We start from the raw sequence: 782401 nt of genomic DNA on the forward strand, positions 1-782401 counted from the left end.
GGTCGGCCGTGAAGGGGGTGAAGCCGCCGCGGTGCCGGGCGACCTCCTTCCCGTCGGCCCACACGGTGGTGTCGTGGTCGACGGCTCCGAAGTGCAGCAGTACGCGGCGCCCGGCCCAGTCGGCGGGCAGGGTGAGGACGCGCCGGTACCAGACGGCCTCCAGGAAGTCGGTGTCGCCGATGCCGGACAGCTCGGACTCCGGCGGGAAGGGTACGAGGATCTCGTCGCGCAGCTCGCGGCCGGGCAGGCCGCGTTCGAGCCCGCTGTCCCCTCGGTCGGTCTCGAACTGCCAGGCGCCGTTCAGGTTGAGCCAGTCGCGTCGCACGAACTGCGGTCGCGGGTACTCCGGGCGCGGTACGGAGGGGGTGGGCACACATGCTCCAGTGGATCGAGAGTCGGCGGGGTGACCGCCGGCCTGTGGTCAGGGCGAGGGGTGAGGTCAGGAGCCGCCGAGGCCGGTGGTGGCGACGGAGTCGACGATGCGGCGCTGGAAGAAGAGGAACACCACGATCAGTGGCAGCGCCGCGAGCAGCGCGGACGCCATGGACTGGGCGTACTGGATACCGAAGGCGTCCTTGACGGTGGCCAGGCCGACGGGGAGCGTCATCAGGTCCGGGTCGTTGGTGACGATGAACGGCCACATGAAGTTGTTCCACGCCCCGATGAAGACGAAGATCGCGACGGCGGCGACGATCGGGCGCGACAGCGGCAGCACGATCGACAGGAACACCCGGAACTCCGAGGCCCCGTCCATCCGTGCCGCGTCCTCCAGGTCACGGGGGATGCCGTCGAAGAAGCGCTTGAGGATGAAGACCATCATGGGCGCGACCACCTGCGGCAGGATGACCGCCGCGTAGGTGTCCACGAGGTTGAACAGCAGCATCTGCTCGAAGAGGGGGACGACGAGCAGTTGCGGCGGCACCAGGATCGCGGCGACCGTCACGGCGAGCAGGGTCCGGCGGCCGCGGAAGGTGCCGCGTGAGAAGCCGTACGCGGCGAGCGTGGAGACGGCGACCGTGATCAGGGTGACGAGGCCGGCGATGAGGAAGCTGTTGAAGGCCCAGACGGTGACGTTCCCGCGTTCCAGGATCTGCCGGTACGCCTCGGTCGTGAAGGCGCCCTTGATCGGGGACAGGCCGGGTGAGGCCGCGTCCTGCTCGCTCTGCACCGAGGTGGCGACCGCCCAGACGAACGGCAGCAGCCAGACGGCGGCGAGGACGGCCAGCGCGGTGCCGGCCAGGACGCGCGGCAGCCGGCCGTGTCCGAGGACGAGGGAGGGTTGGGCAGCGGCCAATGGGGGACGGCGCCGCGGGCGGAGGGGCGTTGCGGTGGCGGACACGGTCAGTCCTCCTGGCGGAAGAGACGCAGTTGCACGAGCGAGACGACGATGACGAGGGCGAAGAAGAGGTAGGAGACGGCGGAGGCGTAGCCGAGCCGGTAACCGGTGAAGCCGACGTCGTAGACGTATTCCAGGACGGGGCGGGTCGAGGCGTTGGGGCCGCCCTTGGTGAGGATGTAGATCTGGTCGAACACCTTGAGCGAGGCGAGGATCTGCAGCATCGCGACGAGCGCGGTGGTCCGGCGCAGCTGCGGCAGGGTGATGGACCACAGGCGCCGCCAGGCTCCGGCGCCGTCCAGCGCCGCCGCCTCGTAGTAGGTCGAGGGCAGGGACTGGAGAGCGGCGAGGTAGAGCAGGAAGTTGAAACCGACCGTCCACCAGACGGTGAGGGCCGCGATCGACCACATCGCGACGGCTTCGTCGGAGAGCCAGCCGACGGGCGCCATGCCGAGGGTGTCCAGGAGCTGATTCGCGAAGCCGAGTTCGGGCTGGTAGAGCCAGGTCCAGATGAGTGTCACCACGGTGACGGGCAGCAGGTAGGGGGCGAAGAAGGCCAGCCGCCACGCCCACTGCCCGGCGAGGCCGCTGTGCACGAGCAGGGCCATCGCCAGAGCGATGAGCACCAGCGGGACGCTGGAGATGGCGGTGAAGACGACCGTGTTGCCGAGGCTGCTCCAGACGTCCGGATCGCCGAACGCCTCGGCGTAGTTGTCGAAGCCGACGAAGGCCGTGTCGCGCAGCGTGAGTGAGCTGTCGGTGAAGCTCATCCAGAGCCCGTGCACGATGGGCCACACCAGGAACAGGGCGAAGACGAGCAGGAACGGCAGGACGAAGACGAGGCCGGGGCCCTGGGCGGTCCGGCCGGTCTTCAGGCCGATGCGGCGCAGGCCGGCGGGGCGGCCTGCGGCCGCGCCGGTCACGGTGTCGGAGCCGGGGGGTGCGGTGGTGGTCACGTGGGTCACTCCTTCTGCTCGTCAGGCCACCGGGTTGGGCTGCCGGAGCAGCGTGTCCGCCTCGCGGACCATCTGGCGGACCGCCTTCTCGGCGGAGGTGTTGCCGAGCAGTGCCGCCTGGAGGGGCTGGCACATCCGGTTCTGGAAGTTCGAGGCGGCGCCGGCGAACCAGTTCGGCGGGTCGAGCACCGCCACCTCTCCGGCGTCCGCGTAGGAGGACTGCGGGTCGAGGGCGGCGTACTCGGGTTCCGCGAGCACGGGCTGGTAGGCGGGGATGTGACCGGCGGTGGCCCAGGTGAGGCTCTGCTTGACCATCTCCGCGACGTACCGGTGGGCCTGGCGGCGCCTCGCCGGATCGGGGTCGTCCTGATGCGGGAGGACGAAGCTGTGGCTGTCCGTGTAGACACCCGGCTGGTCGAAGACCTGTGGGAAGGGGGCGGCGCCCAGCGGGATACCGGACTTCTTCAGCGTCGGCAGCTCCCACTCGCCGAGCATGATCATGCCGCCGCGGCCGCCGATGAAGCCGGCCATCGCGCCGTTGTAGTCCAGGTTGTTGGGGTTGGTGCGGCCGTCGAAGAGCTGCTGCATGAAGGTGACCACGCGGACGGCGGCGTCGACGTCGATCTGCGGCGGCCCGCCGTCCGGCAGGGTGAAGGCGGCGCCGGTCTGGGCGTAGAAGGCGGCGAACTGCCGCCAGGTCTGGGCCGTGTCGGTGACGTGACCGAACAGGATGCCCTTCTGCCCGGTCGCCTCGGCGAGTGCCTTGCCCGCGTCGAGCAGGGCCTCCGGGGAGCCCATCGGGGCGAGTTCACCGGAGGAGTCGAGGAGACCTGCCTTGTCGGCGGCCTCCTTGTCGTAGAACACGATGAAGGGGTGGACGTCGAGCGGGACGGCGTAGACGGTCCTGTCGTGCTGCGTCCGCGCCCAGACGGCCGGCGCGAAGTCCTTCTGGGTGACGCCGAATTCGGCGAGCAGGTCCAGGTCGAAGGGGTCGAGGAGGCCGCCGGGCGCGTAGCCGGCCAGCCGGGAGAGGTGCAGGATCGCCACGTCGGAGGCCCGGCCGCCGGCGGCCGACATGGCCAGCTTGGTGTAGTACGACGGGCCCCAGTCCAGGATCGTCCGCTCCACCTCGAACCCCTTGGGTCCCTGGGAGACGGCCTTGATCATGTCGTCCATCAGCATGCCGTCGCCGCCCTGGAACAGGTCCCAGACGCTGAGCGCCGAGGCGTCGGCGGCGGCCGGTGAGGCACAGCCGGACAGCGGGGCGGCAGCGAGCAGGGCACCTGCGGCTGCCGTGCCGTCGCGCAGCAGCCGGCGACGGGTGAGACCAGTTGCCGCATCGGGTGCGGGCGCTGGTGGTGAGGCGGAGAAGCGGGTGAACATCGCGGACCTTCCGACGGCCGGACACGCATGCCGGACCGACGGTGGACCACCCGTGGAGAGGGTGCTCCACCGCCTGGGTCAGGCGGGGGCGCACCGGTCGAGCCGATGCGATGGCTAGTTTTTACATCGATGTACATTGGCTGTAAAGAGCCTGGAGGCGCGGCCGGAAAACGAGGGCCCGTCAGGCCGGGCGGACTCGCTTCCGATCCGGCTTCGGATCCGCGACCTGCCGGGACATAAACTCGGCAGCTCCGAGGGGCAGGGAGGGTTCCGGTGGCACGACCGAAGATCAAGGACGTCGCGCGGCTCGCAGGTGTGTCGGAGAAGACGGTCTCCAACGTCATCAACGACTACACCCACGTCTCCGACCGGACCAGGCGCGCCGTCCGCGAGGCCATCGAGGAACTCGGCTACAAGGTGAACCTGGCCGGCCGTCATCTGCGCCAGGGCCGCACCGGCATCATCGCCCTCGTCATCCCCGAACTGGACGTCCCGTACTTCGCCGAACTCGCCCGGCACGTCATCCGCGAGGCGGAACGGCGCTCCCTGACGGTGCTGATCCACCAGACCGGCGCGGATCGCGATCACGAGCTGGCGGCACTGACCGGGTTCGGGTCCAGTTTCGTCGACGGCGTCATCCTCAGCCCGCTCGCCCTCACCCCCGACGACCTGCGTGACCGTGCGGGTTCCCCGCCCACCGTGCTGATCGGCGAACTACTGGAGGAAGGCGCCGACCACGTCGCCATCGACAACGAGAAGGCGGCACGGGAGGCGACCGAGCACCTGCTCGGCCTCGGCCGCCGTTCCATCCTGGTCATCGGCGGACGCAGCGACGCGGGCCTGGGCACCGCCGAGGCCCGGACCCGCGGCTACCGTGCCGCGCTCGCGGAGGCCGGCGTCGCCTACGATCCGTCGGCCCTCCTGCCCGTCGAGTCCTTCCGGATGCCCGACGGCGCCGAGGCGGTGGCCCGGGCACTGAGCGAGGGCGCCCGCCCGGACGCGCTGCTGTGCCTCAACGACCAGTTGGCGCTGGGCGCGCTGCGCACCCTGCACGAGCACGGCATCCGGGTCCCCGAGGAGGTCGCCGTGGTCGGCTTCGACGACGTCGAGGCCGGACGCTTCAGTGTCCCCACGCTCAGCACCGTCGCCCCCGACAAGGCGGCGGTCGCCCAGGTCGCCGTGGAACTCCTTCAACGCCGGATGGACGAGGCCACGGGGAACTCTTCGGCGGACGCCTCCTCGACGGGGGTGCGGTCGGTTCAGGACCTCGTGGTGGCGCATCGGCTGGTGTTGCGGGAGAGCACGGAAGGGCCGCGTCGGGATCGTGTGGCGCAGAGCTGACCGTCGCCGGCGGTCCGCGGTTCACGGTCCGCGGTCCGCGGTCCGCGGTTCACGGTCCGCGGTTCACGGTCCGCGGTCCGCGGTCCGCGGTTCACGGTCCGCGGTTCACGGTCCGCCGCGAAGAGACCAACGGGGTGGTCCGCGGAAGTGTCGGGCGGCGCGTGGTCGGGGTGCTCAGCCATGCTGGGGCGAGGCGGCATCCCTTCTGGCAGCAAGGAGCACCGTATGCCCACCGACACGGTCGCACGATTCCTGACGGCCCTGGACCCGGAGCAGCGTGAGGCGGTCGGTGCCAAGCCGCGCCAGGAGCAAGAACGCCTTGCGGCGGCATGGGAACGCGAACTGGAAGCGGACGACGAACTCGACACCCTCGACGAACTGTCACCGCCGGCCGCGGAGGCCGAGGCCGCCCGCCGCGTCCTGGATCGCGAGAGCGACTGACGGCCGCTGCCCTACAGCAACGGTGACCGCGCCGCAGGGTCACATCCAGACGTCGTCCCCCGGATCGCCGCCCTGCGCGGCCGTCGCGAGCCGGTCCACGTAGTGCGTCCACCCCTCCTCGTGCGCGGCGCACGCCTCCGGGGAGGGCAGGCCGCGATGGTGCAGGCGCAGGAGCGTCCCTTCGGGGACGGGTTCGAGGGTGATCTCGACCGTGGTCGAGCCGGGCGGTACGGGCATGCTGCCCTCGGCCCAGCCCCAGGTGAAGACGAGCCGCTTCGGCGGGTCGATCTCGATGAAGCGGCCCTCGGCGACGTTCTCGCCGGTGACGTTGGTCCGGTAGGCGCCGCCCGGTTCGAAGACGAACTCGCCGGAACGGCCCATCCAGGACAGCCACTTGTCCCGGTCGGTGAAGAAGGAGAACACCGTCTCGGGCCGAGCTGCGATCAGCCGCTCGACCATCACCACGCCTGCGTTCACGAACTCGCCCCTTCTTGACGCCCGTCCCGATCCTGGCGCCCGTCCCGCTCGGCCGCTTCCGCCAGCTCGGCGAGAGTGTCGATCCTGGCGGCCCACATGGACTGGAGGTAGTCGGCGAGGGGGCCCATGTTCTCCCGGTCCGCCCGGTAGAAGCGCTTCTTGCCGTCCTGGCGCAGCGTAACCAGGCCGGAGTCCCTGAGCACCTTGAGGTGCTGGGAGACCGCTCCGAAAGTGACGTCGAACCGCTCCGCGATCTCACCCGCGGACAGCTCTGCGTCCCAGACCAGACGCAGGATCTCGCGCCGTCTCGGCTCGGCCACCGCCCGTACCGCATCCATGGAGTTCATTTTAGCGTCCGCTACAGCTTGCACATCCGAAGCGCTTCATTTTAGTCTCGACTAAAGCGAACGAGGACTGAAGTGAGGAGCACCCGCCATGGCGGACATCTCGATGCAGCTGCACATAGCGGCCGACCCGGACACCGTGTACGCGGCGATCTCCACGACCGACGGCATCCACGGCTGGTTCACCACCACCGCAGCCGCGGAGCAGGGCGTAGGTGGGGCGCACGAGCTGCGTTTCCCCGGCGTGGAGGAACCCTGGCGGCTGCACATCACCGAGGCCGAGCCGGGCAAGCGGCTGGTCCTCACCGGAGAGAACGGCCCCTGGACCGACACGGTCCAGACCTACGAGATCCTGGCCCGCCCCGACGGGGACGTGACGCTGCGCTTCACGCACAGCGGCTTCCCCGGCGTCGACGACGCCTACCGGGACTTCACCTACGGCTGGGCGACGAAGTTCACGCAGCTGAAGGCGTACGCCGAGACGGGCGAACCCGCCCCGTTCTTCACGGGCTGACGCAGAACCCGAGACATGCCCGGCCGGCGCAGGCCCCTCCTGTCGGGAAAGCGGGCCGAGAAGCGACGCCGCACCGCGCCACCCAGTACCACGCACGCACACAGCACCGAACACACCTCGCCGGGGTCGCAGGCACCGGCGCGGGAGAGGGAGAACCCCGTGAACCCCATGACCGCCCCGCACAACACGCTGCACTCCGCCCTGAGCGAGTGCGCCGAGGTCGTCACGGCGACGGCTTCCGGCATTGCTGTCGAACAGCTCGGCAACCGCACGCCTTGCGAGAAGTTCACCGTCGCCGAACTGCTCGACCACCTGGGTCAGACGCTGTCCTCTTCCACGCGGGCCGCGCGGAAGGAGCCACAGCCCGGCGAGGGGGCCGTTCCGGGCATGTCGGCGCAGACCGTGGCCCGGTGCGCCGAAACAGCCGCGGCTGCCTGGTCCGCCCCCGAAGCGTACGAAGGCACCACCCACTTCGGTCCGGGAGAGATGCCGGCCGGCTTCGCCGCCACGATCACCCTGGAAGAACTCGCCCTGCACGGCTGGGATCTGGCCCGCGCCACGGGCCGCCCGTTCGACCTCGGCGACGAGACCGCGCAGCTCGTGCTGAGCGCGGTCGAGGAGATCGCCGAGCAGGCCCGGGCCAACGGCGCCTTCGGCCCGCCCGTGCCCGTACCCGCCGACGCACCGGCCTTCCACCAGGCGCTCGGAGCCAGCGGGCGGAATCCCGCGTGGAGCGGCTGACCGCCGGGAGCCCTCGGAAAGAACATGCGCGGTGACCGGCATCCGCGTTCCCCACCCGGCGCCCGCGCCTGGGGCCGCCCAGGCGGTGCTCGGCGTTCCGCCGCAAGCATCCACAGCGCACCGGGTGGTGGCGCCGGGCGGCAGCGAGGAAGGTGAAGCAATGACGATCGACGTGACGGCCGAGCGGGCCATCCCGTTCCCGCGCGAGCGGGTGGCCGCGTACGCCATGGACTGGCGGCACGACGCCGAGTGGACCCAGGGGATCCGCACGGCCGAGCTGACCCGGGAGGCGGACGCCGGGGGTTTCGGTGCCGGGGCCGAAGTCACCCGGACGGCGCACTTCCTGGGACGCCGCATCGACTATGTGCTGCGGGTCGCCGCGTACGACCCGCCCGGGCTGCTCGACATGGTCTCGGTGGCGGGTCCGATGCCGATGCACGTCACGTACAGCTTCGAGCCCCACCCCGACGGCACCCTCGCCCGCATCCGTGTCCGAGGCGGTGAGGGTGGTTTCTACAGACTCGCCGCCCCGCTGCTCGCACGCCAGGTACGCGGCAATCTCGTCAAGGACCTTCGGGATCTGGAAGCACGCCTCGTGAAGCAGGGGAACCCGGAACAGGAGTGAGACGTGGCGTACGACGAAGGACTCGCCGAGCGGATCCGGGAACGGCTGGGCACGGACCCGGAGATCAGCGAGAAACGCATGTTCGGCGGGTTGGCGTTCTTGCACCGCGGCAACATGGCCGTCGGCGTCACCGGCGACGACCTCATGGTCAGGGTCGGCCCGGATGCGACGGACGCAGCCCTGGCACGGCCGGGAGCCCGGATCTTCGACATGACGGGTCGTCCGATGCGCGGCTGGGTCGTGGTGGACGGCAGTGCGGTCACGGAGGACGAGGCGCTGGGCGCCTGGGTCGACGAGGGACGCGCCTTCGCGGCGGGCCTGCCACCCAAGTAGGCGGACAGCCCGCAGCCTTCGGCGCAGTTCTTCCCTCCGGCCCCGGCCGGCGCCCGCCCTGCCTCCCCCCGTTCGGACCACCATGAGGGCCTTTTCCAGTGATTTACGCCGGGCTCGCGCACAGCGCACGGCCCGCGGCGGGTACGCCGACCACGCAGATCACGGCCCCACGATCCACGAGGAGAGCAGCCATGTACGCAGTGGTCCGGCGGTACGAAGGCGTGACCGATCCGGCCGAGGCCGGGCGCCGGGTGAACGAGGAGTTCGTACCGCTCCTGCGCCAGGTCCAGGGATTCGTGGCCTACTACTGGGTCGATGCCGGGGGCGGCGTGATGGTGTCGACCGGAGTGTTCCAGGACCGGTCCGGCGCCGAGGAGTCGACCGACAGGGCGAGGGACTTCGTACGGGACCGCCTGGCCGCTCTGCTCCCCGTCCCGCCGCAGGTGACGGCCGGCGAGGTGGTGGCTCACTCGTAGGCGACCTGAGAGCCGAGAGCCGGAGTCGGATCGGGTGACCGCCCTCCTCGCGCCCACCCAGCCGTGAGGCGTGGGTGACTCCCGCCCTGCCGTGAGACACAGGTGACTCCCGCCCAGCCGTGAGACACAGGTGACCGATGGGGTACCCGACCCTGCCGGCGCTGTTCCCGACCCAGGTCCGCTACGGCTCCCTGTCCGTCGGCTACAACCTCTCCGCCTCCCTCTTCGGCGGCACCACGCCCCTGGTGATCACGGCCCTGATCTCCGTCACGGGCACCGACCTGATGCCCGCGTACTACGTCATGGCCGCGGCCGTGGTCGGCGTGATCGCTGTGGCCTGTATGAAGGAGACGGCAGGTCAGCCGCTGGCGGGCTCCCCGCCGTCCGTCGCGACGCCGGAGGAGGCGGCCCGGATGGTGGAGAGCCAGGCGCCGGCGCCGAGGTTCTGAACGGGCCACGGCGACGCGACGCCGGTCCTCACTCGAAGAACTTCAGGCTCCAACCGGTGTCCGTGTTCGGGCCGGGGACGTTGGCGCGGCTGTAGGTGGTGTTGCCCCACCAGCAGAACGTGCCGGTGTACCAGTACCGGTTCTCCCATGCGTACGGCGTTCCCTTGGGGACCGCGTGGAACATCAGCGGAAACCTCGGGCCGGCCGGCGGGCTCGTGCCGATGTCGCCGTCGAGCAGGACGAAACTGTGGTGGCCGGGGCCGTTGACGTGCAGCGTCGGGTCCCAGCCGGCCATCATCGTGCCGCGGTTGGAGCCGAAGAGACAGCCGTTGGACTTGTACCAGTCCCAGACGTACGTCGGGTCTCCCCCGGCACGCAGCCGCAGGTCCGCCAGGCAGTACTGCTCGCTCCAGCTGCCGTTGGCGGAGTACACGATGTGCAGTTGGCCGTTGGGGTCCTTGATGGCCTCGGGTGCCTCGTTGATGAACGGGTTGCCCACCACCCGCTCCCAGCTCTCCCGGGGCTGCGAGATGATGTGGCGCGCGCCGGTCGGGGTGGTCGGGCTGCTCATCCGGGCGATGTAGAGGTTCTGTTCGACGTTGGTGTCGCCGGCCCAGCCGGACCACACGAACCAGCGCTGCCCGTTGAAGGTGAACAGGGTCCCGTCGATGGCCCATTTGCCGTCCGGCAGGGCCAGTTCGCTCTCGGCCGTGTATCCGCTGTCGGCGACGGCCGAACTGATGACGTACATGCGGTGGGCCGGTCCGCGACCTGCCGAGAAGTAGATGTAGTAGCGGCCGCCGTCCCGCACGATCTCGGGAGCCCAGACCTCCCCGCGGTCGCGGGTGTCGGACCAGACCTGCCGGGCGGGCGCGCTCGCGAGAGCGTCCGTCGACGGAGCCTGCCGGACGACGATGCCGCCACCGGCCGACTGCACCGAGACGTAGGTGCCACCGACGCGAAGCACGCTCGGGTCCGCGGCCCGCAGGGTCGTCTGTCCTGCCCGGGCGGGCTCGGCGGACGTCAGGGCCAGCACGGCGGCGAGGACGCCGGACAACAGCACGGCCACGACGCCCGTGTACCGGCGCGGACAATCCATGGTCACCTCGGCGCCCCGCTTTCCATCGATGGAACAGCTCTCCGGCAGCATCGTTATGGGTTGCGGGCATGTCAATGCCGCGGAGGGTCGAGTCCGTAAGTCGCCTTCGGTACAAGGCCCGTGAGGGTGGGTGACCGAGTGGTGCGCGAGGTCTGGACAGCGGTCGAGGGCCGTGCTGTCATTTCGCCTGGCGCAAGATTTCCAACGTTGAAAGAACCGCCCGACCGCGTCCGTTCCGGTCTTCCGTCACTCCGGCGGCCTGGTCCTTCCAGCCGACCGGTCCCGGTCCGCGGCACCCGTGCAAGGAAAGGTTCGATGACAAGACAACACACCCGCACACGGACCAGACTCTGGGCGCTGCTGGCCACGGCCGCTCTCGTCGTGCCCCCGAGCGGTCTGGCCGCCACCGCGTCGGCAGCGGAACCGACCGGCAGCGCCTCGGCGCTCTCCACCGAAGCAGCCGATGTCGAGGTGCACGGCCTGAAGGGCGAGTACTTCAGCATGTCGGCCCCGGGCGCCCGGGACTTCGCCGAACTCGGTGGCACGCTGCTCGACCCGCAGATCAACTTCTCCGGTCTGACCAGCACCTTCCAGGAGCTCACGGGCAAGACGGAGCACACGACCGCCCGTTGGACGGGCCGGATCGAGGCACCGGCCACCGGCGACTACACCTTTTACGCCATCGGCGACAACGGCTTCCGCCTCTACATCGACGGCGAGCCGGTCATCGACCACTGGGAGCCGGACTGGGACCGGGAGCAGACCAGCGCCGCGATCCGGCTGAACGCCGGCGAGAAGCACGACTTCCGTCTGGAGATGTTCCAGGACTTCGGCGGCTCCAACATGTTCCTGCGCTGGGCGGGCCCGGGCCTGTCCAAGCAGCTCGTGCCGATGTCGGCGTTCACGCCGCCCGAGGGCTTCGAGGTCTACCCGGTCGAGATGTCCGTGGCCGCGGACGGACGCCGTCTGCGCGCCCGCTTCGAGGGCAGGGTCGGTGACCTCGCCGCGGTGAAGGGCCACCTGAAGGTCGAGGCCGACACCACGGCCATGCCCCTGAAGTCGGTCGCCGTCGACCCCGCGGACCGCAACTCCCTGCTCGTGACGCTCGCCGAACCCATCCAGAAGAACCAGCAGGTGCGGGTCACCTACGACGGCGAGGGCGGCCTGACCTCGGGCGGCGAGACCGTGCCGAAGGTCATCCGCTACGCGGACAACGCCTCCACCCACCGGCTCACCACCAAGTGGGGCGACAAGGTCGACAAGCGGAACCCGCTGCCGGAGTACCCGCGTCCGCAGCAGGTGCGCTCCAAGTGGAGGAACCTGAACGGCCCTTGGCAGTTCAGCGGTGCCGAGGCGGGCGAACAGCCGGTGTTCGGCAAGGACCTCGACGAGAAGATCGTCGTGCCGTACCCGGTGGAGTCGCAGCTCTCCGGCCTTGAGCGGCACGAGGACCACATGTTCTACCGCAGGCTGGTGAACGTCCCCAAGGACTGGAAGGTCGGCAAGGACGGCAAGGGCAACCGGCTGAAGCTGAACTTCGGCGCCGTGGACTACCAGGCCCGCGTTTTCGTCAACGGCACGAAGGTCGCCGAACACACCGGTGGCTACGACGCGTTCAGCGCCGACATCACCGACGCGCTGAAGGATTCGGGGCCCCAGGAGGTCGTGGTCGCGGTCACCGACACCGGGGGCGCGGACCAGCCGATGGGCAAGCAGTCCACCAACCCGGGCGGCATCTTCTACACCCAGTCGTCGGGCATCTGGCAGACCGTCTGGATGGAGCCCGTCGCGAACGCGGCGGTCGATAACGTTGTCTCCACGCCCGACATCGACACGAGCAGCCTCGCGGTGACGGTGGAGTCGGACAAGGCGTCCGCCGGGGCCCGCGTCGAGGCCGTCGCCCGCGACAAGCGCGGCAACGTCGTCGGCAAGGTCAGCGGGCCGGCCAACAAGCAGCTGCGGCTGCCGGTCGCGAAGCAGCACCTGTGGAGCCCGGACGACCCCTACCTCTACGACCTCGACGTCAAGCTCACCGACGGCAGGTCGACCGACAAGGTCGGCAGCTACTTCGGTATGCGCGAGATAGGCATCGCGAAGGTCGGCGGTTTCCAGAAGCTGGTGCTCAACGGCAAGCCGGTCTTCTCCCTGGCCACCCTCGACCAGGGCTTCTGGCCCGACGGCCTGTACACGGCACCGAGCGACGAGGCCCTGGCCTTCGATCTGAAAGCGCACAAGGAGCTCGGCTTCAACGCCGTGCGCAAGCACATCAAGGTGGAGCCGGCGCGCTGGTTCTACCACGCGGACAAGCTCGGCCTGCTGGTCTGGCAGGACTTCGTCTCCGGCAACATCACGAACGAGACCGGGCGGCGCGCCTTCGTCGACCAGGGCCGGGAGATGATGCGCGAGCACCACAACGCGCCCTCCGTGATCGGCTGGATCGTCTTCAACGAGGGCTGGGGCGAGTGGGACCGCACGGAGACCGGCAAGATCGCCGAGGCCGTGAAGGAGGCCGACCCGTCGCGTGTCGTCAACGCCCACAGCGGTGTCAACTGCTGCAACTCCAAGGGCGATTCAGGCAAGGGCGACATCATCGACCACCACGACTACAACAACGAGGACCCGCCGTTCCCCGACGACAAGCGGGCGGCGATGGACGGTGAGCACGGCGGCTTCACCCTGCGCACCCCCGGGCACATGTGGCCGGGCGCGCCGACGGTGATCTACAGCGGCGTCAACGACAAGGAGGCGCTGACCCGCAAGTACGTCGAGAACACCGAGAAGTTCTACCTCGACCAGGCCGGAGCCGAGCTGTCCGGTTCGATCTACACCCAGATCTCCGACCTGGAGAACGAGCTCAACGGCCTGTACACGTACGACCGTCGGGAGATCAAGGTCGACCCGGTCCGGGTCCGTGAGATCAACCGCAAGGTCGTCGCGGCCGGTGCCGCCGCGGGCGAGCGCCAGCCGCTCAAGGGCGGTGGGCACTGGGCCCTCGACGAGGGCACCGGGACCACGGCGAAGGACGACGGCCCGAACGCCAAGCCCCTGACGCTCTCCACGGGCACCACCTGGACGCCCGGAGTCAGCGGCAGCGCGCTGAAGTTCGACGGCAACGGCCAGTACGCCGAGACGGACGGACCGGTGCTCGACACCACCGGAAGCTACTCGGTGTCCGCCTGGGTCCGGCTCGACGAGCTCCCCGGCAACTACGCCACCGCGGTCAGCCAGGACACCCGCCGCCAGACCAGCCCGTTCTACCTCCAGTACGGGCAGGGCGCGTTCGCCTTCAGCACCCCGGGCGAGAGCCGTGCACGTCTGGTGACCACGCCGGAGAAGGGCCGCTGGTACCACCTGGTCGGCGTCCGCGACAGCGCCGACAACACCATCGCGCTCTACGTCGACGGCAAGCCGGCGGCGACCGCGACCGGCGGCGCGGCCTACCCCAGCACCGGTTCCCTGTCCGTCGGCCGCGCCCAGTGGGGCGGCAATGACGTCGACTTCTGGAACGGCGCGGTCGACGAGGTCCACGCCTACGACAAGGCCCTCACCGCCGAGGAGGTGAGCGCGCTCTACACGGAGGAGAAGCCGTAGCACCAACGGCGACGACCGGGCCCCGGCGGGATGGCTCCCCCGCCGGGGCCCGTTCGCGTCTCGCCTTTGACCGCGGACCCGGCGTACGTCCGTCCGCGGTACCCGGCGTACGGGGGCGTCGGAGCGGCCCTCCTCACTCCCGGTCGCGCGATCATCTGCCGCGCCTCAAAAGCAGTGCTGCTCTGAGAGCTCAGCCCGAACCGGCGACCAGCGCCTCGCCGAGGGGGGTGCGTCGGTAGAGCACCGACCGTCCGGACCGGGCGCGGACGAGCAGCCCCGCGCCTCGCAGAATGGCGAGGTGGTCTCCCACCGCGCCGGGAGCCATGGCGAGGCTTCGGGCGAGGTGGCTGGTGCTGGCCGGGGCGTCCAGCGCCAGCAGCAGCCGGGCTCGGGACCGGCCGACCAGAGCGGTCAGCGCGTCCGGTTGGGGGACGGTCTCCTGTTCGCCCCACAGGGCGGCCGTGCCGCGTGCACGGTAGACCAAGGTCCTGGGCCAGGGGTCATCCAGGTGTGCGGCGATATGCCCGACGCAGACCGAAGGGATCAGCAGTAGCCCGTCGCCGGCGAGGCGGACTGTTCCGCCTCGGAAGAAGCCGATCTCGATACCGCCGGCGCGCCAGGCGATGCCCGGGTGCAGGCCCTCGATGGTCGTGGCCCAGCCGTGTTCGCCGATCACACCCACCCGGTGCACGACATCGCGCTCACAGATCGCGCGCAGTTGCGGCCAGTCCGCGGCGAGCAGCTCGTGCCACGCCTGGTCCATCGCCTCGGCGATCCTGGAGACAGCGTCCGGCGAGTCCAGCACTGCGCGTACGCGGGGATCACGGGCGGACGGGCCGGTCACGGTGGCGGCGAATTCGTGGCGGGCCGCTTCCAGGGGTGTGGCCCGAATCATGGCCAAGTCGTCTGCCCAGGTCTGGCTGAGGCCGCGCGGAGGCGGGGCGACGAAGTTCGGTCCGCCTTGCGGGGCCTGCAGAGCGAGGGCGGCGTCCAGTTCGGTCTCGCGGCGAAGTCGCTCGAAGGCCGGAAGGAGCCGGGTCGCCCAGGCTCGCGGCAGCGGCCGGTCCAGGCCGGAGAGCGAGCGCAGCAGCAAGCAGAGGTCCAGCGCAGGCGACAGTGCGAAGCGGCTGCGCAGCAGGTCCTCGACGGAGACTTCGAAGCGGAGCACCCTGCGATGCTACCTCCGGACGTCCGTTTCGATTCGTCCAGCGACGAATCATTGGTGAGTGGTATGAGCGCACGACGAGGGTGTGCGACATGATCCCAACCGCCGAACCCGTGCAGGGCAACCACCGTGCCACCTACCGGGAAGTGCTGGCCGAGCCGCGGTTCCGGCTGCTCTTCTCGACCCGCGCCGTCGCGATCACTGCGGGCTCGCTGCGGATCACCACGTTCTCGGTGCTGGTCTTCGCGACCACCGGCTCAGCGCTGTTGAGCGCACTGGCCTTCGGCATCGGCTTTCTCCCGCAATTGTTCGGCTCGCTGCTGCTGGGCTCACTGGCCGATCGACTGCCGCCCCGCGCGCTGATCGCCGGCGGCTACGCCCTGGAGTGCGCCGCCGCCCTGCTGCTCGCCCTGGTGCGGATGCCGATCGCGGCAAGTCTCGGCGTCATGGCGCTGGTCGCCCTCGCCACACCGGTGTTCGGCGGCGCGTCGAGTCGGCTGGTCGCGCAGTGGCTGAAGGGCGACGCCTATGTGCTGGGCCGTTCACTGAACAACCTCGCCTCCTCCGGTGCGCAATTGTTCGGTCTTGCGCTGGGAGGTGCGGTCGTCGCGGTACTCGGCCCGCACCGGGCGCTCGCGGTGAGCGCCGCCCTCTACCTCGGCTGCGCGCTCGCCATCCGCATCCGGCTGCCCCGGCTGGAGCCGGGAGAGTTCGGCGGCACACCCGGCAGGGCTCGCGGCGACGGCGGGGCGGTCCGGGCAAGCCTGCACGGTGCCGGCCTGCTGCTGCGCGGACACACGGTACGACGGCTGATGCTGGCCCAGTGGCTACCGCCCGCGTTCGTGGCGGGCGCGGAAGGTCTGATCGTCGCCTACGCGGGAGGACGCCACTTCGGGCCCGGCTGGTACGCGGTGCTGATGGGCTGTCTGCCGGTCGGCATGCTTGTCGGTGACCTCCTGGTGGGTCGACTGCTACGGCCACCCACCAGGGAGCGACTGGTGGTCCCGTTGATCGCGCTGACGGGACTGCCGCTGGTCGGCTTCGCCACCGAGCCCGGAGTGGGCGTCTCGTCCTGTCTGCTGCTGCTCTGCGGCTTCGGACTGGCCTACGGTCTCGGCCTGCAACGGCCGTTCCTGGACGCCCTGCCGCGGGACGGCCAGGGCCAGGCCTTCGGTCTGCTCGGCTCCGGCAGCATGACGCTGCAGGGCATCGGGCCGGCCTGCTTCGGCTCGGTGGCCGCAGGCACCGGCACAGGCGGCGCGATCGCCCTGGCAGGCGGCGCGGCGGTGCTGACCGCCGGCTGGATCCTCACCTGGCACCCGCCCGCCCCATCGCCTCTCTGACAGACAGCCATTCCCGGTAGCTCATCCCACGGAAGGTTCATGCCCCATGATCGATGAATTCGCGAAGGACGACCTGCACCGGAGACTACGGCGGGACCGCAATACGCTGCTCTGGAAGCTCGACGGCTTGTCCGAGTACGACGCACGCCGGCCTTTGACAGCGACCGGGACCAACCTCCTCGGCCTGGTCAAACACGTGGCCACCGTCGAGGCCAGATACTTCGGCAAGGTCTTCGACCGCCCTTCCCCGGAACCGCTGTGCCGGTGGCAGGACTCCGACGGCAGCGATCAGTGGGCGACCGAGGACGAGACCCGCGATCAGATCATCGGGTTCTACCGGCGCACATGGGAACACTCGGACGTGACGATCAACGAGCTTTCCCTCGACTCCCCCGGCCACGTGCCATGGTGGCCGGAGCCTTCTCCCAACACGAACCTGTTCGCCGTCATGCTCCACGTCCTCACCGAGACCATCCGGCATGCCGGGCACGCCGACATCCTGCGCGAGGGCCTCGACGGCCGCACCGGGGTACGCCCCGAATACGAGCAGCCGATCGACGAGGAAGCCCGTGCGGCCCACTGCGCGAAGATCGAGCAGGCCGCCAGGTCGGCCACATCAACCAAGGCCTAGCCGGATATCACAGGCACGGAAGCAGGGCGGCGGCGTCCGCCGACGCCGCCGCCCTGTCCCGAGTGCTACTCCCGGCTCACGGTGCCCAAGGAGCCTCCACGGCCCACGTGGTGTCCTCCGTGAAGAGGCCGGGGTTGTCCCAGATGTGGGTGCCGCCCGGGGTGGCGAGCCACAACTCGGCGTTGTAGTGGCGCAGGTACTGCTCCGGGAAGTTGTACGCGGAGAGGCGTACGCCGCCGTTGGCGCCCGCGACGGGGCAGAAGGTGGCGTCGGCACGGTACAGGTCGCCGCTGCCGGGCTCCTTGTAGACGCGGTACTCGCGGTGGCGCAGGTACTCGCCCGGGTAGTTGCGCGACTCGAAGCTGTAGCAGGAGCTGTTGGCGAGACCGGGGACGATCTTCCAGGTGGCGTCGTTCTTCAGCAGGGCGTCGCTCGCCCCGGTGACGATGTCCGTGAAGGCGGCTCCGTCCCGGTGGCGCAGGTAACGGTCGGTGTGGCCGGGGGTCGTCACCCGCAGGGACTTGTACTGGTTGGTGGGCAGGGTGAGGGGGGTCGTCGAGCCGCGGGAGGCGTTGATCAGCGCCTGGTTGGCGGCGCGGACCCGGGCCTCGTCGACCTTGACCACCTGACGGTCGTAGGTGAGCAGGCCGTTGACCTCGTTCTCGACGTCGGTGATCTCGGTGTAGACCGAGGCGGACAGGCCGCGGGGCATGCGTACCTCGCGGATCGCGTCGATCAGGCCCACGAAGCGGTTGTTCAGGTGGGCGAGGTCGGCCTGGTCCTCGTAGCTGAAGCCGCCGCCGGGGTACCACTCGTGGCCGGCGACCTTGAAGCCCAGTCCGCCGAACTCGCCGAGGACGGCGGCGCGGGTGGCGCTGGGCACGGTGGTGCCGGGGCCGACGTAGACGTGGTGGTCGACGACGTCGCCGTTGCCGCCGTCGACGGCTCCGCAGCAGTTCACGCCGCTCATGTTGTCGACGAGGCGGGAGGGGTCGTAGGCCTTCACCTTGTCGGCGATGCGGGCCTGGTCGTACTGGCCCCAGCCCTCGTTCTGGTTGACCCACATGACCAGGGACGGCGAGCTGCGGTGCTGGTCGATGATGCGGTCGTACTCGGCCTCCCACTGGGTGCGGGCGGCGGCGTCGGGGGTGCGTTCCATGGACGGCATGTCCTGCCAGACCAGCAGGCCGAGCCGGTCGGCCCAGTAGAACCAGCGCTGCGGTTCGACCTTGATGTGCTTGCGGACCATGTTGAAGCCGAGGTCCTTGTGCTTCTGCAGGTCGTGGCGCAGGGCGGCGTCGGTGGGCGCGGTGTAGATGCCGTCCGGCCAGTACCCCTGGTCCAGGGTGCCGGTCTGGAAGACGAACTTGCCGTTGAGGACGGGGCGGAGGGTGCCGTCGACGCGGGCGACGCCGATGGAGCGCATGCCGGTGTAGCTGCCGACCGAGTCGACCGTCGTGCCGCCGGAGAGGAGGTCGGCCTTCACTTCGTAGAGGAAGGGGTCCTCCGGGGTCCACAGGTGCGGGTTCGGGACGGGCACGGTGAACTCGGTGCCGACCGGGCCGGTGGCGGTGCCGACCGTGGTGCCACCGGTGGAGACGGTGACGCGGGCCTGGTGGCCGTTCGTGCCGGTGCCGCGGACGGTGACCTTGAGGCGGCTGTTCGCCAGGTCGGGCACCAGGTCCAGGCGGCTGACGTACGCGGAGGCCGTGGGTTCGAGCCACACGGTCTGCCAGATGCCGGATGCGGCCGTGTAGAGGATGCCGCCGCCCGGGTGCGGGGCTACGTCACGGATGCGCTGCTTGCCGATGGCCTGGGTGCCGGTCTCGGTGGGGTCCCAGACGGAGACGACGATGGTGTTGGTGCCGCCGTTGAGGAGGTCGGTGACGTCGTAGGTGAAGGCGTCGTAGCCGCCGTTGTGGGTGGCGCCGGCCTGTCGGCCGTTGACCCATACCGTCGTACGCCAGTCGCTGGCGCCGAAGTTGAGCTGGACACGGCGGCCGTTCCAGTTCGAGGGGACGGTGAAGGTGCGCTTGTACCAGAGCTTGTCGTTCTGGGTGATCTTGCGCTGGATGCCGGAGAGCGCGGACTCGGCGGCGAACGGCACCCTGATCTGCTCGCTGAAGGTGGCCGGCTGTCCGGCGTCCGCCGAGGTGACGGCGAAGTCCCAGATGCCGTTGAGATTGGCCCAGTCGGGGCGGGTCAGCTGGGGGCGGGGATATTCCGGGAGCGGGTTGTCGACGGGGACCTGGTTGGTCCACGGGGTCGTCATGGGGGACGGCTTGGGTGTCCAGGCCCGGGGTGCGGCGGCCGCGGAACCGGTGGCCGTCAGTGCCGTGCCGCCGACCAGGGTGAGCGCGGCGAGCGCGGTGGTCGCCCACCGCGCTCGTCGTCTCAGCCAGTCCAGCGGCCTTCGGCCTGCGGGTACTCGACGCATCGTGCCTCCTTGAATCGTGGGGTGGGGAGACCTGCGCGTGCGGGCGGTGGCCGGAAGGGAGTCCGGCCGCCTGGAACCGGACCCGGCGGCCGGGCCGTCGCAGGGGCTCGGCCGCCGGGTCCGGGGCTTGTCACATGAGTTGCCGTCTGCGGCCCAGCCAGGTCTGGGCGATGACCACTACGGCGAGGAAGGCGCCGCTGACGACCTGCTGGTAGGAGGAGTCGAGGGAGCCGATCTGGTTGATGACGTTCTGGATGACCTTCAGGAGCAGTACGCCGACCAGGGACCCGCTGACGTAGCCGAGGCCGCCGGTCAGGAGGGTGCCGCCGATGACCACGGCGGAGATGGCCTCCAGTTCCATGCCGCTGCCGAGGATGGTCACGCCGGAGGCGAGCCAGGCGGCGTTGAGCGCGCCGGCCAGGCCGGCGAGGAGCCCGGACAGGGTGTAGACGAGGATCTTGGTGCGGGCCACGGGGGCGCCCATCAGGGCCGCCGCGTCCTCGTTGCCGCCGACCGCGTAGACGTGCTGTCCGAAGCGCGTGCGGCGCAGCACGACGGCACCCGCGACGAACAGGGCCAGGGTGATCCACACCGGGTTGCCGAGGCCCAGGGTGGTGCCCTGGCCGAGTTCGGCGAGGAACGAACCCTTGCCGATCAGGAAGGTGTCCGCGCCCTCGTCGGTGATGGCGAGCAGCAGGCCGCGCGCGCCCAGCATCGCGGCGAGCGTGACGATGAACGGGGCGAGGCGGGAGCGGGCGACCAGCAGGCCGTTGACGACACCGATCAGTCCGCACACCGCGAGGGGCAGCAGCAGGGCGACCAGGGTGCCGTGGCGTGACCCCCAGGCCGCGAGGACGCCGCCGAGGGCGAACAGCGAGCCGACGGACAGGTCGATGCCGCCGGTGATGATCACGAAGGTCATGCCGAGGGCGACGATGGCCAGGAAGGCCGAACTGGTCGCCATGTTGCCGATGTTGTCGCCGGTGGCGAAGCTGTCGAAGGAGAACGACGCCACCACGGAGACGATCACCAGGACGGCCAGCGCGCCGTGCTGCTGTATGAGGGCGCTCAGCCGTTCGGAGCGGGCGGAGCCGACCGGTTCGGTCGCCCCCGTCGGCTCGTTGCTCGCGGTGGTCACGGGCGCGTCCGCTTTCGTGACGGTCATCGCTTCCCCCGTCCCCGTGCCGCGTAGACCGCGGCGACGATCACTATGGCCTGCGCGATCTGGGTCCAGGAGGGCGGCAGATCGTGCTTGATGAGGGTGGCGGTGAGCAGTTGGATGAGGACGGCTCCCGCGACGGTGCCGGCGATGTTGACCCGGCCGCCGGTCAGCGGGGTGCCGCCGACGACGACCGCCGTGATCGCCGAGAGCTCCATCAGGTTGCCGAGCGAGGTCGGGTCGCTGGCCTGGAGGCGGGCCGTGGCGAGCACACCGGCGACGGCCGCGAGCAGTGCGCACACGACGTACACGATGATCAGCACGCGGCGTACCGGCAGGCCGGCGAGCTGCGCGGCCGGCCGGCTGTCGCCGATGGCGAGGAGTTGGCGCCCGAAGGTGGTGCGGCGCACCACGAAGGCGACCAGCAGGGCCAGGACGGCGGCGATCAGGATCAGGTACGGGATGCCGAGGATGTCGCCGGAACCGAGCGAGGCCAGGGAGGGGTTGCGCAGGTCCTCCAGCTGGGGCAGCAGGACCAGGGCGAGGCCCCGGCCCCCGACCATGAGCGCCAGGGTGGCCACGATCGGCTGCACTCCCACGAGCGCCACCAGCGCGCCGTTGGCCAGTCCCACGCCTGCGGCGAAGAGCGCGACCACGAGCAGCGCGGGCAGCAGCCCGTAGCCGAGGTAGAGCGCGGTGACGGACGCCGCCAGTGCCATCACGGCACCGACGGACAGGTCGACGCCCTCCGTACCGATGACCAGGGCCATGCCGAGGGCGACGATGATGACGGGGGCGACCTGGACGGCCTGGGTGCGGAAGTTCTCCGCGGAGAGGAAGTGCGGGGTGATGACGGTGTTGACGACGAGCAGCGCCGCCACGCCCGCGTAGACGCCGTACGTCTGCAGCCACTGGAGCACGCGGGTCCTGTCCAGCGGGGCGGTGCGGAGGGTGGCCTCAGCCATCGGTCGCCGCCTCCTTGGCCAGGTGCTCCACCTGGGCGTCCCCGGCGATGGTGCGCATCAGCTTGTCCTCGGTGACGTCGTCCCCGGTCAGTTCGCCGACGACGGTCCCGTCCTTCAGTACGACCACGCGGTCGGACCCTTCGATCAGTTCCTCCAGGTCGGAGGAGATGAGCAGGACGCCCAGGCCGTCGGCGGCCAGTTCGTCCACGAGTTTCTGCACCTCGGCCTTGGCGCCGACGTCGATGCCGCGGGTGGGCTCGTCGAGCAGCAGCACCTTGGGGTTCATGGCGAGCCAGCGGGCGAGCAGCACCTTCTGCTGGTTGCCGCCGGACAGTTCGCCGACCTTCTGGTGCGGTGAGGAGGCCTTGATGCGCAGCCGCTTGATGAAGGTGTCGACGACGCTGTCGACGCGGGCCTCGGAGACGAGGCCGAAGCGGGAGAGGCGGGGCAGGACGGCGAGCGCGATGTTCTCCCGTACCGAAAGGCCGGGGACGATGCCCTCGCTCTTGCGGTCCTCGGGCAGCAGGCTGACGCCCGCCCGGATGGCGGCCGGTGCGGAACCGCCGCGCAGCGGGACGCCGGCGACGGTGACGCGGCCCGAACGGACCGGCAGGGCACCGGAGATGGCCTTCGCGGTCTCGGTCCGTCCGGAGCCGAGCAGTCCGCCCAGTCCGACGACCTCGCCGGGCCGGATGCTCAGGGACACCTGGTGCAGTTTGTGCGGCACCGTCAGTTCCCTTGCGTCCAGGACGGGTTGGGTGTCGGTTGCCTCGTGGTCGCCGGTGAACTTGGTGAGACCTTCCTCGCGGACCTGGCCCAGGTCCCGGCCGAGCATCGTGGACACCAGGGCGAGCCGGTCGAGGTCGGCGAGCCGGCCGTGGTGGACGCGCCGGCCGTCGCGGAGCGCGGTGACCGTACTGCACACGGCGTACAGCTCGTCGAGGCGGTGGCTGACGTAGACGACGGCGATGCCGGCGTCCCGCAGCCGCCGGATCACCGAGAACAGGGTCTCGACCTCGCGCGGTTCGAGCGAGGAGGTCGGCTCGTCCATGATGACGATGCGGGCGTCGGTGGCCACGGCACGGGCGAGGGCCACCATCTGCTGGGCGCCGACCCCGAGGGTGCGCAGCGACCGGCGGACGTCGACCTGGACGCCGTAACCGCGCAGGGTCTCCTCGGCCTCCCGGTTCATACGGGCGATGTCCAGCACACCGAAGCGGTTGCGCGGTTCACGGCCCAGGAAGAGGTTGCGGGCCACGCTGAGCAACGGGATCAGGTTGACCTCTTGGTAGATGGTCGAGATGCCCGCCTTCTGCGCCTCCAGGGGTGTGGCGAAGGAGACCTTGGCGCCCTGGAAGGTGATCTCACCGGCGTCGGGGCGGTGGACACCGGTGAGGAGCTTGATGAGGGTCGACTTGCCTGCGCCGTTCTCGCCGATGAGGGCGTGGACCTCGCCGGCGTGCAGGGTGAGGTCCACGTCGTCCAGGGCCCGGACGCCGGGGAAGGTCTTGCTCAGTCCGCGGACGGCGAGGACTTCGGCGGGGGGTGCCACCTGTGCCTCCAGGAAGAGGATGGAGAAGGAGTGAGAGACGAGCGTGGGGGCCCGGACGTCCGGGCCCCCGGCAGCTCAGTACGCCTTGCTGATCTCCGTCTTCGCGTTGTCCGCGGTGTAGGCGCTGTCCTGGATGATGACGTCCTGCGGGACGTCCTCGCCCTTGGTGAAGGTGTCCAGGGTCTGGAACGCCAGCGGGCCGAACCGGGGGTTGGACTCGATGACGCCGCTGATCCAGCCGTCCACGATGCCCTGGACGGCGTTGCGGGTGCCGTCGACGGTCACGATCTTGACGTCGCCGGCCTTCTTGCCGGCGCCCTTGAGCGCGGCCACCGCGCCGAGGCCCATCTCGTCGTTCTCCGCGTAGATGCCCTTGATGCCGGGCTTGGACTGGATGAGCTGCTCGGTGACCTGCTGGCCCTTCTCGCGGGCGAACTCACCCGTCTGCTCGAACACGACCTTGAGCTCCGGCGCCTTCTCGGCGATCCGCTCCTTGAAGCCCTTGGTGCGCTCGGTGGTGACGTTGTTGCCGGCCGACCCGAGGAGGATGGCGACCTCGCCCTTGCCGCCGGTCGCCTCGATCATCTGGTCGGCGGCCCGTCTGCCCTGCTCGACGAAGTCGGAGGCGATGAAGGAGACGTAGTCCTTGCAGGCGGTGGCGTTGATCTTGCGGTCGATGGTGACGATCGGGACCTTCTTGGCGGCCGCGGCCTGCAGCACCGGGTCCCAGCCGTCGGAGTTGAGCGGGGCGATCACCAGCAGGTCGGCGCCCTTGGCGAGGAGGTCCTGGACGTCGCTGATCTGCTTGGAGAACTGCGACTGGGCGTTGGCCGTCAGCAACTTGACGCCCCGCTTCTTCGCCTCGTCCTTGATGGACTGGGTCTCGGCGATGCGGAACGGGTTGGCCTCCTTCTCCGACTGGGAGAAACCCACGGTCGCGCTCTTCAGATCCAGCTTCTCGGCGCCGTAGGCGTCGATGGCGCAGGTCTTGCTGCCCGGCTTCGGCGTGACGACCTTCTGCTCGGCACCCGCGGCCGCCGGGGACTGGGTGTCCTTCGAGGCGTCGTCCTCCGACTTCGCGCAGGCGCCGGCGGTCAGGGCCACCGCGGCGGCCAGGGCCACGACCGCGGGGCGGGTGAGGAGACGAGGACGGTGAGTGGTGCGCTGCATGGGTGACCCCGATCCGGGCGACGCTGAAAGGGAACTGGGGAGCTGACGGACAGGCAGAAACGGCTCATCTCCCCCGGCGGGCAACGTTGTCGGGCCCGCTGCAAGGAGGTTTTTACATCGTTGGAAGGACGCTGTAAACCCCCTGTGCGCACACCTGTGTGCCTCGCGAGGAGACAGGGATGCGGGGGAAGCGCTTGCCCCGTGCCCGGACTTGGAGGGAACGTCAACTCCCTTACGCCGTCCAGACGTCGGGCGACCAGGCTCTTTGCCGGTGCGGCAGGGGGCTGCTGCCGGGGCTGAGGTTCCCGGGCGCGTGAACGCCGTTGCGGCCTGTGCGGGGGGATGCCGCGGCCAGGAGGAGCCGGCGACGCGACCCGGCAGACCTCAGACTGCTGGCGGCAGGCGACAGACGGCACCCGGTAGGCGGCACCCGGCAGACGGCACCCGGCACCCGGCAGACGGCAGACGGCAGACGGCAGGCCGCAGGCAGCAGGCGGCGTCCGGCACTCGCCAGACGGCCGGCGGCAGGCGGCAGGCGGCAGGCGGCAGGCGGCATGACGAACGCCCCGCCGTTTCGCTCGACCGACTGACGGGGTTCGCGGCGCGGTCGTCTACGGAGCGCTCAGCCCTGCGGCTCGCCCTTCGCCGCCGCGCGTCCCAGCGTGCTCTCCCGCTCGACCAGGCGATAGTCCGCCCAGACACGCCGGGGCTCGGGAGCCGCCTCCCCCAGTCGGGCGAGCACCGACTCCACGGCGAGCCGGCCGATCGCCGCCTTGTCCGGCGACACGGAGGTGAGGGTCACCGCCCCGAAGTGCCCCTCGACCACGTCGTCGAAGCCGACGACCGCGATGTCCTCGGGAACGCGCAGACCGCGTTCGTGCAGGACGCGCATCGCGCCGATGGCCATCGGGTCGTTGTAGGCGAAGATCGCGTCGGGACGCCGTCCGGCATCGAGAATGCGGGTCATGGCCGCCGCGCCGTCGGCATGCCCCCAGCCTTCGGTCGCGGCCACCAGCCCGTCGTCGGCCGGGAGTCCGGCTGCCGTGAGCTCCTCGCGCCAGCCGCGTACGCGCAGTTGCGCGGGCTCGCTGCGGCCGCGCCGGTCGCCGATGAACGCGACCTCCCGGCGCCCGAGGCCGACCAGATGCCGGACGGCGGCGCGGGCCGCGGCGACGTTGTCGATGGCGATGTGGTCGTACGGCAGGTCGTAGTCGCGCTCCCCGAGCAGCACCAGCGGAACGTTCTCCGCCCGGTCGCGCAGGTCCTCCGCCTCCAACTCGATGGGACTGAGGATGAGTCCGTCGATGACGCGGGCGCGGAAGCCCTGGCTGACCAGGAGTTCCTGTTCACGGCGGCCGCCGGTGTGGTCCAGCAGGACGATGTAGTCGTGGGCGGCGGCGGCATCGATGACCGCGGCGGCGAGTTCCGCGAAGTAGGGGTTGCCGAGTTCGGGCAGGGCGAGCGCGATCATGCCCGTGCGCCCTTTGCGCAGGTGCCGCGCGGCCAGGTTGGGCCGGTAGCCGAGCGCGTCGATGGAACGCTGGACGCGCTCCCGCATGGCGGGGGTGACGTGCTGGTAGTTGTTCACCACGTTGGAGACGGTCTTGATGGAGACCCCCGCGTGCGCGGCGACGTCCTTGAGGCTGACCCGCACGGCATTCCCTTTCAGAGCGGCCCGACTCGGGTGGTCGGTGCGGGTACGGTGTCGTCACCGTGAGCCTGGCGCCGAGTCCCAGTGCTTGACATTTACAACGTTATACAGCCGACATCGAAGCGCTGACAAGGCGTTGTGCGAGCAGACGGCGCGAGGATTTCACCTCGGTGTTCAGCGGGTCGACCCCTGATCGTAAGCGCTTGCTCCGCGCCGTCCGTGGAGACAGTGTCGTGCCGGACCACGGCGGCGGTCTACGGGTGGGGCTGCCGCACGGCAGGGCGTACGCGCCGTCGAGTGCGGGGATCGTGCGCCGCGCCCTAGCGCACCGGTCGCCTGCCGCTGCGCCGGAGCCGCATGCCGACGTAAACAAGGTCGAGGACGGCCACGAGCACCCCGATGAACAGCAGGTAGAGCAGGCCCTCGGCGAGCACGCCGACGAAACCCAGCACGACGGCCACAAGGAGCAGGAACAGGAACAGTGCCATGGCGGCCTCCCGGATCGTGGTTGCCGTCAGCGGCGTGCCAGCCGCCGCTCGCCCTCCGCGCCAGGACGGTAGGACAGGTCGTAGTGAGCGAAGATCGCTTCCTCGTCCTCAGCCGGCAGGACGCCGTCGACATCGATGGACGGCGCACCCTTGACCTGGTTCTTCGGATACGTCACCTTCAGGTACCCCGGGCCGACCAGCGCCCCGGCGAGAGGAACGAACACCAGGCGGTGCCGGGTCGGCATGCCGACCGTGACGGTCGCGAAGGACGGCGCGTCGGTTGCGGTGTCCACGTAGATCGACTCCAGCTTGCCGATCTTGCGCGCGTCCGCATCCACCACGTCGTGGCCTCGCCACTCCCGGATGTCACCGGCCTCGAACATCGCGACCCTCCGCTCGTCGTTCCTTCCGATCGCGTACCCCGTCTGAGCGTCCCGTCACGGCGACCGGCGGCAGATGCGCTCTCCTGTACGCCGAAGTGGCCCCACCCGGGTCAAGGGGCCGGGCGTCTCAGCCTTGGAGCCCTGCCGGCGTCCCGGTATGGAAGGCAGGCCGCCGGCGTCCCGGCGGAGAAGGCAGGCCGCCGGCGTCGCGGTGCAGAAGGCAGCCGTGCGCTCGGGGCCGGTCGTCGCCGAGCAGGTCGGAAGAGACCTCGTAGCCCAGGCCCCGCACGACACGATCACGACCGCGACCCGCACCCGCGCCCCGCCGCGTCACGTCCACCGACGCGGTCGTCCCGGTGCCGGCCGTGCCGCACACCCGGACCGGCAAGAAGCTGGACCGCCCCGGACTCCGGCTGAACGTGCACGGTACTCATTCCGTACGGCGCATGGACGTGCCGCGGACGCTCCGTGGATTCGCGTCGATCACTGCGATGCGCCGGGCGTTCCGATCCTCGAATAGGAAGCTGTACGGGTTGTCCGGGAGCGCGGAGTCGGGCGAGCAATTCAAGCCAGACTCGAATTGAGGAACACCACCGATCGGGCGCGAATAGCGCCCGATCGCGGTGCGTCCGAGCCCGTTCCATGCCCGCGTCCCGGACGCCTTCGCCCGTGCGATCACTCGCCCGCGCAACCTCACCCCGGTCAAATGACGGCCAGTCGCGCTGGTCAACCGGCACACCGAAGATCGTTCACGAGGTACCTCCCGCTTCCAGCCAATGCGGAGAATCCGGGATGGGGAATTGCATGAAGCTCAAACCGCCCAACCCCGGGGAAAAGCTTCATCGTCGAGAACCGGCTCGCGATCAGGCCGGACATCGCCCGGCGCCCAGGGTCCCCGAGCTGAAGCCACGTCGAGCTTTAGTGGTTTCCCTAGTCCTCAATGCCCCATCGTTGACATGACTCGGAGAGATCACACAGACTCAAATCCGGTAGCGCCACCGGGTCCTTGGGTGAATTCGGACTCCGGGCTACGCAGAACTCGGGAGCACGTATTTACGAGTGTCCAGTGGTTCAATTCGCGAACGACTTGTGCATTACTCGCGCGCCTGGAGGAATATCGCGATGAGTACCCACGTCAGCTCGCCCACCGGGGCCCATTCCCTCCTGTCGCCGACGGCAGTGCGATCCACGGTAGTGCCCGTTATTCAGCGTCAGGTCTCCCTTTTGGAACCGTCGTTGGCCCGGATCTGCGGATACCACCTGGGCTTCGTCGACGAACACGGCGACCCCAGCAGCGGCGGGGCCGGGAAACTGACTCGCGCCGGCCTCATGCTGGCGGTGGCCGACGGCGTCGGCCTGCGGCCGGAGGACGTGCGGTACCAGGCGGCAGCGGTGGAACTGCTGCACAACGCGACCCTGGTCCACGACGACATCGCCGACGCGGACGACCTGCGGCGCGGCCGCCGCGCCGCGTGGAAGGTGTTCGGCACGGGTCCGGCCATTCATGCCGGGAACGCGCTCCAGATCCTTGGGCTGCAGATGGTCGTGGACGACTCCGGCCCCGGCCACAAGGAAATCGCCGGCTCTTTCACCGAGGCCATCGGTCTGGTACACGCGGGCCAGGCCCGCGAGCTCACCATCCGGCCGGGTTCCCACGTCGGCATCGCGACGTACGAACAAATGGTGAAGGAGAAGGCGTCCGCGCTGCTGGAGTGCTCGCTGGGGACGCCGGCCATTCGGGCGGGCACATCGGAGAATGTCCTGGCCGCCCTGCGCGACGCGGGCCGGCACCTGGGTATCGCCTTGCAGATCTCCAACGACGTGGAGGACATCTGGGGCGATCCCGCGGTGACCGGCAAGCCGATCCGCGGTGACATCCAGCGGCGCAATCCGACCTTCCCCGTACTGGTCGCCATGTCCACCGGCACTCCCGCCGGTGACCGGCTCAGCCGGGCGTGGGAGGCCGACAGCACCACGGACGCGCACCTTCAGGAGATGGCCGACCTCATCGACGAGGCCGGCGGCCGCCGCACGGCCGAGCGGCTCTCCCGCCACCATCTCCAATCGGCTCTGGAAAACCTCGGCCGAGCCGAACTCTCCCCGAACGCGACCGCCGAACTGACCGCCTTGTTCGACCGCATCGTCAATCGCGCAGGATGACCCGCGCCGCCCGAAAGAGGCGGCATATGAATCGGAGTACTCCCTCATGACCACTACGCACGACAAGCCGGCCTCTGCTGTCGTCCGCACCGAATTCGAGCGCCGGGCGCAGGCCCACTACGAAACGAAGACCCAGGACCCGATCAATCTGCTGCTGGGCGAAGAGGACGGGCTGTACCACCACCACTACGCCGTGGGCCCCTACAACAAGTCCGTGCTGGAGGTTCCCGAGCCCGAGCGGGACGCGGCGATCCTCGCGGAAATGGCCCGGATGGAGAACGAGCAGGTCGAGCTGATCCTGCACGGTCTGTCCCCGCTCCCGTCCGACGCGCGGGTGATGGACGGCGGTTCGGGTCGCGGCGGCACGGCCTTCCTGGTCAACCGGCGGTTCGGGTGCGAGGTGGTCGGGGTCAACTTCTGCGCCCACCACATCGAGTTCGCCGAGCGCCTCGCCAAGGAGAAGCACGGCTGCGACGACAAGGTCTCCTTCCGGTACGCCAACATGTGCGACACCGGCCTGCCGGCGAATTCGTTCGACGCCGTGTACACCAACGAGACCACGATGTACGTCAACCCCGCGGAGGCCTTCGCGGAGTTCGCCCGGGTGCTGCGCCCGGGAGGCCGCTACGTCTGCGTCACCTGGTGCGCCAACGACGCCGTATCGACCACCAGCGAGGCCGTGAAGGCCATCGACGACCACTACGACTGCCACATCAACAACCGCAGCGAGTACTTCAAGGCGCTCGCCGACAACCACCTCGTGCCCTCCCAGGTCTGGGACCTGACCCAGGAAGCCATCCCCCACTGGGAGCTGCGGTCCCACTGGGGCCTGGCCACCGGCGTGGAGCAGCCCTTCCTCGACGCGCACCGGCGCAACGAGCTCAACTACATCGTCGTCGTCGCCGAGTACACGCCGCCGGCGTAGTACAGCCGCTGCCCTGAACCAGTGCGCCGTGGACGTACGCGGGTGCCCTCGAGAACTGGCCCGGTCTTCGAGCGGCACCCGCCCCGGCGGCCACCTGGTGGAGGTCGTCACGGGTCCTGTCGATGTGGAGGTTGTCAGTGAACGCACCAGCCCAATTGCCCTTCGAGCAGACGCATCTGCTGCACGTCGCGCCCCTGCTGCGCACGCTCCAGTCCCAGGGCACGGTCCATCGGGTCCGTACCCCCGAGGGGGACGAGGCCTGGCTGGTCACCGGTCATGCTCAGGTGCAGCAGTTGCTGGACGACGACCGGCTCAGCCGCTCCAACCCCGACCCCGGGGCGGCTCGTGACAGCGGGGCCGCGCTGCTCGACAGCCTGCTGGGCAGCTTCGCGCACGACCACGCCCGGTTGCGTGCGCTGCTGGAGCCGCACTTCTCCCCCGACCGTATGCAGGCACTGCGGTTGCACGTCGAGACCCTGACCGAGCAGCTGTTGGACGAGCTGGCCCGGAAGGTGCCGCCGGTCGATCTGCGCCTGGCCCTGGCACTGCCGCTTCCGATTCTGGTGATGTGCGAGTGGCTCGGCGTGCCCCATGAGGACAAGGACCAGTTCGGCCTCTGGACCCAGGACGCCGCCAATGTGGGAGACCGGGTCCGCTCCAAACAGGGGATGGCCGAGTTGTTCGGCTATTGCCAGAAGCTCATAGCGAGCAAGCGGCAGAACCCCGGTGATGACGTGATCTCCAGGCTGTGCGCAACCGAGGACATCAGCGACCACGAAGTCGTCGGCCTGACCGCGTTGCTGCTGTTCGGGGGCTACGAGACCACGGTGGCCCGCATCGGCACGGGTGCGCTGCTGTTGCTGGAGAACCCCGAGCAGCGGCAGGCGTTGCTGGGGGACCCCGGTCTGATCCCGGGCGCGGTGGAGGAAATCCTGCGGATGTCGATGCCGAACCCGCACAACGGCGGAATGCCCCGGTACGCGCTGACGGACTTCGAGATCGACGGAACCACCATCCGCACCGGTGACTTCGTGCTGCTGAACATCATCGCCGCCAACCACGACGAGACGGTCTTCCCCGACTCCGAGCGGGTCGATGTCACGCGCCGGACCGCCGGCAGCCTCACCTTCGGACACGGCACCCACTACTGCGTCGGTGCGCCGCTGGCCCGGATGCAGCTGCAGGTGGCACTGGCCCGACTCGTCGAACGATTCCCGACCATGCGTCTGGCCGTCGACGTGGAGAAACTGAGGCTGCGTCACGACACTCTGCTCGGCGGGCTGGTCGAGCTTCCGGTGACGTGGTGACCAGCGCCCCCACGGCGGCGGGCCGTGACAACTCCCCTCTGCTGCAGCGGATGTCGGCGCACCTGGTCAGGAACAGCCCCGAGTCGATCCGCGCCTATCTCATCCTGATGCGGCTGCACGCGCCCACCGGCGTCGTGCTCTACCTCCTTCCAGGACTGTGGAGTCTCTCCCTCGCCACCGAGGGACGGCCAGACCTCACGGCGGTGGTGTGCCTCGCCCTCGCGGCCGTGCTCGTGCGCGGCGCGAGCTGCGCGGTCAACGACGTCATCGACAGGGACATCGACGCCCAGGTCGCCCGCACGGCGTCGCGTCCTGTCGCGGCGGGGACGATCAGCGTCGGCAAGGCCCTCCTGTTCGGCGCTGCACAGGCGGTGGCGTCACTGGCGATTCTGGCGCTGATCAACACCAGGACGGCGCTGGTCGTCGGTGCCTCGTACCCGTTCCTTGTCGCGTATCCCTACATGAAGCGCATCACTCCGTGGCCCACGGCGTGGCTGGCGTTGGTGATCAGCGTCTATCCACTGGCCGGCTGGACGGCGGTGACCGGGAGCGTGGACTACCCGCCGACCGTGCTCGGCCTGTACGCCTGCGCTTTCTTCTGGACCCTTTTTCACGACACGGTCTACTCCCACCAGGACAAGGAGTACGACCGGAGTATCGGCGTCAAGTCCTCGGCCCTGATGTTCGGCGACTCCAGCAAGGCATGGCTGGGCGTCTTCATCGTCATGAGCGTCGCCGGCGCGCTGTGGGCCGGTGTCGAGGCGGACACGGGGTGGGCCTTCTACGTACTCCTCGCGTGTGCCGGGGCGCTGCTGTCCTATCAGGCCGTGCACGTGGACCTGGACGATCCGAAATCCTGCTGGGACACCTTCGTCACCAACCGCTATTTCGGCTGGATCATTCTCGCGGCCACCGTCGCCGGACAGCTCACCTGACCGCACCCGCTCCACGACCGGCGGAACGCCGCGGCCTCTTGTGACCACGTCAGGGATTTCAAGGATGGGATACGCATGACAGATTCGATGTGGCAGGGCCAAGGCGTCGACCTGGACGCCTACCTGACGCGCGTGGGATACCAGGCCGACGTGGCACCGGATCTCGCCACGCTGCGGGGCCTGCATGCCGCCCACGTCGAGACGATCGCCTTCGAGAACATCGACGCGGTGCTCGGACGGGCGGTGCCGTTGGACCTGGACAGCGTCCAGGACAAGATCGTCCGACGGGGCCGCGGCGGCCTGTGTCTCGAACAGGTCGTCCTGGTGGCGGCCGTACTGGACCGGATCGGGTTCACCTTCTCGGCGTTCGCGGCCAGGTCGCGGATCCGCACGGGCAACAGGACGGGGCCCGCCGTCCATGTCGCTCTGTGCGTCGAACTGGACGGCGAGCGCTGGCTCTTCGACGTGAGTTTCGGCGGATACGGACTGCATGAGCCGATCCGCCTCGCCGAGGGCGCGCGGCTGGCCGGCGACTGGGCCTTCGACCTGGTGCGGGAGCCGAACGGGGAGCATGTGCTGCGGTTCCTGCGGGCCGAGGGACCGTCGGAGCTCTACGGCTTCACCACGGACCCCCGCTATCCGGCGGACTTCGAGGTCCTCAACCACTACTGCCTGACCCACGCTCGCTCACCCTTCAACCACCGGGTGATCCTCCAGCGCACCGAGCCGGACGTGAGGTCCGTCCTCATCGGCAACATGCTCACCGAAATCCGGCCCGGAGAACCGGCCGCGCACCGGGAACTCGACGAGTCGGAGACGCTTTCCGCTCCGGAGAAGATCTTCGGGCTCACCTTGGAAGCCGACGACGTCCAGGCGCTCCAGACCGTGGCCGGCTCGGCGGGGACCAACCGGAACTGACTTTTCGGCGCGCCCGCCCGGCCCGTCCTTTCGACAGGAGGCGAGATCACACGATGATCAATCCGGAATTCGGAGCGTTCTCCGTGGCGGAACGGCTGCGGTCGCTCCCGGAACACGATCCGAATGACGCAGTGGAGAACGCCGTTCTCAGCAGGCTCGCCGGCAACTGGGACAGGCGCGCCACGGTCAGGCGGCGGGAAGAGACCCTCGACGACCTGTTCGAGCCGGACAGGCCGGACTTCCCCGTAGCTCTGCTGCCGTTCCGGAATCACCCCACCTATCTCGGTCTCGACGACGAGGTCAAGGCCAAGATCCTCGCGTGGGGCTGGGTGGCGTTCAACAAGAACGTCATGGACATCGAGCAGTACGTGGTCAACCCGGGCTTCAGTCTGATCGCCAAGGGAGCCTTCGACACCGGGCTCGGGGACTCCATGACGATCGCGGTGACACAGGCCATGGTCGATGAGCAGTACCACACGCTGATGCACCTGAACGCGAGCGCCGTGACGCGTCGGCAGCGCGGTTGGCGCATGCCCGAGTCCGCGCTTCCCCTCGGTCACAAATCACGCCGGCACGCGCACCGGCTCGCCTCCGCCGAGACAGCTGAACAAGAGGCTCTGGTGTCACTCGCTTTCACCACGGTCGCGGAGATCTCGATCAACGCCCACCTGGACCTCATCGCCGAGGACCACGAGATCCAGCCCGTGAACCGCATGACCGCCGTCCTGCACAACCGTGACGAGTACTGCCACGCCTCCATCGCGAACACCGTCGTCCAGGAGGCATGGAAGCGCCTGACCACCGAACAGCGCGACTACTTCCTCACCGCGCTGGCCGACGGGATGGAGGCGTTCTCCGCGCACGACTTCACGACCTGGGCGAGGGTCCTGGACGTCCTCGGCGTGGAGGGCGGCGGAGCCATGCTGCGGGACATCCGGAACGCCTCCGGCACGGGCCGGCTCCTTCAGGACTTCAGCGGGCTCCGGCAACTGTGCGAGGAGCTGGACGTCCTCGGTTCCGTCCCCTTCGACTGGTCGACGGTGACGACCGAGACCCCCTGACGACCACCGGCCACGCCGCACCCGACGGCCGGGCCAACCGCGCCCAGCAGAGATCCGACGCACCGGGAGACACCCGCACTCTCCTCCCTTCCGCCTCCGACAACCACCTGGTGTTGACCCATGCGCGTGCTGCTCATCGACAATTACGATTCCTACACCTACAACCTGTTCCAGCTCCTAGCGAAGGTGTACGGCATCACGCCCGTCGTCGTACGGAACGACGCCGCGGCCTGGGAGCACCTCGATCTCGACGACTTCGACGCCTCGGTCATCTCGCCGGGCCCGGGGCACCCGGCGGTCCCTCGCGACTTCGGCCGCTCCCGCGATGTCCTGGAGCATGCCCGGCTTCCGGTCCTGGGTGTGTGCCTCGGTCATCAGGGCATGGGACTGCTGGCGGACGCGTTGATCACCCCCGCGCCGCAGCCCCGCCACGGACACCTCTCCACGATCCGGCACAGCGGTGACGGACTCTTCGCCGGCATCCCGCAGGACTTCACCGCCGTGCGCTACCACTCACTGAGCGTCGCCGAACCCGTGCCCGCCCACCTGCGGATCACCGCACGCGCCGAGGACGGAGTGGTCATGGGCCTCGCTCACCGCGACCGGCCCTGGTGGGGGGTGCAGTTCCACCCCGAGTCGATCTGCACGGAACACGGTGCCCTCCTCCTGGCGAACTTCCGTGACCTGGCACTCTCCTCGGCCCCACGGCGGGGCGGTACCGGCATCCGTGGCCGCCGGGCCGGCACCGGCCTCAACGGCACATCCGTGTCCGCCGCGGCGTCGACCGCTCCACCGGCGCGCCTGCAGGCGCAGTACTCCGTCCTGGACAAGGCCGTTGACACCGAGGCGGCATTCCTTGCCCTTAACGGGCCCGGCGCACGCTCGTTCTGGCTCGACAGCTCGCACGTCGAACCGGGACTGGCTCGCTTCTCCTTCCTCGGCTCCGCGGATGCCCCCGGTACCGAGATGCTGACCTATCGCGTGGAACACGAGCATGTCGTCGTGGAACCCGCGGGAGGTGTTCCCCGTCTGGAACCCGGCACCATCTTCGACGCCCTCAACCGCCGCACCGGCCGTGTGGTCGACGGTGCCGAGGGGTTGCCCTTCGATTTCCTCGGCGGCTATGTCGGCTACTTCGGCTACGAGTTGAAGGCCGACCTCGGCGCGGCTCGCATCCACCAGTCGAAGACCCCGGACGCCGTATGGCTCCAGGCCGACCGCTTCGTCGCCGTGGACCATGCCGAGGACCGTACGTATGTCGTCGCCGTCTGCGCGCAGGAGGACGTGGCCGACGCCGAGAAGTGGATCAATGCTGTGGTCCCCTCATTGACCGATCTGACCGCAGCGCAAGGCGCCCCCTCTCCCCCACCCCGCGCCGAGCACCATGACGCGTCGAGGCTGCTGGCCCGCTCGCGCGGCCAGTACCTGGCCGACATCCGTGAGTGCGACCGACGGCTGCGGGAGGGCGTGAGCTACGAGATATGCCTCACCAACAAGCTCCACCTGCCCGCGCCGGCCGACGACTTCGCCTACTACCGGCGCCTGCGCCGGCTGAACCCCGCTCCCTACGCCGCTTTCCTGCGTCTCGGCGAAGTGACGGTGCTCAGCTCCTCACCCGAGCGGTTCCTCAAGGTGGACGCGGATCGCACGGTGGAGACGAAGCCGATCAAGGGAACGGCGCCCCGTCACCCGGACCCGCGCACCGATGACGAGCGGCGCCGCTCCCTGCAGATGGACCCCAAGACGCGCGCGGAGAATCTCATGATCGTGGATCTGCTCCGCAACGACCTGGGACGGATCTGCGAGATCGGCAGCGTCACCGTTCCCGCGCTGATGGTGACGGAGTCGTACGCCACCGTGCACCAGTTGGTCTCCACGGTCACCGGGACGCTCGCCGACGGCACGTCCGCCGTGGACGCGGTGCGGGCCTGCTTCCCCGGCGGCTCGATGACAGGAGCACCGAAGCTACGCACCATGGAAATCATCGACACCTTGGAGGGTGAAGCGCGCGGAGTCTATTCCGGAGCCCTCGGCTTCATCGGATACACCGGGACGACCGATCTCAGCATCACCATCCGCACCGCGGTGAGCCATGACGGCGAACTGACCATCGGTGCGGGTGGCGCCATCGTGCTCGACTCCGACCCCGAAGCGGAGTACGAGGAGATGCTGCTCAAGGCCCAGGCGACCCTGCGGGCACTGCCGAAGGCCAGGGTCCCGGGATCGTAGGGCCGCGGGTCCGGTGGGCGGCCCGCCCGCCGGTCCCGGGCTCGTCCGGCGCTGTGCCGATCACGGTGGACGCCGAGATCGGCCGGCTGGCAGCGCAACCGTCAGGCGGGCCTCTCGCGCAGGGTGCCCTCACATGTCGAGTTCGCCGTCCTGGTGGGCCTGGTCCCCCATAACAGCCACGCAGCCGCAACGTTCCTTGCGACTCCTGCTGCGCTTGCCTGCGGCGGAAGGATTCTCATGCCACAGCCTGCAACTGTCCTGCCACGACCCCCACTTCGCACCGCGCGCGCCCTGTTCGCGCAGCGGCCGCCCGCGGAGCCCGGACCGACCGGGCCCGCATACCGCGCGCGGCGCCGCCCCGACCGGGAGGCGTCATGACCGAGCTCTCCGAGGCACTCGCCGACAAACGGACCACCGCGGTCGAGGGCGCGGACCTGACGACGCTCGACGGCCCGCACGCCGTGCGTGCCCTGCCGGCCGGGCAGCTCGCGGCCCTGGCCCGGGACATGCGCGCGTTCCTCATCGAGAAGGTCTGTGCTTCGGGCGGCCATCTGGGGCCCAACCTGGGGATGGTGGAGCTGACCATCGCCCTGCACCGGGTCTTCGACTCGCCCCGCGACCCGATCCTCTTCGACACCGGCCATCAGGCCTACGTCCACAAGATCCTGACCGGACGCGCCGCGGGCTTCGACCGGCTGCGGCAGGCCGGCGGGCTGTCCGGCTATCCCTCGCGGGCCGAGTCGGCGCACGACTGGAGCGAGAACTCGCACGCCTCCGCCTCCCTGTCCTACGCCGACGGACTGGCCAAGGCCCACGAACTGCACGGGTACCGGGACCGGTCGGTGGTCGCCGTCATCGGTGACGGCGCCATGACCGGCGGCATGGCCTGGGAGGCGCTCAACAACATCGGGGCCGGCGAGCGTCCGGTGGTCGTGGTCCTCAACGACAACGGCCGCTCCTACGCCCCCACCACCGGGGCTCTCACCCATCACCTGGACGCCCTGAAGCAGCCCGGCGAACGCACGGCCGTACCGGACCGGGCCGGCGCGAACCTGTTCACCCAGATCGGCTTCACCTACCTGGGTCCCGTCGACGGCCACGACACCGCGCTTCTGGAAGCGGTCCTCGAGCAGGCGCGCGTGCTGCGGCGGCCCGTGCTCGTCCACGCGGTGACCGTCAAGGGCTCGGGCTTCGCCCCGGCCGAGGACGACGAGGCGGACTGTCTCCACGCGGTGGGCACCGTCGACGCGGTCACCGGCCGGCCCGCCCCCACCTCCGGCCCGCCCTCGGTGTCATGGACCGGCCTGTTCGGCCAAGCCCTGCTCGAACTGGCCGGTGAGCGCGAGGACCTGGTGGCCGTCACCGCCTCCATGCTCCGTCCCACCGGCCTGTATCCGATGGCGGTGAAGTACCCCGAGCGGGTCTTCGACGTCGGAATCGCCGAGCAGCACGCCGTCACCTCCGCGGCCGGGCTGGCCATGGGGGGCTTCCATCCCGTCGTCGCCCTCTACTCCACGTTCCTCACCCGGGCCGCGGACCAGGTCCTCATGGACGTGGCCCTGCACCGGCTGCCGGTCACCTTCGTCCTGGACCGGGCCGGCATCACGGGCCCCGACGGCGCCTCGCACCACGGCATGTGGGATGCCTCCCTCCTCGGCATCGTGCCCGGTCTGCGGCTGGCGGTGCCCCGCGACGGCGGCCAACTGCGGTCGCTGCTGCGGGAAGCGACCGCATACGAGGGCCCCACGGCGCTGCGCTTCCCCAAGGGAACCGCCGAGCAGGGGCCGGAGGCCGTGCGCCGTGCCGGGAGCGTGGATGTCCTGTCGGAGTCCGGTATCCGGGACGTCCTGCTGATCTCCTACGGACCGATGGCCCACAGGTGCCTGCAGGCCGCCGCCCAGCTCACGCAGCAGGGAATCGGCGTGACCGTCGCCGACCCGCGCTGGGCGGTACCGATCGCACCCGAACTGCTCGAACTGGCCGCACGGCACCGGCTGGTCGTCACCGTGGAGGACAACTCCCGCACCGGAGGTCTGGGCAGCACCGTCGCCCAGACCCTGCGGGACGACGCGGTCACCACTCCGGTGCACAATCTGGGGCTGCCGCGCGCCTTCCTCACCCACGGCCCCCGTGAACAACTGCTGGCCGACGCCGGCCTGACGGCCGCTCAGATCGCCTACGCGGTCCTGCGCGCCCGCGCCGGACAACCCCTCGTGCACGCTGCCGCCACCGACGGGAGCCCTCAATGACCGCCGTCGACCTGCCCCTTCCCGCCGTTCCCCCCGCTCCGGTGCGCCGCCGCTCCCGGCAGATCCATGTCGCCGATGTCCCAGTCGGCGGCGGCGCACCGGTCTCCGTCCAGTCCATGACCACCACCCCGACCGCGGACGTGAACGCGACGCTGCAGCAGATCGCCGAACTGACCGCCGCCGGCTGCGAGATCGTGCGGGTCGCGGTGCCCTCCCAGGACGACGCCGACGCGCTGCCCGCGATCGCCGCGAAGTCGAAGATCCCCGTGATCGCCGACATCCACTTCCAGCCCCGCTACGTCTTCGCCGCCCTGGACGCCGGCTGCGCCGCGGTGCGGGTCAACCCCGGCAACATCAGGGCCTTCGACGACAAGGTCAAGGAGATCGCCACGGCCGCCTCCTCCGTCGGGGTGCCGATCCGCATCGGCGTCAACGCCGGCAGTCTGGACCGGCGGCTGCTGGCCAAGTACGGCAAGGCCACCCCGGAGGCGCTGGCGGAGTCCGCGCTGTGGGAGTGCTCCCTGTTCGAGGAGCACGGCTTCACCGACCTGAAGATCTCCGTCAAGCACCACGACCCCATGACCATGGTCGCCGCCTACCGCCACCTCGCCGCCGCCTGCGACTACCCCCTGCACCTGGGTGTCACGGAAGCCGGCCCCCCACCCCAGGGCACCGTCAAATCCGCGACCGCCTTCGCGATCCTCCTCAACGAGGGCATCGGCGACACGATCCGGGTCTCCCTGACCGCACCCCCCGTCGAAGAGGTCAAGACGGGCCTGCAGATCCTGCAGTCGCTGGGCCTGCGCGCCCGCCGGCTGGAGATCGTGGCCTGCCCCTCCTGCGGCAGGGCCCAGGTCGACGTGTACGCGCTCACCGAACGCGTTCACGCTGCGCTGGACGGCTTCCCCTACCCGCTGCGTGTCGCGGTCATGGGCTGCGTCGTCAACGGCCCCGGCGAAGCACGCGAAGCCGACCTCGGCGTCGCCTCCGGCAACGGCAAGGGCCAGATCTTCGTCAAGGGCGAGGTCGTCAGGACCGTCCCCGAATCGAAGATCGTCGACGCCCTGGTCGAGGAAGCGATGCGGCTGGGCGAACACCTCGCCCCGCAGTCCGCGGGGGAGGAGAGCCGAGCGTGAGCACAGCGAGCCTCTCCGTTCTGTTGCGCGCGGCCGGACGGCAGGCCGCCGCCGGCACCTTCACCACCACGCCGAGGACCCCATGACCAACTCGCCCGCCGTACCCGAACCGGCCGCAGGGCGCCGTCGCGTGCTGCTCGCCTCCCCCCGCGGCTGGTGTGCGGGCGTGGACCGCGCCGTGCTCGCCGTGGAGAAGGCCCTGGAACAGTACGGGCCGCCCATCTACGTCCGCCACGAGATCGTCCACAACAAACACGTCGTGCAGACCCTGCGGGACAAGGGCGCCATCTTCGTCGAACGCACGGACGAGGTACCGGAGGGGGCCATCGTCCTGCTGTCCGCCCACGGTGTCGCCCCGACCGTCCACGCCGAGGCCGCCGAGCGCAATCTCGCGACCATCGACGCGACCTGCCCGCTGGTCACCAAGGTCCACAGGGAAGCCGTGAGGTACGCGCGGGAGGACTACGACATCCTCCTGATCGGCCACGAAGGGCACGAGGAGGTCATCGGCACCAGCGGTGAGGCCCCCGACCACATCACCGTGGTCGACGGCCCCGACGACGTCGCGAAGCTCTCGGTGCGCGACGAGTCGAAAGTCGTCTGGCTCTCCCAGACCACCCTCTCCGTCGACGAGACCATGGAAACCGTCGACGCCCTCAAGCAGCGCTTCCCGAACCTGACCTCACCGCCCAGCGACGACATCTGCTACGCCACGCAGAACCGCCAGACCGCGGTGAAGAAGCTCGCCGAGGACGCCGAACTCATCATCGTCGTCGGCTCCAGGAACTCCTCCAACTCCGTGCGGATGGTCGAGGTCGCTTTGGACTCCGGGGCGCCCGCCGCCCATCTCGTCGACTTCGCCCACGAGATCGACGAGGCCTGGCTGGAGGGCGTGACCACGGTGGGTCTGACCTCCGGCGCCTCCGCCCCCGACGTCCTGGTCGACGGCGTACTGCGATGGCTCGCCGAGCGCGGCTACGACGACGTCGAGACCGTGACGACCGCCGACGAGTCCATCACCTTCGCCCTCCCGCACGAGCTCCGCCGCAATCTGCGATGACCCGGACGACAGAAGCCGCGACCGGCATACGGGGGCCGGCCCCGCAACAGCCGGACTGGGACGACCCGTCGCAGGTACGGCGCATCCGTGAGGTACTTGCCGCACGTCCGCCGCTGGTCCGGGTGGAGGACGTGCGGGTGCTGCGGACGCTGCTGGCGGAGGTGGCGCGGGGCGAGGCCCTGGTGGTGCAGGCCGGGGACTGCGCCGAGAATCCGGACGAGTGCGACGGCGCGTACGTGGCGCGCAAGTCCGCAGTGCTCGACCTGCTCGCCGCCGCTCTCGAAGCGGCCGGCCACAAGCCGGTCGTACGGGTCGGACGCATCGCGGGCCAGTTCGCCAAGCCCCGTTCCAAGCCGTTCGAACAGATCGGGGACCTGGAACTGCCGGTCTACCGGGGCCACATGATCAACGGCCCGGAGCACGACCCTGAGAGCCGTCGGCACGATCCGCTGCGCCTGCTGACCTCGTACCTAGCGGCCTGCGACGTCATGGAACACCTGGGCTGGCGCGGCCCCGCGGCCCGGGGGCACCAGCCCCTGGTCGAGACCCGGTTGTGGACGAGCCACGAGGCGCTCGTCCTCGACTACGAGGTGCCCATGCTCCGAGAGCTGGATGACGGGTACCGCTGGCTGGCCTCCACGCACTGGCCGTGGATCGGCGAGCGGACCCGTCAAGTGGACGGCGCTCACCTCGACCTTGCGGCCCGTATCGTCAACCCGGTCGCCGTGAAGGTCGGTCCCACCATGGCCGCGGAGGAGATCACCGTCCTGTGCGAACGGCTCGACCCCCTGCGCGAACCGGGCCGGCTCACCCTCATCGCGCGGATGGGCGCCGAGACGGTCACCGAGCGGCTGCCGGCGCTCGTGGAGGCGGTCCGGGTGGCCGGTCATCCGGTGATCTGGCTCAGCGACCCCATGCACGGCAACACCGTGGTCGGCCCGGACGGACACAAGACCCGCCTGTTGGAAACCATGGCGCGGGAGATCAGGGGCTTCCTGCGGGCGGTGCCCGAAGGCGGCGGCACGGCGGGCGGACTGCACCTGGAGACCACCCCCGACGACGTCCTGGAATGCACGACGGACGTCGCCTTCCACGAGCGCAGGAGCGTTCACCGCACCAGCCTGTGCGACCCCCGCCTCAACCCGGAACAGGCGGTCTCCCTGGTCTCCACCTGGTCGGCCGGTGAAGTCCGGGGCCGGGTCGGACCATCAGGGATCCGAGCCCCGGGACCGGTTCGCGGTGCGGCTCCCCACCAGGCCGTGTGACGAAGTCACCGGCCCGCAGGACGCAGGCGGGAGCCGAGTCCCGGCCGTCGTACGTCGTCCTCGATCAGGCCGTCGAGTCGGGCATGATCTCCCGGACCTCCTGCGCGCAGCGACACGCGGCGGCGATCTTGGCAGCCCACTCCAGCGCCTCCTCACGTGAGGGCACATCGATGATCGAGAACCCGCCGAGCACCGCCTTGGTCTCTGGATACGGGCCCTGGGTCACGGTCCCGTCGGTGAGCACGACGCTCGCCTGCTGCCTCTGCAAGCCACCACCGAAGACCCATACACCGGCGCCCTGAGCCTCACGGACCACCTTGTGCGAGGCTTCGGCCACCTCGGGCAGATCCTCCTCCGGAAAGGTCATCGCGCCGTCATCGAACGAGATCAAATATCGCGTCATACGTGGCTCCCGTGGTCGTCGGCCCCTCTTCGGCCGTCCCTCACCCTACGAGGAACACCGCCTCCCGGAGCCGGTGTCTCCTCCGGCGTTCGGAACAGGTCCTGGCAGTTTTCGGAGTGCCGACAGGCGTCCCCCTGCTGCCATGCTGTTCGCCATGGCGACTCTCGACGAACGGGCGGCGACGGCCGACGACTTGCTTCCCCTGGCGCTGACGGCGTACGGCCACTTCACGTCGATGCGTGTCGACGAGGGGCGCCGGATCCGGGGCCTGTCGCTGCATATGGAGCGGCTGGTGAGGGACAGTCGGATCGTGTTCGGAACGGTGGTGGACACCGGCCGGGTCCGCGACCTGGTGGCGCGGGCCCTGGACGGCCCGGAGACGCCGTGCGTCGTCCGGGTCACCCACTTCGATCCCGGTATCGACATCGGGCACCCCGAGGACGCCACCCACCCGCAGATCATGGTGAACGTACGGCCCGCCGGTGCCCTGTCGCCGCCCCCGCTGACCGCCAGGAGCGTGCGGTACGAGCGTGACCTGCCGCAGGTGAAGCACTGCGGGCTCACCGGGGCGCTGCACGCCCGCCGCACGGCACGCCTCCAGGGCTTCGACGACGCCCTCTTCCTCGGCCCCGACGACCAGGTGTCCGAGGGCGGCACCTGGAACGTGGGCTTCATCGACGAGAACGGCACCGTCATCTGGCCGACGGGCCCCGTGCTGCCCGGCGTGACCACGGCACTGCTCCAGCAGCGAACCCCGTTCAAGGTCGTGCCCGTCACGCTCGCGGAGGCCAAGGCCATGCCGGTCGCGTTCGCGACCAACACCTCCATCGGCGTCCGGGCGATCTCGGCCATCGACGACACACCCATGGCGGTCGAACACCCGGTGCTGACCATGCTGCGCGAGACGTACCTGTCCGTCCCGGGCGAGGAACCGTAGGGATCCACGGGACGGAAATGCCCCGCCGCGTCCGGGTCGTCCGCGCGCGCCGCGTGCTGTCGCGCCCCGGCAGGCCCCGGCGGCGTTCACCCGCCACGGTGATCCTGCGGTAATCGCGGCACGACGGGGTAATGGGAGGTCCATCAGACTCCGTCGAGAAGGAGCCGAGGATGACCGACGACGCCTATTTGTTCCTGCTTGACGACCCGTCCGCGGTGCTCGGGGTGGCCCCCGCCGCCATGGGGCGTCTCGCCTGTATGGAGACACCCGCCGTGCGCGCCTGGCTCAGCGCACAGGGGAGCACGCCGGACTCGCCGCACCTGCGCCTGCTGCCCCCTGAGGAGACGGCGGCGATTCCCGAGGGCGCGGAGCGTCTGCCGGTCCCGCTGAGCGACGTGGAACTGAGCCAGGTCCGCCACCACATGGCACCCGAGCCGCTCGCCCGCATCGAGGAGGACCTGCTCGCCTACCGCGACAGCGCGGACGCCCGCGACGGCCTGATCGGGCGGGCCCTGGCCGCCGGGGTGCCCCCGCACCGCGTGGTCGAGCTGACCGGCGTGGACCCGGCGACGGTGACGGCCGCGGCGGGCCGCTGACCGCAGGGGCGGCTCGCGACCGTACGAGCCGCCCGTCCCCGCCGGTCAGTCCGTGGTGTCGACCTCCTCCACCGGCGGCATGAACGCCCGCAGCCACCGCTCCGTCTGTGCGACATGCGCCTGCGCCGCGCCGGCCGCGGCCACAGGGTCGCGGTCGGCGATCGCGGTGGCCAGGACGCGGTGGTCGTCGTCGCTCTTTCTGCGCAGGTCGGGCCCCTCGGGCAGGGTGAAGACCTGGTACTTGCGGGAGCGGGCACGGAAGACCGCCAGGAGGGACGCCAGGGTGGGGTTGCCGCCCACGCGGGCGATCTCCGCGTGGAAGCGGTGGTCGAGTTCGGAGGCCTTGGTGGGGTCGCTCGTGGCCTCCATGTCCTCGATGAGGGAGAACAGCGTGCGCACGGTCTCCGGTGTGCAGCGCGCCGCCGCCTGGGCGGCCACGTGCGCCTCCAGGACGCGCCGGATCTCGTAGACCTCCAACAGGCCCGAGAGCGGGAGGAGTTCGAGGGTCAGGGATAGGCTGCCGATCACGTCCTCGGGCCTCAGTTGTGAGACGTACGTGCCCGAGCCGTGCCGCGGCTCGATGACGCCCAGGGCGGCGAGCATCCGTACGGCCTCGCGCAGCGACCCGCGCGAGACGCCCAGTTCCTCGCAGAGCTCGCCCTCGGGCGGGATGCGCTCACCCGGACCGAGGCGTCCCGTCCCGATCATGTGCCGTAGGCCGTGGAACGCCTTCTCGACTGCGGACATCCGTCCCCTCTTCCTCCCCTGACGGGCCGGCGCATCATGCCGCCGTCCCTCGGAGCACTGTAGCGAGTCTCAGATGTGTCGGATGCGTGTCACTCGAAAGTCATCTGATGACTTTCACTGTACGACCCTTGTTTCCGCCGAGAAAGGTGGTGCAGGATGCCGAGTCATCAAACGTGTCCGGCGGAGTCTGATCTTCCGTGGATCCGCCCTGTCCAGATGTGGAGTCCTGTGAGCGAGACCGAGGTGACCACCGCACCGCGCCCTCTGCTGCTGACGGACGGCCGGCCCGCCGATCGGGCGTGGTCGCTGGATCCTGCCCTCAAGCACCTCAACCACGGCTCCTTCGGGGCGGTTCCGCTGGTGGCGCAGGAGCGGCAGGAACTGCTGCGCGTGGAGATGGAACGCTCACCCGTGGTGTGGTTCCCCGCGCTCCCCCAGCGGATCGCCGCCGCCCGTGTCGAACTCGCCGACTTCCTGCGCGTCGACGCCGGGGACCTCGCCCTGGTGCCGAACGCCAGCGCCGGCGCGAGTGTGGTCTACGCCGCCCTCACGCTGCGTCCCGGCGGCGAGATCGTCGTCACCGACCACGGCTACGGGGCCGTCACGATGGGTGCCGAGCGGCTGGCCCGGCGCTACGGCGGCCGGGTCCGTACCGCCCGGGTGCCGCTGGACGCGGACGCGGACCAGGCGTACGAGGCCGTGGTCGCCGAACTGTGCGACGCCACCGAGCTGGTCGTCGTCGACCAGATCACCTCGGCGACCGCGCGTCGCTTCCCGGTGGAGCGCATCGGGGCGGAGGCCCGCCGCCGCGGTGTCCCCGTCCTGGTCGACGGCGCACACGCGCCCGGTCTGCTCGACGCACCGCTCGCCGACGCGGCCTACGACGTCTGGACCGGAAACCTGCACAAGTGGGGCTGCGCCCCGCGCGGCACCGCGGCGCTGGTGGCCCGCGGCCCTCTGCGCGAGCTGCTCCACCCCCTCATCGACTCCTGGGCCGCGGCCGACCCGTTCCCGGACCGCTTCGACCAGCAGGGCACCGTCGACGCCACCGCCTATCTCGCCGCGCCGACGTCCCTGGCGTTCATCGAGCGCACCTGGGGCTGGCCCGCCGCCCGCCGCTACATGGACGACCTCGCCGACTACGGCGCCCGGGTCATCGGCGACGCGGTCGCCGGACCCACGGACCCGGTCGACGTCGGCATGCCCGTCCCCGGCATGCGCCTGGTACGCCTCCCGGACGGACTCGCCGCCGATCGCGTCGAGGCCGACGCCCTGCGCGACCGGGTGGCTCTCGAACTGGGCGTCGAGGCGGCCTTCACCAGCTTCGACGGCATCGGCTACATGCGCCTGTCCGCGCACGTCTACAACACCGCCGCCGACTACGAGTACTTCGCCGAGGAATGCGTCCCCGTCCTCGGCCGGTGGGCACGAGAAAACGGAAGGAAGAGGTCAGCACAATGAGAAGAAGGACGGCAGCTCTCGCGCTCGGCACCGCCGCCGCGATGGTCCTGACCGGCTGTTCCACCATGAGCCCCGAGGCGAGCGGAACAGTCACCCTCAACATGGTCGAGAGCCTGACGAACCCGACCCGCACCGACCTGCTCAAGGACCTCATAGCCGACTTCGAGCAGCAGAACCCCAAGGTCAAGGTCAACCTGGTCTCCCCACCCACCGAGCAGGCCGACCAGAAGCTCCAGCAGATGCTCCAGTCCGGCAGCGGCGTGGACGTCCTGGAGGTCCGGGACATCACCGTCGGGCCCTGGTCGAACAACGGCTGGCTCCACGACATGAAGAAGGACCTCGCCGGCTGGAAGGGCTGGGAGGCGATGACGGAGAACGCCGTCAACGCCTCGAAGGACGCCAAGGGCAAGACGTACTTCGTCCCGTACGGCTTCTACGGTCTGAGCCTCTTCTACCGCACCGACCTGATCAAGGAGGCCGGCTTCAGCAAGCCGCCGGCGACCTGGGAGGAACTGGTGGAGCAGGCCTCCGCCATCCACGACCCGGCCAAGCGCCGCTACGGCTACGCCTTCCGCGGTGGCGCCAATTCCAACAGCAACGCCACCGCCGCCATCGAGGCCTACCTCGCCGACCAGGTCGACCCGGCGAACGGCTTCAAGCTCAAGGACGGCCGTACGATCTTCGCCGCCCCCGAGGCGGAGCAGGCCATGGAGAACTACCTGAAGCTCTTCAAGCGGGCCTCCCCCAAGTCGTCGGTCGCCTGGGGCTACCCGGAGATGGTCGAGGCGTTCTCCAACGGCTCGACGGCGTTCCTGCTCCAGGACCCCGAAGTGATCGCCACGGTCTCGGAGTCGAAGTCCATCTCGAAGAACCAGTGGGGCACCGCGCCGCTCGTGGCCGGGCCCGGCGGCAAGACCGTGCAGCCGCTGGCCACGGCCGGGTGGGGTGTCGCCCAGGGCAGCGAGCACAAGGCCGAGGCCGTCAAGCTGGTCGAGTTCCTCTCCCAGGGCGAGGCGTCGACGACGTTCACCAAGAAGAACAGCCTGGTGCCCATCCTCAAGTCGGCGACCAGCGACCCGTTCTACAAGACCGGCCCCTGGTCGAGCTACGTCACGATGACCGAGCAGCCGGACAAGTACCTGGTCGTCACCCAGCCTCGCGGCGTCACCTGGTGGGCCGAGTGGCAGCAGAAGGCGGACGCCGACGTGCAGAAGCTGATCCTCGGGAAGACCACGCCCAAGAAGCTGGTCGCCGGCTGGGACGCGTACTGGACCGAGAAGTGGCAGCAGGAGCAGTAGACATGTCCGTCACGTCCACAACGGCGACGAAGACGAAGACGCCGGGCAGTGGGGAGACCTCGCACAAGCGGGGTCTCCCCCGCGGGGGCCGGCGGCGGGAGTTCACCACCCGGCGCGGTCTGCAGATCGCCGCGTTCATGGCGCCGGCCGCGGTCTTCGTGGCGGTGTTCACGTACTACCCCATGATCGCGGGCGGCCAGATGGCCTTCCGCAACTGGAAGTTGACCGATCTGACCGACACCTCCTGGGTCGGGCTGAAGAACTTCAGCGACGTCTTCGCCGACCCGGCCTGGGGCACCGTCCTCGGCAACAGCGCGATCTGGGTGTTCGGTTCGATCGTGCCCCAGCTGGTGATCGGCTTCGCGCTGGCGCTGTGGCTGCGCCGCCGGTTCCGCTTCCGCGGGCTCTACCAGGCGCTGATCTTCTTTCCCTGGGCGATCTCCGGATTCCTCATCGGCATCCTGTTCCGCTGGCTGTTCAACAGCGAGTTCGGTGTCGTCAACGACCTGCTGCAGAAGGCGGGTCTGATCGACGAGCCGATCGCCTGGCTGGCGGATCCGAAGACGGCGATGGTGGCCGTGCTCATCGCCAACATCTGGTACGGCGTCACCTTCTTCGCGATCATGATCCTGGCGGCGCTCCAGTCGATCCCCGACGAGCTGTACGAGGCGGCGGCACTGGACGGCGCGGGCAAGGCGCGCACGCTCTTCCAGATCACCATCCCGTACATCCGCACCACGCTGGCGCTGACCGTGCTGCTGCGGGTGATCTGGATCTTCAACTTCCCCGACCTGATCTTCGGCATGACCGGGGGCGGGCCGAACAACGAGACGCACATCGTGACCACCTGGATGATCAAGATCACTCAGCAGGGCGACTACGGCAGGGCGTCCGCGCTCGGCCTCCTCGTGGTGGCCGCGCTGCTGGTGTTCGCGGTGTTCTTCCTCATGGCCACGCGCGAGAAGAAAGGAGTGCGGCGATGATCGGCAAGGAGTCCGGGGCCGGCCGGGCCGTCAAGTTCACCTTCCTCGGCGTGTGGCTGCTCTTCACCGTCTTCCCCCTCTACTGGATCACCGTCACCTCGCTCAAGGCACCCGGCGACATCTTCAAGTTCCCGCTCGCCTACTGGCCCGAGCGGTTCTCGCTGGAGAACTACAGCGGGCTGTTCGGCACGGCCGACTTCGGGACCTACCTGACCAACAGCCTCATCGTCTCCACGGTGGCCGGCGCCACGGCAACGGCGATCTCGATGCTCTCGGCGTACGTGCTGGCCCGGTTCGAGTTCCGTACCAAGTCGGCTCTGCTGATGGCCGCGCTGGTCACCCAGATGATCCCGTCCTTCATCGCGCTGGGGCCGCTGTACCTGCTGATGACGGACCTGAAGCTGGTCGACAACCGCCTCGGCCTGATCCTCGTCTACATCGCGGTGTGCATCCCGTTCTGCACGGTGATGCTGCGCGGCTTCTTCGAGAACATCCCGGACGCGCTGGAGGAGGCCGCCATGATCGACGGCCTGTCACGGTTCTCGGCCCTGTTCCGGGTCCTGCTGCCGGTGATGCGCCCGGGCATCATCGCGGCGTTCATCTTCAACTTCGTCAACTGCTGGAACGAGCTCTTCCTGTCGGTGACGCTCATGAACAGCGACAGCAACAAGACCGTCCCCACAGCGCTGAACGGCTTCATCTCCAGCTTCAACATCGACTGGGGCTCGATGTCCGCGGCGGCGGTGCTCACCATCCTGCCCACCATGCTCCTGTTCGCCTTCGCCAGCCGCCACATCGTGCAGGGCCTCACTTCGGGGGCGGTGAAGGGCTGAAAGAAGCGGAGAGGACTCGAATCAATTCGAACGGGTACTCGTATGCCACCAACGAGTGAGGGGTGGTATACCGCTCATGGAGATCTCAGGCGTCATCAGCGCCATTCTCATCGGCATTGTGATCGGTGTTCTGGGCCGGCTCGTCATTCCCGGCCGCCAGCGCATCGGGGTCCTCTGGACCATCGCCATCGGCATCATCGCCGCGTTCATCGGAACCGGCATCGCCTCCGGCCTCGACGTCGCCGACACCGACGGCGTCGACTGGGTCGAGTGGCTCTTCCAGATCGCTCTCGCGGCGCTCGGCGTCGCCGCAGTCAGCAAGGTGAAGGTGCGCCGCTGACCGAACCGGCTCCCGGCGCGGCCTCATTCGCCCGGTCCCGGGTCCGGCCGCACCGGGGATTCGATGCCGGCCCGGGCCGCTTCGAGCTGTGCGGCGAACGCGATGCCGAGGAAGAGGGCGACGGCGGTGAGGTTGGCCCACAGCAGCAGGGCGATGAACGCGGTCAGAGGCCCGTACACGGCGCCGAAGGCACCGCTCTCCTCGACGTACAGGGCGAGGAGCCAGGTGGCCGACACCCACAGCAGGAGGTGCACGGCGGAGCCGAACGCCAGCCAGGTGTAACCGGGCTGGACCCGGCGGGGCGACCAGCGGAAGATCACGGCGGAGGCCACCCAGGCCAGCGCGAGCCCCACGGGGATGTCGAGCACACCCCACCACTGCGGTCCGCCGCCGTCCCGCCCGGCGGACTCCGCCACCGCGTCCCCCACGGCCTCCCCGGCGACGAGGACGACGAACCCGAGGACCAGGGGCAGTCCCGCGGCGAGGGCGAGTGCCATCGCCCGCCCGTACTTCCGGGGGAAGGGACGGTCGCGCTCGATGCCGTAGATACGGTTGGCGCCGCGCTCGATCTGGCCCATGGCCGAGGCCAGGTTCAGCAGCGCGAAGCCCAGGCCGAGCCACAGGGCGAGTGTGCTCCAGACGTCGCCGTGGGCGGTGCGCCGGGTGCCCTGGAACGCGTCCTCGACGATGTCGGCGCTCGCGCCCGGAACGATCCGGCCGAGCGTGTGCTCGATGATCCGGCCCACGCCCTCCGTGTGCACGGACGTGGCCAGCCCGACCAGCGCCACCGTGCACGGCACCAGCCCCAGCACCACCTGGAAGGCGAGGGCCCGCGCGTTGGTGAAGCCGTCGGCGTAGCGGAACCGTTTGAACGAGTCGGTCAGCAGCCGCAGTCCGCCGTAGTGGCGCAGGGCGGCGAACGCCTCGTCTCCGGAGAGCTCTTCCCCGAGCATGTCCCGGGTCTGCGGGACGTGGACGGCAGTGCCCATGGTGTCGAGGCTCCTCGCTTCGCGGCTGCTTCCTGTCCGGATGCCCCAAGAAGCGCCTCGTCCATCACGCCATCAGTACGCGTTGCGGCGCCGCAACCCGAAGGGCCGGCCGTCCGGGTCGACGAGGAGACGGTGCAGCGGCGTGCAGAGCGTCTTCGTCGTACGCGAGAGGCTCGGCGGGCGATACGCGCGCAGCCGTCCGGGGGGTCTCGGGCCGCGGCGGCCGTTGTCGTGCCAGGCGTCCAGCGCGGCGGCGCTCGCCGCGAAGGCGTCGAAGGCCCGCACGGGATCGCAGAGCGCGTCCGGCGCGTGCGGAGCCGAGGGCGCCGCGAGATCCAGATGCTCCCGCGAGAGTTCCAGGCGCAGCTCCCTGGCGAAGGCACGTGCGCCGTCCCCGAGGCCCGCGGGGTCGCGCGGCTCGCGCGGGTCGGCCGTCTCGTCGAGCACGGCACAGGTGAGTTCCGAATCATGGGTCCAGGAACGGAGGTTGACGTTGTCCGAGCCGACCGAGGCCCAGACGTCGTCGATCACGCACACCTTCGCGTGGACGTACACCGGTGTCCCGGCGTGGTTCTCGACCCCGTACACCGCGACCCGCCCGCCGGCGGCGCGCCGCAGCCGGTCCAGGGCGGTGATCCGGCCGATCAGGTTCATCGGGAGGGTGAGCCGGCCGTCCTGCTCGGGCACGGAGGGGATGACCGCGATCAGGCGCAGGCCCTCATGGGCGCTCAGTGCCTCGGCGAAGCACTCCACCACCTGCGGTGACCACAGGTACTGATCCTCCAGGTAGATCAGCGACCGGGCCCGTCGCAGTGCCTTGCGGTAGCCGCGGGCGATGCTGCGCTCGCCGTCGGGGGCGAAGTCGTATCCGCTCAGCAGCCGGTTGGGGTAGGTGCGCAGCACCTGGAGGGTCTGGGTGCCGCACGGCGAGGGGTCGGGGGTCTGGGGCGGCAGCCGGTCGGCTTCCGTGTCCTCCCGGTGAGCGAGTTCCCGCAGGCGGACGAAGGGGCTGCGGGTGAGCGGCGCGGGATCTTCCCAGCGTTCGCGGAACACGGCCTCGATGTCGCCCACGGCCGGTCCGCGGATCGCGAGCTGGACGTCGTGCCACGGCGGGTGCGGCCCGTAGGCTGCGGCGATGCGCAGCGACTGCCGGTCGCCGCTGTGCGTGGCGTCGTCGTTGCGGTTGTGGCAGAGGTCGATGCCGCCGGCGAAGGCGATGTCGCGTTCGGGGCGGGACGCGTGGCGGAGCACGACGAGTTTCTGGTGGTGCGAGCCGCCGGGGCGCACCCTCATGTCGAGCAGGCATTCGCCGCCGGCCGCCTCGATCTCCTCGCCGAGATGACGGTTCTCGGCCTCACTGAACTGGAAGCGGTCCAGGTGGGAGCGCCACAGCAGCCCCTTGACGATCACTCCGCGGCGCGCCGCCTCGGCCAGGACCCGGCCGATCTCGCTGCCGGGGCCGTCCAGGCGTTCGTCCGGGTCGCCGCGCCAGTCGGTGAACAGCAGCAGGTCCCCTTCCCGCTGCGCCCTGATCGCGCGCAGAAGTTCGCGGAAGTACGTCGCCCCGTGGATCAGGGGCCGCACGAGGTTGCCGTGCGACCATGCCGTTCGTTCCGGCCGACGGCCGTCCAGACGTGTGGCGCTGTTGCCGCGTTCGCCCGAGGTCAACAGCCATTCGGTGAGTTCCACTGCGCAGCCCCTCCAGACGGGGCACACGGGTACCCCGCCCGCGCCTTCTCATCCACGACCCGCATGCGTGCCGGGGCCCGTCGATGACGCCCGTGCCGGGCCCGCGTGGAGGCGTACGGAGCGGCGGCGCCGAACTCGGACGAGTACCCGTCCGCGCCTGAGGACATGCTTCCCCGGCCACGGTTTTCCGCGCTGTCCCAACCTTTGAGGGGGGCTTTTGTTGTCGCCTGACAACTGAGTTAATCTTCACCAGATTTCCTCATCCGGTCAAAGCCGTGAACAGCACAAATGCGACCGGTGAGGGGGCCTTTCACAGGCCCGGCGCGGTTCCGAGTCCTCGGTGTGGGGGCTCTTGGGGAGCGGAACGAGGGTGCGCATGACGAGCAAGACGATCGAGGCCGTCGAAGGAGCCTCCGGCGAGCAGGAGCTGCGGCAGCTGCTGGCCGGACTCACCGCCGTGCGGGACGGCGACTTCGGCACCCGGCTGCCGTCCGACGGCGAGGGTCTGCTCGGAGACATCGCCACCGTCTTCAACGGCATGGTGGACCAGCTCTCCGTGTTCACCTCCGAGGTGACCAGGGTGGCCCGTGAGGTCGGCACCGAGGGAACCCTGGGCGGCCAGGCCGAGGTGCCGGGCGTCTCGGGCACCTGGGCCGACCTGACCGACTCGGTCAACGCCATGGCGGGCAACCTGACCACCCAGGTGCGCGACATCGCGCAGGTGGCCACCGCCGTCGCCAAGGGCGATCTGTCGCAGAAGGTCGACGTCCCCGCGCGGGGCGAGATCCTGCAGCTCAAGGAGACCGTCAACACGATGGTCGACCAGCTCTCCGCCTTCGCCGACGAAGTCACCCGCGTCGCCCGCGAGGTCGGCAGCGAGGGACGCCTCGGCGGGCAGGCGCAGGTGCCCGGCGTGGGCGGTGTGTGGCGTGACCTGACGGATTCGGTCAACTTCATGGCCGGCAACCTCACGTCCCAGGTCCGCAACATCGCCCAGGTGACCACCGCGGTCGCCCAGGGCGACCTCTCGCAGAAGATCACCGTGGACGCCCGCGGCGAGATCCTCCAGCTCAAGAACACCATCAACACGATGGTCGACCAGCTCTCCGCCTTCGCCGACGAAGTCACCCGCGTCGCACGAGAAGTCGGCACCGAGGGACGCCTCGGAGGTCAGGCGGACGTCAAGGGCGTCAAGGGCACCTGGCGCGATCTCACGGACTCCGTGAACTTCATGGCGGGCAACCTCACCGCGCAGGTCCGTAACGTCGCCCAGGTGGCCACGGCCGTGGCGCAGGGCGACCTCTCGCAGAAGATCACCGTGGACGCGCGCGGCGAGATCCTGGAGCTGAAGACCACCATCAACACGATGGTCGACCAGCTCTCCGCCTTCGCCGACGAAGTGACCCGCGTGGCCCGCGAGGTCGGCACGGAGGGCAATCTCGGCGGCCAGGCGATCGTCCGTGGCGTCTCGGGGACCTGGAAGGACCTGACGGACAACGTCAACGTGATGGCGTCGAACCTGACCGGTCAGGTCCGCTCGATCGCCAAGGTGGCGACCGCGGTCGCCCGCGGTGACCTGTCCCAGAAGATCACGGTCGAGGCCAAGGGCGAGGTCGCGGCCCTGGCGGACGTCATCAACACCATGGTCGACACCCTGTCCGCGTTCGCTGACGAGGTGACCCGCGTCGCCCGCGAAGTCGGCACCGAGGGGCGCCTGGGAGGCCAGGCGCACGTGCCGAACGTGGCCGGGACGTGGAAGGACCTCACCGACAACGTCAACTCCATGGCCAACAACCTCACCGGCCAGGTACGCAACATCGCCCTGGTGACGACGGCGGTGGCCAACGGCGACCTGTCGAAGAAGATCGACGTCGACGCCCGCGGCGAGATCCTGGAGCTGAAGACCACCATCAACACGATGGTCGACCAGCTGTCGTCGTTCGCCGCCGAGGTCACCCGTGTCGCCCGTGAGGTCGGCAGCGAGGGCCGGCTCGGCGGGCAGGCGGAGGTCGAGGGCGTCGAGGGCACCTGGAAGCGCCTGACGGAGAACGTCAACGAGCTGGCCGGGAACCTCACGCGCCAGGTCCGGGCGATCGCCGAGGTCGCCAGCGCCGTCGCCGAGGGCGACCTGACCCGCTCGATCACCGTCGAGGCGTCGGGCGAGGTCGCCGAGCTCAAGGACAACATCAACTCCATGGTGGGCTCCCTGCGCGAGACCACCCGGGCCAACCAGGAACAGGACTGGCTCAAGACCAACCTCGCCCGGATCTCCGGCCTGATGCAGGGCCACCGGGACCTGCCCGTGGTCGCCGAGCTCGTCATGGACGAGCTCGCGCCGCTGGTCTCGGCGCAGTACGGCGCCTTCTACGCCGCCGAGGACACCGCGCGCGGACCCGAACTGCGACTGGTGGGGTCCTACGGCTATCCCGACGACACCGACCGGCCCGAGCGCATCCGGGTCGGACGCTCCCTGGTCGGGCAGGCCGCGCGCAACCGCCGTCCCGTCAGCGTGGAAGAGCTGCCGCCGGACTACGTGAGGATCTCCTCCAGCCTCGGGCAGACGGTGCCCAGCGCGCTGGTGGTCCTGCCCATCGTGGTCGAGGACCAGGTCCTCGGTGTCATCGAGCTGGCGTCCGTCACCCGCTTCACGCAGATCCACCAGGACTTCCTCGGCCAGCTGATGCCGACCATCGGCGTCAACCTCAACACCATCGTGGCGAACGTGCGCACCGACGAGCTTCTCGTGGAGTCGCAGCGGCTGACCGCCGAACTCCAGGAGCGCTCCGCGGAGTTGCAGGTGCAGCAGGACGAACTGCAGCGTTCCAACGCCGAACTGGAGGAGAAGGCCTCCCTGCTGGCCTCGCAGAACCGCGACATCGAGGCCAAGAACCTCCAGATCGAGCAGGCGCGGCAGGAACTGGAGACCCGCGCGCAGCAGCTGGCCCTGGCGTCGAAGTACAAGTCGGAGTTCCTGGCGAACATGAGCCACGAACTGCGCACCCCGCTCAACAGCCTGCTGATCCTCGCGCAGTTGCTGGCGCAGAACCCCTCGCGCAATCTCACCCCGAAGCAGGTCGAGTACGCGGGCATCATCCACTCGGCCGGCTCGGACCTGCTGCAACTGATCAACGACATCCTGGACCTGTCGAAGGTCGAGGCAGGCAAGATGGACGTCACTCCCGAGTGCGTCGAGCTGCGCGAGCTGGTGGAGTACGTCGAGGCGACGTTCCGCCCGATGACGACGCAGAAGAGTCTGGAGTTCTCGGTGGCCGCCGCGCCAGGGACACCGGTCGACCTGCTCACCGACGGTGCCCGGTTGCGGCAGGTCCTGCGCAATCTGCTGTCGAACGCGCTGAAGTTCACCGAGCAGGGAAGCGTCGAGCTGCGCATCGAACCCGCAGAGGACCGCGAGGTTCCCATGAGCGTCCACCGCAGCAGTCCGATCGTGGCCTTCCACGTCAAGGACACCGGCATCGGCATCCCCGAACAGCAGTTGGAGACGATCTTCGGAGCGTTCCAGCAGGCGGACGGCACCACCAGCCGCAAGTACGGCGGCACCGGCCTCGGCCTGTCCATCACCCGCGAGATCGCCCATCTGCTCGGCGGTGCCGTCACGGTCCGGAGCACGCCCGGCCAGGGCAGCACCTTCACGCTCTATCTCCCGGTGGCCCGCGCCGACTTCGAGGGCGTGTTCGGCGGTGGGGCGGTGGAGCAGCCGCAGCCCGTCGAGCTCCCGCCGGCCGTACCGTCGGAGACACCCTCGATCAAGGCTCCCGAGCGCCGCAGGCGCCGCCTGCTCGTCGTCGAAGGCCGGACACGCGGGCTGCTCACCCTGGTCGCCGAGCGCGCGGTCGCGGACATCGCGCCCGATGCCGACGACCCACGCGCCGCGATCGACATCATCACGGCGGTCGGGGCGCAGGAGGCGGCGAGCGCGCTGGCCGACGAACCCTGCCACTGCGTCGTCCTGGAGCTCGGGATGCCCGACGACGAGGGGACGCGGCTGCTGCAGGCCATGGAGGGCGACTCGGCGCTGGCCAGTGTGCCCGTGCTCGTGCACACCGGACACCATGTGGACCTGGCTCAGGAGCAGTTGCTGCGCTCGCGGGCGGACGGCCGGCCACTGGCCTTCCTCTCCAGCCTGGACGAGCTGCGCGAACGCATCACGCTGCACCTGTCCGCCGAGGAGCCCGGGGACGTCCTTCAGCTGGTGCGCACCGAGGAATCGCAGCGCGCGCTCCCGCAGGTCGTCGACAACACCCTCTTCGGCCGTACGGTGCTCGTGGTCGACGACGACGCGCGCAACCTCTTCGCCCTCAGCGGGGCGCTGGAGCTCCACGGCTTCCATGTGCTGCACGCCGACAACGGCCGCGAGGGCATCGAGACGCTGCTCGCCCACAAGGACGTCGCGCTGGTCCTGATGGACGTGATGATGCCGGAGATGGACGGTTACGCCGCCACCGCCGAGATCCGCTCCATGCCCCAGTACGCCGACCTGCCCATCATCGCGGTCACCGCCAAGGCCATGCCGGGGGACCAGGAGAAGAGCCTGGCGTCCGGCGCCAACGACTATGTCACCAAGCCCGTCGACACCAACGACCTCCTCAGCCGCGTCCAACGCTGGCTGACCATGTGACGGGCGGTCACGCTGCCGTGCGCATCAACCGACCGCCTGGCGTCCTCGGACGTCCCAGCCGAGGAACGGGTCACCCGTGAGCAATCCCCACCGTCCGACCGAGCCGGAGACGGCCGGTACTCCGGCGAGCGCCGAGCTGGTTCCCTCCGATCGGTCCCCCGCGGTGGCCGTGGCCGGCGACGGCGAAGTCCGGACCGGGACCGACGTGGCCGTACAGGGCGAGGACCCCCGCCGCTCCCCCGTCGGCAGACTCGCGGCGACCGTGGAACGGCTGCGCGGAGAGGTGCAGGCGGCCCAGAGCGAGGCGGACGGGCGAGCCCTGATCGAGCTGGCCAAGGGCATCCTCGTCGAGCGGCTCGGGTGCGGTCCCACCCAGGCGGCACGGCAACTCGCTGAGCTCACCGAGCAGGCGGGCATGACCCCTCTCGAATTCGCCGTCGAGGTCATCAACCAGGCCTCGGGCGACCGGCTGTCGGAGGTGGCCACCGCCTTCCTGCACAGCACGACGGGCGGCGCCGAAGCCACCGACCCGCCGCACACCGACTCCTCCGCCCTGCGGCTGCGGGCCGCCGAGAGCGGTGCGCTGGCCGCTCGTGACGCGCAGGCCGTGGCCGACTCCCTGATGGAACACGCCCTGCGGCCGCTCGGCGCGGAAGCGGTGGCCATCTGGTCGCTGGGCAGCGACGGCTCACTCACCCTGGCGGGCAGCGCCGGGTTCGCGGTCGCCGAGGCGGAACGCTGGCGGTACGTGCCACCGGGCGTGGCGACGGTGGCGCGCCGCGGGCTCGGTGAGCGGTCCGGGCACTGGATCGGCTCCCTGTCCGAGACCGGGCTGCCCTCCATCGGCCAGCACCAGCACCCCGACGGCGGCCGGGCGGCCGTACCCGCCGACGCCGGCGGCCGGATCCACGGCGTGCTGGAGATCGTCTGGCCCTCTCCTCTGCTGCCTCAGCCCCCGCAGATCGTCCGTCAGGTCGAGGCCCTGGCGGAGCTGTGCGCGCACACGCTGGAGACCACCGCTCCGCGCCGCCCCGACGAGGACTGGCGGCCCGGCGTTCCGCAGGACGTCACCGAACTGATGGATCTGGCCGACAGCCTGCACGACCCCACGCTGGTGCTCGTACCGCACCTGGACGCCGAGGGGGAACTGCTCGACTTCCGCATCCGCCACGTCAACAGCCGCTTCCTCGACCCGAGCGGCCGGCCCCGCGGCGTCGTCAACGGCTCCCTGCTGCTGGAGGCGTACCCGATGGCGGCCGGCGAGAGCGAGCTGTTCGAGCAGATCGAACGGGTCTACGCCACAGGCGAGCCGTTCCGCGCCCGTCGCATGCGGCTGACCGCGCTGGTCGACGACATCCCGCTGGCGGCGGTCGCCGACGTCGACATCAGCCGGTACGGCCGCTGCGTCCTGCTCATCTGGCGCATGGAGGACGAGACGGCCCGGCTGGCGAGCCTGTTGCAACACGCCCAGCGCCTCGGCCGCATCGGCGGGTTCGAGGAGAACCTCCTCACCGGTGAGATCACCTGGAACGTCCAGCTCTACAGCCTCTACGGCAAGTCCCCCGCGAGCGGCCCTATCCCGTTGGAGGACCTCCCGGCCCACGCCCACCCGGACGACGCGGTCGCCATCGGCAGGTTCCTGCGCACGCTGCTGCACCACCGGAGTCCGGCGTCCGTGGCCTTCCGGCTGCAGCGGCCCGACAGTGTGACCCGGCACATCCGCGTGGTGGCCGAACCGGAACTCGACTCCGATGGCCGGCTGTTCGTCGTACGGGGCGCCTACCAGGACATCTCCGCGCACCACTGGACGGAGGTCGCGCTCGCCGCGACACGGGACCAGCTCGCCCACTCCGAGCAGCAGGCCCGCGAACGCAACCGGCTCACGCTCCAGTTGCAGCACGCGATCATGCCCCCGGCGCAGGCTCCCCTGGACGCGCCCGGCCTCCAGGTGGCCGTCCGCTACCGGCCCGCGGAGACCCAGCATCTCGTCGGCGGCGACTGGTACGACGCGGTCGTGCTGCCGTCCCGGCTGGTGCTGCTGTGCGTGGGAGACGTCGCCGGACACGGCATCGACGCGGCCACCAGCATGGTCGTCCTGCGCAACGCGCTGCGCGGCCTCGCCGTGACGGGCGCGGGGCCCACCCAGTTGCTGTCCTGGCTCAACATGGTGGCCCACCATCTGACCGGCGGCGTCACCGCCACGGCGGTCTGCGGCCTGTACGACCCCGACCGCCGGACCCTGCGCTGGGCCAGGGCCGGTCATCTGCCGCCCGTGCTCGTGCGCGACGGTGAAGCGACGCCTCTGCCCCTGGTCAAGGGGCTGCTGATCGGTGCGGTGCCCGAGGCGGCGTACGAGGAGCACGAGGTCCAGCTGGCCGTCGGTGACACCTTGCTGATGTACACGGACGGCCTGATCGAACGCCGTGACCGGTCCGTGGAGGAGTCTCTGACGCAGCTGCTGGCCGCCGCGCGGACGGTGCCGCCCTCGCTCGACCAGCAGCTGGACCGTCTGCTCACGTACAGCAAGTCCGACACCGACGACGACACGTGCATCGTGGGCGTCCGTCTGGCCTAGGGGCCGTGGTCAGATCGCTCGATGAAAGCCACGTCACAGGTCTGCGATCACGAAAGCGGGGCACCTGAAGTCGTACTTCATCCCTACGGACAGGAGTTGCGACCATGGCGAAGGACCTCACCCCCAAGTACACCGTGCCCGGCATCGAGCGTGCGGAGGCCGGCCGGCTCATCGACGTCCTCCGCATGCGGCTGCACACCCTCAACGACCTCCACCTCACGCTCAAGCACGTCCACTGGAACGTCGTCGGACCCCATTTCATCGCCGTGCACCAGATGATCGACCCGCAGGTCGACCGGGTGCGGGACATGGCCGACGACGTGGCCGAGCGCATCGCCGCACTCGGTGGAGTCGCGCAGGGCACGCCGGGTTCCCTGGTCCGGGAGCGGACCTGGGACGACTACTCGATCGGCCGCGAGGACGCCATCGCCCACCTCGGTGCGCTGGACATCGTCTACACGGGGGTCATCGAGGACGTCCGCGCCGCGATCAAGGTCGTCGGGGAGATCGACCCGGCGACGGAGGACCTCCTCATCGAACAGCTGCGGGACCTCGAGCAGTTCCAGTGGTTCGTCCGGGCCCACCTCGAGAGCGCCGGCGGCACGTTGACGACGGCTCGGGTGGACACGGAACGGGACGCCGCCAAGGCCGCCAAGGCCTGAGCCGAGCCGTCCGACACCGGGCTGGTGGGCGCGTGCCGGGTCACGACGGGGCGGAGGCGGCCGCCTCGGCCGGTACGCGCCGCCGCCCGCCTTCCCGTCGCCCAGGACACCGGCGACGCGTGAACGGTCCATCGCCCGGCCTCGCTCTCGCCAGGGGCCAGGAGTAGCGCACGTCGCGTGAGCAGCACGCTCAGCGACTCCTCGACCATGCGCACCTGTCTGATCAGGTCTTCGTCGGGCTCCGGCTCATGCTCCCGGTACGGGTGCTGCTCGTGCCCACAACTCCGGTGCCCCAGAGCGCCGTCGACCGCCTCCAGCGCCCATCTCGCCTGCGCCACGACGCCGTCGCCCGGTTGCCCCGGCGATGGAGGGGGCCATCATCCGCAGCCCCATCGTCCACACATGGGCCGCCTCCCCGCCGGGTTCGGCGGCGAGGCGCGCGGCGCGGTCGAGGACCCTGCGGTCGTACGCGTCGTTGAGGAGGTCGTCGTACTCCTCGCGGACCTCGCCCCAGCAACGGGCCAGTTCATCGAGCGCTGTTCCGTCGGCGATCACCCGCTGAGCGTCAGCGGATCGAGGTGGCCCGACGGCTCCCTGCTCGGTGCACGCCCGCCGAGCGGCCCTACTTGACCCGGTACGCCCGGAGGAAGGTCCGCACTCCTTCGACGACGAGCGGCTGGACGCGCGGGTCCTCCGCGGCGTTCGCCGAGCCGTATCTGTTGAGTGAGACGCCGAAGGTCAGCGCGATGAACTGGTCAGCCGCGAGTCGGGCGTCGGGGACGTCGAGGAGTCCGGCCTCGGCGAAGGCGGCGAATCGCTCGGCGAGTGCCTCGTCAGGGGTGTCGGCCATGGAGTTCTCGCCCCCGTCCGGCAGTTGGCCGAACTGGGTTCTGACGAGCCGTTGCAGCGTGGCGTACTCCGCCGACCCCAGCATGTCGGTCGCGATGCGCATCGAGAAGGTGACGAGGACGTCCTCCAGGTCGGCGGCCTCGGTCGGATCGGTGAGGGTGTCGTCGAGGATGCGCCGGATCGTGGTGACCAGGGACTGACCGACGCCGTCGACGACTGCTTGCAGCAGCGTCTGCTTGTCGCCGAAGTAGTCGTAGACCGTCCGCTTGGAGACGCCGGCCCGCGCCGCGACCGCGTCCACGCTGGACCGGTCGAAGCCGTCGGAGAGGAACAGTTCCCGGGCCGCGGTGAGGATCGCGGCCCGCTTCTGCGTGGACCCCTCGCGCAATGTCTTCGTGGTCGGCATGGTCCCATCCTAACCGAACTTTACTGCACGGTGTAGTGTAGTCTCCGATGAGGCGAGGCCGTCGTGCCGCCGCGACGACCACGCCCTGGACTCGGCCTTCAGAGTCTCGATCAAGGCCCGTGCCGCACTCGTACACCGCCCGGCACCGGCGGAACCTCCGCCGGTGCCGCTCCCCCGGTTCCCTCACCGACCGGCAGCGTGATGCGCACTGACGAACCGTCACTCACCCGGCATTCACGAAGGAAAGGACGTTCATGACGACGACCCTGGCTCCCCCGGTCCACGTCGGGAAAGCCGCCGTCGCGGCCCTCGGCATGCTGGCAGCCGCCACCGGGGCCCTGGAGTCGGTGGTGACACCGACGCTCCCCCTGCTGCAACGCGAGTTATCGATGAGCCCGGCCCAAGGGGCATTACTCAGCATCACCATGCTCATCACCGGTGCTCTGGTCACACCCGTCGCGGGCAACCTCGGTGACCGCTACGGCGGAAAGCGGGTCATGCTCCGGCTGATGGCGGTGGTCTCGGCCGGCGGTCTGGTCTCCTCGCTGGCACCGAACCTGCCGGTGCTGCTGCTCGGTCAGGTCCTGGAAGGCGCGATGGTGGGCGCGATGCCCCTGTCGTTCATCCTGGTGCGCAAGTACCTCCCGAGCGGCGAGTCCCAGGTGGCCATCGGCGTCGTCAGCGGACTGTTCGTGGGCGGCGGCATGCTGGGCACGCTGATGGCCGGGCCCATCGCGGAAGGGCTGTCGCGGCACTGGATGTTCGCGCTACCGACGATCGCGATCGTGGTGGCGACCCTGCTCGTCCAGAGGCTGATGCCGAACGATCCGCCGGCCCGTTCGGACGCCCGGATCGACTGGCCCGGGCTCGCTCTCCTCAGTGGCATCCTGCTGACCCTCATGCTCGGCCTCTCCATGGCGCCGGAGCTCGGCGGCCGGCCACTCGCCCTCGGCGCCCTGGTCCTGCTCCTGGCCCTTCTCGTGACCGGCTGGATCTCCGTGGAGCGCCGGTCGCCGTCACCCATGGTCGATCTGCGTCTGGTGGCGAAGCCCGCGATCTGGAGTTCCTACGCGATCACCTTCGCCGTCTGCGTGGGGACCGCGGTGTCGATGTTCCTCGTTCCGCAGTTGTTCGCGGTGTCCGCCGACGGCTACGGCTTCGACGCCAGCTCCACCGACATCGGTAGGTACCTGCTGCCCGGCGCCGTCGCGGGGGCGGTCAGCGGGCCGCTCGGCGGGCTCGCGGCGCGGCGTTTCGGCTCGACCGCCGTGGTCGCTGCCGGGATCGGCGTCATGACAGCCACGTTGGTCGGGCTCGCGTTCGTGCACACCGAGGTCTGGCACCTCGTCGTAGGCAAGGCGCTGGTCGCCCTGGCCAGTGGGGTCTGCATCACGGCGATGGTCGTCAGGACCGCCACCTCCGTCGATCACGGCAACACCGGCACCGCCACCAGCCTGGTCCTCGTGACACGCGTGATCGGCTTCGCCGCCGGCGCACAGGTCAGCGGTGCCTTCCTCGCCGCCGGCACCCGACCCGGGACGGACGACCCGGTCGAATCGGCCTTCGTCACCGGTTTCGTCATCGCCGGCGCCGTCACGGCGCTGTCCCTGCTGGCCGTCCGCACCATGAGCAAGGGAGCCAAGGAATGACTTCCACCGAGCAGTGGGCGGACAACCGCCCCATGCCGACCTCCGCACGCCGCAGCAAGGTACTGATATCGGGAGCGAGCATCGCGGGACCCGCCCTCGCGTACTGGCTGAACCGCCACGGCTACGCGGTCACGGTGGTGGAGAAGGCACCCGCACCGCGCAGCGGGGGCTACCCCATCGACGTACGCGGCACCGCCCTCGAGGTCGTCCGGAGGATGGGGATCCTGCCGCAACTACGGGACGTACACATCGACTTGCGCCGCTTCACCTTCCTCGACGGGGACGGCGGCACGGTGGCCTCGGTCAACCCGCAGGCGGTCGCCGGCAGCGTCGCGGGGCAGGACATCGAGGTGCGGCGCGGGGATCTGACGGACGCTCTGCACGAGGCGGTCCGTCACGACGTGGAGTTTCTGTTCAACGACTCCATCGACACCCTCGACCAGTCGGACCACGGGGTCGACGTCACGTTCCGCGGGGGCGGCAGCCGTACGTTCGACATGGTCTTCGGTGCGGACGGACTGCACTCCCGCACCCGAGAGCTCGTGTTCGGCCCCGAGGAGCAGTTCCACCGCTATCTCGGTTACTGCTTCGCCGGATTCACCATGCCCAACGTCTTCGGTCTCTGCCACGAGATCGCGATGTGGAACACCCCGGGCAGAGCGGCGGCCCTGTACGCCGCCGGGGACGACGACACGGTCCACGCCTTCCTGAACTTCGCCCGCCCGGAACCACCGTTCATCGCACTCCGCGCACCAGAAGCCCAACTGGACCTGGTGGCCGGGACCTTCGCCGAGGCGGGATGGGAAGTCCCCGGCATGCTCGCCGCCATGCGCACCGCGGACGACCTCTTCGTCGACGTCGTCAGCCAGATCCGCATGCCCCGCTGGTCCAGCGGGCGGGTCGCCCTGCTCGGCGACGCCGCGTACGCACCCTCGTTCCTCACCGGCCAGGGCTCCAGCCTCGCCCTTGTCGGCGCGTACATGCTCGCCACGTCCCTGGCCGACCGGGACCCCGCCGCGGGCTTCGCCGCCTACGAACACAGCACCCGTGCATTCGTCACCCTGAACCAGAACCAGATCGGCGAAGGCGACGCGACACTGTTCCCCACCACGGCCCTCGCCCTGCAGCAGCGCAACGAGATGCTACGCAACCTCAGCACCCTGCCCGCCCCGGAGGGCCGCCCGGCCCACTCGGCCCTGACCCTGCCCGAATGCACGCCTGCGGGGTGATTCCGGGTACGCACGGCGGTGACGGGCGCCGGCGGGTGTGCCTCGTGGATGGCTGATTGAAGACCGGAACTGTGGTGGCGGGTCGTAGAGTGCGACGCCGTGTCCAAGGCCATCGAACGGTCCTCCCTGTGGGGCGACCAGCAATTTGTTCTGCTCGCTTCCGCTCGGACCATCTCGGTGCTGGGCAACGGTTTTGCGCGTGTGGCGCTGGCATTCGCCGTGCTGGCTCTGCCCGGTGCGACTCCGGGGCGGCTGTCGCTGGTGGTGGCCTGTCAGGCTCTGCCTCAGCTGGTGTTCATCCTGGCCGGTGGAGTGATCGCGGATCGCGTGTCACGCGCGCGACTGATGGTCGGGGCCGACCTGGTGGGTGCCGCCGCCTACACGGGGCTGGCCGGCCTCGTGCTGTCCGGTCACGCGCCGTTGGTCCTGATGTGCATGCTGGCGCTCGTGGCAGGGACCGCGACCGCCCTGTTCGCTCCCGCGATGGACGGCCTTGTGCCGCTGGTCGTTCAGGCGGACAGGCTCCAACAGGCCAACGGTCAGCTGCGGGTGTGCACGAACAGCGCCATGCTGCTGGGGCTGGCCTTGTCAGGAGTGGCCGTCGCGTGGATGGGGGCCGGTTGGGCACTCGCCCTCAACGCGGCCTCCTTCGTGGTCAGCGCGCTCTTGACCACCCGCCTGCGCGTTCCCGGACGGGCGCCCAAGAAGTCCTCGGGCTGGGACGATCTGAGGGAGGGGTGGCGGGAGTTCAGCTCGCGGCAGTGGCTGTGGGTCGTCGTCGCCCAGTACGCGGTGGTCGTCGCGGCTCTCAACGCCAACGTCGGCGTCCTGGGGCCCCTGGTCGCAGAAGAGGACCTGGGCGGGGCCCGGGCGTGGTCGCTCATCGTCGCGGCGCAGGCCCTGGGCACCATCGCCGGAGCCGGCCTGGCCGCGCGTGTCCGGGTGAACAGGCCGCTCCTGGTGGCGGTTCTGGCCACTTTCCCGGCCGCCCTGCCCATCGCTCTGCTCGCCGTCTCCGCCCCGGTCTGGCTGACGGCGCTGGTCATGTTCGGCTCGGGTGTCGCCGCGGACGTCTTCGGTGTGCTCTGGGCCACGACCATCCAGCGCGAGGTCCCCGAGGAGGCCCTTTCCCGCGTCAGTTCCTACGACTGGTTCGGCTCCCTGGCTCTCGCCCCGCTAGGGCTCCTCGTCGCCGGACCGGTCGCCGGCGGCGTCGGTACCCAAACGGCGCTGGCGGGTAGCGCTGCCGTGATCGTTCTGGCGACGTGCGCGGCCCTGCTCTCACCGCAGGTCCGCAACCTCACGGCGACGCCCCGGCCGGAAGTGTCTCCGGCTGTCGCCGCGCCCACGGCGGACGAGGGGACGTCCCCGTGACCGGCCCCGCCGGCCCTCTGCTCCGGCCGGCCGTGGTGCCGGAAGTCCCCTCCCCCGTGGCACCCGACTCCCGCCGCCCACCCCGCGGCTAGGCGGGGCCGGTTCCAAGGGCGTTGCGCAGGAACAGCGTGGACTGGTCGATCGCGCCCCGCGCGGCTTCGGACCGGCTGAGGGAGTTGAGCATCATGAAGTCGTGGACCGTACCGTCGTAGCGCACGGTGGTCACCGGCACCTCGGCGGCTCGGAGCTTGGCGGCGTACGCCTCGCCCTCGTCGCGCAGTACGTCGGCCTCGTCGACGATCAACAGGGCGGGCGGCAGGCCGGAGAGCTGCTCGACGGTCGCCTGGTTGGGCGACGCGGTGATCTCCGAGCGCTGGTTCGGGTCGGTCGTGTACGCGTCCCAGAACCACTCCATCAGCTTGCGGCTCAGGTAGTAGCCGGTGGCGAACTGGTCGTAGGAACCGGTGTCCATGGCCGCGTCCGTGACCGGGTAGTACATCGACTGCTGAAGGAAGTTGACGTCCCCGCGCTCCTTGGCCATGAGGGCCAGCGCAGCGGTCATGTTCCCGCCGACCGACTCCCCGGCCACGACCATGCGCTCCGCGTCCAGCCCTTTGGACGCGCCCTCGCGGACGATCCACTGCGCGGCGGCGTAGCCCTGCTCGATGGCCACGGGGTAGTGAGCCTCGGGCGACGGCGTGTACTCGACGAAAGCCACGGCCGCACGCGCGCCGACCGCCAACTCCCGCACCAGACGGTCGTGAGTACCGGCGTTGCCCAGCACCCAGCCACCGCCGTGCATGTACAGCACGACCGGCAGCGTTCCGGTGGCGCCGTTCGGTTTGACGATGCGTACCCGCACATCACCGACCGTGGCCGGCACGGTCACCCACTCCTCGTCGACCGGCAGCTTGTCGACCGGCGCGGCCTGCAGGTCGTCGAGGACCTTGCGCGCGTCGGGAGGATCGAGCTCGTACAGGAAGGGATGGTGCGAGGTGGCGTCGGCGAGCTCCTGTGCCTCGGGCTCAAGAACGATTGAGCCGGTCTGAGAAGCCATGGGAATACTCCCTGGAAAGTGCGAGAAGCGCTGGGTGACGAGCGCACAGGACCACGAGCGTCAGGCGCGCTCGGATATGGGGCGCGCAGCGGAGCCAGCGCCCTGATGACAGCCTCAAATGGGCTAAACCCAGAATAGTCACGCCTCATCCGTCACTGCATTTCAAGCAGCCCCGGCCCTCACCCCGGTCACTGTCCGCTCGGAGGGGTGACGCGTCCGCTCCTCATCACCAGCGACGGTACCCGGCGGTGTTGTGCTCGATGACGACGAGTTGTCTGCGGACGGGATTCCGTATCTGGTACCGGAGTCGGTCGGCTACGGGGCTCACTGCGCTCGGTCGGCGGAGGTCGTCGGCGGGGTGGGGAGCGTCCGGCCCAGGCGGGCGAGCGGGGACAGGGCGATCAGGGCCGGGGACAGGAGCATGCCGGCGGCCGTCAGCAGGAGGCTGGTGCGTGTCCCCCACGCCTCCGTGAGAAGGCCGCCGAGGAGGGAGCCGAGCGGGGTGAGTCCCATGCCGACGAAGGTGATCGTCGCGGCGGCGCGGCCCTGCATTCCGTCCGGAGTGACGGTCTGCCGGACGGCCATGATCGTGACGTTCACGAGCTGACTGAAGGTCCCGAACACGAAGTTGACCGCGAGGAGCGCGGGGAACGTCACCGCCGGCGCGCCGTGCAGTGCGGGTACCAGGAGGAACACCCCGTCTCCGAGGGCCGCCGCGGCCACGAGTACGGCGCCGTGTCCGAACCGGCTCGGCAGGCGGGCGGCCAGCAGTGCGCCGAGGAGCGCGCCCGGTCCCGTCGCCGCGAGGGCCAGCCCGACGGCCGTGCCCGACAGGTCCAGGTCCCGTGGCAGGAACAGTAGATACGCCGTCATGACGGCCGCGAAGGAGAACTGGAACGCGGCCGAGGCGAGACACACGGTCCGCAGCGAGGTGTCGCCGGCGACGAAGCGGAGGCCCTCTCGGATCTGCCGCCCCACCCGAGGCGGGCGTCCCGAGCGTTCGGGGAGGGATTCGCGGCGGCTCATCCGCCGGATCGACAGGAACGACAGCGCGAAGAACACGGCGCTGGAGGCGGCGGCGATCGGCGCCGACAGCACCGAGACCAGCGCACCGCCGAGAGCGGGCCCCACGATCTGCGCGGCGGACCGGCTGCCTTCCAGTGCGCTGTTGCCCCGCACCAGCTGATCGCGCTTCACCAGCCGTACCAAGGACGCCTGGTAGGCCACGTCGAAGAACACGGACAGGGCCCCGACGACGAAGGCGACCACGAGCAGCGCGGGGAGGCCGAGCACCCCGAGGAGGCCCGCGACCGCGGCGGCGCCGAGTGCCAGGGCGCGACCGGCGTCGGTCCACACCATGACCGTACGGGTCCGCCACCTGTCCACCCACGCTCCGACGAAGAGCGCCAGCAACAGGATCGGCGCCTGACCCACCGCTCGCAGCGCGCCCAACTGACCGGCGCCGGCGTCGAGCGTCAGGACGGCGAAGAGCGGAAGGACCACCAGGCTCGCGTGCTCGCCCAGTTGGGAGACGGACTGCCCCGACCAGAGCCGGCGGAAGTCCGCGTCCCGCCACAGGCTGGACGGAAGGGGTCGACCGGAATCGGATACGGCGGATGAGGAGGAGGACGGCACGGAGACCTCACGGAGGACCGAGGGCGAGACCCGCCGAACGGCGCGCCACAGGGGCACCGGCCGTTTCGGACAGCGGGAGAGGAAGGCTCGCTGTGCCGCGTTCCCAGGGCAGCACGCGATGACGGGCCGCTCACGGCCTCACACGTCAACGCGCGCCGGGACGACCGACCATGTCCTCGCTCCTCGTGAGTCACTCGCTGCGCAGAACACTAACTCCCGCTCGGCAGGCACGAAAGCCGATTAGTGGTGCGGTCATCCCCGCACCGAAGTCCTCAGACTCCTGCGGTGCGCCCGGTTCGTGGCCATCAGCCCGTCGAGGGCGTCCCGGGTGCGGATGAGCTCCTCGATGTGCGCGGAGAGCCGCTCACGCTCCTCAGCCATCCGCTCCAGCGCGGCGTCGGACGTGGACTCGCTGGGTGAGTCCACGCACGGGAGGAGTTCGGCGATGGTCCGGCTGGACAGGCCCGCGGCGTACATCCGCTGGAGGAACGTGACCCGTTCGACGTGGACCTCGGTGTAGTGGCGCTGTCCGCTGGCGCTGCGGGTGCTCGTGAGCAGGCCCTGCTCCTCGTAGTAGCGCAGGGACCGGACGCTCACTCCGGCTCGTACCGCAAGCTCGCCGATGCGCATGCCGCCCTCCCTGTTGTGATCCGGGGCACAACCCTTGCCTCTGACGTCAGTGTCAGGTTTTAGCGTAACCGGTGTGCCCGGTCAGGGCACGACGCAGCACGCGGGACTCATGAAGGAGACATGACGTGACGACCCTTTTCAGCGGCTACCGGCTCGGCGACCTGGCGCTGCCCAACCGGGTGGTGATGGCCCCGATGACCCGGGTGCGGGCCGCCGCCGGCGGTCTGGCGACGCCGTCGATGGCGCGCTACTACGCCCAGCGGGCGTCGGCCGGCCTGATCGTCACCGAGGGGGTGCAGCCGAACCTGATCGGCCAGTCCAACCCGGGCACTCCCGGCCTGCACACCGACGACCAGGTGACCGCGTGGCGCACGGTGACCGATGCGGTGCACACCAACGGCGGCCGGATCTTCGCCCAGATCATGCACGGCGGGCGGGTGTCGCATCCCGACACCACCGGTATGCAGCCCGTCGGCCCCTCGGCCGTGGCGGCCGTCGGCGAGGTGTTCACCCCCAGCGGGCGGCTGCCGGCGCCGACTCCGCGTGCCCTGGACACCGCCGAAGTGCCCGAGCACGTCAACTCCTACGCGGACGCCGCGCGCCGGGCCCTGGACGCCGGCTTCGACGGTGTGGAACTCCACGGCGCCAACGGCTATCTGATCTCGCAGTTCCTCTCCTCCAACGCCAATCTGCGCACGGACCGGTACGGCGGCTCGGTGGCCAACCGGATCCGGTTCGCCGTCGAGGCGGCCACCGCGACCGCCGAAGCCGTGGGCGCGGACCGGACCGGGATCCGCCTCTCCCCCGGCGGTTCGTTCTGGGGCATCGAGGAGACCGAGATCGCCGAACTCTACGCCGCCCTGCTGGACGAACTGTCCCGGCTGGGTCTGGCCTACGTCCACCTCGAGGCCACCGTCGACGAGGAGACGCTGGTCGCTCTGCGCCGGTCCTGGCCCGGTGCCCTCGTGATGAACCCGGTGCTGCCGATGGGCCCGAAGCAGACCGGCCGGGCCGACGCGGACCACTGGCTCGGCCTGGGAGCCGACCTCATCAGCTTCGGTCGCGCCTTCATCGCCAACCCCGACCTGGTCGAGCGGCTGCGCACGGGCCTGCCGATCGCGCCCGCCGACGAGGCGACGTACTTCGAGGGCGGCGACAACGGCTATCTGACGTACTCGTCGTACCAGCACGCGGCGTGACGCCGAGGAGCGGTTGAGGGTTGCCGGCGGTCGGGGTCCCCGCGTCCAGGGAGCGCCGGGTGCGGAGGCCGCAGTCTCGGCCCGGCCTCCGCGGTCTCTACCCCGGCAGCCGGTCTCCACCCCGGCAGCCGCGATCCCCGCGGCCGCGGGCGGGGGAATCGACCTGGCGCCCCTTCACTCCCCGGACACCGCCCGGAGGGTGCGGCCGATCCACAGCGGTTCGGGACCGGTCCGCCTCCGGCCGTGCCGTCGCATGCGCACGGGTCGACGGCAGGGCCCCATCGTGTTCACCAGCTGATGCCAGCCGCCACCGGCAGGTGGTCGCTTCCGGTGGCCGGCAACACCCAGGAGCTCTCCGAATCCACGCCGCGGACCAGGATCTGGTCGATCCGGGCCACGGGGAACGCCGCCGGCCAGCTGAAGCCGAAGCCGTCCCCGGCCAGTTCCTGGACCGAGTCCAGCCGTGAGGTGATGCCGGCGAACGCGCCGTCGTCCACGGTGCCGTTCAGGTCACCGAGCAGCACCACCCGCCGGTCGCGCTCGGCGGCGAGCGCCTCGGCGAGCGCGTCGGCGTTGCGGTCCCGGCTGTCCGTCCAGAAACCCTTACGGGGCATGACGCGCACGGACCCGAGGTGGGCCACATAGACCGCCAGCGGACCCTTCGCCGTGGCCACCGTGGCGCGCAGGGCCCGGTTGTCGATCATCTTGACCTCGTACGGCTTGCTCTCCCCCAGCGGTCCGGCGTCCTGCTTGATGTCGACCGGCCGGGTGTCCGACAGCGGCAGCCTGCTCCACAGTCCGACCGTGCCCATCACCACGTGGTGCGGGTACGCCTTCGCCAGCGCCTTCTCGTAGGTGCCTCGGGCCTGCGCGGTGATCTCCTGCAACGCCAGCACGTCCGCCCCGGAGGCGGCCAGGTCACGGGCGGTGGCGGCCGGGTCGGAGTTTCCGGCGCCGACGTTGTGGCTGACGAGGGTGAGGTCGCCGCCCGAGTGGGACCTGTCGCCGAGAAGACCGCCGAAGAGGTTCAGCCACACCACGACCGGCAGCAGCAGCGCGACCACCGCCGAGGCGGAACGGCGCCACAGCGCGCAAGCCAGGAGCACCGGAACGAACACCCCGAACCACGGCAGCACGCTCTCCACCAGGCTGCCGAGGCCCGCGCGGTCCGTGATCCGCGCATGCAGCAGCATGAGCAGGCCGAGCAGTACCGCGAGCGCCGCGAGAACCCGGCCGCGCTTCCAGGGCCCGGGCCGGCAGGCGACGCGGATCGCGCGGCGGACGACGGAGTCGGAGCCGGTGCCGGTGTCGGGCCGAATGTCAGAGCGTCGGGTCCGGGACCCGGTGCCCCGGCGGCGGCCGCCTTCTGCGGTCTCCGCCTCGTCCACCTGCGTCATCGTCTGTCCTCGCTCGCTGTCGGTCACTGCTGCGTCCTCGGGTCCTGGGTGGGGTCGGCGTACCTGCGGGGGCAGTTTTGGTCGATCGCCCCGGTGCGCGGTTCGGGGGAAGGCGCGAAGGCCGAGAAGGATGCGGGCGGGGACGCGGGTGCGGACGTCGGCACCTGGTGGCCGACGGCTGCGGTGATCGCTGCCACGGCGACGGCGAGGCCGACGACAAGGAGCGGCAGGCCGCTACGGCGGGGCCGCGCCAATCGTGGTGGTCGGGTCATGCTGCCAGTCAAGGCAGCGCGGTGTTGCCGTCGCGTATGCGGATTTCGATATGCCGACGATATGCGCCGCCTCCTAGCATCGATGCCATGCGCGTGTTGATCGTCGAGGACGAGCCCTATCTGGCGGAGGCCATCCGCGATGGTCTCCGTCTGGAAGCCATCGCTGCCGATATCGCGGGCGACGGCGACACCGCGCTGGAACTGCTGAGCGTGAACGCCTACGACATCGCCGTCCTCGACCGTGACATCCCGGGACCGTCCGGGGACGAGATCGCCCAGCGCATCGTCGCGTCCGGCGGTGGCATGCCGATCCTCATGCTGACCGCGGCGGACCGTCTCGACGACAAGGCCTCCGGTTTCGAGCTCGGCGCCGACGACTACCTCACGAAGCCCTTCGAACTCCGCGAGCTCGCGCTCAGGCTCCGCGCGCTCGACCGCAGACGTGCCCACAGCAGGCCGCCGGTGCGCGAGATCGCGGGGCTGCGGGTCGACCCGTTCCGCAGAGAGGTGTTCCGGGACGGCCGCTACGTCGCCCTGACCAGGAAGCAGTTCGCGGTGCTCGAAGTCCTCGTCGCCGCGGACGGCGGTGTCGTCAGCGCGGAGCATCTGCTGGAGCGGGCGTGGGACGAGAACGCCGACCCGTTCACCAATGCCGTGCGCATCACCGTCTCGGCGCTGCGCAAGCGTCTCGGCGAGCCCTGGATCATCGGCACCGTGCCCGGCGTCGGCTACCGCATCGCAACACCGCCCCTGGCCGGACCCGAGGGAACCGACCGTGGATAGGGCGCCCGGGGCCGTGGAGCGGGAACCCGGGTTGAGCGTGCGCCTCAAACTCACGCTCAGCTACACCGGATTCGTCATGCTCGCCGGGTTCCTGCTGCTCGCGGCCGGGTGGGTGTTCCTGACCCGGGTGCGGCACGTCGGACTCATCATGGTGCCCAACTACCGCTTCGCCGTCGCGCGCGCTTTCGCCCCGACCGCGGTCGTCGTACTGGGGTTTCTGCTGGTGTTCGGTCTCGTGGGAGGGTGGTTCCTCGCCGGCCGGATGCTCGCCCCCCTGACCCACATCACGCACGCCACCCGCAGGGCGGCGAACGGATCCCTCTCGCATCGGATCCGGCTGCCGGGCCGCCAGGACGAGTTCCGCGAACTCGCCGACGCCTTCGACACCATGCTCACACGGCTCGAAGCGCACGTCGCCGAACAGCGGAGGTTCGCGGCCAACGCCTCGCACGAGTTGCGCACCCCGCTCGCGATCTCGAAGTCGCTGATCGATGTGGCACGCGCCGATCCGAACCGTGACACCGACGAACTCATCGACCGCCTGCACGCGGTCAACACCCGTGCGATCGACCTCACCGAGGCCCTGCTCCTGCTCAGCCGTGCCGAGCAGAGGTCGTTCACCCCGGAACGCGTGGACCTCTCCCTCATGGCGGAGGAAGCCACCGAGACGCTGCTCCCGCTCGCGGAGAAACACGGCGTCACCCTCGAGACCAGTGGCGAGGTCGCGCCCACGGACGGCTCGCAGGCGCTGCTGCAACTGGCCATGAACCTCGTGCACAACGCGATCGTCCACAATCTGCCCGAGGGGGGCACGGTGTGGGTCACCACCGGCGTCCGCCCCCGGACCGTGCTGCTCACCGTCGAGAACACCGGCGACGTCCTCACGCCCCACCTCGTCTCGACGCTCACCGAACCCTTCCGGCGCGGCACCGAACGCATCCACACCGACCACGCGGGCGTCGGCCTCGGCCTGGCCATCGTCCAGACCATCACCCACGCCCACGACGGAACCCTCACCCTCACTCCACGCCCCACCGGCGGAATCCGCATCACCGTGGAACTGCCCGCGGCCGCTGCGCACACCGACGCGTGAAATCGAGCCCCGGTCGCTCCTCTTCGCCAAGCCGCCGATGCCGGAGCCGACCGCCATGTGTCGACGGTGGCGTCGATACCCTTCGCCGATGAGGAATGTGGACCGCGCCGTCGCGACGATCGTCGGGTCCGCGGTGGGCGACGCCCTGGGAGCCCCTTTCGAGTTCGGCCCCGAGGGCGTCTTCTCCGCCCGTTTCCCGGACGCCGGGGGCGATGGCGAGATGTGCGGAGGCGGCGGCTGGGAGCCGGGCGAGGCCACGGACGACACGCAGATGGCCGTTCTCGTCGCGGAGTCGCTGCTGGAACGGGGCGAGTTGAACCTGCCGGACATCTTCGCCCGCTTCCAGCGGTGGGCGGCGGCCGACCCCAAGGACATCGGCCTCCAGACCGAGGACGTCCTGACCAACGGCATGCCCTGGGATCTGGCGGCAGCGGTCCATTTCCAGGTCAACCAGCGAGCCGCCGGCAACGGCTCCTTGATGAGGGCATCGACCTCCGCGGTCCACTTCGCCCCGGCCGGACAGTCGGCCACCATGGATGCCGCCCGGCGCATCGCTGCCCTCACCCACGGCGATCGCGCCGCCTGGGAAGGCACCGCCATCTTCCACGAACTGATTCGCCGCGCCCTGACCGGAGTCGACCCCTGCTCCGCCCTTCCCGAGGTCCTGGATCTCGTCCATCCCGATCACCGTCAGCGCTATGCCACGGTCCTCGCCCCGGACTGGCATCCCGACCGGGCGACCGAGTTCAACGGCGCCGTCTGGCCCTGCCTGGGGTCGGCGGTCTGGGCCTTGCGCAACACCACCACCTTCGAGGAGGCGCTCCGCGCGGCGATCGATCTCGGGGGTGACACGGACACCGTCGCAGCCGTCACCGGTGGTCTCGCGGGGGCGTATTACGGCCCGGACGCGATACCGGACCGCTGGACCGAGCCGTTGCACGTCCCCCTGCCGGGGTTCGGAGGTCGGGTGCTGCGGCTCGGTGAACTCGTCGGTCTTGCGCGGCGTCTCGAGGCCGGCCCCGCGGCTGGCGGCGGCTGAAGGGTGGGAGGCGTACTGAGTAGGAGTGCTCATGTGTGCCGGAGCGTCGGCTGACACGCTGCGGGCATGACGGGTGACAGTGGGGCGGCGAGTGGCAGAGAGGTGCTGACGGTTCTTCATCTCGTGCTGGTCTGGGCGACGATGGCGGCCGCGGTACCGACGCTGGGCTTCGGGCTGTTGGTGACAGGGTGGGGCGGCGGGGTCGAAGCCGCGGTACTGGCCTTCGCGGTGGGGGTGCCGCTGACGGTGGGCCTGCTGGCCATGACGGGGATCCCCGCGCGCACGGTGGTGCCGTTGTGCGGCTCCGCGTCCGGGCGGTTCGGATGGGCCTTCCTGGTCTTCGTGCTCGGCACGCTCGGTGTCCTGGCGGGCTTCGCCGCCTACGGTCGGGACGTCGGCCTCGGGAGCGCCGGCGCGCGGATCGCGCTCACGGGAGTGCCGTACGCCGTGGCCGCGGCGCTGTTCGTGCCGAGCCGTTGGGTGCGGCTGGGGGCGGCGGCCGCGCTGGCGGGTGGCGTGGTGTACGGGGGTTTTCTCGGCCCGGCGCAGGCGCAGCAGCGTCAGCACGCGGCGGAGGTCGCCCGTTACCGGGAGCATCCGGAGCTGCTGTACCTGGGTGCCGTCCCGACCGGGATGCGGATCTCCCATGTCGTGGTGGGGCCCGCCAGTTTCAGCGTCGACTACCTGCCCGTCGAGCAGGACTCGGCGGGGTACGTGGGCCTGATCGTGCGGTCGTCACTCACGCCGACACCGAAGTGCTCCGACCTCGTGCAGAAGGACGTCACCTGCGCTGTGGACGCGCACGGCGGGAGGCGCGTCGTCCGCGAACTCCCCGGAGACGCGCGTGTCGTCACCCTCACCCGCCGCCTGCGGAACGCGGAGGCCGAGGTCAACAGCCAGTTCCTCGACGAACCCGGGCTGCGCCGTCTCCTCGACACGCTGCATCCGCTGTCGGACGCGGAACTGGAGAGGCTGATGCGGGAGAAGGTGATCGAGCAGGGCTACTGACCCGCCACGGCCGGTCTCAGTGCCGGTCCGGGACCGTGAGCAGCGTCAGATGCGAGAGGTCTCTGGGCGGTGGTGTCGACACGGACCACAGGGGAGCCGGCGTTCCGTCGGCGACCGCCGCCGGAGCGTCCGTCAGGTTCATCCGCCGGCGCAGGCGGCCGTAGAAGTCCATCGGCCCGAGCCGGACGGCCCGCAGCCTGCGCGGTGCGGCGTACACCCCGATCCAGTCTCCCGGTCCCAGCACGCCCCGCACCTGGCCGTCGATGCTGACCGCGGCCTGCCCCGACCGTTCGAGGACGCGCAGCCCCACGGGTTCGTCGGGGGCGGTGACGATGGAACGGTTGAACGTCATGTGCGGGGCGACGGGCGTGAAGACGAGTGCTTCGGCGCGCGGTGAGACGACGGGGCCGCCGGCGGCGAAGCTGTAGGCGGTCGAGCCGGTCGGGGTCGCCACGAGCAGGGCGTCGGCCGAGTAGGAGGCGAGGAGCCGGCCCGAGACGTAGACACCGACGGACACCTGGCGGTCCCTGGAGAGTTTCTCCAGCACCACGTCGTTGAGTGCGGTGACATTCAGCGGAATACCCCACTCCGCGTCGACCTCGCAGTCCGGACGCACCTGCGGCGCCGGCAGCAGGGGGCCGCGGCCGTACCGCATCATCTCCTCGACGTCCGCCGGCACCTCCAGGCGCCGCGAGGCACGCAGGGCGAGCAGCATGCGGCTGTCGATGTGCAGCCGGTCCTCCAGTACCGCGTCCAGTGCCACGCGCACGTCGGCGGCCGGCACCTCGGTCAGGAATCCCACCCGGCCGAGGTCGACGCCGAGGACCAGCGCGTCGCCCTCGGCGGCCAGCCGCGCGCCGCGCAGGAAGGTACCGTCGCCGCCCAGCGTGACCACGAGATCGGGGCGGCCCGCGGCCTCGACCTCGTCACGGGCGTTGCGCCGGCCGGCGTCGTCCCACACGTCGATGTCCGCGCAGCCGACGCCGTGGTCCGCGCACCAGGCGCGGACCACATGGCCCGCTTCCACGGCCTGGGCGCGTCCGCCGTGCACGACCAGGCCGAGCCGCTTCACCGTCATCTCTGCCTCCGGGACTTCGTCCTCCCACGGACGGGCCGGCCGGCGCGTCGCTCCACAGCCCCGGACGATCACCAGGGGCGATACGGCTACGTGGTGTGCAGGGGCTCCTTGAAGGCTTTGCGGAACACCGGCCCGGCGAAGGGAATGATCGGGGACATCATCTTCGCCTTGAGGGTCGTGGGATGCCGTTCGAGTTTCACGTCGATACGGGTGCCGTCGTCCGTCGGCGTCATGTGGAAGTTCCAACCCCCCGAGCCGAAGGGCTCCGATTCGTGGGTGGTGACGGTGACCTCGTTCGCTGCCGGGTCCCATTCGTAACGGGCGCGCTCCCACGATTTGTCATTTCCCTCGGTGACCTCGGCCCAGGTGTCTCCCCGCTCGTGGACCTGGAAGTGATCGGCGTCGATGGAGGGCCACTCCTCGACACGGGAGGGGCTGAAATTGGTCAGCACCCCCATCACCTCGGACGGGCTCATCGAGGAGTTCACATGAAAATGCAGGGATGGCATGACCTGCTCCTTGGTTCTCGCCGACGCTGAACTGCCCACTTCTCAGGATGCACCTCCACTGAGCACCGCGCACCGGCAGGTTCTCGACCTGCGGTCACGCTGCCGCACCCCTTTCTCGTGCTTTCGCGCGGGAGGACCAGGCGTGATGTCATGGGAAGCGGGTGGAATCCGCTCTTTGACGCCGTCGGCTCATGACGCGAGCGGGCCGGCCGCCTACTCGCAGCTGCTCGTTCGGTGTGTTCGGCCCGAGCGGGCGTGCGGGTGTGGCCCGGGCATGGTCCGGCCGGGATTCGTGTCCGCGTGATCCGAAGAGGACCAGTACATGAGTGACATCAACCCCCGGTTCCGTACGATCGACGGCCTTTCCGTCCGGTACGCCGAGAGCGGCAGGTCCGCCGATCACGACGCGCTGCTTCTCAGTCCCTGGCCGGAGAGTCTGTACAGCTATGACGCGACGTGGTCGCGATTGGCCGATCAGGCGCGTCTGATCGCCGTGGACCTGCCTGGGTTCGGGCATTCCGAGCTCCGGGAGGATCTTCTGTCGCCCTCCGCCATGGGCGAGTTCGTGGTGCGGATCGCCGATGAATTCGGCTTGGAGGGGCCGCATGTCGTGGGTCCGGACATCGGGACGGCCGCGGTGCTGTTCGCGGCGGCCCGGCACCCCGGACGGTTCAGGAGCCTGGTGGTCGGCACCGGAGGCACCGCGGTCCCGCTGAAGCTGGGAAGCCCTCTCGACGAGTGGGTGCATGCCGAGGACCTCGCTCCCTTCCGCGCCATGCCCCCGAAGGCGGCGGTGACGGCCGCGATCGGCACCATCAACGGCTACGAGCTCCCGGACGTCGTACGCGAGGACTACCTGGCCTCGTACGCCGGGCAGCGGTTCGTCGACCAACTGCCCTATGTGCGCGCCTATCCCACGGAGCTGCCGGTTCTCAGCGAACTGCTGCCGAGCATCGGGACACCGGTGCAGATCGTCACCGGCCGCAACGACACGGTCGTTCCCGTGGAGAACGCGGAATACCTCGACGAGCGGCTGGCCGACAGCAAGCTCGACATCATCGATGCCGGCCACTTCGTCTGGGAAGAGGACGCGGACGCCTATGCGGAGGTCATCACCCGCTGGTGGCAGGCGAATTGACGGCCGCGGCGATGTGACCGGGGACACTTCCGACTTCCGCTCCTCTGCCCCGCTCTGCCAAGCTCTCCGCCGTGCCCCAGGTCAATCCCCGGTTCAGCGTCCTGTCCGACGACTTCGCCGCCGACCCCTACCGCCATTTCGCACGGTTGAGGGAGCAGGACGCGATCCATTACGAGTCGGTGATCGACAGCTACTTCGTCTCCCGGCACCGGGACGTGAAGCGAGTGCTCACCGACCATGAGACGTTCACGACCGAGACGCTCCAGGAGCGCGCCGAACCCGTGATGCGGGGGCCGGTTCTCGCGCAGATGACCGGAGCCGAGCACACCGCCAAACGAAAGATCGTCGTCCGCGCCTTCACGGGGCGGGCCCTGCGGGACCAGATGGGCGTGGTCCACGCCAACGCCGCCGAGCTGGTCGCGCCCTTTCTCTCCCGGGGCCGTATCGACCTCGTCGACGACTTCGGCAGGCCCCTCGCCGTCAATGTCACGCTGGACATTCTCGGTCTGGACAAGAGGGACCGGCACCAGCTCGCCGCCTGGCACAGCGGAGTCGCCGAGTTCATCACCGCCATCGCCCTCACACCCGAGCGCCGCCGCCACTGCCTGGACTGCGCGGACCGACTGGAGGGCTACCTCGCGCCCATCATCGAGGAACGCCGCCGGCATCCCGGCGAGGACCTGATATCGACGCTGTGCGCCGCCGCGTTCGACGGCATCGCCATGACCGACCGCGAAGTGACCGCGCTGATCATCAACGTCATGGTCGCCGCCGTGGAGCCCGCCGACAAGACGCTCGCCCTCCTCTTCAAGCACCTGATCGACCACCCGGAGCAGTTGGCGCAGGTGCGCAAGGATCCGGCCCTGCTGCCCGCCGCGATCGCCGAGACCCTGCGCTACACCCCGCCCGTGCAGCTCGTCCCCCGCCGGGCGGAGCGGGACGTCGTGCTCGCCGGCAGCACCGTCCCCGCGGGTGCCACCGTCTTCTGCATGATCGGCGCGGCCAACCGCGACCCGGCCGCCTTCGCCGCACCGGACGCGTTCGACATCCACCGCCCGGACCTGGGCACCGCCCGCTCCTTCACCGCCGCCGCCCAGCATCTGGCCTTCGGCACGGGACTCCACCAGTGCGTCGGGGCGGCCTTCGCGCGCGCCGAGATCGAGACCGTCGCCGGATTGCTGCTCTCGCTGTTCGACGAGGTCCGCCACACGCCCGGGGCCCGCTACCGGGAGACCGGCCTGTACACGCGCGGCCCGGCCGCCCTCCGCGTCGACTTCACCCCCGCGCGAAGCGCCCCCGCTCCTCCGTGACCTCCGCCCCGCCGTATCCGGTCTCCGGGCCGGGAGTTCCCCGGGGCGCCGTACTGCTCGCCCCGGCACCGCACCCCTTCAGGAGAAGACAGCACCCATGACGACCACCGACATCACGCGCGCCCTCAACGACCTGCTCTTCTCCCCGGATCTCGACCTCGCCGAGGCCCTGGACCGGCACTTCACCCCCGACTACCGCCAGCGCACGAACGGCGAGTGGAGCGACCGGGAGTCGTTCGTCCAGCACATCACCCGTCTGCGCACCTTGGTCCGCAGCGGACACATAGAGGTCCACGAGGAACTCCGCGACGGGCCGCGCTACGCCGACCGCCACACCGTCACCCTCACCCAGCACAACGGCCGCACTTCCCGCACCGAGGTCTACCTCTTCGGCGAGTTCGCGCCGGACGGTCGCTTCCAGCGCGTCGAAGAGACCACCCTCCTGGTCACCGGCCACCCCGACGACGGGAACCTGGGCTCCGTCAAGTGACACGGGCGACGCCCGCACGACGTACCGCTCGCGAAGGCCGCCGTGACGCCGGGCGAACCTCGGGCGCCTGGGATCCCTCTCCTTGAGCGGGCGTGCACAACCTCGGCCCGACCGAACGAGATCGAGTGGCGCGAAAAGGCCGGACCACCGCCACGCACGTGAGCTGGGACATGGGGAGGGAAGCGGCCATGGCGTCCGTGGGCGAAAGACTGAGCAGGGCCCGCATACGGTCCTTCGTCGGCCGGGACGAGGAACTCGGGCGCTTCGAGCGGGCCTTGGCCGGCGATCCGCGGGCGCCGTTCGCGTTCTACGTGTGCGGACCGGGCGGCATAGGGAAGTCGACTCTGCTGCGGTGCATGGCGGACCGGGCCCGCGCGGCGGGCCGGACGCTCGTCGAACTCGACGGCCGTTTCGTCAGCCGGGACCCGGCCGATTTCGAGCGCGCGGCAGGTCCCCTTCTGGACGTGCCCGGCACGGTGCTGTTCGTGGACTCCTTCGAGCACAGCCAGTGGCTGGAGAGCTGGCTGTGGCAGCACTTTCTGCCGCGCGCGGCCGACGGCACCCTCGTCGTCCTGGGTGGACGGCTCACCCCTCAGCCGCAGTGGACCACCGATCCCGCCTGGGCGGGACTGCTGCACGTGACCGAGCTCCAGCCGTTCTCCGAGGAACAGGCGCGCAGTCTGCTGGCCGCGGCCCGGATCCGGCCGGAACTGCGGGACCGGGTGCTCCGCTTCGCCGCGGGCAACCCCCTCGCCCTGTCCCTCGCGGCGGCCGCGGGATCGGCCGGGTGCGGCAGCGAGGAGATCTGGGCCCCCTCGGCGGACGTCCTGCGCACCCTGCTCGCCGGGCTGGTCGGTGACGTCCCGTCAGCGGCCCACCGCCGCGCGCTGGAGGTGGCGGCACAGGCGCACTCGACGTCCGAGGAACTGCTCGCCTCGGTCCTGCCCGACGAGGACGCTCATCTGCTCTTCTCCTGGCTGAGGGATCTGCCCTTCATGGAGTCCACGCATCGAGGGCTCCATCCGCACGACGCGGCACGCGAGACCCTGGCCGCCGACCTGCGCTGGCGGGCGCCGCACGCGTTCGCGGCGATGCGTCAGCGGTTGGCCGAGGAGTACCTGCGCCTCCTGCGCGAGGCGCCGGAGGAACGGGGCTGGATCGTCACCGACGAACTCTTCTACCTCTTCAGGGAGAGGGAGATCCTCGCGCGCGTGCGCACCTGGTCGCGCGAGGACGAGGTGCACGACCGTCCCCTGCACCCGGACGACCTGGACACCGTGCTCGGGATGGCCGAGGAGACCGAGGGGCCTGCCTCGGCGGAACTGGTCCGCTACTGGGCCGAGCGCCAGCCGCAGGCGTTCAGTGTCTACCGTCTCGTCGGCACGGGCCGGATCGTGGCCTTCACGACCCGGCTCGCGCTGCCGGCCCCCGCCGATCCCCAGGATCTGGCCACCGATCCCGTCGTCGCCGCGGCGTGGGCGCACACGGAGGCCACCGCGCCGGTGAGCCCCGGGGAACACATCGGCATCAGCCGCTTCTCCGTCTATCCCGAGCGGTACCAAGTCCCCTCCCGGGTCATCGACCTGAGCAGTTCGCGTGCCCAGGCCGAGGCCGCGCGCGCTCGCGGCCGTGCCTACGGCTTCGCGGTCTGGCGGGACGCCGAGACGTGGGGCGAGCGCGTCAAGGGCACGCTCAGCGACACCGGTGCGCGCCCCCGGGTCGGTGCGCACAGCTACGGCCTGTTCTTCGTCGACTGGCGGCAACTCCCCGTAGAGGCGTGGCTCGGCCGCTTCATCTCCGCCAGCGAGGTACCCGCTCCGCCCGGCCCGTCGGGATTCTCCCGCACCGCGTTCGACCAGGCCGTACGTGAGGCGTTGACGCACTGGCGCGACCCCGCGGCCTTCGCTGCCTGCGCCCTCACCCGTACGCGCCTGGCGGCCGACCTCGCCGACCCCGTCCAGGAACTGCGCGACCTGCTGCGCCGGTCCGTCGACGACCTCGCCGACGAGCCGCGCGGGGTGCGCGCCCGAGACGCCCTCACGGCGGGCTACTTCTCCGGCGCGCCCACCCAGGAGGCCGCGGCGCGGCGCCTCTCCCTTCCGTACGGCACCTACCGGCGCCATGTACGTCAGGGCCTGGACCTGCTCTGCGAGGCGCTATGGCAGCAGGAGTTGCACGGCCCCCGATAGCGGCGGCCCCTCTCCCGGCGGAACGGGTGGACAGGTGCGGACAGCAGTGGACGGTCATCGCCGCTGACGACCCTGGATAGTGGACAGCGCCCCGCCTGAGGCTGTGCGCCATGAACCTCCCCCGCACACAGCCGGCGCGGACACCTCCCGCCCCTCGGCGGTCCGCCGTGCTCGCGGTGCTCGCCGCGGCCCAGTTCACCGTCATGCTCGCCACCTCGATCGTGAACGTCGCGCTGCCGCAGATCCGCGCCGGCGTCGGGCTCTCGGACGGCGGCACGACCTGGGTGGTCAACGCCTACACCCTGGCCTTCGGAGCGCTGCTCCTGGCCGGCGGACGGGCGGCCGATCTGCTCGGGCGCCGCCGGGTACTGACGGTCGGCCTGGCTCTCTTCGCGGTCGCCTCGCTGGCAGCGGGAGCCGCCGCCTCACCGCAGGTCCTCATTGCCGCCCGCGCCGTTCAGGGTCTCGGCGCCGCCGCCATCGCGCCGGCCGCGCTCGCGCTGGTCATGGGCCTGTTCCCGTCCGGTGCCGGGCGCGGCAGGGCGCTGGGGGTGTGGGGCGCGGTCTCCGGCGCGGGAGGCGCGGGCGGGGTGCTGCTGGGCGGTGTCCTCACCCAGGCCTGGGGCTGGGAATGGATCTTCCACTGCGTCGCGCTGGGGGCTCTGATGGTGCTGGCTGCCGTCCGCGTCCTGGTCCCCGGTACGGCTCCCGCGCTCGGTCGCGGATCCGGACGGTTCGACCTGCTGGGCGCGGTCACCGTCACGCTCGCGCTGACGTGCCTGGTCTGGGGACTGACCGAGGCGCGCGGCGCCGGCTGGACGGGCGGCCGGGTGCTCGGCGCCCTCGCGGCTGCCGCGACACTCCTCGCCGCGTTCGCCGTCATCGAGCTGCGTCGGCCGAACGCCCTGATGCCGCCCCGCCTGTTCGGCATGGGCCGGGTCGCCGCCGGCAACCTGCTCATGGCTCTGCTCGGGTCCGTATGGATCGCCCTGTTCTTCTTCCTGCCGCTCTACCAGCAACAGGTCCTCGGTCACGGCCCCTTGGCCACCGGTGCGGGCCAACTCCCGCTGGCCGCCGCCAACATGCTCGGCTCCGCCCTGGCGCCGCGGCTGTCCCGGCGCCTCGGCGCCACCACGACGGTGACCGCGGCCCTGCTCACCGAGGCGGCCGGCCTGCTCTGGCTGTCGAGGATCAGCGCCGACGGAAGCTACGTCACCGACATCCTCGGCCCGAGCGTCGTCGTCGGGCTCGGCCTGAGCATCGCCTTCGTGCAGCTCACGGAACTCGCCGTGGACGGCGTACCGGCGCAGGACGCGGGCCTGGCCGGAGGGCTGGTGAACACCACCCGTCAGGTGGGCGGCGCGATCGGACTCGCCGCCCTCGCGACACTCGCCGGCTCGGTCACCGCCCACGCCGGCGTCCACGAGCCGCACGGGGAGGCACTCACCGCGGGCTACCGGGCCGCGTTCACCGTGTCGGCCGCGCTCCTCGCGGCCACGGCCCTCCTCGCGCCGCCCCTCACCCGTCGCAGGCGTGCCCGGACCGCGGTCGTCCCCGCGCCACCGGCGCCACGGAAAACCCGTACCGGCTGAACCGAAGCGGCTCGGCCGCACCCCGCCACCCACCCCGTCGGCAAAGGAGTACAGCCATGACCACCATCGACGAGACCGCACCCGTCGTCGTCCGTCTCAGCATCAAGATCGACGCCCCGCTCGCAACGGTGTGGGCTCTGCACACCGACATCCCCGGCTGGCCGGCCTGGAACGCGGACATCGAAGGAGCCGCCGTCAACGGCCCTCTCAGGCCCGGCAGTTCGTTCACCTGGCGCACCCACGGACTGGACATCACGTCCACCGTGCAGGAACTGGTCCCCGGCGAACGGATCGTGTGGGGCGGGCCCGCCGCCGGCATCACCGGCGTGCACGTCTGGACGTTCGAGCAGAACAGCGACCACGTCACCGTGCACACCGAGGAGTCCTGGAGCGGTGACCCGGTCGAGGCCGCCACCGAGCAGCTCGGCCAGGCCCTCCACGCATCCCTCGCGGACTGGCTCGCCGCCCTCAAAACGCGCGCCGAACTGTTCGCCTGACGTCACATCACCTTCAGCGAAAGAGGTTTCCGTCAATGACCGCGAACAAGCCCTACCTGACCGGCCACTACACCCCCGTCGCCGACGAGATCACCGCCACCGAACTCACCGTCGAGGGCAGCCTGCCGCCCGAGCTGACCGGCCGGCTGCTCCGTAACGGTCACAACCCCAAGCCCGGCGTCACCCCCACCCACTGGTTCAAGGGCAGTGGCATGGTGCACGGCATCCGGCTGCGCGAGGGACGCGCCGAGTGGTACCGCAACCGCTGGGTGCACACCCCCGCCCTCGACGGCGCCCCCTATATGACCGAGCGGGGCCCGGACCTGACGGCCAGCACCGCCGGCACCCACGTCATCGAGCACGCCGGACGGCTGCTGGCGCTGTGCGAGGCCAACCTTCCCTTCGAACTCGGCCCCGACCTGGAGACCGTCGGCGCCTACGACTTCCACGGCAAACTGCGCACCGCCATGACCGCGCACCCCAAGGAGGACCCCGTCACGGGCGAGCTCCACTTCTTCGCCTCGTCACCCATGCCGCCGTACCTGATCCACTACGTCGCCGACGCCAAGGGCGAGATCGTCCACGAGGCCGAGATCCCCGGAGCCACCGCCTCCCTCAAGCACGACTTCGCCGTCACCCGCGGTCATGTGGTCTTCGTCGAGGGCAACGTCACGTTCGATCCGAGCGACCACTCCGGCATCCCGTACGGCTGGAACGACGAGCACCCGGCCCGGATCGGTGTCATGCCGCGGGGAGCCGACGGCGCCGGGCACATCCGCTGGTTCTCCATCGAGCCCGGCAACCTGCTGCACGTCGCCAACGCCTACGAGGACGGCCGGGGCCGCATCGTCCTGGAGGGCCCGACGGTGGACCGCGAGGGTTTCCGGCTCTCCTGGAACTGGTGGATCGGCGCGCCGGGACGCGGCACCGAGCCCGTGGCCCGCTCGTACACGCGGCGGTGGGTCGTCGACATGGCCGCGGGGACCGTCGACGAGCAGATCGTCGACGACCTGCCGGTGGAGTTCCCGACCCTCAACGAGGCGTATCTGGGCGCCGAGAACCGCTACCAGTACGCCATCTCCTTCCCCGACGAGACCGGGCTCGGCGGCTACGGTCTGGTCAAGTACGACCGCACCAGCGGCGCCCGTCGTATCCGCCAGATCGGTGACGCGCGCATGCCCAGCGAGGCGGTCTTCGTGCCCGCCGCCGCGGCGAGCCGTGAGGACGACGGCTACCTGCTCACCGTCGTCTCCGATCTCAAGCAGGACGCCTCGCAGCTGCTGGTCCTCGACGCCTCGGGGCTCGACCGGATCGCGACCGTCCACCTGCCCCACCGGGTGAGCGCCGGGCTGCACGGCTCCTGGGTCCCGGACGGCGACCGCGGCGCACACCAGGGCTGACCGACCGCGGACGCCATGGGGACGGGCACGGCCCCGCCCCCATGGCGCGCCCGCGGCTGCCGGGGACGTCCCCTACCGAGGGCGCATGAGGTCCAGGTCCCCGCCCCATGCGTCGAGGACCTCCCCGTGTCCGGCCTGCCGGGCCGCCACCTCGACCAGAGCGAAGAGGTTCCGCTGCCGGGACACGTCGCCGGTCGTCGTGATGCCGTCCACGGCACGGAGCAGCTCGGCGGTGTCCCAGCCCGGCAGCGGGTACCGGGCGAGTTCCCACTCCAGGTACTTGTTGTAGGGACGGGGACGGCGGTCGAGCGCGAAGAGCAGCTCCAGCAGGAACCGGACGCTGTCGACGGCGTCGAGGCGAGCGGCCAGCGGCTGCCCGTCCCGGTGGTTCTTGACCGACCGGTAGTGCGCGTTGGCATAGGCGTCGAGCCAGGCGCCGGCGTCCCGGAACGCTTCCCCGGCACTCAGCCGCGCCTTGTCGGCGAGGATCCGGGCGATGCCTCCGTCGAGCCGGTCGAGCACGACCTGCGCGCGGGCCAGGGCGTAACGCTCGAAGCCGGGCGCACCCGCCGCGCGGAACGCGGCGAGAGAGACGACGACGAGATCGAGTTCGGGTGTGCGGTGGCCGGCGAACCGGGTGAGGCCGGTGGTCGCGTCGTCGGCGAGGACCACGTACAGATCGTGGTCGGAGTGCAGGGTGATCATGCCTTCATGGGCTCGGGAGCCTTTGAGGACGAGGCCGGCGACGGCGGGATCGGCGGTGGCGAGTGCGACGAACGCGTCGTAGGTGAGTGTCTGCCGAGCGGGCACGGTGCGTATCTCCGGTGGCGTGGTGGCGTGGTGGCGGGCATGGCTGCCGGGGCGGTCCCTGTTCGGGGAAGCGCCCCGCACCGTCCGCGGCGGCGCGAGGCCGCCGCCCGGAAGATCAACGCACCTGTGGACCCTATCCGCCCGGACGGCCGCGAGGCCGAGGATTCGGGGAGATCCGTCGGGATGACCGCTGTCAGCCCTCCACGCCGACGGCTCCCCGGTCCTGTGTGCCGGAGCATCTGAGCGCGAGGGCGGCGATGTCGTCGTCGAGCCTGCCGCCGCTGTGCTGGAGCAGGTCGCCGTGCAGCCGGTCGAGCAGGTCGCGGGGCTGTTCCAGGTCCTGCTGCCGCATCCAGTCCGTCAGCGGGAAGAACCGGCCGTCGTGGTCCCGGGTCTCGGAGACGCCGTCGGTGTAGAGCAGCAGCCGGTCACCCGGGGCGAAGGCGACGACATCGACCCAGTAGCGGTCGCCGATGAGGGCCGCGAGGTTGAGGGGCGGGGAGGCGATGGTGGGTTCCAGGACGCGGACCTTCCCGCCGTGCGCGATCAGTGGTGGAGGGTGTCCGCAGTTGAGGATGCGGACGCGGCCGCCGCCGTGCGGGATCTCGGCGAGGAGGGCGGTGGCGAAGTGCTCGGGCTGGTCGTGGGTGGGAAACGCGGCGCTGTGCCGGGTGATGGTGGTTTCCAGGCGATGGATGATGGCCTGCAGGTCGGGCTCGTCGTACGCGGCCTCCCGGAAACAGCTGATCACCGCCGAGGCGGCACCCACCGCGGACAGTCCCTTGCCCCGTACGTCGCCTATGAGCAGCCGGACCCCGTGTGGTGTGCCGACCGCCTCGTAGAAGTCTCCGCCGATCCGAGCCTGCTCCTGGGCCGCCAGGTACAGCGACTCGATCTCGACGTCGTCGATGCGGCGCGGCAGGGGGCGCAGCAGCACTTTCTGGGCCGCGTCGGCGACGAGCCGGACGTGGAAGAGGATCTCCTCCCGCTGGATTCGGACGTGGCTTCCGTAAGCGGCCGCCAGAGTGACGGCGATGATCGCGGCGGCCGTGTACTGCGTCCCCAGATCGGTGTAGAAGAAGCTGAGAACGATCATGATCAGAAAGCAGAAGGCCCCCAGCAGGATCGTGGGGAACACCGGCCACATCGCGGCGGCGAGTGCGGGGGCGGCGGGCAGAAGGCGGCTGATGGCGATCTCCCTGGGCGTGGAGAACGCCAGTCCGGCGATGAGGACCGCCAGGATCACGGGTGACAGCCGGGCGGCGTCCCATCGGCCGCTGTAGGCGGGCCGACGGCGCCCGTGCCGAGCAGACATGATCACAAAATGCATCATATCGGCGTAAGACCACATCAAGCGCGCAGAAATCATGGCCAGGCGTGAGCGTCCGGGCGGGCGGCGACTCCCTCCGGAACCGCCGCCGGGCAGGTGCGACGGCACAGACGTCCGAGGTCAGCCGGGCGAGGATCCGGCAGGCGGGCTCTGGCCACCTCGGATCACCGATGCTAGAAAGGTCGCATGGCGAATCGATTCGCCCGCTTTCGGCACCTTTCGGTCAAACGGCTGTTCAGCAAGAGCACGCGAAGTGTGGCCGGGCAGGTGCTGGTCTTCCAGGTGGCTCTGGTGGTGCTGCTCGTGGGCTGCGCCGTCATTGCCCTGGTCCTGCAGTCGGAGCGGGATACCAGCGCCGAAGCCAGGCACCGCTCCACCGCCGTGGCTCAGACGTTCGCGCACTCACCAGGCGTACTGGAGGCCCTGGAGTCCCCGGACCCGAGCAAGATCCTCCAGCCGTTGACCGAAGCGGCACGCCGGGCTGCCGGCGTCGACTTCATCGTGGTCATGAACACCGAGGGCATCCGGTACACGCACCCCCTGCCGGACCGGATCGGTAAACGGTTCGTGGGAGAGATCGGACCGTCGCTGGCGGGCAAGGTCTATGTGGAGAGCGTCAACGGCCCGCTCGGCCGAGAGGTGCAGGCCACGGTCCCGATCAGGAACGACGACAACCAGGTGGTCGCCCTCGTCTCGGCCGGGATGAAGGTCAAGAACGTCGAGAGTCAGGTTTACCGGCAGCTGCCGATCATCCTCGGCGCCGGGGCCGCGGCGCTCGTGCTGTCCACGGGAGTGACGGCCCTGGTGGGCAGGCGCCTGCGACGGCAGACGCACAGCCTGGCCCCGGACGAGATGACCCTGATGTACGAGCACCACGACACCGTGCTCCACTCCGTCCGGGAAGGCGTGCTGATCGTGGCTCCCGACGGGCGGCTCATGCTGGCGAACGACGAGGCGAGACGCCTGCTGGAGCTGCCCCCGGACGTGGAGGGGCGGCGCGTGCCGGAGCTGTCGGGCCTCGATCCCGAGACGAAGGAACTGCTCGTGTCCGGGCGTGAGGCCACCGACGAGGTGCACCTCGCGGGAGATCGGCTGCTCGCGGTCAACCAGCGGCCCACGGATCGCGATGGTGGACCCAAGGGAACGGTGGTCACGCTGCGCGACTCCACCGAGCTCCAGGCGGTGACCGGCAGAGCGGAGGTCGCACGGGAGCGGCTCAGGCTGCTGTACGACGCCGGACTGCAGATCGGCACGACGCTGGACGTGCTGCGCACCGCGGAGGAGCTGGCGTGCGTCCCCATTCCACGCTTCGCCGACTTCGTCACGGTCGACCTGGCCGACGCCGTCCTGCACGGCGAGGAGCCGGCTCCCACCGCGAACGACATGCGGCGCGCGGCCGTGTGCGGCATCCGGGACGACCATCCGCTCTCCGGCCAGGGCCGGCTCTTCGCCTACCAGCCCGCCACGCCGCAGGCTCGCGGCTACGGCAGCGGCCGCTCGCAGCTGGTGAGTGATCTGCCGACCGCCACGACCTGGCGCCTGCAGGACCCCGAGCGCGCCGCGGCGATCATCGACTACGGCATCCACTCCCTGATCACCGCCCCCATCCAGGCCCGGGGCGTGGTGCTGGGCATGGCCACCTTCTGGCGCGCTCAGGACCACGAGCGCTTCGACGAGGAGGACCTGTCGCTGGCCGAGGAACTGGTGGCCCGTGCCGCGATCAGCATCGACAACGCGCGCCGCTACACCCGCGAGCACGCCATGGCGGTCACCCTCCAGCGCAGCCTGCTGCCACAGGCGATGCCCGAGCAGAACGCCCTCGACATCGCCTACCGCTACCTCCCCGCGCAGTCGGGCGTCGGCGGGGACTGGTTCGACGTGATCCCCCTGCCGGGGAGCCGGGTCGCTCTCGCCGTCGGCGATGTCGTCGGGCACGGCCTGCACGCCGCCGCCACGATGGGTCGGCTGCGGACCGCGGTGCACAACTTCTCCGCGCTCGATCTGCCGCCCGACGAGCTGCTGAGCCATCTGGACGACCTGGTCGGCCGCATCGACCAGAACGAGGCGACCGCGAGCGCCTCGGGCGTCGTCGGCGCCACCTGTCTGTACGGGATCTACGACCCCGTGACGCGTCGCTACGTCATGGCGCGTGCGGGGCATCTGGCGCCGGCGCTGGTCCGGCCCGACGGAACGGTCAGCTTCCCGGACGTGCCGGCCGGTCCGCCCCTCGGCGTCGGCGGCATGCCGTTCCAGACCGCGGAGCTGTGCCTGGAGGAGGGCACGCAGCTCGTCCTCTACACCGACGGCCTCATCGAGGACCGCAGGCGCGACCTGGACGTCGGCATGGAAATGCTGCGTGCCGCGCTGGCGGGCCATCCCACGCGCCCACCCGAGGAGACCTGCCGGGACGTCCTGGACCGTCTGCTCCCCGAGCGCCCCAAGGACGACGTCGCCCTGCTCGTCGCCCGTACCCGCCAACTGCCGGCCGACCGGATCGCGGACTGGGACGTACGCCAGGACCCGGCGGCGGTCTCGGGCATGCGGGACGCCGTCTCCGGCAAACTCGAGGAGTGGGGCCTGTCGGAACTCGCCTTCACCATGGAACTCATCCTGAGCGAGCTCACCACCAACGCCATCCGGTACGGCGCCGAGCCGATCCACGTACGCCTCATCCGCGACCGCACCCTCATCTGCGAGGTCTCCGACGGCAGCAGCACCTCCCCGCACCTGCGCTACGCCGCGACGACCGACGAGGGCGGCCGAGGCCTGTTCCTGGTCTCCCAGATGGCAGAGCGCTGGGGCACCCGCTACACCCCCACGGGCAAGGTCCTCTGGGCCGAACAGGCCCTCCCGGCACTCATCGAAGAGCCGGTACCCGCGGTGGCCGGCGCCGAGGGGCCCACGGCCCAGGAGTAGACCGCCCACGGAGCCCCGAGCTGACCGCGGCGGCAGCTCGCCGCGGTCAGCCATGCATCGCGCACACCCCGGGGCGGTCAGATCGAGAAGCGTTCCTTGTGCAGCAAGGGTCGTACTCGGGTGGTGAAGTCGGGTGTGCGGAAGGGGGCTTGGAGGAGGCCGGGGCGCAGTTGCTGGGCGAGGGCGGCGGTGATCATGCCCTGGTCGAGGGCGAGGACGAAGTCGCTGACGCGGCCGGTGGTGACGTCGATCGAGTCGCGGAAGCCGTAGCGGTCGTCGTAGGCGCCGAAGGTGCGGTCCAGGGCGCGGAGGTTGGCGAGGGCCTCCGTCGGGGCCTGGGGGAGGGCGAGGAAATTGGCGTGCGGGGTGACGACGCCGAGCGAGTGGTAGCCGTCCTCCTGCATGCCGATGGCGTCGACGCCGTACTCGCGGTAGCCGCCGTCGGGGATCGAGGCCGGGGAGAAGCCCCAGTAGCCGTACCCCTCCTCCTGCAGGCCGTGTTCGATCTGGCTGCGGACGTAACGCCGGTGCGTGGTGCCCCAGGCGTGCGGGGACCACTCGCTCTCCGGTACGAAGAGGGGGACCATGAGCGCCTCGAACATGGAGCCGCCCCAGGTGGGGACGAGGTCGCGGCCCCGGTAGGTGTAGTGGCCCTCCCAGACGCGTACGCCGTCGATGTCGACGTACTCGCCCTGCGGTTGCTGTTCCTGGCCCGCGCCGGGCAGCAGGGTGCGGAAGAGGTGCCAGTAGTGCTCCGAGGGGAGGGAGCCGTCCGCGATGCCCAGGTAACTGGCCATTCTGGGCTCGGTGTTGAGGGCGCCGTAGTGGTGGCCGGTCGGCTCGCCCTTGCCCGGCTTGTCCGGCCAGTAGCCGCCGCGGAGCTGCCCGGGGCCGGCGACGGGGTCCGACGGGTCGTAGGGCGTGTAGTAGTACGACCAGTCCGCGTCGGCGAGGAGTGCGGCGACGCGTGAGCGCAGGGCCGGGTCGGCGTGGGCGGCGATGCGCAGGCCGGTGACGAGCCACGCGTTGTCGACGGTGGAGAGGAAGGGGCGTACCGGGTCACCGGTCTCGGGCCAGGTCGTCAGCAGGGAGCCGTCGTGGGCGTCGTACCAGTTGAACCAGAAGCCGTGCGCTCGTTCCAGTCGCTCCACGGCACTCAGCGCGCGGTCGAGGCGCCGGTGCATCGTCGTCCCGGAGATGACGCCCAGCCCCGCGGCGGCGACGGTGGACCACAGGCCGCAGCCGATGTTGGTCGGCGAGGTCTGCGCGGAGGGCACCGGTGTACCGCTGCCGCTGACGTCGATCTTGTCGGCGGCCAGGCCCAGTTCGGTCGTCATGGCCTCCATCGAGCGGTGGGTGGCGAGGAACCACTCACGCAGCAGGCGGCGTTCGGAGTCGGTGCGGGACGCGGGGGCGGCCTCGGCCGCTCGTGCGGTGAGCGGGGTCGTGCACGTGACGGCCGCGGCGGTGGTCGCGGCGGCGGTCAGGAAGCTTCGGCGGTTCATGGCTGATCTGACTCCCTCGGGTCAGCGGACGGGTGTACGTGCCGTGATGCGGTGGTGCCGGGTCGTGCCGAGGAGTTGCGGACGGGGTGTGGCGGGGGCCGGCCGGTGTCAGGTGCCGGCCGGCCCGCGCCCGCTCGGATGGTTCAACCGGCCCCGCCCGCCGGGCCGCTTCAGCCCTCCGCGCGAGGCAGCCCGCCCTCACGGCGCAGGCCGCCGAGCCAGGCGGCGGACGGCTTCGCCGTGCGCGCGAAGGTGACGGGGTCGACGGCGATGAGGCCGAAGGTGGGCCGGTAGGACCCCCATTCGTAGTTGTCGAGGGCGCTCCAGGCGAGGTAGCCCCGAACGTTGAGGCCGTCGTCGAGGCAGGCGGCGACGGCGTCGAGGGCTCCGGTGTAGTAGTCGACGCGGCGGCTGTCGTCGGCGGTGGCGATGCCGTTCTCGGTGACGATCAGCGGGGTGTCGTCGCCGAGGACGTCGGCGGTGTGGCGCAGCGCGTGACCGACCGCCGCCGGGTAGTACTCCCACCGGGTGAGGGTGCGTTCGGCGTCCTCGGGGGCGGGGATCGGACCGTCGGCCCCGACCTTGGTGCGGGTGTAGGACTGGACACCGATCCAGTCGTCGCCCCGTGCGGCCTCGATGAAGACGTCCTCGCGGGGGTGGCGGTAGTCGGCGGTGACCTGCTCGGCTCCGGGCAGCGCCTGGTAGACCTGGTTGGCGACGGTCCAGCCGACCTTGATGTCGGGGTGGCGGCCGCGCAGCGCCTTCACCGCCGCGTGGTGCGCGGCGATGATCGCGTGGGTCGTCTCCTCGTCCGGGGTGGGCAGGCCGGCCGGCGGGAAGCCCTGGTCGCCGGCCTTCGCGGCACCGGCCATCACGGCGATCATGTTGGGCTCATTGATGGTGCACACGTACGGCACGCCATCGGCGATGATCGGCGCGCAGCGCTCGACGTACCGGACGAACAAGTCGGCGGCGCCGTCCGCGGTCCAGCCGCCGCGGTCCTCGAACCACTGCGGGACGGTGAAGTGGTGCAGGGTGACCATCGGGCGCAGTCCGCGGGCGACGGCGCCTTCGACCATGCGGCGGTAGTGGGCGATCTCGGCATGGGAGAAGGTGCCGGGGACCGGTTCGACGCGGGACCACTCGATGCCGAAGCGGTAGTCGGTGAAACCGAGTTCGGCGAGGAGGTCCATGTCCTCGTCCCAGCGGTGGTAGCTGTCGCAGGCGTCCAGGCTGGGTTCCTCGATGCCGGCCGCCGGGTCGTGCTCCTTGCGCCACCAGTCGCTGTTGACGTTGTTCCCCTCGATCTGGTGACCGGCGGTGGAGGCGCCCCACAGGAAGCCGTCGGGGAAGGGGGTGGTGCGGGGGTGCGTCATCGTGTGTCGCTGTCTTTCCGGTAGGGGGGTGGGGGGGTGTCGGGGCATGGCGGCGCCGCGCCGGGGCCGTGTGGCCGGAGCCTGCGGTGCGGGGGTGGCTCTACTTGAGGCCGGCGGTGGCGATGCCCTGCGTGAAGTGCCGTTGCAGGACGGCGAAGACCAGGAGGACCGGCAGGACCACGAGCAGGGAGCCGGCCATGAGCATGCCGTTGCCGCCGGCGACCGTGCGGTTGGGATCGTTGGCGAAGGTCGCCAGCGCCACCGGCAGGGTGTACTTGTCGGGGTCGTTGGTGGCGATCAGGGGCCAGATGAAGTTGTTCCAGGAACCGAGGAACGTGAAGATCGTCAGCGTGGCGAGGGCGGGCTTGACCAGCGGCATCACGATCCGCCAGAAGATGTACCACTCCCCCGCGCCGTCGAGGCGCGCCGCCTCCAGCAGTTCGTCGGGGACCTGGAGCATGAACTGCCGCATGAGGAACACCCCGAAGGCGCCGGCGGCGAACGGCAGCACGAGACCGGCGTAGGTGTCGATCAGTCCCATGCCGTTCATCAGCACGTACAGCGGCAGGATCATGAGGTTGCCGGGGACCATGAGCGCGGCCAGGACCAGGCCGAAGACCTTGGAGCGGCCGGTGAAGTCGAGCTTCGCCAGCGCGTACCCGAGCATCGAGCAGAACAGCAGGTTGCTGACGGTCACCAGGACGGCCACGATCAGCGAGTTGAGGAAGTACCGCGGCATGTCGAGCTGGTCGAGCAGTGCGGTGAAGTTGTCCAGCGTCCAGTGGGTGGGGATCCACACCGGCGGGCTCGCCGTGAGGTCCTGGCGGGTCTTGACGCCGACAGCGCCATCCAGAGGAACGGTGCCGCCATCACCAGCAGCCCCACCGAGGCGACGGTGTAGAGCAGCGGCTTGCGCACGCGTCCGGTGCGGCGCGGGCGGTGTGCCTTCACGGCTGTCTCGGCGGTCATCGGGTGTTGTCCTTCAGCAGGCGGAGCTGGAGCACCGTGATGGCCATGATCACGACGAACAGGACGTACGCCATGGCGCTCGCGTAGCCCATGTGGAAGAAGTTGAAGCCCTCGCGGTACATGTCGAGGGAGACCGTCAGCGTGGAGTCCGACGGGCCGCCCTGGGTCATCACGAACGGTTCCTCGAAGACGTTGAGGTAGCCGATGGAGGTGATGACAGTGGCGTAGAGAAGGGTGGGGCGCAGCAACGGGACGGTGATTCTGCGCAGTTCCTGCCAGGCGCCGGCACCGTCGAGGCGGGCGGCCTCGCGGACCTCCGTGGGGATCGCCTGGAGGCCCGCGACGCACAGCACCATCACCGTGCCGAGGTTGCGCCATACGGCCATGGCGATCAGCGACGGCATGGCCCAGGTCTCCGAGCCGAGGAAGTCCGGTGCGCTCAGGCCGGCCTCGGAGGCGAGGGAGGTGATGAGCCCGTCGGTCGGGTCGAGCACGAACCGCCAGACGATGGCCACGGCGACGATGGTCGTGACGACGGGCGCGTAGAAGCCGATGCGGAAGAACGTACGGGCCCGGTCGATGCCGTTGTTCAGCAGGATCGCCGCGAGGAGCCCCAGGACGATGGTCGCGGGGACGCCTACGACGACGAAGTATCCGGTGTTGAACAGGGCTTTGAGGAAGGTGTCGTCCTGGAAGAGCTTGGTGTAGTTCTCCAGGCCGACGAACTCCGCCTCCAGGGGGCGGGTGACGTTGCGGGCGCCGAAGTCGGTGAAGCTCATCAGCAGCGTGGCGACGATCGGGAAGAGCATGAACAGGCCGAACAGCACAAGGAACGGCGTGGAGAACAGCCAGCCCGTCAGGTTGTGCCTGCTCGGGGAGCGGCGCCCGCGGCGCGTGGAGGTGCCGGGCTCGGGGCTCTTGTCGACGGCCGCCGCGCGGGCGACCGGTCCTGTCGTGAGGGACATGAGGGGGCACGCTCTCCTACTGCACGAGGCCTTCGATCTCGGACTGGGCCTTGTCCAGGGCGGCCTTCGCGGTGGACTTGCCCTGGGTGACCGACTCGATGGCGGCGTCGACCTTGGAGGTGATCTCGGTCAGCTTGGCCTGGGAGGGGGTGCTCTCGGCGGTGTCCATCTGCTTGCGCCAGATCTGCAGGGCCGGGTCACCGGCGAGGTCGCCGGACTTCCAGGCGGCCGTGTTGGCGGGGAGGTCCTTGGTGCGCTCGAACCAGTCGGCCTGTCCCTCGGCGTCCGTCAGGGAGGAGATGAACTCCTCGGCAGCGGCCTTGTGGTCGCTGTCGGCGGAGACGGCGAGGCTGGAGCCGCCGGCCATGGAGACGGAGGACCGGTCGGCGGGGACGGGAGCTATGGCCCACTTGCCCTTGAGGTCGGGGTAGTTGTCGTCGAGCAGGCCGGTGATCCAGGGACCGCCGAAGAACATGGGCACGGTGCCGGTGTTGAAGTCCTTGGTCACGTCGTAGCCGGGCTGGACACCCTTGTCGCTGAGGTCCTTCTCGAAGAAGCTGCCGTAGTTCTCCAGCGCCTGCACGGCGGAGGGCGAGTTCACCACGGCCTTGCCGTCGTCGTCGATGATGGCGCCGCCGGCCGAGAACAGGAACGGGTAGAAGCTCTGCACGGTGTCCAGGCCGCGGGGCTGGATGGACAGACCCCACTTGGAGCCGGCCTTCTCCTGGTAGGCCGCCGCCGCGCTCTGCAGCTCGGCCATGGTGGCCGGAGCCTTCTTGATGCCGGCCTTCTCGGCGAGGTCGGTGCGGTAGAACAGCACGCGCGTGTCGACGTACCACGGCACCCCGTAGGTCTTGCCGTCGTAGGAGCCCTGCTGCCAGGCGGCGGGGAAGAAGTCCTTCTCCTTGAATTTCTTGGTGTCGACCGGCTCCAGAACGCCCATGTCGGCGAACTCGCCCAGGTAGGTGCCGCCCATCTGCACCACGTCGGGCAGCTTTCCGGCGGCGCCCGCGGCGACCAGCTTCTGGTGGGCGACGTCCCAGCCGATCGGCGTGACCTTCACGGTGACGTGGGGGTGCGTCTTCTCGTACTCCTCGGCCACGTCGCCGAGCTTCTCCCCCTCCGTGCCCATGGCCCAGACGGTCAGGGTCTGCTCGGCATCGGCTGCCACGCCCGCACCACCCGAGCCGCCACAGGCGGTGAGGGTGAGCGCAGACGCCAGGGTGAGGGCGAGCGACCCGGTTGCGGCGGCGCGGTTCATGGAGGGCTCCTCCTTGAGCTCTGGTGCAGATGTATGCGCTGTCTGTAAGCGCATACATCACTCTGTTGCAGCGCTTCGGGGCCTGACAAGAGGGGCCGTGGTCACACTCCGGTAACGAGCGCGACATCCGACGGACGGCCCGCGCTGCGCCGGCCGGTCACGGTCGTGCGCTCTCCATCGATGCGACAGCAACGTAAAACGGATCAATGCACAGGGAAAGCATCTGTGATCGACGCCGCTGCCCGGACCTCCCCCCCGGGACGTCGCACGCGACTGCCTGCAGTCGCCGCATGCCGTTCGCCGGTCGCCCTTTCGGCTTCGATCCCCCGCACAGCCATACCCTCGACGACCTGCTGCCCCTCGCCGCACCGGACGCCCCGACGGATCTCGACACGTTCTGGGGCGACCGCAAGGCAGGCGCGGACCGCATCCCTCCGCGACCCCGGCTCGGCCGGCCCGTCGAGGAGCGCAACGACTGCCGGGCGCGGGAGATCTCCTACGACGCCTACGGTGGACGCCGGGCGGCTTTGCTCGTGCTACCGAACGACCCGTGCAGGACGTGCTCGGCGGGTTCGGACTGGCCTCGCCCGGCTGTGGGAGAACCACCTGCGCGCACTGTTCCCCGACGGCTTCCGCGGCGTGGACTTCGACGGCGTGGACCTGGTCCTCCTGGACGCCGACGTCGCCGGCCTCATGCAGAGGGAGCTGAAGGGCGGACTCGACGAAAGTGGCATCGCCTGCCTCTGGAGCTGCATCGCCGACCTCAACAAGATCGTTCCTCTGATCGACGAGGAGTACTGCGCCTCCTACTTCACGAGACTTCTGACCTTGACCCAGGTCGTAGCAGCGCGCTACATACCGACCGCGACCTGACGACCGGGGCTGCGGCAGCCGGGCCACCTCTGTCACGCACGCCGGCGATGGACCGGTTCGCCGTCGGTCCGTTCGTCCTCGTCCACGACCGCATGCCGTGGGAGGGGAACGATCACGGCGGCCGCGCGTCCCTTACGAGTGAGGGGTTCCTCGCACGCACGGCTTCGGCGTGAGGCTGTCGCAGCCCTCAGACGGCGCCGAAAGTGCCCGGCCCCGTCTCCTCGCAGCCGCAGCTCGCCCGGCGGGCCAGGCTCACCGGGAGCATCAGGGACACCGGCTCCGCGCCGCTCTCCCCGCGCAGCCGGCCGATGAGCAGTTCGGCGGCCTGCTCGCCCAGCCGCACCATGGGCTGGCGCACCGTCGTCAGGGACGGGCGGACGATGCGACTGAGGGGGATGCCGTCGAAGCCGGTGACGGCCACGTCGTCCGGCACCCGTACGCCACGCCGTTCCAGCGCCTGGAGCGCGCCCACGGCCATCTGGTCGTTGGCGAAGACGAAGGCGTCGGGCCGCTCGCCGCGCGCTTCGCAGAGCAGGTCCGCGGCACGGGCTCCCTCCGCCTGCGTCATCATCGGCATGCGCAGCGCGGGCTGTGCTGCGGCGTCGACCCCGGCCTCGGCGCACGCCCGGCGAAAGCCCCGGAAGCGGGCCTCCACGTCCGGCGACGTCTCGTCGACCCCGACATAGGCGAGACGGCGCAAGCCGTGGTCGTCCAGGAGGTGGCGGGTCAGCTCGTACTGGCCGTCCTCGTTGGCCACCTCCACATGGTCGAGGTGGTCCAGGGAGGGGTCCGCGCGCGGCCCGGCGAGCATGACGACCGGCTGACGCCGGGAGATGACCTCCAGCTCCTCCGTCGGTACGGTCCGGGCGAGCACCGCGAAGCCGTCGACCCGGCCGGCCACCTTGGCGACGAGGCTCTCCGGGCCGCCTTCGAGCGACGCGGCGATCAGCAGGGCATAGCCGTGCCGGCGGGCGGCCCGTTCCATGCCCCGGATGATCTGGTCGGAGTAGAGCATCGCCGCGTCGTCGTCCTCGATGTCCGCGGTGCCGGGGTCGGCGTAGTCGGGGAAGCACAGGCCGAGGACGCCGGTGGAGCGGCTCGCGAGGCCGCGGGCGTTGCCGCTGGGCACGTAGCCCAGTTCTCGGGCCGCGGCGAGGACGCGTTCACGGGTGGCGGCCCGTACGGAGTCGGGGTTCCGGTACACCCTGGACACGGTCGCGATGGACACGCCGGAGCGCTCGGCGACGTCGTACACCGTGGGTGTGGCGTTCACGATGCGGCGCCCTTCATGATCGATCCCCCGTTCCGTGCTGGTCGTGCGATGCGCCGACACGCGAATGAAAGCGCATTCACCCTAGGCTCCGGGTGGGCTGTGAAGCAACCGTGAGGGCCTGGCGGGGGCTGGGGGCGACAGCCGTTCCGCCGTTCCGAGGGGTTCGCGACCCCGATCACCCGGACCGGACGACGCCCCGGAGGTCCCCTGTCCGTCACCGCGTCGGGACATCCCCGCGACGGGACCGTGTTGTTGCGTCAAGTCCGGTCCGGAGAAGTCGAGTTGGTGTTCGGGAGCGCCTCACGTAGGCCACACTGCCTTGCATACGTACCGCCGCGGAGGCGGAGCGCGTCCATAGGGGTGGGGGCTGGAATGACCGAGTGGAGACCGGTCGTGGCAGCGGTGGCGGGGACACTGCTGCTGGCCGGGTGTTCGAGTGGGGCGGACGGGGGTTCCGCCGACGAGGGCAGGAGCGGCAAGGGGGGTGCCGGCTCCTCCGCCCCGGCCGGGAGTGCCGACCCGTCGGACGCGCCGGACGGTGCGGAGCCCTCCGCCTCGGCGGCCGCGGCGGCCGAGGACGAGCCGTACACGATGGCCGAGGAACTGGCGCCGCGCACCCGCTCCGCGGCGGTCGCGTTCGTGCGCGGGCTCACCGGGAGGGCGGACAACTTCGGCACCGGCTTCCGCAAGGCGCAGCCGTACGAGAGCGATCCGGCCGAGTGGGCCGTCCTCGACGAGAACTGCGTGTGGCAGCGGCAGCCGCTGCCCGACACCGCATTGGCCAGCCTCACCCGGAGATTCGAGCTGCCGGGCAGCGGGGGCAAGGGGCCCGTGCAGGTGTCCATGACGGTCACCGTCCACAAGGACACCACCGCCGCGCGCCGCGACATGGCCGTGTCCCTGGAGGAGGCGTTGCGCTGCCCGAACCAGCGGCTGAACGCCACCGAGCGGGTGCGCGGACTGTACTCCCGGGCCGATCCGTTCTCCGAGGCGCGCAACGGGATCACCGACGACGACCTCGTCGAGAGCGGGGAGTTGGTCGTCGACGGCACGAAGGGCGCGCTGCCCTTCGACTGGTTCAAGTACCGGCTCGGCCCGGTGACGGTGGCCGCGACGGACCGTATCGGTGCGGGCCACACGGACGAGGAGGCGACCCGGATCGCCTCCCAGGTGGCGCAGGGAGTGGCCTACACGGCCGCCGAGATCGACAGCATCGGCGGCAACACGGCACGCGACGACGCGGAGGGCAAGGACAGTTCCGGCGGCGCCGATGACGCGGAGGCAGGCGATGAGTGAACCGCTGAGGCCCGCGGACCCGTCCCGGATCGCCGGCTTCCGGCTGCTGCGGCGGCTCGGCGCGGGCGGCATGGGCGTGGTCTACCTGGGACGCGACGACGACGGCACCCTCGCGGCCGTGAAGGTGATCCGGGGCGAGAACGCCGGCGACCCCGATTTCCGGGCGCGGTTCGCCCGCGAGGCAGAACTGGCCCGGCGGGTGACGAGCCGTTGGGTGGTACCGGTGCTCGGCGCGGACGCGGAGGCGTCCGAGCCCTGGCTCGCGACCGCGTTCGTGCCCGGTCCCTCGCTCGTCGAGGCCGTCGCCGAGCACGGGCCGCTGCCCGCCGCCACCGCACGCTCCCTCGGCCGGCTGCTGGCCGACGCGCTCGCGGACCTGCACACGGCCGACCTGGTCCACCGGGACGTCAAGCCCGGAAATGTACTGCTGGCCCTGGACGGCCCCCGCCTGATCGACTTCGGGGTGGCGCGGGCCGACGACGACACGGCGCTGACGGCTTCGGGCATGGTCGTCGGCAGTCCCGGCTTCCTCTCCCCCGAGCAGGCGCGGGGCGAGCCGGCCACCGCCGCGAGCGACATCTTCTCGCTCGGCGGGGTCCTGGCCTACGCGATGACCGGCCGTCCGCCCTTCGGCAGCGGCACGCCCGACGCCCTGCTGTACCGCACCGTCCACGACGAACCCGCGCTCGACGGCATCGAGGACGGCTCCCGCGCGCTGGTCGCCCGGTGCCTCTCCAAAGAGCCCGGGGACCGGCCGACGGCCGAGGAACTGCGCGGGCTGCTGGCCGAGGACGACGCCCCGGACGGCGCCCCGCACCTTCCGGACGCGGTCGCCCGGATGATCGCCGCCCGCTCCGCGGAGGGTCTGGCGCTGCCCGAGATCGAGCCGACCGAGGTGGACGATTCCGGCGCGGCACCCGCGGCCGCCGGGGACGAGCCGCAGGACGCGGTGGACCGACGCCCGAGCCGGCGCCGACTGCTGCTGGCCGGTGGGGCGTTGCTGCTCGCCGCGGGAGGCGCGAGCGCCGCTGTGCTCGCGACCCGCGACGACGACGAGGCCCCGGCCGGCAAGGCCCGTCCCGTGTACGTCCTGGGCGTGCACGTCACCGAATCCACCGCACTGGTCAGCCGGGTCAGCGAACGCGCCGCCCGGCTCGCCGTCGCCCAGCACCAAGCGGACCCGGACCGCGCGTACGACTTGAAGGTACGGGTCGGACGGGACAAGGGCGACGCGGCCGGCGCCCAGGACGTGGCTCGCCGGTTCACCGCCGACCGGGACGTGGTCGCCGTCCTCGGGCCGGTCACCGAACTCCCGATGCGGTCGGCCGCGAAGGTCTACGGCCAGGCCGGACTGACCCATGTGTCGAGCACCACCGGCCAGCAGGACTACTTCGTGACCTCGCCCACCGCGTCGTTCCAGACCGGCGTGGCGCACACCGCGCTCGGCGGCTGGATCGCCCTGCACGCCATGGTCACCAACCGGCTGGGGCGCATCGGCGTGGTCCTGGACCGCTCCGGCGGCACAACCATCCAGGACCAGGCCACTCTCCTGGTGCAGCAGTGGCGGGACGCGCTCGGTGCCCAGGTGGTGCCCCAGGTCGTGGCCGAGGAGACCGGTGACGGGCCGGACGCGGTACGCGCGCTGCTCGCCACCGGGGTGAGTGCCTTCGCCTACCTCGGTCCGATGGACGCGACCGTCGCGGCGGCCCGCCAACTGGCCGCGGCCGGGTTCGAGGGTCCGCGCTGGATGCAGCACCTGCTGTACGGCACGGACTTCCCGCGCCGAGCGGGCGCCGCGGGCGAGGGCTGGTACGTCGTCGACTCGGCGGCCGATCCGTCCGCCCTCACCACCGAGGCGGCGCGTGACTTCACCTCGGCGTGGCGCGAGCGTTACGGGGCGGACCCGGAGCCGTTCGCCGCGGAGGCGTACGACTCGGTACGCATGCTGCTCGGCGAGTTCGCCCGGACGGTGCCCGCGCGGGCGGGCGCCCGGCCGGTGCGGGCCGAGCTCGGTGCACGGCTGGCGAAGGTCAAGTACCAGGGCATGGACCGGACGTACGCCTTCGGCGACTATCACCAGTTCGAGAGCAGCGGGCAGGGGTGGCTGCGCAGTACCTATGTGCACGAGGTGCGCGACGGACGCTTCCGTCAGCTGGGGTCGCTCGCGCAGCTGCAGAGCGCGGGGAAGGCCCGGAGCTGACGGACGTCTCGCCCGGTCCCGGGCCGGTTCCGGTGGATCAGGCCGCGAGACCGGGGCCGGGGAGGGAGATGGAAGGGGGGTCCGTGCCATGGATCGGCTGCTGTCCGCCGACCCGTCCGTGATCGGCGGCTACCGGTTGGCCGCGCGGCTCGGGGCGGGCGGCATGGGCGTGGTGTACCTGGCGCGTTCCCCGCACGGCACCTGGTGCGCCTTGAAGTCGATCCGCTCCGAGCACGCCGACGATCCCGGCTTCCGGGCCCGCTTCCGGCGTGAGACGGAACTCGCGGCGCGGCTGAGGTCCCGCTGGACCGTGCCCGTCCTCGCCGCGGACGCCGAGGCCCGCTCGCCGTGGCTGGCCACCGCGTATGTGCCGGGCCCCTCCCTCGCCGAGGCCATCGCCCGCAACGGCCCTTGGCCGACGGTGCAGTTGCTCCGCCTCGGGGCGGCGCTGGCCGAGGCGCTGGAAGGGGTGCACGCGTGCGGGCTCGTCCACCGGGATGTGAAGCCCGCCAATATCCTGCTCGCCGCGGACGGACCGCGCCTGATCGACTTCGGCATCGCGCGCGCGGTCGGAGTGACCGCGCTCACCACCGACGGGTCGGTCATCGGCTCCCCCGGTTATCTCTCGCCCGAGCAGGCCCGGGGCCGCACGGTGGGTCCGGCGAGCGACGTGTTCTCGCTGGGCTGCGTCCTCGCCCACGCGGCCACGGGCCGGCCCGTGTTCGGCGTCGGCGGCGCGGCCGGTGTGCTGTACCGGACCGTGCACGAGGAACCCGACCTGGACTCGGTGCCCGAGGCGCTCGCCGGGATCGTACGGCGATGTCTGTCGAAGGATCCGGAGCGGAGGCCGTCGGTCGCCGAACTCCGTGACGGTTTCGGCCGGTTCGAGGAGCGGGGCTGGCTGCCGGAGGGGCTGCCCGCTCTGGTGGCGGCGCGTGCGGCGCGGGTGCTGGAGCTGCCGGTGCCCCAGGGTACGGTCACCGACGGCGTGCCGGTGGACGGGTGGGCGGACGCCGTGACGCAGGCCGCCGGAGCGCCGGCCGGAGCACCGACGTCCCGCCGCCGGGTGCTGGCCGCGGGCGGCGCGGTCCTGGGAGTGAGCGCGGCGGGTGTGGGCAGTTGGTGGCGCTGGGGCCGCTCGCCCTCGTCGGGCACGACCGGGGCCGGGGCGCTGCCGCGGCGGGTGATCGGCCTTCTCGGCGATCGCTCCGAGGCGGCGTTCACCGCCCATCAGCGGGGCGCCCAGGTGGCGGTGGGCGAGCACAACGACAGCGCGGGACGCGCCTTCGATCTGGTGCTGCGCACCGCCGACGACGGCGGCACGGCGAAGGGAGCCACCGCGGCGGCCGCCCGGCTGGCCGCCGACCCGGAGGTCTCCCTCGTGATCGGCACCGGCACCAACGCCACCGCGCCGGCGGCGGTGGAGGCCTGCGCCCGGGCCCGGGTCGCCCAACTCCTGACGCGGGCCGACACCAACGAACTGGACGGCGTCAACCTCACCAGCACGCTGCTGATGCGCCCGACGAGGACCGCCGGACCACCCGCGATCCTGCGCTATCTGAACCGGGTAGTGAAACCCACGCACACCACGGTCGTCCACGACCTCACCGACGGGGCGGAAACCCTCCAGACGGTCCGCAGCATCACGGTGCACAAGAAGCTCGACGGCGACGCCACGGTCGAGGAGATCGCCCCGGACGGCGACTTCGGCGCCGCGGCCCGGCGGATCGCCGACCGCGGGGACGACGCGGTCCTCTTCGCCGGCGTCCACCCCGACCGGGCCGCGTCCTGCGCTCGCGCGCTGCGGGAAGCGGGGTACCGCGGGCCGTGTGTGGCGGACGAGCATGTCCTCGGCGCCCGGTTCCTGGCACAGGCGGAGGGCTGGCTGATCGGCACGGGCTACACGGACGCCACCGCCGACCCGCGTGTCAGGGCGTTCACGGCGGCCCACCGGGCACGGTTCGGGGCCGCCCCCGCGCCCTGGGCCGCCGAGGCCTACGACGCCGTCCGCTTCGCCGTCCACGGACTGACCGCCCTCGGCGACGACGACCGCTCCGTCCTGCGCTCGGAACTGCTGCGCCGCCCCTGGCAGGGCATCACCCGCAAGGTCAGCTACGACGCCGACTCGGAGTTCTTCGAGGCCCAGGAGGACGCGGGCGCGTTCCTGTACCGGGTGAGGGACCACGCCATCCGCTTCGTGGCCCGCGCGGACGACATCGGCAGGACGGCGAACTGACCGGGGCGGTCGGTCCGGCGAGGCGGGAGCGGCCGGATCAGCTCCGGCTCGCGTCCGGGGTCCAGCCCGGCGGACCGAAGACGTAACCCGCGCGGTCGCGCCAGCGCGTGGCGCTTCGTACGTCGCGCCAGGCGGCCGCGTACTCGTGGAAGGCGACCCGCAGCGGGTTGTGGGTGTCGATGTTCTTGGTGAGGCCGTAGACGGCGCGCTCGCCCTCGGCTTCGAATGTGCCGAAGATCCGGTCCCAGACGATGAGGATGCCGCCGTAGTTGCGGTCCAGGTAGGCGTTGTTGGAACCGTGGTGGACGCGATGGTGCGAGGGGGTGTTGAAGACGTACTCGATCGGCCGCCACAGGCGGTCCACCCGCTCGGTGTGCAGGAAGAACTGGTAGATGAGGCTGACCGACTGCTGGAGCAGGATCATCCAGGGCGGAATGCCGAGCAGGGCCAGCGGCAGCCAGAACGGCAGGGTGGTCATGGGCGTCCAGCTCTGCCGCAGCGCGGTGGAGAGGTTGAACCGCACGCTGGAGTGATGGACCACGTGGCTCGCCCACAGGACCCGTACGCGGTGGTGCGAGCGGTGGAAGGCGTAGTAGGCGAGGTCCTCGGCGAAGAACAGCAGCACCCAGGTCCACACCGACGAGGCGGACAGCTGCCAGGGCGCCACGCTGTAGAGGCCGGCGAAGGCGACGATCGTGACGGCTTTCCAGGGCAGCGCGATGACCTGGCTGCCCGCGCCCATCGACATGCTGGTCACGGTGTCGCGGGTCTCGTAGCCGCGTTCGTCGTCGTCCGGGAGGAAGCGGTACGACAGTGCCTCGACGGCGACCAGCAGGACGAAGGCGGGTATGGCGTAGACGACGGCGGGTATCACGGTGTGCCTCCTTCGGGTTCCCGGGTGTGGTGGGTGGCCGGGACGCTGCGGGCCAGCAGCGCGCGGGCCGCGGCCTCGGCGCCCTGTTCGTCGCGTGAGGCGATGAGTGCGGCCAGCCTCATGTGTCCGGCGACGTCGAGCAGTTCGGTGGCGCGCAGCTCGGTCGGCACCTCACCGGCGGTGAAGCCCTCGCCGACGAGGCTGTTGAAGGCGAGGAGATAGGCGATGTTCCCGGAGCCCTCGACGATGAGCCGCCACCAGATGACGTCGGCCGTGGCGAGGTCGGTGAGGTCGGGTCCGCGGTTGATGTACGCGGCGGCGGCGCTGACGATCTCGGCCGCCGTCCCGTCCGGGCAGCGGGCGGCGCAGAGCCGTGCCGCGTCCGCGCCGATGGAGGCCCGCATCTCCAGGACGTCGCGGCGCAGGTCGTAGGACGTGGACAGCTGTTCCGTGTGGGCGAGTTGCAGGGCGAGGTCGAGGCCCGCGGTACGGCGCCAGTCGAGCACCCTGGTGCGTCCTCCGTGGCTGACCTCGACGAGTCTGGCCTGCTGGAGACGCTTCACGGCCTCCCGTACCGCGTGCCGGTTCACCCCGAACTCCGCGGCCAGTTCACGTTCGGCGGTCAGGGGGACGCCGGCCGCGAGCTCGCCGCTCAGGATGCGGTCCCGGAGCAGCGTGAACAACTGCTCGGAGACGGCTTCACGCCGGATGCGCTGCTCTGTCATGCACACACCCTGGCCGCGCGCACGCGGACTGGTCAACTGGTTGGACCAGATCGATCCCGACTCACCGCACGAGGGCGCCGTCCCGGTCGCCCGGCGTGCGCAGGGCCAGGAGAGCCATGTCGTCGTGGCCGTCGCTGGGACGGTGGTCGGCGAGGAAGCACACGAACTCGTCCAGCGGCAGGTGGACATGGTCCGCGGCGAGTTCGGCGAGCCGGGACAGGCCGTCGTCGATGCAGTGCTCGGGGTGTTCGACGAGTCCGTCGGTGAAGAAGAGCACGGTGGCGCCTGCGGGCACGGGGTGGGTGTCGTCGGGACGGTCCTCGTCGAGGTCGACCCCGAGCGGCAGGCCGGGCTCGACGTCGAGGTACTCCGTGTGCCGGTCCGGGGTGATCAGCAGCGGGGGCAGGTGGCCGGCCGAACTCCAGTGCAACCGCCAGCCCTCGCCCGCCGGTTCCATCCGGGCGAGACAGGCGGTGGTGACCGGCAGGTCGGTGATGGCGTTCAGGGTGCGGTCGAGCTGGGCGAGGACGCTGCTGGGCGGGGTGAAACGGTCGAACAGCAGGGCACGCAGCATGCTGCGGGTCTGCGCCATCGCGGCGGCCGCGCGGATGTCGTGGCCGACGACGTCACCGATCACGACGGCGCACGCGTGGTCGGGCAGCCAGAGCGCGTCGTACCAGTCCCCGCCGAGGTGGGCCGGAGTGAGGGCGGGGCGGTAGACGGCGGCGGCGGTCAGGGGCGACAGGTCGGGCAGCGTGGGCAGCAGCAGGCGTTGGAAGTGCTCGGCGCCGTCGCGGACCTGCTCGAACAGGCGGACGTTCTCGATCGCGATGCCGGCGGCGCCGGCCAGGGCGACGACGACGTCCTCGTCGTCGCGGTCGAAGGGCCGGCCGTCACGGCGTTCGGAGAGGTAGAGGTCGCCGTAGATGGTGCCGCGGACGCTGATGGCGACACCCAGCAGGGTGCGCATGTGCGGATGGCCGGGCGGGAACCCGACCGACGCGGGGTGGGAGCCGATCTCGTCGACCCGCAGAGGTTCGGGGTGGTGGATCAGGTGTCCCAGGACGCCGCGGCCGTGCGGGAACTCGATCCCCGCGAGGTCGGCGCGCTCGGACTCCGACAGTCCCGCCGTGAGGAACTGCGCCAGTTGCTCGCCGGACTCGTCCAGCACCCCGAGGGCGCCGTAGCGGGCGCCGACCAGCTCCATCGCGGTGGTGACGATGCGGTGCAGCACCGTGGGCAGGTCCATCTCCCGGCTGATCGTCAGCACCGCCTCCAGCAGCCCCTGGAGCCGGTCCTTCGCGACGGCCAGCTCCCGCAACTGCTCGGCGATCTGCTCCAACTGGGCGTCCAGCCGCAGCACCGGGTCGGAACCGGGCGGCCCTCCGGGTTCTCCCGCGTCACCCGACATCACTGACGCCCGATGGTCTCGGCGGCCTCGGTGGGGGTCATGCACTCGTGCCCTTCGTCGTCCCGTGCCGCGATGTGCGCACCCGCAGTCCCCTGCTACGACCGGGAGCACCCCGCACAGGTTGACCCAGTCGTACGAGCCGGCCGGCCCATTACTCCGACGGCGGCATGTTCCCCACCGCCCCGCGGGGGTAACGCGGGGCGGACACGGTCAGGCCGGCTGCCACAGTTCGACGCGGTTGCCCTCGGGGTCGGTGACCCAGCCGAAGCGGCCGACGCCGTCCATGTCCTGCGTCTCCTCGGCCACGTCCGCCCCCTTGGCGCGGAGTTGCGCGAGCATCGCGTCCAGGTCGCGCACGCGGAAGTTGAGCATGGTGCGCTGATCGCGGGATCCGAAGTAGTCGGTGTCCGACGCGAACGCCGCGAACACGGTGAGCCCTGCTTCGGGGCGCCACAGGCCGTGCTCGTCGGCGTCCAGGCCCAGACAGTCGCGGTACCACGCGCTCAGGGCCGCCGGGTCCGCGGCCCTGATGAAGTATCCGCCGATTCCAAGCACACGTTCCATGCGGTCATCCTGCCAGGGCGGCGCCGCGCCGCGCTCAGCCGCCGCGCGGCAGGTCGGCGGAGGGCTGCTGCTCGGCGGGCAGGTGCGTGTCCGTCACCGGCACGGAGCAGGCGCCGTCCCCGCCCGCGCACCCGGCCGCTGCCCGCGGGCGCAGCGGGACACCATTGCCGCGCAGCACGTCGCGGACGTCGAGGATCAGTGGGAAGACCTCGTGGTTGCGGTCCTCGCCCTGTTCCTCCCACGCCCGTTGCTCGGCCTCGACGGCCATACGGTCCTCGGCGAACACCCGCTCGGTGAAGCGCCTGATGAGGGGCCAGGCCAGCCGCAGCGCGCCGGGGATGCCGGGCTTCTCGATCATCAGGAGGCCGTAGGCGTGGCAGGTGCGCTGCTCGGCGTCCTCGGGCACGTACACGGCCCACAGTCGGAAGGCCGGGCGCTGGGCGTTCTCCGGTACCAGGTCGAGGGTCTGGTACGGGTACTCGGTGCGGATGGTCATGACGTCCGCGGAGTCGCTGCCGCCGAACCCTTCCGCGGCCAGCAGTCCCGCGCCACGGTTGCGTTTTCCGCCGGCGTGGGTGAAGAGGTAGCGGGCCTCCACCGACCGTGCGGACGTCTCGTACCCCAGCAGTTCGGGGTGGAGTTTGCCGACGACTCCGCGGTGGAGGAACTGGTGGTTCATGTCGAGCAGGTTCTCGTGCATGAACGAGTAATGGCAGCGCACCGTACGGGAGAAGGTCATCGTCCGGTACCGCGGATCGCCGAACGCGGGCAGCATCGGCAGCGGGATGTCCGGCGCCTTCCCCGGGTCGCCGGGGAAGACGAACACCAGGCCGTACGCCTCGCGGACCGGATATCCGCGCACACCGCGCGGCGGTCGGCCGTCGCCCTTGGACAGGTAGGGGATCTGCGAGATACGGCCGTCACCGCGGTAGGCCCACGCGTGGTAGCAGCAGCGGAGCACCTCGCCCTCGACGACGCCCATGCTCAGCGGCACCTGCCGGTGGGCGCACCGGTCCTCCAGCGCGTGGACGGTGCCGCTCTCCCCCCGGTAGAGCGCGATGCGTTCCCCGGCGAAGGTGGTCGCGATCACCCGGCCGCGGCGCACCTTTCCGGACAGCGCGACCGGGTACCAGAAGTCCGGGTTGGCCCCGACGCGCCTCAGGTCGACGGTGGCCGCCTCCGGATCGTGGTGGCCCGGACGGCGGCCGCTCCTGGTCCCGTCGGAGTCTGTCTCGTTCATACCTCTCCCTTACATCGGGGATACCGGCATGGATAGGCCACGCATCACCGACCGGCGGACGCGACAGAGCCCAGCACCGATCCCAGCCTTGCCGCCCCGGGCCACCCTGTCCTGCCCAGCACACCCGCAGGGGTGAGCGGTCCCAGGTGCCGGATCGGGAGAGCGGCGGGTGCGGTCCGCGACGTCCACGACAAGCGGGTCCGGCGCTCCGGCGATACGCTCGTCGTGTCTGGTGCACGGCTGAGAGGCACGTAGATGAACTGCTATGAATGCGCCCAGTCCGGGCGCACCACGGTGGCAGTGGCCGTCTGCCGAGTGTGCGGAGCCGCTGTCTGCCCGGAACATGTGCGTTCCGAGTCGGTGGTCATCCGGGGGACCGCCCAGCCCGGCGAAGTGATCCACGACCGGCCGGCCAGGCGGCTGACCTGCCCGGTGTGCCGTGAGGCGGAACAGGCGGAATGAACCGTTCGCCGGTGGCACGGCAGATCGGGTGACCTCGTCGGTCTCGGTTCCGGTCGGCCGGACCGTGCCGCACGCCCTGTCGTGACCGTTCGCCTTCGACGGATGCGCCCCGCGCCCCGCTGCGGTCATGACCGCGCGACCACCACGGCGAAGGGGCCGATGAAGCTCACCACCATGACGCAGGTGACCGTCGACGCGGTGGTGCGGGGAAACGGTCACGCGGCGGACGAGGAGCGTAGGCAGGGATTCGATCGCGGCGGATGGGCGACGGAGGCTTTCGACGACGGGAGCATGGCGCTCGTCAACGAGACCGACCGGCGTGCCGACGCGTTCCTCTTCGGCCGACGGACGTAGGCGGCCGAGCCCTGATCCGCTCGCCGCTCGCCGAGGACCTCGTCGAAGTCGCAGCGCGCATGACACGGCAGGCGCCCCGGCGGGCGCGGACGGTCCGGTGACGTCCCCTCGGTCCCACTCGGGTCACCGATGTCACGGTCGGGGTACGCCTCGCCGATCCCTCTGGTCACGCAACCGCCGTGGCCGAAAATGTGTCTCTGAGCGCGTGGCCCGGTCGCCGCGGAGTGGGTGAGGCTCCCGCGGCGCGCCGGAAGCGGCCTGGGGGGGGCGTAATGAGCACATGGGAAGTGCCTGGATACACCGAGTCGCTCGAACTCGGATCGGGGGCGAGCGGACGGGTCGTGCTGGCCGTCCACGAGGAGACCGGCGTCGCGGTCGCGGTGAAGTACCTCAGCGAGGCACTGCGCACGCGGCCGGGCTTCGTGTACGACTTCCGGGCGGAGGCACGGCTGCTGGGCGGCCTGGAGAGCCCGTACGTCACCGGGTTGTACGAGTACGTGGAGAGCCCGCACGGCGCCGCCATCGTGATGGAGCTGGTGGACGGGATCTCGCTGCGGACCCTGCTGAGCCGTGAGGGCCCGCTCGGTCCCGAGGCCGCGCTGGTGATCCTCAAGGGTTCGCTGCTCGGTCTGGCGGACGCCCACCGCGTCGGCGTCGTCCACCGCGACTACAAGCCGGAGAACGTGCTGGTCGAGCCGGACGGTTCGTCCAGGCTCGTCGACTTCGGGATCGCCGTGGACTCGGGCACCAGCGCCGGGGTGGCCGGCACCCCGTCCTACATGGCCCCGGAGCAGTGGACGGGCGCGCCCGCCTCGCCCGCCGCCGACGTGTACGCCGCGACCGCCACCTTCTTCGAGTGCCTGACGGCCCGTAAGCCCTACTCGGGCGAGAACTTCGCCGAGCTGGCGCTCCAGCACGTGGAGGCACCGGTCCCCGCCGAGGAGGCGCCCGAGGCCGTACGGGGGCTCGTACGCCGCGGTCTGGCCAAGGACCCGGCGGAGCGGCCCGCGCGGGCCGAGGAGTTCGTGACGGAACTCGAAGCCGTCGCCGGTGTCGCCTACGGGCCCGACTGGGAGGAGCGCGGCCGCGGCCGGCTCGCCGCGCTGGTGGCGCTGCTGCCCCTGCTGCTGCCCTCGGCCCGCAGCACTCCCCGGACCACCACGGACACCGCCCGTACGGTGCTGCGCCCGGAGCCCGGCTACTCCCTCACCCCGGCACGGTCGTGGCTGCCCGGCCGGCCCGGAATGCTGGTGTCGGGTGCCGCCGTCCTCCTCGCGGTGCTCCTGACCTACGGCGTGCCGTTCACGCCGGGGACCGCCGCACAGCGTGCGGAGCGGGCCCTGGCCACGACCAGCGCCCGGCCCGGCGCGGAGCCGGCCGGAACCACGGCGCCGACCGCGTCGGCGTCCTCGTCGACATCGTCGTCGCCCGGCGAGTCCGCCGAACCGTCCACGTCAGCGAGCGCGTCGGCCTCGGAGCCGGCGGCGACCGACGGCACGGGCCCCTCGGCCCCCGCGACCCCGGCCGGAGGCGAGGAGACGACGCCTCCCACCGACCCCGAGGACACGACGGCGCCGACGACGTCCTCTCCGCCGTCGCCCGCGGCCCCCTCCGTCAAGGACGTCGCGGTGTCGGGTTTCGCGCAGACCGGCTCGGCGACCGCAAGCGCGACCATCGACGTCACCACGGACGGGACGGGACCGGTCTCCATCACCGTCTCCTGGTTCACCGGCAACGTCACGGGACTGCCGGGCTCGGCCGACGGGGCGTCCCAGACCTTCACGCGCAGCGGCTCCACGCAGTACTCGATCACTGTCGATCACACCTTCCAGAACGCCGGCTGCTACTGGACGGTTCAGGCCACGACCGAACCGGGCTCCGCCGACGGCGGTGCCTCTCAGCAGCTTCTGACCAGGCGGTGTGACATCCGATGACTGTGCCACGCGACCGTACTCCCGCACCCGGCGACGAGGAGCCGACGCGGGTCCTCGCGGCCTCCGACGACCACGGTGCCACCCTGCCGCTCGGTCCGGACAGCGCCCGCGCGCCGCTCGACGCATCCGGCTCGGCCGCCCTCGAGTACAGCGCCACCGTGCTGGCCAGCCACTGGATCCAGCGGCCGGAAGCGGATGCCACGCTCGTGGAACAGAGCGCTTCCGACACCCGGCCGGCGCCGCCGCCCGACCGTGTCGAAGGCACCGTGCTGCGCTTCGGCCCGGGGGTCACCGCCGCCGTCGCCGAGCGCACTCATCGGACGATCCCCGCCGTGCCGGTGCCCTCGGCACCACCTCGCCGACGGCTGCGCAGACACGCGCTGCCCGCGCTGGTGCTGCTCTGCGTCCTCGCGTTCCTCGCCTGGCAGCGCCTCGGGCCGTCCGTCGAGGTGCGGACCGTGGCCGTCACGGCTCAGCCGACGGTTCTGGGGTGCGACGACACGGCGGACATCGTCGGCCTCGTCACGACGAACGGCCGTGCGGGCACCCTCTCCTACCGCTGGACCCGAAGCGACGGCACCACCTCCGGCGTCCTGCGTGAAACGGTGGTCCGCGGCCAGCGGCAGGCACGTCTGCACCTGCTGTGGACGTTCCAGGGCGAGGGCCGCCGCGCCGCGCGTGCCGAGCTGCGGATCATCTCCCCCGCTCACAGCGCGGTGACCGCCCATTTCACGTACGACTGCCGCTGATCCCGATCGGCTGGCCGAAACCGGTCGGGAGAACAGGCACCAAAGAGGCATGCGGCGGTGGGGAAACGGGCTGGGACATCCCCCGCCGCATAGCCCTCACCTCTGTCATTCCGGCACTGCCCACGTTGAAATACGGGCACATTCGGTCACGAACCGCTCTACGGCGAATCTGGTCACTACCGGTGATCCCCTTGTAGAAATTTGGCCACCGAAGCCGAATGGGACGGGCTCCGGGAAACAGCCGGCGCGGAAACAGCGCGCCGCGTGTGAAACGGAGGTGTCGCCGTGGACGCCGAGGAACGAAGACGCGGAATCCTGGAACGGGCACGCTGTTCCGGATCCGTCGATGTGGGAGAGCTGGCAGCCGACCTCGGGGTCTCCAAGGAGACCGTGCGGCGGGACCTGAATCTGCTGGAGGGGCACGGGCTGGTCCGCCGTACCCATGGCGGCGCCCACCCCGTGGAGAGCCGCAGCTTCGAGACGACGCTCGCCTTCCGCACCACCATGCACGTTCCCGAGAAGTCCCGGATCGCGGCAGCCGCGGCGGACCTGCTCGGGGACGCCGAGACCGTCTTCGTCGACGAGGGCTACACCCCGCAGCTCATCGCCGCCGCACTCCCCCGCGACCGCCGACTGACCGTGGTCACCTCCTCGTTGGCCACGGCCGGTGACCTGGCGTCGGCCGAGAACTTCACCGTGCTGCTGCTCGGGGGCCGGGTGCGCGGCGGGACGCTGGCCACCGTCGACCACTGGGCGACCCGCATGCTGGCCGGCCTCGTCATCGACCTGGCTTTCGTCGGCGCGAACGGCATCTCCCGCGAGTTCGGGCTCACCACCCCCGACCCCGCCGTCAGCGAGGTCAAGTCCCAGGTCCTCAGGACCGCCAGGCGCCGGGTTTTCTCCGGTGTCCACACGAAGTTCGGCGCCGTGAGCTTCTGCCGCTTCGCCGATGTCACGGAGTTCGAGGCGATCGTCACCGACGCCGGACTCAGCGCCTCCGAGGCGCACCGCTACTCACTGCTGGGCCCCGAGGTCATCCGGGTCTGAGCCGCGGTTCATCTCGTCACCCACCCGCCCCCGCACCTCCGGGGGCCTGGTTCCGCACACCCTCGCAACACATCCCTGGAGTCAGTCATGCGCACACGAAGAATGATCCATGTCGTCGCCGCGGCGACGGCCGCGAGCTCGCTGCTGGTCGCGTGCAGCGGGGCGGGCGGCTCCGCCGGCTCCGGTGGTGGCGACGGCAAGAGCATCAACGTGCTGATGGTCGGCAACCCGCAGATGGAGGACATCGCGAAGCTGACCAAGGACACCTTCACCAAGGACACCGGCATCAAGGTGAACTTCACCGTCCTGCCCGAGAACGAGCTGCGCGACAAGGTCACCCAGGACGTCGCCACCCAGGCCGGCCAGTACGACGTCGCCACCATCGGCGCCTACGAGGTGCCCATCTGGGAGAAGAACGGCTGGCTGCACGAACTCAGTTCCTACGCCGACAAGGACAGCGCCTTCGACAAGGCCGACCTGCTCAAGCCGATGGTCACCTCGCTGTCCGGCTCCGACGGCAAGCTCTACGCCCTGCCGTTCTACGGCGAGTCCTCGTTCCTGATGTACAACAAGGACGTCATGGAGGCGAAGGGCATCACCGTGCCCGAGCGCCCGACCTGGCAGCAGATAGCCGACATCGCGGCCAAGGTGGACGGCGCTGAGCCGGGCATGCGGGGCATCTGCCTGCGAGGGCTGGCCGGCTGGGGCGAACTCGGCGCGTCGCTGACGACCGTGGTGAACACCTACGGCGGCACCTGGTTCACCAAGGACTGGAAGGCGCAGGTCAACTCGCCGGAGTTCAAGAAGGCGGCGAACTTCTACGTCGACCTGGTCCGCGAGCACGGCGAGGCGGGCGCGGCGCAGGCCGGGTTCACCGAGTGCCTGAACGCCATGAGCCAGAAGAAGGTCGCGATGTGGTACGACGCGACCAGCGCGGCCGGGTCGCTGGAGGACCCGAAGTCCAGCAAGATCGCCGGCCGGGTCGGCTACGCGTACGCGCCGACGGCCGAGACCAAGAGCAGTGGCTGGCTGTGGAGTTGGGCGTGGGCGATGCCCAAGACCACGAAGAACGCCGACGCCGCGTCGAAGTTCATGCTGTGGGCCTCCAGCAAGGAGTACGAGAAGACGGTCGGCGAGAAGCTCGGCTGGTCGCGCGTTCCGGCCGGCAAGCGGGCCAGCACCTACGAGCTCCCGGAGTACCAGAAGGCCGCCGCGTCGTTCGGTGACATCACGCTGAAGTCCATCGAGCAGGCCGACCCCGCCAACCCGGGCCTCCAGCCGAGGCCGACCGTGGGGGTCCAGTACGTGGCCATCCCCGAGTTCCAGGACCTGGGCACGAAGGTCACGCAGGAGATCTCCGCCGCCATCGCCGGCAAGACCAGCGTGGACAAGGCGCTCGACGACGGCCAGAAGCTCGCCGAGGAAGTCGCCAAGAACTACCGGTGACCGTCATCGCCCGGCCGGCTCCTGGGCCGGCCGGGCCCGCCTTCTCCCGTCTCCCGGCCGTCACTGGCAGAGGAAACCGCCATGACCACACTCACCGCACCCCCCAAGACCGCTCCACCGCCCGGCCGCCCACGCCCGTCCGCCGGCGCCGGCAAGTGGAAGCGCCGCATCCCGCTGCTTCCGGCGCTGGTCTTCACCATCGTCGTCACCCAGCTGCCGTTCGTCGCCACGCTCGTCATCTCCACGCTCCAGTGGAACGTCCTCAAGCCGGGCGAGCGGCACTTCGTCGGTCTGTCCAACTTCACGTTCGTCTTCACCGACGAGCGGCTGCGCACGGCGGTGCTCAACACCGTCGTCCTCACCGCCTCGGTGGTCCTCATCAGCGTGCTGCTCGGCCTGGGCCTGGCGATGCTGCTGGACCGCCGCTTCATCGGCCGGGGGCTTGCCCGGACGCTGCTCATCGCCCCGTTCCTGGTCATGCCGGTCGCCGCGGCGCTGCTGTGGAAGCACGCCATCTACAACCCCGACTACGGCCTGCTCAACGGCACCCTCAACGCCGTGTACCGCCTGGGCGGCGCGGACAACGGCCCCACGATCGACTGGGTGTCCTCCTATCCGATGCCCGCCGTCGTGCTCTCGCTGGTCTGGCAGTGGACGCCGTTCATGATGCTCATCATCCTGGCCGGTCTCCAGGCACAGCCCGGTGACGTCCTGGAGGCGGCCCGGGTCGACGGGGCGTCGGCCATGGCGACCTTCCGCTTCATCACCCTGCCGCATCTGCGCCAGTACCTCGAACTGGGCATCCTGCTCGGCACGATCTACGTCGTGCAGACCTTCGACGCGGTCTACACGATCACCCAGGGCGGCCCCGGTTCCCGGACCACCAACCTGCCCTACGAGATCTACCTGACCATGTTCCGCAAGTACGAGTACGGCCAGGCGGCCGCCGCCGGCGTGGTCGTCGTGCTCGGCTCCATCGTGATCGCGACCTTCGCGCTGCGCACCATCGCGTCGCTGTTCCGCGAGGAGGTGTCCCGATGACCACGCAGACGGCGGTCGCCGCGCCCGGCGCGCGGCTGAGGAAGGCCCTGCGACGCCGCGAGGACCACGGCGGCACGCCCCGGCTGTCCCCGCTGTGGACGTTCGTGGCGTGGCTCGCGACCCTGGCGTTCTTCGCGCCGGTCGCGTGGATGGTGCTCACGTCCTTCCACCAGGAGGCGGACGCGGCGACCAACCCGCCGAGCCCGCTGGCGCCGGTCACCTTCGACCAGTACAAGCTGCTGTTCAGCCGCGACATCACCCCGTTCCTGCTGAACTCGACCATGGCGAGCGTCATTTCGACGCTTCTGGTGCTCGTGCTGGCGGTGCCGACGGCCTACGCGCTGTCCATCAAGCCGGTCCGGAAGTGGACCGACGTGATGTTCTTCTTCCTGTCCACCAAGTTCCTGCCGGCCATCGCGGCCCTCCTGCCGGTGTACCTGATCGTCAAGGACGCCGGGATGCTGGACAACGTGTGGACGCTGATCGTCCTCTACACCGCGATGAACCTGCCGATCGCGGTGTGGATGATGCGCTCGTTCCTCGCCGAGGTGCCCAAGGAGATCCTCGAGGCCGCCGAGGTGGACGGCGCGGGTCTGCCGACCGTGCTGCTGCGGATCGTCGCGCCGGTCGCCATGCCGGGGCTCGCCGCGACCTCGCTGATCTGCTTCATCTTCAGCTGGAACGAGTTCATGTTCGCCGTCAACCTCACGGCGACCAACGCCTCGACCGCGCCGGTCTTCCTGGTCGGCTTCATCACCAGCGAGGGCCTCTTCCTCGCCCGGCTCTGCGCCGCCGCCACGTTGGTCTCCCTGCCGGTCCTCATCGCCGGTTTCGCCGCCCAGGACAAGCTGGTCCGAGGGCTGTCCCTAGGAGCAGTCAAGTGAAAGCCGCCGTCATCGAAGCACCAGGCAAGGTCACCGTCACCACGGTGCCCGACCCCACCCCCGGGCCGCGCGAGGTCGTGGTCGACGTGGCGGCCTGCGGGCTGTGCGGGACCGATCTGCACATCCTCCAGGGCGAGTTCGCGCCGACCCTGCCGGTGGTGCCGGGGCACGAGTTCGCGGGGGAGGTCGTGGGCCTCGGCAGCGAGGTCACCGAACTCGCCCTCGGCGACCGGGTCGCCGTCGACCCCTCGCTCTACTGCCACGAGTGCCGCTACTGCCGGGCCGGCCGCAACAACCTGTGCGACCGGTGGCAGGCGATCGGTGTGACGGTGTCCGGTGGCGCCGCCGAGTACGCCGTCGCGCCCGTCGCCAACTGCGTACGGCTGCCCGACCACGTGGACGTGCAGGACGCCGCCCTGATCGAGCCGCTGTCCTGCGCGGTGCGCGGCTACGACGTGCTCAACAGCAGGCTCGGGTCCCACGTGCTGATCTACGGCAGCGGCACGATGGGCCTGATGATGCTGGAGCTCGCCAAGCGCACCGGCGCCGCCTCGGTGGACGTCGTCGACGTCAACCCGGAGCGACTGGTGACGGCGGAAAAGCTCGGCTGCTCCCAAGTGGCGCTCTCCGCAGCTGAGTTGGGACGCGCCGGCGGCTGGGACGTGGTCGTCGACGCGACCGGGAACGCCGCCGCCATCCAGGACGGCCTGGAGCGCGTCGCCAAGGCGGGCACGTTCCTGCAGTTCGGGGTCTCCGACTACGCCACGAAGGCCACCATCTCGCCGTACCGCATCTACAACCAGGAGATCACGATCACCGGCTCGATGGCGGTGCTGCACAGCTACGAGCGTGCCGCGGAACTGTTCGCCACCGGGGTGCTCGACCCGCAGGTCTTCATCAGCCACCGGCTGCCGCTGACGGAGTATCCGCGGGCGCTGGAGCAGTTCGCCGCCGGCCAGGGACGCAAGATCGTCGTACTGCCCTGACCTCCGGCCCGTCGGCCCGTCGGTACCGCTGCTTCGCGGTGCCGACGGGCCGACGGCCTTTCCCCCGGCACTCGTTGCTCCGACCAGGCAGCCCTCAACACCCACGGTGATGCTCGATACTGCTCGGAACAGCTCTCTATCGAGCACATATTGACATGCATGTGTCGCAGCCCGCAGAGTCGTGCACCGACAGTCCCCGCGTCCCCCACACCCCCCGACAGTGCACCGGCAGTGATGCAAGCGACCCCACCGAGGAGTGTTGCCGTCATGTCCGAAACACCCGCTGTCTCACGCCGACTGCTCCTGGGCGGAGCCGTCGCCACCGGCGCGCTCGCGGCGAGGATGACCGCCGCGGCGCCGGCCGTGTCCGCCGCCACCGGGCAGGTACCCCGCCGCCGTCCCGGGCAGAAGTCGATGGTCGGCGTGCCCTTCGAGGTCCACAGAACCGTCCGCGTCGCCGTCATCGGCCTCGGCAACCGCGGCTCGGGCATGGTCATGGGCTGGGCGGCCGTGCCCGGCTGCACCGTGACCGCCGTCTGCGACATCCGCGCCGACCGCGCACGCAGCGCCGCCGACCGGCTGGTCGGCAAGGGGGAGCCGCGCCCCGCCGAGTACGGCGGTTCGGCCGACTCCTACGCGCGGATGCTCCAGCGCGACGACATCGACCTGGTGTACGTGGCCACGCCGTGGGAGTTCCACTACGAGCACGGCAGAGCGGCCCTGCTCAGCGGCCGGCACGCCGTCGTGGAGCTCCCCGTCGCGACCGAGCTGCGTCAGCTGTGGGACCTGGTCGACACCTCCGAGCGCACCCGCAGGCATCTGCTCCTCGCCGAGAACTGCAACTACGGCCGCAACGAACTGGCCATGCTACGGATGGCGCACGCGGGCGTGTTCGGAGACATCACCAACGGCCATGGCGGCTACCTCCACGACCTGCGTGAACTCCTCTTCTCCGACACGTACTACACCGACTCCTGGCGGCGGCTGTGGCACACCCGCAGCATCGCCTCGTTCTACCCCATGCACGGACTGGCGCCGATCGCGGCGGCGATGGACGTCAACCGCGGCGACCGCATGGCCACCCTGCGGGCCACCGCGACCGCGCCGAAGGGGCTCGCCGACTACCGCGAGCGCAACATTCCCCGGGACCACCCGTCCTGGAAGGAGACGTACATCAATGGCGACCTGATCACCTGTCTCATCGAGACGGAGAAGGGCCGGGTCATCAGGGCCGAGCACGACGTGAGTTCGCCTCGGCCGTACAGCAGGATCAACACGCTCGCCGGCAGCCGCGGCATCGTCGAGGACTACACCGGGCCCGGCCCGACCGGCGCGCGTGTCTACCTCGAGCCGGACCACGCCGGCCACACCTGGCGCGACTTCGCCGACTACCGCAAGGAGTACGACCACTGGCTGTGGCGGAAGGTCGGGGACGACGCCGCGAACAACGGCGGCCACGGCGGCATGGACTACGTCCTGCAATGGCGCACCGTCCAACTGCTGCGCGCCGGACTGGTGCCCGACATCGACGTGTACGACTCCGCCGCCTGGTGCTCCGCGGTCCCGCTGAGCGCGGCGTCCCTGGAGAGGGACGGGCGCCCGGTCGAGATCCCGGACTTCACCCGCGGCGCCTGGGCCGCGAAACGGCCCGGGCTCGACTCGAGCCCGACCGACATGCCGCCCGTCGGCTGAGCGGCGAAAAGCGTCCCCCATGACCGCACGGACGGGTTCGGCGCCGCGTTCTGGCGCCGTCCCCGGGCCTATCTCGACCCGGGGGGGTGCGCGCCGGGATCTCCATGTTCGCCCAGACCGGAGAGGACGTCCTCGCTCCCGGGCCGGCGGCGCTCGCCGAGGACCTCGCGACCGGCCGTCGGCACGAACGGCACGCCGGCCTGCTCGCCCTGGAGTCGCTCGACGTCGGCTACCAGCTGCTGGTGGCGGACTCCTGACGCCGCTCCGGGAAAGGGCGGTCGGCGTGAGCCCGGACCCCGGGTGTGGTGAGGTGGGGATCATGACGAGGAACGACGCGATCGTGGTGCCCGAGCTGTACGTGGGCTACCCCGAGGTGGCTTTCGGCGGCTATGTCGCCGGGGTGTTGGCAGAGCGGTCCGGGGCGGGCACCGTACGGGTGGACTTCCGTGGTCCGGTGCCGGTCGAGGTTCCGGTGCGGATCGCCGAAACGGCGCAGGAGGGCGTGGAGTTGGGTGAGGCCGAGCGGCCCCTCGCGGCCGCGCGCCCCGCCGAATTGCGGCTCGACGTGCCGGCCGCCCCCGCCTGGGACGAGGCGGACGCGGCCGCACGGAGGTTCCGGGCGGCGCCGCCGTCGGGTGTGGTGGACTGCTTCGGCTGCGGCCTGCGGACCGCTGACCGGGGTCTGCGGGTGCACGGCACACCGGTGCCGGATCTCGGCCTGGTGGCCTCCGCCTGGATCCCGTCACCCTCCTTCGCCGACGCGGACGGTCTGCTCCCGCCGGAGCTGATCTGGGGCGCCTTGGACTGTCCGGGGCACTGGGCGGGCCGGTTCCTCGGGACCCTGCGTCCGGGCGCGGTCACCGCGTCCCTCACGGGCACGGTCCTGCGTCCGGTCGTCGCGGGTGAGCCGTACATCTCGTACGCCTGGCTGGTGTCGGAGTCGGGGCGCAAGCACACGATGGGCGTGGCGCTCGCGACGGCGGCGGGCGAACTGTGCGGCCTCTCCGAGGCGTTGTGGATCGACCCCAGGACGGCTGCCTGAGCAGGTCTTCGACGCGTGGGCCGGGCCGGTGCACCGACCGGCACGGCACCGGGTCGGCCGACCGCTGCCGTGCCCGCTTCACGCCGGCAGTGAGCGCCCGCGGTCGGCCGGGTCGACCAGGTCCGGGGTATGTCGCGACGCCGCCGCGGAACGCGCTCGCGTGGGGGGGGCGGGGGTCAGCCGCGCTCGCCGAGGTACGCCTCCAACTCCGCGGCACCGGTCAGCATCGCCCGGCCGCGGGCGGACAGCCGGTCGTGCCAGTCCGACAGCGCGGCCTCCAGGGGCTCCAGTCCGCCGGCCGCCCGGACCTGGGTGATCAGCGGGGCGATGTGCTCCAGCAGGTAGCCGCCCCGCCTGAGTTGGTGGGCCAGGCGGGCGTCCCGGACGTCCGCCTCGTCGTAGAGCCGGTACCCGGTGCGCGGGTCGCGGCGCGGGGTCACCAGCCCGGCGCGCTCCCATGTGCGCAGGGTCGCCGGCCTGATTCCCAACGCCCGCGCCAGCGGTCCGATGAAGGTGCCGCCGCCCCCGGAGGCGGCTGCGGTATCGGCCCCATGGGCGGGCCCGGCCTCCATGCCCGGCTCCAGGTCGCGCAGGGCGCTCTCCACTGCTCGAAGGGTCCGGCGGTCGTCGAGGAGTTGGACGTGGCTCTCGTCGATGAGGCGGAGGGCGTCGTCGACGCGTCCCTGGTTCACGGCCCTCATGATCGACGTCGCGGTCCGGTGGCCGTGGCCGGGGACGAGGGCGAGGAACGCGCGCAGCGCTCCCGCGTGAAGGGAGGTGTAGGTGCGGTAGCCGTGGGGCGTGCGATCGGCGGCCGGGAGGATGCCGGCCGCCTCGTAGTTCCTGACCGCCTGCGTGGAAAGGCCGTGCCCGCGCGCCAGGTCGACCGGTCGGAGACGTGCGCCCGTTTGAAGGTTTTGCCCCATGGGGCCGACGATAGCGCGGCAAAGTTTCAACCGAAGGTTCAACGATAGCGTTGAAGGCATGGCGACTGACTTCAAGGACACCGCCCCTGCCGTCGACGCTGCCTCCCTGATGAGGCTGCTCCCGGCCCGGCCCCGGATGCTCGCCCTCGGCGAGCCCACCCACGGCGAGGACGCACTGCTCGAGGTGCGCAACGAGCTCTTCCGGCAGCTCGTCGAGCAGGAGGGCTACCGGACGATCGCGATCGAGAGCGACTGCCTGCGGGGCCTGCTCGTGGACGACTACGTCACCTCGGGCTCAGGCACCCTCGACGCGGCCATGGAACACGGGATCAGCCACGCATGGGGCGCCTTCGCGGGCAACCGCGAACTGGTGCGCTGGATGCGCGCCCACAACGAACACCGCCCGGCCTCCGAGCGGATCCGCTTCGCCGGTTTCGACGGTCCGCTGGAGATCACGGAAGCCGCGAGCCCCCGGCAGGCGCTCACCGCCCTGCACGGCTACCTCTCCGCCCGCGTGCCGACCCACCTGTTGCCCTGCACCGCCGACGCACTCGACCGCCTGCTCGGCACCGACGACCGCTGGACCGACCCCGCCGCGATGATGGACCCCACCCGGTCCGTGGGGCGATCGGCGGAGGCCGGCGAGCTGCGCCTGATCGCCGACGACCTGGCCGCGCTGATGGACGAGCAGATGCCGCACCTGCTCGCGGAGTCCACGCGGCAGGAGGGGGAACGGGCCCGCCTGTACGCCCGCACCGCGTCCGGCCTGTTGCGCTACCACCACTGGATGGCCGACACCTCACCGGCCCGTCTGACCCGGCTGGTGAGTGTGCGCGACCGGATGATGGCCGACAACCTGCTGGCCCTGGCCGACCGTGGCCCGGTGTTCGTCCACGCCCACAACTCCCATCTGCAGCGGGAGAAGAGCTCGATGCGGATGGGCGGCGACCGGCTGGAGTGGTGGAGCGCGGGCGCACTGGTGAGCGCGCGCCTCGGGCAGGACTACGCCTTCGTCGCCACCGCCCTCGGCACGGTCCGCCACCAGGGCGTCGGCACCCCGCCGCCGGACACCCTGGAGGGGCTGCTCCACGTCCGCCCGCAGCAGACGTCCGTCATCGACCCCACCGAGCTGGCCACCGCCCTCGGCGACCCTCGGCCCGCGCCCAGGGTGTCCCCCTGGTTCGGGTACGCCTCCCTCGACCCGGCCCACCTGAGCGCCATCGACGGGATCGTGTTCGTCAAGGACGCCGGGCGGGACTAGAGAGCACGGGACGGGCCGGGCCGATGCGCGACCAGTGGCCCGTCCGTGTGAAGGGGACGGCCTTCCCCACGATCCTCGCTTCCTGGTTCGGCTGACGGGTCGACCGGTTCGTCACTCGCTTGCCGCGGCGTGTCACCGACCACGAATAACCCCAAATATTCATAAATAGGACTTGGGATGTTCGGACGAGCGGTGAAACGAAGGGCCTTTGTATGCCGTCGAGGCTTCGCGCACATCTGAGAGCCGACCTCGCCGCGGGCGTGGTCATGGCGACCGCGGCGGCGCTCGTGGGCCCCGCCCACGCCCAACCCGCCCAAGCGGCCCCGCTCTTCGAACAGCGGGTGATCTTCAGGACGTCGCAGGATCCGGGCGGCTACTCCTGCTTCCGGATCCCCGCCGTCGTGCGGACCAACCAGGGCACGCTCCTCGCCTTCGCCGAGGGCCGGCACGACACCTGCGGTGACGCCGGGGACATCGACATCGTGATGAAACGCTCGACCGACGGCGGCCGCACCTGGGGACCGCTCCAGGTCGTCACGGACGGTGCCGGCAACACCCACGGCAACCCTGCCCCGCTCGTGAACCGGGCGACCGGCCGCATCCTGCTCCCGCAGACACACAACCCGGCGACTCCGGACGGCTCCAGCTGTGCCGTGCCGTGCAACCGCAGACCCCACCTGCAGTACAGCGACGACGACGGCCGCACCTGGACCCGGCCGCGCAACCTCAGCTCGCAGATCATGCCGTCGAACTGGAACTCCTGGTACGCCACCGGCCCCGTCCACGGGATCCAGCTCACCCGCGGCAGCCACGCCGGACGACTGGTCTTCGGCGTCAACGCCGAGACCTGGAACGGCAGTCGGGTCAGCGCCAACCACGCGGCCCTCATCGTCAGCGACGACGGCGGCACCAACTGGCGTCGCGGCGCCACCGACTCCTGGCCTGTCGCCACCGACGGCACCTTCCACCAGAAGCCGTCCGAAGTCACCCTTACGGAGCGCACCGACGGTGCCATCCTGGTCAGCGGCCGCGAGCAGGACGGAACCGATCTGGGCCATCGCAGCCAGACCTTCAGCGTGGACGGCGGAAACACCTTCACCCACCCGTTCCGGCCCCTCCCGAGCCTGTACACCCCGCAGGTCCAGGGGGCGACGCTGCAACTCGGCAGCCGGCTGCTCCTGTCCTGCCCCGGCGACCCCGACCGCCGCCGGACCCTGATGATCCGCTCCTCCTACGACGGCGGCACCACCTGGGACAGCGTCGACCGCGGGACCGTGGTGACCCAGGACTGGTCGGGCTACTCCGACATGGTGCACATCGGTGGCGACGTGGTGGGGCTGATGTACGAGGGCGGCACCGTCGACGCCCGCGACGAGATCCGCTTCACCCGCTTCAACGAGGAGTGGCTCAAGCCGCGCCGCGGCGCCGACCCGACCACCGCCGACCGTGCCCCGGCCGCACCGCGGGCGACCGTGCTCGGCGGGGCCTCGCCGACGGCCGGCGTGTTCGGCAGCGCCCTGGCCTTCGACGGCGCCGACAACGCCGTACGCCTGCCGTTCCGCAATCAACTGGAGCTCGGTACCCAGGGCTTCACCGCCTCCCTGTGGTTCCGCTACACGGCCCGGACCGGCGAGCAGCCACTGCTGTGGATGGGCGGCATCGGGGGCAGCCAGCCGCAGTTCTGGCTCCGTGGCGAACCGGCGAGCAACCGGGTCCGCGGACTGATGACGGTGCGCAGCGGAGCGACGGCCGTGCGGTCGGCGTCCGTCAGCACCACGGCCGCGCACAACGACGGCCGGTGGCACCACCTGGCCCTGCGGCGCGGCGGCGGACGGCTCACCCTCTTCATCGACGGCAGGGCGATCAGCACGGCCGACGTGGCCGGATCCGTCAGCCGCAACTCGCCGTTCGGCGTGCACATCGGCCAGCGCATGGACAGCCGGGCGTTCTTCACCGGCGGCATCGACGAGGTCCGCGTGTGGAACCGGGCCCTGACCGACGCCGAACTCACCCGCGTACGCCGGACGAACGTCGGGCCGTCCTCGAACACCACCCTGTGGCTGCCGCTGGACCAGGTGACCGCGGGCGGCTGACCAGGCCAGGCGATCGCCTCAGGCCGTGTCGGTCTGCTGGATGCTGTCGCCGCGGTTGTTGATCGCGATGTAGGTGCCGATGCGCCGGAAGTCGTTCATCACGCCGAACATGCTCTTGTCCGACGGGAAGAGGGCCCGGAGCGGGGAGTCCGGCGGCAACTGGGCGAGGAGCGCCGCCTTGTAGGCGTTGAAGACCTTCGCCGTGTAGCCGGGCTCCTTCGCCGCGTTCATCCGGTGGTCGTTGGTGACCGCGATCGAGGCGAGGTCCATCAGATAGCAGTCGATCAGGTCCGTGACGTCCCTGGCCTGTGCGTTCTCGTCCCCCCTCGCCGCGTCCTCCGCCAGGATCCGGGCCATCGACACGACGATGTCGCGGTAGATCCCGTGCCGGGTGCTGCTGGGGAACGCCGCCATGATGTGGTCGGCCTGGCCCGCGCCCTCGGTGCTCATGGTGCGCGGCGTCTTCAGATCGGTCAGTCCGGGCACAGCCAACGGCACCCCCGCGAACATCTCTTCCTCATCGGGGATGTTCGTGTTCCGGGACGCGAGCGGATGCAGCCCGATCTCATGGGCCAGCATCCCCATGATGTGGCCCATCTCGTACTTCTCGAAGTAGTAGCTGGCCAGGTTGATGTCGACGCCGTCCTCGCCCCGGTCGATCACGTCGGCCGGGGTCTCCGTGGTGCGCACGCGCAGGGTGATGCGGCACGAACGGCCACCGATGTAGTCCTTGATCGTGTCGTGCCTGCGCAGCAGCTCCATGATGCGGACGGCCTTGGCGACGTACCGGTCGTCCGTGAGCTTGAGATTCGTGAACGCCATGTTCCCCGAGGAGAACGGCACGTAGGCGGGCGTCGCCGTGCTCGGGTCCTGGGGCATCCGCGCCGGGACCGCGTCGGTGGCGTCGGTGGACTCGGGCAGGGAGACCGGGTCCACCCACACCGACCGGTGCGGGACCGCAACGGCGGCGGTACGGGCCGTGTCCCAGGTCTGCGGGGAGTCCTGCTCGGGGGCGGGGGTGACGTCCCCGATGAGGGCGCCGAGCAGGGCCAGGTGCCGGCCGCGCAGCCCGGAGGCGGCGAGTGAGGAGTCCTCGGGAGCCTCGTGCAGGCCGCCCAGCAGGCTGCCCGGGATGTGGGGGCGGTGCGGCGAGTCGGCGTCACGGTACTCGTCGCGCAGGCCCAGCTGGTGGGTGAGCTCATGGACGAGCTGGACCGGGTCGGCATCCGCCCACCAGGTGTTCTGGTCCATCGCCCGGTCCCGGCCCGCCAGGTCGACGGTCAACTGCGGGTCGTCGGAGGGGTCGACGTGCTCGACGGTCACGTGCAGGCGGTCACCGTTGGGCAGGCGGTGGGCAGGGTCGTTCAGGAACTCCCGCACGCCTGCCGCGAGCCGGTCGCGTACCTGAGCGGCCTGGTCCTGCGCACCCCGTATCGCGAGGCGCACCGTGAGGTCGGTGACCGGCTCGCCCTCGTACGAGAAGCGCCGTGTGTCGAAGCCCGCCCGCACCACGAAGCGCGGGCGGGAGTCGTGCGACCGGGGTGCGGCGGGCGCCGTCCGCTGTGGAGGCGCCTGTGTGCCCTGCGGGAGCCGGGGTTGTGCCTCGTCCGTCGTGACGGGCTGCTGGATGCTGTCGCCGCGGTTGTTGGTCGCGAGGCTCGTGGCGAGCTGGGCGAAGTCCCGTACGACCCCGAACAGTCCCTTGTCGGCGGGCAGCAGGGGGCGGGCGGGGCTGTCCTCGGCCATGTGCTGGGCGAGCAGGGCCTTGTAGGCGTTGTAGACCTTGGCGGTGTTGCCGGGTTCCTTGGCCGCGTTCATGCGGTAGTCGCTGGTGATCGCGATGGAGGCGACGTCCATGAGGTAGCAGTCGATGAGGTCGGTGACGTCCTTGGCCCTGGCACCCTCCACGCCCGCCCGCGCGGCCTGGGCCAGCATGTCGGCCATCTTCAGGACGATGTCGCGGTAGATCCCGTGCCGGGTGCTGCTGGGGAACGCCGCCATGATGTGGTCGGCCTGGCCCGCGCTGTCGGTGTTCATGGTGCGCGGCGTCCTGAGGTCCGCCAGGCCCGGCACCGGCAGCGGAATGCCGCGGAACATCGCCTCCTCGTCGGGGATGTCCCGGTTCCGGGAGGCGAGGGGGTGCAGCCCGATCTCGTGGGCGAGCATCCCCATGATGTAGCCGATGTCGTACTTCTCGAAGTAGTAGCTCGCGAGGTTGATCTGCACGCCCTCGTCGCCCAGGTCCCGCACGTCGGCAGGGGTTTCCGTGGTGCGCACGTGCAGGGTGATGCGGCACGGCCGGGCGCCGATGTAGTCGCGGATCGTCGGGTGGTCCCCGAGCAGCTCGATGATGCGGACGGCCTTGTCGCGGTACTTCTCGTTCGTGTGCTTCAGGTTGGTGAACTCGAAGTTGCCCGACCTGAAGGGCGTGAGCGTCCCGGTCTGCGGCATCCGCGGCGGGGCGTCGGTCCCGGCCTCGGTCCGCGCGGACTTGGTCCCGGGCAGGGAGACGGGGTCGACCCACACGGATCGGCGCGGGACCGGGGTGGTGCCCGTACGGGCCGCGTCCCAGGTCTGGTCCTCGGGCTGGGAGCGCGGGGTCACCTGGCCGATGAGGGCGCCGAGCAGGGCCAGGTGCCGCCCGCGCAGGCCGGCCGGGGCGAGGGAGGAGTCCTCGGGCTGCTCGTCCAGGGCACCGAGGAGGCTGCCGGGGATGTGGGGGCGGTGCGGGGAGTCGGCGTCCCGGTACTCGTCGCGCAGACCGAGCTGGTGGGTCAGTTCATGCACGAGCTGGACCGGGTCGGCGTCCGTCCACCAGGTGTTCTGGTCCATCACCCGGTCCCGGCCCGCCAGGTCCACGGTCAGATGCGGGGAGTCGGCGGCCGAGACCGGTTCGACGGTGACGTGCAGGCGATCGCCGTTGGGAAGGCGGTGGCCGGGGTTGTTCAGGAACTCGTGCACGCCCGCCGTGAGTCGGTCGTACACCTGGGCCGCCTGTGCGTCGGTGCCGCGCAGGGCGACGCGGACGGTGAGATCGGTGACGGGCTCGCCGTCGTACGAGAAGCGGCGGGCGTCGAAGCCGGAACGCACCACGAAGCGGCGGCGGCTGTCCCGCGGACGCCGGGGCCCGCCGGTCGGGCGCGGCGGTGTGCCGGTGCCCGTGCCGGTCCGGGGAAGACGCGGTCGCGCTTCACCGGCATCGGTGGCGGTGGCGGTCTGGATGCTGTCGCCCTGGTTGTTGAAGGTGAAGCTGGAGCCCAGGCCGAGGAAGTTGCCCGTGACGTTGTACCAGCTCTTGTCCGCCGGCAGCAGCGGGCGGACGGGGCTGTCGTCGGGCAGTTGCGCGGCGAACATCTCCTTGTAGGCGTTGTAGACCTTCGCCGTGTACCGGGGTTCCCAGGCCGCGTCCTTGCGTCGGTCGTTGGTGACCGCGATGGTCGCGAGGTCCATGAGGTAGGTGTCGATCAGGTCCGTGACGTCCTTGGCCCTGGCGCCCTCCTCCCCCGCCTGCGCGTCCTGTGCCAGCACGCCCGCCATCCTCACGACGATGTCGCGGTAGATCCCGTGCCGGGTGCTGCTGGGGAACGCCGCCATGATGTGGTCGGCCTGGCCCGCGCCCTCGGTGCTCATGGTGCGCGGCGTCTTCAGGTCCGACAGCCCCGGCACGGCCAGCGGCACCCCCGCGAACATCTCCTCCTCGTCCGGGATGTTCGTGTTCCGGGACGCGAGCGGATGCAGCCCGATCTCATGGGCCAGCATCCCCATGATGTAGCCGATGTCGTACTTCTCGAAGTAGTAGCTCGCGAGGTTGATCTGCACGCCCTCGTCGCCCAGGTCCCGCACGTCGGCAGGGGTTTCCGTGGTGCGCAGGTGCAGGGTGATGCGGCAGGGGCGGGTGCCGATGTAGTCCTTGATCGTGTCGTGCTTGCGCAGCAGGTCGATGATGCGGACGGCCTTGTCGCGGTACTTCTCGTTCGTGTGCTTGAGGTTGGTGAACTCGAAGTTGCCCGACCTGAACGGGGTGACGGTCGCGTCCTGCGGCATACGCGCCGGGACGTCGGTTCCGGCCTCCGCCGACCCGGGCAGGGAGACCGGGTCGACCCACACGGACCGGCGCGGGACGGGCGTGGTGGCCGTGCGGGCCGCTTCCCAGCTCCGCCCGGTCCGCTGAGGCAGTGGCGTCACGTCGCCGATCAGTGCGCTCAGCAGGGCCAGGTGCCGGCCGCGCAGGCCGGTGGCCGTGAGGGAGTCGTCCTCGGGCCGCTCGTCGAGGGCACCGAGGAGGCTGCCCGGGATGTGGGGCCGGTGCGGGGAGTCGGCGTCCCGGTACTCGTCGCGCAGACCGAGCTGATGGGTGAGCTCATGGACCAGGTGGGCCGGGTCCGCGTCCGCCCACCAGGTGTTCTGGTCCATCGCCCGGTCCCGGCCCGCCAGGTCCACGGTCAGGTGGGGCGAGCCGGCGGGGTCCACGTGCTCGACGGTCACGTGCAGCCGGTCGCCGTTGGGCAGACGGTACGCGGGGTCGTTGAGCAACCGCCGCACGCCTGCGTCGAGTTCACGGCGCACATGTGCGGCCTGGTTCTCGGGGCCGCGTATCGCGAGGCGGACGGTGAGGTCGGTGACCGGCTCTCCGTCGTGCGAGAACCTGCGGGCGTCGAAGCCGGAACGCACCACGAAGCGGGGGCGGTTGTCGCGCGGGCCTCGCGGGGCGGGCGGGGTGGCGGTGGCCTCGTGCGGGTCGGACGGCAGGGTCCGGGGCAGTCGCGGGGACGCGTCCGGTGCCGGGGAGCCGGGCATGGCGTCCGTGTCCATCGCCTCGTCACCGGACTCGTACTCCGACGAGGATCCGGCGGGGTACTGCTCGTGCGCGCCCTCGCTGCGATCGCCCTGGAGCACGCCGCCCTGGTCCAGGTAGGCGCCGATGCTCTCCGCGTTGTCCCTGATGTGCTGCAGCAGCTGGGGCCTCTGCCGCATCCACTGCGGCATGCGCCAGCCGGGGAAGAACAAGCCGTGGGTGCCGGAGGCCCGGACCCGGTGGCCGAGGGGAGTCCCGATGTGTTCGTTGACCGCCTGGTAGGCGAGGTCGCAGGCGGCGCAGGCCATCTTGAACCCGCCCAGGGGCAGCGTCAGGGGCGCGTTCGGGTCGCCCGGGTTGCTCTCCCAGTGCGCGACCCAGTGCCCGAGCAGCGTCAGCTCACCGTGCTCGGAGCCGTGCGTGCCCGGTGCCTGGCTTCCGTCGCGGCCCGCCACGTTCAGGATGCGCGGGTTCGCCAACGCCCGCTTGACGAGGTCGAGTTCGGGAGAGTCCGGGTGGTAGAGCCGGTACCAGCCGGTGGCCAGCGCCCGCAGCTTCGTACGGTCCCGCAGCTCGCGCGCGATGCCGGGCCGCCGGCGCGCCAGCCACCGCTCGTCGCGCCGCCACTGCTGCCGCTGCGCCGTCAGACGCTGCCGCTCCTGCTCGGCCGCGGTCTCGTCCTGCAGCAGGGTGTCCCACTGCTGCTGAAGCCCATCGTCCCACGCACCCGACTCGTACCGTTCGTCCAGGCGCGTGTGCAGTTCCGCCTGCTCCGCGGTCCGTCGTCCGAGGTCCCGCTCCTCCTGGTCGAGCCGCGCCGCCCACTGACGGTGGGACTCCTCGTCCCGGGACCACTTCTCCAGTTCCTGCACCCGCCGGGTGCCCCCCGGCTCCTGACCGGAGACGAACCAGCGCAGTTCGTCCTCCACCAGGGTGGCCTCGTCCTGGGTGAGGGCCTTCGCACCGGTGTTGCCCGCGATGCCCAGCGAGCCGTCCGGCAGCAGGGTGACGGCGATGTGCGGGGTGACCTGGGCGTCGGCCTGCCGGTCCGGCTTGCGCAGCGCTTCCTTCACCAGGCGGGCCACCCGGTCCAGCATCCGCAGCGTCACCTCGCGGTCCCGCTGGGAGGTGCCGGGCGGGCTGGTCTGCGTGAACGGGACGCCGATGCCGAGGCCGAGCGCCTCCCGCAGGGCCTCGTACTCCTCGCTCGACAGCCGGCCGGCCTGCTCCACCTGGTCCAGGGCCTCGGGTACACCGATGCCGGTGTGCTCCGTGAACGCGCTGTCGAACGCCACATCGGGGAAGCCGCCGAGCCGGGCGTTGCGCCGTCGCACCACGTCCAGCAGGGCGTCCGCCCGCAGTTCGGGCTCCTCCAGCAGGCCGGCGAACTCGACCGCGAAGTCGTGCTCGGGGCCGGTCTCGACGGCGGCCCGCTCGCTCTCGGAACCGGAGTCGAGGTGCATCTCGACGTCCGAGTCCGCGCCCGCGTCCGTCGTCCCGCCCGCTCCGGTGAGCGTGCTGAGGTCGTACGCCTCCTCCTCGCCCGGCAGCCCGGGGAGGGAGCTGCCGGTCGGGGACGCGGGCGACGGGGGCAGCGGGACGGCGGCCGGGTCCTTGTGCGAAGGCGGCGGCGGGACGCTCTCGGAGACCGGCGGGGCCGGCTCGGGCGCAGGGGTGCGCTGGATCAGGGGGACGAAGTCGCCGCCGCGGCGTCGCAGTCGCAGGTGCGGGCCGGTGTCGCCGGACGGGCCGGGGTAGGTGTGGGCGGTGCCGTTCTCCTCGATCAGGGTGACGGTGGTACCGGTCGCGGCGGCGGCCCACTCGGCCACCGCTCGGTCGGCCCCGGGGCCCCAGGGCGCGTCGGCGAGGTGGCGGCGCAGGTGGCCGTCGCGGGCGTCCTGGCTCGGTGCCGGTGCGCCGGGGCGGACGGTGAAGGGCGGCGGGGTGAAGAGCGCGTCACGCTCGGCGCGGGCGCCGGGCAGGCCGTTCAGGCGCATCAGCTGGGCCGGTGGCGCGTCGGCACGCAGGCGCAGCCGTGCGGCCTCGTGGCGGTCCGGGCCGGGCCGGCGGGCCGCGTCGTGCAGGGCGGTGGAGAGCGCGGCGAAGAATCCGTTGCCGCGGCCGGCGGGATCGCCCTGGGTGTAGGTGGCGCCGTCGGGTGCGGTGAGGACGCCGTCGCGGGCGAGCCGGTAGCGCGGGCCGGTGCTCTCGGCGGGCGGGTGCCAGGGCGGGGTGGCGTGGCTGCGGTGCTCGGGGGCGGTGTCCGTGCGGTCGGTGTCCGAGGTCGCGCCGTCCGTGCCGGTGCCGGACGTGGTCGGCGGCGCCGGCAGCGGGGTGGCGACGGGGGGCGGGGTGCCGGGCGGCAGGGTGGCGTGGAAGTAGCCGTCGGCGGCGAACAGGACGGGATCGCGGGCCGGGTCCACGGCGGCCGGGTCGGTGCCGTGCGGGAGGAAGCGCTGTTCGCGGCCCTCGCCGGTCACGACGGTGACGGGCGTGCCGAGGAGGCGGGCGGCGAGGGCGGGCAGCAGGTCGGCGCCGCCGTGGTCGCCGGCGCGGCGCTCGGGCGGGGCGGGTTGCCCGGTGTCGTGCTGCGGCGGCTCGCCGGTGAACGGGCGGAGCATGGCCGCGGTGGCCAGTGCCACCCGCTGCTCGGGGGACGCCCAGAACGTCTGCGGGAGCCGGCCGAACGCGTCGAACTCGGCCTGCTGGGCCGGGGTCAGCCGTACGTGCGCGAAGTCGAGTTCGTCCTGGGTGAAGGTGTCCGCGGCGTCGAGGGCGAGGGTGTCCAGCAGGTCCTCGTTGCGGTTCTCGCCCAGTTCCCAGGCGAGGCGGTTGCGGGCGGCGCGGACGGCCCGTTCGGTGATCGCGGGGTCGCCCGGATCGGCCGTGAACCGGGCCGCGAGGTCCGTGCCGAGGAGGTGGGGCAGCCGGCCGCGGTCCTGGGCGACGGCGATGAGCGCGTGGAAGAACGAGGCGCCGTCGTGCGGCATCTCGTGCACCTCGCGCACGGTGGTGCCGTCCGGTGAGGTGAGGGTGCGCGGGGCGGAGTCGGTGCCCTCGGTGATCCGGTACGGCTCGGGTGCCTCGGAGCGCCAGGCCGGCTCGGTGTACTCCTGCGCCAGGTCCGGCACCGGGACCGTCGCCCGGCCCTGGTGGTGGGCGGTGAGGCGGGAGGCCGCCAGGTGCAGCCGGTGATGGTCCCCGGCGGCGGCGTCGGTGTGGCCCGCCCAGCGCCGTACCTCCTCGCGGGCGGCCTGCCAGGCGGCGACGGCCGGCGACTGGGACACGGCCCGCGGCAGGACGGTCGGCCGGTCGGGGTCGTCGTCGCCGAGCGCGGCCCGTTCCTCCGCGGTCAGGTCCAGCCACGTCTCACGGGCCCGCGCCCGGGCGTCGTAGTAGCCCTTCTCGGCCGCCGCGAGATCGCCGGCCGCCTTGGCCATGGCGTCCCAGGCCGCGCCGACCTCGTCGGGGAACGTGGTGTCGTCCAGGAGGCCGTAGTCGCGGGCGATGTCCTCGCGCAGCCAGACCAGGGCGGTGGTCTCGGCCTCGGCGGCGCGTGGGCCGCGCTTGGCCTTGCCGAGCGCGTGCAGGGGGCGGCTGTCGGTGAAGTGGTGGTCCACTTCGGCCACGGACAGCCAGCTCACCGGGATCGCGAAGAGCATGCTGCGGTCGGTGACGACCTTCAGGTGGGTGCCGAGAGTGGTGTCCGCCGTGCCCTTGAGGGCGGTGCCGTCGTTCGCTCCGCCGATCGGGACCGTGGCGCCGGGGTTGGTGACGCCCGCGTTGCTGTTGCCCGCGAGCGGCGACGTGCCGATCGCGCCCTCGACGTTGTCGGTGATGCCGGCCTCCAGCGCGTCGGAGGTCTTCGAGCGCTGCATTGCCTCCATCCGCGGCTTGCTCTCGACGGCGAGCAGCCGGGCGCCGGTGCGGTGCATCTTCGCGTAGAGGCGGGAGTCGGCGGTGTGGGACTGGCCGAAGAGGCGGGAGGACGCCTGGGCGGGCAGCGGTGAGCCGTTCGCGCCGAGCGCCTCGCGGAAGCCGGAGGTCAGACCGACCTGGGTGGTGGCCTCCTGCTGGGCCTGCGCGGGGGCGGTGCCCAGGCCGGTGAGCGGGGTGAGGCGGGCCATGCGGACGCGTGCGGCGAGGACGTCGCCGGTGTGGCGGCGGCCGAGGTCGCTGTCGCCGAGGCCGTCGGCGCGGGCGGTGGCGAGGGTCAGGGCGTCGTGGACGTTGGCGGCGCCGCGGATGTCCACGGCGAGGATGCCGGAGCCGATGCGGTCGTCGAAGGGCAGCACGTCCGGGTCGGCGGCGCCGTCGCGCCATTGGGCGATGCCCTCGGGGCGGGCCTGATCGGCTGTCAGCATCCGTACCGCGCGCTCCGGTTCGGGCACGTCCTCCTCGGTGAGCGCGCCGTCGTCGCCGTCGCCCGCCGGGGTGAGCAGGCCGGCCGGGACGATCTCGTTGAGGGTGCCGACCGAGGTGACGGCACGCGGGGACAGCAGGTCGCCGGTCGCGTCCGTCATGGTGACGGTCAGGATGTAGCTGGTGACGATCTCGGCGTGCGCCTGGGTGGTGGCGATGTTCGGCATCGAGGTGTTGCCGGTGGTCTCGGTCCGGGTGCTCGCGCGCTGCTTGGCGGCGGTGCCCTGGAGCGAGGGGTTGGCGAGCAGGACGCCGCTCTCCGCCGCGCGCTGGCCGGTGGCGAGCGTGACGTCGGCGCCGCGGTCCTGGGAGGAACTGCCGGCGTCGTCGCGGGCGGTGGTGCGGTAGTCCTCCAACTCGAAGCCGGTGCGCAGCCGTTCCACGGTGGTGGTGACCGGGGTCAGCTTGAACCGGACCTGTCCGGGGCTGCCGCCGACCGGCAGGTGGGTCGGGCTGCTCCAGGTGCGGTAGCGGACCGGCAGGGTCATTCCGTCGGTCGTCAGCTCGTGCAGATGGGCGCGCAGGAAGTCCGGCGAGAGCCGCTGCAGGACCTGCTCCCGGTCGTGCGAGGACACCCCGATCCTCGTCAGCCGTCCCATGAGCTGCTGGGCGGCGTGACTGGCGTCGAGCTGGCCGCTGGGGTGGCTGGGGAAGCGGCGGCCGCGCAGGAAGGGGGGCACCCGGTAGCCGCGGCCGAGGTTGCGTGGTGTGGTGGTGCCCAGTCCGTCGGGGGCGAGCCCGGCCTCGATGACGTCCTGCATGGGCAGGTGGAACATCACCGCGTCGCGGATCCGCTGGAGCGTGGCGGCGGCCCGGCGCGGGGCGAGCGCGCGGCCGAGGCGCTCGGAGAGCCGTCCGGCCGCGGAGCTGATTCCGGCGCCGGCGCGGGTGCCCACCGCGCCCATCGCGGCCGTCCACCGGTCCCGTACGGCGACGGTCTCGGCGGCGTCGGCGACGACCAGGTACATCCGGCCGGCGTAGGTGAGGGTGGTGTTGCGTCCCCGGGTGAGGGTCTGGGCGACGCTGCGGCCCTTGCCCCAGGCGTACTGGAGCGCGGTCGAGTAGGAGCCGACCACGGCCGGCCCGCCGGGGGCCTGCTGGAGCGGCATGTCGGCGCCCTGGACGCCGAGGGTGGTGCGCGAGACGGTGCTCGCGCTGCCGGCGACGCGGTGCTCGTTGCCGATGGTCGCTTCGAGGCTGGCCGGCTTCGGGTCGCTCTTGACCCGCAGATTGTCCAGTTCGCCGCGGACCGCGGCCTTCAGGTAGTGGGTCTGGAGCGGCCCGGCGCCGTTGAGACCGGTGATACGGGAGCCGAACGGGCCCAGGTACTGGCCGAGTTGACCGGCCACGTGGAGGTTGGCCATCGCCCGGCGCAGCGCGCTGCGCACGGGGGCGCCGGGCGCGCTGACGTGCCAGGAGGTGCCCGAGGCGAGGTCGGCGGTGTCCTGCATCAGCTGCTGGCGCCGTCCCCCGCCCTCGGTGCTGAGCACCACGTGCGGGGCGCGCAGCAGCCTGCGCACGAGTCGCCCGCCGGCCGAGTCCGTCCTCGGCAACGGGCGGGTGCCGTCGAGGAGTTGGTCGGCCTCGACGGCGGAGAGCCGTACGGGTGCGGGGGCCGGGGCCGGCCCGGTGGGCGGCGGGTCGGCGGGGGCGTGCCGGTCGGAGCCGTGCGCCGCGGGCACGGCCAGCTCCACCCGGCCCACGGTCTCGTTGCCCCGGCTGAACAGCGGGCGCTCCTCGACCTTGCTGACGAAGACACCGGCGCCGAGGAGACCGACCGAGGCGAGCCGTGCCCAGCCGCGTGGGCGGCGGTGTCCCTCGAAGGAGGCGCCCAGTTCCACCTGGTAGCTGTAGAGGTCGGCGCCGTTCTGGAACATCAGGTGGTCGTGGGTGACCGCGGCCGTGCTGCGGGTGGCCTTCTGGTCGGTCCTGGCGTACCGGGCGCCCAGGGACACGTTGCCGGTCTGGCGCGGCAGTCCGGCCTCGGGCACCTTGTCGTGGTCGCGAGGGGAGATGCCGAGTTCGACACCGCCGGAGAGGGTGGTGGACGCCTGCTGTCCCTGGCCGGAGACCTCGGTGCCGATCACCGCGTTGCGCAGCGACCGTTCACTCATCGTGGTCTCGAACCGCCGGTCGGTGAGCCGCGCGCGCAGGATCAGCGTGTGGTGGCCGCGGCGCACCTTGCCGTCCTCGGTGAGGGTGACCGGCACGCCGGTGGTGGTCAGGTCGTCCAGACTCTGGGCCAGGCTGGGCCGGTTGAGCGCCTCGCGGACCTGCCGGTCGTTGTGCAGCGCGGTCCGCATCCGCCCGTCGCCGTACCAGAACCGGGCCAGGCGTGGGTGCCGCAGCATCAGCGGCGGTACGAAGAGCGACGGGTAGGAGCGGTGCAGCGTGTCGAGGACGGTGTCCGCGAAGGCGCGCAGGGGGTCCTGGGGGGCGGGTTGCCCGTCCTGGTTCTGCGGCGGGGCCGGCTGCTGGGGCCGGCCGTCGGCCGGCAGCGGGTTCTGCGGCCGGTCGGGGCGGAAGCCCTCGGCGCGGACCTGGCCGCTGAGGTGGACCGGGTCCTCCCGGGTGAGATACCAGGGCACCGGCGGCTCGGCGTCCGGGTGGGGGCCCGTCTGTCCGGGCGTACGGCTGTCCCAGCCGGCAAGGCGGCGCGCGTCCTGGGTGGAGATCCAGTCCAGGCTGACCACTCGCACCGGGCGGGCCGCGGACGCCGGTTCGCCCGCCTTGCGCACCATGAGGGTTCGTTCCACCCGGTAGAGCGCGACGGGGTGGTTGCGGACGCGGCCGGTGGTCTTGCGGGCCGCGTCGGTGCCCAGGTAATGGCCCCGGCCGGAGCTGAGGTCCGCGCGGACGAGCGGCCCGCCCTGGAGGCGTACGTCGGTCTCCGGGCCGACGAGGGTGTAGTTGGGGCCGGCGGTGACCTGGACGCCGAAGCGGGTGTCACGGACGTGGCCGCGCTCGTTCTGGTACGTGGTCTGGGTGAGGTCGCGCAGCTCCGCCTTGACCGACTCGGCGACCAGGGTGGCCCGCTGCGGGATCGAGCGTTCGACGACGAGGTGTCCGAGCGGGTGCTGCCCGCTCCCCCGGGTCAGTTCGGGTCCGCTGACCGGCCCGGAGAACCGGCCGAACAGGGCGAGCAACCGCCCCGGACGGACGTAGGAGATGAGGGTGCGGTGCGCGGAACTGCCGGGCCGGGCGCCGGAGATGGCGAGCGCGATGTCCTCCGGCGGGTCCACCAGGTGCAGTCCGGTGGTGTCGGCCATCCGCGGCTCGACCCCGTCCGGGAAGGTGAGCGTCTCCGGGGCCCGACGGGGCCCGTTGTACGGCACGGTGAGGTCGTCCGGCAGCCGCCAGCTCAGGCCGTCCCGCATGGCGAACCGCGCGGTGTGCACCTCGCTGCGCCGCCAACTCGGGGCCGTCGCGGGCGTGGTGCCGGGGCCCGTGGTCTTCGGTGCCTCGGTGACGCGTTCCACGCGCACCCGGTAGTGGACGTCGTCCAGGTGCAGATGCGAGCCCTCGTGGGCGCGGTGCTCGGTCTGGTGGTACGCCTGGGTGCCCAGGGAGTAGTCGGTGCGGCGGGTCCAGCCCAGCGAGACGCCGATCTTCAGCAGCCAGTTGAGCGGCGGGCCCATGCTCAGCGCGGCGGCGATCCGGCGCCCGTGGCCGACGCTGCGCCCGCCGCCCGTACCGGCCTGGCCGCGGCGCATGGTGTCCAGGCGGGTGGTGCCGCCGTTCACGTCGGAGAAGCGTTCCCAGCGGTGGTACGGGACGGCCTCGATCGTCATCTCGTGGCCGACCCCGGACTTCTCCCGGCCCACGAGGCGTGCGCCGCGCGGGGCGGTGAAGGCGCCGGGCTGGTCGATCAGCAGACGCAGCAGTTCCGCCTCGTCGAACTGGTCGCGCAGCTTCTTCGGCAGCTGCCGAAGGATCTCCTCGGCGACCTGCTCGGGCGAGCGCAGGGTGAGGACGCCGGGGCCGGTGAACAGGCCCGTCGGCCGGCTCCGTCGGGTGCCGTCCGTGCCGGACTCGGGGCTGCCGTCGGCCGGATCGGGATCGGCGCCCGGGTCGATGAGCACGGTGGGCAGCCGGCTGCCGTCGTCGAAGGTGACGGTGCGCGGGGCCGGGCCCGGCGGCCCGGCGTCCGGCCCGGTCAGCAGGCGGGCCGGGCGGTGCCGTTCGAGCTGTGTCTCCAGCGGCACCGGGTCGCCCCGGTCGGGGGTCTCGGCGTCGGGGCCGTCGAGGTCGGTGATCCCGCCCATGCCGCGCAGCCACGCGGCGAAGGGGTCGGAGACGTCGGGCTCGTCGGTGGCCGGGTCCCCGGAGGTGCTGACGGGATCCGGTACGGGCGTGAGCGGGGCGGTGGCCGGGACCAGGGCGTCGTAGTGGTCGGTGCCGTTGTAGGCCAGGTGCAGGGTGCCGCCCCGGCCACCGGGGTGCAGGGGGGTGACGAGGGTGTCGGCCGGTGCGTGCGGGTCGGGCTGGACGAGGCGCAGGTCGAGGTCGAGGGTGTGCGCCAGCGCCTGCGGGAGGACGTCGGCGAAGGGGGAGGCCCACAGTCCGGCGTGTTCGGCCGCCGCGGCGATGAGTCCTTCGGTGCCGAGCCGGCGTGCGGCGTCGGGGGTGGGCGCGATGTCGGCGAGTTGGGGGTAGCCGCTGTCGCGGAGGATGCGCCGCCACCGGCGGGGGTCGCCGTTGTCGACGACCGCCTGCGCGATGCCGTTCCAGCGCTGGGTGATCCTGCCGCGCGCGTCGGGGTTCCGCACCCCGGCGAGAGCGGTCATCCGCAGGTCGTCCACCACGGCCAGAACCGGGTCCGGGGTGGCCTCGGCCGCCGTGGCGGCCAGTTCGGACCCGGTGATGCGGTCACGCAGCAGGCCGCGCAGTCCGGCCACGTTGCGCGCGGCCCAGGCCGGCGGGGTGTCCTGGCTGCGGGCGCTGTCGAGCAGTGCCCGGAACAGGCAGTTGCCGCCGCCGGGGGTGTCCAGCCGCCTGAAGTCCTGGCCGTCCGCCCGTACGGCGTCCGTGTCCGTGGCGTCCTTGCTGAACAGGGCCAGGTCCTCGGCGAGGCTCTCCGGGCGGCTCGGCGCGGGCGACAGATCGGGTCTGCGGCGCGCGAGTTCGGCGGTGTCCTCGGCACTCAGTCCCAGTTCCGACAGCGGCAGCGGGGTGTCGGAGAGCGACCAGGTGATCTGCGCGGAGGGCGCGTAGGTCAGGCCGCGCACGTCGTCCGGCGAGACCAGGGTGCCCGGCGGGAGCGCGGGCGGCGGCGGGGGCAGCAGGGCCTCGAGCGTGGTGTCGGGTCCGGCGGACGACCGCAGACCGGCTGCCGCGCGCAGGAACCGGCGGTACTGCTCCGTGCCGGGTGCGGTCGCCGGGTCGACCGTGGCGCCGGACCAGTTGGTGACCATCCGGCGCAGCAGGTCCGGTGTCATCCTGCCGTCGCCGTAGCGGGCCGCGGTGTCCGGGCTGAGCCAGCGCAGACCGTCCACGTGGGCGAGACCCGCGAGCAGGTCCCGGTTCTCCGGCCGCTGTTCGGCGTCCGGGCCGAGGGCGTCGCGCAGTGTGCGGATCTGCTGGAGGGTACGGGCCCGGGCGAAGGCGTCGGCCGGTTCCGGACCCGTGTGCAGACCGGCGACGCGGGCGAGCGCGTCCAGGTCGGCGCCGCCGGGCTCCGGGGTGAACAGCCGCCAGCGTCCCGGCCCGTCCGTGCCCTCCGTGAGCACCGCGCGCACGTCGCCGTCCCGGTCCCGGGCCGTGCCGACCTCGGTGGTGGGCGCGTACACCGGCCGTCCGGTGCGGTTCGCCACGTGCTGGGCGACGGGCAGTCCCGCGATCTCCGGCTGCCGCCCGGTCTCGCAGGAGAACAGCACCAGCGGCCGGTCCTGATCGCCGTCCCCGGCCCAGGAGTTGAGCACCTCGCCGAGCTGGACGCCGCTGACCTTCACGGTGGGGCGCGCCGCGTCGTCGGTGCCGAGGGTGACGGTGCGCGGGGTGCCGTGCCCCACGAAGTAGTCGGCGCCCTGGTCGGTGCCCGAGCCGGGGAGCGCGGTCGGCGGGCCGGTGAACACCGTACGGGGCGGGGCCGGCGGGGTCCCCTGGGCAGCGGGGGCCGGGGTGGTGCGCACTCCGCGGAAGGTGTCCTGGCCGAGCAGCGCCCGGCGGCCCGCGTCACGCGACGTACCGTCCTCGGCCGGGCTCTGCGAGATGGTGAGCGTCCGTACGGCCCGTCCCGGCCGGGGCTTGACGGCGGAGTCCGGCACCCAGCGCCGCAGTTGTGCGAGGGGGACCGTGTGGCCGTCCAGGGTGGTGACGGCAGGCTCGCGGGCGGGGGCGTTGCCGTCTTCGGTCGTGGCTTCGCCGCCCGTGTGGTCCGCGGGCCGCACGACGATGCGCCCCGGTGGCGGGAGTACGACGGGGGGTGCGGGGGTGCGGGGGTCCGGCGTCGCCGGTGGGGGCGGGGGCGGCGTGCCGGCGTCGCCGGGTCCGCGTCCGCCGCCGGGACCGGGTGCGGTGCCGTCGGTGCCGTTGCCGCGATCCGACTCCAGGTGCAGGTCGGTCGCCGGCTCGGTCCAGGGGCGGGACAGGGTGGCGAGCTTGGCCGCGGCGGGGGCGTCGGCGACGGTGGAGACGGGGGCGATTCTGCTGCCGTGTACGGGCGTTGTGGACTCGGTGATCAGCTTTTTGGGAGGCGGGGTGAGGGTGGTGGCCTTGCCCGACGGATCGCCGTCGGTCGTCGTGGTGCCCTGGGTGGCAGGGCGGGAGGCCGGGCCGAGGGCGTCGGCGAGCGGCAGCAGGATGTCCGCGCCGGGGAACGCCGTCTCGGTGGTGATCGGGGTGCCGGTGGTGGCCTGGGTGTCGTGCGGCGTCGGGGTCGGCGCGGGTCCGGTGAGCGGACGGACGCGGACTGGGGCGCCCGGGCCCTCCCGCGTCAGCTCGACGGCGGCGCGCACCGGGCGGCCCGCCCCGTCCGGCGTGACCGCCGGCCCCAGCACCACCGCCCGGTCGGTGCCGGCCCTGTCCAGCAGGTCGGCCGCGTCGGGCGATCCCTCCCCCGGCGGCGGCACCTCGGAGACGACGATCGTCAGCGGCGGCGCCTGGGGCACGTCGCCGGGGGTACCGGCGTAGGACCCGGTGGTGCTCACCTTCGGCGGAGCGGTCGTGGCGCCGGTGTCCGAAGTGAGGTCGTTCTCGGCGGAGTCCGGCGTGCCGTGGCTGACGGTGTCCGGAGTGGCGGGGAGCTCGGACGACGGGGTGATCTCGACGGTGCTCGTGGTCTCCGGCGAGAACGTCGTCTCGTCGGAAGAGGTGCTCTCCGGCGACGGCGTCGATTGCGTCGACGGCGTCGATTGCTCGGGGGACGCGCCTTCCGACGACGTCGATTCCTCGGAAGGGGTGCCTTCCGAGGACGACGTCGACTCCTCGGAAGGGGTGCCTTCCCGCGAGGGCGTGCTCTCCGGAGAAGTGGGGGGTTCCGAGGTCGGGGAGGGCTGCTGCGTGGAGTCGTCCCGCGTGCCCTGCTGACCGTCCGGAACGGTCACGCCGTCCGGTGTGCGCGTGCCCTGGGTCTGCGCTGTGGAGGGGGCCGGGCTGCCTCCCGCCACCGGCGCGCCGCCCGGCCGGGCCCCGGTGCCGGTTCCGGGCGCGGTCTGGGAGCTGTTGGACGCCGCGGGGCTACCGCCGACCTGGCCGGGCGCCGGAGCCGTGTCGGCGTCCTGCTGCGCCGTCACGTCGGAACTGTGCTGGACGGCCGTTTCGGAGGTGTTCCGGACGTCGCTGTCCGGGGACCCCGGCGTGGTGAGCGGGTCCTGCACCGTCGTCGGCGTGCCGAAGCCGTCCAGGGCGCGACGGACCTCGTCGGCGTCCACCTGAACCGCCGGACCGTCCCCGGCGGGCACCACCCGTACCTCGGGCACCTGCGAGAGATTGCCGTGCACGCTGTCGCGGACGTCGATCTCCGCGTCGCCGGGCGGCTGGGCGCCGCGCAGGTCGGCGATGTCGCGCAGGGCCTGCTCGCGGACGTCGGCGGGCCCGTTGTGGACCTGCTGCCACAGGGCGTTCTCCGCGGCCGTCACGGGCAGCGGGCCCGGGGAGTACGGCGGGGGGTCCTGCGTGGTGTAGAGCGGCGGGTCCTGGGTGGAGTACGGCGGCGGGCTGTCCGCGGTACGGGGCGGTGGGGACGTACGCGTGGAGTCGGCGCCGCCCGTGAGGTCCGTGGTCGACGGACCGCCGGTGGTGTCCGGGCCGTCACCGTCCTGAGTGCCCGAAGAGTCGGAGGAGTTCCGTGTGTCGGAGTCCCCGGTGTCTCCCGTGTCACCGGTGCCGGTGGAGACGGTGGGCGGCTGGTTGCGCAACTTGTCGATGACGTGGCGCAGTTCGGCACCGCTGTTCAGGGCGGAGTCGGTGAGCGTGGCCTCGACCTGGCTGCTGATGCCCGCGCCGACGAAGGTGGACCAGTTGGTGGACCAGTCGCCGTCGAAGACACCCTTGATGAAGATCTCGGCGAGTGCCTCACCGGCGCCGGCGGCGAGGAAGTCGGCGGTTCCCTTGAGCCCGTAGTGCCCGGCCAGCGCGCCCGGCCGGTCCGCGTTGTTGCGCAGGATCTGGTTGTTGCGCCACAGGTTGGGGTTGTTCCGGAAGGAGAGCGGGTCGTTGCGGAAGGTGCGCGGCGGGTTGTTCGTGAGGCCGGGGCCGTTCGCGTTCGGGCCGGGCCGGTCCTTCGGGGTGGGGCCGGGGCCGGGGTCCGGCTTGGGGTTGGGGCCGGGGCCGTTGTTCTTGAACTCGGGGGTCGGGGTGTTCTTCCAGTTGGGGTTGGGCTTGAAGTCGAGGTCGGGCCCGTTCTTGAGGAAGTTGTTGTCGTAGCTCCTGACGATCTTCTTCGCGATGTCGTCGAAGATGCTGGTGAGGAAGCCGGCTGCGGCGCCGAACGCGGCGGACTTCAGGATGTCGTTCCAGTCGAAGCCGTCGGGGCGGCGGCCGTCCGGGGCGAAGTTCATCATCGCGAGCCGCACCGCGAAGGTGGTGAACGCCTCGGCGAACGCCTCGGTCAGCGAGGGCGCCAGGTGCAGTCGCTGCAGCAGATGGCTGAGCGTGGTGAGGATGAGGAACCGGCTGCGCAGCTTCGCCATCATGATCTGGCTGGCCGAGGCGCCGCCGGTGAAGAACGACATCGCCAGGTAGATGGCGATCTCAATGAGCAGCCGGATGACCTCGGCGATGACCTGCCACTTGGACTCCATGATGTCCATGGAGGTCTTGCGCCGGCCCTCGGCGATCTTGTCGAGCTGTTCGGCGAAGTCGCGCAGGTAGTTCTTGCCGCCGTCGTCGATGAGCATGCCCATCGCCTTGGCGTACGACTTGGACAGGTCGTCCGGCATGACCTCGGCGATGTCGTGGATCGACTTGTCGATCAGCGACGACAGCCGATCGACCTTGCGGCCCAGTCCGGAGTAGGGCCGGCGGCTCTCGTAGGCGAGGTCCTCGTCGGCGTCGATCAGCTTCTCCCCGGTGAGGATGAAGATCATCGCGTTGACCTCGGGCGATGCCTTGATGCTCAACGGGGGCCGTCCTGGGGGCCGTGCGGGCAGGAACGAGCGGCCGCTCCCGGTGCGGTGCGGGAGCGGCCGGCGGTGCGGAGGTCAGCGACGGCCATGCCCGCCCGGGCCGTCACCGTTCAACCCGTCGGTCTCGATACGGCTGTTGACCCGCTCGACGTCCTCGATGTTGCGGTCGCGGGTCCCCTTCATCATGCGGACCTGGCTGACCGTGGCGTCGGTGATGCCCACGACCCCGTCGCGGATGGCCATCATCGTCTCCTTGGTGGTCTGCCGCTCCTTCTGCTCCTGCGGCTTGGCCTTCTCGGCGAACTCGCCCTCCGAACCGGGCCAGGTGACCGTGGGCGCCAGTTCGTCGAGGAACTCCTCGGTGATGCCGGCCGCCAGGGTGCCGATCTCCTCCAGCTGCCGGGCGAGGGCCTCGATGCGGTTCGGGTCGACGTAGTACCGCTGTCCCATGATCAGTCCTCCCCGTCCTCGCCCAGCGCGTCCCGCCAAGCGGGGGTGGCCGGGGCGTCGCGTGCCGTGTCCTCTTCGTCGTCGCGCAGCACCTCTGGTCCGAAGATGCGCTCCCAGTCGAGTTCGAAGCCCTTCAGCTCCGGCACGTTGCTGCTGGGTTCCGTGAAGGGCGCCATCGCCTTCATCACATGCCGGTTCATCTTCAGCCGCGCCGCGTTCGCCGCCTCCAGGACGCTGGCGGCCAGCTCCTGGGGAGACATGTCCCGGTACTTGTTCTCCAGGAACTCGATCCCGGACAGTTCACCCTGCGGGCCAACCGTGGCGCGGACCGCCCGGTCGGAGGAGAGCACGGCGAACGACGCCTGCCGCAGCTCGCGTTCGGTGCGCGCGACCGCCTCCTGGGCGGCGTGGAGTTCGGCCATCGCCTTCTCCAGGCGCTTCTCCAGCGGTTCCGTCACGCCCGCTCCTGCCTTCCGCGTCGGTCTCCGCGCGTGTCCGGACGTGGGGTCCGTACGCCCGGTCGTGCCTGCCGGTCCGTCAACTGCCCTGCTGATCTTGCCCGGTGAGGCCCCCGCTGTGGAAGCGGGGACCGCGTGTGATGCGTCTCGGCGCGGTGCTCAGGCCGCGGCCGTACGGTGCTCACCGTCCGATGACGGCCGGTGTGCCGCCCTCTTCGGTACCCCACACGTCGGCGTCCTCCTCCAGGTAGTCGGAGGTGGTGGCTCTGTTGCGGCCCGGCTCCGCCTCCTCCTCGGGCGCGTCCCCGCCGGTGGTCGCGACCCGGGAGGCCGGGGCGAGGAAGGTGTCGTCGTCCTCCTGGCGGTTCCACGGGCTGCGCCGGCGGCGGTTGCGGCGCTCGCTCTCCTCGGCCGCGTCGACCAGGACGGCCCGCACGCGCTCGCCGTTGCCCTTGTCGCCGCCCGCTCCCATGCCGCCGGCGCCCATGCCTCCCATCGGCATGCCGGGGCTGCCGGGCATGCCGGGTGCGCCGGGGGTTCCGGCTGTCGCGGCGGGGGCCAGGGGGCTGCCCGCGCTGTCGGCGGCACCGTCCGAGAGGGGATCGGCTCCGGTTCCGCCGGTGCTGTCCGCGGTGAGGTAGCTCTCCCCGACGCCGCCGCCCGATGCCCCGTCACCCGCCCCGCCGCCGACGCCGAGGTCGGAGAGCGACAGGTCCTGGGTGGAGGTGCCGCCGCCGGTGTCGTCGAGGCCGCCGATGCTCTCCAGATCACCGAGGCCGTCGAGGATGTCCGAAGCATTCCCGCCGCCCTGCGAGTTGAGATCGTGCAGGTCCACCCGCTCGGTGTTGCCCTGCGGGTCGGTGACGGTGGCGATGCCGGTGTCCGGGTCGATGACCTGCTTGCTGCCGTCGGGGAACTCCGTCGTCAGCATCCCGTTGTCGAGGCTGGTCTTCGAGCCGTCCGGGTTGGTCACCGTCGCACCGTGGGTGAGGTCGGTGGTCGTGGTGGTGCCGTCCGCGTTCGTGCTGGTGAGCAGACCGCTGTCCGGGTCGAAGCTGATCCTGCTGCCGTCTCGGAAGTCGGTGGCGATGTCGCCGTCGCTGAGCTGGGTGGTGCCGCCCGTCGGGGTTTCCAGGCCGGACCGGTCGGCGTTGAGGTCCCCCAGGTCGCCGAGGTCGGTCTCCGACTGCGTGGGCAGGTCGGAGTTGATGTCGCCGAGGTCGCCCAGGTCCCCGTTGATGTTCTGGCTGTTGAGGTCGCCCAGGTTGCCGAGGTTCTGGGTCGTCGTGGTGCCGTCGGGGTCGGTGGTGCTGACCTGACCTGTCGAGGGGTCCACGGTCTGGACGCTGCCGTCGGGGAAGGTGGTCGTCAGCTTGCCGTCGTCGCCGAGAGACGTGACCGAGCCGTCCGGGTTGGTCACCCTGGTGCCGTCGCCCAGGTCCTGCGTGGTGACGCTGCCGTCCGGGTGGGTGGTGGTGAGCACCCCGCTGTCCGGATCGAAGCTGGTGCTGCTGCCGTCCGGGAAGTCGGTGGTGAGCTTGCCGGCGTCGAGCTGGGTGTTGCCGCCGGTCGGGGTCTTGACGGGGCCGCCGGCGGTGTTCAGGCCGCCGAGGTTCCCCAGATCCTGGGTGACCGCGTCGTTGGCGGCGTTGTTCGTGCCGCTCGGCCCGCCGTTCACGGGACCGAGGTTGCCCAGACTCGTGATGCCCGGGGGCGGGGTGGACGTCAACGCCTCCTGGTCGCCGCCCTGCCCGTTCACATCACCCAGGTCGCCCAGGCTCTCCGTGACCGTGGTCGGGTTCAGCAGGTCGTCGATGCTGCCGAGGTTCTGCTCGGTGACGGCGTTGGGGTCGTTGATGCCGCCGAGGCTCTCCTGCATGGCCTTGGCCTGCTCCTCGGCCTCGCGCTTGGCCTCCTCCTGCTCACGCCGCTGCTCCTCGCGCAGCTCGTCCTGGTACTTCCTGTCCTCTTCGCGCTGCTGGTTCTGCTCGTTGCGCAGGTCGTCCTGGAGGCGCTTGTCCTCCTCGCGCTGCCGGTTCTGCTCCTCGCGCAGCTCGTCCTGGTACTTCTTGTCCTCCTCCCGCTGCCGGTTCTGCTCCTCGCGGAGCTCCTCCTGGTACTTGCGGTCCTCCTCGCGCTGCCGCTCCTGCTCCGCGCGCAGCTCGTCCTGGTACTTGCGGTTCTCCTCGTTCTGCCGGTTGATCTCCTCCTGCTCCTCCTTGGCCTTCTTCTCCTCGTACTCCTCGGAGGCGGTGCTGGTCGACTTCGGCTTGGGCACGTTGTCGGAGAAGTCGTCGCCCAGGTCCAGGAAGTGGTTGTTCAGGTTCGACTGCACCTCGGCGGCGGGCTTGCCGAGGTACTCGTTGACGCCCTGGCTCCAGATCTTGACGGCCTTGTCGCCGACCTTCGCCCAGTTCGCGATGTCGGTGAGGTCGCCGTACTCCGGATGCACCTGGGTGAAGCCGGCCTGCGGGCTGTGGCTGACGGTCGTGGTGTAGCGGGAGGTGTAGGACTTGATGTCCGTCTTGGCGACGTTGTTGGCGTCCACCCACTGGGCGAGGTCGTCCAGGACGTAGCGCAGGACCTGGTGGGGGTCGTAGTACGGGGACTTGGCCCAGGCGAGCCATGCCTCCAGCAGCTTGTTCGCGGCGTCCTCGAGGTACTTGCGGCCCAGCGACAGGGCGCGGGAGTACACGGTGCCGCCGGTGCCGGTCCCGTCGCCGGCTCCGGGGCTCTCGTTGAAGGTCTCGACGTAACTGTCGTAGTTCTCGCGGATCTTCTTCAGCAGGCTGCGGAAGACCTCCGCCGCCTCGCCCTTCCAGCTCGCGTCGTCCCGGCCGAAGCGGTCCTCCCAGTCCTTCAGCACCACCGCGTGGTCCTTGAAGAACTTGGCGGCGAAGTCGAAGGACTCCCCCGTGGTGTTGAAGGAGTTCAGGTCCACCACGTCGGCCCCGGGCACGCCGAGGTTGCTGAACCGGGCGTCCGTGGTGTTGCCGCCCAGCAGGGCGAGGAGTGCCGCCCGCGGCCCGTTCATGTACCGGGCGAGCGGGATCGTGCTCATCTTGTCCTTGTTGTAGTCCGTGAATTCGTTGCCCTCACGGACCTGTGCGTCATGGACGTTGTCCGAGCCCGGCCCGGCGAAGATGATCTCCTCGCCCGCCTTCACCCGGCCCTCGAAGACGATCCGGGCCTGCATGATGGAGCGCTTCTTGCCGCTGTCGAAGAACCAGATGTCGTAGTCCTCGCCCTTGTTCGTCAGGAACCCGGAGTCCTTGACGAGCACGGAGAGGCTGCGCTCGGGGATGTCCATCCGGAACAGCTTGCCGCCGTGGTCGGAGCGGAGCGTGTCGAAGACGGTGTTGCGGTCGGGCACCGGATAGCCGGTGATGTGGGTGACCAGGGTGGCCCAGGTATCACTCGACGGGTCGCCGGCGTTGTCGAACTTGTCGAGGTTGGCGACGGAGTTGGGATCGTACCGATCGGCCACCGGGCGCCCTTTCTATCGGAGTGGGTCAGGACTCGTCGTCCGGGTCGCCGGTGCCGCCGGCGGTGAGGGTGTCGACCTCGTCGAAGGTCTGCAGGAGCGTCTGGGCGTCGATCGCGTCGAGGTTCTTGTCCTTGGTCTTGTTGGCCTCTTCGATCGTCTCGGTGAGGGCCTCCTTCAACTCCTTGAAGAGGTCCATCTGGTCACCGAGGAGCTTGTCGATGGCCTCGGCCGCGGTGCGGATGTCCTCGATCAGCTTCGGTCCCGAGACCAGCGGCTCGGTCACCATCCTGCCGATGCGCAGGAGTTGCTTGTCCTGGGCGAGGTTGTCCGGTGTGGTGTGCCCGTCGATGAGGTGGCCGAGCGGACGGATGTGGGACCCGTCGCCCTCCTCCTTGTGCTTCTTCGCGGCGGTGTAGACCGGCTGTACCTCGTTGTCCCGGAAGTTCTCCATCTGCTTGAGGTCGAAATGCTTGACGTCGGCCTTCTCACCGGCCATGGGACGCACTCCTGACGCTTGGTGCCGGACGGGGTGACGGGGCCCGGCGGCCGCCCCGCGGGCGGGCGACGGCCGGGCCTGCGGCCCGCGTGCGGGGTGGACGCGGCGGGCCGGTCCGGAGATTCCCGCCCGCTCCACACGGTGTCCGTCGCGACGGCACGGCCGCGTCGGTCGAACCCTCGACGGAGGGAATCTCCGGCTGTGCCCCTAACGGGCCCGCACGGTCCCCCAGTTGTCGGCGCTCTTGCGCTCGTCCCGGGAGTGGTTGTCGTGGATGGTCTGGATCAGCTCGCCGTTGTCGCCGAGGAGCTGGGCCATGTTCTTGGTGGCCTGGTCCCACTCCGCCTGGACCTGGCGGTACGTCTCCTGGTCGGAGCCCTCCCAGGAGGTGACGAGCGGCTTCAGCTCGTCCTCCAGGTTGTTGAGGGTGGTGATGATCTGCTGGGTCTGGGCCATCAGTTCCTCGATGGCGTTGCGGACCACGGGGTACTGCACGTCGATGATGCCGTCGGCCATGACGTCTCCTCTCGGACGGCCGGGCGCCGGGCCCGGGAAGCTCAAGGGATCCGGCCTCGCCGTGACGGGGCCGGTGCTGCGGGTGGGGTCAGCGCAGCGCTTCGAAGACGCCCTGGCTGGTCTTGCTGTTGAGGACCTCGGTCAGGTCCTGGTTCTCCTGCGCCAGTCGGTTGGCGGAGGTCACGTTCTCCTGGAGCGCGTCGACCATCTTGCTGATCTGGATGACGACCTTCTGCGCCTCCGCGTTCCAGCTGCGGAAGAGCTTCAGCAGGGCCTGGCCCTCGTCGCCGCCCACGCCCGAACGCGCGGCGATCTCGGCGACGTTGTTCTGGATCTTCTCGACCTGGCTCCGGGCCGACTCCAGCGAGGAGACACCCCCCAAGCCCTTGGCATAGTCCGCTTTCCTCGCGGCGCTGTCCGCCATGTCGCGCTCCCTTCGTTCAGCCCTGTCTCGTCGCAGAGTTGCTCGCTGAGGCTAAAGAGAAGCCGGCGTTCCGCGCAACGCACACAGGGAAGATTTGAGCTTCGGTCAGTTCGCTTCAGAATTCTTGCGTGGCACGGGAGTTGTGCCGAGGTTTCGGCGATATGAACAAGCCTCACCGACGGGGCGGACACCCGGGCGCGCACCGTCCGTCAGGCAACGCGAGACGGGCAAAAAGCGGGCACGCGGGGACGCCGAACGGGCGCGGCGAAGAGCCGAATCCGGCATTGCAAGCGCTTCCCCGGGATTCCGCGGGCACAGCCCGGCCGAAATATCTGAGCTTTGTTTGAGGTTCCCTCATGTTCCGTCCCGCGATGGCTCCGTGGACTTCACACCAGCGTCCCCGACTTTGGCTCAATACTTCTGTTGGCCCCGCCCTTTTCCTATTCGTCGGCACCGAATGCGTCCCTTGCCGTGATCAGCGTCCGGTGTCCGCCTTGTCCGCAATGGCGCTCACCGTGCCCGTCTCCCGCTCCGTGTCGGCGGCGCACCGCGGAGCGGTCACCCTGGGCTCGGCGGAACCGGACGCGGCGGCGGGGTCGAGGTCCGCTCCGGTCGGGAGAGCGGCGAGCAGGGGTGCGGGCACGGAGGAGATGTCCGCGGTCTCGTACCCGAGGGCGGCCAGTGAGTTCTTGGTGGAGACGCGGTACTTGACGCCGTTCTCCGCCACCAGATAGGTCGTCCCCGCGTGGGCGGCGCCGCTGGCGTTGAGGGCCCGCACCAGGGCGCCCCGGCCGGGCCGGACCACCGTGGCGTCGGTCGGGACGCAGGCCGGCTTCAGCGGCTGCGCGGTGCCCTCCGACACCGCGACCGGCGCGAGCCGGGTCAGCGGCACCAGCACCGAGCGGATCCGGACGCCGCCGTCGTCGCCGTCGACCTGTGCGCACAGCGCGGTGCCTTGGGGCGCGGACTGCGGGACGGGGGGTGCGTCGGGCAGCTCCGCGGAGGCGGTGGTGTCCTGGTCCTCGGCCCGGTGTTCGCGCAGCGCGTCGGCGCCGAGCGTACGGACCTCGGGCGAACGCCCCTGGTAGGCGTCCTTCTGGGTGGCGGGGTCGCCCAGGACGAGGGCGGCGCCGAGGCGGGTCAGCGGTACCAGGCCGTCCTGGCGCAGCAGGTGGTAGGTGCTGTCGCCGCCGGGGACGCTGACCTTGAACAGCTGGCCGATCCGGCTGGCCTCACCGCCGAGTTCGGGACCGGCCTCACCCCGCCCCTCGACCGCGGGCGGCTTCAAGACGGGCCCGGGGGCCAGTGCGTCGAGGAAGGCCGCCGAGACCGGCATCGGCTGTTCGGAGCCGTAGCCGAGGGCGTTGCGGGCGTCCGACTCTCGGTCCAGCGGCAGCCGGCTGCCCCGCCACACCAGGTACTCGGTGTCGTCGGGCCCGATCACCAGCACTCCGCGGTCGCCGGCGATACCGCTGGAGCCCAGCGGCGCACCGGCGACCACGGTGGTCGCCCCGGGCTTCTCCACCCCGGTGCTCGCCACGGCGCCGGAGGTGTCCGGCAGCGCTCCTTGCGGTCCGGTGACGCACATGTGCCAGGCGCCGTCGTCGAGTTGGCCGGGCTCGGGCACCGTGTCGGGGACGCCGGGGATGCCGGCCGGGGCGCCCACCGGGACGTCCCGCAGCGAAGCGGTGGCGACGTCCACGGTCTCCAGGTCGGAGCCGCCGATCAGCCGCGCCGAGGCGTAGTTGCGCACCGGATGCAGCACGCCGTCGGTGTTGGTCCACAGGTAGCGGGCGCCGGTGTCGCGGTTGACCACCAGGTGGGCGTCGTCACGCCAGGCGTCGTTCCCGCCGGGGCGCAGCAGGCCGTAGACGGTGGCGCCGGCACCGACCAGGACGGTGACCAGTACGCCGAAGACCACGCCGCGTGTGGTGCGCCCGAGCGGGCTCTCCGGGGCGTCCGGGTCGGCCATCAGCAGGCCCGAACTGAGCCTGCCCATCATGAAGCTGTGGGCGTGTACCTGGTCGCGTTTGGACTGCACGGCCTCTCCTAGTCGTTCTTTCGCCGCGGTGCGGGTGTACTCAGCCGAACAGGCCGCGCAGCCAGCCGAAGAGTCCCGCCACCCACAGGCTCAGCGGCAGCAGCGCCACGGCGATGCCGGTGTGCGCGATCTCCGCGGCCCGGCCCCAGTACGGCAGCATGCGACGCCCCGGCACCGTCCAGGCGGCGATCACCAGCGCGGCAGCGGCGCCGAGCAGCACCGCGAAGACCACCAGCCGCCCGTCGCCCTCGCTGTCCACCGCCCAGCTGCGGGCGAGCAGGAGCAGCCCCCAGATGCCGGGCACCGCGAGGGTCAGCCGCTGGCCGATGTGCACCAGGCCCCGGGAGTGCAGAAGCAGCAGCAGGCTCAGTGCGAGCGCGGTCAGCACCTCGGGCAGGTTCGGGCCTTCGGCGAGGACGACCAGGGCCGCCGCGGCGATGATCCCGGTGACGGCGAACAGCGCGGTGACCCACCGTCCGGCCAGTTCGGTGCGCTCGGCGACCTCGCTGCCGGCGTAGGGCTCGATGCCCTCCTGGAGCTGGCTGGCGGAGGAGGGCAGGGCGGGCATGCGCATCCCGGCCAGCTTGAAGGCGAACGGTGCCACCGTCCCGGCCGCGAGCACGAACACCGTGGCCACCAGCGCCACCGACGCCGGCACGTCCAGGTCCGTGTATCCGATCAGGGCCCCGGACAGGGCGATGGCCACCGAGACGACCGCGGTTCCCAGCAGTGCGGGGGCGCCGACCGCGGTGGCGGCCAGTGCCAGGACCGCGCCGCCCGCACCGGCCGCCCCTGCCGCGAGCAGCCGCGCGCCCGCGACCTGGGCGGCGTCCGGGCCGGTCAGGTCACCGCCGGGCAGCACCCAGCCGGCCAGCGCCAGGCACGGCGCGACCAGCAGGCCGAGCGCGGTCGCGGTCAGACGGTCGCCGACAGCGCGGCTGGCGGTGCCCGCGCCCGCGAGCAGCAGCAGCCCCGCGACGGCGGCGCAGGCGGCCCGCACGGAGCCGGAGCCGGCCGCTCCCGGCCAGAACACCAGCACCAGGGCGGCCACGACCGTCGCCACCGTGGCGCCCACCAGCAGCCCGCGGGCCGCCTCGGGGTGCCAGGTGTGCAGCCTTCGGCCGGCGGTGTCGGCTATCCCGTCCACCAGGTCGTCGAGCCGCGCCTCGGGCAGCGCCTCGGTGTGCGGACGCAGATAGAGCACGTCCCCGTCGGCGAGCCCGGCCCGCGCGAGGGTCGTCTCCTCGTCGAGGGGGGCGTCACCCAGCCGCTGGAGCACCCAGCCGGCGTGGTCCAGTCCGGCCTCCTCGGCCTCCTCGCCGACATAACGCAGCAGCGTGGGCAGCAGATCGGCGACCGGCACGTCGGCGGGCACGGCCAGATCGACGGAGACGCTCGGCGCACGTACGGTCAGGCGGCACAGTTCGGCCACCGCGCTGTCGGTCATCAGCTGAACTCTCGTCTTCCGTGGGGGTTTTGACAGGAGGACTTCCCCGCGAGCGGGGCAGTGCGAAGAGTACGGAAGGTCCACACGGGCCAGAACAGGGGGGTCGGACAGGGGAATTACGTCCGTACGCCCGCCAACCACCTCTCCCGCGTGGACAGGTCGCGTTACGTGAATGCACACTACTGCCTACGCTCGCCGGAACGTGCTGGGGACCGGGCTCCTTGTCCGGTATGCAGTTGAATGGTGGGAGAGTTGACCGTTCCCTGCTTTCCGCTCACAACATTCATCCGGCGTTCACCGCGTACCCGGGTCCCCGGAAAATGAGCGCGGTGCGGTCTTTCCGGCTACCGGGTGTCCCGGTATTCGGCGCGGGCCGGAAAGCCAGTGAAACCGGAGGTTCTGTTCCTTGAGTGTGGTGCTGTTTCGCCGGCCGGCCCGCAGGCGCGGACCGGAGATGCCCGAAGGGCAATTGACCCTCCAGGAGCCCCCGGTCCTCGCCGAGACGGTGCCCGACACCTCGGCGATATGGACCTATCTGCCGATGGCGCTGATGTCGGTGTCGATGATGCTGATGTTCCTGCGCCCGGGCGGTGGGAACGGCGTCTTCATCTACCTGGCGATGGGTGTCATGGCGCTCTCCGCCGGCGCGATGCTGCTGGGCCAGCTGATGCGCCGCTCCAGCGAGCGCAAGCAGCGCCTGAAGGGCGAACGCCGCGACTACCTCCGCTATCTGGCGCAGACCCGCAAGCGGGTCCGGTCCACCATCGTGGAGCAGCAGCGCGCGCTCGCCTGGCGCCACCCGGAGCCCTCGTCCCTGCGTTCGCTGGCCCGCACGTCCCGGCTGTGGGAACGCCGCCCGGCCGACGAGGACTTCGGCGAGGTCCGGCTCGCGGTCGGCGAGCAGCAGCTCGCCCTCACCCTCAACCCGGTCTCCACCCGCCCGGTGGAGGACCTCGAACCGCTCTGCGCGCACGCCCTGCGCCGCTTCATCCGCGCCTACTCCACCATCCCCGAGCAGCCCCTCGGCCTGTACCTGCGTTCCTCGGCGCGGATCATGCTGCGCCCCGAGCAGGAACCGGACGGGCAGCCGGCAGCGGCGTCCGGGGAGCCCGGGGGCGCCGACCACGAAGTCGTACGGGCGCTGGTGCGCGCCGCTCTCGGCCAGCTCGCCGTGTTCCACGCGCCGGAGGAGCTGTGGATCGCCCTCTGCGTCAGCGACGAGCGACGGGCCGACTGGGAGTGGGTCAAGTGGCTGCCGCACGCGCTGCATCCGCACGAGGAGGACGGCGCCGGCCAGGTCCGCCGGATCACCGCCGACCTCACCGAGCTGGACGACCTGCTGGGCGCCGAGTTCGCCGAGCGCCCGGGGTTCGACCCGGACGCCCGCCCGGCTCGTGACGAGCCGTACACGGTCGTCGTCCTGGACGGCATCACCGTCCCCGAGGGCCACCGCTGGGAGGGCCACGGCTACCGCAACGCGGTCGTGCTGGACGTCTCGGGCGCGCTGCGCTGGCGGCCCGGCCGCAACACGCTGCGGCTGACCGTGGGACCGGACCAGGTGAACCTGGTGCGCACCGACCGCAGCCGCAAGGAGCGTTCGGTGCCGCTCGGGCGCCCGGACCGGCTCGGCCCGCTCGGCGCGGAGTCACTGGCCCGGCTGCTCGCCTCGCGCCGGATCAGCCTGGGCACCGACATCGCGCAGCCGCTGGACACCGACGTGGAGCTCACCACCCTCCTCGGCATCCCCGACCTGCACCGGCACGACACCAAGGCCCTGTTCGCACGGCACACCGGTTCCGCCCGGCTGCGGGTGCCGATCGCGGTCGGCGTGGACGGCCGCCCGGTGGAGCTGGACATCAAGGAGTCCGCGCAGGGCGGCATGGGCCCGCACGGCATGCTCATCGGTGCCACCGGCTCCGGCAAGAGCGAACTCCTGCGCACGCTCGTCCTGGGCCTGGCCCTGACCAACTCCTCCGAGACCCTGAACTTCGTCCTGGTCGACTTCAAGGGCGGCGCCACCTTCCTCGGCCTGGAGGAACTGCCGCACACCTCCGCCGTCATCACCAACCTGGCCGACGAAGTCGCCCTGGTGGAGCGCATGCAGGACGCCCTGCACGGCGAACTCATCCGCCGCCAGGAGCTGCTGCGCGCCGCCGGCAACTACACCTCGGCCCTGGAGTACGAGCGCGCCCGCGCGGGCGGGGCCGACCTCACCCCGCTGCCCAGCCTGTTCGTGGTCGTCGACGAGTTCAGTGAACTCCTCTCCGCGCACCGCGAGTTCATGGACCTGTTCGTCATGATCGGCCGCCTCGGCCGCTCCCTAGGCGTGCACCTGCTGCTGGCCTCGCAGCGCCTAGACGAGGGCCGGATGCACCAGCTGGAGAGCCACCTGTCGTACCGGGTCGGCCTGCGCACCTTCTCGGCCATGGAGAGCCGGGGTGTCCTGGGCGTGCCGGATGCCTACGAACTCCCGGCCCAGCCCGGCAGCGGCTACCTCAAGTCCGGTGTGGAGGCGCTGACGCGCTTCCGGGCCGCCTACTCCTCCGGCACGTACCGGCGCCGTACCGGCGCGGTGGTGCAGGCGCGCGTCGCCAGCCAGGTGGTGCCGTGGACCAGCGGCTGGGTGGTGCCGCGCACGCTCGACCCCACGCCCGCCCCGGAGCCGGAGACCGAGGAGACCGGCGACGAGGAGACCCTCCTCGACGTGGCCCTCGACCGGCTGCGCGACTCGGGTCCCGCCGCCCACCAGGTGTGGCTGCCGCCGCTGGACGAACCGTCCCCGCTGGACGTCCTGCTCCCCGGTATCGCTCCCGACCCGGAGCGCGGCCTGAACGCCGCCGGCTGGTCCGGGACCGGCAGGCTGCGCGTCCCGGTCGGGCTCGTCGACAAGCCCTTCGAGCAGCGCCGTGACCCGCTGATCGTGGACCTGTCCGGCGCCGGCGGCCACGTCGCCATCGCGGGCGGCTCGCAGAGCGGCAAGTCCACCCTCGCCCGCACCCTGATCGCGGCGCTCGCGCTCACCCACACGCCGGCCGAGATCCAGTTCTACTGCCTCGACTTCGGTGGCGGTGGCCTCTCCCAGTTCGCCGCTCTCCCCCACGTGGGCGGTGTCGCGGCGCGGCTCAACCCGGAGCGGGTGCACCGGGCCGTCGCCGAGGTGATGACGCTGCTCGCGCGGCGTGAGCAGTTCTTCGTCGACCACACCATCGACTCCATGCAGTCCTACCGCCGCCGGCGCGCCTCCGGGGAGTTCCCCGACGAGCCGTTCGGCGACGTGTTCATGGTGGTCGACGGCTGGTCCACGGTCCGTCAGGACTACGACGACCTGGTCCCGAAGTTCAACGAACTCGCCGCCCGCGGTCTGAACTACGGCATCCATCTGCTCATCACCACCACCCGCTGGGTGGAGTTGTCGGCGCAGGTCCGCGACCAGGCGGCGACGCGCCTGGAGTTGCGGATGGGTGATCCGATGGACTCGGAGATCGACACCCGCAAGGCCCGCTCGGTGCCGCGCAGCGGCGGCCGGGGCATCACCGCCGACAGCAAGATGCACTTCCTGGCCGGCCTGCCCCGCCTGGACGGCAGCGGCTCCCTCGAGGACCTCGGCGACGGCGTCGCCCACCTGGTCGGTGAGGTGGCCAAGCACTGGTCAGGACCGGTCGCCCCGCAGGTCCGGATGCTGCCGCACCGGCTGCCGCTGGCCGAACTCCCCGCGCCCGAGGCCACGGAGGGCGGCGGCATGCGCCTGCCGCTCGGTATCGACCAGGACGCCCTGGAGCCGGTGTGGCACGACTTCAGCCGCACCCCGCACCTGATCGTCGTGGGCGACACGGAGAGCGGCAAGACCAACCTGCTGCGCCGCGTCACGGCGGGCATCACCGCCCGTTACGCCCCCCACGAGGCGAAGATCATCGCGGTGGACTACCGGCGCACGCTGGTGGACGGGATCCCGGAGGAGTACCGCATCGGGCACGTCATCTCCCTGGACAACCTCAAGGAGACGATCGACGGCGCGGCCCGCGCGATGAAGACCCGCGTCCCCGGCGCGGACATCGCCCCCGCCCGGATGCGCAAGTGCGACTGGTGGACCGGCCCGCGGCTGTTCATCCTGGTCGACGACTACGACATGGTGTCCGGCAACTCCTTCCAGAGCCCCTTCGAGCCGCTCTTCGAGCATCTGACCCTCGGCTACGAGATGGGCCTGCACGTGATCGTCGCGCGCAGCGCCATGGGCGCGGGCCGGGGTCTGAGCGACGCCCTCATCCGTCGCATCGACGAGGCGAACAACCCCGCGATCCTGCTCTCCTGCCCGCCCACCGAAGGCCGCCTCTTCGGCAACGCGAAGCCGGTCAACCTGCCCCCGGGCCGCGCCCTGCACATCGCCCGCCGCAAGGCGCGGCTGATGCAGACGGCGCTGGTGGAGCAGGACGCCGGACAGGAGAGCTGAGACGGCGGGACGGTGCGTGGACGGCGGGGGTCATCCTGGATGGCCCCCGCCGTCGACGTGTGTCGGGGGGGCGCCCGGCGCGGGTGGACGGACGTCCGAGCGCCCCAGGGGTGCACTCGGGCGTTCAGCCGCGCGTGGCCGACGCCGGGCTTGCCGAGGGCGGGCCGGGCACAGGCGTTCATGCGGGTGACGGCACCGATCCTTCTCGGCGCCCCCCGGACGTCCGGGCCCTCCGTGGAGGCCTCGTAGCGGGCGCCCGCCTCAGTCCTCCGCCGAACCCCCCGCACGCGCCGGGCGCCAGCCCCTCGCGCGGGCCCGGGGCAGGGTGAACGCGGCCCACAGGACGGTGAGTACGGCGGCGGAGCCGAGGATGACGAAGAGGGTGGCTCGGTCGGTGGCGTCGTCGGCGTCGGAGGTGTCGCGGACGGCGACGTGCTCCGCGGCGCGGTCGGTGCCGCCCGCCGCGACGGGGTCGCCCAGGACCGTGGTCACGGCGGCGTAGGCGTCCAGTTGAGGGATGTCGGCGGGGTAGGCCGTGGCGGTCAGGCGGTGCGTGACGGCGTCGGGTGAGTCGTCCGGGTGCGCGGCGAGGACCACCGCGGCCGCGCCGGCAGCGTAGGCGGCGGCCACGGAGGCGCCGGCGCCGAGGTAGTGGCCGTCACCGCGCGGGCCCCCGGACACCACACCGGCCCCCGGAGCGGCCAGGTCGATGCCCGTGGTGGGCAGGGCCCGGTCCGGGCGGAGGCCGCCGGGGAGCATGTCGGCGACCGAGAGGACTCCGGGTTCGCCGGCCGGCCAGTACACGCGGGCCGGGATCTCGTCGGTGCCGCCCCGGGTCGGCGGGTCGGGGGTGGCCGCGGCGACCACGATGGCGCCCGCCCGGCGGGCGTCGGCGACCGCTCGGGTCAGTTCCGTGTCCCGGCGCGGCAGGGCCACCGTGACCGCGATGACGCCGGCCCCGGCTTCGGTGGCCTCGCGGATCGCCGCCGCGACCAGTGCCGGGCTCGCCTCGCCGCGCGTGTCCGTGCCGCGCAGGGCCAGGATCCGCGCGCCCGGGGCGACTCCCGCAAGACGCGCGGCGCCCTCGCCGGACCCGGCGATCAGCCCGGCCAGGAAGGTGCCGTGTCCGACGCAGTCCTCGGCGGCGGAGCCGTCGGCGGTGACGCGGCCGTCGAGTCCGTCGGCGTCGGGGGCGACGCCGGTGTCGATCAGGGCGACGGTCACACCGGTGCCGACGCCGTGGGCGTGCAGCCGGTCCAGGTCGAGGCGCTGGCGTGACCAGTCCTGCTTCTTCGCCTGCTCCCGCGAGGCGGCGGTGCACTGCGCGTCCGCGTCGAGTGCGGAGGGCATCGCCGGAAGCTCCTGGCCCTTCTTCCCCTCGGCCGCGGGCATCCCCGAGAGGGGAGCCGGATGCGCCGCGGCGGCGGTGGGCAGCAGCAGAGCGGCGGCGAGTCCGGCGCCGGACAGCAGACGGGCGGCCCCCTGGGCGTGCGGCTTCACAGTCCGGCCGCCTTCGGGGCCGCGGCCACGTCCTCGGGGATGAGGATCCGCAGGTCGTCCAGGGTGGGCGCGGCCAGCGAACTGAGCCGCCCCGCCTGGCGGGTGACCATCGATTCGAGCACCTGCCGGGCGAGCCGCGCGTTGCCGAAGGAGCGGTCCCGGGGCAGTGCCTCGAAGTACGACTTGAGCACCGGGCCGGTGCCGGGCCCGCACTCGTAGCCCATGCTCGCGGCCTGTGCGCGCACGATGGTGACCAGCTCCTCGGAGGAGTAGTCGGCGAAGGTGATCCGTCGCGGGAAGCGGGAGGACAGCCCGGGGTTGGAGGCGAGGAAGCGCACCATCTCGTCGGTGTACCCGGCGACGATGACGACGACCTCGTCGCGGTGGTCCTCCATCAGCTTCAGCAGGGTGTCCACCGCCTCCTGGCCGAAGTCGGCGCCGCCGCCCTGCGGGGTGAGGGTGTACGCCTCGTCGATGAACAGCACCCCGCCACGGGCCCGTTCGAAGACCTCGCGGGTGAGCTGGGCGGTGTGGCCGATGTAGCGGCCGACCAGGTCCGCGCGGGCCGCCTCCACCAGCTGGCCCCGTTCCAGGATGCCGAGCTGGGTGAGGATCTCGCCGTAGAGACGGGCGACGGTCGTCTTGCCGGTGCCGGGCGGGCCGGTGAAGACCAGATGGTGGCTGAGGGAGGGCACCGGCAGCCCGGCCGCGGCGCGATGGCGGGCGGTGGTGATGAGGTTGACCAGGTCCGCGACGTCGCGCTTGACCTCGGCCAGGCCGATCATGTCGCCGAGGCGGGTCAGCGGGTCGTCCTGCGCCGTGCCGGACTCTGCGGCCTTCGCTGCGGCGGTGGCGGACACGTCCTCCGGCAGCAGCAGCCGCAGGTCGTGCTCACCGACCTGCGTCTGCGAGGCGAGCCGGACGGCCTGCCGGTCCACCATCTCCTCGAACACCCCGCGCGCGGCACGGCCGTTGCCGAACCCGGCGTCCCGGGGCATCGCCTCGAAGTGCGCGGCCAGCGCGGCCGCGGTGCCCTCCCCCAGTTCGTACTGGTGCTGGGCGCACATGTTCTCCATGATGGCGACCAGTTCGGGCACGGAGTAGTTCTCGAACTCGACGGTCCGGGAGAAGCGGGAGGCCAGGCCGGGGTTGGAGCCGAGGAAGGACTCCATTTCGCGGGAGTAGCCGGCCGCGACCACGACCACGTCGTCGCGGTGGTCCTCCATCAGCTTCAGCAGGGTGTCCACCGCCTCGCGGCCGAAGTCGGCGCCGCCGTTGCCGCTGTCCGCGGTGAGCGTGTACGCCTCGTCGATGAACAGCACGCCGCCGAGGGCCCGTTGGAAGGTCTCGGTGGTCTTGATCGCGGTGCCGCCGACGACCTGCGCGACCAGGTCGGCGCGGGAGACCTCCACGAGATGCCCGCTGCGCAGGGAGCCCAGTTCGGCGAGGATCGCCCCGTAGAGGCGGGCGACGGTGGTCTTACCGGTGCCCGGGGGGCCGGCGAAGATCAGATGTCTGCTCATCGGCGGTGCGGACATGCCGAGTTGCTCGCGGCGCTGCGCGAGCTGCGTCAGGTTGACCAGGGTGCCGACCTGCTGCTTGACGTTCTCCAGGCCGATCAGCGCGTTGAGGGCGCCGAGCGGGCCGTCCACGCGGTCCGGTGCGGGTCCGTCCGCGGCGCCGGAACCGGCCGGGTCGGTGTTCTCGGCGCTGCCGCTGCCCCAGGCGTCCCGCTTGCCGTTGCCGGCGCTCTTCAGGCCGTCCACGGCGAGCCGTTCGCCGGGGGTCGTCTGCACCAGGCCGCCGCCCTCGTTCTCCCGGGCCAGGCAGTTCACGACCGAGACCGGTGCGGTGGACTCCACGCGGAAGCCGTCCTGGGCGCCGCCGGAGACCTCGCAGCCGCTGAGTGAGGCGAGCGCGCCCTCGCGGAGCAGGAAGCCGTGGCCCTGAGGCGCGTGCACCGTGGTGCGGTTGGCGGTCAGCTCGCCGCCGGCCGCGACGACGACGCCTTCCTCGGCGGATATCTCGATACGGAAGTCGCGGACGGTGACGTTGCCGCCGTCCTCCACGATCAGGCCGCTGGTGGCGGTGTCGGAGACCCCGCCACCGGCCAGGTAGAGGGTGCTGCCGGAGGCGACGCGCACGCCCGCGCCCTTGGGCCGGACGATCTCGCAGTCCTCGGCACGGCCGCGGGCGTCCTTGCCGGCCGTGATGCCGTCGCCGGAGGGCTCCACGAGCCGTGCCCGGCGCAGCAGCGGGTTGGCGCCGCCGCGCACCGAGACCGCGGGCGAGCCCCCGATCACCTCGAGGCGGTCCAGTTCCGGCGCCGAGTCCTCCTCCAGGAGCAGCCCCGTCTGCTCGCAGTCACGCACCGTCAGGCCGGTCAGGGCCGGCGACGCGGCTCCCGCGACGCGGAGCGCCGCGCCCTGCGCGCCGTCCACCCAGCAGTCCTCGAAGGTGCCGCGCGCCCGGTCGGTGACCAGCACGCCGTGGCCCCGGGTACGGGAGACGCGGCAGCGGCGCAGCACCGGATCGGTGCCCCCGGCCAGCGCGATGCCGTTCCCGGAGGCGCCGGTGACGCGGACGTCCTCCAGGGTCGTACGGCCCGCGCTGCTCAGGTGCACTCCGGTGCTGGTGTCGTGCACGACGGTGCGCACCACCGTCAGGGAGCAGTTCTGCTCCAGGGCGATGGAGGGCTTGTCGGTGGAGGAGATGTCGCAGTCCTCGACGCTTCCGGTCGCTTCGCCGTTGGCGAGCAGGCCGTTGCCGCGGGCGGCGCGCACGGTGCAGCCGCGCAGACGGGCCTCGCCCTGTTCGGCGAGGACCAGGCCGCTGGTGCCCAGATGCTCGAACGTGCAGGACTCCACAGTGGTGGGCGTGGTCGAGGTGACGACGATCCCGGCGCCCTGCGGGTTGCTCACCCGGCAGTCCCGCAGCGCGAGGGATCCGGTGCCTCCGGCCAGCACCGCGGTCCAGGCGGCACCGACGATCTCGCAGCCGTCGAGCGCGGCCTGTCCGCGCCGTACGTCCACGGCGGGCAGCTCGGCGTCGCCGCCGCGCAGCGTCAGCTCGGAGAGCATCACGGCGTCGGCGCGCAGGGCCAGCACGCTGCCCGAACGTGGCCGGATCTCGACCGTGCCCCGGCCCTCGGCGGCGGTGAGGGTGACCCGGGTGTGGATCACCAGGTTCTCCGCGTACGTCCCGGGCCGGACGCTGATGAGCGCGCCGGTACGGGCAGCCGAGAGTGCCTCACCGATCGTCCGGTAGCGGTCCCGGTCGCCGGGACCGACCGTCAGTACCTGGCGCGACACGCACCAACCTCCTTGCTAGGGCAACGTCTTCAGCGGGCGCCCCCGTGGGCGCGTGTCGGCGAGCCGACGGTGCCATCATGCCCCGCTGCCGGGGCGGTCAGGTGCCGGGAGCGACGCTCTCGGCCTGAAGGCGTCTGGCGCGCGGTCAGACGCTCCACTTCTGGTTGTCGGTGCCGGCGCAGGTCCACAGTTGCAGCCAGGCGCCGTTGCCGGTGTTGTTGTCCTTGATGTCGACGCACTTGCCGACGACGGTGTTGACCAGGTCGTGGCGCTCGTTCAGGACGAACTTCTGGGCGGCGTTGCCGCTGCACCGGGCGATCTGGATCGGGGTGCCGTCGTTGTAGTTCGCGTTGGCCACGTCCAGGCACAGGCCCTGGATGCGCATGGTGCCGTCGGAGGCGAACTGCCACTTCTGCGCCACGCCGTTGTTGCAGTCCCACACGAACAGCTTCTTGCCGTCGCCGAAGTCGGCGTTCGGTACGTCGAGGCAGCGGCCCGAGAGATGGCTGCGCAGGGAGACCGGGGCGCTGAACGTCACACCCGAACCGGGGTTCGCGGGCTGGTCGTCGCCTCCGCCGGCCTGCTCGCCGCCGCCCGACTTCGCGGGCTGGTCGTCCCGGTCCGCGTCGCCCTTGGGCTGGTCCTTCTCGCCGTCCTGCTTCGGCGTCTCCTTGCCCGAGTCCTGTGCCGCGCCGCCCCCGGGAGCCCGCTTCACCGGCTTGTCGGGCTTGGCGGAGGTCTTCTTCCCGTCGTCCGGGGCGCCGGAGTCGGGCTTGGTCACCACGAAGTCGCCGGGCGCCTCCTGCGCCCCGCCACCGAGCACGGTGCCGCCCGCAGGGGCCGCCTTGGCGTCCTTGTCGTCGCCCCCGGTCAGGACGAGGAACGGCACCGACACGAGCAGCGCCCCGGCGACCGCGGCCCCGGCGAGCACCGCCTTGCCGGGCCGCCCCACGTGAGCGGCCTGCTGCTGCGGCCGGTCGATGGCGGTCGCGGTCATGGTCCGCACGAGAGCGGGCAGCCGGCTCTTGGCGGCCGCGGCCGCACCTGGATCGGACTCGGAGTCGCTGTCGGAATGAGGCTCCGCCGCGGACTCGGACCGATTGCCGGGCCCGGCACCGCTTTCGGGAGCGGCCTCGGACTCCGACCCGTTGCCGGGCGCCGTACCGCTCTCGCGAGCGGGCTCGGACTCGGACCGGCTGCCAGGCGCCGCACCGCTCTCAGGAGCGGCCCCGGGCTCGGCCGTACGGCCCTCGGCGGCGGCCGGGGCCGTTCCTTCGGCCTCGGCAGTCGTTTCGTCGGTGCCGGATCCGGCTGCGGCGACCTCGGTTTCGGCGTCGGGCTGAGGCTGGGCGACGGTGGCGGTCGGGGCCGTCTCCTCGCCGGCGGAACCGGACTCCGCCCGCGGGGTGGTGGGGGTGGGCTGGGCCGGACGCGTCACGGGGTCCTCCCTGTGGTGTGGGGCCAGGGTTCAGAAGAGCTGTGGGTCCGGACCTCGGAGGAGGCCGCGGGCGCCCGCTCGGTCTCCGGCTCGGGCACGGCGTCGAGGAGCCTGTCCGACGGGACGAGCAGGGGTGCGGCGGCACCGGCGTTGACCATCAGCATCGCGCCGGAACCGCGCAGCGATCGTGCCAGTTCCTGGGCCGGGACCGTGTCATGCCGAAGTGCCGCGGACATGAACTCATGCGCCGCTGAGGTGAACGAGAGGATCACGGGTGCCCCGTCCAGCCCGGCGGCCGTGAGCGGTCCGCCGTCCGGCCCGCGCACCACGGTGATCTCCGCTTCCGCGAGCGCCGCGCACGCCTCGTCGACCGAGCCGTAGCCGGTGGCCGCGCGCTGCGCCGCCGCGTCCACCGGGTCGGTGGGCTCCGGCCAGCCGAGCACCCTGCCCGAAGGCCGGTAGGCGGGATTGGGGCGGTAGTTGCCGACCTCCCCGCTCTCGTCGGACTGCCACTCCCCCAGCACCGCCCATTCCGGCGGCGTACGGTCGTGGGTCCACTCCGGGTCCACCATCCCGATCCAGTGGCCGGGCGCCCGGCGGGCGGCGTCCCGTACGGCCTCGGGTATCTCGGGGGGATCGGTGGCCCCGGCGTCGTCGGCGCCGGGTGGCTCGGCGGCCGCCGGGCCGGAGCTGCCGGGCACCGTGGACGGGACGTCGTGCCCGCCCTCCTGCCGTTCTCCGGGGCGCATCTCCACCTGAACTCTTCGGTCAGTACGAACACTTGGGTGCCGACGGCGTACGCGCACGCCGGCGATGATCAGATCGGAAGCCCCAGGATGCCACACGCGTCCCGTCCGTAGCGGGGCAGGCGAAGTCCGAATCGCGCCACGGCGTGCCCGTTTGCTGCCCGGGTCGGGGACTTTCCGGGAGCAGCGCGGCCGGAGTGGACAAAGCGACGGGAGAGTTGGGGGAGGTGGTCGGTTGATCGCCGCCGGTACGGGCTAAGTTGGGCCGTACGGGAAGACCTCGTACCCGGCACGTCGTCGGATCCGCCCGCGGCCGCCACCGCGGCGGGTCGGCGCACCTCGACGACGGCGACCGGGGCGGACCGGTCCGTCCCGGCGAGCGTCCGACCAACGCCCGCCGGGCTTCCCGGAGTTCGTCCAGCCGACCACTGCACGGGCCCCGGCCATCACCGACAGCTCCGCCACCGAGGAGGAGTACCGCATGTCCCCCCAGCACCCCACCCCCGACGCGAACGCGGAGGCGGCCGCCGCCCGCGCAGGGGGTACCGGTTTACCGCCCGCCCCCTCCGCACCGGACGAGCCGGTACCGGGCCAGGGCCCCGCCGCGGAGGCCGAGTCCGGGGGCACCGGCACGAAGGCCGGTACGAACGGCGCGGAGTCGAACACCGCAGGCGGGGAGTCCGGCACGAGCAGCGCTCAGCCGGACCCTGCGGGCGGAGAGTCCGGCGCCAGCGGTCCGAAGCCCGGCGACGCGGACGGGGACGCCGGCACCAGCGGAACGAAGCCGGGCTCCGCGGACGGGGAGTCCCGCGCGGCGACGGCGGAGTCCGGCACCACCGGGCCCGGGGAAACCACCCCCACGCCGACCTCACCCGAGGCGGCAACCGACACCGCCGAGACACCCGAGGCACGCGTCGCCGTGGCGGCGGCCGTCGCGACCACGCCGCCGAACGCCAGGACCACCACCGGTGTGGGCAGCGGGCGCCCCCGCAAACCGATCCTGGCGGGTGCGGCGATAGCCGGAGCCGCGCTGATAGCCATTCCGCTGCTGCTGACCGGCAGCGCGAAGGACGACGGGCCGCCCGACTCCGCCAAGGGGCTGGCCGCGGAGGGCTCCGACACCGTCCTGAACCCGACCTCCGCCCCGGCCGCTCTCGACGACTACGTGGCGGAGAAGCCCAGCCCGTCGCCGAAGAAGGCGAAGGCGACGAAGAGCGCGCCCTCGAAGGTCACCGCTCCCCAGCCCGCCGCACCCGCGCCGGAGTCCAGCCCGAGCAGCAAGCCCACGACGAAGCCCAAGGCCAAGCCCAAGCCGAAGCCCAAGGCGACGCCGAAGCCGAACTGGAGCACCGAGACCGTCTACGCGACCAGCGTCCTGGAGGTCAACCAGGCCTGGACGACCAATCGCATCCGGATGGTCATGCAGACCGACGGCAACCTCGTCGTCTACAACGAGCAGGGCAAGCCCATCTGGGCGTCCATGACCTTCGGCACGAACCACCGGGCGATCTTCCAGCAGGACGGCAACCTGGTGATCCACAATGGCGAGGACCGCCCGATCTGGGCCTCCCAGACCTGGGGCCACGAAGGAGCCCAACTCGTCCTGCGCGCGGACGCCAAGGTGGTCATCGTGCAGAACGGCGCGGTGCTCTGGTCGACCTGACGTCCCGGATGGAGTCGAGGTGAAGGTAGTTCTGTTCGGGGCCTCCGGCATGGTCGGGCAAGGCGTTCTGCGCGCGTGCCTGGAAGAGCCGGAGGTCACCGAGGTCGTCGCCGTCGTACGGCAGCCGCTCGGCAAGAGCGCGCCGAAGCTGCGCGAAGTGCGGCACGGCGACTTCACCGATCTCACGCCGATCGCGGGAGACCTCTCCGGGGCGGACGCCTGCTTCTACTGCCTCGGCGTCTCGTCGGTGGGCCGCAGCCACGAGGAGTACGAGAAGATCACGTACGACTACACGCTGGAGGCCGCGCGGGTGGTGGCGGCCGACAATCCGCACGTGACGTTCGTGTACGTGTCGGGGGAAGGCACCGACAGCACGGAGCGGGGACGCGTCTTCTGGGCCCGTGTGAAGGGCCGGACGGAGAACGCGCTGATGGCCATGGACATGCACGCGTACGCCTTCCGGCCCGGATGGATCCAGCCCGTCCACGGGGAGACCTCCGCCACGCGGTGGTACCGGCTGGCGTACCGCCTCACGTCCTGGCTGTATCCGCTGCTGCGCCGGGTGACGCCCCGCTACGTGACCAGCACCGAGCACCTCGGGCGGGCGATGATCGCCGTTGCGCGGCTCGGCGGTTCGGGACCGCGGGTCCTGCGAACGGACCGGATCACCCGCCTCGGCACGTAGGTCTGCCGCGCACCCGCGGCGGCCGGCGTGTTCCCGTCGTGGTCCGCCCCGAGTTGCGCGTGCGCCGGTCAGTCCGTCGCGAAGGAGGCGAACATGTCGAGCAGCGGCTGAGGAGCCCGGTCGTTGAAGATCGTCTCCAGGCCCTGCGCCGACTCCCGGGCCGCCTCCTCGCTGCGCGGGAAAAGCGCCTTCTCGTAGGCCGTCAGTGCCGCCTCGGTGTCCCCGGGGTGCGCGGCGAGGGCCTGCCCGAGTTCGGCGCCGTCGATCATCGCCAGGTTGGCGCCCTCCCCCGCGAAGGGGGACATCAGGTGGGCCGCGTCGCCCAGCAGGGTGACACCGGGGGTGCGCTCCCAGTCGTGCCCGACGGGCAGTGCGTGGACGAGCCGGGGGACCGGCGAGCCGTCGCACTCGGTGATCAGCTGCCGCAGGCCGGGCGCCCAGTCGGCGAAGCACTCCAGCAGAGCGGCCCTGACCGCGTCGGGGTCGGTGAAGTCGAGGGTGGACAGCCAGTGTTCCGGGGTTCGCAGGGCGGTGTAGACGTGCAGACTGCCGTCCGTCTCCCGGTGGGTGAGGAAGCCCTTGTCGTCGCCCAGGGCGAAGCACATGCCGCCGCCGGTCAGTTCGGCACATTCGGGATGGCGCGCTTCGGCGTCGAGGAGATCGAGTTCGACGAAGGAGACACCGCTGTACTCGGGGGTGGCGTCGGAGACCAGCGGCCGGATCCGGGACCACGCGCCGTCGGCGCCGACGAGCAGGTCGGTGGTGAGGACGGTTCCGTCGGCGAGGGTCACCTCGTGCCGGCCGGCGCCGAGCGGGCGCGCGCCGACGACCTTGCTGTTCCAACGGATCGTGTTCTCCGGCAGCGAGCGGAGCAGGATCTCCCGCAGATCCCCGCGGTCGATCTCCGGGCGGCCGCCGGTGCCGTCGTCCGCCTCGTCCAGCAGGACGCGGGCGCGCTTGTCGAGGACCCGCATCGCCTGCCCGCCGGGGTGCACCTTGGCGCGGAACTGCTCATGGAGCCCGGCGACGCGCAGCGCCGTCTGACCGGTCTCCTCGTGGAGGTCGAGCATGCCGCCCTGGGGGCGCGTCTGCGCACTCTCCTCCAGGTCGAGGACGACCGCTTCGAGGCCGTTGACATGCAGTACGCGGGCCAGCGTCAGGCCGCTGAGGCCGGCGCCGACGACGAGGACGGGGTGGTGAGTGGTGGTGGTCATGGTCGGTCTACTTTCTCCTCGGTACGGGTCCGGAGTCCGGCGGCTCGTGACGGCTCGCGTCGGCGCGGGTGCCGCCTTCCGGTGTGGGGGTGGTCAGGGTCCCCTGGATGACCGAGCGGAAGATCCACGTCAGACGCTCCTGCGGGGTGCCGGACACGAGCGCGTCGCCCACCGCGGCGATCCGCGGATGTGTCTCGGGCGAGACCGTGAGCAGGGTCGTCGTGAGGGACCGGAACTCGTCCTCGGCGGCGCTGTCGCGGTCCCGGGCGGACTGCTCGGCGGCGGTTGCGGTCGCCACCTGCAACAGGACGTCCACGCCCCAGGCCGCTTGCGTGTCGGGGACCCCGCCCTCGTGCAGAAGGGCCAGGATCGCCTCGACCAGCGCCAGGTAGTGGGGGCCCGAGGGACGGGCGACCAGCGCGGAGTGCGCGAGGCTGGGATGCTCGAACAGCACCCGCGTGTAGGAGCCGAGCACGGCGATGAGCCGGTCGGTCCACGCGCCGTCGCCGTCCACCGGCGTGAGGTCGACGACGCCGAGGAGGTCCTCCAGGATCGCGGCGTGCAGCTCGGCCGTGTTGGCCACGTACACGTACAGCGACGCCGGCCCGGTGTCGAGTTCCTGAGCCAGCCGCCGCATGGTGACGCGCTGAAGCCCTTCGGCCTTCATCAGACGTACGGCGGTGGCGACGATGCCCTCGTAGGTGAGGGCGGGCTTGGCGGGCCGCTCGCGGCGGCTGCGTGGGGTGGGGGTTCCTTCGGGCACCCTCACACCGTAACGAACATGTTCGTCACGAACAAGTTCGTCACGCCGAGCGGACGTCGCGGATTACGGATTGGCCTATACCAAAGCCTTGACAGGGCATTTCTGGCGCTTCTTAAATCATGCTGTGAAATAAGTACCTGGCATGCACACACCACATCCCTCCATCCCCCACACGCCGCTCGCCGGCGCAGGAGACGACATGCCTCACCACCCAGGACGCCGGCTCGGTGCCTCACCGATCAGACGGCTCGCGGTACGGCTTCTGGCAGGACTCGCGATGATGCTGGGGCTCACGGTCGCCCCGACCACCGCCGCTCCCCCGGCCTCCGCAGCGCCCCAGGCCGACCCGTTCAAGGTCATCGCCTTCTACAACGGCACGTGGGACGCCGCCCACATCGACTTCGTCAAGGAAGCCAACGAGTGGTTTCCGCGCACCGGCGCCCAGAACGGCTTCACCTACACCGCGACGACCAACTGGGACCTGCTCGCCAACGGAGGCGTGAACGACTACCAGGTCGTCCTCTTCCTCGACGACGCACCGCAGAGCGCGGCCCAGCGGGCCGGATTCGAACGGTACGTGCGGGCCGGCGGCGGCTGGATGGGCTTCCATGTCTCGGCGTTCACGACCGACGCCGGTTCCTGGCCCTGGTACTACAACAGCTTCCTGGGCAGCGGGAACTTCCGTTCCAACACCTGGGGCCCGACCACGGCCGTGCTGCGCACGGAGGACCGCACGCACCCCTCCACCACCGGTCTTCCCGCCACGTTCACCTCGGCGGTCAGCGAGTGGTACAGCTGGTCCAACGACCTGCGCACCAACCCGAACATCAAGATCCTGGCGTCGGTCGACCCGTCGAGCTTCCCCCTGGGCACCGACCCCAACCAGTCCTGGTACAGCGGCTACTACCCGATCCTGTGGACCAACACCCAGTACAAGATGCTCTACGCGAACTTCGGCCACAACGCCATGAACTACGAGACCAACACGCGGTTGTCGTCCACGTTCGCCAGCGCCACCCAGAACCGCTTCCTCATCGACGGGCTGAAGTGGCTCGCCGGCGCGAGCGGCACTCCCACGCCCACCGATCCGATCTCGGACACCGCCTGGTACTCCCTGAGCAATGCCGCGAACGGCGCCTGCGTCGACGCCAGGGCGGCGGCCACGGCCAACGGCACCGCGATCCAGCAGTACACCTGCAACCAGACCCAGGCCCAGCAGTTCCAGTTCCGTCCCACCGACAGCGGCTACTCGCGCATCGCGATCCGGGGCAACCCCCAGCAGGTCGTCGACGTCACCGGCGTCTCGACCGCCGACAACGCGCCGTTGCAGCTGTGGTCCTACGGAGGCGGCGCCAACCAGCAGTGGCGTCCCGAGCGGGAGGCGTCGGGGAGCTACCGCTTCGTCGCCCGGCACAGCGGCAGGTGCCTGAGCACCACGGGCAGTTCGGCCAACAGTGTGCAGCTGGTCCAGCGGGCCTGCGACAACTCGGCCGCGCAGTCCTTCCGGCTCACCGAACAGCCCTGACCAAGGGCCGGGAAAGCGGCCGGCGACGCTACGCGCCCGTGGCGTCGCCGGTGCCGCGTCCGTCCCGGCGCGGGGAGGCCGCAGCGTCCAGGGACAGGGCGAGCACGGCACGGTCGTCGTTGTCGGCCTGCGCCGACCAGCGTTCCGCGTCCGTGCGTACGAACGACACGACCGTCTCCGGGTCGGGTGCGCGCTCCCCGGAGAACCGTTCCCCGAGCCGTTCGAACACCGGGTAGAAGACGCCTTCCGCGTCCCGCGCCTCGCTCACCCCGTCCGTGTGCAGGACGAGCACCTCCGACGGTTCGAGCGGATGCACCGTCGTGTCGACCCCGTCCGGTGACATTCCGCCCAGCCCCAGTGGCAGCCCCGGTGCCGTGGGCAGGCGTCGGGCGCCGCGCGGGCCGACCGCCAGGGGCGCGGGGTGGCCGCGGTCGACGATGCGCACCTCGCCGCCCTCCGGCGGGAACTCCAGCACCAGCGCGGTCACGAACAGTTCGGGGTCGCCGTCGTCACCGACCGGGCTGTTGCGGGCGATGCTCAGTTCCAGCCGTGCGGCGAGGGCGCTCAGGCTCTGCCACTCGTGGGCCGATACCCGGAAGCTGCCGAGTACGGCGGCGACGGTCTGCACCGCGCCGAGTCCCTTGCCCCGGACGTCGCCGATGATCGCCCGCACCCCGAACGGCGTCTCGCACACGTCGTACAGATCCCCGCCGACGAGTGTGCCGCCCTCGCCCGCCTCGTAGAACCCGGCGGCACGCACCGGGCCGAGTCTTCGCGGGACCGGACGCAACAGGGTTCGCTGCATGGCCTCGGCGACCGAGTTGGCGCGGATGAGGTGTTGCCGGGTCCGTTCCCGCTGCACGGCGAGCGCGACGCTCGCGACGCCGATGAGGGCGGTGGCGGCGTACAGGGCGACGTGGTGCTGTTCGTCGAAGTGGCCCGGGCGGCGGGCGGCCATCCACATCTGCAGTCCCAGGCACACGACCGCCGACATCGCGGTGCCCAGCGGGCCGCGCGTCGCGGCGGCCAGGGCCGGGACGGCGACGAGCAGGAAGCTCACCGGTTCACGGCCCCTGACGATGAATTCGGCGGCGATGTCGATGAGCACCGCGACCAGCGGCAGCCACCACACCCAGCCGCGCGGGGTGGGGCCGCGTAGTTCGTGGCGGAGGGGCCGGCCGGACACGGGGCGCCCTAGCTTCCGGGCCCGTCGGCGCCGGAACCCGCGGTGCCGGCGGCCGCTGTGCCGCGCCGCGGTCCTCGGATCGCCTCGGGCAGTCCCGCCTCGATGCGGGTGAGCTGGGCGGTGAGGCTGCGCAGCCACATGTCCAGGTCGACCAGCACGGGCAGCGGCGGCCCGGCCGGCCGCGCGGGCGGCGGTGCCGCATCACCCGTCTTCGGCCGTCTGCCGCTGCACAGGTCGGCGAGCCGGTCGGTGGTCCGGGCGAGCGCGCGGGCGCCGGCCCGGGCCCGGTCGCCGGCCTCCGGGGGCAGGGCGGTGGTCGGCAGGTCGAAGCGGGGCAGCCACTGGGCACCGAGCACGACGTGGTGGGCGGTGAGGAGCACGGCGTGCCAGTCGGCGCGTACGTGCGCGTCGCTTCCGGGTTCGCTGCGGAACTGGGCGTAGGCGGACTCGGCCAGGCGCAGCCGGTGCAGCGCGGGGAGCGAGGCCGGTGCCGGGACCGAGCCCGGCGGCACCGCGGCGAGCATGCCGACGGTGCCCTTGATCAGCGGACCGCACTCGTACAGCAGGCCCGCCATGGTTCTGCGCACCTCGGCGCGGGCGCCGGCCGGCCAGGCGAGCATGCCGCACAGCAGCCCGATGGCGCTGCCGGTGACCACGTCCACGATCCGCGCCTCGGCCAGCCGCCAGGAGGCGGGGGCGATCTGGGCGAACGCGGTGGCCACCACCAGCGTGAACAGGCCCTGCGCCCAGGCGATGCCGAGCAGCGGCCCGAGCGCGAAGGCGATCAGCATGGCGGGTGCCAGGATCGCCGCGTACGCCTCGGTGTGCTGGGCCAGGCCGGTGAGCAGGGCGCCCGCGACGACGGCGCCCACGAGGTTGCCGGCGACGGCCTGGCGGATGGCCGTCCATGCCTCCCCCACGGTGGTCCGGCTCAGCGTGAGCACCGCCAGCAGCACCCAGAAGCCGTGTGTCAGATCGAGCGAGCCGGCCACCAGGCGTGCCGCGGCCAACGCCACCGCGATCCGCAGGGCGTTGTGGAACTGCACCGAGCGCAGCGAGATGTTGCCGGTGATCCGGCGCAGCCACAGCTGGGACGCGGCGGCGTGCGTGTACCAGAACAGCTCCGCGGGTTCGATGGGCGCGGTGCGCCGTCCGTCGAGGCCGACCCGCACGGAGATCTCCAGGGCACGCACCGACTCGGCGACCGCCAGCAGCGCCGCCTGTCTGCGCAGCACGTCGGCCGGAGGTACCTCGTCGGCGGGTCCCGCCGCCTGCCGGGCGCGCATCCGCTGGAACTCGTCGATGGCCTCGTCCATCCGCTGCGGTCCCGGAGCGGCCCGGCCCGTGCGCAGTGCGGCGGCGGTGTCGTCGAGGAGGGAGACCACGCGCGGCAGCAGCAGCCGCAGCGCCGTGTCCCTGCCCTCCCGGTCCGCGTCCCCCGCCCCGCTCCGCACGAGGGCGCGCAGCTCGCCCACCTCGGTCAGATGGGCGAGTTGTTCCAGCAGCCGACGGGCTGCGGATCCCGCCTGCGCCAGGCCGCGGGCCGACCGGCCGGGGCCGGCGGGGCGTTGAGCGGGCGCGGTGTGGGACAGCCGCAGTTGCGCCCCGACCTCCCTCAGCTCCCCCGGTGAGAGGTCGTCGTCCCCGGTGATGGTGTCGCGCGCCGTCGCCAGGGCCCGCGCCAGGGCCGCCAGGTACGTCGGCTCCGGTGGGGACGGCAGCACGAGCAGCTCGCACAGCACCAGCGCCACCACGCCGAAGGTGAGCCCGGCCAACCGCAGCCCCAGCGTCCCGGGTTCGTACGGCGGGAAGCACGCCAGGATGTAGAAGAGCTGGAGTCCCGGTGCCGCCCCGGCGGGCCGCGGGCCCGCGATCGCCGCGAAGGCGAGGAGGAACCCCACGACGAGCATGCCGAGCACGGCCGTCCAGGTGTGCACCGCCAGCACGGTCCCGAGGGCCACCAGCCCCAGCCCCACCGGCAGTGCCTTCAGCATCACCTCGGCCCGCTGCCGTCCGGATCCGGGGATCGGGGACAGCAGGCCGAGCGAGATGGGCCCGAAGAGCGCGTACAGGGCGAGCACCGGTTCGTCGAGCCCGTACACGAAGAGGTAGAACCCCAGGGACGCGGCCAGGGTCACCCGCACCGACCGGTGCAGGATCCGGGTCCGTTCCGCGCCGCCCGTCACGGCAGGCGCCCGTCGGCGTCGCCCGCGGTCCGCGCGCCCGCCGAGCGCGGCGACGGCGCCGGGCCTGACGCGCCGGGCGGTGGGAAGTCCCCGTCGCCCGCGGTGCGTACGAGCCGGTGCCGCACCACCAGGACGACCGCCGAGGCCGCCAGAATCACCGCGCCTCCGAAGCGGAGGATCGCGTCGTACGCGGCCTGCGGCGACCGCTCCGGCACCATCGCCGTGATGGCGGACGCGGCAGCCGCCAGGGCGACGCCGCCCAGTGTGACCAGGAACGTCAGCAGCACACCGGAGGCCTCACCGGCCCGCTCGGGCGTCACGACCTGCTGGGTGGCGACGCTCGCGAACGTCCAGCCGAGCCCCAGGCCGAGCCCGCACCAGGCGAACACCGGGACGTACAGCCACCAGGCCGCCACCAGGCTGAGCACGATCATCCCCGTACCGGCGACCGCTCCGGCCAGCGCCATCACCGACACCGGCCGCATCCGCCCCGACAGCCTGCCGCCGAGCGGGCCGCTGAGCGCCACCAGCGCGGCGGGGGCCAGGAACACCGCGCCCGCTTCCAGCGGTGACAGACCGCGCACTTGCTGGAGGTACAGCGTCGACACGAAGACGGTCACCGCGTAGCCCATGTTGGTGACGGTTCCCGTGCCGGTCACCAGGACGTAGGGCGTGTTGCGGAAGAGCCCGAGGTCGATGAGCGGGTGCCGGGCGCGCCGCTCCCGATGGACGAACAGGGCGGCCGCCACGACGAAGAGGGCCAGCAGGGTGAGGGTGCGGGCGTGGTCCCAGCCCCAGGCGCTGCCGCGTTCCACGGCCAGGGTGAGCGCGGCGAGCGCGCACACGACCGTCGCGCAGCCGGTCAGATCGAGCTGGCGCGGTGCCGTCGGATCCCGGGAGTCGGGGACGTACACCTGGGCCACGACCAGCGCCAGCACGCTCAGCGGTGCCAGCAGCCAGAAGATCCAGCGCCAGCCGGGGCCCTCGGTGAAGCCGCCGCCCACGAACGGGCCCAGGGCCGTGCCCACGTTGGCGATGCCGAACACGGCTCCCAGCGCGCGGGCCCGGGTCGTGTCCGGGAAGGCGTTGGTGATCACGGCGACCGACACGGGGAAGACGAAGCCCGCGCCGACGCCCTGCACGATCCGCGCACCGACGAGCGCCCACAGACCGGGCGCCAGCGCGCAGCCGACGGACCCGGCGGCGAACAGAGCCGTCCCGGCGAGCAGGGCGCCCCTGCGTCCGAAGACGTCACCGACCCGGCCGCCGACGATGAAGCAGCAGCCGATGGCGAGCATGTAGGCGGAGAGGGTCCACTGGGCGGCCGAGGCGGTGACCTGGAACTCGCGCGCGATGCCGGGGACGGCCAGGTTCAGCGCGAAGAAGTCGAGCTGGATGCAGAACAGGGCGACCGCCACCGCGATGAAGGCACCCGTGCGCGCGGCCGGCGAAGACTCAGCGCCCATGAGCACGTTCCTCTCGGACCGACACCACCACGGCAGCGAACCACGGCACGACGCGGCCGGCCGGACACGCCCTCCGCCGCCCAATTGTCGGCCGCCCCCGCAACGCCCGCAGCCCGGCACTCCCCCACCCGGCGGTATCCCGCCGGAGCGACCGGGACCAGGGCCGGGGACCGTCCGGGCGGCCGAACCGCAGGTGAGAGCATGTCCGCATGCCCGAAGAACCGCCGGCACCCCGCCGGGCAGCCGCCCCGTCCGCCTCGACCGACTGGCTGCTGGAGCTGTGCGGTGACGGCATCACCGGGTTCACGCCTCCGGCGCTGCCCGACGCGGCCTGGGTCCTCAACGCCATGTACGAGCACGAAGCGGGTCCGGGCACGCTCTCCCACCACGAGTACCGGCAGGCCCGGCAGAGGGAAGGCGGCATCCGGGCGGACACCGGCATCGGCGCACCGGCCATCGCCACGGGAGGCGGCCTGGGTCGCGCCGACCATCCCGGCACCGGCTGGCGGCGCCTGCGCTGGGCCGAGCTCTCCCGGCGCACCGGAGACCCCGTCGTACCCGAAGGGCTGCTGCCGTCGTACCGCTGCTTCCCCTCGGCCAAGAAGGACGACAGCTGGCCCCTGGGCATCGTGCCGCCCACCGAGGGAAGCCTGGACCGACCGACGTGGAACCGGCTGATCGACCTCCTCACCGCGCACAGTCCCGCGGGAGCGGACACCGCCTGCCTGGCCTACTGGACCCCGCTGATGCTGAAAGCCATGGACTTCGACAACCTCCGTGTACGGACGGGCCGTCTCGGCGACGCCCGGAGCCTGTACGACGATCCGGAGACCGTCTTCAGCCCGTCCAACCTCTGGGCACAGGACCGCTCCTGGGTCGTGTGCACCGACTACGACCTGTGGGCCACCAAGGTCGCCGGCCCCCCGGCGCTCGTCGAGGCGCTGCTGTCCGACTCCGAGATCGAGGCCGTACAACTGCCCTGGGCGCCCTGAGCCGGCCCGCACCGTCGTGACGGAGCCGGTACCGGCCTTCGGGCGAATTCCGGGCCGGGTCCGCGATCCGACGGTGGCCGAGTGGTACGGGCATGAGGATGGCCACACCCCCCGATCCGCCCGCCCCGTCTGCCGGCCGCCCCAGCGGCGGGGAGTCGCGCGTGCCGGAGTGGCTGCGGACGTGTGCCGCGTACGCCTGGCGGATCATCGCCGTGGCGATCGTCGTGCGTGCCGTGTTCTCGGTGCTCGGGCAGTTCCACCGGATCGCCGTCGCCGTGTTCCTGGGCCTGGTCCTCACCACCTTGCTGCGGCCCGTGGCCGGCCTGCTCGCGCGCAAGCTGCCGCGTCCGCTGGCCGTCGCGAGCGCGGTCATCGGCGGCATCGTCGTCGTCCTCGGCGGGCTGGCGCTGGTGGGGGAGATCGTGGCGGGTCAGCGCAGAGGGCTCCAGAAGGAGTTCGTGGCGGGAGTCGACCGGATCGAGCGCCAACTGGAGGAGCCTCCCTTCCGTCTCCCGCCGGACACGTTCAACGACCTCCAGTCCAGGATCGGCAAACTCCTCTCCAGCCACCGCTCCACGCTCATCAGTGAGGCGGTGAGCGGCGCGAGCCGGCTGCTCGAAGTACTGACCGTTCTCGCCCTCGCCCTGTTCTGCGCCGTCTTCTTCACCCACTCCGGCGACCGGCAGTGGCAGTGGATCTGCGATCAGCTCCCCACGCGGGCACGGCAGCACCTCATGGTCGCGGGCCGGGCTGCGTGGCGGACCTTCACCGGCTACACGCACGGCATCCTGCTGGTCGCGGCGACCAACGCCTTCCTGGTCTGCATCGCGCTGCTCATCCTCCGCGTCCCCCTGGCCGTTCCACTGGCGCTGCTGGAATTCGCGGCCGCGTTCATCCCGTTGATCGGCTCCCCCATCGCGCTGGCCGTGGCGGCCGTCGTCGCCCTCGCCACGAAGGGTCCGGTGACCGCTCTCATCGTCGTCGCGCTGATCGTGATCATCGGTCAGATCGAGGGCCACCTCCTCCACCCCATCGTCATGAGCTGGGCCGTACGCCTTCATCCGGTCGTCGTGGCGCTCGCCGTCGTCGGCGGAGCGATCGCGGCCGGCTTCATCGGCGCGGTCGTGGCCGTCCCGTTCGTGGCCGTCCTCTGGTCCGTCCACCAGGCACTGCGCGGCCGCGCCGAGGGCAGGTCGGGCAGCGGCACCCGGCCCGCGAAGACCGGTCCGTAGGCGCCCGGCCCTCGTAGGCGTCGGCCTGCAGGCGACGGGCACTTCGACGTCGGCACGTAAGCGTCGGCACGTAAGCGTCGGCACGTAAGCGTCGGCACGTAAGCGTCGGCACGTAAGCGCCCGGCCCGCAGGCGGCCGATCCATGGGCGACGGGCCGGCCCGCAGGCGACCGGCCCGCTGTCGTCAGTCCAGCAGAACTCCCGGATTGAGGATCCCGTGCGGGTCCAGGGCGTTCTTGGTGGCGCGCAGGGCGAGGGCGAAGGGAGCCGGGCGCTGGAGGTCGTAGCCGGGGCGGTGGTCGCGGCCGACGGCGTGGTGGTGGGTGATGGTCGCGCGGTGGCGGTGCAGGACGTCGGTCGCGGCGGCCTTGATGTCGTCCCAGACGGCGACCTCGTCACCGGGCCGGCCGCCGACGGCCACGGTGAAATAGGGGGCGGCCCCGTCGGGGTAGACGTGGGTCAGGCGGCAGTTGATGGTGGCCTCGTGCCCGGTGGCCTTGCGGGCGGCGGCGCCGACCTCGGTGCGGACGGCGTCGATCAGGGCCGGGATCCGGTCCCAGGTGGCGGCCGTCTCGAAGGTCTCGACGACGGCGCCCATACGGGCCAGACCGTCACGCAGGTAGGGCATGCGCAGGAACGCCGAGCGCCACGCGCTCACGGCCTCGTCGGCCGGTATGTCGCGCTCCGCCTTCGGAGCCTCGCCGGTGCCGCCGTGTGCGCGGGCCATGTCCAGGGCGGTGGCGAGGCGGTCGTCGACCGGGGAGGTCGCGGATTCGAAGCCCAGGACCAGGACGGAGGAGCCGTCGTGGGAGGCGCCGGAGAGCAGGGCTTCGCCGGGGTCGAGCAGGCGGCAGTTGGCCGGGGCGAGGTCGGACTGGGCGAGGGCGCGCACGGCGTCCAGGGCACGGTGGAGGTCGGTGAAGGCGACGGACGCGGAGGCCTTGTACCGGGGGCGTTCCTGCAGGCGCATCCACGCCTCGGTGATGACGCCGAGCGTGCCCTCGGATCCCAGGAACAGCCGGTCGGGCGAGGGTCCGGCGCCGGATCCGGGCAGGCGCCAGGACGTGCCGGTTCCGGCGGGCGTGACGACGCGCAGGGACTGCACGAAGTCGTCGATGTGGGTGCGGACGGTGGCGTAGTGGCCGCCGGCCCGGGTGGCGAGCCAGCCGCCGAGGGTGGAGAACTCGAAGCTCTGCGGGAAGTGGCGCAGCGTCAGGCCGTGGGGGCGCAGCTGCCCTTCCAGTACGGGCCCGAGCGCACCGGCCTGGATGAGGGCGGAGCGGCCGACGGTGTCGATCTCCACAACCTGGTCCATCGAGGTCAGGTCCAGTGACAGGACGGCCCGGTGGGCGTCTCCCCGGTACTCCACGCCGCCGACGACCGACGAGCCGCCCCCGAAGGGGACGACGGCCACGGCGTGCTCGCCGGCCCAGTCCAGCAGGTCGGCCACGTCCTGGTCGCCGGTCGGGCGGGCGACGAGGTCGGGGATCCGGCCGGGACGGCCGCGCAGGGCGCGGATGACGTCCCGGTAGGCCTTGCCCATGGCGTGGGAGGCGCGCGCCTCGGGATCGGCGGTGACCAGGTGCGCGAGTGAGGGCGGGGGTGTCACGCCGGGACGGCCGACGGAGAGGTCGGCGACCCGCGGTATCGGCAGCGGGCGGGCGAGGGTTCCCGGCAGCAGGGCGCCCATCTCGACGCACTCGGCGTCGGCCGGGTGGGCGTCCGTGTAGCCCCAGCCCCACCAGGAGCGGGTGCGGGACGTGCCGGGGTCGGTCGCGGTGCCAGACATGAGTGTGCTCCCAGCGGGATCAAGGAATTTACCCAACGGTAAATTACCGTAGGGTAAGATCGAGCCCATGACAACGCACCCCTCCAAGGCCGGCACCAAGGGCGTGCCCAGAGCCGCGCGGGAACGGCAGGTTCTGGCCGCGGCCACCGAGGAGTTCGGCCGCCATGGCTACGAGGCCACGACGGTGGCCGGCATCGCCGCGCGCGTGGGTGTCACCAAGCCGCTGCTGCACCAGTACTTCGGCAGCAAGCAGGACCTCTACCTCGCCTGCCTGGAGCCGGTCGGCGATCTCCTGCTGGAGGCGGTCCGCACCGCGATGGCCGAGCCGGCCGCCGGTGCGCCGCCCACCTCCCTGCGGGTGCTGGACGCCCTGTTCACCGCCCTCGACGGGCAGCGCGAGGCCTGGTTCGTGCTCTACGACGCCACGCTGCCGCCCGACAGTGACGCCGCCCGCCGAGCGGCGCACTACCGCACCGCCATCGACGACCTCGCCGCGAGCGGTACCGCCGACCTCCTGCGAGCGGCCGGAGCAGGCGACCCGCTCGACGCCGACGCCCTCAAGTACGCCTGGCGCGGCCTGTGCACCGCGCTGGTCCGCTGGTGGATCAACCACCCCGACCAGTCGCCCGAGGCCATGACTCGACGCTGCGCACGGCTCTTCGCCGCCGCCCGGTCCTTCGTCCCGGCCGGCGACGACCACGCCTAGCCCGGCCTACGAGGCCGCGTGAGGCGCCGGTTCCAGCATGGTTTCCAGATTCTTCCGGGCGATCCGCTTACGGAACTCCCCCTCGTAGGTGGGGTCACCGGAGTCGCGACGAGTTGACCCGCCACGTGGGTGTGGGGTTCCAGCGAGTAGCCGTGCGGCATCCACCCGGCGCCGCTGGGCACGTCCTGCGGCTCGTCGAGCTCCGGGGAACGTCGGCGGCTTTTCGGCATCGCGCGTCACCTTACCGGTGGTGCGCGAACCGCCGCGGGCCGGACAGTTGCTCGGGCGACGTCGCGGGCCGGACGGTGGCTCGGGCGACGTCGCCGGTCCCCCGCAGGCACGGGCGGGGCCGAGGCCGTGTGTCCGGCCTCGGCCCCGCTCGTCATGACGTCGTCAGCTGCGGGAGGCGAGGTACTCCTCGACGCCGGGTGCGGTGTGCGCCTCCTCCACGTTCACCGCGGCGCCGACCGCCTTCGCGTCCGGCTTGTGCACGTAGGTGGAGGTGCTGGCCGGCTGCCCCTTGTCGGAGAAGTTCTGGGCGGTGCCGAGCCCGACGTCGACGTTGGACTGGGCCCGGTGCGCCTTGACCACGTCCTCGCGGGCGAGACTGCCGCTCTCACATGCCTTCTTCAGGTCGGCGCCCATGAGTTGGGCGGCGTTGTAGCCGGAGAGCACGCCGGAGTCCACGAGGGAGTCCGGGTACTTCTTCTTGTACGAGGCGACCATCTTCTGCACGCCGGGCAGGTCGGAGCTGACGGCCGGGGCCGCGCTGACGACGTTCAGCATCGCGGTGAGGGCGGGCGCGGCCGGTGTCTTCATCAGCTGCGGGGCGTAGCCGGGGGCGCTGCTGACGACGGGCACCTTCAGGCCCCGGGACGCCGCGACGCCGACGAGCGAGGCGGTCTGGGCGGGTCCGGCGCTGATCAGGATCGCCTTGACGCCTTCCTTGCGCAGGGCCGAGACCTGCGCGGACAGGTCGGTGTCGGTGGCCTTGATCTTCTGGCCGACGACCTTCAGACCCGCCTTCTTCGCGGCCCACTGCGATCCCTCCAGCGCGTTCGCGCCGTAGTCGCCCTCGAAGTAGACGTGGCCGATCGTGTCGCCCTTCGCCAGGCCCTTGGTGCGGGTGAGGAAGTCGACGGCGGCGATCATGTCGATGTCGTAGGTGGTGCCCAGGACCTGCACGGACTCCCGGTCGAGCAGGGAGGCGGCCCAGGCCTGCGGGAAGGTGAGCACCTTGTCCCGCTCGATGTCGTCGAGCAGCGCGGCCATCACCGGCGATCCGATGACCTGCGGCAGGGCGACGACGTCCGCGGAGATGTCGGCGTAGGCGGTGACGGCCTTCTGGACGTCGTAGCCGTGGTCCTTCACGACGATCTCCACCTGCCGGTCGCAGATGCCGCCGGCGGCGTTGACCTCGTCGGCCCACATCTGCTGGGCCTGCACGATGCTCTTGCCGAGGGTCGCGTACGGGCCGGTGAGGTCGGTGAGGGCGCCGAGCTTGATGGTCTTGTCGGTCACTCCGGGGCCGGTCCTGACGCCGTCGGCGCCGTCGCCCGCGCTGTCGGAGGAGTTGGCCTTGGAGCTGCATCCGGTGCCGGCGAGCAGGAGGGCGGCGAGGGCCGCGGCCAGGAGCGTCCTGGTGCGCGGTGCGGCGCGGTGCGTGTGGTCGTGCGAGGGCTTCACGGGGTGGGCTCCTTGGCTCGTACGGCTGGCGCGGGTGGTTGGGAGGGGGAGGTGGCGTTCGGGGGTGGTGGTGCGGTCCGGGGGCGGCGCAGTCGGGCGCGCAGACGCCGGACCAGGCCGTGCAGGCCGTCGGGGGCGAAGAGGAGGATCAGGACGATCGACGCGCCGTAGAGGTAGCGGGCCGCCTCGGTGGGACCGACCGTGCCGTCGGTGGTGCCCGGGGCCGCCACCAGCGGGAGTTGGTCGGCGTACCGGGTCATCAGCAGGGGCAGTGCCGTGACGAACACGGCGCCGACGGTGGCTCCGGCCACCGATCCGAGTCCGCCGATGACGATCATGGCGAGGTAGTCGACGGACAGGACGAGGCCGAAGTAGTCGGGGACCACGCGTCGGAAGGAGAGGGCGAGCAGGACGCCTGCCAGGCCCGCGTACATCGACGAGACGACGAACGCCGCCGAGCGGTAGCGGGCGACGTCGACGCCCATCACCGCGGCCGCGGTCTCGCTGTCGCGCAGCGCCACCAGGGCACGTCCGGGACGGCCTCGCAGGAGCCCCCTGGCGGTGAACCAGGTGACCGCGAACAGTGCGAGTCCCAGGTACCACAGCCGTTCCTCGGCGCCGAACGGCACTCCCAGCAGGGTCAGTTCGGAGTCGGCGGAGAAGGAGAAGCCGCCCACCTCCAGCGGCGGCACCGAGCGGCCGTTGAATCCACCGGTGACGGAGTCCGCGGTGAGCAGGACGTGGTGCCCGAGGAAGACCAGGGCGAGGGTGGCGACACCGAGGTAGATACCGCGTACTCGGCCGGCGACGGGGCTGAACAGCCCGCCTGCGGCCCCGGTCAGCAGCACCGCGAGTACCGCGGCGACGGAGGTCGGCAGCCCGGGGCCGGGCTCACCGGCCAGCCATACGTAGCCGTAGGCGCCGACGGCCAGGAAGAAGGCGTGGCCGAGGGAGAGTTGGCCGGCGGTGCCGGACAGCAGGCCCAGGCCCACCGCGCCGACGGCCGCCGCCATCGAGAACAGTCCGATGCGCAGCCAGAATGCGTCGAGGTAGAAGGGCAGCGCGCACAGGACGGCGACGGCGGCCAAGGTCCACCCCAGCCGGATCGCCCGGGCGCGGGAGAGTCGCTCAGACACGGACCGCCGCCTTTCCGCCGAACAGCCCGGTGGGCCGCACCAGCAGCACCAGCACCATCACCGCGTAGGGCGCGACGTCGCCGAACCCCTCGCCCAGGACGTGCAGATCGGACTGGTAGCCCGCGACGAGCGCCTCGGTCAGACCGATCAGCAGGCTGCCCGCGAGCGCGCCCGGTGGTGAGGCCATCCCGCCGAGGATCGCCGCAGGGAACGCCTTCAGGGCGATCTGCCCCGTCGTACGTTCCAGGCCCGGCGCGGGGAACGCGGCGAGGAACACCGCCGCCAGGGCCGCCAGCGCTCCGGCCAGGCACCAGGCGAGGGTGCGCACCCGCACCAGCCGCACACCCATCAGGGCGGCCGCTTCCACGTCCTCGGCCGAGGCGCGCAGGGACAGACCCCAGTTCGTGTACCGGAACAGGGCGAAGACACCGGCGATGACGACCGTGGACACCACGATCGCCGCGATCCGGCTGTCGGCGACGGTCACCGGGCCCAGCCCGCTGACCGCGTCGCCCCAGGGGTCGCCGAGCGAGAGCAGGTCACCGCCGATGCGCCGCGAGAGGTCGGTGAGGATCACGATGTCGACGCCGATGGTGACGATGGTCTGCACATGGGCGGCGTGCGGGTCCGCTCCCCCGCCGGCCTGGAGCAGGAAGCGGTCCATGGCGCCGGCCACGGCCGCGGTGACCAGGACGGACACGGCGAGCGCTCCGGCGAAGCCGAGGTCGTCGTGGAGTACGGCGGTGAGGTAGCCGCCGAGCAGGAGCAGCGAGCCGTGCGCGAAGTTCATGACGCCGGACGCCTTGAAGATGATGACGAAGCCGAGGGCGACGAGCGCGTAGACCGCGCCGAGGGCGAGCCCGTTGAAGACGTTGTCCAGGAAGGTGGTCATGCCGCGTCCTCCTCGTCGGCCCCGGTGCCCAGGTAGGCGCGCAGCACTTCGGGGTCACGGCGGACCTCGTCCGGGGTGCCGTGGGCGATGGCGCGGCCGAAGTCGAGGACGGTGACCTCGTCGGCGAGCCGCATCACGATGCCCATGTCGTGCTCCACCAGCACGACGGACAGGCCGAGTTCGGCGCGTACGGCGTGCACGACCTCGACCGTGCGGGCGCGTTCGGCCGCGTTCATCCCCGCGACAGGTTCGTCCAGCAGCAGGACGCGGGGTTCCAGGCACAGGGCGCGGGCGAGTTCGACGCGCTTGCGGTCGCCGTAGGACAGCAGGGCGACGGGGCTGTCGAAGTGCGGGGCGAGTCCGGTGAGTTCGGCGATCTCGCGGGCGCGGGCGAGATGCTCGCGCTGCTCGCGCCGGGCGTGCGGCAGGCGCAGGGCGCTGGCGGCGAAACCGGCCCGGGACAGGGCGTGCCGGCCGAGCATCAGGTTGTCGGCGACCGTGCCCTGGGTGGTGACGATGTTCTGGAAGGTGCGGGCGACGCCGAGTGCGGCGATGCGGTGCGGGGCGAGCCGGGTCAGTTCGGCGTCCCCGAGCCGTACGGCACCCGCGGCCGGGCGGCACAGCCCCGACAGCACGTTGAAGCAGGTGGACTTGCCCGCTCCGTTGGGTCCGATGAGCGCGTGGACGGTGCCCGGGACGACGGTGAAGGAGACGGCGTCCAGGGCCGTGAGCCCGGCGAACCGGACGGTCACGTCCGTCACGGTGAGTTCGGGCGGTGCGGTGGTGCTGACGGTCACGCGGCTCCCTGCCCCTCGGTGGTTTCGGCGGCCTCGGTGGCCTCGCCGGTTTCTGTGGCCTCGGTCGTCTCGCCCAGGTACAGCCGCCGTACGGCGTCGGTACGGGCGAGTTCGTCGGCCGGTCCGGAGAGCCGGACCTCGCCGACCTCCAGGACGTGGGCGGTGTCGGCCAGCGACAGCGCCATGCCCGCGTTCTGCTCGACCAGCAGCACGGCCGTGCCCTGGGTGTTGATCTCGCGGATGACCTCGGCGATCCGGTACACCATCTGCGGGGCGAGACCCAGGGACGGCTCGTCGAGCAGCAGCAGGCGCGGGGCCGCCATCAGGGCGCGGCCGATGGCGAGCATCTGCTGCTCGCCGCCGGAGAGCAGCCCGGCGGCCTGCCCGGTGCGTTCGGCCAGGCGCGGGAAGAGCGCGAAGACGCGGTCCCGGGCCTCGGCGACCTGGGCCAGGCGGCGCCTGCCGAGGCCGAGGCCGCCGGTGCGGAGGTTCTCGTCGACGGTGAGTCCGGCGAAGACCCGGCGCCCCTCGGGGACCTGCACGACTCCGGCACGTACGGCGGCGACCGGGTCGCGTCCGTCGAGTTCTGTGGCGCCGTAGTGGATACCGCCGGCCGTGATCGCGCCACGGTGCAGGCGCAGGGTGCCCGACACCGCCCGCAACAGGGTCGTCTTGCCGGCACCGTTGGGGCCGAGCAGGGCGACGACCGCGCCGTGCGGGACGGTCAGGGACACGGAACGAAGGGCGGACAGGGCGCGGCCGTAGGTCACGTCGAGGCCCTCGACGTACAGGGCGGCCTCTTCGTCCGGTGGTGCTTCGGGCATCACGGCTCCTCGGGTCCGTGCCGTCGGGCACGGGGCTTCGGGGGAAGGGCAGCCCACGACAGCACGGGCGCGGGCGGGCGGTACAGGTGTTCGGGCGAGGACGCTGCGTGGTCCCAATGCGGGTGGGGTGGGGTTGTGCGGGTGCCCAGGGGTGGTGCGGGGAGGTGTGGCCGGGGGCGGGAGGGCGCGACGATGCCGTCGAGGGGATCGGGCGCGGATCCGGTTCAACCCCGCGGTCGCCCGGGGTCGTCGGCCGTGTCCGTGGCCCCGGCGTCGGCGGGTGCTCGGGCGCCGGGTCAGGACCGTGCGGAGGCCCCGGGCGTCCGGCCGTGTGCCGTCGTCAGCCGCGCAGCAGCCGGCGTGCCGTCAGGGCGAGGCTGATCTGCACGACGTCCAGCGGGCGGGCCAGGGAGCGGCCGGTGAGCTGCTCGCAGCGGCGGAGCCGGTTGAGGACGGTGTTGCGGTGGCAGTAGAGCCGCTCGCCGGCGCGCTGGGCGGAGCCGTCGCAGGCGAACCAGGCGGCAAGGGTGTCCAGCAGCACGTCCCGGTCGGCCGGTTCGAGCCGCAGCAGGGGGCCGAGCACCTGCTCGGTGAGGGTCGCGCCGAGCTCCGGACAGGAGATCACGAGGGCTTCGGGCAGGTGCTCCGTGAGCCGGACGGTGCCGCCCTCGGGCGCGCAGATGCTCAGGGCGAGGTCGGCCAGGCGCCGGGCGTCGCCGACGGCGGCCAGTCCCGCCACGGCGTTGCCGACGCCGATCCGCCCCTCGGACGCGCTGTCGGCCGGGAGGCCCAGCGCCTCCACGGGGTCCTGGTCGCCCTCCCCGTCGCCCTCGTCGCCGACCCGGACGATGCCGTAGTCCACATCCACTCCCGAGTGCCAGTAGACGCTCGTGCCCGGTGGTACGGGGGCGGGGCGCAGGCCCGCGGGGCCCTGCGGGCGTGCGCCGGCGACCGCGACGACGACGTATCTCCCGTGTTCCGGCAGGCGCAGTCCCTCGGCGGTCTCGGGCAGGTCGGCGATCCGGCTCGTGCCGTCGAGGAGGGCGGCGGCGAGCAGCCGTACCCGGTTCTCGCGCCGCCAGGCCAGCTGGCGTTCGGCCTGCCGGTAGGCGTCGGCGACGAGGCTGCAGTGCTCGTCGACGAAGTTCCACACGTCGGTGGCGACGTGCACGAGAAGGCGGATGTCCTCGGGCGCCGAGCGGGAGGTCTCCTCCACCAGCCGCTGCCAGACGAGGGATCCGCCCAGCCGGAAGGCGTGCAGCAGGGCGTCCAGCGGCAGCCCCTGTTCGGCCCGGGTGACGCCGATGTGCCAGGTGCAGCGGTGGGCGGCCTCGCGGGTGCCGCGCGGGTCCAGCAGCGAGGTGACGCTGTGCCGCAGGGAGCGGTGCACCTCCTCCCAGGTGGCGGCGTGATCGTTCTCCAGCGCGGTCCGGTACGCCGGTTCCTGCTCGCGCAGGACCGCCACGAGCCGGTCGGTCAGTTCCGGGAGGTCGTCGATCAGGACGCGGGCCGCCCGGTGCAGGACGCGCAGCGCGTCGGCGTCGATCAGCGACCGGATGCGGCGGGTCCGCGGCCGCGGAACGGGCGTGGGCCCGGTGCGGTTCGTCGCGCGTGTGCGTACGGCAGGATGCATCGCGGTCCTCCCCCAACCTCGGCTTCCCGGCAGCGCTCCGACGGCGCCGGGCCGGCGGCTCTGCGACGTCCGACGAGGCACGCCGCCGGTGCGGCAGCGGCCACCCGGCTCGTCGTCCTGCCCCGAAGGATGGCATACCGTCCGGTCGGTCCCTAGGGGTGTGCAGCGGCATTCTTGGGCGCGGAGCACGGGGATTGTTCAGCCGGCCTCGGAGATACAGGGGTTGGGGGCCCGTGTCGCGGCTCCGTTCGATGCCGTGAAGCGGGGCGGTTCGGTGCGCCGGTGGGGGGCGGCCGGGGTGCACTGCGATGCACGCGGCCCGCCGCCCGCCGCTGGCCGCTGGCCGCTGGCCGGTCCGCCGCCCGCCGCCCGCCGCAGGCCGCAGGCCGCAGGGCCGCAGGGCCGCAGGGCCGCAGGGCCGCAGGGCCGCAGGGCCGCAGGAGAGCGTCCCCCTCCGCCGTGTCCGCAGGGCTCTCGGCGGCGCCCGGCGACCGGGCCGCGGCTCAGCGGTCCTCCTGGTCGACCATGCGGGCCAGTTCGACGCGGGAGCGTACGCCGAGGGCGGCGAAGACGTTGCGCAGGTGGTAGTCGACCGTACGGGTGCTGACGGCCAGGCGTTGGGCGATCTCGCGGTTGGTGGCGCCCTCGGCGACGTGCCGTGCGATGCGCAGTTGCTGGGGCGTGAGCAGGGGGGAGAGCCCGCCGGCCGCCTCCCTTCCCGACGCCGCTCCGTTGGCCCGCAGTTCGCCGCGTGTCTGCTCGGCCCAGGCGCCGGCGCCGCAGCGTTCGAAGCCGACGAGTGCGGCACCGAGCCGGGGCCGCGCCTCACGCAGGCGGCGCCGGCGGCGCAGCCACCTGCCGTACAGGAGCTCCGTGCGGGCGCGTTCGAAGTCGCCGCCGACTTCGTCGTGCAGGGCGAGCGCCCGCAGGTAGAGGTCGTCGGCGCTGTCCTCGGGGGCGAGCAGGGCGCGGCAGCGGGCGAGTTGGGCGGGTGCGTGCGGGTCGGCGCCGAAGGCCGCCCACAGGGCGAGGTCGGCGACGACCGTCCGCGCGTCCTCCGGGCGCCCGGCCAGCACCGCGGCCTCGACGAAGCAGGGCACGGCCAGCATCCAGACGGCGAAGTGGCCGCGTCTGGGGCCGGGTCCCACGAGCGGGCCGAGCCGGTCGGCGGCCTCAAGGGGTCGCCCGCGCGCGAGGTCCGCCCGGGCGGTCGCCCACTCGGCCAGGGTCGCGGCCTGCGCGAGTCCGTGGCGGCGGGCGACGGTCAGGGCGGTGCCGGCGTGTCGCTCGACCGCGCCGGTGTCACCCTCGATGGAGGCCGCCAGGGCGAGCATCGCGTGGTGACTCGCCGCCGTGTTGCGGTGCCCGGCCGCCGTCGCGGCCCGGACGCCCTCCTCGGCATGAGCGCGCGCCTGCGCATGACGGCCGGCGCGCAGTTCCCCGTAGGCCAGGTACTCCAGGGCCCGGGCCTCGAAGGCCGCGTTGTCCACGGTGCGGGCGGACGCGAGGGCGCGGGCCCCGGCGGCGCGGGCCTCGCGGACGTCCCCGAGCAGCAGGGCCGCCGCTGCCGCGCGCAGCAGACGCTCCGGCCGGTGATCGGTGCGGGCACGATCGAGCACGCGCCGCAGCGGGCCGACGGCGAGCTCCGGCCGACGGGCCAGCAGGGCGCGCATGCCGTCGCGGTAGTCACGGACGAACGCGTCACGGGCCCACTCCGGGCCCGACGGCCCGTCCCGGTCGGGGGGAACGACCGCGTGGTCCGCGATGTCGCCCCGTGCGGCTCCCCGGGCACCGGCCCCGTCGCGGCCGTCGGAATCTGCGGTTTCGCCGGTGCCCGGTCCGCCGAACCGTCCGGCACGCGCCCCGCCGTCCACGCCGTCGAGCGTGCTCAGACAAGCCGCGACGTCCCCCGCCGCCCAGGCGGCGTCAGCCGCGCCGAGGTGGGCGGCCTCGGCCAGCTCCGGCGCGTCGGCCGCCAGGAGCGAGGCGGCCAGCAGCAGGGACTCCCGGGCGTCACCCACCGGCCCGTCGGACAACTGCCGTCCACCGCGCGCGAGTTCGATGTGGCCACGGTCGGCAGCGGCCGATGCGGCCCTGTCCCGTCCGGTGCGGCTCCGTAAGCGGGGAGCCGTCCGCACAGTGCTCCGGTCTCCGGTCATTCCCGGGACGCTACTTGCGCGTAACGAGGACCGGAAGGCTCACGTCCGCGCGCCCCGACCGCCCGATCGCCGCTGCCACCTGCGTGTTGACCGTGCACGGTCGCGGGGCGCCTTGTGCCGCTGCCCAGCCGCCGCCGGTCCCGACCGTGCCCCGGCACAACGGCAGGGCGCCGGCGGCGGACGTGTCGCGTACGTCCGCCGCCGGGAGGCACAGGGCCGTCAGGAGGTGTGCGGGCAGTTGCCCCGGTACTCCTCGATGGTCAGGCTCGGGCGGGGCAGCGGGCACAGGAACTGCTCGTAGCGGGTGTCGTTGTCGATGAAGCGCTTGAGCCAGGAAATGCTGTACTTGGCGATCGTCGTGTTCGACGAGTTCGGCGTGAAGTGGGTCGCCGAGTTCAGCTCCAGGTAGCCCCGGTCCAGCGAGGAGGACAGGCTGGAGTAGAAGGGTTCGGCGTGCGAGGCGACCGGGGCGATGGTGTCGCCGTCGGCACCGAAGATGAGGGTCGGCGTGGTGACCTCGGGCCAGGTCTTGTCGAGGTTCCACGGGGTCAGCGGGATCGCCGCCTGGAGGGCGGGACGCGACTTGGCGGCTTCCAGGCTGCCGCCGCCGCCCATCGAGTGGCCCATGACGCCGAGGCGGGTCGCGTCGACGCGGGTGCGGACCGAGCTGCGTTCGGTGAGGTGGTCCAGGGCGGCCAGCAGCTGACGGCCGCGGGAGTCGGGCTGGTCCAGCGTGGTGAGCGTGTCGATGGTGAACACGACGAAGCCCTGCGAGGCCAGACGCGGCCCCAGCCAGGCGATCGACGACTCGTAGGCCGTGTAGCCGGGCGAGATGGCCACGGCACCGAAGGTGCCGTCGCTGGTGGACGTCGGGTAGTAGATGGTGCCGCCGCCGAATCCGCTGACGGACAGCGAGGAGACGGAGGTCTGCGACACGGCGTACGGGCCGCGCGCCGCCTCGATGCTGGAGGTGGTGGGGGCCGGGCCGCGCTCGTAGGGGTTGTCCGCCGCGTGGGCCCCCGGGCCGGCCACGGTTCCCAGGCCGACGACCGCGGCGAGCGCCGCGGCGGCGCCGGCCAGTCTCCCGGTCCGGCGCCGGGATGAGCCGGAGGCGTGCGTACGTGAGCTGGTGCGGGTGTGGAACTGCACGACGAGTCGTCCTCTCTGTCGTGGCGGGCGGCCCTTCGCAATGGTCACGCGGGACGTGACGCACAGGGCATGCGTGGGCACGGAGCCTCGGTCGCGTGCCCTCGATCGGCCGCCGCCGTGGGGCTGGCCGTGCCACTGTCGGGGGCGGGCCCGCCCGCGCGGACCGGCAATGTCACCGGTCTTGCCGGCCGCCCTCCGCCCCGGCCCCCAGGCCCCCTGCCCCGTGCCGGCTCCGGGACCCTCGGCTTCGTTCCCTCTGCGTTCGCGCGGCATGGCCGTACGCTGATCAAGGAGCCGATGTGGCACGGGGCGGGGCGAGCGAGGGGGTCAACTGGTGGGCGTGGCAGGAGCGTTCGAGGTAAGGCCGGTCGCGGAGTTGCTGGTCGAGAACTCCTTAACCCAGGGAGACAGGCCCGCGTTCACCGACGACCGGCGTACGGTGAGCTGGGCCGAACTGGAGCGCCGTACGGCACGGTTGGCGACCGGGCTGGCCGTGGGACGAGGTGCCAGGGTCGCCTTCTGCCTGGACAACTGCGTGGAGTTGGTCGAGGGTCTCCTCGCCACCGTGCGGGCCGCCGCGGTCGGCGTGCCCCTGAGTGCCCGCGCCACCGACTCCGAGCTCGCGGACCTGCTGGCCGACTGCGACCCGGCGGTGGTCGTCACCGACCGCCGGGACCTGCCCCGGATCGCCGCGCTCACGGCAGGCCGGCCCGTCCGACTCGTCGTGACCGGCGACGAGGACCTCGCCGCGGATCCACCGCCCGCACCGCACGTCACCCGCTTCGAGGACCTGGTCACGGGACCGTCCTGCGCGCCGCCCGACGATCTCGGCCTGGACGAACCGGCCTGGCTGCTCTACACCTCCGGCACCTCGGGCACCTCCAGGGCCGCGGTGTCCAGCCAGCGTTCCGCGCTGTGGTCCCCGGTCGCCGCTTACCTGCCCCGGCTGGGTCTGTCGGCGACGGACCGCGTCCTGTGGCCGCTGCCGCTCTCGCACACCTACGCCCATTCGCTGTGCGTCCTCGGCACCACCGTGGCCGGCGCGAGCGCACGGATCACCACCGCACCGGAACCGGCCGCGCTGCTCCGGCTGGTCGAGGAGTACGGCCCGACGGTCCTCGGCGGAGTGCCGCTCACCTACCGGCAGTTGCTCGATGCCGGGCTGGGTGCGGTTCCCTCACTGCGGTTCTGTGTCACCGCCGGTGCGCCCAGCGAGCCGGAGTTGCGGGAGCAGGTCGAGACACGGCTCGGCGCCCCGCTCCTCGACGGCTACGGCAGCACCGAGACCTGCGGCAAGATCGCCATGGAGTCGCCCGACGGCCCGAGGACACCCGGCAGCAGCGGACTGCCGCTCCCCGGCACGGACGTCCGGCTGGTCGACCCGGCGACCGGACAGGACACCACCCGCGGCGAGGGCGAGATCTGGGTGCGGGGCCCCGGCGTCATGCTCGGCTACCACCGACGCCCCGAGGAGAGCGCCGAAGCCCTGCGCGACGGCTGGTACCGCACAGGTGACCTGGGCCGGATCACCGAGCACGGCTCTGTGACCGTCACCGGCCGGCTGACCGACCGGATCGTGCGGGGCGGCGAGAACGTCGACCCGGCCGAGGTCGAGCGGGTACTGCGCGGCCTGCCCGGCGTGCGGGACGCGGCCGTGGTGGCGCGGGCGCATCCGCTGCTGGGTGAGGTCCCGGTGGCGTTCGTCGTGCCCGCCCGGCAGACGCTCGACACGGCGGGGCTGTTGCGGGCGTGCGCCGCGGTGCTCTCCGCGCACAAGGTGCCCGACGAGGTCCTGTTCACCCCGGCCGTCCCCCGCACCGCCGCGGGCAAGCCGCGCCGGGCCCTGCTGCGCGAGGCGCTCGCCGGACGTCCGCCCGAGCCGACGCTCGAACGGCTGGCCGACCGGACTCCCGGCGAGCGGCGGGCCGCGCTGACCGACCTCGTGTGCACGGAGACGGCGGCCATCCGCGGGACGGCCGCCGACCCCGGCACCGCGTTCGCCGACCTGGGCCTGACGTCCATGGACGCGATGACGCTGTGGCACCGGCTCAGCCTGCGCACCGGCCTGCGACTGCCCGCGACGCTGGTCTGGGACCACCCCAACGCGGCCGCGGTCGCCGCCCATCTGGACGCACGGCTGCACGGGACGGCCGTACCCGCGACGGCCGTGCCCGCCACGGCCGTGCACGCGGCCGCGGTGCCACAGCGCGGTCCGCAGGCCGAGCCCGTGGCGATCGTGGCGGTCGGCTGCCGCTACCCCGGTGGCGTGAGTGCGCCCGAGGACCTCTGGCGCGTGGCCGCGGACCGGGTGGACGCCACCGCCGGCTTCCCCGTCGACCGGGGCTGGGACCTCGCCTCCCTGTACCACCCCGACCCCGACCGGCCCGGCACGACGTACACCCGTCGGGGCGGGTTCCTCGACGACGTGGCGGACTTCGACCCGCTCTTCTTCGGCATGTCGCCGCGTGAGGCTCTCGCCACCGACCCGCAGCAGCGGCTGCTGCTGGAGGTCGCCTGGGAGACGCTGGAGCGCGCCGGCATCCCCGCGCCGACGCTGCGCGGCTCCGGCACGGGCGTGTTCGTCGGACTGATGCACGTCGGCTACGGCAGCGGGGTCCCGGCGCAGGAGTTGGAGTCGCACATCGCCATCGGCTCGTCGGGCAGCGTGGCGTCGGGCCGTATCTCCTACGTCCTGGGGCTGCGTGGCCCGACCATGACCCTGGACACGGCCTGCTCGTCCTCGCTGGTCGCGATGGACCTGGCCGCCAGGTCGCTGCGGGCCGGGGAGTGCACGCTGGCCCTGGCCGGCGGGGTGACGGTGCTGTCGAGTCCGCAGCCGTTCATCGCGTTCAGCCGGCAGCGCGGTCTGTCGCCGGACGGCCGCTGCCGGTCGTTCGCGGCGGGCGCGGACGGCACCGCGTGGGCCGAGGGCGTCGGTCTGATGCTGCTGGAGAAGCTGTCGGACGCCCGGCGCAACGGGCATCCGGTGCTGGCCGTGCTGCGCGGGTCCGCCGTGAACTCGGACGGCGCGTCGAACGGCCTCACCGCGCCCAACGGCGAGGCGCAGCGGGAACTCATCCGACTGGCCCTGACCGACGCGGGACTGGACGCCGCTGACGTCGACGCCGTCGAGGGGCACGGCACGGGCACCGCGCTCGGTGACCCGATCGAGGCCGGTGCCCTGTTGGCCACGTACGGGCAGGACCGCGACCCGGCCGACCCGGTGTGGCTCGGCTCGGTCAAGTCCAACCTCGGGCACACCCAGGCCGCGGCGGGCGTGGCGGGCGTGATCAAGATGATCGAGGCGATGCGGCACGACGAGCTGCCCGCCTCGCTGTACGCGGAGGAGCCCTCACCGAACGTCGACTGGAGCGCGGGCGCGGTACGTCTGCTCGACCGCGCACGGCCCTGGCCGGCTCGCCCCGACCGTCCGCGCCGCGCGGCGATCTCGTCCTTCGGCATCGGGGGTACGAACGCCCACGTGATCATCGAGGAGCCGCCGGCGGACGCGGGTTCCGCGACGGCGGGGGAACCAACGGCCGGTGCGGACCCCGCCGGTTCAAGCGCCGGACGAGGAACTGTTCCGCCCCCGTCCGCGCCCCGGCTCCCCCTCACCCCCTGGCTGGTCGGCGGCAGCGACGAGGCCGGGCTGCGCGCCCAGGCCGCGAGCCTGGTTACCGCACTGGCCGACGTGACCGACCGGTCCGCGGCCCTGGACGTCGGCTACTCCCTGGCGACCACCAGGGCACCGCTTCCCCACCGGGCCGCCGTCCTGGCCGACGACGCCGAGAGCCTCGTCGCCGGACTGCGTGATCTCGCCGACGGCACCGACACCGACGGGGTCGACGGCCCGTCCGTGATCCGCCGCACCGCGCTTCCCCGCCCCAGGACGGCCCTGCTCTGCGCGGGACAGGGCGCCCAACGCTCCGGGATGGGCCGCGAACTACGCGCCGCGTTCCCCGTCTTCGACGCCGCCTTCACCGCACTGTGCGAGGAGTTCGCGCCGTACCTCGACCGCCCCCTGCCGGAGGTGATCGACGATCCCGACGAAACGCTCCTGAACCGCACCGACTACGCGCAGCCCGCGCTCTTCACCTTCGCGGTGGCCCTGCACGCGCTGCTCGCCGACTGCGCGGTTCGGCCGGACCACCTGGTCGGACACTCGATCGGTGAGCTGGCGGCCGCCCATGTCGCGGGCGTGTTCTCCCGTGCCGACGCGGTGCGCCTGGTGGCGGCCCGTGGCCGTCTGATGGCGGCGCTGCCCACCGGCGGCGCGATGATCGCGGTGCGTGCGCCACTGGCCGAAGTGACCGCCCGGATCGACGAGTTGCCCGAGCATGTCGCGGCGTCGGTCGCCATCGCGGCGGTCAACGGACCGGCCTCGGTGGTCCTGTCCGGCGACGCGGCCGCGGTGACCACGCTCGCCGCCCGCGTCGGACGGCCGTCCCGGCGACTCCGGGTGAGTCACGCCTTCCACTCGCCGCTGCTGGATCCGATGCTGGCGCAGTACCGTGCGGTCGCCGAGTCGGTGACCTATCACCGCCCGTCCGTTCCGGTGGTGTCCACGCTGACCGGCCGTCCCGAACCGGAGGCGCTCGCCGGCGCCGACCACTGGGTGCGGCAGGCACGGGAGACGGTTCGTTTCGCCGACGCGATGGAGTGGCTGGCCGGCGAGGGCGTCACGGCGTTCGTCGAGGCCGGCCCGGCCGCCTCGCTCGCGGTGGCGGCCGAGGAGTGCGTCGCGCCGGACAAGGACGCGGTGTTCACCTCCTGCCCGGACGCCCGTACGACGGTCGAGGCACTTGCCTCGCTGCACGTCCACGGCGTCGCGGTGGACTGGCGGCCGGTGTACGCCCACAGCGGTGCCCGTCGCCGCCCGCTGCCCACCTACCCCTTCCAGCGCCGGCGCTACTGGCTCGACGCCGTCCGGCACCGGACCCCGTCCGGGCATCCCCTCATGGGGCGCCCCCAGCCCGACGCCGACGGGCCCGGGATCCGGCACACCGCCGTACTGTCCACCGCTGAGCACCCCTGGCTCGCCGACCACGCGATCGGCGGGCGGGTGGTGGTGCCCGCGACGGTCTTCGCCGAGCTGGCGTGCCGGGCCACCGGCACCGCCGGCGCCGTACGACTGGCCGAACTGGCCTTCCACGAGCCGCTCGTGCTGTCCGCGACGGGCCGGACGCAGGTGCAGGTGGTCGCCGGGGCACCGGACGCGTCGGGCGGGCGGCCGGTCACCGTGTGGGCCCGCGCGGCCGACGCCGTGGGGGCACCGTGGCACCGGCACGCCTCCGCGACGGCCGCCCCGGCCGAGGCACCGCCGACCGATCCGCCCGGCGCCTGGCCGCCCCCGGACGCCGAACGCCTCCCCGTCGACTACGCCCGCCTCACGGCCGACGGCCATCACTACGGACCCGCCTTCCGCGCGGTGACCGCCCTGTGGCGAGCAGGCCGTGACGTGTTCGCCGAACTGGCCCTGTCGCCCGGGGAAGCGGCGACCGCGAGCTCGTACACCCTGCATCCCGCCCTGTTCGACGCGGCACTGCACGCCGCCCTGCTGGCCGAGGAACCCGGCGACGGCCGGCGTGAACCCCGCGCCCCGCTCGCCTGCACCGGGGTGACGGTGTACGCCACCGGCGCCTCCGCCGCGCGTGCCGTCGTACGGCGGCTCGGCCAGGACGAGTTCCGGGTCACCCTGACCGACCTCGCCGGCCGTCCCCTCGCCGCGGTCGAGTCCCTCGTCACCCGGGCGATGCCGGCGGCGGTCACCACGCGTGCCGAGACCTACCGCGTCACCTGGCGCCCCGTCGAGGCAAGTCCCGACGCGAGCCCGGAACACGAGTTGCTCGACGTGAGCCGACTGGCCGCCGCCCTGCCCGAGGACGCCGGCCGGCCCGAGCGCGTCCACGGGCTTGTGACGGCTGTGCTGGAGGCGGTCCGCGACTGGACGGCCGATGCCCGGCCGGGCCGTCTTCTGGTGCTCACCCACAACGCCACCGGCGACGACCCGGACCTCGCCGAGGCAGCGGTCGCCGGGCTCGTGCGCAGCGCCCAGTCCGAACATCCCGGCCGGATCGTGCTGGTCGACCGACGCGGAGGCCCCGCCTCACCCGAGGACCTGGAGAGGGCGCTACGGACCGGCGAACCCCAGGTCTGCCTCCGTCACGGTGTGCCGCTGGCGCCTCGGCTCACGCCCGCGGACCCGCCCACCGCTGAGCCAGCCGTCCTGGACCCCGAGGGCACGGTGATCGTCACCGGCGGCACCGGCGCGCTCGGCGCGAGCCTCGCCCGGTATCTGGTCGGTGAACGCGGGGTCCGGCACCTGCTGCTGACGGGGCGTCGGGGCCGGATCCCGGACTGGGCGGCCGACCTGCCCGCAAAGGTGCGTGCGGTGGCGTGCGACGTGAGTGACCGGACGGCCGTCGACGCCCTGATCGCTTCCTGCCGGCCGGCGCCGACGGCGGTGTTCCACCTCGCGGGAGTGGTGGACGACGGCGTGGTGGACGGCATGACCCTCGACCGGCTGGCGAAGGTACTCGCGCCGAAGGCCGACGGCGCCTGGCATCTGCACGAGGCGACCAAGGGCCTCGATCTGGCCGCCTTCGTGCTGTACTCCTCGGCCGCCGGCGTACTCGGCCGGCCGGGCCAGTCGAACTACTCGGCGGCGAACGGCTTCCTCGACGCACTCGCGCGGCACCGGGTGGCGCACGGGCTGCCCGGTCAGGCCCTCGCGTGGGGCCCGTGGGCCACCACCGACCACGAAGGGATGGCTGCCCGCGTCGCACCGGAACGCCTGAACGAGGGTGGCGTCCTGTCGGTCACGGAGGCGGAGGGCATCCGTCTTCTCGACTCGGCCCTGCGCGTCGCGGAGCCGGTGTTGGTGCCGATCCCGCTCGATCCGGCGGCAGCGGCGGGCCCGGCCGTCCTGGCGGACCTGCTGCCGCGGCGTGCGGGCCGGACCGAGCGGCCCCTCGCGCCCGATCCGGCGGGCGGGGCGACGGAGGCCGTCGCTGCCGTGGTCCAGGCACCCGGCGCGTGGCGCGAGCGGCTCGCCGCCGTCGTGCCGCACGAACGCGAGGCGGTCCTCGCGGAGTTGATCCGTGCCGAGGTCGCCGCGGTCCTGGGCTTCCCGGACCCGGCCGCGCTCCCCGCCGAACGCCCCTTCACGGAGATCGGGTTCGACTCCCTGACCGCCGTGCAGGTCCGCAACCGGATCAGCGCGTTCACGCGCGTGCGGCTGGCTCCGACGGTGGTGTTGGAGTATCCCACTCCGCCCGAGCTGGCCGCGCACGTCCATGCCGCCCTGATCGACGCGGGCGCGCTGCCCCCGGCGCAGGACGGATCCGCACCATCACGGGAAGCCGAGGCGGACCCCGGACCCACCCCTGACGGAACGCGCACCGAACCCACCCCCTGCGAGCCCCCCGTCCCGCCGACGTCGTACCGGTTCAGCACCGTCTACCACCAAGTGCTGCGCGAGAAGGGCCCGTTGGAGGCCATGGCGCTGCGCTACCTGGCGTCCTACGCCCTGCCGACGATTCCCGACGGCGGCTACGCCCGCCACACCGTCCCGCCGGTCCGGCTCGCCCAGGGCGACGGCACCCCGCTCGCGTACATCCCGGACTACCTGACCCCACTGCACCGTGTCCCCCTCGCTCTCGCCGAGCAGTTCAAGGGCGAACGTGACCTGTTCCTGCTGGAGCACCCGGGATTCGGGACGAACGGTGCCGCCGTACCGCACGGCATGGCCGCGCTGGTGCGAGCCCATGCCGACACCGTGCGCTCCCTGCCGACGGACGAGGCACCGGTCCTCGTCGGCTACTGCGCCGGCGGAGTGGTCGCGCACGAAGTGGCCCGCCACCTGGCGCGGACGGGCCGGCCACCCGCCGGCGTGATCCTGATCGACACCCATGCGGGAGTGCTGCGCCGCGACGACCCCCGAGGGCTGGCCCTGATGTCCGCGGGCACTTCCCTGCCGCAGGACGTCGTCGACGCGTTGGACGACTCGCTGCTGATCGCCGGAGGCGGCTACGCGCGCGTGCTGGAGAACTGGCAGCCCGGGCCGTCGCCGGTCCCCACACTGCTGCTGCGTGGCCGGCCCACCGCCCACATGCTGCGGACGGACCCCGACCGGGACTGGGAACCGCGGTGGCCGCTGCCGCACGACCGTGCGGACCTGCCCGGTGACCACTACTCCGTGCTCAACAAGGACGCCGCCGGCACGGCGGCGGCGATCCGCAGCCGGCTGACCCGGTAGGGCACGTCGCGACGCTGCCCCGGTCGCCGGTCGACCCCGCGCGACCCGTGCGGCCGTCGCGTCCTCACCACCACCCCACCTCGGAACAGGAGCCCTTGATGACCTCGGACTACGACCTCGTCGTCGTGGGCGGCGGGCCGGCCGGCTCGACCGCCGCCACGGCTGTGGCCCTGCGCGGTCACCGGGTGCTGCTGCTGGAACGGGAGACGTTCCCCAGGTACCAGATCGGCGAGTCGCTGCTGCCCGCCACGGTGCACGGCCTGTGCCGCATCCTGGGCGTGGCCGACGAGGTCGCCGAGGCCGGCTTCACCCTCAAGCGGGGCGGGACGCTGCGCTGGGGCCGTACGGCGGAGCCCTGGCAGTTCTCCTTCGCGATGACGCCCCGCCTGCCCGATCCCACGGCGACGGCCTTCCAGGTGGAGCGTTCCCGGTTCGACGAGATCCTGCTGCGCCACGCCGAACGCGTCGGCGTCGAGGTGCGCGAGGGCAGCCCCGTCCGCCGCGTCCTCGCCGAGGGTGAGCGGGTGCACGGCGTCGAGTACACCGACCGGGACGGAACGACGCGCACGGCGCACGCCCGGTTCGTCATCGACGCGTCCGGCAACACCAGCCGGATCCACGGCCGGGTCGGCGGAGCGCGCGTGTACTCCGACTTCTTCCGCAATCTCGCCGTGTTCGGCTACTACGCCGGCGGCGGCCGGCTCCCCGAGCCCGACAGCGGCAACATCTTCTGCGCCGCGTTCGACGCGGGCTGGCTCTGGTACATCCCGCTGCGCGCGGACCTGACCAGCGTCGGCGCGGTGATCTCGCCCGAGCACTACGCGGCCGTCCAGCGGGACCCCCGCACCGCCTGGCAGGACATGATCAACGCGTGCCCGCAGGTCGCCCGCCTCCTCACGGACGTACCGGTCGCGACGGAGCCGCCGTACGACCAGGTCCGTGTCCGCAAGGACTACTCCTACTGGAAGAAGTCCCTCTGGACGCCGGGCATGGCCCTGGTCGGGGACGCCGCGTGCTTCGTCGACCCGGTGCTCTCCTCGGGCGTCCACCTGGCGACGTACGGCGCGCTGCTGGCCGCCCGCGCGGTGAACTCCGCCCTCGACGGCCGTGTCCCCGAGGAGCGCGGCTTCGCGGAGTTCGAGGCCCGCTACCGCCGTGAGTACGGCGTGTTCTACGACTTCCTCGTCGCCTTCTACGACATGGAGCGCAACGAGGACTCGTACTTCTGGGCGGCGAAGAAGGTCACGGAGGTCGACATCGACGAGGTCGCCGCCTTCGCCGAACTGGCTGGCGGAGTGGCCTCCGGCGACGAGGCGGTGGGCGCCACCGGCCGGCTGGGAACCTACTGGAGCGCGGCCGCGGCCGAACTCGACGCCGCGGTGGACCACCTGACGACCCCCGCCGACTCCCGCACCAACCCCCTCCTCACCACCCGGATCGTCACCGACACCTTCCGCACCGGCAACGCTCTGCAGGAACAGGCCCTCTACGGCGGCCCCCTCGACGCCCCGACCCCACCCGGTCCGGACGCTCTCACGGTCACCACGGACGGTCTGTCCTGGGTCGGATGAGACGGACGGGCATGGGGCACGGTCTCCGCGTCCGGCCGAGGCAGTGTCTTCCCTCGTCACGCAGTGGGTTCTGCCCCGCTGTCGGGCCTACGCAGTTCCTGTCGCCGCGCGGCCCGGGCACGAGCCGCCTCGTGGGCGTGCCGAAGGAGCCGGACGACCGTGTCCTGGGTCCGTTCGCCGGGATTGTTGACGCAGATCCAGCCGAGGGTGCCGTAGACCGGGTGGGGCAGGACGGTGTCGGTGGTCGTGTAGTCCCGGGGGTGGGCGACGCTGTCGGGCTCCGCTCCCAGGAGTTCCAGGAATGTGGCGCGGTCCACGTGGATGTTCACGCGCCAGCGGCCGGGAGGGTCGAGGTCGCAAGCGGTGTCGTCGGGATAGTTCTTCGTGACGATCGTCCCGTAGGGCTGGGTGTGGTGGGGGATCCTGCCGTCCGGGGCGTGGTAGAAGAAGGCGTCTCCCCACGCGACCTCGGGGAAGTCGCCTTCCGGGCCGGGGAGGAGCACGAGGGCGCCGTCGAGGCCGCGCACCGTGGCGATGATCTGTTCCATACTCATGGTTCAAGCATCACCTTCAAGTCCTTCTGTGGGGTTCACCGATGAGCGAGGCTTCGGACGGTGCCCGGCCGGGGCCGCTCAGGACCGTCGATGTCGCCCGGGCCACGGAGTACTCCGTGCAACAGGTCCGCGACCTGGAGCGGCTGGGCGTCATCCCGCCGGCCACCCGGTCGGACAACGGCTATCGCACCTACACGTCGGTCCATGTCGGGGCGCTGCGCGCCTATCGAGGGCTCGCCATGGCCGTGGGGCCGGTCACCGCTCGCCAGGTGCTCAGCCGACTGCGCACGCGGACGCTCGCCGAGGCGGCCTCGGCGATCAGCGCGCTGCATGTACAGCTCGCGAACGAGCGTGAGGAGGCGCTGCGCGCTCAGCAGGCGCTGCGGGCGATCCAGGCCGAGGCGGACACGTCCGACGTACCGGTCAGGTCGACGTCCGCGGAGAACGGCTCCCGGGCGCCCGGGGTCGAGCACGACGGCGACGCGATGACCATCACGCAGCTTGCCGGTGCGCTCGGCGTCCGCCCCTCGACCCTGCGGTTCTGGGAGGAGGAGGGACTCGTCGTGCCCGAGCGGGTGACGTCCCTGCGGGCGCGCCGGTACGGCCTGGCCGCGACGCGAACGGCCCGTATCGTCGCGGCGCTGCGCAGCACCGGGCACGGCATTCCCGCCGTACGCGAGATCGTCGGCGCGCTGAACCGGTTCGACGGCCGGGAGGAGACCCTGCGCCTCCTGGGTGAGCGTCTCGACCGGATCGCCGCACGGACCATCGCGCTGCTCCGGGCGGGCGCGGACCTGGCCGCCGTGATCAGCTCCGTGGAGGGGCGGAGCAGCTGACGCACCCGCACGCGGTGCACGGCACGGGCTTCCGTGCAACGGCTCGAAGTGACCGGAACCGTGCTGCGTCCGCCGCTGTGGAACCCGGCGCGTTGCCGCTACGGTTCGGCCATGAGGGCAGCGGTGAGCAGGCGGTACGGGCCGCCGGACGTGGTGCGGGTCACCGACGTGGACAAGCCGGCGGTCGGTGCGGACGACGTGCTCGTCCGGGTGCACGCGACCACGGTGAACCGTACGGACTGTGCCTACCGTGCGGCCAGGCCGTTCTTCATGCGGGCGCTCACCGGCCCGACCCGTCCACGTCGCGTCGTGCTCGGGACCGAGTACGCGGGTGTGGTGGACGCCGTCGGCAGCGGTGTCACGTCGTTCCGTGTCGGCGACCGGGTGTTCGGGTACAACGAGGGCGCGTTCGGTGCCCACGCCGAGTACCTCGCGGTCCCGCAGGGCGGCGCGATCGCGGCGATGCCCGACGCGCTGACGTTCGAGGAGGCGGCACCGGGTACCGAGGGCGCTCACTACGCCCTGTCGTTCCTCCGGGTCGCCCGGGTCCGCGCCGGGCAGAACGTCCTCGTCCACGGCGCGACCGGTGCCATCGGCTCGGCGGCCGTGCAGTTGCTCAAGCATCGCGGGGTCACCGTGACCGCGGTCTGCGACACCGCGCGCCTGGAGCTGGTGAAGGGCCTCGGCGCGGACCGGGTCGTCGACTACACCGCACAGGACTTCACCGAGGACGAGCAGCGGTACGACGCCGTGTTCGACGCGGTCGGCAAGAGCACCTTCGGCCGGTGCAGGCGGCTGCTGAAACCCGGCGGGCTGTATCTGTCGTCGGAGCTCGGCCCGGGCTGGCAGAACGTGCTCCTGCCGCTCGTCACCCCGCTGTTCCGCGGAAGAAGGGTGAAGTTCCCCTTTCCGCGGCAGAATCAGGACATCGTGCGGCACATCGGAGAGCTGATGGACACCGGTGGGTTCAAGCCGGTCGTCGACCGGCGCTATCCGCTGGAGCGGATCGCCGACGCCTATCGGTTCGTCGAGACCGGCCAGAAGACGGGCAACGTCGTGATCACCGTCGTACCGCCCGACTGAAACCTGCGGCCGGCTCAGTTCAGACGGCGGACCACTTGGGCCTCCGCGGCCTCGATCTCCGCCCGCCAGGACGCCATCTCGCCGCTGATCGGGCGTCATCTTTGTGTCGGGTGCCGTGAGTTGGGGCGATGACGGGCGGAGCGGACGCCCGACGCGGGCGCCACGGCATGACCGAGCCGCCCGGCGGTTCGGACCGTGGCGGGCGGCTCGCGTCGCGGGTGTTCAGAGATCGAGGTCGGCGACGGCACTGAAGGCGTCCTGGGCCGCTGGACGACATCGGCCGGTGATGCCGATGGCGGGATTCGAACCCGCGTTACCCGCTTGAGAGGCGAAGTAGCCGCAGCCTGCGCACCTGAACGCCCCCAACGCTAGCGAGGGTGGGGGAAGCGTGCATCCGGATTTTCCCGGGTGGTGGAGAGGCGTGCGTGTGCCGTGGTCCGCGACCCGGGACAGCGTCCGGCGTCAACACCTCTATGCCGCCCGGGGCTTCGGCGGCACGCACAGCCAGGCGAGGAGCGCGGCGACGAGGTACGCGAGCGCGCCGATCGCCATGCTGGTCCGCAGTCCGGTGCCGTGGTCGGCGGCGGTGGCCAGGAGGCTGCCGCCCAGAGCCACGCCGGTGGCGCTGCCGATCTGCCGGGTGGTGTTGAACAGGGCCGAGGCGGTCCCGGAGTAGGCCGGGGGCGCGGCGCCCATCACGGTGGCGGTCGAGCCGGTCAGGGCGAAGGACGTACCGAAGCCCGCGGCCATCATCGGTGCCACCAGCAGCGCGTACGCGGGGTCCGATCCCGCCGCCGCCCAGCCCGCCAGTCCCAGCCCGGCCAGCAGCATGCCGGAGACCACCAGGGGACGGTCACCGGTCCGGCGGCTCAGGCGTCCGGACAGGACGGAGGCGAACATCGTCATCGCCACCGCCGGGAACAGCGCCAAGCCGGTTTCGAGGGCGCTGTACCCGCGCTGGTGCTGGAACTCCAGACTGGCGGTGAAGACCATGCCGTAGAAGCCGAAGTTGAACAGCAGGCCGATGACGGCACCGCCGCTCATCGCCCGGGAGTGCAGCAGGTTCAGGGGGAGGACGGGGGCGCGGGCGAACTTCTCCCGTACGGCGAACGCCGCTGCCGCCGACACGGCCAGGCCGAGGCCGGCGAGTACGGCCGGGTCGGACCATCCGCGTCGTCCCGCCTCGTTGAGCGCCGCCGTGAGCAGTGCCACCGACGCGACGACCGCGCACTGGGCCGGCCAGTCGAGAGCGCGGCCGGCACGCCTGGGTGAGCGGGTCACATGGCGGAGCGTCAGTGCGAGGCACACGGCGCCGACCGGCAGGTTGATGAGGAACACCCAGCGCCAGCCGGCCGTGGAGACGAGCAGGCCGCCCAGCAGCGGGCCGGCGGAGGCCGCGATGCCCGCCATCGAACCCCACAGGCCGAAGGCCCGCGCGCGAGCGGCCGGCGCGGGGTACGCCTGCTGGAGCAGGGCCAGGGAGCCGGGCACGATCAGTGCCGCGCCGAGCCCTTCCACCAGGCGCGCGACGACCAGGAAGGGGGCGTTCGGCGCGAGCGCGCAGGCGGCCGAGGACGCCGTGAACACGGCCACGCCCCAGCAGAAGACCCGGCGGTTGCCCATCCGGTCGCCCAGCGCGCCGCCCGTCAGAAGGAAACCGGCGAAGACCAGGGTGTAGCCGTCGGTGATCCACTGGATGCCGGTGAGCGAGGCCGACAGTTCACGGCCGATCACGGGGACGGCGACGTTGATGATCGTCACGTCCAGGATCACCATGAAGTACCCGGCGCAGACCGCGAGCAGCGGCGCCCAGGAGCGTTGCCCGGCCTCGCCCTCGGCGTCCGACTCCGCGAAGGCCACGGCCCCAACTCCATTTCGTCCACGGGAGCACGACGTCGAGGTCACGGTAGGTGACATACGCCGCAAACCGCGGGATCACGGCCAGGGTTCGACGTGGAGCCGGGGCCGGCGCATCGGGAGCAACTGAGGCTTCAAAGACTTCGGTTCTTGCTCCTGCCGGGGCGCCCTACCGGCCGATCGAGCCCGCGGCGCCCGGCCGCCCGGACCCTGTTTCCGCCTCTTTTTTCCGGTGCTGCCCGCTCTACTGCAACGCCGTGCGCGCGGCGGTCACGGCCTCCTCGTACCCGAGAGCCCCGTCGCGATCCTTGTCGGCTTCCTCGAACGCCCGTCGGGCATGAGCCCGGGAGATGCCGGCGCCGGCGAGGGCCGCCAGGAATTCCTCGATGTCTATCCGACCGTCGCCGTCCGCGTCCCCGATGATCCTCATCTGGTCGGTGACGGCCTTGAGTGCCGGGTCCAGGGTGGTCATCTCGTCCTCCAGCCGGTCGTCTGGATGTGACTCCCTGCCAGGCTGGGCGATGACCGCGCCGCTCGCGTGCCCGGACGGCCGATCGGGTGAACGTCGCCTCACACGCCCCTTGTGCCGCCTGCCTCCGCCCCACCTTTCTGCCTGGAGCCCTTCGTGCCCCGGCATCCGCCTCCGGGCCCGTTGCGCGCCGTGCGTGACATGCTGGGTACACGGCCGGCCGGGCAAGCCCGAGAGGTGGCGTACGCGATGGACTGGGCTCATTTCGCACAGCAGATGGCGTCATTGGCGCGGGATCTGCTGGCGCAGAAGTCGGTCGACACGACCTTGGAGCGGATCACCGACTCGGCGACCGAGCTCGTGGAGGGATGTCACGCGGCCGGCATCCTCGTGCTGCACGGCAAGCAGGTCCAGAGTCTGGCGCCGACGCACGAGCTGGTGGTGGAGAGTGACCGGTTGCAGGAGCAGCTGGCCGAGGGTCCCTGCTTCGACGCCGCCCGCACGAAAGAGGGCGAGCGGGTCTTCCGCATCCGGGACTTCACCCGGGAGCAGCCGCGCTGGCCGTCCTTCGCGCCCGAGGCCCACCGACTCGGCATCGGCAGCATGATGGGGTTCCTGCTGTACACCGATGACGAGGACTTCGGTGCGCTGAACATCTACTCGCGTGAGGCCGGTGCCTTCACCGAAGCCAGCGAACTGGCCGGCTGGCTGCTGGCCTCCCACGCCGCGGTCGCCTTCTCCAGCGCCCGCACACACGCGCAGATGGAGCACGCCGTCGCCACCCGGCACATGATCGGGGAGGCCATGGGCATCGTCATGGGCAGCCATGACCTCAGCGAGGAACAGGCGTTCGACGTGCTACGCCGGTACTCGCAGGAGAACAACATCAAACTCCGCGAGGTCGCCCGTCTGATCTGCGAGCACGGCAGCCTGTCCTGACCGGAGGGCGGCTCCCCCGGCTCGTGGTCTGAACCAGAGGAGCCTGGCCGACCCCGGCCCCCAGGGGAACGCCGCCGGCACCGGCCTCCTACGCCAAGTCCCCACGCCCGTCGTTTTCACGCCGCCCGGGACCGCGTTATCGCTTCTCTTGTGCGAACAGGGGACGGGGCACCCGCTCGCCCGGGGCGGCAGCGGCTGCCGGCCGCCGAGGGCGCCGGTGACTCATGACCGGCGGTGCGCAGGCCTCCCCCGACATCACACTAGAGACGAGACGGTCCGTTTTGCTAGGATGGTCGCGTGGCTTTCTACTACTTCCCCTGAGTCCGGGCACGGCCCCCGCCGCCGTCTCCGCTGCCCGTGGACCCTTCACACCCCAGGGAAAGTCACATGCGCGAACGCGCTCACTCCGCCATGCCCGCTGCCGTGGCGCAGCTGTCCGTCAAGGACGTCACCAAGTCCTACGGCACCCGGACCGTCCTCGACCAGGTCACCTTCACCGTCCGCCCGGGCGAGAAGGCCGCGGTCATCGGCGAGAACGGTTCCGGCAAGTCGACCCTGCTGCGACTGCTCGCCACGACGGAGGCGCCGGACACCGGGGAACTCACCGTCCGCTTCCCCGGCGGGATCGGTCATCTCGCCCAGACCCTCGACCTCGACCCGGACTGCACCGTGCAGGACGCCGTCGACCTCGCCCTCACCGACCTGAGGGACATGGAGCGTCGGTTGCGCGCGGCGGAGGAGCGTCTCGGTGCGGCGTCCGAGGCCGATCTCGCCGCGTACGGCGAGCTGCTGACCGCGTACGAGGAACGCGGCGGCTACGAGGCCGACGTACGGGTCGAGGCGGCCCTGCACGGGCTCGGGCTCGCCCAGATCACCCGTGACCGCGCCCTCGGCTCGCTCTCCGGCGGCGAACAGTCCCGGCTCGCGCTCGCCTGTGTGCTGGCCGCGGCCCCCGAGCTGCTGCTGCTCGACGAACCCACCAACCACCTCGACGCGGCGGCCGTCCACTGGCTGGAGGAGCACCTGCGCGCCCACCGCGGCACCGTGGTCGCGGTCACCCATGACCGCGGGTTCCTGGGACGCGTCGCCACGACGATCCTGGAGGTGGACCGGGACACGCGCGCCGTGTCCCGCCACGGCGACGGCTGGGCCGGGTACCGCGCCGCGAAGGCCGCCGCACGGCGGGGCGCGGAGCAGGATCACCTCGAGTGGGTCCAGGAGGTGGCCCGCGTCGAGGAACTCCTCGGCGCCGCCGGGAAGCGGCTGGCCGGCACCGGCAAGGACCCACGGCAGGGCTTCGGCAAGCATCGCCGCTCGCACGAGGCGAAGCTCGGCGGACAGGTGCGCGCTGCGCGCGAACGGCTGGCTCACCTGCGACGCCACCCGGTGGCGGCACCGCCGCAGCCCCTGCGGTTCACGGCGGCGCTGCCGACGGAGGCCGACGAGCGTCCGGCCGACCACGATCACGACGGAACCCACAACGCCCAGGACAGTGATCGTCCGCTCGCCGAGCTCGACGACGTGAGGGTCGGCACGCGACTGCGGCTGGACGGCTCGCTGACCGTCGCCCCCGGTCAGCGGTTGCTGATCACGGGCGAGAACGGGGCCGGCAAGACGACGCTGCTGCGCGTCCTGGCCGGTGACCTCGAACCGGACGCCGGCAGCGTGCGCCGTCCCCGCCGGATCGGGTACCTGGCGCAGGAGCTCCCGGCCCGCTCCACCCGGCTGCCGTTGCTCGCCGCCTTCGCGGCCGGACGGCCGGGGCTGCCGGACGAATACGCCGAACAGCTCCTGGCGCTCGGGCTGTTCCGCGAGGAGGACCTGCACGTCCCGGTCGCGGCACTGTCCGCGGGCCAGCAGCGCAGGCTCCAGATCGCCGCCCTGGTGACCCGGCCCGCCGACCTGCTGGTCCTCGACGAGCCCACGAACCACCTCGCGCTCGACCTCGTGGAGGAGCTGGAAGCGGCACTCGCGGTCTACCCGGGAGCGGTGGTGGCGGTCTCGCACGACCGTGGGTTCCGCGAGCGGTTCCCGGACGGGCGACTCGCACTGCGCGCCGGCTGCAGGCACTGACAGCGGGCCCGCGACCCGGCCTCGCAGTGCGGCCTCACCGGCTCGCCACCAGGAAGGAGCGTCTGTCCTAAGGGACTGTTAGGACTTCGTTCGCGCTGTTGAACGGGACTGTCGGGCCGTCGACTCTGTGTGCCTCCGGGCCGCAGACAAGGGAGTTCTCGATGGCCACACAGACCACGACCGCGGGTGCGCGGGAGTCACGTCAGGGCGAGCGCAGGGTTGTCAGCAACATCGTGCGGGGCTCGATCGGCAACCTGATCGAGTGGTACGACTGGTACGCGTACACCGCGTTCAGTGTGTACTTCGCCGCCGCGTTCTTTCCGTCCGGCGACCAGACCGCCCAGTTGCTGAACACCGCCGCCGTGTTCGCCGTCGGCTTCCTGATGCGGCCGATCGGCGGCTGGGTGCTCGGGCGGTACGCCGACCGTCGTGGCCGGCGGGCGGCGCTGACGCTGTCGGTGACGCTGATGGCCGCGGGTTCGCTGATCGTGGCGCTGACACCGTCCTACGACGCGATCGGCGTCGCCGCGCCGGTGCTGCTGGTGACCGCGCGACTGCTGCAGGGGCTGTCGGTCGGCGGGGAGTACTCCACCTCGGCGACGTACATGTCGGAGGTCGCCTCGCCGGGCCGGCGCGGCTACTACTCCAGCTTCCAGTACGTCACCCTCATCGCCGGGCAGCTCACCGCGCTCGGCCTGCAGATCATCCTCCAGCAGCTCCTCAGCGGCACGCAGATGGAGTCGTGGGGCTGGCGGATCGCGTTCGTCGTCGGTGCCGCGGGAGCGATCGTCGTGCTGTGGCTGCGGCGCGGCATGGACGAGTCGGAGAGCTTCGAGCGGGTGGCGGCCGAGGGCGACGGCGAGAAGGGCGACGGCCGGGCGCGCGGCAGTCTGCGGATGCTGCTGTCGTACCCCCGGCAGTGCCTGATCGTCGTCGGCCTGACCATGGGCGGCACCCTGTTCTTCTACACGTACACGACGTACCTGCAGAAGTTCATGGTCAACACCAGCGGCATCGCCAAGCCGACGGCGGCGTGGATCAACTTCTTCGCACTGCTGGTCTTCGTCGTGCTCCAGCCGGTCATGGGCCTGCTGTCGGACCAGATCGGGCGGCGTCCGATGCTGATCGGGTTCGGCGTCCTCGGGGCGATCGTGGTGGTGCCCTCGCTGACCCTCCTGTCGCACACCAGCAATCCGGTGTACGCCTTCCTGCTCATGGTCGGTCCGCTGGCCGTCAGCTCCCTCTACACGTCGATCAGCGCGGTGGTGAAGGCCGAGCTGTTCCCGACGTCGATCCGGGCGCTGGGTGTCGGTCTGCCCTACGCGCTGACCGTGGCCGTGTTCGGCGGGACCGCCGAGTACGTCGCCCTGTGGTTCAAGAACGCCGGACACGAGAGCTGGTACTTCTACTACGTCACCGCCTGCGTCCTGGTCTCGCTGCTCGTCTACATTCGGATGCGCGAGACGTCGGACGGATCGCCGCTGGAGAGCGAGGCCAAGGACTGACCGGGAGGGTGGCGAGCGTGCGCGTACTGCTGGCCGAGGACGACGACGGGGTGGCCGGTGCCCTGACCGAGGCGCTGTACGAGCACGGTCATCTGCCCACCCGGGTGCGACGCGGCGAGGAGGTCCTCGGCCGGCACCGCCAGGCCGACCTGCTGTTGCTCGACCTCGGGCTGCCCGACCTCGACGGGCTGGAGGTGCTGCGCAAGCTGCGTGCGGTGAGCGGCCTCCCGGTCGTGGTCCTCACCGCGCGCGGCGACGAGCGGTCGGTGGTCCGCGGCCTTCGTCTGGGCGCCGACGACTACCTGGTCAAGCCGGTGCGGCTGGCCGAGCTGCTGGCCCGGATCGAGGCCGTCACCCGGCGCGCCGCCCCGCCGACCGCTGCGGCGGCACCCGCGTCGCGTACGGTCCGCGCCGGTGACGTCGAGGTCGACCTCGACGCGCGCCGGGTGACCGTGGGCGGCGCGGAGGTACGGCTGACCACGAAGGAGTTCGCGGTGCTGGCCGCGTTGGCCGGCCGGGCCGGTACGGCGGTCAGCCGCCAGCGGCTGATGGACGAGGTGTGGGGCGACGCCTATCTGGCGGTGTCCCGCTCCCTCGACGTGCATCTCACCCAGCTGCGGGCCAAGCTCGGCCGCCCGGAAGTGCTGACGACGATCCGTGGCTTCGGCTACCGGTTCGGCGGCTGAACCGGGCCCATGCGCACTCGGGTACTGACCGTCGTCCTCGCCTTCGCGGTGCTCGCGGTGGCCGGTTTCGCCGTGCCGCTGCTCGGCGTCACCGCGACACAGCGCACCGAGCAGCTCGTCGCTGCCCGTACCGGCGACCTCGACCGGTTCGCCGGGCTGGCCGAGCAGGCGGCTCGGAGCGGCGACACCGGGGCTCTCACCGCCGAGGTGACCCGGTACGCGGAGCTGTACGGCGAGGCGGTCGTGGTCGTCGACGCCCGCCGTGCCCCGGTGGTGCAGGCGGGCGGTCTGCGCGCCGCGGACCCGGTGGTCGCGCGGCTGGTCGACGCGGCGCTGCGCAACCAGCGTGTCTCGCCCGGGGACACGCTGCGCCCCTGGTCCCGGGGCGACGAGCTGCTCGCCCGCCCCGTGGGCACCGGCACCCGGGTGTCCGGGGCCGTGGTGCTGCGGGCGTCGGTGCGGGCCGCCGCCGACGACATCGCGCTGCGGTGGGCGCTGGTCCTGGCCGGTGCGGGCCTGTTCGCCGTGGCCTGCGTGCTGCTCGCCCGCGCCGCCACGCGGTGGGTCGTACGGCCCCTGCATCACCTGGACCGCGCGGTCGGCACGCTCGCGGCGGGACTGCCCGCCGAGCACGCCCGGGCCGGCGGTCCGCCCGAGCTGCGGCAGCTCGCCACCGGCTTCAACCGCATGGCGGACGCGGTGACCACGGCTCTGGAACAGCAGCGCCGGCTGGTGGCCGACACCTCGCACCAGCTGCGCAATCCGCTGGCCGCGCTGCGCCTGCGCATCGACTCCCTCCAACTGCGGCTGCCCGCCTCCGCCACCCGCACGTACACGGGCGTGACCGCGGAGCTGGAACGTATGGAGCACCTCCTGGACGACCTGCTCGCCCTCGCGAACGCCGAGCACCGCGCCGGCGAGCTGGCCGTGACGGACGCCCCGGAGGCGTGCTGCGACGCGACCGGCATCGCCGAGGCCCAGGTGCAGCTGTGGCGCCCGGTGGCCGAGCAGGCCGGCGTCCGCCTCGACCACGTCCCCGGCCCGCGCGTCCGTACCGCCTGCACGGAGGGTGAGCTGGCGCAGGTCGCCGACATCCTCCTGGACAACGCGATCAAGTACGCCGGGAGCGGCGCCCGCGTCGGGACGCGCTGCTTCGCCGAAGGCCCGCACGCGGTGTTCGAGGTACAGGACGACGGTCCGGGTCTCGGCACGGCGGAACTGCCGCAGGCGGGCACCCGCTTCTGGCGTGCCGAGCGCCACCGCGACGTCCGCGGCAGCGGCCTCGGGCTGGCGATCGCCGAGCAGTTGGTGGCCGGGCGCGGCGGCCGCGTCGAGTTCACGCCGGCCGCACCGCACGGCCTGCGGGTCCGGGTCGTGCTGCCGCGCGCCGACCGGGAGACGACGTCCACGGCGAAGGGGCGTACGTCATGACCGGCCCGGCCCGCCGTACCGCCCTGCGCGCCGCCCTCGGCGTCGGAGGCGCGGGACTGCTCGCGGCCGCCGGGACGGCCGACGCCCGGCACATGGACCGTGGCCCGCGGGGGAGGCTGCGTATCGCGACCGGCGAGTCCGGCAATCTCTACGCCGCTTTCGGCCGCCTCCTCGCCGACCAGGTACGGGCGGCCCACCCCCGGCTGTCCTGCGAGGTGATCCACAGCGAGGCCAGCGTGGACAACATAGGCATGCTGCAGACCCGCCGGGCCGACGTGGCGCTGTCCCTGGCCGACATCGCGTGGGCGGCGTACGACGGCTCGGCACCGTTCGGCCGGCCGGTCCCGCTGCGCGCGATCGGCCGGGTGTACGAGAACTATCTCCAACTCGCGGTGCGAGCCGACGCCCCGATCCGCACGGTCGCCGACCTGGCGGGACACACGGTCTCCCTGGGCGCGCCGGCGTCCGGCGGCGCGGTCCTCGGGGATCGCCTGCTGCGTGTCGCGGGACTGACCCCGGGCGCCGACGTCCAGGTCCGCCGGCTGCTGCTGCCGCAGGCGGTCCGCGCGATGCGCGACGGGGCGGTCGACGCCCTGCTGGTGTCGGGCGGTCTGCCGCTGCCCGCGCTGACCGGGCTCGGCGAGCGGCGCGGCATACGGCTGCTGCCGCTGGCCGCGCTGCTCCCCCGCCTGCGGGCCGGCACGGAAACCTCCGGGCCGGGTCTGGAAGCGGTGACGGTGCCGGCGGGGGCGTACAAGGGCACGCCCGAGGTGACCACCATCGGCGTCGCCAACCTGCTCCTGTGCCGCCCCGACCTGCCGTCCCCGATCGCCGCCGCCCTCACCGACGTGCTGGTCCGCCGCGCCACCCACCTCGTACCCGCCTCGGCCCTGGGCACCCAGTTCCTGGACGTCCGCAGCCTCATCTCGACCGGGTCCGTGCCGCTGCATCCCGGGGCGGTCGTCGCCTACCGCGAACTGCACGGCTAGCCGCGCCGCGTGCTCCGGACCCCGCCCGCTCAACGGGGTCCCTGCTGCGCCGGCCCGCCCCGTCGCTGGCCTATCTTGGCCTGCATGCAGGCATACACGATCGGCCAGGCCGCACGGCTGCTCGGCGTGAGTCCGGACACCGCACGGCGGTGGGCTGACGCGGGGCGGGTGGCGACCCATCGCGACGAGAGCGGCAGGCGGCTCGTCGACGGGAAGGACCTCGCCGCCTTCTCGGTCGAACTCGCCAAGGGCGGCGGCGAGGAGGACACCTCCTACACCTCGGTCCGCAACGCCTTCCCCGGCATCGTCACCGCGATCAAACTCGGTGACGTGGCGGCCCAGGTGGAGATCCAGGCCGGACCCCACCGGCTGGTGTCGCTGCTGACTCGGGAGGCCGTGGAGGAGCTGGGGCTGGAGGTGGGGATGGAGGCCACCGCCCGCGTGAAGTCGACGAACGTGCACATCGACCGCGTGTGAGGGTGCCGGGCGGCGGCCTCCGCGGTCACCGCGTGACGGAGCGCCGCGTCACCGGGTGACCGAGTAGGAGTGAGCGCCGGTCCCGGCCAGGGCTCCCCCGTCGACGATCAGGTACTCGTCCCGTATCGGGCGGCCCGCGAACCAGGACTCCAGGATCTCCCGGGTGCCGGCCGCGTAGCGGGCCTGCGCCGACAGGGACGAGCCCGAGATGTGCGGGGTCATGCCGTGGTGCGGCATGCTCCGCCAGGGGTGGTCGGCGGGTGCCGGCTGCGGGTACCAGACGTCGCCGCCGTAGCCGGCCAACCGGCCGCTGCGCAGGGCTCGGTCGACCGCGTCCCGGTCGACGATCCTCGCCCGGGCCGTGTTGATGAGGTACGCGCCGCGCTTCATCGTCGCCAGCAGTTCGTCCCCGAACAGTCCCTCCGTCTCCGGGTGCAGCGGTGCGTTGATCGTGACGACGTCGCAGTGCGGCACCATGTCGGCGGCCGTCGCGTGGAAGGTCAGCCCCAGCTCCTCCTCCACCTCGCGCGGCAGCCGGTGCCGGTCGGTGTAGTGCAGTTTCACGTCGAAGGGCGCGAGGCGGCGCAGGACGGCGAGGCCGATGCGCCCGGCGGCGACGGTGCCGACGTGCATGCCCTCCAGGTCGTAGGAGCGGGCCACACAGTCGGCGATGTTCCAGCCGCCGTCCAGCACGACCTGGTGGGACGGCAGGTAGTCGCGCACCAGGGACAGCGTCGTCATCACCACGTGCTCGGCGACGCTGATGCTGTTGCAGTACGTCACCTCGGCGACCGTCACCCCGTGCGCGATCGCCGCGTCGAGGTCGACGTGGTCGGAGCCGATGCCCGCGGTGACGGCCAGCTTGAGGTTCCTGGCGGCGGCGATCCGCTCCGCGGTGAGGTACGCCGGCCAGAACGGCTGCGAGATGACGATGTCCGCGTCGGGCAGCTCGCGGTCGAAGACGGACCCGTCGCCGTCCTTGTCCGAGGTGACGACGAGGGTGTGGCCGGCCTTCTCCAGGTAGTCCCGCAGGCCGAGTTCGCCGGAGACGCTGCCGAGGAGGTGGCCGGGGGTGAAGTCGACGGCCTCGGGGGTGGGGGTGGTCTGGCCGCCGGGGTAGTGGTCGACGGCGGGGAGGTCGTCGCGGGCGTACGTCGTCGGGTGTCCGTCGGTGGGGTCGTCGTACAGGACGCAGAGCACCTTGGCCATGTCGCGGCTCCTCAACTGGCGTTGCGGGAAGGTGCGGTTCACGATCCTCGCCGGTGAATGCCCTGGTCAAAGCGAACTTCGCTATGCCCCTATAGCCGTGCGCTATCAGTGGTCGTGGGTGTCGAGATACGTCCGCAGCAACGCGTCCAGCGCCTCCCGCACGCGGGCCTCCCGGGCGACCGCCAGCAGGGCTCCGGCCAGGACGGAGGGCGGGTCGTCGGGGCCGGTCACCAGCCCCACCCGGGGCCCGTGCGCGGGTCCTTCGAGCGGGACGACCCGCATGCCCTCGGGCACGCCGAACATGTGCAGCCAGGCGTGCGAGATCACACTCGACCAGCGGCCGCGGGGAAGGTGCGCGTACAGGCCGGCGACGGTGTCCGACTCGATCGCGGGGGCGGCGCAGGCACCGTCGGCGGCGAAGCACTCGTCCATGATGCGGCGGTTGCGCATACGGGGGTTGAGCAGGCACAGCGGGAGTGCGGCGGCCTGCGACCAGCTCGCCGACACCGCGCCCGCGAGCGGCCCGTCCACCGGCGTCAGCAGCATGTACCGCTCCTCGTACAGGGGCAGTCGACGCAGGTCGCCGAGCGTGTCGTCGTCGAGGTACGTCATCGCCGCGTCCAGCTCGAACTCGGTGAGCCCGTTGGTGATGTCGGCCGAGGAGAGCGACTCGATGCTGACCCCGGCCCGGGAGTGGCGTTCGCAGAAGGGGGTCGTCAGGAGGGAGGCGGCCGGCAGCGCCGTAGGCACGACTCCGAGGCGGAGCGTGCCGGTGAGGCCGTCGCGCAGGGCGGACAACTCCTGGCGCAGGGCGTCCCGTTCGGCGAGCATGCGGTGCGCCCAGGCGAGCACCACCTCGCCCTCCGGTGTCAGGCCCTCGTAACGTCTCCCGCGGCGCACGATCGGCACGCCCAGTTCGTGTTCCAACCGCCGTATCGCGGCCGACAGGGAGGGCTGGGAGACGTGACAGGCGGCGGCCGCGCGGACGAAGTGACGCTCGCGGGCGAGGGCCACCAGATATTCCAGCTGGCGCAGTTGCATACGGGTCCTCCCGGGGTTCCGGTGGACCCCTACCCACCGCCTTCACCGGTCACGACCGGCACAGCAGGGCCGCCCACAGGTCGAGGCGGCCGGCGAGGCGGGACAGGTCGCGGCCGGTGAAGTGCTCGATGCGCTGGATGCGGTAGTGGACGGTGTGGGTGGTGGCGGCGTCCCGCTGACCCGGGACCGGGTGTGGCTGGGGTTGCGGGACGCGGGCGTGGCCTGAGCGCCGAGGGTGTCATCGTCAGCCCCAGGCGCGGTAGCCGCCGTCCACATGGATCGCCTCGATTCCGCTGATGTAGCGGGCGCCGCAGCGGTCCTGGGGCAGGACGAGCTGAGGGCCCGTCCGGTCGAGCGCGGTGTCGTCGAGGGTGACCGCCAGCAGGACGGGGGCGCGCCCGAAGTCCGGGTCGATCTCCGCCCAGGACAGCAGGGCCTGGTGGCCGTCGGGCCGCGTACGGCGATCAGGAAGCGCAGCCGGTCCTTGCGGCGGGCGGGGTCGAAGACGGGACCGGCGTCCATGAGGACGTCGTGCAACAGGGGCCCGGTGAAGCGGTGGCGCCGGATGCCGCTGGTGGCGCACTCGAAGGCGACCTCGGCGCGGTGCTGAGGCCGGCCGAGCAGATCGGGCACCGTCAGGCGGGCCGGGCGTTCCAGGTCACCGGCGAGAACGAGTTCCGCCGCCGGTCCGGCGGTCGTACGGGCAGCTGCGAGGGACTGACTCACGGGCTACCACCTCCCGCATGACGGTACCCGAGCAGCCCTCCCGTACAAACGCACATGCCATGCCAGTCCGCACATGGTCCGGCTCATGCAATGTGACAAGAGACTTTCGCCTCGCATCTGCGGCAGTATCATCTGCGCATGCACACCTACCGGATCGGTGACGCGGCAGCGTTACTCGGTGTGAGCGCCGACACCGTGAGGCGTCTGGTGGACGGCGGGAAACTCACCGCCGCGCGTGACGGGCTGGGTCACCGGATCATCCCCGGCCCGGCCCTGGCCGCCTACGCCCGGCAGCGGCACCGGGCCGAACGGGAGTCCACCGGCTCCTCGGCCCGCAACCGCTTCTCCGGCATCGTCACCGATGTGACCCTCGGTGATGTGTCGGCGCAGGTGGAGATCCAGGCCGGACCGTTCCGGGTGGTCGCGATGGTCAGCCGCGAGTCGGCCGAGGACCTTCGGCTGGAGCCCGGGGTGCCGGCCGTCGCCGTGATCAAGTCGACCAACGTGGTCGTCGAGCGGCCGTAGAGATCGAAGGACCGAACACGGTCGTCGGACCGTGAACAAGGCCGTAGGACCGTGAGCAGGACCGTAAGACCGTGAGCAAGGTCGTAAGACCGTGGCTGTGTCCGTCAGGACCAGAGGGAGTGGACCCGTGATGACCCGTTCCGTGCGCCGGACCCGCCGGATGCTGAAGGTGACCGGCGCAGGCGCCGCCGCCCTGCTGGCCCTGAGCGCCTGCTCGTCCTCGGACTCGGACTCCGCCAAGACGTCGGGCTCCTCCGCGTCGGCCTCGGACGAGCTGTCCGGTCAGGTGACCGTCTTCGCGGCCGCCTCGCTGAAGGAGAGCTTCACGAAGCTGGGCGAGGAGTTCGAGAAGGAGCACCCCGGCACGAAGGTGACCTTCAGCTTCGGCGGCAGCGACGCGCTCGCCGCGAGCATCACCGGCGGTGCCCCCGCCGACGTCTTCGCCTCCGCCAGCCCGAAGACGATGAAGATCGTGACCGACGCGGGAGACGCCTCCGGCACGCCGGCCACCTTCGTCCGCAACCAGCTGCAGATCGCGACCCTGCCGGGCAACCCGGACAGGATCGCCTCCCTGAAGGACCTGACCGGGCCGGACCTGAAGGTCGTGCTGTGCGACCGGACGGTGCCGTGCGGTGCCGCCGCCGAGAAGGCCATCACGGCCGCGAAACTGAAGCTCACGCCGGTCTCCTACGAGGAGGACGTCAAGTCCGCCCTGAACAAGGTGGTGTTGAAGGAGGCCGACGCCGCTGTCGTCTACAAGACCGATGTGAAGGCGGCGGGTGACAAGGTGGAGGGCGTGGAGTTCCCCGAGTCCGCCGACGCCGTCAACGACTACCCGATCACCGTGCTGAAGGAGTCGCAGAACACCGACGCCGCCAAGGCGTTCATCGCGCTGGTGCAGTCCCCCGAGGGCCAGAAGGTCCTGTCCGAGGCCGGGTTCCTCCAGCCGTGACCGACCCGTCCATGGACAAGGCCGGCGCCGCGGACACCCTGACCGGTGGCCCGCGGCGCGGTCGCGTCCGCGAGGAACGGGGCGGCCGTGCGGGCAGGACGGGGCCCGGAGGCGGGCGAGGGCTCGGGGGTGCCCCGCTGCCCCTCCTCGTCCCCGCGCTGATCGGTCTGGTCTTCCTGGTTCTGCCGCTCGTCGCCCTGCTGATCCGCGCCCCGTGGCGCAGCATGCCCGACCTGCTGACCAGCTCGGAGGTGTGGCAGGCGCTCCAGCTCTCCCTGCTCTGCGCGACGGCGGCGACCGCGGTGAGCCTGGTGATCGGGGTGCCGCTGGCCTGGCTGCTGGCCCGGGTGGAGTTCCCCGGGCGCGGTCTCGTACGGGCCCTGGTGACCCTGCCGCTCGTCCTGCCGCCGGTCGTGGGCGGTGTGGCGCTGCTGATGGCGCTCGGCCGCAACGGCGTCGTGGGCAGGTTGCTGGACGACTGGTTCGGGGTCACGCTGCCGTTCACGACGGCGGGCGTGGTGGTGGCGGAGGCGTTCGTCGCGATGCCGTTCCTCGTCATCAGCGTGGAGGGCACGCTGCGTGCCGCCGACCCTCGCTACGAGGAGGCGGCCACCACCCTGGGCGCCTCGCGCTTCACCGCGTTCCGCCGGGTCACCCTGCCGTTGATCGCGCCCGGCGTCGCCGCCGGCGCCGTCCTCGCCTGGGCCCGCGCGCTCGGCGAGTTCGGTGCGACGATCACCTTCGCCGGCAACTTCCCGGGCCGCACCCAGACCATGCCGCTCGCGGTGTATCTCGCCCTGCAGAACGACCCCGAAGCGGCGATCGCCCTCAGCCTGGTGCTGCTCGGCGTGTCGATCGCGGTGCTGGCGGGGTTGCGTGACCGATGGATGACCGCCTCATGACCGACATCGAGAAGACCACCGTCGACGCCCCCGCCGGGACCGGTGAGGGCCTCGACGCCCGGCTGGTGGTGGAGCGTGGCGCGTTCCGACTCGACGTGGCCCTGAAGGCCGCACCCGGAGACGTGGTCGCGCTGCTCGGCCCCAACGGCGCCGGCAAGACGACCGCGCTGCGGGCCCTCGCCGGACTCGTGCCGCTGTCCGGCGGCCACCTCCGGCTGGACGGGGTCGAACTGGACCGTACGCGGCCGGAGTCCCGGCCGGTCGGGGTCGTCTTCCAGGACTACCTGCTCTTCCCCCATCTGTCCGCGCTGGACAACGTGGCCTTCGGGCCGCGCTGCCACGGCGCCACGAAGGCGCAGGCCCGCGCCCGGGCCGCCGGGTGGCTGGAGCGCATGGGGCTCACCGCGCATGCCGCGAGCAAGCCGCGCAAGCTGTCCGGCGGGCAGGCGCAGCGTGTCGCCCTGGCCCGTGCGCTGGCCACGCACCCGCGTCTGCTGCTGCTCGACGAGCCGCTCGCCGCGCTCGACGCCCGGACCCGTCTGGACGTCCGCGCCCAGCTCCGCCACCACCTGGCCGACTTCGAGGCGGTCGCCGTCCTCGTGACGCACGATCCGCTCGACGCCATGGTGCTCGCCGACCGACTGGTCGTCGTCGAGGACGGCCGGGTCGTCCAGGAGGGCACTCCGTCGGACATCGCGCGGCATCCGCGCACCGACTACATCGCGCACCTGGTCGGTCTGAACCTCTACCGGGGAGAGGCGCGGCGGCACACCGTCCGCGTCGACGGCGGGCCCGCGATCACGACCACCGAGGACCTCACCGGACCGGTCTTCGTGGCCTTCCCGCCCGGTGCGGTCACCCTCCACCGCGACCGCCCGACAGGCTCCAGCGCCCGCAACCTCTGGCGCTGCGAGGTCGTCGGCCTGGAGACCCACGGCGATCAGATCCGCGCCGACCTCACCGGTGAACTGCCCCTCGCCGCCGACCTCACGACGATCGCCGCCGCCGAGCTCGACCTGCGTCCCGGCGCCGCGGTGTGGGCGACCGTCAAGGCGGCCCAGACGCACGCGTACCCCGCGTGACCGGCGGTGGCGCCCGGGTCCGCGAGGTCCGGCGGCGCCCTCGCCTCGCGGTGGCGACGGGGTTCCCGTGGACGGCTCGCCGACCGGACTACCGTGGGCGGCACAGCACCCCCAACAGGGACAAATCCCCCACACCCAGCGAGGCGTACGACCATGAGCCTGAGCATCCGCAACCAGATCCCCGGCACCGTCACCTCCGTCACCCCGGGGGAGGCCATGGCGACGGTCAAGGTACGCCTCGACGGGGGTCAGGACGTCACCGCCGCGATCACCGCCGAGGCGGCCAGGGACCTGGGCCTCGCGGCGGGATCCTCCGTGCGAGCGCTGGTCAAGGCCACGGAGGTCGCGCTCGCCACCGGCCCCGTGGACGGCCTGTCCATCCGCAACCGGCTGCCCGGCACCGTGCGCGAGGTCGCGACGGGCGCCGCCATGGCCTCGGTACGGGTCTCGGTCGACGGCGGCGAGGTGACGGCCGCGATCACCGCGGACGCGGTCGGTGAACTGGGTCTGGGAGCGGGCTCCGCCGTCACCGTCCTGTTCAAGTCGACCGAGGTGTCCCTCGCCACCGTGTGACCCGGGTCAGCTGCCCGGCGCCTGCTGAAGCCTGGCGAGCGTCAGGAGCTCGCCGCCGATGCCCCATCCCCCGTCGGGCACCTCCTCGACGAGCACCAGGGTGGTGGCCCGGGCCCGTTCGCCGTAGATGCCGACGTACAACTCGGTGGCGGTGGTGACGATCTGCTCCATCTGCTCGGTGGTGAGCGTCCCGGCGGGGACCTTGAAGTTCGCGAACGGCATGGTGAGGCTCTCTCGGCTCGGTGTCGACGAACGGCACTTGCGAGCTCCACTCTCGGCAGGGGTCGTCCCCGCGGCCAGGGCTGCGTCCACCCTGGGGTTGTCATCCCCTGGGTGAGCGGCCGCCGCGCAGGCAGGATGGGGGCGTGAACCTCTCCGAGCTCGCCGCGTTCCTCAAGTCCCGGCGGGCCCGCGTGCGGCCCGGCGATGTCGGGCTCACGGCCGGGCCCAGGCGCCGGGTGCCCGGTCTGCGCCGGGAGGAGGTGGCGCAGCTGGCCGGCCTGTCGGCCGACTACTACACCGAGCTGGAGCGCGGCCGCGGGGCCCAGCCGTCCGACCAGACGCTGGCCGCGCTGGCCCGCGCACTGCGGCTGGACAGGGACGAGCGCGACCATCTCTTCCATCTGGCGGACCGCCGTGTTCCACCGGCGGCGCACGGCCCGGCGGCGCATGTCGAACCCGGCCTGCTGAGCCTTCTCGACCGGCTCACCACGACGCCGGCCATGGTCATCACCGCGCTGCACGAGACGCTGGCGCAGAACGCGCTCGCCGCGGCCCTGGTCGGAGCACACCCGGGGATCGGTTCTCCGGCGGCGGGTGGTCCCACGGCCGGTTTCCTCTACCGCTGGTTCACCGAGCCGTCCTCACGCACCCTGTATCCGCCCGAGGACCACCCGCACCACTCCGCCGTGTTCGTCGCCGACCTGCGGGCGGTGGCCGCCCGGCGCGGACGGGACGCCGAGATCGACGGGATCGTGGCTCGGCTGCGGCGCTCCAGTGAGGAGTTCGCCGCGCTGTGGGACACCCGTGACGTGGGGGTGCGCCGTGCCGACCACAAGCGGATCGTCCATCCCACGCTCGGCGTGATCGAGGTCGACTGCCACAGCCTGTTCAGCGAGGACGGCCACCAGCGGCTGCTGTGGTTCACCGCGGCCCCGGGCTCGGAGGGCGCGGCCCTGCTGGAACTGCTCTCGGTCGTCGGACGCCAGGACATGTCGGCGGCGGGTGAGGGACAGGCCGGCCGAGCCGGCTGAGGACCCCGGCTCCCCGTTCAACCTCCCGCGGACTTCAGCCACTTCTGGCCGCCGAGCGGGAACTCGTACGCCGGGCGTCCGTTGTTGCCGCTCGTGCGGAAGGGCCGTCCGTCGTCGTCGACGACCATCGTGCCCTCGCGGTCCCCGCTGGACCAGGACAGTTCCAGGTACCACCGCACGTCGTACGCCGACGCGTCGGCGGTGATCTCGAAGACCTCCGGGTCCGACTCGCTCACCTTGAAGGGGAAGTCCCGCTGCCCGTCCCCGGCGACGACGGCCGGCCGGGCGCCGTCGAGCGCCACGCTGAAGGGCCGGGTCGGTACATTGCCCCCGCAGCCGACACCCATCACGTAGTCGTTCCACGCCGGGGGTGTGTCCTTGCCGACCACCCGGACCTTCAGGCCGTCGACGACGACCGTCTCCTTCCCCGTGCCCTGGACGGTCAGCTTCACCAGTTGCTCCCCGGCGGACACGGCCTTGTGGGCCCCGACCCAGGCCGGCGCGTCCTGCTCCACCGGGGGCGGTCCGACCTCCGTCCCGGGCCGGTCGATCAGGTAGTGCTGGGAGCAGGGGCCCTCCCAGCTGTACGGCCGGGTGTTCACGGTGAGGGGTGGTTCGGCGGCCGTGGCGTCCCCGCCGGCCTGGCTGTTCCTGGTCGGAGTCCGGGTGGGGGAAGGGGAGTTCAACCGGCTGGGCTCCGTGCTGCGGGTCGGCGACGCCGACGCGCTCGCCCCGCTCTTCGTCGGATCGGCGGCCACCTCCCGCGAGGTGGCGGCGCCGACGGGGCTCCTCCGGCCCTCGTCGCCCCGGTCCCCGCCCGACGGCAGGCTCATGGCCAGCGCGACGGCGCCGAGGACGGCGGCCAGACCGGCGCCGGCGGCGACGGCGGAACGACGGCGGGAGTGTCGCCGGCCTTCCGGACGACCCGCGCCGTCCGGTTCCGGTGAGCCCAATGAGCCCGCCGGCGCGTCCGGCACGGCCGCCGCGCCCTCGGCGACGACAGCCCCGTCCGGTGCGTCCCCCGTCCCCCTCTTCCCCCGTACGGCGTCCGCCAGCACCCATCGCCGGTGCAGTTCCACCAGCTCGTCCGGTGCTGCCTTGCACAGCCGTGCCAGCCGCTCCACGGGCGCGTAATCGGTGGGCACGGCGTCCCCGTTGCAGTACCGGTGCAGCGTCGACGTGCTCATGTGCAGCCGTTTGCCGAGGACTCCGTAGCTGAGTCCGGAGCGGTCCTTCAACTGCCGCAGAAGTGCCGCGAAATCGGCCGCCGCAGTGCCTTCCGACACCGTTCCTCCCTCCCCCATGTCCCATTCCCCCGTTCCAGGGGTGGGACGTTTCACCAGGTCAGATGCGCTACAGCCGTTCCAGTGTCCCTGATCGCCCGCCGGTGGTGGCGGCCGGGACGGAACACGGATCAAGCTCTGGTCATCCAAGCACGCCGCTCCCGGCAACCGGTCGAGCGGATGTACGTAAACCCTTTGCACGGACAAGGAATCAGCCATGCGCACCTTCCGCCACGCCCGCCTTCTCGCCGCCACCGGCGCCGCCCTGGGCGCCCTCGCCCTGACCGCCTGTCAGGATGGCTCCGGCGCCCGCGACGAGGGTGCCGCGCAGTCGGGGTCGCCGAGCGCGACCCAGGACGTGTCGAAGCCCTCGCCCGGGAAGTCGCCGCAGCAGACGGGCGGGGGCTCGGGTTCCGGTCAGTCGTCTGCGGGGCAGGCCGACCCGGTCAAGTCGGCTCAGAACGGCTCCGGCGCCAAGGCCGGCCAGGGCACGCGGGACGACGCGGATCCGGAGCGGCTGACCATCTGCAACGGGTCCGACACCAGGACCACGGCCCAGCCGGTCGCGCGCCCCCTCAACCACATGCTGCTCACCGTGACCAACACCGGCTCGAAGCGGTGCGCGCTGATGTACTACCCGGTGCTGCGATTCGACGAGATGCAGTGGGTGCCCCAGGCGATCGAGGACACCCAGCCGCAGGCCGTGACGATGCTGGAGCCGGGCGCTTCCGGCTATGCGGGTGTCCTGCTCAGCGCGGCCGACGGCAGCGGTACCGGCGGGAACACCGGCCACAGGCTCGTCGTCGGCTTCCAGGGCCGTACGCCGAACAGCGACGGCGGGCCGGCCGCCACTCCCGGCCTCCCGGCCAAGGGCGTCCACTACGACAGCGCGCTCAGCGTCACCTACTGGCAGACGGACATGGAGGACGCCCTCGGCTGAGCCGTTCCCGGACCGGCGGACGCTCGACGGGCGGGCGCCGGTCCCTGTTCGGCGGGCGGCCGAAGCGTAGCGTCGGGGACGCCAGACCGGCCCGGAAAGGAATCACGATGGAGCCCACCGGTATCACGCCCAACCTCCACGTCGCCGACATCGTCGCCGCCCGCGACTTCTACACCGGCTACCTCGGCCTGAGCGTGGAGGACTTCGACATGGGCTGGGTCGCCCGCTACCGGTCGCCCGACGGGCGGGCCCAGATCCAGCTGGTGACCCGCGACGCGACGGCGCCCGAGCTCGCCGTCGTCTCGGTCCGCGTGGGCGGGCGTGGACCGCGCCTACGCCGACGCCCTGCGCCACGGGTACGAGATCGTGCACCCGCTCACCGAGGAGCCCTGGGGCCTGCGCAGGTTCCTGGTGCGGGCGCCCGACGGCAACGTCCTCAACATCGTGAGCCATCAGGACGACTGACGGCGCCTCACGTGCGCGGCTTGTGCTCCTGCGCGAACGCGTCCGCGGCGGCCAGGTCGAAGTCCCCGTGATCGCTGCCGAGTCCCTGGGCCACCAGGGCTGCCGCCGCGCAGCCGAGGACGGCCGAGGCGTGCGGCGTGCGGCCCAGGCCCGCGCCGCGCACGAATCCGGCCGAGAAGGCGTCGCCGCAGCCGGTGGTGTCCACGACGTCGATCGCGAAGGCGGGTACCGCCTCGGTGCCGTCCGGGGTCACCAGCAGGGCGGCGTCACCGCCCCGGGTGACCGCGACCAGGCCGGCCCCGGCGGCCAGGAGCTTGCGCGCACCGGCGAGCAGATCCTGCTCGCCGGTGAAGCCGAGGACCTGGTCCTCGTTGGGCAGCATGTGGTCGACGTACGGCAGCGCGGCCTCGATCTGCTCGAAGCCGCCGAGCACGCCGGGGGCCAACAGGTCCACCGAGGTGGCCACGCCGTGCTCCTTGGCGTGCGACAGGATGCGTGCGGCGGTCTCGACGCCGATCAGCTCGGGGCCGCCGAGGTGGAGGTGGTCGGCTTCGGCGATGGCGTCCCAGGGCACGTCGTCGGGGCCGTAGGTGATGTTGGCGCCGAGGAGGTGCAGGGAGGGGCGGTCGCCGTTCGGGCGGATGGGCAGGACGCTCGCAGAGGTGGCCGTGTCCGTGCGGCGGACGAGATGGCGGGTGTCGACGCCGGCCGCGCCGAGGAGCTGGACCAGCATGTCTCCGGTGGGGTCCGACCCGATCGCCCCGGCGCTGTGCACCGTGGCGCCGAGCTTGGCGAGGGTGAGCGCGGTTCCGCCGGCCGTGCCGGCGGCGGTCATCCTGATGTCCTCCACCAGCGTGGCGCCCTGGCCCTCGGGTATGGCCTCCACCGGCCGCACCAGCACGTCCAGCACATGTACGCCCAGCGTGACGACCTTCATCGGTTTCCCTCCTGCGCGGGTGGTACGGGGTGGGTGGTGCCGTAGTTCCGGGCGAGGGCGGCCTCGATCACCGCGAGTTGCTGGTGCTCGTCGAGGACGCGGGGCGTGCCGAGGGCGGCGGCGCGCTGATAGACCCCGCACGCCCACTCCAGCAGCAGCGCGTGCTCGACGGCCTTGTCCAGGGTCGGGGCGTGGGTGAGCGCGCCGTGGCTGGCCATCAGCGCGGCGCTGCGTCCGTCCAGTGCCGCAAGGACGGACTCGGCGAGTTCGGGGGTGCCGAAGGTGGCGTACGGCGCGACCCGCACCGAGCCGCCGAGGGCGAGCAACTGGTAGTGGATGCAGGGCAGTTCGTCGAGCACGCAGGACAGCGCGGTGGCCATGGGCGCGTGGGTGTGGACGACGGCGCCGGTACCGTAGCGGCGGTACACGCCGAGGTGGAGGTCGAGTTCGGAGGTGGGTTCGAGCGTCCCGGCCAGCACGGTTCCGTCGAGGTCGACCACGGTCACCTGGTCCGCCGTGAGTCGGGCGAGCACCGCTCCGGTGGCCGTGATCGCGACCCGGTCGTCCACCCGTGCGCTGACGTTGCCGGCCGTACCGACGAGCAGGCCCTCCGCCCCCAGCCGACGGCACGCCTCGGCCACGGCGGCGCGCTCCTGACCCAGCACCGAGCTTGAGCCTGTCATGCGCGCGACGGTAGCCTAAAGCTGAAACAAAGTCACGTTCACATTCGGAGGCCGCACATGGGCGATCCGACCCCGGATTGCGGCGGCACCAGGCAGGTGCCGCTGCGCCGCACACCCCAGCAGGCACGCAGCAGGGCCCGTCTCGCCCGGGTCCTGCAGGCCGCCGAGCGGGTCCTGGTCAACGAGGGGGCCCAGGCCCTGACGACGACCCGGATCGCGGCCGAGGCCAAGGTGTCGGTCGGGTCGCTGTACCAGTATCTGCCCGACCGGGACGCCATCGTCGACGCCCTCGCGGCGGGCTACTTCGCCCGGCTGGAGGCGACCATGGACGACCTGGTCCGGTCCGCCACGGCCGAGCGGTGGGAGGACCCCGTCGGTGTGCTGATCGACACCTACGCCGCGATCTACCGCACCGAACACGGCTTCCGGGCCCTGTGGTTCGGCAGCAGCCTCACCGAGCAGATCCGCGCCGCGGACCGCGAGCACAAGCGCCGCATGGCGGACGGCATCCGGCACATCCTGCTGGCGCTCGGCCTGGTCCGCGACGACGAGACGCTCACCCGCGCCTGCCAGGCCGCGGTCCTGACCGCCGACGCCCTCGCCCAGGAGGCGTTCCGCAGGGACCCCGAGGGTGATCCGGGTCTGCTCGAAGAGGCCCGGATCATGCTGCGCGGGTACCTGGCCGGTGTGACCGGACGTTACCGCTGACCCGGGGCTCCGCGAGGGGCGGAACGCGCTCTGTCATCCTGGCGTCGTGCCGAAACCCACGCCTGTCACCCCGGACGCCCCCGCCCGCATACGTACCCCGCTCCTCACCCAGGAGTGGCTGGACCTCAGCTTCATCCACTGGGCGGTCGACCCCGACGTGGTGACCGCGCTGCTGCCGCGGGGCACCGTCGCCGACACGCACGACGGGGTCACCTACGTCGGTCTGGTCGCCTTCCGGATGCACCGGGTGGGCTGGCTGCGGCTGCCGGGCGTGCCGTACCTCGGGACGTTCCCGGAGACCAATGTGCGCCTGTACTCGGTGGACGAGCACGGGCGGCGCGGGGTCGTGTTCCGGTCGATGGACGCCTCTCGGCTGATCCCGGTGGTGATGGGGCGCGTCGGCTTCCGGCTGCCGTACCTGTGGTCGCGGATGAGCGTCCGCCCGGCCGGCGACACCGTCACCTACACCAGTTCCCGCCGCTGGCCCGGCCCGAGGGGCGCGTCCAGCCGCATCACCGTGCGCACCGGCGAGCGCATCGAGGAGCCCACCGCGCTGGAGCACTTCCTCACCGCCCGCTGGGGCATGCACAACGCCTTCTTCGGCGGGCCGGAAGGGCTGGCGTACCTGCCCAACCACCACCCCCGGTGGCCCCTGTACCGCGCCGAGCTGCTGACCTGCGAGGAGAACCTGATCACGGCGGCCGGACTGCCCGCCCCGAGCAGTGCGCCGGTCAGCGTGCTGTACTCCCCCGGCGTCCCCGTCCGTCTCGGCCGTCCCGCACGCCCCGCGGGCATCCCCACGCCCTGACCCGCTCCCGCGTGTCGAATTCCGGAGCCCGGCGCCGACGTATCGGATGAGAGGGCCGGGCCGCGCCGCGCGGCCGGCCGGTCGGCAACCGGTGAGAACGGAGTTCGGTCATGCTGCTCAGGGACAAGGTCGCGGTGGTGTACGGGGCGGGCGGCGCCATCGGCGGGGCGGCGGCGCGCGCCTTCGCCCGTGAGGGGGCGCGGGTCTTCCTCGCCGGGCGGACCGCCGCGCCGCTCGACAAGGTCGCGGAGGACATCCGCACCGCGGGCGGGGACGTGGAGACCACCGTGGTGGACGCGCTGGACGAGGCGGCGGTGGACGCCTTCGTCGACGGCGTCGCCGCGCGGGCGGGACGGATCGACGTGTCGTTCAACGCCATCGGCTACGGGGACGTCCAGAAACCGCTGATGGAGATCTCGCAGGCGGACTTCCTCCAGCCCGTCGTGACGGCGATGCGGTCGCAGTTCCTGACGACCCGGGCGGCGGCCCGGCACATGAGCGCGCGCGGCACGGGGGTGATCCTCGCCTTCGGCGGCGGTGGGACACAGACACTGCCCGGCCTCGGCGGCTTCAAGATCGCCCTGGACGCGCTGGAAGGGCTGCGGCGGCAATGGGCGATCGAGCTCGGCCCGCACGGCATCCGGGTGGTGACCCTGAAGTCCGGTGGCGTGCCGGAGTCCCTGCCCACGGGGTTCCCCGGCGCGGAGGCCATCGCCGGCAGCCTGGTCGAGGCGACCCAGCTCGGCCGGACCGCGACCCTCGCGGATGTCGGCGACGTGGCCACCTTCGTCGCCTCGGACCGGGCCCGCACGCTCACCGCGACGGATGTGAACATCTCCTGCGGCGCCATCGTCGACTAGGACGCGGCGACCGCCCGTGCGGCACGGCCTCGACGCCGTGCGCCGACGGGGAACGCGAGAGGGCCCGGACCAGGTGAACCGGTCCGGGCCCCTGCGGAACGTAAGCGCCTCACACGCCGTGTCCTCGCGTCGTCACCTCTATCGGGCGCTGCGCCTGGCGCGGATCAGCACCAGGAGACCGCCCATGAGGAGAACGGCACCGCCCGCGGCGGGCCACAGCGTGGTGCCCGTCTCGGCGAGGTTGCCGCCGACCGCCTGCGGCTTGGTCCCCAGGCTGTCCTCGGTGTCTTCGCCCGCGGGCTGTGTCTGCGCCGCGTCGCCTCCCGCGTTCTCGTCGTCGCCGGAGCCGCCCTGCGCCTGGTCGTCGCCGGCGGCGGCCGACGGGGTGCCGTCCGACTTGGGCGCGACCGTGCTGGACAGGGTCGGCTCGTCGTCGTTCGCCGGGTCGTCGGCGCCGGGGTCGTCAGCCGGGTCGTCGTTCGAGGGAGCCTCGGTGGCGGGCTCCTCGGTCGCCGGGGCCTCGGTCTCGGGGGCCTCGGTGGCCGGGTCGTCGTTCGCCGGCGGGTCCGTCTGCTCGTTGCCTCCGTCGCCCGGCTCCGGCTTGTCGTCGTCGGCCGGCGGGGTGGTGGGCGCCTCGGTGGGTTCCTCGGTCGGCTCCTCCTGGCCCGGGTCGCCGCCCTCGTCGGCACCGACACCGCAGGTGCGGCCGGCGTTGATGCAGTCGACCATCTCGCCCATCAGGTCCTCGCTGAAGACGTTGATGAAGTCGCCGTGGTCGGTGACCGGCTTGTGCAGCTGCTCCGGGAAGGAGTCCACCGCGAACAGCGGGGTCGTCTTGCCGCCGTCCTGGAGGCTGGGCGCGTCGACGTCGTACACGATCCGCTGCACCAGCTGCGGAATGGCCTTGAAGCCGTTCGCGCAGCTGCCGTCCGCCGCGGCGAACGCCACGTGGGTGCGGTGGTTGGCGCTGTCGATGTTCGTCCCGTCCCAGCAGCTCTGGAACTTGAAGGTACGCACCACGTCGCTGCCCTGCGGGCACAGCGGGTACTTGTCCTTCAGCTGCCGGTCCTCGAACCCGGTGCAGCTCCAGGAGGCGTTGGCGTTCGCGGTGCCGTTGATGAACGCCTTCGCGTCACCGGTGATGATGCGCAGCAGACGCGGCATCTCGGTGACCTTGCTGCGCGGGCTGCCCACGAAGTTCAGCGTCACCTCCTTGGGGGTGACGATCTCACCGGCGTTGCCCTCGATGCCGCCGCCGGGCGAGTTGGCGTCCTTCTCCTGCGAACCGTTCTGCAGACGGATCACGGGCCAGTAGTACGTGGACTTGTCGTCCTGGTTCACACAACTGGTCTCGGCGTTCGCCAGGTCCTCGTCGCTCGCGAAGGCGTCGTTGGACTGGTTGCCGATGTAGTCGTGGAAGTGGTGGGCGCCGTTGGAGACGCCGGGGGCCACGATGACGTTGTCCGAGTTGAACAGCCCGTTCTCGTTGACACCGCAGCTGGTGGCGAAGGTGCCCCGGGAGGCGTCCGAGGACAGGGCCGGCTGCTGGACGTTCGGCTGTACGGCCTTGATGTCCTGGTAGTCCGCCACGGCAGGGCCGTTGCCGGCCTGGCCGCCGTTGCCGTTCTGGCCTTCGTCGCCCTGCTGTTCGCCGCCCTGGTCGGTGCCGTCCTGGCCGTCGCCGCCGTTGTCCTGGGCACCGTCACCGCCGTCGGCGCCGTTCGCCTGGTCACCGCTGTCGGCCTCGGGGGCGCGCAGGGTGCAGTCGGCGAGGGACTCCAGGCCCTCGGGCCGGTCGCCCGAGCGGTCCACGGCGATGGCGATGCGCTCGATCGTCGCGCCGCGCTTCTCCTTCAACGGCTTCATGATCGCGTTGTCGGCGAAGCCGGGGTCCTGCTGGATCGCCTGCGCCGCCTCCGTCAACCGCTGGTAGGCGTCGGCGATCTGCTGGTCCAGGAGGGCGAGCTCCTTCGCCACGTCCTCCTTGGCGTCGTCCGGCACGTCCGTCAGCTTGTCGCCGACGTCCGGGCAGTCGATCGTGCCGGCCGGGGAGGACAACGTCTCGGCGGAGTCCGTTCCGCCGTCTTCGGTCGCCGAGGCATAGACGTTGGCCCCAACAAGGCCGCCGCCGCCCAACATCAGCGCGACCGCTGCAAAGGTCGCGCGCCGTGCGCCCGTTGGGCGTCTTCGCGTGCTGCGTCCCAAGGAAGTACTCCTACGCCTCGTGGTCGGTCAGGGCATGAAAATCCCCCGGTCCTATACGGAGGCCGGCGGCGCAGTGTTCAACCGCCTCAGGAATTCTCAGAAATATCTTATGAGCCTCGTAAACCTCGTCCGGGCAACGGTGTTCGAACCGACACCGGCGCGACGGGGAGCCGTGCTCAACCCATCAGTCCGGCGGCGAGCGTCGCGCCCAGTTCCCAGCACGCCTCCAGGTCGGCCTTGCCGGGCTCGCCCGTCACCGTCACGGGCTGGGCGGCGCGCCGCCAGGCGAGGCCGGTCGTGATGGCGTCGACGGCCCGCACGGCGCCGGTCACGTCGCTGCCGCCGTGCAGGTAGTAGCCAAAGGGGCGACCGCGGGTCGCGTCAAGGCACGGGTAGTAGATCTGGTCGAGGAAGTGCTTGAGCGCGCCCGAGATGTAGCCGAGGTTCGCGGGTGTGCCCAGCAGGTACGCGTCGGCGTCGAGCACGTCGGACGCGGTGGCCGACAGGGCCGGCCGCCGCACGACGTCGACGTTCTCGATCTCCGGCGCGGTAGCGCCGGAGACGACGGCTTCGAGCATGGCCTGGCAGTTGGGCGAGGGGGTGTGATGGACGATCAGCAAGGTAGGCACACCCGCACCCTGCCGTCGCGGCGCCGATCAGCGCAACCGCGACGCTCCGGCCACCGGGCCGGCGGAGCCGACCTTGGCGACGGCCGACGACAACTGCTCCCGCACCGCTCCGGGCAGCGGACCGCCCCTCACGGCGGCGACGAGTTCGTCGGCGAGGGTGTGCAGTTTGGTGTTGGTGTTCTGCGAGGCCTCGACCAGCACCGTCCAGGCGTCCTCGGAACTCAGGCCGAAGGAGGCCATCAGGATGCCGCGGGCCAGGTCGATGGTGGGCCGGGTCTGCATGGCCCGGCGCAGCTGGGCCACCTCGATCCGCAGGTCCTGCACGAAGTCGTCGGAGAACTGCGCCGCCTCGCGCGACTCCCCGGACGGCGCGTGCCGCCCGTCGACGTCGGGTCCGGCGAAGAGCTCTCGCGTCTGCGTCAGGGCGAGCAGCCGGTCGACGGCCGCGCCACTGGCGCGGATCACGACCGTCTTGCCCTGTTTCAGCGCTCGCAGGCGAAGAGCCAGCAGGATGTTGAGGGCGGCACAGTCACAGAACGTGACGCCCTTCAGGTCCAGATCCACGCCTCGGACCGAGCGGCGCAACGCTTCGCGCAGATCGCTGCGCAGGCGCTCGCTGGTGTCGAGGTCGAGTTCTCCGCGTACCTCCACACTGACCCGGTCGCCGTCGGGACCGAGCACAGAGGACGTGAGCTCAGGCATGTCCGCCTCTCCTCAGGTGCCCCGTGTCTCCGCACCAGGGTGACCCGAACCAGCGAACACGTCAAGGGATACATGAAATCCAGTGCGTGTATTTGTATACGTGAACCTGAGGCCGTACTGTTGGCCCATGGACGGAGTTCCCGAACCGCACACCGGATGGACGTTCCTGACCAACCACGCGCGCGTACTGGCGGCGATCGCCGACAACCCCAACGTCCGTATCCGCCATATCGCGGCACACTGCCGGCTCACCGAACGAGCCGTCCAGAAGATCATCTCGGAGCTGGAACGGGACGGCTATCTGTCCCATGTCCGCGAGGGCCGGACCAACATCTACCGGATCGAGCAGGGCATGCTGCTGCGGCACCCCGCCGAGGCCGGGCTGCCCGTGGCCGCGCTGCTGTCGCTGCTCATCCATGACGAGGCCGATCGCGGCGACGCCGCCGAGCAGTTGAGGGCGACGCGGCAGCGGACGCCGCTCGACGGCGGATGAACTCCCGCCCGAGGCGCGTTCGGGCTCAGCTCAGGACGCGCAGCGCTCCCGGCAGGACTCTGAGCGTGACCGGAAGGGTCGCCTCGACCTCGCCGTCGGCGCCGTAGGGCACGTCGCGGTCGGCCGAGATGCGGATCTCCTTGCCCCGCAGGATCTCCACCTGGGGGCGGTGGACATGGGCGCCCGTCTTCAGGTCGTTCATCAGGGCGAAGAAGAGCCGGCGCGGAGCCTCGCGGATCATCACGACCTCCAGCATGCCGTCGTCCACGCGGGCCTCGGGCGCGATGAGCCGACCGGAGCCGTAGTAGCCGGAGTTGGCGGCGACGACCGTGTAGCCGATGTGCAGGTGTTCCTGGCCGTCGACGGTGACCCGGTAGCGCGCGGCGCGCCAGGTGGTGACGGCGCGCAGACCGCCCGCGTAGTAGGAGGCGGCGCCGCGCAGCAGGGTGGCGTGGTTGGCGTGACGGTTGGCGAGCGCGTCGACTCCGGCGTACACGCTGCCGAGGACCACGGTGCGGTCGTGGACGGCCGACTCGACCTCGATGGTGTCGACCTTGCGGGGCTCGTTGTGCAGCAGTACCCCGGCGAGCGCCTGGGGGTCGGTGGGCAGTTCGAGCGCGCGGGCGAAGTCGTTGCCGCGGCCGGCCGGGACGAGGCCCAGCACCATGTCGGTGCCGCTCAGCGCGCCGCCGATGCCGCCGGCCATTCCGTCGCCGCCGACGGCCAGCACCACCCGCCCCCGCTCTCCGGCGTCCCGGGCCAGTTCCCGGGCGTGGGCCAGGCTGCGGCTGTACTGCGTCTCCAGGTCGGCCCCGGCCTCCCGCAGCGGGCGGGCCACTTCCAGCAGCGCGGCCGCGGAGGCGGATCCGCCCGCCGTGGGGTTGACGATGGCGGTGAACTGTCGCATCGGGGTGCCTTTCGGGCCGACGGGAGGGAGCTGCCGGAGGCGGGCCGGGAGTGGGCCGGGGTGCGGATGGAGGTGGAGCGGGGTGTGGACAGGGGTGGAGCGGGGCGCCCGCCCAGTGGAGCAGGTACGGCGGGCGCCGGGTGCGGCGGGTGGGCCGGTCTTCAGTCGAGGGGCAGCAGGACGCCGGGGTTGAGCAGCCCGGCCGGGTCCAGCCGCCGCTTGACGGCACGCAGCGCCTCGATGCCCAGGGGGCCCGCCTCGCGGACGTACCAGTCGCGGTGGTCGGTGCCGACCCCGTGATGGTGGCTGATGGTGCCGCCCGCGCCGAGGATCGCCTCGTTGGCCGCGTGCTTGGCCTTCTCCCAGTGGGCGACCGCGTCGTCGCCCTGTGCCGAGACGACGGTGAAGTACAGCGAGGCGCCGTTCTCGTAGACGTGGGAGATGTGGCACATGACCAGCGGCGGGGTTCCGGCCTCGGTGAGCGTCGTCGTCAGGGCGTCGCGGACGGCCGTGTACAGCTCGGGGACGCGTGACCAGAAGGTCGCCGTCTCCAGGGTCTCGACGAACGCGCCGGCGTCCAGCAGGGAGTCCCGCAGGTACGGGGCCGAGTAGCGGCCGTGCGCCCAGCGCTCGCCGGGTTCCTCGCCGAGCGGGGTTCCGCCGCACTCGCGCAGCACGGCCGCGGCGTGCTCGCTGCGGTACGCGACGTCCTCCGCGGTGCCTTCGTATCCGGCGATGGCCATGCAGCCGGCGGACTGCGGTGCGGCGTCGGAGCCGCCGATGGCGTCGGGCTGGGCGAGGCCGATCAGGGTCTCGGTCTCGTCGGACAGCCGCAGCACCGTCGGGCGCGGTCCGTCCTGGGCGAGGCGGCGCAGCGCGGCGGAGCCCTCCTCGAAGGAGGCGAAGCGCCAGCCCTCGTACACCCGGGCCCGCGGCACGGGCCGGATCCGCACGGTCACGGAGGTGATGACACCGAACGCGCCCTCCGAGCCCAGCAGGAGCTGGCGCAGATCGGGGCCGGCCGCCGAGCGCGGTGCCCGGCCGGTGTCGAGGGTGCCCTCGGGGGTGGCGACGGTGAGGCCCAGGACCATCTCGTCGAAGCGGCCGTAGCCGGCGGACGCCTGGCCGCTGGAGCGGGCGGCGGCGAATCCGCCGATGCTCGCCCACTCGAAGGACTGCGGGAAGTGGCCGAGGGTGAAGCCGTGTTCGGCGAGCAGTACCTCGGCCTGCGGTCCGCGCAGTCCGGGCTGCAGCGTGGCGGTGCGGGAGACCGGGTCGACGGCGAGCAGCGCGTCCATGCGGCGCAGGTCCAGGGCGACGAAGGCGCCGCGCCGGGAGGGCGCGAGGCCGCCGACGACGGAGGTGCCGCCGCCGAACGGGACCACGGCCAGGCCGTGTTCGGCGCAGGCCCGCAGCACGGCGAGGACGTCGTCGTGGGAGCCGGGCAGGACGACGGCCGCGGGGACGTCGTCGACCTCGCCGTCGCGGATCCGCAGCAGGTCGGGCGTGGACTTGCCGCGGGTGTGCCGGACGCGGGTCTCCGCGTCGGTGCGGACGTGCTCCTCGCCGCCGACCGCCGCGGACAGGGCCTGGCGCGCGGCGGGTTCGAGTCCCGGCTGGGGTACGGCGATGTCCTCCAGGGCGATCGGCCCGGCGGTGCGTGGCTTGACGCCGAGCAGATCGCGCAGCAGGCCGATCACGGTCTCGGGCAGCGGCGCCGCCTTGGCCGGGTCGCCCCAGCCGCTCCACAGCATGTCCATGACTGTTCGTCCTCACCGGTCGATTCGAGCGATGCCGTGTCCCGGACGGCCTCGCAGGCGTTACACTGTGACACATGACGCCTATTCGTCACAACCACTCGGACAGCGACGCGGTGCTCGACGCGGTGCGCGACTGTGTCCTGGCCGTCGGAGTGCGCCGTACGACGCTGACCGACGTGGCCCGCCGCGCGGGCGTCTCCCGGATGACGCTGTACCGGCGCTGGCCCGATGTGCGCTCCCTGGTGGGGGACCTGATGACCCGCGAGTGGGTCGCGGTGGCCACGGGTGCCATGCCCGAACGGCGGCCCGGGACGGCCGTGCGCGACCTGATCGTCGAGGGACTCGTGGCCGGCGTGCGGAGCTTCCGCGCCCAGCCGCTCTTCCAGAAGATCGTGGACGTCGACCCCGAACTGCTCCTCCCCTACGTCCTCGACCGCCGGGGCGCGAGCCAGGAGGCGCTGCTGGCCCTGCTCGCGGACGCCGTGCGGGAGGGCCACGCCGACGGCTCGGTGCGCGCGGGCCACCTGGAGCGGCAGGCGCGGTCCCTGCTGCTGATCGTCCAGTCCTTCACCCTGTCCCTGCGGACCATGACCGACGAGGACGACGCCGACCTGAACAGCGATGCCTTCCTGGCGGAACTGCACAGCATCCTGGAGAGGACCCTCACGCCATGACCCCTGCCACTCCCCCGGCCCCCGGATCGTCGCTGTCCGCCGCCCGGCGCTCGCGCGAACTGACCGAGACCGTCGGCGGTCCGGTCGTGGACGTCCTGGTCGTCGGCCTGGGCGCGACCGGAGCCGGTGTCGCCCTCGACGCCGCCGCCCGGGGTCTGACGGTGGCCGCCGTCGACGCCCATGACCTCGCCTTCGGCACCTCACGCTTCAGCAGCAAGCTCATCCACGGCGGGCTGCGCTACCTCGCCTCGGCCCAGCTCGACGTGGCCCATGAGAGCGCCGTCGAGCGCGGCGTGCTGATGGAGCGCACGGCACCGCACCTGGTGCGGGCCCAGCCGTTCGTGCTGCCCCTGACGCCGCTGGTGTCCCGCGGCCAGTCCACCCTGGCCTGGGCCGGGTTCCGGGCCGGTGACGCCCTGCGGCTCGCGGCCCGGACGGCCCGCGCCACGCTGCCCGCCCCGCGTCGGCTGTCCACGGTGGAGACCCGGCACCTCGCCCCCGCCCTGCGCACCCAGGGCCTGCGCGGCGGCCTGCTGTCCTGGGACGGCCGCCTCACCGACGACGCCCGTCTCGTGACGGCGATCGCCCGGACCGCGGCCGCACGCGGCGCCCGGATCCTCACCCGCGTCCGGGCGCTGGAGCTCACCGCGTCCGGCGCCCGCATACGTGACGAACTCACCGGCGAGGAGGGCGAGATCAGGGCCCGCGCCGTGATCAACGCGTCCGGCGTCTGGGCGGACGGCCTGGTGGACGGCATCCGGATCCGCCCCTCGCGCGGCACCCACCTCGTGCTGCGCTCGGACCACCTCGGCCCCCTGCCCGCCGGGCTGCATGTGCCCGTGCCGGGCGAGACCAACCGTTTCGTCCTCGTCCTGCCGCAGGGCGACGGCCGGGTCTACGTCGGCCTCACCGACGAACCCGTCGAGGGCGACGTCCCCGACGTCCCCGAGGTGCCCGAGACGGACATCGGCTTCCTGCTGGACGTCCTCGGCTCCGTCCTGGACATCCCGGTCCGGCGTGACGACGTCGTCGGCGCGTTCGCCGGTCTGCGCCCCCTGCTCGACACCGCGCCGACGACCGGGTCCGGGGCGCCGCGGACCTCCGACATCTCCCGCCGGCACGCGGTCCTCACCTCCTCGGAGGGGGTGACCACGGTGGTCGGCGGCAAGCTCACCACCTACCGGCGGATGGCCGAGGACGCCGTCGACGCGGCGGTGGCCACGCACCGGCTCACGGCCGGCGCCTCCCCCACCGCCTCCCTGCCCCTCGTCGGCGCCGCCTCACCCACCATCCTCGGCTCGCTGCGCGCGCCGCGCCGGCTGGTCCAGCGCTACGGCACCGAGGCGCCGGCCGTCCAGGCGCTCGGCGCGCAGGACCCGCGTCTCGCCGAACCCGTGCAGGCGGGGCATCCCGTCACCGGTGCCGAACTCCTGTGGGCCGTACGCCACGAGGGCGCCCTGGACGAGGCGGACCTGCTCGACCGGCGCACCCGCGTCGGGCTGGTGCCGGCCGACCGGGACGCCGCGATGGACGTCGCGCGCGAGGTGCTGGGCGAGGTGTCGGCGAAGGCGGGTGAGGCGTAGCGGCACCCGGCACCGCGCCTCCCGCCGGCCCGGGACCCTCGCCGCTACGCCGACAGAGACCGGGGACGCAGGTCGGTCCAGTGGGACTCGATGTACTCCAGGCACGCCTCTCGGGTGTTCTCCTCGAGGACGGTCGTCCAGCCGCCGGGCACCTTGGCGAAGGACGGCCAAAGGGAGTGCTGGCCCTCGTCGTTCACCAGGACCAGAAAGCGGCCTTCGTTGTCGTCGAAGGGATTGGTGCTCATGCCGAGTGCCTCCTCGGAACGTCAACATTAGGTTAGCCTGGCCTAATTGACAGGAGCTTAGCCTTCGCCGATCCCCTCTCACAAGGAGACGTTCATGCCCCCGGTCACGGCCGACACGGAGAACGCCTTCGCCGAGTACGGGCTCTCCGGCAGGCCCGGCACCGACGCGTTCTGGGCGGCGGCCTCGGCACCCGCGTCCGTCCCCGCCCAAGGCGGCGGCTGGGCAACCCTGTTCCTGTGGCGCGGCTCCGCGGCGAGCATCGAATTCGAGAGCTGGTCGGATCCGGTACCGCTGCGCCGATGGGCCGACACGGACTGCTGGTACGCCGAGGTGCGCATGCCCGCGCGGCTGCGCGTGACCTACCGGTTCCTCGCCGGCGACGCGGCGTACGCCGACCCGCTCAACCCGGCGGGCGCGGGCGGCGACCGGTCGATCGCCGCGACCCCGGACGCCCCGGCCCAGCCGCACTGGCCCGTCGTCGGCCCCTCCGACGTCCTGCCCCTCCCCCGCACCCGGGTCCGCTGGGCCGGTGGACGGCTCGCCGGGCGGCGTACGGTACGGATCCATCCCGCGGGTGGCGGCGGACCGGTGGTCCTGCTCCTCGACGGCGACGACTGGCTCCACCTGCACCCGGCCATGAGCGCGTTCGACTCGGCCGTCGCCGCCGGTGAGATGCCACCGGTCACCCTCGTCTTCCTGCCGGCCAAGGACAGGGCGGCCGAGTTCACCTGCCGGCCCGAACTGTGGGAAGCGGTCCACGACGAACTGCTGCCGCTGGTGGCCGAGTCCGGCGTATCCGCCGACCTCGACCGGCTGGTGGTCGCGGGGCAGAGCCTCGGCGGGCTCAGCGCGCTGTACGCGGCACTGGAGTTCCCCGGGCTGGTGTCCCGGGTCGCCTGCCAGTCCGGGTCCTTCTGGTGGACGCCCGACGCCATGGACCGGGCGGACCCGCTGGGCGGTCCGGTCGGCGGCAGCATCGCCGCACGGCTTCGGGAGCGCCCGGAACTGCCCGGCCTCCGGGTCGCGTTCGACGTCGGGGAGCACGAGACACGGATGCTCCCCCACTGCGAACTGACCGAGTCCCTCACCGAACAGGCCGGTGCGACCGTACGGGTCTCGCGCTCGGCCTCCGGCCACGACCGGGCGGGCTGGCGGCACGCCCTGCTCAGGGATGTCGCCTGGGCCCTCGGCTAGTTCCTCACCGCGCCACCGCCCGGCAGTAGTCCGCGTCGGTGGCCAGCAGGTTCCGGTGCGTGTCCTCGGCCGTGACACCCCCGTCGTCGAGTACGAGGACCCGGTCGGCGACGTCCAGGAGGGCCGGGCTGCTGGTGATGACGACGGTGGTGCGGCCCCGGCGCAGCTTCGCGACGTTGCGCGCTACGAGCTGTTCGGTGACCGCGTCGACGGCGGTCGTCGGGTCGTGCAGCACCAGGATCTCGCTGTCGGCGGCCAGCGCCCGTGCGAGGGAGAGCCGTTGGCGTTGCCCGCCCGACAGGTTGGCGCCCCGGTCGCGGACGCCGTAGTCGAGCCCCTCTCGGTGGAGTGCGACGACGTCCGTCAGCATGGACGCCTCGACGGCCTCGGGGACCGTGCGGCTGGTGCCCGAGGGGTCGATGTTGGTGCGGAGGGTGCCGGCGAAGATCTCGCCGTCGTACGGGTTCACCAGCAGGTGCTCGCGGACCGCCTCGATCGACAGGTCCGCGAGTTCCTGCCCGCCGACCCGCACCGCTCCCTCGTACGCGGCGGGCGGGACATGCGCCGAGAGGACCGCCGCGAGGTCGGCGGCCGCGCGCGGCTGGTAGGCGGTGATCGCCACGAACTCCCCGGCGGACACCTTGAACTTCAGGTCGCGCAAGGTCCCGTACCGGACGCAGTCGAGCTCCAGGTTCCCGCCCGCGGCCGGGCGTTGCGTCCCCGGCGTCGTGACCGGCGGCGCGGTCAGGACGAGCGCCATCCGCTCGGCCGACGCCCGCGCGATCATCACGTACTTCGGCATCTCCGAGAACAGCCTGAGCGGTTCCATGATGAACTGCGCCAGGCCCACGGCCATGACGAGTTCCCCGATCGTGATCTGCCCGTCGAACGCCAGCCAGCCCGCCGTCAGGGTCACGGCGCCGGCCAGGACCGCGTTCAGGGCCAGCGCGGCCCCCGCGTACGCGCCGTTGACCTTGGCGACGGTGATCGCCTGGAGTTTCGCCTCCGTGCTGACCTTCCGGTAGGACCGGAACGCCGCGTGGTTGCCGCCGAAGCCGTGCAGCGGGCGCAGGCCGGTGATCAGGTCGGCGACCTTGGCGCCCGCCCGCGCCACCCGTGCCTGCTGTTCCTGGGTGCTGGAGCCGATCCGCTTGGACAGCACACTCAGGACCGACATGATCGCGGCGGTGCCCACGATCACCAGCAGGCCGAGCCGGAGGTCGGCCAGGCCCAGCGCGACCGCGGCGACGACCACCGCGACCAGTGAGCTGATCAGCAGCGGCACCACCTCGATGATGTCGGCGGTCTGGTCGGCGTCCTCGGTCGCGATCGTCAGGATCTCCCCGGACTTGATGTCGACGTCCCTGGCCACCGGCTGGAGTCCGCAGGCCGCCACCTTCACCCGCCAGCGGTGCGCCTCGGTCGTGTTGGCCTTCTGCAGGATCCGCATCCCGAACCGCCACGACAGCGAGACGGTCGTGATGATCACGGCGAGCGCGGCGATGGACAGGCCGAGCGAGCCGGGGCTCCGGTTCTGCATCGTGTGCTCGACGATCAGACCGAGCGCGATCGGGAAGGCGGTCTCGCCCGCCTGGTACAGGCCCATGAGGACGGTGCCCCAGAGCATCGCGCCGCGGTTGCGGCGCAGAGCGGTCCTCAGGATGTCGGACCCCGGGCGGGGCCGCTGCGTGTCAGGAGTTGTCATCGAGGTGGAGGGCAATCGCTTCCGGGGTTCGCAGGGTGAACAGGTCTCGGATGGTGATCACCGGACCGTACTCGCGGCGCAGCAGTCCGATCAGCCGCACGGCCAGCATGGAGTGTCCGCCCAGGGACACGAAGTCGCTCACCGCGCTCACCTCGTCATCGTCCAGGTCCAGTGCTTCGGCGAAGAACTCGCACACCACGGTCTCGGTCTCGGTCTCGGGCCCTCGTTCCCCCGCCGTGGTCAGCGCGCCGAGCGGCTTGGCCTCCGGCAGCGCCTTCGTGTCAGCCTTCCCGTTCACCGTGAGCGGGATGCCGTCGACCTGGGCGTAGTGCGTCGGCCGCAGGAAGTCCGGCAGTCCGGCACCCACCTCGGCGGCCACCGCCGCCAGGTCCGTGCCGTCGAGGACGAGGTAGGCCGCCAGCCGGTACGCGCCGTCGACCTGCGGGTCGGGCTGGGCGACCGCGGCGACGAAGCGCACCGCCGGGTGCGCCGCGAACACGGCCTCGACCTCGCCCAGTTCGACGCGGTGCCCCCGGATCTTGACCTGCTGGTCGGTGCGGCCCAGGTACATCAGGTTCCCGTCGGGCCGCCGGAGCACCAGGTCCCCGGTGCGGTACATGCGCTCGCCGGGCTCGCCGAAGGGGCAGGCGACGAAACGGTGCGCGGTCTGGGCGGGCTGTCCGAGGTAGCCGCGCGCGATGCCGATGCCCGAGACGTACAGCTCGCCCGGGACGCCGTCCGGCAGGGGCCGCAGCCACGGATCCAGCACGTACACGTCGGTGTTGTCGATGGCCACGCCCACCACGGGGTCCTGGCACTCGAAGGTGCCCACGCCCAGGGTGTTGATGGTGTACTCGGTGGGCCCGTACAGGTTGTAGCCGACCGTCCCCTCGGTCTCGGCGAGCCGCTGCCACAGCGTCGGGGTGACGGCCTCGCCGCCGAGCAGCACCAGCGGCGGGCGCCGGTCCGGGCGGTCCAACAGGCCCTCGGCGACCAGCTGCTGGGCGTAGGTCGGGGTGACGTTGATGACGTCGATGCCGTGCTCCAGGCAGTACTCGACCAGCCGGGGCGCGTCACGGCGCAACTCCTCGTCGCAGATGTGCACCTCGTGCCCGTCGGCGAGCCACAGCAGCTCCTCCCAGGACATGTCGAACGCGAACGACACCGTGTGGGCGATCCGGAACACCCGGTTCTCGTGTGCTGCCAGCACCGGTTCGAAGATCCGGCGCTGGTGGTTGATCAGCATGTTGGTGAGCCCGGCGTACTCGGTCACCACGCCCTTGGGCTTCCCGGTCGATCCGGAGGTGTAGATCGTGTACGCGGGGTGCCGCAGCCGGTCGGGGTCGTCCGGCGCGAACGTCACGAACGGCTCGGCGTCCGGCAGCGGACGGTCCAGCTCGATCAGCTCGCCCGTCAGGCGGGGGGACACGGCGCTCACCGTGAGGATCACGTCCGGGCGGGCGTCCTCGACGATCGCGGCGATCCGCTCGTCCGGGTGGTCCAGCTCCAGCGGCACGTACGCGGCGCCGACGCGCAGGACGGCGAACAGCGCCGCGATCCAGTCGAGGGAGCGCGGGATCGCGAGCGCCACCGTCGTCTCGGGGCCGATGCCGCGCGCGGCGAGCACCCCCGCCACCGCACGGCTGCGGTCCCGCAGTTCGGCGAAGGTCATGGTCGAGCCGTGGGCGACCAGTGCCACGCGTTGCGGGGCACGGTCCGCGGCCTGGTCGAACCGGTCGACGACGGTGTCCGTCCCGACGTCCGTGCGCTCGCCCGGCTCGGGCCGGTGCCCCAGCCCGGGCAGCGCGCCGACCGGTCCGGTCGCCCGGGCCAGGTCGTCGAGGACGCGCAGGTAGTCGTCGAGGAGACGCCGGGCGTTGTCGTCGTCCTCGTCGCGGTACTCCAGCTTGACCGTGAGCCGGTCTCCGGGGGTGACGACCCAGGTGAACGGATAGTGCGTGGAGTCGTCGGCCTTCACCGAGGTGATGCCGTGCCGGGCGTTCATCTCGGCGAACGCGTCCATGTCCAGGAAGTTCTGGAGGACGAACAGGTTGTCGAACAGCGTGTCGTGCCCGCTGGCCCGCTGGATCTCGCCGAGCCCCATGTGCTCGTGCTCCATCGCCTCGACCCGGGCCGTCTGCACGGCCGCCAGGTACTCCCGGACCGTGTCGTCGGGCCGCGGCCGCGTCCACAGGGGCACGGTGTTGAGCAGTACGCCGACGATGTCGGACAGCCCCTCGCCCTCCCGGCCGGAGACCGTCACACCGAACACGGCGTCGCCGCGGCCCGTGCGCCCGCCCAGCAGCAGCCCGAACCCGCCGGTCAGCACCGAGTTCAGGGTGACGCCGTGCACCTTGGCCGCTTCCCGCAGCAGGTCCGACTGCTCGGCCGACAGCGTGTGCACCAGGGCGCGCGGCAGGGCGTCCGAGACGGCCGGCGCCGGTCCGGCGAGCAGCGTCGGACCGGCCAGAGGGGCCAGTTGATCCGCCCAGAAACGTTCCGAGACGGCGGCGTCCCCGGCGTCCAGGGCCCGGGCGTGGTCCTCGAAGCTCGGCACCGCCGGGGTCGGTACCGGCAACGCCCCGTCGAGGACCGCCTGATAGGCGTCGAACAGGTCCCGGAGCACGATCTCGCGGGACCAGCCGTCCCACAGCAGCAGGTGGTAGCTCAGCAGCAGGCCGTCGCGGTCGCCGGGCAGACGCACCACGGTCATCCGGATCAACGGCGGCTCGCCCGGGTCGAATCCCGTGTCGCGGTCACGGACGCGCAGGGCCTCGACCTCCGCCTCCGTGGACAGGGTGACGGTACGGACACCGACGCGGCGGCCCGCCGCCAGCGTCTGCACCGGGTTGCCGTCCTCGTCGGTGGTGAAGCCGGCGCCGACGGCCGGATGGCGGGCGATCACGTACGCCATCGCCTCGGCCAGGGCGTCGGCGTCAAGACGCCGGTCGAAGGTGAACCAGCTCTGCGCGACGTAGTGTCCGGCCGAGCCCGCCATCTGCGCCTGGAAGAACAGGCCCCGCTGGAGCGGGGTGACCGGAGCCGTGCGCTCGGCCGTCGCGGAGGCGTCCGCCACGCCGCGCAGTGCGGCGAGCCAGTGCCCGGTGATCTCGTCGGGGACTCCTTCGGCGAGGGTGAACGCGGCGTGCAGGCTTCCGGTGGTCTCGTCGAGCCAGGCGTTGACCTCGACGGCGTAGGGACTGCCCTCGTCGCCGCCGGTGATGTGCAGCGCCTGGGACTCGCTGCCCCGGCCCAGGTAGTTGAACAGCACCTGCGGGCGGGCGGTGAGCAGCGGGGCCGTCTGCGGGTTGAGGTACCGGAGCTGTCCGTAGGCGACGTGTGCGCGCTCGTCGGGCTGTCGCTCGGCGAGCTCGCGGGCGGCCGCCACGGGGTCGGTGTGGGCGGTGAGCCGGACGGGAGCGATGGAGGTGAACCAGCCGACGGTGCGGGTGTAGTCGTGGTGGTCGAGGGCCGGGACCCGGCCGTGCCGCTCCAGTTCGATCGTGAGGTCGGTGGGCGTCGGCTGGATGCGGGTCATAGCGGTGCGCAGGGCGCCGCACAGCAACTCGGTGATTCCGACGCCGAGCGCGGCGGGCGCGGTGCGGATCACCCGGTCGCTCACGTCGGGCGCCAGGACGACCGTGGTCTCGCGCGGCCCGTCGACGGCGGGCAGCAGTGCGGGGGCCCGCAGGGTGGTGATCCAGTGCGCGAGGCCGTCGACCGCCGCCCGGGCCGCGTCGAGCGCCAGCGCTTCGGCGTACTCGGCGTAGGACGTGGTCGGCGGGGCCAGGGGCTCCCCGCGCAGGGCGGTGGCCAGGTCCTCCAGGAGGATCAGCCAGGACACCGAGTCGACGGCGAGGTGGTGCACGGTGACGACCAGGGTCCGGGCCTGCTCCAGCCACGCGAACGCGATGACCTCGCCGGACTCGGGGTCGAGGCGTCCGGCGGCCTCGTTCGCCGCCGTCGTGGCATCGGGCGTGTCCGGCCGTACGACGGTGACGTCACGGTGGGGTTCGGTGCGCAGGGCCCACACGCCGTGCTCGGTGCGCAGGCGGAGCCGGAGGGCCGGGTGGGCGGCGACGACGGCGTTCGCGGCGCGCTCGATGTCGGCGAGGCCGGTGGTCTCGGGGACCGGCAGCGTCCTGGCCTGCGCGAACCGGGTGAGGGAGCCGCCCAGTTCGCGTCGGCGCAGGATGATCGGGGTCGGTGGCAGGGGGCCGTCCGCGCTCCGGGCGGGGGCGGGTGCGAGTGCCCGCGGGGTGCTCGTCGCGATGTGCTCGGCGAGCGCGCGGGGAGTCCTGAGCAGAAACACGTCGCGGGGAGCGATCGCCAGGCCGAGTGCCCTGGCCCGGTTGATGACGGTGATGGCGACGATGCTGTCGCCCCCGGCCCGGAAGAAGTCGGTGTCGGCGTCCACCGCGCTGCCGGGCAGGGTGTCGGTGAAGATGCCGATGAGGGCGGGAAGGGCAGCCGCGGCGGCCCCTTCGTCCGTGCCGGCGTCGCGGCTGGTCGCGGTGTTCTGGGCGTCCCTTCGGGCGCGTTCGAGCAGGGCGGTGCGATCCAGCTTGCCGTTGACGGTGAGCGGCAGGGCGTCGACCGGCAGCACACGCCCCGGCACCATGTGGACGGGCAGCTTCTCGGACAGCAGGGCGGTGAGGTCGTCGGGTATCCGGCCCACGACGTGCGCGACCAGGTGGTCGCCGCTGTCCGCCACGGTGACGGCCGCGTCGACCACACCCTCGACGTCCCGTACGGCGGACTCCACCTCGCCCGGCTCGACCCGGAATCCCTTGAGTTGGACCTGGTCGTCGGCGCGCCCGGTGAACTCCAGCTCACCGTCCAGGGTGCGGCGGGCGAGATCGCCCGTGTGGTACATGCGGGAGCCGTCTCCGGCGAACGGGTCCGCCACGAACCGGCCCGCGGTCAGCCCCGGCCTGCCCAGATAGCCGAGCGACACCTGGTCGCCGGCGACGTAGATGGCTCCCACGCGGCCGGGCGGCACCGGGCGGAGCCGGTCGTCGAGCAGGTGGGTGACCAGGCCGGGGACGGGGCCGCCGATCGGGCTGACGTCGTCGCCGCGCTCGAAGTCCTCGTCGGTCAGTACCCGATGGGTGACGTGGACCGTGGTCTCGGTGATGCCGTACATGTTGACCAGCTCCGGCGACGCGGTGCCGTGCCGCTCGACCCAGCCGCGCAGCCGACCGAGGTCCAGCGCCTCGCCTCCGAAGATGATGCGGCGCAGCGCGGGGAGCGCCGCGTCGGCCTGCCGGTCGGCCTCGATGAACTGGTAGAAGGCCGACGGGGTCTGGTTGAGCACGCTCACCCCGCGCTCGCGGACCAGCCGGTGGAAGTCGACCGGCGAGCGGGTCAGCCCGTACTCCGGCACCAGCAGTTCACCGCCGTACGCCAGCGCGCCCCACAGCTCCCAGACCGCGAAGTCGAAGGAGAAGGAGTGGAACTGGACCCACACGTCGTGCGGGCCGAAGCCCATGTCGGGCTGGGTGTGGGCGAGCAGCGTCACCACGCTGGAGTGCGGGACGACGACGCCCTTGGGCCGGCCGGTCGATCCGGAGGTGTAGATGACGTAGGCGGGGTCGTGCCAACTCACGTCGTGCTCGGCGCCGTCCCCCACCGGCAGGTCGTCGCCCTGCACGAGGACCCGCGCCGGGACCTCCGCCGCGGCCAGCAGCCGCGTGAACCGGTCCCGCTGCTCGCGGTCCACGAGGACGACCTCGGGAGCGGCGTCGGCGAGGACGTACTCCAGCCGTGCGTCGGGGTACGCCAGGTCCAGGGGCACGTAGGCGCCGCCCGCGCCGACGATCGCGATCAGGGCGACGACCTGCTCGACGGAGCGCGGGACGGCGACGGCGACCCGCTTGCCCGGCCCGACGCCCGCCGCCCGCAGGGCGGCGGCCAACCGGTCCTTTTCCTCGGCGAGTTCGCCGTACGTCAGTGACCTGGTGCCGCCGTCGAGACCGCACTGCGTGACCGCGGTGGCCGCCGGGTCACGTCGCGCGGCGGCGTCGAACAGTCCGCCCAGGGTCGTCGGAGTGATCCGCGCCGGGGGCCGGCCGTTGCGCGGCGCCAGGTCGTCGACCGGGGCGTCCGGACGGGCGAGCAGGCCGGTGAGGGCCGAGGAGAACGTGCGCAGGATCGCCCGGGCACTCGTCTCCCGCACCAGCTCGGCGTCGTAGATCAGGTTGAAGCGCGGACGGCCGTCGAGTGCGCGCTCCACCACCAGCGTCAACGGGTAGTGCGGAGCGCCCTCGTTGACGATGTCGGTGATGGCGAGGGTGTCGCCGGGCCGCTGCAGTGCCTCGACGTCGGTGGCGACGTCGAACACCACCAGGGTGTCGAACAGGGAGCCGGAGCCGGCCTGGCGGCCGATCCGCGCCAGCGAGACGTGCTGGTGCGGCAGTACCGCGCTCTGGTGCTCCCGCACCGAGGCGAGCAGTTCGCCGGCCGTGGTCGTGCCGGTCCAACGGGCGCGCACGGGAATGGTGTTGATGAACAGACCCACCATGTCCTCGATGCCGGGCACGTCGGCGTCGCGGCCGGACACGGTCGAGCCGAACACCACGTCCGTACCGTGCAGGATGCCGCCGAGCGTCACCGCCCAGGCGCTGTGCACGGCGACGCTCAGCGGTACCCCGGCCGAGCGGGCGGCGGCGTCGATGTCGTCGTCCGGCTCCGAGGCGATGTCGGTGAACCGGTCGGACGGCGTGTGGCCCGCGGCGACCAGCGAGGGGCCGGGGAGGTCGGCGAGTTGTGCGTGCCAGACGCGGTCGCTCTCGTCGTCGTCCCGTCCGGCGAGCCAGCTGACGTAGTCCGGGAATCCGCCCCCGGGGTACAGGGTTCCCGGCGCGCGGTACTCGGCGAGCAGCGCCCGCAGCATCGGCGGCACCGACCAGCCGTCGGCGATGATGTGGTGCACGGTCTGCACCAGGACGGCGCGGCCGGCGCCGGCGCGCAGCAGCGTGTACCGCATGAGCGGGCCGGTGGCCAGGTCGAACCCGGCGCGGCGGTCACGCTCGGCGTACTCGCGTATCTCGGCGTCGGTGATTCCGGGGCGGTCCAGCGTGGTGAAGGGCGCCTCCACCGCGCGGTCCAGCACGGAGACGACACGGCCGTCGGCGAGGGCCACGAAGCGGGCGGCCAGGTTCGGATAGAGGGTGAGCAGTCGGGTGGCCGCCGCCGCGAGCCGGTCGGCGTCCACCTCCCCCTCCAGTGTGAGGAGTTGCTGCTCGACGTAGGCGCCCGCGGAGTCGTCGTCGAAGACCGAGTGGAAGTACAGCCCCTCCTGCAGCGGGGTCAGCGGCAGGATGTCGGCCAGTGCGGGGCCGTCCAGTTCGTCGACGTCGGTCTGGGTGAGCGGGACCAGAGGGAAGTCGCTGGGTGAGTGGCCGCCCTCGTCGAGCGCGGCGAGGCCGGTGAGGGCGGTGCGGAAGTACTCGGCGAGGTGCGTGATGTCCTCGTCGGTGAACATGCCCTCGGGCCAGGAGATGGCGGTGACCAGTTCGTACCCGCCGCCGGCGCCCGGTTCGGCGATGGCGTTGAACTCCAGGGGGCGCGGCAGCCGCATCCTCGGGTCACGCCTCTCACCCAACTGGCCGGTGGTGCGGGCCAGTTGCCAGTCGCCGGAGGCTCCCGCGTCGAAGCGGCCCAGGTAGTTGAAGAGGACCTGGGGTGCGGGCGCGTCGAACTCGGTCCGGGCGAGGTAGCGGAGGGCGCCGTAGGAGACGCCGTTGTCCGGTACGTCGGCCAGGGCTTCCTTGACCGCCTTCAGAGCGGTGGTCAGGTACGCGGGCGCCGTGAAGTCGGCCGTCGCGCCGGGGTCCACGGTCACCGGGAACAGGGTGGTGAACCAGCCCACGGTGCGCGACAGTTCGGGTTCGAAGCCGGCGGAGCCCGCCACGAACTGTCCCTCGCGGCCATGGCCTTCCAGTTCGATGTGCGCGAAGGTCTGCGCCTGGCCGAGGTCACGGCGCCGGCGGGCGAGCGCGACGGCGAGCGCGGTCAGCAGGACGTCGTTGACGCCCGCGTGGAACTTCGCGGGGACGTCGCCCAGCAGCGCGGCGGTGACGTCGGCGGGCACCGACACGGTACGTATCCGCTCCCGTGCGACGGTGTCGCTGTCGGCCGGCGGGCGTCTGCCGAGCTGCTCGTCCTCCCCCGGCAGGGCACGCCGGTAGAAGGAGCTGTCCGCGTCGAACGCCGCGCGCTCCAGCAGCTGCGTCCAGCGCCGGAACGACGTCCCCACCGGGGGCAGCTCGATCGGCGAGCCCGAGGTGACCTGCCGCCACGCCGTGAGAAGGTCCTCCATCAGGACCCGCCAGGACACGCCGTCGATCACCACGTGGTGGGCGACCAGGACCAGTTGCCGCGCCGCTCGGCGCCAGACGGCCCGCAGCATCACGCCGCCGGTCGGGTCCAGATCCGCGGTGGCGAGCGCGACGCAGTCGTCGAGCGGCCGGTCGCTCTCCTGCCAGGACGCGGTGGCCTGCTCGGCCTCGGGTATGTGGAAGCTCCAGCGGTCGCCGCGCACCAGTTCGGCGCGGAGCATGTCGTGCCGCCGGACCAGGGCGGTGAGGATCGCGTCGAGGGTGGCGGCGGTCAGGTCCGCCGGGGTGTTCAGGACGACCGACTGGACGAAGCCGTCGATCGCGTCCGTGGTCTCGCCGAGCCACTGCACGATGGGTGAGCCCACGACGGCACCGGTCGCGACATCGCGGTGGTCCACCGTGGTGACGTCGTCGCGGCTCGCGACCGCGGCGAGCTTCCCCACGGTGCTGTGGGTGAAGATCTGCCGTGCCGTGACGTAGAGGCCGGCGTCGCGCAGCGCGCTCAGCAGCGAGATCGCGAGGATGCTGTCCCCGCCGAGCTGGAAGAAGTCCTGGTCGACGCCCACCTCTTCGAGCCGCAGTACGGCCGCGACGGCGGCGCACACCGCGCGTTCGTTCTCGGTCGTGGGCCGGGTCAGCCGGCCGGTGTCCGTCGTGGGTTCGGGCAGGGCGTTGCGGTCGAGCTTGCCGTTGGCGGTGAGCGGGAACTCCGTCATGACGACGATGTGGGCGGGCACCATGTACTCGACCATGTGCTCGCCGGCCCACGCCTTGACCTCGTCGGCTCGCAGGGCCTCGCTCCCGGCGACCGGGATGACGTACCCGACGAGATACGTGCCGCCCGCCGTGTTCTTCCTGGCGACGACGCAGGTGTGCCGCACGCGGGGGTGCTCCGCGAGGCCGACCTCGACGTCCTCCATCTCCAGCCGCATGCCGCGGATCTTGACCTGGTTGTCGGCCCGGCCGAGGAAGTCCAGGGACCCGTCCGGGGCGAACCGGGCGAGGTCACCCGTGCGGTAGAGCCGGGAGCCGTCGTCGGCGAAGGGGTTGGCGACGAACCGGGAGGCGGTCAGGCCGGGTGCGCCGACGTAGCCGCGTCCGAGGAGGAAGCCGCCCACGTAGAGTTCGCCGCCGACGCCGACGGGGACCGGGCGCAACTCGTCGTCCAGGACGTACAGCTGGGTGTTGGGGTTGGCCCTGCCGATCGATGTCGACAGGCGTTCCGCCGCGCCCCGGTAGATGACGTGCGAGACGCCGATCGTCGTCTCGGCGGGGCCGTAGCCGTGGTACATCGGGATGTCGAGCCTGGTGCGGAACCGTTCGTACAGCTCCGGGGTCAGTACCTCGCCTCCGCACCACACGTGCCGCAGGCTGTCCAGCCGCCCGGAGTCGCCCGCGATCTCCAGCAGCACGTCCAGCATGGACGACACCAGGTACGTGAAGGTGACGCGCTGCTCGGCGATCACGCTCAGCAGATGGTGCGGGTCGCGTTCCCCGCCGGGCCGCAGGACGACGAGCCGGGCACCGCTCACCAGCGGCAGGAAGATCTCGTTGATGGAGATGTCGAAGGACAGCGGCGCCTTGAACAGCGAGGCGTCGTCGTGGCCGAAGCCGAGGATCTCGTGGACCTGCCACAGCAGGCGTTCGCTGATGGCCTCGTGCCGGATCATCGCGCCCTTGGGCCGTCCGGTCGACCCGGATGTGAAGATCACGTAGGCCAGGGCGTCGCCGCGGACGGTGACCTCGGGTCCCTCGGTGGGGTGGGAGCCGAACCGCCAGTCGTCCAGATCGACGGCCACGGCTTCGGGTTCGTCCGGGTCGTGCTCCCCGGAGTCGTTGAGCTGCAGCTCGACCCGGGCGTCCTCGATGACGACGGCCCGGCGCGCGGCGGGCCACTGCGGGTCGAGGGGCACGAAGGCGCAGCCCGCCCGGAGTACGCCGAGCAGCCCGATCACCATCTCGGCGGAACGGGCCAGGGAGATGCCGACGACCTGTTCGGCGGCCGGTCCGCGGGAGATCAGATGGTGGGCCAACTGACCTGACAGTTCGGCTGCCTGACGGTAGGTCAGTGAGCGGCGGTCGTCGACGATCGCGATGGCGTCCGGCCTGTTCCGCGCCTGTTCGCGGAACATCTCCACGATGGTCGGGCGGACCCGGTCGGCCCGGGTGTCGTTCCAGCCGGCCAGGGCTTCGAGCCGCGCCGCCGCCGTGGACGGGCCGATGGTGCCCAGGGGCCGGTCGGGGAAGTCGGTCAGGTCGTCCAGTGTGAGCTGCGCGTCGGCGGGTGCGACCCCGTCCGGGACGGAGAGGGTCCGGCCGTCCGCGCCGACCGCCCAGCCGCGGGGCCCGTCACCGCCGTTGTCGACCCAGCCGAGGACCTCGGTGAACAGGGTGCCGGGGGTGAGGTCGATGCCGTCGGGGCCGAGTCCGGTCGCCCAGTACGACAGCCCGATGGCGCATGCCCGGGCGATCGTGCTGTCGGAGTGGTCGCCGATCCGCCGGCGTACGGCGGCCAGTTGCTCGGGGGACAGCAGTACGTGACGAGCGCTCGGTTCGATCATCGAAGACTCCGCGTTCCTTCCACCGTACGAAAGTCGGCCCCACTCGGATCAGGGGTTGCTCAACTGCCCTCGCGCCAGGCCCGCCACAGTCGTGCGTACCGGCCGCCCAGAGCCACCAGTTCCTCGTGTGTTCCCTGCTCCACGACGCGTCCCGCGTCCAGGACGGCGATCCGGTCGGCCGCCATCGCCTGGGTCAGCCGGTGCGCCACGAACAGCGTGGTGCGGCCGGAGCAGGCGGCGAGCACGGCCCGCTCCAGTTCGGCGGCGCCCTCGCTGCCCGCCTCCGCCGTAGATTCGTCGAGCACCACGACCGGTGACCGGGCGAGCACGAGCCGGGCCAGGGCGATCTGCGCGACCTTGGTGACGTCCAGGCGTTCACCGCCTTCGCCGACCGGGGTGTTCGGCCCGTCGGGCAGGGCCTCGACCCACTCCGCGGCGCCGACCGTGCGCAGCGCGGCCATCAGCTCGGCGTCGCTCGCGGCGGGCGCGGCCAGCCGCAGGTCCTCGGCGAGCGGTCCGGAGAAGACGTGCGTCTCCTGCGTCAGGATGCTCACCAGGGCCCGCGCCCCGGCCTCGTCCAGTCCCGCGAGGTCGGTCGAGCCGATCCGCACCGATCCGGCCTGCGGGGTCCCGGTGCCCGCGATCAGCGCGGCCAGGGTCGTCTTGCCGGCGCCGGTGGCTCCCACCAGCGCGAGCGAGCCTCCGGCCGGGATGGTCAGGCTCACGTCCCGCAGGACCGGTTCCTCGCCGCCGGGATAGCGGAAGGTCAGCCCCTCCACCGTCACCGGGTACCCTCCGGCGCCGGCCGCCTCGACGGCGGTGTCGCCGACCAGCCGGTCCTCCGTGGGCTCCTCCAGCACCCCGACCAGGCGGGTCAGGCTCGCGCCCGACTTCTGGGCCTCGTCGAAGGTGAACATGATGGCGCCGAGGGGGACGAACAGCCGGTGGAACAGCAGCGGGGCCGCCGAGACCTCCCCCAGGGTGGCGGCGTCGGTCTCCAACAGGGCGTATCCGACGAGGAGGATGAGGGTCAGGCCGATGAACTCGGCGCGGTTCTCCCGGCCGACGAAGCGGCCGAAGAACCGGAACACCTCGATCCCGAGGTTGCGCACCCGCCACGACTCCTCGGTGACCTTCGCGCGGAAGGCGCCCTCCAGGCGGTAGGCCCGGACCGTGTCGATGCCGTTCAGACCGCTGATCAGCGCCTGCGCGCGGTCGGCCTGGGCGGCTCGCTGCTTCCGGTAGAGCGGGGCGGACCGGGGCAGGTACCAGCGCAGGGCCAGCGCGTAGGCGGGCAGTGCGCCGGCGCCCGCCAGTCCGAGCCGCCAGTCCAGGCCGAACATGCCGACCGTGGCGATGACGACGAGCACGCCCGCCGAGAACACCGTGGGGATGGCCGTACGGATGCCCTTGGAGATGACGGCCACGTCGTCGCCGACCCGGGAGAGCACGTCTCCCCGGCCGACCTGCTCGACGCGCGCGCTCGGCATCCCGAGCACCGCGCGGACGGCACCCTCGCGGAGCCGCGCGAGCAGGTCCGCGCCCAGGCGCCCGATCAGGTACGTCGACACCGCGGTGGCCGCCGCGCCGAGCAGTGCGGCGGCCACCATCAACGCCCCGATCGTGACCAGGATGGAGCGTGCCTCGCCCTCGACGACCCCGTCGACCACCCGGCCGAGCAGGAGCAGGGGCAGGACTTGGAGCGCCGCCCCCGCCACCGTGGTGAGCGCGGTGGCGACCGTCAGCCAGGGCACCTCGCGGCAGTGCGCCACGACCCATCGGGTGGCCTCGCGTCCGGTCGCCGTGCGCAGGGTCGCCGGGGCGACGCGCGTGTCGGTGCCGCTCACACCTAGCCGACCGACTTGACGAGTTCGTCGATCGCGTACGGCATGGAGAGCAGCGTGCCCTGCGAGATGGCCGCGCCGACCGCCGGGCCCTCGCTGTCCAGCAGGTAGGACACCTTGCCGTTCTTCACCGCGTCCAGGTTGGTGAAGAGCTTGAACTTCTTCAGGGCCTCCGTGTCCGCCTTGTCGTTGATGACGAAGATGCGGTCGACGTCGACCAGGTCGATGCGTTCGGGCGACAGCTTGGTGTAGAAGCTGCCGTCGGCGACCTTGTCGATCTCGGTCTGGTACGTGAAGCCGATGCCGGACACCAGCCGACCGCGCACGTCGGTGGAGGTGAAGGGGGCCACCGAGTTCTCGTACCAGGACAGCGCGACCGCGGTCTCCTTGCCGAACTCGGGGTGTGCCTCCTTGGCCGCGTCCATCTGCTCCTGCACGTCCGCGATCATCTTCTCGCCCTCCTCCGCCTTGCCGAGGGCCTTGGAGATCTGGAGCGCGTTGTCCTGCCAGGGCGCGCTGAACGGCTCCTTCTCCGCCTTGGTACGGCCCACCGTAGGAGCGATCTTGGAGAGCTTGTCGTAGGCGGCCTGGTCGACCTCGGAGTAGACGGCGATGATCAGGTCGGGGCGCAGGGCGGCGATCTTCTCGTAGTTGGGGCCGGAGTCACCGTTCTTCATGATGACCTCGGGCTTGGTGTCGCCCCACTTGTCCTTCACCCAGGGCCACTGGGTGTTGATGTCGGGGCTCTGGCCCGCGGGGTTCGGGTACTGGTCGGTCATGCCGACGGGCTTGATGCCGAACGCGAGCACGGTCTGGTCGTCGGTGTAGCCGACGGTGACGACCCGTTCGGGGGTCTTGGTGACCTTCGTGGATCCGAATGCGTGCTCCACGGTGACCGGGAATACGCCGGCGGCGGCGGTCGAGTCGTTGTCGCTCGCGCCGTCCGAGGAGTCGGACGAGTCGGAACCGCATCCGGCGAGGAGGCCGACGCCGAGAGTCGCGGCGGACAGGACGGCCGCCAGCCGCCGCCAGGGCTTCACACGCGTCGTTCTGGTGAGGAGCATCCGCAATCCCCTTGCTTTCGCGCTTTCCACTGCACCCCCGTCTAAGGGCAGGCAAACCTTAGCGTGAGCGGATGAGGTTAGCCTAGCCTAACTTCTCCAACCTCAGGGGGATCTAGGGGAGTTGAACGTGTGTACGGCCGATCGGCACGATCAGGGGCCGGTCCCCCACCGGGTCGTCGATCACCAGAGCGCGCAGTCCGAACGCCTCGTGCAGCAGTTCGGCGGTGATGACGTCACGCGGATGACCCTGCGCCAGGATCGACCCTTCCTTCATCACGACGAGGTTGTCGCTGTAGCGGGTGGCCAGGTTGAGGTCGTGCAGCACCATGACCACCGTGCACCCCGACTCGTGCAGGTCGTCCACCAGGTCGAGCACGTCGATCGCGTGCGCGAGGTCCAGATAGGTGGTGGGTTCGTCCAGCAGCAGCAGGTCCGTGCCCTGGGCCAACGTCATGGAGATCCAGACGCGTTGGCGCTGCCCGCCGGACAGCGAGTCGACCGGGCGGTCCCCCAGGTCGGACACGCCGGTCATGGCGAGCGCGCGCTCGACCACGGCGGCGTCGTCCGACGACCACTGCCGCAGCCAGCTCTGGTGCGGATGACGGCCCCTGGCGACCAGGTCGGCCACCGTCAGCCCCTCCGGCGCGACCGGCGCCTGCGGGAGCAGACCGAGCTTCTTCGCCACGTCCCTGGTCCTGAGCCTGCCGATGTCGTCACCGTCCAGCACGACCGTCCCCCTGGTCGGCTTGAGCAGTCGCGACAGCGTCCGCAACAGGGTCGACTTACCACAGCCGTTGGGCCCGATGATCGTGGTGACGACCCCGGACGGGATCGCCACGTCCAGATCCTCGATGACCGTCCGGGCGCCGTACCCGACGCTGATGCCGTCGGCCGCAAGGCGTGCGGCGTCGACCGTCGACTCGACCTCGGTCGTGGTGTGCTGAGCGCCCACAACGCCCCCTCCGTTCACGCTTCCTGACCTTTGCTCCGGCTATCTGAGGTTGGCACGCACCAGCAGATGGACAAGGAAGGGGCCGCCGATCGCGGCGGTGACCACGCCGACCGGGAGACCGATCGGCAGCGCCGTGCGCGCGACCAGGTCCGCGCCGATCAGCAGCAGGGCGCCCACCATGCCGGACGCCACCATCGGCGGCGTCGGGCATCTCGCCAGCCGCATGGCGACCTGCGGCGCCACCAGCGCGACGAACGGCACCGGGCCCGCGGCGCTCACCGCCACGCCGGCCAGCAGGACCGCGCACAGCAACAGCACCGCACGCACCCTCGTGTACCGCACGCCCAGGCCCGCGGCGACGTCGTCGCCGAGGTGCAGCGGCTTGAACTGGAAGGAGGCGCCGGCGACGACGACCAGAAGGGCGACCGTGCCCCAGATCGCCACCCGGACCTCGTCCCACGAGCGGTCGTCCAGTGAGCCGACCAACCAGGCCTGGGCGCGGGCGACATCCCTGATGTCGGCCGTGACCAGCAGCCAGGTCGTGATCGCCTCCATCACCGCGCTCACCGAGATGCCGATGAGGATGAGCCGGAAGCCGTCGATGCCGCGCCGCCAGGCCAGGAAGTACACCAGCAGCCCGGTGCCGAGGCCGCCGGCGAGCGCCGCCGCGGACAGGCCCACGGAGTCGACGATCGCCGCCGCGGTGCCGCCCGAGACGGTCACCAGGAACACCGCGACCGCGCTGGCGCCCCCGGTGATCCCCAGGATGTCCGGACTGGCCAGTGGGTTGCGGGCGATGGACTGGGTGATCGCCCCGGACACTCCCAGCGCGATCCCGACGACGAGCCCGGCCAGGGCACGCGGCATCCGCAGGTCCATGATGACGAACTCGTCGACCTGCTCACCCCGGCCGAGGAGCGTGGCGATCACCTGGTCCAGGCCGATGGGGAAGTCCCCGACACCGATGGACAGGCAGAACACCAGGAAGGCCGCGGCGGCCAGCAGCAGACTGACGAGGACGAGCCAGGGCCGCCAGACGAACGACAGGGTCCCCAGACGCAGACCCGGCGTCATGGCGGGCCGCACGTCTTCCCGGCTCGGCTGCGTCCCTGCCCCGTTCGGCTTCACGTCCGGCCCGATCGGCCTCAAGTCCTTCCCGCTCATGCGCTCTTGAACTTTCCGCGCCACACGAGCACCGCGAAGAAGGGGGCGCCCAGGAGAGCGACGAGGACACCCGCGTCCAGTTCGCTCGGGCGCACCACCAGGCGGCCCACGATGTCGCACAGCAGCAGGATGACAGCTCCGAGCAGACCGGCGTACGGCACCAGCCAGCGGTAGTCCGGCCCGGTCAGATAGCGGGCCACGTGGGCCACCATGAGTCCGAGGAAGGCGATGGGGCCGCAGGCGGCCGTCGCGGCGCCCGCGAGCAGGGTGATGGCGGTGATCCCCACGGTCCGGCTCAGCGCGATGTTCACGCCCAGCCCGCGCGCGACGTCGTCGCCCAGGTTGAGGAGGTTGATGGCGGGCAGGGTGGTCACGGCCAGCACCAGCCCGACCACGATGAATCCGGTCACCGGCCAGATGACGTCGAAGCCGACACCGGCCACGGAGCCCGCGTTCCAGAAGCGCAGCGCGTTCAGCGACTCCTTGTCCGACAGCGCGACCGCGGTCGTCATCGCCGCGAGGAACACCGCGATCCCCTGCCCGGCCAGCGCGAGAGTCAGCGGGTTGCCGGCCCCCCTGCCGATGCTCGCCAGCCCGAACACGACGACACCGGCGGCCGCGGCGCCCAGAAAGGCGAACCAGACGTACTGGAACGGGTCGTCGAACCCGAACAGGGCGATCACCGACACCACCGCGAACGAGGCGCCGGTGTTCACCCCGAGCAGGCCCGTGTCGGCGATCGGGTTGCGGGTGTACCCCTGGATCAGTGCCCCGCCGACGCCCAGGGCGATGCCCGCGACGATCGCGAGCACCGTCCGGGGCACCCGCACGGTCTGCACGATGAGCCTGATCTCGGTGAGCCGCTGGTCGGAGTCCGGCGCCGCGAACAGTCCGTGCCACACGTCGGCAGGGCTCAACGCACGCGCACCGACAGCCAACGACACCGCCCCCGCGATCACGAGGAGCACCACCAGCGTGCTCAGACCCACAACCCGCCGTCGACGGGCCTGTGTTGTACCCCTGGACGTGGGGCGTTCCAGTGCAGTCGTGCCCATGTCGACGTACGTTATCCCTTTGATCGCGGACTAGCGGGCGGTGCTGCCGGATCCGTCCACGACCGTCCGGGCCTCGTCGGAGGCGGACTTGCGGCCCCGGTCGAGCAGCGAGTCCAGGATCTCGCCGACCCTGATGGCGGTGTTGGACAGCAGGGACGACGTGATGCCGTGGGTGTGCTCGGTGCCGCCCTGGAGGTAGATGCCGCAGCGCAGATCGAGGTCGGTGGCGATGCGGTAGTCGCGCTCGACGCGGACCCGGCCCTCGTCGTCGCGCAGACAGTGGTCGGCGACCTCGCCGAGGAGGCCGAGGGGGTCGGCGGGGCTGTAGCCGGTGGCGAAGACGACCACGTCCGCGTCGAGGGGGGTCTCGTCGCCGGTGACGAGGGACGTCACCGTGGCGCGGACCTTGGCCGGCGTCTCCTCGACGTCGGTGAGGCGGGACACGTTCAGGAAGCGGAGCCGCTCGGTGCCGAGGACCTTCTCCTGGTACATCTGCCGGTACAGGTCGTCGATCAGGTCGATGTCCACCACGGAGTAGTTGGTGTTGCCGTGGTAGTCCATCAGCCGGCGCTTGACGTTCTCCGGCGCCGCGTAGTACTCGTCGACCGCCCCGGGGTCGAAGATGCGGTTGGCGAAGCTGCTGTCGTCGGCGGGGCTGTAGCCGTAGCGGGAGAAGACCGCGCAGATCTCGGCCCGGGGGAAGCGGCGGTGCAGGTAGGCGACGTTCTCGGCGGCGCTCTGCCCGGCGCCCACGACGATGAAGCGGGAGGGTGCCCTTTCCTCCAACTCGTCGACCCTCGCGAGTAATTCGGAGTTGTGCCAGACGCGTTCGCCTCGCTCCACGCCTTCCGGCATGAGCGGACGCAGTCCGGTGCCGATGACGAGGTTGCGGGCCCGGTGGACCACGAGGCCCTCTCCCGAACGGACCGTCACTTCCAGGTACTCCACGGCTCCGTCGCGGACGACGGGCGCGACACCGACGACCTCGTGGCCGTAGGAGACCATGTCCTCGACCTTGGCCGCCGCCCACTCGAAGTAGTCGTGGAACTCCACCCGCAGGGGGAACAGGTTCTTGTGGTTGATGAAGTCGATCAGCCGTCCCCTGCTCTTCAGGTAGCAGAGAAAACTGAACTCACTGGCCGGGTTCCGAAGCGTCACCAGGTCCTTGAGAAAGGACACCTGCATGGTCGCGTCGTCGATGAGCATGCCGCGGTGCCAGCCGAAGGAGGGCTGCTGCTCGAAGAACCGAGCGGTGATCACCTCTTGCGGTGCGGCCTGTGCGTTGTGCTCGCTGAGCGCGATCGCCATGGCGACATTGGACGGCCCGAAGCCGATGCCAATGAGGTCGTGAACCGATGCTGCGTCACCAGGAAGAACCCGTGACATGTCTCTCCCATCGTGCGGGGCAGTCGCCTGTCAGGCGTGGGGAAAGTACGAGGAGCGGGCACGCTGACGGAGCGGCGAACCGGGAACTTAGGTGAGCCTAAGCTAATCCTGTGAAGCTGTCGATAGGTCCGGCGCGGGCGACCATCGCCTCAAGTAGGAGCTCAGATAGGCCCGTTGTGCACTAAGGCAAGCCTTGCTTTACTTCTCTCGGTCAGTCCCTGCTTTGAGGAGGAAGCCCATGCGGGTCGTCATGTTCGGCTACCAGACCTGGGGGCATCGCACCCTTCAAGCCCTCCTGGACTCCGAACACGACGTGGTCCTGGTGGTCACACACCCCAAGAGCGAGCACGCCTACGAGAAGATCTGGAGCGACTCCGTCGCCGACCTCGCCGAGGAGCACGGAGTCCCGGTGGTGATCCGCAACCGGCCGGACGACGACGAGCTGTTCGCGCGCCTGAAAGAGGCCGATCCGGACATCATCGTGGCCAACAACTGGCGGACCTGGATCCCGCCGCGCATCTTCGACCTCCCGCGCCACGGCACCCTGAACGTGCACGACTCGCTGCTGCCGAAGTACGCCGGCTTCTCTCCCCTGATCTGGGCCCTGATCAACGGTGAACCCGAAGTGGGCGTCACCGCGCACATGATGAACGACGAGCTCGACGCGGGCGACATCGTCCGGCAGGAGGCGGTGCCGGTCGGGCCGACGGACACCGCCACCGACCTCTTCCACAAGACCGTCGATCTCATCGCCCCGGTCACCATCGGCGCGCTCGACCTCATCGCCTCGGGGCAGAGGGAGTTCACCAAGCAGGACCGGTCCCAGGCCAGCTTCTTCCACAAGCGGTCCGAAGAGGACATCCGCATCGACTGGACCTGGCCTGCGGAGGACCTCCAGCGCCTGGTCCGCGCCCAGTCCGAGCCGTACCCGAGCGCCTTCACCTTCCACAAGGGCAGGCGACTGGAGGTACTGGCGGCCGAGGTCTCCGAGGGCCGCTACGGCGGCACGCCCGGCCGGATCTTCTACCGCGAGGGCGACGGCGTGGTGATCGTCGCCGGCGCCGACGCCCGCACCGGACGCCATCACGGTCTGGCGATCACGCGTGTCCGGACCGAGGACGGCCGGGAGTTGGGCGCGACCGAGTACTTCCTCACCATGGGCGGCTACCTGACGAGCCGCCCCTGAGCACCTGAGGCACGGCGTGGCGTCACACCTCTCGACGGTCGGGCCGTCGGTCGCGACGCCGGAGCGGGTGCCCGCAGAACCGCCGCCGCGCGGATCCCAGTCCGCGCGGCGGCGCTCGTCCGTGTCGGGGGGCGGCCGTCAGGCGCGGGGAGCCCCGGCGCGCCGCGCGCGCCAGACGTTGTCGTCCCGGTGGCCTTCCACGCCCTCGGGCGACACGCTCACGCTGCGCACCGCCTCCGCCGTCTCCACCGTCCAGTCGGCCTCCGGCAGGGCGAGTTCGTCGAGGACGCCGTCCAGCGTCGGGAACTCCGCCTCGAAGGGCGGCTCGCTCTGCCAGGACGGCCAGCCGCCGTGCATGACGATCAGCAGGGTGCCGCCCGGCGCGACGGCCCGCGCCGCCTGCCGCAGGACACGCCGCTGGTCGAACGCGACCGGCGACTGCAGGAACTGCGCGTTCACCAGGTCGAAGGAGCCCTCGGGGAACGTCTCGCCCAGCACATGGCGCTCCCACACGGCACGATCGCCGACACCGGCCTCGACGGCGTGGCCGGCGGCCCGTTCCAGGGCCGTGTGGGAGATGTCGACGCCGGTGACCCGCCAGCCGCGCGAGGCGAGCCACACCGCGTCCGCCCCTTCGCCGCAGCCCAGGTCGAGCGCGCTGCCCGGGGTGAGGTCGGAGGCTTCGCGGACGAGCAGCTTGTTGGGGCGGCCGCTCCACAGCCGGCCGCTGTCGCGGTAGCGGGCCTCCCAGAACTCGGCGGCCTTCAGGGTCTCGGTCATGGCGCCTCCCGATGCGCAGGTGTCGTCGCGGGACCCGGACGGGCGCGGGGCCGTCCGGTCCACTCACCAGAAGCCTGCGGGACGCCGCGCGAACCGACAAAGGGCCTTGCCGGTTCGGCAAAACCGTCGGGGCGGCGCGTCCACACCCTCGACGTCAAGGTCATCACGCGGCCCGTGGCCGCCTCATTCGGCCGGCGCCTCCAGCCAGAAGCCCGCGCGGGTCCGCCAGAGGTCGAGCAGGGCGGTGTCGCCCTTCGTCTCCACCGCGGGCGCGGGCCGCTGGTAGAAGTACAGCAGCAGATCGGCCACCGGGCCGCGCGCGGTCGCGGCCGCCCCGTCGGAACCGGCGCGCCAGACGGGCCGTTCGCCGGTGAGGTCGACGGCCCACGCACCGGCGTCGGTGGCGTCGAAGTGGAGCGTACGGCCGGGTCCGAGCAGGTCGGGCAGGTCCGGCCGCGGCTCGAACGCCTCGGGGAAGGTGGCGTACTCCAGCCATTCCTCCACCGCCTCGACCGCGAGGTCGGCGTCGAGGCGGAACGGGGCACCGGTCGCCAGGGCGGCGTCGGCCCGGTGCACGACGGTCTCGTACGTCATGCGCCGCGCCCAGAACGCCACCGGCGCCGGACAGTCCGCCGAGGGGTTCCAGGCCCGCGCGTCGGGACCCGCCTCGCGAAGGGTGGCGCTGAGCCGTGCCGCGCCCTCGGCGAGCCACGGGATCAGGACCGAGGCGTCCTCGTCGGTGTACGCGCCGAGGTCGTTGACCTGGTCGTCGGGGACGGGGCCGGTGGCCCGGGTCCGCACGATCTCCTCCGCCCACCGGTGGTCGCCGCCCACGTGCCGCAGCAGCTGCCCCAGGTTCCAGCCGGGGCAGGTGAGGACCGGGGCGGACAGGTCCGCGCCGTGCACCTGGGCCGTGAGCCGTTCGGTCTGGGCGACGATCTCGTCGCAGTGGCGCTCGAAGCTCAGCGAGGTCATCGCCTCATGATGCCGCAGGGCCGTGAGCGGCCGTGTCGGTGGCCTCGGATACTGTGTGCCGCCTGCGCAAGATCGGGGAGGGAGCGACAACGATGCTGGTGGGGGCGGGATCCGCGAGACGTCGGCTGGCCCAGGTGGCTTTGCTGGCCGGGGTGCTGACGGGCTGTTCGGGGGCGGCGGAGGACGACGCGCGGACGTCGGCGAGCGCTTCGGCCTCGGCCGACGCGACGCCGGGTACGAGCGGTACGGCGGTGAGGAGCGGGGGCACGATCGGCGCGGCCGGGTCGGCGTGCCCGCTTCCCGTCACCTTCGACATCGCCAAGGACTGGGAGGCGGAGGCCATCGACACCGGAGCCGGGGGCGGCGACGGCTCGGCGGCGCCCGACAGCGAGCTGGCGCAGGAGCTCGCCGACGCGCTGCTGCACCAGGGCCCGGTCACGGCCGCCTGCGAGGTGGACGCCAAGCCGGCGGGGAACATCGGCTTCCTGCGCGTGTGGACCGGCGAGCCGGGTGAGGACGACGCACGCGCCGTCCTGGAGGAGTTCGTGGCCGCGGAGAACGGCGCGAGCAAGGCGAAGTACAGCACCTTCGAGGCGGGCGGTCTGGCCGGTGCGGAGGTGAAGTACCTCGTCACCAGCGAACTCCTGGAGGAGACGAAGGAGGAGTCGGCGCTGGCCGTCACCACAAAGCGGGGGCCGGTCGTGCTGCACCTGGGCGGCATGGACACCGACGAGCACCGGGCGATGCTGCCGGCGTACGAGCTGGCCAAGCGGACTCTGCGCGCCGGCTGAGCGAGCCGGCGGTCCGGCGCGGGCGTCCGCGCCGGACCCCGACCGCCCGGTGCCGCTCAGGATGCCGTGCAGGAGCCGATCGCCGGGGCCGTGCCGGTGCCGTTCTTCATGACGGTGAAGCCGAAGCTGGTGGACGCTCCGGCGGCCAGGGTGCCGTTGCCGTTCGGCCTCATCGTCATGACGTTGCCGCTGCTGTCCCAGCTGGGCGTGCCGTTCCACGTCGCGGACACCTTCTGCGGCGACGTCACGGTGACGTTCACGCTCCAGGAGCTGATGGCCGAACTCCCGGCGGTGATGGTGACCTTGCCGTTGAAGCGGTCACTCCACTCCTCGGCCCTGCTGTAGGTCGCCGTGCAGGCGGCGCCGGGTGTACCGCCGCCGGACGAGGAGCCGCCGAGTGCGGTCAGCACCGCGGTGTAGGCGGGCTTCTTGGCGTAGTTGCCGTCGAACAGCAGGGGCGTTCCGCTCGCGCGCCAGGAGTACTTGTCGGTGACGCCCCAGACGGTGATGCCGGTGCAGCGGGAGACGGCCAGACAGGCCCGGACCACGTTGCTGTAGCTATTGGCCTGTGCGGTGCCCGAGCCCTCGATGTCCAGCTCGGTGATCTGCACGTCGACGCCCAGGTCGGCGAAGCGCTGGAGGTTGGCCTGGTAGTCGGACGGGACCGGTGAGGCGCTGTTGAAGTGGGACTGGAAGCCCACGCAGTCGATCGGCACGCCACGGGACTTGAAGTCCCTGACCAGGTTGTAGACGGCGTTGCTCTTCGCGTTGACACCGTCGGTGTTGTAGTCGTTGTAGCAGAGCTTGGCGGCCGGGTCCGCGGCGCGGGCGGTGCGGAACGCCTCCTCGATGAAGCCGTTGCCGAGCTTGTCCTGGAAGGGTGAGCTGCGCCGCGCACCGCTGCTGCCGTCCTGGAAGGCCTCGTTGACGACGTCCCAGGAGTGGATCTTGCCCTTGTAGTGCTGCATGACCTGGGTGATGTGGTTGTTCATCGCCGATCTGAGGTCGGTCGTGCCGAGTCCCGCGACCCAGCTCGGTAACTGGGAGTGCCAGACCAGGGTGTGGCCGCGGACCTTCATGCCCCGGCTCTGGGCGTGGTTCACGACCTGGTCGGCCGAGCCGAACGTGAAGGTGCCGCGGGTGCCCTCGGTGGCGTCCCACTTCATCTCGTTCTCGGGGGTCACCGAGTTGAACTCGGTGTCGAGCGTCGAGACGTACGCGCTCTCGCCCAGGTGGTTCGCGGCGACGGCGGCGCCGAAGTAGCGGCCCTTCTCGGCCGCCGCCGCGCCGAGGGTGCTCGCGGCCTGCGCGGTGCCGGTGAGGGCAACGGCGCCGGCCGCGCCGAGCAGACCGGCCAGGCCGAGGGCCACTGCCGTACGGGCACGCGAGCGCCGGGGGCGGCGCTCGGGAGGCGGATCGATGGATGTGCGGGTCACCATCTCGTCCCCTTCTGAGAGGTCGAAAGTTTCGGAGGCATTTCCGAATTTCGCGGCAGACCCTAGGGACACGAGTTCCCGGCGTCAACAGACACCACATCCACAAACCGCGATTGGCTCAAGAAGACCTGTCCAAACTCCCCCAACCGCCCATCGAAAGTTTCGACCGGATCTACGACTGATCGTCACCGCCCTGGGCGGCGCCCGTGTAGAAGGCGATCGTCGCCGCCGTGGTCGACGCGACCGTCCGCTCGTCGGCACCCGAGGCGGCATAGGCCTCGCCCCACAGCTCGCCCGAGCGTGCCGCGTACGCCTTCCCCTCGTCCGAGACCTGCCACGCCTCGCTCTCCTCCTTGCTCATCCCGCCGCCGGCGAGGTGCATTCCGAGCCCCAGGAGCCCGAGGTCCCAGCCGACACCGACCGCGCCCGGGCCGAACTGCCCCCAGAACCCCTCCGGCACCACGGCCACGTGCTCCAGCTCCAGCACGGTCCGCTCCTCGCCCTCCGGCGTGAGCCGCACCTCGACCTCGCTGAACCCCGGGTCCGGCCCGTACAGCCAGCTCACCCGCAGCCGGCTCGGCTCCTCGCACTCGAGGATCTCGCCGCCGGCGTTGCCCTCCAGCTGATAGCGCCCGCCGACCTTGAACTCCCCGCTGACGGGCAGGAACCAGCGGCTGATCCGCTCCGGGGACGTCACCGCGTCCCACACGTCGGCGGCATCGGCGTCGTAGGTGCGCCGCAGCAGCACCGTGCGGGCCTCGCCGGCCTCGACCTGCCGCACCCCGACCTGCCGGTGCAGACGGTTCAACTCGTCGACGATCTCACTCATCCTCGTTCGCTTCCCTTCGCAGTCTGCGTTCGCGCCTGCCCCGCGCGAGTTCGGTTCCGAGGGCGTCGAGCCGCTGCTCCCAGAAGCCGCGGAATCTCTCCAGCCACGCGTCCACCTCCCGCAGCGGCGTGGCGTCGACGGCGTACAGCCGTCGTGTGCCCTCCGCCCGTACGGATGCGAAGCCGCTCTCCCGCAGCACCTTGAGGTGTTGCGAGACAGCCGGCTGAGAGATGCCGAACTCGTCCTGGATCACGGCACCGATGTCGCCCGACGCCTGCTCACCCGAGGCGAGCAGCTCCAATATCCGGCGCCGTACCGGATCACCCAGCACATCGAATGCGTGCACGGCCCTCACTATGCCAGCCTCCACTTATATAAGGCAACACTTAAATAAAGCGCGTGCGGAGGCCGCGGCCCGATCGCCGCGGCCGGGCCGCCTAGGCGTGCTCGGTGAGGAAGCGGTCCAGTGCCGTCGTGAGTTCGGCGGGCTTCTCGACGGGCAGCTCGTGCCCTGCGTCCAGGACGCGGACCACGGCGTCCGGGTACGCCTTGGCCATCCGCAGCATCTGCGCGAGCGGCAGCTGGATGTCGTGGTAGCCGTGCACCATGAGGGTCGGCACCCGTATCTCGCCGACCTTGTCCAGGACGTCGAAGGCGCGCATGGCGCCGTAGAGCGTCATGACGACCTCGCGGGGCGTGTCGGCGGAGGCGCGGACGTACTCGCGGATCTCCTCGCGCGGGTAGCCGGGGGCGAAGGCGCGCAGGATGTTGGTGGCGACGAACAGCTTGAAGGGGACGAGCGTCGAGGCGGCCATCAGCAGGGCGCGGCCGCGGTTGTACGCCATCTTCCCTATGGAGTTCACCAGCACCATGCGCTCCACCCGCTCGGGGTGGGCGAGCGCGATGGTCTGGGCGATCATGCCGCCCATCGAGTGCCCGACGATCGCGAACCGCTCGATCTTCAGATGGTCGAGGAGAGTGAGGACGTCCTGGGCCAGGTCATCCACCCTGCGCGCTCCGGCGCCGGTGCTCTCGCCGTGCCCGCGCAGGTCGAGCCGGACGACCCGCCGCTTCTCGGCGAAGTGGGTCACCTGGTGGTCCCAGCGGTGCCGGTTGGCCGTCCAGCCGTGGACGAACACCAGGGGCACACCCTCGCCGTCGCGGGGGCCCTCGTCGTCGTACGTCAGCGTCGCGCCGTCGACTTCGAGCTGCGGCATGGGTGGCCTCCTGGAACGCGTCTTGGTTACTGACCGGTACGGTATCCGGCGGACAGGCCCGCCGTCATCGGCGTTCGCCCAGGAAATCGAGGATGTGACCGAACACGTCGAGCGCCGCTCCCCTGCCGAGGAACGTGTCCAGGTGGCCGTAGCCGGGGATCTCGGTGTACGTCACGTCCAGCTCGGGCCGGCGGCGGGCGAGGACGTCGTGGCACAGCTTCTGGGAGTCGAGCCACAGGCCGTTCTCGCTGCCGGCCAGGAGCAGCACGGGGGTGTCGATGCGGTCCGCCGCGTCGAGGGCGTTCTGCGGCAGCGCCCGGTAGCGGTGATCGGTGTCGTGCCAGCGCACGACGGTGCGGGCCAGCTCGATGCGGCGCAGGTGCGGCAGGATCCACAAGGGGGCGGGGCCCAGGAGCTCGGCGAGCCTGCCGTGGGTGGTGTCGGTCAGGTGCTCGTGGACGAAGAGCGAGGCACCGGTCCCCCAGGCGGAGTTGTGCAGGATCTGGCAGGTGGGGTCCGGGCAGCTCGCCTTGCGGGAGGCCAGGGCGAACAGCGGGGTGTACTTCGACCACAGGCCGACCTTGCGGAAGTCGACGGGGATGTGGTCGATGCGGGACTTCAGCAGTTCCCCGGCCAGGGTCATGCTCAGGGAGGTGCGGCCCGCGAGCTTCGGGGTGAGGAAGACGCCCTGGGACACCACGCCCGCGAGGCCGGGGACCAGGCCCGCCGTCATGCTCAGGGAGAGGGTGAGGGAGCCGATGCAGTGGGCGACCACGAACAGGGGGCGGTCGCCGATGCGGGTGCGGATGTGGGCGACGGCCTCGGGGATGTCGTAGAGGGCGACGTCGTCGTAGGTGTAGCGGCCGCCGGTCTCGTTGTAGGGCAGCCGGCAGCTGCCTCGCCAGTCGAGCAGCCAGGGCTCGTAGCCGTCGTCGAGGAGGACGTCGACCAGGTTGCGGGTCTCGGGCAGCAGGAACATGTCTGCCGAGGCGGTGTGACCGTGCAGGAGCAGGACGGCGGGGCGGTCGCGGTCGCCGGGGTCGACCCGGGTCAGGCCGAGGCGTACGCCGTCGCCGGCGCGGAACGGGATCTCCTCGACCCTCGCCGGGTCGAGCCGGTGGCGCAGCGGGCGCAGCGCGGTGGTGGACCTGACCTTGCGCAGGGCGGGCCGGGTGGTCCTGGGGTTCGTCGTCCGGAAGATCATCGGTGCTGCTCCGTGGGGGTCTGGGTGCGGCGCAGGTCGAGGAGGTCGGCGGCGGCACGGGCGAAGGGGCCGACCAGTCCGCGGCCCATCTCCAGGCCGAACCAGGCGAGCCAGGTGAGCTTGGCGGCGCGCTTCTCCTGGCCGGTCAGGCGCGGGTCGACCTTGATGCCGTCGATCTGGTCGCGGACGTAGGAGTCCGCGGGGACGACGACCTCTCCCGCGAGGCTCGCCGGTTCGCCCTCGCGGCCGAGTTCCACGGTCAGGGCGCGGGTCTGACGCCAGACGTCGCGGCGGGCGCGCGCGTACTTGTGGCCCTCCAGCCACCAGCGGCCGCCGTCGGTGTCCGTCAACTCCAGTCGGTACCGCAGCAGTTGGTGCCGCAGCCCGTGACGCTGCGGGATGCCCTCCTCGGGGCGGATCCAGATGTCGCCGCGTGCCACGGTCAGCGGCTCGGGGTGCAGGGCCGGGCAGGTGACCTCGCCGCGCACGTCGACGCGGCGGTCCGTCACGAGCTGGTGCATGCTCGCGATGGAGAGGGTGAGGGACATCGAGCAGGGAGTGTCGGGGCTGCCGTCGACGGGGCCGACGCCGCCCCGGGTGGTCTCGGTGAACCACAGGTAGGGCTGGTCGTCCTTGTGCGGGAGGCGGGCCAGGCCGTCACCGGCGAGCCGCTCGAACGTCCTCAGCTGGGCCCGGGCGTCGAAGCGGGCGGCGGGCGGCAGTCCGAGTGCCTCGACGAGGGCGGTGGTGCGGTCGGCGGTGGCGGCGGGGCCCTTGAGGGTGGCCTCGCACAGCTTCAGGGCGGTGGGGCTCTGCAACACCCGGCTGAGGAAGGTCAGTTCGGGGATCGGCTCGGCCTCCAGGCGGGCCAGGGCGTCGACGCGCCACTCGTCCCAGTCCTGGACGCGGACGTGCATACCGCCGAACGCCATGTCCCGTACGACGTCGTCGAGCGTGTTGGGGACGCCGGTGAGGTTGTAGTCGAAGCCCCAGGCGTCCGGCTCGCAGACGACGGCGACCGCGACACGGCTGACCCAGTCGACCGGGGCGGCGTTGAGGTACCGGAAGGCGGGGACGGTGCGGAAGCGGCCGAACGCGGAGATGAGGCCGCTGCTGAGGTCCTGGGGGTTGTAGGCACCGGTCCTCGTGTGGCCGCCGATGCCGCCGGGTCGCAGCGCCGTGACGATGAGGCCGTGGTCGCGGGCGCGGCGCAGGGCGACCTCCGCGGCCCACTTGGTCTGGTCGTAGCCCGCGATGAGGCGGTCGACATGGGCGAGGAGGTCGTCCTCGCCCATGGAGGAGATGCCGACCTCGTTGAACACGGCGATGGAGGAGATGTGGTGCAGCGGCTTGGGGCGTCCGGTCGCGGCCAGTTCGGCCAGGGTGAGGGCGCCGAGGACGTTGCTGGTGCGCAGCGACTGATAGCCCCGCAGGAAGTCCACGGCGGCGGCGACGGAGACGACGCTGTCGAGTTCGTGGGTGAGGGTGTTCCAGACGTCGTCGGACAGGCCCAGGCGGGGTTGGCGGATGTCGCCGGGGAGCACGGTGACGCGGCGGCGGACCTCCGACGACCAGGGCAGCGCGTAGCTCTTGAGCGCTTCGCCGAGTCGGGTCAGGGCCGCTTCCTCGTCGGCTGCCCTGACCAGGCAGTGGACGTGCGCGTCACTGTGGCGCAGCAGGTCCAGCAGCATGTGGCTGCCGAGGAAGCCGGTGGCGCCGGTCAGCAGGATCCGGCGCGGCGGCAGCGGCTCGGGCGAGCCGACGAAGGGGAGCCGGTCGGCGAGCGCCAGGTCGGCCAGGACCTGGGTGAGGTCCTCCGGGCGGGCCGTGGCGTCCGACGGGGTGGCGGCCGGCAGCACCACCGCGGACGGCGGTGGGGGAAGAGGCGCCTGAGGTACGGCGGTTTCGGCTGCCGTACCGGACAGCCCGGCCAGTGCGACCGGGCGGGCGTCGGCGAACACCTCGTCAAGGCCGACGGCCACACCGAGTTCGTCCTCCAGCGCCGAGACCAGCTCCACGGCGCTCACGGAGGTGCCTCCGGCGTCGAAGAAGTCGGCGTCGGGCGCCAGTTGCCCGGCGGGTACGTATCGGCCGGCCACAGTGGCGATGGCGGCGGCGAGATCGTCGAGGTCACGCGGTTGCGAACCGGGGGCGGCCGGCTGGTGGGGCAGCGAAGCAGCCATGGCTTGTGGCGTCGCGGGCGGCTCGGCCGTACTCACCGATGACTCGGCAGCTGCCGTGACCCGGGCCAGCAGGTCGGACACGGTCAGACCGACGCCGCCCCGTTCGATCGCCTCCGCGGTCGCCCGCTGGTCGGCGGTCGCCAACGCGTTCTCGTTCACCTCACGCATGAGAGCCCTTCACCGTGTCGCCCTGCCCTTTCGTCGCCGCTGTCCGCCGGTCGGGGAGTCGTCATTGCCGCTGCCAGGAGCGGAAGGTCCGCAGATACTCCGGCGTGACGACCGTCTCCAGGTGGTCGTCGTCCTGATCGCCGCCGCCCAGTGCGGCCAGCACCCGGCGGGCCGGGGTGTTGCGCGGGGTGCGTTCGGCGGTCAGCCGGATCTTTACGCAGCGCAGTTCCTCGGCCCGGTCGGCGAGCCACTGCAGCAACCGTTCCTCGACGCCGCGGCCGAGCGCGCGGCAGCTCATCAGCCAGGCCATGACGTCGAGTTGGTCGCCCTCGCGCCGCACGGCGAGCAGGCCGATCTGCCCGTAGTCGCCGAAGCGGTCGCGAGCCGACGCCGTCCAGACCTCGCCGTGTTCGCGCCACCGGGCGACGTCGGTGCCGTCGGCGGAGCGGGCACGCAGGGTGAACTGGTTGGTGCGGCGCACGAGTTGCTCGGCGCGCTGCACGTCGGCGTCGGACAGGGGCCGGACGTCGACCTCCAGTTCCTGCTGGGCCAGGAACTCCTCGAAACCGGCCTGTTCGCGGACGGCGTCCCGTTGCCGTTCCTGTGCGTAGAACCCCGCCCGCAGCGCGTCCTCGGCCGTCGCCGCCGCCGGGACCAGCGGCCACAACCGGTCGAGGAAATCGGGTAGTTCGCCTGTCGCCGGGCAGGTCACCGACAGCACCTGCGGCAGCGCGGCGCGCATCCTGGCGATCTCGGCCGGGTTGTCGTCGAGGAACAGGAAGCTGTCCAGCCCGAGGTTCAGCGTGCGGGCCGCCTCGGCCAAGCGGGCCGGTTTCGGGCCCCAGGCCGCCGAGAGCACGCTGAAGTGCTCCGCCTTCAGCACGCAGTCCGGGCGCTCCAGTACGGCGCGGACGGTGTCCTCGTCGTTGTTGCTGACCAGCACCAGCAGCGCGCCGGCCGAACGCCACTGGAGCATCCGGCGCGCCAGCAGGGCACGCGATCCGGTCAAATCCACCGCCCCGGGGCCGGCCTCGCCGGCCACGCCGCCCCACAGGGTCTCGTCGCCGTCGACGGCGATCACCTTCGGCACCGGACGGCGCACGGCCTGGACGACCTCGGCGAGTCGCAGGGCGACGGCCGCCTGGAAGTGCGGGGTGAACGGGAGGTGGGCCAGGTGGTCGGTGCGCTCGTCGAAGGGCTCCTCGACCGGGTGGCGGCGAGTCCAGTGGTCGGGTCCGAGGACGGCGATGCCGGGCACGTCGGCCAGTTCGGCGGCGACCTCCCGTTCCCACCCGGTGAGCCGGTCGTCGGTGCGAACGGCGGGCAGGAACCCGACAACGAGGGGCTTGCGGGACTGCTCGGCGACCGCGCGCAGTGCGGCCGGGTAGGCCGTGCGCAGTTCGGCCAGCAGTTCGTCGTCGAGCGGGCCGAAGCGTTCCAGGTCCGTCGCCCGCAGCAGGACGACGCCCGCGGTCGTGGCCGGGTCGGCGAACACCCCGGACGGGTCGCGCAGGGCGGCCAGGACGTGGTGGTACGGCGCCTCCGCGACGGTCGTGGCCGTGCCGTCGCCCGTCGAGGCGTCCAGCGCCGTCCCGCACATCAGCGGCAGGTTGCCGAGGGCGAAGGTGGCGGCGAGGGCGAGCGAGGAGTTCCCCGTGGCCGGGCTCGCCGCGCGTACCGGGGCCGAGGGGTCCTCGGCCGTCTCCGCGAGCAGCGTCAGGAGTTCCTCGCCCAGCGCGGTGGCCGTCGCCCCGTCCAGGATGTCGAGGTTGTGGTCGAGGCGGATCCGGCCCGCGTCCGGCGTCATCGTGATCATCAGGTCGAGGTCGGAGTAGCCCGTCCCGGCCGGCAGCACCTCCAGGGCGGTGAGCCCCCGGGCCGCGCGGACGAAGTTGAAGTACACCTCCACCAGGGGTGCGTCGGGCCGGTACAGGCCGCCTCGGGCCAGCACCGGCAGGACGTCGGTGAACATCGCGCCCTTGGTCAGCACCCGCTCCAGACGTCCGTCGGTGCGGCGCAGCACGTCCTCGATCCGCTCCCGCGCGTTCGCCTCGGCGGGGAAGGGCACGGGCACGCCGTAGAAACCGAGCGCGTCGTAGGCGTCGGCGTGGATGCGGGTGTCCACGGGCACGGCGAGGACGAACCGTTCACGCTCGCGCTTCCTGGCCAGCAGGACGGTCAGGGTGCCCAGGCAGAACGCGGCGGGCGTGACGGCGAGGCGGCTCGCGGCGGCCGAGATCCGTTCCATGAGCCCGTCGGGGAGGGGGACGGTGACGCTGCCTGCGCGGTACGTACGGGTCTGCGGGCGCGGTCGGCTCAGGGTCAGGTCGAGGCGTGCGCTGTCCTGGAAGGCGGCACGCCAGTCGGTGCTCGCGTCCGCCCCTCCGTCGGTTCGCTGGGCCTCGATCAGCAGGTGGACGTCCCGGTTGGTGACGGTGCCGTCGAGCGTGGCACCGGACAGCTCGGCGTCGATCTCGCCGGCCACCAGCAGCAGCGACTGCAGGTCGCTGACGGCATGGTGGGCGCCGTAGAGGAGGATCTGCCCGCGCTCGCCGCCGTCGAGCAGTTCGAACCGCCACAGGGGCGGGGCGGCGAGGTCGAACGGCGGCTCCAGGAGTGCGCGCAGCCCGGTGGCGGCGTCGACGTCGGTGCCGTCCGCGACGACCGTCCAGCGCAGCGGCGGTTCCGGCAGGGCGCGGTCCACCCGCAGCTGCCGTCCGCCCTCGGCGGCGGGGACGACGGCGGTGCGCAGGGCCGCGTGCCGTGCGGTGAGGCGGGTCAGGATGCCGGTGAGCGTCTCGCGGGTGGTCGGCGCGGTCAGACGCACGGCGAGGCCGACGGCGTGGGCCGCCTCGGGCATGCCGGGCTGGGCGCTGCGCAGCAGTCGTACGACGTCTCGGGTGGCGGGGTGCGTCTCGGTCTCCGGGACCTCGGTGACGCGCTCCGGCTCGTCCTGCGCCCCGGCCTGACGCTCGGGCAGTGCCGTGCCGAGTGCCTGGGCGAGGCCGCGGATGTCGGCGGCCGAGAAGACGGTGGCGGCGGGCAGTTCGACGCCGAGTTCGCGGGCGAAGGCGTTGCGCAGACGCACCAGCATCAGGGAGTCGAGGCCGAGTTCCTTCAGGGCGGTAGTCGCGGACACCTGGACGGCGCCGCCGGAGACCTCGCCCACCCTGGCACGCACGTATGCCTCCAGGCGGACGGTCCGCTCGGTGTCCGTCGCCGCCTCGAACACCTTCCTGACCAGGTCGTCGGAGCCGGGTGCGCCGGTCGGGACGGTGACCAGGCCGGCCAGGATCGGGCGGGTGCGGGCGCCGTCGGGGTCGAGGGCCAGCATCTCCCAGTCGAGGGCCAGGGGCGCGAGCTGGCGGCGGGCCGTGGTCAGGACCCGCTCGAAGAGCTCGCCGCCGTCCTGTGCGGAGAACGCGACGAGTCCGGAGCGGCTGGTCCCGGCCTCGCGGGTGCCGGACTCGGACACCATGCCGACGCCCGACCAGGCTCCCCAGTCCAGGCTGAGCGCCCGGCGGCCGGTGCGGGACAGGTGGTGGGCCCAGGCGTCGAGGAAGGCGTTGGCCGCGCAGTACGGGCTCTGTCCGGGCGAGCCGAGGAGACCGGCCGCCGACGCGAACAGGACGAAGTCCGTCGCGGCCGGGGTCAGTTCGGTGAGCAGGGCGGTGCCCAGCACCTTGGGGGCGAGGACGCGCAGGACGCGTTCGTCGGTCAGGTTGGCGATGGTGGCGTCGTCCAGGACACCGGCCGCGTGGACGACCCCGGTGACGGGGCCGAGTTCCTGGCGTACGGCGTCCAGGGCCGCCGTCAGACCGGCGCGGTCGGCGACGTCCGCGCGGGCGAGACGAACGCGCACGCCCCGCTCCTCCAGCTGCCGGATCCAGCCCCGCGCTTCGGCGTCCGGCGTCCCTCGGCTCATGAGCGCCAGTCGCCGTACGCCCCGGCGGACCAGTCGCTCGGCGACGACGCGGCCGAGACCGCCCAGGCCACCGGTGATCAGGTACACGCCGTCCGGGGAGGTGGTGCCGTGTCCGCCGTCGTCGGGGCGGGTGCGGGTGAGCCGGGGCACCAGGCGCCCGGTCCCGCGCAGCGCCACGAGCCGTTCGTCGTCCGCGTGCCGGAGCTGGGTCCACAGGGCGTCGGCGCCGTCCGTGGGCGGGAGGTCGACGAGGGTGGTCCGCAGCTCCGGGTACTCCTGTGCCACCGCGAGGCCGAAGCCCCAGCCGAGTGCCTGCTGAGGGTGCGTCACCTGGGTGCTGTCGCCGGCCGGCTGGCTGCCGCGCACGACGACGAAGAGACGGGGTGCCGCGCCCCGCGTGCGGTCGGCGAGCGTGCGGACCAGGTGCAGGGTGCTCAGGCAGCAGAGCCGGGCCGCCTCCTCGGCGGTGCGGTCGTCCTCGACGGCGGGGGCGTCCAAAGCGGTCATCTGCACGACGCGCGCGGGCGGTGCGCCCGTGAACGCCTCGTCGAGCAGGCGGGCCAGCTGGCCGGGGTCGGCGGGGTCGAGGACGTAGCGCCCGGGGCCCTCGGCGGCGAAGGACTCGCCGCGCCGGGCGATCACGTACGGCACCGAGGTGCCCAGCCGCTCGACCAGTTCGGCCGCCGCGCCGGAGGCGTCGGCGAGGATGAGCCAACTCCCCTGCGCGGGCGGTTCGTCGGCGATCGGGCGCGGTTGCCAGCGGGTCTCGAACAGCGCCCCGTCCAGCGGGGAGAGCGCGGCCAGCCGGAACTCCTGCGCCGTCAGGACGAGCCGGTCGTCGCCGTCGTACAGGCGAAGGTCCAGCGTCGCCCCGTCGCCCGACACGGACCGCAGCTCGCACGCCGCCCACACGGGGGTGGTGCGCACTCCGGTGTGGCGCAGGCGCCCGACGCCGGCGGGCACGAACGCCCTGCCCCGGGGCGCGTCCCCGGGCAGCGCGGCCGTGTGGAAGGCGGCGTCGAGGACGGCCGGGTGGAGCAGATGGCCGGCGGCGGGCTTCTCGGCGAGCCGGGCGAGGCCGGCGGACCGGCTGCGGTGGCCGGACTCCAGGCCGCGGAAAGCGGGGCCGTACTCGATACCGAGGGCGGCGAGCCCGCTGTAGAGGGCCGGGAGATCAACGGGCTCGGTGCAGCGCTCCCGCAGCGCCGGCAGCGGCTCGCCCGGGTCCGCGGCGGCCTCGGCGGGGCCGCCGGTGACGCGTCCGGTGACGTGGCGTTGCCAGGTCGCCGGCCGGTCGCCGGTGACCGGTGCCGAGGCGATGGCGAAGTCCCGTGCGCCGTCGGCGGCCGGGAGCAGGACCAGTTGGAGCCGCGTCGGCCGCGTCTCGTCCAGACGCAGGGGCTGCAGGAACCGGACGTCGGCGAGGCATACGTCGCCGCCGTCCTGTACCGCGGACGCGGCCTCCAGGGCCATGCCGAGGAAGGCGGCGCCGGGCAGCCACACCTCGCCGCTCACACGGTGGTCGCTCAGCTCGGCGAAGCGGCTGTCGCGCAGGTCCACCACGCTCTGGAACAGGTGCCGGTCGGCTTCGTCGCTCGCCTCGACGTGGGTGCCGAGGAGCGGGGAGGCGCCGGTCGCCGTGGCCGGGGCGGGGGCCAGCCAGTGCCGTTCGCGGGCGAAGGCGTAGGTCGGCAGGTCGACGCGGCGGCCAGCCGGGAACAGCGCCGGCCACTTCGGCGTGTGGCCCGCCATGTACAACTCCCCCACCCTGCCGAGGAGTACGTCCCTGCCGCCGCGCTGGCGGCGCAGCGAGCCGACGCTCACCGCGTCGACCCCGGCGTCGGCGGCCACCGCCTCGATGGACGAGCCGAGCGAGGGGTGCGGGCTGAGTTCGACGAAGTAGCGGTAGCCGTCGTCCAGCATGCGGCGGACGGTGTCCGCGAAGCGCACGGGTTCGCTGAGGTTGGCGTACCAGTAGGCGGGGTCCAGGCGGTCGCCCGGCACCGGTTCGGCGAGCACCGTCGAGTACAGCGGGGTCGGAGAGGGCGTGCCGCGGACGCCGGAGAGATGGTCGAGCAGCGCGTCGCGCAGCGGGGCCATCAGCGGGGTGTGCGAGGCGAACGGCGTCGACAGCGAACGGGCCGCGATGCCCTGCTCGTCGAGGCCGCGGCGCAGATCGGCCAGGGCCTCGCCGTCGCCCGAGACCGCCGTGGAGTGCGGGCTGTTGACCGCGGCGACGAACAGCAGGCCGGCGTACGGGGCGAGGAGCTCCTCGACCCGGGCGCGCGGCAGGTCCAGGGCCAGCATGCCTCCCTTGCCCGCGACGGGTGCGACCGTCCGGGCCCGCCCGGTCACCACGGCGACGGCGTCGTCCAGGGTGAGCGCGCCGGCGCTGTACGCGGCGGCGATCTCGCCCAGGCTGTGCCCGGTCACGGCATCCGGGGTGACGCCGAGGTAGCGCCACGCGGCCGTCAGCGCCGCGTTCACGGCGAACAGGGCCGGCTGCAGGTATTCGGTGCGCTCCAGCGGGGAGAACTCCTCCGGCGCCCGCAGGGCGTTGAGCACGGACCACCCGACGTGCCGCTGCACGGCTTCGTCGATCCGTGTCAGTTCCTCACGGAACGCCTCCGATTCCCCCATCAGGTCGAGCCCCATGCCGGGCCACTGGCCACCGTGTCCGGAGTAGACGAAGGCGACCTTGCCCGTCTGCTCCTCGCGGGACGGTGGCAGCGTGATCCGGCCCGCCGCCAACTCGGCGAGCACGGACCGCAGTTCGTCCCGGCCCTCGGCCACGACCGCCACGCGTCGCTCGAAGTGAGTGCGGTGGCGGGCCAGCGTGTACGCGATGTCGGGCGCGTCGGCGGTGAGTTCACGGGCGAGTACCGCGGCCTGTCCGCGCAGGCCGGCCTCACCTCGGCCGGAGAGAACGAACAGGTGCTTTCCGTGCGGAGGTTCGGCGTCGGACGGTGCGGCCGCGGGTGCGGCCTCTTCCACGATCACGTGGGCGTTGGTGCCGCTGATCCCGAACGCGCTCACGCCCGCGCGCCGGGTGCGTTCCGCGGAGGCCGGCCAGGCGACCTGCTCCCGCAGCAGATGCAGTCCGCTGTCCGCCCAGTCGACATGGCGGCTGGGGGTGTCGGCGTGCAGGGTGCGCGGCAGGGTCTGATGGCGCAGGGACTGCACGACCTTGATGAGCCCGAGCACGCCCGAAGCCGCCTGGGTGTGCCCGACGTTGGACTTCAGCGAGCCGAGGTACAGCGGGCGTCCCTGGGCACGCGAGGCTCCGAAGACCTCGGTGAGGGCGTTCGCCTCGATCGGGTCGCCGAGGGTCGTGCCCGTGCCGTGCGCCTCGACGAAGTCGACGTCGTCGGGCCGCAGCCCGGACCGCTCCAGGGCGCGCCGGATCACCTGCTCCTGCGCGGGCCCGTTCGGCGCGGACAGGCCCTGGCTGCGGCCGTCCTGGTTGACGGCGGTGCCGCGCAGGACGGCCAGGACCGGGTCGCCGTCCCGCCGGGCGTCGCTCAGCCGCTTCAGTACGACCATCCCGGCACCCTCGGCCCAGACGGCCCCGTCGGCGGCGTCGGAGAAGGAACGGCAGCGTCCGGTCGGTGACAGCCCCCGCAGCCGGCTGAACTCGACGAAGGTCTGCGGCGTGACCATCAGCGTGACCCCGCCGGCGAGCGCCAGATCGCACTCGCCCGCGCGCAGCGCCTGTGCCGCCAGATGGACGGCGACCAGCGACGACGAGCAGGCGGTGTCCACGGTGAGCGCGGGCCCGTTCAGTCCGAGCGTGTAGGCGAGCCGCCCCGAGGCCACGCTCAGGGCGGAGCCGGTGCCGACGTATCCGTCGAGCTGGTCGAGCCGGGTGCCGGACAGATAGTCGCTGCCGAACATGCCGACGTACACACCGGTGGTGCTGCCCGCCAGGTCGGCCGGCACGGTCCCGGCGCGTTCCAGGGACTCCCAGGCCGTCTCCAGCAGCAGGCGCTGCTGCGGGTCCATGGCGGCCGCTTCTCGCGGGGTGATGCCGAAGAAGCCGGCGTCGAAGGACTCGATGTCGTCGAGGAATCCGCCCTCGCGGGCGTAGGACTTGCCGAGCGCGTCCGGATCCGGGTCGTACAGCGACTCGACGTCCCAGCGCGCCGCGGGGAAGGGTCCGACCGCGTCCCGGCCCTCGGCGACCAGGCGCCACAGGTCGTCGGGGTCGTCGACGCCGCCGGGCAGCCGGCAGGCCATGGCGACGAGGGCGACGGGTTCGTCCGAGGAGGCCGTGGCCGGGGGTCCGGCCCTGCGGCCGGTGCGCCGCGTCGTCGCCGGCACGTCGGCCAGCAGGTGTGCGGCCAGGCGGTCCGGCGTGGGGTGGTCGAAGAGCAGCGTGGCGGGGAGCTTGGTGCCGAGGCGGGCGCTGATGCGGTTGCGCAGCTCGACGGCCGTGACCGAGTCCATGCCGAGGTCGCGCAGCGGCTGGTCGGGGCGGACGGACTCCGGCGAGCGCAGGCCGAGCGCGCGCGAGGCCTCCTCCCGCACCAGGGCGAGGACGCGCGGGGCCCGTTCGGCCTCCGGCAGCCGGGCGAGCCGGTCGGCGAGGGTGTGGGTGCCGGGCCGGGCGGGGTGCGCCGGGGGGAGCAGGGTGCGCCACAGCGGCCCGGAGGGTGCGGCGGCCCGCAGCCGGGGCAGGTCCAGCGCCCAGGCGACCAGATGGGCGGCGTCGCGGCGCAGGCACAGCGCGGTCAGGTCGCGGCCCTGCTCGGGGGTGAGGGCCCGGTGGCCGAGGCGGGCCATCCGCTCCAGGTCGGCGTGCTCGGCGGCGAGCCCTTGCCCCGCCCAGGCCCCGAAGGAGACCGAGACCGCGGGCAGGCCGAGGGCGCGGCGGTGGTGGGCCAGCTGGTCCAGGAAGACGTTGGCGGCGGCGTAGTTGGCCTGGCCCGCGTTGCCGACGACGCCGGCCGCGGAGGAGACCAGCAGGAAGAGGTCGAGCGGCCGGTCCGCGGTGAGCCGGTGCAGGTGGGTGGCGCCGTCGACCTTGGGACGCAGCACGTGCGCGAGGCGGTCGGGCCGCAGCTCGGCGACCACGCCGTCGTCGAGGGTTCCCGCGCAGTGCACGACGCCGCGCAGGGGTGCCTCGGCGCCGACGCGGTCCAGTACGTCCGCCAGGGCCGCCGCGTCGGCAACATCGCACGCGGCGACCTCGACCTCCGCGCCGAGTGCCGTGAGTTCGGCGGCGGCCTCGGCGGCTCGCGGGTCGTCGACACCCTGACGGGACGTCAGCAGAAGCCGGGGGACACCGTGTTCGGCGAGCAGCCGGGCGAGGTGGCGGCCGACCGCGCCGAGGCCACCGGTGACGAGCACGGTCCCCTCGGTGGGGATACGCGACCCTGAGGGGCTCTCGGGTGGCACAGGACGGGCGCGTATCAGGCGCGGGGCGAGCAACTGACCGTCCCGGACGGCCAGTTCGGGTTCGTCACCGCGCGCCACGGCGGCGAGGAGCGGCGGTTCGCCGCCGTCGAGGTCGAGCAGGGCCAGCCCGAGGTCCGGGTGCTCGCTCCGGGCACTGCGGGCCAGCCCCCACAGCACCGACTGGGCGAGCCCGGGAACCGTGTCCCCGTCGGCGGCGGCCACCGCACCGCGGGTCACCCAGAGGGTCCGCGCAGGTGCCTCGTCCGGCGGGAGGGCGATCAGCGCCTGCAGTTCGGCGAGGGCCCGGGTCGCCGTCTCGTGTGCCGCGTCCGCTGGTTCGGCGTGCGCGGAAGGCCAGAACCGTACGACCGTGTCGGCACCCTCGTCTCCGACCCGGACGCCTGCCGCGCGCAGCCCTGCCACGGCCGCTGCCGCGTCCTCCCCCTCCCCCACGACCGCCCACATTCCTGCGGCCGGTGAGGCCGCGGGCTCGTCCGGCACGGCCGTCCACGCCACCTCGTACAGGTGGCGCCCGTTCTCCGACCCGGTGTCGAGGTCGGCCGGGTCGACGGACCGCAGGCGTACGCCCTCCAGGCGGCCGGCCGGGAAGCCGTCGGCGTCCCACAGGGCGACGTCCAGGGTGACGTCCGTGGCGTCCGGCGCGGAGCCGTCCGTCCGGCGTACGGCGACCGTCAGGTCGGTGGCGCCGCCGGGCGGCAGGACACAGCGGGCCACGGCGACCGGCAGCAGCACGCGTCGGCCGGAGGCGTCGAAGGCGGCGGCCACCTGGAGGGCGGCGTCGAGCAGCGCCGGGTGCACCGGATAGGGGTCGGCCGTGTCACGGGCGGCGACCGGCAGCGAGAGGCGCGCCAGCACGGTTCCGTCGGCGGTCGCGGTGGCCTGTCGTACGCCCTGGAACGCGGGCCCGTAGCCGAGGCCGAGGCGGCTGAGACGTTCGTAGGTGTCGTCGTGCCAGGCCGGTTCGGCCGTCTCGGGCCAGGCCGGCGGCCGGTCGTCCGCGGTGGCGGCCGGGTCGGAGGCGGTGGCGGTGGCGTGCAGGGTCCAGTCGGTGGCCTCCTGGCCGCGTGGGCGGCTGTGGACCGTGATCTCCGGCGCGGGCCCCGCGGTGACCACCTCGACGGACACCTCGACCGTGCCGGTGGCCGGCAGGGTGAGGGGGGCCAAAAGCAGCAGGCCGGTGAGGTCGGCGGCGGTGTCGGGGCGGGCCACGGCGAGCGCGGCGCGGCACAGCTCCATCAGGGTGGTGCCCGAGACCACGGTCCGCCCGAGGACGGTGTGGTCGGGCAGCCAGTCGGCGGTGGCCGGGGACCACTCGCCGCGGAAGGTCCAGCGCGTCTCGTCCGCCGACCGGAGCTGGATGCCGAGCAGGGGATGCTCGGCGCGGTCGAAGAGTCCGGGGGCGGTGGCGGGGGCCGCGGCCTCGATCCAGTGGCGCTGCTCGTCCCACGCGTACGTCGGCAGGTCGGCCCACGGGGTGGGCGGGACGAGGCGGCGCCAGTCGATCCGCCGTCCGTGGACGTGGAGTTCGGCGGCGGCGCGGTCCAGGCAGGCGGGTCCGTCCTCGTCCCGGCGCAGCGAGCCCACCGCGATCAGGTCCTCGTCGACGGTGCGCAGGGCGGTGAGCAGCGACGGGTGCGGGGCGAGTTCGACGAAGCAGCGGTAGCCGTCGGCGACCATGCGCTCGACGGTCGGCGCGAAGCGGACGGGTTCGCGCAGGTTGGTGTACCAGTAGTCGGCTTCGAGTTCCCCGGTGACCGGTGCGCCCGTGACCGTGGAGTACCAGGCGACGGACGTGGGGTAGGTGGTGACGCCGTCGAGTTCGTCGAGGATCGTGGTGCGGACGGTCTCGACCTGGGTGCTGTGGGAGGCGTAGTCGACGTCGAGGCGGCGCACGAAGACCTGCTGCCGGTCGAGATCGGCGAGCAGGACCTCCACCGCGTCCACGGCACCGGCGATCACCGTCGAACGGCCGCTGTTGACGGCCGCCACGCTGATCCTGCCGTCGTGGGCGGCGAGTTGCGCCTCGACGTCGGTGTGCGGCAGGGCGACGACGGCCATGGTGCCGGTGCCGGACAGCTCCGTCAGGGCCCGGCTGCGCAGGGCGACCACCGCGGCGGCGTCGTTGAGGCTGAGCGCCCCGGCGACGCAGGCGGCGGCGACCTCGCCCTGGCTGTGCCCGACGACGGCGTCGGGCCGTACGCCACGGGCGCGCCACACGGCGGCCAGCGACACCATCACGGCGAACAGCACCGGCTGGACGACGTCGACGCGGTCGAGGCCCGGGGCGCCCGCGTCACCGCGCAGCACGGACGTCACCGACCATGCGGTGAACGGGCGCAGGGCGGCGTCGCAGCGGTCGAGTTCGTCGGCGAACACCGGGTCGCGGTCCAGCAGATCGCGGGCCATGCCGGGCCACTGGGAGCCCTGGCCGGGGAAGACGAACGCCACCTTGCCGGTGGGGGTGCTCTGTCGGGGGCCGGCGGTGCGGTCGGGATCGGGCCGGTCCTCGGTGAGTGCGCGCAGCGCGGTGGTCAGTTCGTCACGGTCGCCCGCCTGCAGGACGGCCCGGTGCTCGAAGTGGGTGCGGTGGTGGGCGAGCGTCGCGGCCACGGCCGGCAGGGGCAGCTCGGGTCGCCGTTCGAGGGCGGTGAGCAGGCGGCCGGCCTGGGAACGGAGTGCGGACCGGGTACGGGCCGAGAGCGGGAACAGGGTCGTGCCGGGGAGGTCCGTGGCCGTGCGGGGCCGGTCCTCGGGGGCTTCCTCCAGGATCACGTGGGCGTTGGTGCCGCTGATCCCGAAGGCGCTGACGCCGGCGCGCCGCGTCCGCTCGGGCTCCCGCGCCCAGGCACGTGCCTCGGCCAGTACGCGCAGGCCGCCCTGTGCCCAGTCGATGTGCTCGGTCGGGGTTGCGGCGTGCAGGGACGCCGGTATCCGCTGGTGCTGGAGTGCCAGCACGGTCTTGATGACACCGGCGATGCCCGCGGCTGCCTGGGTGTGGCCGATGTTGGACTTGAGGGAGCCGACGCCGAGCGGGCGTTCTGCGGGTCGGCCGGGGCCGAAGACGGCGGCGAGGGCGCGGCCCTCGATGGGGTCGCCGAGCGGTGTGCCGGTGCCGTGCGCCTCGATGTGGTCGAGGTCGTGCGGCTGGAGCCCGGCCGCGTCGAGGGCGGCGCGCAGCACGCGCTCCTGCGCCGGACCGTTGGGGGCGCTCAGGCCCTGACTGCGGCCGTCCTGGTTGATGGCCGAGCCCTTGACGACCGCGAGGACCCGGTCACCGTCCCGGCGTGCGTCCGCCAGCCGCTTCAGCAGCACCATGCCGCAGCCCTCGGCCCACACGACGCCGTCGGCGTCCGTGGAGAAAGGGCTGCACCGCCCGGACGGCGACAGCCCGCGCAGCCTGCTGAACTCGACGTGCCCGCGTGGCGTCACCAGCAGCGTCGCGCCGCCGGCCAGCGCCAGGTCGCACTCGCCGCCCGCAAGGGCCCGCGCCGCCAGATGCAGGGCGACGAGGGAGGACGAGCAGGCGGTGTCGACGGTGACCGCCGGGCCCTGGAGGCCGAGGGTGTAGGCGATGCGGCCGGACGCCACGCTGGAGGCGGAGCCGGTGCCGACATGCCCGTCGAGCTGGTCCAGGGCGGCCGAGGCCAGGTAGCCGCTGTCGTACAGGCCGATGTAGACGCCCGTGGAGCTGCCGTGGAGCGTCTCCGGGAGGATGCCGGCGCGCTCGACGGCCTCCCAGCCGGTCGTCAGGAGCAGCCGCTGCTGGGGGTCCATGGCGGCGGCCTCGCGCGGCGAGATCCCGAAGAACGCGGCGTCGAACCGGTCGATGCCGGAGAGGTAGCCGCCGCGCAGGGAGTACGCCTTGCCGGTGGCCCCGGGGTCGGGGTCGTGCAGCTCCCGCGTGTCCCAACGGCCCGCCGGCACCTCGGTGATGGCGTCCTCGCCCGCGGCCAGCAGCCGCCACAGTCCCTCGGGGTCGTCCGCGCCGCCTGGGAGCCGGCAGGCCATGGAGATGACGGCGATGTCGTCGTCGAGCTGCCCGGGCGCCCCGGCGGGCGGAGCGAGTGCGGGGGCGGGCGGGTCGGCGAACACCGCCTGCGCGAGTGCCGCGATGGTGGGGTGGTTGAAGATCAGGGACGGGTCCGGGGTCCGGCCGGTCGCCGCGGACAGCTCGGCCGCCAGGGTGACCAACTGCCGTGATCCCAGACCGAACTCGGCGATCGGCCGGTCCGGGTCGACGGTCGGCACATCCGGTCCTGCCGCCTCGGCGACGGCCGACTCCAGCCAGACCCGCACGGCCTCCGGAGTGGTCAGGGAGGGCTCGGTGGGCTGCTTCGGGGACTCGTGCGCAGGCATCTAGACGGTGTCCTCGTGGATTCGGGCAGAGGGCGGGGCGGCTGTGGGACCCATGGAGCTCGTGAGCGGGTACGACCGCCGCGGTCGCCGTTCGGCGGTTGCGCCGCCGGGCGACCGGCCGGCGACCGGCGGGTGACCGCCCGGCGGCCGCCGGGCGGTTGGTTCCGACGCACGCCCGGCCGGGTGACCGGCTGACGACGGTGGCCGGTGCCAGGGTGACGACGGGCGGCAGTTCCCGGTGCCGGGGTGACGACGGGGGCGGTGGCGGTGCCGGGGTGACGGCGGGTGGCGATTGCCGGAGAAGGGCGTGGACGGCGGTTGCCGGGTCACGGCGGGCCGTGGGCTCAGCTCACGGTGGGCTCGGGGATCAGGGCGAGCGCGCCCTGCAGGTAGGCCGCTCGGGAGGCGCGGCGCTGGATCTTGCCGCTGGAGGTCTTGGGGATGGTGCCCGGCCGGACCAGGACGACATCGCGCACGGGCAGGCCATGGGCCTCGCCGATGCCGCTGCGGACGACGTCGATGATCTTCTCCGCCTCGGCGGCGGCGTCCGGGGCGATCTCGGCGATGAGCACGGCCTGTTCGCCGCCCGCGCCGCCGTCGCCGCCATCTCCGTGGCCGCCGTCGACGGAGAACGCCGCGGTGCACCCGGGGCGCAGCGCGGGGTGGGCCATCTCGGCGGTCAGTTCCAGGTCCTGCGGGTAGTGGTTGCGGCCGTCGATGACGAGGAGGTCCTTCAGGCGGCCGGTGACGAACAACTCGCCGTCGTGTAGGAATCCGAGGTCGCCGGTGCGCAGGAAGCGGCCCTCGTGACCGGCCAGCGTGGCGCGGAAGGTCTCGCGGGTGGCGAGCGCGTTGCGCCAGTAGCCCTTGGCGACGCTTGCGCCGCGCACCCAGATCTCACCGGTCCGTCCGTCGGGCAGCTCCTCGCCCCGTTCGGGGTCGGCGATGGCGACGGTGACGTCCGGCCCCGGCCGCCCGCAGCTGACCGCTGCAGCGTCGAACTGACCGGCGTGCGGGCCGGTTTCGGGCGCCTCGAGCAGCGTCGGCGGGGTGTGGACCGTGCTGCCGGTGACCATCAGGGTGGCCTCGGCGAGGCCGTAGCAGGGGTAGTGGGCCTCGCGGCGGAAGCCGGCCTGGGCGAAGGTGTCGGTGAAGCGCCGCAGGGTGGCGGCACGGACCGGTTCGGCGCCGTTGAAGGCGACCTTCCAACTGCTGAGGTCGAGTTCGTCGAGGAGTTGGGGGGTGGCGTGCTTGAGGGAGAGTTCGTACGCGAAGTTGGGGCCGCCGCTGGTGTGCGGGCGGTAGTGGCTGATCGCCTGCAGCCATCGCTCGGGCCGCTGCAGGAAGTGCAGCGGCGAGAAGAGGGTGGCGGTCACGCCGAGATACACGGTGTTGAGGACCGGGCCTATGAGGCCCATGTCGTGGTACACCGGCAGCCAGCTGACGAACATCTCGTGGCCGTGCTCCGCGATGACCTCCGGCGTGTGGCCCATGCGCTCGGTGATGACCCGCTCGTTGTCCAGCAGGTTGCCGTGGGTGATCATCACGCCGCGCGGGGCGGAGGTGGAGCCGGAGGTGTACTGGAGGAACGCGACGGAATCGGCGGTGAGTTCGGGCTCACGCCAGGACCCGGCCGCCTCGTCGGGGATGTCCTCGGTGGCCACGCAGGTGACGTCGGCGAGCTCGGGCAGGTGCTCCGCGAGCCCGGCCAGGGCGGAGACCACCTCGCGGCCGCCGAGGATCACCTTGGCGTCGGCGTCGGCGATGAGCCGCTTCATCCGGGTCACGGCGCGGTGGTTCTGTACACGGCCCTGCGGCGGTACACCCGGCACGGCGACGACTCCGGCCGCGAGGCAGCCGAGGTAGCCGCAGATGAAGTCCAGGCCGGGCGGGTACAGCAGCATGGCGCGGGTGCCGGCCAGGCCGCGCTCCTGGAGCCAGGCGGCGACGGCCCGGGACCGCTCGACGAGACGGCCGTAGGACATCTCCTGGATCTCGCCGTCGCGGTCTCCGGTCGTGAGGTAGCGGTAGGCGGTTCGGTCGGGGTGGTGGGCGGCGTGCTGGGACAGCAGATCGACCAGGGATCGAACCATGTTGCGAGTCTCACCTGTCTGCATCGATGGGCGACGAACTGGAGTTCGAGGTCCAGGTGCGGGAAGGGTGCGGACGCCTCGGTCGGTTCGGCCCCCTTGCCGACCCTCCGTCGCGACGACCCGTTCAGGGGTCAGGGCGCCGACGCGCCCGACCCGACATCCCCCGTCCGGCTTGCTACCGGCGAGTAGCACCCTAGCAACTCGGCCGGTTCGACGGGCCGAACGCAAGTAAACCCTACGTATCGAACGCGGGTCGACGCGGCAGGGTTCGCATCCCGGGCGTTTCCCGTGGTTCACGCAGACGAAAGCCCGGACACGTCCGGCATTCCGGGTGTCCGGCCAGGGCGAGCGGGCCGGCCTCGGCTGCCGCGCGAGATTCGCTTCGGCCGCCGCTCAGAACTCGCTTCAGCCGCCACCCAGTCGCGAGCGCAGCAGCTTCTTGCCCAGTTCGGCTCCCTTACGGCTGTCCGCCTGGGCCTTGCGGAACAGATCGGCCACCTCGGTGTCCTTGTCGCGCTCGGCGTCCTCGATGTAAGTCTCCAGCCGCAGCGCGTTGTTCAGGCATGCCTCCACGTACCAGATCAGGTTGTAGTCCTTGTCCTGAGTACCGGTGACACCACCGGCCTCCGTAGCGCCTGCCATGCGGACCTCCTCCCAGCGTTCTCGTTCCTGACCCGGCCCGAGTACCCGCCGACACGCCCTGCACACAGCGCGGAAGCGGACATTCCCGCATCCCGCGACCGGCACGTCACCGCATCGTCGATCTACGCCAACTCCGGCCTTACGTACGGCAATTCAGACAGTCCGCGCAGAAGTGAGCAGAGTCCCTGCACTTTCGAAGCGAAGTACCCGTCGACCGTGCGAGATCAGTCGATGACGGTGTGTACTGTGCTGCGAGCGGCTCGCCCGACGGCCCTCGGGACCAGCCCTGCCCGACTGCCCCGAACCGACCTCTGGAACCCCTTCGATGATCGAATTACCGGACCTGGCGACCGGCGGTCTCGCCGTCGGCATGCTGTCCGCACTCGCCTTGGGCGGCGGGCTCCTGCGGGCGCAGCGACAACAGGCGCGCCAGCGCGCCGAGATCGAGACGCTGCGCCGCCAACTCAACGGCGCGGTACAGGCGTTCACGGCCGAGATCGAGCATCTGGCCACGCGACGCGTCCCGGCCGCCGCCCAGCAGCTCACGCATCTCCACGTCCCCGTGCCGGGACCGCTGCATCCGCAGACCGCGGAGACACCGCTGGGACCCGCGCTGGAGCACGTGCTGAACGGGCTGCGCGGGGAACTCGCCGCGCAGCGCACCCGGATCGACGCCGCGGCCCAGGCCGGAATGCGCGGGGCGACGCGCGAGATCCAGGCGGCCCTGTACCGGCTCCAGGACGCCCTGCGCGGACTGCAGCAGAGTTACGACGACCCGGAGTTGGCGCAGACCCTGTTCCGGCTCGACCACGAGAACGAGCAGTCGTTGCGGCGTGCACAGGTCGCCGCCGTGGTGTGCGGGGCCTGGGTCGGACTCGCCCGCGAGGAGTCGCACCTCGTCGACGCGGTCACCGGCGGCCAGGCCCGGCTCGCGGGCTACCACCGGATCCGGATCCACAACCACCTCGCCGCGGGCACCGGGCTCGTGTCCCACGCGGTGGAGCCGGTCGCGATCATCGTCGCCGAACTCCTCGACAACGCGCTGCGGCACTCCGCGCCGGACACCGACGTCCAGGTCAATCTGGAGCACGTCCATCACGGCGTCTGCGTCACCGTGGACGACGCGGGCCTGGGCATGACCCAGGACGAACGCGCCCGAGCACAGCGGCTGGTGGCCGGCTCCGAGCCGATCCTGCTGACCGAGCTGGGTGATCCGCCACGGATGGGACTCGCCGCGATCGGGCAGCTGACCCGGCAGTTCGACCTGACCGTCGATCTGTCCTCGCCGTCGCCGTACGGCGGGGTGCGCGCCGTGCTGCGGGTCGAAAGCCATCTGCTCAGCGACATCGACCCCGAGGAGCGCCCGCCCGCGGCCAGCGCGGCGCGCTCCACGCGTCCGGCCGCGCGGGACGCGACGGCGCAGCCGGTCGAGCCACGGCGGGAGACCGCCCGCGCCGCGCGACAGGCCGCGTCCGACGGTGCACCCCCGGCCACCCGAACCGGCCCGGCCACCCCCGCGCCCCCCACCGCCGCGCCCACCGCCACACCCGCCGAGCCGGCCACCGCCACACCCGCCGAGCCGGCCACCATCACGCCTGCCGGCCCGGCCACGGTCGGGCCCGCCGAGCCGCCCGGAGCCACGGCCACCCGGACGCCGTCCGCGGACACGTCCGGCACCGCCCACGGATACGGGGCCGAGCACGACGACGCCACCGACGCCGTGTCCGGGCATCACGGTCCACGGGACTCCGGCGGTCTGCCGCAACGCCGGCGCCGCCGGACACGCATGACCCCGGTGTCCGAGGACACGCCGGCGCCGAGACCCGCGGAGCGCCGTCCCGAGCGCGCGGCCGCCGCGCTGGGCGCGCTGCAGGCCGGCACCGAGGCGGCGCGGAGGGCGACCGGTGATCCCACCGGCGACGACGCCTCCACGGCCGTACCGAAAGCTGCCGTACCGAAAGCTGCCGTCCCGACAGCCGCCGTCCCGAAAGCCGCCGTACCGGAAACCGCCTCACCGGACACCGCCGTACAGCAGACCGCCGAACGGGAAACCTCTGCACGGGAAACCTCTGCACGGGAAGCCGCTGAACGCGAGACCGCGCGAGCGGAGCGTCGGCGGGGCGGAGCCGGTGTACACGACACCGATCAGACCGACCACGATCAGACGGATCACGATCAGACCGACCGCGATCACGACCATGAAGGGGGAACGGCTCGATGACCAGCCGCGAGGCGGGAGACACGGCCTGGGTGCTCGAACCGATCCTGGAGGTGCCGCATGTGGTGGCCGCCGTGCTGCTCACGCGGGACGGCCTGGTGACCGGGTACACGGACGCCCTCACCCAGCCGTCGGCCGAGCGGGTGGCGGCGATCACCAGCACCGTGCAGGGCGCGTGCCGTACGGCGGCGGCCGCGTTCGCCGACCGGGAGCGGGCCGAGGTGCGGCAGGTCGTGATCGAGTCCGACCACGGTTACGTGCTGATCGTGCCGACGGACCACGGTTCCTGTGTCGCCGCGTACGGGGACGGTGAGGTACGCCTGGACATGCTGGCGCACCGGGTGCACTCACAGGTGGCGAGACTGGGCGAGAAGGCGATGGCCGCCGCGCCCCGAGGTGCCGACGGCGGCGCGTCGGCATGACCGGCCGCCGTGGCGGCCGCCCCCTGGTTCCCGCGTATCTGTCGACCGGCGGCGTGGCCCGGCCCAGCCGCCCGCATCTGGAACGGCTGTCGGTGCTCACCAGCACCCGCACGGCCGCGCCCGCCGGTCTGCCCGCGGCGCAACTGGCCCTGCTGGACGCGCTGGACGACGGATCGCTCACGGTGGTGGAGGCGGCGGCCCTGCTGCGGCTGCCCGTGTCCGCCGTACGCGTGCTCGCGGGCGAGCTCATCGACCGTGAACTGGCCTCGTCCCGCGCGCCGATCCCGCCCGCCGAGCGCTTCGACCCCGACCTGCTGAAGAGAGTGGCCGATGGCCTTCGCGCCCTCAAGCACACCTAGCGTCACCGGTGACGCCCCCGTCGCCCCCGGGGACGTCCACCTGCCCGACACCGCCCGCGACCTGGTCAAGATCCTCGTCGCCGGCCCGTTCGGCGTGGGCAAGACGACCCTGATCGGGTCCGTCTCCGAGATCCGGCCGCTGCACACCGAGGAGCCGATCAGCGCGGCGTCCGCGCCGCTGGACGATCTGGCCGGGGTGCGGGACAAGTCCACGACCACGGTCGCCGTCGACTTCGGCCGGATCAGCCTGCCGGGCGGGGTCGTGCTGTACCTGTTCGGCACGCCCGGGCAGGAGCGGTTCCGTGCGCTGTGGGACGACATCGCCTACGGGGCGCTGGGCGCGCTCGTCCTGGTCGACAGCCGCCGCATCGACGCGTCGTTCGACGTGCTGGGGCTGGTGGAGGAAACCGGGCTGCCCTACGCGGTCGCCTTCAACGCCTTCCCCGACGCGCCCCGGCACCACACCGGGGAACAGCTGCGCGCCGCCCTGGACCTGGCGCCCGGCACACCGATGGTGACGTGCGACGCGCGTGACGCCGACTCGTCCGTCGACGCGCTGCTCGCGCTGGTCCAGCACCTGATCGACCGTCACGCTCCCGAGGACCGGTGACCCGGATGACCACCCACACCCCCGACCGGCAGACCTTCTCCCGCTCGGCGCCCGTACGGCTGTGGGAGGACGGCTTCGCGCTCGACCCGTTTCCCTACTACGACGCGTTGCGCGCCCAGGGCCCGATCGGCTGGGCGGAGTTGGCGCCGGGCGTGCCGGCGTACGTCGTCACCGACCGGCGGGCCGCCCTGGATCTGCTGCACGACACGCAGACGTTCTCGCACGACCCGCGGCCGTGGGAGGCGACGGTCGCCGACGACTCGCCCGTCCTCGGCATGATGCGCTGGCGGCCCAACACGCTGTTCGCCGACGGGGCGGCCCATGTCCGCTACCGCACCTCGCTGATCGACACCTTCGACCGGATCGAGCCGCACGATCTGCGGGCCCGGGTGCATCGGGCGGTGCGGGTGCTGGTCGGCCGGTTCGGACCGAAGGGCGAGGCCGATCTGGTGGCCGAGTTCGCCCGGCCTCTGATGGCGCTGGTGTTCAACAGCCTCTTCGGGCTGCCGGACAGCCAGAGCGACCGGCTCAACGCGGCGCTCGGCAAAATGATGGAGGGCGGCGCCGAATCGGCCGAGGGCGAGGCGGAGTTCGGCGGCTACGTCCTGGAGCTGATCGCGGCCAAGTCCGAGCAGCGGGGCGACGACCTGCCGAGCCGGCTCCTCGACCACCCCGCCGGGCTGACTCCCGAGGAGGTCACCTGGCAGGTGTTCCTCACCCTGGGCGCCGGGCACGAGCCGACGGCCAACCTGGTGTCGAACGCCCTGTCCCGGATTCTCGGCAACCCGCAGTACTACTCCACCCTGACCAGCGGGGCCCGCCCGGTGACGGACGCGGTGGTGGAGGTCCTGCACCACGAGACCCCGCTGGCCAACTACGGCATCCACTACGCGCGCGGCCCGGTGTCCTTCCACGGCACCTGGATCAGGGCTGCGGTACCGGTCGTCGTCTCCTACGGGGCGCTCGCGCACTTCGCCGAGCGGGAGGTCACCACTGACCGCCATCCCCGGGACGCCTCGCACCTGTCGTGGTCGGCGGGCCCGCACGCCTGTCCGGTGCGGCAGCACACGCTGCTCATCGCCACCGAGGCGATCGAACGGCTCACGCAGTGGCTGCCCGATCTGGAGCCGGTGCTGGCCCGGGAGCGCCTCACGTGGCGGCCCGGCCCGTTCCATCGCTCGCTGACCTCGCTGCCCGTCCGGTTCAGCCCCCGCTCCCCCGACCAGCCAGGAGTCCCCTCGTGACCGTGTCCGACCGCACCGACCGCTTCGCCCTCGACCCGTTCGGCGCCGACATCCGAGGCGAGAGCGCCCGGCTGCGCGCCCACGGCCCGATCGTGCCCGTGGAGTTGCCGGGCGGCATCCCGGCCTGGGCGCCGACGGGCTACGACACCTTGAAGGAACTCATCCTCGACCCCCGGGTCAGCAAGGACCCCCGGCAGCACTGGCGGCTGTGGCCGGAGATCACCGAACACCCGTCCTGGGGCTGGATCCTGGGCTGGGTCGGTGTGGTCAACATGCTCTCGACGTACGGCACCGACCACGCGCGGCTGCGCAAGCTGGTCGCCCCGAGCTTCACCCAGTGGCGCACGGAGGTGATGCGTCCGCGCGTGGAGGCGATCACCGCGGAGCTGCTCGACGCGCTCGACAAGGGTGACCCGGAGGTCGATCTCAAGGCCGGGTTCGCGCATCCCCTGCCGATGCGGATGATCTGCGAACTGTTCGGCGTCCCGGACGAGTTGCAGGACGCGACCGGGACCCTCATCGCGGCGATCATGGACACCTCCGACCCGAGCCCGGAGCACGCCGCGTTCGTGCAGGAGCAGATCGGCACGGTGCTGCCCGCGCTCATCGCCCACCGCAGCGAACACCCCGGGGACGATCTGACGACCGAGCTGATCCGGGTGCGGGACGAGGACGGCGACCGGCTCAGCGACGAGGAGCTGCTGTACACGCTGCTGCTGGTGATCGGCGCCGGCTTCGAGACCACGGTCAATCTCATCGGCAACGCGGTCGTCGCCCTGCTGACCCACCCCGAGCAGCTCGCCGACGTGATGTCCGGGAGGACCGGCTGGGACGCGGTGATCGACGAGACTCTGCGCGTGCACCCGTCGATCGCGTCGCTGCCGCTGCGGTTCGCCGTCAGTGACATCGAGGTGGGGGACGTGACCGTCGCGGCCGGGGACGCCATCATCACGACGTTCGCCGCCGCGGGGGTGGATCCCGCGCACTACGGCCCGGACGCGGACGCCTTCGACGCCTCACGCGGAGCCGACGACCATCTGGCCTTCGGAATCGGTGTGCACCGGTGCATCGGCGCTCCGCTGGCCCGTGTCGAGGCCCTGACGGCGCTGCCCGCCCTCTTCGACCGCTTCCCCGACCTGCGACTGGCCGTCGGCGAGGAGGAACTGCGGCAGGTGCCCTCGTTCATCGCGTTCGGCTGGCAGGAGATCCCGGTGCTGCTGCGCGGATGACGGCCTCGACGCGCGGACCCCTTCAGGGCGCGGGGACGCGACCGGTCCCCCGTTCCGGTCGTGTCCCCGCGGAGAGTCGAACTTACGTCTGCGACGGCGACCTTGGGTATCGCGTCGGTGCCCACTGAAGGGGCCCGGGCACTCACCCGTGCACAAGTGAGTCCGGAAGGCCCGTTTTCACCCCGTGGACAGCGGGCTCATCCGGGTCGTCCAGCGCGAGATGGGCCAGGACGACCTCGTACAGGTCGCTGCCGCCCGCCAGCAGCCGGCGTTCGAGGACCGGCTCCGCGCTGCGCACGTGCTCGCGGACGGTCTGCGCGTGGACACCGAGGGTCTGCGCCGCGCGTTCGGCGTTGGCGCCCTCGGCGATCCAGGTCCGCAGGGTGCGGCGCAGGTCCCTGGTGTCCTGGTCGAGGTGGGCGAGGAGGTCCCGTGCCCAGGTGCGCATGGCGGGGCCCGACAGCAGGTCGCGCAGCGAGGCGGGCGCCCGGTCCGGGCCGTCGGCGCCGACCGGTGTGTCGGCCAGGCTCACCTGGATGTTGAGGGCGAGGTGGACGACGGCTCGGGCCGTGAGGTTGCCGAAGTCCGTGCGCAGCAGGGCTTCCACACGTTCCATGCGGGCGCGGACGGTGTTACGGCTGACGCCGAGGACCTTGGCCGCGTTCACCGCGGTGAACTCCAGACCCAGCCGGGTGGTGGCGAGCAGTTCGGCGCGGGTGTGGTGGGGCAGGGTGTCGAGCGGGCGCAGCAGCCGGTCGGTCCACTCGCGCAGGGCCGCCGGATCGATGAGGCGCTCGGGGTGGGTGCGTTCGGCGTAGACGGCCGCCTTGTCCGGGCGGAAGTGGGCGACGGCCAGGGCACTGACGGCCTGCCCGTACGCGGTGGCGGTGCGGGCCAGGCTCTGCCGGGCGCTGCCGCCGATGAAGGTGCGCGGGCGGCCGCCGATCAGCGACCGCAGGTCCCGGGCCTCCGACTCGCCGGGCGTCACGACGATCACATGCTCGTCCACGGCCGGGCAGAGCACGACGAGCGCCCGCTCGCCCGTCGCGTCGATGCACTCCTCGGCGACCGTGTCGCGCTCCTCGACGGTGCCTTCGACGACGTGGACGCAGGCGGTGTCGGTGTCGAGCAGGCCGGGCCACAGTCCCGCGGCGACGCGGCGCGCGGAGACGGTGTCCTCCACCATCAGCAGTTGCAGGATCGCCAGCCGCAGATCGGACGTGGCCCGTTCGAGCCGGATACCGGCGGCGGTCGTCTCGTCCGCCTTGAGCAGGAGCTCGATGACCTGGACGGTGTGCGTGACGATGTCGGAGGTGCGCCGGTCGAAGGGCGTATCGCGCGCCACGGCGAGCACGCCCGCCGCCGAGGGGTTCGGATACGTCACCCGGACCAGCCGCAGATGGCGCCCCTGTCCCTCCCAGGCGGCGGAGGCGATCCGGCCGGCGGCGACGGCCGCCACGAGGTCCTCGTCCAGCGGCGGTCGGCTGCCGGCCAGCAGCCTGCCGGTGTCGTCCTGCAGCGAGGCGACGCCCCGCACGGCGTCGGCCAGCCAGGCGACCACCCGCCGGACGTCCCTTCCATGGGGCCGCAGATGCTCCAGCAACTCCTGCGCCCACGCCGACCCGTCGGCGCTCCCCGTCCCCGCCCGACGGTCCCCGTCCTCTCCGCCAGCCACTCGGCCTTCACCTCGTCCTGCACTTCATCCACGACGTACCGGTCGGGGACGTTACCTCACGCGTCCGCAAAGGTGAGGTGCCCGGACGCCTGGATCCGGCGTCCCCGGCGAACTCTCCCCTGGTACGACGGCGTGCCCCGGACGTGGCGGTACCGACCTGCGCGGCTGCGGGGCCGCGCAGGGCATAGGCTCGGTGAATGGCGAAGTACTTCGATGTGCACCCCGACAACCCTCAGCCGCGCACCATCGCCCAGGTCGCGGACAGTGTCCGTTCGGGTGCGCTGATCGCGTATCCGACGGATTCCTGCTATGCGCTCGGCTGCCGGCTGGGCAGCCGTGACGGCATCGACCGGATCCGCTCGATTCGCCGACTGGACGACCGGCACCACTTCACCCTCGTCTGCCAGGACTTCGCGCAGCTCGGGCAGTTCGTGCGGATCGACAACGACGTGTTCCGCGCGATCAAGGCGTCCACGCCCGGCAGCTACACGTTCATCCTGCCCGCGACGAGGGAGGTGCCGCGCATGCTCCAGCACCCGAAGAAGAAGACGGTGGGCGTGCGCATCCCCGACCACGTGGTGACGCAGGCGCTGCTCAGGGAGCTCGGGGAGCCGCTGCTGTCCAGCACGCTGCTGCTGCCCGACGAGGACGAGCCGATGACCCAGGGCTGGGAGATCAAGGACCGGCTCGACCATGTCCTGGACGCGGTCGTCGACTCCGGGGAGTGCGGCACGGAGCCGACCACGGTGATCGACTTCTCGGGTGGCGAGGCCGAGATCGTGCGTGAGGGAGCGGGCGACATCTCCCGGTTCGAGTAAAGCGGTTCCCAAGCCGGTGGGGGCGGATCGGGCCGTTGGATGGTGCATGAAACCATGTGCGCGGCCCGGCTCCACCGGGCCGGCGACCCGTTCGCCGTGGACTGCGCAGAGAGGCAACCCCCATGACCTCCGTACAGGGAACCACCGTCGACATCCCCACCGAGGACGGTGTCGCCGACGCCTATCTGGCCCACCCCGCCGACGGCGAGCCGCGTCCGGCGGTCCTGCTCTACATGGACGCGTTCGGGCTGCGGCCGCGGCTGGAGCAGATGGCGGACCGGCTCGCCGGGGCCGGGTACACGGCGCTGGTGCCGAACGTGTTCTACCGGGCCGGGCGCGCTCCGCTCTTCGATCTGCCGGAGTTCATCGATCCGGCGGCGCGGCCGGAGATCTTCCAGAGCATCATGCCGGTCATGCAGCAGCTGACGCCGGAGGCGGCGATGCGGGACGCCGGCGCCTATCTGCGCTGGCTCGCGGCCTGCCCGGTGGCGGCCGACGGCCCGGTCGCGCTGACCGGCTACTGCATGGGCGCACGGCTGTCCCTCCTCACCGCGGGCACGTACCCGGACCGGGTCGCCGCGGCGGCCGGCTTCCACGGCGGGCGGCTGGCGACCGAGGCGCCGGACAGCCCGCACCTGGTGGCCGAACACATCACCGCCGAGCTGTACTTCGGGCACGCCGACCAGGACCCCTCGCTTCCCGCCGAGCAGATCGAGCGCCTGGAGAACGCGCTCACGAAGGCCGGCGTACGGCACCGCTGCGAGGTCTATCCGGGCGCGGGGCACGGCTACACGCAGTCCGACACCTCCGCCTACGACCGCGAGGCGGACGAGCGGCACTGGGCTGCCCTGCTGGATCTGCTCAAGCGCACGTTCTGAGGCCGTCCGCCGAGAGCGGCGGCTGTCACGTTCTCGGTCCCGCCGGAGAGCGTGTCGATCGCGATGCTGACGGTGCTGGAGACCCTCGCTCCCGTGGAGCGGGCGGTGTTCGTGCTCCGGGAGGTCTTCGACATGCCGTACGGCGAGATCGCCGAGGCCGTCGGCAAGTCCTGCGCCGACGGTCCGGCAGATCGCTCGGCGGGCCCGCGAGCACGTGGCGGCGCGGCGCCCCCGGATGCGGGTGAGCCGGTCGGAGCAGCAGGCCGTGGTGGAGCGGTTCCTCGCGGCCCTGCGCGAGGGGCGGTTGCAGGACCTGATGGAGGTCATGGCGCCCGACGGGGTCCTCATCGCCGACGGCGGCGGGCTGGCGGCCGCCGCTCTGGTTCCGGTCCACGGTGCCGAGGCCGTGGCGGCGCTGCTCGCCCGCGCGGACCGGGCAGCGTTCCGGACGACGGCCGTGTGGCTCAACGAGGCGCCGGGCGCCCGCGTCGAGAGCGACGGTCAGCCGGCCGCGGTGAGCGTGGCGGTGGGGGACGGCCGGATCACCCGTATCTACGCGACGGCCAACCCGCGGAAGCTGACGCGGCTGGACCACCTGGTCGACCTCGCCCGGTGACGTCGCGTACCGCTCGGACGCGGTCGTGAGCCGGCGCCGTGAGCCGGCGCCGTGCGGCGGCGCGGTGCGGCGGCGCGGTGCGGCGCGCGCCGGCCGGGTGTGACCGGCGTGGGGTGCGCGGCCGTGTGCTGAAGTCCTCGTCCCCGGCCCCGAGTTCGCTCGTGGCTCGACCGTGGTGAGTGACAGCGGTCGCCATGAGTTCACCGAGAACGCGGCCCGTGTGCTATGCGTTGGCGTCATGGACTTCACCGAGGTGTCGCTGACCGCGCTGCGGGTGTTCCGGGCGGTGGCCGAGCAGGGGACCTTCACGGCGGCGGCCGGGTCGCTGGGGTACACCCAGTCGGCGGTGTCCCGGCAGATCGCCGCGATCGAGCGGGCCGCGGGCGCGGAGTTGCTGGAGCGGCGGCGCGACGGGGTACGGCTCACGGCGGCCGGCCGGGTCGTCATGCGCCGGGCGACGGTCGTGCTCGACGAGATCGAGGCGACCGCCCGGGAGCTGTCCGGGCTGCCCGACCAGACCGGCACCGTCCGCTTGGGCTGGTTCCCCAGCGCCGGGGCCGTGCTGGTGCCCCGGGCGCTGGCCGCCCTGCGCCACACGCACCCCGGCCTTGAGGTCGTCGGCCGCGAGGGCGGCACTCCGGCGCTGGTACGGGCGCTGCGGGCCGGCAGCATCGATCTGGCGCTGCTCGGGTCCGCACCGCCGTTCCGGGCCCCGGACACGGAGTCGCCGCCGCTGGCCCTGCGGACCCTCAGCGAACGCCCCCTGCGTCTGGCGGTGCCCGCCGCACACCCGCTCGCCCGCGGTGACTTCGTCGACGTGGCCGACCTGCGGGGCCGGCGCTGGATCGCCGGCTCCACCTCCGGCGAGGACCGGCTGATGGGCGTGTGGCCGGGTCTGGACGAGCGGCCCGAGATCGCCCACACGGCCCGCGACTGGCTGGCCAAGCTGCATCTCGTGGCCGCCGGCTGCGGGCTGACGACGGTGCCCGGTGTCCTCGCCTCCGCCGCCCCTCCCGGCGTCCGCGTCCTCCCGGTCCGCGGTGGACCCCAGGAACAGCGGCGCCTCGTCCTGGCGCGTCTCCCCCACCCGCCCACCGAGCCGGTCACCCGGGTGGCGGCCGCCCTGCACGCCGCCGCACTCGACGCGGACTCACCCGCCGGGTCCTGAACGGCGGGGTGAACACGTGCGGCGCCGGTGGGGCGGGCGCAAGCTGGAGCCGAGCCCGCACCACCCGCCGGCACGACCAGACCCGTGGGGAGATCCCGGATGACCTCGATGGCGAACCTGCCCGACGTGGTGTCACGCGAGGAGTGGCTCGCCGCCCGCAGCGAACTGCTGGCCAGGGAGAAGGAACTCACGCGCGCCCGCGACCGGCTCAACGCCGAACGGCGGCGGCTGCCGATGGTCCGCGTCGACAAGCCCTACGTCTTCGAGGGACCGGACGGGCGGGTCGGCCTGCTCGACCTGTTCGAGGGACGGCCCCAGCTGGTCATGCATCACTTCATGTGGACATACGACATCGACGCCGACGGTACCGAGCACCCCCGCGACACGGGCTGCTCCAGTTGCTCCTCGGCCGCCGACCAGATCCCGGCGAGGCTGCGTCAGCTGAACGTCCGCAACACCGCCCTGGCCGGGGTGACCCGGGCGCCGTACGCGAAGCTCGCCGCGTACCGGCAGCGGATGGGGTGGACGTTCCCCTGGTACTCCTCGGCGGGCAGCGACTTCAACTACGACTTCCACACCACCGTCGACGAACGGGTCGCGCCCGTCCGGGTGGCCCACCGCGACGAGGCCGAACTGGCCGAGGCCGGGCAGCCGTGGTCGGCGGCGATGCGCGGGGACTATCCCGGGATCAGCGCGTTCCTGCGCGTCGGGGACGACGTCTTCCACACCTACTCCACGTTCGGCCGGGGCATCGAGGAGTTCCACAACGGCTACCCGTACCTCGACCTCACCGCGCTCGGCCGCCAGGAGGCGTGGGAGGAACCGAGGGGCCGTGCCGAACCACTGGGCCTGCAGGTCGGCGGGCCCGGGATGCGGCTGCCCGACGAGTACGACGTCTGACGATGCCGGTACAGGACGGCGTCCGGGCGACGGACCTCGGCGAACGGCAGGCGTGGCGGGCCTGTCTGCTCGGCGGGGCGGTGTTCGCGGTGGGCATGGCCGGGACCACGCTGCCGACTCCCCTCTACGGCCATTACCAGGACAAGTTCGGGTTCTCCGAGCTGACGGTCACCATCGTCTATGCCGTGTACGCCTTCGCGGTCATCGGCGTCCTGCTGGTCGCGGGCAACGCCTCGGACGCCGTCGGCCGGCGTCCGGTGATCCTCTCGGCCCTGGGCTGCGCGGCCGCGAGTGCCGTCTGCTTCCTGCTGGCGACCGCCCTGGGCTGGCTGTACGTGGGACGGCTGCTGTCGGGGCTGTCCGCCGGTCTGCTCACCGGGGCCGCCACGGCGTACGTCATGGAGCTGGCCCCGCGCGACGGCGCGGCCCGCGCCACACTGGTCGCGACCGCCGCCAACATGGGCGGGCTGGGCTGCGGTCCGCTGCTCGCCGGGCTGCTGGCGCAGTACGCTCCCTGGCCGCTGTATCTGCCGTTCGCCGTGCACCTGGCCCTGGTGGCCTGCTCGGCGGTGGTCGTGCTCCGGCTCCCGGAGACGGTCCGGGAACGGCGTTCGCTCGGTACCGTTCGGCCGCGGAGGCCGAGTCTGCCGCCGCGGGTGCGGCCGGTGTTCGGGCCCGCGGCGACCGCCTCGTTCGCGGGATTCGCGCTGTTCGGCGTGTTCACCGCGGTGAGTCCCGCGTTCCTCGCGGAGTCCCTGCACGAACGCAACCACGCCGTGAGCGGGCTCGTCGTGGCGATGGCCTTCTTCGCGTCCACGTTCGGACAGGTGGCCGTCGGCCGGGTGGGGGTGAGCCGGTCGTTGCCGCTGGGCTGCGCGGTGCTGCTCGTCGGTCTGGCGCTGCTGGCGGGGGCGTTGTGGTGGGACCTGCTGGCGCTGGTGGTGGCGAGCGCGGTGGTCGGCGGGGTCGGTCAGGGGCTGGCGTTCCGGGCCGCCCTGTCGGCGGTGGCCGCGGCCTCCCCGCCGGACCAGCGCGCGGCCGTCATCTCGACGCTGTTCGTGGTGGCGTACGGCGGCATCTCGCTCCCGGTCATCGGTGTGGGCGTGCTGACCGGCCCGATGGGTCTGGAGGGTGCGGGTCTGGTGTTCATCGCCTGCATGACGGTCCTGGTCGTGTCGGCCGCCGCCTACCTGATCCGGCGGCCGGTGCCCGCGGGGCCGTGAGCGCCGGCTACGCGCCGTGCGACAGGGAGTCGAGCCATTCGGTCAGCAGCCGGTTGGTCTCCTCGGGGCGTTCCTGCTGGATCCAGTGGCCGCAGCCGTCGAGGACGTGCGAGGAACGCAGGCCGGGCAGGGTGGTGGGATACGCCGCGATCGCGTCCGCGAGCCATGTGGTCGACGGGTCCAGCGCGCCGCCGAGGAACAGGGAGGGCTGGGTGACCGGGGCGCCCTGGTGGCCGGCGAGGTCGGCCCAGTCCCGGTCCATGTTCCGGTAGCGGTTCAGCGCCCCGGTCGGACCGGTGCGTTCGAACTCGCCGGCGTAGACGTCGAGGTCCGATTCGTCGAGCCAGGCGGGCAGCGGGCCGGCGGGGAAGCGGTCGCGCAGTGTGCCGCCGGGCGTGACGAAGTGCGGGTCCGGGGCGTCCGGGCCCGGCATGGTGTCGGCGGACAGGGCGGAGTAGAAGCCGGCGAGCCAGCCGCGGACGTCGGGTTCGATCTCGGCCTCGGCGCGGCCGGGCTGCTGGAAATAGGAGACGTAGAACTCCTGCGGACCGCCCATCCCCGCGAACACCTCGCTCGGCTTCGGGCCGCCGGGCGGGGTGTAGGGCACGCTCAGCAGCCCGACCGCGCGGAACACGTCGGGCCGCAGCAGCGCGGAGGTGGCGGCGATGGTCGCGCCCCAGTCGTGCCCCACGACGACGGCGGAACGCTCGCCGAGGGCGTCCACGACGGCGACGTTGTCCTCGACCAGCTCCAGCATCCGGTACGAGTCCACCGGCTCGGGCCTGGAGGAGCGGCCGTAGCCGCGTACGTCGACGGCGACCGCGCGGTACCCGGCCGCCGCGAGCGCGGGCAGCTGGTGGCGCCAGGAGTACCAGCACTCCGGGAAGCCGTGCACGAGGAGGACCAGCGGTCCGGTTCCCTGTTCCGCGAGGTGGATCCGACCGGCGGGAGACGGGACCAGACGGTGGGTGACGTCGGTCGAGGTCGTGGGGGCGGGCTGCGGCATGTTTCCTCCCGGACGGCGCGTGCGCGGCGTGCATGGCCCTGCCATCCTGCGTCGGCCGGGCGAGGCGTCGCGTTCTTCCTTGCCGGTTCGGCAAATTCAGGGGCTGCCTCGCGTGCCCCACGCGTCGGCGCGCGCCGCCAGGGCCTCTCGCAGGCATGCGGCGAGGCGGGCCGCGATCGTGCCGTCCGGGTCCAGGCGGGGGTTGAAGATCGTGACGTCGAGCCCTGCGGCTGCGGGGTCGGCCAGTGCCGTGCCCAGCACGTCCGCCAGTTCCCGCCACGTCAGCCCGCCCGGCTGCCGGTAGTCGACGGCGGGCATGAGGGCGTCGTCCAGGACGTCGACGTCGAGGTGCACCCAGAACCCGGTGCCCGGACCCGCGGTGAGCCGGTCCACGGCCAGGCGCGCGGCGGTGCCCGCACCGGCCGCGCGCACCGCGTCCAGGTCGAGGGCGTGCAGCCCGGGCGGCAGGGGCTGCATGCCGGCCGCGGCGGACTCGTCCGTGTCACGGAAGCCGAAGGCCACCACGTCCTCGTCGTGCAGCAGGGGCCTGCGCCCTTCGAGGTCGGTGAGGAGGCGGGGTCCGCGTCCCGTGGCGAGGGCCAGTTCCATCGAGGCCGCCTCGCCGTTCGGCTCCGCCGAGGGCTGGTAGAAGTCGGTGTGCCCGTCGAGGAACAGCAGTTTGGGGCGGCCTCGGCGGCGCAGCGCCAGGAGGTTGCCGAGCAGGACGGTGCAGTCCCCGCCGAGGACGACCGGGAACCGGCCGGCGTCGAGGGCCCGGCCGACGGCGTCGGCCAGCCGGACGGAGTACTCCACGATGCCGTGCGGGTTGAGCACTCCGGTGGCGGCGTCGCGCGCCGGGTCGTAGGCCGGTGGCTCGACGCGGCCGGTCCTTACGGCGTGCAGACCGGTGAGCAGGCCCGCCTCCAGCAGGGCCGCCGGCAGGTCCTGGACGCCGGACGGGCGCAGGCCCAGCACGGACGGCGCCTCGATGATCGCGAGCTCGTTCATGACCGGCCCTTCCCTGCGATGCCCGTCTCACCGGAGACGCTGGCTACGGCCCTCACCCCATCTCTGCCACACGCGGGGGTCCGACACCACTCGTGGCCCCGGCGGGCTCCTTCGGCCCGTCCCCTCACTGTCCGAATCTCGCCCTTGTGTGACCGGAGTCGACTCATGGTGATGCAGAGTTCAACGGCTACCGGCGGTAAAGTCTTGCCTCGCGCTCTGTTGCCCCGTACACCTTGCTCCACAACTGGCCATGACTCTGGGGGGAGTTGGCTCATGCAAGGCACGGTTGACGGGTTCCGCTACGGTGCGGTGACCCCGGTGGCCGCCTATCTGATGGCCTGCCTGGGAGGGGCGTTGGGGCTGCGCTGCATCGTGCGGTCCCTGCTGGGCGGACAGGCGTGGAAGCCGGGCTGGCTGGCGCTCGGCGCCGCGGCGATCGGCTCCGGCATCTGGACGATGCACTTCATCGCCATGATCGGTTTCCAGGTCGAGGAGACCCGGATCCGCTACGACACGGCACTGACCGTCCTCAGTCTCGTCGTGGCGATCGTCGTGGTCGGCATCGGCGTGTTCATCGTCGGCTATCTCGGCGCGGGCCGAGGGGCATTGGGCAGCGCGGGCGCCGTCACGGGGCTCGGCGTGGCGGCCATGCACTATCTGGGAATGGCGGCGCTGCGCCTGGACGGTGACCTGGAGTACGACGCGTTCACCGTCGCCCTGTCGGTCCTGATCGCGGTCATCGCCGCGACCGCCGCGCTGTGGGCGGCCGTCACCATCCGCGGATTCCTCACCAGCCTCGGGGCCAGCCTCGTCATGGGCGTGGCGGTCTCCGGGATGCACTACACCGGCATGGCGGCGGTCAGCGTGCATCTGCACGGCACGACCGGCGCCTCGTGGGCCGGCGATTCGCCCACCTCGCTGCTGCTTCCCATGCTGCTGGGGCCGATGGTCTTCCTCGTCCTGGCCGGAGTGGTCGTGATGTTCGACCCGCTCCTGGTCCTCGGCGACAGCGGCCCGCACCCCGCGGACGACACGGCCCGGCCGACCGGACAGGGCCCACGGTCCGAGCGGGGGCCGGCGTCGAGGACTCCCGCGTGGACGGCGCGCCCCGGACGGAACGGTTACGCCCGCAGGCGATGACGGGGTCGGTGCGGGGATGTGACGACGCGCCACGCCCCGCACCCCTTCTCCGCGTCCTGGAGATCATTGTTACGGTGCACCGGTGTCTGACTCCTCTCGCGATACCGCCGAAGGCGCCGGCTGGGGCGCCACCGAACTCGGCACGTACAAGCGGCTGATGCCCACCGAGGTCCAGAAGATCTCCTGGCTCGACCCCAGAATGCTGTGGGCCGCCCGCAACGGTGTGCTGGCGTCCTGGTTCGGGGATCCCACGGGCCGTACCCGCAGCCGCTGGGTGGCGCAGCGGACGGCCGCCGGCGTACCGGCGGACAAGGTGATCCGGCGCGACGACCCCGACCGGTTCTCGTTCCTCGTCATCGGCGACACCGGCGAGGGCGACGACCCCCAGTACTCCGTCGTGCCGGGCTTGCTGAAAACGGGTCAGGACACCCGGTTCGCCGTTCTCGCCAGTGATGTGATCTATCCGGTCGGCAGCGCCGACGACTACGGCACCAAGTTCTTCCGGCCGTACCAGGACTACCAGGCGCCCATCTACGCGATACCGGGCAACCACGACTGGTACGAGGACCTCGGCGCGTTCATGCGTGTCTTCTGCGACGACGCACCGCCCCTCGACCCGGAACCCGCGCCGCGCGTCCTCAGCGGGGCCTGGCTGCGGCGCCTGCTGTGGCACAAGCCGCGCCGGGGAGACGGGCAACGGCTCGACGCGGCACGGCAGTTGAGGTCGGCCGCCGCGCAACGGGCGGTGCAGCCGGGGCCCTACTGGGCGATCGACGCCGGGCCGGTGCGGATCATCGGCATCGACACCGGGCTGCTCGGCACCCTCGACGCCGAACAGGGCGCGTGGCTGCGCGAGGTGTCCCGGGGACCCCGCCCGAAGATCCTCATCACGGGCTCGCCCCTGTACGTGGACGGCGCCCACCATCCCTGCGCGATCGAGGGCGGCGGCACCGTCGACGACATCGTCCGCGACCCGGCGCACCGCTATGTCGCGGCGATAGGCGGCGACATCCACAACTACCAGCGCTACCCGGTCCAGGTGGACGGACGCACGATCCAGTACGTGGTCTCGGGCGGCGGCGGCGCGTTCATGCACGCCACGCACACCATCCCGCGGGTCGACATCGCGAACGTCACCGAGAAGGAGTTCCGCTGCTATCCGCTGCGCGGCGACTCCCTGGCGTTCTACAGCAAGCTGTACGGCCGCCGGCTGCGGCTGCGCCGCTTCTTCACCCTCACCGAGGCCGAGGCGTCGGCCGTGGTCGCCGAGCGCCTCGAGATGCCGCTCACCCGTGCCCAGCGGGAGACCGCCCGCATCACCTGGCGCACCCGTCTGGTCGCCCGGCTCCTCGGCGCCGGCCGCCGGCCGGACCGCCGCGCGCGGTTCCGCCTCCCGGTGCGCAAGATCTACACGTCGTTGTTCTCACCGAGCTCGGCGACGTACAGCCCGCCGTTCTTCAAGCAGTTCCTGAGGCTGGACGTCACTCCGGAGACCGTCCGGCTGCGGTGCCACGCCGCGACCGGCAGCCGCGCCCAGGAGCTGGACCCGCCGGTCGAGGACGAGGTGACGATCCCCCTGGTCTGATCCCGCGGGCACGGGAACAGGGTCGGTCGCGGACGCGTTGCACGGGCCGAACGGCTTGATCAACGCTGTCGACCGGACGACGGAGGGCCCGTGCCATCCACCTCACGCCCCCTGCGCAAGCTGGGCTTCCTCACCATCGGGCTCTTCGACGAGGCGGATCCGCGAGGGGGTCACGAATCCACGCTGGAGATCATCGAGCTGGGCGAGCGGCTCGGCTTCGACAGCGCGTGGGTCCGCCACCGTCATCTCCAGTACGGGATCTCCTCGCCCGTCGCCGTCCTGGCGGCGGCCTCGCAGCGCACCAGCCGGATCGAGCTCGGCACGGCGGTCATCCCGCTCGGCTGGGAGAACCCGCTGCGGCTCGCGGAGGATCTGGCGACGGTCGACGTGCTGTCCGGCGGCCGCCTCAACCCGGGCGTGAGCGTGGGCCCGCCGATGCACTACGACCGGGTCAGGGAGGCCCTGTACGCCGACACGGCCGACGTCGAGGACTTCGGGTACGAGCGGGTGCGGCGGCTGCTGGACTTCGTGCGGGGCGAGCCCGCCTCCGACTTCAGCGGCACCGAGGGATTCGAGGTCTTCTCCGACCGGGTGCAGCCGCATTCCCCCGGTCTGGGCAGCCGTATGTGGTACGGCGGCGGCAGCCTGCGGTCGGCGCGGTGGGCGGGCGAGCACGGGATGAACCTCCTGACCAGCAGCGTCGTCAAGGCGGAAGGCCCCGAGGACGCGGCGGCCGGGCCACCGGACTTCGCGGAGATCCAGCTCTCCCACATCCGCGCCTTCCGGGCCCATCACCCGGACGGGGACGACGCCCGGGTCTCCCAGGGCCTGGTCGTCATCCCCACCGACTCCGCCACCCCGGCCCAGCGCGCGAAGTACGAGGAGTACGCCGCGCAGCGCACCCCGCGCACGACGGCACCGCAGGGCCCGGCGCGGCTGCTGTTCGCGCCGGACCTGGTCGGCACCTCGGCCGAGATCGCCGAACGCCTGCACGCCCACGCCGCGTTCCGCGAGGTCGACGAGGTGGCGTTCGCGCTGCCGTTCACCTTCGAGCACGAGGACTATGTGCAGATCCTCACCGACCTCGCGACCCGGCTCGGTCCGGCGCTGGGCCGGCACTCCCCGCCGGCCTGAGCGGCAGTCCGGCGTCGTGGGCGACGACCCGGTCGAGCAGGTGCAGCGGAGCGGACCGGACCCCCGCAGCCTCGGCCGCGTCCCAGTGGGCGAGGGCCCGGGGCAGGTCCACGAGGCCGTGGATCAGGGGCAGTTCGCTCGGCCGGCGGCCGGGCGCACCGAGGTGGGCGTGCAGCAGTGACTCCAGTCGGCAGGACGCCAGGGTGCCCGGGATCCCGGGCCGCAGGGCCAGGCCCGCGCTCGCCACGGCGGGCAGGTCCTCGGCCAGCCGGGTCCGTGTGGTGCCGAGGGACAACAGGCCCCCGCCGACGACCAGGACGTCCTGGTCCCGGTCCATCCGGTCCAGGGCACGCGCGGTGTCGAAGCAGTGCGGGAAGGAGTCGTCGACGACGACCGTGCCGGGGCGCAGCCGGGCGACATCCAGAAGGCGCGTCGCACCGCTGACGGCGGTGACGACGACGTCGGCGCCGTAGACGACGGCGGGGAGTGTCCGCCCCGACTCGACGACCTCGACCGGCATTCCCGGATGCTCGGACGACAGCCGCGCCGCCAGGTGCTGGAGCCGCGGGGTGCTGCCGGGCAGGTCGCACAGCAGCAGCCGGGCCGGCGGGCCGGGCGCCGTCGCCAGCAGCAGCCGCAGTGACGACAGACCGATGGAGCCGCAGCCGACGACGGCGAGGGAGACCTCGTCGAGGCGGCGGCCCGTCACCGTGAGCGCGGCGTCGACGGTCTTCACGACGGCGACGGTGGTGGACGCGTGCCCGGTGGTGACCGCCGCGCCGGTCGAGGTCTCCCGCAGCACGTCGTAGCCGTAACCCGTCAGGGACGGGATCATGCCGGCGAGCGAGACGCAGCGGGCACCCAGCCCGGCGGCGTGCTCGACGGCGCGGGCGGTGCGGGCGGCCAGGTCACCGGCCGGGGCCAGTTCGTCGGCGAAGAGCGGGAGCGCGACGAAGCCGGAGTTGCCCAACGGGGTCCCGGTCTCCTCCAGCAGCCGGGCGCGACCGTCCGGGAAGAGGAGCTCGCGGATCTGCTCACGGCCGAGGCCGGGAGCGTCGGACGGGAGTCCGGCCAGGGCGGCGAGGTGGTGCGGAGCGGGCAGGTAGCCGACGAGCGCGGCGTCCAGGCGAGAGCTCCGCCGCCTGTCCGGGCGCCGTACGGCGTCCCGCAGTTCCCGCCGCATCCCGTCGGCGAACCCGGTCACCTCGCCGGCGGTGAGGGCGTCCGCCGGGGCCCGCACGGTCACGCGCAGCCCCTCCCCGTCGGCCACCGGCCGCACGGCCAGGAAGACGTCGGTGCCCAGCGGAGGCGGGGCGAGGGCGGTGTCGGAGTCGTCGGCGTCCAGGGACAGGCCGCCGCCGTCCTCCGTGCCCAGCGAGGTGAAGTCGAGGAAGGTGAAGAAGAACTGGGCGTGGCACGGCAGTCCCGCCGACGTGCGCACCTCGCTCGGCCCTTCGGCCCGTGCCAGATCCGCCTCGGCGGCCAGCCGCCGCACGTCGTCGGCGAAGGTGTGGAGGGCGTCGTCCACGGGCGGCGCGGGGCGCAGCGCCACCGCCTCCGCGAACGGCCCGAAGACCCTGTGCGCGTCGGCCGTCGAGTCCTCGCGTCCGGTGACGGCGAGCCCGATCATCAGGTCCCGCCGGCCGGTGAGTTCCACGAGAGCCCGGTAGTAGGCGGTGAGCAGAGGGGCGTACAGGGTGCGGTGCGCTGCTCGGGCGAGTCGGCGCAGTGCGGTCGTGGTGGCGGGGTCCAGCTTGAAGCCCGCGGTGTGGAAGGCCGGTCGGTGCCGCGCCTGCGCGGGGTTCGGCCGGCGCAGGACGGGCGGGGTGTACGGCGCGCGGAGCCGTGCGCGGTACTCGTCCGCCTCCGGGCCCTGAGGGCGCTCCCGCAGGGCGGACCGGGTGACGTGGTCGCGGAAGGTGCTGCGGATCGGCGTCAGGCCGTGCGGCAGCCCGCGCAGAAGACGGTCGTAGGTGGTGAGCAGTTCGCGGGTGAGGAGGGCGGCGCTGAAGCCGTCGCCGATGAGGTGGTGGGCGTGGACGACCAGGACGTGCTCGGTCGGGGCCAGGGTGAACAGCCGCAGCCGGAGCAACGGCCAGGCCCAGGGCTCCAGTCGGCGCCTCGCCTCCTCGGCGATCCGCTGCTCCAGCAGGCCGGGATGCGAGAGCGTCTCGGTCTCCACGGGCAGGCGCAGCGAGTCCGGCAGTTCCTGCTGCACGGGCGGGCGGGCGCCCGCGGGGAAGACGGTGCGCAGCATCGGGTGCCGGGCCGTCAGTACGTCGACGGCGCGCTGGAGGACGTCGTGGCGCAGGGTCCCGCGCAGCCGGAACCTGGCGAGCCAGCCGGAGTCGGACTCGGGGGTGAGGGAGTCGGCGAGCAGGAAGCCCCGTTGGGAGGGGGTGAGGGGGTAGGGGTCCGCGAACTGCCGTGCCGGCGCGGCTTCGGGGGTGCGGGCCGCATCCGCCGTGGTGGTGTCGAGGGCCGCCGCGAGGGCGGCGAGGGTGCGATGGGTGTAGACGGTCGTCGGCCTGGGGACGGCGGGGAGTTCCTCGCGCAGGCGGGCGAAGAGTTCCAGGACCAGGATGGAGTCGCCGCCGAGTGCGAAGAAGTCGTCCTCACGGGAGACGTCCGACACCTCCAGGAGGCTGGACCAGATCCGCGCGACCACCTGCTCGGTCGGCGTGGCCGGCGGGGTCGCGGCCTGGGGCTCCGGTGCGGACGGCAGGTCGTGACCGCCGGAGCCGTCCGTGTCCGTGGTCGTCCCCGTCGTCTCCGCGTCGCCCGCAAGACGGGTGCGGTCGATCTTTCCGGTGCCGGTCAGGGGCATCGCCGCGACGGTGCGGACGCGTCCGGGCAGCATGTACGGCGGCAGCACGCGGGACAGGAAGGCGCGTACCGCTCGGGTGTCCGGATCGGCGGCGCCGGGCCGGGGTTCGACGTACGCCACCAGCCGCCCGTCGACGAGCAGGACGGCGGCGCGGGCGACGTCCGGGTGGCTGAGGAGCGCGGCCTCGACCTCGCCGAGTTCCACGCGGTGACCGCGGACCTTGACCTGGTCGTCGAGGCGGCCGAGGAACTCCAGTACGCCGTCCGGGGTCTGCCGGACCCGGTCTCCGCTGCGATACCAGCGGCGACCGTCGCGCTCCACGAAGGCGGCCGCCGTGAGCTGCGGGTCTCCGAGATAGCCCGGTGTCAGTCCGGTTCCCGCGATGAACAGTTCGCCGGCCTCACCGGGGGCGCAGGGCAGACCCTCCTCGGACACGACGGCCAGTTCGGTGCCGGCCACGGGGCGGCCGATGGGCAACTGCCGTACGTCGTCGGACGGGCGGGCGTCGATGATGTGGCAGGTGGCGTTGATGGTGGACTCGGTGGGCCCGTACAGGTTGGAGATCCGGTGCCCGGCTCCCCCGCGTCCGTCGACCAGGTCGAACCAGCGCCGTACGTGCGCGGCGGGCAGTGCCTCGCCGCCGACGTGGACCCAGCGCAGAGCCGACAGGTCCGGCGGCGTGCCGTCCCGCGCGGCGCGGGCCTCGGCGGCGGTCAGCAGCCGCTCCCAGAGCGTGGGTACCGAACTCCACACGGTGACACGGTCGTTGACGAGCCGGTCGAGGAGTGCGTCGGGGTCGCGCAGGAGGTCCCGGGAGAGGGTGTGGACGGCGGCGCCGGCCAGGAGCGGTGCCAGCACCTGGCGTACGGAGGCGTCGAAGCAGACGGACGCGGTCTGCACGAGGCGGTCGCCGGGCCCGTAGCCGAAGGTGGCCAGGGACCAGTCGAGGTAGTTGAGCATGGACCGGTGGGTGATGGGGACCGCCTTGGGGCGGCCCGTGGATCCCGAGGTGAAGATGACGTAGGCGATGGCGTCCGGGTCGGGAGGTGACGGCTCGTCGAGGGGCGGGGCGGACTGGGGGCGGCCTTCGACGGTGACGGCGGTGGTGCCGTCCAGGAGGGCGACGGTCTCACGGGTCGCCGCGTGGCAGACCACCGCGGTGACGCCGGTGCGGCTCACCTGGTCCTGGAGCCGGGTCACGGGATGGGTGGCGTCCAGGGGCACCCAGCCGGCGCCCGCCCGGAGGATGCCCACCACGCCCGTGACGGTGTCGGCGCCGGGTTCGGTGAGCAGGCCGACGAGATCGCCGGGGCGGACGCCACCGGCTCGCAGGCGGGTCGCGAGGGCGGCGGAGGCGGTGTCGAGTTCGGCGTAGGTGAGGGTGCCGTGGCCGGTGTCGACCGCGATCGCCGTCGGTGTCGCGCGGAACCGGGCGCCCAGCCGGCCGGCGATTCCTTCGCCGCCGTCGTGTTCCCGCGCGGCGGCGGGCTGCTCGGCGGCGGCCCGGAGTTCGCGTACGTACTCCCCGGCGAGGCGTTCGACGGTCTCGGGGCGGAAGAGCCGCGCGGGGTGGTTCCAGGAGAAGTGCAGGGTCTCGTCCGACTCCCAGCACAGCAGTCCCAGCCTGGTCGCGGCGGAGGCGGTGGCCGCGGCGGTCGGGGTCACGGTGACCGGCCAGTCCCGGCCGTGGCTCACGGGGAAGCGGGCGAAGCTGAAACCCGCCGCTGCGACCGTGCGGGGTGCGGGGCCGGTGGCGGGCAGCAGCGCGGCGATGTCGGGGCTGGTGAGTGTCGCGTGGGACTCCGCCTCGTGCCAGATCTGCCGCAGCCGCCGGGCCAGCACGGTCACCGGCTCGTCGGGGTCGACGGTGGCGAAGACCGGCAGGGTGTCGGCGAGCGGGCCCACCAGGCGGTCGATGCCGGGCAGCGGCGCCTCACGGCGGGCACGCGCCACGTTCACCGCGATGGCTCGCTGTCCGCCCCAACGGGCCAGGCAGCGGCCGTACACGGCGAGAAGCAGGTGGAAGAGGGAGACGTCGTGCCGGGCCGCCGTCTCGCGGAGTGCGACGGTCAGCGGCGCGTCGACGGTCGAGTGGTGGTGGGTGAGCGGTGGCGCCGGGACGGCTTCCGGGTCGCCGTCGTAGGGCAGGGCCGGGGCTGTGTGCGTCGTGGTGTGCTCGGCGATGCGGGCGCGCCAGTACCGCTGGTCCCGGGTGAAGGCGGGAGACTCGCGGTCGGTCGTGACGTGGGCCGCGTAATCGACGAAGTCGGCTCGTGGGGAGGGGAGTTCGAGGGGCCGTCCGCCGTGGGCGAGTGACGTGTAGAGCGTCCAGAGCTCCTCGCACAGGACCTTGAGGCTGAAGCCGTCCGCGGCGCTGTGGTGGATGACGAGCAGCAGGTGGGCGAGGTGCGGGTCCTGGGCGTCCTGGAGCAGAAGGGCGCGGGCCGGGTCCTCGGTGGTCAGGTCGAAGGGACGGTTGTAGAGGCGCTGTTCGAGGTCGGGCAGATCCGGGGTGTCGGCGGTCGGCTCACCCACCTCGAACCAGCGGGGAGAGCGGTCGGTGGGCTCGGCGGGGGCGGTGTACTGGCGCGGTGGTGTGCCCTGCGAGGTGACGCGCAGACGCAGCATCGGGTGGCGGGCGGCGAGGTGGGAGAGCGCCTGTCCGAGGAGGGCGGGGTCGAGGGGGCCGCGGACGGTCTGACGTATGTACCCATAGGCGGTGACGCCCTCGTAGAGCGCCTCTGTGGTGTGGAAGGCGAGTTGGAGGGGGGTGAGGGGGCGCGGGGTGGCCGCGTCCCGGGCACCGTGCCCCGGGGAGGGCGTGAGGGGTGCGGCCGCCGGCCTCTGGGTGGCCAGGTGGGCGGACAGTTCGCCGACCGTGCGGTACTCGAACAGCAGCGTCGCTGGCAGCGGCAGCCCGAGCTCCGTCTCCAGCCGGCGCGCGAGGTCGACGGCGGTGAGCGAGTCCAGGCCGAGACCGAGGAACTGCTCGTCGTCACCGATGTCCTCGGGCACGCGGCGCAGGGCGTCCACCAGGAGGCCGCGTATCAGGTCGGCTGTGCGAGGGGAGTGTTCGGCCGGGCCGGCGTCGGCCGGGAGGGGGGCGATGGACGGGAGGGAGGCCGTGGACGGGAGAGGGGCGGTGGACGGAAGGGAGGCCGTGGACGGGAGGGAGGCCGTGGGCGAGAAGGGCGTGGGGGCGGCGGCCCGGCGCACCGGGGCCGCGTCGGAACGCGGTTGTGCCGGCGCAGGGGTCTCCGCGGGCGCCACCAGCAGGTGCGCCCCGTCCATGGTCACGGCTGTCCGCAGGGCCTCGATCGCGGCCCGCGTGGTCATGGTGCTCAGGCCCCGGGCACGCAGGCGCGCGTCGGCCGATGACCCGGCGGCGAGTCCCGCGTCGGAGACGGGCCCGAACGCCACGGACCGCCAGGGCCGGCCCACCGCGCGTTCGGCGGCGGCGAAGGCGTCCAGGAAGGCGTTGGCGGCGGCGTAGTCGCCGAGCGCGCCCGCGAGTCCGGGCCGGACCGAGGAGACGGAGGAGAAGGCGACGCATACGGCCGGTTGCTGGCCGTGCCGGCGCAGCGCCTCCGCGAGCAGGACCGTGCCGCGCACCTTCGCGGCGAGCACCTGCTCGATCTCGGCGTCGGACTTGGAGCGGAGCGTGCCGGGCCGTACCGTCCCGGCGGCGTGGAAGACGCCGTCCAGGGGCGGCAGGCCCGCGAACAGCGCGTCGACGGCGGCTTCGTCGGACACGTCGGCCGCGTGGTAGCGGGCCGTCCGGGCACCTCGGGCGCGGAGTTCGGCGAGCAGGTCGTCGGGCGCGGTCCCGGAGCGTCCGGTCAGTATCAGCTCACAGGTCCCCCGGCCCGCCAGGTCACGCGCGAGCTCGGAGCCGAGTCCGCCGGCGCCTCCGGTGATCAAGTACGTGCCGTCCGTGGGCAGTTCGCCGGCCGGACCGCCCGCCGCAGCGCCGGCCGTACGGCGGAGTCGGCGCCCGGCGCGCCAGGCGACGGACGCCTCCCCGCCCGGCTCGTGGGCCGCGTACAACTCCCGTTCCAGGGCGTCGGCCCGGACGGCGATCGGGTCGCCGCAGGACAGGTCGACGCCGCGGGCGGCCAGCCCAGGGGTCTCCTCCGGCAGGGCCAGCGCGAAACCGTGCAGGAGGGACCCCGCCGGGTCCGCCCCTTCCGTGGGCGTACCGATGGCGTAGGCGTCCTCGGTGACCACCAGCAGGCGGGAGCAGTCGGCCGACAGCAGGTCGAGGACCTGACGCAGGGACGTGACGGCGGCCTTGCTCGCGGCGTCCAGGGCCGGCAGGCCACCGTCCGCGGCGGTCCCCGCGCCGCTCAGCCACACCAACGTGTCCGCCGGAGTCGTGAGTTCCCCGTGAACGGCGTCGTCCGTCAGGACGGTCACGCCCCGCTCGACCAGCCGCTCGGCCAACGCCCGCCCGAGCGCTCGGTCGCCACCCAGCAACCGCACCGCACGGGGCCCCTCGGCGGGCGTGAGCGGAGCGTCCCGCCAGTCGAGGGGACGCACCGACACCTCCGCGCCCGGCCTGCGCGGCCAGTGCCGGGTGCGCTGGAACGGGTAGGTCGGCACCGGCACTCGCGACGCCGTGGCCGCCATGGCCGTCCGGTCCAGGGCAGCGCCCCGTGCCCACAGCCGCCCGGCCGCCTCCGACAGCGCCCGCGCACCCCCCTCGTCCCCGTCACGCCCTGCCGCCGAAGCGGCTCCCGTGGACAGCACCGCCGCGTCCACGCCGGGGCGCGCACCGACGACCGTGCGGACCGCCCCGCCCAGGGTGTCGCCCGGCCCGAGTTCGAGGAAGGTGTCGTAGCCCTCGACGAGGAGCCGTTCCACGACAGCCCCGAACCGCACGGGCCGGACGGCGTGCTCCAGCCAGTAGGACGGGGTGAGGCCGGGCTGCCATTCCCCGGTGACGGTGCTCAGCATCGGGACGGCGCCCGGGCGGACCGTCAGCGCCTTCGCCGCGTCCCGCAACGGATCGAGGACCGGTGCCAGCAGCGGCGAGTGGAAGGCGTGGGAGACACGCAGCCTGCGCGAGGCCACACCGCGTCGGGTCAGCTCGGCGAGGGCCCGCTCGACGGCGTCCTCGGTGCCCGAGATCACCACCTGTCCGGGCCCGTTGACGGCGGCGACGCTCACCGAGCCGAGGAACTCGGCGACGGTGTCCTCGTCACCGCGCACGGCGGCCATGGCGCCGGGGCGGGCGAACTCACCGACCAACCGTCCGCGCTCCGCGGCGAATCCGACCGCCTCGGCGAGGCTCAGCGAGCCGGCGACACAGGCCGCCGCGATCTCGCCCACGCTGTGCCCGGCGACCGCGTCGGCGGTCACGCCCCACTGCGCCAACTGCCGCGCCAGGCCCACCCCGAACGCGACGAGCAGGGGCTGCGCGACCTCCGTCCTGGCCAACTCCCCCGGGTCCGTGCCGGGATCGAGACACCAGTCGGCGAGCGAGCGCCCGAGCACCGGGCCGCTCAGTGACGACGCCTCGTCGATGACGTCCCGGAACGCCGGCGCCGACCGGTACAGGGCGCGGCCCTGACCGGGGCGCTGAGAGCCCTGGCCGGGCAGCAGGAAAACAGTCCGTGGACGGGACGAGGCGACCGTGAAGTCGCCCGCACGGGCCGCGTCGAGGCGCTCGGCGAGGTCACCGTCGGCGACCACGGCGAGCCGGTGCGGGCCGTCGTCGCGGGCGGTGTTCACGCAGGCGCAGACATCGGCCTCCCGCAGATCCGGATGCCGGCGCACAAACGCGGCGAGGTCGGCGGTGGCCGCGCGCAGGGCGTCGGCGCTGCGGGCCGACAGCGTGAGGAGGTGAGGACCTGCGGAGCCGGGGGTGGGGGCGGCGGTTCGTGCGGGCCCCTCTTCCAGGACCGCGTGGGCGTTGGTGCCGCCGAGGGCGGGGGCGGGGGTGACGGGCCGTGCGGGCGCCTCCTCCAGGACCGCGTGCGCGTTGGTGCCGCCGAAGCCGAGGGCGGGGGCGGGGGCGCCGGGGTGCGCGGGCGCCTCCTCCAGGACCGCGTGGGCCTTGGTGCCGCCGAAGCCGAGGGCGGGGGCGACGGGGTGCGCGGGCGCCTCCTCCAGGACCGCGTGCGCGTTGGTGCCGCCGAAGCCGAAGGCGTTGACGCCCGCGACCAGGGGGCCGGGGGCCCGCCATTGCCGAGTCCCGGTGGCGAACTGGAAGCCGGGGGCGACGCGTTCCAGGTAGGACGCGGTCGGGGTGCTGTGCGGTGTGGGCGGGACCTGCCGGTGCTGGAGTGCCAGGACCGTCTTGACCAGGCCGGGCATGCCGGCGGCGTTGAGCAGATGCCCGATGTTGGCCTTGACCGAGCCGAGCAGGCGCGGTGTCCCGTCCGTGCGGGGCGGGAAGGCGTGGCCGAGCGACTGGGCCTCGACGGGGTCACCGATGGGCGTGCCGGTTCCGTGCGCCTCGACGTACGTCACCGCGTCGGGGTCGACGCCGCACTCCTCGTACGCCTGGGTGATGACCTCGCGCTGGGTGCGCGGGTTGGGGGCCAGCAGGCTGAGCGAGCGGCCGTCGTTGTTGACCGCCGTCCCCCGGACCAGCGCGAGGACCGGGTCGCCGGACCGCCGGGCGTCGTCGAGGCGGGCGAGCACGAGGACCGCGCCGCCCTCGCCGGGCACGATCCCGTCGGCGGTGGCGCCGAAGGGCCGGCTGCCGCCCGTCGGGGACAGGGCGCCCGCGCGGGCGAGCAGTCGGTGACCGGTCGGCGTGAGCGCGAGGTGGACGCCACCGACCACGGCGACGTCGCACTCACCGCTCTGGAGACTGCGCCGGGCCAGGTGCAGCGCCACCAGCGCCGAGGAACAGGCGGTGTCGACGGCCAGGGCCGGACCGTCGAGGTCGAGTGCCTGGGACAGGCGGGCGGCGATCAGGTTGGGCAGGTTGCCGGTGAGGGCGCCTGGATGGGCTGTCAGATCGCCGTCGGCGGTCCAGGCGAGGATTTCGCGGTATCCGCTGTCCCCCACGGCGGCGAAGACACCGACCTTGCGGCCCTCGCGCCGCGCGCCCGCGTACCCGGCGCGCTCCAGCGCCTCGTGGGCCAGCTCCAGGAAGATCCGCGCCTGCGGGTCGGTGGCGCGGGCCTCCTCGTCGTCCATCCCGAAGAAGGCGGCGTCGAAGCCCGCGGGTTCGGGGAGGAAGGAGCCGTGGAAGCCGGGGTCGCCGACCGGCCCGTCGGTCCAGCGGTCGTCGGGTACGGCCGTCACCGTGTCGCGGCCGGAGACCAGCAACTCCCAGAAGGCTTCCGGCGTTTCAGCACCGGGGAAGCGACAGGCCATGCCGAGTACGGCCAGTGGCCCCTTCCCGGCACCGCCCTCGCTCGACGGCTTCCCGGCGCCGCCCGTCAGCCGTTCGGACGTGGCCGGCCGGTCGAGCACATGGCCGGCGAGGGCGGCCACGGTGGCGTGGTCGCGCAGCGCGCGGGGCTCCACGGTGACGGCGAAGGCGTCCTCGATCCCGGCGAGCACCTCCATCGCCTTGAGGGAGGAACCTCCGAGGGCGAAGAAGGGGGCGTCCCGGTCGATGTCCGCCGGAGAAAGGCCGAGAGTTTGTGCCCAGATCAGCCGGATCGTTTCCTCGACCTCGCGCCGCGAGCGCGGCCGGCGACCTTCCGCCCGCGTCCCGGCCGACGACGGCGCCGGCGTCTCATCCGGCAGCGCAGGCGTCTCGGCAGACGGCACAGGCACCTCGGCCGACTTCACAGGCAACTCAGCAGACTGCACAGGCGCCTCGGCAGACTGCACAGGGGATCCGGCAACCGACACAGCGGATTCGGCAACCGGCACAGACGACGCGGCAAACCGCCGGCCCTCCATCTCCCCGACCGCCGCCTTCCCCCCGACCGCCGCCCTCCGCCCGACCGCCGCCCTCCGCCCGACCGCCGCCTTCTCCCGCCCCGCCGCCAACCGCTCCTCGACCGCCGCGTAGGCGCCCGCCTCGAACCGCTCCCGCATCAGCGCTCGCCGCAGCTTGCCGCTCGTGGTGCGGGCAAACGCGCCCGGCGGCAGGGGAAGCACGCGTACGTCGTCGTGGCCCAAGGTCTCGCGGACGCGTGCCGTCGCCGCGTCCAGCACCGGAAGTGCCGCGGCCAGGGCGGGCCGTGCCCATTGCACGAACACCACGACCCGGTCGCCGCCGGTGTCCGGATCGGGGGACCCGATCGCCGCGACCGTCCCCTGCGGAAGGCCGGGGGTGGCGGCGGCCGTCTCCTCCAGGTCGGGCGCGTGGAAGGTGCGGCCACCGGCGAAGACGACGTCCTTGTGGCGGCCGGTGACGCAGAGCCGGCCGTCGTTCAGGAATCCGAGGTCGCCGGTGCGCAGCCAGCCCTCGGAGAACGCGTCCGCCCCGGGGACCTGGTGGTAGCCGCGTGCCACCTGTGGTCCGCGTACCTCGACATGCCCGACCCGCCGCTCTCCGAGCGGGCCTCCCGCACCGTCGGTGACACGGACCTCGCAGTGAGGCACAGGACGGCCTACGTCCATGAACTCGACGGAATCCGGGCCGGGCTCCGCGAGGACGGCCCGCCCCCGGCTGAGCGCGGTGCGGTCCAGGCGCAGGGGCGCGGCGACCTCCCCCAGCGGGGGAACCGTCACGGCCAGCGTGGCCTCGGCCAGCCCGTACACGGGCAGCATGGCCGTGGCGTCCAGCCCCGCGGCACCGGCCCTGGCGGTGAACTCCCGCCACACGCGCGGCGCGATCGGCTCGGCCCCGACCAGCATCAGGCGTACGGGACTCAGGTCCAGAGCGGCCCACACCCTGTCCGGCACCCTTCGTACCGTCAGCGCCAGCGCGAAGTTCGCCGCCGACAGCAGAGTCGCGCGGTGCCGCGCCACCGTCTGCAGCCACAGGGCAGGGCGCTTGGCGAAGGTCAGCGGTTCGAGCCGTATCTGCTTCAGGCCGTACGCCATGGGGACGAGGTGGGTGCCGATGAGGCCCATGTCGTGGAAGTACGGCATCCAGGTGGCCACGACGTCGTCGGAGGTGATCGCCATGGCGGTGCGGATCTGACGGAGGTTGGCGAGGACGGCCTCGTGGGTGAGTTCCACGCCCTTGGGAGCGCCGGTGCTGCCGGAGGAGAACTGGAGGAACGCGAGGTCGTGCGGGGCCCGTGACGGCAGCTCGCGCGCCGGGCGGGCCGTGCGCAACTCGCTCAGCCGCAGGACGCGTACCGGTCCCGGGAACTCGGCGCACACCTCCTCGCTGGTGTCGTCCACCAGGACGGCGGGGCCGCCGAGGAACTCCCACACCGGTCCGGCGCGTCGCGCCTCCGGGGCCAGCGGCACGGGCACGAGGCCGGCCGCGAGCGCGCCCCAGAACAGCGCCTGGAAGGAGTCGCCCGCGCCCGCGAGGAGGGGGACGGGGGTCCCCGGTTCCAGTCCCGCCGCGCGCAGGCCGCCCGCCACGCGCAGCGCGTCGTCACGGAGTTCCGCGAAGGTCACGGTGTGTTCCGTGCCGTCCCCGCGGACATGTACGACGACCTGACCGGGCGTGTCCTCGGCGGCGTTCATCAGGACGTCGAGGAGCGTGACGGGGGTACGGGGCCCGGGAGTCGGCATGCGCTTCCTTCCTCGTCGCACGGGGCGGGGCCCACGGGCGCGCTCCCGCCGGCGTCGGGTACCCGGCGGGAGCCTTGTCGATCATTCACCTGTACGACGACGAGTTCCGTCCGTCGGTTCACCGGCGAAGGTATCGATCGTCCACGTGAGGGGGCTCCGCCGCCTCGGCCGCCCTGGATCGGGGGTGCGGTGGCCCAGGGGGCGGAGGGGGTGCGCTCAACGCCGGCACCGTTGCGCGGGCACGGCATTGCTCCTGATCGGTGTCCTGGTTCATCCGATGAGGCGAGAATCTGCGTAATGGTCACCTAGTGGCACGTATCGGGCTTCTAGGGTGCGGGGGTGATCACCCCCGCGCCTTCCGCCCAGAAGCAGTCCTCTGCCCCGACACCGCACCCGCCCCCCGGCACCCGGCCGTTCGGCGGTGCGTACCCGTCTGCCGGTGCCGAGAGCTGGTATCTGACCGGACATCTGCGGGACGAGGACGACGCGGAGCACTCCTGGGCGGTCGGCCTGCTGCGGCACCGCGACACGGACGATCCGGCGGCCGGGCCCGGCCATCGCCTGTACGTCCTGCACCGTGGCCCGGACGGCATGTCGTACGGCACCTGGATCACACCGGCCGCGCTGCGGGCGCTCCGCCGCACGATCGACTCCGACGAACTGCTCGACCCACGCGTCCGCAAGGCGTTGTCCGAGGCTCTGGCGCAGGGCCCGATGCTGCCCGACCGGCTGCTTCCGGAGCCGGTGACCGAGTCGGCCGACGGACTCGACATCCGCGTGGGAGAGGTGGCGAGCCTGCGTCGCGAGGACGACGGGAGCTTCCGGCTGGCCTTCCGGGAGGAGGCGGGCTTCGAGCTGCTCCTGACGCCGGTGAAGCCGGCCGCGGCGGAGACCGAGGGCGCCGGCGAGGACGACGCCGACGGGTTCGCGTCACTGTTCCTGCCCCGGCTGGACGTGGTCGGCACCCTGCGTACCCGCGAGGGAGCGACGAAGCGGGTGGCGGGGCAGGCCTGGTTCCAGCACGGTCGGCAGGCGGGCCACGACGCCGGCGCGCAGACACCGGTTCCTGCGGGGCACACCTGGACGTGGACGGGCCTGCACCTGGACAACGGCTGGGAGATCAGCGCGACCGCCCAGGTCCCCGAGTCCACGGACACCGCGCCCGGGGTGCTCGCCCGCGCGACCGCCGTCGCCCCGGACGGCGCCGTCAGCCATCACGAGATGTCCTGGGAGCCCCTGCGTCACTGGACCTCGCTGGCCACGCTCAACGCCTACCCGACCGCGGTACGGCTGAGCGTGCCCGCCCTCGGCCTTCTTCTGGACGTCACCGCTCCCCCGACCCCGCACGAGGTCCGTACGTTCATCGTCGGCAGGGCCTTCTGGGAGAGCCCGGCGACCGCGCGCGGCACCATGGGCGGCCTGCCCGCCACGGGAACGGCCGTGCTGCGGACCATTCCGAACAACACCATCGACGACATCGAGGGCTATATGCGCCGGGGGCACGGCATCGCCCGTGCCGAGGCCGCCGCCGTCTATCCGGACACCGCGCAGGACGTCGCCGGCGTCGACCTGCTGGCGGGCACGCACGACGGAACGCGGCTCGACGCCACCGCCCACGCCCGGCTCCACCAGGCCCTCGCCGCGCCGGTGCTGCACCTGCTGAACAAGCCCGGACGCTCCTGGCGCGCCTATGTCGCCGGCAGCGTCCTGTGCCTGCTGGACACCGACCCCGAGCCCTACCGCCCGCTCACCGCCGCCACCGAGATCCTCCACACCTCGGCCCTGGTCATCGACGACGTCCAGGACGGCTCGACCACCCGGCGCGGACTGCCCAGCGTCCACGAGGTGTTCGGCACGGCCGCCGCGATCACCGCCGGCACGCTCGGCTACTACACCTTCGACCCGCTGCTGCAGCGCGTCCCCCAGGCCGACGCGGCCACCATGCTGCGCGTCTACCAGCTGTATCTGCGGGCGATGCGGGCCGCGCACGCCGGGCAGGCCCTCGACCTCGCCGGGCATCACGCCACGTTCGACGAGGCCGTCGAGTCCGGCGACCCCACGGCCCTGCTGGAGCAGATCCGCACCACGCACCGCCTCAAGACCGGCATGCTCGTCCGCAGCACCGCCGAGGTCGCCGCCATCCTGGGCGGCGCCGACGAGGCCCAACTCGCCGCGATCTGCGACTACTTCGAGAACGTCGGGCTCGCCTACCAGATCAGCGACGACGTCGCCGACCTGTACGGCATGGCCACGCCCGCCGCGTACCGGCAGGGGGTCGTCGTCCGTACGCCCGCCCTCGACCTGATCAACGGGACGGTCACCTACCCGGTGGCCCACGCCGTCGGGCTTCTCGACGCGCACGAACGCCGACGGCTGCACCGGGCCCTGCGGGTCCGCTCGGAGGCCGATGTCGCGGACGCCGCCGAGCTGTTGATGTCGTGCGGCGCGCTCACCGTGTGTCTGGGGGAGGCGCGCGGCATGGTGGACCGTACCTGGGAGGTTCTCGATCCGCTGCTGCCGCACACGCCTCACAAGGCGATGGCGCGCGCCCTCGGCTGGTACGCCGCCCAGCGCGGCCCCGAGAACGACCACGTCCCGGGTTAGCCGGAGCACAGTTCCAGGTATCCCGCGACCGGCCCTAGGGTGAGCAATCCGCTTCCCGCGCCCGCCAGTTCGCTCGCGGCCGGAGTGAGGGCGGCATGCGCGCGGGCCATGATCCGCCGGTCGTCGAGAGAGGCCGCTGCCCGCGCGGTGAGGCACCACAGGGCCTCCTGGAGGAGGTCGCGGGGTGGTGCGGGCGTGGCGTTCAGGGCGTGGGCGGCCTCGTTGCGCCGACCGCGTTCGAGCAGGAGCAGGGGGTGCGCCCAGGGGGCGTAGGGTCCCCAGTCCGTGCGGGCGTCGAAGTCCAGCGGCAGAGAGTGCCGCAGGCGCAGGCAGAGCAGGGCGAGCGGGAGCAGGCCGTGGGCCAGGCCCGGCATGCCCGCGCCGTTCAGCAGGGCGGCCGCATCCCGGTAGGACGCCTCCGCCTCGGTCGCCGGTGCCTGCCCGGCGGCGTCCAGTCTCAGGGCGGCGTACCAGCGGGTGAACACGCCCACGAGCGGCAGTTCGTGCCGCGCTGCCAGGGCGTCGGCCGCGACGGCGTGGTGGTCGGCGGTGGTGAAGTCGCCGAGGGCGCTGCGGGCCTGGATGCGGACGAGGTGCCCGAGGGTCTCGAACGTGGACAGGCCATGGCGGGCAGAGAGCGCGATCAGTTCGGCGCCGATCGCGTCACGGCGCGGCGCCAGGCCGGTGCGGTCGAAGCACTGCATGAAGCCGGCGTTGAGGGCGAACGCCAGCAGGGCCGGGTCCTCCAGCCGGCGTGCGATCTCCTCGGCCTGGCGGGCGGCCTGTGGGCCACGGGCGAGCCGGGTGCCACGCGACTCCAGGGCGATGGTGGCGAGCAGCCGGGCCCGGTCCGCCTCGTGCGCGACGGCTGTGGCCGGGTGTCGCGGCGAGGCCGCCGACAGCGCGGACCGGCCCGGCGGGATCGGGGACCTGGCGGACGACGGGGAGGTGAGGGCGATGAGCGTGCGCTCGGCGGCTGCGACGACCTGCGCCGCCTGTTCCGGGTCGTCGAGGCGGGTCCAGATCGCCGGGACGTCGTAGGCGCCGATGACCCGGGCGGTCAGTTCGGGGTCGCCCAGCTCCTCGGCGGCGGCGACGGCGGCGACCCGGTGTTCGCGGGCGGCCGGCAGCCCGCTGCCGCCGGTCACCGCGAGGTTGCGCAACAGACCGGCCGTGGACTCCAGGCGGGCGCGGGCGTCGGGTGCCACGGCGCGGTCGTAGGCGGCGGCGACCTGCTCCCAGACCCGGCCGGCGGGGTTGTCCGATGGCCGGACGTCGCCGGTCCGCGGAATCCCGTCGGTCCGGGCGGGGCGACCGGGCCGGGCGAATTCACCCGCCCCGGCAGGGCGCCCGCCCCGCGCACGATGATCGTCCCGCAGAGGATGATCGCCCCGCACCCGCTCGCCGTCCTTCACACGCTCGCCGTCCTCCACACGATGATCGCCCCGCACGCGATCGTCGTCCCCCACACGGCGCTCGCCCCGCACACGCTCGTCGTCCCCCACACGGCGATCACCCCACACACGCTCATCGCCCCCCACACGGCGATCACCTCGCACGCGAGAGTCGCCCCGGTCGGATCGTCGGCCCGGTACGAGATGGTCCGCCTGCTGGAGGATGTCCTCCTCCAGCGCCCGCAGGCCGGGCCCCGGATCGATCCCGAGCTGATCGGCGAGCAGTGTCCGCGCGCCGCGCAGCACCTCCAGCGCGTCCGCCTGGCGGCCCGTGCGGTACAGGGCCAGGGCGAGCAGGCGCCAGGCGTTCTCCCGCCACGGGTGCTCGGCACCGTGCGCCCTCAGGTCGGCCGCGGCCCGGTCGGCCTGGCCGAGGGACATCAGCGCCTCGGCGCGCAGTTCCACGGCGTGCAGCCGCAGTTCGGTCAGGCGGCGGCTGTCGGCCCGGGCCCATGGCTGTTCCGGGAACTCCGCGTAGGCGGGACCGCGCCACCAGCCGAGCGACTCATCCAGCCGTGCGGTCGTCCGCTCGGGCGACAACTCGGCCGCGTCGGTGACCGCCCGCTCGAACCGCCAGGCGTCGACCGCGTCCGTGGGGACCCGCAGGGCGTAGCCGGGTCCCTCGGTGACCAGCAGCCGGGCAGGGGTGCGCGGCGGGCGGTCGGGTTCGAGGGCGCGGCGCAGGGCGGCGACGAAGGTGCGCAGCGCCCCCACGGCGTCGGCGGGCGGATCGGTCCAGAGGTCCTCGACCAGATGGGCGACGGGCACCACGCGGCCCCGGGCGACGATCAGCCGTGCCAGCACCGAGCGGTGCCGGGGCCCCTTCAGAGCGATCGGGTTCCCGTCCGCGTCCCAGGCGGTCACCGGTCCGAGGACGCCCAGGCCGGGGCCCCCTTCTGCGAGGCTCACGTCCGCCACCGCCCTCCGTCGCCGTCATGTCGCGCTCACGGTCGCCGCCACGACGGGCGATCCGCGGAGGTTCCACGATAGGTCGCCCCGGCTCGCGGCGATCATGTCGGCCGTGCGATGAACTGTCGCGTCTCCGCCCGCGTCTTCCCCGGTGACCACGACACTCACAGGAGTACGAACCATGGCCGACAACGGCGTTGAGCGGACCGAAGAGCGCAACCACACCTCGGAGCCCTGGTGGGCCGGACTGGGAACCCGGGGGGCCGTGACGCTGATCGTCCTGGGGGTGCTCGCGGCGGCGTGGACCGTGGCGGCTCCGGCGATGGGGCTGGGAGGGCTGCCGCTCACCCCGGACAACCTGGCGACCGGCGTCTACCAGGCCGCCAAGGTCGTCGCCGTCGGTGCGGTGATCCTGGTGGGCGCGGCGCTGACCCGTCGGCGCGCCGAGGCGCCGGCCGCGCCCGAGCGGGACTGACCGCACCGGACGGGGCAGGGCCGTGGGCCCGGAGCGACCCGGGCCCGCCGCTGCTCATTCGTTGCTCATCGGGCCCCGGGAGGATCGGAGGACAAGATCCCGTCCGCCCGGAAGGAACCGAGCCGCTGTGCCCCCTGCCATCCCCGGATTCGCCCATCACCGCGTCCCCGTCGCCGACGGAGTCCGCCTGCACACGGCCGTCGGCGGCTCCGGCCCGCCCGTCGTCCTGCTGCACGGCTTTCCACAGACCCACCTGATGTGGCGGCATGTGGCCGCCGACCTCGCCGTCGACCACACGGTGATCTGCCCGGACCTGCGCGGCTACGGTGCCAGCGACAAGCCGGCCGAGACCGACGGCAGCGGGTACGCCAAGCGGACGATGGCCGCGGACATCGTGGCGCTGGCCCATGCGCTCGGACACGAGCGCTTCGCCCTGGCCGGGCACGACCGGGGCGCGCTGGTGGCCTTCCGGGCCGCGCTCGACCACCCCGGGGCCGTGTCGCACCTGGCGTGTCTCGACGTGCTGCCGACCCTGGACATGTGGGAGGTCATGCACGGCGTCACCGCGGCCGTGGGTTTCCATCTCTATCTGATGGCCCAGCCGCCCGGCCTGCCCGAGCGCATGATCGGTGCGGCGCCGGACGACTTCTTCGGCCACTTCCTCGACGTCTGGACGAACGACCGGCGTGCCGTCCCGGACGACGTGCGCGCCGCCTACCTCAGGGCCTGCCGCGAGGCGGTGCCCTCGATCGTCGCGGACTACCGGGCCTCCGCCGGCATCGACATCGAGCACGACCGGGCCGACCGGGAGGCGGGCAGCACCCTGCGGATGCCGGTCACTGTGCTGCAGCAGGACTGGGGCGCGGCGCTCGGCTTCGACGCCGCCGGGCTGTGGCGCGTCTGGGCACCCGATGTGCGGCACGCCACCGTCACCTGCGGCCACTTCATGGCCGAGGAGGCACCGGACGACATCGCGAAGGCGCTGCGCGAACTGCTCGCCCGCTGACCAGGGCACGGCATGGGCGCCCTACCAGCGCCCCGGCTCGGTCCCGACGATCGGCTCCGACGGCTTGCCGTCCACGCCCACCGGTACGTCCCCGGTGAGCATGACGCGGTGCATGATCCGGGGGAAGTCGAGGTGGGCGTTGTCGCCGGGGGCCAGGTGGATGGTGGCCCGGTTGTCCCAGAAGGCCACGCTGCCGGGCTCCCAGCGGAAGCGGACGGTGTACTCGGGTCGCACCGCCTGCTGCAGCAGCAGCTCCAGGACCGCGCTGCTCTCGGGCCGTGAGAGGCCGGCGATCTGCTCGACGTAGTAGCCGTTGACGTAGAGCACGCGCTCGCCCGTCTCCGGATGGACGCGGACCAGGGGGTGCAGCGAGGCGACCTGACGGTCGAGCAGATGGCGAACGTAGGCGTCGTCGCCGGGCCGGGGCTGGTAGCCGACGCCGAGGCGGTGCTCGGCACGGAGGCCGTCCACGAACTCCCGTACCGGGCCGGACAGTCCGGCGTAGGCGGCGGCCAGGTTGGACCAGGTCGTGTCGCCGCCGTACGGGGGTACGGTCTCGGCGCGCAGGATCGTCGCGGCGGGCGGGTCGACGCGGGCTCCGTGGTCGCAGTGCCAGCCGCGCAGCAGGGTGTGCCGGCGCCGCCGCAGCCACTCGTCGTGCTCCATGCCGAACTTGCCGCCCAGTTCGAGCCGGTCGGCGGTCGTCTCGACCTCGGGGAAGTCCGCCGGGGACGCGCTCCCCCGCTTGCGCAGGACGACCGGCTCCCCGAACCGCCGCGCGAACGCCACATGCCCGGCGTGGTCCAGCCGTTGCCCCCGGAAGAACACGACCTTCCAGCGCAGCACCGCCGCCCGGATCGCGGCGATCACGTCGTCGGCCATCTCACCGGCCAGGTCGACGCCCTCGATCTCGGCGCCGATGTGCCCGGCGACCGGGTTCACCTCGATCCCCGCGGCCTGCTCCGCCCTGTCCGCGGTGGCCCTGTCCCTCGTCATCCGCACGCTCCGTCGGTCGTCCGGACCGGCTCCGGTGCGAGCCGGTCCAGGAAGATCGTGACAGCGTTCGGCGGGCGTGGCGACAGGGCCTCGGCGGACGGGCACCGCGGCAGCCGTCACCACCGTGTCACAGCGCGAACTCCCGTATCACCACGTCCCGGAAGACCGCCGTGCCGTCGATCGAGAACAGGGCGAGCCCGGTGTCGATCAGATACGGGAAGACCTCCGAGGAGTGCGTGTACCGGCCGTCGTCCACGAACATCTCGACGGACGTGCGGTCCACCAGGACGCGCAGCCGCACCCTGCGGGCGGCCGGGTCGAAGGGGCTGTGGCTCTCCTGCCACCGTCCGGACACGTCCGGGTTCACCGTCGGGCGGCGGTTCAGGAAGGCGTAGTCGCCGTAGATCCCGGCGTCGACGTGGCGGCCGCCGTCGGGGGAACGGCGCAGCTGGAATCCGGCGCCCCTCAGTTGGTCCCAGGTGATCTCGCAGGTGACCTCGTAGGCGGTGCCCCGGTATCCGAGCAGCCGGGTCCCGGTGACGTCCAGGTCGCCGAGGCGCACCGTGCGCGAGACGTGGTCGTCCAGCGCGGCGACCGGCTGGGAGGCCAGGTAGTACGTTCCGGAGGCGGAGCGTTTCAGGGTGATCTGCCGGACGATCGAGTCGGTGCCGTTGAAGCCGTCGCAGTCGATGGTGGGCGTGATGTCGGCGTAGTCCCAGTTGTTGAGCCAGCCCATCGCGTAGCGGACGGAGGGGTCGACGGAGCCGTCGGCGCGGTGCTTCTCGAAGGTGACGGCCGCGTACCAGTCCCAGCCGTGGTCGAGCCACTGCGGGTCGTCGGCGTCGGCGGTGAAGGCGGTGCCGTCGAAGGAGCCGGTCCAGTAGGCGTAGGTGTTCGGCAGTCCGGACCCCTTGCCGTTCGCGCTCACGCCGAGCACCCACTTCACGGTGCCGTCGTCGGCGGTGACACGGAACAGGTCCGGGCACTCCAGGACGCCGATGCCGCCCTTGACGAAGCCGGAGGCGTACCGCCAGGACTTCAGGTCGGCGGAGTGGTAGAAGCCCACCTTGTCGTTCTCGGCGAGTGTCATCACCCACCGTCCGCGCTCCTCGTCGCGGATCACCTTCGGGTCCCGGAAGTCCCGCACTCCGGGGTTCGGCAGCACGGGCTCGGTGCCGTGGCCGCTGAAGGTGCGGCCACCGTCGGTCGAGTAGTACAGGTACTGCGCCTGCGTCACCTCGTCCGGCGCCATCGTGACGAGGACGATCACCGCGCCCGCGCCGAAGCCCGCGGTGTTCTCGGTGTCGATCACCGCCGAGCCCGACCAGACGTCGCCGTTGGGGATGGTGTCCTTCGGTACGGCGACCCCCCGGTCCCGGAAGGTGACCAGGTCGGTCGTGCCGGCCAGGCGCCAGGCCGTGCCCGCGGTGGTTCCCCCGGTGAAGTAGTCCGGGTTGTACAGGTAGTAGTAGCGGTACTCGCCGTCGATCCAGATCGGGCGCTGCGGGTCGTTCTTCCACTGGTCGGGGACCGTGAAGTGGTACTCGGCCCGGTAGCTCGCGCAGGTGGCGGCTGCTTTCCGGGGCTTCGCGGCGGCCGGGGACGCGGTCGGCAGCAGCGCGGCCGAGGCCCCCACGGCCGAGCCGGCGAGCAGGGCTCTCCTGGTCATCGCGGGCATTACACATCGTTCCTCTCGTCGGACGCGACAGGGCGTCGGGAGGCGGCTCATGTGGACCAGGACTGTGCGACCTAACTCGTTAAAGGTCAAGTGGTTCACGACTATTGACAGGGCCGCGACGGGCTTCCCATCATCTGGGGCATCACTACTCGACTAACACGAGTTAGGCCCCTGCATGACCGACTCGCATCCCACCCGCCGCACTCTTCTGCGGTACGGCGCCTACGGCGCGGGAGCCGCCGCGCTCGCCGGTACCGCCGCGAGCTGGGACCGGCTCACCGGAGCCGACATCCCCGGCCGCGACGACGGCTCGCTCGTCGTCGCCACGCTCGGACCCGCCTACGGACCCGAGGCCGTCCGCACGCTCACCGAGGGCTTCAGGCAGGTCCACCCCGACATCAAGCTGCGGATCAACGCCGTCCAGGCGGTCGACTGGTCCGACTTCTTCGCGAAGATCCTCACCCAGATCGCGGCGGGCACGGCCCCCGATCTGGTGTACGTCGCCACCGAGGGCGTGCAGCTGTTCGCGCAGCGCCTCGGAGTCCCGCTGGACGACTGGGTGAAGCGGGACGCCGAGGAGCTGCGCGAGTACTTCGCCGACGTCCATCCCTCGCTGGTGGAGTCGATGATGTACGAGGGGTCCCTCTACCAGTTGCCGGTCGAGTTCAACGCGGCCGACATGTACCTCAACCACCAGGTGATGAAGCGGGCCGGCGCGGGTTTTCCCGCGGCCGACTGGACCCGTGACGACTTCACCGCCCTGCTGCGGGACATGAAGGGGGCCAGTGGCTCCCAGTTCACCCCGTACTTCTGGACCAACCGGCTGTGGGGCGGCGTGGTGCCGTGGCTGTTCGCCAACGACACCAATCTGCTCGCCGAGTCCAAGGCGCCGGGCGGCGGCTGGCTGTGGGACGACTTCTACCCCGCCGCCGCGCGGGAGGGCCGCGGGGGCGGTTACCGGTGGACGACACCGCAGGCCACCGACGCGCGCGTGGAGGAGGCGTACGACTATCTCGCCTCCCTCGTCCAGGAGGGCCTGTGCACGCGGCCCGAGGGCGGCAACGGCCAGAACCTGATCGGCGTGTTCTCCACCGGCCGGGTCGGCGTCACGCCCGCGGGCGGCTTCTGGGCGGGCGGACTGCACCTGGCCGGCATGCAGGCGGACGCCTTCGACGTGCAGTACTTCCCGCGCCGGCACACCCAGCGCATGCAGTTCGGCGCCGCCGGCTACGCCCTGCTACGCACCTCGAAGCGGCAGGAGGAGGCCTGGGAGTTCATCAAGTACGCCTCCCGAAGAGACACCCTGACGCGGCTGTTCTCCACCAACCAGACCACGCCCGCACGCCGCTCGATGCTCACGGCCGAGCGGTACCGGGAGACGGGCCCGGAGCACTGGCCGGTCTTCTACGACACCCTCGACAAGTTCCCCGACACCGGGCCGATTCCCGCGCCGCCGCAGGTCGCCGAGGTCGAGCAGGTGCTGCTCAAGCACACCGGTACCGCACTGGCGTCCCGGCGCTCGGTGGGTCCCGCGCTGCGCCGGATGCAGAGCGATCTGGAGAAGGCCATGGAGCGTGACGTATGACGAACACTCAGATACCGGCCGTACGGCCGCAGTCGCCGGCCGCGCCGCCGGCCCCCGCGCCCCGGCGCTCGGCCCGCGACCGCGGCACCCGCCTGCTGGCCACGCTGTTCCTCGCGCCCACGATCGTCGGCATCGTCGTCTTCACGGTCGTCCCGATCGTCGGCTCGGTGGTGCTGAGCCTGTTCCACTGGAACGTCATCGACGACCCGAGCTTCGCCGGCGGAGCCAACTACCGCGAGGTCTTCACCGATTCGACGGTGCTGGTGTCCTTCGGCAACACGCTGGTGTTCATGGTGTTCGCGGTCGCGCTGCAACTGCTGATCGCGCTGGTGCTGGCCCTGGCGGTGAACGGGCGGATGCCGGTGTGGCTGCGGTCGGTGTTCCGGTCGGCGTTCTTCTTCCCGCTGGTGCTGTCGGCGGCGTCGATCTCGGTGGTGATGAAGTACCTGTTCAACCAGGACTTCGGGGTCGTGAACTGGCTGCTCGGGCTGGTCGGGGTCGCCCCGGTGCCCTGGCTGACGTCGGAGAACGCGGCCATGGCCACGGTGATCCTGGTCTATGTGTGGCAGCAGTTCGGGTTCTCGTTCCTGTTGTTCGTCGGCGGTCTGAACAACATCCCCAAGGAGATCCACGAGGCCGCCGCGCTCGACGGGGCGACCGGCCTGCGCAAGCACCTCGGCATCACCCTGCCGCTGCTGTCGCCCACCCTGCTGGTCGCGTCGGTGGTCGGCATCATCAACGCGCTGCAGGTCTTCGAGCAGCCCTACGTCCTCACCAACGGCGGTCCCGGCGACGCCACCCGCACCGTGGTGATGGTCATCTACGAGAGCGCGTTCGAGCAGCTCCGCTTCGGTGCGGCCTCGGCGGTGGGCGTCCTGCTGTTCGTGCTGATCATGGCGGTCACCGCCCTCCAGTTCCGGCTCAGCCGGCGTTTCGTCCACTACCAGTGAGCCGGTGACCTCCTCATGAGCCAAGCGACCCTCTCCCTCAGCCGCACCCGGCACTCCCTCGGGCCATGGGCCCGCGTCGCCGGCCTCGCGGTGTGCGCACTGCTGACCCTCGGCCCGGTCATCTGGACCGTCTCCACGTCCCTGCGCACCCCGGCCGAGGCGTTCGACCTGCCGCCGCGTCTCATCCCGACGAGCCCGTCCACGGAGGCGTACAGCGGGGTCTTCGACCAGATCGACGTCTGGCTGCTGGCGCTCAACTCGACGCTGGTGACCGCGCTGATCGCGGTGGGCCAGATGATCACGGCCGGCCTCGCCGGGTACGCCTTCGCCCGCCTCGAATTCCGTTTCAAGAAGCCGCTGTTCGGGCTGGTGCTGGCGACCATGATGGTGCCGCTCCAGGTCACGATCGTGCCGGTGTTCCTGGTACTGAAGTCGATGGGCCTGACCGACACCCTGCTCGGTCTGATCGTCCCGGCCTTCCCGACCGCGTTCGGGACCTTCCTGATGCGCCAGTACTTCCTGGGCATGCCCAAGGACCTCGGCGAGGCGGCGATGCTGGACGGCTGCGGACCCTGGCGGATCTTCCGGTCCGTGTACGCCCCGCTGGCCGCGCCCGGTCTCGCGATCGTCGGCGTGCTGGCCTTCAACTACCACTGGAACGAGTTCTTCCGCCCGCTGATCCTGGAGACCTCCGCCCAGAACTACACGTTGCCGCTGGGCCTGGTCTCCCTCCAGGGCAACCTCGGCACCGGCTCCATCTCGGTGGTGCTCGCCGGTGTCGTGCTGTCCATGATCCCCGCCGTCGCCGTGTTCGTCGTCGGTCAGCGCCCTCTCCGTGAGGGCATCACCTCCGCAGGAGTCAACCGTTGAGCCTCGCCGCTCGGTGCACGGACCCCGGCGCCCCGCGCTTCCGGGTCCGTCCCCCCGCCAACTGGATCAACGACCCGAACGGTCCCTTCCGTTGGCGGGGCCGCCACCACCTCTTCTACCAGCACAATCCCGACGCCCCGGTGCACGCGAACGTCCACTGGGGTCATGTCTCCAGCGCCGACCTGGTCCACTGGGAACACCATCCGATCGCGCTCACCCCGACACCGGGCGGCCCCGACGAGGCGGGCTGCTGGTCGGGCTGCGTGGTCGACGACGACGGTGTGCCGACGGCCGTCTACACGGGCGTCGACCGGCATCACACCGGCCTCGGCTCGATCTGTCTGGCGCGGGCCCTGATGCCGCAGGACGAGACCCTCACCGACTGGCGCCCTCTGCCCGCGCCGGTCGTGACCGGCCCGCCGGCCGGCCTGGACGTGGTGATGTTCCGCGACCCGTTCGTCTTCCGCAGCGGCGGGCGCCGTTGGGCGCTGGTCGGCGCCGGACACGCGGACGGCACGCCGTCGGTGCTGCTGTACGACTGCGACGACCTGAACGACTGGCGGTTCGCCGGAGTGCTGCTCGACGGCAACGACCCCGTGGCCGCGCACGCGTTCGGCGGCGGGGCGGTGGGCTGGGAGTGCCCGCAGCTGCTGCGGGCGGCGGACGGCACCTGGGTGCTGGTGCTGTCGCTGTGGGACGGAAGCCCCAGCAGCACCGGCTATCTGACGGGACGTCTGGTTCCGGGCGGCGAGGACGGGTTGCGCTTCGAGGCCCGCGCCGGAGGGCGGCTCGACCACGGCCGGGACTTCTACGCGCCCGCCGTGCTCCAGGAGCCCGACCGGGCGTTGCTGTGGGGCTGGTCCTGGGAGGCGCGGGAACAGGCGGAGGTCGACCGCGCGGGCTGGGCCGGCGTCCTGACGGCGCCGCGCGTGGTGGACGTGCATCCCGACGGTGCCCTGCGCCTCCTGCCGGCGCCGGAACTGCAACTGCTGCGGGCCGCCGAGCCGTTCGTGTCGGCGGCGGGTCGGGTGGCCGTGGTGCCGGAGGCGTACGACCTGACGGTGACCGCGTCCGGCCGCACCCGTGTGCGGCTGCTGCGGTCCGCCTCGGGCGCGGAGCTGACGGTGCTGCTGGACCCGGGCGCGGGCACGGTGACGCTCGACCGGGGTGACTGGCCGCGCGGCGGGTCCGGGGAAGCGGGGCCGATCGTCGTGCGTGCGCCGGCCGACCAGGTGCGGATCCTCGTCGACGGGTCGCTGTTCGAGTTGTTCGTGGGCGACCGGGCGATGGTCACCGAGCGGGTCTACCGACGACCGGACGACGTGCCCGAGCTGCTCGTGACCGGCGCCGGGGCCGCGGTCAGCGCCTGGGAGCTGGTCCCACCGACGCACGGCTGACCACCGGACAGGCCAGACGCCGTACCGTCGCGGGCGGCGTCCGGCCCGTGTCGATGGCGTCCAGGAGCAGACGTGCCGCGGCGTCGCCCATCTCCCGGTGCGGCAGGGCGACGGTGGTCAGGGGCGGGGTGAGGAACGCGGCCATGTGTTCCTGGTCGTCGTAGCCGACCACCGACAGCTCGCCGGGGACGGCGATGCCGAGCCGGGACGCGGCGTGCAGGACGCCCGCCGCGACCCGGTCGTTGTAGCAGAAGATCCCGGTGGGGCGCCGGTCGGCGGGCACGCCGTCCAGGACGCGCGTCGCGCCCTCGTAGCCGCCGGAGATCTCGCCGCCGGTGCGCACGACCCACTCCTTGGGCACGCTGATCCCCTCGGCGCGCAGCGCGTCCCGGAAGCCGCGCAGGCGGTCGACGGAGGCGATGTCGTCCTGGCCGCCGACCATGGCGACCTGGCGGTGCCCGGCGTCCAGCAGCAGCCGGGCCGCCGTACGGCCGCCCGCGCGCTCGGCGGGGATGACGGCGGGCAGGGAGTCGTCCTCGGGCAGGCAGTTGGCGAGGACGGAGTGGGTGCGGTGCAGGCCCTCGGGGACGCGGACCCGGCGCAGCGACATGGCGGCGTAGATGATGCCGTCCACACGCCGGTCCAGGAGCTCGGCGACGGCCGCGTCCTCCTTGGCCGCGTCGCCGCCCGAGTCGATGGTGAGCACGAGGTGCTCGCTGTCCCAGGCGGTCTCCATGGCGCCGCGCAGCAGCCGTCCCGCGAACGGTGAGGAGGCGATCTCGTCGGTGACCAGGCCGATCACGGCCGTACGGCGGCGGCGCAGGCCGCGGGCGACGGGGTCGGGGCGGTAGCCGAGCTCGGCGGCGGCGCGGCGGATCCGCTCCTGGGTGGCGGGCGAGAGATTGCCCTCGGCGCGCCCGTTGAAGACGAAGGAGACGGCCGTGTGGGACACCCCGGCGAGCCGGGCGACGTCCCGTGACGTCGGACGTCCGGATCCCGTCGCCTGCTTCTCCTCGGTGCCGCCCATCCTGTCGCCCGCCCTCATCCCCCACCTGTCCGGTTGATCAATCCTCACCCTATCCGTGACGCTGGGTGTACGGCACAGTCGAGGGAAGGTCCGACAGTGATCAGCATTCCGCTGCACACGCTCAACGACGGCACGACGATCCCCGGCATCGGCCTGGGCACCTGGCCGATGGACGACGCCCAGGCGGAGGAGGCGGTGGCAGACGCCCTGGATCTGGGCTACCGCCTCGTCGACACCGCGACGAACTACCGCAACGAGACGGGCGTCGGCCGTGGAATCGCCGCGAGCGGCGTTCCGCGCGAGGAGGTGGTGGTGACGACGAAGCTCCCGGGCCGCCACCACGGTTACGAGGAGACCCTCGCCTCCTTCGAGGAGTCCCGGCGCCGCCTGGACCTCGCGTACGTCGACCTGTATCTGATCCACTGGCCGCTCCCCCGGGTCGACAGGTACGTCGACTCCTGGCGGGCCATGATCAAGCTCCGCGAGGAAGGTCTGGTCCGGTCGATCGGCGTCTCCAACTTCACGCCCGAGCACATCGAACGGCTGGAGCGGGAGACGGGGGTCCTGCCGTCCGTGAACCAGATCGAGCTGCACCCGCTGTTCCCGCAGGACGAGCTGCGCGCCTTCCACGAGGGCAAGGGCATCGTGACCGAGAGCTGGAGCCCGCTGGGGCGCGGCTCCGACCTCCTGGACGACCCGGTCGTCAAGGGCATCGCCGAGTCCCTGAAGGTGACGCCCGGCCAGGTCGTCCTGCGCTGGCACACCCAGCTGGGCGCGCTGCCCATCCCCAAGTCGGCGGACCGGGAGAGGCAGCGCGCGAACCTCGACGTCTTCGGCTTCACGCTGGACGCCACGCAGCTGGCGGCCGTCGCCGACCGGGCTCATCGCCGGCTCGGCGGGGACCCGCGGGTGCACGAGGAGTTCTGAGCCGGCCGCGGGCGCCGGGGCCGGGACCCGGCGCCCGCGGTACGCGAGCGTCGTCGCGGGGTACCCGGGGACGCTCGGGAAGGAGGCGCTCGTGGGAGAGCGGGACCGGCTGCGGCAGTATCGCGGCAAACGTGACTTCGACCGGACGCGTGAGCCGGAGGGGCGCGGTGCCGCCCCGGGCGGGGAACCCAGGTTCGTGGTGCAGATCCATGACGCCCGGACTCTGCACTTCGACTTCCGGCTCCAGGTGGACGACGTGCTGAAATCCTGGTCGGTGCCGAAGGGGCCGTCCGGTGACCCCGGGGACAAGCGGCTGGCGATGCCCACCGAGGATCACCCGCTGGAGTACGAGGACTTCGAGGGCGTGATCCCGAAGGGCGAGTACGGCGGCGGCACGGTGATCGTCTGGGACACCGGGACGTACGAGCCGCTCAGTCACGACCGGGCGGGGCGGCCCGTCGACTTCGACGAGTCGCTGGAGCACGGTCATGCCACGTTCCGGCTGAGCGGCTCGAAACTCCGTGGTGAGTACGCCCTGACCCGGTTCCGCGAGGGCGGGGACGGTGAGCGGGAGGCCTGGTTGCTGGTGAAGGCCGGCAGGAGCGGGGCGCGCGGGCACGGCACGCCCGATCCGCACCGGGCCCGTTCGGTACGCACCGGGCGGACGCTCGCCCAGGTCGCCGCGGACGACGACGAGGGATGACGTCCCTCCCCGTACGGGAACGTCGCCGCCCCCGCTGCTCGTTCGAGTGATCAGAGCGGCGGCAGCGGCTGTTCCGCCCAGATCGTCTTGCCGCTGCCGGTCTGACGGCTGCCCCAGCGCTGGGTGAGCTGCGCGACCAGCAGCAGTCCGCGTCCGCCCTCGTCGTAGGCGTGGGCCCGGCGCAGATGCGGCGAGGTCGAACTGCCGTCGGAGACCTCGCAGATGAGGGTGCGGTCGCGGATCAGCCGGAGCTGGATGGGCGGTGCGCCGTACCGGATGGCGTTGGTGACGAGTTCGCTGACGACGAGTTCGGTGACGAAGGCCGCCTCGTCCAGCCCCCACGCGGTGAGCTGGTCCGTGGCCGCCTGCCGGGTGGCCGCCACGTGCTCGGGGTCGGGCGGTACGTCCCACGTGGCGATGCGGTCGGCGCCCAGGGCCCGGGTACGGGCTAGCAGCAGGGCCACGTCGTCGCTCGGGTCCTCCGGCAGGACGGCCTTGAGCACGCCGTCGCACAGCGCGTCGAGGGTCTCGGCCGGCGCGGTCAGCGCCCGGCACAGCTCGGCGGTGGCGTGGTCGATGTCCCGGTCCCGGTCCTCGATGAGACCGTCCGTGTACAGGGCGACCAGTGCACCCTCGGGCAGTTCGATCTCCATGGCCTCGAAGGGCAGTCCCCCTACTCCGAGGGGCGGACCGGCGTTCATCTCGACGACGTGCGCGGAGCCGTCGGGCAGGACCACGGCAGGCGGCGGATGGCCGGCGGCGGCCAGGCCGAGACGGCGCGTGACGGGGTCGTACACGGAGTACAGGCAGGTGGCGCCGAGTTCGGCGACCTCGTCGGAGTCGTCGCCGGCGAGATGGGTGACGAGGTCGTCGAGGTGGGTGAGGAGTTCGTCGGGCGGCAGGTCGACGTCGGCGAGGGTGCGGACGGCCGTGCACAGGCGGCCCATGGTGGCCGACGAGGGGATGCCGTGGCCGACGACGTCGCCGACGACGAGGGCGACCCGGCTGCCCGACAGGGGAATCACGTCGAACCAGTCGCCGCCGATGCCGGCCTGCGACCCGGACGGCCGGTAGCGGTGGGCCACCTCGACGGCCGCCTGTCCGGACAGTCCGCGCGGGAGCAGATTGTGCTGGAGGGCCAGCGCGGTGGTGCGTTCGCGGGCGAAACGGCGGGCGTTGTCGATGCAGACGGCGGCTCGGCTCGCGAGTTCCTCGGCGAAGACGGTGTCGTCGGGGCCGTAGTCGTCCGACTGTCTGATGCGCACGGCCACGGCGACGCCGAGTGTGGTGCCGCGGGCCCGCAGCGGCACCGCCATCATCGAGTGGGCGCCGACGCGGTGGCGCCGGCCGGCCGGGCCGCGGGCGTTGCGTTCCGCGATCCACCGCATGAACGCGGGCTCGCCGGCCTGGCTCTGGACCACCCGGCCTTCGAGGATCGCGCGGGCCGGCGGTGAGAACGGCGGGTACACGTCCACCTCGCCGAGGTGGACGGCGGCCTCCGGGGTGCCCTCGGTGCCGGAGCCGTGGGCGACCCGGCGCAGGGCGATGTCGGTGCCGGTGAGCGCGGGGGGCTCGTCCGCGTCCAGGACCCAGTCGAAGAGGTCCACGCTGGCGAAGTCGGCGAACCGGGGCACCACGATCCCGATCAGTTCCTCGGCGGTGCGCACCACGTCCAGGGTCGTGCCGATGGCGGCGGAGGCCTCGTTCAGCAGGGCGAGGCGCTCACGGGCCCAGTACTGGTCGGAGCTGTCGAACGCCGCGAGAGCGGTGCCCACGACATCACCGGCGGTGTCCCGCACCGGCCACATCTCGATGCTCCAGGCGTGATCCCGGTTCAGGGCCGGGGCGCCGGTGAAGCTCTCGTAGCGGACCGGGGTGCCCGTCTCGGAGACCTGGCGCAGATGCCAGTGGAAGCCTCGGCTGTGCCGGGCGTCCTCCACGGTCTCGGGGAAGGGCCGGCCGATCAGCGCCTCCTCCGAGACGCCCATGACCTGGCAGGCGGCGTCGTTGAGCCGCACATAACGCTGCTCGGTGTCGAAGACCGACATCGACATCGACGCCTGCTCGAAGGCCACCGCGCCCAGGTCCGGCTCGCGTGCGCCCGGCGGCTCCCCGGTGACGATGAAGCCGTCGGGTGTGCCGTCCGCGCCCAGCACGGCGTGCGCGCGCACCGCCACGGGCACCGGTGAACCGTCGCTGTGGCGCACCAGCACGCGGCCCGCGAGCGCGGCGACCGCCGCGGGCTCCGGTTCCTCCGCGAGCAGGTCCCGCGCGGGCCGCCCCACCACCTCCTCGGCGGTGCGGCCGGTCAGCCGCCGGGCACCCTCGCTCCACCCCTTCACCACACCCTGGGCATCGAGGACCGCAGCGGCGGAGACGCGCTCCATGTCGTCCAGCATGAGTCCTGCACCGCACCGCATCAACCGCGACGTCCGGGTGCCGCGCCCGCGCCGCGCGGGCGCTCACCCCCGCCGGCCGCGTTACCGGGCGCTCACTTGCGCAGCGCGGCCAGGGCCCGGTCGGCGTGGGTGTTCATCCTCAGTTCGCTGCGGACGACCTCCAGGACCGTGCGGTCCTGACCGATCACGAAGGTGACCCGCTTGGTGGGTGCCAGCGAGAAGCCGCGCGTCACGCCGAACCGCTCGCGGATCGTGCCGTCCGCGTCGGACAGCAGCGGCATGCCGAGGGTGTGGCGCGTGGCGAACTCCTGCTGCCGTTCGACGGCGTCCCCGCTGATGCCCACGGGCCGCGCGCCGACCGCGGCGAACTCGGCGGCGAGATCACGGAAGTGGCAGGCCTCCGCGGTACAGCCGGCGGTGAGCGCGGCGGGGTAGAAGAAGAGCACCACCGGTCCCTCGGCGAGCAGCTCGGTGAGGCTGCGCCCGGTGCCGGTCTCGTCCGGCAGGGTGAAGTCCTCGACCTTGTCGCCGACCTTCAGCTGTGCGCTCATGCCCGTCCCTCCGCGTTCCTGGCCACGCCGCGTGCCCACAGCACGAGCGGGATCTGCAACGGCAGCCGCCCGAGTGCGACGGCCTTCTGCTGCGCGGGGCGGTCGCGCCAGTCGACGGCCATCTTCACGTTCGCCGGGAACACGCCGACGAAGAAGGCCGCGGCGGCGAGCGCGGCCGGCTTGCGGGTGCGCGGCAGTGCCAGTCCGGCCGCGAGCGCGAGTTCGGCGACGCCGCTGACGTGCGTCCAGGTCCGGGGCCTGCCCGGCAGGGAGCGCGGTACGAGGGCGTCGAACTGGCGGGGGACGGCGAAGTGGGCGACCCCCGCCGTGGCCAGCAGGCCGGCGAGCAGCAGGGGCGAGCGTTGGGACCGGGGCACGGATCCTCCTTGGATGGCCTGCCGCCGGATGCTACCGGAGGGTAGGTCTCCGGTCGTCATCCGCCCCGTCCGTTCATCGGCCCTGCTACACGCGGCGGTTGTGCGTTCCGGGGGTGTATCCGAAGGAACGCCGGAAGACGTCGATGAAGGCGCTGGCGGAGGACCAGCCGCAGCGGTGGGCGACCGTCGTGACGGGGGTGTCCTCGGCGAGCAGCCGCAGCGCGTGGTAGAGGCGTGACTGGGTGCGCCATTGCGGGAAGGTCATGCCGAACTCCTGGCGGAAGAGCCGGCTGAGGGTGCGCTCTCCTGCCCCGGTGGCGGCGCCCAGCGCGGCGAGGGTGCGCGGGTCGCCGGGGTCGGCGTGGACGAGCGCGCAGACGGCGGCCAGGCGCGGATCGGTGGCGGTGGGCAGGCGCAGGGGCTGCTGGGGTGAGGCGCGCAGCTGGTCACGCAGGACGGCGAGCAGGCGGTGGCGTTCGGGGCTGTCGTCGTCGGGGTCGCGGGTGTAGGCGAGGATCAGCTCGCGCAGGAGCGGGCCGACGGCGAGAACGGTGGGGGCGTCCAGGCCGAGCGGGTTGTCGTCGGCGGGCAGACCGACCAGGTGCAGATCGAGGTGGCCGTGGGCGCGGTGGGCGTGCGCGGTGCCCGCGGGGACCCAGATGGCGCGGTTGCCGGGCGCGAACCAGGTACCCGCGTCGGTCGTGACGGCGAGGACGCCGGAGCCGGCGTAGACGATCTGGTGGTCGTCGTGCCGGTGCGCGTCGATGCGTTCCCCGGCGGTGAGGACCTTGGCGCGGGTGGGCGCGGTCGGTGTGTGGCGGATGTTCGACACACTTCGGCAGATTATCGGAAGCGAGCCAGGAGCGGGCGCGGCGACGATCGCAGGGTGTCCGAGAAACGCGATCGAGCCATCACGCTGATGTCACTGGGCCACGCCTGCGTGGACGTCTACCAGGGCGCCGTCGCCGCCTTGGTCCCCTTCCTCGTCGCCGAGCGCGCCTACAGCTACGCGGCTGCCTCCGGCGTCGTACTCGCCGCCTCCCTGCTGTCCTCGGTGGTGCAGCCGCTGTTCGGAGCGCTCACCGACCGTCGTCCGATGCCCTGGCTGCTGCCGCTGAGCGCGCTGACGGGCGGTGCGGGGGTGGCGCTGAGCGGTGTCACGGACTCCTACGCGCTGACGCTCGCGGTGGTGGCCGTGTCCGGGGTCGGCGTCGCCGCCTACCACCCGGAGGCGGCACGCGCGGCCCGCGCCGCGTCGCGGGGCAGCCATACGGCGATGGGCTGGTTCTCGCTCGGCGGCAACGTCGGCTTCGCGCTGGCACCGCTGCTGGTCGCGGCGGTGGTCGCCACCGGCGGCCTGGACGCCTCTCCGCTGCTGGTCGTTCCGGCCGTCGCGGGAGCGGCCCTGTGCGCGGCGGCCGTGCGCTCGGCCGGGGGCCGCCGTGCCGCCGGATCCGGGAGCGGGGGCGCGGGCACGGACGACTGGCCGTCGTTCCTGCGGCTGTCCGGCGCCATCGTGTGCCGGTCGATCGTGTTCGTCGGCCTGAGCGCCTTCGTCTCGCTGTACGTCCGTCAGCGCACCGGCGGCGGTGACCTGGCCGGCACGGCCGCGCTGTTCGTGCTGTACACGGGCGGGGCGTTCGGGACCGTGGCCGGCGGCCGGCTGGCCGAGCGCTACGGACGGCTCACGGTCGTCCGCCAGGCGTACACACTGTCCGTCCTCGCGGTCACCGGCATCGTCCTCGTACCCGGTCCCGCGGTGTACCTGTTCGTCGCGCTCACCTCGGCGGGCCTGTACATCCCCTTCTCCCTGCACATCACCCTCGGCCAGGACTACCTGCCCCGCCGGGTCGGCACCGCGAGCGGGGTGACCCTGGGCCTGGCCGTGAGCGCGGGCGGCCTCGCGACCCCGGCCCTCGGCGCCCTGGCCGACGCCACGTCCCTGGCCACGGCCCTGACCCCCCTCATCGCCCTACCGGCACTGGGCCGCCTACTCCTGACCGGCCTCCAAGAACCGACGCCACCTCACCCCACCCACGCGGCCCGCCACGCCCAGCCGAACAAAACCACCGACGGCTCGACAACCGCCTAGGGGCGCGGGGAACCGCGCGCCCCACCACGACACGGCCCGCTGACAACCGGACAACCCCCATACCCGACCGAGCAAGACCAGCAACGGCTCGACAACCCCCAAGGGGCGCGGGGAACTGCGCGACCGACCACCACGCGGCCCGCAGACGGGACCCGACGGTCAGACCGTCCCGGCCGACGCCTCAGGCCACTGCCGCTGCTCGCCGTCCTCGTCACTCGCGTGAGCGAGAAAGTCATCCACCATGCGATGAAACAACGTGGCCAGCTCCCGCAACTCCTCAGGCGCCCAGTCCGCCAGCGCGAGCTGCATCCCGCGAGCCCCCGCGTCCCGGACCCGGGCGATGGCCTGCCGCCCGGCCTCGGTCAGCTCGATCCGCTGGGCGCGCCGGTCCTGCGGGTCCGGGACACGCGTGACGTACCCGGACTTCTGCAACTGCTGCACCGTCCGCGTGACATGCGACGCCTCCACACCCAGCCGCGCCGCCAGCTCCCCGGGCCGCAGCGGCTCCGTGTCGGCGACCTGCCGCAGCAGCGCCACGGCCGCCCGGTCCAGCGGCACCCCGGCCAGCGCCATCAGCCGTTCGTGCTGCCGGGCCCGCGTACTCAGATAGGTGATCCGGGAGAGCGCGCGCTCGATCTCGACCACTTCCGGGGAGGGACCGCCGGGGAGTTCGGGGAGCGGTGTGGTGGACATGCATTCCACTTTACCATCTCATTGCGTAACTCAATTAATTTGCCACCGCATCGATCCGCATCGCCTCCTGCCAACTCGCTCCGGTGGCGATGGCCCGGCGCCAGTGCCGCAGCACCCTGGGCGCCACCCCCACCGCGAGCGCCCCGGTCACCCGTCCCCCACTGCGGTACGCGGCGACGAACCGCCGCTCGGCGGGATCGCCCTCCACCACGGCCACCTCGTCGTGACCGCGCAGGTACCCGTGCGCCTGGATCCTCATGTCGTACTGGTCGGACCAGAAGTACGGCACCGGTGCGAACGGCCTGCGCGCCTCGGGGCGCAGCAGGTTCCGGGCGGCCGCCATGCCCTGCTCGGCGGCGTTGGTGCGGTGCTCGACGCGCATCGCCCGGCCGAACAGCGGGTTGAACCAGCGGGCGACGTCCCCGGCGGCGTACACCCCGGGCCCGGCCTCGCAGTACGCGTCGCAGACGACCCCGTCGGCGACGCCCAGTCCGCTGCCGGCGAGCCAGTCGGTGTTGGGCAGTGAGCCGACGGCGGTCAACACCTCGTCGCCCTCGACGAGTTCACCGTCGGCCAGCCGCACCCGGCGCCCGGTCACCTCCGTCACGGTGACCCCGCAGCGCAGCGTCACGCCCCGTTCCCGATGGGCGTCCGTCAGCATCTCGCCGACCCGCGTGCCGACGGCGTGGGCGAGCGGCACGGGAGCGGGCTCCAGGAGGGTGACCTCGCAGCCGAGCCGCCGGGCGACCGCGGCGGCCTCGGCCCCGAGGAACCCGGCCCCGACCACGACGAGCCGCCTGCCCGGCACCAGCCGGTCCCGCAGCCGCACCGCGTCGTCGAGGGTGCGCAGCACATGCCCGCCCTCCCCGGGCAGCCGGCGCGGACGGACCCCGGTGGCGATGATCAGGCCGTCGTACGGCACCGTCGAGCCGTCACCCAGCTCCACCTCGGCGTCCGCGAGCCGCAGTCCGGTCGCGGGGACGCCGAGCCGCAGGTCGAGTCCGAGTCCGGCGAGGTCGTCGGGGGCGCGCAGGTCCAGCCGGCCGGGTTCCCACTCGCCGGACAGGAGTTGCTTGGACAGCGGCGGGCGGTCGTACGGGGCGCGCGGTTCGTCGCCGACGAGGGTGAGGGTGCCGTCGTAGCCCTCGCGGCGGAGCGTCTCGGCCGCCGCGAGTCCGGCGGCCGAGGCACCCACGACGACGATCCGCCTCACTGGTCGACCAGCCGGATCGCGGCGGCCGGGCAGATCGCCACGGCTTCGCGGACGTCGTCCAGGTGTTCGGCGGCGGGCCGCTCGTCGAGCAGGATCGCGATGCCGTCGTCGTCCTGGTCGAACACCTCCGTCGCGGCGAACACGCACTGCCCGGACGCGACGCACTTGTCGGCTTCCAGCTCCACCTTCATGATGCGGTTTCCCTTCCTCTGACGTGGGTGTGGTTCGTGGTGCGCGGGTGAGGAACGGTCACCAGGACACGGGCAGTTCGTGTACGCCGTAGATGAACGCGTCGGTCTTGAAGCGGACGTCCTGAAGGTCGCCGGCCAGCCGCAGCGTGGGGATGCGCCGGTAGAGGGTGCCGTAGACGACCTGGAGCTCCATGCGGGCCAGCGGCTGACCCAGGCACTGGTGGACGCCGAAGCCGAAGGCGACGTGCCGGCGGGCGTCGCGGGTGATGTCGAGGCGGTCGGGGTCGGCGAAGACCTCGGGGTCGCGGTTGCCGATCTCGTTGGCCATGATGACGCCCTCGCCGGCCCTGATCACCTGGCCCGCGATCTCGATGTCCTCGGTCACCGCCCGGCGCCGGCCGAGGTGGGTGATGTGCAGGTAGCGCAGGAGTTCCTCGACCGCGCGGACGACGACCTCCGGGTCGTCCCCCTCGCGCAGGAGGGCGAGCTGGTCGGGGTGCTGGAGCAGGGCGAGGGTGCCGAGCGCGATCATGTTCGCGGTGGTCTCGTGGCCGGCGATCAGCAGGAGCAGCGCCATCTCGGTCGCCTGCTGGTGGGTGAGTTCACCGGCGGTGACGCGGCCCGCGATGCCGGACAGCAGATCGTCCCCGGGCTCGGCGATCCGCTTGCCCACGAGCCCGGCGAGGTAGCCCGCGACCTCACGGCTCGCCGCGCCGCGCTCCTCGGGTGTGGCGGTCGTGCGGACCATGGTCCTGGTGTGCTCCTGGAAGAAGTCGTGCTCCTCGTAGGGCACGCCCAGCAGCTCGCAGATGACCAGGGACGGGATCGGCAGGGCGAACACGTCCACCAGGTCGACCGGGGCGGGGCCGGCCAGCATGTCGTCGATCAGGCCGTCCACGATGCGCTGCACGGCCGGCCGCAGGGCCTCGACCTTCTTGACGGCGAACGGCGCGGTGACCATCCGGCGCAGCCGCGCGTGTTCGGGGTCGTCCATCATGATGAAGCTGAGCTTGCCCTCGCCCGCCTCGGGACTGGCCTTGGTGGGGTAGCCGGGCCGGTCGGTGTCGGCGCTGACGCGCGGGTCGCCCAGCAGGGCGCGCTGCTCGGCGTACCGGGTCACGAGCCAGGACTCGCTGCCGTCCCACAGCCGCACCTTGGCGAGCGGGCCCTGCTGCTGAAGGTCCTTCAGCGCGGGCGGCGGGTCGAAGGGACAGCGGGACTGCCTGGGCATGGGGAACTCGGGAACGGCGTCCGGTGCCTCGGACGTGCGACCGGTGAGGGTGTCGACCATGGTTCACCTCGGCTGTGGGGGGCGGCTTCGATGAGCACATGCAAACAGAGCGGTCTGACGCCTTCCGGTCAGTTTCCTGACAGGAGACTGACGTGGCGCGGATCACACGGCTGCCCTCGGCCGGCGCTCACCGAAGCCGCTTCGGGGGCCGCTCACGCCGCGGGATCTCAGACGGCCGGGTCGGCCCCGCCCAGCCAGTAGCCGAAGCCGCGACGCGTGTGGATCAGCGCCGGGGCGTCCCGGTCCACCTTGCGGCGCAGCCGGGAGACGAGCTGCTCGATGGCGTTGTCGCCGCGGTGCTCGCCCCAGACGCAGCGTCCGATCTGTTCCTTGGAGAGCACCCGGTGGGCGTTGACCAGGAGATGGCGCAGCAGCCGGTACTCCGCGGGCGTGAGGTCCAGCGCCCGCGCCCCGCGTCGCGCCCGGCACACGGTGTCGTCCAGGACGAGGTCGCCGTAGTGCAGCGGGTTGCGCCTGGCCCGGCCGGGGCGGGCGTCGCGCAGCAGGACCTGGATCCGGGCGAGGACCTCGGCCACCCGGAAGGGCTTGGTGACGTAGTCCCGTCTTCCCGGGCCGAGTTCGGGCACGAGCCGGTCCAGGGAGTCGTACCCGGTGAGCAGCAGGACCGGCGGGCGGTACGGCAGCTCGGGCCGCCGCTCCCGGTCGAAGGCGCCCTGGTCGGGTACGTCGGTGTCGAAGACGACCAGGTCGAAGCGTCGTTCGGCGACGCGCGCCACGGCCTCGGCGCCGGTGCCGGTCAGGCTGATCCGGTACCCCGCCAACTCCAGGGTGGTGGCGAGGAGTTCGGCGAGGTCGGGATCGCCGGCGGCCACCAGCAGGTGCTGGCCCGCCCCACGCGCCAGGGCCGGCCGTTCGTCGAGCCCCGGGCGCCGTGCGGTCACCGGGCACCCCGTCCGCCGCGTGTCGCTGTCACGGTCGCCCTCCTTCGCGTGGTGGCCTCAGCGGCCCGGGGTGACGGGTGCCAGCCACATGCCGAGGACGGCGTCGGTGACGCCGGTGGCGGCGTCGTCCCAGGTGGCGCGGGGCGTGGGGATGTGCTCGGCGAGGCCGCGTTCACGCTCGGCGGCGACGTGGACGATCAGATGACGGACCATTTCCCCGCGTTCGGCGCGGACCTCGGCCGGGAGGTCGGGCAGGCACCGGTTCAGGCCGTCGATGATCGTCTGGAGGGACGGGGAGGTGAGGGCCTCCTCAACCATGATCCGGTGCAGCGCCGGGTCGGCGACGACCTGGGCGCAGAACCGCGCGTACCAGGTGGGGCTGCCGAGCGCGGCGAGATGTTCCAGCGAGGGGCGGACCAGGCAGTCCACCCAGCCGCGTACGTCGTCCGGGTCCGTCAGGTCGGCGAGCAGGCGGGCGCGGATCTCCTCGATGCGTGTCGAGTGCCGGCGGACGATGGCCCGCACGAGGTCGGTCTTGGTGCCGAAGTGGTAGCCGACGGCGGTGTTGTTGCCCTGTCCGGCGGCTTCGCTGACCTGGCGGTTGGAGACCGCGTACACACCGTGTTCGGCGAAGAGCCGCTCGGCCGCCGTCAGGAGCAGTTCCCGGGTCGCGCCCGCCTGTTCCTCCCGCACTGTCCTGCCTGCCATGTTCACCACCGCACCGGGACTTCGCACCGCACGCCGGCGACCAGTCCCTCGAGCCGCCACGGTTTCGCCTCCCTACAATCTAAGTCACTTGATTGAACGGGGTGCGAGCACGGTCGCGCGGGCGACACTCGCGGCCCGGGCGACGGGCCGTCCTGCTCGGGGATGACCTGGGCGGGGCGCATACTGCGATCCGAGTAGGGGCGAATGTCGGCATACGGACGACGACGTGGCGGGCCTCTGCCGCGAGGCTGAGTACCCACCCATGATCCGGAGCCGGAAGAAACACCACCCATGACCATCCGTGTACTGCTCGCCGACGACCAGGCCCTGCTGCGGGCCACCTTCCGGATCCTGATCGACTCCTGCCCGGACATGGAGGTGGTCGCCGAGGCCACCGACGGCATCGAGGCCGTCGAGCTCGCCCGGGCGCACCACCCCGACCTGGTCCTGATGGACATCCGCATGCCCGGCACCGACGGGCTCGCCGCCACCTCCGTGATCTGCGCCGACCCGGACCTGACGGCGGTGCGGGTGCTGATCCTGACCACGTTCGAGATCGACGAGTACGTCGCGCAGGCGCTGCGGGCCGGGGCGAGCGGCTTCCTCGGCAAGGACGTCACCGCGGACGTGCTGCTCGACGGCATCCGCACGGTGGCCGCCGGCGAGTCCCTGCTCTCCGCCACCGCGACCCGCACCCTGATCACCCGGTTCCTGTCCTCCCCCGCCGAGAGCGCCCAGTCGGCCGCTCCGGAGCACCTGGCCGCCCTCACCGCCCGCGAGCGGGAGGTCATGGCCTGGGTGGCCGAGGGGCACTCCAACGAGGAGATCGCCGGGAAGCTGTACGTGAGCCCGCTGACCGTACGCACCCATGTGCATCGCGCCATGACGAAGCTGGGCGCCCGCGACCGTGCCCAACTCGTCGTCATGGCCTATCAGTCGGGCCTCGTGCGGGCCGTTCCGCCGAACGGGGGCGAGTGATCAGCCGCCCGCCGTTCAGGGGAAATCGGCGGCCGGTGCGCGTGGCGACGGGCGGGCGTGTCGAGAACTGACCCGTGAGCCTGCCGCTGATCCCTCCGATGCTCGCCACTTCCGGCAAACTCCCGCCCACCGCCCAGGACGCGCGCTGGGCCTACGAGACCAAGCAGGACGGCCAGCGCGCCGTGGTCTATCTGGCGGGCGACGGCACCCTGCTGCTGCGCGCCCGTTCGGGCGAGGACATCACGGCCGCCTACCCCGAGCTGCTGCCGCTGGGCGACGCGCTCGGCAGCACGCCCGCCGTGCTGGACGGGGAGATCCTGGCCCTCGACGAACACGGGCGCGCCGACTTCCAGTTGCTCCAGTCCCGGATGGGGCTCGCGCACTCGCCCGCGCGGGCCGCCCGGATGGCCGCGCGGACGCCCGCGCATCTGGTGCTGTTCGACGTGATGCACCTGGCGGGACACTCCCTGCTGAAGGTCCCGTACTCCCGGCGGCGCGGACGGCTGGAGGACCTCGGCCTCGACGGGCCGTTCTGGTCGACGCCCGGCGCCGTGGTGGGACATGGCGCACAGGCGCTGGCGGCCACCCGGGACCACGGCCTGGAGGGACTGGTCTGCAAGCGGCTGGACTCGCTCTACGAGCCCGGGGTGCGGTCCCGCGCCTGGGTGAAGATCCGCAACATGCACAGCGAGGACGTCGTCGTCGGCGGCTGGCTGCCCGGCAAGGGCCGGCTCACCGGTCTGCCGGGCGCGCTGCTGGTGGGGCAGTTCGCGGCGGACCGCCGGCTGCGGTACATCGGCGGTGTGGGCACCGGCTGGAGCGAGGCGGAGCGGACCGAGCTGGCCGAGCTGCTGCGGGCCGTCGCGACGCAGGGGTGCCCCTTCGATCCGGTGCCCCGGGTGGCGGGCGCGCACTGGGTCCTGCCCCGGCTGGTGGGCGAGGTGCGCTACAGCGTCCGTACCCGGTCGGGGATGCTGCGCCAGCCGTCCTGGCTGCGGCTGCGGCCGGACCTGACGCCGGAGGAGTCGGCGGCCTGGCTGCCGGAGGACAGCGCCTGACGGGGTTTCGGGCCGGGGCCGAGACCCGCCCGCCCCTGCTCACGCCGGCCGGCGAGGTCCAAGGCGCCCTGCCCGGGCGCCAATTGTTGTGCTGATCGTTACCAGTGGTACGCCCGTGCCACTTGGCACCGATGTGAAACGCCGGGATCCTGAACTCCCCATCCCCCCATAGCCGTTGGGCTGCGCCGTTCCAGGAGGAGGACGCAGTGGCGTCACAGTCGTTCCGCACCCACAGCAAGAGATGGCTCACCGGGCTCGCCGGTGCCGCCGCCCTTGTCATCGCTTTCCCCAGCGCCGCATTCGCCGCACCGCCCGGGGCCCTGCCAGGCAACGCCGAGTCGGCGGAGCGGACGTTCCAGCCGGCCTTCGACTACGACACGGACGGGTGCTACTCCACCCCGGCCATCGGGCCGGACGGCACCGTCAACGGCGGTCTCAACCCGACCGGCGCGCTCAACGGCCAGTGCCGGGACGCCTCGGACCTCGACAACACCAACAGCTACTCGCGCTACAAGTGCAACAACGGCTGGTGCGCATACCTCTACGGCCTGTACTTCGAGAAGGACCAGGCGATATCGGGCAGCAGCATCGGCGGGCACCGGCACGACTGGGAGCACGTCGTGGTGTGGGTGCAGAACAACGCCGTGCAGTACGTGTCGACGTCCAACCACGGCTCGTTCACGGTGCACGCGGCGTCCTCGGTGCGCTTCGACGGCACGCACGCCAAGATCGTCTACCACAAGGACGGCATCAGCACGCACTGCTTCCGGCTGGCGAACTCCAACGACGAGCCGCCGGAGAACCACAAGGGCACCTGGCAGTACCCGCCGCTGGTCGGCTGGAACGGCTACCCGGCGGGCGTGCGCGACAAGCTCGTCGCGTACAACTTCGGCAGCGCCAACTTCGGCCTGAAGGACGGCAGCTTCGCGTCCCATCTGTCGTCGGCGAAGCCGTCCGGGATCTCCTTCGACCCCAACGCCTGATCCTCGGGCCGCGCGGTCAAGGCGCCCCTGGTCCGACGTCCCCCTGCACGAGGGCGTCGCCCAGGGGCGTTCGCGCGTACAGGACGTAGTGGCCCTGGCGCCGTGAATCCAGCAGGCCGGCCGCCCGCAGCGCGGCGAGGTGCGCGGACACGGTCGACGGGGCCAGGGCGTGACGGCGGGCCAGGTCCGTCGTCGAGGAGGGTGCGGCGAGAGCCGTGAGGACGGCCGCGCGCTGGTGGCCGAGCAGCCGGGCGAGCGCTCGCGGCGGGCGCGGCGGCGGCGGGTCGTGCAGGCGGCCCATGCCACGGGCGGGGTAGATGACCGTCGGCTGCCAGGGCCGGGCGAAGCCGCTGACGACGTCCGGCCACACGAACACGCTCGGCATGAGCAGCACTCCCCTGCCGTCCGGGCGCTGGGCGTCGGCCGGTTCGTCGTAGCGGCGCAGGGTGAGGGTGTGGTCGGACCAGTCGACCGCCGGGTGCAGGCCGGTGAGCAGGGCGTCGAGGCCGCCGTCGGCCGCCCGGCGCGAGCGGTGCGCGATGTCCGCCTCCAGCACGGCCCGGTGGCGCGGCCAGTCCGGGGCGAGCAGCGCGTGCCAGGCCCGTTCCGTGAGGTCGGCCAGGCGCCGCACGGTGGCGGCGGGGTCGTCGAGGGCGGACCGGCCCTGCGGTGAGCCGGCGAGTCCCGGGACGCAGGCCAGGGAGCGGGCCATCTCCGCGTGGGCCAGCGCCGGGTCGGTGGCGCGCATCCTCGCCAGCTCGTCCTCGAAGGAGGGGTACGGGTCGTCCGGGGGTGCGCCCAGGAAGTCGGGGGTGTAGCCGCCCGCGGGTGGGACGAACAGCCACAGAGGAGTCAGGTCGAGGCCGGCGAGCGTACGCCGCATGCGGCGCAGCCATGCGCGGTGGTAGCCGTGCCGGGTGGGCCGGCGCAGCATCCGCAGCGCCTCGTGGGTCTGGCACAGCGGCGAGATCGCGAACCGGCAGCGCGTGAGGTCGTCGGTGCCGAGGTGCAGGGCGAGCGGCATGGCGACCCCCGTCGTGAGCGGTGATTCGTCCTGGACCGAAAGAGTAGAGCGGGCCGCTCGCGGCCCCGCACGCTGGCCCCGGCTCCCCTGTCGGAAAGGCGGTCGGATGGGCGGCACATCTCCGGCTCCGTGGCGGCGCGTCGCCGTCGTCGCGGCGCTGATGCTGGCGGCGTTCACCTTCAACACCACCGAGAACCTGCCGGTCGGGCTGCTCGCACTGATGGCGGACGACCTGCGGGTGTCGCTCGCCGCGGTGGGCGCCCTGGTCACCGGGTACGGCCTGACCGTGGCGGCCGCCTCGCTGCCGTTGGTGCGGGTCACCCGGTCGGTGCCGCGCCGGTACCTGCTCGCCGGGATCCTGGCCTTGCTCGCCGCGGCGAGCTGGGTGTCGGCGCTGGGCGGGGTGTCGTACGGGGTGCTGCTGGCGGCGCGGGTGGCGACGGCGACGGCGCAGGCGGTGTTCTGGGCGGTGACGGGGCCGGTCGCGGTCGGCATGTTCCCGCCCGAGCGCCGGGGACGCGTGATCGGGGCGCTGTCCGTCGGCGGTTCCCTGGCCACGGTGGCCGGCGTGCCGGCCGGGACCTGGCTGGGCGGGCACACCGGCTGGCGCACTCCCTTCCTCCTGCTCGGGGTGCTCGCGCTCGTCTCGCTGGTGACGATCGCCGCGCTGCTGCCGACGTCCCGCCCGCAGGACGGTCATGCCGCGTACGGGGCCGCCCCGGACCGGCGCGGTTTCCGCGTGGTGCTGACGGTGACCGCCCTGTCGGTGACCGGGGCCTTCGCCGGGTTCACGTACGTCGTCGCGTTCCTGGACGAGGTGAGCGGGTTCGGCGCGGGCGCGGTCAGCGCGGTGCTGTTCGCGTTCGGCGGGGCGGCGCTGGCGGGCGTCGCGGTGGCCGGGCCGCTCCTCGACCGCTTCCCGCGGGCCACGCTGACCGTGCCGGTGGCGGCCCAGGCGGTGGCGCTGCTCGGGCTGTGGGCGTCCGGCCCCGTCCAGGCGGCGAGCGTGGCGCTGATCATGGTGCTGGGCGCGTCGGTCGCGACCGTCTTCATGGCGACCCAGAACCACATGCTCCGGGTGGCGCCGGGCCGGACCGAGACCGCTCTCGCGGCCAACTCGGCCGCCTACAACGTGGGTATCGCCGCCGGCGCTCTGCTCGGGGGCGCGCTGCTGCCCGTGGCCGGGGTGCGGGGTACGTTCCTGATCGGTGGGCTGTGCTCGGTGGCGGCGCTGATGGTACAGACCCGGCGGGAGCGGGCGCGGGGTGGTGCGGGAATCGGGCGGTGGCGTACGGGCGCGGACTTCTGACGGTCTATCGTGGCGGCATGTCCGTCCCAGAACTGATCCGTATCGTCTCCCGCGACTCGCCGATGGCGCTCGCCCAAGTGGAGCGTGTCCGCGCCGAGTTGGCGGCCCTGCACCCCGGTGTGCGCACCGAGGTCGTGCCCGTGAAGACGACCGGTGACAAGTGGATGGGCGACCTGGCCCAGGTCGAGGGCAAGGGCGCGTTCACCAAGGAGGTGGACGCCGCACTGCTGGCGGGCGAGGCCGATCTCGCCGTGCACTGCGTGAAGGACATCCCGGCCGACCGGCCGCTGCCCGCGGGGACGACGTTCGCCGCGTTCCTGAAGCGGGACGACGTCCGCGACGCCCTGATCCACCCCGGCGGGCTCACGCTGGACGAGCTGCCGGCCGGTACCCGGATCGGCACCTCCTCGGTGCGCCGGGTCGCGCAGCTGGCTGCCACCCACCCGCACCTGGAGTGCGTGCCCTTCCGCGGCAACGCCAACCGGCGGCTGGAGAAGCTCGCGGCCGGCGAGGCGGACGCGCTGCTGCTCGCGGTGGCCGGCCTGGAGCGCATCGGCCGCACCGACGTGATCAGCGAGATCCTCTCCCCCGAGGTGATGATGCCGCCGATCGGAGCCGGCATCCTCGCGCTCCAGTGCCGCGAGGGCGACGCCGAGCTCATCGACGTCGTCAGCGGCCTCGGCGACCCGGACACCTACCGGGAGGCCACCGCGGAGCGCATGTTCCTGCATGTTCTCCAGGGCCACTGCAACAGCCCGATCTCCGGGTACGCGCGCGTCGACGGCGGCGGGGAACTGTCGCTGCGGGCCTGTGTGTTCACGCCGGACGGAAAGACGCGGCTGAACGCCCACGAGTGGGCGGGACGCCTGGACCCGGCCACGCTGGGTACGTCGGTCGCGGTGGCGCTGCTGCGTCAGGGCGCCCGCGAGATCATCGACGGCATCCCGCACTGAACCGGCGGGCCGGGAGGGCGCGGCCGTGTCAGGCGGTGCCCTCTTCGGCCTGCTCCCGCAGGAAGTTGCTGACCTGGAGCGCGAGGCCGTCCCGCAGGGTGGCGGCGTGGGCACCGGCGGCGCCCTCCTGCAGGCCGACGCCACCGCTCCACAGCCGGCGGTCCGCCCACTCCTCCTCGACCCGCAGCTGGATCTGCACGTCGACCTGGCTCAGGCTCGTCTCGGGACCGGCCGCGTAGAGCACGGCGGTGGCCCGGCGCAGCGGGTAGACGTCGAAGCCCTCGATGAACTGCGAATTGCGCCAGTCGATGAACGCGGCCTCGCCGTCGCGGCCGATCCGCACGTCGATCTGGCCGTCCTCGAGGTGGATGCCGAGGTGCCGCTCGCCGCGGTTCTCGACGGTCACCCGGACCCGGAAGTACGACAGCCCCTCGGCGGCGTCGTCCCGTCCCCGCGGCGGCTCGGCGGCCTCCAGGCGGTGGACGCGGACACGCAGACCGGCATGCTCGTCGTACTCGTGCCAGTCCCCGACCACGTTCGGCTCGTACACAATCCACCTCTCGACCCAGAGAGCTGCTTCCTATCTTTGCGCTCAGTGCACTGTCAAATGAGCAGAATGCGCTGTGGCCAGCCCATTCGCTCCCTTGATCACCGATCAAGCCGTGGGCAGGAAGAATCGGCTCCCGGGCCGTGCGCGGGTGGCCTCCCACGTGCCGCACATCACGTTCCGAGCACCTCGTTTCACGCCGGGCTCAGCGGGCCAGCCGGCCCAGCAACGAGGAGGCCGCCGTGATGCCGAGCGCCGCGGCCACGAGCAGGACGGCGAAGTCGAGCGCGAGGTGCGCGGGGGTGCCCAGGAGCAGGCCGCGCAGGGCGTCGACCTGGTAGCTGAGCGGGTTGGCCCTGCTGACCGCCTGGAGCCAGCCCGGCATCAGGGACACGGGGTAGAGGGCGTTGGAGCCGAAGAACAGCGGCATCGTGATGGCCTGCCCGATGCCCATCAGCCGGTCACGGCTGAGGACGATGCCGGCGATGGTGATCGACAGACAGGAGAAGAAGGCGGAGCCGAGGACGACGATCGCGGCGACCCCCAGCAGTTTCAGCGGGTTCCAGGTCAGCGCGACGCCGAGCAGCGCGGCGATGACGATCACGACGACGGCCTGGATGAGGGACTTCACCCCGGCGGCGAACGCCTTGCCGGTGATCAGGGCCGAGCGCGGGGTCGGGGTGACCAGCAGCTTGTTGAGGACGCCGGCGTCCCGCTCCCAGATGATCTGGATGCCGTAGAAGATGGCGATGAACATCGCGGACTGGGCGATGATGCCGGGCGCGAGGTAGTCGATGTAGGGGATGCCCTCGGTGGGGATCGCCTTGATGCGGGTGAAGGTCTGGCCGAAGATCAGCAGCCAGAGGGCGGGCTGGACCGCGCGGGTGTAGAGCTCGGTGCGGTCGTGCCGCAGCTTCTGGAGTTCCACGGCGCACATGGCCACGACGCGCGCGGGCAGCACCCGCCAGCCGGCGCGGGGAGCGGGCGGCCGCAGCAGCAGGTCGGTGCCGCCGGGGCGGGCGCCGTCAGCCGACACGGCGGGCGGTGCGGCGGGTGCTTCGGACATCGCGGAAGTCTCCTGACTGCTCGTCGAGTCCGCTGCCCGCGACATCGCGGAAGACGTCCTCCAGCGTGGGCAGCGATGCGGCGCCGGCCGCCGACTCGGCCCGCCTGCGCGCGTCGAGTCCCTCCCTGAGCTCGGCCGGGGTGCCGAGGGCGCGGATGCGGCCGTGGTGCATGAGGCCGACGCGGTCGCAGTACTGGTCGGCCTCGTCCATGTAGTGGGTGGTGACCAGGACGGTCATGCCGGTCGCGGCGCGGACGGCACCGATGTGCTCCCACACGCCGGTGCGGGCGATCGGGTCGAGGCCGATGGTCGGTTCGTCGAGGATCAGCAGACGGGGCGCGCTGACCAGGGCCTGGGCGAGTTCGAGCCGGCGGACCATGCCGCCGGAGTAGGTGCCGGCGAGCCGGTCGGCGGCGTCGGTGAGGCCGACGGCGTCGAGGGCCTGGCCGACGCGCGCGGCGCGCTCGCGGCGGGGGACGTCGAAGACACGGGCGAACAGGGCGACGTTCTCGCGTCCGGTCAGACCCGCGTCGGCGGACAGCTGCTGCGGGACGTACCCGAGCAGGCGCCGTACGGCCATACGGTCGTCCGCGGCGTCGTGCCCGAAGACCCCGACCATCCCGGCGGGCACCGGCAGGAGGGTGGTCATGCAGCGGATCGCGGTGGTCTTCCCGGCGCCGTTGGGGCCGAGGAGCCCGAAGACCTCGCCCTCGCGCACCGTCAGGTCGAGTCCGTCGACCGCGCGGGTGTCGCCGAAGGCGTAGGCGAGCCCGGTGCAGGTCACAGCCTCGGCGGTGGGTCGTGTCATGGTCGCTCCGCCTCCTCGCGCAGGTTGTCGGCAAGTCTCCGCAGCGCCGGGACGGCGGCGAGCAGCGTCGCGCGGTCCCTCTCGTCGAGGCGGGCCACCTGGCGCCGTACGAGATCCGCGCGCCGTCTGCGCCATGCGCCGAGCCGGGCCTCGGCCGCCGGGGTGGGCAGCAGCCGGGCGGCGCGCCGGTCGGCCGGGTCCGTCTCGCGGACCAGATAGCCCTGCCGGGCCAGCTGGTTGACCAGCGTGGACACCGAATTGCCGGCCAGGTACAGCTCCTTGGCCGCGTCCGAGATCCCGATGCCGGGCCGCTCGGCGACCAGCCGCAGCAGTTCCACCTCGGCGGTGCGCAGCGGCGGGGCGGGCATGTCCCGGCGCAGTCTGCGGCGGATCAGCCGCTGGACGCCGACGAGCGCGTCCGCCAGGTCCTCGGGGAAGGTCTCCTGTTCCACGTCATCGACATTAACTCTGTAACAGAGGTAATGAACCAAGGCGCGGTCAAAGGGTTGGGCGGGGGCGGACATACAGTCACGCTCTCGTCACACGTAGTCGCATTCACGAAATGTGTTTCATGTCCGGTGGGAAGGGAATAGTCATGAATGTGCTTCGGACAGGAGGCACGTCCGTGGGAGCCGCCACCAGGCCCCTGGGTGTTTCTCCTCAGGTCCGAGTGCGCGCCTCCCGTGACTGTCCAGTCAGCACCTGCTGAGGGAGGTGCGCACGGATGAGTGCCACCACCAGAACGAAGCAGCACCCGCACGACGACGCCCCCGACACCGCCGAAGCGTTCGCCCGGCTCGTAGGTCTCCCCGAAGGGCCGGAGCGCAAGGTACTCAAGGACGAACTGGTACAGGCGTGGCTGCCCATGGCCGAGCGGATCGCCGTCCGGTTCAAGGGCCGCGGTGAGTCCCTGGAGGATCTGTACCAGGTGGCCGCCCTGGGCCTGGTGAAGGCCGTCGACCACTACGACCCGGCGCGCGGCCACGCCTTCGAGGCGTACGCGGTACCCACCATCACCGGCGAGATCAAGCGGCACTTCCGCGACCACATGTGGACGCTGCACGTGCCGCGCCGGGTCCAGGATCTGCGCAACCGGGTGCGCAGCTCCGCCAAGGAGCTGTCGCAGCAGACCCCGGGACGCGCCCCCACGGTTCCCGAGATCGCGGAACACTCCCAGCTCAGCGAGGACGAGGTCCGCACCGGGATGGAAGCCCTGGACTGCTTCTCGGCGCTGTCGCTGGAGGCGGAGATGCCCGGGACGGACGGCTACGCGCTGGGAGACGCGCTCGGCGGTCCGGATCCGGCGTACGAGGTGGTCGTCGATCGCGTCTCGGTCACGCCGTGTCTGCAACGGCTCCCGGAGCGCGAGCGGACGATCCTCTACCTCCGCTTCTTCGGCGGGATGACGCAGAGCCGCATCGCCAGCCAGCTGGGGATCTCACAGATGCATGTGTCGCGGCTGCTCAGCGGCTGCTTCGCCCATCTGCGTGAGGAGCTGCTCGCCGAAGTGCGCTGAGCAGGTGAGGGAGTGAGTGACTCCGCAGGAGTACGAGGGGTGCGGTCGCCGGGAAATGCGCGGCGGCCGTGCCCCTCACTCCTGGGCCGCCCCCGGGATCTGCGTGGGGCCGTGACGCTCCAGGGCCTCTTCGAGTTCGAAGCGGATCTCGGGCGGCATCTCGCCCTCCCTGCCCCAGACGAGAATCAGTTCCGCGACCCGGCGGAGCTTGATGTTCGTGTGCTGGGAGACATCCTTCAGCACAGCCCATCCCTCGTCCGGCGCCACCCGGCCCAGGGCGACGACCATGCCGATCGCCTGGTCCACGACGGCGTGCGAGACCACCGCCTCCTTGAGCTGGTCGACTTCCTCTTCCAGTTCGAGAATCCGGTCGGTCTCTTCCGCGGGCTCGTTCGGTGCCGGTGCCACGCCTCCATCGTCGTCGCTGCACCCGTCGGGTGCCAGTGATCGGGCCGAGGGACATCGGCCGTTTCGGCACTCCGCCGGGGGTACTCGACAGGCCCGGGAGCGGTTCCGGCCGGACACTGGGAGCAGACCGGTGGCCGCCGGTGGGGCGAGACCAGGACGCGACTGCCATGAACAATACGAAGACCCCCAGCAGCACGACCGATGTCGTGTCCACACACTCCGTGTTCGGAGCGCCCTGCTGGGTGAGCCTGACCAGCCGTGATCTGGAGGCCACGCAGGCGTTCTACACCGCCGTGCTGGGGTGGCGCTGGCGGCCGGCCAAGCTGGGCGACCGGTTCCGTGTCGCGCTGGTGCAGAACGTGCCGGTGGCCGGGATCGCCGCCGTCGCCACGATGTGGCAGATGGCCGTGGCCTGGACTCCCTATTTCGCCGTGCCGAGCGCGGACGAGGCCGTCGCCCGGGTCCAGGAACGCGGCGGCACCGCCGCCGTCGGCCCGCTCTCCCTGCCGCCCGGGCGGGCGGCGCTGCTCGCGGACCGCGACGGCGCGACGTTCGGCATCTGGGAGGGGGAGCTGATCTCCAACTGGGAGACCTGGCGCCGGGCCGCGCCCACGTTCATCCGCCTGCACACCCGCGACGCGTTCGACGCCGCCATGTTCTACGGCGAGGTACTCGACTGGGCCACCGAGGGGCCGGGCTACTGCGAGGTGCACTACGAGGGCGGCGAGGTGGTGCTGCGCAGCGGGGGTGACGCCGTGGCGCGCATCGAGTCGGGGGCGCTGGGGGCGGCCCCGGATCCGACGATCCGGCCGCACTGGCAGGTTCACTTCGCGGTCGCGGATGTGGCGGAGTGCGCGCGCACGGCGGAGCTGAACGGCGGCAGTGTGCTGTCCAAGGTCAGCGACGAGGCGGTGCTGCGGGATCCGGACGGGGCGCAGTTCACGGTGACCTCCCGCCGCGAGAGGTGAGGGTCGCCCCGCCGCGAAGGGTGCGGGTCGCGGCCGTGAAGGGCCGTGAAGGGTGTGGGTCGCCGCCGCGAAGGGTGTGGGCCGTTCGCGGCGTCCGTCGTCGCCGCTAGGTGCCAGGGGCGCGGGGGCCCCGCGCCCCTGGCGGCTAGCGGCGTTGCTGCGACTTCCTTGACAGCAGGACCAGGCTGCGGCGTTCGATCAGGAGGGCCGTGCCGGCCTTGTGCTCCGCCTCGTCCGGCGGGCCCTGCGGCTCGGAGGTGTTGATCACGGTCGTCCAGCGCTCCCCGTAGTCCTCGTCCGGCAGCTGGAACTCCACCGGCTCCCAGTAGGCGTTGAACAGCAGCAGGAACGAGTCGTCCACGACCGGCTGGCCGCACCCGTCCGGTTCGGCGATGGCGTCGCCGTTGAGGAAGGCGGCGAGCGAGTGGGCGTCCGAGCGGCGCCAGTCGTCCGGTGTCATCTCTCGCCCGTCGGGAAGCAGCCACACCAGGTCGGGCAGCGGCTGGTCGGGGTGGGTCGGGGTCTCCCCCAGGAAGAAGCGGCGACGGCGCAGCACGGGGTGGGCGGCGCGCAGGCCGATGACCCGGCGGGTGAAGTCGGCGAGCGCGCGCTGGTCGTCGGTGAGCCGCCAGTCGACCCAGGAGACCTCGTTGTCCTGGCAGTAGGCGTTGTTGTTGCCGCGCTGGGTGCGGCCGAGTTCGTCGCCGTGGCAGAGCATCGGGATGCCCTGGGACAGCAGCAGCGTGGCGAGGAAGTTGCGCTGCTGGCGGGCGCGCAGCCCGAGCACGGCCGGGTCGCGGGTCTCCCCCTCGGCACCGCAGTTCCAGGACCGGTTGTGGCTCTCGCCGTCCCGGTTGTTCTCGCCGTTGGCCTCGTTGTGCTTGTCGTTGTACGAGACGAGGTCGCGCAGCGTGAACCCGTCGTGCGCGGTCACGAAGTTGACGCTGGCGCGCGGGCGGCGCCGGCTGTGCGCGTACAGGTCGGAGGAGCCGGTCAGCCGGGAGGCGAACTCACCCAGCGAGCCGGGTTCGGCACGCCAGAAGTCCCGTACGGCGTCCCGGTACTTGCCGTTCCACTCCGACCACAGCGGCGGGAAGTTGCCCACCTGGTAGCCGCCCTCCCCCACGTCCCACGGCTCCGCGATCAGCTTGACCCGGCTGATCACCGGGTCCTGCTGGATCAGGTCGAAGAACGCCGAGAGCCGGTCCACCTCGTGGAACTGCCGGGCCAGGGTCGCCGCGAGGTCGAAGCGGAAGCCGTCGACGTGCATCTCGGTGACCCAGTAGCGCAGCGAGTCCATGATGAGCTGGAGCACGTAGGGGTGGCGCATCAGCAGGCTGTTGCCGGTGCCGGTGGTGTCGTAGTAGTGCGCCCAGTCGCCGTCCACCAGGCGGTAGTACGAGGCGTTGTCGATGCCCCGGAAGGACAGCGTCGGGCCGCGCTCGTTGCCCTCGGCGGTGTGGTTGTAGACCACGTCCAGGATCACTTCGAGACCGGCCGCGTGCAGCGCCTTCACCATCGACTTGAACTCGTCGACCTGCTGGCCCCGGGTGCCGTGGGCGGCGTAGGCGTTGTGCGGTGCGAAGAAGCCGATCGTGTTGTAGCCCCAGTAGTTGGACAGACCGCGGCCCTGCAGCACGCCGTCCTGGACGTACTGGTGCACCGGCATCAGCTCGACGGCGGTCACACCGAGGGAGGTGAGATGCTCGACGATCGCCGGGTGCGCCAGCCCGGCGTAGGTGCCGCGCAGCTCCGGCGGCACGTCGGGGTGAGTGCGGGTCAGGCCCCGTACGTGCGCCTCGTAGATGACGGTGTCGGCGTACGGCCGCCGCGGCGGGCTGTCGTCGCCCCAGTCGAAGTACGGCTCGGTGACCACGCCGAGCATGGTGTGCCCGGCGCTGTCCGCCGGGGACGGGGCGCCCGGGGTGCGCTCGAAGAGGGAGGTGTGGTTGTCGACCTGGCCGTCCACCGCCCGGCTGTACGGGTCGAGGAGCAGCTTCGCCGGGTTGCACCGGTGGCCGAGGCCCGGGTCCCAGGGGCCGTGCACCCGGTATCCGTAGCGCTGGCCCGGGCCGACGCCGGGCAGATAGCCGTGCCACACGAAGCCGTCGACCTCGGTGAGCGGCACCGCGCTGTGCCGGCCCTTGTCGTCGACGAGGACGAGTTCGACGCATTCGGCGACCTCGCTGAACAGGGCGAAGTTGGTGCCCCGGCCGTCGTACGCGGCGCCCAGCGGGTAGGGGTGCCCGCTCCAGGCGGACACCCCTCGACTCCTGTCGTCGCGGCGCCTGCGCGAGGTCACCGGGCCTCCTCCAGAACGCCGTCCCGGATGCCCGCCGCGTCGGCGACGGCAGTGACGGGCATCTCGCGCGGGACACGGCGTGCCTCGCGCAGTCGGGGCCCGGGCGCGACCGGCACGAGCCGGGCGCGTTCGCCGGCGCGGGCGCGCTGCGAGAACCAGATGACCTTGCTGCCGGACTCGGTGGCGCAGCAGCCCCACCCGTCGCTCACCAGGGCGATGTGTCTGAGGCAGGCGCGCAGCTCGTGGTCCGGGCGCAGGGCGCGGTCGTTGTCGCCGACGGCCGTGATGAGGTGCTGGCCGTTCCACCACATCTCGATCGAGATGTTCTTGTCCGTCGCGTGCTCGTCGATGGCCCGCAGCAGCATTTCCGCGCCGTTGCGGACGGGCTCGACCAGCGTCTCCAGGTCCCAGTACCTGAGGTGGGCGGCCAGAATGCGGCTGACCTGACCCACCCGTTCGGGGCTGACTTCCACGTCGAGGTGGTAGTAGCAGGGCACTGCGGTCTTCACCGTTACCTCCTCACCGCGAAAGCTCCCGCTCTCCTCGCCCCTGCGGGGCGGGGCCCCGATGACGGAGCGTGAGCACTGATCGCTTCTGAGTCACTCCAGGGTGGGGGCGGTACGCCATTCGTGCAACAGGAGCAGCCTCCTGAGGTAGTTGAAGACCCAACAGGACGCTGCGTCGCCGACCATGCACCATGTGTGAAGACCTCGATGCCCGTAACGGAACCCGTGCGCATCCGCGCACGGGTTTCCGCCCGACGGTCGGGAAACGGTCGTCGAGCCCGGAAGGTGAACGGGGCCAATGCTGCTACCGGCCAAAGCCGAAGTCGCCCGGCAACTGCGGCGATACCGGGCCTGGGAACGAGCCATGCTCGCGGCCCCGGCCGACCTCACGGTGCGCGCCACCTTCGAGGACACCGGCTACACCCTCTGTGTGCTGATGGGGAAGCGCTGCGCCCGTGAGGCCGTGGACGCCGCCGAGCGGTATCTGCGGATCACCCCGGCCGACTACCTCCTGGAGCAGGACGAACGGCCCCGCTCGGCGAGCGTCTCCGCCCGCCGAGGACAGCCGAGATCACGGCGGCGGCGTTTCCATGCCGGAAGGTAGCCGGCTTCCGGCGAAGATCGAATCCCCGGCCGGGCCTTGTGCCCGGCCTCGAGCACGGTGGAGGTGAACCATGGGCAGGACCAAGAGCAAAGCCGGTGCCGGCACCGGGACCATCGGCCGTATCCCGGTGCGGGACGTACGGCCGGCCGTGGAGTGCGGCAGGCATCCGGCGAAGTCCGTCGTGGGCGAGACCTTCGAGGTCACCGCCACCGTGTTCCGCGAGGGCCACGACTCCGTGGCCGCCAATGTCGTGCTCACCGACCCGGACGGCCGACCCGGCCCCTGGACCCCGATGCACGAACTGGCCCCCGGCCTCGACCGCTGGGGCGCCAAGGTGACCCCGTCCGCGGTGGGGCGCTGGACGTTCCACGTGGAGGCCTGGAGCGACCCGGTGGCCACCTGGCGCCGCACCGCCCGGATCAAGGTGCCGGCCGGGATCGACGTCGGGCTGGTCCTGGAGGAGGGCGGCGAGCTGTACGAGCGCGCCGCCGCCGGTGTGCCCGACGAGAGCGAGCGGGCGGCCGTGCTGGCCGCCTCGGAGGCGCTGCGCGACGACTCGCTGCCGCCCGTGTCACGGCTCGCGGCGGCGTTCGCGGCGAACGTCGACGCGGTGCTGGGGCGTTATCCGTTGCGGGATCTGGTGACGTCGTCGGATCCGTTGCCGCTGCTGGTGGAGCGGGAGCGGGCGTTGTACGGGTCCTGGTACGAGTTCTTCCCGCGTTCCGAGGGCACGGCGGAGCGGCCGCACGGCACGTTCGAGTCGGCCGCCGGCCGGTTGCCGCAGATCGCGGCGATGGGGTTCGACGTGGTCTACCTGCCGCCGATCCACCCGATCGGCACGACGTTCCGCAAGGGCCCCAACAACACGCTGTCGGCGGGGGCCGGCGATGTCGGGGTGCCGTGGGCGATCGGTTCGCCCGAGGGCGGTCATGACGCGGTCCATCCGGACCTGGGCACGATCGAGGACTTCGACCGGTTCGTGGCGCGTGCCGGGGCGCTGGGTCTGGAGGTGGCGCTGGACTTCGCGCTGCAGTGTTCGCCGGATCATCCGTGGGTGGACAAGCATCCGGAGTGGTTCCACCACCGTGCGGACGGCACGATCGCGTATGCGGAGAACCCGCCGAAGAAGTACCAGGACATCTACCCCATCGCGTTCGACGCGGACATGGACGGTCTGGTCGCCGAGACGCTGCGGGTGCTGCGGCACTGGATGGACCACGGGGTGCGGATCTTCCGGGTGGACAATCCGCACACCAAGCCGGTGGTGTTCTGGCAGCGGGTGATCGCGGACGTGGGCCGTACCGACCCGGACGTGATCTTCCTGGCGGAGGCGTTCACCCGGCCGGCGATGATGCACACCCTGGCGCAGATCGGGTTCCAGCAGTCGTACACGTACTTCACCTGGCGCAACACCAAGCAGGAGCTGACGCAGTACCTGACGGAGCTGTCCGGGGAGGCGGCCGCCTACATGCGGCCGAACTTCTTCGCCAACACCCCCGACATCCTGCACGCCTACCTGCAGGACGGCGGCCGGCCCGCCTTCGAGGTCCGCGCGGTCCTCGCCGCGACCCTGTCACCGGCCTGGGGCATCTACAGCGGCTACGAACTGTGCGAGAACACCCCGCTGCGCAAGGGCAGCGAGGAGTACCTCGACTCGGAGAAGTACCAGCTGCGCCCGCGCGACTGGGCCGCCGCCGAACGCGAGGGCCGCACCATCACCCCCCTGCTCACCCGCCTCAACGCCATCCGCAGATGCCACCCCGCCCTGCACCGGCTGCGCAATCTCCGTTTCCACCGGACCGACAGCGACGCGGTCATCGCGTACAGCAAACGCACCGGTCCGGACACGGTTCTGGTGGTCGCGAACCTTGATCCGCACCACACCCAGGAGGCCACGGTCTCGTTGGACATGCCGCAACTCGGCCTGGACTGGGACGCCTCCCTGTCCGTGCACGACGAACTGACGGGTGAGACCTACCGCTGGGGCCGCAGCAACTACGTACGCCTCGAACCCGGCACCGCGCCCGCGCATGTGTTCCACGTCCAGGCTTCGCCACCGCAGACCGGAGGGTCCTGAGCGTCATGACCGTCAACGAGCCCGTTCAGGACACCTTCGAGGACACCCCTGCCAAGGATCGTGACCCCGACTGGTTCAAACGCGCCGTCTTCTACGAGGTCCTGGTCCGCTCCTTCCAGGACAGCAACGGCGACGGCGTCGGCGACCTCAAGGGCCTGACCGCCAAACTCGACTACCTGCAATGGCTCGGCGTCGACTGCCTGTGGCTGCCGCCCTTCTTCAAATCACCGCTCCGCGACGGCGGCTACGACGTCTCCGACTACACCGCCGTCCTGCCCGAATTCGGCGACCTCGCCGACTTCGTCGAATTCGTGGACTCCGCCCACCAGCGCGGCATGCGGGTCATCATCGACTTCGTCATGAACCACACCAGCGACCAGCACCCGTGGTTCCAGGAGTCCAGAAAAGACCCCGACGGCCCCTACGGGGACTACTACATGTGGGCCGACGACGACAAACAATACGGCGACGCCCGGATCATCTTCGTCGACACCGAGGCCTCCAACTGGACGTACGACCCCGTGCGTGGCCAGTACTTCTTCCACCGCTTCTTCTCCCACCAGCCGGACCTGAACTACGAGAACCCGGCCGTGCAGGAGGAGATCCTCTCCGCCCTGAAGTTCTGGCTGGACCTCGGGATCGACGGCTTCCGCCTCGACGCCGTGCCCTACCTCTACGCCGAGGAAGGCACGAACTGCGAGAACCTCCCCGCCACCCACGTGTTCCTCAAGCGGGTCCGCCGCGAGATCGACGCGATGTATCCGGACACGGTGCTGCTGGCGGAGGCCAACCAGTGGCCGGAGGACGTCGTCGACTACTTCGGCGACTACGCCCGCGGCGGCGACGAATGCCACATGGCCTTCCACTTCCCGGTCATGCCCCGCATCTTCATGGCCGTGCGGCGGGAGTCCCGCTACCCCGTCTCGGAAATCCTCGCCAAGACGCCGGCCATTCCCTCCCGCTGCCAGTGGGGCATCTTCCTGCGCAACCACGACGAGCTGACCCTCGAAATGGTCACCGACGAGGAACGCGACTACATGTGGGCGGAATACGCCAAGGACCCCCGCATGCGCGCCAACATCGGCATCCGCAGGCGCCTCGCTCCGCTGTTGGACAACGACCGTCACTCGATCGAACTCTTCACGGCGCTGCTGCTCTCCCTGCCGGGCAGCCCGATCCTCTATTACGGCGACGAGATCGGCATGGGCGACAACATCTGGCTCGGCGACCGCGACGCCGTCCGCACGCCCATGCAGTGGACCCCGGACCGCAACGCGGGCTTCTCCACCTGCGACCCCGGAAGGCTCTGCCTGCCGACCATCATGGACCCGGTCTACGGCTATCAGGTGACGAACGTCGAGGCGTCCATGGCCTCGCCGTCCTCGCTGCTGCACTGGACCCGCCGCATGATCGAGATCCGCAAGCAGAACCCGGCGTTCGGACTCGGCACCTACACCGAACTACAGTCGTCGAACCCGGCGGTCCTCGCCTTCCTGCGCGAATACGAGGACGACCTGGTGCTGTGCGTCCACAACTTCGCCCGCTTCGCGCAGCCCACCGAACTCGACCTGCGCGAGTTCAGCGGACGCCACCCGGTCGAGCTGTTCGGCGGGGTGCGCTTCCCGGCCATCGGCGAACTGCCGTATCTGCTGACCCTCGGGGGCCACGGCTTCTACTGGTTCCGGCTCACCCGAGTCGCATCCCGCATCGGCAGACGACTTTGAGCGTGAGCTTCGAGCGTGTGCCGAGGAAAGGACGCGTCACCATGCAGAAGACGGCATCTCCCCGACCCACCCGTACCGTCGACGCCAACCCCATGGCCTCGCTGGCCGGACTGCTGCGCGAGTGGCTGCCACGCCAGCGCTGGTTCGCGGGCAAGGACCGGCCCGTCACCGACCTCGTACTGCTGTCGATGACGGAACTGTTCCCGGGCTGTCTGCATCTGCTGGTGCACGCCGGTCACTCGGCGGTGCCCTCACCCGGCGGCGCGCCCCCGGCCGGCGACTGCTACCAGCTGCTGCTCGGCGTACGGCAGCATCTGTCGCCACGCCTGGGGAAGGCGCTCATCGGCCGCGCGGAGGAAGGGCCGCTCGCCGGTCTGACGGTCTTCGACGCGCTGCAGGACCCCCGCTCGGCCCAGCTGCTCCTGGACCGGCTGCGGCACCCGGGCACGGCGGGCCCGCTGCGCTTCGAGGGGGACCCCTCGGTGCCGGTGCCGGCCGGGCTCGTGCCGCGGCTGCTGGACGCCGAGCAGTCCAACTCCTCGCTGGTGTACGGCGACGCGTTCATCCTGAAGCTGTTCCGGCGCATCCAGCCCGGCGTCAATCCCGACCTGGAGCTGTCCGGCGCGCTGGCCCAGCAGGGCTGCGGCCGGGTCCCGGCTCCCGTGGCCTGGTTCCGCACGACGCACCCCTGGGAGGCGACGCTCGGCGTGCTCCAGCCGTTCCTGCGGGACGCCTCCGACGGCTGGACGCTGGCGCTCGGCGCGCTGGCCTCGGGTGACGACTTCACCGCGGAGGCCCGGCAGCTGGGGCAGGCGACGGCGGAGGTGCATCTGGCGCTGGCGTCGGCGTTCCCCTCCGGGGCGCACGCCGAGAACGCCCGCACCGGGGAGGCGATGACCGAGCGGCTGGAGCTCGCCGCGCACTTCGTCCCCGCGCTGCAGCCCTATGTCCCCGGGCTGCGCACCGCGTTCGGCGCTCTCGCCGCCTGCGATCCCGGGCCGCCCGCCCAGCGCATCCACGGCGACCTGCACCTCGGTCAGGTGCTGCGGGCCGGCCGGGAGTGGTTCGTCATCGACTTCGAGGGCGAGCCGTCCCGCCCGCTGGCCGAGCGGCGCGGTGTGCACTCCCCGGTGCGGGACATCGCCGGCATGCTGCGCTCCTTCGACTACGCCGCCCGCCAGCGCCGGCCGTGGCGCCCGGAGTGGGCGCGCCGCTGCCGTGAGGCCTTCTGCGCGGGCTATGCCGCCCGCGCCGGCTGGGACCCGCGCAAGAAGCACGGGCTGCTCCGTGCCTACGAGACCGACCGCGCCGTGTACGAGGTGCTGTACGAGGCCCGGCACCGACCCGACTGGTTGCCCGTACCTATGGCGGCGATCGAACGCCTCGCCGTGAGAGGAGCCTGACCCCCATGGCCCTGCACGAGACCTCGCGGCCCGAGTCGGCCGGACCCGGCCGGCTCGCCACCGCGCCCGCCCTCGATACGGCCGAGCGTGAGCGCCTGCTGTCGGGCGCCCACCACGATCCGCACGCCCTGCTGGGGGCGCATCCGGTCCCCGGCGGGATCGCGCTGCGGGCACTGCGCCCGTTCGCGCGTGCGGTGAGCGTCCTGGTCGACGGCGAGCGCACCGCGCTGGTCTCGGAGGGCGGTGGTCTGTTCTCCGCCGTACTGGCGCTCGACGCGATCCCCGCGTACACGCTGCTGGTGTCGTACGCCGAGGACGGGTCGGACGAGCGCGAGGTCCACGACCCGTACCGCTTCCTGCCCGCCCTCGGCGAGTTCGACCTGCACCTCGTCCGCGAGGGCCGGCACGAGGAGCTGTGGAAGGCGCTCGGCGCCGAGCCGATGACCCATCAGGGCGTGGCCGGCACCCGCTTCACCGTGTGGGCGCCGAACGCGCAGGGGGTGCGGGTCGCCGGCGACTTCACCTGCTGGGACGGGACGGCGTTCCCGATGCGGTCGCTCGGCGCGTCCGGGGTGTGGGAGCTGTTCCTGCCCGGTATCGGCGAGGGCACCCGGTACAAGTTCGAGATCACCTCCCGGCACGGTCACCGTTTCCTCAAGGCGGACCCGATGGCCCGCCGTGCGGAGGTCCCGCCGGACACGGCGTCGATCGTGCACGCCTCGCACTACGAGTGGGGCGACGAGCAGTGGATGGCGCACCGCGGCGACGTGCCGGTGCACCAGGCCCCGTTCTCCGTGTACGAGGTCCATCTGCCGTCCTGGCGGCCGGGTCTGACGTACCGCGAACTGGCCGAGCAGTTGCCCGCCTACGTCAACTACCTCGGCTTCACACACGTCGAGTTCATGCCGGTGGCGCAGCATCCGTTCGCCGGTTCCTGGGGTTATCAGGTCACCGGCTTCTACGCGCCCATGGCTCGCCTCGGCACCCCCGACGACTTCAAGTACCTGGTCGACCGTCTGCACCAGGCCGGGATCGGGGTGATCGTGGACTGGGTGCCGGCCCACTTCCCGAAGGACGACTGGGCGTTGAGCCGGTTCGACGGGGAGCCGCTGTACGAGCCCGGTGACTCACGGCGGGCCGAGCATCCGGACTGGGGGACGTACGAGTTCGACTACGGGCGCACCGAGGTGCGCAACTTCCTCGTCGCCAACGCCACGTACTGGTGCGAGGAGTTCCACATCGACGGGCTGCGGGTGGACGCCGTGGCGTCCATGCTCTACCTCGACTACTCGCGCGAGGACGGGCAGTGGGCGCCGAACCGGTTCGGCGGGCGCGAGGACCTCGCCGCGATGGCGTTCCTGCAGGAGATGAACGCGACGGTGTACCGGCGCAACCCCGGGGTCGTGACGATCGCGGAGGAGTCGACCGCCTGGGACGGGGTGACCCGGCCGACCGACAGCGGCGGGCTCGGGTTCGGGCTGAAGTGGAACATGGGCTGGATGCACGACTCGCTCCAGTACATCGCCAAGGAGCCGGTGCACCGCAAGTACCACCACAACGAGATGACGTTCTCGATGGTGTACGCCTACAGCGAGAACTACGTGCTGCCGATCTCGCACGACGAGGTCGTGCACGGCAAGCAGGCGCTGGTGTCCAAGATGCCGGGCGACTGGTGGCAGCGCCGCGCCAACCACCGCGCGTACCTGGGCTTCATGTGGGCACACCCGGGCAAGCAACTGCTCTTCATGGGGCAGGAGTTCGCACAGGGCGCCGAGTGGTCGGAAGCACATGGTCCGGAGTGGTGGCTGCTCGATCCCGGGTACGCGTCGGCCGGCGACCACGAGGGAGTGCGGGACCTGGTCGCGGACCTCAACGCGCGCTACCGGGCGACTGCGGCCCTGTGGGAGCGGGACACCGACCCGGGCGGCTTCCGGTGGGTGCTCGGGGACGCCGGCGACGACAACGTCTTCGCCTTCCTGCGGTTCGCCGCCGACGGCACGCCGCTGCTCGCGGTCAGCAACTTCTCCCCCGTGGTCCGCCACGACTACCGGCTCGCCGTCCCGGACTCGGTGACCGCCTGGCAGGAGGTCCTCAACACCGACGCGGCGCGCTTCGGTGGCAGCGATGTGATCAACTCCGGTCCGGTCGAACCGGAGGACGGGCACATCCGCCTCACGCTGCCTCCGCTGGCGACGGTGTGGCTGCTGCCCGAACGGATGTGATGCCGGAGTTCTCCGTTCCCGACACCATCCGGTCCCGGCTGGGCTAGATTCGGGCAGCGCCGATAACGGAACTCATCGGTGACGTCACACCCGGTACACATCTGGAGCAGTGCACATGCGCGACCTCGGCCTCGCTCCCCCCAGCGTCACGCCTCTGACCGGCGGGCTCGCCGACAGCCTCTTCGAGTCGGCGGCCGTCAACCCCATGTTGCCGATGCTCGCGCGCCGTCCCGGCCCCTCCGCCACGACGTGGGAGGAGGTGACCGCCGTGGAACTGCGTGACGAAGTGGCCGACCTGGCCAAGGGGCTGGTCGCGTCCGGTATCTCACCGGGGCACCGCGTCGCCATCATGGCGCGCACCCGCTACGAGTGGACGGTGCTCAGCTACGCGCTGTGGACGGTGGGCGCCGAGGTCGTCCCGATCTATCCGACGGCGTCGCGCGACCAGGTCGAGTGGATTCTGCGGGACGCCGAGTGCGTGGGCGTGGTGGTCGAGGACGAGCAGGCCGTCATGACCGTCGGCTCGGTGTGCGGATCGCTGCCGCGGCTGCGGCACGTCTGGCAGCTGGACGCGGGAGGGCTCGCGCAGCTCGTGGAGCGCGGTGAGTACGTCCCGCTCACCACGGTCGACTCGCTGCGCCGCATCGTGCTGCCGGACTCCACCTGTGCCGTCGCCTACACGTCCGGCACGACCGGGCGGCCGCTGGGCTGCGCGCTCAGTCACCGCAATCTGGCGGCGACCTGCGACACGCTGCTCGCGGGCTGGGGCCACAAGGTGGTGCCACCGGGCGGACAGGCGTCCGTCCTCGCCTTCCTGCCCTTCTCCCATGTGTACGGTCTGCTGGTCCAGACCCTGTGCATCCGCGGCGGGATGCTGATGGGGCACGAGCCCGACCTGCGCGAGGAAGCGCTGTCGACCGCCCTGCGCAGCTTCCGGCCCACCTATTTCTGCGGCGTGCCGTCGATCTTCGAGAAGATCTACAAGAACGCCCTGCGGGTCGCCCAGCAGGCGGGCCGGGGTGCCCTGTTCGAGCGGGCCGCGGACACCGCGCGGGACTTCGCGGCGGCCCTGGAACGGCAGCGGCTGGGCGGCGGCCCCGGTCCCGGTTTCGACCTGCGGCTGCAACACGCCCTGTACGAGCGGACGGTGTACCGCAAGTTCCGCACCGCCCTCGGCGGCAGGGTCATGCTCGGGACGTCCGGCGGCTCCTCCCTGAACCGTGAGCTCTCCCTCTTCTACGAGGGTGTCGGGATCTACGTGAACGACGGGTACGGGCTCACCGAGACCAGCGGCGGTGTCACGGCCCAGCCGCTGGGCCGCGAGATGTCGGGGACGGTGGGGCAGGCGCTCCCGGGCGTCGACATCCGGGTGGCCGACGACGGGGAGATCCTGGTGCGCGGGCCGTCGGTGTTCCAGGGCTATGTCAATGACGACGCCTCGACACGGGCCGCGCTGCGCGGCGGCTGGCTGGCCACCGGCGATCTGGGGCGGCTGGACTCCGACGGCTATCTGACGATCACGGGGCGCAAGAAGGACGTCGTCGTCACGAGCAGCGGCAAGAGCGTCTCGCCGGCGCTCCTGGAACAGCGGCTGAGGATGCATCCGCTGGTCCACCAGGCGGTGGTCGTGGGCGACAACCGGCCCTGCGTCGGGGCCCTGATCACCCTGGACCCCGACTTCCTGGCCTACTGGCGCGAGTCCCTCGCCGTGCGCAGCGACGCCCGGATCCGGGAGGCACGCGAGGAGAACGCGCTGCGCGAGGAGGTCGCCCGGGCCGTGGCCGCCGCCAACAGCGCGGTGTCGCGGCCGGAGTCGATCCGGGTGTTCCGGGTGCTGGCGGAGCCGTTCGACGTGGCCAGCGGTCTGCTGACGCCGTCGATGAAGCTGCGGCGGGACGCGATCGTGCGGCACTACGCGCTGCAGATCGACGCGATGTACCAGGCTCGCTCGCGCGCGCCGCGGGAACAGCTGGCGGACGAGTTCGCGCACTGGGACGACACGGACAACGTGTTCGGCTGAGCGCGGCTAGTCGCCCGTCGTCAGCCGCACGACGTTCGACCGCTCCCCGAGGACGAAGGCGCGGACGCGGTAGGTGGCGTCCCGTTCCTCGGGCAGCGGGACGAAGTCGGTGGCCTCGGTGTCGGGGTTCAGGACGGCGACGGGGTCGTAGCGCTTGCTGTCCTTCTTGCGGATCTCCAGGAGGTAGCCGTCCTCCGCCGGGGAGTCGTCGGTCCAGGTGAGGCGGATGCCGTCGGCGCGCCGGGTCAGGTGCGGCCGGGCGGTGGGGCCCCGGTAGGAGGTCAGCCGGTAGTGGAAGGTGGTGTGGGGCATCAGGTCGGGGTGGCGGTAGCGGGTCACCTGGGGCGCGAGGTACTGCAGGACCGTGTACGGGCCGTCCTCGTCGGTCGCGAACTCCAGGACGTGGCCCGCGATCCCGGGCCGCTCGTCCCGCCAGGTCAGGTCGATGTCGGTGGGGGTGGTGAGGGCGCCCCGCAGCGGCTGTCCGGTGCCGACGGAGCAGGCCGGCAGCGCCAGGATCAGCGCTGCCGACGCCGCGATACGCGCCTTTCCTCGCATCCGGCGGCCGCTACTTGCGCCAGAAGCGGACGTTGCTCCACTCCACGGTGGCCGTCCCGTTGCCGCTGTTGGTGCGGTACGCGCCGAACTTGTCGTAGAAGCTGCCGCCGGGGCTGGCGTAGGTGTGCTTCAGGGAGCCGTTGATGTAGGTGCGGTGCTCGGAGCCGACCTGGTGGACGGTGTTGACGCGGACGGTCGCGCCGACGGCGCCGGCGTTGGAGAGGGTGGTGCCGCCGTGCACCGCGTAGAGCCTGCCGCCGCGCTCGACGGCGAGCATGAAGTACGGGCCGGATCCGGACTCGTGGAAGGTCTGCTTGAGGCTGATCCGGGTGCCGCTGAGGCTGGTGATGCGGAAGTAGCCCTCGAACTGGCGCGTTCCGCCCGTGTAGGTGGCATAGCGTCGTTCAGCCCGTTGGTCACCGCTGGCGGTGGAGCAGGTGAGCCGGAACGTCAGGCCGTCGATCTGGCCGCAGCCCCGTTCCTGCTCGGTGAAGGTGGGTGACACCGACTGCCAGCCCCCGGGCTCGACTTCGGCGAACGCGTGCGGTGCGGCGAGCAGGGAAGCGGCGCACAGCGCCGTGCTGACGGTGAGGGTGCGCAAGGTCGGGCGCATCCTGCCTCCTGTCGGACGTGGGGGGTGAACCGCACTCCACTTGGTCATGTATGTGAACTGCGGTCCCTTATATGGATGGGCATTACGGAAGTTAGGTTCGGACCAATGACTCGTCAAGAGATCGCGCGGACACGTCTTTCACTTCCGAACCGGTGTGCCCCCGGGCCGGTTGGGGCAGGGTGGCTCACGACGGGTTCATCTGCCTGCCGCACCCGGCTGGCGGAACGACCGGTGGCGCGGTGGGATCGAGGCGTGCGAAGCCGCGATCCAGGGGCAGGCGAACGTCGTCGAGGCAGACCGCCTGGAGCCGCAGAAGGGATGATCACCGTGACACGACCCAGGATCCTGGTGGTTGGCGCAGGCTTCGCCGGAGTCGGATGCGTTCGCCGCCTGGAACGCAAACTCTCCCCGGACGAAGCCGAGATCACTTTGGTGACACCGTCTTCCTACCAGCTCTACCTGCCGCTGCTGCCCCAGGTCGCCTCCGGCGTCCTGACCCCGCAGTCGATCGCCGTGTCCCTGCGCCGCAGCCGCAGGTACCGCACCCGGATCATTCCGGGCGGCGCCATCGGCGTGGACCTCGCGTCCAAGGTCTGCGTCATCCGCACCATCACCGACAAGCTCCTGAACGAGCCGTACGACTACATCGTGCTGGCCCCCGGCAGCATCACCCGGACCTTCGACATCCCGGGACTGACCGACAACGCCTACGGCATGAAGACGCTCGCCGAGGCCGCGTACCTGCGCGACCACGTCATCTCGCAGCTGGACCTCGCCGACGCCAGCCAGGACCCGGACGAGCGGGCGGCGCGGCTGCAGTTCGTGGTGGTCGGCGGCGGGTACGCCGGCACCGAGACCGCCGCGTGCCTGCAGATGCTGACCCACAACGCGGTCAAGCGCTATCCGCGGCTCGATCCGAAACTCATCAAGTGGCATCTCATCGACATCGCCCCGCGGCTGATGCCCGAACTGGGCGAGAAGCTCGGCACCGACGCCCAGGAGATCCTGCGCAAGCGCGGCGTCGAGATCTCCCTTGGGGTGTCCATCGCGAAGGCCGGCCCCGAGGAGGTCACCTTCACGGACGGCCGGGTGATTCCCACCCGCACGCTGATCTGGACCGCCGGCGTCGTCGCCAGCCCGCTGATCGGCACGCTGGGCGCGGAGACCGTCCGCGGCCGGCTCGCGGTCACCGCCGAGATGAACCTGCCCGGGCACGACGGCGTGTTCGCGCTCGGCGACGCCGCCGCGGTGCCCGACGTGGCCAAGGACGAGGAGGGCGCCGTCTGCCCGCCCACCGCCCAGCACGCGATGCGCCAGGGCAAGGTCGTCGCGGACAACGTCATCGCGGCGCTGCGCGACCAGCCGCTGCGGCCGTACCGGCACAAGGACCTCGGGCTGGTCGTGGACCTCGGCGGCCGCGACGCCGTCTCCAAGCCCCTCGGCGTGGAACTCAAGGGGCTGCCGGCGATGGCCGTGGCCCGCGGGTACCACTGGTCGGCACTGCGCACCAATGTCGCCAAGACCCGCGTCATGACCAACTGGCTGCTCAACGCCGTCGCGGGGGACGACTTCGTGCGGACCGGATTCCAGTCCCGCACCCCCGCCAAGCTCAAGGACTTCGAGTTCGTCCACGCATACCTGACGCCGGAGCAGATCCGGGCTCAGGTCGGCGCAGGGAAGGGCGCGGCCGGGGCGGCCGAAGGGACGGCGGGGTGAGGTGACGGTGCCGTCCCGAACGCGGTGCACGGTGTGATCGGAAAGAGAGCGGGAGTGAGTACGGCGGCGTGAGGGCAGCGGGAGGGCCGGCCCGGACACGGCTGCGCGACCGTGCCGCGGCCTCGGACCCGGGTCTGCTGAGGCTGACGGCCGGGCTGCGCACGGCGGGCTCGATCGCGCTCGCCGTCGCCGTGCTCGCGCTGCTGGGCACCGACGTGACCCATCTGGTGGCGGGCGCGCTCGCGGCGATGGTGTCGACCTTCGCCATCCGGGAGAAGCAGCGCGGGCAGCAGGCGGTCACGCTCGCGCTGGGCCTGCCGGTGGCGCTGGCGTCGATGACGTTGGCGGCGGCCCTGCACCACAGGGTGGTGGCCGGCGACCTCGTCTTCGTCGCGCTGATCTTCTGTGCGGTGTACGGCCGCCGGTTCGGGGACCGGGGCACCGCGCTGGGGCTGATCGGCTTCCAGATCTACTTCATGTCCCTGTTCGTCGGCGCCACCATCGGTGAGCTGCCGGAGCTGTTCCGCGCGGTCGCCGTGGCGTTCGGATGCGGTGCGCTGGTGCGGTTCGTGCTGGTGCCGGAGACCCCGACCGGGGTGCTCCAGCGGCTGCGCGAGGCGTTCCGCGTCCGCCTGGCGCAGCTGCTGTCCGCCCAGCTCGGTCTGCTGGACGCCGGTCCGGGGGAGGCCGACCGGGCCCTGGAGCAGGTGCGCGAGGGCACCGCCCGGCTGCACGAGACGGCACTGCTGATCCAGGGCCGGCTGGAGGGCGGGACCTCCGACGAGCGGATGGCCGGGCTCGTCCAGCGCCGTGTCGCGGACGCCGAGATCGCCGCCGAGCGGCTGGGGCTGTCGCTGCTGCGGGCACGCGGCGCCGAGCGGGTGGACACGCTGGCCATGCATCTGCCGGGCGCGCCCGTCCCGTCGGGCGGGCGCCAGCCCGTGCGGGACGAGGCGACCGAGAAGCTGCGCCGGGACATGGAGGCGCTGCGGGTGCTCGTGCTGCGACCCGTCGAAGAGGCCGCCGGTACCTCGGTGGCGCATCTGCGCAACCGGCTGCTCGGCTACCGCGACGAGGAGAACCTGCCGGTCGCGTCACCGGCCGTGCAGGACGTGTTCCGGGCCGTCGGTGAGGCCGCCCGTGCCGTGCTCGGGCTGCGGATCGCGCTCGGCGGGGCTCGGGACGAGTCGGACGACAGCCCCGCGACCGCCCGTTCGCGCGAGGAGCTGGACGCCGAGGACGCGGTGCTCGACGCCGAGGAGGAGACTCCCGCCCAGGAGGCGACCGGGCTGCGGCGGCCCACCACGCGTGCGGCGGTCCAGGTCGCCGTGGGCTCGACGCTGGCCATCGTCGGCGGTGAGCTGCTGTCCCAGGACCGCTGGTACTGGGCGGTGCTGACCTGCTGGATCGTGTTCCTCAACACCGCGTCCACGGGCGAGATCCTGGTCAAGGGCTACCGCCGGCTGCTGGGCACCGTCCTCGGTGTCCTGGCCGGCATCGTGCTGGCCGGCGCGGTCGGGCACAACACGTGGACGGCGTTCGCGCTGGTGCTGCTGTTCGTGTTCGCGATGTTCTACTCGGCGCCGCTGTCGTACACGGCGGTGTCCTTCTTCGTCACCGCGGCGCTGGGCCTGCTCTACACCCTGCTGCACACCTACAGCCTGTCGGTGCTGGTGCTGCGCATCGAGGAGACGGCGCTCGGCGCGGCCTGCGGAGTGATCGCGGCGGCGTTCGTGCTGCCGGTGCAGACGGACCGCCGGACGAACGAGCTGCTCGCGACTGTGCTGGAGCGGCTCGGCGACGTCACCCGCAGCGCCGTCGACCAGCTCAGCGGCGAACCGCCCAAGGAACTGCTCGACGAGGCGCGCGAGCTCGACCAGGCGCTGGCCGACCTGCGGGCCGCGACCAAGCCGCTCACGCATCCGGTCACGCCGCTGCGGGCCCGCCGCGAGACCGCGCGCTATGTCGTCGCGCTGCTGGAGACGTGCGCGTTTCACGCCCGTGCGCTGGCCGCGACCGCCGAGCTGCTGCCCACTCACCCGTCGATCGCGGCCGACCCCCGGCTGCGGCGGGCCGCCGGGCGCATCGAGCACAACCTGGCGGCGATCGGCGCCCACGTCGGCGACGAGCACTCCACCGCCGAGATCGAGACCGGCCCGAGCATCGCCTCGCTGCTCGGGCCGACCACCCCCGGCGTCCCGCGCTACGGCCGGATCACCGACCGTGTCCTGCGGCATCTGCAGCGCCTCGACGAGGGCGTGACCGGTCTGGCCCGCCCCCTGGGGGTACCCGTGAAGGCATCCGAGGGATGACCGTGCGGAACGGGACCGCACATCGGGGCGATTCGTGGGTAGGCGGTTGTCATGACCGAAGTCGTGGACTCAGACGAACTGCTGCGACGGATGCAACGAGCCCGGGCCAGTGCCCGGCAGGAGGAGCGTTCCTGGCGGATGCGGAGCGAGCAGCTCAGGTCGACGGACCCCGAGGGGGCCCGCGACGCCGCCGTACGGACGCTGGCGTACGAGACGGTGATCATGGTGCTGGACGAGATCCTGACGCCCGGCAGGCACGCCGGACAGGGCTGAAACCGGGGCCCGAGTGAAACAGGTCACGTGACCCGCTCTCGGTTACGCGGAATCCACCGAGATGGTTTACGGTTCATCCATACGTGGTCACGGGGTGGATCGAACACATCCCCCATGCACCACCGCATACGGCCCTGGCTGGCTTCCCCCGTCCAGCCAGGGCTTTTTCATGCCCTCCGCGAGGGCTCTCCCGTGCCTTCCTCGTGCCGCTCCGGGAATCCCGGCCGAAACCGCTCTCCGCCGAGGTGCTCAGCGCGGCGGCACGGGCTGAAATGGACGCAGGGAAGCACCGGAACCTCAGTCCTCGGCGAGGAGCCCCGTGTCATGACCAAAGCGATCAAACTGCTCACCGCCCTTCCGCCGCCTCAGCGCCAGCGCCTGATGTCGCTCGCCCGGGAGGTCGCCTTCCCGGAGGACGCCCGGATCTTCGAGGCGGGCGGCACGGCCGACCGTTTCTGGGTCATCCGCTCGGGCGCCGTCTCCCTCGACCAGCGCGTGACCTCCCTCCAGCGCGTCACCGTCGCGAGCCTCGGCGCCGGTGACCTGCTCGGCTGGTCCTGGCTGTTCCCTCCGTACCAATGGGACTTCGGTGCGGAGGCGTTCAGCCCGGTGCGTGCCTACGAGTTCGAGGCGGACGCGGTGCTGCGGCTGTGCGAGGAGGACACCCACCTCGGGATGCTGCTGGTGCGGTATGTCGCCGAAATCCTCGCGCACCGGCTGGAGATGACCCGCGGCAAGCTGATGGAGCAGTACGGGCACCACCGGCGCAGCGTGCTCTGAGCCTCAGACGCGGTAGCGCCGCAGGGCGGGCAGCGCGGCGGCCAGGCCCAGCATCAGGACGACGACCAGCAGGCCGCCGCCGACGGTCGCCGTGCGGGGGCCGAAGGCCGAGCCGGCCGTGCCGTGCAGGACGTCGGCCAGGCGCGGCCCGCCCGCGACGACGACCGTGAACACACCCTGCATCCGGCCGCGCATCTCGTCGCTGGCGGCGGACAGCAGGATCGCCCCGCGAAAGACCATCGAGACCATGTCGGCGACGCCGGCGAGGGCCAGGAACACCACCGCGAGCCACAGACTGCCGCTGAGTCCGAAGGCGGTGATGGCCGCGCCCCAGGCGACGACCGCGCCGATCACCATCCAGCCGTGCCGGCGGGCCCGGGAGAAGGTGCCGGAGAACAGCCCGCCGACCACCGCGCCGATCGGGATCGCCGCGAACAGCAGTCCGAGGGCGAGCCCTTCGCCGTACGATCCGTAGGTCTGACCCGCGAGTTGAGGGAAGAGGGCGCGGGGCATGCCGAAGACCATCGCGATGATGTCGGCCAGGAAGGACAGCAACAGCACCCGGTGCAGGGCGATGTAGCGGAAGCCCGCCACGATCTCCCGTACGCCCGCGCGACGTTCGGCGGCCGCCTTCACGGGCGGCAGCGCGGGCAGCTTGGCGACCGCCCACACGGTCACGCACAGGGCCAGCGCATCGATGAGGTACAGCTCGGCCAGGCCGATCACGGGGATGAGCACACCGGCCAGCAGCGGCCCCATGACCTGGCCGGTCTGCATGACGGTCGAGCCGAGGGCGTTGGCTGCGGGCAGTTCGTCGGCCGGCACCAGGCGGGCGATGGAGGCGTTGCGGGCCGGGGAGTTGATCCCCCAGAACGCCTGCTGCACGGCGAGGAGCACCATCAGCGCGGCCACCGACTCCATGCCGGTGACGGCCTGGAGCCAGAACAGCAGCGAGGTGACGGCTATGCCGGTGTTGGTGACGAGGAGCAGTTTGCGGCGGTCCACGCTGTCGGCGACGGCGCCGCCCCACAGCGCGAACACCACCAGCGGCAGCAGTCCGGCGAGGCTCGCGGCGCCGACCCACGCCGAGGAGCCGGTGATGTCGTAGATCTGCTTGGGCACGGCGACGGCGGTGAGCTGGCTGCCGACGGCCGTGACGATGGTCGAGGACCACAGCCGGCGGAAGGCCGGGCGGCGCAGCGGGCGGGTGTCCATCGCCCAGCGGCGCCAGCCGCGCCGGGCGGCTCTGTCCGCCTCCGGGGTCGCCGGCTGCTCTTCGGTACTGCTCTCACTCGTGTCCACGGACGTCCCTGGTTGCTCGTTACACCTATCGCGAACCAGGGATCACTATGGCACCGGTGGTCAAGCATGTGGGATGCCGGTCTCGGTTTCCGGACAGGCGGGGGGATCACCGACGGGGTCGGGGTGTGCCCGCACGCCTGTACCCCACGCAGACCGTGGCGGGGCGGTCGGACGCCGGTGGCCGATGCGGGCGCGCGGTCCGGCGCCGCCTGCGGGCCGGGGACGTCAGGCACCCGCGATGAGGCTCACGCCGAGGGCGAGCATCGTCGCGGCGACCAGGCCGTCCAGGACCCGCCAGGCCACGGGCTTGGCGAGGTGGCGGCTCAGCAGCCGCGCGCCGAAGCCGAGCGCGGCGAACCAGACCAGGCTCGCGACGGCGGCACCGAGTCCGAACGTCCAGCGCAGCGGGCCCCGGTCGGCGGCGACCGTGCCGAGCAGGAACACGGTGTCGAGGTAGACGTGCGGGTTGAGCCAGGTCATGGCGAGGCAGGTCAGCACCGCCCGCCGCCGGGACCCCGCCACGTCGCCCTCGGTCACCAGCGCGCCGCCGGGCTTGAAGACCCGGCGGGCGGCGAGCACGCCGTAGCAGAGCAGGAACACGCCGCCGACCCAGGCGACCGCCGTCAGCACGCCCGGCCAGGCCACGACCACCGCACCGACACCGGCCACGCCCAGGGTGATGAGGAGCGCGTCGGACAGGGCGCAGATGCCGACGACGGCGAGGACGGCGTCGCGGCGGATCCCCTGGCGCAGCACGAAGGCGTTCTGGGCGCCGATGGCGACGATCAGGGAGAGGCCGGTGCCGAATCCGGCGGCCGCGGTGGTCAAGGCGTTTGTCATGCCCTTCACGCTAAGGAGATGATCTCTTGACGTACAGCTAAAGATTCTTACGTATCCTTAGCTGTCGTGAAGTCAGAGCTGACCGAGCTTCCCCTGGACCAAGTGCGGACGCTGCTCGCGGTCGTGGACGAGGGCACCTTCGACGCGGCCGCCGCGGCGCTGCATGTGACGCCGTCGGCGGTGAGCCAGCGGGTGAAGGCGCTGGAGCAGCGCACGGGGCGGGTCCTGCTGGTGCGCACGAAGCCGGTGCGGCCGACGGAGTCCGGGGAGGTCGTGGTCCGGTTCGCCCGTCAGCTGGCCCGGCTGGAGCGCGACGCGCGGGCCGAGCTGGGGCTGAGCGGCACCTCGGAGGCGACACGGGTGTCGGTCGCGGTCAACGCCGACTCGCTGGCGACCTGGTTCCTTCAGGTGCTCACGCGCGTGCCGCAGGAGCCGCGGCTCTGCTTCGAGCTGCGCCGGGAGGACGAGAGCCGGACGGCGACGCTGCTGCGGGAGGGTCTGGTGATGGCCGCGGTGACGTCGTCGCCGGACGCCGTGGCGGGGTGCTCCGTGCGTCCCCTGGGCCGAATGCGGTATCTGGCCGCGGCGAGCCCGGAGTTCGCCGAGCGGCACCTCGGTGGCTCCCTGCGGGAGGCGCTCGTGCGGGCGCCGGTGATGGCCTTCGACCGCAGTGACGACCTCCAGGACGCGTTCGTCCGCAGACTGCTGCACTCCCGTACGGGCGCGAGTGACGTACGGCATCACGTCCCCACCTCGGAGGGCTTCCTGGCGTCCGTGGTCGCCGGACTGGGCTGGGGCCTGATTCCCGAGACGCAGGCGCAGGCGCTCCTGGCGGACGGCCGCCTGGTGCAGCTCGCCCCGGACCGTCCGGTCGACGTCCCGCTGTACTGGCAGCAGTGGAAGCTGGACTCGCCGGCGCTTGCGGCGGTGACGGAGGCGGTGACGGCAGCGGCCTCCCGGACACTGCGTCCCTAGCGCCCCGAAGGGGCGCGGGGCAGTATCGATTGTGCGGCTCCGCCGCGCGGGCGCGGCCGGCCACCACGGCGCCGCCGGACTACGACCTGTCCCGGCACTCCAGGGCCTCCAGCTCGGCGGCCGCGCTGGTCAGGAGCATGCCCAGCGCCGTCGGATAGGCACTGGTCACCATCCGGCCGGCCAGGAGGGGCGCCGCCTCGGCGATCCGGGGATGCGTGGCCCGCGGCAACCGCGCGTAGGTCGAGCGCCACATCTCCTCGTCCGCGCGCAGCGCCGCACTGGGCAGGGCCAGGGACGCGGCATCCAGCGCGGCGAACGCCAGGGTCTGGTCGATGAACGCGTGGTAGATGCGCACGGTGTCCGGCAGCGGGAACCCCGCGGTGCGCAGGACGTCCAGCACCGTCTCGTCGGCGGCGAGTTCGTTCGCGCGCCCGGTGACCCGGCTGGTCGTCAGCACCGCGGCCTGCGGATGGTCGACATAGGCGGCGTGGATGCGCAGCCCGACGGCGCGCAGGTCCTCGCGCCACTCCCCCGTCGGCGTCCAGCCCTCGAGCGCCCGGCCGATCAGCGCGTCGCCGATGGCCAGGGTCAGCTCGTCCATGCCCCGGAAGTAGCGGTACAGGGTGCTCGGATCGGCGTCCAGGGCCAGACCGAGGCGGCGGGCGGTGAGACCGGCGCTGCCGTGCTCGCTCAGCATCCGCAGCGCCGTCTCGACGATCAGCCGCTCGGACAGCACGGTGCCGCTCTTCGTGGGACGCCTACGGCGCCGCTTCTCCTCCGGGACGACCGGTTTGGGCACGATGCTCTCCGTCCTGGTGCCGCTCACGCCGAACGCTCGCCTTATGCCAACGCCATTGACCTTACGTGAGCGGCGGGCGTTGTATCTGAGGCGGGGCCCCACCACGTCGTAGACCTGCAGCCGAGGGAGTCTTGTCATGCGTGTACTGCTCGTGGGTGCCGGCGGTGTGGGTACCGCCATCACCCGGATCGCGGCCCGCCGTCCGTTCTTCGAGGCGATGGTGGTCGCCGACTACGACCTCGGGCGCGCCGAGGCGGCCGTCGCGGCCCTCCACGGCGACGCCCGCTTCCGCGCCGAGCGCGTCGACGCGAGCGACGAGGCGGCGGTCACCGCGCTGCTGGAGCGGCACACGTGCGACGTGCTCCTCAACGCCACCGACCCGCGGTTCGTGATGCCGCTGTTCCAGGCCGCGCGCACCACCGGGGCCACCTATGTCGACATGGCGATGTCGCTGTCGCACCCGCATCCGGAGCGGCCGTACGAGGAGTGCGGGGTCAAGCTGGGCGACGGCCAGTTCGAGCAGGCGGCGGACTGGGAGAAGGCCGGGAAGCTGGCGCTGGTCGGCATGGGTGTGGAGCCCGGGCTGTCGGACGTGTTCGCCCGGTACGCCGCCGACGAGCTCTTCGACGAGATCGAGGAGCTCGGGGTCCGCGACGGCGCGAACCTGACCGTCGACGGCTACGACTTCGCCCCGTCCTTCAGCATCTGGACGACGATCGAGGAATGCCTCAACCCGCCGGTCGTCTACGAGGAGGGCCGCGGCTGGTTCACCACCGAGCCGTTCAGCGAGCCCGAGGTGTTCGACTTCCCCGAGGGCATCGGCCCGGTCGAGTGCGTGAACGTCGAGCACGAGGAGGTGCTCCTGATGCCGCGCTGGGTCGACGCGCGCCGGGTGACGTTCAAGTACGGCCTGGGCGAGGAGTTCATCAGCACCCTGAAGACGCTGCACCTGCTGGGTCTGGACCGCACCGAGCCGGTGACCGTGCCCAGCGCCGGCGGACCGGTGCGGGTCTCGCCCCGGGACGTCGTGGCCGCGTGTCTGCCGGACCCCGCGACGCTGGGCGAGCGGATGCACGGCAAGACCTGCGCGGGCACCTGGGTCCGGGGCGTCAAGGACGGCGCGCCGCGCGAGGTGTACCTGTACCACGTGGTGGACAACCAGTGGTCGATGAAGGAGTACGGCTCCCAGGCCGTGGTGTGGCAGACGGCCGTCAATCCCGTCGTCGCCCTCGAACTCCTCTCCGCCGGCGCCTGGTCGGGTGCCGGTGTGCTCGGCCCGGAGGCGTTCCCGGCCCGGCCCTTCCTGGATCTGCTGACCGAGTACGGCTCTCCGTGGGGCATGCGCGAACAGTGACTGGATTCGCCGGTGTCCGACCGGGTTTCACTTGCGCATCGACAGGCGACTCGAAAACGAGTAATGCATCCACCGAGGGCACGTTCGACGATCGCAGGTGACTTTGATGGACGACTGGCGAGACCACGCCGCCTGCCGCCATGAGGACCCCGACCTCTTCTACCCGATCGGCACGTCCGGTCCGACCGTGCTGCAGACCGAGCAGGCGAAGGCGGTCTGCCGGCGCTGCACGGTCCGGGACCAGTGCCTGCGCTGGGCACTCGACATGGACCAGTTCATCGGCATATGGGGCGGCACGAGCGAGGCGGAGCGGCGGGCTCTGCGGCAACGGGCCGGATGACGGGCGCCGGCGGCCCGGGAGTCCGCCGCCCTCACACGGGCGCGGCCGCTCCCGGCAACCGAAGACGGAACACGGATCCGGCGCCGGGCTCGCTCGCCGCGCCGGCCGTGCCCCCGTGCGCGGCGACCAGCTGCCGGACGATCGGCAGGCCGAGCCCGCTGCCTCCGGTACGCCGGCTGCGGGACTTCTCGGCACGCCAGAACCGGTCGAAGACGTACGGCAGGTCCTCGGCGGCGATGCCGGTTCCCGTGTCGGTGACGTCGAGGACGACGTCGTCGCCGTCGCTCCGCGCGGCGAGCGTGACGGTGCCGCCGGCCGGTGTGTGGCGCAGGGCGTTGGAGACGAGGTTTCCGAGAGCCTGACGCATCCGGACGGGGTCGGCATCCAGCCAGGGGGTGCCGTCCGCCGCGGTGCGCAGGGTGACGCCGGCCGTGTCGGCGGCCACGCGGTGGGCGGCGGCGACCTGGTCGAGGAGTTCGTCCGCGCGGACCGGCTCGCGGTGCAGACGCAGCGTGCCGGCGTCCGCGGCGGCGAGGTCCTGGAGGTCGTCGATGACCCGCTGGAGGACGAGGGCCTCCTCGTGCAGGGAGGCGAGCAGGGCCGGATCCGGGTCGACGACACCGTCGCGGGTCACCTCCAGCCAGCCGCGGATGTTGGTGAGCGGGGTGCGCAGCTCATGGGCGACGTCGCTGACCATCGCCTTGCGCTGGGCCTCCAGCCGCTCCCGGCGCTCGGCGAGTTCGTTGAAGGCGGCGGCGAGGATGCCGGTCTCGTCGCGGGTGGTGACCGGCACCCGTGCGTGCCGTTCGGGGGGCTGCTGGGCGGCCGCGGTGAGCGCCCGCAGGGGCCGGACGAGCCGGGTGGCGACGGCGGCCGTGACGGCGACGGTGACCGCCAGGACGAGTCCGGCGGCACCGACGACCTTGGCCTTGTTCGCGGGGGACATGTCGAAGCGGACGGCGGTCGTGTCGCCGCCGCCCAGGAACAGCTCGGCCACGGGGGCCACATACCGGTCGAGCTGGGCCCGGCGTGCCTCGTCGACGCAGCGGTCCGCCTCCCGCGCGGCCGCGCGGTCGTCCATTCCCTTGGTCTTTCCCGGGAGGTAGCGGGTGCCGAGCGGCTTCTCGGTCACGTCGACCGCGACGAATTCCTGCGCACGGGCGCTCAGCCCGCGCCGGTCGAGGCACTTCCGGGCGCGCTCCGACAGCTCGGACAGGGCCTTGTTCTCGGTGGGGGTCGGGGTGTTGAGCAGGCCGTCGGCGCACTCGTCGGGCACGACTCCACCCGCGACCGGCCCGTCGTGGTCGGTGACCACCGGCCGGCCGCTGGGGGTCTGCACGACGGTGGCCTCGTAGCCGTTGCGGGCGAAGCACCGCTGCCGTGCTCCGGCGAGCTTCTCCAGCTCGGCCCGCTCCCGGTCGGTCACCCGGTACGGGCCCACGACCCGGGGGTCGACGCCGCCGCGCTGCGCTCCGCGCTCCGTGTAGGTGTCGATGTGCAGAGGGTCGACGGTGGCGGCGGCGCGCGGCGGCAGGGAGGTGCCGGGCGGGGCCGAGTCGGCGATGGCCGTGCGGTCGGTGGTGGTGAGGGCGATACGGCGGCCGGTGCGCGCGGACAGCTCGCGGATCGTCCTCTCGACGCCCTTCCAGTCCGGGTGGGTGGCGGCGTACCCGCTGAGCCGGGCGAGGACGTCCATGTCCTCGGCGAGGACCTGTCCCTGTTCCTCGCGCAGGGCCCGGGTGGTGGTCTCCACCGCCAGCCAGGCCGTCGCCGCCACCGAGCACACGGCGATCAGCACCGAGGCGATCAGCAGCCGTACCAGGAGCCGCTTGCGCAGCGGTACGGGCCGCGTCATGCCCGGCCGCCGCTGAGCTTGTACCCGACGCCGAACACGGTCAGCAGCCGTACCGGGCTGCGGGGGTCGGCCTCGATCTTCTTGCGCAGGTTCATGATGTGGACGTCGACGGCCCGCTCGGTGGACGCCCGGTCGGTGCCGCGGGTGCACTCCAGCAACTGCCGCCGGGAGAAGACCCGTTCGGGTTCGGCGACCATGGCCAGCAGGATCTCGAACTCGGCCGGTGTGCACTCCACCGCCGCCCCGTCGCAGTGCACCTCGTGCCGCTCGGAGTCGACGGCGATCCCCGCGGCCCGTACGACGGGGTCCTCCCGCCGCCCGGCGGCGCGGCCGCCGCGGCGCAGCACCGTACGGACGCGGGCCATCAGCTCGCGCGGGCTGTACGGCTTGGTCATGTAGTCGTCGGCGCCGAGTTCCAGGCCGAGCAGGACATCGTCCTCCGCCGACCGGGCCGTCAGCATCAGCACCGGGATGTCGTCGTCCCGGCGCAGCACCCGGCACACCCCGTAGCCGTCGATCACCGGCAGCATCAGGTCCAGCACGACGAGGTCGGGCCTGAGCCGCCGGGCGGCGTCCAGGGCGGCCGACCCGTCGTGGACCACGGTGGCGGTGTGCCCCTCCGCCAGCAGGGAGCGGCGTATGAGTTCGGCCTGCATCTCGTCGTCCTCGGCGACCAGCACATGTGCGCACACGCGGCGGATCCTAAGCGGTCGTTGGTGGACTCGGCAGCAGTGGTGGGCGGACTCAGCGGGCCAGTGCCTCGGCGTCGCCCATGACGACGACGGGATGCCGGTCGGGGTGCAGCGCGCGCAGCAGCCGGCGCATGTGCTCACGGGAGATGCTGACGCAGCCCTGGGTGGGGCCGCCGTGGTCCACGTGGAGCCATATGCCGCCGCCGCGTCCGGCGCCGAGCGGGCGGGTCCAGTCCAGGGGCGTGGTGCCCGGCCTGCGGTTGTAGTCGATGGCGATGACGTAGTCGAAGGAGCCCGCGAGCGGCTCGCCCTCGAATCCGGTGCCGGTCGCGGTGAAGCCGACGCCGTGGTCGTACGGCAGCCGGGTACCGGGGTCGCGGAGCAGTCCCCCGGCGTCGGTGAGCGTGAAGACCCCGACGGGTGAGCGCAGGTCGCCGGCGCGGTGGTGGCCGGTCCAGCCGCGCAGGGCGTTGTGCGCGGGCCACCGGGCGCCCGCCTCCCAGCCGATGTCGCTGCGCTCGTACAGCACGACCGTCGACTCCGCCGAGTCGCGGCCCTCGCCGGTCACGACGACGGCCTGCCTGGCCTCGCCGGGCACCTCGGCCCAGGTCTTCGGGCCCAGTCCGGGCAGTTGCTGCGGCGCCACCTCCAGGGCGACGTCGGGCAGGGGCGTGGCGGTCGTGGGCCTGGGGGCGGCGGGCTCGTGGTCCGGCGTCGCCTTGGCACCGCCGCCGCAGCCGGTCAGGAGCAGGGAGGCGGCCAGCAGTGCGACACGGGGCTTGTGCGTGATCATGGGTCGACCTTGACCGACACTTGTGAGGAACTCGTCAGGTTCGACGGGTGCCCCGTTCCCCCCACCGAGACTCGCACGACGGCCCGCGCGGCCTCCCCCCGGAAAGGCCCGGTCATGAGCGTTCGTATCCGCCGCGTCTACGACACCCCCGAGCCCGAGGACGGGGTGCGCGTCCTGGTCGACCGGCTGTGGCCGCGCGGTCTGTCGAAGGACGCCGCCCACGTGGACGAATGGCCCAAGGGCCTGACCCCCTCCACCGAACTGCGGCGCTGGTATCACGCGGGCGAGGGGTCGTACGAGGAGTTCGCCGGTCGCTACGAGGCGGAGCTCGACACTCCCGAGGCCGCCGAACTCCTCGATCATGTCCGGGACCTGGCAGGCAAGGGTGACGTGACCCTGCTGACGGCGTCGAAGACACCGGAGCAGAGCCACGCCTCCGTGCTGGTCCGCCTCCTGGGGGTGTGAGGAGGCGGGGCGGGGACCGCGGTCAGGCCGTCTGCCGCGCCGCCGCCCGGCCCGCGGTGCGGCCCGAGAAGAGGCAGCCGCCGAGGAACGTGCCCTCCAGGGCGTTGTAGCCGTGCACGCCGCCGCCGCCGAACCCGGCGACCTCGCCGGCGGCGTACAGGCCCTCGATCGGTGTCCCGTCGGTGCCGAGCGCGCGGGAGTCGAGGTCGGTCTGGATGCCGCCGAGGGTCTTGCGGGTCAGGATGTGCAGCTTGACGCCGATCAGGGGACCGGCGGCGGGGTCGAGGATGCGGTGCGGGGTGGCGACCCGGCCTAGGCGGTCTCCGATGTAGCGGCGGGCGTTGCGGATGCCCTGCACCTGGGAGTCCTTGCTGTACGGGTTGGCGATCTGCAGGTCGCGGGCCTCGATCTGGCGCCGGACGGTCTCCGCGTCGAGGAGCGGCTTGTCCGTCAACTGGTTCATCTTCTCGACGAGTTGTTCGAGGTTCGGGGCGGTCACGAAGTCCGCGCCGTTGCGCAGGAAGGCGTCCACCGGGCCGGGGGCGCCCTTGCCGAGCACGCGTTCCTTCAGGAATCCGGCCCGGTCCTTGGCGGTGATGTCGGGGTTCTGCTCGGAGCCCGACAGCGCGAACTCCTTCTCGATGATCTTCTGCGAGAGGATGAACCAGGAGTGGTCGTACCCGGCGATGTCGGCGTCGGTGCGCAGGTGCTTCAGGGTGCCGAGGGTGTCGTAGCCCGGCAGGCACGGGTCGGGCAGCCGGCGGCCCAGGGCGTCGAACCACATGGACGACGGGCCGGGCAGGATGCGGATGCCGTGCCCGGGCCAGATCGGGTCCCAGTTCTGCAGGCCCTCCGTGTAGTGCCACATCCGGTCACGGTTGACCAGCCGTACGCCCGCCTGCGCGCTGATGTCGAGCATGCGCCCGTCGACGTAGGCGGGGACGCCGGTGACCATCTCGGTGGGCGGGGTGCCGAGCCGTTCGGGCCAGTAGCGGCGGACTATGTCGTGGTTGGCGCCGATGCCGCCGGTGGTGACGACGACGGCCTGTGCGGTGAGCTCGAACTCGCCGACGTGGTCGCGGTTGGAGGAGACTCCGCGGGGCGAGTCGTCCTCCGCGAGCACCGTCCCGCGCACTCCGCGCGCCGTGCCGTCCTCGATGACCAGCTCGTCGACCTGGTGCCGGTGGTAGAAGGTGAGCAGTCCGTCGCGCGCTGCCTGCTTGGCATACCGCACGAAGGGCTCCACGACGCCCGTGCCGGTGCCCCAGGCGATGTGGAACCGGGGCACGGAGTTGCCGTGGCCGTCGGCGCGCAGGTCGCCGCGCTCGGCCCAGCCGACCGTGGGCAGGAACTTGATGCCGTGCGTCTCCAGCCAGGCGCGCTTCTCGCCGGCCGCGAACTCGACGTAGGCGCGGGCCCAGCGCACCGCCCAGGAGTCCTCGTCGTCGACCCGGTCGAAGCCGGCGCTGCCCTGCCAGTCGTTCCACGCCAGGTCGAGGGAGTCCTTGATGCCGAGGCGCCGCTGCTCCGGGGAGTTCACGAGGAACAGTCCGCCGAAGGACCAGAACGCCTGCCCGCCGAGGTTGGCCGCGTTCTCCTGGTCGACCAGCGCGACCCTGCGGCCCCGGCTGGTCAGTTCGCTCGCGGCGACCAGGCCCGCGAGTCCCGCTCCGACGACGATGACGTCGGCATCCATGGCGACCGTCCCTTCCTCGACTTGGTGGTGGCGCTGTTCGGTACACGGTGGTGGCGCTGTGCGCCGGTTCGGCGGCCGGACGTCTCGGCCGTGGCTAGCCCCTCGGGTCGCCGCTGCCGTCGGTGAGCAGCGCGGTGAGGAGCTGCCCCAGCCAGACGCGGGCGTGCTCGACGTCCCGGTCCAGCAGCAGTTGGGTGGTGACGCCGTCGTACGCGGCGACCACGGCGTGGGCGGCGCCGTCGATGTCGCCGAGCACGGCGGGCAGTGCGGTGTGGCCGCGCGCTCGGGCGAGCCGGTCGGCGATCGCGCCGCGCAGCCGTGCACGGTGCTCCAGCAGGGTCCGCGCGACGGCCGGGTCACGTGCCGCGTGCACCAGGAAGTCGGTCTTCACCAGCAGCCAGTCGCGGTCCAGCAGCAGTACCTCGGTCACCCGGTCCACGGCGGCGGCCACGTCCAGGCCGGGCCCGTCGAGGGCGAGCGCGCCGGCCACCTGGTCGGCGATGAGGTCCGCGCGCTCCTGGTAGAGGGCGAAGAACAGCTCGTCCAGGCTGCCGAAGTTGGAGTAGAAGGCGCCTCTGCTGTAGCCGGCGGCCTCACAGACCTCCTCGATGGAGACCCGTCCGAACCCCTTGGCGGCGAACACGGCGAACGCGGCGTCCAGCAGATTGGCCCGGGTGCGGACCCGGCGCCTGGTGACGCGTCGGGTCGTTTCCTCCACCACCATGGCCGGACCTCCGTTCGATACGCGAATGTATCCGATACACCCGTGTATCCAAAGGGTTCTTTCCTCGATCCGAGGGGTCTGTCCCTGATCCGCTTCTGGCGAATCGGTGCCTGTCCACCCATACCTGGCATGTTCACCGGATCGAAGGAGAGATCAACCGGTCCGCATATGCCCGGCGCCGTCGGCGCCTACCGTCACGCCGGACTGGACCACCGTCAACACCCCTGGGAGCACCGTGCCGGGCTCAAGCCTTCCCGATGACCGCTACAGCCGCACCGAGGCCACCCGGCTGCTGTGCGCCGGTGTCTACCAGGACGCCACCTTCCGCCGCCGGGTGCTCGACGAACTGGTCGGCCACATGGAACGGCCCGTCGCCCCCGCGCTCGGCGTGGACGTCCTGCCGGTGCTCGCCCACGCCGTGCGCGTGGCCCGCAGGGAGACCCGTACGGCGCTGCTGATGCTCGCGGCCTGGGCCGGATTCGTGCTGTCGGACTTCCTCATGGTGTGGGACAGCCTGTCCGACCGGTGGGGACACGACGCCGAGGTGGGCTTCGGTGACGTGTTCACCGCGCTCTTCCAGGGCCAGGAGAACGTGTCCGGCGGCATCCCGATGCCCTGGTCCCAGCTCTACGCCCTGGTCACGCTCGCGCTGTGGTTCGCCTCCGCGGTCGGCGAACGGGGCACGGACGTCAAGGAGCTGGGACTGCCCGGCACGGTGGCCCGCGCCGCCGACGGTCTGGGCCGGCTCGCCGGACTGGGCAGTGTGCTGTTCCTCTGCCTCTACTGGTACCTCTACCTCGCGGGGCTCGTGGACGGCACCGCGCAGACGCCCTACCCGGCGCTCTTCCCCCTGGTGATCACCCTCATCGGCTGGCAGCACCAGACGAGCCACCGCAAGGCGCTGTGCCGGTGGCTGTCGAAGTGGACGTTCCCCACGGCCACGCAGCCCGGCCTGCCCCCGGGCCTGCCGTACGACGACCTGGTGCCCACCATCCGCCGGGAGCAGCAGGCACCCGTGACCCTGTACGACCTGGAGGCCCCGTTCGTCGGCCTGGGCACGCTCAGGAAGAGCTGGTCCTTCGCGATGGAACTGCGCAAGCTGCCCGAGGGGTCCGCGGGACAGGTTCCCGCGCAGAGCAGTGCCGCCAACGGGGCCGGAACCGGCCTCACCCGGCGCACCACGGAGCGTCTGACGGCGAGCACCGCGCTCGACATGATCGAACCTCAGCTGATCGAGCTGCGGGAGTCCGCCGCCCGCACGGGCCGCGACCGCCTGCGGGACCTGGAGATCGAGCGGTTCCTGTATCTCCCGGGAGGTGTCGGGCGTGCGGAGCAGGTGGAGGTCGGCGGCGTCGACGACGCGGCGGCCTTCGCCGCCACGCAGCGGGGCCGTGGCCAGGGCGGCAGGGCGGTGTACGACCCGGCGCAGATCGCCGCGCACCTCGCCGAGGCGGTCGACGAAGGCGGGGAGGCCCGGCGGGTGTTCCTGCGGGTCCGGGTCGGTGCCTGGCACGAACAGCTCGTCGTGACCGTGCTCGTGCGCGTGCACACCCAGGGCGGCATGCTCGTCCTGGAGGTCGAGTCCTACGTACTGAATCCGGTCCGCAAGGAGTTCCGGGGCGTGGACGCGCTCGTGGACCGCCTCCCGGAGAAGTGGCCCAGCGCGGCCCTGCGAGCGCTGCGGCACGCTCCCTCGATCGGTGTGAGCTGTGCGATCGGCGCGCTCGGCAGCGTGTACCGCGAGATCGCCTCGGGCTGGTCCGACGGTGACGAACTGCCGGACGTCCCCCGCCTCTCACTGCGGGCGCTGGCGGCTCAGAAGGAACTGTCGCGCTTCCAGGAGGTGGACGCCGAGCGGTACATCAAGACCATCCAGGAACGCATCGCGGGCGGTGTCCGGGTGGCGCTGCGCGAACACGGCTACCGGACCGAAGAGTTCGAACAGCACATCTACCACGTCAGCGGCGGGGGCGTCTTCATCAAGGACATGTCGGGCGGCGCGATCGCCACCGGCAGCCATGGTCAGGCGTCCTCGCGGACCTCCCCCGCGCCCGGCACCGGTCTGCCGCGCCAGGAAGGAAACCTCACATGAGTCAGGACCACACCTCACCGCAGCCGCCCGCCGGCGGGGCGTCCGCGGGCGGCGGCGTCAGCATCGGCTCGATGTCCGGAGGCTCGATCGCCACCGGCAGCCACGGCCGGGCCGTCTCGGTCAACACCACCGGCCAGACCCTCGACGCCCGGCACCAGGAACTCCTGGCAACCGTGCGGGAGTTGCTCGCCGAACTGCCCGAGCAGGGCGCCGGGGAGGCGGAGGACGTCGCGCTGCACGCCGAACTCGTCGGCCTGGAGGCCGAGATCACGAGCTCGGGCCGGGCGGAGTCCGGCCGTCTCACCCGCGTGCTGGTCGGCGTCCGGCGCTGGCTCGGCTCCCAGGCCGCCGCCGCGGGCGCGGTGGCCTCGGCGACCGCCGTGGTGCAGGCAATCGCCCAGCTACTCGGCTGAGAGCCGACCGGACAGCGCAGACGGCCGCCAGCCTGGAGGGACGACGGCGATGAGGGTGTACGACAGGGAACGGCAGGAGTGGGCGGGAGGCCGCCGCGAGCGCCTCTACCACCCGGACCAGTATCTGGACCTGCCGCGTCAGCGGCGCGTTCTGGAGCGGACCGGCGTGGTGCTCGCCGTGGTGGGGGTGTGTTTCGGCGTCTGGGCGTTCGCCTGGAAGGACGAGCCCGAACCACCGCCGCCCGCCACCACGAGTCAGGGCGAGAGCGCCCCGGCCGAAACCGGCTCCGACCCGGGCGGGACCTTCCCGCAGGAGTCCCCCACCGTGACGGACTCCGGGTCCGTCGCCCTGCCCGACGGCTACGAGGAGGTGCCGGACGACGAGGGGTTCCGGGTCGCGGTCCCGACGGGCTGGTCGCGCGAGAGCAGCGCGTCCCGGTTCGGCATCGACATCGTCAACTACCGCAGTTCCGACGGGTCGCGCCGACTTCAGATCTTCCAGGTGATGGAGGACTCGCCCTACGGCTCGCTCGAGGTCGCCCAGGTCGAGAGCGCCAAACTGGACGGCTACGAGCTGATCGGGCTGACCCAGATCTCGTCGTCCCCCTACGCCGCGGCCGAGCACGAGTACCGGGCCAGTGAGATCGCCGGCGAGTCGGACACCGGGTCCGTTCGGCACGTCATCGACCACCGCTTCGAGGCGAGCGACGGCAACCGGTACGCGCTCGTCGCGTACGGACCCGACAACGCCGACGAGACCGAACGCGAACTCGTCGACACGGCGGTCACCTGGTTCTGCCCGCCGGACACCACCTGCGAGCCTCCCACCGGCTGACGCCACGCGCCGCCACCGCGCTCACGCCGACCGTGTGATGGTGACTTTGACGTGCTTCATGAGCGGCTGGTCGCTCTGAGTGCTGTAGTCGCCGATCGCGCACAGGACGTTCATCTCGGGCATGTAGCCCGCCGCGCAACCGCGAGGCATGTCGTACGGAACGGCGAGGTAGCCGTCGAGCCGGCGGTGGCTGCCGTCCTTGGCCGTGCTGACGATGTCCACCGGTTCGAGTTCGAGGATCCCGCGCTCGCGCATGTCGTCCTCGTTCATGAAGACGAGGGTGCGCAGGTTGCTGATACCGCGATAGCGGTCGTTGTCGGAGTAGATGGTGGTGTTCCACTGGTCGTGGGAGCGCATGGTTCCCAGGGCCAGGGTGCCGGGCGCGGGGACCACGTCGGGCAGTGGGGCGGTGGAGAACTCGGCTCGTCCCGACGGGGTCAGGAAGACCAGTTCGCGCGCGGGCTGCTTGATGCGGAAGCCCAGCGGCAGCCGTACCCGGCGGTTGAAGTCCTCGAATCCGTCCAGGACTTGGGCCATCGTGTCGCGGATACGGTCGTAGTCCTCGACGTACCACTCCCAGCGCGTGGGGCTGTCCGGAAGCGCGGCGCGGGCCATCGCGGCGATGATGGCCGGCTCGGAGAGCAGGTGCTTGGACGCGGGGCGCTTCATGCCGAGGGACAGATGGACCATGCTCATCGAGTCCTCGACCGAGGTGCTCTGGACGCCGTGGCGCTGGTCGTCCTTCTCGGTCCGGCCGAGGCAGGGCAGGATGAGCGCGCGCCGGCCGTGCACGAGATGACTCCGGTTGAGCTTGGTGCTCACCTGGACGGTGAGGTCGCATTGACGCAGAGCCTCGTAGGTGTACGGGGTGTCGGGGGCGGCCAAGGCGAAGTTGCCGCCCATGCCGACGAACACCTTCACCTCGCCCCGGTGCATGGCCCGGATCGTGCCGACCGTGTCGAGTCCGTGCCGCCGGGGCGGGTCGATCCGGCAGTACCGTGCGAGCCGGTCCAGGAAGTCCTCGGTGGGCCGGTGGTCGATGCCGCAGGTCCGGTTGCCCTGGACGTTGCTGTGTCCGCGCACGGGCGACGGCCCAGCTCCCTCGCGTCCCAGATTGCCGCGCAGCAGCAGGAGGTTGACGATCTCCCGTACGGTGTCGACGCCGTGCTCGTGCTGGCTGACGCCCAGGCACCAGCTGACGATGCTGCGGTCCGCCTCGCGGTAGACGCGGGCCGCCTTGAGGATGTCGTCGCGGTCCAGCCCGCACTGGCGCTCGATCTCCGCCCACGGGGTGTCCTCGCACAGCGCGCGGTAGGCGTCGAAATGGATGGTGTGCCGGTCGATGAACTCCTGGTCCAGCGCCTTGGCGTCGGCCTTGGCCTGTTCCATGACGGCCTTGGCGATGCCGCGCAGCAGCGCCATGTCGCCGCCGATGCGCGGTTGCAGGTTCAGGGTGCTGGTGGGCGTGGACTTGAACAGGGCCATGTCGGTGAAGTCGTGGGGCACGATCGTGCGCGTGGCCGCCGCCTCGACCAGCGGGTTGATGTGCACGACCTGCGCGCCCCGGTGATACGCCTCGGCGAGGGCGGTGAGCATCCGCGGTGCGTTGGAGGCGGCGTTGACGCCCATGATGAACAGGGCGTCGGTGGTCTCCCAGTCCTTGAGGTCGACGGTCCCCTTGCCGGTGCCCAGTGACGCCTGGAGCGCACGGCCGCTCGCCTCGTGGCACATGTTGGAGCAGTCGGGCAGGTTGTTCGTGCCCAGTTCGCGGGCCATCAGCTGGTAGAGGAACGTGGCCTCGTTGCCGAGGCGGCCGGAGGTGTAGAACGAGGCCTGGTTCGGGTCGTCGAGTGCGCGCAGGGCGTCGCCGACCGTCCTGAACGCGTCGTGCCAGCTGATCGGTACGTAGTGGTCGGACTCCGGGTCGTAGGCCATCGGCTCCGTCAGCCGGCCCTGGTCCTCCAGGTCGTAGTCGCTCCACGCGGACAGGTCGGTGACCGAGTGGGCGGCGAAGAAGGCACGGTCGACGCGCTTGGGGGTCATCTCCCAGGTGACGTGCTTGATGCCGTTCTCGCAGATGTCGAGGTGCAGGCCCTTGGTGTCGTCGGGCCACGCGCATCCGGGGCAGTCGAAGCCGGTGTTCTCGTGGTTCATCCGCATGATCGCCCGGGGTCCGTCCACGAGCGCGCGCTCACGCATCAGCACCCGGCTCACGCTCTTCGCCGCCCCCCAGCCGGCGGCGGGGTGGTGGTAGGGACGGAAGTGCGGTTCGCCCTCGGGCTCGGGCCCGACCCGGGGTTCGGGGGCCCGTCCGTCGTCGTGGGAGGCGTTCAAGAGTCTCACCCTTCACCGTCCGGGCGCGCGATGCCCGCGAGGTGCAGCGAGCAGGCATCGGCGGCACGGTCGCCGTGGCCCGGGGGCGGTCGGACGGCCGCCCCCGCGTTCCGCCAGGTCTCTAGCTCTTGCTTCCCTCCCAGCCGTAGGGGGCCTCCGCGCCCTGCGGGGGTTCGCCGGTCAGCCCTGCTTCCCTTCGTTCGTTCACGGTGAGCTGCGCGAGTTCGTCCTCGTCGGGTCGGCGGGGCATGCCCCTGTTGTGGCCATGCTCCCAGTCGCCCTCGACGGCCTTGTTGGACTTGTGATGGTGCGTCATGCGCGGCCTCCTCGATCGAGGGTCCGGGAGTGCTGGGACGTCAGCTCTCCTCGTTGCCGTCCTTCCCCTCCGCTGCCGCCGCCGCGTGCTGTTCCGGGGCGTGCTTGCGGACGGTGCAGTGGAGGGAGTCGTCCGTCACGTCGGCGACGATGGTGTCCCCGGGCTCCGCGTCGCCCCCGAGGAGGATGTCCGCGACCCGGTTGTCCAGCTCGGCCTGGATCGTGCGGCGCAACGGGCGGGCGCCGAACTCCGGTTGGTGCCCGTGGGCGATCAGGAGCTTCTTCGCCGCCTCGGTCACCTCCAGGTGCATTCCCTGGGCCTCCACCCGCCGTGCGCTGCGGTCCAGCAGATGGTCCACGATCCGCCCCAGGTCCTCCTGGGCGAGGCCGTGGAAGATGATGATGTCGTCGATGCGGTTGAGGAACTCCGGCAGGAAGCGCGCCCGCAGTTCCTCCGTCAACTCGTCCTTCAGCTCGGACACATCGCCCTTGTGGGCGAGGATCCGGTGGGCCCCGATGTTGGACGTCATGATCACGACGCAGTGCCGGAAGTCGACGGTGCGTCCCTGCCCGTCGGTGAGGCGCCCGTCGTCGAGGATCTGGAGCAGCGTGTTGAAGACGTCGGGGTGCGCCTTCTCGACCTCGTCGAACAGGACCACGCTGTACGGCCGTCGCCGCACCTTCTCGGTGAGCTGGCCCGCCTCGTCGTAGCCGACGTAGCCGGGAGGGGCTCCGACGAGCCGGGCGACGGTGTGCTTCTCCTGGAACTCGCTCATGTCGAAGCGGATCATGCGGTCCTCCTCGCCGAAGAGCTCCTCGGCGAGGGTCTTGGCCAGCTCGGTCTTGCCGACCCCGGTGGGGCCGAGGAAGAGGAAGGAACCGACGGGACGGTTCGGGTCGCCCATGCCGGCCCGGTTGCGGCGCACGGCCCGGGAGACGGCGGTGACCGCCTCGTCCTGGCCGACGATGCGGGAGTGCAGCCGCCCCTCCAGCCCGAGGAGCTTCTCCTTCTCGGTGGCGGTCAGCTGGGAGACGGGGATGCCCGTACGGCGGGAGACGACGTCGGCGATGTCGGCGTCGGTGACCGAGACGACGCCTGCCCGGCGTTCCTCGATCCCGGCGAGTTCGCCCTCGGCCCGGGCTATCTCGCGCTTCATCCGCGCCGCTTTGTCGAAGTCCTCGGCGGCCACGGCCTGGTCCTGCTCGCGGCGCAGCTTGGCGATCCGGTCCTCGCGGCTGACGACCTCGGTGGACCGGCCGGCGCTGCGCAGCCGCACCCGGGCGCCGGCCTGGTCCATCACGTCGATGGCCTTGTCGGGCAGGAAGCGGTCGCTGATGTAGCGGTCCGACAGCTCGGCCGCGGCGGCGAGGGCGCCGTCGGCGAAACGCACCTGGTGGTGGGCCTCGTACGCGTCGCGCAGCCCTTCGAGGATCTGCACGGTCTCCTCGACGCTCGGTTCGGGAATCAGCACCGGCTGGAAGCGCCGTTCCAGTGCCGCGTCCTTCTCGACGTACTTGCGGTATTCGTCGATGGTCGTCGCGCCCACGACGTGGAGCTCCCCGCGGGCCAGGGCGGGCTTGAGCATGTTCCCCGCGTCCATCGAGCCCTCGCCGGTGGCCCCGGCGCCCACGACCGTGTGGAGCTCGTCGATGAACAGGATGATGTCGCCGCTCGCCTTCTGGACGTCCTCGATGACCTTCTTCAGCCGCTCCTCGAACTGCCCCCGGTACTGCGCGCCCGCGACCATGCCGGACAGATCGAGCGCGACCACCCTCTTGTCCTTGAGCGTGTCGGGTACCTCACCTGCGACGATGCGCTGGGCCAGGCCCTCGACGATCGCGGTCTTGCCCACCCCGGGCTCGCCGATCAGCACGGGGTTGTTCTTGGAGCGCCGGGAAAGGATCTCGACGGTCTGCTCGATCTCCTCGGCCCTGCCGACCACCGGGTCGAGCCGGCCGGCCTTGGCCTCCTCGGTGAGGTCGCGGCCGAATTCGTCCAGCGTCGTCGCCGGCTGCTGTGCGCGGTCCGCGGGCTGCCCCTCGGTACGGGCCGCCTGGTCCGTGACTCCCGCCAGCCGGCCGACGTCCTGCCCCTCGGCCTGGAGCAGCCGGGCGGCGCCGGTGTCCGCGTCCGCGACCAGCGCGCCGAGAATGTGCTCGGGGCCGATGTAGGACACCCCGGCCGCCCGGGACCGGGCGTAGGCGGCGGCGAGGGTCCGTTTGGCCGCGGGGGTCAGTCCCGGCTCCGAGGACGGTTCGTCCGACTCGTGCGGGAGGATCTTGGCGATCTCGGCCCCCAGGACGTCGGGGTTCACGTCGGCGCGGGCGAGCAGGGAGCGTGCGGGTTCGACCTGGGTGGCGGCCCACAGCAGGTGCTCGGTGTCCAGGTCGGACGTGCCGTCCTCCCTCGCGCGCCGCGCGGCGAGGTTCAGCAGTTCCTGCGAGGACTCGGTCAACAGCCGTCCGACGGGGACCCGTTGGACCGCCGGTGGCGAGGATGCCGGTGACATGCCGAAGAAACGGTTCAACATGTCGCTGAAGGGGTCGGGAGAGCCGAGACCGAACGACGACATCGACATGGCAGCTCCTGGGACATCGAGGGTCCCTTCCACCAAATCGCGGCAGTCCGAGCCCTGCAAACGGAGCACAGGACGGAGTCGACCCGTGTGCTGATGCGCTACGCACGGTGACGCGGGGACATGCGGTCACCCCGGACCGGTCGCCGTGTCCTCCCCGCCGGGGGCCGGCGGCAGGTCGTCGAGGAAGGTGACGGTCGGCACGTAGAAGAGGCAGCCGGTGACGGCGGTCGAATAGTCGAGGATCCGGTCGTGGGCGGCCGGGCCGTTGCCGAGGAACATGTTCCTGAGCATCTGCTCGGTCACGTCGGGGGTGCGGGCATAGCCGATGAAGTACGTGCCGAATTCCTGCTCCCCGACCGTGCCGAACGGCATGTTCTCGCGGACGATCTTCCGCTCGTCGCCGTTGTCGTCGGTGACGGTGTTCAGGGCGACATGGGAGTCGGCGGGCTTGATGTCGTCGGGCAGTTCGACGTTGGCCAGCTTGCTGCGGCCGATGACCCGGTCCTGTTCTTCGACGGGCAGGGCGTGCCAGGCGGTGAGGTCGTGCAGGTACTTCTGGACGATCACATAGCTGCCGCCCCGGAAGCCAGGGTCCTCGTCACCGACGAACACCGCGTCGGCCGCGGCCGCGCCCTCCGGGTTCTCGCTGCCGTCCACATAGCCGAGCAGGTCACGTTCGTCGAAGTACTTGAAGGCGTACACCTCGTCCACGACCGTGCCGGCGCCGGTCAGGCGCTCGGCGATCAGCCGCGCCAGCTCGAAGCAGAGGTCCATGTGATGGGCCCGCACATGGAACAGCAGTTCGCCCGGCGTGGACGGGGCGCTGTGGCGTTCGCCGGCCAGTTCCACGAAGGGGTGCAGGTCGCGCGGGCGAGGGCCGTCGAAGAGCCGGTCCCACGCTGCCGAGCCGGTGAGCTCGTCGGCGGGTGCCCGGAAGGCCACCGAACGGCGCAGGCCCGAGACGTCCTCCAACAGGTCCCTGACCGTGCCCTCGCCGCCCGCGTCGACGGTGACCACGAGGAACACGGCAGCTCGGGCAGGCGGCACCACCACGGGCTGCGACTCGAGCACGATCCGGCCTCCTCAGCGGGCGTGATCCCCCCTCCATGGTGGAGGGCCACCGGGGAAACCGCAGGGGTCCACCACGCCCGCGGGCCGGCGACCCGTTCGGCGCCGGACCTGACCGACCACCGAAGGGAACACATTTTCGATTTCAAGGAGTACGCTGGGAGCATGGCCACGCATCTCCAGGGCTCCCTGTTCGACCAGACCGACGAGCTGCGGCTCGGCTCCCTCACGGGAGTCCGCCGCACCCGGCTCTCGCACGGCGCCTGGATCGACGTCCTGCCGGGCTGGCTCAGCGGCGCGGACGAGCTGTTCGAACAGCTGGCGTCCGACGTGCCGTGGCGGGCCGAGCGGCGCACGATGTACGACCACGTCGTCGACGTACCGCGGCTGCTCGCCTTCTACGGGGCCGACGACGCCCTGCCGCACCCCGTCCTCGCGGAGGCCCGGGACACGCTGTCCGCGCACTACGCCGAGGAGCTGGGCGAGCCGTTCACCACGGCGGGCCTGTGCTACTACCGCGACGGCCGGGACAGCGTGGCCTGGCACGGGGACCGCATCGGGCGGGGCGCGCGGGAGGACACCATGGTCGCGATCCTGTCGGTGGGAGCGCCCCGGGATCTGCTGCTGCGCCCGGTGCGCGGCGGCGAGTCGGTACGACGTCCGCTCGGGCACGGCGACCTCATCGTGATGGGCGGCTCCTGCCAGCGGACCTGGGAACACTCGATACCGAAGACCACCCGCGCCGCGGGACCACGCGTCAGCGTGCAGTTCCGCCCGCACGGCGTGCACTGAGGCGGAGAGGCGGCCGCCTCCGGTGCACGCGGGGGCTGCCTCCGGCGGACGGTGCCGGAGGCAGCCCTTCCTCTGTGCGCGGCCCCGCCCCGGCCCCACACTGTCCGGATGAGCGCGCCCTCGCAGCTCCCGGCCACGGCTCCCCGGCGCACCGAACTCGACGCGCTGCGGGTGTGCGTCGTCCTCGGCCTGGTCTTCTTCCACTCGGCCCTCGTCTTCTCGCCGGACGACGACTTCTACGTGAAGAACACCCGGACGACCGAGGCCGTCACCGTGTTCGTCGGGCTCGGGGTCGTGTGGGCGATGCCCATGCTGTTCCTCGTCGCCGGGCTCGGCTCCCGGTACTCGATCCGGCGGCGCGGAGCGAGCCGGTTCGCCCGGGAACGCCTGCTGCGCCTGGGCGTTCCGCTGGTCCTCGCGACGCTGCTGATGTGCCCGCTGCCCCAGTGGCTGCGGCTGCGGGCGGCCGACCCCGGTTACGACGAGTCGTACGGGCGTTTCTGGCTCCGCTTCCTCACCGTCCGTCCGGACGCGGCCGACTTCCCGTTCGTCGTCGACGGGGAGTACTTCGAGACGGGCCATCTGTGGTTCGTCGTGCTCCTGTTGACCTTCAGCCTGCTGCTCGCCCCGGTCGCGGCGCCGCTGGCCGAACGGGCTCAGCGGATGGGCCGTGCGGTCGAGCGGCGCCCGGCGCTGCTCCTGCTCCCCACACTCCCGCTCGCCGCGCTCAACGCCTTCCTCGGTATGGAGGAGGGCTTCGCCGGCTGGAACCGCTGGGCCTACCTGGTGTTCTTCCTCTTCGGGTACGCCCTCGCCGACGACGGCCGGGTCCGTGCCGCCCTGCGCCGGCTCGCCGTGCCGACAGGGCCGGCGGGGCTCGTCCTGTTCGCGGGGACGGCGCCCGGATTCATGGCGCTGGACGACCCGTTCACCGGGTCCGGTCCCTTCGCGCTGGTGACCCGGGCGCTGTTCGGCGCGGCGGGCTGGTGCTGGGTGGTGGCCATCCTGGGGCTGCTGGACCGGCCCCGCGAGGCCCGGCCGCCCACACGCGCCATGGCCTACCTCGGGACGGCCGCCCTGCCCGTGTACGTGCTGCATCAGCCGGTCGTCGTCGCCCTCGCCTACGGCGTGGTGGGCTGGCCGGCGCCGATCGTGGTCGAGTACGCCGTGATCGTGGCCGGTTCGCTGGCGGTGATCGCCGTGCTGTACGAGGGCGTGGTGCGCAGGACGCGGCTGACGCGGTTGCTGTTCGGGATGCGTCCGGACCCGGCGCTCGCGCCGCCCGTCCACCGTCCGGACCCCCCGGTCACACCGGCGCGTTGATCTGCTTTGCTGTGTCCGTCGGGCACGGACCTCACCACGCGGGACGATCATGCGGGCAGATGTGCAGCAAGTGGCGGACGGCACCTATCTGGTGCACGGCAGCAACACGAACTGGGTGATCCTGACCGAGGGGGACGCGGTCACGCTGATCGACACCGGCTACCCCGGCGACCGGGCCAGGCTCCTCGCCTCGCTCGCGGAGGTCGGCAGCGCGCCCGAGGCGGTCGAGGCCGTACTGATCACGCACGCGCACACCGACCATCTGGGCAACGCCGAGTACCTGCGCGGCACGTACGGCACGCCGGTGTACCTCCACGAGGCGGAAGTGCCGCACGCCCGCCGGGAGTTCCTGCACCAGGTGAGCGTGGGGACGGTCCTGCGCAACGGCTGGCGGCCGGGTGTGCTGCCCTGGGCGATCCACGCGATCCGCTCCGGCGGCACCGCGCACGTCCCGGTGACCTCCCCCGAGGCGTTTCCGTCGGCGGGCCCGCTGGACCTGCCCGGCCGTCCCGTCCCGGTGCACACGCCCGGCCACACCGACGGCCACTGCGCGTACCACCTCCCCGACAGCGGCGTGGTGATCGCGGGCGACGCTCTGGTCAGCGGGCACCCCACCTCGCGGATCAAGGGCCCCCAGCTGCTGCCGGACATGTTCCACCACGAGCGCGACCGGGCCGTGGCCTCGCTGGCGGTGTTCGAGGGGCTCAAGGGCGACGTCCTGCTGCCCGGGCACGGGCCGCTGCACCGGGGCCCGGTGCGGGAAGCCGCTCTGCAGGCCGGGGAGCGCGCCGTCTAGGGTGAGCTGACGATCACCGCGAGGCGAGGACGAACGGCCCATGGCACTCCAGATCAGCGCGACGAATCCGGAGCACCCCGCCCTTCTGCTGGAGCTGCCGTGGCAGCTGCCGCTGGAGGAGTGGCCGGAGGAGGTCCTGGTCCCGCTGCCGCGCGGGATCTCCCGGCACATCGTGCGCTACGCCCGGGCCGGCGACGAGGTGATCGCCGTCAAGGAGCTCGCCGAGCGCCCGGCCCTGCGCGAGTACGAACTGCTGCGTGACCTGGACCGGCTGGGCATCCCGGCGGTCGACCCGCTGGCCGTGGTCACCGGCCGCCTCGACGCCGCCGGCGCCCCGCTGGAGTCCGTGCTGGTCACCCGTCATCTGCGCGGCTCGCAGCCGTACCGCTCGATGTTCGAGACGACCATGCGCCCGGCGACCATGCACCGGCTGATGGACGCGCTCGCCGTGCTGCTGGTCCGGCTCCACCTCGCCGGATTCGCGTGGGGCGACTGCTCGCTGTCCAACACCCTGTTCCGGCGCGACGCGGGCGCCTACGCCGCCTATCTGGTGGACGCCGAGACCGGCGATCTGCATCCGCAGCTCAGCGCGGGCCAGCGCGACTACGACCTGGACCTCGCCCGGGTCAACATCAGCGGCGAGCTGCTGGACCTGGAGGCGTCCGGGGCGCTGCACCCCTCCGTCGACCCGATCGAGTTCGGCACCGAGATATGCGCCCGCTACCAGGGCCTGTGGCAGGAGCTGACCCGCACCTCCGTCTATCCGGCGGGCAAGTACCACTACATAGAACGCCGGATCCGCCGCCTGAACGACCTCGGGTTCGACGTGGCCGAGATGCAGATCGACCACGCCACGAACGGCGACTCGGTCACGTTCGTGCCCAAGGTCGTCGACGCCGGCCACCACCAGCGCCAGCTGCTGCGCCTGACGGGCCTGGACACCGAGGAGAACCAGGCCCGGCGGCTGCTGAACGACCTGGAGAGCTGGATGGCCACCCAGGACGACTACGACCCGGGTGACCCCCTCGGTGCCCGCCCCGAAGTGCTCGCGCACCGGTGGGTGCGGGACGTCTTCCGGCCCACCGTGCGGGCCGTGCCCCTCGACCTGCGCGGCTCCATGGACCCGGCCGAGATCTACCACGAGCTGCTCGAACACCGCTGGTACCTGTCCGAGCGGGCGCAGCACGACATCGGCCTGGACACCGCGGTCGAGGACTACATCGCACACATCCTGCCCACGGCCCGTGAGACGCTGCGCCCGACGGTGTCCGACTGACCTCAGTCGTGCGGGACCACGGCCACCGGGCAGTCCGCGAGGTGCAGCATGCCGTGGGCCACCGAGCCGATCCGGGCGCCCACGGCCGTACGGTGCACACGGCGCCCCACGACCATCAGCTGGGCCCGCCCCGACACCGACAGCAGCACCTGCCCACCGCTGCCCATCTCCACGTGCTCGACGACGGGGACGTCCGGGAAGCGCTCCCGCCACGGCCCCAGCGCCTCGCCCAGCGCCTGCTTCTCGTACGGCTCCAGTCCCCCCGCCTCGTCGAGCATCTTCAGGGAGGCCGGGCTGTAGGCGAACAGCGGCGGCAGCGTCCAGGCCCGCACGGCACGCACGGTCGCGCCACGTGCCGCGGCCGTCTCGAAGGCGAACCCCAGCGCGGCGGCGCTGTCCTCCGGATCGCCCTGCTGGCCGACGACGACCTCGCGCCCGGCGGCCTCGCCGGACGCCTCGTCCCCGGCCCGTACCCGGACGACCGGGCGCGTGGACCCGGAGATCACCTGCTGTCCGACGGAGCCGAGCAGGAACCCGACGACCCGGCCGTGGCCGCGCGAACCGAGCACCAGCATCTCGGACTCGGCCGCGGCGGCGACGAGCGTCTCGGCGGGCGGGCCCTCGACGACGTCGGTCGTCACGTCCAGGCCCGCGTGCCGCTCGGTGACGCCGCGAGCCGCCTCGGCCAGCCCGTCGCGCACCCACTGGGCCTGGGTGTCCTCGTCCCCCGCGTCGATCGCGTCGTGCGGCTGGAACCGCCATGCGTGCACCACCCGCAGGGGGAGCCCCCGGCGGACGGCTTCGCGGGCCGCCCAGGCCAGCCCGGCGAGGCTCTCCTCCGATCCGTCCACCCCTGCGGTGATCGGGCGCGTCATTCCGGCTGCCTCCTCGTGTCACGATCACATCCGTGGGACCCAGTCTTCACTACACCGACCCGGCCCCTTCAGGCCGGTGGTCCCGCCCGCCCGGGCCGCGCCGAGGGTGACACCGGCAGGGTCCGTCATACCCGCGCGGAGCGGGGCGATCGAACATACGATGGGCAGGACCGGGCCGGTGACGACGGGGACGCCGTGCCCTGACACCGGACTCTCGGGGTGGGAGACGTATGACACAGGCCGCCGAACCGGCGCGGACCGTCATCCTGACCGTGGACGACGACCCGGGAGTGTCCCGGGCGGTCGCCCGCGATCTGCGGCGGCGCTACGGCGAGTCGCACCGGATCGTGCGCGCGGAATCGGGCGAGTCCGCGCTGGACGCGCTGCGCGAGCTGAAGCTGCGCGGCGATCTCGTCGCGGTGATCCTGGCCGATTACCGCATGCCGCAGATGAACGGCATCGAGTTCCTGGAACAGGCCCTGGACGTGTACCCGGGCGCGCGGCGGGTGCTGCTGACCGCGTACGCGGACACGAGCGCGGCGATCGACGCGATCAACGTGGTCGACCTCGACCACTACCTCCTCAAGCCGTGGGACCCGCCGGAGGAGAAGCTCTATCCGGTCCTGGACGATCTGCTGGAGGCGTGGCGGCGCAGCGACTACAAACCGGTGCCGAGCACCAAGGTGGTCGGGCACCGCTGGTCGGCGCGCTCCTCGGAGGTGCGCGAGTTCCTGGCCCGCAACCAGGTGCCCTACCGCTGGTACTCCGCCGAGGAGCCCGAGGGACAGCGGCTGCTGGCCGCCGCCGGGAGTGACGGGCAGCGGCTGCCGCTGGTGGTCACGCCCGACGGGACGCCCCTCGTGGCACCGGAGGCCCCCGAGCTGGCCGCCAAGGTCGGCCTGGCCACGACACCGACGGCCGACTTCTACGACCTGGTCGTCATCGGCGGCGGCCCCGCCGGGCTCGGCGCGGCCGTGTACGGCGCGTCGGAGGGGTTGCGGACGGTGCTGGTCGAGCGGTCGGCGACCGGCGGACAGGCCGGGCAGAGCTCCCGCATCGAGAACTACCTCGGCTTTCCCGACGGTGTGTCGGGAGCCCAGCTCACCGACCGGGCGCGGCGGCAGGCGGCCAAGTTCGGCGCCGAGATCCTCACCACGCGCGAGGTGACCGGACTGGAGGTGAGCGGCTCCGCCCGGATCGTACGGTTCTCGGACGGGTCGGCGGTCGCCGCGCACAGCGTCATCCTGGCGACCGGCGTGTCCTACCGGCAGTTGCAGGCCCCGGGCTGTGAGGACCTGACCGGCCGCGGGCTGTACTACGGCTCGGCGCTCACCGAGGCGCCGGCCTGCCAGGGCCAGGACGTGTACATCGTCGGCGGCGCCAACTCGGCAGGGCAGGCGGCGATGTATCTGTCGCGGGGTGCCAAGTCCGTGACCCTGCTGGTGCGCGGGGCGTCGCTGTCGGCGTCCATGTCGCACTACCTGGTCCAGCAGATCGAGGAGTCGGCGAACATCTCGGTGCGCCCCCGGACCGTCGTCGAGTCCGCGCAGGGCTCCGGCCACCTGGAACAGCTCACGCTGCGCGACGTGGACAGCGGGCGGACCGAGAGCGTCGACGCGCAGTGGATGTTCGTGTTCATCGGCGCGGCTCCGCTCACGGACTGGCTCGGCGCCACCGTGCTGCGGGACGAGCGGGGATTCATTCTGGCGGGGCCCGACCTCACCGCCGACGGGCGGCCGCCGGCCGGCTGGGAGCTGGACCGGCCGCCGTACCACCTGGAGACCAATGTGCCCGGCGTGTTCGTGGCGGGCGACGCCCGCTGCGACTCCGCCAAGCGTGTCGCGTCCGCCGTCGGAGAGGGAGCCATGGCCGTGATGCTCGTCCACCGTTATCTGGAGCAGTCATGAGCGGGCAGTTGTCGCCGTGCGAACCCGCGGAGATCGGGTCGCTGTTCCTGTTCGAGAAGCTGACCCCCGAGCAGCTCGGCCGGCTGTGCGGCGAGGGGCGGGTGGAGCGGTTCGAGCCCGGGCCCGTGTACACCGAGGGTGCCCCGGCGACCTGCTTCTACGTGATGATCGAGGGCACGGTCGTGCTGTACCGGCGGGTCGCCGGGGACGACGTGGAGGTGACCCGGACGTCCCAGCGCGGGGTGTACGCCGGGTCCATGCAGGCGTACCTGGGCGACCGGGTCCGGCAGGTCTACAACAACTCCATGCGCGTCACCGAGCCGACGCGGTTCTTCGTGCTGCCCGCGGACACGTTCGCGGACATCATGCAGGAGTGGTTCCCGATGGCGGTGCATCTGCTGGAGGGCCTCTTCTTCGGTTCGAAGAGCACCCAGCAGGCCATCGGGCAGCGCGAACGGCTGCTTGCGCTCGGCTCGTTGTCGGCCGGGCTCACGCACGAGCTCAACAACCCCGCCGCGGCGGCCGTGCGCGCGACCGCGACGCTGCGTGAACGGGTCGGCAAGATGCGGCACAAGCTGGCGATCATCGCCCAGGGTTCGTACTCCCCCGAGGTGATGGCGAACCTCATCGACCTCCAGGAGCGCACCGCCGAGCGGGTCGCCAAGGCGCCGACGCTCAGTCCGCTGGAGGCCGCCGACCGGGAGGACGCGGTCACCGACTGGCTCGACGACCACGACATCCCGGAGGGCTGGCGGATCGCGCCGACCTTCGTGCAGGCCGGCATCGACGTGGACTGGCTGGACCAGGTCGCGGCGGCGGTGGACCGCGAGATCCTGCCGAACGCGATCGGATGGCTCAACTACACCGTCGAGACCGAGCTGTTGATGGACGAGATCAACGACTCGACCACCCGCATCTCGCATCTCGTCGACGCGGCCAAGCAGTACTCCCAGCTCGACCGCGCACCCTTCCAGAACGCCGATGTGCACGAACTCCTCGACAGCACCCTGCTGATGCTGTCGGGCAAGATCGGGCAGCGGATCGAGGTCGTCAAGGACTACGACCGCACGCTGCCGAAGATCCCGGCGTACCCGGCGGAGCTCAACCAGGTCTGGACGAACCTGATCGACAACGCGGTCGCGGCGATCAACAGCGCGGGCGGCGAGGGAACGCTGACCGTGCGCACGGCGCCGGACCACGACCGGCTGCTGGTGGAGTTCCGCGACACGGGCGTCGGTATCCCGGCGGAGAACCGGGGGCGCATCTTCGACCCCTTCTTCACGACCAAGCCCGTGGGCGAGGGCACCGGGCTCGGCCTCGACATCTCCTGGCGGATCGTGACCAACAAGCACCACGGCACGATCCAGGTGGAGTCCGAGCCGGGTGACACGCGTTTCCGGGTGCTCCTTCCGTTCACGTCCGAGGAGGCTTCATGACCAGCGCGAACGGCATCGATCCCGGCGCGGCGCCGAGCGGCAGCGGCTGCACGGAGTGCGACGAGGCCGGCGGATGGTGGTTCCACCTGCGCCGGTGTGCGCAGTGCGGGCACGTGGGCTGCTGCGACAGCTCCCCCGCGCAGCACGCGACGGCGCACTTCCGCGACACCGGCCACCCGTTGGTGCAGAGCTTCGAGCCCGGTGAGAGCTGGTACTGGAACTACGACACCAGCGAGCTGTTCGAGTCGGGCCCCGACCTGGCTCCCCCGGCGAGCCATCCGGCGGACCAGCCGACGCCGGGGCCGGCGGGGCGGGTGCCGGCGGACTGGGCGAAGACGTTGCGCGCCTGACCGCTCAGGACTGTCGGTTCGACGGCGGGTGCGGGTCGTGGGGCTGATCGCGCCCGCGCGGCGCGGCCGCGCATCGGCAAAGCCCCGCGCCCCCGAGGTGGGCGCAGTGACAGGATGTGCGCATGTCACAGGCCTCCTTCAGTACGCCGCTCATCGGGCGGGACGTCGAACTCGCCCGGCTCTCCTCGGTACTGGAGCGTGCCCGTTCCGGGGAGGCGCAGGCCGTTCTCGTCGCCGGGGACGCCGGGGTCGGCAAGACCCGGGTGCTGGACGAGGTCGCGGGGCGGGCCGCCGCGGCCGGAATGGTCGTGCTGAGCGGGCACTGCGTCGATCTGGGCGATGTCGGGCTGCCGTATCTGCCGTTCACCGAGGTCCTCGGGGTGCTCGCCGGTGACGAGCGGTTCGCGGGCACCCTCGCAGCGCATCCCGTCGTGGGCCGGTTGCTGGGCGGTGGCACGGACGCCGTGAGCGACCGGCTGCGGCTGTTCGAGGGGATCGCCGGGCTGCTGGCCGACCTGTCGGAGATCGCGCCGGTGCTGCTGGTCCTGGAGGACTTGCACTGGGCCGACCAGTCGTCGCGGGACCTGCTGCGGTTCCTGCTGAGCCGGGGCATCCTCCAGCGGGCGGCCGGCGGGGCGCCCGGGCACCGGCTCGCCGTTCTCGCGTCGTATCGCGCCGACGACCTCCACCGCCGTCATCCCCTGCGGCCGCTGCTCGCCGAGCTGGTGCGGCTGCCTGCGGTCGAGCGGCTGGAACTGCGGCCCATGGCCGACGCCGAGGTGGCACGGCTGGTGCGTGCCGTGCAGGAACAGCCGCTTCCGGACACGACCGTGCGGCGGATCGTGGAGCGGGCCGAGGGCAACGCCTTCTATGCCGAGGAACTGGTCGCCGCCACCGACACGGGCGCCGGCGGAGTGCCCAGCGGGCTGGCCGACGTCCTGCTCATCCGGTTCGAGCAGCTCTCCGACACCGCCCAGCAGGTGCTGCGTACGGCCGCGGTGGCCGGGCGCCGGGTCGAGCACGACGTGCTGCGGGGCGCCGTGGGCATCCCGGAGGAGGAGCTGGAGTCGGCGCTGCGGGAGGCCGTGGGACGGCAGTTGCTGGCGCCGGGCGCCGGTGACACGTACGCGTTCCGGCATGCGCTGGCCCGCGAGGCGGTCTACGCCGATCTGCTGCCCGGTGAACGGGCCCGGCTGCACGGCGCGTTCGCCCGGCTGCTCGCGGGACGCGGCCGGTCGGACGAGACGGCGGCGGAGCGCGCCCACCACTACCGGGAGAGCCACGACCTGGCCGAGGCCCTGGCCGCCTCGCTGGAGGCCGCCTCCCACGCCCACCGGGTCGGCGCGCCGGCCGAGGAGCTGCGGCACCTGGAGGCCGCGCTTGATCTGTGGTCGTCGGTGGATCCATCGGAGCGGCCCTCGGGCGAGGGCAACGACCGGGTGACGCTCATGCTGCGCGCGTCGGCGGCGGCCGCTCACGCCGGTGAGTCGCACCGGGCGGTCTCCCTCACCCGCTCCGCGCTCGCGGGTGTCGGCCAGGACACCGACGCCGAACTCGCCGCCCGGGTCCGCTACACCCTCGCCGGCAATCTGCTCGGCGTGGACAGCCTGAGCGCGGCCTACGCCTACAGCAGTGAGGCGCTCGCCCTGATCCCGGCCGACCCTCCGTCCCGGACCTGGGTGTGGGCGGCGGCGACCCATGTCCTTGCGGCACGCCAGGTCGGCGAGGACGAGACGGCGCTGCGTATCGCCCGCGAGGCCCTGCGCACCGCCGAGCACCTGCGCGTGCCCGACGCCCAGGCGGACCTGCTGATCTCGCTGGCCGCGCTGGAGGCCGAGGGCCGGCGCACGGTGCGCGGGCGGGAACGGCTGCGGGAGGCCCGGGAGTTGGCGCGGGCGTCCGGGAACGCGCCGGTGGAGATGCGCGCCCTGTTCAACCTCGCCGTGGGCTGCTTCGAGTCCGGTGAGCTTCAGGAGTGCCTGCCGTGGCTGGCGGAGGGTCTCGACCGGGCCCGGCGTGCGGGGCTGCTGTCGTCGCCGTATCCGCTGGAGATGCGGTATCTGCGGCTGCTGGTGCTGTACTCGCTCGGCCGCTGGGACGAGTGCCTGAGCGTCGCCGGCTCCGACGCCGAGGTGCTGCCCGCGGCGGGCGGCTTCACGGCGGGTCCGGCGCTGTACGTCTCCCTCGCGCGCGGTGACCTGCGGGCCGTCGAGCGGGCCCGTGCCCTGCTGGAGGGGCCGTTCGACTGGATGGGCACCCTTGTCGCGGGCATCGCGCTCACCGACGCCGCCGCGCTGGAGGGTGACGCGGAGGCGGCGGTGGAGCGGATGCGGACCACCGTCGCGGCGCTCACGGACGACGTGGGCAGAGCCCCGGACGTCACGGTCCGGCTGGCCGCGCTCGCGCTGGCCGCGGTCGCGGACCGGGCCGCCGCGCTCCGCCTGAGCGGTGACGAGGCGGGCGCGGGCCGCTGGGCGGACACCGCCGCGGAACTGGTCGAGTCGGCGCGGGCGACGGCCGTGCGCGGCGAGGCCGGCACCCCGCAGGGCCCCGAGGGGATGGCGTGGCTGGCGCGCGCGGAGGCGGAGTGGACGCGGGCCGCGGGCGGGCCGGACGCGGAGGCGTGGGCGAAGGCGGTGACCGCGTTCGAGCACGGCGACGACTACGAGCGCGCCCGGTGCCGGCTGCGCCACGCGGAGGCCCTGCTGAGGGCGGACGACCGGGAGGCAGCTGCCGGCGAGGCCCGGGCGGCCCGGGAGACGGCGGCCCGGCTCGGTGCGACACCCCTGCTGGAGCGGGTGGACGCCCTCATCCGGCGCGGACGTCTGGCGGAGGCCCGGGCCGACGGCTCCGCACCGCTCACGGCCCGCGAGCAGGACGTCCTGCGGCTGCTCGCCCTGGGCCGCAGCAACCGGCAGATCGGTGAGGAGCTGTACATCACCGGCAAGACGGCGAGCGTCCACGTCTCCAACATTCTCGCCAAGCTGGGCGCGGCAAGCCGGACCGAGGCGGTGGCGATCGCCTATCGGAAGGGCCTGATCACCCGCGAGGAGACGGTGGGCTGACCCGCCGTCACGCCCGTCAGCCGGTGGGGTCGCAGTCCAGGGCGGTCAGGTCGACGGCGTCGGCCATCGCCTGCATGCCCTTGTCGTTGGGGTGTATGTGGTCACCGCCGTCGAGGGCGGGCAGCATCCTCGCCGGGTCGTAGGGACTGCGCAGGATGCGGTCGAAGTCGGTGACGGCGTCGAACTCGCCGCTGCCGCGGATGAAGGAGTTGACCTCCTGCCGCACGGCCTCACCGGCCTCGTCCCACTCGTGCCAGCCCTTGAACGGGCCGACGGTCGCGCCGACGACGCACTTGCCGGACGCGTGCGCCCGGTCGACGATCTCGCGGTAGCCCTCGATCAGGTCGTCGGCCGTGACGCCGGTGTGGGCCTTGATGTCGTTGACGCCCTGGAAGAGGAACACGGTCCGCACTCCCGGCTGGGACAGCACGTCCCGCTCCAGCCGGTTCAGCGCGCTCTGCCCGGCGCCGTCCGCGAGGACCTTGTTCCCGGAGATCCCCTCGTTGGCGACACCCTTGACCGCCGTGTCCGTCTTCCGGAGCCGACGGGCGAGGTAGTCGGGCCAGCGGCGGTTCAGGTCGGAGGTGGACTGCCAGCCGTCGGTGATGGAGTCGCCGAGGGCGACCACCGCGCCGGTGCCCTTGGGGGCGTGCACGGAGACCGCGTCGAGGTAGAACCAGGACCCGGTCGGGATGGTCCAGGGGGTGTCGCTCTCGTCGGCGGTGTGGTCGCCCTGGGTGGCGTACGACGTCTGCATGGCCATCCAGTGCCCGCTCGCCGGTCCGGCCGCGTCGGGGCTGTGCAGGCTGACGACGAGGTGGGAGGCGGGAGGCAGCTTCCCGGGCAGCGGGTCGCTCCACATGGTGGCGCCGGCCGGCACGGTGACGGTGCGCTCGCCGCCGAAGGCCAGGCGCCGGTTGGTGCCCGGCCGCAGTTCGGCGCCCTGCTTCTGCAGGCCCGCGTAGGCGCTGTCGAAGGTGATCGGCTGGTCGCCGAAGGCGTTGGAGAGCCGGACCCGCACGCCGGTGCCGCCGACGCTGGTGTGCACGACGAGCCGGTAGCTGCGGCCGGCGACGCCGTCGCCCATCCGGTCGGCGCTCGCCGCCCAGGTGACGACGCCGCTCGGTCCGCCGCTCGCCTCGGCGGGCGCGGACTGGCAGGCGACGAGTGACAGCAGGACGGCGGCCAGGGGCAGTTTGGCTCTCACCGGGTGAAGTCCTTCAGGGTGACGGACGCGCCGGGCCGCAGGGAGACCGTGCGGGAGGCGCCGCCGTGGGCGACTGTCGTGGTGCGGCCGCCGACGCTGCGGATCCGTGCCTCGGTCGGTTCGCCGTCGCGCCAGCGCAGGTCGACCTCGAAGCCGCCGCGTGCGGGGACGCCCTCGACGAAGCCCGAGGCGGCCCAGGCGTCGGGGAGGGCCGGGAGGAGTTCGATGTGTCCGGGCCGGGAGTACAGCAGCATCTCCATCATCGCCGCGGGGGTGCCGAAGTTGGCGTCGATCTGGAAGATGCCCCGGCCGCGCTCGACCTCGTAGATGTCGAAGAGGTTGAAGGCCGTGCCGTTGCTGCCGTCGACGGAGGGTCGGAGGTTGTTGACGACGAGCTGGTAGGCCTTGTCGGCGTCCTTGAGGCGGGCCCAGCACAGGCTGCGCCAGGCGTTGGCCCAGCCGAAGCTCTCCATGCCGCGCGCGGTGAGCAGGGCGGTGGCGCCGGCGACGATGCCGGCCGGGGTGGAGCCGTCGGGGCGGATCCGGTCGCCCGGGAACAGGTTGATCAGCGGGGACAGGTGGCGGTGCGTGGTCTCACCCAGGTTGTCCGGCGACATCCACTCCTCCAGCCAGCCGGTGGTGGGGCTGACCTGCGGCAGGTACAGCTTTCTGCGCAGTGCGGCGATGGTATCCGCGTAGTCGGCGTCCCGCCTCAGTTCGGCGGCCGCGGTGCAGTAGTTCCCGAACAGCATCCATACGACTTCCTGAGCATAGGTGATGCCCTTGGCGTCCTGCGGACCGTGTTCCGGGGACCAGTCGCTGTCGTCGACGAGCACCTCCTTCGTGGTGCCGGGGAGGGTGACGGTGAGCAGCCGTGCCTCCCAGAACTCGCAGGCGCCCTTGAGGAGCGGGTAGATCTTCTTCAGGTACTCGCGTGACCCGGTGTACTCGTAGTGCTCCCACAGGGTGGTGCACAGCCAGGCGTTGCCCGCCGGGTGCCACCACCAGCCGCTTCCGCCGTAGGGGTTGGTGGAGAAGGCGACGGCCCAGCCGGCGTTTTTGCCGCTGGAGTTGCGGTAGCGGTTGCGCGGGTCGTTGAAGAGCCTGCGGGTGAGGTCGTTCCAGGACGGGAGCTGGGCGACGCAGTAGTCGGTGAACGCGTCGAAGCACGGGGACAGGCCCGTGCGATCGGCCATCCAGTAGTTCATCTGGATGTTGATGTCGGTGTGGTAGTCGCCCATCCAGTCCGGGTCGTTGCCGTCCAGCCACAGGCCCTGGAGCGCCAGGGGCAGGCTGTCGCGGGACCCGCAGATCATCAGGTAGCGGCCGAACTGCAGGTAGGCCGCCTCCAGTTCGGGGTCGGGCTCGAGGTCGCGGCTGCGGGCGTGCAGCCGCTCCCAGGTGTCCAGTTCGCGCTGGTCGGCGGAGGACGTGCCGAGGGAGAGGTCGAGTCGTCCGTACAGGGCGCGGTAGTCGGCGACGTGGGTGCGGCGCAGGGCGTCGGCCGACTCCGCGACGGCGGCACGGACCTTCGTACGGGCGAGGCGCTCGGGGTCGAGTGCGGGGTCGCGGAAGCCGGCGTCGGCGTCGGGCGCGTAGTTGGTTCCGGCGGTGACCACGACGGTGAGGTCCTTGCAGCCCGCGAAGTCGATGCGGGTGCCGTCGACGGTGACCTTGCCGCCGGTGCCGCGGGCCTGGACGGCGGCACCGTAGCGCAGGCCGTTGGGGAGCTGCGCGCCGAAGGACCCGGCGGCGGTGGGGTGTTCGCCGTGGGTGCCGGTGAGGGTGATGGTGCCGGTGTACCGGCCGCCGCCGCTCTGGGTGAGGCGCAGCACGATGACGTCGTCGGGCCGGCTGGCGTACATCTCGCGCCGGTAGGTGACGCCGGAGCGGACGTAGGAGCTGGTGACCAGGCCCTGGGCGAGGTCGAGGGTGCGACGGTAGCCGCTCACGCCGCCGAGGTCGTGGTCGGGGAGGTCGACGGTGAGCTTGGCGAGCAGGGTGAACGAGCCGAAGTCGGAGCGGCCGTAGGGGAACTGGCCGTCCTGGTCGAGGGTGTCGTTGAGGCCGCCGGTCCACATGGTGGCGTCGGTGATCAGCAGGAGTTCGCGGCCGGGGTCGTTGCTCGCGAGGGCGCCGATGCGGCCGTTGCCGACGGGCAGGCCCTGTTCGATCAGGGAGCCCTCGTCGCCGGGGGCCTGCCACCAGAGCTGATGGCGGGCGGAGTCGGTGGGCAGCGGGACGTCGGCGGGGCGGGCGGGCGCGGCGGTGGCGGTGAAGGCGGGCAGCGCGCCGAGTGCCGCGGTGAGGCCGGCGGTGGTGGCCAGGGAGAGGACGGCTCTTCTGCTCGGCTCGTTCGTGCTGGTGTCCATGTACGGCTCCGGGGTCGTCCGGGCCGGGGCCCGGCGCACGGCCGGGCCCCGACGGCAGCGGGAGATCAGAGGGACTTCGGTACGTCGATCCGGTCGATGTCCGGCGCGTAGCCGGTGCCGCTGTCGAAGGTGACGGTGTTGGCGCCCGCCTTCAGCTTCACCGGCACGTACACGCTGTTGACGGTCCCCCAGTCACCGGTGGAGGCGAGCTTGTGCGAGGTGGCGCCGCCTCCGTTGGCGGAGACGAGGACCGAGCGCGCGTCACCGCTGACGTAGGCGACCTTGATCTGGTAGGTGCCGGCCTTGGCGACCACGACGTCGTTGACGTTGACCTTGCCGCCGACGTAGAGGTTGCCGACCTTCTTTCCGCCCGAGCAGGCGGAGCAGTCGGCCACGGAGGCGTTGCCGCTCAGGGTGTTGGAGCCCGCCTCGGCCTCGTACGCGGTCCAGGCGAGGTCGGTGCCGCGGGGGGTGACGGTGAACAGGCGGGAGCCGTGGGCCGGCAGGGCCTGGGTGATCTTGTCGGTGTAGGTGCCGAGCCCTTCCTTGTTCCACACGTCGCGTACGGCGGCCTTGCCCTTGAAGCCGAGGGTCTGCCAGTTCGCGGTCACCGAGGCGGGCGCGTCGGAGAGGTTGAACAGGGCCACGGTGTAGGTGCCGTCGGGGTTCTTCGCGGCCCACACCTGCTGCGGGTCGGAGGCGGTGACGGGCTCGGCGGGCGGGGCGCTGCTCTGGTTGATCGCGATGACCTCGCGGTTGGTCAGCAGCGACAGGCCGTAGGAGTCGAGCCTGGTGAGGTCGTCACCGGTGAACAGCGGGGACTTGGCGATGGCCCACAGGGTGGTGTAGCTCTGCCGTTCGGCCTTGGTGAGGCCGTCCATCTCGCCGTTGCCGACGTTGAGGGAGTCGAGGTCATTCCAGCCGCCGGGGCCGGCGTGGTCGGTCCAGGCGGGGGCGTCGTCCCAGCGGTCGTCGACCGAGTTCTCCCAGGTGACGAGGGTGTTGCAGTAGCACTCGACATCGGTGTCGATGCGCCAGCCGTTGGAGTACTTCTTCCAGTCCGCGACGTGCCCGTAGTCCAGGGACCAGGACAGTTCCAGGTGGATCGGGCGGCCGGCGGTGGCGATGGCCTTCTGCCAGGCGGCGACGTCGGCGACGTTGTTGTAGTTGTCGCCGTTCTTGAACGAGCCGGGGCCGACGCCGTCGAGCTTCAGGAAGTCGTAGCCCCAGTCGGCGAACATCTGCGCCTGGGAGTCGATGTACTTCTGCGCGCAGGGATCCGAGAAGTCGATCTTGTAGGCGCTGTCCCAGCCGTTGGTGGTGCGCAGGTCGTCGTAGACGATGTCGCCGGTGGTGCAGCCCTCGGCGTTCCAGATCGGGTTCTTGCCGTCGTTGTACGCCCCCTTCTCCAGGCCGACCGGGAGGTAGATGCCGGACTTGAGGCCCTTGGCGTGGATGCGGTCGGCGACGGCCTTCATGCCGCTGGGGAAGCGCACCGGGTCGGCCTTCTGCCGGCCGTACTCGTCGAACTGCGACTTCCAGGACCAGTCCATCCACCAGCCGGCGTCTATGTTGACGTACTCGTAGCCGTACTTCTTCAGCTTGGCGGCCATGGCGTCGGTCTGCTGGGTGACGTTGGCCTCGGACAGGTAGCTGTAGTCGCCCTTCGGGTTGAGGCCCGGGTACTTCGACGACTGCATGGTCCAGCTGGTCCAGCCCATGTAGGGCTTGGCGGCCACTTCGGTGCCGGCAGTGGCGGCCGGGGGCGTGGTGGTCTCGGCCTGCGCGGCGGGGACGGCCGCGGTGACACCGGCGGTGAGGACCAGGACCACCATGGCTCTCAGGGCGCGTGCGGGCATGACGGAGTACGAGGATGACCTCATGGGTCGGGCCTCCAGGGGTTGGTTCAGCGGTTCTGGCGCTGGTCGTCGGCTCGGATGAAGGACTGGATCGCGGTGGCCGCGGCCCCGCGCGCCCACTCCTCGAAGGGCAGCGGGCGGGTCTGTACGTCGCACTGGGCGGCGGTGCCGAACGCGGCCGCGGCGAACGCGTCGCGGATCTGTTCGGCGAACAGGTCGTAGGCGGCGAGGCCCTCGCCGGAGATGATCACCCGCTCGGGTCCGAGCAGGTTGGCCACGGTCGCGATGCCCCGGCCGATCGCCTCGCCCGCGCGGGCGTAGACCTCACGGGCTCCGGCGTTCCCCTGGTGGGCGAGCGCCGCGGCCTCGGTGGTGTCGGCGACCTCGGCACCGGTGCTCTCGCGGATCCGCCGGACGATCGCGGCGTCCCCGGCGATGGCCTCCACGCATCCGCGGTTGCCGCAGTGGCAGGGCGGTCCCGCCGGGTCGACGGTGACATGCCCGATCTCCCCGGCCACGCCGTGCGCCCCGGCGACGACCCGGCCGTGCACCACGAGGCCGCAGCCGATGCCGGCACCGACGGTCACCACGGCGAAGTCGGACAGTCCGACTCCGGCACCGAACCACTGCTCGGCGACGGTGAGGGCGCGGACGTCGTTGTCTACGGTGACCGGCAACCCGGTGGTGGCGGCGGCGAGTTCGGCGAGGGGGACGTCCCGCCACTCCAGGAAGGGCGAGTAGCGGACGACTCCGGCGCCGCGCTCCACGTCCCCGGAGACGGCGATGCCGAGGCCCAGGACCGGGACCCCCAGCTCGGCCGCCTCGGCGAGCAGTGCGCCCGTGAGCTCGGCGACCGAGGCCAGCACGCTCCCCGGCTCCCGGTCGGGCAGCGGGGCGTGGCGGGCGACGCGGATGCGGCAGCACAGGTCGGTGAGCACGCCGATGATCGCGTCGCCGGTCACCTTCAGGCCGATGAACAGGGCCCGTCCGCCGTCGACCCGGACCGGGTTGGCGGGGCGGCCGAGCGCGGGGCGGGCGGTCTCGTCCACGTCCTCCACCAGGTAGCCGGCCTCGATCAGGGGCCGTACCGCCTTGGTGACGGCGGCCGGGGACAGTCCTGCCCGCCGGGCCGCCTCCAGACGGGTGAGGGGCCCATGGCTGAGGACGGTGGTGAAGATCTGCGAGGCGGCCGGCGTGTTCGCCGGGAACGTCTCCGCGCGGTGGATCGAGGACATGACCGGAACCTAGAGCCCTTATTTTCCGCCGTCAATAAAAGAAGCAGGATTCGTGCGCCGGCTCCGGATCCCGGCGTTCGAGGACTCCTACCCGGTGATCGAGGTCTGTCCAACTGTGCGTCGTCTGTGGCGATCTGACGGGATGCGAGAAGGTTGCCCCACACGCAGGTGATCGTTCTCGTATCGAGCACATCGGTATCGGCAGCACGTCGAAGGAATCGGGAGGAACCCGCATGGTCTCAGCAGCGGTGGTCAGAGGTACGGCGGTGACGGCGGCCCTGGTGTCGCTCCTGGCGGTCCCCGCGCATGCCGCGCCCCTGGAACCCGGCACCGCCGGGTCGGGCGCCCCGGCGGCCGCGGCGCCGGCCCCGGACGTCACGGGTCTGTGGAACGTCCTGCGCACGGCGCAGCGGCAGGGCGCGCCGGGCGCGATGGCACGTCTGGAGGACCACGACACGATCCACTGGGCGGCCGTGGGTGTCGCCGACCGGAAGACCGGGCGGGCCCTGAGCAACAGCGACCGGTTCCGCATCGGCAGCATCACCAAGGTGTTCTCGGCGGTCGTCCTGCTCCAACTGGCCGAGGAGAAGAAGCTGACGCTCGACGCGCCGGTCGAGCGCTATCTGCCGGGGCTGCTCCCGGACAAGCGCATCACGGTGCGTCATGTGCTCAGCCACCGCAGCGGCCTGCACGACTACACCAACGACATGTTCGCGCGGTCGGTTCCCGGCTTCGAGGCGGTCCGCAAGAAGGTCTTCACCTACCGGCAGCTGGTGAGCCGCTCCCTGGCCAAGCCGCGGACCACCAAGCCGGGCGGGGCGTACTCGTACTCCAACACCAACTTCGTCGTCGCCGGCATGCTCATCGAGAAGCTCACCGGACATGCGGTGGGGACCGAGTACCGCAACCGGATCATCGAGCCGCTGATGCTGACCGACACCTTCTACGTGCACCCCGGCACGAAGATCCCCGGCCGGTACGCCCGCGGCTATCTCACCCCCGACACCGCGGGCGCGGCGCTCGTCGACGCCACCGAGCAGACGGCGTCCTGGGCGCAGAGCGCCGGCGCGGTCATCTCCAGCACCCGGGACCTGAACACCTTCCTGTCGGCACTGCTCGGCGGCCGGCTGACCTCCCGGACGCAACTGGCCCAGATGCAGCGCTGGGTGCCGTCGGGCAGCACGCAGGCGTACGGCCTGGGGCTGCGGCGGCGTGACCTGTCGTGCGGGGTCTCGGTGTACGGCCACACGGGAGCCGTGCAGGGCTACTACTCGTACGCGTTCGCGTCCAAGGACGGCAAGCGCAGCCTCGCCGCGCTCGCCAACGCCTCGAACAACGGCACGGTGCACAACACGATGCTGCGCACGCTGGAGTCCGCGTTCTGCGGCAAGCAGACGAAGAAGGCGCGGCCCGCCGTCACGCCCGTCGAGCGGCACGAGGACATCGCGCCGGGCAACCCGTTGAGCTTCGACGACGAGGACTGAGGCTCACCCGCCGGGTGGGAACCCCCGGGATCCGGTGCGCGTTCTGTGGACAGCCCCACCGGATCCCGAACCATCCACCAGGACGGCCCGATGAGCGAGTTGGTCCCCGGCGGCAATCTGCCCCTCCCGGGCGGCGGCGTGACCATCCGGGTGCCCGGCCCCTTCGACGTGTCCGCGCTCGTCACCGACGACGGCGGCAAGGTGCGGGGCGACGCCGACTTCGTGTTCTACAACCAGCCGTCCGCTCCGGGTGCCCGTCTGCACGGCGACACGCTCACCGTCGACCCGCCGCGTCTGCGCTCGGGGGCGACCCGGGTGACGGTGATCGTCAGCCCCGCCGAGCCCGGCACTCCCCTGGGCCGGCTCCCCGCGCCCGTGCTTCAGGTCACCGACCCGGCGGGGCGCCCGATCGCCCGGTTCGCCCCGCCGCGCCCGGGACCGGAGACGGTGCTGCTGCTCGCCGAGGTCTACCGGCGGGGCGACGGCTGGAAGCTACGGGCCATCGGGCAGGGCTACGCGGACGGACTGGCGGGGCTCGCGCGCGACTTCGGGGTGGACGTGATCGAGGACGCCACGCCGTCGCAGGACCGGCGGACGGCCGTCACGCCGATGGCCGGCGCCCCGCCCACGGCCCCGGCGCGGTCCACGATGCACACACTGTCCGCGTTGACCGTCCCGGACTTCCCCTTCCCCGACCCGGACGGCTTCCTGGGGCTGGTCAACTCCGCACGTGCGGGCGCCGGTTCACCGCCCGTCGGCACCGACCCCCGCCTCGCCTCCGCCGCCCGGGCCCACGCCTGCGCCATGGCCGCGGCGGGCCGCCTCGGTGTCGAGGGCGGTGACGGCGTCTCCGTGTACCAGCGCCTCACCGCCACCGGGTACGCGTACGTCACCGTCGGCGAGCACCTGGTCTCCGGTCCGCGCTCCCCCGCCGAGTTCGTCGCGTACTGCCTGCGCTCCGAGGGACCGCGCCGCACCCTGTACGACCGGGCCTTCACGCACGCCGCGGTGGCGCGGGCCGGCGGTGGCCGTACCGGCGACATGTACTGGACGGCGCTGTGGGCCAGGCCGCTGCTGCCGGGCGATCTGCCCCGCACCGCGGCCGAGGTCGTCGACCTCACCAACCGGGAGCGCGCGCGGGCCGGGCTCCGCCCGCTGTCCGCCGATCCCGCGCTGACCACCGCCGCGCAGTCCTACAGCGCCGACATGGCGGCCCGCGCCTTCTACTCCCACACCTCGCCCGAGGGGACCCAGCCCTGGGACCGGGCGGCCGCCGCCGGTTCCCGGATGCGCGCGATCGGCGAGAACATCGCGTGCGGCCAGCGCTCCCCCGCCGAGGTCGTGGAGGGCTGGATGAACAGTCCGGGGCACCGCGCCAACATCCTCAAGCGCGACTTCACCCACATAGGCATCGGCTTCGCGGGCGGCGGTCCGGCGGGCACGTACTGGACGCAGCTCTTCGGTGGGTGACGGGACGGTGCCGCGACACGCCGCGACCTAGGCGGAACGGGGCCGTCCGGGACACCATGCCCGCATGAAGGGTGACCTGTTTTCCAGCGAGCACATGGTCCAGCCGGCCTCGGCGCCGGGCATGACGATCGAGAACGCCAAGTGCATCAAGTACGCGGTGAACGGCGAGATGCACGCCCGCCAGGGCGCCATGGTGGCCTACCGCGGCAACCTCCAGTTCGAGCGCAAGGGCCAGGGCGTGGGCGGCATGCTCAAGCGGGCCGTGACCGGTGAGGGACTGCCGCTGATGGCGGTGCGCGGACAGGGCGAGGCATGGTTCGCGCACGAGGCGCAGAACTGCTTCGTCGTCGACGTCGACCCCGGCGACGAGTTCACGGTCAACGGCCGCAACGTGCTGTGTTTCGACGCCTCGTTGTCGTACCGGATAGCGACGGTCAAGGGCGCGGGCATCACCGGCGGCGGCCTGTTCAACAGCGTCTTCACCGGCCAGGGCAGGCTGGGGCTGATCTGCGACGGCAACCCGCTGGTGATCCCGGTCTCGCAGCAGTACCCGGTGTATGTCGACACGGACGCGGTGGTCGGCTGGACCGCCGGGCTCCAGACCTCGCTGCACCGCTCGCAGTCCCTGGGCTCGATGCTGCGCGGCGGTTCCGGGGAGGCCGTGCAGCTCATGCTGCAAGGTCAGGGCTATGTCGTCGTGCGCCCGAGCGAGGCGACACCGCAGAAGCCGCAGCAGCACTGAACCGTCCCCGCGAGGTGATCTGCGCCTCACGAGCAACCCACTCCGCCCTGCCGACGTCTTGATCGACAACAGGTGAAGCCCTGGCCCCGAGAAGGTGGCCAGGGCTGGTTCTCAACGCTCTATACACGCCATGTATACCCGTGACGTATACGCTCCATGTATACACAGAGAGTAGAGACGGCGTGTATATCGATCGAAAGGCATCGATGTACGGCAAGGCATTCGCCCCGGAGTACCAGGGCGCCCTGACCACTCTGTCCGTGAACGCGTCGCTCACCGACGTTCTGGCCGCCGGCACCGAGCAGTTGAGAGCGGCCGAGCGGTCCGGACAGCACGGCGAGGCGGCCCGCTCGGGGCTCGCGGTCGCCGAGGCGCACCGCCGGCTCGGCCAGATCGGGGACGCGGACCGCGCCTGGAAGGCGAGCTACCGCGCCGCCCGGGAGGCCGATGACGCGGGGGCGATGGCCTGGGCACTGTGGAGCGGCGGCACGCTGGCCCGCCAGCGCGGCGCGTTCCCGCTGGCGCGGCGGCTGCTGCAGCTCGCGGCGGACCTCGGTGAGCGCGGCGGCGACATCGTCGTACGGGGCTACTCGCTGGCCGGGCTCGCGGAGACCGGCCGTATCCAGGGCGACTACGCGGCCGTCCACCGGCTGCACGAGCAACTGCTGGCCGAGGCCCGGCGGCGCGGCGAGGCCCGGCACACCGTGTGGGCGCTGGAGGGCATCGCGCAGATCCACCGCAACACCGGCTCGTACGACACCGCGTTCGCCCTGTTCGAGGAGGCGGCCGAGATCGCCGCGCGCGCCGAGGACCGCCGCGGCCACGCGTGGGCGCTGCGCGGGCTCGCCGACGTCGTCTCCGTGCGCGACGGCGACGTGGAGCGGGCGCTGGCCCTGCTGTCCGAGGCGGAGACCACGTGCCGCGCGATGAAACTGTCCAGCGCGCTGGCCTACAACCACAAGATGCGCGGCAACGTCCTCTACCGGGCCGGGCGTTACCCCGAGGCGCGCGCGATGTACGAGCAGTCGCTGGCGGAGTTCCGGGCGATCAGCGAGCCGCGCGGCGAGGCGCTGTCCCGGCTGGGGCTGGCGAAGTCGCGCGCCCAGCTCGGGCGTGACCGCGCGGAGACCGCGGCCGAACTGGCCGAGCTGGCCGACGTGCTGGAGCGGATCGGACTGCGGCACGCCCGGGAGATGGTGGGACGGGCGCAGCGGGAGTTCGGCGTCGCCGAGCACGCCGAGGCGGTGGGCGCCCGGTGACGGCCTCCTCCTCGGCGCTGCGGGCGCCTTCCGGCGCCTCTCGGCGCACCGCGGCGGTCCGGTTCCCGGTGGACGCCGGCCAAGTCCTCGACCGCTGCCGGGCCCTGGTGCGGCCCGCGTTGCGAGAGGCCGTGGAGCGGACCCATCCGTGGGTCGGCGAGATGGCCGCGTACTCCTTCGGCTGGTGCGAGGTCGGCGGCGCGCCGGCCGCGGCCTCCGGCGGCAAGGGCGTCCGGCAGGCGCTCGCCGTGCTCGGCGCGGAAGCGGCCGGTGCGCCCGCCCGGACCGCGGTGCCCGGGGCGGTCGCCGTGGAACTGGTGCACGCCTTCTCCCTGCTGCACGACGACATCATGGACGGCGACGAGGCCCGGCGCCGCCGCCCCACGGTGTGGAAGGCGTACGGCACCGGACCCGCCGTCCTCGCCGGGGACGCGCTGTTCGCGCTGGCCGTCGAGACGCTCGCCGCGGCACCTGAGGGCCCCCGGGCGGTGCGGCTGCTGTCCGTGGCGTTGCAGGACCTGGTGCGCGGGCAGGCGGACGACCTGCTGTTCACCACCCGCCCCTGGACGGGACCGGAGCGGGTGCGGCCGGACGAGTACCGGACGATGGCCGAGCACAAGACGGGCGCGCTGCTGGGCTGCGCGGCCGCGGTCGGCGCCCTGCTCGGCGGCGCGCCGCCCGCGACCGTCGACGCGCTCGACCGCGCGGGCCGCCATCTGGGCATCGCCTTCCAGGTCGTGGACGATCTGCTGGGCATCTGGGGCGACCCGGCCGTCACCGGCAAACCGGTCCACGGCGATCTGCGGGAGCGCAAGAAGACGTATCCCGTACTGGCCGCGCTCGACACGCCGGCCGCCGGCCGGCTCGCCGCGCTGCTGGAGTCGGACGCCGGCCCCGGTGCGGTGGCGGCGCTGGTCGAGGAGGCGGGCGGCCGCTCGGCCGCGCTCACGGAGGCACGGCGCCATGTCGCCGCCGTCGAGGCGGCCCTGGCGGACGTACCGCTCCAGCCGGGGCCCGCGGAGGAACTGCGCTCGCTCCTGGACTTCCTCGTGCGGCGCGATCTGTGAGAGCCCGGTTCGCGTGCGCGGCGGTGCTCCTCGGCGCCGCCGCGCGGTCGCCCGCGCGTCCGGGTTGACCGGCGGCATCTCGCGCGTCAGGGTGCCAGGCGGCGTGGATCCCCGCCCCACGCCGGAAAGGTGACTGCCTTGATCGGGATCTCGGACGTCGAAGCCGCGGCCGGCCTCATCGCCGGACACGTCGTACACACCCCGACCGTACCCAGCCCCGGCCTGTCGGCCCTGCTCGGCGTCCCGGTCACGGCCAAGCTCGAACTCCTCCAGCGCACCGGGTCGTTCAAGGCCCGCGGGGCGACGGCCAGGTTGCTGTCACTGAGCGACGAACAGCGGGCCGCCGGGGTCGTTGCGGTCAGCGGCGGCAACCACGGCATCGCCCTGGCGATGACCGCCGCCGTCCTCGATGTGAAGGCCACGGTGGTCATGCCGCGCTCGGCGCCCGCGCACGCCGTGCGGATCGCCGAGGACGCCGGGGCGTCGGTGCGGCTGACGGACGACATGGCAGGGGCGTTCGCGCTCGTCGACCGGCTGCGGGACGAGGGGCTGACCCTGGTCCATCCCTTCGACGACCCGCTGGTCATCGCCGGGCAGGGCACCGTCGGACTGGAACTGGACGCCGACGCCGGTGAGCTCACGGACGTGATCGTCAGCGTCGGGGGCGGCGGACTCATCGCCGGGGTCGCGACGGCGCTGCGGGCCCGGCGCCCTGACGTGCGGATCTGGGGCGTGGAGACCGAGGGCGCCGAGGCCATGTCCCGGGCCCTCGCGGCCGGCGGGCCGGTGCCGGTGACGCTGGCCTCGATCGTGTCGACGCTCAGCGCCCCGAGCGTGTCGCGGCTGACGTACGACCATGTCCGCGCCCAGGTCGACGAGGTGCTCGTGGTTCCGGACCGGGAGGCGGTACGAGGGGTCCTCGATCTCGCCGAGCACGCCAAGGTCTGGACCGAACCGGCCGCGGGCTGTCTGCTGCCGGCCGCCCGGCGCGTCCTGGAGCGGGTCGGCGAGGGCGCCCGGCTCGGGCTGGTCGTGTGCGGAGGCAACGCGACGACCTCCGACGTGCTGCGCTGGGCGACGGATTTCGGACTTCGCTGAGGCATTCGCGCCCAATTCCCGCGCCTTTTCGTCAGCTTACTCACGCGTCAGAAAGCAAATGAAAAGAAGCGCCCTTTAGTTGAGGATTTCGTTGAACGCTTCCCATGACGTCTCGCGTACTTCCTGTGGGAAATGAGAGCCGGCGGTTCAGCGAGGGATGGCCATGGTCAAGGCGCGCGTCGACACAGCCGAGTTGGTCGCCGGAAGGTACCGCCTCGTCGATGTCGTACATCGCGAGACGAACCGCGTCGGCTACTACGGCGAGGACCTGGAGACCGGACGTGCGTGCCTCCTGACACAGATCGGTCTTCCCGACGACGCGGGCCCGGACGACGCGCGCCGGGCCACTTCGCGCATCCTGCGCACGTCGGAGCGGATAGGGCTGCTGCGCCCGGGCCGGGTGGCGACGGTTCTGGACGTCGTCGCGGAGTCCGGCAGTCTGTGGATCGTCACCGAATGGATCGACGGCACACCCCTCGGGGAACTCCTCGCCCAGCAGGGCACGTTCAACTATGTGCGGGCCGCGCGTATCGGTCTGGAACTGCTCGATGTGCTGGAGGCCGCGCATGTCGCGGGCATCACGCACGGCGAGCTGAGTCCGGGCCAGGTGTTCGTGGGCGCCGACGGCTCGGTCGTGGTCAGCGGCTTCGGTCTGGCCGGAGCGACCCTCGCGCCCCGGGTCGCCGCGCCGTCGTACGCCTCGCCGGAACAGGCCCGTGACGAGCGGATCGGGCCGGCGTCCGATCTGTGGGCGCTGGGCGCGATCCTCTACACGATGGTCGAGGGACGTCCGCCGTACCGCGAACGGGACCGGCCCGAGAGCACGTTGAAGGGGGTCGACCGGCTTCCGCTGCGCGCCCCGGTGCGCGCCGGGCCGCTCACCCAGGCCGTGCAGGGGCTGCTGCGCAAGGACTCGCGGGAGCGGCTGAGCAGACCGGTGATCCGTGAGGCGCTGGCCCGCGTCGTGAACGACGACCCCGAGACGGCCACGCAGGCCATGCGCCGTCCCCGGCTCCGCGGCCGGGCCGCCGCTCCCGCATGGGGCAGACGCGCCATGGTCATCGGCACGGCGCTGGCCGTGGTCACCGTCGCGGCCGCCGTCCTCGTGGTGACCAACGGCACGCAGGACGACGCGGACTCCGCGGCGACCGGCACGGCGACCGGCCCGTCCGCCTCCGCCGACGCGCCGACCGCCCCCTCCGCCGGCGCCACGCCCAGCGCCTCCCCCACGCAGCGGGAGACCGCGCCGGGCACGGGGACCGGGTCGGGCACGGGGGCCGGGTCGGGCACGGGGGCCGGGTCGGGATCCCCCAGCGCCTCCCCCTCGGGCACGGCACTGCCCGACGGATTCCGGACGTACACCTCGCCCGACGGCTTCTCCATCGCCCTGCCCGACGGCTGGAAGCCCGTGGCCACCAGCCGGGCCTCGGACGTGGCGTACCGCGTCTTCTTCGGCGCCGAGGACGACGAGCGCAGACTGGTGATCACCTACAGCGAGGCGCTGGGGTCGGACCCGGTCGCCGTCTGGCGGGACGACGTCCAGCCCGATCTGGAGGAACGCAGCGACTTCCAGCGGATCGGCGACATCGAGGCGATCACGTACCAGGGGTACCGGGCCGCCGACATGGAGTGGGTCTCCGAGAAGGACGGCACCGCGTCGCGCACCTTCGGGCGCGGGTTCCTCATCGACGACCACCGTGGCTACTCGCTGCGCTGGACGACGCCCGAGGAGGACTGGGACGACGCCGTGAACCGGAAGGCCCTGGACACGTTCCTGCGGACCTTCCGGATCCCCGGCGACTGATCAGGCCGGCGGGCGGGGAGCGCCCATCGCCCGCAGCGACCGCGCGTGGAGCGGGTCCGTGCGCCAACGGGCCGCGAACGTACGGTCCTTCAGGGAACACGTGACGTCCAGGTGGTGCGGGGTCTCCAGGAAGGCCACGTCCACGACGAGGGTGCCGGCGTCGGTCCAGCCGCCGCTCGCCGCGGTGGGCACCGGCCCCTCGGTGACGGCCCAGCCTGTCTCCGCGAGCCGCACCTGAAGCGGCTGCCCGTCCTCGGTGAGCGTGAGGGTCCAGCCGTCCGCGCCGGGCGCGATGCCGATCGTCGTCAGCTTGGGCAGCGGTGCGCAGACACCGCCGTCCGGCGTGAACGCGGCGGCGGACCAGGCCTCGGCATCCCCGGGCGGCGCGGGCTCACCGGCGGCGGGCGGCAGCGCCAGACCGGCCAGCCGCTCCGCCAGGGCCGCGTCGGCCGCCTCACCGTCCTCCCGGGGCGTCGGCCCGAACGCGGGCAGCAGATGCTCCCAGACCAGGTTCAGCACGGTCTGCATGTCCCAGGTGTCCGCCGTCGTCGCGATCACCGCGTCGTGCTCGGGCAGCACGATGCAGAACTGGCCGAAGGCACCGTCGCCGCGGTAGCCGTGCCGGGACATCCAGAACTTGAAGCCGTAGCCCAGTTGCCAGTCGTCGCCCGGCATCACGCCGGCGTTCGCGATCTGCGTGCGTGTCGCCTCGGCGATCCACGACTCGGGCAGCAGCCGCTCGCCCTCCCAGACGCCGCCGTTCAGATACAGCTGGCCGAGCCGGGCGACGGCGTCTGTGGTGGCGTGCAGTCCGCTGAAGCCGAGCTCCTGGCCGCTGCGGTGCCGCAGCCATGCGATCTCACCGATGCCGAGCGGGTCCAGCAGGCGCGGGCGCAGATACTCGGTCAGCGACTGGCCGCTCGCGCGCTGCACGATGGCGGAGAGCGTGAAGGTGGCGGGCTGGTTGTAGGCGAAGACGGTGCCGGGGTCGCGTTGCGGGGGCACCAGGAGGAAGCCGCGCACGAGGTCATCGACGTCACGTTCGCGCGCCTCGGCGATGGTGTCCGTCTCGTGTCCGGTGGCCATGGACGCCACGTGCCGCACCAGCATGGCGCGGCTGCGCGGGTCGGTGATGTCGGCGTCGAGCTCGGGAAAGTACGAGAGCACCGGGTCGTCGAGACGTATCAGTCCCTCGCCGACGGCGATCCCGGCGGCGGCAGCGGTGAAGCTCTTACTGATCGAGTAGAGCAGGTGCGGCCGTTCGGCGGTGTAGGGCGCCCACCAGCCGGAGGCGACCAGCCGGCCGTGGCGCAGGATCATCAGGCTGTGCGGCTCGATGGTGGGGGCGGCGTCGAGGGCGTCGAGGAAGGCGAGGACACCGGTGGCGTCGACGCCCTGGGCGGCGGGGGTGCTCGAAGGCAGCTCGCGGGCAGACATACGTGCATCCTCCCCCGGCTTTCCGGCGTCGTCCGGGAGTCCTCGCATCCCTGCCACCGATCCCGCCCCGTCCGTCCCGTTTTCGACGCTCCTGTCCGGGGACTCGGGCGGCATGGTGAAGATCGGATACACGATGATGACCGAGCAGGCCGGCCCTCGTGCCCTGGTGGACCACCTGGTCCGCGCGGAGGAGGCGGGCTTCGACTTCTCCGTGGCCTCGGACCACTACTTTCCGTGGCTGCGTTCGCAGGGTCACTCACCGTATGTCTGGAGCGTGCTGGGCGCGGCGGCCCAGGCGACGCGGCGGATCCCGCTGATGACGTACGTGACGTGTCCGACGGTCCGCTATCACCCGGCGGTCGTGGCACAGAAGGCGGCCACGATGCAGTTGCTGTCCGAGGGCCGGTTCCGCCTGGGTCTGGGCTCGGGCGAGAACCTCAACGAGCATGTCGTGGGCGGCGGTTGGCCGTCGGTCGACATTCGGCACGAGATGCTCGAAGAGGCGGTGGAGATCATCCGGGCGCTGTTCGGAGGCGGCCATGTGAACCATCACGGCACCCACTTCGACGTGGAGTCCGCCCGTCTGTGGGACCTGCCGGACGAGCCGCCGCCCATCGGCGTCGCCGTCTCCGGGGAGCAGTCCTGCGAGCTCGCGGGCCGGCTCGGCGATCTGGTGATCGCCACGGAACCGAAGGCGGACCTGCTGGAGGCGTTCGATCGGCACGGCGGCGAGGGCAAGCCGCGTGTCGGTCAGCTGCCGGTGTGCCACGACCCCGACCGAGACGCCGCGGTCAAGCGCGCCCACGCGCAGTTCCGCTGGTTCGGCAGCGGCTGGAAGGTCAACTCGGAGCTACCGCACCCGGACTCCTTCGAGGCGGCGACCCAGTTCGTCACCCCGGACGACGTCGCCGGCTCCATCCCGTGCGGCGACGACCCGGACACCTTCGTCAAGGCCGTCCGCCCGTACGCCGAGGCGGGGTTCACCGAGATCGCGCTGGTACAGATCGGAGGCGAGGCGCAGTTGCCCTATCTCGACTGGGCACAGTCGACGCTGCTGCCCGCGCTTCGGGATGCCTTCGGCTGACGCCGACACCCCGCCCGCGCCCCGACCACGCCCGGGGCGCCGCGCGGGCGCCGCGCGGGCGCCGGGCGGGCGCCGGGTGCACGGGTGCACATACACACGGGTGCTGATGCACGGGTGTGGACGCGCGGGTACGGGTGCGAGGGTGCTGGTGCGCGGGTGCTGGTGTGCGGGTGCTGGTGCGCGAGTGCGGGTGCGCGGTGCGGGTGCGCGGTGCAAGTGCCATTAAGCTGCCGGTCTGCACTTTTCGCCGTCCGAGCAGCCCGTACAGGAGAGTCACCCGTGACACTGGCGTTCGTCCCACCCGAGACGTCCTCCGCATCCCAGGCCCCGCTGTCCGACCTCGTCGCGCGGGACGCGCGGGAGTTCGGGGTCTACGCGCGGACCGGCGGATGGGCCTTCGGCCTGATGGTGGCGCGCAGCGTGCGGCCCGGCGGGCAGGGCGCCGACGAGACGCCGAAGGTGTCAGCGAAGGAGTTCGCCGAACTCGCCGGGTGCTCCGCCGAGCGCGTCATGCGCTACTACAAGGCCTGGGACCGGGCCGCCGACGACGGTCTCGTCCCGCACTTCGAGGCACTCGCGCCGGGCCAGGAGGTCGAGCTGCCGGACTCCGACGTGTGGCTCAGCTACTACGTCTCCCGCAACAGCGCCACCTCCGAGCGCGGCACCGCCATCTCCGAGGCCGCCGAGGCCGAGGGCATCCGCCCGACCAAGGCCCTGGAGGTCGCCGAGAACCCCACCGCGCTGCGCGCGGCGATCCTCGCCGACCCCTCGACCGCCCGCGCGGCTCGCCAGGCGCTCCTGGACCGGGTGCGCGAGGACCCGGAACTGCAGGCCGAGCTGGCGCGCGACGTCGTGCGCACCGACGACCTGAAGAAGGCCGTCGCGACCGAGAGCCGGTCGGCCGACCGCATCGGGTACGTCCGTCAGATCGCCGAGTCCGGTCAGATCAGGACCCCGGCCGGGCAGACCGTCGACGTGCCCGTGGACCTGCGCCAGGAGGCCGAGCGGCATCTGTCGCTCATCGACGAGCTGGAGCAGGACGAGGACACCGGCGAGTGGGCCACCGACGCCTACGACACCATGAGGTCCCTCGTCGTCGAAGCCGTGGAGGCCGACCCCGAGCTGCGGGTCCAGGAGCGGCGGACGAAGTTCTACAACAGTCTCCAGCGGGCGACGAAGGTCTTCGAGGAGCTGACCTTCGACGATGTGCAGGAGTTCGTCGAGGACGACATGGTCCAGCAGCTGGAGGAGCTTCAGCACGCCATCGCCACGTGCATCGCCGCGCTGCAGGGGGCGCGGGGCGGTTCGCCGGCACAGCAGTAGCCGGACCTCGTCACAGCGGGGCGCCGCCGCTCACTCCGTGTGGCGGCGCCTTGCCCACAGCGGCAGGGCGAACCAGCAGATCAGGTACCAGACGACCACGCCCGTGACCAGCCAGGGCACGAATCCGTCGTCGGTGGCCACCCGCAGGATCAGCAGGAGCGAGCACGCCATGGTGGCGAGCAGCAGGACCAGGCCGACGAAGGTCAGCCGGGAGGCCCACTCCACCGCCTGCGGCTTGATGCGCCGCCCGGCGACCAGCCGGTGCAGGGACACGGGACCGATCAGGGCGCCGGTGGCGACGGCTCCGAGGACGACGGTCAGGATGTAGATGGCCTGGTTCGTGTCGTCGAGGGTGTCGTACTTCGGCGTGAACACGACCGTCAGCAGGAAGGCGAACAGGATCTGGACGCCCATCTGGGCCACCCGGACCTCTTGGATGAGCTCGCCCCACATGCGGTCGGCCCGCTCATCCGCGGTCTCGTTACGTCCCGTCCGGCTATCCGTTTCGGTCATGCGTCCCGGGTAACCCGGGCAAAGAATTTCAAAACTACGCCGCTCCGGGCGCGGCGGCAGGACCGCGCCCGGGAGCGCAGCGCTCCGACCCCGCCCGGAGCGTCGGCGGCTACCAGCGCTTTTCCACCTGCTCCTTGATCCGCCGGTCGTAGAGGTCCCGGACGGCCGTGAGCGTGTCCTCCGACAGCTCCGGCAGGTCCGCAGCGGCCGCGTTGGCGCGGGCCTGCTCGGCCGAGCGGGCGCCCGGGATGACGGTGGTCACGCCGGGCTGCTGGATGATCCAGCGCAGCGCCAGCTGGGCCGGCGTGAAGCCCTCGGGGGCGAGGCCGCTGAACTCGACGGCCGCCTCCACACCGGTGTCGTAGTCGACGCCGGAGAAGGTCTCGCCCTGGTCGAAGGACTCGCCGTGCCGGTTGTAGGTGCGGTGGTCGTTCGCGGGGAAGACGGTGTCCTTCGTGTACTTGCCGGACAGCAGGCCGGACGCCAGCGGGACGCGGGCGATGATGCCGACGCCCGCCTCCCGTGCGGCGGGCAGCACCTCCAGCAGGGGCTTCATGCGGAACGCGTTGAGGATGATCTGCACGCCGGCCACACCCGGCCGGGCGATGGCGGTCAGTGCCTCGGCGCAGGTCTCCACGCTGACGCCGTAGTGGGCGATGCGCTCCTCCTCGACCAGGGTGTCCAGGGCGTCGAACACCTCGTCCGTCGAGTAGACCGGCGTCGGCGGGCAGTGCAGCTGGACCAGGTCGAGGCGGTCCACGCCGAGGTTGCGCCGCGAACGGTCGTTCCAGGCGCGGAAGTTGTCGAGGACGTAGTTCTCCGGGATCTGGTCGACGCGGCGGCCCATCTTGGTCGCCACGAAGATGTCCAGCTCGGGCCGGCCGCGCAGGAAGGCGGCGATGGTCTGCTCACTGCGCCCGTCGCCGTAGACGTCGGCCGTGTCGAAGAAGGTCACCCCCGACTCGACCGCTGCCTCCAGCACCGCAAGGGCTTGCTTCTCGTCGACGTCACCCCAGTCGGCGCCCAGCTGCCACGTACCGAGTCCGATGACGGATGCCCGCTGACCCGACCTGCCGATTACACGCTCGTCCATGGCGTCAGTGTGTCATTCGCCGGTCGCCGGCGCGGAGCGGACCCCTCCGCCGGCGTTCCCCGTGCGCCGTCCCCTGACACGGGTGAATCGCCACGGGCGGGCAAGCGGTTGCCGTCGGGACGCTGCAGCTCGGGCTGTGATCGACGTCTTTGGCGCGGCGCACCCCAGCCATACGAACCCGGCGATCCTCAGCACTTTGAGCCGCAGGGGTGGGGGCGGGCCACCGGGACTCCGGACGGGCTCGACCCCCACCGGGTGTTCGGGACCGCCTTCCTGGATCGTCGCCGGAATGGCGCGGCTACCTGCGGGCTGCCCGGCCCTGCGCGGTGCGCGCGACCTTCGGCCCCAGCCAGCGCTTGAGCCGGCGCAGCGCCTGGAGTTGCCCGGCCGCCCTGTCGAGCCGGTAGTACAGCTGGGGCGGTACGTAGGGCAGCAGGGGCGAGTGACGCTGGCCGAGCAGGGCGAACATCTGCCGTGGGGGCAGGTCGATGTAGCGGGGCAGGTTCTCGTACCACAGGGCACTGTGCCGGGCCGCGCTCTGGCGCGACAACAGGGCTGTCCTGCGCTCCTGTTCGTACCGGGCGAGGGCCTGCGGGAGGGCGGGCCGCTCGTGCAGCACGCCGGCCAGGGCGATGGCGTCCTCCAGGGCGAGTGTCGTGCCGGCGCCGATGGAGTAGTGGGTGGTGTGGGCGGCGTCGCCGATGAGGACGACGTTGCCGCGGTGCCAGGTGCGGTTGGTGACGGTGCGGAAGGTCAGCCAGGGCGTGCCGCCGTCCGGTGACGGGCGGCCGATGAGGGGGTGGCCGTCGAGGATCCCGGCGAAGAGCTTCTCCAGCAGGGCCAGTCCGTCGGCCTCGGGCGCGCGGTCGAGGCCGAGGCCGGTCCAGGTCTCGGGGGCGCACTCGACGACGCAGGTGCCGGCCGCGGGCCCGAAGCCGTATCCGTAGCACCAGATCCAGCCGTGCTCGGTCTCGGTGAAGGCGAAGGTGAAGGTGTCGAAGCTCTTGCTCGTGCCGAGCCAGATGTAGCGGTTGCGGCCGGTGTCGATCCGGGTGCCGAAGTGGTCGGCGTGCCGGGTGCGCAGGGCGCTGTGCACGCCGTCACCCGCGACGACCAGGTCAGCGGCGGGCAGGTCGCCCGGGTCGATCGTGCTCCCGAACTCCAGGTGGACGCCCAGCGAGCGGGCGCGTCCGGCGAGGATCTCCAGCAGCCGGTGGCGGCCGATGCCGTGCCCCTCGTCACCGGGCCGACGGGTCGTCAGGCCCCGTACGTGGGCCACGCCCTCGTTCCATCGGACCGAGCCGGCCTCGATCGCGCGTGCCGTCTCGGGGTCGTGGGTGCGCAGCTGGTCGAGCAGGCCGCGCCAGTACGTGACGCCCCAGCCGTAGGTGGTGCCCTCCGCGTTGCGTTCGTGGACGGTGATGTCATGGGACGGGTCCCGCAGCTTGAGCAGGATCGAGAGATACAGACCGGCGGGCCCGCCGCCGACGCAGGCGACCTTCACGTATACCCCTAGAAATTGTCCCAATACGGTCATTTCGGATCCGCAGGGTAGCAGGACCGGCGCACCTTTCCGCGGCGTTCCGGATCGCGCCAATCTCAGGGGGTGAGACACACCACTGACGCCCCGATCGTCCGCGAAGGAACACCGGGAACACGCCCACCAGGAGAAGGAATTACCCGTTCCGGGGTGGGCGAGGGCCAATCGCAGCAAGATCACCTTCGTTCAAACTTGCATGACATGTGACTACTTGTCCGGATCGGGGCCAACCACTCGCGACCGATTTCTCCCGCTCTCCCGGGGCCCGATAGGCATACGGCGTCAGCACCCGAACGCACCATCGAACCCACTCAGGAGATCCGCATGCCGGAACTCAGCCGTCGCCGCGCGCTCACCGCCGGGGCCGCCCTCACCGCCGCCGGGGTCGGTGCCCTCGTCCAGACGCTCAATGCCCCGGTCGCGTCCGCCTCGGGGCAGGCCGGGCACCCGGAGCACACCGGCCACCAGGGGCACGACCAGCACTCCCCCGCGCCCTTCGACGAGGTCTACAAGGGCCGCCGGATACAGGGCCGGCCGGCCTCGGGCGGCGCCCATCAGCATCACGGCGGCGGCTACGCCGTGTTCGTCGACGACGTCGAGCTGCACGTCATGCGCAACGCCGACGGCAGCTGGATCAGCGTCGTCAGCCACTACGACCCGGTGTCCACGCCGCGGGCCGTCGCCCGCGCCGCCGTGGACGAACTCCAGGGCGCCGCGCTGCTGCCCTTCCCCGCCAACTGAACCACCGCACCCGCACTCTGGAGCACTCCCGACCATGACCGTCCGCAAGAACCAGGCCGTCCTGACCGCCGACGAGAAGCGCCGATTCGTCGCCGCCCTCCTGGAGTTGAAGCGCAGCGGCCGCTACGACTCCTTCGTCACGACCCACAACGCCTTCATCGTCGGCGACACCGACAACGGCGAACGCACCGGCCATCGTTCACCGTCGTTCCTGCCCTGGCACCGCAGATTCCTGCTCGAGTTCGAGCGCGCGCTGCAGGAGGTGGACGCCTCGGTCGCGCTGCCGTACTGGGACTGGAGCACCGACCGCACCATACGGTCCTCGCTGTGGGCGCCGGACTTCATGGGCGGCACCGGACGCAGCCGCGACGGACAGGTGATGGACGGGCCCTTCGCCGCGTCGGCCGGGAACTGGCCGATCAAGGTGCGTGTCGACGGCCGTACGTTCCTGCGCCGCTCCCTCGGCACGTCCGTACGGGACCTGCCGACCCCGGCCGAGGTGGAGTCCGTGCTGGCCATGCCGACGTACGACATGGCGCCCTGGAACAGCGCCTCGGACGGCTTCCGCAACCACCTCGAAGGCTGGCGCGGCGTCAATCTGCACAACCGGGTCCATGTGTGGGTCGGCGGGCAGATGGCCACCGGCGCGTCGCCCAACGACCCGGTGTTCTGGCTGCACCACGCCTACATCGACAAGCTGTGGGCGGACTGGCAGCGGCGCCACCCCGGCTCCGGCTACGTGCCGACCGCGGGCACCCCGAACGTGATCGACCTGGGTGCCACGATGAAGCCGTGGAACGACGTGCGCCCCGCCGATCTGCTCGACCACACCGCGCACTACACCTTCGACGCGGCCTGAGCCCCGCGGCAACTGCCTTTCAGGCGTCCGCGGTGCGGCACTCCGGGTGGCCCCAGCCCTGGGCGTTCTTGGCGATCTGCTCGCCCGCCGCATAGCTGCGACCGCACAGGCAGCGGCCCGGGAACTTGGCCTTGATGGTCCGTGAGGAGCTGCCGTTCTTCCGGGCGGTGGCGGCCTTGCGGCGCGGCGCCTTGGCCTGCGGGGTGTCCGGGGAGGGCGGCGGCTGCGGCGAGCCGAGTTCGCTGCCCGCGGGCTCCTGCACGGTGGCGGCCTGGCTGGCGGCGCGGTCGGCGAAGTCGTTGAGCGGGTCGCCGTCGACCTGGTGGGCGGGGACGTAGCGGAAGTCGACCTCGCGGCCGTCGAGCAGTTCGTCGATGCGTACGACCAGGTCCTGGTTGGCGACGGGCTTGCCCGCGGACGTCTTCCAGCCGTTGCGCTTCCAGCCGGGCAGCCAGGTGGTGACGGCCTTCATGGCGTACTGCGAGTCCATGCGGATCTCCAGCGGTACGCCGGGGTCGACAGCCGTGAGGAGCCGCTCCAGCGCGGTCAGTTCCGCGACGTTGTTGGTGGCCCTGCCCAGCGGCCCCGCCTCCCAGCGGGCCGGGGTCTCCGTCTCGTCGGCGACGACCCACGCCCAGCCCGCCGGCCCCGGGTTTCCCTTGGAAGCCCCGTCGCACGCGGCCACAACACGTTCACGCATGCGCCCGATCATGCCATGGGCCGGCGGGCCGACCGGTCGCGGGTGCGATCGCCGATCGGTCTCGGTCGGTCGTGGTCGGCCGACGATCAGGAGACGTCGGTCGTCTGCGGCATCTCGCCCTCGGTCGTGGTGACGTCGATCACCGAGAAGTTGGCGCCCTGCGGGTCACTGAGCGCGGCGAACCGGCCGAACGGCGAGGTCATCGGGCCGAAGCGGAGCACGGCACCCTGCTTGGTGGCGCGGGCCACGGCGTCGTCGCAGTTCTCGACCGTGAAATAGACGTTGATGTAGGAGGGGACCTCGGGCGGGAACTCGTCGGTCATCTGCATGCGGCCGAGGACCATGTCCTCGCCGATCGAGTAGATCCGGAAGTCGACCGCGTCGTCCTCCATCTGTTTGGCGCCGTACCCGAAGACCGCCGGGAAGAACGTGTCCGGCTTGTCCCGCTCGCGGGTGAAGACCTCGCCCCAGCAGTACGCGCCGGGCTCCTCCATCGGCGCCTCGAAGCCCTCGTGGGTGCCGGGCTGCCACAGCCCGAAGACCGCGCCGCTGGGTTCGCGGGCCAGGCACATGCTGCCGAACTCGCCGACCGCCATCGGCTCCATCAGGATCTCGCCACCGTTCTCACGGATCTTCCCGGCGGTGGCGTTCACGTCGGCGGTGGCGAAGTAGAGACACCACTGCGACTGGCCCTCCTGACCCGGCATGGGCGGCACGACCGCGGCGGCCGCCTTCTCGTTCGCGTAGGCCTGCGTGTAGTTGCCGTACTCCGACGACTGCTCGCCGAACGTCCAGCCGAGGACGTCGCCGTAGAAGTTCTTGGCCCCCTCGATGTCGCTGAACATCGCGTCGGCCCAGATGGGGGTTCCTTCAGGTTTCGCGGCCATGGTTGCGGCCCTCTCCCGGATCGGTGAGTTGTCCGGATTCTTACGCTAGTCACCGGGCCGTCGGGTCGCGCGCCGAATGCCTCGTTCCGTTCCAGACTGGAGAAGAGGGCTTCCGGTCGAGGGACGGACTCGGTATGGCGGACGCGACGATGCGGGCATGGTCGGTGGTCGAGCCGGGACCCGTCGAGGACGGAGCGGGGCCGCTGAGGCTGGTCGAGAAACCGGTTCCGGTGCCCGGGGACGACGAGCTGCTGGTGCGGGTGCGGGCGTGCGGGGTGTGCCGTACCGATCTGCATGTCGCCGAGGGCGATCTGCCGGTGCACCGGCCGGGCGTCACGCCGGGGCACGAGGTCGTCGGCGTGGTCGCGGCCCTCGGCGCGGCGGTGCGGGCCTTCGACGTCGGCGAGCGGGTCGGCGTCGCCTGGCTGCGGCGGACCGACGGCACGTGCGGCTACTGCCTGCGCGGGTCGGAGAACCTGTGCCCGGCGTCCACGTACACCGGCTGGGACGCCGACGGCGGATACGCCGAGTACACGACCGTGCCTGCGGCGTTCGCCCACCGGCTGCCCGGCGCCCTGGACGACGTTGCGCTCGCGCCGCTGCTGTGCGCCGGGATCATCGGGTACCGCGCGCTGCGCCGCTCGGCACTGCCGCCGGGCGGGCGGCTCGGGCTGTACGGCTTCGGGGGCAGCGCTCATCTGTGCGCACAGGTGGCGCTGGCCGAGGGCGCCACCGTGCACGTCCTCACGCGCGGGGCGGACGCGCGGAGGCTGGCGCTCGACCTGGGTGCCGCCTCGGCGGGGGACGCGTACGCGGCACCGCCGGAGCCGCTGGACAGCGCGATCCTGTTCGCGCCCGCCGGCGAGCTGGTCCCGGTCGCGCTGCGGGCCCTCGACCGCGGCGGGACGCTGGCGGTCGCCGGGATCCATCTCAGCGACATCCCGGTACTGCGCTACGAGAGCGAGCTGTTCTACGAGAAGCAGGTGCGCAGCGTCACCTCCAACACCCGCGAGGACGCCCGTGAGTTCCTGGCACTCGCCGCCGAGTACTCGGTGCACGCCACCACGCACCCCTATCCGCTGTCACGGGCGGACCGGGCGCTGAGCGATCTGAAGGCCGGCCGGTTCGACGGCGCCGCCGTCCTGGTGAACGACCTGTCCTGAAGACCCCTGCGCCGACCCGGCAGGAGCGAGCCGGTGATCGCGCCCCGCACGCCCGCAGGTCAGGGCGGACGCGACCGGCGTGCGCGCACATGATCCCGCGCGCCGCGCCTCGGCGGAGGGTTTGCACCACCCGGGTGACGAAACCGCCCCCTTCACGCCGTACCGGGCGAACCACCCACGCTGTTTGTCTTGTCCTTGCGGCGCGTACGGCCCATGCGTGCCACAAGGCCGCCGTCTTCGCGCCCGGAGACTGCCGTCGTCTCCGACCACTTCGCTCACCCCTGACCACCCTCCAGGGAGGAAATACGTGTCCGTACCCGAGAGTGCTGCCGGACCCGCCGCCGACGAGGCCGCCCCCACCACCGACGGACCACTGACCAGTCTCAGCACCCAGGCGGCACGCCAGCTCGCCACCACCACCAAGTCCGAACCCCAGATGCAGGCCATCTCCTCGCGATGGCTGCTGAAGATGCTGCCGTGGGTCGACGTCAAGGGCGGCACCTACCGGGTCAACCGGCGTCTGCAACTGCGGGTCGGCCGTGGCCGGGTGCAGTTCGAGCAGAACGGGTCCTACGACATCAAGGTCATCCCCCGGACGCTCACCGAACTGCCCGCCCTGCGGGGCTACGACGACATGGACGTCCTGAAGGAGATCGCGAGCCGGTTCCGGGTGCGCGAGGTCCGGGCCGGCCAGGTCCTCGTCCAGGCCGGGCAGCCGGTCCAGGAGGCCTACGTCGTCGTGCACGGCCGCCTCACCCGCTTCACCGAGGGCAAGTACGGCGAGGAGGAGATCCTCGGCGTCGTCACCGACGGCGACCAGATCGGCGACGAGGCCATCGGCCAGGGCGACCCGCTGTGGCTGAGCTCGGTGCGGGCCGAGACCGCGGGCGTGCTGATGGTGCTGCCCTGGAGCACGGTCCAGGAGTTCTCCGACCGGGTGCCGTCCCTCGCGGAGCACCTGTCGGCGTACGCGGAGCGGCAGCAGCTGCCGATGAACCGCAAGGGCGAGGCCGATGTCCCGGTGCAGGCCGGCCATGTCGGCGAGCCCACCATCGGCGGCGGCTACGTCGACTACGAACTCGCCCCGCGCGAGTACGAGTTGTCGCTGACGCAGACCGTGCTGCGGGTGCACACCCGGGTCGCCGACCTGTTCAACAACCCGATGAACCAGACCGAGCAGCAGCTCCGGCTTACCATCGAGGAGATCCGCGAGCGCCAGGAGTGGGAGCTGGTCAACAACCGGGAGTTCGGCCTGCTGCACAGCGCGGACTACGGGCAGCGCATCAGCACCTTCACCGGGCCGCCGACACCGGACGACATGGACGAACTGCTGTCCATGCGGCGCAAGACCAAGCTGTTCATCGCGCATCCGAAGGCGATCGCGGCCTTCTTCCGGCAGTGCAACCGGCGTGGCCTGGTGCCCGGCACGGCGAATGTCGACGGCCACGAGATCCCCGCCTGGCGCGGTGTACCGATCTTCCCGTGCAACAAGATCCCGATCAGCCCGCAGCACACCAGCAGCATCATCGCGCTGCGCACCGGCGAGGGGGACCAGGGCGCCATCGGGCTCTACCAGACCGGGATCCCCGAGGAGCACCAGCCGGGACTGAACGTGCGGTTCATGGGGATCGACGCCAACTCGATCATCCGTTACCTCGTCACCGCCTACTACTCGATGGCGATCCTCGTGCCCGACGCGGTCGGGATCCTCGAGAACGCCCAGATCGGCCGGACCCCTGAGTGAGCGTGTGGAGATCCCGATGAGTACGACCGCCTCCTCACCGGCCCTGCCCGGGCCGCCCAACCTCGCCCGGAGCATCCGGGAACGGCGGGGCGGCGCGATCCCCGGGCTGCACTGCCGGCAGGTGGCCCCCGCGGACCCGGAGAAGGTCGCGGAGGTCGACCGCAGGCTGGAGGAGTGGGCCCGCGGTCTCGACCTGTTCCCGCCGGCCTGGTCGGGGGACTTCTCCGGTTTCCAGTTCGGCCGGGCCGTGGTGCTCCAGCATCCGGGGGCCGTCGACCTGGAGCGGCTGACGGCGGCCGGCAAGCTGCTGCTGGCCGAGAACATCGTCGACAGCTGCTACTGCGAGGTGGACGAGGGCAGGGGCGCGACCCGCAGCGGGCTCGGCGGCCGGCTGATCATGGCCCAGTCGGCGCTGGATCCCTTCCACGCCACTCCCGAGTTCCAGGAGCAGTGGGCGCACGGCATGCAGGCGGACGGTCCGCTGCGCTCGTACCACTGGGCGCTCAAGGACTACGCGGCGCTGGCGACACCGAGCCAGACCGACCGGCTCGTGCACGACCTCGCCCGGCTGCACCTGGGCTATCTGGCCGAGGCGGCCTGGAGCGAGACACGGTACGTCCCCGCCGTGTGGGAGTACCTGGTGATGCGGCAGTTCAACAACTTCCGGCCCTGTCTGTCGATCGTCGACGCCATCGACGGCTACGAACTGCCGGAGCAGGTGTACGCCCGCCCCGAGCTCCAGCGGATCACCGCGCTCGCCTGCAACGCCACGACGATCGTCAACGACCTGTACTCCTTCACCAAGGAGCTGGCAGGCGACCCCACCCATCTGAATCTGCCGCAGGTCGTCGCAGCCAACGAGCGCTGCGGCCTCAAGGCCGCCTATCTCAAGGCGGTCGAGATCCACAACCGGATCATGGCGGCGTTCGAGGAGGAGTCGGCCCTGCTCGCCGCCACCTCGCCGCTCGTCGAGCGGTACGCCCGGAGCCTGGACGACTGGGTGGCCGGGAACCACGAGTGGCACGCCACCAACACCCACCGCTACCACCTGCCCAACTACTGGTAGAGCGCAATCGCATGACAGAACGTCACCAGCACCAGCAAGAGGAGTCACCGTTGACCATCGCCCCCGAAGCGGACACCAAGGCAAAGTCGGTGCCGACCCAGTCCACGTACCAGAACCGCGTCGCGGACTACTGGAACGCCGAGGAGAACCCGGTCAACCTGGAACTCGGGAAGCTCGACGACCTGTACCACCATCACTACGGCATCGGGGACGCCGACCGTTCCGTGCTCGACGAGCCCGATCCGGAGCTGCGTCGTGAGCGCGTCACCGCCGAACTGCACCGGCTGGAGCACGCCCAGGCCGAACTGCTCGCCGGGCGCCTCGGCCCCCTGTCCCCCACCGACCGCGTCTTCGACGCCGGCTGCGGGCGCGGTGGCGGCAGTGTCGTGGCCAATCTGCGCTACGGCTGCCACGCCGACGGCGTCACCATCTCCGAGAAGCAGGCCGAGTTCGCGAACGCGCAGGCCCGCAAGCGGGGCATCGACGGCCGGGTGCGCTACCACCACCGGAACATGCTGGACACCGGGCTGCCCACCGGGGCGTACGCGGCCTCCTGGAACAACGAGTCCACCATGTACGTCGAACTCGACCTGCTGTTCGCCGAGCACGCCCGGCTGCTGCGTCGCGGCGGCCGCTATGTGGTGATCACCGGGTGCTACAACGACACCTACGGACAGGCCTCGCGCGAGGTGTCCCTCATCAACGCCCACTACATCTGCGACATCCACCCGCGCTCGGCGTACTTCCGCGCGATGGCCCGCAATCGCCTCGTCCCCGTCCATGTGCAGGATCTGACGGAGGCGGCCATCCCCTACTGGGAGTTGCGGCGCGAGGCGGAGCACCTGGTGACCGGGATCGAGGACACGTTCATCGACGCGTACCGCAACGGCAGCTTCCAGTACCTGATGATCGCGGCGGACCGGGTCTGACGACGATCGGACGCGTGTCGGCCATGGGCGTTTGGTGGCCGACGCGTGTCTTCCCCCTTGAGCCGGGCCGTGCTTGCCTGGGGAGCCGTTTTCGGTGTCCGGGGCGGGAGTCGCCGTATGCGCAAGCCGTGGTTCGTGGGGATGCTGCTGGCCGCCGTGCTGCTCGGCGCGTGCGGGGATCCGGAGTCCGGGGCGCAGGCCGCGCCGCCTCCGGAGGTGCCGCGGGCCTCGGTCACCACCCAGCAGCGGGCGCCGGCCTCGGCTTCGGCCTCACCGAGCGCCACCCCGGCGGACGCGCCGGCCGTGCTGTACCTGGGCGACTCGCTCGCGATGGAGGCGCAGAAGGTGGTCGGCCAGGAGGTGCGCGAGGGGCTGCGGGCGACGTACACGAGCGCGCCGTACTCGGGCACCACCCTGTGCGACTACCTGGAGGGCACGGGCGAGCGGTCCCTCGTCCCGGCCGCCGACAAGGCCGCCGCCCTGGTGCGCCGACTGCGGCCGGACTTCGTGGTGCTGCAGTTCTGGGGCAACGCCTGGGGCTACACGCCGTGCATGGACGGCATCACCCATGACGCGTCCCCCGAGCGGTACTTCGAGCGGTACGCGGCCGACATGAAGCGGCTCGCCGACCAGATCGCCGGCGCCGGGGACACACGGATCGTCTGGGTCCTCCAGGGACCGGACCCGATCACGCCCGACCGGGTCCGACGCGTCAACGCCCTGTACGAGGAGCGGGCCGCGGCCGCCGGCGAGCTGGTCGCCGACGCGGGCCGGGCGGTGAGCGCGGCCGGGGCGCGCTACTCCTGGGTCCAGTACCTGCCGTGCACGGCGTACGAGCGCGCGCACGGCGCGTACTGCACCCAGCCGGGACGTGACCGTACGGCCCTGCACCGCGACGACGACTATCTGCACTTCTGTCTCGCGCCCACGACCTCGACGCCGAAGCCGTGCCCGGTCCGCTCGCCCGGGATCCTGCGGATCGCGCTGGAGATCACCCGGGTGATCCGCGAGAACCCGTAGCGGCGGATCGGGGTCACTCGCCCGCGTAGGCCTTCTCCAGGGCGGCGATGTCGAACTTGTGCATCGCCATGAACGCCTTGGTCACCCGGGCCGCCTTCGCCGGGTCCGGGTCGGTGATCATCGCGTCGAGCCGCTCGGGCACGATCTGCCAGGACACCCCGAAGCGGTCCTTGAGCCAGCCGCACGGACCCGGCTCGCCGCCGTTCTCGGTGAGCTTGGCCCAGTAGTAGTCGATCTCCTCCTGGTTCTCGCAGAACAGCATGAAGGAGGTCGCCTCGGTGAACGTGAACTGCGGGCCGCCGTTGAGTCCGAGGAACTTGTGGCCGTTGGCGGTGAACTCGACGGTCATCACGCTTCCGGCGGGCTGCATCGCGCCCTCGGGGTAGCGCGCGACCTTGCCGACGCTGGAGTTCTTGAAGACCGAGACGTAGAAGTGGGCGGCCTCCTCGGCCTGGCCGTCGAACCAGAGACACGTGGTGAAACCGTCGGTTGCCATGAGTACCTCCTGGGGCGTGGATCCGCTGTCATGTGTGTCGACCGGTGCGCGCGGCGAAACTCATCGCCCGGGCCGTCGCCGAATTCAGGTGGCCGATACACCCACACGAACTAGCATCCGGGCATGACGTCATCGCCCCCGGACGGCCTCCGGCCCTTCCGCCTCGACATCCCGCAGAGCGAACTCGACGATCTCCACGACCGGCTCGACCGCACCCGCTGGCCCGGCGAGATCCCCGGATCCGGGTGGGCGTACGGCGTGCCGACGGACTATCTGCGCGAGCTCGTACGGTACTGGCGGCACGACTACGACTGGCGTGCGGCGGAGGCGCGGCTGAACGAGTGGCCGCAGTTCACGACGACGATCGACGGGGCGAACGTGCACTTCGCCCATGTCCGCTCGCCCGAGGCGGACGCCACCCCGCTGATCATCACGCACGGCTGGCCCGGGTCGATCGTGGAGTTCCTCGACGTCGTCGGTCCGCTCACCGACCCGGCCGCGCACGGCGGCGATCCGGCGGACGCCTTCCATGTGGTGGTGCCGAGCATCCCGGGGTTCGGGCTGTCCGGGCCGACGACGGAGCCGGGCTGGGAGGCGGGCCGGGTCGCCGACGCCTGGGCCGAGCTGATGCGCCGGCTCGGCTACCAGCGGTTCGGCGCGCAGGGCGGCGACTGGGGCGCGGCCATCTCCCGTGAGCTGGGCCGGGCGCACTCCGGGCGGGTCGTCGGCGTGCATCTCAATCTGCTGCCGGGCGCGCAGGCGGCCACGGAGCCGACGCCGGAGCAACTCGACGCGCTGAGCCCCGAGGAGCGGGAACGAGCGCTCGCCTCGTGGCGCCGGTGGGCGGCGTGGTCACGTGACGGGATCGGCTACTACCACCAGCAGGCCACCCGGCCGCAGACCCTGGCGTACGGGCTCACCGACTCGCCGGTGGGCCAACTCGCCTGGATCGTGGAGAAGTTCAGGGAGTGGACGGACTCCGAGGACCTGCCGGAGAAGGCGATCGACCGGGACCGGATGCTCACCAACGTGATGCTGTACTGGCTGACCGGGACCGCCGGTTCGTCCGCCCGTATCTACTACGAGCGGGCCCACCCGCGGGAACGGGTGGCGCAGCCCTCCGAGCCGTCCGCCGCGCCGACCGCGCTCGCCCTCTTCCCGGCCGAACCGCAGATCCCGCTCCGGCACAAGGCGGAGCGCACCGAGAACCTGGTGCGCTGGACCGAGTTCGACCGGGGCGGGCACTTCGCGGCGATGGAGGAGCCGGACCTCCTGGTGGACGACGTGCGGGCGTTCTTCCGGCAGCTGCGGAAGAGCTCTGCCGTCAGCTGATCTGCCACGGGCAGAGAAATCCGCCGCCGGCGTCGTGCGCGGCCGACAGTGGGGTCACCGGCATCCATCACCACGAGGAGACCCGATGACTCCACTGTCGACGCTTCAGCCCCGTGCCGAGGAGGGCGACGCCCCACCGACGCGGTTCGACGACCATCTCGCCGCCCAACTGCTGGGCCAGCGGATCGTGTTCCTCGGGACCGAGGTCACCGAGGCGTCCGCGAACCGGATCTGCGCCCAGCTGCTCCTGCTGTCGGCGGAGGACCCGCGCACCGACATCAGCCTGTACATCAACAGCCCGGGCGGGTCCGTGTACGCGGGTCTCGCGATCTACGACACGATGCGGCTCATCCCGAACGACGTCTCGACGCTCGCCATGGGGTTCGCGGCCAGCATGGGCCAGTTCCTGCTCTGCGGCGGCACGCCCGGCAAGCGGTACGCCCTGCCGAACGCGCGGATCATGATGCACCAGGGGTCCGCGGGCATCGGTGGCACCGCCGCCGACATCGAGATCCAGGCGGAGAACCTGGAGCACAGCAAGCGGACCATGGAGCGGCTCCTCGCCGAGAACACCGGGCAGGCCCCGGAGACCATCTCGCGGGACGGTGACCGCGACCGCTGGTTCACGGCCGAGGAGGCCAGGGAGTACGGCATGGTGGACCAGGTCGTCCAGTCCCTCGCAGACGTCCGCCCGGCCGCCTCGAAGCGACGGATGGGGCTGTGACATGGGGAACTACACGATTCCGTACGTCGTCGAGCGGACCGCGCACGGCGAGCGTTCCTCCGATGTGTTCAGCCGGCTGCTGTCGGAGCGGATCATCTTCCTCGGCACCGAGATCGACGACGGCGTCGCCAACGTAGTCATCGCCCAGCTCCTCCATCTGGAGTCGGCGGCTCCGGAGAACGAGATCGCGATCTACATCAACTCCCCCGGCGGCTCGTTCACTTCACTCATGGCGATCTACGACACCATGACGTACGTGCAGGCGCCGATCTCGACGTTCTGTGTGGGGCAGGCGGCCTCGACGGCCGCCGTTCTGCTGGCCGGGGGCGATCCGGGGCGACGGTTCGTGCTGGAGCACGCGCGGGTGCTGCTCGGTCAGCCCGCCTCGGGCGGCAGCCGGGGCAGCATCTCCGATCTCGCCCTCCAGGCCCAGGAGATGGCCCGGATCCGTTCGCAGGTCGAGGAGGTGCTGGCCCGGCACACCGATCACGACATCGCGACCCTGCGCGCGGACATGGACCGCGACAAGGTGTTCACCGCGCCGGAGGCCGTCGCGTACGGCCTGGCCGACGAGGTGGTGAGCCGGCGCCTCGTGCGGGTCTGAGGCGCCGGCGCGTCCGTCAGGCCGCGAGGCACAGTCCGTCGTACGACTGAGTCGCCCTGCCGCGGCTGCCACCCGGCACCCGGCGGGCGGTGACCCGGACGAGTTCGCCCTGTGCCAGTGAGAGCAGGTCGCCGAGTCCGAGGCCGAGGGCGTGGGCCGCGGCCGCGAGGACCTCCGAGGAGGCCTCCTTGCGGCCGCGCTCCACCTCCGAGAGGTACGGCATGGAGATCCGGGCGGCGTCGGCCACGTCCTTCAGCGTCCGCTCCTGCGCGAGGCGTTCCCGGCGCAGGACGTCGCCGACGAGGTCGCGCCAGAGGGGTTCCCGGGGCGCGGGCGCCCGGGGCGCAGCGGTCGGCGGTGCGGCTGCGGGGGCGGTGGCAGGGCGTGGGGACGCGGGGCGGGTCGGTCCCGGGCGCGTGGCCGGCGGGCGGGCGGCCTGCGGGCGCAGGGGAATGACGCGGGCTTCGTTCGGCGCTTGTTCGCTCACCTTCCCAGCCTAGGAACGCCGGGCGTCAGGGGAAGGGATCGGCGTTCCGCCCTGGGGGAAATCGGGACTGCTGTCCCTCACTCGTCGGCCAGGTGCAGCACCGCGCGCACCCGCTTGCCGACCGGCACGCGCTCGACGGCTACCTCGGCCGCGAGCGCGTGCACTATCTCCAGGCCGTGCCGGCCGACCCGCTCCGGGTCCTTGGGGTAACGGCGGGGCAGGGCGGAGCTGCTGTCGTACACGCAGACCGACACCGCGTCGTCCGTGCCCTCCAGATCCAGGATGTACGGGCCGTTGCTGTGCCGGTCGGCGTTGGTGACCAGCTCACTGACCACCAGAAGCACCTTGTCCTCGTCGGGCGCGCCGATCACGGCGCACCACTCGGTCCTGAGCCTGCCCAGGAACCGCGCGGCGAAGGACCGCGCCTCGGCGATGCATCCCGGTTCACCGCTGTAGTGCGCTACCCGCCTCAGTGGTTCCACGGGCACGTCGAAACCAGTAGGAATCACTGCCCCGTCCGCGTGCTCGATCATGCGTTTCTCTCTCGGAAGCCGGCACTGGCCGGATGCTGCTGCATCTGTCCTGTTACCCAGAGCGCGGCGGCGCAGTCACCGTGCAGGTGGCGCCGTACGTCACAGCGCCGGGGATGGGGGTGCGGCCTCGGTCGGCGCCGACTGCGACGTGGTCGTCGTGTCCTGGTCCGGGGGCGGCGGGGCGGAGGTGTCGGGCGTGTCGGGCTCGGACGTCTGGGGTTCGCTCGTGGTGGGCTCCGTGGTCGCCGTTCCGGGTTCGGACGTCCGCGGAGCGGTCGGGGAGCTCGGTGAGGCCGGCATGCTCACCGACGGGGTGGGCTTCGCCGGGCGGTGGGTCTTCCTGTCCTTGTCGCCGTCGTCGCCCCGGTGGCGGGCGATCCACTCGTCCGCGGCGGCGTCGTAGATGACGAACACGTCGACGATCGTCCGTGCGGGGGTGACCACCACCACGTTCGAGGAGCGGTAGGACGGCCAGGAGTCGCCGGTCCGCTCGAGCGTGCCCTGCTGGGGGACGGGCCGGGTCAGCGGGTTGCCGCAGGCGCAGCGCACCCGGGGCTCCCCGCGGTCGTCGACCAGGACCGCGGTGCCCGCCTGGAGGACGGCCTGATAGCTGGTGGCGGCTCCGTCGACGTATCCGTGGTTGGTGACGCGGGTGTCCAGGCGGAGCTGGACGGGGGTCAGCGAGCGCAGGTAGGCGGGCACGTCGCCGGAGTCGACGCGGGCGACCGAGGCGAAGGCCCGGTTCTTGTCCGGGGCCGCGCGGAGGTGGCCGATCTGCTTCTCCACGTCGCAGGCGGCGACGTCGCGGGTGCCGCCGTACAGACCCGGGGCGCCGCCGTCGACGCCGCGCAGCTCGTTCGACTGCGCCGACTCGGTGGGCGGGGACGGGGTGGCGGGCGGGGCGGAGCTGTCGTTGGCGGTGGACTCGGTGAAGGGGTCGGGGCCCCGCTTGTCCGCCGCCTGGAGGAAGACCTCGCCGCTCTGTCCGGTGCTGCCGCCGCCTCCGTCACCGCGGGAGAGGACGACGGCGAGCACCACGGCGGCCACGGCCACGGCGGTCAGGGCCGCGACGCGGGGCGCGGACCGCCACCAGGGCCGGTGGGGGCCGGAGCCGCCGGGCTCCGGGGCGCCCGCGCCGGACGGGGGCTGCGAGGGCGGGCCGGAGGGCGGCTGGGAGGGGCCCGACAGGGGGCCCGAGGGGGGTCCCGTGGGCCGGTCGGACGACGGAGGTTCGACGCTCACAAGGCCATTCTGTGTTCCGATCCCGCGCCGCTCGCAAGCCGACGCGTACGGACCTCCCGGCGGGCGCGGCGCGCGGGTGCTGCTTAGCGTGGGCAGCGTGAGTGCCGCTCCCTCCTCCCGTCCGGCCGCGGCCGCCCATGGCTGGGTGCAGGCCCTCGCCGTGGTGCTGGCCGTGCTGGTCGCGATGGGGGTGGTCGCGTCGCTCGGACTGTGGGCGGCCGGGGCGGCGGACCTCCCCGACGGCGCGTTCCCCCGGGTGGTCGCGGCGACCGTGGTCACCGCGGTCGGCGGCACCGTCGAGCTCTCGGGGAACGCCGGAGGGCTCGCCGAGTCCGATGCCGGGCTGACCGTGATCCCGCTGTCCGTCACGCTGACCGGCGCGCTCGTGCTCGCGGCCGGCTTCCTGTGGCCGCTCCGGCACCGGGCGGTCGCCGGTGCCCGGGAGCTCGCGGGGTGGGCCGCCCGGATCGCCGTGCTGTGGCTGCTCGCCCTGCTGGGACTGTCCTTCGCCGCCCGCCAGACCTTCACCCTGTCCCTGCGCGACCTCGGGCAGGACGTGCTCGGCGACCTCGGGGACCTGTTCGGCATCTCGCCCCAGGTGGGCTTCACCACCGACGTCCCGGCGACCGTGTTCTTCGGCCTGCTGTGGCTGGCGGGCATGCTGGTGCTGGCCCTGCTGGTCTCGCGCGGGGCACCGCTGCCCGGGCGGCTGCTGCGCTTCCAGGAGTCGGTGCGGCCGGCCGCGTACGCCATGGTGATGCTGCTGCTGGTGTACGTCGGGCTCGGCGTGGTCATCGGGCTGGTCGTCGCGGCGACGCGCGGACACGCGGCCGAGACGTTCGCGGTGATCCTGCTCGGGATGCCGAACCTGGTGTGGTTCGCCCTGACGATCGGGCTCGGCGCGACCTGGAACGGACGGGTGGACGGGCCCTTCGGGCTGCCCATGCCGCATGTGCTGGACGAGGTGCTGCGCGGCAAGGAGGTGGCGGAGGTCAACCTCGGCACGCTCGCCGAGCAGGACGGGCGGGTGTGGTGGCTGATCGTGGTGGACGCGGTGCTGTTGCTGGCCGCCGCGGTCGTCATGGCGCGGCGTTCGCCGGCCCGGGTCCGTGCCTGGCAGCACGGCGTGCACATGGCCGTCGCGCTCGCGCTGACGGTGCTGATGATCTGTCTCGTCGGCCGGATCTCCGCGCACTACGGCCTGTCGGTGCTGGGCATCGGCGATCTCGGCGGTGATCTGGCCGGTGAGCTGTTCCTGAAGCCCGAGGTGTGGGGCGCCTTCGGTCTGGCGTTGCTGTGGGGGCTGGTCACGGGGTTCCTGGGCGGGCTGCTGGCACGACCGCTGCGCCATCGGGGCGAGGTCGGGGAGGGCACCGAGGGCTGAACGGGTTGCGGTTCACCGCCGGAAGACCGGCGCGGCCCAGCGGGGTGGCGGCTTCGGCTCGTACCGTGCGGAATCCCGCGGCGGTCCCGCGGCGGCGTACTCCTTCGACGGTCCCGCGTTCTCCGGCACGTTCGACGGTCCCGCGCTCTCGGGCGCGTTCGGCGGTCCCGCGTCCGTGGGCTCCGGCCGCACTCCCGCGACCCGCAGGTCCACCTCCGTCGGCGCGTGTCCCGCCCCCACGCCACCGGCCACGGCGGCCCGCAGTTCGGCGACGAAGGCGAGGCAGGAGTCCTGCCGCTGGTCGGGGCTCTTGGCCAGGGCGTCGGCGAACACGGTGTCGACCGCCGCGGCGAGGTCCGGGCGGGCCTCGGTCAGGGGCGGCGGCTCGTCGTACTGGTGGGCCCACAGCAGGGCCATGTCGTCGTCGCGGCGGAACGGCGGATGCCCGGCCAGGCACTCGTAGACCACACAGGCGAACCCGTACACGTCGCAGCGCGCGTCGACCGGCTTGCCGGAGATCTGCTCGGGCGCCACGTAGTCGAGGGTGCCGACGAACTGGCCGACGGTGGTGAATCCGGTCAGCGACAGCGACTTCTTCGTCAGGCCGAAGTCGGTGAGGTAGACGTGCTCGGGGTGGTCGCTGTCGGTGCCGCGCGCGACCAGGATGTTGCCGGGTTTGACGTCCCGGTGGACCAGCCCGTGCTCGTGGGCCGCGTCGAGGGCTGAGGCGACCTGGGCGGCGATGCGCAGGGCCGTTCCGGGCGGCAACGGGCCCTGGCGGTCCAGAAGATGCCGCAGGTCGCTGCCGGCGACGTAGCGCATGGCGATGTACAGGACGCCGTCGGTCTCGCCCGCCTCGAAGACGGGCACGATGTGCGGGTGGTCGATCGCGGCGGCGGCCCGCGACTCATGGGTGAAGCGGCGGCGGAAGGTGTCGTTGCGCGCGAGTTCGGGGGCGAGGAGTTTCAGTGCGACGGTGCGCTCCAGGCGCAGGTCCCGGGCGCGGTAGACCACCGCCATGCCGCCGCGGCCGATCTCGCGCTCGATGCGGTAGCCGGCGACCTGCCGGCCGACCAGTTCGGAGGGCCGGCCGGAGAACAGGCTCGTGTCACGGGCCATCGGGCCTCACGACCTGGGTCGGGGCAGGGCCGGGCTCGGCCTCGGCGCGCGGCGCGTCGTCCGTCGCGTAGGTGCTCAGTCGCGTGCCGTCCGCGTACAGCCACCGCCCGTGCTCGGTGTCGTACAGCCAGACCGACTCCCCGTCCACGACGACCCCGACCCGTACTCCGCGCGTACGGCCGTGGAACGACTCGCCGTCGAGGCCGCCGGCCGCCAGGTCCTCCACCGCGGACCGGTACCCGGAGAGCGCCCGCTCGGTGCGGGCGAGCAGCGGGCGCGGGTCGGCGGTGCGGGCCGGCGGAGCGCCGTCGTCGGCGGTCGGCGGGTCCTGCGGTACGGCGACCAGGAAGCGGCCGTCGACCCAGGCCGACCAGCCGTTGGCGCACAGGATGTGTCCCCAGTCGCCGCTTCGTTCGACGAGCTGGACGGGCAGGAACGCGTCGAGGGGCACGGTGGGCCGGGCGGGATCGGGCGCCTCCCAGGCGGGCATGCCGCTGCCGGGGACGACGTGGGTGGGCCGGAAGCCGGGGGTTGCCATCACGCGCGCCTACTTCCGCATCACGACGGGTTCACGGCGGCGCAGCAGCCGGGAGACGAGGAAGCCGAAGACCACCGACAGCACGAGGAGCATGGCGATGTTGAACAGCCACACCCCGGCCGAGTGCTCGAACAGCGGGTCACCCGTCAGCTCGCCGGGCACGATCCGGGACAGTTCGACGGTGCCGGCCATCGCGCCGAGCGCCCATCGCGAGGGCACCAGCCACGAAAGCTGCTCCAGGCCGGGGACACCGTGCAGTTTGAGCAGGGCTCCGCAGAAGACGACCTGGACGATGGCGAGCAGCACCAGCAGCGGCATCGTCACCTCCTCCTTGCGCACCAGCGCGGAGACGACCAGACCTAGCATCATCGCCGTGAAGGCCAGCAGGGCCACGGCGACCGTGATCTCGACGAGGGGCGGCATCAACACGCCCTCGCCGCGGGGGGCGTTGAGATCGACGCCGAGCAGGGCGACCAGGGTCAGTACGACGGCCTGGAGCACGGTGATCGTCCCGAGGACCACCACCTTGGACATCAGGTACGCCGATCTGGACAGGCCGACCGCGCGCTCGCGCTGGTAGATGACGCGCTCCTTGACGAGTTCGCGGACCGCGTTGGCCGCGCCGGTCAGGACGCCGCCGACGCACAGGATCAGCAGCGCGTTCATCGCCGTCTCCTGCGTCAGCCTGCCGCCCGCCAGAGCGCGGGCCATCGCGCCCATCACGAAGGGCAGGGCGATCATGATGACGAGGAAGGTGCGGTCGGCGCCGAGTGCGGCGGCGTAGCGGCGGATCAGCGTGCCGAGCTGGGCGCCGCGCCCGCGCGGCCGGGGCGGGCGGCCGACGACGACCGGGTCGGTACGGGGCCGGCGCGGCTGCGCGGTGGCGTCGGCGATGTACTGCTGGCGGAAGAGCGAGGTGCGGTAGTCGCCCGACCAGTCGCGGTCCTGGTCGTGCTCGAACGCCTCGAAGGCTTCTGGCCAGTTCTCGAAACCGAAGTAGAGCAGGGCCTCCTCGGGCGGTCCGTAGTAGGCGATGCGTCCGCCGGGCGCGAGGACGAGGAGACGGTCGCAGACGTCGAGGCTGAGCACGCTGTGGGTGACGACGATGACGGTGCGGCCGTCGTCGGCGAGGTCCCGCAGCATGTGCATCACCGAGCGGTCCATGCCGGGGTCGAGCCCGGAGGTCGGCTCGTCGAGGAACAGCAGCGACGGCTTGGTCAGCAGTTCCAGGGCGACGCTGACGCGTTTGCGCTGCCCGCCGGACAGGCTGTGCACGGGCTGCCCGGCGCGCTGCTCCAGGCCCAGTTCGTGGATGACCTCGTCGACCCGGGCCCGGCGTTCGGCCTTGGCGGTGTCCTGCGGGAAGCGCAGCTCGGCGGCGTAGGACAGGGCGCTGCGGACGGTGAGTTGGGCGTGCAGGATGTCGTCCTGCGGTACCAGGCCGATGCGCTGGCGCAGCTCGGCGTAGTCCCGGTAGAGGTCGCGGCCGTCGTAGAGCACGGTGCCGTGGTCGGCGGGGCGCTGGCCGGTGAGGGCGTTGAGCAGCGTCGATTTCCCGGCGCCGCTCGGGCCGACGACGGCGAGCAGGCACTTCTCCCCCACCGGGAAGGAGACGTGGTCGAGCAGGGTCCTGGCGCCCCGGTCCACGGTGACCGCGAGGTCCTGCACCTCCAGGGAGATCTCGCCGGTGTCGACGTATTCCTGGAGCTCGTCCCCGACCAGGCAGAACGCGGAGTGGCCGATGCCGACGATGTCGCCGGGGTCGAGGGGGGCGGTGCCGGTGACCGGGCTGCCGTTGAGGTAGGTGCCGTTGTGGCTGCCGAGGTCGGCGATCTCGTAGGTGCGGTCCGGCAGGGCACGCAGTTCGGCGTGGTGGCGGGAGACGACCAGGTCGTCGATGACGAGGTCGTTGCCGGGGTCACGGCCGATGCGGACGGTGCGGGTGGGCAGCGGGCGGACGTTGGTGGGCTGCCGGAAGGTGCCGGTGCGGGCGGGCATGGACACCGCCGAGGGGCGCCCGGCGGCACGGGTCGGGGCGGGGCGGTCCAGCAGGGTCGCGCGGGGGCCGTCGGAGGGGTTGCCGAAGCGGATGACGGTGCCGGGGCCGACGTCCCACTCCTGGACGCGGTGGCCGTCGGTGTAGGTGCCGTTGGTGCTGTGCTCGTCGGCGAGGGTCCAGTGGTCGGCCTCGGGCCGCAGCACCGCGTGGTGCCAGGAGACGCGGGAGTCGTCGATCACGATGTCGCTCAGCGGGTCGCGTCCGACGTGGTAGTCGCGGCCCGGGGTCATCACGGTCGAGCCCGAGTCCGTCTCCAGGACGAGCACGGGCGCGGTCGGTGCGAACGAACGCTCCGCCATGCCAGGATTCTATCGATCCGCCCCTGTATGCGCCTGCGTGCGCCTGAGGTTCGGCGGTCGGTCTCGCTTCGGTACGGGGTCAGGCGACGGGGACGACCAGGGCCGGGACGGTCCGCTGCATGCGCAGCGCGTCCACCGACTCGGCGAGCAGTTCGTACTCGGTGGTCTCGTCGCTCACGGCGATCCGCACCAGGCGGCCGGCCGCCAACTCGTCGGCCACCAGCTCCTGCCCGCTGTCGTCCGCGCACCAGTCGCGCAGGGCGGCGGGGACGTCGGGAACGGTGTCTGCGACCGGGACGAGCGAGCTGGGCGGGAAGTGCTCGGCCTCCGGTCGCGGGTCTAATCGCTCGGCGATCCAGGACGCCCGGTCACGTAACCACCACAGGGCGAGCGCCAGGGTGGGTGCCCGGTAGGTTCCCAGGGGTACCCCGATACGCCGACCGCCGCACACGCCGTACGCGGTGACATGGCAAAGGAACTCGTCGTGCACGTGGCCTCCCCCGTGATGCCGTGTTCGCCTGTCGGCGGACCTCGCTTTCGATGCGGCTCATGAGCGGTGCGTGAGGGCTCCGTCGCCCCATGTGACGCGCCCACGTAGTTGAGTATGTTCACTACTGAAACACTGTCACCACGGATTTCCGGCCACTCTCCTGGCATATTCACAGGCCCTGTTGGCCGAAACCCGGCGGGTACACGTCAACCCTTGATCACGGGCGCGCATTACCTCGGGCGTAATCGAGCTTTCCGGCGCGGGCGGGCATCGTTGCGGTACCGGGTCGCCGAGCGCGGATCCGGGTCCTGAGCAGCGGCTACCACCTCATGGGAGGCTGATCGTCCATGCCCGCGCACACCGACCGACACCTGAGCGCCGTCACCCGCTATTTCGAGGCGTGGAACGCCGTCGAGCCCGGGGAACTCCCGAAGGCGGTCGCGGCCGCCTGGGCCGAGGAAGGCTCCTACACCGATCCCCTCGCGGACGTCCGCGGTCACGCGGCACTGGCCGCGCTGATTACGGCGACCCATGAGCGGTTCCCCGGCTTCGCCTTCCGGCTCACCGGTTCCGTGGACGGCCACCACGACACGGCGCGCTTTTCCTGGGAGCTGGTGAACGAGACCGACGGATCGGCGCCCGTGGCCGGGTCCGATGTGCTCACGCTGGACGCCGAGGGGCGGATCACCTCGGTGCTCGGCTTCCTGGACCGGGTGCCGGCCGAGGCGTGAGCGATGAGTTCCACGCGCCGCGGCGGTCTGTCCAGGTGCAGGCAGGAGAGACCGCCGCGGTACGGAGGACATCATGACCACGAGCACGCACCTGGACGCGGAATTCACCGCCGTCCTGCGCAAGAGCCCGAGCAAGGGTGGTTGGACCTATGTCGTGTGGCCGGAGTCCGTCGACTTCTTCGGCACCCGCGGCCTGGTCAAGATCGGCGGGACCATCGACGGACATCCGTTCCGCAGCGCGTTCATGGCCCTCGGGGACGGCACCCACAAGCTTCCCGTCAAGGCCGACGTGCGCAAGGCCATCGGGAAGCAGGAGGGTGACTCCGTCACCGTCCGGCTGAGCGAACGGCTCACCCCCTGATCGGCGCGGCCGCGGCGCCGCTCACCCGTTGACGGGTACGGCTGCGGCGCCGCTCACTCGCTGACCGGTAGGGCTGCGGTGCCGCTCAGCCCTTCAGCACCGCCTCGATCCGGGCCAGCTCCTCCGCGTCGAAGTCCAGGTTCCGGGTCGCGGCGACGCTGTCCTCGATCTGCTGCGCGCTGCTCGCGCCGACCAGCGCGGAGGTCACGCGGCCGCCGCGCAGCACCCACGCCAGGGCCAGCTGGGCCAGCGTCTGGCCACGCGACTTGGCGATCTCGTCGAGCGCGCGCAGCTTGCCGATCAGCTCGTCGGTGATCGCGTCGGCGTTCAGGAACGGGCTGGCGCTCGCGGCCCGTGAGTCCTTCGGGATGCCGTCGAGGTAGCGGGCGGTCAGCTGACCCTGCGCCAGCGGCGAGAAGACGATCGAGCCGACCTGGAGTTCGTCCAGGGCGTCGAGGAGGCCCTCCTCCTCCGGGCGGCGGTTCAGCATCGAGTACGCGGGCTGGTGGATGAGCAGCGGGGTGCCCAGCTCGCCCAGGATGCGGGCGGCCTCGCGGGTCTGCTCGGGCGAGTAGTTGGAGACGCCCACGTAGAGCGCCTTGCCCTGCTGCACGGCCGAGTGCAGGGCGCCCATCGTCTCCTCCAGGGGAGTCTCCGGGTCCGGGCGGTGCGAGTAGAAGATGTCGACGTAGTCCAGGCCCATCCGCTTCAGGCTCTGGTCGAGCGAGGACAGCACGTACTTGCGCGAGCCCCACTCGCCGTACGGGCCGGGCCACATCAGGTAGCCGGCCTTGGTGGAGATGATCATCTCGTCCCGGTACGGCGCGAAGTCCGTCCGCAGGGCCTCGCCGAACGCCGTCTCGGCGGCGCCGGGCGGCGGGCCGTAGTTGTTGGCCAGGTCGAAGTGCGTGACGCCGAGGTCGAAGGCACGGCGCAGGATGGCCCGCTGGGTCTCCACCGGGCGGTCCGGACCGAAGTTGTGCCACAGGCCGAGGGACAGCGCGGGGAGCTTGAGGCCGCTGCGTCCGGTGCGCCGGTAGGGCATGTCCGCGTAGCGGTCGGTGTGTGCGGTGTACAACGCGACTCCAGAGGGGTTGGCACACGGAGGACGGCTCCGAGGAGCCGGGGTTCCAGTCGCCGTCCATGCTGTCGCGACCTGCGGGCAGTGGTCCAACAGGTAAATCAGATGGGATTCAGCGGCTACGCTGCTCAATCATGGAACTGCGCCATCTCCAGCACTTCGTGGCGGTCGCCGAGGACCAGCACTTCACCCGGGCGGCCGAGCGCCTGATGGTGTCCCAGTCCGGCCTGTCGGCGTCGATCCGCGCACTGGAGCGGGAGTTGCAGACCCCCCTGTTCGTGCGCACGACCCGCCGGGTGACGCTCACCCCGGCCGGCCGTGCCCTGCTGTGCGAGGCCGAGCGGATCCTGGCGCAGGTGCGGTCCGCCCACGAGGCGGTGGCCGCGGTGCAGGGCGTGCTGCGCGGGATGCTGGCCCTCGGGTCCGAGCAGTGCATCGCCGGGGTGCATGTGGCCGGGCTGCTCGCGGCCTTCCGGCGGGAGCATCCGGACGTGGAGATCTGCCTGCGCCAGGCGGGCTCGGGGGCGCTGGCGGAGGAGGTCGCGGCCGGCCGTCTCGACCTGGCCTTCGCGGTGCGCACGGCCCAGGAGGACACCGACCAGCTGCGGGTCGTACCGCTGACCAGTGAGCCGATGACGGTCCTGTGCCATCCGAGCCACCGCCTGGCCGTGGCCGGGGCCGCGGTCACCCCGGAGGACCTGGGCGGGGAGGTCTTCGTCGACTTCCACCCGGACTGGGGACCGCGGCGCGCCACCGACACGGTGTTCGCCGCGGCGGGGGTACGGCGGACCGTGTCCCTGGAGGTCAACGACGTGCACAGTCTGCTGGACCTGGTGGACGAGGACCTCGGCGTCGCCGTCGTGCCGCGCCACTTCCGGCTCAAGCGGCCGTCCCTGACCGCCCTGCCGGTGAAGGGCACGGGCGAGACCGTCTACGAGACGGTCGCCCTGCTGCCGCCCGCGCAGGCCACCAGCCCGGCGGCCCGGGCGCTGATGGCGCTGCTGGAAACGGAGGGCGCCTGAGGGCCCTTTGCGCGATGGTGGAGCCATGCATGCGATGGACATCCTCATCGACGGGTACGACCGCATCCGGGAAGAAGTCCACGCCGCCGTCGAGGGCCTGGGCCCGGACGAGCTCAGCGCCCGCCCCTCCCCCGACGCCAACTCCGTCGCCTGGCTGATCTGGCATCTGACCCGGGTCCAGGACGATCACATCGCCGACGCCTTCGGGCTCGACCAGGTGTGGCTGACACAGGACTGGCAGAAGACCTTCGGCCTCGACCTGCCGCGCCACGACACCGGGTACGGCCACAGCCCGGCGAAGGTCGCCAAGGTGCGGGTCGACTCCGGTGACCTGCTCACCGGCTACTACGACGCCGTGCACGACCGGACGCTCGGCCGGCTGCGCGAGGTGGCCGCCAAGGATCTGGAGCGGGTCGTGGACGAACGCTGGGACCCGCCGGTCACTCTGGGCGTCCGGCTGGTCAGCGTCCTGTCCGACGATCTCCAGCACGTCGGACAGGCCGCCTATGCGCGGGGGCTGGTGCTCGGCCGGTAGCCCGGCAGCCGGGTCAGAGCGCGGCCGCGTACCCCGGCAGGACGACGTCCTCGATGAGGGCCTTGCGCTCGTCGAAGGGGAGGAACGCGCTCTTGAGGGCGTTCAGCGTGACCGTGCGCAGGTCCTGAACGGTCCAGCCGGCCTCGTCGACCAGCAGCGACATCTCCCGGGTCATCGTCGTCCCCGACACCAGACGGTTGTCGGTGTTGAGGGTGACCCGGAAGCCCAGGTCCTTCAGCGCGGTGATCGGGTGTTCGGCTATGGAGGTGGCGGCGCCGGTCTGAAGGTTCGACGTCGGGCACATCTCCAGGGCGATACGGCGGTCGCGCACCCAGCTCGCGAGACGGCCGAGCTTGCCGTCGACGATGTCGTCGGTGATGCGGACGCCGTGCCCGATGCGCTGGGCGCCGCAGATCTGCAGGGCCTGGTGGATGCTGGACAGGCCGTCGGCCTCACCGGCGTGGATGGTGAACGGCACGCTCTCCCGGCGCAGGTACTCGAAGGCCTCCCGGTGGTCGGCCGCGGGGAAGCCGGCCTCGGCACCGGCGATGTCGAAGCCGACGACACCGGCGTCCCGGAAGGCGACGGCCGCGTCGGCGGCCTCGCGCACCCGGTCGAACATCCGCATCCCGCACAGCAGGGTGCCCACCCGCACCGGGGTGCCCGCGGCGGCGGCCTTCGCCATACCGGCGGCGAGGCCCTCCTGGACGGTCTCGACGACCTCCGGGATGGTCAGCCCGCCGTTGGTGTTCAGCTCGGGCGCGTAGCGCACCTCGCCGTACACGACCCCGTCGGCGGCCAGGTCGAGCACGTACTCCTCGGCGGTGCGCAGCAGGCCCTCGCGGGTCTGCATCACGGCGAGGGTGTGCTCGAAGGTGGCGATGTAGCGGACCAGGTCGCCGGAGTTCGCGGCCTCGAAGTACCAGGCGGCGAGCTCGTCCGGGTCGGTGGTGGGCAGCGTGTGGCCGGCCTCGGCCGCCAGCTCCACGACGGTGGCGGGGCGCAGGCCGCCGTCGAGGTGGTCGTGCAGGACGGCCTTGGGGAGGCGGCGGATCACATCGATGTCTACGCGCGTAGCGTTCATGGTGCGGTCTTTCTCGAGCGGGGCGGTTCGAAGCGGCGGGAGGAGCGGGAGAGGGATCAGTCCGCGGGCTGGAGCAGGTCCCAGCGGTTGCCGTACAGGTCCTGGAAGACGGCGACCGAACCGTACGGCTCGTGACGCGGCTCCTCCAGGAAGGTCACACCGGCGGCGAGCATACGGGCGTGATCGCGGGCGAAGTCGTCGGTGTGCAGGAAGAACCCGACCCGGCCGCCGGTCTGGTCACCGACCCGGGCGCGCTGCCCGTCCCCCTTGGCGCGGGCCAGCACCAGCCCGGTGCCCTGGTCGCCGGGCTGGACGACGACCCAGCGGGAGCCGTCCGGGCGCGGGGCGTCCTCGACGAGCCGGAAGCCGAGGGCTTCGGTGTAGAAGCGGATCGCCTCGTCGTAGTCGTCGACGACGAGGGTGACCAGGGCGATGCGTCTCATCGGGGCCTTCCGGGAGGTTCGATTGACGGGAGAGGTTATACGTAAAACCTACGCGGCGCCAGTCACCACCGGGACCGTGGTCCTAGGGCTGCCGCCCGAGGCGCGACGGCCGGGCCGTGAGTAGCGTTCCGGACATGACGATCATGGATACGCCGCGCGGCCCCGAGCGTCGCAAGCGGGACGTTCTGGACCGCCTGGAGAGGGAGACGGACATCTGGGTGGCGTCGGCGGACGGCGACGGGGTGCCCTGCCTGGTGGCCCTGTGGTTCGTCTGGGACGGGGAGGCCCTCTGGCTGGCCACCCGCCCGGGCAACCCCACGGGGCGCAACCTCGCCACCGGCCGTCGGACCAGGCTGGCGTTCGGGGACACGCGCGATGTCGTCCTCATCGACGGCGAGGTGGACGTCCACCCGCGCGAGGACGTGCCGGCCGCGGCGGCCGAGGCGTTCCACGCGAAGACGGGCTGGGACCCGCGCGGCGACTCCGCCGTGTACGCCTACTACCGGGTCCGGCCCGAGACGGTGCAGGCCTGGCACGAGGTGCGTGAGCTGCCGCAACGGCATCTCATGCGAAACGGAATATGGCTTGTCTGAACAAGTTCCGTGCATACCTCTCCGCGACATCCAATGCCTGCACGAGTGTTACCTGAGGGTAATCCCTGATGGTTTGATGTGCGGCGCCACTCAACCCCCTTCGTTCACAGGGAGATCCAGTGACGCTCTTCGCACATCGCCGTGCACAGGGCTCGGCCGTGCTAGCGCTCTCGCTCGCCACCGCCGGCCTCGCGGGCTCGGCGCCCGCCGCGTCCGCCGCCGAGCAGACGCCGCCGCTCAAGGTGCTGACTTACAACGTCTTCCTGTTCAGCAAGACCCTGTACCCGAACTGGGGCCAGGACCACCGGGCCGCGGAGATCGCCAAGGCGCCGTTCGTGCAGGGCAACGACGTCGTCGTCCTCCAGGAGGCGTTCGACAACTCCTCCTCGGACGCGCTGAAGAGCTCCCTCGCCGGCCGCTACCCCTACCAGACCCCGGTGGTCGGGCGCACCAAGACCGGCTGGGACGCCACCGGCGGCGCGTACTCGGCGACCACGCCGGAGGACGGCGGGGTCACCGTCCTCAGCAAGTGGCCGATCCTGCGCAAGGAGCAGTGGGTCTACAAGGACGCGTGCGGCGCGGACTGGTGGTCCAACAAGGGCTTCGTACGTCGTGCTGAACGTCAACGGCACCAAGGTGCACGTCGTCGGCACGCACGCCCAGTCGACGGACCCGGGCTGCGATGCGGGCGAGGCGGCCGCGATGCGCAGCCGGCAGTTCAGGACGATCGACGCGTTCCTGGACGGCAAGAACATCCCCGCGAACGAGCAGGTGCTGCTGGCCGGTGACCTGAACGTCGACTCGCGCACGCCCGAGTACGCCTCGATGCTCGCCGACGGCGGGCTGGTGGGCGCCGACGCGCGCACCGGGCACCCGTACTCGTTCGACACTGCGGAGAACTCCATAGCCCGCGACCGTTACCCCGACGACCCGCGGGAGGACCTGGACTACGTCCTGTACCGCGCGGGCCATGCACGTCCCGCCGTCTGGAAGAACGAGGTCGTCAAGGAGCAGAGCGCGCCCTGGACGGTGTCGAGCTGGGGCACCGACTACACGTACACGAATCTGTCGGACCACTACCCGGTGACCGGGTACACGGGCTGAGTGATCCGGGCGGTCCGGCTCAACCGGCGTTCTGGCGCGCCGCGTCGAGCCGGGCCGCTTCGTCGTCGGTCAGGCGGAGGGCTCCCGCCGCCACGTTCTCGGCGAGGTGGCCCGGGTTGCCGGTGCCGGGGATGGCGAGGACGTGCGGGCCGCGGTGCAGGGTCCAGGCGATGCGCACCTGGGCGGGGCTCGCGCCGTGCGCCCGCGCCACCGCCCGCACCTCGTCGTCATGGGCGGCGGTCGCGCCCCGCTCCGCCGCGTCCCCGGCCACCGCGTAGAACGGCACGAACGCGATGCCCTGCTCGCCGCACAGGCGCAGCAGTTCGTCCGCGCCGGGGTCGGGACGGTCGAGCGCGTAACGGTTCTGCACGCTCACCACGGGCGCGATGGCCTGGGCTTCGGCGAGATGACGTGGTTCCACGCCGGAGATGCCGAGGTGCCGGACCAGGCCCGCCTCGCGCAGCTCGGCCAGGGCGCCGAAGTGCTCGGCGATGGAGTCCTGGTGCATGCGGCGCAGATAGACGACGTCCAGGTGGTCGCGGCCGAGCTGGCGCAGGTTCTCCTCGACGTGGCCGCGCAGCTGGTCGGGGCGGGCCGAGGTGCCCCACTCCCCGTCGTAGGCGCGGAAGGGGCCCACCTTGGTGGCGATGACCAGGTCGTCGGGGTACGGCGCCAGCGCCGTGTTGATCAGTTCGTTGGCGGAGCGGGTGGCGGAGAAGTAGAAGGCCGCCGTGTCGATGTGGTCGACGCCGAGCTCGATCACCTTGCGCAGGACGGCGATCGAGCGCTCTCGGTCGCTCGGCGTCCCGTGGTGGAAGGCGGCACTGCCGGTGAGCCGCATCGCGCCGAAGCCGACGCGGCTCACGGACAGGTCGCCGAGGGTCCAGGTGCCCGCGGCGTCCGCGGTGATCGTTTCCGAGGTCATCGGCGGAGTGTCGCACACGCCCCGGGTACGCGGGCGCGTCAGCAGTAGAGGTTGCCGCCCGGGGAGACGCCGAGGATCGAGGTGAACCGGTTGTAGGCGTCGACGCGGCTCTGGACCTGCGCCGGGTTCTTGCCGTCGCACTCCAGGGAGCCGTTGATGGAGCGGATGGTCTGGCCGAAGCCGGCCTGGTTCACCATGGCGTTGTGGGGGGTCATGGTGCCGGGGCCGGACTGCGTGTTCCAGTACCAGAGGCCGGTCTTCCAGGCGACGGCCGACTCGTTCTGGACCCGCCAGGGGTTGTTCAGCAGGTCGATGCCGAGGGCGTCACCGGCGGCCTTGTAGTTGAAGTTCCACGACAGCTGGATCGGGCCGCGGCCGTAGTAGGCGTCCTGGCCGGCGGGGCAGCCGTAGGGCTGACTCCGGTCGCAGTAGTGGGGGTAGTTGGCGGTGTTCTGCTCGACGATGTGCACGAGGCCGCCGGTCTCGTGGTTGACGTTGGCGAGGAAGGCGGCCGCCTCCTGCTTCTTCACGGTGTCGCTGCCGGTGTTCGCGAAGCCGGGGTAGGCGCTCAGGGCGGCGGTCAGGCCGCTGTACGTGTAGAACGAATTCCGGTTCGGGAACATCTGGTTGAACTGGGCCTCGCTGACGACGAAGCCTGCGGCGGACGCACTCGGGGCCGGCTGGAGCAGCAGCGCGGCGCTGCCCAGGGCCAGTGAGGAGACAAGTGCGGCGATACGGCGCCTCTTCACAGGTTCAACTCCTTCGCGGAGCACGGCCGCACCCGGACGAGGGCCGGGGAGATCGGCACCTCGTGCGCACGCACCGACGGAGTCGGTCACGGCGTGGGGGCGGCCGTGGTGGGGGGTGTGGAGACACACTCAACCGCTTTGGTATGTACCAGTCAAGGGTGTAGACCAGAAAAGGTATAGACCAAGCAACCCGCCCGGCCGCGCCGGGAGTCGAGGCCCGGGCGGAGCCGTCCCGGCGGGCCGGGCGAGCGGGTGGCGGCCTCGTCGGATCACCGCAGCGGCCGGCCCGCGTACGCGCGCACATCGGCGTCGGGGTCGTCGACCGCGGTGGCCAGCGCCGCACGTGCGTCGTCGCGCCCGGAGTGCCGCAGCAGGCCGAGCACCGCGGCCTTGCGCACATCGGCGTCGGTGTCCCGCAACAGCCCGGCGAGCGCGGGCACTGCGCCCTCCGGCGCCGCCCCGCCCAGGGCCTTCGCGGCACCCGCGCGGACCTGCCAGGCCGGGTCTCCGAGGGCTGCCGTCACGGTGGTGAGGAGCGCTTCGGGGCAGCCGAGCACGCCCAGGGTCTCCAGGGCGGCGGCGCGCACCAGGTCGTCCGGGTCGTGGAGCAGCGGGTGCAGGGCGGCCGGCGTGCCGTGCCCGGCCTCCGTGAAGTGCGGGGCCAGCGCGGCGAATCCGCGCGCGACGGCGACCCGTACCTCGCGCTCCGCGTCGCCGCAGGCCCGGGCCAGCAAGTCGGCCGCGTCCACCGAGACCAGCGCGCGTACGGCGGCCAGGCGCACCTCGGTGTCCGGGTCGGCCAGGTGCCCGGCGAAGCGGGACTCGTCCCCCAGGCGCAGGGCGCGCAGCACGTCCAGGGCCGCGGCGCGTGCCGTCGGGTCGGCCGCCGCCAGGGCGGAGATCAGCGGCGTCCGCAACTCCGGCTCGGCGGGCAGGACTTCGGCCAGCTCCCGCAGGGAGGCGGCGGCAGCTGCCCGTACCTCACCGTCCCGGTCGAGGAGGGCGTCGGCCAGCGCGGGGCCCGCTCCCGCGGGGGCTGTCTCGGTGAGTGCCGCGACGGCTCCGAGCCGAACGGCGGGGTCCGGGTCCTTGAGATAGGGCTCCAGGGCCTGCAGTTCGGGTTCCTCCTCGGTGAGCGCGACGAGTTCGAGGAGGCGTTCCCGGGAGGACTCGGAGGCGCCGTGGGTCGTGCCGGGGCCGGGGACCGTGACGCCGGAGACCGCCGGGGGCACGTCCGCTCCTCCCGCCGTCGCCGTGGGCAGGGGGTGCACCTCGCCCAGGTCCCGGGCCGGGCCCCCGGCGGGGCTGAACTCGGTCACGGGGACCAGGTAGGGGGCGACGGGGCGGGCCGTGAACTCCATCGCGCCGGTCGGGCCCTTGCGCAGGTCGAGGTGGTGCAGCCAGTCCGTGTCGTCCCGCAGCGGATGGTCCTGGCGCTCGTGGTAGAGGCCCCAGCGGGACTCGGTGCGGGCGAGGGAGGAGCGGGCCGCCATCTCCGCGCAGTCGCGGATGAACGACACCTCGGCGCAGCGCATCAGCTCGTGGGCCGTGCTCGCCCCCATGCCCGCGATCTCGTCCCGCATCCGCTCGAAGTGCTCCAGCGCCAGGGAGAGCCGGGCGCCGCTCTTGGGCGGGGCGACGTAGTCGTTGACGAAGCGGCGCAGTTTGTACTCGACCTGGGGCTGCGGCGGGCCGTCGGGGTGGCGCAGCGGCCGGTAGATCAGCTCGTGGGCCTCGGCCAGCTGCTCACGCGGCAACTCGCCCTCGTACGCCGTGTACTGCGCGGCGTCCTCGCCCGCGAGGTCGCCGAAGACGAACGCGCCGATCATGTAGTTGTGCGGTACGCAGGCCAGGTCGCCGGCCGCGTAGAGGCGCGGCACGGTCGTCCGGGCGTGGTCGTCGACCCGTACCCCGGACGCGGAGTGGCCGCCGCACAGGCCGATCTCGGAGATGTGCATCTCCACGTCGTGCGTGCGGTAGTCGTGGCCGCGTCCGGCGTGGAAGGTGCCGCGGGTGGGGCGCTCGGTGGAGTGCAGGATGGACTCCAGGGCCGAGACCGACTCCTCCGGCAGATGGCTGAGCTTGAGGTAGACCGGGCCGCGGTCGGAGGCGACCTCGGCGGCGAACTCCGCCATCATCTGCCCGGACCAGTAGTCGGAGTCGACGAACCGCTGCCCGTGCCGGTTGACCTGGTAGCCACCGAAGGGGTTCGCGACATAGGCGCAGGCCGGGCCGTTGTAGTCCTTGATCAGCGGGTTGATCTGGAAGCACTCGATGCCGGTGAGCTCGGCGCCCGCGTGGTAGGCCATCGCATAGCCGTCGCCCGCGTTGGTCGGGTTCTCGTAGGTGCCGTACAGATAGCCGCTCGCCGGCAGCCCGAGGCGGCCGCAGGCGCCGGTCGCGAGGATCACGGCGCCGGCGCGCACGGTCACGAAGGCACCGGTGCGGGTGTGGAGGGCGGCGGCGCCGACGGCCCTTCCGCCGGCGGTCAGGACGCGCACCGGCATCAGCCGGTTCTCGATCCGGATCCGCTCACGGTTCTCCCGCCTGCGCAGCTGCCGATAGAGGACCTTCTTCACGTCCTTGCCCTCGGGCATGGGCAGCACGTACGAGCCGGATCGGTGCACCTGGCGGACCGCGTACTCGCCGTGCTCGTCCTTCTCGAACTTCACGCCGTACGACTCCAGCCGCCGGACCATCTCGAAGCCCCGCACGGCCGTCTGACGGACCGTCGACTGGTCGACGACGCCGTCGTTGGCGCGGGTGATCTCGGCGACGTAGTCGTCGGGCTCGGCACGGCCGGGGATGACGGCGTTGTTGACGCCGTCCATCCCCATGGCCAGCGCGCCGGAGTGCCGCACGTGGGCCTTCTCCAGCAGCAGCACGGAGGCGCCGCGCCCGGCGGCGGTCAGCGCGGCCATGGTGCCGGCGGTGCCGCCGCCGATCACCAGGACGTCGCAGCTCAGTTCCTCGGCCGAGTCGAGGGCGGGGATCTGCGTCAGGGGGGCCGGGGTCATGGTGGGTGGCCTTTCGGGCTTGCGGGAGGGCGGGGGCGGCGGCCCTGCCGGGGCGTGGCGGACGGCGCCTGATCCGCCTGACGGATCGGGGTCCGGTGGGTCGGCCGGCGGGCCGTGTGCGGCTGTTCGCGCGGTTCCTTCCCCGCGCCCCTGAGCGGGCCTCGCGGCCGCCGACCAGGGGCGCGGGGAACCGCGCGAACGGGCCTCACGGACCCGCAGCCGCCGGCGGACCCGAGGACCCGAGCTCTCGGGCGATCGTCAGAGCGCCCTGGCGCCGAGGGAATCGAGAACCTCGCGGCGCAGGGCCGTCGTCGCGGGGTCGTCGTGCGCGGCGCGGTCGCGGGGGCGTGGCACCTGCCGGACACCGGTGAGGCCGCCGTCGGCGAGCAGGGCCACCCGGTCGCCGAGGAACAGCGCCTCGTCCACGTCATGGGTGACGAAGACGACGGTGGCGCCGGTGCCGCGCAGGGCCTCCACCAGCAACTGCTGCATGCCGGCCCGGTTCTGGGCGTCGAGTGCGCCGAAGGGTTCGTCCATCAGCACGGCGCGCGGCCGGCCGGCGAGCGCACGGGCGAGCTGGACCCGCTGGCGCTGCCCGCCGGAGAGCCGGTGCGGCAACTGCCGCTCCAGGCCGGCGAGTCCGACGCGGTCCAGCCACTCCCGTGCCCGGGCGGTGCGTTCGGCGCGGCCCAGTCCTTCGATGGCGAGGGGCAGTTCGACGTTGGCGCGGGCGGTGCGCCACGGCAGCAGGGCGTCCTCCTGGAAGATCAGCGCCCGGTCGGCGCCGGGCCCGGTGACGGGCCGCCCGTCCTGGACGACCTGTCCGGCCAGCGCCGGCAGCAGCCCGGCGAGGGTCCGCAGCAGGGTCGACTTGCCGCACCCGGACGGGCCGACGACGGTCAGGATCTCGCCCGGGGCCGCTTCGAGGTCCAGGTCGTGCAGTACGGCGGCGCCCGGCCGCCCGAGTCGAGCCCCGGTCAGGCCGAGCCGCGCCCCGGGGGCGGGCCGTCCGGCCGGCGGCGCGGTCGTCGCGATGTCCGTGTCCGTACTCATGACGCGGCCTTCCCCTCACGTCGCGGCAGCCAGTGCGTCAGCCTGCGGCCCAGCAGCTCCACCAGGGTCGACGTCAGCCAGCCCAGCAGGCCGATGCTGACGATGCCGGTGAAGACGCCCGGATAGTCGATGACCGTGTAGTCCTGCCAGGTGCGGTAGCCGATCCCGTACTCGCCGGAGATCATCTCCGCCGAGATCACACAGATCCACGAGACGCCGATCCCGACCGACAGGCCGCCGAAGATCCCCGGCAGTGCGCCGGGCAGCACCACGGAGGCGAGGACCCGCCACCGTCCGCCGCCCATGGTGAGCACCGCCTCCTCCCACACCGGGGCGAGGGCGCGCACCGCGTGCCGGGTGGCGACCAGCACCGGGAAGAACGCGGCGGTGCAGGTGATGAAGACGATGCCCTGCTCGTTGCTGGGGAACAGCAGGATCGCCACGGGGACCAGCGCGATCGCCGGGACGGGCCGCAGCACCTCCAGGACCGGCCCGATCAGGTCGGCGGCCCAGCGTGAGCGGCCGATCGCCACGCCCGCCGCGACGCCGAGCACGGCGGCGAGCAGGAAGCCGGTGACGATCCGGCGCAGGCTGTCGGCGACGTCCCGCCAGTACGCGCCGTCGCCGAGCCGCTGCCCGAACGCGCCGGCCACGTCGGAGACGGACGGGAACTGGTCGAACCTCAGCCACAGTTGGACGTCGAGCGTGGTGAGCAGCTGCCACAGCCCGAGCGCCGCGAGCAGCGACAGGGCGCGTACGACGGGCCGCAGCCGTCGGGTGCGCCGTGCCGGTGCCGGCTCGTTCGTCGTTTCCCGGGCCGGCGCGGTCAGTGTGGTCATGACGCCCGCTTCAGCGCGGTGGCGTAGGAGACGGTACGGGCGCCGGGGTGGTCCTGGATGTGGGCGCGTGCGGCGGAAGCGGTGACGAAGGGGCTCAGCTCCTCGCCGTCCTGGACCCAGACGGCACGGTCGGCGTACCAGCGGGTGCCGGTCGTGGCGTCCGGCACGTACGCGGCACGCACCCGGCCCTCGTGTGCGGCGACGAACTTCAGCAGCGCGGCGGGCGAGTCGAAGGACCGGGTGCGGTCCTCGCCCTCGAGCCACACCTCGTTGCCCGAGGGCTCCGGGGTGGCGGCGAGCTGCTCGGCGTAGTCGCCGCCGTACACGCGCTTGAGCGGGCCGTCGTCCACGAAGGAGTCGACATCCACGTCACCGACGAGCTTCGCCGAGCGCAGCACCGGTACGTCCTTCTTCAGCGCCGCGACGAGCTGGGGCTTGACGGCGGGGTCGAAGGTGGCGATGCCGCCACTGCCGTTGTAGAGGTAGACGGCCTCGGCGGGCAGCTCGGTGGCCTCGGCGACCTTCTCGGCGGACCGCACGGGGTGTTCGTTGAGGTATCGCGTGGCGTCGATCTGCGCCCTGAGGAAGGCGTCGAGCACCTTCGGCCGCTGCTCGGCGAAGTCCTGACGGACCGTCACTCCGTGGAAGGTCGGCAGGTTGAGCTCGGCTCCGTCGTAGAGGGCCTTCGCCCTGCCCTGGAAGGCGAGCAGTCCGGGCCAGGCCACGAACTGCGAGAGGGCGTCGGCGCTGCCCGCCTGGAGGGCCGAAGCACCCACCGACGGCTGCTGGTTGAGTTTGCGGATGTCCTTGTCCGGGTCCAGTCCGGCTTGCTGGAGCGCCCGTACGAGGGTCCCGTCGGCCGCCGATCCCACGCTCGTGGAAACGGCCTTGCCCTTCAGGTCCTCGAGCGAGGCGAGCTTCGACTCCGGGGCCGTGACCACGGTGTTGAGTGCGCCGCGCAGGTTGTAGCCGGTGACCGACACCAGCCGGGTGGGGCGGCCCAGCTGCTTGCCGCGGGCGGCGTTGATGAGCAGCGGGAAGTCGCCCATGGACCCGATGTCGATCTTCCCCGCGGTCATCTGGGCGGTGATCGGCGCGCCCGTGGCGTAGTCCTGCCACTCGACTTTGTAGGTGATGCCGTCGCGCTTGCCCTGGGCGGCGAGTTCACGTTCGAAGAAGCCGAGGGAGCGCAGCAGGGTGCCGGCGGTGACGGTGTTGATGGTCTTGGACTGGTAGCCGACGGTGACGGTGACGTGGGTGGCGTCGCCGGCGGACGCGTCGCCGCCGCAGCCGGTGACGAGGCTGCCGAGGAGGGCGGTCGCGAGCAGGGCGGCGGGCGTCGTGCGTTTCTTGCGGGCCGGGGATCTCATCGAGGTGCGCCTTTCACCGAAGCAGGTAGGGCATGTTGACCGTGACGGCCCCGGTGGGGCAGCGGGCGGCGCAGGGGCCGCAGTACCAGCACTCGTCGACGTGCATGTACGCCTTGCCGCTGTCGGGGTTGATCGCCAGGGAGTCCAGCGGACACATGTCGACACAGAGCGTGCAGCCGTCGATGCACTTCGACTCGTCGACGGTCACGGGCACGTCGGCCCGCTGGGGCACCAAGGGCATGGCTGTCTCCAGTGAGGTCCTGCTAGGGGGTGAGGTAAAGGGCGTGCGGGGCGGCGGACCGCGCCTCACACCGTGCGGCGCAGCAGTCCGCTCATCGCGATCCGGTCCCCGCGGAACCGGATGAACTCCAGGTCCACGGGCCTGCCGTCGCACAGGTGGGTGAGGCGTTCCAGCATCAGCACGGCGGCGCCGCGCGGCGCCTGGAGCACGGTGGCGGAGTGCGCGTCGGCGTTGACGGCCTCCAGGGTGATCTCGGCGTGCCCGAGCGGCTGCCCGGTGATCTGCTCCAGCAACCGGAAGACGTCGGTGTTCTCCAGGTCGGCGCCGAGCAGCTCGCCGCCGATGTCCAGGGGCAGATAGGTGAGGTCGAGGGAGAGCGGCAGCCCGTTCAGCCGGCGCAGCCGCTCGATGTAGAGCACGTCGGTACCGGTGGGCAGCCGCAGCCGCTCGGCCACGGGTGCGGGTGCGGCGACGGGGCCCATGGTGCGTACCTCGTTGGTGACCCGGCCGTGTTCCCGCAGGGTTTCCGCGAGTCCCATGAGCCGGTCGAGGCCGTGCGGGTACTTCTCGGCGACGACGACGGTGCCGACGCCGGGCAGCCGCTCGACGAGCTGTTCGGCGCGCAGCAGGTCCAGTGCGTGCCGGACGGTGTTGCGCGACACCTGGTAGTCGGCGGCGAGCACGTCCTCGTGGGGCAGTGCGCCGCCGGGAAATCCCCCGGTCAGGACCAGGTGCCGCAGCAGGTCCGCGAGCTGCCGCGCCCGGTCCGCACGCAGCCGTCGGCGACGGGCGGCGGCGAGCGGGGCGGTGTGCTCGCGGGTTCGTTCGGCTGGCATGCGGTGACCATACCGACGGTGCCCGCGCAGTGGTGTTGCTGAATCATTGCGCCACCTGAGTACCCCTCACCCGACCGCTGACCTGCGGCTTCTTCGGCGGTGGAGACACTTTCGCCACCGCCCGCGCAGCTTCAGGTACGGACGAGTTCCCGGCGCCGGCGTTCGAGGTACGCGCGCTCGGCCGGATTCCCGGAGAGTTCGACGGCTCGCTCGTACGCCCGTACCGCCTCGGTGGCGCGGCCCAGGCGGCGCAGCAGGTCCGCGCGGACGGCGTGGAGGACGTGATAGCCGTCGAGGTCCAGCGCGTCCAGGAGGTCGAGGGCGCGGGCCGGGCCGTCGGTCTCGGCGACGGCGACCGCCCGGTTCAGGGCCACGACCGGGCTCGGGGCGACGGCCATGAGCTGGTCGTAGAGCTGCCGGATCCGGCCCCAGTCCGTGGCGCGTCGGGTGGGGGCGTCGCTGTGCACGGCCTGGATCGCGGCCTGGATCTGGTACGTCCCCGGCCGGCCGAGCCGCAGGCACCGGCGGACCAGTGACTGTCCCTCGGCGATCAGGTCACGGTCCCACCGCGCGCGGTCCTGTTCCGGCAACGGGACGAGCGCTCCGTGCTCGTCCTGCCGGGCGGACCGGCGCGACTCGACGAGGAGCATCAGCGCGAGCAGCCCGGTGACCTCGGGCTCGTCCGGCATGAGGTCGGCGAGGAGCCGGCCGAGGCGTACGGCCTCGGCGCACAGGGCCGCCTCGCCCTCGTACCCCTGGTTGAAGATCAGGTAGACGACGGCCAGCACCGCCGGGAGCCGGTCCGGCAGGTCGGCGTCGCGCGGGACCCGGTAGGGGATGCCGGCATTGCGGATCTTCGCCTTGGCCCGCACCAGGCGCTGGGCCATCGTCGGCTCGGGCACCAGGAAGGCCCGCGCGATCTGCGCGGTGGTGAGCCCGCCGAGCAGACGCAGGGTCAGGGCGACCCGCGCCTGGACGGCGAGGGCGGGGTGGCAACAGGTGAAGACGAGCCGGAGCCGTTCGTCGTGCACGGGACCCTCCTCGCGCGGTGCGTCGGCGGCGTGCAACAGGGCCGCCTGGGCGTGGCGTTCGTCGCGGCCGGCCTCGCGGCGCAGCCGGTCGACGGCACGGTTGCGGGCGGTGGTGATGATCCAGCCGGCCGGGCTCGGCGGCACTCCGGTCTCCGGCCAGCGCCGCAGGGCCGTGGTGAACGCGTCCTGCACCGCTTCCTCGGCGAGGTCGATGTCGCCGAGGGAGCGCACGAGGACGGCGACCGCGCGGCCGTACTCCGCGCGGAAGACCGCCTCGACGTCCACGACCGTCATCAGGCGCCGGCTTCGGGGTCCCCGGCCTCGCCCATGAACGGCCGCACCTCGATCGGCAGGGTCGTCGCCAGGGCGAGCCTGCGGCCCCACTCCAGGGCCGCGTCCAGGTCCGGTGCCTTGATGAGGCTGATGCCGCCCAGCATCTCCTTGCCTTCGGCGTAGGGGCCGTCGGTGATCAGGACGTCGCCGTCGCGGGGCCGCAGCACGGTCGAGGACTCCGGGCCGTGCAGCCCGCCCGCGAACACCCAGGCGCCCGCCTCGCGCAGATCGCGGTTGAGGGCGTCCAGGTTCCTCCCGATCCCGGCGAGGACCTCGGGGGCGGGGCGCTCCCCCACCGGCTGCATCACATTGAGCAGGTAGTACTTCATGACGGCCTCCTCGGGCGTCGTCGCGTTCTCTCACCTCCTACACGAACGACACACCCCGGAATCGACACCCCGCACGACCGCGCCGGAAGAATTTCGTCCATGACCACGAAAGACCATCCTCTCGTCGCCCGCGCCCACCGTCTCGCGCGCGAGGTGCTCGCCCCGTCGGCCGAACGCGTCGACCAGGAGGGCGTGCCGGCCGCCCACATCGACGCGATCAGGCGCTCGGGGCTGCTCGGCGTGAGCGCTCCGGAGGCGTACGGCGGATGGGAGGCCCCCACCGCGGTGGCGCGGCGCACGGCGGAGATCCTGGCCGGGGCGTGCTGCTCGACCTGGTTCGTGCAGACGCAGCACCACACGCCGGTCGCGACGCTGACCGGGAGCGAGGGGGCGGTGCGGGAGCGGCTGCTGGGTCCGCTGGCCCGGGGCGAGCTGCTGTCGGGGGTGGCGTACGCGCATCTGCGCTCGTATCCGCGCACGCCGGTGCGGGCCGTACGGGAGGAGGGCGGGTGGCGGTTCGACGGGACGGTGCCCTGGTACACCGGCTGGGGGCTGAACGACGTGATGCTGCTGGCGGGTGTCACGGAGGGCGGCGAGGTGGTCTTCGCGTTCACCGAGGCACGGGAGCGGCCGGGCCTGCGTGCCTCGGAGCCGATGCGGCTCGCGGCACTCACCGCGTCCCGCACGGTGTCGCTGGAGCTGGCCGGGCTGTGGCTGCCGGACGATGCGGTGGCGCTGCGGAAGCCTTACGAGGAGTGGGCCGTCACGGACCGCGCGAAGACGGTCGAGGCGTCCCCCGCGGTGTTCGGGGTCACCGAGGCGGCGTTGGGCCTGCTGGACGAGGAGACCGCCGGGCCGCTGCGCACCCGTCTGGAGCACCTCCGCGGCAGCGCCTACGCGTTGGCCGACCGTTCCGGCGCGGGCGAGCACCTGGCGGAGCGTCTGACGCTGCGCATCGAGGCGGCAGAGCTGATGCGTACGGCCACCACCGCGGCGGTGGTGGCCGGTGGCGGCCGCTCGCTGTCCCTGGCCGGCACCGCGCAACGCCTGGCGCGGGAGGCCCTGTTCCTGCTGGTGCAGGGCCAGACGGCGCAGTCGCGCGCGGCCCATCTGGAGGCACTGAGGGCCCTGGCCCCCTAGGCCACCCGTGGACCGTGCGCCGGGCGGGCCCTCGATGCCGCCCGGCGCGCGAACGCCCGCTCAGTCCTCTTCGCGGGTCGGAACCACGACGAGGAAGGCGTCCGACTTCAGGTCCATGACGACGGTGGCCGGCTCACCATGGGCGCGGCACCGCGCCGCGTACTCCTCCGCCGGCCACGATCCGCGCGGAGCACCCGCAGGAAACCGCTCCAACACCTTCGCGCCCATACCGGCAGACACCTCCAGGATCGGACTTCGCCTCGTAGGCCGAGTAGTTGCCTCGTACACTCCGCCTGCCCGCCTTCGGCGTGAGCATGTTCACCCCTTCGTGTTTTCTCCGACGGACGTCGGCCACCACACGCGCGGTCCGATGTCCCGTACGAGCGCGGGCACCAGCAGGGACCGCACGACGAGGGTGTCGAGCAGGACGCCGAACGCCACGATGAACGCGATCTGCACGAGGAACGCCAGCGGGATGACACCGAGGGCGGCGAAGGTGGCGGCCAGCACCACGCCGGCCGAGGTGATGACCCCGCCGGTGCTGACCAGACCGCGCGCGATGCCCTGCCCGGGCCCGTGACGCAACGTCTCCTCCCGTACCCGGGACATGAGGAAGATGTTGTAGTCGACGCCGAGGGCGACGAGGAAGACGAAGCCGTACAGCGGCACCGACGGGTCGGTCCCCTCGAAGCCGAGGACATGGCGGAAGACCAGGGCCGAGACGCCCAGCGTGGTGAGGAAGTTGAGGGCCACCGTCACCACCAGCAGCACCGGCAGCAGGAGCGAGCGCAGCAGCGCGATCAGGATGACCAGGATGATCGCGAGGACCACGGGGACGATGAGGGTGCGGTCGTCCCTGGCGGTGCGCAGGGTGTCGTACTGCTGGGCCGTGTAGCCGCCGACGAGGGCGTCGGCGTCCGGCACGTCGTGCACGGCGGTGCGCAGGCGGGCGACCGTCTCCTTGGCGGCGTCGCTGTCGGGAGCCGAGGTCAGGGTGATGTCGACGCGTATCCGGCCGTCGACGACGAGGGGTTCGTCGCCGGGCCGCCCCGAGGCGCTCACCGCGGCGGCGGAGGCGACGCCCTCGGTGTCCTCGGCCGCGCGGACGACATCGGTCAGGCGGGCGGCGTCCGCCACGACCACGGCGGGGTTGCCGGAACCTGCCGGGAAGTGCCGGCTCAGGGTCTGCTGGGCCGCGACCGAGGGAGCGTCGTTGACGAAGGTCTCGTCGAGCGGGACGCCCTTGGAGTCGAGGGCGGGGGCGCAGGCCGCGCCGGCCAGCAGGACGACGAGGGTGACGGCCCAGACCTTGCGTGGCGCCCGGTCGACCAGGGCGGCGACCCGGTGCCAGACACCTTCCCGGCTCCCGTCCACGGGGCGGGGCTTGGCGGGCCAGTAGGCGGCGCGGCCGAGGAGGACCAGCGCGGCCGGCAGGAAGGTCAGCGAGGTCAGGACGGCGCAGGCGATGCCGATGGCGCCGACCGGCCCGAGGGCGCGGTTGTTGGTGAGGTCGCTGAGCAGCAGGGCGAGCAGTCCGAGCGCGACGGTGGCGGCGCTGGCGGTGATCGCGGCCCAGGACTGCCGCAGCGCGGCCGCCATGGCGCCGAACCGGTCGGCGCGCCGGGCGAGTTCCTCCCGATAGCGGGCCGTGAGCAGCAGGGCGTAGTCGGTGGCCGCGCCGATCACGAGGATGGAGAGGATGCCCTGCACCTGTCCGTCGACACGGACGACGTCGTGGTCGGCCAGGACGTACACCACCGCGCAGGCCACGCCGAGGGCGAGGACCGAGCCGACGATGATCACGAGGGGCAGCAGCAGGCTGCGGTAGACCAGCAGCAGGATGACCAGGACGACGGCCAGCGCGACCCCGAGGAGCAGCCCGTCGATACCGGCGAAGGCGTCGGACAGGTCGGCCTGGGTGGCGGCGGGACCCGCGAGCCGGACCGTGGTGCCCGGCACGCGCTCGGCGGCGGCCGCGACACGCTCCAGCGTGCCGGCGAGGTCGTCGCCGAGGTCGGGCCGCAGCGGGACCACGCCCTCCAGGGCCTGTCCGTCCTCGGAGGGGATCGCCGGTGACACCTCGCCGGCGACCCCCTGCGAGTCGGCGAGGGAGGTGAGGGCGCGGGTGGCGGCGGCCCGCCGTTCGGTGATGCCGCCGCCGTCGTCGCCCGTCCAGACGACGATCACCGGCAGGGTCTCGTTCTGCCGGAACGCACGCTGCTGCGCCATGACTTCCGTCGACTCGGCGCTGCGCGGCAGGAACGCGGCCTGGTCGTTGGTCGCGACCTCGCCGAGACGCCCTGCGTACGGGCCGAGGGCGCCTCCGGCGACGAGCCAGCCGACCAGCAGCAGAAGGGGGACGAGCACACGGGCGCGTCGGGTGGGGGAGGACATCGGGCTCCAAGGCTCGGTACGGCAGATACCTCGACAATGAACAATCTCAATGATTGAGATATATCTGCCGGTGATCGTAGACGACACCTGTTCTTCCGCGGCGGGCCGGGGGTCGGATGCACCCGCGGTCCGGCGGATTCAGTGACTACCCGGTCCGACGGTGCCCAGTTCGTCGTTCATCGCGGTGAGGAAGCGCAGCACCACGGCCAGCTCCGCCTCACTGAACCGCGAGCGTGCGGCTTCGGTCGCCTCGGCGAGCGGACGGAAGTACGACCGGGCCGCGGCCCGCGCGTCCGGGGCGTAGTGCAGATGGACGACCCTGCGGTCGGCGCTCTCCCGGACCCTCCGGATGTGCCCCGCCCGCTCCAGCCGGTCCACGCACGCCGTCACCGCCCCCGAGGTGAGTCCGAGGTGCTGCCGCAGCCGGCCGGGGGTCATCGGTTCCTCCGCGTCCATGATCGCCGCGAGGGCGTGGATGTCCGTGGGGTGCAGCCCCCGTCCGGCCGCGAAACCATGGACCAGACGGTTGATCTCGCCGTTCATGCGCCGCAGCCGCACCGCGAAGGCGTACAGATCGGTCGGCGTCCCGTCCGCGCCGGACTCCGGTCCCGCCGCACCCTGTTGCCCGTCGTTCGCTGTGCCCACGCGATCACCCTATCGACCCGCCGTCGCCTCCCCGGGACGGTGGCCTCGGCCGGGCCGCATCCGAAACGCGGGCGGGCGGGGAAGTGATCTCCGGGGGCTTCCGACACGTGAGGTCTCCGAGGGCTTCCGACACGTGAGGACCGAGGACAGATGGAGCAGGACGAGGTGCGTGAGGGACCGCGGTGCCTGGTGACCGGCGCCACGGGTTACATCGGCGGGCGCCTCGTGCCCGAACTGCTGGAGGCCGGGTACCGGGTGCGCTGTCTGGCCCGCTCCCCCGACAAGCTGCGCGATCATCCCTGGGCGAAGGAGGCCGAGGCGGTGCGCGGCGACGTCACCGACGCCGCGTCCGTGCGCCGGGCGCTGGAGGGCGTCGACGTGGCGTACTACCTCGTGCACGCCCTGGGCACCGGCAAGGACTTCGAGGAGACCGACCGCAGGGCCGCGCGGACCTTCGCCGACCAGGCCCGGGCCGCGGGCGTCCGCCGGATCGTCTACCTGGGCGGCCTGACGCCCGCGGGCGTGCCCGAGCGGGAGCTCTCACCGCATCTGCGCTCCCGCGCCGAGGTCGGCCGGATCCTGCTCGGCTCCGGGGTGCCGACGACCGTCCTGCGGGCGGCGGTCATCATCGGCTCGGGCTCCGCCTCGTTCGAGATGCTGCGCTATCTGACCGAACGCCTGCCCGTGATGGTCACCCCCGGCTGGGTGCACACCCGCATCCAGCCCGTGGCCGTCCGGGACGTGCTGCGCGCCCTCGTCGGCAGCGCCCGGATGCCCGAGGACGTCAACCGGACCTTCGACATCGGCGGGCCGGACGTGCTGACGTACCGGGAGATGATGCTCCGCTACGCGGCCGTCGCCGGGCTGCCCCGCCGCGTCATCCTCGCGGTGCCGGTCCTCACACCCGGCCTCTCCAGCCTCTGGGTCGGCCTGGTCACCCCGGTCCCCTCCTCGATCGCACGGCCGCTCACCGAGTCCCTGCGCCACGAGGTGGTGTGCGCCGAGCACGACATCGCCGGCTACGTCCCCGACCCGCCGGGGCATCCGATCGGCTTCGACGAGGCCGTGCGGCTGGCCCTGCGGCGGGTGCGGGACGCCCGGGTGACGACCCGCTGGTCGTCGGCCTCCGTGCCCGGCGCGCCGAGCGACCCGCTGCCGACCGACCCCGACTGGGCGGGCGGAAGCCTCTACAGCGACCACCGGGAACGGCAGGTCGACGCCTCGCCCGAGGCGCTGTGGCGGGTGATCGAGGGAATCGGCGGCGAGAACGGCTGGTACTCCTTCCCGCTCGCGTGGGCGGTGCGGGGCTGGCTCGACCGGCTGGTGGGCGGGGTGGGACTGCGCCGGGGCCGGCGCGACGCGTCCCGGCTGCGGGTCGGCGACTCGCTGGACTTCTGGCGGGTCGAGGCGATCGAGCCGGGCCGGCTGCTGCGGCTGCGCGCCGAGATGCGGCTGCCGGGGCTGGCCTGGCTGGAGATGTGCGTCCTGACCGACGGGGACGGCCGCACCCGGTACCGGCAGCGCGCTCTCTTCCACCCCCACGGGCTGCTCGGCCAGACGTACTGGTGGAGCGTCTCCCCCTTCCACGCCGTCGTGTTCGGCGGCATGGCCCGCAACATCGCCCGCGCCGCGGCGAGCGCACCCGCCCTCGAACCGGACGGCGCCCGCGTCCCCTGACCGCCCCGCCCGCGCCCCTCGACCGCATCGACCGCATCGACCGCATCGACCGCATCGACGGGAAGCGGATCACATCCCCGACTCCACGGAGCACACGACATGAGCATCTCGGTCGTCCTGTTCACCGCCGATCTGCGCCTGCACGACCATCCGCCGCTGCGCGCGGCCCTCGACGGCACCGACCGGACGGTCCCGCTGTTCGTGCGGGACCGGGCGGTGGACGGCGCCGGGTTCGCCGTACCCAACCGGCTGGCCTTCCTCGCCGACTGTCTGCGCGACCTCGACGCCGGCCTGCGGGAGCGGGGCGGCCGGCTGGTCGTGCGCGAGGGCGACCTCGTCGACCAGGTGTGCAAGGTGGTCGCCGAGGCGGACGCCGACGAGGTGCACATGGCCTCCGACGTCAGTGCCCACGCCCAGCGGCGCGAGGAACGGCTGCGGCGCGCCCTGGAAGGGGAGGGGGTGCGGCTGCACGTCCACGACACCGTGACCACCGCCGTCGCCCCGGGCGCCGTCACCCCGGCCGGCTCCGACCACTTCGCGGTCTTCACGCCGTACTTCCGCCGCTGGTCCGACGAGTTGCTGCGGGACGCGCTGGCCGCGCCGCGTACGGTACGGGTCCCGGAGGGCGTCGGCTCCGATCCGCTGCCCTCCCGCGACGACGTGCCGGATCTGTCGCAGGGGCTCGCCGCGGGAGGTGAGCAGGAGGGCCGCAAACGGCTCACCGCCTGGCTGCGCGGTCCGGTCTCCGCCTACGAGGAGCGCCACGACGACCTCGCCGGCGACGCCACCTCCCGGCTCTCCCCCCATCTGCACTTCGGCACCCTCTCCCCCGTCGAGCTGGTCCACCGCGCACGCCGGACCGGCGGACCGGGCGCCGAGGCGTTCGTACGTCAGCTCGCCTGGCGCGACTTCCACCGGCAGGTGCTCGCCGCGCGACCTGACGCGGGCACCGCCGACTACCGTGCCCGGCACGACCGTTGGCGCTCCGAGCGAGAGGCCCGGGACGACATCGCGGCGTGGAAGGATGGCCGCACCGGCTATCCGGTCGTCGACGCCGCGATGCGCCAACTGCGGCACGAGGGCTGGATGCACAACCGCGGACGCCTGCTGACGGCGAGTTTCCTCGCCAAGACCCTGTACGTCGACTGGCGGGTCGGCGCCCGGCACTTCCTGGACCTGCTGGTCGACGGCGATGTCTCCAACAACCAGCTGAACTGGCAGTGGGTCGCCGGAACCGGCACCGACACCCGGCCCAACCGCGTCCTCAACCCGGTCACCCAGGCCAGGCGCTACGACCCCGACGGCGGCTACGTCCGGCGCTGGGTACCGGAGTTGAAGGGCGTCGAGGGGCGCGGCGTGCACGAGCCGTGGCGCCTGCCGGACGACGAGCGCGCCGCGCTGGACTACCCGGACCCGATCATCGACCTGTCCGAGGGGCTGGCCCGCTTCAAGGAGGCTCGAGGGCGGTGAGGAAGACCGGCCGCCGCCCGAGCCGCCGCCGGGCCTGCGGGCGGGCGGGGAGGGCTGTCGACCGCGCGATCCGAACGAACGGCGAACCCGTGGGCGCGGGTCGGATCGCTCCGCCACCGCCCCGCCCCCACGGCGAACCACGGGCCCGATCGCTCCGCCACCGTCCCTTTCACGACGAACCCGCGGGCGCCCCGTGCGCGTACACCCCCGCGAGCACGTCCAGCGCCTCCATGAGCGTCGTGGGACGCAGCATTCCCGGCCCGGGGCGGCCGAGCCAGCCCGGGCCGCCCAGCATCACCACGGGTCGGCCGCGGGCGCCGCGCACGCCCCACTGAGCACCGGCGATGTGCTGCGCCAGCGGCAGACTCGCGGCCGAGCGGGTCTGGGCCCACAGCACCACGACGGCCGGGCCGATCCGAGCCACCGCGGCGGTGAGCGCCTCCACCGGGACGGCGCCGCCGAACATCCGCGTGGGCAGACCCCGTTCGCACAGCCCGGCGTTGAGCGCCTCCAGTGGCAGGCTGTGCTGTTCGCCGGGCACGCAGGCCAGCAGTACCGGTCCCAGAGCGGGCGCGGCGCCCCGTACCGCCAGGGGACGCGTGTACCGGCGGAGCGCGCTGGACACGTGCCAGGACAGCAGGTGCTCGACCTCGACGTAACGGTCCCCGGACGAGGCCCACTTGCGGCCCACGGCGTGCAGCGTCGGCACCATCACCTCCTGCCAGGCGACGACGAGGCCGTGGTCGTCCACCGCCGACGCCAACTGCTGCTCCACGGCGGGCGCGTCGAGCCGCACCGCGGCCCGGGCCAGCCCGCGGCACTCCTGACGCACGTCGCCGAGCGGCAGGGTGCCGCTCGCACGGGACCGGGTGGCGCCCTTCGGCGGGCCGGGCGGGACGACGACCTCGGGTACGGCACCGTCCGTTCCGCGGCGCGGGGCGAGGGCCGCCTCGGCGGGCGGGACCCCGGCGGACGTCAGCCGGCACAACGCCTCCAGCACGGCGACGTCCCCGGGCGTCCACCGCCGGTGTCGGCCCTCGCCGCGCACCGCCGGCCCGATGCCGTAGCGGCGGTCCCAGGAACGCAGCGTGGTGGGCGACACCCCGAGGCGACGGGCCAGCGCGCCGGTCGTGAGACCCGCCCCGGTGAGCCGGGCGGTGTCCTGCGACCGGAGCCCGTCCTCGATGTCCGCCGTGAGCGGCCTTTCGTCCATGGTTCCGACGATACGACGCACAACCGATGCATGTTGATCGCCTTCCGCCCGGGATCACACGATGGCGTCACCCATCGCGGCCGGACCGGCGCCGGCCCGGGGAACGGGTCCTCACGGACGATCCGGCCGGCCCGGGCCCTGCCTCAGGAGAGGAGCCACCGACATGACACCGCCACCGGGCACCGTGCCCTCGGCACGCTCGACCTCTTCGGCCTCCGACCCGGCAGCCCCCGCGCCGGCCGGCGAGGAAGAGCTGAAGCTCGGCCTGGTCACGGGTGACGAGGCGAGTCTGGCCGCCCTCTACCGCCGCTGGTCTCCGCTGGTGCACACGCTCGCCTGGCGCGCGCTCGGCGACCCGAAGGAGGCGGAGGACGTCACCCAGCAGGTCTTCCTCGGGGTCTGGCGGGGTCGGCAGGGCTACCGGCCCGAGCGCGGCACGATCGCCGGCTGGATCTCGGGCATCACCCGGCGCAAGATCGCCGACGCCCTGTCCGCGCGGACCCGGCGCAGTGACCTCGTCGCCTCGGCCGGCACCCGCCTCGCCCCCGACGAGACCGGAAGCGACCGGTTCGCCGAGGCCGCCCTGGACCGGATGCTCGTCCGCGACGCGCTCGCGGGGCTTCCGGACGCCCAGCAGCGCGTGCTGCGGCTGACCTTCTACGAGGACCTCACCCAGACCCAGATCGCCGAACGCACCGGCTGGCCGCTGGGGACGGTCAAGAGCCACGCGCGACGCGGCATGCACCGACTGCACCACCACCTGCGGGAGGACGTCCGGCTCTGAGCGGGGCGCCGCTGACGCGGCGCGGCCGACGCCACCAGCCACCACCCGCGGCGCATCCCCTCGCGCCGCACCCGGGGAGCAGGCCCCGCTCCCCCGCTCGCCCCCGGGGAGGATCGGCGCTCCTCGGGGGCGGGCCCTCCGTCGCCCGTCCGTCCACCACACCGCCGGCGGCCCTTCCTCTCGTGACCGGTCCGCCGGCACCCGGGACCCGGGCCGTGCCCCGGACACCGGCACGTACACGTCCCACTCCCGGAGGACCCGTCGTGAAAGAAGCCGTGTACATCGGCACCAACCCGTCGTCGGAGCCCGATCTGGCGGAACTGGTCAGTCAGGTGGCCCTGGGCGACGAGCAGGCCTTCGCCTCGCTCTACGACTCCATGGCGAGCCCCGTCCACGGGGTGGTCCGCAGTGTGCTGCGCGACCGGGCCCAGTCGGAGGAGGTGACCCAGGAGGTGCTGGTGGAGGTGTGGCGGACCGCTCCCCGGTACCGGCCCGACCGCGGCACCCCCGTGAACTGGATCCTCACGCTGGCACATCGGCGGGCCGTGGACCGGGTGCGGTCGGTGGAGGCGTCCGCCGCGCGGGAGCACAAGGCGGCGCTGCTCGACCGGTTGCCCGAGTACGACCAGGTGACCGAGCAGGTCGAGGCGCGCCTGGAGCGGGAGCAGGTGCGGCGCTGTCTGCGGACGCTCACCGACGTCCAGAAGCAGGCCGTCACGCTCGCGTACTACCGGGGGCTGACGTACCGCCAGGTCGCCGAGACGCTCGCGCTGCCCCTCGGCACCGTCAAGACCCGGCTGCGCGACGGCCTGGTCCGGCTGCGCGACTGCCTGGGGGTGACGGTGTGATCACCGCCGACCCGCACTCGCTGACCGGGGCCTACGCCCTGCACGCCCTCTCCCCTGCCGAGCGCGACGTCTTCGAACGGCATCTCGCGGACTGCGAGGCGTGTGCCCGGGAGGTCGCCGAGTTCAGCGCGACCGCGGCGCGACTCGGCCTCGCGACGGCCGGGCCGACACCGCCCGCGATGCGGGATCGGGTCCTGCGGCGCATAGCCGCCGAACGGCAGGAGAGCCCGCGAGCGGCGTTCCGCGTCCCCGCGGGCGGGCTCGGTCCGCGGGCGCGCCGGGTGTCGCGGTGGGCCCTGGCCGCCTGTCTCGCCGCGGCCGGGCTGGGCGGCGTCGCCGTATGGCAGCACGAGCGTGCCGAGGACGCGCGCGCCGAGGCCCGGCAGGCGCGGGCCGGCGCGGACGAGCTGGCAGCGGTGCTCACCGCTGCCGACGCGCGGGTCGGCACGGCCCGGCTCGGGGGCGGTGCCGACGGTGCGGTCGTGGTGTCCCGGAGCCTGGACCGGGCCGTGTTCGTGTCGTCCGGGATGGCGGAGCCGCCACGCGGCAAGGTCTACCAGCTGTGGTTCGACGACAGGGGCACCATGCGGCCCGCCGGTCTGATGGCCCCGCACCGCGCCGACCAGTCGGTACTGCTGCGGGGCGCCGTGGACGGGGCGACCGGCATGGGCATCACGGTGGAACCGGCGGGGGGCTCCGCGGAGCCCACGTCGGCTCCGGTCGCCGTGCTCGACTTCCCGGCCTGACCGTCCCGTCCTACGGGCCTCTCACTCCGGTCGCCGTGCCGGACCTCCCGGCCCGACCGTCCCGTCCTACGGGCCCCTCACTCCGGTCGCCGTGCTGGACCTCCCGTCCCGTCCTACGGGCCCGTCACACCTCGCGGCGTGGCGGCATCGGGAAGAAGCCGCTGGTGCGGGCGACGTACGCGTCGTATCCGGGACGTTCGCTCATGTGCCGTTCCAGGAGCGGCTTCCCGCTCCCGCCGACCAGGAGGTAGCTCATCACCAGCGGGGAGACGACGGACACGAGGGCCGCGCCGCCCGAGTCGCAGGCGATCAGGAACAGCCCCCACCACACACAGAAGTCCCCGAAGTAGTTGGGGTGGCGGGTGTACCGCCAGAGCCCCCGGTCCATGATCCGGCCGCGATGGGCGGGATCCGCCTTGAAACGGGCCAGTTGGGCGTCCCCGACGGCTTCGAAGAACAGCCCCACCGCCCACAGCGCGGTACCGGCCCAGGCGAAGGCGCTGAGGTCGGCCCGTACGTACTGCGCCGCCTGGACCGGGAGCGACACGAGCAGCACCAGTGCCCCCTGCAGCAGGTACACGACGCGCAGCGCGTACAGGTCGCGGTTCCCGGGCGCCTTGTCCAGCAGGGCGTCGTAGCGCGGGTCCTCGCCGTGGCCGCGCCCCCGCCGGGCGATGTGCGCGGCGAGCCGCAGCCCCCACACAGACGTCAGGACGGTGACCAGGATCCGGCGCCCGAGGTCACCCTCGCCGGCCGACGCCGCGAAGGTCACCACGGCGACCGCGCTGAAGGCGACGCCCCAGGCGATGTCGACGACGCGGTGGACACCCCGGCGCACGGCCACGGCGAAGGTGCCCAGCATGACGGCGAGGACGGCGATGGCGGCCCAGAGCAGGTTGAGGGCGAAGGCGCCCCAGTCGAGGCCGTTCACGACCGCTCCTGCCCCGGGTACCGGCACTCCGGCGACAGCGGCATGCCGCTGCTCCCGCGCGGGCCGGGCCGCACACTGAGGATCTGGTCGACTCCCATGCGCCCCTCCTCGAAGGCGAGCGCCCCGCCGGCGAGATACAGCCGCCACACGCGTGCCGTCTCCTCGCCGGTGAGGCGTACGACGTCGTCCCAGCGCTCCTCCAGGGTGCGCTGCCAGGCCGCGACCGTGCGCACGTAGTGCTCCCGCAGCGATTCCACGTGCCGCACCTCCAGACCGGCGCCCTCCAGCAGCCCGACGGTCTCGCCGAGCGGTCTCATGTGCATGTCGGGCGCGATGTACGCCTCGATGAAGGCGCCGCCGCCCGGCGCGGTCCCCGCACGCGACATCTGCTGCACCAGCACCCGCCCCTGAGGTCGGACGAGCCGGTGCAGGGCGGCCGTGAAGGCCGGGTACCCGGCGTCGCCGACGTGCTCGCCCATCTCGACGGAGGCGACCGCGTCGTAGCCGCCGCCGGTGATGTCCCGGTAGTCCTGGCACACCACCTCGACCCGGTGCTCCAGCCGGCGTTCACGCACTTGTTCCCGCACGTACGCGGCCTGCTCGGCGGCCAGGGTGACGGCGGTGACCTGCGCCTTGTGCCGTTCGGCGGCGTGCAGGGTGAGGGAGCCCCAGCCGCAGCCGATGTCGAGCAGGCGGGCGCCGGGCACGACGGCGAGCTTGCGGCAGATCAGTTCCAGTTTGGCCCGCTGGGCGTCGGCGGGGCCGAAGCCGGGGTCCTCGCTCGCCCAGTAGCCGCAGGAGTAGGCCATGGTGTCGTCGAGGAGGAGCCGGTAGAAGTCGTTGGACAGGTCGTAGTGGTGGCTGACGGCCTCCCTGTCGCGGGCCTTGCTGTGCAGGCGGCCGTGCAGGCGGGCCTGGGTCGGCGGTGCGGCCGGGCGGGGGCCCACGGCGCCGAGCCGTACGGCCGTGCCGACCGCCCTGGCCCGGCCGGCGAGGGTCAGCCGAGGGGTGTGCGCCCCGCGCTCCCGGGCCGCCGCCCACATCACGCGGAGCGCCTGCGCCAGGTCGCCCTCGACATCGAGGTCGCCGGTCACGTACGCCTGGGCGAGGCCCAGTTCACCGGGCGCCCACAGCAGTCGCCGCAGGGCGCGCCGGGACCGTACGACGGCCACGGGTCCGTCGGCCGGGCCGGTCTCGCTGCCGTCCCAGGCTCGCAGGCGTACCGGCAGCGGGCCGCCGAGCGCTTCCCCGGCCAGGGCGGCGAGGCGCTGCGCGACGCCCTGCGGGTCGACGCGCGGGACGGTCGGCTGCTCGGTTCGGGGGGTCCGCTCGTCTCGGTCGGTTCCGGCGGTGGTCATCGGGCGCGGTCCTCCTTCGTGCACAGGTACTGCTGGACGTCGAGGTAGCGGGAGCGGAAGCCGGCCTCGGAGTAGGCCAGGTAGAAGGTCCACGCGCGTCGGAAGGTCTCGTCGAAGCCGAGGGCGGCCACCTCGTCCGCGCGCTCGGTGAACCGTTCGCGCCACAGGCGCAGCGTCTCGGCGTAGTGCGCCCCGAAGCCGTCGCGGTGGGTGACGGTCAGCCGGGTGTGGTCCCGGACGGTCCGTTCGATCGCCCGCACCGAGGGCAGCAGGCCGCCGGGGAAGATGTACTTCTGGATCCAGGTGTGGGTGTTGCGGGTGGCCAGCATCCGCTCGTGCGGCATGGTGATGACCTGGATCGCGGCCCGTCCGCCGGGCGCGAGCCGCTCGTCCAGGGTGCGGAAGTAGACCGGCCAGAACTCCTCGCCGACCGCCTCCAGCATCTCGACACTCACCACGGCGTCGTAGGTGCCGCGTGCCTCCCGGTAGTCGCACAGCTCGATCGCGACCCGGTCGGCCAGGCCCGCGTCCCGGACCCGCCTGCGGGCCAGGTCGCGTTGTTCCCGGGACAGGGTCAGCGAGGTGACGTGCGCGCCGCGGGCGGCGGCCCGGATCGCCAGTTCGCCCCAGCCGGTGCCGATCTCGAGCAGACGGGTGCCGCCGCGGACCTCGGCGAGGTCGAGCAGCCGGTCGATCTTGCGGTGCTGGGCGGCGGCCAGCAGGTCCTGGTGGGCGGGGAAGCCGCGGAAGAGCGCCGCGGAGTAGGTGAGGGTGTCGTCGAGGAAGAGGGCGAACAGTTCGTTGGACAGGTCGTAGTGGTGGCTGATGTTGTCCCGGGCGTGATCCGGTGTGTTGTGGCGGCTCGGCGGCTGCCGCAGCGCCCACAGGCCGCGCAGCCGCTGCAGCGGGGCCGGGACCAGCTCGCCCGCGTGGGCGGCCAGCACGGTGAGGACACCGACCAGGTCGGGGGCGTCCCACTCCCCCGCCAGGTAGGACTCGCCGAAGCCGATCAGGCCCTGGGAGCCGATGCGGCGGTGGAAGGCCCGGGGGTCGCGCACGTCGAGCAGGGGTCCGCCCTGTCCGACGTCGACGAGCCTGCCGGCCTCCGCGAAGCGGGCCCGCAGGGGCAGTTGGCGCAGGGCGCGGCGCACGACGGCCCGGGTCACCGCGGTCCGTGGCCAGGCGGCCGCGGGCGGCGCGGGCACGTGCAGCCGGGGCGGGGCCGTGACGTCCGCGCTGCCGGGACCGGCGCGCCCGGCAGCATCCTGTCCGTCGCCGTCACGCCCGGCGTCGGCGGTTTCTCCGTCGGCGTGGGTGCGGGCGCCCCGCTCGTCCGTGGGGCGGGGCTCGGCGGCTCTCATTTCACACGCTCCGGAGTCCGGTGGCGGGGGCGGGGCTGGACGGGCAGTCCCCGCAGGTACAGGCGGACGCCGTGGATCCGGATGGCCGCCGACACCGCGGCCGTCGACCACGGGTGTCGCAGCGCCAGCCGGAGCAGCGTCCCGGGGGTGACTTCCCGGCGAAGGCCCCGAACGGTTGCGGTGAAGGGCCGGGCGCCGTCGCGCTCCAGGCGCACGGCGAGGTCGAGCCGGCGGCCCGGTGCCGGGACGCGCATGCGGTAGCGGCCGTCGACGGGGAAGAACGGCGAGACGTAGAACTCCTTGCCGGTGTGCGCGATGCCTTCCGCGTCCGGGCGCAGGAGATAGCAGTGCCGTTCGCCGTAGGTGTTGTGGACCTCGGCGACCACGCAGTGCGGCCGGCCGTCGGGGTCGTGACACCAGTAGACGGAGAGGGGGTTGAAGACGTACCCGAGGACGCGGGCGTGGGTCAGCATGACGACGCGGCCCCCGCGCAGGTCGACGCCCCGCTCGGCGAGGTACGCGTCGAGTCCGGCCCGGATGGAGGGCCGCGTGCCGTCGAAGTGGTCGCGCGGGTCGAAGCGGGCCAACGGGCGCAGGAAGGCGGGAAGTCGGGGTGGGCGGTCGGGGTCGATCAGCCACATGTACGTGCGGTGCCGCAGCCCGTACCGGGTGGGCGCCGTGCGCACATGGGTGATCGTGCAGGAGTACAGGGCCGGAGTCGCCGTCACCATCGCACCCCCAGGGCCGCGGCGGCCGTAGCTCCGGAGCGGCAGCCGTCCTCGTGGAACCCCCAGCCGTGGTAGGCGCCCGCGAACGCGGTGACCGCGGTGTTCAGTTCGGGCAGCCGCTGCTGCGCGGCGACCGACTCCGGCGTGTGGACGGGGTGTTCGTAGACCATGCGGGCCCGGATGCGGGCCGGGTCGACGCGGTCCTCGCCGCCGAGCGTGACGACGTACGTCTCGGGGGCGTCGAGGCCCTGCAGGCGGTTCATGTCGTAGCTGACGCGGACCCGGTCGGCGGCTGCCCGGCACGAGGGCATCAGGTAGTTCCACGACGCGCGGGCCGCTCGGGCGCGCGGCAGCACGGTCGTGTCGGCGTGCAGGAGGGTGGCGTTGCGCGAGTAGCGGAAGGACCCCAGCACCTCCTTCTCCGCCGGGGACGCGTCGGCGAGGAGGGCGAGGGCCTGGTCGGGGTGTACGGCGATCACGACGGCGTCGTAGGACCGCGTGGTGCCGTCCCGCGTCGTGACGTCGGCCCCGTCGGCGTGCCGTCGCACCGCCTGTACGGGGGTGCCGGTGCGTACCTCGTGGAGCCGCTCGGCGACCCGGTCGACGTAGGTCCGCGAGCCTCCGGTCACCGTGCGCCACTGCGGTGAGCCGCCGATCGAGAGCATGCCGTGGTGGTCGAGGAAGCGGAACAGGTGGGTGGCGGGGTAGCGCTCGGCCGTCACCGCGTCGCAGGACCAGACCGCCGCGACGAGCGGCGTCATGAAGTGGCTGCGGAAGTAGTTCGAGAAGCCCTCCCGGTCCAGGAACTCGCCGAGGGTGAAGCTGTCTTCGGCCGGGCGGGCGAGGAGCCGGCGGGCCGCGCGGTGGAAGGCGGGGACCTCGGTGAGCATCCGCAGATAGGCGCCGTGCAGGAGGTTGCGGGGCCTGGCGAGCAGTCCGGCGGGGCCGCGGGCGCCCGCGTACTCCAGACCGCAGCCCTCGCAGCGTACGGACATGCTCATCTCCGACTCCCGCGTGGCGACGTCGAGTTCGGCGAAGAGCCGCAGCAGATACGGGTAGGTGCGCCGGTTGTGCACGATGAAGCCGGAGTCGACCCGGTGGGCCGTGCCGTCGGGTGACGTCAGGTCATGGGTGTGGGCGTGTCCGCCGAGCCGGTCGTCGGCCTCGTACAGGGTGACGTGCCGGACGCGGGCCAGTACGTGGGCCGCCGTCAGGCCCGCGATCCCGCTGCCCACGACTGCCGTACGCCGTCGCGCACCGTATCCGCCCCCTTCCGTGTCCTGCGGCCGTGACGCTCGCGCCATCGTTGCTCCTCCCACCGGCTGCGATCGGCTCTGTCCCGCGTAATCCGAAGCTGCGGGCGGGCCGGATTGGCCGGTGGGGGAACTTCCTGCGATCAGGTGGGAGACCGATCGGCCGTGCGACCCCGGTACCACTCCCACCTCTACACATAAGGAAAAAATAAGCGCAGAATGGGCCAAGGCGGCGCTTACCGCACACCGCACCAGTAGCGGTCAGGCCTGCGAGTCAAAGGAGACGAGTCATGGCCAACGTCTCGCCCACCAGAGGTGACATATCCAGCCACCCCGATGTATCCGAAATGCGGGAACGCTACGACCGCATGCTCGGCGGTCGTGATGTGACGCTCTTGGACGGACCGGTGTTCCTGCTCGGTCTGTACTGCGCCGTGTCCCCGTGGATACTCCACTACACGACGAGCCAGCCCCCGCTCGTGACCCACAACCTGATCGTGGGGATAGCGATCGGCCTGCTGGCCCTGGGGTTCACCCGGGCGCCGGAACGCATGTACGGCCTGAGCTGGGCCTGCTGCGCGATCGGCGTGTGGATGATCATCGCGCCGTGGGTGGTCGGGGACAGCCCGGACGCCGGTGTCGTCGTGAACAACATCATCATCGGCGCGCTGGCCGTGCTTCTGGGGCTGATGTGCGCCTTCACGGCGGCGAAGAGCACTCCCAGGTCCTAGCGGAACACGGGAGAGGCAGACAGGAGGGCCGGTCCGCACCCGCGGACCGGCCTTCGCTCCTCCCGGTCCCGGCGCGAGGAGGCTCGCCCCGGCGCGGCCCGTTCAGTGGGCGGGCATCAGCCACGGCTCCTGGGGCAGCACGTGGCCGGTCTCCAGCAGCGACTTGAGGTTGGACAGCACGGCCGGCCAGCCGGAGGACACGTCCGCCCGCGCGCTCTCGTCCGCGAGGTCCTCGTGGGTCACGGTGAGCCGGACGATCTCGGCGTGCTGCCGGATGTCGAAGGTGACCCGGGAGTACTTGTCCTGCTGCCCCTCCTCGTCCGGCGCCGCCCAGGTGGTGACCAGCCGGGTCGGGCGTTCGCTCTCCACGACGGTGCCGACCACGTCGGCGACGCCCGAGCCGTCCGTGCGGACGTGTTCCCAGCGGGAACCGGGCCGCCAGTCCGAGACGTTGCTGTGGCCCCAGTAGGCGGCGGTCAGGTCGGCGTCGGTGAGGGCGTCCCAGACCTTCTCGGGTGTGCTCTCGATGTAGGTGACGTAGACGAATGTGGGCTTGTCGGTCATGGCTTCCTCGGCTCGTCGTTTCACGGCCCCGAGCACGCGCAGCCGCGGGCTCTCGAACTTGTCGATCCACCGCTCCTGGATCTCGTGGAGCGGGACCGGATTGAGGTAGTGCAGCTTCTCCCGCCCCCGCCACACCGTGCTGACCAGGTTGGCGGCCTCCAGCACGCCCAGGTGCTGGGTCACCGACTGACGTGTCATGTCGATGCGCGCGCACAGCTCTCCCAGCGTCTGCCCGTTGTCCTCGTGCAGCCGGTCCAGGAGCCGTCTGCGCGTGTCGTCGGCCAGCGCCTTGAAGACCTTGTCCATCGCGGGGTCGCTCTCTGATCGCACACTCAACGTTATGCAGGCAATCACCTGCATGTCAATCGAGACCCTCTGTCCGTTTTGCGTCAGATGCGTCGATCAGTTGTTACATGCCCGAGGGGAGCCCTTGATGGGCGGTCCGTAGCTTCGAGTGCGTCGGAACGAACCCCCCATCGAAAGGGACGACCCTGTGATGCGCCCTTCCCGCACCCTCCGCACCGCCTTCGTGGCCGCCGGGGCCACCACCGCCCTCGGCGTCTCCACCGCCGGAGCTCTCGCCGCCCCCGTGCACGCCGGCTCGAAGACCCCGTCCGTGGCCCGGCACGCCAAGGCGGAGCGCGTCCACGTGAAGACGGTCGAGCTCGCGGACAAGGTCAGCCGGGCGAAGGTCTACAAGACCGGCGAGGACCGCTACGAGGCGGAGCTCTGGGCCGAGGGAGCCAAGTACGGGACCCTCTACACCCAGGGCCTGGTCACACGGGCCCAGCACAACGGGCTGCACGTCGCGCTGAGCCCGGACGGCCGGGTCTCGTCCTGGGCCGACGGGGCCGAGCCCGCGCCCGCCGAGCGCGTCCTGATCGGCACGTCGACGCTGGCGGACCGGTCCACGACGGCCAGGATCTACCGGCTCGCCCCCGACCACTTCGAGGCCGACGTCCTCGCCGGGGGCAAGCGGCTCGACACGCTCGTCGCCGACGGCCACAACGCCTACGGCGAGAACAACGGGCTGCACGTCGCCCTCCACCCGGACGGGAAGCTGACGTCCTGGCTCGACGAGGACCAGTGAGCCACGCGCCGGGGCGACGACGCGACGCCGGCGGTCCGCCACGCACGCGTGCCCGGTGTCAGAGCAGCAACGCTCCCAGCTCGTAACGGTGTTCAGCGGTCCAGGCATAGGCGTCACGCACCTCGACCAGAGCGCCCCGCTCGCGCAGGCCCACCATGGCCGGCTCACCGCGCTCCGCCCCGGCCTCGATGCCCCGCCGGCAGCGGTCCTGCCACCACAGGATCGCGTCCACGAGCTCCTCGCCGCCGTCGCACGGCCCGTACGCCTCACGGACGAGGGCGATCCGCCGGGCCGCCTCGGCCACGTCGCTGACGCCCGGCCCGAGGTCCAGGTACTGCCAGCACAGGTGCGCGACGTCGTGCACCCGCTCGCCGGGCGCGGCGAGGTCCCAGTCGACGAAGGCGGTCGGCCACCAGGTCCCGTCCTCGACCGTGTAGACCGTGTTCCTCGGGGCGAGGTCGTTGTGGCACACGACGTCCCCCTCGCCGGCGAGCGCGGTTCCGTGGGTCATGTCGTGGACGGCGCGGACGAGTCGGGCCACCCGCACGAGCGCCACGTCCGTGCGCGCCGCGGCCCGCTCCGCGGCGGTGACGGCCGCCCGCCCCGCCAGGTACCCGAACACCTCCCGCCCGTGCTCGTCCGTTCCGATGTAGGGCGGGGCGCCCTCCCACGCCCGGGACTCGAACAGCGTGAGCAACTCCCGTACATAGCCCGACCGTTCGTGCGGCGCCCGCCGCACGGTGCTCCCGACCCGCACGACCTCGTTGACGGCTCCGCCACCGAGCACCTGCTCCACCATGCGCACCTCCACCGATCGGCGATCATCAGCCCACAAAATCATTCGCCGGGCAAGCCCGCACCCGGGCACGCTGCCGGTATGGATCACGCCGAGGTACTGCTGATCGGGGGACGGGCCGGGGTGGGCAAGACCACGGTCGGCTGGGAGGTGTCGGCCCAACTGCGGGCCGCGCGGGTCGGGCACGCGGTGATCGACGGAGACTTCATGGGGGCCGTCCATCCCGCGCCGCCGGGCGACGCGCACCGGGCCGGCATCACGGCGCGGAACCTCGCGGCGGTGTGGGCGAACTACGCCGAGCTCGGCTTCCGGCGTCTCGTCTACACGAACACCGCGAGCGTGCTGGACGCGGCCGCACCCATGTTCCGCCGGGCCATGGGAGACGGCGTTCGGCTCGTACGGGTTCTGCTCACCGCGACCGACGAGACGGCCGAACAGCGGCTGACCGGACGCGAGCTGGGCTCCGAGCTGGAGCACGAGGTGCGCGCCGGCCGGCGCAAGGCCCGGCTCCTGGACGGACACGCCCCCGCGGACGTGCTGCGCGTGGCGACCGACGGCCGCACGGTGATCGACATCGCGGCGGAGGTGGTGGCCGCGACCGGGTGGGGCATCTGCGCGGGGTGACGACCGGTCAGTTCCGGACAGTTCACCGCAGCGGGGCGGACTGCCCTTCTCTCCACGGGGAACTCGCATGACTGCGGGGACAGGAGGAAGAGGGGCGAAATGGAGATCTCGGGCATCATCAGTGCCATCGTGATCGGCATCATCATCGGTGTGCTCGGCCGGCTCGTCGTTCCCGGCCGTCAGCGGATCGGTGTCCTGTGGACGATCCTCGTCGGCATCGTGGCCGCGCTGCTCGGATCGGCACTCGCGGCCGGCCTCGACGTGGGCGACACCGACGGTGTGGACTGGATCGAGTGGCTCATCCAGATCGGCCTCGCGGCACTGGGCGTCGTCGCGCTGGACCGGTCGAAGGCACGCCGCTGACACCGCTCAGAAGAAGGCCGGCGGGCGCCGCGCGGGCGGCAGGGGCTGCATACCACCCGCCTCCGCGGCGCCCGACGCCTCTGCGCCCGAGTTCGCAGCCCACGATTTCGCGGCGCGTGTCTTCGCGGCGCACCATCTCGCGGCGCGTGTCTTCGCGGCGCACGATTTCGCGGCGCACGATTTCGCGACGCAGGCTTCTGCGGCACCCCGCATGAGGCCACCCACGTGGCGGCCCGCCTCAGACCGCCGCCCCGGCGCCCCGCATCGCGGCCAGGCCGTCGCGGACCGTGGGGTGGACCGGCGTCCAGCCGAGTTCGCGTTCGGCCTTCGCCGTGGACACCCGTAGGGTCGTCGACATCATCGTGTGGGCGTACGACATGGGCCGCATCAGCCACAGCGGTACGGTCATCGGCTTCGGCAGCCCGAACTCGTCGGCCACGCACCGGACATGGGCTCCGAATCCCGTCGGTGCCCGGTCGGCGATGTTGTACGCCTGGCCGGGGCGCCCCCGTTCGACGGCGGCGAGCACCGCCCGGGCGGCGTCGCCGAGCTCGATCCAGGGCAGCACCCGGCCGTGGTCGGCGGGGACGGGCAGCTGCCGCTTGCGCAGCTTGGGCAGGAGGGCGTCCGTGCCGCCCGGGCCGTAGAAGAGTCCGAAGCGCAGGGCGATGCCGTCCAACCCCGGCGTTGCGAGGGTGAGTTGTTCCTTCACCCGCATCGCCTCGATGTGCCGTTCCAGTTCGGGGGAACGGCCGGGCGGACCGAAGGGGTCGTCCTCGGTCACCACGTGGCCGCCGTGGTCGCCGTAGCCGTATCCGAAGACCATCGACTCCGCCACGAGACGCCGGGCGCCGGTGGCGACGGCCGCCTCGACGAGGTGGGCGGTCCCGTCGATGCGCAGGGCGTTCGTGGCGTGCATGTCGCGGTGCCGCATGGGCGGCTTGCTCAGCACGGTCGCCGCGTGGATCACCGTGTCGAAGTGACGGCCGTCGACGGCACGCAGCAGGGCGTCCCGGTCCGTCAGATCGGCCCGGATGTCGTTGCGCGTGCCTCGGCCGAGGCCGGTGACCTCGTGTCCCGCCTCGGTCAGTGCGCGGGTGATGTGCCGTCCGAGGACACCACCGGCGCCCGCCAGGAGGATCGTCCGGCCGGTGCTGTCGTCGTCACTGCGGTTCGTCGTCATGCCCTTGCGACGAACCGACCGGTGCCGGATGTGACATCCGGCCGTGAAGGGCCTCGTCGGCGCAGGGGGCGCCCGCGGTCGGTGACGGGGAGTGGTGGCTGATCCCCGCCTCAGCGGCAGGCGGCCCTACGGCGTGTACACGTACGGCGTCGTGGTCGTCAGCGGCTCGAAGCCCAGCCGCTCCAGGATGGGACGGCTGCTGCTCATGGCGTCGACCTGGAGATACCGGTAGCCACGGGCCGCCGCGGCGCGGGCGCGGTGGGCGACCAGCGCGCGGTAGATGCCCCTGCCCCGCCAGCCCTCGACGGTCCCGCCGCCCCACAGTCCGGCGAACCGCGTGCCCGGCACCAGCTCCATCCGGGCCGCGCTGACCGGTGTGTCACCGGCCAGGGCGACGACCGCGACCACGGTGTCCGCGTCGGAGGTGAGCTGGGCCAGCAACTGGTGCCGCAGCCGGGAGCCGTCGGTGCCGAAGGCGGCCTCGTGGACCCGGGCGACGAGGTCGACTCCGGCCCGGTCGGTCACCGGCAGGACGCGGATGCCCTCCGGCGGCTCGGCGTCCATGGTCAGGTCGGCGACCTCGCCGATCATCAGGGTCTCCTCCGGCTGGGAGACGAAGCCGGCCGCGCGAAGCCGCTGCCCGAGGTCCACCGGGAGGTCGTGGCCGTAGAGCTTCCACTCGAACTCGCGGCCGAGCCCGCTGAAGTGGGCGATCTGTGCGGCGATCGCCGCGTCGGCGCCCGCCGCGTCCAGGCCGGACCACACCACGCCGTTCCAGCCGTGCTCGGACGACACCTGGCGGACGACACGGCCCACCCGCTCGATCCTGGCGTCCGGGCCGTCCGGACGCGCGCCTTCGCGCATGTCCCGGTCGAACAGGGCGAGCACCCCGGCATGATCCATGGAGCCACTCCAGCACCGCGCCGCCGCCGCGGCAAGGGGTTTACGGCCCGCCCCGCCCCACGTTCCGGCCGGGCGTGGGCGACCATGGAGGCGCAGGGAGAAGCCGCGCCGCTTGGAGGGCCGAGAGCCATGGTCGTGAAGGACACCGAACTGCCGCATCTGCGCCGCTGCGTCGAGCTCGCGGCCGAGGCGCTGGAGGCCGGGGACGAGCCGTTCGGTTCGGTCCTGGTCGGGGCGGACGGAAAGGTGCTCGCGGAGGACCACAACCGGGTGGCCTCGGGCGACCGCACCCGGCACCCCGAGTTCGAACTGGCCCGCTGGTCGGCCGCCCACATGTCGCCCGAGGAGCGCGCGACCGCGACGGTGTACACCTCCGGCGAGCACTGTCCGATGTGCGCGGCCGCGCACGCGTGGGTGGGCCTGGGACGCATCGTGTACGTCGCCTCGTCCGAACAACTCGGCGCATGGCTGGCGGAGCTGGAGGTGCCCGCCCCGCCCGTCCGGACGCTGTCGGTGCACGAGGTCGCGCCGGGCGTGACCGTGGAGGGCCCGGTGCCCGAGCTGACGGAGGACATCCGCGCCCTGCACGTCCGGTTCCACCGGCACTCGGGCTGACGACAGGCGTCCCGGGCGCCGGCCCTCCGCCGAACTGGCCCCAAGGCCCGCCGGGCGACTCCCGGCACGGAGCCCTCGCCGTATGACCCGGGCGCCTGCGTCCCGGGGTACTCGCCCCGTGCGTCCTCTAGCCGAGTTCCAGCGTGGTCACACCGAAGACGTGCTCCCGGGCGAACGGTCGTACCGGACCCGTGTACATACGGGCCGTCTCGAAGGAGGGCGTGAGGCCGGCCTCCTCGGCGAGGGCGATCCCGGCCGCGTTGGTCTCCGGCACGTCGATGGCGACCTGGCCGCCGGCCGCGTCGGCGATCAGGGCGTCGAACACCGCGCGGGCGGCCTCGGGGGTGTCCGCGAAGAGCGGGCCGATCCGGGGACAGTCCTGGCCGGGGCGGATCACGCCGTAGCCGGTGACACGGTCGCCGGCGCGGCGCACGACGGCGTGGTGTCCGGGCCCGGTGAGCCAGTGCGCGAGGAAGCCGGGCCGGTCGGCGGGCATGCACGTGCCGTCGTACGCGGTGATGTCCTCGATGTCCTCGGGCCGCACCGCCCGTACGTCCGCCGGGGCCCGGCGGGAGGGTGCGGTGCCGGTGTACCGGAACGTGCGATGGGCGAGCTCGAAGCCGGAGCGGCGGTAGTTGTCCTGCTGGGCGACGACCCCGTCGAGGCCCACCGTGCGGTTCTCGGCGTGCGCCAGCGCCGTCTTCCAGGTGGTGAGGCCGAAGCCGTGGCCGCGGACGTCGGGGCGGACCAGGTACCAGCCGAGGAAGGCGTAGTCGGGGCCGTGGTTCACGACGGAGATCGCCGAGACGGGCTCGCCGTCGATCCGGCCGATGAAGAAGCCCTCGGGGTCCTGTGCGAAGAAGGCCGTACTGTCCGAGACTCCCGGGTTCCAGCCCTCGTCGACGGCCCAGCCGCGGACGACCGGCCAGTCCTCGGGGCCCGCCTGCGTGATGACGAGGTCTTCGGGGGCCGGAGAGGCCATGGATGCGCTCCGTTCCGTGGGGGGAGGTGCGCGTGGTGATCACCCGCGCACGGGCATCCTCGCGGATCGGCGGGCCGGGCGTCACGGCATGATCAAGCCGTTGAGACGCTCCCCGAGGGACCCGCCGGACACATGTTCGGGCAACTGTGCGAGGTAAACGGGCCCCGGCTCCCGCTTCCCCACGACAAAGGCCCCACCGCTCGTCTGCCCGGTGGGGCCTGCCGTACCGCGACCCGGTCCGGGTCAGCGCATCGCCCTCGGGCGGAAGCGGCGGTACAGGACGGCCCCGCCCAGGACGAGGGCCGCGGCACCCGCGACGGCGGGAGCGGTGTGGTCCGCCCCGGTGTGCGCGAGCACCGCCTCGGGCGCGTGCGGCACGTGCGCGGGCGGCACCGACCGGGGCGGATGGGCCCGGGGCGGCGTGGCCGGCTTCGGGGTGGGCCGGATGGTGCGCGGGGGGCCGGAGACGTTCTCCGACTCGTTGTCCACCGCCGCGTTGCCGACGCCGACCACGTTCACGCTGTTGCCGGTGACGTTCACGGGGACGTGGACGGGCAGCTCCACGACATTCCCGGACACCACCCCGGGTGAATCCTTTCCGCTTCCCTCGGCCGAGGCTCCGCCGCCCGACGGCGCCTTGGTCTTGTGCGCACCGTCCTCGTTGGTGCACTTGTTGCCTACGGCGGGATTGAGCAGCCCCACCACGTTCACGGTGTTCCCGCACACGTTCACCGGCACGTGCACCGGGACCTGGATGGTGTTGCCGGCGAGCAGCCCCGGCGAGTCGGCCGCGGCTCCGTCCGCCGCGGAGTCGGCGTATGCCGGCACCGTCACAGCCATCGCCCCGGACGCGGCGAAGGCGATCACACCGTTTCGGGTAACCCGTCTCATAGGTTCCCTGCCTTCCAGACTTGGTCACGGGCACTCGCCCGCATCGGATAAAACGCAGACGAACCATTGGAGTTATGGCTTATCGGCCTTTCACCCCATCGAGTGGCACGCTTGTCGAACTAGTGGCAAAAACGCCCGATAGGAACGCAAGGGACGCAGGGTACGGCCGCACGGACGCTCCCGCATCCCGGGAGGCGTGCCTTCCGGGGCCCGCTTATCGTGATCGAGGACGCCGTTTCCCGGTCCGCGACGGGCGTCCTGGAGGCATCCATGCTGGCCAAGCTGTCAACGCGGCCCATGCTGCGACGCTGCACGGTCACCGGCGCGGTCGGTCTCGCCCTGCTCGCCACGGGCCTGTCCGCGGGCACCGACGACTCCGACCCCGACCTGGCCCGCTTCTACGGGCAGAAGGTCACCTGGTCGAAGTGCCCGGGCGAAGGACTGCCCAAGGATCTTCAGTGCGGCAAGGTCACCGTCCCGCTCGACTACGCCCGCCCCCAGAAGGGCACGCTGGATCTGGCGCTCGCCCGCTATCGGGCCACCGGCGACAAGCGCGGCTCGGTCCTGCTGAACTTCGGCGGGCCGGGCGGTCCGGGAATCCCCGAGTTCATGGGCGGCGGCAAGGAGTTCATGGAGCTGACGGACAACTACGACGTCGTGACCTTCGATCCGCGGGGCGTCGGCAGGTCCTCCCCGGTCAGCTGCGGCGACGGCAAGGAGGAGATCGTGCTGCCGGAGGACGGCACCGATCTCAGCCGTGATCCGCAGGCCGTGCTGGGTCAGTTGACGAAGGCGGCCGCCACCTGCACACGGCACTCCGGGCCCGTCCTGCCGTACATAGGCACGGTCAACGCCTCGCGGGACATGGACGTGATGCGCGCGTCCCTCGGCGACGACAAGCTCAACTACCTGGGCTTCTCCTACGGAACGCGGCTGGGCGCGGTGTACGCGGCCCAGTTCCCCGACAAGGTCGGCCGGTTGGTGCTCGACGGTGTGGACACGCTGACCGAGCCGCTGACCGAGCAGGGCGTGGCGGGCGCGCAGGGTCAGCAGAAGGCACTGGACGAGTTCATCAACTGGTGCGTGAAGGACATCGCCTGTCCGTTCGGGCAGGACGCGCGCGAGGCCCGCAAGCAGGTTCCGCGCCTGGTCGAGTCGCTGGACGCGGATCCGGTGCCGTCGGCCTTCGGGGAGCCGTTCACCGGGCAGGACCTGGTCGGCGCCCTGGGGCAGGCTCTCTACAGCGAGGAGTTGTGGCCCTCTCTGGAGCGGGCGCTCGCCGCGCTGGTCGAGGACGGCGACACGCACGCCATCGAGTCCTTCGCGACCGGCGGGGCCGCCGTGCCCCCGAGGCGCGAGGAGACCGACGATCCCGACGGCGGTCTGGTGGACGAGGAGGACGTCCCGCTGGACAACATGCCCGCGGCGCTGATGGCGATCAACTGCGCGGACGACCCGGACCGGCCCACCGGACGGCAGATCGTCGACAACCTCGACCGGCTGCGCGCCGAGTACTACCGCGCGTCGCCCGTCTTCGGTCCGTACCGGCTCAGCGGGGTGCTGATGTGCTACGGGCGCCCGAAGGGCACGGACTTCATCCGAGACGACGTGAAGGACGTGGACACCCCGAAGATGCTCCTCGTGGGCACTCGCGGCGACCCGGCGACGCCGTACCGCTGGACGGTGGAGACGGCGCGGCGGCTGGGTCCGTCGGCCGTGGTCCTCGACAACAAGGGCGGCGGGCACACCGGTTACGCCTCCTCCAAGTGTGTGCACGCCAAGGTCGACTCCTTCCTGCTGTACGGCACGCTGCCGGCGGACGGCAGTTCCTGCGGGGTGGAGGAGGACCGGGACTAGAGTCCGGGCGGGGTGATCGGATTGCCCCTAATGCCCGATCGGTGAATCGGTCCTATCGTGCTGTTATGGAGCACGCACTCAGTCCCACAACCCTCACCGAGCTGCGGCGCCCGCGCCCGTATCCGGCCGTGTCCGTGCTGACGCCGACGCATCGCCGAGAGCCCTATCGGGCCCAGGACCAGGTCCGGCTGCGCAATGTCGTCGCCGAGGCCAAGAAGCAGCTGGAGGCCGATCCCTCGGTCACCCGCGAGCGGCGCACGGACGTCGAGCGCCAGCTCGACCAGGCGCTCGCGGAGGTCGATCTCACCTACGCCGAGGACGGCCTGGTCATCTTCGCCGCGCCGGGCGAACACCAGGTGTGGTCGCTCGCCCGCACGGTGCCCGAGCGCGTGGTGCTCTCGGACACCTTCCTGACCCGCAACCTGGTCTCCGCGCAGGCGGCCGAGCGTCCCTACTGGGTGCTGTCGGTCTCCGCGGACCGCGTCACCCTGTGGAACGGCAGCCTCGACCGCATCACCGAGGCCCGGTTCGGCGGCTTCCCGCTGACGCGGCACGTCGAGAACTTCGACGCCGAACGCCGGGAGCAGATCGGCGACACGCCGAGCACGTTCCGCGACGAGGACACCCGCCACTTCCTCAAGGAAGCCGACTCGGCCGTCGGCGCGATCCTGCGGCGTGATCCGCGGCCGCTGTACGTCACGGGCGAGCAGGCGGCACTGTCCCTGCTGTCCGAGATCGGCGGCAGCACGAAGATCGCGGTGCACATCCCGCACGGCGGGCTCGCGCACGGCACGCACGACGCGGTGTGGCAGGCGATCCGGCCACGGATCACCGCCGAGGCCCGCGAGAGTGCGGGCGCCGTCCTGCGCGAGCTCGAAACCGCGCAGGGCCGCAAGGCGTTCGCGGCCGGCGTCGACGAGGTCTGGCGCAGCGCCCGCGAGGGCCGGGTGCGCCTGCTGGCCGTCGAGGAGAACTACCGGGTGACGGTGCGCGGCGAGGGCGGCGACCACCTGATCCCGGCCGTGAGCGGCGAGCTCGACGCCCGGGAGGACGTCGTGGACGAGATCGTCGAGCAGTGCCTGGAGACCGGCGCCGAGGTCCGCTTCGTACCGGACGGCACCCTCAGCGAGGCCGCCGGGATCGCCGGGGTGCTGCGCTTCTGACGCGGACGCGCCGAGGAGGCCGGCAGCAGCTCACCGGCCTCCTCGCGGGGCACCTCACCGTTCGCCTCACACCTCGTCGAAGAGCGCGCTCAGACCGCGCTCCACGACCGCCTCCAGGTCCTCCTCGCCGGGCGCGACCACCGCGTAGGTCCGCAGCAGGAAGCGGTGCAGGGAACCGGTGTCGAACTGGAGCAGCGCCATGCCGTACGGCGAGTGCAGTTCGACGACCGTCCGCTCCTCGCCGCACGGCCAGATGTGCACGTCACCGTCCCCCGCGGGACCGCGCAGGCCCGCCTCCAGCAGACCGCGCGCGAAGGTCCAGGTGGCGCCCCGGCCGTCGAGGGAGACCCGGCCCGGGAAGTCGATGTACACCGCCAGCGGGTCCGTGGAGGCGTACCGCAGTGTGGCGGGCACAGGGACCTCGCGCTCCTCGCCCGTGATGAGGCGGGCGCTGGCGGGCTGCTCGAGGGCGATGTCCATGGGCGGTCTCCCCTACGGTCGGCGGTCGGACGGTTTTGCCGCTGTGCTTTTACGACTCCGCAGGGGTCCCTCGCAGTACACCCCAGGGTCCATCAATTTTGTGAGCTGCGTCACTCCCGAGGCAGGGAGCCGCCTGTCGCACGGGGAGCCTCACTCCACCCCTGGAACACACGACCGTCGAACATGCGACTGAGGGCCGTACGATCGTCCGGACAGGCCATCAAAACCCGTACGCCACCTACGACTTGGACCCTTCGCGACGTACGCCGATAGCACCACACCAGCCCTCCGAGAAGACTCTGGCATATGCCAGACGCACCACCGAATCGGGTGTTGCCAAATCCCTTACAGCCCGTCGCGGGCTGTGCCACAGTCGTAACGGTCCCTCCGTCAGCCTTGGTCGTACCGTCCCCGCATCGGAGTGCGTCATGCCACCCCATCTCTCTGCGGACCGCCCCGCCGCCCAGCCGCCAGGGCGCGGCTCGGTCGATGCGCTGATATCGCAGGCGCGGCGGCTCAAGGGTGACGTCGACGCCGTGCGGCGGGACACGCCGAGCGACGGATCGGACCCGCAGGACCGGTGGCAGCGGGCCCTGTACGACCTCGCCCTGCACCAACTCGAAGACCTCGACGAGCACTTGGGGCAACTGCGCGACGGACCGCCCGCCGCTCCCCAGGGCACGCCCGCCCCGCCCCGCGCCGACTCGCTGCTCAGCCGGGTCGGCAGCGCGGAGTGGAACCTGCTGACGGACGAGGCCAGTTGGTCGGGCGAGCTCTACCAGATCCTGGGCCGCGACCCCGAGAGCGCGCCGCTCACCCTCGACGAGCTGCCCTCCGTCGTCCTCGACGAGGACCGGCGCAGGCTCACGGCGATGGTCACCGACTGCCTGGTCGACGCCAAGCCCATCGACGGGGAGTTCCGGATCTTACGGCCGGACGGCGAGTCCCGGACCGTGCACATGATGGGCGAGCCCGTGCTCGACTCCGACGGCAGCACCTCCTCGATGTGGGCCGTGCTGCGGGACGTCAGTGAACTGCGCCGAAACCAACGCGCCGTGAGCGAGACCCGTGACTCACTGCGGCGCCACCGGGCGCACACCGAGCACCGGCTGGCGGTCGAGTTGCAGGAGGCCGTGCTGCCGCCGTGGCGTGGCTCCCTGCGGCTCCCGCACCAGGGCCCCGAGACCCTGGACCTCGCGGCCCGATGCCTGCGGTCCTCGACGAGCGCGATGATCGGCGGCAACTGGTACGACGCGCTCGAACTGACCGACGGCGAGACCCTGTTGAGCGTCGGCGACCTCACCGGCCACGGGGTGGCCGTGGCCTCCGGCATGGCGGCCCTCTTGGGCGCCGTACGCGGCATGGCGATGGCCGGCACCCAGCCGGGACAGCTGATGTCCTGGCTCAACCAACTGCTCGACGCCACCGTCCAACCCGCCCTCGGCAGCGCCGTCTGCTGCCGCTACCGCCCCGACACCCGCACCCTCACCTGGGCGCAGGCCGGACACCCCGCCCCGTTGCTGTTCCGCGACGGGACGGGGCGCAGGCTGAACGCGCCGGACGGTGTCCTGCTGGGCGCCACCTCCGGTGCCGTCTACGCGCAGGCCGAGGAGACGCTCCAGGTGGGCGACCTTCTGCTGCTGCACACCGACGGACTGGTGCCGGGGCACAGCGCGGCCGACTCCGTGAACCTCCTCCTCGACCTGGGCCCCCGCCTGGGTACGGCGGACACGGCACAGGACTGCGTACGGCTGGTCGTCGACGAGTTCGGTGAGAGTGAGCGCGAGGACGACGCCTGCGTGCTCGTGGCCAGGGTGACGTACTAGAAGGTGACGTACTGGAAGCTGACGTTCTGGTAGGTGGCGCTCCGCAGGGTGCTGTCCCGGAGCCTTGGCGTCGCGGTCGGCCGCACAGTCCCCCTATGACTGTGCGCTGTCATGCCCGTGCGCTGTCGCCGCCCGGCCTCTTCGCCTTGGGCAGCGCCGACCGGATCTCCTCCCGCAGTTCGTTGATCCTCGGGTAGCTGGAGTACTCGGCGGTGAGCCGGTACATCTGACGCAGCCGGTCCCAGGTGCGGCCGGACGAGTTCGATCCCATCGACATCAGGGCCAGCCGTGCGTAGCGGTCGGCCTGTTCGGGGTCGTCCGCGATGAAGCAGGCGGACGCCATGGACAGATGGTCGAAGATCTTCGAACGCTCCCGGCCGTCGACGCGCAGGGCCAGGGCCTTCTCCGCGAAGTGCTGGGCGTGTACGGCCGCGCCCGGCTCGTACTCGGCCAGCGTGCGGTAGGCCAGGGCCTGCATGCCGTACAGATCCTCGTCCTTGAAGGTCTGCATCCAGCTCGGCGGCGGCACGTCGCTCCGGTCGGAGACGAAGAGGTCCTCCGCCCGGCCGAGGGTGCGGCGCATGGCCTGGCCCTTGCCCATCGACGCCTGCGCCCAGGCCTCGATCGTGTGGAACATGGCCCGGGTGCGCGGCAACACCTCTTCACCGGAGCCGGACTGGGCGAGTTTCATGAGGTCGAGTGCGTCGTCGGGCCGGCCGAGGTGCACCATCTGGCGAGCCGCTCGCGAGAGCGCCTCCCCGGCGCGGGGCCGGTCGCCGCCCTCCCGGGCCGCATGGGCGGCGATGACGAAGTACTTCTGTGCCGTGGGCTCGAGGCCGACGTCGTGCGACATCCAGCCCGCGAGTACGGCGAGGTTGGCCGCGACGCCCCACAGGCGCCGCTGGAGATGTTCGGGGTGTCGGTAGGCGAGCATGCCGCCCACCTCGTTGAGCTGGCCCACGACTGCCTTGCGTTGCAGCCCGCCGCCGCGGGCCGCGTCCCAGGCCCGGAACACCTCCACCGAGCGCTCCAGTTCCTCGATCTCCTGCGACCCGATGGGGGCGGCCTCATAGCGGTCGAACCCGGCGGGGTCGGCGTGCAGGGGGTCGTCGAACTGGGGGGCGTCGGCCTTGAGGGCCGGGTCGGAGTGCAGCCAGTCGTGCATGGCGCTGCTGAGTGCGGATCCCGCGGCGAGCGCGGCACCCGCGCCCACCAAGCCGCGTCGGTTGAGCATGAGGTCCATTCCCGTGAATTCGGTGAGGACCGCGGCGGTCCGTTCGGGCGCCCACGGCACACCGTCGGGATGCTCCACATTCCCGGCGTCCTGCCGTTTCCCCGTACGCCCGTGCCGGACCAGACCGAGGTCCTCGATGGTCACGACACGGCCGAGACGCTCGGTGAACAGAGCTGCCAGCACCCGCGGCACCGGATCGCGCGGGATCTCTCCCATGTCGATCCACCGCCGCACCCGCGAGGTGTCGGTCGACAGCTGGGGGTGGCCCATGGCCGCCGCCTGCCGGTTGACCAGCCTCGCGAGTTCGCCCTTGGACCAGCCGGCCAGGCCGAACAGGTCCGCCAGGCGGGTGTTGGGTTCTCCGCTCACGTCAAGCCCCCAGGTTCTCGGCTGAGTTGACAGTAGCCCGGTGAGAGTTGCCTCGGGACTATTCGCCAGGGTTCGCCAGGGTGCGCCAGATGGTGTGCCACTGGGCAACGGGTGTCAGGTAGGAACGCGCCACCCCGACCCGGTCGCCTTTTGAACAACGGGCCGCACTCCCCAGGGTGCACCCGCGGGGCCGGGCCGGGTAGCGCAATGACGTCGCAGGCACACGAAGGGATCTGTTTCGCCCATGTACGCAGCATCGTCCTCCGTGTCCGCCCCGCCCCGGTCGCTGCGTGCCCGCCCGGCGGGTGGCGGCCCCTACCTCGCCCCGGCGCGGCCGGCGGCGGCCCCCGTGCTCGGCGCGGGCCGGCCACTGCGCGCCGCGGGGCTCGGCACACAACCGCTCAGCGGGAGACTCGACTTGTCCGGCCCCCAGGGCGCCCAGTTGCGTACGGCGATCGCGTCGGTGCACCGGATCTGCCCGGAGTTCGCGCCGGTCCAGGTGCTGCGCCGCAGCGGGCGGTCCGTACTCCTGGTCGGCACGACCGGGCGCAGCACGGCCGTCGCCAAGTGTTTACTGGACCACTCGCCGGCGTGGGCCGAGCGGATCCGGCACGAGATAGCGGCATACCGCTCGTTCGTCCGGCACCGCCCCCCGGTGCGTGTGCCGAGACTGATCGCGGCGGATCCGGACAACTGCACGCTCGTGATCGAGCGGATGCCGGGCCGGGTGGCGGCACTGCAACGGCACCCCGTGGAGGTGCCGCCGCGTGCGGACATCAGGACGGCACTCGGCGCGATCTGCCGGCTCAACGCCTGGCGGCCGCCGGCGGGCACGTTCGACGCCCCGCTGGACTACGCGGCCCGGATCTCCCGGTACCACGAGCTGGGCCTGCTCACCGACCGGGACATGGGTGATCTCCAGAAGCTGCTGCACGGCATCGCGGCCACCGCGGGCCGGCAGGGCATGGGCCAGTTCTGCCACGGCGACGCGTTGCTGTCGAACATCCTGCTCTCACCGGCCGGTCCAGTGCTGGTGGACTGGGAGCACGCGGGCTGGTATCTGCCGGGCTACGACCTGGCGACGCTGTGGGCGGTGCTCGGGGACGCACCGGTGGCCCGGCGGCAGATCAGCCAGATCGCGCAGTCGGCGGGTCCGGCTTCCCGGGACGCGTTCCTGGTGAACCTGATGCTCGTGCTGACCCGCGAGATCCGTACCTATGAGACGGCCGTGCAGCGTTCGATGCACGACACGACCCCGGCGGCATCGGGAGTGGCCCACCCGGGTGCTGCGCCGTCCGGCGAGGAACAGCGGCTGCTGCTGCGGCGGCTGCACGACGACTGCCAGCTGGCCCGGCGGGCCGTACGTGCGGCGGTCGGCACTCGCTGACGGGGACGGTGGTCCGCGGTGCGCTCTGGAGACAGGCGTACCGCGGACTTTCGTGTGTGCGGCCCATGGAGATCCGGGCGGCCCCTCGACACGCCTGTACACAGCCATTGGGGTACGCCACTGACGCCCCGCAGGCCAGGAGGCCGACGGCACGAAACTCCCGGGAATCCCGCTTGACAAGGGAATTCATGCAGCTCTTGGCATGATTGACGGATCGTCGGACAGCCGGTACCACAGACCCACGCCCGGCCCCGTACGGCCCGTCGCGCCCGACCGTCCCAGGAGGCTGCATTGCGTGCATCCGTCACCGCCCTGGCCGCTGCGACACTGCTGTTCCCCTTGATCGGCGCGGCCCCCTCCGACGACTCCCGCGGCTCGGAGCACGGCCTGCAGTCGGCCTTCACCTCCGCCGCCGCCCGGTATCACGTGCCGCAGAGCGTCCTGCTCGGCGTCTCCTATCTGCAGTCCCGCTGGGACGCGCACGCCGGGGCCCCCAGCGTGACCGGCGGATACGGCCCGATGCACCTCACCGACGCCCGCACCGCGCTCGCCGACTCTCCGTCGCACCACGGTGACGGGTCGGAGGACGCGCGCGGTGACAGCGCCCGCAAGGCCCTGCTCCCGAAGGCGAAGCTGCCGAAGAGCTCGGAGATCCCGGCCCGGCTCAGGACGCTGCCGAAGGCGGCCGAGCTGACCGGGCTGAGCAAGGAGCGGCTGCGTACGGACCCTGCCGCCAACGTGGCCGGGGGCGCCGCGCTGCTCGCGGCCGCGCAGAAGGAGCTCGGCGAACCGCTGAGCTCGGATCCGGCGGACTGGTACGCGGCGGTGGCGCGCTTCTCCGGTGCCGACGACACGGCGACGGCCGCGGCGTACGCGAACGACGTCTACGCGGTGCTGCGCACCGGTCAGGAGCGTGAGACGGACGCGGGCCAGCTGGTGGCGGTGGCCGCGCAGCCGGGCCTGTCCCCCGACACCGGGCAGCTGCGGCGGGCGGGACTGCGCACCCTCAAGGCCGAGGAGACCGAGTGCCCGCCCACGGTGTCCTGCGAGTGGGTCCCGGCGCCGTACGAGCAGTTCGGGGACGGTGACTACGGCAACCACGACGTGGGCGGTCGTCCGGCGGCCCAGGACATCGACTACATCGTCGTCCACGACACGGAGGGCGCCTGGGAGGGTGTCCTCACCATGGTGCAGGACCCCACCTATGTGTCGTGGCAATACACCCTGCGCTCCACGGACGGCCACATCGCCCAGCATGTGAAGGCAAAGGATGTGGCCTGGCACGCGGGCAACTGGTACGTCAACGCGAAGTCGATCGGGCTGGAGCACGAGGGATTCCTGGCCCGGCCGGACGCCTGGTACACGGAGGCGATGTACCGGTCCTCGGCCCGTCTGGTGGCGTACCTGGCGAAGCAGTACGACATCCCGCTGGACCGGCAGCACATCCTCGGCCACGACACCGTTCCGGGCCCGACCGCGGCGAACGTCAGGGGCATGCACACCGACCCGGGCCCGTACTGGGACTGGCGGCACTACTTCGAGCTGCTCGGCCGGCCCATCGAGCCCAGCGCCGGCCCGGACGGCGGACTGGTGACGATCCGCCCCGACTACGCGACCAACCGGCCCGAGTACACGGGCTGTGTGACCGCCGGTCAGCGCTGCGCGGACCACGGTTCGAGCGCGGTGCGGCTGTACTCCGGCCCCGGTGAGACGTATCCCCTGATCAAGGACATCGGGCTGGGCTCGGAGCCGACCAAGGGTGTCAACGACCTGGCCTCGCGGGTCTCGACCGGACAGCAGTACGCGGTCGCCGGCCAGGACGGCGACTGGACGGCGATCTGGTACCTGGGGCAGAAGGCGTGGTTCAGGAACACGAAGGAGAGCCCGGCCGCGGTGCACGCGTCGGGTGAGGTGGTGACACCGAAGGCGGGCCTGACGAGCGTCCCGGTGTACGGGCGCGCCTACCCCGAGTCCTCGGCGTATCCGGCGGACGTGCCCGCGCAGTCGGTGTCGCCACTGCCGTACACCTTGCCGGCCGGCCAGCGGTACGCGGTGGGCGGCAAGGTGCCGGGCGAGTACTTCTACGCGGTGGACTTCGACCAGTCGTCGCACCGGGTCGTGGTCGGCAAGGATCTGTACTACGAGATCCAGTACGGTCACCGGGTGGCGTTCGTGCGGGCGGCGGACGTGGACGTCGTGGCGTCGGGTTCCTAGCGGACCGGTCTCATGGAGGGGTCAGTCCTTCCGCTGCCAGGTGTACCGCTGTCCGGCCACCGCTTTGAAGGAGTGCTGTCCTGTCTCGAACAGGTCGCTGCGGACGGTGAGTTCGCGGGTTCGTGACGCGTCGAGGGTGATGCCGGTCGCCCGGCCGTCCGTCCACGCGATGTCGAGGGTGGCGCCGCCGCGGGCCCGCAGGCCGCGCACCGAGCCGGTCGGCCAGGTGACGGGCAGGGCGGGGAGCACGTCGATGATGTCGTGCTGGCTCTGGAGGAGCATCTCGACGACACCGGAAGTGGCACCGAAGTTGCCGTCGATCTGGAACGGCGGGTGGGTGTCCCAGAGGTTGGGCAGCGTCGAGGACTTCAGCTGTTCGGCGAGCATCGTGTGGGCGTGGTCGCCGTCGCGCAGCCGCGCCCAGAAGTTGATCTTCCAGGCCTTGGACCATCCGGTGCCGCCGTCCCCGCGCGCGGTCAGGGAGACCTCGGCGGCCCGCGCCCACCGGCTGCCGGGTTCGATCTGCCGTCCGGGATGCAGGGCGAACAGGTGCGAGACGTGCCGGTGGGTTTCGGCGGGGTCGTCCAAGTCCGTCTTCCACTCCTGGAGTTGACCCCAGGATCCGATCCGCAGGCCGGGGTCGAGCCGGTTCAGCGCGTCCTCGACACGGCGTCGGAAGCCGGGCGTGTCACCCAGGGTGCGGGCGGCTTCCAGGGTGCTGGTGAACAGGTCGTGGACGATCTGCTGCGACATGGCCGCGCCCGCAGTGAAGTCGCCGTGCTCGGGCGAGTAGCTGGGGGTGACGACGAGGGTTCCGTCGCGCGGGTCGGTGCGCAGGTTGTCGAGCCAGAACTCCGTCGCCTCCTTCATCACCGGGTAGGCGGTGGTGCGCAGGTAGTCGGTGGAGCCGCCGAACCTGTAGTGCTCGTACATCTGCTGGGTGAGCCAGGCCGCCGCCTCGGGGAACCAGAACGAGGTCGCCCAGTCGTGCACGCCGGTGAACCCGTACGGGTTGGTCTCGTTGTGCACGACCCAGCCGCGGGAGCCGAACATCTCCTGTGCGCTGCGGCGCCCGGGGGCGCGCAGGGCCTCGACGATGCGGTCGTAGGGCGCCGTCGTCTCGGCGAGGTTCGCGGCCTCGGCGGGCCAGTAGTTCATCTGGAGGTTGATGTTGACGTGGTAGTCGGCCGACCACGGGGGCGTGGTGCTGTTGTTCCAGACGCCCTGGAGGTTGGCGGGCAGGGAGCCGGGGCGTGAGGAGGCGATGAGCAGGTAGCGGCCGTACTGGAAGTAGAGGGCTTCCAGGGCGCGGTCCGTCGCGCTCGTGCCGCCGGTGTACGAGGACAGCAGCCGGTCCGTGGGGATGTCGGCGGGGAGCGACTGGCCGATGTCGAGGCCGACGCGGCCGAAGAGGGACCGGTGGTCACGGACGTGCCGGTCGAGCAGGCTCTCGTAGTCCCGGCCCGCGCTCCGGACGGCTCGGCTGACGGCGGCGTGCGGGTCCGGGCCACGGTAGTCGGGGTAGGTGTCGGCGTAGTCCGTGCCGGCGGCCAGGACGAACCAGGCACTGTCGGCGCCGGTCACGGTGAGGGTGGCGTCGGCCCCGGAGGTCACGGTGCCGCCCCGCGTCCGTACCCGGACCTGCGCCTCGAAGCGCAGCCCGTTGTCCGCGAGGGCTCCCCGCACGGTGAGGGTGCCGTCGGTGGCGGTGGCGGTGAAGTCGGCGCGGGGCGAGGTGTGGCGCAGGGTGAAGGTGACGGCCCCGGGGCGGTCGGCGCTGAGCCGTCCCACGATCACGCCGTCCGGGAAGGAGGCGAAGAACTCCCTTCGGTGATGCACGCCTTGGTGGGTGTAGGCGACCGAGGCGACCGCGTTGTCGAGGTCGAGGGCCCGGCGGTAGTCCGGCGGGAGTGTGCTCGGCGCGTCGGGCAGGTCGAGGTGGAGGTCGCCGAAGGTCTGGTGGGCGCCGTAGCCGAGCCGCGGCTGGCCGAGGCGGTCGGCGACGGACTCGGGGTCGAGGGTGGTCCCGGTGTCGAGGTCGTCCTGGACGGCGGTGATCGCGCCGGGCCGGGGCGCGCGCCAGTTGCCGTGGTCGTAGCCCTGGGCGGAGCCGGGGCCGCCGGTCCAGAGGGTCTTCTCGTTGAACTGGAGATGTTCGGAGGCGAGGGTGCCGAACACCATGGCACCGAGTGCTCCGTTGCCGATGGGTAACGCCTCGCGCTCCCAGTCGGAGGCCGGGGCGGCGTACCGGAGCACGGACGGCGCGTGCGACACATCGGAGGAATCGGTGGCAGCAGCCTCCCCGGCCCCTGCTCCCAGAGCGAGCCCTCCGGCTCCTCCGACCGCTGCCACTGCCTTCAGAGTCGTTCTTCGGGTGATCCCTTGCGGCTCATATGACATGACCCCTGACGCTAGAGATCCGATGACTCAGCGGCAAGGGTCATGACAAAGTCAAGCAGGCGCCGGTCCGGCCGGGGAGGGTGAGGAGACGATTCAGCCCTGCTGGAAGAGCTCCGCGGGCAGCGGCTTGAGCAGGGCGTACAGGTCGTCGGTGATGGGGCGGTCCCAGGCGGCGATGGTGACCAGGACGTTGTCGCTGCGGTCGAACTGCACGCAGGAGATCCGGCTCTCGGAGAGCTTCAGACGGCGCACGATCAGAAGGTTGTCGCCCTGCATCACCGGTACGTCTTCGCTGCCGACGACGGAGACCTCCTCGTCGTTCTCCAGCGCCAGCAGCAGCTGCGCGACCTCGAAGGGGATCTCGCCCTGCTCCACCTCGCGGGCCGGGGAGCCCTCGGGCAGATTGCCGATGATCATCGCCGGGCCGCGGCCGCCGAAGAGGTCGTAGCGCAGGAAGACGCCCTGGCAGCTGCCGTCGGGGGCGGGCAGCAGCCCGGCACCCAGGTTGCCGGGCCAGTCGCCCGGGTCCATGGCCAGTACGTCGAAGTCGGGCCCGGCGGGCGTGGCGCTGCGGCGGCGGAGGAACGACATGTCGCCATGGTACGTGGCCGAACCCGTTCCATGACGTGAGGGCAGCCGTTCGACGGGTGCTCTCCGGTCCCTCGACCAGGGGTCCCTGGTTCGCTCGGGAGTTGGCCCCCGCGCCTGTCCCTACGCCTCCATCTGCACGGGCGGCACCACCGCCACCGGGGCGGCGGCATGGAGCAGGACCGCCTGGGTCACCGAGCCCATCATGCGGGCGGGCGCCAGGAGGCGTCGCCGGTGCCGGCCCACCACCACGAGGGTCGCGTCCCTGGAGGCCGCGACGAGGGTTCCGGCCGCGTCACCCGGGGCCACGTAGGACTCGGCGCGGACGTCGGGGTGGCGTTCACGGTGGGGCGCGAGGAGACCGTCGGCCAGGACGCGGGTCTCGGCCTCGATGGCTTCCTGGTCGGCCAGTGGCGCCACGACCTGGGCGGTGGCCGCGGTCCACACGTGCAGCGGCCAGGCGTACGCGGCGACGGCCTGGAGCCGGGCTCCGCGTCGGGCGGCCTCGGCGAAGGCGAAGGACAGGGTGGCCTCGTCCGGGCTGTCGACCTGGAGTCCGACCACGACCCGGGGACCCGGTTCGATCGGCAGCGTGTCGTCGTCGACCTCGCGGCCCGGCTTCGGTACGACGACCACCGGGCACTCGGCGTCCCGCGCGGCGGCCACGCCGCTGGAGCCGAGCAGCAGGCTGGCGAAACCGCCGCGGCCCCGGCTGCCCAGGACCAGCAGCTGGGCGGTCGAACCCAGTTCGGGCAGGACCGTCCCGGCCGCTCCGGCCAGGGCCGAGTACTCCACGGCGGGCTGCTCGACGCGCCCTTCCAGATACCGGCGGACCGCGTCGAGCACCGGGTCGTTCGCGGACTCCGGCTGCCCGGGTGGCGTGATCTCCGGCCCCGCCCAGGCCGCGTACTGCTGCACGTGGACCACCCGCAGCGGCGCCTCGCGCAGCAGGGCGGTCTCGAAGGCCCAGTCCAGCGCGACCAGGCTGTCGTCCGAACCGTCGACCGCCGCGATGACCGGCAGGGTGCTCATGGGTTCCTCACCTCCGGGGTACGGCCTTCCCGACCCCGGGGCCAGCCTCGCTCAGGCGTGGGCCCCGGAAGGGCTCTCAAGGTCGCGTGTCCGGAAAAACGGCGGGAACACCCCCGGATCGGCCCGAGGGCGGCCGGCGCGCGGGGCCACCGCCCGCCGGCTCAGCTCGCGCGGTCCGCCCGCGAGGTTCGCGGGGTCCCCCATGAGGTCGTACTCGCCCTCGCGCCCGTCAGGTCAGGTCGAACTCGCCCTCGCGCGCGCCCGACACGAACGCGCCCCATTCGGCAGGGGTGAAGATCAGGGAAGGGCTTTCGGGGCGGTCGCTGTTGCGCATCGCGATGAACCCCTCGACGAAGGCGATCTGGACATCCCCCCGACCACGGCTGCTCGAGTGCCAGTCGGCGTTGCTGAGGTCCAGCTCCGGCTTGTCCCAGCCCGTGAGCGGCGGCTGCTGGATGGTGGTGCTCTCGGCCACGTCCGTGCTCCTCCCGATTCGCGTCGTCCGCGGGCCAGCCTAGCGATCGGTCCCGGGTGCCAACAGGCCACGTGAGGGGGACCTTTGCCAAGGTTTCTCCACCGACGTCCGGGACCCGGCTCACGCGTCCGGCGGCTCGGCGCCCACCAGCCACATCGCGAAGAACTGCGACCCGCCGCCGTAGGCGTGCCCGAGCGCCTTGCGAGCCCCTTCCACCTGGTGTTCCCCGGCCTGGCCCCGCACCTGCAGGGCCGCCTCCGCGAACCGGATCATGCCGGAGGCCCCGATCGGGTTGGTCGACAGGACGCCGCCCGACATGTTGACGGGCAGATCGCCGTCCAGCTCGGTCACCCCGGCCTCGGTGAGTTTCCAGCCCTCGCCCTCGGCGGCGAATCCGAGGTTCTCCAGCCACATCGGCTCGTACCAGGAGAACGGCACGTACATCTCGACGGCGTCGATGTCACGGCGCGGGTCGGCGATACCCGCCTGCCGGTACACGTCGGCCGCGCAGTCCTTGCCGGCCTGCGGCGACACGGCGTCCTTGCCGGCGAAGAGGGTGGGCTCGCTGCGCATGGCGCCGCCGAGCATCCAGGCGGGCGGGCGCGGCGCACGGGCCGCGCCGGCCCGGTCGGTGAGGACCATCGCGCAGGCCCCGTCCGAGGACGGGCAGGTCTCCGAGTAGCGGATGGGGTCCCACAGCATGGGCGAGGCCTGGACCTTCTCCAGGGTGATGTCGTGCTCGTGCAGATGGGCGTACGGGTTCTTCAGCGCGTTGCGCCGGTCCTTGTAGGCGACCAGCGAACCGATCGTGTCGGGCGCGCCGCTGCGCCGCATGTACGCGCGCACGTGCGGGGCGAAGAACCCGCCGGCGCCGGCCAGCAGGGGCTGCTGGAAGGGGATCGGCAGGGACAGTCCCCACATGGCGTTGGACTCGGACTGCTTCTCGAAGGCGAGCGTCAGCACGGTGCCGTGGACGCGGGCCGCGACCAGGTTGGCGGCGACGAGCGCGGTGGATCCGCCGACCGAGCCGGCGGTGTGCACCCGGAGCATGGGCTTGCCGACCGCGCCGAGCGCGTCGGCGAGATACAGCTCCGGCATCATGACGCCCTCGAAGAAGTCGGGCGCCTTGCCGATGACGACGGCGTCGATGTCCGCCCAGTCCAGCCCGGCGTCGTCGAGTGCGCTGCGGGCCGCCTCCCGGACGAGTCCCGCGATCGACACGTCCCGGCGTGCGGCGACGTGCTTGGTCTGTCCGATGCCGATGACGGCCACGGGCTCCTTGCTCATCGCGGATCCCCTTCGAGTACGGCGACCAGGTTCTGTTGCAGACAGGGGCCGGACGTGGCGTGCGCGAGCGCCCGGTCGGACTCGCCCCGGTGGATGCCGGCGGCGGCCTCGCCGATGCGGATGAGCCCGGCGGCCATGACGGGGTTGGCGGCGAGCGCCCCGCCGGACGGGTTGACACGCACGCCGTCGTCGAGCCTCAGCGCCTTGCGCAGGACGACCTCCTGCGCGGTGAAGGGCGCGTGCAACTCGGCGGTGTCCACGGGTCGTTCGAACGCTCCGGCCTTCTCGGCGGCCAGGCGGGTGGAGGGCGAGTCGGTGAGGTCGCGCACGCCCAGGCCGTGGGCCTCGATGCGGTGGTCCAGACCGCGGATCCAGGCGGGCCGTTCGCACAGGTCGCGGGCCCGCTCCCCCGCCGCGAGGATCACGGCGGCGGCTCCGTCGCCGATGGGCGGGCAGTCGCCGGTACGCAGCGGTCGTACGAGGTAGTCGCCGTGCGGCACCGAACCGCTCAGCTGCGCATGGGAGTTGGCGGTGGCGTCCGCCCGGCTGCGGGCGGCGACGGCGGCGAGTGCGGGCTCGTCGGTGTCACCGGCGTCGATGAGGGCCTGGGCCTGGAGGGCGGCGAGCGCGACGGAGTCGGGCCAGAGCGGGGCGACGTAGTACGGGTCGAGCTGGCGGGTGAGGACGTCGCGCAGCGGGCCCGGTGAGGACTTGCCGTAGGAGTAGACGAGCGCGGTGTCGGCGTCCCCGGTCAGGAGCTTGGTCCACGCCTCGTACAGCGCCCAGGCTCCGTCCATCTCGACGTGCGACTCGGAGATCGGCGGCCAGGCGCCCACGCCGTCGAGGGCGAGGGTGAAGGAGAACGCGCGGCCGGCGAGGTAGTCGCTGGAGCCGGAGCAGGTGAAGCCGATGTCGGCGGTCTTCAGGCCGGTCTGCGCCAGCACCTCGTGCAGGACGGGCATGAGCATCTCCACCTCGGAGAGCTCCTCGCTGGTGCGCCGGTGGTCGGTCTGCGCGAAGGCGACGACGGCGATCTCGCGGTTCACAGCAGCTCCCTGTAGGTGTCGTAGTCCGCGTCGGGCTCGCCCGTGGGCCGGTAGTGATCGGGGAAGCGGGAGTCCGCCGTCCACACGGGTTCGACCCGCAGGCCCATGCGTACCTGGTCGTAGGGGATGCCGCCGATCCGGGCGTGCAGGGCGAGACCGGCGCCGTCGAGGGCGATGTGGGCGTAGACGTACGGCACTTCGATGTCGAGGTTCTTCGCCTTGATGTTGACGATGCAGAACGTGGTGACCGTGCCGTGGGGACCTACTTCGACCTGTTCCGATGTGGCGAGGCCACATGTGGGGCACGCACCCCTCGGCGGCACGTACACCTTGCGGCAGGACGGGCAGCGTTCGCCGACGTTGCGGTGTTCGGCCAGGGCGCCGAGGTAGGCGGACTGGGCACGGCCGGGCGAGTAGGTGTAGTCGAGCCGGGCCCGAGCGACGATGCCGGTGATCGGGTCCGCGAACTCGCCGGTGTGGACGGCGGGTTCGGCCGCGCCCCGGACGTCCTCGGCGCTGTCGTCGTACGGCTCGAAGCAGGCGATGTCGGTGATGGCGCCGGTGCGTTCCGCGGCCCAGCGGACACGGACCCGCATACCGGTGTGGACCGCGTCGGGGCCGGAGGCGTCGAGGGCGTGCAGGAGCGCGGTGTCGGCGCCGTCGAGGCGGACCAGGACCCAGGCGAAGGGCGTGTCCAGGGGCTGGTCGCGGCGGGGGGCGTGGTTCCAGGCCCAGGTGGTGACGGTGCCCGTGGGGGCGACCTCGACGAGGTCGCGGAGCTCCTCGGCGGTGACGGGGTCGTACTCGACGGGTGGGACGAGCGTGCGTCCGTCGCCGGTGCGCACGCCGAGCACGACGCGTTCGCGCAGCCCGGTGAGGAAGGCGCTCTGGACGGGGCCGACGGAACGGGTGAACGGGAACTCGACGACGAGGGGGGCTTTGAGGACTTCGGGCATCGGGACTACCTCCTTGGGAGGCCGGCGGTGAAGGCGTGCCCCAAAGGGGCGCGGGGACCTGCGCGACCAGCCACGAACGGCCCGCAGCTGCTGAACCGGCCTCAGCCGGCGCGGCGCTACGCGCGCTTGTAGACGGGTGACCGCTTCTCCGCGAAGGCGCGGGCGCCTTCCTTGGCGTCGGCCGTGTCGAAGATCGGCCAGCCGCGCTTGAGTTCCGCGGCGAGGCCGTCGGTCTCGGTCATCTCGGCGGTGTCGTACACGGACGCCTTGACGGCTTCGACGGCGAGTGGGCCGCAGGCGTTGATCTGTTCGGCGATCTCCAGGGCCTTGTCCAGTGCCGTGCCGTCGGGGACGACATGCCCGATCAGACCGATGCCGGCGGCCTCGCGGGCGCTGTACGGGCGCCCCGTGAGCAACATCTCCAGGGCGTGGGTGCGCGGGATCTGCCGTTGCAGCCGGACCGTGGAACCGCCGATCGGGAACAGACCGCGCTTGACTTCGAAGAGCCCGAAGGTGGCCGACTCCCCCGCGACGCGGATGTCGGTGCCCTGGAGCATCTCGGTGCCGCCGGCGACGCAGTACCCCTCGACGGCGGCGATCACCGGCTTGCGGGGGCGGTGGTGGCGCAGCATCGCCTTCCAGTGCAGGTCCGGGTCGGCCTTGAGCCGGTCGCGGTGGCGCTCCCCTTCCATGCCCTGTCCGGCCAGGGCCTTGAGGTCCATGCCCGCGCAGAACGAGCCGCCCGCGCCCGTGAACACGACCGAGCGGATCGTGTCGTCGGCGTCGGCCTCCAGCCAGCCGTCGTACAGGCCGACGAGCATCGCCAACGAGAGTGCGTTCTTGGCCTCCGGCCGGTTGAGCGTGAGCACCAGTGTGGCGCCTTCGCGCCGCACGGTGAGGTGTTCCGTCCCACTCATCGCCCATCTCCCCTCTGAAAGAACGAGAACAGGTTGCAGGAGGTGCCGGGGCACTTCAAGGGTTTTCTGACAGGTAGTCAGATTTCTTGTGCGCGGACCCTTCACAGTTGTGCCGCCCTTTGCTCTGATGACCGGCAGCCGGTGGAGAGCGAGGGCAGGAGGAACGGTGGAGTACAACCTTGCCGACCTGTTCGAGTCGGTCGTCGACGTGGTCCCGGACCGCGAGGCGCTCGTGTACGTGGATCATCCGGGCACGGGTGCGGAGCGCCGTCTGACGTACGCCGAGCTGGACGCGGCGGCCAACCGGATCGGCCACCATCTGCTCGACAGCGGGATACGTCCGGGCGAGCATCTCGGCCTCCATCTCTACAACGGCGTCGAGTACCTCCAGACGGTGCTGGCCTGCCTGAAGGCGCGGATCGTCCCGGTCAACGTGAACTACCGCTATGTGGAAGAGGAGTTGGTGTACCTGTACCGGGACGCCGATCTGGTGGCCCTGGTCTTCGAGGCGGAGTTCACCGACCGGGTGGCGGCGGCTCTGCCACGGGTGGAAGGGCTGAGGCACCTGGTGCGGGTGGGGTCGGTGACGCCGGCTGCGGCCGAGGCACCGGTCGTGCCGGCCGTGAGCTTCGCGGACGCCGAGGCCGCCGGGTCGCCCGAGCGGGGGTTCCCGGCCAGGTCGGGCGACGACCAGTTCATCATCTACACCGGCGGCACGACCGGAATGCCCAAGGGCGTGATGTGGCGCCAGGAGGACCTGTTCTTCTCGGGGCTGGGCGGCGGCGCGCCGACCGGTGAGCCGGTGCGGAAGCCGGAGGAACTCGCCGAGCGGGTGGCGGCCGGCGGTGACGGCATCACGTTCTTCCCGACCGCTCCGCTGATGCACGGCACGTCCACGCTGACCGCCTTCATCGGCTTCAACTTCGGCCAGCGCATCGTGATCCACCGCAAGTTCGCGCCGGAGGAGGTGCTGCGGACGATCGAGAAGGAGAAGGTCACCAGCGTGTCGCTGGTCGGCGACGCGATGCTGCGGCCCCTCGTCGATGCCCTGAGCGGCCCCATGAAGGGCACGGACTGCTCGTCGATGTTCAGCGTGTCCTCGTCCGGGGCGATCATGTCGGACACCGTGCGCCGGCAGTTCCAGGAGCTGGTCCCGAACGTGATGCTCCTGAACAACTTCGGCTCCTCCGAATCCGGCTTCAACGGCACGGCCACCGAGGACTCGGGCCCCGAGCGCGGCTTCCGCATCCGCGTCAACTCCCGTACTCAGGTGGTCGATCCGGCCACCTACGAGCCCGTCGCCACGGGCGAGGTGGGCCGGGTCGCCCAGTGCGGCCATGTGCCGCTCGGCTACTACAACGACCCCCGGAAGACCGCCGAGACCTTCTTCCAGAAGGACGGCCGGCGGTGGGTGCTCCTCGGCGACATGGCCACGGTCGACGAGGACGGCGTCGTCACCGTGCTCGGACGCGGCTCGCAGTGCATCAACACCGGTGGCGAGAAGGTGTACCCGGAAGAGGTCGAGCAGGCGCTCAAGTCCCACCCCGACGTGTACGACGCGCTGGTGGCCGGAGTGCCGGACGCCAAGTGGGGGCACCATGTGGCCGCGGTGGTGCAGCTGCGCACGGGTGCGCGGCGGCCGTCCCTGGCGGACATCCAGACGCATTGCCGCTCCCACCTCGCGGGGTACAAGATCCCTCGCCAGCTGGTGATCGCGGACTCGATCCGGCGCTCGCCCAGCGGCAAGGCGGACTACCGCTGGGCCCGCGAGGTGGCGGTCTCCGCCGACGGGTGAATCCCGGGCAGCTCTGGTTGAACCCAAGGTGACGTGCGGACGTACTGATGGTGGCAGGCTCGGTCGTCGACCGTTGTTTGCCATGCCATCGCAAGACCGCACGGAAGGACCGCCGGGTGTCGCTCTTCACTCGCTCCCGTCAGCCGCTCAACACCGCTGAGGGCGGGTCGGATCCGGACGACGATCCGGGCGGGGCGGGGGTGGCCGGGGAGGCCGACACGGCTGGGACAGCCGGGACGGCTGAAACGGTCGGCACGGCTAAGACGGTCGGCACGGCTGAGACGGCCGGCACGACTGAGACGGCCGGCACGACTGAGACGGCCGGCACGACTGAGACGACTGAGACGGCTGAGACGGCTACGGATGAAGGTGCCGAATCGGACGACGATTCCGGAGATGTGGAACCGGCAAAGGCGACCGCGGAGGGCAAGGAGGTCGTTGACGCCGAGCGGGACGACGATGGCGAGCCGACGGAGAAGGCCGACGACGCCGAGGAAGCGGCCGGTCCGGCGGAGACGGCCGGAACGGCAGACCGTGCCGACTCCACTCCCCCGGGCTGGTTCGGCTGGCGGCGCCGCTACCCCCGTACGGCCCGCGGCGTCACCGTAGGCACGACCGTTCTGGCCGGCGCGCTCCTGCTGTTCGCGCTCCTCGTGCCGAACCGTCTCGAACGGCTCGGCCCCGAGGCGTTCTTCCGGCTGCCCGCCGAAGGGATCCTGCTCGCGGGCCTGCTGCTGGCGGTACCACCGCGGTCACGGCGGCTGATGTCCGTGTTCGCGGGCGCGCTGCTGGGCCTGCTGACCGTGCTGAAGTTCGTCGACATGGGCTTCTACTCGGTGCTGGCCCGTCCCTTCGACCTGGTCCTGGACTGGATCCTGCTGGACGACGCGGCGGAGTTCGTCCGGGAGTCCTTCGGCCGTACCGGGCAGGTGCTCGCGGTCGTCGGGGTGATCGTCCTGGTGGTCGCGGTGCTGGTGCTGATGACGCTCGCGATGGTGCGGGTGACGAACCTGATGGTCGGCCACCGTGCCGTCGCCACCCGCACGACGCTGATCCTGGGCACCGCGTGGATCACCTGCATGACCCTGGGCATCCAGATCGCCGGGGTCCCGCTGGCCACCAAGGGCAACGCCGACTTCGTCAACAACCGGATCGAACAGGTCCAGGCCGGCCTGAAGGACGGGCGGGTCTTCGAGAAGCAGGCCGCGGTCGACGCGTTCGCCAAGACACCGCCGGACCAGTTGCTCACGGGGCTGCGCGGCAAGGACGTGCTGTTCACGTTCATCGAGAGCTACGGCCGGGTCGCCGTCGACGATCCTGCGATGGCTCCGCAGATCGATTCGGTGCTGAAGGAAGGGACGAACTCGCTCAAGGCGGCCGGGTTCCAGTCGCGCAGCGCGTGGCTGAAGTCACCGGTGACGGGCGCGGGCAGCTGGCTGGCGCACTCGACGTTCCTGTCCGGCCTCTGGATCAAGAACCAGCAGCGGTACCGGAGCCTGACGACCAGCGACCGGGCGACGCTGGGCAGCTACTTCAGGAAGACCGGCGCGTGGCGGACGGTCGGTGTCGTGCCGGGTGTGCGGCGGGCCTGGCCGGAGGGCAAGTTCTTCGCGCTCGACCACATCTACGACTCCGAGCACCTGGGGTACAACGGCCCGTACTTCAGCTGGACCCCCGTGCCCGACCAGTTCAGCCTGGAGGCGTTCCAGCGCCTGGAGCACGGCAAGAAGAATCGCGACCCGATCATGGCGGAGATCATCCTGGCCTCCAGCCACAACCCCTGGTCCCCCATCGCCCGTATGACCGACTGGGACGAGCTCGGCGACGGCTCGGTCTTCCACCAGATCAAGAAGGAGGGCACCGACCCCAAGGAGGTCTGGAAGGACCCCGAGCGCGTCCGCACCGAGTACCGCCACGCCATCGAGTACTCCCTGCACAGCCTGACCGAATGGGTCGAGCGGTACGGCACCGACGACACCGTCCTCGTCTTCCTCGGCGACCACCAGCCGGTGCCCACCGTCACCGCCGGCAGCACCAGCAAGGACGTGCCCGTCACGATCGTCGCCCGCGACCCGAAGGTCCTGGACAGGATCGCCGACTGGAACTGGACGGACGGCCTCAAGCCCGCCGAGAACGCGCCCACCTGGGGCATGGACCGCTTCCGGGATCGCTTCATGACGGCGTACGGGCCCCGGGGGGACTGAGCGGCTGAAGGCCGGGCCGTTCGAGCTGGCCCCGAGGTTGGCTCGAACGGCCTAGCACCGCGCGCCGGTGCCCGGGTGGCGTACCTACGGTCGCATGGACGGTTGTCGATCGTCAGATGTCGAGACCGCAGGACCGAGAGGCAACGCCCGTGAAGCGACGCGCCCCCGCGATATGCACGACCGCGATCACCGTTCTCGTCGCCGTCGGCCCGGCGTCCCACCTGGCCCACGCCCAGGGTGACCTGGACTGCCGCGACTTCGTCTTCCAGGAGGACGCGCAGGCGGAGTTCAACCGCGACCGCAACGACCCCAATCGCCTCGACGAGGACCAGGGCACGGACGACGGCATCGCCTGCGAGGTCCTGCCACGCCGCAGCACCATCACGTCACCGTTTCCCACGGTCTCCCCGCCTCCCACGATCTCACCGCTCCCCACCTCCTCACCGCGCCCCACGAGCTCGCCGCGCCCCACGCAGGGCGTCCGGGGCGGGCTGGGCGGTGCCACCGGGCCCGCGGACTTCGAGCTGGCACTGGGCGCCGGCCTGGCCGTCGGCGCGCTGGCGCTGGCCGCCGGGTATGTGGTGGTCCGGCGTCGACGCCATCGCTGACCACCACTCGGGGTGACAGGCCGCTCATGGGGACGGGGCACGCACGCCGACCTGCGGCCGTGACCGGGAACCCGGGCGGACTCGCTCGGATTCCCGGTCCGCGCGGACGGGGCGCGCTCTCTCGCCCGCGCGGACGGGCGCGCTCTCTCGTCCGTCCGGGCCGGCCCGCTCAGGACCGGCCGAGCACGTCCCTGCCGTCGACCGCGTCGAACGCCGGGTCCGCAGCCGCGTCCGGCGCCAACTCGACCGGGACTTCGCCGCCCTCGGGGGCGGTCGGAACCGTCGCCGCGGACCTGCCCGCACGCCACCGCAGGACGCGCGTCGCCAGCGGCTCGGTGTAGCGGGCGGTGAGCGGGCCCACGATCACCAGGATGAGGACATAGGCGGTGGCCAGCGGGCCCAGCGACGGCTCGATACCGGCGGTGACGGCGAGTCCCGCGATGACGATGGAGAACTCGCCGCGCGCCACCAGGGTTCCGCCCGCCCGCCAGCGGCCCTTGGCCGAGACTCCGGCGCGCTTGGCGGCCCAGTAGCCGGTGGCGATCTTCGTGCACGCGGTGACTGCGGCCAGCGCGAGCGCGGGCAGCAGCACCGGCGGGATGCTCGCCGGATCCGTGTGCAGCCCGAAGAAGACGAAGAACACCGCGGCGAACAGATCCCGCAGCGGCGCCAGCAGGTTGTGCGCGCCCTCCGCCACTTCGCCGGACAGCGCGATACCGACGAGGAACGCGCCGACGGCCGCCGACACCTGGAGCTGCTGCGCGAGTCCGGCCACGACCAGGGTCAGTCCGAGCACGACCAGGAGCAGCTTCTCGGGATCGTCACTGGAGACGATACGCGAGATGTGACGGCCGTAGCGCACCGCGAGCAGGAGGACGAGCCCGGCGACGCCGAGGGCGATGGCGAGGGTGGCGCTGCCCGCCGCGAGACCGGCGCCGGCGAGCAGGGCGGTGACGATCGGCAGGTAGACGGCCATGGAGAGGTCCTCGAGGACGAGGATGCTCAGGATGACCGGTGTCTCCCGGTTGCCGAGCCGCCCGAGGTCGCCGAGGACCTTCGCGATGACCCCGGAGGACGAGATCCACGTGACGCCGGCCAGGACGACCGCGGCCACCGGGCCCCAGCCGAGCAGCAGCGCCATGACGGCGCCGGGCAGCGCGTTGAGTGCGGCGTCGACGAGTCCGGCCGGGTACTGGGTCTTGAGGTTGGAGACGAGGTCGCTGGCCGTGTACTCGAGGCCGAGCATCAGCAACAGCAGGATCACCCCGATCTCCGCGCCGATGGCGACGAACTCCTCGCTGGTGCCCAGCGGGAGCAGTCCGCCCTCGCCGAACGCGAGGCCGGCCAGCAGATAGAGGGGTATCGGCGAGAACTGGAACCGTCCGGCGAACCGGCCGAGCAGGCCCAGGCCGAGGATGATGGCACCGAATTCGATGAGGAAGACCGCGGAGGAGTGCATCGCGGCTCACTCCCGACCGAGTATCTCGGCGGCCGCATCCACGCCTTCGCGCGTGCCGATGACGATCAGGGTGTCTCCGCCGGCCAGCCGGAAGTCCGGCGTCGGCGAGGGAATGGCTTCGGCCCGGCGCAGCACGGCCACGATGGAGACGCCCGTCTCGGTGCGCATCCGGGTCTCGCCGAGCAGCCGTCCGTTCCAGTGCGAGGTCGCGGACAGTTCGACGCGTTCGGCGACGAGGCCCAGCTCCGTGGTGGACAGCAGGTTGGGGCTGTGGTGTGCGGGCATCAACGCGTCGATCAGCGTGGTCGCTTCGGCGGAGCTCAGCCGCACCGACAGCGCGCACGCGTCGGGATCGTCCTTTCTGTAGGCGCTCAGTGTCCGTGATCCGTCCCGGTGGGCGACGACGGACAAGCGGCGCTGTTCACGTGTAGTGAGGTCGTAGCGGACTCCGATGCCGGGCAATGGCGTACTGCTCAGGCGCGGAGCACCCATAGCGGTCCCCCCTCATTCAGGTATCTCTTTGAGCATTCTTTGACGAAACTTTAACGACCTTGACGTCCCCGGGCCGAACTCAGGCTGTTCTTGAGCCACTCCCGTCCAGAAAGGCGCCGACCCGACGCACGAACCAAGCCGCGTCGTCGAGCCATGGGTAGTGCCCGGCGTTCGGCTGCACGGCGACCTCGGCGTTCGGGAAGACCTCGGCGGCGCGGCGGACGAGTGCGGGGCAGGGGCCGCCGTCGAGTTCACCGGCGAGGACGAGGACGGGTGCGGTGAACCGCGAGAGGGCGGAGCGGGTGGCGACGGGGGCGTAGGCACCGTCGGAGTGGTAGATGTCCGCGGCCTGGTCGTTGGACTCCTGGTCGGCGCGCGCGTCGTGCCTGCGCGCCGCTTCGTCCCACCGTCCGTAGAAGAAGGGTGCGATCGCGGGATCGAAGTCGCCCGAGCCACCCACCCATGCCTCAAATGCCGGGAATGCACCTTCGAACCACGACTCACCCTCGCGCGCCCGGGCGGCAACCAGCCGCTCCTCCGCCGTGGCCGGCATACCCAGCGCCCACGGAATCGCGGTGACGAGCGCGAGCTTCGCCACCCGCGCCGGATACCGGGCGGCGTACAGCATCGCCAGGCTTCCGCCCGCCGAGTGCCCGAGCACATCCATGTGGGCCAGCCCCATGTGGTCGCGCAACACCTCCACGTCGTCCACCAGGCGGTCGCAGCGGTAGGTGGACGGGTCCGCCGGCGCCGCGGAGTCTCCGGTGCCGCGCAGGTCGAGCAGCACGAGCTGCCGGTGGGCGGCCAGTCCACCCAGGTCACCCAGATAGGCGGAGGCCCGCATGGGCCCACCGGGCAGGACGAGGAGAGGTTCACCCTCACCTCGCAGGTGGTAAGCGATCTCGGTTCCGTCGGAGGCAAGGAAGGTCGGCATACCGTCGATCTTGGTCGGGGGCGACCCGGCGGCGCAACGCCACCCGCCACCCCGACCGGCCGGGTTGGCGGGCACGGCTTCCGTAGAGCGTCAACTCGGCACCCCCCATGCTCAAGAAATGCCGAACGGTAGCAAATTGTCACAAAAGGGCCCATCGCCCCCTTCCATAGAAAGTGTGGCCCACCCCCTTGCCTGATCATTCCTCGCCTGAATTACTGAACCTGAGCAGGCAGACCGAATGATCGGTCGCCCGAATTGATGCGGTTGGCGAGGGAGAGCTCCTCATGGCGGACGTGACGGAACTGCTGGACTCGGGGGAACGACTCGACCCGGAGGCGCTGCGCGCGTTGCAGCTGGAGCGGTTGCAGAGGTCGCTACGGCACGCCTACGACAACGTGCCCTTCTACCGGGACTCCTTCGACAAGGCCGGCGTACGGCCCGAGGACTGCCGCTCGCTCGCCGATCTGTCCCGCTTTCCGTTCACGGTCAAGGCGGACCTGCGTGAGAACTACCCGTACGGGATGTTCGCCGTGCCGCAGGACCGCATCCGCCGCCTCCATGCCTCCAGCGGCACCACCGGACGCCCCACCGTCGTCGGCTACACCGATGGCGACCTTTCCCTGTGGGCCGACATGGTGGCGCGCTCCATCAGGGCGGCAGGCGGACGCCCCGGGGACAAGGTGCATGTGGCGTACGGCTATGGGCTGTTCACCGGTGGTCTCGGCGCACACTATGGGGCCGAACGGCTGGGCTGTACGGTCATCCCCGCGTCCGGCGGCATGACGGCCCGTCAGGTCCAGCTGATCCAGGACCTGCGGCCCGAGATCATCATGGTGACGCCCTCGTACATGCTGACGCTGCTCGACGAGTTCGAGCGGCAGGGAGTCGATCCGCGTGGTACCTCCCTGCGCGTGGGCATCTTCGGCGCCGAGCCGTGGACCGAGCAGATGCGCCGGGAGATCGAGGAGCGGTTCGCGATCGACGCCGTCGACATATACGGGCTGTCCGAGGTGATCGGCCCTGGTGTCGCGCAGGAGTGTGTGGAGACCAAGGACGGACTCCATGTGTGGGAGGACCACTTCTTCCCCGAGATCGTGGACCCGATCACCGGTGAGGTGCTGCCCGACGGCGAAGAGGGTGAGCTGGTGTTCACTTCGCTCACCAAGGAGGCCATGCCGATCATCCGGTACCGCACGCGCGACCTGACGCGGCTGCTGCCGGGGACCGCCCGGGTGTTCCGGCGGATGGAGAAGATCACCGGCCGCAGCGACGACATGGTCATCCTGCGCGGCGTCAATCTCTTCCCCACCCAGGTCGAGGAGATCGTGCTCCGCACGCCGGGCGTGGCACCCCACTTCCAGCTGCGGCTCACCCGGGAGGGGCGCCTCGACGCACTCACCGTGCGCGCGGAGGCCCGCCCCGACGCGTCACCGGAGACCCGGGACGCCGCCGCGCGCTCCATCGCGGCAGCCGTGAAGGACGGCATCGGGGTGTCGGTCTCCGTGGAGATCGTCGAACCGGAGTCGCTGGAGCGGTCGGTGGGCAAGATCCGCCGGATCGTGGATCTTCGTCCCCGTTAGGGGCCCGGGCGATGCCGGGCCCGTCGCACCATCAGCACCGTGCGGCGGGCAGTGGATTGCGTCCGCTGCCCGCTGCTCGGCTCCGCCGCCGGCACCTCGGTGGTCCGGCCCGGCCCTAGTCGCCGGCGAACCGGTCCCGCAGCTCGCGCTTGAGGATCTTGCCGCTCGCGTTGCGCGGGAGGTCGTCCACGAACACCACGCGCTTGGGCGCCTTGAAGTGGGCGAGCTTCTCGCGCGCGTGGTCGATCAGTGCGGCCTCGCTGACCTCCCCGCGCGGGACGACGACCGCCGTGACGGCCTCGATCCAGCGCTCGTCGGGCAGGCCGATCACAGCGACCTCGGCGACGCCCTCGTGCGTGTACAGCGCGTCCTCGACCTGTCGTGAAGCGACCAGGACGCCACCGGAGTTGATGACGTCCTTCACCCGGTCGACGATGGTGAAGTAGCCGTGGGCGTCCCGCACCGCGAGGTCGCCGGAGCGGAACCAGCCGTCGCGGAAGGCCTCCGCGGTCTCCTCGGGCTTGTCCCAGTAGCCCTCGCACAGCTGCGGGGAGCGGTAGACGATCTCGCCGGGCGTGCCGTCGGGGACGTCCTTGCCGTCCTCGTCGACCACGCGCGCGTCGACGAACAGCACGGACCGTCCGCAGGAGTCCATACGGCCCTTGTGCTCGTCCGGCGCGAGGACGGTGGCGAGGGGGCCGATCTCGCTCTGGCCGAAACAGTTGTAGAAGCCGAGCTTCGGGAGCCGTTCGCGCAGCCGTTCCAGGACGGGCACCGGCATGATCGACGCGCCGTAGTAGGCCTTGCGGAGGGCGCCGAGGTCGCGCTCGGCGAAGTCGGGGCGGCCCGCGAGCGCGATCCACACGGTGGGCGGGGCGAACAGGCTGTCCACGCGGCCGGCTTCGATGAGGTCGAGGAGCCGGTCGCCGTCGGGTGCGTCGAGGATGATGTTCGTGGCGCCGACCGCGAGATACGGCAGCAGGAACACATGCATCTGCGCCGAGTGGTAGAGCGGCAGGGAGTGCACGGGGCGGTCGCCCGCGCTGAGGTCGAGGGCGGTGATGGCGCTCAGATACTCGTGGACCAGCGCCCGGTGCGTCATCATCGCGCCCTTGGGGAGGGCCGTCGTACCGGACGTGTAGAGCAGCTGGACCAGGTCCTCGGCGCGCGGCTCGGGGCCGTCGTGGACCGGCGCCGTCCCGAGGCGCGCCAGGAGCGAGTCGTCGGCGTCGCGCAGGGCCACCGTACGGACGTCCTCGGGCAGGCGGCCGGCGAGGCCGGGGTCGGCGAGCACCAGCGTGCTGCCGGACTGGCCGACGATGTAGGCGAGGTCGTCGCCGGTCAGGTTCTGGTTGACCGGGACGTGGACGAGGCCCGCGCGGGCGCAGGCGAGGAACGCGATGAGGTAGGCGTCCGAGTTGTGGCCGTAGGCGCCGACCCGGTCGCCGGGAACGAGGCCCTGATCGAGCAGGAAGCCCGCCGCCCGGGAGACCGCCTCGTCGAGTTCCTCGTACGTCCATGTGCGGTCGGCGTACTCCACCGCGATCCGTGCCGGGGTGCGCCGCGCGCTGCGCCGGAGGACCCCGTCAACCGTGCTGCCCTGTCCCTGCGTCATGACTCATGATCCTCGGTCCGTGACCGGGCCGGGTCAAGCACCCTGGGGGCACATCGACAGACCAGTGGGTACGCTCAACCGCTCCTTCCCTCAATGACGTTGGGAGGCACAGATGCGCACCACCCGCGTGAGACGACTGGCCGCCGGGGCAGCCGCCCTGCTCATGGCCTCGGCCGCGTTGCCGGCCGCCGCGGCCGAACGGCACGGTCGTCAGGAACATCCCTCGCACGGCGGCATGTCCGCCGTGATCCGCTACACCGAGTACGGCATTCCGCACATCGTCGGAAGCACCTACGCGTCGCTCGGCTTCGGCACCGGCTGGGCGCAGGCCGCCGACCAGGTGTGCACGCTCGCGGACGGGTTCGTGACCGTGCGCGGCGAGCGCTCGCGCTTCTTCGGAGCGGACGCGCCGGCCGACTCGGCGCTGTCCTCGGCGACCAGCAACCTCTCCAGTGACCTGTACTTCCGCGGCGTACGCGAGGCCGGCACGGTGGAGAAGCTGCTCGCCGAACCGGCTCCGCGCGGGCCCAGCCGTCAGGTCAAGGACCTGATGCGGGGCTTCGCGGCCGGGTACAACACATGGCTGCGGCAGAAGCGGAACAACGACCCCGCGTGCCGGGGCGCCACATGGGTGCGACCGATCACCTCTCTGGACGTGGCCGCCCGGTTCTACGCCGTCGCCGTGCTCGGTGGTCAGGGCGGCGCGGTGGACGACATCACCTCCGCCCGGCCGCCCACCGGATCCGCCACCGGGAGCGGCGAGGCCCGCCCGGACGCCCGGGCCCTGATCCGGGCCGTGCGCGAGCGGACGGCGGGCAACGCGGACATGGGGTCCAACGCCGTCGCGTTCGGGGGTGGGACCACCGCGAACGGGCGGGGTCTGCTGCTGGGCAACCCGCACTACCCGTGGCACGGCGGGCGTCGCTTCTGGCAGGCGCAGCAGACGATTCCCGGCGAGCTCGACGTCGCCGGCGCGGCCCTGCTGGGCTCGCCGACCATCTCCATCGGCTACAACGCACATGTGGCGTGGAGCCACACCGTGTCGACGGGTGTGCCGTTCAGCCTGCACCAGCTGGCACTCGATCCGGCCGACCCGACCGTGTACCTCGTGGACGGCAGACGGGAGCGGATGCGGAAACGGACCGTCACCGTCGCGGTCAAGGGCGGGGCACCGGTGACGCGCACCCAGTGGTGGACCCGGTACGGCCCGATCGCCGCGTCCGAAGGGGGCGAGCTCCCGCTGCCCTGGACGACGACCACGGCGTACGCGTTCAACGACCCCAACGCGGCCAACATGCGGTTCGGCGACACCTCGCTGGGCTTCAGCAAGGCGCGCGGCACGGGCGACGTCCTGGCGTCGCTCGCCCGGCATCAGGGCCTGCCCTGGGTGAACACGATCGCCGCGGACTCCTCGGGGCACTCCCTGTACACGCAGTCGCAGGTGCTGCCCCGGATCACCGACGACCTGGCGGCGCGGTGTTCCACCGGTCTGGGCAAGGTCACCTACCCGGCGGCGGGCGTGGCCGTTCTCGACGGCTCCCGCGGCGACTGCGCGCTCGGCAGCGATCCGGACGCCGTGCAGCAGGGGACGTTCGGGCCGGCGCGCATGCCGACGCTGAAGGACGCGGCGTACGCCGAGAACTCCAACGACAGTGCGTGGCTGGCCAACGCCGATCGGCCGCTCGCCGGCTACGAGCGGATCTTCGGCACCATCGGCACCCAGCGTTCCCTGCGCACGCGCGGTGCGCTGGAGGACGTCGGGGCGATGGCGGAGCGGGGCGGTCTGACCGTCCGGGACCTGGAGCGTCAGGAGTTCAGGAACCGGGTGCCGGCGGCGGACCTGGCGGTCGCCGACACGGCGAAGGCGTGCGCGGCACTGCCGGGCGGTACCGCAACGGGCAGTGACGGCAAGGCCGTTGACGTCTCCGGTGCCTGTACCGTGCTCGCGGCCTGGGACCGCACCATGGACACCGGCAGCCGGGGCGCCCTGCTCTTCGACCGGTTCTGGCGGAAGCTGTCCGCGAATGTGCCGGCCGCCCAGCGGTGGAAGGTGCCGTTCTCGGCGGCGGATCCGGTGCGTACGCCGAACACCCTCAACACCGGTGCTCCCGGCTTCGCCACGGCCCTCGCGGACGCGGTCGCCGAACTCCGGGCGGCGGGCATCGCGCTCGACTCCCGCCTCGGCGAGCACCAGGTCGTCGTACGGAACGGTCAGCGCATCCCGGTGCCCGGCGGTACGGAGGGCCTGGGCGTGTGGAACAAGATCGAGCCGGTGTGGGACCAGGCGCGGGGCGGCTACACGGAGGTGACGACCGGCTCGAGCCACATCCAGGCGGTGGGCTGGGACGGCAGCCGCTGCCCGGTGGCCCGCACGCTGCTCACGTACGCGCAGTCCTCGAACCCCCACTCACCCCACTTCAGCGACCAGACCCGGTTGTTCTCCGGTGAGAAATGGGTGACGGCACGGTTCTGCGAGAAGGACGTGCTGGCGTCGCCCGCGCTGCGTGTGGTGTCGGTTCGGGAACACCGGTAACTGAGCTGTGGTCCCGTCCCTTCCTGCGGGCGGGACCACATTTCGGCCCTCGACGGCGAACCGGCCGCATTGTTTCTCTGCTCCCCTGTGCTCCTGTGCGCCCCCATGCAGAAAGGATTCACTAAAGCGACGGCTGGTTGAACTGGGCAGGAGATGACTCGAGCGCCAACTCGGTGGAACATTCACCGATTTCCACGTTGCATTTGATGCAAGGGGGTCTGCAATGAGTCGTGCCATGCCTGCATCCGGACACGCCTGGAGGGTTGGGGTTGCGCCAGGCATATTCCCTACCGTCTCTCACGGTATCGCATTGTTTCGGCGGCCGCTGGATTTTCTGAATTCCTTACCCGCTCAAGGAGATCTGGTCGAAGTGCGCCTGGGCCCGCTGCGCGCCTGGGTGGTGTGCCACCCGGAGCTGGTCCACCAGGTACTCATGGACGCCCGCACCTTCGACAAGGGGGGTCCGCTCTACGACAGGCTGCGGACGCTCCTGGGGGACGGCATCGGCACCTGCCCTCACCAGGCCCATCGGCGGCAACGCAGGCTTCTCCAACCGGGCTTCCGCAAGGCCCGCGTCGCTGACCAGACGGCACTGATGGGCGAGGAAGTGCAGGCGGTGTGCCGCGAGTGGCGGGCGGGGCAGGAGGTCGATGTCAGCGCGACCATGCTCACGCTGTCGGCGCGGGTGATCGGCCGCGTCCTGTTCTCCGACTCTCTGGACGCCGCGACGGCCGCCGAGGTGCACGGTTGCCTCGTCACCATCGTCCGCGGTCTGTTCCTGCGCACGGTGGTGCCGATCGAGGGTCCGTTCCGGGTTCCGACGCCCGCGAACCGGCGTTTCCGCCACGCCTCCGCCCGTCTGCGCGCGATCGTCGACACGGCCATCGCCGAGCGCCGACGAGACGCGAGCCGGAGTGACCGGGACGACCTGCTGGAGATCCTGCTGTCGGCCGCGCGGAGCGACGTCGAAGGCGCGGCGATCACCGAGCAGGAAGTCCGCAGCCAGGTGCTCACGCTGATCTTCGCCGGAGCCGAGACCACCGCCCTGTGCCTCGCCTCCGCCTTCGATCTGCTGTCCCGGCATCCCGAGGACGAACGCCGTCTGCACTCCGAGGTCGACGCCGTGCTCGCCGACGGACAACCGCCCGGCCACGAGGAGTTGATGCGGCTCGTCCACACGCAGCGCGTCGTCACCGAGACCCTTCGGCACCGCCCGCCGGGCTGGCTCTTCACCCGGGTCACGACCAGGGAGACGGATCTCGCCGGGCACCGTCTCCCGCGGGGTGCGACCGTCCTGTACAGCCCGTATCTCCTGCACCACGATCCCGCCTCGTTCCCCGACCCCGACCGCTTCCTCCCCGACCGCTGGCTTCCGGAACGGGCCGCCGAGGTACCGCCCGGAGCGATGATCCCGTTCGCCGCGGGCACCCGTAACTGCATCGGTGCGGCGTTCGCCATGGCGGAGACGACGGTGGCCGTCTCCTACATCGCCCGCCACTGGCGGCTGCACCCCCTGCCCGGACGCGTCGAACGGCTGCGTCCCGCGGCGTCCCTGGGGCCGAGGGATCTGGTGATGGTCTGCGAACCGCGAGCGCGAGGGCCGGTGGGCACGACGCCTCGGGCGTCCTCCCCGGTACCCCGGTCAACGGAGTCCCCCGACGTCCACGAACCCCGAACGGCAGGTGGCGACGGTGTCCACGATGCATGAGGAAATGACGGTCGCCGCGCGACGCGGAGTTCCCGCGCTCAATCTGCGGCAGCTGATCGACGCGAACCTCTACATGCCCTTCCCGTTCCGGAGCAATCCCCACGCTGCCGAAACGGCGGCGGGCGTCGGGAATTGGCTGAGTACCTGGGGGCTGACCGACGATCCGGCGGTCGCGACCATGATCTCCCGCACCCGGCCCGCCGAACTCGCGGCCTTCAACAGCCCGACCGCGGACCCCGGCCTCCTGCAGATCATGGCCAACCAGATCGCCTATCAGTTCATCTTCGACGACCAGGCGGAGGACACCGGCCTGCAGCGGCCCGGCCGGCTGCTGCCCATGCTGTCCGAGAGCGTCAGGATCCTGCGGGACGGCGGGCCGCCCGACACCCCGCTCGGGGCCGCCCTGGCCGATCTCCAACGGCAGGTCCAGGAGCGGTGCACGCCCGCTCAGGCCGCACGCTGGGCCTGGAACAGTCGTGAGTACGTGCACGGCCTGCTGTACGAAGCGGTGGCCCAGACCCACCCGGACGCGGTGGGGAGCGGGCTGTGCCGTTCCATACGTTCCCTGATCGCGGGTATCGAGCCGTTCCACCCGCTGTGCGAGGCCGAGCAGCCCCGCGAGCTGGCCCCGGAGGAACTCCGGCATCCCGTCGTCCGGCGGCTGGGACGCCTGTCCGTCGACGCGGCGGTGTGGATAGCCGACCTGTTCTCGGCCGTGAAGGAACAGCGGGCGGGCGGCGTGATCAACCTGGCCCTGGACTACCAGCGCGCCCACCAGTGCTCCCTGCCCGAGGCCGTCGCGCTCGCCATCCGGCGTATCAACGCCACGATCAGCGAGTTCGAAGAGCTCTACGCGGGGATCGAGCCGGAGTTGAGCCCGAGCGGCGTCGGTTATGTGGAGGGCATGGGCGGCTGGATCCCCGGATGCTACTTCTGGTCCCGTACCGTGCCTCGGTACGCGGAGACGGCAGCGGTGTCCGCCGTGCCCTGAACCGCTGCCTGACCGGTCGCCCGCAGTGGGGTGACCCGAGCGTGAGCGCGAAATTTTACCCAATGGGCTGAGACTTGAACGCCTGCTGCGTGAAAGTTCACTCTTCCCTGTCGACCTCCTGTTCCAACCTGTCCAAGGGGCATCGGTGAGGGCGTACGCTCGCCCCCGTCCGGCGTGAGCAACGACAGGGAACGGTGGACCACATGGCCCATGGGCTGCGGCAACCGACCACCGAGCACCGGCCTCTACTCGAACGCGACCGGGAACTCCGGGCGATCGACTCCGCCTTGTCGAGCCTGCGTGACGCCGTCGACGGTGTGCCCAGGGCGCCGCGCGGCGGACTGCTGGCCTTCACGGGCGCGGCCGGCATGGGCAAGACCACGCTGATCGCGGCGACGCGCGCCCGGGCCGCCGCACACGGAATCACGGTGGCCTCCGGCACGGGCGGGGAGAAGGAACAGGGCCTGGCGTTCCGCGTCGTCCGCCAGGTCATGCAGCCCGCCCTGGCCACGATGAGCGAAACGGAACGCCGGGAGTTCCTGGGCAGTTGGTACGGCATCGTGGGCGCGGCGCTCGGCCTCGAGGCGTCGGACGCCACCCAGATGCCGGACCCGATCGGGGTGCGCGACGGCCTCGACTGGGTGATGACACGCCTCACGGTGATGAACGCGCCCGTGGTGGTGCTCCTGGACGACCTGCACTGGGCCGATGCCGAATCCCTCGACTGGCTCGCCTCCTTCGCGCACCGGGTGGCGGACCTCCCGCTCCTGATGGTCGTCGCCTACCGTCCCGACGACCTCCCGCCCGACGCGACCTCCTTCCGCACGCTCGTCGAGCGCAACGAGGAGCGCCCCCACTCGCTGTCCGCGCTCGGCAAGGACGGTGTGGCGCGCATCGTCAGGAACGAAGTGGGCGAGGAAGCCGAGGACGCGTTCTGCGACGAGTGCTGGGAGGCCACCGGCGGCAGTCCGTTCGAGACCGTCGAACTGGCCATCAGGCTCCGCGAACGACGGGTCAAGGGAACCAAGGACGAACTGGCCGTGATCGGGGACCTCGCCGCGGCGGTCAAGGGCCCCGGTCTGGTCGAGCGTCTCCACCGGCTCGGATCGAGCACCGTTCGCTTCGCGTGGGCCGCAGCCGTACTGGGCGGGTCCTTCTCCGCCGAACTCGCCGCGGACATCGCGGTCGTCGGCAGCGAGGAAGCCGCCGAGGCGGCCGAGAAGCTGCGTGCCTCCCGGATCCTCGCGGACGGCGACGGGCCCGCGCGCAGCCTGCAGTTCGTCCACCCGTCGATCGCCACGACGATCTACCGCGACATCCCCCCGAGCCTGCGGGTCGGCATGCACAACGCCGCTGCCGACGCCGCCGGGGCCGCGGGGTTCGGCCCGACGGCCGCAGCCCGGCACCTGCTGGAGGTGCCCTGCGACGGCCGGCCCGAAGCGGTCTCCGTCCTGCGCGCCGCCGCCCGGGAGTATCTCCGCTCCGGGGCCCCGGAGGCCGCGCGTCGCGTGCTGACCCGAGCGCTGCGGGAACCGCCCCCGGCCGAGGACCGTGCGCCGATCCTTCACGAACTCGCCTGCTCGACCTTCCTGATCGAGCCCACAGCCACGGTCAGCCACCTCCAGGAGGCACTGGCGGAGCCCGGAACGGACCCCGAACTCCGCGCCTCCATCGTCTACCGGCTGGCCCAGGCGCTGGCCAACACCGACCGGCTGACCGAGGCCGCGGCCGTGGCCGCCGACGAGGCACGGCGGGCCTCCAACCCCCGGATCAAACTGCGCATGCAGGCCGATCACTTCGTGTGGAGCGCGTTCCGCGCCGACGAGCCCGACCCGGCCGCCCGCTCGCGCCGACTGGCCCGGCTGGCCGACAAGCTGACCGGCCGCGGCCTGGAGGAGCGCTACATCCTGGGCCTGCGGGCCTGGGACGCCCTGGTGCGCGGCGAACCACGGCGGACCGCCCTCGGGCACGCCGAGGAGGCGCTGCGCGGCGGCATGAGCTGGACCGATGAGAACCGCGGCTTCGAGGTGCCCGTCGCGGTGGCCCTGCTGTTCATGTACTGCGACCAGCCGTGGCGGGCGGAAGAACTGTTCGGCAAGGGCATGGCCGAGTGCGCGCACAAAGGCTGGAGCGGCGGCCACCTGGCGCAGGGCCAGACCCTCTCCGGCTACATCCGCTACCGGCGCGGCAGCCTCTCCGAGGCGGAGGAGCTCGTCCGGGCCGGACTGCACACCGCCGAGCGCGTCGAGGGCGCGGTGCCCGCCCAGTGGTTCGCCATCGGCATCCTCATCCAGATCCTGCTGGCCCGCGGGCGGACCGCCGACGCGCGTCGACTCGCCGACACGTATCACTACGGCGATGTGGTCCCGAACGCCGTGATCTTCCCCGATCCCCGCACGGTGTACGCCGAACTGCTCCTGGCCGAGGAGCGGTATCCGGAGGCGGCACGGCTGTTGTCCGCCGTCGGGGACTGGCTGGAGTCACGGAACTGGCGCAACCCGGCCTGGTGCCCCTGGCAGCTGGACCTGGCCTCCGCACTCGCCCGCACCGCACCCGACCGGGCGGTCCGCCTCGCCCAGGACGCCGTCAAGCGGGCGCGGGACTTCGGTGCGGCTTCCGCGATCGGCCAGGCGCTCCACGTCGAGGCCGAGGTGACCGGCGGCCCGGCCGCGCTCGACCTGCACGCCGAGGCCGTCGCACACCTGGAACGCTCACCCGCGTCGTACGAGTTCGCGCGTGCGCTCGTGGGGCACGGTGCCGCGCTGTCCCGCAACGGGCAGGTGCAGGAGGCCGCCCATCGGCTCTACCAAGGGCTGGAGGGCGCTGTTCACTGTGGTGCCGAGGCGCTCGCCGCCCGGGCCAGGCAGGAGCTCTCGGCGGCCGGGCTGCGACCGCTGCCGCTGCGCTACGCCCAGACGGACACCCTCACCGCTCAGGAACGGCAAACGGCCGAACTGACGGTCCAGGGCCATCCGGAAGCGGTGATCGCGAAGCAACTGCGCCTCACCGAGCAGGGCGTACGACAGCTGCTGTCCTGCGTCTATCGCAAGATCGGCACGGACGCGGCGGGCCTCGCCCAGGCCCTGGAGACCTTCCCGCGCCCTCGGACGTGAGGTGCGTACGCCACGCGGTCGCGGTCACACCACCCGTGTACGCCCCTCCCAGTACGGATCCCGCAACCGCCGCTTGTACAGCTTGCCGTTGGGGTCGCGGGGCATGTCGGTGATGAAGTCGACGCTCTTGGGCCGCTTGTAGCCGGCGAGTTGGCCGGCGCAGTGGTCGAGGATCGTGGCGGCCAGGTCGGGTCCCGGCTCGTGGCCCGGTGCCGGTTCGACGACGGCCTTGACCTCCTCGCCCCAGTCGTCGTGCGGGATGCCGAAGGCGGCGGCGTCGGCGACGGCAGGGTGGGACAGCAGGACCGACTCGATCTCGGCCGGGTAGATGTTGACCCCGCCGGAGATGATCATGTCGATCTTGCGGTCGCGGAGGAAGAGATAGCCGTCCTCGTCGAGGTAGCCGAGGTCGCCGACCGTGAAGAAGTCGCCGATGCGGTTCTTCCTCGTCTTGGTCTCGTCCTTGTGGTAGGCGAAGCCGCCGGTGTTCATCTTGAGGTAGACGGTGCCGAGTTCACCGGGGGCCAGCCGCTTGCCGTCGTCGTCGAAGACGGCGATCTCGCTGATCGGCCAGGCCTTGCCCACCGTGCCGGGCTTCTTCAGCCAGTCCTCGGCGGTCGCGAAGGCGCCGCCGCCCTCGCTGGCGGCGTAGTACTCCTCCACGCAGGGGCCCCACCAGTCGAGCATCGCCCGCTTCACATGGTCGGGGCAGGGTGCGGCGCCGTGGATGGCGTGCCGCATGGAGGTGACGTCGTAGCGGGCCCGTATGCCTTCGGGCAGCGCCAGGAGGCGGTGGAACTGGGTCGGGACCATATGGGTGTGGGTGCACTTGTGGGTGTCGATGACACGCAGCATCTCTTCGGGTGTCCACTTGTCCATCAGGACCAGCCGGTGCCCTATGTGGAGGGAAGCGCCCGCGAACTGCAGAACGGCGGTGTGGTACAGCGGCGAGCAGACGAGGTGCACGTTGTCGTCGAACGGCTTGATACCGAAGATGCCGAGGAAGCCGCCGAGGTACGCCTCCTCGGGCGGCTTTCCGGGCAGCGGGCGGCGGATGCCCCGGGGCCGGCCGGTGGTGCCGGAGGTGTAGTTCATGACCCAGCCGAGGGTGCGGTCCGCGGGCGCGGAGTCCGGCTGTCCGTCGAGGAGTTCGGCGTAGGGACGGAAGTCCTCGACGTCGCCGACCGCGTAGCGGTGGGTGGCCGGCAGGCCCGCCTCGTCGGCGGCCTGGCGGACCGGACCGGCGAAGCGCTCGTGGGTGATGAGCACCTTGGCACCGGAGTCGGCGACGATCCAGGCGATCTCGGGGCCGACGAAGTGGTGGTTGATCGGGACCAGGTAGAAGCCGGCCTGGGAGGCGGCCAGGTAGGCGGTGAAGAACTCGACCCCGTTGGGGAGGACGACCGCGAAGGCGTCGCCGCGCCGCAGGCCGGCCGCGCGCAGCCCGTGCACGAGTCGGTTGGTGGCGGCGTGCAGGCGCCCGGCGGTCCATCGCTCTCCGTCGGGGGCGACGAGGACCATGCGGTCGGGTTCGGCTGTGGCCTGGGCCCAGAAGCCGACGGGCGGTGTGCTGACGGTGTGTGCCGCGGGAGTGCTGGTCACTGGCCGCTCCTTCCGGCGATGCGGTTGATGCGGTCGACGGCCTGCTCGAAGCCGCGGGTGAGATCGTCGAAGACGGCACGGACGCTGCGTTCGCTGTTCATCCGGCCCACGATCTGTCCGACGGGCGTGCCGAGCAGGGGCTCGACCTCGTACTTCTGGATGCGGGAGACGGCCTCGGCGACGAGCAGTCCCTGGAGGGGCATGGGGAGGGTGCCGGGCCCGTTCGGGTCGTCCCAGGCGTCGGTCCACTCGGTGCGCAGCTGGCGTGCGGGCTTCCCCGTGAGGGCGCGGGAGCGGACGGTGTCGCCGGAACCTGCGGCGAGCAGCTTGGCGGTGAGCGCCGTGGAGTGCAGGTCCGCTTCTGTGGTGGTCAGCCATATGGAGCCGAGCCACACACCTTGCGCGCCGAGGCTGAGGGCGGCAGCCACTTGTTGTCCGCTGCCGATGCCGCCGGCGGCGAGCACGGGCAGGGGGTCGACCGCCTCCACCACCTCGGGCGTGAGCACCATGGAGGCGATCTCGCCGGTGTGGCCGCCCGCCTCGTAGCCCTGGGCGACGACGATGTCGATGCCCGCCTCCTGGTGCTTGCGGGCGTGCCGGGCACTGCCCGCGAGAGCGGCGACGAGCACGCCCCGGTCGTGGGCACGCTCGACGACGTCCACGGGCGGTGAGCCGAGGGCGTTGGCGAGCAGCTTGACCGGGTAGTCGAAGGCGACGTCGAGCTGGTTGCGGGCGACCTGCTCCATCCAGCCGGTGATGCGCCAGCCGGCGGCCTCGCCCTCGGCGAGTTCGGGCACACCGTACTTGGCGAGGGTGTCCCTGATGAACTGCCGGTGCCCTTGCGGGATCATCGCCTCGACGTCGGCCTCGGTGACGCCCTCGACCTTCTTCGCCGGCATGACGACGTCGAGGCCGTAGGGCCGGCCGGCGACATGGGCCTCGACCCAGTCGAGGTCGCGTCTGAGGTCGTCCGGGGCTGTGTAGCGGACCGCGCCGAGCACTCCGAAGCCGCCGGCCCGGCTGATGGCCGCGGCGACGGCGGGGAACGGCGTGAAGCCGAAAATGGCGTGCTCGACTCCCAGTTTCTTGCTCAGCTCCGTCTGCATGGGCGCAGGATGCCGCAGACCTCCGGACGACGGAAGGCCTTTTCTGATACACCGTCAGATCTCTTGCGGTGACCGCACCGTTGACACGGCCCTCGCCTGACACGAAAGTTTCACCACGCAAGGTGATCCAGGAAAGATACTTTCAGCCGGAGCGGCGGGAGGACCTCGATGACCGACGGCGGCAACAGACTGACCAGGCGTCAACTGGGCAGGGCGACGATGGCTCTGGGCGGCGCTCTGGCCCTCACCCCCTTCCCCGCCGGACCCGCGGCGGCCACCGCCTCGTCCATGTCCTCGGGTCACCGCACCACCTTGCGCCACGGCTCCCCCGAACGGGCCGGCCTCCTCCCCGAGCACCTGCGCCGGCTCGTCACCGACGCCGAGGCGTATCTGGGCCCCTCCCCCCAGCACCCCTGGTACGCGGGCGCCGTGCTGCTCGCCGGGCGTGGCGACACCGTGGCCCTGCACGAGCCCATCGGGATGGCGGTGCGCTACCAGGCGTACGACGAGAAGACCGACACCGGCGTCGAGTTCCCGGCCGACCGGCAACTGCCGATGACCGAGGACACCGTCTTCGATCTGGCCTCGGTCTCCAAGCTGTTCACCTCCATCCTCGCCGTGCAGCAGATCGAGCGGGGCGCCCTGGACCTGGAGGCCGCCGTCGCCTCCTACCTGCCCGACTTCGGGCGGGCCGGCAAGCAGGACATCACGATCCGTCAGCTCCTCACCCACACCTCGGGGTTCCGCGCCTGGATCCCGCTGTACAGCGCGCCGACGTACGAGGAGAAGCTCCAGCTCATCTGGAACGAGGCGCCGCTGAACCCGCCGGGCACCAGGTACCTCTACTCGGATCTGAACCTGATCTCCCTCCAGCTGGTCCTGGAGCGGATCACCGGCAGGGCGCTCGACGTCCTCCTCCGCGAGGAGATCACCGGTCCGCTCGGCATGCGCCGCACCCGCTACAACCCGCCCGTCTCGTGGAGGGCGGGGATCGCGGCCACCGAGGACGCCCGCGCCCCGTGGTCCGGCCTGGACCGTGGGCTCGTGTGGGGCGAGGTGCACGACGAGAACGCGTTCAGCCTCGGCGGGATCGCGGGCCACGCGGGCGTCTTCTCGAACGCGTGGGACCTCGCGGTCCTCGGCCGGACTCTGCTCAACGGCGGCGCCTACGGCCGCTCCCGCATCCTGCAGCCGGAGTCGGTGGAGCTGATGTTCACCGACTTCAACACCGCTTTCCCCGGCGACGAGCACGGTCTCGGCTTCGAGCTCTACCAGCACTGGTACATGGGCGCGATGGCCACCCCGCGCACGGCGGGGCACACCGGTTTCACCGGCACCTCACTGGTGCTCGACCCGACGACGGACTCCTTCCTCGTCGTGCTCGGCAACTCGGTCCATCCGGTGCGCAGTTGGCGTTCGGGGTCGGCTCCGCGGGTCGCGGCGGCGAACAACATGGCCCGCGCTGTGGCCGTCCACCCACGGCACGGCCGTACCGCATGGTTCTCGGGCATGGCCGCTGCCACGACCGCGACGCTCACACTGCCCGCGCTCGACACCGACTCCGGCGGCCGGCTGTGCTGCGCCCTGTGGTGGGACACCGAACCCCAGGCCGACGTCCTCACGCTGGAGGCGACGACGGACGGCGGAGCCACCTGGCAGCCGCTGCCCTTCAGCACGACCCGCCACGGCGAGCAGCCGCAGGATCGTCCGACCGGCACGGTCACCGGCTGGTCGGGCCGCGTCTGGCACCGCGTCACCGCAGAACTCCCCGCCCATCGGCAGCTGTCCGTCCGCTGGCGGTACACGACCGACCGGCTGTACGTCGGCCGGGGCGCGTATGTCGACGGCCTGCGCGTCGAGGCGGCGGACACGGTCCTGTTCGACGAGGCCCGGCCGGCCGACGCGGCACGGATCAGCGCGAACGGCTGGAGCGCGGCCGTGAACTGACGTTACGGCCGGGGACGTCGAGGCGCCGCGTGCCGAGGACGGACAGCAGCCGTAGCGCCTCCCCTGCCGCTGTCGGCCGGGCCCTGGAGCCGTACGGACGGCTGGACGTCGCCTTCAACAACGGTGCGACGATCCAGCCGCCCGGCCCGATGGACCAGCTGCCGGACGCCGAGTGCGACCGGGCCGCCGCGTGGCTCCTGAGTGACCGTGCCTCCTACGTCACCGGTGTGATCCTCCAGGTGGACGGCGGCACCCGCGCCTAGTCGCCGCTCTCCAGCACCGCCATGGCCGCGTTGTGCCCCGGCACGCCGCTCACCCCTCCCCCGCGTACGGCGCCCGCCCCGCACAGCAGCACGTTCGCGTGGCGGGTCTCCACGCCCCAGCGGCCGGTGCCCTCCTGGGCGTACGGCCAGGACAGGTCCCGGTGGAAGATGTTCCCGCCGGGCAGCCGCAGGTCGTGGTCCAGGTCCAGCGGGGTCTTCGCCTCGATGCACGGGCGCCCCTCCTCGTCCGTCGCCAGGCAGTCGGCGATCGGTTCGGCGAGGTGCGCGTCCAGTTGGGCCAGCGTCGACTTCAGCAGTTCCTCGCGCACGGCGTCGTTGTCGCGCGCGAAGAGCCGAGCGGGTGTGTGCAGGCCGAACAGGGTGAGGGTCTGGTAGCCCTGCCTGACGAGGTCGGCGCCGAGGATCGTCGGGTCCGTGAGCGAGTGGCAGTAGATCTCGGACGGCGGCGCGGCGGGGAGCCGCCCTGCGGCGGCCTGGGCGTGGGCGGTGGCCAGCTGGTCGTAGCCCTCGGCGATGTGGAAGGTGCCGGCGAACGCCTCGCGGGGGTCGACGGAGCTGTCGCGCAGCCGCGGCAGGCGCTTGAGCAGCATGTTCACCTTGAGCTGGGCGCCTTCGGCGGGGGTGGGGGGTGTGTCGCCGGTGAGGGCGGCCAGGGCCTGCGGGGAGGCGTTCACCAGGACGTGGCGGGCCGCGGCGACGCCCTCGCCGTCCGCCGTGCGGTAGGTGACCTCGGCGTCGCGTCCGTCCGTGTCGATCCGGACCGCCTCGTGCCCGGTGACGATGACCGCGCCCGCCTCGCGCGCCGCGCCGGCCAGGGCGTCGGTGAGGGCGCCCATGCCGCCGACGGGGACGTCCCAGTCGCCGGTGCCGCCGCCGATCACGTGGTAGAGGAAGCAGCGGTTCTGCTTCAGCGAGGTGTCGTGGGCGTCGGCGAAGGTGCCGATCAGGGCGTCCGTGAGGACGACGCCCCGCACCAGGTCGTCCGTGAAGCGTTCCTCGATCGCGACACCGACGGGCTCTTCGAAGACGATCCGCCAGGCCTCCTCGTCGGCCACCCGGCGACGCAGTTCCTCACGGCTCGGCAGGGGCTCGGTGAGCGTCGGGAACACCCGCCGGGCGACCTCGCCGGTCATGCCGTAGAACTGCCGCCAGGCGGCGTACTCGCGCTCGCCGCCGGTCAGCCGGGCGAACGCCTCCCGCGTGCGGTCCTCGCCGCCGCCCACCAGCAGTCCGGTCGGACGGCCGGCGCGTTCCACGGGGGTGTACGAGGAGACGTCGCGCTTGCTGACGCGGAAGGTCAGGCCGAGGTCCCGCACGATCTTGTCGGGCAGCAGGCTGACCAGGTACGAGTAGCGGGAGAGCCGTGCGTCGACCCCGGCGAACGGCCGTGTGGACACCGCGGCGCCGCCGGTGTGGTCCAGCCGCTCCAGCACCAGCACGGACCGTCCGGCGCGGGCCAGGTAGGCGGCGGCGACCAGGCCGTTGTGGCCTCCGCCGACGATGACGACGTCGTACGTACCGTGCGCTGTGGTTCCCTCGTGTGCAGGCATGGTTCTTCGTAACACGCGATGATCTAGGTCGGCCATAGGGGGGACGCGCGGGAGCCGGCCCGGGGCGCGTCCCGGCTCTCAGTGCTCCCCGGTCGCCCGCTGGCCGCGCAGTACGGCCACCCTCCGGTACAGCTCGACGGCCTCCGCGCCCCGCCCGAGCTGTTCGAGGCAGTGGGCCTCGTCGTTGCGGCTGGCGAGGGTGTCGGGGTGGTGGGCACCCAGGACGCGTTCACGGGCCGCGGCGACCCTGCGGTACTCGGTGAGCGCGTCCGGCCAGCGGCCCAGCCAGCCGAGGCTCACCGCGACCTCGCGGCGGCTGACCAGGGTGTCCGGGTGGTCGGGGCCCAGCACCCGCTCCCGGATCGCGCACACGTCCCGGGACTCGGCGAGGGCCTTCTCCCAGTGCCCGAGCCGGCCGAGGTTGACGCCGAGGCCGTGGCGGGCGCGCAGGGTCTCGGGGTGGGCGGCACCGTGCACGCGGGTGCGGTCGTCGACGAGGTCGCGGTAGAGCCGCAGCGCCTCCTCGCTGCGTCCGAGCCGGCCGAGGCTGATGCCGACCTCGTAGCGGGCGGCGAGGGTGTCCGGGTGGTCGGGGCCGAGAGCCCGGGCGCGGGCCTCGGCGACCTCGCGGTAGGTCTGGAGGGCCTCCGCCCAGCGCCCCAACTGGCCAAGGGCGTAGGCGACTTCGTAGCGGGTGACCAGGGTGTCGGGGTGGTGCGGGCCGAGCACGCGGGCGCGGGCGGCGGCGACCTCGTCGGCCATGCGGTACGAGTCCTCCAGCCGGCCGAGTCTGCTGAGGCTGAAGGCGAGGTTGTGGCGGCAGCGCAGGGTGTCCGGGTGATCGGCGCCCATGGTCCGCTCGCGGGCGGCCAGCACCGACGCGTAGACCTGGTGTGCGTCGAAGTGACGGCCCAACTGGCCCAGTACGTAAGCCATTTCCTGCCGGGCGGCGAGCGTCTCGGGGTGATCGGGGCCCAGCGCGAGGCTGCGGGCGCGGGCGACGTGCTTGTACTCGCGCAGGGCGTCGGCGGCCCGGCCGGTGCGGCTGAGGGTGAAGGCGACCTCGTAACGGCTGGCGAGGGTGTCGGGATGGTCGGGGCCGAGCAGGTGCTCACGCTCGGCGGCGACGGCCCGGTGCACCTCGCCCGCCTCGGTCCAGCGGCCCAGCCGGCCCAGGCTCAGCCCGGCGTTGTGCCGCCCGGCGAGCGCGACGAGGGTCTCCGCGGACGGGGCCACCCGCACCTGCGGCTCGACGGGCCTGCCGGTGGTGGGCCGCGGGATCCACTCGCCGGTGAGTCCGGCTCCGGCGTCCGGGGGCGTGGTGCGCAGTCCCGCGCCGGTGGCCTTGTGGCCGGTGGTCATGCCGCGGGTCCAGGACGGCAGCCGGGGCTCGCGGGTCACGGGCTCCGGGGGCCGGAGCGCGGGCTGCGGGGTCACCACGGTCGGCACGTACGCGGGCGTCGTACGGCCCAGGCCGATCCGCCGGCCCAACTCCCGGCCGTCGTGGGGGCGTTCCTCGGGCCGCTTGGCCAGCAGGTCGAGGATGACCTGCTCGAAGTACGCGGGCAGTTCGGCGCGGTGGCTGCGCGGCGGCCTCGGCGGGGTGTCGCGGTGGCCGACGAGGATCGCCCACGGGTCGTCGAGGTCGAACGGCGGCACCCCGGTGGCGATCTCGTACAGCACGCACCCCAGCGAGTACAGGTCGCTGCGCTGGTCCACCTCCTCGCCGCCGATCTGCTCGGGCGACATGTAGTGCGGGGTGCCCATCGCGATGCCGGTGCCGGTCAGCCGGGAGGTGAAGCCGATGTCGTGGGCCAGGCGCGCTATGCCGAAGTCGCAGATCTTCACCGTGCCGTCGGCGAGCCGCATGATGTTCGCCGGCTTCAGGTCGCGGTGCACGATGCCCTGCTGGTGGGTGTAGGCGAGGGCGGCGGCGACCTGGTCGGCGATCTCGACGACGTCCGCGACGGGCAGCGGATGGTGTCTGTTGTCCTCCAGGAGCTGGCTGAGGTTGCGGCCCTGCAGCAGCTCCATGACCAGGAACAGTATGCCGTCGGACTCACCGAAGTCGTGGACGACGGTGACACCGCGGTGCTGGAGTGCGGCGGCCACCCGGGCCTCGCGGCGAAACCGCTCCCGCAGCACCCGCGTGAAGGACTGGTCGTGCTGGGGGCCGAGCGGCTTGAGGCACTTCACGGCGACCTGCCGGCCCAGCGACTCGTCCCGCGCACGCCACACCTCGCCCATACCGCCGCGCCCGATCGGATCGAGCAGCCGGTACCGGCCCTGGATCAGCCTGCTGTCCCCCATCTCCCGCGCTCGCCCCCCGTGATGGTCAGCCCCGCCCTCCCCCGGCTCGTCCAGTATGGCGAGCTATCGTCCGAGTTTGTACGGTGCCGGGCGCGAGCCGGGACCGAGCCGTGCCATGGCCCGGACAATGTGTTTGGGCGGCAGTTGCCAGCGCAGACGTGCGGGAATACAGCGCAGCAGGGTGCCCGTGGCACGCAACTGACGGGTGACGGTGGCCGGTTCCGGGGCCGGTCTGCCGTACAGCTCGTGGGCGTACGGCGGCAGGGCGGCGTATGCCAGCTGCGCCACGCGCCGCCACAACACCTCGCGCGCCGGGACGAGCAGGGGGTGCGTCGGCGGGCGGAGCAGGAAGTCGTCCACCGCGCGTGCCTCGGGTCCGCACGCCAGCTCGGGGCGCACCTTCTCGAAGTACGCCGCCATCTCGGCCCGGTTCGCCGGTGCGGCGTCCGGATCGAGTCCCACCAGCCGGGCGCTGACCCGGTGTTCGGATATGTATCGGTCGGCCTCCGCGTCGGTGAGCCGGAAGCCGGAGCGGCGCCCGACCTGGAGGTAGGAGTCGATCTCGGCGCAGTGCACCCACAGCAGCAGTTCGGGTTCGTCGACGCCGTAGCGCTCCCCCGTGTCCGGGTCGGTGGCGCCCAGCATGCTGTGGATCTTCCGCACGCGGGCGCTGGCCTTCTCGGCGGCCTCGGTGGTGCCGTACGTCGTCGTGCCCACGAAGTCGGCGGTGCGCAGCAGCCGGCCCCAGGCGTCGTGCCGGAAGTCGGAGTTCTGCATGACGCCGCGTACCGCGCGCGGGTGCAGGGCCTGGAGATACAGCGCGCGGATTCCGGCGACCCACATCATGGGGTCGCCGTGCATCTGCCAGGTCACCGAGTTCGGGGTGAACAGCCCGGGATCGCCCATGCCCGCAGGCTAACGCCGGACCCGGGGCATCCCCAGACCGATCCACGAGATGATCTCCCGCTGGATCTCGTTGTTCCCGCCGCCGAAGGTGAAGATCACGGCCGAGCGGTAGCCCCGCTCCAGCTCGCCGTGGAGCACGGCGCCGGCCGAACCCTCCTTCAGCGCGCCCGGTGCGGCGACGATCTCCATCAGCCACGCGTAGGCGTCGCGGCGCGCCTCGGAGCCGTAGACCTTGACGGCGGAGGCGTCCTGGGGGGTGAGGGTGCCCTCCTGGACGGCGCTCACCATCTGCCAGTTGAGGAGCTTGAGCGCGTCGAGCCTGGTGTGGGTCTGGGCGAGGCGGCGGCGCACCCAGGGCAGGTCGATCACCCGGCGGCCGTCGGCGAGCTTGGTCTCCATCGCCCAGCGCTGCACGTCGTGCAGGGCGCGGATGGCCATGGTGCCGTGTGCGGCGAGGGTGACGCGCTCGTGGTTGAGCTGGTTGGTGATCAGGCGCCAGCCCTGGTTCTCGGCGCCGACGCGGCGGGAGACGGGGACGCGGATGTTCTCGTAGTAGCTGGCCGTGGTGTCGTGCGAGGCGAGGGTGTTGATGAGGGTGCAGGAGTAGCCGGGGTCGGTGGTGGGGACGAGCAGCATGGTGATGCCCTTGTGGGGCGGGGCGTCCGGGTCGGTGCGGACGGCGAGCCACACCCAGTCGGCCGTGTCGCCGTTGGTGGTCCAGATCTTCTGGCCGTTGACGACGTACTCGTCGCCGTCGCGCACCGCGCGGGTCTTCAGGGACGCCAGGTCGGTGCCCGCCTCGGGCTCGCTGTAGCCGATCGCGAAGTCGATCTCGCCGGAGAGGATCTTCGGCAGGAAGTACGACTTCTGCTCGTCCGTGCCGTACTGCATGATCGTCGGGCCGACGGTGTTGAGCGCCATCAGGGGCAGCGGTACGCCCGCCTGGGCGGCCTCGTCGAAGAAGATGAACTGCTCGATGGTGGTCAGGCCGCGGCCGCCGTACTCCTTGGGCCAGCCGACGCCGAGCCAGCCGTCGCCGCCGAGCCGGCGGATCGTGCGGCGGTAGTGGCGTTTTTGCGCTGCCGGGTCGGTGAAGCGGGTCTGTGCGAGGTCCGGCACCAGTTCGGCGAAGTAGTCGCGCAGTTCGCTGCGCAGCCGCTGCTGCTCGGGCGTGTATTCCAGATGCACGGCGCCTCCAGGCTCCCCAAGGGCGGTCCTGACGGCGCACACCGTAGAACGTGTTTCAGAAATTGGGAACGGTCAGGCGAGAGTCCCCATGAACTCGGTGCATGCCCGCGCGCACCTGCGGCACGCCTCGGCCGTCTCCTCGCCGCCGGGAAACGCGTCGAAGGCGTGCGCGCACTCGACGCACACCGACCGGCACCACTCCAGCTGGGCACGGATCGCGGCCTCGTCGAGGAGGTTCTGTTCGGACAGCACATGGCACGTCGCGTCGCACACCTCCGCGCACATGATGCCCTTGCGCCGCAGGAGTTCCTGCTCCCCGGTCCCGTCCGGGTCCACCAGGCTGGCCCGCAGGGCACAGGCCCGCGCGCAGTCGGTACAGGCCTGGGCACAGGTGAAGCGGTCCTCCAGGAACTGGACGAGCTGTTGCTGGGATGTCGTGGTCACACGGGTCGGGTAGCCGGAGCGCATGGGGCCAAACCCCGCGTTCCGCCGGGTTGCGGCAGGTCATGCCGGACGGACGCGGGCACGGGCCACGCGGTGGAGCGCACGCGCGTCTCATCCGCCTCCCGCGAACCTCCGCGCGAGGTCGCGATGGTGCTCCGCCGCCCGGCCCGCCTCCGCCCCGGTGACGACGGCACCCGGCATCGCGCCCAGCCGCTCGATCTGCTCGGCGAGGCGCAGGTGCTGGTCGTGGCCGTGCTCGCGGCAGGCCGGACAGGTGACGCTCTCCGGCCGTGCGGAGGTCATCGCGTACGGCACCCGTAGTCCGCAGCCGGTGGTGACCGTCTCGGGCAGATCACCTACCAGGCCGAACGTGCCGGCCAGCAGGTCGCGCACCCGGGCGTCGTACTGGGACACACGTCGGTCGACGTGAATGTGCGGATCGGCACCGTCCATACACCCATCCTGCCCGGCCGCGGGCCGTCGGCCCATGGCCGCCGTGATCAGCTGTCCGGGGTGCGCCACGCGCCCACGGTCAGTACGGTGCTGTTCGATGTTGTTCGGCTGTTCGAGCGTGGTGCGTGGTGCGGGAGGCGGCATGAGCGGCGACAAGGCGGAGAAGCTGCCCCGCAAGGTGTACGAGAAGGAACTGCTGCGCCTCCAGACGGAGTTGGTGAGGCTTCAGGAGTGGGTCCGCGCGACGGGCGCCCGACTGGTCGTGATCTTCGAGGGGCGGGACGCGGCGGGCAAGGGCGGCACCATCAAGCGCGTCACGGAACACCTCAACCCGCGCGTCGCCCGCATCACGGCCCTGCCCAAGCCGACCGAGCGCGAGCGCACGCAGTGGTACTTCCAGCGGTACGTCGAGCACCTGCCCGCCGCCGGGGAGATCGTGCTGCTGGACCGCAGCTGGTACAACCGGGCCGGCGTCGAGCACGTCATGGGGTTCTGCACCAGGGAGGAGTACCAGCTCTTCCTGCGGCAGTGCCCCATCTTCGAGCGGATGCTGGTGGAGGACGGGATCCTGCTGCGCAAGTACTGGTTCTCGGTGAGCGACGAGGAGCAGCAGGAGCGCTTCCGGCGCCGGCTGGAGGACCCCCTGCGCCGGTGGAAGCTGTCCCCGATGGACCTGCAGTCCATCACCCACTGGGAGGACTACTCGCGGGCCAAGGACGAGATGCTGATCCACACCGACGTCACCGAGGCGCCGTGGTACGTGGTCGAGAGCGACGACAAGCGCCGGGCACGGCTGAACATGATCGCCCATCTGCTGGGCTCCGTGCCGTACCAGGACGTGCCCCCGCCGGTCCTGGAGCTGCCCGAACGGCCGGAGTCGACCGGGTACCGCCGGCCGCCGCGCGAGCTGCAGAACTACGTCCCCGACCACACGGCGGGCCTCTGAGCCCGCCGCCTCACGTCTCCCCGGTGCGCACCACGGCGACCGGGCACTCCGCGTGATGCAGCACCGCCTGGCTGACCGAGCCCAGGAGCAGCCCCGCGAAGCCGCCCCGTCCGCGCGCCCCGACCACCACCAGCCCGGCGTCCGCGCTGGCCTCGATGAGGGAGTGCCGCACCCGTCCGCGCACCAGCCTGCGGACCACGGAGACGTCGGGATACCGGTCGCGCAGCCCGCCGAGCGCCTCGGCGAGCACCCGCTCCTCCTCGTCGCGCAGCCGGTCCTCGTCGTACGTCACGAAGGGCGGGTCGGCGGGGGCGCCGTAGGCGCGCTCGCTGCGGGAGCTCCAGGCGTGCAGCGCCTCCAGCCGCACGCCGTGCAGGGAGGCGTGGGTGAAGGCGAACTCGACGGCGCCGCGCGCGGCGGGCGAGCCGTCGACGGCCAGGAGAACGGGGCCGGCCGGGTTGGGCCTGCGGCGCACCACGAGCACCGGACAGGAGGCGTGGGCGGCCAGGTGCCCGGCGGTGGAGCCGAGCAGCAGCGCGCCGAACCGGCTCAGGCCCCGGCTGCCGACGACGGCCAGGGACGCGGTGTGCGACTCGATCTCCAGCACCGTGATCGGTTCCCCGACGACGACCTCGCGGGTGATCTCGACGCCGGGTCCGCTCTCGTGCGCACGCTGCTCCGCCTTCGTGAGCGTGCCGTCGATCAGCTCCCGCAGGCCGGCGGCGCTGCTTGGCTGCCAGGGCCGCCCTCCGGGTGGGATGTGCGCGGCGGGCCGGCCGAAGGCGTGCACCAGCCGCAGGCCGACGCCCCGCAGCCCGGCCTCGTGCGCCGCGACCTCCACGGCCGCCATGCTCGACGGCGAGCCGTCCACCCCTACGACAACCGGACCCATCATCGCGTTCCCCTTTCCGGACGGGATCCGCTTTCCGGACAGGATCCGCGAGCGCCGTACGGCCTGTTCTTGCCGGAGCCGGCGAGCGCCCCGGGCCCGCCGCGCGCCGGGATCCCGAGGGCGCCGTACGGCCGGCCCCGGGACGGCTCGCCGACCGCTGTCCTCCCAGCCTCCACCCACGGGCCGCATTCCGCACCGGCCCGCACCCATTGCGCCCGGTGCGGACCGACCGGCACCACCGTGTCCGGCCGGACCGGACCCGCCGCGCCGGCGCCACCCCCTCAGTCCGGCAGCACCAGCCGCCCCTTCTCCCCCGGCTGCAGGGACACCTCGCGGTCCGGGAGCCGTACGTCGATCGGTGACGCGTCGGAGGCGGGGACCTCGATCTCCAGCAGTCCCCGCTCCAGACGCAGCCGTACGCCCCAGTTGTTCTGGTAGCGCAGGGCGAAGCCGTAGGTGGACAGCTCGGGCAGGGGCACGGGGTCGAGCCACAGGGCGCCGCCCCGGGTCTCCAGGCCGGTCAGTCCGCGTTGCACGAGGTCCAGGGTGCCCGCCATGGCACCCAGGTGGATGCCCTCGCCGGTGGTGCCGCCCTGGACGTCGGCGATGTCGCCCTGCAGGGCCTCCTGGACGAACTGCCAGGCCTCGCTGCGCCGGCAACGGGCCAGCACCCAGCCGTGGACGAGGCCGCTGAGGGTGGAGCCGTGGCTCGTGCGGTGCATGTAGTACTCGACGGTGCGCCGCCACATGTCCTCGTCCAGCCGGTGACCCAACCGGCGGAACAGCCCGCCGAGTTCGGACGGCGCGAAGAGGTAGCCGAGCATCAGCACGTCGGCCTGCTTGGAGGCCTTGTAGCGGTTGACGGTGTCGTTCTCCGCCTCCAGGATCCGGTCCAGCCGCCGGATGTCGCCGTAGCGGCTGCGGTAGCCGTGCCAGTCGAGCTCGGACAGCTCGCCGTAGCCCTCGAACTGGCTGATGACGTCGTCGTGGAAGGGGACGTGCAGCGTGTGCGACACGTCCTCCCAGAGTTCGAGTTCGCCTGCGCTCAGACCGGTGCGTTCGGCGAGCTCGCGGCGGCGGGGCTCGGGCAGGGTGTCCAGCAGCTCCAGGGTGCGCGCCAGCACCCAGGTCGCGGTGACGTTGGTGTAGGCGTTGTCGTCCAGGCCGGGACCGCCGGCGTCCGGGTACGCCTCGTGGTACTCGTCGGGGCCGACTACGCCCTTGATGCGGTAGCGGCCCATGGCGTCGTCGTGGACGGCCTTGTCGCCCCAGAAGCGGGCGATCTGCAACAGCATCTCGGCACCTTTGGTGTGCCGGAACTCCATGTCGCCGCTCGCCTCGCAGTACTGCCACACGTTGTAGGCGATCGCCGAGCCCACATGGTGCTGGAGGTGGGAGTGGTCGGGCAGCCAGCGTCCCGAGCGCGGGTTGAGATGGAGCTTCTGGGTCTCCTCCCGCCCGTCGCTGCCGCTCTGCCAGGGGTACATCGCGCCCCGCCGTCCGGCCGAGGCGGCGGTGGTCCGGGCCTGTTCGAGGCGGCGGTGGCGGTAGCGGAGCAGTGCGCGGGACACCTCCGGGAAGTGCAGGTTGAGGTAGGGCAGCACGAACAGCTCGTCCCAGAAGACGTGGCCGCGGTAGGCCTCGCCGTGCAGCCCCCGGGCCGGCACGCCGACGTCGAGGTCGGCGGTGTGCGGGGAGAGGGTCTGCAGGACGTGGAAGAGGTGCAGGCGCAGGATGCGCCCCGACTCGCCGGGTACGTCGAGTTCGGCACGGCGCCAGAGCTGGTCCCAGGCCGCGCGATGCCACGCGGCGAGCGCGTCGAAGTCCGGCGACCGGCCCACCCGGTCGACGGCGGCGTGCAGCGGGTCGCTGATCGCCGGGTCGCGGGAGGTGTGCAGGGCGACGGTCTTGTCGACGGTGACGGTGCGGCCGGGCTCCAGCTCGATCGTGAACTGCTGGATGACGTACGGCAGTTCATGGCGGACCAGGAGCGGTCCGGCGGCGGTCTCGTCGACCGTGAGGCGGGCCGCGAGGCCGATGCGGACGTCGGAGGTGCGGGTGCGGCAGCGCAGCCAGACCGTGTCCGGGGCGGAGGTTCCGGTGTGGATGTGGGTCAGATGGCGCCCGTCGAGGTCCCGGTAGCGCGGCACGCCGGAGTTCGTGACCCCGCCGTCCAGGGCGGCCTCCACCTCCAGCCGTCCGGTGGACCCCTCGGCCGTGAACTCGGTACGGAGGGCGGCCATATGGGGGTCGGCCATATGCACCATCCGCTGCTGACGTACGGCCAACACACGGTCGCCGCCGAGGTCGTAGCGTGTGCGGCGCTCCAGCAGTCCCGCGGACAGGTCCAGAATCTGGCGGTGTTCGAGAACGGTGGCGGTGTCGGGGTCGATCCAGGGACCACCGAGGACACGAAAGCGCAGGGGAAGCCAGTTGGGGACGTTGACCATGTCCTCGTTCTCCACCTGGCGGCCGGAGACGTCCGAGATGAGCCGGTTGTAGATGCCGGCCACATAGGTCCCCGGGTAGTGGACGTCGTCGGCGGCGCACTCGGGGAGCGCGCCCCGGGTGGCGAAGTAGCCGTTGCCCAGCGTGCACAGCGACTCGCGGAGGCGTTCGTCGGCGGGTGTGTAGCCGGCGTACTCCCAGCTCCAGCCGTCCACTTCGGCTTCCGTGCCGAGGTCCACCGCCGGGGCCTCGCTGCCCGATTCCGTCACTTCGGCTCCCCTCCCGCGCAGAGCTCTCCGAGGTCGCGTACGACGAGGTCGGCCCCGTGCCGCAGCAGCCGCGCCCCGGTGTCGGTGCCGGCGGCCCGGTCCACGCCGACCACCAGGGCGAATCCGCCGCGCCGGCCGGCCTCCACGCCCGCCAGGGCGTCCTCGACCACGGCGGCCCGGTCGGCGGCCACGCCGAGCCGGCGCACCGCCTCCAGGAACAGGTCGGGCTGCGGCTTGCCCGCGAGACCCAGCCGGGCCGCCTCGCCGCCGTCGACGAGGGCGTCGAACAGATCGAGCACACCGGCCCGGCTGAGCAGTTCACCGGCGTGCCGGGAGGCGGAGGCGGCGGCGCGGGGCACTCCCACCGCGCGCAGTGCCTTCACCAGCCGTACGGTGCCGGGGTAGGCGTCGACGCCCTCGTCGCGCAGCCGCGCGGTGAAGAGGCGCTCCTTGGCCTCGGCGACGGTCCGCACCGTGTCGTCCGACGCGTCGATGCCTCGTGCGGCGAGGAAGGCGGCGGCACCGTCGAGGCGGGACCTGCCGTCCACATGCCGCAGATAGTCGTCCCGCACGTCGAAGGGGCGGCGCTGTTCGGGGTCCTCGGGCGGGTGGGCGCGCAGGTGGTCGTCGAAGGCGACCTTCCATGCGGCGGCGTGCACCTTCGCCGAGTCGGTGATCACCCCGTCGGTGTCGAAGACGACGGCGCGCACATCGCGCAGGGCGGGGGCGAGCAAGTTCTCGGAGCTGTCGGGGGTGACCCGGGCTCCGCCGGGGCCGGAGGGCCGCCGCACGGTCACGACCGGCGGGGCGGGACGGGGCGCGGCCGGCGCACGGGGCGCCGTCGCGCGGCTACGGCATCCGGGGGATGCCCGGCCGGTTCTGCACCGGGGAACGCGAGGCGCACGGCCTCCCCACCTCCACTCGACGGTTCACCCGCGCCCGGCGGGATCCGCTCATGGGTACCCGCCCTGTCCGTCTTGTCACCTTCGTGGCCCCTGAAGCAGCGAACGGGGGCCTGGCGCTGCCGCCGCGGTCATGGTGTGCTGGAGGTGACGGGAAGGACCCGGACAGGCGCGGAGAAGCGGTTCACGGCCGCGCACCGCGCAATCAGGATCCGCGAGAAGTGGATAGGGCCCTTCCCGCCCCCGTGCCGTCGTGTCAGTCACCCCGGTACAGGGCCGTCAGCAGCTCGATCGCCGCGTGCGCGGCGGGATGCGGGTCCTCGCGCCACCAGGCGAGGCGTACGGCGATGGGTTCGGCGTCCCGGACCGGCCGGTAGACGACGCCGGGGCGCGGGTACTGGTGGGCGGTCGCCTCGGCGGTCATGCCGATGCAACGGCCGGTGGTGATCACCGTGAGCCAGTCGTCGACGTCGTGCGTCTCCTCGACTGCCGGACGGGCCTCGGGCGGCCACAGGTCGGTGGTGGTGGTGCCGGTACGGCGGTCGACGACGAGGGTGCGTCCGCTGAGGTCGGCGAGCCGGACCGAGCGGCGTCCGGCCAGTGGGTCGTCGACGGCCACCGCGCAGAGCCGGCGCTCCAGTCCCACGATGGCGGAGTCGAACCGGCGGTCGTCCACGGGCCTGCGCACGACCGACAGGTCGCAGGCGCCTTCGGCGAGTCCCGCGGTGGCGGAGTTGGCGCGTACGAGCTGGAGGTCGGTTCCCGGGTGGGCCGCGGCCCAGCGGCGCTGGAAGGCAGGGGTGTGCCGGCCGAGCGCCGCCCAGGCGTAGCCCATACGCAGCCGGGCGTGCCCGGACGTCGCCTCCCTGACCAGGTCGTCCACCTCGCCGAGCACCCGGCGGGCGTGCGCCAGGACGCGCAGCCCGGTCCCGGTCGGGGTCACCTCGCGCGAGGTCCGCCGCAGGAGCCGGACGCCGAGCGCGCGTTCCAGGGCGGCCAGCGAGCGGGAGACGGCGGCCTGGGAGACGCCGAGCGCGATCGCGGCGTCGGTGAAGGTGCCCTCGTCGACGATCGCGACGAGACAGCGCAACTGCCGCAGTTCCACATCCATGACTCAAGCGTATAGATCGAGTAGCGAACGCATTTTGCGCAAGGTTCGAGCGGTCGCACGATCCGCGTATGCGCACCCGCCCCGCTCCGCCCGCGCCGACGCGCGCGACCCCGCCCGCCGCCTCCGAACCGGCCGGCGGTCGTCTGGCCGGCGTGGCCACGATGGTCGGCAGTGGTCTGTCCAACCAGACCGGCGCCGCGATCGGCTCCCTCGCCTTCCCCGTACTCGGCCCCGTCGGCGTCGTCGCCGTGCGCCAGTACGTCGCCGCCCTCGCCCTGATCGCCGTCGCCAGGCCGCGGCTGCGCTCGTTCACCTGGGCTCAGTGGTGGCCGGTGATGCTGCTGGCCCTGGTGTTCGGCACCATGAACCTGTCGCTGTACTCGGCGATCGACCGCGTCGGTCTGGGGCTGGCCGTGACTCTGGAGTTCCTCGGCCCGCTCACCATCGCGTTGGCGTCCTCGCGCCGCCGCGTGGACGTGGGCTGCGCGGTGATCGCCGCGGCCGGTGTCGTCACGCTGATGCGGCCGCGGCCCTCGACCGACTACCCGGGCCTGGCCCTGGGTCTGCTGGCGGCGGGGTGCTGGGCGTCGTACATCCTGCTCAACCGCACGGTCGGCCGCCGCGTGCCCGGAGCCCAGGGCGCGGCGGCCGCGGCCGGCATCTCGGCGGTGATGTTCCTGCCGGTCGGTGTCGCCGTCGCCGTCCGGCAGCCGCCCACGGCCGCCGCCGTGGCCTGCGCGGTCGCCGCCGGGATCCTGTCCTCGGCCGTGCCGTACCTCGCGGACCTGTTCACCCTGCGGCGCGTGCCCCCGCGGGCCTTCGGCCTTTTCATGAGCGTCAACCCGGTCCTCGCGGCCCTGGTCGGCTGGGTCGGCCTGGGGCAGGGGCTGGGCGGACCGGAGTGGGCGAGCATCGGGGCCATCGTGGCCGCCAACTCGCTGAGCATCGTGACGTCGCGGGGCTGAGAGCCGTCCGCGGCGGGGCCGTCCGCCTCGCGGAACGGATCGACGGCCCGCGACATGAAGCCGGGCCGCGCGGCGAGGCGCTTCCCGTACGCCGCGACCGGACGGCCGTGCACGTGACCTTCGTTGCCGTAAGGGCGATACTGCGGACAGCAGGGCTCCGGCGACGACAACCACCCAGACCACCGAAACCCGACGTCCCGCCGCCATGGCGGCCACCGATCCGGCATCCTCCCGCCGGAACCCTTCCCGACCGCTCGGGACAGCACGCCAGACAACCGGCTCCACCCGTTCCGGCCTCGGCAGACGCAGGTCAAAGGGGCAGGCCGTTCATATCACCAGGAGGCACCCATGAAGATGCTGATCAACGTCGCGGAGACCGTGGTCGCGGACGCGCTGCGCGGGATGGCCGCCGCTCATCCCGAGCTGGTCGTCGATGTGGACAACCGGGTGATCGTTCGGCGGGATGCCCCCGTGGAGGGAAAGGTCGCGCTGATCTCCGGCGGTGGGTCCGGGCACGAGCCGCTGCACGGTGGCTTCGTGGGTCCCGGGATGCTGTCGGCCGCGTGTCCGGGCGAGGTGTTCACGTCGCCGGTGCCCGACCAGATGGCGCGGGCCGCGGCCGCCGTGGACAGCGGGGCCGGAGTGCTGTTCATCGTCAAGAACTACACGGGCGACGTCCTCAATTTCGACATGGCCGCCGAGCTCGCCGAGGACGAGGGCATCCAGGTCGCGAAGGTGCTCGTCAATGACGACGTGGCCGTGACCGACAGCCTCTACACGGCCGGGCGGCGCGGCACCGGCGCGACGCTGTTCGTGGAGAAGATCGCCGGCGCGGCGGCGGACGAGGGACAGCCGCTGGAGCGGGTGGCGACGATCGGACGTCAGGTCAACGAGAACTCCCGCAGTTTCGGCGTGGCCCTCAGCGCGTGCACGACGCCCGCCAAGGGCAGCCCCACCTTCGATCTGCCGCCGGGTGAGCTGGAGTTGGGGATCGGCATCCACGGCGAGCCCGGCCGGGAGCGGCGCGCGATGATGACGTCGCACGAGATCGCCGACTTCGCGGTGGGCGCCGTCCTGGACGACATGACCCCGCGCAACCCCGTCCTCGTCCTCGTCAACGGCATGGGCGGGACACCGCTGTTGGAGCTGTACGGCTTCAACGCCGAGGTCCAGAGGGTACTCGCCGAGCGCGGAGTCGCCGTCGCCCGCACCCTGGTCGGCAACTACGTCACCTCGCTCGACATGGCCGGTGCCTCGGTCTCGCTGTGCCAGGTCGACGAGGAGATGCTGCGGCTGTGGGACGCGCCGGTGAAGACGCCGGGACTGCGGTGGGGAATGTGATCCGGAGCCGGACGATGCCAACGCACCTGCCACGCAAGGAGATCCAGTGCTCGACGCCGCATTCTTCCGCCGTTGGATGACGGCCACCGCCGTCTCCGTCGACCATGAGGCGGAACGGCTCACCGCTCTCGACTCGCCCATCGGGGACGCCGACCACGGCAGCAACCTCCAGCGCGGTTTCACCGCCGTCGCGGCCGCGCTGGAGAAGGAGGACCCGCAGACCCCGGGCGCGGTCCTGATCCTCGCCGGCCGGCAGCTCATCTCGACGGTCGGCGGGGCCTCCGGGCCGCTGTACGGGACGCTGCTGCGCCGGACCGGCAAGGCGCTCGGGGACGCCGGTGAGGTGAGCGAGGCCCAGTTCGCCGAGGCGCTGCGGGCGGGAGTGGACGCGGTCATGACGCTCGGCGGCGCCGCGCCGGGCGACAAGACCATGATCGACGCCCTGGTGCCGGCCGTGGACGCGCTCGGCGACGGTTTCCCCGCGGCGCGGGCCGCCGCCGGGGAGGGCGCGTCGGCGACGACGCCGTTGCAGGCCCGCAAGGGGCGGGCGAGTTATCTCGGCGAGCGCAGCATCGGGCACCAGGATCCCGGCGCCACGTCCTCGGCGCTGCTGATCGCCGCTCTCGCGGAGGCCGCCGGTGAGTGACGACAAGCAAGCGCAGTCGGTGGGGATCGTGCTGGTCTCGCACAGCGCGCAGGTGGCCGCCTCGGTGGCCGAGCTGGCGCGAGGGCTCGCGGGCGGCGGCATCACGGTGCCGGTGGCCCCGGCGGGCGGCACCGAGGGCGGCGAACTGGGCACGAGTGCCGAACTGATCGCCGCCGCGGCGGCCTCCGTGGACCGCGGCGCCGGGGTCGCGGTCCTCACCGACCTGGGCAGTGCCGTCCTCACGGTGAAGGCGCTGCTCGCCGAGGGCGACGAACTCCCGGACAACACCCGCCTGGTCGACGCCCCGTTCGTGGAGGGAGCGGTGGCCGCGGTCGTCACGGCGTCCACCGGCGCCGACCTGGCGGCGGTGGAGGCGGCGGCCGCGGAGGCGTACACGTACCGGAAGGTGTGAGGCAGACCGCGCACGAGGCGTGGGGCGGTCGCCGTACGGCGCCGCGGCAGGGCCCCTCGGCCGCGTCCCGAGTACCGGCTTCCGGGCTCGGGTCCGTTGGCCGGAGGGACCTGCACCGCCCTATGTCCTGCGCGACATCGGGTCGGTCGCTGGGCAGGGGAGTCCACGCCCCTGGCGCGGCCCCACATGTGCGCCGGCCACACCAGTCGGGCAACCGACCCCTCCCCTACACCACACCCTGAGCCGCAATCCTCAGCGCCGATCGCAGGGTTGCCGCGAGTTCGGCCTCCGCCCCGGCTCGGTCCGAAGCGGCATCGGCGATGTGCCACGCGTAGTGTTCGACGGCCGCGCGCAGGGCCGCGTTGAAGATCGCCGCCTGGATGGTCGGACGCAGGTCGTCGGCGGGCAGGCCGGCGCGTTCGGCGAGCGCGCGGGCGAAGGCCGGTTCGGCTTCGTCGTAGGTCTGGAGCCAGATCGCGCGCAGGCCGGGCTCGGTGCGGGTCAGCCGTACCAGCGCCCCGACGGTCGCGCGGTCCGGGCCGGCCAGCGCGTGCTGCTCGTCCGCGAGTTCCTGGTCGAGGAGCTCGTCCAGGGGCTGTCCGGGCCGCCAACGGCGCAGACGGTCGGCGATCATGTCGATGCCGGCCGAGAAGAGCGGGCTCACGCAGCTCTCCTTGCTGGGGAAGTAGCGCCACACAGTGCGCGCGGAGACGCCGACCGCCGCCCCGATCTGCTCGCCCGTCGTCGCCGCCACGCCCTGCGTCACGAACAGGTCCACGGCGGCCCGGGCGATCCCCAGCCGGATCTCGGCCTTGCGCTCCTCGGTCAGGGGCGGCCGTCCCGTGGGCCGCCCGGCGGGCCGGCCGGCCGAGGTGGTCGTCGATCTGGTCGTCGAGCGGCTCGTGTTGCCACGGGCTGCGGTCATGGTGTCCCTCCGGCCGGCGCGGATCGCTCTGCGGGAATTCTCCCCGACCGACAGGAAGACTTTATGTCACTGAGAGACATAAAGCCGTAGGGTGTGGTCCTGGGCGCGTTCGGCACCGCCCTTGTGACCCATGAAGGGGAGAACCTGATGAGCGGTGGACTGGACGGACGCAGCGTGATCGTCACCGGGGCGGGCTCGGGCATCGGGCGCGCGGCCGCGCTGGCCTTCGCCAAGGAGGGCGCCCGAGTGGTGGCGGCGGACCTGAACGCCGACGGCGCGCGGGAGGTCGTCAAGGAGATCGAGCAGGCCGGGGGCAGCGCGGTCGCGGTGGCCGGCGACCTGAGCGAGCAGGCGGTCGTCGACCAGGTCGTCGAGACCGCCGTCGAGCGCTTCGGCGGGGTGGACGTGCTGGTCAACAACGCCGGGATCATGGACCGCATGTCGGCGCTCGCGGACGTCACCGACGCCGAGTGGGAGCGGGTCATCCGGGTCAACCTCACCGCCCCGTTCCTGCTCACGCGCGCGGTGCTGCCGCACATGCTCCGGGCGGGCCGAGGTGCCGTCGTGAACACGGCGTCCGAGGCGGGACTGCGCGGCAGCGCGGCGGGAGCGGCCTACACGGCGTCGAAGCACGGCGTGGTGGGGCTGACGAAGTCCCTCGCGGTGATGTACCGCAAGCAGGGCATCCGCGCGAACGCGATAGCGCCCGGCGGCACTCGGACCGGCATCGTCGTGGAGGCGGCGCAGGACGCGCACGGGCCGGCCGCGCTCGGCCCGCACTTCGTCAACGTCGGCCGGCTGGCCCAGCCGGAGGAGCAGGCCGCCGCGATCGTGTTCCTCGCCTCGGACGCGGCCAGCAACATCAACGGTGCGATCCTGCCGGTCGACGACGGCTGGGCGGCGGTCTGACGCCGCCGCGGGAAGGCGCTGTCAGGAACGCGGGGGAACCCATGGACAGCGCCCGCGCGGCGACGCCGCCTCACTCACCGCCCACGAACTTCTTCGCCAGTCGCTCCCCGGCCGCCACGGCGGCCGCGGAGTCCTCGATGGGCGTCACCCGCGAGTTCTTGAAGACGATGTAGGTGACCCCGGAGGCGGTTCCGCCGCGTCGGGGGTCGGGCGGGATGCCCAAAGCCTTGGCGGTGGCGTACGAAGCCTCACCGATGATGTCGCGCGGACCGACGTCGCCGACGACCGCGTACTGCACCCGGCCGCCGTACACGACGGCCGCGACCGAACCGCCACGGATGCCGTGCGCGCGGTAGTCCCAGATGTCGCTGGGTGTGGGCACGACGATGTACGGCAGATGTTCGGCGCTCAGATAGCGGCCGTCGGACTGCTGGAAGGCAGTGGCGTCGGAGAAGTACGGATCGGTGGCGCTGTTGCAGTGGCCGGTGGACTGCCCGTCGCAGTCGATGTCCATGTCGGCCTTCCAGAACACGGCGTCGCCCGTCCCGCACACCGGGATCGTCGCGGACGCACCGCTGTCGCCGCGATAGCGCCCCTTGGAGACGGCGGCGCAGTCACGCACCTTCGCCAGCAGGTCAGCGGCGCTGACGGCGGCTTCTATGTGCGCTTCGGGCCCACCCTGAGGGTCGGGCGTATCGGTGGGCGGTGTGGTGGGGGCGAGCAGGGCGGCACCCGCCGCGGCCAGCGTCAACGACTGTAAACGCACGATTCGGGACCCTCTCGCCGGGGACACTGACACACACGTCGGACACGGCCGAACACTCCGTCCAATGTGATGCCGCCCGGATCATGCTGCCACCAGGGGGGTCCGTACGGCGCACACCCCGGCGACACGCCGCGCGGAAGGGGCTTGCCGTCAGAGGCCGGGGGCCCAGGCCCGCGATGGGCCCGGACTCCCCGGCCACCCGCGTCCGGCACCGGATCAGCGACGACAGCGGCCCGCGCCGGGAGGGCATGAACTCACCATCCCCCAGGGAGAGTTCAGCCGCGAGGAACTTCAGCATACGTAATCGTCCGGCCGGGTCACCATCGACCGGTGGGTCAGCCGCGATCGGCCAGGTCACCGGCGACGCCCTCTTGATGTGATCGCGTCAGCCGCGCCATATTGGTCCGGACCATTGCCGCGAGGCCGCCCCCGGGAGGCAGAGTCGTGCGACGCGTTCTCGTTCTCGTATCCGCCGTCTGCGCGGTGTTCACGCTGCTGTCCTCCTGCACCTGGGGTGAACCGGAGGGGGAGAGCGGTGGCCGGCTGCCCGGAGCGCCCACGGGCGTCACGGCCGCCGCCGGCAGCGCGACCAGCGTGCACGTCATGTGGAACGCCGTCACCGCGGAGCGCGCCATCAAGGTCTACGAGGTGTATCGGGGCACCACGAAGGTCAAGGAAGTGCCGGGTGCCGAGCACATGGTGGATGTCACCATGCTCAAGCCGTCCACCAGTTACGCCTTCACCGTGCGGGCCCGGGACACGGACGGGCGTCTGGGGCCGCCGAGCAAGACCGTCCGGGCCACGACGCCCAAGGCCGTGGCCGCCGACCGGTCGGCCCCGACCCGCCCGGGAAAGGCCGATGGACGTGTCGTGGGCAGTCGGGCGGTGCAGCTGTCGTGGTCACCGGCCACGGACGACCGGGACGTGGTGTCGTACGACATCTATCAGGGCGAGGCGAAGATCCACAGTGTGGGCGGCAACCAGACGGCGACCGTCGTCACCGGACTGCGGCCGGGCACCCGCTACGCCTTCACCGTCCGGGCCCGGGACGCCGCCGACAACCTCTCGCCGGCGACGACGACCGTTCGCCTCAGCACACCGGGCAGCGATGACGGGCGCGGCACCGCGCCGACCCGGTTCGAGGCCGCGACGACCCGTCGTTCGGACGGGGCGTACTACCTCGAACTGCGCTGGGTGCCGCCGCGCGCCGACGGCGTCATCACCGAGTACCAGATCCATCTCGACGGCCGCCCGGCGACCTCGCTGGTGTACGGCGGGAGCGCGCCGCGCGAGCGGGCCACGTACAGCTTCTACCTGGGCCCCGAGCGCGGTGTGAGCCATCGCGTGCGGATCCGGGGCAGGCTGCCGGACGGCACGTGGGGCGGCTTCTCGACGGAGTTGAAGGTGACGACCGGCGCCCGGGGCTGAGGCCGCCGCCGTCGCCGTGACGGGCCCGTGGCCGAGCCGGGCCGATGTCGCCCGGTTGCAGCAGCACATCACCTGTCCGGGGGATGCCCGCATGCGACGGGGCCCCGGGGCGCGTTGGCTACCCCTGAGGCAGCACGGGCGTTCCCGACCCTCGGCGGCGCAACGGACGTACCGCCGACCGTGCCGCCGGAGGGCATTCACATGCGCAACTCATCGCTCTTCCTCCGCTCGGGCCTTACCGTGGCAGCCGCCTCCGCACTTTCCTTCCTCGTGGCCGCCGGCCCGGCCGAGGCCCAATCGGGCATCTCCGTGAGCACCACGGGATCCACGGTCTCCGTCACCACCCGCGACTGCACGAACGTCAACGGCAGCTGGGGCACCGCCTCGCTGCTCAACAGCCGCCAGGCGAACTTCTCGCAGGGGCGTCAGGTCTCCCTGTCGGGAACGAGCGCGCTCCAGTCGGCGGCGTGGTCGAACGTGAGCGCCGGCACCTACACGGTGATCGTCATCTGCTCGGACGGCACGACGGCGGGCACCCAGTCCGTCATCGTCTCGCCCAGCGTCAGGCCCACGATCTCGGCCACGGCCACGGCCTCGCCGTCGCGCGGTGTGATGGGCGGCGTGGGCGGCGGCAGCCAGGACTACGGCACGCTCACGCTGGTGGGCGGCGGACTCCTGGTGGGCACGGGTGTCGCGGGCGCGGCCTGGTACCTGCGCCGCAAGTCGTCGAAGCCGTTCCGCCTCTGACCCGGCGTGCGGGCGCCCGGCCGGACCGCCGGGCGCCGCGGCTCACGCCGGCTCGTGCCCCGGCAGTTCGGCGAACTCGTCCAGGGCGTGCGTGAGCCACTGGATCCAGAAGGTCTCCAGATCGAGGCCCGCGCGCAGCACCAGGTGCCGCAAGCGGTCCTGCGAGCTGTCCCTGCCGGGCGGGAAGTCGCGCTTCTCGATCTCCTCGTACTCGGCCAACTGGCGCTGGTGCAGGGTGAGATGGCGACGCAGATCGGCTTCGAGGCCCGCGGCCCCGACGACGGCCGCGGCCCGCATCCGCAGCAGCAGCGTGTCGCGGTGCGGCCGTGGGTCCTGGGAGGCGGCGGTCCAGCGGGCCAGTTCGGCGCGGCCCGCGGGCAGGACCTCGTAGCTCTTCTTCTGCCCACGGGCCGGCTGCTGTGACGGCAGGGTCTGGATGAACCCCTCGCCCTCCAGTTTTCCCAGCTCGCGGTAGATCTGCTGGTGTGTCGCCGACCAGAAGTACCCGATCGACCTGTCGAACCGGCGGGTCAGCTCCAGCCCCGAGGACGGCTTTTCGAGCAGGGCGGTGAGGATCGCGTACGGGAGGGACATGGGGTCATCCTAGGGACGTGCGGCGGCCCGGCCGCGACCGCGCCCGTGCGCCCTACAGGCTCGCCGCCAGCTCGGTGCCCTGCTTGATGGCCCGCTTGGCGTCCAGTTCGGCGGCCACGTCGGCACCGCCGATGAGATGCGCGCTCCGCCCGGCGGCGACCAGCGCCTCGTACAGACCGCGGCGCGGCTCCTGACCGGTGCACAGCACGACGGTGTCGACCGGGAGGACGGTGCTCTCCTCGCCGGCGGTGACGTGCAGTCCGGCATCGTCGATGCGGTCGTAGCGCACGCCCGGGACCATGGTGACGCCGCGGTGCTTGAGCTCGGTGCGGTGGATCCAGCCGGTGGTCTTGCCGAGGCCCGCGCCGACCTTGGAGGTCTTGCGCTGGAGCAGGTAGACCGTGCGCGGCGGGGCCGGGCGCTCGGGGGCGGCGAGGCCGCCGGGTCCGGTGTAGTCCATGTCGACGCCCCAGTTCCGGAAGTACGTCGCCGGGTCCTCGCTGGCCTTGTCGCCGCCGTCCGTGAGGAACTCGGCGACGTCGAAGCCGATGCCGCCCGCGCCGAGGACGGCGACGCGCCGGCCGACGGGGGCGTCGTCACGCAGGACGTCGAGGTAACCCACCACGCTCGGGTGGTCGATGCCGGGGATCTCCGGGACGCGCGGGGTGACGCCGGTGGCGACGACCACCTCGTCGTAGGCGGCGAGGTCCTCGGCCGACACCCAGGTGTTCAGCCGTACGTCGACGCCCTGCCAGTCGAGCTGGTGGCGGAAGTAGCGCAGCGTCTCGTCGAACTCCTGCTTGCCGGGGACCTTGCGGGCGACGTTCAGCTGCCCGCCGATCTCGCCCGCGGCGTCGAACAGCGTGACGTCGTGGCCGCGTTCGGCGGCGCTGACGGCGCAGGCCATCCCGGCGGGTCCGGCGCCCACCACGGCCACGCGCTTGCGCAGCCGGGTCGGGGAGAGGATCAGCTCGGTCTCGTGGCAGGCGCGCGGGTTCACCAGGCAGGACGTGATCTTGCCGCTGAAGGTGTGGTCGAGACAGGCCTGGTTGCAGCCGATGCAGGTGTTGATGGCCTCGGGCCGGCCGGCCGCGGCCTTGGCGACGAAGTCGGCGTCGGCGAGCATCGGACGGGCCATCGACACCATGTCCGCGCAGCCGTCGGCCAGCAACTCCTCGGCCAGTTCGGGGGTGTTGATGCGGTTGGTCGTGACGAGCGGGACGGACACCTCGCCCATCAGCCGCTTGGTGACCCAGGTGTAGGCGCCGCGGGGGACAGAGGTGGCGATGGTCGGGATGCGCGCCTCGTGCCAGCCGATGCCGGTGTTGATGATGGTCGCGCCCGCGGCCTCCACGGCCTTGGCCAGCGTGATCACCTCGTCCAGCGTGGAGCCGCCCGGGACGAGGTCCAGCATGGACAGCCGGTAGACGATGATGAAGTCCTCGCCGACGGCCTCGCGGACCCGGCGCACGATCTCGACCGGGAACCGCATGCGGTTCTCGTACGCGCCGCCCCAGCGGTCGGTGCGCCGGTTGGTCTGGGTGGCGATGAACTCGTTGATGAGGTAGCCCTCGGAGCCCATGATCTCCACCCCGTCGTAGCCGGCCTGACGGGCGAGGCGGGCGGCGCGGGCGTAGTCGTCGATGGTCCGCTCGACGTCGGCGTCGGTGAGCTCGCGCGGCGGGAAGGGGCTGATCGGCGCCTGGAGCGGGCTCGGGGCGACGAGGTCCTGGTGGTAGGCGTACCGGCCGAAGTGCAGGATCTGCATCGCGATCCGGCCGCCCTCGCGGTGCACCGCCTCGGTGATGACCTTGTGCTGCTCGGCCTCCGCGTCGGTGGTGAGCTTGGCGCCGCCCTCGTAGGGCCGGCCCTCGTCGTTGGGGGCGATGCCGCCGGTGACGATCAGGCCCACTCCCCCGCGGGCGCGCTCCGCGTAGAAGGCGGCCATGCGCTCGAAGCCGCGCTCGGCCTCCTCCAGGCCGACGTGCATGGAGCCCATGAGGACGCGGTTGGGCAGCGTGGTGAAGCCCAGGTCCAGCGGGCTCAGCAGGTGCGGGTAACGGCTCATCGGGGCCCCTCCGTGCGCGGTGTCGTGCCTGACGTAGTTGTAGAGGACCGGGAAGCCTTTATGCAACTAGTTGCACAACCGGGGCGGGGTGACACGGGCCACTCACGCGGGCGCCGAGTGGAGGCTGCGGGTGCGTCGGGGCTGGTCGCGCAGTTCCCCGCGCCCCTTGAGGTAGGCCCGCTGCACGTCCTCAAGGGGCGCGGGGAACTGCGCGAGCAACCACCCGCGACCCCGCGGCCGCCACGCGTCCCGGCCCACCCCAACTCGCCGTCGGGCACAGTGACCCCATGACCGCACACGCCGACGTCATCGACCTCGCCCAGCGACTGATCCGCTGCCCCAGCCGTGCCGGGATCGACCCCTACGGCCCCGTCCTCGGCGTCCTGGAGGACTGGCTGGCCGCGCGTGAGCTGCCGTATCGCCGCCTGCACGGCCACGACGGCGGTGTCGTCGGCCTGCTGGTCGAGGTCGAGGGCGGCCTGCCCGGCCCCTGGTGGGCGCTGGACGCCTGTGTCGACACCGCGCCGTACGGGGACGAGAGCGCCTGGACGTTCCCACCCGACTGCGGTGACGTCGTCGACGGCTGGCTGCGCGGCAGGGGCGCCGCGGACTCCAAGCTCGCCGCGGCGATGTTCTGCGCCATCGCGGCCGAGTTGCACGACCGGGCCGCCGGCCTGCGAGGCGGGCTCGCGGTCCTGCTCGACGTGGACGAGCACACGGGCGGCTTCGGCGGTGCCCGCGCCTATCTCGCCGACTCCGAGGCGGTCCGTCCGGCCGGGGTGATGATCGGCTACCCCGGGCTCGACGAGGTGGTGGTCGGCGGCCGCGGCCTGTGGCGGGCCACGATCGCGGTGCACGCGGCCGCGGGCCACTCGGGGTCCCGCGGCACCGCGCCGGGCGCGGTCTCCCGCGCCGCCCGTCTCGTGCGGCTCCTGGAGGAGTCGGGGCTACCGGGCGCCGAGGGCGACTTCCCGCTGCCGCCGAAGCTGACGCTGACCTTCTGCCACGGCGGCCAGGGCTTCTCGGTGGTGCCCGACCTGTGCGAACTCGGGGTCGACATCCGCACGACTCCCGGCTTCGACGCCCACGACGCCGAACGGCTGGTCCGCGACGCGGTCGGCGAGCTCGACGCCAGGGTGCCCGCCCCGCGCCCGACCGTGATCACGCCGGTGGCGTCCTGGCCGCCGTACCGGCTGGCCGAGGAGGAGCAGCCCGCGGCGGCGCTCCTGGACGCCGGTGCGCGGGCAGGGCTGAACGTGCGGGCCAGGACCGCCGGCCCCTCGAACATCGGCAATCTGCTCGCGGGCGAGGGCATCCCGGCCACCGCCGGCTTCGGCGTGCGCTACGCGGGGCTGCACGGCGTGGACGAGCGGGCCTGCCTCGAGGACCTGCCCGCCGTCCACGCCGTCTACCGGCACGCCGTGCTCGGCCTGCTGGGCCCGTCCTGACCGAGCTCGCCCTTGCCGGACTCGGTCAGGAGGCGCCGGAGCGGCTCTCCAGCACCACGTGCAGCTCTCGCTCCTGGTCGCCCGAGGCGGAGGCCAGGTCATGCACCGTGAACAGGGAGTCCAGCGTCGTACGGAGCCGTTCGATGGCCCAGTAGCCGCCCTGCGCGTCGGCCTCGACGGACGACGAGAGCCGGGCGGGTGCCGGGCACTCCTGCGTGTCCGTCACCTCGAACGTGCCGAGCCACACCATCGGGCGCGTCTCGTGGAGCTGCTGCGGCACGTCCTCGGGGCCCCGGTCGGACTCGAAGCACGTGCACAGCGCGTCGAACACGATCCGGGCGTCTTCCTTGCTGCATCCGCTGATCTCGACGGAGACGGGCTCCTCGTGCAGTCGTTCACGTTCCATCGTGATCGCTCCTCTCGTGGCCGCTTCGCGGTGCCACGGGTAGCCCGCGGAACCGGACCCCAACCCAAGAAAAGCACCACCCGCGCCGGAGCACTACCGGCGGGCCCCGCCGGCCCGGACCGCCGGAGCCCGCCCGCGCGGGAGCCGCCGTCCCCCGTCCGCGCCCGCCTCAGCCGCGCGTGAACTTGTACGTCTTGCTGTCGGTCAGCACGCAGAAGCCGGGCGAGATGACGATCACGCGCAGGGTGCCGGTACGGCGGTCGTAGTCGATGCCCTCCGTCTCGAAGCTGCCCGAGCAGGAACTGCGCAGCGGAAGCTGGCGCAAGGCCGTGACATGGCCGGTGACGTCCGAGCTGCCCGGCTCGGCGGACAGGTCGATCCGCAGCAGCGGCTTGGTCATGCCGAACAGGGTCCCCGCCGGGTCGTCGGAGGAGCACAGCAGCGTCTTCGCGTCGAGGAAGTCGCAGCCCTGCACGTCGCGTACGGCGTGGTCCAGCCGGATGCTGGAGGTCCAGGGGAGGTTCGCCGAGGGCGAGGTGCTCGGGTTGACCCCCGGGGTGGGGTGGACGAGCAGGCGGGTCATGGTGCCCCACTCGCCGGAGACCATCCACTGGCCTGCGGGAGCGATGGCGACGAAGGAGTTGTTCAGCGCCTCCCCGGAGCCGAGCGTGTGGACGTATTCCGACCAGGCCCCGTTCGGCGCCTGCACCCGGAACATCTTGGCGGTGCCCGAGTCCGCCTGGTACGGCTCCACGTAGTAGCCGTCGTAGGAGGCGTCGGGGTCGCCCACGTGGTTCCAGCCGCGGGTGGAGACCGAGAAGGGGATGGTGCCGATGCCGGTGTAGCGGTTGGCGCTGTTCGCCGGGACCTCGACCGAGGTCAGCCCCTGGCTTTCGGTCAGCGGATCGGCACGGTCGGAGCCCACCTCCGTCCAGGTGTCGGCGGCCTGCGCGGGCGCCGCGGAGGACATCACGGCTGCGGAGGCGAGGGCGACGAGGCAGGTCAGAACCGCATGACAACGTTGCCGGGCACGCAGGGCCATGGGAGGGGCTCCTCGGGGGGTGGGGGCGTGTCGGCGACAGTCTGGCGGGGTGATGTAGTCATGTACAGACCAAGAAGGAGAACACCCGCTGTCTGATCGGCCACAGTCGCGTGCCCCGGTGCCGCCTTCGGGGGACGCCCGCCGCCGTGTTGAGGGATGGTGGAGGTGAGCGACCGAGGGGGCCCGGAGACGGTTGAACACGGTAGAACAAGGGGAGTCGGCACGGGGGAACGGCGTGCCGCGAGGATGGGCGAAGGCGGTGCGTGGGATGTCTGCAGCCGAATCTCCCGTCGCCGGGGGCGACGAGCCGGTGCGCGGGCCGGTGGGCCCGAGCGGGCTGCTCGATGTCCTCGGCATGGCCTCGGTCGTGCTGGACATCGAGGGGCGCATCGTGCTGTGGAGCCCCCAGGCCGAGGAGTTGTTCGGCTATTCCGCCCAGGAGGCACTGGGCGAGTACGCCGCCCGGATCATGGTCCACGAACAGCACCTGGACCTCGTCGTCAAGCTGTTCGCCGACGTCATGGAGACCGGTGAGGGCTGGGCCGGGGCGTTCCCGATCCGGCGCAAGGACGGCGGCACGCGCCTGGTGGAGTTCCGCAACATGCGCCTGCTGGACGACCAGGGGGACGTCTACGCGCTGGGCCTGTGCGCCGACCGAACGACGGTCCGCCGGCTGGAGCGGGACGTCGCCCTGTCCACGCGCACCATCGCGCAGGCCCCGATCGGCCTGGCCGTCCTCGACACCGAACTGCGCTACGTCTCGGTCAACGCGGCACTGGCCCGGCTCAACGGCATCCCGGCCGAGGACCACATCGGCCACACACCGCGCGAACTGCTGCCCGGGGTCGACGCCGACGGCGTCGAGGCGGCCCTGCGCAGGGTCCTGGGCACCGGCGAGCCGGTCGTCAACCAGCGCATCGTGGGCCGCACGCCCGCCGATCCGGACCGGGAGCACTTCTGGTCCGTCTCGCTGTACCGCCTGGAGGACACGGCGGGCACGGTGCTCGGCGTGGCCGGGATGGCCGTCGACATCACCGAACAGCACCAGGCCGCGCTCGAAGCCCAGACAGCGCGGCGCCGCCTGGATCTCATCGCCGACGCCTCCGCGCGCATCGGCACCACCCTGGAGCTGGACCGCACGGCCCGCGAGCTGGCCGAGGTCGCCGTGCCGGAGCTCGCCGACATCGCGGCCGTCGACCTCCTCGAAGCCGTGGTGGACGGCCGGCGCAGGAGCCTCGGCCCCGCCGAGGCGGCGGTGATCCGTGCCCTGGCCGTCCAGGCCGACCACCCCACGGAGGCTCTCGACGCCGCCGATCCGCCGGGCGAGGTCGCCCGCTACGGCCCGCACCGCCTCGTCACCGAGTGCGTGCGCACCGCGAGCCCGGTGCTGCTCGCCCGCGTCGAGGAGAAGGACCTGCCGCGCATCGCCCGCTCCCCCGAGGCCGCCGTGCAGCTCGGCCGCGCCGGCGTGCACTCCTATCTGGCGGTGCCGCTCATCGCACGGGGCGAGGTGCTCGGCGCCCTCGATCTCAAGCGCACCCGCAATCCGCTGCCGTTCAGCGACGACGACCTGCTGCTCGCCCGGGAACTGGCCGCGCGTGCGGCCGTGCAGATCGACAACGCCCGCTGGTACCAGAACGCCCGCGACACCGCCCTGACCCTCCAGCGCAGCCTGCTGCCCAGCCACCCCGCGGTGACGGGCGGCCTGGAGGTGGCCTCCCGCTACCAGCCGGCGGGCGCCACCGCCGAGGTCGGCGGGGACTGGTTCGACGTGATCCCGCTGGAGGGCGGCAAGACCGCGCTCGTCGTCGGCGATGTGATGGGCAGCGGCATCGACGCCGCCACGACCATGGGCCGGCTGCGCACCGCGACGAACACGCTGGCCTCCCTGGACCTCGAACCGACCCGCCTCCTGGAACACCTCGACAAGATCACCCAGGGCCTCGACCACTCCATCGCCACCTGCGTGTACGCCGTGCACGACCCGAAGCTGCGACAGGTGCGGATCGCCAACGCCGGCCATCTGCCGCCCGCGCGCGTGCGCCACGGCCATGACCCGGAACTCCTCGAACTGCCCACGGGAGCGCCGCTGGGTGTCGGCGGCGTCGCCTTCTCGACGACGACCGTGGACCTCGAACCCGGCGACCAGCTCGTCTTCTACACCGACGGTCTCGTCGAGACACGTCAGCATCTGCTCGACGAGCGCCTCGACGCCCTGCTGGAGCTCCTCGACGACCCCGACCGCCCGCTGGAGGAATGCTGCGACCTCCTCCTGCGGACCCTGCACCAGCCGGACAACTCCGACGACGTGGCCCTGCTCATCGCGCGCGTGCTGCCCACGAGCTGATCGGGCCGAACGATTCCTCAACCGGCCCGGAGGCGGCCCCGGAACGGACCCGCGCGCCCTGACGTGGACCCCGGACCGAACCCGAGCCTCGGCCCCGCCCCGGCCCCGGACGCGAACCCCGGACCGAACGATTCTTCAGACGGCCCCGGACGGGAACCTGCCACGGCCGCCGGACCGGACACCGGCCGCCTGACGCGGTCGGCTCCGGGGCCGTGCGCCGTTTCCGGTCGCGCGGCCCCGGGCCCGTATCCGTCAGTGCCGGTTCCCGCCGTCAGGCGGCCTCCTGCAGTCTGTGCAGTGAGGCGACGAGCTGGTCCACCTCCCCGTAGGTGTTGTAGAGCGCGAGCGAGGCACGTGCCGCCGACCGCAGTCCGTAGTGGGCGAGGGCCGGTTGGGCGCAGTGGTGGCCCGCGCGGACGGCGATCCCGTCACGGTCGAGCCAGTCCGCGACGGCGGCCGGGTCCTGCCCCGCGAGCGTGAAGGTGAGCACCGCGATCCGGTCCGGCGCCGAGCCGATCAGCTCCAGTCCGGGAACCGTGGCGAGGGCGTCGCGCGCGTACGCCATCAGGTCCCCCTCGTAGACCGCGACGGCCTCGCGGTCCAGGGACGTCAGCCAGTTCAGGGCGGCGAGCAGTCCGACGACTCCGCCGATGTGACCGGTGCCGGCCTCCATCCGGTGCGGCACCGGCGCGAAGGTGGTCTCCCCGAAAGCCACGGATTCGATCATGTTCCCGCCGCCCTGCCACGGCGCCATCCCCGCGAGGAGTTCCGGTCTGACGTAGAGGGCGCCGATACCGGTCGGCGCGAACAGCTTGTGGCCCGAGAACGCGTAGAAGTCCGCGTCGAGATCCTGTACGTCGACCGGGAAGTGGCCGACCGCCTGGGCGCCGTCGACCAGCACCTTGGCGTTGTAGCGGTGGGCGAGTGCCGTCATCTCCTTGACCGGCGGGACGGTGCCGAGGACGTTCGACGCGTGGCTGATCGCGACGAGTTGGGTCCGCGAGGACAGCAGATCGCGGTACGCGTCCTGGTCGATCCCGCCGTCCCGGGTGAGGGGGACCGGTACGAGCCGGGCGCCGGTCTGCCTGGCGATCATCTGCCAGGGCACGATGTCCGAGTGGTGCTCCAGGACCGGCACCAGGATGTCGTCGCCGGGCCCGAGGTGGGCCCTTCCCCAGCTCTGGGCGACGAGGTTGACGGCCTCCGTGGTGCCGCGCACGAAGACGATGCCGTCCGGGCCGGCAGCGCCGAGGAAGTCGGCGACGGCCGCCCTGCCCGCCTCGTACGCCTCGGTGGCTTCCCGCGCCATGGTGTGGGCGCCGCGGTGGATGTTGGAGTTGGCGGCGCCGTAGTACGCGGCGAGCGCCTCGATGACCTGGCGCGGCTTCTGTGTCGTGGCCGCGTTGTCGAGCCAGACGAGGGGACGGCCGTTGACGGTGCGGTGCAGGATCGGGAAGTCCTGGCGCACCGACTCGGCGCTGAAACGTCCGGGTCGACGCAACCCGGCGAACGGGTCGGCCGCCCGGGACGGCCGGGCCGTGACGTCAGGAGTAGTCATGGTACGTGGACACCTCGACGTTCTGGAGAACGGCGACGGCGTCGTCCACCAGCACCGCGGTGTTGAAGTAGGCCGTCATCAGGTACGACGTGATTCCCTTCCGGTCCATGCCCATGTTCCGCATGGACAGGCCGGGTTCGACCTCGTCCGGCACCGCCGCGGGGCGCAGCCCCACCACGCCCTGCTCCGCCTCGCCGGTCCGCATCAGCAGGATCTCGGTGGTCCCGGCGGCGTCTCCTGAGCCGTTCGGGCAGGGCACCTTGTCGGAGGGAAGCAGCGGCACACCCCGCCAGGTCAGCAGCGGGCTGCCGAAGCGGCTGTCCGTCACCGGCGGCACTCCCCGCCGGGTACATTCGCGCCCGAACGCGGCGATGGCCCGGGGGTGCGCCAGGAAGCAGGCGGGCTGCTTCCACACCCTCGCGAGCAGTTCGTCGAGGTCGTCGGGGGTGGGCGCACCGGTGCGCGCCTGCACGCGCTGGCCGGCCGGCACGTTGTTCAGGAGCCCGAACTCGGGGTGGTTGAGCATCAGGTTCTCCTGCCGCTCACGCAGGGCCTGGACGGTCAGGTTGGCCTGTGTGCGGGTCTGGTCCATCGGCCCGTTGTAGAGGTCGGCGACGCGGGAGTGCACCATCATCCGGGTCTGCGCGAGCGTCATGTGGTACTCGCGGGGCGCGTCCTCGTAGTCCACGTACGTGCTCGGCAGGTCGACCTCGCCCACGTGCCCGCCGCTCAGGTCGATCGGCGCCTCGGCACCGGGTGTGGGCATGCCGCCCGCGGTGTACGAGTCCACCGCACCGCGCAGCGCGTCGTCGCGGTCCATGAGCCCGGCGAGCGCCGAACGCTCGGCGCGCAGCGCGACGCCCGGCGTGACCGCCTTCACGGCGTACGGCAGCGGCTCGCCCCGGGTCCACGCGTCCAGGTCGAAGTACTGTCCGTCGCCGATGACCTGGATCAGCGCCTCGTCGCCGTACCGGCCGGTGGTCCGCTTCTCGGCGCGGCCCCGGACGATCACCCACAGATGCTCGGCGGGGTCCCCCTCCCGCACCAGCACCTGACCGGGCTCGAAGCTCATCTCCGTGAAGGCGTCGGCCAGTTGGCCGAGGGACGCGTCGTCGGACTCGCGGAGGTACGGAATCTCGCGTAAGTCCCCCGGCACCACGCGAGGACCTCCCTCGTCGGTGTGGGTGCTGATGCGGTCGTCGCCGAGCACGTACGTGCGGCGCCGGTTGACTCGGTAGACACCTGATTCCACATCGACCCAGGGCAGGGCGCGCAGCAGATAGCGCGGTGTGACGCCGCGCATCTGCGGTGTGGTCTTCGTCGTGGTCGCGAGCTGCCGGGCGGCATCGGGGCCGAGGCTGATGCGGTCGGTCGTCACAGGGGGCTCCTCTGGTCGATCGCTCCGGAGTGGACTTTCGTTCGAGCGACGCCGATCGTGCAGGCAGCAACTGCCCCTCACAAGGTGCGCACGGCACCGGGGGACGCGGTCCGGGCCGAAAACCCGCGCCCCCGAGCGAGGCGCGCGCGGCTCGCCCGTCCGCTCGGGCCGGGGGTGCCACCAGTGGCGGAGCCTCGGACCGTGTTCCGCGACGCGAGGAGGACCGCCGGCCCGAAGCCCGGTCAACTGCCCTACAGAGGACTCGATTTGGCCCCGTATGGCAGCTTTTGAATTCCCAAAGCAGTGCTTATACGGACCCATTTCGGGGCACGGTTAGGTGAATCGGAAAGTACGCGTGAATCACCCGGGACGGCCGGCCTCCCGCGCCCGCGGGGAAGCGAGCGTCCCTATTCACAGGAACCCTTTTCACAGGAACTCATTACCGGTTCCTTATGGTTCGCCTCCCACAATCACAGCAAGGCATGGCATGGGGATGCCGGGTGCCGTGACCGAGGGGAGCGAGCGGTGACACACGATCCGGATCACGAACACCACGTCGGCGGCGAACCGCCGGACACCGGCTTCGAGGTCCTGACGGGACCGGGCGGCCCGGAGCGGGCGCCACGCGCGGCGGCGCTGCGCGGCCTGTGGCAGCGGCGCTCGGGCCGCGCCAGGGCGGTGACCGCGGCGGCCACCGTCTCCGCCCTGGCCCTCGGCGGCACGGTCGCCTACGCCGCCACCTCCTCGGGCCCCGGGGAGGGGACGCCGCCCTCGGCCTCCGGGCCGGCGACGCCGTCACCGGGCACGCCCGGCGAACGGCACGGACCCGGCGCCCGGTTCGGCCTCGGCGGAGCCGGTGTGCACGGCGAGTCGACCGTGCGGGATCCCGAGAGCGACGAGTGGGTCGTACGGATCTGGCAGCGCGGGACCGTCGAGAAGGTCGACGGCGACCAGGTCACGGTCAGGAGCGAGGACGGCGCCGTCTGGACCTGGACCGTCGGCTCGGACACCACCGTGCGCCACGACGGGGACAAGGGCTCCGGCGCCGGCGACCTGGAGAAGGGCGACGACATCTTCCTCGTCGGCACCCGGGCCGACGACGACACCAGGACGGCCACCCGTGCCCTCGCGGGCGACTGGGAGGAGTGGAGGAAGGAGAAGGGCAATGACCGGAACACAGGGCCGGGTGACCGGCGCGGCGAGTTCCCCGGGTTCCGGCACTGGGACCGGCCCGGATCCGGCCCCTCGGACCGTCCCTCGCACAGCGACGCCACGACCTGACCCGGCCGGCCGGACCCCGCGCGGCCTTCAGCGGGCCGGGGCGCGCCCGATCACGACGTTCGCGTACAGCTCCTCGGAGACGACCAGACGCGCCGACAGCCCGGTGCCGGTGAAGGCTTCCAGGGCCGTCGGTGCCTGGCGTTCGCTCGTCTCGATCAGCAGGCAGCCGCCGGGCGCCAGCCAGTCGTGCGCCCCGGCCGCCACCCGGCGCAGCACGTCCAGGCCGTCCGGGCCGCCGTCGAGCGCGACAAGGGGTTCGTGGTCGCGGGCCTCGGCGGGCAGAAGACCGACCTCGTCGGTGGGTACGTACGGCACGTTCGCGGCGAGGATGCCGACACGGCCGCGGAGGCTGTCGGGGAGCGCCTCGAACAGGTCGCCCGTGTGCACCTGCCCCTCGTAGGGGGCCACATTGCGCCCGGCGCAGCGTACGGCCGCGGGGTCTATGTCGGCGGCGTGCAGTTCGACGGAGCCGGGTGAGCCCAGCGCGGCGGCCAGGGCCGCGCCGACCGCGCCCGAGCCGCAGCACAGGTCCACGACCACGGTCGCGTCGGGAGCTGCGGCGAGGGCCTGTTCGACCAGGAACTCGGTACGGCGGCGGGGCACGAAGACACCGGGTTCGACGGCTATGCGCAGCCCGCGGAACCGCGCCCAGCCGACGACGAGTTCGAGGGGCAGGCCCGTGACGCGCCGGTCCACCATGGCGGCCAGCTCGTGCGGGGTACGGGCCGCGGCCAGGATCAGCCGGGCCTCGTCCTCGGCGAAGACACAGCCGGCGGCTCGGAGCGCGGACACGACGGAGTCGTACGGGAGCGAGGCGGGGGATGCGGGCGAGGAGGGAGACAGAGGGGGCATGGAAGCCGAGAGCCTTTCGGAAACCGAAGGGTGCTCTCGCGGCCGCCTACTGGCGGTGGTCCGCGCCGTTCCGTGGTGAGAGCACCCGACCTGACACAGCGGTAATGGGTCTCACCTCCGGGGTCTCCGCAGGACCGGGGCCGTCCCGGTCGGACCGCCACATTACCCCAACGATCACGGCCGCGGGCCCTTCCCGGCCCTCGGTGGGACGCCCCCGCCGCAACGCGTACGGTTGTACGAGGAACGTACCGATCACGCTCGACCCGCGGGCCGTCGCCCACGACGGCCTGGAGGCACCCCGCATGAACGTCACCCGAGGCTTCACCGGACGCCCACGCGTCCGGAACGACGCGCTGCCGCCCGGCCAGTACGACGCGGGCGACGACTGGCCCGTCCTGTCCGCCGAGGTCACGCCCGACCTGACGCCGGCCGAGTGGTCGTTCCGCGTCGACGGGCTGGTCGCGGAACCGCGCGCCTGGAGCTGGGACGAGGCGCACGCGCTGCCGGCGTCGGCGTACGAGGGCGACATCCACTGTGTGACGAGCTGGTCGAAGTTCGGCGTGCGGTTCGGCGGGGTGTCACTGGACGCCTTCCTCCATGTGGTCCGGCCCCATGTGTCGGCCACACACGTCGTGGCCTACTCGCACACCGGCTACACCACCAGCCTTCCGCTGGCCGACCTGACCGGTGGACGGGCCTGGATCGCCTGGGAGTACGACGGGAAGCCGTTGACCCCGGAGCACGGTGGTCCGGCGCGGCTGCTGGTGCCGCACCTGTACTTCTGGAAGAGCGCGAAGTGGATCGCGGGACTGCGCGTCCTCGACCACGACGAGCCGGGGTTCTGGGAGCAGAACGGCTACCACGCCCGCGGCAACCCCTGGGAGGAACAGCGGTACTCCGGTGACTGAGGCACTCGACAGCTACACGCCGCCGACCCGGTTCGCCGTGCCCGGCCGGATCGCCGTCAGCGAGCAGGCCGCCGCGCTGTGGCAGACGGCCACGATCACCGAGATCCGCAGCGAGACCCCGCACGCCGCGACCTTCCGGCTCGCGGTGCCCGACTGGGCGGGCCATCTGCCCGGCCAGCACCTGATGCTGCGGCTGACCGCCGGGGACGGCTATGTGGCCCAGCGCCACTACTCGATCGCGTCGGCGCCCGACGACCGCGGACACATCGAGCTCACCCTGGACCATGTGGACGGCGGTGAGGTCTCCGGCTGGTTCCACACGGTGGCCGAGCCCGGTGACACGGTCGAGGTGCGCGGCCCGCTCAGCGGCTTCTTCGCCTGGCCCGGGGACCGGCCCGCGCTGCTGGTGGGCGCCGGGTCGGGCGTCGTCCCGCTGATGTCGATGGTGCGGCACCACCGGGCGCGGGCGATGGACGTGCCGCTGCGGCTGCTGGTGTCGGCGCGCAGCCCCGAGGAGCTCATCTACGCGCGGGAGTACGGCGCGGAGACGACGCCGGTGTTCACGCGGAGCGCGCCGGAGGGTGTGGCGGTGGGACGTATGGCCGCCGCACATGTGGCGTCGCTCCTGTCCGAGCGGCCTCCTGGTGGGTGGGAGGCATATGTGTGCGGCTCCAACGGGTTCGCGGAACATGCCTCACGGCTGCTCGTGGCGGCGGGCCAGCCCGTGGACCGCATCCGTATCGAACGCTTCGGCTGACCGGCGGCCCGTGCCGGGCCGGGTGTGCGATGTACGTCCGGATTCCGAAGGAACGATGTCCGCCGTGCGGGGTACCTGGACGGCATGCGAAGCCGGGTACACGGCTGGCGCCTGCGATCGAGTCCGTTGCGGCGCCGGTCAGATGTCGTCGAAGCGTGGACGCTGGTGACCGTGACTGTCCTGCTGCTGGTCGTCGCTCCTCTGGCAGGAGTGGTGGCGGCCTGGTGGGCCCACGGCGACGCCCGGGCCATGGCCCGGGACCGGGAGGCCGACCGGCGGCACGTCCGGGCCGAGGTCGTCGACAGAGCGTCGCGCGCCACTCCGCTCGTGCAGGGCGGGCGTCAGCCGACCGCCGAGGCGACGGTGCGCTGGACGGATCCGGAGCGGGGACGCCGTACGGCCACGGCACGGGTCCCGGCCGGGACGCGGACGGGTGAGACCGTCGACGTCTGGCTGGACGCCCGCGGCCGGACCGTGACCCCGCCCCCGGGCACCACGGCGGTCTGGCAGAACACGATCACGATCGGCGTCTGCGCGACGGGTGGTGCCGTCGCGGTGATCCTCTTCGCTCACACCGTCGTACGGCATGGCGCCATGCGCCGTCGCCTCGCCGAGTGGGACCAGGCATGGGCCCGCGCAGAGCCGGAGTGGACGGGCCGCCGCGCCTGAGCCAGCGGCCTCCACCGGGCGGCTTCCGGGACCCGGCCGGCCGGATCCGCCATGACCGTCTCCAGTGCACCCCGGCACATGCGCCCAGCCCCTTGCTCACGCACCGCCCGCCGCTCCACCCTCCTCACCTCACGCGCACGGCCCGCGCCATCGGCTCACCCCACGCCCTCCGTCCCTCCCCCGCCGTCCGCCCAGCTCACCCCACGCACCCTTCCCCCCCGCCGTCCACTCCTTGCATCCTGCGCGCCACCCGGCCATGCACCCGCAACGCGTCCGCCAGTCCCGGCAGCCGGGGTTCGCCGTGATCGACCAGGACGCGGCCGCCGACCACGGTCGTCCAGGCCCGGGCCGGCCCGCACCTCAGCCACGCCTCCACGGGATCGCTCAGCGCGCCGGCCAGGGCGACCTCGTGCAGGTCCCAGACGACCAGGTCGGCGCAGGCACCGGGCCGCAGATGGCCCAGTTCGTCGGCGCGGCCCAGACAGCGCGCGGAGCCCCGGGTGGCGATGTCGAGGGCGTCACGGGCGGTCATCGCGCCGGGGCCGCCGCGGTAGCGGCCCAGCAGCAGCGCGGCCCGGGTCTCCATCCAGAGGGAGGCATGGTCCGTCGAGGCCGAACCGTCGCAGCCGATGCCGACGGGCAGGCCCAGTTCGCGCATCTCCCCGACACGGGCGGTACCGCCGCCGATGAGCATGTTGGAGCTGGGGCAGTGCGCCACGCCGACCCCCGCTGCCGCGAGACGGCGCAGCTCCGCGTCGTTCGGGTGGATGCAGTGGGCGACCCAGCTGCGGTCGCTCATCCACCCGGTCTCCTCGAAGTACTCGACGGGACGACAGCCGTACGTCTCGAGGCAGTACGTGTCCTCGTCGGGGTCCTCCGCGAGATGCGTGTGCAGTCGTACGTCGTGCCGCTCGGCGAGTTCGGCGGTCGCGGTCATCAGCGTCTTGGTGACCGAGAAGGGCGAGCAGGGCGCGAGCGCGACGCGTACCAGCGCGCCCGGTCCGGGGTCGTGATACGCCCTGATCAGCCGCTCGCTGTCGGCCAGGACCTCGTCGTCCGTCTGCGTGACTCTCCTCGGCGGCAGTCCCCCGTCCTCGACGGAGCGGGTCATCGAACCGCGCGTGGCGTGGAAGCGGAAGCCGATGTCGCGAGCGGCACGGATCTCGGCGTCGACGAGGTGCGGCCGGGGATGGACGTAGAGGTGGTCGGCGGACGTGGTGCAGCCGCCCATGAGGAGTTCGGCCATGCCGACGTAGGCCGAAACGTACGCGGCCTCCTCGTCGAGACGGGCCCAGATCGGGTAGAGGGTGGTGAGCCAGTCGAACAGCGAGCCGTTCACGGCGGGCGCGTAGGAGCGGGTGAGGTTCTGGTAGAGGTGATGGTGCGTGTTGATCAGGCCCGGGGTGACGAGCCGTCCGGCCGCCGAGACGGTCGTGCGGGCCTCGGGTTCGCTCCCGGCGTGTCCGACACCGGTCACCCGACCATCGGTGACGGCCAGCCAGCCGCCGGGGATCTCCCGCCCTCCGTCCACGACGAGCAGTTCGGCATCCCTGACCAGCAGTTCCGCGACCTTGACCGGAGGATCGACGGCAGACGTCATGGCGCCATCGTAGGGGCACGGGCGGCCGAGATCTGGCGAGTCCTCCGATCATCGACGTACGGTGTGATCATCCGCAGTCACTCTTCGCAAAGGCGGTCCGTCATGGCCCTGTTCGACCTTCCGCTCGACGAACTGCGCGAGTACCGCAGCGAGTCCGTCGAGCCCGAGGACTTCGACTCGTTCTGGTCCAAGACGCTCCAGGAGGCGCGCGAGCACGATCTGGACGCACGCTTCGAGCCGGTCGACACGGGGCTGAGCACGGTGCGGGTGTACGACGTGACATTCGCCGGGTTCGGCGGTCACCCGGTGAAGGGCTGGCTGCGGCTGCCGGCCGGCGTGAGTGAGCCGTTGCCGCTGGTCGTGGAGTTCATCGGCTACGGCGGCGGACGCGGTCTGCCGCACGAGAACCTGCTGTGGGCCTCCACGGGCCGGGCGCACTTCTTGATGGACACGCGCGGTCAGGGCAGCGCGTGGGGCGCCGGCGGCGGGACACCTGACCCGGTGGGCGCCGCGCCCGCGTATCCCGGGTTCATGACACGGGGCATCGACGCGCCCGAGAACTACTACTACCGCCGGGTGCTGACGGACGCGGTCCGTGCCGTCGAGGCGGCCCGCTCCCACCCCCTGACCGACGCCGCCCGCACGGTCGCGCTGGGCGCGAGCCAGGGCGGCGGCATCACGATCGCGGTCGGCGGCCTGGTCCCTGACCTGGCGGCGGTCGCGCCGGACGTGCCGTTCCTGTGCGACTTCCCGCGCGCGGCCACCCTCACGGACCGTCACCCGTACCGCGAGATCGGCCTTTATCTGAAGACGCACCGGGGCCACTCTGAGGAGGCCCTGCGCACCCTGTCCTACTTCGACGGCGTCCACTTCGCGGCGCGTGGCCGGGCGCCCGCGTTCTTCTCGGCGGCCCTGGAGGACCAGACCTGCCCGCCCTCGACCGTCTTCGCGGCGTTCAACGCCTGGGCCCACGACGAGAAGGCCATCGAGGTGTACGACTTCAACGACCACGAGGGCGGCGGCCCGTTCCACGAGGCGGCCAAACTGGACTGGCTGCGTTCGCACGGCTGAGGGCGCCGTATGGAGACGCGTGAGGCCGCGGAGCGATTCGTGCGTGTCTGGCGGCGGGCCTGGGCCGAGCACGACGTGGACGCGCTGCTGGAGCTGTACGCCGAGGACTGCGTGCACCGCTCGATGCCGTTCCGTGCGCCGCATCGGGGACGCGCCGAGCTGGGCGCGTACCTGCGCTGGTCGTTCGCGGCCGAGCGGGTGACCGACGTGCGGTTCTCCGCCCCGGTCGTCGGCGGGGACGGTGTGGCCGTGGCCGAGTTCCGGGTCCTCTCCGAGGAGGACGGGGCGCCGGCCACGCTGGCCGGCTGTGTCTTCGCGCGTTTCGACGCCGCGGGACTGGCGGTCGAGACCCGCGACTACTGGCACTCGGCCGAGGGGCACCGGGAGCCGGAGGGCGCGCTGTTCTTCGGCTGACTTCGGCGGTGCGCGCACCTTCCGCCCAGTCCGACCAGTCGGTACGTTCGGGGAGCCCGGGTCACGGCGTCGTGGCCCGTGGTTCCCGCGGACGACAAGGGGTGGGCCGATGGCGGAGTACCAGGCACAGGTGCAGGGGCGGTGCGATCCGCGGTTCGCGGCGGTGCGGGAGGCGTTCGAGGCGAACTTCCGGGAGCGCGAGGAGCTGGGCGCCGCGGTCGCCGTCACCGTCGACGGCCGGACGGTGGTGGACCTGTGGGGCGGCTGGGCCGACGCGGAGCGCGGGCGCCCCTGGGAGCGCGACACGCTGGTCAACGTGTGGTCGACGACCAAGGGGCCGACCGCCCTGTGCGCCCACATCCTCGCCGACCGGGGCCTGCTCGACCTGGAGGCTCCGGTGGCCACGTACTGGCCGGAGTTCGCCGCCGCCGGCAAGGAGCAGATCCTGGTACGGCATCTGCTGTCGCATCGCGCCGGCCTGTCCGGGCTGCGGGAGCCGCACTCGTTCGAGCAGCTCTGCGACTGGGAGCTGACGACGCAGCGGCTCGCCGCGATGGAGCCGTGGTGGGCGCCGGGGACCCGGTCCGGGTATCACGCGTTCACGTACGGCTTCCTGGTCGGGGAGGTCGTGCGGCGGGTGTCGGGGCTGCTGCCGGGAGCTTTCCTGGAGCGGGAGGTGACCGGTCCGCTGGGTGTCGACTTCGCGATCGGACTGCCCGCCAAGGAATCCGGACGGGTGGCCGAGCTGGTGCAGCCACCGGTCGCCAGGTCCAGTGAACAGGCGGCGATCTTCAGCCAGTTGGCGCCCGCCGCCCTGGCCGCGCTGACCAATCCGGTCCTGGGTGCGGCCCAGGCCAACTCGCCCGAGTGGCGGGCCGCCGAGATCCCCGCCGCGAACGGGCACGGCACCGCACGTGCGGTCGCGGCCCTGTACGGGATCTTCGCGGGGCGCGGGACCTTCGACGGCCGTCACGTCCTGTCCCCCGGGTCGGCCGAGCGGGTGCGCGAGGGGCAGGGCGGCTGCCGGGATCTCGTCCTGGGCGCCGGGTTCGCGCACGAGACCGAGATCGGACTCGGCCTGTGGCTGAGCGGACCGAACGGTTCGTACGGCCCCAACCCGCGGGCTTTCGGACACGACGGCTTCGGCGGCTCGTGCGGGCTCGCGGACCCGGAGGCCGGGGTGTCGCTGGGGTACACGATGAACCGGATGGGGCCTCATATCGCGGACGACCCGCGGAAGATGGCGCTGATCGACGCCCTGTACGGCGCCCTGTGACGGCTGTTCGGCGCGGGCCGTTTCAGCCGAAGTGAGGGGCCGCCCTTCCCCGCTGGTTTAGACCACTGCTTAGATCTGGTGACGCAAGGAGCCCGCTCGGCTACGACACGTCACCAACAGGAGGCGCGGCATGGCCCGCACCACCCCGCACGACCGCCCGCTCACCGAAGCCCAGCCGCTGTACTGGCGGATCGCCACCGAGCTCCTCGGTGAGCTGCGCGAAGGGACGATCCCGCCGGGCGAACGGCTGCCGGGGGAACGGCATCTGGCGGAGCATTTCGGGGTCAGCAGGGAGACCGTCCGGCAGGCGCTGGAGGTACTGCGCCGCAGCGGTCTGGTGGCCACGGACCGGCGCGGCAGCCACGCCACGCTGCCGGGCCTGCCGGTCGAGACGGCCGCCTCGCTCACGTTCCCGGTCGGTGCCCGGACCACCGGCCCGGGTGCCGTCGACCGGACCACCGTCGCCTGGGAGGCGCCTTCACCGGAGCACGCCGAGGCCCTCGGGCTCGCCCCGCACCACCGGACCCTGGTGCACCGCTACGAGTCCGCGAGCGCCGACGGACTCGGGCAGCGTACGGCCGTGACGTCCTTCTCCGCGGTGGCGCTGGCCGAGGTGGCGGAACTGGCCCGCTACCGCGACCGCACCGACGCCTCCGGTTCGGCCCAACTGCGCCGCGCCTACGACTGGATGCGCAGGGCGGGCCTCTCGCTGCACCACCGGGACGCCATCACCCGGCTCCCGGGGGCGTCCACGATGCGCGTCACGCGGTGGGTCCACGACCAGTACGCCCGCCCCCTGGAGATCACCGACCTCGTCGTGGACGCCCAACAGGACGCCCTGGTCTACGAGTTCACCCTGCCCGCGGCCATGACCTCGTCAGTCTGACTCCGGCCGTCGTGCCAGGACCATCCGCACCCGCGGGCTGCCGTCCCTGCGCCGCCCGAACTCGGGAAGGACCTGCAGCTCCACCTCGAACCCGGCACGGGCCAGCTCACCGCGCACCTCCCCGAGCCGGAAGGCCCGGTAGTACATGACGAACGGCGGCCGCCACACGGCGTTGCGGACCCGCATCACCGCATCGAAGCCCAGCAGCATCCAGTAGGCGACCGACACGGGACGCGGTGGCGCCACGACCGGGAAGACGAAGCGGCCGCCCGGCCGCAGGACGGAGTGGACCTGAGCGAACAGCCCCGGAAGCTCGCGGGGCAGGAAGTGCCCGAAGGCCCCGAAGCTCACCACCAGGTCGAAGGCGGGGGCGAAGGGCAGGGCGCGGGCGTCCGCGCGGACCCAGCTGATCCGCGGCCGCGCGACCCGCGCCTCGCGCCGGGCCACTTCGAGCATGCCGGCGCTGAAATCGACGCCGGTGACGCTGCGCCGGCACACCTCGGCGAGTACTTCCACACCGGCGCCCGTCCCGCAGCACAGGTCGAGGCCGTCGTCGTACGGGCCGGTCCGCGCCAGCGCCGCCGCGACGGCGTCGAGTACCGAGTCCGGCGTGCGGAAGGGCGTGTGGTCGAACTTCGGGGCGAGCAGGTCGTAGCCGCGCTCGACGGACGACAGCGCCTGGACGGTGAGTTCGCGCAGGGAGGGGCCCTCGGGGCTGAACATCGGCGTCACCCCCGCGCCACGCGCTGCTTCAGGACGAGGAGGACCCGCTCGCACCAGCTCAGGATCTGCTCCTCGAAGGAGATCCCGGCCAGCAGCGTCAGATACGGCCCGACCCGGTCGGACTCACGCAGGTACTCCTCCTCGCTGCGGCCGTCGAGCATGCGCGCACGGACGCGCTCGTAGCGGCCGAGCTTGCCGCGTGCCCAGGTCATGCGCTCCTCGATCATGGCGCGGGAGGTCTCGGGGTCGTCCATCGCCTGGAGCTTGATCAGGAGCTCGTCGCGGACCGCGGTGGGCCGCCGGGGCGGCTCGGCCGCGAAGGTCCGCAGGTCTTCCCGTCCGGCCGCGGTGAGCGTGAACATCCGCTTGTTGGGCCGTCGTTCCTGCTGTACGAAACGAGCCTCGACCAGGCCGTCCTGCGCGAGGCGTTCCAGCTCCCGGTAGAGCTGCTGCGGGGTCGCGGGCCAGAAGTTGGCGAACGAGATGTCGAAGACCTTGGACAGCTCGTAGCCCGAGGCCTCGCCCTCCTGAAGGGCGGCGAGGACGGCGTACTTGAGGGACATGTGGACACCGTAACAGCAGGTGATTATTCTCATCTGCACCTACTCAACAAATTGACTATGAGGTGATCCGATGCGCGCGTTCCGCGAGGCCGTCGAGGCGGGTGACGCAGATGCCATGGAGGACCTGCTGGCCGAGGACGTCGTCTTCACCAGCCCGGTCGTGTTCAAGCCGTACGCCGGCAAGGCGATCACGGCGGCGATCCTGCGCGGTGTCGTGCGGGTCTTCGAGGACTTCCGCTACGTGCGGGAGATCAACGACCCGGGCGGCCGTGATCACGCGCTGGTCTTCACCGCGCGCGTCGGCGACCGGGAGATCACCGGCTGCGACTTCCTCCGGTTGAACGAGGAGGGGCTGATCGAGGACTTCATGGTCATGGTGCGTCCGCTGTCGGGCGCCCACGCGCTGGCGGAGGCCATGGGCGCGCAGTTCGACCGGATCGAGAAGGAGGCGCAGACCCGGTCCGCGTAGCGGCCGGCCCACGCGAGCGGGGACCGCCCGGACCGGCAACACCCGGGCGCCCCTGGCGGAATGTCTGCCACCGTGCCGGCCGGCCACGGTTGGATGTCCCCATGACCACCGACGAGCACGCGCGGATGATGTCGGCCAACCAGGCGAACTGGGACGCCCGTACACCCGTCCACGTCGCCAGCCGGTTCTACGGCCTGGACCAGAACCTCGATCCCGCCCGCTGGTTCGCCTCCTTCGAGTGGGACGACCTCGGCGAACTGTCCGGCCGTGACGTGCTGCATCTCCAGTGTCATCTGGGCACCGAGACGATCGCCTTCGCGCAGCGCGGGGCACGGGCCGTCGGTCTGGACTTCTCCGCGGCGTCGGTGGCCGCCGCGCGGGGCATCGCCCGGAAGGCGGGCCTGGACGTCACCTACGTCCAGGCGAACGTGTACGACGCCGTGGCGGCGCTGGACGGACGGCGGTTCGACGTCGTCTACACCGGCAAGGGCGCGCTGTGCTACCTGCCCGACCTGGACCGCTGGGCGGACGTGGTGGCCCGGCTCCTGCGTCCCGGTGGGCGGTTGTCCATCGTCGAGTTCCATCCACTGCTCAACTCCCTCGGCCCCAAGCCGGGTCCGGGCGAGGGACCGGAGCTGCTGCTGCGCCACGACTACCTCGGCGGCGCGGGGGCCGTGCACCGGGACGCCACGCACACGTACACGGACGGTCCCGCCGTGGCGGAGGCCACCGAGAGCTTCGAGTGGATGCACGGAATAGGAGAGGTCCTCGGTGCGTTGACGCAGGCAGGACTGACCATCCGGCGCCTCACCGAGAGCGACGAACTGCCCTGGCAGCGCTGGCCGCGGATGGAGCGCACACCCTCCGGCTGGTGGCGGCTCCCCGAGCCCCGCATCCCCCTGCTCTACGGACTTCTCGCCACGCGCTGAACCTCCGTGGTACCGTCGCGTCAGCACTTGTGTACGCCCGGTCCAGGGCGCCGGTGCTCGTTTCACCTCAGTACGCCGGCGAAGTACCGGCCTTCTCCTCACCATCTCGTGACCGGCCTCATGCCATGTCCGAGGTGCTGTTTCCCGCCGCCCGAAGGCGCTCCGTCCGCCTTCCCGAAGTCCGCGGCTCACCCCTTCCTTCCGCATGTCTCATGCCTTCCGTCCGTGAAAGGACCACCACCATGACCACCACCCTCGAAAATCCACCCGTACGACAGCAGTCCCCGGTCCGCGCCGTCACCGGCGTGCTCGACATCGACACGAACGGCAAGGGGCACCTGCGCGCCGAGGACCTGCTGCCCACCCCTGCCGACCTCCCGGTCTCCCCCGCGTTCATCCGCCGCCACGGCCTGCGCAAGGGCGACCTGGTCGACGGCGTACGCGGCGAGGGACGCACCCTCACCGACGTCGCCCGCGTCAACGGACGCACCCCCGAGAAGGACCGCCGCCGCTTCGGCGAGCTGACGCCGCTTCACCCGCGTGAGCGCATCCGCCTGGAGCACCCGGCGTCCGGTCTGACCGGCCGGGTCACCGACCTGATCGCCCCGGTGGGCAAGGGCCAGCGCGGCCTGATCGTGGCCCCGCCCAAGACCGGCAAGACGGTCCTCCTCCAGCAGATCGCGGCCGCCGTCGCCGGGAACCACCCCGAGTGCCGGCTGATGGTGGTGCTCCTCGACGAGCGCCCCGAGGAGGTCACCGACATGCGGCGCTCGGTGCGGGGCGAGGTGTACGCCTCCACCTTCGACCGGGCGCCCAAGCAGCACATCGCGCTGGCCGAACTCGTCATCGAGCGGGCCAAGCGGCTCGTCGAGGCGGGCGAGGACGTCGTCATCCTGCTGGACTCCCTGACCCGGCTGTGCCGGGCGCACAACAACGCGGCCGCCTCCGGTGGACGCACCCTGAGCGGAGGTGTCGACGCGGCCGCCCTGCACGGGCCGAAGCGGTTCTTCGGCGCCGCCCGTCTCGCCGAGGAGGGCGGCTCGCTCACCATCCTCGCCACGGCCCTGGTGGAGACCGGCTCGCGGGCCGACGACTTCTACTTCGAGGAGCTCAAGAGCACCGGCAACATGGAGCTGCGCCTGAACCGGGACCTGGCCCACCGGCGCGTCTTCCCGGCCGTCGACATCAACCCCTCCGGCACCCGCCGCGAGGAACTCCTCCTGCCTCCGGCGGAGTTGACCGTCGTACGCGGCCTGCGGCGGGCATTGCAGACCCGGGACGGGCAGACCAACCTGGAGACCCTCCTGGAGCGGCTGCGCGAGACACCCGACAACGCCACGTTCCTGCGGCGCGTCCAGCCCACCCTGCCGGGCGAGTGACACGCCGGAGCATCGCCCGTACGGGTGCCCGCCGCGCACCGACCGGCCCGGGCAGCGCGGTCCGGGGCCGCTCCGTTCCTACGTTGACAGTATGAAGATCGGATTTTCTACCCGGGCTCTCCTGTCCACCTGCGCGCTCTGCGCGGCCGGACTGCTGGCGCTCGCGCCCGCCTCCGCGGCCGCCCTCGACGGGCTCGACCCCGATCCGCCCGGTGGCGCCCGGGCCGCGGCGGTCCCACGCCCCGCGCTGCTGTACCGGTCCGGCACCCAGGTGCATCCGCTCTCCGGGGCGCCCCGGCTCCCCCGTGTCTCGGCGCTGTCGTGGCTGGTGGCGGACGCCGACTCCGGCGAGGTGCTCGCCGCGTACGACGCACACCGCAGGCTGCCGCCCGCGAGCACCCTGAAGACCCTGTTCGCCCTCACCCTGCTGCCGACCATGCCGGCCGGCGTGCCGCACACCGTGCGCCCGGAGGAGCTGGCCGGGATCGGGGCCGGGAGCAGTCTGGTGGGGATCGCCGAGGGACGTACGTACCGCATCGCCGATCTGTGGCGGGGGGTGTTCCTCAGCTCCGGCAACGACGCCGTGCGGGTGCTGGCCACGCTGAACGGCGGCTGGCGGGCGACGGCGACCCGGATGCAGGCCAAGGCGCGTTCGCTGGGCGCCCTCGACACACGGGTGGTGTCGCCCGACGGGTACGACACGCCCGGCCAGGTGTCCTCGGCGTACGACCTGGCGGTGTTCGGCCGCGCGGGGCTGCGCAACGCGGAGTTCGCGCGGTACTGCGGCACGGCCGAGGCCACGTTCCCGGGCCGGGGCGGCTGGGGCTACCCGATCCGCAACACCAACCGGCTGCTGACCGGCGCGGACGGCGTGGACCCGTACCCGGGTCTGATCGGCATCAAGAACGGCTACACCAGCGAGGCCGGCAACACGCTCGTCGCCGCCGCCCGCCGCGGTGGCCGCACCCTCGTCGTGACGGTGCTGAACCCCCGCTCGGGCGGCGGTCACGCCGTCTACGAGGAGGCGGGCGAGCTGCTCGACTGGGGGTTCGGGGCGGCCGGGCGGGTCGAGCCGGTGGGCTCGCTCGACGGATTGCGGGCCAGACCGAGGCCCGGGCCGAGCACGGTGCCCGTGGTGGCGGCGGTGACGCCCGAGGGCGAGCCGCCGGGCTGGGCGGAGGCCTGTGCGATCGCCGGGGCCGCCGGGATGGGCGCCGGTGCCGTCTCGCTCGTGACGCGCGGCAGGGTCGAGCGGTCGGAGTCCGGCTGACGGACCGGCAGCCAGAACAGCAGGCCCAGGGTGATCCAGGCGTAGATGTTGCTGCCGAGGAAGCCGTCGACGCCGGACGCGTCGTCGAACCACAGCCACACCACGCTGGTGCACAGCACCGCGTAGAGGGCGGCGGCCACCCGCCGGTGGCCGGCGCGGACGAGGACGGCGAAGGAGGGCAGCAGCCACACGAGGTGGTGGACCCAGGTGATCGGGCTGACCAGGCAGGCGGTCAGCCCGGTCAGCGCGAACGCCGCCGTCCAGTTCCCCGCCACGACCGCCCGGTGGGTGCGCACCACCCAGACCCCCAGGACGACCAGCACCACGACCGCCCAGACCTCCCGGCCCGGCACGTCGAGGCGGGCCAGGATCCCCTGCAGCGACTGGTTGGAGACGTAGTCGAGGCGGCCCACCCGGGTGGTGTCCCACATCGCGTGCGTCCAGTAGAAGCGGGACGGACCCGGTGCCACCCACACCGCCAGCGCCGTGGCGGCGGCCGCCACCGCCGTCGCCACGGCGGCGGCCCGCCAGCGGCGGGCGACCAGGAGCAGCCCGATGAAAGCGGCCGGCGTCAGCTTGATCGCAGCCGCCAGGCCGATGCCCACACCGGCCCAGCGCCCCCGGCCGGTCGACAGCAGCCGGCAGTCGAGCAGCACGAGGGCCAGCAGCAGGATGTTCACCTGCCCGAAGCTGAAAGTGTCCCGCAGCGGTTCGAACAGGGCCAGCCCGCACAGTGCCAGCGCGACGCCGTACCAGCCGTGGCGCCGCCAGGCCCGCCCGGCCAGCGCCCGCAGCACGAAGGCCAGCGCCACCAGGTTGAGCAGCAGTGCCACCGTGATGGCCGCGTGCAGGTCCAGCAGCGCCATCGGCGCCATGACGACCGCCGCGAACGGCGGGTAGGTGAAGCCGTACGTCGTGCCGGGCACCCGGTAGTCGTAGATACGGCCGTCGTGGTGCATCCAGCTGTCGACGGTGCCGTAGTAGACGCGCAGGTCGAACCAGCCACGCAGCAACGGCACGGTGGCGGTGAAGACGATGACGACGGCGGCGAGCACGAGCACGAGTGCCAGCCGGCCGCGGTCGGTGCGCGGAAGCCTCATGCCGTACGTCCCAACGCCGGGGCCTGTGCTGCCAGATGTGCCTGCCACAGCACGACCACCGCGAGCGCGCCGCCGGAGATCGCCAGCACGAGCTGGCCGGCGTCCGCGGGGCCGCCGCTGGGCAGTACCGCGAGCGCCAGCACACCGGTCAGGGCCGCGACCCGGTGCCGTACGGAAGTGCTGGGCGCGGCGGCCGCTATGAGGAACAGGCCCCACAGCGCGTACCAGGGGCGGATCGCCGGCCCGAACGCGGCGACGGCCGCGAGGCTCAGGCCGAGCGCGTACACCGGGCGCGGACGCCAGCGCCACCATATGAGCACCACGAGGACCCCGGTGAGTACGAGCCCGAAGGTGTGCCACACGGGTACGGCCAGCGGCGCCAGATCGCTGCCGGTCTGCTCCAGCAGAGAGGCGGTGGCCCGGCCGAGCAGGCTCGTCAGCGCCCAGTTCTGGGTGGAGACCGGGGTGTCGAGGGCGCCGATCCAGCCGTATCCCGTGCCCGCCACGGCCGTGGCGGCGACCGTGGTGGCGGCGGACGCGGCCCCTGTGCTGAGGACGGCCTTGACCGGGTGGTGCCCGGAGCGCATCTGCAGCAGGACGACGGCGACGAGACCCAGCGCCGCGGGCGCCTTGACGAGCGCGGCGAGGGTGACCAGGACGGCGCCCAGGATCGGCCAGCGCCCGAGGGCGGCGACCAGGCCGGCGCCGAGCAGGCCGAGCATGATGGCGTCGTTGTGGGCGCCGGCCACCAGGTGCAGCAGCACGAGCGGGTTGAGGGCACCCAGCCAGAGGGCGGCCGCCGGGTCGGCGCCGCTGTGCCTGGCGAGTCGCGGCAGGGCGGCGGCCATCAACGCCACGCCGAGCAGCGCTATCAGCCGCATCCCGAAGAGTCCGGCGGGGACTTCGCCGCTGGTCGCGCCGGACAGCAGGGAGGCGACGCCCATGAACACCGGGCCGTAGGGCGCCCCGGTGTGCCGCCACAGCGGGGCGACCTCGTCGGCGAGGGGGCCGCCGAGATGGGAGGGGCCGTACGCGTACACGTCGATGTGCGCGTCGACCATGGCGCCCTGGGCCAGGTAGCTGTACACGTCCCGGCTGAACAGCGGCGGCGCGATCAGCAGCGGGGTGGCCCAGGCGGCCAGTACCAGCAGCAGGGCGCGCGGGGTCGGCGGATCGGCGCTGCGCACGAGCCGGCCGAGCAGCAGCCATGCCGCTATCAGCAGGACGACGCCGAAGTACACGCCGACCAGGCCGAGGGCGGCGTGCGCCGAGCTGGGGGCCAGGAGTTCCCGGACCGGCAGCGCACCGGCCGTCTCACCGCCCAGGGCGAGGATGGCGGTGCCGGCCAGACCGAGTATCTGGCAGCGGCGGAGATCGATGGGGAAAGCCATGGCCAACACTCGGTCAGCGTGTCAACGCGGGGTGGCGTCGAGGCGACGCGAAGCCCTCCGGTGGGAAGCCGGAGCATGACCGGCCGGTGATCGAATGCGAGGGTCCTGTGAGGTGCTCCTCGTCTGCCGGGTGAGGTGGTGTGCCGGGTGCGGGAGGGCGGGGGCTGGTCACGCAGTTCCCCGCGCCCCCCTGGCCCGCATGACCGCGTCCGGCATCGAGCGCCTCCGTCAGAACACCGACAGACCTGTCAGTGTCGTGAATCTGTCCAGGGCCGCCACTCCCGCCACCGAATTGCCGCGTTCGTCCAGGCCGGGGCTCCAGACGCACAGGGTGCAGCGGCCCGGCACCACCGCGATGACGCCGCCGCCCACGCCGCTCTTGCCGGGCAGGCCGACGCGGTAGGCGAAGTCGCCCGCGGCGTCGTAGGTGCCGCAGGTCAGCATGACCGCGTTGATCTGCTTGGCCTGGCTGCGGGTGAGCAGGCGGGTGCCGTCGGCCCGGACGCCGTGGCGGGCCAGGAAGGACGTGGCCAGGGCGAGGTCGGCGCAGGAGGCCCGGACGGAGCACTGGCGGAAGTACTGGTCGAGCAGGGCCGGCACGGGGTTGTCGATGTTGCCGTAGGCCGCCATGAAGTGGGCGAGCGCGGCGTTCCGGTCGCCGTTGGCCGTCTCGGACGCGGCGACGTCCAGGTCGAAGTCCAAAGCGGTGTTGCCGCTCTCGGCACGGAGGAAGGCGAGGAGTTCACCGGCCGCGTCCCCGGTACGGGTCTGGAGGCGGTCGGTGACGACGAGGGCGCCCGCGTTGATGAACGGGTTGCGCGGGATGCCGTTCTCGTACTCCAGCTGGACCAGGGAGTTGAAGGGGTTGCCGGAGGGCTCGCGGCCCACGTGCTCCCAGAGTTCGTCGCCCTCCCGGGCCAGGTCGAGCGCGAGGGTGAACACCTTGGTGATGGACTGCGTGGAGAACGGCTCGCGCCAGTCCCCCACGCCGTACACCGTGCCGTCGAGTTCGGCGACGGCCATGCCGAAGCGGCGGGGGTCGCAGGCCGCGAGCGCCGGGATGTAGTCGGCGGGCCGGCCGCGGCCGGGGGTCCGCTCGATCTCCTCCGCGATGCGCTCCAGGATCGGCTGGAAGGTCAGTGACGACGTCGACGCTGCCATGATCACCATTGTGCCTCCCGGCCGGTCCCTTCGCGCCTTCGAGGTGACGATCGCCGCTGGTCAGGCCAGGGCTTGCCCGGTGCCCGCGACGACCTCGGGGCGCAGCAGGTCGGCCAGGGTCTCGGCGGGCAACAGGCCCTTCTCCAGGACGAGTTCGGCCACGCCGCGGCCGCTGACGAGAGCCTCCTTGGCGATGTCGGTCGCGGCCGTGTACCCGATGTGCGGGTTCAGGGCGGTGACCAGGCCGATGGAGTTCTCCACGGTCCGGCGCAGCACGTCGGTGTTGGCGGTGATGCCGGCCACGCAGCGCTCGGCGAGCGTCACGCACGCGTTGCGCAGGTGCGTGATGCTCTCGGACAGGGAGTGCAGGATGACCGGCTCGAAGGCGTTGAGCTGGAGCTGTCCGGCCTCGGCGGCCATGGTGATGGCGACGTCGTTGCCGATCACCTCGAAGGCGACCTGGTTGACGACCTCGGGGATCACCGGGTTGACCTTGCCGGGCATGATCGACGAACCGGCCTGCACGGGCGGCAGGTTGATCTCGCCGAGGCCCGCGCGGGGACCGGAGGACAGCAGGCGCAGGTCGTTGCAGCTCTTGGAGAGCTTGACGGCGATGCGCTTGAGGACGCCGGACATCTGGACGAACGCTCCGCAGTCCTGCGTGGCCTCGACCAGGTTGGCGGCGGTGACCAGCGGCAGTCCGGTGATCTCGGACAGGTGGCGGCGGGCCGCCTCCGCGTAGCCGGCGGGGGCGTTCAGCCCGGTGCCGATGGCCGTGGCGCCCAGGTTGATCTCGTGAATCAGCTCGACGGCCTCGGCGAGCCGGGAGCGGTCCTCGTCGAGCATGACGGCGTAGGCGGAGAACTCCTGCCCGAGCGTCATCGGCACCGCGTCCTGGAGCTGGGTGCGGCCCATCTTCAGCACGTCGCGGAACTCGACGGCCTTGCGGGCGAACGCGTCCTGGAGCACGGCCATCGCTTTGAGCAGCCCGCGCACCGCGAACACCGTCGCGACCTTGACGGCGGTCGGGTAGACGTCGTTGGTCGACTGACCGAGGTTGACGTCCTCGTTGGGGTGCAGGTACCGGTACTGGCCCTTCTCGTGGCCCAGCAGCTCCAACGCCCGGTTGGCGACGACCTCGTTGGCGTTCATGTTGGTCGAGGTGCCGGCGCCGCCCTGGATGACGTCGACGACGAACTGGTCGTGCAGCTCGCCGGCGCGGATCTCCCGGCAGGCGGCGACGATCGCGGCGGCCTTCTCCGGCTCCAGCAGCCCGAGCTCCTCGTTGGCGAGGGCGGCGGCCTCCTTGACGGCGGCCAGCGCGTCGATCAGGTGCGGGTAGGCCGAGATGGGCGTGCCGGTGATGGCGAAGTTCTCGGTGGCGCGCAGGGTGTGGACACCCCAGTAGGCGTCGGCCGGGACATCACGGTCGCCGAGCAGATCGTGCTCGCTGCGGGTGACGGCGTTCATGGGGAAACGGTTCTTCTTTCTCGGAGGGTGGGTTCAGCGCCCCGTGAGGGGCGCGGGGAACTGCGCGACAGGCCACGAACAACCCGCGGCCGCCGTTCGAGACGACCGGCGCATCCTCAGGCGCAGGCCGAGACCGCGACCGGCTCCAGCGAGCGAACGGGCCGCACACACCCGACCTCCCGCCCGCCGCCCAGGAGTGCCTCCCCCTGGAACTCCGTGAGCAGTTCGGGAGAGACTCCGGCAAAGGCGAGCGCCGCCGCGGCCACCGGCACCCGCGCCCGGTTCGCCCCGTCGGCGATCTTCACGGCGACGGCCCGCCCGTCCGCCAGCGCGGCGACCTGCACCCCCTCGAAGCCGTCCTTGGCCAACAGCCCCGGCACGGCCCGCATCAGCGCCGCCACGTCCCGCCCGGAGCCGGAGGCCATCTCGGCGTGCTCCCGCATCGCGTCGGCGACCCGGGCCTCGGGCGTGCCCGGCGCCGCCGTGGTGATCCGCGCGGCCGCGCGGGCGAGCCCGTGCAGCGAGACGGAGAACAGCGGCGCCCCGCACCCGTCGACGGTCACCCGCGCGATCCGCTGTCCCGTGAGGTCCTCCACGATCTCGGCGATCGCCTGCTGCAGCGGGTGCCCGGGGTCGAGGTAGTCCTCCAGGGACCAGCCGTTGAGCGCACAGGTGTACAGCATGGCCGCGTGCTTTCCGGAGCAGTTCTGGGCGAGCCGGGAGGGCGCGCGGCCCTGGCGCACCCAGGCGTCCCGGACGACCGGGTCGAACGGCATGTCCGGGACGTTGCGCAGATGGTCCTCGGTCAGCCCGGCGAGTTCGAGGATGCGCCGGGTTCCGGCGAGGTGACGGTCCTCGCCGGAGTGGCTCGCCGCGGCGAGCGAGAGCAGCTCACCGTCGAGCGGGAGCCCGGCCCGCACCATGGCGACGGCCTGGACCGGCTTGAGCGCCGAGCGCGGGTAGAAGGCGGCCTCGATGTCACCGAGCTGGAACCGGACGTCGCCGTCGGCGTCGAGGACGACGACGGAGCCGTAGTGGATGCCTTCGACCATTCCGCCGCGTATGAGGTGGGCGACGGGAGCGTGGAGAGGTTCGCGGACAAGGGGTGCGTCCGCTATGGAGCTGATGTACATCACTGCCTGCTGTCGTGGGTCGATGAGGAGTCGTCGACCGACACGGTGGTCACGCGTCGGCCTCGGTGGGAGTGCGCCCGGCCCGGCTGCGGATGGCGTACCAGCCCGCGACCAGCGCTGCGACGATCAGCGGCAGGCACAGCACGGTGGTGCGGCCGGCGCCTCCGTCGGCGTACATGAGGACCAGGACGGAGGCGAGGAACGCCAGCGTCACCAGTTCGGTCCAGGGGGATCCCGGCAGTCGGTAGCCGGGACGGGTCACCTCGCCCTGCTGCGTCTTCTGCCAGAAGAGCAGGTGACAGATCATGATCATGCCCCAGGTCGCGAGGATGCCGATCGCCGCGAAGTTGAGCACGATCTCGAACGCCTCGGCGGGGACGACGAAGTTGAGTCCGACGCCCAGGACACAGATACCGCTGGTCAGGAGGATGCCGCCGTACGGGACCTGGCTACGGCTCATCACCGCGGTGAACTTGGGGGCGGAGCCGGACATCGCCATGGAGCGCAGGATGCGGCCGGTGGAGTACAGGCCGGAGTTGAGCGAGGACATGGCCGCGGTGAGGACGACGAGGTTCATCACGCCGCCCGCCGCCGGGATGCCGATGTTGGACAGCACGGTCACGAAGGGGCTCTCGCCGGACGTGTACTTGTTCCAGGGCAGCAGCATCGACAGCAGCAGGACCGAGCCGACGTAGAAGAGGCCGACGCGCCACATGATCGAGTTGATCGCCTTGGGCATGATCTTCTCGGGGTTCTCGGTCTCGCCTGCGGCGACGCCGACCAGTTCGACGGAGGCGTAGGCGAAGACGACGCCCTGGATGATCAGCAGCATGGGCAGCAGGCCGTGGGGGAAGACGCCGCCGTTGCCGGTGATCAGGGCCGGGCCGGGGTCATGGCCGTCGATGGGGTGCCGGGTGGCCAGCAGGAAGATGCCGATCAGCATGAACGCCACGAGCGCGCCCACCTTGATGATGGCGAACCAGAACTCCAGTTCGCCGAACATCTTCACCGAGATGAGGTTGACGGTGAGGACGACCGCGAGCGCGACCAGGGCGATCACCCACTGCGGGATGTCGGAGAACATGCCCCAGTAGTGGGTGTACACGGCCACCGCGGTGATGTCGGCGATGCCGGTGGTGGCCCAGTTCAGGAAGTACATCCAGCCGGCGACATAGGCGCCCTTCTCACCCATGAACTCCCGGGCGTACGACACGAAGGCGCCCGAGGAGGGCCGGTACAGGACGAGTTCGCCGAGGGCGCGGACGACGAGGAAGGCGAACAGGCCGCAGACCGCGTAGGCGATGAACAGGGAGGGGCCGGCGTCGGCGAGCCGGCCGCCGGCCCCGAGGAACAGGCCGGTGCCGATGGCACCGCCGATCGCGATCATGTTGACGTGCCGGGCCTTCAGCGACTTGCTGTAGCCGTGGTCTCCGACGTCTATGTGACCGGACGAGGGGCGCGTCTCTTCTTCGAGGTGCTGTTCGCTCACGCCTCGGGTCCGCCTTCCGTGGTGCTGTCCGTGCGCGCGGGGCGCACGATGTCGGTGAGGGTGGTCTCGACGCGGTCCAGGTGGTGGGCCATGGCGTCGGTCGCGTCGAGTTCGGAACCGTCGATCAGCGCCTCGACGATCGCCCGGTGCTCCCGGTTGGACTGCTCGCGGCGACCGCCCAGCTCGTTGAGGAAGGCCGACTGACGCGCCAGTGCGTCCCGGATCTCCTCGATGACCCGGCGGAAGACCGGGTTCTGGGCGGCCTCGGCCACGGCCAGGTGGAAGAGGGTGTCCATCGCGACCCACGCGGTGGTGTCCGTCTCCCGCTCCATGCGGTCCAGCAGATGAGCCAGGTGGTCGAGGTTCTCCGGGGTGCGGCGCACCGCCGCGTACCCGGCCACCGGGATCTCGACGTGGCGGCGCACCTCCAGCAGGTCGCTCGCCGAGTAGTCGCCGAAGGTGGGGTCCTCGACGGTGCTGGCGACGACGAAGGTGCCCTTGCCGGTCTTGGAGACGGTCAGGCCCATGGTCTGCAGGGCCCGCAGGGCCTCGCGCAGGACGGGCCTGCTGATCTCCAGGGTGCGGCACAGCTCCGCCTCGGAGGGCAGCTTGTCGCCGACGGCGTAGTCGCCGCGCTCGATGGCGTCGCGCAGGTGCGCCAGCACCGCCTCCATGGCGCTCACACGGCGAGGAGGCTGACTGGCTGTCCGGCTGTCTGACAGGTTCACGAGAGAGATGTTCCGGGTGAGCGGAGGCTCGTGTCAAGGGACCTTTAAGGAGAGATTCACCAGGGGTGACGCCGGAGGTGTGCTTCCGGCGCCACGACCGGGCCGGTCAGCTGTGGACGACACCCGTGCCGAGCAGCCCGAACAGCAGCAGCCCGACCGCGATCCGGTAGATCACGAAGGCGTTGAAGGAGTGCTTGGCGACGAACTTCAGCAGCCACGCGATGGAGGCGTAGGCGACGACGAAGGAGACCAGGGTGCCCACCGCCAGGGGCAGCGCCCCCGTACCCGCGCCGAGGGCGTCCTGGAGCTCGTAGATGCCCGCGCCGGTCAGGGCCGGGATGCCGAGGAAGAAGGACAGACGGGTGGCGGCGACCCGGTCGAGGTCGAGCATCAGTGCCGTGGACATGGTGGCGCCGGAGCGCGAGAAGCCCGGGAAGAGCAGGGCGAGGATCTGGGAGCCGCCGACGAGCATGGCGTCCTTGAAGGAGGTGTCGTCCTCCCCACGCTTGTGCCGGCCCATCCGGTCGGCCGCCCACATCACACCGCTGCCCACGATCAGCGAGGCCGCGACCACCCACAGCGAGGCGAGCGGCCCCTTGATGAGGGGCTTCGCGGCCAGTCCCACGACGACGATGGGGATCGTCGCGCAGACCACCCACCAGGCGAACTGGTAGTCGTGGTGGTACCGCTCCTCCTTGTCCCGCAGTCCGCGCACCCACGCCGTGACGATCCGCACGATGTCCTTGAAGAAGTACACGAGCACGGCGGCGATCGCGCCGACCTGGATGACGGCCGAGAAGCCCACGACGGCGTCGTCGTCGACGGGAATCCCCATCAGCCCCTCGACGATCTTCAGATGGCCCGTCGAGGACACGGGCAGGAACTCGGTCACCCCCTCGACGGCTCCGAGGACGACGGCCTGACCGACGCTGATGGCGCTCATATGATCCAGTTCCGGGGTCGGCGGGACGGTTGGTGCGCACTGTCCTACCAGGTGCGGGTGTGGATCCGGCACCATCGACACCGCGCCGACGGCCTACGACCACACCGCCTCGGCCACCGACACGCCGAGGAAGGCCGCGCCGAGGCCCACGAGCACGCTCCCCACGACATTGCCGACGGCGTACAGCCCGGCGCCCGCCTCGGTCAGCCGCAGGGTCTCGTAGGAGAAGGTCGAGTAGGTGGTCAGGGCGCCGCACAGTCCGGTGCCGAGCAGGAGCTGGAGGTGGGAATGCGCGGCCCCCGAGGCCGCCGCGCCGGTGAGGAGGCCGAGGATCAGACAGCCGAAGGCGTTGACGAGAAAGGTGCCCCAGGGGAACACGGAGTCGTGCCGGGACTGCACCGCGCGGTCGGTGAGATAGCGCAGGGGTGCCCCGACGACCGCGCCCGCGACGACCAGAACCCAGTTCACGACTGCTTCTTACCTTCCCTGTCCGGTGCGCCCGGCGTGTCGTCGCGGCCGGTGTACCTGATGACCTCACAGCCGTCGAGGGTGACGAGCCCTTCGCGGACGAGTTCGTCGAGCTGCGGCAGGAAGGCGCGCACCCGCTCCTCGGTGTCCACGATCACGACGGCGACCGGAAGGTCCTCGCTCAGGGACAGCAGCCGTGAGGTGTGGATCAGGGAGGACGCGCCGAAGCCCTCGACGCCGCGGAAGACGCTGGCACCCGCCAGGCCGGCCGCGTGGGCGCGGTGCACGATCTCGGAGTAGAGCGGCTTGTGGTGCCAGGTGTCGTGCTCGCCGACGAAGACGGTCAGGCGCAGGGCCCTGCCGGTCAGCCTGGTCATGACTGCCTCCGCTTCAGGGCCCACCGCGCGGCCGCCGAGGCGAGCCCGACGGCCGAGAGCGCCGCGATCAGGGTGGCGGCGAGGTAGGCCAGCGCGGTGCGCGGGCGGCCGTCGTCCACCAGGCGCTGGATGTCGACGGCGTACGTCGAGAAGGTGGTGAAGCCGCCGAGGACGCCGGTGCCGAAGAAGGGGCGGACGAGTCGGTGGGCGGCCCACACCTCGGTGATGACGACCATGAACACGCCCATCACGGCGCAGCCGACGACATTCGTCCAGAACGTCGCCCAGGGGAAGCCGCCCGGCCGGCCCGGCAGCCACAGGGCGAGCGCATACCGGGCCGTCGCGCCGACGGCTCCGCCGACCGCGACCACCACCACGACCGGTGCCTGCGTCCGCCAGGCCGGCTGCCGCGCGGGTCCTGCGGGAGCGCGCAGGCTGTCGGTGTCCGGGGTTGTCATGGGCGTACGTCTCCTACTCGCCTGGGCGGCCCGGGCATGCGGGCCTCGCGGTTGCAAGTAGGGACCGTTGGCGGCAGCACTGCCGCGGTTCGGGTACGGCGGGCCCCACCGCCGCGCCGCGACCGGGGTCGCGGCCGGTCAACAGGGTAACTCCGGGCCCGGGGAGGGGGCGATTCGGGGACGGGCGGCCGGCGCTCGGCATGCTCGTCGGATGCGGCGCGGCTACTGTCGAAGAGCCCGCTGAGCGGCCGAGGAGAAGGAGCGTGGTCGGCGTGGCGCGCAATCGCCGTCTGATCCTGAGCTCGCCGTCGGAGGTCTGGAGCCTGTTGTCCGACGGCCGCCGCTACGGGGAGTGGGTCACCGGAACGCAGCAGGTCCTCGCCGTGGACCCCCACTGGCCGGACGTGGGCTCCCGGCTGCGTGTCCGGGTCGGTATGGGCCGGGTGACCCTCGACGACACCGTCGTGGTCCGCATCAGCGAACCGGGGCGGCGTCTGGAACTGGAGGCGAGGGCGGAGCCGTTCGGCGCGGCCCGCGTCGCCATGAGGCTGATCCCGTGGGGCGAGCACACCCTCTTCGTCATCGACTGGCACCCGCTGCGGGGGCCCGGGACCCGGATGCACGGCCTGCCCGTGGACTACGTCGTAGCGATCCGCAACGGCATGATGCTGACGAAGCTGGCGCGGATCGCGGTGCGTGAGCATGGCGAACCGCTGGGAGGACCGCGGTAGGCCGCCGTTCGGGTGCGGGTGTGCCGTGGCCGGTCGCGGCCACGCGACGCAGTCGCACATCGATATGGCGCGCGCCCCTCAAGGGCGCGCGGGCGCGCCCGCTACCACCCCTTGTCGAACATGCGGGCCACCTCCGCGATGCGTATCTCGTCCCGCCGGTAGTGCACGCGCTGCCGGATCCGCTTTCTGCGCAGCAGGCCGATGTCGACGAGGAGGCCGAGGTGGGTCTCGGCGACCTCGGGCGGTACTCCGAGCTTCGCGGCGACCGCGTCGGCGGTGACGCCGTCCTCGGCCGGGTCCCCGAGGCACCCGTCCGGGAAGTGTGCGGCCGGGTCCTTGAGCCACTCCAGGATCTCCAGGCGCCGCCGGCCGGCGGGAGTCCTCAGCATCTCGTCTCCCTCCGTCGGGCCGCGTCGTGGCACGTGCTCCCACTGTCCCGCAGCGGCCGTCGCCGTGTCCGGGACTCCGCGAGCCTTGTCCGGTACCGAACGGCCGTACGACATGGGGCGGTTCACGGCGGACGTGCGGGGGCCCGGCCGCGCGGGTGCGACCGGGCCCTTTCGTCACTCCCTCAACGGTGGCTGAACCACGTCGTCGAGGACAGAGCCCGGTCGTCGTAGCCGAACAGGGCCTGGTTCTCCCAGCCGTTGCCGGAGGTGGCGTCGGCCGGGTCCCAGCCGTTGCCGGTGACGGCGGTCCAGGTCGCCTCCCAGTAGAAGACGCCGAGACCGCGGCCGCCCGGAACCGCCTCCACGATGCTCGCCACGTCGTTCATCCACCTGGTCTGCCCCGCCACGGTGGCGGGGTAGCCGGCGACCAGTTCGGCGCCGGTGTCGATGATGTTCTCGTGCGCGTCCTCGCTGTCCAGGCGGAACGGGTAGGCCGTCTCCGCGACGAACACCGGCTTGCCGTAGCGGGCGGCCGCGTCGTCGAGGGTGGTCTGGAAGTCGTACAGCGTGCCGTGCCAGTAGCCGTAGTACGACAGGCCGATGGCGTCGAACTTCACGCCGTTCGCGACGGCGTTGTCGAACCACCAGCGGGTGCCGGACAGGTCGCCGCCCTTGGCGAGGTGCAGCGCGACCGTGGTGGACGAGCTGACCGCCTTGACCGCGTCGTAGCCGGAGTTGAGCAGGCCGGCGAGCTGCGGGAAGTTGTCGGTGGAGCCCTCGGACCACAGCATGCCGCCGTTGATCTCGTTGCCCACCTGGACCATGTCGGCGGTGGTGCCCTGCGCCTTCAGCGCGTTGAGCACGTCGTACGTGTGGTGGTACACGTCGGTCTTCAACTGGCTGTAGGAGTGCCCGGACCAGGCGGCCGGCTTGCTCTGGGCGCCCGGGTCGGCCCAGGTGTCCGAGTAGTGGAAGTCGACCAGCAGCTTCATGCCGGCGGCCTTGACGCGCTTTGCGGTGGCGAGGACGCGTGCCTTGTTGTTGTAGCCGTCGGCCGGGTCGACCCAGACCTTCAGGCGCGCGTAGTTCATGCCGGCGTTCTTCAGGATGGCGACCGGGTCGCCCGTGCTGCCGGAACCGGTCTTGTAGGTGCCGCCCTTGGCCTCGCTCTTGGCCAGGGAGGAGATGTCCGCTCCGTGGATCGACGTGCCGCCCGTGCCGGAGGCGAAGGTCAGGTCGTCGACGTTCAGCCAGTTGCCCGCGTTCGCGTCGCTGTTGACGCTGATCGTGCACTGGTTGGCGGTCACGCTGACCGGCACGACGATCCTGATCCAGCCGCTCGCGGAGACCGGCAGGTCGGTGCGCTGCTCGGCGCCGCCGCAGTTCTTCAGCGCCAGGTACGCGGAGTTCTGGCCACCGCCGGAGCGGACCCAGGCGGTGAGCCTGTAGTTCCCGTTGGTCAGCCCGGACAGGTACTGGTAGGTCTCCACCTTGTACGCCGACGAGGACCAGTGCGTCAGGCGGTAACTGCCGCCGTGGCCCCCGGACTCCGTGAAGGAGGCGGAGTTCTGTCCGGCCGCCGAGTAGGTGGACCAGCCCGCCGGGGTCGCGGTGCCGGTGCCGTCCGACTCGAATCCGCCGTTGGTGAGCGTGCTCGCCGCCGAGGCGGTCTGAGCGGGCAGGGCGGTCAGGGCGAGTCCGGCGGCCGGCGGTATCAGCAGGGCTCGGAGGATGCGTCTGGGATGGAACATCTTCGTCCGTCGTCCCTTCGACGTAGGGGTTGGGGGTTCCCCGTCGCCGCACCGGTGCGGTGCGGCGGCGAGGAGCCCCTCCGCCCGCGGCTCGCGGCACGCGCGGGCGGAGGGGAGTCGGCTCAGCCGTCGAGTCGTACGACCCGGACGGCTCCCGCGGGCACCTCCAGGCGGCCCGCGGCGCGTTCACCGGTCAGCAGCTCGGTGCCGGGCGCCTCCAGCGGCACCTTGGCGTCCGACGCGGTGTGGTTGACGGCGAACAGGTAGCTGCCCGACTCGCCCGCGCGAAGCACCACTTCGACGTCCCTGGGCACATCGGCACGCGGCGCGACCTGCGCGTCCTCGATCGCCCGGCCGAGCAGCGCGTCGAGGCCCTCGGCGCCCAGGCGGGTGGAGACGTACCAGGCGGTGCCCTCGCCGAGGCGGTGCCTGGTGACGGCGGGGTGGCCGGCGGTCAGGCCGTCGGCGTAGGTCCACACGGTCTCGGCGCCGCGCGGCACGACGAACTCGGTCCACACGTCGCCGCTGAGCTCGGAGCCGTCCGGGCCGGTGACGCGGACCGACTGGTCGCGGAGCAGGGGCGAGAACTCCTCGACGGTCAGGCCGAGGACGTCCCGCAGCGGTCCGGGGCAGGCGCCCTCGTGCACGGCGTCGTGCTCGTCGACGATGCCGGAGAAGTACGACACGACGAGGGTGCCGCCCCGCTCGACGTACTCCCTGAGGTTGTGTCCGGCCGCCTTGGTCATCAGGTAGAGCGCGGGCACGACGACAAGGGGATACCTCGACAAGTCGGCTTCCGGGTGGGCGAAGTCGAGGGTGAGGTGGCGGTCGTAGAGCGTCTCGTAGAAGGCGTCGGCGCGCTCGCGCGGGTCGTGGTCCTCGCTGGGACGCCAGTCGAGGTTCTGCGCCCACCAGGAGTGCCAGTCCCACAGCATCGCCACGTCGGCCTGTGTGCGGGTGCCGCGCACGGTGCTCAACGAGTCGACGGCGGCGCCGAGTTCGACGACCTCGCGCCATACGCGGGTGTCGGTGCCGCCGTGCGGCAGCATCGCCGAGTGGAACTTCTCGGCGCCGCGCCGGGACTGCCGCCACTGGAAGAACATCGCGCCCTCGGAGCCGCGCGCCACATGGGCGAGGGAGTTGCGGGCCATCTGGCCGGGGGCCTTGGCGGGGTTGCGCGGCTGCCAGTTGACGCCGGAGGTGGAGTGCTCCAGCAGGAGCCAGGGCGCTCCCTGGGCCACCGAGCGGGTCAGGTCGGCGGCCATGGCGAGGTTGACGTGGGTGCGGCGGCCGTCGGTGATCAGGTAGTGGTCGTTGGTGACGATGTCGACCTCGCGGCCCCACGCCCAGTAGTCGACGGAGTCGCACTGGCTGAGCGCCGTCATGAAGTTGGTGGTGACCGGGACGCCCGGCGCGAGGCGGTGCAGGATGTCCCGCTCCATGCGGAAGTTCTCGCGCATGGTGGCGTCGGCGAACCGCTTGTAGTCCAGCGCCTGGGCCGGGTTGACGGCCGTCGGCGTCGTGCGCGGCGGGTTGATCTGCTCGAAGTCGCCGTAGCGCTGGCCCCAGAAGGCGGTGCCCCAGGCCGCGTTGACCGCCTCGACCGTTCCGTACTCCGCCGCCAGCCAGCGGCGGAAGTGCGCGGCGCAGGAGTCGCAGTAGCAGGCCGAGACGGGGACGCCGTACTCGTTGTGCACGTGCCACATCGCCGTCGCCGGGTGGTCGCCGTAGCGTTCGGCGAGCGCGGTGGTGATGGCCGCGGCGGCGGTGCGGTAGTCGGCGTTGCTGTGGCAGACGGCGGCGCGCGAACCGAACTCCAGGCGTACGCCGTCCGGTGTGACGGGCAGGGCCTCGGGGTGGGCCCGGTAGAACCAGACCGGCGGGCAGACGGTGGGGGTGCCCAGGTCGACGCGGATGCCGTTCTCGTGCAGCAGGTCCAGTACGCGGTCCAGCCAGCCGAAGTCGTACTCCCCCGGTGCGGGTTCCAGCAGGGCCCAGGAGAAGATCCCGACGCTCACCATCGTGACGCCGGCCTCCCGCATCAGCCGGACGTCCTCCTGCCAGACGTCTTCCGGCCACTGCTCGGGGTTGTAGTCCCCACCGAAGGCGAGCCCGGTGAGGCCCCTGGGGTTGTTCTCCGGCATGGATCTCTCCCGATTAATCGATCATTTGGGAACGTGCACAGACGCGATCGGCGGTGCGAGCCCAACATAACCGCAAAGCAACAACCATTGACAAGTGTCCGGGATGTTTCTCTACTGTGAACGCTCACAGAAGCATGGCAGGTCTCCGCAGCAGGCGGAGGCCCCAGGTCAGGGGAGAGATCCATGCCCATCACGAAGCGCCGACGGCTCGTTCTCAGAAGTGCTGCCACCTGCGTCGCCGTCGCCCTCGGCGCCACCGCCCTCACCGCGTGCGGCTCGTCAAAGGACGACAGCGGGGCCGAGTCCGGGCCCGTCTCGCTGACGTACTGGACCTGGACGCCCGGCATGGACAAGGTCGTCGACCTGTGGAACGAGGGTCCGGGGAAGAAGGACCGGATCACGGTCACGGTCAAGAAGCAGGCGTCCGGCGACACGCTGGTCACCAAGATCCTCACCGCGCACAAGGCCGGCAAGGCCCCCGACCTGGTCCAGGCCGAGTACCAGGCGCTGCCCACGCTCGTCAGCAACGACGCCGTCGCGGACATAGCGGGCGATGTCGGCGACGCCAAGGGCAAGTTCGCCGACGGTGTCTGGCAGCAGACGACCCTGGGCACGGACGCGGTCTACGCGGTCCCGCAGGACATCGGGCCGATGATGTTCTACTACCGCGAGGACCTCTTCAAGAAGTACGGCCTGACGGTCCCGGCCACGTGGGAGCAGTTCGCCGAGACGGCCCGCGCGCTGAAGAAGAAGGCCCCGGACACGGACCTGACCACCTTCTCCGCCAACGACTCCGGCCTCTTCGCGGGCCTCGCCCAGCAGGCCGGCGCCCAGTGGTGGACGACCTCCGGTGACAAGTGGAACGTCGGCATCGACGACGCCGCCACCCGGAAGGTCGCCGAGTTCTGGGGCGGCCTCGTCAAGGAGGGCGCCATCGACAACCAGCCGATGTACACGCCGGCCTGGAACAAGGCCCTCAACACCGGCAAGCAGATCGCCTGGGTCTCCGCCGTGTGGGCGCCCGGCACCCTGACCACGGCCGCGCCCGACACCAAGGGCAAGTGGGCCATGGCCCCGCTCCCCCAGTGGTCGCAGTCGGACAAGGTCACCGGCAGCTGGGGCGGCTCCTCCACCGCCGTCACCACCGACTCCGACCACAAGGCGGCCGCCGCGAAGTTCGCCGCCTGGCTGAACACCGACGGCGACGCCCTGCAGGCACTGGCCAAGGAGAGCGGCATCTACCCGGCCGCCACGAACGCCCAGACCAGCGGCGCCTTCGCCACCCCGCCGGACTACTTCTCGAACCAGTCGGACTTCTACACCGAGGCCGCCGAGATCGCGAAGACCACCGCCCCGTCCGCCTGGGGCCCGAACGTGAACGTCGCCTACACGACCTTCAAGGACGCCTTCGGCAAGGCGGCCAAGGACAAGTCGGACTTCGGCGCCGCCCTGACGACCATGCAGGACGACACGGTCGCCGACCTGAAGAAGCAGGGCTTCGAGGTCTCCGAGTGACCAGCACGAACCGGAGGGCGTACGGGGTGAAGGGGGCCTCGTACGCCCTCCCGTCTCCCACCACCACCCTCAAACGAGCGCGCAGCGCCCCCTATCTTTTCCTCCTGCCCGCGACCGTCCTGTTCCTCCTGTTCTTCGCGCTGCCCATCGGCTACGCGGTCTGGCTCAGCTTCCGCAAGGTGCAGGTCTCCGGGCTGGGGCTCGGGGCCGGAGCCCGCAAGGAGGTCTGGGCCGGCCTGGAGAACTACACCGACGCCCTCACCGACGACGAACTGGTCGCCGGCGCCCTGCGCGTGCTCGGCTACGGCTGCATCGTGGTGCCGGTGATGCTGGGCCTCGCCCTGCTGTTCGCGCTGATGCTGGACTCCGAGAAGGTGCGGCTCGCGCCCGTCACGCGGCTCGCGATCTTCCTGCCGTACGCCATCCCCGGCGTCGTGGCGGCGCTGCTCTGGGGCTTCCTGTACCTGCCGGACGTCAGCCCGTTCTACTTCGTGCTGGAGAGACTGGGCCTGCCGCAGCCGGACCTGCTCGACGGCGGTCCGCTGTACCTCGCGCTGTCGAACATCGCGGTGTGGGGCGGCACCGGCTTCAACATGATCGTCATCTACACCTCGCTGCAGGCGATCCCGACCGAGGTGTACGAGGCGGCGCGGCTGGACGGCGCCACGCCGCTCCAGATCGCGCTGCGCATCAAGATCCCGATGGTGGCGCCGTCGCTGGTGCTGACCTTCTTCTTCTCGATCATCGCCACGCTCCAGGTGTTCAACGAGCCGACCACCCTGAAGCCGCTCACCAACTCCGTGTCCACGACCTGGAGTCCGCTGATGAAGGTGTACCAGGACGCCTTCGGCAAGGGCGACATCTACGCGGCGGCCGCGCAGGCCACGATCATCGCCCTGGCCACGCTGCTGCTGTCGTTCGGCTTCCTGCGGGCCGCGAACCGTCGCAACAAGCAGGAGGCAGCCCGATGAGCTCCCTAGCCGTCGGCCAGGCCGACACGGCCGCGGACGCCGCGCCCGGCACGGACCGGAGTCGGCCGCCGCTGCGCCGCCGGATCGCGCTGATCCCCACGGTCACGCTGCTGCTCGGCGCGCTGTACTGCCTGCTGCCCGTCGCCTGGGTGGTGATCGCGGCGACCAAGTCCGGCAGCGAGCTGTTCTCCACGTTCACCTTCCTGCCGGGCACGGGCTTCACGGACAACTTCGCGGACCTGAGCGCCTATCGCGACGGCGTGTACTGGCGGTGGATGGGCAACTCCGCCCTGTACGCCGGTCTCGGCGCCCTGCTGTCGACGGTCGTCTCGGCGGTGAGCGGCTACGCGCTCGCGATCTACCGCTTCCGGGGCCGCGAGGCGCTCTTCAATGTGCTGCTGGCCGGTGTGCTGATGCCACCGGTGATCCTCGCCGTCCCGCAGTACCTGCTGCTGGCGCAGGCCGACCTGACGGACTCGTATCTGTCGGTGCTGCTGCCGCAGATCCTCTCGCCGTACGGCGTCTACCTCGCGCGGATCTACGCGGCCGCCGCCGTGCCCTCCGACGTGGTGGAGGCGGGCCGGATGGACGGGGCGAGCGAGTGGCGGATCTTCACCCGCGTCGCGCTGCCCATGATGGTGCCCGGGATGGTGACGGTGTTCCTGTTCCAGTTCGTGGCGATCTGGAACAACTTCCTGCTGCCGTACATCATGCTCAGCGACGACGAGCGGTTCCCGATCACGCTGGGTCTGTACACGTTGCTCGAACAGGGCGCCAACACCCCCGCGCTGTACACGCTGGTGATCACCGGGGCGTTCCTCGCGGTGCTGCCGCTGGTGGCGCTCTTCCTGGTCATCCAGCGGTTCTGGAGTCTGGATCTGCTCTCCGGGGCCGTAAAGTCATGACCATGAGCAACACGGGGGGCCGACGCAGACCGCCGACGATCCACGACGTGGCGCGCGAGGCCGGAGTCTCACGGGGCACGGTCTCGCGGGTGCTCAACGGCGGGCACTACGTCAGCCCCGCCGCCCAGGAGGCGGTCAACGCGGCGATCCGCAGGACGGGTTACGTCGTCAACCGGCACGCCCGCTCGCTGATCACGGGACGCTCGGACTCGGTCGGCTTCCTGCTGACCGAGCCGCAGGAGCGGTTCTTCGAGGACCCCAACTTCAACGTCCTGCTGAGCGGCTGCACCCAGGCCCTCGCCGCGCACGACATTCCGCTGCTGCTGATGCTGGCGGGCACGAAGGACGAACGGCGGCGCATCACGCGGTACATCACCGCCGGTCATGTCGACGGGGTGCTGCTGGTCTCCAGCCACTCCGGTGACCGCGTCGCCGAGGAGCTGCGCGAGGCGGGTGTGCCTCTCGTCCAGTGCGGCAAGCCGATGGGGCTCGGCTCCAAGGTGAGCTATGTGGCGGCGGACGACCGCGACGGTGCCCGTGACATGGTGCGGCATCTGCTGTCCCTGGGCCGCCGCCGGATCGGCGTGGTCAGCGGTCCGCTGGACACCCCGGGCGGTGTCGACCGTCTCGCCGGCTACAAGGAGGTCCTGACGGAGGCGGGCGTCGAGATCGACGAGCGGCTCATCACCTCCGGCGACTACAGCCGGGCCAGCGGCGAGGCGGGCGCCGAACGGCTGCTGGCGCAGGCACCGGACGTGGACGCCCTGTTCGTGGCGTCCGACCTGATGGCACAGGGCGCTCTGGCCGCGCTGGGCCGGGCGGGCCGGCGGGTCCCCGAGGACGTGGCGGTGGGCGGCTTCGACGACTCCGCCGCGGCGACGGAGGCCACTCCCGCCCTGACGACGATCCTCCAGCCCTACGACCGGATCAGCGCCGAGATGGTGCGGCTGCTGCTGGCGCAGATCGGCGGTGAGGACCCGGCGGCGGTGATACTGCCGACCGAGCTGGTGAAGCGCCAGTCGACGTGACGGTCCGGGCGGGCCGCCGGGCGGGCCGCGGTGCTCGGACCGGCGGCGCGCGCTCGGACCGCCCACGGCGCTCGGCGAACGGTCAGGATTCGAGAAGTCATGACCCGCTCCCCCGTCCTAGCGTGAGAGCACCGGCGAGACGCGCCGGCCCCGCTTCACCCCAGGAGGACGTCATGACCGCCGGAGTCAACACGATCATCTATCCCGTCAAGGACCTCGCCCGGGCGAAGGCCCTGTTCAGCGCGCTGCTGGGCACGGAGCCGTATGCGGACGAGCCGTACTACGTCGGCTTCAAGGACGCCGGGCAGGACGTCGGCCTGGACCCCAACGGGCACTCCAAGGGCATGACCGGCCCGGTCCCCTACTGGCACGTGGCCGACATCAGGGCGTCCCACGCGGCCCTGCTGGAGGCGGGCGCCGAGTCGCTCCAGGACGTGCACGACGTCGGCGGCGGCAGGCTGATCGCCTCCGTGAAGGACGCGGACGGCAACCTCGTCGGGCTGCTCCAGGACCCGACCGGCTGAGCCGCACCGCAGCCGGCGCTGCCGTTGCGCGCGCACTAGTTGCACGGTCAACAAATGGCCGGATCGGTGTTACCGTGCGGGTATGGCAGTGAAGACGGCCGACGCGGGGCTCGAGGAACGGTGGCGGGACATCCTGTCCGTGCACGCGCGCACGATGTGCGAGATCGACCGTGTGCTGCATCCGCACGGACTGGGTGCGAGCGACTTCGAGGTCCTCGACATCCTCGCGACGGCGACGCCCGCGCAGGGCGAGCAGTGCCGGGTGCAGAACCTCGTCGGACGGGTCCACCTCAGCCAGAGCGCCCTGTCCCGGCTCATCGGCCGGCTGGAGAAGGACGGTCTGCTGGAGCGTTCCGTCTGCATGGAGGACCGGCGCGGCGTGTACGTCACCCTGACCCGAAAGGGCCGTGACCTGCACGCCGAGGTCCTGCCGTTGCAGCGGGGCGCGCTGGCGCGCACGCTGACCGGCTGACGGCGGCGACGACGTTCGGCCGCGACGCCGTCGTGGCTGGTCGCGCGGTTCCCCGCGCCCCTCGGGGCGATGCCGTGAGCGGCGTCTAGAGGGCGAACTCCACCCCGTCCGGCAGGACTTCCACCCCCGCCTCCGATATCTGGGCGCGGGCCGCCGACGCCGGGTCGAGCAGGGGGTTGGAGTCGGCGAGGTGGGTGTAGACGCGGCGGGCGTGCGGGTGGCGCGTCAGGGCGGTCAGGCTGCCCGCCGGTCCGGAGACGGGCAGGTGGCGCCCCGTGTCGCCCGTCTCGTCGGCCGCGAAGTGGGTGCCGTCCAGGACGACGCCGTCCGCGTCCGCGACCAGGTCGTCCAGGAGCGTGGACCACGCGCTCACGCGGGGCGCGTAGACCAGGACGCGCCCGGTGGCCAGGTCCTCGATGCGGTACACCGTCACCCAGCGGCGGTCCGAGGAGCGGCCCGGCACGTACGCCGGTGGCCTCCCGGGGACCGGATGTGCCGTGACGACCAGCCCGCCGGCCAGCACGAACCCGCCCTCGGTGAGGCTGTCCGCCCACTCCCACGGGGCGTGGCGGTCCAGGCCCGCCCGTGCCGGGGCGAGGGCGGCCAGTACCGGCGGGGCGGCGTAGGTCTTGAACCGCGCGGCGTCGCGCAGTACGGCCAGGCCCGCTACGTGATCGAGCTCCGCGTCGGTCAGCAGCACGCCCCGCACGGGGGTGTGCCGGGGGCCGGGCCACAGGGCGGAGGCGGCGCCGAGCTGGGCACGGATGTCGGGCGAGGCGTTGAGGAGCCACCAGTCGCGCGAGTTGCCGGTGACCGCGGCGCACTCCGGACCGCGCGCGGGCAGCTTGCCGTCGCGGGCGGCGTCGCACCGCACGCAGGCGCAGTTCCAGCGCGGGAACCCGCCCGAGGCGGCGGTGCCGAGCAGGACGACCCTCAAGACGACCCCCCACCCCTTCGCGTCGGCCCGTCCGGTGGGATCTTCCCGCTCCGTACGGCCGAACCACCCTGTGGCAGGGAGCAGTTCCGGCCGACCTTTCCCATTGTCCGCGAGGCGGCCGGTGACCGCAGCGGCCTGCCGAGCCAGGGCCGCCCGGGGGAAATCCGGCCAGGAGGCAGGGGTCACGCACGAAGGGGCCGGGCGGCGCAGCTACGGCCGTCCAGCCCCTTGGCGGGTTCCTCCCTCGCGCGGCTAGGGTCGCGCCAGCAGGGTCCGTACGCCCTCCGACGTCAGGGTCAGCGGGTGCGCGGAGCCGGCGTCGATGCTCAGGGCCAGGTCCTCGGAGGGCCACTGGGAGGCCAGCGCGCCCAGCGGCACCAGGCGGTAGCGCGAGATGTAGGGCAGCAGCTCGGCCATCGCGGGCTCGGAGGTGAAGACGGGGACGATCGGTTCCCCGCCCGGCCGCTCGATGACCGGAAGCGCCACGGCCGCGGGGTCGGTGGCGTCCTCCTCGCCCACGTCGTCGGGCACGGGGACGAGCACGTCGCTGCTCGCGAGTGTGTCCAGCGCCGCCCTGTCCTCGGTGTTGTCGGCCAGGGCGTCCAGTGCCCGCCGGGCCGGTGTGGCGTTGTGGTTGTTCGCGGGTGTGTCCATGGCAGATCCCCTGTCAGCGACGGTAGTGCGGTCCGCCCGGGGCATGATCGCGGGGTGCTGGACCCCGGCGCGGCCCTGCTCACGTACCCGATCCGGACTGGAGCATTCCTATGGATGTCCAGAGGTCAGGGCATCCGATGTCCGCAGGTCAGGGGATCATTGCGCGGGGGCCGGACAGAAGTGCCGAGACGATCGCGGTTGACCGGCGGGTGGGCGGCTCGGCGATGCCGGGGCCACGTGGGGCCCGTACGTCGCCGCGCCCCGGACAGGGCGCCGCGTCGCTCGCCGTCGCGGGCGCAACGGGATCCGGCCGTGCGGAAGAGGGTGCTCTGTCGGACGTCCCAGGTCATGCCGTCCGTGCTGGAACCCGGAGGCCGCCCCGGGGGGCCGGCCGGACATCGCCGGTGCCGAAGCCTCCCGCGATCAGTCGTAGCCTGAAGGGAAGGACAGCTCCCGTCCTCGTGGGCACGGGAGGCGCGTATGCGTTACGACGACCGCAGTGCGGCCGGGCGGCTGCTGGCCGAGGAGCTTCAGGAGCTGCGCGGCCGGGACGTGGTGGTGCTGGGCCTGCCGCGCGGCGGTGTGCCCGTGGCGGCGGAGGTGGCCCGGCGGCTGGACGCCCCGCTGGACGTCCTGGTGGTGCGGAAGCTGGGGGTGCCCGGGCAGCCGGAGTGGGGGTTCGGGGCGGTCGGCGAACACGGGGTCCGGGTCCTCAACCGCGATGTGATCAGCCAGGCCGGGCTGGTCCCGGCGCAGCTGGAGGCCGTGGAGGCGGCCGAGCGGGCCGAGCTGGAGCGGCGGGTGCGCGGCTACCGGCGGGGACGGGAGCCGTTGCCGGTGAACGGGCGTGCCGCGCTCGTGGTGGACGACGGGCTCGCCACCGGAGCCACGGCCGAGGCCGCCTGCCGGGTCGTCCGCGGTCAGGGGGCGGACCGGGTCGTGCTCGCGGTACCGGTGGGGCCGGCGCACGGTGTGGCCCGGCTGCGGCAGGTGGCGGACGAGGTCGTCTGCCCCCAGACGCACCGGATCCTCGGCTCGGTGGGTGCCTGGTACCGGCACTTCGGCCAGGTCCCGGACGCCGAGGTCACGTCCTTGCTCGCGCAGGCCGGCCGGCCCGGGTCCCCCTCCCCCGCCGCGAGCTCGCCGCCGTCGGACCGCGAGGTGCTGATCCCGGCGGCCGGCTCCCGGGTGGGCGCCCGGCTGGTCGTGCCGGACGGGGCCGCGGCGGCGGTCGCCTTCGCGCACGGCAGCGGCAGCAGCCGGCACAGTCCGCGCAACCAGTACGTCGCCTCCGCCCTCAACCGGGCGGGGCTGGCCACGCTGCTGCTGGACCTGCTCACCGACGGCGAGGCGCACGACCGGCACAACGTCTTCGACATCCTGCTGCTCGCCCGGCGACTGCACGCCGCGTCGGTGTGGCTGCGGGAGGAGACCGGCCTGCCCGTGGCCTACTTCGGAGCCAGTACCGGGGCCGCCGCGGCGCTGGAGGCGGCCGCGCTGTCCGGTTCCGACGTGCGTTCCGTCGTCTCCCGCGGTGGCCGTCCCGATCTGGCCACACCGGCGGCGCTGGCCCGGCTGCGGGCGCCGACGCTGCTCATCGTCGGCAGCAGGGACACACAGGTGCTCAGCCTCAACCGGCTGGCCGCCGACCGGATGCACTGCGAGCACCGCATGGCGGTCGTACCCGGCGCCACCCATCTCTTCGAGGAGCCCGGCACCCTCACCACCGTCGCCGAACTGGCCCGCGACTGGTTCACCGCCCACCTCGGCCGGCCCACCACGGGCACGCCACCACGCCGTTCGGCCTGAACCGAAGGCGGGCGGCCGCAACGGGTTTCGGCCAGCCCGGAAGCGCTGGTTCCGTCATCCTCCGGGGTCATGGAGATTGAGTGTTGAACTTATGCCTAAACTCTGGATCCTGCACGGAGAGGGTCCCTTACGTGAGCGAACCGAACGATCCCGTCTGCCCGGAGTGCGGCACGCCCCGGGCGTCCGACGGCACCCCCGACTGCGCCTGCGCGCGGCGCGCCTCCGACGCCCGTCGGGACGCGCGCGCGGCGGAGCGGGCGGCCGCGGAGGACTTCGATCCGGTACGGATACGCCCGTTCGTGGAACTCGACGACGCCGTCGCAGCGGACCACGCCGAAGGCGAAGTTCCCCTGGCGTCAAGGGACTTGGCGGATCCGGACGCGGTGCCCGCCCGCACTCCCGGCGCGCAGGAGACCCACGACGAGGCGGCGCTCTCCGACCCGCCCGCCGCCACCGGAACCCGGCGCGGGAAACGCGCCCTCGTCGCCACCGGAGCCGGCGCCACCTTGGCCGTCCTGCTGACGGGCGCTTTCCTGGGCGGGCTGTTCACCTACGAGAGCCCCTCGCGCGACGATGCCGTGTCCGACGACGTCCGCGCTCCCGTCCCGGACGCGACCACCGAGGACGGCACCTCCCCGGAGGGCGAGTCCTCGGCCGTACCCTCCGCGTCGCCGTCCGGCAGCGCGACCCCGTCCGCCGGCACGACCGCGAGCTCCGACTCCCCCACCCCGAGCGCCACTTCCGCCACCCCCACCACGGCCCCGTCCAGCACCGGTGCCACCGCCACCGCGGCACCCGAGCCGAGCGACGCGGAGGCCCGGCCCCCGGTCCTGCGCCGCGGCGACCAGGGACCGGAGGTCGTCGAACTCCAGCTGCGCCTGCGCCAGATCGGCCTCTACTCGGCGGACGCGGACGGCGACTTCGACCGCCAGGTCGAGAGCGCCGTCCGCACCTACCAGCTCACCCGCGTCATCCTCGACGACGAGTCGGGCGTCTACGGCATCCCGACCCGCACGTCGCTGGAGGCGCAGACGTCGGAGCCGTGACGAGTCAGCGGCGCCGGCCGGCGTCGCCCCTGCCACGGGGCAGGACCCGCCACGGCAGCGCCCGTTCGTCCGCTCCCCCGGCCCCGTCGCCGACCACGCGATACACGGACGCACCGGGCACCCGCGCCACGGTCTCCGTCAGCCGGCCGTCCGTGAAGAGCGCACCGGTGCCGTCATCGAGGGCCCAGCCGGCGGGCAATGCTCCCGTCGCCACGGCCGACCGGTAGGAATGGCGGCGCCCGGGTTCACTGTCGTAATGCGGGCACACCGACCCCGGCAGCAGACCCAGGCCGTCCGGCAGATGGGTGAGCGGGCCGAAGGAGTCCGTGTGCGAGCCCCGCGCCCAGCAGTTGGCGCCCGCGCTGATGCCGCACAGCAGCGTCCCGCGGTCGTGGGCCTCGCGCAGCAGCCGGTCCAGGCCGTGCACACGCCACACCGCGAGGAGGTTGGCGGTGTTGCCGCCACCCACATAGACGACGTCCTGGGCGAGGACGAAGGCGCGCAGGGCGACGTCGTCGAGCTTCCTGTCGAACAGGTGCAGAACGGACGGCTCGCAGTCCGGGCGGTCACGGAAGGCGCCGAGGAACTTCTCGGCGTACCCGGGGGCGTCACCGCTGGCGGTGGGCAGGAAGCAGACCTTGGGGCGGGACGTGCGCGCGTGTCCCAGGAGCCAGTCGTCCAGCAGCCCGTCCTCGTCGGTGGAGAAGCCACCTCCGAGGAGAGCCACCAGGTGTCGGGGGCTCATGTCGTGCTCACCGGGACGGCTCTTTGTCCAGGGCCGGGCTGGGTGGGCCCGTTTCCTGGGTGCGTACGGGGGCTCGGCGGAGGGGCAGGGTGCCGAGGAAGCCGAGTGCGAGGGCCGCGAGGACGCCCAGGTTGGCGTAGGCCCAGGCGCCGGTTCTGCCGCCGAGGCCCAGGGGATCCAGGAGATAGCCCTGCCACTGAAGCCAGTGCGCCGTGGAGTTGGTCACGAGGCCCCAGCAGAGGGCGGTGGCCGTGAGCGTGAGCAGGAGCGGGGTGAGCGGGACGTCGCCGTAGCGGCCGGCCGGGCGGTAGAGATCGGGTTCGTCGTAGTCGCGGCGGCGCAGGGCCAGGTCGGCGAGCATGATGCCGCACCAGGCGGCGACGGGGACGCCGGGCGGGTCCGGTGAGGTGATCACCCCGGCATCGTCGCACCGCGCACCCCGCCGGGGAAGGCGGAGCCGGCCGGGACGCGGCGGGTGCGCCGAGCAGGCCGGTCAGCAGTGCGTCCGCGGCAGGTCCGAGCAGCCGCTCGCCGTCGGGTGCGGCCTCCAGGCCGGCGACCAGGGCGAGGCAGACGTCGGCGGCCACGTCGGGCCCGAGTGTGCCGGACGTCCCGGACTCGGCGAACTCGGCGCGCAGCAGCCGCCGCAGATCGCCGTGGAACGTGCCGCAGAGGTCGCCGCACAACCGGGCCTTGTCGGGGCAGTCGTACGCCGCGTCGAGGACCTCGTCGAGCCGGTCGGCGGCCATGGTTCAGCCCAGCTTCTTCAGCAGTTCGACGGCGAGCGGGGCGGAGGAGGCGGGGTTCTGGCCGGTGACGAGGTTGCGGTCGACGACCACGTTCGGCGCCCACGGTTCACCGACCTGGACATCCACGCCTGCCTCGGTGAGCCGGTCCTGGAGGAGCCACTCGGCCTTGTCGGCGAGGCCGCCCAGGGTCTCCTCGGTGTTGGTGAACGCGGCCACCCGGTAGCCGGCGAACGCGTTGGCGCCGTCGTCGCCGGTGGCGGCGAGCAGTGCGGCCGGGCCGTGGCAGACCACGCCGAGCGGCTTGCCGGAGTTGAGGGCCAGGGTCAGCAGCCGGCCGGAGTCGGCGTCGACCGCGAGGTCCTCCATCGGGCCGTGTCCGCCGGGGTAGAACAGGGCGGCGTAGTCGTCGACGCGCACGTCCTCCAGCCGGACCGGCTCCCGCAGCTCGGTCATGGTGTCGAGCAGAGCGGCGATGCGGTCGGCGTTCTCCTGACCGCCGTTGGCCTCGGCCGCGAGGCTGCCCTTGTCCACGGGCGGTACGACACCGCCGGGCGTGGCCACGACGACGTCGTGACCGGCGGCCCTGAACGCCTCGTAGGGTGCGGCGGCCTCCTCGGCCCAGAAGCCGGTGGGGTGCTTGGTGCCGTCGGCCAGCGTCCACTGGTCGGCGCCGGTCATCACGAACAGGATCTTCGACATGAGGGGCTCTTTCGCGAGGGGGTTCCTGGAGGTCCTGACGCTGTACGCGCAGATCGTCAGGACGTCGACGGCTCGACGGTACGCACCCCCACCCATCGGATTCCAATAGGCTTCTCCATATGAGACATAGGGATTCCAATGGCGAGGAGGAAGGGGGCCGGCAGCCGGGCGGAGCGGCGTCGGTGGACCTGAACCTGCTGCGTACGTTCCTCGCCGTCTACCGCACCGGCTCCTTCACCGCCGGCGCCCGGCTGCTGGGCCTGTCCCAGCCCACGGTCACCACGCAGATCCGCACGCTGGAGCGGCAGCTGGACCGGGAGCTGTTCGAGCGGCTGGCGCGCGGCGTGGCCCCCGTCCCCTACGCCGACCAGCTCGCCGCCCGGATCGTGGAGCCGCTGGACGCACTCGCCACGGTCACGGGCCCGGGCGGCTCCCCCGACGTGCACCCCGCGGAACCCGTGCACCTCGCCGGCCCGGCCGAGCTGCTGACCCGTCGCGTCCTGCCGGCCCTGGCCCCGCTGGTCGACCGGGGCGTTCGCCTGCGCATCACACCGGGCCTGACCGAACCCCTCCTGGAGGACCTGCGGGCGGGCCGCCACGACCTGGTGCTGGCGACCTACCGGCCGCGCGGTCGCGCCCTGGCGTCAGTACCGCTCGCCGACGAGGAGTTCGTGCTGGTCACGGCTCCGGTCTGGGCGCGGCGCATCGGCGGTCCGGCGCGGCTCGCGGCGGACGGGCCGGCCGCGCTGAACGGCGTGCCGCTGGTCGCCTACGCCGAGGACGTGCCCATCGTGCGCCGCTACTGGCGGCACGTCTTCGGCAGGCGTCTGGTGCGCCATCCGGCGGTCACCATGCCGGACCTGAACGCGGTGACCGCAGCGGTGGCCGGCGGTACGGGGTTCAGCGTGCTGCCCCGTTACCTGTGCTCGGCCGAACTGGCCTCGGGCGCGCTGACCCTGCTGCACGACCCGGACGATCCGCCCATCAACACCGCCTTCCTCGTCCAGCGCCCGGGCTCTTCCGCCAACCCTCATGTCGCCCTGGTCCGGGACCATCTGCTGGAGATCGCGCGCGACTGGTGAGGCACGCGGCTCATCCGGTGTCGGCCCGCAGGGCGTGCGTGCGCAGCGCCAGCAGGGCCTCGAACCGGAAGCGCGGGTCGCCGAGCCGGTCGCCGAACAGCGCCTCCAGCTGCCGCAGGCGTTTGCGGGCGGTCTGCGGATGGATGCCCAGCGCCTGGGCGACCTCCGGAGCGGTGCGGCCCCACGACATCAGCAGGGCGTCCAGAGTCTCGGCGAGCCGGGCGGCCCGCCCGCGGGGCAGGTCGGCGAAGACACCCAGCACCCGGCGGCCGAGCAACTGCCCGATGGGGGCGCCCCGCAGGAGGTACAGCTCGGCCAGCTCGTCGTCGACGCGCAGGAAGGCACCGGCGCCGCCCGGCCCGGCCGGCAGGTGCGCACGGCGGTCGACGGCGAGGCGGGCGCACTGCAGGGACAGCCAGGTCTCGTGCGGGGGCACGGCCGGGCCGACGACGGCGACGCGCTCCCGGGCGGCGTCCCGTACCCGGTCGATCAGGCCGCTCGTCTCCGGTTCGGGCACGATCAGCACGAGGTCGCTGCCCCGGCTGAGGGAGAGCACCGCACCGTCCGCGCCGGGCACCGGCAAGCGCCCCGCCGATCGCACGATCACGGTCGCGACGGCGCGCGGGAGCACCCAGCGGGCCCGCTCCGCCAGCGGCCCCAGCGCCTCGCGCTCCTGCCCCCTGGGGGGCTCCAGCAGCCGTTCGGCCAGCGCCCCGCGGGCCCGTTTCACCTCGCCCTCCGAGCGCAGCTGCGCGGCGAGGAAACCTTTCACCGACTCGTTGGACAGCGCGTTGATGTGCACCAGCACGGCCTCGTGCAGGGTCAGGACGGTGGCGGGCGGCAGCGTCGCCTCCTGCACGAACTCGGCGTAGCGCCGGCTTCCGACCCGCGCGCCGACCCGGAAGGCGGCCTGAAGGGAGTCCGTGGTCCGGCCGTTGAGGAACTCGACGCGCCCGAGGTGCCGGAAGTGGTCGAGGTGGTGGTCCTGTTCGCTGTCGGGGTGCTCGATCAGCTCCGCGAACTGCAGCACGGCCCGGCGGATCGATGCGGTCAGATCGCGGCCGACGGCGGAGTCGAGCGGCCGGCGGTAGGCGGGGACCTCGTCGCGGATCGCCCGGGTCATGTCGGCGACGATGTTCTCGGTGCGGGAGCGGATGAGCGCGGCGAGCACCGGCGGCAGCTCGTGCCAGGGCTGGCGCGTGAACGTCTCGGCCCGTGCCGTCATCGCGGTGGCTCCGTCCCCGGCGGATGAGGAATCGCGCGGGAACGGCGCGCTCTGCATCGGTGGCCGGCGGCGCGCGCAGAAGCTGCGCCTGATGAGGCACGGCCCGGGAAAGGTGTCACGCCCATGACATCTTCCTCGTCTCCCTCGGCGGCTCTCCTGGTCGACTCCCGCGGGCGACGCGAGTGTTGATCCGACGTTACGCGCCAGTAGCTTCCGTGTCCCCCTCTTGTGACAAGGCTTCATCTCGTCCCGGCCGATCCCCTCGCGGCCGGGCCGCACGGATGCACCGGCGCTCCCCACGAACAGTCAGAGGAGCCCCGCATGCGCATCCGCGGACTGCGACACACCCGACGCCGGCGCCCGGTGACCACCGCCCTGGCCGGGCTCACGGCGGCCGCCTGCTGTGTCGGCATGGCCGGCGCCGACCCGTCCGGGGCGACGCCGGACATGAGCGACGCGGTGCCGGTCGCGGCGTCCGAGCCGGTCGGCCCGCCCCAGGACGACTTCGCGTCGGCGTTCGCGTACTCCCTCGCGCACCCGACAGCCGTGCCCTCCGGTGCCAACGACTTCGCCTGCCGCCCCGACGCCGCGCATCCACGTCCCGTCGTCCTCGTGCACGGCACCCTGGAGAACCGCTACGACAACTGGGCGGCACTGGCCCCGCGGCTGAAGGAGGCCGGGTACTGCGTCTTCGCCCTCAACCACGGCGGCAGTTCCGGACCGCTGCTCGGTACCGAGGACATGACCACCTCGTCCCGGCAGCTCGCGGACTTCGTCGACCGGGTCCTGGCCGCCACCGGCGCGGCCGAGGTCGACCTGGTCGGGCACTCGCAGGGCGGCATGATGCCGCGCCATTACATCAAGAACCTCGGGGGCGCGGCGAAGGTCGACAAGCTCGTCGCCCTGACCCCGTCCAACCACGGCACCACGTTCTCGGGCCTCGGACTGCTCGCCCTGGTGATCCCGGGCGGCAACGCGGTCCTCGGCGCGGGCTGCAAGGCGTGCAGCCAGCAGCTCGTCGGCTCCGGCTTCCTCAGGGAGCTGAACGCCGGCGCCGAGACCGACCCGGGCGTCACCTACACGGTGATCACCACGCGGTACGACGAGGTCGTCACCCCGTACACCTCGGCCTACCTGGACGCGGCCCCCAACGTCACCAACGTCACGCTCCAGGACCTGTGCCCCGGCGACTTCACCGACCACATCGGCATCACCTACGACGACCTGGCCACCGGGCTGGTGTTCAACGCCCTGGATCCGGCGCACGCACAGCGCCCCGCCTGCTGACGCCATGCCCCGTGGCCGTGCGGCCACGGGGCATGCTCAGTACTTTTTCGCGCCCGCCACGATCGCCTCCCGGATGCGGTGGTACGTCCCGCAGCGGCAGACGTTGCGGATCTCGTCGAGGTCGGCCTCGCTGATCTCGCGACCCTCCTCACGGGCCTGGCGGACCTTGGCGACGGCGGTCATGATCTGGCCGGGCTGGCAGTAGCCGCACTGGGCGACGTCGTACTCCAGCCAGGCCTCCTGCATCGGGTGCAGTGCGCTGCCGACCGTGGCGGGCAGGCCCTCGATGGTGGTGACCTCGTCGGTGGGGCGCAGGTCCTTCACCGGGACCGAACAGGGGTTGAACGCCTTGCCGTTGATATGGCTCGTGCAGGCCTGGCAGACGCCGAGCCCGCAGCCGTACTTCGGTCCGGTGACGCCGAGGACGTCGCGCAGCACCCACAGCAGCCGGACGTCGTCCTCGATGTCCACGGTCACGGGCTCGCCGTTGAGGATGAAGGTGTGTTCGGGCACGGGAGCTCCTAGAAGGCGCGGCTCAGGCCGTCGGTGGGGGACGCGGGGATCGGCGGGGTGGTGGGCAGCGGTTCGAAGCCGAGCGGTTCGTCGTGGTTGAGCGGGAACGTCGTCGGCATGGTGCCGGTCGCACGTCCGTAGGCACAGGCCACGGCCGCCATCGCGCCCGCGACGGCCAACTCCCCGGCGCCGCCGGGGGTGTCGGTGGCCGGCGGCATCACGATGATCTCCAGCTCCGGCGGGGTGTTCCACTGGCGGGTGTAGAAGTAGTTGTCCCAACTGCCCTCCAGGAAGCGCCCGTCGGCGAGGTGCAGTCCGGAGCTGAGCGTGATCGCGATGCCGTCCATGATGCCGCCCATCATCTGGGCCTGAAGGCCGCGCGGGTTCACCGCGAGACCGACGTCCACCGCGCACACGACCTTCGTCACGCGCGGGCCGGTGTAGGCGTCCGGGATCTCCCGTCCGGTGGTCTCCGGGCGGCAGTCGATCTCGGCGAGGACGGCGACGTACGCGTGATACTCGGGGTGCAGCGCGATGCCCTGCGCCGTCCCGGCCGGCATGGCGCGGCCCCACTCCCCCGCCTCGGCCACCCTGTCGAGGACGGCGCGTGCCCGCTCGTCCTTGAGGAAGGAGCGGCGGAACCGGTAGGGATCCTTGCCCATGCGCCTGGCCAGCTCGTCCACCACCAGTTCCTGGGCGCAGCGCACGTTGGGTGAGTAGATGTTGCGCATGGAGCCGGTGTTGAAGCCCTTGTCGGTCTCGCTGAGGAGCTGGGTGACGACACCGAAGTGGTAGGGGGTCTGCTGGGTGAGGGTGAAGATCGTCTCGGAGAAGGTGAGGTCGCCCACGGGCAGGCGGCTGGCCTCGGCGGTGATGATCTCGCCGACGCCGTGGCCGAAGTCCGTGGCCACGGAGGTGTGGCGCTGGTCGTAGGTGAGCACCTGCCCGAGCGCGTAGGTGGCGCGGACGCGCGAGGTGGACATGGGGTGGGTGCGGCCCTGCCGGAAGTCGTCGGTGCGGTGCCACATCAGCCTGACCGGCTTGCCCATGGCCCGCGAGATCTCGGCGGCCTCACCGGCGCCGTCGTGGAACAGCTTGCGCCCGAAGGAACCGCCGCCCTCCGTCACATGGACCTTGACGGCGCTCACCGGGAGTCCGAGCTTGAGCGCGATCTCCTCCTGGGCGACGATCGGCGCCTTCAGGCTCGCCCAGATCTCGGCCGAGTCCTCGCGCACGTCGGCGACGGCGCAGTTGGTCTCCAGGGCGCTGTTGCTGGCGAAGTGGAAGGTGAACCGGGCGTCGACGGACTTGGTCAGCAAGTCGAGTCCGGGCAGCGGGAGTTCGGCCCTGCGCAGCTCGGCGCGGATGCTGTCGTCGGAGGCGTTCTCGGCGGTTCCGGGTCCCCAGTCGACCTGGAGCGCGCGTACCGCGTCGATGCACTGGCCGAAGGTGCGGCCGCGCACGGCGACGCCGGTCGGGACACGGACGACGTCGGTGATGCCGGGCATGGCCCGCACGGCGTCCAGGTTCCGCACCGAGCGGACGGTGCCGTTGATCGTCGGGGGGCGGCACACCATCGCCGGCAGCGCGTCCGGCACCCGCACGTCCATGGCGAACTTCTTGCGGCCGGTGACCGCCTCCAGCGCGTCGACGCGTCGCCGCGCGGTGCCGATCACCTTGAAGTCGGCGGGCTCCTTCAGGGTGACGGCCACCTCGCCGGTGGCCACCGAGGCGGCCTTCGTGGCGAGTTCGCCGTAGCCGAGGCTCCTGCCGGTCACGGTGGAGGTGATGACCCCGGCCTTCGCCCTCAGCGTGCCGACCACCTCTCCGAGTTCGAGCGCGGCGGCCCTCAGCAGGCGGTCACGGGCGACGGCCGCGGCGACCCGGATCGGGGTGTAGGTGGAGATGGTGGTGTTCGAGCCGCCGGTGAGCTGGTTGAACAGCAGCTCGGGCCGGGCGTCGGCGAGGGTGACGCGGATCCGCTCCAGCGGCAGGTCCAGTTCCTCGGCGACGAGCATCGCGCTGGAGGTGGTGATGCCCTGGCCGACCTCGGCCCGCGGCAGGGCGAAGGAGGCCGTGCCGTCGCTGTCGAGCCGGATGGTGATCAGGTTCGCCGTGGGCAGCGCGGCGTGGGTGAGCATGTCGTTGAGGTCGTAGATCTCCGCCGGGCCGGGCAGTGAGGGGACCGCCGCGGCCGCCTCGGTGGGCGCGAGGGCCGCCTCCCCGAGGGGTGCGGCGACGGTCAGGGTCGAGGCGGCGACCACGTAGCCGAGGAAGCGGCGTCGGCTGAAGCCGTCGGGGTCGGTGCCGGACGCGGTGTCCGGCCGCTCGGAGCGGTCGTGGGTTCCCATCGGCGGGCCTCCCGGCGAGGTGACGTGCGGCCGTGCTCGGCGGCTCCTGACTGTGCACGGCCCGCACGCGTTGCGGAAGATCCTGGCGGCGCTTCGACACGCAACGCCCACAACTCGCCTCACCTGTGACGCTCCGGGACCGGCGATCCCTGTCCGACCTGGCCCCGCCCGTCGCGGGACGTCCCGGCCCGTGCCCCTCCACGCGGGCCCGGGCCGGGACGTCCGCCGGATGTACGACCGGAGATCAGCGTGCGGAGCGCGCGCATGCTCCTGCGGCGCACTCCGTCAGCCACCGGTCGAAGTCGGCGTCGTAGCGGGTGCCGATGTCGGTGGCGTAGACGGCGTGGCCGCCGGCGTAGTCGCCGACGCGGAAGCGGGCGAGCATGCGGTGGACGTCGTCCGGGTGCCGCTCGAACATGTAGCGCACCGCGAGGTAGCCCCACGGGTAGGTGCGGGTGGTGTCGCTGTTGCTGTACGTGTTCTGGAACAGGGTGCTCAGCCGGTAGGTGTGCCGGCCCGCCTCGGTCACCGCCTGGCCGTAGGTGAGGTCGCGGTAGCCGTAGGAGACGTACTCGGCGAATCCCTCGATCCACCACACGTCCGGCACGGACGTCTGCTCGGCGAAGTCGCCCTTCATGTTGTGGCGGGCGTCGAGGTAGTGCGTGTACTCGTGGTTGAGGTTCCAGATCCGGGCCGCGTGACCGGTGTCCTCGCTCTTCTGGTACATGACGGCGAACGGCCGGTTCGCGGGGTCGGCGGGGTCGCCGATCAGCGTCATGCCGCCGTTGTCCGTGCTGATGCCGAAGATCGCCCCGGCGTACGTCCGGTAGTCCTCACGACCGGCGAAGACGAACAGGTCGAGGGTCGACAGGTACTGCCCCGGGATGGGCCCGTCGTCCCGGACGAGGTCGTGCACGTAGGCGTCCTGGCGCAGCACGCTCGCGCACGCCGCGTCGAGGTCGGCCGCGGTGAGCGACTGGGCCCGGACGGCGCGGTCGGCGTCGCAGCCGTGGGTGAGGGGCAGGGCCGCGCGCATCAGCCGGCCGGTCAGGTCGCAGACGCCGTAGTAGGCGCAGTTGGCGCGGTCGTAGGAGTCCACCTGGGTGGCCACCGCCACCCACAGTCCGGCCGTGGGACCGGTGATGCGGGTCGTGTCCAGCAGGTGCTTGGCGCGCGGGCGCACGGTGCTTCGCAGGGCCGGGTGCTCGACGTAACGGGCCACGTTCATACCGGCGTTGGAGGTGAGGTACGCGCGGTCGGTGCCCAGCAGGCCGAGGTGACCGAGGGCGAAGGAGTGGAGGGTGCGCACGACGGACGGGTCGGTGGTGACCGCCCTGACGTACTCCGGGTTCCAGTTGCCGCGCCAGAGCGGGGTGTACACGGAGTTGACGGCCGCGAGCATGCTGTGGACGGCGTCGTAGGAGCTGTCGTAGCCCTTGAGGATCCGCTGGTAGACCCGCAGGTAGCGGGCCTGCTGGTCGGCGCTGTCGGTGAGGACGACGACCTCGCCCAGCACGTCGCCGTTCGCGTCGGTGACGTCCGCGGAGTGCGGGCGGGCGAAGAAGGCGTCCAGGCCGCGGGTGGTGTTGCGGGTGAGGACCGGGCCGTAGGGGCCGACGTCGTCCGGGTGGTTGAACTGCACGTAGTAGCCGGCCCGCAGGAACAGGACGAGTTGCCACACACCCTGGGAGTTGTCGCCGTCGTAGGTCCGTGCCGCGCGGGTGAAGGCCTCGGCGACGGTGACCATGTGAGCCTCGTGGAACACGGCGCGCGCGTCGGTTCCGGCGACCGCGAACAGGGTGTTGACGCAGTCCGTGGTCGACGCCTTCACGAACGCGACGAGGGCGGCGCCGTTCCTGCCGCCGAAGTCGCCGGGAGCGCACGGGGCCGCCCGAAGTCCCGGCTCCGGGCTCGGCCGGGCGGGAACGTGCGACGGTGTCAGGGGCGGAAGGTGGGTGCGGCTGAGCGGCCGGTCCTGTACGGCGGGGCGGGCGGTGGCGCCGAGGGCCGGTCCGGTCGGTGGCGGCTGTGCCGTGTTCCGGGATGTGACCGGGGCGGTGTCGGGGCGGGGCGCGGGTGTCGCGAGGGCCGGCGTCGACAGTAAGCCGCCGAGGGTGACGCAGACGGCGAGTGCCGTGACCATGCGTCTGGGCAGCACGAAGCGGTAGCGCATCGGGACTCCTCCACGGACGGATACGCCTCGGAGTGGGGTGCTGAGGCGCGTGTGGCACTGTCTCAACGCCACGTCGCCCCAACAATGGTGTGTGACATAGCACATGACACGGCCGGGCCATAACGCCCGTACGGCCACGCGGAGTTGGAGCTATGCCCCGGGCGCGCTCCACATGCGCGCGGCCCACGTCCTCAACTGTGGTGAGTGCGCCACGAGTTGGCGGTGTGCCTCGGCCGCGGACCGGAACAGGGCGTCGGCGAGGTCGTCGGCGACCGCCGCGCGCCGCCAGGCCAGCACGTACCGGCACCACAGCGGCGTCCCGGCGAGCGGCTTGACGACCACGTGCGGCATCGGCCGCATGGTCGGCTGCACCACGGCCACGCCGAGTCCGTCGGCGATCATGCCCTGCAGCTGCTGCTGGTCGCCGAGGAACTCGTGCACGGTCGCGGGCGTGAACCCGGCCGCCGTGCAGGCCGCATAGAAGACGCCCGGCCATCCGGCCCCGTCGTCGGGCGTCAGGAACCAGGCCTCGTCGGCGAGGTCGGCGAGCTCGACCTGGGAGCGCTGGGCGAGCGGATGCCGGGACGGCAGGGCCACGAACGTCGGCTCGGTGACGATGCCGCGATGGGCCACCGCGTCGGAGTGCTCCAGCTCCCGGCCGGGGTAGTCGGCGGCGATGGCCGCGTCCACCACGCCGTCCTCCAGCAGCTCGACGATCCGCGACGAGGCGTAGACGCTGCTCACCGCGAGGGAGACGTCCGGCAGCCGGGAACGCAGGCCCGACATCATGCCGGCCAGCATCGGCGAATTGGTCGCGGCCACTCGCAGGGAACGGCGCTCGGACGCGGCACCGGCGGACGGACGGCGCCCGATCGCGTCGGCGCGGGCGAGGACGTCACGCGCCTGGGCGACGACCTCGAAGCCGTACGGGGTCAGCCGCACGCCCGTCGAGCCGCGCTCGAAGATCGACTCCCCGAAGTACCGTTCGATGCGCCGGAGTTGGGTGCTCATCGCGGGCTGCGAGTAGCCGAGCTCGGCCGCGGCCCGGCCGACACTTCCCGCGTCCGCGATGGCACACAGCACCCGCAGATGCCGTAGCTCCAGCTCCACTCGTTCACTCCTCCTCCGCGCCCACAGGACTCCCCCCTCACAAAAGGGGCAATTTCTAGCAATAGCACACACTCTCGTTGCGCACGGACCCCCCTTTGAACACTCGCCGAAACCTGCGGTTAGCATATGAGCGCCACCTAGCTCGAAAGATAGGCCCGTGACTGTCAACGACGACTCGTTCACCAACTGGAAGAACCGCGAGGAAATCGCGGAATCGATGATCCCGATCATTGGGAAGCTGCACCGGGAGCGGGACGTGACCGTCCTCCTCCACAGCCGCTCCTTGGTGAACAAGTCGGTGGTCAGCATCCTGAAGACCCACCGGTTCGCCCGGCAGATCGCGGGTGAGGAGCTCTCGGTCACCGAGACGCTGCCCTTCCTCAAGGCCCTCACCGAGCTGGACCTCGGCCCGTCGCAGATCGACATCGGCATGCTGGCCGCCACGTACAAGGCCGACGACCGCGGCCTGACGGTGGAGGCGTTCACCGCCGAGGCCGTCGCGGGTGCCACCGGCGCCAACAAGATCGAGCGCGGCGAGGGACGCGACGTCGTCCTGTACGGCTTCGGCCGCATCGGCCGCCTCGTGGCCCGCCTGCTGATCGAGAAGTCGGGCTCGGGCAACGGTCTGCGGCTGCGGGCCATCGTCGTGCGCGGCGGCGGCGAGCAGGACATCGTCAAGCGTGCCTCGCTGCTGCGCCGTGACTCCATCCACGGCCAGTTCCAGGGCACGATCACGGTCGACGAGGCCAACAGCACGATCAACGCCAACGGCAACGCGATCAAGGTGATCTACGCCAACGACCCCAGTGAGGTCGACTACACGGCGTACGGCATCAAGAACGCCATCCTGATCGACAACACCGGCAAGTGGCGCGACCGCGAGGGGCTGTCGGGCCACCTGCGCCCCGGCATCGACAAGGTCGTGCTGACCGCGCCGGGCAAGGGCGACGTCCCGAACATCGTGCACGGCGTCAACCACGACACCCTGAAGCCGGACGAGCAGATCCTGTCCTGCGCCTCCTGCACCACGAACGCCATAGTCCCGCCGCTGAAGGCGATGGATGACGAGTTCGGTGTGGAGCGCGGTCACGTGGAGACGGTCCACTCCTTCACCAACGACCAGAACCTGCTGGACAACTACCACAAGTCCGAGCGCCGTGGCCGCAGCGCGCCGCTGAACATGGTCATCACCGAGACCGGCGCCGCCTCGGCCGTCGCCAAGGCGCTGCCCGACCTCAAGGCCCGGATCACCGGCAGCTCGATCCGCGTCCCGGTCCCGGACGTCTCGATCGCGATCCTCAACCTGCAACTGAAGCGCGAGACGAACCGCGAGGAGGTCCTGGACTACCTGCGTGACGTGTCGCTGACCTCGCCGCTGCGCCGCCAGATCGACTTCATCACGGCGCCCGACGCGGTCTCCAGCGACTTCATCGGCTCCCGCCACGCCTCGATCGTGGACGCGGGCGCGCTGAAGGTCGAGGGCGACAACGCGATCCTCTACCTCTGGTACGACAACGAGTTCGGCTACTCCTGCCAGGTCATCCGGGTCGTCCAGCACGTCTCGGGGGTCGAGTACCCGACCTACCCGGCACCGGCGGTCTGATCCGGTCCGGCTGCCCGGCGCCGCGCGAGCGCCACCGGGCAGCCGGCTCGACAGCGCCCCGAAAGGGGCGCGGGGAACTGCGCGATCAGCCACGACGGCGCCGCAGACCAAGTACGACCTCACTCGGCGTTCCCCGCGTGGCGCTCAATGGCCCCGGAACGCCTCCTCCAGCCACCACGCCCCCTGATCGGCCACCACCTTGGCGTCGATCAGCAGCGGAGCGCTCCGCGGCCCGGCGACCCAGTCCGCCACGGCCTTGAGGTCGGTCCGCGTCCGCACGGTCACCGCCTCGAAGCCGTAGCCCCGCCCCACGGCCGCGATGTCCGTCGGCGGGAAGCGCACGGTGTCCAGCGGGTGCCCGTCGGGCCCGAAGTGGTGCACCTCGGCGCCGTAGGCCTCGTCGTCGTACACCACGACCACCATGGGCAGCCCGAGCCGGCGGACGGTGTCCAGTTCGACGGCGCTCATCAGCGCGCCGCCGTCGCCGAGCGCGGCCACGGGCAGCCGGTCCGGCCGGGCGAGCGCGGCCCCGATGGTGGTCGCAAGGCCCAGCCCGATCGACTGGAAGGCCTGGGTGAAGCAGAAGCCCTGCTCGTCCGGCACCGACAGGTACATCGTCGGATAGCCCATGAAGTTGCCCGAGTCGACGCCCACCACCCGCTCGGCGGGCAGGATCTCGTCGAGCGCGATGCCCAGCGTCCTCGGGTCGATCCGCTCGCGGGTGCCGGTGTCCTCGTACGGCACGTCGTGCCAGCGCAGTCGTGCCGCGAGGGCGGCGGCGGTCTCCGGGGTCCGGTAACCCTCCCGCCGGGCGCCGCCCGCTGCGGACACCCGGCGCGCGGTGAGGCGGACGTCTCCGGTGACACCGAGGTGGACCGGCCGGTGGGCGCCGAGCGCCGACGGGTCGTCGTCGACCTGGACGACGGTGGTGCCGGCGCCGATGAGACGGCCGTGCCGCATGGTCCACATGTTCAGCGCGCAGCCCCAGCCGACGATGAGGTCGGCGCCCTGGATCAGTTCGACGGCGAGCGGCGAGGCGAAGCCGCCGGAGACGTCCAGCGACCACGGGTCGCCGTGGAAGAGGCCGCGGGCCACGGCCGAGGTCGCGAGCAGGGCGCCGTACCGCTCGGCGAGCGCCGCGAGTGCCTCCCGGCCGCCGGGTTCCCGCGCTCCGCGCCCGGCGACGAAGACCGGGCGCCGGGACCGTCCGAGCGACTCGGCGAGAGCCGTGACGTCGGCCGCGTCCGGCTCCACTGCGGGCCGCTTCGCGGGCGGGGCCGCCCGTGCCAGAGCGCCCTCGGGAACCTCCGACGCCTGTACCGGCAGGGGGAGGTTGAGCAGCACGGTACGCCGCTCCCGCACCGCCAGCGCGACCGCCGCGCACGTCTGCTCGACGGCCTCCTGCGCCGAGGTCACCCGGACCGCGACGGCACCCACCGCACGGGCCAACGCCTCCTGGTCGACATGGAAGTTGGACCGGGGTTCGGTCACCTCGGCCGCCAGCACGATCAGCGGTGTACGGCTCTTCGCCGCCTCCGCGATGCCGGTCATCGCGTTCGTCAGACCGGGGCCCTGGTGGACGCTCACCACCGTGACCTCGCCGCTGGTCCGGGCGTACGCGTCCGCCATCGTCGCCGCGCCGCCCTCGTGGCGCGCGGCGACGAACCGCGCGCCCGCGGCGATCATCGCGTTGGTGACGTGGAAGTTGCCCGAACCGACGACCCCGAAGACCTGGCCGACCCCGGCCGCGCTCAGCGCCCGGCCGACCGCTTCCGCGACCTTCATCGCTCGACCAGGGCGAGCACCCGCGCGGGCGCGCCGGAGCCGGTGACGATGGGCAGCGGGCCCGCGACGACGACGGCACCGGTCGGCGGCAGCGCGGCGAGGTTCCGCAACTGCGTCAGGCCGTACTTGTCGCTGCCCATGAGGTAGGAGTGGCAGGGAAAGGCGGGATCGAAGGAGTGCGCGGCGCCGGCGTCCGTGCCCACCGTCTCGACGCCCAGGCCGAGGACCGGTGACTCCTCGGCGACCCAGCGGGCGCACTCCGGCGACAGGCCCGGGGTGTGCGGGCCGTTCTCGTCGGCGTTGAGGAAAGCCTCCTGGGAGTGCGAGCGGCTGTCCCAGCCGGTGCGCAGCAGCAGCCAACCGCCGTCCGGCAAGGGGCCGTTGTCGGCTGCCCAGGCCTTCACGTGGTCGATCTCGACCAGGAAGTCGGGGTTCGCGGCGGCCTCGGCGGTGAAGTCCAGCACGGCCGCGGGGGCGATCAGGTCGCGCGCCGGGACCGACGCCACGTCGGCGAGGTCCTTGCCGGTCACCCAGTGGTTCGGGGCGTCGAAGTGGGTGCCGGTGTGCTCGCCGCTGCGGAAGTTGTTCCAGTACCAGGCGGGGCCGCGGTCGTCGTACCGGCTGATCTCCTCCAGCTCGAAAACGGCGGTCTGGCCGAACTGGGGCGGCAGTTGGATCACCGGGGTCGACGACGACAGGGGTGACGTCAGGTCGACGACCTCGATCGATCCACCGCGCAGTCCGGACACCAGCGCGGCAAGGACGGACGGCTCGGGCATGGCGCCTCCTCGAACGGACGGTGTTCGCACCGACAGCATCTCAGTACTGCTCCCTCCCGCCCCCGAACCGCCGCCAAACCTCTTGACGCGTCAATGACAACGATGGCTTCATGAGGTCATGGGAGCGCTCCCACATGCGACCTCACCCACCCCTCCGACACCTTCCCCTGGAGCCGCCATGAGATCCCGCACCCCGGCCGTCCCACGGCTCGCCCCCGTCGCCGTCGCCCTCCTCGGACTGCTGCTCCCGCTGCTCGCCTTCGTCTCCCCCGCCCATGCGGCGCCGCCGGGCTTCCGCATCGACGACGGGCGGTTACTGGAGTCGAACGGGAACGACTTCGTCATGCGGGGCGTCAACCACGCCCACACCTGGTATCCGGACCGCATCGGCTCCCTCGCCGACATCAAGGCGGGCGGCGCCAACACGGTGCGGGTGGTCCTCTCCAGCGGTGACCGCTGGACCCGCAACGACACCGCCGACGTGGCCGACGTCGTCGCCCAGTGCAAACGCAACCGGCTGATCTGTGTCCTGGAGGTCCACGACACCACCGGATACGGCGAGCAGAGCGGCGCAGTGACGCTCTCCCGGGCCGCCGACTACTGGATCGGCGTGCAGAGCGCGCTGACCGGCCAGGAGGACTACGTCATCGTCAACATCGGCAACGAGCCGTACGGGAACACGAATTACTCGGCGTGGACGGCCGACACCAAGGCCGCCGTCCAGAAGCTGCGGTCGGCCGGTTTCCGGCACACCATCATGGTCGACGCGCCCAACTGGGGTCAGGACTGGGCGTTCACGATGCGCGACAACGCCGCCTCGGTCTTCGCGGCCGACCCGGACGCCAACACGGTCTTCTCCATCCACATGTACGGCGTCTTCGACACCGCCGCCGAGATCAGCGACTATCTGAACCGCTTCGTCACGGCGAAACTCCCCATCGTCGTGGGCGAGTTCGGGCACAACCACTCGGACGGCGACCCCGACGAGGACACCATCCTGGCCGTCACCCGGCAGTTGGGGCTCGGCTACCTCGGCTGGTCGTGGAGCGGCAACGGCGGCGGGGTCGAGTACCTGGACATGGTCACGGACTTCGACCCGGACCAGCTCACCTCGTGGGGGCAGCGGATCCTCAACGGTGCGAACGGCATCGCCGCCACCTCCGAGGAGGCCGCCGTCTACTCCTCCTCCGGCGGGGACACCACTCCCCCGACCGCCCCCGGCACCCCGGCCGCCTCCGCCGTGACGTCCTCGTCGGTCACCCTGCACTGGGCCGCCGCCACCGACGCGGGCGGGGTCACCGGCTATGACGTCGTCCGGGTCAGCGGCACCACGGAGACCTCCGCCACCACGACGGCCGGCACCTCCGTCACGGTCACCGGACTCGCCCCCGCCACCGCCTACGCGTTCGCCGTCTACGCGCGCGACGCCGCCGGCAACCGCTCCCAGCGCTCCGGCACGGTGGCGGTCACCACGGCGTCCGGAGGGCCGGCGGCGGCGTGCGGTGTCTCCTACCGGGTCACCAACGAGTGGCCCGGCGGCTTCCAGGGCGAGATCGTCGTCCGCAACACCGGCACCTCCACGATCGACGGCTGGACGCTGCGCTGGACCTTCCCGGACGGCCAGCGCGTCAGCAACCTGTGGGGCGGCACACCGACACAGAGCGGCGCCGAGGTGAGCGTCGCCGCCGCGCCGTACACGGCGACGATCGCCCCGGCGGGCTCGGTGACGCTGGGCTTCACGGCCACGAAGGGCGCGACGAACCCCGGTCCCACGGCATTCACGCTCAACGACTCGGCCTGTTCGGTGGCCTGAGCGCCACGCGCGGCGCGTCCTCGGCGTCGGATCCACCGGACGCCGAGGACGCGCACACCGGGACCAGTTGGCCGTGACAGGAACCACACAGACTCCCGTGTAGGGCCCATCGAAGATCCGGATAAGGTGAGGCTGGCCTAACGGCCGTCCCCATGTGCACCAAAAGGGAGTCCTGTCATGCCTCACCGTCGTCGCGGCCCGGCCGCCATCGCTCTCGCCGTTGCCGCGGCCCTGTCCCTCGCGGCCTGCGGCAGCTCCGACGACGGCTCGGACAACGCGGGTTCCGCGGCCGCCGGCGACAAGAAGGACGTGGCCAAGGGCGGCAAGGACTTCGCGTCGGCCGCGCAGAAGACCGCCGAGATGGGCACCGACGCCCAGCCCGGCCAGTGGCCGCGCACCATCGAGCACGCCATGGGCGAGACGGTCATCAAGTCCCAGCCCAAGCGGGTCGTGGTCCTCGACGTCGGCGAGCTCGACAACGTCGTCTCGCTCGGCATCGAGCCGGTCGGTCTCGCGCCGACGGAGGGCTCCCCCGAGCTGCCGTCCTACCTGAAGAAGGACGCCGGGAACCCGGCGAACGTCGGCACGATCAACAACCTCAACCTCGAGGCGATCGCCGGACTCGAGCCGGACCTGATCCTCGGCAGCCAGCTGCGCGCCGCGGACAAGTACGACGAGCTGTCGAAGATCGCGCCCACCGTCTTCTCCATCCGCCCCGGCTTCACGTGGAAGGAGAACTACCTCCTCAACGCCGCGGCCCTGGACAGGACGGCCGAGGCGAAGGCGAAGCTGACCGCGTACGACGCGAAGGTCGAGGCGCTCGACACGAAGCTCGGCGCGAAGAAGCCGACCGTGTCGATGGTGCGTTACCTGCCCGACGGGGTGATCCGGCTGTACGCCAACGCCTCTTTCATCGGCACCATCCTCAAGGACGCCGGCATCCCGCGCCCGAAGAACCAGGACATCGAGGACCTGGCCGCCGAGGTCAGCGCCGAGAACATCGACCAGGCCGACGCCGACTACATCTTCACCGGCGTGTACGGCGACGCGAAGGCGACCGACAAGTCCCGGGCCCAGGGCAACCCGCTGTGGAAGAACCTCCGGGCCGTGAAGGCCGGGCACGCCTACGACGTCCCGGACGAGACCTGGTACCTGGGCCTGGGCGTCACCGCGGCCGACGAGGTCCTCGCGGACCTGGAGACGCACCTCACCAAGTAGCCGCAGCCGTTCGCCCGAGCGCGCCGGTTCGCCGTGCCACCTGAGAACCAGCAAGAGGAACCGCATGTCCCGTGCCACCCGGCGCCGTATCGCCTGGACGGTCGCGGGCATGCTCCTGCTGCTTCTCGCCGTGCTGCTGAGCCTCGCACTCGGCAGCCGGCAGATCGCGCCGGCGGAGGTGTTCGACGCCCTGCTGCGCGGCGGCACCGGCGACGACGCGCAGGTCGTGCGCGCGCTGCGGGTGCCCCGCACGGTCATCGGCGTGATGGTCGGCCTCGCTCTCGCGGTGGCCGGGGTCGTCATGCAGGGCATCACCCGCAATCCGATCGCCGAGCCCGGCGTCCTCGGGGTGAGTCAGGGCGCCGCGCTCGGCGTCGTCTGTGCCATCGCGTTCCTCGGGGTGCACACGCCCGCCGGATACGTCTGGTTCGCGTTCGCCGGCGCGGGGCTCGCGGCGGTGGCCGCGTACGCGGTGGCGGGCAGCGGGCGCGGCGGGGCCTCGCCGGTCAAGCTGGCGCTGGCCGGGGCCGCGATGAACGCGTTCCTCGCTTCCGTCGTCTCCGCCATCGTCACGACCGACGCGCGCGCCCTCGACGAGTTCCGCTTCTGGGACGTGGGCTCGATCGGCGGCCGGGACGGCGAAGTCGTCGCGCGGACCTGGCCGTTCCTGCTCGTGGGGCTGGTGCTGGTGGTCCTCGTGGCACGGGGACTGGACGCCCTGGCCCTCGGCGACGACGCGGCCCGGGGGCTGGGTCACCGGGTCGCGCTGGTACGGGCCGTCGGCGCGCTCGCCGCCACCGTGCTGACCGGCGTGGCGGTCGCCACGGCCGGTCCGATCGCGTTCGTCGGGCTGGCCGTGCCGCACATCGCGCGGGCGCTGGTGGGCGCCGACCACCGATGGGTGCTGGCCCTGTCGGCGCTGCTCGGCCCGACGGTGATCCTGGTGTCGGACGTGCTCGGCCGGGTCCTCTTCGCCCCCTCGGAGGTGCCGGTCGCGGTGATGACCGCGCTGCTCGGCGTGCCGTTCCTGGTCGCGCTGGTACGGAGGAAGGCGACGGTGGCGGCATGACCGAGTCCCTGGAGCGAACCCCGCCCGCCGTCCGGCGGCTGCGCCCGGCCGGATACACCGTCGTCCGCTTCAGTGCCGGCAGCTTCCTGCTGCACCGCCGTGCGTGTGCCGTCGCGGCCCTGCTGGCGGCCGTCCTCGCGGTGACGGTCGTCGTGTCGCTGTGTGTCGGCGAGACGTTCGTGTCCCCGGCCGAGGTCGTCCATGTGCTGCTCGGGCAGCCGAGCCCGGACGAGCTGGTCGTCGGCACGCTGCGGCTGCCCCGGCTGGTGACGGGGCTGCTGGTCGGTGCCGCGTTCGGTGTCTCGGGCGCGCTCGTGCAGACCGTCGCGCGCAACTCCCTCGCCAGTCCCGACGTCATCGGTGTCACGCACGGCGCGGGGGCGGCGACGGTGACCGCGATGACGTTCGGGCTCACCTCGTACACCGTCCTGCCGTACGTCTCGGTGGCGGGCGGGCTCGCGGCGGCGGGGCTCGTCTACGCCTTCGCCTGGCGGGGCGGTCTGCACGCCACGCGCTTCGTGCTGGTCGGCATCGGGGTGTCGATCGCGCTCGGATCACTGACCCGGCTGTTCCTCACCAAGGGCGACTATCTGGTCGCCCAGCAGGCCAAGGTCTGGCTGACGGGGTCGCTCAACGGCCGGGGCTACGACCAGGCCGCGCCGCTCGCCCTGGTGCTCGCGGTGCTGGTGCCGCTGCTGGTGTGGGCGGCGTACGCCCAGCGGATGGTGTCCATGGACGACAGCACGGCGACCGCGCTGGGCGTGCGACTCGGTCCGGTACGGCTGGGGCTGACCGCGCTCGGCGTCGTGCTGGCCTCGGTGGCGACCGGTGCCGCCGGCCCGGTCGACTTCGTGGCGCTGCTGGCCCCGCAGATCGCCCGGCGGCTGACCCGGAGCGCCCAGATCCCGCTGCTGTCGTCCGCCCTCGCCGGCGCCACGATCGTGGTCCTCGCGGACCTGCTGGCCCGCCGGCTGTTCGCTCCGGTCGAACTGCCCGTGGGCGTGCTGACGGCGGCGGTCGGGGCGCCGTATCTGATGTGGCTCATCGCTCGCACTCGGCGGGCCCGGCAGGGAACCTGAAGGGGTGGAATCGCGTTCTTGTCTGGTAACGGGGTGGCAGGTCGGCCTGCCGACAGGAACGAAGGTGACACGATGAGTGACAAGGCCCGCAAGCTGTTCGAGGCGCTCGACCTCGACCACAACGGGACCCTGACGCGCATGGAGGTGATCATCGCCCTGCGGACGAAGGGCCCGTCGCTGGCCGCCTCGGGTGATCTGCCGATCTGGGGCCTGGGAGACGAGGACGCCTCCTCCGCCCTGTTCGACGCCGCCGACCAGAACGGTGACGAGGTGCTGACCCTCGAGGAGTTCGCGGCGGTGGTGGACCGCCGTTTCGGCTGGAGCTGAGTCGGCGGCCGTGCGGCGGCATCACCGGCCCGCCGCTTCGCCGACGCGTTCGGCGACCCAGGCCAGGAAGGTCCGCACGTCCGTGGCCGGCAGTTCGGTCGCGGCGCTGCGGGGGCGTTCGTAGCTGCGCAGCGCGGCGGCGATGAGCGGCCGGAAGCGTTCCTCGGACGCGGCGACCGCCCGCGCGGCCCGGCGCTTGGCCTGCCAGTGGCCCGTGCGGCAGAACAGGACCGAGCGGCAGCCGTTGAGCACCCGGTTGTCCCCGAGGTGTCCCTCGGCAAGGCCGTGCTCGCGGACCGAGGCGCGGAGGGCGGTGAGCAGGTCCGCGCGTCCGGGTTCGGCGATCACGTCGCGCGGTGGACGGCCGTACAGCGGCAGCCCGCAGCGATGCGCCACGGAACGGTCGATGACGTACCAGAACGCCGGGGACTCGGCCGGGTCGAAGCTGACCTTGCCCGGCAGCAGCGGCCCGGTGTTGAGGTCGAGCAGATAGCCGGCCTCGCCGGACGGGCGGGCGGCGAAGCCCGCGTCGTAGACCACGAGTTCCAGCCCCGTCGCCGGGCACGGCAGCCCGGGGTGCGTGAGGACGGCGGCCAGGTCGGACAGGGTCCGCCCGGGGAGGGGCTGGTCCACCACGACCGTCACGTCGGTGTCGCTGCGTCCGTGCCGGTAGTCGCCGAGCGCGACGGAGCCGACGGCGGCGACGCTCACCAGGTGAGTTCCGCAGACGGCCCGCGCGCGGTGGACGACCTCCCGGAGGTAGGGGCCGAGTTCTGCGGGGACGGAGTGCGGTTCCGCGGGGGTTCTGGTCATACGGTCAGTGTCCGTGCCGGTGGCGGCCTCGGGTCGGCGCATGCCCGACGAATCCCGCGACCGGGGCCGAGCCCAAGTCACGCAGCACCCGCGGGGCCGCGGAGCCGCGCTCTCGTCCTCCGGGTGGCCGTGCATCGAGTGCTGCGCGCCCGCACCCAGCCCCGCGGGGCGCGCCCGCATCCGGCCCTGTGGGGCGTGGCCGGACACGCCCCGCCCCGCGCGGGTGCCTCCTCGCGCGGGGCGGGACCGTGCTCGGCTCAGGCGAGTTCGACCAGGAGGTCGCCGCCCTCGACCTGCTGGATGCGGTTGATGGCGAGCCTGGCCACCGTGCCGGCCTTGGCGGCGGTGATCGAGGCCTCCATCTTCATCGCCTCGATGGTGGCCACCGTGGCACCGGCCGCCACCTCGTCGCCCTCGGCGACCGTCAGGGTCACCACGCCGGCGAACGGCGCCGCGACATGGGCGGGGTTGCCCCGGTCCGCCTTCTCGGTCACCGGGACGTCCGAGGCCGCGGCCCGGTCCCGTACCTGGATCGGCCGCAGCTGCCCGTTCAGGGTGGACATCACGGTGCGCATGCCACGCTCGTCCGCGTCGCCGACGGCCTGCAGCTCGATCAGCAGCCGCACCCCGCGCTCCAGGTCGACGGCGTACTCCTTGCCCGGCCGCAGCCCGTAGAAGAAGGCCTTGCTGTCCAGCACGCTGGTGTCGCCGAAGTTGTCCCGGTGCGTCTCGAACTCACGCGTCGGGCCCGGGAACAGCAGCCGGTTGAGGGTGCCGCGCCGGTCCTTGGCCAGGCCCTCCCGGTCGTCGGCGCTCAGTTCCTGCACCGGCTTGGCCTCGGCCCGGCCCTGCAACGCCTTGGTGCGGAACGGCTCGGGCCAGCCGCCGGGCGGCGTGCCGAGCTCCCCGCGCAGGAAGCCGATGACCGAGTCGGGGATGTCGAACCGGTCCGGCTCCCCTTCGAAGTCCTGCGGGGACACTCCGGCGCCCACCAGGTGCAGCGCCAGGTCACCGACCACCTTCGACGAGGGCGTGACCTTCACCAGCCGGCCCAGCATCCGGTCGGCGGCGGCGTACATCGCCTCGATGTCCTCGAACCGGTCGCCCAGGCCCAGCGCCACCGCCTGGGTGCGCAGGTTGGAGAGCTGCCCGCCGGGGATCTCGTGGTGGTAGACCCGGCCGGTCGGCGAGGCCAGGCCCGCCTCGAAGGGGGCGTAGACCTTGCGGACGCTCTCCCAGTACGGCTCCAGGTCGCCCACGGCCTGCAGGTCCAGGCCCGTGGGGCGCTCGGAGTGGTCGGTCGCGGCCACGATCGCCGACAGCGACGGCTGCGAAGTGGTGCCCGCCATGGACGCCACCGCCCCGTCCACCGCGTCCGCGCCCGCCTGGATCGCGGCGAGGTAGGTGGCGAGCTGACCGCCCGCGGTGTCGTGGGTGTGCACATGCACCGGCAGGTCGAACTCCCGGCGCAGCGCCGACACCAGCTTCGCCGCGGCCGGGGCGCGCAGAAGGCCCGCCATGTCCTTGACGGCGATGACATGGGCGCCGGCGTCCACGATCTGCTCGGCCAGACGCAGGTAGTAGTCCAGGGTGTACAGGCGCTCCGCCGGGTCGGACAGGTCGGAGGTGTAGCACAGGGCCACCTCCGCGACGGCGGTGCCGGTCTCCCGTACCGCCTCGATCGCGGGCCGCATCTGGGAGACGTCGTTCAGGGCGTCGAAGATGCGGAAGATGTCGATGCCGGTGGCCGCCGCCTCCTGCACGAACGCGTCGGTCACCTCGGTGGGGTACGGCGTGTACCCGACGGTGTTGCGGCCGCGCAGCAGCATCTGCAGGCAGATGTTCGGCGCGGCCTCCCGCAGGGCCGCGAGACGCTCCCACGGGTCCTCGGCGAGGAAGCGCAGGGCGACGTCGTAGGTCGCGCCGCCCCAGCACTCCAGGGACAACAGCTGGGGCAGGGTGCGCGCGACGACGGGGGCGACGGCCAGCATGTCCTTGGTGCGCACCCGGGTGGCGAGCAGCGACTGGTGGGCGTCGCGGAACGTGGTGTCGGTGACGCCGATGGTCGGTGAGGCGCGCAGCCAGCTCGCGAAGCCCTCCGGGCCGAGTTCGGCGAGCTTCTGCCGGGACCCGGCGGGCGGCTCACCGGCGGGCAGCGCGGGCACCTTGGTCAACGGGTCGAGCAGCTCGGGCCGTTCGCCGTGCGGCTTGTTGACGGTCACGTCGGCCAGGTACGTGAGCAGCTTGGTGCCGCGGTCGGCGGAGTGACGCGCGGTGAGCAGGTGCGGGCGCTGCTCGATGAACGAGGTGGTGACGCGGCCGGCCCGGAAGTCGGCGTCGTCGAGGACCGCCTGCAGGAACGGGATGTTGGTGGCCACGCCGCGGATGCGGAACTCGGCGACGGCGCGCCGGGCGCGGCCCACCGCGGCATCGAAGTCCCGGCCCCGGCAGGTCAGTTTGACCAGCATGGAGTCGAAGTGGGCACTGATCTCCGTGCCGGCGTGGGTGGTTCCGCCGTCGAGCCGGATGCCCGAGCCGCCCGGCGAGCGGTAGGCGCTGATCCGGCCGGTGTCCGGGCGGAAGCCGTTGGCCGGGTCCTCGGTGGTGATGCGGCACTGGAGCGCGGCGCCGCGCAGTGTGACGGTCTCCTGGGCGAGGCCGAGGTCGGCCAGGGTCTCGCCGGCGGCGATGCGCAGCTGCGACTGCACCAGGTCGACGTCGGTGACCTCCTCGGTCACCGTGTGCTCGACCTGGATGCGCGGGTTCATCTCGATGAAGACGTGGTTGCCTTCGCGGTCGAGCAGGAACTCCACGGTGCCGGCGTTGCGGTAGCCGATCTGCCGGGCGAAGCGCACGGCGTCGGCGCAGATCCGGTCGCGCAGTTCCGGGTCGAGGTTCGGCGCGGGCGCCAGCTCGATCACCTTCTGGTGGCGGCGCTGGACCGAGCAGTCGCGCTCGAAGAGGTGGATGACGTCGCCCTGCGCGTCGGCGAGGATCTGCACCTCGATGTGGCGGGGCTCGACGACGGCCTTCTCCAGGAAGACGGTCGGGTCGCCGAAGGCGGACGCGGCCTCGCGGGACGCCGCCTCGATGGACTCGCGCAGCTGCGCGGGTTCCTCGACGCGGCGCATACCGCGGCCGCCGCCGCCCGCGACGGCCTTGACGAACACGGGGAAGCCGATGCCCTCGGCGGCGGCGACGAGCTCGTCCACGTCGTTGGACGGCGCCGACGAACCCAGCACGGGCACGCCGGCGTCCCGCGCGGCGGCCACCGCGCGGGCCTTGTTGCCGGTCAGCTCCAGGATGTCCGCGCTCGGTCCGACGAAGGTGATGCCCGCCTCTTCGCAGGCCCGCGCCAGATCCGGGTTCTCGGACAGGAATCCGTACCCCGGATAGACGGCGTCCGCTCCCGCCCGGCGTGCCGCGCGGACGATCTCCTCCACCGAGAGGTAGGCCCGCACCGGATGCCCCGGCTCGCCGATCTCGTACGCCTCGTCGGCCTTCAGCCGGTGCAGGGAGTTGCGGTCCTCGTGCGGGAAGACGGCGACGGTGCGCGCGCCCAGCTCGTAGCCTGCACGGAAAGCGCGAATCGCGATCTCACCGCGGTTGGCGACCAGCACCTTGCGGAACATTCTTGATCCCTTCAGCCTGCCGGAGACGGACACCCATGGTGTCGGCGGCTCACCCCATAACGCCATGTGAGCCGGGCCACTCGCCAGTCGGCGGACACCCGGTCACCATCGTCACGGGTACCCAGGTGACCGGACGGGCCTACGCTGTCTGTGAGCCTTCTGTGTGGTCGAGGGTGGTGTGAGCGAGGTGCCCTCATGGTCGGCGCGATACACCGCGGTGCCACTGCCCGTGCGCACGACGCGATCGACGAGTGGCCGGCGCGGCTGACGGCCGCGGCGGGGCACGCGAGCGTGTTCGAGGACCTGCTCCCGCTCGCCCTGTGGGTGGCCGACGGCGACGGGCGTCTGGTGCAGTGGTCGCTGGCCGCGCAGGACCTGCTCGGCCACACGCCGGAGCAGATGGTGGGGCAGGACGCCAAGCGCGTGCTGGTGCCGGAGGAGAACCACGAGCTGGCGGACCGGCTGGCCCGTTCGGTGCGCACGGGCGCGGCGGTGGTCGCACGCCTTCCGGTCCGGCATCGCGACGGGACCCTCGTCGACATGGAGATGTGGCACTGCCCGATCGCCGATGTGCGGGGGCGTACGGGTGTGCTGGCCATCGCGGCGGAGACGTCGGCGGTGGAGCGGATGCGGGACGCGCTGGCGGCGCTGGAGGGACTGTTCAGCCAGTCCCCGATCGGTCTGGCCATGCTCGGCCCCGACCTGCGGTTCCTGCGGGTGAACGAGGCGCTGGCCCGGATGGACGGCGTCCCGGTGGCCGAGCACATCGGCAGACGGGTGACCGAGATCGCCGCGGGCACCGAGAAGCTGGAGTCGGTGATGCGGCAGGTCCTGGAGCGGGGTGAGGCGGTGGTGGACTTCCGCCACACCGGCGGGTCGGCCGCCCCGGAACGGCAGCGGACCTGGTCCTGCTCCTACGCCCCGTTGCTCGGGGGTGCCGGGCAGCGGGTCGGGGTGATCGCCTCGCTGATCGACGTCACGCAGGAGCAGCGGGCCCATCTGGAGGCGGAGCGGGCGCGGCGGCACCTCGCGCTGCTGGCGGAGGCGGGCACGCAGATGGGTTCCACGCTGGATCTGACGCAGACGGCGCAGGAGGTGGTGCGCGTCCTGGTGCCGCGGCTCGCGGACTCCGCCGACGTCCAGCTGCTGGAGGAGGCGGTGGCTCCGGACGAGACCGCCGCGTCGGCGCACGGTGTGGTGCGGCGGGCCGCGGCGGCCTTCACGGATCCGGCGGCGCCGTCCGATCACCTCGCGGTCGGAAAGACCCTCCAGGTCCCGCCCGGCTCGGTGTACGAGCGGGTGATCGCCGAGGGGCGGCCGATGAACCTGTACCTGTCGGACATCGGCCCGCTGATCACCTCGCCCGGCGCCGACCGGCTGCGCGAGTACCTGCGCGCCCGGGTGGGCGCGGCCCGCCTGGTTCCCATGGTTGCCCGGGGCACCGTGCTCGGCGCGGTGGTGGTGACCCGGACCCGGGACCGCGAACCCTTCGACGACCAGGACACCCTGCTGATCGACGAGCTGGTCGCCCGGGCGGCGCTGAACATCGACAACGCGCGCATGTACAGCCGGGAGCGGGACGCGGCGCTGACCCTCCAGCGCAGCCTGATGAACCCGTCCCTGCCTGCCGTCGGCGGTCTGGAGCTGGCCGCCCGCTATCTGCCGGCCGGCGACCACGAGGTGGGCGGCGACTGGTTCGACGCGATCGCCCTGCCGGACGGACGCACCGCGCTGGTGATCGGCGACGTGATGGGGCACGGCATCCACGCGGCGGCGGTCATGGGCCAGCTGCGCACCGCCGTACGGACCCTGGCGCGCCGGGGCACGGCGCCCGACCAGGTGCTGCGCTCCCTCGACGCCACCGTGGCGGACCTCGGTGACAACGAGATGGCCACGTGTCTGTACGCCGTGCACGATCCGGCCGACGGCAGCTGTGTGATCGCCCGGGCGGGCCACCCGCCGCCCGTGGTCGCCGACGCGCGCGGGACGGTCGCCTTCCTGGACGGCCCCGCGGGCCCGCCCCTGGGCGTGGGCGGACAGGGCGGCGAGGTGCAGGAGGTGGTCCTCGCCCCGCGCAGCCTCCTGGTGATCTACACCGACGGTCTGATAGAGGCCCGCGGCACGGACCTCGACCAGGGAATGCGCCGCCTGGCGCGGGAGCTGCGGCACCCGGGGCACCCGCTGGACCGGCTCTGCGACGACCTGCTGGCCCACCTGATGCCCGAGGTGGCGGACGACGACGTGGCCGTGTTGCTGGCCCGGGCACTACCCCGATGACCTGCGGCGCAGCCGGTCGGTGGGCGACCTTCGCGGGGGCGCGCGGGCCGCGGCGACGAAGCGCGTGCCGCCCCTTCGGCCGATACTGGGGGTGAGCCGCTACGAATCCGAGCATGCGCAACCGCAGGACCGGCCGGGGCGCCACGCCGCGGGTCCCGAGAACGGCGCGAGATGGGTGGGCGATGCACGACACATCCCCGACGTCGCTCAGTGAGAGCCCGGAGGATCCTTTCTCGGTCCACCGATCCGCGTCGGCCGCGGTGGACGGCCGCGGGCGCATCGTCGCGTGGAGCGATCAGGCCACCGCGCTCCTCGGGCACGAGGCCGAGGAGGTACTGGGCCGGCCCGCGCACGAGGTCCTGGTCGCCGACGGCGACGAGGACACGGTCGCCGAGGCGGCCGAGTCGTGCCGGCGCGAGCACGGCTGGTTCGGGCTGCTGCCGGTACGCCACCGGGAGGGCCATCGGGTGTTCGTGGGGTTCCGGGCCCGGCGGGTGCGCCGGCTGGACTCCGCCGACGAGTGGCTCCTCGTCGGCGCGCTCGCCGAGGACGTCGCCCAGTGGGAGATCGACCGGGCGGTGCTGGACGGGCTGTTCCGCCGGTCGCCGGTGGGTGTCGTGGTGCTCGGCCCGGACCTGCGGGTGCTGCGGGTGAACCAGGCGATCGCGCGGTTCGGGGGGCTGCCGCCGAGGGCCTACCGCGGGCGGCGCGCCGCCGAGTTCCTGTTCGGCCCCGACGCGGACCTGGCGGAGGCCAAGCTCCGGTCGGTCCTGGAGACGGGCCGGCCCGTGATCTTCGCCGAGCAGCACGCCCGGCTGCTGCACGACCCGCATCGCGAGCTGGTGATCTCCATCTCCGCGTTCCGGATGCAGGACCCGTCCGGGCGGGTGCTGGGCGTCACCGAGATCGTCGAGGACGTCACCGAGCGGCACCGGGCCCGGCGGCGGCTCGCGCTGCTCAACGAGGCCGGCACCCGGATCGGCAGGACGCTGGACGTCGCCACGACCGCGCGTGAGCTGGCCGAAGCGGCGGTTCCCCAGCTCGCCGACGCCGTCTCGGTGGATCTGCTGGAACCCGTGCCCCGGGGGGAGGAACCGGCACCGGACGCGATGGGCCCGCTGCGCAGGATGGCGGCACGGGGTATCCGGCCCGAGGCGACGACGGTGATGTACCCGGAGGGCCACCTGTTCTTCTTCCCCGAGCGGACCGCGCCGACGCAGTGCCTGGCCGAGCGGCGTCCGGTGCTGCTGCCCGTGCTGGACAACGGGTCCGGATGGTTCGACGCCGAGCCGGAACGGGCCGCGCGGGCGCTCGCGATGGGGGTCCACTCCCTGATGGTGGTGCCGCTGGCCGCGCGTGGCGTGATCCTCGGGGTGGTCTGCCTGTGGCGTTCGCGGCAGCCGGAGCCGTTCGAGGAGGACGATCTGACCCTGGCGGAGGAGTTCGCGGCCCGGGCCGCCGTCTGCATCGACAACGCCCGCCGCTACACCCAGCAGCACAACGCCGCCGAGGCCCTCCAGCGCAGCCTGCTGCCGGGCGAGGTGCCCGCGCATCCGGCGCTGGAGACGGCCCACCGCTATCTGCCCGCGCAGGCGTCCACCGGAGTCGGCGGCGACTGGTTCGACGTCATCCCGCTGTCCGGGCTGCGGGTCGCGCTGGTGATCGGTGACGTGGTGGGACACGGCATGCACGCCTCGGCGACCATGGGCCGGCTGCGGGCGGCCGTACGCACCCTCGCGCACCTCGACCTGGCCCCGGACGAGGTCCTCGCCCGGCTCGACGACCTGGTCGACCAGTTGGCCACCGAACAGCGGCAGACCGGTGACAGCACCCCGCAGATCATCGGCGCGACCTGCCTGTACGCGATCTACGACCCGGTGTCCCGGCACTGCGCGATGGCCCGCGCCGGCCACCCGCCGCCGACGGTGCTCGGGCCGGACGGCGACATGCGTCCGTTCGACGTGCCCGCGGGACCGCCGCTCGGGCTCGGCGGACTGCCGTTCGAGACGGCCGAGCTGGAACTGGACGAGGGGAGCCTGATCGCCCTGTACAGCGACGGTCTCCTGCTGGCCGACGGCCGCGACATCGACGAGGGTCTGACGCTGCTGCGCGCCTCGGTGGCCGGTCCGGCGCGGTCGCTGGAGCACACGTGCAAGGCGGTGGAGGACGCGATGCTGCCCGACCGTCCCGCCGACGACGTCACGCTGCTGCTGGGCCGCACCCGGGTGCTGGCGGCGGACGACGTGGCCACGTGGGAACTGCCGGCCGAGGCCACGGCGGCCGGCCGGGCCCGGACGCTGGTGACGGAGAAGCTGACGGAGTGGGGACTGCAGGAGATGGCCTTCACCACCGAGCTCATCGTCAGCGAACTGGTCACGAACGCCTACCGGTACGCGGGCGGCCCGGTGCTGCTGCGGCTGATCCGCGACGGCCAGCTGATCTGCGAGGTGTCCGACTCCAGCAGCACCTCCCCGCATCTGCGCCAGGCCCGCAGCACCGACGAGGGCGGGCGCGGCCTGTTCCTGGTGGCGCAGCTCTCGGAGCGCTGGGGCACCCGTTACGGCCGTAACAGCAAGACCATCTGGACCGAGCAGCCCCTGTCGACGGAGCCGGCCGATCCGGAGGTCTGACGCGTCATGCGCCGTTCGGGCGGGCGCGGTGGTGGTGCAGACGGCCGGCGAGGCGGTGGTACGCGGCACCGAGCACCGCCGCCTGGAGCAGGGCGCCCACGACGACTCCGGCCCACGGCAGCACCCCGGGCAGCATCAGGAACAGCCAGGACGTCGGCCCGGTGACGAAGAAGACCCAGATCCCGGCGAGGCTCGCGTCCTGCTGCTCGACGAGCAGGGCGTCCACGCCCGTCCACACCGCAACGGCGACGACCAGCGCCAGATAGCCGAGCGCCGCCGGATTGAGCAGGTGGTGGCGTGTCACCTTGGCGATGGAGCGCTGAGAACCGGCCATGTCGAACTCCCTGATGAGGTCGTGAACGGTTCCCCACGATGTCCCGGTCCGTCCCCGGTGGCCTGAGTATCCGTACTCACCTCGGCCGCGCACGCGTACCCGGTCCGCCCGGCGTCACTCCGCCGGTACGGCGGCCGGCAGGCCGAGCGCTGCGGCCACATGGCGCCAGATGGAGGCGAGCGCCGAGTCGAGCGTGACCGTCGGGTCGCGCAGCATCAGCCGGATGCCGTAACCGTCGCTCAGGGACAGCACCAGGGTGCTGAGGTCGTCGACGTCGGCAGGTGTGAACTCGCCGGAGTCGATGCCGCGCCGGATCGCGTCGGACACCCAGCCGTGCAACTGGGCGTACAGGTCGACGGCGAAGAGCCGGGTGGTCTCGTCGCGCAGGGCCCGCACCCACAGCTCCTGCCACAGCCGCCAGTCCTGGTGGAGTTCGGGGTCGGTGGGCAGCAGGTTGCGCACGATGCGGGCCAGGATGACCGCCGCCGGCGCCGTCCCCGCGTCGCGGTCGACGTCGAGGGCGGTGCTGGCGAAGGAGTGCGTCATCGCCTCGGTGAACAGCTTCTCGCGGGTGTCGAAGTGGTAGTGCAGCAACGCCGTCGACACACCGGCCCGCTCGGCGACCATGCGCATGCGGATCTTCTCGAAGCCGATGTCGGCGATCACCTCGCACGCCGCGGTCAGGATGCGCTCACGCGTGTCTGCCGTGCGCACCTTGGTGGCCACCGTGCGGCTCCCCTCGTTCGGTCGTCGTTCGCCATGACCATCTTCCCTCACGGGCGCCCGGCCGGTACCGGTGCCGCACACTCCGGTGGCCCGTCGTACACATGGAAGCCCCGCCCGGACTTCCGCCCCAGCAGGCCGGCCTCCACCATCCGCGACAGCAGCGGGGGCGGCGAGTACTGGGGCTCACGGAACTCGGCGTACAGGGACTCGGCGATGGCCCGGGTGGTGTCGAGGCCGATGAGGTCGGTCAGGGCCAGCGGGCCGAGCGGGTGCGCGCAGCCCAGGACCATGCCGCGGTCGACGTCCTCGACGGTCGCGCTGCCCGACTCCACCATGCGGACGGCGGCCAGGAGATAGGGCACGAGCAGCGCGTTGACGACGAACCCGGCCCTGTCCCTGGTGCGGACGACCTCCTTGCCGAGCGTGCCCGTCACGAACTCCTCGGCGCGCTGAGCGGTGACGGGCGAGGTGAGCAGCGACGGCACGAGTTCGACGAGCCGCAGGACCGGCACGGGGTTGAAGAAGTGCACGCCGACGACGCGGTCGGGGCGCGTGGTCGTGGCGGCGAGCCGGATGACCGGGATGGACGAGGTGTTGGTGGCGAGGATGGTGCGCTCGCCGGTGACGACGGCGTCGAGGCGGGTGAACACGTCGGCCTTGAGGCGTTCGTCCTCGGCGACCGCCTCGATCACCAGATCGTGTTCGTGCAGGGCCTCGATCTCGTCGACGACGGTGACCAGGGCCGCGGCCCTGTCGCGTCGGCCGGCGTCGATCCTGCCGCTCGCGGCGGCCCGGTCGAGCGAGCGCAGGACGCGGAGACGGCCCGCCCGGGCGGCCTCCGCGTCCCGCTCCACGACCGTGACCGGCACGCCGGACCGTGCGCACACCTCGGCGATGCCCGCGCCCATCAGGCCGCAGCCCACCACCCCCACGCGCCGGATGTCGGTCATTGGTCTCCTTCTCTCGTCCGTCGCGGTCCGCGTCATGCGACCGGCAGGTCCAGGACTCCCGGGCCGCGCTTGATGAGTTCGCCCGCGATGATGAGCCGCTGGATCTCGGAGGTGCCCTCCCAGATCCGGTCCACGCGCAGCTCGCGATAGAGCCGTTCGACGGCGTACGCGCGGTCGTAGCCCCGGCCGCCGTGGATCTGGAGGCACCGGTCGACCACCCGGCCGGACGCCTCGCTCGCCGAGAGCTTGGCGATGGCGGCCTTGGCGTGCAGCGTCTTGCGGTCCTCGGCCGGGGAGTTGTCGATCTCCCAGGCGACCTGGTGGGTGTAGGCACGGTTGACGGCGATGTCCACGGCGCAGTCCGCGAGCATGCCCTGGATCAGCTGGTACGAGGAGATCGGCGCCCCGAACTGCTCGCGCTCCACGGCCCAGTCCCGGGACAGTTCCAGCGCGCGCTCGGCGGCGCCGATGGTGCGGGCTGCGATCATCAGGCGCTCCTCGGTGAACCAGGAGCGGGTGATGTCGTAGCCCTCGCCGATGGCACCGAGCACGGCGTCCTCGCCCACCTGCACATCGGTGAAGGTGAACTCGGGGTGCTCGTAGACGAAGGTGTGCATCCAGCGCGGGACGCGCGTCATCTCGATGCCGGGGGTGTCCTTGTCGACGAGGAAGAGGGTGGGGGCGCGCTCCGGTCCCGCCGCGGCGAGCACGATCATGAAGTCGGCGTGGTCGCCGACGGTGACGAACCACTTCTCGCCGTTGAGAACCCAGCCCCGGTCGTTCCGGGTGGCGGTGGTGGCCAGGTTCTGCGGGTCGGAGCCGGCACCGGGCTCGGTGACGGCGTAGCAGTCGCGCCGCTCGCCCTTGATCACCGGCACGAGGAAGCGCTCGCGCTGCTCCGGGGTGCAGAACCGCAGCGCGTTCGCGGGGCGCCACACCATGTCCCACAGGGCGCCGGTGAGCCGCCCCAACTCCTCCTGCACGGTGACCTGTTCGGCGATGGTGAGGCCGGCGCCGCCCCATTCGGCGGGCATGTTGACGGCCTGGAGTCCGGCGTCCAGCACGGCGTCACGGACCTTGGCGTGCGCGTCGGCGGGCAGGCCGTTGTTCTCCTCGCACTGGTTCTCGTAGCCGGCGATGAAGTCGGTGAGGGTGCGGGCGGCGGCCTTGAGCTCGGCCTGGCGCGGGGTGAGACGGAAGTCCATGGGAGTCCTCGCTGTCCGGTGTCGGGGTGACGGGTTCAGTGGGTGGGCAGGGCCAGGGCGCGGGTGCCGCGCTTGATGAGCTCGTTGGCGATGATCAGCCGCTGGATCTCGGAGGTGCCCTCCCAGATCCGGTCGACGCGCAGCTCGCGGTACATGCGCTCGACGGGGTAGGTGCGGTCGTAGCCGCGGCCGCCGAAGATCTGCAGACAGCGGTCGGCGACCCGCCCTGCGGCCTCGCTGGCCGCGAGCTTGGCGGTGGAGGCCTTGGCGTGCAGGGTCTTGCGGTCGGTGCCGGGCTGGTCGGCCTCCCAGGCGACCTGGTGGGTGTAGGCCCGGTTGACGGCGATGTCCACGGCGCAGTCCGCGAGCATCCCCTGGATCAGCTGGTACGAGGCGATCGGCGCCCCGAACTGCTCCCGCTCGACGGCCCAGTCCCGGGCGAGCTGAAGGGCTCGCTCGGCGGCGCCGACGGTGCGGGCGGCGATCATCAGGCGTTCGTCGGTGAACCACTCCTTGGTCAGCTCGTAGCCGTTGCCGACGCCGCCGAGCACGTCCTCGTCGGCGACGAGGACGTCGGTGAAGGTGAACTCGGGGTGCCCGTTGACGGCGGAGTGCATGAAGTGGGGAACGCGGGTCATCTCGACGCCGGGCGCGGCCTTGTCGACGAAGAACAGGGTGGGCAGCTTCTCGGGACCGGCGTCCGCCTGCACCAGCAGGAAGTCGGCGATGTCGCCGCAGGTGACGAACCACTTCTCGCCGTTGAGCAACCAGCCGCCGTCGGTGCGGGTGGCGGTGGAGGTGCCGGAGGACGGGTCGGAGCCGGCGCCCGGCTCGGTGACGGCGAACGCGTCGAACCTCTCGGCGCGGATCACCGGCAGCAGGTACTTCTCGCGCTGCCGCTCGTCGCCGTACGCGAGGACGTTGGCGGGCCGCCAGGGGATGTCCCACAGGCAGTTGGTGACCTTGCCGAACTCCTCCTCGACGATGACCTGGTCGAGCAGGCTCAGGCCCGCCCCGCCCCACTCGGCGGGCATGTTGATGGCGTAGACCCCGGCGTCCATCGCGGCGCGGGTCAGTTCGGTGACGAGCTCCTGCGGCAGGGGTCCGCCGGCCTGTTCGGACTGGTCCTCGTACCGCATCAGCAGGCGGGCGTACTCGGCGGCTCGACGCTTCAGGTCGGCCTGCTCGGGGGTGTAGCGCATGTCCATGGGGACCTCTTCCGGGGTCGGTCGGGCGGGTGCGGCTCGGTCAGGCGAGTACGACGCGGTCAGGCGAGTACGGCGCGGGAGTCGAGGGCGAGGACTCCGTCGGGGCGTACGAGAAGGGGGTTGACCTCGATCTCGGCGATCTCGGGGTGGGCGGCGGCGAACGCGGTGATGGTCTCGACGGCCCGCGCGGCCGCCTCGATGTCGACGGCCGGCCGGCCGCGGACCCCGTCGAGGAGGGCGGCGGTGCGCAGGCCGCGCAGCAGGTGCAGGGCGCGGTCGGCGGGGACGGGGGCGAGGGTGAAGGCGATGTCGTGCAGTGCCTCGGCGAGCACTCCGCCGAGGCCCACCATGGCGACGGGGCCGAAGCGCGGGTCGCGGTTGACGCCGACGATCAGCTCGATGCCGTCGGTGAGGTCGGCCATGGCCTCCACGGAGTAGGAGGGGGCGCCGAGCCGTGCGTGCATCTCCCGGAAGGCGGCGAGCAGTTCGCCGGGGCCGGCGAGGCCGAGGGCCACTCCCCCGGCGTCGGACTTGTGGAGCAGATGCAGCGCCTTGAGGACGTACGGGCCACTGAACTCCCGCGCTGCGGCCGGCAGTTCGGTCTCGTCGTGGATCTCGCGGGCCGCGGGGAAGGCGAGTCCGGCCGCTTCGAGGGCTCGGCGGGTCTCCAGGTAGCCGGTCTCCCGCAGCGGTGTCGCGGGGCGGGGCAGGGGGGTCACGCCGGTGTGCGGTGCGCGGGGTGCGGTGGCGGCGAGTGCGCGGGCGGCGTCCTCGGTGGCGCCGAAGACCGGCACACCGGCGGCGGCGAGGGTGCGGCAGCTGGGCGAGTCGGGGTACATCGACTGCACGACGAGGGGTTTGGCGATGGCACGGTGCCGGGCGGCGATGAGGCGGGCGGCGGCCCGTTCCCCCTCCGCGAGCGCCCTGCCGCCTCCGCCGAGCCCGCCCTCGGCGGCCGCGTAGCCGCCGAAGTAGCCGGTCATCAGTACGGCGTCGGTCTCCTCGGCCGCCAGCAGCGCGGCGACGGTCTCCGCGTACGAGCCGGGGTCCTGCTCGCCCATTCCGGCGAGGTCCACCGGGTTGGCGACGGCGGACTGCTCCCACAGCGCCTCGCGCAGCCGCTGCCGCGTCGGCTCCCGCAGCTCGGGCACGGTCAGCCCGGCGGCCTCGACGGCGTCGGCGGCGATGACACCGTGCCCGCCGCCGTCCGTGAGCACGGCGACCCGGCGGCCGGTGGCCCGGCGTCCGCCGTGCGACGCGGCCAGCACGACGGTGAGTTCGCGCGGGGTGGCGACCAGTTCCACTCCGGCGTCCCGGCACGCGGCGGCCACCACGTCGGCCGAGGTGGTCAGGGCCCCGGTGTGCGACTGGGCGCTGCGCGCGGAGGCGTCCCCGCGTCCGGCGGTGAGCAGTACGACGGGCTTGCCGGCGTCGGCCGCCGCCTCGGCGAAGGCGCGTCCGTCGCCGAAGTCCTCGGCGTACACCGCGATGGCGCGGGTGCCCTCGTGCCGGGCGCAGTCGGCGAGCAGGTCGACGAGGGTGACGTCGGCCTGGTTGCCGAGCGAGACGAACCGGGAGAAGCCGAGGCCGTGCGGACGGAAGCGGAGCTGGAGTTCGAGGGCGAGGTTGCCGCTCTGGCTCAGCAGCGCGACACCGCCGGGTGCGAAGGTGTCGGAGGCCAGGAACAGGTCGGTGGTGTTGTCGGCCAGGCCCAGGCAGTTGGGCCCGACCATCACGGCTCCGGCGGCGCGCACCCGTTCGGCGACGGCCTCCTGTCTGGCACGTCCGGCGAGGCCGGTCTCGGCGAAGCCGGCGGTGATCGCGACGATCGCCCGGGCGCCGCACCGCAGTGCCTCGTCGACGGCGTCCTCGAACCCGGCGGCGGGCACGGAGACCACCGCCAGGTCGACGGGTTCGCCGACCGCGCTCAGGCTGGGCGCGGCAGTGCGGCCGAGGACGGTGCCGCCGCGCCGGTTGACCAGGTGCACGGGCCGGCGGCCGCCCCCCCGGACGGCCTGGGCTGCTATGGCGTGGCCGTACTTGGCCGGGTCGTCGCTGGCTCCGACGACGGCGACGGATACGGGGTCGAAGAGCGCGGAGAGATCACGTCCCATGTCACTTCACCAGCCGCAGCGCGGAGTTGGGGCAGGCGGCGACGGCGGCCTCGGCGGCGTCCTGGTCGCCGGGGGGCACTTCGGTGACGCGCAACTGTGCGTAGCCCCATTCGTCGAGGTCGATCAGCTCGGGTGCGGGTTCCTGGCAGAGGCCGTAGCCCTGGCAGCGGGTGGAGTCCAGCAGCAGTTTCATGGTGCGGTCCTTTCGGCGCGGCTCGGCGCGGGAGGGCTGAGGGTGGGAGGCGCCCGGAGGGAAGCGGATGCGGCTCAGGGCACCGGCACGGTGAAGCGGCGCCCGTCCTCGGGTGCCGTGCCCGCGCAGCCGGGGCAGGCGGAGCGGGCGTGGTCGTCGACCACGTCGGTGAAGTGGGCGAGGAGGGTGGCGACGACGCGGGCGGCGGCGTCCAGCAGTCCGCAGGCCCCGCGGCCGGGCAGTTGCCGTGACCAGCGGTGGAGTTGGGCGACCGTGTCGTGGTGCGCCTCCCCGCCGGCGACGGCCCGGAGGGCCTTGGCCATCGCCCCGGTGCCGGAAAGGCACACCCCGCACTGCCGGGCACTCTGCGCCCCTAGGTAGGCGGCGGCCTCGACGGCCACGGCCACCGGGCAGTCCTCGGGGTGCAGGAAGTGCAGCGCACCGCAGCCGAGGGCGCCGCCGGCCGCTTTCAGGCCGTCGTGGTCGAGCGGGAGGTCGCCCCAGCCCGCGCCGTGCAGCCCGCCGAACATTCCGCCCGTCAGGACCGCCTCGGCCCGTCCGTGCCCGCACACATCGGCCAGGACCTTGAGATGGGTGCCGGCGGGCACCTCCACGAGCGCGGCACCGCCGGCACCGCCGGAGAGGGTCACGAGATGGCTCGCCGCGACGGCGTCCGCCTCGTCGGGGTGCGAGTACATCAGGGCGACGCGGGCCAGCGTCTCCACGTTGGCGACCAGGGTGGGTGCGCCGCCGACTCCGCTCTCGAACGGGCGCGGGGGTTTGGCCGTCGGCAGCGCCGGGCCGCCGTCGATGCGCCGTACGACGGCGCTCTCCTCCCCGGCGACGTAGGCGTGCTCCGTCCGTAGGACGTCGATGCGCAGCTCGGGGGAGCTCTCGGCGAGCGCTCCGCGCACGGCCCGCTCGGCGGCGGTGTCCGAGAGGTACACGTAGCCGCGCTCGGCACCGGTGACGGCCGCGGCCAGCCGCAGTCCGTCGAGGACGACGTGCGGACGGTGCCGCAGCAGCCAGCGGTCCTTCACGGACCCCGGCTCGCCCTCCTCGCCGTTGGCGACAACGACGCGCGGGCCCGGTGTGTCGCGGACGGCGCGGAGTTTGACGGCGGCGGGGAAACCGGCACCGCCCCGGCCGCGCAACCCGGTGGCCGCGATCCGGTCGAGGAGCCGGCCGGGCGCGACCGGAGGGGCGTAACCGCCCCCGGCGAGGTAGCCGTCGATGCCCTCGCCGCCGGCGTGGGGCGGCAGGAGGAGGCCGGCCCGTCCTTCGGGCAGGAGGGAGAACACGCCGGTCATATGGTGCTCCAGGACTCGCAGGGGCCGACGCGTGCGGGTTCGGGGCGCGCCCTCAGCCGGGCCAGCGCCCGTTCCAGGTCGTGCCGCTGGCGGGCGGTGCGGTCGTAGCCGGCTCCGGGCAGGCCGATCAGCATGCGGTGGTGGTCGAGGACGACCTCGCCGGCGAGCAGCGCCGCCCGCGGGTCGGTGGCCCGCGTCCCCGCCGCCCGGACGACCAGTTCCGTGACCTCGCCGAGATAGCGCAGCCAGCCGCGTTGTGTGCCGCGCAGCACCAGCCGTTCGACGCGCTGCCGCTCGGCGGCGACGAGGGCCGACGGCGGCCGGCCGGCCGCCGGGGACCGCAGGGCGGCCACCGCTGCGGGCAGCTCCTGTTCGGGCTCCGGCGTGAGGCCGAGCCAGACGAGACTGCGGCGAGCGCTCATGCGTGCCTCCGGGTTCGCCGCGCCCCGGGTGATCCGGGGACGGGGGCGGCGCGGCCATGACGTGGGACGGAGATGCTCCGCCGCCGTGACGCGCGGGGCGGGAGCTGTGGTGGGTGTCCGGATCCGGACATCCGACGTGGCGCGGACCGTGGCCCGCGGGCTCGTGGAGGGCACCTGGGCATCCGTCCTGCGGACCGGGCCATCCATCTGCCACGAGACTAACTAACTAATTAGTCAGCTCACAAGTCTTGACTTGACTCCACTCCGGTCCCACTCTGACTAACCAATCAGTCAGCCGGATCGCGGCAGGTCCGGAAGCCGTCCCTGCCGCCTGCCCCGGCCCACCCTCACCGCCCATCGCCGCCTCTGCGGCGCGGAGGAGGACCCCATGAACACCTCGACGACGCGGGCGGCGGAGACCGTCTCCCCCGCCTCGCCGCAACCGCCCCCCGAGCACCCCGGGCAGGCCCTGCCGGCCCGCTTCTACACGGATCCGGCCATCGCGGAGGCCGAGACCGACCGCATCTTCGCCAGGTCCTGGCAGCTCGTCTGCCACGAGTCCGACCTCCCCGGCCCGGGCGCACGGCTGGCCGCCACCGCCGCCGGCCGCGAAGTGCTGGTGGTCCGGACCGAGGACGGCACTCTCGCGGCCCACCTGAACACGTGCCGGCACCGCGGGACCCGTCTGGTCACCGACCCCGAGCCGTCGGGCAAGGCGATCCGCTGCCCGTACCACGGCTGGACCTACAAGCTGGACGGACGCCTGGTCGGAGCCCCCGAGGCCCGCCGCATCCCCTGCCTGGACAAGCCGAAGCTCGGGCTGCACCCGGTCAACGTGGAGTCCTTCCTGGGCTTCGTCTTCGTCAACCTCGACATGGAGGCGACTCCGCTCGCCGAGAGCTGCGCCGGGCTCGTCGAGGCCGTCGGACGCTACGCCGGGCCCGGTCTCGTGCCGGTCGGCAGGCACCGGATCCACGACCTGAAGGGCGGCGAGGAGCAGAACGCCAACTGGAAGGTGATCGTCGACAACTATCTGGAGGGCTACCACGTCCCGGTCGCCCACCCCGCGCTCATGCGACTGCTCGACTACGCCGCGTACACGGTGGACGTGCAGGAGAACTACGTCCTGTTCGAGTCACCGCTGCGCGACAAGCCCTCCTCGAACTGGACCGAGCGGCTCTACCAGCGGCTCGCGACGCCGATGCCGGGGCTGGTCGAGGCGGACCGGCGGGTATGGCGGTACGCCGTGATCTACCCGAACACTCTCATCGACTTCTACCCTGACCACGTGCTCGCGTGGACCGCCCTGCCCACCGCCCAGGACCGGGCGGCGATCCCCGGCGCCTTCTACACCAAGGCCGGCGAGGGCCTGCGTACCCGGCTCGCCCGGCGGCTCAACATCCACATCGGCTGGGAGACCAACGACGAGGACGCCGAGCTGGTGGAGCGCGTGCAGGCCGGGATGCGGACCCCCGGGTTCGAGCCCGGTCCGCTGTCCCAGCGCGAGGCCGCCGTCGGCTGGTTCGCCCGCCGGGTCCGGGAGGACCTGGAGAAGGACGCGCGGTGACACCGCCGCGCACCCCGCGGACGCGCCGCGCCGCACACCTCCCCCCGGCCTCGGCCTTATCGCGCTCCCTCTGAGCCGCGCACGCACCTCCCCAGACCGGTCATCACTGCGGAATCAGGGCCCGAAGTGAGCCGACCAGCCGGTCCCGCCCTGGAGTTGTGCCGTTCCTCGACGGAGAGGACGTTCCTCCATGTCCCCCGAGGTACCACCGCCGACCCGACGCGCCTTGCTGCGGGCGGGCGCCGGCGGCCTGCTGGCCGCAGCGGCCGGCGGCTGCGGGTTCATGCCCGCCCAGAAGCCCGACGCCGACCGGCTCGCCCCGGTCGATGCGCGCGTCGACGGCGATCTCGTCTACTTCAACTGGGCCGACTTCGTCGACCCGTCCGTGTTCAAGGGCTTCGAGAAGGAGTACGGCGTCAAGGTCATCCAGTCGAACTTCGACTCGATGGAAGGCATGGTCGCCAAGCTCAACGCGGGCAATCGCTACGACATCGTCTTCCCCACCGCCAAGTGGGCCCAGCGGCTGGTCAGGGGCGGTCGGCTGCGCCGTATCGACCACTCCCGGCTCGCCCACTCCCGGGCCATATTCGGGACGTACGACTACTTCGCGGACCCCTGGTACGACCCCGGTTCCGCGCACACCATCCCCTTCACCGCGTACAAGACCGGCATCGGCTGGCGGCGCGACCGGATCGGTGAGCTCACCGACTCCTGGCGGGACCTGTGGAACGACCGGGCCAAGGGCAAGGTGTTCCTGCTGGACGACCGCGACGAGGTGCTCGGCATGGGCGCCCTCGCGCTCGGCCTCGACGTCAGCACCGGCGACACCGGCGACCTCGACCGCATCACCTCCCTGCTGGGCACCCTGCGGCCGCGGCTGCGCGGCTTCTCCAGCGACAGCTACAACAACCTCCTCAATGGCAACGCGCTGATCCAGCAGGCGTGGAGCGGCGACATGGCCGCCATGCTCAACCAGGCCGACGACCCTGACGTGTTCGGGTTCCAGGCCCCGAAGGAGGGCACGCCGATCAACTCCGACTGCTACGCCATCCCCTGGAACGCCCCGCACCCCGGCACGGCGATGCTGTTCATCGACTACATGCTGCGGCCGGAGAACGTGAAGAAGAACATCGAGTACATCGGCTACCCGATGCCGGTCGCGGGCTCCGAAAAGACCTACGCCGATCTTGTCGAGCCCTTCCCGGAGTGCATGGTCACCCAGGACGACCTGAAGGCCGGCCTGTTCTTCCGCAACGGCGGCAGCGCGGCGGAGGACGCCCGCGACACCGCCTGGACCCATGTGAAGGCGGGCTGAGACATGGCACTGCTCCGCCCGTCCCGCCCCCGGCGGCGGGACACCTCCGGCAACCGGATGTGGCTCTGGTTCATGTTGCCGGGCACCCTGTGGATGACCGGCTTCCTGATCGCCTCGCTGGCCCTCGTGGCCGTCCTCGCGGTCGGCACCACCGACGAGCTCGGCAACCCGCGCTTCGGCTTCGACCTGGCCGGCGTGCGCGCCCTCGCCGACCCCGCCTACACCGAGGTCCTGGCACGGTCCCTCGGCTACGCCCTGCTGACCTGCGTGATCTGTCTGCTGATCGCCTACCCGGTGGCGTACACGATCGCCCTGTACGGCGGCCGGTACAAGCACGCGCTGATCGCCGCGATCGTGGTGCCGTTCTTCGCCAACTACCTGGTGCGGATGTACGGCTGGTCGGTGGTCCTCTCCGACGACGGGCCGGTGCTGCGGGCCCTGCGCGCGGTCGGTCTGGCCGACTCGGGCACGAAGATCCTCAACAGTGGTTTCGGCGTGGTCGCGGGACTGGTCTACGGCTTCGTCGTCTTCATGATCATCCCGCTGTACGCGGCGCTGGAACGTCTCGACGTCTCCCTCATCGAGGCCGGCCGCGATCTGTACGGCGGCCCGGTCCGCACCTTCTTCTTCGTCACCCTGCCCGCCACCCGGCAGGGCGCCGCGGCCGGACTCGTCCTGGTCTTCCTGCCCGCGATGGGCGACTTCGTCAGCGCACAGCTCATGGGAGGCCCGGACCAGATCATGATCGGCAACCTCATCCAGGACAAGTTCTTCCAGGGCCAGAACTGGCCGCTCGGCTCGGCACTCACCATGCTGCTGATGCTGGTCCTGCTCATCGGGATGCTCGGCTACCTCCGGCGCACCCGCAAGGACGAGGCGGAGGCACTGCGATGACTCTGGTCAACACCCCCTCCGCCACCGCCCCGGCCGCCGCGTCCGCTCCGGTGCGAAAGCGCCGGCGCTCCCGTCGCAGGCCCCGTGTCCTCATCGCGGTCACCGGAGTGTTCTTCGCGCTGCTCTACCTGCCCATCGCGGTCGTGGCGCTGTTCTCCTTCAACTCCCAGAAGTCCCTCACCGTGTTCGACGGGTTCAGCCTTCGCTGGTACCGCGCCTTCGTCCATGACGACGTGCTCATCGCCTCCCTCGGCACCAGCCTGCGCATCTCCCTGGTGGCGATGGCCGGTTCGGTGCTCCTCGGGGTCGCGCTCGCCGTCGGCCTGGTCCGCTGCCGCACCCGGCTCGGCTCACTGGCCGGACTGATCATGCTGGTGCCGCTGATCACGCCGGAGATCGTCACGGGCGTGGCGTCGATGCTGCTGTTCAAGGGCCTCGGCGTCCCCCTGTCCACCGGCACGGTGATGCTCGCCGAGATCACCTTCTCCATCTCCTACGTCACCGTCATCCTGCGCTCCCGGGTGGCCGCGCTGAACCCGGAGGTGGAGGAGGCCGCGATGGATCTCGGCGCCACGCGGTGGCAGGCGGTGCGGCTGGTGACCCTGCCGGCGCTGCTGCCCGCCGTGCTGGCGAGCGCCGTACTGATCTTCGCGCTGGTCTTCGACGACTTCGTGCTGGCCTACTTCACCACCGGCGTCGACCCGCAGCCCCTGTCGGTGCGGATCTACTCGGCGATCCGCTTCGGGGTGCAGCCCACCATCAACGCCGTCGGCACGCTCATGCTCGCGGGATCCATCGCCCTGATCGCCCTGGCCCTGTTCATTCCGCGCCTCTTCGGCCGCCGCGGCGGCCTCGACCTCCTCTCCGGAGAGTGATCCCCATGGACGCGACCCCCGCCGTCCGGCTCGACGGTGTCTCCAAGCAGTACGCCGACTCCTACGCCGTGCACCGCCTGGACCTCGACATCGAGGCCGGCCACTTCTTCTCCCTGCTGGGCCCTTCCGGGTGCGGCAAGACCACGACCCTGCGCATGATCGGCGGCTTCAGCGACCCCAGTGAGGGTGCGGTGCTGCTGGCCGGCGAGGACGTCACCGACCTGCCCCCGAACAAGCGCAACGTCAACACCGTCTTCCAGAGCTACGCCCTGTTCGACCATCTGAGCGTCGCCGACAACGTCGGCTTCGGCCTCAAGCGCAGCGGCGCCGCCAAGGCCGAGATACGGCAGCGGGTCGGCGAGATGCTGGAGCTGGTCCAGCTCGCCGGCCTCGCCGACCGCAAGCCCCGCACCCTGTCCGGGGGGCAGCGTCAGCGCGTCGCCCTCGCCCGCGCGCTGGTCAACCGGCCCGCCGTCCTGCTCCTCGACGAGCCGCTCGCCGCACTCGATCTGAAGCTGCGCCGGCAGATGCAGGTGGAGCTGAAGCAGATCCAGCGCGAGGTCGGCATCACCTTCGTGTTCGTCACGCACGACCAGGACGAGGCGCTGACGATGTCCGACCGGATCGCGGTGATGAACAAGGGGCGCATCGAGCAGTGCGGAACCCCGGAGGACATCTACGAGCACCCCGGAACCAGCTTCGTGGCCTCCTTCATGGGCACCTCCAACCTGATGACCGGCACCTACCGGGACGGAGAGGTGGCTCTGGAGAAGGGTCCCGCCCTGCCCGTCGGCGCCCGTTCGGGCATCGCGGACGGCACCGCCGTGAGTGTGTCGGTGCGCCCCGAGAAGATCTGGCTGTCGGACTTCGAACCGGGCATGTCGAAGCTGAGCGGTGTGCTCCGCGAGACCGTCTACAGCGGCCCGACCACGACCTATCTCATCGAGCTCGCCCCTGGCGTCACGCTGTCGGTGCTGGAGCAGAACACCGACCGTGCCCGCATGGAGGACCGCTGGAGCGGGGGCGAGACGGTGGAGTTCGGATGGCGGCCCGAGCACTGCCTGGTCCTGGCCTGAGCGCCCCTGACACGAGGAAGCGAAACCCATGCATCACGACGTGATCGTGCTCGGCGCAGGTCTCGCGGGGCTCGCCGCCGCCCGGGACCTGGCCGCCGCCGGCACCGACGTGCTCGTCCTGGAGGCCCGGGACCGGGTCGGCGGCCGGGTCGAGCAGACCCGCACACCCGACGGCCGTACCGTCCAGCTGGGCGGTGAGGTCGTCGGCCACGGGCACACCGCCTATCTCCGGCTGGCCGAGGAACTGGGCCTGGGGCTGGTTCCCAGCTATGTCCAGGAGCCGGGCCGCATGACCCGCGCGACCCCGGAAGGACGCTCGGCCGGTGAGCCGCCGCACTGGTTCGGCGCCGGTGACGCGGCCCTGCACACGCGCCTGAGCAAGGAGTTCTCCGCCCTGGCCGCCACGGTCGACCCGGACGACCCCTGGTCGCATCCGGACGCGGCCGCCCTGGACCGGCTGTCCGTGGCGGACTGGCTGCGCTCCCGGGAGGCCGGAGCTGCCGTGGTCCGGCTGTGGGACATCGGCCAACTCGCCCTGGCGGGCGGCTCGTACGAGCGGATCTCCCTGCTGGCCGCACTGCGCAAGAGCGCGGCGGTCCCCGGTGCGGGCACGGGCGACTACGACTACGACGACTGGGAGGGACTGCGGCTGGCGGAGGGCTCGGCGACGCTCGCCGAGGTCCTGGGCCGCGTGCTGGGCCCGCGCGTCCGGCTCGGGTCACCCGTCGCCGCGCTGGACGTCCGCGCCGGGCGGTGCGCGGTGCGCCTGGTCTCCGGCGAGGTCCTCACCGCCGGTGCCGTGGTGAGCGCGCTGCCCGTCGGCCCACTGCGGGACGTCGCCGTCAGCGGTGTGAGCGAGGAGCGGCTCGCCTCCCTGCACCGTCAACGCCATGCCACGGCCGCCAAGTTCGCCGCCGTCTACGACCGTCCTTTCTGGCGGGACGCCGGTCTGAACGGCCTGTCCGAGGCGGAGGGGGTGCTGGGCAGCACCTGGCCGCAGCACGAGGGCGTCCTGTCGGCGCTGATCCCGCCCGAGCGGTACGGCGTCCTGCTCGGCACCCCGCCGCACCTGCGCACCCCCGAGCTGCTCGCCGAGATGGCCGGGATGTTCGGGGACGAGGCGCTGCGCCCGGCCTCCTGCCATCTGCGGCTGTGGGGCACCGACAGGTGGACGCAGGGCTATGTCACCCAGTGGCCGCCGGGCGAGGTCATGGCCGTCGGTCCGCTGCACGGCACCCATGAACCGCCGTTCTACGTCTGCGGCTCCGACCAGTGGGTCGCCGGATACATGGAGGGCGCCGTCCGCACCGGCCGCGGCGCCGCCGAGGAGGCGCTGCGCCGTGGCTGACACCGACCGTCTCAACCACATCGGCGGCAAGGAGGTGCCGGCCGCGTCCGGCGCCACCCTGGCGCTGACCGAACCGGCCACCGGGCTCTGCCACGGGACGGCCCCGCTGTCCGGTCCCGAGGACGTGGACGCGGCCTGCCGGGCGGCCGAGGACGCCTTTCAGTGCTGGTCCCTGACGACTCCGGGGCAGCGGCAGGCGGCACTTCTGCGGATCGCCGACGCCCTGGAGCGGGAGGCCGCCGCGGTCGCGGACGCCGAGGTGGCCGACACGGGCAAGCCGCGGGCCCTGTTCCTGGGCGACGAACTCCCCGCGATCGTCGACGTGTTGCGCTACTTCGCCGGAGCCGCACGCAACCTGCCGGGCGCGGCGGCCGCCGAGTACACGCCGGGCCGTACCTCCGTGCTGCGGCGTGAGCCGGTCGGGATCTGTGCCCAGATCACGCCGTGGAACTACCCGCTGATGATGGCCGTGTGGAAGATCGCGCCCGCGCTCGCGGCCGGCAACACCGTCGTCCTGAAGCCGTCCGACACCACGCCGTCGTCGGCCGTGCTGCTGGCGCGGCTGGCCGCCGAGCACCTGCCGCCCGGCGTGCTCAACGTGGTGTGCGGTGACCGCGCCACCGGCCGGGCTCTCGTGGTTCACCCGCAGGTCCGGCTGGTGGCCGTCACCGGGAGCATCCGCGCGGGGCAGGAGATCGCGGCCGCGGCCGCCGCCGACCTGAAGCGGCTGCATCTCGAACTCGGCGGCAACGCGCCGGTGCTGGTCCACGCGGACGCCGATCTCGACGACGCGGTGGAGCAGTTGTCCTCGCTCGCCTTCTACAACGCGGGGCAGGACTGCACGGCCGCGACCAGGATCCTGGTGGACCGCCGGGTCCACGACACCTTCCTGGACCTCTTCGCCGACCGTGCCTCCCGGCGGCTGCCCGGCGCCCCGGACGAGGCGCACGCCGACTTCGGCCCGCTCGCGAACGCCGCCCAACTGGCCACGGTGCAGGGCCTGTTGGAGCGGCTCCCGGATCACGCCGAGGTCGTCACCGGCGGCACCGCGCCCGACCGGCCGGGCTACTACCACCGGGCCACCGTGGTGGCCGGGGTACGGCAGGAGGACGAGATCGTGCGGGGCGAGGTGTTCGGGCCGGTCGTCACGGTCCAGTCCTTCGCCGACGAGGCCGAGGCCGTCCGGATGGCCAACGACGTCCCCCAGGGGCTGGCCGCGAGCGTGTGGACCCGCGACCACGATCGGGCCATGCGCGCGACCCGCGCGCTGCGGACCGGCATCGTCTGGGTCAACACCCACGGCACGACGGTGTCGGAGATGCCGCACGGCGGAGTGCGCCACTCCGGCTACGGCAGCGATCTCTCCCTGACCGGCCTGCTCGACTACACCCAGGTCAAGCACGTCATGCTGTGACGGGTGCCCGGCGGCAGGAAGACGGGCACCCGGCCGGCCGCCCTACAGCTTGGCGCCGAAGTTCTGCGTCCACCACGGGCCGCCGGGGCCTTCGTGGATGCCGACGCCGATGTCCTTGAACGAGCAGTTGAGGATGTTGGCCCGGTGGCCGGGGCTGTTCATCCAGGAGTCCATCACCGCCGCCGGGGTCTGCTGGCCCATCGCGATGTTCTCGCCGTAGGTGGACCAGCGGTAGCCGGCCGCGGTGATGCGCTGCCCGGGGTCGGCGCCGTCCGGGTTGGTGTGGTCGAAGAAGTCGCGGGCGGCCATGTCCTCGGAGTGGCCCTGCGCGGCCTTGTTCAGCAGGGAGTCCTCCTCCAGCGGACCGCAGCCGGCGTTCGACCGCTCCTTGTTCACCAGCGCGACGACCTGCCCGATGGTGTCCGTCGGGGCCGACTGCGCCTGGGGCGTGCTGGACGCGGTCCGCGTCGGCTTCGGGGTCGGCCGGGGAGTGGCCGTGGCCTTCCTGGTCGGTTCGGGCGTTCTGGAGGGACTTGCCTTCTTCGAGGGTGAGGCGGACGGCGACGGGGACTTGGACGGCGGCGCCGAGGTCTCCAGGGGGCCCGACTCCGAGAGGTCCGGGACCGGGGCGCCGGCGTCGGCCGCCGCCGTCACCTCCTCCGCCCCGGTGCCGGGATCCGAGTCGAAGTACCAGAACCCGCCGCCCGCCACGCAGGCCGCGACGACGGCACCCCCGACGGCGCGGCGCCGGTTGCGCCGGCGGCGGCGGGCTTCCCCGCGGGAGACCGTCCGGCCGCGCGCGGCGCGGCGCCCGGCCCCGGCGTGTCCCCCCGACGCGCTCACCGCGGAGGCCGAGCCGGCCGGGGCCATGCCGCCGGACGCGCCCAGCACCCGGTCCAGCAGCGCGGGCGTCGCGGCGACCAACCCGAGGCCGGCCAGGAGCCCTTCGGCGGGCATCAATCCGCTCCACAGACCGGAACAACGCACACAACCCCGGGCATGCCGGGCTATTCGCTTGCGCCACAGCGCCGAGGGCCGTCCGTCCCAGGACACGAGCAGACCGTGCAGTTCCTCGCATCGCGGGCGCGCGTCCAGGGCCCGCACGACCACCCGGGCCGCCTCCAGCTGCGCCTTCATCCGCTGCACACGTACGGCCGTGTGCTGCGGCGACAGCTCGAGGGCCGCCGCCACCTCGGTCCGGGTCAGCTCACCGGCGCACTCCAGCCACCACAGCGACAGCAGTCCCCGGTCGTCGGGCTCCAGCCAGCGGGTGGCGCGCGCCGTCTCCTGGCGCTGGCCGGACAACTGGAGTCGCACCATGGTCAGATCCACGAAGTCGGCGCCCGGGTCCGCCAGCTCCTCGGCCTCCTCCACACCGCCCGGGGCCGCCTGCCGGTCGTGCCAGTGCGCGCGGACCTGGTTCATGGCGATCGCCACCAGCCAGGAGCGGAAGCTCTCGGGCGTACGCAGGCCGCCCAGCGCGTCGAGGGCGCGCAGCATGGTCTCCTGCACCACGTCGTCGACGTCGACGGAGCCGTTCAGAGCTCTCCCCACGACGTTGTAGACCAGCGGGAGGTACGCACTGACCAGGGCGTCCTGAGCCTCCGGGTCGCCACTGCGGGCGGCCGTCACCAGTGCCGCGAGATCCCTCGTGGGCTCTGTACTCATCAAAAAATTCCCTGTCCTCGACGCCGAACGATGCTGTCCGATACCTGGGAGATCGCTCGGTGAACCGCGGATAACAGTTCTTCGCACGGTTCTTCGGACGCCTGTTCCCCGTGAGCCTCACGAGGCTGATGCGACGGCGCAATGGAGAACGTCACATCCACGGGTACTTGGCATCGCGGAACGTAGGGATATGAGCCGAATGCCCTGTCCGCCCCCCGAACTACTCCGCCCAGTCCGAGTTCTTGATGACTTCCACGAAGTCCCCGGGTACGAAGTCCGGCACGAAATGGGCCAGTACGTCCGCCTTGACGTTGCCGAAGGTGGTTTCGGGGCGTTCCTGGATGCCCTCGGTGAACGCGGCGAGGATCCGGTTCTTGAAGTCGGGGCGGGGGTGCGCCGCGACGACGGCGGCGCGCTGGTCGTCGGACACGGCGTGGTAGCCGATGCCGAGGACGTCCAGTTCGACGCCGCGGGTGACCAGCGCGACCTCGGGGGCCATGTGGAGGGGGATCTCCGGGGTGGTGTGCAGGGCCACGGCGGTCCAGACCCGGTCGGCCGGTTCGCCGGTGACGCCGTGGGCGTGCAGGAACCGGCGGGCCTCGTCGGCACCGTCGATCTCGAACCGCTGGTCGGTGCGCCGGTAGCGCTCGGTCAGGCCGAGGTCGTGGAACATCGCGCCCACGTAGAGGAGTTCGGGGTCGAACCGCAGGCCCGCCTCCAGGCCGCGCAGCGACCCGAACAGGAAGACCCGCCGGGAGTGGTCGTACAGCAGCGGCGGGGCGACGTCCCGTACGAGCTCGGTGGCCTCCCGTGCCAGTGCGCTGTCCGGGATGCGTACGCCCGCGATCGTCTCACTCATGATGACGGCCTTCCTCTTCTCGCCCGACCGGTCCGCCCGGCCGGTGACCTCCTTCAATCTCGTCCGGTGGCCTATCCTGGCGCCATGTCCTTTCTGCCACACGACCCACGGATTGGGACATGACCCATCGCGTGGCCCTTCTGGTGTTCGACGGGGTGACCCTGCTCGACGCCAGTGGCCCCCTGGAGGTTCTGCACCAGGCGGGGCGGCTCGGCCACCCGTACGCGCCGGTGCTCGCCTCCCCGTACGGCGGCGACGTCACGACCGCCTCGGGCGTGGCGCTGGCCCGGACCGTGCCCGCGGCCGAGGTGGGGCCGGTCGACACGCTCATGGTCGCCGGGGCCGACGCCCTCGCCGAGCGCCCCCCGGACGAGGACCTGCTGGCGGCGGCCGACCTGCTCGCGGGGCGTGCCGAGCGGGTCGCGTCCGTGTGCAGCGGCGCCTTCGTCCTGGCCGAACTGGGCCTGCTCGACGGCCGCAGGGCCACCACGCACTGGCGGCACGCCAAGACGCTCGCGCGCCGGCATCCCCGGGTGCGGGTGGAGCCGGACGCGCTGCACGTCCGGGACGGCCGGTATCTCACGTCGGCGGGCATCAGTGCGGGCATCGATCTGACCCTGGCGCTGGTCGAGGACGACCACGGAGCGGAGGTGGCCCGGGAGGCCGCCCGCGAGCTGGTCGTCTTCATGCAACGCCCGGGCGGGCAGTCGCAGTTCTCCACGGCCCTGGCCACCCCGCCGGCCCGCAGCGACCTGCTGGGCTCGCTCACCGCGTCCGTGCTCGCCGATCCGGGCGCCGACCACAGCCTGTCCGCGATGGCCGCGGCCGCCGCCGTCAGCACCCGGCATCTGACCCGCCTGTTCCGGAGCGAGCTGAGCACCACGCCCGCCCGCTGGGTCGAGCGCGTCCGGCTCGACCGCGCGCAGCAACTCCTGCTCGACGGGCACAGTGTGACGTCGGCGGCACGGCACAGCGGGCTCGGCAGCGACGAGACCCTGCGCCGCGCGTTCGCCCGCCACCTGGGCACCACTCCGACCGAGTACCGCAGGCGTTTCGCCACGACGCGTCCGCGCGGGGCGTCCGCCGCTACGGCGCCGGCTTGACGGTCTTCATCGTGAAGTGCGAGGTGATGTTCTTGATCCGGGGGATCGTCATGACCCGCCCGCTGAGGAACGCCTCGTACGCGGGCAGGTCGGCGACCGCCACCCGCACGAAGTAGTCGGGGCTGCCGAACATCCGCCGCAGCTCCAGCACTTCCTCGGCCTCGGCCAGGGTCCGCTCGAAGTGCTCGACCGTCTCCGCGTCCTGCGATTCGAGGCCGAGGTCGATCAGCACCTCGAAGGAGCGGCCCACCGACGCCGGGTCGATCACGGCGCGATAGCCGCGGATGACGCCGTCGGCCTCCAGTCGCTGCACCCGGCGCAGACACGGCCCGGTGGTCAGCCCGACCCGCTGCGCCAGCTCCACGTTGGTCAGCCGCCCGTCCCGCTCCAGCTCGGCAATGATTGCTTCGTCGATCGCGTCCACGCAAATATTATTGCTCGCATAGCTCTGATCCGGGCAATCTTCGCAACCACATGTCGCGGCTGTTGCGGGACGATGGAGTGGTGGAACGAACGGAACAGACAGCGCGGGGCATACGCGACTCCTTCTCGGCGGGCCTCGGCATCTTCCCCCTCGGCATCGCCCTCGGCCTGCTGGTCGTCCAGGCCGGACTGCCCTGGTGGCTCACCCCCGCCCTCTCCCTCGCCGCGTTCGCCGGCTCGCTGGAGTTGCTGCTCGTGGGCATGGTGGCCACCGTGACCCCGCTCGCCGCAGTCGCGGCGACCGTGCTGGTGGTCAACTTCCGGCACGTGTTCTACGCGTTCTCCTTCCCCCTGCACCTGGTCAGGCATCCGGTGGCGAAGGCGTACGCCGTCTACGCGATGATCGACGAGGTGTACGCGGTCAACGCCGCCCTGCCCGAGCGCGAGCGCTCGGCGCCCCGGCTGCTGGCCATGCAGATCGCGTGCGAGGGGTACTGGGTGGGCGGCGGTCTCGTCGGGGTGGCGCTCGGCTCGGTCCTGCCCGCCCCCGTGAAGGGCCTGGAGTTCGCACTGTGCGCGCTGTTCACGGTGCTCACCCTGGACGCGTTCCGCTCCCGCGCGCAGCTGCCGTCCCTGCTGCTCGCGGGGGCGAGCGCCGCCGTCGCCCTCGTCGTCACCCCGGGCATGGCCCTGTTCACGGCGCTGCTGCTGTTCGTCGGCCTGCTGGTGGCCCGTCACCTCCTCACCGCCCGCGACATGACACAGGAGAGGGCGCATGCCTAGCACCTCGTACCTCCTGGCGGTCCTGGCGATCGTCTTCGGCATCACGCTGGCCCTGCGCGCCGTGCCCTTCGCCGTACTGGGTCGGCTGCGCGAGTCGGCCGTCGTGCGACGGCTGGCGATGTGGATGCCGGTCGGTATCCTCGCCGTCCTCGCCGTGACCGCGCTGCACGGCACGATCACGACCGATCCGCACGGGGCGGGGTACGCGCTGCTCGCCGTCGCGGTGACCGTCGGCGCCCATCTGGCCTTCGGCCGCCGCACCATCCTGAGCGTCGGCGCGGGCACGGCCGTCTATGTCGTCCTGCTCAACGCCCTGTGAACCGACCCGCCGAACACCTTTGGGAGAAGCATCCGTTGACCCCCGACAGCTACTTCGAAGCCATCGACGACCACCGTTACAAGCCGACACCGCACGCCGGCGGCGCCTGGCACCGGGACGAACAGCACTTCAGCCCGCTGGGCGGGCTCGTCGTCCACGCGCTGGACCGCCATCGCGCCGCCGCCCCGGACGACGGGCTCGTGCTCGGCCGGATCAGCTACGACATCCTCGGCCGCCTCGCGCTCGACGAGTGCGCGATCGAGGTGGAGACCGTACGCCCCGGGCGCACCATCCAGCTCCTGGAGGCGGTCGTACGGATCGCGGACCGTCCGGTGGTGCGGGCGCGTGCCTGGTACCTGGCCCGGCTCGACACGGCCGAGGTCGCGGGCGGAGCCGAGGACCGCCTCGCCCCGCCCGGGGCACTCGCCCCGTGGCCCCTGTCCGAGCTCTGGCCCGGTGGCTACATCGCCTCCCTCGACGTCCGCCCGGTGGCCCCGCCCCGCCCGGGCCGTACGACCGCCTGGATCTCCACGCCCCTGGAGCTGGTGGCCGGCGTCCCCGCGAGCCCGCTCGCGTCGTACCTCGCACTCGTCGACACCGCCAACGGCATCGCCGTACGGCAGCCGCCCGGCGCGTGGATGTTCCCCAACGTCGACCTGAGCGTCCACCTGCACCGCCCGCCGCACGGCCCCTGGACCGGACTGGACACCACGGTCACCTTCGGCCCCACCGGGCAGGGCCTGACCAGCACGGTCCTGCACGATGCCGACGGTCCGGTCGGCCGGGCACAGCAGATCCTCACGGTCCGCCCGCAGCCGGGGACTTGACGCACCCGGCCGGGTCCGGGCGGGCGCGCGACGGCTGTCCCCGACCTGTCGATGTTGTGCACTTTCTTGACGGCAGTCATAAGTGCGCCTACTTTCGCGGTGTCCTTCCCCCGGTCAAGGGAGACCGCGATGCCCTCGTCCCCCGTCGCATCACCGCCCCCGTCCACGGACCCCGAGCGGACCCGGCAGCTGCGCAGAGTCGCACTGTCCGGGCTGCTCGGCACGGCCGTGGAGTTCTACGACTTCCTCGTCTACGGCACCGTCGCCGCGCTGGTCTTCGGCGAACTGTTCTTCCCGGGCGCCGATCCCGCCGTCGGCACCATCGCCGCGTTCGGCACCTTCGCCGCCGGCTACGTCGCCCGTCCGCTCGGCGGCATCGTCTTCGGGCACTTCGGCGACCGGCTCGGCCGCAAGTCGATGCTGTTGCTCACCATGGGCCTGATGGGCGGCGCGAGCTTCCTCATCGGCCTGCTGCCGACCTACGACACGGTCGGCGTCTGGGCGCCGGTCCTGCTGATCGCCCTGAGGGTCCTCCAGGGCATCGCCATCGGCGGTGAGTGGGGCGGTGCCACGCTGATGGTCGTCGAGCACGCCGGAGAGCGGCGGCGCGGACTGTGGTCCAGCTTCACGCAGATGGGAGCACCGCTCGGCTCCCTGCTGTCCTCGCTCGTGGTCACCCTCGTGGTCGCCATGCCCAGGGACCAGTTCACGGCCTGGGGCTGGCGCGTGCCGTTCCTGCTCAGCGTGGTGCTGCTCGGCGTCGGGCTCTTCGTCCGGCTGAAGGTGGTCGAGAGCCCGCTGTTCGCCGAGGTGAAGAAGGACCGTGCCGAGGCGCGGCTGCCGATCCTCGACGTCCTGCGGCGTCCCCGGCCGCTGCTGCTGGCCTGCTGCGTCGGCATCGGCGCCTTCACCGCCCAGTCCCTGCTGACCAGTTACCTCATCGCGTACGCCACCGGTATCGGCTACGCCCGCCCTCAGGTCCTCACCGCGCTCACGGTCTCCGCCGCCGTCGCCCTGGTCGTGCTGCCCTGCGCCTCCGCGCTCTCCGACCGCGTGGGCCGCCGCCCGGTCGTCCTGACCGGCGCCGCCCTCTCGGCCGCCACCGCCTTCCCGGTCCTCGCGCTGATCGACTCCAAGTCGCCGGGCGCGCTGATCCTCGCCGTCGTCATCGGCCACGGCATCGCCCAGTCCGCGATGTACGGCCCGCTGGGCGCCCTGCTCACCGAGATGTTCGGCACGCGGGTGCGCTACACCGGCGCCTCCCTCGGCTACCAGGGCGCCACCCTGATCGGCGCCGGCTTCTCCCCCATGATCGCCGGCGGCCTGGTCGCCGGCAGCGGCAACGGCACCCCCGTGGCGCTGCTGCTGTGCGGCGGTTCCCTCATCACGGCGGTGACCGTCCGGTTCGTGCGCGAGACCAGCCGGACGTCCCTGTCCGGCGCCGCCGCCGAACTCCCCACCACCGCGCGTCCGGAGGAGATCACCGCATGACGACCGGCACCCGCACGGCTCTGGCGGCGGCCCTCCTGCTCGCCGCGACCGCCCTGCCCACCACCGCGGTGGCCGCCACCGGGGAGACGGCCCATGTGGACGGCCGGCTCCCCTCCGGCGCCACGTACATGATGGACGTGCCCGCCCGATGGAACGGCACCGTCCTGCTGTTCAGCCACGGCTACACCTCCGGCCCGGCCAACCCCGCCCAGGACGCTCCGGACGACGCGACGAAAACCCTGCTCCTGCAGCGGGGTTACGCCCTCGCCGGCTCCTCGTACGCCACCACCGGCTGGGCCGTGACGGACGCGGTGCCGGACCAGCTCGCCACGCTCACGGCCTTCACCGACCGCTTCGGCGCGGCGTCCCGCACCATCGCCTGGGGACGGTCGTACGGCGGGCTGGTCACGACGGCCATCGCCGAGCGGCACCCCGAGCGCATCGACGGCTCGGTCTCCCTGTGCGGTCTGGTCCACGGCGGGGTCGCCAACTGGAACAACACCCTCGACCCCGTCTTCGCTCTCAGGACGCTGCTCGCGCCGGACTCCGACGTGCCGCTGGTGAACATCGGCAGCCAGTCGGCCGCCGACGCCGCGGCGGACGCCCTGACGGACGTGGTCGACTCGGCGCAGACGACGGCGGAGGGTCGGGCCCGTATCGCGCTGGCCGCCGCCCTGCACAACATCCCCGTGTGGAACCAGCCGACGCAGACCCGGCCCGCCGCGACCGACTGGGACGCCCAGCAGGCCAACCAGTACGAGGCCGTCAAGGGCCTGCTGAAGATCGCCGCCTTCAACCGGCGGCAGGAGTCCGAGGCCCGGGCGGGCGGCAACATGTCCTGGAACACCGGCGTCGACTACGCGCAACTCCTCGGCGCGTCCTCCGTCCGCAAGGAGGTCGCCGAGCTGTACGCGAAGGCCGGTCTGTCCCTCGGGGCCGACCTCGCCACGCTCGACCGCGCCCCACGGGTCGACGCCGATCCGCGGGCCGTCGCCTGGATGGCCGGCACCAGCTCCTTCACGGGCGAGCTGACCAAGCCGCAGCTGTCCGTCCACACCGTCGGCGACGCCCTCGTCCCCGTCCAGACGGAGAGCGCCCTGAAGCGGGCCGTGACGGCCGCCGGCTCGGCGTCGGTGCTGCGGCAGGCGTACACCGACAACGCCGGTCACTGCACGTTCAGCCCGGCCGAGCAGCTCGCCGCCCTGCACACCCTGGAGGACCGTCTGAGCAGGGGCAGGTGGGAGGGCACCGACGCGGCCTCCCTCAACTCCCGTGCCGCGAAGGCCGATCCGGCCACGCCCGCCCGCTATGTGCCGTACCGGCCCACCCCGTACCTGCGCCCGTACGACCTCGCCCACCCTGCCGACGGCCGATGAAGCCCCACGGCCGCCCGTCGTACCGCCGGCGGGCGGCCGTACCCTTGCCAGCGTGGAGGACGACGACATCCTGGACGGTCAGGACACCTCGGAGGGCCCGCAGCCGCGCCCGCAGTCGCTCATGCTCGCCTTCTTCGGCAACCACGTCCTGGAGGAGGGCGACGTGGGCGTCTACTCCGGCAGCATCATCGACGTGCTCGGCCGGGTCGGCGTCGGCGAGCAGGCCGTGCGCTCCACCCTGACCCGGATGGTCAACCGGGGTCTGCTGCGGCGCCAGCGCGAGGGCCGCAGGATGTTCTTCGGACTGACCCCGCAGGCGACGCGCGTCCTGGAGGACGGCCGTACCCGCATCTGGCGGCAGGGCGCGGTCAACGACGACTGGGACGGCTCCTGGACGCTGCTCGGCTTCTCCCTGCCGGACTCCTGGAAGCGCCAGCGCCACGACCTGCGCTCCCGGCTCACCTGGTCCGGGTTCGGCGCGCTGTACAGCGGGCTGTGGATCGCGCCCGGGAACACCGACGTCTCCGGCGTCGTCGAGGAGCTGGGCCTCGCCGCCCACGTCAAGATCTTCCACGCGCAGGCGGACGGGGCCACCGACATCGGGCTGATGATCCGCGACACCTGGGACCTGGAGAGCATCGCCGCGCGCTACGACCTCTTCGACAAGCGCTGGACCGCCCAGCTGGACGCCGGGGCGGGCGACGACCCGATCGGCACCCGGCTGCGGCTGGTCAGCGAGTGGCTCTGGACGATCCGCACGGATCCCCGGCTGCCGGCCCGACACCTTCCCCCGGAGTGGCCGGCCCGCCCCGCGCAGGAGACGTTCCGGCGCGTCGCCGACCACACCGCCGGGCCCGCGCGGGAGCGGGCACGCGAGCTGCTGGAGACCACCCGGCTGCGGTGAGCGGTCGGCGGCGCCCCGGGTTCATCGGCCCCGGCCGGCGTCCCCCTTCCTCGGTGACGCCGGCGGGCAGGTCGTCCAGCGACCAGAACGGCAGGTGCTCGATGAGGTCGGGGCTGCCGATCGTCAGCCGGAACCGGTCCAGGCCCGCGCCGTGTTCGGGGTCGACCAGCAGCCGGACGGCCCGCTCCCGCTCGGCGGGCGTGAGCTTTCACAGGTTGGACACGCTCGTCTCGTCCAGGGAGAAGCCGACGCCCGACGTGAAGAAAGCCAGAAGAGCAGAGCGCCGCGGACCCGGCCGCGGTCGTCGCCCCCATGGGCGTACCGCCGCGGCCGGGTCCCGGCCCTCACGCACGGCTGCGTCACGCCAGGGCGAGTACCGGCCCCTCGGCGCCCAGGAGGCGCCGCAGCGACGGAATTTGACGCCACGTCAGCCCGAGGGTGCGGGCGGCGTATCTGAGGGTGACGTGCGGGGCGCCTTGCGCGGCGGCACGGATCGCGTCCGTCGCGGCCTCGGCGCTTTCGGGCAGGACTCCCCCGGCACACGGCCCCCGCACCGGCCCGCGCTCCCGGTCGAGCTCGTGGATCCGCGTGAGTCCGGCCGAGAGATCGGCGGCGGCCTCCAGGGTCGGCGGCAGCGCGGCCAGCAGGTGCGCGGCGACCGTGTTGTGGGCGAGGGCGTCGTCCAGGCCCGTGGAGTGGATCCGGGCGGAGGCGTCCGTGAGCGGGACGAGGTGACCCACCGTGCGGACGGGGCCGCGTACGCCCTCGACGGCGGCCGCGAACAGGGCGGACGCCTCGGACGGGTGCCAGGACAGCGCCGTGCGGACGGCGGCCAGGTCCTGCGCGAGCGGGGTGAGGGGGGCGCCGTCCAGCCGGCCGAGGACGTCGTCCTGGGGGATCTCCCCGTCGGTTCCCGGACCGGCGACATGCACGGTGGCGGGCACCCCGGCGAGCCGGCAGGCGGCCAGGACCAGGGCGTCCACCAGAGGGCTGCACAGGGTGTCCTCGTCGCCGTGCGCGAGGATGTCGCCGCCGACGTCGACGATCCGGACGTGGTCGTGTCCACGGTCCACGAGGCGCCGGATCTGTTCTGCCAGTCCCGTCAGCCCCTGCCAGGGGTCGAGCAGGGCGAGTCGCGCGGGGAGGTCCGCCGCGAGGCCGGGCAGGGTGGAGCCCGCCGGGGCGATCGGCCGGGTGGCGGGCTCGAAGTGCGGTACGCCCGCGCGCCGCGCGAGACCGGTGAAGTGGGCGACGCCGAGCGGGCCCGGGGTGGGGTCGACCTCGAGGCGTTCCCAGGCGTAGGTGGCGATGGTGGCCCCGGCGAGGCACGTGCCCGTGAGGAGGCGGCCCACGGTCGCCGCCGTGATCGCGGTACCGACGGGGTCCCCGCCGCCGCCCGCGGCGACGAACAACTCGCTCACGCGCTCTCCCGCGCGGTGCCGATCCCGGTGATGCGCACCGGCGTGCCCATGTTCCTGCGTGCGCGGGTGTTGGCCTCGTGCAGGCCCTCGTAGTACTCGCGGTCGAGATGCTTGACCTGGTCGGAGTAGAACATCCAGGACAGCACGTCCCGGTACTTGAAGCCCTTGGGGGTGAGCTGGACGCGGCGCGGGCCGACGCGGTGGATGAGTCCGTTGGCCCGGGCGGCGTCGAGGATCTCGTCGACCTCGGCGGCGATCGTGTCCAGGCCGAAGCGGTCGAGCTCGGACAGGTCGAGGTCGAAGCTGTCCAGCACCAGCCTCTTGCGGACGATCTCCTCGGGGGTGAGGGCGAACCCCGTGGTGGGGCGCAGCCGGTGGGCCCTGGCGTCGCGGATGTAGTCGGCGACCTCGGTCATCGACGGTTTGACGCTGCCGGTCATGTAGTCGAGGACGGACGTGTAGGAGCGGGCGCCGACGCCGAGGCCCAGCAGGGGCACGCCGTGGAAGGTGAGGACCTTCTGCACATAGCCGCCGCGGCCGGGCTTCTTGTAGCGGACGGAGCCCTCCTGGACGTAGCCGTGGGAGGTGAACACCTCGCGGGCGTAGTCGTAGCGTTCGTACAGTTCGGGCTTCCACATGTACTGGTAGGCGCCGGTCCTGGAGAACCACGCGTCGGGCCGCACGGTGAGGAAGTAGGTGGAGATCGTCGTCGGCGCGAGCTTCGCGAGTTCGTCGACCGAGTGCCGCCAGGTCTCGGGGGTCTGCCCGGCGAAGCCCATGATCAGGTCCGTCGACAGGTCGGGCAGTCCGCGCGCGTGGACGATCTCGACGGCCTCGCGGATGACGTCCTCGCCCGCCTGTCCGCGGCCCGCCTCCCGGATCTCCTGCGGGACCAGCGACTGGATGCCGATGTTGGCGCGTGTCAGGCCCAGGTCGAGCAGACGCCCGAAGCCGTCGGGGTCGGCGACGATCGAGTCGGGCGTCGCCTCCAGGGCGACTTCCTCCACGGTGGAACGCCAGTTGGGGTAGACCTCGCCCAGGGTGGCGAAGATCTGCTCGAAGTGGCGGGTGGACAGCAGCGCGGGGGTGCCGCCGCCGATGTAGACCGTCCGCAGCCGGCGCGCCTGGATGATCTCCGCGTGGTCGCGGAGCTGGGTACAGAGCGCGTCGGTGTAGGCGTCGTACAGGTCCTCGTCGGTGGAGATGACGGTGTACAGGTTGCAGAACCCGCATTTGTAGCGGCAGAACGGGACGTGCAGATACAGATTGAGTTCGGGCACCTGGTAGGCGGCCAGATCCTTCGCCCACACGTCGTGGACGTCCCAGGCGCCCTCGTCGAGCGTCCGGTAGGTGGAGCGCGGCGGATAAGAGTACTGGTACGGGGGGATGACGCCCTGTCGGATGTACTCGGCGAGCTGGTCGTGCGGGCTGTTCACGATGGATGACTCCTTCGCACCATGCCGTTCGATTGACCGTGCCCCCCGATCCGAACACGCAACATTTTGTTGAAGCTATCGGTGGTGTGCACCAACTCCCGCGCCCCTGAGGGGTGTCATCGTTGTGGCTTCGGCCAACTCGGCGCCGCTCTTGTCGCATCGGCCAACTCCACGCGGTGAAAGGCGAGTTGTTTTCGGAGAACGCCCCGATGGACGCCGTGTCGCGGCGACCGGTGCACTGGGCGCGTGGACAGCAGCGACGAGCCGGACATGACCGGCGTGATGGTGATCGAGCCCATGGGCAACGCGGGTCCTTACCTCGTGAGGGCCGCGGCGAGCCTGGGCATACGGCTGTACGCCGCCACCGACGAACGGGTGCACGCGGGCTACGACCCCTGGCTGACGGACGCCCTCGCCGGGGTGTGCCTGACCGAACTGGCCGACTCCGAGCGCGCGTTGGACGACATGGAGGCGTTCTGCCGGACGCGTCGCATCACGGGTGTCGCGGTCTGCTGGGAGCTGCTGACGCCGCTGGCGGCCCTGCTCGCGGCGCGGCTCGGCCTGCCGGGCAACGACCCCGCGCTCGCCGGGGCGGCGCGCAACAAGATCGCCATGGCTGGGGCGTTCCGCGCGGCGGGCGTACGGGCTCCCGCCGACGCGGTGGTCACCAGCGTCGAAGAGGCCCATCAGGTCGCCGCCTCCGGCCGGCTGGGGTGGCCGATCGTCGTCAAGCCGGCCGAGCAGGGCGGCTCCTGGGGCGTGAGCGTGGTGGCCGGTCCGGACGGACTCGACGCCGCGGTGGCCGCCGCCGGGCGGTTCACGCGCGCCGAGCCGCACGGCCTGCCGCTGGACGCGCGGGTGCTGCTGCAGAGCTACGTGCCGGGCGAGGAGTTCTCCGCCGACACGGTCGTACGCGAGGGCGTGCCCCACCCGCTGCCCGTGGTCCGCAAGGACACCACGGCGGGCCGGTACCGGGTGGAGACCGGGCACTCCTGCCCCGCCGGGCTGGACCCGGCCACGGTCCGCGCGATCCAGGACACCGCGGCACGCGCCGCGCTCGCCGTCGGCGTCCGTAACGGCGTCGCCCACACGGAGGTGAAACTCCCCCCGGACGGGCGGCCGGTCGTCATCGAGACGGGGGCCCGGCTGCCCGGGGACGACATCTGCGGGCTCGTCGAGGCCGCGACCGGCGTCAGTGAGGCGGCCGCCTACCTGCAGGCGGTGACCGGGCGGGTGCCGCGAACCGAGCCGACCCGTGACGCGGGCGCCGCGCTGCGTTTCGTCCTGCCCGAACGGGCGGGGGTGCTGCGGTACGTCGTCATCCCCGAGGCGCCCGGCACCGACAGCCGCATCCACATCCGGCCCGGCGAGCGGGTGCCCGAACCCGCCGACAGTTCCGGGCGCGTCGGGCACGTCCTGGCCCGCGCCGCGTCCGTGGACGAGGCCCGCGCGCTGGCCGCCCGGGTCGTCAGCGACACCCGAGTGAAAGTGAGCTGATCCGTGCCCGGTCCCGTACGCAAGCCCGTACAGAAGATCGCGTTCCTGCGGTCGGTGGAGATCCGCAGGGCCGACCCCTACATCCAGCGCTGCGTCCGCGAGCTGGATCGGCTCGGTGTCGAGAGCTGCCTGTTCCACACGCACGGCACGGCGGACGAGGGAGACTTCCCCGGCGCGCGCCGCCGTCTCGACCCGGCCGTCTCCCCCGCCGAACTCGCCCGGGTGGTCGCCGAGTGGGGCGCGGACGCCGCCGTGTCGATCTCCCTGCCGTGCGAGAACGCCCTGCGGGACGCGACGGTGAAGGCACTCCTGGAGGCCCGGGGCATCCCCACGGTGATGACGCCGCTGCCGTCGACGCTGGCGCTGTGCGACAAGTGGGAGACCAAGCAGCTCCTGGTCCGTGCCGGCCTGGACACCCCGCGCGGTGTCCGGGCCGACTCCGATCTGCTGGCCGGGCGCGGCGTCCCGGTGCCGGCGTACGCGGACGCCCTGCGCGCGTCGGCGGCCGCCATCGGCTTCCCGCTGCTGTCGAAGCCGCTGTGGGACTCCACCAGCATGGGGATCCGGGCCCTGCCGGACGCCGCGGCCCTGGACGCCTACCTCGCCGCCCCGCCGCAGGTGTCGGCGGTGATCGAGGAGTGCGTCTCCGGCGCGCTCTGTTCGGTCGACATCGTCGGCGAGCCCGGCGCCTACCGGGTGCTGCCGGTGTGCTGGACCGGTACGGCGGGTGCCGAGCCGGTGTTCACCTTCGCCGATCTGCGCTGGTGCGGTCCCCGGCCCGAGGCCGACGCCGATTTCGCGCCCGTCGCGGCCGGGCTGACGGCCCTCTGCGAGGAACTCGGGGTCCAGGGCTCCGTCAACGTCGACATGATCTACACCGGTTCACGCTATGTGGTCCTGGAGATCAACCCGAGGATCGGCGGTGCGACGACCCTGTCCTGCGCCGCCTCGGACACGAACACCTTCGACGCCCTGGCCGGCATGGCACGGGGCCGGTACGACGCGGGGCCGGTGCGCCGTACGGGCTGGGCCGTCGAGTTCCTCTCCCCGGAACTCCTGCCGCCGTCGGTGCGCACCGACCTGATGGCTCGTCTGAAGGTGGTCACCGCACACGAGTTGGTCATCGACGGCACCAGCCACGGAGAGATCGTGGTGTTCACCCTCGCCGAGGGCGACGAGCGGCAGACCGTCAAGCACCTGGAGGAACTGCACCGGACCACGGGCTGGCCCCGCCTGGAGATCCTGGACAAGACACGGGCCCTGCTGACCCCATGACGACGCCGACCGCCCCACCCCGGCCCGCCCGGCTGCGACACGTGCTGGGTCTGCCCGCCACCCGCGGTCACGGCCGGTTCGTCACCGGCAACCTCCTCGACTCCCTCGGCAACGGCATGCTCCTGCCGCTCGGCCTGCTGTACTTCACGGCCCTGCGCGATCTGCCTCTGGCGGCGGTCGGAGCGGCCGTCACCCTCGGCCAACTGGCGGCGCTGCCGGTCGTCCTGGTCGCCGGCCGGTATCTGGACCGGCACGGACCCCGGCGTCTGACGGTGGCCGCGAACGTCGTCAGCGCCGGCGGCTTCCTCTCCTTCCTCCTCGCCGACCGGCCCTGGCAGATCGCCTGTGCCTACCTCCTGGTGCAGTCCGGCGTCAACGCGTACTACACGGCCCAGCGCACGCTCATCCTGCACGCCACCCCGGCCACGGAGACCCGCGGCTGGTTCGCCTTCACCGGCAGCCTGCGCAACATCGGCATCGGCGCCGGGGCGTTGCTGGCGGCCGGCGCGCTCGCCCTGTTCGGCACGAGGGCCCTGACGTGGCTCGTCGTCGCGGCCGTACCCCTGTATCTGCTGGCCGCCCACTGCTTCGCCCGGGTGCCCACGACGGCACCGGCCGAGCAGCCGGTGAGGGAGGACGACAGGACGCGCACGCGGTCCGATGCCACGGACCTGCGCCGGTATCTGCTCCTCGTGGCGTGCAACATCCCCTTCGTGCTGGCGCAGGCCATGCTGTCGGTGCTCGTCGCGGTGTACGCCACCGGGCCGCTCGGGCTGCCGGCCTGGTCCGCGAGCATGCTGCTGGTCCTGAACACGGCGATGGTCGCCACCCTCACCAGCCCGCTGACGGCGCACGTCGCCCCCGAGGACCCCCGGCGCACCCTCGCCGTGGGCCATGCGCTGCTGGTGTGCGCCATGGTCGCGTTCGCGGCGCCCGCGCTGCCCGGTGCGGGCGTCCCGGCGTGGCCGGCGCTGGTCACGGCGATCGTCCTGTTCAGCCTGGCCGAGATCCTCTACTCACCGGCCGTGGGCGAGCTGTCCGTCACGCTCACACCCAGCGCCGCGCGCGGCAGCAGACAGAGCCTGTACCAACTTTCCTGGGCCTCGGGCAACATCGCCGCGCCCGCCCTGTTCACCGGTCTCCTGGACACCCACGCCCTGCTGCCCTGGGCGGTGCAGGGCGCGGCGTGCCTGGTGGCCCTCGCCGCGGTGCCGGCGCTCAGGTCCCGTGTGGCGCGCGGCGGAAAAAGGGAAGCATGAGGACCGAGACCGTCGGCAGTGTGCACGCCGTACCCGTGGCGGACTGGGACCGGCTCGCCCGGCACGCGTCCGTCTACCTGTCGCACCCCTGGCTGGCCGGGGAGGAGCACGACCCCACCGCGACGCCGTCGTACGTCCTGGTCCGGGACGACGACGGAACGCTGCTCGCGGCCACGCCCCTGTACGTCGTGCACGAGGAACCCAACCCGTACTACGACCCCGCGGCACTCCTGCCTGGCGGAGCACGCCGGCCGCGTGTGCTCGCCGGGGCCCGGCGCGGCTACCACAACACGCCCCTGACCGACCCGCACCTGCCCGAAGGCCGCGCCGCACAGTGCCTGATCCTGCTCCGCGAGGCCGCCCGCGACCACGCCGAGCGGCACGCGACCACGCACTGGTGGCCGTACCTGACGGAGTCCGCGACGCGCAGGCTCGCACCGCTGTACGGCACGTCTCCGCACCGGTTGGAGGACGACGCAACGATTCCGTTGCCCGGCTGCGGTTTCGCCGACTACCTGGCCTCCCTGCCGTCCAGGCGCCGCGTGGCGATACGTCATGAACGCGCCGCCTTCGAGGCGGCCGGCCTCGAGGTCCGTCGGCAGTCCCTGCTCGACTGCCACCGGGACGCCGGCCGGCTCCTCGCCGCGCTGCAGAGGTCCCATGGCCACGACGGCGACACCGACGCGATGACGGGCCTGCTGCAGCGTCAGGCCGATGCCATGGGCGACCGTGCCCGGGTGGTCGCCGCGTACGCGGGGTCGCGCATGACCGGCTTCTGCCTCTACTACCACCACGGCGGGACCACCTGGCTGCGCGCGGTCGGCCTCGACCCCGGACACCCGGCGCCCTTCGCCTACTTCGTCCTCACCTACTACGCGCCCATCGAGGACGCGTACCGCCATGGCAGTACCGCGCTGCACGCGGGGATGAAGGCCATCGAGGCGAAGCGGTTGCGGGGTGCGCGGGTGAGTGGGCTGTCCGCGCTGTACGACGTGCGGCAGGCTCCGGTACCGGGCTGAGCCGTGTGCCCGGCCGGGCGAATCCGGCCGGGCACACGGAGGGGACGCCGGGCCTCAGTCTCCCGACGCGGCCCGGAAGCGGCCCACCCAGTACGCGGTGCGGTCCAGGTACGCCGTCTGTGCCGCTTCTCCCGTCTGCCCGTAGGCGCCGTCGTAGGTCCGGTAGCCGTGGCCGGCGGGTGGTGTGGAGTCGGCGGGTTCGATGGAGCTTCCTTCGTGCCACTCGTTGAACGAGGTGACCGACACCCAGGTCGGGGAGCCGCCGATCGCCGGGTCCAGGGCGTTGGACCACTGCCGGTCGTAGGCCGCGCCGTTCGCGCGTTCCACCGTGGGTGTGGAGTTGCCCGGCACGGCCCGGTCGTCGAGGTAGCCCGGCGCGACGGACGGGGCCCAGATCAGGCCGTTGGCCCGGGCGTGGTCGCCGGCCTGTTTCCAGCCCGGTGCGGTGGCGCCCGCGATCCCGTCGTAGGTGTACATGCCGGAGAAGTGCGCGATCCTCGTGGTGTCGGTGGTCTGGGCGAGCACGATGCTGGTGTCGGTGACCTGGTCGAGCGCCGACCAGTCGGCGATGTCCAGGCTCTGGAACACGTAGAAGGCGCTCTTGCCGCCGTGCTCCGCCGAGCGGTGGAAAGCGGGGTGGCTGCCGTAGGTGCTGTTGATGTACTCGATGTCGGCGGCCGTCGAGGCGCCGGTCCGGCCCGCGTACGGCTCCAGGTGCCAGGCCACCTCGATGCCCCGCTCCCGCGCCGCGTCGAGCACGTCCCGCACGAGCCGGTCCTCGTAGCTGCCCCGGCCCCACCAGCTGTAGACGATCACACCCGCGCCGGACCGGGCGACCCACTCCATGTGCCGGGCGACGGCACTCTCGTCGCCCGAGTCGTACGGGCCGAGGGCCGGGTACAGGTCGGCGCCGATGTCGTCGGGTGGCGTGCGGCCGCCCTGCTGCCAGTGCCGCCAGCCGCCGTTGACCGCGGGGCTGCCGTACCAGGGGTAGTAGAACAGGTGCACGTCGTCGGAGAGGGCGTCGGCCGTGGGCGCGGTGGCGAGGCTGAAGGTGTCGACGTCGAACAGGGCTCCCGCGCCGCCGGTGAATCTCAGGAACAGCGGCCCGGACGCGGATCCGGTGAGGGTCGTGGTGACGGTCGTGAAGGTCTCCCAGCCGCCGGTCACCGGGACCGTCACGGTGCCCAGCAGGGTGCCGGTGGCCGAGCCCGAGCGGATCTCGATGGTGCCGCCCGCGCCCGCCGAGGACACCTTCGCCGTGAACGTCCTGGCGCCCGCGGTGGAGACGGAGGCGTAGCCCGCCCAGTCTCCGTTCTCGATGTAGCCGAGCGTCTGTCCGCCGCTGGCCGGGGCGTGCCCGGCGACCTGCACGCCGGAGCCTGAGGTGTAGGACTCGGCCTCGACCTGGCCGGTGCCCGCCGGAGCCGTACAGTCGGCCGTCGCCTGCCCGGCCGCGTAGCGCAGGCCGCCCAGCAGCAGGGAGCGGAAGGCGGGGTCGGCGTAGGACTCGGCGGTGTGGCCCAGCCCGGTGTAGAAGGAGCGGCCCTGTCCCTGGCCGTGGCACCAGGTGATGGGGTGGTCGGCGCCCATCGAGCCGCCGCTGTAAGTGCTTTCGTCCAGGGTCTGCAGGACGTGCACTCGGGGGCGCGGGTTGGCGCGGTAGTTGTACCACTCGTCGGTGCGGGTCCAGGTCGCGCCGAGGTGCGAGGTGGCCGGGTGGGTGCGGTCCTCGGTGCGGATCGTGGCCTGCTGGATCGCGGGATGGCTCTGGAACCACGCGCCGACCAGTTGCCCGTAGTAGGGCCAGTCGTACTCGGTGTCGGCGGCCGCGTGCACGCCCAGGTAGCCGCCGCCGGAGTCGACGTAGGACTGCAGGGCGTTCTGCTGGGAGGCGTTGAGGACGTCGCCCGTGGTGTTGAGGAACACCACCGCCTCGTAGCCGGACAGGCCCGCCGTCGTGAAGGCTCCAGCGTCCTCGGTGGCGGTGACGGAGAAGTCGTTCTGTGCGCCGAGCGTGCGCAGGGCGTCGATGCCGGCCGGGATCGCGTCGTGCCGGAACCCGGCCGTCTTCGAGAAGACGAGGACCTCGAAGGAGGCCGCGTGCGCCGTTCCGGCCGGGGTGAGCAGGGCGCCCAGCACGGCCAGGGCCAGAGCCGTCGTGCCGCGGCGCAGTCGCCGCGTCAGGGTGGTCATGGTCATCGCCCCTTTCGTGCCGAGGAGGCGAGGGTGAAGGTGTCGACGTCGAAGAGGCTGCCGGTGCCTCCGGTGAAGGTGAGGTACAGCGGGCCCGTTCCGGCCCCGTTGAGCGTGGTGGTGACGGTGGTGAAGGTGTCCCAGCCGCCGGTCACCGGCACCGTGACCGAGCCGAGCAGCGGACCGGTCTGCGAGCCGGAGCGGAACTGCAGGGTGCCGCCGGCTCCGGCGGAGGAGACCCGGGCGGAGGCGGAGGTCGCGCCCGCGGTGGAGACGGAGGCGTAGCCCGCCCAGTCGCCGTTGTCGATGTAGCCCAGTGTCAGGCCGCCGCTCGCCGAGCCGTGTGCCGCGGACTGGACGCCCGAGGCGGAGCTGTACGACTCCGCCTCCCACGGTGTGGTCGTGGGGGAGCCGGAGCCGAGGGTGAAGGCGTCGACGTCGAAGAGGTTGCCCTGCCCGGTCGGGCCGCGGAACACCAGGAACAGCTCGGTGGTGCCGGCGGGTGCGCCGGAGAGGTTGGCGGTGACGTCGGTGAAGGTGTCCCAGCCGCCGGTCACCGGCACGGTCGCGGAACCGAGCAGCGTGCCGGTGGCGGAACCGGCGCGGACCTGGAGCGTGCCGCCCGCTCCGCCGGAGGCCACCCGGGCGGTGAGCTTCGTGGCGCCCGCGAGGACGTACGGCTTGAACGAGATCCAGTCGCCGTCGTCGGTGAAGCCGACCGTCCTGCCGCCCTCGGCGGTGGCGTGGTTCGCGATCTCGATGCCGGACTGGGCGCCGAAGTGCTCGCCCTGCCGGTGACGGGGTTGCAGGGTGCGCACGGAGTGCGTGGTCAGGCCGCCGGCGTCGGTGTACTCGGCGTCGAAGACCCCGTAGAGGTTGGCGGCGCTGTCGTGTTCGCCGTCGGCGGGCACCGTCAGGTTGCCCTGGCAGCCGTTGGTGGAGGTGATGGCGTGGGTGTGGCTGTCATGGCCGAGGAGGTAGGTGACCTTGACCTTGGAGCAGTCGACGGTGCCGTCCTCGGGGTCGCTGACCTGCACCCTGAACGGCACGGTGTCGCCGAACGCGAACGGCTGCCCGTCGGGGGGCTGTTGCAGGGTCACCGTCGGCGCGGTGTTGCCCGCGGTGACCACCAGGCTCGCGGTGCCGGTCAGTCCCTGCGGGTCGCGGACCGTGAGGGTGGGCCGGTAGGTGCCGGCGGTGGTGTACGTGTGGCTGGGGTCGGCCTGGGTCGAGGTGGTGCCGTCGCCGAAGTTCCAGGAGTAGGCCAGTGCCCCGCCCTCGGGGTCGGAACTGCCCTGTGCGGAGAACCGCACGGTGAGCGGCAGGGCGCCGGAGGTGCGGTCGGCGGACGCCCGGGCGACGGGGTTGCGGTTGCTGCCCGCGATGTACTCGATGCGGTACAGGGCCTGGTTGTTGCTCCCCGATCCGTAGTCGAGGACGTACAGCGCGCCGTCCGGGCCGAAGTCGGTGTCCATCACCTGGGTGCCGGTCCAGGGGACGTTCTCGATGGTGCCGTAGGAGCCGTCGCTCTTGACCTCGACGGCCTTGATCCACCGGCGTCCGTACTCGGCGGCGAAGTAGCGGCCGTCGAGGGACTGCGGGAACTTCACCGTGGAGGCCGAGTTCGGGTCGTAGCGGTAGACCTCTCCGCCCATCGGCGACTCGGAGCCGCCGCCGAACTCGGGCGGTGAGCCGTCCAGGCCGTACTTGATCCAGCTCGGCTTGGCGGGCGGCAGCTTGGCCTGCCCGGTGTTGCGGAAGGAGTTGTTGGCGGGGCCGCCGGCGCAGTCGTACTTCGCTCCGGAGGGGCCGCTGGGGAAGGTGTACTCGTTGTACGTCTCGCCGGTGGTGTTGGTGCCGGTGCAGTACGGCCAGCCGTAGTTGCCGGGGGCGGTGATGCGGTCGAACTCGACCTGGCCGCCCGGTCCGCGGTTGGGGTCGGTGCCGCCGGCGTCGGGGCCGTAGTCACCGAGGTAGACCGTTCCGGTGGGGCGGTCGACGGACATCCGGAAGGGGTTGCGGAAGCCCATCGCGTAGATCTCGGGCCGGGTGCCCGCGGTGCCGGGTGCGAAGAGGTTGCCGGTGGGGATCGTGTAGCCGCCGGCGGCGGTCGGTTTGATCCGCAGCACCTTGCCGCGCAGGTCGTTGGTGTTGCCGGAGCTGCGCTGGGCGTCGAACTGCGGGTTGCGGTCGGTGCGTTCGTCGATCGGCGCGTAGCCGGAGGAGTCGAACGGGTTGGTGTCGTCGCCGGTGGTCAGATACAGGTTGCCGGCCGCGTCGAAGTCCATGTCGCCGCCGACGTGGCAGCACTGGCCGCGGTCGTTGGGCACCTCCAGGACGACCTTCTCGCTCGCCGGGTCCAGGGTGCCGTCGCCGCGCAGTGTGAACCGCGACAGGTTGAGGTGTCCCTTCCAGCGCTCGAAGTCGGCGGTGGTGCCGGTGACGGGCGCGTCGCCGGCCGGCGTGTCCAGCTTCGGCGAGTAGTAGACGTAGACGTACCGGTTGGCGGTGAAGGAGGGGTCGACGGCGATGCCCTGGAGGCCCTCCTCGTCGTGCGTGTACACGTCGAGCTTGCCGGCCTGCTTGGTGTTGCCGGCGGCGTCGGTGAGGCGGATCGTGCCGTCGCGGGCGGTGTGCAGGACGGAGCGGTCGGGCAGGACGGCCAGGGACATCGGCTCGCCCAGCTCGGCCGCGCCGGTGGCGAGTTGGACCTGCTGGTAGTCGCCGGGCGGAAGGTCCGCCGGGGCGGCGGAGGCCGGGCCGGCCGTGGGGTCCGCCGTGATGGCGGCGGCCAGGACGAGCGCGAGCGCGGTGAGCGTTCTCAGCCCCGCGCGAGGGCGCCGAAACATGGGGGGTTGTCCTTCCTGACGATGCGGGTGTCAGGCAAGGCGCGCGCCGGCCGCGCTTGCCGGGGTGTGTCCGTGCGGGGCGCGGCGGAGGAACCGCCGAACCCTGTGACGTTCGATGCGCCGTGCGGATAAATTACGCCTTGAACAAAGGGAATTGCAGGCTTCCGCAGATGTCTTGCATGCTGCGACCCCCCGACACATTTGTCAAGGGCCTGTCAAAATGGAGTCGCGCCCGGCACGGCGGATCCCCGAACAAAACAAGTGGACGCCGCCCCACCCTGGCGTGCAGGCTTGGGCGAGCCCAGTTCCCGCACTTTGTGCCCACTCACCATGGAAAAGGTGCCTATGACCCGGCCCGCGCCGAGCGCGCCTCGCCGTACCGCGTAAGCCGTCCCTGACCGTTTTCAGGGTCTCCCGAGGCCGCTCGGCCTGCTCTTGCTGTTCTCGCACACTTCTCGGCAAGGAGCACCCGGGTGTCCAGCGACCATCTCGCTCACCGGCACAACCCTCTCAACACCGTCCTCGGCAACGACAGTTTCACCTGCGTGTGGTGCGGGCTGACCGTGTCGGCCCTGGCCCCTGACGGCAGCCGCCGCAACCACTGTCCGTCATGCCTGCATTCGCGGCACGTCGTCGACCAGGTCGACGGCGGGCGGTGCGCGTGCGAAGCGCGCATGAACCCCATCGCCATCGCGGTGCTGCGCACCGGCGACTGGATGGTCGTCCACCGCTGCGTCCGCTGCGGCGAGCTCACCTCGAACCCGGTGTGCGCGGACGACAACCAGCTCATCCTGATGCGCATGGCCGTGCGCCCGCTGGCACAGCCTCCGTTCCCGCTCGAAGCGTTCGGCTCCCTCTGAACGCCCGGCACGGAAAGGAGAACCAGCCATGCCACGCCGCACCCGGGCGGGCCGCGGACAGCGGCACCGACCCCAGCGCACCAAGGACGTACTGCACGCCAACGGCGGTCACCGGGGCCATGACTTCCGGTGCGTGGGCTGCCGGCTCGACGTGTCCCTCGTCGCACCCGGCACCGCACACCGCAACCATTGCCCGAGCTGCCTGGTCAGCCTGCACGTCGACCGACGCGTCCCCGGCGACCGGGCCGCGGACTGCCACGGCCGGATGGACGCGCTGAGCCTGACCGTACGGCCGGACGGCGAGTGGATGCTGATCCACCAGTGCCGGTCCTGCGCCGGACTCAGCGCCAACCGCATCGCGGGCGACGACAACGCCCTGGCCCTGATGCGCCTGGCACTCCGGCCGCTGCGGGGCGCACGGGCCGCCGGCAGCGCGCTGCTGACGGTCCTGTGAGAGCGGGCGTGCCGCCCCTCACCCGTCGACGACGGGAGCGAGGGGCGGCACGCCGGCCGGCGCGCGGGCCGCCCCGCCGGAGACGCGGCCCCGCTTCCTGAGTGACGACCCCGCGATCCCGCGTACATTCGCGTGCAACGTATACAACGGAGGTACGTCCATGACGGTCCAGTACACGCCGCCCGCGGATCTGCGCCTGACCGCCGAGGTCTACGCGGCCGTCCAGGCCAGGGACCCCGCTCAGTCCGAGTTCCATCAGGCCGCGCGCGAGGTGCTGGAGTCCCTGGAGCCGGTGCTCGCCCGCCACCCCGGGTACGCCGGACACCACATCCTGGAGCGGCTGTGCGAGCCGGAACGGCAGCTGCTGTTCCGCGTGCCCTGGGTCGACGACGCCGGCAAGGTCAGGGTCAACCGGGGCTTTCGCGTCGAGTTCAACTCCGCGCTCGGGCCGTACAAGGGCGGGCTGCGTTTCCATCCGTCCGTGAACCTCGGCATCGTGAAGTTCCTCGGCTTCGAGCAGATCTTCAAGAACGCCCTGACCGGACTGCCCATCGGCGGCGGCAAGGGGGGCGCCGACTTCGACCCCAAGGGCCGCTCGGACGGCGAGATCATGCGGTTCTGCCAGTCCTTCATGACCGAGCTCCACCGCCATCTCGGCGAACACACGGACGTCCCGGCGGGCGACATCGGCGTCGGCACCCGCGAGATCGGCTATCTCTTCGGCCAGTACAAGCGCATCACCAACCGCTACGAGTCCGGGGTGCTCACCGGCAAGGGCCTCGGCTGGGGCGGCTCCCACGTCCGGACCGAGGCCACCGGCTACGGCACCGTCTACTTCGTCTCCGAGATGCTCGCCGAACGCGGCCAGGACCTCGACGGCCGCCGGGTCGTCATATCCGGCTCCGGGAACGTCGCCATGTACGCCGCCCAGAAGGCGCGGCAGCTGGGCGCGAAGGTCGTCGCCATGTCGGACTCGGGCGGCTATGTGGTCGACGAGGAGGGCATCGACGTCGAACTGGTCAAGCAGATCAAGGAGGTCCGGCGCGGCCGGATCAAGGAGTACGCCCAGACGATCACCCGGGCCCGGTACGTCGAGGGTGGTTCCGTCTGGGACGTGCCGTGTTCGGTCGCGCTGCCCTGCGCCACCCAGAACGAACTCGACGAGAGCGCGGCACGGGCCCTGCTCGCCGCGGGGGTGGTCGCCGTCGCCGAGGGCGCCAACATGCCGACCACACCGCAGGCCGTACGGCTGTTCCAGGACGCGGGCGTCGCCTTCGGCCCCGGCAAGGCGGCCAACGCCGGCGGTGTCGCCACCTCGGCGCTGGAGATGCGGCAGAACGCCGGCCGTGACGCGTGGAGCTTCGAGGAGACCGACCGGCGGCTCGCCGCCATCATGGCCGGCATCCACACCACGTGCCGCACGACCGCCGAGGAGTACGGGGCGCCGGGCAACTACGTCATCGGCGCCAACATCGCGGGCTTCGTCAGGGTGGCCGACACGATGCTCGACCTCGGCGTGATCTGAGCCGCCGAGCCGGCCCGGCCGTGCCGTCGGGGCCCGCGCACGCGGGCCCTGACGGCGACCGCCCTCCGGAACACCCGAAGGCATTCCCTACGCGGCCCCTCCCCGCCGCCGCCTCAGCCACAACGCGCCTCCGCCGAGCAGGACCACGGCCGCGGCGATGCCCACGGGCACGGCGACGGGCATACCGTCGTCGTCCTTCGCGTCGTCCGCCGCCGGCTTCCCGGAGGAGCCCTGGGCGGCCGGCTCGTCCGAGGCGGTGGCGGAGGACGGGGCGGCGGTCGTCGGCTCCTGCGTCGGGGTGGGGCTCACCGGCACGGCACCGGGCGCGGCGGCCTTCAGCGCCAGCCGGGGCGCGGGGTGACCGTGGCCGTGGCTGTCCCCCTCGGACTCCTCCTCCAGCTCGATCCAGCGGTCGACCTCGCCGTCGCTGTAGGTCTGGAGGGTCTTGAAGACCACCTCCTTCGCGTCCGGCAACTGCCGTACGGTCACGACGTACCCGGCGTCCTCACCGACGGCCAGCTTCGGCCCGGACACCGTGTAGCCCCGGGCGGTGGGCGCGAACTTCCAGCTCTTGGGGCCCTCTTCGTAGGTGATGTCCTGCGGGACGATCCCCTCGGGCAGGATCACCTCCAGCTTGCTGATACCGGCCGAGTCCGACTCCGACTCGGCGGCGAAGGTCAGCTCGACGTTCTGGTCGAGGGCCCGCGCGCCCGCGGCCTCCACCTCCGCGTGGGCCGCCGCCGGCCCCGCGGTGGCGACGGCCAGCGCGAGGGCGACCGAGGTGAGCACGCCGGTGCGGCGCAGACTGCGGATCGGAGTGGAGCGGGACACGTACGACTCCCTTGTGCCGACGACGTGACGACTGCGGACGAGCGCGGGCAGAGCCGGCTCTCCTCAGAGGTCGGCCGCGGACCCCGGTGAGTTCCCGGCGGCGGCGCGGAAATTCCGGTGCGGACCGCGCTCTTGGGGCGTGCGTGAGTCGTGGAGGTTGCAACTCATGCGAAACAAAGGCTTGTAGCGCGATTTTACGAGGGTTATTTTAACCGTCACTCGAAGCCGGGCCCGGGCTGCCGAGAGCTGATCCCTGCGCGTTCGCGCACTTCAACGAGGGGTAGTGTCATGCCAGTTGACAGGCTTCAGGTGTCCCGCCGCGGTTTCCTCGGTCTCGGTGTCGCGGCCGGTGTCGTGACCCTCACCGCATGCGGTTCGTCCAGCAGCGGTTCCGCCGCCGGTCCGCTCGTGATGACGGTGTGGGGCGGTGACGCCGACCGCAAGGCGTACCAGGCCCGCATCGACCTGCTGGTGAAGAAGTACCCGGAGCTCAAGGTCAAGCTCCAGCTGATCCCGAGCGACTCGTACCCGCAGAAGGTCCAGACGATGATCGCCGGCGGCAACGGGCCGGACATCATGCAGGTCGCCGAGAGCGTCAACACGTACTCGAGCAAGAACCAGCTGCTGCCCCTGGACGACCTCGCCGAGAAGGCCGGCCTGGACGCCGGGCAGCGGTTCGGCTCGGTAGGCTCCATCTACACGTACGAGGACCGGCTCTACGCGATCCCGGACCGCTCCGGCGCGATGATCGTCTACTACAACGAGGAGCTGTTCGAGAAGAAGGGCATCAAGGCGCCCGACGCCGGGTGGACCTGGGACGACGCGCTCGACGCGTTCAAGGAGCTCACCGTCCCGGGCAGGCAGTGGGGGTACGGCGGTGCCGGCTGGTGGCCGCAGTGGTGGAGCTTCGTGTACCAGAACGGCGGCGCCATCATCGACGCGAACGGCAGACCGGCGGTGGACAGCGACGAGGCCGTCGAGGCCCTCCAGTGGGCCGGCGACCTGGTCTTCAAGCACAAGGTCGTGCCCACCGCCGAGGACTACGCCGACATGGGCGCCGACATCGGCGGCGACCAGGCGTTCGCCAACCAGAAGGTCGCCGTCAACGCCACCGGGTTCTGGGCGATCGCCGGCCTGACGCAGACGCGCTTCGCCTGGGACATCGCACCGCTGTGGCGGGGCAGGAAGCAGGCGGTGTCGGCGTTCGGCAGCGGCCTGGCCGTCTCCCGCAGTTCCAAGCAGGCCGACAACGCCTTCAAGGCCATCGACTTCCTCACCTCCCCCGAGGCCCAGCAGGTGATCATCTCCTCCGGCGAGGACGTGCCCGCCAACCTGGAGGTGCAGAAGAGCGACGCGTTCCTCAAGCCCTCGTGGATGAAGACCCAGGTGGACATGGGGGTGTTCGCCGAGTCGAGCGAGTTCGTCTTCCGCGCGCCGTTCATCCCCGAGTGGAACGAGATGCAGGCGGCCATCGAGAGCGGACTCGCCGACTTCTGGCTCGGCAAGGAGCGCAGCGCCAAGAAGGTGCTCACCGCCCTCCAGAAGAACCTCGACTCCCTCATCAAGTCCGCGGGATGACGGGCGATGACGACGACGACGGCCCCGACCCCGCCGTCCGCACCGGCGGCCGCGGAGAAGGCCCTGGCCACGAAGAAGCCGAAGCTCTCCAGGAGACGGCGCCGTGAGGCGCTCTCCTTCTACCTGTTCGTCTCGCCGTGGGTGATCGGCTTCCTGGTCTTCCTGCTCGGCCCGATGATCGCCTCGATCTACTACTCGCTCACCGACTGGGACTCCTTCACCCCACCCGAATGGGTCGGCCTCCAGAACTACGTCACGCTCCTCACCGACGATCCGGCGTTCTGGAAGGCACTGTCGAACACCTTCTACTACGCCGCGATCTCGGTCCCGCTGGGTCTGGTGCTCGGCCTGTGGCTGGCGAACCTGCTCAACAAGCAGGTGCGGGCACGCAAGTTGTTCCGCACGCTGATCTATCTGCCGACCCTGATCCCCCTGGTCGCCACGGCGATGATCTTCAAGATGGTGCTCGCCCCGTCCGGCCCGGTCAACGACTTCCTCGGCCTCTTCGGCGTCTCCGGCCCGGCCTGGCTGATCGACGGCCCGTGGGTGAAACCCGCCCTGATCCTGATGTCGGCGTGGGGCGCGGGCAGCGCGACCGTGCTGTTGCTCGCCGCGATGAAGGGCATCCCGCGCGAGCTGTACGAGGCCGCCGAGGTCGACGGCGCCGGCTCGGTACGGCAGTTCTGGAGCATCACGCTCCCGCATCTCACCCCGATCATCTTCTTCAACCTGATCATGGGGCTGATCAACGCGTTCCAGGTGTTCGCGCAGGTGTACATCCTGACGCCGAAGAGCAACCGCGGGGCGTACGACTCGGCCCAGACGATGGTGCCGCTCCTGTTCGACCAGGCCTTCGGCTTCTACCACATGGGGTACGCCTCGGCGATCTCCTGGCTGCTGTTCGCCGTGATCCTGGCGTTCACCGTGATCGCCTTCCGCACCACCCGGCGCTGGGTGTTCTACGAAACCGAGGTGAAGTGATGGCCGCTGTGGTGACCTCAGTACGCCAGGACAGCCGACGGGCCACTGCGGTACGGGCGTTCCGCGCGACCCCGTTCACCTACGGCACGCTGATCGTCGTCGCGGCGATCCTGTCGACGCCGCTGGTGTTCGTCGGATCGATCGCGCTGTCCAGCGACGCCACCGTGAACGCCAACACGTTCACGATCGTCCCGCGCGAGTTCCACTGGGAGAACTTCTCGCGGGTGTTCGGCACCGAGCTGCCGATGGGCACGTTCCTGATCAACTCGGTGATCATCTCGCTGTTCTCGGTCGTCGGGCAGGTGCTCTCCAGCGGCCTCGTCGGCTACGCGTTCGCGCGGCTGCGGGCCCCGGGCAAGAGCACGATGTTCCTCGTCGTGCTGGCGACGATGATGATCCCGACGCAGATCACGATGATCCCGCAGTTCATCCTGTTCCGGGACCTGGGCTGGGTGAACACCTTCCTGCCGCTGATCGTGCCGAACTTCTTCTCCAACGCCTTCAACATCTTCCTGGTCCGCCAGTTCGTCTCCCGGCTGCCCAGCCAGCTCGACGAGGCCGCGATGGTGGACGGCCTGGGCTTCTTCGGCATCTACCGGCGGATCATGTTCCCGATGCTCAGACCGGTGCTGATCGCCATCGGCATCTTCACCCTGACCCACACCTGGGGCGACTTCATGGGCCCCCTGATCTATCTCAACGACGAGTCGAAGATGCCGCTGGCCCTGGGCGTGCAGTACATCACCAGCACCTCGCAGGCCATGCAGGCACCGCCCTGGAACCTGGTCATGGTCGGTTCGATCCTGCTCGCGGTGCCGATGATCGTCGTCTACTACCTCGGCCAGAAGTACCTCTACGAAATGGACATCAGCGGCGGAAGCGCGGGAGTGAAGTGAACCGTACGGAGACCATCGAAGCCGTCCGCCTCGACGGCCGGGGCGTGTGGATCGACGGCCGACCGCGCACCCTGCTGTGTGCCTCGCTGTTCTACTTCCGGCTGCCCCGGGAGCAGTGGCGCGAACGGCTGGAACAGGTGCGGGCGTCGGGGTACACCTGTGTCGACGTCTATCTGCCGTGGAACTTCCACGAGTTGGCGCCCGGCCGCTGGTCCTTCGAGGGCCGGCGGGACGTGGCGGCCTTCCTGGACCTCGCGCACGAGACGGGCCTGTACGTCGTCGCGCGGCCCGGCCCCTACATCTGCTCGGAGTGGGACGGCGGGGCGCTGCCCGCCTGGCTGGGCCTCGACCCGGAGTTGCGGGTCCGGCAGAACGAGCCCCGGTATCTGGAGCGGGTCACGGCGTGGTTCGACCAGGTGCTGCCGTTGCTGGCCGAGCGGCAGTACCCGCGTCACGGCCCGGTCGTCATGGTGCAGTTGGAGAACGAGCTGGACTTCTTCGACTGCGCGGACCGCGCGGGCTACGTGGGCGCCCTGCGGGAGGCCGCGCTCGGGCACGGCATCACCGTTCCGCTGGTCGCCTGCGCCGGCCAGGGCGACCTGACCGGCGCCACGGGGGACGTGGACGGTGTCGTGCCGGCCTGCAACTTCTACCCGGACGACGACTCCCCCGACATCGAGGCCGAGGTGCGCCGCTATGCCGCTCTGGTGGCGCGGCGCGGGGTGCCGCTGCTGGTCACCGAGACGAACCGGCGCCACCGCACCCTGCGGCGGCTCCTGGCGAGCGGCGCCAAGCTGATCGCACCGTATCTCCAGTCGTCCGGCTGGAACTTCGGGTACACCCCGTCCAGCGGCAACTGGGGGCGACCGGGCAACTTCATGAGCCACGGCTACGACTTCGGCGGCTATGTCACGTCGACCGGTGCGGAGCGGCCGGAGTACGCCGAGGCGCGGGTTTTCGCCCGGGTCGTGGACACCTGGGGGGACCAACTGGCCGCGGCGGCACCGGGATCGTCCGACACCCCACCCGTCTGCGACTTCCCGACCAGCTCGGTGGCCGCCGCGCTGGACCTTCCCGAGGGCGGCCGGCTGATGGCCGTCCCCCATCTCGGGGCGGACCCGGGGACGGCGGTCGTCCAGGGCGTGCCCGTCGCCGTCGCCCCGGGGTCGTGCCCGTTGATGGCGGTGGAGGTGCCGCTGCGGCGCTGGGGAATCGACGCGACCCTGACGCTCGCGTCGGCGGACCTCGTCGCCGCGCCGCACGGGGTGCTGGTGTTCTCCTCGGACGTCCCGGTCACCGTCGTACTGGACGGGACGCGGGCCGAGATCCCGGTGTCCGGGCGGGCGACCGTGGCGGGAGCGACGCTCGTCGTCCTGCCGTCCGCGCAGGCCGCACGGCTCCGGTCGGTCGACGCCGACGGCACGGTGCGCCTGTCCGACGCCCCGCACCGGGCCGCCGGAGCCGCGCCGACCGCGGTGCGTGACGTGCGGCGGCGGTGCGACGCCGCCCCGGAGAAGCCGGCCGGGCCGCACACCATGCCGCCGACGCTGGAGTCGCTCGGGGTGTACCGAGGCCGCGGCGCGTACCGCACCACCACGGATCTGACCGGCGTACGGGAGCTGCTGCTCACCGGCGCGGCGGACATCGTCGACCTGTCCGTCGCCGGCCGGACGCACCCGTCGATCGCCGGGTTCGGCGCGACGCGGCGCGTCGACGTCGGCGACGTGACGGGCAGCGCCGCGATCGAGGCCGTGGTGGAGATCTGGGGCCACGCCAACTTCGACGACGCCCGGCTGCCCGCGCTGCGCGTGGGAGCGCTGCGCGGCCTCGGCACCCTGTGGAAGGTGCGGGCGTCGACGGACGTGTCGGCGCTGTGGAGCGTGCACGGGCACTGGGCGGGGAGCCCCGCGCCCACCCGGGTGCTCGGCGGCTGGAGCAGCACACGCGTCGCGGAGCCGGTCACCTACGGCCGTACGCTCCACTCCCCCACCCCGTCGGCGCTGCATCTGCGCGGTGTCGTCGCACCGTTGCGGGTGAGCGTGGACGGCGGCGAGGCGGAGACCGTGCACACCGAGAACCCCTGGGTACTGCTGCCGCCGGGTGCCCACCAGGTCTCGGTGACCCTGCCGCACCACCCCAGCGGCCCCGGTCTGCGCGCGGAACTGCTCGCGCTGGAAGCCGTACGGGACTGGTCGTGCGCGGCACAGGACGACGAGCTGCTGACGGCGTTCGCCGCCCGGTCCGGGCCCACGGAGGCGGTGCGGCTCCCGCTGGCGCTGGAGCCCGGTGAGGAGGCGTGGCTCGACGTCGGCCTGCCGCCGTCGCCGGACGGTTGTCTCGTCCGGCTGGAGGCCGCGCAGGTGCGGGTGACCGGATGGGCCGGCGGGGAGTGCGTGGGCCGCGTCTGGGCCGGTGACCGGCCCGCGTTCTCGGGCGGGGACCCGGACGCGCTCTGGGTGCCGCCGGGCTGGCCGGGACTGACCCTGTTGATCCGGGGAATGGCGGGACCGGACGCTCCGGAGATCCGTGCGCTGTGGCTGGAGGGCGGCGCGACCGCCTGACGGGCGGCTACCGCGGGACTCCCCTCGTCGTCATGGGCTGGACGGATGAAAGCGGCCTGCTCCATATGAGGTGCCGCGAGCGGCTGTTGAGCAGCGCCTGGATGCGCTCCTCGATCATCTTCGGGTCGGCGCTCGGCCGGCTACGAGACGAGGAGTGGCCCGATGTCGCATCGGATGGATTCCCGGAGCCGGTCGAACCGGCGGCGCGCCAGATGGGCCGCGGTCTGTGCGGGCCTCGTCCTGTCGCTCACCGTCGGCGCCCAGGGCGAGGCGGCGCCGTCCGACACCCCGGCGCCTCCCGGCCCGCTGGGCCGGATCCCCGACGTCACCGCGGCCGTGGCCGGGGGCCTCCTCCATCCCGAGGCGCCCCCTGCCGGGGCGAACGACTGGAGTTGCCGTCCGTCGCGCGAACACCCGCGCCCGGTCGTGCTGCTGCACGGGTCCGCGGCGAACGCCTTCAACAACTGGAGCATGATGTCGCCCTGGCTGAAGCAGCAGGGCTACTGCGTCTTCGCCCCCAACTACGGCGGGCCGCCCGGCAGTCCGTTCCAGGCCACCGGCCCGATCCGGGAGTCGGCCCGGCAGGTCGCGCGCTATGTCGACCGTGTCCTGAAGGCCACCGGTGCCCGGCAGGTCGACATCGTCGGGCACTCCCAGGGCGGCGGTCCGACACCCCGCTGGTATCTGCGGTTCGAGGGCGGCACGCACCCCGAGCACCCGAAGCGCAACAAGGTGCGCCGCCTCGTCGCCCTGGCCCCGTCCAACCACGGCGGAAACGTCTCCGGCATCGGCACGCTCACCACCCGGCTCGGTCTCAACTCGGCCGTGTCCGCGGTCCTCGGCCAGGCATGGTCGGACCAGATGGTCGGCTCCGAGATGAACCGGAAGCTCGACAAGGGCGGGGACACCCGGCCCGGCGTCCACTACACCGTCATCGCCACCAGGTACGACGCGTTCGCCACCCCCGTCCACCACAGCTTCCTGACCGCGGGGCCCGGCGCGAAGGTGCGGAACATCCTGATCCAGCGGATCTGCAAGGAGGACTTCTCCGACCATCTGTCGCTCGCGTACGACAGCAACGCCGCCCAACTCGTGAGCAACGCCCTCGATCCCGCTCACGCCAAGCCGGTGCGCTGCGGGTTGGCGCTGCCCCTGCTCGGCGGCTGACTCGACACACACACGCTCTTCCCGCGGTCCGGTCCCGGCCGCCCACGGACCCGGCTCCTCAGTCCTGGTCGGCCAGCCGCAGCAGGGCCGTGGCCAGGACGTCGACGCCGTGGGCGCACGCCTGCGGGGTGGAGTACTCGCGGGGGTATCTCGGCGCAGAGCGTGGTGCAGCCCTCGACGATCCAGCCCGGGATCCGCTCGTAGCCCGGCAGTCCGGTGTCCTGGATCAGCACGGTGCGCGGTGCCCGGGCGGCCTCGGCCGCGCGGTGTACCGCCTCGTCGTAGGGGCCGGGGACCTCGGTGACGTGCGCCTGTTCGGCGGCGATGGCCGCGACCGCCCGTGGGTGCACGTCCCGCGGGACGAAGATGTGGGCGCGCTCCCCGAGCAGGCGTGCCGTGCGGGCCACGGCCCGGCCGTGATTGCCGCCGGTGGCGGCGATCAGGGTGAGCGGGCGCGACGTGGTCCGTGGGAGGGGCGGGGCGTGCCGGTCAGGGGCGGGCACGCCCCCGCGTGAGGTCGTCCGTCACAGGCCGGGGTAGAGCGGGTGCTTGTCGGTGAGTGCCTTGACCCGGGCCTTGAGCGCGTCGGCGTCGTAGACCGGCTTCAGGGTTTCGGCGATGACGTCGGCGACCTCGGTGAAGTCCTCCGCGGTGAAGCCGCGGGTGGCCAGGGCCGGGGTGCCGATGCGCAGGCCGGAGGTGACCATCGGCGGGCGCGGGTCGTCGGGCACGGCGTTGCGGTTGACGGTGATGCCGACCTCGTGGAGGCGGTCCTCGGCCTGCTGCCCGTCGAGCTCGGAGGCGCGCAGGTCGACCAGGATCAGGTGCACGTCGGTGCCGCCGGTGAGCACGTTCACCCCCGCCTCGCGGGCGTCCGGCGCGGTCAGCCGCTCCGCCAGGATGCGGGCGCCGTCGATGGTGCGCTGCTGGCGCTCCTTGAACTCCTCGGAGGCGGCGACCTTGAAGGAGACCGCCTTCGCGGCGATCACGTGCTCCAGCGGGCCGCCCTGGAAGCCGGGGAAGACCGAGGAGTTCAGCTTCTTGGCGAACTCCTTGCTGCGGGCCAGGATGATGCCGCCGCGCGGGCCGCCGAGGGTCTTGTGGGTGGTGGAGGTGACCACGTCGGCGTGCGGGACCGGGTTGGGGTGCAGGCCCGCCGCGACCAGGCCGGCGAAGTGCGCCATGTCGACCCACAGGTAGGCGCCGACCTCGTCGGCGATCCGCCGGAACGCGGCGAAGTCCAGCTGCCGCGGATACGCCGACCAGCCGGCGATGATCACCTTGGGGCGGTGCTCCTTGGCCAGGCGCTCGACCTCGGCCATGTCGACCAGGCCGGTGTCGCTCTCGACGTGGTAGGCGACCACGTTGAACTGCTTGCCGGAGAAGTTCAGTCGCATGCCGTGGGTGAGGTGCCCGCCGTGCGCGAGGTCCAGGCCCAGGATGGTGTCGCCGGGCTGGGCGATCGCGAACAGCGCCGCCTGGTTGGCGGAGGCACCCGAGTGCGGCTGCACGTTGGCGTACTCGGCGCCGAACAGCTCCTTGACCCGGTCGATCGCGATCTGCTCGGCGACATCGACGTGCTCACAGCCGCCGTAGTAGCGCCGGCCCGGGTAGCCCTCGGCGTACTTGTTCGTGGCGACCGAGCCCTGCGCCTCCATGACCGCGACCGGAGCGAAGTTCTCCGACGCGATCATCTCCAGCGTCGACTGCTGACGCTCCAGCTCGGCGTCCAGCGCCGCGGCGATCGCCGGGTCCAGCTCATGCAGCGGTTGGTCGAACAGGGTCATCGGCGCTCTCCTTGGGTGTGGGCGCAGTGAGCGGCGTTCAGGGGGCGGCGCGGGCTGCGTCGGGGCCGCCGGCCGGGCCCGCGCCCGGCGTTCACGAAGAGGAAGCGCAATCACGCTCTGTCTCGGATGGCACAACGGAACTCGCTATGTGCAACATGCTGTTGGCCGAGTCGAGGCGTTGTCAAGGGATGTGCCGCGCGAGTGCGCCGGGCGATGCCCCTTTGCCGGAGACGCCGGGGCGCGAAGGGAACCGCACAGGCGTCTTCCCCGGGCGTCGCGGGCCGTGCGAGCATGCGAGCAGCCGGATCCGGCCGTGACCGATGGCCTCGTCGTCACGTTCCGAGGTTCCCCGGGATCCGCGGAAGCGGCCGCGTATAGTTGCGCCATGAGAAACTACGCGGCAGAGGACGCAACAACGGCTCCTGCGGCGAACGGCGTGCAGTCCGTCGACCGTGCCGTCAGCGTCCTGGAGATCCTCGCCCGGCGGGGCGAGGCGGGTGTCAGTGAGGTGGCCGCCGAGATCGACGTCCACAAGTCGACCGCGTTCCGTCTGCTCGGGGCGCTCGAGGCACGTGGGCTGGTCGAGCAGTCGGCCGAGCGCGGCAAGTACCGGCTGGGCTTCGGCATCGTGCGTCTGGCGGGGGCGGTGACCGGCCGTCTCGACGTCACCCAGCAGGGCCGGCCGGTGTGCGAGCGGCTCAGTGAGGAGATCGGCGAGACCGTCAACATCGCCGTCCTCCAGGAACATTACGCCGTCAACCTGTATCAGGTACGCGGGCCGGGAGCGGTCGGCACCCACAACTGGGTCGGCCAGCTCACGCCGGTTCACGCCACGTCCAGCGGCAAGATCCTGCTGGCCCATCTGACGCCGGAGGGGCGCGCCGAGGTGCTCGCGGCGTCGGGGCTGCGGAAGCTCACCCCGCGCACCCTGACCGCGAGGACGAGACTGGAGAAGGACCTCGCCGAGGCGCGGGAGCGCGGGTACGCGGTGACCCTGGAGGAACTGGAGATCGGGTTGCACGCCGTGGCGGCGCCGATCCGGGCGCGCGACGGTGAGGTCGTCGCCGCCCTCAGCGCCTCGGGCCCCGCGTACCGCCTCACCGAGGAACGCCTTCACACGCTCGCGCCGGTGCTGGTCAAGGGCGCGGAGGAGATCAGCCACCGCATGGGCCACCTCGGCTGAGCCCCCTCCCGCCCCGCCCCGGCGGGGCATCACGTGACCCGGCGTCCCCGTACCTGGGGCTCCCGTCCGCTTCGCTCAGGCGTACTCCGTCGCCGCGTCGAGGAGCCATTCCGCCAGATAGCCCGCGAACGACGAACGGACCAGCACCCAGAAACCGGCCCGGGGTTCGTCGCGGGCGACCAGGACGACCTGTGTGCGGCCCAGGGTCGTCTGGGCGCAGCGTCCCGTGCCGAACGCTCGCGGATGCAGGTCCAGTGGACAGCCGTGGGCCAGCAGGTCATGGGCCCGGGGTCCGCTCACGAGCAGGGTGGTGCGCTGCGCGGAGACGTCGGTGACCGAGACGGGCTCGTCACCCGCCGCCTCCCGGATCCGGCTCTCCAGATCCCGCTCCCGGCCCGGCGGCCCGACGAGCAGCCATTCGTCCGGGCCGAGCCACAGCGCGGTCAGCTCGCCCGCGCGCACCACACTGTTCGGCTGCAGGGGAAGGGCCAGGTCCAGCGCCAGTCCGACCGCCTCGGCCGCCGCTCCCTTGGCGTCGAGACGGAGGTTGACCTGGGTGAGGAAGGGGAGTTCGGCCAGTCGGAGCGCACCCCCGCAGGTGCGGGTCGCCGCGGCCAGGCGGTCCGCGAACTGCGACAGGGGGCTGCGGAGCGGGACGGTCAGGGCGTGGTCAGCCATCGCGGCGGGCTCCCTCGGGGTCGTAGAGGACGGGACTTGCGACGGTCACGGGCACCAGGCGGTCGCCCACGGGGGCCATGAGGCGCTCGCCGATGCGGTCGCGGCCGCCCTTGATCAGGGCGAGCGCGAAGGTCCGGCCGAGCGCCGCGCTGCGGTAGCTGGAGGTGACGTGGCCGAGCATGGGGACCGGCGGGGTAGGCAGGACACCGTCGGCGATCAGGTGGGTGCCCTCCGGGAGGAAGGTGCCCGGGTCCTCGGGCAGGAGGCCGACCAGGTGCTTGCGATCGGGGCGGGAGGTGTCGGCGCGGGCGTGGGAGCGCTTGCCGACGAAGTCGGGCTTCTTCTTCGACACCACCCAGCTCATGCCGAGGTCCTGGGGCGTGACGGTGCCGTCGGTGTCCTGACCGATGATCGGATAGCCCTTCTCGGCACGCAGGACGTGCATGGTCTCCGTGCCGTAAGGGGTGATGCCGTACGGGGCGCCGGCCTCGTACACGGCCTCCCACAGGGCGAGGGCCTGCCACGGTGACACGTTGATCTCGTAGGCGAGTTCGCCGGAGAAGCTGATCCGGCAGACCCGGGCGGCGATGCCGGCGACCGTCGTCCCGCGCCAGGCCATGAACGGGAAGTCGTCGTTGGCGACGGCCAGTTCGGGCGCCAGCGCGCCGAGCACCTCGCGGGACTTCGGACCGACCAGGGCGACCGTGGCCCACTGCTCGGTGACGGAGGTGCAGTGGACCTTCAGGTCGGGCCACTCGGTCTGGTGCCACTCCTCCATCCAGTCCAGCACGGCGGCCGCGTTGCCCGTCGTCGTGGTGACGAGGAAGCGGTCCTGTGCGACGCGGATGACGGTGCCGTCGTCGAAGACCATGCCGTCGGGGCGGCACATGACGCCGTAGCGGATCATGCCGACCTTCAGGGTGCTCATCATGTTGGTGTAGAGCCGGTCGAGGAGGACGGCCGCGTCCGGGCCCTGCACGTCGATCTTGCCGAGGGTGGAGGCGTCCATGAAGCCGACGCTCTCGCGGGTCGCCCGGCACTCGCGCAGCATGGCGGTCTCCATGGACTCGCCGTCCCGGGGGTAGTACCAGGGGCGCTTCCACTGGCCGACGTTCTCGAACAGGGCGCCGTGCGCGACGTGCCACGCGTGGAGGGCGGTCGTGCGGACCGGGTCGCTGAGGGCGCCGCGGTCGCGGCCGGCGAGGGCGGCGAACGAGACCGGGACGTAGGGCGGCCGGAACGTGGTCGTGCCGAGGCCGGAGATGTCCACGCCGAGCAGTTCGGCGACGACGCCGCCGGCCAGGACACCGGAGGTCTTGCCCTGGTCGTTGGCGGTGCCGGCCGTGGTGTAGCGCTTGGTGTGCTCGACGGAGCGCAGGCCGGCGCCGGTCGCGCGGGCCAGGTCGTCGACGGTGACGTCGCGTTGGAGGTCGACGAAACGGGGGGCGTCCGTGTCACCCGGCACGACGTACACGTGCTGGGGAGGCGTGCGTCGCGGCTGCGCGACCGGCGCCGGCAGACGGGGCGCGGCGGGCGTGTACCCCTCGGCCTCGACGGCGCGGGCGCCGGCCGCCGCGCCCTGCGCCAGGACCGCGGCCAGGTCCGTCGTGCCGCTCGCCGCGCCCGCGACCTCGACCGCCTGCCGGCCGCTGTCGGGCACGAAGAAGCCGAGCGCCTCGTCGTACCGGAGCTTGCCGCCGGAGTGGCTGAACAGATGCACCACCGGGTTCCAGCCGCCGGAGACCAGCAGCAGGTCGGCGGCGAACTCCCGCTGTCCCACGGACTCTCCGAACGGGGCGACGGTCACTGCGCTGAGGCGTGCCTCACCCGCGGTGCCGGTGACGGCGTGACCGGCTAGCACCTCGATGCCGGCGGCCCTCGCGCGCTCGGCCCACTCCCCCGGTTCGGGACGGGTGTCGACGACGGCCGTGACGGAGAGGCCCGCCGCGGCGAGGTCCAGGGCCGCCGCGTAGGCGGTGTCGTTGGTCGTGAAGACGACCGCGTGCCGGCCGGGCAGGACGCCGTACCGGTTGAGATAGGTACGGGCTGAGGCGGCCAGCATCACTCCGGGGCGGTCGTTGTCGGCGAACGCGAGCGAGCGCTCGTGGGCGCCGGTGGCCAGGACGACCCGGCGGGCCCGGATACGCCAGAGGCGTTCGCGGGCGACGTGCTCGGGGGCATCGGCGCCGAGATGGTTGGTACGGCGTTCGACGGCGAGGAGGTGGTTGTCGTCGTAGTGGCCGAAGACGGTGGTGCGGGACAGAACGCGGACCTCGGGGGCGGCGGCGAGCCGGCCGGTGACCTCCTCCACCCAGTCGAGGTGTTCGCCGGTGCCCAGCAGGCTGCCGCCGGGCTCCGGTTGGTCGTCGGCGAGGATGACGCGGGCGCCGCTGCGGGCTGCGGCGGCCGCCGCCGCGAGGCCGGCCGGGCCCGCGCCCACGATCAGCAGGTCGCAGTGGGCGTGCACGGCGTCGTAGCGGGCCGGGTCCGGGTCGGTGGCGAGGCGGCCCTGGCCGGGGACGCTGCTCGCGACCAGGCCGTCGTACAGCTCAACGGTCGTCGCGGGGAGCATGGGCTCCGGGAAGGGTTCCTCGATCTGGACGACCGCGTTGGGTTCCTCGACGCCGGCGGAGAAGATGCCCCGGGGGCGGCCGAGTTTGATGCTGGTGCCTGCCTGGATCACGCCGCCGGCGAGGAGGGCGGAGGCGAGGGTGTCGCCTCGGAAGCCTTGGTGTTCGGTGCCGTCGAAGGTGAAGGTGAGGGGTTCGTCGCGGTGGATTCGGCCGCGGGTGGGGTGCCGGAAGGGGGAGTCGCCCCCGCCGCCCCTACCCGTCCCGTCCTGAAGGGGCTCCGCCCCTTCCACCCCGCCAGGGGCTGCGCCCCCGGACCCCGCTTCGGCCTGAACGGCCTCGTCCTCAAACGCCGGACGGGCTGACAGAGGTGGCCTCGGCTCGACTGTCGCCGGACGGGCTGAATGGGCAGCGCATGGTTCAGGGGTGACCGGGCGTTCCTCTCCCGTCCTGTACACCGTCAGGATCTCGTTCGTCGACGTGTCCCGTACCGCGTTGAACCAGCGGCGGCAGCCCGACGCGTGGCTCCAGCGTTCGGCGAAGGGGCCCTTGGTGTTGTCGCGGAAGAAGAGGTACCGGGCCCACTCCTCGTCGGTGAGGGTCGCGGGGTCCTGCGGGTACGGCACATGGGCCTGGCCGCCGTAGTGGAACTCGGCCTCGTCGCGGGGCCCGCACCACGGGCAGGGGATGAGCAGCATGGATCGGCTCCCTGGTTTTCCAGTGGTCCTAGTGGGCCACCGCGGCCGCGCCGTGCTCGTCGACGAGCGCGCCGGTGGTGAAACGGTCGAGCGAGAAGGGGGCGTTCAGCGCGTGCGGGCTGTCGTGGGCGATGGTGTGGGCGTAGACCCAGCCGACGCCCGGAGTGGCCTTGAAACCGCCCGTCCCCCAGCCGCAGTTGAGATAGAGGTTGTCGACGGGGGTGAGGCCGATGATCGGTGAGGCGTCGGGGCTGACGTCGACGATGCCGCCCCAGGTGCGCAGGACGTGGGCGCGGGCGAAGGCCGGGAAGAGCTCCAGGGCCGCCGACATCTGCTCCTCGATGATGTGGAAGGCGCCGCGCTGGGTGTAGGAGTTGTACGCGTCGATGCCGGCGCCCATCACCAGTTCGCCCTTGTGGGCCTGGCTCACGTACACGTGGACCGCGTTGGACATCACCACCGTGGGGTGGATCGGCTCCAGGAGCTCCGAGACCAGGGCCTGCAACGGGTGGCTCTGGAGCGGGAGTTCGATGCCGGCCATCGCGGCGAGGACGGAGGTGTGGCCCGCCGAGCACAGCGCCACCTTGCCGGCCGCGATGGGGCCCAGGTTCGTCCGCACGCCGACGACCCGGCCGCCGACCACGTCCAGGCCGGTGACCTCGCAGTTCTGGATGATGTCGATGCCCGCCGCGTCGGCCGAGCGGGCCAGGCCCCAGGCGACGTGGTCGTGCTTGGCGATGCCCGCGCGGGGCTGGTAGGTGGCGCCGAGGACCGGATAGCGCACGTCCGGGGAGATGTTGACGATCGGGCAGACTTCCTTGACGCCGTCGGCGTCCAGCCACTCCGCGTCCACGCCGTTGAGCCGGTTGGCCTCGACGCGGCGCACGCTGTCGCGGACGTCCTGGAGGCTGTGCGCCAGGTTGAGCACACCGCGCTGCGAGAAGAGGATCGGGTAGTCGAGTTCCTCCGCCAGTCCCTCCCACAGCTTGAGGGCGTGCTCGTAGATGCCGGCGCTCTCGTCCCACAGGTAGTTGGAGCGGATGATCGTGGTGTTGCGGGCCATGTTGCCGCCCGCGAGCCAGCCCTTCTCCAGCACGGCGACCTTGGTTATGCCGTGGTTTCTGGCGAGGTAGTGGGCGGTGGCCAGGCCGTGTCCGCCGCCGCCCACCACGACGACGTCGTAGGACCGCCTGGGCTCGGGGTTGCGCCACAGGAAGTCGGGGTGCTCGGGGAGGTCGGCGCCGGGGGTGCGGGGGCTCATCGGAGGGCTCCGTCCGCGGGAAGGGACAGGTTCATACGGGGTTCGCGTTCCTCTCGGCGGCCTCGACGACGTTGGTGAGCAGCATCGCCCGGGTCATGGGTCCGACGCCGCCGGGCATCGGTGCGACCCACCCGGCGACCTGGTGCGCGCCCGGATGGATGTCGCCGACCAGGCCGCTGTCGGTGCGGGTGATGCCGACGTCCAGGACGGCCGCGCCCGGGCGGAGCATGTCGGCGGTGATCAGTCCGGGCGAGCCGGCGGCGGCGACGACGATGTCCGCCTCACGTACATGCCAGGCGAGGCCCTTGGTGCCCGTGTGGCACAGGGTGACCGTGGCGTTCTCGGAGCGGCGGGTCAGCAGCAGTCCGAGGGGTCGGCCGACGGTGATGCCCCGGCCGATCACGCACACCCGCGCTCCGGCGATCGGCACCTCGTGGCGGCGCAGGAGTTCGACGATGCCGCGCGGGGTGCACGGCAGCGGCGCCTCCTCGCCCAGGACGAGGCGGCCGAGGTTGACGGGGTGCAGGCCGTCGGCGTCCTTGGCCGGGTCCATGCGTTCCAGTACGGCGCCCGCGTCCAGATGGGCGGGGAGCGGCAGTTGGACGATGTAGCCGGTGCAGTCCGGATAGGCGTTGAGTTCGTCGATCGTGTCCTCGACCTGCCGCTGCGAGGCGCCGGCGGGCAGGTCGCGGCGGATGGAGGCGATGCCGACCTGTGCGCAGTCGCGGTGCTTGCCGCCGACGTAGGCGTGGCTGCCGGGGTCGTCCCCGACGAGGACGGTGCCGAGTCCGGGCGGTCGTCCGCCGGTGGCGGTCGACTTGGCCACGCGTTCGGCGAGTTCACCACGGATGGCGGCGGCGGTGGCCTTGCCGTCAAGGAGATGTGCGGTCACCGGGTAGCACCTTCCGACGAGGCTGCGGTGGAACGCCCTCAAGGGGCGCGGGGCTGTATCGATATGCGGCTCCGCCGCGGGGCGCGATCAACCACGACGAGACCGCGGACGAACGGCGACCCGTCGCGGCAACTCGCTCGCGGCGCTCAGCCACGAAGGCGGGACATCGTCGGATCGAACAACGGCTCCTCCGCGACGACCGCCTCCACGCGCCGGTCGAAATAGCCGATCTGGACGCCCGTTCCGGGAACGGCGAGTTCCGTCGGCAGCCACGCGTAGGCGATCCCCTTGCCGATGGTGTAGCCGTACGCGGCGCTCGTGACGTACCCGACCGCCCGTTCGCCGTCGTAGACCGGTTCCTTGCCCATCACGACCGACCACGGGTCGTCGATGGTGAGGCAGGTCAGCCTGCGCCGCACGTCGGCCTTGCGGCGTTCCAGCGCCGCCTTGCCGATGAAGTCGCCCTTGTCGAGCTTGACGGCGAAGCCGACGCCGGCCTCGAAGGGGTCGTGCTCGTAGGTCATGTCGGTGCCGAAGGAGCGGTAGCCCTTCTCCAGGCGGAGGCTGTTGAAGGCGCCGCGGCCGGCGATGACGCCGCCGAGGGGCTCCGCGGCCCGCCAGAGGGTGTCCCACAGCTTCAGGCCCTGGTCGGCGGTGGTGTAGAGCTCCCAGCCGAGTTCACCGACGTAGCTCAGGCGCATCGCCGTCACCGGGACGCTGCCGATGTGGGCCCGCTTGGCGCGGAAGTACTTCAGGCCGTCGTTGGTGAAGTCCTCGTCCGTCAGGGGCTGGAGGACCTTGCGGGCCAGCGGCCCCCACAGGCCGACGCAGCAGGTGCCCGGCGTGATGTCACGGGCCTGGACCGTGCCGTCGGCGGGGAGGTGGCGGGTGAACCAGTCGAGGTCGAGGTTGCCGTTGGCGCCGACCTGGAAGAGGTCGCGGCCCAGGCGGGCGACGGTGACGTCGCTGCGGATGCCGCCGTCGTGGTCCAGCAGGAGTGTGTACGTGACCGAGCCGACGGACTTGGCGACCTTGCCGGTGCACAGCCGCTCCAGGAACTCGGCGGAGCCGGGACCGCTCACCTCCAGGCGCTTGAGGGCGGTCATGTCGTAGAGGGCGACGGTCTCACGGGTGGCCTGGGCCTCGGCGCCGACGATGGGCGACCAGAACCGGGCGGCCCAGTCGTTGGGGGTCGGGATGCTGCGGCCCTCGACCAGCCCGGCGTTGGCCTCGTACCAGTGCGGGCGCTCCCAGCCGTTCGCCTCCAGGAAGAAGGCTCCGTGCTCCTGCTGCCGGGGGTGGAAGGGGCTGGTGCGGATCGGGCGCGGGTCGCCGGTGGGCTGCAGGGGGTGGAGGATGTCGTAGACCTCGACGAAGTTCCGGCAGTCGCGGGCCAGGACGTACTCCGGGGACAGCTGGTGCGGCTCGAAGCGGTTGACGTCGCACTCGTGCAGGTCGAAGGACGAGCAGTGGCCGTCGACCAGCCACTCGGCCATCGCCCGGCCGACGCCCGCGGAGTGGGTGACCCAGACGGCCTCGGCGACCCAGAAGCCCTTGACGTCCGGGGACTCCCCGAGGAGCGGGAAGTTGTCGGTGGTGAAGGAGAACAGGCCGTTGATGCCCTCCTCGACCTTCGCCTCGCGGGTCGCTGGGAGGAGGGACTGGGTCTCGGCCCAAGCGGGCTCGAAGTCCTCCTCGGTGAACTTCAGGACGGACGGCATCGCGTCAGCCTCGTCCACGGAGAGGATCTCGTCGGCCGTGATGGGCATCGGACGGTGGCCGTAGGAGCCGATGCCGATGCCGTCGAAGCGGTCGCGGTAGTAGAGGTCGGCGTCCTGGTGGCGCAGGATCGGGCGGACGGCCTCCTCCGTCTGGCCGGCGAGGGCCGGGACGGGGCCGGTCCAGGCGAGCTGGTGGGCGAGCGGCGTCAGCGGGAGGTTCATGCCGGCCATGCGGGCGATCCTGGGGCCCCAGATTCCGGCGCAGCACACGACGATGTCGGCTTCCAGGTCGCCCTGGTCGGTGCGGACGCCCGTCACCTCGCCGTCGGCCCGGAGGACGTCGAGCACCTCGTGGCGGGCGAGGAACGTCACGCCGCGCTCGGTGGCCCGGCGGATCTGCGCCTCGACGGCGAGGACCGCCTTGGCGAGGCCGTCGGTCGGGACGAGGAGGCCGCCGAGGACCTTGTCGCGGTCGACGAGGGGGTGCTGCTCGACGCACTCGTCGGGGGTCAGGAGCCGGGACTCGATGCCCCAGGCGGTGATCCAGCCGTGGCGGCGGTGCAGTTCCGTCAGGCGCTCGGGGGTGGTGGCCACTTCGAGGCCGCCGACCTGGAGGAAGCAGGGCTTGCCGTCGACGTCGAGGGAGCAGAACTTCTCGACGGTGTAGCGGGCCAGTTCGGTCATGGTCTTGGAGGAGTTCGTCTGGAAGACCAGGCCCGGGGCGTGCGAGCTGGAGCCCCCCGTGGCGGGCAGCGGACCCTGGTCGACCACGGTCACCTCGGTCCAGCCTCGCGCGGAGATCTCGTCCGCGAGCGCCGCACCGACGACTCCCGCTCCGATGATGACCACTCGGGGTCCCGCCATCGCCGCACCTCCGGTTGAGTTGCTTTCTGCGCAACGTGACTCAGGTTGCGCAACTCAATGTGCCTGCCGTGCAGGTGGGTGTCAAGAGGTCCGCTGACGTCGTGGAACGGCCCGGAAAACGGCAATGCCCGGTGGGTGGCGCGCGTCCGCGCGCACCACCCACCGGGCATTGCGAAGGGGCTACTTGATCCAGGCCTCCACCTTGTCCCGGTTGGCCTCGACCCACTTCTTCGCCGCCGCCTCGGGAGTCATCTTGTCCACGGCGATGTACTTGGCCACGACGTTCTGGTCCTCGTTGGTCCAGCTGAAGTTCTTCACCAGGTCATAGGCGGGGCTGCCGGACTTGGCGAACCTGGCGCTGACGATCTTGTCCAGTTCGTACACGGGGTAGTCGCAGTCGACCTTCTCCGCGTCGGCGTCGCAACCGTCCTTGTACTCGGGCAGCTTGACCTTGACGAGCGGCACCTCGGACATGAACCACTGCGGCTCGTAGAAGTAGCCGATCACCCATTCCTTGTTCTTCTCCGCCTTGCGGAAAGCCTGGATGAGGGCGGTCTCACTGCCCGCGTAGACCACCTTGAAGTCCAGTTTCAGATTCTTCACCAGCGCCTCGTCGTTGGTGACGAACGACGGGTCGCCGTCGAGCAGCTGGCCCTTGCCGCCCGACTCGGAGGTCTTGAACTCGGCCGCGTACTTGTCGAGGTTGTTCCAGTCGGTGATGTCGGGGTGCTCCTTGGCCAGCCACGGCGGCACGTACCAGCCGATGAGCCCCTTGTTGCCGGTCGGGCCGGCCTCCAGGGCCGTCTTCTGGTCGGTGATGTACTTCTTCTTCAGGTCGTCGTGGCCCCAGTTCTCGATGACGGCGTCGACCTCGCCCGTCCCGAAGCCCTGCCAGGCGATCTCCTCCTTCAGGTCCTTGGAGGTGACCTTGCAGCCGAGGTCGTGTTCCGCGACGTACGCCACGACCGCCGCGTTGGCCTCGTAGCCCACCCACGGGTTGACCGCGAGGTTGAAGGTGCCGCACTTGCCGGAGTCGCCCGAGCCGCCGGACCCCGCGGAGTCGTCGCCGACCTTCGCACCGCCGCAGGCGGTGAGAGTGAGGCCGAGGACGGCCAGTCCGGCCGCGCCGGCTCGCCAGTGTCTTGCCATGGTGTGGTGCTCCTTATGCGCTGGTGCGGCGAGCCGCTGCCTGAGTGATCCGGTCGAACATGACGCCGAGAAGGACGATGGCGAGCCCCGCGGCGAGCCCCTTCCCGTACAGCTGGCCCTGCGAGAAGCCGGCCACGACGTCGTAGCCGAGGGCGCCCGCGCCCACCAGGCCGCCCACCACGACCATGGACAGGACGTAGATCAGCCCCTGGTTGGTCGCGAGCGTCAGGGCGCTGCGCGCCATCGGCAGCTGGACCTTGGTGATGATCTGCCAGGTGTTGCACCCGGCGGAGGTGGCCGCCTCCACGGTGGTGGCGGGCACGTTGCGGACACCGTCGGCGATGATCTTCATGGCGACGGGTGCCGCGTAGACGACGGCGGCGACGATCGCCGTGAAGCGGGTCGCGCCGAACAGCGCCAGGAACGGCACGAGATAGACGAACGGCGGCATGACCTGTGCCGCGTCCAGGCTCGGCCGCAGCAGCCGGTCGACGAGGGCGCTGCGGCCCATCCACACGCCGAAGCCGATGCCGAGCAGCATCACCAGCACCGTGGCGACGACCGTCGACGCGAGCGTCGTCATGCTGTCGGACCACACCCCGGTGCCGACGAGCAGACCCACGCACACGGCCGTCGTGATGCCGGCGCGCCATCCCCCGAGGACGACGGCGAGCGCGATCAGCGCCGCCCCGACGAGCCACCACGGGGAGTCGGTGAGCAGCGTCTGGAACGGGTTGAGCAGGCCGTTGGTGAGGGCGTCGCGGAAGGCGTTGGTCAGACCGGACAGGTTGTCCTGCGCCCAGGTGGTCACGCTGTCCGCGCCGCTGGAGATGGCGCTGCCCATGTCGCCCTCGCCGGGGAACTCCGCCGCCCACACATAGGTGTGCGAGAGGTAGACGAGGACCGCGGCGACGACGGCGCCCGCGCCGAGCAGCGGGCGCCGCCAGGCCAGGAAACGGTTCTTCGAACGCCGTGCCGCCTCCTCGCGGCCGCTCGCCGCGGTCGTGACGCGGTCGAGGACGATGGCCATGACGACGATCGCGAGACCGGCGTTGAAGGCGGTGCCGACGTCGAGCGACTGCAGTGCCTGGACGACGGTCTTGCCGAGGCCGGGCGCGTCGATGAGGGCGGCGATGGTCACCATGGCGAGGGCGGCCATGATGGTCTGGTTGACGCCCATGACCACGGTCCGCTTGGACATCGGCAGCAGCACCTTGGTCAGCGCCTGCCGACGGGTGGCGCCCAGCGAGTCGGCCGCCTCGACCGTGGTCGTCGGCACGGAACGGATGGCGTGCGCGGTGATCCGGATCGCGGGCGGCGCCGCGTAGATGAGCGTGGCGATGGTGGCGGAGGCCGGGCCGATGAGGAAGAACAAGGTCAGCGGGGCCAGGTAGACGAAGGTCGGCATCGTCTGCATGAAGTCCAGGAACGGCGTCATGATCCGGTTGAACCGGTCGGACAGTCCTGCCCAGATGCCCAGCGGGATCGCGAACAGCAGCGCCACGAGGACGGCGGAGACGGTCAGCGCGAGGGTGTCCATGCTCTCCTGCCACAGGCCCTGCAGCCCGAGGAAGGTGAAACCGGCCACCGCCAGCAGCGCGACCCGCCAGTTGCCCACGGCCCAGGAGACGTAGCCGGCGATGCCGACGACACCGAGCCAGCCGATCTGCGGGACGGGGCGCCCGGCGCCCGGCTGCGAGATCAGCTCCTGCACGAAGGTGACCAGGGAGTCGATGACGAGGCGGATCTCGTTGAAGAAGTACAGGAAGAGCGGGTTGGAGTTGCGGTTCGCGCCGATCGAGTCGTTGACGTCGTTGAACCACCGGTGCAGATCGGTGAGGTCGGCCGCCGCGAGGGTCAGGGTGTGCTTTCCGCGCAGGACGGCGAAGAGCACCAGCCAGACGAGGAGGATCGCGCCGACCACCATGGACCGGCTGACCCTGCGTCCGGTCCGGGCGGAGGCGGGGGGCTCCTCGGCGGGAGCTGTCGTCGCCGGTTTCTCCATCGCGACGGTCATCACGCGGCGCCTTCCGTGCCGGCGACGACCGCGAGGATCTCCTCGTCGCCCACGATGCCGAGCAGCTTGCCGTTCTCGACGACCTTGACCGGCTTGTCGGCGGCGAGCACCGCCCGGGTGGCCTCCTTCACCACGACGTCCGGGCCCAGCTCGGGGCCGTCCAGGGCGTCACCGTCCGCCGGCGGTCGCATGATCCAGCGCAGGGTCAGCACGTCGCCGCGCGGGACGTCCTTGACGAACTCGCGGACGTAGTCGTCCGCCGGGGCGCCGACGAGTTCGTCGCCGGTGCCGCACTGGACCATCTTGCCGTCACGCATGATGAGGATGCGGTCGCCCAGCTTGAGGGCCTCGGAGAGGTCGTGGGTGATGAACACCATGGTCTTGCCGACCTCGTGGTGCAGCCGGATGACCTCGTTCTGCATGTCACGGCGGATCAGTGGGTCGAGTGCCGAGAACGGTTCGTCGAAGAAGAGGACATCGGGGTCGCCGGCCAACGCCCGGGCCAGGCCGACGCGTTGCTGCATGCCGCCGGAGAGCTGGTCGGGGTAGGAGTTCTCGTAGCCCGCGAGGCCGACCAGTTCGACGACCTCCTGGGCGCGCCGGGTGCGCTCGGCCTTGCTCATGCCGCGGATCTCCAGACCGAACGCCACGTTCTCGACGACGCGGCGGTGGGGCAGCAGACCGAAGTGCTGGAAGACCATGGAGAACTTGCGGCGCCGCAGGTCGCGCAGACGTGCGGCGTCGGCCTGGCGGATGTCCTCGCCCTCGAAGACGACCTCGCCCGCGGTGGGTTCGATCAGCCGGGTGAGACAGCGCACCAGGGTGGACTTGCCGGAGCCCGACAGACCCATGACGACGAAGACCTCGCCGGGCGAGACGTCGAAGTGGACGTCCCGTACGGCGGCGGTGCATCCGGTGCGGTCCATGAGTTCGCGGCGGGTGAGACCGCACAACTCCTCGGAGTCCGGCACCTGGTCGGCCTTCGGCCCGAACACCTTCCACAGCCTGCGCACGGAGATGACCGGGGTGGAGCCCGAGTCCTGGGGCGTGCCGCGCCGCTGCGGCACCTCGGTCTGAGTGGTCACGTTCGACCTCATTTCGGCGTTCAGCCGCGGAACCAGTGCTGCGGCCGGGGTTGGATGTTCTGCCAGATGTGCTTGGGCTCTCGGTACTCGTTCAGGCCGGTCGGGCCCAGCTCCCGGCCCACGCCCGAGTGCCCGAAGCCACCCCATTCCGCCTGCGGCACGTAGGGGTGGTAGTCGTTGATCCACACCGTGCCGTGGCGCAGCCGCCGGGCGACCCGCTGGGCCCGGCCGGCGTCCTGGGTCCAGACGGCTCCGGCGAGTCCGTACTCGGTGTCGTTGGCGATGCGTACGGCGTCGTCCTCGTCGGTGAAGCGCTCCACGGTGAGCACGGGTCCGAAGGACTCCTCGTGCACCACCCGCATGTCCTGCCGGCACTCGTCGAGCACGGTGGGCAGGTAGTAGTGGCCGTCGGCCAGCGCGGGGTCGTCGGGACGCGCGCCGCCGCAGCGCAGCACGGCGCCCTCGGCGAGCCCCGCGGCGACGTACGCCTCGACCTTCTCGCGGTGCTGCGCGGAGATCAGCGGCCCGGTCTCGGCGTCGGGGTCGAAGGGGCCGCCGAGGCGGATCTGCCGGGCCCGGCGCACGACTTCGTCCACGAAGCGGTCGTGCAGGGAGTCCTCGACGATCAGCCGGGCGCCGGCCGAGCAGACCTGTCCCGAGTGCAGGAAGACGGCGGTGAGGGCGAAGTCGACGGCGGTGTCGAAGTCGGCGTCGGCGAAGACCACGTTGGGGTTCTTGCCGCCGAGTTCCAGCGCGACCTTCTTCACGGTCGCCGCGGCGGTGGCCATGATGCGACGGCCGGTGTCGAGGCCGCCGGTGAAGGAGACCATGTCGACTCTGGGGTCCTCGGACAGGGGTGCGCCGGCCTCGGGTCCCGCGCCGAGGACGAGATTGGCGACGCCGGCCGGGATCCCGGCCTCCTCCAGTGCCCTCATCAGCAGGACGGACGTGGAGGGGGTGAGCTCGCTGGGCTTGAGGACGATGGTGTTGCCGGCCAGCAGCGCCGGGGCGACCTTCCAACTGGCTTGCAGCAGAGGGTAGTTCCAGGGTGTGATCAGCCCGCACACACCGACGGGCTCGTGGACGACGCGGCTCACGGCGTCGTCCCGGCCGGTGTCGATCACCCGCCCGGCGTCGGTGCCGCCGAGGCCGCCGTAGTGGCGCAGACAGGAGACGACGTCGGCGATGTCGTACTCGCTCTCCACCAGCCGCTTGCCGGTGTCCAGGGACTCGGCGCGGGCGAAGTCCTTGGCGTCGCGTTCGAGGATGTCGGCGGTGCGCAGCAGCAGGGCGCCGCGCTCCCGTTCGGGGGTGTTCGGCCAGTGCCCCGCGTCGAAGGCGCGGCGGGCGGCGGCGATCGCGGCCTCGGTGTCGGGGCGGGTGGCTTCGGAGACGGTCGCCGCGAGCGTGCCGTCAGCGGGGCATCGGATCTCCCGGTGTCCACCGGCGACCGGTTCCCGCCATGCGCCATCCACGTACAGGTCTGCCACGCGCCGAGCCTTTCGACAGAAATTCGTTGCGCATCATGCACCCGATTGCTTGTGGTGGAACACCCTGGCGAATGTCCAGACGGTCGTCAAGGGGTTCGCCGATGACGATTTGGCCATGCGATCACTTGCCCTCACCACCCTTGACCGGGAGGGGTCACGAGCCGACCATGTTGCGTATCGCTCACCATGTTGTGCAATGCGCACCGACGGAGGCCGCACATGTCCCCTCGACCGCAACCTGGCCGTGAGTACGTCCTCACTCTCTCCTGCCCCGACAGCGCCGGACTGGTCCACGCCGTGAGCGGCTTTCTCGTCAGGAACTCCGGAAACATCCTGGAAAGCCAGCAGTTCGACGACCGACTTCAGAACCGCTTCTTCATGAGGGTCCATTTCGACGTCTCGGATCCGAACGCCGGCCTGGAGAACCTTCGTTACCGGTTCGGTCCCGTCGCGCAGGCCCACGGCATCACCTGGACCCTGACCGACGCCGCCACCCCGACCCGGACCCTGATCATGGTGTCCAGGTTCGGCCACTGCCTCAACGACCTCCTCTTCCGCCGGCGCACCGGCGCCCTCAACATCGAGATCCCGGCCATCGTCTCCAACCACCGCGACTTCGAGGGGCTCGCCGAGACGTACGGCATCCCCTTCCACCACGTCCCGGTCACCAGGGACACCAAGCCCGAGGCCGAGGCCCGGCTGCTGGAGCTGGTGCGCGAACTGGACGTCGACCTGGTGGTGCTGGCCCGCTACATGCAGATCCTCTCCGACGACCTGTGCAAGCAACTGGAGGGCCGCGCCATCAACATCCACCACTCCTTCCTCCCCAGCTTCAAGGGCGCCCGCCCCTACGAGCAGGCGTACACACGCGGGGTGAAGCTGGTCGGCGCGACGGCGCACTATGTGACCCCGGATCTGGACGAGGGCCAGATCATCGAGCAGGACGTGGTGCGTGTGGACCACTCGCTCGACCCCGGCGAGCTGGTCACGGTCGGGCGGGACGTGGAGGCACAGGTGCTCGCGCACGCGGTGAAGTGGCACAGCGAGAGCCGGGTGATGGTGGACGGCAACCGCACGGTGGTCTTCCGCTGAGCGACATCGGCAGCGGCCGCGAGGCGGGACCGGGATCTTTGGTCCCGCCTTCGTCGTATACGGCCCCCGCGTTCACCGCTGCCGCTGGAGGAAGGCGAGCAGGGCGGCCGTGAGCTGCGCGGGGGCGTCCTCCTGGACCAGGTGTCCCGCGCCGGCGATCGGTTCGAGGACCGCGCCCGGAACGGCGGCGGCGAGCTCGTGTCCCTTCGCGACCGGGATCCACGTGTCGTCCTCGCCCCAGCAGACCAGCGTGGGAATGCCGATCGCCCCGTAGCGGCCCTGGATCTCGTCGGTGTGGCGCTGGTCCGCCTGGGCGATCTGCCGGTAGAAGGCGGCCTGGCCGGTGTCGTCCAGCCAGGGTGCGACGAGCCGGTCGAGGACGTCCGGGCGCAGACCGGGGCTGCTGGCGGAGGCGACGTACTCGCGCACCAGGGCGCCGTGCAGCGCGGCCGGCAGCCGCTCGAAGACGTCGGCGTGCTCACGGACGAGCCGGAAGAACGGGGAGCCCCAGGGGGCCAGGGCGACCGGATCGACGAGGGCGAGGGCCCGGTAGCGGGCGGCGTGCAGCAGATGGGCCCGCAGGGCGACGGCGCCGCCGAAGTCGTGGGCGACCACCAGCGGCTCCGCGAGCTCCCAGTGGGCCAGCAGTTCGCCGAAGACGCGGCCCTGGGCGGCCAGGGACACGTCCTGGCCCTCGGCCTTCTCGGAGCTTCCGTAGCCGGGCATGTCCCAGACGTGGACCTCGTACGCGCGGGCGAGCGACCGGGCGACGGCCCGCCAGACGTACGAGGAGAAGGGGGTGCCGTGCAGCAGGACGACCGGGGGCCCGCCGGACGGGCCCAGCCGGTCCCAGCGGACGTCACCGGAGGTGCTGGTGAAGGTGCGGGTCAGATGCCAGTCGGTGTCGGCCGCCATGCCTCTCCTGGTTCAGTCGCCGAGGCGGTCCAGCAGGGCGCGGCGCCATCGCTCGGTCTCGGCGATCTGGTTGAAGGTGAACAGGTGCAGGCCCGCCACTCGCGCCGAGGGAGCGGTCAGTGCTCCCCCGGCGCGGGTCAGGAGCCTCTCCGGTGCATACCCACCCGGCGTCGCGAACCGCAGGAACCAGGAGGGGTGCCTGGTCAGGAAGCGTGTCGACTCCCCCACCCCGATCTTCGTGGCCATCGCCAGCAGCTTCGCCCGCTGCACCGGCCCGGCCACCCCCACGTGCAGCGGCAGGGCGATGCCCCGGTGCCGTATGCGGCCGATCCACTCGCCCAGCACCCGCGGATCGAAGCAGAGGTTGCTCACGAGGTACGTGGCGTGCTCGCGCTTGTCCCACATGGCCTGGACGGTGACGTCGTCGTGGATGAGGGGATGGCTCTCCGGGTAGCCGGTGACGCCGACGCGGGTGAAGGGCCCGCCGAGCTCGGTCAGTCTGCGCAGCACCGGCAGGGCGCCCCCGTAGGACCCGGCGGGCGGGTCGGCGTCCCCCGCGGGCACGAAGACGTCGTCGACGCCGACCTCCCGCAGCCGCCCCGCGACCTCCTTCAGGTGCAGGTCGTCCCGCAGCAGCCGCGCCGGGACGTGCGGGACCACCCGGTAACCGTGCGTGGCGAGGCGTCCGGCGAGGTCGAGGGTGGGTTCCAGGCCCTTGACCGGCGACGCCGTCACGGTGACGACGACGTCGCGCGGCACATGGGCGAGGATCTTGTCCTCGGTCGCCCTCGCGGGCAGCACTTCGTAGCGGACGCTCTTCAGCAGCGCCCGGAGTCCCGCGGCGGCCAACTAGCGCTCCGTCTGCTTCTGGGCGTCGCGGTGGCGGTAGTACGCGGCCTTCGACGGCGCGAGCGGCTCCTTGCCGAGGATCAGGTCGGCAGCCTTCTCGGCGACCATCATCACCGGGGCGTAGATGTTGCCGTTGGTGACGTACGGCATGACGGAGGCGTCCACGACACGCAGTCCGTCCAGGCCGTGCACGCGCATGCTGCCGGGGTCGACGACGGCCATCCCGTCGGTGCCCATCTTGCAGGTGCAGGACGGGTGCAGGGCGGTCTCGCCCTCCTTCGCCACCCAGGCGAGGATCTCCTCGTCGCTCTCCACCTGCTTGCCGGGCGAGACCTCGCCGCCGTTGTAGGGGGCGAGCGCGGGCTGGTCGAGGAGCCTGCGGGCCACCCGGATGGCCTCGACCCATTCGCGGCGGTCCTGCTCGGTGGAGAGGTAGTTGAACCGCAGCGCCGGGTGCTCACGCGGGTCCTTGCTCCTGATCTTCACCGAGCCGAGGGCGTCGGAGTACATGGGTCCGACGTGCACCTGGTATCCGTGGCCTCCCGCGGGCGAGGAGCCGTCGTAGCGGACCGCGACGGGCAGGAAGTGGAACATCAGGTTGGGGTAGTCCACGTCCTCGTTGCTGCGGGCGAAGCCTCCGGCCTCGAAGTGGTTGGTGGCGGCCGGGCCCTTCCTGAACAGCCACTGCAGGCCGATGAAGGGGGCGCGCCACTTCGCCATGTACGGCTGCATGGACACGGGCTGTGTGCAGGCGTACTGGACGTAGACCTCCAGATGGTCCTGCATGTTCTCGCCGACGCCCGGCAGGTCGTGGACGACGTCGATGCCGAGGGCGCGCAGTTCGGCGGCGTTGCCGACGCCGGAGAGCTGGAGCAGCTGCGGGGAGTTGATGGCGCCGCCGCACAGGATGACCTCCTTGGCGCGCACCTGCTGGGGCGCGCCCCGGCCGCGGGTGTACTCCACGCCGACGGCCCGCTTGCCCTCGAACAGGACGCGGGTGACGAGGGCGCGGGTCCTGACGGTGAGGTTCGGCCGCTTCATGGCCGGCTTGAGGTACGCCTTCGAGGCCGACAGCCGGCGTCCGCGGTGGACGTTGCGGTCGAACTTGGCGAAGCCCTCCTGCCGGTAGCCGTTGACGTCGTCCGTGGGGGCGTAGCCCGCTTCCTCGGTGGCCTTGAGGAAGGCGCCGAAGAGGGGGTTGGTCGCGGGGCCGCGTTCGAGCACGAGGGGGCCGTCGTGGCCGCGGAACTCGTCGTCGGGGTCGGCGGCCAGACAGTTCTCCATCCGCCGGAAGTACGGCAGGCAGTGCGCGTAGTCCCAGCTCTCCATGCCCGGGTCGGCCGCCCAGCGCTCGTAGTCCATGGGATTGCCGCGCTGGAAGATCATGCCGTTGATGCTGCTGGAGCCGCCCAGCACCTTGCCGCGGGCGTGGTAGACGCGCCGGCCGCCCATGTGCGGCTCGGGCTCGGACTCGTACTTCCAGTCGTAGAACCGGCTGCCGATCGGGTAGGTCAGCGCCGCGGGCATATGGATGAAGACGTCCCACGGGTAGTCCGACCGGCCCGCCTCCAGCACCAGCACGCGGTTCGCGGGGTCCGCCGAGAGCCGGTTCGCCAGTGCGCTGCCGGCCGAACCGCCACCGACGATGACGAAGTCGTATTGCAGGGAAGCCATGGTGCCTCGTCTCGCTCGCGTCTTCGATACGCGAGGCATGCTAGTCCCGGTACCGCGATGCGCACCAGGTTGCGAACAGCGCAACTTCAGCGGTCCTTGTTACGACGTGGTTACTTGCGGCCATGTTGTTTACTACGCGTATAGTTTCACTGTGAGCAACTACAGCCATGACACGGAAACGACGAGTTCGCAGGCCGGCGGCGTCCAGTCGGTGGACCGGGCGATCAGCGTGCTGGAGATCCTCGCCCAGCGTGGCGAGGCGGGCGTGAGCGAGGTCGCGGCCGAGATCGACGTGCACAAGTCCACCGCGTTTCGTCTGCTCGGCGCCCTGGAGTCGCGCGGTCTCGTGGAGCAGGCCGGCGAGCGCGGCAAGTACCGCCTCGGATTCGGCATCGTCCGACTGGCCGGCGCGGTCACCGGCCGTATCGACATCACCCAGCAGGGCCGCCCGGTCTGCGAGCGTCTGGCCGAGGAGCTCGGCGAGACGGTCAACATCGCCGTGATGCAGGAGCAGTACGCGATCAACCTGTACCAGGTGCGCGGCCCGGGAGCCATCACCGCCCACAACTGGGTCGGCCAGCTCACTCCCCTGCACGCCACGTCGAGCGGCAAGATCCTGCTGGCGTACCTGCCGACGAAGGCGCGCACGGCGCTGCTGTCGGAGACCGGCCTGAAGAAGGTCACGCCGCGCACCATCACCGCGAAGACGAAGCTGGAGAAGAACCTCGCCGAGGCGCGCGAGCGCAACTACTCCATCACCCTGGAGGAGTTGGAGATCGGCCTGCACGCGATGGCCGCGCCGGTGCGCAACCGGGACGGCGACGTCATCGCCGCCCTCAGCGCCTCCGGCCCCGCCTACCGGCTCACCGAGGAACGCATGCACGAACTCTCCCCGGTGCTGGTCAAGGGCGCCCAGGAGATCAGCCACCGGATGGGGTACCTGGGCTGACCGGCCCGGCTACGGCAGGGGAGCGCCGAGGCGCTCGTTCACCCAGTCGTGGAACGCACCGATGTGGTGCTCACTGGGCACCAGCACGCCACCCTTGGCGTACATGCGCGACCCCATACCGGGCTGGGTCCGTTCGCATGCCTCGAAGTCCTGGCGGTTGACCCGGTCGAAGAGTTCCACGGACCGGCTGACGTCCTTGCCGCTCGCGACGACGTGCGGAAGGTAGAGCCAGTCGCACTCCACGATCGTGCGGTCCACGGACACCGGGTACATCCGGTGGAAGATCACATGGTCGGGGACCAGGTTGATGAACACCTGCGGCCTGACGGTGATCGCGTAGTAGCGGCGGTCCTGCTCGTCACCGACCCCGGGAATGCGGTCCAGGCCCTCGGAGCCGTCGACGGTGAAGCCCTGGACGTCCTCGCCGAACTCCGCGCCGTGCCCCACGTAGTACTGGGCGGCGTAGCCGTCCGCGAACTCCGGCAGGACCTCGGTGAGTTCGGGGTGGATCGTGGCGCAGTGGTAGCACTCCATGAAGTTCTCGATGATGAGCTTCCAGTTCGCCCTGACGTCGTACACGATCCGTCTGCCGACGGAGAGACTGTCGATGTCGTAGTGCTCGATGGACTCGACGTCGCCGAGGCGGGCGACGATCTCGCCGATGACGTCCTCCTCGAAGGAGGGCGGGTTCTCCGCGAGGCACACCCAGACATAGCCGAGCCACTCCCGCACCGCCACGCTCACCAGCCCGTACTCGGTGCGCCCGACGTCGGGCATCTTGGTGAGGTTGGGTGCCGCGACGAGCTTGCCGTTCAGGTCGTAGGTCCAGGCGTGGTACGGGCACTGGAAGGCCCGCTTGACCTCGCCGGTCTCCTCCGTGCACAGCCTTGCTCCGCGGTGCCGGCACACGTTGAAGTACGCCCGGATGCCGTTGTCCCGCGCCCGGGTGACGAGGATGCTCTCGCGGCCCACGTCGACGGTGCGGAAGGCGCCGGGCCTCGCCAGCTCCGAGGCGCGGGCGACGCAGAACCACATGGTCTCGAATATGCGCTCCTGCTCCTGGGCGAAGATCCCCGGGTCCGTGTAGGAGGTGCCGGGAAGAGTGGCGATCAGACTGTCCGGCAGGCTGGTCGAGGTCACGGTGCACTCCTCGGTCGAACGTCGTGGAGGGGTCATTCACGCGCCGGTGGGTGCGACTCCGGACGGCGTTGTGTATGGAGCAACACTGCGTGTCATGTGAAACCGCAGCATGGGATGGAGCCGGGGCGGTGTCAAGGCGCGAGGGCGGTGATCTGCTTGCGCCAGCGCGTGAACAGCCGCGGCTGGTTCATTCCGAGCACGGCGACCGGAATGCCGGACCGCCGGTAGACGGCCAGGACGTTGCGCTCGTCCGCGGTGCCGTCCTCGACGGTGACGCTGTCGGCACCGGCCGCGTGACCGGCGAACTGGATCTTCACGCCGTACTGGTCGGACCAGAAGTACGGCGGCCGGGGCACACCCGGTTCCACGGCGCCGCCGGCCAGCAGTGCGGCGATCGCCGCGTCGGGACGCTCACGCGCTCCGGTCCAGTGCTCGACGCGGCGATGCAGGCCCGCGCGGGGGTCGTACCAGTTGGCGCAGTCGCCGACCGCGACGACGCCGGCGAGACTGGTGCGCCCGTCCGCGCCGCACTTGACGCCGTTGTCGAGGTCGACGCCTGAGCCTTCCAGCCACTCGACGTTCGGACGGGCGCCGACCCCGACCACGACGATGTCGGCGGGGAGGGTGCGGCCGTCCTCCAGGAGCACGGCGTCCACCCGCTTCTCCCCGCTCAGCCCCTTGACGCCCACGCCGCACAACAGCCCTACGCCGTGGTCCGTGTGGAGGGCGGAGACGACGGCACCCATGGTCGCGCCGAGCGGTCCGGCGAGCGGTGCCTGCGCCGCCTCCACGACGGTGACCCGCAGTCCGAGCGCGCGGGCGGTGGAGGCGACCTCGGCTCCGATGAAGCCGCCGCCGATCACCACCAGCCGTCCGCCCAGGGCCAGTTCGTCGCGCAGCGCGCGGGCGTCGTCCAGGGTGCGCAGGGTGTGCACTCCGGCCAGCCCCGCGGAACCGGGGAGGGTGCGGGCCGCGGCACCGGTCGCGATGACGACGCCGTCGGCGCGCACCTCGCGTCCGTCGGCGAGCCGGACCGTGCGGTCGGGCCCGTCGAGCGCGACCGCCCGGGTGCCGAGCAGCCACTCGGCCTCCAGGTCCTCGCCGTCCGTCTCCAGGGCGAGTTCGGGTTCGCCGAGGGTGCCGGCGAGGAACTCCTTCGACAGCGGGGGCCGGTCGTAGGGGCGGTGGAGCTCGTCCCCGATGACGACCAGCCGGCCGTCGTGGCCCTGCTTGCGCAGCGAGCGCGCCGCCGACAGGCCGGCGAGGGAGGCGCCGACCACGGCGACGGTCCTCACGCGATGCCTCCGGCGAGCCGCGCGGCGATGCAGGGCGGCAGGTTGGGCGCCTCCGTGGAGAGCCGCACGTGGATCATGCCGTCCTCGTCGACGACGACCTCGTGCGTCCGGACCGGAAGCTTCGCCGGCGGGGCGTCGACCGCACCGGTCCTCAGGTCGAACTTCGAAGCATGCAGCGGGCATTCCACCTCGCAGCCCTCCAGCCAGCCGTCGGCGAGCGAGGCGTCCTGGTGGGTGCAGGTGTCGTCGATGGCGAAGAGCTCACCATCGTCGGTGTGGAACACCGAGACCGGCGGATCGATGTCGAGCCGGTGGGCCTCGCCTCGCGGGAGATCCGCGAGACGGCACGCGGGAATCATCATGACACCTCGGGTGCGTATAGCGAAACGGATTGCGGTAAGCGCAACGCCAGTCTGGGGGCCGCTCAGAAGCGTTGTCAAGGCGTCAAAACACCTCGTTCGCATCGGCCCGCCGCCCTGTCTCCGGGCAGCGCGAAGCGCCCGGACCACCTGCGGAAACAAGCGGAACGGGCGCCCCACGGAGCCCCTTTCGAAGGACTCAGAAGCCGCGGTCGACCCACTCCTGGAGATGCGGGGCCTCGGCGGCGACGGTGGTCGTCGCGCCGTGTCCGGTGTGCACGACGGTCTCCCCGGGCAGCGTCAGCAGCCGGTCCCGGATCGACGCCACGATGGTCGGGAAGTGGCTGTACGACCGTCCGGTCGCGCCCGGCCCGCCGCTGAACAGCGTGTCCCCGCTGAAGACCGCACCCAGCCCCGGCGCGTACAGACAGACGGCACCGGGGGCGTGCCCGGGTGTGTGCAGCACGGCGAGGTCGACACCGGCCACCGTGAGGAGCTGCCCGTCGGTCAGTTCGGCGTCCGGTGCCCTGTCGGGGTGGGTCTGCTTCCACAGCGGCAGGTCGTCCGGATGGAGGAGGACGGGTGCGCCCGTGCGGGCGGCGAGTTCGGGTGCCGCGTCGATGTGGTCGTTGTGCGCGTGCGTGCACACGATGGCCCGCAGGGCACGGTCGCCGACGACCCGGGCGATCGCGTCGGCGTCGTGCGCGGCGTCGACGACGATCACCTCGCGGTCGTCGCCGACGACCCACACGTTGTTGTCGACGTCCCACGTGCCGCCGTCCAAGGAGAACGTCCCCGAGGTGACGAGGTGTTCGATGCGGGCGCCGGCCATCACAGGAGCACCACCGAGCGCAGCACGTCGCCGTGGTGCATCCGCTCGAACGCCTTCTCCACCTCGTCCAGCGCGATGGTCTCCGTGACGAACGCGTCCAGGTCCAGCCGGCCCTGGAGGTAGAGGTCGATGAGCATCGGGAAGTCCCTGCTCGGCAGGCAGTCGCCGTACCAGGAGGACTTCAGCGCGCCACCGCGCCCGAAGACGTCCAGCAGCGGCAGTTCCAGCTTCATCTCCGGCGTCGGTACGCCGACCAGGACGACGGTGCCGGCGAGGTCGCGGGCGTAGAAGGCCTGCTGGTACGTCTCCGGGCGGCCGACCGCCTCGATGACGACATCGGCGCCGAACCCGCCGGTCAGCTCGCGGATCGCCTCGACGGCGTCGGCGTCCCTGGAGTTGACGGTGTGGGTCGCGCCCAGCTTCCTGGCCGTGTCCAGTTTGCGGTCGTCGATGTCGACGGCGATGACCTTCGCGGCGCCCGCCAGGTTCGACCCGGCGATCGCGGCGGCGCCCACACCACCGCAGCCGATGACGGCGACCGAATCGCCCCGGCCGACGTTGCCGGTGTTGATCGCCGCGCCGATGCCCGCCATCACGCCGCAGCCCAGGAGTCCGGCGGCCGCCGCCGACGCGGTCCGGTCGACCTTCGTGCACTGTCCGGCGGCGACCAGCGTCTTCTCGGCGAAGGCCCCGATGCCGAGTGCCGGCGACAGCTCGGTGCCGTCGGTCAGGGTCATCTTCTGCCGGGCGTTGTGGGTGTTGAAGCAGTACCAGGGGCGTCCGCGCAGACATGCCCGGCACTGCCCGCACACCGCACGCCAGTTGAGGATCACGAAGTCCCCGGGGGCGACGTCGGTGACGCCCTCCCCCACCGACTCCACGGTGCCCGCTGCCTCATGGCCGAGCAGGAAGGGGAAGTCGTCGTTGATGCCGCCCTCGCGATAGTGCAGATCGGTGTGGCAGACCCCGCAGGCCTCGACCCTGACCAGCGCCTCACCCGGACCCGGGTCGGGAACGACGATCGTCTCCAGGCTGACGGGGGCGCCCTTGCCCCGCGCGACGACAGCACGGACCTGGTGCGTCATGGCCACTCCTCGGCTGTTCGGGACTGCGAATCAGATGTTGCTCATTACGGCACACATCTCATGTGTCGCAACACAGCATCGTGGAGGGCCGAGCGGCGGTCAAGGAGGGGGACGGGGAGTTCCCGCGGCCGGGCGAGCTCGTCTCGGGGTACACGAGAAGTCCGGCCGGCGCGCGGCCGAACGGGCGGGTGGGTACCGGCACATGCCGGGGACCGGCGAGGACGCGGAGTCCCGCGCCGCACGGTGGTCACATGGAGGGGAAGAGGTGTTCGCGCGCCCAGCGGGGATCGGGGTTGGTGTGCGGCCGCCCCGCCACGACGACCGTCGGCACGGTCTCGTTGCCGTCGTTCACGGCCCGCACCGCGGCCGCGCGGGCCGGGTCACGCCAGATGTCGACCCAGTACGCCCGACGGGCGGCACGGCCCAGGCGGGCACGCAGCCGCATGCAGTACGGGCAGCCGGGGCGCCAGTAGACGACCGGCCGGCCGTCGGCCGCGCTGCGGCGCTGCGCCTCCAGCGCACCGATCGACCTCGGGAAGACCAGCGGCGAATTGACACCGGCGAGCAGCACGAACACCAGCAGGAATGCCGCGGCCGGGCCAGGGCTGCCGCTCAGGATCAGCCCGGCCGCCACGGCCGAGCCGCCGAGGGCCAGCAGCAGGGGCAGGAGCCAGGCACGCGTCATGGTGACGCAGGCTATCGGTGCGCGAAGCGGGCGCGCTCGCCGATTTCGCGCCGGATGCGGGTGCGCACCCTCGACTTGATAGGCAAGTGACGGCTTGCCTATGCTGGAGTCGTGGCCGACGACCTCTTCAAAGCCCTGGCCGACCCCACCCGCCGGATCATCCTCGACGAGCTCACGGAGAAATCCGGACAGACACTGTTCGAGATCTGCTCGCGCCTGGCCATGAAGCACCAGCTGGCCATCTCCCGCCAGGGAGTCTCGCAGCACCTCGCCGTGCTGGAGGCCGCGGGGCTCGTCGGGACCAGACGGGAGGGCCGCTACAAGTTCCACGACCTGAACACGGCCCCGCTGCGGCAGATCACCGAGCGATGGCACGTGCCCGACCCATCCGGACCGGAGAAGAGCACCTCATGAAGATCCATCTGACCAGCGTCTTCGTCGACGACCAGGCCAAGGCCCTGCACTTCTACACGGAGATCCTCGGCTTCCTGAAGAAGCACGACGTCCCCGTGGGCGAGAAGGACCGGTGGCTCACCGTCGTCTCCCCCGAGGAGCCCGGCGGCACCGAGCTCCTCCTGGAGCCGGTCGGCCACCCGATCGCCCGGACCTACCGCGACACCCTCGTCGAGGACGGCATTCCGCTGGCCCAGTTCGCCGTCGAGGACGTCGGCGCCGAGTACGAGCGGCTGCGCGCCCTCGGCGTCCGCTTCACCCAGGAGCCCTTGGAGATGGGCCCGGTCACCACGGCCGTCTTCGACGACACCTGCGGCAACCTGATCCAGATCGCGACCCAGCCGGCGTAGCGGGCCGGGGCGGACCGCCCGCGCCGACGTGCCGAGGGAGGGGCGACGACCCGCCGCCCCTCCCTCGGCTCACGCCGGTGGAACGGTGCCCGTCAGGTGCCGGGCTTCGGGTAGAGCTGGTTCAGTACGGCGAAGTCGTCCGACGACGGATGCTGCGGGAACTCCGGTACGGACAGACAGCTGTTGGTGGAGCCGTTGTGGTCGAGCCCGAGGGCGTGGCCCATCTCGTGACAGGCGACGCTGCGCCGGGCCGCGTACGTGTTGGGCGTGACCTGGTCGTTGAGCTTGACCGTGACGGTGCCGTCGACGAAGTAGCCGCCCGAGGTGGACGCCTCGGTCAGGCCGTACCAGGCGGTGCCGTAGCTGCCGCTGTAGACGTGCACGCAGTGCCGGCCGCCGCCGGGGCATCCGGCGGTGTGCCAGCGGTAGTAGGCGTCGATGCCGGGCGCCTGGTACCAGTCGACCCTGGCGTCGGTGACCGGCCACGAGTCGCCGCTGTGGTCGAGGAAGTACACCTGCGGGTCGTTGAAGGGCCCGTAGGCCCACTTGTGTCCGCACCAGGCCGAGGCGGTGCCGACGACGGGCGAGCAACCGGCGATGCCGATGCCCTGGGCGCTGTTCTCGTCCTGCACGCCGCGGACGCCCTGCCGGCGCAGGCCGGCGCGCAGCTCGTCGGCCGTGACGCCCGGGGCGGGCTCGTAGATGGCGGTGTAGGTGGTGCCGTCGGAGCGCGGCTGGACCACGTAGACGGCGTCGTCCGCCCCGGCGCGGACGGACGTCGGCCCCGTCGGGGCAGCCGTGTCCGCCTGCACCGCCGGGGCCGAGAGCGCGACGACCAGCGCGGTCACCGCCAGTCCGATCGCGGTTCTCGTTCTTCGCAACATGTCGTTCCCCCTGTGGCCCGCGGCCGCCTCCCGCGCCTCCTGGCGGCGGGATCCAAGAGCGGCCGTGGACAGACGTGCGCAAGAGTGGCATGTCCTCGACAATCAGGGAACGACGTCTATCGGCCACATTCAGCGACTTTGACGCGACTCTTCGGCAGCACGTCGAAGGGCGCGGGCGTCGACGCGGGCGCCGCGGCGCGATGGGGTGTATCCAGAACGTATGGTTCCGAGACGCCTCAAAGATCTTCAGTGGTCACAGGAGCCACCGCAGGCGCTGCTGGCGGTGCCGATCATGATGATCGTCATCGTCACGGTGGTCGACATCCTGGCTCCGGCCAGCGTCCACCTCGGACCGTTCCTGGTAGCCGCACCCGCCGTCACGGCGTCGTTCGCCGGCCCCCGTACGACCGCGTACGTCGGCGCGCTCGCCGTGTCGGCCCAGGCCGTGGTCGCGGCGGTACGCACCACCCTCGTCGATCTCAACCACTCCTTTCAGCTGATCACCCTGATCCTGATGTCGGCATTCGCGACCTCGTTCGCCGCCCGGCGGGAGCGCCACGAGAAGGAGCTGACGCAACTGCGGTCGGTCGCGACGGCGGCACAGGAGGTCGTGCTGAAGCCGCTTCCGAAGCGGGTCGGCTCGCTGCGCATCGCCTCGGTGTACCTGGCCGCCGAGTCCGAGGCGCAGATCGGCGGTGATCTGTACGCCGCCGCCCGTACGGAGCACGGAATCCGGATCGTCATCGGCGATGTCCGGGGAAAGGGCCTCGAAGCGGTCGGGGACGCCGCCCTCCTGCTCGGCGCCTTCCGGGGCGCGGCCCACAGACAGGCCGACCTCGCGGCGCTCATGAGCTTCCTCGAGGGCACCGTCTCCTCCGACCTCGACGACCCCTCGGCGCGCGACGCCTCGGCCGAGGACCGCGGCGAGGCGTTCATCACCGCCGCGGCGCTGGACGTCCCGGATCACGAGCCGGTTCTCCACCTGATCAACTGCGGGCACCCTCCGCCGCTGCTGCTGCGCGGCGACCAGGTCCGGCCCCTCGCCGTGCGGCACCCGGCACCACCCCTGGGCCTGACCGAGTTCGTGGAGACCGAGCTCTCCGAGGAGACGTTCGCCTTCGACCACGGCGACATCGTCCTTCTCTACACGGACGGTGTGATCGAGGCCCGGAACGCCGACGGCACGTTCTATCCGCTGACGGACCGGGTGGCGGGCAAGGCCGCGGAGCACGGTCCCGACGCTCTGCTGGCCCACCTGTGCAAGGACCTGATGCGGCACGTCGGCGGACATCTGGGGGACGACGCCGCCATGGTCGCGATCGAGCGCATGCCGCGCACGTCCTGAAGTCGCGGATCCCCCCTTGCCGCATGCCCCGCGCCGGCCGCTCGGCTCCGGCGCTCCGCCAAAAGGGCACGACCGGACATCCTGCCGCCCGACCCGTCGTTGAGCCCGGCATGAAGATCATCACTGCCGCGGTACTCGCCGGCGCGGCTCTCCTCATGGCCGCCGCCCCCGCCTCCGCCGACGACGGGCCCATCGACTTCGGCATCTTCCAGGGCGTCAACGACACCAAGGGCTCCAACAGCACGGACGCCGGCACGACCTGGGGGCAGAACGGCGGCGGGACGGGCGGAACCGTCCCGAAGTCGGCCCTCACCATGCTGGTGGAAGACCTCGCGTGGCCCGGCGGGCAGTGACATGACCGGGCCCCGGAGCACGGTGCGGGCGGGTTGCCTCCCCTCACCGTGCTCCGGGACAGCGGTCGGATCGGTCAGGTCAGCGCGACGGGATCGCGGCTTCGGCCGCCGCCTTGATCCGAGCACCGAAGCCGGGGGCGTCCTTGCGGGCGGCGGACAGCGCCAGGCCGACGAGGAGCTTGCCGAGACCGTGGCCTTCCAGAACATTGAAGATACGGACCTTGGTCCTGCCGTCGCCCAGCGGCTCCAGGTCGTAGCCGCCCTCGCCGGCCGTGACGATGTTCTTCGACACCTCGGCCCAACGGATCCTCGCCGGCGACTGGAGGTCGGTGATGCGGAACTCCCTGGCCGTCTTCATCCCGGCGTCCTTGACCGTGCTGCGGAAGACCGTCCCCACGGTGGTCGGGGCGTCGGGAACCCGCTCGATCTTGAGCACACGGGGGCTGAACTGCGGATCGTTGCGTCCGTCCGCGAGGTAGTCGAACACCGCATCGACAGGTCGATCGACCTCGAACGTCGCCTCAAACCGTCCTGCCATGAGCACTCCTCGATCGCTTGAGCCCGCAGCGTGCCCGCGACTCTCCCGCAGGCCGTCCGCCGGGCTCCGGGGCCGGGGCCGGGGCCGGGGCGACCGGACCGAAGGCACCCGGGGGCACCGCTCGTGGGCGTACGAGAAGCCGCGCCGCCCGTCCTGTCGTGGCGGCACCGCGACTCTATGGGGCCACTGGGCATCGCGCGAGACGAACGGCCCGAACACGCGCCCGAGATGGCCGGGCGGGGCCCCTGCGCGCACGGCCCGCACAGCGCGCCGCTCGTACGGCTGGCGTGTGCGGGCCGCAGGTGCGGGCCGGTGCGCGCAGGGGGTTCGCTGCCCTTCCTACGGCCGGTTCCGCCTTGCCCGCGGAGAGAGGCTGACGGTGAGGGGCGCCGCGGTGAAGACGGAGGAGTAGGTGCCGACCGCCAGGCCGATGAGCAGGGCCAGGGCGAAGTCGGTGAGGGTGTCGTCGGCGAGGACGGCCAGGGCGGTGAGGATGAGGGCGGCACCCACTCCGGTGTTGACGGTCCTCGGCAGGGTCTGGAGGATCGCCTGGTTCGTCAGGCGGGCCAGTGGTGTCCTGCCGTCCCGGGCGAGGAGTTCTCGGATACGGTCGAAGAGAACCACCGAGTCGTTGACCGAGTAGCCGATGACGGTCAGCAGGGCGGCCAGGAAGACGCCGTCGATGGGCTTGCCCAGCCAGGCGAAGACGCCGACGAGGATCACCACGTCGTGGACCAGCGCACCGACGGCCGCGGTCGCGAACCGCCAACGGAACCGGACCGCCAGGTAGAGCAACTGGGCACCCAGCGCGAGAGCGAGGGCGATGACCGCGTTACGGCGCAGTTCGTCGCCCAGGCTGGGACCGATCAGCTCGTCACGGACCTTGTTCGTCTCCCCGCCGAGGCCGCTGATGGTGTCGGTGACCGTGGCCGCCTCGGTGTCGGTCAGGGTCCCGGTGCGCACCGTCAGGGCGGTGTCGCCGGAGGACTGCACGACCGCGCGCGGGAATCCGGCGCCGGTGAGTGCCTCACGGGCCCGGTCCGGGTCGACGGCGGTGGTCGTGGAGTACTCGATCAGCCGGCCTCCGGTGAAGTCGATGCCGAAGTCGAGGCCGCGGGCCAGGATGCCCGAGGCGGCCACGACGAGGAGGGCGGCGGAGGTCGCCAGCCAGCGGCGCGGACGGCGCATCAGGAACGGGTCGCGGCGCAGCAGTCCGTCGCGGACCCGTCCGGTGTCCGCGATGCCGGTGAGGCGGGGGCGCCGGTGCACGGCACGCCGTCCTGCCGCGTACTCGGCCAGGACGCGGGTGACGACGAGGGCGCTGATCATGGAGGCGAGGACGCCGATGCCGAGGGTGACGCCGAAGCCGCGGACCGGGCCGGAGGCGTGCACGAACAGCAGGGCGGCGGCGACGAGCGTGGTGATGTTGGAGTCGGCGATCGCGCTGAACGCGCCGCGGAATCCGGCCGTCAGGGCCGATCGCGGGGTGGCGCGGTTACGGGCGGCGTACTCCTCGCGGGCCCGTTCGAAGACCAGGACGTTGGCGTCCACGGCCATGCCGATCGCCAGGACGAACCCGGCGAGACCGGGCAGGGTCAGGGTGGCGCCGAGCGCGGCGAGCGCGGCATAGGAGATCAGTCCGTAGCAGAGCAGGGCCGCGGTCGCGAGCAGGCCCATGAGCCGGTAGACGGCGATGACGAACAGCGCGGTCAGGGTGGTTCCGATGACGGCGGCCCGGGCCGCGGCCTCGATGGCCGCATCGCCGAGGGTGGCGCCGACGGTGCGCTGTTCGACGGTCTCGACCGGTACGGGCAGGGCGCCGCCGGAGATGAGCAGCGCGAGTTCGCGGGCCTCGGCGTCGTCGAAGGAGCCGGTGATCTGGGTCGTGCCGCCCGGGATGCCCGTACCGCAGGTGACGGACGGGTCGACCTGCGGCGAGGAGATGATCTTGTTGTCGAGCACGATGGCGACCCGGCGCTGCGGGTCCCCTGCCGGGTGGCAGGCGGCCTGTGCGGTCACGTCCCTCCAGGCGTCGCTGCCGGTGGCGGTGAAGTCGACGGAGACGTGCCAGCCGGTGCCGCTCTGCTGGTCGAAGCGGGCCGCGGCGCCTTTGACGTCCTGTCCGGTGAGGGCGGCCGCCTTGAGCCGCAGGGGTTGTCCCGACTCGTCCGGCAGGGTTTGCGTCCTGGCCGGCTCGGTCGTGTCGGCCGGATCGGTGGGCGGTTCGGTGGGCGGTTCGGTGGCGTCGGGCGCGTCGGGTGCGTCCGGCGCGTCGGGTGCGTCCGGCGCGTCGGCCGGATCGGTCGACGGTGGGGTGGGGGTGCCGTCGGGGGTTCCGGACGGATCGGTCGGTGTTGATGTGGCGGCGCCGTCGTGGGTAGCGGACGGGTCGAGGACCGTGTGGATGGTGAGCTGTGCCGTGCGGCCCAGGACGTCGGCTGCCTTCTCCGGGTCCTGTACGCCCGGCAGTTCGACGAGGATCCGGTTGTCGCCGGAGCGGACGAGGGTGGGTTCGGCGACGCCGAGCGCGTCGATACGGCCCCGCAGCACCTCCAGGGTGCGGTCGGTGGCCTCGCGGTCGGCCTCGACGGTGTCGGTGGAGCGGGTCTCCAGCGTGATCTGGGTGCCGCCTCGTAGATCGAGACCGAGGCGGACCGGTGTGGTGAGCGCGATGGCCAGCGATACGGCGATCACGGCGAGGGCGAGCAGCGCACGCGCGCGCAGGGAGTTCTTCCGGCGTTTCAACACAAGCCTCCGGCAGGCATGTCGCGGCAGCGCCGGCGGGCAGCAGAGAGCGGCAGCGGACAGGCGTCAGCTGCGCGGGGCCCGCGGGGCCGCGACGAGGTAAGGGGTGATGGGGTGCTTCAGGTGCCGGAGAGCGCCGGAGGAGCCCGGCCGCGATCGTGGGCCGAACGGTAGAGGGAGAGGGGTGCGGGCGCGGGTGCCGCCGCGGTGCGGGCGCCGACGGCGGGGCGGCCATCGGCGACATCACCGGCATCGGTGGCGTGGCGATCCGGTGGGTCGAGGCGCTCGCCGAGGGGGTCGTGCCGGGGCCTGGCCTGCGTCGCGCAGCCGGCGGCGCACGGGTCGTCCGCTCGGGTGCCGTTGTCCGCGAGTTGCGTACTCGTGGCCACCGTGACCGCCGTGACCGCAGTGGCCGGGTCGGGCCCTTGGCCGGGAGCGGCGGGGATGGGGTGGGCGGGCACCATCGCCAGCAGGACAGCGAGGAGGAGGGTGAGGGTGGCGGCGAGCCGGTGAACGGCGGTCGGTGGCCGGTCAACGGTGGTCGGAGGCCGGTCAACGGTGGCCGGTGGCTGGTGGCCTGGGACCGCGCCCCGGCCCCGTCGGCCGGCGGTCGATGGCCTGTCAACAGTGGTCGGAGGCCGGTGGCCTGGGGCCGCGCCCCGGCCCCGTCGGCCGGCGGTCGGGGCGGTGCGGAACGCCGGGCGCATGCACCGTCCCTCTCTCGTTGTTCGGATCTGGTCGGTCGGCGCCGGGAGCGCGGACGTCAGGGCTCGATGAGACCGGAACGGATGGCGTACCGCGTGAGTTCCAGCCGGTCGCGCAGGCCGAGTTTGTGCAGCAGGTTGGCGCGATGGCGATGCACGGTCTTGACGCTGATGAAGAGCATCTCGGCGATCTCCTTGGAGGAGTGGCCCTCGGCGACGAGTTTGAGGACCTCCTCCTCGCGCGGCGTGAGAAGGCGATCGGCGTCCTCCTCGCCGTGCCGTACGCGATCCAGGTAATTGCGGATCAGGGCGGTCACCGCGCCGGGGTACAGGAACGGCTCGTTGCGCATCGCGGACCGGCAGGCCGCGACCAGGTCACGGTCGGCCACCGACTTCAGCACGTACCCGCAGGCCCCGGCCTTCAGCGCCTGGAACAGGTACTGCTCGTTGTCGTGCATGGTCAGCATCAGGATGCGCAGGTCCGGCTTGAGCGCGCTCAGTTCACGGGTGGCCTGGAGGCCGGTCATGCGGGGCATGGCGATGTCGAGGATGGCGAGGTCGATCTCCCGCTTCCGGGCCTCCTCGACGGCCTCGGCGCCGTCACCCGCCTCGGCGACGACCTGAAGGTCGGGTTCCCGGTCGAGGATGAGGCGTACCCCGCGGCGCACGAGCGCGTGGTCGTCGGCGAGGAGGATGCGGATCGGCGTCGGGGCGGCGGACGCCGAGGTGGCCGAGGTCGGGGCCGGAGCTGCGGTGGGTTCGGGCGGCATCGGATCGCGCATGGTCAGGGCTGCTTCCTGGGGACTGGTGCGGTGAGCCGGACGCGGGTTCCGGTGCCGGGTGTGGAGGCGATGTCCAGGGTCGCGCCGGCGAGCAGCGCCCGCTCGCGCATGCCACGGATGCCGGCACCCTCGCAGACGGCCTCCATGCCGCGGCCGTCGTCGGCGATCTCCAGCACCACCGCGTCGTCGGTGCCGTGCAGGCCCACCTCCACCCGCTGGGCGTCGGCGTGCCGGGCCGCGTTGGTCAGGCTTTCCTGCGCCACCCGGTACAGGACGAGTTCGCTCTCGTGGTCGATGACCGGCAGGTCGCCGTCCAGGCGGCGCACGACACGCAGCCCGGTGTGGGTGGCGAAGTCCTGTGCGAGCGAGGTCAGTGCGCTGACCAGGCCCAGGTCGTCCAGGACGCCGGGGCGCAGGCGGCGCACCAGGCGCCGCACCTCGTCGAGGCTCTCCCGGGTGATCTCCTGGGCCTGCTGGAGGTCCTCGCGCAGCGGCTCGGGGGCGTCGTCCGCGGCACGCTTGAGCACCAGCAGGATCGCGGTCATGCTCTGCCCGACCTCGTCGTGCAGTTCCTGGGCGATACGGCGGCGTTCCGCCTCCTGGGCCAGCAGCGCGCGGGCGCTGGACGTGGCGCGCTCGTGCTCCAGCCGGTCGAGCATGGCGTTGAAGGTGCGGATCAGCTCGGCAACCTCGCTGCCCGCGGCGCCGGGCACGGGCAGCCGCTGGCCGGGGCGGAGCAGGTCGACGGTGGTCATGAGGCGGGTCAGCCGGTCCAGCGGGGCCAGGCCCCAGCGCAGCAGGGCGCCGTTGGCGACCAGCATGACGGCCAGGCCGCCGACCAGGATCATCGCCTCGGTCAGCAGCACCGGCACGGAGACGGTCACCGGCGCCCACAGCAGCAGCGCCGTGGCGATGCCCAGCACCAGGGCGTTCAGCCCGAAGATCCGCCAGAACAACGACACGGGGTGATTCCTCCTTCTATGACCCGACCCTAACCAGCCCGGCTGCCGGCCATCACACCCACCCCTGGCCGGGCGTCGCGTCATCGGGCCCGATCGATCTCACCCAGCCTGCCTCGCCCTCGCGCGCGCGGTCGATGGGGTCGGGTCCCCATTTCCCAGGTCATGCGATACCCATCCGCCGTCCGGGCCGCCGGAGTGCCCGCCGCCCTCCAGAGGCCGGTCACAGCATGGTCATCGCGGTCCCGGGCGGTCATCGTGACCCCGGGTGGTCGTCGCGTGGTCATCGCGGTCCCGGGCGGTCGCCGTGACCTCGTGTGGTCATCGCGGTCCCCGGCGAATGGGGCCTGCGCCCGATGGGTTTCCGACGCCCCGCGGAGCAGAGTCGATGGTGTCAGGGCCGTCCGGTTCGGCCGGACCGCGGTCTCCACGGAAGCCCGCGGGACGGCGGACCGGGCGGCCGTGGCCGCGCCCGTCCCCTGCTGAGAAAGGACCCCGTCGTGCCGCTCGACACCTCCCAGACTCCCCAGGCGCCCAGCACTTCCCGGATCTCCCCGGCACCCAGCACTTCTCAGATCTCCCCGGCACCCAGTCCTTCTCAGACGCCCCGGACGGACCGCCGCCCCGGTCAGCCGACCGCTCATGAGGCCCGTCAGCGTCTGGAGCATGCCCGCAACAGCCGGTTGGCCCAGCTGGAGGCCCTCGGCGAGACGGGCCAGAGCGCGGACGACCACCTGCTGTCGGCCCAGGCCGAGGCGATCCGGCGGGTGCTCAAGGAGATCGACGAAGCGTTCACCCGGATCGACGAAGGCACCTACGGCTCCTGCCTGGGCTGCTCCAAGCCCGTACCCGCCGAACGCCTGGAGATCCTCCCGTACACCCGGTACTGCGTTCCCTGCCAGCGCCGGGCCGCCGCCTGATCGAGGGTCCCTGCGACCCACCCACTCTGAGCGACTCAGATCGATCCTCTGTGGCTCCGACCGGGTCCGCTGCGACTCGGACGGACCAACCCTGACCCGACTTCCTCTCCTGCCCTGCTCAAAGGGGTGAAGTGGTGAACCACCAGACCGTCGGCGACCGTGCCACAGGCGACCGTGCCGCGCACCTGTCGCCCGAGGACCTTGCCGCGCTCCGGGAAAACCTGCACGAACAGCGTCTGTTCCGTCAGGACCAACTGCGCCAGATCGCCGCTGCACCGCGCGCCGAGGACCTCCTCGGCCGGCGCTCCGCGGCGCAGGCCGAGGTGCACGTCAAACTCGCCGCGTCCGCGCGCATGGTGCTCGCCGACGTGGAGGCCGCGCTGCGCCGCATGGCCGACGGCAGCTACGGGACGTGCCATCTGTGCCGGCGGGCCATCGACCGCGAACGGCTGACGATCGTTCCGCAGGCCCGCTACTGCGGCCGGTGCCAGCAGGTGCGCGAGGCCGGACGATGACCCTCCTCCCCCGCCCACAGACCGGCCCTTCCGCCGGCCACCCGCCCCGGCCCCGGCCCTGGCCCCGGCCGCTGTGCCGGCAGTGCTGCGGTCTCGCGCTCGAGCCCCTGCGTCCCGACCTCACCTACCGGCTCACGGGCAGCCTGCACGCGCCCCTGAGGCCCGTGCCCGCACCGCACACGGCGGCGATCCGCGGCGCCGCCAGGATCCTGCAGTCCGCACAGGCCCATCCCTCGGCAGGGTTGACCACTCACCCGCCGGGCCCGGACTCCGGCTGACCCCGCCCCGTCCCCCACCTGCCACGGCCGGTGCCGCTCCACCGGCCGTGGCACCCCCGATCGTCCACAACTCCCCTCGACGGAGGGCGACTTCGACGTACGACGGCCCGGAGGACAGCCGTCACCCGCCCCCTCCTCGCCCCTCCCCGGCCCCGGAAGGAGAAGCCCCGTGTCCGGCGCGATCCCACCCGCGCAGCCGCCTCCCGACCCACCGCACCCCTGGGTGCATCCCCTGTCCCTCTGGCAATGGCGCCACAATCCGCTACGGCGGAGCACCGACCGTCTCCAGGGCTGGATCGCCCTGGCCCTCCTGCTCCTTGTGCCGTTCCTCGGCATGGTCGCCATGTTCACCATCGGTGACGCCGCCTACCGGCACTACGTCACGACGGCCGCCAACCAACGGCAGACCCGGCACCTGACGACCGGCGTGCTCACGCACGACGCCCCGCGCCACCCCGAACCCGGTTCGGCGGAGGCGAGGAAGACGCGCTACCCGGCCACGGTCCGCTTCACCGACCAGCAGGGCCGGACCCGTACCGCACGGACCGACGTGCTGCCCGGACTGAGCGTGAACAGCGAGGTCGACGTATGGGTCGACGCGGACGGCAGCCTCACCGAACCGCCCCTGGCCGCCGAACAGATCCGCAGCCGCACCATGGGCTGGGCGATCCTCGCCTTCCTCGCCGTCGCGATGGCGGGTGGCGCCGTCTACGGCACCGCCGCCCACGTCCTGCACCGCCGCAACATGACCGAGTGGGAGTCCCAGTGGGCGGAGACCGAGCCGCGTTGGACCACGTCGCCCTGAGCAACCGCCGGGCCGCGCCCGCCTACACGGGGTTCAGGTCGGCTTGCACCAGGTCGTGGTCCGAGTACCGGGACGGATGTACATGCTGCTCGAGTGCCGCGAAACCGCGGAGAAAGACGTAGTCGAACTTGAGCTGCCAGTCGGTGGTCGTCTCGCAGACGCCGGTGGCTGAGGGGCGGCACTGCGGATCCGCGTCCTCGGCCAACGTCCACATCTTCGCGAGTTCGGGGGAATCCGGTACGGCGTTGAAATCACCGAGGACGATCGCCCGGTCGTACCGCCTGACCTCGGGAGCGAGTACGCCGATCTGCTCCGCCCGGAACTCCTCCTGACGTCGGTGCGCGAGGTGCGTGTTGAAGACGCGGACCGACTGACCGCCGACCTCGGTGGTGACCGCCATGTACCCGCGGTCCTCGGATCCACCGTCGGGGTACTCCACGTTGACGTGGTCCTTCATCGGTGCCACCGAGAGAATCGCCTGGCCGTAGCCCCCGGGTTTCCACGGCAGTCCCCCGCAGCGGCCCCAACTCCGCAGAACCGTCCCGTACTCGACGTGGTAGACCAGCCCGTAAAGGCCCTCCAGATAGTCGCGGATCTTCTCGACGTCACGCACGCACGCCTCCTGCAGGCCGATGACCTGGGGGGCGTAGGTGGCGATGTCCGCCGCCCGGTCGGCGTTGCTCACCTCGCAGGGATTGCAGATGTTCCACGTCATGACCCGGTTCGGTACGACGTCCCTGACGGCCTCGGCGGGCAGCGACCTGCCGAAGAGACCACCGCTGGGCGTGCTGGGGCCGACGAGCACGATGAAAGCCACGACCACGGCCCCCGCGAGCAACCGCGAGCCCCTTCCGAACACCGACGCCTCCTCAAGTGCCTACCCATGGCATCGCACATCTCCTGAAACGAGGTTAAGAGACGAACCTGTCAGAGCCACACGCAGCTCGGAGCCCGTGCAGCAGGTGCGGCACTCAGCACATCTCGCCGATCTGCATCGCTCGCGCCCGCTCTCCGGGGTTCTCCGAGCGAATAGAGAACCACTCCCGTCCTCCAGCCCAGCAGGCCACGCCTGTTAGCGCTCCTGCGCGCGTACGCCCCCGTTCTTCGCCGACCGGATCGCCTGCCGCAAAGCTGTTCCGTGGATGGTGGTGTCAGGTGTACCGCCCTTCCGGTGCATAGGCCTACTGATCTTCGCGGACGTTCCTGGAACCGTCGGTGGTATCGATTCCGACGGAGGAGCAGCGGTGATACAGAGGAAGAAGAGCGGCTCGAAAATGCGCACAAGGCTGCTGGTGATGATCACGGCCGTGGGCTTGGTCGGCACCGGGGTGGCCAACGTCGCGGTGGCGGATCCGTCCACCCGGTCGCCACTTCAGAAGAGCATCGACTCGCTGGTGAGCCAGGAGAAGTTCCCCGCGGTGACGGCCTGGGTCGACAAGGGCGGTCGTACGGAGTCCGTCGTGGCCGGGACGGCGCGGCTGGGCCGTCAGGTGCCGGTGCCGCGTGACGGTTACGTGCGCGCCGGCAGCAATACGAAGACGTTCACCGCGGTCGCGGTCCTGCAACTGGTCGCTGAGGGGAAGGTCGTCCTGGACGAGCCGATCGAGACCTACCTCCCCGGCCTGGTGCGCGGGGAGGGCATCGACGGTCGCGACATCACCGTCCGGCAGCTCCTGCAACACACCAGTGGCCTGCCCAACTACACGGAGCACATCGGGCTGGAGAACTTCGCGAAGATCCAGCACACGTTCTTCCACCCACATGACCTGGTCAAGGCCGCTCTGGCCCACCCGGCGAAGTTCCCACCCGGCACCAAGTGGGAGTACAGCAACACCAACTACGCGTTGGCCGGACTCCTCATCGAGCAGGTCACCAAGCGCCCCGTACAGGAACAGATCACCGAACGCGTGATCAAGAAGGCGGGCCTGCGCCACACCTACTGGCCGCAGCCGGGCGACCAGAGCATCCGCGAGCCCCACGCGCACGGTTACGCCCTGAGCGACGCGCAGTCGGGCAAGGTCATCGACGCGACCGAGATGGATCCGTCCTGGGGCGGAGCCGCCGGCCAGATGATCTCGACGCCGAGCGACCTCGCCAGGTTCGCCCGCGCCCTGCTCGACGGCACACTCCTGCCCACGGAGGAGCTTGCCGAGATGCGCAGGACGGTCGACGCCCCGCTGCTCCCGGGATGGCGGTACGGACTCGGCGTGTTCAGCGTCCCGCTGAGCTGCGGAGGCGTCTACTGGGGCCACGGCGGCGACATCGACGGGTACGAGACCCGCGGCGGCGCCACGGACGACGGCCGCTCCGTCGGGCTCGCGGTGACCGCGTTGCCGGGAACCTTCGGCGATGCCGAGAAGGGGGCTCTGGCCGTGATGAAGTCCGTGGACACCGCGTTCTGCAAGTGACCGCGATCGCGGGGCCTGCTGACCGGGACCGAATGGACCGAACGGGCCCACCGGATCAACCGGACCCACCGGACGGACGCGTCGTCGGCAGTCGGGCGGCCGGGCCCCGTACCGCCGCCAGTGCACCGACCGCGTCCCGCACCCGGTCGGCCACCTCGTCCACGGAGAGCCCGGAGCAGTCGATGCGCTGCCCCGTGAGATCGGGGTGGGTCCGTGTCAGCCAGTCCAGGACGGACTCGTAGCGCTGCCGTGCCGCCGTGAGGAAGGCGGCGGTCTCGTGCAGTTCGCTGTCGCGCAGCCGTTCCCCGGTCCGTCGCAGGGCTTGCTGGACGGGCAGGTCGAGCAGGAGGACGCCGTGGGGTGGTGTGACGCCGAAGCGGTGCGTGAGCCGGTCGAGCATCTCCTCGGGCGGCCGGGTGCCCAGGCGCAGCAGTTCCTCGCCCAGTGTCCAGGGGTCCGTGTGCCCGGTGCGGGCCTCCAGCCAGGCGCGGACCGCCCGCGCCGCGTCCGGCTCCTGCTCGTGCCACCAGGCCGCGACGTCGCTTCCGGGCTCGTCGTTCCGCGCCAGGTGCCCGAACAGGGGCAGGTAGACCAGCGGGTCGACGAGGGGGTGCCGGTCGGCGAGCACGATCGCGGACCGGTGGGCCGCGTGCCGTTCGCCGGGGCCGTACAGGCACAGCTGGAGGAAGAGCACGGCGACCTTCAGCTGGATCCGGCCCACGGCGTCCGCCGCGGCCGAGGCGCCGGCCAGCGCCCTGGACAGGCCGGCGAACGGACTGTTCGGATCGTCGTGGCCGCGGACGGCGTGCACGACCGCGAAGCCGTCCCGCTCGGCGGCCCGGCGCAGCACGGTGGTCTTGCCGCTGCCGTCTATGCCCACCACGGCCACCCGCATCTCACTCACCGTCCCGGGTGCGGGCCAGGTCCCACAGACGGAACGCGGTGTGCACCACGCGCGGCAGGAACGCGAACTCGCGGTGGGTGTGGCCCGTGGCGTAGAGCGCCAGACGGCTCATCAGGAACGTGCGCAGCGCGACGCGATAGCCCCGGTGCCGCTCTGCGGCACCGAAGGTTCGGGCTGCCTCCGGCGCTGTCGTCGTCAGCGCGTCGGCGTGCACGGCGAGCAGGTCGTCGACGTCTTCCGCCGTCGCCTCTGGCCCGAGGGTGAACGCCAGCAGTTCCACGACGTCGCGCTGCGGCACGTCGACGGTGGCGAGTTCCCAGTCGTAGACCACCACGCGTCCGTCATGGCGCGCGATGTTGCGCGGGTTGAAGTCGTTGTGGACCAGGGTGCGGGGCAGGGCGTGCAGTTCCTGCGTCCAGTAGCCGGCGTCCTCGGCGATGCCGAGCAGGATGTCGAGGCGGGCCCGGTCGATCAGATCGGGGTGGTCGGCGGCGGCCTGACGGGCCAGGGCCTCCCACAGGTCCCGCGCCTTGGCGAGGAAGGCGGGCTCCGGCGGCCCGTGCAGCCAGCCCTCGGCCAGGAGTTCCTGGTCGCGGCCGAGCCAGTGGCCGTGCACGGGGGCGATGGCACGCAGCGCGTCGGCGATCCGGTCGCGGGTCCACGGGGCGCCGTCGTCGCGCAGGCGTTCCATCAGGATGACGTAGGCCTCGCGCTCGTCGTCCTCCAGCAGGCCGTAGCAGCGCGGCAGCAGCCCGGTCAGGGCGGCCTCCGGGCGCCGGTAGACCGACAGTTCGCGGCGGTGGGCGGCGGTGAACTCGGTGTCGGCTCCCCAGCGGTCCCAGGCCGTGGCCACCTCCGGTCCGCACAGCGAGAGCAGCTTGGCCACGCCGGAGACGATCTCGTCGCCGCGTGGCTTGACCTTCGCGACGAGCTCCAGGGTGGTGGGGCCGCCCCGGCCAGGGGTGAGTGTGACCGTCAGCGGATGCAGGCCGGTCAGTTTGCGGCGCTCGGCGAGCGCTCCGAGTTCGCTGGAGATCCCGTCTCCGTGGAGTTGCGCGGCCTGCCGGACCCGGGTGACGTGCAGCCGCGGGTCGTCGAGGCGCTGGGCCATCGCGGGTTGCAGCAGCGTCGCGTCCAGATCGCCGGGCTGGAGGAAGTCGACGCGGCGGGCCCGGCCGAGCCGCTGGTGTGCCTCGGCGAACTGTCCGCTGACGACCGCGGCCATGGTCGACAGGTCCAGGGCGAGGGCGAACCCCGCGACGATCTCCGCGAACCGGCGGACGCCGCCGGCGCCCGCGCAGCCGAGGGCGGTCAACACATCGCGCTGGGGCGGCAGTGCGGTGCCGCCTCCGATCGTGCCCACCACCAGGTTGGGCAGCAGGATCGTGGCGACGAGGTCGTCGCCGTCCTGCTCCATGGAGAAGATCGACACCCCGGACTCGTGCACGCAGGCCACGTCCTGGCCGGTCGCCACGAACAGTGCGGCGACGATGTTCGCCGCGTTGACGCCGTACCCGGTCATCCCCGCCTGCTGGGCGCCGAGGACCGTCGTGACATGGCTCTTGACCATGGCCTCGGGCGTCGTCTTGAGCACCGCGGCCACGACGTGCCGGGGCAGGCTGCACTCCGCGGTCACCCGCGTTCCCCGGCCCGCCAGCAGCGATACGGCGGCCGTCTTCTTGTCGCCGCTGAGGTTGCCCTCCAGGAGCGTGCCGCGCGGGCGCAGGCTCTCGTCCGCGCCGAGCTCTTCGCTGATCCATCGGCAGATCTGCCAGGTCGCCGCCGTCGTCATGTTCTGCCCGGCGGCGTCCGCGGTCTCGAAGACGAACCGGACATGCAGGTGCCGGCCGATCTGGTAGGGGTCGACGTCGATCAGCCGGGTGTGCCGGGAGACCAGACGTACCTGCTGCTCCAGCCGTTCGCGGTGCGCGTGCAGCCAGTGGGTGAACCGCTGCGCCGCGGGGATGTCGGCGAACTCGAACGCGGGGGCCCTGGTCATCCGCTGCGACAGCACGCGGGTGGTGACCCCGCCCGACTCGGTGACGGCCCGTGCGCCGCGGGAGGCCGACGCCACGAGCGCGCCCTCGGTGGTGGCGAGCGGGGCGACGATGCTCCCGCGCACGGAGTCGCCGGCGAACAGCAGGGGGCCGGCCAGGCCCATCGGCACTTCGACGGAGCCCACGAAGTTCTCCACGTTGCCGACCAGGTGCTGAGCGCTCAGACCCGTTCGCCCGAGTGACGGCAGCTCCGCGCCGCTGCGTCTGCGCAGCCACTCCAGCCGCTGTCTGCGGGCGTCCTCGGTGTACTGGCCCCTGCCGGGGATCACGTCGGTCATGCGGCCTCGCCTTCTCTCACGCGGCCCGCCCGCGACGACGGGGTCGTGCGGCCGGGCGGAAATCGTCGTCCTGCCGGCGGCCGGTCAGCCGCGTTCGCGCACCTGACCGCGCCGCCGCGGCATCACGCGGCCGCCCGCGAGGCGGACGCGACGAGCCGTTCCCACGCCTGCTCGTCGGGCAGGAAGACCCGGTCCTTGACCCGGGGCGGACGCTGCCCGGCCCGCACGGCCCGCTCCCACTCCCGCAGGAAGCCGTCCGGGTGGACGGGGATCACCTCGAGCGGGCCGATCCGGCCCGAACGCCGGCCGTTCCGGTAGCCGGGGCACTGCTCGGCCAGCCGGGTGTCCAGGGCGCCGGCCAGGTCCGGTGCGCCGGCAGGCCCGCGAAAGCCACGGCGACCTGGTGGTGACCGCCTCCCCCGTCGGTCGCCACGTGGAAGGTCGCGTTGCGGATCTCGGCGCCGGTGTCGTGGCAGGCGGTACGCAGCGCGCGGACGGCGACAGCCTCGGTCAGCCGCTCGCCGGCCACGGAGCGGACGACGTCACGTCCGGCGTACTCGATGCGTGGTGTACGTCCCGTGGTTCCGACGACGCGGACCACGTCACCGACCGCGCACCGGTACAGGCCGCCGACGTGGGTGAGGACGAGGTGGTAGTCGTGGTCCGCCTCCAGTTCGGTGGCGGCGAGCGTCTCGCTGTCGGCGGTGACGGGTCCGTCCGCCGGCACGAACTCGTAGACGCAGCCGGGCAGATAGAGCGGCGCGCCGGGCCGGAGGTCCACCGGTACGGCGGCCGGCCCCTCGCAGGAGGCGACGGGCGCGCCGAACAGCCGCACGCCCGGTCCGTACGTCTCGCGCACCCGTGGCAGATAGAGCGAGGCGAGCGCGCTGTTCCAGACGAGGATGGCGCTCAGGCGGGGCCAGAGGTGGTACGGCAGGAGCGTGCCGAATCTCCGTGCGTAGCGTTCGATGTCGTCGGCGCGCCCGGGGTCGGGCCGGGTGTGCGGCCGGCCGTCGAGTGTGCCGGCCCTGATGTCCGCGACGAGCCGGGGCCAGAGCGTGCGCAGCATGTACGGCAGCCCCGCCACCATGGCCGGGTTGACGCCGATGACGATACGGATGTCCTGCTCGGCGGCGAGGCGGAGCTTGTAGTAGCTGCGGTCCCAGGGGCCGGCCGTGGCCAGTTGCTCGGGTATGCGGCTCCACTCGGCGTCGTTGCCGGGTCCGACGGCGGAGTCCTCGCCGAACTCGCGGTAGTCGAGCTGGCTGGCGCCGATGTGCGGCTGACCGTGGCCGGTCCGGGCGATCGGCGCGGTCGGGTCCTGCCACAGGTTGAGCACCGCGCCGGGCGCGGCGAGGGCTTGGGGCAGCGTCTGCAGGAGCGGGGCGAAGGCGGCGTGGTAGAAGGGGAGGAAGGTCCACCGCAGGTAGCTGCGGGTGACGGGGATGTGTTTCTCCCGGCCGGTGCTGCCGCTGGAGGAGAAGTAGACGACGGGCTCGTCCGCCGTCAGCACTGCCTGCTCACCGCCCATGGCCCGCTCGACCCACGGCATGAGCGCCTCGTGCGTGCGGATCGGCACGGCCCGGCGCAGGTCGTCGAGGCCGCGCACGGAGGCCAGCCCGTGTTCCCGGCCGAAGGCGGTGTCCGCGTTGCGCCGCAGGATCCGGTCGAGGAGGTCGCGTTGCACGTCCTCGGGGTGGTCCAGGGCGGCGAGGAGGCGGCGGTGTTCCGCCAGAACGCGTTCGGCGCGCATGTCAGTGGTCTCCTTCGCGGCGGTCCGATGTCAGTACGCCGTACAGGCGCAGCCGGGCGGGATCGGTGTGGCTGGGGGCGATCCGCGTCTGGACCGATCCGGCGCGGGACGGGTCGAGCGCGTCAGGGAAGTCGTCGGGGTGCAGGTCCGGACGGTGGGCGAGGCGGAGCGTGTCGCCGGGGCGGACGAGTCCTCGCAGGGCCGCCTCGGCGATCAGGTGGTGGGCGTGGACGAGGTAGGCCGCGGTGCTGACCCCGCCGGTCGCGAGGACCGCGTCCACGGTGCGCCCCGAGGGCGGTCCGTGGACGGTGAGCGCGGTCGGTCCGTCCGGTACGTCGATCGGGGCGGGCGCCTCGAAGGTGCGTAACAGGCGGGACAGCGAGTGGAGTTCACCGCGTCGGGCCGGTCCGTACCAGGCGAGGCCGGCGGTGGGCGTGGCGTGCCGGTACGGGTGCCGGGCGGCGAGGGTGGCGGGGCGCCCGGCGAGGAACACGGTTCTGCTGAACGTGCGGTACCAGCCGTCGGCCGTGGCGGAGGGGAGGTCGAGGGCGAAACGGGCGGCTCCGGCGAGGAACGCCGGCACGTCGAGGTCGGCCACCACGACGGCCGCGCTCAGCCCGTGCCTGACCCGTGCGTCGCCCAGACCGTGCCGGGCGGCCGCGACACGGGCCCATGCGGCGGTGGCCAGCGGGCCGGTTCCGGTCGGTCCTGGGGCGGACGAGCGGGCTGCGGAGAGGCCCCGGGCGGGCGGCGGGGCATGGTGTGCGGTCACGTGTAGATCGCCCGCAGGTGCGGGGTCGGCGCGAGGGGCCGGCGGCCCAGGAGGGAGGCGGTGAGCCGGTAGGGGTCGACGTATCCCGGCCGGGTCCGCAGCCGGGCGAGTACCGCGTCCAGGTGACGGCCGCCGCGGTGGTCGCCGTCGGATGGTGCCCCGTCTAGCAGGCGGGCGGCTCGCCCCACGCACCGGCGCAGCAGGGGCAGGTGGAAGGGCTGGGGCGAGTGCCGCTGGAGGCAGGCGGCGAAGTACAGCCGCATGCCGAGCCGGTAGGCCGCCCGGTCCGCGGTGCCGGGGGTCGCGGACAGGTCGCCGAGGGTCGCGCCGCGCCAACCGCCGTGTCTGCTGGAGCGGGTGGAGCCGGCCAGGGGGACCCGGCCGAGGGACAGTCGGGCGGCGCGTGCGCCGAACTCGGCGAGGACGCGTGCGAGGAGCACGTAGTCGGCGGTGAGGTCGTCGTCGTGGACGAGAAGGAACATCCGGTCGGGGCGGATCATCGGGATCAGGTCGCGCAGGATCGGCAGCAGGTAGTTGGGGTGGCCGTCGGCGCCCACGAGGCGGCGCAGGGGCAGTCCCCAGCGGGCCCCGTCCAGGTGGACGGGGCCACCGAGGCTCCGGTGGTCGACGAGCAGTCCGCGGCCGGCCAGCAGGTCGAGCGCGGCGGGTGCGGAGAGGGACAGCGGGCGGTCGAGGCCCAGGCCGGGGTCGGCCACGCCGAGCAGGTCCAGGTCGGCGCGCCACAGGTCGAGCATGCGGCGGCCGGCGGGGTGGATCCAGCCGGTGTCGTCGGCGCGGGCCAGGTACGCGTCGAGGGCGTGCGGCCGGCTCCGGGGGCGGCCGGCGTGGTAGCGGACGTAGCGCTCGCCTATGCCGGTGGCTGTCTCGGTGCTCCAGTCGGTGTCCGGTTCGGTGAGGTCGAGGTGGCGCCAGAAGGCGGTGGACTGGGCGGTCACGGTGGCCGTGCGGTCGTTCCACACCAGGCGGACCGGGGTGAGCCGGGCGCTGGCCTTGACCAGGACATCGGTCCAGAGCAGTCCCTTGATGTGGGTCGGCGTGAGCGGTTTGGTCGGCGTGATCGTCACCGGCGCCACGACGAGTTCGGTGACCGCCCGCCGGTCGACGCGGGCGGTCCTTGGTGGCACTTCGGCCGGCACGAGGTACTCCTCTCTGGTCCGGGTGCGGTCCGTGTCAGGCGCTGAGGTGGGCGCGCAGGATCTCGGCGGTGAGGAAGGCCAGTTCGAGGGACTGGGCGGCGTTCAGGCGGGGGTCGCAGGCGGTCTCGTAGCGGGTGCCGAGGCGTTCGTCGACGATCTCGTCGAGCTCGCCGCCCAGGCACTCGGTGACGTCGTCGCCGGTGAGTTCGAGGTGGACGCCCCCGGGGTGGGTGCCCACCTCGGCGTGCGCGGCGAAGAAGTCGCCGATCTCGGCCGTGATGTCGGTGAGGCGGCGCGTCTTGTATCCGCCGGCCGACACGAAGGTGTTGCCGTGCATAGGGTCGCAGGCCCACACCGGCAGATGGCCGGCCTCCCGGACGGCCCGCAGCAGCGGAGGCAGCAGATCGCCGGAGCGCGTGGCTCCCATCCGGGTGATCAGCACCAGCCGCCCGGGGGTGCGGTGCGGATCGAGGCGTGCGCACAGCGCGCGCAGTTCCTCCGGTGTGGTGGACGGCCCCACCTTGATCCCGACCGGGTTGGCGACGCCGGAGAGCAACTCCACGTGGGCGCCGTCGAGCTGCCGGGTGCGGTCGCCGATCCACAGCAGGTGGGCGCTGGTGCCGAACCAGGCGCGGCGCTGCTCGTCGTACCGGGTCAGCGCCTGTTCGTAGGCCGGCAGCAGGGCTTCGTGCGACGTGTACAGCCTGGTCTGGTGCAGGACCGGCTGGGCGCCGGTGTCGATGCCGCAGGCGTTCATGAACCGCAGTGCCCAGGTGATGTCGTCGGCCGCTTTCTCGTAGCGGCGTCCCGCGGCGCTGCGCCGGACCGACTCCTGATTCCAGGCGTGCACCTGATCGAGGTCGGCGAAGCCGCCCAGGGTCAGGGCGCGCAGGACGTTCAGCGCCGCGGAGGAGTGGTGGTACGCGCGCAGCAGACGGTCGGCGTCGGGGCGGCGGGCCTCGGCGGTGAACTCGGGGCCGTTGACGATGTCGCCGCGGAAGGCGGGCAGTTCGACGCCGTCGACGGTCTCGGTGGGGCGGCTGCGCGGCTTGCCGAACTGGCCCGCGATCCGGCCGACCTTCACCACGGGCAGCCCCGAGCCGAACGTCAGGACGATGGCCGACTGGAGGATCACCCGCAGCTTGCCGCGCACACCGTCCTCGGTGCAGGAGGCGAACCGCTCGGCACAGTCGCCCGCCTGCAGCAGGAAGCCTTCGCCGGCCGCGACGCCGGCGAGTTCGCGCCGCAGGTCGAGGATCTCCCCCGGCAGCACGAGCGGGGGCTGGAGCGCGAGGGTCTCGGTCACCCGCCGCAGCGCCCGCGGGTCCGGCCAGTCGGGCTGCTGGGCGGCCGGGTGGTCGCTCCAGGAGGCGGGGGTCCAGCCGGGCGGGCCCGGGTGGGCGGGCCGGGTGCCGGCGTCCCGGTCGGTCGGGGGCGGCGGGGAGGAGGGAGCGGGGAGAAGCGTCATGTCATCAGTTCCTTGATCGTGGCGCCCGGGTCGCCGGACCGCATCAGCAGCTCTCCGACCAGCACCGCGTCCACACCGGCCCCGGCCAGTGCGCGGGCGTCCTCGGCACCGCGGACGCCGCTCTCGGCGACGAGGACGCGGCCGGCGCCGACCCGGGGGCGCAGTCGGGCGGACAGGGTCCGGTCGAGGGTGAAGTCCCGCAGGTCGCGATGGTTGACGCCGATCACGGTGGCGCCGGCCTCGAGTGCCGTGTCCACTTCCTCGGCGTCGTGCGTCTCGACCAGCGCCTCCATGTGCAACTCCCGCGTGCGGGCCAGGAGTTCGGTGAGCCGCTGGGCGGAGAGGGCGGCCACGATGAGCAGGACGGCGTCGGCACCGAGGGCGCGGGCTTCCAGGAGCTGGTACTCGTCGGTGATGAAGTCCTTGCGCAGGACGGGCAGTCCGCTCGCGGCGCGGGCGACGGACAGGTGCTCGGGGCGGCCGCCGAACCCGTCCTCGTGGGTGAGCACCGACAGCGCGTGAGCGCCGCCGTCGCGGTAGGCGCGGGCCCGCTCCGCCGGCCGGTAGTCGTCGGTCAGTGCTCCCTTGGAGGGGCTGCGCGGTTTCATCTCGGCGATGACGGCGAGGCCCGGTTCCCTGAGGGCTGCGGCGAAGTCCCGTGGCGCGGGCGCCGCCGCGGCCGCCCGCGCCACGTCGGAGTCGGGGCGGACCCCTCGGCGGTGTGCGGTCTGCCGTTCGGCCTGGGTGACCAGGGTGGTGAGGAGGTCGGTCATGCCGGGACCTCCAGCGCGACGGCGGGGCTGTGGGAGGTGCGGGCCCAGTCGGTCAGCAGGGCGGCGGCCGCGCCGGTGTCGACGGCCTCGGCGGCCCGGCGCAGGCCGTCGTCCCAGGTCTCGGCGGCACCGGCCACGCGCAGCGCGGCGGCCGCGTTGAGCAGCACGACGTCGCGCGCCGGTCCCGGTTCGCCGGCCAGCACCCGGCGGATGATCGCCGCGTTGACGGCGCGGTCGCCGCCGGCCAGTTCCGCGGGGCGGGCGGGCCGCAGACCCAGCTCGGCGGGGTCGAAGCGGTGCCGGGTGCGGTGGCCGTCGCGCAGCTCGACCAGGTGGGCCGGGCTTCCGGTGCTCAGCTCGTCCATGCCGTCCTCGCTGTGGAACACCAGCGCGCGGGTGACGCCGAGCCGGTGCAGCACCTCCGTCATCGGCTCGACCAGGACGGGGTCGGGTACGCCCAGGATGCGCAGCCGGGCGGCGGAGGGGTTGAGCAGCGGCCCGAGGAGGTTGAAGACGGTGCGGGTGCCCAGCTCGCGGCGGGGGCCGGCGGTGTGCCGGAAGGCCGGGTGGAAGACGGGTGCGAACAGGAAGGTGATGCCGGTGGTGGCCAGGCAGGCGGCGGCCTCGTCGGCGCCGAGGTCGATCCGGACGCCGAGCTCTTCCAGTACGTCCGCGCTGCCGCAGGCGGAGGAGGCGCTGCGGTTGCCGTGCTTGGCGACCCGTACGCCGCAGGCACCGGCCACGACGGCGGCCGCGGTGGAGATGTTGAAGGTGTTCAGGCCATCGCCGCCGGTGCCGCAGGTGTCCAGCACATCGCCGTCGACGGGCAGAGGTGTGCTGAACTCCAGGGCGGCGCGGGCCATTCCGGTCAGGTCGTCCACGGACTCCCCGCGCACGGTGACGGCCAGGGCGAAGCCGGCGATCTGGGCCGGCGTGGCCTCGCCGCGCATGATCACGCGCATCGCGGCGGCGGCTTCGTCCTCGGTGAGACGGCGGCGCGTGAGGTGGCGCAGTACGTCAATCATCGCTGAGCTCCAGGAAGTTCGCGATCAGCTGTTTGCCCTCGGGGCTGAGTACCGATTCGGGATGGAACTGGACGCCGTGCGTGGGGTGGTGCCGGTGGCGCAGCCCCATGAGGGTGCCGTCCGGGGTGGTGGCCACCGCGAGGAGTTCGTCCGGCAGGTCCCCCGGCGCGACGACGAGCGAGTGGTAGCGCGTGGCGGTGAAGGGGTCGGGCAGTCCGGCGAACACCCCGCTGCCGTCGTGGTGCACGGGCGAGGTCTTGCCGTGCATGGGGGTGCCGCGCACCACGCTGCCGCCGAACGCGGCCGCGATGCTCTGGTGGCCGAGGCACACGCCGAGAATGGGGAGCCGGCCGCTCAGGGAGCGGACGGCCTCGACGGAGACGCCCGCTTCGGCGGGGGTGCCGGGGCCGGGTGAGATCAGCAGCAGGTCGTGGGCCGCGAGTTCGGCGACCGTGGTGGCGTCGTTGCGGAACACCACGGGTTCGCCGCCGAGTTCGGCCACGTAGTGCACAAGGTTGTAGGTGAAGGAGTCGTAGTTGTCGATCACCGCGACCCGGGGTCGGGCGGGTGGCGCCGTGGGTGCGCCGGTGGCCGTCACAGCTGTGCCTCCGCTTCCGCCCGGCGTACGGCCGTGATCATGGCGCGGGACTTGTGCAGGGTCTCGCGGTACTCGGCGGCGGCGTCGGAGTCGGCGACGATGCCGGCGCCGGCCTGGACGTGGACCTGTCCGCCGGCGACGACGACGGTGCGCAGGGCGATCGCGAAGTCGGCCAGGCCGTCATGGCCGGCGAACCCGACCGCGCCGCCGTAGACACCGCGCTGCTGCGGTTCGAGCTCCGCGATGATCTCCATGGCCCGGATCTTCGGGGCGCCGGACAGGGTCCCGGCGGGGAAGGCGGCGCGCAGGGCGTCCAGCGAGGTGCGGCCCGGGGCGAGCCGGCCGGAGACGGTCGAGGACAGGTGCATCACGTGCGAGAAGCGCTCGATCCTCATGAGCTGCTCCACCCGGACGGTGCCCGGTTCGGTGACCCGGCCGAGGTCGTTGCGTCCGAGGTCGACGAGCATCACGTGCTCGGCGCGTTCCTTCTCGTCGGCGAGCAGTTCGTGCTCCAGCTCCAGATCCGTCCCGGGGTCGGGATGGCGCGGGCGGGTGCCGGCGAGCGGACGGGTCTGCACCTGCTCGCCGTCCGCCTTGACCAGCAGCTCCGGCGAGGCGCCGATGATGTGCCGCCCCTCCCCCAGGCTCAGGTGGTACATGTACGGCGACGGGTTGGTCGCCCGCAGATGGCGATAGAGGTCGAGGGGCGGGGCGGCGAGGGGCCGGCTGAGCCGCCGGGAGAGGACGATCTGGAAGGCGTCCCCGGCCGTGATGTGAGCGCGGGCCCGCTCGACCCGCTCGGCGAACTCACGCTCCGTCAGGTTCGCCGTCCAGCCGGACAGGTCCGCGTCCGCCGCGGGATCCGTGCGCGGCAGGGGGCGACCGGTGAAGCCGGGCAACGGGCCCGCCGCACGCAGTCGTTCGCCCAGGCGCACGATCCGGGCGACCGCGTCGTCGTAGGACTCGTGGGCGGGCCGGTGCAGCGTGATCAGCAGGACCCGGCGCGTGGCGTGGTCGAAGACGACGAGGTCGTCCACGGACAGGAACGCGGACTCCGGCAGTCCGGGCGGCGCGCCCCCGGCGACGGGCAGCGCCTCGAAGTGACGTGCCGACTCGTAGCCCAGGTAGCCGACGACGCCACCGTGGAACGGCGGCAGCCCCTCGGTGGGGGCCTCGCTGCGGGCGAGCCGGGCCTGGATCAGGGTCAGCGGGTCGCCGTCCGGCAGGGGGATCGGGGCGGGCCGGTGGCCGACGTAGGAATAGCGTGCCACGCCGCCCGAGACGGGCACGCTCTCCAGCAGGAACCCGGGTTCGTCGGGCCCGCACAGCTGGGCGAACGCGGTGACGGGGCTGATTCCGTCGGCCAGGAACTGCTGGTACAGCGGGACGACGTCGTAGGTGCGCCCCAGTTCGGCCGCCGTTGCCCGGTCCGGCTGGGTGGCCCGCGCCGCCTCGGCCGTGACCGCCGCGGATTCTTCGGTGAGTTGGGTCGTCATTTCGCCTTCCTCGGCAGGGCCGGCGCGGTATTTCTCCAGGCTGTTCGCCGCAGACTGTGGAGGTGGCCCGTCATTCCCTCTCGACGGACACGACGAAGGCGCCTTGTACCTTCGCCGTACCTGCGGCATCGGTGCCGCGTCCGTTCTTTGACTCGAATTCAAGAGCAATGCCGGCGTGCGGAAAGCGCAGGACGGCCTGACTTACGGCACGAACTCGGCCGGCACCGCGGGGGATTCACCCCCGGCATCGCGACGCGCCGGGTGTCGTGCCGGAACACGGGCGTTTTCGGCCAATCGACTTGAGCCGTCGGGAGGAATTCGTTCAGTGGCCGGCGGCCCTGCGTCCCACTCCGATGATCGCGCGCCGTGGGACGGTGAGGTGCCAGTGGCCCGTGGCGTCCTCGCGGCGCAGTTCGGTCTCCGTCACGGAACCGTCCTTCCCGGTGTACCGGAAGACGGACTTCGCCCGTTCGGCCACCCAGCGGTACGCCTCCTGCTCGGCCCGCCCGTCGAACACCTTGACCAGGCCGTACATGTGCAGCAGATAGCGGCCGATCGCCAACTCCGCTTCCTCCGGGGTGGCCCCCACGACGGTGTACGGGTCGTCGATCTCCAGGACCTCGCGGTGCTCGAATCCGGACTTCTCCAGGTACCCGTCGATCTCGTCCCGGGTGAAGTGCAGGAATTTGTGGCCGGTCGTCGAGTAGACGTCGGTCACCTCCTCGAACCAGACGTCCATGGGGGAGCCGACGGCGAAGTCGTGCAGCACGAACGCGCCGCCGGGCCGGAGCATGCGGTAGGCCTCGCTCGCCACCGTCTGCCGGTCGGAGGGGGGCACGTGGTGCGAGCCGTAGGCCAGGAGTACGGCGTCGACGGACCCGTCACGCAGCAGCGGCTGCTCGGCGCGCTGCAGCAGGGCCGGCATGCCGGCCGCCCAGGCCGCCGCGACCATGTGGGGGGACGCGTCACAGGTGAGGATGCCGAAGTCGTCGAGGCCGAGTTCGTCGCACACCTTGCGCACGAGTCCGTCGCCGCCCAGCAGGTCGACCAGCACCGGCTGCCGGCCGTCGGGGGCCGGGCCGTGGGGTGCGGCCAGCCCGAGCAGGGTCCGGATCCCGGTGGCCCGGGCCCGGGTGTTCAGCGCCTGGGCCTTGAGGTAGACCACGCCGCGGCCGCCGTCGGCGTCGTCCCCGAAGTCGTCGTGCTGCTCGAGGGTTCTGCCGAGCGTGGCCCGCCACGCGGCGATCCGCTGCGGGTCGATGCATGCGTACAACTCCGGGTGGAGCTGCCGGAGCGCCGTCAGCTGCCCCGGAAGGTCGTCCCCCGTCACGACGGACCCGCTCGTCTGTACCTGCATGAGGCTCCTCTGCGTGGGGTGAAGGGAGGCCTGCCGGGATGCCGAAGGCGGTGTACCGGCCGGCGAGCGAGCACAGGGATACCGGTGGCGTGCTGCGGGACCCGACGCTAGGAGCCGGTAGTTTCCCTTCGATATTGATCCGTTTTCGTCGCCGTCCCGTAAGGGGCCGGGACGGTGACGAACTCGCCCTCCACGCCGAGCCGTTGTGCCGGGTTCGTCCTCGTTGCTGTCGTCCGGCGCGCGACCGGCGCACCTGACGAAAGTCAGGCCAAGAGACGTCCTTCGTGCCTGGTGGCGGGGATCCCGCGCGTCCTAACGTCGATCGCGAACCCCCGGCATCGCCTCGCGCGGCGCCGGAGACGACGGATGCGGAGGAATCCACCGATGGAAAAGCGGCTGGACGAGCCCGGCGTGACTGCCGAGGCCGTCGCATCGGGGGCTGACGCCCCGCCACCGCACACCGCGGGCGACGGCCGGAGCGTTGGTCTCAGCACGGCCGAGGTCGCCGAGCGCGTCGCCGCCGGCCGGGTCAACGACGTACCGGTCCGGTCGAGCCGCAGCATCGGCGAGATCGTCCGGAGCAACCTCTTCACCCGCATCAACGCCATCATCGGCGTGCTGTTCGTGATCATCATGGTGGTCGGGCCCGTCCAGGACGCGCTGTTCGGCGGTGTCATCCTCGCCAACACGCTGATCGGCATCATCCAGGAGATCCGAGCCAAGCGGACCCTGGACCAGCTCGCGATCGTGGGCGAGAGCCGGCCTCGGGTGTGGCGCGACGGGCAGCGTGTCTCGCTGCGCGCGTCGGACATCGTCATCGACGATCTCATCGATCTCGGGCAGGGCGACAAGATCGTGGTGGACGGCACGGTCACCACGGCCGACAACCTCGAGGTCGACGAGTCCCTCCTCACCGGCGAGGCGGACCCGGTCCTCAAGCATCCCGGTGACGCGGTGATGTCCGGCAGCTTCGTGGTGGCCGGGGCCGGTGCGTTCACGGCCACCCGGGTCGGCCGGGAGGCCTACGCCGCTCAACTCGCCGAGGAGGCACGGCGGTTCACCCTGGTCAACTCCGAGCTGCGCAACGGCATCGACCGGATCCTGAAGTTCGTCACCTACGCGATCATCCCGGCGGGGATCGCGCTGATCATCACCCAGCTGATGGTCAACGACGACGACCTGCCCGAGGCGGTCCGACGCATGGTGGGCGGTCTGGTGCCGATGGTGCCGGAGGGTCTGGTCCTGCTGACGTCGCTGGCCTTCGCGGTCGGCGTGGTCCGGCTCGGCCGTAAGCAGTGTCTGGTGCAGGAACTTCCCGCGATCGAGGGTCTGGCCCGCGTGGACACCGTGTGCCTGGACAAGACGGGCACCCTGACCGAGGCGTCGATGGACGTCGACGAGGTGCTGCCGCTGGTGTCGGATCTGTCCGTTGAGGACGTGCTGGGTGCTCTCGGCGCCGCCGACGAGCGTCCCAACGCCAGCCTCCAGGCCATCATCGACGCGTTCCCCGCCCCGCACGGCTGGGAGCGGCACGCGGTCGCGCCCTTCTCCTCGGCCCGCCGGTGGAGCGGGGCGGAGTTCGCCGAGCCGTCCGGTGAGCGCTCGGCCTGGCTGCTCGGGGCACCGGACACCATGCTCGCGCCCGGGCACTCGGTGCTCGCCGCGGCCGACTCCTACGGCTCCCGGGGCATGCGGGTGCTGCTGCTCGCCCGCGCCACACGACCGCTCGACGACCTGCTCGACGCCCCGGCGACGGTGCCCGACGCGGTGGTTCCGTGCGGGCTGGTCGTCCTCAAGCAGCGCATCCGTCCCGAGGCGCCGGCGACCCTGCGGTACTTCGCCGACCAGGGTGTCTCGGCCAAGGTGATCTCGGGTGACAACGCGGTGTCCGTGGGCGCCGTCGCCGCCGGTCTCTCGCTGCCCGGCGCCGACAGCCCCGTGGACGCGCGGTTCCTGCCCGAGGACCCGAAGGCACTGGCCGACGAGGTCGAGAAGCACACCATCTTCGGGCGCGTCGGGCCCCAGCAGAAGCGGGACATGGTGGGCGCCCTGCAGTCGCGCGGCCACAACGTCGCGATGACCGGGGACGGTGTCAACGACGTGCTCGCGCTGAAGGACGCCGACATCGGTGTGGGCATGGGCTCGGGCAGCCCGGCCACCCGGGCGGTCTCCCAGATCGTGCTGCTCGACAACAACTTCGCGTCGCTGCCCTCGGTGGTGGCGGAGGGCCGGCGGGTCATCGGCAACATCGAGCGGGTGGCCAACCTGTTCCTCACCAAGACGATGTACTCGGTGCTGATGGCCCTGGTCGTGGTGCTGACGCAGGTGCCGTATCCGTTCCTGCCCCGCCACATCACGCTGATCGGCTCGCTCACCATCGGCATCCCGGCGTTCTTCCTCGCCCTGGCACCCAACAAGGAACGCGCCCGGCCCAACTTCGTCGGGCGAGTGCTCCGGTTCGCCGTGCCCGCCGGCGCGCTGGCGGCGGCGGCCACCTCGGTCTCCTACTTCTTCGCCCGGTCCGTGTACGACGACAACCTGGACGCGGAGACCTCGGCGGCGACGCTGGCGCTGTTCCTGACCGCGCTGTGGGCCCTGGCCATCATCGCCCGCCCGTACACCTGGTGGCGCATCCTGCTGGTGCTGACGATGGGCCTGTCCTTCGCGCTGGTACTGGTCGTGCCCTATCTGCAGGAGTTCTTCCAGCTGCAGTTGGTCGGCCTGGCGGCACCGTGGGCGGCGGTGGCCTGCGCCGCGGTGGCCGGGCTGGCTCTGGAGATCGTGTGGGCCCGCGACCGGCGTCGGGCCACAGCCGACTGAGACCACCGGGGCGGTAATCCCCCGGCTGCCCCGGTAGAGGAAGGGCCGCCCGGCACGGTGCCGGGCGGCCCTTCCGGTGCTCCCGGGAGGCCACCTCGCCCCGGTGTCCGGTCCCCGCCCGCGTCACCAGGCATTCTGTACGGGCTTTACGCAAACACAGACATTACAAACCACTTATCGGGCGACCGGGTGAACGGTTTGAGACACATACCTCCTACGAAAGGCAAGTCCACACCTATCGAAAGTCGAGTGTTGGAAGCTGTGTGGTTACGTATCATTCGAGAGAGGCAAGGGGGACTCATGATGACCCGTTGACACGACGTCCGGCATTTACGCGAGCCCGATATCACCCATACGCCGCGCTTGCCGGATCAACGGATTCGGAGCCCAGCCCTCCACTTCCCGATCCGCGATGGGAGAGCCCTACTTGGATCCAGCCAACTACGGAAAATGGAACTGCATCAGTGCCATAACTTTACAGACGGGGGTCTCAAGCAGCCATGGAATTCCGCTCAAGAAACACATATCGAGGGGCAGAAAGAGAGCAGCGGGATGCATCGGACGGAAATCGAGGAACCAATCCAGGAATAACTGAATTAACTACGGAAGAAAGCAACACGAACCATCTGGAGTTCCGAATACTCGGGCCGCTGGAGGTTCGCATGAAGGGCCGCACGCTCACCGTGGGCGGACCCCGGCAGCGCGCCGTCCTCTCGGCCCTGCTCCTCTCGGCGAATCAGGTCGTGTCCTTCGACGCGCTCATCGAGAAGGTCTGGAACGGGCAGCCACCGAGCACCGCCCGCACCCAGGTGGCCATCTGCATCGCCGCCCTCCGCAAGATCTTCCGCTCCGCCGGCTGGGACCGGGAGACCATCGTCACCGCCACGCCCGGCTACATGCTCGCCCTCGTCGGCCACTCGCTCGACTCCGCGCGCTTCGAGCAACTGGTCGCCGGCAGCGTCCGGCTGACCGCCGAGAAGCGCACCGCCGAAGCCGCGCACGCGCTGCGCGACGCGCTCGCGCTGTGGCGCGGACCGGCGCTGGGCGGCGTCTACGCGCCCTTCGCCGAGACGGAGGCGGCCCGCCTCGACGAGCAGCGGATGCTGGCGATCGAGCAGTTGGCGGCGCTCCGGCTCCAGCTCGGTGAGCACCAGGCCATCCTCGGAGAGCTGCAGGCCCTGGTGAGCGCCTGCCCGCTGCGCGACCGGCTGCGCTACTACCTGATGCTCGCCCAGTACCGTTCGGGGCGACGCGCCGAGGCACTGACCACCTTCCGCGACGGAATGCGCCACTCCGTCGAGGAGATAGGGCTGGAACTCGGCGCGGAACTCCAGGAGCTGCACAACGCGATTCTCCGCGACGACGTCCCCCAGCCGTCAGCGCCCGCAGCCGCTGCCGCGCACACCGAGAAGAAGACTGTCGCCCCGGCTCAACTCCCCCAATGTGACGCCTACTTCGTCGGCCGCAGCCGGGAACAGTGGTTGATGGACGACGCACTCCTCACCCAGACCACGCAGAATTCCTCGTCCATCGCGCACCTCACCGGAAGTCCCGGGATCGGGAAGACCAGCCTCGCCGTCCACTGGGCTCGTCGGTCGGCACACCATTTCCCCGACGCGCAGCTCTTCGCGAACCTGCGGCAGAACCAGCCGCTGGACGTGCTCCACCAGTTCCTGCGCCACCTGGGTGTCGAGGGTCCACTGCCCACGGATCTGGCGGAGGCCGCCAAGCGGTACCGCTCGGCCGTGGAGGGCAGGCAGGTGCTGGTGGTCCTCGACGACGCCTCGTCCTACACCCAGGTGCGGCCGCTGCTGCCGGACAACGGCAGGTGCCGGGTCCTGATCACCGGCCGCACCGCCTTCGACGAACTCCTGCAGAACCCGGGCCTGCTGCGCATACGCATCGGTCCGCTGTCCGACGACGAGTCGCACGAGATGCTGACCGGCGTCCTGCGTGACGCGCGGGCCGAGGAGTTCCCCGAGACCACGCAGCGCCTCGTGCGGCTGTGCGGCAACACACCGCTGGCGCTGCGCGCCGCCGCGGCGAGGCTGCTGACCAAACAGCACTGGCGGGTGCACGACCTCGTACGGCGTCTGGAACGGTCGGCCCACCGGTTGGCCGAGTTGAGCATCGGCGAGGACTCACTGCGCGCCCGACTGGACCGCAGCGTGCAGGAGCTGGACGCCGCGGCGGCCTACGCCTACGCGGGGCTGAGCCGGCTGGACCACCCCGACTTCTGCGTCGCGAACGCGGCCGACGCCCTGGAGATGGACCAGTTGGACGCCGAGGACCTCATCGAGACGCTGGTGGACGCGCAACTGCTGGAAGTGGTGGGCCGCGGCCGCCGGGGCGAGATGCGCTACCGCTGGCAGGAACTCGTGCGGCTGCACGCCCAGGCCACCCTGTCCGAGCGGACGTTCGGCGCGCACATCGGCGTCTGAGCACGACGCACAGCGAACCGCCCCGCCGGACTCGGTCCGGCGGGGCGGTTCGTCACTCGGGCGGCAGCGTCGTCTCGGCGGACACCGAGCCGCTGCGGCGCGGGTCAGGCCTCGGCGTTCATGGCCTCGACGAGGCTCTTGGGGCGCATGTCGGTCCAGTTCTTCTCCACGTACTCCAGGCAGGATTCGCGGTCCGACTCGCCGAAGGCGACCGTCCACCCGGCCGGCACCTCCACGAAAGACGGCCACAGAGAGTGCTGGCCCTCGTCATTGACCAACACGAGGTAGCGGCCGTCTGCGTCTTCGAACGGATTGGTCACGTCGCATTCCTTCCGGGAACGTCGGGCTGAACTGCGTGGGACGCTGGAACCTGGATCCCATCCCGGTCAACGTACGAGGCCCGCGTTTCCCTCCGATATCGGTTCGCTTTCGGCGGGCCCGCAGGCCGCGGCTTTCGCCCGTCACGGGTCGTGCCGGCGGATCCGTGGGTCGTACCGGGCGAGCTCGTCCGGCCCGGATGCCGCGACGCCGCTCAGCCGCTCGTCGAGGTAGGCGGCGAGCAGTCGGCGGGTGAGGGCGAGGGCGTCCTCGGCGTGTTTCGGGGGCGCCGGTGCAGCGGCCCGGCCGAGCCGCTCGGCCAGCAGGCCGTAGTCGGTGAAGGATGCGTGGTCCGCACCGGCCACCGAGTACCAGCGTCGCCAGCCGGACAGCCGCCGCCACGCCCGCTCCCAGCTGGGATCGGCGCCCGGCCGGCCGTGCTCGTCGGCGCCCAGCAGCAGAAAGGGCCGCCACACCCGGGTGGTTCCGCCGCTGTGGATGGTGCCGTCGAGATCGGCGCCCACCGCGAACCCCGGGTCGACGCGCACCGCCTCGAACGCGGCGGCGCCGCCCACGGAGTGCCCCACCGCCGCGACCCGGGCGGGATCGAGGCGCGGCATCCGGCGGCGGTCGGGCCCGGACAGCGCGAGCAACTGCCGGCGTACGTACGACAGATCGGCGGCCCGGGTCTCGGCGACCCGCCGCCCGTCCGGGGAGCCGTGGCACGCCCGGCAGCCGGTGACTTCGCCACCGGGACGGCTGACCGCGACGGCCTCATGGGCATGGTCGACGGCGGCGACCGCGTACCCCTTGCTGGCCAGGTCCTCGGCGAGCGCGGTCAGCGAGGTACGGGGCAACGAGAACCCCGGGGACAGGACGACCAGGGGCAGTCCGGGGCCGTGCACCGGGGCCGGCGGGGCGTCGCGTGCCGCGTGCACGCGCACCCGGCTGAGCAGGTCGGCCGGCACCCCGTCGATCCGGTGCGCCCGCAGGATCAGCTCCGACTCCCGCCGGGTGACGTAGCGTGCGGCGGGCGCCGCCGAGTGCCGGGCCGGAAACCAGAGCGATACCGTCAGTTCGCGCATCCGGCTCGGGGTCCAGGGGTCGCGGCGGGAGGTGTCGCGCAGTTCCAGGACGCGCAGCCCGACCGGGCGGGGCCCGGTCGGCTCGGGCAAAACGGGTGCGGCGGAGGCGGCCGCGCCGGGCCCGCTCGCCGCCGTGCGCGGCGCGCCCGCGGGGTCGTGTCCGCAGGCGGAGACGAGGGCGAGCAGCGCGGCCGCCCCGAGGGCGGCGAACCGACGCAAGGCGAGCCCGGTTCCGGTCACCTTCATGATCGGCGCTCATTTCGTCGGGAACACCGGACGCCGATCACGCTAGGCGCGAGGAGCGGCTGCCGGGTGCGCCGACGGCGCATTCATCACCTTCGTCGACGGGATCGGTGCCGCACTGCGTTCCGGGCCGGCGATCCGCTCCCGCTTTCGTCGTGCCGCCGGCCCGTTCCGCCCCGTCTTCCGTCGGGCTCGCGGTCAGATCGAGGTGGCACCGAGACCGACGTCGACCACGCCGGTGATGTCCTGTGGTCCACCCGGCCGCGTGACCTCGTCGAAGTCGAAGTCGTAGCGGTCCGAGATGCCGAAGTGACCGCACACGGTCGGGCCGACCCACGACTCCTGCCCGGAGGCCGTCCGCCAGGTGATGAACCAGCTCGCGCAGTAACCGTCCGGCGCGCCCCAGCCGCTGCCGGGCAGCAGGTCCTCGACCCAGCCGGTCACGCGCGCCTCGCCGTCGCCGACGCACACGGATATCTCCCCGCGGCCGAAGCTCTGGGAGTCGCTCCCGGTGGCGCAGGAAGCCGCCGTGGGCGGAGCCGCGGCGCCGGCCTGCGGTGCCGCGGCGAGATGGGCCACGGCGAGGGCTCCGGCGGCGAACGTCGTGGCGAGCAGGCGCCGGTGGGCGGGTGAGCGGGTCATGTGGGTGTCCTCTCCGACGGGTGTACGGACGCGTGTCCGGTGCGCTGGGCGTCCCACGGTTCGGGAATGCGTGCGCGCCCTGCCGCACCGAATCGCAGGGTCTCGCGCAGCCGTTCGGGGCGGACGGTGTCGCCGGCACCGGCGATCTCCCGCAACTCGCCGGCCAAGAGGCCGGCCTGGAGGGCCCAGCCGTCCAACTGGTCGGCGACGGGACCGGCGTTGGCCGTGAGGATCTCCGTCCACAGGTCCAGGTTGCCGTCCGCGGTCCGGGTGACGTCCCGCAGGTCCTGCCCGGCCAGCCGTACGGCGGACTCGTGGCCGTCGAGCAGGCGGGCCGCGGCGAGGCTGGCGATCACATGCGGGGCGTGCGAGACGAGGGCCACCGCCCGGTCGTGGGCCTCCGGGTCGAGCAGCACCGAGACGGCGCCGCACAACGCGACGAGTTCCAGAGCGCAGTTGAGGGCGGGCGTGTCGGTGGCATCGGTCGGCGTGAGCGCCCAGGGACGCCCCTCGAAGAGATCCTCGCGGGCTTCGAGGGGCCCCGAACCGCCCGCCCCGACGACGGGATGGCCGGCCACCAGTGCGGTCAGGTCGCAGCCCTGCGCACGCGCCTCCTGATACAGCCGGACCTTCACGCCGGAGACCTCGGTGTAGACGCGGGCCGTGCCCCGTCTCTGATGCTGGGCCAGCACCTGCGCGACCTGCCCGGGCGGCACCGCGACCACGGCGATGTCGGCCGGCTGCGGGGGTGCCTCGGCGACTCCCGCACCGCGCACCTCGGCCCTCCGGGCGGCCTCCTGGTCGGTGTCGATCAGATAGGTGACCACGCCGTGCCGGCGCAGCGCGAGCCCGACGGAGCAGCCGATGGGCCCGGCCCCCACGATGGCAGCGGTGCGCATGCCGTCGTCCTTTCTCGGCCTCCGGGATCAGCCCGGTGCCGGTCCGCGGGAGGGCTCAGCCGAAGATCTTCACGGCCTGGTAGTAGGTCCAGGCGGTGCCGTCGCAGTTCGTCTTCTTCTCACCGGTGTAGGCCGCGCACACCCGCTTCATGTCCTCGTAGAAGGCGTTGTCCACACGGCTCTTGTTGGCGTCGAAGGTGCCGGCCGCCTTGTAGTTGCGGTAGCCGAAGTCATGGCGTGCACAGGACAGTTCGAAGGGGAAGCCGAACGGGTTGTTGGGCGCCTGGGTGCAGTGGTCGGTGGACCAGTCGAACGCGTAGGCGGCCCAGGCGGCCTGGTTCTGGCGGGCGGCGTTCCAGGCGTTGTAGCTCGCGGCATCGGTCTGCGTGAAGGAGGAGAGCACCTGCGGCTTGTCGGCGGGGGCGGCCTGGGCCGGTGAGGCGGCCACACCGACGGCGAGCGCGCAGCCGGCGAGGGTCACGGAGAGAGTCGTACGACGACGCATGGGGGAACCTCCGAAGGAACGGACGGGTTGCCATCCCAATGTCGCCACAGCCGATATGGGGCCCGTATCGCGCGGTTATCCCCGCTGCCGAAGGCGTGCCGCGGGTCGGCGGGAAGGGGGACCGCCGACCCGCGGCGCGGTCAGGCGTCGCGCCGGCGCAGCACCACGTAGCCGCCCACGATCGCCGCGAGCGCCCACAGGAGCAGCACCACGAGCGCGGTACCGGCGCTGTACGGGTCGGTGTCCTGCGTCATCAGCACGGTGCCCGCCTCGCTGGGCATGTACTCGCTCGCCGTCTTCAGCCACTCGGCACCGACGACGCCCATGAGCTGGGGCAGCGCCAGCAGCATCATGATGAGGGTGGTGATGGTGCCGGCCGCGCTGCGCAGCACCGTGCCCACACCGATGGACATGGTCGCGAGCAGCGCGAGGTAGGCGGCCGCGCCGAAGGCGGTGCCGAACAGCTCACCGCTGGTGTACTCGCCGTACTCCCCCATGAAGGAGGCGGCGGCCAGGCTGGCCAGCACGCTGAACACGAATCCGAGCACGGCGATGACGGAGATGACGACGAGCGTCTTGGACATCAGCATCCGGCTGCGCGCGGGCACGCTCTGCAGCGTGGTGCGGATCGAGCCGCTGGAGTACTCGCTGGTCAGCGCGAGCGTGGCGAGCACCACCACGGTCAGCTGGGAGAGCAGGAAGGCCTGGGAGGCGTGGTGCGGGGCGGGCATCGTGACGTCCACGCCCTTCTTGGCGCTGGCGTCGGCGGACATGCCGACGATCACCGCGAACCCGACGGTGAGCACCAGCCCGACGAGGAGGTTCCACCATGTGGCGCGCACGCTCCACAACTTCGTCCACTCGAAGGCGATGGCGCCTCGGAATCCACCGCCGGAGACGGGTCCGACAAGCTTGGGGGCCGTTGTCGCTGTCATCTGCTTACGCTTCCTGGTGATCCGGTGCTTGGGTTGCATGCGCTTCGGGCACGTGGGCGAGCGAGGGCGAGCCGTACTCCACGCTCGCGGCGGTGAGTTCCATGTACGCCTGTTCCAGACTGGCCTTGCGCAGGCTCAGTTCGTGGACCGGGACGCGGTGCTGGAAGGCCAGGTCGCCGATCTCCTCCAGGGTGCCGCCGACGACCATCAGTTCCTCGGGCGCGCTGCCGGCACCGCGTTCCACGCTCATGCCGAGCCGGAGGAGTTCGCGGCGCAGCACGTCCGGCTGCGGGGTGCGGACACGGACGGCGTTCAGGGAGCTGCTCGCGATGACCTCCTCGATCGGGGCGTCCGCGATGACCTTGCCGCGGCCGATGACCACCAGGTGGTCGGCGGTCTCCTGCATCTCGCTCATCAGGTGGCTGGAGACGAAGACCGTGCGGCCCTCCGCGGCGAGCTCCCGCATCAGTTCACGCACCCAGCGCACCCCGTCGGGGTCGAGGCCGTTGACGGGTTCGTCGAACAGCAGCACCTTGGGATCGCCGAGCAGCGCCGCGGCGATGCCGAGCCGCTGGCCCATGCCGAGCGAGAAGGAGCCGATCCGCTTCTTGGCGACCTCGGTGAGGCCGACGGTGTCCAGCACCTCCCCCACCCGCGAGGCGGGGATGCCGTTGCTGCGCGCCATCCCCAGCAGGTGGTGGTAGGCCGAGCGGCCGGGGTGCCCCGCCCGGGCGTCGAGCAGGGCGCCCACCTCGCGCAGCGGGTGCTTGAGCTGCGCGTAGCGCTTTCCGTCGACGAGTGCGCGGCCCGCCGTCGGCTCGTCGAGACCGACGATCATGCGCATGGTCGTCGACTTGCCCGCGCCGTTCGGTCCCAGGAAACCCGTCACCATTCCCGGGTTGATCTGGAACGAGAGATCGGACACGGCCGTCTTGTCCCCATACCTCTTGGTCAGTCGGTCCACAGTGATCATTGCCTGTCGGCTCCTTCCGAAGTCACGAGTCAAAACTAGGAAGGACCGGCTCCGGGAACATCTGGCGTTCGGCAACGATGTGACTCGACTTTCGGCAGGTTCGTGGCCTGCCCCGGCTCTTGTAGCGTGCAGGAATGCAGCTGTTACAGGTCATCAGGCGACGAGTGGAGTTCGGGCTCGACAGCCTGGGTTCGGAACGGCCGTTCACCCGGCGCGGCGATCTGCTGCTCCTGGCGTTGCTGCTCGCGCCCTCGGCGCTCAGCGTCCACAGCCTGGCAGCCTCGCCGGGCAGTTGGCTGGCCGTGACACTGCTGATCACGGCCGGGGTCGCCGTGCGCCGGACGCTGCCCCTGCTGTCCCTGGTGCTGGCCGGGCTGATCGTGCTGTTCTACGTCACGCTCGGGTCGATCGTGTGGACGGCGGCGGCGACGGTCGTACTGAGCTTCGCGGCCGGCCGCCGGGTCGCCCGGCTGTGGCAGGCGCACGCGGTGTTCCTCGGTGTGGCGGCGGCCGGACTGCTGCTGGTCAATCTGTTCGCCGAACCCAAGGACTGGCTGAGTCTGCTCATCACGGAGTTCTGCACCTGCGCGCTGCCGTGGTGGGCGGGCAACTGGTGGCGGCAGCGTTCCGATCTGTCCCGGGCGGGCTGGCAGCGCGCGGAGCAGCTGGAGTGGAAGAGCCGCTTCATCGCGGAGCAGGCCCGGCTCAAGGAGCGGGCCAGGATCGCCCAGGACATCCATGACTCGCTGGGACATGAGCTGAGTGTGATGGCCCTGCTGGCGGGAGGGCTGGAGCTGGCCCGGGGTCTGTCGGACGAGCAGCGCCAGACCATGGCGCAGCTGCGTGAGCGCTGCACCATGGCGACCGAGCGGCTGCACCAGGTCATCGGACTGCTGCGGGAGGACTCGACTCCCTTGCTGCGGCCGGCGCACGAGTCGATCGGCGATCTGGTGCGGCGCTTCGACCGGTCCGGGATGCCGGTGCGGTTCCGTGAGGAGGGCGCGGACACCCGTCAGCCGCCGCTGCTCACCGAGCTCGCCGCGTACCGGGTGGTGCAGGAGGCGCTGACGAACGCGACCAAGCATGCCCCGGGCGCGGCCATCACCGTACGGGTGAGTCATCGCGTGGACCGGACGGTGGTGTCGGTGTTCAACGAGCTGCCGTCCGACGAGGACGGTCCCGCGGCGACCGGCAGCGGACTGGGGCTGATCGGCCTCGACGAACGCGTCCGGCTCGCGGGCGGCACGCTGCGGGCCGGCCGTCGCGCGAGCGGCTTCGAGGTGCGTGCCGAGCTGCCGCACGAGCAGTCCCTTCCGGCGCTGTTCGGGGACGAGGCGGACGACGCGGCCGCGCCCGAGGCCGGTGCGGATGCGGCAGGGCGGCTCGACCCGGACGTGCAGGCCGTGCGGTCGGACGCGGACTCCGGTGCCCCGCTGGAGTCTTCCGGCTCCGCCTCCCGGACCGCGCTGGCGCGGGCCACGGCACGGCTGCGCCGGGACGCCCGGCGGGCCGCGCTGCTGCCGGTGGTGCTCGGTGCGGCGCTGGTGCTGTCGCTGGTCGGCCTGTACGTCTTCACCTCGGCGATGACCTCGTTGTCCCCCGAGGACTACGCACGGATGCGTCTCGGCGAGTCGCGCGCGGAACTGGCCTCCGTGCTCCCCGAGCGGCGCATCCGCAAGCCCCCGCCGGTCGTCACCGAACCCCCCGTTCCCGCGGCGGCGGCGTGCGAGTACTACCGGGCCGGCGACAGCGTCCTGACGTTCTCGGACACGATGTTCCGGCTGTGTTTCAGGGATGATGTCCTGGTGGCCAAGGACAAGCTGTGACAACGGAGTTGCCCGGTGCTGCCGCAGTGCGGGCCCGTCGGCCGGAACCCGGCCATCAGTCGGAAACCATGGTGAAGGAACGGATGATTCGCGTACTGCTCGCCGACGACGAGACCATCATCAGGGCTGGAGTCCGCTCCATCCTGACCACCGAGGAGGACATCGAGGTCGTTGCGGAGGCCACGGACGGTCGTCAGGCGGTGGAGCTGGCCCGCCGGCACCGGCCCGACGTGGTGCTGCTCGACATCCGCATGCCGGAGATGGACGGCCTGGCCGCCGCCGGGGAACTCAGGGCCACCAATCCGGACAGCGCCGTGATCATCCTGACCACCTTCGGCGAGGACAAGTACATCGAGCGGGCGCTCGACCAGGGTGTGGCCGGCTTTCTGCTGAAGGCCTCGGACCCGCGCGATCTGATCTCCGGGGTGCGCGCCGTGGCGTCCGGCGGTGCCTGTCTGTCCCCGTTGGTGGCGCGCCGGCTGATGACGGAACTGCGCCGGGCGCCCGCGCCGCGGGCCGAGGCGTCCGGGGATCGCACCGCGCTGCTGACCAAGCGGGAGCAGGAGGTGCTGGGGATGCTCGGCGCCGGGATGTCGAACGCGCAGATCGCCGAGCGGCTGCATCTGGTCGAAGGCACGATCAAGACATACGTCAGCGCGATCCTGAACCAGCTCGGTGTCCGCAACCGGGTGCAGGCGGCGATCATCGCCTACGAGGCGGGCCTGGTGAACAAGGACGATCTGGAGTAGCCCGCGCGGGGCGGGGCAGCGTGCCGTACCGGTCCCCGGAGGTCCGGTACGGGCGCGCTGCCCCGCCCCTGGTTCAGGCCCGGCCGTCCTCCTTCGCCCGGTCCTTGACGAAGCGCGCGAGGCGTACGGCGCCGTCGACGGCCTGGTCGACGGTGACGCCGCTGCACGAGAGGCGGATCCGGTGGTCGCCCGCGCCGTCCAGGTGGAAGTAGCGCATCGGCGTCCAGATCACGCCGTACGTCTGCGCCGACCGGCGCAGCGCCGCCTCGTCCGCGGGGAACGGGACGTCGAGGGTGAGGAAGAAGCCGCCGTCGGGGTCGTTCCATCTCACCCCGGCCGACTCGGTTTCACCGGGCGGCAGTTCACGGGCCAGGGTGTCGCGCAGGGCCCGCATGGTGGCCTGGTAGTGCCGGGCCACCGGCTCGTTGGCCGCTCTGAGTCCCCCGCCGGCGCGCAGCAGCAGTCCGGCGACGGCGGCCTGGCTGAGGCTGGAGGTGTTGACCGTGACCATGCTCTTGACCTTGGCCAGTTCATCGGCGAGCAGCCCGGGCGCCCCGCTGTCGGCGCTCTCCACCGGCTGGTCGGCGACGACGAACCCGACGCGCGCGCCCGGGAAGGCGGTCTTCGCGAAGGATCCGAGGTAGATGACGCTCCGTCCGGTGTCCAGCGCCTTCAGGGTGGGCCGCCGCACCGTGCTGAAGACGCCGTACGGGTTGTCCTCCAGGAGCAGCAGTCCGAGCCGACGGGCTCTGGCCAGCAGGGCGGTGCGGTCCTCCACGGACATGCTGACGCCGGTGGGGTTGGAGCAGTCGGGTACCACGTACAGGGCCTTGGCCCGGCGGCCCTGCTCCGTCAGTTCCCGCACGACGCGGTCGAGACCGTCGAGGCTCGGTCCGTGCGCGGTGCCGGGCACGGGGACGACGTCGATGCCCAGCAGGCCGGCGGCTCCGGTGACGCCGACGTAGCAGGGGCTGTCGACCAGCAGGACGTCGTCGGGGCCGGTGAACAGGGCGCGCAGGGTGAGCAGGACGGCTTCCTGGCAGCCGACGGTCACGACCACGGAACCGGGGTCGACGGCCATGTCCTCGTCCACCCGCAGCATGTCCGCGACGAGGTCCCGGATCTGGCCCGCCGTCTCGCCGTACTGGTAGAGGGCGGTGCGCACGCGCTCCTCGGACAGGCCGCGCTCGCGCAGGTGGTCGAGGTAGGTCTCGATGAGTGCGGGGACGTCCGCGACGTCGAAGCCGGCCTCGTAGGGGCGGCCGGGGGCGAAGGAGATGGCCTGCGGATAGCGCAGGGTCACCTCGTTGAGGAAGTTCATGGTGTCGAGCAGCGGCTGGGACAGGCTGGGGTGCAGGGCGGCCCGCGGCAGTACGGGCGCGCGATCGGCGGTGTCGGCGGTGATCGTCATCGGCGGCTCCTGTCCGTATGCGGCCGGCCCGGCGGCAGGACGGTGTCCGGGCCGATGGTCCGCGTCGTCGCGTGACCGGTGAACACCATGGTCTCGGCGAGCTCCTCGGTCAGCAGGGAGAGCATCCGGTGCACCCCGTCGGTGCCGTCGACGGCCAGGGCGTACAGCGCGGGCCGGCCCACGAGGACGGCCCGGGCGCCGAGGGCCAGCGCGACCAGGACGTCCGCCCCGGTGCGGATCCCGCCGTCCAGCAGGACGGGGCAGCGGTCGCGTACGGCGGCCACCACCTCGGGCAGTGCCTCCAGGGTGGCCGGGGCGCCGTCGAGTTGGCGGCCGCCGTGGTTGGAGACGACGATCCCGGCGACGCCCGCGGCCACGGCCGCCTCGGCGTCCCGGGCGGTGAGCACTCCCTTGGCGAGCACGGGCAGTCCGCTCTCGGCGCGCAGCCGGGCGACGACGGACCAGTCCAGCGAGCGGTCGAAGGCGAGGCGGCTGTGGGCCCCCGGTGCCGCCGCTCCGGATGCGGCCGTCGCGGTCAGGTTGGCCGGGCCGATGTGGTCGGGGATCCGGAAGCCGTTGCGCAGATCGCGCAGCCTGCGGCCGGTGAAGGGGGTGTCGACGGTGAGCACCAGGGCCTGGTAGCCGCTCGCGCCGGCCCGGCGGGCCAGGTCGAGCGTGGTGTCGGTGTCGCGGAAGCAGTACAGCTGGAGCCACAGTGGAGCGGCGCCGGCCGCGGCCACCTGCTCCAGGCTCGTGCTGGAGAAGGTGCTGACGACCAGGGGCAGGCCGAGGCGGCCGGCGGCCCGCGCGGTCGCGGACTCGCCTTCGGGGTGGGCGAGTTCGTGGTAGGCGACCGGGGCGATGCCGACGGGGGCGGCCCAGCGCGAGCCCAGTACCTCGACCGAGGTGTCGGGTTCCTCGATGCCGGGCAGGGCCCGCGGGCGCAGCCGCGTCGCCTCGAAGACCGCCTCGTTGGCGGCCAGGGTCCGCTCCCGGCCGGCCCCGCCGGCGATGAAGTCCCATACGTCGAGGGGAAGTCGGTCCCGGGCGAGGTCCGCGAAGTCGGCCAGGGCGTGGGGCTCGGGCGCCGGACGGGCCGCGCTGTGCGGAGCGCCCGGGCGCCGCAGCGCGGGCGTCGTCATCGGCCGGCCACTTCCCGCTCCCGCTCGACGGCCTCGTACAGCGCCTTGATGTTCGAACTGCCGAAGCCCCGGGCGCCGTTGCGCTGGATGTACTCGTAGAAGAGCGTGCCGCGGGGGTAGGGCGAGCGGGTGAAGATCTGCAGCAGGTATCCCCACTCGTCGCGGTCCACCAGGACGTTGGTCTCGCGCAGGTCGGCGATGCGGTCGGCCATGCCGCTGACGCGGTCGGTCAGCAGGTCGTAGTAGGCGCCGGGGGTGCGCAGGAAGGCGACGCCGCGGTCGCCGAGTCCGCGCACGGTGTCCACGATGTCGTCGACGAGGAAGGCCAGGTGCTGGACACCGGCGCCGTTGTGGGACTCCAGGAAGCGGTTGATCTGGCCCGGCAGCCGGCTGTCGTCGGGCTCGATGAGGGTGAAGGTGATGCCGCCGTCGGCGTTGCGCACGACGATGGAGTCCATGGCCTGGCCGCCGACCTCGATGTACTCGGAGGAGTAGAAGGGCGTGTCGAAGGCCGCCTCGTAGAACTCGGCGGTCCTGCGCAGGGTGCCGGCCTCCAGGCAGACGGCGACATGGTCGAGGGCGGGGCGCGGTGCGCCCGTGCCGGCGGAGGCGGGCAGCAGCGCCCAGTCGCGGTCGGGCGGCAGCGGGACGCCGGTGCCGGTCGGCACCAGGGTGTGCCGGATGTCACCGAAGCCGGACACGGCCGCGTACCAGGAGTCCCCGCCGGCCAGCGCCGGGGTCGGTGCCTGGCGCACGGCGGCACCGGCCAGGACCGCCCGGTCGAAGGCGGAACGGACGTCGGTGCAGCTGAAGGCGAGGTCGGCGATGGAGTCGCCGTGCCGCTCGACGTACCGCGCCACGACGGTTCCCTCGCCCAGCGCCTGGGTGACCACCAGGGTCACCTCGCCGCTGCGCAGCACGGTGGAGCGACGGTCCGGCGTGCCCGTGGCGGGTCCCGCCACGGCCACCGGCACGAAGCCGAGGCTGTCGGTGAAAAATCCCGCGGCCTCCCGGTCGTCGGCTACGTACAGCTCGGCATAGGCGATGGCAAGGGGCGGCATGGAGACTCTCCAATACAGGAACGGGAGAAACGGGGAGCGCTGCCGGAATACAATTTCGGAGCTCGTTCTGGGAATGCCGACGGACCACTGAGACCAACAGCCGAGAGCACTCTACAAATACCCCGTATAACCTCGCTATCGGCTCGATATCAGGTCTGTGAGCTGCGGTTATTGATCCGGATAACCATGTTGACCGAATCATTGAAACCTTGCTAGCGTCCCCCTTCGCCTTTATTTGACGACGTCTCACCAACGCCTCGATCGATTTTCGCGTGGCGCGGCACTGAAAAGGCCGGGTTCTCCGGCGGATGATTGTGAGGAGACAGGTGTCCGAGCTCTCGACCATTCGGCACGGGCTGACCGCCGCCCAGCGAGAGGTGTGGCTGGGCCAGCAGCTGGACCCCCGGGGCACCAGCTACAAGACCGGATCCTGCCTGGAGATCGACGGCCCACTCGACCACGCCGTGCTGACCGAGGCGCTGCGGCACACGCTGGCCGAGACGGAGACGCTGTGCTCCCGCTTCCTCACCGACGAGCAGGGGGAGCCGTACCGGGCCCCCTGCCCGCCCGCGCCGAAGGGCTCGACCGCCACGCACGGCCCGGACGGCTCGCCGTACACGCCGGTACGGCTGCCGCACTTCGACCTGACCGGGCATCCGGACCCCGAGGCCGAGGCGATCGAGTGGATGGAGCGTGACCGGGCCACGCCGGTCGCGCTGGACCGGCCGGGGATCAGCAGCCACGCCCTGTTCACCCTGGCGCCCGGCCGGCACATGTACTACCTGGGCGTCCATCACATCGTGCTGGACGGCACCAGCATGACCCTGTTCTACGAGCGGCTCGCCGAGGTCTACCGGGCACTGACGCACGGTCAGGAGATCCCCGGCCGCTCGTTCGGCAGCATGGACCGGATCGTCGCCGACGAGGAGTCCTACCGGGGCTCGGCACGGCACGAGCGTGACCGGGCGTACTGGACCGGGCTGTTCACCGAGCGGCCCGAGCCGGTGTCGCTCGCCGGCCGGGTCGGCGAGCACGCCCTGGCCGGAATCCTGGCGAGCGTGCGGCTGGGGCCCGAGCGCACCCGGGCGCTGGAGGACGTGGCGCAGGCGGCCGGCTCGTCCTGGGCACGCGTGGTGATCGCCTCGGTGGCCGCGTTCCTGCACCGGATGACGGATGCCCGGGACATCGTGGTGTCGGTCCCGGTCACCGGCCGGTACGGCGCCAACGCCCGCACCACGCCGAGCATGGTCTCCAATCAGCTGCCGCTGCGTCTGCGCGTCGACCCCGAGGCGGACTTCGCCGCTCTGATCGAGGAGGTCTCCGCCGGGCTGCGCGGCCTCATGGCGCACAGCCGCTACCGGGGCGAGGAGCTCAACCGCGAGCTCGGTGTCTCGGGCGGCGCCGGAGTGCTCGGTCCGACGGTGAACGTGCTGCCGTACACCCGGCCCGTCGACTTCGGCGGACCGCTGGGCATGATGCGCAGCCTGGGCTCCGGTCCCACCACCGACCTGAACTTCGTGCTGACCGGCACGCCCGAGTCGGGTCTGCGGGTCGACTTCGAGGGCAATCCGCAGGTGTACGGCGCCGATGAACTGGCCGGCCTGCAGGAACGCTTCGTCCGGCTGATGGAGGACCTCGCCGCCCACCCCGGCACGCCCGTCGGCCGGTCGGCGCTGCTCACCGCCGAGGAGCGCCACCGCATCCTGGACGAGTGGAACGACACCGCGCGGGAGGTGCCGGACGACACCCTCACGGAGCTGCTGGAGCGGCAGGCCGCGCGCACCCCGCAGCGGGAGGCCCTCGCGTTCGAGGGGACCTCCCTGACCTACGCGGAACTGCACGCCCGTGCCGACCGGCTCGCCGGGCTGCTGGCCGAACGGGGAGCAGGCCCCGAGAAGTTCGTGGCCGTCGCCCTGCCGCGCTCGGTGGACCTGGTCGTCGCCCTGCTCGCGGTACTGAAGTCGGGTGCCGCCTACGTGCCCGTCGACCCCGGATATCCGGCGGATCGCATCGGTCACATCCTGCGCGACGCGGGCGCGCTGCTGGTGCTGACCTCCCGCGACACCGAGGACGCGCTGCCCGCGGACGGCACCCCGAGGCTCCTGGTGGACGGCACCGGCACCTCCGTGGCGGCGGCGCCCGCCGTGGGCCTCGACCCGAGCCACCCCGCGTACGTCATCTTCACCTCGGGATCCACCGGCCGCCCCAAGGGCGTGGTCGTCTCGCACCGGGCGATCGTGAACCGGCTGGCCTGGATGCAGGACACCTACCGGCTCGGTCCCGGCGACCGGGTGCTGCAGAAGACCCCGTCCGGGTTCGACGTGTCGGTGTGGGAGTTCTTCTGGCCGCTGTTGCAGGGCGCCACGCTGGTGGTGGCGCGGCCCGACGGCCATCTCGATCCGGCCTACCTGGCCGACACGATCCGGCGCGAGCGCATCACCACCGCGCACTTCGTGCCGTCGATGCTCGATGTGTTCCTGCGTGAGCCGTCCGCGGACGCGCTGTCCGGGATGCGCCGTGTGTTCTGCAGCGGTGAGGCCCTGTCCGCGGAACTGCGGGCACGCTTCCGGGCGCTGACCGATGTGCCGCTGCACAACCTGTACGGGCCGACGGAGGCCGCCGTCGACGTCACCTACTGGCCCTGCGCGCAGGACACCGGCGCGCGGCCGGTGCCCATCGGCCGGCCGGTGTGGAACACCCGGATGTACGTGCTGGACTCCGCGCTGCGCCCGGTGCCCGCCGGGGTGCCCGGCGAGCTGTACATCGCCGGCGTCCAGCTCGCCCGCGGCTACCTGGGCCGCCCCGGACTCAGCTCCGAACGCTTCACCGCCGACCCGCACGGCACGCCGGGCAGCCGCATGTACCGCACCGGTGACCTCGCGCGCTGGAACCGCGACGGCAGCCTCGACTACCTCGGACGCGCCGACCACCAGGTCAAACTGCGGGGTTTCCGGATCGAACTCGGCGAGATCGAGGCGGCCCTGACGGGGCAGCCCGAGATCGCGCAGGCCGCCGTGGTGCTGCGCGAGGACCGGCCCGGCGACCAGCGTCTGGTCGCCTACACCGTGCCGGCCGGCGCCTCCGCCCCCGACGCGGACACGCTGGCCGAACGGCTGCGCGCACTGCTGCCCGACTACATGGTGCCCGCCGCCTTCGTCACGCTCGCGGACCTGCCGGTGACTCCCAACGGCAAGCTGGACCGCAAGGCCCTCCCCGTGCCCCACGCCCCCGAGCGCGGCGGCGGCCGGGCCCCGCGCACCCCGCGCGAGGAACTGCTGTGCACGCTCTTCGCCGAGGTCCTCGGCGCCGAGGCGGTCGGCATCGACGACGGCTTCTTCGAACTGGGCGGTCACTCGCTGCTCGCCACCCGGCTGATCAGCCGCATCCGCACCGCCCTGGGCGTCGAGGTACCGATCCAGCGGGTCTTCGAGTGCCCGACCGTGGCGGCACTGGCCCGGGCGCTGGACGGCGAGGGCCGGGCGCGTACGGCGGTGACGGCCCTGGCCCGGCCCGATCGGCTGCCGCTGTCCTTCGCCCAGCAACGGCTGTGGTTCCTGCACCAGTTCGAGGGACCCTCGCCGCTGTACAACATCCCCGCCGCGCTGCGGCTGACCGGCCCGGTGGCCGCCGCGGCGCTGGAGGCGGCGATCGGTGACGTGGTCGCCCGGCACGAGAGCCTGCGGACGCTCTACGCCGAGGACGGACAGGGCCCCTATCAGCTGGTCCTGCCGGCGGCCGACGCGCCGGCCCGGCTGGAGATCACCGACACCGACGCCGCGCACCTGGACGAGGAGATCGCCCGGGTGGCCCGCGCCCCGTTCGACCTCACCCGCGACCTGCCGCTGCGCACCGCCCTGCTGCGGATGGCACCGGACGAACACGTCCTGATGCTGGTGCTGCACCACATCGCCGGCGACGGCTGGTCCCTCGCCCCGCTCGCCCGCGATCTGGGCACCGCGTACGGCGCACGGCTTGCGGGGGCGGCCCCCGACTGGGCGCCGCTGCCCGTGCAGTACGCCGACCACGCCCTGTGGCAGCACGCGTTCCTGGGCGCCGACGGGGATCCGCGGAGCGAGGGCGGCCGCCAGCTCGCGCACTGGCAGCGGGTCCTGGAGGGCCTGCCCGAGCGGCTGGACCTTCCCACCGACCGGCCGCGCCCCGGCCGCCGCGACAACACCGGCGACCGGCTCGACCTGAGGGTGCCCGCCGAACTGCACCGCGCGCTGGCCGACCTGGCCACGGAGAGCCGCACGAGCGTGTTCATGGTGCTCCAGGCCGCGCTCGCCGCGCTGCTCACCCGGCTCGGCGCCGGCGAGGACGTACCGATCGGCTCCACCATCGCCGGGCGCACCGACGCGGCGGTGGAGAACCTGGTCGGCTTCTTCGTCAACACGCTGGTGCTGCGCACCGACACCGGCGGCGACCCCACCTTCCGCGCGCTGCTCGGCCGGGTCCGCGACACCGACCTGGCCGCCTACGCCCACCAGGACCTGCCGTTCGAGCGGCTGGTGGAGGCCGTCAACCCCGACCGCGGCGCCGGGCACCATCCGCTGTTCCAGGTCATGCTGACCTTCGACACCACCCAGCAGGACGCCCTGGGCGAACTGGGCCGGCTGCCCGGCCTGCGCACCGAACTGGTGCCCGTGCACACCGGACTGTCCAAGTTCGACCTGGCCTTCGCGTTCGACGAACGCCGGGACACCGACGGCGCCGCCGCGGGGATCGATCTCGCCGTCGAGTTCAGCACGGCGCTCTTCGACGAGGCGACCGTGCGCACCCTGGCCGAACGGCTGCTGCGGCTGCTCGCGCAGGCCGTCGCGGACCCCGGCGCGCGGCTGGCCGAGCTGGACGTGCTGGTGCCGGGCGAGCAGCGGGCCCTGCTGGTGGACGCCAACGCGTCCTCCGCCGAGGTGCCGGCTCGGGGGGCGACGCTGCCGGAGCTCTTCGAGCGGCAGGCCGCCCTGCACCCGCACCGCCCGGCGCTCACCTTCGGGACCGCCACCGAGACGTACGGCCGGCTCAACGCGCGCGCCAACCGGCTCGCCCGGCTGCTCGTCGACCGCGGAGTGGGCCCCGACCACCTCGTCGCGCTCGCCCTGCCCCGTTCGCCGGAGCTGGTCGTCGCGCTGCTGGCGGTCGTCAAGGCCGGTGCCGCGTATGTGCCGCTCGACCCCGGCTACCCGGCGGACCGGCTGGCGCACACGCTGTCCGACGCGGCTCCCGCGATGCTGCTGACCACCGAGGAGGCGTCGGCCGGGCTCCCCGCCCACGACGTGCCGACCGTCGTCATGGGCACCGGCGAAGCGGACGGGTACGCCCCGGACGACCTCTCGCGCGAGGAACGGATCCGGCCGCTCGACGAGCAGGACACCGCATACGTCATCTACACCTCGGGCTCCACCGGCCGCCCCAAGGGCGTGGCCGTGCCGCACCGCAACGTCGTGCGGTTGTTCTCTGCCACCGACCACTGGTTCGGCTTCGACGAGCGGGACGTGTGGACCCTCTTCCACTCGTACGCGTTCGACTTCTCCGTCTGGGAGCTGTGGGGCGCGCTGCTGCACGGCGGCAGGCTGGTCGTCGTGCCGCACGGCGTGAGCCGCGACCCGGCCGCCTTCCTCTCGCTGCTGGAGCGGGAGCGGGTCACCGTGCTCAACCAGACCCCGTCCGCGTTCCACCAGCTGGCCGCCGCCGATCGTGAGCGGACGCATGAACTCGCCCTGCGCTACGTGGTGTTCGGCGGTGAGGCGCTGGACCTGTCGCGCCTCGCGGACTGGTACGAACGGCACGCCGACGACGCCCCGGCGCTGGTCAACATGTACGGCATCACCGAGACCACGGTCCATGTCTCCCACTTCCCGCTGGACCGGGCCACGGCCGCAGCCGCGTCGGCGAGCACCGTCGGCGTCAACATCCCGGACCTGCGGGTGTACGTCCTGGACGCCGCGCTGCGCCCCACGCCGCCCGGCGTCACCGGCGAGATGTACGTCGCCGGTGCCGGTCTCGCCCGCGGCTATCTGGGCCGTCCGGGACTGACCGCCGACCGCTTCCCCGCCGACCCGTACGCCGCCCTGTTCGACGAGTCGGGCGCCCGGATGTACCGCACGGGCGACCTGGCCCGGCGTCGCGCCGACGGCGGCCTCGACTACCTGGGCCGCGCCGACCACCAGGTCAAGATCCGCGGGTTCCGCATCGAACTCGGCGAGATCGAGGCCGTGCTCGCCGCCCATCCCGGCGTCCGGGACGTCGCCGTACGGCTGCGCGAGGACACCCCCGGCGACCACCGGCTCGTCGCCTACGTGGTCACCGACACGCGGGTGCCCGACCGGCAGCTGCTCGACCACGCCGCCGCACAACTGCCGGAGCACATGCTGCCGTCGGCGTTCGTCGCCCTGGACACGCTGCCGCTGACTCCCAACGGCAAGCTGGACACCCGGGCGCTGCCCGCCCCCTCCTACACGGCGGCGGCAGCCGGCCGCGCTCCCCGGGGGCCGCGCGAGGAGATCCTGTGCGCCCTGTTCGCCGAGATCCTCGCGGTGCCGCGCGTCACCATCGACGACGGCTTCTTCGACCTGGGCGGCCACTCCCTGCTCGCCACCCGGCTCGCCGCGCGCATCCGCACCGCGCTCGGCGTGGAGCTGTCGGTGCGGCAGCTGTTCGACACACCCACGGTGGCCGGTCTGTCCGCCGCCCTGGACGGCGCCGAGCACGCCCGGGAACCGCTCACGGCCGGGCCGCGCCCGGAGCGGCTGCCGCTGTCGTACGCCCAGCAGCGGCTGTGGTTCCTGCACCAGCTCGACGGCCCCTCACCGACGTACAACATCACCGGTGCGCTCCGGCTGACCGGCACGCTCGACACCGACGCGCTGCGCGCGGCCTTCGTCGACGTCGTCACCCGGCACGAGAGCCTGCGGACGGTCTTCGCGCAGGACGACGAGGGTGCCCGGCAGATCGTGCTGGACGCGGCGGACGTCCGCTTCCCGCTGCCGGTCGTCGACAGCACGGCGGAGGAGGTGACGGACCGGCTGGAGCGGGCCGCCCGGCACTGCTTCGACCTCGAACGTGAACTGCCCGTGCGCGCCGAGCTGTTCCGGACGGCCGGGACCGAGCACGTACTGCTGCTGATGATCCATCACATCGCGGGTGACGGCTGGTCCCTCGGCCCGCTCATGCGTGACCTCGCGGCCGCCTACACGGCCCGGTCGCGGGGCGCGGCACCCGCCTGGGCGCCGCTGCCGGCGCAGTACGCCGACTTCGCGCTGTGGCAGCACGCCTCCCTCGGCGACGCGCAGGACGCAACGAGTCTCGCCGGGCGGCAGCTCGCGCACTGGCGGCAGGCCCTGGCCGGGCTGCCCGAGCGGCTGGACCTGCCCGCCGACCGGCCCCGCCCGGCCGTCGCCACGCACCGCGGCGGCCGCGTGCCCCTGGACGTGCCCGCGTCCGTCCACCGCGCCGCCGTCGCCCTCGCCGGGGAGTCGAGGACCAGCCTGTTCATGGTCCTGCAGGCGGCCCTGGCAGCGCTGCTCTCCCGGATGGGCGCGGGCGACGACATCCCGCTGGGCACACCCGTGGCGGGCCGCACCGACGACGCCGTCGACCAGCTCGTCGGCTTCTTCGTCAACACCCTGGTGCTGCGCACCGACACGGGCGGCAACCCCACGTTCCGCGAGCTCCTGGACCGCGTGCGGGAGAGCGACCTCACCGCCTACGCCCACCAGGATCTGCCCTTCGAGCACCTCGTGGAGGTGCTCGCACCGGCCCGGTCGCTGTCCCACAACCCGCTCTTCCAGGTGCTGCTGAGCCTGGACACGACCCAGCAGGACGCCCTGGGCGCGCTGTCCGCGACCGGTCTCGGGGCGACCCCGCTGACGGTGGAGACCGGCGTCGCCAAGCTCGACCTGGCGGTGGAGCTCGTCGAACGGCGCGACGCCGACGGCACGCCGGCGGGGTGCGCGGGCGCCGTCGAGTACAGCGCCGACCTGTTCGACGAGGAGACCGTGCGGGCGCTGGCCGACCGGTTCATCCGTCTGCTGACGGGACTCGTCGCCGACCCGGACGGGCTCGTCGGGGACGTCGAGGTCCTCAGCGAGGCGGAGCGCCACCGGGTGCTGACCGAGTGGAACGACACCGCCCGCCCCGCCGAAGCCCTCACCTTCGCCGCCCACGTGGAGCGGCACGCCGCCGAGGCACCCGAGCGGCCGGCCGTCGAGTTCGCCGGGCAGGTGCTGTCCTACGGGGAACTCAACGCCCGCGCCAACCGGTTGGCGCGGCGTCTGCTCCGGCTGGGCGCCGGTCCGGAGAGGTTCGTCGCCACGGCTCTGCCCCGCAGCGCCGACCTGGTGGTCGCCGCCCTCGCCGCGTTCAAGGCGGGCGCCGCCTATCTGCCGGTGGACCCCGCCTACCCCGCCGAACGGGTCGCCCACGTCCTCCGCGACGCCGCACCGGTCGTGGTGGTGACCTCCACCGACGGCGCCTGCGGCCTGCCCGACACCGCGGTGCCACGGCTGCTGCTGGACGGCGCCGGCACGGCCGAGGCCCTGGACCGGACGCCCGCGCACGACGTCACCGACGCCGAGCGCCCCGCCCCGCTGCGGCCCGAGCACCCGGCGTACATGATCTACACCTCGGGCACGACGGGCCGCCCCAAGGGCGTGGTCGTCACCCACACCGGTCTTCCTGGCCTGCTGGACATCTTCGTCCGCGACTGTGCCGCCGGGCCGGGCAGCAGGATCCTGCAGCACCTCTCCCCCGGTTTCGACGCCGCCTTCTGGGAGCTGGCGATGGGCCTGCTCACCGGCGCCACCCTGGTGGTCGCCCCGCAGGAGACCACGCCGGGTCCGGAGCTGGCCGGGCTGGCGGTCCGGCACTCCGTGACCCATCTGAGCCTGACGCCCGGGGTTCTGGGCCTGATGGCCGAGGGGTCACTGCCCGCCGGGACGACGCTCGTCGTGGGCGCCGAGACCAGCCCGCCCGAACTCGTGGAGCGCTGGTCCGCGGGCCGCACCATGCTCAACTCCTACGGCCCCACCGAGACCACGGTCTGCTCGACGATGAGCCGTCCGCTGTCCGGACCCGTCACGCCGCCCATCGGCTCTCCCGTCGCGCACACGGCCGTCTACGTACTGGACGGGGCGCTGCGCCCGGTGGCCCCCGGTGTGCCCGGCGAGCTCTACACCGCCGGCCCGCACCTGGCCCGCGGCTACCACCGCCGGCCGGAGCTCACCGCCGAGCGGTTCGTCGCCGACCCGTTCGGTGCGCCGGGCTCCCGGCTGTACCGCACCGGCGACCTGGTGCGGTGGCTGCCGCACGGCGAGCTGGAGTACCTCGGCCGGGCCGACGACCAGGTCAAGATCCGTGGCCTGCGCATCGAACCGACCGAGGTCGAGGCCGTCATCACCGAACGCGCGGAGCTGTCCCGTGCCGCCGTCGTCGTCCGCGAGGACCGCCCCGGCGACCGACGGCTCGTGGCCTACGTCGTCCCGGAGCCGGGCCGGGCCCTGGATCCCGCCCGGCTGCGCGCCGAACTGCGCGAGACGCTGCCCGACCACATGATCCCGACGGCTTTCGTCGCCATGGACGCACTGCCGCTGACCATCAACGGCAAACTGGACCGCAAGGCGCTGCCCGCGCCGGACTACTCCACGCAGCGCTCGGGCCGCCGGCCGGCCACCGCGCGCGAGCGGCTGCTGTGCGACCTGTTCGCCCGGACCCTCGGCGTCGCGTCCGTGGGCGCGGACGACGGCTTCTTCGACCTGGGCGGCGACAGCATCCTGTCCATCCAGCTGATCGGCCGGGCCCGGGCAGCCGGACTCTCCCTGTCGGTCCGGGACGTCTTCGAGCACCAGACCCCGGCCCTGCTCGCCGAGTCCGCCACCGAGGCAGCCGCGGACGGCGACCGCCCGGCGGCCGGCTCCGGCACCCCCTGGGGCACGGCCCCCACGACCCCGATGATGCGCTGGTTCGCCGAACTCGGCTCCGCCGCCGCCCCGTTCAACCAGTCGATCGTCCTCACGACACCGGCCGGCCTGGACCCGGACGCGCTGCGGGCCGCTCTCGGCACCCTCCTCGACCATCACGACGCACTGCGTCTGCGGGTCACCGAGGACTGGACGGTCACCGTCCCCGAGCCCGGCTCGGTCGACGGCGGCGACTGCCTGGTCCGTGCCGACGCCTCCGGCCTGGACGAGCAGGCGCTCGCCACGGCCGTCACGGAGCACGCCCGGGCCGCCCGGGCCCGGCTCGCCCCGGCCGACGGCCGTATGCTCCAGGCCGTCTGGCTCGACCGCGGCGCCGGCCGCGAGGGACGGCTCGTCCTGGTCGCCAACCATCTGGTCGTCGACGGCGTCACCTGGCGCATCCTCGTTCCCGATCTGGTCGCGGCCTACGAAGGCCGGACACTCGCCCCGACCGGCACCCCGTGGCGGAGTTGGGCGCGCACGCTGGCGGAGCTCGCCGAACACCCCTCGACCGAGGCCGAACTGGACCACTGGCGCACGGTCCTCACCGGAGGCACCACCGCGCCGCGCCTGGACCGTACCCGCGACCTGCACGCCACGGCCGAGGAGGTCACGACCGAGCTCGACGCGGACACCACCCGTGAACTCCTCACGCGCGTACCCGGTGTCTGCCGTGCCACGGTCAACGACGTGCTGCTGACCGCTTTCGCGGTGGCCGTCGCCGAGTGGCGACGCGGTCGCGGTGCCGACCCCGACGCCCCCGTCGTGGTCGATCTGGAGAGCCACGGACGCCACGAGGACGCCCTGCCGGGCAGCGATCTGAGCCGCACCGCGGGCTGGTTCACCGCCCTGTACCCCGTACGGCTGGCCGCGCGCCGCACCGACGGCACGAACACGCCCATGATCCGCGCGCTGAAGGCCGTCAAGGAGCAACTGCGCACCGTTCCCGCCGACGGCCTCGGCTACGGCCTGCTGCGCCATCTCAACCCGCGCACCGGGCCGGTGCTGGCCGCGCTGCCCGAGCCGCAGTTCGGCTTCAACTACCTCGGCAGGCTCGGCCAGGACGACGAGAGCGCCGGCTCGTTCAGGATCGCCGGGGGTGACGTCGCCGGCATCGACGGCGACATGCCGCTGGCCCACAGCATGGACCTCAACGCCGTGGCCCTGGACACCGGTTCGGGCACCCGGCTGCGGGCGACCTGGACGTACGCGCCCTCGGCGCTGAGCGAGCAGGACGCCCGGCACCTGGCCGACGCCTGGTTCCAGGCCCTGCGCGATCTCGTCGCGGAGGCCGCCGGGCCGGGTGCGGCCGGGCTGACCCCGTCCGACCTCGCCCACCCCGGCCTCCACCAGGACGACGTCGACTTCCTGGAGCGCGCCGTCCCCGACCTCCGGGACGTCCTCCCGCTGGCTCCGCTCCAGGAGGGCTTCCTCTTTCTCAACCTCTACGACCAGGACGCCCGCGACGTCTACGTCGGCCAGATCTCGTTCGATCTCGAAGGTGCCTTCGACGCGGCCCGTATGCGTTCGGCCGTGCACGCGCTGCTCCTGCGCCACCCCAACCTGCGGGCCGGCTTCCGGCAGACCCCCTCGGGCGAGTGGGTGCAGTGTGTTCCCGGCGACGTGGAACCCGACTGGCGCGAGGCCGACCTGAGCGGGCTGCCCGCCGACAAGCGCGCAGCCGAGGCAGACCGGCTCGCCACCGAGGACCGGGAACGGCGCTTCGACCTCACGCGCCCTCCGCTGCTGCGCTTCACCGCGGTCAGGCTGACCGCCGCTCACGCCCGTCTGGTCATGACGAACCATCACATCCTGCTCGATGGCTGGTCGTTGCCGCTGCTGTGGCAGGAGCTGACCAAGCTGTACGCCACCGCCGGCGACCCCTCCTCACTGCCGCGGGTGCGTCCCTACAGCGACTACCTGGCCTGGCTGGGCACCCGTGACCGGGACGCCGCCCGGGACGCCTGGCAGCACTCCCTGGCCGGTCTCGACGAGGGCTGCCTGCTCGCGCCCGGCGCGGGCTCCGCCGACACGGCCCCGCTCAGCGTGACGTTCGGCCTGGACGCGACCGCCACCGAGTCGCTGGTGTCCTGGGCGCGGTCGCACGGCGTGACCATGAACACCGTCGTGCAGGGCGCGTGGGCCCTCGCCCTGGCCCAGGCCACCGGACGCGACGACGTCGTCTTCGGCGCCACCGTCTCCGGCCGCCCACCCGAGCTCACCGGCGTCGAGCACATGGTCGGCCTCTTCATCAACACCCTCCCCGTCCGCACCCGCCTCGACCACACCGAGACCGTCAGCACCCTCTTCCGCCGCCTCCAGAACGAACAGACCACACTCCTGGACCACCAGTGGCCCGGCCTCACCGACATCCAGACCTGGACCGGACACCCACAACTCTTCGACACCGCCATGGTGTTCCAGAACTATCCCGTCAGCGCCGAGGCGACGAGCCCCGACCTGAACGGTCTGCGTGTCGCCGGGTTCCATGCCGTCGAGCACACGGACTTCGTCGCCAACCTCGTAGCCCACACCAGGGACTCGGCGCTGAGCCTGCGGCTCGACCACCGGGCCGACGTGTGCCCGGAGGGTCTGGCGCGATCGTTGGCCGACCGGATGCTGCGGGTGCTCCAGACGCTGGTCGAGGGAGGTGACTCGCCGGTCGGCAGGCTGGACACGCTCGAACCGGACGTGCGGGAGCGGGTGTTGGTGGAGTGGAACGGACGCAGCACGGAGCTGCCCGACGTTCCGCTGCACGAGCTGGTCGCCCGGCAGGCGGCTCGGACGCCGGACGCGGTGGCCCTGGTCTGCGACGGGCAGTCGCTGACCTACGGCGAACTCAACGCCCGTGGGAACCAGTTGGCCCGGCACCTGATCGCGCAGGGTGTGGGGGCTGAGCAGTTCGTCGCGGTCGCGCTGCCCAAGTCGGTCGACGCCGTCGTTTCTCTGCTGGCGGTGGTCAAGGCAGGGGCGGCGTATCTGCCGATCGACCCCGACTACCCCACCGAGCGCGTCAGTTACATGCTCGACGACGCGGCACCGGTGATCGCGCTCACGGCGCCGATCCGGTACTCCGAGTGGGCTGACTACCCGACGACCGAGATAACCGACGGTGAGCGGCGTGTGCCGTGGTCTTCCCGGCACGCCGCGTACATGATCTACACGTCCGGTTCGACGGGCCGGCCCAAGGGCGTCGTCATCGACCATCACGCCCTGGCCACCTACCTCCACCGCGCCCGCACCGCCTACCCGGCGACGGCGGGCTCGACGGTGCTGCACTCACCGCTCGCCTTCGACCTCACCATCACCGCCCTGTGGACGCCGCTCACCAACGGCGGCACCGTCCACCTCGCATCGCTGGAAAACAGCACCAGCCGCCCCACCCTGGTCAAAGCCACCCCCAGCCACCTGCCCATCCTCAGCAGCCTGCCCGAGACCGCCTCACCCTCACAGACACTGATCCTCGGCGGCGAAGCCCTAAACGCCGACCAGCTGACCACCTGGCGCGCACAGCACCCCGACGTCCAGGTCATCAACGCCTACGGACCCACCGAATCCACCGTCAACATCACCGAATACCCGCTCGACAGCAACGCGACCGGACCGGTCCCGATCGGGCGGCCCTTCGCCAACACAGCCGTCTACGTCCTCGACTCCGCGCTGCGCCCCGTACCCCCCGGCGTCACCGGCGAGCTCTACCTCGCCGGCCACCAACTCGCCCGCGGCTACCACCACCGCCCCGCCCTCACCTCCGAACGCTTCACCGCCAACCCCTTCGGCACACCTGGCAGCCGCATCTACCGCACCGGCGACCTCGCCCGCTGGAACGACGCCGGCGACCTCGTCTTCGTCGGCCGCGCCGACCACCAGGTCAAACTCCGCGGCCATCGAATCGAGACAGGAGAGATCGAGTCCGCGATCGCCGCCCGCCCAGGCGTCGCACAAGCCGCCGTACTACTGCGTGAGGACACCCCCGGCGACCAACGCCTCGTCGCCTACGTCGTCACCGACGCCGACCAGTGGAACGAAGCCGCCGCCCGGTCAGACCTCGCCCAGCGCCTGCCCGACTACATGATCCCCTCGGCCCTCATCACCCTCGACACCCTGCCACTGACGCCCAACGGCAAACTCGACCGCAAGGCACTCCCCGCCCCCACCTACACGGCAGCGGCAGCAGGCCGAGCCCCCCGCACCCCCCGCGAAGAAATCCTCTGCACGCTCTACGCCGACGTCCTCGGCGTAGAACGCGTCACCATCGACGACAACTTCTTCGACCTCGGCGGACACTCCCTCCTCGCCACCCGACTCGTGAGCCGCATCCGCGCCGTGCTCGGCACCGAACTCAGCATCCGGCAACTCTTCGAAACGCCCACGATCGCCGTGCTGGCCACCGCGATGAACGGCGCGGAGGGCGCCCGGCCGCAACTGGCCCCGGCGACCCGGCCAGAGCGCATCCCGTTGTCGTACGCCCAGCAACGCCTGCTGTTCCTGCACCAGTTGGAAGGACCGAGCCCGACGTACAACACGGTCACGGCCATCCGGCTCAGCGGGATCCTCGACGCCACGGCGATGAGGGCAGCCGTCGGGGACGTCGTGGCCCGGCACGAGAGCCTGCGCACGGTCTTCGCCGAGGACGAGCACGGCGCGCACCAGATCGTGCTGTCGGCGGACGTCGCCGAAGCGCCGTTCACGGTCGTCGACGTCGCCGAGGAACACGTCGCTGAGCGACTGTCCGAGGTGGCCGGTCACTGCTTCGACATCGAAGCCGAACTGCCGGTCGCCACATGGTTGTTGAGGGTCTCGCAGGAGGAGCACGTCCTCGTGCTCCTGGTGCACCACATCGCCTGCGACGCCTGGTCGCGGGGCCCGCTCGCCCAGGACCTCACCGCCGCCTACACCGCACGCCTCTCGGGTGGGGCGCCGGACTGGGAGCCGCTCGCGGTGCAGTACGCGGACTACGCGCTGTGGCAGCAGGACCTCCTCGGCGACGACACCGACCCCGACAGCACCGCCGGCCGTCAACTCGCCCACTGGAAGCAGACACTCGCCGGACTCCCCGAACAGCTCGACCTGCCCACCGACCGACCCCGCCCCGCCATCGCCGACTACAGCGGCGACCGGGTCACCTTCGAGATCCCGGCCGAGTTGCACGGACGGCTCACCGCGCTGGCGCGGGCTTCTCACACCAGCGCGTTCATGGTGGTGCAGACGGCGCTCTCGGCCCTCCTCACCCGGCTCGGTGCCGGACACGACATCCCCCTCGGCACTCCCATCGCCGGACGCACCGACGACGCCACCGACCGCCTCATCGGGTTCTTCATCAACACCCTGGTCCTGCGCACCGACACCAGCGGTAACCCGACCTTCCGTGAGCTGCTCGACCGGGTCCGCACCACCGACCTCACCGCCTACACGCACCAGGACCTCCCCTTCGAACGCCTCGTCGAGGTCCTGAACCCGGCGCGCACGCTGTCCCATCACCCGCTGTTCCAGGTGCTGCTGACGTTCAACAACACCGACCACGAGGGCGCGCTGCACGAGGTCGCCGAGCTTCCCGGCCTGCGGGTGTCGCCGCAGAACGTGCGGCGTACCGCGTCGAAGTTCGATCTGTCCTTCGCCTTCGCCGAGTCGTTCGACGACGACCGTCGGCCCAAGGGCGTCGACGGCGCGCTGGACTTCAGCACCCAGTTGTTCGAGCGCACCTCGGCGGAGCGCATCGCGGAGCGGTTCGTCCGTGTGCTGGACGCCATGACCGCCTCACCCGACCTGCGCATCGGCGATGTCGAGATCATCGGACGCGAGGAACGTGAGCGGGTGTTGGTGGAGTGGAACGGACGCAGCACGGAGCTGCCCGACGTTCCGCTGCACGAGCTGGTCGCCCGGCAGGCGGCTCGGACGCCGGACGCGGTCGCCCTGGTCTGCGACGGCCAGTCGCTCACCTACGGCGAACTCGACGCGCAGGCGAATCAGTTGGCCCGGCACCTGATCGCGCAGGGTGTGGGGGCTGAGCAGTTCGTCGCGGTCGCCCTGCCCAAGTCGGTCGACGCCGTCGTTTCTCTGCTGGCGGTGGTCAAGGCAGGGGCGGCGTATCTGCCGATCGACCCCGACTACCCGGTCGAGCGCGTCAGTTACATGCTCGACGACGCGACACCCGTCCTCACCCTGCGGGAGGCGATACCCGAAAGCGAGTACGCCGGCTTCACCACCACCGACATCGCCGACAGTGAGCGGCGGGTGCCATGGTCTTCCCGGCACGCCGCGTACATGATCTACACGTCCGGCTCGACGGGCCGACCCAAGGGCGTCGTCATCGACCATCACGCCCTGGCCACCTACCTCCACCGCGCCCGCACCGCCTACCCGGCCACAGCAGGCTCGACAGTGCTGCACTCACCGCTCGCCTTCGACCTCACCATCACGGCCCTGTGGACGCCGCTCACCAACGGCGGCACCGTCCACCTCACCTCACTGGAAGACAGCACCAGCCGCCCCACCCTGGTCAAGGCCA

Annotated in this window: 610 protein-coding genes and 8 pseudogenes (1 of these 618 cut by a window edge); 293 read left to right on the forward strand and 325 right to left on the reverse strand. The window is 72.1% G+C overall.

Going from position 1 to position 782401, the window contains the following annotated elements; genetic code table 11:
* The 4 genes from ACGFW6_RS07995 to ACGFW6_RS08010 form a co-directional block, all read right to left on the reverse strand.
* Positions 1 to 373, reverse strand: partial view of a glycoside hydrolase family 2 protein gene (locus ACGFW6_RS07995; protein ID WP_393505833.1) — the 5' end (the start) only. Its footprint begins 1451 nt before the window's first position; the window shows 373 of its 1824 coding nt (coding positions 1-373); the start codon lies at positions 371 to 373; the stop codon falls past the left edge of the window.
* Between the two features lie 66 nt (positions 374 to 439).
* Complete coding sequence (locus ACGFW6_RS08000) at positions 440 to 1339, reverse strand: carbohydrate ABC transporter permease (RefSeq protein WP_393505834.1); 900 nt, start codon at positions 1337 to 1339, stop codon at positions 440 to 442.
* 2 nt (positions 1340 to 1341) lie between these two features.
* Positions 1342 to 2292, reverse strand: a complete 951-nt coding sequence (locus ACGFW6_RS08005) for a carbohydrate ABC transporter permease (RefSeq protein ID WP_393505836.1) — start codon at positions 2290 to 2292, stop codon at positions 1342 to 1344.
* Positions 2293 to 2313: 21 nt separating this feature from the next.
* A complete protein-coding gene (locus ACGFW6_RS08010; protein WP_393505838.1) occupies positions 2314 to 3675 on the reverse strand; it encodes an extracellular solute-binding protein in 1362 nt (453 codons plus the stop codon).
* A gap of 273 nt (positions 3676 to 3948) precedes the next feature.
* Between ACGFW6_RS08010 and ACGFW6_RS08015 the strand changes: the two genes are divergently transcribed.
* Positions 3949 to 5016 carry a LacI family DNA-binding transcriptional regulator gene (locus ACGFW6_RS08015; protein ID WP_393505840.1) on the forward strand — a complete coding sequence of 356 codons (1068 nt, stop codon included), beginning with the start codon at positions 3949 to 3951 and terminating at the stop codon, positions 5014 to 5016.
* Positions 5017 to 5241: 225 nt separating this feature from the next.
* Positions 5242 to 5457, forward strand: a complete 216-nt coding sequence (locus tag ACGFW6_RS08020; protein ID WP_393505842.1) for a hypothetical protein — start codon at positions 5242 to 5244, stop codon at positions 5455 to 5457.
* A 39-nt stretch (positions 5458 to 5496) separates the two neighbouring features.
* Here ACGFW6_RS08020 and ACGFW6_RS08025 read toward each other — a convergent pair whose 3' ends face one another.
* Together ACGFW6_RS08025 and ACGFW6_RS08030 are read right to left on the reverse strand one after the other, a co-directional pair.
* Positions 5497 to 5934, reverse strand: coding sequence for an SRPBCC domain-containing protein (locus ACGFW6_RS08025; protein ID WP_393505843.1), 438 nt, complete (start codon positions 5932 to 5934; stop codon positions 5497 to 5499).
* The gene (locus ACGFW6_RS08030) at positions 5931 to 6272 is read right to left on the reverse strand and encodes an ArsR/SmtB family transcription factor (protein WP_393505845.1); all 342 of its coding nucleotides are present in this window, start codon (positions 6270 to 6272) and stop codon (positions 5931 to 5933) included. The genes ACGFW6_RS08025 and ACGFW6_RS08030 overlap by 4 nt, the downstream gene beginning before the upstream one ends.
* Before the next feature lie 97 nt (positions 6273 to 6369).
* On the opposite strand from ACGFW6_RS08030, the gene ACGFW6_RS08035 reads away from it, so the two are divergent.
* From ACGFW6_RS08035 to ACGFW6_RS08060, 6 genes and pseudogenes are all read left to right on the forward strand, one after another.
* The gene (locus tag ACGFW6_RS08035; RefSeq protein WP_393505847.1) at positions 6370 to 6792 is read left to right on the forward strand and encodes an SRPBCC domain-containing protein; all 423 of its coding nucleotides are present in this window, start codon (positions 6370 to 6372) and stop codon (positions 6790 to 6792) included.
* 168 nt (positions 6793 to 6960) lie between these two features.
* A complete protein-coding gene (locus ACGFW6_RS08040) occupies positions 6961 to 7533 on the forward strand; it encodes a TIGR03086 family metal-binding protein (RefSeq protein WP_393506963.1) in 573 nt (190 codons plus the stop codon).
* A gap of 160 nt (positions 7534 to 7693) precedes the next feature.
* Positions 7694 to 8158: an SRPBCC family protein gene (locus tag ACGFW6_RS08045; RefSeq protein ID WP_393505849.1), complete on the forward strand. Its 465-nt coding sequence runs from the start codon at positions 7694 to 7696 to the stop codon at positions 8156 to 8158.
* A gap of 3 nt (positions 8159 to 8161) precedes the next feature.
* The gene (locus ACGFW6_RS08050; protein ID WP_393505851.1) at positions 8162 to 8491 is read left to right on the forward strand and encodes a TfoX/Sxy family protein; all 330 of its coding nucleotides are present in this window, start codon (positions 8162 to 8164) and stop codon (positions 8489 to 8491) included.
* Positions 8492 to 8682: 191 nt separating this feature from the next.
* Positions 8683 to 8967, forward strand: coding sequence for a hypothetical protein (locus ACGFW6_RS08055; RefSeq protein WP_393505852.1), 285 nt, complete (start codon positions 8683 to 8685; stop codon positions 8965 to 8967).
* 152 nt (positions 8968 to 9119) lie between these two features.
* Positions 9120 to 9416, forward strand: a pseudogene (locus tag ACGFW6_RS08060) (MFS transporter); the annotation flags it as partial.
* A gap of 28 nt (positions 9417 to 9444) precedes the next feature.
* Here the strand turns inward: ACGFW6_RS08060 and ACGFW6_RS08065 are convergent.
* Entirely contained in the window at positions 9445 to 10515 is a 1071-nt protein-coding gene (locus ACGFW6_RS08065) for a glycoside hydrolase family 43 protein (RefSeq protein WP_393505854.1), read from the reverse strand.
* Between the two features lie 315 nt (positions 10516 to 10830).
* Between ACGFW6_RS08065 and ACGFW6_RS08070 the strand changes: the two genes are divergently transcribed.
* Positions 10831 to 14106, forward strand: a complete 3276-nt coding sequence (locus ACGFW6_RS08070; RefSeq protein ID WP_393505856.1) for a LamG-like jellyroll fold domain-containing protein — start codon at positions 10831 to 10833, stop codon at positions 14104 to 14106.
* A 190-nt stretch (positions 14107 to 14296) separates the two neighbouring features.
* On the opposite strand, the gene ACGFW6_RS08075 is transcribed toward ACGFW6_RS08070, so the two are convergent.
* The gene (locus tag ACGFW6_RS08075) at positions 14297 to 15274 is read right to left on the reverse strand and encodes an ArsR/SmtB family transcription factor (protein ID WP_393505858.1); all 978 of its coding nucleotides are present in this window, start codon (positions 15272 to 15274) and stop codon (positions 14297 to 14299) included.
* 89 nt (positions 15275 to 15363) lie between these two features.
* Between ACGFW6_RS08075 and ACGFW6_RS08080 the strand changes: the two genes are divergently transcribed.
* The gene (locus ACGFW6_RS08080; RefSeq protein WP_393505861.1) at positions 15364 to 16614 is read left to right on the forward strand and encodes an MFS transporter; all 1251 of its coding nucleotides are present in this window, start codon (positions 15364 to 15366) and stop codon (positions 16612 to 16614) included.
* A 46-nt stretch (positions 16615 to 16660) separates the two neighbouring features.
* Positions 16661 to 17245, forward strand: coding sequence for a DinB family protein (locus ACGFW6_RS08085; RefSeq protein WP_393505863.1), 585 nt, complete (start codon positions 16661 to 16663; stop codon positions 17243 to 17245).
* Between the two features lie 76 nt (positions 17246 to 17321).
* Here ACGFW6_RS08085 and ACGFW6_RS08090 read toward each other — a convergent pair whose 3' ends face one another.
* From ACGFW6_RS08090 to ACGFW6_RS08125, 8 genes are all read right to left on the reverse strand, one after another.
* On the reverse strand, positions 17322 to 19682 hold the full coding sequence (locus tag ACGFW6_RS08090; RefSeq protein ID WP_393505865.1) for an AbfB domain-containing protein: 2361 nt from the start codon (positions 19680 to 19682) through the stop codon (positions 17322 to 17324).
* A gap of 130 nt (positions 19683 to 19812) precedes the next feature.
* Positions 19813 to 20847, reverse strand: a complete 1035-nt coding sequence (locus ACGFW6_RS08095; protein WP_393505867.1) for an ABC transporter permease — start codon at positions 20845 to 20847, stop codon at positions 19813 to 19815.
* Positions 20844 to 21806, reverse strand: a complete 963-nt coding sequence (locus ACGFW6_RS08100) for an ABC transporter permease (protein WP_393505868.1) — start codon at positions 21804 to 21806, stop codon at positions 20844 to 20846. Before ACGFW6_RS08100 ends, ACGFW6_RS08095 begins: the two co-directional genes overlap by 4 nt.
* Positions 21799 to 23358 carry a sugar ABC transporter ATP-binding protein gene (locus ACGFW6_RS08105; protein ID WP_393505870.1) on the reverse strand — a complete coding sequence of 520 codons (1560 nt, stop codon included), beginning with the start codon at positions 23356 to 23358 and terminating at the stop codon, positions 21799 to 21801. Before ACGFW6_RS08105 ends, ACGFW6_RS08100 begins: the two co-directional genes overlap by 8 nt.
* A gap of 75 nt (positions 23359 to 23433) precedes the next feature.
* A complete protein-coding gene (locus tag ACGFW6_RS08110) occupies positions 23434 to 24528 on the reverse strand; it encodes an ABC transporter substrate-binding protein (protein WP_393505872.1) in 1095 nt (364 codons plus the stop codon).
* A 622-nt stretch (positions 24529 to 25150) separates the two neighbouring features.
* Complete coding sequence (locus ACGFW6_RS08115) at positions 25151 to 26182, reverse strand: LacI family DNA-binding transcriptional regulator (protein WP_393505874.1); 1032 nt, start codon at positions 26180 to 26182, stop codon at positions 25151 to 25153.
* A gap of 317 nt (positions 26183 to 26499) precedes the next feature.
* On the reverse strand, positions 26500 to 26667 hold the full coding sequence (locus ACGFW6_RS08120) for a hypothetical protein (RefSeq protein ID WP_393505877.1): 168 nt from the start codon (positions 26665 to 26667) through the stop codon (positions 26500 to 26502).
* Between the two features lie 26 nt (positions 26668 to 26693).
* Positions 26694 to 27050, reverse strand: a complete 357-nt coding sequence (locus ACGFW6_RS08125) for a PRC-barrel domain-containing protein (protein WP_393505879.1) — start codon at positions 27048 to 27050, stop codon at positions 26694 to 26696.
* Positions 27051 to 28109: 1059 nt separating this feature from the next.
* Here ACGFW6_RS08125 and ACGFW6_RS08130 point away from each other — a divergent pair.
* The 11 genes from ACGFW6_RS08130 to ACGFW6_RS08180 all read left to right on the forward strand — a co-directional run bounded on the left by ACGFW6_RS08130 (position 28110) and on the right by ACGFW6_RS08180 (position 42295).
* The gene (locus ACGFW6_RS08130) at positions 28110 to 29210 is read left to right on the forward strand and encodes a polyprenyl synthetase family protein (RefSeq protein WP_393505881.1); all 1101 of its coding nucleotides are present in this window, start codon (positions 28110 to 28112) and stop codon (positions 29208 to 29210) included.
* Between the two features lie 46 nt (positions 29211 to 29256).
* On the forward strand, positions 29257 to 30135 hold the full coding sequence (locus ACGFW6_RS08135) for an SAM-dependent methyltransferase (protein WP_393505883.1): 879 nt from the start codon (positions 29257 to 29259) through the stop codon (positions 30133 to 30135).
* 137 nt (positions 30136 to 30272) lie between these two features.
* Positions 30273 to 31442 (forward strand): cytochrome P450, encoded by a 1170-nt coding sequence (locus ACGFW6_RS08140; RefSeq protein WP_393505885.1) that lies wholly within the window; start codon positions 30273 to 30275, stop codon positions 31440 to 31442.
* The gene (locus tag ACGFW6_RS08145; protein ID WP_393505888.1) at positions 31439 to 32377 is read left to right on the forward strand and encodes a 4-hydroxybenzoate octaprenyltransferase; all 939 of its coding nucleotides are present in this window, start codon (positions 31439 to 31441) and stop codon (positions 32375 to 32377) included. Before ACGFW6_RS08140 ends, ACGFW6_RS08145 begins: the two co-directional genes overlap by 4 nt.
* Before the next feature lie 75 nt (positions 32378 to 32452).
* Positions 32453 to 33295, forward strand: coding sequence for an arylamine N-acetyltransferase (locus ACGFW6_RS08150; protein WP_393505890.1), 843 nt, complete (start codon positions 32453 to 32455; stop codon positions 33293 to 33295).
* 53 nt (positions 33296 to 33348) lie between these two features.
* Entirely contained in the window at positions 33349 to 34356 is a 1008-nt protein-coding gene (locus tag ACGFW6_RS08155) for a diiron oxygenase (protein ID WP_393505892.1), read from the forward strand.
* Between the two features lie 120 nt (positions 34357 to 34476).
* Positions 34477 to 36585 (forward strand): aminodeoxychorismate synthase component I, encoded by a 2109-nt coding sequence (gene pabB, locus ACGFW6_RS08160; protein WP_393505894.1) that lies wholly within the window; start codon positions 34477 to 34479, stop codon positions 36583 to 36585.
* A gap of 374 nt (positions 36586 to 36959) precedes the next feature.
* Positions 36960 to 38834: a 1-deoxy-D-xylulose-5-phosphate synthase gene (locus tag ACGFW6_RS08165; RefSeq protein ID WP_393505896.1), complete on the forward strand. Its 1875-nt coding sequence runs from the start codon at positions 36960 to 36962 to the stop codon at positions 38832 to 38834.
* A complete protein-coding gene (ispG, locus tag ACGFW6_RS08170; RefSeq protein ID WP_393505898.1) occupies positions 38831 to 39970 on the forward strand; it encodes a flavodoxin-dependent (E)-4-hydroxy-3-methylbut-2-enyl-diphosphate synthase in 1140 nt (379 codons plus the stop codon). Before ACGFW6_RS08165 ends, ispG begins: the two co-directional genes overlap by 4 nt.
* An 82-nt stretch (positions 39971 to 40052) precedes the next feature.
* Entirely contained in the window at positions 40053 to 41030 is a 978-nt protein-coding gene (locus ACGFW6_RS08175) for a 4-hydroxy-3-methylbut-2-enyl diphosphate reductase (protein ID WP_393505900.1), read from the forward strand.
* Positions 41027 to 42295 (forward strand): 3-deoxy-7-phosphoheptulonate synthase, encoded by a 1269-nt coding sequence (locus tag ACGFW6_RS08180; protein WP_393505902.1) that lies wholly within the window; start codon positions 41027 to 41029, stop codon positions 42293 to 42295. Before ACGFW6_RS08175 ends, ACGFW6_RS08180 begins: the two co-directional genes overlap by 4 nt.
* 64 nt (positions 42296 to 42359) lie before the next feature.
* Here ACGFW6_RS08180 and ACGFW6_RS08185 read toward each other — a convergent pair whose 3' ends face one another.
* Positions 42360 to 42698 carry a YciI family protein gene (locus tag ACGFW6_RS08185; protein WP_393505904.1) on the reverse strand — a complete coding sequence of 113 codons (339 nt, stop codon included), beginning with the start codon at positions 42696 to 42698 and terminating at the stop codon, positions 42360 to 42362.
* A 154-nt stretch (positions 42699 to 42852) separates the two neighbouring features.
* Here ACGFW6_RS08185 and ACGFW6_RS08190 point away from each other — a divergent pair, with 154 nt between their 5' ends.
* Together ACGFW6_RS08190 and ACGFW6_RS08195 are read left to right on the forward strand one after the other, a co-directional pair.
* Positions 42853 to 43635 carry an aminotransferase class IV gene (locus ACGFW6_RS08190; protein WP_393505905.1) on the forward strand — a complete coding sequence of 261 codons (783 nt, stop codon included), beginning with the start codon at positions 42853 to 42855 and terminating at the stop codon, positions 43633 to 43635.
* A 170-nt stretch (positions 43636 to 43805) separates the two neighbouring features.
* Positions 43806 to 44231 (forward strand): DUF6003 family protein, encoded by a 426-nt coding sequence (locus ACGFW6_RS08195; RefSeq protein WP_393505907.1) that lies wholly within the window; start codon positions 43806 to 43808, stop codon positions 44229 to 44231.
* Between the two features lie 45 nt (positions 44232 to 44276).
* Here ACGFW6_RS08195 and ACGFW6_RS08200 read toward each other — a convergent pair whose 3' ends face one another.
* On the reverse strand, positions 44277 to 44978 hold the full coding sequence (locus ACGFW6_RS08200) for a FadR/GntR family transcriptional regulator (protein WP_393505909.1): 702 nt from the start codon (positions 44976 to 44978) through the stop codon (positions 44277 to 44279).
* Between the two features lie 228 nt (positions 44979 to 45206).
* On the opposite strand from ACGFW6_RS08200, the gene ACGFW6_RS08205 reads away from it, so the two are divergent.
* The 5 genes from ACGFW6_RS08205 (at position 45207) to ACGFW6_RS08225 (ending at position 49893) form a co-directional block, all read left to right on the forward strand.
* Positions 45207 to 46439: an aminotransferase class V-fold PLP-dependent enzyme gene (locus tag ACGFW6_RS08205; protein WP_393505911.1), complete on the forward strand. Its 1233-nt coding sequence runs from the start codon at positions 45207 to 45209 to the stop codon at positions 46437 to 46439.
* Positions 46436 to 47737, forward strand: coding sequence for an ABC transporter substrate-binding protein (locus ACGFW6_RS08210; protein ID WP_393505912.1), 1302 nt, complete (start codon positions 46436 to 46438; stop codon positions 47735 to 47737). The genes ACGFW6_RS08205 and ACGFW6_RS08210 overlap by 4 nt, the downstream gene beginning before the upstream one ends.
* Positions 47738 to 47739: 2 nt before the next feature.
* Complete coding sequence (locus ACGFW6_RS08215) at positions 47740 to 48720, forward strand: carbohydrate ABC transporter permease (protein WP_393505914.1); 981 nt, start codon at positions 47740 to 47742, stop codon at positions 48718 to 48720.
* Complete coding sequence (locus ACGFW6_RS08220; RefSeq protein ID WP_393505916.1) at positions 48717 to 49553, forward strand: carbohydrate ABC transporter permease; 837 nt, start codon at positions 48717 to 48719, stop codon at positions 49551 to 49553. Before ACGFW6_RS08215 ends, ACGFW6_RS08220 begins: the two co-directional genes overlap by 4 nt.
* A gap of 76 nt (positions 49554 to 49629) precedes the next feature.
* Positions 49630 to 49893 (forward strand): GlsB/YeaQ/YmgE family stress response membrane protein, encoded by a 264-nt coding sequence (locus ACGFW6_RS08225; RefSeq protein WP_393505918.1) that lies wholly within the window; start codon positions 49630 to 49632, stop codon positions 49891 to 49893.
* A gap of 23 nt (positions 49894 to 49916) precedes the next feature.
* Here ACGFW6_RS08225 and ACGFW6_RS08230 read toward each other — a convergent pair whose 3' ends face one another.
* Both ACGFW6_RS08230 and ACGFW6_RS08235 read right to left on the reverse strand, forming a co-directional pair.
* Positions 49917 to 50882 carry a YihY/virulence factor BrkB family protein gene (locus ACGFW6_RS08230; protein WP_393505919.1) on the reverse strand — a complete coding sequence of 322 codons (966 nt, stop codon included), beginning with the start codon at positions 50880 to 50882 and terminating at the stop codon, positions 49917 to 49919.
* Between the two features lie 72 nt (positions 50883 to 50954).
* Positions 50955 to 52571 (reverse strand): phospholipase D family protein, encoded by a 1617-nt coding sequence (locus tag ACGFW6_RS08235; RefSeq protein WP_393505921.1) that lies wholly within the window; start codon positions 52569 to 52571, stop codon positions 50955 to 50957.
* Positions 52572 to 52947: 376 nt separating this feature from the next.
* Here ACGFW6_RS08235 and ACGFW6_RS08240 point away from each other — a divergent pair, with 376 nt between their 5' ends.
* The 3 genes from ACGFW6_RS08240 (at position 52948) to ACGFW6_RS08250 (ending at position 60444) form a co-directional block, all read left to right on the forward strand.
* The gene (locus ACGFW6_RS08240) at positions 52948 to 57207 is read left to right on the forward strand and encodes a HAMP domain-containing protein (RefSeq protein WP_393505922.1); all 4260 of its coding nucleotides are present in this window, start codon (positions 52948 to 52950) and stop codon (positions 57205 to 57207) included.
* Between the two features lie 76 nt (positions 57208 to 57283).
* A complete protein-coding gene (locus ACGFW6_RS08245) occupies positions 57284 to 59782 on the forward strand; it encodes a SpoIIE family protein phosphatase (protein WP_393505924.1) in 2499 nt (832 codons plus the stop codon).
* Positions 59783 to 59886: 104 nt separating this feature from the next.
* Positions 59887 to 60444, forward strand: a complete 558-nt coding sequence (locus ACGFW6_RS08250; RefSeq protein ID WP_393505926.1) for a Dps family protein — start codon at positions 59887 to 59889, stop codon at positions 60442 to 60444.
* A gap of 246 nt (positions 60445 to 60690) precedes the next feature.
* Here the strand turns inward: ACGFW6_RS08250 and ACGFW6_RS08255 are convergent, their stop codons facing one another.
* Entirely contained in the window at positions 60691 to 60999 is a 309-nt protein-coding gene (locus tag ACGFW6_RS08255; RefSeq protein ID WP_393505928.1) for a hypothetical protein, read from the reverse strand.
* 67 nt (positions 61000 to 61066) lie between these two features.
* Positions 61067 to 61699 (reverse strand): TetR/AcrR family transcriptional regulator, encoded by a 633-nt coding sequence (locus tag ACGFW6_RS08260; RefSeq protein ID WP_393505931.1) that lies wholly within the window; start codon positions 61697 to 61699, stop codon positions 61067 to 61069.
* 254 nt (positions 61700 to 61953) lie between these two features.
* On the opposite strand from ACGFW6_RS08260, the gene ACGFW6_RS08265 reads away from it, so the two are divergent.
* From ACGFW6_RS08265 to ACGFW6_RS08275, 3 genes are all read left to right on the forward strand, one after another.
* Complete coding sequence (locus ACGFW6_RS08265) at positions 61954 to 63348, forward strand: MFS transporter (protein ID WP_393505932.1); 1395 nt, start codon at positions 61954 to 61956, stop codon at positions 63346 to 63348.
* A complete protein-coding gene (locus ACGFW6_RS08270) occupies positions 63345 to 64577 on the forward strand; it encodes an FAD-dependent monooxygenase (RefSeq protein ID WP_393505934.1) in 1233 nt (410 codons plus the stop codon). The genes ACGFW6_RS08265 and ACGFW6_RS08270 overlap by 4 nt, the downstream gene beginning before the upstream one ends.
* Positions 64578 to 64676: 99 nt before the next feature.
* Entirely contained in the window at positions 64677 to 65951 is a 1275-nt protein-coding gene (locus ACGFW6_RS08275) for an MFS transporter (protein ID WP_393505936.1), read from the forward strand.
* Between the two features lie 88 nt (positions 65952 to 66039).
* Here the strand turns inward: ACGFW6_RS08275 and ACGFW6_RS08280 are convergent, their stop codons facing one another.
* The 3 genes from ACGFW6_RS08280 to ACGFW6_RS08290 form a co-directional block, all read right to left on the reverse strand.
* Positions 66040 to 67008, reverse strand: coding sequence for an alpha/beta hydrolase (locus ACGFW6_RS08280; RefSeq protein WP_393505938.1), 969 nt, complete (start codon positions 67006 to 67008; stop codon positions 66040 to 66042).
* 324 nt (positions 67009 to 67332) lie between these two features.
* Positions 67333 to 68643: an MFS transporter gene (locus tag ACGFW6_RS08285; RefSeq protein WP_393505940.1), complete on the reverse strand. Its 1311-nt coding sequence runs from the start codon at positions 68641 to 68643 to the stop codon at positions 67333 to 67335.
* Between the two features lie 252 nt (positions 68644 to 68895).
* A complete protein-coding gene (locus ACGFW6_RS08290; protein ID WP_393505942.1) occupies positions 68896 to 69273 on the reverse strand; it encodes a MerR family transcriptional regulator in 378 nt (125 codons plus the stop codon).
* A gap of 125 nt (positions 69274 to 69398) precedes the next feature.
* Between ACGFW6_RS08290 and ACGFW6_RS08295 the strand changes: the two genes are divergently transcribed.
* Complete coding sequence (locus ACGFW6_RS08295; protein WP_393505943.1) at positions 69399 to 70472, forward strand: alkene reductase; 1074 nt, start codon at positions 69399 to 69401, stop codon at positions 70470 to 70472.
* A gap of 287 nt (positions 70473 to 70759) precedes the next feature.
* Here the strand turns inward: ACGFW6_RS08295 and ACGFW6_RS08300 are convergent, their stop codons facing one another.
* Together ACGFW6_RS08300 and ACGFW6_RS08305 are read right to left on the reverse strand one after the other, a co-directional pair.
* Positions 70760 to 71869 (reverse strand): endonuclease/exonuclease/phosphatase family protein, encoded by a 1110-nt coding sequence (locus ACGFW6_RS08300; protein WP_393506964.1) that lies wholly within the window; start codon positions 71867 to 71869, stop codon positions 70760 to 70762.
* A gap of 23 nt (positions 71870 to 71892) precedes the next feature.
* Entirely contained in the window at positions 71893 to 72141 is a 249-nt protein-coding gene (locus ACGFW6_RS08305; protein ID WP_393505945.1) for a hypothetical protein, read from the reverse strand.
* Positions 72142 to 72228: 87 nt separating this feature from the next.
* Between ACGFW6_RS08305 and ACGFW6_RS08310 the strand changes: the two genes are divergently transcribed.
* The 4 genes from ACGFW6_RS08310 to ACGFW6_RS08325 all read left to right on the forward strand — a co-directional run bounded on the left by ACGFW6_RS08310 (position 72229) and on the right by ACGFW6_RS08325 (position 76064).
* Positions 72229 to 72924 carry a response regulator transcription factor gene (locus ACGFW6_RS08310; protein WP_393505947.1) on the forward strand — a complete coding sequence of 232 codons (696 nt, stop codon included), beginning with the start codon at positions 72229 to 72231 and terminating at the stop codon, positions 72922 to 72924.
* 31 nt (positions 72925 to 72955) lie between these two features.
* Positions 72956 to 74017 carry a sensor histidine kinase gene (locus ACGFW6_RS08315; RefSeq protein WP_393506966.1) on the forward strand — a complete coding sequence of 354 codons (1062 nt, stop codon included), beginning with the start codon at positions 72956 to 72958 and terminating at the stop codon, positions 74015 to 74017.
* Between the two features lie 88 nt (positions 74018 to 74105).
* Complete coding sequence (locus ACGFW6_RS08320; RefSeq protein WP_393505949.1) at positions 74106 to 75056, forward strand: ADP-ribosylglycohydrolase family protein; 951 nt, start codon at positions 74106 to 74108, stop codon at positions 75054 to 75056.
* Between the two features lie 66 nt (positions 75057 to 75122).
* A complete protein-coding gene (locus ACGFW6_RS08325; protein ID WP_393505951.1) occupies positions 75123 to 76064 on the forward strand; it encodes a hypothetical protein in 942 nt (313 codons plus the stop codon).
* 16 nt (positions 76065 to 76080) lie between these two features.
* On the opposite strand, the gene ACGFW6_RS08330 is transcribed toward ACGFW6_RS08325, so the two are convergent.
* The gene (locus ACGFW6_RS08330) at positions 76081 to 77142 is read right to left on the reverse strand and encodes an NAD(+)/NADH kinase (RefSeq protein WP_393505954.1); all 1062 of its coding nucleotides are present in this window, start codon (positions 77140 to 77142) and stop codon (positions 76081 to 76083) included.
* 86 nt (positions 77143 to 77228) lie between these two features.
* Positions 77229 to 77651: a hypothetical protein gene (locus ACGFW6_RS08335; protein ID WP_393505956.1), complete on the reverse strand. Its 423-nt coding sequence runs from the start codon at positions 77649 to 77651 to the stop codon at positions 77229 to 77231.
* 322 nt (positions 77652 to 77973) lie between these two features.
* Here ACGFW6_RS08335 and ACGFW6_RS08340 point away from each other — a divergent pair, with 322 nt between their 5' ends.
* From ACGFW6_RS08340 to ACGFW6_RS08370, 7 genes are all read left to right on the forward strand, one after another.
* A complete protein-coding gene (locus ACGFW6_RS08340) occupies positions 77974 to 78789 on the forward strand; it encodes an alpha/beta fold hydrolase (RefSeq protein WP_393505958.1) in 816 nt (271 codons plus the stop codon).
* 71 nt (positions 78790 to 78860) lie between these two features.
* On the forward strand, positions 78861 to 80099 hold the full coding sequence (locus ACGFW6_RS08345) for a cytochrome P450, cyclodipeptide synthase-associated (protein WP_393505960.1): 1239 nt from the start codon (positions 78861 to 78863) through the stop codon (positions 80097 to 80099).
* A gap of 97 nt (positions 80100 to 80196) precedes the next feature.
* Positions 80197 to 80589, forward strand: coding sequence for a nuclear transport factor 2 family protein (locus ACGFW6_RS08350; protein WP_393505962.1), 393 nt, complete (start codon positions 80197 to 80199; stop codon positions 80587 to 80589).
* A gap of 188 nt (positions 80590 to 80777) precedes the next feature.
* Complete coding sequence (locus tag ACGFW6_RS08355; RefSeq protein ID WP_393505964.1) at positions 80778 to 82778, forward strand: AAA family ATPase; 2001 nt, start codon at positions 80778 to 80780, stop codon at positions 82776 to 82778.
* A 110-nt stretch (positions 82779 to 82888) separates the two neighbouring features.
* Positions 82889 to 84370, forward strand: a complete 1482-nt coding sequence (locus ACGFW6_RS08360) for an MFS transporter (protein WP_393505966.1) — start codon at positions 82889 to 82891, stop codon at positions 84368 to 84370.
* 56 nt (positions 84371 to 84426) lie between these two features.
* Complete coding sequence (locus tag ACGFW6_RS08365) at positions 84427 to 84867, forward strand: SRPBCC family protein (protein WP_393505969.1); 441 nt, start codon at positions 84427 to 84429, stop codon at positions 84865 to 84867.
* A gap of 35 nt (positions 84868 to 84902) precedes the next feature.
* On the forward strand, positions 84903 to 86267 hold the full coding sequence (locus ACGFW6_RS08370; protein ID WP_393505971.1) for a carotenoid oxygenase family protein: 1365 nt from the start codon (positions 84903 to 84905) through the stop codon (positions 86265 to 86267).
* A 72-nt stretch (positions 86268 to 86339) separates the two neighbouring features.
* On the opposite strand, the gene ACGFW6_RS08375 is transcribed toward ACGFW6_RS08370, so the two are convergent.
* Both ACGFW6_RS08375 and ACGFW6_RS08380 read right to left on the reverse strand, forming a co-directional pair.
* Positions 86340 to 87077, reverse strand: a complete 738-nt coding sequence (locus ACGFW6_RS08375) for a hypothetical protein (RefSeq protein ID WP_393505974.1) — start codon at positions 87075 to 87077, stop codon at positions 86340 to 86342.
* A gap of 193 nt (positions 87078 to 87270) precedes the next feature.
* Positions 87271 to 88392 carry a PP2C family protein-serine/threonine phosphatase gene (locus tag ACGFW6_RS08380; protein ID WP_393505976.1) on the reverse strand — a complete coding sequence of 374 codons (1122 nt, stop codon included), beginning with the start codon at positions 88390 to 88392 and terminating at the stop codon, positions 87271 to 87273.
* Between the two features lie 201 nt (positions 88393 to 88593).
* Between ACGFW6_RS08380 and ACGFW6_RS08385 the strand changes: the two genes are divergently transcribed.
* Positions 88594 to 91323: a SpoIIE family protein phosphatase gene (locus ACGFW6_RS08385; protein WP_393505979.1), complete on the forward strand. Its 2730-nt coding sequence runs from the start codon at positions 88594 to 88596 to the stop codon at positions 91321 to 91323.
* A gap of 77 nt (positions 91324 to 91400) precedes the next feature.
* Here ACGFW6_RS08385 and ACGFW6_RS08390 read toward each other — a convergent pair whose 3' ends face one another.
* The 5 genes and pseudogenes from ACGFW6_RS08390 to ACGFW6_RS08410 form a co-directional block, all read right to left on the reverse strand.
* Positions 91401 to 92828: a glucoamylase family protein gene (locus ACGFW6_RS08390; protein WP_393505981.1), complete on the reverse strand. Its 1428-nt coding sequence runs from the start codon at positions 92826 to 92828 to the stop codon at positions 91401 to 91403.
* A gap of 170 nt (positions 92829 to 92998) precedes the next feature.
* The gene (locus tag ACGFW6_RS08395; protein ID WP_393505983.1) at positions 92999 to 94204 is read right to left on the reverse strand and encodes a glycoside hydrolase family 1 protein; all 1206 of its coding nucleotides are present in this window, start codon (positions 94202 to 94204) and stop codon (positions 92999 to 93001) included.
* A 100-nt stretch (positions 94205 to 94304) separates the two neighbouring features.
* Positions 94305 to 95173: pseudogene (locus ACGFW6_RS08400) on the reverse strand (carbohydrate ABC transporter permease).
* Positions 95170 to 96138, reverse strand: coding sequence for a carbohydrate ABC transporter permease (locus ACGFW6_RS08405; RefSeq protein WP_393505986.1), 969 nt, complete (start codon positions 96136 to 96138; stop codon positions 95170 to 95172). The pseudogene ACGFW6_RS08400 and the gene ACGFW6_RS08405 overlap by 4 nt, the downstream one beginning before the upstream one ends.
* A gap of 16 nt (positions 96139 to 96154) precedes the next feature.
* Entirely contained in the window at positions 96155 to 97399 is a 1245-nt protein-coding gene (locus ACGFW6_RS08410) for a sugar ABC transporter substrate-binding protein (RefSeq protein WP_393505989.1), read from the reverse strand.
* 639 nt (positions 97400 to 98038) lie between these two features.
* Here ACGFW6_RS08410 and ACGFW6_RS08415 point away from each other — a divergent pair.
* The gene (locus ACGFW6_RS08415) at positions 98039 to 98272 is read left to right on the forward strand and encodes a hypothetical protein (protein WP_393505991.1); all 234 of its coding nucleotides are present in this window, start codon (positions 98039 to 98041) and stop codon (positions 98270 to 98272) included.
* A 187-nt stretch (positions 98273 to 98459) separates the two neighbouring features.
* Here ACGFW6_RS08415 and ACGFW6_RS08420 read toward each other — a convergent pair whose 3' ends face one another.
* The gene (locus ACGFW6_RS08420; RefSeq protein WP_393506968.1) at positions 98460 to 99527 is read right to left on the reverse strand and encodes a LacI family DNA-binding transcriptional regulator; all 1068 of its coding nucleotides are present in this window, start codon (positions 99525 to 99527) and stop codon (positions 98460 to 98462) included.
* A gap of 390 nt (positions 99528 to 99917) precedes the next feature.
* Between ACGFW6_RS08420 and ACGFW6_RS08425 the strand changes: the two genes are divergently transcribed.
* The 3 genes from ACGFW6_RS08425 (at position 99918) to ACGFW6_RS08435 (ending at position 105277) form a co-directional block, all read left to right on the forward strand.
* Positions 99918 to 100841 (forward strand): hypothetical protein, encoded by a 924-nt coding sequence (locus ACGFW6_RS08425; RefSeq protein WP_393505993.1) that lies wholly within the window; start codon positions 99918 to 99920, stop codon positions 100839 to 100841.
* Positions 100834 to 103041 (forward strand): bifunctional serine/threonine-protein kinase/ABC transporter substrate-binding protein, encoded by a 2208-nt coding sequence (locus ACGFW6_RS08430; protein ID WP_393505995.1) that lies wholly within the window; start codon positions 100834 to 100836, stop codon positions 103039 to 103041. The genes ACGFW6_RS08425 and ACGFW6_RS08430 overlap by 8 nt, the downstream gene beginning before the upstream one ends.
* Before the next feature lie 88 nt (positions 103042 to 103129).
* Complete coding sequence (locus ACGFW6_RS08435) at positions 103130 to 105277, forward strand: bifunctional serine/threonine-protein kinase/ABC transporter substrate-binding protein (RefSeq protein ID WP_393505996.1); 2148 nt, start codon at positions 103130 to 103132, stop codon at positions 105275 to 105277.
* Positions 105278 to 105314: 37 nt separating this feature from the next.
* On the opposite strand, the gene ACGFW6_RS08440 is transcribed toward ACGFW6_RS08435, so the two are convergent.
* The 5 genes from ACGFW6_RS08440 to ACGFW6_RS08460 form a co-directional block, all read right to left on the reverse strand.
* Positions 105315 to 106151, reverse strand: a complete 837-nt coding sequence (locus ACGFW6_RS08440) for a sterol desaturase family protein (RefSeq protein WP_393505998.1) — start codon at positions 106149 to 106151, stop codon at positions 105315 to 105317.
* The gene (locus tag ACGFW6_RS08445; protein ID WP_393506000.1) at positions 106148 to 106876 is read right to left on the reverse strand and encodes a FadR/GntR family transcriptional regulator; all 729 of its coding nucleotides are present in this window, start codon (positions 106874 to 106876) and stop codon (positions 106148 to 106150) included. The genes ACGFW6_RS08440 and ACGFW6_RS08445 overlap by 4 nt, the downstream gene beginning before the upstream one ends.
* A 61-nt stretch (positions 106877 to 106937) precedes the next feature.
* Positions 106938 to 108287, reverse strand: a complete 1350-nt coding sequence (locus tag ACGFW6_RS08450; RefSeq protein WP_393506002.1) for a PP2C family protein-serine/threonine phosphatase — start codon at positions 108285 to 108287, stop codon at positions 106938 to 106940.
* Positions 108288 to 108497: 210 nt separating this feature from the next.
* Entirely contained in the window at positions 108498 to 108851 is a 354-nt protein-coding gene (locus tag ACGFW6_RS08455; RefSeq protein ID WP_393506004.1) for a VOC family protein, read from the reverse strand.
* A 34-nt stretch (positions 108852 to 108885) separates the two neighbouring features.
* A complete protein-coding gene (locus tag ACGFW6_RS08460; RefSeq protein ID WP_393506006.1) occupies positions 108886 to 110091 on the reverse strand; it encodes a Rieske 2Fe-2S domain-containing protein in 1206 nt (401 codons plus the stop codon).
* A 255-nt stretch (positions 110092 to 110346) separates the two neighbouring features.
* On the opposite strand from ACGFW6_RS08460, the gene ACGFW6_RS08465 reads away from it, so the two are divergent.
* From ACGFW6_RS08465 to ACGFW6_RS08520, 12 genes are all read left to right on the forward strand, one after another.
* Complete coding sequence (locus tag ACGFW6_RS08465; protein ID WP_393506008.1) at positions 110347 to 110553, forward strand: DUF2180 family protein; 207 nt, start codon at positions 110347 to 110349, stop codon at positions 110551 to 110553.
* 159 nt (positions 110554 to 110712) lie between these two features.
* On the forward strand, positions 110713 to 110907 hold the full coding sequence (locus tag ACGFW6_RS08470; RefSeq protein WP_393506010.1) for a hypothetical protein: 195 nt from the start codon (positions 110713 to 110715) through the stop codon (positions 110905 to 110907).
* 272 nt (positions 110908 to 111179) lie between these two features.
* Positions 111180 to 112841 carry a serine/threonine-protein kinase gene (locus tag ACGFW6_RS08475; protein WP_393506012.1) on the forward strand — a complete coding sequence of 554 codons (1662 nt, stop codon included), beginning with the start codon at positions 111180 to 111182 and terminating at the stop codon, positions 112839 to 112841.
* Positions 112838 to 113590, forward strand: coding sequence for a hypothetical protein (locus ACGFW6_RS08480; RefSeq protein ID WP_393506014.1), 753 nt, complete (start codon positions 112838 to 112840; stop codon positions 113588 to 113590). Before ACGFW6_RS08475 ends, ACGFW6_RS08480 begins: the two co-directional genes overlap by 4 nt.
* 285 nt (positions 113591 to 113875) lie before the next feature.
* Positions 113876 to 114637 (forward strand): DeoR/GlpR family DNA-binding transcription regulator, encoded by a 762-nt coding sequence (locus ACGFW6_RS08485; RefSeq protein WP_393506016.1) that lies wholly within the window; start codon positions 113876 to 113878, stop codon positions 114635 to 114637.
* A gap of 87 nt (positions 114638 to 114724) precedes the next feature.
* Complete coding sequence (locus ACGFW6_RS08490; protein WP_393506018.1) at positions 114725 to 116083, forward strand: ABC transporter substrate-binding protein; 1359 nt, start codon at positions 114725 to 114727, stop codon at positions 116081 to 116083.
* 81 nt (positions 116084 to 116164) lie between these two features.
* Entirely contained in the window at positions 116165 to 117124 is a 960-nt protein-coding gene (locus ACGFW6_RS08495) for a carbohydrate ABC transporter permease (RefSeq protein WP_393506020.1), read from the forward strand.
* A complete protein-coding gene (locus ACGFW6_RS08500; protein ID WP_393506023.1) occupies positions 117121 to 118008 on the forward strand; it encodes a carbohydrate ABC transporter permease in 888 nt (295 codons plus the stop codon). The genes ACGFW6_RS08495 and ACGFW6_RS08500 overlap by 4 nt, the downstream gene beginning before the upstream one ends.
* Complete coding sequence (locus ACGFW6_RS08505) at positions 118005 to 118994, forward strand: zinc-dependent alcohol dehydrogenase family protein (RefSeq protein WP_393506024.1); 990 nt, start codon at positions 118005 to 118007, stop codon at positions 118992 to 118994. The genes ACGFW6_RS08500 and ACGFW6_RS08505 overlap by 4 nt, the downstream gene beginning before the upstream one ends.
* Before the next feature lie 267 nt (positions 118995 to 119261).
* Positions 119262 to 120686: a Gfo/Idh/MocA family protein gene (locus tag ACGFW6_RS08510; RefSeq protein ID WP_393506026.1), complete on the forward strand. Its 1425-nt coding sequence runs from the start codon at positions 119262 to 119264 to the stop codon at positions 120684 to 120686.
* 104 nt (positions 120687 to 120790) lie between these two features.
* Entirely contained in the window at positions 120791 to 120943 is a 153-nt protein-coding gene (locus tag ACGFW6_RS08515) for a hypothetical protein (RefSeq protein WP_393506028.1), read from the forward strand.
* A 62-nt stretch (positions 120944 to 121005) separates the two neighbouring features.
* Positions 121006 to 121728, forward strand: coding sequence for a hypothetical protein (locus ACGFW6_RS08520; RefSeq protein ID WP_393506030.1), 723 nt, complete (start codon positions 121006 to 121008; stop codon positions 121726 to 121728).
* 176 nt (positions 121729 to 121904) lie between these two features.
* On the opposite strand, the gene ACGFW6_RS08525 is transcribed toward ACGFW6_RS08520, so the two are convergent.
* Positions 121905 to 122654: a TioE family transcriptional regulator gene (locus ACGFW6_RS08525; RefSeq protein ID WP_393506033.1), complete on the reverse strand. Its 750-nt coding sequence runs from the start codon at positions 122652 to 122654 to the stop codon at positions 121905 to 121907.
* Positions 122655 to 122712: 58 nt separating this feature from the next.
* Here ACGFW6_RS08525 and ACGFW6_RS08530 point away from each other — a divergent pair, with 58 nt between their 5' ends.
* Complete coding sequence (locus ACGFW6_RS08530) at positions 122713 to 123915, forward strand: erythromycin esterase family protein (protein ID WP_393506035.1); 1203 nt, start codon at positions 122713 to 122715, stop codon at positions 123913 to 123915.
* A gap of 212 nt (positions 123916 to 124127) precedes the next feature.
* Positions 124128 to 126008, forward strand: a complete 1881-nt coding sequence (locus tag ACGFW6_RS08535; RefSeq protein ID WP_393506037.1) for an exo-alpha-sialidase — start codon at positions 124128 to 124130, stop codon at positions 126006 to 126008.
* 18 nt (positions 126009 to 126026) lie between these two features.
* Here ACGFW6_RS08535 and ACGFW6_RS08540 read toward each other — a convergent pair whose 3' ends face one another.
* From ACGFW6_RS08540 to eccD, 9 genes are all read right to left on the reverse strand, one after another.
* A complete protein-coding gene (locus ACGFW6_RS08540) occupies positions 126027 to 144785 on the reverse strand; it encodes a hypothetical protein (RefSeq protein ID WP_393506040.1) in 18759 nt (6252 codons plus the stop codon).
* 81 nt (positions 144786 to 144866) lie between these two features.
* Entirely contained in the window at positions 144867 to 145241 is a 375-nt protein-coding gene (locus tag ACGFW6_RS08545; protein ID WP_393506043.1) for a hypothetical protein, read from the reverse strand.
* A 2-nt stretch (positions 145242 to 145243) separates the two neighbouring features.
* Positions 145244 to 145699: a YbaB/EbfC family nucleoid-associated protein gene (locus ACGFW6_RS08550; protein ID WP_393506046.1), complete on the reverse strand. Its 456-nt coding sequence runs from the start codon at positions 145697 to 145699 to the stop codon at positions 145244 to 145246.
* Between the two features lie 181 nt (positions 145700 to 145880).
* Positions 145881 to 149186: an AAWKG family protein gene (locus tag ACGFW6_RS08555; protein WP_393506048.1), complete on the reverse strand. Its 3306-nt coding sequence runs from the start codon at positions 149184 to 149186 to the stop codon at positions 145881 to 145883.
* A 25-nt stretch (positions 149187 to 149211) separates the two neighbouring features.
* Positions 149212 to 149682, reverse strand: a complete 471-nt coding sequence (locus ACGFW6_RS08560) for a type VII secretion system-associated protein (RefSeq protein ID WP_030955146.1) — start codon at positions 149680 to 149682, stop codon at positions 149212 to 149214.
* A gap of 207 nt (positions 149683 to 149889) precedes the next feature.
* Positions 149890 to 150198: a WXG100 family type VII secretion target gene (locus ACGFW6_RS08565; protein ID WP_393506050.1), complete on the reverse strand. Its 309-nt coding sequence runs from the start codon at positions 150196 to 150198 to the stop codon at positions 149890 to 149892.
* A gap of 88 nt (positions 150199 to 150286) precedes the next feature.
* A complete protein-coding gene (locus tag ACGFW6_RS08570; RefSeq protein ID WP_389438984.1) occupies positions 150287 to 150622 on the reverse strand; it encodes a hypothetical protein in 336 nt (111 codons plus the stop codon).
* A 475-nt stretch (positions 150623 to 151097) separates the two neighbouring features.
* Complete coding sequence (eccB, locus tag ACGFW6_RS08575; protein WP_393506052.1) at positions 151098 to 152663, reverse strand: type VII secretion protein EccB; 1566 nt, start codon at positions 152661 to 152663, stop codon at positions 151098 to 151100.
* 40 nt (positions 152664 to 152703) lie between these two features.
* Positions 152704 to 154110, reverse strand: a complete 1407-nt coding sequence (gene eccD, locus ACGFW6_RS08580) for a type VII secretion integral membrane protein EccD (RefSeq protein ID WP_393506055.1) — start codon at positions 154108 to 154110, stop codon at positions 152704 to 152706.
* A gap of 454 nt (positions 154111 to 154564) precedes the next feature.
* Between eccD and eccCa the strand changes: the two genes are divergently transcribed.
* Complete coding sequence (gene eccCa, locus ACGFW6_RS08585) at positions 154565 to 158557, forward strand: type VII secretion protein EccCa (RefSeq protein WP_393506058.1); 3993 nt, start codon at positions 154565 to 154567, stop codon at positions 158555 to 158557.
* A gap of 261 nt (positions 158558 to 158818) precedes the next feature.
* Here the strand turns inward: eccCa and ACGFW6_RS08590 are convergent, their stop codons facing one another.
* The 4 genes from ACGFW6_RS08590 to ACGFW6_RS08605 all read right to left on the reverse strand — a co-directional run bounded on the left by ACGFW6_RS08590 (position 158819) and on the right by ACGFW6_RS08605 (position 165555).
* Entirely contained in the window at positions 158819 to 160057 is a 1239-nt protein-coding gene (locus ACGFW6_RS08590; protein ID WP_393506060.1) for a S8 family serine peptidase, read from the reverse strand.
* Complete coding sequence (locus ACGFW6_RS08595) at positions 160054 to 163368, reverse strand: right-handed parallel beta-helix repeat-containing protein (protein ID WP_393506063.1); 3315 nt, start codon at positions 163366 to 163368, stop codon at positions 160054 to 160056. Before ACGFW6_RS08595 ends, ACGFW6_RS08590 begins: the two co-directional genes overlap by 4 nt.
* A gap of 145 nt (positions 163369 to 163513) precedes the next feature.
* Positions 163514 to 164806: a ricin-type beta-trefoil lectin domain protein gene (locus tag ACGFW6_RS08600; protein ID WP_393506065.1), complete on the reverse strand. Its 1293-nt coding sequence runs from the start codon at positions 164804 to 164806 to the stop codon at positions 163514 to 163516.
* The gene (locus ACGFW6_RS08605) at positions 164803 to 165555 is read right to left on the reverse strand and encodes a type VII secretion system-associated protein (protein WP_393506068.1); all 753 of its coding nucleotides are present in this window, start codon (positions 165553 to 165555) and stop codon (positions 164803 to 164805) included. Before ACGFW6_RS08605 ends, ACGFW6_RS08600 begins: the two co-directional genes overlap by 4 nt.
* 478 nt (positions 165556 to 166033) lie before the next feature.
* Here ACGFW6_RS08605 and ACGFW6_RS08610 point away from each other — a divergent pair, with 478 nt between their 5' ends.
* Together ACGFW6_RS08610 and ACGFW6_RS08615 are read left to right on the forward strand one after the other, a co-directional pair.
* Complete coding sequence (locus ACGFW6_RS08610) at positions 166034 to 167215, forward strand: mannose-binding protein (RefSeq protein ID WP_393506071.1); 1182 nt, start codon at positions 166034 to 166036, stop codon at positions 167213 to 167215.
* Positions 167216 to 167234: 19 nt separating this feature from the next.
* Entirely contained in the window at positions 167235 to 167900 is a 666-nt protein-coding gene (locus tag ACGFW6_RS08615) for an NAD(P)H-binding protein (RefSeq protein WP_393506074.1), read from the forward strand.
* Between the two features lie 68 nt (positions 167901 to 167968).
* Here ACGFW6_RS08615 and ACGFW6_RS08620 read toward each other — a convergent pair whose 3' ends face one another.
* Positions 167969 to 169114 (reverse strand): FAD-dependent oxidoreductase, encoded by a 1146-nt coding sequence (locus tag ACGFW6_RS08620; RefSeq protein WP_393506077.1) that lies wholly within the window; start codon positions 169112 to 169114, stop codon positions 167969 to 167971.
* A gap of 7 nt (positions 169115 to 169121) precedes the next feature.
* The gene (locus tag ACGFW6_RS08625; protein WP_393506080.1) at positions 169122 to 169877 is read right to left on the reverse strand and encodes a TetR/AcrR family transcriptional regulator; all 756 of its coding nucleotides are present in this window, start codon (positions 169875 to 169877) and stop codon (positions 169122 to 169124) included.
* A 199-nt stretch (positions 169878 to 170076) separates the two neighbouring features.
* Here ACGFW6_RS08625 and ACGFW6_RS08630 point away from each other — a divergent pair, with 199 nt between their 5' ends.
* On the forward strand, positions 170077 to 171402 hold the full coding sequence (locus ACGFW6_RS08630) for a ThuA domain-containing protein (RefSeq protein ID WP_393506083.1): 1326 nt from the start codon (positions 170077 to 170079) through the stop codon (positions 171400 to 171402).
* Between the two features lie 28 nt (positions 171403 to 171430).
* Here the strand turns inward: ACGFW6_RS08630 and ACGFW6_RS08635 are convergent, their stop codons facing one another.
* From ACGFW6_RS08635 to ACGFW6_RS08645, 3 genes are read right to left on the reverse strand one after another with little or no spacing between them, the layout of a single operon-like run.
* Positions 171431 to 172588: a PP2C family protein-serine/threonine phosphatase gene (locus tag ACGFW6_RS08635; RefSeq protein ID WP_393506086.1), complete on the reverse strand. Its 1158-nt coding sequence runs from the start codon at positions 172586 to 172588 to the stop codon at positions 171431 to 171433.
* Between the two features lie 8 nt (positions 172589 to 172596).
* A complete protein-coding gene (locus ACGFW6_RS08640; protein ID WP_393506088.1) occupies positions 172597 to 174774 on the reverse strand; it encodes an FUSC family protein in 2178 nt (725 codons plus the stop codon).
* The gene (locus ACGFW6_RS08645; RefSeq protein ID WP_393506090.1) at positions 174771 to 176240 is read right to left on the reverse strand and encodes an MFS transporter; all 1470 of its coding nucleotides are present in this window, start codon (positions 176238 to 176240) and stop codon (positions 174771 to 174773) included. Before ACGFW6_RS08645 ends, ACGFW6_RS08640 begins: the two co-directional genes overlap by 4 nt.
* Positions 176241 to 176449: 209 nt before the next feature.
* On the opposite strand from ACGFW6_RS08645, the gene ACGFW6_RS08650 reads away from it, so the two are divergent.
* Both ACGFW6_RS08650 and ACGFW6_RS08655 read left to right on the forward strand, forming a co-directional pair.
* Entirely contained in the window at positions 176450 to 177232 is a 783-nt protein-coding gene (locus tag ACGFW6_RS08650) for a hypothetical protein (RefSeq protein WP_393506092.1), read from the forward strand.
* Positions 177233 to 177330: 98 nt separating this feature from the next.
* Positions 177331 to 178464, forward strand: a complete 1134-nt coding sequence (locus ACGFW6_RS08655; RefSeq protein WP_393506094.1) for an AI-2E family transporter — start codon at positions 177331 to 177333, stop codon at positions 178462 to 178464.
* Between the two features lie 183 nt (positions 178465 to 178647).
* Here ACGFW6_RS08655 and ACGFW6_RS08660 read toward each other — a convergent pair whose 3' ends face one another.
* Positions 178648 to 180252 carry an FAD-binding oxidoreductase gene (locus ACGFW6_RS08660; protein ID WP_393506095.1) on the reverse strand — a complete coding sequence of 535 codons (1605 nt, stop codon included), beginning with the start codon at positions 180250 to 180252 and terminating at the stop codon, positions 178648 to 178650.
* A gap of 67 nt (positions 180253 to 180319) precedes the next feature.
* Between ACGFW6_RS08660 and ACGFW6_RS08665 the strand changes: the two genes are divergently transcribed.
* Positions 180320 to 180958, forward strand: coding sequence for a TetR/AcrR family transcriptional regulator (locus ACGFW6_RS08665; RefSeq protein WP_393506097.1), 639 nt, complete (start codon positions 180320 to 180322; stop codon positions 180956 to 180958).
* 393 nt (positions 180959 to 181351) lie between these two features.
* On the opposite strand, the gene ACGFW6_RS08670 is transcribed toward ACGFW6_RS08665, so the two are convergent.
* From ACGFW6_RS08670 to ACGFW6_RS08705, 8 genes are all read right to left on the reverse strand, one after another.
* Positions 181352 to 182644 carry an ABC transporter substrate-binding protein gene (locus ACGFW6_RS08670; RefSeq protein ID WP_393506099.1) on the reverse strand — a complete coding sequence of 431 codons (1293 nt, stop codon included), beginning with the start codon at positions 182642 to 182644 and terminating at the stop codon, positions 181352 to 181354.
* Positions 182641 to 183780: a branched-chain amino acid ABC transporter permease gene (locus ACGFW6_RS08675; RefSeq protein ID WP_393506101.1), complete on the reverse strand. Its 1140-nt coding sequence runs from the start codon at positions 183778 to 183780 to the stop codon at positions 182641 to 182643. Before ACGFW6_RS08675 ends, ACGFW6_RS08670 begins: the two co-directional genes overlap by 4 nt.
* On the reverse strand, positions 183773 to 184672 hold the full coding sequence (locus ACGFW6_RS08680; RefSeq protein ID WP_393506103.1) for a branched-chain amino acid ABC transporter permease: 900 nt from the start codon (positions 184670 to 184672) through the stop codon (positions 183773 to 183775). The genes ACGFW6_RS08675 and ACGFW6_RS08680 overlap by 8 nt, the downstream gene beginning before the upstream one ends.
* Positions 184669 to 185469: an ABC transporter ATP-binding protein gene (locus ACGFW6_RS08685; RefSeq protein ID WP_393506105.1), complete on the reverse strand. Its 801-nt coding sequence runs from the start codon at positions 185467 to 185469 to the stop codon at positions 184669 to 184671. Before ACGFW6_RS08685 ends, ACGFW6_RS08680 begins: the two co-directional genes overlap by 4 nt.
* Positions 185466 to 186293: an ABC transporter ATP-binding protein gene (locus ACGFW6_RS08690; protein WP_393506107.1), complete on the reverse strand. Its 828-nt coding sequence runs from the start codon at positions 186291 to 186293 to the stop codon at positions 185466 to 185468. Before ACGFW6_RS08690 ends, ACGFW6_RS08685 begins: the two co-directional genes overlap by 4 nt.
* 340 nt (positions 186294 to 186633) lie before the next feature.
* A complete protein-coding gene (locus ACGFW6_RS08695; RefSeq protein ID WP_393506109.1) occupies positions 186634 to 187926 on the reverse strand; it encodes a helix-turn-helix domain-containing protein in 1293 nt (430 codons plus the stop codon).
* Positions 187927 to 188429: 503 nt separating this feature from the next.
* Positions 188430 to 189962: a LuxR C-terminal-related transcriptional regulator gene (locus tag ACGFW6_RS08700; protein WP_393506111.1), complete on the reverse strand. Its 1533-nt coding sequence runs from the start codon at positions 189960 to 189962 to the stop codon at positions 188430 to 188432.
* A gap of 342 nt (positions 189963 to 190304) precedes the next feature.
* Entirely contained in the window at positions 190305 to 191234 is a 930-nt protein-coding gene (locus tag ACGFW6_RS08705) for an alpha/beta hydrolase (RefSeq protein WP_393506113.1), read from the reverse strand.
* Positions 191235 to 191574: 340 nt separating this feature from the next.
* Here ACGFW6_RS08705 and ACGFW6_RS08710 point away from each other — a divergent pair, with 340 nt between their 5' ends.
* The gene (locus ACGFW6_RS08710) at positions 191575 to 199491 is read left to right on the forward strand and encodes an SDR family NAD(P)-dependent oxidoreductase (RefSeq protein ID WP_393506115.1); all 7917 of its coding nucleotides are present in this window, start codon (positions 191575 to 191577) and stop codon (positions 199489 to 199491) included.
* A gap of 98 nt (positions 199492 to 199589) precedes the next feature.
* Positions 199590 to 201062, forward strand: coding sequence for a tryptophan 7-halogenase (locus ACGFW6_RS08715; RefSeq protein ID WP_393506117.1), 1473 nt, complete (start codon positions 199590 to 199592; stop codon positions 201060 to 201062).
* A 56-nt stretch (positions 201063 to 201118) separates the two neighbouring features.
* On the opposite strand, the gene ACGFW6_RS08720 is transcribed toward ACGFW6_RS08715, so the two are convergent.
* Entirely contained in the window at positions 201119 to 201610 is a 492-nt protein-coding gene (locus tag ACGFW6_RS08720; protein ID WP_393506970.1) for a DUF6194 family protein, read from the reverse strand.
* A 47-nt stretch (positions 201611 to 201657) separates the two neighbouring features.
* Between ACGFW6_RS08720 and ACGFW6_RS08725 the strand changes: the two genes are divergently transcribed.
* The gene (locus ACGFW6_RS08725; protein WP_393506119.1) at positions 201658 to 202452 is read left to right on the forward strand and encodes a MerR family transcriptional regulator; all 795 of its coding nucleotides are present in this window, start codon (positions 201658 to 201660) and stop codon (positions 202450 to 202452) included.
* Between the two features lie 111 nt (positions 202453 to 202563).
* Complete coding sequence (locus ACGFW6_RS08730; protein WP_393506121.1) at positions 202564 to 203535, forward strand: NAD(P)-dependent alcohol dehydrogenase; 972 nt, start codon at positions 202564 to 202566, stop codon at positions 203533 to 203535.
* Between the two features lie 471 nt (positions 203536 to 204006).
* On the opposite strand, the gene ACGFW6_RS08735 is transcribed toward ACGFW6_RS08730, so the two are convergent.
* Positions 204007 to 205395 (reverse strand): MFS transporter, encoded by a 1389-nt coding sequence (locus ACGFW6_RS08735; protein WP_393506123.1) that lies wholly within the window; start codon positions 205393 to 205395, stop codon positions 204007 to 204009.
* Positions 205396 to 205636: 241 nt separating this feature from the next.
* The gene (locus ACGFW6_RS08740) at positions 205637 to 205864 is read right to left on the reverse strand and encodes a hypothetical protein (protein WP_393506125.1); all 228 of its coding nucleotides are present in this window, start codon (positions 205862 to 205864) and stop codon (positions 205637 to 205639) included.
* Positions 205865 to 206110: 246 nt separating this feature from the next.
* Between ACGFW6_RS08740 and ACGFW6_RS08745 the strand changes: the two genes are divergently transcribed.
* From ACGFW6_RS08745 to ACGFW6_RS08775, 7 genes are all read left to right on the forward strand, one after another.
* Entirely contained in the window at positions 206111 to 206800 is a 690-nt protein-coding gene (locus ACGFW6_RS08745; RefSeq protein WP_393506127.1) for a GAF and ANTAR domain-containing protein, read from the forward strand.
* Between the two features lie 411 nt (positions 206801 to 207211).
* Positions 207212 to 208873 (forward strand): ribosomal protection-like ABC-F family protein, encoded by a 1662-nt coding sequence (gene abc-f / locus ACGFW6_RS08750; protein ID WP_393506972.1) that lies wholly within the window; start codon positions 207212 to 207214, stop codon positions 208871 to 208873.
* 161 nt (positions 208874 to 209034) lie between these two features.
* Positions 209035 to 210378 carry an MFS transporter gene (locus ACGFW6_RS08755; RefSeq protein WP_393506129.1) on the forward strand — a complete coding sequence of 448 codons (1344 nt, stop codon included), beginning with the start codon at positions 209035 to 209037 and terminating at the stop codon, positions 210376 to 210378.
* 17 nt (positions 210379 to 210395) lie between these two features.
* A complete protein-coding gene (locus ACGFW6_RS08760; RefSeq protein ID WP_393506131.1) occupies positions 210396 to 211064 on the forward strand; it encodes a response regulator transcription factor in 669 nt (222 codons plus the stop codon).
* Positions 211065 to 211073: 9 nt separating this feature from the next.
* Positions 211074 to 212495 (forward strand): ATP-binding protein, encoded by a 1422-nt coding sequence (locus tag ACGFW6_RS08765; protein ID WP_393506133.1) that lies wholly within the window; start codon positions 211074 to 211076, stop codon positions 212493 to 212495.
* A complete protein-coding gene (locus ACGFW6_RS08770; protein ID WP_393506135.1) occupies positions 212492 to 213484 on the forward strand; it encodes a TAXI family TRAP transporter solute-binding subunit in 993 nt (330 codons plus the stop codon). The genes ACGFW6_RS08765 and ACGFW6_RS08770 overlap by 4 nt, the downstream gene beginning before the upstream one ends.
* Before the next feature lie 84 nt (positions 213485 to 213568).
* The gene (locus tag ACGFW6_RS08775) at positions 213569 to 213961 is read left to right on the forward strand and encodes a molybdopterin-binding protein (RefSeq protein WP_393506137.1); all 393 of its coding nucleotides are present in this window, start codon (positions 213569 to 213571) and stop codon (positions 213959 to 213961) included.
* A gap of 48 nt (positions 213962 to 214009) precedes the next feature.
* Here the strand turns inward: ACGFW6_RS08775 and ACGFW6_RS08780 are convergent, their stop codons facing one another.
* The 4 genes and pseudogenes from ACGFW6_RS08780 to ACGFW6_RS08795 all read right to left on the reverse strand — a co-directional run bounded on the left by ACGFW6_RS08780 (position 214010) and on the right by ACGFW6_RS08795 (position 216937).
* A complete protein-coding gene (locus ACGFW6_RS08780; protein ID WP_393506139.1) occupies positions 214010 to 215170 on the reverse strand; it encodes an NAD-dependent formate dehydrogenase in 1161 nt (386 codons plus the stop codon).
* A gap of 105 nt (positions 215171 to 215275) precedes the next feature.
* A complete protein-coding gene (locus tag ACGFW6_RS08785) occupies positions 215276 to 216211 on the reverse strand; it encodes a LysR family transcriptional regulator (protein ID WP_393506141.1) in 936 nt (311 codons plus the stop codon).
* A 49-nt stretch (positions 216212 to 216260) separates the two neighbouring features.
* A pseudogene (locus tag ACGFW6_RS08790) lies at positions 216261 to 216368 on the reverse strand (helix-turn-helix domain-containing protein); the annotation flags it as partial.
* Between the two features lie 87 nt (positions 216369 to 216455).
* A pseudogene (locus ACGFW6_RS08795) lies at positions 216456 to 216937 on the reverse strand (molybdopterin-dependent oxidoreductase).
* Positions 216938 to 217075: 138 nt separating this feature from the next.
* On the opposite strand from ACGFW6_RS08795, the gene ACGFW6_RS08800 reads away from it, so the two are divergent.
* The 5 genes from ACGFW6_RS08800 (at position 217076) to ACGFW6_RS08820 (ending at position 220971) form a co-directional block, all read left to right on the forward strand.
* The gene (locus ACGFW6_RS08800; RefSeq protein ID WP_393506142.1) at positions 217076 to 217462 is read left to right on the forward strand and encodes a molybdopterin-binding protein; all 387 of its coding nucleotides are present in this window, start codon (positions 217076 to 217078) and stop codon (positions 217460 to 217462) included.
* A gap of 130 nt (positions 217463 to 217592) precedes the next feature.
* Complete coding sequence (modA, locus tag ACGFW6_RS08805) at positions 217593 to 218414, forward strand: molybdate ABC transporter substrate-binding protein (RefSeq protein ID WP_393506143.1); 822 nt, start codon at positions 217593 to 217595, stop codon at positions 218412 to 218414.
* 11 nt (positions 218415 to 218425) lie between these two features.
* Positions 218426 to 219316 (forward strand): molybdate ABC transporter permease subunit, encoded by an 891-nt coding sequence (gene modB, locus ACGFW6_RS08810; RefSeq protein ID WP_393506974.1) that lies wholly within the window; start codon positions 218426 to 218428, stop codon positions 219314 to 219316.
* A complete protein-coding gene (locus ACGFW6_RS08815) occupies positions 219313 to 220398 on the forward strand; it encodes an ABC transporter ATP-binding protein (RefSeq protein WP_393506144.1) in 1086 nt (361 codons plus the stop codon). The genes modB and ACGFW6_RS08815 overlap by 4 nt, the downstream gene beginning before the upstream one ends.
* A 153-nt stretch (positions 220399 to 220551) precedes the next feature.
* Entirely contained in the window at positions 220552 to 220971 is a 420-nt protein-coding gene (locus tag ACGFW6_RS08820; protein WP_393506146.1) for a molybdopterin-binding protein, read from the forward strand.
* 6 nt (positions 220972 to 220977) lie between these two features.
* On the opposite strand, the gene ACGFW6_RS08825 is transcribed toward ACGFW6_RS08820, so the two are convergent.
* On the reverse strand, positions 220978 to 221193 hold the full coding sequence (locus tag ACGFW6_RS08825; protein ID WP_393506148.1) for a tautomerase family protein: 216 nt from the start codon (positions 221191 to 221193) through the stop codon (positions 220978 to 220980).
* A gap of 143 nt (positions 221194 to 221336) precedes the next feature.
* Between ACGFW6_RS08825 and ACGFW6_RS08830 the strand changes: the two genes are divergently transcribed.
* On the forward strand, positions 221337 to 222224 hold the full coding sequence (locus ACGFW6_RS08830) for a helix-turn-helix domain-containing protein (protein WP_393506150.1): 888 nt from the start codon (positions 221337 to 221339) through the stop codon (positions 222222 to 222224).
* Positions 222225 to 222241: 17 nt separating this feature from the next.
* On the opposite strand, the gene ACGFW6_RS08835 is transcribed toward ACGFW6_RS08830, so the two are convergent.
* On the reverse strand, positions 222242 to 223510 hold the full coding sequence (locus ACGFW6_RS08835; protein ID WP_393506152.1) for a helix-turn-helix domain-containing protein: 1269 nt from the start codon (positions 223508 to 223510) through the stop codon (positions 222242 to 222244).
* Positions 223511 to 223724: 214 nt separating this feature from the next.
* Between ACGFW6_RS08835 and ACGFW6_RS08840 the strand changes: the two genes are divergently transcribed.
* Both ACGFW6_RS08840 and ACGFW6_RS08845 read left to right on the forward strand, forming a co-directional pair.
* Positions 223725 to 224447 carry a DUF4232 domain-containing protein gene (locus tag ACGFW6_RS08840; RefSeq protein WP_393506154.1) on the forward strand — a complete coding sequence of 241 codons (723 nt, stop codon included), beginning with the start codon at positions 223725 to 223727 and terminating at the stop codon, positions 224445 to 224447.
* A gap of 321 nt (positions 224448 to 224768) precedes the next feature.
* Entirely contained in the window at positions 224769 to 224912 is a 144-nt protein-coding gene (locus tag ACGFW6_RS08845) for a VOC family protein (RefSeq protein ID WP_393506155.1), read from the forward strand.
* A gap of 7 nt (positions 224913 to 224919) precedes the next feature.
* Here the strand turns inward: ACGFW6_RS08845 and ACGFW6_RS08850 are convergent, their stop codons facing one another.
* Both ACGFW6_RS08850 and ACGFW6_RS08855 read right to left on the reverse strand, forming a co-directional pair.
* On the reverse strand, positions 224920 to 225849 hold the full coding sequence (locus ACGFW6_RS08850; protein ID WP_393506157.1) for a carbohydrate kinase family protein: 930 nt from the start codon (positions 225847 to 225849) through the stop codon (positions 224920 to 224922).
* Positions 225846 to 226532 carry a class II aldolase/adducin family protein gene (locus tag ACGFW6_RS08855; protein ID WP_393506159.1) on the reverse strand — a complete coding sequence of 229 codons (687 nt, stop codon included), beginning with the start codon at positions 226530 to 226532 and terminating at the stop codon, positions 225846 to 225848. The genes ACGFW6_RS08850 and ACGFW6_RS08855 overlap by 4 nt, the downstream gene beginning before the upstream one ends.
* Before the next feature lie 57 nt (positions 226533 to 226589).
* Between ACGFW6_RS08855 and ACGFW6_RS08860 the strand changes: the two genes are divergently transcribed.
* The 3 genes from ACGFW6_RS08860 to ACGFW6_RS08870 all read left to right on the forward strand — a co-directional run bounded on the left by ACGFW6_RS08860 (position 226590) and on the right by ACGFW6_RS08870 (position 228908).
* Positions 226590 to 227240 carry a TetR family transcriptional regulator gene (locus tag ACGFW6_RS08860; RefSeq protein WP_393506161.1) on the forward strand — a complete coding sequence of 217 codons (651 nt, stop codon included), beginning with the start codon at positions 226590 to 226592 and terminating at the stop codon, positions 227238 to 227240.
* Positions 227241 to 227286: 46 nt separating this feature from the next.
* Positions 227287 to 228048, forward strand: coding sequence for a YqjF family protein (locus ACGFW6_RS08865; protein ID WP_393506163.1), 762 nt, complete (start codon positions 227287 to 227289; stop codon positions 228046 to 228048).
* A gap of 110 nt (positions 228049 to 228158) precedes the next feature.
* Positions 228159 to 228908, forward strand: a complete 750-nt coding sequence (locus tag ACGFW6_RS08870; protein ID WP_393506165.1) for an SDR family NAD(P)-dependent oxidoreductase — start codon at positions 228159 to 228161, stop codon at positions 228906 to 228908.
* A gap of 138 nt (positions 228909 to 229046) precedes the next feature.
* Here ACGFW6_RS08870 and ACGFW6_RS08875 read toward each other — a convergent pair whose 3' ends face one another.
* The 3 genes from ACGFW6_RS08875 to ACGFW6_RS08885 form a co-directional block, all read right to left on the reverse strand.
* Positions 229047 to 231047 (reverse strand): DUF1996 domain-containing protein, encoded by a 2001-nt coding sequence (locus tag ACGFW6_RS08875; protein ID WP_393506167.1) that lies wholly within the window; start codon positions 231045 to 231047, stop codon positions 229047 to 229049.
* A 242-nt stretch (positions 231048 to 231289) separates the two neighbouring features.
* Positions 231290 to 231742: a flavodoxin family protein gene (locus ACGFW6_RS08880; RefSeq protein WP_393506169.1), complete on the reverse strand. Its 453-nt coding sequence runs from the start codon at positions 231740 to 231742 to the stop codon at positions 231290 to 231292.
* A 27-nt stretch (positions 231743 to 231769) separates the two neighbouring features.
* The gene (locus tag ACGFW6_RS08885) at positions 231770 to 232444 is read right to left on the reverse strand and encodes an ANTAR domain-containing protein (protein WP_393506170.1); all 675 of its coding nucleotides are present in this window, start codon (positions 232442 to 232444) and stop codon (positions 231770 to 231772) included.
* Positions 232445 to 232571: 127 nt separating this feature from the next.
* On the opposite strand from ACGFW6_RS08885, the gene ACGFW6_RS08890 reads away from it, so the two are divergent.
* Positions 232572 to 232937, forward strand: a complete 366-nt coding sequence (locus ACGFW6_RS08890) for a helix-turn-helix transcriptional regulator (protein ID WP_393506172.1) — start codon at positions 232572 to 232574, stop codon at positions 232935 to 232937.
* A 25-nt stretch (positions 232938 to 232962) separates the two neighbouring features.
* Here ACGFW6_RS08890 and ACGFW6_RS08895 read toward each other — a convergent pair whose 3' ends face one another.
* Positions 232963 to 233844, reverse strand: coding sequence for a YegS/Rv2252/BmrU family lipid kinase (locus ACGFW6_RS08895; RefSeq protein WP_393506174.1), 882 nt, complete (start codon positions 233842 to 233844; stop codon positions 232963 to 232965).
* A 161-nt stretch (positions 233845 to 234005) separates the two neighbouring features.
* Positions 234006 to 235604: an FAD-binding oxidoreductase gene (locus ACGFW6_RS08900; RefSeq protein WP_393506176.1), complete on the reverse strand. Its 1599-nt coding sequence runs from the start codon at positions 235602 to 235604 to the stop codon at positions 234006 to 234008.
* 74 nt (positions 235605 to 235678) lie between these two features.
* On the opposite strand from ACGFW6_RS08900, the gene ACGFW6_RS08905 reads away from it, so the two are divergent.
* Both ACGFW6_RS08905 and ACGFW6_RS08910 read left to right on the forward strand, forming a co-directional pair.
* Entirely contained in the window at positions 235679 to 236278 is a 600-nt protein-coding gene (locus ACGFW6_RS08905; RefSeq protein ID WP_393506178.1) for a TetR/AcrR family transcriptional regulator, read from the forward strand.
* The gene (locus tag ACGFW6_RS08910; protein ID WP_393506180.1) at positions 236275 to 237861 is read left to right on the forward strand and encodes a glycerol-3-phosphate dehydrogenase/oxidase; all 1587 of its coding nucleotides are present in this window, start codon (positions 236275 to 236277) and stop codon (positions 237859 to 237861) included. The genes ACGFW6_RS08905 and ACGFW6_RS08910 overlap by 4 nt, the downstream gene beginning before the upstream one ends.
* 44 nt (positions 237862 to 237905) lie before the next feature.
* On the opposite strand, the gene ACGFW6_RS08915 is transcribed toward ACGFW6_RS08910, so the two are convergent.
* On the reverse strand, positions 237906 to 238106 hold the full coding sequence (locus ACGFW6_RS08915) for an MbtH family protein (protein ID WP_393506182.1): 201 nt from the start codon (positions 238104 to 238106) through the stop codon (positions 237906 to 237908).
* A 94-nt stretch (positions 238107 to 238200) separates the two neighbouring features.
* Here ACGFW6_RS08915 and ACGFW6_RS08920 point away from each other — a divergent pair, with 94 nt between their 5' ends.
* Positions 238201 to 239301, forward strand: coding sequence for an alpha/beta hydrolase-fold protein (locus ACGFW6_RS08920; protein WP_393506183.1), 1101 nt, complete (start codon positions 238201 to 238203; stop codon positions 239299 to 239301).
* Positions 239302 to 239305: 4 nt separating this feature from the next.
* On the opposite strand, the gene ACGFW6_RS08925 is transcribed toward ACGFW6_RS08920, so the two are convergent.
* From ACGFW6_RS08925 to ACGFW6_RS08960, 8 genes are all read right to left on the reverse strand, one after another.
* Positions 239306 to 241006 carry an ABC transporter ATP-binding protein gene (locus ACGFW6_RS08925; RefSeq protein ID WP_393506185.1) on the reverse strand — a complete coding sequence of 567 codons (1701 nt, stop codon included), beginning with the start codon at positions 241004 to 241006 and terminating at the stop codon, positions 239306 to 239308.
* The gene (locus tag ACGFW6_RS08930; protein WP_393506187.1) at positions 240993 to 251909 is read right to left on the reverse strand and encodes an amino acid adenylation domain-containing protein; all 10917 of its coding nucleotides are present in this window, start codon (positions 251907 to 251909) and stop codon (positions 240993 to 240995) included. Before ACGFW6_RS08930 ends, ACGFW6_RS08925 begins: the two co-directional genes overlap by 14 nt.
* A gap of 59 nt (positions 251910 to 251968) precedes the next feature.
* Positions 251969 to 253756, reverse strand: coding sequence for an ABC transporter ATP-binding protein (locus tag ACGFW6_RS08935; RefSeq protein ID WP_393506189.1), 1788 nt, complete (start codon positions 253754 to 253756; stop codon positions 251969 to 251971).
* 2 nt (positions 253757 to 253758) lie between these two features.
* Positions 253759 to 254817 (reverse strand): iron-siderophore ABC transporter substrate-binding protein, encoded by a 1059-nt coding sequence (locus ACGFW6_RS08940; RefSeq protein WP_393506191.1) that lies wholly within the window; start codon positions 254815 to 254817, stop codon positions 253759 to 253761.
* Between the two features lie 112 nt (positions 254818 to 254929).
* Positions 254930 to 255769 carry an ABC transporter ATP-binding protein gene (locus ACGFW6_RS08945; RefSeq protein ID WP_393506193.1) on the reverse strand — a complete coding sequence of 280 codons (840 nt, stop codon included), beginning with the start codon at positions 255767 to 255769 and terminating at the stop codon, positions 254930 to 254932.
* A gap of 39 nt (positions 255770 to 255808) precedes the next feature.
* Positions 255809 to 256933 carry a FecCD family ABC transporter permease gene (locus ACGFW6_RS08950; RefSeq protein WP_393506195.1) on the reverse strand — a complete coding sequence of 375 codons (1125 nt, stop codon included), beginning with the start codon at positions 256931 to 256933 and terminating at the stop codon, positions 255809 to 255811.
* Positions 256930 to 257988, reverse strand: coding sequence for a FecCD family ABC transporter permease (locus tag ACGFW6_RS08955; protein ID WP_393506197.1), 1059 nt, complete (start codon positions 257986 to 257988; stop codon positions 256930 to 256932). Before ACGFW6_RS08955 ends, ACGFW6_RS08950 begins: the two co-directional genes overlap by 4 nt.
* 30 nt (positions 257989 to 258018) lie before the next feature.
* Positions 258019 to 259374 (reverse strand): lysine N(6)-hydroxylase/L-ornithine N(5)-oxygenase family protein, encoded by a 1356-nt coding sequence (locus ACGFW6_RS08960; RefSeq protein ID WP_393506199.1) that lies wholly within the window; start codon positions 259372 to 259374, stop codon positions 258019 to 258021.
* Positions 259375 to 259612: 238 nt separating this feature from the next.
* Here ACGFW6_RS08960 and ACGFW6_RS08965 point away from each other — a divergent pair, with 238 nt between their 5' ends.
* Positions 259613 to 260560 (forward strand): methionyl-tRNA formyltransferase, encoded by a 948-nt coding sequence (locus tag ACGFW6_RS08965; protein WP_393506201.1) that lies wholly within the window; start codon positions 259613 to 259615, stop codon positions 260558 to 260560.
* A gap of 138 nt (positions 260561 to 260698) precedes the next feature.
* On the opposite strand, the gene ACGFW6_RS08970 is transcribed toward ACGFW6_RS08965, so the two are convergent.
* Both ACGFW6_RS08970 and ACGFW6_RS08975 read right to left on the reverse strand, forming a co-directional pair.
* A complete protein-coding gene (locus tag ACGFW6_RS08970; RefSeq protein WP_393506203.1) occupies positions 260699 to 261340 on the reverse strand; it encodes a class I SAM-dependent methyltransferase in 642 nt (213 codons plus the stop codon).
* Positions 261341 to 261523: 183 nt separating this feature from the next.
* On the reverse strand, positions 261524 to 262315 hold the full coding sequence (locus ACGFW6_RS08975; RefSeq protein WP_393506205.1) for a maleylpyruvate isomerase family mycothiol-dependent enzyme: 792 nt from the start codon (positions 262313 to 262315) through the stop codon (positions 261524 to 261526).
* Between the two features lie 92 nt (positions 262316 to 262407).
* On the opposite strand from ACGFW6_RS08975, the gene ACGFW6_RS08980 reads away from it, so the two are divergent.
* Positions 262408 to 263106 carry a lipoprotein gene (locus ACGFW6_RS08980; RefSeq protein ID WP_393506207.1) on the forward strand — a complete coding sequence of 233 codons (699 nt, stop codon included), beginning with the start codon at positions 262408 to 262410 and terminating at the stop codon, positions 263104 to 263106.
* A 56-nt stretch (positions 263107 to 263162) separates the two neighbouring features.
* Here the strand turns inward: ACGFW6_RS08980 and ACGFW6_RS08985 are convergent, their stop codons facing one another.
* The 9 genes from ACGFW6_RS08985 to ACGFW6_RS09025 all read right to left on the reverse strand — a co-directional run bounded on the left by ACGFW6_RS08985 (position 263163) and on the right by ACGFW6_RS09025 (position 286577).
* On the reverse strand, positions 263163 to 264545 hold the full coding sequence (locus tag ACGFW6_RS08985) for an endo-1,4-beta-xylanase (protein ID WP_393506209.1): 1383 nt from the start codon (positions 264543 to 264545) through the stop codon (positions 263163 to 263165).
* Positions 264546 to 264714: 169 nt separating this feature from the next.
* Positions 264715 to 265371, reverse strand: coding sequence for an SRPBCC domain-containing protein (locus ACGFW6_RS08990; RefSeq protein ID WP_393506211.1), 657 nt, complete (start codon positions 265369 to 265371; stop codon positions 264715 to 264717).
* The gene (locus tag ACGFW6_RS08995; RefSeq protein ID WP_393506976.1) at positions 265364 to 265726 is read right to left on the reverse strand and encodes an ArsR/SmtB family transcription factor; all 363 of its coding nucleotides are present in this window, start codon (positions 265724 to 265726) and stop codon (positions 265364 to 265366) included. The genes ACGFW6_RS08990 and ACGFW6_RS08995 overlap by 8 nt, the downstream gene beginning before the upstream one ends.
* An 82-nt stretch (positions 265727 to 265808) precedes the next feature.
* Positions 265809 to 266588 (reverse strand): alpha/beta fold hydrolase, encoded by a 780-nt coding sequence (locus tag ACGFW6_RS09000; protein WP_393506212.1) that lies wholly within the window; start codon positions 266586 to 266588, stop codon positions 265809 to 265811.
* Positions 266589 to 266652: 64 nt separating this feature from the next.
* On the reverse strand, positions 266653 to 267792 hold the full coding sequence (locus ACGFW6_RS09005) for an alpha/beta hydrolase (protein WP_393506214.1): 1140 nt from the start codon (positions 267790 to 267792) through the stop codon (positions 266653 to 266655).
* A complete protein-coding gene (locus ACGFW6_RS09010) occupies positions 267789 to 270143 on the reverse strand; it encodes a thioester reductase domain-containing protein (RefSeq protein WP_393506216.1) in 2355 nt (784 codons plus the stop codon). Before ACGFW6_RS09010 ends, ACGFW6_RS09005 begins: the two co-directional genes overlap by 4 nt.
* A gap of 61 nt (positions 270144 to 270204) precedes the next feature.
* Entirely contained in the window at positions 270205 to 283842 is a 13638-nt protein-coding gene (locus ACGFW6_RS09015) for an SDR family NAD(P)-dependent oxidoreductase (protein WP_393506218.1), read from the reverse strand.
* Between the two features lie 344 nt (positions 283843 to 284186).
* The gene (locus ACGFW6_RS09020; protein WP_393506220.1) at positions 284187 to 285935 is read right to left on the reverse strand and encodes a fatty acyl-AMP ligase; all 1749 of its coding nucleotides are present in this window, start codon (positions 285933 to 285935) and stop codon (positions 284187 to 284189) included.
* A gap of 405 nt (positions 285936 to 286340) precedes the next feature.
* Entirely contained in the window at positions 286341 to 286577 is a 237-nt protein-coding gene (locus ACGFW6_RS09025) for a hypothetical protein (RefSeq protein ID WP_393506222.1), read from the reverse strand.
* A gap of 325 nt (positions 286578 to 286902) precedes the next feature.
* Here ACGFW6_RS09025 and ACGFW6_RS09030 point away from each other — a divergent pair, with 325 nt between their 5' ends.
* Genes ACGFW6_RS09030 through ACGFW6_RS09055 form a run of 6 tightly spaced genes read left to right on the forward strand, consistent with a single transcriptional unit; the run spans position 286903 to position 292659 of the window.
* Positions 286903 to 288798: an ATP-binding protein gene (locus tag ACGFW6_RS09030; RefSeq protein ID WP_393506224.1), complete on the forward strand. Its 1896-nt coding sequence runs from the start codon at positions 286903 to 286905 to the stop codon at positions 288796 to 288798.
* On the forward strand, positions 288795 to 289217 hold the full coding sequence (locus tag ACGFW6_RS09035) for a roadblock/LC7 domain-containing protein (RefSeq protein WP_093744622.1): 423 nt from the start codon (positions 288795 to 288797) through the stop codon (positions 289215 to 289217). The genes ACGFW6_RS09030 and ACGFW6_RS09035 overlap by 4 nt, the downstream gene beginning before the upstream one ends.
* Positions 289214 to 289576: a DUF742 domain-containing protein gene (locus ACGFW6_RS09040; protein ID WP_393506226.1), complete on the forward strand. Its 363-nt coding sequence runs from the start codon at positions 289214 to 289216 to the stop codon at positions 289574 to 289576. Before ACGFW6_RS09035 ends, ACGFW6_RS09040 begins: the two co-directional genes overlap by 4 nt.
* A complete protein-coding gene (locus ACGFW6_RS09045) occupies positions 289548 to 290186 on the forward strand; it encodes an ATP/GTP-binding protein (RefSeq protein WP_393506228.1) in 639 nt (212 codons plus the stop codon). The genes ACGFW6_RS09040 and ACGFW6_RS09045 overlap by 29 nt, the downstream gene beginning before the upstream one ends.
* Positions 290187 to 290191: 5 nt before the next feature.
* On the forward strand, positions 290192 to 291430 hold the full coding sequence (locus tag ACGFW6_RS09050) for a cytochrome P450 (protein WP_393506230.1): 1239 nt from the start codon (positions 290192 to 290194) through the stop codon (positions 291428 to 291430).
* Entirely contained in the window at positions 291427 to 292659 is a 1233-nt protein-coding gene (locus tag ACGFW6_RS09055) for a cytochrome P450 (RefSeq protein ID WP_393506232.1), read from the forward strand. Before ACGFW6_RS09050 ends, ACGFW6_RS09055 begins: the two co-directional genes overlap by 4 nt.
* Before the next feature lie 142 nt (positions 292660 to 292801).
* Here the strand turns inward: ACGFW6_RS09055 and ACGFW6_RS09060 are convergent, their stop codons facing one another.
* Positions 292802 to 294334 (reverse strand): helix-turn-helix domain-containing protein, encoded by a 1533-nt coding sequence (locus tag ACGFW6_RS09060; protein WP_393506234.1) that lies wholly within the window; start codon positions 294332 to 294334, stop codon positions 292802 to 292804.
* Positions 294335 to 294531: 197 nt separating this feature from the next.
* On the opposite strand from ACGFW6_RS09060, the gene ACGFW6_RS09065 reads away from it, so the two are divergent.
* From ACGFW6_RS09065 to ACGFW6_RS09090, 6 genes and pseudogenes are all read left to right on the forward strand, one after another.
* A complete protein-coding gene (locus ACGFW6_RS09065; protein WP_393506236.1) occupies positions 294532 to 295152 on the forward strand; it encodes an L-threonylcarbamoyladenylate synthase in 621 nt (206 codons plus the stop codon).
* 122 nt (positions 295153 to 295274) lie between these two features.
* Entirely contained in the window at positions 295275 to 296030 is a 756-nt protein-coding gene (locus ACGFW6_RS09070) for a dienelactone hydrolase family protein (protein ID WP_393506238.1), read from the forward strand.
* Positions 296031 to 296075: 45 nt separating this feature from the next.
* Positions 296076 to 296646 (forward strand): annotated as a pseudogene (locus ACGFW6_RS09075) (sigma factor-like helix-turn-helix DNA-binding protein); the annotation flags it as partial.
* A gap of 238 nt (positions 296647 to 296884) precedes the next feature.
* Positions 296885 to 297814 (forward strand): LysR family transcriptional regulator, encoded by a 930-nt coding sequence (locus tag ACGFW6_RS09080; RefSeq protein WP_393506240.1) that lies wholly within the window; start codon positions 296885 to 296887, stop codon positions 297812 to 297814.
* Positions 297815 to 297913: 99 nt separating this feature from the next.
* Entirely contained in the window at positions 297914 to 298714 is an 801-nt protein-coding gene (locus tag ACGFW6_RS09085; protein ID WP_393506242.1) for a DUF899 domain-containing protein, read from the forward strand.
* A 2-nt stretch (positions 298715 to 298716) separates the two neighbouring features.
* Positions 298717 to 299937: an MFS transporter gene (locus ACGFW6_RS09090; protein ID WP_393506244.1), complete on the forward strand. Its 1221-nt coding sequence runs from the start codon at positions 298717 to 298719 to the stop codon at positions 299935 to 299937.
* Between the two features lie 7 nt (positions 299938 to 299944).
* Here ACGFW6_RS09090 and ACGFW6_RS09095 read toward each other — a convergent pair whose 3' ends face one another.
* Positions 299945 to 300943 (reverse strand): alpha/beta fold hydrolase, encoded by a 999-nt coding sequence (locus ACGFW6_RS09095; protein WP_393506246.1) that lies wholly within the window; start codon positions 300941 to 300943, stop codon positions 299945 to 299947.
* Between the two features lie 96 nt (positions 300944 to 301039).
* The gene (locus ACGFW6_RS09100; RefSeq protein WP_393506247.1) at positions 301040 to 301951 is read right to left on the reverse strand and encodes an arginase family protein; all 912 of its coding nucleotides are present in this window, start codon (positions 301949 to 301951) and stop codon (positions 301040 to 301042) included.
* Between the two features lie 273 nt (positions 301952 to 302224).
* On the opposite strand from ACGFW6_RS09100, the gene ACGFW6_RS09105 reads away from it, so the two are divergent.
* From ACGFW6_RS09105 to ACGFW6_RS09115, 3 genes are all read left to right on the forward strand, one after another.
* On the forward strand, positions 302225 to 303091 hold the full coding sequence (locus ACGFW6_RS09105) for an MHYT domain-containing protein (RefSeq protein ID WP_393506249.1): 867 nt from the start codon (positions 302225 to 302227) through the stop codon (positions 303089 to 303091).
* Between the two features lie 82 nt (positions 303092 to 303173).
* Positions 303174 to 304676, forward strand: coding sequence for a metallophosphoesterase family protein (locus tag ACGFW6_RS09110; protein ID WP_393506251.1), 1503 nt, complete (start codon positions 303174 to 303176; stop codon positions 304674 to 304676).
* 90 nt (positions 304677 to 304766) lie between these two features.
* Positions 304767 to 305810, forward strand: coding sequence for an LLM class flavin-dependent oxidoreductase (locus ACGFW6_RS09115; protein WP_393506253.1), 1044 nt, complete (start codon positions 304767 to 304769; stop codon positions 305808 to 305810).
* On the opposite strand, the gene ACGFW6_RS09120 is transcribed toward ACGFW6_RS09115, so the two are convergent.
* Complete coding sequence (locus tag ACGFW6_RS09120) at positions 305752 to 318246, reverse strand: amino acid adenylation domain-containing protein (RefSeq protein WP_393506255.1); 12495 nt, start codon at positions 318244 to 318246, stop codon at positions 305752 to 305754. The two genes, ACGFW6_RS09115 and ACGFW6_RS09120, sit on opposite strands and share 59 nt — an antisense overlap.
* Positions 318247 to 318585: 339 nt before the next feature.
* Here ACGFW6_RS09120 and ACGFW6_RS09125 point away from each other — a divergent pair, with 339 nt between their 5' ends.
* Positions 318586 to 320850 (forward strand): polyprenyl synthetase family protein, encoded by a 2265-nt coding sequence (locus ACGFW6_RS09125; RefSeq protein WP_393506257.1) that lies wholly within the window; start codon positions 318586 to 318588, stop codon positions 320848 to 320850.
* Here the strand turns inward: ACGFW6_RS09125 and ACGFW6_RS09130 are convergent.
* Entirely contained in the window at positions 320847 to 323213 is a 2367-nt protein-coding gene (locus tag ACGFW6_RS09130; RefSeq protein WP_393506259.1) for a BTAD domain-containing putative transcriptional regulator, read from the reverse strand. The two genes, ACGFW6_RS09125 and ACGFW6_RS09130, sit on opposite strands and share 4 nt — an antisense overlap.
* A 181-nt stretch (positions 323214 to 323394) precedes the next feature.
* Here ACGFW6_RS09130 and ACGFW6_RS09135 point away from each other — a divergent pair, with 181 nt between their 5' ends.
* Entirely contained in the window at positions 323395 to 323688 is a 294-nt protein-coding gene (locus ACGFW6_RS09135) for a hypothetical protein (protein WP_393506261.1), read from the forward strand.
* A 127-nt stretch (positions 323689 to 323815) separates the two neighbouring features.
* Entirely contained in the window at positions 323816 to 324694 is an 879-nt protein-coding gene (locus ACGFW6_RS09140) for an alpha/beta fold hydrolase (protein WP_393506263.1), read from the forward strand.
* A 21-nt stretch (positions 324695 to 324715) separates the two neighbouring features.
* Here ACGFW6_RS09140 and ACGFW6_RS09145 read toward each other — a convergent pair whose 3' ends face one another.
* Together ACGFW6_RS09145 and ACGFW6_RS09150 are read right to left on the reverse strand one after the other, a co-directional pair.
* Entirely contained in the window at positions 324716 to 325690 is a 975-nt protein-coding gene (locus ACGFW6_RS09145; protein ID WP_393506265.1) for a TauD/TfdA dioxygenase family protein, read from the reverse strand.
* 127 nt (positions 325691 to 325817) lie between these two features.
* On the reverse strand, positions 325818 to 327368 hold the full coding sequence (locus tag ACGFW6_RS09150) for a glycoside hydrolase family 32 protein (protein WP_393506267.1): 1551 nt from the start codon (positions 327366 to 327368) through the stop codon (positions 325818 to 325820).
* 175 nt (positions 327369 to 327543) lie between these two features.
* On the opposite strand from ACGFW6_RS09150, the gene ACGFW6_RS09155 reads away from it, so the two are divergent.
* From ACGFW6_RS09155 to ACGFW6_RS09170, 4 genes are read left to right on the forward strand one after another with little or no spacing between them, the layout of a single operon-like run.
* Positions 327544 to 328953 (forward strand): extracellular solute-binding protein, encoded by a 1410-nt coding sequence (locus tag ACGFW6_RS09155; RefSeq protein WP_393506269.1) that lies wholly within the window; start codon positions 327544 to 327546, stop codon positions 328951 to 328953.
* Positions 328950 to 329903, forward strand: a complete 954-nt coding sequence (locus tag ACGFW6_RS09160; protein WP_393506271.1) for a carbohydrate ABC transporter permease — start codon at positions 328950 to 328952, stop codon at positions 329901 to 329903. Before ACGFW6_RS09155 ends, ACGFW6_RS09160 begins: the two co-directional genes overlap by 4 nt.
* 15 nt (positions 329904 to 329918) lie before the next feature.
* Positions 329919 to 330773: a carbohydrate ABC transporter permease gene (locus ACGFW6_RS09165; protein ID WP_393506273.1), complete on the forward strand. Its 855-nt coding sequence runs from the start codon at positions 329919 to 329921 to the stop codon at positions 330771 to 330773.
* Positions 330770 to 332170 (forward strand): glycoside hydrolase family 32 protein, encoded by a 1401-nt coding sequence (locus ACGFW6_RS09170; RefSeq protein WP_393506275.1) that lies wholly within the window; start codon positions 330770 to 330772, stop codon positions 332168 to 332170. Before ACGFW6_RS09165 ends, ACGFW6_RS09170 begins: the two co-directional genes overlap by 4 nt.
* Here the strand turns inward: ACGFW6_RS09170 and ACGFW6_RS09175 are convergent.
* Entirely contained in the window at positions 332133 to 333197 is a 1065-nt protein-coding gene (locus ACGFW6_RS09175; RefSeq protein ID WP_393506978.1) for a LacI family DNA-binding transcriptional regulator, read from the reverse strand. The genes ACGFW6_RS09170 and ACGFW6_RS09175 overlap by 38 nt on opposite strands.
* A gap of 96 nt (positions 333198 to 333293) precedes the next feature.
* Between ACGFW6_RS09175 and ACGFW6_RS09180 the strand changes: the two genes are divergently transcribed.
* Together ACGFW6_RS09180 and ACGFW6_RS09185 are read left to right on the forward strand one after the other, a co-directional pair.
* Positions 333294 to 334124, forward strand: coding sequence for an aldo/keto reductase (locus ACGFW6_RS09180; RefSeq protein ID WP_393506277.1), 831 nt, complete (start codon positions 333294 to 333296; stop codon positions 334122 to 334124).
* 91 nt (positions 334125 to 334215) lie between these two features.
* Positions 334216 to 334827, forward strand: a complete 612-nt coding sequence (locus ACGFW6_RS09185; protein ID WP_393506279.1) for a DNA polymerase ligase N-terminal domain-containing protein — start codon at positions 334216 to 334218, stop codon at positions 334825 to 334827.
* Between the two features lie 50 nt (positions 334828 to 334877).
* On the opposite strand, the gene ACGFW6_RS09190 is transcribed toward ACGFW6_RS09185, so the two are convergent.
* The 4 genes from ACGFW6_RS09190 to ACGFW6_RS09205 all read right to left on the reverse strand — a co-directional run bounded on the left by ACGFW6_RS09190 (position 334878) and on the right by ACGFW6_RS09205 (position 338986).
* Positions 334878 to 337214 carry a SpoIIE family protein phosphatase gene (locus ACGFW6_RS09190; protein ID WP_393506980.1) on the reverse strand — a complete coding sequence of 779 codons (2337 nt, stop codon included), beginning with the start codon at positions 337212 to 337214 and terminating at the stop codon, positions 334878 to 334880.
* Between the two features lie 104 nt (positions 337215 to 337318).
* On the reverse strand, positions 337319 to 337777 hold the full coding sequence (locus tag ACGFW6_RS09195) for a peroxiredoxin (protein ID WP_393506281.1): 459 nt from the start codon (positions 337775 to 337777) through the stop codon (positions 337319 to 337321).
* Positions 337774 to 338154, reverse strand: a complete 381-nt coding sequence (locus ACGFW6_RS09200) for a DoxX family protein (RefSeq protein WP_393506283.1) — start codon at positions 338152 to 338154, stop codon at positions 337774 to 337776. Before ACGFW6_RS09200 ends, ACGFW6_RS09195 begins: the two co-directional genes overlap by 4 nt.
* 85 nt (positions 338155 to 338239) lie before the next feature.
* On the reverse strand, positions 338240 to 338986 hold the full coding sequence (locus ACGFW6_RS09205; RefSeq protein WP_393506285.1) for an AraC family transcriptional regulator: 747 nt from the start codon (positions 338984 to 338986) through the stop codon (positions 338240 to 338242).
* An 87-nt stretch (positions 338987 to 339073) separates the two neighbouring features.
* Between ACGFW6_RS09205 and ACGFW6_RS09210 the strand changes: the two genes are divergently transcribed.
* Entirely contained in the window at positions 339074 to 340246 is a 1173-nt protein-coding gene (locus ACGFW6_RS09210) for an MFS transporter (RefSeq protein ID WP_393506982.1), read from the forward strand.
* A 159-nt stretch (positions 340247 to 340405) separates the two neighbouring features.
* On the opposite strand, the gene ACGFW6_RS09215 is transcribed toward ACGFW6_RS09210, so the two are convergent.
* From ACGFW6_RS09215 to ACGFW6_RS09240, 6 genes are all read right to left on the reverse strand, one after another.
* Positions 340406 to 340939, reverse strand: a complete 534-nt coding sequence (locus ACGFW6_RS09215; protein WP_393506287.1) for a MarR family winged helix-turn-helix transcriptional regulator — start codon at positions 340937 to 340939, stop codon at positions 340406 to 340408.
* 34 nt (positions 340940 to 340973) lie between these two features.
* The gene (locus ACGFW6_RS09220) at positions 340974 to 342152 is read right to left on the reverse strand and encodes an NAD(P)/FAD-dependent oxidoreductase (protein WP_393506289.1); all 1179 of its coding nucleotides are present in this window, start codon (positions 342150 to 342152) and stop codon (positions 340974 to 340976) included.
* The gene (locus ACGFW6_RS09225; RefSeq protein ID WP_393506291.1) at positions 342149 to 342343 is read right to left on the reverse strand and encodes a ferredoxin; all 195 of its coding nucleotides are present in this window, start codon (positions 342341 to 342343) and stop codon (positions 342149 to 342151) included. The genes ACGFW6_RS09220 and ACGFW6_RS09225 overlap by 4 nt, the downstream gene beginning before the upstream one ends.
* A gap of 58 nt (positions 342344 to 342401) precedes the next feature.
* Positions 342402 to 343634: a cytochrome P450 gene (locus ACGFW6_RS09230; protein WP_393506293.1), complete on the reverse strand. Its 1233-nt coding sequence runs from the start codon at positions 343632 to 343634 to the stop codon at positions 342402 to 342404.
* A gap of 167 nt (positions 343635 to 343801) precedes the next feature.
* Positions 343802 to 344536, reverse strand: coding sequence for a response regulator transcription factor (locus ACGFW6_RS09235; protein ID WP_393506295.1), 735 nt, complete (start codon positions 344534 to 344536; stop codon positions 343802 to 343804).
* 57 nt (positions 344537 to 344593) lie between these two features.
* Positions 344594 to 345244: a TetR/AcrR family transcriptional regulator gene (locus ACGFW6_RS09240; protein ID WP_393506297.1), complete on the reverse strand. Its 651-nt coding sequence runs from the start codon at positions 345242 to 345244 to the stop codon at positions 344594 to 344596.
* Between the two features lie 291 nt (positions 345245 to 345535).
* Between ACGFW6_RS09240 and ACGFW6_RS09245 the strand changes: the two genes are divergently transcribed.
* The 3 genes from ACGFW6_RS09245 to ACGFW6_RS09255 all read left to right on the forward strand — a co-directional run bounded on the left by ACGFW6_RS09245 (position 345536) and on the right by ACGFW6_RS09255 (position 348263).
* Entirely contained in the window at positions 345536 to 346222 is a 687-nt protein-coding gene (locus ACGFW6_RS09245) for a response regulator (protein WP_393506299.1), read from the forward strand.
* 74 nt (positions 346223 to 346296) lie between these two features.
* A complete protein-coding gene (locus ACGFW6_RS09250; protein WP_393506301.1) occupies positions 346297 to 347280 on the forward strand; it encodes an ATP-dependent DNA ligase in 984 nt (327 codons plus the stop codon).
* Positions 347281 to 347486: 206 nt separating this feature from the next.
* Positions 347487 to 348263, forward strand: a complete 777-nt coding sequence (locus ACGFW6_RS09255) for an NPP1 family protein (protein ID WP_393506303.1) — start codon at positions 347487 to 347489, stop codon at positions 348261 to 348263.
* A gap of 16 nt (positions 348264 to 348279) precedes the next feature.
* Here the strand turns inward: ACGFW6_RS09255 and ACGFW6_RS09260 are convergent, their stop codons facing one another.
* Entirely contained in the window at positions 348280 to 349287 is a 1008-nt protein-coding gene (locus ACGFW6_RS09260) for a DUF5937 family protein (protein WP_393506305.1), read from the reverse strand.
* A gap of 106 nt (positions 349288 to 349393) precedes the next feature.
* Here ACGFW6_RS09260 and ACGFW6_RS09265 point away from each other — a divergent pair, with 106 nt between their 5' ends.
* Together ACGFW6_RS09265 and hemC are read left to right on the forward strand one after the other, a co-directional pair.
* Complete coding sequence (locus tag ACGFW6_RS09265; protein ID WP_393506307.1) at positions 349394 to 350596, forward strand: MFS transporter; 1203 nt, start codon at positions 349394 to 349396, stop codon at positions 350594 to 350596.
* A 17-nt stretch (positions 350597 to 350613) separates the two neighbouring features.
* On the forward strand, positions 350614 to 351549 hold the full coding sequence (hemC, locus tag ACGFW6_RS09270) for a hydroxymethylbilane synthase (RefSeq protein ID WP_393506309.1): 936 nt from the start codon (positions 350614 to 350616) through the stop codon (positions 351547 to 351549).
* Positions 351550 to 351577: 28 nt separating this feature from the next.
* On the opposite strand, the gene ACGFW6_RS09275 is transcribed toward hemC, so the two are convergent.
* The 4 genes from ACGFW6_RS09275 to ACGFW6_RS09290 all read right to left on the reverse strand — a co-directional run bounded on the left by ACGFW6_RS09275 (position 351578) and on the right by ACGFW6_RS09290 (position 354422).
* On the reverse strand, positions 351578 to 352099 hold the full coding sequence (locus ACGFW6_RS09275) for a hypothetical protein (protein ID WP_393506310.1): 522 nt from the start codon (positions 352097 to 352099) through the stop codon (positions 351578 to 351580).
* Positions 352100 to 352301: 202 nt separating this feature from the next.
* Complete coding sequence (locus ACGFW6_RS09280; protein WP_393506312.1) at positions 352302 to 353162, reverse strand: ABC transporter permease; 861 nt, start codon at positions 353160 to 353162, stop codon at positions 352302 to 352304.
* Positions 353122 to 353970: an ABC transporter ATP-binding protein gene (locus tag ACGFW6_RS09285; protein ID WP_393506314.1), complete on the reverse strand. Its 849-nt coding sequence runs from the start codon at positions 353968 to 353970 to the stop codon at positions 353122 to 353124. Before ACGFW6_RS09285 ends, ACGFW6_RS09280 begins: the two co-directional genes overlap by 41 nt.
* Positions 353967 to 354422, reverse strand: a complete 456-nt coding sequence (locus tag ACGFW6_RS09290; RefSeq protein WP_393506316.1) for a MarR family winged helix-turn-helix transcriptional regulator — start codon at positions 354420 to 354422, stop codon at positions 353967 to 353969. Before ACGFW6_RS09290 ends, ACGFW6_RS09285 begins: the two co-directional genes overlap by 4 nt.
* Before the next feature lie 272 nt (positions 354423 to 354694).
* Here ACGFW6_RS09290 and ACGFW6_RS09295 point away from each other — a divergent pair, with 272 nt between their 5' ends.
* On the forward strand, positions 354695 to 355486 hold the full coding sequence (locus ACGFW6_RS09295; RefSeq protein WP_393506318.1) for a SigB/SigF/SigG family RNA polymerase sigma factor: 792 nt from the start codon (positions 354695 to 354697) through the stop codon (positions 355484 to 355486).
* 75 nt (positions 355487 to 355561) lie between these two features.
* Here the strand turns inward: ACGFW6_RS09295 and ACGFW6_RS09300 are convergent, their stop codons facing one another.
* Positions 355562 to 355894 carry an ANTAR domain-containing protein gene (locus tag ACGFW6_RS09300; protein WP_393506320.1) on the reverse strand — a complete coding sequence of 111 codons (333 nt, stop codon included), beginning with the start codon at positions 355892 to 355894 and terminating at the stop codon, positions 355562 to 355564.
* A 167-nt stretch (positions 355895 to 356061) separates the two neighbouring features.
* On the opposite strand from ACGFW6_RS09300, the gene ACGFW6_RS09305 reads away from it, so the two are divergent.
* Positions 356062 to 356862 carry a VOC family protein gene (locus ACGFW6_RS09305; RefSeq protein WP_393506322.1) on the forward strand — a complete coding sequence of 267 codons (801 nt, stop codon included), beginning with the start codon at positions 356062 to 356064 and terminating at the stop codon, positions 356860 to 356862.
* Positions 356863 to 357007: 145 nt separating this feature from the next.
* Here the strand turns inward: ACGFW6_RS09305 and glgX are convergent, their stop codons facing one another.
* Both glgX and ACGFW6_RS09315 read right to left on the reverse strand, forming a co-directional pair.
* Positions 357008 to 359125, reverse strand: a complete 2118-nt coding sequence (gene glgX, locus ACGFW6_RS09310) for a glycogen debranching protein GlgX (RefSeq protein ID WP_393506323.1) — start codon at positions 359123 to 359125, stop codon at positions 357008 to 357010.
* A 35-nt stretch (positions 359126 to 359160) separates the two neighbouring features.
* Positions 359161 to 359673: a pep a2 gene (locus ACGFW6_RS09315; RefSeq protein WP_393506325.1), complete on the reverse strand. Its 513-nt coding sequence runs from the start codon at positions 359671 to 359673 to the stop codon at positions 359161 to 359163.
* 295 nt (positions 359674 to 359968) lie between these two features.
* On the opposite strand from ACGFW6_RS09315, the gene ACGFW6_RS09320 reads away from it, so the two are divergent.
* The 6 genes from ACGFW6_RS09320 to ACGFW6_RS09345 all read left to right on the forward strand — a co-directional run bounded on the left by ACGFW6_RS09320 (position 359969) and on the right by ACGFW6_RS09345 (position 369720).
* Complete coding sequence (locus ACGFW6_RS09320; RefSeq protein ID WP_393506326.1) at positions 359969 to 360274, forward strand: DUF5133 domain-containing protein; 306 nt, start codon at positions 359969 to 359971, stop codon at positions 360272 to 360274.
* 70 nt (positions 360275 to 360344) lie between these two features.
* On the forward strand, positions 360345 to 362351 hold the full coding sequence (locus ACGFW6_RS09325; protein WP_393506328.1) for an alpha-1,4-glucan--maltose-1-phosphate maltosyltransferase: 2007 nt from the start codon (positions 360345 to 360347) through the stop codon (positions 362349 to 362351).
* Positions 362352 to 362356: 5 nt separating this feature from the next.
* Positions 362357 to 364075, forward strand: a complete 1719-nt coding sequence (gene treS / locus ACGFW6_RS09330) for a maltose alpha-D-glucosyltransferase (protein ID WP_393506330.1) — start codon at positions 362357 to 362359, stop codon at positions 364073 to 364075.
* A gap of 41 nt (positions 364076 to 364116) precedes the next feature.
* The gene (locus ACGFW6_RS09335; protein ID WP_393506331.1) at positions 364117 to 365478 is read left to right on the forward strand and encodes a maltokinase; all 1362 of its coding nucleotides are present in this window, start codon (positions 364117 to 364119) and stop codon (positions 365476 to 365478) included.
* Positions 365479 to 365483: 5 nt separating this feature from the next.
* Positions 365484 to 367700 (forward strand): 1,4-alpha-glucan branching enzyme, encoded by a 2217-nt coding sequence (gene glgB / locus ACGFW6_RS09340; protein ID WP_393506333.1) that lies wholly within the window; start codon positions 365484 to 365486, stop codon positions 367698 to 367700.
* A 115-nt stretch (positions 367701 to 367815) separates the two neighbouring features.
* Complete coding sequence (locus tag ACGFW6_RS09345) at positions 367816 to 369720, forward strand: AMP-dependent synthetase/ligase (RefSeq protein WP_393506335.1); 1905 nt, start codon at positions 367816 to 367818, stop codon at positions 369718 to 369720.
* A 6-nt stretch (positions 369721 to 369726) separates the two neighbouring features.
* Here ACGFW6_RS09345 and ACGFW6_RS09350 read toward each other — a convergent pair whose 3' ends face one another.
* On the reverse strand, positions 369727 to 370278 hold the full coding sequence (locus ACGFW6_RS09350; protein WP_393506337.1) for a hypothetical protein: 552 nt from the start codon (positions 370276 to 370278) through the stop codon (positions 369727 to 369729).
* A 10-nt stretch (positions 370279 to 370288) separates the two neighbouring features.
* Positions 370289 to 370891 (reverse strand): hypothetical protein, encoded by a 603-nt coding sequence (locus tag ACGFW6_RS09355; RefSeq protein WP_393506339.1) that lies wholly within the window; start codon positions 370889 to 370891, stop codon positions 370289 to 370291.
* A 318-nt stretch (positions 370892 to 371209) separates the two neighbouring features.
* Here ACGFW6_RS09355 and ACGFW6_RS09360 point away from each other — a divergent pair, with 318 nt between their 5' ends.
* The 4 genes from ACGFW6_RS09360 to ACGFW6_RS09375 all read left to right on the forward strand — a co-directional run bounded on the left by ACGFW6_RS09360 (position 371210) and on the right by ACGFW6_RS09375 (position 375972).
* Complete coding sequence (locus tag ACGFW6_RS09360) at positions 371210 to 372607, forward strand: NAD(P)/FAD-dependent oxidoreductase (protein ID WP_393506341.1); 1398 nt, start codon at positions 371210 to 371212, stop codon at positions 372605 to 372607.
* 68 nt (positions 372608 to 372675) lie between these two features.
* Entirely contained in the window at positions 372676 to 374919 is a 2244-nt protein-coding gene (locus ACGFW6_RS09365) for an FUSC family protein (RefSeq protein ID WP_393506343.1), read from the forward strand.
* Between the two features lie 51 nt (positions 374920 to 374970).
* Complete coding sequence (locus ACGFW6_RS09370; protein WP_393506345.1) at positions 374971 to 375192, forward strand: hypothetical protein; 222 nt, start codon at positions 374971 to 374973, stop codon at positions 375190 to 375192.
* A gap of 324 nt (positions 375193 to 375516) precedes the next feature.
* Positions 375517 to 375972 (forward strand): cyclic nucleotide-binding domain-containing protein, encoded by a 456-nt coding sequence (locus ACGFW6_RS09375; protein ID WP_393506347.1) that lies wholly within the window; start codon positions 375517 to 375519, stop codon positions 375970 to 375972.
* A 3-nt stretch (positions 375973 to 375975) separates the two neighbouring features.
* On the opposite strand, the gene ACGFW6_RS09380 is transcribed toward ACGFW6_RS09375, so the two are convergent.
* Both ACGFW6_RS09380 and ACGFW6_RS09385 read right to left on the reverse strand, forming a co-directional pair.
* Complete coding sequence (locus tag ACGFW6_RS09380) at positions 375976 to 377274, reverse strand: MFS transporter (protein WP_393506349.1); 1299 nt, start codon at positions 377272 to 377274, stop codon at positions 375976 to 375978.
* Positions 377275 to 377499: 225 nt separating this feature from the next.
* Positions 377500 to 378114, reverse strand: a complete 615-nt coding sequence (locus tag ACGFW6_RS09385; RefSeq protein WP_393506351.1) for a LysE/ArgO family amino acid transporter — start codon at positions 378112 to 378114, stop codon at positions 377500 to 377502.
* A gap of 66 nt (positions 378115 to 378180) precedes the next feature.
* Here ACGFW6_RS09385 and ACGFW6_RS09390 point away from each other — a divergent pair, with 66 nt between their 5' ends.
* Complete coding sequence (locus ACGFW6_RS09390) at positions 378181 to 379089, forward strand: LysR family transcriptional regulator ArgP (RefSeq protein WP_393506353.1); 909 nt, start codon at positions 378181 to 378183, stop codon at positions 379087 to 379089.
* A gap of 79 nt (positions 379090 to 379168) precedes the next feature.
* Here the strand turns inward: ACGFW6_RS09390 and ACGFW6_RS09395 are convergent, their stop codons facing one another.
* Positions 379169 to 379888: a TetR/AcrR family transcriptional regulator gene (locus tag ACGFW6_RS09395; RefSeq protein ID WP_393506984.1), complete on the reverse strand. Its 720-nt coding sequence runs from the start codon at positions 379886 to 379888 to the stop codon at positions 379169 to 379171.
* Positions 379889 to 380024: 136 nt separating this feature from the next.
* On the opposite strand from ACGFW6_RS09395, the gene ACGFW6_RS09400 reads away from it, so the two are divergent.
* On the forward strand, positions 380025 to 381242 hold the full coding sequence (locus tag ACGFW6_RS09400; protein WP_393506355.1) for a saccharopine dehydrogenase family protein: 1218 nt from the start codon (positions 380025 to 380027) through the stop codon (positions 381240 to 381242).
* A gap of 106 nt (positions 381243 to 381348) precedes the next feature.
* Positions 381349 to 381582, forward strand: coding sequence for a WhiB family transcriptional regulator (locus tag ACGFW6_RS09405; protein WP_393506357.1), 234 nt, complete (start codon positions 381349 to 381351; stop codon positions 381580 to 381582).
* Between the two features lie 31 nt (positions 381583 to 381613).
* Here the strand turns inward: ACGFW6_RS09405 and ACGFW6_RS09410 are convergent, their stop codons facing one another.
* From ACGFW6_RS09410 to ACGFW6_RS09420, 3 genes are read right to left on the reverse strand one after another with little or no spacing between them, the layout of a single operon-like run.
* Entirely contained in the window at positions 381614 to 383437 is a 1824-nt protein-coding gene (locus ACGFW6_RS09410; RefSeq protein WP_393506359.1) for a sensor histidine kinase, read from the reverse strand.
* Positions 383434 to 384129, reverse strand: a complete 696-nt coding sequence (locus tag ACGFW6_RS09415) for a response regulator transcription factor (protein WP_393506361.1) — start codon at positions 384127 to 384129, stop codon at positions 383434 to 383436. Before ACGFW6_RS09415 ends, ACGFW6_RS09410 begins: the two co-directional genes overlap by 4 nt.
* A 52-nt stretch (positions 384130 to 384181) precedes the next feature.
* Positions 384182 to 384922: a L,D-transpeptidase family protein gene (locus ACGFW6_RS09420; protein ID WP_393506363.1), complete on the reverse strand. Its 741-nt coding sequence runs from the start codon at positions 384920 to 384922 to the stop codon at positions 384182 to 384184.
* A gap of 114 nt (positions 384923 to 385036) precedes the next feature.
* Between ACGFW6_RS09420 and ACGFW6_RS09425 the strand changes: the two genes are divergently transcribed.
* Entirely contained in the window at positions 385037 to 385387 is a 351-nt protein-coding gene (locus ACGFW6_RS09425) for a DUF488 domain-containing protein (RefSeq protein WP_393506365.1), read from the forward strand.
* A gap of 22 nt (positions 385388 to 385409) precedes the next feature.
* Here ACGFW6_RS09425 and ACGFW6_RS09430 read toward each other — a convergent pair whose 3' ends face one another.
* Together ACGFW6_RS09430 and ACGFW6_RS09435 are read right to left on the reverse strand one after the other, a co-directional pair.
* Positions 385410 to 387083: an FAD-binding dehydrogenase gene (locus tag ACGFW6_RS09430; protein ID WP_393506367.1), complete on the reverse strand. Its 1674-nt coding sequence runs from the start codon at positions 387081 to 387083 to the stop codon at positions 385410 to 385412.
* 94 nt (positions 387084 to 387177) lie between these two features.
* On the reverse strand, positions 387178 to 387807 hold the full coding sequence (locus ACGFW6_RS09435) for a TetR/AcrR family transcriptional regulator (protein WP_393506369.1): 630 nt from the start codon (positions 387805 to 387807) through the stop codon (positions 387178 to 387180).
* A 235-nt stretch (positions 387808 to 388042) separates the two neighbouring features.
* Between ACGFW6_RS09435 and ACGFW6_RS09440 the strand changes: the two genes are divergently transcribed.
* Genes ACGFW6_RS09440 through ACGFW6_RS09450 form a run of 3 tightly spaced genes read left to right on the forward strand, consistent with a single transcriptional unit; the run spans position 388043 to position 391147 of the window.
* Positions 388043 to 389899, forward strand: coding sequence for a hypothetical protein (locus ACGFW6_RS09440; protein WP_393506371.1), 1857 nt, complete (start codon positions 388043 to 388045; stop codon positions 389897 to 389899).
* The gene (locus ACGFW6_RS09445; RefSeq protein WP_393506373.1) at positions 389896 to 390312 is read left to right on the forward strand and encodes a hypothetical protein; all 417 of its coding nucleotides are present in this window, start codon (positions 389896 to 389898) and stop codon (positions 390310 to 390312) included. The genes ACGFW6_RS09440 and ACGFW6_RS09445 overlap by 4 nt, the downstream gene beginning before the upstream one ends.
* Before the next feature lie 49 nt (positions 390313 to 390361).
* Positions 390362 to 391147, forward strand: a complete 786-nt coding sequence (locus tag ACGFW6_RS09450; protein WP_393506375.1) for a hypothetical protein — start codon at positions 390362 to 390364, stop codon at positions 391145 to 391147.
* Positions 391148 to 391168: 21 nt separating this feature from the next.
* Here ACGFW6_RS09450 and ACGFW6_RS09455 read toward each other — a convergent pair whose 3' ends face one another.
* The 4 genes from ACGFW6_RS09455 to ACGFW6_RS09470 form a co-directional block, all read right to left on the reverse strand.
* Positions 391169 to 393481, reverse strand: coding sequence for an FdhF/YdeP family oxidoreductase (locus tag ACGFW6_RS09455; RefSeq protein ID WP_393506376.1), 2313 nt, complete (start codon positions 393479 to 393481; stop codon positions 391169 to 391171).
* A 121-nt stretch (positions 393482 to 393602) separates the two neighbouring features.
* Positions 393603 to 393797: a hypothetical protein gene (locus ACGFW6_RS09460; RefSeq protein WP_393506378.1), complete on the reverse strand. Its 195-nt coding sequence runs from the start codon at positions 393795 to 393797 to the stop codon at positions 393603 to 393605.
* A gap of 40 nt (positions 393798 to 393837) precedes the next feature.
* Entirely contained in the window at positions 393838 to 396375 is a 2538-nt protein-coding gene (locus tag ACGFW6_RS09465; protein ID WP_393506380.1) for an ATP-dependent Clp protease ATP-binding subunit, read from the reverse strand.
* A 126-nt stretch (positions 396376 to 396501) separates the two neighbouring features.
* A complete protein-coding gene (locus ACGFW6_RS09470) occupies positions 396502 to 397446 on the reverse strand; it encodes a Dyp-type peroxidase (RefSeq protein ID WP_393506382.1) in 945 nt (314 codons plus the stop codon).
* Positions 397447 to 397608: 162 nt separating this feature from the next.
* Between ACGFW6_RS09470 and ACGFW6_RS09475 the strand changes: the two genes are divergently transcribed.
* The 4 genes from ACGFW6_RS09475 (at position 397609) to ACGFW6_RS09490 (ending at position 401630) form a co-directional block, all read left to right on the forward strand.
* On the forward strand, positions 397609 to 398235 hold the full coding sequence (locus tag ACGFW6_RS09475; RefSeq protein WP_393506384.1) for an alpha-ketoglutarate-dependent dioxygenase AlkB: 627 nt from the start codon (positions 397609 to 397611) through the stop codon (positions 398233 to 398235).
* Between the two features lie 108 nt (positions 398236 to 398343).
* Positions 398344 to 399558 (forward strand): acyltransferase, encoded by a 1215-nt coding sequence (locus ACGFW6_RS09480; RefSeq protein WP_393506386.1) that lies wholly within the window; start codon positions 398344 to 398346, stop codon positions 399556 to 399558.
* Between the two features lie 49 nt (positions 399559 to 399607).
* Positions 399608 to 400354 (forward strand): MBL fold metallo-hydrolase, encoded by a 747-nt coding sequence (locus ACGFW6_RS09485; protein WP_393506388.1) that lies wholly within the window; start codon positions 399608 to 399610, stop codon positions 400352 to 400354.
* 40 nt (positions 400355 to 400394) lie between these two features.
* Positions 400395 to 401630 carry a DUF4032 domain-containing protein gene (locus ACGFW6_RS09490; protein ID WP_393506390.1) on the forward strand — a complete coding sequence of 412 codons (1236 nt, stop codon included), beginning with the start codon at positions 400395 to 400397 and terminating at the stop codon, positions 401628 to 401630.
* Positions 401631 to 401632: 2 nt separating this feature from the next.
* Here the strand turns inward: ACGFW6_RS09490 and ACGFW6_RS09495 are convergent, their stop codons facing one another.
* The gene (locus ACGFW6_RS09495; protein ID WP_393506392.1) at positions 401633 to 402505 is read right to left on the reverse strand and encodes a universal stress protein; all 873 of its coding nucleotides are present in this window, start codon (positions 402503 to 402505) and stop codon (positions 401633 to 401635) included.
* Between the two features lie 230 nt (positions 402506 to 402735).
* Between ACGFW6_RS09495 and ACGFW6_RS09500 the strand changes: the two genes are divergently transcribed.
* The 4 genes from ACGFW6_RS09500 (at position 402736) to ACGFW6_RS09515 (ending at position 409263) form a co-directional block, all read left to right on the forward strand.
* A complete protein-coding gene (locus ACGFW6_RS09500) occupies positions 402736 to 404412 on the forward strand; it encodes an FAD-dependent oxidoreductase (RefSeq protein ID WP_393506394.1) in 1677 nt (558 codons plus the stop codon).
* Positions 404409 to 405848 (forward strand): ATP-binding protein, encoded by a 1440-nt coding sequence (locus ACGFW6_RS09505; protein ID WP_393506396.1) that lies wholly within the window; start codon positions 404409 to 404411, stop codon positions 405846 to 405848. The genes ACGFW6_RS09500 and ACGFW6_RS09505 overlap by 4 nt, the downstream gene beginning before the upstream one ends.
* Positions 405845 to 406198 carry a UBP-type zinc finger domain-containing protein gene (locus tag ACGFW6_RS09510; RefSeq protein WP_393506398.1) on the forward strand — a complete coding sequence of 118 codons (354 nt, stop codon included), beginning with the start codon at positions 405845 to 405847 and terminating at the stop codon, positions 406196 to 406198. The genes ACGFW6_RS09505 and ACGFW6_RS09510 overlap by 4 nt, the downstream gene beginning before the upstream one ends.
* 122 nt (positions 406199 to 406320) lie before the next feature.
* A complete protein-coding gene (locus ACGFW6_RS09515) occupies positions 406321 to 409263 on the forward strand; it encodes an ATP-binding protein (RefSeq protein WP_393506400.1) in 2943 nt (980 codons plus the stop codon).
* Between the two features lie 16 nt (positions 409264 to 409279).
* Here the strand turns inward: ACGFW6_RS09515 and ACGFW6_RS09520 are convergent, their stop codons facing one another.
* The 4 genes from ACGFW6_RS09520 to ACGFW6_RS09535 form a co-directional block, all read right to left on the reverse strand.
* Positions 409280 to 410470, reverse strand: coding sequence for an SGNH/GDSL hydrolase family protein (locus tag ACGFW6_RS09520; RefSeq protein ID WP_393506402.1), 1191 nt, complete (start codon positions 410468 to 410470; stop codon positions 409280 to 409282).
* A complete protein-coding gene (locus ACGFW6_RS09525) occupies positions 410467 to 412842 on the reverse strand; it encodes a glycoside hydrolase N-terminal domain-containing protein (RefSeq protein WP_393506404.1) in 2376 nt (791 codons plus the stop codon). Before ACGFW6_RS09525 ends, ACGFW6_RS09520 begins: the two co-directional genes overlap by 4 nt.
* A 65-nt stretch (positions 412843 to 412907) precedes the next feature.
* Complete coding sequence (locus ACGFW6_RS09530) at positions 412908 to 414725, reverse strand: alpha-galactosidase D (protein ID WP_393506406.1); 1818 nt, start codon at positions 414723 to 414725, stop codon at positions 412908 to 412910.
* Between the two features lie 23 nt (positions 414726 to 414748).
* Positions 414749 to 415936 (reverse strand): ROK family protein, encoded by a 1188-nt coding sequence (locus ACGFW6_RS09535; protein ID WP_393506408.1) that lies wholly within the window; start codon positions 415934 to 415936, stop codon positions 414749 to 414751.
* 233 nt (positions 415937 to 416169) lie between these two features.
* Here ACGFW6_RS09535 and ACGFW6_RS09540 point away from each other — a divergent pair, with 233 nt between their 5' ends.
* The 7 genes from ACGFW6_RS09540 (at position 416170) to ACGFW6_RS09570 (ending at position 424860) form a co-directional block, all read left to right on the forward strand.
* Positions 416170 to 417420, forward strand: coding sequence for a serine hydrolase domain-containing protein (locus tag ACGFW6_RS09540; RefSeq protein WP_393506409.1), 1251 nt, complete (start codon positions 416170 to 416172; stop codon positions 417418 to 417420).
* A 90-nt stretch (positions 417421 to 417510) separates the two neighbouring features.
* Positions 417511 to 418890 carry a CAP domain-containing protein gene (locus ACGFW6_RS09545; protein WP_393506411.1) on the forward strand — a complete coding sequence of 460 codons (1380 nt, stop codon included), beginning with the start codon at positions 417511 to 417513 and terminating at the stop codon, positions 418888 to 418890.
* A 64-nt stretch (positions 418891 to 418954) separates the two neighbouring features.
* On the forward strand, positions 418955 to 419632 hold the full coding sequence (locus ACGFW6_RS09550) for an AIM24 family protein (RefSeq protein ID WP_393506413.1): 678 nt from the start codon (positions 418955 to 418957) through the stop codon (positions 419630 to 419632).
* A gap of 206 nt (positions 419633 to 419838) precedes the next feature.
* A complete protein-coding gene (locus tag ACGFW6_RS09555; protein WP_393506986.1) occupies positions 419839 to 420891 on the forward strand; it encodes a tetratricopeptide repeat protein in 1053 nt (350 codons plus the stop codon).
* A complete protein-coding gene (locus ACGFW6_RS09560; protein ID WP_393506415.1) occupies positions 420888 to 421958 on the forward strand; it encodes a polyprenyl synthetase family protein in 1071 nt (356 codons plus the stop codon). Before ACGFW6_RS09555 ends, ACGFW6_RS09560 begins: the two co-directional genes overlap by 4 nt.
* A gap of 138 nt (positions 421959 to 422096) precedes the next feature.
* Complete coding sequence (locus ACGFW6_RS09565) at positions 422097 to 423056, forward strand: threonine/serine dehydratase (protein ID WP_393506417.1); 960 nt, start codon at positions 422097 to 422099, stop codon at positions 423054 to 423056.
* Positions 423057 to 423213: 157 nt separating this feature from the next.
* Complete coding sequence (locus ACGFW6_RS09570) at positions 423214 to 424860, forward strand: serine/threonine protein kinase (RefSeq protein WP_393506419.1); 1647 nt, start codon at positions 423214 to 423216, stop codon at positions 424858 to 424860.
* Here the strand turns inward: ACGFW6_RS09570 and ACGFW6_RS09575 are convergent, their stop codons facing one another.
* Positions 424861 to 426297: a serine hydrolase domain-containing protein gene (locus ACGFW6_RS09575; RefSeq protein ID WP_393506420.1), complete on the reverse strand. Its 1437-nt coding sequence runs from the start codon at positions 426295 to 426297 to the stop codon at positions 424861 to 424863.
* A gap of 112 nt (positions 426298 to 426409) precedes the next feature.
* On the opposite strand from ACGFW6_RS09575, the gene ACGFW6_RS09580 reads away from it, so the two are divergent.
* Together ACGFW6_RS09580 and ACGFW6_RS09585 are read left to right on the forward strand one after the other, a co-directional pair.
* Positions 426410 to 427381, forward strand: a complete 972-nt coding sequence (locus tag ACGFW6_RS09580) for an LLM class F420-dependent oxidoreductase (RefSeq protein ID WP_393506422.1) — start codon at positions 426410 to 426412, stop codon at positions 427379 to 427381.
* Between the two features lie 279 nt (positions 427382 to 427660).
* On the forward strand, positions 427661 to 428704 hold the full coding sequence (locus tag ACGFW6_RS09585) for a hypothetical protein (RefSeq protein WP_393506424.1): 1044 nt from the start codon (positions 427661 to 427663) through the stop codon (positions 428702 to 428704).
* 30 nt (positions 428705 to 428734) lie between these two features.
* Here ACGFW6_RS09585 and ACGFW6_RS09590 read toward each other — a convergent pair whose 3' ends face one another.
* The 3 genes from ACGFW6_RS09590 to ACGFW6_RS09600 all read right to left on the reverse strand — a co-directional run bounded on the left by ACGFW6_RS09590 (position 428735) and on the right by ACGFW6_RS09600 (position 431814).
* Positions 428735 to 429217 (reverse strand): DUF6328 family protein, encoded by a 483-nt coding sequence (locus ACGFW6_RS09590; RefSeq protein WP_393506426.1) that lies wholly within the window; start codon positions 429215 to 429217, stop codon positions 428735 to 428737.
* 109 nt (positions 429218 to 429326) lie between these two features.
* Complete coding sequence (locus ACGFW6_RS09595) at positions 429327 to 430310, reverse strand: aldo/keto reductase (RefSeq protein WP_393506428.1); 984 nt, start codon at positions 430308 to 430310, stop codon at positions 429327 to 429329.
* A gap of 298 nt (positions 430311 to 430608) precedes the next feature.
* Complete coding sequence (locus ACGFW6_RS09600; protein WP_393506430.1) at positions 430609 to 431814, reverse strand: FAD-dependent monooxygenase; 1206 nt, start codon at positions 431812 to 431814, stop codon at positions 430609 to 430611.
* A gap of 360 nt (positions 431815 to 432174) precedes the next feature.
* On the opposite strand from ACGFW6_RS09600, the gene ACGFW6_RS09605 reads away from it, so the two are divergent.
* Both ACGFW6_RS09605 and ACGFW6_RS09610 read left to right on the forward strand, forming a co-directional pair.
* Positions 432175 to 432591, forward strand: a complete 417-nt coding sequence (locus ACGFW6_RS09605) for a tyrosinase cofactor (protein ID WP_393506432.1) — start codon at positions 432175 to 432177, stop codon at positions 432589 to 432591.
* Between the two features lie 34 nt (positions 432592 to 432625).
* Complete coding sequence (locus tag ACGFW6_RS09610; protein WP_393506433.1) at positions 432626 to 433450, forward strand: tyrosinase family protein; 825 nt, start codon at positions 432626 to 432628, stop codon at positions 433448 to 433450.
* Between the two features lie 19 nt (positions 433451 to 433469).
* Here ACGFW6_RS09610 and ACGFW6_RS09615 read toward each other — a convergent pair whose 3' ends face one another.
* Both ACGFW6_RS09615 and ACGFW6_RS09620 read right to left on the reverse strand, forming a co-directional pair.
* Positions 433470 to 434162, reverse strand: coding sequence for a ribonuclease H (locus ACGFW6_RS09615; protein WP_393506435.1), 693 nt, complete (start codon positions 434160 to 434162; stop codon positions 433470 to 433472).
* A gap of 74 nt (positions 434163 to 434236) precedes the next feature.
* A complete protein-coding gene (locus ACGFW6_RS09620) occupies positions 434237 to 435037 on the reverse strand; it encodes a VOC family protein (protein WP_393506437.1) in 801 nt (266 codons plus the stop codon).
* A gap of 149 nt (positions 435038 to 435186) precedes the next feature.
* On the opposite strand from ACGFW6_RS09620, the gene ACGFW6_RS09625 reads away from it, so the two are divergent.
* From ACGFW6_RS09625 to ACGFW6_RS09645, 5 genes are all read left to right on the forward strand, one after another.
* Entirely contained in the window at positions 435187 to 436200 is a 1014-nt protein-coding gene (locus tag ACGFW6_RS09625) for a zinc-binding alcohol dehydrogenase family protein (RefSeq protein ID WP_393506988.1), read from the forward strand.
* Positions 436201 to 436507: 307 nt separating this feature from the next.
* The gene (locus ACGFW6_RS09630) at positions 436508 to 437944 is read left to right on the forward strand and encodes a family 2B encapsulin nanocompartment shell protein (protein ID WP_393506439.1); all 1437 of its coding nucleotides are present in this window, start codon (positions 436508 to 436510) and stop codon (positions 437942 to 437944) included.
* 16 nt (positions 437945 to 437960) lie between these two features.
* Positions 437961 to 439010, forward strand: a complete 1050-nt coding sequence (locus tag ACGFW6_RS09635) for a family 2 encapsulin nanocompartment cargo protein terpene cyclase (RefSeq protein WP_393506441.1) — start codon at positions 437961 to 437963, stop codon at positions 439008 to 439010.
* 50 nt (positions 439011 to 439060) lie between these two features.
* Positions 439061 to 439939 carry a geranyl diphosphate 2-C-methyltransferase gene (locus ACGFW6_RS09640; protein ID WP_393506443.1) on the forward strand — a complete coding sequence of 293 codons (879 nt, stop codon included), beginning with the start codon at positions 439061 to 439063 and terminating at the stop codon, positions 439937 to 439939.
* Between the two features lie 117 nt (positions 439940 to 440056).
* Positions 440057 to 440959 (forward strand): SGNH/GDSL hydrolase family protein, encoded by a 903-nt coding sequence (locus ACGFW6_RS09645; protein WP_393506445.1) that lies wholly within the window; start codon positions 440057 to 440059, stop codon positions 440957 to 440959.
* Positions 440960 to 440972: 13 nt separating this feature from the next.
* Here the strand turns inward: ACGFW6_RS09645 and ACGFW6_RS09650 are convergent, their stop codons facing one another.
* Entirely contained in the window at positions 440973 to 441455 is a 483-nt protein-coding gene (locus ACGFW6_RS09650; RefSeq protein WP_393506447.1) for a VOC family protein, read from the reverse strand.
* Between the two features lie 123 nt (positions 441456 to 441578).
* Between ACGFW6_RS09650 and ACGFW6_RS09655 the strand changes: the two genes are divergently transcribed.
* From ACGFW6_RS09655 to ACGFW6_RS09665, 3 genes are all read left to right on the forward strand, one after another.
* On the forward strand, positions 441579 to 442787 hold the full coding sequence (locus ACGFW6_RS09655; protein ID WP_393506449.1) for an epoxide hydrolase family protein: 1209 nt from the start codon (positions 441579 to 441581) through the stop codon (positions 442785 to 442787).
* Positions 442788 to 442872: 85 nt separating this feature from the next.
* A complete protein-coding gene (locus tag ACGFW6_RS09660; RefSeq protein ID WP_393506451.1) occupies positions 442873 to 443511 on the forward strand; it encodes a ClpP family protease in 639 nt (212 codons plus the stop codon).
* 1 nt (position 443512) lies between these two features.
* Entirely contained in the window at positions 443513 to 444115 is a 603-nt protein-coding gene (locus ACGFW6_RS09665) for a ClpP family protease (RefSeq protein WP_393506453.1), read from the forward strand.
* A 16-nt stretch (positions 444116 to 444131) separates the two neighbouring features.
* Here ACGFW6_RS09665 and ACGFW6_RS09670 read toward each other — a convergent pair whose 3' ends face one another.
* The 3 genes from ACGFW6_RS09670 to ACGFW6_RS09680 all read right to left on the reverse strand — a co-directional run bounded on the left by ACGFW6_RS09670 (position 444132) and on the right by ACGFW6_RS09680 (position 446377).
* The gene (locus tag ACGFW6_RS09670) at positions 444132 to 444602 is read right to left on the reverse strand and encodes a helix-turn-helix domain-containing protein (protein WP_393506455.1); all 471 of its coding nucleotides are present in this window, start codon (positions 444600 to 444602) and stop codon (positions 444132 to 444134) included.
* Between the two features lie 77 nt (positions 444603 to 444679).
* The gene (locus ACGFW6_RS09675; protein ID WP_393506457.1) at positions 444680 to 445135 is read right to left on the reverse strand and encodes an ATP-binding protein; all 456 of its coding nucleotides are present in this window, start codon (positions 445133 to 445135) and stop codon (positions 444680 to 444682) included.
* Between the two features lie 99 nt (positions 445136 to 445234).
* A complete protein-coding gene (locus tag ACGFW6_RS09680) occupies positions 445235 to 446377 on the reverse strand; it encodes a DUF6777 domain-containing protein (protein WP_393506459.1) in 1143 nt (380 codons plus the stop codon).
* A gap of 97 nt (positions 446378 to 446474) precedes the next feature.
* On the opposite strand from ACGFW6_RS09680, the gene ACGFW6_RS09685 reads away from it, so the two are divergent.
* Entirely contained in the window at positions 446475 to 447761 is a 1287-nt protein-coding gene (locus ACGFW6_RS09685; RefSeq protein ID WP_393506461.1) for a streptophobe family protein, read from the forward strand.
* Between the two features lie 12 nt (positions 447762 to 447773).
* Here the strand turns inward: ACGFW6_RS09685 and ACGFW6_RS09690 are convergent, their stop codons facing one another.
* From ACGFW6_RS09690 to ACGFW6_RS09705, 4 genes are all read right to left on the reverse strand, one after another.
* Positions 447774 to 448880 (reverse strand): serine/threonine-protein kinase, encoded by a 1107-nt coding sequence (locus ACGFW6_RS09690; protein WP_393506463.1) that lies wholly within the window; start codon positions 448878 to 448880, stop codon positions 447774 to 447776.
* Positions 448870 to 449418, reverse strand: a complete 549-nt coding sequence (locus ACGFW6_RS09695) for a hypothetical protein (protein ID WP_393506989.1) — start codon at positions 449416 to 449418, stop codon at positions 448870 to 448872. The genes ACGFW6_RS09690 and ACGFW6_RS09695 overlap by 11 nt, the downstream gene beginning before the upstream one ends.
* A gap of 9 nt (positions 449419 to 449427) precedes the next feature.
* Positions 449428 to 451776, reverse strand: a complete 2349-nt coding sequence (locus ACGFW6_RS09700; RefSeq protein ID WP_393506465.1) for an FHA domain-containing protein — start codon at positions 451774 to 451776, stop codon at positions 449428 to 449430.
* Positions 451777 to 451855: 79 nt separating this feature from the next.
* Positions 451856 to 452266: a hypothetical protein gene (locus ACGFW6_RS09705; protein ID WP_393506467.1), complete on the reverse strand. Its 411-nt coding sequence runs from the start codon at positions 452264 to 452266 to the stop codon at positions 451856 to 451858.
* 347 nt (positions 452267 to 452613) lie between these two features.
* Between ACGFW6_RS09705 and ACGFW6_RS09710 the strand changes: the two genes are divergently transcribed.
* Both ACGFW6_RS09710 and ACGFW6_RS09715 read left to right on the forward strand, forming a co-directional pair.
* Entirely contained in the window at positions 452614 to 452997 is a 384-nt protein-coding gene (locus tag ACGFW6_RS09710) for a nuclear transport factor 2 family protein (protein WP_393506469.1), read from the forward strand.
* Between the two features lie 73 nt (positions 452998 to 453070).
* Positions 453071 to 453358 (forward strand): DUF1905 domain-containing protein, encoded by a 288-nt coding sequence (locus tag ACGFW6_RS09715; protein ID WP_393506471.1) that lies wholly within the window; start codon positions 453071 to 453073, stop codon positions 453356 to 453358.
* An 85-nt stretch (positions 453359 to 453443) separates the two neighbouring features.
* Here ACGFW6_RS09715 and mgrA read toward each other — a convergent pair whose 3' ends face one another.
* Positions 453444 to 454436, reverse strand: coding sequence for an L-glyceraldehyde 3-phosphate reductase (gene mgrA / locus ACGFW6_RS09720; RefSeq protein ID WP_393506473.1), 993 nt, complete (start codon positions 454434 to 454436; stop codon positions 453444 to 453446).
* 137 nt (positions 454437 to 454573) lie between these two features.
* Between mgrA and ACGFW6_RS09725 the strand changes: the two genes are divergently transcribed.
* Complete coding sequence (locus ACGFW6_RS09725; RefSeq protein WP_393506475.1) at positions 454574 to 455461, forward strand: LysR substrate-binding domain-containing protein; 888 nt, start codon at positions 454574 to 454576, stop codon at positions 455459 to 455461.
* A gap of 25 nt (positions 455462 to 455486) precedes the next feature.
* Positions 455487 to 455996 (forward strand): DinB family protein, encoded by a 510-nt coding sequence (locus tag ACGFW6_RS09730; protein ID WP_393506477.1) that lies wholly within the window; start codon positions 455487 to 455489, stop codon positions 455994 to 455996.
* A gap of 13 nt (positions 455997 to 456009) precedes the next feature.
* Here the strand turns inward: ACGFW6_RS09730 and ACGFW6_RS09735 are convergent, their stop codons facing one another.
* Both ACGFW6_RS09735 and ACGFW6_RS09740 read right to left on the reverse strand, forming a co-directional pair.
* Entirely contained in the window at positions 456010 to 457080 is a 1071-nt protein-coding gene (locus tag ACGFW6_RS09735; protein WP_393506479.1) for an adenosine deaminase, read from the reverse strand.
* A gap of 56 nt (positions 457081 to 457136) precedes the next feature.
* A complete protein-coding gene (locus tag ACGFW6_RS09740; protein WP_393506481.1) occupies positions 457137 to 457523 on the reverse strand; it encodes a VOC family protein in 387 nt (128 codons plus the stop codon).
* A gap of 134 nt (positions 457524 to 457657) precedes the next feature.
* On the opposite strand from ACGFW6_RS09740, the gene ACGFW6_RS09745 reads away from it, so the two are divergent.
* Together ACGFW6_RS09745 and sph are read left to right on the forward strand one after the other, a co-directional pair.
* Positions 457658 to 458116, forward strand: a complete 459-nt coding sequence (locus tag ACGFW6_RS09745) for a pyridoxamine 5'-phosphate oxidase family protein (protein ID WP_393506483.1) — start codon at positions 457658 to 457660, stop codon at positions 458114 to 458116.
* Positions 458117 to 458274: 158 nt separating this feature from the next.
* A pseudogene (gene sph, locus ACGFW6_RS09750) lies at positions 458275 to 459220 on the forward strand (sphingomyelin phosphodiesterase).
* Between the two features lie 19 nt (positions 459221 to 459239).
* Here the strand turns inward: sph and ACGFW6_RS09755 are convergent.
* The 10 genes from ACGFW6_RS09755 to ACGFW6_RS09800 form a co-directional block, all read right to left on the reverse strand.
* The gene (locus tag ACGFW6_RS09755) at positions 459240 to 460145 is read right to left on the reverse strand and encodes an aldo/keto reductase (protein WP_393506485.1); all 906 of its coding nucleotides are present in this window, start codon (positions 460143 to 460145) and stop codon (positions 459240 to 459242) included.
* A gap of 38 nt (positions 460146 to 460183) precedes the next feature.
* The gene (locus tag ACGFW6_RS09760) at positions 460184 to 460894 is read right to left on the reverse strand and encodes a chitinase (RefSeq protein WP_393506487.1); all 711 of its coding nucleotides are present in this window, start codon (positions 460892 to 460894) and stop codon (positions 460184 to 460186) included.
* Positions 460895 to 461163: 269 nt separating this feature from the next.
* Complete coding sequence (locus tag ACGFW6_RS09765) at positions 461164 to 463911, reverse strand: fumarate reductase/succinate dehydrogenase flavoprotein subunit (RefSeq protein WP_393506489.1); 2748 nt, start codon at positions 463909 to 463911, stop codon at positions 461164 to 461166.
* 258 nt (positions 463912 to 464169) lie between these two features.
* Entirely contained in the window at positions 464170 to 464964 is a 795-nt protein-coding gene (locus tag ACGFW6_RS09770; RefSeq protein WP_393506491.1) for an ABC transporter ATP-binding protein, read from the reverse strand.
* Positions 464961 to 465803, reverse strand: a complete 843-nt coding sequence (locus ACGFW6_RS09775) for an ABC transporter permease (protein ID WP_393506493.1) — start codon at positions 465801 to 465803, stop codon at positions 464961 to 464963. The genes ACGFW6_RS09770 and ACGFW6_RS09775 overlap by 4 nt, the downstream gene beginning before the upstream one ends.
* A complete protein-coding gene (locus tag ACGFW6_RS09780) occupies positions 465800 to 467173 on the reverse strand; it encodes an ABC transporter substrate-binding protein (RefSeq protein ID WP_393506495.1) in 1374 nt (457 codons plus the stop codon). The genes ACGFW6_RS09775 and ACGFW6_RS09780 overlap by 4 nt, the downstream gene beginning before the upstream one ends.
* Positions 467174 to 467186: 13 nt before the next feature.
* Positions 467187 to 467414, reverse strand: coding sequence for a ferredoxin family protein (locus tag ACGFW6_RS09785; RefSeq protein ID WP_031480193.1), 228 nt, complete (start codon positions 467412 to 467414; stop codon positions 467187 to 467189).
* Positions 467415 to 467479: 65 nt separating this feature from the next.
* The gene (locus tag ACGFW6_RS09790; RefSeq protein ID WP_393506497.1) at positions 467480 to 468250 is read right to left on the reverse strand and encodes a GntR family transcriptional regulator; all 771 of its coding nucleotides are present in this window, start codon (positions 468248 to 468250) and stop codon (positions 467480 to 467482) included.
* Between the two features lie 131 nt (positions 468251 to 468381).
* Entirely contained in the window at positions 468382 to 469575 is a 1194-nt protein-coding gene (locus ACGFW6_RS09795) for an RNA polymerase sigma factor (protein ID WP_393506499.1), read from the reverse strand.
* On the reverse strand, positions 469575 to 469943 hold the full coding sequence (locus ACGFW6_RS09800) for a YciI family protein (RefSeq protein ID WP_393506501.1): 369 nt from the start codon (positions 469941 to 469943) through the stop codon (positions 469575 to 469577). The genes ACGFW6_RS09795 and ACGFW6_RS09800 overlap by 1 nt, the downstream gene beginning before the upstream one ends.
* A 99-nt stretch (positions 469944 to 470042) precedes the next feature.
* Here ACGFW6_RS09800 and ACGFW6_RS09805 point away from each other — a divergent pair, with 99 nt between their 5' ends.
* Positions 470043 to 471083: an acyl-CoA dehydrogenase family protein gene (locus ACGFW6_RS09805; protein ID WP_393506503.1), complete on the forward strand. Its 1041-nt coding sequence runs from the start codon at positions 470043 to 470045 to the stop codon at positions 471081 to 471083.
* Positions 471084 to 471143: 60 nt separating this feature from the next.
* Here the strand turns inward: ACGFW6_RS09805 and ACGFW6_RS09810 are convergent, their stop codons facing one another.
* From ACGFW6_RS09810 to ACGFW6_RS09820, 3 genes are all read right to left on the reverse strand, one after another.
* Entirely contained in the window at positions 471144 to 471311 is a 168-nt protein-coding gene (locus ACGFW6_RS09810) for a hypothetical protein (RefSeq protein ID WP_393506505.1), read from the reverse strand.
* A gap of 90 nt (positions 471312 to 471401) precedes the next feature.
* Complete coding sequence (locus ACGFW6_RS09815) at positions 471402 to 473477, reverse strand: MMPL family transporter (protein ID WP_393506507.1); 2076 nt, start codon at positions 473475 to 473477, stop codon at positions 471402 to 471404.
* Between the two features lie 138 nt (positions 473478 to 473615).
* Positions 473616 to 474122 (reverse strand): MarR family winged helix-turn-helix transcriptional regulator, encoded by a 507-nt coding sequence (locus ACGFW6_RS09820; RefSeq protein WP_393506509.1) that lies wholly within the window; start codon positions 474120 to 474122, stop codon positions 473616 to 473618.
* 150 nt (positions 474123 to 474272) lie between these two features.
* Between ACGFW6_RS09820 and ACGFW6_RS09825 the strand changes: the two genes are divergently transcribed.
* Positions 474273 to 475799, forward strand: coding sequence for an SDR family oxidoreductase (locus tag ACGFW6_RS09825; RefSeq protein WP_393506511.1), 1527 nt, complete (start codon positions 474273 to 474275; stop codon positions 475797 to 475799).
* Between the two features lie 99 nt (positions 475800 to 475898).
* Positions 475899 to 477269: a cryptochrome/photolyase family protein gene (locus ACGFW6_RS09830; RefSeq protein ID WP_393506513.1), complete on the forward strand. Its 1371-nt coding sequence runs from the start codon at positions 475899 to 475901 to the stop codon at positions 477267 to 477269.
* Between the two features lie 169 nt (positions 477270 to 477438).
* On the opposite strand, the gene ACGFW6_RS09835 is transcribed toward ACGFW6_RS09830, so the two are convergent.
* The gene (locus ACGFW6_RS09835) at positions 477439 to 478482 is read right to left on the reverse strand and encodes a MerR family transcriptional regulator (RefSeq protein ID WP_393506515.1); all 1044 of its coding nucleotides are present in this window, start codon (positions 478480 to 478482) and stop codon (positions 477439 to 477441) included.
* Between the two features lie 163 nt (positions 478483 to 478645).
* On the opposite strand from ACGFW6_RS09835, the gene ACGFW6_RS09840 reads away from it, so the two are divergent.
* The 3 genes from ACGFW6_RS09840 to ACGFW6_RS09850 all read left to right on the forward strand — a co-directional run bounded on the left by ACGFW6_RS09840 (position 478646) and on the right by ACGFW6_RS09850 (position 480860).
* Entirely contained in the window at positions 478646 to 479266 is a 621-nt protein-coding gene (locus ACGFW6_RS09840) for a sigma-70 family RNA polymerase sigma factor (protein WP_393506517.1), read from the forward strand.
* Between the two features lie 263 nt (positions 479267 to 479529).
* A complete protein-coding gene (locus ACGFW6_RS09845; RefSeq protein WP_393506519.1) occupies positions 479530 to 480114 on the forward strand; it encodes a sigma-70 family RNA polymerase sigma factor in 585 nt (194 codons plus the stop codon).
* Complete coding sequence (locus tag ACGFW6_RS09850; protein WP_393506521.1) at positions 480111 to 480860, forward strand: anti-sigma factor domain-containing protein; 750 nt, start codon at positions 480111 to 480113, stop codon at positions 480858 to 480860. Before ACGFW6_RS09845 ends, ACGFW6_RS09850 begins: the two co-directional genes overlap by 4 nt.
* Positions 480861 to 480984: 124 nt before the next feature.
* Here the strand turns inward: ACGFW6_RS09850 and ACGFW6_RS09855 are convergent, their stop codons facing one another.
* Genes ACGFW6_RS09855 through ACGFW6_RS09875 form a run of 5 tightly spaced genes read right to left on the reverse strand, consistent with a single transcriptional unit; the run spans position 480985 to position 486542 of the window.
* Complete coding sequence (locus ACGFW6_RS09855) at positions 480985 to 481791, reverse strand: DUF1295 domain-containing protein (RefSeq protein ID WP_393506523.1); 807 nt, start codon at positions 481789 to 481791, stop codon at positions 480985 to 480987.
* The gene (locus ACGFW6_RS09860) at positions 481788 to 483149 is read right to left on the reverse strand and encodes a class I SAM-dependent methyltransferase (RefSeq protein WP_393506525.1); all 1362 of its coding nucleotides are present in this window, start codon (positions 483147 to 483149) and stop codon (positions 481788 to 481790) included. The genes ACGFW6_RS09855 and ACGFW6_RS09860 overlap by 4 nt, the downstream gene beginning before the upstream one ends.
* Positions 483146 to 484510: a class I SAM-dependent methyltransferase gene (locus tag ACGFW6_RS09865; protein ID WP_393506527.1), complete on the reverse strand. Its 1365-nt coding sequence runs from the start codon at positions 484508 to 484510 to the stop codon at positions 483146 to 483148. The genes ACGFW6_RS09860 and ACGFW6_RS09865 overlap by 4 nt, the downstream gene beginning before the upstream one ends.
* Positions 484507 to 485241, reverse strand: a complete 735-nt coding sequence (locus tag ACGFW6_RS09870) for a DUF1365 domain-containing protein (protein WP_393506529.1) — start codon at positions 485239 to 485241, stop codon at positions 484507 to 484509. Before ACGFW6_RS09870 ends, ACGFW6_RS09865 begins: the two co-directional genes overlap by 4 nt.
* Positions 485235 to 486542, reverse strand: coding sequence for an NAD(P)/FAD-dependent oxidoreductase (locus tag ACGFW6_RS09875; RefSeq protein WP_393506531.1), 1308 nt, complete (start codon positions 486540 to 486542; stop codon positions 485235 to 485237). The genes ACGFW6_RS09870 and ACGFW6_RS09875 overlap by 7 nt, the downstream gene beginning before the upstream one ends.
* Positions 486543 to 486781: 239 nt before the next feature.
* Between ACGFW6_RS09875 and ACGFW6_RS09880 the strand changes: the two genes are divergently transcribed.
* Positions 486782 to 487222, forward strand: a complete 441-nt coding sequence (locus ACGFW6_RS09880; protein WP_393506533.1) for an SPW repeat protein — start codon at positions 486782 to 486784, stop codon at positions 487220 to 487222.
* Positions 487223 to 487324: 102 nt separating this feature from the next.
* On the opposite strand, the gene ACGFW6_RS09885 is transcribed toward ACGFW6_RS09880, so the two are convergent.
* On the reverse strand, positions 487325 to 488092 hold the full coding sequence (locus ACGFW6_RS09885; protein ID WP_393506991.1) for an ArsR/SmtB family transcription factor: 768 nt from the start codon (positions 488090 to 488092) through the stop codon (positions 487325 to 487327).
* A 190-nt stretch (positions 488093 to 488282) separates the two neighbouring features.
* Here ACGFW6_RS09885 and ACGFW6_RS09890 point away from each other — a divergent pair, with 190 nt between their 5' ends.
* The gene (locus tag ACGFW6_RS09890) at positions 488283 to 488876 is read left to right on the forward strand and encodes a hypothetical protein (protein ID WP_393506535.1); all 594 of its coding nucleotides are present in this window, start codon (positions 488283 to 488285) and stop codon (positions 488874 to 488876) included.
* A gap of 58 nt (positions 488877 to 488934) precedes the next feature.
* Here ACGFW6_RS09890 and ACGFW6_RS09895 read toward each other — a convergent pair whose 3' ends face one another.
* Positions 488935 to 489675, reverse strand: coding sequence for a phosphotransferase family protein (locus ACGFW6_RS09895; protein WP_393506537.1), 741 nt, complete (start codon positions 489673 to 489675; stop codon positions 488935 to 488937).
* A 78-nt stretch (positions 489676 to 489753) separates the two neighbouring features.
* On the opposite strand from ACGFW6_RS09895, the gene ACGFW6_RS09900 reads away from it, so the two are divergent.
* A complete protein-coding gene (locus ACGFW6_RS09900) occupies positions 489754 to 490296 on the forward strand; it encodes an AAA family ATPase (protein WP_393506539.1) in 543 nt (180 codons plus the stop codon).
* A gap of 99 nt (positions 490297 to 490395) precedes the next feature.
* Positions 490396 to 490659, forward strand: coding sequence for a GlsB/YeaQ/YmgE family stress response membrane protein (locus tag ACGFW6_RS09905; RefSeq protein WP_393506540.1), 264 nt, complete (start codon positions 490396 to 490398; stop codon positions 490657 to 490659).
* Positions 490660 to 490897: 238 nt separating this feature from the next.
* On the opposite strand, the gene ACGFW6_RS09910 is transcribed toward ACGFW6_RS09905, so the two are convergent.
* On the reverse strand, positions 490898 to 491842 hold the full coding sequence (locus tag ACGFW6_RS09910; RefSeq protein ID WP_393506542.1) for an NAD-dependent epimerase/dehydratase family protein: 945 nt from the start codon (positions 491840 to 491842) through the stop codon (positions 490898 to 490900).
* A 126-nt stretch (positions 491843 to 491968) separates the two neighbouring features.
* Positions 491969 to 492745, reverse strand: a complete 777-nt coding sequence (locus ACGFW6_RS09915) for a GNAT family N-acetyltransferase (protein ID WP_393506544.1) — start codon at positions 492743 to 492745, stop codon at positions 491969 to 491971.
* 129 nt (positions 492746 to 492874) lie between these two features.
* On the opposite strand from ACGFW6_RS09915, the gene ACGFW6_RS09920 reads away from it, so the two are divergent.
* A complete protein-coding gene (locus tag ACGFW6_RS09920; protein WP_393506546.1) occupies positions 492875 to 493360 on the forward strand; it encodes a nucleoside deaminase in 486 nt (161 codons plus the stop codon).
* A 127-nt stretch (positions 493361 to 493487) separates the two neighbouring features.
* Here the strand turns inward: ACGFW6_RS09920 and ACGFW6_RS09925 are convergent, their stop codons facing one another.
* Positions 493488 to 494342: a GNAT family N-acetyltransferase gene (locus tag ACGFW6_RS09925; protein ID WP_393506548.1), complete on the reverse strand. Its 855-nt coding sequence runs from the start codon at positions 494340 to 494342 to the stop codon at positions 493488 to 493490.
* A gap of 243 nt (positions 494343 to 494585) precedes the next feature.
* Positions 494586 to 495233, reverse strand: coding sequence for a chaplin (locus ACGFW6_RS09930; protein WP_393506550.1), 648 nt, complete (start codon positions 495231 to 495233; stop codon positions 494586 to 494588).
* Positions 495234 to 495503: 270 nt separating this feature from the next.
* Here ACGFW6_RS09930 and ACGFW6_RS09935 point away from each other — a divergent pair, with 270 nt between their 5' ends.
* Together ACGFW6_RS09935 and ACGFW6_RS09940 are read left to right on the forward strand one after the other, a co-directional pair.
* Complete coding sequence (locus ACGFW6_RS09935) at positions 495504 to 497090, forward strand: alpha/beta hydrolase (protein WP_393506552.1); 1587 nt, start codon at positions 495504 to 495506, stop codon at positions 497088 to 497090.
* 65 nt (positions 497091 to 497155) lie between these two features.
* Positions 497156 to 498253: a chemotaxis protein gene (locus ACGFW6_RS09940; protein WP_393506554.1), complete on the forward strand. Its 1098-nt coding sequence runs from the start codon at positions 497156 to 497158 to the stop codon at positions 498251 to 498253.
* A gap of 66 nt (positions 498254 to 498319) precedes the next feature.
* Here ACGFW6_RS09940 and ACGFW6_RS09945 read toward each other — a convergent pair whose 3' ends face one another.
* Positions 498320 to 498733 (reverse strand): SsgA family sporulation/cell division regulator, encoded by a 414-nt coding sequence (locus ACGFW6_RS09945; RefSeq protein WP_393506556.1) that lies wholly within the window; start codon positions 498731 to 498733, stop codon positions 498320 to 498322.
* A gap of 428 nt (positions 498734 to 499161) precedes the next feature.
* Here ACGFW6_RS09945 and ACGFW6_RS09950 point away from each other — a divergent pair, with 428 nt between their 5' ends.
* On the forward strand, positions 499162 to 500559 hold the full coding sequence (locus ACGFW6_RS09950) for a PP2C family protein-serine/threonine phosphatase (RefSeq protein WP_393506558.1): 1398 nt from the start codon (positions 499162 to 499164) through the stop codon (positions 500557 to 500559).
* A gap of 109 nt (positions 500560 to 500668) precedes the next feature.
* Here ACGFW6_RS09950 and ACGFW6_RS09955 read toward each other — a convergent pair whose 3' ends face one another.
* Positions 500669 to 502162, reverse strand: coding sequence for a hypothetical protein (locus ACGFW6_RS09955; RefSeq protein WP_393506560.1), 1494 nt, complete (start codon positions 502160 to 502162; stop codon positions 500669 to 500671).
* Positions 502163 to 502406: 244 nt separating this feature from the next.
* Between ACGFW6_RS09955 and ACGFW6_RS09960 the strand changes: the two genes are divergently transcribed.
* Both ACGFW6_RS09960 and ACGFW6_RS09965 read left to right on the forward strand, forming a co-directional pair.
* Positions 502407 to 503549, forward strand: a complete 1143-nt coding sequence (locus tag ACGFW6_RS09960; RefSeq protein ID WP_393506562.1) for an aminoglycoside phosphotransferase family protein — start codon at positions 502407 to 502409, stop codon at positions 503547 to 503549.
* A gap of 291 nt (positions 503550 to 503840) precedes the next feature.
* Positions 503841 to 505763, forward strand: a complete 1923-nt coding sequence (locus ACGFW6_RS09965) for an N-acetylmuramoyl-L-alanine amidase (protein WP_393506564.1) — start codon at positions 503841 to 503843, stop codon at positions 505761 to 505763.
* Positions 505764 to 505784: 21 nt separating this feature from the next.
* Here ACGFW6_RS09965 and ACGFW6_RS09970 read toward each other — a convergent pair whose 3' ends face one another.
* The 8 genes from ACGFW6_RS09970 to ACGFW6_RS10005 all read right to left on the reverse strand — a co-directional run bounded on the left by ACGFW6_RS09970 (position 505785) and on the right by ACGFW6_RS10005 (position 514464).
* Positions 505785 to 508019, reverse strand: a complete 2235-nt coding sequence (locus ACGFW6_RS09970; protein WP_393506566.1) for a glycoside hydrolase N-terminal domain-containing protein — start codon at positions 508017 to 508019, stop codon at positions 505785 to 505787.
* A gap of 237 nt (positions 508020 to 508256) precedes the next feature.
* Entirely contained in the window at positions 508257 to 508754 is a 498-nt protein-coding gene (locus ACGFW6_RS09975) for a hypothetical protein (RefSeq protein ID WP_393506568.1), read from the reverse strand.
* A 120-nt stretch (positions 508755 to 508874) separates the two neighbouring features.
* Complete coding sequence (locus ACGFW6_RS09980; RefSeq protein WP_393506569.1) at positions 508875 to 509783, reverse strand: universal stress protein; 909 nt, start codon at positions 509781 to 509783, stop codon at positions 508875 to 508877.
* A 229-nt stretch (positions 509784 to 510012) separates the two neighbouring features.
* Positions 510013 to 510258, reverse strand: a complete 246-nt coding sequence (locus ACGFW6_RS09985) for a DUF397 domain-containing protein (protein WP_393506571.1) — start codon at positions 510256 to 510258, stop codon at positions 510013 to 510015.
* Positions 510259 to 510378: 120 nt separating this feature from the next.
* Positions 510379 to 511545, reverse strand: a complete 1167-nt coding sequence (locus ACGFW6_RS09990) for a thiolase domain-containing protein (RefSeq protein WP_393506573.1) — start codon at positions 511543 to 511545, stop codon at positions 510379 to 510381.
* The gene (locus ACGFW6_RS09995) at positions 511542 to 512591 is read right to left on the reverse strand and encodes a thiolase domain-containing protein (protein ID WP_393506575.1); all 1050 of its coding nucleotides are present in this window, start codon (positions 512589 to 512591) and stop codon (positions 511542 to 511544) included. Before ACGFW6_RS09995 ends, ACGFW6_RS09990 begins: the two co-directional genes overlap by 4 nt.
* A complete protein-coding gene (locus ACGFW6_RS10000; RefSeq protein ID WP_393506577.1) occupies positions 512588 to 513547 on the reverse strand; it encodes a Zn-ribbon domain-containing OB-fold protein in 960 nt (319 codons plus the stop codon). Before ACGFW6_RS10000 ends, ACGFW6_RS09995 begins: the two co-directional genes overlap by 4 nt.
* A gap of 116 nt (positions 513548 to 513663) precedes the next feature.
* A complete protein-coding gene (locus ACGFW6_RS10005) occupies positions 513664 to 514464 on the reverse strand; it encodes a crotonase/enoyl-CoA hydratase family protein (protein WP_393506579.1) in 801 nt (266 codons plus the stop codon).
* Positions 514465 to 514630: 166 nt separating this feature from the next.
* Here ACGFW6_RS10005 and ACGFW6_RS10010 point away from each other — a divergent pair, with 166 nt between their 5' ends.
* From ACGFW6_RS10010 to ACGFW6_RS10020, 3 genes are all read left to right on the forward strand, one after another.
* Complete coding sequence (locus ACGFW6_RS10010; RefSeq protein WP_393506581.1) at positions 514631 to 516259, forward strand: acyl-CoA synthetase; 1629 nt, start codon at positions 514631 to 514633, stop codon at positions 516257 to 516259.
* A 398-nt stretch (positions 516260 to 516657) separates the two neighbouring features.
* Positions 516658 to 518463, forward strand: a complete 1806-nt coding sequence (locus ACGFW6_RS10015) for a sulfatase (protein WP_393506583.1) — start codon at positions 516658 to 516660, stop codon at positions 518461 to 518463.
* A 149-nt stretch (positions 518464 to 518612) separates the two neighbouring features.
* Positions 518613 to 519071 carry a hypothetical protein gene (locus tag ACGFW6_RS10020; protein WP_393506585.1) on the forward strand — a complete coding sequence of 153 codons (459 nt, stop codon included), beginning with the start codon at positions 518613 to 518615 and terminating at the stop codon, positions 519069 to 519071.
* Positions 519072 to 519240: 169 nt separating this feature from the next.
* On the opposite strand, the gene ACGFW6_RS10025 is transcribed toward ACGFW6_RS10020, so the two are convergent.
* From ACGFW6_RS10025 to ACGFW6_RS10035, 3 genes are all read right to left on the reverse strand, one after another.
* Entirely contained in the window at positions 519241 to 520530 is a 1290-nt protein-coding gene (locus tag ACGFW6_RS10025) for a cation:proton antiporter (RefSeq protein WP_393506586.1), read from the reverse strand.
* 6 nt (positions 520531 to 520536) lie between these two features.
* Positions 520537 to 521022, reverse strand: coding sequence for a cation:proton antiporter regulatory subunit (locus ACGFW6_RS10030; RefSeq protein ID WP_393506588.1), 486 nt, complete (start codon positions 521020 to 521022; stop codon positions 520537 to 520539).
* 79 nt (positions 521023 to 521101) lie between these two features.
* Positions 521102 to 521956: an alpha/beta fold hydrolase gene (locus tag ACGFW6_RS10035; protein ID WP_393506590.1), complete on the reverse strand. Its 855-nt coding sequence runs from the start codon at positions 521954 to 521956 to the stop codon at positions 521102 to 521104.
* A gap of 284 nt (positions 521957 to 522240) precedes the next feature.
* Between ACGFW6_RS10035 and paaK the strand changes: the two genes are divergently transcribed.
* Positions 522241 to 523536, forward strand: a complete 1296-nt coding sequence (paaK, locus tag ACGFW6_RS10040; RefSeq protein WP_393506592.1) for a phenylacetate--CoA ligase PaaK — start codon at positions 522241 to 522243, stop codon at positions 523534 to 523536.
* 115 nt (positions 523537 to 523651) lie between these two features.
* On the opposite strand, the gene ACGFW6_RS10045 is transcribed toward paaK, so the two are convergent.
* Positions 523652 to 525151, reverse strand: a complete 1500-nt coding sequence (locus ACGFW6_RS10045) for an acyl-CoA synthetase (RefSeq protein WP_393506594.1) — start codon at positions 525149 to 525151, stop codon at positions 523652 to 523654.
* 112 nt (positions 525152 to 525263) lie between these two features.
* On the opposite strand from ACGFW6_RS10045, the gene ACGFW6_RS10050 reads away from it, so the two are divergent.
* The 4 genes from ACGFW6_RS10050 (at position 525264) to ACGFW6_RS10065 (ending at position 533496) form a co-directional block, all read left to right on the forward strand.
* Positions 525264 to 527684 (forward strand): penicillin acylase family protein, encoded by a 2421-nt coding sequence (locus ACGFW6_RS10050; protein ID WP_393506596.1) that lies wholly within the window; start codon positions 525264 to 525266, stop codon positions 527682 to 527684.
* A 235-nt stretch (positions 527685 to 527919) separates the two neighbouring features.
* On the forward strand, positions 527920 to 529392 hold the full coding sequence (locus tag ACGFW6_RS10055; protein WP_393506598.1) for a cytochrome P450: 1473 nt from the start codon (positions 527920 to 527922) through the stop codon (positions 529390 to 529392).
* Positions 529385 to 530383 (forward strand): (-)-alpha-amorphene synthase, encoded by a 999-nt coding sequence (locus ACGFW6_RS10060; protein WP_393506993.1) that lies wholly within the window; start codon positions 529385 to 529387, stop codon positions 530381 to 530383. Before ACGFW6_RS10055 ends, ACGFW6_RS10060 begins: the two co-directional genes overlap by 8 nt.
* A gap of 203 nt (positions 530384 to 530586) precedes the next feature.
* Positions 530587 to 533496 carry an ATP-binding protein gene (locus ACGFW6_RS10065; RefSeq protein ID WP_393506600.1) on the forward strand — a complete coding sequence of 970 codons (2910 nt, stop codon included), beginning with the start codon at positions 530587 to 530589 and terminating at the stop codon, positions 533494 to 533496.
* A gap of 24 nt (positions 533497 to 533520) precedes the next feature.
* On the opposite strand, the gene ACGFW6_RS10070 is transcribed toward ACGFW6_RS10065, so the two are convergent.
* On the reverse strand, positions 533521 to 535098 hold the full coding sequence (locus ACGFW6_RS10070) for an acyl-CoA synthetase (RefSeq protein ID WP_393506602.1): 1578 nt from the start codon (positions 535096 to 535098) through the stop codon (positions 533521 to 533523).
* The gene (locus ACGFW6_RS10075; protein ID WP_393506604.1) at positions 535095 to 536204 is read right to left on the reverse strand and encodes an NAD(P)H-dependent flavin oxidoreductase; all 1110 of its coding nucleotides are present in this window, start codon (positions 536202 to 536204) and stop codon (positions 535095 to 535097) included. The genes ACGFW6_RS10070 and ACGFW6_RS10075 overlap by 4 nt, the downstream gene beginning before the upstream one ends.
* A gap of 168 nt (positions 536205 to 536372) precedes the next feature.
* Here ACGFW6_RS10075 and ACGFW6_RS10080 point away from each other — a divergent pair, with 168 nt between their 5' ends.
* Positions 536373 to 538151 carry a serine hydrolase gene (locus tag ACGFW6_RS10080; RefSeq protein WP_393506606.1) on the forward strand — a complete coding sequence of 593 codons (1779 nt, stop codon included), beginning with the start codon at positions 536373 to 536375 and terminating at the stop codon, positions 538149 to 538151.
* A gap of 29 nt (positions 538152 to 538180) precedes the next feature.
* The gene (locus tag ACGFW6_RS10085; protein ID WP_393506608.1) at positions 538181 to 538414 is read left to right on the forward strand and encodes an SDR family oxidoreductase; all 234 of its coding nucleotides are present in this window, start codon (positions 538181 to 538183) and stop codon (positions 538412 to 538414) included.
* On the opposite strand, the gene ACGFW6_RS10090 is transcribed toward ACGFW6_RS10085, so the two are convergent.
* The 6 genes from ACGFW6_RS10090 to ACGFW6_RS10115 all read right to left on the reverse strand — a co-directional run bounded on the left by ACGFW6_RS10090 (position 538411) and on the right by ACGFW6_RS10115 (position 545355).
* Positions 538411 to 539985 carry a phytoene desaturase family protein gene (locus ACGFW6_RS10090; RefSeq protein WP_393506610.1) on the reverse strand — a complete coding sequence of 525 codons (1575 nt, stop codon included), beginning with the start codon at positions 539983 to 539985 and terminating at the stop codon, positions 538411 to 538413. The genes ACGFW6_RS10085 and ACGFW6_RS10090 overlap by 4 nt on opposite strands.
* Before the next feature lie 78 nt (positions 539986 to 540063).
* Positions 540064 to 542295: a tetratricopeptide repeat protein gene (locus tag ACGFW6_RS10095; RefSeq protein WP_393506612.1), complete on the reverse strand. Its 2232-nt coding sequence runs from the start codon at positions 542293 to 542295 to the stop codon at positions 540064 to 540066.
* Positions 542296 to 542358: 63 nt separating this feature from the next.
* On the reverse strand, positions 542359 to 543201 hold the full coding sequence (locus ACGFW6_RS10100; protein WP_393506614.1) for an oxygenase MpaB family protein: 843 nt from the start codon (positions 543199 to 543201) through the stop codon (positions 542359 to 542361).
* Positions 543202 to 543210: 9 nt separating this feature from the next.
* Positions 543211 to 544389 carry an acyl-CoA dehydrogenase family protein gene (locus ACGFW6_RS10105; protein WP_393506616.1) on the reverse strand — a complete coding sequence of 393 codons (1179 nt, stop codon included), beginning with the start codon at positions 544387 to 544389 and terminating at the stop codon, positions 543211 to 543213.
* 72 nt (positions 544390 to 544461) lie between these two features.
* Positions 544462 to 544857: a ferredoxin gene (locus tag ACGFW6_RS10110; protein ID WP_393506618.1), complete on the reverse strand. Its 396-nt coding sequence runs from the start codon at positions 544855 to 544857 to the stop codon at positions 544462 to 544464.
* Positions 544858 to 544944: 87 nt separating this feature from the next.
* The gene (locus ACGFW6_RS10115; protein ID WP_393506620.1) at positions 544945 to 545355 is read right to left on the reverse strand and encodes a hypothetical protein; all 411 of its coding nucleotides are present in this window, start codon (positions 545353 to 545355) and stop codon (positions 544945 to 544947) included.
* A 73-nt stretch (positions 545356 to 545428) separates the two neighbouring features.
* On the opposite strand from ACGFW6_RS10115, the gene ppk2 reads away from it, so the two are divergent.
* Positions 545429 to 546232, forward strand: a complete 804-nt coding sequence (gene ppk2 / locus ACGFW6_RS10120; protein WP_393506622.1) for a polyphosphate kinase 2 — start codon at positions 545429 to 545431, stop codon at positions 546230 to 546232.
* 10 nt (positions 546233 to 546242) lie between these two features.
* Here the strand turns inward: ppk2 and ACGFW6_RS10125 are convergent, their stop codons facing one another.
* From ACGFW6_RS10125 to ACGFW6_RS10140, 4 genes are all read right to left on the reverse strand, one after another.
* Positions 546243 to 547127 (reverse strand): universal stress protein, encoded by an 885-nt coding sequence (locus tag ACGFW6_RS10125; RefSeq protein WP_393506624.1) that lies wholly within the window; start codon positions 547125 to 547127, stop codon positions 546243 to 546245.
* Positions 547128 to 547405: 278 nt separating this feature from the next.
* Positions 547406 to 549787 carry a glycoside hydrolase family 65 protein gene (locus tag ACGFW6_RS10130; protein ID WP_393506994.1) on the reverse strand — a complete coding sequence of 794 codons (2382 nt, stop codon included), beginning with the start codon at positions 549785 to 549787 and terminating at the stop codon, positions 547406 to 547408.
* 50 nt (positions 549788 to 549837) lie between these two features.
* Complete coding sequence (locus ACGFW6_RS10135; RefSeq protein ID WP_393506626.1) at positions 549838 to 550638, reverse strand: HAD family hydrolase; 801 nt, start codon at positions 550636 to 550638, stop codon at positions 549838 to 549840.
* Between the two features lie 361 nt (positions 550639 to 550999).
* Positions 551000 to 551854 (reverse strand): LysR family transcriptional regulator, encoded by an 855-nt coding sequence (locus tag ACGFW6_RS10140; RefSeq protein ID WP_393506628.1) that lies wholly within the window; start codon positions 551852 to 551854, stop codon positions 551000 to 551002.
* A gap of 68 nt (positions 551855 to 551922) precedes the next feature.
* Between ACGFW6_RS10140 and ACGFW6_RS10145 the strand changes: the two genes are divergently transcribed.
* The 4 genes from ACGFW6_RS10145 to ACGFW6_RS10160 all read left to right on the forward strand — a co-directional run bounded on the left by ACGFW6_RS10145 (position 551923) and on the right by ACGFW6_RS10160 (position 555218).
* The gene (locus ACGFW6_RS10145) at positions 551923 to 552819 is read left to right on the forward strand and encodes a DMT family transporter (RefSeq protein ID WP_393506630.1); all 897 of its coding nucleotides are present in this window, start codon (positions 551923 to 551925) and stop codon (positions 552817 to 552819) included.
* A gap of 348 nt (positions 552820 to 553167) precedes the next feature.
* Entirely contained in the window at positions 553168 to 554160 is a 993-nt protein-coding gene (gene dhaK, locus ACGFW6_RS10150; protein WP_393506632.1) for a dihydroxyacetone kinase subunit DhaK, read from the forward strand.
* A gap of 46 nt (positions 554161 to 554206) precedes the next feature.
* Complete coding sequence (dhaL, locus tag ACGFW6_RS10155) at positions 554207 to 554806, forward strand: dihydroxyacetone kinase subunit DhaL (RefSeq protein ID WP_393506634.1); 600 nt, start codon at positions 554207 to 554209, stop codon at positions 554804 to 554806.
* Positions 554799 to 555218, forward strand: a complete 420-nt coding sequence (locus ACGFW6_RS10160; RefSeq protein WP_393506635.1) for a PTS-dependent dihydroxyacetone kinase phosphotransferase subunit DhaM — start codon at positions 554799 to 554801, stop codon at positions 555216 to 555218. Before dhaL ends, ACGFW6_RS10160 begins: the two co-directional genes overlap by 8 nt.
* Before the next feature lie 226 nt (positions 555219 to 555444).
* Here the strand turns inward: ACGFW6_RS10160 and ACGFW6_RS10165 are convergent, their stop codons facing one another.
* On the reverse strand, positions 555445 to 556143 hold the full coding sequence (locus ACGFW6_RS10165; protein WP_393506637.1) for a TetR/AcrR family transcriptional regulator: 699 nt from the start codon (positions 556141 to 556143) through the stop codon (positions 555445 to 555447).
* Positions 556144 to 556290: 147 nt separating this feature from the next.
* Here ACGFW6_RS10165 and ACGFW6_RS10170 point away from each other — a divergent pair, with 147 nt between their 5' ends.
* Positions 556291 to 557052, forward strand: coding sequence for an SDR family NAD(P)-dependent oxidoreductase (locus ACGFW6_RS10170; protein WP_393506639.1), 762 nt, complete (start codon positions 556291 to 556293; stop codon positions 557050 to 557052).
* A gap of 70 nt (positions 557053 to 557122) precedes the next feature.
* Here the strand turns inward: ACGFW6_RS10170 and ACGFW6_RS10175 are convergent, their stop codons facing one another.
* Complete coding sequence (locus ACGFW6_RS10175; protein ID WP_393506641.1) at positions 557123 to 557818, reverse strand: glycoside hydrolase family 75 protein; 696 nt, start codon at positions 557816 to 557818, stop codon at positions 557123 to 557125.
* Positions 557819 to 558262: 444 nt separating this feature from the next.
* On the opposite strand from ACGFW6_RS10175, the gene ACGFW6_RS10180 reads away from it, so the two are divergent.
* Both ACGFW6_RS10180 and ACGFW6_RS10185 read left to right on the forward strand, forming a co-directional pair.
* Entirely contained in the window at positions 558263 to 559246 is a 984-nt protein-coding gene (locus tag ACGFW6_RS10180; RefSeq protein WP_393506643.1) for a fibronectin type III domain-containing protein, read from the forward strand.
* A 201-nt stretch (positions 559247 to 559447) separates the two neighbouring features.
* Positions 559448 to 559993 (forward strand): hypothetical protein, encoded by a 546-nt coding sequence (locus tag ACGFW6_RS10185; protein WP_393506645.1) that lies wholly within the window; start codon positions 559448 to 559450, stop codon positions 559991 to 559993.
* 42 nt (positions 559994 to 560035) lie between these two features.
* Here ACGFW6_RS10185 and ACGFW6_RS10190 read toward each other — a convergent pair whose 3' ends face one another.
* Positions 560036 to 560587 (reverse strand): PadR family transcriptional regulator, encoded by a 552-nt coding sequence (locus ACGFW6_RS10190; protein WP_393506647.1) that lies wholly within the window; start codon positions 560585 to 560587, stop codon positions 560036 to 560038.
* Positions 560588 to 560639: 52 nt separating this feature from the next.
* Positions 560640 to 562655, reverse strand: a complete 2016-nt coding sequence (locus tag ACGFW6_RS10195; RefSeq protein ID WP_393506649.1) for an FAD-dependent oxidoreductase — start codon at positions 562653 to 562655, stop codon at positions 560640 to 560642.
* 287 nt (positions 562656 to 562942) lie between these two features.
* Between ACGFW6_RS10195 and ACGFW6_RS10200 the strand changes: the two genes are divergently transcribed.
* The gene (locus ACGFW6_RS10200; protein WP_393506651.1) at positions 562943 to 564103 is read left to right on the forward strand and encodes a M20 family metallopeptidase; all 1161 of its coding nucleotides are present in this window, start codon (positions 562943 to 562945) and stop codon (positions 564101 to 564103) included.
* Between the two features lie 25 nt (positions 564104 to 564128).
* Here ACGFW6_RS10200 and ACGFW6_RS10205 read toward each other — a convergent pair whose 3' ends face one another.
* Both ACGFW6_RS10205 and ACGFW6_RS10210 read right to left on the reverse strand, forming a co-directional pair.
* The gene (locus tag ACGFW6_RS10205; protein WP_393506653.1) at positions 564129 to 564509 is read right to left on the reverse strand and encodes a hypothetical protein; all 381 of its coding nucleotides are present in this window, start codon (positions 564507 to 564509) and stop codon (positions 564129 to 564131) included.
* A 169-nt stretch (positions 564510 to 564678) separates the two neighbouring features.
* On the reverse strand, positions 564679 to 565551 hold the full coding sequence (locus ACGFW6_RS10210) for a hypothetical protein (RefSeq protein WP_393506655.1): 873 nt from the start codon (positions 565549 to 565551) through the stop codon (positions 564679 to 564681).
* Positions 565552 to 565819: 268 nt separating this feature from the next.
* On the opposite strand from ACGFW6_RS10210, the gene ACGFW6_RS10215 reads away from it, so the two are divergent.
* Positions 565820 to 567898 (forward strand): SpoIIE family protein phosphatase, encoded by a 2079-nt coding sequence (locus ACGFW6_RS10215; RefSeq protein WP_393506657.1) that lies wholly within the window; start codon positions 565820 to 565822, stop codon positions 567896 to 567898.
* Between the two features lie 271 nt (positions 567899 to 568169).
* Here ACGFW6_RS10215 and ACGFW6_RS10220 read toward each other — a convergent pair whose 3' ends face one another.
* Together ACGFW6_RS10220 and ACGFW6_RS10225 are read right to left on the reverse strand one after the other, a co-directional pair.
* Complete coding sequence (locus tag ACGFW6_RS10220) at positions 568170 to 569456, reverse strand: SufS family cysteine desulfurase (protein WP_393506659.1); 1287 nt, start codon at positions 569454 to 569456, stop codon at positions 568170 to 568172.
* Complete coding sequence (locus ACGFW6_RS10225; protein ID WP_393506661.1) at positions 569443 to 570834, reverse strand: family 2B encapsulin nanocompartment shell protein; 1392 nt, start codon at positions 570832 to 570834, stop codon at positions 569443 to 569445. The genes ACGFW6_RS10220 and ACGFW6_RS10225 overlap by 14 nt, the downstream gene beginning before the upstream one ends.
* A gap of 525 nt (positions 570835 to 571359) precedes the next feature.
* Here ACGFW6_RS10225 and ACGFW6_RS10230 point away from each other — a divergent pair.
* Complete coding sequence (locus ACGFW6_RS10230) at positions 571360 to 572115, forward strand: hypothetical protein (protein ID WP_393506663.1); 756 nt, start codon at positions 571360 to 571362, stop codon at positions 572113 to 572115.
* Positions 572116 to 572142: 27 nt separating this feature from the next.
* Here the strand turns inward: ACGFW6_RS10230 and ACGFW6_RS10235 are convergent, their stop codons facing one another.
* Positions 572143 to 572967 (reverse strand): putative protein N(5)-glutamine methyltransferase, encoded by an 825-nt coding sequence (locus tag ACGFW6_RS10235; RefSeq protein ID WP_393506665.1) that lies wholly within the window; start codon positions 572965 to 572967, stop codon positions 572143 to 572145.
* 302 nt (positions 572968 to 573269) lie between these two features.
* Between ACGFW6_RS10235 and ACGFW6_RS10240 the strand changes: the two genes are divergently transcribed.
* The 3 genes from ACGFW6_RS10240 to ACGFW6_RS10250 all read left to right on the forward strand — a co-directional run bounded on the left by ACGFW6_RS10240 (position 573270) and on the right by ACGFW6_RS10250 (position 575301).
* The gene (locus ACGFW6_RS10240) at positions 573270 to 573875 is read left to right on the forward strand and encodes a sulfite oxidase-like oxidoreductase (RefSeq protein ID WP_393506667.1); all 606 of its coding nucleotides are present in this window, start codon (positions 573270 to 573272) and stop codon (positions 573873 to 573875) included.
* Positions 573868 to 574632: a ferredoxin reductase gene (locus ACGFW6_RS10245; RefSeq protein WP_393506669.1), complete on the forward strand. Its 765-nt coding sequence runs from the start codon at positions 573868 to 573870 to the stop codon at positions 574630 to 574632. The genes ACGFW6_RS10240 and ACGFW6_RS10245 overlap by 8 nt, the downstream gene beginning before the upstream one ends.
* Positions 574633 to 574716: 84 nt before the next feature.
* Positions 574717 to 575301, forward strand: a complete 585-nt coding sequence (locus ACGFW6_RS10250) for a hypothetical protein (RefSeq protein ID WP_393506671.1) — start codon at positions 574717 to 574719, stop codon at positions 575299 to 575301.
* 196 nt (positions 575302 to 575497) lie between these two features.
* Here the strand turns inward: ACGFW6_RS10250 and ACGFW6_RS10255 are convergent, their stop codons facing one another.
* Positions 575498 to 576901 carry an 8-oxoguanine deaminase gene (locus tag ACGFW6_RS10255; protein ID WP_393506673.1) on the reverse strand — a complete coding sequence of 468 codons (1404 nt, stop codon included), beginning with the start codon at positions 576899 to 576901 and terminating at the stop codon, positions 575498 to 575500.
* A gap of 102 nt (positions 576902 to 577003) precedes the next feature.
* Between ACGFW6_RS10255 and ACGFW6_RS10260 the strand changes: the two genes are divergently transcribed.
* The 4 genes from ACGFW6_RS10260 (at position 577004) to ACGFW6_RS10275 (ending at position 580548) form a co-directional block, all read left to right on the forward strand.
* Positions 577004 to 577972 (forward strand): acetylxylan esterase, encoded by a 969-nt coding sequence (locus tag ACGFW6_RS10260; protein WP_393506675.1) that lies wholly within the window; start codon positions 577004 to 577006, stop codon positions 577970 to 577972.
* A 9-nt stretch (positions 577973 to 577981) separates the two neighbouring features.
* A complete protein-coding gene (locus tag ACGFW6_RS10265; protein WP_393506677.1) occupies positions 577982 to 578386 on the forward strand; it encodes a nuclear transport factor 2 family protein in 405 nt (134 codons plus the stop codon).
* Positions 578387 to 578495: 109 nt separating this feature from the next.
* Positions 578496 to 579662 (forward strand): serine hydrolase domain-containing protein, encoded by a 1167-nt coding sequence (locus ACGFW6_RS10270; protein ID WP_393506679.1) that lies wholly within the window; start codon positions 578496 to 578498, stop codon positions 579660 to 579662.
* 130 nt (positions 579663 to 579792) lie between these two features.
* Positions 579793 to 580548 (forward strand): GntR family transcriptional regulator, encoded by a 756-nt coding sequence (locus ACGFW6_RS10275; RefSeq protein ID WP_393506681.1) that lies wholly within the window; start codon positions 579793 to 579795, stop codon positions 580546 to 580548.
* Here the strand turns inward: ACGFW6_RS10275 and ACGFW6_RS10280 are convergent.
* Together ACGFW6_RS10280 and ACGFW6_RS10285 are read right to left on the reverse strand one after the other, a co-directional pair.
* Positions 580540 to 581271, reverse strand: a complete 732-nt coding sequence (locus tag ACGFW6_RS10280) for a class I SAM-dependent methyltransferase (RefSeq protein ID WP_393506683.1) — start codon at positions 581269 to 581271, stop codon at positions 580540 to 580542. The genes ACGFW6_RS10275 and ACGFW6_RS10280 overlap by 9 nt on opposite strands.
* Positions 581272 to 581276: 5 nt before the next feature.
* Positions 581277 to 581834 carry a PadR family transcriptional regulator gene (locus ACGFW6_RS10285; RefSeq protein ID WP_393506685.1) on the reverse strand — a complete coding sequence of 186 codons (558 nt, stop codon included), beginning with the start codon at positions 581832 to 581834 and terminating at the stop codon, positions 581277 to 581279.
* 70 nt (positions 581835 to 581904) lie between these two features.
* Here ACGFW6_RS10285 and ACGFW6_RS10290 point away from each other — a divergent pair, with 70 nt between their 5' ends.
* The 4 genes and pseudogenes from ACGFW6_RS10290 to ACGFW6_RS10305 all read left to right on the forward strand — a co-directional run.
* Complete coding sequence (locus tag ACGFW6_RS10290) at positions 581905 to 582303, forward strand: nuclear transport factor 2 family protein (protein ID WP_393506687.1); 399 nt, start codon at positions 581905 to 581907, stop codon at positions 582301 to 582303.
* Between the two features lie 101 nt (positions 582304 to 582404).
* Positions 582405 to 583232 (forward strand): class I SAM-dependent methyltransferase, encoded by an 828-nt coding sequence (locus tag ACGFW6_RS10295; RefSeq protein WP_393506689.1) that lies wholly within the window; start codon positions 582405 to 582407, stop codon positions 583230 to 583232.
* A 242-nt stretch (positions 583233 to 583474) separates the two neighbouring features.
* Positions 583475 to 584611: a transcription termination factor Rho gene (rho, locus tag ACGFW6_RS10300; protein ID WP_393506691.1), complete on the forward strand. Its 1137-nt coding sequence runs from the start codon at positions 583475 to 583477 to the stop codon at positions 584609 to 584611.
* Between the two features lie 91 nt (positions 584612 to 584702).
* Positions 584703 to 585542 (forward strand): annotated as a pseudogene (locus ACGFW6_RS10305) (D-alanyl-D-alanine carboxypeptidase family protein); the annotation flags it as partial.
* A gap of 83 nt (positions 585543 to 585625) precedes the next feature.
* Here ACGFW6_RS10305 and ACGFW6_RS10310 read toward each other — a convergent pair.
* From ACGFW6_RS10310 to crcB (ACGFW6_RS10360), 11 genes are all read right to left on the reverse strand, one after another.
* Positions 585626 to 586981 carry a glycosyltransferase 87 family protein gene (locus ACGFW6_RS10310; protein ID WP_393506693.1) on the reverse strand — a complete coding sequence of 452 codons (1356 nt, stop codon included), beginning with the start codon at positions 586979 to 586981 and terminating at the stop codon, positions 585626 to 585628.
* Positions 586978 to 588372 carry a polyprenol phosphomannose-dependent alpha 1,6 mannosyltransferase MptB gene (mptB, locus tag ACGFW6_RS10315; protein WP_393506694.1) on the reverse strand — a complete coding sequence of 465 codons (1395 nt, stop codon included), beginning with the start codon at positions 588370 to 588372 and terminating at the stop codon, positions 586978 to 586980. Before mptB ends, ACGFW6_RS10310 begins: the two co-directional genes overlap by 4 nt.
* Before the next feature lie 228 nt (positions 588373 to 588600).
* Positions 588601 to 589542 (reverse strand): glutaminase, encoded by a 942-nt coding sequence (locus ACGFW6_RS10320; RefSeq protein WP_393506696.1) that lies wholly within the window; start codon positions 589540 to 589542, stop codon positions 588601 to 588603.
* Between the two features lie 51 nt (positions 589543 to 589593).
* Positions 589594 to 591003 (reverse strand): aspartate ammonia-lyase, encoded by a 1410-nt coding sequence (gene aspA, locus ACGFW6_RS10325; protein ID WP_393506698.1) that lies wholly within the window; start codon positions 591001 to 591003, stop codon positions 589594 to 589596.
* Positions 591004 to 591119: 116 nt separating this feature from the next.
* Positions 591120 to 592136 carry an asparaginase gene (locus ACGFW6_RS10330; protein ID WP_393506700.1) on the reverse strand — a complete coding sequence of 339 codons (1017 nt, stop codon included), beginning with the start codon at positions 592134 to 592136 and terminating at the stop codon, positions 591120 to 591122.
* Positions 592137 to 592185: 49 nt separating this feature from the next.
* Positions 592186 to 593625 (reverse strand): amino acid permease, encoded by a 1440-nt coding sequence (locus ACGFW6_RS10335; protein WP_393506702.1) that lies wholly within the window; start codon positions 593623 to 593625, stop codon positions 592186 to 592188.
* The gene (locus ACGFW6_RS10340; protein WP_393506996.1) at positions 593622 to 594299 is read right to left on the reverse strand and encodes a FadR/GntR family transcriptional regulator; all 678 of its coding nucleotides are present in this window, start codon (positions 594297 to 594299) and stop codon (positions 593622 to 593624) included. Before ACGFW6_RS10340 ends, ACGFW6_RS10335 begins: the two co-directional genes overlap by 4 nt.
* 160 nt (positions 594300 to 594459) lie before the next feature.
* Positions 594460 to 595296, reverse strand: a complete 837-nt coding sequence (locus ACGFW6_RS10345) for an undecaprenyl-diphosphate phosphatase (protein ID WP_393506704.1) — start codon at positions 595294 to 595296, stop codon at positions 594460 to 594462.
* A 93-nt stretch (positions 595297 to 595389) separates the two neighbouring features.
* Positions 595390 to 595764: a fluoride efflux transporter CrcB gene (crcB, locus tag ACGFW6_RS10350; protein WP_393506706.1), complete on the reverse strand. Its 375-nt coding sequence runs from the start codon at positions 595762 to 595764 to the stop codon at positions 595390 to 595392.
* On the reverse strand, positions 595761 to 596141 hold the full coding sequence (locus ACGFW6_RS10355) for a DUF190 domain-containing protein (protein ID WP_393506708.1): 381 nt from the start codon (positions 596139 to 596141) through the stop codon (positions 595761 to 595763). Before ACGFW6_RS10355 ends, crcB (ACGFW6_RS10350) begins: the two co-directional genes overlap by 4 nt.
* Complete coding sequence (gene crcB / locus ACGFW6_RS10360; RefSeq protein WP_393506710.1) at positions 596138 to 596599, reverse strand: fluoride efflux transporter CrcB; 462 nt, start codon at positions 596597 to 596599, stop codon at positions 596138 to 596140. Before crcB (ACGFW6_RS10360) ends, ACGFW6_RS10355 begins: the two co-directional genes overlap by 4 nt.
* 272 nt (positions 596600 to 596871) lie before the next feature.
* Between crcB (ACGFW6_RS10360) and ACGFW6_RS10365 the strand changes: the two genes are divergently transcribed.
* The gene (locus tag ACGFW6_RS10365) at positions 596872 to 597330 is read left to right on the forward strand and encodes an SRPBCC family protein (protein ID WP_393506712.1); all 459 of its coding nucleotides are present in this window, start codon (positions 596872 to 596874) and stop codon (positions 597328 to 597330) included.
* Between the two features lie 101 nt (positions 597331 to 597431).
* On the opposite strand, the gene ACGFW6_RS10370 is transcribed toward ACGFW6_RS10365, so the two are convergent.
* From ACGFW6_RS10370 to ACGFW6_RS10380, 3 genes are all read right to left on the reverse strand, one after another.
* Positions 597432 to 597719, reverse strand: a complete 288-nt coding sequence (locus ACGFW6_RS10370) for an ArsR family transcriptional regulator (RefSeq protein WP_393506714.1) — start codon at positions 597717 to 597719, stop codon at positions 597432 to 597434.
* A gap of 182 nt (positions 597720 to 597901) precedes the next feature.
* Positions 597902 to 599470, reverse strand: coding sequence for an arabinogalactan endo-beta-1,4-galactanase (locus ACGFW6_RS10375; protein WP_393506716.1), 1569 nt, complete (start codon positions 599468 to 599470; stop codon positions 597902 to 597904).
* A gap of 122 nt (positions 599471 to 599592) precedes the next feature.
* Positions 599593 to 601614 (reverse strand): beta-galactosidase, encoded by a 2022-nt coding sequence (locus tag ACGFW6_RS10380; RefSeq protein WP_393506718.1) that lies wholly within the window; start codon positions 601612 to 601614, stop codon positions 599593 to 599595.
* 183 nt (positions 601615 to 601797) lie between these two features.
* Here ACGFW6_RS10380 and ACGFW6_RS10385 point away from each other — a divergent pair, with 183 nt between their 5' ends.
* The 6 genes from ACGFW6_RS10385 to ACGFW6_RS10410 all read left to right on the forward strand — a co-directional run bounded on the left by ACGFW6_RS10385 (position 601798) and on the right by ACGFW6_RS10410 (position 607029).
* A complete protein-coding gene (locus ACGFW6_RS10385) occupies positions 601798 to 603129 on the forward strand; it encodes an ABC transporter substrate-binding protein (protein ID WP_393506720.1) in 1332 nt (443 codons plus the stop codon).
* Positions 603126 to 604100, forward strand: coding sequence for a carbohydrate ABC transporter permease (locus ACGFW6_RS10390; protein WP_393506722.1), 975 nt, complete (start codon positions 603126 to 603128; stop codon positions 604098 to 604100). The genes ACGFW6_RS10385 and ACGFW6_RS10390 overlap by 4 nt, the downstream gene beginning before the upstream one ends.
* Positions 604097 to 605005 (forward strand): carbohydrate ABC transporter permease, encoded by a 909-nt coding sequence (locus ACGFW6_RS10395; protein ID WP_393506724.1) that lies wholly within the window; start codon positions 604097 to 604099, stop codon positions 605003 to 605005. Before ACGFW6_RS10390 ends, ACGFW6_RS10395 begins: the two co-directional genes overlap by 4 nt.
* The gene (locus ACGFW6_RS10400) at positions 605002 to 606033 is read left to right on the forward strand and encodes a LacI family DNA-binding transcriptional regulator (RefSeq protein WP_393506726.1); all 1032 of its coding nucleotides are present in this window, start codon (positions 605002 to 605004) and stop codon (positions 606031 to 606033) included. The genes ACGFW6_RS10395 and ACGFW6_RS10400 overlap by 4 nt, the downstream gene beginning before the upstream one ends.
* Positions 606034 to 606206: 173 nt before the next feature.
* Positions 606207 to 606557, forward strand: coding sequence for a VOC family protein (locus ACGFW6_RS10405; protein WP_393506728.1), 351 nt, complete (start codon positions 606207 to 606209; stop codon positions 606555 to 606557).
* An 82-nt stretch (positions 606558 to 606639) separates the two neighbouring features.
* Entirely contained in the window at positions 606640 to 607029 is a 390-nt protein-coding gene (locus ACGFW6_RS10410; RefSeq protein ID WP_393506730.1) for a MarR family winged helix-turn-helix transcriptional regulator, read from the forward strand.
* 85 nt (positions 607030 to 607114) lie between these two features.
* Here ACGFW6_RS10410 and pqqB read toward each other — a convergent pair whose 3' ends face one another.
* A complete protein-coding gene (gene pqqB / locus ACGFW6_RS10415) occupies positions 607115 to 607966 on the reverse strand; it encodes a pyrroloquinoline quinone biosynthesis protein PqqB (RefSeq protein WP_393506732.1) in 852 nt (283 codons plus the stop codon).
* A gap of 252 nt (positions 607967 to 608218) precedes the next feature.
* Positions 608219 to 608620: an SseB family protein gene (locus tag ACGFW6_RS10420; RefSeq protein WP_393506734.1), complete on the reverse strand. Its 402-nt coding sequence runs from the start codon at positions 608618 to 608620 to the stop codon at positions 608219 to 608221.
* Between the two features lie 480 nt (positions 608621 to 609100).
* Here ACGFW6_RS10420 and ACGFW6_RS10425 point away from each other — a divergent pair, with 480 nt between their 5' ends.
* Together ACGFW6_RS10425 and ACGFW6_RS10430 are read left to right on the forward strand one after the other, a co-directional pair.
* Positions 609101 to 610429 (forward strand): phosphoribosyltransferase family protein, encoded by a 1329-nt coding sequence (locus ACGFW6_RS10425; RefSeq protein WP_393506736.1) that lies wholly within the window; start codon positions 609101 to 609103, stop codon positions 610427 to 610429.
* 131 nt (positions 610430 to 610560) lie between these two features.
* The gene (locus ACGFW6_RS10430) at positions 610561 to 611475 is read left to right on the forward strand and encodes a peptidoglycan-binding protein (protein WP_393506738.1); all 915 of its coding nucleotides are present in this window, start codon (positions 610561 to 610563) and stop codon (positions 611473 to 611475) included.
* Positions 611476 to 611479: 4 nt separating this feature from the next.
* On the opposite strand, the gene ACGFW6_RS10435 is transcribed toward ACGFW6_RS10430, so the two are convergent.
* From ACGFW6_RS10435 to ACGFW6_RS10445, 3 genes and pseudogenes are all read right to left on the reverse strand, one after another.
* A complete protein-coding gene (locus ACGFW6_RS10435; protein ID WP_393506740.1) occupies positions 611480 to 612220 on the reverse strand; it encodes a Type 1 glutamine amidotransferase-like domain-containing protein in 741 nt (246 codons plus the stop codon).
* Between the two features lie 7 nt (positions 612221 to 612227).
* Positions 612228 to 612611 (reverse strand): annotated as a pseudogene (locus ACGFW6_RS10440) (allantoin permease); the annotation flags it as partial.
* A 361-nt stretch (positions 612612 to 612972) separates the two neighbouring features.
* Positions 612973 to 613668 carry a type 1 glutamine amidotransferase domain-containing protein gene (locus ACGFW6_RS10445; protein WP_393506741.1) on the reverse strand — a complete coding sequence of 232 codons (696 nt, stop codon included), beginning with the start codon at positions 613666 to 613668 and terminating at the stop codon, positions 612973 to 612975.
* A 119-nt stretch (positions 613669 to 613787) separates the two neighbouring features.
* Here ACGFW6_RS10445 and ACGFW6_RS10450 point away from each other — a divergent pair, with 119 nt between their 5' ends.
* Positions 613788 to 614750 (forward strand): LysR family transcriptional regulator, encoded by a 963-nt coding sequence (locus tag ACGFW6_RS10450; protein WP_393506742.1) that lies wholly within the window; start codon positions 613788 to 613790, stop codon positions 614748 to 614750.
* Positions 614751 to 614760: 10 nt separating this feature from the next.
* Here the strand turns inward: ACGFW6_RS10450 and ACGFW6_RS10455 are convergent, their stop codons facing one another.
* Positions 614761 to 615975, reverse strand: a complete 1215-nt coding sequence (locus tag ACGFW6_RS10455) for a helix-turn-helix domain-containing protein (RefSeq protein WP_393506743.1) — start codon at positions 615973 to 615975, stop codon at positions 614761 to 614763.
* Positions 615976 to 616296: 321 nt separating this feature from the next.
* Here ACGFW6_RS10455 and ACGFW6_RS10460 point away from each other — a divergent pair, with 321 nt between their 5' ends.
* The gene (locus ACGFW6_RS10460) at positions 616297 to 617262 is read left to right on the forward strand and encodes an esterase/lipase family protein (RefSeq protein WP_393506744.1); all 966 of its coding nucleotides are present in this window, start codon (positions 616297 to 616299) and stop codon (positions 617260 to 617262) included.
* Between the two features lie 36 nt (positions 617263 to 617298).
* Here ACGFW6_RS10460 and ACGFW6_RS10465 read toward each other — a convergent pair whose 3' ends face one another.
* The 4 genes from ACGFW6_RS10465 to ACGFW6_RS10480 all read right to left on the reverse strand — a co-directional run bounded on the left by ACGFW6_RS10465 (position 617299) and on the right by ACGFW6_RS10480 (position 623409).
* Positions 617299 to 617775 carry a (2Fe-2S)-binding protein gene (locus ACGFW6_RS10465; RefSeq protein ID WP_393506745.1) on the reverse strand — a complete coding sequence of 159 codons (477 nt, stop codon included), beginning with the start codon at positions 617773 to 617775 and terminating at the stop codon, positions 617299 to 617301.
* 8 nt (positions 617776 to 617783) lie between these two features.
* Positions 617784 to 620126, reverse strand: coding sequence for a molybdopterin cofactor-binding domain-containing protein (locus tag ACGFW6_RS10470; RefSeq protein WP_393506747.1), 2343 nt, complete (start codon positions 620124 to 620126; stop codon positions 617784 to 617786).
* Between the two features lie 244 nt (positions 620127 to 620370).
* Positions 620371 to 622299 carry a collagenase gene (locus ACGFW6_RS10475; RefSeq protein WP_393506748.1) on the reverse strand — a complete coding sequence of 643 codons (1929 nt, stop codon included), beginning with the start codon at positions 622297 to 622299 and terminating at the stop codon, positions 620371 to 620373.
* Positions 622300 to 622449: 150 nt separating this feature from the next.
* The gene (locus ACGFW6_RS10480) at positions 622450 to 623409 is read right to left on the reverse strand and encodes a LysR family transcriptional regulator (protein ID WP_393506749.1); all 960 of its coding nucleotides are present in this window, start codon (positions 623407 to 623409) and stop codon (positions 622450 to 622452) included.
* Between the two features lie 157 nt (positions 623410 to 623566).
* On the opposite strand from ACGFW6_RS10480, the gene ACGFW6_RS10485 reads away from it, so the two are divergent.
* Positions 623567 to 625012 carry a glyceraldehyde-3-phosphate dehydrogenase gene (locus tag ACGFW6_RS10485; protein ID WP_393506750.1) on the forward strand — a complete coding sequence of 482 codons (1446 nt, stop codon included), beginning with the start codon at positions 623567 to 623569 and terminating at the stop codon, positions 625010 to 625012.
* A gap of 144 nt (positions 625013 to 625156) precedes the next feature.
* Here ACGFW6_RS10485 and ACGFW6_RS10490 read toward each other — a convergent pair whose 3' ends face one another.
* On the reverse strand, positions 625157 to 626797 hold the full coding sequence (locus ACGFW6_RS10490) for a thiamine pyrophosphate-binding protein (protein ID WP_393506751.1): 1641 nt from the start codon (positions 626795 to 626797) through the stop codon (positions 625157 to 625159).
* Positions 626794 to 627576, reverse strand: a complete 783-nt coding sequence (locus ACGFW6_RS10495) for a cyclase family protein (RefSeq protein ID WP_393506752.1) — start codon at positions 627574 to 627576, stop codon at positions 626794 to 626796. Before ACGFW6_RS10495 ends, ACGFW6_RS10490 begins: the two co-directional genes overlap by 4 nt.
* A gap of 178 nt (positions 627577 to 627754) precedes the next feature.
* On the opposite strand from ACGFW6_RS10495, the gene ACGFW6_RS10500 reads away from it, so the two are divergent.
* From ACGFW6_RS10500 to ACGFW6_RS10520, 5 genes are all read left to right on the forward strand, one after another.
* On the forward strand, positions 627755 to 629389 hold the full coding sequence (locus ACGFW6_RS10500) for a cellulase family glycosylhydrolase (protein ID WP_393506753.1): 1635 nt from the start codon (positions 627755 to 627757) through the stop codon (positions 629387 to 629389).
* 177 nt (positions 629390 to 629566) lie between these two features.
* Positions 629567 to 630607 carry an ABC transporter substrate-binding protein gene (locus ACGFW6_RS10505; protein ID WP_393506754.1) on the forward strand — a complete coding sequence of 347 codons (1041 nt, stop codon included), beginning with the start codon at positions 629567 to 629569 and terminating at the stop codon, positions 630605 to 630607.
* A 64-nt stretch (positions 630608 to 630671) separates the two neighbouring features.
* Positions 630672 to 631676, forward strand: a complete 1005-nt coding sequence (locus ACGFW6_RS10510; protein WP_393506755.1) for a FecCD family ABC transporter permease — start codon at positions 630672 to 630674, stop codon at positions 631674 to 631676.
* The gene (locus tag ACGFW6_RS10515; RefSeq protein WP_393506756.1) at positions 631673 to 632755 is read left to right on the forward strand and encodes a FecCD family ABC transporter permease; all 1083 of its coding nucleotides are present in this window, start codon (positions 631673 to 631675) and stop codon (positions 632753 to 632755) included. Before ACGFW6_RS10510 ends, ACGFW6_RS10515 begins: the two co-directional genes overlap by 4 nt.
* Before the next feature lie 72 nt (positions 632756 to 632827).
* On the forward strand, positions 632828 to 633082 hold the full coding sequence (locus ACGFW6_RS10520; protein ID WP_393506758.1) for an EF-hand domain-containing protein: 255 nt from the start codon (positions 632828 to 632830) through the stop codon (positions 633080 to 633082).
* Between the two features lie 21 nt (positions 633083 to 633103).
* Here the strand turns inward: ACGFW6_RS10520 and ACGFW6_RS10525 are convergent, their stop codons facing one another.
* Both ACGFW6_RS10525 and ACGFW6_RS10530 read right to left on the reverse strand, forming a co-directional pair.
* Positions 633104 to 633895 carry an aminoglycoside adenylyltransferase domain-containing protein gene (locus tag ACGFW6_RS10525; protein ID WP_393506760.1) on the reverse strand — a complete coding sequence of 264 codons (792 nt, stop codon included), beginning with the start codon at positions 633893 to 633895 and terminating at the stop codon, positions 633104 to 633106.
* Between the two features lie 257 nt (positions 633896 to 634152).
* A complete protein-coding gene (locus ACGFW6_RS10530) occupies positions 634153 to 637527 on the reverse strand; it encodes a pyruvate carboxylase (protein WP_393506761.1) in 3375 nt (1124 codons plus the stop codon).
* Between the two features lie 195 nt (positions 637528 to 637722).
* Here ACGFW6_RS10530 and ACGFW6_RS10535 point away from each other — a divergent pair, with 195 nt between their 5' ends.
* Complete coding sequence (locus ACGFW6_RS10535) at positions 637723 to 639804, forward strand: SpoIIE family protein phosphatase (protein WP_393506762.1); 2082 nt, start codon at positions 637723 to 637725, stop codon at positions 639802 to 639804.
* Between the two features lie 182 nt (positions 639805 to 639986).
* The gene (locus ACGFW6_RS10540) at positions 639987 to 642434 is read left to right on the forward strand and encodes a SpoIIE family protein phosphatase (protein ID WP_393506763.1); all 2448 of its coding nucleotides are present in this window, start codon (positions 639987 to 639989) and stop codon (positions 642432 to 642434) included.
* 4 nt (positions 642435 to 642438) lie between these two features.
* On the opposite strand, the gene ACGFW6_RS10545 is transcribed toward ACGFW6_RS10540, so the two are convergent.
* The 9 genes from ACGFW6_RS10545 to ACGFW6_RS10585 all read right to left on the reverse strand — a co-directional run bounded on the left by ACGFW6_RS10545 (position 642439) and on the right by ACGFW6_RS10585 (position 650896).
* Complete coding sequence (locus tag ACGFW6_RS10545) at positions 642439 to 642768, reverse strand: SCO4225 family membrane protein (RefSeq protein ID WP_393506764.1); 330 nt, start codon at positions 642766 to 642768, stop codon at positions 642439 to 642441.
* A 114-nt stretch (positions 642769 to 642882) separates the two neighbouring features.
* Complete coding sequence (locus ACGFW6_RS10550) at positions 642883 to 643494, reverse strand: TetR/AcrR family transcriptional regulator (protein WP_393506765.1); 612 nt, start codon at positions 643492 to 643494, stop codon at positions 642883 to 642885.
* Positions 643495 to 643541: 47 nt separating this feature from the next.
* A complete protein-coding gene (locus ACGFW6_RS10555; RefSeq protein ID WP_393506766.1) occupies positions 643542 to 644444 on the reverse strand; it encodes a 3-hydroxybutyryl-CoA dehydrogenase in 903 nt (300 codons plus the stop codon).
* A gap of 32 nt (positions 644445 to 644476) precedes the next feature.
* Positions 644477 to 645649 carry an acyl-CoA dehydrogenase family protein gene (locus tag ACGFW6_RS10560; RefSeq protein ID WP_393506767.1) on the reverse strand — a complete coding sequence of 391 codons (1173 nt, stop codon included), beginning with the start codon at positions 645647 to 645649 and terminating at the stop codon, positions 644477 to 644479.
* Between the two features lie 35 nt (positions 645650 to 645684).
* Positions 645685 to 646857, reverse strand: coding sequence for an acyl-CoA dehydrogenase family protein (locus tag ACGFW6_RS10565; protein ID WP_093744811.1), 1173 nt, complete (start codon positions 646855 to 646857; stop codon positions 645685 to 645687).
* A 59-nt stretch (positions 646858 to 646916) separates the two neighbouring features.
* On the reverse strand, positions 646917 to 648971 hold the full coding sequence (locus ACGFW6_RS10570; RefSeq protein ID WP_393506768.1) for an acetate--CoA ligase family protein: 2055 nt from the start codon (positions 648969 to 648971) through the stop codon (positions 646917 to 646919).
* Position 648972: 1 nt separating this feature from the next.
* A complete protein-coding gene (locus ACGFW6_RS10575) occupies positions 648973 to 649164 on the reverse strand; it encodes a ferredoxin (protein ID WP_393506769.1) in 192 nt (63 codons plus the stop codon).
* A 74-nt stretch (positions 649165 to 649238) separates the two neighbouring features.
* Complete coding sequence (locus tag ACGFW6_RS10580; RefSeq protein ID WP_393506770.1) at positions 649239 to 650474, reverse strand: NADH-ubiquinone oxidoreductase-F iron-sulfur binding region domain-containing protein; 1236 nt, start codon at positions 650472 to 650474, stop codon at positions 649239 to 649241.
* Positions 650471 to 650896 carry a hypothetical protein gene (locus ACGFW6_RS10585; RefSeq protein ID WP_393506771.1) on the reverse strand — a complete coding sequence of 142 codons (426 nt, stop codon included), beginning with the start codon at positions 650894 to 650896 and terminating at the stop codon, positions 650471 to 650473. Before ACGFW6_RS10585 ends, ACGFW6_RS10580 begins: the two co-directional genes overlap by 4 nt.
* A 388-nt stretch (positions 650897 to 651284) precedes the next feature.
* Here ACGFW6_RS10585 and ACGFW6_RS10590 point away from each other — a divergent pair, with 388 nt between their 5' ends.
* The 7 genes from ACGFW6_RS10590 to ACGFW6_RS10620 all read left to right on the forward strand — a co-directional run bounded on the left by ACGFW6_RS10590 (position 651285) and on the right by ACGFW6_RS10620 (position 659385).
* Positions 651285 to 652463, forward strand: a complete 1179-nt coding sequence (locus ACGFW6_RS10590) for an aromatic ring-hydroxylating dioxygenase subunit alpha (protein ID WP_393506772.1) — start codon at positions 651285 to 651287, stop codon at positions 652461 to 652463.
* Between the two features lie 190 nt (positions 652464 to 652653).
* On the forward strand, positions 652654 to 653778 hold the full coding sequence (locus ACGFW6_RS10595; RefSeq protein WP_393506773.1) for a spermidine/putrescine ABC transporter substrate-binding protein: 1125 nt from the start codon (positions 652654 to 652656) through the stop codon (positions 653776 to 653778).
* A gap of 3 nt (positions 653779 to 653781) precedes the next feature.
* Positions 653782 to 654672 carry an ABC transporter permease gene (locus ACGFW6_RS10600; protein ID WP_393506774.1) on the forward strand — a complete coding sequence of 297 codons (891 nt, stop codon included), beginning with the start codon at positions 653782 to 653784 and terminating at the stop codon, positions 654670 to 654672.
* Positions 654669 to 655547, forward strand: a complete 879-nt coding sequence (locus tag ACGFW6_RS10605) for an ABC transporter permease (RefSeq protein WP_393506775.1) — start codon at positions 654669 to 654671, stop codon at positions 655545 to 655547. The genes ACGFW6_RS10600 and ACGFW6_RS10605 overlap by 4 nt, the downstream gene beginning before the upstream one ends.
* Positions 655548 to 655552: 5 nt before the next feature.
* Positions 655553 to 656623, forward strand: coding sequence for an ABC transporter ATP-binding protein (locus ACGFW6_RS10610; protein ID WP_393506776.1), 1071 nt, complete (start codon positions 655553 to 655555; stop codon positions 656621 to 656623).
* 28 nt (positions 656624 to 656651) lie between these two features.
* Positions 656652 to 657971 (forward strand): flavin monoamine oxidase family protein, encoded by a 1320-nt coding sequence (locus ACGFW6_RS10615; RefSeq protein WP_393506777.1) that lies wholly within the window; start codon positions 656652 to 656654, stop codon positions 657969 to 657971.
* Positions 657964 to 659385, forward strand: coding sequence for an aminobutyraldehyde dehydrogenase (locus ACGFW6_RS10620; RefSeq protein ID WP_393506778.1), 1422 nt, complete (start codon positions 657964 to 657966; stop codon positions 659383 to 659385). The genes ACGFW6_RS10615 and ACGFW6_RS10620 overlap by 8 nt, the downstream gene beginning before the upstream one ends.
* A 42-nt stretch (positions 659386 to 659427) precedes the next feature.
* Here the strand turns inward: ACGFW6_RS10620 and ACGFW6_RS10625 are convergent, their stop codons facing one another.
* Both ACGFW6_RS10625 and ACGFW6_RS10630 read right to left on the reverse strand, forming a co-directional pair.
* Positions 659428 to 661053 (reverse strand): sigma-70 family RNA polymerase sigma factor, encoded by a 1626-nt coding sequence (locus tag ACGFW6_RS10625; protein WP_393506779.1) that lies wholly within the window; start codon positions 661051 to 661053, stop codon positions 659428 to 659430.
* Between the two features lie 220 nt (positions 661054 to 661273).
* Positions 661274 to 661912, reverse strand: coding sequence for an HD domain-containing protein (locus tag ACGFW6_RS10630; protein WP_393506780.1), 639 nt, complete (start codon positions 661910 to 661912; stop codon positions 661274 to 661276).
* Between the two features lie 119 nt (positions 661913 to 662031).
* Here ACGFW6_RS10630 and ACGFW6_RS10635 point away from each other — a divergent pair, with 119 nt between their 5' ends.
* The gene (locus ACGFW6_RS10635; RefSeq protein ID WP_393506781.1) at positions 662032 to 663015 is read left to right on the forward strand and encodes a GlxA family transcriptional regulator; all 984 of its coding nucleotides are present in this window, start codon (positions 662032 to 662034) and stop codon (positions 663013 to 663015) included.
* Here ACGFW6_RS10635 and ACGFW6_RS10640 read toward each other — a convergent pair.
* Positions 662999 to 663439, reverse strand: a complete 441-nt coding sequence (locus ACGFW6_RS10640) for an Lrp/AsnC family transcriptional regulator (RefSeq protein ID WP_393506782.1) — start codon at positions 663437 to 663439, stop codon at positions 662999 to 663001. The genes ACGFW6_RS10635 and ACGFW6_RS10640 overlap by 17 nt on opposite strands.
* A gap of 80 nt (positions 663440 to 663519) precedes the next feature.
* Here ACGFW6_RS10640 and ACGFW6_RS10645 point away from each other — a divergent pair, with 80 nt between their 5' ends.
* The 6 genes from ACGFW6_RS10645 to ACGFW6_RS10670 all read left to right on the forward strand — a co-directional run bounded on the left by ACGFW6_RS10645 (position 663520) and on the right by ACGFW6_RS10670 (position 669138).
* Positions 663520 to 664221 carry an AzlC family ABC transporter permease gene (locus ACGFW6_RS10645; protein WP_393506783.1) on the forward strand — a complete coding sequence of 234 codons (702 nt, stop codon included), beginning with the start codon at positions 663520 to 663522 and terminating at the stop codon, positions 664219 to 664221.
* Positions 664214 to 664540 carry a branched-chain amino acid transporter permease gene (locus ACGFW6_RS10650; RefSeq protein ID WP_393506784.1) on the forward strand — a complete coding sequence of 109 codons (327 nt, stop codon included), beginning with the start codon at positions 664214 to 664216 and terminating at the stop codon, positions 664538 to 664540. Before ACGFW6_RS10645 ends, ACGFW6_RS10650 begins: the two co-directional genes overlap by 8 nt.
* A 35-nt stretch (positions 664541 to 664575) precedes the next feature.
* Positions 664576 to 665367: a thioesterase family protein gene (locus ACGFW6_RS10655; RefSeq protein WP_393506785.1), complete on the forward strand. Its 792-nt coding sequence runs from the start codon at positions 664576 to 664578 to the stop codon at positions 665365 to 665367.
* A gap of 129 nt (positions 665368 to 665496) precedes the next feature.
* Entirely contained in the window at positions 665497 to 666858 is a 1362-nt protein-coding gene (locus tag ACGFW6_RS10660; RefSeq protein ID WP_393506786.1) for an MFS transporter, read from the forward strand.
* Positions 666855 to 668234: an alpha/beta hydrolase family protein gene (locus tag ACGFW6_RS10665; RefSeq protein ID WP_393506788.1), complete on the forward strand. Its 1380-nt coding sequence runs from the start codon at positions 666855 to 666857 to the stop codon at positions 668232 to 668234. Before ACGFW6_RS10660 ends, ACGFW6_RS10665 begins: the two co-directional genes overlap by 4 nt.
* 52 nt (positions 668235 to 668286) lie before the next feature.
* Positions 668287 to 669138, forward strand: coding sequence for a PaaX family transcriptional regulator C-terminal domain-containing protein (locus ACGFW6_RS10670; protein WP_393506789.1), 852 nt, complete (start codon positions 668287 to 668289; stop codon positions 669136 to 669138).
* Positions 669139 to 669497: 359 nt separating this feature from the next.
* Here ACGFW6_RS10670 and ACGFW6_RS10675 read toward each other — a convergent pair whose 3' ends face one another.
* A complete protein-coding gene (locus tag ACGFW6_RS10675; RefSeq protein ID WP_393506790.1) occupies positions 669498 to 670559 on the reverse strand; it encodes a DUF1152 domain-containing protein in 1062 nt (353 codons plus the stop codon).
* Positions 670556 to 671995 carry a coproporphyrinogen-III oxidase family protein gene (locus ACGFW6_RS10680; protein ID WP_393506792.1) on the reverse strand — a complete coding sequence of 480 codons (1440 nt, stop codon included), beginning with the start codon at positions 671993 to 671995 and terminating at the stop codon, positions 670556 to 670558. The genes ACGFW6_RS10675 and ACGFW6_RS10680 overlap by 4 nt, the downstream gene beginning before the upstream one ends.
* 246 nt (positions 671996 to 672241) lie before the next feature.
* Here ACGFW6_RS10680 and ACGFW6_RS10685 point away from each other — a divergent pair, with 246 nt between their 5' ends.
* Genes ACGFW6_RS10685 through ACGFW6_RS10700 form a run of 4 tightly spaced genes read left to right on the forward strand, consistent with a single transcriptional unit; the run spans position 672242 to position 677045 of the window.
* The gene (locus ACGFW6_RS10685) at positions 672242 to 673492 is read left to right on the forward strand and encodes an ATP-grasp domain-containing protein (RefSeq protein ID WP_393506793.1); all 1251 of its coding nucleotides are present in this window, start codon (positions 672242 to 672244) and stop codon (positions 673490 to 673492) included.
* A gap of 3 nt (positions 673493 to 673495) precedes the next feature.
* The gene (locus tag ACGFW6_RS10690; RefSeq protein WP_393506794.1) at positions 673496 to 674767 is read left to right on the forward strand and encodes an ATP-grasp domain-containing protein; all 1272 of its coding nucleotides are present in this window, start codon (positions 673496 to 673498) and stop codon (positions 674765 to 674767) included.
* Positions 674764 to 676026: an MFS transporter gene (locus ACGFW6_RS10695; protein WP_393506795.1), complete on the forward strand. Its 1263-nt coding sequence runs from the start codon at positions 674764 to 674766 to the stop codon at positions 676024 to 676026. The genes ACGFW6_RS10690 and ACGFW6_RS10695 overlap by 4 nt, the downstream gene beginning before the upstream one ends.
* Entirely contained in the window at positions 676023 to 677045 is a 1023-nt protein-coding gene (locus ACGFW6_RS10700; RefSeq protein ID WP_393506796.1) for a peptidogalycan biosysnthesis protein, read from the forward strand. The genes ACGFW6_RS10695 and ACGFW6_RS10700 overlap by 4 nt, the downstream gene beginning before the upstream one ends.
* Positions 677046 to 677099: 54 nt before the next feature.
* On the opposite strand, the gene ACGFW6_RS10705 is transcribed toward ACGFW6_RS10700, so the two are convergent.
* Both ACGFW6_RS10705 and ACGFW6_RS10710 read right to left on the reverse strand, forming a co-directional pair.
* Positions 677100 to 679241, reverse strand: coding sequence for a ThuA domain-containing protein (locus ACGFW6_RS10705; RefSeq protein ID WP_393506797.1), 2142 nt, complete (start codon positions 679239 to 679241; stop codon positions 677100 to 677102).
* 2 nt (positions 679242 to 679243) lie between these two features.
* Entirely contained in the window at positions 679244 to 682090 is a 2847-nt protein-coding gene (locus ACGFW6_RS10710; protein WP_393506799.1) for a carbohydrate-binding protein, read from the reverse strand.
* 473 nt (positions 682091 to 682563) lie between these two features.
* Between ACGFW6_RS10710 and ACGFW6_RS10715 the strand changes: the two genes are divergently transcribed.
* From ACGFW6_RS10715 to gdhA, 3 genes are all read left to right on the forward strand, one after another.
* Complete coding sequence (locus tag ACGFW6_RS10715) at positions 682564 to 682950, forward strand: RNHCP domain-containing protein (protein WP_393506800.1); 387 nt, start codon at positions 682564 to 682566, stop codon at positions 682948 to 682950.
* A 28-nt stretch (positions 682951 to 682978) separates the two neighbouring features.
* Positions 682979 to 683404: an RNHCP domain-containing protein gene (locus ACGFW6_RS10720; protein WP_393506801.1), complete on the forward strand. Its 426-nt coding sequence runs from the start codon at positions 682979 to 682981 to the stop codon at positions 683402 to 683404.
* A 160-nt stretch (positions 683405 to 683564) separates the two neighbouring features.
* A complete protein-coding gene (gene gdhA, locus ACGFW6_RS10725) occupies positions 683565 to 684929 on the forward strand; it encodes an NADP-specific glutamate dehydrogenase (protein ID WP_393506802.1) in 1365 nt (454 codons plus the stop codon).
* An 87-nt stretch (positions 684930 to 685016) separates the two neighbouring features.
* On the opposite strand, the gene ACGFW6_RS10730 is transcribed toward gdhA, so the two are convergent.
* Positions 685017 to 685760, reverse strand: a complete 744-nt coding sequence (locus ACGFW6_RS10730) for a DUF1775 domain-containing protein (protein WP_393506803.1) — start codon at positions 685758 to 685760, stop codon at positions 685017 to 685019.
* Positions 685761 to 686048: 288 nt separating this feature from the next.
* Between ACGFW6_RS10730 and ACGFW6_RS10735 the strand changes: the two genes are divergently transcribed.
* From ACGFW6_RS10735 to ACGFW6_RS10755, 5 genes are all read left to right on the forward strand, one after another.
* Entirely contained in the window at positions 686049 to 687338 is a 1290-nt protein-coding gene (locus tag ACGFW6_RS10735; RefSeq protein WP_393506804.1) for an ABC transporter substrate-binding protein, read from the forward strand.
* Positions 687339 to 687344: 6 nt separating this feature from the next.
* On the forward strand, positions 687345 to 688319 hold the full coding sequence (locus tag ACGFW6_RS10740; protein WP_393506805.1) for a carbohydrate ABC transporter permease: 975 nt from the start codon (positions 687345 to 687347) through the stop codon (positions 688317 to 688319).
* Positions 688319 to 689215, forward strand: coding sequence for a carbohydrate ABC transporter permease (locus ACGFW6_RS10745; protein ID WP_393506806.1), 897 nt, complete (start codon positions 688319 to 688321; stop codon positions 689213 to 689215). The genes ACGFW6_RS10740 and ACGFW6_RS10745 overlap by 1 nt, the downstream gene beginning before the upstream one ends.
* Complete coding sequence (locus tag ACGFW6_RS10750; protein WP_393506807.1) at positions 689212 to 691776, forward strand: beta-galactosidase; 2565 nt, start codon at positions 689212 to 689214, stop codon at positions 691774 to 691776. The genes ACGFW6_RS10745 and ACGFW6_RS10750 overlap by 4 nt, the downstream gene beginning before the upstream one ends.
* A gap of 162 nt (positions 691777 to 691938) precedes the next feature.
* Positions 691939 to 692943 (forward strand): esterase/lipase family protein, encoded by a 1005-nt coding sequence (locus ACGFW6_RS10755; protein ID WP_393506808.1) that lies wholly within the window; start codon positions 691939 to 691941, stop codon positions 692941 to 692943.
* On the opposite strand, the gene ACGFW6_RS10760 is transcribed toward ACGFW6_RS10755, so the two are convergent.
* Both ACGFW6_RS10760 and glyA read right to left on the reverse strand, forming a co-directional pair.
* Positions 692892 to 693446, reverse strand: coding sequence for a pyridoxal-phosphate dependent enzyme (locus tag ACGFW6_RS10760; protein ID WP_393506810.1), 555 nt, complete (start codon positions 693444 to 693446; stop codon positions 692892 to 692894). The two genes, ACGFW6_RS10755 and ACGFW6_RS10760, sit on opposite strands and share 52 nt — an antisense overlap.
* Positions 693447 to 693467: 21 nt before the next feature.
* Positions 693468 to 694730, reverse strand: coding sequence for a serine hydroxymethyltransferase (gene glyA / locus ACGFW6_RS10765; protein ID WP_393506812.1), 1263 nt, complete (start codon positions 694728 to 694730; stop codon positions 693468 to 693470).
* A gap of 385 nt (positions 694731 to 695115) precedes the next feature.
* On the opposite strand from glyA, the gene ACGFW6_RS10770 reads away from it, so the two are divergent.
* Positions 695116 to 695913 (forward strand): IclR family transcriptional regulator, encoded by a 798-nt coding sequence (locus ACGFW6_RS10770; protein ID WP_393506814.1) that lies wholly within the window; start codon positions 695116 to 695118, stop codon positions 695911 to 695913.
* A gap of 75 nt (positions 695914 to 695988) precedes the next feature.
* Here the strand turns inward: ACGFW6_RS10770 and ACGFW6_RS10775 are convergent, their stop codons facing one another.
* The 9 genes from ACGFW6_RS10775 to ACGFW6_RS10815 all read right to left on the reverse strand — a co-directional run bounded on the left by ACGFW6_RS10775 (position 695989) and on the right by ACGFW6_RS10815 (position 710338).
* The gene (locus tag ACGFW6_RS10775) at positions 695989 to 696591 is read right to left on the reverse strand and encodes a sarcosine oxidase subunit gamma (RefSeq protein ID WP_393506816.1); all 603 of its coding nucleotides are present in this window, start codon (positions 696589 to 696591) and stop codon (positions 695989 to 695991) included.
* Complete coding sequence (locus ACGFW6_RS10780; RefSeq protein WP_393506817.1) at positions 696584 to 699859, reverse strand: sarcosine oxidase subunit alpha family protein; 3276 nt, start codon at positions 699857 to 699859, stop codon at positions 696584 to 696586. The genes ACGFW6_RS10775 and ACGFW6_RS10780 overlap by 8 nt, the downstream gene beginning before the upstream one ends.
* 28 nt (positions 699860 to 699887) lie before the next feature.
* A complete protein-coding gene (locus tag ACGFW6_RS10785) occupies positions 699888 to 701120 on the reverse strand; it encodes a sarcosine oxidase subunit beta family protein (protein WP_393506819.1) in 1233 nt (410 codons plus the stop codon).
* Positions 701121 to 701151: 31 nt separating this feature from the next.
* Positions 701152 to 702012 carry a bifunctional methylenetetrahydrofolate dehydrogenase/methenyltetrahydrofolate cyclohydrolase gene (locus tag ACGFW6_RS10790; protein ID WP_393506821.1) on the reverse strand — a complete coding sequence of 287 codons (861 nt, stop codon included), beginning with the start codon at positions 702010 to 702012 and terminating at the stop codon, positions 701152 to 701154.
* A gap of 146 nt (positions 702013 to 702158) precedes the next feature.
* Positions 702159 to 704597, reverse strand: a complete 2439-nt coding sequence (locus ACGFW6_RS10795; protein ID WP_393506822.1) for an FAD-dependent oxidoreductase — start codon at positions 704595 to 704597, stop codon at positions 702159 to 702161.
* Positions 704598 to 704777: 180 nt separating this feature from the next.
* Positions 704778 to 705746, reverse strand: coding sequence for an ABC transporter substrate-binding protein (locus ACGFW6_RS10800; RefSeq protein ID WP_393506824.1), 969 nt, complete (start codon positions 705744 to 705746; stop codon positions 704778 to 704780).
* A 13-nt stretch (positions 705747 to 705759) separates the two neighbouring features.
* Positions 705760 to 707763, reverse strand: a complete 2004-nt coding sequence (locus ACGFW6_RS10805) for an ABC transporter permease (RefSeq protein WP_393506826.1) — start codon at positions 707761 to 707763, stop codon at positions 705760 to 705762.
* Positions 707763 to 708848, reverse strand: a complete 1086-nt coding sequence (locus ACGFW6_RS10810) for a glycine betaine/L-proline ABC transporter ATP-binding protein (protein WP_393506828.1) — start codon at positions 708846 to 708848, stop codon at positions 707763 to 707765. Before ACGFW6_RS10810 ends, ACGFW6_RS10805 begins: the two co-directional genes overlap by 1 nt.
* Positions 708849 to 708868: 20 nt before the next feature.
* A complete protein-coding gene (locus tag ACGFW6_RS10815) occupies positions 708869 to 710338 on the reverse strand; it encodes an aldehyde dehydrogenase family protein (protein ID WP_393506830.1) in 1470 nt (489 codons plus the stop codon).
* A gap of 219 nt (positions 710339 to 710557) precedes the next feature.
* Between ACGFW6_RS10815 and purU the strand changes: the two genes are divergently transcribed.
* On the forward strand, positions 710558 to 711430 hold the full coding sequence (gene purU, locus ACGFW6_RS10820) for a formyltetrahydrofolate deformylase (protein ID WP_393506832.1): 873 nt from the start codon (positions 710558 to 710560) through the stop codon (positions 711428 to 711430).
* A 72-nt stretch (positions 711431 to 711502) separates the two neighbouring features.
* Here the strand turns inward: purU and ACGFW6_RS10825 are convergent, their stop codons facing one another.
* Genes ACGFW6_RS10825 through betA form a run of 3 tightly spaced genes read right to left on the reverse strand, consistent with a single transcriptional unit; the run spans position 711503 to position 714868 of the window.
* On the reverse strand, positions 711503 to 712345 hold the full coding sequence (locus ACGFW6_RS10825; protein WP_393506834.1) for an alpha/beta fold hydrolase: 843 nt from the start codon (positions 712343 to 712345) through the stop codon (positions 711503 to 711505).
* Between the two features lie 12 nt (positions 712346 to 712357).
* Complete coding sequence (locus ACGFW6_RS10830) at positions 712358 to 713194, reverse strand: 5,10-methylenetetrahydrofolate reductase (RefSeq protein WP_393506835.1); 837 nt, start codon at positions 713192 to 713194, stop codon at positions 712358 to 712360.
* A complete protein-coding gene (gene betA / locus ACGFW6_RS10835) occupies positions 713195 to 714868 on the reverse strand; it encodes a choline dehydrogenase (protein WP_393506837.1) in 1674 nt (557 codons plus the stop codon). It abuts the gene before it with no gap.
* Positions 714869 to 715019: 151 nt separating this feature from the next.
* Here betA and ACGFW6_RS10840 point away from each other — a divergent pair, with 151 nt between their 5' ends.
* A complete protein-coding gene (locus tag ACGFW6_RS10840; protein WP_393506839.1) occupies positions 715020 to 715817 on the forward strand; it encodes an IclR family transcriptional regulator in 798 nt (265 codons plus the stop codon).
* Positions 715818 to 715826: 9 nt separating this feature from the next.
* Here ACGFW6_RS10840 and ACGFW6_RS10845 read toward each other — a convergent pair whose 3' ends face one another.
* From ACGFW6_RS10845 to ACGFW6_RS10870, 6 genes are all read right to left on the reverse strand, one after another.
* A complete protein-coding gene (locus ACGFW6_RS10845; protein ID WP_393506841.1) occupies positions 715827 to 716957 on the reverse strand; it encodes an aromatic ring-hydroxylating dioxygenase subunit alpha in 1131 nt (376 codons plus the stop codon).
* A gap of 131 nt (positions 716958 to 717088) precedes the next feature.
* Positions 717089 to 718252: an NAD(P)/FAD-dependent oxidoreductase gene (locus tag ACGFW6_RS10850; RefSeq protein ID WP_393506843.1), complete on the reverse strand. Its 1164-nt coding sequence runs from the start codon at positions 718250 to 718252 to the stop codon at positions 717089 to 717091.
* Positions 718249 to 718614, reverse strand: a complete 366-nt coding sequence (locus ACGFW6_RS10855) for a bifunctional 3-phenylpropionate/cinnamic acid dioxygenase ferredoxin subunit (RefSeq protein ID WP_380861869.1) — start codon at positions 718612 to 718614, stop codon at positions 718249 to 718251. The genes ACGFW6_RS10850 and ACGFW6_RS10855 overlap by 4 nt, the downstream gene beginning before the upstream one ends.
* Before the next feature lie 196 nt (positions 718615 to 718810).
* The gene (locus tag ACGFW6_RS10860; protein ID WP_393506845.1) at positions 718811 to 719443 is read right to left on the reverse strand and encodes an MBL fold metallo-hydrolase; all 633 of its coding nucleotides are present in this window, start codon (positions 719441 to 719443) and stop codon (positions 718811 to 718813) included.
* Positions 719443 to 720528 (reverse strand): S-(hydroxymethyl)mycothiol dehydrogenase, encoded by a 1086-nt coding sequence (locus ACGFW6_RS10865; protein WP_393506847.1) that lies wholly within the window; start codon positions 720526 to 720528, stop codon positions 719443 to 719445. The genes ACGFW6_RS10860 and ACGFW6_RS10865 overlap by 1 nt, the downstream gene beginning before the upstream one ends.
* Positions 720529 to 720775: 247 nt before the next feature.
* Entirely contained in the window at positions 720776 to 721213 is a 438-nt protein-coding gene (locus ACGFW6_RS10870; RefSeq protein ID WP_393506848.1) for a glutaredoxin domain-containing protein, read from the reverse strand.
* A 111-nt stretch (positions 721214 to 721324) separates the two neighbouring features.
* Here ACGFW6_RS10870 and ACGFW6_RS10875 point away from each other — a divergent pair, with 111 nt between their 5' ends.
* Both ACGFW6_RS10875 and ACGFW6_RS10880 read left to right on the forward strand, forming a co-directional pair.
* Complete coding sequence (locus ACGFW6_RS10875; protein WP_393506849.1) at positions 721325 to 721627, forward strand: ArsR/SmtB family transcription factor; 303 nt, start codon at positions 721325 to 721327, stop codon at positions 721625 to 721627.
* On the forward strand, positions 721624 to 722016 hold the full coding sequence (locus ACGFW6_RS10880; protein WP_393506851.1) for a VOC family protein: 393 nt from the start codon (positions 721624 to 721626) through the stop codon (positions 722014 to 722016). Before ACGFW6_RS10875 ends, ACGFW6_RS10880 begins: the two co-directional genes overlap by 4 nt.
* A 92-nt stretch (positions 722017 to 722108) precedes the next feature.
* Here ACGFW6_RS10880 and ACGFW6_RS10885 read toward each other — a convergent pair whose 3' ends face one another.
* Complete coding sequence (locus ACGFW6_RS10885) at positions 722109 to 722900, reverse strand: matrixin family metalloprotease (RefSeq protein WP_393506852.1); 792 nt, start codon at positions 722898 to 722900, stop codon at positions 722109 to 722111.
* Between the two features lie 220 nt (positions 722901 to 723120).
* On the opposite strand from ACGFW6_RS10885, the gene ACGFW6_RS10890 reads away from it, so the two are divergent.
* Together ACGFW6_RS10890 and ACGFW6_RS10895 are read left to right on the forward strand one after the other, a co-directional pair.
* Positions 723121 to 724245 (forward strand): PP2C family protein-serine/threonine phosphatase, encoded by a 1125-nt coding sequence (locus ACGFW6_RS10890; RefSeq protein ID WP_393506854.1) that lies wholly within the window; start codon positions 723121 to 723123, stop codon positions 724243 to 724245.
* 110 nt (positions 724246 to 724355) lie between these two features.
* Positions 724356 to 724598 (forward strand): hypothetical protein, encoded by a 243-nt coding sequence (locus ACGFW6_RS10895; RefSeq protein ID WP_393506856.1) that lies wholly within the window; start codon positions 724356 to 724358, stop codon positions 724596 to 724598.
* Positions 724599 to 724677: 79 nt separating this feature from the next.
* Here ACGFW6_RS10895 and ACGFW6_RS10900 read toward each other — a convergent pair whose 3' ends face one another.
* From ACGFW6_RS10900 to ACGFW6_RS10920, 5 genes are all read right to left on the reverse strand, one after another.
* A complete protein-coding gene (locus ACGFW6_RS10900; protein WP_393506857.1) occupies positions 724678 to 725136 on the reverse strand; it encodes an SRPBCC family protein in 459 nt (152 codons plus the stop codon).
* A gap of 339 nt (positions 725137 to 725475) precedes the next feature.
* Positions 725476 to 727884 (reverse strand): protein translocase subunit SecD, encoded by a 2409-nt coding sequence (gene secD / locus ACGFW6_RS10905; protein ID WP_393506858.1) that lies wholly within the window; start codon positions 727882 to 727884, stop codon positions 725476 to 725478.
* A 116-nt stretch (positions 727885 to 728000) separates the two neighbouring features.
* Positions 728001 to 728345 (reverse strand): hypothetical protein, encoded by a 345-nt coding sequence (locus tag ACGFW6_RS10910; protein ID WP_393506859.1) that lies wholly within the window; start codon positions 728343 to 728345, stop codon positions 728001 to 728003.
* Between the two features lie 299 nt (positions 728346 to 728644).
* Positions 728645 to 729367, reverse strand: coding sequence for a response regulator (locus ACGFW6_RS10915; protein ID WP_393506860.1), 723 nt, complete (start codon positions 729365 to 729367; stop codon positions 728645 to 728647).
* Between the two features lie 2 nt (positions 729368 to 729369).
* Positions 729370 to 730329: a HAMP domain-containing sensor histidine kinase gene (locus ACGFW6_RS10920; RefSeq protein WP_393506861.1), complete on the reverse strand. Its 960-nt coding sequence runs from the start codon at positions 730327 to 730329 to the stop codon at positions 729370 to 729372.
* A gap of 572 nt (positions 730330 to 730901) precedes the next feature.
* Between ACGFW6_RS10920 and ACGFW6_RS10925 the strand changes: the two genes are divergently transcribed.
* The 3 genes from ACGFW6_RS10925 (at position 730902) to ACGFW6_RS10935 (ending at position 732844) form a co-directional block, all read left to right on the forward strand.
* A complete protein-coding gene (locus ACGFW6_RS10925; protein ID WP_393506998.1) occupies positions 730902 to 731246 on the forward strand; it encodes a TraR/DksA family transcriptional regulator in 345 nt (114 codons plus the stop codon).
* 131 nt (positions 731247 to 731377) lie between these two features.
* Positions 731378 to 731761, forward strand: a complete 384-nt coding sequence (locus tag ACGFW6_RS10930) for a TraR/DksA family transcriptional regulator (RefSeq protein WP_393506862.1) — start codon at positions 731378 to 731380, stop codon at positions 731759 to 731761.
* A 447-nt stretch (positions 731762 to 732208) separates the two neighbouring features.
* A complete protein-coding gene (locus ACGFW6_RS10935) occupies positions 732209 to 732844 on the forward strand; it encodes a hypothetical protein (RefSeq protein ID WP_393506863.1) in 636 nt (211 codons plus the stop codon).
* A 22-nt stretch (positions 732845 to 732866) separates the two neighbouring features.
* On the opposite strand, the gene ACGFW6_RS10940 is transcribed toward ACGFW6_RS10935, so the two are convergent.
* Positions 732867 to 733703, reverse strand: coding sequence for an endonuclease/exonuclease/phosphatase family protein (locus tag ACGFW6_RS10940; RefSeq protein WP_393506864.1), 837 nt, complete (start codon positions 733701 to 733703; stop codon positions 732867 to 732869).
* A 415-nt stretch (positions 733704 to 734118) separates the two neighbouring features.
* Here ACGFW6_RS10940 and ACGFW6_RS10945 point away from each other — a divergent pair, with 415 nt between their 5' ends.
* Positions 734119 to 735252: a serine hydrolase domain-containing protein gene (locus tag ACGFW6_RS10945; protein ID WP_393506865.1), complete on the forward strand. Its 1134-nt coding sequence runs from the start codon at positions 734119 to 734121 to the stop codon at positions 735250 to 735252.
* A gap of 55 nt (positions 735253 to 735307) precedes the next feature.
* Here the strand turns inward: ACGFW6_RS10945 and ACGFW6_RS10950 are convergent, their stop codons facing one another.
* The 12 genes from ACGFW6_RS10950 to ACGFW6_RS11005 all read right to left on the reverse strand — a co-directional run bounded on the left by ACGFW6_RS10950 (position 735308) and on the right by ACGFW6_RS11005 (position 748890).
* Entirely contained in the window at positions 735308 to 736147 is an 840-nt protein-coding gene (locus ACGFW6_RS10950) for a hypothetical protein (RefSeq protein WP_393506866.1), read from the reverse strand.
* Position 736148: 1 nt separating this feature from the next.
* Entirely contained in the window at positions 736149 to 738491 is a 2343-nt protein-coding gene (locus tag ACGFW6_RS10955) for a hypothetical protein (protein WP_393506867.1), read from the reverse strand.
* 122 nt (positions 738492 to 738613) lie between these two features.
* On the reverse strand, positions 738614 to 738766 hold the full coding sequence (locus ACGFW6_RS10960; RefSeq protein ID WP_393506868.1) for a hypothetical protein: 153 nt from the start codon (positions 738764 to 738766) through the stop codon (positions 738614 to 738616).
* Positions 738763 to 740244, reverse strand: a complete 1482-nt coding sequence (locus ACGFW6_RS10965) for a GH3 auxin-responsive promoter family protein (protein ID WP_393506869.1) — start codon at positions 740242 to 740244, stop codon at positions 738763 to 738765. The genes ACGFW6_RS10960 and ACGFW6_RS10965 overlap by 4 nt, the downstream gene beginning before the upstream one ends.
* Before the next feature lies 1 nt (position 740245).
* Positions 740246 to 741016 carry a DUF6182 family protein gene (locus tag ACGFW6_RS10970; protein WP_393506870.1) on the reverse strand — a complete coding sequence of 257 codons (771 nt, stop codon included), beginning with the start codon at positions 741014 to 741016 and terminating at the stop codon, positions 740246 to 740248.
* Positions 741013 to 742173, reverse strand: a complete 1161-nt coding sequence (locus tag ACGFW6_RS10975) for a hypothetical protein (RefSeq protein ID WP_393506871.1) — start codon at positions 742171 to 742173, stop codon at positions 741013 to 741015. The genes ACGFW6_RS10970 and ACGFW6_RS10975 overlap by 4 nt, the downstream gene beginning before the upstream one ends.
* Before the next feature lie 34 nt (positions 742174 to 742207).
* Complete coding sequence (locus ACGFW6_RS10980) at positions 742208 to 743641, reverse strand: class II 3-deoxy-7-phosphoheptulonate synthase (protein ID WP_393506872.1); 1434 nt, start codon at positions 743639 to 743641, stop codon at positions 742208 to 742210.
* A complete protein-coding gene (gene trpC / locus ACGFW6_RS10985; protein ID WP_393506874.1) occupies positions 743638 to 744414 on the reverse strand; it encodes an indole-3-glycerol phosphate synthase TrpC in 777 nt (258 codons plus the stop codon). The genes ACGFW6_RS10980 and trpC overlap by 4 nt, the downstream gene beginning before the upstream one ends.
* Positions 744411 to 745439 carry an anthranilate phosphoribosyltransferase gene (gene trpD, locus ACGFW6_RS10990; protein WP_393506876.1) on the reverse strand — a complete coding sequence of 343 codons (1029 nt, stop codon included), beginning with the start codon at positions 745437 to 745439 and terminating at the stop codon, positions 744411 to 744413. The genes trpC and trpD overlap by 4 nt, the downstream gene beginning before the upstream one ends.
* Positions 745432 to 746037, reverse strand: a complete 606-nt coding sequence (locus ACGFW6_RS10995) for an anthranilate synthase component II (RefSeq protein WP_393506878.1) — start codon at positions 746035 to 746037, stop codon at positions 745432 to 745434. The genes trpD and ACGFW6_RS10995 overlap by 8 nt, the downstream gene beginning before the upstream one ends.
* The gene (locus tag ACGFW6_RS11000) at positions 746034 to 747533 is read right to left on the reverse strand and encodes an anthranilate synthase component I family protein (RefSeq protein WP_393506880.1); all 1500 of its coding nucleotides are present in this window, start codon (positions 747531 to 747533) and stop codon (positions 746034 to 746036) included. The genes ACGFW6_RS10995 and ACGFW6_RS11000 overlap by 4 nt, the downstream gene beginning before the upstream one ends.
* A gap of 322 nt (positions 747534 to 747855) precedes the next feature.
* Positions 747856 to 748890, reverse strand: coding sequence for a methyltransferase domain-containing protein (locus ACGFW6_RS11005; RefSeq protein ID WP_393506881.1), 1035 nt, complete (start codon positions 748888 to 748890; stop codon positions 747856 to 747858).
* Positions 748891 to 749274: 384 nt separating this feature from the next.
* Here ACGFW6_RS11005 and ACGFW6_RS11010 point away from each other — a divergent pair, with 384 nt between their 5' ends.
* Together ACGFW6_RS11010 and ACGFW6_RS11015 are read left to right on the forward strand one after the other, a co-directional pair.
* Entirely contained in the window at positions 749275 to 751710 is a 2436-nt protein-coding gene (locus ACGFW6_RS11010) for an HAD-IC family P-type ATPase (RefSeq protein WP_393506883.1), read from the forward strand.
* A gap of 662 nt (positions 751711 to 752372) precedes the next feature.
* The gene (locus ACGFW6_RS11015) at positions 752373 to 754151 is read left to right on the forward strand and encodes a BTAD domain-containing putative transcriptional regulator (RefSeq protein WP_393506885.1); all 1779 of its coding nucleotides are present in this window, start codon (positions 752373 to 752375) and stop codon (positions 754149 to 754151) included.
* A 104-nt stretch (positions 754152 to 754255) separates the two neighbouring features.
* On the opposite strand, the gene ACGFW6_RS11020 is transcribed toward ACGFW6_RS11015, so the two are convergent.
* The 7 genes from ACGFW6_RS11020 to ACGFW6_RS11050 form a co-directional block, all read right to left on the reverse strand.
* Positions 754256 to 754471, reverse strand: a complete 216-nt coding sequence (locus ACGFW6_RS11020; protein ID WP_393506887.1) for an MbtH family protein — start codon at positions 754469 to 754471, stop codon at positions 754256 to 754258.
* Between the two features lie 141 nt (positions 754472 to 754612).
* Positions 754613 to 755800, reverse strand: coding sequence for a lipase (locus tag ACGFW6_RS11025; protein WP_393506889.1), 1188 nt, complete (start codon positions 755798 to 755800; stop codon positions 754613 to 754615).
* Positions 755801 to 755995: 195 nt separating this feature from the next.
* Positions 755996 to 756439 (reverse strand): hypothetical protein, encoded by a 444-nt coding sequence (locus tag ACGFW6_RS11030; protein WP_393506891.1) that lies wholly within the window; start codon positions 756437 to 756439, stop codon positions 755996 to 755998.
* On the reverse strand, positions 756436 to 757338 hold the full coding sequence (locus ACGFW6_RS11035) for a prephenate dehydrogenase (RefSeq protein ID WP_393506892.1): 903 nt from the start codon (positions 757336 to 757338) through the stop codon (positions 756436 to 756438). The genes ACGFW6_RS11030 and ACGFW6_RS11035 overlap by 4 nt, the downstream gene beginning before the upstream one ends.
* 55 nt (positions 757339 to 757393) lie before the next feature.
* Positions 757394 to 757843, reverse strand: a complete 450-nt coding sequence (locus tag ACGFW6_RS11040) for a phospholipase (protein ID WP_393506895.1) — start codon at positions 757841 to 757843, stop codon at positions 757394 to 757396.
* Positions 757844 to 757983: 140 nt separating this feature from the next.
* Positions 757984 to 758778 (reverse strand): ABC transporter permease subunit, encoded by a 795-nt coding sequence (locus ACGFW6_RS11045; protein WP_393506897.1) that lies wholly within the window; start codon positions 758776 to 758778, stop codon positions 757984 to 757986.
* A gap of 4 nt (positions 758779 to 758782) precedes the next feature.
* Positions 758783 to 759751: an ABC transporter ATP-binding protein gene (locus ACGFW6_RS11050; RefSeq protein ID WP_393506899.1), complete on the reverse strand. Its 969-nt coding sequence runs from the start codon at positions 759749 to 759751 to the stop codon at positions 758783 to 758785.
* Positions 759752 to 759885: 134 nt separating this feature from the next.
* On the opposite strand from ACGFW6_RS11050, the gene ACGFW6_RS11055 reads away from it, so the two are divergent.
* Both ACGFW6_RS11055 and ACGFW6_RS11060 read left to right on the forward strand, forming a co-directional pair.
* Entirely contained in the window at positions 759886 to 761577 is a 1692-nt protein-coding gene (locus ACGFW6_RS11055; RefSeq protein ID WP_393506901.1) for a sensor histidine kinase, read from the forward strand.
* A gap of 83 nt (positions 761578 to 761660) precedes the next feature.
* Complete coding sequence (locus ACGFW6_RS11060) at positions 761661 to 762326, forward strand: response regulator (protein ID WP_393506903.1); 666 nt, start codon at positions 761661 to 761663, stop codon at positions 762324 to 762326.
* 73 nt (positions 762327 to 762399) lie between these two features.
* On the opposite strand, the gene ACGFW6_RS11065 is transcribed toward ACGFW6_RS11060, so the two are convergent.
* The 3 genes from ACGFW6_RS11065 to hppD are packed head-to-tail and all read right to left on the reverse strand — an operon-like array spanning position 762400 to position 765940.
* Positions 762400 to 763737, reverse strand: coding sequence for a PLP-dependent aminotransferase family protein (locus ACGFW6_RS11065; protein WP_393506905.1), 1338 nt, complete (start codon positions 763735 to 763737; stop codon positions 762400 to 762402).
* On the reverse strand, positions 763734 to 764879 hold the full coding sequence (locus ACGFW6_RS11070; RefSeq protein WP_393506907.1) for an alpha-hydroxy acid oxidase: 1146 nt from the start codon (positions 764877 to 764879) through the stop codon (positions 763734 to 763736). Before ACGFW6_RS11070 ends, ACGFW6_RS11065 begins: the two co-directional genes overlap by 4 nt.
* Entirely contained in the window at positions 764876 to 765940 is a 1065-nt protein-coding gene (hppD, locus tag ACGFW6_RS11075; protein WP_393506909.1) for a 4-hydroxyphenylpyruvate dioxygenase, read from the reverse strand. The genes ACGFW6_RS11070 and hppD overlap by 4 nt, the downstream gene beginning before the upstream one ends.
* A gap of 326 nt (positions 765941 to 766266) precedes the next feature.
* Here hppD and ACGFW6_RS11080 point away from each other — a divergent pair.
* The coding region (locus ACGFW6_RS11080; RefSeq protein WP_393506911.1) for an amino acid adenylation domain-containing protein at positions 766267 to 782401 on the forward strand (16135 nt) is incomplete at its 3' end.

This window comes from Streptomyces sp. Y7 (assembly GCF_043195415.1).
In the GTDB taxonomy this organism is placed as follows: Bacteria; Actinomycetota; Actinomycetes; order Streptomycetales; family Streptomycetaceae; genus Streptomyces.

Bases quoted from the DNA above. Each gene is read 5' to 3' on its own strand.
- ACGFW6_RS09775 (WP_393506493.1), bottom strand. From the start codon at position 465,803: ATGACCACACTGACCGCGCCGGCCCGGGAAACGACGAACGAGCCGGCA.
- ACGFW6_RS09725 (WP_393506475.1), top strand. From the start codon at position 454,574: ATGGAACTGCGCCATCTCCAGCACTTCGTGGCGGTCGCCGAGGACCAG.
- ACGFW6_RS10965 (WP_393506869.1), bottom strand. From the start codon at position 740,244: ATGCGCGCCGAACGCGTTCTGGCGGAACACCGCCGCCTCCTCGCCGCC.
- ACGFW6_RS09065 (WP_393506236.1), top strand. From the start codon at position 294,532: ATGGCGAAGTACTTCGATGTGCACCCCGACAACCCTCAGCCGCGCACC.
- ACGFW6_RS08195 (WP_393505907.1), top strand. From the start codon at position 43,806: ATGACCGACGACGCCTATTTGTTCCTGCTTGACGACCCGTCCGCGGTG.
- ACGFW6_RS08320 (WP_393505949.1), top strand. From the start codon at position 74,106: ATGAGGAATGTGGACCGCGCCGTCGCGACGATCGTCGGGTCCGCGGTG.
- ACGFW6_RS09025 (WP_393506222.1), bottom strand. From the start codon at position 286,577: ATGGCAGGCGCTACGGAGGCCGGTGGTGTCACCGGTACTCAGGACAAG.
- ACGFW6_RS08740 (WP_393506125.1), bottom strand. From the start codon at position 205,864: ATGACCACCCTGGACCCGGCACTCAAGGCCGTCACCGACCAGATGAGG.
- ACGFW6_RS09165 (WP_393506273.1), top strand. From the start codon at position 329,919: ATGAGCCAAGCGACCCTCTCCCTCAGCCGCACCCGGCACTCCCTCGGG.
- gdhA (WP_393506802.1), top strand. From the start codon at position 683,565: ATGACGGTCCAGTACACGCCGCCCGCGGATCTGCGCCTGACCGCCGAG.
- ACGFW6_RS09500 (WP_393506394.1), top strand. From the start codon at position 402,736: ATGACACAGGCCGCCGAACCGGCGCGGACCGTCATCCTGACCGTGGAC.
- ACGFW6_RS09400 (WP_393506355.1), top strand. From the start codon at position 380,025: ATGCGTGTACTGCTCGTGGGTGCCGGCGGTGTGGGTACCGCCATCACC.
- ACGFW6_RS08450 (WP_393506002.1), bottom strand. From the start codon at position 108,287: ATGTCGGGTGACGCGGGAGAACCCGGAGGGCCGCCCGGTTCCGACCCG.
- ACGFW6_RS10745 (WP_393506806.1), top strand. From the start codon at position 688,319: ATGGCCGCTGTGGTGACCTCAGTACGCCAGGACAGCCGACGGGCCACT.
- ACGFW6_RS08875 (WP_393506167.1), bottom strand. From the start codon at position 231,047: ATGTTGGGCGGCGGCGGCCTTGTTGGGGCCAACGTCTATGCCTCGGCG.
- ACGFW6_RS10915 (WP_393506860.1), bottom strand. From the start codon at position 729,367: ATGCGCGATCCGATGCCGCCCGAACCCACCGCAGCTCCGGCCCCGACC.
- ACGFW6_RS09665 (WP_393506453.1), top strand. From the start codon at position 443,513: ATGGGGAACTACACGATTCCGTACGTCGTCGAGCGGACCGCGCACGGC.
- ACGFW6_RS08290 (WP_393505942.1), bottom strand. From the start codon at position 69,273: ATGCGCATCGGCGAGCTTGCGGTACGAGCCGGAGTGAGCGTCCGGTCC.
- ACGFW6_RS09715 (WP_393506471.1), top strand. From the start codon at position 453,071: ATGACCACGAGCACGCACCTGGACGCGGAATTCACCGCCGTCCTGCGC.
- ACGFW6_RS09575 (WP_393506420.1), bottom strand. From the start codon at position 426,297: ATGTCTGCCCGCGAGCTGCCTTCGAGCACCCCCGCCGCCCAGGGCGTC.
- ACGFW6_RS09035 (WP_093744622.1), top strand. From the start codon at position 288,795: ATGACCAGCCGCGAGGCGGGAGACACGGCCTGGGTGCTCGAACCGATC.
- ACGFW6_RS08910 (WP_393506180.1), top strand. From the start codon at position 236,275: ATGACCCCTGCCACTCCCCCGGCCCCCGGATCGTCGCTGTCCGCCGCC.
- ACGFW6_RS10145 (WP_393506630.1), top strand. From the start codon at position 551,923: ATGCGCACCCGCCCCGCTCCGCCCGCGCCGACGCGCGCGACCCCGCCC.
- ACGFW6_RS10950 (WP_393506866.1), bottom strand. From the start codon at position 736,147: ATGCGGGTGGCCGTGGTGGGCATAGACGGCAGCGGCAAGACCACCGTG.
- ACGFW6_RS09615 (WP_393506435.1), bottom strand. From the start codon at position 434,162: ATGATCGGGCGCATGCGTGAACGTGTTGTGGCCGCGTGCGACGGGGCT.
- ACGFW6_RS09410 (WP_393506359.1), bottom strand. From the start codon at position 383,437: ATGACGCGGCCCGTACCGCTGCGCAAGCGGCTCCTGGTACGGCTGCTG.
- ACGFW6_RS09230 (WP_393506293.1), bottom strand. From the start codon at position 343,634: ATGGTCGACACCCTCACCGGTCGCACGTCCGAGGCACCGGACGCCGTT.
- ACGFW6_RS10050 (WP_393506596.1), top strand. From the start codon at position 525,264: ATGCGCACCACCCGCGTGAGACGACTGGCCGCCGGGGCAGCCGCCCTG.
- ACGFW6_RS10825 (WP_393506834.1), bottom strand. From the start codon at position 712,345: ATGGCGGCCGACACCGACTGGCATCTGACCCGCACCTTCACCAGCACC.
- ACGFW6_RS08815 (WP_393506144.1), top strand. From the start codon at position 219,313: ATGACCGACATCGAGAAGACCACCGTCGACGCCCCCGCCGGGACCGGT.
- ACGFW6_RS10165 (WP_393506637.1), bottom strand. From the start codon at position 556,143: ATGACCGCAGCCCGTGGCAACACGAGCCGCTCGACGACCAGATCGACG.
- ACGFW6_RS10800 (WP_393506824.1), bottom strand. From the start codon at position 705,746: ATGGCAAGACACTGGCGAGCCGGCGCGGCCGGACTGGCCGTCCTCGGC.
- ACGFW6_RS10610 (WP_393506776.1), top strand. From the start codon at position 655,553: ATGGACGCGACCCCCGCCGTCCGGCTCGACGGTGTCTCCAAGCAGTAC.
- ACGFW6_RS08665 (WP_393506097.1), top strand. From the start codon at position 180,320: ATGACAACGCACCCCTCCAAGGCCGGCACCAAGGGCGTGCCCAGAGCC.
- ACGFW6_RS10735 (WP_393506804.1), top strand. From the start codon at position 686,049: ATGCCAGTTGACAGGCTTCAGGTGTCCCGCCGCGGTTTCCTCGGTCTC.
- ACGFW6_RS09405 (WP_393506357.1), top strand. From the start codon at position 381,349: ATGGACGACTGGCGAGACCACGCCGCCTGCCGCCATGAGGACCCCGAC.
- ACGFW6_RS09325 (WP_393506328.1), top strand. From the start codon at position 360,345: ATGGGCAGGACCAAGAGCAAAGCCGGTGCCGGCACCGGGACCATCGGC.
- ACGFW6_RS09770 (WP_393506491.1), bottom strand. From the start codon at position 464,964: ATGAGTACGGACACGGACATCGCGACGACCGCGCCGCCGGCCGGACGG.
- ACGFW6_RS10025 (WP_393506586.1), bottom strand. From the start codon at position 520,530: ATGCACTCCTCCGCGGTCTTCCTCATCGAATTCGGTGCCATCATCCTC.
- ACGFW6_RS09435 (WP_393506369.1), bottom strand. From the start codon at position 387,807: ATGGTGGTGGAGGAAACGACCCGACGCGTCACCAGGCGCCGGGTCCGC.
- ACGFW6_RS08940 (WP_393506191.1), bottom strand. From the start codon at position 254,817: ATGCTCCTCACCAGAACGACGCGTGTGAAGCCCTGGCGGCGGCTGGCG.
- ACGFW6_RS09980 (WP_393506569.1), bottom strand. From the start codon at position 509,783: ATGAGCACCCTGCCGGTCATCGCGGCGGTCGACGGTTCGGACGACAGC.
- ACGFW6_RS08215 (WP_393505914.1), top strand. From the start codon at position 47,740: ATGTCCGTCACGTCCACAACGGCGACGAAGACGAAGACGCCGGGCAGT.
- ACGFW6_RS09385 (WP_393506351.1), bottom strand. From the start codon at position 378,114: ATGACAAACGCCTTGACCACCGCGGCCGCCGGATTCGGCACCGGCCTC.
- hemC (WP_393506309.1), top strand. From the start codon at position 350,614: ATGTCCGTCCCAGAACTGATCCGTATCGTCTCCCGCGACTCGCCGATG.
- ACGFW6_RS10110 (WP_393506618.1), bottom strand. From the start codon at position 544,857: ATGCGCTCCGGCTACCCGACCCGTGTGACCACGACATCCCAGCAACAG.
- ACGFW6_RS08620 (WP_393506077.1), bottom strand. From the start codon at position 169,114: ATGACCACCACCACTCACCACCCCGTCCTCGTCGTCGGCGCCGGCCTC.
- ACGFW6_RS11060 (WP_393506903.1), top strand. From the start codon at position 761,661: ATGATTCGCGTACTGCTCGCCGACGACGAGACCATCATCAGGGCTGGA.
- ACGFW6_RS10785 (WP_393506819.1), bottom strand. From the start codon at position 701,120: ATGAGCCCCCGCACCCCCGGCGCCGACCTCCCCGAGCACCCCGACTTC.
- ACGFW6_RS08855 (WP_393506159.1), bottom strand. From the start codon at position 226,532: ATGACAGGCTCAAGCTCGGTGCTGGGTCAGGAGCGCGCCGCCGTGGCC.
- ACGFW6_RS10980 (WP_393506872.1), bottom strand. From the start codon at position 743,641: ATGACGCTTCTCCCCGCTCCCTCCTCCCCGCCGCCCCCGACCGACCGG.
- ACGFW6_RS09675 (WP_393506457.1), bottom strand. From the start codon at position 445,135: ATGATCGAGCACGCGGACGGGGCAGTGATTCCTACTGGTTTCGACGTG.
- ACGFW6_RS09085 (WP_393506242.1), top strand. From the start codon at position 297,914: ATGACCTCGATGGCGAACCTGCCCGACGTGGTGTCACGCGAGGAGTGG.
- ACGFW6_RS09860 (WP_393506525.1), bottom strand. From the start codon at position 483,149: ATGACCACCGCCGGAACCGACCGAGACGAGCGGACCCCCCGAACCGAG.
- ACGFW6_RS10095 (WP_393506612.1), bottom strand. From the start codon at position 542,295: ATGGGGGACAGCAGGCTGATCCAGGGCCGGTACCGGCTGCTCGATCCG.
- ACGFW6_RS08745 (WP_393506127.1), top strand. From the start codon at position 206,111: ATGGACTGGGCTCATTTCGCACAGCAGATGGCGTCATTGGCGCGGGAT.
- ACGFW6_RS09465 (WP_393506380.1), bottom strand. From the start codon at position 396,375: ATGTCGATGTCGTCGTTCGGTCTCGGCTCTCCCGACCCCTTCAGCGAC.
- ACGFW6_RS09840 (WP_393506517.1), top strand. From the start codon at position 478,646: ATGACACCGCCACCGGGCACCGTGCCCTCGGCACGCTCGACCTCTTCG.
- ACGFW6_RS09000 (WP_393506212.1), bottom strand. From the start codon at position 266,588: ATGCCGCAGCTCGAAGTCGACGGCGCGACGCTGACGTACGACGACGAG.
- ACGFW6_RS10260 (WP_393506675.1), top strand. From the start codon at position 577,004: ATGGCCCTGTTCGACCTTCCGCTCGACGAACTGCGCGAGTACCGCAGC.
- ACGFW6_RS08395 (WP_393505983.1), bottom strand. From the start codon at position 94,204: ATGACGCACCCCCGCACCACCCCCTTCCCCGACGGCTTCCTGTGGGGC.
- ACGFW6_RS08365 (WP_393505969.1), top strand. From the start codon at position 84,427: ATGACCACCATCGACGAGACCGCACCCGTCGTCGTCCGTCTCAGCATC.
- ACGFW6_RS09425 (WP_393506365.1), top strand. From the start codon at position 385,037: ATGAGCGTTCGTATCCGCCGCGTCTACGACACCCCCGAGCCCGAGGAC.
- ispG (WP_393505898.1), top strand. From the start codon at position 38,831: ATGACCGCCGTCGACCTGCCCCTTCCCGCCGTTCCCCCCGCTCCGGTG.
- ACGFW6_RS09175 (WP_393506978.1), bottom strand. From the start codon at position 333,197: ATGGGCGGCACCGAGGAGAAGCAGGCGACGGGATCCGGACGTCCGACG.
- ACGFW6_RS09040 (WP_393506226.1), top strand. From the start codon at position 289,214: ATGACCGGCCGCCGTGGCGGCCGCCCCCTGGTTCCCGCGTATCTGTCG.
- ACGFW6_RS08040 (WP_393506963.1), top strand. From the start codon at position 6,961: ATGACCGCCCCGCACAACACGCTGCACTCCGCCCTGAGCGAGTGCGCC.
- ACGFW6_RS10590 (WP_393506772.1), top strand. From the start codon at position 651,285: ATGAACACCTCGACGACGCGGGCGGCGGAGACCGTCTCCCCCGCCTCG.
- ACGFW6_RS08470 (WP_393506010.1), top strand. From the start codon at position 110,713: ATGAAGCTCACCACCATGACGCAGGTGACCGTCGACGCGGTGGTGCGG.
- ACGFW6_RS09485 (WP_393506388.1), top strand. From the start codon at position 399,608: ATGCGGGCAGATGTGCAGCAAGTGGCGGACGGCACCTATCTGGTGCAC.
- pabB (WP_393505894.1), top strand. From the start codon at position 34,477: ATGCGCGTGCTGCTCATCGACAATTACGATTCCTACACCTACAACCTG.
- ACGFW6_RS08085 (WP_393505863.1), top strand. From the start codon at position 16,661: ATGATCGATGAATTCGCGAAGGACGACCTGCACCGGAGACTACGGCGG.
- ACGFW6_RS08210 (WP_393505912.1), top strand. From the start codon at position 46,436: ATGAGAAGAAGGACGGCAGCTCTCGCGCTCGGCACCGCCGCCGCGATG.
- ACGFW6_RS10695 (WP_393506795.1), top strand. From the start codon at position 674,764: ATGACGACGCCGACCGCCCCACCCCGGCCCGCCCGGCTGCGACACGTG.
- ACGFW6_RS11035 (WP_393506892.1), bottom strand. From the start codon at position 757,338: ATGCGCACCGCTGCCATCGTGGGGGCCGGGCCCATCGGCTGCTCCGTC.
- ACGFW6_RS10345 (WP_393506704.1), bottom strand. From the start codon at position 595,296: ATGAGCGCCATCAGCGTCGGTCAGGCCGTCGTCCTCGGAGCCGTCGAG.
- ACGFW6_RS09240 (WP_393506297.1), bottom strand. From the start codon at position 345,244: ATGGCAGGCAGGACAGTGCGGGAGGAACAGGCGGGCGCGACCCGGGAA.
- ACGFW6_RS10030 (WP_393506588.1), bottom strand. From the start codon at position 521,022: ATGGGTGCTCCGCGCCTGAGCAGTACGCCATTGCCCGGCATCGGAGTC.
- ACGFW6_RS09730 (WP_393506477.1), top strand. From the start codon at position 455,487: ATGCATGCGATGGACATCCTCATCGACGGGTACGACCGCATCCGGGAA.
- ACGFW6_RS10890 (WP_393506854.1), top strand. From the start codon at position 723,121: ATGGTTCCGAGACGCCTCAAAGATCTTCAGTGGTCACAGGAGCCACCG.
- ACGFW6_RS10455 (WP_393506743.1), bottom strand. From the start codon at position 615,975: ATGACGGCACGGGCCGAGACGTTCACGCGCCAGCCCTGGCACGAGCTG.
- ACGFW6_RS08765 (WP_393506133.1), top strand. From the start codon at position 211,074: ATGCGCACTCGGGTACTGACCGTCGTCCTCGCCTTCGCGGTGCTCGCG.
- ACGFW6_RS09880 (WP_393506533.1), top strand. From the start codon at position 486,782: ATGGCCAACGTCTCGCCCACCAGAGGTGACATATCCAGCCACCCCGAT.
- ACGFW6_RS09245 (WP_393506299.1), top strand. From the start codon at position 345,536: ATGACCATCCGTGTACTGCTCGCCGACGACCAGGCCCTGCTGCGGGCC.
- ACGFW6_RS08870 (WP_393506165.1), top strand. From the start codon at position 228,159: ATGCTGCTCAGGGACAAGGTCGCGGTGGTGTACGGGGCGGGCGGCGCC.
- ACGFW6_RS10460 (WP_393506744.1), top strand. From the start codon at position 616,297: ATGCGCATCCGCGGACTGCGACACACCCGACGCCGGCGCCCGGTGACC.
- hppD (WP_393506909.1), bottom strand. From the start codon at position 765,940: ATGCCGCCCCTTGCCATCGCCTATGCCGAGCTGTACGTAGCCGACGAC.
- ACGFW6_RS10615 (WP_393506777.1), top strand. From the start codon at position 656,652: ATGCATCACGACGTGATCGTGCTCGGCGCAGGTCTCGCGGGGCTCGCC.
- ACGFW6_RS08020 (WP_393505842.1), top strand. From the start codon at position 5,242: ATGCCCACCGACACGGTCGCACGATTCCTGACGGCCCTGGACCCGGAG.
- ACGFW6_RS09990 (WP_393506573.1), bottom strand. From the start codon at position 511,545: ATGAGCAAGGAGCCCGTGGCCGTCATCGGCATCGGACAGACCAAGCAC.
- ACGFW6_RS08890 (WP_393506172.1), top strand. From the start codon at position 232,572: ATGGACGGAGTTCCCGAACCGCACACCGGATGGACGTTCCTGACCAAC.
- ACGFW6_RS08460 (WP_393506006.1), bottom strand. From the start codon at position 110,091: ATGAACGAGACAGACTCCGACGGGACCAGGAGCGGCCGCCGTCCGGGC.
- ACGFW6_RS09535 (WP_393506408.1), bottom strand. From the start codon at position 415,936: ATGTCCTCGATCCACCGCGCGGAGACGTTCCCGGCGAACACGCCGGCC.
- ACGFW6_RS11010 (WP_393506883.1), top strand. From the start codon at position 749,275: ATGGAAAAGCGGCTGGACGAGCCCGGCGTGACTGCCGAGGCCGTCGCA.
- ACGFW6_RS10090 (WP_393506610.1), bottom strand. From the start codon at position 539,985: ATGCCTGCACACGAGGGAACCACAGCGCACGGTACGTACGACGTCGTC.
- ACGFW6_RS08650 (WP_393506092.1), top strand. From the start codon at position 176,450: ATGCCCGAAGAACCGCCGGCACCCCGCCGGGCAGCCGCCCCGTCCGCC.
- ACGFW6_RS08660 (WP_393506095.1), bottom strand. From the start codon at position 180,252: ATGTCTGGCACCGCGACCGACCCCGGCACGTCCCGCACCCGCTCCTGG.
- ACGFW6_RS10575 (WP_393506769.1), bottom strand. From the start codon at position 649,164: ATGAAACTGCTGCTGGACTCCACCCGCTGCCAGGGCTACGGCCTCTGC.
- paaK (WP_393506592.1), top strand. From the start codon at position 522,241: ATGGCGGACGTGACGGAACTGCTGGACTCGGGGGAACGACTCGACCCG.
- ACGFW6_RS10425 (WP_393506736.1), top strand. From the start codon at position 609,101: ATGCGTTACGACGACCGCAGTGCGGCCGGGCGGCTGCTGGCCGAGGAG.
- ACGFW6_RS09570 (WP_393506419.1), top strand. From the start codon at position 423,214: ATGGCCATGGTCAAGGCGCGCGTCGACACAGCCGAGTTGGTCGCCGGA.
- ACGFW6_RS11025 (WP_393506889.1), bottom strand. From the start codon at position 755,800: ATGAAGGTGACCGGAACCGGGCTCGCCTTGCGTCGGTTCGCCGCCCTC.
- ACGFW6_RS10595 (WP_393506773.1), top strand. From the start codon at position 652,654: ATGTCCCCCGAGGTACCACCGCCGACCCGACGCGCCTTGCTGCGGGCG.
- ACGFW6_RS09810 (WP_393506505.1), bottom strand. From the start codon at position 471,311: ATGGGCGCGAAGGTGTTGGAGCGGTTTCCTGCGGGTGCTCCGCGCGGA.
- ACGFW6_RS09530 (WP_393506406.1), bottom strand. From the start codon at position 414,725: ATGAGGTCATCCTCGTACTCCGTCATGCCCGCACGCGCCCTGAGAGCC.
- ACGFW6_RS08335 (WP_393505956.1), bottom strand. From the start codon at position 77,651: ATGCCATCCCTGCATTTTCATGTGAACTCCTCGATGAGCCCGTCCGAG.
- ACGFW6_RS10250 (WP_393506671.1), top strand. From the start codon at position 574,717: ATGCGAAGCCGGGTACACGGCTGGCGCCTGCGATCGAGTCCGTTGCGG.
- ACGFW6_RS10710 (WP_393506799.1), bottom strand. From the start codon at position 682,090: ATGTTTCGGCGCCCTCGCGCGGGGCTGAGAACGCTCACCGCGCTCGCG.
- ACGFW6_RS09825 (WP_393506511.1), top strand. From the start codon at position 474,273: ATGGAGCAGGACGAGGTGCGTGAGGGACCGCGGTGCCTGGTGACCGGC.
- ACGFW6_RS09045 (WP_393506228.1), top strand. From the start codon at position 289,548: ATGGCCTTCGCGCCCTCAAGCACACCTAGCGTCACCGGTGACGCCCCC.
- ACGFW6_RS08565 (WP_393506050.1), bottom strand. From the start codon at position 150,198: ATGGCCGACGGCATCATCGACGTGCAGTACCCCGTGGTCCGCAACGCC.
- ACGFW6_RS09645 (WP_393506445.1), top strand. From the start codon at position 440,057: ATGCGCAAGCCGTGGTTCGTGGGGATGCTGCTGGCCGCCGTGCTGCTC.
- ACGFW6_RS10600 (WP_393506774.1), top strand. From the start codon at position 653,782: ATGGCACTGCTCCGCCCGTCCCGCCCCCGGCGGCGGGACACCTCCGGC.
- ACGFW6_RS10265 (WP_393506677.1), top strand. From the start codon at position 577,982: ATGGAGACGCGTGAGGCCGCGGAGCGATTCGTGCGTGTCTGGCGGCGG.
- ACGFW6_RS10075 (WP_393506604.1), bottom strand. From the start codon at position 536,204: ATGCAGACGGAGCTGAGCAAGAAACTGGGAGTCGAGCACGCCATTTTC.
- ACGFW6_RS09625 (WP_393506988.1), top strand. From the start codon at position 435,187: ATGCGGGCATGGTCGGTGGTCGAGCCGGGACCCGTCGAGGACGGAGCG.
- ACGFW6_RS08980 (WP_393506207.1), top strand. From the start codon at position 262,408: ATGCTGGTGGGGGCGGGATCCGCGAGACGTCGGCTGGCCCAGGTGGCT.
- ACGFW6_RS08780 (WP_393506139.1), bottom strand. From the start codon at position 215,170: ATGGCCAAGGTGCTCTGCGTCCTGTACGACGACCCCACCGACGGACAC.
- ACGFW6_RS08730 (WP_393506121.1), top strand. From the start codon at position 202,564: ATGAGGGCAGCGGTGAGCAGGCGGTACGGGCCGCCGGACGTGGTGCGG.
- ACGFW6_RS08695 (WP_393506109.1), bottom strand. From the start codon at position 187,926: ATGCATCCTGCCGTACGCACACGCGCGACGAACCGCACCGGGCCCACG.
- ACGFW6_RS10885 (WP_393506852.1), bottom strand. From the start codon at position 722,900: ATGTTGCGAAGAACGAGAACCGCGATCGGACTGGCGGTGACCGCGCTG.
- ACGFW6_RS10910 (WP_393506859.1), bottom strand. From the start codon at position 728,345: ATGGTGCCCGCCCACCCCATCCCCGCCGCTCCCGGCCAAGGGCCCGAC.
- ACGFW6_RS09135 (WP_393506261.1), top strand. From the start codon at position 323,395: ATGGCCGACAACGGCGTTGAGCGGACCGAAGAGCGCAACCACACCTCG.
- ACGFW6_RS08905 (WP_393506178.1), top strand. From the start codon at position 235,679: ATGACGCCTATTCGTCACAACCACTCGGACAGCGACGCGGTGCTCGAC.
- ACGFW6_RS10055 (WP_393506598.1), top strand. From the start codon at position 527,920: ATGCCTGCATCCGGACACGCCTGGAGGGTTGGGGTTGCGCCAGGCATA.
- ACGFW6_RS11015 (WP_393506885.1), top strand. From the start codon at position 752,373: ATGAAGGGCCGCACGCTCACCGTGGGCGGACCCCGGCAGCGCGCCGTC.
- ACGFW6_RS10865 (WP_393506847.1), bottom strand. From the start codon at position 720,528: ATGACGCACCAGGTCCGTGCTGTCGTCGCGCGGGGCAAGGGCGCCCCC.
- ACGFW6_RS10435 (WP_393506740.1), bottom strand. From the start codon at position 612,220: ATGAGCCCCCGACACCTGGTGGCTCTCCTCGGAGGTGGCTTCTCCACC.
- ACGFW6_RS09450 (WP_393506375.1), top strand. From the start codon at position 390,362: ATGAGGGTGTACGACAGGGAACGGCAGGAGTGGGCGGGAGGCCGCCGC.
- ACGFW6_RS10545 (WP_393506764.1), bottom strand. From the start codon at position 642,768: ATGGCCGGTTCTCAGCGCTCCATCGCCAAGGTGACACGCCACCACCTG.
- ACGFW6_RS10185 (WP_393506645.1), top strand. From the start codon at position 559,448: ATGCGCAACTCATCGCTCTTCCTCCGCTCGGGCCTTACCGTGGCAGCC.
- ACGFW6_RS08605 (WP_393506068.1), bottom strand. From the start codon at position 165,555: ATGCGCCCCGGAGAACGGCAGGAGGGCGGGCACGACGTCCCGTCCACG.
- glgB (WP_393506333.1), top strand. From the start codon at position 365,484: ATGGCCCTGCACGAGACCTCGCGGCCCGAGTCGGCCGGACCCGGCCGG.
- ACGFW6_RS09920 (WP_393506546.1), top strand. From the start codon at position 492,875: ATGGTCGTGAAGGACACCGAACTGCCGCATCTGCGCCGCTGCGTCGAG.
- ACGFW6_RS08435 (WP_393505996.1), top strand. From the start codon at position 103,130: ATGGATCGGCTGCTGTCCGCCGACCCGTCCGTGATCGGCGGCTACCGG.
- ACGFW6_RS08300 (WP_393506964.1), bottom strand. From the start codon at position 71,869: ATGACGCAGGTGGACGAGGCGGAGACCGCAGAAGGCGGCCGCCGCCGG.
- ACGFW6_RS09945 (WP_393506556.1), bottom strand. From the start codon at position 498,733: ATGGACATCGCCCTCGAGCAGCCCGCCAGCGCCCGCCTCATCACGGGC.
- ACGFW6_RS10290 (WP_393506687.1), top strand. From the start codon at position 581,905: ATGCGCGCGTTCCGCGAGGCCGTCGAGGCGGGTGACGCAGATGCCATG.
- ACGFW6_RS08725 (WP_393506119.1), top strand. From the start codon at position 201,658: ATGAGCGAGGCTTCGGACGGTGCCCGGCCGGGGCCGCTCAGGACCGTC.
- ACGFW6_RS09895 (WP_393506537.1), bottom strand. From the start codon at position 489,675: ATGGTGGAGCAGGTGCTCGGTGGCGGAGCCGTCAACGAGGTCGTGCGG.
- ACGFW6_RS10375 (WP_393506716.1), bottom strand. From the start codon at position 599,470: ATGTTCCATCCCAGACGCATCCTCCGAGCCCTGCTGATACCGCCGGCC.
- modA (WP_393506143.1), top strand. From the start codon at position 217,593: ATGACCCGTTCCGTGCGCCGGACCCGCCGGATGCTGAAGGTGACCGGC.
- ACGFW6_RS08370 (WP_393505971.1), top strand. From the start codon at position 84,903: ATGACCGCGAACAAGCCCTACCTGACCGGCCACTACACCCCCGTCGCC.
- ACGFW6_RS10700 (WP_393506796.1), top strand. From the start codon at position 676,023: ATGAGGACCGAGACCGTCGGCAGTGTGCACGCCGTACCCGTGGCGGAC.
- ACGFW6_RS08240 (WP_393505922.1), top strand. From the start codon at position 52,948: ATGACGAGCAAGACGATCGAGGCCGTCGAAGGAGCCTCCGGCGAGCAG.
- ACGFW6_RS10200 (WP_393506651.1), top strand. From the start codon at position 562,943: ATGACCGCACACGCCGACGTCATCGACCTCGCCCAGCGACTGATCCGC.
- ACGFW6_RS08545 (WP_393506043.1), bottom strand. From the start codon at position 145,241: ATGGGACAGCGGTACTACGTCGACCCGAACCGCATCGAGGCCCTCGCC.
- ACGFW6_RS09650 (WP_393506447.1), bottom strand. From the start codon at position 441,455: ATGGCAACCGACGGTTTCACCACGTGTCTCTGGTTCGACGGCCAGGCC.
- ACGFW6_RS10775 (WP_393506816.1), bottom strand. From the start codon at position 696,591: ATGGCTGACCACGCCCTGACCGTCCCGCTCCGCAGCCCCCTGTCGCAG.
- ACGFW6_RS10565 (WP_093744811.1), bottom strand. From the start codon at position 646,857: ATGGACATGCGCTACACCCCCGAGCAGGCCGACCTGAAGCGTCGAGCC.
- ACGFW6_RS09930 (WP_393506550.1), bottom strand. From the start codon at position 495,233: ATGAGACGGGTTACCCGAAACGGTGTGATCGCCTTCGCCGCGTCCGGG.
- ACGFW6_RS08225 (WP_393505918.1), top strand. From the start codon at position 49,630: ATGGAGATCTCAGGCGTCATCAGCGCCATTCTCATCGGCATTGTGATC.
- ACGFW6_RS10235 (WP_393506665.1), bottom strand. From the start codon at position 572,967: ATGCCCCCTCTGTCTCCCTCCTCGCCCGCATCCCCCGCCTCGCTCCCG.
- ACGFW6_RS09975 (WP_393506568.1), bottom strand. From the start codon at position 508,754: ATGTCGTTCCTCCGCCGCCGCAGCGCCACGCCCGCCGGGCCCGACTTC.
- ACGFW6_RS09475 (WP_393506384.1), top strand. From the start codon at position 397,609: ATGGCCACGCATCTCCAGGGCTCCCTGTTCGACCAGACCGACGAGCTG.
- ACGFW6_RS10340 (WP_393506996.1), bottom strand. From the start codon at position 594,299: ATGGAGGCGGTGCTGGCGCACCTGCGCGACGCCATCGAGCGCGGCGAC.
- ACGFW6_RS09490 (WP_393506390.1), top strand. From the start codon at position 400,395: ATGGCACTCCAGATCAGCGCGACGAATCCGGAGCACCCCGCCCTTCTG.
- ACGFW6_RS10505 (WP_393506754.1), top strand. From the start codon at position 629,567: ATGCCTCACCGTCGTCGCGGCCCGGCCGCCATCGCTCTCGCCGTTGCC.
- ACGFW6_RS08530 (WP_393506035.1), top strand. From the start codon at position 122,713: ATGGCGACTGACTTCAAGGACACCGCCCCTGCCGTCGACGCTGCCTCC.
- ACGFW6_RS10190 (WP_393506647.1), bottom strand. From the start codon at position 560,587: ATGTCCCTCCCGTACGCGATCCTCACCGCCCTGCTCGAAAAGCCGTCC.
- ACGFW6_RS09545 (WP_393506411.1), top strand. From the start codon at position 417,511: ATGAGCGAGTTGGTCCCCGGCGGCAATCTGCCCCTCCCGGGCGGCGGC.
- ACGFW6_RS09100 (WP_393506247.1), bottom strand. From the start codon at position 301,951: ATGAACGAGCTCGCGATCATCGAGGCGCCGTCCGTGCTGGGCCTGCGC.
- ACGFW6_RS08720 (WP_393506970.1), bottom strand. From the start codon at position 201,610: ATGGAACAGATCATCGCCACGGTGCGCGGCCTCGACGGCGCCCTCGTG.
- ACGFW6_RS08715 (WP_393506117.1), top strand. From the start codon at position 199,590: ATGACCTCGGACTACGACCTCGTCGTCGTGGGCGGCGGGCCGGCCGGC.
- ACGFW6_RS09080 (WP_393506240.1), top strand. From the start codon at position 296,885: ATGGACTTCACCGAGGTGTCGCTGACCGCGCTGCGGGTGTTCCGGGCG.
- ACGFW6_RS09915 (WP_393506544.1), bottom strand. From the start codon at position 492,745: ATGGATCATGCCGGGGTGCTCGCCCTGTTCGACCGGGACATGCGCGAA.
- ACGFW6_RS10450 (WP_393506742.1), top strand. From the start codon at position 613,788: ATGAGACATAGGGATTCCAATGGCGAGGAGGAAGGGGGCCGGCAGCCG.
- ACGFW6_RS09335 (WP_393506331.1), top strand. From the start codon at position 364,117: ATGCAGAAGACGGCATCTCCCCGACCCACCCGTACCGTCGACGCCAAC.
- abc-f (WP_393506972.1), top strand. From the start codon at position 207,212: ATGCCCGCTGCCGTGGCGCAGCTGTCCGTCAAGGACGTCACCAAGTCC.
- ACGFW6_RS09260 (WP_393506305.1), bottom strand. From the start codon at position 349,287: ATGCCGCTCGCCCTGCACCTCGGCACCGACGACCTCACGCGCTGCCGG.
- ACGFW6_RS10540 (WP_393506763.1), top strand. From the start codon at position 639,987: ATGCACGACACATCCCCGACGTCGCTCAGTGAGAGCCCGGAGGATCCT.
- ACGFW6_RS10755 (WP_393506808.1), top strand. From the start codon at position 691,939: ATGTCGCATCGGATGGATTCCCGGAGCCGGTCGAACCGGCGGCGCGCC.
- ACGFW6_RS10535 (WP_393506762.1), top strand. From the start codon at position 637,723: ATGGTCGGCGCGATACACCGCGGTGCCACTGCCCGTGCGCACGACGCG.
- ACGFW6_RS09865 (WP_393506527.1), bottom strand. From the start codon at position 484,510: ATGAGAGCCGCCGAGCCCCGCCCCACGGACGAGCGGGGCGCCCGCACC.
- ACGFW6_RS09655 (WP_393506449.1), top strand. From the start codon at position 441,579: ATGACGTCATCGCCCCCGGACGGCCTCCGGCCCTTCCGCCTCGACATC.
- ACGFW6_RS09030 (WP_393506224.1), top strand. From the start codon at position 286,903: ATGATCGAATTACCGGACCTGGCGACCGGCGGTCTCGCCGTCGGCATG.
- ACGFW6_RS08445 (WP_393506000.1), bottom strand. From the start codon at position 106,876: ATGACAGAGCAGCGCATCCGGCGTGAAGCCGTCTCCGAGCAGTTGTTC.
- ACGFW6_RS08465 (WP_393506008.1), top strand. From the start codon at position 110,347: ATGAACTGCTATGAATGCGCCCAGTCCGGGCGCACCACGGTGGCAGTG.
- ACGFW6_RS09885 (WP_393506991.1), bottom strand. From the start codon at position 488,092: ATGGACAAGGTCTTCAAGGCGCTGGCCGACGACACGCGCAGACGGCTC.
- ACGFW6_RS08200 (WP_393505909.1), bottom strand. From the start codon at position 44,978: ATGTCCGCAGTCGAGAAGGCGTTCCACGGCCTACGGCACATGATCGGG.
- ACGFW6_RS09590 (WP_393506426.1), bottom strand. From the start codon at position 429,217: ATGACCGAAACGGATAGCCGGACGGGACGTAACGAGACCGCGGATGAG.
- ACGFW6_RS08185 (WP_393505904.1), bottom strand. From the start codon at position 42,698: ATGACGCGATATTTGATCTCGTTCGATGACGGCGCGATGACCTTTCCG.
- ACGFW6_RS10405 (WP_393506728.1), top strand. From the start codon at position 606,207: ATGACCGCCGGAGTCAACACGATCATCTATCCCGTCAAGGACCTCGCC.
- ACGFW6_RS10955 (WP_393506867.1), bottom strand. From the start codon at position 738,491: ATGACCGACGTGATCCCCGGCAGGGGCCAGTACACCGAGGACGCCCGC.
- ACGFW6_RS10285 (WP_393506685.1), bottom strand. From the start codon at position 581,834: ATGTCCCTCAAGTACGCCGTCCTCGCCGCCCTTCAGGAGGGCGAGGCC.
- ACGFW6_RS08895 (WP_393506174.1), bottom strand. From the start codon at position 233,844: ATGCGACAGTTCACCGCCATCGTCAACCCCACGGCGGGCGGATCCGCC.
- ACGFW6_RS09605 (WP_393506432.1), top strand. From the start codon at position 432,175: ATGCCGGAACTCAGCCGTCGCCGCGCGCTCACCGCCGGGGCCGCCCTC.
- ACGFW6_RS10515 (WP_393506756.1), top strand. From the start codon at position 631,673: ATGACCGAGTCCCTGGAGCGAACCCCGCCCGCCGTCCGGCGGCTGCGC.
- ACGFW6_RS09420 (WP_393506363.1), bottom strand. From the start codon at position 384,922: ATGATCACGCACAAGCCCCGTGTCGCACTGCTGGCCGCCTCCCTGCTC.
- ACGFW6_RS09780 (WP_393506495.1), bottom strand. From the start codon at position 467,173: ATGAGATCCCCGGCCCGCAAGAAACGCACGACGCCCGCCGCCCTGCTC.
- crcB (WP_393506710.1), bottom strand. From the start codon at position 596,599: ATGACAACCCCGGACACCGACAGCCTGCGCGCTCCCGCAGGACCCGCG.
- ACGFW6_RS10880 (WP_393506851.1), top strand. From the start codon at position 721,624: ATGAAGATCCATCTGACCAGCGTCTTCGTCGACGACCAGGCCAAGGCC.
- ACGFW6_RS08330 (WP_393505954.1), bottom strand. From the start codon at position 77,142: ATGACGGTGAAGCGGCTCGGCCTGGTCGTGCACGGCGGACGCGCCCAG.
- ACGFW6_RS11045 (WP_393506897.1), bottom strand. From the start codon at position 758,778: ATGACAGCGACAACGGCCCCCAAGCTTGTCGGACCCGTCTCCGGCGGT.
- ACGFW6_RS09595 (WP_393506428.1), bottom strand. From the start codon at position 430,310: ATGGACGAGCGTGTAATCGGCAGGTCGGGTCAGCGGGCATCCGTCATC.
- ACGFW6_RS10270 (WP_393506679.1), top strand. From the start codon at position 578,496: ATGGCGGAGTACCAGGCACAGGTGCAGGGGCGGTGCGATCCGCGGTTC.
- ACGFW6_RS09090 (WP_393506244.1), top strand. From the start codon at position 298,717: ATGCCGGTACAGGACGGCGTCCGGGCGACGGACCTCGGCGAACGGCAG.
- ACGFW6_RS10470 (WP_393506747.1), bottom strand. From the start codon at position 620,126: ATGGGAACCCACGACCGCTCCGAGCGGCCGGACACCGCGTCCGGCACC.
- ACGFW6_RS10000 (WP_393506577.1), bottom strand. From the start codon at position 513,547: ATGCCCGAAGTCCTCAAAGCCCCCCTCGTCGTCGAGTTCCCGTTCACC.
- ACGFW6_RS10220 (WP_393506659.1), bottom strand. From the start codon at position 569,456: ATGACTACTCCTGACGTCACGGCCCGGCCGTCCCGGGCGGCCGACCCG.
- ACGFW6_RS10870 (WP_393506848.1), bottom strand. From the start codon at position 721,213: ATGACGCGTGCCTGGCTCCTGCCCCTGCTGCTGGCCCTCGGCGGCTCG.
- ACGFW6_RS08325 (WP_393505951.1), top strand. From the start codon at position 75,123: ATGACGGGTGACAGTGGGGCGGCGAGTGGCAGAGAGGTGCTGACGGTT.
- ACGFW6_RS09890 (WP_393506535.1), top strand. From the start codon at position 488,283: ATGCGCCCTTCCCGCACCCTCCGCACCGCCTTCGTGGCCGCCGGGGCC.
- ACGFW6_RS10100 (WP_393506614.1), bottom strand. From the start codon at position 543,201: ATGGGCGATCCCGGGCTGTTCACCCCGAACTCGGTGACCTGGCAGATG.
- ACGFW6_RS11050 (WP_393506899.1), bottom strand. From the start codon at position 759,751: ATGATCACTGTGGACCGACTGACCAAGAGGTATGGGGACAAGACGGCC.
- ACGFW6_RS10705 (WP_393506797.1), bottom strand. From the start codon at position 679,241: ATGACCACCCTGACGCGGCGACTGCGCCGCGGCACGACGGCTCTGGCC.
- ACGFW6_RS10525 (WP_393506760.1), bottom strand. From the start codon at position 633,895: ATGACCAGAACCCCCGCGGAACCGCACTCCGTCCCCGCAGAACTCGGC.
- ACGFW6_RS10720 (WP_393506801.1), top strand. From the start codon at position 682,979: ATGCCACGCCGCACCCGGGCGGGCCGCGGACAGCGGCACCGACCCCAG.
- modB (WP_393506974.1), top strand. From the start codon at position 218,426: ATGGACAAGGCCGGCGCCGCGGACACCCTGACCGGTGGCCCGCGGCGC.
- eccD (WP_393506055.1), bottom strand. From the start codon at position 154,110: ATGACCGACAGCGCGGTGGCCGAACTGTGCCGCCTGACCGTACGTGCG.
- ACGFW6_RS10860 (WP_393506845.1), bottom strand. From the start codon at position 719,443: ATGGCCGGCGCCCGCATCGAACACCTCGTCACCTCGGGGACGTTCTCC.
- ACGFW6_RS11040 (WP_393506895.1), bottom strand. From the start codon at position 757,843: ATGCGTCGTCGTACGACTCTCTCCGTGACCCTCGCCGGCTGCGCGCTC.
- ACGFW6_RS08120 (WP_393505877.1), bottom strand. From the start codon at position 26,667: ATGGCACTGTTCCTGTTCCTGCTCCTTGTGGCCGTCGTGCTGGGTTTC.
- ACGFW6_RS09755 (WP_393506485.1), bottom strand. From the start codon at position 460,145: ATGACCTCGGAAACGATCACCGCGGACGCCGCGGGCACCTGGACCCTC.
- ACGFW6_RS09195 (WP_393506281.1), bottom strand. From the start codon at position 337,777: ATGAGCGCACAGCTGAAGGTCGGCGACAAGGTCGAGGACTTCACCCTG.
- ACGFW6_RS10500 (WP_393506753.1), top strand. From the start codon at position 627,755: ATGAGATCCCGCACCCCGGCCGTCCCACGGCTCGCCCCCGTCGCCGTC.
- ACGFW6_RS09935 (WP_393506552.1), top strand. From the start codon at position 495,504: ATGCTGGCCAAGCTGTCAACGCGGCCCATGCTGCGACGCTGCACGGTC.
- ACGFW6_RS08065 (WP_393505854.1), bottom strand. From the start codon at position 10,515: ATGGATTGTCCGCGCCGGTACACGGGCGTCGTGGCCGTGCTGTTGTCC.
- ACGFW6_RS08925 (WP_393506185.1), bottom strand. From the start codon at position 241,006: ATGACAACTCCTGACACGCAGCGGCCCCGCCCGGGGTCCGACATCCTG.
- ACGFW6_RS08070 (WP_393505856.1), top strand. From the start codon at position 10,831: ATGACAAGACAACACACCCGCACACGGACCAGACTCTGGGCGCTGCTG.
- ACGFW6_RS08930 (WP_393506187.1), bottom strand. From the start codon at position 251,909: ATGATCGAACCGAGCGCTCGTCACGTACTGCTGTCCCCCGAGCAACTG.
- ACGFW6_RS09285 (WP_393506314.1), bottom strand. From the start codon at position 353,970: ATGACACGACCCACCGCCGAGGCTGTGACCTGCACCGGGCTCGCCTAC.
- aspA (WP_393506698.1), bottom strand. From the start codon at position 591,003: ATGAACGCCGTCACCCGCAGCGAGCACGATCTGCTCGGCGACCGTGAT.
- ACGFW6_RS08975 (WP_393506205.1), bottom strand. From the start codon at position 262,315: ATGACCTCGCTGAGCTTCGAGCGCCACTGCGACGAGATCGTCGCCCAG.
- ACGFW6_RS10605 (WP_393506775.1), top strand. From the start codon at position 654,669: ATGACTCTGGTCAACACCCCCTCCGCCACCGCCCCGGCCGCCGCGTCC.
- ACGFW6_RS10795 (WP_393506822.1), bottom strand. From the start codon at position 704,597: ATGGCGGGACCCCGAGTGGTCATCATCGGAGCGGGAGTCGTCGGTGCG.
- ACGFW6_RS08655 (WP_393506094.1), top strand. From the start codon at position 177,331: ATGGCCACACCCCCCGATCCGCCCGCCCCGTCTGCCGGCCGCCCCAGC.
- ACGFW6_RS10045 (WP_393506594.1), bottom strand. From the start codon at position 525,151: ATGACGCAGGGACAGGGCAGCACGGTTGACGGGGTCCTCCGGCGCAGC.
- ACGFW6_RS09950 (WP_393506558.1), top strand. From the start codon at position 499,162: ATGCCACCCCATCTCTCTGCGGACCGCCCCGCCGCCCAGCCGCCAGGG.
- dhaK (WP_393506632.1), top strand. From the start codon at position 553,168: ATGAAGATGCTGATCAACGTCGCGGAGACCGTGGTCGCGGACGCGCTG.
- ACGFW6_RS09295 (WP_393506318.1), top strand. From the start codon at position 354,695: ATGAGTGCCACCACCAGAACGAAGCAGCACCCGCACGACGACGCCCCC.
- ACGFW6_RS10005 (WP_393506579.1), bottom strand. From the start codon at position 514,464: ATGAGTGGGACGGAACACCTCACCGTGCGGCGCGAAGGCGCCACACTG.
- ACGFW6_RS10660 (WP_393506786.1), top strand. From the start codon at position 665,497: ATGCCCTCGTCCCCCGTCGCATCACCGCCCCCGTCCACGGACCCCGAG.
- ACGFW6_RS10945 (WP_393506865.1), top strand. From the start codon at position 734,119: ATGCGCACAAGGCTGCTGGTGATGATCACGGCCGTGGGCTTGGTCGGC.
- ACGFW6_RS09280 (WP_393506312.1), bottom strand. From the start codon at position 353,162: ATGTCCGAAGCACCCGCCGCACCGCCCGCCGTGTCGGCTGACGGCGCC.
- ACGFW6_RS10320 (WP_393506696.1), bottom strand. From the start codon at position 589,542: ATGGTGATCATGGCAGCGTCGACGTCGTCACTGACCTTCCAGCCGATC.
- ACGFW6_RS08230 (WP_393505919.1), bottom strand. From the start codon at position 50,882: ATGGGCACTGCCGTCCACGTCCCGCAGACCCGGGACATGCTCGGGGAA.
- ACGFW6_RS08985 (WP_393506209.1), bottom strand. From the start codon at position 264,545: ATGGTGACCCGCACATCCATCGATCCGCCTCCCGAGCGCCGCCCCCGG.
- ACGFW6_RS08260 (WP_393505931.1), bottom strand. From the start codon at position 61,699: ATGCCGACCACGAAGACATTGCGCGAGGGGTCCACGCAGAAGCGGGCC.
- ACGFW6_RS11030 (WP_393506891.1), bottom strand. From the start codon at position 756,439: ATGACCCGCTCACCCGCCCACCGGCGCCTGCTCGCCACGACGTTCGCC.
- ACGFW6_RS08045 (WP_393505849.1), top strand. From the start codon at position 7,694: ATGACGATCGACGTGACGGCCGAGCGGGCCATCCCGTTCCCGCGCGAG.
- ACGFW6_RS08645 (WP_393506090.1), bottom strand. From the start codon at position 176,240: ATGGGCGCTGAGTCTTCGCCGGCCGCGCGCACGGGTGCCTTCATCGCG.
- ACGFW6_RS09225 (WP_393506291.1), bottom strand. From the start codon at position 342,343: ATGAAGGTGGAGCTGGAAGCCGACAAGTGCGTCGCGTCCGGGCAGTGC.
- ACGFW6_RS10140 (WP_393506628.1), bottom strand. From the start codon at position 551,854: ATGGATGTGGAACTGCGGCAGTTGCGCTGTCTCGTCGCGATCGTCGAC.
- ACGFW6_RS09015 (WP_393506218.1), bottom strand. From the start codon at position 283,842: ATGCCTGCGCACGAGTCCCCGAAGCAGCCCACCGAGCCCTCCCTGACC.
- ACGFW6_RS08915 (WP_393506182.1), bottom strand. From the start codon at position 238,106: ATGAGCACCAATCCCTTCGACGACAACGAAGGCCGCTTTCTGGTCCTG.
- ACGFW6_RS08455 (WP_393506004.1), bottom strand. From the start codon at position 108,851: ATGGAACGTGTGCTTGGAATCGGCGGATACTTCATCAGGGCCGCGGAC.
- ACGFW6_RS09620 (WP_393506437.1), bottom strand. From the start codon at position 435,037: ATGGCCGCGAAACCTGAAGGAACCCCCATCTGGGCCGACGCGATGTTC.
- ACGFW6_RS10355 (WP_393506708.1), bottom strand. From the start codon at position 596,141: ATGACCAGGCTGACCGGCAGGGCCCTGCGCCTGACCGTCTTCGTCGGC.
- ACGFW6_RS10400 (WP_393506726.1), top strand. From the start codon at position 605,002: ATGACCATGAGCAACACGGGGGGCCGACGCAGACCGCCGACGATCCAC.
- ACGFW6_RS10310 (WP_393506693.1), bottom strand. From the start codon at position 586,981: ATGAGGCTTCCGCGCACCGACCGCGGCCGGCTGGCACTCGTGCTCGTG.
- ACGFW6_RS10780 (WP_393506817.1), bottom strand. From the start codon at position 699,859: ATGCTGCTCATCCCCTGCCCGTGGTGCGGGCCCCGCGACGAGGCCGAG.
- ACGFW6_RS09320 (WP_393506326.1), top strand. From the start codon at position 359,969: ATGCTGCTACCGGCCAAAGCCGAAGTCGCCCGGCAACTGCGGCGATAC.
- ACGFW6_RS09555 (WP_393506986.1), top strand. From the start codon at position 419,839: ATGTACGGCAAGGCATTCGCCCCGGAGTACCAGGGCGCCCTGACCACT.
- ACGFW6_RS10520 (WP_393506758.1), top strand. From the start codon at position 632,828: ATGAGTGACAAGGCCCGCAAGCTGTTCGAGGCGCTCGACCTCGACCAC.
- ACGFW6_RS10295 (WP_393506689.1), top strand. From the start codon at position 582,405: ATGACCACCGACGAGCACGCGCGGATGATGTCGGCCAACCAGGCGAAC.
- rho (WP_393506691.1), top strand. From the start codon at position 583,475: ATGACCACCACCCTCGAAAATCCACCCGTACGACAGCAGTCCCCGGTC.
- ACGFW6_RS09580 (WP_393506422.1), top strand. From the start codon at position 426,410: ATGGTGAAGATCGGATACACGATGATGACCGAGCAGGCCGGCCCTCGT.
- ACGFW6_RS08410 (WP_393505989.1), bottom strand. From the start codon at position 97,399: ATGAACCGCGCCGCCGCAACCGGGTCGCTCGCCCTCACCCTGGCGTCT.
- ACGFW6_RS09800 (WP_393506501.1), bottom strand. From the start codon at position 469,943: ATGAAGTACTACCTGCTCAATGTGATGCAGCCGGTGGGGGAGCGCCCC.
- ACGFW6_RS10585 (WP_393506771.1), bottom strand. From the start codon at position 650,896: ATGAGCGCTCGCCGCAGTCTCGTCTGGCTCGGCCTCACGCCGGAGCCC.
- ACGFW6_RS09700 (WP_393506465.1), bottom strand. From the start codon at position 451,776: ATGGCGGAGCGTTCGTTCGCACCGACCGCGCCCGTGCTCGTCCTGGAG.
- ACGFW6_RS09805 (WP_393506503.1), top strand. From the start codon at position 470,043: ATGACCACGAAAGACCATCCTCTCGTCGCCCGCGCCCACCGTCTCGCG.
- ACGFW6_RS08305 (WP_393505945.1), bottom strand. From the start codon at position 72,141: ATGACCCGACCACCACGATTGGCGCGGCCCCGCCGTAGCGGCCTGCCG.
- ACGFW6_RS09505 (WP_393506396.1), top strand. From the start codon at position 404,409: ATGAGCGGGCAGTTGTCGCCGTGCGAACCCGCGGAGATCGGGTCGCTG.
- trpD (WP_393506876.1), bottom strand. From the start codon at position 745,439: ATGATTGACGTACTGCGCCACCTCACGCGCCGCCGTCTCACCGAGGAC.
- ACGFW6_RS08265 (WP_393505932.1), top strand. From the start codon at position 61,954: ATGACGACGACCCTGGCTCCCCCGGTCCACGTCGGGAAAGCCGCCGTC.
- ACGFW6_RS10570 (WP_393506768.1), bottom strand. From the start codon at position 648,971: ATGGGACGTGATCTCTCCGCGCTCTTCGACCCCGTATCCGTCGCCGTC.
- ACGFW6_RS10280 (WP_393506683.1), bottom strand. From the start codon at position 581,271: ATGTTCAGCCCCGAGGGCCCCTCCCTGCGCGAACTCACCGTCCAGGCG.
- ACGFW6_RS09345 (WP_393506335.1), top strand. From the start codon at position 367,816: ATGCGCGACCTCGGCCTCGCTCCCCCCAGCGTCACGCCTCTGACCGGC.
- ACGFW6_RS09050 (WP_393506230.1), top strand. From the start codon at position 290,192: ATGACCACCCACACCCCCGACCGGCAGACCTTCTCCCGCTCGGCGCCC.
- ACGFW6_RS09875 (WP_393506531.1), bottom strand. From the start codon at position 486,542: ATGGCGCGAGCGTCACGGCCGCAGGACACGGAAGGGGGCGGATACGGT.
- ACGFW6_RS09350 (WP_393506337.1), bottom strand. From the start codon at position 370,278: ATGCGAGGAAAGGCGCGTATCGCGGCGTCGGCAGCGCTGATCCTGGCG.
- ACGFW6_RS08150 (WP_393505890.1), top strand. From the start codon at position 32,453: ATGACAGATTCGATGTGGCAGGGCCAAGGCGTCGACCTGGACGCCTAC.
- ACGFW6_RS08350 (WP_393505962.1), top strand. From the start codon at position 80,197: ATGACGACCACCGACATCACGCGCGCCCTCAACGACCTGCTCTTCTCC.
- ACGFW6_RS08180 (WP_393505902.1), top strand. From the start codon at position 41,027: ATGACCCGGACGACAGAAGCCGCGACCGGCATACGGGGGCCGGCCCCG.
- ACGFW6_RS09145 (WP_393506265.1), bottom strand. From the start codon at position 325,690: ATGACGAGGGACAGGGCCACCGCGGACAGGGCGGAGCAGGCCGCGGGG.
- ACGFW6_RS10740 (WP_393506805.1), top strand. From the start codon at position 687,345: ATGACGACGACGACGGCCCCGACCCCGCCGTCCGCACCGGCGGCCGCG.
- ACGFW6_RS09005 (WP_393506214.1), bottom strand. From the start codon at position 267,792: ATGATCTTCCGGACGACGAACCCCAGGACCACCCGGCCCGCCCTGCGC.
- ACGFW6_RS10255 (WP_393506673.1), bottom strand. From the start codon at position 576,901: ATGACGTCTGCCGTCGATCCTCCGGTCAAGGTCGCGGAACTGCTGGTC.
- ACGFW6_RS09370 (WP_393506345.1), top strand. From the start codon at position 374,971: ATGACCGAAGTCGTGGACTCAGACGAACTGCTGCGACGGATGCAACGA.
- ACGFW6_RS09515 (WP_393506400.1), top strand. From the start codon at position 406,321: ATGTCACAGGCCTCCTTCAGTACGCCGCTCATCGGGCGGGACGTCGAA.
- ACGFW6_RS09495 (WP_393506392.1), bottom strand. From the start codon at position 402,505: ATGACGCGCCCGATCACCGCAGGGGTGGACGGATCGGAGGAGAGCCTC.
- betA (WP_393506837.1), bottom strand. From the start codon at position 714,868: ATGGCTTCCCTGCAATACGACTTCGTCATCGTCGGTGGCGGTTCGGCC.
- ACGFW6_RS10210 (WP_393506655.1), bottom strand. From the start codon at position 565,551: ATGGCCCTGCGTGCCCGGCAACGTTGTCATGCGGTTCTGACCTGCCTC.
- ACGFW6_RS08165 (WP_393505896.1), top strand. From the start codon at position 36,960: ATGACCGAGCTCTCCGAGGCACTCGCCGACAAACGGACCACCGCGGTC.
- ACGFW6_RS10215 (WP_393506657.1), top strand. From the start codon at position 565,820: ATGTCTGCAGCCGAATCTCCCGTCGCCGGGGGCGACGAGCCGGTGCGC.
- ACGFW6_RS10205 (WP_393506653.1), bottom strand. From the start codon at position 564,509: ATGGAACGTGAACGACTGCACGAGGAGCCCGTCTCCGTCGAGATCAGC.
- ACGFW6_RS09745 (WP_393506483.1), top strand. From the start codon at position 457,658: ATGACGATCATGGATACGCCGCGCGGCCCCGAGCGTCGCAAGCGGGAC.
- ACGFW6_RS09910 (WP_393506542.1), bottom strand. From the start codon at position 491,842: ATGACGACGAACCGCAGTGACGACGACAGCACCGGCCGGACGATCCTC.
- ppk2 (WP_393506622.1), top strand. From the start codon at position 545,429: ATGAGCGGCGACAAGGCGGAGAAGCTGCCCCGCAAGGTGTACGAGAAG.
- ACGFW6_RS10770 (WP_393506814.1), top strand. From the start codon at position 695,116: ATGAGAAACTACGCGGCAGAGGACGCAACAACGGCTCCTGCGGCGAAC.
- ACGFW6_RS10395 (WP_393506724.1), top strand. From the start codon at position 604,097: ATGAGCTCCCTAGCCGTCGGCCAGGCCGACACGGCCGCGGACGCCGCG.
- ACGFW6_RS08680 (WP_393506103.1), bottom strand. From the start codon at position 184,672: ATGACCACCTTCCTGGACAACGTCTTCAACGGGCTCGCCCTCGGCGCG.
- ACGFW6_RS08965 (WP_393506201.1), top strand. From the start codon at position 259,613: ATGCGGGTCGTCATGTTCGGCTACCAGACCTGGGGGCATCGCACCCTT.
- ACGFW6_RS08840 (WP_393506154.1), top strand. From the start codon at position 223,725: ATGCGCACCTTCCGCCACGCCCGCCTTCTCGCCGCCACCGGCGCCGCC.
- ACGFW6_RS09870 (WP_393506529.1), bottom strand. From the start codon at position 485,241: ATGGTGACGGCGACTCCGGCCCTGTACTCCTGCACGATCACCCATGTG.
- ACGFW6_RS08055 (WP_393505852.1), top strand. From the start codon at position 8,683: ATGTACGCAGTGGTCCGGCGGTACGAAGGCGTGACCGATCCGGCCGAG.
- ACGFW6_RS10490 (WP_393506751.1), bottom strand. From the start codon at position 626,797: ATGAAGGTCGCGGAAGCGGTCGGCCGGGCGCTGAGCGCGGCCGGGGTC.
- ACGFW6_RS08825 (WP_393506148.1), bottom strand. From the start codon at position 221,193: ATGCCGTTCGCGAACTTCAAGGTCCCCGCCGGGACGCTCACCACCGAG.
- ACGFW6_RS10635 (WP_393506781.1), top strand. From the start codon at position 662,032: ATGACCCATCGCGTGGCCCTTCTGGTGTTCGACGGGGTGACCCTGCTC.
- ACGFW6_RS08175 (WP_393505900.1), top strand. From the start codon at position 40,053: ATGACCAACTCGCCCGCCGTACCCGAACCGGCCGCAGGGCGCCGTCGC.
- ACGFW6_RS10900 (WP_393506857.1), bottom strand. From the start codon at position 725,136: ATGGCAGGACGGTTTGAGGCGACGTTCGAGGTCGATCGACCTGTCGAT.
- ACGFW6_RS09900 (WP_393506539.1), top strand. From the start codon at position 489,754: ATGGATCACGCCGAGGTACTGCTGATCGGGGGACGGGCCGGGGTGGGC.
- ACGFW6_RS09510 (WP_393506398.1), top strand. From the start codon at position 405,845: ATGACCAGCGCGAACGGCATCGATCCCGGCGCGGCGCCGAGCGGCAGC.
- ACGFW6_RS09360 (WP_393506341.1), top strand. From the start codon at position 371,210: ATGATCACCGTGACACGACCCAGGATCCTGGTGGTTGGCGCAGGCTTC.
- ACGFW6_RS09830 (WP_393506513.1), top strand. From the start codon at position 475,899: ATGAGCATCTCGGTCGTCCTGTTCACCGCCGATCTGCGCCTGCACGAC.
- ACGFW6_RS09150 (WP_393506267.1), bottom strand. From the start codon at position 327,368: ATGCCCGCGATGACCAGGAGAGCCCTGCTCGCCGGCTCGGCCGTGGGG.
- ACGFW6_RS09190 (WP_393506980.1), bottom strand. From the start codon at position 337,214: ATGGAGCGCGTCTCCGCCGCTGCGGTCCTCGATGCCCAGGGTGTGGTG.
- ACGFW6_RS08250 (WP_393505926.1), top strand. From the start codon at position 59,887: ATGGCGAAGGACCTCACCCCCAAGTACACCGTGCCCGGCATCGAGCGT.
- treS (WP_393506330.1), top strand. From the start codon at position 362,357: ATGACCGTCAACGAGCCCGTTCAGGACACCTTCGAGGACACCCCTGCC.
- ACGFW6_RS09815 (WP_393506507.1), bottom strand. From the start codon at position 473,477: ATGTCCTCCCCCACCCGACGCGCCCGTGTGCTCGTCCCCCTTCTGCTG.
- ACGFW6_RS08430 (WP_393505995.1), top strand. From the start codon at position 100,834: ATGAGTGAACCGCTGAGGCCCGCGGACCCGTCCCGGATCGCCGGCTTC.
- ACGFW6_RS09695 (WP_393506989.1), bottom strand. From the start codon at position 449,418: ATGGCAACCCCCGGCTTCCGGCCCACCCACGTCGTCCCCGGCAGCGGC.
- ACGFW6_RS08010 (WP_393505838.1), bottom strand. From the start codon at position 3,675: ATGTTCACCCGCTTCTCCGCCTCACCACCAGCGCCCGCACCCGATGCG.
- ACGFW6_RS08535 (WP_393506037.1), top strand. From the start codon at position 124,128: ATGCCGTCGAGGCTTCGCGCACATCTGAGAGCCGACCTCGCCGCGGGC.
- ACGFW6_RS08900 (WP_393506176.1), bottom strand. From the start codon at position 235,604: ATGGACATGCTGTGGAGCGGCTGGGGCGACCCGGCCAAGGCGGCGCCG.
- purU (WP_393506832.1), top strand. From the start codon at position 710,558: ATGTCCCCTCGACCGCAACCTGGCCGTGAGTACGTCCTCACTCTCTCC.
- ACGFW6_RS09480 (WP_393506386.1), top strand. From the start codon at position 398,344: ATGAGCGCGCCCTCGCAGCTCCCGGCCACGGCTCCCCGGCGCACCGAA.
- ACGFW6_RS09095 (WP_393506246.1), bottom strand. From the start codon at position 300,943: ATGCCGCAGCCCGCCCCCACGACCTCGACCGACGTCACCCACCGTCTG.
- ACGFW6_RS10510 (WP_393506755.1), top strand. From the start codon at position 630,672: ATGTCCCGTGCCACCCGGCGCCGTATCGCCTGGACGGTCGCGGGCATG.
- ACGFW6_RS09375 (WP_393506347.1), top strand. From the start codon at position 375,517: ATGACCAAAGCGATCAAACTGCTCACCGCCCTTCCGCCGCCTCAGCGC.
- ACGFW6_RS10380 (WP_393506718.1), bottom strand. From the start codon at position 601,614: ATGCCGGAGAACAACCCCAGGGGCCTCACCGGGCTCGCCTTCGGTGGG.
- ACGFW6_RS09795 (WP_393506499.1), bottom strand. From the start codon at position 469,575: ATGACGGTCGTGGACGTCGAGGCGGTCTTCCGCGCGGAGTACGGCCGC.
- ACGFW6_RS09540 (WP_393506409.1), top strand. From the start codon at position 416,170: ATGGTCTCAGCAGCGGTGGTCAGAGGTACGGCGGTGACGGCGGCCCTG.
- ACGFW6_RS08425 (WP_393505993.1), top strand. From the start codon at position 99,918: ATGACCGAGTGGAGACCGGTCGTGGCAGCGGTGGCGGGGACACTGCTG.
- ACGFW6_RS10240 (WP_393506667.1), top strand. From the start codon at position 573,270: ATGAACGTCACCCGAGGCTTCACCGGACGCCCACGCGTCCGGAACGAC.
- ACGFW6_RS11070 (WP_393506907.1), bottom strand. From the start codon at position 764,879: ATGACGACGCCCGCGCTGCGGCGCCCGGGCGCTCCGCACAGCGCGGCC.
- ACGFW6_RS08360 (WP_393505966.1), top strand. From the start codon at position 82,889: ATGAACCTCCCCCGCACACAGCCGGCGCGGACACCTCCCGCCCCTCGG.
- ACGFW6_RS08080 (WP_393505861.1), top strand. From the start codon at position 15,364: ATGATCCCAACCGCCGAACCCGTGCAGGGCAACCACCGTGCCACCTAC.
- ACGFW6_RS10410 (WP_393506730.1), top strand. From the start codon at position 606,640: ATGGCAGTGAAGACGGCCGACGCGGGGCTCGAGGAACGGTGGCGGGAC.
- ACGFW6_RS09690 (WP_393506463.1), bottom strand. From the start codon at position 448,880: ATGGCCCGTGACACGAGCCTGTTCTCCGGCCGGCCCTCCGAACTGGTC.
- ACGFW6_RS08155 (WP_393505892.1), top strand. From the start codon at position 33,349: ATGATCAATCCGGAATTCGGAGCGTTCTCCGTGGCGGAACGGCTGCGG.
- ACGFW6_RS08950 (WP_393506195.1), bottom strand. From the start codon at position 256,933: ATGAGCGGGAAGGACTTGAGGCCGATCGGGCCGGACGTGAAGCCGAAC.
- ACGFW6_RS10125 (WP_393506624.1), bottom strand. From the start codon at position 547,127: ATGATGGGTCCGGTTGTCGTAGGGGTGGACGGCTCGCCGTCGAGCATG.
- ACGFW6_RS09265 (WP_393506307.1), top strand. From the start codon at position 349,394: ATGGGCGGCACATCTCCGGCTCCGTGGCGGCGCGTCGCCGTCGTCGCG.
- ACGFW6_RS08380 (WP_393505976.1), bottom strand. From the start codon at position 88,392: ATGTCTGCTCGGCACGGGCGCCGTCGGCCCGCCTACAGCGGCCGATGG.
- ACGFW6_RS10805 (WP_393506826.1), bottom strand. From the start codon at position 707,763: ATGACCGTCGCGATGGAGAAACCGGCGACGACAGCTCCCGCCGAGGAG.
- ACGFW6_RS10630 (WP_393506780.1), bottom strand. From the start codon at position 661,912: ATGAGTGAGACGATCGCGGGCGTACGCATCCCGGACAGCGCACTGGCA.
- ACGFW6_RS09430 (WP_393506367.1), bottom strand. From the start codon at position 387,083: ATGGATGCCGACGTCATCGTCGTCGGAGCGGGACTCGCGGGCCTGGTC.
- ACGFW6_RS10580 (WP_393506770.1), bottom strand. From the start codon at position 650,474: ATGACCGGCGTGTTCTCCCTCCTGCCCGAAGGACGGGCCGGCCTCCTC.
- ACGFW6_RS10555 (WP_393506766.1), bottom strand. From the start codon at position 644,444: ATGACCGACATCCGGCGCGTGGGGGTGGTGGGCTGCGGCCTGATGGGC.
- ACGFW6_RS08270 (WP_393505934.1), top strand. From the start codon at position 63,345: ATGACTTCCACCGAGCAGTGGGCGGACAACCGCCCCATGCCGACCTCC.
- ACGFW6_RS08970 (WP_393506203.1), bottom strand. From the start codon at position 261,340: ATGACCGAGACCCTGAAGGCCGCCGAGTTCTGGGAGGCCCGCTACCGC.
- ACGFW6_RS08310 (WP_393505947.1), top strand. From the start codon at position 72,229: ATGCGCGTGTTGATCGTCGAGGACGAGCCCTATCTGGCGGAGGCCATC.
- ACGFW6_RS08610 (WP_393506071.1), top strand. From the start codon at position 166,034: ATGTCCCCCCAGCACCCCACCCCCGACGCGAACGCGGAGGCGGCCGCC.
- ACGFW6_RS10495 (WP_393506752.1), bottom strand. From the start codon at position 627,576: ATGCCCGAGCCGTCCGTCCTTGCCGCGCTGGTGTCCGGACTGCGCGGT.
- ACGFW6_RS09155 (WP_393506269.1), top strand. From the start codon at position 327,544: ATGACCGACTCGCATCCCACCCGCCGCACTCTTCTGCGGTACGGCGCC.
- ACGFW6_RS08800 (WP_393506142.1), top strand. From the start codon at position 217,076: ATGCACACCTACCGGATCGGTGACGCGGCAGCGTTACTCGGTGTGAGC.
- ACGFW6_RS10275 (WP_393506681.1), top strand. From the start codon at position 579,793: ATGGCCCGCACCACCCCGCACGACCGCCCGCTCACCGAAGCCCAGCCG.
- ACGFW6_RS11055 (WP_393506901.1), top strand. From the start codon at position 759,886: ATGCAGCTGTTACAGGTCATCAGGCGACGAGTGGAGTTCGGGCTCGAC.
- ACGFW6_RS10385 (WP_393506720.1), top strand. From the start codon at position 601,798: ATGCCCATCACGAAGCGCCGACGGCTCGTTCTCAGAAGTGCTGCCACC.
- ACGFW6_RS08475 (WP_393506012.1), top strand. From the start codon at position 111,180: ATGAGCACATGGGAAGTGCCTGGATACACCGAGTCGCTCGAACTCGGA.
- ACGFW6_RS08135 (WP_393505883.1), top strand. From the start codon at position 29,257: ATGACCACTACGCACGACAAGCCGGCCTCTGCTGTCGTCCGCACCGAA.
- ACGFW6_RS10170 (WP_393506639.1), top strand. From the start codon at position 556,291: ATGAGCGGTGGACTGGACGGACGCAGCGTGATCGTCACCGGGGCGGGC.
- ACGFW6_RS08390 (WP_393505981.1), bottom strand. From the start codon at position 92,828: ATGAACCGCCGAAGCTTCCTGACCGCCGCCGCGACCACCGCCGCGGCC.
- ACGFW6_RS08520 (WP_393506030.1), top strand. From the start codon at position 121,006: ATGACGAGGAACGACGCGATCGTGGTGCCCGAGCTGTACGTGGGCTAC.
- ACGFW6_RS08100 (WP_393505868.1), bottom strand. From the start codon at position 21,806: ATGGCTGAGGCCACCCTCCGCACCGCCCCGCTGGACAGGACCCGCGTG.
- ACGFW6_RS08095 (WP_393505867.1), bottom strand. From the start codon at position 20,847: ATGACCGTCACGAAAGCGGACGCGCCCGTGACCACCGCGAGCAACGAG.
- ACGFW6_RS10370 (WP_393506714.1), bottom strand. From the start codon at position 597,719: ATGCTGAGGACTCCCGCCGGCCGGCGGCGCCTGGAGATCCTGGAGTGG.
- ACGFW6_RS10330 (WP_393506700.1), bottom strand. From the start codon at position 592,136: ATGTACATCAGCTCCATAGCGGACGCACCCCTTGTCCGCGAACCTCTC.
- ACGFW6_RS08125 (WP_393505879.1), bottom strand. From the start codon at position 27,050: ATGTTCGAGGCCGGTGACATCCGGGAGTGGCGAGGCCACGACGTGGTG.
- ACGFW6_RS08495 (WP_393506020.1), top strand. From the start codon at position 116,165: ATGACCACACTCACCGCACCCCCCAAGACCGCTCCACCGCCCGGCCGC.
- ACGFW6_RS10420 (WP_393506734.1), bottom strand. From the start codon at position 608,620: ATGGACACACCCGCGAACAACCACAACGCCACACCGGCCCGGCGGGCA.
- ACGFW6_RS09735 (WP_393506479.1), bottom strand. From the start codon at position 457,080: ATGAACGCTACGCGCGTAGACATCGATGTGATCCGCCGCCTCCCCAAG.
- ACGFW6_RS10895 (WP_393506856.1), top strand. From the start codon at position 724,356: ATGAAGATCATCACTGCCGCGGTACTCGCCGGCGCGGCTCTCCTCATG.
- ACGFW6_RS08515 (WP_393506028.1), top strand. From the start codon at position 120,791: ATGTTCGCCCAGACCGGAGAGGACGTCCTCGCTCCCGGGCCGGCGGCG.
- ACGFW6_RS08820 (WP_393506146.1), top strand. From the start codon at position 220,552: ATGAGCCTGAGCATCCGCAACCAGATCCCCGGCACCGTCACCTCCGTC.
- ACGFW6_RS09525 (WP_393506404.1), bottom strand. From the start codon at position 412,842: ATGGACACCAGCACGAACGAGCCGAGCAGAAGAGCCGTCCTCTCCCTG.
- ACGFW6_RS09215 (WP_393506287.1), bottom strand. From the start codon at position 340,939: ATGTCCACCACACCGCTCCCCGAACTCCCCGGCGGTCCCTCCCCGGAA.
- ACGFW6_RS08630 (WP_393506083.1), top strand. From the start codon at position 170,077: ATGCCTCACCACCCAGGACGCCGGCTCGGTGCCTCACCGATCAGACGG.
- ACGFW6_RS08955 (WP_393506197.1), bottom strand. From the start codon at position 257,988: ATGGGCACGACTGCACTGGAACGCCCCACGTCCAGGGGTACAACACAG.
- ACGFW6_RS09940 (WP_393506554.1), top strand. From the start codon at position 497,156: ATGGAGCACGCACTCAGTCCCACAACCCTCACCGAGCTGCGGCGCCCG.
- ACGFW6_RS10080 (WP_393506606.1), top strand. From the start codon at position 536,373: ATGACCGACGGCGGCAACAGACTGACCAGGCGTCAACTGGGCAGGGCG.
- ACGFW6_RS08480 (WP_393506014.1), top strand. From the start codon at position 112,838: ATGACTGTGCCACGCGACCGTACTCCCGCACCCGGCGACGAGGAGCCG.
- ACGFW6_RS09460 (WP_393506378.1), bottom strand. From the start codon at position 393,797: ATGACGCACCATCACAAGTCCAACAAGGCCGTCGAGGGCGACTGGGAG.
- ACGFW6_RS10035 (WP_393506590.1), bottom strand. From the start codon at position 521,956: ATGCCGACCTTCCTTGCCTCCGACGGAACCGAGATCGCTTACCACCTG.
- ACGFW6_RS10650 (WP_393506784.1), top strand. From the start codon at position 664,214: ATGCCTAGCACCTCGTACCTCCTGGCGGTCCTGGCGATCGTCTTCGGC.
- ACGFW6_RS08860 (WP_393506161.1), top strand. From the start codon at position 226,590: ATGGGCGATCCGACCCCGGATTGCGGCGGCACCAGGCAGGTGCCGCTG.
- ACGFW6_RS08490 (WP_393506018.1), top strand. From the start codon at position 114,725: ATGCGCACACGAAGAATGATCCATGTCGTCGCCGCGGCGACGGCCGCG.
- ACGFW6_RS10195 (WP_393506649.1), bottom strand. From the start codon at position 562,655: ATGAGCCGTTACCCGCACCTGCTGAGCCCGCTGGACCTGGGCTTCACC.
- ACGFW6_RS08280 (WP_393505938.1), bottom strand. From the start codon at position 67,008: ATGGCTTCTCAGACCGGCTCAATCGTTCTTGAGCCCGAGGCACAGGAG.
- ACGFW6_RS08960 (WP_393506199.1), bottom strand. From the start codon at position 259,374: ATGTCACGGGTTCTTCCTGGTGACGCAGCATCGGTTCACGACCTCATT.
- ACGFW6_RS08220 (WP_393505916.1), top strand. From the start codon at position 48,717: ATGATCGGCAAGGAGTCCGGGGCCGGCCGGGCCGTCAAGTTCACCTTC.
- ACGFW6_RS09765 (WP_393506489.1), bottom strand. From the start codon at position 463,911: ATGACCCCGGCCCCCCTGACGCAGATCCCCGCCCTCGACTCGGCCGAG.
- ACGFW6_RS10060 (WP_393506993.1), top strand. From the start codon at position 529,385: ATGCATGAGGAAATGACGGTCGCCGCGCGACGCGGAGTTCCCGCGCTC.
- ACGFW6_RS08770 (WP_393506135.1), top strand. From the start codon at position 212,492: ATGACCGGCCCGGCCCGCCGTACCGCCCTGCGCGCCGCCCTCGGCGTC.
- ACGFW6_RS10625 (WP_393506779.1), bottom strand. From the start codon at position 661,053: ATGAGTACAGAGCCCACGAGGGATCTCGCGGCACTGGTGACGGCCGCC.
- ACGFW6_RS08690 (WP_393506107.1), bottom strand. From the start codon at position 186,293: ATGCCCGAAGCACCACCGGACGAAGAGGCCGCCCTGTACGTCGAGGGC.
- ACGFW6_RS08755 (WP_393506129.1), top strand. From the start codon at position 209,035: ATGGCCACACAGACCACGACCGCGGGTGCGCGGGAGTCACGTCAGGGC.
- ACGFW6_RS08775 (WP_393506137.1), top strand. From the start codon at position 213,569: ATGCAGGCATACACGATCGGCCAGGCCGCACGGCTGCTCGGCGTGAGT.
- ACGFW6_RS10530 (WP_393506761.1), bottom strand. From the start codon at position 637,527: ATGTTCCGCAAGGTGCTGGTCGCCAACCGCGGTGAGATCGCGATTCGC.
- ACGFW6_RS10665 (WP_393506788.1), top strand. From the start codon at position 666,855: ATGACGACCGGCACCCGCACGGCTCTGGCGGCGGCCCTCCTGCTCGCC.
- ACGFW6_RS09445 (WP_393506373.1), top strand. From the start codon at position 389,896: ATGAGTCAGGACCACACCTCACCGCAGCCGCCCGCCGGCGGGGCGTCC.
- ACGFW6_RS08035 (WP_393505847.1), top strand. From the start codon at position 6,370: ATGGCGGACATCTCGATGCAGCTGCACATAGCGGCCGACCCGGACACC.
- ACGFW6_RS09010 (WP_393506216.1), bottom strand. From the start codon at position 270,143: ATGCGTGAGGTGAACGAGAACGCGTTGGCGACCGCCGACCAGCGGGCG.
- ACGFW6_RS09305 (WP_393506322.1), top strand. From the start codon at position 356,062: ATGAACAATACGAAGACCCCCAGCAGCACGACCGATGTCGTGTCCACA.
- mptB (WP_393506694.1), bottom strand. From the start codon at position 588,372: ATGGCTTTCCCCATCGATCTCCGCCGCTGCCAGATACTCGGTCTGGCC.
- ACGFW6_RS09710 (WP_393506469.1), top strand. From the start codon at position 452,614: ATGCCCGCGCACACCGACCGACACCTGAGCGCCGTCACCCGCTATTTC.
- ACGFW6_RS09105 (WP_393506249.1), top strand. From the start codon at position 302,225: ATGCAAGGCACGGTTGACGGGTTCCGCTACGGTGCGGTGACCCCGGTG.
- ACGFW6_RS08090 (WP_393505865.1), bottom strand. From the start codon at position 19,682: ATGCGTCGAGTACCCGCAGGCCGAAGGCCGCTGGACTGGCTGAGACGA.
- ACGFW6_RS09355 (WP_393506339.1), bottom strand. From the start codon at position 370,891: ATGCGCCCGACCTTGCGCACCCTCACCGTCAGCACGGCGCTGTGCGCC.
- ACGFW6_RS08525 (WP_393506033.1), bottom strand. From the start codon at position 122,654: ATGGGGCAAAACCTTCAAACGGGCGCACGTCTCCGACCGGTCGACCTG.
- ACGFW6_RS09790 (WP_393506497.1), bottom strand. From the start codon at position 468,250: ATGCCAGCCGAACGAACCCGCGAGCACACCGCCCCGCTCGCCGCCGCC.
- ACGFW6_RS08355 (WP_393505964.1), top strand. From the start codon at position 80,778: ATGGCGTCCGTGGGCGAAAGACTGAGCAGGGCCCGCATACGGTCCTTC.
- ACGFW6_RS08920 (WP_393506183.1), top strand. From the start codon at position 238,201: ATGCCCCCGGTCACGGCCGACACGGAGAACGCCTTCGCCGAGTACGGG.
- ACGFW6_RS08885 (WP_393506170.1), bottom strand. From the start codon at position 232,444: ATGCCTGAGCTCACGTCCTCTGTGCTCGGTCCCGACGGCGACCGGGTC.
- trpC (WP_393506874.1), bottom strand. From the start codon at position 744,414: ATGACCGACCTCCTCACCACCCTGGTCACCCAGGCCGAACGGCAGACC.
- ACGFW6_RS11065 (WP_393506905.1), bottom strand. From the start codon at position 763,737: ATGACGATCACCGCCGACACCGCCGATCGCGCGCCCGTACTGCCGCGG.
- ACGFW6_RS09070 (WP_393506238.1), top strand. From the start codon at position 295,275: ATGACCTCCGTACAGGGAACCACCGTCGACATCCCCACCGAGGACGGT.
- ACGFW6_RS09160 (WP_393506271.1), top strand. From the start codon at position 328,950: ATGACGAACACTCAGATACCGGCCGTACGGCCGCAGTCGCCGGCCGCG.
- ACGFW6_RS10560 (WP_393506767.1), bottom strand. From the start codon at position 645,649: ATGGACTTCCGTCTCACCCCGCGCCAGGCCGAGCTCAAGGCCGCCGCC.
- ACGFW6_RS09925 (WP_393506548.1), bottom strand. From the start codon at position 494,342: ATGGCCTCTCCGGCCCCCGAAGACCTCGTCATCACGCAGGCGGGCCCC.
- ACGFW6_RS08405 (WP_393505986.1), bottom strand. From the start codon at position 96,138: ATGTCCCTCACGACAGGACCGGTCGCCCGCGCGGCGGCCGTCGACAAG.
- ACGFW6_RS08190 (WP_393505905.1), top strand. From the start codon at position 42,853: ATGGCGACTCTCGACGAACGGGCGGCGACGGCCGACGACTTGCTTCCC.
- ACGFW6_RS08340 (WP_393505958.1), top strand. From the start codon at position 77,974: ATGAGTGACATCAACCCCCGGTTCCGTACGATCGACGGCCTTTCCGTC.
- ACGFW6_RS08030 (WP_393505845.1), bottom strand. From the start codon at position 6,272: ATGGATGCGGTACGGGCGGTGGCCGAGCCGAGACGGCGCGAGATCCTG.
- ACGFW6_RS11005 (WP_393506881.1), bottom strand. From the start codon at position 748,890: ATGCAGGTACAGACGAGCGGGTCCGTCGTGACGGGGGACGACCTTCCG.
- ACGFW6_RS09740 (WP_393506481.1), bottom strand. From the start codon at position 457,523: ATGAGACGCATCGCCCTGGTCACCCTCGTCGTCGACGACTACGACGAG.
- ACGFW6_RS08500 (WP_393506023.1), top strand. From the start codon at position 117,121: ATGACCACGCAGACGGCGGTCGCCGCGCCCGGCGCGCGGCTGAGGAAG.
- glyA (WP_393506812.1), bottom strand. From the start codon at position 694,730: ATGACCCTGTTCGACCAACCGCTGCATGAGCTGGACCCGGCGATCGCC.
- ACGFW6_RS08570 (WP_389438984.1), bottom strand. From the start codon at position 150,622: ATGGCGGACAGCGCCGCGAGGAAAGCGGACTATGCCAAGGGCTTGGGG.
- ACGFW6_RS10065 (WP_393506600.1), top strand. From the start codon at position 530,587: ATGGCCCATGGGCTGCGGCAACCGACCACCGAGCACCGGCCTCTACTC.
- ACGFW6_RS09635 (WP_393506441.1), top strand. From the start codon at position 437,961: ATGAGTACGACCGCCTCCTCACCGGCCCTGCCCGGGCCGCCCAACCTC.
- ACGFW6_RS09550 (WP_393506413.1), top strand. From the start codon at position 418,955: ATGAAGGGTGACCTGTTTTCCAGCGAGCACATGGTCCAGCCGGCCTCG.
- ACGFW6_RS09610 (WP_393506433.1), top strand. From the start codon at position 432,626: ATGACCGTCCGCAAGAACCAGGCCGTCCTGACCGCCGACGAGAAGCGC.
- ACGFW6_RS09960 (WP_393506562.1), top strand. From the start codon at position 502,407: ATGTACGCAGCATCGTCCTCCGTGTCCGCCCCGCCCCGGTCGCTGCGT.
- ACGFW6_RS10445 (WP_393506741.1), bottom strand. From the start codon at position 613,668: ATGTCGAAGATCCTGTTCGTGATGACCGGCGCCGACCAGTGGACGCTG.
- ACGFW6_RS09660 (WP_393506451.1), top strand. From the start codon at position 442,873: ATGACTCCACTGTCGACGCTTCAGCCCCGTGCCGAGGAGGGCGACGCC.
- ACGFW6_RS10855 (WP_380861869.1), bottom strand. From the start codon at position 718,614: ATGATGATTCCCGCGTGCCGTCTCGCGGATCTCCCGCGAGGCGAGGCC.
- ACGFW6_RS09020 (WP_393506220.1), bottom strand. From the start codon at position 285,935: ATGGTTCGATCCCTGGTCGATCTGCTGTCCCAGCACGCCGCCCACCAC.
- ACGFW6_RS08110 (WP_393505872.1), bottom strand. From the start codon at position 24,528: ATGCAGCGCACCACTCACCGTCCTCGTCTCCTCACCCGCCCCGCGGTC.
- ACGFW6_RS11000 (WP_393506880.1), bottom strand. From the start codon at position 747,533: ATGACGACCCAACTCACCGAAGAATCCGCGGCGGTCACGGCCGAGGCG.
- ACGFW6_RS09835 (WP_393506515.1), bottom strand. From the start codon at position 478,482: ATGGACGAAAGGCCGCTCACGGCGGACATCGAGGACGGGCTCCGGTCG.
- ACGFW6_RS09120 (WP_393506255.1), bottom strand. From the start codon at position 318,246: ATGCCGACTCCCGGGCCCCGTACCCCCGTCACGCTCCTCGACGTCCTG.
- eccCa (WP_393506058.1), top strand. From the start codon at position 154,565: ATGCCCGAAGGGCAATTGACCCTCCAGGAGCCCCCGGTCCTCGCCGAG.
- ACGFW6_RS08850 (WP_393506157.1), bottom strand. From the start codon at position 225,849: ATGAAGGTCGTCACGCTGGGCGTACATGTGCTGGACGTGCTGGTGCGG.
- ACGFW6_RS08510 (WP_393506026.1), top strand. From the start codon at position 119,262: ATGTCCGAAACACCCGCTGTCTCACGCCGACTGCTCCTGGGCGGAGCC.
- ACGFW6_RS09210 (WP_393506982.1), top strand. From the start codon at position 339,074: ATGTCACTGGGCCACGCCTGCGTGGACGTCTACCAGGGCGCCGTCGCC.
- ACGFW6_RS08560 (WP_030955146.1), bottom strand. From the start codon at position 149,682: ATGGCCGGTGAGAAGGCCGACGTCAAGCATTTCGACCTCAAGCAGATG.
- ACGFW6_RS09905 (WP_393506540.1), top strand. From the start codon at position 490,396: ATGGAGATCTCGGGCATCATCAGTGCCATCGTGATCGGCATCATCATC.
- ACGFW6_RS10475 (WP_393506748.1), bottom strand. From the start codon at position 622,299: ATGCGCTACCGCTTCGTGCTGCCCAGACGCATGGTCACGGCACTCGCC.
- ACGFW6_RS08990 (WP_393506211.1), bottom strand. From the start codon at position 265,371: ATGAGTGAGATCGTCGACGAGTTGAACCGTCTGCACCGGCAGGTCGGG.
- ACGFW6_RS08385 (WP_393505979.1), top strand. From the start codon at position 88,594: ATGGCGAATCGATTCGCCCGCTTTCGGCACCTTTCGGTCAAACGGCTG.
- ACGFW6_RS08785 (WP_393506141.1), bottom strand. From the start codon at position 216,211: ATGCAACTGCGCCAGCTGGAATATCTGGTGGCCCTCGCCCGCGAGCGT.
- ACGFW6_RS09785 (WP_031480193.1), bottom strand. From the start codon at position 467,414: ATGCCCTTGGTGCCCCAGCGGGCCGACGTGCCCGTGACCGTCGACGAG.